This is a genomic window from Trinickia sp. NRRL B-1857 (genome assembly GCF_050470685.1).
Taxonomy (GTDB): Bacteria; Pseudomonadota; Gammaproteobacteria; order Burkholderiales; family Burkholderiaceae; genus Trinickia.
The window spans coordinates 403,701-1,326,446 of the sequence record NZ_JBFLUK010000011.1 but is presented as its reverse complement, the minus strand read 5'-3'; the positions used below and the strand labels follow the sequence as shown (position 1 = coordinate 1,326,446).

At 62.1% G+C, this 922,746-nt stretch carries 735 protein-coding genes, 9 pseudogenes and 3 riboswitches (2 of these 747 running past the window's edge); of the genes and pseudogenes, 355 read left to right on the top strand and 389 right to left on the bottom strand.

Annotated features, from left to right (window positions below; translation table 11 throughout):
- The 12 genes from AB1286_RS26625 to sctT all read left to right on the top strand — a co-directional run.
- Positions 1-14,948, top strand: partial view of an SDR family NAD(P)-dependent oxidoreductase gene (locus AB1286_RS26625; protein ID WP_430366214.1) — the final stretch only. 18,928 nt of this gene lie to the left of the window's left edge; the window shows 14,948 of its 33,876 coding nt (coding positions 18,929-33,876); its start codon lies off the left edge, out of view; it ends in the stop codon at positions 14,946-14,948.
- 40 nt (positions 14,949-14,988) lie between these two features.
- Positions 14,989-27,462, top strand: coding sequence for an SDR family NAD(P)-dependent oxidoreductase (locus AB1286_RS26620; RefSeq protein ID WP_430366213.1), 12,474 nt, complete (start codon positions 14,989-14,991; stop codon positions 27,460-27,462).
- A 245-nt stretch (positions 27,463-27,707) separates the two neighbouring features.
- Entirely contained in the window at positions 27,708-28,589 is an 882-nt protein-coding gene (gene accD, locus AB1286_RS26615) for an acetyl-CoA carboxylase, carboxyltransferase subunit beta (protein ID WP_430366212.1), read from the top strand.
- Positions 28,590-28,718: 129 nt separating this feature from the next.
- Positions 28,719-29,333, top strand: a complete 615-nt coding sequence (locus AB1286_RS26610) for a glutathione S-transferase family protein (RefSeq protein WP_430366211.1) — start codon at positions 28,719-28,721, stop codon at positions 29,331-29,333.
- A gap of 157 nt (positions 29,334-29,490) precedes the next feature.
- Positions 29,491-30,072 carry an HrpB1 family type III secretion system apparatus protein gene (locus tag AB1286_RS26605; protein ID WP_430366210.1) on the top strand — a complete coding sequence of 194 codons (582 nt, stop codon included), beginning with the start codon at positions 29,491-29,493 and terminating at the stop codon, positions 30,070-30,072.
- Between the two features lie 86 nt (positions 30,073-30,158).
- Positions 30,159-30,551, top strand: coding sequence for a type III secretion protein HrpB2 (locus tag AB1286_RS26600; RefSeq protein WP_430366209.1), 393 nt, complete (start codon positions 30,159-30,161; stop codon positions 30,549-30,551).
- On the top strand, positions 30,551-31,372 hold the full coding sequence (gene sctJ / locus AB1286_RS26595; RefSeq protein WP_430367326.1) for a type III secretion system inner membrane ring lipoprotein SctJ: 822 nt from the start codon (positions 30,551-30,553) through the stop codon (positions 31,370-31,372). Before AB1286_RS26600 ends, sctJ begins: the two co-directional genes overlap by 1 nt.
- 66 nt (positions 31,373-31,438) lie before the next feature.
- Entirely contained in the window at positions 31,439-32,191 is a 753-nt protein-coding gene (locus tag AB1286_RS26590) for a type III secretion protein HrpB4 (protein WP_430366208.1), read from the top strand.
- Complete coding sequence (sctL, locus tag AB1286_RS26585; RefSeq protein WP_430366207.1) at positions 32,155-33,081, top strand: type III secretion system stator protein SctL; 927 nt, start codon at positions 32,155-32,157, stop codon at positions 33,079-33,081. The genes AB1286_RS26590 and sctL overlap by 37 nt, the downstream gene beginning before the upstream one ends.
- Entirely contained in the window at positions 33,078-34,439 is a 1,362-nt protein-coding gene (sctN, locus tag AB1286_RS26580) for a type III secretion system ATPase SctN (protein WP_430366206.1), read from the top strand. Before sctL ends, sctN begins: the two co-directional genes overlap by 4 nt.
- A gap of 15 nt (positions 34,440-34,454) precedes the next feature.
- Entirely contained in the window at positions 34,455-34,994 is a 540-nt protein-coding gene (locus AB1286_RS26575; RefSeq protein ID WP_430366205.1) for a hypothetical protein, read from the top strand.
- The gene (gene sctT / locus AB1286_RS26570) at positions 34,991-35,794 is read left to right on the top strand and encodes a type III secretion system export apparatus subunit SctT (protein WP_430366204.1); all 804 of its coding nucleotides are present in this window, start codon (positions 34,991-34,993) and stop codon (positions 35,792-35,794) included. The genes AB1286_RS26575 and sctT overlap by 4 nt, the downstream gene beginning before the upstream one ends.
- Positions 35,795-35,882: 88 nt before the next feature.
- Here the strand turns inward: sctT and AB1286_RS26565 are convergent, their stop codons facing one another.
- Positions 35,883-37,532 (bottom strand): Vps62-related protein, encoded by a 1,650-nt coding sequence (locus AB1286_RS26565; RefSeq protein ID WP_430366203.1) that lies wholly within the window; start codon positions 37,530-37,532, stop codon positions 35,883-35,885.
- A 247-nt stretch (positions 37,533-37,779) separates the two neighbouring features.
- Between AB1286_RS26565 and AB1286_RS26560 the strand changes: the two genes are divergently transcribed.
- From AB1286_RS26560 to AB1286_RS26545, 4 genes are all read left to right on the top strand, one after another.
- Complete coding sequence (locus AB1286_RS26560; protein WP_430366202.1) at positions 37,780-38,595, top strand: hypothetical protein; 816 nt, start codon at positions 37,780-37,782, stop codon at positions 38,593-38,595.
- A 431-nt stretch (positions 38,596-39,026) separates the two neighbouring features.
- On the top strand, positions 39,027-40,475 hold the full coding sequence (locus AB1286_RS26555; protein WP_430366201.1) for a TolC family protein: 1,449 nt from the start codon (positions 39,027-39,029) through the stop codon (positions 40,473-40,475).
- Entirely contained in the window at positions 40,465-41,568 is a 1,104-nt protein-coding gene (locus tag AB1286_RS26550) for an efflux RND transporter periplasmic adaptor subunit (protein ID WP_430366200.1), read from the top strand. Before AB1286_RS26555 ends, AB1286_RS26550 begins: the two co-directional genes overlap by 11 nt.
- Complete coding sequence (locus AB1286_RS26545) at positions 41,565-44,633, top strand: efflux RND transporter permease subunit (protein ID WP_430366199.1); 3,069 nt, start codon at positions 41,565-41,567, stop codon at positions 44,631-44,633. Before AB1286_RS26550 ends, AB1286_RS26545 begins: the two co-directional genes overlap by 4 nt.
- A gap of 233 nt (positions 44,634-44,866) precedes the next feature.
- Here AB1286_RS26545 and AB1286_RS26540 read toward each other — a convergent pair whose 3' ends face one another.
- The 3 genes from AB1286_RS26540 to AB1286_RS26530 are packed head-to-tail and all read right to left on the bottom strand — an operon-like array spanning position 44,867 to position 48,368.
- Entirely contained in the window at positions 44,867-45,823 is a 957-nt protein-coding gene (locus AB1286_RS26540; protein WP_430366198.1) for a lytic transglycosylase domain-containing protein, read from the bottom strand.
- 19 nt (positions 45,824-45,842) lie between these two features.
- Positions 45,843-46,763: a hypothetical protein gene (locus tag AB1286_RS26535; RefSeq protein WP_430366197.1), complete on the bottom strand. Its 921-nt coding sequence runs from the start codon at positions 46,761-46,763 to the stop codon at positions 45,843-45,845.
- Between the two features lie 33 nt (positions 46,764-46,796).
- Positions 46,797-48,368, bottom strand: coding sequence for a DUF4915 domain-containing protein (locus AB1286_RS26530; RefSeq protein ID WP_430366196.1), 1,572 nt, complete (start codon positions 48,366-48,368; stop codon positions 46,797-46,799).
- Positions 48,369-48,569: 201 nt separating this feature from the next.
- On the opposite strand from AB1286_RS26530, the gene AB1286_RS26525 reads away from it, so the two are divergent.
- The gene (locus tag AB1286_RS26525; RefSeq protein ID WP_430366195.1) at positions 48,570-48,755 is read left to right on the top strand and encodes a hypothetical protein; all 186 of its coding nucleotides are present in this window, start codon (positions 48,570-48,572) and stop codon (positions 48,753-48,755) included.
- Between the two features lie 86 nt (positions 48,756-48,841).
- Here AB1286_RS26525 and AB1286_RS26520 read toward each other — a convergent pair whose 3' ends face one another.
- Entirely contained in the window at positions 48,842-50,275 is a 1,434-nt protein-coding gene (locus tag AB1286_RS26520; RefSeq protein ID WP_430366194.1) for a DUF4915 domain-containing protein, read from the bottom strand.
- A gap of 51 nt (positions 50,276-50,326) precedes the next feature.
- Complete coding sequence (gene cysC / locus AB1286_RS26515; RefSeq protein WP_430366193.1) at positions 50,327-50,953, bottom strand: adenylyl-sulfate kinase; 627 nt, start codon at positions 50,951-50,953, stop codon at positions 50,327-50,329.
- Positions 50,954-51,170: 217 nt separating this feature from the next.
- On the opposite strand from cysC (AB1286_RS26515), the gene AB1286_RS26510 reads away from it, so the two are divergent.
- Positions 51,171-51,776, top strand: a complete 606-nt coding sequence (locus AB1286_RS26510) for a LexA family protein (RefSeq protein ID WP_430366192.1) — start codon at positions 51,171-51,173, stop codon at positions 51,774-51,776.
- Here the strand turns inward: AB1286_RS26510 and AB1286_RS26505 are convergent.
- Entirely contained in the window at positions 51,766-52,722 is a 957-nt protein-coding gene (locus AB1286_RS26505; RefSeq protein ID WP_430366191.1) for a queuosine precursor transporter, read from the bottom strand. The two genes, AB1286_RS26510 and AB1286_RS26505, sit on opposite strands and share 11 nt — an antisense overlap.
- Positions 52,723-52,742: 20 nt before the next feature.
- Positions 52,743-53,546, bottom strand: a complete 804-nt coding sequence (queF, locus tag AB1286_RS26500; RefSeq protein WP_430366190.1) for an NADPH-dependent 7-cyano-7-deazaguanine reductase QueF — start codon at positions 53,544-53,546, stop codon at positions 52,743-52,745.
- A 669-nt stretch (positions 53,547-54,215) separates the two neighbouring features.
- On the opposite strand from queF, the gene AB1286_RS26495 reads away from it, so the two are divergent.
- Together AB1286_RS26495 and AB1286_RS26490 are read left to right on the top strand one after the other, a co-directional pair.
- Positions 54,216-55,319 carry a cupin-like domain-containing protein gene (locus tag AB1286_RS26495; RefSeq protein WP_430366189.1) on the top strand — a complete coding sequence of 368 codons (1,104 nt, stop codon included), beginning with the start codon at positions 54,216-54,218 and terminating at the stop codon, positions 55,317-55,319.
- Between the two features lie 85 nt (positions 55,320-55,404).
- Positions 55,405-58,746, top strand: a complete 3,342-nt coding sequence (locus AB1286_RS26490) for a hypothetical protein (protein WP_430366188.1) — start codon at positions 55,405-55,407, stop codon at positions 58,744-58,746.
- Positions 58,747-58,806: 60 nt separating this feature from the next.
- Here AB1286_RS26490 and AB1286_RS26485 read toward each other — a convergent pair whose 3' ends face one another.
- Positions 58,807-59,625 (bottom strand): SDR family oxidoreductase, encoded by an 819-nt coding sequence (locus tag AB1286_RS26485; RefSeq protein ID WP_430367325.1) that lies wholly within the window; start codon positions 59,623-59,625, stop codon positions 58,807-58,809.
- 180 nt (positions 59,626-59,805) lie between these two features.
- Here AB1286_RS26485 and AB1286_RS26480 point away from each other — a divergent pair, with 180 nt between their 5' ends.
- Positions 59,806-60,339, top strand: coding sequence for an NADPH-dependent FMN reductase (locus AB1286_RS26480; RefSeq protein ID WP_430366187.1), 534 nt, complete (start codon positions 59,806-59,808; stop codon positions 60,337-60,339).
- A gap of 52 nt (positions 60,340-60,391) precedes the next feature.
- Here the strand turns inward: AB1286_RS26480 and AB1286_RS26475 are convergent, their stop codons facing one another.
- The 5 genes from AB1286_RS26475 to AB1286_RS26455 all read right to left on the bottom strand — a co-directional run bounded on the left by AB1286_RS26475 (position 60,392) and on the right by AB1286_RS26455 (position 66,145).
- Positions 60,392-60,709 (bottom strand): DUF4148 domain-containing protein, encoded by a 318-nt coding sequence (locus AB1286_RS26475; RefSeq protein ID WP_430366186.1) that lies wholly within the window; start codon positions 60,707-60,709, stop codon positions 60,392-60,394.
- Positions 60,710-60,865: 156 nt separating this feature from the next.
- A complete protein-coding gene (locus AB1286_RS26470) occupies positions 60,866-61,552 on the bottom strand; it encodes a glycine zipper 2TM domain-containing protein (RefSeq protein WP_430366185.1) in 687 nt (228 codons plus the stop codon).
- 131 nt (positions 61,553-61,683) lie between these two features.
- The gene (locus AB1286_RS26465) at positions 61,684-64,092 is read right to left on the bottom strand and encodes an exo-beta-N-acetylmuramidase NamZ domain-containing protein (RefSeq protein ID WP_430366184.1); all 2,409 of its coding nucleotides are present in this window, start codon (positions 64,090-64,092) and stop codon (positions 61,684-61,686) included.
- A complete protein-coding gene (locus AB1286_RS26460; protein WP_430367324.1) occupies positions 64,047-65,264 on the bottom strand; it encodes a putative glycoside hydrolase in 1,218 nt (405 codons plus the stop codon). The genes AB1286_RS26465 and AB1286_RS26460 overlap by 46 nt, the downstream gene beginning before the upstream one ends.
- Before the next feature lie 32 nt (positions 65,265-65,296).
- Complete coding sequence (locus AB1286_RS26455; protein WP_430366183.1) at positions 65,297-66,145, bottom strand: polysaccharide deacetylase family protein; 849 nt, start codon at positions 66,143-66,145, stop codon at positions 65,297-65,299.
- A gap of 226 nt (positions 66,146-66,371) precedes the next feature.
- Between AB1286_RS26455 and AB1286_RS26450 the strand changes: the two genes are divergently transcribed.
- Positions 66,372-67,331, top strand: coding sequence for a 1-phosphofructokinase family hexose kinase (locus AB1286_RS26450; RefSeq protein WP_430366182.1), 960 nt, complete (start codon positions 66,372-66,374; stop codon positions 67,329-67,331).
- On the opposite strand, the gene AB1286_RS26445 is transcribed toward AB1286_RS26450, so the two are convergent.
- Together AB1286_RS26445 and AB1286_RS26440 are read right to left on the bottom strand one after the other, a co-directional pair.
- Positions 67,328-67,486 (bottom strand): hypothetical protein, encoded by a 159-nt coding sequence (locus AB1286_RS26445; RefSeq protein ID WP_430366181.1) that lies wholly within the window; start codon positions 67,484-67,486, stop codon positions 67,328-67,330. The two genes, AB1286_RS26450 and AB1286_RS26445, sit on opposite strands and share 4 nt — an antisense overlap.
- A gap of 191 nt (positions 67,487-67,677) precedes the next feature.
- The gene (locus AB1286_RS26440) at positions 67,678-70,101 is read right to left on the bottom strand and encodes a penicillin acylase family protein (protein ID WP_430366180.1); all 2,424 of its coding nucleotides are present in this window, start codon (positions 70,099-70,101) and stop codon (positions 67,678-67,680) included.
- A 127-nt stretch (positions 70,102-70,228) separates the two neighbouring features.
- Here AB1286_RS26440 and AB1286_RS26435 point away from each other — a divergent pair, with 127 nt between their 5' ends.
- On the top strand, positions 70,229-71,461 hold the full coding sequence (locus AB1286_RS26435) for an NAD(P)/FAD-dependent oxidoreductase (protein WP_430366179.1): 1,233 nt from the start codon (positions 70,229-70,231) through the stop codon (positions 71,459-71,461).
- A 30-nt stretch (positions 71,462-71,491) separates the two neighbouring features.
- Here the strand turns inward: AB1286_RS26435 and AB1286_RS26430 are convergent, their stop codons facing one another.
- On the bottom strand, positions 71,492-71,971 hold the full coding sequence (locus tag AB1286_RS26430; RefSeq protein ID WP_430366178.1) for a hypothetical protein: 480 nt from the start codon (positions 71,969-71,971) through the stop codon (positions 71,492-71,494).
- 419 nt (positions 71,972-72,390) lie between these two features.
- On the opposite strand from AB1286_RS26430, the gene AB1286_RS26425 reads away from it, so the two are divergent.
- A complete protein-coding gene (locus AB1286_RS26425) occupies positions 72,391-73,092 on the top strand; it encodes an AIM24 family protein (RefSeq protein WP_430366177.1) in 702 nt (233 codons plus the stop codon).
- Positions 73,093-73,130: 38 nt separating this feature from the next.
- Here the strand turns inward: AB1286_RS26425 and AB1286_RS26420 are convergent, their stop codons facing one another.
- Positions 73,131-75,113 (bottom strand): methyl-accepting chemotaxis protein, encoded by a 1,983-nt coding sequence (locus AB1286_RS26420; protein ID WP_430366176.1) that lies wholly within the window; start codon positions 75,111-75,113, stop codon positions 73,131-73,133.
- Between the two features lie 168 nt (positions 75,114-75,281).
- Positions 75,282-76,622: a hypothetical protein gene (locus AB1286_RS26415; protein WP_430366175.1), complete on the bottom strand. Its 1,341-nt coding sequence runs from the start codon at positions 76,620-76,622 to the stop codon at positions 75,282-75,284.
- Positions 76,623-76,985: 363 nt separating this feature from the next.
- Between AB1286_RS26415 and AB1286_RS26410 the strand changes: the two genes are divergently transcribed.
- From AB1286_RS26410 to AB1286_RS26370, 9 genes are all read left to right on the top strand, one after another.
- The gene (locus tag AB1286_RS26410; RefSeq protein ID WP_430366174.1) at positions 76,986-77,456 is read left to right on the top strand and encodes a hypothetical protein; all 471 of its coding nucleotides are present in this window, start codon (positions 76,986-76,988) and stop codon (positions 77,454-77,456) included.
- 60 nt (positions 77,457-77,516) lie between these two features.
- Entirely contained in the window at positions 77,517-78,488 is a 972-nt protein-coding gene (locus tag AB1286_RS26405) for a hypothetical protein (RefSeq protein WP_430366173.1), read from the top strand.
- A gap of 105 nt (positions 78,489-78,593) precedes the next feature.
- Entirely contained in the window at positions 78,594-83,453 is a 4,860-nt protein-coding gene (locus AB1286_RS26400) for an RHS repeat-associated core domain-containing protein (RefSeq protein WP_430366172.1), read from the top strand.
- A gap of 146 nt (positions 83,454-83,599) precedes the next feature.
- On the top strand, positions 83,600-85,480 hold the full coding sequence (locus tag AB1286_RS26395; protein ID WP_430366171.1) for a chloride channel protein: 1,881 nt from the start codon (positions 83,600-83,602) through the stop codon (positions 85,478-85,480).
- Positions 85,481-85,870: 390 nt separating this feature from the next.
- Positions 85,871-87,901 (top strand): arabinofuranosidase catalytic domain-containing protein, encoded by a 2,031-nt coding sequence (locus AB1286_RS26390; protein ID WP_430366169.1) that lies wholly within the window; start codon positions 85,871-85,873, stop codon positions 87,899-87,901.
- Between the two features lie 248 nt (positions 87,902-88,149).
- A complete protein-coding gene (locus tag AB1286_RS26385; RefSeq protein ID WP_430366168.1) occupies positions 88,150-88,278 on the top strand; it encodes a hypothetical protein in 129 nt (42 codons plus the stop codon).
- Positions 88,279-88,371: 93 nt separating this feature from the next.
- A complete protein-coding gene (locus AB1286_RS26380; protein ID WP_430366167.1) occupies positions 88,372-88,698 on the top strand; it encodes a hypothetical protein in 327 nt (108 codons plus the stop codon).
- A 10-nt stretch (positions 88,699-88,708) separates the two neighbouring features.
- Positions 88,709-88,903 (top strand): DUF1653 domain-containing protein, encoded by a 195-nt coding sequence (locus AB1286_RS26375; protein WP_430366165.1) that lies wholly within the window; start codon positions 88,709-88,711, stop codon positions 88,901-88,903.
- Positions 88,904-88,963: 60 nt separating this feature from the next.
- Entirely contained in the window at positions 88,964-89,605 is a 642-nt protein-coding gene (locus tag AB1286_RS26370) for a glutathione S-transferase family protein (protein ID WP_430366164.1), read from the top strand.
- A 374-nt stretch (positions 89,606-89,979) separates the two neighbouring features.
- On the opposite strand, the gene AB1286_RS26365 is transcribed toward AB1286_RS26370, so the two are convergent.
- Entirely contained in the window at positions 89,980-90,873 is an 894-nt protein-coding gene (locus AB1286_RS26365) for a LysR substrate-binding domain-containing protein (RefSeq protein ID WP_430366163.1), read from the bottom strand.
- A gap of 107 nt (positions 90,874-90,980) precedes the next feature.
- Between AB1286_RS26365 and AB1286_RS26360 the strand changes: the two genes are divergently transcribed.
- Positions 90,981-91,589, top strand: a complete 609-nt coding sequence (locus AB1286_RS26360; RefSeq protein ID WP_430366162.1) for a short chain dehydrogenase — start codon at positions 90,981-90,983, stop codon at positions 91,587-91,589.
- A gap of 337 nt (positions 91,590-91,926) precedes the next feature.
- Entirely contained in the window at positions 91,927-93,054 is a 1,128-nt protein-coding gene (locus AB1286_RS26355; protein WP_430366161.1) for a pepsin-like aspartic protease, read from the top strand.
- 148 nt (positions 93,055-93,202) lie between these two features.
- On the opposite strand, the gene AB1286_RS26350 is transcribed toward AB1286_RS26355, so the two are convergent.
- Complete coding sequence (locus AB1286_RS26350; protein WP_430366160.1) at positions 93,203-94,240, bottom strand: LacI family DNA-binding transcriptional regulator; 1,038 nt, start codon at positions 94,238-94,240, stop codon at positions 93,203-93,205.
- Positions 94,241-94,361: 121 nt separating this feature from the next.
- Here AB1286_RS26350 and AB1286_RS26345 point away from each other — a divergent pair, with 121 nt between their 5' ends.
- The 13 genes from AB1286_RS26345 to AB1286_RS26285 all read left to right on the top strand — a co-directional run bounded on the left by AB1286_RS26345 (position 94,362) and on the right by AB1286_RS26285 (position 109,488).
- Positions 94,362-95,381: a Gfo/Idh/MocA family protein gene (locus AB1286_RS26345; protein WP_430366159.1), complete on the top strand. Its 1,020-nt coding sequence runs from the start codon at positions 94,362-94,364 to the stop codon at positions 95,379-95,381.
- A 21-nt stretch (positions 95,382-95,402) separates the two neighbouring features.
- Positions 95,403-96,998, top strand: a complete 1,596-nt coding sequence (locus tag AB1286_RS26340; RefSeq protein ID WP_430366158.1) for an acyl CoA:acetate/3-ketoacid CoA transferase — start codon at positions 95,403-95,405, stop codon at positions 96,996-96,998.
- Positions 96,991-97,773, top strand: a complete 783-nt coding sequence (locus tag AB1286_RS26335; RefSeq protein WP_430366157.1) for an enoyl-CoA hydratase/isomerase family protein — start codon at positions 96,991-96,993, stop codon at positions 97,771-97,773. Before AB1286_RS26340 ends, AB1286_RS26335 begins: the two co-directional genes overlap by 8 nt.
- A 1-nt stretch (position 97,774) precedes the next feature.
- Positions 97,775-99,307: an aldehyde dehydrogenase family protein gene (locus AB1286_RS26330; RefSeq protein WP_430366156.1), complete on the top strand. Its 1,533-nt coding sequence runs from the start codon at positions 97,775-97,777 to the stop codon at positions 99,305-99,307.
- 99 nt (positions 99,308-99,406) lie between these two features.
- Positions 99,407-100,663, top strand: a complete 1,257-nt coding sequence (locus AB1286_RS26325; RefSeq protein ID WP_430366155.1) for an ABC transporter substrate-binding protein — start codon at positions 99,407-99,409, stop codon at positions 100,661-100,663.
- A gap of 76 nt (positions 100,664-100,739) precedes the next feature.
- Entirely contained in the window at positions 100,740-101,708 is a 969-nt protein-coding gene (locus AB1286_RS26320) for a carbohydrate ABC transporter permease (RefSeq protein ID WP_430366154.1), read from the top strand.
- A gap of 48 nt (positions 101,709-101,756) precedes the next feature.
- Positions 101,757-102,620: a carbohydrate ABC transporter permease gene (locus AB1286_RS26315; RefSeq protein WP_430367323.1), complete on the top strand. Its 864-nt coding sequence runs from the start codon at positions 101,757-101,759 to the stop codon at positions 102,618-102,620.
- 4 nt (positions 102,621-102,624) lie between these two features.
- A complete protein-coding gene (locus AB1286_RS26310; RefSeq protein ID WP_430366153.1) occupies positions 102,625-103,731 on the top strand; it encodes an ABC transporter ATP-binding protein in 1,107 nt (368 codons plus the stop codon).
- Positions 103,728-105,290: an FAD-dependent oxidoreductase gene (locus AB1286_RS26305; protein ID WP_430366152.1), complete on the top strand. Its 1,563-nt coding sequence runs from the start codon at positions 103,728-103,730 to the stop codon at positions 105,288-105,290. Before AB1286_RS26310 ends, AB1286_RS26305 begins: the two co-directional genes overlap by 4 nt.
- Positions 105,280-106,065 (top strand): 3-ketoacyl-ACP reductase, encoded by a 786-nt coding sequence (locus AB1286_RS26300; RefSeq protein ID WP_430366151.1) that lies wholly within the window; start codon positions 105,280-105,282, stop codon positions 106,063-106,065. Before AB1286_RS26305 ends, AB1286_RS26300 begins: the two co-directional genes overlap by 11 nt.
- Positions 106,066-106,075: 10 nt before the next feature.
- Positions 106,076-107,782, top strand: a complete 1,707-nt coding sequence (locus tag AB1286_RS26295; protein WP_430366150.1) for a GMC family oxidoreductase — start codon at positions 106,076-106,078, stop codon at positions 107,780-107,782.
- Positions 107,783-107,792: 10 nt separating this feature from the next.
- Positions 107,793-108,965 (top strand): dihydrodipicolinate synthase family protein, encoded by a 1,173-nt coding sequence (locus AB1286_RS26290; RefSeq protein ID WP_430366149.1) that lies wholly within the window; start codon positions 107,793-107,795, stop codon positions 108,963-108,965.
- A 46-nt stretch (positions 108,966-109,011) separates the two neighbouring features.
- Complete coding sequence (locus AB1286_RS26285) at positions 109,012-109,488, top strand: heme-degrading domain-containing protein (protein ID WP_430366148.1); 477 nt, start codon at positions 109,012-109,014, stop codon at positions 109,486-109,488.
- A gap of 80 nt (positions 109,489-109,568) precedes the next feature.
- On the opposite strand, the gene acpA is transcribed toward AB1286_RS26285, so the two are convergent.
- Entirely contained in the window at positions 109,569-111,152 is a 1,584-nt protein-coding gene (gene acpA / locus AB1286_RS26280) for an acid phosphatase (protein ID WP_430366147.1), read from the bottom strand.
- Positions 111,153-111,575: 423 nt separating this feature from the next.
- Between acpA and AB1286_RS26275 the strand changes: the two genes are divergently transcribed.
- The 3 genes from AB1286_RS26275 to AB1286_RS26265 are packed head-to-tail and all read left to right on the top strand — an operon-like array spanning position 111,576 to position 116,127.
- Positions 111,576-113,654 carry an alkaline phosphatase family protein gene (locus AB1286_RS26275; protein WP_430366146.1) on the top strand — a complete coding sequence of 693 codons (2,079 nt, stop codon included), beginning with the start codon at positions 111,576-111,578 and terminating at the stop codon, positions 113,652-113,654.
- A 14-nt stretch (positions 113,655-113,668) separates the two neighbouring features.
- Positions 113,669-113,956, top strand: a complete 288-nt coding sequence (locus tag AB1286_RS26270) for a hypothetical protein (protein WP_430366145.1) — start codon at positions 113,669-113,671, stop codon at positions 113,954-113,956.
- 35 nt (positions 113,957-113,991) lie between these two features.
- On the top strand, positions 113,992-116,127 hold the full coding sequence (locus AB1286_RS26265; RefSeq protein ID WP_430366144.1) for a phosphocholine-specific phospholipase C: 2,136 nt from the start codon (positions 113,992-113,994) through the stop codon (positions 116,125-116,127).
- Between the two features lie 83 nt (positions 116,128-116,210).
- On the opposite strand, the gene AB1286_RS26260 is transcribed toward AB1286_RS26265, so the two are convergent.
- Positions 116,211-117,086, bottom strand: a complete 876-nt coding sequence (locus AB1286_RS26260) for a LysR substrate-binding domain-containing protein (protein WP_430366143.1) — start codon at positions 117,084-117,086, stop codon at positions 116,211-116,213.
- 335 nt (positions 117,087-117,421) lie between these two features.
- Here AB1286_RS26260 and AB1286_RS26255 point away from each other — a divergent pair, with 335 nt between their 5' ends.
- Positions 117,422-119,455 (top strand): glycoside hydrolase family 75 protein, encoded by a 2,034-nt coding sequence (locus AB1286_RS26255; RefSeq protein WP_430366142.1) that lies wholly within the window; start codon positions 117,422-117,424, stop codon positions 119,453-119,455.
- Between the two features lie 321 nt (positions 119,456-119,776).
- The gene (locus tag AB1286_RS26250; RefSeq protein WP_430366141.1) at positions 119,777-120,232 is read left to right on the top strand and encodes a hypothetical protein; all 456 of its coding nucleotides are present in this window, start codon (positions 119,777-119,779) and stop codon (positions 120,230-120,232) included.
- A 177-nt stretch (positions 120,233-120,409) separates the two neighbouring features.
- Here the strand turns inward: AB1286_RS26250 and tnpC (AB1286_RS26245) are convergent, their stop codons facing one another.
- The 3 genes from tnpC (AB1286_RS26245) to tnpA (AB1286_RS26235) form a co-directional block, all read right to left on the bottom strand.
- On the bottom strand, positions 120,410-121,942 hold the full coding sequence (gene tnpC, locus AB1286_RS26245; protein ID WP_430362721.1) for an IS66 family transposase: 1,533 nt from the start codon (positions 121,940-121,942) through the stop codon (positions 120,410-120,412).
- A gap of 62 nt (positions 121,943-122,004) precedes the next feature.
- Positions 122,005-122,340, bottom strand: a complete 336-nt coding sequence (gene tnpB, locus AB1286_RS26240) for an IS66 family insertion sequence element accessory protein TnpB (RefSeq protein ID WP_430361780.1) — start codon at positions 122,338-122,340, stop codon at positions 122,005-122,007.
- A complete protein-coding gene (gene tnpA / locus AB1286_RS26235; RefSeq protein ID WP_430362722.1) occupies positions 122,337-122,729 on the bottom strand; it encodes an IS66-like element accessory protein TnpA in 393 nt (130 codons plus the stop codon). Before tnpA (AB1286_RS26235) ends, tnpB (AB1286_RS26240) begins: the two co-directional genes overlap by 4 nt.
- Positions 122,730-123,026: 297 nt before the next feature.
- On the opposite strand from tnpA (AB1286_RS26235), the gene AB1286_RS26230 reads away from it, so the two are divergent.
- Together AB1286_RS26230 and AB1286_RS26225 are read left to right on the top strand one after the other, a co-directional pair.
- Positions 123,027-125,423, top strand: a complete 2,397-nt coding sequence (locus AB1286_RS26230) for a TerB N-terminal domain-containing protein (RefSeq protein ID WP_430366140.1) — start codon at positions 123,027-123,029, stop codon at positions 125,421-125,423.
- Positions 125,420-126,055: pseudogene (locus tag AB1286_RS26225) on the top strand (BREX system ATP-binding domain-containing protein); the annotation flags it as partial. The gene AB1286_RS26230 and the pseudogene AB1286_RS26225, both read left to right, overlap by 4 nt.
- Before the next feature lie 42 nt (positions 126,056-126,097).
- Here the strand turns inward: AB1286_RS26225 and AB1286_RS26220 are convergent.
- From AB1286_RS26220 to AB1286_RS26205, 4 genes are read right to left on the bottom strand one after another with little or no spacing between them, the layout of a single operon-like run.
- Entirely contained in the window at positions 126,098-126,436 is a 339-nt protein-coding gene (locus tag AB1286_RS26220; protein WP_430365638.1) for an integrase core domain-containing protein, read from the bottom strand.
- Positions 126,437-126,488: 52 nt separating this feature from the next.
- Positions 126,489-127,886: an IS30 family transposase gene (locus tag AB1286_RS26215; protein ID WP_430364291.1), complete on the bottom strand. Its 1,398-nt coding sequence runs from the start codon at positions 127,884-127,886 to the stop codon at positions 126,489-126,491.
- 15 nt (positions 127,887-127,901) lie between these two features.
- The gene (locus AB1286_RS26210; protein WP_430365637.1) at positions 127,902-128,507 is read right to left on the bottom strand and encodes an IS3 family transposase; all 606 of its coding nucleotides are present in this window, start codon (positions 128,505-128,507) and stop codon (positions 127,902-127,904) included.
- Positions 128,504-128,818, bottom strand: a complete 315-nt coding sequence (locus AB1286_RS26205) for a transposase (protein WP_430365725.1) — start codon at positions 128,816-128,818, stop codon at positions 128,504-128,506. Before AB1286_RS26205 ends, AB1286_RS26210 begins: the two co-directional genes overlap by 4 nt.
- 53 nt (positions 128,819-128,871) lie before the next feature.
- Between AB1286_RS26205 and AB1286_RS26200 the strand changes: the two are divergent.
- The 4 genes and pseudogenes from AB1286_RS26200 to AB1286_RS26185 all read left to right on the top strand — a co-directional run.
- Positions 128,872-129,555, top strand: a pseudogene (locus AB1286_RS26200) (BREX system ATP-binding domain-containing protein); the annotation flags it as partial.
- Positions 129,527-131,755 (top strand): DEAD/DEAH box helicase, encoded by a 2,229-nt coding sequence (locus AB1286_RS26195; protein WP_430367322.1) that lies wholly within the window; start codon positions 129,527-129,529, stop codon positions 131,753-131,755. The pseudogene AB1286_RS26200 and the gene AB1286_RS26195, both read left to right, overlap by 29 nt.
- A gap of 178 nt (positions 131,756-131,933) precedes the next feature.
- A complete protein-coding gene (locus AB1286_RS26190; protein ID WP_430366139.1) occupies positions 131,934-132,719 on the top strand; it encodes a lysozyme inhibitor LprI family protein in 786 nt (261 codons plus the stop codon).
- Between the two features lie 491 nt (positions 132,720-133,210).
- Positions 133,211-133,915 carry a helix-turn-helix domain-containing protein gene (locus AB1286_RS26185; protein ID WP_430366138.1) on the top strand — a complete coding sequence of 235 codons (705 nt, stop codon included), beginning with the start codon at positions 133,211-133,213 and terminating at the stop codon, positions 133,913-133,915.
- Here AB1286_RS26185 and AB1286_RS26180 read toward each other — a convergent pair.
- On the bottom strand, positions 133,849-134,751 hold the full coding sequence (locus AB1286_RS26180; protein WP_430366137.1) for a helix-turn-helix domain-containing protein: 903 nt from the start codon (positions 134,749-134,751) through the stop codon (positions 133,849-133,851). The two genes, AB1286_RS26185 and AB1286_RS26180, sit on opposite strands and share 67 nt — an antisense overlap.
- A gap of 201 nt (positions 134,752-134,952) precedes the next feature.
- The gene (locus AB1286_RS26175) at positions 134,953-135,441 is read right to left on the bottom strand and encodes a hypothetical protein (RefSeq protein ID WP_430366136.1); all 489 of its coding nucleotides are present in this window, start codon (positions 135,439-135,441) and stop codon (positions 134,953-134,955) included.
- A 302-nt stretch (positions 135,442-135,743) separates the two neighbouring features.
- On the opposite strand from AB1286_RS26175, the gene AB1286_RS26170 reads away from it, so the two are divergent.
- Genes AB1286_RS26170 through AB1286_RS26160 form a run of 3 tightly spaced genes read left to right on the top strand, consistent with a single transcriptional unit; the run spans position 135,744 to position 140,481 of the window.
- On the top strand, positions 135,744-138,065 hold the full coding sequence (locus AB1286_RS26170) for an FdhF/YdeP family oxidoreductase (RefSeq protein WP_430366135.1): 2,322 nt from the start codon (positions 135,744-135,746) through the stop codon (positions 138,063-138,065).
- A complete protein-coding gene (locus AB1286_RS26165; RefSeq protein WP_430366134.1) occupies positions 138,052-139,449 on the top strand; it encodes a cytochrome ubiquinol oxidase subunit I in 1,398 nt (465 codons plus the stop codon). Before AB1286_RS26170 ends, AB1286_RS26165 begins: the two co-directional genes overlap by 14 nt.
- A 36-nt stretch (positions 139,450-139,485) precedes the next feature.
- On the top strand, positions 139,486-140,481 hold the full coding sequence (locus AB1286_RS26160; protein WP_430366133.1) for a cytochrome d ubiquinol oxidase subunit II: 996 nt from the start codon (positions 139,486-139,488) through the stop codon (positions 140,479-140,481).
- Positions 140,482-140,589: 108 nt separating this feature from the next.
- Here AB1286_RS26160 and AB1286_RS26155 read toward each other — a convergent pair whose 3' ends face one another.
- The 6 genes from AB1286_RS26155 to AB1286_RS26130 all read right to left on the bottom strand — a co-directional run bounded on the left by AB1286_RS26155 (position 140,590) and on the right by AB1286_RS26130 (position 144,087).
- Positions 140,590-140,985 carry a DUF3331 domain-containing protein gene (locus AB1286_RS26155; RefSeq protein ID WP_430366132.1) on the bottom strand — a complete coding sequence of 132 codons (396 nt, stop codon included), beginning with the start codon at positions 140,983-140,985 and terminating at the stop codon, positions 140,590-140,592.
- 51 nt (positions 140,986-141,036) lie between these two features.
- Positions 141,037-141,228 carry a hypothetical protein gene (locus AB1286_RS26150; RefSeq protein ID WP_430366131.1) on the bottom strand — a complete coding sequence of 64 codons (192 nt, stop codon included), beginning with the start codon at positions 141,226-141,228 and terminating at the stop codon, positions 141,037-141,039.
- Positions 141,215-142,144 (bottom strand): helix-turn-helix domain-containing protein, encoded by a 930-nt coding sequence (locus tag AB1286_RS26145; RefSeq protein ID WP_430366130.1) that lies wholly within the window; start codon positions 142,142-142,144, stop codon positions 141,215-141,217. Before AB1286_RS26145 ends, AB1286_RS26150 begins: the two co-directional genes overlap by 14 nt.
- A 270-nt stretch (positions 142,145-142,414) precedes the next feature.
- Positions 142,415-142,579: a LuxR C-terminal-related transcriptional regulator gene (locus tag AB1286_RS26140; protein WP_430367321.1), complete on the bottom strand. Its 165-nt coding sequence runs from the start codon at positions 142,577-142,579 to the stop codon at positions 142,415-142,417.
- 141 nt (positions 142,580-142,720) lie between these two features.
- A complete protein-coding gene (locus tag AB1286_RS26135; RefSeq protein ID WP_430367320.1) occupies positions 142,721-143,080 on the bottom strand; it encodes a response regulator transcription factor in 360 nt (119 codons plus the stop codon).
- A gap of 50 nt (positions 143,081-143,130) precedes the next feature.
- Positions 143,131-144,087, bottom strand: coding sequence for a LysR family transcriptional regulator (locus AB1286_RS26130; RefSeq protein ID WP_430366129.1), 957 nt, complete (start codon positions 144,085-144,087; stop codon positions 143,131-143,133).
- 356 nt (positions 144,088-144,443) lie between these two features.
- Between AB1286_RS26130 and AB1286_RS26125 the strand changes: the two genes are divergently transcribed.
- The 8 genes from AB1286_RS26125 to AB1286_RS26090 all read left to right on the top strand — a co-directional run bounded on the left by AB1286_RS26125 (position 144,444) and on the right by AB1286_RS26090 (position 157,547).
- Complete coding sequence (locus AB1286_RS26125; protein WP_430366128.1) at positions 144,444-146,654, top strand: FUSC family protein; 2,211 nt, start codon at positions 144,444-144,446, stop codon at positions 146,652-146,654.
- A complete protein-coding gene (locus AB1286_RS26120; protein ID WP_430366127.1) occupies positions 146,651-148,165 on the top strand; it encodes an efflux transporter outer membrane subunit in 1,515 nt (504 codons plus the stop codon). The genes AB1286_RS26125 and AB1286_RS26120 overlap by 4 nt, the downstream gene beginning before the upstream one ends.
- Complete coding sequence (locus AB1286_RS26115; protein WP_430366126.1) at positions 148,149-148,349, top strand: DUF1656 domain-containing protein; 201 nt, start codon at positions 148,149-148,151, stop codon at positions 148,347-148,349. The genes AB1286_RS26120 and AB1286_RS26115 overlap by 17 nt, the downstream gene beginning before the upstream one ends.
- 25 nt (positions 148,350-148,374) lie before the next feature.
- Positions 148,375-149,334, top strand: coding sequence for a biotin/lipoyl-binding protein (locus AB1286_RS26110; RefSeq protein WP_430366125.1), 960 nt, complete (start codon positions 148,375-148,377; stop codon positions 149,332-149,334).
- A gap of 413 nt (positions 149,335-149,747) precedes the next feature.
- Entirely contained in the window at positions 149,748-154,919 is a 5,172-nt protein-coding gene (locus AB1286_RS26105) for a trifunctional serine/threonine-protein kinase/ATP-binding protein/sensor histidine kinase (protein WP_430366124.1), read from the top strand.
- 115 nt (positions 154,920-155,034) lie between these two features.
- Positions 155,035-155,223, top strand: a complete 189-nt coding sequence (locus tag AB1286_RS26100; protein WP_430366123.1) for a hypothetical protein — start codon at positions 155,035-155,037, stop codon at positions 155,221-155,223.
- Positions 155,220-156,389, top strand: a complete 1,170-nt coding sequence (locus AB1286_RS26095) for an FAD binding domain-containing protein (RefSeq protein ID WP_430366122.1) — start codon at positions 155,220-155,222, stop codon at positions 156,387-156,389. Before AB1286_RS26100 ends, AB1286_RS26095 begins: the two co-directional genes overlap by 4 nt.
- 21 nt (positions 156,390-156,410) lie before the next feature.
- Positions 156,411-157,547: an FAD-dependent monooxygenase gene (locus AB1286_RS26090; protein ID WP_430366121.1), complete on the top strand. Its 1,137-nt coding sequence runs from the start codon at positions 156,411-156,413 to the stop codon at positions 157,545-157,547.
- A 96-nt stretch (positions 157,548-157,643) separates the two neighbouring features.
- Here AB1286_RS26090 and AB1286_RS26085 read toward each other — a convergent pair whose 3' ends face one another.
- Positions 157,644-158,264, bottom strand: coding sequence for a TetR/AcrR family transcriptional regulator (locus AB1286_RS26085; protein ID WP_430367319.1), 621 nt, complete (start codon positions 158,262-158,264; stop codon positions 157,644-157,646).
- 112 nt (positions 158,265-158,376) lie between these two features.
- On the opposite strand from AB1286_RS26085, the gene AB1286_RS26080 reads away from it, so the two are divergent.
- Entirely contained in the window at positions 158,377-159,117 is a 741-nt protein-coding gene (locus AB1286_RS26080; protein WP_430366120.1) for a 3-oxoacyl-ACP reductase family protein, read from the top strand.
- Positions 159,114-160,475, top strand: a complete 1,362-nt coding sequence (locus tag AB1286_RS26075; protein WP_430366119.1) for an MFS transporter — start codon at positions 159,114-159,116, stop codon at positions 160,473-160,475. The genes AB1286_RS26080 and AB1286_RS26075 overlap by 4 nt, the downstream gene beginning before the upstream one ends.
- On the opposite strand, the gene AB1286_RS26070 is transcribed toward AB1286_RS26075, so the two are convergent.
- The 7 genes from AB1286_RS26070 to AB1286_RS26040 form a co-directional block, all read right to left on the bottom strand.
- Positions 160,419-161,597, bottom strand: a complete 1,179-nt coding sequence (locus AB1286_RS26070) for a benzoate/H(+) symporter BenE family transporter (RefSeq protein ID WP_430366118.1) — start codon at positions 161,595-161,597, stop codon at positions 160,419-160,421. The genes AB1286_RS26075 and AB1286_RS26070 overlap by 57 nt on opposite strands.
- A gap of 5 nt (positions 161,598-161,602) precedes the next feature.
- The gene (locus AB1286_RS26065; protein WP_430366117.1) at positions 161,603-162,334 is read right to left on the bottom strand and encodes a carboxymuconolactone decarboxylase family protein; all 732 of its coding nucleotides are present in this window, start codon (positions 162,332-162,334) and stop codon (positions 161,603-161,605) included.
- Between the two features lie 65 nt (positions 162,335-162,399).
- The gene (gene maiA / locus AB1286_RS26060) at positions 162,400-163,023 is read right to left on the bottom strand and encodes a maleylacetoacetate isomerase (RefSeq protein WP_430367318.1); all 624 of its coding nucleotides are present in this window, start codon (positions 163,021-163,023) and stop codon (positions 162,400-162,402) included.
- A gap of 13 nt (positions 163,024-163,036) precedes the next feature.
- The gene (locus AB1286_RS26055) at positions 163,037-164,944 is read right to left on the bottom strand and encodes an FAD/NAD(P)-binding protein (RefSeq protein WP_430366116.1); all 1,908 of its coding nucleotides are present in this window, start codon (positions 164,942-164,944) and stop codon (positions 163,037-163,039) included.
- A 54-nt stretch (positions 164,945-164,998) separates the two neighbouring features.
- Positions 164,999-165,814 (bottom strand): N-acyl homoserine lactonase family protein, encoded by an 816-nt coding sequence (locus AB1286_RS26050; RefSeq protein WP_430366115.1) that lies wholly within the window; start codon positions 165,812-165,814, stop codon positions 164,999-165,001.
- Positions 165,811-167,190: a KamA family radical SAM protein gene (locus tag AB1286_RS26045; protein ID WP_430366114.1), complete on the bottom strand. Its 1,380-nt coding sequence runs from the start codon at positions 167,188-167,190 to the stop codon at positions 165,811-165,813. Before AB1286_RS26045 ends, AB1286_RS26050 begins: the two co-directional genes overlap by 4 nt.
- A gap of 41 nt (positions 167,191-167,231) precedes the next feature.
- A complete protein-coding gene (locus tag AB1286_RS26040) occupies positions 167,232-168,254 on the bottom strand; it encodes a class I SAM-dependent methyltransferase (RefSeq protein ID WP_430366113.1) in 1,023 nt (340 codons plus the stop codon).
- Positions 168,255-168,540: 286 nt separating this feature from the next.
- On the opposite strand from AB1286_RS26040, the gene AB1286_RS26035 reads away from it, so the two are divergent.
- The 4 genes from AB1286_RS26035 (at position 168,541) to AB1286_RS26020 (ending at position 172,211) form a co-directional block, all read left to right on the top strand.
- On the top strand, positions 168,541-169,110 hold the full coding sequence (locus AB1286_RS26035) for a cupin domain-containing protein (RefSeq protein WP_430366112.1): 570 nt from the start codon (positions 168,541-168,543) through the stop codon (positions 169,108-169,110).
- Between the two features lie 23 nt (positions 169,111-169,133).
- Positions 169,134-170,417: an MFS transporter gene (locus AB1286_RS26030; RefSeq protein ID WP_430366111.1), complete on the top strand. Its 1,284-nt coding sequence runs from the start codon at positions 169,134-169,136 to the stop codon at positions 170,415-170,417.
- Between the two features lie 134 nt (positions 170,418-170,551).
- A complete protein-coding gene (locus AB1286_RS26025) occupies positions 170,552-170,875 on the top strand; it encodes a hypothetical protein (RefSeq protein WP_430366110.1) in 324 nt (107 codons plus the stop codon).
- 610 nt (positions 170,876-171,485) lie between these two features.
- Entirely contained in the window at positions 171,486-172,211 is a 726-nt protein-coding gene (locus AB1286_RS26020) for a helix-turn-helix transcriptional regulator (protein ID WP_430366109.1), read from the top strand.
- 57 nt (positions 172,212-172,268) lie between these two features.
- On the opposite strand, the gene AB1286_RS26015 is transcribed toward AB1286_RS26020, so the two are convergent.
- The 8 genes from AB1286_RS26015 to AB1286_RS25980 are packed head-to-tail and all read right to left on the bottom strand — an operon-like array spanning position 172,269 to position 180,928.
- The gene (locus AB1286_RS26015) at positions 172,269-173,612 is read right to left on the bottom strand and encodes an MFS transporter (protein ID WP_430366108.1); all 1,344 of its coding nucleotides are present in this window, start codon (positions 173,610-173,612) and stop codon (positions 172,269-172,271) included.
- Between the two features lie 25 nt (positions 173,613-173,637).
- Positions 173,638-174,417 carry a bifunctional nicotinamidase/pyrazinamidase gene (pncA, locus tag AB1286_RS26010; protein ID WP_430366107.1) on the bottom strand — a complete coding sequence of 260 codons (780 nt, stop codon included), beginning with the start codon at positions 174,415-174,417 and terminating at the stop codon, positions 173,638-173,640.
- Between the two features lie 48 nt (positions 174,418-174,465).
- The gene (locus AB1286_RS26005; RefSeq protein ID WP_430366106.1) at positions 174,466-175,179 is read right to left on the bottom strand and encodes an ABC transporter ATP-binding protein; all 714 of its coding nucleotides are present in this window, start codon (positions 175,177-175,179) and stop codon (positions 174,466-174,468) included.
- 37 nt (positions 175,180-175,216) lie between these two features.
- The gene (locus AB1286_RS26000) at positions 175,217-175,990 is read right to left on the bottom strand and encodes an ABC transporter ATP-binding protein (RefSeq protein WP_430366105.1); all 774 of its coding nucleotides are present in this window, start codon (positions 175,988-175,990) and stop codon (positions 175,217-175,219) included.
- Positions 175,987-177,915: an ABC transporter permease gene (locus tag AB1286_RS25995; protein WP_430366104.1), complete on the bottom strand. Its 1,929-nt coding sequence runs from the start codon at positions 177,913-177,915 to the stop codon at positions 175,987-175,989. The genes AB1286_RS26000 and AB1286_RS25995 overlap by 4 nt, the downstream gene beginning before the upstream one ends.
- A gap of 33 nt (positions 177,916-177,948) precedes the next feature.
- Positions 177,949-179,154: an ABC transporter substrate-binding protein gene (locus tag AB1286_RS25990; RefSeq protein WP_430366103.1), complete on the bottom strand. Its 1,206-nt coding sequence runs from the start codon at positions 179,152-179,154 to the stop codon at positions 177,949-177,951.
- A 53-nt stretch (positions 179,155-179,207) separates the two neighbouring features.
- A complete protein-coding gene (locus tag AB1286_RS25985; protein ID WP_430366102.1) occupies positions 179,208-179,681 on the bottom strand; it encodes an aromatic-ring-hydroxylating dioxygenase subunit beta in 474 nt (157 codons plus the stop codon).
- Positions 179,682-179,683: 2 nt separating this feature from the next.
- The gene (locus AB1286_RS25980; RefSeq protein ID WP_430366101.1) at positions 179,684-180,928 is read right to left on the bottom strand and encodes a Rieske 2Fe-2S domain-containing protein; all 1,245 of its coding nucleotides are present in this window, start codon (positions 180,926-180,928) and stop codon (positions 179,684-179,686) included.
- Between the two features lie 628 nt (positions 180,929-181,556).
- Between AB1286_RS25980 and AB1286_RS25975 the strand changes: the two genes are divergently transcribed.
- Entirely contained in the window at positions 181,557-182,315 is a 759-nt protein-coding gene (locus AB1286_RS25975) for a helix-turn-helix transcriptional regulator (RefSeq protein WP_430366100.1), read from the top strand.
- Here the strand turns inward: AB1286_RS25975 and AB1286_RS25970 are convergent.
- The 6 genes from AB1286_RS25970 to AB1286_RS25945 all read right to left on the bottom strand — a co-directional run bounded on the left by AB1286_RS25970 (position 182,242) and on the right by AB1286_RS25945 (position 188,614).
- Complete coding sequence (locus AB1286_RS25970; RefSeq protein ID WP_430366099.1) at positions 182,242-182,817, bottom strand: hypothetical protein; 576 nt, start codon at positions 182,815-182,817, stop codon at positions 182,242-182,244. The two genes, AB1286_RS25975 and AB1286_RS25970, sit on opposite strands and share 74 nt — an antisense overlap.
- A 418-nt stretch (positions 182,818-183,235) precedes the next feature.
- Complete coding sequence (locus AB1286_RS25965) at positions 183,236-183,895, bottom strand: hypothetical protein (RefSeq protein ID WP_430366098.1); 660 nt, start codon at positions 183,893-183,895, stop codon at positions 183,236-183,238.
- A gap of 119 nt (positions 183,896-184,014) precedes the next feature.
- Positions 184,015-185,511 (bottom strand): alginate export family protein, encoded by a 1,497-nt coding sequence (locus tag AB1286_RS25960; RefSeq protein WP_430366097.1) that lies wholly within the window; start codon positions 185,509-185,511, stop codon positions 184,015-184,017.
- Positions 185,512-185,521: 10 nt separating this feature from the next.
- Entirely contained in the window at positions 185,522-186,433 is a 912-nt protein-coding gene (locus tag AB1286_RS25955; RefSeq protein WP_430366096.1) for a glyoxalase, read from the bottom strand.
- Between the two features lie 93 nt (positions 186,434-186,526).
- Entirely contained in the window at positions 186,527-188,419 is a 1,893-nt protein-coding gene (locus tag AB1286_RS25950; protein WP_430366095.1) for an amidohydrolase, read from the bottom strand.
- A 27-nt stretch (positions 188,420-188,446) separates the two neighbouring features.
- On the bottom strand, positions 188,447-188,614 hold the full coding sequence (locus tag AB1286_RS25945; protein WP_430366094.1) for a DUF1427 family protein: 168 nt from the start codon (positions 188,612-188,614) through the stop codon (positions 188,447-188,449).
- A 54-nt stretch (positions 188,615-188,668) separates the two neighbouring features.
- On the opposite strand from AB1286_RS25945, the gene AB1286_RS25940 reads away from it, so the two are divergent.
- Positions 188,669-189,592 (top strand): LysR substrate-binding domain-containing protein, encoded by a 924-nt coding sequence (locus AB1286_RS25940; RefSeq protein WP_430366093.1) that lies wholly within the window; start codon positions 188,669-188,671, stop codon positions 189,590-189,592.
- A 61-nt stretch (positions 189,593-189,653) separates the two neighbouring features.
- Here the strand turns inward: AB1286_RS25940 and AB1286_RS25935 are convergent, their stop codons facing one another.
- A complete protein-coding gene (locus tag AB1286_RS25935; protein WP_430366092.1) occupies positions 189,654-190,340 on the bottom strand; it encodes a hydrolase in 687 nt (228 codons plus the stop codon).
- Positions 190,341-190,621: 281 nt separating this feature from the next.
- On the opposite strand from AB1286_RS25935, the gene AB1286_RS25930 reads away from it, so the two are divergent.
- Positions 190,622-190,894: a DUF1427 family protein gene (locus tag AB1286_RS25930; protein WP_430366091.1), complete on the top strand. Its 273-nt coding sequence runs from the start codon at positions 190,622-190,624 to the stop codon at positions 190,892-190,894.
- Between the two features lie 1,420 nt (positions 190,895-192,314).
- On the opposite strand, the gene AB1286_RS25925 is transcribed toward AB1286_RS25930, so the two are convergent.
- From AB1286_RS25925 to AB1286_RS25900, 6 genes are all read right to left on the bottom strand, one after another.
- Complete coding sequence (locus tag AB1286_RS25925) at positions 192,315-192,488, bottom strand: transcriptional regulator (protein ID WP_430366090.1); 174 nt, start codon at positions 192,486-192,488, stop codon at positions 192,315-192,317.
- 71 nt (positions 192,489-192,559) lie between these two features.
- A complete protein-coding gene (locus AB1286_RS25920) occupies positions 192,560-192,988 on the bottom strand; it encodes a HEPN domain-containing protein (RefSeq protein ID WP_430366089.1) in 429 nt (142 codons plus the stop codon).
- A gap of 29 nt (positions 192,989-193,017) precedes the next feature.
- The gene (locus tag AB1286_RS25915) at positions 193,018-193,356 is read right to left on the bottom strand and encodes a nucleotidyltransferase domain-containing protein (protein WP_430366088.1); all 339 of its coding nucleotides are present in this window, start codon (positions 193,354-193,356) and stop codon (positions 193,018-193,020) included.
- 210 nt (positions 193,357-193,566) lie between these two features.
- Positions 193,567-194,229, bottom strand: coding sequence for a phosphohydrolase (locus AB1286_RS25910; protein WP_430366087.1), 663 nt, complete (start codon positions 194,227-194,229; stop codon positions 193,567-193,569).
- A 67-nt stretch (positions 194,230-194,296) separates the two neighbouring features.
- Positions 194,297-195,283, bottom strand: a complete 987-nt coding sequence (locus tag AB1286_RS25905; RefSeq protein ID WP_430366086.1) for an alpha/beta fold hydrolase — start codon at positions 195,281-195,283, stop codon at positions 194,297-194,299.
- Between the two features lie 186 nt (positions 195,284-195,469).
- Positions 195,470-198,349 carry a winged helix-turn-helix domain-containing protein gene (locus tag AB1286_RS25900; protein WP_430366085.1) on the bottom strand — a complete coding sequence of 960 codons (2,880 nt, stop codon included), beginning with the start codon at positions 198,347-198,349 and terminating at the stop codon, positions 195,470-195,472.
- A gap of 262 nt (positions 198,350-198,611) precedes the next feature.
- On the opposite strand from AB1286_RS25900, the gene AB1286_RS25895 reads away from it, so the two are divergent.
- A complete protein-coding gene (locus AB1286_RS25895; RefSeq protein ID WP_430366084.1) occupies positions 198,612-199,532 on the top strand; it encodes a helix-turn-helix domain-containing protein in 921 nt (306 codons plus the stop codon).
- Here the strand turns inward: AB1286_RS25895 and AB1286_RS25890 are convergent.
- The 3 genes from AB1286_RS25890 to AB1286_RS25880 all read right to left on the bottom strand — a co-directional run bounded on the left by AB1286_RS25890 (position 199,529) and on the right by AB1286_RS25880 (position 201,087).
- Entirely contained in the window at positions 199,529-199,909 is a 381-nt protein-coding gene (locus AB1286_RS25890; RefSeq protein ID WP_430366083.1) for a VOC family protein, read from the bottom strand. The two genes, AB1286_RS25895 and AB1286_RS25890, sit on opposite strands and share 4 nt — an antisense overlap.
- Positions 199,910-200,062: 153 nt before the next feature.
- Positions 200,063-200,611 (bottom strand): cupin domain-containing protein, encoded by a 549-nt coding sequence (locus AB1286_RS25885; protein WP_430366082.1) that lies wholly within the window; start codon positions 200,609-200,611, stop codon positions 200,063-200,065.
- A 59-nt stretch (positions 200,612-200,670) separates the two neighbouring features.
- Positions 200,671-201,087, bottom strand: coding sequence for a VOC family protein (locus AB1286_RS25880; RefSeq protein ID WP_430366081.1), 417 nt, complete (start codon positions 201,085-201,087; stop codon positions 200,671-200,673).
- Positions 201,088-201,203: 116 nt separating this feature from the next.
- Here AB1286_RS25880 and AB1286_RS25875 point away from each other — a divergent pair, with 116 nt between their 5' ends.
- Positions 201,204-201,572 (top strand): DUF4180 domain-containing protein, encoded by a 369-nt coding sequence (locus AB1286_RS25875; RefSeq protein WP_430366080.1) that lies wholly within the window; start codon positions 201,204-201,206, stop codon positions 201,570-201,572.
- Positions 201,573-201,628: 56 nt separating this feature from the next.
- Here AB1286_RS25875 and cobM read toward each other — a convergent pair whose 3' ends face one another.
- From cobM to cbiE, 4 genes are read right to left on the bottom strand one after another with little or no spacing between them, the layout of a single operon-like run.
- Positions 201,629-202,357 (bottom strand): precorrin-4 C(11)-methyltransferase, encoded by a 729-nt coding sequence (cobM, locus tag AB1286_RS25870; RefSeq protein WP_430366079.1) that lies wholly within the window; start codon positions 202,355-202,357, stop codon positions 201,629-201,631.
- A gap of 11 nt (positions 202,358-202,368) precedes the next feature.
- Positions 202,369-203,127, bottom strand: coding sequence for a cobalt-precorrin-6A reductase (locus AB1286_RS25865; protein WP_430366078.1), 759 nt, complete (start codon positions 203,125-203,127; stop codon positions 202,369-202,371).
- On the bottom strand, positions 203,124-204,227 hold the full coding sequence (locus tag AB1286_RS25860; protein ID WP_430367317.1) for a cobalt-precorrin-5B (C(1))-methyltransferase: 1,104 nt from the start codon (positions 204,225-204,227) through the stop codon (positions 203,124-203,126). Before AB1286_RS25860 ends, AB1286_RS25865 begins: the two co-directional genes overlap by 4 nt.
- A gap of 2 nt (positions 204,228-204,229) precedes the next feature.
- Positions 204,230-205,465 (bottom strand): precorrin-6y C5,15-methyltransferase (decarboxylating) subunit CbiE, encoded by a 1,236-nt coding sequence (gene cbiE, locus AB1286_RS25855; RefSeq protein WP_430366077.1) that lies wholly within the window; start codon positions 205,463-205,465, stop codon positions 204,230-204,232.
- A 186-nt stretch (positions 205,466-205,651) separates the two neighbouring features.
- On the opposite strand from cbiE, the pseudogene cobG reads away from it, so the two are divergent.
- The 4 genes and pseudogenes from cobG to cobJ all read left to right on the top strand — a co-directional run.
- Positions 205,652-207,049 (top strand): annotated as a pseudogene (gene cobG / locus AB1286_RS25850) (precorrin-3B synthase); the annotation flags it as partial.
- 15 nt (positions 207,050-207,064) lie between these two features.
- On the top strand, positions 207,065-207,691 hold the full coding sequence (locus AB1286_RS25845) for a precorrin-8X methylmutase (protein WP_430367316.1): 627 nt from the start codon (positions 207,065-207,067) through the stop codon (positions 207,689-207,691).
- Entirely contained in the window at positions 207,691-208,422 is a 732-nt protein-coding gene (locus tag AB1286_RS25840; protein WP_430366076.1) for a precorrin-2 C(20)-methyltransferase, read from the top strand. The genes AB1286_RS25845 and AB1286_RS25840 overlap by 1 nt, the downstream gene beginning before the upstream one ends.
- Positions 208,410-210,119 (top strand): precorrin-3B C(17)-methyltransferase, encoded by a 1,710-nt coding sequence (cobJ, locus tag AB1286_RS25835; protein ID WP_430366075.1) that lies wholly within the window; start codon positions 208,410-208,412, stop codon positions 210,117-210,119. The genes AB1286_RS25840 and cobJ overlap by 13 nt, the downstream gene beginning before the upstream one ends.
- Positions 210,120-210,138: 19 nt before the next feature.
- Here the strand turns inward: cobJ and AB1286_RS25830 are convergent, their stop codons facing one another.
- The 4 genes from AB1286_RS25830 to cobW all read right to left on the bottom strand — a co-directional run bounded on the left by AB1286_RS25830 (position 210,139) and on the right by cobW (position 216,799).
- The gene (locus AB1286_RS25830) at positions 210,139-210,747 is read right to left on the bottom strand and encodes a vWA domain-containing protein (protein ID WP_430366074.1); all 609 of its coding nucleotides are present in this window, start codon (positions 210,745-210,747) and stop codon (positions 210,139-210,141) included.
- Between the two features lie 68 nt (positions 210,748-210,815).
- Positions 210,816-211,907, bottom strand: a complete 1,092-nt coding sequence (locus tag AB1286_RS25825; RefSeq protein WP_430366073.1) for an ATP-binding protein — start codon at positions 211,905-211,907, stop codon at positions 210,816-210,818.
- Positions 211,904-215,704 carry a cobaltochelatase subunit CobN gene (gene cobN / locus AB1286_RS25820; RefSeq protein ID WP_430366072.1) on the bottom strand — a complete coding sequence of 1,267 codons (3,801 nt, stop codon included), beginning with the start codon at positions 215,702-215,704 and terminating at the stop codon, positions 211,904-211,906. Before cobN ends, AB1286_RS25825 begins: the two co-directional genes overlap by 4 nt.
- Before the next feature lie 27 nt (positions 215,705-215,731).
- Positions 215,732-216,799: a cobalamin biosynthesis protein CobW gene (gene cobW / locus AB1286_RS25815; RefSeq protein WP_430366071.1), complete on the bottom strand. Its 1,068-nt coding sequence runs from the start codon at positions 216,797-216,799 to the stop codon at positions 215,732-215,734.
- A 69-nt stretch (positions 216,800-216,868) separates the two neighbouring features.
- Positions 216,869-217,135, bottom strand: a riboswitch (cobalamin riboswitch).
- A gap of 211 nt (positions 217,136-217,346) precedes the next feature.
- Here cobW and cobA point away from each other — a divergent pair.
- The 3 genes from cobA to AB1286_RS25800 are packed head-to-tail and all read left to right on the top strand — an operon-like array spanning position 217,347 to position 220,392.
- Positions 217,347-218,492 carry a uroporphyrinogen-III C-methyltransferase gene (gene cobA, locus AB1286_RS25810; RefSeq protein WP_430366070.1) on the top strand — a complete coding sequence of 382 codons (1,146 nt, stop codon included), beginning with the start codon at positions 217,347-217,349 and terminating at the stop codon, positions 218,490-218,492.
- Positions 218,489-219,091, top strand: coding sequence for a cob(I)yrinic acid a,c-diamide adenosyltransferase (cobO, locus tag AB1286_RS25805; protein WP_430366069.1), 603 nt, complete (start codon positions 218,489-218,491; stop codon positions 219,089-219,091). Before cobA ends, cobO begins: the two co-directional genes overlap by 4 nt.
- 2 nt (positions 219,092-219,093) lie before the next feature.
- Entirely contained in the window at positions 219,094-220,392 is a 1,299-nt protein-coding gene (locus AB1286_RS25800) for a cobyrinate a,c-diamide synthase (protein WP_430366068.1), read from the top strand.
- A gap of 73 nt (positions 220,393-220,465) precedes the next feature.
- Here AB1286_RS25800 and AB1286_RS25795 read toward each other — a convergent pair whose 3' ends face one another.
- The 8 genes from AB1286_RS25795 to ribA all read right to left on the bottom strand — a co-directional run bounded on the left by AB1286_RS25795 (position 220,466) and on the right by ribA (position 228,317).
- Entirely contained in the window at positions 220,466-220,705 is a 240-nt protein-coding gene (locus tag AB1286_RS25795) for a DUF1289 domain-containing protein (RefSeq protein WP_430366067.1), read from the bottom strand.
- The gene (gene cobD, locus AB1286_RS25790; protein ID WP_430366066.1) at positions 220,705-221,763 is read right to left on the bottom strand and encodes a threonine-phosphate decarboxylase CobD; all 1,059 of its coding nucleotides are present in this window, start codon (positions 221,761-221,763) and stop codon (positions 220,705-220,707) included. Before cobD ends, AB1286_RS25795 begins: the two co-directional genes overlap by 1 nt.
- A gap of 311 nt (positions 221,764-222,074) precedes the next feature.
- Positions 222,075-223,607, bottom strand: a complete 1,533-nt coding sequence (gene tnpC / locus AB1286_RS25785) for an IS66 family transposase (protein WP_430362721.1) — start codon at positions 223,605-223,607, stop codon at positions 222,075-222,077.
- 62 nt (positions 223,608-223,669) lie between these two features.
- Complete coding sequence (gene tnpB, locus AB1286_RS25780) at positions 223,670-224,005, bottom strand: IS66 family insertion sequence element accessory protein TnpB (protein WP_430361780.1); 336 nt, start codon at positions 224,003-224,005, stop codon at positions 223,670-223,672.
- The gene (gene tnpA, locus AB1286_RS25775; RefSeq protein WP_430362722.1) at positions 224,002-224,394 is read right to left on the bottom strand and encodes an IS66-like element accessory protein TnpA; all 393 of its coding nucleotides are present in this window, start codon (positions 224,392-224,394) and stop codon (positions 224,002-224,004) included. Before tnpA (AB1286_RS25775) ends, tnpB (AB1286_RS25780) begins: the two co-directional genes overlap by 4 nt.
- Before the next feature lie 827 nt (positions 224,395-225,221).
- Positions 225,222-226,187: a formylglycine-generating enzyme family protein gene (locus AB1286_RS25770; RefSeq protein WP_430366065.1), complete on the bottom strand. Its 966-nt coding sequence runs from the start codon at positions 226,185-226,187 to the stop codon at positions 225,222-225,224.
- Positions 226,165-227,892, bottom strand: a complete 1,728-nt coding sequence (locus tag AB1286_RS25765; RefSeq protein WP_430366064.1) for a WD40 repeat domain-containing protein — start codon at positions 227,890-227,892, stop codon at positions 226,165-226,167. The genes AB1286_RS25770 and AB1286_RS25765 overlap by 23 nt, the downstream gene beginning before the upstream one ends.
- Entirely contained in the window at positions 227,889-228,317 is a 429-nt protein-coding gene (gene ribA, locus AB1286_RS25760; protein WP_430366063.1) for a GTP cyclohydrolase II RibA, read from the bottom strand. The genes AB1286_RS25765 and ribA overlap by 4 nt, the downstream gene beginning before the upstream one ends.
- Here ribA and AB1286_RS25755 point away from each other — a divergent pair.
- Positions 228,306-229,450: pseudogene (locus AB1286_RS25755) on the top strand (IS3 family transposase); the annotation flags it as partial. The gene ribA and the pseudogene AB1286_RS25755 overlap by 12 nt on opposite strands.
- A 169-nt stretch (positions 229,451-229,619) precedes the next feature.
- On the opposite strand, the gene AB1286_RS25750 reads toward AB1286_RS25755, so the two are convergent.
- From AB1286_RS25750 to AB1286_RS25730, 5 genes are all read right to left on the bottom strand, one after another.
- Positions 229,620-229,889, bottom strand: coding sequence for a hypothetical protein (locus AB1286_RS25750; protein WP_430366062.1), 270 nt, complete (start codon positions 229,887-229,889; stop codon positions 229,620-229,622).
- 178 nt (positions 229,890-230,067) lie between these two features.
- Positions 230,068-230,664 (bottom strand): NADPH-dependent FMN reductase, encoded by a 597-nt coding sequence (locus AB1286_RS25745; RefSeq protein ID WP_430366061.1) that lies wholly within the window; start codon positions 230,662-230,664, stop codon positions 230,068-230,070.
- An 11-nt stretch (positions 230,665-230,675) separates the two neighbouring features.
- Complete coding sequence (locus AB1286_RS25740) at positions 230,676-231,983, bottom strand: MFS transporter (RefSeq protein WP_430366060.1); 1,308 nt, start codon at positions 231,981-231,983, stop codon at positions 230,676-230,678.
- Between the two features lie 49 nt (positions 231,984-232,032).
- Entirely contained in the window at positions 232,033-233,130 is a 1,098-nt protein-coding gene (locus tag AB1286_RS25735; protein WP_430366059.1) for a hypothetical protein, read from the bottom strand.
- A 76-nt stretch (positions 233,131-233,206) separates the two neighbouring features.
- Positions 233,207-234,196 (bottom strand): CobD/CbiB family cobalamin biosynthesis protein, encoded by a 990-nt coding sequence (locus AB1286_RS25730; protein WP_430366058.1) that lies wholly within the window; start codon positions 234,194-234,196, stop codon positions 233,207-233,209.
- Between the two features lie 160 nt (positions 234,197-234,356).
- Here AB1286_RS25730 and AB1286_RS25725 point away from each other — a divergent pair, with 160 nt between their 5' ends.
- From AB1286_RS25725 to AB1286_RS25715, 3 genes are all read left to right on the top strand, one after another.
- Positions 234,357-235,826, top strand: a complete 1,470-nt coding sequence (locus AB1286_RS25725; RefSeq protein ID WP_430366057.1) for a cobyric acid synthase — start codon at positions 234,357-234,359, stop codon at positions 235,824-235,826.
- Positions 235,827-235,880: 54 nt separating this feature from the next.
- A riboswitch (cobalamin riboswitch) is annotated at positions 235,881-236,077 on the top strand.
- A gap of 87 nt (positions 236,078-236,164) precedes the next feature.
- Positions 236,165-237,220, top strand: coding sequence for a HoxN/HupN/NixA family nickel/cobalt transporter (locus AB1286_RS25720; protein ID WP_430366056.1), 1,056 nt, complete (start codon positions 236,165-236,167; stop codon positions 237,218-237,220).
- A gap of 55 nt (positions 237,221-237,275) precedes the next feature.
- Positions 237,276-238,508, top strand: a complete 1,233-nt coding sequence (locus tag AB1286_RS25715) for an alpha-hydroxy-acid oxidizing protein (RefSeq protein WP_430366055.1) — start codon at positions 237,276-237,278, stop codon at positions 238,506-238,508.
- Here AB1286_RS25715 and AB1286_RS25710 read toward each other — a convergent pair.
- From AB1286_RS25710 to AB1286_RS25665, 10 genes are all read right to left on the bottom strand, one after another.
- Positions 238,425-239,663, bottom strand: coding sequence for an MFS transporter (locus AB1286_RS25710; RefSeq protein WP_430366054.1), 1,239 nt, complete (start codon positions 239,661-239,663; stop codon positions 238,425-238,427). The two genes, AB1286_RS25715 and AB1286_RS25710, sit on opposite strands and share 84 nt — an antisense overlap.
- On the bottom strand, positions 239,660-240,874 hold the full coding sequence (locus AB1286_RS25705) for a cupin-like domain-containing protein (RefSeq protein WP_430366053.1): 1,215 nt from the start codon (positions 240,872-240,874) through the stop codon (positions 239,660-239,662). Before AB1286_RS25705 ends, AB1286_RS25710 begins: the two co-directional genes overlap by 4 nt.
- A gap of 57 nt (positions 240,875-240,931) precedes the next feature.
- Positions 240,932-257,905, bottom strand: coding sequence for an amino acid adenylation domain-containing protein (locus AB1286_RS25700; RefSeq protein ID WP_430366052.1), 16,974 nt, complete (start codon positions 257,903-257,905; stop codon positions 240,932-240,934).
- 103 nt (positions 257,906-258,008) lie between these two features.
- Positions 258,009-259,508 (bottom strand): aminodeoxychorismate synthase component I, encoded by a 1,500-nt coding sequence (gene pabB, locus AB1286_RS25695; protein WP_430366051.1) that lies wholly within the window; start codon positions 259,506-259,508, stop codon positions 258,009-258,011.
- A gap of 61 nt (positions 259,509-259,569) precedes the next feature.
- Positions 259,570-260,166: an anthranilate synthase component II gene (locus AB1286_RS25690; RefSeq protein WP_430366050.1), complete on the bottom strand. Its 597-nt coding sequence runs from the start codon at positions 260,164-260,166 to the stop codon at positions 259,570-259,572.
- Between the two features lie 21 nt (positions 260,167-260,187).
- On the bottom strand, positions 260,188-261,426 hold the full coding sequence (locus AB1286_RS25685; RefSeq protein WP_430366049.1) for a PLP-dependent aminotransferase family protein: 1,239 nt from the start codon (positions 261,424-261,426) through the stop codon (positions 260,188-260,190).
- A gap of 165 nt (positions 261,427-261,591) precedes the next feature.
- The gene (locus tag AB1286_RS25680) at positions 261,592-262,128 is read right to left on the bottom strand and encodes a VOC family protein (RefSeq protein WP_430366048.1); all 537 of its coding nucleotides are present in this window, start codon (positions 262,126-262,128) and stop codon (positions 261,592-261,594) included.
- 491 nt (positions 262,129-262,619) lie between these two features.
- On the bottom strand, positions 262,620-264,227 hold the full coding sequence (locus AB1286_RS25675; RefSeq protein ID WP_430366047.1) for a flavin-containing monooxygenase: 1,608 nt from the start codon (positions 264,225-264,227) through the stop codon (positions 262,620-262,622).
- A gap of 2 nt (positions 264,228-264,229) precedes the next feature.
- Positions 264,230-265,477, bottom strand: coding sequence for an FAD-dependent monooxygenase (locus AB1286_RS25670; protein WP_430366046.1), 1,248 nt, complete (start codon positions 265,475-265,477; stop codon positions 264,230-264,232).
- A 93-nt stretch (positions 265,478-265,570) separates the two neighbouring features.
- Entirely contained in the window at positions 265,571-265,897 is a 327-nt protein-coding gene (locus AB1286_RS25665) for an antibiotic biosynthesis monooxygenase (RefSeq protein WP_102644691.1), read from the bottom strand.
- 447 nt (positions 265,898-266,344) lie between these two features.
- On the opposite strand from AB1286_RS25665, the gene AB1286_RS25660 reads away from it, so the two are divergent.
- Complete coding sequence (locus AB1286_RS25660) at positions 266,345-267,046, top strand: helix-turn-helix transcriptional regulator (protein WP_430366045.1); 702 nt, start codon at positions 266,345-266,347, stop codon at positions 267,044-267,046.
- 168 nt (positions 267,047-267,214) lie between these two features.
- On the opposite strand, the gene AB1286_RS25655 is transcribed toward AB1286_RS25660, so the two are convergent.
- From AB1286_RS25655 to AB1286_RS25620, 8 genes are all read right to left on the bottom strand, one after another.
- On the bottom strand, positions 267,215-268,030 hold the full coding sequence (locus AB1286_RS25655) for a sulfotransferase family protein (protein ID WP_430366044.1): 816 nt from the start codon (positions 268,028-268,030) through the stop codon (positions 267,215-267,217).
- A 33-nt stretch (positions 268,031-268,063) separates the two neighbouring features.
- Entirely contained in the window at positions 268,064-273,748 is a 5,685-nt protein-coding gene (locus AB1286_RS25650; RefSeq protein ID WP_430366043.1) for a beta strand repeat-containing protein, read from the bottom strand.
- A 428-nt stretch (positions 273,749-274,176) separates the two neighbouring features.
- Positions 274,177-275,505: a TolC family protein gene (locus AB1286_RS25645; protein WP_430366042.1), complete on the bottom strand. Its 1,329-nt coding sequence runs from the start codon at positions 275,503-275,505 to the stop codon at positions 274,177-274,179.
- A 142-nt stretch (positions 275,506-275,647) separates the two neighbouring features.
- On the bottom strand, positions 275,648-277,069 hold the full coding sequence (locus AB1286_RS25640; protein WP_430367315.1) for an HlyD family type I secretion periplasmic adaptor subunit: 1,422 nt from the start codon (positions 277,067-277,069) through the stop codon (positions 275,648-275,650).
- A 15-nt stretch (positions 277,070-277,084) separates the two neighbouring features.
- Entirely contained in the window at positions 277,085-279,214 is a 2,130-nt protein-coding gene (locus AB1286_RS25635) for a type I secretion system permease/ATPase (protein WP_430366041.1), read from the bottom strand.
- Positions 279,215-279,852: 638 nt separating this feature from the next.
- Positions 279,853-281,262, bottom strand: a complete 1,410-nt coding sequence (locus AB1286_RS25630; RefSeq protein WP_430366040.1) for an efflux transporter outer membrane subunit — start codon at positions 281,260-281,262, stop codon at positions 279,853-279,855.
- The gene (locus AB1286_RS25625) at positions 281,255-284,332 is read right to left on the bottom strand and encodes an efflux RND transporter permease subunit (RefSeq protein ID WP_430366039.1); all 3,078 of its coding nucleotides are present in this window, start codon (positions 284,330-284,332) and stop codon (positions 281,255-281,257) included. Before AB1286_RS25625 ends, AB1286_RS25630 begins: the two co-directional genes overlap by 8 nt.
- A 3-nt stretch (positions 284,333-284,335) precedes the next feature.
- Positions 284,336-285,502, bottom strand: a complete 1,167-nt coding sequence (locus AB1286_RS25620; protein WP_430366038.1) for an efflux RND transporter periplasmic adaptor subunit — start codon at positions 285,500-285,502, stop codon at positions 284,336-284,338.
- Positions 285,503-285,700: 198 nt separating this feature from the next.
- On the opposite strand from AB1286_RS25620, the gene AB1286_RS25615 reads away from it, so the two are divergent.
- Positions 285,701-286,330 carry a TetR/AcrR family transcriptional regulator gene (locus AB1286_RS25615; RefSeq protein ID WP_430366037.1) on the top strand — a complete coding sequence of 210 codons (630 nt, stop codon included), beginning with the start codon at positions 285,701-285,703 and terminating at the stop codon, positions 286,328-286,330.
- Between the two features lie 6 nt (positions 286,331-286,336).
- Here AB1286_RS25615 and AB1286_RS25610 read toward each other — a convergent pair whose 3' ends face one another.
- The 10 genes from AB1286_RS25610 to AB1286_RS25565 form a co-directional block, all read right to left on the bottom strand.
- Positions 286,337-286,753, bottom strand: coding sequence for a hypothetical protein (locus AB1286_RS25610; RefSeq protein WP_430366036.1), 417 nt, complete (start codon positions 286,751-286,753; stop codon positions 286,337-286,339).
- 23 nt (positions 286,754-286,776) lie between these two features.
- Positions 286,777-287,520 carry a hypothetical protein gene (locus tag AB1286_RS25605; RefSeq protein ID WP_430366035.1) on the bottom strand — a complete coding sequence of 248 codons (744 nt, stop codon included), beginning with the start codon at positions 287,518-287,520 and terminating at the stop codon, positions 286,777-286,779.
- Between the two features lie 22 nt (positions 287,521-287,542).
- On the bottom strand, positions 287,543-288,133 hold the full coding sequence (locus AB1286_RS25600) for a YbjN domain-containing protein (protein ID WP_430366034.1): 591 nt from the start codon (positions 288,131-288,133) through the stop codon (positions 287,543-287,545).
- A gap of 67 nt (positions 288,134-288,200) precedes the next feature.
- Positions 288,201-288,887, bottom strand: a complete 687-nt coding sequence (locus tag AB1286_RS25595) for a hypothetical protein (RefSeq protein WP_430366033.1) — start codon at positions 288,885-288,887, stop codon at positions 288,201-288,203.
- A 2-nt stretch (positions 288,888-288,889) separates the two neighbouring features.
- Positions 288,890-290,701: a putative porin gene (locus tag AB1286_RS25590; RefSeq protein ID WP_430366032.1), complete on the bottom strand. Its 1,812-nt coding sequence runs from the start codon at positions 290,699-290,701 to the stop codon at positions 288,890-288,892.
- 91 nt (positions 290,702-290,792) lie between these two features.
- Positions 290,793-291,491 carry an energy transducer TonB family protein gene (locus AB1286_RS25585; RefSeq protein ID WP_430366031.1) on the bottom strand — a complete coding sequence of 233 codons (699 nt, stop codon included), beginning with the start codon at positions 291,489-291,491 and terminating at the stop codon, positions 290,793-290,795.
- Positions 291,492-291,500: 9 nt separating this feature from the next.
- The gene (locus AB1286_RS25580; RefSeq protein WP_430366030.1) at positions 291,501-291,911 is read right to left on the bottom strand and encodes an ExbD/TolR family protein; all 411 of its coding nucleotides are present in this window, start codon (positions 291,909-291,911) and stop codon (positions 291,501-291,503) included.
- Between the two features lie 27 nt (positions 291,912-291,938).
- Positions 291,939-293,714 (bottom strand): DUF2341 domain-containing protein, encoded by a 1,776-nt coding sequence (locus AB1286_RS25575; RefSeq protein ID WP_430366029.1) that lies wholly within the window; start codon positions 293,712-293,714, stop codon positions 291,939-291,941.
- Between the two features lie 79 nt (positions 293,715-293,793).
- The gene (locus tag AB1286_RS25570; RefSeq protein WP_430366028.1) at positions 293,794-295,452 is read right to left on the bottom strand and encodes a ShlB/FhaC/HecB family hemolysin secretion/activation protein; all 1,659 of its coding nucleotides are present in this window, start codon (positions 295,450-295,452) and stop codon (positions 293,794-293,796) included.
- A gap of 224 nt (positions 295,453-295,676) precedes the next feature.
- Positions 295,677-296,852: a TIGR03032 family protein gene (locus AB1286_RS25565; RefSeq protein ID WP_430366027.1), complete on the bottom strand. Its 1,176-nt coding sequence runs from the start codon at positions 296,850-296,852 to the stop codon at positions 295,677-295,679.
- A gap of 357 nt (positions 296,853-297,209) precedes the next feature.
- On the opposite strand from AB1286_RS25565, the gene AB1286_RS25560 reads away from it, so the two are divergent.
- Positions 297,210-297,767, top strand: a complete 558-nt coding sequence (locus AB1286_RS25560) for a hypothetical protein (protein WP_430366026.1) — start codon at positions 297,210-297,212, stop codon at positions 297,765-297,767.
- A gap of 52 nt (positions 297,768-297,819) precedes the next feature.
- Positions 297,820-298,812: a type II secretion system minor pseudopilin GspK gene (gene gspK, locus AB1286_RS25555; RefSeq protein WP_430366025.1), complete on the top strand. Its 993-nt coding sequence runs from the start codon at positions 297,820-297,822 to the stop codon at positions 298,810-298,812.
- Here gspK and AB1286_RS25550 read toward each other — a convergent pair.
- A complete protein-coding gene (locus AB1286_RS25550; protein WP_430366024.1) occupies positions 298,809-300,401 on the bottom strand; it encodes a type II toxin-antitoxin system Phd/YefM family antitoxin in 1,593 nt (530 codons plus the stop codon). The genes gspK and AB1286_RS25550 overlap by 4 nt on opposite strands.
- Positions 300,402-300,592: 191 nt before the next feature.
- On the opposite strand from AB1286_RS25550, the gene AB1286_RS25545 reads away from it, so the two are divergent.
- Complete coding sequence (locus AB1286_RS25545) at positions 300,593-301,393, top strand: hypothetical protein (protein WP_430366023.1); 801 nt, start codon at positions 300,593-300,595, stop codon at positions 301,391-301,393.
- A 125-nt stretch (positions 301,394-301,518) separates the two neighbouring features.
- On the opposite strand, the gene AB1286_RS25540 is transcribed toward AB1286_RS25545, so the two are convergent.
- The 6 genes from AB1286_RS25540 to gspF form a co-directional block, all read right to left on the bottom strand.
- The gene (locus AB1286_RS25540; RefSeq protein ID WP_430366022.1) at positions 301,519-301,809 is read right to left on the bottom strand and encodes a FecR/PupR family sigma factor regulator; all 291 of its coding nucleotides are present in this window, start codon (positions 301,807-301,809) and stop codon (positions 301,519-301,521) included.
- A 223-nt stretch (positions 301,810-302,032) separates the two neighbouring features.
- Positions 302,033-303,058, bottom strand: a complete 1,026-nt coding sequence (locus AB1286_RS25535) for a FecR family protein (RefSeq protein WP_430366021.1) — start codon at positions 303,056-303,058, stop codon at positions 302,033-302,035.
- An 8-nt stretch (positions 303,059-303,066) separates the two neighbouring features.
- Complete coding sequence (locus tag AB1286_RS25530) at positions 303,067-303,615, bottom strand: RNA polymerase sigma factor (protein ID WP_430366020.1); 549 nt, start codon at positions 303,613-303,615, stop codon at positions 303,067-303,069.
- Positions 303,616-303,638: 23 nt separating this feature from the next.
- Positions 303,639-304,391, bottom strand: coding sequence for an STN domain-containing protein (locus AB1286_RS25525; protein ID WP_430366019.1), 753 nt, complete (start codon positions 304,389-304,391; stop codon positions 303,639-303,641).
- A gap of 149 nt (positions 304,392-304,540) precedes the next feature.
- The gene (locus tag AB1286_RS25520) at positions 304,541-305,035 is read right to left on the bottom strand and encodes a GspH/FimT family pseudopilin (protein WP_430366018.1); all 495 of its coding nucleotides are present in this window, start codon (positions 305,033-305,035) and stop codon (positions 304,541-304,543) included.
- The gene (gene gspF, locus AB1286_RS25515; RefSeq protein WP_430366017.1) at positions 305,035-306,252 is read right to left on the bottom strand and encodes a type II secretion system inner membrane protein GspF; all 1,218 of its coding nucleotides are present in this window, start codon (positions 306,250-306,252) and stop codon (positions 305,035-305,037) included. The genes AB1286_RS25520 and gspF overlap by 1 nt, the downstream gene beginning before the upstream one ends.
- 347 nt (positions 306,253-306,599) lie before the next feature.
- Here gspF and AB1286_RS25510 point away from each other — a divergent pair, with 347 nt between their 5' ends.
- On the top strand, positions 306,600-307,889 hold the full coding sequence (locus AB1286_RS25510; protein WP_430366016.1) for a substrate-binding domain-containing protein: 1,290 nt from the start codon (positions 306,600-306,602) through the stop codon (positions 307,887-307,889).
- Between the two features lie 323 nt (positions 307,890-308,212).
- On the opposite strand, the gene AB1286_RS25505 is transcribed toward AB1286_RS25510, so the two are convergent.
- The 7 genes from AB1286_RS25505 to AB1286_RS25475 form a co-directional block, all read right to left on the bottom strand.
- Positions 308,213-320,845: a filamentous haemagglutinin family protein gene (locus AB1286_RS25505; RefSeq protein WP_430366015.1), complete on the bottom strand. Its 12,633-nt coding sequence runs from the start codon at positions 320,843-320,845 to the stop codon at positions 308,213-308,215.
- Positions 320,846-321,138: 293 nt separating this feature from the next.
- Positions 321,139-323,370: a tetratricopeptide repeat protein gene (locus AB1286_RS25500; RefSeq protein WP_430366014.1), complete on the bottom strand. Its 2,232-nt coding sequence runs from the start codon at positions 323,368-323,370 to the stop codon at positions 321,139-321,141.
- A gap of 26 nt (positions 323,371-323,396) precedes the next feature.
- Positions 323,397-325,652, bottom strand: a complete 2,256-nt coding sequence (locus AB1286_RS25495) for a tetratricopeptide repeat protein (RefSeq protein WP_430366013.1) — start codon at positions 325,650-325,652, stop codon at positions 323,397-323,399.
- 44 nt (positions 325,653-325,696) lie between these two features.
- Positions 325,697-327,919, bottom strand: a complete 2,223-nt coding sequence (locus AB1286_RS25490; RefSeq protein ID WP_430366012.1) for a tetratricopeptide repeat protein — start codon at positions 327,917-327,919, stop codon at positions 325,697-325,699.
- A 204-nt stretch (positions 327,920-328,123) separates the two neighbouring features.
- Positions 328,124-328,786: a PulJ/GspJ family protein gene (locus tag AB1286_RS25485; RefSeq protein WP_430366011.1), complete on the bottom strand. Its 663-nt coding sequence runs from the start codon at positions 328,784-328,786 to the stop codon at positions 328,124-328,126.
- Positions 328,770-329,228, bottom strand: a complete 459-nt coding sequence (gspI, locus tag AB1286_RS25480) for a type II secretion system minor pseudopilin GspI (protein WP_430366010.1) — start codon at positions 329,226-329,228, stop codon at positions 328,770-328,772. Before gspI ends, AB1286_RS25485 begins: the two co-directional genes overlap by 17 nt.
- 118 nt (positions 329,229-329,346) lie before the next feature.
- The gene (locus AB1286_RS25475; RefSeq protein ID WP_430366009.1) at positions 329,347-330,501 is read right to left on the bottom strand and encodes an alpha/beta fold hydrolase; all 1,155 of its coding nucleotides are present in this window, start codon (positions 330,499-330,501) and stop codon (positions 329,347-329,349) included.
- Positions 330,502-330,737: 236 nt separating this feature from the next.
- On the opposite strand from AB1286_RS25475, the gene murI reads away from it, so the two are divergent.
- A complete protein-coding gene (murI, locus tag AB1286_RS25470; RefSeq protein WP_430366008.1) occupies positions 330,738-331,586 on the top strand; it encodes a glutamate racemase in 849 nt (282 codons plus the stop codon).
- Between the two features lie 30 nt (positions 331,587-331,616).
- Here murI and AB1286_RS25465 read toward each other — a convergent pair whose 3' ends face one another.
- From AB1286_RS25465 to AB1286_RS25445, 5 genes are all read right to left on the bottom strand, one after another.
- The gene (locus AB1286_RS25465; protein ID WP_430366007.1) at positions 331,617-332,186 is read right to left on the bottom strand and encodes a hypothetical protein; all 570 of its coding nucleotides are present in this window, start codon (positions 332,184-332,186) and stop codon (positions 331,617-331,619) included.
- A gap of 74 nt (positions 332,187-332,260) precedes the next feature.
- Positions 332,261-333,985: a phospholipase D-like domain-containing protein gene (locus tag AB1286_RS25460; RefSeq protein WP_430366006.1), complete on the bottom strand. Its 1,725-nt coding sequence runs from the start codon at positions 333,983-333,985 to the stop codon at positions 332,261-332,263.
- Between the two features lie 198 nt (positions 333,986-334,183).
- Positions 334,184-335,827, bottom strand: a complete 1,644-nt coding sequence (locus AB1286_RS25455; RefSeq protein ID WP_430366005.1) for a DUF2334 domain-containing protein — start codon at positions 335,825-335,827, stop codon at positions 334,184-334,186.
- A 12-nt stretch (positions 335,828-335,839) separates the two neighbouring features.
- Entirely contained in the window at positions 335,840-336,115 is a 276-nt protein-coding gene (locus AB1286_RS25450; RefSeq protein WP_430366004.1) for a hypothetical protein, read from the bottom strand.
- Between the two features lie 200 nt (positions 336,116-336,315).
- Complete coding sequence (locus tag AB1286_RS25445; protein ID WP_430366003.1) at positions 336,316-337,476, bottom strand: iron-containing alcohol dehydrogenase; 1,161 nt, start codon at positions 337,474-337,476, stop codon at positions 336,316-336,318.
- A gap of 254 nt (positions 337,477-337,730) precedes the next feature.
- On the opposite strand from AB1286_RS25445, the gene AB1286_RS25440 reads away from it, so the two are divergent.
- On the top strand, positions 337,731-338,459 hold the full coding sequence (locus AB1286_RS25440; protein WP_430366002.1) for a FadR/GntR family transcriptional regulator: 729 nt from the start codon (positions 337,731-337,733) through the stop codon (positions 338,457-338,459).
- 71 nt (positions 338,460-338,530) lie between these two features.
- Here AB1286_RS25440 and AB1286_RS25435 read toward each other — a convergent pair whose 3' ends face one another.
- Entirely contained in the window at positions 338,531-340,276 is a 1,746-nt protein-coding gene (locus AB1286_RS25435) for an IlvD/Edd family dehydratase (RefSeq protein ID WP_430366001.1), read from the bottom strand.
- A 444-nt stretch (positions 340,277-340,720) separates the two neighbouring features.
- Between AB1286_RS25435 and AB1286_RS25430 the strand changes: the two are divergent.
- From AB1286_RS25430 to araH, 9 genes and pseudogenes are all read left to right on the top strand, one after another.
- A pseudogene (locus AB1286_RS25430) lies at positions 340,721-341,605 on the top strand (ABC transporter substrate-binding protein); the annotation flags it as partial.
- A 29-nt stretch (positions 341,606-341,634) separates the two neighbouring features.
- A complete protein-coding gene (locus AB1286_RS25425) occupies positions 341,635-343,155 on the top strand; it encodes a sugar ABC transporter ATP-binding protein (protein ID WP_430366000.1) in 1,521 nt (506 codons plus the stop codon).
- Positions 343,152-344,189, top strand: coding sequence for an ABC transporter permease (locus tag AB1286_RS25420; protein WP_430365999.1), 1,038 nt, complete (start codon positions 343,152-343,154; stop codon positions 344,187-344,189). The genes AB1286_RS25425 and AB1286_RS25420 overlap by 4 nt, the downstream gene beginning before the upstream one ends.
- A complete protein-coding gene (gene yjfF, locus AB1286_RS25415; RefSeq protein ID WP_430365998.1) occupies positions 344,186-345,289 on the top strand; it encodes a galactofuranose ABC transporter, permease protein YjfF in 1,104 nt (367 codons plus the stop codon). Before AB1286_RS25420 ends, yjfF begins: the two co-directional genes overlap by 4 nt.
- Positions 345,290-345,310: 21 nt before the next feature.
- Complete coding sequence (locus tag AB1286_RS25410) at positions 345,311-346,237, top strand: dihydrodipicolinate synthase family protein (RefSeq protein ID WP_430365997.1); 927 nt, start codon at positions 345,311-345,313, stop codon at positions 346,235-346,237.
- A 13-nt stretch (positions 346,238-346,250) separates the two neighbouring features.
- Positions 346,251-347,177: a Gfo/Idh/MocA family protein gene (locus AB1286_RS25405; RefSeq protein WP_430365996.1), complete on the top strand. Its 927-nt coding sequence runs from the start codon at positions 346,251-346,253 to the stop codon at positions 347,175-347,177.
- A 160-nt stretch (positions 347,178-347,337) separates the two neighbouring features.
- On the top strand, positions 347,338-348,342 hold the full coding sequence (locus AB1286_RS25400) for an arabinose ABC transporter substrate-binding protein (RefSeq protein ID WP_430365995.1): 1,005 nt from the start codon (positions 347,338-347,340) through the stop codon (positions 348,340-348,342).
- 53 nt (positions 348,343-348,395) lie between these two features.
- Entirely contained in the window at positions 348,396-349,907 is a 1,512-nt protein-coding gene (gene araG / locus AB1286_RS25395) for an L-arabinose ABC transporter ATP-binding protein AraG (protein WP_430367314.1), read from the top strand.
- 77 nt (positions 349,908-349,984) lie between these two features.
- Positions 349,985-350,980, top strand: a complete 996-nt coding sequence (araH, locus tag AB1286_RS25390) for an L-arabinose ABC transporter permease AraH (protein ID WP_430365994.1) — start codon at positions 349,985-349,987, stop codon at positions 350,978-350,980.
- Between the two features lie 143 nt (positions 350,981-351,123).
- On the opposite strand, the gene AB1286_RS25385 is transcribed toward araH, so the two are convergent.
- Together AB1286_RS25385 and AB1286_RS25380 are read right to left on the bottom strand one after the other, a co-directional pair.
- Positions 351,124-352,341 (bottom strand): Bcr/CflA family efflux MFS transporter, encoded by a 1,218-nt coding sequence (locus AB1286_RS25385; RefSeq protein ID WP_430365993.1) that lies wholly within the window; start codon positions 352,339-352,341, stop codon positions 351,124-351,126.
- A gap of 373 nt (positions 352,342-352,714) precedes the next feature.
- A complete protein-coding gene (locus AB1286_RS25380; protein WP_430365992.1) occupies positions 352,715-353,284 on the bottom strand; it encodes a Spy/CpxP family protein refolding chaperone in 570 nt (189 codons plus the stop codon).
- A gap of 274 nt (positions 353,285-353,558) precedes the next feature.
- Here AB1286_RS25380 and AB1286_RS25375 point away from each other — a divergent pair, with 274 nt between their 5' ends.
- The 7 genes from AB1286_RS25375 (at position 353,559) to AB1286_RS25345 (ending at position 363,661) form a co-directional block, all read left to right on the top strand.
- Positions 353,559-355,628: an NAD(+) synthase gene (locus AB1286_RS25375; RefSeq protein WP_430365991.1), complete on the top strand. Its 2,070-nt coding sequence runs from the start codon at positions 353,559-353,561 to the stop codon at positions 355,626-355,628.
- 309 nt (positions 355,629-355,937) lie between these two features.
- Positions 355,938-357,386, top strand: coding sequence for a carbohydrate porin (locus tag AB1286_RS25370; protein ID WP_430365990.1), 1,449 nt, complete (start codon positions 355,938-355,940; stop codon positions 357,384-357,386).
- 18 nt (positions 357,387-357,404) lie between these two features.
- Positions 357,405-358,541, top strand: coding sequence for a hypothetical protein (locus tag AB1286_RS25365; RefSeq protein WP_430365989.1), 1,137 nt, complete (start codon positions 357,405-357,407; stop codon positions 358,539-358,541).
- Position 358,542: 1 nt separating this feature from the next.
- Positions 358,543-359,847, top strand: a complete 1,305-nt coding sequence (efeB, locus tag AB1286_RS25360) for an iron uptake transporter deferrochelatase/peroxidase subunit (RefSeq protein WP_430365988.1) — start codon at positions 358,543-358,545, stop codon at positions 359,845-359,847.
- Between the two features lie 81 nt (positions 359,848-359,928).
- Positions 359,929-360,954, top strand: a complete 1,026-nt coding sequence (locus AB1286_RS25355) for an iron ABC transporter substrate-binding protein (protein ID WP_430365987.1) — start codon at positions 359,929-359,931, stop codon at positions 360,952-360,954.
- 6 nt (positions 360,955-360,960) lie between these two features.
- Positions 360,961-362,559 (top strand): ABC transporter permease, encoded by a 1,599-nt coding sequence (locus tag AB1286_RS25350; protein WP_430365986.1) that lies wholly within the window; start codon positions 360,961-360,963, stop codon positions 362,557-362,559.
- Between the two features lie 40 nt (positions 362,560-362,599).
- Positions 362,600-363,661, top strand: coding sequence for an ABC transporter ATP-binding protein (locus tag AB1286_RS25345; protein ID WP_430365985.1), 1,062 nt, complete (start codon positions 362,600-362,602; stop codon positions 363,659-363,661).
- Between the two features lie 40 nt (positions 363,662-363,701).
- Here the strand turns inward: AB1286_RS25345 and AB1286_RS25340 are convergent, their stop codons facing one another.
- On the bottom strand, positions 363,702-364,367 hold the full coding sequence (locus tag AB1286_RS25340) for a hypothetical protein (protein ID WP_430365984.1): 666 nt from the start codon (positions 364,365-364,367) through the stop codon (positions 363,702-363,704).
- A gap of 1,130 nt (positions 364,368-365,497) precedes the next feature.
- On the opposite strand from AB1286_RS25340, the gene fusA reads away from it, so the two are divergent.
- From fusA to AB1286_RS25325, 3 genes are all read left to right on the top strand, one after another.
- The gene (gene fusA, locus AB1286_RS25335) at positions 365,498-367,549 is read left to right on the top strand and encodes an elongation factor G (RefSeq protein WP_430365983.1); all 2,052 of its coding nucleotides are present in this window, start codon (positions 365,498-365,500) and stop codon (positions 367,547-367,549) included.
- Positions 367,550-367,717: 168 nt separating this feature from the next.
- Positions 367,718-368,425, top strand: coding sequence for an SDR family NAD(P)-dependent oxidoreductase (locus AB1286_RS25330; protein ID WP_430365982.1), 708 nt, complete (start codon positions 367,718-367,720; stop codon positions 368,423-368,425).
- A gap of 71 nt (positions 368,426-368,496) precedes the next feature.
- On the top strand, positions 368,497-368,733 hold the full coding sequence (locus AB1286_RS25325; RefSeq protein WP_430365981.1) for a tautomerase family protein: 237 nt from the start codon (positions 368,497-368,499) through the stop codon (positions 368,731-368,733).
- A 4-nt stretch (positions 368,734-368,737) separates the two neighbouring features.
- Here AB1286_RS25325 and AB1286_RS25320 read toward each other — a convergent pair whose 3' ends face one another.
- From AB1286_RS25320 to AB1286_RS25310, 3 genes are all read right to left on the bottom strand, one after another.
- Positions 368,738-369,649, bottom strand: a complete 912-nt coding sequence (locus tag AB1286_RS25320; RefSeq protein ID WP_430365980.1) for a LysR family transcriptional regulator — start codon at positions 369,647-369,649, stop codon at positions 368,738-368,740.
- Between the two features lie 256 nt (positions 369,650-369,905).
- Positions 369,906-370,202, bottom strand: coding sequence for a hypothetical protein (locus AB1286_RS25315; RefSeq protein WP_430365979.1), 297 nt, complete (start codon positions 370,200-370,202; stop codon positions 369,906-369,908).
- 118 nt (positions 370,203-370,320) lie between these two features.
- Complete coding sequence (locus AB1286_RS25310; RefSeq protein ID WP_430365978.1) at positions 370,321-371,631, bottom strand: hypothetical protein; 1,311 nt, start codon at positions 371,629-371,631, stop codon at positions 370,321-370,323.
- A gap of 269 nt (positions 371,632-371,900) precedes the next feature.
- On the opposite strand from AB1286_RS25310, the gene AB1286_RS25305 reads away from it, so the two are divergent.
- The gene (locus AB1286_RS25305; protein WP_430365977.1) at positions 371,901-372,197 is read left to right on the top strand and encodes a hypothetical protein; all 297 of its coding nucleotides are present in this window, start codon (positions 371,901-371,903) and stop codon (positions 372,195-372,197) included.
- A gap of 37 nt (positions 372,198-372,234) precedes the next feature.
- Here the strand turns inward: AB1286_RS25305 and AB1286_RS25300 are convergent, their stop codons facing one another.
- The 6 genes from AB1286_RS25300 to AB1286_RS25275 all read right to left on the bottom strand — a co-directional run bounded on the left by AB1286_RS25300 (position 372,235) and on the right by AB1286_RS25275 (position 380,473).
- A complete protein-coding gene (locus tag AB1286_RS25300) occupies positions 372,235-373,623 on the bottom strand; it encodes an ATP-binding protein (RefSeq protein ID WP_430365976.1) in 1,389 nt (462 codons plus the stop codon).
- A complete protein-coding gene (locus AB1286_RS25295) occupies positions 373,620-374,282 on the bottom strand; it encodes a response regulator (RefSeq protein ID WP_430365975.1) in 663 nt (220 codons plus the stop codon). The genes AB1286_RS25300 and AB1286_RS25295 overlap by 4 nt, the downstream gene beginning before the upstream one ends.
- A 130-nt stretch (positions 374,283-374,412) precedes the next feature.
- Positions 374,413-375,819, bottom strand: a complete 1,407-nt coding sequence (locus tag AB1286_RS25290) for a GGDEF domain-containing protein (RefSeq protein WP_430365974.1) — start codon at positions 375,817-375,819, stop codon at positions 374,413-374,415.
- Between the two features lie 136 nt (positions 375,820-375,955).
- The gene (locus AB1286_RS25285; protein ID WP_430365973.1) at positions 375,956-376,585 is read right to left on the bottom strand and encodes a DUF4136 domain-containing protein; all 630 of its coding nucleotides are present in this window, start codon (positions 376,583-376,585) and stop codon (positions 375,956-375,958) included.
- Positions 376,586-376,615: 30 nt separating this feature from the next.
- Positions 376,616-379,054, bottom strand: a complete 2,439-nt coding sequence (locus AB1286_RS25280; RefSeq protein WP_430365972.1) for a CHASE2 domain-containing protein — start codon at positions 379,052-379,054, stop codon at positions 376,616-376,618.
- 9 nt (positions 379,055-379,063) lie between these two features.
- Positions 379,064-380,473 carry a FecR domain-containing protein gene (locus tag AB1286_RS25275; protein ID WP_430365971.1) on the bottom strand — a complete coding sequence of 470 codons (1,410 nt, stop codon included), beginning with the start codon at positions 380,471-380,473 and terminating at the stop codon, positions 379,064-379,066.
- A 491-nt stretch (positions 380,474-380,964) separates the two neighbouring features.
- On the opposite strand from AB1286_RS25275, the gene AB1286_RS25270 reads away from it, so the two are divergent.
- The 3 genes from AB1286_RS25270 to AB1286_RS25260 all read left to right on the top strand — a co-directional run bounded on the left by AB1286_RS25270 (position 380,965) and on the right by AB1286_RS25260 (position 387,525).
- A complete protein-coding gene (locus AB1286_RS25270) occupies positions 380,965-381,708 on the top strand; it encodes a response regulator transcription factor (protein WP_430365970.1) in 744 nt (247 codons plus the stop codon).
- A gap of 120 nt (positions 381,709-381,828) precedes the next feature.
- Entirely contained in the window at positions 381,829-384,096 is a 2,268-nt protein-coding gene (locus tag AB1286_RS25265) for a patatin-like phospholipase family protein (protein WP_430365969.1), read from the top strand.
- Positions 384,097-384,381: 285 nt separating this feature from the next.
- The gene (locus tag AB1286_RS25260) at positions 384,382-387,525 is read left to right on the top strand and encodes an ATP-binding protein (protein WP_430365968.1); all 3,144 of its coding nucleotides are present in this window, start codon (positions 384,382-384,384) and stop codon (positions 387,523-387,525) included.
- A gap of 83 nt (positions 387,526-387,608) precedes the next feature.
- Here the strand turns inward: AB1286_RS25260 and AB1286_RS25255 are convergent, their stop codons facing one another.
- The 5 genes from AB1286_RS25255 to AB1286_RS25235 form a co-directional block, all read right to left on the bottom strand.
- On the bottom strand, positions 387,609-388,742 hold the full coding sequence (locus AB1286_RS25255) for an ATP-binding protein (RefSeq protein ID WP_430365967.1): 1,134 nt from the start codon (positions 388,740-388,742) through the stop codon (positions 387,609-387,611).
- Positions 388,739-389,446: a winged helix-turn-helix domain-containing protein gene (locus AB1286_RS25250; protein ID WP_430365966.1), complete on the bottom strand. Its 708-nt coding sequence runs from the start codon at positions 389,444-389,446 to the stop codon at positions 388,739-388,741. Before AB1286_RS25250 ends, AB1286_RS25255 begins: the two co-directional genes overlap by 4 nt.
- Positions 389,447-389,563: 117 nt before the next feature.
- Positions 389,564-389,851: an H-NS family nucleoid-associated regulatory protein gene (locus tag AB1286_RS25245; RefSeq protein ID WP_430365965.1), complete on the bottom strand. Its 288-nt coding sequence runs from the start codon at positions 389,849-389,851 to the stop codon at positions 389,564-389,566.
- Positions 389,852-390,156: 305 nt separating this feature from the next.
- Positions 390,157-391,812: a S10 family peptidase gene (locus AB1286_RS25240; protein ID WP_430365964.1), complete on the bottom strand. Its 1,656-nt coding sequence runs from the start codon at positions 391,810-391,812 to the stop codon at positions 390,157-390,159.
- Positions 391,813-391,979: 167 nt separating this feature from the next.
- Positions 391,980-393,602 carry a S53 family peptidase gene (locus tag AB1286_RS25235; RefSeq protein WP_430365963.1) on the bottom strand — a complete coding sequence of 541 codons (1,623 nt, stop codon included), beginning with the start codon at positions 393,600-393,602 and terminating at the stop codon, positions 391,980-391,982.
- Positions 393,603-393,949: 347 nt separating this feature from the next.
- On the opposite strand from AB1286_RS25235, the gene AB1286_RS25230 reads away from it, so the two are divergent.
- A complete protein-coding gene (locus AB1286_RS25230) occupies positions 393,950-394,459 on the top strand; it encodes a DUF1993 domain-containing protein (protein ID WP_430365962.1) in 510 nt (169 codons plus the stop codon).
- Between the two features lie 66 nt (positions 394,460-394,525).
- Here the strand turns inward: AB1286_RS25230 and AB1286_RS25225 are convergent, their stop codons facing one another.
- Complete coding sequence (locus tag AB1286_RS25225) at positions 394,526-395,164, bottom strand: LysE family translocator (RefSeq protein ID WP_430365961.1); 639 nt, start codon at positions 395,162-395,164, stop codon at positions 394,526-394,528.
- A gap of 220 nt (positions 395,165-395,384) precedes the next feature.
- A complete protein-coding gene (locus AB1286_RS25220) occupies positions 395,385-396,830 on the bottom strand; it encodes an NAD-dependent succinate-semialdehyde dehydrogenase (RefSeq protein WP_430365960.1) in 1,446 nt (481 codons plus the stop codon).
- 307 nt (positions 396,831-397,137) lie between these two features.
- Between AB1286_RS25220 and AB1286_RS25215 the strand changes: the two genes are divergently transcribed.
- The 4 genes from AB1286_RS25215 to AB1286_RS25200 all read left to right on the top strand — a co-directional run bounded on the left by AB1286_RS25215 (position 397,138) and on the right by AB1286_RS25200 (position 401,267).
- Entirely contained in the window at positions 397,138-397,440 is a 303-nt protein-coding gene (locus AB1286_RS25215) for an ArsR/SmtB family transcription factor (RefSeq protein WP_430365959.1), read from the top strand.
- Positions 397,441-397,555: 115 nt separating this feature from the next.
- Positions 397,556-398,614 (top strand): alkene reductase, encoded by a 1,059-nt coding sequence (locus tag AB1286_RS25210; protein WP_430365958.1) that lies wholly within the window; start codon positions 397,556-397,558, stop codon positions 398,612-398,614.
- A 6-nt stretch (positions 398,615-398,620) separates the two neighbouring features.
- Entirely contained in the window at positions 398,621-399,379 is a 759-nt protein-coding gene (locus AB1286_RS25205; RefSeq protein ID WP_430365957.1) for an SDR family oxidoreductase, read from the top strand.
- Between the two features lie 142 nt (positions 399,380-399,521).
- Positions 399,522-401,267 (top strand): tetratricopeptide repeat protein, encoded by a 1,746-nt coding sequence (locus tag AB1286_RS25200; RefSeq protein ID WP_430365956.1) that lies wholly within the window; start codon positions 399,522-399,524, stop codon positions 401,265-401,267.
- Positions 401,268-401,300: 33 nt separating this feature from the next.
- Here AB1286_RS25200 and ftrA read toward each other — a convergent pair whose 3' ends face one another.
- Positions 401,301-402,272 carry a transcriptional regulator FtrA gene (ftrA, locus tag AB1286_RS25195; protein ID WP_430365955.1) on the bottom strand — a complete coding sequence of 324 codons (972 nt, stop codon included), beginning with the start codon at positions 402,270-402,272 and terminating at the stop codon, positions 401,301-401,303.
- Between the two features lie 117 nt (positions 402,273-402,389).
- Here ftrA and AB1286_RS25190 point away from each other — a divergent pair, with 117 nt between their 5' ends.
- Complete coding sequence (locus tag AB1286_RS25190; protein ID WP_430365954.1) at positions 402,390-402,857, top strand: rhodanese-like domain-containing protein; 468 nt, start codon at positions 402,390-402,392, stop codon at positions 402,855-402,857.
- Here AB1286_RS25190 and dapA read toward each other — a convergent pair.
- Complete coding sequence (gene dapA, locus AB1286_RS25185) at positions 402,823-403,680, bottom strand: 4-hydroxy-tetrahydrodipicolinate synthase (protein WP_430365953.1); 858 nt, start codon at positions 403,678-403,680, stop codon at positions 402,823-402,825. The genes AB1286_RS25190 and dapA overlap by 35 nt on opposite strands.
- 328 nt (positions 403,681-404,008) lie before the next feature.
- Positions 404,009-404,884, bottom strand: coding sequence for a LysR family transcriptional regulator (locus AB1286_RS25180; protein ID WP_430365952.1), 876 nt, complete (start codon positions 404,882-404,884; stop codon positions 404,009-404,011).
- A 103-nt stretch (positions 404,885-404,987) separates the two neighbouring features.
- Between AB1286_RS25180 and AB1286_RS25175 the strand changes: the two genes are divergently transcribed.
- The 3 genes from AB1286_RS25175 to AB1286_RS25165 all read left to right on the top strand — a co-directional run bounded on the left by AB1286_RS25175 (position 404,988) and on the right by AB1286_RS25165 (position 409,444).
- Positions 404,988-405,923 (top strand): NADP-dependent oxidoreductase, encoded by a 936-nt coding sequence (locus AB1286_RS25175; protein WP_430365951.1) that lies wholly within the window; start codon positions 404,988-404,990, stop codon positions 405,921-405,923.
- 29 nt (positions 405,924-405,952) lie between these two features.
- Positions 405,953-406,822: an NmrA family NAD(P)-binding protein gene (locus tag AB1286_RS25170; RefSeq protein WP_430365950.1), complete on the top strand. Its 870-nt coding sequence runs from the start codon at positions 405,953-405,955 to the stop codon at positions 406,820-406,822.
- A gap of 246 nt (positions 406,823-407,068) precedes the next feature.
- A complete protein-coding gene (locus AB1286_RS25165) occupies positions 407,069-409,444 on the top strand; it encodes a plasma-membrane proton-efflux P-type ATPase (RefSeq protein ID WP_430365949.1) in 2,376 nt (791 codons plus the stop codon).
- A gap of 14 nt (positions 409,445-409,458) precedes the next feature.
- Here AB1286_RS25165 and AB1286_RS25160 read toward each other — a convergent pair whose 3' ends face one another.
- The 3 genes from AB1286_RS25160 to AB1286_RS25150 form a co-directional block, all read right to left on the bottom strand.
- Positions 409,459-409,701: an H-NS family nucleoid-associated regulatory protein gene (locus AB1286_RS25160; RefSeq protein WP_430365948.1), complete on the bottom strand. Its 243-nt coding sequence runs from the start codon at positions 409,699-409,701 to the stop codon at positions 409,459-409,461.
- Positions 409,702-409,941: 240 nt separating this feature from the next.
- Positions 409,942-411,723, bottom strand: coding sequence for a sensor histidine kinase (locus tag AB1286_RS25155; RefSeq protein ID WP_430365947.1), 1,782 nt, complete (start codon positions 411,721-411,723; stop codon positions 409,942-409,944).
- 121 nt (positions 411,724-411,844) lie between these two features.
- Complete coding sequence (locus tag AB1286_RS25150; RefSeq protein WP_430365946.1) at positions 411,845-412,225, bottom strand: ArsR/SmtB family transcription factor; 381 nt, start codon at positions 412,223-412,225, stop codon at positions 411,845-411,847.
- Between the two features lie 144 nt (positions 412,226-412,369).
- Between AB1286_RS25150 and AB1286_RS25145 the strand changes: the two genes are divergently transcribed.
- A complete protein-coding gene (locus tag AB1286_RS25145) occupies positions 412,370-413,524 on the top strand; it encodes an MFS transporter (protein WP_430365945.1) in 1,155 nt (384 codons plus the stop codon).
- 128 nt (positions 413,525-413,652) lie between these two features.
- Here the strand turns inward: AB1286_RS25145 and AB1286_RS25140 are convergent, their stop codons facing one another.
- Positions 413,653-415,140 carry an HD domain-containing phosphohydrolase gene (locus tag AB1286_RS25140; RefSeq protein WP_430365944.1) on the bottom strand — a complete coding sequence of 496 codons (1,488 nt, stop codon included), beginning with the start codon at positions 415,138-415,140 and terminating at the stop codon, positions 413,653-413,655.
- Between the two features lie 152 nt (positions 415,141-415,292).
- On the opposite strand from AB1286_RS25140, the gene AB1286_RS25135 reads away from it, so the two are divergent.
- From AB1286_RS25135 to rpsU, 7 genes are all read left to right on the top strand, one after another.
- Complete coding sequence (locus AB1286_RS25135; RefSeq protein WP_430367313.1) at positions 415,293-415,910, top strand: cytochrome b/b6 domain-containing protein; 618 nt, start codon at positions 415,293-415,295, stop codon at positions 415,908-415,910.
- A 3-nt stretch (positions 415,911-415,913) separates the two neighbouring features.
- Positions 415,914-416,705, top strand: coding sequence for a molybdopterin-dependent oxidoreductase (locus tag AB1286_RS25130; protein WP_430365943.1), 792 nt, complete (start codon positions 415,914-415,916; stop codon positions 416,703-416,705).
- 68 nt (positions 416,706-416,773) lie between these two features.
- Positions 416,774-417,388, top strand: a complete 615-nt coding sequence (locus tag AB1286_RS25125) for a hypothetical protein (RefSeq protein WP_430365942.1) — start codon at positions 416,774-416,776, stop codon at positions 417,386-417,388.
- A gap of 256 nt (positions 417,389-417,644) precedes the next feature.
- On the top strand, positions 417,645-417,848 hold the full coding sequence (locus AB1286_RS25120; RefSeq protein WP_430365941.1) for a cold-shock protein: 204 nt from the start codon (positions 417,645-417,647) through the stop codon (positions 417,846-417,848).
- Between the two features lie 269 nt (positions 417,849-418,117).
- Positions 418,118-418,342 carry a hypothetical protein gene (locus AB1286_RS25115; protein ID WP_430365940.1) on the top strand — a complete coding sequence of 75 codons (225 nt, stop codon included), beginning with the start codon at positions 418,118-418,120 and terminating at the stop codon, positions 418,340-418,342.
- Positions 418,343-418,648: 306 nt separating this feature from the next.
- A complete protein-coding gene (locus AB1286_RS25110) occupies positions 418,649-418,933 on the top strand; it encodes a hypothetical protein (RefSeq protein ID WP_430365939.1) in 285 nt (94 codons plus the stop codon).
- 57 nt (positions 418,934-418,990) lie between these two features.
- Positions 418,991-419,203: a 30S ribosomal protein S21 gene (gene rpsU, locus AB1286_RS25105; RefSeq protein ID WP_430365938.1), complete on the top strand. Its 213-nt coding sequence runs from the start codon at positions 418,991-418,993 to the stop codon at positions 419,201-419,203.
- Positions 419,204-419,448: 245 nt separating this feature from the next.
- Here rpsU and AB1286_RS25100 read toward each other — a convergent pair whose 3' ends face one another.
- From AB1286_RS25100 to AB1286_RS25090, 3 genes are all read right to left on the bottom strand, one after another.
- On the bottom strand, positions 419,449-419,958 hold the full coding sequence (locus tag AB1286_RS25100; protein WP_430365937.1) for a hypothetical protein: 510 nt from the start codon (positions 419,956-419,958) through the stop codon (positions 419,449-419,451).
- The gene (locus AB1286_RS25095) at positions 419,958-421,151 is read right to left on the bottom strand and encodes an AAA family ATPase (RefSeq protein ID WP_430365936.1); all 1,194 of its coding nucleotides are present in this window, start codon (positions 421,149-421,151) and stop codon (positions 419,958-419,960) included. Before AB1286_RS25095 ends, AB1286_RS25100 begins: the two co-directional genes overlap by 1 nt.
- A gap of 65 nt (positions 421,152-421,216) precedes the next feature.
- Positions 421,217-421,822: a TetR/AcrR family transcriptional regulator gene (locus tag AB1286_RS25090; RefSeq protein WP_430367312.1), complete on the bottom strand. Its 606-nt coding sequence runs from the start codon at positions 421,820-421,822 to the stop codon at positions 421,217-421,219.
- A 131-nt stretch (positions 421,823-421,953) separates the two neighbouring features.
- On the opposite strand from AB1286_RS25090, the gene AB1286_RS25085 reads away from it, so the two are divergent.
- Both AB1286_RS25085 and AB1286_RS25080 read left to right on the top strand, forming a co-directional pair.
- On the top strand, positions 421,954-422,877 hold the full coding sequence (locus AB1286_RS25085) for an NAD-dependent epimerase/dehydratase family protein (protein ID WP_430365935.1): 924 nt from the start codon (positions 421,954-421,956) through the stop codon (positions 422,875-422,877).
- Positions 422,878-422,879: 2 nt separating this feature from the next.
- Positions 422,880-423,224, top strand: a complete 345-nt coding sequence (locus tag AB1286_RS25080) for a DoxX family protein (RefSeq protein ID WP_430365934.1) — start codon at positions 422,880-422,882, stop codon at positions 423,222-423,224.
- Positions 423,225-423,231: 7 nt separating this feature from the next.
- Here the strand turns inward: AB1286_RS25080 and AB1286_RS25075 are convergent, their stop codons facing one another.
- Entirely contained in the window at positions 423,232-424,137 is a 906-nt protein-coding gene (locus AB1286_RS25075) for a LysR family transcriptional regulator (protein WP_430365933.1), read from the bottom strand.
- A 193-nt stretch (positions 424,138-424,330) separates the two neighbouring features.
- Here AB1286_RS25075 and AB1286_RS25070 point away from each other — a divergent pair, with 193 nt between their 5' ends.
- Both AB1286_RS25070 and AB1286_RS25065 read left to right on the top strand, forming a co-directional pair.
- A complete protein-coding gene (locus AB1286_RS25070; RefSeq protein ID WP_430365932.1) occupies positions 424,331-425,359 on the top strand; it encodes a D-alanine--D-alanine ligase family protein in 1,029 nt (342 codons plus the stop codon).
- Positions 425,356-426,426 (top strand): D-cysteine desulfhydrase family protein, encoded by a 1,071-nt coding sequence (locus AB1286_RS25065; RefSeq protein ID WP_430365931.1) that lies wholly within the window; start codon positions 425,356-425,358, stop codon positions 426,424-426,426. Before AB1286_RS25070 ends, AB1286_RS25065 begins: the two co-directional genes overlap by 4 nt.
- A gap of 225 nt (positions 426,427-426,651) precedes the next feature.
- Here AB1286_RS25065 and AB1286_RS25060 read toward each other — a convergent pair whose 3' ends face one another.
- The gene (locus AB1286_RS25060) at positions 426,652-426,936 is read right to left on the bottom strand and encodes a hypothetical protein (RefSeq protein ID WP_430365930.1); all 285 of its coding nucleotides are present in this window, start codon (positions 426,934-426,936) and stop codon (positions 426,652-426,654) included.
- Positions 426,937-427,301: 365 nt separating this feature from the next.
- Here AB1286_RS25060 and AB1286_RS25055 point away from each other — a divergent pair, with 365 nt between their 5' ends.
- Together AB1286_RS25055 and AB1286_RS25050 are read left to right on the top strand one after the other, a co-directional pair.
- On the top strand, positions 427,302-428,159 hold the full coding sequence (locus AB1286_RS25055) for a PA4780 family RIO1-like protein kinase (RefSeq protein ID WP_430367311.1): 858 nt from the start codon (positions 427,302-427,304) through the stop codon (positions 428,157-428,159).
- A gap of 224 nt (positions 428,160-428,383) precedes the next feature.
- A complete protein-coding gene (locus AB1286_RS25050; protein WP_430365929.1) occupies positions 428,384-430,063 on the top strand; it encodes an ABC-F family ATP-binding cassette domain-containing protein in 1,680 nt (559 codons plus the stop codon).
- A 114-nt stretch (positions 430,064-430,177) separates the two neighbouring features.
- Here AB1286_RS25050 and AB1286_RS25045 read toward each other — a convergent pair whose 3' ends face one another.
- Positions 430,178-430,492, bottom strand: coding sequence for a helicase (locus AB1286_RS25045; protein WP_430365928.1), 315 nt, complete (start codon positions 430,490-430,492; stop codon positions 430,178-430,180).
- 112 nt (positions 430,493-430,604) lie between these two features.
- Here AB1286_RS25045 and AB1286_RS25040 point away from each other — a divergent pair, with 112 nt between their 5' ends.
- From AB1286_RS25040 to AB1286_RS25025, 4 genes are all read left to right on the top strand, one after another.
- A complete protein-coding gene (locus AB1286_RS25040; RefSeq protein WP_430365927.1) occupies positions 430,605-431,249 on the top strand; it encodes a hypothetical protein in 645 nt (214 codons plus the stop codon).
- A gap of 390 nt (positions 431,250-431,639) precedes the next feature.
- Entirely contained in the window at positions 431,640-433,724 is a 2,085-nt protein-coding gene (locus tag AB1286_RS25035; RefSeq protein ID WP_430365926.1) for a P-loop ATPase, Sll1717 family, read from the top strand.
- Between the two features lie 332 nt (positions 433,725-434,056).
- On the top strand, positions 434,057-435,079 hold the full coding sequence (locus tag AB1286_RS25030) for an IS110 family transposase (RefSeq protein ID WP_430365925.1): 1,023 nt from the start codon (positions 434,057-434,059) through the stop codon (positions 435,077-435,079).
- Between the two features lie 795 nt (positions 435,080-435,874).
- Positions 435,875-436,780, top strand: coding sequence for a hypothetical protein (locus AB1286_RS25025; RefSeq protein ID WP_430365924.1), 906 nt, complete (start codon positions 435,875-435,877; stop codon positions 436,778-436,780).
- A gap of 571 nt (positions 436,781-437,351) precedes the next feature.
- Here the strand turns inward: AB1286_RS25025 and AB1286_RS25020 are convergent.
- The gene (locus AB1286_RS25020) at positions 437,352-438,185 is read right to left on the bottom strand and encodes a helix-turn-helix transcriptional regulator (RefSeq protein ID WP_430365923.1); all 834 of its coding nucleotides are present in this window, start codon (positions 438,183-438,185) and stop codon (positions 437,352-437,354) included.
- A 98-nt stretch (positions 438,186-438,283) separates the two neighbouring features.
- On the opposite strand from AB1286_RS25020, the gene AB1286_RS25015 reads away from it, so the two are divergent.
- The 6 genes from AB1286_RS25015 to AB1286_RS24990 all read left to right on the top strand — a co-directional run bounded on the left by AB1286_RS25015 (position 438,284) and on the right by AB1286_RS24990 (position 445,680).
- On the top strand, positions 438,284-439,183 hold the full coding sequence (locus tag AB1286_RS25015; RefSeq protein ID WP_430365922.1) for an SDR family oxidoreductase: 900 nt from the start codon (positions 438,284-438,286) through the stop codon (positions 439,181-439,183).
- Positions 439,184-439,337: 154 nt separating this feature from the next.
- Positions 439,338-440,630 carry an aspartate carbamoyltransferase gene (locus AB1286_RS25010; RefSeq protein WP_430365921.1) on the top strand — a complete coding sequence of 431 codons (1,293 nt, stop codon included), beginning with the start codon at positions 439,338-439,340 and terminating at the stop codon, positions 440,628-440,630.
- Between the two features lie 279 nt (positions 440,631-440,909).
- Complete coding sequence (locus tag AB1286_RS25005) at positions 440,910-441,596, top strand: 2Fe-2S iron-sulfur cluster-binding protein (RefSeq protein WP_430365920.1); 687 nt, start codon at positions 440,910-440,912, stop codon at positions 441,594-441,596.
- Between the two features lie 19 nt (positions 441,597-441,615).
- Positions 441,616-442,638 carry an FAD binding domain-containing protein gene (locus AB1286_RS25000; RefSeq protein ID WP_430365919.1) on the top strand — a complete coding sequence of 341 codons (1,023 nt, stop codon included), beginning with the start codon at positions 441,616-441,618 and terminating at the stop codon, positions 442,636-442,638.
- Positions 442,635-444,857 (top strand): xanthine dehydrogenase family protein molybdopterin-binding subunit, encoded by a 2,223-nt coding sequence (locus AB1286_RS24995; RefSeq protein WP_430365918.1) that lies wholly within the window; start codon positions 442,635-442,637, stop codon positions 444,855-444,857. Before AB1286_RS25000 ends, AB1286_RS24995 begins: the two co-directional genes overlap by 4 nt.
- Positions 444,858-445,089: 232 nt before the next feature.
- Positions 445,090-445,680: a nucleotidyltransferase family protein gene (locus AB1286_RS24990; RefSeq protein ID WP_430365917.1), complete on the top strand. Its 591-nt coding sequence runs from the start codon at positions 445,090-445,092 to the stop codon at positions 445,678-445,680.
- Positions 445,681-445,746: 66 nt separating this feature from the next.
- Here AB1286_RS24990 and AB1286_RS24985 read toward each other — a convergent pair whose 3' ends face one another.
- Positions 445,747-446,775 carry a zinc-dependent alcohol dehydrogenase family protein gene (locus AB1286_RS24985; RefSeq protein ID WP_430365916.1) on the bottom strand — a complete coding sequence of 343 codons (1,029 nt, stop codon included), beginning with the start codon at positions 446,773-446,775 and terminating at the stop codon, positions 445,747-445,749.
- Between the two features lie 124 nt (positions 446,776-446,899).
- On the opposite strand from AB1286_RS24985, the gene AB1286_RS24980 reads away from it, so the two are divergent.
- The 8 genes from AB1286_RS24980 to AB1286_RS24945 all read left to right on the top strand — a co-directional run bounded on the left by AB1286_RS24980 (position 446,900) and on the right by AB1286_RS24945 (position 455,555).
- Complete coding sequence (locus AB1286_RS24980) at positions 446,900-447,841, top strand: LysR family transcriptional regulator (RefSeq protein WP_430365915.1); 942 nt, start codon at positions 446,900-446,902, stop codon at positions 447,839-447,841.
- 188 nt (positions 447,842-448,029) lie between these two features.
- Positions 448,030-448,182 (top strand): hypothetical protein, encoded by a 153-nt coding sequence (locus AB1286_RS24975; RefSeq protein WP_430365914.1) that lies wholly within the window; start codon positions 448,030-448,032, stop codon positions 448,180-448,182.
- A gap of 169 nt (positions 448,183-448,351) precedes the next feature.
- Complete coding sequence (locus AB1286_RS24970) at positions 448,352-449,893, top strand: methyl-accepting chemotaxis protein (RefSeq protein WP_430367310.1); 1,542 nt, start codon at positions 448,352-448,354, stop codon at positions 449,891-449,893.
- Between the two features lie 191 nt (positions 449,894-450,084).
- A complete protein-coding gene (locus AB1286_RS24965) occupies positions 450,085-451,830 on the top strand; it encodes a peptidoglycan D,D-transpeptidase FtsI family protein (protein ID WP_430365913.1) in 1,746 nt (581 codons plus the stop codon).
- A 205-nt stretch (positions 451,831-452,035) separates the two neighbouring features.
- Positions 452,036-452,239, top strand: coding sequence for a hypothetical protein (locus AB1286_RS24960; protein WP_430365912.1), 204 nt, complete (start codon positions 452,036-452,038; stop codon positions 452,237-452,239).
- Positions 452,240-452,372: 133 nt separating this feature from the next.
- On the top strand, positions 452,373-453,461 hold the full coding sequence (pdhA, locus tag AB1286_RS24955) for a pyruvate dehydrogenase (acetyl-transferring) E1 component subunit alpha (RefSeq protein ID WP_430365911.1): 1,089 nt from the start codon (positions 452,373-452,375) through the stop codon (positions 453,459-453,461).
- Positions 453,454-454,437: an alpha-ketoacid dehydrogenase subunit beta gene (locus tag AB1286_RS24950; RefSeq protein WP_430365910.1), complete on the top strand. Its 984-nt coding sequence runs from the start codon at positions 453,454-453,456 to the stop codon at positions 454,435-454,437. Before pdhA ends, AB1286_RS24950 begins: the two co-directional genes overlap by 8 nt.
- Positions 454,434-455,555 (top strand): dihydrolipoamide acetyltransferase family protein, encoded by a 1,122-nt coding sequence (locus AB1286_RS24945; RefSeq protein ID WP_430365909.1) that lies wholly within the window; start codon positions 454,434-454,436, stop codon positions 455,553-455,555. Before AB1286_RS24950 ends, AB1286_RS24945 begins: the two co-directional genes overlap by 4 nt.
- Here the strand turns inward: AB1286_RS24945 and AB1286_RS24940 are convergent.
- Positions 455,552-457,072: a cryptochrome/photolyase family protein gene (locus tag AB1286_RS24940; RefSeq protein ID WP_430365908.1), complete on the bottom strand. Its 1,521-nt coding sequence runs from the start codon at positions 457,070-457,072 to the stop codon at positions 455,552-455,554. The two genes, AB1286_RS24945 and AB1286_RS24940, sit on opposite strands and share 4 nt — an antisense overlap.
- Before the next feature lie 237 nt (positions 457,073-457,309).
- Between AB1286_RS24940 and AB1286_RS24935 the strand changes: the two genes are divergently transcribed.
- Positions 457,310-457,465: a DUF3309 family protein gene (locus AB1286_RS24935; protein ID WP_430365907.1), complete on the top strand. Its 156-nt coding sequence runs from the start codon at positions 457,310-457,312 to the stop codon at positions 457,463-457,465.
- Positions 457,466-457,824: 359 nt separating this feature from the next.
- Here the strand turns inward: AB1286_RS24935 and AB1286_RS24930 are convergent, their stop codons facing one another.
- A complete protein-coding gene (locus AB1286_RS24930) occupies positions 457,825-458,535 on the bottom strand; it encodes an MgtC/SapB family protein (protein WP_430365906.1) in 711 nt (236 codons plus the stop codon).
- A 177-nt stretch (positions 458,536-458,712) separates the two neighbouring features.
- Here AB1286_RS24930 and AB1286_RS24925 point away from each other — a divergent pair, with 177 nt between their 5' ends.
- The gene (locus AB1286_RS24925; RefSeq protein ID WP_430365905.1) at positions 458,713-459,270 is read left to right on the top strand and encodes a DUF4142 domain-containing protein; all 558 of its coding nucleotides are present in this window, start codon (positions 458,713-458,715) and stop codon (positions 459,268-459,270) included.
- A gap of 114 nt (positions 459,271-459,384) precedes the next feature.
- Here the strand turns inward: AB1286_RS24925 and AB1286_RS24920 are convergent, their stop codons facing one another.
- Positions 459,385-460,686 carry a UDP-N-acetylglucosamine 1-carboxyvinyltransferase gene (locus AB1286_RS24920; protein WP_430365904.1) on the bottom strand — a complete coding sequence of 434 codons (1,302 nt, stop codon included), beginning with the start codon at positions 460,684-460,686 and terminating at the stop codon, positions 459,385-459,387.
- A gap of 372 nt (positions 460,687-461,058) precedes the next feature.
- Here AB1286_RS24920 and AB1286_RS24915 point away from each other — a divergent pair, with 372 nt between their 5' ends.
- Together AB1286_RS24915 and AB1286_RS24910 are read left to right on the top strand one after the other, a co-directional pair.
- On the top strand, positions 461,059-461,628 hold the full coding sequence (locus AB1286_RS24915) for an IMPACT family protein (protein WP_430367309.1): 570 nt from the start codon (positions 461,059-461,061) through the stop codon (positions 461,626-461,628).
- Positions 461,629-462,915: 1,287 nt separating this feature from the next.
- Positions 462,916-463,815, top strand: a complete 900-nt coding sequence (locus AB1286_RS24910) for a DUF72 domain-containing protein (protein ID WP_430365903.1) — start codon at positions 462,916-462,918, stop codon at positions 463,813-463,815.
- Between the two features lie 225 nt (positions 463,816-464,040).
- On the opposite strand, the gene AB1286_RS24905 is transcribed toward AB1286_RS24910, so the two are convergent.
- Positions 464,041-465,216: a GGDEF domain-containing protein gene (locus AB1286_RS24905; protein ID WP_430365902.1), complete on the bottom strand. Its 1,176-nt coding sequence runs from the start codon at positions 465,214-465,216 to the stop codon at positions 464,041-464,043.
- 166 nt (positions 465,217-465,382) lie between these two features.
- The gene (locus AB1286_RS24900; protein WP_430365901.1) at positions 465,383-465,877 is read right to left on the bottom strand and encodes an Lrp/AsnC family transcriptional regulator; all 495 of its coding nucleotides are present in this window, start codon (positions 465,875-465,877) and stop codon (positions 465,383-465,385) included.
- 174 nt (positions 465,878-466,051) lie between these two features.
- Between AB1286_RS24900 and glmS the strand changes: the two genes are divergently transcribed.
- Positions 466,052-467,881 (top strand): glutamine--fructose-6-phosphate transaminase (isomerizing), encoded by a 1,830-nt coding sequence (glmS, locus tag AB1286_RS24895; RefSeq protein ID WP_430365900.1) that lies wholly within the window; start codon positions 466,052-466,054, stop codon positions 467,879-467,881.
- Positions 467,882-468,039: 158 nt separating this feature from the next.
- On the opposite strand, the gene hutG is transcribed toward glmS, so the two are convergent.
- Genes hutG through AB1286_RS24860 form a run of 7 tightly spaced genes read right to left on the bottom strand, consistent with a single transcriptional unit; the run spans position 468,040 to position 473,836 of the window.
- Entirely contained in the window at positions 468,040-468,858 is an 819-nt protein-coding gene (gene hutG / locus AB1286_RS24890; protein ID WP_430365899.1) for an N-formylglutamate deformylase, read from the bottom strand.
- Positions 468,859-468,886: 28 nt separating this feature from the next.
- Positions 468,887-470,287: a formimidoylglutamate deiminase gene (locus tag AB1286_RS24885; RefSeq protein WP_430365898.1), complete on the bottom strand. Its 1,401-nt coding sequence runs from the start codon at positions 470,285-470,287 to the stop codon at positions 468,887-468,889.
- Entirely contained in the window at positions 470,284-470,829 is a 546-nt protein-coding gene (locus AB1286_RS24880; protein WP_430365897.1) for a HutD/Ves family protein, read from the bottom strand. The genes AB1286_RS24885 and AB1286_RS24880 overlap by 4 nt, the downstream gene beginning before the upstream one ends.
- Positions 470,826-471,590 carry an amino acid ABC transporter ATP-binding protein gene (locus AB1286_RS24875; RefSeq protein ID WP_430365896.1) on the bottom strand — a complete coding sequence of 255 codons (765 nt, stop codon included), beginning with the start codon at positions 471,588-471,590 and terminating at the stop codon, positions 470,826-470,828. Before AB1286_RS24875 ends, AB1286_RS24880 begins: the two co-directional genes overlap by 4 nt.
- A complete protein-coding gene (locus tag AB1286_RS24870; RefSeq protein ID WP_430365895.1) occupies positions 471,587-472,255 on the bottom strand; it encodes an amino acid ABC transporter permease in 669 nt (222 codons plus the stop codon). Before AB1286_RS24870 ends, AB1286_RS24875 begins: the two co-directional genes overlap by 4 nt.
- Positions 472,256-472,272: 17 nt before the next feature.
- On the bottom strand, positions 472,273-473,046 hold the full coding sequence (locus AB1286_RS24865) for a transporter substrate-binding domain-containing protein (protein ID WP_430365894.1): 774 nt from the start codon (positions 473,044-473,046) through the stop codon (positions 472,273-472,275).
- 40 nt (positions 473,047-473,086) lie between these two features.
- Positions 473,087-473,836 carry an IclR family transcriptional regulator gene (locus AB1286_RS24860; RefSeq protein WP_430365893.1) on the bottom strand — a complete coding sequence of 250 codons (750 nt, stop codon included), beginning with the start codon at positions 473,834-473,836 and terminating at the stop codon, positions 473,087-473,089.
- Between the two features lie 542 nt (positions 473,837-474,378).
- Here AB1286_RS24860 and AB1286_RS24855 point away from each other — a divergent pair.
- On the top strand, positions 474,379-474,624 hold the full coding sequence (locus tag AB1286_RS24855) for a helix-turn-helix domain-containing protein (protein ID WP_430365892.1): 246 nt from the start codon (positions 474,379-474,381) through the stop codon (positions 474,622-474,624).
- Positions 474,625-474,845: 221 nt separating this feature from the next.
- Complete coding sequence (locus AB1286_RS24850; RefSeq protein WP_430365891.1) at positions 474,846-475,229, top strand: hypothetical protein; 384 nt, start codon at positions 474,846-474,848, stop codon at positions 475,227-475,229.
- Positions 475,230-475,351: 122 nt separating this feature from the next.
- On the opposite strand, the gene AB1286_RS24845 is transcribed toward AB1286_RS24850, so the two are convergent.
- Together AB1286_RS24845 and AB1286_RS24840 are read right to left on the bottom strand one after the other, a co-directional pair.
- On the bottom strand, positions 475,352-477,937 hold the full coding sequence (locus AB1286_RS24845) for a filamentous hemagglutinin N-terminal domain-containing protein (RefSeq protein WP_430365890.1): 2,586 nt from the start codon (positions 477,935-477,937) through the stop codon (positions 475,352-475,354).
- A 187-nt stretch (positions 477,938-478,124) separates the two neighbouring features.
- Positions 478,125-481,667: an NACHT domain-containing protein gene (locus tag AB1286_RS24840; RefSeq protein ID WP_430365889.1), complete on the bottom strand. Its 3,543-nt coding sequence runs from the start codon at positions 481,665-481,667 to the stop codon at positions 478,125-478,127.
- Between the two features lie 717 nt (positions 481,668-482,384).
- Here AB1286_RS24840 and AB1286_RS24835 point away from each other — a divergent pair.
- Both AB1286_RS24835 and AB1286_RS24830 read left to right on the top strand, forming a co-directional pair.
- Positions 482,385-482,585, top strand: a complete 201-nt coding sequence (locus AB1286_RS24835) for a hypothetical protein (protein WP_430365888.1) — start codon at positions 482,385-482,387, stop codon at positions 482,583-482,585.
- Between the two features lie 71 nt (positions 482,586-482,656).
- Positions 482,657-483,094: a hypothetical protein gene (locus AB1286_RS24830; protein WP_430365887.1), complete on the top strand. Its 438-nt coding sequence runs from the start codon at positions 482,657-482,659 to the stop codon at positions 483,092-483,094.
- 53 nt (positions 483,095-483,147) lie between these two features.
- Here AB1286_RS24830 and argS read toward each other — a convergent pair whose 3' ends face one another.
- From argS to AB1286_RS24800, 6 genes are all read right to left on the bottom strand, one after another.
- The gene (gene argS / locus AB1286_RS24825) at positions 483,148-484,965 is read right to left on the bottom strand and encodes an arginine--tRNA ligase (protein ID WP_430365886.1); all 1,818 of its coding nucleotides are present in this window, start codon (positions 484,963-484,965) and stop codon (positions 483,148-483,150) included.
- A gap of 75 nt (positions 484,966-485,040) precedes the next feature.
- Positions 485,041-485,538, bottom strand: coding sequence for an H-NS family nucleoid-associated regulatory protein (locus tag AB1286_RS24820; RefSeq protein WP_430365885.1), 498 nt, complete (start codon positions 485,536-485,538; stop codon positions 485,041-485,043).
- Positions 485,539-485,757: 219 nt separating this feature from the next.
- Complete coding sequence (gene cysC, locus AB1286_RS24815) at positions 485,758-486,324, bottom strand: adenylyl-sulfate kinase (RefSeq protein WP_430365884.1); 567 nt, start codon at positions 486,322-486,324, stop codon at positions 485,758-485,760.
- Between the two features lie 121 nt (positions 486,325-486,445).
- Complete coding sequence (locus AB1286_RS24810; RefSeq protein WP_430365883.1) at positions 486,446-486,979, bottom strand: GNAT family N-acetyltransferase; 534 nt, start codon at positions 486,977-486,979, stop codon at positions 486,446-486,448.
- A gap of 2 nt (positions 486,980-486,981) precedes the next feature.
- Positions 486,982-487,572: a helix-turn-helix domain-containing protein gene (locus AB1286_RS24805; RefSeq protein ID WP_430365882.1), complete on the bottom strand. Its 591-nt coding sequence runs from the start codon at positions 487,570-487,572 to the stop codon at positions 486,982-486,984.
- 121 nt (positions 487,573-487,693) lie between these two features.
- Complete coding sequence (locus tag AB1286_RS24800; protein WP_430365881.1) at positions 487,694-488,473, bottom strand: NAD(P)H-dependent oxidoreductase; 780 nt, start codon at positions 488,471-488,473, stop codon at positions 487,694-487,696.
- Positions 488,474-488,545: 72 nt separating this feature from the next.
- Between AB1286_RS24800 and AB1286_RS24795 the strand changes: the two genes are divergently transcribed.
- On the top strand, positions 488,546-489,457 hold the full coding sequence (locus tag AB1286_RS24795) for a LysR family transcriptional regulator (protein ID WP_430367308.1): 912 nt from the start codon (positions 488,546-488,548) through the stop codon (positions 489,455-489,457).
- A gap of 71 nt (positions 489,458-489,528) precedes the next feature.
- On the opposite strand, the gene AB1286_RS24790 is transcribed toward AB1286_RS24795, so the two are convergent.
- From AB1286_RS24790 to AB1286_RS24780, 3 genes are all read right to left on the bottom strand, one after another.
- Positions 489,529-490,200: a DUF799 domain-containing protein gene (locus tag AB1286_RS24790; protein ID WP_430365880.1), complete on the bottom strand. Its 672-nt coding sequence runs from the start codon at positions 490,198-490,200 to the stop codon at positions 489,529-489,531.
- A 15-nt stretch (positions 490,201-490,215) separates the two neighbouring features.
- A complete protein-coding gene (locus AB1286_RS24785) occupies positions 490,216-490,560 on the bottom strand; it encodes a DUF4810 domain-containing protein (protein WP_430367307.1) in 345 nt (114 codons plus the stop codon).
- A gap of 72 nt (positions 490,561-490,632) precedes the next feature.
- A complete protein-coding gene (locus AB1286_RS24780; protein ID WP_430365879.1) occupies positions 490,633-491,307 on the bottom strand; it encodes a CsgG/HfaB family protein in 675 nt (224 codons plus the stop codon).
- A 940-nt stretch (positions 491,308-492,247) separates the two neighbouring features.
- Between AB1286_RS24780 and AB1286_RS24775 the strand changes: the two genes are divergently transcribed.
- Entirely contained in the window at positions 492,248-492,397 is a 150-nt protein-coding gene (locus AB1286_RS24775) for a hypothetical protein (RefSeq protein ID WP_430365878.1), read from the top strand.
- Positions 492,398-493,247: 850 nt separating this feature from the next.
- On the opposite strand, the gene AB1286_RS24770 is transcribed toward AB1286_RS24775, so the two are convergent.
- Complete coding sequence (locus AB1286_RS24770) at positions 493,248-494,507, bottom strand: MFS transporter (RefSeq protein WP_430365877.1); 1,260 nt, start codon at positions 494,505-494,507, stop codon at positions 493,248-493,250.
- Between the two features lie 104 nt (positions 494,508-494,611).
- Here AB1286_RS24770 and AB1286_RS24765 point away from each other — a divergent pair, with 104 nt between their 5' ends.
- The gene (locus AB1286_RS24765; protein ID WP_430365876.1) at positions 494,612-495,589 is read left to right on the top strand and encodes a LysR family transcriptional regulator; all 978 of its coding nucleotides are present in this window, start codon (positions 494,612-494,614) and stop codon (positions 495,587-495,589) included.
- A gap of 12 nt (positions 495,590-495,601) precedes the next feature.
- Here AB1286_RS24765 and AB1286_RS24760 read toward each other — a convergent pair whose 3' ends face one another.
- The 11 genes from AB1286_RS24760 to AB1286_RS24710 all read right to left on the bottom strand — a co-directional run bounded on the left by AB1286_RS24760 (position 495,602) and on the right by AB1286_RS24710 (position 507,091).
- Positions 495,602-496,453: a 3-hydroxybutyryl-CoA dehydrogenase gene (locus AB1286_RS24760; protein ID WP_430365875.1), complete on the bottom strand. Its 852-nt coding sequence runs from the start codon at positions 496,451-496,453 to the stop codon at positions 495,602-495,604.
- A 14-nt stretch (positions 496,454-496,467) separates the two neighbouring features.
- The gene (gene bktB / locus AB1286_RS24755; RefSeq protein WP_430365874.1) at positions 496,468-497,655 is read right to left on the bottom strand and encodes a beta-ketothiolase BktB; all 1,188 of its coding nucleotides are present in this window, start codon (positions 497,653-497,655) and stop codon (positions 496,468-496,470) included.
- A gap of 64 nt (positions 497,656-497,719) precedes the next feature.
- Positions 497,720-499,375, bottom strand: coding sequence for an electron transfer flavoprotein-ubiquinone oxidoreductase (locus AB1286_RS24750; RefSeq protein WP_430365873.1), 1,656 nt, complete (start codon positions 499,373-499,375; stop codon positions 497,720-497,722).
- Positions 499,376-499,397: 22 nt separating this feature from the next.
- Positions 499,398-501,188 carry an acyl-CoA dehydrogenase gene (locus tag AB1286_RS24745; protein WP_430365872.1) on the bottom strand — a complete coding sequence of 597 codons (1,791 nt, stop codon included), beginning with the start codon at positions 501,186-501,188 and terminating at the stop codon, positions 499,398-499,400.
- 179 nt (positions 501,189-501,367) lie between these two features.
- Positions 501,368-502,423, bottom strand: coding sequence for an AraC family transcriptional regulator (locus tag AB1286_RS24740; protein WP_430365871.1), 1,056 nt, complete (start codon positions 502,421-502,423; stop codon positions 501,368-501,370).
- Between the two features lie 36 nt (positions 502,424-502,459).
- A complete protein-coding gene (locus tag AB1286_RS24735) occupies positions 502,460-503,266 on the bottom strand; it encodes a GNAT family N-acetyltransferase (protein ID WP_430365870.1) in 807 nt (268 codons plus the stop codon).
- A 72-nt stretch (positions 503,267-503,338) separates the two neighbouring features.
- The gene (gene ampC / locus AB1286_RS24730; RefSeq protein WP_430367306.1) at positions 503,339-504,466 is read right to left on the bottom strand and encodes a class C beta-lactamase; all 1,128 of its coding nucleotides are present in this window, start codon (positions 504,464-504,466) and stop codon (positions 503,339-503,341) included.
- Between the two features lie 318 nt (positions 504,467-504,784).
- Positions 504,785-505,546 (bottom strand): helix-turn-helix domain-containing protein, encoded by a 762-nt coding sequence (locus AB1286_RS24725; RefSeq protein WP_430365869.1) that lies wholly within the window; start codon positions 505,544-505,546, stop codon positions 504,785-504,787.
- A gap of 57 nt (positions 505,547-505,603) precedes the next feature.
- The gene (locus AB1286_RS24720; RefSeq protein WP_430365868.1) at positions 505,604-506,059 is read right to left on the bottom strand and encodes an ester cyclase; all 456 of its coding nucleotides are present in this window, start codon (positions 506,057-506,059) and stop codon (positions 505,604-505,606) included.
- A complete protein-coding gene (locus tag AB1286_RS24715) occupies positions 506,025-506,195 on the bottom strand; it encodes a hypothetical protein (protein ID WP_430365867.1) in 171 nt (56 codons plus the stop codon). The genes AB1286_RS24720 and AB1286_RS24715 overlap by 35 nt, the downstream gene beginning before the upstream one ends.
- Positions 506,192-507,091, bottom strand: a complete 900-nt coding sequence (locus AB1286_RS24710; RefSeq protein ID WP_430365866.1) for a LysR substrate-binding domain-containing protein — start codon at positions 507,089-507,091, stop codon at positions 506,192-506,194. The genes AB1286_RS24715 and AB1286_RS24710 overlap by 4 nt, the downstream gene beginning before the upstream one ends.
- Positions 507,092-507,197: 106 nt before the next feature.
- On the opposite strand from AB1286_RS24710, the gene AB1286_RS24705 reads away from it, so the two are divergent.
- On the top strand, positions 507,198-508,079 hold the full coding sequence (locus AB1286_RS24705) for an aldo/keto reductase family oxidoreductase (protein WP_430365865.1): 882 nt from the start codon (positions 507,198-507,200) through the stop codon (positions 508,077-508,079).
- A gap of 21 nt (positions 508,080-508,100) precedes the next feature.
- On the opposite strand, the gene AB1286_RS24700 is transcribed toward AB1286_RS24705, so the two are convergent.
- Positions 508,101-508,820, bottom strand: coding sequence for a GNAT family N-acetyltransferase (locus AB1286_RS24700; RefSeq protein ID WP_430365864.1), 720 nt, complete (start codon positions 508,818-508,820; stop codon positions 508,101-508,103).
- Positions 508,821-508,956: 136 nt separating this feature from the next.
- Between AB1286_RS24700 and AB1286_RS24695 the strand changes: the two genes are divergently transcribed.
- The 3 genes from AB1286_RS24695 (at position 508,957) to AB1286_RS24685 (ending at position 511,310) form a co-directional block, all read left to right on the top strand.
- Positions 508,957-510,483 (top strand): PLP-dependent aminotransferase family protein, encoded by a 1,527-nt coding sequence (locus tag AB1286_RS24695; protein ID WP_430365863.1) that lies wholly within the window; start codon positions 508,957-508,959, stop codon positions 510,481-510,483.
- Between the two features lie 48 nt (positions 510,484-510,531).
- The gene (locus tag AB1286_RS24690) at positions 510,532-510,813 is read left to right on the top strand and encodes a hypothetical protein (protein WP_430365862.1); all 282 of its coding nucleotides are present in this window, start codon (positions 510,532-510,534) and stop codon (positions 510,811-510,813) included.
- Positions 510,814-511,010: 197 nt separating this feature from the next.
- Positions 511,011-511,310 (top strand): hypothetical protein, encoded by a 300-nt coding sequence (locus AB1286_RS24685; RefSeq protein ID WP_430365861.1) that lies wholly within the window; start codon positions 511,011-511,013, stop codon positions 511,308-511,310.
- Between the two features lie 27 nt (positions 511,311-511,337).
- Here the strand turns inward: AB1286_RS24685 and egtD are convergent, their stop codons facing one another.
- The 4 genes from egtD to ggt form a co-directional block, all read right to left on the bottom strand.
- Positions 511,338-512,354, bottom strand: coding sequence for an L-histidine N(alpha)-methyltransferase (egtD, locus tag AB1286_RS24680; protein ID WP_430365860.1), 1,017 nt, complete (start codon positions 512,352-512,354; stop codon positions 511,338-511,340).
- Entirely contained in the window at positions 512,338-513,570 is a 1,233-nt protein-coding gene (gene egtB, locus AB1286_RS24675) for an ergothioneine biosynthesis protein EgtB (RefSeq protein ID WP_430365859.1), read from the bottom strand. Before egtB ends, egtD begins: the two co-directional genes overlap by 17 nt.
- 105 nt (positions 513,571-513,675) lie before the next feature.
- Positions 513,676-514,047: a hypothetical protein gene (locus tag AB1286_RS24670; RefSeq protein WP_430365858.1), complete on the bottom strand. Its 372-nt coding sequence runs from the start codon at positions 514,045-514,047 to the stop codon at positions 513,676-513,678.
- A 135-nt stretch (positions 514,048-514,182) separates the two neighbouring features.
- Positions 514,183-515,904 (bottom strand): gamma-glutamyltransferase, encoded by a 1,722-nt coding sequence (ggt, locus tag AB1286_RS24665; RefSeq protein WP_430367305.1) that lies wholly within the window; start codon positions 515,902-515,904, stop codon positions 514,183-514,185.
- 313 nt (positions 515,905-516,217) lie between these two features.
- Here ggt and AB1286_RS24660 point away from each other — a divergent pair, with 313 nt between their 5' ends.
- Both AB1286_RS24660 and AB1286_RS24655 read left to right on the top strand, forming a co-directional pair.
- Positions 516,218-516,907: a BPSS1780 family membrane protein gene (locus tag AB1286_RS24660; protein WP_430365857.1), complete on the top strand. Its 690-nt coding sequence runs from the start codon at positions 516,218-516,220 to the stop codon at positions 516,905-516,907.
- A 90-nt stretch (positions 516,908-516,997) separates the two neighbouring features.
- On the top strand, positions 516,998-521,440 hold the full coding sequence (locus AB1286_RS24655) for a DEAD/DEAH box helicase (protein WP_430365856.1): 4,443 nt from the start codon (positions 516,998-517,000) through the stop codon (positions 521,438-521,440).
- Positions 521,441-521,487: 47 nt separating this feature from the next.
- Here the strand turns inward: AB1286_RS24655 and AB1286_RS24650 are convergent, their stop codons facing one another.
- On the bottom strand, positions 521,488-522,699 hold the full coding sequence (locus AB1286_RS24650; protein ID WP_430365855.1) for a sensor domain-containing phosphodiesterase: 1,212 nt from the start codon (positions 522,697-522,699) through the stop codon (positions 521,488-521,490).
- A gap of 260 nt (positions 522,700-522,959) precedes the next feature.
- On the opposite strand from AB1286_RS24650, the gene AB1286_RS24645 reads away from it, so the two are divergent.
- Positions 522,960-523,919, top strand: a complete 960-nt coding sequence (locus AB1286_RS24645) for a chemotaxis protein CheV (RefSeq protein ID WP_430365854.1) — start codon at positions 522,960-522,962, stop codon at positions 523,917-523,919.
- Positions 523,920-524,016: 97 nt separating this feature from the next.
- Here the strand turns inward: AB1286_RS24645 and AB1286_RS24640 are convergent, their stop codons facing one another.
- Positions 524,017-524,478 carry an Lrp/AsnC family transcriptional regulator gene (locus AB1286_RS24640; protein ID WP_430365853.1) on the bottom strand — a complete coding sequence of 154 codons (462 nt, stop codon included), beginning with the start codon at positions 524,476-524,478 and terminating at the stop codon, positions 524,017-524,019.
- Positions 524,479-524,510: 32 nt separating this feature from the next.
- Between AB1286_RS24640 and AB1286_RS24635 the strand changes: the two genes are divergently transcribed.
- Complete coding sequence (locus AB1286_RS24635) at positions 524,511-525,314, top strand: PIG-L deacetylase family protein (RefSeq protein WP_430365852.1); 804 nt, start codon at positions 524,511-524,513, stop codon at positions 525,312-525,314.
- Here the strand turns inward: AB1286_RS24635 and AB1286_RS24630 are convergent.
- Positions 525,250-526,209: a glycosyltransferase family 2 protein gene (locus tag AB1286_RS24630; protein ID WP_430365851.1), complete on the bottom strand. Its 960-nt coding sequence runs from the start codon at positions 526,207-526,209 to the stop codon at positions 525,250-525,252. The two genes, AB1286_RS24635 and AB1286_RS24630, sit on opposite strands and share 65 nt — an antisense overlap.
- Positions 526,210-526,569: 360 nt before the next feature.
- On the opposite strand from AB1286_RS24630, the gene AB1286_RS24625 reads away from it, so the two are divergent.
- The 8 genes from AB1286_RS24625 (at position 526,570) to AB1286_RS24590 (ending at position 535,763) form a co-directional block, all read left to right on the top strand.
- The gene (locus AB1286_RS24625; protein WP_430365850.1) at positions 526,570-527,880 is read left to right on the top strand and encodes a glycosyltransferase family 4 protein; all 1,311 of its coding nucleotides are present in this window, start codon (positions 526,570-526,572) and stop codon (positions 527,878-527,880) included.
- A 35-nt stretch (positions 527,881-527,915) separates the two neighbouring features.
- Complete coding sequence (locus AB1286_RS24620; protein ID WP_430365849.1) at positions 527,916-528,551, top strand: D-glycero-alpha-D-manno-heptose-1,7-bisphosphate 7-phosphatase; 636 nt, start codon at positions 527,916-527,918, stop codon at positions 528,549-528,551.
- Positions 528,548-529,789 (top strand): lipopolysaccharide heptosyltransferase II, encoded by a 1,242-nt coding sequence (gene waaF, locus AB1286_RS24615; RefSeq protein WP_430365848.1) that lies wholly within the window; start codon positions 528,548-528,550, stop codon positions 529,787-529,789. Before AB1286_RS24620 ends, waaF begins: the two co-directional genes overlap by 4 nt.
- A gap of 19 nt (positions 529,790-529,808) precedes the next feature.
- Positions 529,809-531,560, top strand: coding sequence for a carbamoyltransferase family protein (locus AB1286_RS24610; protein ID WP_430365847.1), 1,752 nt, complete (start codon positions 529,809-529,811; stop codon positions 531,558-531,560).
- Positions 531,557-532,606, top strand: coding sequence for a glycosyltransferase family 2 protein (locus AB1286_RS24605; RefSeq protein WP_430365846.1), 1,050 nt, complete (start codon positions 531,557-531,559; stop codon positions 532,604-532,606). The genes AB1286_RS24610 and AB1286_RS24605 overlap by 4 nt, the downstream gene beginning before the upstream one ends.
- Positions 532,594-533,745: a glycosyltransferase family 9 protein gene (locus AB1286_RS24600; protein WP_430365845.1), complete on the top strand. Its 1,152-nt coding sequence runs from the start codon at positions 532,594-532,596 to the stop codon at positions 533,743-533,745. Before AB1286_RS24605 ends, AB1286_RS24600 begins: the two co-directional genes overlap by 13 nt.
- Complete coding sequence (locus tag AB1286_RS24595) at positions 533,735-534,688, top strand: glycosyltransferase (RefSeq protein ID WP_430365844.1); 954 nt, start codon at positions 533,735-533,737, stop codon at positions 534,686-534,688. Before AB1286_RS24600 ends, AB1286_RS24595 begins: the two co-directional genes overlap by 11 nt.
- Before the next feature lie 67 nt (positions 534,689-534,755).
- The gene (locus AB1286_RS24590; protein WP_430365843.1) at positions 534,756-535,763 is read left to right on the top strand and encodes a UDP-glucuronic acid decarboxylase family protein; all 1,008 of its coding nucleotides are present in this window, start codon (positions 534,756-534,758) and stop codon (positions 535,761-535,763) included.
- Positions 535,764-535,943: 180 nt separating this feature from the next.
- Here the strand turns inward: AB1286_RS24590 and AB1286_RS24585 are convergent, their stop codons facing one another.
- Positions 535,944-538,538 carry an ATP-binding cassette domain-containing protein gene (locus AB1286_RS24585; protein ID WP_430367304.1) on the bottom strand — a complete coding sequence of 865 codons (2,595 nt, stop codon included), beginning with the start codon at positions 538,536-538,538 and terminating at the stop codon, positions 535,944-535,946.
- Between the two features lie 336 nt (positions 538,539-538,874).
- Between AB1286_RS24585 and AB1286_RS24580 the strand changes: the two genes are divergently transcribed.
- Positions 538,875-539,261, top strand: coding sequence for a hypothetical protein (locus AB1286_RS24580; RefSeq protein WP_430365842.1), 387 nt, complete (start codon positions 538,875-538,877; stop codon positions 539,259-539,261).
- Between the two features lie 70 nt (positions 539,262-539,331).
- Here AB1286_RS24580 and tkt read toward each other — a convergent pair whose 3' ends face one another.
- Complete coding sequence (gene tkt / locus AB1286_RS24575) at positions 539,332-541,425, bottom strand: transketolase (protein ID WP_430365841.1); 2,094 nt, start codon at positions 541,423-541,425, stop codon at positions 539,332-539,334.
- A gap of 269 nt (positions 541,426-541,694) precedes the next feature.
- Here tkt and AB1286_RS24570 point away from each other — a divergent pair, with 269 nt between their 5' ends.
- From AB1286_RS24570 to treF, 5 genes are all read left to right on the top strand, one after another.
- Positions 541,695-541,928 carry a DUF2795 domain-containing protein gene (locus tag AB1286_RS24570; RefSeq protein WP_102648664.1) on the top strand — a complete coding sequence of 78 codons (234 nt, stop codon included), beginning with the start codon at positions 541,695-541,697 and terminating at the stop codon, positions 541,926-541,928.
- Positions 541,929-542,001: 73 nt separating this feature from the next.
- Complete coding sequence (locus AB1286_RS24565; protein ID WP_430365840.1) at positions 542,002-542,499, top strand: PRC-barrel domain-containing protein; 498 nt, start codon at positions 542,002-542,004, stop codon at positions 542,497-542,499.
- A 935-nt stretch (positions 542,500-543,434) separates the two neighbouring features.
- Positions 543,435-543,635, top strand: a complete 201-nt coding sequence (locus AB1286_RS24560) for a hypothetical protein (RefSeq protein ID WP_430365839.1) — start codon at positions 543,435-543,437, stop codon at positions 543,633-543,635.
- A gap of 90 nt (positions 543,636-543,725) precedes the next feature.
- A complete protein-coding gene (gene phbB, locus AB1286_RS24555; RefSeq protein WP_430365838.1) occupies positions 543,726-544,469 on the top strand; it encodes an acetoacetyl-CoA reductase in 744 nt (247 codons plus the stop codon).
- A gap of 373 nt (positions 544,470-544,842) precedes the next feature.
- Positions 544,843-546,579, top strand: a complete 1,737-nt coding sequence (gene treF / locus AB1286_RS24550) for an alpha,alpha-trehalase TreF (protein ID WP_430365837.1) — start codon at positions 544,843-544,845, stop codon at positions 546,577-546,579.
- Positions 546,580-546,665: 86 nt separating this feature from the next.
- On the opposite strand, the gene AB1286_RS24545 is transcribed toward treF, so the two are convergent.
- Complete coding sequence (locus AB1286_RS24545; protein WP_430365836.1) at positions 546,666-546,989, bottom strand: chemotaxis protein; 324 nt, start codon at positions 546,987-546,989, stop codon at positions 546,666-546,668.
- 155 nt (positions 546,990-547,144) lie between these two features.
- On the opposite strand from AB1286_RS24545, the gene AB1286_RS24540 reads away from it, so the two are divergent.
- Complete coding sequence (locus tag AB1286_RS24540) at positions 547,145-547,351, top strand: hypothetical protein (RefSeq protein WP_430365835.1); 207 nt, start codon at positions 547,145-547,147, stop codon at positions 547,349-547,351.
- Between the two features lie 125 nt (positions 547,352-547,476).
- Positions 547,477-548,001, top strand: a complete 525-nt coding sequence (locus tag AB1286_RS24535; RefSeq protein ID WP_430365834.1) for a PRC-barrel domain-containing protein — start codon at positions 547,477-547,479, stop codon at positions 547,999-548,001.
- A 55-nt stretch (positions 548,002-548,056) separates the two neighbouring features.
- Here the strand turns inward: AB1286_RS24535 and AB1286_RS24530 are convergent, their stop codons facing one another.
- From AB1286_RS24530 to AB1286_RS24500, 7 genes are all read right to left on the bottom strand, one after another.
- Positions 548,057-548,404, bottom strand: coding sequence for a hypothetical protein (locus tag AB1286_RS24530; RefSeq protein ID WP_430365833.1), 348 nt, complete (start codon positions 548,402-548,404; stop codon positions 548,057-548,059).
- Positions 548,405-548,505: 101 nt separating this feature from the next.
- Positions 548,506-549,828: a c-type cytochrome gene (locus AB1286_RS24525; RefSeq protein ID WP_430365832.1), complete on the bottom strand. Its 1,323-nt coding sequence runs from the start codon at positions 549,826-549,828 to the stop codon at positions 548,506-548,508.
- A gap of 29 nt (positions 549,829-549,857) precedes the next feature.
- The gene (locus tag AB1286_RS24520) at positions 549,858-550,274 is read right to left on the bottom strand and encodes a hypothetical protein (RefSeq protein ID WP_430365831.1); all 417 of its coding nucleotides are present in this window, start codon (positions 550,272-550,274) and stop codon (positions 549,858-549,860) included.
- A gap of 4 nt (positions 550,275-550,278) precedes the next feature.
- Positions 550,279-550,893 (bottom strand): cytochrome c oxidase subunit 3, encoded by a 615-nt coding sequence (locus AB1286_RS24515; RefSeq protein ID WP_430365830.1) that lies wholly within the window; start codon positions 550,891-550,893, stop codon positions 550,279-550,281.
- A 1-nt stretch (position 550,894) separates the two neighbouring features.
- On the bottom strand, positions 550,895-552,904 hold the full coding sequence (ctaD, locus tag AB1286_RS24510; protein ID WP_430365829.1) for a cytochrome c oxidase subunit I: 2,010 nt from the start codon (positions 552,902-552,904) through the stop codon (positions 550,895-550,897).
- A 10-nt stretch (positions 552,905-552,914) separates the two neighbouring features.
- Positions 552,915-553,877 carry a cytochrome c oxidase subunit II gene (gene coxB, locus AB1286_RS24505; protein ID WP_430365828.1) on the bottom strand — a complete coding sequence of 321 codons (963 nt, stop codon included), beginning with the start codon at positions 553,875-553,877 and terminating at the stop codon, positions 552,915-552,917.
- An 11-nt stretch (positions 553,878-553,888) separates the two neighbouring features.
- Positions 553,889-554,155, bottom strand: a complete 267-nt coding sequence (locus tag AB1286_RS24500; RefSeq protein ID WP_430365827.1) for a hypothetical protein — start codon at positions 554,153-554,155, stop codon at positions 553,889-553,891.
- A gap of 197 nt (positions 554,156-554,352) precedes the next feature.
- Here AB1286_RS24500 and AB1286_RS24495 point away from each other — a divergent pair, with 197 nt between their 5' ends.
- The 8 genes from AB1286_RS24495 (at position 554,353) to AB1286_RS24460 (ending at position 563,981) form a co-directional block, all read left to right on the top strand.
- Positions 554,353-555,552: an HlyD family secretion protein gene (locus tag AB1286_RS24495; protein ID WP_430365826.1), complete on the top strand. Its 1,200-nt coding sequence runs from the start codon at positions 554,353-554,355 to the stop codon at positions 555,550-555,552.
- A 16-nt stretch (positions 555,553-555,568) separates the two neighbouring features.
- On the top strand, positions 555,569-557,134 hold the full coding sequence (locus AB1286_RS24490; protein WP_430365825.1) for a DHA2 family efflux MFS transporter permease subunit: 1,566 nt from the start codon (positions 555,569-555,571) through the stop codon (positions 557,132-557,134).
- A gap of 13 nt (positions 557,135-557,147) precedes the next feature.
- Positions 557,148-558,752, top strand: a complete 1,605-nt coding sequence (locus tag AB1286_RS24485) for an efflux transporter outer membrane subunit (protein ID WP_430365824.1) — start codon at positions 557,148-557,150, stop codon at positions 558,750-558,752.
- Positions 558,753-558,837: 85 nt separating this feature from the next.
- Entirely contained in the window at positions 558,838-560,016 is a 1,179-nt protein-coding gene (locus tag AB1286_RS24480) for an enolase C-terminal domain-like protein (protein WP_430365823.1), read from the top strand.
- A 16-nt stretch (positions 560,017-560,032) separates the two neighbouring features.
- On the top strand, positions 560,033-560,995 hold the full coding sequence (locus tag AB1286_RS24475; RefSeq protein WP_430365822.1) for a hypothetical protein: 963 nt from the start codon (positions 560,033-560,035) through the stop codon (positions 560,993-560,995).
- The gene (locus AB1286_RS24470) at positions 560,992-561,687 is read left to right on the top strand and encodes a gluconate 2-dehydrogenase subunit 3 family protein (RefSeq protein WP_430365821.1); all 696 of its coding nucleotides are present in this window, start codon (positions 560,992-560,994) and stop codon (positions 561,685-561,687) included. The genes AB1286_RS24475 and AB1286_RS24470 overlap by 4 nt, the downstream gene beginning before the upstream one ends.
- Positions 561,677-563,320, top strand: a complete 1,644-nt coding sequence (locus tag AB1286_RS24465) for a GMC family oxidoreductase (protein WP_430365820.1) — start codon at positions 561,677-561,679, stop codon at positions 563,318-563,320. Before AB1286_RS24470 ends, AB1286_RS24465 begins: the two co-directional genes overlap by 11 nt.
- 85 nt (positions 563,321-563,405) lie before the next feature.
- Positions 563,406-563,981 carry a DUF3005 domain-containing protein gene (locus tag AB1286_RS24460; protein ID WP_430365819.1) on the top strand — a complete coding sequence of 192 codons (576 nt, stop codon included), beginning with the start codon at positions 563,406-563,408 and terminating at the stop codon, positions 563,979-563,981.
- 48 nt (positions 563,982-564,029) lie between these two features.
- Here the strand turns inward: AB1286_RS24460 and AB1286_RS24455 are convergent, their stop codons facing one another.
- The 4 genes from AB1286_RS24455 to AB1286_RS24440 form a co-directional block, all read right to left on the bottom strand.
- Positions 564,030-564,392: a transcriptional regulator gene (locus AB1286_RS24455; RefSeq protein ID WP_430365818.1), complete on the bottom strand. Its 363-nt coding sequence runs from the start codon at positions 564,390-564,392 to the stop codon at positions 564,030-564,032.
- Positions 564,389-564,673, bottom strand: coding sequence for a toxin-antitoxin system TumE family protein (locus AB1286_RS24450; RefSeq protein WP_430365817.1), 285 nt, complete (start codon positions 564,671-564,673; stop codon positions 564,389-564,391). The genes AB1286_RS24455 and AB1286_RS24450 overlap by 4 nt, the downstream gene beginning before the upstream one ends.
- Before the next feature lie 167 nt (positions 564,674-564,840).
- Positions 564,841-565,146, bottom strand: coding sequence for a hypothetical protein (locus AB1286_RS24445; RefSeq protein WP_430365816.1), 306 nt, complete (start codon positions 565,144-565,146; stop codon positions 564,841-564,843).
- A 69-nt stretch (positions 565,147-565,215) separates the two neighbouring features.
- Positions 565,216-565,488: a hypothetical protein gene (locus AB1286_RS24440; protein ID WP_430365815.1), complete on the bottom strand. Its 273-nt coding sequence runs from the start codon at positions 565,486-565,488 to the stop codon at positions 565,216-565,218.
- Between the two features lie 293 nt (positions 565,489-565,781).
- Here AB1286_RS24440 and AB1286_RS24435 point away from each other — a divergent pair, with 293 nt between their 5' ends.
- Positions 565,782-566,858, top strand: coding sequence for an SDR family oxidoreductase (locus AB1286_RS24435; RefSeq protein ID WP_430365814.1), 1,077 nt, complete (start codon positions 565,782-565,784; stop codon positions 566,856-566,858).
- Here the strand turns inward: AB1286_RS24435 and AB1286_RS24430 are convergent.
- Together AB1286_RS24430 and AB1286_RS24425 are read right to left on the bottom strand one after the other, a co-directional pair.
- Entirely contained in the window at positions 566,831-567,922 is a 1,092-nt protein-coding gene (locus AB1286_RS24430; protein WP_430365813.1) for a hypothetical protein, read from the bottom strand. The genes AB1286_RS24435 and AB1286_RS24430 overlap by 28 nt on opposite strands.
- A 35-nt stretch (positions 567,923-567,957) precedes the next feature.
- Positions 567,958-569,604, bottom strand: a complete 1,647-nt coding sequence (locus tag AB1286_RS24425; RefSeq protein ID WP_430365812.1) for a hypothetical protein — start codon at positions 569,602-569,604, stop codon at positions 567,958-567,960.
- 519 nt (positions 569,605-570,123) lie between these two features.
- On the opposite strand from AB1286_RS24425, the gene AB1286_RS24420 reads away from it, so the two are divergent.
- A complete protein-coding gene (locus AB1286_RS24420) occupies positions 570,124-575,274 on the top strand; it encodes an autotransporter domain-containing protein (protein WP_430365811.1) in 5,151 nt (1,716 codons plus the stop codon).
- A 62-nt stretch (positions 575,275-575,336) separates the two neighbouring features.
- Here AB1286_RS24420 and AB1286_RS24415 read toward each other — a convergent pair whose 3' ends face one another.
- The 8 genes from AB1286_RS24415 to AB1286_RS24380 all read right to left on the bottom strand — a co-directional run bounded on the left by AB1286_RS24415 (position 575,337) and on the right by AB1286_RS24380 (position 583,695).
- Positions 575,337-577,133, bottom strand: a complete 1,797-nt coding sequence (locus tag AB1286_RS24415; protein ID WP_430365810.1) for a thiamine pyrophosphate-requiring protein — start codon at positions 577,131-577,133, stop codon at positions 575,337-575,339.
- A gap of 80 nt (positions 577,134-577,213) precedes the next feature.
- Positions 577,214-580,090, bottom strand: a complete 2,877-nt coding sequence (ligD, locus tag AB1286_RS24410) for a DNA ligase D (RefSeq protein ID WP_430365809.1) — start codon at positions 580,088-580,090, stop codon at positions 577,214-577,216.
- A gap of 46 nt (positions 580,091-580,136) precedes the next feature.
- Positions 580,137-580,955: a Ku protein gene (locus tag AB1286_RS24405; RefSeq protein WP_430365808.1), complete on the bottom strand. Its 819-nt coding sequence runs from the start codon at positions 580,953-580,955 to the stop codon at positions 580,137-580,139.
- A 149-nt stretch (positions 580,956-581,104) separates the two neighbouring features.
- Positions 581,105-581,263 carry a DUF1328 domain-containing protein gene (locus AB1286_RS24400; protein ID WP_102647309.1) on the bottom strand — a complete coding sequence of 53 codons (159 nt, stop codon included), beginning with the start codon at positions 581,261-581,263 and terminating at the stop codon, positions 581,105-581,107.
- 255 nt (positions 581,264-581,518) lie between these two features.
- Positions 581,519-582,130 carry a hypothetical protein gene (locus tag AB1286_RS24395; protein ID WP_430365807.1) on the bottom strand — a complete coding sequence of 204 codons (612 nt, stop codon included), beginning with the start codon at positions 582,128-582,130 and terminating at the stop codon, positions 581,519-581,521.
- A 17-nt stretch (positions 582,131-582,147) separates the two neighbouring features.
- On the bottom strand, positions 582,148-582,450 hold the full coding sequence (locus AB1286_RS24390; protein WP_430365806.1) for a DUF1488 domain-containing protein: 303 nt from the start codon (positions 582,448-582,450) through the stop codon (positions 582,148-582,150).
- Positions 582,451-582,508: 58 nt separating this feature from the next.
- Positions 582,509-583,072: a type 1 glutamine amidotransferase domain-containing protein gene (locus tag AB1286_RS24385; protein WP_430365805.1), complete on the bottom strand. Its 564-nt coding sequence runs from the start codon at positions 583,070-583,072 to the stop codon at positions 582,509-582,511.
- 71 nt (positions 583,073-583,143) lie between these two features.
- Positions 583,144-583,695 carry a ferritin-like domain-containing protein gene (locus AB1286_RS24380; protein WP_430365804.1) on the bottom strand — a complete coding sequence of 184 codons (552 nt, stop codon included), beginning with the start codon at positions 583,693-583,695 and terminating at the stop codon, positions 583,144-583,146.
- Between the two features lie 218 nt (positions 583,696-583,913).
- Between AB1286_RS24380 and AB1286_RS24375 the strand changes: the two genes are divergently transcribed.
- Both AB1286_RS24375 and AB1286_RS24370 read left to right on the top strand, forming a co-directional pair.
- Complete coding sequence (locus tag AB1286_RS24375) at positions 583,914-584,309, top strand: DUF3175 domain-containing protein (protein ID WP_430365803.1); 396 nt, start codon at positions 583,914-583,916, stop codon at positions 584,307-584,309.
- A gap of 22 nt (positions 584,310-584,331) precedes the next feature.
- A pseudogene (locus tag AB1286_RS24370) lies at positions 584,332-585,054 on the top strand (cation:proton antiporter); the annotation flags it as partial.
- A gap of 97 nt (positions 585,055-585,151) precedes the next feature.
- Here AB1286_RS24370 and AB1286_RS24365 read toward each other — a convergent pair.
- Together AB1286_RS24365 and AB1286_RS24360 are read right to left on the bottom strand one after the other, a co-directional pair.
- Positions 585,152-585,697 (bottom strand): BON domain-containing protein, encoded by a 546-nt coding sequence (locus AB1286_RS24365; RefSeq protein ID WP_430365802.1) that lies wholly within the window; start codon positions 585,695-585,697, stop codon positions 585,152-585,154.
- 150 nt (positions 585,698-585,847) lie between these two features.
- The gene (locus AB1286_RS24360; RefSeq protein WP_430367303.1) at positions 585,848-586,345 is read right to left on the bottom strand and encodes a response regulator; all 498 of its coding nucleotides are present in this window, start codon (positions 586,343-586,345) and stop codon (positions 585,848-585,850) included.
- A gap of 198 nt (positions 586,346-586,543) precedes the next feature.
- Between AB1286_RS24360 and AB1286_RS24355 the strand changes: the two genes are divergently transcribed.
- Positions 586,544-587,398: a MipA/OmpV family protein gene (locus AB1286_RS24355; protein WP_430365801.1), complete on the top strand. Its 855-nt coding sequence runs from the start codon at positions 586,544-586,546 to the stop codon at positions 587,396-587,398.
- 43 nt (positions 587,399-587,441) lie between these two features.
- Here AB1286_RS24355 and AB1286_RS24350 read toward each other — a convergent pair whose 3' ends face one another.
- Positions 587,442-587,912 carry a CBS domain-containing protein gene (locus AB1286_RS24350; protein WP_430365800.1) on the bottom strand — a complete coding sequence of 157 codons (471 nt, stop codon included), beginning with the start codon at positions 587,910-587,912 and terminating at the stop codon, positions 587,442-587,444.
- Positions 587,913-588,080: 168 nt separating this feature from the next.
- Here AB1286_RS24350 and AB1286_RS24345 point away from each other — a divergent pair, with 168 nt between their 5' ends.
- Positions 588,081-590,972 (top strand): AMP-binding protein, encoded by a 2,892-nt coding sequence (locus AB1286_RS24345; protein ID WP_430365799.1) that lies wholly within the window; start codon positions 588,081-588,083, stop codon positions 590,970-590,972.
- Between the two features lie 9 nt (positions 590,973-590,981).
- Here the strand turns inward: AB1286_RS24345 and AB1286_RS24340 are convergent, their stop codons facing one another.
- Entirely contained in the window at positions 590,982-592,481 is a 1,500-nt protein-coding gene (locus tag AB1286_RS24340) for a PAS domain-containing sensor histidine kinase (RefSeq protein ID WP_430367302.1), read from the bottom strand.
- Positions 592,482-592,715: 234 nt separating this feature from the next.
- Here AB1286_RS24340 and AB1286_RS24335 point away from each other — a divergent pair, with 234 nt between their 5' ends.
- Positions 592,716-593,081 (top strand): response regulator, encoded by a 366-nt coding sequence (locus tag AB1286_RS24335; protein WP_430365798.1) that lies wholly within the window; start codon positions 592,716-592,718, stop codon positions 593,079-593,081.
- Positions 593,082-593,199: 118 nt separating this feature from the next.
- Here AB1286_RS24335 and ftsH read toward each other — a convergent pair whose 3' ends face one another.
- A complete protein-coding gene (gene ftsH, locus AB1286_RS24330) occupies positions 593,200-595,134 on the bottom strand; it encodes an ATP-dependent zinc metalloprotease FtsH (protein WP_430365797.1) in 1,935 nt (644 codons plus the stop codon).
- A 163-nt stretch (positions 595,135-595,297) separates the two neighbouring features.
- Here ftsH and AB1286_RS24325 point away from each other — a divergent pair, with 163 nt between their 5' ends.
- Positions 595,298-595,669 carry a hypothetical protein gene (locus AB1286_RS24325; RefSeq protein ID WP_430365796.1) on the top strand — a complete coding sequence of 124 codons (372 nt, stop codon included), beginning with the start codon at positions 595,298-595,300 and terminating at the stop codon, positions 595,667-595,669.
- A gap of 18 nt (positions 595,670-595,687) precedes the next feature.
- Here the strand turns inward: AB1286_RS24325 and AB1286_RS24320 are convergent, their stop codons facing one another.
- The 3 genes from AB1286_RS24320 to AB1286_RS24310 all read right to left on the bottom strand — a co-directional run bounded on the left by AB1286_RS24320 (position 595,688) and on the right by AB1286_RS24310 (position 597,357).
- Positions 595,688-596,155, bottom strand: coding sequence for a universal stress protein (locus tag AB1286_RS24320; RefSeq protein WP_430365795.1), 468 nt, complete (start codon positions 596,153-596,155; stop codon positions 595,688-595,690).
- 84 nt (positions 596,156-596,239) lie between these two features.
- Complete coding sequence (locus AB1286_RS24315; protein ID WP_430365794.1) at positions 596,240-596,674, bottom strand: carboxypeptidase regulatory-like domain-containing protein; 435 nt, start codon at positions 596,672-596,674, stop codon at positions 596,240-596,242.
- A gap of 32 nt (positions 596,675-596,706) precedes the next feature.
- Complete coding sequence (locus tag AB1286_RS24310; RefSeq protein WP_430365793.1) at positions 596,707-597,357, bottom strand: BON domain-containing protein; 651 nt, start codon at positions 597,355-597,357, stop codon at positions 596,707-596,709.
- 384 nt (positions 597,358-597,741) lie between these two features.
- Between AB1286_RS24310 and AB1286_RS24305 the strand changes: the two genes are divergently transcribed.
- Together AB1286_RS24305 and AB1286_RS24300 are read left to right on the top strand one after the other, a co-directional pair.
- Positions 597,742-597,942, top strand: coding sequence for a hypothetical protein (locus AB1286_RS24305; protein ID WP_430365792.1), 201 nt, complete (start codon positions 597,742-597,744; stop codon positions 597,940-597,942).
- Positions 597,943-597,972: 30 nt separating this feature from the next.
- Positions 597,973-599,358, top strand: a complete 1,386-nt coding sequence (locus AB1286_RS24300) for an MBL fold metallo-hydrolase RNA specificity domain-containing protein (RefSeq protein WP_430365791.1) — start codon at positions 597,973-597,975, stop codon at positions 599,356-599,358.
- A 67-nt stretch (positions 599,359-599,425) separates the two neighbouring features.
- Here the strand turns inward: AB1286_RS24300 and AB1286_RS24295 are convergent, their stop codons facing one another.
- Together AB1286_RS24295 and AB1286_RS24290 are read right to left on the bottom strand one after the other, a co-directional pair.
- The gene (locus AB1286_RS24295) at positions 599,426-599,662 is read right to left on the bottom strand and encodes a UDP-glucose 4-epimerase (protein ID WP_430365790.1); all 237 of its coding nucleotides are present in this window, start codon (positions 599,660-599,662) and stop codon (positions 599,426-599,428) included.
- A gap of 48 nt (positions 599,663-599,710) precedes the next feature.
- Positions 599,711-600,361: a BON domain-containing protein gene (locus AB1286_RS24290; protein ID WP_430365789.1), complete on the bottom strand. Its 651-nt coding sequence runs from the start codon at positions 600,359-600,361 to the stop codon at positions 599,711-599,713.
- Between the two features lie 296 nt (positions 600,362-600,657).
- Here AB1286_RS24290 and AB1286_RS24285 point away from each other — a divergent pair, with 296 nt between their 5' ends.
- The 5 genes from AB1286_RS24285 to AB1286_RS24265 all read left to right on the top strand — a co-directional run bounded on the left by AB1286_RS24285 (position 600,658) and on the right by AB1286_RS24265 (position 606,077).
- Positions 600,658-601,497, top strand: a complete 840-nt coding sequence (locus AB1286_RS24285; protein ID WP_430365788.1) for a universal stress protein — start codon at positions 600,658-600,660, stop codon at positions 601,495-601,497.
- A 30-nt stretch (positions 601,498-601,527) separates the two neighbouring features.
- Positions 601,528-602,355 carry a universal stress protein gene (locus AB1286_RS24280; RefSeq protein WP_430365787.1) on the top strand — a complete coding sequence of 276 codons (828 nt, stop codon included), beginning with the start codon at positions 601,528-601,530 and terminating at the stop codon, positions 602,353-602,355.
- Between the two features lie 336 nt (positions 602,356-602,691).
- Positions 602,692-604,869: a sensor histidine kinase gene (locus AB1286_RS24275; protein WP_430365786.1), complete on the top strand. Its 2,178-nt coding sequence runs from the start codon at positions 602,692-602,694 to the stop codon at positions 604,867-604,869.
- Positions 604,866-605,513, top strand: a complete 648-nt coding sequence (locus AB1286_RS24270; RefSeq protein ID WP_430365785.1) for a response regulator — start codon at positions 604,866-604,868, stop codon at positions 605,511-605,513. Before AB1286_RS24275 ends, AB1286_RS24270 begins: the two co-directional genes overlap by 4 nt.
- A 162-nt stretch (positions 605,514-605,675) precedes the next feature.
- Positions 605,676-606,077: a response regulator gene (locus AB1286_RS24265; RefSeq protein WP_430365784.1), complete on the top strand. Its 402-nt coding sequence runs from the start codon at positions 605,676-605,678 to the stop codon at positions 606,075-606,077.
- A gap of 75 nt (positions 606,078-606,152) precedes the next feature.
- Here the strand turns inward: AB1286_RS24265 and AB1286_RS24260 are convergent, their stop codons facing one another.
- From AB1286_RS24260 to AB1286_RS24235, 6 genes are all read right to left on the bottom strand, one after another.
- Complete coding sequence (locus AB1286_RS24260; protein WP_430365783.1) at positions 606,153-606,470, bottom strand: hypothetical protein; 318 nt, start codon at positions 606,468-606,470, stop codon at positions 606,153-606,155.
- 239 nt (positions 606,471-606,709) lie between these two features.
- The gene (locus AB1286_RS24255) at positions 606,710-607,633 is read right to left on the bottom strand and encodes a hypothetical protein (protein ID WP_430365782.1); all 924 of its coding nucleotides are present in this window, start codon (positions 607,631-607,633) and stop codon (positions 606,710-606,712) included.
- A 12-nt stretch (positions 607,634-607,645) separates the two neighbouring features.
- Positions 607,646-611,062, bottom strand: a complete 3,417-nt coding sequence (locus tag AB1286_RS24250) for a bifunctional diguanylate cyclase/phosphodiesterase (protein WP_430365781.1) — start codon at positions 611,060-611,062, stop codon at positions 607,646-607,648.
- A gap of 393 nt (positions 611,063-611,455) precedes the next feature.
- Complete coding sequence (locus tag AB1286_RS24245) at positions 611,456-612,589, bottom strand: porin (protein WP_430365780.1); 1,134 nt, start codon at positions 612,587-612,589, stop codon at positions 611,456-611,458.
- A gap of 204 nt (positions 612,590-612,793) precedes the next feature.
- Complete coding sequence (locus tag AB1286_RS24240) at positions 612,794-614,044, bottom strand: cation:proton antiporter (RefSeq protein ID WP_430365779.1); 1,251 nt, start codon at positions 614,042-614,044, stop codon at positions 612,794-612,796.
- Between the two features lie 54 nt (positions 614,045-614,098).
- Positions 614,099-614,974 carry a LysR family transcriptional regulator gene (locus tag AB1286_RS24235; RefSeq protein ID WP_430365778.1) on the bottom strand — a complete coding sequence of 292 codons (876 nt, stop codon included), beginning with the start codon at positions 614,972-614,974 and terminating at the stop codon, positions 614,099-614,101.
- Between the two features lie 174 nt (positions 614,975-615,148).
- Here AB1286_RS24235 and AB1286_RS24230 point away from each other — a divergent pair, with 174 nt between their 5' ends.
- Positions 615,149-615,556 (top strand): DoxX family protein, encoded by a 408-nt coding sequence (locus AB1286_RS24230; protein ID WP_430365777.1) that lies wholly within the window; start codon positions 615,149-615,151, stop codon positions 615,554-615,556.
- A 49-nt stretch (positions 615,557-615,605) separates the two neighbouring features.
- Here AB1286_RS24230 and AB1286_RS24225 read toward each other — a convergent pair whose 3' ends face one another.
- Both AB1286_RS24225 and AB1286_RS24220 read right to left on the bottom strand, forming a co-directional pair.
- Positions 615,606-616,784 carry a YncE family protein gene (locus AB1286_RS24225; RefSeq protein WP_430365776.1) on the bottom strand — a complete coding sequence of 393 codons (1,179 nt, stop codon included), beginning with the start codon at positions 616,782-616,784 and terminating at the stop codon, positions 615,606-615,608.
- Positions 616,785-616,816: 32 nt separating this feature from the next.
- Positions 616,817-617,632, bottom strand: a complete 816-nt coding sequence (locus tag AB1286_RS24220) for a creatininase family protein (RefSeq protein WP_430365775.1) — start codon at positions 617,630-617,632, stop codon at positions 616,817-616,819.
- A gap of 175 nt (positions 617,633-617,807) precedes the next feature.
- On the opposite strand from AB1286_RS24220, the gene AB1286_RS24215 reads away from it, so the two are divergent.
- The 3 genes from AB1286_RS24215 (at position 617,808) to AB1286_RS24205 (ending at position 619,998) form a co-directional block, all read left to right on the top strand.
- On the top strand, positions 617,808-618,116 hold the full coding sequence (locus tag AB1286_RS24215; RefSeq protein WP_430365774.1) for a DUF4148 domain-containing protein: 309 nt from the start codon (positions 617,808-617,810) through the stop codon (positions 618,114-618,116).
- A gap of 346 nt (positions 618,117-618,462) precedes the next feature.
- Complete coding sequence (locus AB1286_RS24210) at positions 618,463-619,458, top strand: DedA family protein/thiosulfate sulfurtransferase GlpE (RefSeq protein WP_430365773.1); 996 nt, start codon at positions 618,463-618,465, stop codon at positions 619,456-619,458.
- Between the two features lie 231 nt (positions 619,459-619,689).
- Positions 619,690-619,998, top strand: coding sequence for a DUF4148 domain-containing protein (locus tag AB1286_RS24205; protein WP_430365772.1), 309 nt, complete (start codon positions 619,690-619,692; stop codon positions 619,996-619,998).
- A 105-nt stretch (positions 619,999-620,103) separates the two neighbouring features.
- Here AB1286_RS24205 and AB1286_RS24200 read toward each other — a convergent pair whose 3' ends face one another.
- Positions 620,104-620,910 (bottom strand): alpha/beta fold hydrolase, encoded by an 807-nt coding sequence (locus AB1286_RS24200; protein ID WP_430365771.1) that lies wholly within the window; start codon positions 620,908-620,910, stop codon positions 620,104-620,106.
- 137 nt (positions 620,911-621,047) lie between these two features.
- Here AB1286_RS24200 and AB1286_RS24195 point away from each other — a divergent pair, with 137 nt between their 5' ends.
- The 4 genes from AB1286_RS24195 to AB1286_RS24180 all read left to right on the top strand — a co-directional run bounded on the left by AB1286_RS24195 (position 621,048) and on the right by AB1286_RS24180 (position 624,733).
- Positions 621,048-621,971, top strand: a complete 924-nt coding sequence (locus AB1286_RS24195; RefSeq protein WP_430365770.1) for a LysR family transcriptional regulator — start codon at positions 621,048-621,050, stop codon at positions 621,969-621,971.
- A 206-nt stretch (positions 621,972-622,177) separates the two neighbouring features.
- The gene (locus AB1286_RS24190; RefSeq protein ID WP_430365769.1) at positions 622,178-622,894 is read left to right on the top strand and encodes a response regulator; all 717 of its coding nucleotides are present in this window, start codon (positions 622,178-622,180) and stop codon (positions 622,892-622,894) included.
- 122 nt (positions 622,895-623,016) lie between these two features.
- Positions 623,017-623,838, top strand: coding sequence for a sensor histidine kinase (locus tag AB1286_RS24185; protein ID WP_430365768.1), 822 nt, complete (start codon positions 623,017-623,019; stop codon positions 623,836-623,838).
- Between the two features lie 166 nt (positions 623,839-624,004).
- The gene (locus AB1286_RS24180) at positions 624,005-624,733 is read left to right on the top strand and encodes a pirin family protein (RefSeq protein ID WP_430365767.1); all 729 of its coding nucleotides are present in this window, start codon (positions 624,005-624,007) and stop codon (positions 624,731-624,733) included.
- A 489-nt stretch (positions 624,734-625,222) separates the two neighbouring features.
- On the opposite strand, the gene AB1286_RS24175 is transcribed toward AB1286_RS24180, so the two are convergent.
- Positions 625,223-625,399: a hypothetical protein gene (locus tag AB1286_RS24175; RefSeq protein ID WP_430365766.1), complete on the bottom strand. Its 177-nt coding sequence runs from the start codon at positions 625,397-625,399 to the stop codon at positions 625,223-625,225.
- Between the two features lie 236 nt (positions 625,400-625,635).
- Between AB1286_RS24175 and AB1286_RS24170 the strand changes: the two genes are divergently transcribed.
- Positions 625,636-626,652: a GlxA family transcriptional regulator gene (locus AB1286_RS24170; RefSeq protein WP_430365765.1), complete on the top strand. Its 1,017-nt coding sequence runs from the start codon at positions 625,636-625,638 to the stop codon at positions 626,650-626,652.
- A gap of 120 nt (positions 626,653-626,772) precedes the next feature.
- On the opposite strand, the gene AB1286_RS24165 is transcribed toward AB1286_RS24170, so the two are convergent.
- Together AB1286_RS24165 and AB1286_RS24160 are read right to left on the bottom strand one after the other, a co-directional pair.
- Positions 626,773-627,972 (bottom strand): glycosyltransferase, encoded by a 1,200-nt coding sequence (locus AB1286_RS24165; RefSeq protein ID WP_430365764.1) that lies wholly within the window; start codon positions 627,970-627,972, stop codon positions 626,773-626,775.
- Between the two features lie 307 nt (positions 627,973-628,279).
- Entirely contained in the window at positions 628,280-628,945 is a 666-nt protein-coding gene (locus tag AB1286_RS24160) for a DUF1345 domain-containing protein (protein WP_430365763.1), read from the bottom strand.
- A gap of 181 nt (positions 628,946-629,126) precedes the next feature.
- Here AB1286_RS24160 and AB1286_RS24155 point away from each other — a divergent pair, with 181 nt between their 5' ends.
- On the top strand, positions 629,127-630,806 hold the full coding sequence (locus AB1286_RS24155; RefSeq protein WP_430365762.1) for a VRR-NUC domain-containing protein: 1,680 nt from the start codon (positions 629,127-629,129) through the stop codon (positions 630,804-630,806).
- Positions 630,803-633,067, top strand: coding sequence for a helicase C-terminal domain-containing protein (locus tag AB1286_RS24150; protein ID WP_430365761.1), 2,265 nt, complete (start codon positions 630,803-630,805; stop codon positions 633,065-633,067). The genes AB1286_RS24155 and AB1286_RS24150 overlap by 4 nt, the downstream gene beginning before the upstream one ends.
- Positions 633,068-633,090: 23 nt before the next feature.
- Here the strand turns inward: AB1286_RS24150 and AB1286_RS24145 are convergent, their stop codons facing one another.
- From AB1286_RS24145 to AB1286_RS24125, 5 genes are all read right to left on the bottom strand, one after another.
- Positions 633,091-635,100, bottom strand: coding sequence for an acetoacetate--CoA ligase (locus AB1286_RS24145; RefSeq protein ID WP_430365760.1), 2,010 nt, complete (start codon positions 635,098-635,100; stop codon positions 633,091-633,093).
- Positions 635,101-635,345: 245 nt separating this feature from the next.
- Positions 635,346-635,981, bottom strand: a complete 636-nt coding sequence (locus AB1286_RS24140) for an alanyl-tRNA editing protein (RefSeq protein ID WP_430365759.1) — start codon at positions 635,979-635,981, stop codon at positions 635,346-635,348.
- Positions 635,978-637,099, bottom strand: coding sequence for a threonine aldolase family protein (locus AB1286_RS24135; RefSeq protein ID WP_430365758.1), 1,122 nt, complete (start codon positions 637,097-637,099; stop codon positions 635,978-635,980). The genes AB1286_RS24140 and AB1286_RS24135 overlap by 4 nt, the downstream gene beginning before the upstream one ends.
- A 154-nt stretch (positions 637,100-637,253) precedes the next feature.
- Entirely contained in the window at positions 637,254-638,063 is an 810-nt protein-coding gene (locus tag AB1286_RS24130; RefSeq protein WP_430365757.1) for an AraC family ligand binding domain-containing protein, read from the bottom strand.
- 102 nt (positions 638,064-638,165) lie between these two features.
- Positions 638,166-639,155 carry a LysR family transcriptional regulator gene (locus AB1286_RS24125; RefSeq protein WP_430365756.1) on the bottom strand — a complete coding sequence of 330 codons (990 nt, stop codon included), beginning with the start codon at positions 639,153-639,155 and terminating at the stop codon, positions 638,166-638,168.
- Positions 639,156-639,275: 120 nt separating this feature from the next.
- On the opposite strand from AB1286_RS24125, the gene AB1286_RS24120 reads away from it, so the two are divergent.
- Positions 639,276-640,118: an NAD(P)H-binding protein gene (locus AB1286_RS24120; protein ID WP_430365755.1), complete on the top strand. Its 843-nt coding sequence runs from the start codon at positions 639,276-639,278 to the stop codon at positions 640,116-640,118.
- 71 nt (positions 640,119-640,189) lie between these two features.
- On the opposite strand, the gene AB1286_RS24115 is transcribed toward AB1286_RS24120, so the two are convergent.
- The gene (locus tag AB1286_RS24115; RefSeq protein WP_430365754.1) at positions 640,190-640,462 is read right to left on the bottom strand and encodes a hypothetical protein; all 273 of its coding nucleotides are present in this window, start codon (positions 640,460-640,462) and stop codon (positions 640,190-640,192) included.
- A gap of 200 nt (positions 640,463-640,662) precedes the next feature.
- Here AB1286_RS24115 and AB1286_RS24110 point away from each other — a divergent pair, with 200 nt between their 5' ends.
- The 12 genes from AB1286_RS24110 to AB1286_RS24055 all read left to right on the top strand — a co-directional run bounded on the left by AB1286_RS24110 (position 640,663) and on the right by AB1286_RS24055 (position 658,949).
- Positions 640,663-641,238: a recombinase family protein gene (locus AB1286_RS24110; RefSeq protein ID WP_430367301.1), complete on the top strand. Its 576-nt coding sequence runs from the start codon at positions 640,663-640,665 to the stop codon at positions 641,236-641,238.
- A 54-nt stretch (positions 641,239-641,292) separates the two neighbouring features.
- Positions 641,293-642,279, top strand: a complete 987-nt coding sequence (locus AB1286_RS24105) for a chemotaxis protein CheB (protein WP_430365753.1) — start codon at positions 641,293-641,295, stop codon at positions 642,277-642,279.
- A 30-nt stretch (positions 642,280-642,309) separates the two neighbouring features.
- Positions 642,310-646,029 carry a CheR family methyltransferase gene (locus AB1286_RS24100; RefSeq protein WP_430365752.1) on the top strand — a complete coding sequence of 1,240 codons (3,720 nt, stop codon included), beginning with the start codon at positions 642,310-642,312 and terminating at the stop codon, positions 646,027-646,029.
- 83 nt (positions 646,030-646,112) lie between these two features.
- Positions 646,113-646,679, top strand: coding sequence for a GNAT family N-acetyltransferase (locus tag AB1286_RS24095; protein ID WP_430365751.1), 567 nt, complete (start codon positions 646,113-646,115; stop codon positions 646,677-646,679).
- An 81-nt stretch (positions 646,680-646,760) separates the two neighbouring features.
- The gene (locus AB1286_RS24090; RefSeq protein WP_430365750.1) at positions 646,761-647,735 is read left to right on the top strand and encodes a LysR family transcriptional regulator; all 975 of its coding nucleotides are present in this window, start codon (positions 646,761-646,763) and stop codon (positions 647,733-647,735) included.
- A gap of 20 nt (positions 647,736-647,755) precedes the next feature.
- Positions 647,756-649,024, top strand: coding sequence for a DUF445 domain-containing protein (locus AB1286_RS24085; RefSeq protein ID WP_430365749.1), 1,269 nt, complete (start codon positions 647,756-647,758; stop codon positions 649,022-649,024).
- A 340-nt stretch (positions 649,025-649,364) separates the two neighbouring features.
- The gene (locus AB1286_RS24080) at positions 649,365-650,552 is read left to right on the top strand and encodes a hypothetical protein (RefSeq protein WP_430365748.1); all 1,188 of its coding nucleotides are present in this window, start codon (positions 649,365-649,367) and stop codon (positions 650,550-650,552) included.
- A gap of 615 nt (positions 650,553-651,167) precedes the next feature.
- Positions 651,168-652,352 carry a hypothetical protein gene (locus tag AB1286_RS24075; protein WP_430365747.1) on the top strand — a complete coding sequence of 395 codons (1,185 nt, stop codon included), beginning with the start codon at positions 651,168-651,170 and terminating at the stop codon, positions 652,350-652,352.
- A 202-nt stretch (positions 652,353-652,554) separates the two neighbouring features.
- On the top strand, positions 652,555-653,784 hold the full coding sequence (locus AB1286_RS24070) for a sugar ABC transporter substrate-binding protein (protein WP_430365746.1): 1,230 nt from the start codon (positions 652,555-652,557) through the stop codon (positions 653,782-653,784).
- Entirely contained in the window at positions 653,781-655,934 is a 2,154-nt protein-coding gene (locus AB1286_RS24065) for an ATP-binding cassette domain-containing protein (protein ID WP_430365745.1), read from the top strand. Before AB1286_RS24070 ends, AB1286_RS24065 begins: the two co-directional genes overlap by 4 nt.
- Before the next feature lie 167 nt (positions 655,935-656,101).
- The gene (locus AB1286_RS24060; RefSeq protein WP_430365744.1) at positions 656,102-657,346 is read left to right on the top strand and encodes an MFS transporter; all 1,245 of its coding nucleotides are present in this window, start codon (positions 656,102-656,104) and stop codon (positions 657,344-657,346) included.
- Positions 657,347-657,605: 259 nt separating this feature from the next.
- Entirely contained in the window at positions 657,606-658,949 is a 1,344-nt protein-coding gene (locus AB1286_RS24055; protein WP_430367300.1) for an MFS transporter, read from the top strand.
- Here the strand turns inward: AB1286_RS24055 and pbpC are convergent.
- The 4 genes from pbpC to AB1286_RS24035 all read right to left on the bottom strand — a co-directional run bounded on the left by pbpC (position 658,943) and on the right by AB1286_RS24035 (position 669,861).
- The gene (gene pbpC, locus AB1286_RS24050) at positions 658,943-661,267 is read right to left on the bottom strand and encodes a penicillin-binding protein 1C (RefSeq protein ID WP_430365743.1); all 2,325 of its coding nucleotides are present in this window, start codon (positions 661,265-661,267) and stop codon (positions 658,943-658,945) included. The two genes, AB1286_RS24055 and pbpC, sit on opposite strands and share 7 nt — an antisense overlap.
- 16 nt (positions 661,268-661,283) lie before the next feature.
- Positions 661,284-667,346, bottom strand: coding sequence for an alpha-2-macroglobulin family protein (locus AB1286_RS24045; RefSeq protein WP_430365742.1), 6,063 nt, complete (start codon positions 667,344-667,346; stop codon positions 661,284-661,286).
- Between the two features lie 108 nt (positions 667,347-667,454).
- Positions 667,455-668,792 carry an MFS transporter gene (locus AB1286_RS24040; RefSeq protein WP_430367299.1) on the bottom strand — a complete coding sequence of 446 codons (1,338 nt, stop codon included), beginning with the start codon at positions 668,790-668,792 and terminating at the stop codon, positions 667,455-667,457.
- 49 nt (positions 668,793-668,841) lie between these two features.
- Positions 668,842-669,861, bottom strand: coding sequence for a succinylglutamate desuccinylase/aspartoacylase family protein (locus AB1286_RS24035; protein WP_430365741.1), 1,020 nt, complete (start codon positions 669,859-669,861; stop codon positions 668,842-668,844).
- Positions 669,862-670,112: 251 nt separating this feature from the next.
- On the opposite strand from AB1286_RS24035, the gene AB1286_RS24030 reads away from it, so the two are divergent.
- From AB1286_RS24030 to AB1286_RS24020, 3 genes are all read left to right on the top strand, one after another.
- The gene (locus AB1286_RS24030; protein WP_430365740.1) at positions 670,113-670,991 is read left to right on the top strand and encodes an MBL fold metallo-hydrolase; all 879 of its coding nucleotides are present in this window, start codon (positions 670,113-670,115) and stop codon (positions 670,989-670,991) included.
- A gap of 68 nt (positions 670,992-671,059) precedes the next feature.
- The gene (locus AB1286_RS24025; protein ID WP_430365739.1) at positions 671,060-672,019 is read left to right on the top strand and encodes a LysR family transcriptional regulator; all 960 of its coding nucleotides are present in this window, start codon (positions 671,060-671,062) and stop codon (positions 672,017-672,019) included.
- 539 nt (positions 672,020-672,558) lie between these two features.
- Positions 672,559-673,305, top strand: coding sequence for a cytochrome P450 (locus tag AB1286_RS24020; RefSeq protein ID WP_430365738.1), 747 nt, complete (start codon positions 672,559-672,561; stop codon positions 673,303-673,305).
- Between the two features lie 25 nt (positions 673,306-673,330).
- Here the strand turns inward: AB1286_RS24020 and AB1286_RS24015 are convergent, their stop codons facing one another.
- Both AB1286_RS24015 and AB1286_RS24010 read right to left on the bottom strand, forming a co-directional pair.
- Positions 673,331-675,637 (bottom strand): sensor histidine kinase, encoded by a 2,307-nt coding sequence (locus AB1286_RS24015; protein ID WP_430365737.1) that lies wholly within the window; start codon positions 675,635-675,637, stop codon positions 673,331-673,333.
- The gene (locus tag AB1286_RS24010; RefSeq protein WP_430365736.1) at positions 675,624-676,436 is read right to left on the bottom strand and encodes a response regulator; all 813 of its coding nucleotides are present in this window, start codon (positions 676,434-676,436) and stop codon (positions 675,624-675,626) included. The genes AB1286_RS24015 and AB1286_RS24010 overlap by 14 nt, the downstream gene beginning before the upstream one ends.
- A 388-nt stretch (positions 676,437-676,824) precedes the next feature.
- Between AB1286_RS24010 and AB1286_RS24005 the strand changes: the two genes are divergently transcribed.
- Together AB1286_RS24005 and AB1286_RS24000 are read left to right on the top strand one after the other, a co-directional pair.
- Positions 676,825-677,121, top strand: coding sequence for a hypothetical protein (locus AB1286_RS24005; protein ID WP_430365735.1), 297 nt, complete (start codon positions 676,825-676,827; stop codon positions 677,119-677,121).
- 88 nt (positions 677,122-677,209) lie between these two features.
- Entirely contained in the window at positions 677,210-677,914 is a 705-nt protein-coding gene (locus AB1286_RS24000) for a glutathione S-transferase N-terminal domain-containing protein (RefSeq protein ID WP_430365734.1), read from the top strand.
- Between the two features lie 55 nt (positions 677,915-677,969).
- Here AB1286_RS24000 and AB1286_RS23995 read toward each other — a convergent pair whose 3' ends face one another.
- The 5 genes from AB1286_RS23995 to AB1286_RS23975 form a co-directional block, all read right to left on the bottom strand.
- Positions 677,970-678,212, bottom strand: coding sequence for a hypothetical protein (locus AB1286_RS23995; protein ID WP_430365733.1), 243 nt, complete (start codon positions 678,210-678,212; stop codon positions 677,970-677,972).
- A gap of 177 nt (positions 678,213-678,389) precedes the next feature.
- Entirely contained in the window at positions 678,390-678,836 is a 447-nt protein-coding gene (locus AB1286_RS23990) for a CopD family protein (RefSeq protein WP_430365732.1), read from the bottom strand.
- Positions 678,837-678,846: 10 nt separating this feature from the next.
- Positions 678,847-679,182 (bottom strand): DUF3817 domain-containing protein, encoded by a 336-nt coding sequence (locus AB1286_RS23985; RefSeq protein WP_430365731.1) that lies wholly within the window; start codon positions 679,180-679,182, stop codon positions 678,847-678,849.
- Positions 679,179-679,442, bottom strand: a complete 264-nt coding sequence (locus tag AB1286_RS23980; protein WP_430365730.1) for a hypothetical protein — start codon at positions 679,440-679,442, stop codon at positions 679,179-679,181. The genes AB1286_RS23985 and AB1286_RS23980 overlap by 4 nt, the downstream gene beginning before the upstream one ends.
- Before the next feature lie 10 nt (positions 679,443-679,452).
- Positions 679,453-679,779: an ArsR/SmtB family transcription factor gene (locus AB1286_RS23975; protein WP_430365729.1), complete on the bottom strand. Its 327-nt coding sequence runs from the start codon at positions 679,777-679,779 to the stop codon at positions 679,453-679,455.
- Between the two features lie 306 nt (positions 679,780-680,085).
- On the opposite strand from AB1286_RS23975, the gene AB1286_RS23970 reads away from it, so the two are divergent.
- Together AB1286_RS23970 and AB1286_RS23965 are read left to right on the top strand one after the other, a co-directional pair.
- Positions 680,086-681,288: an MFS transporter gene (locus AB1286_RS23970; RefSeq protein ID WP_430365728.1), complete on the top strand. Its 1,203-nt coding sequence runs from the start codon at positions 680,086-680,088 to the stop codon at positions 681,286-681,288.
- Between the two features lie 197 nt (positions 681,289-681,485).
- Positions 681,486-681,770, top strand: a complete 285-nt coding sequence (locus AB1286_RS23965; protein WP_430367298.1) for an XRE family transcriptional regulator — start codon at positions 681,486-681,488, stop codon at positions 681,768-681,770.
- A gap of 329 nt (positions 681,771-682,099) precedes the next feature.
- Here the strand turns inward: AB1286_RS23965 and AB1286_RS23960 are convergent, their stop codons facing one another.
- Entirely contained in the window at positions 682,100-682,813 is a 714-nt protein-coding gene (locus tag AB1286_RS23960; RefSeq protein ID WP_430365727.1) for a hypothetical protein, read from the bottom strand.
- Between the two features lie 434 nt (positions 682,814-683,247).
- Between AB1286_RS23960 and AB1286_RS23955 the strand changes: the two genes are divergently transcribed.
- Positions 683,248-684,828, top strand: a complete 1,581-nt coding sequence (locus AB1286_RS23955) for an isocitrate lyase (protein WP_430365726.1) — start codon at positions 683,248-683,250, stop codon at positions 684,826-684,828.
- A 666-nt stretch (positions 684,829-685,494) separates the two neighbouring features.
- Here AB1286_RS23955 and AB1286_RS23950 read toward each other — a convergent pair.
- From AB1286_RS23950 to AB1286_RS23935, 4 genes are read right to left on the bottom strand one after another with little or no spacing between them, the layout of a single operon-like run.
- Positions 685,495-685,833: an integrase core domain-containing protein gene (locus AB1286_RS23950; protein ID WP_430365638.1), complete on the bottom strand. Its 339-nt coding sequence runs from the start codon at positions 685,831-685,833 to the stop codon at positions 685,495-685,497.
- Between the two features lie 52 nt (positions 685,834-685,885).
- The gene (locus AB1286_RS23945; protein WP_430364291.1) at positions 685,886-687,283 is read right to left on the bottom strand and encodes an IS30 family transposase; all 1,398 of its coding nucleotides are present in this window, start codon (positions 687,281-687,283) and stop codon (positions 685,886-685,888) included.
- Positions 687,284-687,298: 15 nt separating this feature from the next.
- Entirely contained in the window at positions 687,299-687,904 is a 606-nt protein-coding gene (locus AB1286_RS23940) for an IS3 family transposase (protein WP_430365637.1), read from the bottom strand.
- Positions 687,901-688,215, bottom strand: a complete 315-nt coding sequence (locus AB1286_RS23935) for a transposase (RefSeq protein ID WP_430365725.1) — start codon at positions 688,213-688,215, stop codon at positions 687,901-687,903. Before AB1286_RS23935 ends, AB1286_RS23940 begins: the two co-directional genes overlap by 4 nt.
- Positions 688,216-688,243: 28 nt before the next feature.
- On the opposite strand from AB1286_RS23935, the gene AB1286_RS23930 reads away from it, so the two are divergent.
- Entirely contained in the window at positions 688,244-689,614 is a 1,371-nt protein-coding gene (locus AB1286_RS23930) for a tetratricopeptide repeat protein (protein WP_430365724.1), read from the top strand.
- Between the two features lie 210 nt (positions 689,615-689,824).
- On the opposite strand, the gene AB1286_RS23925 is transcribed toward AB1286_RS23930, so the two are convergent.
- The 4 genes from AB1286_RS23925 to AB1286_RS23910 form a co-directional block, all read right to left on the bottom strand.
- On the bottom strand, positions 689,825-690,112 hold the full coding sequence (locus tag AB1286_RS23925; protein ID WP_085227707.1) for a HigA family addiction module antitoxin: 288 nt from the start codon (positions 690,110-690,112) through the stop codon (positions 689,825-689,827).
- A gap of 10 nt (positions 690,113-690,122) precedes the next feature.
- Complete coding sequence (locus AB1286_RS23920; protein ID WP_085227708.1) at positions 690,123-690,401, bottom strand: type II toxin-antitoxin system RelE/ParE family toxin; 279 nt, start codon at positions 690,399-690,401, stop codon at positions 690,123-690,125.
- Between the two features lie 370 nt (positions 690,402-690,771).
- Positions 690,772-692,073, bottom strand: a complete 1,302-nt coding sequence (locus AB1286_RS23915) for a type II toxin-antitoxin system HipA family toxin (protein WP_430365723.1) — start codon at positions 692,071-692,073, stop codon at positions 690,772-690,774.
- Entirely contained in the window at positions 692,070-692,360 is a 291-nt protein-coding gene (locus AB1286_RS23910) for a helix-turn-helix domain-containing protein (protein ID WP_430365722.1), read from the bottom strand. Before AB1286_RS23910 ends, AB1286_RS23915 begins: the two co-directional genes overlap by 4 nt.
- Positions 692,361-692,623: 263 nt before the next feature.
- Here AB1286_RS23910 and AB1286_RS23905 point away from each other — a divergent pair, with 263 nt between their 5' ends.
- The gene (locus AB1286_RS23905; RefSeq protein ID WP_430365721.1) at positions 692,624-692,893 is read left to right on the top strand and encodes a hypothetical protein; all 270 of its coding nucleotides are present in this window, start codon (positions 692,624-692,626) and stop codon (positions 692,891-692,893) included.
- 25 nt (positions 692,894-692,918) lie between these two features.
- Here AB1286_RS23905 and prpR read toward each other — a convergent pair whose 3' ends face one another.
- Positions 692,919-694,907 (bottom strand): propionate catabolism operon regulatory protein PrpR, encoded by a 1,989-nt coding sequence (gene prpR, locus AB1286_RS23900; RefSeq protein ID WP_430367297.1) that lies wholly within the window; start codon positions 694,905-694,907, stop codon positions 692,919-692,921.
- Between the two features lie 195 nt (positions 694,908-695,102).
- Here prpR and prpB point away from each other — a divergent pair, with 195 nt between their 5' ends.
- The 5 genes from prpB (at position 695,103) to prpF (ending at position 702,785) form a co-directional block, all read left to right on the top strand.
- Complete coding sequence (gene prpB, locus AB1286_RS23895; protein WP_430365720.1) at positions 695,103-695,999, top strand: methylisocitrate lyase; 897 nt, start codon at positions 695,103-695,105, stop codon at positions 695,997-695,999.
- 31 nt (positions 696,000-696,030) lie between these two features.
- Positions 696,031-697,197 (top strand): bifunctional 2-methylcitrate synthase/citrate synthase, encoded by a 1,167-nt coding sequence (gene prpC / locus AB1286_RS23890; RefSeq protein ID WP_430365719.1) that lies wholly within the window; start codon positions 696,031-696,033, stop codon positions 697,195-697,197.
- Between the two features lie 73 nt (positions 697,198-697,270).
- A complete protein-coding gene (locus AB1286_RS23885; RefSeq protein WP_430365718.1) occupies positions 697,271-698,914 on the top strand; it encodes an acyl-CoA synthetase in 1,644 nt (547 codons plus the stop codon).
- Positions 698,915-698,990: 76 nt separating this feature from the next.
- Positions 698,991-701,585 (top strand): Fe/S-dependent 2-methylisocitrate dehydratase AcnD, encoded by a 2,595-nt coding sequence (gene acnD / locus AB1286_RS23880; protein WP_430365717.1) that lies wholly within the window; start codon positions 698,991-698,993, stop codon positions 701,583-701,585.
- 18 nt (positions 701,586-701,603) lie between these two features.
- Positions 701,604-702,785 carry a 2-methylaconitate cis-trans isomerase PrpF gene (gene prpF, locus AB1286_RS23875; RefSeq protein ID WP_430365716.1) on the top strand — a complete coding sequence of 394 codons (1,182 nt, stop codon included), beginning with the start codon at positions 701,604-701,606 and terminating at the stop codon, positions 702,783-702,785.
- 49 nt (positions 702,786-702,834) lie between these two features.
- On the opposite strand, the gene AB1286_RS23870 is transcribed toward prpF, so the two are convergent.
- Positions 702,835-703,392: a hypothetical protein gene (locus AB1286_RS23870; protein ID WP_430365715.1), complete on the bottom strand. Its 558-nt coding sequence runs from the start codon at positions 703,390-703,392 to the stop codon at positions 702,835-702,837.
- Positions 703,393-703,631: 239 nt separating this feature from the next.
- On the opposite strand from AB1286_RS23870, the gene AB1286_RS23865 reads away from it, so the two are divergent.
- Positions 703,632-704,021: a hypothetical protein gene (locus tag AB1286_RS23865; protein WP_430365714.1), complete on the top strand. Its 390-nt coding sequence runs from the start codon at positions 703,632-703,634 to the stop codon at positions 704,019-704,021.
- 277 nt (positions 704,022-704,298) lie between these two features.
- Positions 704,299-704,622: a hypothetical protein gene (locus AB1286_RS23860; RefSeq protein ID WP_430365713.1), complete on the top strand. Its 324-nt coding sequence runs from the start codon at positions 704,299-704,301 to the stop codon at positions 704,620-704,622.
- Between the two features lie 1,037 nt (positions 704,623-705,659).
- Here the strand turns inward: AB1286_RS23860 and AB1286_RS23855 are convergent.
- Positions 705,660-705,764: pseudogene (locus AB1286_RS23855) on the bottom strand (sigma 54-interacting transcriptional regulator); the annotation flags it as partial.
- Between AB1286_RS23855 and AB1286_RS23850 the strand changes: the two are divergent.
- A complete protein-coding gene (locus tag AB1286_RS23850) occupies positions 705,748-705,912 on the top strand; it encodes a hypothetical protein (RefSeq protein WP_430367392.1) in 165 nt (54 codons plus the stop codon). The pseudogene AB1286_RS23855 and the gene AB1286_RS23850 sit on opposite strands and share 17 nt — an antisense overlap.
- A 242-nt stretch (positions 705,913-706,154) precedes the next feature.
- On the top strand, positions 706,155-706,292 hold the full coding sequence (locus AB1286_RS23845) for a hypothetical protein (protein ID WP_430365712.1): 138 nt from the start codon (positions 706,155-706,157) through the stop codon (positions 706,290-706,292).
- 1,410 nt (positions 706,293-707,702) lie between these two features.
- Here the strand turns inward: AB1286_RS23845 and ydiJ are convergent.
- Entirely contained in the window at positions 707,703-710,816 is a 3,114-nt protein-coding gene (gene ydiJ / locus AB1286_RS23840; RefSeq protein ID WP_430365711.1) for a D-2-hydroxyglutarate dehydrogenase YdiJ, read from the bottom strand.
- 140 nt (positions 710,817-710,956) lie between these two features.
- On the opposite strand from ydiJ, the gene AB1286_RS23835 reads away from it, so the two are divergent.
- The gene (locus AB1286_RS23835) at positions 710,957-711,916 is read left to right on the top strand and encodes a LysR substrate-binding domain-containing protein (protein ID WP_430365710.1); all 960 of its coding nucleotides are present in this window, start codon (positions 710,957-710,959) and stop codon (positions 711,914-711,916) included.
- Here AB1286_RS23835 and AB1286_RS23830 read toward each other — a convergent pair.
- Positions 711,879-712,841, bottom strand: coding sequence for a mannuronate-specific alginate lyase (locus tag AB1286_RS23830; protein WP_430365709.1), 963 nt, complete (start codon positions 712,839-712,841; stop codon positions 711,879-711,881). The genes AB1286_RS23835 and AB1286_RS23830 overlap by 38 nt on opposite strands.
- Positions 712,842-713,027: 186 nt before the next feature.
- On the opposite strand from AB1286_RS23830, the gene AB1286_RS23825 reads away from it, so the two are divergent.
- Genes AB1286_RS23825 through AB1286_RS23815 form a run of 3 tightly spaced genes read left to right on the top strand, consistent with a single transcriptional unit; the run spans position 713,028 to position 716,256 of the window.
- A complete protein-coding gene (locus AB1286_RS23825) occupies positions 713,028-714,230 on the top strand; it encodes an MFS transporter (protein WP_430365708.1) in 1,203 nt (400 codons plus the stop codon).
- 43 nt (positions 714,231-714,273) lie between these two features.
- On the top strand, positions 714,274-715,080 hold the full coding sequence (dkgB, locus tag AB1286_RS23820; RefSeq protein ID WP_430365707.1) for a 2,5-didehydrogluconate reductase DkgB: 807 nt from the start codon (positions 714,274-714,276) through the stop codon (positions 715,078-715,080).
- 60 nt (positions 715,081-715,140) lie between these two features.
- Complete coding sequence (locus AB1286_RS23815) at positions 715,141-716,256, top strand: alkene reductase (RefSeq protein ID WP_430365706.1); 1,116 nt, start codon at positions 715,141-715,143, stop codon at positions 716,254-716,256.
- 67 nt (positions 716,257-716,323) lie between these two features.
- On the opposite strand, the gene AB1286_RS23810 is transcribed toward AB1286_RS23815, so the two are convergent.
- On the bottom strand, positions 716,324-716,899 hold the full coding sequence (locus AB1286_RS23810; RefSeq protein ID WP_430365705.1) for a TetR/AcrR family transcriptional regulator: 576 nt from the start codon (positions 716,897-716,899) through the stop codon (positions 716,324-716,326).
- Between the two features lie 168 nt (positions 716,900-717,067).
- Here AB1286_RS23810 and AB1286_RS23805 point away from each other — a divergent pair, with 168 nt between their 5' ends.
- Entirely contained in the window at positions 717,068-717,727 is a 660-nt protein-coding gene (locus tag AB1286_RS23805) for a glutathione S-transferase (RefSeq protein ID WP_430365704.1), read from the top strand.
- A gap of 90 nt (positions 717,728-717,817) precedes the next feature.
- On the opposite strand, the gene AB1286_RS23800 is transcribed toward AB1286_RS23805, so the two are convergent.
- The 3 genes from AB1286_RS23800 to betC form a co-directional block, all read right to left on the bottom strand.
- The gene (locus AB1286_RS23800; RefSeq protein ID WP_430367296.1) at positions 717,818-718,960 is read right to left on the bottom strand and encodes a porin; all 1,143 of its coding nucleotides are present in this window, start codon (positions 718,958-718,960) and stop codon (positions 717,818-717,820) included.
- 41 nt (positions 718,961-719,001) lie between these two features.
- Positions 719,002-719,970 (bottom strand): choline ABC transporter substrate-binding protein, encoded by a 969-nt coding sequence (gene choX / locus AB1286_RS23795; protein WP_430365703.1) that lies wholly within the window; start codon positions 719,968-719,970, stop codon positions 719,002-719,004.
- 70 nt (positions 719,971-720,040) lie between these two features.
- Positions 720,041-721,582 (bottom strand): choline-sulfatase, encoded by a 1,542-nt coding sequence (betC, locus tag AB1286_RS23790; RefSeq protein WP_430365702.1) that lies wholly within the window; start codon positions 721,580-721,582, stop codon positions 720,041-720,043.
- A gap of 519 nt (positions 721,583-722,101) precedes the next feature.
- Between betC and AB1286_RS23785 the strand changes: the two genes are divergently transcribed.
- Positions 722,102-723,307, top strand: a complete 1,206-nt coding sequence (locus AB1286_RS23785; RefSeq protein WP_430365701.1) for an IS110 family transposase — start codon at positions 722,102-722,104, stop codon at positions 723,305-723,307.
- A gap of 73 nt (positions 723,308-723,380) precedes the next feature.
- On the opposite strand, the gene AB1286_RS23780 is transcribed toward AB1286_RS23785, so the two are convergent.
- Positions 723,381-723,932: a hypothetical protein gene (locus AB1286_RS23780; RefSeq protein ID WP_430365700.1), complete on the bottom strand. Its 552-nt coding sequence runs from the start codon at positions 723,930-723,932 to the stop codon at positions 723,381-723,383.
- Between the two features lie 621 nt (positions 723,933-724,553).
- On the opposite strand from AB1286_RS23780, the gene AB1286_RS23775 reads away from it, so the two are divergent.
- Entirely contained in the window at positions 724,554-725,480 is a 927-nt protein-coding gene (locus AB1286_RS23775) for a choline sulfate utilization transcriptional regulator (RefSeq protein ID WP_430365699.1), read from the top strand.
- A gap of 37 nt (positions 725,481-725,517) precedes the next feature.
- On the opposite strand, the gene AB1286_RS23770 is transcribed toward AB1286_RS23775, so the two are convergent.
- Complete coding sequence (locus AB1286_RS23770) at positions 725,518-726,639, bottom strand: hypothetical protein (protein ID WP_430365698.1); 1,122 nt, start codon at positions 726,637-726,639, stop codon at positions 725,518-725,520.
- Between the two features lie 158 nt (positions 726,640-726,797).
- A complete protein-coding gene (locus tag AB1286_RS23765) occupies positions 726,798-727,229 on the bottom strand; it encodes an Lrp/AsnC family transcriptional regulator (RefSeq protein ID WP_430365697.1) in 432 nt (143 codons plus the stop codon).
- Positions 727,230-727,431: 202 nt separating this feature from the next.
- Between AB1286_RS23765 and AB1286_RS23760 the strand changes: the two genes are divergently transcribed.
- Together AB1286_RS23760 and ctlX are read left to right on the top strand one after the other, a co-directional pair.
- Positions 727,432-728,508 carry an ornithine cyclodeaminase gene (locus AB1286_RS23760; protein WP_430367295.1) on the top strand — a complete coding sequence of 359 codons (1,077 nt, stop codon included), beginning with the start codon at positions 727,432-727,434 and terminating at the stop codon, positions 728,506-728,508.
- Positions 728,509-728,558: 50 nt separating this feature from the next.
- A complete protein-coding gene (gene ctlX / locus AB1286_RS23755) occupies positions 728,559-729,503 on the top strand; it encodes a citrulline utilization hydrolase CtlX (protein WP_430367294.1) in 945 nt (314 codons plus the stop codon).
- Positions 729,504-729,525: 22 nt separating this feature from the next.
- Here ctlX and AB1286_RS23750 read toward each other — a convergent pair whose 3' ends face one another.
- The 3 genes from AB1286_RS23750 to AB1286_RS23740 all read right to left on the bottom strand — a co-directional run bounded on the left by AB1286_RS23750 (position 729,526) and on the right by AB1286_RS23740 (position 732,429).
- A complete protein-coding gene (locus AB1286_RS23750) occupies positions 729,526-730,458 on the bottom strand; it encodes a LysR family transcriptional regulator (protein WP_430365696.1) in 933 nt (310 codons plus the stop codon).
- Positions 730,455-732,032, bottom strand: a complete 1,578-nt coding sequence (locus AB1286_RS23745) for a methyl-accepting chemotaxis protein (RefSeq protein WP_430365695.1) — start codon at positions 732,030-732,032, stop codon at positions 730,455-730,457. The genes AB1286_RS23750 and AB1286_RS23745 overlap by 4 nt, the downstream gene beginning before the upstream one ends.
- Positions 732,033-732,186: 154 nt before the next feature.
- A complete protein-coding gene (locus tag AB1286_RS23740) occupies positions 732,187-732,429 on the bottom strand; it encodes a hypothetical protein (RefSeq protein ID WP_430365694.1) in 243 nt (80 codons plus the stop codon).
- Between AB1286_RS23740 and AB1286_RS23735 the strand changes: the two genes are divergently transcribed.
- From AB1286_RS23735 to AB1286_RS23725, 3 genes are read left to right on the top strand one after another with little or no spacing between them, the layout of a single operon-like run.
- Positions 732,428-733,198 carry a putative hydro-lyase gene (locus AB1286_RS23735; RefSeq protein WP_430365693.1) on the top strand — a complete coding sequence of 257 codons (771 nt, stop codon included), beginning with the start codon at positions 732,428-732,430 and terminating at the stop codon, positions 733,196-733,198. The genes AB1286_RS23740 and AB1286_RS23735 overlap by 2 nt on opposite strands.
- A gap of 43 nt (positions 733,199-733,241) precedes the next feature.
- The gene (locus AB1286_RS23730; RefSeq protein ID WP_430365692.1) at positions 733,242-734,555 is read left to right on the top strand and encodes an MFS transporter; all 1,314 of its coding nucleotides are present in this window, start codon (positions 733,242-733,244) and stop codon (positions 734,553-734,555) included.
- A gap of 42 nt (positions 734,556-734,597) precedes the next feature.
- Positions 734,598-738,239 (top strand): hydantoinase B/oxoprolinase family protein, encoded by a 3,642-nt coding sequence (locus AB1286_RS23725; RefSeq protein WP_430365691.1) that lies wholly within the window; start codon positions 734,598-734,600, stop codon positions 738,237-738,239.
- 11 nt (positions 738,240-738,250) lie between these two features.
- Here the strand turns inward: AB1286_RS23725 and AB1286_RS23720 are convergent, their stop codons facing one another.
- Together AB1286_RS23720 and AB1286_RS23715 are read right to left on the bottom strand one after the other, a co-directional pair.
- Positions 738,251-739,579, bottom strand: a complete 1,329-nt coding sequence (locus AB1286_RS23720; RefSeq protein ID WP_430365690.1) for a D-amino acid dehydrogenase — start codon at positions 739,577-739,579, stop codon at positions 738,251-738,253.
- 96 nt (positions 739,580-739,675) lie between these two features.
- Positions 739,676-739,766, bottom strand: a riboswitch (glycine riboswitch).
- Positions 739,767-740,265: 499 nt separating this feature from the next.
- Positions 740,266-741,003, bottom strand: coding sequence for an SDR family oxidoreductase (locus tag AB1286_RS23715; protein ID WP_430365689.1), 738 nt, complete (start codon positions 741,001-741,003; stop codon positions 740,266-740,268).
- Positions 741,004-741,107: 104 nt separating this feature from the next.
- On the opposite strand from AB1286_RS23715, the gene AB1286_RS23710 reads away from it, so the two are divergent.
- A complete protein-coding gene (locus AB1286_RS23710) occupies positions 741,108-742,019 on the top strand; it encodes an AraC family transcriptional regulator (protein ID WP_430365688.1) in 912 nt (303 codons plus the stop codon).
- Positions 742,020-742,056: 37 nt separating this feature from the next.
- On the opposite strand, the gene AB1286_RS23705 is transcribed toward AB1286_RS23710, so the two are convergent.
- Positions 742,057-742,965 (bottom strand): NAD(P)/FAD-dependent oxidoreductase, encoded by a 909-nt coding sequence (locus AB1286_RS23705; RefSeq protein WP_430365687.1) that lies wholly within the window; start codon positions 742,963-742,965, stop codon positions 742,057-742,059.
- Positions 742,966-743,096: 131 nt separating this feature from the next.
- Here AB1286_RS23705 and AB1286_RS23700 point away from each other — a divergent pair, with 131 nt between their 5' ends.
- Positions 743,097-743,540 carry an RrF2 family transcriptional regulator gene (locus tag AB1286_RS23700; protein ID WP_430365686.1) on the top strand — a complete coding sequence of 148 codons (444 nt, stop codon included), beginning with the start codon at positions 743,097-743,099 and terminating at the stop codon, positions 743,538-743,540.
- Positions 743,541-743,557: 17 nt separating this feature from the next.
- Here AB1286_RS23700 and AB1286_RS23695 read toward each other — a convergent pair whose 3' ends face one another.
- From AB1286_RS23695 to AB1286_RS23680, 4 genes are all read right to left on the bottom strand, one after another.
- Complete coding sequence (locus AB1286_RS23695; RefSeq protein WP_430365685.1) at positions 743,558-744,238, bottom strand: YceH family protein; 681 nt, start codon at positions 744,236-744,238, stop codon at positions 743,558-743,560.
- A gap of 93 nt (positions 744,239-744,331) precedes the next feature.
- On the bottom strand, positions 744,332-745,744 hold the full coding sequence (locus AB1286_RS23690) for a DHA2 family efflux MFS transporter permease subunit (protein ID WP_430365684.1): 1,413 nt from the start codon (positions 745,742-745,744) through the stop codon (positions 744,332-744,334).
- 96 nt (positions 745,745-745,840) lie between these two features.
- The gene (locus AB1286_RS23685; RefSeq protein WP_430365683.1) at positions 745,841-746,284 is read right to left on the bottom strand and encodes a MarR family winged helix-turn-helix transcriptional regulator; all 444 of its coding nucleotides are present in this window, start codon (positions 746,282-746,284) and stop codon (positions 745,841-745,843) included.
- 98 nt (positions 746,285-746,382) lie between these two features.
- The gene (locus tag AB1286_RS23680) at positions 746,383-747,747 is read right to left on the bottom strand and encodes a dienelactone hydrolase family protein (RefSeq protein ID WP_430365682.1); all 1,365 of its coding nucleotides are present in this window, start codon (positions 747,745-747,747) and stop codon (positions 746,383-746,385) included.
- A gap of 257 nt (positions 747,748-748,004) precedes the next feature.
- Here AB1286_RS23680 and AB1286_RS23675 point away from each other — a divergent pair, with 257 nt between their 5' ends.
- Positions 748,005-748,403 carry a nuclear transport factor 2 family protein gene (locus tag AB1286_RS23675; RefSeq protein ID WP_430365681.1) on the top strand — a complete coding sequence of 133 codons (399 nt, stop codon included), beginning with the start codon at positions 748,005-748,007 and terminating at the stop codon, positions 748,401-748,403.
- A gap of 17 nt (positions 748,404-748,420) precedes the next feature.
- On the opposite strand, the gene AB1286_RS23670 is transcribed toward AB1286_RS23675, so the two are convergent.
- Complete coding sequence (locus AB1286_RS23670) at positions 748,421-748,843, bottom strand: Rrf2 family transcriptional regulator (protein ID WP_430365680.1); 423 nt, start codon at positions 748,841-748,843, stop codon at positions 748,421-748,423.
- A gap of 77 nt (positions 748,844-748,920) precedes the next feature.
- Here AB1286_RS23670 and AB1286_RS23665 point away from each other — a divergent pair, with 77 nt between their 5' ends.
- The 3 genes from AB1286_RS23665 to AB1286_RS23655 all read left to right on the top strand — a co-directional run bounded on the left by AB1286_RS23665 (position 748,921) and on the right by AB1286_RS23655 (position 752,058).
- Positions 748,921-749,895, top strand: a complete 975-nt coding sequence (locus AB1286_RS23665) for an alpha/beta fold hydrolase (protein ID WP_430365679.1) — start codon at positions 748,921-748,923, stop codon at positions 749,893-749,895.
- 138 nt (positions 749,896-750,033) lie between these two features.
- Positions 750,034-751,197 carry an acyltransferase family protein gene (locus AB1286_RS23660; RefSeq protein WP_430365678.1) on the top strand — a complete coding sequence of 388 codons (1,164 nt, stop codon included), beginning with the start codon at positions 750,034-750,036 and terminating at the stop codon, positions 751,195-751,197.
- A gap of 114 nt (positions 751,198-751,311) precedes the next feature.
- The gene (locus tag AB1286_RS23655) at positions 751,312-752,058 is read left to right on the top strand and encodes a transporter substrate-binding domain-containing protein (protein WP_430365677.1); all 747 of its coding nucleotides are present in this window, start codon (positions 751,312-751,314) and stop codon (positions 752,056-752,058) included.
- A 26-nt stretch (positions 752,059-752,084) separates the two neighbouring features.
- On the opposite strand, the gene AB1286_RS23650 is transcribed toward AB1286_RS23655, so the two are convergent.
- Positions 752,085-753,617 carry an MFS transporter gene (locus AB1286_RS23650; protein WP_430367293.1) on the bottom strand — a complete coding sequence of 511 codons (1,533 nt, stop codon included), beginning with the start codon at positions 753,615-753,617 and terminating at the stop codon, positions 752,085-752,087.
- Between the two features lie 189 nt (positions 753,618-753,806).
- On the opposite strand from AB1286_RS23650, the gene AB1286_RS23645 reads away from it, so the two are divergent.
- Together AB1286_RS23645 and AB1286_RS23640 are read left to right on the top strand one after the other, a co-directional pair.
- Complete coding sequence (locus AB1286_RS23645; RefSeq protein WP_430365676.1) at positions 753,807-754,694, top strand: LysR family transcriptional regulator; 888 nt, start codon at positions 753,807-753,809, stop codon at positions 754,692-754,694.
- A 15-nt stretch (positions 754,695-754,709) separates the two neighbouring features.
- Positions 754,710-755,186 (top strand): GNAT family N-acetyltransferase, encoded by a 477-nt coding sequence (locus tag AB1286_RS23640; protein ID WP_430365675.1) that lies wholly within the window; start codon positions 754,710-754,712, stop codon positions 755,184-755,186.
- A 21-nt stretch (positions 755,187-755,207) separates the two neighbouring features.
- On the opposite strand, the gene AB1286_RS23635 is transcribed toward AB1286_RS23640, so the two are convergent.
- From AB1286_RS23635 to AB1286_RS23575, 13 genes are all read right to left on the bottom strand, one after another.
- A complete protein-coding gene (locus AB1286_RS23635; protein ID WP_430365674.1) occupies positions 755,208-755,876 on the bottom strand; it encodes a nucleoside/nucleotide kinase family protein in 669 nt (222 codons plus the stop codon).
- 40 nt (positions 755,877-755,916) lie between these two features.
- Positions 755,917-756,891, bottom strand: coding sequence for a succinylglutamate desuccinylase (locus AB1286_RS23630; RefSeq protein WP_430365673.1), 975 nt, complete (start codon positions 756,889-756,891; stop codon positions 755,917-755,919).
- A 48-nt stretch (positions 756,892-756,939) separates the two neighbouring features.
- On the bottom strand, positions 756,940-757,332 hold the full coding sequence (locus AB1286_RS23625; protein ID WP_430365672.1) for a helix-turn-helix domain-containing protein: 393 nt from the start codon (positions 757,330-757,332) through the stop codon (positions 756,940-756,942).
- Positions 757,329-758,510, bottom strand: a complete 1,182-nt coding sequence (locus AB1286_RS23620) for an NAD(P)/FAD-dependent oxidoreductase (protein WP_430365671.1) — start codon at positions 758,508-758,510, stop codon at positions 757,329-757,331. The genes AB1286_RS23625 and AB1286_RS23620 overlap by 4 nt, the downstream gene beginning before the upstream one ends.
- On the bottom strand, positions 758,510-759,877 hold the full coding sequence (locus tag AB1286_RS23615; RefSeq protein ID WP_430365670.1) for an FAD-dependent oxidoreductase: 1,368 nt from the start codon (positions 759,875-759,877) through the stop codon (positions 758,510-758,512). The genes AB1286_RS23620 and AB1286_RS23615 overlap by 1 nt, the downstream gene beginning before the upstream one ends.
- Positions 759,862-760,176, bottom strand: a complete 315-nt coding sequence (locus AB1286_RS23610; RefSeq protein WP_430365669.1) for a (2Fe-2S)-binding protein — start codon at positions 760,174-760,176, stop codon at positions 759,862-759,864. Before AB1286_RS23610 ends, AB1286_RS23615 begins: the two co-directional genes overlap by 16 nt.
- A complete protein-coding gene (locus AB1286_RS23605) occupies positions 760,173-762,014 on the bottom strand; it encodes an ABC transporter ATP-binding protein (protein WP_430365668.1) in 1,842 nt (613 codons plus the stop codon). Before AB1286_RS23605 ends, AB1286_RS23610 begins: the two co-directional genes overlap by 4 nt.
- On the bottom strand, positions 762,011-762,862 hold the full coding sequence (locus tag AB1286_RS23600) for an ABC transporter permease (protein WP_430367292.1): 852 nt from the start codon (positions 762,860-762,862) through the stop codon (positions 762,011-762,013). The genes AB1286_RS23605 and AB1286_RS23600 overlap by 4 nt, the downstream gene beginning before the upstream one ends.
- A gap of 56 nt (positions 762,863-762,918) precedes the next feature.
- Positions 762,919-763,875 carry an ABC transporter permease gene (locus AB1286_RS23595; protein ID WP_430365667.1) on the bottom strand — a complete coding sequence of 319 codons (957 nt, stop codon included), beginning with the start codon at positions 763,873-763,875 and terminating at the stop codon, positions 762,919-762,921.
- Positions 763,876-763,975: 100 nt separating this feature from the next.
- Entirely contained in the window at positions 763,976-765,595 is a 1,620-nt protein-coding gene (locus tag AB1286_RS23590) for an ABC transporter substrate-binding protein (protein ID WP_430365666.1), read from the bottom strand.
- A 110-nt stretch (positions 765,596-765,705) separates the two neighbouring features.
- Positions 765,706-766,983 carry an NAD(P)/FAD-dependent oxidoreductase gene (locus AB1286_RS23585; RefSeq protein ID WP_430365665.1) on the bottom strand — a complete coding sequence of 426 codons (1,278 nt, stop codon included), beginning with the start codon at positions 766,981-766,983 and terminating at the stop codon, positions 765,706-765,708.
- 73 nt (positions 766,984-767,056) lie between these two features.
- Positions 767,057-767,725, bottom strand: a complete 669-nt coding sequence (locus AB1286_RS23580) for a haloacid dehalogenase type II (RefSeq protein ID WP_430365664.1) — start codon at positions 767,723-767,725, stop codon at positions 767,057-767,059.
- Between the two features lie 186 nt (positions 767,726-767,911).
- On the bottom strand, positions 767,912-769,390 hold the full coding sequence (locus AB1286_RS23575; RefSeq protein WP_430365663.1) for an aldehyde dehydrogenase family protein: 1,479 nt from the start codon (positions 769,388-769,390) through the stop codon (positions 767,912-767,914).
- A 286-nt stretch (positions 769,391-769,676) separates the two neighbouring features.
- Between AB1286_RS23575 and AB1286_RS23570 the strand changes: the two genes are divergently transcribed.
- The 6 genes from AB1286_RS23570 (at position 769,677) to AB1286_RS23545 (ending at position 776,346) form a co-directional block, all read left to right on the top strand.
- Positions 769,677-770,540: a GNAT family N-acetyltransferase gene (locus AB1286_RS23570; protein WP_430365662.1), complete on the top strand. Its 864-nt coding sequence runs from the start codon at positions 769,677-769,679 to the stop codon at positions 770,538-770,540.
- Positions 770,541-770,548: 8 nt separating this feature from the next.
- Complete coding sequence (locus AB1286_RS23565; protein WP_430365661.1) at positions 770,549-771,475, top strand: 2-hydroxyacid dehydrogenase; 927 nt, start codon at positions 770,549-770,551, stop codon at positions 771,473-771,475.
- A 160-nt stretch (positions 771,476-771,635) separates the two neighbouring features.
- The gene (locus tag AB1286_RS23560) at positions 771,636-773,033 is read left to right on the top strand and encodes an aspartate aminotransferase family protein (protein ID WP_430365660.1); all 1,398 of its coding nucleotides are present in this window, start codon (positions 771,636-771,638) and stop codon (positions 773,031-773,033) included.
- 40 nt (positions 773,034-773,073) lie between these two features.
- Positions 773,074-773,565, top strand: a complete 492-nt coding sequence (locus AB1286_RS23555) for an Lrp/AsnC family transcriptional regulator (protein ID WP_206956247.1) — start codon at positions 773,074-773,076, stop codon at positions 773,563-773,565.
- Between the two features lie 122 nt (positions 773,566-773,687).
- Positions 773,688-774,776 carry a tartrate dehydrogenase gene (locus AB1286_RS23550; RefSeq protein WP_430365659.1) on the top strand — a complete coding sequence of 363 codons (1,089 nt, stop codon included), beginning with the start codon at positions 773,688-773,690 and terminating at the stop codon, positions 774,774-774,776.
- A 97-nt stretch (positions 774,777-774,873) separates the two neighbouring features.
- On the top strand, positions 774,874-776,346 hold the full coding sequence (locus AB1286_RS23545; RefSeq protein ID WP_430365658.1) for an NAD-dependent succinate-semialdehyde dehydrogenase: 1,473 nt from the start codon (positions 774,874-774,876) through the stop codon (positions 776,344-776,346).
- Positions 776,347-776,449: 103 nt separating this feature from the next.
- On the opposite strand, the gene AB1286_RS23540 is transcribed toward AB1286_RS23545, so the two are convergent.
- On the bottom strand, positions 776,450-777,760 hold the full coding sequence (locus AB1286_RS23540) for a sensor domain-containing diguanylate cyclase (RefSeq protein WP_430365657.1): 1,311 nt from the start codon (positions 777,758-777,760) through the stop codon (positions 776,450-776,452).
- 351 nt (positions 777,761-778,111) lie between these two features.
- On the opposite strand from AB1286_RS23540, the gene AB1286_RS23535 reads away from it, so the two are divergent.
- The 5 genes from AB1286_RS23535 to AB1286_RS23515 all read left to right on the top strand — a co-directional run bounded on the left by AB1286_RS23535 (position 778,112) and on the right by AB1286_RS23515 (position 782,840).
- Positions 778,112-778,408, top strand: a complete 297-nt coding sequence (locus AB1286_RS23535; RefSeq protein ID WP_430365656.1) for a hypothetical protein — start codon at positions 778,112-778,114, stop codon at positions 778,406-778,408.
- Between the two features lie 315 nt (positions 778,409-778,723).
- The gene (locus AB1286_RS23530; RefSeq protein ID WP_430365655.1) at positions 778,724-779,854 is read left to right on the top strand and encodes a DSD1 family PLP-dependent enzyme; all 1,131 of its coding nucleotides are present in this window, start codon (positions 778,724-778,726) and stop codon (positions 779,852-779,854) included.
- 217 nt (positions 779,855-780,071) lie between these two features.
- Positions 780,072-780,740, top strand: coding sequence for a haloacid dehalogenase type II (locus AB1286_RS23525; protein ID WP_430365654.1), 669 nt, complete (start codon positions 780,072-780,074; stop codon positions 780,738-780,740).
- 37 nt (positions 780,741-780,777) lie between these two features.
- Positions 780,778-781,512, top strand: a complete 735-nt coding sequence (locus AB1286_RS23520) for a cupin domain-containing protein (RefSeq protein ID WP_430365653.1) — start codon at positions 780,778-780,780, stop codon at positions 781,510-781,512.
- A 2-nt stretch (positions 781,513-781,514) separates the two neighbouring features.
- Positions 781,515-782,840, top strand: coding sequence for an NAD(P)/FAD-dependent oxidoreductase (locus AB1286_RS23515; RefSeq protein ID WP_430365652.1), 1,326 nt, complete (start codon positions 781,515-781,517; stop codon positions 782,838-782,840).
- 128 nt (positions 782,841-782,968) lie between these two features.
- Here AB1286_RS23515 and AB1286_RS23510 read toward each other — a convergent pair whose 3' ends face one another.
- Together AB1286_RS23510 and AB1286_RS23505 are read right to left on the bottom strand one after the other, a co-directional pair.
- Positions 782,969-784,426: an aldehyde dehydrogenase family protein gene (locus tag AB1286_RS23510; protein WP_430365651.1), complete on the bottom strand. Its 1,458-nt coding sequence runs from the start codon at positions 784,424-784,426 to the stop codon at positions 782,969-782,971.
- A gap of 34 nt (positions 784,427-784,460) precedes the next feature.
- Positions 784,461-784,865, bottom strand: coding sequence for a RidA family protein (locus tag AB1286_RS23505; RefSeq protein WP_430365650.1), 405 nt, complete (start codon positions 784,863-784,865; stop codon positions 784,461-784,463).
- Between the two features lie 174 nt (positions 784,866-785,039).
- Between AB1286_RS23505 and AB1286_RS23500 the strand changes: the two genes are divergently transcribed.
- Positions 785,040-785,966, top strand: a complete 927-nt coding sequence (locus AB1286_RS23500) for a LysR substrate-binding domain-containing protein (protein WP_430365649.1) — start codon at positions 785,040-785,042, stop codon at positions 785,964-785,966.
- Between the two features lie 24 nt (positions 785,967-785,990).
- On the opposite strand, the gene AB1286_RS23495 is transcribed toward AB1286_RS23500, so the two are convergent.
- Complete coding sequence (locus tag AB1286_RS23495) at positions 785,991-786,890, bottom strand: AraC family transcriptional regulator (RefSeq protein WP_430365648.1); 900 nt, start codon at positions 786,888-786,890, stop codon at positions 785,991-785,993.
- A gap of 171 nt (positions 786,891-787,061) precedes the next feature.
- Between AB1286_RS23495 and AB1286_RS23490 the strand changes: the two genes are divergently transcribed.
- From AB1286_RS23490 to AB1286_RS23460, 7 genes are all read left to right on the top strand, one after another.
- Positions 787,062-788,015 carry an aldo/keto reductase gene (locus AB1286_RS23490; protein WP_430365647.1) on the top strand — a complete coding sequence of 318 codons (954 nt, stop codon included), beginning with the start codon at positions 787,062-787,064 and terminating at the stop codon, positions 788,013-788,015.
- A gap of 608 nt (positions 788,016-788,623) precedes the next feature.
- Positions 788,624-789,337 (top strand): hypothetical protein, encoded by a 714-nt coding sequence (locus tag AB1286_RS23485; RefSeq protein WP_430365646.1) that lies wholly within the window; start codon positions 788,624-788,626, stop codon positions 789,335-789,337.
- A gap of 125 nt (positions 789,338-789,462) precedes the next feature.
- On the top strand, positions 789,463-790,908 hold the full coding sequence (locus AB1286_RS23480; protein WP_430365645.1) for an NAD(P)/FAD-dependent oxidoreductase: 1,446 nt from the start codon (positions 789,463-789,465) through the stop codon (positions 790,906-790,908).
- Between the two features lie 13 nt (positions 790,909-790,921).
- Positions 790,922-792,172, top strand: coding sequence for a cation:proton antiporter (locus AB1286_RS23475; RefSeq protein ID WP_430365644.1), 1,251 nt, complete (start codon positions 790,922-790,924; stop codon positions 792,170-792,172).
- A 27-nt stretch (positions 792,173-792,199) separates the two neighbouring features.
- Positions 792,200-793,249, top strand: a complete 1,050-nt coding sequence (locus tag AB1286_RS23470; RefSeq protein ID WP_430365643.1) for a Rieske 2Fe-2S domain-containing protein — start codon at positions 792,200-792,202, stop codon at positions 793,247-793,249.
- Positions 793,230-794,261: an oxygenase gene (locus AB1286_RS23465; protein ID WP_430365642.1), complete on the top strand. Its 1,032-nt coding sequence runs from the start codon at positions 793,230-793,232 to the stop codon at positions 794,259-794,261. Before AB1286_RS23470 ends, AB1286_RS23465 begins: the two co-directional genes overlap by 20 nt.
- A gap of 34 nt (positions 794,262-794,295) precedes the next feature.
- Entirely contained in the window at positions 794,296-795,096 is an 801-nt protein-coding gene (locus AB1286_RS23460; protein ID WP_430365641.1) for an SDR family NAD(P)-dependent oxidoreductase, read from the top strand.
- A gap of 131 nt (positions 795,097-795,227) precedes the next feature.
- Here the strand turns inward: AB1286_RS23460 and AB1286_RS23455 are convergent, their stop codons facing one another.
- The 9 genes from AB1286_RS23455 to AB1286_RS23415 form a co-directional block, all read right to left on the bottom strand.
- Positions 795,228-796,808 (bottom strand): FAD-dependent monooxygenase, encoded by a 1,581-nt coding sequence (locus AB1286_RS23455; RefSeq protein ID WP_430365640.1) that lies wholly within the window; start codon positions 796,806-796,808, stop codon positions 795,228-795,230.
- Between the two features lie 316 nt (positions 796,809-797,124).
- Positions 797,125-797,628 (bottom strand): hypothetical protein, encoded by a 504-nt coding sequence (locus AB1286_RS23450; RefSeq protein WP_430365639.1) that lies wholly within the window; start codon positions 797,626-797,628, stop codon positions 797,125-797,127.
- Positions 797,625-798,497, bottom strand: coding sequence for a phospholipase effector Tle1 domain-containing protein (locus AB1286_RS23445; protein ID WP_430367291.1), 873 nt, complete (start codon positions 798,495-798,497; stop codon positions 797,625-797,627). The genes AB1286_RS23450 and AB1286_RS23445 overlap by 4 nt, the downstream gene beginning before the upstream one ends.
- Positions 798,498-798,596: 99 nt before the next feature.
- Positions 798,597-798,935 (bottom strand): integrase core domain-containing protein, encoded by a 339-nt coding sequence (locus tag AB1286_RS23440; RefSeq protein WP_430365638.1) that lies wholly within the window; start codon positions 798,933-798,935, stop codon positions 798,597-798,599.
- 52 nt (positions 798,936-798,987) lie between these two features.
- The gene (locus AB1286_RS23435) at positions 798,988-800,385 is read right to left on the bottom strand and encodes an IS30 family transposase (RefSeq protein ID WP_430364291.1); all 1,398 of its coding nucleotides are present in this window, start codon (positions 800,383-800,385) and stop codon (positions 798,988-798,990) included.
- Between the two features lie 15 nt (positions 800,386-800,400).
- Positions 800,401-801,006, bottom strand: a complete 606-nt coding sequence (locus tag AB1286_RS23430) for an IS3 family transposase (protein WP_430365637.1) — start codon at positions 801,004-801,006, stop codon at positions 800,401-800,403.
- Complete coding sequence (locus AB1286_RS23425; RefSeq protein WP_430365636.1) at positions 801,003-801,272, bottom strand: transposase; 270 nt, start codon at positions 801,270-801,272, stop codon at positions 801,003-801,005. Before AB1286_RS23425 ends, AB1286_RS23430 begins: the two co-directional genes overlap by 4 nt.
- Positions 801,238-801,717, bottom strand: a complete 480-nt coding sequence (locus AB1286_RS23420) for a hypothetical protein (protein ID WP_430365635.1) — start codon at positions 801,715-801,717, stop codon at positions 801,238-801,240. The genes AB1286_RS23425 and AB1286_RS23420 overlap by 35 nt, the downstream gene beginning before the upstream one ends.
- Positions 801,718-801,915: 198 nt before the next feature.
- Positions 801,916-802,203: a putative quinol monooxygenase gene (locus tag AB1286_RS23415; protein WP_430365634.1), complete on the bottom strand. Its 288-nt coding sequence runs from the start codon at positions 802,201-802,203 to the stop codon at positions 801,916-801,918.
- Positions 802,204-802,242: 39 nt separating this feature from the next.
- On the opposite strand from AB1286_RS23415, the gene AB1286_RS23410 reads away from it, so the two are divergent.
- From AB1286_RS23410 to AB1286_RS23400, 3 genes are all read left to right on the top strand, one after another.
- Complete coding sequence (locus AB1286_RS23410) at positions 802,243-802,452, top strand: hypothetical protein (protein ID WP_430365633.1); 210 nt, start codon at positions 802,243-802,245, stop codon at positions 802,450-802,452.
- 521 nt (positions 802,453-802,973) lie between these two features.
- Entirely contained in the window at positions 802,974-803,360 is a 387-nt protein-coding gene (locus AB1286_RS23405) for an SRPBCC family protein (protein WP_430365632.1), read from the top strand.
- A gap of 105 nt (positions 803,361-803,465) precedes the next feature.
- Positions 803,466-803,978: a hypothetical protein gene (locus AB1286_RS23400; RefSeq protein ID WP_430365631.1), complete on the top strand. Its 513-nt coding sequence runs from the start codon at positions 803,466-803,468 to the stop codon at positions 803,976-803,978.
- Positions 803,979-804,057: 79 nt separating this feature from the next.
- On the opposite strand, the gene AB1286_RS23395 is transcribed toward AB1286_RS23400, so the two are convergent.
- The 4 genes from AB1286_RS23395 to AB1286_RS23380 form a co-directional block, all read right to left on the bottom strand.
- Positions 804,058-805,221 (bottom strand): Fic family protein, encoded by a 1,164-nt coding sequence (locus AB1286_RS23395; RefSeq protein WP_430365630.1) that lies wholly within the window; start codon positions 805,219-805,221, stop codon positions 804,058-804,060.
- A 264-nt stretch (positions 805,222-805,485) separates the two neighbouring features.
- A complete protein-coding gene (ilvD, locus tag AB1286_RS23390; RefSeq protein WP_430365629.1) occupies positions 805,486-807,348 on the bottom strand; it encodes a dihydroxy-acid dehydratase in 1,863 nt (620 codons plus the stop codon).
- Between the two features lie 203 nt (positions 807,349-807,551).
- Positions 807,552-808,811 carry an MFS transporter gene (locus AB1286_RS23385; protein WP_430365628.1) on the bottom strand — a complete coding sequence of 420 codons (1,260 nt, stop codon included), beginning with the start codon at positions 808,809-808,811 and terminating at the stop codon, positions 807,552-807,554.
- A 115-nt stretch (positions 808,812-808,926) separates the two neighbouring features.
- On the bottom strand, positions 808,927-809,979 hold the full coding sequence (locus AB1286_RS23380) for an ABC transporter substrate-binding protein (RefSeq protein ID WP_430365627.1): 1,053 nt from the start codon (positions 809,977-809,979) through the stop codon (positions 808,927-808,929).
- A gap of 166 nt (positions 809,980-810,145) precedes the next feature.
- On the opposite strand from AB1286_RS23380, the gene AB1286_RS23375 reads away from it, so the two are divergent.
- From AB1286_RS23375 to AB1286_RS23355, 5 genes are all read left to right on the top strand, one after another.
- Entirely contained in the window at positions 810,146-810,811 is a 666-nt protein-coding gene (locus AB1286_RS23375) for a response regulator transcription factor (protein ID WP_430365626.1), read from the top strand.
- The gene (locus tag AB1286_RS23370; RefSeq protein WP_430365625.1) at positions 810,798-812,195 is read left to right on the top strand and encodes a sensor histidine kinase; all 1,398 of its coding nucleotides are present in this window, start codon (positions 810,798-810,800) and stop codon (positions 812,193-812,195) included. Before AB1286_RS23375 ends, AB1286_RS23370 begins: the two co-directional genes overlap by 14 nt.
- A gap of 118 nt (positions 812,196-812,313) precedes the next feature.
- Positions 812,314-813,465: a 3-phosphoserine/phosphohydroxythreonine transaminase gene (gene serC / locus AB1286_RS23365; protein WP_430365624.1), complete on the top strand. Its 1,152-nt coding sequence runs from the start codon at positions 812,314-812,316 to the stop codon at positions 813,463-813,465.
- Positions 813,466-813,639: 174 nt separating this feature from the next.
- Positions 813,640-816,882 (top strand): hypothetical protein, encoded by a 3,243-nt coding sequence (locus AB1286_RS23360; RefSeq protein WP_430365623.1) that lies wholly within the window; start codon positions 813,640-813,642, stop codon positions 816,880-816,882.
- A gap of 243 nt (positions 816,883-817,125) precedes the next feature.
- Positions 817,126-817,275, top strand: coding sequence for a hypothetical protein (locus tag AB1286_RS23355; RefSeq protein ID WP_430365622.1), 150 nt, complete (start codon positions 817,126-817,128; stop codon positions 817,273-817,275).
- Positions 817,276-817,291: 16 nt separating this feature from the next.
- Here the strand turns inward: AB1286_RS23355 and AB1286_RS23350 are convergent, their stop codons facing one another.
- Entirely contained in the window at positions 817,292-818,203 is a 912-nt protein-coding gene (locus AB1286_RS23350) for a LysR family transcriptional regulator (RefSeq protein WP_430365621.1), read from the bottom strand.
- A gap of 109 nt (positions 818,204-818,312) precedes the next feature.
- Here AB1286_RS23350 and AB1286_RS23345 point away from each other — a divergent pair, with 109 nt between their 5' ends.
- From AB1286_RS23345 to AB1286_RS23330, 4 genes and pseudogenes are all read left to right on the top strand, one after another.
- Positions 818,313-819,554, top strand: a complete 1,242-nt coding sequence (locus tag AB1286_RS23345; protein WP_430365620.1) for an MFS transporter — start codon at positions 818,313-818,315, stop codon at positions 819,552-819,554.
- A gap of 105 nt (positions 819,555-819,659) precedes the next feature.
- Positions 819,660-820,607, top strand: a complete 948-nt coding sequence (locus AB1286_RS23340; RefSeq protein WP_430365619.1) for an urea transporter — start codon at positions 819,660-819,662, stop codon at positions 820,605-820,607.
- A gap of 10 nt (positions 820,608-820,617) precedes the next feature.
- Positions 820,618-821,394, top strand: a complete 777-nt coding sequence (locus tag AB1286_RS23335; RefSeq protein WP_430365618.1) for a class II aldolase/adducin family protein — start codon at positions 820,618-820,620, stop codon at positions 821,392-821,394.
- Between the two features lie 52 nt (positions 821,395-821,446).
- Positions 821,447-821,647 (top strand): annotated as a pseudogene (locus tag AB1286_RS23330) (4-oxalocrotonate tautomerase); the annotation flags it as partial.
- On the opposite strand, the gene AB1286_RS23325 reads toward AB1286_RS23330, so the two are convergent.
- Positions 821,648-822,538, bottom strand: a complete 891-nt coding sequence (locus tag AB1286_RS23325) for a DUF817 domain-containing protein (protein WP_430365617.1) — start codon at positions 822,536-822,538, stop codon at positions 821,648-821,650.
- 217 nt (positions 822,539-822,755) lie between these two features.
- Between AB1286_RS23325 and AB1286_RS23320 the strand changes: the two genes are divergently transcribed.
- The gene (locus tag AB1286_RS23320) at positions 822,756-823,844 is read left to right on the top strand and encodes a calcium:proton antiporter (protein WP_430365616.1); all 1,089 of its coding nucleotides are present in this window, start codon (positions 822,756-822,758) and stop codon (positions 823,842-823,844) included.
- Between the two features lie 19 nt (positions 823,845-823,863).
- On the opposite strand, the gene AB1286_RS23315 is transcribed toward AB1286_RS23320, so the two are convergent.
- Positions 823,864-825,183, bottom strand: coding sequence for a chloride channel protein (locus tag AB1286_RS23315; protein WP_430365615.1), 1,320 nt, complete (start codon positions 825,181-825,183; stop codon positions 823,864-823,866).
- A 359-nt stretch (positions 825,184-825,542) separates the two neighbouring features.
- Between AB1286_RS23315 and AB1286_RS23310 the strand changes: the two genes are divergently transcribed.
- The 13 genes from AB1286_RS23310 to AB1286_RS23250 all read left to right on the top strand — a co-directional run bounded on the left by AB1286_RS23310 (position 825,543) and on the right by AB1286_RS23250 (position 842,817).
- On the top strand, positions 825,543-825,851 hold the full coding sequence (locus tag AB1286_RS23310) for a YciI family protein (protein WP_430365614.1): 309 nt from the start codon (positions 825,543-825,545) through the stop codon (positions 825,849-825,851).
- A gap of 118 nt (positions 825,852-825,969) precedes the next feature.
- Positions 825,970-826,338: a DUF2946 domain-containing protein gene (locus tag AB1286_RS23305; RefSeq protein WP_430365613.1), complete on the top strand. Its 369-nt coding sequence runs from the start codon at positions 825,970-825,972 to the stop codon at positions 826,336-826,338.
- 79 nt (positions 826,339-826,417) lie between these two features.
- Positions 826,418-828,820: a TonB-dependent receptor gene (locus AB1286_RS23300; protein ID WP_430365612.1), complete on the top strand. Its 2,403-nt coding sequence runs from the start codon at positions 826,418-826,420 to the stop codon at positions 828,818-828,820.
- Between the two features lie 13 nt (positions 828,821-828,833).
- Positions 828,834-830,318, top strand: a complete 1,485-nt coding sequence (locus AB1286_RS23295; protein WP_430365611.1) for a PepSY-associated TM helix domain-containing protein — start codon at positions 828,834-828,836, stop codon at positions 830,316-830,318.
- Between the two features lie 47 nt (positions 830,319-830,365).
- On the top strand, positions 830,366-830,803 hold the full coding sequence (locus AB1286_RS23290; RefSeq protein WP_430365610.1) for a copper chaperone PCu(A)C: 438 nt from the start codon (positions 830,366-830,368) through the stop codon (positions 830,801-830,803).
- A 149-nt stretch (positions 830,804-830,952) separates the two neighbouring features.
- Complete coding sequence (locus tag AB1286_RS23285; RefSeq protein WP_430365609.1) at positions 830,953-832,032, top strand: LacI family DNA-binding transcriptional regulator; 1,080 nt, start codon at positions 830,953-830,955, stop codon at positions 832,030-832,032.
- A gap of 167 nt (positions 832,033-832,199) precedes the next feature.
- On the top strand, positions 832,200-833,231 hold the full coding sequence (locus AB1286_RS23280) for an ABC transporter substrate-binding protein (RefSeq protein ID WP_430365608.1): 1,032 nt from the start codon (positions 832,200-832,202) through the stop codon (positions 833,229-833,231).
- A 71-nt stretch (positions 833,232-833,302) separates the two neighbouring features.
- On the top strand, positions 833,303-834,886 hold the full coding sequence (locus AB1286_RS23275; RefSeq protein WP_430365607.1) for a sugar ABC transporter ATP-binding protein: 1,584 nt from the start codon (positions 833,303-833,305) through the stop codon (positions 834,884-834,886).
- A gap of 22 nt (positions 834,887-834,908) precedes the next feature.
- A complete protein-coding gene (locus AB1286_RS23270; protein WP_430365606.1) occupies positions 834,909-835,886 on the top strand; it encodes an ABC transporter permease in 978 nt (325 codons plus the stop codon).
- A 7-nt stretch (positions 835,887-835,893) separates the two neighbouring features.
- The gene (locus tag AB1286_RS23265; RefSeq protein WP_430365605.1) at positions 835,894-836,901 is read left to right on the top strand and encodes an ABC transporter permease; all 1,008 of its coding nucleotides are present in this window, start codon (positions 835,894-835,896) and stop codon (positions 836,899-836,901) included.
- 389 nt (positions 836,902-837,290) lie between these two features.
- Positions 837,291-838,598, top strand: coding sequence for a hypothetical protein (locus AB1286_RS23260; protein ID WP_430365604.1), 1,308 nt, complete (start codon positions 837,291-837,293; stop codon positions 838,596-838,598).
- Positions 838,579-841,233, top strand: a complete 2,655-nt coding sequence (locus AB1286_RS23255; RefSeq protein ID WP_430365603.1) for a tetratricopeptide repeat protein — start codon at positions 838,579-838,581, stop codon at positions 841,231-841,233. The genes AB1286_RS23260 and AB1286_RS23255 overlap by 20 nt, the downstream gene beginning before the upstream one ends.
- Before the next feature lie 168 nt (positions 841,234-841,401).
- A complete protein-coding gene (locus AB1286_RS23250) occupies positions 841,402-842,817 on the top strand; it encodes a sensor domain-containing diguanylate cyclase (protein WP_430365602.1) in 1,416 nt (471 codons plus the stop codon).
- On the opposite strand, the gene AB1286_RS23245 is transcribed toward AB1286_RS23250, so the two are convergent.
- Positions 842,814-844,055: a sensor histidine kinase gene (locus AB1286_RS23245; RefSeq protein WP_430365601.1), complete on the bottom strand. Its 1,242-nt coding sequence runs from the start codon at positions 844,053-844,055 to the stop codon at positions 842,814-842,816. The genes AB1286_RS23250 and AB1286_RS23245 overlap by 4 nt on opposite strands.
- Before the next feature lie 138 nt (positions 844,056-844,193).
- Entirely contained in the window at positions 844,194-845,438 is a 1,245-nt protein-coding gene (locus AB1286_RS23240; protein ID WP_430365600.1) for an RNA-guided endonuclease InsQ/TnpB family protein, read from the bottom strand.
- Positions 845,439-845,447: 9 nt separating this feature from the next.
- On the opposite strand from AB1286_RS23240, the pseudogene tnpA (AB1286_RS23235) reads away from it, so the two are divergent.
- A pseudogene (gene tnpA, locus AB1286_RS23235) lies at positions 845,448-845,693 on the top strand (IS200/IS605 family transposase); the annotation flags it as partial.
- A gap of 111 nt (positions 845,694-845,804) precedes the next feature.
- Here tnpA (AB1286_RS23235) and AB1286_RS23230 read toward each other — a convergent pair.
- The 4 genes from AB1286_RS23230 to AB1286_RS23215 form a co-directional block, all read right to left on the bottom strand.
- Positions 845,805-846,485, bottom strand: coding sequence for a response regulator transcription factor (locus tag AB1286_RS23230; RefSeq protein ID WP_430365599.1), 681 nt, complete (start codon positions 846,483-846,485; stop codon positions 845,805-845,807).
- A gap of 91 nt (positions 846,486-846,576) precedes the next feature.
- Entirely contained in the window at positions 846,577-847,305 is a 729-nt protein-coding gene (locus AB1286_RS23225; protein WP_430365598.1) for a cytochrome c biogenesis CcdA family protein, read from the bottom strand.
- 12 nt (positions 847,306-847,317) lie between these two features.
- Entirely contained in the window at positions 847,318-847,698 is a 381-nt protein-coding gene (locus AB1286_RS23220; protein WP_430365597.1) for a thioredoxin family protein, read from the bottom strand.
- Between the two features lie 108 nt (positions 847,699-847,806).
- Positions 847,807-848,265 carry an Lrp/AsnC family transcriptional regulator gene (locus AB1286_RS23215; RefSeq protein ID WP_430365596.1) on the bottom strand — a complete coding sequence of 153 codons (459 nt, stop codon included), beginning with the start codon at positions 848,263-848,265 and terminating at the stop codon, positions 847,807-847,809.
- 124 nt (positions 848,266-848,389) lie between these two features.
- On the opposite strand from AB1286_RS23215, the gene AB1286_RS23210 reads away from it, so the two are divergent.
- From AB1286_RS23210 to AB1286_RS23195, 4 genes are all read left to right on the top strand, one after another.
- On the top strand, positions 848,390-849,031 hold the full coding sequence (locus AB1286_RS23210) for a LysE/ArgO family amino acid transporter (protein WP_430365595.1): 642 nt from the start codon (positions 848,390-848,392) through the stop codon (positions 849,029-849,031).
- A gap of 136 nt (positions 849,032-849,167) precedes the next feature.
- Entirely contained in the window at positions 849,168-850,643 is a 1,476-nt protein-coding gene (locus AB1286_RS23205; RefSeq protein ID WP_430365594.1) for a saccharopine dehydrogenase NADP-binding domain-containing protein, read from the top strand.
- Positions 850,594-851,760, top strand: coding sequence for a glutathionylspermidine synthase family protein (locus AB1286_RS23200; protein WP_430365593.1), 1,167 nt, complete (start codon positions 850,594-850,596; stop codon positions 851,758-851,760). The genes AB1286_RS23205 and AB1286_RS23200 overlap by 50 nt, the downstream gene beginning before the upstream one ends.
- A gap of 297 nt (positions 851,761-852,057) precedes the next feature.
- The gene (locus AB1286_RS23195; protein ID WP_430365592.1) at positions 852,058-852,306 is read left to right on the top strand and encodes a hypothetical protein; all 249 of its coding nucleotides are present in this window, start codon (positions 852,058-852,060) and stop codon (positions 852,304-852,306) included.
- 65 nt (positions 852,307-852,371) lie between these two features.
- Here the strand turns inward: AB1286_RS23195 and AB1286_RS23190 are convergent, their stop codons facing one another.
- Positions 852,372-853,526, bottom strand: a complete 1,155-nt coding sequence (locus AB1286_RS23190; protein WP_430365591.1) for a branched-chain amino acid ABC transporter substrate-binding protein — start codon at positions 853,524-853,526, stop codon at positions 852,372-852,374.
- A 310-nt stretch (positions 853,527-853,836) separates the two neighbouring features.
- Here AB1286_RS23190 and AB1286_RS23185 point away from each other — a divergent pair, with 310 nt between their 5' ends.
- Together AB1286_RS23185 and AB1286_RS23180 are read left to right on the top strand one after the other, a co-directional pair.
- A complete protein-coding gene (locus tag AB1286_RS23185; RefSeq protein WP_430365590.1) occupies positions 853,837-854,919 on the top strand; it encodes a GlxA family transcriptional regulator in 1,083 nt (360 codons plus the stop codon).
- A gap of 173 nt (positions 854,920-855,092) precedes the next feature.
- Positions 855,093-856,088: an asparaginase gene (locus tag AB1286_RS23180; RefSeq protein WP_430365589.1), complete on the top strand. Its 996-nt coding sequence runs from the start codon at positions 855,093-855,095 to the stop codon at positions 856,086-856,088.
- A gap of 53 nt (positions 856,089-856,141) precedes the next feature.
- On the opposite strand, the gene AB1286_RS23175 is transcribed toward AB1286_RS23180, so the two are convergent.
- Together AB1286_RS23175 and AB1286_RS23170 are read right to left on the bottom strand one after the other, a co-directional pair.
- Positions 856,142-856,711: a peroxiredoxin gene (locus AB1286_RS23175; RefSeq protein WP_430365588.1), complete on the bottom strand. Its 570-nt coding sequence runs from the start codon at positions 856,709-856,711 to the stop codon at positions 856,142-856,144.
- A 90-nt stretch (positions 856,712-856,801) separates the two neighbouring features.
- Entirely contained in the window at positions 856,802-857,179 is a 378-nt protein-coding gene (locus AB1286_RS23170) for a YunG family protein (protein WP_430365587.1), read from the bottom strand.
- A 331-nt stretch (positions 857,180-857,510) separates the two neighbouring features.
- Between AB1286_RS23170 and AB1286_RS23165 the strand changes: the two genes are divergently transcribed.
- Both AB1286_RS23165 and AB1286_RS23160 read left to right on the top strand, forming a co-directional pair.
- Positions 857,511-857,798 (top strand): putative quinol monooxygenase, encoded by a 288-nt coding sequence (locus tag AB1286_RS23165; RefSeq protein ID WP_430365586.1) that lies wholly within the window; start codon positions 857,511-857,513, stop codon positions 857,796-857,798.
- A 199-nt stretch (positions 857,799-857,997) separates the two neighbouring features.
- Positions 857,998-859,017 carry an alcohol dehydrogenase gene (locus AB1286_RS23160; RefSeq protein WP_430365585.1) on the top strand — a complete coding sequence of 340 codons (1,020 nt, stop codon included), beginning with the start codon at positions 857,998-858,000 and terminating at the stop codon, positions 859,015-859,017.
- Between the two features lie 20 nt (positions 859,018-859,037).
- Here the strand turns inward: AB1286_RS23160 and AB1286_RS23155 are convergent, their stop codons facing one another.
- On the bottom strand, positions 859,038-859,787 hold the full coding sequence (locus AB1286_RS23155) for an SDR family oxidoreductase (RefSeq protein WP_430365584.1): 750 nt from the start codon (positions 859,785-859,787) through the stop codon (positions 859,038-859,040).
- 108 nt (positions 859,788-859,895) lie between these two features.
- Here AB1286_RS23155 and AB1286_RS23150 point away from each other — a divergent pair, with 108 nt between their 5' ends.
- Positions 859,896-860,813 carry a LysR family transcriptional regulator gene (locus AB1286_RS23150; RefSeq protein WP_430365583.1) on the top strand — a complete coding sequence of 306 codons (918 nt, stop codon included), beginning with the start codon at positions 859,896-859,898 and terminating at the stop codon, positions 860,811-860,813.
- A 2-nt stretch (positions 860,814-860,815) separates the two neighbouring features.
- Here the strand turns inward: AB1286_RS23150 and AB1286_RS23145 are convergent, their stop codons facing one another.
- The 5 genes from AB1286_RS23145 to AB1286_RS23125 form a co-directional block, all read right to left on the bottom strand.
- Positions 860,816-862,315 (bottom strand): PLP-dependent aminotransferase family protein, encoded by a 1,500-nt coding sequence (locus AB1286_RS23145; protein ID WP_430365582.1) that lies wholly within the window; start codon positions 862,313-862,315, stop codon positions 860,816-860,818.
- 67 nt (positions 862,316-862,382) lie between these two features.
- The gene (locus tag AB1286_RS23140) at positions 862,383-862,820 is read right to left on the bottom strand and encodes a carboxymuconolactone decarboxylase family protein (RefSeq protein WP_430365581.1); all 438 of its coding nucleotides are present in this window, start codon (positions 862,818-862,820) and stop codon (positions 862,383-862,385) included.
- 162 nt (positions 862,821-862,982) lie between these two features.
- Positions 862,983-864,131: a porin gene (locus AB1286_RS23135; protein ID WP_430365580.1), complete on the bottom strand. Its 1,149-nt coding sequence runs from the start codon at positions 864,129-864,131 to the stop codon at positions 862,983-862,985.
- 47 nt (positions 864,132-864,178) lie between these two features.
- Entirely contained in the window at positions 864,179-865,852 is a 1,674-nt protein-coding gene (locus AB1286_RS23130) for a fatty acid--CoA ligase (RefSeq protein WP_430365579.1), read from the bottom strand.
- A gap of 148 nt (positions 865,853-866,000) precedes the next feature.
- Positions 866,001-868,691 (bottom strand): LuxR C-terminal-related transcriptional regulator, encoded by a 2,691-nt coding sequence (locus AB1286_RS23125; protein WP_430365578.1) that lies wholly within the window; start codon positions 868,689-868,691, stop codon positions 866,001-866,003.
- 205 nt (positions 868,692-868,896) lie between these two features.
- Between AB1286_RS23125 and AB1286_RS23120 the strand changes: the two genes are divergently transcribed.
- From AB1286_RS23120 to AB1286_RS23100, 5 genes are all read left to right on the top strand, one after another.
- Positions 868,897-869,886, top strand: coding sequence for a quinone oxidoreductase family protein (locus AB1286_RS23120; RefSeq protein ID WP_430365577.1), 990 nt, complete (start codon positions 868,897-868,899; stop codon positions 869,884-869,886).
- Between the two features lie 2 nt (positions 869,887-869,888).
- Positions 869,889-870,737 (top strand): TauD/TfdA dioxygenase family protein, encoded by an 849-nt coding sequence (locus tag AB1286_RS23115; RefSeq protein WP_430365576.1) that lies wholly within the window; start codon positions 869,889-869,891, stop codon positions 870,735-870,737.
- 70 nt (positions 870,738-870,807) lie between these two features.
- The gene (locus AB1286_RS23110) at positions 870,808-871,863 is read left to right on the top strand and encodes a 3-keto-5-aminohexanoate cleavage protein (RefSeq protein ID WP_430365575.1); all 1,056 of its coding nucleotides are present in this window, start codon (positions 870,808-870,810) and stop codon (positions 871,861-871,863) included.
- Positions 871,864-871,986: 123 nt separating this feature from the next.
- Entirely contained in the window at positions 871,987-873,300 is a 1,314-nt protein-coding gene (locus AB1286_RS23105; protein ID WP_430365574.1) for an MFS transporter, read from the top strand.
- A 22-nt stretch (positions 873,301-873,322) separates the two neighbouring features.
- On the top strand, positions 873,323-873,934 hold the full coding sequence (locus tag AB1286_RS23100) for an RBBP9/YdeN family alpha/beta hydrolase (protein ID WP_430365573.1): 612 nt from the start codon (positions 873,323-873,325) through the stop codon (positions 873,932-873,934).
- Here AB1286_RS23100 and AB1286_RS23095 read toward each other — a convergent pair.
- Positions 873,878-874,396, bottom strand: a complete 519-nt coding sequence (locus tag AB1286_RS23095) for a metal-dependent hydrolase (RefSeq protein WP_430365572.1) — start codon at positions 874,394-874,396, stop codon at positions 873,878-873,880. The two genes, AB1286_RS23100 and AB1286_RS23095, sit on opposite strands and share 57 nt — an antisense overlap.
- A 280-nt stretch (positions 874,397-874,676) precedes the next feature.
- On the opposite strand from AB1286_RS23095, the gene AB1286_RS23090 reads away from it, so the two are divergent.
- Positions 874,677-876,635, top strand: coding sequence for a putative bifunctional diguanylate cyclase/phosphodiesterase (locus AB1286_RS23090; protein WP_430365571.1), 1,959 nt, complete (start codon positions 874,677-874,679; stop codon positions 876,633-876,635).
- Here AB1286_RS23090 and mdtD read toward each other — a convergent pair.
- The gene (mdtD, locus tag AB1286_RS23085; protein WP_430367290.1) at positions 876,632-878,062 is read right to left on the bottom strand and encodes a multidrug transporter subunit MdtD; all 1,431 of its coding nucleotides are present in this window, start codon (positions 878,060-878,062) and stop codon (positions 876,632-876,634) included. The two genes, AB1286_RS23090 and mdtD, sit on opposite strands and share 4 nt — an antisense overlap.
- Before the next feature lie 127 nt (positions 878,063-878,189).
- Between mdtD and AB1286_RS23080 the strand changes: the two genes are divergently transcribed.
- Positions 878,190-879,050: a LysR family transcriptional regulator gene (locus AB1286_RS23080; RefSeq protein ID WP_430365570.1), complete on the top strand. Its 861-nt coding sequence runs from the start codon at positions 878,190-878,192 to the stop codon at positions 879,048-879,050.
- Between the two features lie 28 nt (positions 879,051-879,078).
- Here the strand turns inward: AB1286_RS23080 and AB1286_RS23075 are convergent, their stop codons facing one another.
- Both AB1286_RS23075 and AB1286_RS23070 read right to left on the bottom strand, forming a co-directional pair.
- Positions 879,079-879,984, bottom strand: coding sequence for an SDR family oxidoreductase (locus AB1286_RS23075; RefSeq protein ID WP_430365569.1), 906 nt, complete (start codon positions 879,982-879,984; stop codon positions 879,079-879,081).
- 44 nt (positions 879,985-880,028) lie between these two features.
- Positions 880,029-880,781 carry an SDR family oxidoreductase gene (locus AB1286_RS23070; protein WP_430365568.1) on the bottom strand — a complete coding sequence of 251 codons (753 nt, stop codon included), beginning with the start codon at positions 880,779-880,781 and terminating at the stop codon, positions 880,029-880,031.
- Between the two features lie 122 nt (positions 880,782-880,903).
- Between AB1286_RS23070 and AB1286_RS23065 the strand changes: the two genes are divergently transcribed.
- Positions 880,904-881,806, top strand: a complete 903-nt coding sequence (locus AB1286_RS23065) for a LysR family transcriptional regulator (RefSeq protein WP_430365567.1) — start codon at positions 880,904-880,906, stop codon at positions 881,804-881,806.
- Positions 881,807-881,816: 10 nt separating this feature from the next.
- Here AB1286_RS23065 and AB1286_RS23060 read toward each other — a convergent pair whose 3' ends face one another.
- From AB1286_RS23060 to tssB, 22 genes are all read right to left on the bottom strand, one after another.
- Entirely contained in the window at positions 881,817-882,572 is a 756-nt protein-coding gene (locus AB1286_RS23060) for a Fic family protein (RefSeq protein ID WP_430365566.1), read from the bottom strand.
- A gap of 112 nt (positions 882,573-882,684) precedes the next feature.
- A complete protein-coding gene (locus tag AB1286_RS23055) occupies positions 882,685-884,067 on the bottom strand; it encodes a DNA/RNA non-specific endonuclease (protein WP_430365565.1) in 1,383 nt (460 codons plus the stop codon).
- 25 nt (positions 884,068-884,092) lie between these two features.
- The gene (gene tssA, locus AB1286_RS23050) at positions 884,093-885,205 is read right to left on the bottom strand and encodes a type VI secretion system protein TssA (protein ID WP_430365564.1); all 1,113 of its coding nucleotides are present in this window, start codon (positions 885,203-885,205) and stop codon (positions 884,093-884,095) included.
- Complete coding sequence (locus AB1286_RS23045; RefSeq protein WP_430365563.1) at positions 885,202-889,359, bottom strand: type VI secretion protein IcmF/TssM N-terminal domain-containing protein; 4,158 nt, start codon at positions 889,357-889,359, stop codon at positions 885,202-885,204. The genes tssA and AB1286_RS23045 overlap by 4 nt, the downstream gene beginning before the upstream one ends.
- A gap of 37 nt (positions 889,360-889,396) precedes the next feature.
- Complete coding sequence (locus AB1286_RS23040) at positions 889,397-890,155, bottom strand: DotU family type IV/VI secretion system protein (RefSeq protein ID WP_430365562.1); 759 nt, start codon at positions 890,153-890,155, stop codon at positions 889,397-889,399.
- A gap of 14 nt (positions 890,156-890,169) precedes the next feature.
- Entirely contained in the window at positions 890,170-891,501 is a 1,332-nt protein-coding gene (tssK, locus tag AB1286_RS23035) for a type VI secretion system baseplate subunit TssK (RefSeq protein ID WP_430365561.1), read from the bottom strand.
- 81 nt (positions 891,502-891,582) lie between these two features.
- Positions 891,583-892,107, bottom strand: a complete 525-nt coding sequence (locus AB1286_RS23030; protein ID WP_430365560.1) for a hypothetical protein — start codon at positions 892,105-892,107, stop codon at positions 891,583-891,585.
- On the bottom strand, positions 892,104-893,525 hold the full coding sequence (locus AB1286_RS23025; protein ID WP_430365559.1) for a dicarboxylate/amino acid:cation symporter: 1,422 nt from the start codon (positions 893,523-893,525) through the stop codon (positions 892,104-892,106). Before AB1286_RS23025 ends, AB1286_RS23030 begins: the two co-directional genes overlap by 4 nt.
- On the bottom strand, positions 893,522-894,232 hold the full coding sequence (locus AB1286_RS23020; RefSeq protein WP_430365558.1) for an aspartate/glutamate racemase family protein: 711 nt from the start codon (positions 894,230-894,232) through the stop codon (positions 893,522-893,524). The genes AB1286_RS23025 and AB1286_RS23020 overlap by 4 nt, the downstream gene beginning before the upstream one ends.
- Positions 894,233-894,241: 9 nt before the next feature.
- Positions 894,242-895,519, bottom strand: coding sequence for a dicarboxylate/amino acid:cation symporter (locus AB1286_RS23015; RefSeq protein ID WP_430365557.1), 1,278 nt, complete (start codon positions 895,517-895,519; stop codon positions 894,242-894,244).
- 28 nt (positions 895,520-895,547) lie between these two features.
- Complete coding sequence (locus tag AB1286_RS23010) at positions 895,548-896,540, bottom strand: substrate-binding periplasmic protein (RefSeq protein WP_430365556.1); 993 nt, start codon at positions 896,538-896,540, stop codon at positions 895,548-895,550.
- Positions 896,541-896,560: 20 nt separating this feature from the next.
- Positions 896,561-896,767 carry a hypothetical protein gene (locus tag AB1286_RS23005; protein WP_430365555.1) on the bottom strand — a complete coding sequence of 69 codons (207 nt, stop codon included), beginning with the start codon at positions 896,765-896,767 and terminating at the stop codon, positions 896,561-896,563.
- A gap of 30 nt (positions 896,768-896,797) precedes the next feature.
- Positions 896,798-897,184 (bottom strand): DUF4280 domain-containing protein, encoded by a 387-nt coding sequence (locus AB1286_RS23000; RefSeq protein WP_430365554.1) that lies wholly within the window; start codon positions 897,182-897,184, stop codon positions 896,798-896,800.
- A 3-nt stretch (positions 897,185-897,187) separates the two neighbouring features.
- Entirely contained in the window at positions 897,188-897,916 is a 729-nt protein-coding gene (locus AB1286_RS22995) for a toxin-antitoxin system YwqK family antitoxin (RefSeq protein WP_430365553.1), read from the bottom strand.
- Positions 897,917-897,946: 30 nt separating this feature from the next.
- Entirely contained in the window at positions 897,947-899,872 is a 1,926-nt protein-coding gene (gene tssI, locus AB1286_RS22990) for a type VI secretion system tip protein TssI/VgrG (protein ID WP_430365552.1), read from the bottom strand.
- A 1-nt stretch (position 899,873) separates the two neighbouring features.
- A complete protein-coding gene (tssH, locus tag AB1286_RS22985; protein WP_430365551.1) occupies positions 899,874-902,582 on the bottom strand; it encodes a type VI secretion system ATPase TssH in 2,709 nt (902 codons plus the stop codon).
- A 10-nt stretch (positions 902,583-902,592) separates the two neighbouring features.
- The gene (gene tssG / locus AB1286_RS22980; RefSeq protein ID WP_430365550.1) at positions 902,593-903,654 is read right to left on the bottom strand and encodes a type VI secretion system baseplate subunit TssG; all 1,062 of its coding nucleotides are present in this window, start codon (positions 903,652-903,654) and stop codon (positions 902,593-902,595) included.
- On the bottom strand, positions 903,636-905,399 hold the full coding sequence (gene tssF, locus AB1286_RS22975) for a type VI secretion system baseplate subunit TssF (protein ID WP_430367289.1): 1,764 nt from the start codon (positions 905,397-905,399) through the stop codon (positions 903,636-903,638). Before tssF ends, tssG begins: the two co-directional genes overlap by 19 nt.
- Positions 905,400-905,404: 5 nt before the next feature.
- Entirely contained in the window at positions 905,405-905,854 is a 450-nt protein-coding gene (gene tssE / locus AB1286_RS22970; protein ID WP_430365549.1) for a type VI secretion system baseplate subunit TssE, read from the bottom strand.
- Positions 905,855-905,931: 77 nt separating this feature from the next.
- Entirely contained in the window at positions 905,932-906,420 is a 489-nt protein-coding gene (locus AB1286_RS22965; RefSeq protein WP_430365548.1) for an Hcp family type VI secretion system effector, read from the bottom strand.
- Positions 906,421-906,497: 77 nt separating this feature from the next.
- Positions 906,498-907,991, bottom strand: a complete 1,494-nt coding sequence (gene tssC / locus AB1286_RS22960) for a type VI secretion system contractile sheath large subunit (RefSeq protein ID WP_430365547.1) — start codon at positions 907,989-907,991, stop codon at positions 906,498-906,500.
- 62 nt (positions 907,992-908,053) lie between these two features.
- Positions 908,054-908,590 carry a type VI secretion system contractile sheath small subunit gene (tssB, locus tag AB1286_RS22955; RefSeq protein ID WP_430365546.1) on the bottom strand — a complete coding sequence of 179 codons (537 nt, stop codon included), beginning with the start codon at positions 908,588-908,590 and terminating at the stop codon, positions 908,054-908,056.
- Between the two features lie 868 nt (positions 908,591-909,458).
- Between tssB and AB1286_RS22950 the strand changes: the two genes are divergently transcribed.
- The 6 genes from AB1286_RS22950 to AB1286_RS22925 all read left to right on the top strand — a co-directional run bounded on the left by AB1286_RS22950 (position 909,459) and on the right by AB1286_RS22925 (position 918,131).
- Positions 909,459-910,679, top strand: coding sequence for a DUF5621 domain-containing protein (locus AB1286_RS22950; RefSeq protein ID WP_430365545.1), 1,221 nt, complete (start codon positions 909,459-909,461; stop codon positions 910,677-910,679).
- A gap of 197 nt (positions 910,680-910,876) precedes the next feature.
- Positions 910,877-911,920: an efflux RND transporter periplasmic adaptor subunit gene (locus tag AB1286_RS22945; protein ID WP_430365544.1), complete on the top strand. Its 1,044-nt coding sequence runs from the start codon at positions 910,877-910,879 to the stop codon at positions 911,918-911,920.
- 20 nt (positions 911,921-911,940) lie between these two features.
- Entirely contained in the window at positions 911,941-915,174 is a 3,234-nt protein-coding gene (locus AB1286_RS22940; protein ID WP_430365543.1) for an efflux RND transporter permease subunit, read from the top strand.
- 10 nt (positions 915,175-915,184) lie between these two features.
- Entirely contained in the window at positions 915,185-915,394 is a 210-nt protein-coding gene (locus AB1286_RS22935; RefSeq protein WP_430365542.1) for a YgaP family membrane protein, read from the top strand.
- 40 nt (positions 915,395-915,434) lie between these two features.
- Entirely contained in the window at positions 915,435-916,805 is a 1,371-nt protein-coding gene (locus AB1286_RS22930; RefSeq protein WP_430365541.1) for a TolC family protein, read from the top strand.
- A 48-nt stretch (positions 916,806-916,853) separates the two neighbouring features.
- Positions 916,854-918,131: an NAD(P)/FAD-dependent oxidoreductase gene (locus AB1286_RS22925; RefSeq protein ID WP_430365540.1), complete on the top strand. Its 1,278-nt coding sequence runs from the start codon at positions 916,854-916,856 to the stop codon at positions 918,129-918,131.
- 46 nt (positions 918,132-918,177) lie between these two features.
- Here AB1286_RS22925 and AB1286_RS22920 read toward each other — a convergent pair whose 3' ends face one another.
- The 3 genes in view from AB1286_RS22920 to AB1286_RS22910 are tightly spaced (at most 45 nt apart) and all read right to left on the bottom strand, a layout consistent with a single transcriptional unit that may run on beyond the window.
- Positions 918,178-921,384 carry a bifunctional diguanylate cyclase/phosphodiesterase gene (locus AB1286_RS22920; protein WP_430365539.1) on the bottom strand — a complete coding sequence of 1,069 codons (3,207 nt, stop codon included), beginning with the start codon at positions 921,382-921,384 and terminating at the stop codon, positions 918,178-918,180.
- A gap of 45 nt (positions 921,385-921,429) precedes the next feature.
- Positions 921,430-921,855 (bottom strand): phosphate ABC transporter substrate-binding protein, encoded by a 426-nt coding sequence (locus tag AB1286_RS22915; RefSeq protein WP_430365538.1) that lies wholly within the window; start codon positions 921,853-921,855, stop codon positions 921,430-921,432.
- A 22-nt stretch (positions 921,856-921,877) separates the two neighbouring features.
- Positions 921,878-922,746: the 3' portion of a hypothetical protein gene (locus AB1286_RS22910; RefSeq protein ID WP_430365537.1), read on the bottom strand. The gene runs 142 nt beyond the window's last position; 869 of the gene's 1,011 nt are visible here — the last part of the coding sequence; its start codon lies beyond the right edge, outside the window; the stop codon is at positions 921,878-921,880.

Sequence of the window (922,746 nt, the reverse complement as noted above, 5' to 3'; positions counted from 1 at the left end):
AGGACAGCCCGTTTTACATCGTGCAGCGCAATCGGCCGTGGGACCGGCTGAAAGACGAGCATGGAAACGTATTGCCGCGGCGCGCGGGAGTGAGTTCGTTCGGCTTCGGCGGAGTGAACGCGCACGTGATTCTGGAGGAATACATTCCGAAGGAAGAGGCTCGCGTTGCGATGCCTATGTCATCGGCTAAACCCGCGATCGTCGTGCTGTCGGCGAAGAACGATGAGCGGTTGAAGGCGCAGGTTGAGCAATTGCTGGATGCGGTACAAACGCAGGAGCTTAGCGATTCCGATCTAGCGGATGTGGCGTACACGTTGCAGATCGGGCGCGAAGCGATGGATGCGAGGCTGGGCCTGCTGGTCGATTCGATGGCAACGCTCAAGGAGAAGCTGCGCGCGGTCTTGGATGGGCGTGAGGTCGCAGGCGTGTACCAAGGGCACGCCAAGCGAGGCAAGCAAGCGCAAGACGGAACGATCGGCGCAGACGCTGAGCAGTGGGTAGCCGATGGTCACTACGGCAAATTGCTCGAGTCGTGGGTGAACGGAGTGGCGTTCGACTGGCGCAAGCTCTACGGCGAAACCAAGCCGCGCCGTCTCAGCTTGCCTACCTATCCGTTCGCGAAGGACAAGTACTGGGTGCCGGTGACCCATACGGCCATTGCGCAAGGCAGTGACGCATTGCATCCGTTGTTGCATCGAAACACGTCGAACTTCGGCGAACAACGTTTCACTTCCACGTTTACGAGTGAAGCATTCTTCTTGCGAGATCACGTGATCGACGGTCGGTGCGTGCTTCCCGCGGTGGCTCATCTGGAAATGGCACGCGCCGCGATTTCGTATGCGGCGAATCTCGGCGAGGAAGACGCCTACATTGCTATCGAGCAGGTGAAGTTCGCTAGGCCTTTCGCGCCGAATGACGCAGCGCAGTCCGTGCACATTGCGTTGATGCCGAGGGATGGCGGCTCGGCGGACTACGAAATCTACGCACAACAGGATGGGGCTGCTCAAGCCGTCGTCTACTCGCAGGGTCGTCTGGTGTTCGGCAAAGCGACCGAATCCGATGTCCTTGCGTTGGATGGACTTCGTGCGCAATGCCAAGACAAGCGTTTCGATGCCGAGCAGTGTTATGCAATGTTCGAAGCCTTCGGCTCGCGATACGGCACGAGCATGCGTGGGCTCGAGTCGCTACACGTCGGCCGGGATTCGGAAGGATATGCGCAAGCGCTCGGCAAACTGTCGATTTCGATGGACTCCGATGCCGAGTCGTTTGTGCTGCATCCGAGCATCATGGCCGCGGCGCTCCAGGCCTCGCAAGGACTGAGTTTGAGCGAGATAGGGACTTGCGCACGCATCGCCGAGTCGCCGTTTGCCATTGAGCGGCTGGAGATTTTCGGTGGGTGTCCGCCGCAAGGTTGGGCATGGGTGCGTTATAGCGAGGACGGTCTCGCAGACGATCGAGCAAGGAAGTTCGATATCGACGTCATGGACGCGCAGGGGCGGGTTTGCGTGCGTTTGCACGGTTGTAGCTTCCATGTGGACGCGCTGACAGATGATCAAGCGCAGTCAGATGCCGTGGTGTCGGCATCGTCGGCCGAGATCGATCTGCACGTTTTGCAGGAGAAGACGCTCTATCGGTTGAAGGCGCTTTTCGCCGATGCCGCCAAGCTGCCGATCGAACAACTTGATGTCAATGAACCGTTCGAGAGTTATGGCATCGACTCGATCATGATCATGGCGTTGAACGAAAAGCTGGTGTCGGTGTTCGGCACGCTATCGAAAACGCTGTTCTACGAGTACGCAACCCTTGATGCGTTGGCCGGTCATTTCACGGAAGAGCACACCGACGCGACCGCACGCTGGTGCGGTATCGAAGCGGCCCCTCACCAGGATGCAAAAATCGGCGACGCTGCTAAAGCGTACGACAAGCGAGCCAAATCGAACGGCCTGAGCGACGATGCGGTGCAATTGCCCTCGTTGAGAAGCTCGGCACGAGGTTTGAGCCGCGTATTGCCGACCCGGCCTGCGATCGAACGCGAACCGATTGCGATCATCGGTATCAGCGGGCGCTATCCGCAAGCGTCGAGTTTAGAGGCGTTCTGGGAGAACCTGAAATCGGGCCGCGATTGCATCACGGAGATCCCGCAAGAGCGGTGGCCGCTCGCCAACTTCTATGAAGCCGATCCTGAACGTGCGGTGGCAGAAGGCAAGAGCTACAGCAAGTGGGGCGGGTTCGTCGACGGCTTCGCCGATTTCGATCCGTTGTTTTTCAACATGTTGCCGAGCCAGGCGGAAGGATTGGATCCGCAAGAACGCCTGTTCGTGCAGGCGTGCTGGTCCGCGCTGGAAGATAGCGGCTACACGCGGGAGCGCTTGGAGAAACGGCACCAGCGCCGGGTAGGCGTGTTCGCAGGTATCACTAAGACGGGCTTCGATCTGTATGGTCCGCCGCTTTGGGAACAGGGCGAACGACTGCATCCGCATACTTCGTTTAGTTCAGTGGCGAATCGGGTGTCGTATCTGCTGAATCTGCAAGGCCCGAGCATGCCGATCGATACGATGTGCTCGGCTTCGTTGACGGCGATTCATGAGGCATGCGAGCACTTGTACCGAGGCGAATGCGAGCTGGCGCTAGCTGGGGGCGTAAACCTTTACGTTCATCCGTCCAATTACGTGGCGCTGAGCACGCAGCGGATGCTGTCCTCGGACGGCCGGTGCAAGAGTTTCGGGGAAGGCGGCAATGGCTTCGTGCCGGGTGAGGGTGTTGGCGTTGTGCTGCTTAAACCGCTGAGCCGAGCGCAGGCCGATGGGGACGTGATCCATGCGGTAATTCGCGGCACGAGCATCAACCACGGCGGCAAGACCAACGGTTATACGGTACCGAGCCCGAATGCGCAGGAGGAATTGATTCGTCAGGCGCAGCAACGCTCGGGCGTTCATCCGCGCACGATCAGCTATATCGAAGCCCACGGCACCGGTACGGCGTTGGGTGATCCGATTGAAATCACGGGATTGACCAAGGCGTTCGGGGAGACGGGTGACGCAGGTCAGTACTGCGCGATCGGTTCGGCGAAATCGAACATCGGCCATTGCGAAAGCGCGGCCGGCATTGCGGGCGTGACGAAGGTTGTGCTTCAGATGAAGCACAAGACGCTTGTGCCGAGCCTGCACGCCGAGGCCCTCAATCCGAACATCGACTTCGAGAAGACGCCGTTCGTGGTTCAGCGCGAGTTGGGCGAATGGAAGCGGCCGGTGGTGTCGGTCGACGGGGGCCCAGCAAAGGAATATCCGCGCATCGCGGGCATTTCATCGTTCGGTGCGGGCGGCTCCAATGCGCACGTGATTCTGGAGGAGTACATCCCGAGCGAAGAAGCTCGCCTGATCGTACCGGTCACGGCTGCAAGGCCGGCGGTCGTGGTGCTTTCGGCGAAGAACGAGGAGCGTTTGCAGGACCAAGTGCGCCAACTGTTGGATACAGTGCAAGCCCGAGACTTTACCGACGCCGACCTGGCCGACGTGGCCTACACGCTCCAAGTGGGACGCGAACCGATGGATTTCCGGCTGGGCATGCTCGTCGATTCGATGGGCGCGCTCAACGATAAGTTGCGGTCCATCCTAGAGGGGAAAGGTGCGGAAGGCGTCTATTCGGGGCAGGTCAAGCGTAACAAGGAAGCGCTCGGCCTATTCGCGGGCGACGACGACTTCCGTCTGACGCTCGAATCGTGGGTGGCTAAAGGAAAATACGGCAAGCTGCTCGAACTGTGGGCCAAAGGCATGAGCGTGGATTGGGATGCGCTATATGGCGAGGCGAAGCCGTCCCGAATCAGCTTGCCGACCTATCCCTTCGCAAAGGAACGGTATTGGCTACCGGCCGTGAAGAACGGGGCCGCGAAACGTGCGGCCGTCTTGCATCCGTTGCTGCATGAAAACACCTCGGATTTCGGTGAGCAGCGATTTACCTCCGTGTTCGACGGGGATGAGTTTTTCCTGCGCGATCACGTTGTGGACGCGTACCGCGTACTGCCAGGAACGGCCTATCTGGAGATGGCGAGGGCGGCTGTAGCGAAGACGACAGGTGCCGCTGGCATCACCCTCACGGGCGTCGCTTTCGGTCAGCCGGTCGTGGTCGAGGACGCAGGCCAAGCCGTCCATATCGCGTTGATGCCGCGGGACGGCGGCGAGATCGCTTATGAAATCTACACGCAAGCGAATGCACAGGCGGAAGCGCTGGTGCATGTCCAAGGCCAAGCGACGGTAGGCGAAGCGCCGCAGCCTGAGCGGCTAGCGCTCGCCGCCTTGCAGACACAGTGCCAAGACAAGCGTCTCGACCCGGCGCAGTGCTACGCCGCATTCGAGGGGTTGGGTTGGCAATTCGGACCTCGGTTACGCGGGCTCGAGTCGTTGAACCTAGGCCGGGACGAACGAGGGCAAGCCCAATTGCTCGCGAAGCTCGCCATGCCGGCTGGGCTCGGCGCCGAGCCGTTCGTCTTACACCCGAGCATGATGGTGGGGGCATTCCAAGCGGCGCTCGCGCTGAACTTGGACGAAGCCGGCACGTCCAGCGGCTTGGGGCCGGCGCCGTTCGCATTGGAGCGGTTGGAAATTTTCGATGCGTGCGCATTGCAAGCATGGGCGTGGGTGCGCTATAGCGCGGGCGATACGGCCGCCGGTGCGGTACGCAAGCTCGACATCGACATCGCCGATGAGCAAGGGCGGGTGTTGGTTCGCTTGCAGGGCTGCGGCTTCCGAATCGGGGCACTTGCCGACGACAGTGCGCGCGCGACTCAAGAGATGCCCGATGCCGGGCCTGCGGCCGACGCGCGCGTCTTGAAAGAAAAGACGCTCTATCGATTGAAGACGTTGTTTGCCGAAGCCAGCAAACTACCGCTGAATCGTCTCGATGCGAGCGAGCCGTTCGAAAGTTACGGCATCGATTCGATCATGATCATGACGCTGAACGAGAAGCTCGTGGCGGTGTTCGGCGAATTGTCGAAGACGTTGTTCTACGAACACGCAAGCCTCGATGCGATGGCCGGCTATTTCGCACAGGAGCATGCCGAAGCGAGTGCGCGCTGGTGCGGCGTCGATGGGACGAGGCGCGAAGATGCGCCGAGAGCGGAAAACGTGAATGGAAGCGCGGCGCTCTTGCGCTCGGTGAGAGGCCGTGCGCATGGCCGCACGCGGGCGATTTCGGTTGGGCACGCGCGCGAGCGCGAGCCGATCGCGATCATCGGTATCAGCGGGCGCTATCCGCAGGCGTCAAGCCTAGAGGCGTTCTGGGAGAACCTGAAATCGGGCCGCGATTGCATCACGGAGATTCCGCAAGAACGGTGGCCGCTCGCCGACTTCTATGAAGCCGATCCTGAACGTGCGGTGGCAGAAGGCAAGAGCTACAGCAAGTGGGGGAGCTTCCTCGACGGCTTCGCCGATTTCGATCCGCTGTTTTTCAATATTCCGCCGAGCCAGGCCGAGCGGATCGATCCGCAGGAGCGCTTGTTCCTACAGGCGTGCTGGTCCGCGCTGGAAGAAAGCGGTTATACGCGGGAGCGCTTGGAGAGCCGGCACCAACGCCGGGTGGGCGTGTTTGCAGGTATCACGAAGACGGGCTTCGATCTGTATGGCCCGCCGCTGTGGCGTCAAGGCGATACATTCCACCCGCACACGTCGTTTAGTTCGGTGGCCAATCGCGTGTCGTATCTGCTGAATCTGCAAGGCCCGAGCATGCCGATCGATACGATGTGCTCGGCCTCGTTGACGGCGATTCATGAAGCATGCGAGCACTTGTACCGAGGCGAATGCGAGTTGGCCTTGGCCGGGGGCGTCAATCTTTATCTGCACCCGTCTAATTACATTGCCTTGAGCACGCAGCGGATGCTGTCCTCGGACGGCCGATGCAAGAGTTTCGGCGAAGGCGGCAATGGTTTTGTACCGGGTGAGGCTGTCGGCGTCGTGCTGCTTAAACCGCTGAGCCGGGCACAGGCCGATGGCGATGTGATCCACGCGGTGATTCGTGGGACGAGCATCAATCACGGCGGCAAGACCAACGGCTATACGGTGCCGAGCCCGAATGCACAGGAGGAATTGATTCGTCAGGCGCAGCAGCGCTCGGGCGTTCATCCGCGCACGATCAGCTATATCGAAGCGCATGGCACCGGTACGGCGTTGGGCGATCCGATCGAAATCACGGGTCTAACCAAAGCGTTCGGCGAAACCGGCGAGGCAGGTCAGTACTGCGCGATCGGTTCGGCGAAATCGAACATCGGCCATTGCGAAAGCGCGGCCGGTATTGCGGGCGTGACGAAGGTCGTCCTTCAGATGAAGCACAAGACGCTTGTGCCGAGTCTGCATGCCGATACGCTCAATCCGAACATCGACTTCGAGAAGACGCCGTTCGTGGTTCAGCGCGAGTTGGGCGAATGGAAGCGGCCGGTGGTGTCGATCGACGGGGGACCGGCAAAAGAATATCCGCGCATCGCGGGCATTTCTTCGTTCGGCGCGGGCGGCTCCAACGCGCACGTGATTCTGGAGGAGTACATCCCGAGCGAAGAGGCTCGCGTGATCGTACCGGTCACGTCGGCAAGGCCGGCAGTCGTGGTCCTCTCGGCGAAGAATGAAGCGCGCTTAAAGGATCGAGTGCGCCAACTGCTGGATGAGGTGCAAGCGCGAGATCTGACCGATGCCGATCTAGCGGACGTGGCCTACACGTTGCAAGTGGGACGTGAAGCGATGGAGTCGCGCCTGGGCGTCGTCGTGGAATCCATGGATGCCCTGAAAGATAAGTTGCGGGCCATCCTGAGCGGTCGCGATGTCGAAGATGCCTACACCGGTCAAGCCAAGCGCGACAAAGAATCGTTGAATCTGTTTACAGGCGACGAGGACCTACAACAGACGATCGGGTCGTGGGTGGCTAAAGGTAAGTACGGCAAGCTGCTCGAGTTCTGGGTGAAAGGTCTGACGTTTGACTGGGAGATGCTTTACGGCGAGACGAAGCCGCGCCGCATCAGCCTGCCTACCTATCCGTTTGCACGAGAGACATATTGGGTTCCGGCCGTGCAGGAACGTGTAGTCGCGGCCGCAGCCGTATTGCATCCGCTGCTGCATCGGAATACTTCGACCCTCGACGAACAACGTTTCAGCTCGACATTCGACGGCGAGGAGTTCTTCTTGAAGGACCATGTCGTGCAAGGCCGTCGCGTGCTGCCGGGCGTTGCGCACTTGGAGATGGCGCGTGCCGCGGTGACCGAGGCCCTGGATATCCGGCAGGGCGATACGCCTTGCATCACGCTCAAGCAAGTGGCGTTCGCTCGGCCGCTCGCAGTCGGCGGCGCGGGGCAGACCGTTCACATCTCGTTGACGCCGCAAGACAACGGTGAGATCGATTACGAGATCTACACGCAAGCGGACGCGAGCGCCGAAGCCATTGTGCATTCGCAAGGCCAGGCCGCGATCGACGACTCGATCGAGCCCGTGGCGCTGGCCATCGATACGTTGCGTGCGCAATGCCAGGAACGGCATGTGGACGGTGCGCAGTGCTACGCGGTGTTCGATGCGCTGGGATTGCAGTACGGGACAAGCTTCCGTGGGCTCGACGCGTTGGACGTGGGACGCGATGCACAAGGGCAGGCTCAGGTATTGGCCAGCCTAGCCATGCCGGCGGGACTCAGCGTCGAGCCGTTCGTGTTGCATCCGAGCATGATGGATGCCGCGTTGCAAGCAGCGTTTGGGTTGAGCTTGAGCGAGCCGGGCGGCAAAGCGTCGTTGCCGTTCGCGCTGGAGCGTTTAGAGGTTTTGAGCGCGTGTCCGTCGCAGGCTTGGGCATGGGTTCGCTATAGCGAGGGCAGCACGGCCGGTAGTCCCGTGCGCAAGGTCGATATCGATGTGATGGATGAACACGGGCGCGTTTGTGTTCGCTTGCTGGGTTTCACGTCCCGCGTTCTGGACGGCGCTGCGTCGACGGATTCGTCCACGATCGGCACCTTGCTGCTCAAACCCGAGTGGCGCCCGCAGCCGGTCGAGGCGGGCACGCCGCGAGCCTACGCCCAGCGCTGGGTCGTGCTGGGTGAGGAGTTGTCGGGTTTGGCCGCGGACGTGGAAGCGCAGTTGCCGCAAGCGCAGTGCGAGGCGTTGCGCGGCGAGGGCGGCCTTGCGGCACGCTATGAATCGGCGACCACGCAAATGCTCGCGTTGCTGCAAGTCGTATTGCAGTCGAAACCGGCAGGCGACGTGCTCCTGCAAGTGGTGATCGCCGACGACGGCGAGTCTCGGTTGTTGGCAGGGCTAACGGGTCTGCTGAAGACGGCGCGTCAAGAAAATCCGAAGCTGCTCGGGCAAGTGATCGGTGTAAGCCGGCAGGCAAACGCGGGCGAGGTGGTGGCGGCGTTGCAAGAAAACGCCGCGGCTCCCCACGATGCGCGCGTGCGCTATGTCGCGGGTCAGCGCCAAGCGCTCGGCCTGGCCCAACTGACGCGGAACGCGGGCGCGCAATCGCCGTGGCGCGACGCCGGTGTGTATTTGATCACGGGCGGTACGGGAGGATTGGGGCTGCTATTCGCGCAGGAGATCGCGCGACATGCCGATGCCCCGGTTCTCGTACTGAGCGGCCGTTCGCCCTTGGATGACCGTAAGCAATCGCAGCTCGACGCATTGCGCGCACTGGGCGCCACGGCGGTGTACCGGCAGGCGGACATCGCCGATTCGTTGATGGTCCAAGGATTGGTGGACGGGATCGTGGACGAGTTCGGCGCGCTGCACGGCATCTTGCATAGCGCGGGCTTGATCGAAGACAACTTCCTGCTGAAGAAAACGACGGCCGAGTTGCGGGCGGTGCTAGCGCCGAAGGTGTCGGGGCTCGTGGCGCTCGACGACGCGACCAAGGCGCTTGCGCTCGATTGGTTTGTGCTCTTTTCCTCCGTGGCGGGTGTATTCGGCAACGTGGGACAGGCCGACTATGCGGCGGCCAATGGATTCATGGATCACTATGCCGAGCATCGCAACGCCTTAGTGGCGGCGGGGCGCCGGCACGGGCGCACGGTCTCGCTCGACTGGCCGCTATGGGCCAAGGGGGGAATGCAGGTCGATTCCAGCGTACAGGCACGCATCCAAGCCCGTGGCTTTCATACGTTGGAAACGGCCGCGGGGATTCAAGCGCTTTGCGATGCGTTGGCCTTGGAGGAGTCCCAAGTAGTCGTGTTGGCGGGCGACGTCAACCGTTTGCGGTCGATGTTGTTGCGCGCGCCGGGCGAAACGTCTGCCGTGCAGGTATCGGCTCAACCGTTAGTTGCGGCCGAATCGGTTGCATCGAGAGGTGACACGGCCGTCGTGGGAGCCGACGATCTGACGGCGAAGACGGTTTCCTATTTGAAGCGGTTGCTGTCATCGACATTGAAGTTGTCGGCGGATCGGATCGACGTGGATGCGATGTTGGATCAATACGGCATCGATTCGATCCTTGTGCTCAAGCTCACCGCCGAGTTGGAAAAGAGTTTCGGGCCGTTATCGAAGACGCTGTTCTTCGAGTATCAAACGCTGGGCGCGTTGGCCGAGTACTTCGTACAGTCGCATCGTGATCGGTTGGTCGCATTGCTGGGTGTGGACACGCGTGGCGAAACGGCGCGGCCGGTAGCGGTCGAGCCGCGTGCGATGCCCGCTGTCGCGGGTAGCCGCGTACGTACGAGCCGGTTCGCGCCTCGCAGCGCTAAGCGAGAACAAGCGGCGCCTGTCTCGAACGATATGGACATCGCCATTATCGGGATCAGCGGCCGATACCCCGATGCGCGCAACCTCGATGCGTTCTGGTCGAATCTGAGCGAGGGCAAGGATTGCATTCGCGAGATTCCCGCCGAGCGCTGGGATCATGGGCTGTATTTCGACCCCGACAAAGAAAAGCTGGGCAAGAGCTACAGCAAGTGGGGCGGGTTTATGGAGGGCGTGGATCAATTCGATCCGCTGTTCTTCAATATCTCGCCGCGCGAAGCCGAACTCATGGATCCGCAGGAGCGCCTGTTCCTGCAATGCGTGTACGAGACATTGGAAGATGCGGGCTATACGCGTGAGCGCTTGCGGCAGTACCAAGGGCTTGGGCTAGAGGGCAATGTCGGCGTGTTCGTCGGCGTGATGTACGAGGAATACCAGCTCTATGGCGCACAGGAGCAAGTGCGTGGCCGAGGGCTGGCGATTTCGGGCAGCGCGTCGTCGATCGCGAACCGGGTGTCGTACTTCTGCAATTTCCATGGGCCTAGCTTGGCCCTCGACACGATGTGCTCGTCGTCGCTGACGGCGCTGCACTTGGCTTGCCATAGCTTGCAACGTGGTGGATGTGAGTTGGCTGTGGCTGGTGGGGTGAATGTATCGGTACATCCGAACAAGTATCTGCTGCTCTCGGGCGGCAAGTTCACCTCCAGTAAAGGCCGTTGCGAGAGCTTCGGCGAGGGTGGCGATGGGTATGTGCCGGGTGAGGGCGTCGGTGCGGTGCTGCTCAAGCCGCTGGCGAAGGCGATTGCCGATGGCGATCAAATTCATGGCGTGATCAAGGGCACGGCGATCAACCATGGGGGCAAGACCAACGGCTACTCGGTGCCGAACCCGAATGCGCAGGCGAGTGTGATCAGCCAAGCGTTGAAGAGCTCGGGCGTGGATCCGCGCACGATCAGCTACATCGAGGCACACGGCACGGGTACGTCGCTAGGCGATCCGATCGAGATTACGGGCTTGAGCAAGGCATTCGGGCAAACCGGTGACGCAGGCCAGTATTGCGCGATCGGCTCGGCCAAATCGAATATCGGGCATTGCGAAAGCGCGGCGGGCATTGCGGGTATTACGAAAGTGCTGCTGCAAATGAAGCACAAGAAGCTGGTGCCGAGCCTGCATTCGCAAACGCTCAATCCGAACATCGACTTCAAGAAGACGCCGTTCGTCGTGCAGCAAGAGCTGGGGGAATGGAAGCGGCCGGTGGTCTCGATCGATGGCGGCCCGGCGCGCGAATATCCGCGTATCGCGGGGGTTTCTTCGTTCGGTGCGGGTGGATCGAACGCGCACGTCATTCTGGAGGAGTACATCCCGAGCGACGAGGCACGTGTGGTGGTGCCGGTATCGTCGGCGCGGCCGGCGGTGGTGGTGCTGTCGGCTAAGAACGAAGATCGTTTGAAAGACCAAGTTCGCCAACTGCTGGAGGCGGTGGAATCGGGCAAGCTGAGCGATGCGGATCTGGCCGACGTGGCATACACGCTGCAAGTAGGCCGCGAAGCGATGGAGTCGCGGCTTGGTGTCGTAGCGGATTCGATGGAGGCCTTGAAAGAGAAACTGCGGTCCATTCTAAACGGTCAGGACGCGGACGATGTCTACACCGGTCAAGCGAAGCGCAACAAGGACGCGCTGGGTCTGTTCGCTGGCGACGACGATTTTGAGCAGGCGATCGAGTCGTGGGTGGCCAAAGGCAAGTACGGCAAGCTGCTCGAGCTGTGGACCAAGGGCATGGCCATGGACTGGCACAGGCTCTATGGCGAGCCGAAGCCGCGCCGCATTAGCTTGCCGACCTATCCGTTCGCTCGCCAACGTTACTGGGTCAAGCTAAGCGCCCAGAGCGCGACCGCACCTGTCGATGCCTCGCCGGCCCCGGACGCATCGGCAACCGCCTCCGGTAGCCGTGGCATTCGCTATTTGAACAAGCAATGGGAAGCTGCCGCGCCGAGCGTGAGCCTGCAATCGAACGCAGCGGTGATTATCGTTGCCGATGACCAGACGACCGATATCGCCGCGCGCCTGGCACAGCGCTTTGGCCAGGTCCAAGTACTCGATGTATCCCACGGCTCCGCCGTCGCACCGAACTGGGCCGATTGGCAGGGCTGGATCGATTTGACCGGTATTGGCGCCGGTTTTAACGAAATTGCGTTGGGTTGGCTACAGCAGTGGCTGGAGCAAGGCCCGCGAGACGGCGCCGTAGCACTCGGTATTACGTGCGGCTTGGAGTCGCTGAACGCTCGCACGCAAGACACGACCGGCGCGTTGTCGGCTGGCCTGTATCGCATGCTGCAAAGCGAATACGGCCGGATATCCGCGCGTCATGTCGATTTAGACACGGCCGAGAACGAGCACGCCTGGCTCGACGAAATTGCGGCGGAGTTGCAAGGCGAAGGTGATGAGGCCGAGGTTTGTTATCGGTCGGGCACTCGGTATCGAAGCGTATTGGCCGAGTCGACCGCTGGGGCGATTGGGCGTGACGCGATCGAGCTTGGGCCCGATGCGGTGGTTTGGGTGACGGGCGGTACACGCGGCGTCGGTTATCTCTGTGCGCAACATTTGGTCCGTCAATACGGCGTCAAACGCTTGGTTCTGAGCGGGCGTGACGTACTGCCGGCGCGCGAGCAATGGAGCGCATACCGGGACGGTACCGATGCCGTAAGCCAAAAAATCCGCGCTATTGAGGCGTTGGAGGCGCAAGGCGCGCAGGTTTGGGTCAGCGCGGTCGCACTGGACGATGCGCAGGCCGTGACTCGAGAACTCGCGACGATCAAGGCAACCCTTGGCGACATCGGCGCATTGTTCCATGCCGCCGGCAGCATGGACCTGAACACGCCCGCGCTCATACGGAAATCGCTGACGGGCATTCAGGAAGTCTTGAAGCCGAAGGTAACGGGCTTGGCGACGCTACTGGCCTGTCTGGCTAACGAGCCCTTGATGTGCACCGTGTTGTTCTCGTCGGTGTCGGCAGTGATCCCGAGTCTGGGCGCGGGTCAGGCGGACTATGCGATGGCTAACGCCTACATGGACTATGTGGCCCAAGCGCAAGCGCAGTCCGAGCGCAACCGAATCGTTAGCGTCCAATGGCCGAATTGGAAGGAGACGGGGATCGGCGAGACGCGCAGTGCCGTATATCGGAAGACGGGTCTGCTTAGCCACACCGACGTCGAAGGTCTGCGGTTGCTCGACGAGGTGTTGCGTCGCGGGCTCGGCCCGGTGGTGATGCCTGCGGTCGTCGATGAATCGCGATTCGATGCGTCTGCGTTGATGAAGCGTGCGATGCAACCGAACCAGGTGGGATCGCGCGCAGCATCGAGTAAGGCTCGGGCCACGGAGGCCGCTTCGGTTACGAGCGAGCAGCCGTCGACCGGCGATACGTTGGAAGCACGCGCACAAGTATGGCTCACAGCGCTCGTGGCTGAGCAGTTGAGGCTGACGCTGGAGGAGGTGGAAGCCGATACGCCGTTGCCCGATTACGGCGCCGATTCGGTGATGCTGGCGCAGATGCTGCGGCCGATATCGACGGCGGTAGGCGTACCACTGGATCCGTCGATCGTGTATGAGCACTCGACGCTGAACGCGTTGACGCGCTGGCTCGTTAAAACCCACGGGGAGGCGCTGGCCGTCAAGCTGCCGGGCAATAGCGATAACGCTAGCGATAGCGTCGAACCTGATATGCCAAGTACGTCCAAGGTCGAGACGCCAGATGTGCAAGTCGCACAGGAAGCACTTCCGACGTTACTGCCGCAACTCGAGTCGAGGCAGTTCACTGCACCGGTGAAGCCGGACTACACGACAAAGATTGCCGTGGTCGGACTGTCCTGCCGATTCCCGGGCGCACCGACGCTCGATGCGTATTGGCAACTGCTTGCAAACGGCGGAAGTGCGATCAAAGCGATTCCGCAGACGCGTTGGGGGAAATCGTCGAGCACCTACTACGCGGGCTTGCTCGATAACGTGACGCACTTCGATCCGGAGTTCTTCCTTATTTCGCGGGACGATGCGCGGGCGATGGATCCCCAGGCATTGCTCTTACTGGAAGAGAGCCTGAGCCTTTGGCATCACGCCGGTTATCGGCTGTCGGAAGTGAAGGGGCGGCCGATCGGCGTTTATCTGGGCGCGAGGAGCCAGCATCGGCCGGATGAGCAGACGTTCCTGCAAGCGAACAACCCGATCCTAACCGTAGGCCAAAACTACTTGGCGGCGAACATCTCGCGCTATTACGACCTGCGCGGCCCGAGCGTGGTGGTGGATACGGCGTGTTCGTCGGCGTTGGTCGCGATGAACATGGCGATCCAGGCGCTGAAGGCCGGCGATATCGAGGCGGCGTTGGTGGGCGGTGCGAGCGTGCTGCAATCAGACGGTGCATTGAGGCTGTTCGAGCGGCGCGGCATCTTGAACCGCGAGCCGCATTTCCACGTATTCGATCAACGCGCGCGCGGCGCGGTGTTGGGCGAGGGCGTTGGGCTGGTCATGCTCAAGCGTCTGGACGATGCGTTGGCCGGCGGCGATGCGATCTACGGCGTGATCGATGGGATGGCGATCAACAACGACGGGCGCACGGCGGGGCCGGCCGCGCCCAACATCGAAGCGCAGCGCGAGGTGATGCGAAGCGCGCTGGCACGCAGTGGCCGCACGCCCGAGAGCGTGAGCCATATCGAAGCGAATGGTTCAGGTTCTGAGGTCACGGACCTGCTTGAGTTGAAGGCGATCGAGTCGGTGTATCGGGCGGATAGCGGCGCGCCGTGCGAGCTGGGCGCGATTAAGCCCAATATCGGCCATCCCTTGAGCGCGGAGGGAATCGCCAGCTTCATCAAGGTGATCTTGATGCTGCACCACGGGCAGCGCGTGCCGTTCCTCTCGGCGCAACAGCCGATGACGCACTACGACTTCGCGGCTTCGCCGTTCCGTTTCAATCGTCGTTTGACGCCGTGGGGCGAGTGGCCGGCGGTCGCGGGCATCAACTGCTTCGGCGACGGCGGGACCAACGCGCATGTGATCGTCAGTGCGTGGCAAGGCGCAACGGATGGGCGCATCGTACGCGGGCCGCTGCCGGCACCGTCGCTCAACAAAGTCGATGTCTATGCGTTGCGCACGACAGAGCGCGAAGCGAAATCCCACCGTCCCAAGCTCGACCAAGAAGATAAGCCTTCCCGCGAGGTGCGCGAGGCGGTCGAGTACGCGTCCAGCGATAGCGATGTTTGGGAATGGCTGTAAGAACCAAGACGGCGTGAACATCTCAGGGCATTAAAAATTTATGAAAAAGACGGATCTCGTTCATTACTTGCTCACTCAGGTCAAGCATGATGGACTGAATAAAGAAGAGGCGATCAGTCTTGTAAAACAGTTGCGAGGATCCGCGGAAAGGAGTGCGTCCAACGCTTCCGCGCCGGTGTTGCATCCGCTCGTTCATCGAAATACGTCGGATGCGAACGAGCAGCGGTTCAGCTCCACCTTTAATGGCGAAGAGTTTTTCCTGCGCGATCACGTCGTCCAGGGGCAGCGTGTGCTGCCCGGCGTCGCGCACTTGGAGATGGCGCGCGCAGCAGTTGCGCAGGCTTCGGACTTCGCAGGCGTCGCGCTACAAGGCGTCGTCTTCGTCCGGCCGTTGGCGGTGAGCGAGGCGGGGCGAGCGGTTCATATCGCGCTGAAGCCGCGCGACGGCGGCGAAATCGACTATGAGATCTACACGCGGGCTGATGCCGATGCGCCGGCGCTCGTGCATTCGCAGGGGCGAGCGGTACGGTATGAACCGACCGAACCCGAAGTACTGCCGTTGGACGACTTGCGGGTGCGTTGTCAGGAAAAAACCGTAGACGGTGCACAGTGCTACGCCGTGTTCGATGCGCTTGGGCTCAACTACGGCGAGCGCTTCCGTGCGGTCGAATCGCTGGGTATCGGGCGAGACGAGCAGGGGCAGCTTCAGGTGCTGGCGAAGCTCGCGATGCCGGCCGGTTCGAGCGCCGCGCCCTTCGTATTGCATCCGAGCATCATGGACGCGGCGCTCCAGGCCGGGCTGGGTCTGAGCCTCGGTGAACCGAGCGAGCCCGGTCAATCCGGCGGCAAGGCCTCATTGCCGTTCGCCCTCGAGCGGTTGCGCGTCTTCGGCGCAAGTCCGTTGCGTGCTTGGGCATGGGTGAGGTATAGCGCGGGTTGTACCGCTCAGAGTCCGGTTCGCAAGCTGGACATCGATCTCGTCGATGAGCAGGGTCGCGTGTGTGTGCGTTTGGAGGGCTTTAGCTCACGGATGGTCGAGAGCGAACAGGCCGGGGCCACTGAGCAAGACCAGTCCGGTACGGAAGCCCGATCCGAGTCTTCAATCGATAAGGCGGAAACGGCGGCGCCCGCGGGTTCGCAAGAGACCGTCTCGAGCGAGCTGACCGAGAAGACCGGCCATTACTTGAAGCGGTTGTTGTCGTCGACATTGAAGCTGTCCGCCGACCGCATCGATGCCGATGCGCCGATGGAGCAATACGGGATCGATTCGATCCTGGTGCTTCAATTGACTACCGATCTGGAGAAGCGCTTCGGTCCGCTTTCGAAGACGCTGTTCTTCGAGTACCAAACGCTACGCGCATTGACCGACTATTTCGTGCAGTCGCATAGCGACCGCCTGATTGCACTGCTCGGCATCGAGAAGCGATCTCAAGCAGCTCAGCCTAGGTCGCAAGCGCCCGCTGCGCCTATGCGGACGGCGGCCCAAGCGCGCGAAAGCCGGTTCTCGGCCGCTAGCATCAAACGGGATACGCCGGCAGTGCAGAACGATATGGATATCGCGATCATCGGTGTGAGCGGGCGATATCCCGAAGCACGCAACCTCGACGTCTTTTGGGCGAATTTAAGCGAGGGGAAGGACTGCATTCGCGAGATCCCGGCCGAGCGGTGGAATCACGATCTGTATTTCGACGCCGACAAAGAGAAGCTGGGCAAGAGCTACAGCAAGTGGGGCGGATTCATCGAAGGCGTGGACGAGTTCGATCCGCTGTTCTTCAATATCTCGCCGCGCGAAGCCGAACTGATGGATCCGCAGGAGAGGCTGTTCCTGCAATGCGTGTACGAGACGCTGGAGGAGGCCGGCTACACGCGTGAGCGCTTGCGCCAGTATGACGCGCAGGGATCGGACGGCAATGTCGGCGTATTCGTCGGCGTGATGTATGAGGAATACCAGCTCTATGGCGCGCAGGAGCAAGCGCGCGGCCGCGGGCTGGCCATTCCGGGCAACGCGTCTTCCGTGGCAAATCGGGTCTCGTACTTCTGTAACTTCCACGGCCCCAGCCTAGCGGTCAACACGATGTGCTCTTCGTCGCTGACGGCGCTCCACCTAGCGTGCCAAAGCTTGCAGCGCGGCGGCTGCGAATTGGCGGTGGCCGGTGGGGTGAACGTGTCGGTGCATCCGAACAAGTATCTGCTGCTCTCGGGCGGCAAGTTCACCTCCAGCAAAGGGCGCTGCGAGAGCTTCGGTGAAGGTGGCGACGGATATGTGCCGGGTGAAGGCGTCGGTGCGGTGCTGCTCAAGCCGCTGGCGAAGGCGATTGCCGACGGCGACCATATTCACGGTGTGATCAAAGGTACGTCGATCAACCATGGCGGCAAGACCAACGGCTACTCGGTCCCGAATCCCAATGCTCAGGCGAGCGTCATTGGCCGAGCGTTGAAGAGCGCGGGGGTACATCCGCGCACGATCAGCTACATCGAAGCGCATGGCACGGGTACCGCGCTGGGCGATCCGATCGAGATCACGGGCTTGAGCAAGGCGTTCGGCCAGACCGGCGACGCAGGCCAGTATTGCGCAATCGGCTCGGCCAAATCGAACATCGGGCATTGCGAAAGCGCGGCGGGCATCGCGGGCATTACAAAAGTGCTGCTGCAAATGAAGCACAAGAAGCTGGCGCCAAGCTTGCATTCGGAAACGCTCAATCCGAACATCGACTTCAAGAAGACGCCGTTCGTCGTGCAGCAAGAGCTGGGGGAATGGAAGCGGCCGGTGGTATCGATCGATGGCGGCCCTGCGCGCGAATATCCGCGCATCGCGGGGATTTCTTCGTTTGGTGCGGGCGGATCGAACGCGCACGTCATTCTTGAGGAGTACATCCCGAGCGACGAGGCGCGTGAGGTGGTGCCGGTGTCGTCGGCGAGGCCGGCGGTGGTGGTGCTGTCGGCTAAGAACGATGATCGTTTGAAAGACCAAGTCCGCCAACTGCTGGAGGTCTTCGAATCCGGCGACTTGAGCGATGCAGACTTGGCCGACGTGGCATACACGCTGCAAGTAGGCCGAGAGGCGATGGAATCGCGCGTGGGACTACTCGTCGATTCGATGGATGCGCTCAAGCATAAGCTACAAGCGGTTCTCAACGGTCAGGACGTAGACGACGTCTACACCGGTCAAGCGAAACGCAACAAGGAGGCGCTGGGTCTATTCGCGGGCGACGAGGACTTCCAGCAAGCGATCGAGTCATGGGTGGCCAAAGGCAAACACGGCAAGCTGCTTGAGTTGTGGACCAAGGGCATGACCATCGACTGGGACGCGCTTTACGCCGATGCGAAACCGCACCGCGTCAGTTTGCCGACCTATCCTTTTGCGAAGGAGCGGTACTGGATCCCGGTGACGAAGGAGCAAACCGCGATAGCCGGCGCCAAACTGCATCCGCTGCTCCATCAAAATACGTCGGACTTTAGCGAACAACGCTTCAGCTCGACGTTCACAGGCGACGAGTTTTTCCTGCGCGATCACATCGTGCAGGGACAGCGTATGCTGCCCGGCGTCGCGCATTTGGAAATGGCGCGGGCCGCCATTGAGAAAACGACGGGTGCCGCAAGCATCACCCTAGCGCAAGTAGCCTTCGTGCGTCCGCTGGCCGTGGGCGAGGCCGGAGAGGAGGTTCACGTTGCGTTGATGCCGCAGGACGATGGCGACATCGAATACCAAATCTACACGCTGGGGCAAGAAGACGCGGAACCGATCGTGCATTCGCAGGGGCATGCGGTCCTGAATGAAGCGATGCAGGCCGAGTCTGTGGATTTGGCGGCACTACGCGACCAATGTCAGGACAAGCGCATAGACGGCGCTCAGTGCTATGCGGCGTTCGAGGCTTTGGGATTGCGTTACGGCGCGAGTTTCCGTGGGATCGAGGCGTTAGACCTCGGCCAATCTCACCAGGGCCAGCCGCAGGTGCTTGCGAAGCTGACGATGCCGGCAGGCCTAAGCGTCGAGCCGTTCATGTTGCATCCGAGCGTGATGGATGCCGCATTGCAGGCCTCGATGGGTTTGAGTCTTGGCGAGCCGGGGGGCAAGGCCTCTCTGCCGTTCGCCATCGGCGAAGTGAGCGTTCTGCGCCCCTGCCCGTCTCAGGCGTGGGCGTGGGTCCGCTATAGCGCGGGTAGTACGGCGCAAAGCCCGGTGCGAAAGCTCGATATCGACGTCATGGACGAAGACGGCAGGGTTTGCGTGCAACTGCGAGATTTCAGCCTCCGCACGGTGGATCCGGCGGTGGCGGCGAAATCCTCCAACATCGGCACACTCCTGCTTAAGCCCGAATGGCGCGCACAGGCGATCGATACGCCGGCGCCGCGCGCCTATACGCAGCGTCGGGTCGTGCTTGCTCAGGAATTCGCTGATTTGGCCGACGCTCTAAAGGCGCGGTTGCCGCAGGCCGATTACGACATATTGCGCGGCGAAGGTCCTCTTGCGGTGCGCTACGAATCGGCAACGACGCAGATGCTAGCGTTGCTGCAATCGATGTTGCAGCCCAGCCCACGCGGCGACGTGCTGTTGCAGGTTGTTATCGCCGACGAAGGCGAAGCTCAGTTGTTGGCAGGCTTATCGGGCCTACTGAAAACCGCGCGTCAAGAAAATCCGAAGTTGATCGGGCAACTGATCGGCGTGAGCAAGCAAGCGAATGCCGAGCAAGTCGCCGCGGCGCTGCACGAGAACGCGGCAAGCCCGCAAGACGTGCGAGTACGTTATGTCGATGGGCAACGGCAAGTCGTCGGTCTAGCCAAATTGAGCGCAGGACCGGCCGATAACGCAAACGCATTGCTCTGGCGCGATGCCGGCGTTTACTTGATCACCGGCGGCGCCGGAGGATTGGGGCTTGTTTTCGCGCGCGAGATTGCGCTGCGCGCCAAGGCACCGGTGCTCGTGCTGAGCGGCCGTTCGCCGTTGGATGACCGTAAGCAATCGCAGCTCGACGAGTTGCGCGCATTGGGTGCCACGGTCGCGTACCGGCAAGCGGACATCGCCGACGCGCTGACGGTGCAAGGTTTGGTGGACAGGATCGTCGACGAGTTCGGCGCGTTGCATGGCATCGTGCATAGCGCGGGCGTAATCGAGGACAACTTCTTGCTGAAGAAGACGCCGGCCGAAATGAGCGCGGTGTTGGCGCCGAAGGTGTCGGGGCTGGTCGCGCTCGATGAAGCCACGAAGGCGATAGCGCTCGATTGGCTGGTGTTGTTCTCCTCGCTCGCGGGCGCGCTGGGCAATGTCGGGCAGGCGGATTACGCGGCAGCCAATGCCTTCATGGATAGCTACGCGGCGTACCGAAATAGTTTGGTCGCGGCCGGGCAGCGCCATGGGCATTCGGTTTCGTTGAACTGGCCGCTGTGGGCCGACGGCGGCATGCGGGTAGATGCCGCCGTGCGGGAGCGAATCGAGGCGGGCGGGTTTCATGCGCTCGAAACGTCCTTGGGGATTCAGGCGTTTTACGACGCTTTCGCTTCGGGGCAGTCACAAATCGTGGTGTTGGCGGGCAAGGTGAAGCAACTGGAGTCGATGTTCTTGCCGCCGTCGGATGCCGCGCCCGTCTCGGAGCGCCCGGTATCGAACCAGGCTAGCTCGGTGACCACTAACGCGGACGATTTGACCGAGAGGGCCGCTCAATATCTGAAGCGGCTCCTGTCATCGACATTGAAGTTGCCGGCAGACCGGATCGATGGGGATGCGCCTCTGGAGCAATACGGGATCGATTCGGTCTTGGTCCTGCAACTGACGTCTGAACTCGAAAAACATTTTGGTTCGCTCTCGAAGACGCTGTTCTTCGAGTATCAAACGCTGGGCGCGTTGGCCGAGTACTTCGTACAGTCGCATCGTGATCGGTTGGTCGCATTGCTGGGTGTGGACACGCGTGGCGAAACGGCGCGGCCGGTAGCGGTCGAGCCGCGTGCAATGCCCGCTGTCGCGGGTAGCCGCGTACGTACGAGCCGTTTCGCGCCTCGCAGTGCTAAGCGCGAACAAGCGGCGCCTGTCTCGAACGATATGGACATCGCCATTATCGGGATTAGCGGCCGATACCCCGATGCGCGCAATCTCGATGCGTTCTGGTCGAATCTGAGCGAGGGCAAGGATTGCATTCGCGAGATTCCCGGCGAGCGCTGGGATCATGGGCTGTATTTCGACCCCGACAAAGAAAAGCTGGGCAAGAGCTACAGCAAGTGGGGCGGGTTTATGGAGGGCGTGGATCAATTCGATCCGCTGTTCTTCAATATCTCGCCGCGTGAAGCCGAACTCATGGATCCGCAAGAGCGCCTGTTCCTGCAATGTGTGTACGAGACGTTGGAAGATGCGGGCTATACGCGGGAGCGCTTGCGGCAGTACCAAGGGCTTGGGCTAGAGGGCAATGTCGGCGTGTTCGTCGGCGTGATGTACGAGGAATACCAACTCTATGGCGCACAGGAGCAAGTGCGTGGCCGTGGGTTGGCGATTTCGGGCAGCGCTTCGTCGATCGCGAACCGGGTGTCGTACTTCTGCAATTTCCACGGGCCCAGCTTGGCGCTCGACACGATGTGCTCGTCGTCACTGACCGCGCTGCACTTGGCTTGCCACAGCTTGCAACGTGGTGGATGTGAGTTGGCTGTGGCTGGTGGGGTGAATGTCTCGGTGCATCCGAACAAGTATCTGCTGCTCTCGGGCGGCAAGTTCACCTCCAGCAAGGGGCGCTGCGAGAGCTTCGGTGAAGGCGGCGATGGGTATGTGCCGGGTGAGGGCGTCGGTGCGGTGCTGCTCAAGCCGCTGGCGAAGGCGATTGCGGATGGCGATCAAATTCATGGCGTGATCAAGGGCACGGCGATCAACCATGGGGGCAAGACCAACGGCTACTCGGTGCCGAACCCGAATGCGCAGGCGAGTGTGATCAGCCAAGCGTTGAAGAGCTCGGGCGTGGATCCGCGCACGATCAGCTACATCGAGGCACACGGCACGGGTACATCGTTGGGCGATCCGATCGAGATTACGGGCTTGAGCAAGGCGTTCGGCCAAACCGGCGACGCAGGCCAGTACTGCGCAATTGGTTCGGCCAAATCGAATATTGGGCATTGCGAGAGTGCGGCGGGCATTGCGGGTATTACGAAAGTGCTGCTGCAAATGAAGCACAAGAAGCTGGTGCCGAGCTTGCATTCGGAAACGCTCAATCCGAACATCGACTTCAAGAAGACGCCGTTCGTCGTGCAGCAAGAGCTGGGGGAATGGAAGCGGCCGGTGCTCTCAATCGACGGCGGCCCGGCGCGTGAATATCCACGTATTGCGGGCGTTTCTTCGTTCGGTGCAGGTGGATCGAACGCGCACGTCATTCTGGAGGAGTACATCCCGAGCGACGAGGCACGTGTGGTGGTGCCGGTATCGTCGGCGCGGCCGGCGGTGGTGGTGCTGTCGGCTAAGAACGAAGATCGTTTGAAAGACCAAGTTCGCCAACTGCTGGAGGCGGTGGAATCGGGCAAGCTGACCGATGCGGATCTGGCCGACGTGGCATACACGCTGCAAGTAGGCCGCGAAGCAATGGAATCGCGCGTGGGGCTGCTTGTCGACTCGGTCGATGCACTCAAGCATAAGCTGCAAGCGATCCTCAACGGTCAGGACGCGGAGGATGTCCACACCGGTCAAGCGAAACGCAACAAGGATGCGCTGGGTCTATTCGCGGGCGACGAGGATCTGCAACACGCGATCGAGTCGTGGGTGGCCAAAGGCAAGTACGGCAAGCTGCTCGAGTTGTGGGTGAAGGGTTTGGTATTTGACTGGAACAAGCTCTATGACGACGTGAAACCGCGCCGCATCAGCTTGCCCACCTATCCGTTCGCGAAGGACAGGTATTGGGTGCAAGTCACAAAGGAACGTACGGCCGCAAGCGCTGCGGTATTGCATCCGCTCGTGCATCAGAACACCTCGACGTTTAACCAACAGCGTTTTAGCTCGACGTTCAAAGGGGAAGAGTTTTTCTTGCGCGACCACGTGGTTCAGGGGCAGCACGTCCTGCCAGGCGTGGCCCACTTGGAGATGGCGCGCGCTGCCGTCGCGCAAGCGGCGGATATTGCGCAAGACGAGGCGCCTTGCATCGTCCTCAAGCAAGTGGTATTCGCCCGGCCCCTCGTCGTGGGCGAAAGCGGGCAAGCGGTACATATCGCCTTGATGCCGCAAGACGGCGGCGAGATCGAGTACGAGATCTACGCGCAAGCGGATCGAAACGCCGAACCGGTGGTGTATTCACAGGGACAAGCGATCCTAGGTGTCGTCGAGCAACCCGAAGCGGTGCAATTGGATGTGCTCCGCGGCCAATGCCAAGACAAACGTGTCGACGGCGCGCAGTGCTATGCGGTGTTCGATGCGCTCGGGCTGCAATACGGCACCAGCTTCCGTGGGCTCGAAGCGCTACACCTCGGGCGAGATTCGCAGGGCCAGACGCAAGTACTTGCCAAGCTCGCGATGCAGGCGGGGGGAAGCGTGCAGCCGTTCGTTTTGCATCCGAGCATCATGGATGCCGCATTGCAAGCTTCGATGGGGCTGAGCCTGGGCGAGGCGGACGGCAAGGCGTCGTTGCCGTTCGGCTTGGAACGGCTGCAAGTTCTGAGCGCCTGTCCGTCGCAGGGCTGGGCGTGGGTGAGATATAGCGCGGGGAGCTCGGCCCAAAGCCCGGTCCGCAAGCTAGATATCGACGTCATGGACGAAAGTGGCCGAGTTTGCGTGCAGTTGGAAGGTTTCAGTCTGCGGATGATCGACGGCGCAGGCGCGACCGAAAATGCAGATCTCGGCACCCTGCTGCTCAAGCCGGAGTGGCGCACGCAGCCCGTCCAAAGCGAGCCGCCGAGGGCCTATGCGCAGCGCTGGGTGGTGCTCGGTGAAGGATTGACGGCGTTGGCCGGCGCGGTGGAAGCGCAATTGCCGCAGGCGCAGTGCGAGGTATTGCGCGGCGAAGGCGGGATTGCAGCACGCTACGAGTCGGCAACGACGCAAATGCTGGCATTGTTGCAAGTGGTCTTGCAGGCACGACCGGCGGGCGACGTACTCATGCAAGTCGTGATCGCCGACGAAGGCGAGGCTCAGTTGTTGGCGGGCTTGGCCGGCTTGCTGAAAACCGCGCGCCAGGAAAGTCCAAAGCTGATTGGACAAGTAATCAGCCTGAGCAAGCAAGCGAGCGCCGAGCAAGTGGTCGCAGCCCTGCAAGAGAACGCGGCGTCCGCGCAGGATGTGCGCGTGCGCTATCTGCAAGGACAGCGGCAGGTGGTGGAATTGGCCGAAGTGGCAATCGCCCAACCGACGCAATTGCCGTGGCGCGACGGCGGTGTTTACCTCATCACGGGCGGCGCGGGTGGACTGGGGTTGTTGTTCGCGCGCGAGATCGCACAGCGCGCACAGGCTTCAGTACTCGTCTTGAGCGGCCGTTCGCCGTTGGATGAGCGCAAGCAGTCGCAACTCGATCAACTGCGCGCGCTCGGTGCCACGGTGGTATACCGGCAAGCGGATATCGCCGATGCGCTGGTCGTCCAAGGCCTGGTGGAGGGAATCGTCGACGAATTCGGCGCATTGCATGGGATCGTGCATAGCGCGGGAGTGATCCAGGACAACGTCCTGCTCCGGAAAACGACCGCCGAGTTGAAAGCGGTGTTGGCGCCGAAGGTTTCCGGTTTGACGGCGCTCGACGAAGCGACGAAGGCGATACCGCTCGATTGGCTCATGTTGTTCTCGTCGGTGGCGGGCGCGTTCGGCAATGTGGGGCAGGCCGACTATGCGGCGGCCAACGGCTTCATGGACAGCTATGCAGCGTACCGTAACGGCTTGGTCGAGACGGGGCAGCGGCACGGGCGTACGATCTCGCTGAATTGGCCGCTATGGGCCGAGGGCGGCATGCATGTGGATGCCGCCGTGCAGGAGCGGCTGCAAACGCGCGGCATGCACGCGTTGGAAACGGCTGCGGGCATTCAGGCGCTCTATGACGCGCTTGCCGGCGGGCAATCGCAGGTGGTTGTGCTGGCCGGCGCCGTCAAACGGCTGCAATCGATGTTCCTACGGCCGCAAAAAGCGGTAGCCGCGCCTTCGGCGCCCGTCCCGGTGCCGGCGCCGCAGCCACAAGCGCGGACCCAAGCGCGGACTCAAGCGTCTACTCAAGCGTCTACTCAAGCGTCTACCCAAGCGTCTACTCAAGCGTCTACCCAAGCGTCTACCCAAGCGTCTACTCAAGCGTCTACTCAAGCGCCAGCCGAAGCGGCGATTCGTCCGGCACCGGCCGACGGCGATCTGCTCGATAAAGTGCAAGCGTCGCTGATGCAAATCGTCTCGGCCATGCTGAAGGTCGAGGTCGCCCATCTCGAACTCGACGCGGAATTGAACGAGTATGGGATCGACTCGATCGGATTCACGCAGCTGAACAATCACCTAAACCGAGCTTACCGGCTCTCCCTCGAGCCCACCGTCTTCTTCGAATACACGACGTTGGGCAGCATGGCCGAATATCTCGTGCGATCGCATGGTGCGGCGATGGCGGCCGTGTTGGCGCCCGGACAGGCCCAAGCCCAACCGGCGCCAACGGCGAACCCAAGCCCGGATCCGCGGCCGGCCCCGGCGCCCGCGCAGAGCGTCGTTTCCCCGCAACCTGCGACCTTCAGCCGCCGGCAGCGGTTCACCGCCAACGTAGCGGCGAAGGTGCCGGCGCAACCTGCGGCGCGCGAGCCCGACGCCATCGCGATCATCGGCATGAGCGGCCGGTACCCCGAAGCGCGCGACCTCGATATCTTCTGGTCGAATTTGCGCGCCGGAAAGGATTGCATCCGCGAGGTTCCGGCCGAACGCTGGGATCACGACTTGTACTTCGATCCCGACAAGGACAAGCCCGGCAAGAGCTACAGCAAATGGGGCGGCTTTATTGAAGGGGTAGACGAGTTCGACGCGCAGTTCTTCAATATTTCTCGCCAAGAAGCGGAGCTCATGGATCCGCAAGGGCGCGTTTTTCTCGAAACGATCTGGAATTTGCTCGAAGATACCGGGCATACGAGGGAGATGCTGCAAGAGCGCTACCGAAGAAAGGTTGGCTTGTATGTCGGCGCCATGTATCAAAAGCATCAATCGCAAAGCTCGATCGCCAATAAGGCTTCGTACCTGTTCGGACTTCAAGGCCCGAGCATTGCCGTCGATACGATGTCGTCGTCGTCGATGGTGGCCATCCATATGGCGTGCAAGGACTTGCTGCTCGGCGAGTGCGAGTTGGCGATCGCCGGCGGCGTCAGTTTGCCGATCGACGAGAAGAAGTTCGTTGGATTGAGCCGAGCGCAGTTGATCGGCTCCCATCCAGACAGTCGAAGCTTCGCCGACGCCGACGGTCTATTGCCCGCCGAAGGCGCCGGTGCGGTACTGCTCAAGCCTTTGTCGCGCGCCGTGGCCGACGGCGACCGCATTCTCGCCGTCATCAAATCGTCGGCCACGAACCACAGCGGCCGCTCGAGCGGTTACGCGGTGCCCAATCTCAATGCGCAAGCCGACCTCATCGAGCACGCGCTGACCAAGGGGAACATCGATCCGCGCACGATCAGCTATGTGGAAGCGGCCGCCAACGGTTCGCTGTTGGGCGATCCGATCGAGGTTGCCGCACTGAACAAGGCATTCCGCAAGTTCACGGCGGATCAGCAGTTCTGCGCGATCGGCTCCGTCAAGTCGAACATGGGACATGCGGAAGCCGCCTCGGGTGTGTCGCAGCTCGCGAAGGTCGTCCTGCAATTGCGCCACAAGCAACTCGTGCCCTCGATCAAAGCCGAAAAGCTCAATCCGAATCTGAGTTTCGAGGGCACGCCGTTTCACTTGCAGCAGGCGTTGCAGGACTGGCCGCAGCCGGTTGTAGAAATCGACGGCGAACGGCGCGAGGTGCCTCGCCGCGCCATGATCAATTCGTTTGGCGCCGGTGGTTCCTATGCCAATCTGATCGTCGAGGAATATGTCGCCGAATCGGTGCCGCCGCAAACGCCGGTGGGCACGGACGACGGCCCCGTGGCAGTCGTGTTGTCGGCGAAAACGCAAGATAGGCTCAAGGCGGTGGTGCGGCGGATGTTGGATCACGTGCAGGCCGACGAAGCGATTTGTCTGACCGATCTCGCCTACACGCTCCAGACGGCGCGCGAGGCGATGGAGGTGCGTGTGGCCTGGGTCGTCCAAAACCGAGACGAACTCGTGCAAGCGATGACGCAATACCTGGCGCTGCCCGAGGATGACGGTGAGGAGGCCGGAAACGGCGGGTTCGGCAGCGATACGAAGGAGCAAAGCAAAATCCGCATGCTGTTATCGGGCCGAACCGGGGAAACGCTGGTCCAGTCGCTCCTTGCTGAGCGCGATTTGGAGAAGCTCGTGCTGTTGTGGACCCAAGGCGCCAAGATCGCTTGGCACGCCTTGTATGAGGGGCAACAGGCGCGCCGGATCTCGTTGCCGACGTATCCGTTCGCCAAAATCCGGTTCCCGGCGGGCAGGGAGATCGCTCACGTTAGTTGAAGGCGGGCGGCGGCGCACCGGGATTCGACGTTCCCGGCGCGTCGCCGATAGCCGGGCGCTCAGGGCCGGAACGGGCGCGTGGCGATGGTCGAGAAAAGAAGCGGTATAATCGGCGGCCGATTTTCTTGCGAGACTCGTCCGGTAGCCGATGCGAAAAAGGGTCGTCGCACTGTGAGCTGCATCATGAATGCCGCTCATCCTGGATGAAGAGTACTGGTCAATGAAAAATAACCAAGGAGTGGCTAATGAGTTGGCTCGATAAACTGTTGCCACCGAAGATTAAGCAGACGGATCCGAAAACCCGGGGGAAGACGATTCCCGAGGGGTTGTGGGTAAAGTGTCCGTCGTGCGAAGCGGTGTTGTACCGCAACGACGTCGAGGCGAACCTGAACGTGTGCCCCAAATGTGATCATCACATGCGGATCGGCGCGCGCGCCCGCCTGGACGGCCTGCTCGATAAGGAAGGACGTTACGAGCTGGGCCAGGAAGTCGTTCCGGTCGACGCGCTCAAGTTCAAGGACAGCCGCAAGTATCCGGAACGCATCGCGCAAGCGATGAACGAAACCGGCGAAACGGATGCGCTCGTGGTGATGGGTGGGACGATCCACACGTTGCCGGTGGTGGCGGCCGTGTTCGAGTACTCGTTCATGGCTGGTACGATGGGCTCGGTGGTCGGCGAGCGTTTCGTGCGCGGCGTGCAAAACGCGCTAGAAGAGAAGGTGCCGTTCATTTGCGTGGCTTCTTCGGGCGGCGCTCGCATGCAGGAAAGTCTGCTTTCGCTGATGCAGATGGCGAAAACGACGGTCATGCTGACGAAGCTTTCGGAAGCGAAGCTGCCGTTTATTTCGGTATTGGCGGATCCGACCACGGGCGGCGTATCGGCCAGCTTCGCCTTCCTCGGCGACGTCGTGATCGCGGAACCGAAGGCATTGGTGTGTTTTGCCGGCCCGCGCGTGATCGAGCAAACCGTGCGCGAGAAGCTGCCGGAAGGCTTCCAACGCTCCGAGTTCCTGCAACAAAAGGGCGCGATCGATATGATCGTCGATCGTCGCAAGATGCGCGACGAAATCGCCAGCCTGCTCGCATTGTTGCAACATCAACCCGCCGACGTGGTGACTGCGTCGTAATAACGCGGTAATCGGTGTCGCCAGGCGCGTTCGTTGAACTAGCCTGGTGACGCGCGTTGGCGCCGTGGGTTTAACGATTGCTTCATGAAGTAATCGGGCGGCAAGCAAACTCTATTCGCTAGGACTCGCATGCTGCTCTATGCAAACTCGGAATCGGGCCATTCCTACAAGGTCAGGTCGCTTCTGTTGCTGGCGGACATTGCGCACGAGTATCGCTGGATCGACCTCGATACGCCGCGAAGCGAGCGTCCTGCGGAATTTGTCGCGGCGAGCAAGTTCGGCGAAGTGCCTGTCCTCGTCGACGACGGACGAGCGCTCTGTCAATCCAACGCGATTCTGATTTACCTCGCGCAAAAGTTTGGTGTTTTCCGCGGTGAGCCTTCGGACTGGCAGTCCATTTTGGAATGGCTATCGTGGGAAACGAACCGAATCGGTTTTAGCGTTCCCAATTTGCGATTTTCCCTGCGGTGGGACAAACAGCCGCCCGATGTCTTGTCGTATTTGCAACGCCGTGCGATTGCCGATTTGCAAACGCTCGATCAATTTCTTTCGTCGTCCGAATATCTAGTGCAGTCGGGGCCGTCGATCGCCGATATCAGTTGCTCGGCGTATTTGTTCTGGCTCTCGCAGGCCGGCATCGCCGAAGCCGAGTTTCCGAACGTGCGGCGTTGGTTGTCGTCGTTGAGCAAGCTGCCGCGGTGGCGTCACCCCGACGAGGCGCTTGCCCGTCCTGCCGAGTACTGAGCCTTCGGCACCTTGGTGCTAAAGTCGCCCGCGAAGGGCAGCCCGAGCTCCTTCGCAATCCTACCCCTCGCTTCGCACCACCCCGCAGTCTCCGTCTTCGCGATTGTTACCTTCCTCGTGTGGCCGGCCGTCGGCTACGCATCCTGGGGGAATGGACATGAGCGAATTGAAGGACTATGTGAATTGCGGCGATGAAATCCTGCGCGGCTTCGTCGAAGTGCTGAACCTTGCGTTGATCGACAAATTCCCGCGTACCCGCGTCGACCACGACGAGCTGGACAATATGATCGCCGCGCTGCGGTTGCTCTGCGAACCGGTGCCGGAACTCGACATGATCGCGGGCCGCATGCTCATCGTGCGCGGAGACTGGATCGCGGCCACGCACGTGTTTCGCGAGCTGGCAGAGAAAGGGCACTGCCTGCCGAATAGCCGCGCCATGCAAATCTATTGCATGAGCGAAAACAACGACGCCGACTGGCGCGTCGAAGCCCATCAAATGCTACAGGACGAAACGTCGCCCGACGCGCTTCGCCTGATCCGCACCGTCGTCGCTCGCAACGACTTGAATCGCGCGATCGATGCGTCCAAGACGACGGGCGAATTCGAATTTCCCGATTCACTGAAAAAGCTCGTCGCCGAGCGCCAGCAGCGTGAAGCCGAAGAAGCCGTTCAGGCTCAGCCCGTGCCGACCGCCATGGACCCGTCGCTGATGATGGGCAACCAATACATGCGTCTGTAACCCACGCGAATCCCCGATTCGCACGGTTCGACAACGCACGAAGGACGGCGAGCGCGCCTGGTCGCTCAGCCATCCCGGGAGCCATCATGGATCAAATGTTCGTTTCGATGCACTTACAGCAGCTGCTGGCGCACGAGACTGCCGCGAGTGCGCCGAGCTCGCCGCAAACGCAGCAGCTCGCCGATAAATTCGCGGCGCTCTACGATCGCGGCCACATGGCGCCGCCGCAGGCCCACGGGATGGATACCGAGACGATGATCTCGAAGATCGTCCGCGATCAGGACGTTGCCACGCAAGCCGTGACCAACGATGCGCTGTACATGATTCATTCGATGCCGCAGATGACGATGCAGCAAAGCTTCGCCGCCGAGACGCAGGTCATGATGGAAGCGTCGGGCTTGCAATGCGACATGCAAGTGAAGCTGGCCGTCGTCACGTCGACCAAAGACGCCATCGGCACGCTCATGAGGAATCAATGATGAAGATCGGACGGCTCGTTGCGCGCCTCGCTACGGCTCATCGCAGGCGCGCCGTCACGCTTGCCTGCATCGCGATCGTGCTGTCGCTCGCCGCTTGTCGCAAGGAGTTGTACGGCGGCCTCAGCGAGCGCGATGCGAACGAGATCGACGTCGCATTGCTGGAGGAGGGGGTCGATGCGCAAAAGGCCAGTCCCGATGGCGGCAAGACCTGGTCGGTCGAGGTCGACGACAAACAGATGGTGCGTGCGATGGAGGTCTTGCGCGCGCGCGGCTTGCCGGAGCGCAAGTACGACGACCTCGGCAATCTGTTCAAGAAAGACGGCCTCGTCTCGACGCCGACCGAGGAGCGCGTGCGCTTCATCTACGGCGTCCAGCAGGAGCTATCCGACACATTGTCGAAAATCGACGGCGTCGTCGTCGCCCGTGTGCAGATCGTGCTGCCGAATAACGATCCGCTCGCGGCCGCGATCAAACCCTCGTCCGCCTCGGTGTTCATCAAGTATCGGCCGAACGCGAACCTCGAGACGCTCACCCCACAGATCAAGAATCTCGTGGTGCACAGCGTGGAAGGGCTGACATACGACCAGGTGAGCGTGGCGTCGGTGCCGGCGGATCCGGTGCAATTCGAGCCGATGCAGCAATCGAAAAGCAACTGGCTCGTCGTGACGGCACTCTGCGCGTTTTTCCTGTGCGGCGCCGCACTGCTCGTGCTGATCAAGCGTCAGGCCTTGCTCGAAGGCCCAGCCGGACAATGGATCGAACGCATCAAGCGTAAGCGCGATGGCGATGCAGGCAACGCTCAGGCCGCGGCCGATGCCTGATGGGGTCGATATTCGCCCATCGGCGATCGAGCGAATGCCGGGAATCCCGTCAGGCCGGAGAAAGCGATGCAAGTCGATATGAATGTGCGGAGCCCGGCCGGCATGGCGGCAGCTTGGCTCGCCGCGCTCGAGCGGAATCAGGCCACGGCGATCGAATGGATCGACCGCTCTTGGTGGCCCGATTGGTTATCGGCCGATCTGCTCGACGCCGGCACACTCGCCCATCCCGATTGTGCGAACGCATTGGCGCGCGCGCTGGCCGTACCGCCGCTCGAGGCCGCGTCGGTTTTTGAGTACGTCGATACGCGCGAACCTTGCGACGGGCGTTCGCGCCATGGCATGGCGCTGGCCGCGTTGCCAGTAGTCGATCAGTTGCGTATCGCAAGGTTGCGCTCGCTGGTGTTTCGACGTGCAGAAGTGCGGCGCATCGTCGATCGGGACCGCCGCACGCGCTTGGCCGCCTCCCTCGGCGATGACGGCGCGGCGTTGCTCCGATGGCTCGGTGCGATTGCCGGGGCCCCGGAGATCTCGGCGCTGCGACGAACCCTCGGTATCGGGCCGCTCGAATCGCTCGATGAGACTGGGCTGGCGTGGGAGGGTTACTGCTTGTTCGAACGCGACGGCCTACTGATCAGCGGCAGCGCGCATAGCGCGCTGCTTCGCCTCGCGTTGCCGCGTGCGTTGTCGTCCCCTGCGTGGCTCGAGCGCTGCGCACCCGGCCTCGATGCCGACGGCGGCGAGCTCGTGTTGAGCCGCTTGCCTCTCTTGTTTCCGGAGCTTGCATGGTCATTTGGCTGCGAAATCCCCACGTCGAACTGAACGGCGAGGTGCGTGCATTGGCCGATATTGGCCTGGTCGAAGAGGGCGACATCGTACGGCGCGAGGTCTACGCCAGCGTCGTGGCCCTAGACGAAGCGGGCGAGGCTTGCCGTCGCGAGCACGAGGCGGTCTTGGCCGAAGCACAGCGGCGTGCGAGCGAGATCGTCGAGCGCGCCGAGCAAGAAGCGCTTGTTCTGATCGAGCAAGCACAGCAGGAATATACCGATGCCGAGCGGCGCGGTTACGAGGCCGGCACGACGCAGGCAATCGGCGATTGGCATGCACGTGTTGCGCAGCATGCCAGCGAGCAGCGCGATATGCACGTCTTGTTGCGCGAGCGTCTGGCCGAGCTCGTCGTGATGGCCGTCGAGCAGATCGTGCGCAGCGAGGATACCGGTGCGCTATTCGCGCGATCGACGACGGCGCTCGATCGCATCGCCGAAGGTTGCAGCTATCTCAAGGTGCGCGTGCATCCCGACGAATACGAATCGGCCGCCCTCGAATTCAGCCGCTTTGCCGACGAGCGCCGCGCGCGCGGCAGGATGGCGCCGGTTACTGTCGTCGCCGATCGCGAGTTGGCGCCCGGCGCTTGCATCTGCGAATCCGATTTGGGGATGGTCGATGCAAGCCTTGCGACGCAACTGGCGGCCGTTCGCGCCGCGGTGGAGCGCGCTCTGGAACGCGAAACGGCCACCGTATCGGTACATGCACTCGGAAGCGGCAGTGGCGCCGATGCCGGCGACATCGACGAAAGTCACTCGATCCACGACGACCCTATGCCGACCGAGCAAGCGCAGGTGCTTGAAATCACGGAAGACATAGGCCGCGACGCGATCCGCGCAGCGCCCGAGGGCGATCCGATGCTCGACGCTGAAGAGGAGGCGGTATGACCGACACGACCGTCACTGCCACGTCCTTGCCGGAGACGTTGCAGGGCTTGCGCGGCTTCGCCGCCGCGATCGAATCCGAGCTGCGGGCGCGTCCGCATTTGGAGCCGCGCGGTAAGGTGCTCGAGGTCATCGGCACGCTTGTCCGCGTGACGGGGATCGACGTCAGGCTCGGGGAACTGTGCGAGTTGCGCACGTCCTCGGGCGCTTTGCTGCAAAACGCCGAAGTGGTGGGTTTTTCTCGTGACGTAGCGATCCTTTCTCCGTTCGGCCGCCTAGGCGATATATCGCGGGAGACGCAGGTGATCGGATTGAAGCGGCCGCTGTCGGTTCCGGTCGGCGATGGGCTGCTCGGTCGCGTCATCGATAGCTTAGGACTGCCGATCGACGAACGGGGACCGCTCGCGTGCGACGACTACCGCCCGATCTTCGCCGATCCGCCGAGTCCGATGAGCCGGCCGTTGCTCGAAAAGAGCTTGCCGACGGGCGTGCGCATCGTCGACGGCTTGATGACGCTCGGCGAAGGGCAGCGTATGGGCATCTTCGCGCCTGCCGGTGTCGGCAAAAGTACGCTGATGGGCATGTTCGCACGCGGCGCGCGGTGCGATATCAATGTCATCGCGCTGATCGGCGAGCGCGGACGCGAAGTGCGCGAATTCGTCGAGCAGATCCTCGGGCCGGACGGGATGGCGCGGTCGGTCGTCGTGTGCGCCACGTCGGATCGCTCCTCGATCGAGCGCGCGAAGGCCGCATATGTGGCGACGGCCGTTGCCGAGTACTTCCGCGATCGCGGCATGAGCGTGTTGCTGATGATGGATTCGCTGACGCGCTTCGCACGCGCGCAGCGCGAGATTGGCCTGGCCGCGGGCGAGCCGCCTACCCGGCGCGGCTTTCCGCCCTCGATTTTCGCCGAGCTGCCGCGGCTGCTCGAGCGCGCGGGCTTGTCGGCGAAAGGGTCGATCACGGCGCTTTACACGGTCCTGGCCGAGGACGAATCGGGCGGCGATCCGATCGCGGAAGAGGTACGCGGGATTCTCGACGGCCACATGATTTTGTCGCGTGAAATTGCCGCGCGCAATCAGTACCCGGCCATCGACGTACTCGGCAGCCTATCGCGCGTCATGCCGCAGGTGACGTCGCGCGAGCATATGGATCGCGCGGGGCATGTGCGGCGTCTGATGGCCAAGTACAAGGAAATCGAGACGTTGCTTCAGGTGGGCGAGTACAAGGACGGCAGCGATCCGCTGGCCGACGAAGCGATCGCGAAAATGGAAGCGATTCGCGGGTTCCTCAATCAGAGGACCGACGAGTTCGTCGACCCTTCGGCGACGTTCGACGCACTCTCACGGCTACGTGGTTAACGGTGTGCATGCCAGATGAAAGATAGGCGAATCACGGCTTTGAAAGTCATGCTTGCGCGCCGGCGCCGGCTCGACGAAACGCTCCGGGAATCGCTGGCCGCGCAGCGTGCGGCGCATACGGCGTTGGCGCAGCGCGAGGCGCAGGCCAAGGCGGACGTCGACGTCCAAGCAGCGGAGCTGGCCGAATACGACAAGCGGCTGCGGGACATGCTCTCGAGCCGTGCTCCGCTCAGCATCCCGCTCTTTACCCATTGCGGCGAGTATCGCTCGGTCGTGGCGGAACGGCATACGGCGGCTCAGGGCGAATGGACGAAGGCGCAGAAGGTGCTGCAACAAAAGGAGTCCGAAATGATCGAGACGCGCGGGCAGATCCTACGCAATGAAGGCCAGATCGAAGTCTACGAACGCCGTATCGCCCATTTGAAGCTCGTGGCCGAGCAAGCGGTGGAGGATGCGCAGGACGAAGAGGTCGAGGAGAGCATGGCCGCGCGGGCGTTGCGCTTGCGCCGCGCCGATCCGGCGGTCGAGGCATCGGGCGAGACGGGAATGCGATGAACGACTTGGATTTGCAGCATCTTGGCGCGTCGCTCGATCAATTGGCGATTTTGTTCGGACTTTGCAGCGTGCGGCTACTGACGGTCATGATCGTGCTGCCGCCGACCGACCAGAACTTGATACGCGGCCCCATACGCAACGGGCTGGCGCTGCTGTGGAGCAGCGTCGTCGCATACGGGCAGCAGGCCATCATGCCGCAGTTGCACGGTCTGTTTTTGGTCGAAGTGGCCGTCAAGGAAGCGGTGATCGGGCTCGTCATCGGGTTCGCGGCGTCGACGATCTTTTGGACCGCCGAGAGTGTCGGCCAATATGTCGACGATGTCGCCGGATACAACAACGTGCAGTTGACGAACCCGACAAGCGGGCAGCAAACGACGCTGACCTCCACGCTGCTGTTGCAATGCGTGACCGCGGCATTCTGGCTGCTCGGCGGCATGTCGTTCTTGCTATCGGCGATTTACGAGTCATACCGGTGGTGGCCGCTCGCCAGCGTGACGCCGATCGCCGGCAACATCCTCGAATCGTTCGCCATGCATGAAACGGATTCGATGATGCAGACGATCGCTAAGCTCATGGCGCCGATCGTGATGATTCTCGTGCTTGTCGATCTCGGGTTCGGCATCGTCGGCAAGGCCGCGCAAAAGCTCGATATCAATTCGCTCGCGCATGCGGTCAAAGGTGCACTCGCCGTGTTGCTCGTGGCCTTGCTGATCGGTGTCGTCATCAACGAGGTGCACAGCCAGTTGGCGCTGACCGACATTTCGGCGCAGATGAGCGCGTTGCTCGGTGTGAAGCGATAGCGCGTCCCTCGGGTCTTCACGAGGGACGCGATGCGACGGTTCAGCAACTACGCGAAGTAGGCCTTACGTGACGCGGTGTGCGCTCGAATTACCGCGCCTGCTCGCGCGATAGTACCCATTGCTTGAGTTCCGGGAATTGTTCGAGTGTTTCCAATAATTTCTTAGGGGAGACTGCCGCCCCGTTGCGTAGGCAGGCAATGTGGTTTTCAAGGGACCGGAGATCGTCGTTCGACGCTTTTTCCCAGTGCGGGACGCCGACGAAGGTATGGGCATTTACGGCCACGCCCTCCTTACCCTTGAAGGTCCACAGCGTGATGCGCTGCCTTGTCGCGGTCCCCACGTCGTTCCATATTTCGTCGACGAGCTTGGTGACCGCTTCACAGAGGTCTTCATGGACGCAGGCGTAATCTTTCACCAGATCGGGCGGAATGGTGCTGTTCGCTTCGGTCGCGGGTTGAACTACGAAAACGTCTCCCAGTGCGCGATACCCGTTAGGGGGCGTAGCCCTCCAGCACGAGAAGTTATTCGTGCCGGGAAGATTCAACGACCATAAGCAGAACCAGGTATTCGGCGCCCGCAGGAGCCCCAGATCGAACGCATCCTTTAGGATAGGCGTTTTGTGTTTAGCGACGCTCTGGTGGTCCGGTTGCGCCGATTGCCCGACCCATTGAAAGCCACTGTCTACGTTCGGGTGGAAAACGGACAAATATTTCTGTGCGAACGACCATCTGTCCGTAAAGTCGTGCCCCATCGGCGGCTCTTCTATCCACACCAGCGGCGCACCGATCTGGGAGATCGACGGTAGTGTGCTCGCCATGTAAAGCTGGAAAGCGGCGGCGATTTCGTTCTTCCGGGCCTCGGTTTGCGCCAGATCCCAAATCGGCCTAAGGCTTTGGGACGTGAAGGCAGTGAGCATCGCGAACTTCAGAAGCGATCCGGCCCATTGCACATACGCGGAAGCTGTATCGTCCTCGTTCTCAATTCTGGCTGCGGCGGCCGGATCGCCGCCGACAACCCGTAGCCTCGTGTTCGACACCGATTGAAAGGTGGCGATTTGCCGCTGAAGTTCGGTTTTTTGCGAGAAGCCGATTCTGCCGAGCTTCGCATCAAGCGACGCTTTCGCAGTCTCGCTGAGGTCCATGCTGGAGTCGATCTTATAGCGGCGCGTTGCGGAGTTGTGATCTACGCGCCCGCCGAACACGCCCTCGGCGACGAAATACGCGCCGTATCGTTTGAATATTTCATTGGGGGAGACTTTAGGATCGTTCAAATCGCGCTTCACATCCGGACGCAGCTTGTCGCGCAGCACATCGGTCGGCTCAAGCGATATGATCCAAAGCCGGTGAACCAGACGCGAAGCAGAAAGGGTGATGTGGGTCACCTGCTGGTCCCGCTTTTCAAAGCTGACGTCGAGCGATGCACTAAATAGCTGATAGCCGCCTTCGACGCCGACGTCTTCGCCCAGCTGATAGCGAAACGTATCGAGATCATCGCTTATCTGCTGCTCGAAACTGACGTTGAAATCCTCTTGAACCCGCATTCCGTTCGGAAGCCGATAAGTCTGCCCGGCGATTTGCGTTTCGTAGGTCTCCGAACCGAAGTCGAACAATGGGCCACCGCCGACAAAGCTCTCAGGGGTCGCATAAACACCGTTCACGTCATAGCCGTTACCCATTGCGTGTACGCCCGGCAGCAGCAATGGGGCTTCAGCCGTTACAACTTCGCTTTCTTGCAACATAATGTGCTCCTCGGTTTGTAGGCATGCGTCATGGCCCACGGCTGCGGCGACGCCCGTTTATGGTGGCGATACTGGTTTTGTCGGGTGAGCCGCGCGGTGCATCGTCATCGCGCTAACGCCGTCGGCAATATTCATATTCAATGTCCGGCGCACGACCTTCAAGTCCAAATTTGGCATGCATTTTTCGACACCGGAAATCGACGACCGACGGTACATGCAGGCATTGCTACGACACACCGAGGTCGTGTTGAGATTGTTCGTAGGCGAGCGGCTGATCAACAAAATCTTCGCGAAGGTGTTTCAAAGCCATGCAATGGGTCGTCTCGTCATTGCGCACTTCGACTGGCGAGCGGGAGCGGGTCCACGGCCGACGCTGCGGTGGCTCGAGGAACGCTGCGGTTGCGGCCGCACGCTCGCCGCGTTCGTCGCGATCGCGCGGACGGCCCGATTGATCTACGCGGAAGCCGACCCCGAAGATGCGCGCCGTAAGCATCTCGTTCCCAGCGAGCGGATCGTGGAGGGCTTGCGCGCGTGGCTCCAACATCACCTCGAGATGGCGGTGGCATTGGGCTTGATGCCCGAGGGGGCGCATCTGCGGTTGCGTGAGGACCCCGACTACTTCGAACGCTATGTACGCGCCTCGATCATCGTCATCGACGCGATTGCGGCGCGGCGCGAGCGATTTCCGTTATGGCAATGGTTCGACGATCACGAGTGCGGCTTGCGTATTGCCTACGCGTTGCTACGCGAGCACTGCCGGGTCTGTCTTCAGGCGGAAACGCCGGTCGATGCTCCGGTTCCGCTGGAACTGACCGGCGCTGCGATCGCGCAAATGCTGGGCTTATCGAAATCGCACGTGCGTAACGTGCTCAATGGCGCGGAAAAGCTCGGCGCACTGATTCATGACGAACGTCGCCGCCATATCCGGCTATCCATTGCGTTTCTGGCCGAAGCTCGGGCGAGCTTCGTTCACTTGCTGACGTTGATGGCGCTCGCCCATCAGCGGGCCTCCGTGCTCGCCCGCGACCGCAGGCTCGAAGTGGGCCGAGACGAAAGCGCTTAGGCCGGTAGCGGTTTCCCGTTTTGGATTTTTGCATTGGTGTTCGAGCAAATGCGGGCTCGTGTGGCGCAGTTTCTCTGCCGTCCCGGGCTGCTTGTACGTGAACGCGGCCACCACCACGAAGAACCGTCTCAGCACGCGCCAGAGCCGCTTGTTTTCGATGGCGCCGCCATCTCCCGTAGATCGTGCGCATGACCGCTTTTGCGCATGGCGGCTTAGAAGGCTAGCGAGCCGGGAATGACTTCAGTGCCGGCCCGTGGCCCAGCGTGGGCAGCCTCCCCAAAGACGAATACACGAAACAGCGCGAAAGGTGCGATGCCGGCCAAACCTGGTCCTGACTTGCACAGCCATAAGGGCGACTTAAGGATACATCGTCAAACTGCCGGTCGGCACAACGCCCCCCGTACCCCAATTACGTGTACTCCGGAAATCCGATGTCACCCATTTACTACGCTGCCAACAGCGCGACGAGGCGCTACCGCCTCGCTGCAACGCTACCGCAGGCGTTCAAGCGCCTGGTTGTACCAGCGTGCGCCTTGGTGCTGGCTGCATGCACGTGGTATCGCCCACAACCGTTGACGCAGAACGACACGTCCACCACGGCCGACGCATTGTCGCGCATTCGCATCGATTCCTCGGCGATGCCGCTGCCGTCTCTCGCCGCCCATCGTTTCGACCCCGAGCATGGGCTCGACATCGAGGACGTCGCCATGCTGGCCGTTGCCAACAACCCTGATCTGAAGCTTGCCCGCGACGATCTCGGCATCGCCCGCGCACAAGCATTCTCCGCTGGGCTGCTGCCCGATCCGCAGTTGAGCGTATCGAGCGACTACCCCGGGGCCGTCGGCTTATCTCGCGCGTTCAGTTACGGTCTGAGCATGGACGTCATGGCGATCGTGACGCGCGGCGCGAACAAACGCTCGGCACAGGCGAGCGTCGCGAAGGTCGACCTAGGACTGCTGTGGCAAGAGTGGCAGGTGATCGCACAGGCCAAGCAGCTCTATCTGAAAGCGCGCCTGTCGACACAAACGTTGCCGCTCTTGCAACAGCAACTCGATGTGGCTCGACAAAGGTACGAGCGCACGGAGGACGCCCTGAAAACACACGACGTCACCGAAGATGCATCCATGGTAGCGCGGCTTGCCTATGTCGACGCGAGCAAGCAATATGACGAAGCCGAGCGCTCGGCCGAACAAACCCACCACGACTTGAACGCGCTGCTGGGTCTCGCGCCCGACGTGCGATTGCAATTGAAGGATTCCGTCGACGATGCTCCTGTCGACGACCAGGCGATCGATGCTGCCGTGGCCGCGTTGCCTAAACGCCGGCCCGACCTGATCGCTTTGCAAGCGGGATACACCTCGCAAGAAGAGAAATATCGCGCGGCGGTACTGAGCCAGTTTCCGAGCCTATCGGTTGGATTCGTGCGCGCACGCGATACCTCCGAAATCTACACGAGCGGTTTTCAGATCAATCTCTCGCTGCCGATCTTCAACCGCAATCGCGGCAACATTGCGATCGAAAGTGCGACGCGCAAGCGGCTCGGTGACGAATACCAGACGCGCCTGAACCAAGCCTATGCGGATGTCGCCCACTTGCGCGCCGACATCGCGATTCTCGATCGCGAACTACAGCGCGCACGATCCGCGCTTCCCGCCGCCGAGCAAGCTGCAAGCGATGCCGCGCAAGCCTACGCCCAGCGCGATATAACGTTCGGCTCCTACGCCGACGCGACGAGCGCGGCGCTGACGAAACGCCTCGACATTGCGACGCTGCAAGAGTCGCTGGCGGAGCAGCGCATCGCTTTGCAAGCGCTGCTCGGCAGCGCAATCCCCGACACCGTGTCATCCGAACGGAGCTTGACCGAATCCCATGCGAAATAGTTTTCTTTCGACGCGTCTACCGCGTCTGACGACGAGCCTTGCCGTAGCGGCCGTTTGCGTGGTGGGCGGCATGCGCCACGCGCATGCCGAAGATGCGGCAACCGGCACCGTCGCCGTGCAAACCGTGCCGGCCCGGCGCGGAACGATCGGGCAGCCCGTACAGGCGTACGGAGTCGTCTCGGCGTCGGGATCGAGCGTCACGACGGTGACGCTCCCGTATGTCACGCATATTGCGCGCTTGCTCGTCGAACCGGGCCAGCGCGTCAAGCGCGGCGCACCGCTCGCGGCCGTAACCGCCGATCCGTCCGCGGTGCTGGCCGCGTCGCAGGCGAAGAGCGCGCTCACGTTCGCACGCGTAGAACTCTCGCGCACGCAGTCACAGTACGACATGCGGCTCGCGACCGCATCCCAACTGTCTGCCGCCAAGAAAGCCTTCGACGATGCCCGCGATGCGCTCAATGCGCAGCAACGGATGGGGGTCGTGGCCGGCATCGCCACGGTGTACGCACCGATCGGCGGGGTGGTACTCCAGGTGTCGGTTTCGCCCGGCGATCAAGTTTCCGCCGGCACGGCGATGATGCAGATCGCTCAAATAGAATCGGACCAGCCGTCGCGGCCCAACGTCGTACTCGGTGTCGACCCCGACGAGGTCGCCGCGGTCCACGTCGGCGACACCGTCACCGTCCATGGACTGTCGTCCGGCTTGTCTCGATCGGCGGTCAACGGCCGCGTGATGGTGGTCGGCGCGGCGATCGACAGCCAAAGCCAACTCGTCGATATAGCCGCTAGCGTGCCGCTCGTGGGGACCGCGTTCATCCCGGGTACCCACGTGAGCGCCGAGATCGCCACGCAAACTGGAGCGCACTGGATCGTGCCTCGGTCGTCGGTGTTGACCGACGATCAGGGCGCTTATCTGTTCCAGATCGAGCCGAATCAAAAAGCGAAGCGCGTCGACGTGCGCATCGCGGTGGAAGACGACGATCGCTACGGCGTGGACGGCGAACTCGATGCCGCTAAGCCCGTGGTGTCGACCGGCAACTACGAGCTGCATGACGGCATGAGCGTTCGCCGTGCAGGGGGCGCCGCTCGATGAATTTTGGTCAATGGATGCAGATGCATCGGCGTTCGCTGCTGTTCGCGGTGGCGCTGCTTGCCGTCGCGGGTGCGCTTGCCGCCTTCCGTCTGCCGATATCGTTGTTCCCCAATGTCTCTTTTCCGCGAGCGGTGGTATCGCTCGATGCGGGCGACCGGCCCGCGGAGCAGATGGAGGCGCTCGTTACGACCAAAGTCGAAGAGGCCCTACGCCGGGTGCCGAACGTCGTCGATGTGCAATCGACGACGAGCCGCGGTTCGGCGCAGATCTCGCTGAACTTCAACTGGGGGACCGACATGGCGCAGGCGACCCTGCAAGCGCAATCGGCGATCAGCGAAATTCTCTCGACGTTGCCGAGCGGAACGACCATGCAAGTACGCCGCATGGATCCGACGGTGTTTCCCGTGCTTGCCTATAGCCTCACGTCGGACACTCAAACACTCTCGGGGCTGCGCGATCTGGCTCAATATCAGTTGCGCCCGCTGCTCTCCTCGATCGACGGGGTGGCGCGCGTGGATGTAATGGGCGGCACGCAAGACGAACTTCAGGTGGAAATCGATCCCGCACGGCTTGCCGCCTACAAGCTATCGCTCGACGACATTTCGAAAGCCATCGGTGCCGCGAATGTGCTGATGGCGACGGGACGGATCGAAGACCATGACAAGCTTTATCTCGTCATCGCCAATACTTCGCTCGCCAAGCTCGACGAACTGAAGCGAGTGGTCGTATCGTCTAACGGCGGCACGCAAATCCGCCTCGGCGACATTGCGCACGTCTATCGCGGCACGGTGCCGCAATGGATTCGCGTAACCGCTGACGGCCACGATGCCGTGCTCGTCAACATTTACCAGCAGCCCGGCGCAAATAGCGTCGCGATGACGCGGGCAGTGCAAGCTCGGCTCGCAACGTTCGAACGCAGCATGCCGTCCGGGGTGCATTTGGCCAATTGGTACGACCAGAGCCAACTCGTGGTCGCCTCGGCCGCTAGCGTGCGCGACGCCATTTTGATTGGCGTGGTGTTGGCCGCCCTCACGCTATTCGTGTTTCTGCGCAATTGGAAGATTACGGCCATTGCCGTGGCGCTTGTGCCCATCGTCATGGCTTCGACCATCTTGTTGCTCGACGTTTTCGGCATGGGCTTCAACATCATGACGCTCGGCGGTATGGCAGCTGCGGTCGGGCTGGTCATCGACGACGCGATCGTCATGATCGAGCACATCGCAAGACGTATCCGCGAAACCGGTGCGCAAGCGTTTCACGGACGCGTCATGACGGCGGCGCTCGAGTTCACTCGGCCGCTCGCGGGCTCTTCGGCGGCAACGCTCATCATCTTCGTCCCGCTCGCATTTTTGTCCGGCGTCACCGGCGCGTTTTTCAAAGCGCTGTCAATCACGATGGCCAGTGCGCTACTGATTTCGTTTCTCGTGACATGGCTAGCTATCCCGATTCTCTGCGATCATTGGCTCTCGGCCGAGGATGCGCGAGAGCATGCGCCGTCACGCTTCGGCGCATGGCTGAGCGATCGTTACACCCGACTGGTGACACGCGCGAGCAAACGGCCCGCCGTCGCGCTGCTTGCGCTCGTGCCGCTCGTGGCCGCGTCTGCATTCGCGTTTACGCAAGTGGGCAGCGGTTTCATGCCGGCCATGGACGAAGGCGGCTTCGTGCTCGATTACCACACTCAGCCGGGCACATCGATCGAGGAAACCGATCGCTTGATGCGTCAGATCGAAGCCATTTTGCGCGCCAATCCCAATGTCGAAACGTATTCTCGGCGTACCGGCGCAGGGCTGGGAGGGGATTTGAACGAAGCCAATGCCGGCGACTTTTTCGTGCGATTGAAGTCCGGCAAGCGCGAGCCGATCGAAGCGGTGATGGAAGAGGTTCGCTCGGCGGTGACATCGCAAGTGCCTGGTGTCGACATCGAACTGGCTCAATTGATGGAAGATTTGATCGGCGATTTGACTGCGGTACCGCAGCCGGTACAGATCAAGATCTATGCCGACAACCAAGCCGCGCTCGACGATACGGCGCAGAAGGTGGCCGCTCGCATTGGCAAGATCGCCGGTGTTGTCGACATCGATCCCGGCATCCATCCGGCAGGTGATGCGCTCGAGGTCCGGATTCGTCCCGACGCGGCTGCCGCCGAAGGGATGGATCCTCAATCGATCGCGCAAGCCGTATCGAAGATGATCGATGGCGACGTCGCGACGCAGTTCCAGCAGGGGCCGAAGGCGATCGGTATTCGCGTGCGCGTTCGTGACGCAACGAAGCTGACGGATACGGCGCTGGGTCAGTTGCTGATTCGCGCGCCGGACGGGCATCTGTTTCCGCTCAAGCGTGTGGCGCAGCGCGTGGTCCTGACGGGACAGCCGGAGATCACACGGGACAACCTGAAACGAATGGTCGCCGTAACGGCGCGCATCGATGGCCGCGATTTGGGATCGACCATTGCCGACGTGCAGCGTGCCTTGGGCGAGCCGGGCTTATTGCCGACCGGCGCGTACTACGAACTCGGCGGGCTCTATCAGCAACAGCAAATCGCCTTCCGCGGATTGATGATGGTGTTCGGGGCCGCCGTTGCGCTCGTGTTCGGCCTGTTGTTGTTCCTCTACGAGCGCTTGCGGGTGGCGCTGGCGGTCATGGCGATGCCGCTGCTGGCTGCTGGTGCCGTGTTCATCGGCCTGTGGGTCACGCGTATCGAGCTGAACATCTCGGCGATGATGGGGATGACGATGATCATCGGCATCGTGACGGAAGTTGCCATCTTTTACGTGTCGGAGTTGCAAGGCTTGATACGCGAGGAAGGTATGCCGATCGAGCGCGCTTTGATCGAGGCAGGCCGCAATCGTATGCGTCCGATTGCGATGACCACCATTGCGGCGATTCTTGCGCTGGCGCCGCTTGCGCTTGCACTCGGGCAAGGTTCGGCGATGCAGCAACCGTTGGCAGTCGCGATCATCTCGGGCCTCATCGTGCAATTGCCGCTTGTGTTGGTGCTGCTGCCCGCTTTGCTGAAGGTGCTGCTGGGCATGAATACCGCGGCTGGCGGGGCGATGAAGTGACTAGAACCGGGATGCGGCGGGATGCTAATCACTAACGGGCGCGCCCCGGGAAAGGAACGCGTAGCCGCCAATGTGCCTCCGTCGGGAGCCCAATGCGGTGGCGGTATTAGCCCGCCTTCACCGCATGGGATGGGAATCAACGATGGCCTCGTGCGACTTCGCCGGGGCCCATTCCGCAACATCCTCCTGCGATGAGCGGAGACGCGATTGGCGCTGCGCGCCAAGCGCCCGCGTTACGCCGGTAGCGGTTTCCCGTTTTGGATGTCGTCGGCGTATTGCGTGACCAGCTTCACGTAATTGGGATCGCCGACCCCGGCCGGAATCGCATTCGGATCGCTCTTGTCCACGCCGTTAGGTCCCGAGTTGTACGCGCGCAGCATCAACGGAATGCTGCCGTACTGCTTGTACATATCCTCGTCGTAGTAGGCGCCGGCAAGAATGTTCGTGGCCGGATCGCTCAGATTCGAGCCGAGATCGGGGTGCTCCTTGCGCAGCGACTCGAATGTTGCCGGATCGACTTGCATCAAACCGGCGTCGGTCAATCCCGTGGCCTGGTTCGTCGACCCCGCATTGACCTGCCCGCGCGACTCCTGATAGATCTGCGCGGCCAAAACGTTGGGTGGAACACCCGACTTGTTCGCCGCGTTCAGGATGTCGTTGCGCAGCGGTTCGAGCGACGGCGGCAGCTTACCGAGGTCGGAGGACGTGTATTTCCCCTTGACGAGCGGCGTACCCGAACTCGAGCTGCTGCTAGGAGACGACGTCGTCACTTTCTCGGGGCCGTGCGTCGACGTCTTCTCTCCGTGCCCCGGATCCGTGGGGCCATACCCGGGATCGGTCGTGTGCAGGTCGCGATACCGGCCCGGGCCGAAGCCATGCGAGCCCTGCGGCACGCCGCCGTGGCCGTGCCCATGTCCGTGTCCATGACCCTTGCCATGCGGTATGCCCGTGCCCGATCCGGACGAAGGATCCTGACCGAGCAACTGGGCGATTTCGCTTTCCTCGAATGCGAGCATTTTTTCGATCGACTTGTCGAGCTTCTTGTTCTCGTGTTCGAGCTCATGCTCGATCCGATCGAACGACGCGCTATCGAATCCGCTGCCGCCCGACTCGTAGCCTGAATCGAACTCGTGTTCCGACGGCGTGGACTCGGGGATATGCAAGTTGAGCGCCGGTGTTTCGATACTCATGATGGCTTCCTTTCGAGAGTCATTGGTTGTCGTCTAGCTTGCCGCCGCGGGCGAGGACCTTTTCGTTGGTTAGCACGTTGTTCGCGTACTTGGACTCGTCGCCCACGCCCACGTAGGCTTCCAATCCCTTGAATAGGGCTTGCGGATTGCCCATCGGATCGCTTGCCTTGCCGCCGGCATCGACGATGTGCATGCGAAGCTCGAATGCGCCGCCGATAACGTTGTCCGCAGGATTGTGCATATCGAGCTGCGACGGATCCTTGCCCGTTGCGGCCTTGATGTTGGCTTTGTCTTGAGCGCTTAGCGTAGGCAAGACGTCGTGTTCCCAACGCTGCTGGCTAATTTGCATGAGGCTCAGATCGGTCGTCCCGTCGATATTCTTGCTGTTGATGCCGGAGCCTGCCTCGCCGCGCGACTCGGCCCACATCTGCCCGCCGATCAAGTTGGGATCGAGGCCCGTCAACTTGGCGGCCGTATTGATTTGCGTCGACCATTTGTCGATCTGCGGGTTGTGGCCCGAGTTGTATGAGCCCGTCGAATTGGGCAGCTTCGATGTCCCGCCGACGGGCTCTGTCTTTCCGTGGCCGTCGTGCGGCGTATGCGAATGCTCGGTCGACGAAGGCGGCGTATCGCTATGCCCGTGATTGTGACTCGCCCCACGATGCGGCTGCCCGTGCGCGGCACTCGAATGCCCATGTCCGTGACCGCGGCCGCTTTGCGGCGAACCGGGCAACGAGGGGTGATTGCCCTGCAATTCGCTTTCGGTCAGTTGCAAGAGTTCTTCGACGATTCGATCGAGTTCTTTCTCGATTTTCGAAAGCGAGTTCGACGAGGATTCCGATGGGTCGTGGGCGCCTCGATGCGACTCGGAAAACGACTCGTGCAAATCGAGCGGCGGCCATTCGGCCGGGCTCTGATTTGTATTGACGGCAATGCTCATGTTCGATTCTCTCCAAATGCGCCGCGCCGCTTGTCATCTCGCATGCGGCGTTGCGCCGGATGTCGTCTCGGCCGGGGGCGTTGCCGTGCCTCGGCTCGTCGCTCGCGCCGCTTGTTCTCGCAAGCGCGCAAGCGTAGCTTCGGCGCGCGCACGCGCGTCGGCGACCTCGCCCGTTCCTTCTTGCGCTGGCGCGGCGGCAGGCGCGTAGAGCGGGGCGGGGCGAGCAGGGACCGGCGTTGCGGCGATCCGCTGCGTAGTGTTCGAATGCATCGGCTCGGCCTGGCTCGTCTCGGCGTCGTCGTCGATGAGGCCCTTCGCGATCTCGACGTCGCTTTGCAAGCCGGCCGCCGCGATCGCCTGTTTCAGGGCCTGGCGCACCGGCGCCTTGCCGTATCCCTGCTCGGCGGCGCGGCGAAAATGCTCGATGGCGCCGCTTGCGTCGCCTGTTTGTAAAAGACAGGTGGCGTAATCGAACTGCCACTGTGGCCGAGGCCGGCCGGCACGGGCCAGCAGGCGCTTCAAGATGCGAGAGGCGGTGGCATAGTCGCGCCGGATGTCGACGAGTTCGCGAATGACGCCGTTGAATTCGCGGCAGTACTGGTCGGCCTGACTCGCGTGATGCCGCAATTCGGGCGTGTGCGCGTTGAGCGCGCGCAGGCGCTCTTGCATCGCAGTAGTTCGGTCGCCTCGCATCCGTACCGTGGGCTCGATCACGAGCAGGTCGTAGATTTCCGATGCGAACGGACTCAAATCGAGCCAGCGCGTTTGCCGGGTGGACTTGTCGAGGACGTGCACGCCGCATTCGATACCTTTAGCAAACGCAGGTGCATCGACATGCTCGCCCGTCGCACGGCTGCGCGTGCGCCCGGTGCTGGTACCGACGAAAATGCATTTGTCGTCGGCCGCGACGCCGCGCAGGTAGCCGTCGAGCGCCGGCAGCGCGGCAGGCTCGCTTCGAGCGTCTTGGCGAGCGTCGATGTCGACGCGATAAACGCGGTTGGTCATCGAACTCACGCATAGCAATGCGTCGTCGTCGACGAATAGGGCATGCGGATGATAGAGGCCTTTGGCGACGACGGCTTGATCGTCGAGGCGGATCACGCAACCGTCGGACGCATCGCGCCACAAGCCGTCGCCGCGCGGGCCGAACATGGATAGATAGAGTTTGCCTCGGTAGGCCTGAAGCGCGTTCATATGCAGCGTATCGGCGCCGGGGGCGATTTCGAAGAAGACGCTTTCCTTCGGTTCGCCGCCCTGGGGCCAGACGATGCGAACGACTTGATTGGTCCCGCTGCTCACGACGAGTAGCGCATCGTCGTGGACGACGATCGAATGCCCGTCTTTGACTCGGCGCAGCGCGGCCAAGCGAGTCAATCGCAATTGCGCGTCGAGCTCGCCGATGCATGAGATCGGCTTGCCTTCCCGACGTCCTTGGAATACGACGAAATATCGAGTGCGATGGCGGCAGATGCCCATCGCGCCGTAGATCTTCAGCGCAGGGTCGCCTACGTCGACCCATTCGAACGCTTCGGTTTCGGTGTCGAATTGAGCGAGGGCGTGGCCCGGCGGGCTGGAGACGCGAAAGCTGATTAGAAGGCGGCTCATGACGGTCGGATGGTGGAGTCGTAAAAGTCGAAGCAAATGCGCCGCGGACCGTCCGTTGCGTCGGCCCGTTGTACGGGTGGCCTAAATCTTCAGCCAGCGGAAGAGGAGCCCTGCATCTGTTGCAGCAACTCTTCGATCAAATGGATCAGCTTTTCGATGAGCTGCATGTCCATATGGCTTTGATCGTTCGATGGGCTCGAATTGCTGCTGCCCGACGCGCTGCTCGGCGAAGAGGCGCTACTGGTCGACGATGCGTTACTCGGCGACGAAGCACTGCTCGGCGACGACACGCTGCTCGGGGACGAAGTGCTGCTGGCGGATGTCGTGCTGCTTGGCGACGAGCCGCCGCTTACCTTCACGCTCATGGGTGCTTCTCCTTCAGGTTGACGAAGCGACGCGCGGCGAGCGTCGCTTCAACAATTGCCGCTCGCGCGATGACCGCACGCGAACGCGCCGCGCATTGCCTTTGCGCATCAGGCGCGCATTCCTTGCGGCGGCATCATGGGTACGCTCGTCGCCGGATCGTTGCCACGCCGCTCACCCTTGCGCGTACCGCGCGCGTCGCGCGACGGTTGGGCGCCGATGCGGCGGCGCTTGATCCTGTTCGACTGCTGCTTCATGAGTGCCAGCGCCGCTTTCATTTGACGAATCGCATCGTCGCGATTGCCGCCCTCGAGGCTTGCCAGCGCAAGATGCTGAATCTCGGTAAGACGCGGATGATGTTCGCCGAGCGCTTTGGCGTACTGCCGCATCGCACCGACGACGTCGCCCCGGTGCAGCAGACACAGCGCATAGTCGGCGTGCCAGTCGAGGCGGGCGCGCAACGGGCCGCGCATGAGGCGCTCGAGCAGCGTCGTTGCGGTCTCGAAGTCGCGCTCCGCGATCAATTCGCCGATCACGCCGTTGAACTCGTGAAAGTACTGCTCCGCTTGCGTGGCTTGCTGCATCAACACGGGCGTGTGGGCGTTCAGGCCGCGAAGGCGCGACAACATGGCGGCTTCCCGCGTGCCTTCGATATGCGTGCCCTCGGGCAGCGGCAAGACGTCGTAAATTTCGGATGCGAACGGGCTTAGGTCGAGCCAACGCGACGAGCCGCTCGCTTTGTCGACGAGATGCAGTCCGCACCCCACGCCTGTCTCCACAAGCGGCGTGTCTTGCTTGTTGCCTGTGCTCTTGCTTCGATTGCGCAGCCGGCTGGTGCCGACGTAGACGAAGCGATCGTCGGCCGCAATACCGCGCAAATAGCCTTCGAGCTTCGGTCTTGCTCCTCGCGGCGACCCGGCCACTTGGCGAATCTCGCCCGTGGCGGAGGCCAGGCACGATAAAGCGCCGTCATCGACGAAAAGGCCGTGCGGGTGATGTAGTCCGTCGGCCACCGTCGCGCCGTCCGCCAACCGCACGACGCGTCCGTTCGCGGCATCGCGCCAAGACGAGCCCCCGCGGTTGCCGAACATCGAGAGGAAAAGCTTGCCGCCGAAGGCTTGCAGCGAATTCATATGCAGCGTGTCCGAACCCGGATCGGTCTCGAAGAACACGCGCTCATGAGGCGGCGCATCTTCGGGCCAATCGACGTGAATCACCTGATTCGTCCCGCTGCTGACCACCAACAGCGCGCCCTCGTGCTCGATGACCGAATGCGCGTCGTGCACGAGTTCGAGCGGCGCTATCCGCATGATCGAGAGTGCGTCGTCGAGCTGGCCGATGCAGCTCACTTGCCGGCTGTCGCACGTCGCATGAAAGACGGCGATATAGCCCGAGCGATACCGGCATATCCCCATTGCGCCGTGGATGGCGAACTCGGGATGCGCGAGATCGACCCACTCGAGTCGTTCGGAATCGACGTCGAGCTTGGCGAGCGCATGGCCCGGCGGGCTGGTGAAGCAAAAGCTAATGAGCAGTTGAGGCACTTGTTTTCGCCTAGGAATGAGTTTCTTGACTCGCTTCGATATCCGCGAGCGCTACGCTGCCCGAGCCGAGGTGCTCGCCGCGACGCCAAGCGGCGCCAATAGCTGCACGAGCCTGCGCACGCACGAGTCCGCGCTCATCCAGCTCGTATCGAGAACGACGGCGGGGTCGGCCGGCGGCTCGTACGGCGAGTCGATACCGGTGAAGCCTCGCATGGCGCCGCTTCGCGCACGTCGGTAAAAGCCCTTCGGATCGCGCGCTTCGCAGCATGCGAGCGGCGTCGCGACATGAACTTGAATGAAGCGATCCTCGCCGACGATCGCGCGCGCGAGTGCGCGGTCGGCTTCCAGCGGAGAGACGAGCGCGGCGATGACGATCAAGCCCGCGTCGTTCATTGCGCGCGCCACATGCGAGACGCGGCGCAAATTCTCGCGCCGGTCGGCTTCGCTAAAGCCGAGATCGGCGTTGAGTCCGTGCCGCATGTTGTCCCCGTCCAGCACATAGCAAGCATGGCCGTGGCGGACGAGGCGCTCTTCGAGGGCATACGCGATCGTGGACTTGCCGGCGCCGCTTAGGCCGGTGAGCCAGACAGTGGCAGGGCGATGATCGAACAGTGCATGACGTTGATCCGCGTTTACATGTCCTGCGTGCGTGACGACTTCGGCGATAGGCTCAAGCATCGGACGCTCCTCTTTCGGCGAGGCATCGTTGGCGATGCGCTCTCATGGGCGAAGAGTAGGGCGTGCGCAGGTGCCGCGGAACACGCACGGCGAAGCGGCGTTTCGGGATGCGAAGCCGCGACTACGCATGGACCGGCTGTCCGTCGAAACCGTTCGTCTCTACAATGTGGGGGCATCACAAGACGAACAACGAACGTTCGCGGGGGGAAATGACAGGATGGACACGAGGCAAAGGGCCAGCTTGATGGTCGAGCGGATCCGCGCGTTGATGCGTCAGCAAGGGATGAACGACGCCGACTTGGCGCGCAAGACGGGCGTGTCGCCGGCCACGCTCAGTCGCGTGCTGTCGATGGCGACGGAGGATCCGCGCATCAGTACCATTTTGGCGGTCGCTGATGCGCTCGGATCGACGGTGGGCTATTTACTGCAAAGCGAGCGTGCCTATTCCATTCCGATTCTCGGTTGGGACGAGGTGTTGGAATTCGCGCGCGGCCAGCGCGACGTGGCCCGCAAAACGCAATGGCTGACGGTCGATACGCCGCGTCGGCCCGGTACGTTCGCCGTTCGTACGACGCCGTCGATGGCGCCGCGCTTTCGCGAGGGATCGATCGTAGTGGTCGAGCCGGGCGTCACGCTTCGCGATGCGCAGGTCGCCGCCGCCGTGGTTCATGGCGGCGCGCCTGCTTTGCATCGCGTGGTAGTGGACGGGGAGTTCGCTTGGCTCAAAAGCCTGGACCCAAAGCGCGTGGAGATGATCAACGCGATGGGCGACTCGGTGACGTTGCTCGGCATCGTCACCGAATCTCGACTGATCAATCCCTGAACGAGAAAGGATTGAAATTCGTGTGATAGTCGTAGTAGTCGATCTTGTCGATGCGCTTGAGCCGCATCGACGCGGTCGTGACGGCGGGCAACAGCACCAGCTCGTAAATCAACTTTACGAAGATCTGAATGCCGATCATCGTGAACACGACGTTTTGCGGCAGCCGGCCCCAGAACAAAATCGTACAAAACAAGGTACTGTCGATCACGATCGCGACGAACGTGCTACAGACGACCCGGGCCCATAGATAGCTGCCGGCCGTCGCTATCTTCAGCTTGGCAAGGAATGTCGTGTTGATGAACTCGCCGCAAAAATAGGCGACGGTCGAGGCCACGAACGTGCGGGCGAACTCCAAGGCGAGTGCGGGATAGGCCGCCGCAAGCGTGGGGTTTTGCGCTTCCCAGCTCGGCAAGCCCGGCGGCAATGAGAGCAGCCAGGTACCGATGACGAACATGAGATTCACTGCGAGGCCACCCCAGATCACCATGCGGCTCACGCGATATCCATATACCTCGGTAATGATGGTACTGAACGCATAGGTCATCGGAAACGCGATCAGCGCGGCCGGAATGCCGACTACGGCGGGTCCGAAGAACGGCAGCCAATCGAGTTTGACTTCGATGACGCGCGCGCCGGTCACGTTCGATAGCATCAGAAAGCCCACGTAGACGAGCGCCAGCAGCAGCACGGCGGGCGTCAATTGATGCTTGCGGGTGGGGAAGTACGAGAGCGGAACGAGCTGGTCGGTGTACGTCGCCGCGTTTAAAAAGCCGATATGCGCGACGTCCTCGCGCGAGAACTTATCGAGCCACGTCTTTTTATTGAGTTCGCGTGGAGACATCTTGAAGGTCGTCCCGGAATCGCGCACTCGTACTAAGACGAGCGGCTCCGCGTTTTCCGCCGACGGCTCGATAACGGCCTCGATTTCGTGAGAAGCGTTTTCCATGGTGGGGTCGCTCGCGGGAGTCATTGTCGGATCAAGCGGGAATTCGAAACGTGCTGTGCCGGCTCGCTGCCGCGAATCGGGTTGATATCGATTCCGCCGCGACGCGTGTACCGCGCCGAAACGGTCAGCCGCGACGGTCTGCAACGGTCTTGGATATCCTTGAAGATCCGCTCGACGCACTGTTCGTGGAATTCCTCGTGGTCGCGGAACGATACGACATACTTGAGCAGCGCGGCACGATCGATCCGGGGGCCTTCGTAGGCGATGCAAACCGTCCCCCAATCGGGTTGGCCGGTCACCAAGCAGTTCGACTTCAACAGATTCGAATAAAGCGTTTCGCTTACACGTTCGTCATGCGTCGCGAGTACCCGCGGATCGACGGTGAAATGGTCGATGGTGACGTCTTGTTCATCGATCGAAATGCCTTCCGGCATACTGATTCGCAGCGCCGACGCTCGCTCGAGCGGCTCTAGCGTGACCGAGACGGGGGCACCCGCGCAACGGGACAAATCGAGTGCGGCAATGCGCTCGACTTCCGCTTGGCTCTCGAAACGCGTGTTGTTGAACGTATTGAAGTACAGCTTCATCGACTTCGATTCGATCACGTTCGGCGAGGTGCACGGCACGACGATCGTGGCGACCGCAACGCGAGGAACGCCGCGCTGCGTAAGCCAGGACACCTCGTAATGATTCCATACGTCGACGCCAAAAAACGGCAGCGCGCCGGTAATCCCGATTTCCGCGCGCTTGATGGCGCGCGGTATGGCGAAAAGCTTGTCGGGATTGTAGGTGGATTCATACCTTGATTGTTTACCCAATTCCATTGGGGCTGGGTTCGATATCGAGTTCATATTTTCGATTTGGGAATTTTAGTATTTACTCTTCGAACGAAGGAGATCGAATGACGAGGCCAGCGAACGCTCCATACGAGCCCGCTGCGTGACTACCCTCGGAAGCAGCTTAGGGATGATACTTCATGCGGGGACGCTCTCCATACCCAATCGTTGGGATGATGAGCGAGAATACGGACATGTTTGTCTTTTCTATCAGGCGGAACTCGGCTGAACCTATCAGAGTTGATAGTTTCACTCGGTCTGATCTTTCGGTATTCTATGATTTAAGGTTGATCGTTGCATATTTGCAATACGCCGGTCGCCACCTTTCTACCGCTTTCTTAATCGAAAGCGTACGAGCTCTCACGACACGGATCGCCCAATGCCGTGTCCCCGTCTGCGTGTTATTTAATTTGTCCTCGGATGCAGGCGGTTTTGCCGCGCCCCTCTCGCGTTCGCTCGCGGGGGCGCGGCTTCTTTCGTTCAAGATAGGTAGGTCGAGAGAAGCGGCGCGACCCGCAGCCGCTTCCCGCCCCACGCGCACGCGAGCCGATTCGCCTCCCGTGTCGCACCTTCGCGTTCCCCGCGTGGTTTCGCATGATTGCCGCTAACGTATCTTTCGGGGGCGCTTATTCCAAGCGTCACAAAGAGGAGACACGAATGAACGTGCAGGAAGTCGCTGCGCTCGATCGCTTCGCATCGCGAGCCGCGCAATGCTATGTTCCTCGCTCAATGGAGGCGCGCGTGCGCGTCGTGGTGGAAGAGGCCGGGGAAAAACACGAAAAAGCGTTTCGATTGGGAGCGGTGTTCGAGGCCATCGACGGCGCAGATGCGTTCGCGCCCACGCGCATCGACGCGGTGGTCACCATGACGCGCGCGACGCTCGACGCCATACTGGACACGCCGACGAGCTTCGATGCGAGGAGCGAGCGCTTTGCCGGCCGTCTCTCCATCGCCGGGGATGCGCAAGCGGCTCACCACCTCCTGCAATTGCTCAAACGGCCGTCGGCTACCTCCGCCGCCCGGCTCGCGCGGGCGCGAGCCATGGCGCCTTCGTCGCTGTCGGAGGTGCCGGAGCGCAAGTCGGCCGATGCGCGGACGATTCTTCAATACGTGCGTGCAAGCCGCCCGCTCTGTCTGCGCGGCGTACTCGATTGGCCGGCATGCGCTTGGTCGATGGAGCAGTTCGCAGCGCGGTACGGCGATGTGCCGCTCGTGGGCGGGCCACATGGGCGCGTGTTGTCCCTACGCGCGTTCATCGGTTCCCTAGCGGGCTCGCCGGGGAGTGCCCGCGGGCCTGAATCGGCCGCACCCTATACGCACGGATGCCTGCTACCGGCGGTCCTCGAACCGTTGTTTCCGTTTCCGTTCTTCAAGCTCGCCGCTTTCAGCACGGCTCAAATTTGGGCCGGTGCGCGTCGCGACGATGCGCTCGTGACGCGGCTGCACTGCGACGTCGCCACCTCGTTCCTCGCCCAAGTGCATGGGCGCAAAAAGGTGCGGCTCTTTGCGCCGAGCGAGCGTGACCGGCTGTACGCATTCCCGGCATTCAACCTTTATCAGCCCTGCCGCGTCGATGCAGCGAACCCGGATCTCGCTCGCTTTCCCGATTTCGCGGATGCGCGTTACGTCGATATCGTCGTAGGACCCGGCGACCTGTTGATCGTGCCGACGGGGTGGTACCACTGCGTGTGGGCGCTCGACGACGTGCTCTCCGTGAGCCGTTTTCTCGACGACGACTTGGCCGGCTACTTTTTCGCATAACGCCACGATGCTTCGCTAGTTGCTTCAGGAGGTCATGGTCGGACCTGACATTGCATGGACGTCAACCGCTCGGAGAGCGAACGCCATGGACAGGACGACTCAGGCGGGCGGTACGCCGCCGGCGCATGAACAGTGGGAATTGGAAAGCATCGGGGAAACCGCGAGCGAGCTCGTCGTGGAAGCGTCCCCGGCGACCGCGGTTCAGACAAACGCGACGCCCCTCGGAGAGGGTTTGAAGCGTTTGCCCGCCAAGCTGCGCGACATCGGCACGCGCGACTTCGAAATCAACAGCCCTTTCTATAGCGGCCGCCGATTCGGCAAGACTTTCGTGACACCGAACTCGACGGCGACGAGTTCGTCGAGTTCGCTGCCGGTCGCGTCATCGGCATCATCCGGCCACGAAACCTTCCAAAACGCCGCCACGTCTTCTCGGCGCACCGACGCGGACATGGGCCGCGTGATCGATGCATTCGGCCCGATAGAGCGTACGCCGATTGCCGATGCGGCGCATACGCGGGCGCGGTCCGCATTGAGCACAGAGGAGGCCTATGTTGCCGAGGCATCGAAGCGATTCAGGACCACCGGGCCGAACGGTGCCCCATCCGCGGAGGCGGCGGCGAATGCTCGAGCGTTAGTGCTGAGGATTGCGCAGGTTTTTGCCGCACCGGCCGCGGCGCCCAGCGCCGGCCCGAGCGAACTCGCCTATGCCGATGCGCTTACCTGCGCCGATGCCATCGCATGGGCAACGCGAGGGAACGTCGCATTGGCCGGTGACGTGCTCGATCGTCTTCAACAAGGCCTCGATCTGGCCGACTTGGCGCCGGCATCGACCGCCATGGCGCAGGACGTCGAGCGCGATGCTTGGCGCGCAGCGCAGATCATGGCGCAAACGACTAACGGCTATGAGGCGTTGCACCGCGTGGCCGGTTCGACCTGGCCGCAGGGGGAGGGCGTCAAGTACGCCCCCCGCGTATGGTTGCGCGCGGGCGATGCGATCGTTCGCGCCTCGTCGCGCAGCGCGAATCCACGTCAGATCTTGCGACAGGCCCGGCGCTGGCTCGCCGACCCGACCGCCGATCCCACCCAGCGGCACTTGGGCACGATGGCATTGGCCGCGGCTAAGCTCTGGCGAGCGGGTGACTTGGCGGCACTCACGCCGGCCGAAACGGGCGCCGTATTCGCGGGCCGCAACGACTACATGACCGATGGCCCGGAGACGGCGTTCGCCAAAGTGAAGTCGCGTCTGTTTAAGACCATCGATACGTCCATTCCTCGCGCGTCCGCCTCGCGCTGGAAGACGGCACTGCCGCGTGTGATCGGCAAGCAGAAAACCGCTTTCGCCGTCTTGAGCAAAGGCATCCACAGCGCGCATCTCGACATCGTCGACAAGGAGCGCGCCGCCTTGCAGGGATCGACGCGAGCCGCGCTCGATGCCCTGGCGGCCGAGCAGGGCGCAGACGGATCCGAGGGCGATCCCACGCGCTCGCTCGATGCCATCGTCGCCCGCATGAGGGAAACAGGCGCGGATGCCGTATCGGTCCTGACGGAGCGCGCGGAGATCGCGCATTGGGCGAATCGCCCGGACGTTGCCTACGGCGACAAGCTTGGCGACGACGATTTCGACGCCATTGCGCGCAACGTCCGAAATGCGTTCGCACGGCTGCCGATTCCGTCCGCCGCGGCATCGCCTGCTCATCGCGAGGCCTGGTTCGCATTGCGGCACTTTGCGACAACGCTTCGGCGTGCCGCCCAGCGCGGCGGAAAGCGCGCTTGGGCGCCGTTACGCGAACGACTAGCGAACGGTAGTGCGGCGCTCGACATCGACAAGCTCGACGTCATGGCAAGGCGGCTGCCGCAGGCGAAGGAGGTCGCCGCGGCAGAGTGGAAGACCCTCGAGCGCATTGCGCGCGCTGCGCCGATCAAGCCCAAGGGCCTTTCGCCCGAAGCGCAAAAGGCCGCACTGGACGAACTGGCGGACACGATGAAATCCGGCGGCAAGGTTGTGCTTGTCGACGGCGGTCAGGTGGGCTTCAGCACGGCGGGCCTTTCCGCCAACGTCGGCAAACTCTTGCATGCGGCCGGTATCGTGATTTCGCCTCGCTTGAATCTGCGTGTGCGCGGTGGACGCCAAGCGTTCGCCGAATACGGACGTCGCACGGCGTGCTTTTACTTCTCGGCCGGCTCCCAGGATCGTGTCGCGTTCGATGCGGGGGCGGGGATTCAGGTCGGCGGCGATTATCTGATCGTTCGGGCCGGCGTGACGGCGAATGTCGTCGCCTATCAAACCGATCGATTGAATCGCAATGCGTTTTCGCTGATCGTCGCCCGTCGTATGAAAGCGGACGGCAGCGGCTTCGACGATAAGCGCTTGCAAGACGGCATGTATGCCGTCAACGCGTTCATGTTCGACCATGCGCGCGATCGCGATCTCGCCGATGAAGACGGGGCATGGCAAGCCCTAGCTCAACGCTTTATCGAAAACGACGATTTCTCCGTCGTATGGAGCGAACAGCATCAAAACGAACGACGCCACGGCGTGAACGTATCGGGTGGCGTGAGCGTCAAAGCGTCGGTCGGGGAAATGTCGGCCCGTTTGGGCCCGCAATTCGGCTATGCCTACGACTATGCCTCGAAGAACGTCGGCGATAGCTTGGATACGGGCGGCACGACGGCGGTGGAAAGCCATCGCAGCGGCCGAGGCGGACGGCATATCGCGAGCGCGGGACTCAGCACGAGCCTAGGCGATTCGCCGCAGGCGACGAAGGAAGCCGTCAACTTCGGCTTGCTATCGAGCGATTTCCCGATGGTGCGCTACCGCATCCGCGATCGGCAGCATGTCGCCAAGATGTCGCTCGTCCGGGAGGAAGGCAAACTCGTGCATCGCGTGTCCTACGCCGATACCGAGTTTGCCCATTTCGACGACTACGCGCACGCGGTCCGCAACGACGAGCGGTGGGCCTTGATGTTCGGCCTCGACCCCGACAATCCGGCGATGCCGAGTGAAGCCGAGCGCCCCGAAGTGTTGGCTCGAGGTCGCGAGCGAATCGAATCGCACTTGGCGCAGGTGAAGGCCGATCATAAGGACAACCAACTATTGTTTCACCGCTTTCGCCTGCGGGAACATGCGGCCAAGCGACTCGACGCTTATGCCGACCGCGCGAGCGCGTTGCGTGCCAACGGCGCGAGCGAGCAGGAAATCGCCCACTGGGAGCAAGACTATGCCGACGTGCTCGCGCGGCCCGATTCATGGCTGCCCGTCGAATTCAAGGTCTATGAGCGCGTGGGACGGCAAAGCAGCCCCGGCGTCAACTTCGGCGTGCGCGCGACACTCGAGCAGAGCGTGACGGGCGAGCGCGAACTGATTTCGATGATTCACAAACCGCCTCAACTCGACGCCATCGACCGTATATGGCCGCGCGACGCGTAGTTGTGTCGTAGTCGTTTCGCCGATGATGAGGCGGTTCGCACGCGAGGGGCACTTCCCCGCTTAAGGTTGCCCCTTTCCGCCCATCGCACCGTAGATCTGTCCGGTGATGTAACTGGCCTCGGCCGAGGCCAGCAGCACATAGACAGGGGCGAGTTCGGCGGGTTGGCCCGGCCGTTTCATCGGCACCTGCTCGCCGAACTTCTGCACGTTCTCGGTCGTTTGGCTGCCGGTGACTTGCAACGGTGTCCAAAAGGGCCCGGGCGCTACGCCGTTGACGCGGATGCCGCGTTCGATCAGTTGGGTAGCGAGGCATTTCGTGAAGTTGGCGATCGCGGCCAAACGCCGCGCCGCATGCAGCAACTGGAAGAATCCCGGTGTGCCCGCGCTGCGCGAGCCGCCGAGCGCTGTGCCGTTGCGCAACCCGGCCACGGATTGCGCGGCGATCCGCAGCAGCAGATCGATCGGTATGCCGCCTTGCGCGAGCGGCTGCACGAGCGCGGGCGCCAACGGACGGATATATGCCGCGGCAAAAGCATCGCCTGTGGTTGGCGGGAACGTGAACGTGGGGTGATTCGAATAGGACACCGAACCGTTTGCGAGGGCGTAGCTGGGTTGCGCGCCAGAGCCTTCGTTCAACGTCGCGCCCGCCGATGCGTCGAACGTATAGGCCGCGATGATTTGGCTGACGGTCAAGAAGGAAGGGGCATCCGCAAAACGTAGCTGAACCATAGAATCGAGGATGGCACGCTTTTTCGCCATGCCGAGCGCGCGGGTGTAATCGACTTGATCCGCTTTGAGCCTAGCTGGGCCCATGTGGGCGCACGCGGTCATGAAGCAGGCCACGGATGCGGCCAGCACGATTCGAGGAAATAGCGTCATTGAGAGATCGGGCACGAACGAAGGCACCGCCAAGCGGCGCACGATACGTGCCTGATGCATGGGGGAGCGACGCGCGCTGTAACATGCCGGGCCTACGAGTAGGCTGTACACGACGGCCTAAATCGCAATCTGAAAGTCTAATGACAGAAAAACCTGTTTTAGCTTATGAAGCCACCCCATATGAAAATTTTGGCAATCTCCGGCAGTGCGCGAGAGGCATCCACCAATACGGCTTTGCTCTTGGCGATGAAAGAAATCGCGCCAACCGGTATCGACCTCTCGGTCTTTTATCGGCTCGATCGACTACCGGTTTTTTCGCCGGATTTGGAAGGCGATAGCACGCCGGTCGAAGTGGATCGATTCTTAGCGCTCGTCGCGGACGCGGACGGTATCGTCATCTCGAGTCCCGAGTATGTCCACGCCATCCCGGGCGGTTTGAAGAACGCGATCGATTGGATGGTCTCTCGCTTCGAGGTGATCGGAAAGCCGATCGCCCTAGCGCATGCTTCTCATCGCGGAGAAGATATGCTGGCGTCGCTTCGGCTCGTGCTTTCGACCGTTAGCGATAGCTTCATGCAAGATCTTTTCTTGCGCATTCCCCTGATCGGCAAGCATCCACACGAAATCGCAGAATTGCTGCGCTCGCCGGACCATGTACTAGCCATCGAGCGGTTTTTATCCGACTTCGTCGCACGCGCCGGTCGCAACAACTAGCGCGAGGGCATCGTTTCGTCGCCGTGCTCTCGCGCTTGCTTACAGGTTCTCATCAATGATGCGAGTACATAGAACGCCATTGCGTTCCGTTCGACGTCATCCCACTGCCCGATTGCATCGCGCCATTCGTTGCACCGCCGTATCCGCTAGTCGATGAAAGAGCGGTCCCGCTTTGCTCCGCCATGCGTGCCTCAGCGGCTTGAATGTCGGCCGGGTAGTGAATCTTGCTCGGCTTGTAGCCGTCCGCTCTGAGTTGCGTCAGTTGGTTCATCACCTGCGCGTGCGTCAGCGGCTCGTTCGAGGTTTGAGCGAACGCCGCCGCAGGGAGCAATGCGAAAGCGACAGCCAGCGTTCTAAACGAAAACTTCATGATCGGCACCTCCTTTGACATGAATTGCCGTGGGCATCTTTCGCCTACGGTCCATGATTGCAGTCTGCTCGATCAACCTTAAGGATCGGTTAACGCGCCGAGCCATAAACGTTGCGCGTTGTAAATCCCTGTAACCGCCGATCCGACGTCGCATCGTTACGCCGGCGTGAGCGAATCTCCGACGACCCGCACATGTTCGCCCGGCTCGAACTGCGGCTGGCTCGCGTACGTGAAGTTGCGGTAGCTGCCGTCTTGCATGCGCACCTGAACTTGATACGACGTCGCCTTGCGCACTTCGTGCTCGATGCCGTTGCCCGCGAGGCCGCCGCCGACGGCGCCTGCGATGGTCGCGAGCGTCCGGCCCCGACCGTTGCCGATTTGAGTACCGAGCAAGCCGCCCGCAATCGCGCCGCCGACCGCCCCGATGCCCGTCGTCGGTTCCGGCGCCTGCACCGCGTTGACGGCGACGATCTCGCCGGCATTCGGATCATAGGCGGGAGTGCGCGATGCGGTGGAGCGGTAGGGGTTATCGACCTCGCGATAGCCCGCTTCCTGCTGAGGCTGCGGCCTTTCCACGCGATGGTGAGGCCGAGCCTCGGTGGCGAGCGGTGCGGGTGCACGATAAGCCGAGCCGACGCTTACGGGGGCGCTGGCGACCTGTCCGCTTTGCAGGGCAGCCGACGCACTTTGCTCCGGCGGTGCGGAAACGGCTCGCGAAGTGGGGAGCCAGCCGGTGATGGCGGCGACGCCGGTTGCGCTAACAAGGATAACCGCGACGGCCGCGGCGGCGATCAACGGGTGGATGCGATTGCTTTGCGGATTCGACGGCAGATTGGCGTTCATGGCTAACTCCTTACGAGGATGTCCCCAAAAACGCGACGCGGCGTCCATCGGTGGACAGCGCATTGGTGACATTTGTAAGGAGATGTAGCGGCGCGAGCCGGCGTAACGGACATAACCGGCCGACGATCGTGCTAATAGCGCAGGTAGCGCGCGCGCATCGATTCGAACCGCGTCGTGGTTTCTATAAGAATGGTATCGATTACTGCTGTCCCGGCACCCGTATCCAACGCCTGCCAAACCGTTGAAGAGCCGACCGACGCGCGAGTCGCCGCCAGGTCGAACTGCGCGGGATACAACGCCCGCAGCGTGGCGAGCAGCGCTATTCCGAGTTCCCCGGGAGGGGTCGGCATTGTGCCTCGGGAGATTGCAATCCCGTGACATTGTTGCCCGCGATAGATCGATTCCGTCGGCACGAAATCGATGGGGACAGCACGCACGCCAAGATGGAGCGCATCGATCGACGCGGCAAGCCGAGGGCCGTCGATCCAGGGCGCGCCGATCCATTCGAAGGGATGCGGCGTTCCGCGGCCGACACTGACGTTGGCGCCTTCGACCATTCCGATGTCGGGATACAGACCGAGTTGCGCCTCGGTGCGCAGGTTGGGCGAGGGCGGTACCCATCCAAGCCCCGTGTCCCCGAACCGCATCGCCCGCGAATAACCTTGCATCGAGATCACCCGTAGGTCGGCACCGATATGACGTTCGCTATTGAACAGCGACGCCAGTTCGCCGACAGTCATCCCCGGCATCAACGGCAACGGGAAATAGCCTGTGAACGATTCGCGATTTTCATCGAGGATCGGTCCGCCGAATAGGTTGCCGCCGAGCGGGTCGGGACGATCGAGGACAAAGAGCGGAATGCCTTTCTTTGCGGCCGCTTCAAGCGCATAACCGAGCGTCGTCTCGTACGTGAAAAAGCGAACGCCCGCATCTTGGATGTCGAATACGAGGGCATCCAGGCCGTCTAGCGAACCCGGTGGAAAGCGCTGACTCGTTCCGTAAAGGCTATGAACGGCGATACCGGTCGCCCGGTCGATCGAATCGCCGAGCGGCTCGTCGCGATCGGTGCCGAGTCCATGCTCAGGGGCGAAGATCTTGACGAGGTGCACGTTCGGCGCGGCGGCCAAGACATCGATCGTCCTGCGTCCGAGCGCGTCGAATCCCGAGCGATTCGTCACGAGGCCGAGCGCAAGCCCGTCCATCGGCATGAAGCGCTGTGCCTCGAGCACATCGATACCGCTACGAACGGGACCTTTGGCAAGCGGCAAGCGAAGCGCCGCGGCGACGGCAGACTCGAGGCCGGGCAATGCGCGCGTCACGTCGTTCACAGACATCGCCGGCTGCCGGCTAGCGAACCAGGCAACGACTTGCGCGCGCAATGGCCTCGCATCGCCGCTGTCGTCGGGGTGCACGCGATTCGTCAGGATCACGACGAATCGCCTCGATACGAGATCGATCCAAAGTGCAGTGCCGGTATAACCCGTATGAGTCAGCGTGCCGAGCGCCGGCAGGCGGTCTCGGTTCGAGGCGAGCGGCGCATCGAGCGCCCAACCGAGCCCGCGTGCCAGTTCCGCCTCGGCGCCCGGCAGGCGAGCCGAAGCGGACGGCGTCTGTGGCAGCGCGAGTGCCGCCACGGTCGCCGGCTTCAAAATACGCCGGCCGTGTAGGCGTCCCCCGTTGATCAGCATGCCTGCGAACCGCGCGAGATCGTCGGCCGTCGAAAACAGTCCCGCGTTGCCTGATACGCCGCCCATGCGCTCGGCTGTCGGATCGTGGACGCGTCCCGTTCGTATGCCTTGCCGATCCGATGTTGTCGGTGCGGCGCGTGCGATACGCGAGAGGTCTAACCGAAATGCGGTGTCGCTCATCCCGAGCGGCGCGAACACATGCGTTGCGCAGTATTCGTCGAGCGATCGGTGCGAGACGCGGCGAACCAACTCGCCGAGCACGACGAAGTTGATGTCGCTATAGATGACGCGTTGCCCCGGCGGCGCGCGCAACGGCTCGGCAATGACTTGCGCCAGGACGCCGGCCCGATCGCTCGCGCGCGTTCCGAGCGGCAGGTCGGGGGCGAAACCCGACGTGTGAGCGAGAAGTTCGCGTACGGTCACGGCAGCTTTGCCGTTCGCCGCGAAAGCGGGCCAATATCGCGCGACGGGGGCGTCGAGCGAAATCCGGTTCGCCTCGACGAGCTGCATAACCGCCGTCGTCGTGGCCACGACTTTCGTCAACGAAGCGAGGTCGAACTCGGTATCGAGCGTCATCGGCTCGAGCGTAGGCCTCATCGATCGACGGCCGAATGCCTGCCGATACGTCACGCCGTCGGCGTCGCCGGCGACGATGACGGCGCCGCCGATGCGTCCCGCGGCAATTTCGCCTTCGACGATAGCCGTCAGCGCGTTGCTTTGCGTCGACGTCTCATCGCCGGCGAGATCGGCACCCGCGCAATTCCCCGCCCAGGCCAGCACGACGGCCCAGAAGGAAAAAACGACGGCTAGCGCGGCAAGTCGGCCGCATCGTATCGGTTGCGAGGATTCCATAGCATCCATCCGTCGGTGCCTGCGTCGTCGGCTGCTTTCGTTTGAGCACGAATGGCTGTGGCATCGAACTCGCGCCGATCGAACGCGTAATCGCGAAACGCCTGTAACCAGGGGCGAAAACGTACGCCGGGCAAGCCGGTTCGCAGCTTCGCTTCGTGCAGCGAGCGGCGCACGATCTGCTCCGGATCGGCAACGGGGTTCGTACATCCCGGCAGTCCCCACGTAAAACCGGACGGGTAAAGCATCGGGGAAATATAGTCCAACGGTGCACTGAGCGTGTCGAGTTCCTGCCCGATCGCCGTATCGTCGAGATTCCAGCAGACGTAACCGAAGATATCGGCTGCGACGAATACGTTATACGGTGCCAGCCGAGTACGCGCTGCATCGAGAAAACCGACGATCGCGCCCGTTCGATTCGCGCGAGTGTTCGGCTGCGAAAATTGCAAACCGCTCGCATCGGGGAAGCGAACGTAGTCGAATTGAATCTCGTCGAAGCCGGCACGCGCGGCCTCTTGCGCCACATCGATGTTATGCCGCCACACGTCTTGCGAGAACGGATCCATCCATTGCAGGTTTTCGCGGTCGCGCCACGGGCGACCGGCCGCATCGCGTACCGTCCACTCGGGATGGGCCTGGGCAAGCGGGTCGTCCTTGAATACGACGATGCGCGCGATGAGGTACAAATGGCGCCGATGAAGCGCATCGACGATCGCTTGAAAGTCGCGGACGGACGGTGCGTGATCGCCGAGATGCGCCGAGGCGCCGATCGCATCGCGCGCGGCGCTCTGATAGGGCGTCATGCCTCGGTCGCCCTTCATATCGATGACGAGCGCGTTGATCGGCGTTCGTTCGGTGAGCTCGACGGCGGCATCGCGCAGCGTCGCATTCGTCACGCCGTAGGCCGACAGATAGACGGCGCGCGGTCGAAACGGCGTCAATGCGATCTTCAACGGTGCATCGGGCGTGACGGCGACGGTAGTGCGCAAGTAGCCAGGCGCCCGTACCGCAACGGTGGCGGCGCCAGCATCGAGCGAGAATCGTCCTGCCTCGTCCGCACGTCGCACGCCTTGCGCGTCCGTCATGATCGCGTGGGGAACGGGCTCATGGTTTTCGGCATCGACGACGACACCCGATATCGTTTGAGCCGCTACGGCGGATGCGGAGAAGATCAGTAGGCCTAATGATGCAACGAGTCGACCGCATTTCACGGTTTGGGCTCCTTCAAGTGGGTGTCGTGCTCGGCTGAAGCGGGCTCGCCGAGCAATCGGGCAAGGACGGCCGGCGTATCGCCATCGACGATCAGCAAACGCGAAAGGCGGAAAGGCGGACTCTGTCTGTCGATGAGATGACCGCCAAGTCCGAATGCGGCGCGGTATCCGGCAGCGCGCGCCATTTGAACGAGTTCGTCGTCGACGATGCCGAACGGCCAGGCAAGCAGGTCGACGTGGATCTGGAGATGCGTCTCGAGGCTCGCGCGCGATTTTTGAAGCTGCATCGCGGCGAACGCTTCGAAATCGTCGTGCGATAGGCGGGCTCGCTCGATATTGAAGTTGGGATGCCAGTAGGTGTGCGACTGCACATCGAAGGAGCCGGAAGCCCGCAGCGCTCGAAGCTGATCCCAAGTCAGCGCATAGGAAGCGTTCGAAATGGCGGACGGATAGATAAATAGCGTGATCGGCAGGTTTTCACGCAATGCGATCGGCCGTAGCGTGTCGAAGACGCTGCGATGGCCGTCGTCGACCGTCAGCGCGACGACTTTCGGCGGCAAGCTGTCTCGCTCGCCTTCGATCCAATCGACGACATCGCGCAACGCGACGAAACGATAGCCGTGCGCGCGCAGCATGCGCAATTGCGCTTCGAATGTTTCGACGCGAACAGTCATCGAATCGGCGGCGGTCTCCCCGAAGCGGTGATACACGAGCACCGCCACGCGTGGGACGGCATCGCTCGCCGTGGCCGGCATCGTGACGGCACCGGTGCAAAGCAGAGCGAACGTGAAAGCAAATGCGAGCGCCACGCGACGCATCGCCTGCAAATCGATTCTTGAGCGCATGTTGTTTGGGCAGACAGCTACGTCGCAACGTCGGCGGCGCTTTCATCTTCGCGCACCGAGCCGGCGTCTCGTATGACATCGATCAACTGAGGCGGCAAAGGCGCCGGAAATGGCGACGTGCGGGGTACTGCGGCCCTTGCCGCACCCGTTGACATGCATCAATGGGCGACGACGGAAGCAGTGCTCTACTGCGACCAATAACGCTAGCCAGCAAATCTTCCCGGCCATGACTGACATCGTTACGCTTACTTTAAATCCGGCCGTCGATCTGTCGTTTGCCGTCGATCGTCTGGTCCCTACGCGCAAGCTGCGCTGCGGCGACGTACGCCGCGATCCGGGCGGAGGCGGAATCAACGTTGCCCGCGTCGTGCGACGCTTGGGGATGGAGTGCACGGCACTCTATTTGGCGGGCGGGCGCACGGGCCGAACGCTATCGGAGCTATTGCGCGCGGAGCGCGTCGACATCGATTGCGTGCCGATCGCGCAGGAGACGCGAGAGAACTTCGCGGTGCGGGAAACGTCGACGGGGCAAGAATACCGGTTCGTCGCCCCGGGCCCAGAAGTCTCGCCGATCGAAGCGCAGGCGTGTTTCGACCGTCTCATGTCGCTCGATCCCTGTCCCCGGTTCTTGGTGGCCAGCGGCAGCTTGCCACCCGGGATTCCCGTAGATTTCTATGCGCGGATCGCGCGCGCGGCAAGGGCGAAGGGTACACGCGTCATTCTGGATACCTCGGGCGATGCGCTCGCGGCGGCGCTCGACGAAGGCGTCTACGCGGTCAAACCGAGTATCGACGAACTGCGCGAGTTGACCGGTAAGCCGCTGGAAACCCAAGCCGAATGGACCGAACAAGCTCAGCGGCTGGTTGCCCGCGGCAACGCACGTGTGGTGTTGGTGACGCTCGGAGCGAAGGGGGCCTCGATGGCCACCGAAAGCGGCGTCGACCATGTGGAAGGCGTACCCGTACCCGTGGTGAGCGCAGTCGGGGCGGGGGACAGCTTCGTCGCCGCGTTCGTTTGGGCGATCGACCAGGCACTGCCGCTGAAGGAAGCATTGCGTTACGGCGTTGCCGCCGGCACCTCGGCCGTGCTGCGCGCCGGCACCGTGCTCGCGCAGCCGAACGAAATCGAACGCTACTACCAAGCGTCGGCTGCCGCCGACGCGTTGCAGACTACCCAGACGGGTTAGTCGACGAGGCGAATCCCGAACACCGTGGCTTGCGACAGACGAACGCGCTCGGCTTCGCGATGACGCGCTTCGAACGAATAGTCGGAATCGAGCGGCAGGTGCGGGGACGCGAAGAACTCGCTGATCTTTTGAATGAGGGCGAAAACGTAGCTCATGGCAACTCCCGGTTAAATGCGGCTTAGGGTTATCCCTTAAGGCGTATTCTAGGGTTTTCCCTATACAAAAGCTAGTGCATTGCACAAATTTTTTATCAGAAGCCCCGTCTTTCGGCCCGACTGGCGATTGCTGCGTTGCGTCATTGCAACGACCCTACCTATTCCGCAAGTGCATTCGGCTAAAGGGGCGGTCATTGGGCCTTGGCCGGTGCCGCCGCCGGTGCCAGCACGAGCAGGTGGCGTTGCGGCCCGGGCAGTAGGGGCGTCGCGCGGCCCGTCGCCCAGGCGCTGAAGCCCGATAGGAAGTTGGCGCTGAACGGATGTCCGCTTTGTCCGCCGGGCATATTGAAGATGCCGTGGTCCTCATGTCCGGGAGAAACGACCATCCGCTCGGATTGGCCGAAAGACGGTGTCGCAACGCGCGGCATGTTGCCGTCGCCCGGCAGCGGGTCGGCCGGCTCGGCAAGCCATCGCGCGAGGAACGGCATCCCCAGGGCTAACGGATGTTCGATGCGAGCTGCGTTCCGGCGCCCCCACGTGGCATCCCTCAGAGGAGTCGATTGCGCGGTCAATTGGGAAATCGTCTCGTCGATCGCGCGAAGTTCCACATTGCGCCAGCTATCTTGGCCCTTCGGCAGCCAGCCGGGCGGCTGTTCATCGACAAGGCGCGCCAAGACCACGGGCCACCTCGGCGTGGCACGCGCAAAACTCGCCTCGGGGTCGAGCTTGCGCATTTGCGCATCGGCGGCATCGAAGAACGATCGATATAAGTTATATAGAAAGCCGCGCGTCAGACGATACCCGACGGAATCGACACAGGCACAACCCAGCCAATCAGTGAGCAGCAGTCGCTTGAACTCGGCTCGTTCAACGTGGCCGGCGATCGCTCGCGCATCCAACACGCGCAATGCGCGGTCCCGCCACGGCAACAGAAAAAGCGCGCGGTCGTCGAGACTCGGCGCATAGGCGCGATGCTCGTCGAAGCTCCGTTGCGCCGTGAGGTCGTCGCGAATTTGACGGGCCCGGGCGCCGAGGTCGGCACCGCCGTCGCCGATCAGATCGTAATCGCCTCCGGCCAACTGGCGCGCGTTGGCCGTCCAAAGCTGTCCGGAGGGTGGATTGACGATCGACGGGTGCTCTCCGGCCGGAAGCAAGCCGACGAACCCTTTGCCCGGGGCGTCGGATGGATAGGGGAGTGTATCGTCCCATTGCGAATGCCTGCCCGGCATCGCGCCCGCGATCGTCCAGCCGATGTTGCCCGACGCATCGCCCACGACGAGATTTTGAGCCGGAATACCTGCGGCCGCACCGATGGAGAGCGCTTCGGTCACATTCTTCGCACGCTCCATCCGAATCAGCGAGACGTCGACCGCGCGTTCATCTTCGGCCACCCATCTAACCGCGTACCGTTTGCCGCCCATCTCCGTGACTGGGCCGAGCGCGGTCTCGGCGAGGCGGATCGGTCGACCTTGCTCGCCTCGGACGTCGAGCGTCTCGTCTTCGTATTCGATCGGCGCCCAGCCGTTGGGCGTTCGGTAGCGGTCGACGTGTTGCGCGTCCGATTTCAATTCGACGAGATCGAGATCGTTGCCGTAGCTGTTCGTGAATCCCCACGCGACCGCACCGTTGCTGCCGGCCACGACCACAGGTGTGCCGGGCAACGTTACGCCGACGATACGCCGCGTCGCGCCCGATGCGTCCGGGTATTCGAGAGCGACGCGATACCAAATGTTCGGCAATCGAAGCGTCAGGTGCATGTCGTTCGAGACGATCGCGCTGCCCGTGACCGTTCGTGTGCCCGCTATTGCCCAATTGTTGCTGCCGGTCTGCGTGCCGAAGGGAATCTGACCCAATGTTTGGACGGAGGGACCGCCGAGCCAATCCGGTGCGGGTCCAAGAACGGAAGATGCGCCGCAGCCGATCGATGGCGCATCGAGGGGGGCGTCCCATTCGCTGCACGCCGGCAATAGCGTCTTTAAAGTTTGCTCATCCGTATGCGCGCTCAACCAACCTCGCGCGAACTTATAGTGCAGTTGGCTTCCTTGCAGATCGAAGTACATCGCCCAAATCGCGAGCAAGCTATCCTGCGGCCGCCAGGCCGCCGGCCCCGTGCGAAGCATGAGATATTCGAACGGCCGCACCTTCAACGCATCGAGCCCGGCATTGACGCCGGCCGCATAGTGCTCGAGAAGCGCTTGATCGGCGGGAGGAAGTTGCGCAAACGCTTTGCCGGCGAGCGAGTCGAATCGATAGACGCGGTGTGCGCGGTCGACGGCAAGCGCGGCAGGACCGACTAAAGCCGCCAGCGTGCCGGAAGCGGAACGGCGCAACAGATCCATTTGGAAGAAGCGCTCCTGCGCATGCACGAAGCCGGTCGCGTAAGCCACATCCTCACGCGTCCTACCGGCAATCGTGGGTACGCCTTGGGCATCGCGCGCCACGGAAACGCTGGCGTGCAATTGGCGCTCGGCATAGGTGCCGTCGAGCGAAGGCATGCTGAGCGCGACCGCTGCAATGGCCGAGAGCAACGCGAGCGCACAGGACACACCGACGACGCCGAGGCATCGCGCCAGCGTGCGCCATGCGCCGCGTCGTTTGGTAAGGGCGATTTCCATTGAGCGAAAAGTGCGCTTGGGTTCGGGCTATCAAGGTAAGGCGGTCGCGTAACGCCGCGATGCGTTTCTTTGCTAATCTATGCGCCGTCGCGTCAAGGCGCAATCAAACCGCACGTCAGGGCATTCAATGAAATTCGACGCCATCGTACTGGGCGCCGGCATCGTAGGTGTTTGTGTTGCCGATCATTTGCAACAGAACGGTTTATCCGTCGCACTTGTGGACCGAAAGGCCCCAGGCATGGAGACGTCGTTCGGCAATGCCGGGTTGATTCAGCGAGAAGGCGTCTATCCTTATGCGTTTCCGCGCGCCTTCGCCGATGTGTTGCGCTATGCGGGCAATCAGGCGCTCGACGTACGCTATCACGCGGATGCCATGCGCGAACTGGCGCCCTTCCTTTGGCGTTATTGGCGCAATTCCCATCCGGCTCGGCATGCCGAGATCGCTCGTTCCTACGCGACGCTGATCGAACACTGCGTGAGCGAACATCGTGAGCTGGCGGCGCAAGCGGGCGTGAGCGATTTGATCCGGGCGTCGGGATGGATGAAGGTGTTCCGAACGAATGCGAAGTTCGACCGAGAGCGCTCGGTTGCCGAGCGGTGGCGCAGGGAATACGACGTCGATTTCGAAGCACTCGATTCTGCCCGCTTGAAACAACTCGAGCCCGATCTCGATGATTCGTTGGCAGGCGGCTTGCGGTTCACCGCCGCCGAATCCGTGAGCGATCCCGGCGCGCTCGTCGCGGGCTATGCCCGGCATTTTTCGAAGATCGGGGGGCGGCTATTCCTCGGCGATGCCGCCACGCTGCGCGAAGGGTGGTCGGTCGAAACGCAAGAGGGCCGCATCGAATCGCAGCGGGTCGTGCTCGCATTGGGGCCTTGGTCGGGGCCGATCGCGGCCCGGCTGGGGTATCCCATGCCGCTTGGTATCAAGCGCGGCTATCACATGCACTACGAAGCGCAATCTCCGGCGCGCCTTAATCACCCGGTGCTCGACGTCGAAAACGGATATTTGTTGGCGCCGATGGCGCGCGGCATTCGGTTGACGACAGGGGCCGAGCTCGCTCGCTGCGATGCGCCGAAAACGCCGGCGCAACTGGACGCCGTCGAGCCTATCGCGCGCGGCCTATTTCCGCTCGGCTCGCGCTTGGATGCGGAACCTTGGATGGGGCGGCGTCCTTGTACTCCCGATATGCTCCCGATCATCGGCCCGGCGCGGCGCCGAGAAGGGATGTGGTTCGCGTTCGGTCATGCGCATCATGGATTGACGCTCGGCCCCGTCACCGGCCGGCTGCTGGCGCAAATGATGTTGGGCAAGGAGACGATCGTCGACCCAAATCCGTTTCGTGCCGAACGATTTTGATGAACAGCCGACAAGCGTAGCAACGCTACGCTACCACCGGCAGCCGTCGTCTCGAGCGGCATCCAACGCGAGGGCCGGAAGGGCAAGCAGTCCCATGCCGGCATAGCGGTTTCGGCAATCGGCGCGTGCCGACTTCGAGATTTCGCGCGCGAGCGGCGCTTCGCCGCTGCCGGCGGCCGCTTCGGCGCCCGCCGAAGAAGCACCGAGTGCCGGTCGCGCCCTTCCGTATCGGATCGATCGTGACGACGTGATCGAATTCAGATCGGACTGCCAATCGAACGATTTCTCATTGGGCCGAACCGCTTCGCTATTCGAATGGGCAGGCTCAAGTCGGGGCCCGACATTCGGCGATTGGGCCTTCGACGCCGACGGATTGCGTACCGGCTCGCCGCTTCGCGGCTTGGGCGCGAGCTCGCGCCGGATTTGGCGTTCGGGCCGCTGGACGCGCGGCGCTTGAGCGGAAGGAAGGAGCCGTATCGTCAAGGGCACGCGTTCGACAGCTGTAGGCACGACGCGCTCGGACCGCCTCCAATCGATTAGACCGAGCCATGCGAGTCCATGGATCGCCGTTGCAACGAACACGCCGACGATCGCGGCGTTGACTCTGCGCCACGATGAGCCGGGGCCGTCGTCCCATCGCCTTCGGACGCTGCTTCGTACCGTAGTCAAAGAATACGCTCAGGCCTGATTCGCCGACGGTTCGGGGCTGTATTCCATGGAGTGGTCATGGGATTCGGCGAAGTAATGAACGCGTCGATGATGTCGAAAAAATCAACGCAAAACAATAAGAAATGTATGCTTTGCGAGCGTAGACGCATCGTATCGCGTGCCGACGTCTAGCGCTGCCGTAGAAGCCGCGCGTACGATCACGCATTGGCGCGCAATGGCGCCGATACCCGTTCCGATAAAACACATGTAGGGGGCCGCACATGAACCAGCTTCCCACGCTTGCGCCGACAAGTGCCGCCGACGAAACGTATGGCGGGGTGACCTACCATATCGGCGGCGAACTCGTGCCAGTCCTGTCGATCGACGTGTCTAGGCAATCGGTGTATTTCGAACACCATATCCTGCTGTGGAAAAATTCGACCGTCCGAGTCGGCTTAAAGCCGCTCAAAGGCGCGGTCAAGCGCATGATGGCCGGCATGCAAGTGTTCGTGACCGAGGCGAGCGGACCCGGTGTCATCGCCTTCAGCCGAGACGGGGCGGGGCACATCGTGCCGATCCACCTCGCCGCGGGCGAAGAGCTCCACGTTCGCGAGCATCAATTCTTGGCGGCCACCGCAAGCGTCGATTACACGTTCGAACGCGTCCGCGGCATTAGCAACATGCTATTCGGGCAGAGCGGTTTTTTTATCGATAAATTCCGCAGCCATACGTCCGACGGCGTGCTGTGGGTGCACGGGTACGGCAACGTATTCGAGAAGGCGCTTGCTCCAGGCGAGACAATCGATATCGAGCCGGGTGGGTGGCTGTATAAGACGCCCGAGGTCGCGATGGAAACGGTCGTCGATCGACTCACGAGCGGTCTTTTCGGCGCGGGCGTGAATTTCATCGTGAACCGCTTCACGGGGCCCGGGCGCGTGGGCATCCAGTCGATGTACGTGAACTACGGGACCGCCGACAACTAACGGCCGCCGCCGTATAACCGGCAGCGGCCGGCGATCGATTAACGCGCAAGCTTGAATGTGGAGACGGCGCCGTCGAGGTCCGCCGCTTGCGTTTCGAGCGTGCGAGCTACGTCGGCGGCGGCGTCGAGGAGCGCCGCGTTTTGCTGCGTCGCTTCGCCGATCTGGGCGATCGACATACCGACTTGCTCGATCCCGACTGACTGCTGCCGCGAAGCGACGGCAATGTCGGCGATGATCGAGCGCACTTCATTGACGCGGGCCGTAATCCCGCGCATCGCCTCGCTCGCTTCCTCCGCGACGCGGTAGCCGCCTTGCACGATCGTGGTCGACTCGGCGATCACCGCATCGATTTCTTTGGCCGCGGCGGCGCTGCGTTGAGCGAGTGCCCGCACTTCCGCGGCGACGACGGCGAAACCCTTACCGTGCTCTCCCGCGCGGGCCGCTTCGACGGCTGCGTTGAGCGCGAGGATATTGGTTTGGAAAGCGATGCCCTCGATCACGCTCGTGATATCCGCGATGCGCTGCGACGAACCGTTGATCGTGCTCATCGTCGATACGACGCGTTCGACGGCATCGCCGCCTCCTGCGGCCGCGGCGGCCGCCGCATCGACCACCGTGTGCGCGCGGGCCGCATGTTCCGCATTTTGCTGCACCGTGGTCGTGATTTCCTCCATGCTGGCGGCGGTTTCCTCCACGCTCGATGCCTGCGTCGCGATGCGCGCGGCGATGTCGCCGCTGCTTGCGCAGATACGCGCAGTGCCGCTAGTCACGCCCGCGCATGCCTCGCGCACGTGAGCGACAATGCGGGCGAGCCCTTCGCCCACCCCATCGACGGCGCCCACGAGGCGCCCGATTTCGTCGGCGCGGCTGCGCGGATCGTTGCGCGATGCGTGTGCGGAGCCAAGCCGCACGCTCAGATCGCCGGCCGCCAAGCGACCGGCCGCGGCAGCGACTTCATCGAGCGGGCGGCTTACAAGCCGGCGCACGACGATCAAAGACAGAAGGGCGAAAATCGCCAACAGCCCCAATGCTATCGCCGCGAAGCGATTGCGAATCGAGGTGACCTCCGACATCACTTCGTCTTCCATGGCGACGCCGCCGATCAGCCATTGCCATTCGGGCACGCTCAAAAACGAAACCGTTTTGTCGCGGGCCTGCGTTTCGCCAAGCGACGTATCGGCCGAGCGGTAGTCGATCCGGCCTTCTTTCGTATCGAGCATTTGCGAATATGGGCCGTTCTTGTCGTCGACATGCTCGCCGCCGGCGCGCGGCTGAACGATGAATTTGCCGCGATCGGCGCCGTTCGATGCATCGACGACGAAGTAATAGCCGGTCTCGCCGACTTTGAGCGCGCGAATTTGATCTTCCAACGCTTGAATCTGGGCGTCGACATCCACCCCGACGAACAACGCGCCGATCACGCGGCCCGACGCATCGGCAACGCTCTTGTATTGCGTGATATATCGCTTGCCGAACAGGGTGGCGAGACCCGTATAGGTTCCGCCGGCCATCATGGGTGCGTAGGCGGGGCCTTTTCGATCGAGCAACGTTCCGATCGCGCGCGAACCGTCCTGTTTTTTCAGCGACGTCGTGACCCGCACGAAGTCGTCGCCGTTGCGGGCGAAGACGGTGGCGATCGCGCCGCTGCGCTGAAGGAACTGATCCGGGACCGAAAAATCGAGGTTCAGCACGTGATCGCCGGCTTTGAACGTCGATGCGGCTGTGCCGTTGATATCGACCTTGTTGACGTCGTCGAGCGAGAAGCCGCCGGGAAGGAAGCTTTCGAACAACGTCATCGTGCGATCGACTTCGGCGGACAATGAATGATCGATGACCGCAATCGTTTGCGCGATCGAACGATTCTTATCGTCGATTCGCTTCATGACTTGTTCGCGCACTTGGGCGCCGGCCGCCGCAGTCAATGCCCAGGAAAAAGCAATAAAAATCAGCGCGACGAGCACGCAAGAAAAAGCGACGAGCCGCGCGCCGATACCGAGGCCGCGCCGACGAGCTATAGTCATTAAAAATCCCAGACATTGAACGAATGGCCATTGGCAATGGCGCGTAAAGCGATGCAGCCCGCCGCGCGCTTGCCCTCACTGCGCCTTGGACTTAAGGAGCAGTGAGGGTTAACGGCAGTTTTTCGTTCAACTTGAGTGCGACCGATGCGCAATAGATTGACGGAGTCGTCAATTGACCTTTGCCCACTCCGCACGAATCAGCGCGCGAAATTCGATGTATTCCCAATCCGAGTTCGGCGTGAACTGCTTGATCTTATCGCCGTCGATGTAGTCGAAGTACTCCCAATGTATCGTGTCGTTGTCCGGGTACCGATAGCACTGGATCGTGGCCGTCATATTGCCCGGCGGGTTCCGGTTCACGAGCTTGTGCACTTGGTAGTACTCGGGCGTCAAGTAAGTGACTTCTCCTTGGTGGAACACCGCCTCGGTAAAGTAGTCCGTGACGCTTGGGTTTAGTTCCGGGTAGAGCTCGACCCATATATCGCCGTGCAGTACCTTGATGACCGCGCAGGCCTCGCCGTGATCGTGGATCGGAGAGTAGTGATTGCCCGGCCAGATCTCGAGCACGTACGGCGAGCCCGGCGAATCGCCCTTGTTCGGCCCAATCGTGATGCGCAGATAGGTTTCGTCCGGTTCGCTCTTGCCGAATTCCCCGGCTTTCTCTTTCAACTTCTCATAGCAGATACAGCCCGGCGTGATGATGCTGTAATTGATCGCCGCGGCAAAATCGGGGAAGTCGGCCGTATCGAGTTCGACGGCGGGTCCCGCGACGTTGCCGTACAACACCTGGCAAGCGGAGGGAAGGCTTGCGGCGACGGTCGCTTGGTTCCGAGCGATCATATCGAGCGTGATGCGATCGCTCGGCACCAGGACGGGCGGCGGCGCAAGCACGACCGGAAGCGGCCATAGCAAATGCCCGAGCGCCACGGGCAACGGCGTTCCGGCCTGCGTTGCGAGGCCGATGCAGCGGAGATTCTTGTAATCGCCGGCCGCCTCGATGGCCGCTTGCTTAAAGGCTTCGCGGCGCGCCTTTGCCGTCGCCCCGGCGGGTAACGCCGGCGTGCTAGGCGGAGAAATGGGCAGCGGCGCCTCGAACACCATGAGTTGCGGGAGCATCTCGCCCTTGCCGAATCGCACGCGGGCGTTCAGATAGTCGAGGCTCATCCAGTAGGAGATCGAAATTCCGGGATCGAGCAACGCTTTCTTCGCCGTGGTCTCGGCAATCACGCCTTCTTGCCCCGTTCCATTGTCGCGACGCAAAGCGGTTTTTTGCAGTCCCACTTCCAGCACCAGCACCGTACCGTCAAGGTTCTTTTCCGAACCGAGAACGATGCGAAACGGCTGATCGGTTTTGAACGTAAAAGAGATCGTACCCTGGCCGCGAACGGGGAATTCGTAGTTGGTAAAAGTAACGGGCCAAGCAGAACCTACCGATGCGCCGATGGCCTCCGGCACGCGCGTGGGAAAGAGGTGTTGCAACGGGGCGCGGGTTCGCGGAACCAGTTTCATGTTCGTCTCCTCGATGTAAATCCACTCATACCGGCCGAGGGTTTCGGCCGGCGTGAAGGACACTGTTTGAGACGAGTATGGCAGCGGGTGCGGCGAAGCTGTCCTGTCAGAACTACGGGTTCGTGCGATCAATATCGATTGCATGCGAGCGCCCGCATTTTATGCGCATTCGATAATGCCATCCAATCTGGACATGACGTCCAAAAAGCCTTGAAGTGGCGAATCGGTGTCCTAGACTTGGCTCCATCGAAACCTTTCCCATTCCGGCGGAAGCCGGCACTGACCCCGGCCTCGGCACGATACGGCTGAGGACGAGCGCTGCCTGCGCGGGTGTCCCGCGTTTTTCCAATAAGGAGAATGAGAATGCGAAAAGAGGTCATGGCAGTTTGTCTTTGTCTTGCGACGGTCGGTCAAGCGATCGCCACCCCGGTCATCACGTTTTATAGAAAGCAAGGCGAATCGCACGTGGATTGCAGAATCACGATGCAAAACGGAACGGTCAACTTCAAGCATTCGAGTAATTCGTGTAGTAACGACGACGACTATTACTTTTCGATTTCGGGGGCGCAAGACGGCGTTCAGTTCGGCATCTATAACAACCCCGATTGCAGAACCAACGAGAGCTACGCCACCTACAAGATGGGCAACGGCGACGCCAATCGCAACATCCGCATTACCGCCGTCGACGCAAGCCGTGGCTTGCCGTCCGGCAGGCTTATACACGATTCGCTGATGTCGGGCGGACAGTCGGGAGGCGGGCAACTTCACGGCAAGGTCTCGTGCCTGAAAGTGTGGAACGTCCCGGCCAATACGGCTGCCAACGTAGCGCAGTGACACCAGGGCGCGAGCGAACTTTCGTTCGCGGCGACAGCATCCAATCAGGGAGGCAGCACGATGAGCACCCGGCAGGAGGAGGCGACGTGGACCACGCTCGAAACGTTCGACGTCGAGGTCAGCTCGCCCAGCAATCGGCTCTACCGAAATGGACGGCAGCAAGTGGAGGTCACGGTCAAACTGCGCGCTCGCAATGAAGACGGCCGGATCGTGCCTTTGAGCGAGGAGCAAAAACGTAGCGTACGGCTGATCGATTACAACAGCGGCGAGGTGCTGCCCGACATACCGGCGTCCGGTACGGTGGCGACAGGGTGGGGGACGACGAGCGTTCGCAACGAGTACGAGTTTTTCCCCGGGGCGCGGGACGGCATGCCCGGTCAGATCGGCCCGGCCGAGGGGTACACGTTCGTCGTGCGTTACGTTCAAACGGTCGACGCCGCCCCCAAGCGGATCGGGGCGCAGGTGCGCCGAGACGCGCAGACGGTGTTCAAGACCAATGCCGATAACGTGCAGAAATCGATCGAAGCCGTACCGGAGCGGTTGCCGAGCTTCGACGAGCGCGCGACGTCGGTCGAGCACGGCTGGGAATCGCAACGCGTGGTGGGCGACGAGAACGATTGGGACTTGCGCACCGTCGATTACTATTTTTGCGGACTCTCGATCAACGGTAACCGCGTGAAGCTGCGCGAATTCACGGTTCGCCCGGCCAGCATGTTCCAGTGGGAAAGCACGAATCCCGCGAGCGAAATCTTCAGCTTCACGGGTTTCGGCACACCGGGCAGCTCGATGGCCCAATACAACGTTCCGGCCGCGTTCAGCGATCGCCGGCATAACCCCATTTCGATGCCAAGCGACGGACGCGGAATCGTCGTGCTGATTCGCTCGAACGGTATCGCGCAATCGAGTGCGGGCAACGTTCATAAAGGCGCATGCGATGTCGATGCGCGCGATGAGTTCGGGACCGATCATCCGCTACGGGTGTCGTTCAAATCCTCGTCGAACCGCAACGAACTCGTCCTGACCCGACGTTGATCTCCCGCGCGGCCCGCGCTGCACCGGCGGGCTGCACCTCATCGCCCGGCGATAAGCGCCGCACTCGAAATCGCCTCCCATATCCACTTTCTCGGAAACGACGCCATGACGACGCTCCATACGTCAGGCCCGGCACAGGCCGCGGCCGTGCATTCGAACGCTTTCAACTTTCTGAGTTTCGTGCAGACCGGTGTCGATCCGCGCACGGGACTCTACACCGTCAGCCTCTCGCTGCCGCCGGTTGCGGCCAATGGCTTGACGGGGCCTACCTTGTCCGCATCGCTCGCCTTCAATCCCATGCAGACAGACGATCGCGGCTTCGGCATCGGCTGGGGCCTGCGCTTATCGAGCTACGACGCCGTTGCGCAGGTACTGCGCCTGTCCAGCGGGGAAGTCTATCGAGCCTACGATACGGGATCGACGCTCGTCGTCGAGGATCAGAAACTACGCACGTTCAGCGTCGAGAAAGTCGGCAGCGATTTCGTCATTGCCTATAAATCCGGCGTGACGGAAGTGTTGTCGACGCGAAGCGGCGGTGCGGGCCTGTACTTGCCGGAGACGATCCGCTCCCATGAAGGCCGCACGCTGACGTTGCGCTACGCCACCTTCGGCAACCACCGTATGCTCAGCGAGGTAATCGACGAGACGCGCACGCTCATCTCCATCACTCGGGCGTCCGGACTTATCTCGATCGTCGTATGGCCCGGATCGCCGCAGGCCGCCACCTTATCGATGTGGCTCGTCAATGCTCAAGTGACCGAATTGCGATTGCCTGTCGACAATCGTGCGGCATGGCGATTCGTCTATGAGACGCTCGGCGAATATACGTTGATTTCTCGCGTCGACACGCCGCTCGGCGGCTACGAACTCGTTCGTCACCAGGCGCGAGGACACGCATTTCCCGCGGGAGCGCCGCAAGGGCACTTGCCGTATGTGATCGAGCATGTACGTGGGCCGCGAGCGGGGCAGCCGGTCATGCGCTCGGTCTATCGATATTCGAATCGCAATTTTCTCGGCTATGGCGCGAACGGTCTCGTTTGGGTCAACGGCCAAGACAATCTGTGCAAGGTGCTCGAAGACTATCGGTATGACTCGGTCGAAACGTGGATGGAGGGCGAGGGCAGCTCGGAGCGAGTGCTGCGCACTATCACGAGGACCTACAATCGCTTTCATCTCTTGTTGAGCGAGGAGACCCGCGAACGCGCTCACGTGCGCCGACAAGAGACGCAATATCATGTGCTCGACGGCCGGCCCTACGCCGATCAGCCTAGGCAATGTCAACTCCCGCAGCGCGTCTCCACGTCATGGGCGGTGCACGACGATTTTCCACGCCGGCGCGAAGAAGTCGTTACGACGTCGTTCGACGAGTACGGCAACCTACTATGCCAAGTAGACGCGGTGGACGTCACGGAGCAATACGCCTACTACGACCTGGCCGGCGAGGACGGCTGTCCGCCGCATCCGCATGGCTTCGTGCGCTTCATGAAGGAAAAGCGCGTCATCCCGGCGCAAACCGAGCAGACGACGGGACAAGCCCCTTCGACGGTCACGCGGTATCGTTACGCCGCCATACCTTCGCTACTTCCCTATTCACCGCCGGCGATCGTGCAGACGCTCGAGCGCCTTTACGAAGCGAACGGAGATGACGAGCGATTGGTGCGGGAGGTGGAGACGAGCTACTACGATACGCCGTCGGACCCCAGCCTTCACGCTCGCGAGAAAACAAGGACCGTCACGGTACAAGGCTTCAAGACGCGAACTCACTTCACGTATGCGATGCATGCCGGCGCGTTGGAAGTCGTCCAAACGGTAACGGGCTTCGACGATACGCAGCGCACCACCCGCATGCTGCGCTCCCTCGTGGACGGGCAAGATCTAGAGGTCGAGACCGAAGGCGGTGCGCACGTGCGCTATCGATACGACGCGTTAGGGCGGGTGTCCAGTGAAACGACGGCGCCCGACACGCCCTTCGAGGCCACGCGCCGCTACCATTACGCACTGGCGAGCGCTGCCGACGACGATGCCTTCGCGGCCACGACCGACGCGAACGGATTGACGACGCGCACGTGGTACGACGGCCTGCAACGAAAGATACGCGTCGAAATGCAAGCGGATGCACCGGCGGGCGAGCCGTATCGACTCAGTTATGCGGCGCGATACGATGCGGCGGGGCAACTCGTCGAGGAAACGAATCACGACTGGCTCGAGAATGCGGCGCTTGCGCTCGTCAGCCGTCACGAATACGACGACTGGGGCGAGCGATGCATGACGATTCGCGGTGACGGCGTCGTAGAGCATCGCGTATTCGATCCGATCGCCCGTACGGAAACCTGCTGGCTCGACGATCGTTTGGGGCACGTGTCGGGCCACATCGTCACGCAGCGCAATGGATTCGACAAACCGACGTCGGTCGAGCGAATCGACACCCAGGGCGCTATCTATAGCAAGAGCGTCAGCGCGTACGACGGCCTTGGCCGGCTCGTACGCGAATCCGATGCGGCCGGCTATACGACCGAATTCGACTACGACGTGTTCGGGCGGACGACGCATCGGCGCCTACCCGACGGCACTGCGCTCGAATACGACTACGCGCGCCACAGCGATGCCGACTTGCCGACCGAGATCCGCCTGCATCCCGCGAGCGGCGCGCCGATGGTCATCGGCCAACAGCGTTTCGACGGGCTAGATCGTTGCGTGAGCCGTACCGTAGGCGGGCGACGCCGGACCTTCATCTATGACGGCGCGTTCGATGCGCCGTCGATCGAGCAAACGCCGCGAGGCGAATCGATTCACTTCGGCTATGAGCCGCGCCTGACCGACAAACCGGTGCGTCGTAGCACCCGCGAACTCGAGGATCGGTACACCTATGATCCACGTCACGCGCAACTCGTGGCGATGTCTTCGCAAGGGCAGGGCGAGCATCGGTTCACCTACTCGCCGCTCGGCCAGTTGCTGCGCGAAGCGTGGCTCGATGCCGGCCGCCCATACGAAGCCAGTTACATCCATTCGATGCAAGGGCGGCCGCTGCGGTATATCGACTGCTTCGGCCGTGAGCAGCGCACCGAATACGATGCGGCTGGGCGAGCGGCATCGGTCGCCTACGAAACGCTTGCCAGCCGAATCGATTACGACGGATACGGTCGCATCCACCACATCGTCACGCAGGACATGCAATCGGATCGCGCATTGACCGTGACGTGCCGCTACGATGACTTCGGCCGCGAAATCGAGCGATCGTTTTCGATCGATCGCACCATACATACGGTCATCACGCAGACCTATACCAACACCGATAAGCTGGCGCGCCGCGCCGTCCGGGCGCGCGACGTGACGTTGCGAACCGAGTCGTACAACTACGACTCGCGCGGACGACTGGTCGATTATCGATGCGAGGGCGCTCAACCGCCGCGCGATTCGTTCGGCAATGCCATCGTGGCTCAACGATATGCGTACGACGGGTGCGACAACATCCTGACGATCACGACCGAATTCCTCGACGGGCAAGACGTCGCGCGATATCGATATGAAAATCCCGACGATCCGACGCAATTGACCGGCATCGCGCATACGCATCCGCACTATCCGTCGACGGAAACGCTCGCCTACGATCAAGACGGCAATCTCGAGCGTACGTCCTCGCGCGCATATCGATACGACACGTTAGGCAGGCTGACCGAGGTTGAACGGACGCAAGAAGGCGTGCCGGGTCGCTATCGTTACGATGCGCGCGATAGGCTGACGATCGCCGAATCCGACGACGGCGCACGGACGCACAGCGCCTACCGAGAAACGCAATTGATCGGCGAGCTGCTTTCGGGCGGTCCCCAGGGTGAGCTTCAGCGGCGGTACTTGCGCGAGGGCGAATTGCTGTTGGCACAGCGCGACGGCGCTTCCTCTTCGCAAGTCGTGCTCTGCGGCGGCGACATGGCGCAAACGGTAAGGCTTGCGCTATCGAGTGCGAGCGGCACGGCATTCGACATCGCCTATACGCCTTACGGCGCTAGGCCGCTCGAGGCGGGGCTGCCCGGCTTGCTGGGCATACAGGGACAACGTTACGACGTGCTGGCCGGCGGATACCTGCTCGGCAACGGGGCACGCCTATACGATCCCTCGCTAATGCGTTTTTTGAGCCCGGACTCGATGAGTCCATTCCATGGTGGCGGGATCAACGGGTATGCCTACTGCCTTGGCGATCCCATCAACCTCGTCGACCCAACCGGCGCATTGAGTTGGCAATCGATTCTCGGAATCGTGATCGGAGCGGTGGCCGTCGCTGTTGCCGTTGCATCGCTCGGTACGGGCATCGCGATTTCAGCGGGGCTCGCACAAGCCAGCGCGGGTCTCGCGGCCTTCGCCACCGTGCCTTCCGCAACGCTATCGGGCGTGCTTGCGGTCGGGGCGGTCGCGGCCGATATCGTCAGCGGCGCGACGGCGATCGCCTCCTCGGCATTATCGGAACGCGACCCGCAGGCAGCCGGGATCCTCGGGTGGGTGTCGACCGGCTTCGGTGTAGCGGCCACGGCACAGGGCTTTTCGGGAGCGGTGAGCGGGGTCGCCAATACGTCGCGCGGTACCGCATCGGCCGCGAGCGCGCGATTCGCCGTGGCCCGCTCGACGCTGGCAGTCGCCGCGAGCATGCAAGGCGTCTCGACGCAAATCGCTGCGGCGCTCGGCAAGGAGCCACCCGCATGGGCGTCGTATGCACTGAGCGGATTGTCGTTGGCGTTGGCAGGCGCAGGCTGGGGCAGTGCGCTCGGCGAAACCGCATTCGCGGCGCGCAACGGACGTTCGTTCGATCTCCAAGCGGTGGAGCTTGCTCAACTGGGCGCACGCGCGACGCCTCCCGCCCGGGCGCAATCGGGCGCCACCTCTAGCACTCAGGGGACATCGGTCGCGCGTGCGAACCGCTCGGTGCGTCGCGTAGGCGCGCCGAACGGGGACGAGGAGGGCAACACCCGGCTATAAGCGAAAGGGCGAATCGCTCCGCGCACAACGCTCGAGACTCGATACGCGTTCCACCTCGATTTTTCGCCTCGCACCATATACATCACATTGTGATATATATGGTGCCGTTGGCCGGAGGGGATTCGGCTGCTCGAAGAGGGATGTTCATGAGCGGGGACAAAGGCGATTTCGCAACAGACGTCCGACTGCTGCGCATCAGCGCGATCGCAGCCGTAGGCGGCGCATTGAGCACGGTCGCGGCGGATTTTTTGCTGCACCTGATTCGGTTGTTTACGAACCTGTTCTTCTACCACCAACTCACGGCGGCGAATCGCCCGCCCTCGAGCAATACACTGGGGCTGCTCGTCGTCGTTATCCCGGTGATCGGGGGCTTGCTCGTGGGGCTCATCGCCCGCTTCGGTTCCGAACAGATTCGTGGCCACGGGATACCGGAGGCCATCGAAGCGATCTTGTTCGGTAAGAGCAAAATGTCCCCGAAAGTCGCCGTTCTCAAGCCGCTGGCTTCGGCGATCGCGATCGGCAGCGGCGGGCCTTTCGGTGCCGAGGGGCCGATCATCATGACCGGCGGTGCGATCGGCTCGCTTGTGGCGCAATACTTCCATCTGACGAGTGCGGAAAGAAAGGCGCTATTGGTGGCGGGCGCCGTGGCGGGGATGACCGCGGTATTCGGTACGCCGGTTGCGGCGGTCTTGCTTGCGATCGAGTTGCTGCTGTTCGAGTTGCGACCCCGTAGTTTGTTGCCCGTCGCCATCGCATGCGCCGTCGCTGGGTTCACGCGGCCATTGCTGCTCGGCTCCGGTCCGTTGTTTCCGCTCCATACGGCTGTGCTGGGCCCGATCGGCCTGCTCTCGTCGGCCATTGCGGGCGTGATCGCCGGGGCGCTCTCATGGGGCCTGTCGACCTGGCTCTATAAGGTCGAAGATGCATTCGGCAAGCTGCCGATCCATTGGATGTGGTGGCCCGCGCTCGGGGCGATCGCCGTGGGGATCGGCGGCTATTTTCAACCACGGGTGCTCGGCGTCGGCTACGACGTGATCGGTGACCTGCTTGCTGGGCATCTCGCGACACAGGCCGTGATCTCGATCGTCGCGATCAAGGCCATCGTTTGGGTCATCGCTTTGGCGTCGGGCACTTCAGGCGGGGTGCTCGCTCCGCTGCTGATGATGGGCGCAGGGGTAGGCGCACTCGCCGCGCCCTATATGCCCGGTGGCGATCCGGCGGTTTGGCCGCTGATATTCATGGCCGCGGCACTGGGTGGAATGATGCGCGCGCCGATCATGGCCGCCGTATTTGCGTTCGAACTCACTGGCGATGCCAATGCCTTGTTGCCGCTGCTGGCCGCCGCCGCCGTCGCCTATGGGTTCACGGTGCTTCTCATGCGCCGATCGATTCTGACCGAGAAGATCGCGCGTCGCGGCTATCACATCTATCGCGAGTACAGCATCGATCCATTGGAACGTCATTACGTCGAAGAGGTCATGACGCGCAACGTCGCGACGATCGAGGCGAAAACGCCGATCGCCGAAGTCCTCGAGGACTATTTCGGGGCGCGCCAAAAATTTCGTGCCTACCCCGTGGTGCGATCGGGTTGTCTCGTGGGAATCGTCGACCGCGCACGGCTCGATCAGGCATCCGCGGCCGATGGCGATGCGCCGGTTGGCTCGCTGTTCGGCGCATCGATGCCGGACGTTGCGTTGCCGGGCGAGACCTGTCGGAATGTGGCCGCGCGCTTGGCGGTGAAAGGCCTGGATCGCGTGCCCGTGGTCGAAAGCGAGAAAACGTATCGGCTCATCGGCATCGTTTCTCGCTACGACTTGCTGAAGCCCTCGACGGTCGTGTTCGCCGAGGAGCGCGAGCGCGAGCAATTGCGGCACCTCTGGACGAGTGCGAGGCCCGGCGCCGGGTCGCCGGAGGGTGACGACGACGTGGCGGAGCAAGGCCATGTCGTCCGCCAAAAGATAACGGTGCGAAGCGATGCAGACGGCGCGAGCAGCGACGAACGCGATACGACAGCGCTACGCCGGTAGCCACCTACCTTTCTTCGTTCGGCGCGAGGCGGTTAATAATTACTAATAGTCGGCACCCGAGCAAGACAAACCGATTCGTTCGGTAACCTGGGCGACGACTCACCGGCCCCGGCCGCGTCGGGCTGCGAGCGTATACGGGAATGTACTAGGGGTCAGCGTTAGTAATAATAAATAATATTATATGCGCTGACACTCGCTCTCTACCGCAGGTAGCCTGCAAGCCGCGCCTCGGGGCGCGCGAGCCTGAGCTCGGGGCCGGCTATTCAATACATACCGATCGTCGTGTCGGTTATTCCTAGATGGTCGTACCTCATCGGTAACGGCTACCTATAGATGTTTAGTTGTCCTAATGATTGGCATGTAATCCGATACTCGCTTATTGGAGGGATCATGACGTTTAGAGCAGCTGGACTGGTTTCATTGTTGTTTTCTGCCGCTGTCGCTTTGACGGCTTGCAACGGCGAGTCGTCGGGCGGTGGCACCTCGGCGAGTGTGGCGAATGTCAGCACGCCGCCGACGAGTACGGCGCTCGCAAGCGCCAGCACGCAGGCAGAAGTCGGCGCCACTCAGCCGTTGCCTTGCGATGCGGCTGCCGATGCGGGTACGCCGTGCTCGGCGGCGCACAGCGTCACGCGGCTTCTCACGAAGCACTACACGGGACCGCTGTTCCGTCTCGTGCGTACTTCGGACGGTGCAACGCAGGATATCTATCCCTATACGTCGTTCACGCTACCGCACGGTGCCAAGCGCACGTTGATCGGCACGGCGAACGTGAAGAGCGTTCAGTCGTTCTGTAATGGGACGTCGTGCGCCGTGTCGTCTATTTACGATCAGGTGGATCTTGTCAGTTCGATCAAGGGCGGTGCATTCGGCAACGTGCCGGCGACGCTCAAGTTGAACCAGGATGGGACCCAATCGTTGACACTGCCCAGCAGTGGCCCCGGCTCGCAAAACCCTGTCACCGTTCCGGTACTGAACGGTTTCGCCACGATTACGCTGCCTGGTACTAGCGGGCAACTCAAAGTGCAGTTGCTGCAACCGCCAGTCGCGCTCACGGCGCAATCGCCCACGCAGCAACTCACGGTCGGGAACGACCTACCGGCATTGGCGGGGAGGCCGGCGAACCTGACGTTCATTGCCTCGGCCGGCCGGCAGATTCCGGCATTGTCGACCTTGGGCGGTCAGGCATACCGCAATCGATTCGGTACGGTGAACCAATCGATCGGCGATACGGACATCGCGGAATACATGGTGGCAGGCGCGCAATACGATCAGTCTTCGACGTGCTGCGGGACGTACGGCAACATGGAAAGCAGCGCCGATCCGAGCACGTATGTGCACGGTGAAATCGAGGGCGAGATGTTCGCGCTTGCATTCTCCGATGGTGCCGCAGCGGTATTCGGCTATTGCGAAGGCGATTCGAACCAAGCGCCGAACGTCAAAGACCCTGTCTGCAATGGGCTCAACGTGAACTGGCCGGGCGTGGATGCCGAAGCCGGCGTCTATCTTTACGGTCCGCAACAAGCGTCGAACGAAAAATTCGTCACGGTCCTGTCCAAGTACTCGCCCGTCACGGGATCGAACGTCTTCGCGGTCAAGGGTGGGGACGCTTCGCAAGGCGTGCTCACCGCGGTTTACGACGGCGTGCCTCCCGAGGCGTATATTTTCGGCAACAGCGCCGGACATGCATTCAACGGCCAATGGCAAGGCGGTCTTTCGCTCGGCGAGGGCGGCGACGGCAGCCCGGCGCCCGTGCAGTTCTTCGAAGGCGCGATTCTCAGTAAAGCCACGTTGAGTACGACGGACAACGCAATCCAATCGAGCATCGCGAGCTTTTACGGTCCGTCCAAGGATCCGAACGGCGCGGCTTGCTACGCGGGCAATCTGGTCAATGCGCCGTTGAGTCTGACGGAGCCGGAAGCTTGGAGCCAAAGCAACGGCGGGACCGCCCAAGCGGCCGGGGACATTTACGGAACGAGTCAGCGTGCTGCCCTGGTCACCACGACGAACGGGTCTCCTTTCTCCAACATCCACGAGATCATTCGCGTGCAGGAAGGGCAGACCTATACGTTCAGCGACTACGTTCAGGCGACGACGAACGCCACGGTGTTCCCCGGTGGGTCCGTTCAGACCGACGATCCGAGCGGCACTGAATTCGCATGGGCGCTCAATACCAACACCGGCAGCATCGTGCGCGGAACGTGGGGCGCGGGGCAGCCCACTTCGCTCACCGCTGTGAAGGCCGGCAATTGGTGGAAGATAACGATGACGTTCACCGCCCCGGCGGGATCGCACAACGCGTCGATCTTTATCGACCCGCCTACGTCGAACGCGAGCGGCGATCGCTCCCAGCAAACCGCCTACCTCAGCGCGACGCACTACTGCCCGAGTATGTCGATGTCGCCGTCATCCAATATGTAGTGTCGCGAGTAAGTTCTATCCGGTTGTGGGGTGCCTGCTTGGGCGCGCGACCGGCTAGTATCCAAACATCGCGAATAACATAGACGAAAGCCGCCATGCGTTGCCATGGCGGCGATGCTTTTGTACGTTGAGCACTTTCGATCGACTTGTCGACGCTCATTGCGTGGTCGGGTACCATATTTCGGCCGTGCGCGTCGCAAGCGGCGCCGATTTGGCGTGTTCCGGCTCAAATGAAAGGAATCGAAAGAATGTCGAAGGTTCGTATGACGATGCTGGTTTTGGTCGGTGCTTTGTTCGTGCTGACAGGCTGCAACACGATCGCGGGAGTCGGCCAAGACATCTCCGGATCTGCTCGCGCCGTTCAGCACGCGTTGTAAATTAAGCCGGGAAAAAGCGGGACGGTTGGATAATTGAGTTCAGGCGTCGGGACGACGATCCCGACGCCGCGGCATTGCATCGATAGGGTAGGCATGGGACAGGCAAAACAGCGTGGCACGAAGGAACAACGCGTCGCGCAAGCACAAGCGAAGGTGGACGCATTGCGTCCCGAGAAGTTGACGTGCGGTTCGTGTAAAACCGCGTTCACGGATTTCCAATCCCTGGACACGAGGAAGATGAACGGAATTCATGCCGCGTTCGGCGGAATATGTCCGTCGTGCGGGGAAACGGTGCTTGCCTTCAGCGGCGAGAAAGAGGCCGTGGCGAATGCCATGATCGCTTGGCAGGACGCCATGGAAAGCGAGGGCAAGCTCGGCCGGCAGTCGCGCGACGGCGAGCATGTGTCATTCGAGGAATAAAGATCAAAAGATGACGGTTCGCTATCGGCACTACAAAGGCGGAATTTACGAAATAGTCTGCGAAGCCACGATGGAAGCGGATCACACACCGGTGATCGTCTACCGATCCACCGAGGGCAAGGTGTGGTGCCGTCCCAAGGCGTCGTTTTTCGAATCGATCGAAGTCGACGGGGTGCGAATTCAGCGCTTCGAAGAAATTCATTGACCGGTTGATTTCCCGAGAGGGAATCACGCGGTTGCGAAGTCACCTTCCCGGAGCCGGACCATGTCGTACATCCTCTACTATTCACCCGGTGCCGCAAGTATGGCCGTGCACTGGATGCTACTCGAGTTGGGCGTCGAGTTCGAAACGCGGCTGGTGGATCTCGATGCGGGGGAGCAGCGCACCGAGGAATATCTGCGGCTGAACCCGATGGGGCGAGTGCCGACGCTCGTGGTCGATGGCGTGCCGCGAACCGAGTCGGCCGCGCTATTGATGCTGCTTGCCGAACGACATCCGAACGCCGGACTGGCTCCACCGCCGGGTTCGCCGGAACGGCCGGAGTGGTTCGAGATGATGATCTATCTTGCCAACACCCTGTTGCCGGCGATGCGAGCGTGGTTCTATGCCGCGACGGACGGCGAGCCGGAGGGGGCTGCGGCGGTCAAATCGTTTGCGCGCCGGCAAATCGAAGCTTCGATGGCGCGGCTCGACAGTTTGATCGGCGATGGCCGTCCGTATTTGCTCGGCGATCGGTTAACCACGGCCGATCTTCTCGCCGTGATGCTGATGCGTTGGACCCGAAACATGCCGCGCCCCGCCACTTCATGGTCGAATCTCGCCGGCTACATACAGCGGCTACGCAGCATGCCGACGTTTCTCGAATTGAATGCTCGGGAAGGGCTGACCGAGTGGCAAAACGCGTAAAGGCGAACTCGGGATCGCCGACGGTTCGCAAACACGCGCGCGCATCGACGGACAGGTCCGGCGAATCCACTTGCGAAGGGCCGGCCCAACTGCTCGTTTATGGAAAGCGGCAGTCGAAATTGGAACAGACGATCAGCCTAACGAACGTCTTCCTGACGCTGCAAGGCAAGGGCGACCGTCCGCTCGTCAATTCGACAAAACTGTACGAACGAAGCCACGACGTATCGGGTCGAGCACGACACGCCGATCGCGGTGGAGCGTCACATCGAGGGTGCCCAAGGTGACGGCGGCAAGATGAGGGTGACCGACGAAGAATTCGTCAACGGCACGTGGCGTAAGGAAGTTCACTACGAAGCGATGCCGAATTGAGTCTGCTATGCCGCTACTTGCTCCGCCGCGTGCTCGAGCAAATGCGCAATGAAGTGAGTGAGTTTCGGCAGAGGTCGCCGGTCTTGTCGATAGACGATGTGAACGGGGTGCGGCTCGGGCCAATAGCCCTCCAGCACCTTGACCAGTCTTGCGCGCGCCAAGTCGTCGGCCACCAACACCTCCGGCTGCAATAGCAAGCCCGCGCCGGCGATTGCAGCCATGCGTAGGCCGTTGCCGTCGTTGCATGTGAAGTCCGGGTCGGCCCAATGCGCCGGCCCCTCCCAGTCCTTGACCTTCCAACCGTTACGACCGCCCCAAGCCGTATGCGAGAGGCAGCGATGCGTGGACAGATCTTCCGGCCTTTGCGGGCGTCCGTGCCGCGCGAGGTAGTCCGGCGACGCACAGATCACCATGCGATACAGCGTCAACGGCTTTGCGATCAAATCGGCATCGGCTAGTTGGCCGATGCGCACGGCGAGATCGAACCCTTCTTCGACGAGATCGACGATGCGGTTGCTGAACTCCAGTTCGATGCGCACTTTCGGATGCATCTGTTGGAAAGTCGCTGCCAGAGGAGCGACCACATAGGCCCCGAACGTCGTGGGAGCGCTTATACGTAATGTGCCCGACGGCGACGCGCGCAGGCGTTCTACCGACGTCTCGGCCATCCTCACCTGCTCCAGCGCCCGCTTAGCGTCTTCGAAAAATACGCGGCCTGCTTCGGTCAAACTTTGGCGCCGTGTGGTGCGTTCGAGCAAGCGTGCGCCCAGGCGGTCCTCGAGTTCGCGCACGTATTTGCCGACCATAACCGCCGACATCTCCAACTGCTGCGCCGCTTCGGTGAAGTTGCCGCGCTCGACTACGGCGACGAACGTTTCCATGGCGCGGAGCTTGTCCATATTGCGAACTGTGGGTTAAGGGTATTCGAAATTAAAGCACATATATCGCATCGTCGGTTCGTAGAAGAATAGGGGCCTTCCAACCGGAATTCGAAAAGGAGCACATCATGAAGATCGTCGTCATCGGCGCCAGCGGAACCGTGGGTCGTGCCGTCGCGGATGAACTTGGGCGCAGCGATGGATACGAAATCGTCCGCGTAGGCCGCACGCGCGGCGATTACCAAGTCGACATCACCGATACGGATAGCGTGGCCGCCCTTTTTGAAAAGATTGGCCGCGCGAACGCGATCGTTTCGACCACCGGTAGCTTGTTTTTCGGCCCGATCGGGAAAATGACAGCGGCAGATTTCAACGTCGGCTTGCAAGACAAGTTGCTTGGCCAAGTGCGTCTCGCGCTCGTGGGCCAGCATTATTTGCACGACGGCGGATCGATCACGCTAACTACGGGGATCGTTGCCGACGAACCGATTGCGCAAGGCGCGAATGCGACCGCAGTGAATTCGGGAATCGAGGGGTTCGTGCGCGCGGCGGCATGTGAGTTGGAGCGTGGCATCCGTATCAATGCTGTCAGCCCGACCTTGCTGACGGAGTCCGTGGATGCCTTCGGCTCGTTCTTTTGCGGATTCGAGACTGTACCGGCAGCGCGCGTGGCAATGGCCTATCGCCGCAGCGTCGACGGCATACAAACTGGCCGGGTTTATCGCGTCGGTCATTGATAGGAGTGGCCGGTGCTTGAAGTGCGCCATTTCCGCCGATAAAAAGTAAAAAAGCACGTAGGAAACGGTTTCCAACCATCGTTATAAATTCGTTAGTAACTGGCTAACGAATTTATATTTTTATTAGGGGTGTTCACTTACTTGAAATTCTTGTTCCCGCCTACCTAAGCTATACCTCATATCTTTTGCGGAAAGAATCGCTCTATTGTTCGGTCGTTGCGCGCAGCGATGTTCTTTATGTCGTTCCGAGCCGGGATGCAGCAGCGCTGCAACCGGCTTCCATCGACCGATCCCTAAAGATGGATCGGCCATCCGCACGCCCAACGGAGAAGCGATCATGTCGAATTCGGTACGGATACCCATCACCAACATCAATATGAGTGGGGATTACACCGGCGCCATTACGGTCGGCAATGGTAATAGCGCAAAAACGCTAAACCTTATCCTCGATACCGGCAGCAGCGCCTTGGCGGTCGACGGGAAGAAGTATTCTCCAACACTCGGCAACGGTACGACAGCGACACGTCTAGCCCAATTCGATTCGTACGGCGATGGCAGCGAGTGGTTGGGTGCGGTACTTAAAGATACCGTCAAGATTGGCGACGTGACCGGAACCGACGTGGCCGTCGCTGTTGCGTACTGCGCGTCGCCGAATATGTTCCGGGAGGCGGACGGCATACTCGGGCTAGCGTATCAGCCTCTCGACGATGCGTACCTCCTACCTGAAAACACATGGCCCGAGAAATATTCGCAAGCTCAGGTGGAACGGGGGGGACGCTCTTCCGTCATTCCTTGCTTGATGCAGTTGGCGAACGAAGGCGTGTTGCAGGAGAAGATGGCTTTTCTGACGCGTCGCTCCTTCGTTAAAACCGGCGCGGACCCGAGCAAGGATCCGATGAACCAAGGATTCCTTATCCTAGGCGGCGGAGAGGAAGCGACGGATCTCTATACCGGCACTTTTCAGATTGCGGCGGTTCTGGCGGACGCTTGGTATAGCACGAACCTGTTGTCGGTTAGCGTCGGGGGCAAGCAATTCCCGGTGCCGGCACGTCCGCAACAAGGGATGCCAAGTAACTCAATCGTCGATAGCGGAACGAATACGCTTGTTCTTGGGCCGGCGATCCTCAACCGGATCGTGGCCAGCTTGCAACCTGAGCACCGGGATGTGTTGACCGCGGCGCTTAGAGGGCAAGCGACGCCGACGAACGCGCTCGACTTGGCGAACTGGCCAACACTGTCTTTCACGCTGCAAGGGGTGAGCGGGGGGCAAGACGTGACCTTGGACGTGCCGCCGCAAAATTATTGGCAAGTGGATGCCCCCCGCGTGGGAGAAGCTATCTTGGCGATTTCGCCGGCGCAGCAAGACGGTGGCGCGATTCTCGGCTTGCCGCTCATGAACGGCTATTTCACGATCTTCGACGCGACAGCCGGGTTGGGGGTTATTAAGTTTGCTACTCGGAAGTAGGGCGGCGTGGAGGGTGTGCCGCCGAAGCCGTATGGCGGCACTCTGCGATGGTTAAGCGCACGAACGCCGATCCCGATACGAGCAAGCAGCGCGGATTCCTTGACTTCGAACGAGTTCGTGGCGTGTTGTCGGATCGGGGCCCGCGGAATCACGAATCCCCATGCACCCCCACAGGCCCAACGCTCGACTCCCGCACAACAAGTTTCGGCGTTGCAAAATACTGCACGATCGGTTTCCCGTCGTCCGCTGCCTCGTCGAGCCGCGAAAGTAGCGTCTCACTTGCGATCGTGCCGAGCGTATCCGCGCCCGCCGACAAGGTCGTAAGCGGCGGGTTCGTATGCTCGGAAGCGACGACATTGTCGCAACCCACAACGGCCAGCGCCTTCCCGGCGCGCTTGCCCATCCGATCGAGTTCGCGCAGTACCCCGAACGCAACTTGATCGTTATAGCAAACCACGGCGGTTGGCGGAGACGCTAAATCGAAGATCGCGCGTACAGCTTGGCGTCCTCCGTCCGGCGTCAATTCGACGTCGACGATCCACTGCGGATCAACGCTCAACCCGTGCCTTGCCATCGCCGTCAAGTATCCCTGCCTTCGCTGCGTGGCCACTGTATAACCAGCCCGGTTTCCGGCAAACGCGATCCGCGTATGACCTTGTTCGATCAAGTGCTCGGTCGCAAGCTGAAAGCCGACGAAGTTGTCGACGCCGATCGTATCGACGTCGGCGCCCATAGGACGCATCACGAGCACCAAAGGAATGCCCCAAGAGCGAATCTCGGCAGGAAGCGAATCCGGTGTCCCGAGCGCGGGCGACATGACAAGCCCGGCGACGTTCTGCTCGCGCATCGATTGCAAGACACGCGTTTGCATCTCGAGGCTTTCGGCCGTATGCGCCATCAGCGTCGTGTATCCGGATTGCGCCAGCACGCGTTCGATGGCCACGAGCAGTTCGACGAAGAAAGGGTTCGTCAGATCGTTGATGACCATCCCAATCGTCGTGCTTCGCCTGCCGCGCAGGGTAGCGGCGCCTCGGTTGTACACGTAGCCGAGCGCGCGCGCCGCTTCGCGCACCTTCTCCGCGGTCTCCGCCCGAATTTTCGGGCTTTGCTGCAACACGAGCGACACCGTCGACTTGGAAACCCCCGCAGCCGCGGCGATGTCCTGAATCGTCGGACCAGATTTCACATTGCTTTGCACAATTGGCACGTTCCAAAAATCGTTTGACACGGTAATGGCAGTCTACTACAGTTCGTTGGAACGATCCAATCAACGAATTGGAACGTTCCAATAAAAGGAGGACGACGGCATGGCGAAGACGATAGGGTGGGCGCTCGTCGGCGCGAGCACCATCGCGGACGAATGGATGGTCGATGCAATTCGCGCTCAGCGCGACGGCATTGTGAAAGCCGTCGTGAGTGGCAGCGCGGAACGCGCGAGGGAGTTCGCCGGCAAGCATTCGATCGAGCAAGCCAGCGCGACGCTGGAGAGCGTCCTAGCCGATCCGGCTGTCGACGCCGTCTATATCAGCAGCACGAACGAGAAGCACCTTCCGCAAGTCCTGGCTGCCGCCGCTGCCGGCAAGCACGTCCTCTGTGAAAAACCGCTCGCGCTGTCGCAGCCCGACGCCGAAAGGATGATCGAAGCCTGCGCGGCGGCCGGTGTCGTGCTCGCCACCAATCATCATCTTCGTTGCGCAGCCTCGCATCGGCGTATGCGTGAACTCATTCGCGAAGGACAGATCGGAACGCCGCTTTATGCGCGCGTGTTTCATGCCGTCTCGCTACCGCCGCACCTGCGCGGCTGGCGCATCGATCGAAAAGAGGCCGGGGGCGGCGTCGTGCTCGATATCTCCGTGCACGATGCGGACACTCTGCGCTTCGTATTAGATGCGGAGCCGGTCGAAGTCATGGCGATGACTGCATCCTCGGGAATGGCGCAGACAGGACTGGCCGATGGCGTCATGGGCATCGTTCGCTTCGACAACGGTGTGCTCGCTCAAATCCACGACGCATTTACCGTGCCCTATGCGCCCACAGGGCTTGAGGTGCACGGCAGCGCCGGCTCCCTGATCGCACGAGACGTGATGACGCAACGAGCGGCCGGAGAAATCGAGCTGCGCTCCGAGCGCGGCACCCAAGCGATCCCCGTGGCCCACCGCAACCTTTATGTGACCGCCGTCGAGCAATTCCATCGTGCGGTCTTGGTAGGCGAAGCACCGGCAGCAACGGGTGAGGACGGCTTCCGCTCGTTAGCCGCGGCGCTCGCGCTCGAGCAATCGGCCGAACGCGGAGAACGCGTGACCGTCTCCCCGCAATTCGCGCATTGAAACGAGACTAGGAGTTAGAACGTGCGTTCAAGCAAAGTGGTGCCGGCCGCCGTCGCGGCGCGCCTCATCCGCGACGGCGATGTCGTTACGGTCAGTTCGTCGAGCGGATTGGGATGTCCCGATGCGACGCTCGCCGCGATCGGCACGCGCTTCCAGCAACAAGGGCATCCGCAGCGGCTCACGCTGCTCCACCCGATCGCTGCCGGTGACATGTACGGCATCAAGGGTATCGATCATCTCGCCAAACCGGGACTCATCGATACGGTCATTGCCGGCTCGCTGCCGAGCGGCCCGTCGAGCCTGCCGATGCCCGAGATCTGGCGCATGATCGCCGGCAACGAGATTCGCGCCTATAACTTGCCGAGCGGCGTCCTGTTCGATATGCACCGCGACGTTGCGGCCAAGCGCCCCGGCGTGCTCACGAAGGTGGGGCTGGATACCTTCGTCGATCCGGCGCGTCAAGGCGGTGCAATGAATGCGCGTTCGCAAGCCGAACCCATCGTGCGCAAGGTGGATTTCGAAGGCCAACCATGGCTGTTCTTTCCGAACATCGTTCCCCGCGTTGCCATCATCCGTGCGACGACCGCCGACGAGCGCGGTAATCTTTCCTACGAGCACGAAGGGGCGCTATTGGGCGGTTGCGAGCAAGCCCTCGCCGTGCGCAATAACGGCGGGATCGTCATCGCACAGGTCAAACGCGTCGTCAAAGCAGGCTCGCTACCGACCCAACGCGTGCATATTCCATGCAATTTGGTGGACTACATCGTCGTCGATCCCGCACAAAAGCAAACGACGCAGATCGACTATGACCCGGAGATCAGCGGCGAGATCAAGGTCGCGGACGACACGTTCTCGTTCGGCGATTGGTGCGCGGAGAAGGTCATCGCGCGCCGAGCGGCAATGGAGCTCGCGCATGGCGATGCGGCCAACCTCGGATTCGGCATCTCGGCAAACGTGCCGCGCGTGCTGCTCGAAGAAGGGCTCGACGGCCACGTGACGTGGGCGATCGAGCAAGGCGCGGTGGGCGGCATGCCGCTGCTGGGCTTTGCCTTCGGTTGCTCGGCCAATGCCGATGCCATCGTGCCGTCGCCGACACAGTTCACCTATTTCCAAGGCGGCGGATTCGACATTTCGTTGCTTTCGTTCATGCAGATCGACCGCACCGGAAACGTCAACGTGTCATGGCTGCCGAGCAAGCCGTATCTGACTGCCGGCTGCGGCGGCTTCATCGACATCACGACGCACGCGAAACGCCTCGTGTTCTCGGGCTTTTTCACGGCGGGGGCGCAATTGAGCGTCGGTGGCGGGCGCCTCACGATCGAGCAAGAAGGCCGCTCGCGGAAGTTTGTCCGCGAAGTCGATCATGTCACGTTCAGCGGGGCGATGGCGCGCGAGCGCGGACAGGAGGTTCGTTACGTAACGGAGCGCTGCGTCATGCGCCTCGCATCCGATGGCCTCGAAGTGATCGAGGTCGCGCCTGGCGTCGACTTGAGGCGCGACGTGCTCGAACAAGCGGACTTTCCGCTTGCCGTTGCAAGCGATCTGAAAACGATGGACGCGGCGCTATTCGAAGACGCGCCTTATGGTCTGCAATTGAAGGAGCCTCGCCGTGCCTGAATCCGATCCGATCAAGCTCGAGGCGAACGGTAGCGTCGCCATCGTCACACTTGTGCGCCCAGACAAACTCAATGCACTGACGCCCGCGATGCTTCGTCAACTCGAAGCCATCGCAGACGAGCTCGACGCATCGACCGAGTATCGCGCTGTCGTACTGACAGGTGCCGGGAGCAAGGCCTTTTGCGTCGGCGCGGACATCAACGCGTGGTCGGCTCTCGCCGCGCTCGATATGTGGCGTGCTTGGGTGCCGCGCGGGCATCGTGTCTTCGCTCGATGGGCGACGTTGCGGTTGCCCGTGATTGCCGCCCTCAATGGGCATGCCTTCGGCGGTGGGCTCGAACTGGCTGCGGCGGCCGATCTTCGCGTGGCCGACCCCGCCGCTACGTTCGCGCTTCCAGAAGCAGGCATCGCCACCTGTCCCGGATGGTCGGGAACCCAGCGACTTGTCTCGATCGTCGGCGCGAGCAAGGCGAAGCTGCTGGCGCTGACCGGCGCACGCATCGACGCTCGGCGTGCGACCGAGATCGGTTTGGTGGACGAAATCAGCGAGCCGGGCGGGGCATTGGCCGCGGCACTGGAGCTAGCGCAACGTAGCGCGCGCCTCGCACCCGTATCGGTGCAACTGACTAAGCAATTGATCAACGCCGCGGCCGGTGAAGGCACGGCCGTCACGCTCGAAGCGATGGCGGGCGCACTGGCCGCAACCACCGCCGACGCGCGCGAAGGTATGGCGAGCTTTCGCGAAAAACGCCCGGCTCAATTCAAAGGCATGTGACATGAAGACCGTAGACTCCAAACCCGATCTCGCACCGCTGTTGAAAGGCACCCCCCTCACGGGATTCGAGCCGTATTACGGCCGCCTCTTTATCGATGGACAATGGCGCGAAGCGAGCGACGGCGCGCGCGTCGAACGCAAGAGCCCCGCGCACGGTACGGCGGTGTCGAGCTATAGCGCGGCAACGCCCGAGGACGCCCAAGCCGCGATCGACGCGGCACATCGCGCATTTCGCCAAGGTCCGTGGGCCAAGATGAAGGGAGCGGATAGGGCGCGCGTGCTGCTGGCCGTCGCCGACGGCATCGCCGCGCAAGTCGATCGGCTTGCGCTCGTCGAATCGCTCGAGAACGGCAAGCCGCTGGCACAGGCCCGGGCGGAAGTATCGGGGTGCGTCGATCTCTGGCAATACGCCGCCAGTTTGGCCCGGACGTTGAGCGGCGACGCATACGACACGCTCGGCGAGGACATGGTCGGACTCGTGCTGCGCCAGCCGATCGGCGTGGTCGGGATCATCACGCCGTGGAATTTCCCGCTTTGGATCCTCTGCCAAAAGTTGCCGTTTGCCCTGGCAGCCGGATGCAGTTGCGTCATCAAGCCCAGCGAACTGACGTCGGGCACGACCGTCATGCTCATGGAGATTTTGGAGCAAGCTGGCGTGCCCGCCGGGGTCGCCAACGTCGTCACCGGGAAGGGCTCGAAAGTGGGGCAGCCGCTCGCGGAAAGCAAGAACGTAGACATGCTGTCGTTTACGGGTTCCACGGCCGTCGGATCGATGCTCGCGGGCGTCGCGTCGAAAGGGCTTAAGAAGGTGGCGCTCGAGCTGGGCGGCAAGAATCCGCAGATCGTCTTCCCCGATTGCGATTGGGACGCCATGGTCGACGCCGTCGTATTCGGCGTGTACTTCAACGCCGGCGAATGTTGCAACAGCGGCAGCCGCGTCATCGTGCACGAAGCGATCGTCGAGCGGTTTATCGCCGCCGTGATCGAGCGTGCCCGCCGCGTCCCCGTCGGCGATCCGCTACATCCGGACGTGAAAGTGGGCGCGATCGTCAGCGAGCAGCAGATGGCCGACATCCTCGACCACATCGAGCGCGGTGTCGCAGCAGGTGCGACCGTACGACTCGGCGGCGGGCGCTATCGCGACGGCGGCGGCTTGTACCTGGAGCCGACGATCCTCGCCGACGTCACACCCGACATGAGCGTCGCACGTGAAGAGATCTTCGGGCCGGTGCTCAGCATCATCGCGTTCCGCGATGCCGATCATGCAATCGAAATCGCCAACGATACGGCGTACGGCTTGTCGGCCGCCGTTTGGAGCCGGGACATCGATACCTGCCTTACGGTCGCGCGCGGCGTGGATGCCGGCACCGTCTGGGTCAATACGTTCCTCGACGGCTACCCGGAACTCCCGTTCGGCGGCTTCAAAGCAAGCGGCGTGGGGCGCGAGCTCGGTAAGCAAGCCGTTGAGGATTACACGGAGACGAAAACAGTGCAATTGCATATTGGCCCGCGCCGTCAGTTTTGGCTTAAGTAAATCGTTTAGTAGTACTAAGCAGCAACGAGACCCCGAGAGGGGTCCAACCCGCAGGCAAATATCCATCTCCGATAGAGAGAAACCGTTTGGAGCGAGACGATGACGAAAAGAACCGTATTGGCACTGGTAGCAACGCTTGCCGTTTGCGCAAGCACGGCGGCTGCGGCAGCCGATAGTAAAACCGTGGAAGTCATGCATTGGTGGACGTCGGGCGGCGAGGCTCGCGCGCTGTCGGTGCTTAAAGACGGCCTGAAGCAGCGCGGCTTCGGTTGGAAGGACGCGCCGATAGCGGGCGGGGGCGGGGAGGCGGCCCGCACGGTCCTCAAAGCACGCGTTGCGTCGGGCAACCCGCCCGAAGCGATGCAGATGCTGGGATTCACGATCGGCGAATACGCTTCGCAAGATCTGTTGACGAATCTCGATCCGGTAGCGGCGAAGGAGGGGTGGGACAAGCTGGTGCCGGGCCCGATCCAACGGTTCTCGAAGGTTGACGGGCATTGGGTCGCCGTGCCGGTCGATATTCATCGCACGAACTGGATCTGGGCGAATAAGAAGATCTTCGATCAGCTTCATTTGACGCCGCCGAAGACGTTCGACGAGCTCGTCGCCGATGCGGCCGCGATTCGCAAAGCCGGTTATATCCCGTTGGCGCACGGCGGACAGCCGTGGCAAGAGGCGACGCTATTCGACAGCGCCGTGATGTCGGCAGGCGGCCCCAAGTTCTATACGCAAGCACTCGTCGATCTGGATCCCAAAGCGCTCGGTTCGAAGACGATGGAGAAGGCTTTCGATCAAATGCGCTCGCTGCGGGGCATGGTCGATCCGAGTTTCCCGGGACGCGATTGGAATCTCGCAACAGCGATGGTTATCAACGGTAAGGCCGCCATGCAGATCATGGGCGATTGGGCCAAGGGCGAGTTCGCGAATGCGGGTAAGAAGGCGAATGTCGATTATTTGTGTTTCCAATACCCGGGTACGCAGGGCGACTTTATTTTCAATACGGATCAATTCGCGACCTTCAAGAAGAGCGATGCGAGTCTGCCCGGTGAGTACGCTTTCGCGTCGACGGTCCTGGATAAGGACGTGCAAGCCAAGTTCAACCAGATCAAAGGCTCGATTCCCGCGCGCTTGGACGTGCCGGCGGGCGGCTTCGACGAATGCGGGCAAAAGTCGATGGCCGATCTGCGGGCAGCGGTCAAGAACGGGACGATGGTCGGCAGCTTCGCCCATGGGCATGCCATGCCCGACGGCCCGAAAAACGCCGTCTACGACGTCGTGACGCACTTCTTCAATTCGAATCAATCGTCGGCCGATGCGGTGAAGCAGCTCGTCGACGCTGTCGCGAACGCCAAGTAGCGCACCCGACGTTAGCCGAGCGCGCGGCGGCGCAATGCCGCGCGCATTCTTAGCCTTCGCAGCAAAGGGGGTTGCCATGCATACGACACAACAGGCCGCGCGCGTCTCGCCGCCAGATGCGGCGCAAAGCTCGCGTCCCGGAGCGGCGAGTCGAGCGAGCCGGTTCAACGAGCTGGAAAGGTTGCTTCCGAAGCTCGTGCTCTCGCCGACGCTCGTCGCCACGCTGATTTTCGTCTACGGATTCATCGCGTGGACGACCGTCCTCTCTTTCACCCAATCGCGCGCTTTCGCCAATTTGCATTTCGCGGGTTGGACGCAGTACCTGCGGGTGTGGGCGCATCCGCGCTGGCATGTCGCCATCGTCAACTTAGGTATTTACGCTTCGCTCTATGTCGTTCTATGTATGGCGATCGGCCTCTTCTTGGCGATTCTGATCGATCAGCGCATCCGTGCCGAAGGCGTGCTGCGCGCCGTCTTTCTATATCCGATGGCGATCTCGTTCATCGTGACGGGTACGGCCTGGAAATGGATCTTGAACCCGGGCCTCGGCCTCACGAAGCTGTTCCACGATTGGGGCTGGTCGAGCTTCCGATTCGATTGGATCATCGACGATCGCATGGCCATTTATACCGTCGTGATTGCCGCGGTCTGGCAGGCGTCGGGCTTCGTCATGGCGATGTTTCTCGCGGCCCTGCGCGGGATCGACCAAGACATGATCAAAGCGGCTTCGATCGATGGCGCCCGGATGCCGGCCATTTATCGCCGCATCGTGATTCCGCAGTTGCGCCCGGCCTTCATATCCGCGTTCGTCATTCTCGTTCACCTGGCTGTCAAAAGCTACGAGCTCGTGGTGGCGTTGACGGGCGCCGGTCCGGGGTATGCGACCGAATTGCCTTCGACGTTCATGTACTCGTTCACCTTCACGCGCAACGAACTCGGCATGGGCGCGGCAAGCGCCGTCATGATGTTGTGCACGGTCGCGGCCGTGATGGTGCCTTACCTATATTCCGAATTGAAGCCGCGCCGTACCGGCGGCACGCACTGAGTCGCGGGGGAGAAAACCATGTCGACCAATAGCTGGGACGCCCCGCAGATGGTAACGGGCAAGCACAACTACCTCGCGCGAATCGTCATCTACGGGCTTTTGACCGTTTTCGCGGCGGTTTATCTGGTGCCGCTCGCGGTCATGCTGCTGACGTCCGTCAAACCGCTGCAAGAGGTGTATAGCGGCAACATTCTCGCGCTGCCGCGTCACTGGACGATCGAACCCTGGCTCAAGGCATGGGGCGAAGCCTGCGTGGGCCTCGATTGCTCCGGCGTGAAAGGGTTTTTCTGGAATTCGACGCGCATGGTCGTAGCGGCCGTCGCCATCTCGACGATCCTCGGTGCCTTGAACGGATACGTGCTGACCAAGTGGCGCTTCAAGGGCGACAACGTTCTGTTCGGGCTCATTCTGTTCGGCTGCTTTATCCCGTTCCAGATCGTGCTGATTCCGATGGCCACTTTCCTCGGCAAGATCGGGCTCGCCCAATCGATTGCGGGACTCGTGCTCGTTCATGTCGTCTATGGGTTGTGCTTTACGACGCTCTACTTTCGCAATTTCTACATCGCGTTTCCCGACGAACTCGTCAAGGCCGCGATGATCGACGGGGCGCGATTTTTCACGATTTTCTGGCGCATCTTGCTGCCTTGCTCGGGGGCGATCGCGACCGTCACGGTCATCTGGCAGTTCACGAACATTTGGAACGACTTCCTGTTCGGTGCATCGTTCACGACCGGTAGCTCGGCGCCGATCACGGTTGCATTGAACAACATCGTCAACACGTCGACCGGCGTGCGCGAATACAACGTGCAGATGGCGGCCGCGGTGATTACCGCGCTGCCCACGCTGCTCGTCTACATGGTGGGTGGCCGCTACTTCGTGCGCGGCATGATGGCCGGTTCTGTAAAGGGGTAAGCACATGGCTTCGCTGCATATTTCCAATGTTCGTAAGGCATTCGGCCCGACTGAAATCCTGAAGAACATCAATATCGATGTCGGCGACGGAGATTTTCTCGTACTCGTGGGGCCGTCGGGGTGCGGAAAGTCGACGCTGCTGTCTCTGATTGCAGGTCTCGATACGATCTCCGACGGTGAGATTCGCATCGACAGCGATCGGGTCAACGACCTGCATCCGAGCGAGCGCGATATCGCGATGGTCTTTCAAAGCTACGCGCTCTATCCGAACATGACCGTGGGCGAGAACATTAGCTTCGGCCTCGAGATGCGCAAGGTTCCGAAAGCGGAGCGCAAGCAAGCCGTAGCGAATGCCGCCCGTCTATTGCAAATCGAGCACCTGCTGAATCGGCGCCCGGGGCAGCTTTCGGGAGGTCAGCGGCAACGCGTCGCCATGGGGCGAGCGCTCGTTCGCAATCCGAAAGTGTTTCTGTTCGACGAGCCGCTGTCGAATTTGGACGCCAAGCTGCGCGTGGACATGCGCACCGAGATCAAGAAGCTGCACCAGCGGCTCGGCGCGACGATCGTCTACGTGACGCACGATCAGATCGAGGCGATGACGTTGGCGACGCGCATCGCCGTGATGAAGGGCGGCGTCATTCAGCAATTCGGAACGCCTGCCGAGATATACAACGCACCGGCCAACACGTTCGTCGCTACCTTCATGGGCTCGCCCTCGATGAACCTGCTGCCTACCACGCTCGTCGCGGCCGACGGGGCATTGGCCTTGCGCATCGGCGAGGCCGGCGCGTCGCTCGACATCGCGCTTCCCGCTCAGCCGCGTGCGGTCGAACGGTATGCGGGGCAGCGCGTGATCGCCGGTCTGCGGCCGGAGGCGATCGGCGTAGAAAGCACGCGCGCGCCGGACGCGCTGCGCGAGATCGAGGTCAAAGTACTCGTGATGGAGCCGACCGGCCCCGATACCTACGCAATGCTGGAGATGGGCGGCATCGAGGTCGCGGCCCGTCTTGGCGCGGATATGCCGCACACGGCTGGGGAGCGTTGCCGGTTGAGCGTCGACTTGTCCAAGCTCGTCTTGTTCGACGCTGAAACGCAAGAGAGGATCTCGTGAAGCGGGCGGACGTGGTCATCATCGGCTCGGGCGTCGGCGGCAGTGCCGTGGCGTGGCAGCTTGCCGGGACTGGGCTCGACGTGCTCGTGCTCGAGCGCGGCGAAGCATTGCCCCGCGAGATGGAGAACTGGGACGCCGAAGCCGTATTCGGCCAACTGAGGTATCGCGCGAAGGAAACCTGGACGGACGGCGACGGCCGCAGCTATCGGCCGGGCCAGTACTACTTCGTCGGCGGGCATACGAAATTTTTCGGCACGGCGATGTTTCGGTTCCGAGAGGCGGATTTCGAGGCGCTCGAGCACGAAGAAGGCATCTCGCCGGCGTGGCCCATCAAATATGCGGACCTCGAGCCTTACTACGGTTTAGCCGAGCGGCTTTTCGGTGTGCGCGGCGCGGCAGGAGAGGATCCGACGGAGCCTTCGCGCTCGCACGGGTATGCACACGCGCCGATTCCGGACGAGCCCGTCGTCGCCCGACTGCGCCGCGCGCTACAAGAACAGGGCTTGCATCCGTTCCATATGCCGTCCGCAGTCGATTTCGGCGACGGCGGCAGTTGCATCCGCTGCGCGACCTGCGACGCATTCCCGTGCCGCATCGATGCAAAAGGCGATGCCGAAACGCGGCTACTGCGTCCTGCCCTGCAAAAGGGCGGGGTAACGCTCATGACGGGCGCGCGCGTGAGCCGGTTGGTGACCGACGCGTCCGGGCGCCGAATCGAAGCCGCGATCGTCGAAACGCGCGAAGGCACGCAGACTCTATACGGCGACCTTTTCGTTCTGTCGGCCGGTGCCGTGAACAGCGCGGCGTTGCTGCTCGCATCGAAAAACGACAAGTGGCCGCGCGGCCTTGCGAATTCGTCAGATGCGGTCGGCCGCTATTACATGAACCACAATTGCACCGCGATCCTGGCGGTCGACCCGCGCAGGGTCAACGACACGCGGTTTCCGAAGACGCTTTCGGTCAACGATTTCTACTTCGGCGGTGCGCACGATCGTTGGCCGCTAGGCAATCTGCAAATGCTCGGCAAGATCCGAGAGCCGATGCTACGCGGCGTCATGCCTTACGTTCCCGGCGTTGCGCTGCGCTACCTCGCGAACCATAGCGTCGATCTGTATGCGATGTCGGAGGATCTGCCGCGTCCCCAAAGCCGCGTCGAGGTGGGGGCGAACGGAGAAATTCGTCTTTCTTGGCGCCGAACCAATCTCAAGGCGCACGAGCGGCTAGTGCACAAGGCGAAGCGCATGCTCAAGAACGCCGGCTTCCCGCTGGTGATGAGCCGTCGATTCGGCGACGACACGCCGTCCCATCAATGCGGCACCGTGCGCTTCGGCACCGATCCGTCGACCGCACCGCTCGATACGCAGTGCAAGGCGTATGACCACGAGAACCTGTATGTGGTCGACGCCAGCTTCTTTCCCTCGTCGGCGGCGCTCAATCCCGCATTGACGATCGCCGCACAGGCGTTACGGGTGGGCGAGCATCTGCGTGCCGCGCTCGGCGCCCGGTCTACTTCGGCTGGCACGACGCCGTCGCCGCATGGAGACCATCATGTTTCGTAACGACACGCATGTGCCCACCGCACTGGTGACCGGTGGGCGCCGCGGGATTGGCCGTGCAATCGCGGTCGAACTGGCGAAGCGAGGCTATAACGTCGCTTTCACCGATGCCGCGGCCGACGCCGAAGTGCAGGCGACGCTAGCGGAGATCGAAGCCCAAGGACGCCGAGCGCTGTTCGTCGAATCGCGGCTCGACGATGTGGCCGCGCACGGGCAGGCGCTCGAGCAAGTCATCGATTGGGCGGGTGCGGTGGATTGTTTCGTCAACAACGCAGGCATCGGGTCACCCACGCGCGGCGATTTGCTCGACGTCACCCCCGAAGCGTTCGACGCCGTACTCGGCGTGAATCTGCGTGGGACGTTCTTCATGACGCAGGCACTCGCTCGACATATGCTCGCGACGCAACGAGAAGGGGGACCCGCCCGATCGATTATTTCGGTGTCCTCAGTGTCGGCAGAGATGGCTTCGCCCGAGCGCGCCGAATACTGCCTTTCGAAATCGGCACTGCCGATGTTGACTCGGTTGTTCGCGTTGCGGCTGGCCGCCTCGGGCATCGGCGTGTTCGAGGTGCGGCCCGGGATCATTCGAACGCCGATGACGGCCGCCGTCGCGCAGCGCTACGAGGCTCGATTCGAACAAGGGCTCGTGCCGATGCGCCGGTGGGGCGAAGCAAGCGATGTGGCGGCCGCCGTGGGCGTGTTGGCCGACGGGGCGTTGCGGTTCGCAACGGGCAGCGTGTTGAACGTGGACGGCGGCTTGTCCATTTCCGCCTTGTGAGGGGCGAAGCATGAATAACTTGACCTACGATTACATCATCACGGGCGGCGGTTCCGCAGGCTGCGTGCTGGCCAACCGTTTGAGCGCCGATCCATCGGTCAGCGTCTTGCTCGTGGAAGCGGGCGGCCGCGATAGTCATCCGCTCTTTCATATGCCGGCCGGCTTCGCCAAGATGACGAAGGGGATCGGGTCTTGGGGGTGGCATACGGTGCCGCAAAGGCACCTGAAAGACCGCGTACTGCGATTCACGCAGGCGAAGGTCATCGGCGGCGGGTCGTCGATCAACGCGCAAATCTATACGCGCGGCGTGCCGGACGACTACGACGAATGGGAATCGCTCGGCGGTGCTACCGGATGGCAGTACCGTGATGTCCTGCCTTATTTCAAGCGCTCGGAAGACAACGAGCGCTTCGCGAATACGTTTCACGGCTATGGCGGACCGCTCGGCGTGTCCAACCCCGTCAGCCCGTTGCCGATTTGCGAAGCCTTTTTCCGTGCCGGCCAGGACATGGGCATTCCGTTCAATGCCGACTTCAATGGAGCGGCGCAGGCGGGGCTCGGCTACTACCAACTCACTCAGCGCAATGCGCGCCGCTCGTCGGCATCGAGCAGCTTCCTCGATCCCGTCCTCGGGCGGCCGAACCTTTCCGTCTGGCTTCGAACGCAAACGTTACGCGTCGTCGTGAAAAGCGAGCGCGCGATCGGCGTCGAAATCGTCACAGGCGACGAGCGCACGCCGAAGCTCGTACGGGCCCGGCGCGATGTGATCGTTTCGTCGGGCGCCATCGGTAGCCCGAAGCTTTTGTTGCAGTCCGGCATCGGCCCCGCCGCGCATTTGGAAGCCGTAGGCGTGCGCCCGTTGCACAACTTGCCCGGCGTGGGTGAGAACTTGCAGGATCACCTCGACTTGTTCGTCATCGCCGAATGCACAGGAGAGCACACATACGACAAGTACAACAAGCTGCATCACGCAGCGGTCGCCGGGCTTCAATATCTCGTGCAGAAAAAGGGACCCGTGGCCTCAAGCCTCTTTGAAACAGGAGGGTTCTGGTATGCGGACGGCCTCGATTCCACCGCGCGCTCGCCGGATATTCAGTTGCATCTGGGTCTCGGTTCGGGGATCGAAGCGGGGATGGCGAAGCTGCAACACGCCGGCGTCACGTTGAACACGGCGTTTTTGCGCCCCCGCTCGCGCGGCACCGTACGTCTCGCGAACGCCGACCCCGCAAGCGCGCCGTTGATCGACCCGAACTACTGGGCCGATCCTGAAGACCGGGCGGCCTCGCTCAAGGGATTGCGGTTGGCGCGCGAACTCATGGCGCAGCGCGCACTTTCGCCCTTCGTCCAATCGGAGGTGCTGCCCGGCGCCGCCGTGCAATCGGACGCCGATTTGTTCGACTACGCGTGCGCGAACGCCAAGACCGACCACCACCCGGTAGGGACGTGCCGAATGGGCGATCCTAACTCGCCCGAGAGCGTCGTTGCCCCTGACTTGCGCGTAATCGGTATCGAAGGTCTGCGGGTGGTCGACGCGTCCGTGATGCCGTTCATCCCGTCGTGCAATACGAACGCGCCGACGATTATGGTCGCCGAGAAAGCGGCCGACCTGATCATCGGCAAAGGTCCCGTCTCGGAATCGTCCCTCCCGCGTGCGGAAGATGCCCAACGATCGGCGACGCGGGTAGGGCACGTGAACCACGCATTGATCGCTTCTTGAGAGACAAAACATGCAGATCCTATTGCCGGCCGGCGACGCCGAACTGTGTCGCTACACCCTGAAGCATGCGGAGCCTCGCGCCGCGCACGGCGATACCGGCGCGTTCGGCCGTGTTGCCTATGCGGCCGCTCACGTCGTGATCAACCCCCATGCGGAATACCAGCCGTGGTCGAGTTCGCCCACGATCGACTGGGACCGTACCTTGGCGTTTCGTACCTACCTTTACGGACTCGGCTTCAAAGTCGCGGAAGCGATGGACACTGCTCAGCGCGGCATGGGCCTCGGCTGGCCCGGCGCGGCCGAGCTGATTCGGCGCAGCGTCGCGCATGCACGCACGATCGACGGCGCGGATCTCGCTTGCGGTGCCGGAACCGACCAACTCGACGATCGAGTCCGTCATAGCCTGTCCGATGTGATCGCCGCCTACCAAGCGCAATTCGAAGTCATCGAACATGCCGGAGGCCGCTCGGTCATGATGGCCAGCCGTGCGCTTTGCGCAGCCGCGCGATCGCGGGACGATTACGTCAGCGTCTACGATGCGGTGCTCGCACAAAGCAATCGCAAAGTCGTCCTGCATTGGCTCGGCGATGCATTCGATGCTTCGCTGGCTGGATATTGGGGAAGCCGCGACGTGCGCGAGGCAATGCGTACCGTACTCGACATCGTCCGGTTGCATCAAGCGAAGATCGAAGGAATCAAGATCTCGCTGCTCAACGCCGAGTACGAACGCGAGTTGCGTGCGCACTTACCCGAGGGCGTACGCATGTATACGGGCGACGACTTCAACTACGGCGACCTTATCGCAGGGGACAGCACGGGGGTATCGCATGCGCTGCTCGGCATCTTCGATCCGATAGCGCCCGTTGCGGCACAAGCGATGAGGGCACTTGGACGAGGCGACTTGGCCGGATATCGTGACATCATCATGCCGACCCAGACGCTGTCGCGCGAACTGTTCTGCGCACCGACGCAGTACTACAAAGCGGGCGTGGTTTTCCTTGCCTGGCTCAATGGGCATCAAGACCACTTTTCGATGGCGGCCGGCATGGAGTCGGCGCGGTCGGTGCAGCATTTCGCCCGTCTGTTCCGTGAAGCCGATACGTGCGGCGTGCTGATCGATCCGGAACTCTCGGTGCGGCGGATGAAAGCATACCTTGGCGTTCATGCGGGTATCGACGCCTAGCCGTAGGCGCGAGCCGATTAGATCGAAGTAGACACAGGAGTGAAACATGGCGAAGGTCGCTGCCGCCCCTAGGATTGAGACATTCGACGAGCAAGCCGCGCGTACGACGTTGCCCACGTTCGGAGCAGAGGTCGCGCGCAAGCTGGGCGAAATCGCGGTCAACATCGCGGCGCGCCGTACGTTGCCTATTGTCGTGAGCGTGAAGAGCATGCACCGCACACTGTTTTACTGCGCGTTGGAAGGAAGCTGCGCGGACAACGACAAATGGATACGGCGTAAAGAAAATACTGTCTTGCATTTCGGCAAGAGCTCGCTCGAGGTAGGGACTATGTTGCGGCGAGAAGGTCGGACGTTAGCCGAGTCGGGGCTTTCCGAGGAGCACTACACCGTCTATGGCGGAGGGGTACCCTTGCGGGTGGCGAGCGCGGGCATCGTGGGGGTGATGTCCGTCTCGGGTCTCGAAGACTTCAAAGACCACGAACTTGTGATCGAGACGCTGAGCTGGCATCTAGACGCAAAGTAGGCACGAGGGCCGGCGCGCTCACGCGTGCCGGCCCTTGCGATTGAAGCTACACCGTTTCGATCGCTTAAGGCGTTAAGACCTTAAGGAGCCTGAGTAAAATCGAACGCGTTGGTCAGATCGCCGGTGGCCGGACGGAAGCCTGCCAACGGCTTCAGGTTGAAGCGCTTCGTGATGAACTTCAAGATCGACGCCGTATCGTAGTAGGTGTGATCGACATAGCCCTTCTTCGCGTACGGCGAGATCACGACGGCGGGGATACGTGAACCCGGACCCCAGCGGTCACCCGTGGGCGGCGTTACGTGGTCGAAGAAGCCGCCGAATTCGTCGGTCGTCACGACGATCGCCATATGCGCCCACTGCGGGCTCTTCTGCAAGGTGCCGATCACGTTGGCCAGGTCGGCATCGGCGCTTTCTACGTCCGAATAGCCTGGGTGAGCATTGAGGTTACCCGCCGGCTTATAGAACGACACCGGAGGCAACGTGCCGTTTGCCGCGTCGCTCAGCATGTTCGTGGCGTCTTGCAAGTGGTTGGCGCGCTCGGTTTGTCCCTGCGGCGTCGTCGGGTCGAAACGCGAGTAGTAGTTGAACGGCTGGTGATGGGGCTCGAAATCCGGTTGGCCCGGCGTTTCCGTCCAGATCAGCTTGTAGTTCTTGCTGTCGCGGACGGTGAGACCTTCCACGAGCGCGTTGTTCCATTGACCCGCATACCATTTCCAATTGACGCCGGCCGAGGTCAGCGTATCGCCGATCGTCGTGAATTTGGTCGAGTCGATCGGCGGCAATACGGCAGAGCCTTCGTAGGCATCGCCCGCGGGGTTGGCCAACCGCACGTCCTGGCCGGCCGCCGAAGGCGCCGCGCTCGGCTGATACGGCGGCAGGATCGTATTGATCGCATAGCCGTCGGGGGTCACCGAACCGTCGTGGACAAATTTGACTTGGCCTTGGTTCGCGCTCGCCGGCGACGTCGGATCGATCACCAGGGCCTTGCCGCTGGCGTCCACGGTCGCGATTTCGCTGGCCGGTGCGTTGGGGTAGGTCGGGGCGCAAGCGCAGACGAGGTATTGGTGGTTCAGGAACGAACCGCCGAACGCACCCTGGAAGAAGTTGTCGGCCAACGTATATTGCTGAGCGAGCTTATAGAGACTCAGGCCCGAACCGTCGTAGTAGCCCATGACGTAGCCGCCGCGATTCGAATAGGCAGCGAACATGTTGTTGGCGCCGCCGTTGATCTGCATCTGGTGTTGATAGAAACGATGCACGAGATCCGGCCCGACCACACTCATCGTGCTGTTGATCGGCGGGGCGTCCAAGCGGAAAGGCGCATTGGGCAGCGTGCTGACAAGACCCAGCGAAGGATCGGTTTCACTTCCCCAAACGGCGGGCAGCTTCGTCAGTACGGTTTTGCCGTCAAAATTGACCTGGGCGTTGGCCGCCACGACGTTGCTAAGGCCGTTCGCGCCGGGGAAGTTGCCGAACAGGTTGTCGAAGGAGCGGTTTTCCAGATAGATGACGACAACGTTCTGAACTTTGCTGATATCCCCCGTGTTGGCCGCCGGCGTGTCATTGCTGGAGCTATTGCAGCCAGCTAGCGATACGAGCAGGACCGATCCCGCAACAATGGCGCGAAGCGCAAGCGTAATCGGTCGCAAACGGTTTGCTTCCATGGTTCTTACCTTTATTTTTTAAAAATAGCAAACGAGCAAGGCAGAGCTGCCGTCACTCACATCACCCCAAAAATCGACAAAACTCCACAAAGAGCGGATGAATTAGTCGTGGCGACAGAGCCTATGCATCGACCGTGACAATTTCATAAAAAATATTAGAGCGCATGCAAATAAGCGCGCGGTCTATCGGGCAGGCCGCTCAATCGTGGATATCACCCAAAAAAGCTGATGGTTCTATCGGGATGCTTTAGCCAAAACATTATCGAACTTTAAGGAATAGGAAGTAATAAAGCATGGTGTAATCGCAAAAAATAAATAGCTGTATAGGCACGCTTTAGCGAAAAGAAATACTGTTATCGCATGCCTCCTCCAGAATTGCGGCAGTTCTCCGGGCGTGCTTGGAGATTCCAATTTGGGGGATACATGCAAAAGACGACTCTCGCACGATGCCTGTGCGGGCTGACTTTGATCGCTGCGCTCAGCGCGTGCGGCGGCAATACCGGCTCGAACAGTCCGGCGTCCGGCAATTCGATCAGCGGTGGCGACGGCAACTCCACTGCACCTGTTCAGCCGGTCGCGAACCGCGCGCTCGTGATCGAACTCGACGGTTTCACTTATGCGGCGCTGTCGGCCGGTATGGCGAACGGTTCACTGCCCAATCTCGCCAAACTGCACGCGGCACCTGCATACAGCGGCGGCGTCAACGGCACCCTCACGCAGCAGCCGAATCTCGACATGCCGAGTTGGGCCACACTGTTGACCGGCGCTTGGGGCAATCGTCATCAGGTGCTATCCAATTCCACGAGTCAGGCGCTTCAGGCACCGACCGCCTTCGAGATGCTGAAGAGTGCGCACGCGGGCGTCTTCGGCGCGGCGGTCAGCTCGGCCGGCCTCGCATCGCTGCTGGGAAGCAACCGCGACACGGGCAGCCTCGATACGCTCGTGAACTGTGCGTCGGTCGACAGCTGCGTGACCCAGCAAAGTGTGGCGATGATCGACAACGGCTACGCGCTGGTCTTGGCGCAATATCACTCGGCGCAAGATGCCGCACTGAACTACGGTCTCGGCGCGTCCGCCTATACGGGCGCGCTGAAACAGCTCGACGCGGCTGTCGGCGCGCTTGCCGCAGAAACCGCCAAGCGTACGAACGAGAAGTGGTTGATCGTCGTCACGGGCGGGCATGGGTTGAACGCAGCGGGGGGCAGCGACGGTTTGCCGTTGCTGCCCGAATCGACGACGTTCGTTGCAATGAACCAACCCGACAACGGCCGGCTCGGCAGCGCCGCGCAGCCCACATCGCTCGCCGATCTCCAAACGCGTTCGAGCATTGCCGACATCGCCCCGACCGTGCTCGCCCAACTGCAAGCGCTGCCGACGTCGTCGGCTTATGAAATGGATGGGGGCGAGTTGGTCGGTGCTCAGCCTGTCTCGCAGTTCGCCGCCGCCCCGAGCGCGGACGGCCAGAGCTTAGTGCTTTCGTGGAAAGCGCCCGCGACCGGTGCAATCGGTCTCTGGCGCGCAGGCAAGCAAATCGCGACGCTGCCCGCGGGCACGACGACCTACACCGACAGCCAACTCGGCCTGACCGCGGCAGGCACCTACAGTTTCGACTATGTGGTGACAGCGGGCGCCGCGTCGGTCGGCGGGATCCAGCGCATCGCATTCGCTCCGCCGCCACCTCCGCCGCCTCCGCTCGCGACAACACTGAAGAACGGTCTGGCGTCGTACTACCCGTTCGGGGCACTGCCGGGCATCGATTCGCTGAGCGCGAGCACGATGGCCCCGTTCGCCGCCGACGCAAACGGCGGCTCGTTGACCGCCGATCCGTTCGGTAGTCAGGGGCTCCAGGTGACGACGCAGACTGTCGATACGAGCGGCTATGACGGATACAAGCTCGTCCAAAACGCCGATATTACGACGCAACCGCAATTCACGATCGGTATGTGGCTTAAGACACCGTGCAGCGATGTCGTCGGGTACGGCACGCCGGTCTTTGCCAACAAGAACTGGCAAAGCGGGCGCAATCCCGGTGTCGCGATCGGCTTGTTCCCGCAGGCATCGGGCACCTGCAACATCCAGTACAACGCAGGTGACGGCACGAACCGCGACGACTTGAAAACCATGAACGTGACCGCGAACAAGTGGGTGTATGCGGCCTTCGTGATCGACACCGTCGGCAAGACCATGACGGCCTACACGTTCGACCCGGTGCTCGGAGAACAAAAACAGAGCACGCCGCTGACGGTGTCGGTCTCGGCGCTGCCCGGCCTCGGCACGAAAACATTCGGCGTGAACGAAGATGGGACGGGTCAATACCACATGCTCGCTTGCGGCCAACCGGCCAGCTATTACGCCGGCGGCTACACGGTCAACTCATGTACGACCGTCTCGCCGAACGTTGAAAGCTTCTCGGATATCGCGATCTGGAACCGCGTCGTGACAGAGGCGGAGCTGCAATCGATCGTGGGCTCGGGCAAACCGCTGTCTTCGATCCTTCACTGAGGGAGTGCCGAGAAATGAACGCAATCCTATCGCGTCGCTTGGGCGGTATCCGCCGCCTTCGTGGAACGGCCGCCCTTGGTGCCCTTTGCCTGCTGAGTGCGGTGCTCGCGGGATGCAACGGCGACACCTCCGACAACAGTACTTCGGCCGCCACGAAGGCGAACGCCGCGCCCGCTGGAGCAGGTGGCGCGAGCGCGCCGGTGCCGATCGTCGCGCTGCCCGGTGCCGGTCCATGCCCCGCGTCCGGAACCACGGCGTTGCAATCGCCGTCGCTGAATTCCCAGTTGCGCTGTGCGCCGTAACGCGTGCGCCCTTACGAGACGATCCATTTTCGACCATGACTCATATTGACCGTCGTTCGTTTCTCCGTGCCGCTGCCGCCGGCACCGCTTTCGCCATGTTTCCGCCCGCGATCCGCCGCGCGCTTGCCATTCCGGCCCATAGCCCGACCGGCACGATCAACGACGTTCAGCACGTCGTGATCTTCATGCAGGAGAACCGCTCCTTCGATCATTATTTCGGCACGATGCCCGGCGTGCGCGGCTTCGGCGATCGCTTCACGATCCCGCAGCCGGGGGGCGTGCCTGTTTGGCAGCAAAGCGACGGCGCGCGCAGCTTGTTGCCGTTTTATTTGGATAGTACGAAGGGGAACGCGTTGCTTGTCGGCGGCGCACACTCGTGGACCGATGCGCACGCCGCTTGGGATAACGGCCGAATGGCGGCGTGGCCCGCTGCGAAGGGCGAGATGTCGATGGGGTATCTGCGGCCGGCCGACCTACCGTTTCATTTCGCGCTCGCGAACGCGTTCACGATCTGCGATGCGTACCACTGCTCCTTGCATGGAGGTACGAACTCCAACCGCATCTTTCAGTGGACCGGCACGAACGGCGCGACCGCTTCGAACACGGCCGTCGTGAACAACAACGGCTGGGACAGTTTCGGCCCATCCGCGACGGGGCTCACGTGGACGACGTATCCCGAACGGTTGCAGGCGTCCGGCGTAAGTTGGAAGGTCTACCAGAACATGCCGGACAACTACACCGACAATCCGCTTGCGGGTTTCGCGACGTTCCGCAAAGTCAACGAGACCGTACCGGGCTCGCCCGACGTACCGTACACGCCCGCGATGGAGGCGCTGTCGCCGCTGTATAAGGGAATCGGCAACACCATGCCCGACGGCGGATTCTTGCAGGCGCTGGCGGATGACATCGCGGTCGGCCGGATGCCGCAGGTCAGTTGGATCGTCTCGCCGCAGGCGTACTGCGAGCATCCGGGCGTATCGACGCCCGGGCAGGGCGCTTACTACCTACAGCGTCTGCTCGATACGCTCACTGCCAACCCGGATATCTGGAGCAAGACCGTGCTCTTCGTCAATTACGACGAGAACGACTGCTTCTTCGATCACATGCCCCCGCCGAACCCGCCGTCGCGTAACGCGGACGGTACTTATGCGGGCAAATCGACGGCGAGTACCGAACACGAGTATTTCACGGTACCGAATCCGCCCGGCGACGATTCGCCGCTCGCGCCGGACGGCCGAACGTACGGCCCGGGCCCGCGCGTGCCGATGTTCGTCGTATCGCCGTGGAGTACGGGTGGGTGGGTCAACTCGGAAGTGTTCGACCACACGTCGGTACTGCGCTTTCTCGAGCAGCGTTTCGGTGTGCAGGAGCCGAATATCAGTGCGTGGCGCCGGGCTGTCTGCGGCGATCTGACATCGGCGTTCAATTTCAAGACTCCGAACGCAAACCCGACTACATCGCTGCCGGCGCCGAGCAAGGCCTCGGCCGATGCACAAAACGCGCAGCAAAGCCTGCTGGGTGCAGTACCGGTACCGCCGGTCAATGCACAGCAGATGCCGGCACAGCAGCAGGGCACACGCCCATCGCGCGCGCTGCCGTACGAATTGCATACGAGCGCGAGCGCCGATACAAGCGGGGGCCTGCTGTGGCTAACGTTCAGCAATACGGGCACCGCCGGCGCGGTGTTTCATGTCTACGACAAGCTGCATCTCGATCGCGCGCCGCGCCGATACACCGTCGAAGCAGGCAAGCAGATCTCGGATTCTTGGCGAGCGATGGCCGACGATGCGGGCAACTACGATCTATGGGTGCTTGGGCCAAACGGCTTTCTGCGGGAATTTCAGGGCAACGTCGCGAAAGGCGCGACCGGACCGGTGACCGAGGTGCGCGTTTGCTACGATCCGGCGAACGACGCCGTGTACTTGACGATCATGAACGTCGGCAATGCGACGAGTCAGGTGACCGTCACGTCCAACGCGTATCGCACCGATGGTCCGTGGACCTATGCGGTGCCGGCCGGAATGCAAGTCGAACCGTACTGGACGCTTGCCGCCTCGAGCGGTTGGTATGACTTCACGTTGACGGCCGAAAACGGGCTCATGCGACGCTTCGCCGGGCGCATCGAGACGGGCAAGGACGGCATTAGCGATCCGGCGATAATCGTTAGCTAACGAAGAGGGCCGCGTTGCTGTTGCGCTCGTGCACTCTTGCGAGCGCGGCGCACGCGGCGATCCGTTGGTCTCGCTCGATGCGCCTACGCTCGCTCGCTTTTGTCAGCGATGTTGGCGATGAATGCGGTGATGAGGCGAGTGCCTGCACGTGCGTCGAGGTAATACAGGTATTCGCCCATCGACGGCATGTCGTCGACGATGGCCACTGCTCGCAGATCGGGATACGCGCCAACTTCGCCGCGCGGCATGAGCGTGCACCCCATATCGCAGCGAACGGCCTCGCGTACTGCCTCGCGGCTACCCAGTTCGATCACGCTCGAGGGTAGTTCGACGCCCGCTTGCTTCAATACGTGCTCCATCAGCACGCGTGTGCGTGAACCCGGTTCGCGCAGTAGCAGCGGATGCCCGGTCAATTCTGTCAGCGAGAGTGTGTCGCGCGACGCAAAAGGATGAGAAGGGTGGACGACGGCGACAAGGCGATCGTTCGCGATGGTGTGCCGTACGAACCGCGGGTCGTCGTTTTGTTGAGACGACACCGCGATGTCGACACGAAAATCCACTAATGCATCGAGCACCTGTTGGGAGTTGCCGATTTCGATGCTGATTTTGACGGCGGGGTATTGGCGTCGAAATGCCGCAATCGCAGGGAGGATATAAAACGGGCCCGTCGTGCCGACGCGTAGGGTGCCTGTTCGCAACTCTTGCTCATTGCGTAGTGCGAAATCGATGTCGTTCTCGATTTGCAGCATTTGCCCGATTAGCGGCATTAGCGATGCGCCGGCGTCGCTTAGGTCGAGCCGATTGCCTCGGCGATAAAAAAGCTCGACGCCATAGTGACGCTCGAGCTGCTGGATTCGCGAGGTGATAGTCGGTTGACTGACGTCGAGCCGTTTCGCCGCAGCGGTCACGCTGCCTTGGCGAGCGGTTTCGTAAAAGGCGGCGACGAGCAGGGCAAGCATGGTGAGGCCAAGGGAGGAATGCGCGAATGTTACCGGCGACACGTGACAATTAAGTGTCAGCTTAATGTAATGCTGCTTTTAAAAATTTTTAACATTTCATGCTTTTAGGTCGGAAGAATAACGTGCACCGACGAAGACCTTAGCCTATGATGTCCCGACGAGCCGTAGACCGGCGGACGCAATAACGCCCGAGTAGCGCCCGACGTCAATTTGCACCGGCGGCAATTTGGGGCAGTCCGGATAGGCTGGTGGAAGTCAAAAAATAACGAAATCCTCTAAAACCGGGGGTAGTCATGCTACGGGTTCCGACGCGCATCTTTGCGCGGCGTCTTGCTGTGCTTGCGCTACTGCTAGTCAACGGATGCGCCGCGCTTCAGGGTGGCTACGTAACGTCCAATTACGGGGATCTGCCGCGTGGTTCGCTCATTTCATACGGGCCTGATGAAGCGGCAGAGTTTGCCGTACATGCCCAGCAGGTGGTCGCGCAAATGCGTGCCCAAGCTGCTCAAGGGCGGATCTACTCCGAATCTGGCTTAATTCCGCTCGCTGCGTTGATTGCTTTTGAAGGGTTCAGGCGAGGGAGCGGTATCGGCATCGCAGCAATGGCTGCCGGCGGCGGTGCGGTGTATGGCGTGCGCGAGTATGTGCTTGCCCCGCGCTATGAGCGCATCTACTCGCGCGCGGAGGCGGCCATTCAATGTGCTCGTACAACTTATGCGGTCGCAACAGCGCCCGCCCTCGAACGTAGATTGGCTCTCGCCTCGGGAGAGGCGGCTCAGCATGCCCTGACGTCGGCCTCCGATGCATTAGGGAAGACGAAGACAATCCTTCTCCGTCTCGGGGTTGACGACAATTTGCAAAGTACGGCATCGGCGGAGGAGTGGCTGGACGATTTGTACGCGCAAAAATCGCAATGGGATGCGTATATCGAGGCGCCTCTCAGTCAGCAAAATGCGCTTCTGTTTAAAGCAGTTCACCTGATCATTGCGCAGACTAATCAGCAGATCGCCGATGATCAGCCGACCATACAGGAAGATCGATCGCTTATCGGCGGCGCTTTCAAGGTGAGCGGTGTTCAACCTGCGGGGAGGCAGCCCCAGAACGCGCCGCCATCCATCACGGTGCCCGAGAAATTGGCCTCGGCCTTGGCTGCGGCTTCGGCTCCTGCCACGGCTTCGCACTTCGAGCAACAGCGCGAGACCGCTAATGAGGCACTGCTCGCCGCTGATACCGCCGTGCGTCTTTATATAGCGACTGCGAAGAAAATCACTAGCTCCTCGACGACATACGGGCCAGCGGACTATTCCGGTTGCGCTTATCAACAATTGACCGGAACCCGGCCTGCGATCGCACCGCCAATGGAACTCGGCGTGAACGACGCCGACTCAAATACTACGAAGACTACGGTGGTAGGCCGTACCGTTTCAGTCACGATCTCGGGCGGTACTGCGCCGATTGTGGCTTCACTGCTGGACGAGCCGCAGAAGGACCAGTCGGGCGCCGCGCTCCCGGTGCCGCAGCCAAGAGTCGAATCCTTGTCCACTGGGCCAGTCGTAAGAGTGGACATTCCCATCGGCACGCCTGACGAGAGCTACACGGTCATTGTGAAGGACGCGGCGGGCACATTGAAACAGTTCGTGGTTCGGGTTGGGAAAGCGCCAGCCGGAAGTGCTACGACCCAGGCAGGCGATCCAGCACAAGCCCAGTTGCTGCCGCAGCGTGAAAGAAAAGTTAGCCCGGTTCCGCAACCGCCCGCCACGGCACGCGATGACGAAAACAGCGCCCCGCTGAAGGAACAGCAAGCAGTTTTGCACGCCCGCGCAGGGCAACTGCCCGTTAAGCTCGATGGCCTTAAAGCGGCTGCATTCGTTGGACTGCTTCCAACGGGCGATCTGTATTTCGAGGCGGTGTACGACTTGGATGCAGATGGCTCGATTTATTGGAAACAGGATCGGTACGGTCAACCGGGAACGAGCTTGTCGACGCATGACGGGCACTATTTAGATGCCAACGCTGTGGCGTACATCGCACTTTCGGAACGGGTTATGTCCCACACCAAGTCCTCGCTCGGCGACGTGGCCGCGGTTATTTACGGCGACACGGTGGCTTTCGCAGTAGTAGGCGATGTAGCGCCAAACTCGAAATTGGGCGAAGGTTCGCTAGCGCTTTTCCGGGCGATTGGGATTGAGCGGATCGACAACGAAGGTAAGTTCAGGAACGCGAGTACACCGAGGACCGTCGCGACGGTTGTGTTCGCGGGAAGCGCGTCTGAAGTCGATACGTCATCCCAAGCGCAGTTGATGGCCTCGGTTCAGCAAACGGGTTTAAAACGGTGGCAGGCTTTGCTCGCGAGCACTCTGGGGCGATAGGTCGTGCGGATCGACGGGATTGGACGGCGGGTTGTGCGGATGTCGGTTGAACGGAGCTCATTGCCAGCTACTATGCACCGGCAAGGCTGGTTCCAGAGCGCGCTACTTACGATCGTCCTAGGTATGACCGGACTTACTTTCGCGGTGTGCCGTTCGCGCTCGAAAGATCGGGGCTCAGTGATTTGCGTAGCCCACTCTACTAACAGGAAAACGATCTGGAGGTCGCCGGCCCCTGTCACACATCGTCATACCCTAGCCTGCCTCAACCATTTCGGCCTGACAAGGCGATTCTGCTGCAATAATTGATTGGAAAACGTCAATATGCACGAAGAAACTGGACAAAATACCGACAGATTCGAAGCATTCTTACAAACACATACGCTGGGATCGGCCGGGATTTGCACGCTAATAATCTTGGCGATAACCGGCGTGGAATCGACCTACGACGACAAGCTGCGAATGTCTCTGTGGTGTGCATCGATGGCCATTCCGCTACTCCTCAGCGTCTATGCGGCAAAAGACCAACTGCTTGCGATGAGGCGCGTTTTGGCCCAGAGGCCTAACGCATACAGCCGGACGGCGTTGATGTTGGTAACGTGGATTAGCTACGTTGCTCATATGCTGATGGCGGGTTCTATCGCGGCGATGATTGCTCATCGAATCCCTCTCGCTGGCCTGATTTTCTTCCTTGCGTCGTTCGGCTTCCCGTGGCTCGCCTCATTCATCGGGTGGTTAGTGCGAAAGGCCAATGCGACGACTGAACGCGTGTCTAGTTAGCCAGGCCAAGGCACACCCGCGTACTTGGCGAACCGGCTGCTCGCAACGCGAGAATGGATTTCGCCGGGCTGAAATAAACGCCTCCTTCGGTGCAAATTACGGGGTGTCTGAGTGAGGCTATACGCACGTAGTTCGTAAGCACCCGGTGAAGGCATCCCGGGCGCAAAGCGCTGGCGATCAAGCTGCGGCAGGTACCCAACGATGCGGTAGAAGCGCGGCGATGTCGTCGGCTCGATGAGTGGGCAATCGATTGAGGACGTCTTTCAGATAGACGTAGGGATCGTGGCCGTTGAGCTGCGCGGATCGAATGAGGCTCATGATCGCCGCAGCGCGTTGTCCGGCGCGCAACGAACCGGCAAACAACCAGTTCGACCGACTGATGGCCCAAGGACGGATCTGGTTCTCGAGCCAGTTGTTATCAATGGGCACGTGCCCGTTGTCCAGATAACGCGTGAACGCCTCCCAACGCCTGAGGCTGTAGTCGAGTGCCCTGGCGATCGCCGATCCCTCAGAGACGAGTTTGCGTTGGGCGAGCATCCATTGATGTAACGCATCGGCGATCGGCCGAGCGCGTTCTTGGCGCACTTCACGTCTGTGATCGGGAGTGAGTTCTGCGACATCGCGCTCGACCGCGTAAAGTTCGCCGTAGTATTTCAGCGCCTGCTCGGCGATTGCACTCTTGTTGCTGGCGTGCAGCTCAAAGAATTTGCGTCTTGCATGGGCAACACATGCGATCTCGGTGATGCCCAACTCGAATCCGGCTTTGTAGCCGCTGTGATCGTCACATACAAGCTTGCCGCGCCAGTTGCCGAGGAACTTGCGAGCATGTTCGCCCGCGCGGCTATCGGCGAACTCGTAGACGACGGCGCGCACGTCGGTGAACTGCGTCGTGGCGTATGCCCATACATACGCGCGCTGTGTCTTTCCTTTGCCGGGAACGAGCATTTGCACCGGCGTCTCGTCGGCGTGCAGCACGTCGTGCTGGAGAAGCACCTCCCGAAGCGCGTCGACCAGCGGCTGCAATCGCACACCGCAAACGCCAACCCACTCGCCCAGCGTTGACTGGGGGATGGCAAGACCCGCGCGTTCAAAGATGCGTTCTTGACGGTACAACGGTAAGTGATCGCCGTACTTCGCGACCAACACCTGGGCGAGCAACCCGACGGTGGCAATGCCCTTGTCGATCACATGGGGCGCAACGGGTGCCTGAATCAGCGTCTCGCATGCCTTGCAGGCCCATTTACCGCGGATGTGACGTTCGACCGTGAACACGCCCGGCGTATAGTCCAGCTTCTCGCTGATGTCCTCGCCGATACGCACGCGCTGGCAACCGCAGGCGCACGTGATGTCGTCGGGTTCATGGTGGATGTCGGTGCGCGGCAAGCGTGCTGGCAACGGCGCACGCTTGGGCTGCTGGCGCTGCTTGTCCTCGGGCGGCTTCGACTTCAACTGCTCGAGCTCGATTTCCAGCGCGGCCAGGTCGGCGTCGATGGCTTCGTTCAGCAAGCTCATCTGCTCGACGTTCAGTTGCTCGCTGCGCTTGCCGAATTGCAGGCGCCTGAGCGTAGCAATCTCGTGCGTGAGCTGGTCGATGCGCGTCTGGCGGTAGCGCAGCTCCCGCTCGTTCTCGCCAACCTGAGCCATCAACTGCGCAGCCAGCGTGCGCAGTTCGTCGGGACTCATAGCGTCGAGATTGGCGGGTAGGTTCATGCGGGCAGTCTGCCAGAACCCACCGCGCCGCGGAAGCAAGCCAGTTTACGGCTTTAGGGACATTACACGACCGTGATCGCGTGATCGTGGGCAAGCGTGCGCCAGGGCAGCCCCATCACCAGCGCCTGCAATTGCTCGGAGTTGAGCGCGGTGGCGATCATCAGGTCCCCATTCGTCCAGATGAACCGCCCCTTGTTCAGACGCCGAGCGGCCAGCCAGATACCCAAGCCGTCATAGACGAGCACCTTCATGCGCGTCGAGTTCTTGTTGGCGAACAAGTACGCGTGATGCGGGCGTGCCGAGCCGAAGACCTTGACGACACGTGCGAGGATCGTCTCGGTGCCGGCGCGCATATCCAGCGGTTCGGTCGCCAGCCAAATCGCCTCGATGCGAATCACCGCAGCCAACCTTGCAACCACGCAGCGCAGTCGCTGGCGGCCGACAATGGCCAACGCACCGTGACCACCGTCGCTCCACGGCGCACTTCCACCTCGATTGCGCCCGGCGCCGGCGCAACGCTCGGCGGCGCCGCGAGTTGTAGCGGAACAAATTCCGCGGGTGACACATTGGTTGAATGACTGGCCTGTGTAGCCCCGTGCCGCTTGGCTTGCCGGGTGATCCATGTGCGAACCAAATTGGCATTGAGACGATAGTGCAGCGCCACCGCCGCGATTGACACGTGCGGCTGCATCGCCGCGCGCATCACTTCCGCCTTGAATTCTTTGCTATGCCGGCGGCGCCGCACCGGCTGCACTGCGACTTCGGGATTCGCTACGAGTTCTTCCATCGTGTACACCTGTCCATTAAAAGTTGTTAATGGACACGATGCTCGCGTCAGAACACTCGAGCTTCAAGGCGACTTTGCCGGGTGCTTACCGTAGTTCGGTTGAGCGCGAACGTGGTAATCGTTTGCGGCCGTCATGCTGCAAAACACGACGGTGCGTCGCGGTCAAAACACTCCACGTTAGTAGCGTCCGGCTGCTCAGGAGGAGCGATGGAACAGCTGATGGCGAGTAATATAATGACCCGGGGACGATAAAAGGCAGTCAGCAAGAGCTGCACTAGACATCAATTGAGGGGAAAGATGACGCTTGGCAGCATGAAGTTCATGAAGGGGCTTGTCATCGCATTTTGGGTGCTGGTGGCCGGTGCGGTGTTAGTGGAACTTCTTAACGGTGCTCTGCTATGGCCCGTGCTTCTCCTTTTCGCTTGGGTGGTCTACTGGTTCAGCTCCAACGGTCGTTCCCAAACGAAGCGTGCCGTGCAAATACCCAAAATGCATCAATTGGAAGTCGAGCTACACATGGCAGCGGCACAATCTTATCCCGATCAAGAGTCGGACTCGCTTATCAGTGTCACACTGCCTGGCGGAGAGCAATCTTCCGGCTACCGTATTAAAGGCGGTGGGGGCTTTGCCCGGTCATCCGTTCGCTGGGTAATGCCGGGCGAAAGGCTGGATATTGGGAACATCACGATCACGGGCGGCTTCTTCTACGAGGGGGCAACGGGACGCGGAGGTCCCGAGTCGATTGACGGCTGTGCAGTTGATCGGCGCGCAGAATTGTCGCGAGACTGTGGCACAACCTCGGCCCCATCTTCATTTCGCCTTAGCTATCGAAGTCTGACTGCGGACCAACGCCGCATTTACCTCGAATGGCTCGGTTCAGAGCGCGAAAAGTCGGACATCAACGAAAACTACTTTCGTCTGTACCTCTATGGCTTTGAGCGACGAATTCTGATTGATGCGGCGGTTGGCAAGGTATCAAAAGAAGAGCTTCACGAAATTGTTCACGAACTCCGGAGGATCGTTTCTTTTAGTGACGACTATTCCTGGCAAAGTCACGTTCGCGGATTGTGCGATTACGCGGGGCTGCTGAATAGTTTGCCTGGGCGCGTCTATGAGCAAGAGGCACCTGTTATTTCCGGGGCCAGCTATCAGGTGCCGTTGAACGTTCGCGCGGCATTTGGGCAGGCAGCGGCCGATAAGAAGCCGGTGCCTGCTTCATGGGCGCTAGCATGGGCCGAGTCCGACTCGATGATTAGTCGCCGAACGCCAGTGTTGCGCTGTCCAGACGAGTTCCGGAGGGCGTTTCTTCGGAAGTACACGAAGCGCTTCGGAGACGGAATGACGATCACGGCGAACCACACTCAACTACAGGCACGACCGGGTGCGATGTTCTTGGCACTGTCGAACGCACCTGTTCCAGGGTTTCTCAGCGGGCTACCTGACATTTCCGCTGTTTCGGGACCTCGCAAGAAACTTCAAGGTTTGGTCGACGAGTGTGCTGACGAACTCGACGCCTATAGCCGATACTTGGGACGCAATCCAGAAGCAAAGGGGCGTATCGATGCAAACCTGTTGCTCCCAGCTGACCTGTGGCCGGACGACTCGGTAAGCATTGTCAATGGGCTTTCACGCGAGGTCGAGGGGGGCCCTGTTGTCACGACGTTCCGTGAATTGCTCGAACGGTTGAAGGCATCCGGTGACCTTTCGAGGGACAAGGTTGCGTCGTTGCTTTCGGCGTTGGCGTCGGCTGGTATCGCGGTCGAGCCCGATGTGCGATTAGGTGCACGAACGCCAAAAGCAGAAGACACAGTCGCGCTGTTCGCGACGCCGCCGTCGAGCGATGTCCCCAAGGTTAGCGATAGCTATGTCGTTGGCACGTTGATGATTGACCTTGCTGCGTCCATTGCGACAGCGGACGGCGAAGCCACAGCTGTCGAAATTGATCTGATTGGCCGCGAAGTAGATGCCTGGTCTCACCTGACGGCTGCGGAGCGTGCGCGCTTGAAAGCGCGCAATTGTGTGCAACTTGTTCAACCTCCAATCATGTCCGGGTTGAAGAAGCGAATCGAGGCCCTTACGAAGGAGGAGAGGCGTGAAGTTGCCCTGTTCCTAATCCAAACCGCGAACGCGGATAGTATTGTCTCGCCGGGTGAGGTCAAGCTGCTGGAGAAAATCTATAAGTTGCTCGAGATCGACTCGCAGCAGCTATACAGCGATCTGCATCAAAATATCCGCGTGGAAGGCCCGCGAGTCGTCAGTGGCAGGAAGAGTACAAGTCCGAGCGCTGACAATTTGAGTGTAGGCTTGGTTCTAGACCCAGCGCGGATTGCTGCACTCCAGAAAGAAACGGAGCGCGTGTCTGCAATGCTGGCGGACGTCTTTGTCGAAGAGCCACTTGCGGTTCAGTCTCCGGTAGTTCGGCCGGAAGTTGTTGAATCCCAGGAACGTGTTCAACCAGCCGGCAATGTGATCGGTCTGGATGAGGCCCACTCGATGTTCCTGCGAACGTTGGTTTCCCGCGTCAGGTGGAGCCGAGCGGAGTTGTCATCCGTCGCGCTTGACCTTGACCTTATGCTCGATGGAGCCATCGAGCAGGTCAATGAGGCAGCGCTTGACCATTGGGATGAACTCATCACAGACGGGGACGACCCCGTCGAAGTGAATAGGGAATTGGTACAGAGGCTGGAAGCATGACTACGATTCGTTCGAAAGATCGGGATGGAGTTCTTCAATCGCTACGAGCAGGTGTCGTTCCGCGTATTGGACAACATCTCATTCAGGTTGGTCGGCAGCGCGAGCTCGAAGCACTCATCAAAGACGTTGTGCGCGTTGCGGATGGTGGCTCGAGCTTCCGCATCGTCATTGGCGAGTACGGTGCCGGCAAGACGTTTTTCCTGAATCTCGTTCGTGCTATCGCGCTGGAAAAGAAGCTGGTAACCATGCATGCGGACCTGAATCCGGACCGGCGTCTGCACGCTACGGGCGGCCAGGCTCGATCACTGTATGCGGAACTGGTCAAGAACATGTCTACACGTACCAAGGCAGATGGGGGGGCGCTAGCTGGTGTGGTGGAGAAATTCATTGCGCAGGCCAAGAGCGAGGCGAATGCCGCGGGCCGCTCAAGCGAGGACGTGATTCGTGGGCAACTCGCCCAGTTGGCGGAGATGGTCAACGGGTATGATTTCGCAGACGTGCTTGCCTCATACTGCCGTGGCTTCGAGGAAGGCAACGAGCAACTCAAGGGCGACGCCGTCAGATGGCTACGCGGTGAGTTCACGACCAGGACAGATGCGCGGGCGGCGCTTGGCGTTCGGACTGAAGTTGACCCGCTTCTACGGACGGATTTGCAGTAGCGATCGATATGTGATTTAACCTCCGTTAAGCGGTAAGTCGCGGGTTGTCCACGGACGGGCGGCGGGTCGCCTGTCACGACCACGACGACGCCCGGCGGTGGGCAACCCGCACGGGGACATGATTTCGTTTTTTGTGTGCTCGTCTTCGAACTCGAGCGGCGAGTGGTAGCCGATGCTGCTGTGCAGGCGGCGCAGGTTGTACCAGCCCTCGAGGAACCAGAACAAACGTCCTCGCGCCTGTTCGTGCGTATCGAAGTGCTCGCGCATAAGCAGTTCCGATTCGAGCGTGCCGAAGAAGGATTCGCACATCGCGTTGTCGTAACAGTCGCCAGCCGTACCCATCGAAGGCTGCACACAGGCTTCACGACAGCGCCGTCCGAAGGCAATCGACGTATATTGGGCGCATTCAACCGGTCGTCGCAACACCGAATTGTTGAACAGTTTTTAGGTGCTCGTCCAGAGCTTCAGCAGGTGTCCTCCAGCCGAGCGTTTTCCGCGGCCTGCTGTTCAGTGTATTGGCGACGGCTTGAAGCTCGCGAGCACCCCACCGCGATAGATCTGTGCCTTTCGGGAAGTATTGTCGTAGAAGGCCGTTCGTGTTTTCGTTCGTGCCGCGCTGCCACGGGCTGTGAGGGTCGGCAAAGAAGACCTTTACACCAGACTCGATTGTGAAGCGGGCGTGATCGGACAGTTCCTTGCCACGATCCCACGTCAATGATCGCCACAACTGGGCAGGCAGGTCCGTCACGGTTTTCTTGAGTGCGTTGGCCATAGTGACAGCTCCGTAGCCGGCCAGCGCGGGCCCGTTTTTCGTGCGTGGAATCAGCCCATAGTCTTTTTCACGAGGCAGATGTACGAGCACAGTGAAACGGCTTGATCTCTCTACCAACGTTCCAATAGCGGATCGGTTCAGGCCGATGAGCAGGTCCCCCTCCCAATGGCCCGGCACAGCCCGATCTTCCGCCTCGGCAGGGCGGCTGGAAATCATCACGTTCTCGCTCACGTGCGCCCATGCCTTGGCTTGCGCCCTGGCTCTGGGAACGCGCAACGCACGGCCGGTGCGCAGGCAGCCTACCAGCTCGCGCTTGAGCGCGCCGCGTCCTTGAATGTAGAGGGCCTGGTAAATGGCTTCGTGAGAGATACGCATGGACTTATCATCGGGGAAGTCGATTTGCAATCGATTGGCAATCTGTTCGGGTGACCAGCCATTAACCCATTTGCGATCACCGCGATGGGGTTTGTTTCGCCCCTTGAACGGTGCTTGTCGCGGCCCGGCAATCTCACGGCCATCAGCGTCGTGCACCTTGCCCTCCAGGCGTTCCTGCACGTAGCGGTGAAGCCGCACATTGGTCGCCAGTTTCGTCGACTTTGGTCGTTTGGCGAATCGTTCCGCTTTCCACTGCGCGACTGAAGCACGATACTCAAGGCAGCCACTACGTGTTGCGGCATTGCGCGTGAGCTCTCTCGACACGGTCGATGGGCTGCGTTCTATGCGGCGGGCGATTTCGCGCACCCCGAGGCCCTGGACGGAGAGCAATGCGATCTCTTCTCGTTCGGCAAATGACAAGTACCTACCCGATATAGGTTTCGACATAAATAGTGGCATGCCGCCACGATAGCGGAACCAGCGCGAGCCTACCGCCTGAGATACGCCAACTGCCTCTGCTGCTCTTTCGCTTGTGATGCCGGTGGCGATTTGCTTCCAAAATAGACGCTCGGTTTCATGCCGAAGCGACGGCGCGCCCGGCGAGTGCATCGCTCCTCGCCCCGTCAACTGATATCCGCGTCCTGCACTTCTACCCATGCAACACCTCCTCGACTAAAGGTGTTGCGACGACCGGTTGAATGCGCCTTGGCAGCCCTGATCGGAATGCAGAATGACCCCGCGAGCTCGACGTTGCGCGAGCGCCATATCGAGCGCACGCAGCATCAGTTCCGTGTACAGATGATTGGACATTGCCCAGCCTACGATGCGGCGGCTGAACACATCGAGCACGACGGCCAGATACAGGAATCCCTCGCCGGTTGGAATGTAGGTGGCGTCTGCAACCCACAGCACGTTCGGCGCTGCGGCGCTGAAGTGGCGACGCACCAGATCAGGGGCACGCCGTGCTCCCGCGCGTTGTCGCGTAGTGCATTTCCATTGCCTGCGACTAGCCCCGCACAGGCCGGCCAGACGCATGAGTCGCGCGACGCGCTTGCGCCCGACATGCACGCCTTCGCGTTTGAGCTGGGCATGGATACGCGGCGCGCCATAGGTGCCGCGCGAACTGGCGTGCAGCATGCGAATGCGCGAGAGCAACTGCGCATCGCTGCATGCCTGCCTCGAGGGTTCCCGCACGAGCCACGCGTAGTAGCCGCTGGTGGAGACTCGCAGCAGCCGCGCCATCGTGGCAATGGGCCAGCGGGCCCGGTTCGCTTTCATGAATCCGTACCCTTCGGCGGTACGGCCCCCGTCTCCCGAGCGAACCAGGCAGCCGCGTGAGAGAGTATGTCGCGCTCCATCTCGAGTTGGCGCACCTTACGACGCAGCCGCGCCAATTCCTGCCGCTCGGCCGTCGTCAGTCCGTCCTGGCGCACGCCCGAATCGCGATCGGCCTGCACGACCCAGTTGATGATGCTTTGCGCCGTCGGCTCGAACTCGCGCGCCAATTCCTCAGGCGTACGTCCCGCCTTCACCAACTCCACCATCTGCGCCCGGAACTCCGCCGGGTACGCCTTCCGATGCTTGCCCATAACGGCACCTCCTCTTCAAAAAGAATAGGTGTCCGTTTTCGCGGGTCAACTTCAGGACTATCGTTGACGATGCGACCATGTACGACCAGCTCAAGCTGCTCGGCCGCTTTGTGCGCATGGCCGGATACAGCGGGTTGATGATCTGCCTCGATGAGCTCGTCAACCTTTACAAACTCGCGAATGTTCAGGCGAGGAACTCGAACTACGAGCAGATCCTTCGCATCTTGAACGACTCGTTGCAGGGTTCTGCCGAGGGCTTGGGATTCGTTCTAGGGGGCACTCCAGAGTTCCTGCTCGACACACGGCGCGGTTTATATAGCTACGCAGCGCTGCAATCCCGATTGGCCGAGAACACCTTCGCGACGAACGGGTTTGTTGACTATAGCGGGCCGGTGATTCGACTGGCCGCACTTACGCAAGAGGATTTCTATGTTCTTCTCGACAAGATCCGGCTCGTCTACGCATTTGGAGACCCCGCGAACGCACTAATTCCTGGCGACGCGATTCCCGCGTTTATGGGTCACTGCGCTACCCGTCTTGGCAATGAATACTTCAGGACACCCCGGACGACGATTACCGCGTTTATCAATTTTCTCGCAGTGCTCGAACAGAACGCGGACGCGGACTGGCGTCAAATGATCGGCGGCCTCAGCATCGAGCGGGATAGAGGAGGCGAGGCGGACGTAGCGGCTAACGGTGATGATGACGATGAATTCGCCAGCTTCAAGCTCAGCTAATTCGCGCAGTTTCGACCTCCTCGATGAGCGAATCCAGCGATGGATTTGGAATGAAGGGTGGACTGAACTCCGTGATGCGCAAGAGCGTGCGGTGCCGGCACTACTCTCAGCCGATAGGGACGTCATAATTGCGGCTGCGACCGCCGCTGGCAAGACCGAAGCGGCGTTCTTGCCCATCTTGTCGAACCTGCTAAAGGATCCTATTTGCTCAGGCTCTGTTCTATATATTAGCCCTCTCAAAGCGCTAATCAACGACCAATGGTCCCGCCTTGACAGACTCTGCGAGTCGATCGAGATTCCAGTGGTAGCGTGGCACGGTGACGTCTCAGCTGGACGCAAGCATCGTTTCTTCAAGAGGCCGGTCGGAGTGTTGCTCATAACGCCGGAGTCGCTCGAGGCGATGTTCGTGACTCGCGGTTCGATGCTCAGCGGTGCCCTGAAAAACCTGCGCTATATCGTTGTTGACGAGCTTCATGCATTTGTCGGGTCGGAGCGAGGCATGCAGTTGCAATCGTTGATGCATCGCGTCGATGTAGTCCGGGCCGCACGTGTTCCGCGCGTAGGTTTGTCAGCAACGCTTGGTGACATGGAGCTGGCGGCGACCTTTCTGCGACCCAGGGCCGAGTGCCCTGTCGAGATTATCGAGTCCGAGACCGCACAACAGGAAATCTGGATTCGCGTGAAAGGCATCATCCAGAAGCCGCCGCGCATCGTCGAAGAGCCCGAGCTGGAATCGCCGCGTCTGGAGGACATCGTCCCAGGCAGTACGGTTGACATAGCCAATCAGCTATACAAGGCCCTGCGTGGCTCAAATAACCTAATTTTCCCTAATAGCCGACGCCAGGTTGAGCTCTACGCGGACCTGCTTCGAAGAGCCTGCGAGCATGACAGCTACCCCAATGAGTTCTGGCCGCATCATGGAAGCCTCTCGAAAGACCTGCGCGAGGAGAGTGAGGCCGCGCTGAAGGCCGGGGACAAGCCAGCAAGTGCTGTGTGCACCACCACGCTCGAACTGGGCATCGATATTGGCGCGGTACGAAGCATCGTCCAGATCGGGCCACCACCGTCAGTTGCGAGCCTTCGCCAGCGGCTTGGTCGCTCTGGCCGACGTGCGGGTGAGCCAGCCATTCTCCGTGGCTACTGCGTTGAAGCGGAACTTGATGCCGACTCTGATTTCTCGGATCGAATCCGGGAAGGGCTGGTTCAGACCATCGCGATGGTCAATCTTCTGATAGAGCGCTGGGTTGAGCCACCGAGGGCGGAGAGACTTCATCCATCGACCTTGGTTCAGCAAATCCTGTCCATTGTCGCTGAGCGTGGCGGGGCGACGGCAGCCGACCTCTGGAATACGCTGGTCGTCACTGGGCCGTTTGTGTCCGTCGACAAAAGTACATTCGCTGCGGTGTTGCGTGAACTTGGGCGGCGAGACCTTGTAGTGCAGGAGTCGAGCGGCTTGCTTCTCCACGGAGTACGTGGCGAGAAAATCGTCAACCACTACGAATTTTACGCGTCCTTCGTTACTGACGATGAATTCCGGGTTGTCGCAGGAAGCCGTCAACTTGGGGCGTTACCAGTTTCCCATCCGCTGACACCCGGACAAGCCATCATCTTCGGTGGTCAGCGTTGGCGTGTTCGAGACGTTGACGCAGAGAAGAAGGTCATCTATGTCGATCCTGACAAAGGCGGTGCGCCCCCGACCTTTGATGGCCAGGGCATCATGGTCCACGACAACGTCAGACAGGCCATGTACAGGGTGCTCGAAAGTTCCGAGCCTGTCGGGTTTCTCGACGAGGGTGGCAAGAAGTTGCTCGATGAAGCGCGAGAATACTTCCATGCGGCCCGCCTTGCGACTCGGGCGCTGCTTGCGGAAGGGCATAACGTTCTTGTCGCCACTTGGTCTGGCGACTGGGTCAATGACGCCCTGGTTTTACTATTGCGCTCGCTGGATCTCGACGCATGGCATCAAGGTGTGGCCGTTGGAATTCGGGGCGCTACAGTCGACCGTGTGATCGATGTCCTGAACGAAATCGCGCAGATGAATCCAGAACACTTCGGTGCTGCTCTTGGTCTCATCGAAAACATCGACAACGAGAAGTGGGACTGGGCGTTGCCCGAGGAAATACGACGTGCCGCTTTCGCTGCGTCCAAACTTGACCTTGATGGCGCCATTAAAGCCGCTCGGACAATATTAGAGAAGTAGGGGTTGAAGTTGTTTGGATATGCCATTGCTTAGACTCATGCACGTGAGCGAAACGGATGGGCACGCCTCGGAAATGCAGATACGCGGAGTCGGGAAAGATAGCGGCGCGCTCGCGGCGGCGCAAGGACAAAGAAGTCAAAATTAGCTAACAGCGTGGTCAGAACGCTAGGGGAATCGCATGACAACTTTGGGGATTGGCCTCATCATAGTCGGAGTACTCATCGCATTGGCTGGCATCGGAGGCTTTATGGACACACGTAAAGTCGATCGACGCTTCAAGACTGGGTACAAAAACAACGAACCCGACACAAGAAACTTTGACCGTGCAGGTAGATTGTTGCTGTACGGGGTCGGGGTTTGCGTTATCGGAGCCGCAATCAATAGCCTCAGTGGATCCAAGGATGAAACGCCACCAGTAGCAGCTATCAGTGACCAGAATGCACCGCTTATGCAGTCAGCGCAGGTACCGGCCAGTGATACAGCGGCATCCACGGGAGACGTTGCAGCGCCGAACCCAACCGTTGCGCAAACTCCCGAGAGCGATTCGGGCATTGCCGCCACTGATCAGACGATCCAGAATTCAGATACAACCGCTGCGATATCTGACTCGCAGGAGCAGCCTCCGCCAAATGGCAACTCAGGTGACAACTCGACATCAGTGGTTCAGGGCCAAACATTTTCGACGAGTTTCGACTGTAGGAAAGCAAAGGCCGACGACGAAATCGCAATCTGCGGGGACGCTGGATTGGCTGCGATGGATCGTCAGTTAGGGCAACTCTACGGAGCAACCATGAAAACCATCGCCGACCCTCAGGCGCTGAAACAGTCGGAATCAGACTGGCTTATAGCTCGGCACATGTGCAACAGCGACGTCGAATGCTTGCGCCATTCGTACGGCGCGCGTATCGGGCAGTTTATGGGCTCGTTAGGTTCAAAGCCATTGATTGCTAGCAGTTCGCAGTAAACGCCTCAACGCTGCTCATATTTGATTCCCGAACGAGGTATCGGTCGCTATACGGCTCCTATCTGCGCTTTCGTAGTTGGTATTGCAGTAGCTGCGCGACGCGCGGGGTGTACGTATCCGGGCTTGCGAGCGGAGGCGGGATGCGCAATCTGTCCGGGCCTTCCAAGAACACGGGATCCGGGATTCACTATGCGCGATGACGGCATGTGTATGACAAAATCGCCGTGCATATAAAACGGCTGCTGCTGTCAGGGGTCTCGAAGCGCGAAGTCTTGGACCTACTAGCTTGCTCGAGGTCGAAGGGAATACCTCTCGAAACGGTCTGAAGCCAAGCGCGGGTTCGGCGATGATATTTGACATAATCCCAATTATCAACCTGTGAGGTGTAAGAGCAAAGTTCTAATGTCGTATCTGAGCCAAATAGAAATGTCGTAGCTGGCGGTTGATCGGAGCATGCTGGACCCCCTCGTGACACGCTCGCGGAGTCCATCGTGGTCAAGAACAACAACGGCGGGATGATCAGCATGAGCATGCGTGAGTTGGATCGGCTCAAGGCTATCGAAGCGGTCGTTGAAGGACGGCTGATGCCTTGGCGCGCTGCCGAGCGGCTCGCTTTGAGCCGGCGTCAGATCGAGCGGCTGGCCAATCGGTATCGCAGTCAAGGCGCAGCCGGCCTGATATCGCGCAAGCGAGGCCAGCGGAGCAATCATCAGTTGCCAGCAGGACTTGAGGCGCGGGCCTTGGCGATCATTCGCGAGTTCTACGGTGATTTTGGACCGACCTTGGCCTGCGAGAAGCTGTATCTCGTTCGCGCGTGTCGAGCGCCTCAGCATCCGCATCGCCTTGCAGCGCGCACGCTTCACCCGCTTTTGACCGCTCAATCGACGTTTGCAGCGACTTCGACACCTTGGTCGACACGTCGTCGTCGGTTTCGTGCTCGACCTTTTCTCGCCTACTGCCCGGACGTAGCCGGATTTTCTGAAATCTATACTCGCGAACGCGAGCCAACATTACGTAGAGCACGGCGCGCAGCTTCTCGAAAAACTGTTGCCACGGCCGGACTCAAAGTCTCCATTGAGTTTCAGTCGTTCACCTCGTTTCACACATCATCGCGGACCGCGTTATCGCGTCAGCCCCCCAAGCGCCACCGTCCAGGACTCACGCCCGTGACTCGCTTGAAGGTTCGCGTGAAGTGACTCTGATCCGCAAAGCCACAAGCCTGCGAAATCACGCTCAAAGGCATGTGGGCATCACACAGATACATTTTGGCCTGCTCGATGCGCCGACTGATGAGCCAACGATAAGGAGGCAGTCCCGTCGTCTGATGGAAAGCCTTGAGAAAATAGCCACGCGACAAGCCGCATGCGCGCGCCACGTCGGCAAGCGAGATCTTCCCGTCCAGGTGCTCCAGCAGCAGTTCCTTCGCGCGACGCTCCTGCCACGGCGCAAGCGGGCTATGCAGCTTCTCCCTGCGCGTATTGACGCCGCCATATTGCCGAGCGACGTGTGCCTGAAATGCGAGCGCGACGTGGTCGACGAAGAGTTGGCTAGCTTCGCCCGGTCGAGCCAGCGCGGGCAGCAACGCCTGACCAAGACCGTGGATCACAGGATCGACGACGCTTCGATGAGGCGGCAGATAGAGCTGTGGGCGTCCGCGGCCGCCAACGTCATCGACCGTCTCCTCGAGCGCCTCGCGAGGCAGATGAAAATGAATGCAATCGAATACCCCCTTGAGGTCCGCCACCCAATTGCGGTCGAGGTCGTGGACCGTCACCGTCCCTGCGTCATAAGGCACAAACGGTGCGGGACGCCCATCGAGCCATAGGTCCTGTTCGCCGAATGCGTGCAACTGCAAGACGATGAGATCGGCGTTTTCGAGTTCGTATGGCGCGGTTCGCCCCATGTTCCGGCGCGCGCTCTTCAGCCGGCTAATGCCCATTTGCCCGCCCGGCAATACCTGACTGCCAACGCTCTGTCGGACGTCGGCCGGCATGAAATCGGAGGACGGTATGTCCGACTGGTTAGTGCTCATAGGGTGTCGGCGGAGAAGCCAAGGATCGTGTTCGAGAGTCTACCAAATCGAAATTGCGGCTGCGACCGCTTCAAGACGCGGGCAACGCAAGTTCATCGAGCCACGAAAGAACGAGCCACAACGCGCGGCGAGCGATCGGCGCTGCTGGCCGTGTCACGTTGCCGAGATGGTCGAGTAATCTTCCGACACGTCGCTACGTGTTCACCGCTCCGTAGCGATGTAGCGTGAGACGAACACCACGAACAGCGCGCATTTCACAGCACACTCCACGAGCGAGAGCCAAAATGCGAGGCGAAAATCCGCATATTCGGCGGCCAGCGCGGGCGCGACGGCAAGGACGCCGAGCGCACAGAGAAAAACGAATATCCTGCGCGCCGTTGTGCCGCCCTTGAGTACGCGAAACACGATCGCAAGCCAGATCAATGTCGACGCCGCGAGCGCCGCGCGCTCCAGGTCGTCTGCCGCGCTCCAGTATTCAACGGGCAACTCGACCAGCGCCCAGAGCGCCGAAAATTTTACGAGCCTGCGGGTCCACGCAACGGTGAGCTCGGTCGGCCTGGCATCGCTTGCGCCAGCCGTCGTCTTGGGCCTGCGCCCGCGCAGCCACGCCGCGAAGCTGGCGAACTGAGGCGCTTCGTCCATCGTGCGCACGTCGGTAGCGGCGCCGCCCAAAGCTTCATCATGATTCATCGTCGTGTCTCCGCACCGTGATCGCCGCGCGCGACGCCCCTCACCCATGAGGATCGGCCGCGCCGGCATTGCGTTGCAGTATCGGCGCGCGCGGCAGCATTCGTGTTGTCAATGCACGATGTCTTTCAACATTTGCACGCTCATCTACTCTGCGAGCCCACGCCCGAATAACCCGGCTCGAAACCGACCCCACGCATTGCCGTGCGATTACGAAATTGCCGGGCGCGCGCCGCAAGCCATGGCAGCGCGAACGCGTCACCCTTCACACACGTGGCGTCCTCCCTCGCCGCGAAGGAATCGACATGGCTAGCGACAAGAAAACAATCCGCATCTATACGGAACCGGCGGGCGGCTGGGGCGCGTTGCGCGCCACGGGCGAAGCGCTCGCGCTTCAGGGTGTCGCCGTCTCCGGCGCGCGCACGCTGCTGCGCATGAACCAGCCCGAGGGCTTCGACTGCCCCGGCTGCGCGTGGCCCGATCCGAAGCACACGTCCTCGTTCGAGTTCTGCGAGAACGGCGCAAAGGCCGTGGCCTGGGAGGCCACGGACAAGCGCTGCACGCCGGAATTTCTCGCCGCGCACAGCGTGAGCGCGCTCGCCGCGTGGGACGACTACGACCTTGAAATGGTCGGCCGACTCACCCGCCCCATGCGCTACGACGCCGCCACCGACCGCTACGCGCCCATCGGCTGGGACGAAGCGTTCGCGCTGATCGGCGCGCATCTGAACGCACTGGCAAGCCCGAACGAAGCGGACTTCTACACGTCGGGGCGCGCCTCGAACGAGGCCGCGTTTCTCTACCAATTGTTCGTGCGCGAGTTCGGCACCAACAACTTCCCCGACTGCTCGAATATGTGCCACGAAGCAACCAGCGTGGGCCTGCCGCAATCTATCGGTGTTGGCAAAGGCACGGTGCTGCTGGAGGACTTCGAGCACGCGGACGCCATCTTCATCTTCGGGCAAAACCCCGGCACCAACAGCCCGCGCATAATGAGCGACCTGCACGCGGCCTCCCGGCGCGGTGCGAGCATCGTGTCGTTCAATCCGTTTCGCGAGCGCGCGCTAGAGCGCTTCGCCTCGCCGCAGAACCCGATTGAAATGGCCACGTTCAGCTCGACGCCCATCAGCACCTGTCTCTATCAGGTGAAGGTTGGCGGCGACGCGGCCGTCCTCAAAGGCATGATGAAGGCGCTGCTCGAAATGGACGACGCGGCGGTGGCGCACGACCGCCCGCGCATTCTCGATACCGAATTCATCGCGGGCCATACCCTGGGCTTCGAAGCGCTCGAAGCGGACTTGCGCGCGACGTCATGGGAGTCGATCGCCGCGCATAGCGGCCTCACGCAAGCCGACATCGAATCGGCCGCGAGCCTGTACGCGACGGCCAAGAGCGCGATCCTTGTCTACGGCATGGGCATCACCCAGCATCACTGTGGTACCGCCAATGTGCAGCAGGTGGCAAACCTCGCGCTCATGCGCGGCAATGTGGGGCGCCCGGGCGCGGGCGTGTGCCCCGTGCGCGGCCATTCGAACGTGCAAGGCAACCGCACGGTCGGCATCACGGAAAAGCCGTATGCGGCGCTCATCGACGGCATCGAACGCGCCTTCGGCTTTCGGCCGGGGGCCGAGCACGGCCGCGATGTCGTCGCGACCATCGAGGCCATGCTCAAGGGCGAGTCGAAGGTGTTCATCGGCCTGGGCGGCAACTTCGCGGCGGCGGTGCCCGACTGGCCGCGCGTGCAGGCGGCCATGCGCGGCCTCGCGCTCACGGTGCACATCGCGACCAAGCTCAATCGCAGCCATCTCGTGCACGGCAAGGACGCGTTGATCCTCCCCTGCCTCGGCCGCACCGAAATCGACGTGCAGGCGAACGGCCCGCAATCGATCACCGTGGAAGATTCGATGTCGATGGTGCACGCGTCGGCGGGCCGCAACCCGCCGGCTTCGCCCGACCTGCGCAGCGAACCCGCGATTGTCGCGGGCATCGCGCGCGCCACGCTCGGCGCGCGCTCGCGCGTACCCTGGGAGCATCTCGTGGCCGACTACGACCGCATTCGCGAGGCCATCGAAATCGTGTTTCCCGCGTTCCAAGCGTACAACGCGCGCATTCGCGTGCCGGGCGGCTTCCATCTGGGCTCGACCGCACGCGATCGCATCTGGGCCACGGCCACGGGCAAGGCCAATTTTCTCGTGTTTCAGGGGCTCGACGAAGACCCCGCGCACGGCGACCCGGAGGCGCTCTGGCTCACCACCATGCGCAGCCACGACCAGTACAACACCACGCTCTATTCACATTCGGACCGCTATCGCGGCGTATTCGGCCAGCGCGACGTGGTGTTCGTGAATGCCGCGGAACTGGCCCGCCGCGAGATGCACGCAGGCGAGCGCGTGGACCTCGTCGCCGTGTCGCGCGACGGCATCGAGCGCGTCGTGCGCGGCCTGATGCTCGTGGAATATGCGCTGCCCGACGGCTGCTGCGGCGCCTACTACCCCGAGGCGAATCCGCTCGTGCCGCTCTATGCCTACGACCCGCAAAGCCGCACGCCTTCCTATAAAGGCGTGCCCGTGAAGATTCGGCGAGCCGGCGCCGCCGCGCAACAAGGAAGCCTCCATGGAACTCTTTGACACTCTCGCCCTCTCGCGCCTGCAATTCGCGCTCACGGCCATCTTTCACATTCTCTGGCCGATCCTCACGATCAGTCTCGCGGCCTTCGTCCTGCTCGTCGAGGCGCTGTGGCTGCGCACGGGCAATCTCGCGTATTACCGACACGCACGCTTCTGGTCGAAACTGCTGATCCTGAACTTCGGCGTGGGCGTGGTGAGCGGCATTCCCATGGAGTTCCAGTTCGGCACGAACTGGGCCGGCTTCGCGCAGTACAGCGGGCAATTCATCGGCAACATTCTCGGCTTTGAAGGCGCGATGGCCTTCATGCTCGAAGCGGGCTTCATCGGCGTGATGCTGCTAGGCTGGGACCGCGTGCCGCGCGGCGTGCATCTGTTCGCAACGGCGATGGTCACGCTCGGCTCCAGCCTCTCCGCGTTCTGGATCATGGTCGCGAACTCGTGGATGCAGACGCCGGCGGGCATCGCGGTTATCGACGGCAAGATCGTCGTCAGCAGCTATCTGCACGCGATCTTCAATCCCGATGTCGCGTGGGGCGTGGGCCATATGTGGATGGCCGCGATCGAAACGGGCATGTTCGTGGTCGCGGGCATTTCCGCGTGGCAAATGCTGCGCGGGCGTCATGCCGAATTCTTCGGGCGCTCGTTCAGGCTCGCGCTCGCGGTGCTACTCGTCGCGGCGCCCTTGCAGGTGTGGCTCGGCGATTCGAGCGGCGTGAGCGTGTTCGCCACGCAACCGGCCAAGGGCGCGGCGATCGAAGGCCACTGGCACACGAATGCGCCGGGCACCGGTGCGTCGTGGTCGCTGCTCGCGTGGCCCGATCAGGCGGCGCAGCGCAACGACTGGTCGATCGAGGTGCCGGGCATGTTGAGCGTGCTGGGCACCCATACGCTGCACGGCACCGTGAAGGGGCTCGCGGACTTCGCACGCGACGATCAGCCGCCCATGCTGCCGCTCCTCTACTACGCGTTTCGCGTGATGGCGGGCATCGGCTTTCTGTTCGTGGCGCTCGCGCTGTGGACCGCATGGTGCCTGCGGCGCGTGCGCGGCCGGCTCGATGCGCTGCTTCAGCAGCGTTGGCTGCTGCGCGCGTGGGTGGCGGCGATCCCGCTCCCGTATATCGCCGTCGAGGCGGGCTGGATCGTGCGCGAGGTGGGACGCCAGCCGTGGGTGGTCTATGGACTGCTGCGTACGCGCGACGCCGTCTCGGCCGTGCCGCCCGGCCATGTCGCCGCCAGTACCGTCATGTTCCTCGGCTTCTACCTCGTGTTGATCGTCACGTTCGTTCTCCTCGCGCGCCGCTGGCTGCGCACGGGACCGGACCTGCTCATCGCCCCGGCGCACGCCGCACCGCAAGCCGCCGATTCATACACCACAGTGGGCTGAAGCCGCCGCCGCTCGCTAAAGGATCAAGGAAACCTCATGGAAACCTCCACACATGTCATGCTGGCCTATACCTGGTTCAGCCTCATCGGTCTCATGCTCGCGTTCTACGTCGTCACCGACGGCTTCGATCTCGGCGTCGGCATCCTCACGCTCCTGCGCCGAACGCGCTCCGATCATGACGCGATGGTCGCCTCGATCGGCCACGTGTGGGACGCCAACGAGACCTGGCTCGTCGTCGTGGGCGGCGCGCTCTTCGGCGCCTTCCCGCTCGCCTACGCGCTCCTCCTGCAAACGCTCTACGTGCCAGTGATGGTGTTGATCGCGGGCCTCATCATGCGGGGCGCGGCCATCGAGTTCCGCCACAGCGCAACGCGCGGCGCCTTCTGGGACCGCGTGTTCGGCTTCGGCAGTTTCGTTGCGGCCGGCGCGCAAGGCGTCATCCTCGGCAAGGTCATCACCGCGCTCGAACCGGGGCCCGTGAGCGCCCTCTTCGTCGGCTGCTCAGCGGTGGGCGTGATCGCGGGCTACTGTCTGCTGGGCGCAACCTGGCTCATCCGGAAGACCCAGGGCCCGCTCGAACAGTGGGCGCGCGGCGCGGCCCGCGTGACCGTCAAGGTATGCGTAGCGGCGGCGCTCGCGCTGAGCGCCGCGACATGGCTTTACAGCAGCGTGGGCCACGACCGCTGGTCGGAAGCGCCGGTCGTGCACACGCTTGGCGCGCTCGGCCTGCTCGCGGCGCTCGCCTTCGTCGCGATCCTGGCCGGCCTGCGGCGCGCGGCGTCGGCCCTGCCGTTTCGCGCCACCATCGCAATGTTCCTGATTTCGTTTCTGGGCCTTGCTATCAGCCTCTTTCCCGACTTCGTGCCGGGCAAGCTACGCATTCTCGACGCCGCTTCCGATAGCGCGACGCTCGCCTTCATGCTGATCGGCATCGGTTTCGTGTTTCCAGTCATGATTGGCTACAACCTCTACCAGTACTACATCTTCCGCGGCAAGGTCGCCATGCCGGCACATGCGGAAGAAAGTGCTTGAGATGCGGGCGTTCGCTCTGAACACACCATCGGCATAGGGACCAGCCAGTTGGCTGCGCAGATGAAAGAGGGGCGCTCCAGTGGAGCGCCCCTCTTTCACATTCGCTTCTTATCGCGCCGCTTCGTCGAGAACGATGCTATGGATCATGGCATCGGCGTTGAGCGCATGCGGACGCATCGGGCGCGGGCGATAGACATGCTCGCCGCGCCGGATCTCGCGCCCGCTCATCGCGCACACGCCCGAGCGGCGCGCGCGGGTGCGGTACCACTCCTGATCGTAATACGCGCAGCGCGCGGGATCGAGCCAGGCGAGCGTGATGCGCGTGGCCGTGGCGCGCTCCAGCACGCGGATCGTGAGGCCGGGCACGCGCTTATCGGCGCCGCGGTGTGAAGCGGGCTTGCGCGCCGCCGGAACGGGCGGGCTCGGACACGTCTCGCCCGACAACAACCCAAGCAGGCCAATCGTCATTTGCCACGGGTCGACAACTTGCGTTTGCGCTTCCATCGTTCGGACTCCTGTTATTGCCGCGTTCAACTTTGCTGTGAATTCTCGGGATCAGGCCGGAAGGGCTTGCGCTTCGATGCGGCCAAACCCATGCGTTACCTCGACACCAGGCAAGCACCCGGCAGGCGACGGGTCCATCGCCGTTACCCCTTTCGGTTCGTGCGCCTCTTCCGTGGGAAGATGCCCGAGCAGATACTGCGTGCTGTGCGTCATGAAGCGCACGAGGTCGCTATCGAAGCTCATCGTTGCTTTTCCTCCAGGAACAGGGCGTCTCGCCCACGAAACGCTTGAAGACGGTCGTGAAGTGCGCCTGCGAACGAAAGCCACAGGCGAGCGCGACGTCGAGCACGTTGTGCTGCGAACCGAGCAGCAGCGCCTGTGCGTGGTCGATGCGCCGGCGTAGCAGGTATTCATGCGGGCGCAGGCCGCAAGCCTCGCGGAACTGCGCCGCGAAATGCATGCGCGTAAGCCCCGCACTCTGCGCCATATCCGCGAGCCCGATAGGGTCGCCGAGATGCGCGTCGACATATTCCATCACGCGCCTCATGCGCCATTTCGGCAACTCGGCCGCGGCGCGCGCGCCGCGCGTGGCGCCCGCGTACTGGCGGCTGACAAGGCGCGAAACGATCGCGAGGCTCACGCTGTCCGTGAAGACCTTGCCAAGCGCGGCGTCGCTGCTCTGCGAAACGGCCAGCGCTTGGCTCAGGCGCTCGATCGCCGGGTCGCGCAGCAAGCGGCCGTCGCCGAGCACGAGGTCGCCGTTGTGCGCATGCTCGAACAGGTCCGCATAGCATTCGTCGAGCACCTTTTGCGTCACGTATAGATGCAGCACGTCGCACGGCAACGAGAAACACGCCCGCGCGGCGACGCCAGGCGCTCCTACGTGCGCGACGCCCGCCGACACGCGCCCACGAATCAGCGGACGCGCGCCGTAATCGAAATCGACCGCGGTGCACTTGAGATTAAGCGCCACGCAATGCATCGACGCATGCCCATCGCTCACGACGTCGAGCGGTTCGCTCGGCTTGCGCGACCAGCGCAGCACCCGCATCTCGGGCGATGTTTGCGGCTTGTCGCCCAGCACGCGCCATTCGGTTTCCGCGTCGATTGGCTGGCATGCCACTCGCGGCGGCACAAGACAGTCGGACAAATTGTTCATGAGATTCGCTCCTTTCCCGCCGCCGTCGTGTCGAAGTTTCGAACTGCAGCGCCGCAAAGATGAGTAATGTGATCAGGCTCCACGTTACCCAACGAATATCGAACCCACTAGTCGTACAATGGATTGCGCCTTTGGCATGAATGTTTGACTCACTCATACGGAGGTTTAAGCCGGTGGTCGCTGGAATATCCGATAGTACGAAGCGAATGCTAAGGCGCGACGCGCGCGACGTATTTCAGGCGGCCGTCGATTGACGCCACGCTGATTCACTCATACCTTGGTATGAGCCGCCGATAAAAATGCCGGGTAGAAAATCTCGTAAGCGACACGACACCCGGCCATTCGCGCAAGAGCGAAATTCGATTCCATTTTTCGCATGGCCTGGCCGCGATGAATCTTCACGGTGAATTCGCTCAGGTTTATTTCGGCGGCGATCTATTGATTGAGCATGTCGATCTGCTCGTGCAGTTGCGCGTTGTTCGCGAGATTGCGCAGCGAGACGATCGAGGTCGAGCCGGAAGACCAGGCCCCCTTCGGGCCGATATCGCATGGCGTCGGATCGAACCAGCGTAGCGTTCAAGTGGAGCGACTGAGTTTTTCCAGGCAGGCGAGGATCGCATCGCCGTTGACGGGTTTGTCGAGAAAACACAGCGCGCCATTGGCGAGCGCTTCCTTGCGCCGCGCCTCGGAACCGAATGCGCTGATAAAGATAACGGGCGGAGCCGACTTCAGTTCGTTCAACTTGCGCTGCATCTCGATGCCGCCCATCCCGGGCATCTGCACGTCGGAAATCACGCAGCTCACGTCGCCAAGGCGGCCGGAATCCAGAAACGCCTCTGCCGACGCGTACACACGCACATCGCAACCCAGCGACCTCATCAAGCTGCAAGTCGCGAGACGCACGTTTTCGTCATCGTCGACGATGGAAACTATCATGGGGGTTTGCAAGCGAATAGTCCTCGTCCAGTCCAGCGGCGGCGCCGCGTTCACGCAAGCGCCATATCCTGCGGCGCGTGCTGCGGGAGCATCGCGGGCAGTGGCGCATCGTGCAGCTCGTCGCTCAGGCGCGCGAAGGCGAAATCGATGAAACTTCGCACCCGCATCGGCATGGGCGCGCGCCGGGGATAGCAGAGCAGCACCTTGCGGCGCTCGCTCGCATAGTCGGGCAGCACGCTCACCAGACGCCCCGCGGCGAGATCCCCGCGCACGAGATACTGCGGAAGCTGCGCAATGCCCACACCCGCGCGCGCCGCATGCACGATGGCGGTCACCTCGTTGAATGTCGCGACCGCCTGGATCGGGCAACTGAGCGGCACGCCGCTCGCGGCGAACTCCCAGGCCTGCACACGCGAGGCGCGCGAGCCCCTTAGCCCGATGCAGCGATGCTGCGCCAGCTCATCGGGCGTGCGCGGCGCGCCGCGAGGGCGCAGATACGCGGGCGCGGCGCATTGCACGAGCTTGAGCGTGCCGAGCGGGCGCACGATCCAGCTACAGTCCGGCTCCACGCCCACGCGCACAGCCACGTCGATCTGTTCGTCGAGCGTGTCGTTGTGGCGTTCGTCGATCGACACATCGAATTCAATCTCGGGATGCAACTCGCTGAAGGCCGCGATAAGCGGCGAGAGCATGCTACCCGCAATCACCGGCGGCGCACCGATTCGAATCACGCCGCGCAGGGCCGCGTTCGAGCGGCACACGTCGCTCATGCCTGTTTCGATCAATTGAATCCCTTCGAGCAGCGGCGCGAAAAAAAGCGCGCCCTCCTCCGTGAAACTCACCTTGCGGGTGGACCGGTTGAACAGCCGAACCTTGAGCGCGCCCTCGAGGTCGGACACTGCGCGACTCACGGCGGGCGTGGACAAGCCCGACGCCCGTGCAGCCTGCGTGAAGCTACCCAGTTGCCCGACAGCAATAAAAACCTTGAGTGACTTGAACATGTCCATAGCGAAACTCTCCACCTGTGAATGGCGCCGCAGCGCATGCCGGGACTCGTAACCTGGCGACGAGGTGGATGATGGACAGCCCGGCGAGCCGAAGTGCGTGATTTTTGCCCGCGTTTTCAGATTTGAACGACGCCGTACAGCCAACCTAAACCAAGGTATGAAACGTCAATCGAAGGTCTGAAACGGACATACCACGGGCTGATGGTGCGGGCGCAAGCGCGTTGCTATCGTTCGCTTATCGTTCGAAGGCACGAACCCGGCGAATGACTGCCGAAGCCGTGCCCGGCGCTTAAGCGCAAACATTTTTGCCCTGTGCAATTTTTCCGCACGCGCAATCGACATCGACAAGGACACCCATGAACGTGACGCCCGCCGGCGCCACACCGCCGCGCCTGCGCGACGAATGGCTCGCGTATTGGAAAGACGACGCGCCGCGCTTCCTGCACATCGTCAAGGTGGGCGCAGCGGTCATGCTTGCGATGGCCCTGTGCATGCGCCTGCAATTGCGCTCGCCGGCCACGGCCATGCTTTCCTGTGTGATCGTGATGATGCACCAGCAAAGCGGCATCGTGATCGCACGCGGCTTCTACCGCGGCCTCGGCATGGTGGGCGGCAGCTTAGCGGGGCTCGTGCTGATCGCGTTGTTCGCCCAGCAGCCGTTGCCCTTCTTCCTCGCGCTCGCGGCGTGGATCGGACTGTGCGCGTTCGGCTCCGCGTACTTTCGCAATTTCCAATCGTATGGCCTCATGCTCACCGGCTTCGCCACGGCGATCACGGCCATGCCCGCGATATCGAATCCGTACGGCGTATTCGAGAACGTGGTCTATACGATCAGCGAGGTCGTGATCGGCGTGGTGTGCGCGAGCGTGGTGAGCTCGATCGTGTTGCCGCGTAACGTCGCGCCGGCGCTCGCTGCCGCCAGCCGCGTGAGCTTCACGCATCTGCTAGGCGCCCTGCGCACAACGCTAGAACGCGCGACGGCGATGCCGCAGACGCCTGCGCAAGCGGACGGGCTGCTGCGCCTAATCGGCGAGCGCGCGAACGTCGAACTGCTGCGCACCGGCGCGCTGTTCGAAGACCCTTCAATGCGGTTCCTACATGCCGTTTTTCTCGATCTCGACCGCAGCTTTCTCGATACCGTCACGTGGCTCTACGCGCTGCAACGCCTCAAGGCGCACGCGATCGTCAACGCGCATCCCCGCGCGCAAGCCGCTATCGCGGCGCTGACCGATGCGACGCTCGCGCTCGTGCCTGCGCAAGCTGCCGAGCGCGGCATCACGGACGACGCCGTGTCCGTCTTGCTGCCGCAACTCGACGCGTTCGAAGCGGCGCTGCCGGCACGACTCGCTGCGCAACTCCAAGCGCTCGCGGATCTACCGCCGGCACAACGCCGGGTGGTGGCAAGCACCGGCGCCGCGCTCCTTTTCATGACGGCCGATCTGCGCCTGCTCTGCCGCTGCCATCTCGAAGCGCACAACGCCGACCGCCTGCCGTGGACCGTCTCCGTGCTTCAGGCGATTAGCCGTATCGCGCACCAGCACGCGGTGGCGAACCGCACGGCCGCGCTGGTCGCGGGCGCTCGCGCGGCGCTCGCGGTCCTGCTGGTGGGCGCCATGTGGGTAGCCTCGGGCTGGGTTGGCGGCGCGACCGCGATCGTCGCAGTGGCCATCACCAGCACGCTGTTCGCGCTCGTGCCCGACCCGCCCACGGCCGCGTGGCAAATCTTCACGGGCTGTCTCGTGGGCTGGCTCACCGGCTTCGGCTTCAGCTTTTTCGCGTTGCCTCATCTCGGCACCTTCACGCAGCTCGCGGCGGCGACCGCGATCGTCGTGATGATCGGCAGCTACCTCAACACGTTCCCGAAGACGGCTGTGCTCGGGCTCGGCTTCAACATCTACTTCTGCTTCATCGTCGGCTTATCGAATCCGGCCGTTTATAACCCCAGGGCGTATCTCGACACGGGCTTCGCGCTGCTTTGCGGGATCGCCACCGCCGCCGTGGCGTTTTCCGTGCTCGCGCCGCGTGCCGGCGAATGGATTGCCCGCCGCTACCTTGCGGACGTACGCGCGCTCATTGCCAGCGACGCGCGCGACGGCGAACTAGACGACGATCTGCTCTACGCGTTCGAACAGAAAGTGCGCGACTGCATCATGCAAATAGCCTCCGCCCCCGCCGATCCGCGCGTCGATCGCGAGCCCATGATCGCGTGGGCGTTCGCCGCGCTCGAAGCGGGCCGCGCGATGATCCTGATGCGCCTCGAGACTCGGCAGCTTGGCGACGCGCTTCCCGCTGCGTGGGCCGGTCGTCTGCAAGCGTGGCTCCAGGCGCTGGCCGAATTGTTCGAAGCGCCCTCGCCCGAGCGCGCCCGGCATGCGCTCGCCGCCACGGACGAAGCGCTCGCGGCGCTGCCGCCAAGCGTCGATCTGGGCGAGCGTGCGGCGGGCGACACCCCGGCCGATCACGAAGCGCTCATTCGTTGCCGCATGCAGGCGCTGCTGCACTTCACGGAACTGGCGCTGCGCGACGATGCACTTGCGCTCTGGGCGCACACGGAGCGTTCCGCATGAAAACGCTAACCGTGCGGTGCTTTTTCGATTCGCGCACAATCGCATTCGCGGCGATGTTGTCGGCGGCGCTCCTGCTCGGCGCCTGCATCGACAGCGGTGGCATCCAGACGCATGCAACGATGGTCGATGCGAGCACGCTCGACCCCGGCGCCGCGTTACGCGAAACGCAAGCCGATGCGCAATGGCCGCAAGACGACTGGTGGCGGCAATGGGGCGACGAGCAACTCGATCGCGTCGTGGGCGACGCCACGGCGGGCAATCCCGATCTGCAAGCGCTCGCCGCGCGGGTGGACGCTGCACGCTTTCAGACGGAAATCGCCGGGGCTAGCGCGCTGCCGCAGGCGAACATGGATGGCGCGTTCAAGCGCCGTCGCTACGCGCGCTACACCACGCCCGCGCCGCCGGCCGGTACAACGGTGTGGAGCAACGACATCGGCGCGACGCTGTCTTACGACCTCGATCTCTGGGGCAAGCAGCGTGCAATCCGCACGGGCGCGCTCGACAATCTGCACGCCGCGGCCGCCGATGCGCGCTTTGCGGAGGTCGAACTGCAAACCAGCGTCGTGCGCGCCTATGTGCGGCTTTCGCTCGACTACGCGCTCGTCGACGTGTATCGCGCGGTTCACGACGAGGAGCTGCGCACCTTCGAGATCGCGACGCAGCGTTGGCGCGCGGGCATCGGCAGCCGCCTCGAAGCGACTCAGGCGCAAACGCAACGCTCGATGAGCGCGACGCGCCTGCAACGCGCGCAGCAGCAGATCGCCCTGGATCGTCTCGCGATTGCCGCGCTGTGCGGCAAAGGCCCCGGTTATGGCGACGCGCTGGCGCGGCCGAAGCTCGCGCTGAGCGCGCCGCTCGCGCTGCCGACGACCTTGCCGGCGGAACTGGTCGGTCATCGCGCGGACGTCGTGGCGGCGCGCTGGCGCGTGCTCGAAGCGGACAAGCGCATCGACGCCGCGCACGCCGGCTTCTATCCCGACATCAATCTGCTTGCGACGGCTTCGCTCGGTTCGGCGGCCACCTTCGGCGGCTTCTTCAACTTCGTCAATAGCGACGGCATCGGGCATGGCGTCGGCGCGGCGATTTCCCTACCGATTTTCGACGGCGAACGTCGGCGCGGCCAGTACGGCGTGGCGGTCTCGTCGCGCGACGCCGCCGTGGACGTCTACAACCGCACGGTCGTGAACGCGATGCGCGACGTGGCCGCGCAGGCGGTGTCGCTGCGCGCGTTGGAGGATCAGCAGGCCTCGACGCAGGCCACGCTCGACGCCGCGCGCACGGCATACCGCCTGGCCGACGCGGGCTACCGCAGCGGCATCAGCGAGTTTCTCAACGTGCTGGCGGCGCAGAACACGCAGTTGCAGCAGGAGCAGAGCCTCGCGCAAGTGCAGGCGCAGCGGCTCGACGCGTGGGCGTTGCTGATGCGCGCGCTGGGCGGCGGCTATGACGCCGCGCGCCCCGTGAATTCGGGATCCGCCAATCAAGGAGCGCGCTATGCCCCGCGAGATTGAGTGGTTTTCGCTGCTCGTGCCGGGCTTGCTGCCCATTCTCGCGGCCTGCGCGCTGTCGTTCCTCGCGGTCGATCTCGCACTCGCGCGGCTCGGCCTGTATCGCTTCGTTTGGCATCCTGGCCTCTTTCGCGTCGCGCTGTTCGCGGCGCTGTTCAGCGGCGCGTCACTGCTGTTGCGTCAGTGACCGCGCCCACACTGTGTAACGGACGATGAATACCCGAACCCTCTTGCGCGCGGCCACCACGCTCGTGCTGCTCGCCGTGTCCATCGCGCTCGTGCGGGCGCTCTGGCTCGACTATATGTTCTCGCCTTGGACGCGCGACGCTCGTGTGCGCGCCAAGGTCGTGCAGATCGCGACCGACGTGTCCGGCCTCGTGAGCGAGGTGCGCGTGCACGACAACCAGTACGTGCACAAGGGCGACGTGCTGTTCGTGCTCGACCCGGCGCGCTTCCGGTACGCCATCGAGCAGGCTGATGCCGACCTCCAGCGCGCACAGGCGCAACTCGCCGAAACGAAGGCGCGCATGGCGGCGGCCCAGGCCGAGTACGGCATGAAGCGCGCCCAGGCCGCGCGCCGCGCGAGTCTCGCAGGCGACGCGATTTCCGACGAAAACCGCGCTGACGCCGATTCGCTCGCCCTGCAATCCCAGGCGTCCTATGAAGGTGCGGCGGCGGCGTACGCTTCGGCGCAGGCCCAGGTGAAGGCGGCTCAGGTCGCGCAGCGCACGGCCGTGCTCAATCTCGCGCGCAGCGAGGCACACGCGCCCGCCGACGGCTATATCGCCAACCTCGACCTGTATCGGGGCGACTTCGCGAGCGCGGGCGTCGCGCGCATGGCGCTGATCGACGCGCATTCCTTCTGGGTGTACGGCTACTTCGAGGAAACGAAGCTGCCCTCGGTGCGGGTCGGCGACCCCGCGCAGGTGCGTCTGCTCTCGGGCGGCACGCCAATCGATGGACACGTGGAGAGCCTCGCCAGCGGCATTGCCGATCGCGACAACCCGACGAACCGCGGCGACCTGCTCGCCGACGTCAATCCGATCTTTACATGGGTACGCCTCGCACAGCGCGTGCCTGTGCGGATTCACCTCGACCGCGTGCCCGAGGGCGTCAAGCTCGTGATGGGCATGACCTGTACCGTGACGCTCACGCCGTCGGCGCGGCGCTAACGGCTCATGCGGCTCATGCGGCGCTTGCCGAAGCGCCATCGTGCGAATCCGAAAAGCGGGCCGCCGCCCGCAAACATGGGCTTTCCGGCGTCCGCACACTGCGCCTGAAACCGCGTTGTCACTGCGTTTTTACACCGTGGGTTTGCGTTCAGCACGCGGGCGATTTTCCCCAACACTACGCTAACCATTGAGCCGCCTCGCTCAATCGTTACGACAACGCTCGTATTCCCTAAAAATCCTTAAGTCTTATGAACGCAGGCGGCAAACGCTGGATATGCCGAAATCCGTCCTGCATACTGCGGCCTACGCGCGAGGAATATGCCATTTCGGTATTCCTTGATTACTTCTCCACGAGGTTCTTGCGACGGCTTATCCGCGGCTGGCGAACGCCAAGCCAACACGCTGCCCATTCAATGACCACGCATGCAAAGCCCTCCAGCTCGGTTGCCGCACAGATTGAGACTGGCGCGGCGGCAGACGCCGCTTTCCCTGGCGCGCCATTCGACATCGCCTGGTTCGAGCGCTGCGATAAGCGCGAGCTCGACCATACCGACGGCATCACGACCTGCCTGCTCCACGATCCTAGTGATGGCGAGTATTGGCTCGCGCGCCATACGCTGAACACGTCGGCAATCGGCGTCGAGCGCCTGAAGCGCGAACTTGCCGTAAGCGCGCGAATTTGCCTGCCCTGGGGCCTACCGCCTGTGGCGACCATCTGGGGCGGCGAGCGCTTCATCATCGTGTATGAGGCGTGCGCGAGCAGCACGCTCGCCTCCTCGCTGGACCCTCGGCAACTCAGCCTCGAAGCGTTTCTCGACCTGGCCGCGAGCGCCGCGCGCGCACTAGGCGAGGCGCATTCGGCGGGCCTTTGCCACGGGGACCTGAAACGCTCCTGCATCGTGCTCGCCAAAGCCCCGCTCTGCATCGAAGCAGACACTCAAACCCGCGCAATCAGCTTGATCGGCTTCGATCCCGCGCCGCCTAAGGCGTATCGGGACCGCTTGAGCGCGCAGTCGTATCTGGCTCCGGAAGTCGCGCTAGGTGACGCCCCTGCCGATCACAAAAGCGCGGACCTCTACGCGCTGGGCGTGGCGCTCTACACCCTACTGACCGGCGAACTGCCCATCGACGCGCAAAGCGCGGCGGGTTGGTATCACGCGCGCCTGGCAATCGTACCCCTTCATCCGCGCCGCCGCCGCGCGGACGTGCCCGCGCCCCTCGCCGAAGTCCTGCTCAGGCTGCTCGCGAAGGACCCGAACGAACGCTACGCTACGGCCGCCGCCGCATCTGGGGACCTACAACGTATCCGCGACTCGCTTGGCGCGCCTGGCGGCGAAGCCCGTTTTACCGCGGATGCCGGGGCATCGGCTCATCTCCTTAGTCGTTCGAACCGGTTGTTTGGCCGGGCAACAGAGAAAGCCTTGCTCGACGATGCCCTCGCGCGCGCGGCCGCGACCGGCAAGACCGAAATCGTGTTGATCTCCGGCAGCGGCGGCTGCGGAAAGTCCGCGCTCGTCGAATCGCTTTTCAACGACGTGCAGCGCCTGGGCTCTCGATTCGCATCCGGCAAGGCCGATAAGCTTCATACCACGATTCCTTACGCGCCGGTCGTTCAGATCGTGCGAGCATTGACGCTTGCGCTGCTCGGCGAGGCGAACAACCTGCTCGCGTCCGCTCGCGAGCGCTGGACTCGACGCCTAGAAGGGCAAGGGCGAGCGATTGCCGAACTCGTACCGGAAGTCGAACACATTATCGGCCCCGGCGCGCCGCTTGCCGACGTCGCCGCGCCGCTCGCCCAGGCGCGCCTCGTGCGCGCGCTGCTGCACACGTTCGCGGCGCTCGCGCAGCCAGGCGCGCCGCTCGTCATTTTCTTCGACGACGTTCAGTGGGCCGACCCCGCGAGCCTCGCGTTCCTGAGGGCGTTCTCTTCGGAACCGCCCTCGAACGTGTTGCTCCTTTGCGCGCATCGCGAATTCTCCGTCGAGCGGCCTGGCCTACTCCAGTGGCAGCGCGAGCTCGACGCATGCAAGACGATGCGCGTGACGCAAATACGTCTCCAAGCGCTGTCCGTTCGCGACCTCGCCGGTCTGATCGGTTCGACGCTCAACGAAGCGACCGAGCGCGTCGAGCCTCTGGCGCGCGCCGTTCATGCGAAAACGGCCGGCAATCCGTTCTTCTCGCGCCAACTCCTGCGTATGTTGATCGACGACGAAGTGCTGAGCTACAGCGTCAAAGCCGCGGCCTGGACGTGGGACGAATCGAGCATCGCGCAGCGCCTTTACTCCGACAACGTGATCGATCTGCTGATTCGCAGCTTCGATCGATTTCCTCCGGAAAGCGCGAAACTGGTCGAGTGGCTCGCCTGTGTCGGGATGCGATGTGATGTGGCATTGCTTGCGCAAATAGGCGGCATGGCGCCGCGCGAAGTTCATGAGCGTCTGCGTCCATTCGTCGACGCGAATCTGCTCGCGGCTCAACCCGAGGCTTATGCGTTTTTGCACGATCGTGTGCTTGAATCCGCTTACGCGCGCATCGACCCGCAAACGAAGCCGCTTTATCACGCGCGTATCGCCTCCGTGATGATCGACTACTGGCACGCGCGTGTTCATGAGTATGCGTTCGATATTGCCAGTCAGATCGAACGCGCACCGAAAGAGGCGCTCGATCCCGACACACGGGTTGCGTATGTGCGCGTATTGATTCTGGCGGGCAAGCGCGCCCGCAACGCCGCGGCGCTGGATCAGGCGACGGAATATGCCAACGCAGCCCTCGGCATGGTCGATGATGAGTGGTGGTCGAACCACTACGGCCTGACTTATGGGGCGCAACTGTTGCATTGCGAGTGCTTGCTGGCGCAGGCGAGGCTCGCGGACGCGCAACAAGGCATTGACGCGCTGCTCGCCCACCCGCTCGCGATTCTCGACCGGGCCGACGTGCATCGCCTCAAGGCCGTCTTGCAGACCGTGCAATCCGATTACGAAGGCGCTTTATCCACCGCGCTGGCCGGGCTTTCGCTGCTAGGCGTGCATCTGCATCGCTCGCCTACCGCCGAGCAGATGCGCGCCGCGTGCGAGTCCGTGCAGATCGCGCTGCGGGGCCGCGCGATCGCGAGCGTGCGCCATCTGCCACCCTGCGAGGACCCGCGAATTCAGACCGTCATGGGGCTGCTCGCCACGCTCACTTCCTCGTTCTTCGTGACCGACGGAGTCGGCATCCTGCATCTTGCCAAGATGGTCGAACTCACGCTCGAGCATGGCGTGACGCCCGAATCGCCGTATGGCCTTGCGTGGTTCGGTGTTCTGTTCGCGGGCATGTACGAAGCCGCCGACAAAGGGCTCGCCTATGGACAGGCGGCGCTAGCGCTGGTCGACCAGCACGGTTTCGAAGCGCAGCGGGTGGCCACGCTCGTTGCCCTCGATCAGGTGAGCGTATGGACACGCCCGCTCTCTTTCGCGCTCGAGCACGCACGGCAAGCGCGCGTGCTGGGGCGCGCCTCGGGCGATATCGGCATGGCCTGTTATGCATGCAATCACATTGTTTCCGACCTGATTGCGATGGGCGAAAATTTGTCGCTCGTCGACGAAGAGGTCGAACGGGGACTCGAACTCACAGCGATCGTCCAGTACCGCGATATCGAAGCGGTCCTGCTGGCGCAGCGCGATTTTGTTCACCAGTTGCAGCGAGCAAAGGACAGCACGGATCGACCCGAGCACACCGGCGCGGCGGTCTCGCAAATCGCCCGCTTTTTCCAGTACTTTTACGACGGCCTCGCAAAGCTATTTGCCGGAGAGTATTCCGCCGCGCGCATTCGCCTCGACAATGCGCGCGCGCTGGCCTGGACCGTGCCGGCGCATATCAACGTGGCCGATTGCTGCTGGTGCGGCGCGATTGCAATATCACGTGGCGAATACAGCTCGCACGACAGCGTGCTTTTCGAGCTTCGCACGCAGCGCGGCCAATTCGCGCGCTGGGCCCATCGAAACGGTGCGACGTTTCGCAACAAGCTTCTCCTGATCGACGCCGAAATCGCGCGGCTTGAGGGCGATGCCTTCGGCGCGCTGGTGGCTTACGAGCAGTCCGCGCAAGCCGCTGAGGCTGCGGGATTTGTCCACGAGCAGGCACTTGCGCACGAATTCGCAGGCGAGCTTTGCATGACGCACGCTCTGGAGTCCTCGGCGCGCCATCATTTGCGTCAGGCAGCAATCTGCTATCGCCGTTGGGGCGCGGCGCTTCCGGAGGAGCGTATTCACGAACGCCACCCGCAACTGGCGTCCTTGGCGAGCGACGAAGCGAGCCCGCGCAACGCAGCACGGCAGCAGCCCTTTGTCGATCTCGGCGTCGAAGCCGCGAAGGCAATCTCGGGCGAAGCCGTGACCGATCGGCTGGTCGAGAGGTTGCTCACGGGCATCACCGTGTACGCCGGAGCGCAATACGGCCTGTTGCTGCTCATGCACGACGACGGGCCGAAAATCGAAGCGTTGGCGCGCGTGGAATCGAATCACGTTGTCGCCACGTCCAGCGGCGTTGCACCCGACGACGACGCGTTGCCGTTGGCCGTGCTCAATAACGTCGTGCGCACGCACAAGACGCTGGTATTCGCGGAAGCGAGCGTCGAATCGCCGTCGCTGCGCGCACGAAGTTCCACCGGGCGCACGCAACGCTCGGTGCTTTGCATGCCGCTCTTGCGCGGCGGCTCGCTCGTGGGCGTCATCTATCTGGAGAACAACCTCGCGCCTGGCGTCTTTGACCAGAACCGCGTCGCGGACCTCGAAGTGCTCGCGCCGCAAGTGGCGGTTTCGCTCGAAACCGCGCGTCTCTATGAAAGGCTTGTCGAGGAAAGCAAGCACCGTCTGAGCGCGGAAGTCAGCCTGCGTTCCGCCCGCGACGAACTCGCGCGCACCTCGCATCTCACGGTGATGGGCAACGTGGCGGCCTCCATCGCCCACGAGGTGAATCAACCGCTCGCCGCGATCACCACTTCGGTCGACGCCAGCCAGCGCTGGTTGCAGCGCGCCACGCCCAATCTCGAGGAGGTCGCGGCAGGTCTCGAGCACATCAAGCGAACGAGCCTGCGGGCGGTCGAGATCATTCGTGCCTTGCGCGCGCTCGCCAAGCAGGCGCCCGCGATTCTCGCGCCGCTACGTATGGACGACGTCGTGCGCGACGTGCTGGACCTGCTCCAGCCGGAAGCGGTGGCGCAGCAAATCAGCGTCGCCACCCAACTGGAGACAGGCGACGCAATCGTTCACGCGGATCGCATCCAGCTACAACAAGTGGTGCTCAATTTGTTTACCAATGCCGTGGAGGCGATGAGCGAAACGGCGCCCGAAACGCGCACGCTTGCGATTGCCACGCGGCTCGACCAAGGCAAGCTCGTCATGTCCGTACGCGATCGGGGCACAGGAATTCCCACCGATGTCCTCGAGAGGATATTCGATCCGCTCTATACGACCAAATCGTCGGGCATGGGGATGGGGCTTGCGATCTGTCGCTCCATCGTAGAGAGCCACCACGGCACGCTCGATGCCTTTAACGTGCAGGACGGCGCCGAGTTCGTCATGACGCTGCCCGTCAACGGCGCGTGACACACGCGCGCGAAGTTGCGCGCCATGCAATCTGGTGTTGCGCGGTCATGGCATTCTGTTCCCCCGTTTTCCCGTATAGCCTGCATAGGACGCATTTTTGTCCGGAGCACGCTTCGTGGAACACACACAACTCGTACCTGCATACGACTTCATTTGCCCCTTGGGCTGGATCGGCCATCGCAACCTGAAGGCCGGCGCACTCGGCATCCGCTCGGTGCCGACGATACTCGTGGACAGATTCATCGTGAACGGCGCGCAACCGCCGATCGTCTTCGCCAAGGCGCTTCAAGGGAGATTCGCATGAGCCGTGATACTCAACCGCACGCCGTCGTGGTAGGCGGATCGCTGGGCGGGCTCGTTACCGCGGCGGCGCTGCGCGCGGCGAACTGGGACGTGACCGTGTACGAAGCCTCGGCGCACGAGTTGGAAAGCCGCGGCGGCGGCGTCGTATTGCAGCCCGATGTGACCCGCGCATTCGAATTCGCGGACGTCGCCGTACCGCATCCGCCGGGCGTGCTCTCGGGCGACCGGATCTACCTTGATGAGTCGGACCGCATCGTCAGCCGCTTCTACATGCCGCAAATGCAAACTTCGTGGAGCCTGCTCTACAAGGCGCTCAAGCGCGCGCAGCCGGAAGGAGGCTTGCACGCGGGCGAGCGCTTTACCCGCTTCGAGGACGATGGCGAGCGCGTTACCGCGCACTTCGAAAGCGGCCACCGGCACACCGCCGACCTGCTGATCGGCGCGGATGGCGTTCGCTCGACGCTGCGAACGCTGCTCGAACCCGACACGAAACCACGCTATGCCGGCTATGTCGCGTGGCGCGGACTGATCGAGGAACCGGACCTGGCCGCCTTCGCCGCCGACACGCTGCGCGATCGCTTCGCGTTCTCGGACGGCGTGGGACATTCCGCGCTCGCCTACATAGTGCCGGGCGAGGACGACTCCACCGAGCCCGGCCGCCGCCGCTGGAACTGGGTTTGGTACCGCCGCTACGACACCGATGAACTGCAAGGCCTGCTCGTGGATCGCAACGGCGTGCCACGGCCATTCTCGCTTCCGCCTGGGACTGCCAAACAAGTGGACATCGACCGCCTGAAGGAGGAAGCGCAAACGCTCCTTGGGCCGACGTTCCGCGCGCTCGTGCATGCCACCGACATTCCGTTCATGCAGCCCATTGTCGACGTGCAGACGCGCTCGATGCGCTACGGCCGGGTGCTGCTCACCGGCGACGCCGCTTCGGTTCCGCGTCCCCACACCGCTGGCAGCACGGCCAAGGCGGCCGCCAACGCTTACGCCCTGGCGCGCGAACTGGAGGCGGCACAGCTGCCGCAGCACACAGGCGAAAGCGCGCTCGACCGGGCGCTCTCGCGCTGGAACGCGGAGCAGATGCGCGTGGGCCGCACCATGACGACGCGAGGCATCATGCTCGGCAACCAGTTGATGCGCATTCCCGCGCACAGCGTCTGAACGTCCGGATAGGTGACGCACATGAAAATTGCCATTGTCGGCGGCTCGATTGCGGGTTTGGCGGCCGCGCTGACGCTGCGTTGCGTCGGCCACGACGTAACGATATTCGAGCGCACGGCCGCCGCCATGCGCGGCCACGGTGGCGGCGTCGCGGTCCTGCGCCAGATGATGCACTTTCTGGAACAGCACGGTCATGCCGCGCGCAAAACGCTTGCCGTGCCGATCGAGTGGCGGCGATGGCTGGCTTCGGATGGCTCTCTCATCGAAGAAGGCCGCGAAATCGTGCCTTTTTCGTCGTGGGACGCGGTCTATCGCTCGTTGAGCGAGATGCTGCCGTCCGATGTCGTTCGATATGGCGAGGCAGTCACGAACGTGCGAAACCTGCAAGGCAGCGTGGAAATCGAAATCGACGGACGTGAAACGGTCACCGCAGATCTGCTGATTGCGGCGGACGGCGCAGGCTCCGGCATACGCGCCATGCTTTTTCCTGATTATCGATCGTCGTATGCGGGATACCTCGCTTGGCGCGGTGTGGTTGAAGAAGCACGGCTTTCGGCACATCTGGTCGCCGAACTGGATAACAGCATCACGCTCCTGCGCGAACGGGATGCGTTGTTCATGACGTTTCCAATTCCCGCACTGGATGGGGCGATCAAACCCGGCGAGCGGCGATTCAACTGGCTCTGGTATCGAAACGAACCCGACGCGGCGGCGCTGAGCCGCTATCTAACCGATCGCGAAGGACATCGTCACCATGCCTCCGTGAGCCCCGGCGAGCTTTCGGCCGAAGCAACGGCGTACCTGCACGATTGCGCGCGCGAAAAGCTGCCGCCTGTCTTTCAGCAATTGATGACGCACACACAGGCACCATTCGTTCAGGCGATTTTCGACGCATTGAGTCCGTCGTTTGCCGTGGGACGCGTCGCGCTGGTGGGCGACGCCGCGTGCACGGTTCGCCCGCACACGGCCTCCGGCACCTCCAAGGCGGCCGCCGACGCGATCGCACTGGCACAAGCCTTGAGCGATCTGAACCCGGCAGTCGATATCGAAGCCGCGCTGGCAACCTGGGCAACGGCGAGGCGCGCGGAACTCGGCCCGCTCATCGCACGAGGCAAGCAACTGGCGCAGTCTTTCGGGCTGGGCGCAATCACGCAATAGCGTGATCGTGTGATGCAGGCACGCAAGTCGATCGATGCTCTATTCCACCCACCCCTCGATGGCATGTCGAGACCATTTTCGATAAGACCCGACCTGTCACTTCGATGATGCAGCATCACCGATAAGTAGCGGCCACGCTGCGAGCGCAGCGTGCGCGATGGTTTCGAGTTCGCGTCGAGTCGCGCCGTCGCGTGCCTGGATCGACATGCCTTGTTGAACGGTAACGTAGTACTTGGCGATCGCACTCAAATCCGCCTTCGACGAAATCTCACCAGTGGTCACGCCTTGCATCAAGCGCTGCTTGATGCGTTCAGCGTTTTGCAAGCGCATTTCGATCAGCCTTTGTCTCACCGTGTTCGAATGCTCGGCCGGATGCAACGCCGACAATACAACCAGACAGCCCGGTGGTTTACCTCGACGCGTAAACGCGCGGGCAGTCTGCATCAGGTAGCTCTGGATCGCTTCGAACGCAGTGCCGGACTCGGACAGCCCGCCCCAAATTTCCCGGCCTTCGGTGTTCCTGTAATAGTCAAGCGCCTCCTGAAACAACGCCTCTTTACTGCCGAATGCAGCATAGAGGCTAGGCGATGCAATACCCATCGCCGAGGTCAGATCGGTCATCGAGGCACCCTCGTAACCCTTGTCCCAGAACACCTCCATGGCGCGCGCCAGCGCGGCTCCCTTGTCGAACGCCCTCGGTCTACCTCGCTCAGCCATTTTGCCCACCATATTGTGTATCGATCGACACAGAAATCTCTTGACCAGTCAGAGAAAGCCATCCTACCATGATTATGTGTCGATCGTTACATAATATAGACGAGGAGTGGTTATGGTGAAACTTCAAGGAAAGCGGGCACTCATCACCGGGGGCAGCCGTGGCATCGGCGCCGCGATCGCCAGGCGTTTGGCGGCAGACGGCGCCGACGTCGTATTAACCTATGAGCGCTCCGCCGAGCGGGCCAATGCCATTGTGGGAGAAATCGAGGCGTTGGGGCGGCGCGGCCTCGCCATTCAGGCCGATAGCGCCGATCCTGTGGCCTTAAATGCGGCCGTCGATCACGCAGCGCAAACGCTGGGCGGCCTCGACATCCTTGTGAACAACGCGGGAATCTTCCGTGCGGGGACGCTCGAGAGCCTGACGCTCGACGATATCGACGCAACGCTCGATGTCAACGTACGTGCGGTGGTGATCGCCTCTCAGTCGGCGGTCAAACATTTTAGAGAAGACGGTCGCATCATTTCGATCGGCAGCAATCTCGCCACCCGTGTCCCCGCGCCGGGCATGGCCCTTTATGCCATGAGTAAGTCCGCATTGATCGCTTGGACCCAAGGACTCGCTCGCGACCTTGGCAGCCGTGGTGTCACCGTCAATCTCGTCCATCCCGGTTCGACCGATACCGAAATGAATCCTGCCGACGGCGAGCACGCTGTCGCGCAACTGGGCCGCATGGCGATCCCGCGCTATGGGAAAGCCGAGGATGTTGCGGCGCTCGTTGCATTTGTTGCCGGTCCCGAGGGTGCCTCGATTAACGGCGCCAGCCTGACCATCGATGGCGGCGCGAACGCATGAGTCTCGGCACGCCACCTCGTGACAAGCTATCGATCGCGCTGATTGTGCTGGCGGCTGCGACCACGGTCGTGGTCGCGACAGAATTCATCGTGGTGGGTCTGCTGCCTTTAATCGCGCACGATATGCGCGTCTCGACGGCCACCGCCGGCTACCTGGTGAGTGCTTTTGCGCTATCGGCATCGCTGCTCGGGCCTCCGCTAACACTCCTCACTGCCACGCAGCCCGTACGCCGGATCATGATCGCTACCCTGCTCCTGTTTGCGGGTACGAATTTCGCCGGCGTGCTTTGGCCAACGTTCACGACATTGCTGACGCTAAGAATCGTTCAGGGTGCGATGCTTCCGGTCTATCTTGGCGCGGGTACGGCGGCCATTTCCTCCCTAGCATCTCCGGAACGACGCGGCTTTGCGCTTGCCCTGGCCAACACGGGATTCGCCGCCGGCGTGGTGATCGGTGTTCCTGCCGGCGTAGCGCTAGCAAACAAGGGGTTGTGGGTGACGCCGTTAGTACACCTCACTATCGCAAGTGTGGTTGCGGCCGCCCTCGTCGCCCTGCTATTTCCTGCGGTCGACGACCGCACAACGGTGAGCCGGCAATCCGTGCAGCTTCTCAGAGATGGCCGCTTTCTCATTCATCTCGCTTTGTCGACCACCGTATTCACCGCAATGTTCTCGGCTTACACCTATCTCGCTGTATGGTTACAACAGATCGCTGGCCTCACAGCCACGGGCATTGCTGAGGCGCTCTTCGGTTTCGGCGTTGCTGGAATGCTCGGCAATACTGCCGCCGCCGTCGTTGCCGACCGTATGCCCCTTCGCGCGATCGTCCTGGCGGCAACTGCGCTGGCCTTGGCGGCGGTCAGCCTGTCGCTGACCGGTTCGGTAGGGGTGCAGATAGCGATGTTCTTGGTTTGGGGCGTCGCGCATACCGCTTGCGTCGTGCTCTGTCAGGTCCGAGTGACGCTCGCTGGGCGTTCGGCCCCCGCATTCGCCGCGGCGCTCAACATTTCTGCGGCGAACCTGGGTATCGCGCTGGGTGCGCTAGCGGGTGGGTGGGCCATAACACGATGGGGGGGCAACGCGATCGGGTGGGGTTCGCTAGGGCTGCTCCCTTTGATCGCGGGCCTCGCGGCCGCTCTCGCGTTCACGGCACGTCGCCTGCCTATCAGCTTGCCTCACATGCAGAAGCGACCGATCATTCCACAGGCAGATGCGAGCCCTTCACTGCTCGGTTGTCGCCACGCTCATTGCGAGAGAACTGCTATAAACGCCCGCTGCTCTCCCCGCGGAAAACGAACCGCCTCAAACCCCACTCCGCCTCACCGCATAAAGCAAATGAATAACCAGCCCCGCGCATAGCCCCCAAAACGCGCCGCCAATCCCATAAAGACTGAATCCCGAGGCCGTAACGAGAAACGTCGCGAGCGCCGGCAAGCGTTGTTGCTCGTCGCGCATGGCGCCGAATAGCGACGAGCTAAAGGCGCCGGTCAGCGCCAGCCCCGCTGCGGCCTCGATAAGAATCGGCGATGACGACGCACTAACGAGCGTAATAACGATCGACGACACAGGCGGCAGAACCACCGCATAAACCAACCCCGCCACCACAGCCGCCGGATACCGACGTTCCGGCTGGGCATGCGCATCCGGCCCGGCGCACAATGCGGCCGTCACGGCAGCCAAGTTAATCCCCGGTGCCCCCAGCAGCGCCGAAATCGCCGACGCCGCTCCGGTCGCCAAGAACGAAGGACGCGCCGGCGCCTCGTAGCCATAGGTCGACAGCACGGCGAAGCCGGGAATGTTTTGCGAGGCCATGGTGACGATAAACAGCGGCAGCGCGATCGAAACGACGGTGTGCCAATCGAAGCGCGGCGATACCCAAGCGAGCGCCGGTAGCGAAAAGGTCTGCGCATGCTGCGGACCGGCGAAACTCATCGAGGCAACCGCCACGAGCAGCGCAGCGGGCGCCGCCCATAGCCGATGAAAACGGCCCACCACAAGCCAGGTGAGAATCACGAGCGCCGCCAATTTCGGCGTTTCGTGCAGCGCATCGAATGGCGCGAGACACAACTTGAACAGAATGCCCGCGAGCATCGCATTGGCGATCGGCCCGGGAATCCGCGTGACCAACCGGCCAAACTGCGTCCACAGGCCGGCCAGCACGATCAGCATGCCCGTAACGATAAAAGCGCCTACTGCCGCCGAATAACCGCCCGCGGGCACAGGCAATGTCGACAGCAGAGCCATCCCCGGCAAGGTCCAGGCAATCGAAATCGGGATCCGGCTCACGAGGCTCAAACCGATGGCCGTGAACCCCATCGTGACGCCTAAGATTGCGAGACCGGATGCGGCCTGCTCATGCGATGCGCCGACGGCCAGCATCCCGTTGATGACGACGGCCACGGAACTCGTATAGCCGACGATCGCCGCGAAGATACCCATCGCGGCCGACTGGCCGCTAAAGTCGGCGAAAAACCTACGCATAAAACTCACTCCGCTCGAGATGCACTTTCCCATGGCGCGGAGAACGGAATACGCACCGACGCAGGCACCGCAAAACGTGCCATGTTCAGTTCGCGGCCGATCACGGCGAGATAGCCGTCGAGCGCCACCAATTCGACAACGCCGTCCTCGCCGAAGCGCTCCCGCGCACGCGCATAGACCTTGTCGCTCACTTCATTACTCCGATGCAACTCATCCAGCACGTCAAAGACGATCGCTTCATCGCTATCTAGCGTTGTCGGACGTTCGTCCTTCGCCAAAGCGTCGACCTGCTCGCGCGTCACGCCATGCTGCAAGGCGATCGGCTCGTGGATGTACCAAATATACGGCGCGGCGACATAGCGCCCAGTCATCAGCATCGCAAACTCACGCACATGCTGCGGCAATTTCGATTTAAAGCGAAGATATTCCCCCAGCAACTGCAAGCGCGTCAGCACTTCGGGACTGCGCTGCAATACGGCGAACGGCCCGAAGATGCACCCGCGTGGCCCGGAGGCGATCTTGACCGCCGCATCGTGTTGCGCCGGCGTCATGTCGCCCTCTTTCAGTACGCCCATCCGTTGAAACGCGGCGTCCGTTGCCGACGGGTCCACGTCGGATGCGCATTGCGTCGGCCAATCGACGGGATTCTGAATGATAGTCGTTCCGGACCACGCCGGGTTGGCAAACGCGCACAAGGAAAGCGCGGCGGCAACGGAGGCTGACAGCATGCGAGACATGGCGAAATCCTATGGGTCGGGTTAAAGACGATGTGAACTGAAACGAAAACCGAACCGGGAATCCCTCACTGCCGGTCCGGGTGCGCAAGGGCGAATGCCGGCTCGGCCAGACATGTGTCGTTGATGCGAACGACCGTTGGCCATGTGTCCATGGCAAGCCCAACACGATGCGCAAAATAAACCTGCGGCACGAGCGCGAGGTCGGCGAGCGTGGGTTCGTCGCCGTGGCTAAAGCGCCCCGTTCCCGGGTCGCCGCCGAGCATCGCCTCGAGCGCGTCGAAGCTGCGGCGCAACCAATGGTGCTGCCATGCCCGCAGCTCTGCGTCCGGGAAGCCGTGCTCCTTCAAGTACGCGCCCACCCGCATCGATGTGATGGGATGGGTATCTGCCGCGACCACTTGATACAGCGCCCGGACTCGCGCGCGAGCCATGGCCGAATCCGGCAGCAGCGGCGGCTGCGGGTAGCACTCGTCGAGATACTCGATGATCGGGAGCGTTTGCGTCAGCATGACACCGTCAACCTCTAATGCCGGCACCAGCCCTTGCGGGTTGCGGGCCAGATACGCGGGCTCGCGATGCCCCCCGCGGTCCAGGTCTCGGGCGATAGGCTCGTAGGCAATGCCCTTTAGATTCAGCGCGATCCGCACGCGGAACGAGGCGGATGAACGATAGAAACCGTGCAGGTTGATCAAGACGGGCTCCTCAAAACTGGGGCACGCCGGCGTCGGCGGGATCGGGCGCTACCGTTCTAGCCGGCAGTTCGCGCGCGTACCCCGCCCCACTCGTGCGGCGTCCCGCAATCGCACGGACGAGGTCCAGTACGCAATGCTCGGCATCCTGTGTCTGCCGGGAGTCGATCTGCGGGCGCGGCAACGCGTGGGTGTAGAAATGCGGGCCCTCGACCGGGAAGCCGATCGCCCATAGGTTGCTGCGTATTTGCCCGTCCGCGCCGACCGGATGCAAATCCGTATCGATGTCGAGGCCGCCCGGATGATATGCACCGTTGCGATACGGCCGGATCAATCCTCGCGCCAATAAGTTGGCCGACAACGGTGACGCATCGGTCAGCGGCGAATACGTATCGAGCCGCGCCACCACCAATACGTCGGCATACCAGTGGGCCGTGCCGGTCGGGTAGTCTGCTTCGATGCAAAAGCGCGCGTGGGCTTCGTCGGCTCCGACACGTGTGCCTGGGCCGCCGACGATGTCGATCAAGCCGGCCTCGCGCAACGCCAAATACTCGACGTTGCGGCGTTTCGGCGGTCCGAAAGAAACGCGATTGGTCGTGGCGTTGAAGTTCTCGACGAAATAGCGGTGCGATGCCGGTGTCAGACCGCCGAATTCGACCGCGGTCCGGATCGCCTTTCTAGTGTCGCGCAACACGTCCGTCGCGGCCTTCACCGGGCTCGACAGATTGCCCTTGAACGCTTCGTTCAGGTCATCGCGGAACAGCGTGTCGAAGAAGTGCCGGAATGCCTCGAACGATTCGAATCGACGATCTTTGAGCGGCCACAGAATCGCCTCGATCGCGGCCAGTTCTTCCGGCGTGGCCTCGAATCCCGCAGGATCGACTTCCCGCTTATGCAGCGCCATCCGGTACGCGTAAGCCATCTCCTTCAACGTAAGCGGCAGGACGTCGCGTTCGAAGTCGAGCTGGAATTGGCCAGTGGCTGCAAGCACCGCCCTGCGCTTCTCCTCGATAGCCTCGGGCGTAAAGAATTGCGCGCGATGACTTCCGGCAAGTCCCTTCTCGTTGATGCCGCGCGCGGCGAATGGCAGGCAGTTGCGCGAGAACAATCGGATCAATGGTTCATCGCCCGACGGCACATAGCGCAGTCCTTCGTCACGTTCGACATAGCGCCCGCCCCGCCCCAGGGTCAACGACGAGATGACGTCGTGCGCACTCAAGCCGAGCCCCTGCACTGCCACCGTGGACGAGGCGGCGATTGTTGCGAGGCGCTCGATAGGATACGGCGACGCGAAATAGGCGAGGTTCTCGTTACGATCCGCGCAGCCCTCGACGAAGGCCGCCATGGCCGTGTCCTCGTCGGTCGGCTGACGGTTGCCGTGCCCGGTCGTCAAGAAGACGTAGTCGACATGCCTGGGATCGAGGCCGTCGGCGACCACATCGAATCCACCGTCGCGCTCGACCAGATCGGTGACGCGTGCGCGCAGATGCGTCACCTCGATATTGGACGGCAAGTGCGAGACGACCTGTCCGTATGCCCACGATAGGTATTCACCGAGCAGGCTTCGCGGCAAATAGTCCGCCTCGGTGATCGGCACCGTATCGTTGCCTCGCGCGTCTCGCACGAAGCGATCGCCCAAGCGTCGGTACCCCGCCTCGTGCGCCCATTCCACGAGCGAGAGGTCGCGCTCGCCCGCGACACTCGCCGGCGCAAAAATCGTCACCTGGGAAGCCAACGTGTTGATCATCAAATGGTCGGGCTGATACGCGCGATGCGCGCCTTGCCCAGCCTCGCCGCAATCGAACGCGAGAATCCGTACCCGGATATCGGCCGGGAACCGATGCGCATGTTCCCTAACCCGCTCCAACACGGTAAGGCCGCGTGGCCCGAGGCCGACGATGGCGATATGGATGACCTGCATGTATAGACTCCTTGATCGTTGCCCGATGCCGTTCGGTCGACACCGCTCGGCGCCCTATCGCGCGGGCTCGGCGTGAAGCTGCACGATGTCCTCGTGTCCGTTCCAGGCCGGAAAACGCAGGCGTACACCGGGATCGTGTCCGGGAACGATGTGGTCGGGACCGTCCGCGAGTGCTTCGATACGCTGGTGCGCCTCGAGCATGCGGGCCACGTCCAGCACGATGGGAAAGGGCCGGCGGGCGCGAAGGTTGTCCCAGTAGTGCGCGGCGTCGCTAGCCAGCACGACGTAGCCCCGCGCCGTGAGCACGCGCACGACTTGGAGGCCCGCGGTATGACCGCCCAGCAGATGCACGCTAACGCCGGGGGCGATCACCTGATCGTTGTCGCAATACCTGATCTGGCCGGCGTAAAGCTTCCCTATCGCCGCTGCCACGTCGCTCGCTTCGAATGGCTTTCTGAGCACGTCGTGGCACATGCAACGCCCGGTGCAATAGGCCATCTCAGCTTCCTGAAGATGAAGCCGTGCGCTGGGAAAACCGTCGATATTGCCGGCGTGGTCGTAATGCATGTGCGTGATGACGACGTCCGACACCGTTGCGGGATTCACATCCAACGTTTGCAGTAGGTGCAATGGCGAACGCAGATAAGTCCTGCGGCGCCGCTCCGCCATTTCCGCGGTGAACCCTGTATCGACGACGATAGTTCGATGCACGTTCCTGATCAGCCAGATATAGAAATCGAAGCCGACCGACGCATCGCCATGGGGATCCTCGCCTAAGTAGTTCTCGCCGCTACGGCGGCCGTCATGACGCGCGTAGCGCAGCGCGAACACCTCGTAGGGTTCGGCGAGTGAATCGGGCTGCTGAATCAATTTGTCATCTCGAGCGTGTTGTGCCGGTTTTGGTCATCGTCCCGCTCGATCCGAATAGGCTCGCGTTCACCGCTGCTCGCCTTCTCGAAAAAGAACTGGCGCTCGCCGAAGGCAGGCACCAATTGATCGAGCCACGAGGCCTGCGGATCGAACTTCGCGTAGAACGGCCGCCGTACCCAATCGGGATTACGTGCCTGTAGGAACTGGAGGGCGAAGACTTTTTCGCCGGCCAACTCGACCACCCCGTCGATCATCACCTTGCCCGGAAACGCGCTCATCGACGGTCCGCGCACGGTGCGCACGAGGCCGGACACCGACTGATAGGCGGCCTGGAATATCGCGTAGGCACGCGCCAACGGCAGCTTGAAGTAGTCGCTCGGCCCCGTGTCGCGCTCGACGAACATGTAGTACGGAACGGCGCCCAGGCGCACGCCCGTGGTCCACAATTCCATCCACGCGGCCGGGTCGTCGTTGATGTGCCGAATCACCGGCGCTTGAATCCGCACCGTCGCACCCGTCGCGAGAATGCGGCGAATCGCCTGCTGAGCGATCGGATGCTGGATCTCGCGGGGGTGGTTGTAGTGCCCCATCAAGGCCAAACTGCGGCCGGAGCGCACCACGCGCTCGAACAGCTTGAGCAGTTCGTCGGCATCGCGGTCGCTGACGAAGCGTTGCGGCCAATACGCAACGGACTTCGTCCCGATGCGGATGTTCTGGACATGCCCGAGTTCGGGGACCAGCAACGGTTCGAGATATTCCCCCAACGAGCGCGCGTTCATGACGAGCGGATCGCCGCCCGTGATCAGAACGTCGGTCACCTGGGGCTTCGTCTTCAGGTAGGCGACCAGATCGTCGGACGCGCGAGCGTCGAATTTCAGTTCCTCCATCCCGACGAACTGCGGCCAGCGAAAGCAGAACGTGCAGTACGCGTGGCACGACTGGCCCGCGCTGGGAAAAAACAGCACCGTCTCTTTGTATTTGTGCTGTAGACCCGCCAGAGGACGACCGTCGAGATACGGAACGTTGTGGGTCATCTGGCCCGCGGGATGGGGGTTCATGCTCATCCGGATCGCGTGCACGACCGGCTCGAGTTCGCTCTCCGTCGCACCGCTGCGAATGAGATCGCGCAACTGCGAGTACTGGGCCTCGGGCAACATATCGCGATGCGGAAACACGAGGCGATAGATCGGATCGTCGGGCACGTTGTCCCAATCGATCAACTCACTCAATACATACGGATTGACGCGAAACGGCAGCACATGAGAGACGGTCTCGACGGCCTCCTGCAATTCCGGGGACAACTTGCTCCATTGCGGAGCCTGTCGAATCGTCTGTCGCGTATACGGCTTGAATTTCCATACCAGATCGTCTTGCATGGCTCATGCCTCTCGGATACTCGTGAGAACCGATTTTCGGTTTAACGCCGCGCGGCCTTGGTGCCCACCGCAATCAAAGTCGGGCGTGGAATTTCCGCCACCCAGTGTTCGCGCTCGCGCGATACCGAGATCGGTCCGAGGATTTTTTCGATGAGCGGTCCTAGCTCGGCTTCGATACCCGCTTCCGAGCTAGCCACTTTGATCAAGTCGTACATGCCGTACACGTGCATGATCGCGTTGCGTCTCGCCTCTTCGGGAGACCCGCCGCGCAGGATGAACGGATCGCTCATCTCGAACAGCCGGATATCGCGGAAGCCGGCGTCCGTAAGCAAATCCAACAGGCCGTGACGCGTGAAGTGCGGGTTGGGATGGCCGGTACGCGAGTACGGATGAACGACTTGTTCGAAGAAGTTCGCCACGCGGTCGCCCACCTCGAAGGTGTGCAGCACCAGCCGGTGACCGGGTTTGACTGTGCGATAAGCTTCCGAGACCGCCAATTTTCGCGTTTCCAAATCGAGCAACTGGCTGCCGTAGGCAATCAGCACGCCGTCGAGCGCATCGTCGCGAAATAGGCTTCTGCCCGCCGATTGGCGGATGTACGGCAAGTGCTTGGCGCGGCAGGCGCTGATCATCAAATTGGAAAGATCGGCCGTGACGATGGTGGGTGCGTGCACGCCCAGCGTGGTGAAGAAACGCGCGACGGTGCCGCCGCCTCCGAGCACGTCGAGGATCCGAAAATCGGCACCGGGGATGACGTCGTACGACGGCGAAAAGCACTTGATCAAACTGATCATGCCGACGCTGCGATTGTCGTAGTTTTGTTGCGCGAGATTCGTCTTGTTGTATGCGGCGCCGCGACCGCCGATCTCGTTACCCTCGAACTCCCAAGACAGACGGTTCATTTCGTCGAGATACGAGGCGATCGCATCGTCCTCGATACGCGCCGGATCGAGCAGCGCGTATAGATCGGGCCACCGCTCGCGAAGATCTATGAGGTAATCCTTGAACGTCAGCGTGTCGATATAGATGTTGTTTTTCGACCCGTCATCAAGCTGCGCGGACATGCTATCTCCTTCACGTCTGAATTGAGGACACGCTCGATCGGCCAAGCCCGACCTCGTTGGGTTTTTCGATGCCCAATCATGCTAGCGGACGGAAACGTGAGCGTGGCCCCACCGAAACGGTGCATCTATAAGAACTGCTAGGTGTAATGCATAAGCCTCGCGCCAACCCCATCCAATGCGCGGGATACTCCATCCGTGCCCGATACAAGCGGCCTAGCGAGGTACATGACCCACACGGGCCGGCACACTTGGATAGGTCTACTGATCTTCGAGAGGATGGGGTGGAATGACGACGAGTCTTACGACGGACACGAACCTCATGACGCTTCGTGCGTATCTGGACTTGGTGGGCCATCCGGCCGACCAGAGCGCTTTCTGGTCCGCCGATGCGCTCGCCACGGCACTCGACCAACTGCCGCCGGGCGAGGCTCGCGCGATCGTGTTGACGTCGAACGCGCGCAGTGCCCATGGCGAGATCGCGCCGGGATTGTCGCTTGTGGTGCAAGACGTCAGGCCGGGGCAGCAATCACCGTCACACCGTCATTCGTTCTGGCATCTCTACATCGTGCAGGCAGGCCGCGGCGTCGCCCATATCGAAGCTTCGGGCGGGGAACGCGCGATCGCGGCCGGCGACGTGATCTTCGTTCCGCCCTTTCATTCACACGGCTTCGACAACCGTGCAGGGACCGAGTCGCTGATCCTGATCACGCTGCAAAACATGCCGCAGCTCGCGCAGCTCGGCTGTTTCATGCGCGAAGGCGAACGAGGCTCATGGCACTTAGTGCACACGCCCGGCGAGCCGCCGGCGGCTGGCCTCAAGGGAGCGCTGAGCCCAACGGGTACCACGACTCGATGAGCCGCACGGACCGAGAAGGCGCCATGCGAGACTCGTCGCCAGCGACCGGGGCACGCTTTCACCGGTTGCTATTCGTCGTCTTTCTCCCCTTCGCGCTCGGTCATTTCCTCTCGCTGTTTTTTCGCAACGTCAATGCAGTCCTAACGCCGTATCTCATGGCCGAGCTGCCGCTCGGCGCCGAGCGTATCGGTCTATTGTCGAGCGTCTATTTCCTGACACTGGCGCTCACGCAAATTCCCGTGGGTCTGTGTCTCGATCGATGGGGGCCGCGGCGGACGCAGATCGCGTTTCTGAGCGTCGCGGTGATGGGCACCCTCTTGTTCGCGGTCGCTAGAGACTTCTACACGCTCTTTGCCGCACGCGCGCTGTCCGGCATTGGAATGGCCGGAGCCTTCATGGCGGCCGTGAAAGCCATCGCTACCGCGTTCGAGTCGCGCCGGTTGCCGGTGCTCAACGGCGCCATGATCGCCGTCGGCGGCCTCGGTTCGATGGCGGCGACGAGCCCGGTCGAATGGGCTCTGCACGCGATGAGTTGGCACGAGCTCTTTGTATGGCTTGCCGGATTCCTCATGCTCGCGATCGCCGCCGTCTTCTGGCTGGTCCCGCCCGAGACGTTGCCATCCCCGCCTCCTGCATACGCGCAGCCCCGCACCCTCGCTTCGTTCATTGACGTGTGGCGCGTGCCGGGCTTTCGTCGCGCGATATCGCTCGTTCTGCTCCCACATGCGGTGGCATTCGGCGTACAAGGCGTGTGGCTTGGGCGTTGGATCAGCGATATCGGAAGGCTGGACCGTGCAGCGACCGCCAACGTCCTCTTCGCGAGCATGGGCGGGATCGTCGTGGGCGCGCTGCTGGTCGGCGCGATGGGCGGTTGGGCCGAGCGGCGGGGCTATCGCCTTCTCGACGTCGCGGGAGCGGGCGTGGCGCTGTTCGTCATCGTGCAACTCGCGGCAGCGTGCGGTTTCGTGCCGCTCGTGCCGATGTTGGCCGTGGGGTTCTCGATCGTCGGAGCCATCGGCGGGCTCGAGTTCTCGCTCGTCTTGCAGGCAGTGCCGCGTCACCTCGCCGGACGGGCCTCGACGATGCTCAACTTGCTGATCTTTCTCGGCTCGTTTCTCGTCCAAACGCTATTCGGTCTGATCCTCGAGCGCTGGCCCCCGCTTTCGGATCTACGTTATCCGGCGCAAGCCTATTCGGCGGCATTCGGCTTCTTGGCTCTCCTACAACTGCCGGGGCTCATGCAATGGTATTGGCAACGCGAACCGTCGCGCGCGGCGCCCAAGCCATCCGATAGCGCGGTCCGATGACAGAGCGTCATCGGTGGGTCTTCTACCGGAAAGACCTATGAACTATCATCTCGGCGAGGTCGAAGTGCCTTCGACCAAGAATGGAAGCATCGCGCTGCATCAACGAGTTCATCCTTCATGAATGAGGTGTCGCCGTGGTCACTGAAATTGTCTTCTTCAAACTGAGGCCGGATATCGATCTGCCGACGCTGTTGCAGCACTACGAAAAAGCAGCGATCAAGTGGTCGACCAATCCGGATCTTCTGCACAAGTGGTATTACTACGACGACGCCACGCACGAAGGCGGCGGCATCTACATCTGGCGATCGCGCGAAGCCGCGGCCCGCTGGCATGACGACGAATACAAGGCCATGGTCGAAAAAGTCTATGGCTACCCGCCCGAAATCCGTGTGCTCGACGCGCTGATCTACGTCGATCCCACGAAACAGCATTACGAATTCGTCCAGGCTCCGGCTTGAGCAACCGGCATTTCTTTTCTGTTCGAATGCACGGCGTACGGTGCATCATCGAAAAGCCGATTTCTATTCAAACGTCGCCCTTTCTCCCGAATACCACCCCTCGGAGCTACAGGGCGATTTACGCACCAGCTTAACCGCTGACTTCCAAACAAACACAGATAAATTAAATGGCGTTTGTGTATGGTTCATTTCAGATGCAAGTGCTCGCTTAATTACCAAAATTCCACCACACATAACAATAACTCATAACAAATTAAGCTTCACTTCGGATAATATGATGCTTCCTGGGTAATGACGATATGCGACCTCGAGGAACGGTGAGTTGGAGACCTCACGCGATGGCCTCGCCCCCCCTGTTGCCAAGGGACGATCATCGTCTTATCCACATCTTTTGACCAATTTTGCGGCTGCATCCCAGAGCCCCTTGAGACAAGGTGTTCCGAGTTGCTGCCACCCCGAAGGGTAGATTTCAATTCCGGCCGTCGCGCCCCTGCACGCCCGCGTTATTCGCCCCTCCTCAGGTGTCGGATCCTGTGAATTTCGTTCGGAAGATCAAATAAGAAACGAGCCTAAACCCGAATAAAGCATGACGATTCATTGAGGATGTCAGATGGACGTTAGCCTATCGACGTGGTGGAATGACGTATCCACCGGATTCAGTCACGCCATTTCTGAAGATCAGATTTTGCAACAAATTCGTCATTATGCAAAACGGCTGGGATTCGAATCCGTGGCATTCGGCACGAAGGGGACCGTATCTCCGATGGAATGCGGCACGAATATCATTTCCAATTACCCCGAAGCATGGGTCAAGCGCTATCTCGAGCGCGATTACGTGAGCCTCGACCCGGTCGTCCGCCAAGGAATGCGCACGCGCGACCCCGTCGTATGGCATGACGCCCTATTCGTGAAATCGCGCGAACTGTGGTCGGAAGCGCAGGACTTCGGGTTGCGGGCCGGCTTGAGCCAGTCGTCCTGGGCGCGCGGCGGCATCTTCACGATACTATCGGTGGCCCGGGATCGCGAACCGGTTATCGCCGGCGAAGCCGGTGAGCTTCAGCCGTATCTATTCATCCTCGCGGAGTGCGTGACGGCGAAGATTCAAAACTCCATCGACGGCGAAAACGCTCGGCGGTACATGCAGCGCCTCTCGCCTCGCGAAATCGAAATTCTGAAGTGGAGCGCGGACGGCAAGACGTCCTTGGAGATTTCGTCACAGTTGGGCATTGCGAGCGCGACAGTCCATTTTCATTTGCAGAATGCGAAGCGTAAGCTCGGCGTGGCGACAAAGATTCAGGCCATGGATCACGCACGCCGCCTCGGCGTGCTCGATTGACTTCGCCGACCGCGATGATGCGGGTGCCCGGCTAGCACGCCGAGCTTGCGGCGGGCTTCACATTTGCGTCGATGCGAGTGCGGACGCATCAGCGGGCGCGTCAGCTCGCGCGCGCTCCTGAAAGAGCGGCCGATCGGGTCGCAGAAACAGCCACAACACCGTCCCGCAGGCCGCTGCGAGCGCATTGAGCGCGAGTGCTGCGGACCAGGTCCCCGTCATCCGTACCGCGAATGCCATCGTTATCGGTCCTGCAACGTTCGCAGCCGCGCCCCACAAATTCGTCCAGCCGGACATCACGCCCGCATGCCCGCCGCCGAGATCCTGTGCCGTGGACCAGACCGTCACTTGTACGAAACCCACGGCCGCGAATGACAGGCATAGCCAAGCGACGGCACTCGGCGCGGAGCTCGCGCGTGCTGCGGCGAACATCCCTAGCGCGCCGAGCACGAATCCGGCCATTGCAATCGGTACACGCGCGTACCAGAGCGAGCGAGTCCGTCGATGAACACGATCGCAAACGATGCCCGCCACATAAACGGCGATGACGACGGCGCCCCAGGGCAACGATGCTTGAATTCCCATTGCCTGCAACGAAAGCCCGCGCGCCTTCATTAGGTAAGTCGGTAGCCAGGTCGTATAGAAGCTCTGAATGAGTACGAGCAGGAAATACTGAATGCCGAACACCCAGAAACGCGGGGCGCGGAAGAAGGTCATCCATTGCGCACGCGCCTCGGTCTGCTCCTCGTCGCGCCCCGCCGCGATGTACTCGGCCTCGGCGCGCGAAATCCAAGGATGACGCCGCGGCTCGTCGCGATAGCCGTACCACCACGCAAGCCCGAGCAAAAGGCCGAGCGCGCCATAGACGCCGAACAGGGCGCGCCAGCCCGCCTGCCCGATGATCCAAGCCGACAACGGCGCCGATACGATCGGCCCGAGATACAAACCGGCCAGAAGCCACCCGTTGCTGGTTGCCCGCTCGCGGCTCGGAAACCAGCGCTTGAGTGCAACGATGCCGCTCGACCAGTCCGCCGACTGCGCACCGCCCAAGAGCGCGCGACAGCCTAACAGCCAGCCGAAGGTCGCACGCAGCGGCGTCACCGCCATGATGACCGACCAGGCAACCGACGTGACGAACAACACTCTGCGCGGCCCAATCCGTTCGGCTACGCGACCGGCCGGGATTTGCCCCAACGCGTAGGCCCAGAAGTAGATCGTCAGAATCAGCGACATGTCGACGAGCGAGAGTCCAAGCTCTTTTTGCACGACGGGTGCGGCAACGCTCATGGCGGCCCGATCGAGCGTCATGACGGTCGTCATCGGCGCGATCAAGCAGGCGACGATCCGCCAGCGCAGCGTTCCTGTGCTCCGTCCCACGCTCTCCCCCTGTCTTTCGGCATCCATGCCGATGCCTTCGGAGTATATGCGCTTAAGTCGGCAGCGCGAGATCGGTCGATTGAATACGATTGACGCCCGCATGCCGCATCGCTGCCCATGCCTGCGCGAGCGAACCGTTCAGATCGACGGCACGCGTCGCATCTTCGATTACGTAGACGTCGAAGCCCGCCGCGCGAGCATCGATTGCCGTGTTCGCAACACAAAAGTCGGTCGCCAAGCCCACGACGAAAACCTGGCGGATGCCATGTGCGTTCAGGTAAGCGGCAAGCCCCGTGGAGGTATGGCGGTCGGCTTCCAAAAACGCGGAGTAGCTGTCGACGTCTCGGTGATATCCCTTGCGGACGATCAGTTCGGCTTGCGGGAGATCGAGGTCGGCGCGCAATGCCGCATCGGTCGTGCCCTGAACGCAATGATCCGGCCAAAGCACTTGCGTGCCGTAGGAAAGCCGCACGCTCTCGAACGGCTTCTTGCCCGGATACGACGATGCGAACGAGGCATGGCCGTGCGGATGCCAATCTTGCGTCATCACGACGTTCTCGAACGCTTTGCCGACACGATTGATTACCGGCACTACCTGTTCGCCGTCCTTGATCGCCAGCGTGCCGCCTGTCGTGAAGCAATTTTGCACATCCACCACGATCAACACACTGTGCTTATCCGGCGTGATCGGCGTGATCGGCGTGATCGGCTTGATCGGCTTGATCGGCTTGATCGGCGTGTTCTGCGCCGCAAGTGTCGGCCATGCGGCGGTTTGCGCAAGCATCGCGACACCGCCCAGTCCCGCGGCTCGGAGGAAAAGTCGTCGCTGCATGTGTGCTCCTTTTGGTATCGAAGATCCACGGCGATGAGAATGCAGCGGCTACATGGATAGATAGGCGCGCTGCACGGTCGAGTCGGCGGCGAGTTCGGCCATCGACGCATGGTGAAGAATGTGGCCGCCGTCCATCACGTACGCGCGGTCGCCGACTTTGGCGGCAAACGGCAGATTCTGCTCGGAAAGGAGGATCGAAAGCCCTTCGCGCTTGAGTTCGAGAATCGTCTTTGCAAGCTGCTCGACGATGAGCGGCGCCACGCCTTCGGACGGCTCGTCGAGCAGCACGAGATAGGGATTGCCCATCAACGTGCGCGCGATCGTCAGCATCTGTTGCTCGCCGCCGCTCATCTCCCCGCCGCGACGACCGCGCTTGGCCGCCAGATTCGGAAATAGTTCGTAAAGCCGGGCGGGGGTCCACGAGCGCAGGCCATCGCGAGGCGGCTGACGGCCGACTTCGAGATTCTCCTCGACCGTCAAGTCCGTGAAAATGCGCCGGTCCTCGGGCACGAACCCTAGCCCGAGCCGAGCAATTCGGTACGAATCGAGCCGTCCGATGTCGCATCCGCGAAAACGACTGTAGGCACTCGAACGATCCGTCAGACCGATCAGCGCTTTCATTGTTGTCGATTTGCCTGCGCCGTTGCGCCCCATAAGCGCCACGACCTCGCCGCGCGCAACCGTCAAATTCATGCCGAAGAGGATCTGCGCACGGCCATAAAAGGCGTCGAGACGAGCGATGTCGAGGAGCATGTCGTTCATGCCATCGCCCCTTGGAGAGCCTGAAGCTGTCGCACGCTCATACGCTCTCCACGGGAACGTCTCCCGGCTGTACCTGGCCGCCGAAATAGGCGGCGCGTACGGCTTCATCGTTACGGATCGTCTCGCCGTCGCCCTCGGCAATCAGCTTGCCGCGCGCGAGGACGATCATGCGATCGGCAAACCCGAACACAATGTCCATGCTGTGCTCGGTGAAAAGCACAGCCAACCCGTCCTCGCGCACGAGGCGCTGGGTCATCGCCATCATCTCGTGACGCTCGGCGGGCGCCATGCCGGCCGTCGGCTCGTCCATCAAGAGCAGTTTCGGCCGGTTCGCCAGGGCCATCGCGAGTTCGACGCGCTTGACGTCGCCATACGAGAGCGTCCCGCAGCACCGCTTCGCATCGTCCGCCATGCCCACACGTTCAAGCAGCGCCAACGCTTCGCGTCGATAGAACTCCGCCGCCGGCGACCACATGCGCAACAACCGCTTGCCGTACGAGAGCAGCGCCATCTGTACGTTTTCCAAGACCGTCATCGACCCGAACGTCGCGGAGACCTGAAACGTGCGACCCACGCCGAGGCGCCAGATGTCGCGCGGCCGCACGCCGACAATTTCTTGGCCGTCGAAGCAGACCGATCCGCATGCCGGACGAAGCTGCCCATTGATGATGTTGAAACAGGTGGACTTGCCTGCCCCGTTCGGTCCCAGCAGCGCAAGAATCTCCCCGGCGTCCAACTCGAACGAAACGTCATCGACGGCTGTCACGTTGTCGAAAGCCATCGTGATGTGCTGCACGGAAAGCAGACTCATCGCATCTCCCGAGCCGGCGTGTCGCCGAGACCACGGCTTGAGGACCCGCGCGAGCGGAACCTGCCGAGTGCGTTATCGACACTGCCGACGAGACCGTCGGGAAACAAGATCACGATGAGCAGAATGATGGCGCCAAGCAGCGCATGCCAATAGCCACCCGCGCGAGCGACCGTGTCGTAGAGCCACGTGAAGCCCGCCGCGCCGGCCACCGGCCCGATCAACGTCTGCAAGCCTCCGAGCATCACCATGACCAGGCCGTCGACCGATTTGCCGACGCCGATCGCCTCCGGTGAAATTCCGCCTTTCGAAAACACGAACAACGCACCGGCAAGCCCGCACCACGCCCCTGCCGCGCCGAATGCGAGCCAGCGGATGCGGACGACGTCGATGCCGACCGCCTCGGCGCGCATCGACGAATCGCGGCATGCGCGCAACGCGAGCCCGAACGGCGAGAAGAGCATGCGTCGCAAGACAAAAACGCCTGCCGCGCAAACAGCTAAAGCGACCCAGTAATAAGCGGCGGGCGTCGCGAGCCACGGCGCGGGCCACACGCCGATGAGGCCGTCGCTACCGCCGAATGCGTCCCATTGCGACACGGCGGCCCAGATCAGTTGCACGAGGGCGAGCGTCAGCATCGCCAGATAGGCACCCGATAGGCGCACGCAAAAGTAGCCGAAGAACAGCGCGAACAAGCCGCCGATCACGGGCGCGGATACGAGCGCGACCTCCATCGGAACATTGAACCGTGTCACGAGCAGCGCGGCGCCGTACCCGCCGATCCCGAAGTAGGCGGCATGGCCGAACGTCTGGATGTTGCCGGGTCCCAGGATGAAGTGCAGGCTCGCGGCGAAGAGCGCCGCCACCATCATGTCGACGAGGAGCACGCTCGCGTACGGATAAATCGCTTGCGTTGCCGGCACGCAGGCCAAAAGAGCAAGCGCGCCGACCGCGACGACGCGTGCCTTGCTGCCCCACGGCAAGAGTGGCTCCGCGGCCGCGGCGACACGCTGCGCGGGCATCTGCCCTTTACCGAACAGCCCGGTCGGCCGTGCGATCAGTACGCACGCCATCGCCGAAAATTCCAGCACCAGCGTAAGTTTCGCGAGCGGCACATCGAAGCCGCCTATCGCTACGTGACCGATACCGATGCACAGCACTTTCAATTCGGCGATCGCAAGCGCAGCCAGATAGGTGCCGGCGATGGACCCGATTCCGCCCACGACGACCACGGCGAACGCGTCGCAGATCGTCTCTAGGTCGAGACCGAGCGTGGCCGGAGCCCGAGGAAGCTGCAATGCGCCGGCGAGCCCCGCGAGAAAGCAACCGAACGCAAATACGCCTGTGAAAAGCCATGCCTGATTGACGCCGAGCGCCCCGGCCATCTCGCGGTCGTGCGTGGCGGCGCGTACGAGGATGCCGGCGCGCGTCTTGTTCACGGCCCACCACAGTGCGCCCAGTACGACGGGCGCCACGACAATCAGCACGACGTCGTATTGCGGAATGCGTCCGCCTAGCAATGCGATCGCGCCGCCCAGGCCGGGCGCACGCGGGCCGAAAAGGTCCTCGGGGCCCCATGCATAGAGCACGGCATCCTTGATGACGAGCACGAGCGCAAACGTCGCAAGAAACTGAAACAGTTCGGGGGCGCGATAGATGCGGCGCAAGACGGCGATCTCGAATGCGCCCGCGACGCAGGCGGCGACAACGCCGGCGAGCGGCATGGAGATCCAGAACCCGAACGACCCGCCGATTCGGCCCGCCAGCGTGTAGGCCAGATAGAGGCCGAGCATGTAAAACGAGCCATGCGCGAAGTTGACGATACGGCTCACGCCGAACACTAGCGAGAAGCCGACCGCCATGAGAAACAGCGTCGATGCGTCGGCGAGCCCGTTGATCAGTTGCAAAAGCAGGCTCGATGCGCTCACCGCGTCATTCCTCGCGAAACGCGTGCGGCGCGCTCAATCGGCATGGCGCAGCTTCTTGACTTCGGCATCGCTCGGCTGCACGGCCGCACCGTCGACATAGGCAAAGCTCGTCATCACGGGTTTGCCGTCTTTGATGCCCGTGCGGCCTACATAGGCCCCCATGGTCGACTGATGATCCTGCGGCCGGTAGCGGATCGCGCCGAACGGCGTGACGACGGAAAGGTCGCTGAACGCGGCGCTCACTTTGTCGGGATCGGTGCTGCCGGCTTTATTCAGCGCCGCCGCGATCGACATCATCGCCGAATAGCCGACGACGGACCCCATGCGCGGCGTATCGCCGTAGCGCTTGCGATATTCGTCGACGAACTTTTTGTTTTCGGGTGTCGCGACGGAATACCACGGATAGCCGGTCACGATCCAGTTGGCAGGTACCTCAGTTTGCAGCGCGTTCAGATACTCGGGCTCGCCCGTCAGCATCGACACGACCGCGCGTCCTTCGAACAGCCCTCGCGTATTGCCTTCGCGGACGAACTTCACGAGATCGGTAGCGAACAACACGTTGAAGATGGCGTCGGGCTTTGCATCGGCAAGCGCTTGCGTCACCGCGCCGGCATCGATTTTTCCGAGCGGCGGCGCCTGCTCGGTGACGAACTCCACGTCGGGCTGCGCCGCTTTCATGAGCCGCTTGAACGTGGCGACCGACGATTGCCCGTATTCGTAGTTGGGATACACGATCGCCCAACGCTTCTTGTTGAGCTTGACGGCCTCGTTGACGAGCATCGAGACCAGCATGTAGGTGGACGGACGCAGACGATAGGTATAACGGTTGCCGTCTGCCCAGACGATCTTGTCCGTCAAAGGCTCGGCGGCAAGAAACGGTATCTTGCGCTGCTTGGCGTAATCGGTGAGCGCGAGCCCCGTGTTGGATAGGAAGCTGCCGAAGAGCAGCGAGACGCGCTCGCGTGTCACGAGCTCTTCGGCCACGCGCACGGAATCGCTCGGATTGCCGCCGTCGTCGCGCGAGACGACTTCAAGCTTCTTGCCGAGCACCCCACCCGATGCGTTGACCTCGTCGAGTGCCATCTGCCAGCCTTGCCGGTACGGCTCGAGGAACGCGGGTTGCGCCTTGTAGCTGTTGATCTCCCCAATCTTGATCGTGCTTTGCGCGAATGCGCTGCACGCAAGCACGAGACCGGCCAGCAACGCTGCGACCTTCGAAGTACGCAAGAAATTCGTCATGATTCGCTACCGGTTGCCGATTGAGGGTTGACTGCGATATTCGAGAAACGTGCTCATATCGGGAAAATCAAGGAATTGGGAATCAATTCGCTATCGAACAGGCATATGCGCGATTCGAAGCGCAAGCCTTGCGGCGTCTTGCGGATCCGATCGAAATAGCGGCCCGTGTTGTAGACCTCGCTGAGCTGGTTGCTCTTCGTCTTCAGCACGACGTAGTTGGCTTCCACTTCCCACACGTTGCCGCTCGTGCTGCGCACGAAGGGGTTGTCGACGACGTGCCGCTGGTAATGCGGATCGAAGAAGAACGTCTCTTTGACGCTGTAGACGCGGTCCTTCAGCATCCCCTTGCTTTCGAGGTGGAGCAGCGCGAGCGGCAAGCCTTGCTCGTGGTTTTCGCGCGGCATGATCTTATAGGTGCAATCGTCGACGAAAAGCTCCGGCCAACGATCCCATTCGCCCGAATCGAGCGCGTGACTGTAGCTGGCATAGAGTTGGACGAGCGCGTAATAGTCGTTGATTTCGAGCATGCTCAAGCCTCCATGACCCTGCGCCAGTAGTCGTACATGCCGCGCATGAGCGTCTCGCTCACGATGTGGTCGGTATGTAGATCGATTTCGCGCCCGCCCAATTCGGTCAGCGTCTTGCCGTAGGGATTCGATGCGAAGCTCTCCTGCACGCACTCGACGACTTCGCCGTCGTCCGCCGACACATAGCCCGCCGGCCCCATCAAATTCGCTTGACGCAGACGCCGCTCGGTCATCGCGGCATCGTCGGATTCGAGTCCGAAATAGGTCCAGACGTAATCGAACACGCCGGGCGAGACGGGGCGGATGCGCCGCGTGACGAGCGAATTGACGTTCTGCTGAATGATCACGCTCGGCATGAGCGTCAGCATCACGACGGTCGGCTCGCCCCACCAAGGCTCGTCCTGAACGTCCAGCAGGCGGTTGTCGTTGAGCTCCATCTGGTTTTTGAAGCTCGTAATCCCGACCGTGGCCTCGCCTTTGCCGCCTTCGCTACGCTTGCCCACCATCGCCCCGTGGCGATGATGCTTGTCCATGACGAGTTCCGACTTGTTGTCGGCACGCCAAAGCCCGAAATTGACGAACCAGGTATGGAGCAGACCGCCGTGATACGGGTCCTTGATGTTCTCTTGAATCAACTTCCAGTTGCCGGGGATACGCTGGCGCTGGTACCCGAGCAGCGTCAGCTTCGGCCCGTGAAATAGTCGGTCGAAGTACACGAGAATCTCCGGCCCGAGGAATTCCTCCAGAGGCTCGACCTCGTGATCGAAGCTCGCGAACACGACGCCGCCGCGCGTTGCCACTTTCAGTTTGACGAGGCCGTGATCCTCGCGCCGAAAATCGGCGGGCATCCCGCCGTTGACCCGACCGCCCTGCTTCATGCCGCGCAGGAACGGCACGCCTTGCAGATCGCCGTTCAGGCTATAACTCCACTGGTGATACGGGCAGCGAAATTCGGTTGCGTTGCCGGCGTTCTTGCGACAAAAGCGCATGCCCCGGTGGGAACAGACATTCTCGACCACACTCACACTGCCGTCCTCTTTCCGCGTCATGATGACCTGACGCTCGCCGATCTCGGTCAGGCGAAAATCACCGGGATTGGGTATCTCCGCTTCGAGTCCGATATAACACCAATGCTTCGTATAGAAGAATCGTTCGAGCTCGCGGCGATAGACGTTCTCGTCCGTATAGATCGGAAACGGTGTGCGCGTGATTCCGTCCGGCAACAAATTGGAATGCGAGAAAGACATCAATAGCTCCTCAAGCGGGTGAATGTCGGCACCCAATGCCGCACGGAAAGCCTGATGAAATCCGAAAATAACCGACTAGCGGTTATCGAAACCTAGGCGGACACGGCAATGCACCGACCGGAACGGTCAATCCATTACGTGCGCAAGGAAGTTCCATGCTATTTCACAAATGGCGCTTTTCTCTGGGTTCGATGAGTTCGACGCGCAGTTCATGAAAGCACAGGACGGGACGTTCTTGTTTTTTGTCGCGGCCCATATTACCAGTCATTTATTTCGCGTCAAGCGCTCGCAACACCGGACTGTCAATTATGACGGATTATTGATATATCGATTCGATAGCTACTAAAAATGGTTGGCTCGCATACTAATTGCGCATTAGTCGATTAATCCGAACAAATCATTGGCACGGCCGTGCTGCGACGATCGCGCCGCCTCGTCTTCATGGTTATACTGGTTGCGCCAACCGTGACGCGAGACGGTCGGTCTCCATTTTGCCGTCAAGCCACTGCACCGAGGGACGATGAACACCGTTGGACCACAAGACGCCGATCGCACGCATGGACAGCGCGCCAAGCGGCTTGCGACCGACTCTTGGTGTGTCGAATTGTTGCCGCGTCACGCCTATGACGTGACCTATACGCCCGAACAAGCGGTGATTGGCTTCGCCTTCGAGTCTCAGCTCGGCACCCATGCCTTTTCAAGCGATCGCGTCAGGCCGTTTTTTGCCAAACCCAACAGCTTGGCTTTCGTCCCGGCGGGCTGCGCGGTGTTCTCGTCGTCGCAGGAAGGCGGGGAATATCTGCGCGTCACGATAGCCGGCCGGAAGCTCGATGAGGCATTACCCCAGCGGCAATTCAATGACTTAATCGATCCGGCCGCAATCGATGCGGCGCAAATCATCCGGAGTCAGTTACTCACCGGCGCGCCATCCAAGCTGTTGCTGGAGGAACAAGTCATCATCCTCTCGGAGCGCGTCGGGCGCATTTTGGCTGGGCGTACGACAGGCGCCAAAGCGGCCCGTTCGATGACATCCGCGCGGTTGCGGTTGATCGATGAGCTCATCGAATCGTCCATCGATCAAGACATCACGATCGAACTGTTAGCCGACGCGGTCGGTCTGTCCGAGGCATTCTTCATTCGCGCCTTCGCGGCGGCTACAGGAAAAAGCCCTCATAGTTATCTGATCGACCGTAGACTCGCCAGGGCCCGCACACTCCTAACCACGTCTAAGTTCGATTTGCGCGAGATCGCGCTCGCAGTGGGATTCTCCTCCCACGCCCATATGACAGCCGCTTTTCGGGCCCGGTACGGGATCACGCCGAGTCGCTTGCGGCCGTCGGCATCCATCGAGGATAAAAGACGGCTAGATCCAAGTTCGAGCCGCTGAACTCGCAGGAAAGGCGTTCCTTATTTCGCCCTAGGCTCTTCCGGTGAACTTGCATCCGTCCGACTGGTGCGGTCGAGGTGATGTGCGTGCCCCCGCATGGAATGACACGCCCTTCGCACTCCCAATATCGCGCATCCAGATGCTCCGGGTGCGGATATACCCTTACTTCGTCGCCTCGATCGACATATGAGTTGGCGAGCCGTTCGATCTCGGCCACTTCATCGAGCGTGATGCGATTTTCCACGACGAAGTCGAACCGTGCGGCGCCGACTTTGATGTGACAACCGATGATGCCTAAAATCGCATCGGGGCGGATATCGGTTATCCCTAGAAAAAGCAAATGCGAAGCGGTGTGACTCAACGATAGCTGAGCGCGGCGTAGCCGGTCAATCCGAACGGTGACCTCCGACCCAACCTTCGCTTCCCGCAGCACGGCGGCGTCGTCTTCATGAATGACATGCTCGATAATCCCATCGACTTGGATGTCGGGGAAATTGGGCATTCTTAGAGGATTGCCATACATTTTTCGGGCATCGATAAAGCGCATCTCGCGGCGATCATCGAGGACAATCACGCCATGATCCGCTTCTTGTCCACCGCCTTCCGGATAGGCAACCGTTGTATCGAGTTCGATATGGTTTCCGTTAATCTTTACTATCTTCGCGGGACATTCGCTCAAGGACGGATTTTCGTAATACAACTTGCGCGTGTTTCGACCCAATGAAAACATAACGTTCCAACCGCTAAAGAATGGAATGAATATCGGCGCACCCGGGCGCCTGCATCCGGCAGCCCCTGTCGCTCACAGGCTGCGATGCGCGTGTCCCGATGCGGTGCACTTTACGCAAGATGATAGATAGCCGGAGGCGTCCCGCTATCAAAAAACTGACCCAGAATGTTCGGCTTCGTGCCGAATGGCGTCAGATCGGCGACTCCCACGCTCCACCGGCACTTGTCGACGGGCTCACGCGATGGCGCCATTGGGCGAAGCCCTCGAACACGGGAATCTTTTCGAAGAGAAGCCCCTCGCCGAAGGGACCTAAAACGTTCTCATCCCCCTTGAGGATGCCGGCTGAAAAACTACCCAAGGCCGCGCCCAGGATGCGCTTGGTCGTTGCATAGACGTACACGTTTTCTTGGAAGGACATGTCCGATCTCAACGCATCGGCAAAAGCCGCGATATTCTGCGTTACCCAACGGCCCGCCATGCAGGAGAACAGATAGATGCGTGTCGGTCGAAAAAGCGCGAACGCTCGGATCAAATCGCCGCTATCGATTCGGAAACAGGGTTTGCCGTCGGTGACCGGATGCCCTCGAAGATCGACGTTCGGATTTTCCGCGCCATGACCGACCCAGACCACGACGTTCGGCCCCGGAAAACGCAACGCCGCCTCACGCAAGAAATTTAGATTGCTGATCCGATTGTGCGTGAAGGTCACGCGCAATATGCAGTCCGCCCGCTTAAAAGCGACCGGCGCGCGAATGCCCTGGCTGTCCATGTTATGAAGCACGATCAGCGCCATGGCATTCCCCAGCATGCGAGCGTTGAACCCAATGACGGCCACGTCCTTTGCCGGCATCGAGAAACGAAAACCCCGAATAACTAGACTAGTTGAACGGACGACGTTTCTCAACCACTAACCAAACCGGGTCGAACCAAGGCCGAGAGGCTAAGGGAACGCATTGAGCGCGCACGCCCTCACCACCCGTACTTCAGCTCGAGGCCGGCATAGTCGGCATTGCGCCCGCCGGCTTCGCGCACGGCGCTTCCCACTTGAAAATGCACCGCTTCGATCGACCCGATCAAGTTCGCGGCGATCGTCCAGTCCGCCCGCAACTGCACGTACATGCCCGTCCACGAACTGCCCTTTCCGGCCGTACCGGGCACGGCTTGATTCGCCTGTTGGTACACCGCATCGCCCGTAGTTTCTCGCCATTGGAAACCCAGCGCGCCCAACAGCGCCAAATTGGCCGACGGCTTCAGCGTAATGGAAGGCTTCACGTGGATTAAGTTTGCATAGCCCGTGTAGCCCGCCAGCGTAAAGTAGTATCCGTTCGGAAACAGTGCATTGAACGTTTCCACTCTGCCATCGTTAGGATGTCGATCGCCGGATGCGGCATCGATCTGCAATGCCACACGCGGTTTCCAAGCGGCATCGAACGAATAGCCGGCGATCGAGCCGATCGCCCATGCGCCGACCGTGCTCTGGCCTACCGTGCCCGTCTGAAGCATGGCCTCGACGTCCCAATCGAACCGATTGTGGGTGCCCGTATAACGCAAGTCCCATACATCCCGATGCTCATTGCCAACGGCATCGATGAAACGCGCGTTGCGCCGATTAAAGCGCGACCAATAGCCGGACAAATCGCCGGGACCGACCGATTGCCGTTCGAAACGCACGCCGCTGAACGTGATACTGCGGTTCGAAACGTCGTCGAAATCCGACGCGTAGCGATTTTGCACCGGTTGGGTGGCGTAAGCGATGAAGCGCCACTTTCCGACCTCATAATCTGCCCATGCCCCGTCGAACGACTGACGGACATTGGGGCCGTCGCGCACCGAAATGAACCGCTGCAAGTCGAACGCCATTTGCTGCCGCCCTACGCGCACTTTGAGGGTCCCTGCGCCGAGCCCGCCGGAATACGTGGCGAATAGCTGCTCGAGATCGAGCGGATTCTTGTCCACCGGCGTAACGTTGTTCTTGCCATAGGCACGGGCGTCCTCCAGCTGCACGAAGAACTGCCAATGGTTTGCGATACGGGCATCGGCATCGACTTCGATTCGCTGAATCAGATACGTATCGCTCTTCCCTGGCCCGATGCCGAATAGAGGCGCATCGTTGGTTTCGACGCGCTCGCGCAGATTTGCCCCGAGCGAGAGATAAGAGCCGCTACCTGAACCGAGCGGAATATACTTCAGCCCATCGAGCGGCTCGCGCGGGACACAGGGATTCGCGAGCACCGACCAGTCCTCCTGCCAGCGATTGAACATGACGACCGGGCGCTTGCTGTCGCAGGCGCCGGTTGCCGCATCGCCGGAAGAAGCCGCAGAACTGGCCGCGCTCGCCGGCTCGGCGAGCGCATCCGCGAACGCCAAGCCGGAATGTGCCAGGCATAGGCCCGTCACGGTCGCCAGGCCCGCGGCCGTTCGAATCTTGCACGAGGGCCTGCCGCCCGAGCGCTTCGAAAATCTCATCGAGCCTCGCTCACTTCGCCAAGCTGTCGTGGATCTCGGCGATATAGCCGCCGGGGAATTGCACGATGGCCGCATTACGACCATCCGAGGCGAACGACGGCACGAGCACCTTTACGCCGGCGGCCTGCGCCCGAGTCAACGTGGCGTCGAGATTCGATACTTCGTAACCCGTCAGCTCGCGTCCGAACGGGTACGGCAAGTGGCCGTCGGATACGATCACGGTCATCTTTCCGAAGCCGGACTCGATACGTACGCGGCGATAGGTATCGCCCGGGCGACCGATCTCGACGCCGGGCGCATGCGTGACGTCGGACACGACTTTCCCATGCGAGAAGGCGACGAAATCGCGAATGAGTTTGTCGGCGCTTTGGCTCGACACATAAACCCGGTTCTCCGGAACGGTTTGCAGCGGATCGTAGTGCGGAGCCTGCGTGTGCCAATACAACTGCATATGCAGGCCGCCGGGCCACGAGACGATCGCATCGCGACCGATCGGATCCGGGAACGTGTCGACGACCACGTCGGCGCCGTGCGCGCGTGCCGACGCTACCGCCGCGTCCATATCGGTGACGAGGTAGCCGGTGCGCTCGTCGCCGAACGGGTACGGAATCGGCGTCTTGAACCCGAAGACGGAAATCGTGCCGGACGGCGTGAAGACGAGTTGCGACATCGTCTGGCTGGGCGTCGGGGTGACCTGAAAGACGCCCTGTTGCGACTTCGTGCCGCCGAACGTCGCGACGAAGCTATCGGTAAATCGATCGAACGCGTCCGGGTCGACATAAACGTGCGTCGTATCGTACTGCGGCCCGACCGCGACCGAGGTCGCCGAGGGCTGCGATACCGTCTTCGCGAACGAGATGGGCGCGGCCATCAATACGCCGGTCGTCATCAATGCCGCGAGTGCGATGCGAATGCTCTTCATCGAGGAATCTTCCTTTCGTTATTAGCCGTTAAGTGCGTGGCGCAAGCCCGATCGCGCGCTCAGGCGGCGCGATCGGATGCCATACGCGAAGAATCAAACCGCCCAGCAGGAGCAACCGAATGCGCCCCAAAAGCCCTTTGCATCCGAAGTCGGCAATGCGCTCGTCCAAGCTTGCGCATGCGCATGGCCATGCAGCCCGCAAGCGCTCGCGCAGCCACACGATGCAGCGGCTAAAGCCGCACGCTGTAGCGGTGCGCCCTCGCCGCTCTTAGCGCCCCATCCCGCGTAGCCGCCGTATTGACGTACCGGGGACCAGTCGGGCATTGCTGGGGGAATCGGGGCGTCGAATTCGGAGAATGGCCCCGCGCCCCAGACGACCTTGCCGCCGACAACCGTGAGCAGCGACGTCGTGGTCGCGATATCGTCCTCGGCGCATGCAAAGAAATCGCGATCCGGAACGATCGCATCGGCGAGCTGGCCGACCGCAATGCGCCCCTTCCTGCCCTCCTCGTTCGAGAACCACGTGACGTACTCGGTCCACATGCGCAACGCCGTCTCGCGATCGAGCAAATTGCGCCGCGGGTAGAGCCGCATCCCGCCGACGGTCCTCCCGGTGACGAGCCACGCAAGCGACACCCAAGGGTTGTACGATGCGACGCGCGTGGCATCGGTACCTGCCGACACTTTGAGGCCCTTTTCCAGCATCTTCGCGACGGGTGGGGTCGCTTCCGCCGCCTGGGCGCCGTAGCGTTCGACGAAGTATTCGCCCTGGTATGCCATCCGGTGCTGTACCGCGATGCCGCCGCCGAGGGCTGCGATGCGATCCATCGAACGCTCGGAGACCGTCTCCGCATGGTCGAAAAACCAATTGATGCCGGCGAGGGGAATATCCTTGTCGACTTTCTCGAAGACGTCGAGCGCTCGGCTGAGCGTCTCGTCATAGGTCGCATGCAGCCGCCAAGGCCAGCGATTTTGCGCGAGCACGCGTACCACCCCTTCGAGTTCGTCCTCCATGCCGGGCGCCAGTTCGGGGCGCGCGACGCGGAAATCCTCGAAATCGGCCGCCGAGAAGACGAGCATCTCGCCCGCGCCGTTGTGGCGGAAATAATCGGTGCCGTCGTGATACTTGACCGTGCGAGTCCAGTTCACGAAGTCTTCTTTCTCCGCATTCGGCTTTTGCGTGAAAAGGTTGTAGGCGATGCGTATCGTCATCTCGCCCGCCTCGTGCAGCTTGCGAATGACTTCGTAGTCGTCGGGATAGTTTTGCGAACCGCCGCCGGCGTCGATCGCACCGGTCACGCCGAGACGGTTGAGTTCGCGCATGAAATGGCGCGTCGAATTGTATTGGTATTCGATCGGTAACTTGGGGCCTTTCGCCAGCGTTGCATAAAGAATCGCGGCATTGGGATTGGCCAGCAGCAGTCCGGTCGGATTACCCGCGGCGTCGCGTACGATGACGCCGCCCGGGGGCTCCGGCGTATCCTTCGTATAGCCGACGACACGCAGCGCCGCCGCGTTCAGGAGCGCGCGATCGTACAAATGAAGGATGAAAACCGGCGTATCGGGTGCGATCGCGTTGATCTCTTCGATGGTGGGAAGCCGCTTCTCGACGAACTGATGCTCGGTAAAGCCGCCGACTACGCGAACCCATTGCGGGGCGGGCGTGATCGCCACTTGCCGCTTGAGCATCTCCATCGCGACTGCGAGGGAGCTTACGCCGTCCCAGCGCAGCTCCATGTTGTAGTTCAATCCCCCGCGGATCAAATGCAGGTGATTGTCGATCAGCCCCGGCAAGAGGGACCGTCCGCCCAAATCGATGACCTTCGTTTGACGGCCCGCGAGCGGCATGACGTCCGTCTCGGTGCCGACCGCGATAAAACGCCCATCGGCGATCGCCGCTGCGCTCGCGACGGGGTTCGAGCGATCTAGCGTGGTGATCCGTGCGTTGTGCAGAATCAGGTCGGGTTGGATGCTGCTTGTGCTCATTTGCGTTGCCTCGCTTGCGAACTGCGACTAGATGCCGAACAACGGCCGAAGGGTGGGAAATGCCTGCGCGCCGAGCGACATGCCCAGCAGGCCGACCAAGGCGATCAGCGGCGGCGCAGGCGAGCGCACCTTGATCGCGCTATACATCAGGCCAATCAGCGCGCCCGCGCCGAGGGACACAAGGTAAGATTCCATACGGTCAGTTCTTTGACGAATTTGAAAACGGATAGGCGCCAAACCCATTGCCACATGCAAAACGTTCCTGATTTAGAGGCTTGGACGATCTTCACGCGCGTTGCCGAGACCGGGTCGTTCGCCAAAGCGGCCGAACAACTCGGCATTTCGCAACCGACCGTTTCCAAAGCGATCGCACGCCTCGAACGACGGCTCGGCACGATGTTGCTGTACCGCACGACACGCAGCCTTTCGCTCACGCCCACCGGCGAATCGCTTCGGGAGCGCGCCCTTCAACTGCTGGCCGACGCCGAAGCGTTCGAAACCGAAGCGTCCGCCGGCGCGTTGGAGCCTCACGGCCTCGTACGAATGAACGCGCCGATGTCGTTCGGCTTGAAGTACCTCGCCCCTCTGTTTCCCGCGTTCTTCGAGCGCTACCCGAGCGTCGACATCGACCTCTCGCTGACCGACCAGTTCGTGGACATCGTGTCGGGCGGCTACGACCTTGCGATACGCGTTGCCGACTTGACCGATTCCTCGTTGCGCGCACGGCAGCTTTGCTCGATACGTCGCCCGCTCGTCGCATCGCCCGCCTATCTCGACAAGCACGGACGTCCGCGCCACCCAAGCGAACTCGAACGGCATACGAGTTTCATCTACACGAACTCGCCGACACCCGAGTATTGGCGCTTCACGCATGCGACGTCCGACGAGGAATACGCCGTGGCCGTGCACGGCCGCATTCGCACCAATAACGCCGAGGCGTTTTTGCCCGCGCTGATCGCCGGCCAAGGTCTCGCGCTCCAGCCCGAATACCTCGTATGGGACGAACTCCAGCGCGGCGAACTCGAGCAAGTCATGTGCGATTGGCGCATTGCCGATATCAACGTGAATCTCGTCACGCCGCCCGGTATGCTACGCACCGCGCGCGTCACTGCCTTGATCGAATTTCTCGTCGAACACTTGGCGCATGCGCCCTGGGCGGTGCTCGCGGCTTGAGCGTGCGAAGGACGGCACCGCCCACGCAGGCCGCGATATCCGCGGACCTGCGCGAACGCGATCAGCGCGCCGGAACGGCCGGCATGGCCTCATGCGGCGTAGCCGTGCGCTGCGACGCCTTGTGGACCATCGTGTAGGCGTAGTCGATGCCCATGCCGTACGCGCCCGAATGCTCCTTGGCGATCGCCATCACGGCGTCATACGTTTCGCGGCGGGCCCAATCGCGTTGCCACTCGAGCATGACTTGTTGCCACGTCATGGGCACCACGCCGGCTTGCACCATGCGCTGCATCGCGTAGTCGTGTGCATCCTTCGACGTGCCGCCGGACGCGTCGGCCACCATATAGATTTCGTAGTCGCCCTCGAGCATCGCGCACAGTGCGAACGTCGTGTTGCAGACTTCGGTCCACAGTCCCGCCACGACGACCTTCTTACGGCCATTGGCGGCCAGCGCGTCGCGCACCTTTTGGTCGTCCCAGGAGTTCATCGAAGTCCGCTCGAGGACCTTTTGATTCGGGAACACGTCGAGCAATTCCGGATACGTGTAGCCGGAGAAGCTTTCCGACTCGACCGTCGTGATCGTGGTCGGAATGTCGAATACTTTGGCCGCCTTGGCGAGCCCGACGACATTGTTCTTCAGCGCCTGCCGGTCGATCGATTGAACGCCGAACGCCATCTGCGGTTGCTGATCGATGATGATCAATTGGCTGTTCTGCGGCGTGAGTACTTCGAGCTTTGCGTTGCTCATATCGCGAGTGTCCTTCGATTCGGGAATTGGTTTGGTTGCCTACTCGGCGCGACTGAATTCGGTGCGCTGCCGCGTTCGGCCGGCGAGCCGCTTGCTTGCGAGCCCTAGGTATTTGACACGCAAACTCGACGGATGAACAATGAAAAAACCGGAATTAATCTGATTCAGAAATTTAGGCCTTAATTATTCTGAATTCTCTTTTCCGCATGCGAAAAAGCCGATACGCTTGCAACTCGTATTCGCAGCAAATCCCACGCCGCCGTCCGCCAACGAGAGCCATCATGAAGCCGTACATCCTTTCCTTGCTCGCCGGCCTGCTGGCCGGAATCGTTTATTACGCGATCGGCGTCCAATCGCCGGCGCCGCCGGCCGTCGCGCTGGCAGGCTTATTAGGCATGCTGGCCGGCGAGCAGATCATCCCTCTCGTCGGACGAATGGCATCCGGTCTGAAACTTCGGGCAGCTTGGCGAGACGCAAAGTGCAGCGCGCACATGTTCGGCGCGCTGCCGGGTTCGGAAGCGCGCGATGCATCGAACGAGCGCAAGCCGGTCTAAGGGCCGGTGCTCGTCGGCCGGGGGAGAAAGTGAACGGATAAGCATGAGCAACGGGCCATTTGCCGTTTCGGTGGGGCTGGTGAGGGGCAGCACAGAAACCCTCCTGATTTACTAGTCCCTATCAAAGCCTGGCATACGCTTAGACTCGTGAGGATCGCTCGCAACGGTCCGCGCGATTTTAGGCGGGGGCCCAGCAGCAATAGCTGCCGCTGCCGCCGCCTCCCCGCGCCTAACAAACTCGGCAGCGCTCTCCGGAGCAGAAGACGACGCGGCAGCCGCTGGCAAGGGCAAGGGCAACGGCCCCATTGTCGTCGTGGTCGACAAATGCGCCATCGACGACGCACCCGGATGCCACGCTGCGGGCGCTGCGGCAGCCGGCCTGCGCGCGCCCGGAAGCACAAGTCGATTCACCGGAGCAGCAGGTGGCGTGGTTGCAGCGGGTAACGGGAGAAAACTCGCTGCGGCAGTCAGCGATCTCTTTCTTGAGTAAGCGCTCGCGGCAACCGCAACCGCCCATGCGACGGCTGGATCCGGGACAGCGGGAGAACTGGTCGCACCTCCCGACGAAGCGGCCGCAGCGGGCGCAGCAACCATAGCGGGCGAAGATGTGCGCGAACGTGTGTAAAGCGCAGGCGACCCCGGGTAGTCACCAGGTACCGTTATGGCCCATCCTTCCGCGCCATGGGAGTACCCTCGATCCAGCAACGGGTTCCACCAACCCGTCAGCGGGGGGTCCCCCCGCCCTTCATTTAAGACCGGGAAAACGTCAGTAGACCCTTTCCAAAGGCCTCCACGTTCGATGCCCAGATCATCGAGCAAATTCCAACAAAACTGACACACCTCGATATTGGCCAGAATCCGCGCCTTCCTGCCCACAACTGCAAACTTGCGTCTCAATTCTGGAACGATGAGGCAGGCTCTTTGGCGATCCGCTAGATACTGATCGCTGTACTTGGGCGTGACCACCCCTCGCCTCACGGCGTCATCACGTTTTTCTATCGCGCGTGCCGCTCGAAACCTGAGCATTGCCGAGAGCACCAACATTTCGGCGTGACCGGAAGCACGACTGGGGCCGTCTGCAATCCACGATCGATCCCGATCGTCCGCTGCATACGCTCGTGCGTCGACGATTTCCGGGATTCGACCGATCGCGCGGAAACAGGCTTGCTTGAGGGCGTATTTTTCCGGTTCCGTAATCGGGGCATTCTGCCGTGCCACGAACAGAGCGTTCCAATTGTCTCGCCAGCCGAGCGCCACGGTCTTGGCTTGTCCTGCCCGCACGCCAAACACCTGTTGCGCCATCCGCATAAGTTGCTGAAGCGTCATCGCCGATTGTCCCCGTTCGACAAAAACGATAATTAAGTGCCTCTATAATCGGGGCTGTGGTGGATGTCGTTGCTCCGATTTCTATTTGAAAGGCCTACCCCGCCTTTTTCTTCTCCCATTCGAGAATTTCCTCGACGTAGGCTCGCCCCATGTCCGGCATGCCCCGGAAATCCGCTGAATCGTTCGGCAGAAGCCATTTGTCTAGCGTTCGATGCGAGACGCTGATCCGAGCGGCGAACTCATCGCGCGTCATGTCGAGTTGTGCCATCGCCTCACGTAGAAGATCCTGCTGAGACGGACGCCAAGCTCGTTTGACCGCTACCACTCGCTTCCTCTCATTCATTTCCGCATGTGCGGACCGGCGGGCTGCGACGCATGCGCGTCACGGTCGCTGTTCGGCGTATCCGACAGGAACGTGCTTCGCATCGTCGCAACAAAGACCGAGGCCTGGTTGACCATCTGCCTGGCATCGTCCAGCCCCACGGATTGCCCGTTATAGTCCGCCACCAGCCGGATTTCGTGGGCCCTATTGAGCAGACGCCCCATGTCCTTTGCCACCTGCCCGCTCTTCACCAAATGCGTACCAAAGGCCGCAATCAGTCCGCTATGGGTGCGCGCGACTTCGGGCGGCACAGCTGCCCCGGAGGACAGCAGCGCGGAGCGCGCGGCGTCAAACATCGCGTAATAGGCTCGATTGGCTGCACCGTCGACATCGCCGAGATCCAGCAATGCACGCGCCGATGCACAGGCCGTATCGGCCTTGTTCATCAACGCTTGCGGTGTAAATGGTCCATTACTCACAGTCGAACGCCCTCCCGATCGATATTGCGCAACAGGGCGGGATTGGAATAGCTCTCCGGGTGTTCCCATTCGTCCAGCCAAACGGGAAGCGGCGAGATCAGGATGCCGGTATCGAGCAGGACATCGAAGGCAACGTCCGCCATGTCCAGCTTCGCATCCAGAAAACGCCTATGCTCGCCGCGCAGCAGCACGGCAACATCAGCGTCACTATCGGGACGATGCGTGCCACGAGCACGACTGCCATAGACGATTGCGCCGGCCGCATCGTAGCGGTCAGCGATCAGCGCAAGAAATTGACGGACGGCACTTTCGGTGTCTGCATCAATGCCGGTCATATGGTGCTCCGCAGGCCAGGAACCCCATTTTATATCCCCACTGGGGAAGTCTCAAGGAAGCGCTGCCTCGCTATCCGATCACCGCACCAGCAATCGATTTCTGCAAGAACGATGTGACGCGTGCTGGAACGTTCCATCTTGATGCGTTCGCAGGACGGATTTGCATACCCGTCGACGTCAAGGGCAAACAGCCAACGCCACGCGCCCACCTTACTCTTCCCAGGGCGAGCCTAATATCTGTCCGCAAAAATTGATGCGGCAATAGTTCGGATCCACTCGATCGAGCACGTCGGCGCCCACGGTGCCGAACGTAGTCGCGGGTCGATGAGCGAGCCCGTTGCCCATCGCGGCAATGAAGTCGTATTTGAACTGATTGTCCCGCGGGTATGCGGCCAATACGCCTGTGCGCTGTTCGTTCGAATAGGTATCGAGGTGTGCGGCCGTCAAATCCGTTTGCGTGGCGGCGGCAAGCACGTTCGCGAGCGGCGAGATGCGTGAAGCGATGCCCGGCGTCATATGAAGCGCGATCGCAAGCCAAGCCTCGTTTTGCTCGCGCTCGCCAATCCCGTATCGATCGAGATGACTGCGCGCCGCATCCGCGCTGTCCACTTCATAGCGCACCGTCGAGTGCGCATACGCTTCGGTCAGGCCGAAATTCGCGTACATCGCGCTCACGTAAAGCAAATCGGTGTCGCAGATTTCGCCCGTGCGTTGCGCGTTCAACATCGCGAAGATGAAAACGCGGCATGCATGACCGAATAATACGATCGGCATCGCCGCGCGCGCACGCGCCGCGGCTGCCTGAGCAACCGGGGTGCGCGGAATGCGCACCCCCACCACTTCGTCGGCCGTCGATAGGGACGACGTGCGCATGAAGCCTCCTTACGTTGGTTTCCGCGGGCGGCCTATCCCTGCTCCCGCCCGCGGCTCGAACGGATGCTTAGCCTTTCAGGAACGCAAGCAGGTCGGCATTGACTTGTTCGACATGCGTGGCGCACATACCGTGCGGCGCACCCGCGTAGACTTTCAGCGTCGCATTCTTGACGATCTTCGCCGAAAGCTTGGCCGAGTCGTCGATCGGCACGATCTGATCGTCGTCGCCATGCAAAATGAGCGTGGGCACCGTGATCTTCTTCAAATCTTCGGTGTAGTCCACTTCGGAGAACTGTTTGATGCACTCGTATTGGCCTTTGATCGAACCGGCCATGCCCTGCCGCCAGAAGTCTTGGACCAGACCTTGGGACACCTTCGCATTGGGGCGATTGAAGCCGAAAAACGGCACGGCCAAGTCGAGATAGAACTGCGAACGGTTCGCGGCCACGCCGGCACGAATGTTATCGAATACCGACATATCGAGCCCGTTCGGATTCGTAGCCGACTTCACCATCTGCGGCGGCACCGCGCCGATCAGCACGGCCTTGGCGACACGCGCTTCGCCGTGGCGGCCGATGTAATGCGCAACCTCCCCGCCGCCCGTCGAATGCCCGACCAGCATCGCCCCTTTAACGTCGAGCGCATTGAGCACCGCGGCGAGGTCGTCGGCATAGGTGTCCATGTCGTTGCCCTGCGACGGCTGGCCGGAACGGCCGTGACCGCGACGATCGTGCGCGATGACGCGATAGCCTTGATTCACGAGAAACAGCATTTGCGCGTCCCAGGCGTCGGCGGACAGCGGCCAGCCGTGGGAGAACACGACGGGCGTGCCGGTGCCCCAATCCTTGAAATAGATTTGCGTGCCGTCTTTGGCCTTCACGAAGCCGCCGCCTTGCGGGTGGTGGCCATCATGCGCCGCCGGCGCCGGTTTCGCGTCGGCGCTCGCCGGCAGCGTTGCCATCGCGGCCATCGCGCCCGCTACACCGGCGCTCGCCGACAACAGGCGGCGGCGCCCGGCCGAAAGGGGGAACGTATTGCTATCTTGTGCACTCATATTTTCTCCGTCGATACGTCGCCGCGGATGTACCGGGCGAAGAGCTTTCACTGATCCATGGGGGTGCGTACTCGCCTATTGCGGTTACATTCAACCGTGGTAAGGCAATGCGCGCTGGCATGTTAGTGGCCCGTCTACGCGGATGTCCTATCGAAAACCTGAAGAGTTCTGAATCGGAGCGCGATATCACTCGACGGATGAGTCTTGCCCGATGGGGCAGACGTTCGCAGTCCCGGCGCTGCGCAGCAGCGCGTCGAACCGGCGCGCTTCGGGCACCCGCGTGCCCGCCCCGATCCGCTCGACGAACGAGGCAAACGGCGTCAAAACCGCCGCAGCCTGAGCGGCCTCTCCCGCGCGCAGCAAGGAATCGGCTAGGTCCAATGCCGCCCGTAGCGCGAACAGCGGCGCGCCTTGCTCGCGCGCGAGCGTCATTGCATCGCTGAAGTAGCGATGCGCAAGCTCGCGCGCCGTGACGTCGGCTCGCCGTTGATGCGCGGCGCGTTTTTCCGCGCGGGCCTGTTCCACGCGACCGCGTACGCGCAACAATTCCGCCATGAAATTGTGATCGCCTCGCGCATGGCAATGACGCCGGGCTTGATCGAGCGCGATTTGGGCTTCGTCGATTCGGCCTTTCTCGATCAGCACTTCGCCATAGGCGCACACCAGCGGTGCCGTCAGTCGCGCGAATCCTTGCGAAGCCAGCCGAGCAAGGCCGGCTTCCAGCCGAAGCAGACCCGCCTCGGGCTGCCCGCTTGCGATTTCTAGTTGCGCGGCGAGGCATTCGCCATAGTCCTGCCAACCGTCGAACCGATTGAGCGCGGTCTGCGAACGAAGCAGCGCTAGATGATGAGACGCGGACTCCCATTCGCCGCAAGCAAGTTCGATCGGAACGACGACGGCTGCGAGCAGATGGCACAGCGAGGGCTCGAGCATGTCGGCGCGCACGAAGTTGATCGCGCGTTCCACCCATTGCAGCGCAGAGGCCGTATCGCCTTGCATCCACGCGATCCGCGCGAGCGTACCCGAACCGAAGATCCGGGGATCCACGGCGAGATTTCTGTCGTCGGGCTCGGGAATCCCGAATGCGTCGAGCGCGCCGAGCGTCCGCTCGAGCCGCTCCCGAGCCTGAGCTTGCTCGCCGAAGCAGTGCAGCGACGCCGCCAGCGTCGCGCTTGCACACAGCTTCTGCCACCGCAGGCCGCAGCGATCGGCGTGCACCTCGAAGCGCGTCGCATAGCGCAGTGCTGCGTGGATATCGCCGCTTGTCATCGCCGCGTTCCAGAGGCCCCAAAGCGCGCGCGCTGCGAAGGCTTCGTCCCCCGTCGATTCGGCGCGTGCGAGGACCCGCCTCCAAAGGGCGGATGCCTCGGCGGCGCCGCCACCGGTCAGCAGCAGCGACGCGGCGTGGGCGGCGCATAGACGCATTTCGCACACGACGTCGATCGCGCCGGCCGGCAGCGTGTCGAGCGTGGCGAGCGCCCGCTCGGCGCGTGCGCGGCATTCGTGGACAAGCGACGCATCGAGCAACGTCCCGACGAGCGAACCCGCCAACGCGACGCCCAGCGCGGGATCGCCCTCGTCGGAAAACGCCCAGTCCCAAGCACTACGCGCGTCGTCCAATGTCGAATGCGCGAGCGGCGGCGTTTGCGGCCGTTGCGGCGCGATCGTCGAGTGGTCCTCGATATGGCGCTGGAGATACCGCATATGATTGCGCGCGACGCGTTTGACCTCGCCTTCGTTCCGCAGCTTTTCCATCGCATAGGCCCGCGTCGATTCCGTGAGCCGATACCGCGCGATCGTGCCGTGGAATTCGACGGTCAACAGCGACTTCGCCGCCAACTCCCCCAGCGACGCAATGGTCGCGGCAACCGGAATACTCGGCTCGGCTGCCACCGCGCAGACTGCCTCGAAGGTGAACGTGCCCGTAAAGAATGCGAGGCAACGAAACAACGCGCGCGCGTCCGGGTCGAGCAGCGCGTAGCTCCAGTCGAACGTCGCGCGCAACGTCTGATGGCGCGGCAGCGCCGAGCGCATCCCGCCGCTCAAAAGGTTGAAGCGATCGTCAAGGCGGGCCGCCACGCCATCCACGCCCAACGTCGCCACGCGAGCCGCGGCGAGTTCGATCGCAAGCGGAAGGCCCTCGAGCCGGCGACAGATGTCGGCGACGAGGCGGATGCTCACCTCGTCCGCCGCACATCCCGGGGCGATCGCGCGGGCACGCTGTAGAAACAATTCGATGGCGCCGTGCTCCGCGACACTCGGGAGCGCGGCGTCCGCCGGCGGCACAGAGAGCGGTTCGACGCGAAAAACGGTTTCGGCGCGAATGGCGAGCGGCTCGCGGCTCGTGACAAGCACGCGCAAGTGGCTCGCATCGGCAACAAGCGCCTGCACGATCTCGGCCACCGCGTCGATCACGTGTTCCGCGTTGTCCAATACCAACAGCACGCGTTCGGCGCTTAGTGTTGCGATCAGCGAATGCGGATCGCGCGCCGTCGTGGCGGCATCGGCACACAACGCGAGTGCGAGCGCCGCAAGGACGGCCTCGCTCGAATCCGCTAACGCCAATTCGACGAAATAAACGCTCGTGCCCGGCACTTTGCTCAACGTATGAGCCGCCCCCACGGCAAGGGCCGTTTTTCCGATCCCGCCCGCGCCGACGAGCGTCACCACGGTCGCATCGTTCAATTGTTCGACTATACGCGCCGATTCGCGGGCGCGACCGATGAGCGGTGCATCGGCGGGAAGCCGTACTTCGGCCTCGGGCGCGTTCACCGTTCGCGTGTACGGCACGAGCATGTACCCACGCCCGCTGACCGTCTTGATGAGCTCGCGGTCTACGTCGAGCACCTTGCGCAAGGCCGCAATGTGGACTTGCAAGCGATTTTCTTCGACGATTTGGCCGGGCCAAACCGTGTCGATGATGTCGTCCTTCGATACGATCGCGCCTTTCGCGCGAAACAGGACTTCCAAGATGTCGAAGGCGCGTGCGCTAATGCGCAACGTCATGCCGTTTCGTCGTACTTCTCGATGCTCGAAGTTGACGAGCAACGTACCGATCTCGACCATGGCGTTTCTCCTGGGACTGTGGGCGGTGCGGGTTGCAGTCGCGCTACGAACGAGACACGCCGCCAGCGAAGGATTGAGTTCGCGTAGTGTAAGTGGCACGTAACCTTGCGTATTGGACAAAAATGCTCCCATACGCGCGGCACCAAAGCTGTGTTGGCAACCTACGCCGGCTCGCCGCGTGCGACACAGCCTGGCGCCCGCGGTTGTGACCTGCATTTATCGATGGTATAAACGATTGAACGTTAGTCACCTTCATGCAGTTATGTCTCACGCGATTCCGCCCGGTTCCGCGACCGCTTCCTCGCTTGCGTCGCGCGATGGTCTCGGTTGCGCATTCAGCAAGCTACGCAAAAACGTAGAGGTCCGTAATCATGACTTCACGTTCTATCGCAAGTGCATGGAAGAGGAACACCTCGAGCAGGTGGCGATGCCGGCATGCGAACGCGGTTTCTTGGTCGGCATATCGTTGAATGGCGGGCATCGTCGAAGAATATTCCGCGGCCGGCGTTTCGAGGATCGGCACTTCGATACGCACTCGGTCTATGTCCGCGATTTTTCCGAACCGTACCAAGCGGATCTTTACGGCAATTTCGACTTCGTGTTGGCCGAACTGTCCCACGGGTTTCTAAACCGCTTGGCCGACGAGCACGGCCTGCCGCGCATCGCGGGCCTCGTCTGCGAGTCGAATCGAAGCGATCCCGTGCTTGGGCATTTGGCCGCCGCCTTGGCAGCGAACGCGGAAGTGCCGGGCGAACTCGGCGCATTGTTCGTCGAGCAGCTCGGCTTGACGATGGGCATCCATCTCGCGCGGCAATACGCCAACGTGCAGCACCGCGAGGCCAGAACCAAAGGTGTGCTCACGGCAGCCCACGAGGCCCGCGCGAAAGCGCTGCTGCTGTCGCGCCCGCGCGAAGGCATCACGCTCGCCGAAGTGGCGCGGGAATGCAACTTGTCACGCGCCTATTTCATTCGGGCGTTCGCCAAAAGCACAGGCCTCACGCCGCACCAGTGGCTGCTCGAGCAAAGGACCCATCAAGCGCGCGAACTCATCGAACGAAGCGCACTCGGGCTGTCCGATATCGCCAACGCCTGCGGCTTCGCCGATCAAAGCCATATGAGCCGTGTCTTCTTAAAAGCGCTAGGGACGACGCCAGGTGCCTGGCGCCGCCAAGCGAAGGGCTAGTGCGAATCGCTGCCGCAATAGGCCTCTAGGCGATAGCCATCCGGGTCGATGACGAACGCGGCGTAATAACCCGGGCCGTAATCGGCTCGCAGTCCCGGCATGCCGTTGTCTCGGCCTCCGGCCGCGAGCGCCTGCGCGTGAAAGGCGTCGACGGCCGAACGCGTCGGCGCGGCAAAGCAAAAGTGCAGGCCCGATCGCGCGTCGGGATCCACGGGATGATCGGCGCTGGAAATCCAAAACTGTACGGATTCGGCGCCATAGCCCAACGAGCCTCCGCCCGCATGCAAGCATCGATAGCCTAGGGCTTCGAGCGTTCGGTCATAAAACGCTTGGGTCTTCGCGATATCGCGCACGCCGATCGATACGTGGTCAAGCATCTTCGTCTCCTGCTTCAGGGTTGAACGGAGAATCATTGTCCGGCCGAAGCGGAAGACGAGACTTTGCAAAAATTGCGGAATACAAGATTTCAGCGCCGACCTGAATCACCCGCCAAATTAAAGAGAATGCGCGTCCTGTCTTTACTCACGGAGTCAGGTATGGGCTCGCGGCGCCAACTGCCGCAAGAGCGGCGCATGGCTCGGGTATTGCGCCGCGAGTGCAGCGATATCCGCCAGTTCGAAATCGCTGAACTCGAACCCAGGCGCGACGGTACAGCCGACCAGTGCGAACCCGGCCGCGTCCGCGCTATCGGGCGTCTCGGCGCATTGCGCTGCGAACCAACAACCGGCCGGCACGATCACTTGAAACGAAGCCTCCTCATGAGCGAGCGCATTGCCGAGCCGATGCGTGGCTAAGCGTCCGTCGGGATCGATGACATGCACGTCGATCGGATCGCCGGCATAAAAATGCCACACCTCATCGGAGTGGATACGATGCCACGCCGAATACGCGCCATCGCAAAGCATGTAATAGATGCAAGTCGACGCCGCACGAGACACCTTCGCCGCGCCGCCCGGCTCAACGATTCGAGCGACGCGTTGCGTATCGCGATGCGTCTCTCGGTAGTGCCCACCTTCAGGATGCTGCGCCAACTGAAAACGATCGATCAAACGCTGCTTGTCTTGCTTTTCGACCTTCATCGATAACGCTCCTTTGAGTGATGGTCGGCGTCGGCGCCGTCGCGCGAATCCAGCCGATCTCAGGCCGGGTTCGAGGGCATCTGGGACATATCGACGAACATCACTTCCCAAATATGTCCGTCCGGATCTTCGAAACTGCGGCCGTACATGAAGCCGAGATCCTGCTTCGCATTGACATCGGCTTTGCCGCCGTTCGCGCCGGCCGCCTCGGTCATTTTATCGACGCCTTCACGGTCGTCGGCACTGAGGGCAAGCATCACTTCACTTTCGCGCCGCGAATCGACGATCGGCTTGCTCGTGAAATGCGCCCATTTCGCATGCGTCATCAGCATGACGAAGATCGTGTCCGACAAGACCATGCAGGAACTGCTGTCATCGCTGAACTGCGGATTCTTGTTTGCACCGATCGCTGTATAGAAAGCCGTCGCTTTCGCAATATCGCTCACCGGCAGATTAATAAAGATTTGCCTCGGCATGGTCTTGTCTCCTGGTTGGATAAGTTCGTTAGAACGCCGGCGCAAGTGCAACGCGCATTGCGATAGCGCGCGCTATAGTACGCGAACAACCCGAAACAACTGAGCAAAGTGCGCATATGGATGCAAAGCTGATCGAGCGCGATTCAACGCGGATCGTGCATATCACCGGTAGCAACGCGCGAATCGAGACACGGCAGGACGCACTCGATGCCGTCTTCAGCCATGGCCATACGGATCTTGCCGGGATTGCGATCGATCAGGCCTGTCTCCACCCCGATTTCTTCGAGCTCAAGACAGGCGTTGCGGGGGAAATCCTACAGATGTTCGTCAACTACCGAACCGCCGTGGCGATCGTCGGCGTTTTTTCGCACTACGAAAGCGACAGCCTTCGCGATTTCATCGTCGAGAGCAACCGCGGCCGGCATGTCTTTTTTGCCGCCGACATCGACGATGCGATCGCGCGGCTAACGGCTGCCAATCGATAACCGGATACCCAATGCCCCAGTCCCGGCGTAATACACTGCGCCCGGACTGGCAACGATCATTGATTCGGGGCGTATAACGTGGATTCCGCGAACTGCTCCGCGGCGAGGACGCGTCCGACGAGAATCAACGCCGTGCGTTCGATATCGGTCTGCGCCACCTTGCCGACGATATCCGCGAGCGTCCCGATTACGCGCTCCTCATCGGGCCAACTCGCTCGGTACACGACCGCGATCGGGCAGTCGTCGCCATAATGCGGACGCAACTCGTCGACGATACGCGCTAGATGCCGCACGCCCAGGTGAATCGCCATCGTCGCGCCATGGCGCGCCAGATCGCCGAACTGCTCGCCTGCGGGCATCGAGGTCTTGCTCGCGTATCGCGTCAGGATGACCGTTTGAGACACGCCGGGTAGCGTAAGTTCGCAACCCAGCGTTGCGGCACAGGCGGCCGTTGCGGTCACGCCAGGTACGATTTCGTAGGGAATGCCTAGGCGCTCAATGCGCCGGATCTGTTCGCCGATCGCACCGTACAGCGAGGGATCGCCCGAATGCACGCGCGCCACGTCCTGTCCCTTCGCATGGGCCTCGGCGAGCAAGCCCACAATCGTATCGAGATCGAGCTCGGCGGTATTGACTACGCGCTCGGCCACGTTACCGTCCAAAACCGCGGACGGTACCAGCGAACCCGCATAAAGAATCACGGGGCACGCTCGAATCAAGCGCTGCCCTTTCACCGTGACGAGTTCCGGGTCGCCCGGGCCCGCACCAATAAAGTACACCGTCATGCTTTACTCCGTCATGAGCCGGGCCGGATCATACGGGCATCGTTTTCGATGCGCAACGTTTCGAGTGCGGCCAGCAAGGCATCCGTCGTTTCAAAGATTCGCTCGACATCGGGCAAGCTCGGACGCCGCAGCATGACGATGGGCAACCCGCGTTCGCGCGCGACGTCGAGTTTAGCCTCGGTCGCGGCACCCCCGCTATTCTTGCTGACGATGACGTCGAACCGGTTTTCCTCGAAGAGCGCACGCTCGCCCTCCAACGTGAACGGCCCGCGCGCGCCGATGATGCGAGCCTGCTCGGTACCGGGATGCGCATCGAGACAACGAATCGTCCAATACTGATGCGCGGGGATCTCGTCTAAATGTGCGAGCGGCTCGCGACCGAGCGTAAACAACGGGCGAGCGAAAGGCGTCAGTGCTGCGCGTACCTCGTTCCAGTCGCAGACGAAACGCCAATCGTCTTCGGCGCGCGGCTCCCACGGCGAACGGCGTAGCGCCCAGCACGCCACCGCCGCAATACGACCGGCCGATGCCGCGTTCGCACTCATTTGCGCCGCATACGGATGGGTTGCATCGACGATCAGCCCGATGCGCTCATCCTTTAGAAAACGAACGAGCCCTTCGGTGCCGCCGAAGCCACCGACGCGCACGTGACAAACAAGGTCGTCGGGGATTTTGCCGAGCCCGGCGAGACTATAGATATCTTCAGACTTGAGACGGCGCGCAAGCTTCAGTGCGTCCCCCGTTCCGCCCAGCACGAGGATTCGGGTCACTGCGCGACTCCGACGAATCGCCCTTCGCGGTCGATCGCGAAGACTTCGACCGTCACCTCCGGAGGGACGATGCCCTGCGCGACTGCGCGAGCATGTCGACAGACCGCATCGCCGAGGGCAATGCCCTGCTTGGACGCGATCGCCAGCGCTTGCTGACTCGTGTTGGCGGCTCTGATCTCGGCTTGCAGGGCCTCGCCGCCGCCGGCCTCGCCCGCCCACTGCGCCAGCAACGGCAAATCGATACTCGAATGCCGGCTGTGCAGATCGAGGTGGCCTGCCGCGAGCTTGCTCAGCTTACCGAACCCGCCGCAGAGACTGAGTTTGGCGATCGGGGCACGGCGCATATGCTTGAGTACCGCGCCGACGAAATCGCCCATTTCGATCAGCGCGATCTCCGGCAATGCATAGCGCGCACGCATCGCGTCTTCGCTCGCGTTGCCGGTGCAGGCGGCCACATGTCGATAGCCGTTCGCGCGCGCGACGTCGATCCCTTGATGGATCGACGCGATATAGGCCGAACAAGAAAACGGCCGAACGATGCCCGTCGTGCCCAAAATCGACAATCCGCCGACGATGCCCAATCGCGGGTTCATGGTCTTTAGCGCCAACGCCTCGCCGTTTTCGACGCCGATCGTGACCTCGAACCCACCCGCGTAGCCATGCTCGACAGCGAGTTCGGTCAAGTGATCGTGCATCATCCGGCGCGGCACGGGGTTGATCGCCGGCTCGCCGATCGGCACCGTCAGGCCGGCTCTCGTCACGGTCCCCACGCCCGGGCCCGCGTGAAATCGCACCCCAGGCGCGGCGCTAAGCGTCACACGCGCGAAGACGAGCGCGCCATGCGTGACATCGGGATCGTCGCCGGCATCTTTGATCGTGCCCGCTTCGGCGCCGGCAGCGCCATCGGTCCCATTGACGAAACGGCAGAACACGAGCGGCATCGGCACATGCCGTCCTTTCGGCAGCACGATCTCGGCCACATCGCTGGCCTCACCGCCAAGCAGCATGCGCGCAGCGGCCAACGACGTGGCCGTCGCACAGCTTCCCGTCGTATAGCCGCTACGTAAAGGGCGGGCCTTCTCGGGCGTCTCGTCGCGCATCGTCATGTCGGCTCGTTCAGCGCGCCTGCCTCGACGCGCACCGCTTTCGTCACATCGAGCAGCGTAATCGGCAACGCCGCCCGCCAGGTATCGAAGCCGCCGAGGGGCTGCGCTTCGCTCATAGCGATGCGCGTTAGCGTACCGCCATGACGGGCGCGCCAATCGACCAAAGCCGCCTCGCCTTGCAGCGTCACGGCATTGGCCACGAGCCGCCCCCCTTCGCGCAGACTCGACCAACACGCGTCGAGCACGCCCGGCACCGTCACCCCGCCGCCGATAAATATCGCATCGGGCGCGGGCAGTCCCACCAAGGCCTCGGGGGCGCGCCCTTCGACCAATCGTAGACCGGGCACGCCCAGCGCGTCACGATTATGTGTGATGAATGCCTGTCTGCGCGCGTCCGATTCGATCGCGATCGCTCGACATGTGGGATGCGCGCGCATCCACTCGATACCGATCGACCCGCACCCCGCGCCGACATCCCATAACAAGGCGCCCGGCACAGGCGCGAGACGTGCAAGCGTGATGGCCCGCACGTCGCGCTTGGTCAATTGACCGTCGTTCAAAAACGCGTTGTCGGGCAAGCCGATCGTCAACGGCAGCGAGCCGCCGCTTTCCACGCGGCACGTCAGGGCAACGATGTTGAGCTCGGCGACCGCTTGTTGTCGCCACATTTGCGCCTGCGCATCGATTCGGCGTTCGAGCGGGCCGCCTAGGTGCTCGAGCACGCTCATGCTCGTCTCGCCGAATCCGCGTTCGTTCAATAGCGCCGCGATCTCAAAGGGTGACATTCCGTCGCGACTCATGACGAGCACGCGCGCGCCGTCGCGCAAGTGCGCATTCAAAGACGCGAGCGGCCTTCCGACCAACGAGACGATCGATACGTCTTGCAGCGACCAACCCAACCGCGCGGCCGCCAGCGACAAGGAGGACGGCCCCGAGATCACGCGCATTTCCGCCGGCGCAACGACGCGCGCGAGCGTTGCACCCACGCCGAACCACATGGGGTCGCCGCTGGCCAAGACGCAAACCGGCGTGCCTCGATAGGCCTCGATATGCGTTACGTCGAACGGTTTAGGCCAAGGCTCGCGACGGGCGCGAATCTTCTCGGGCAGCATGGCCAAATGCCGCTCCCCGCCCATCACGACAGTCGCCTCCAGCAGCGCTCTCCGGGCTGCCCGTCCCAATCCGAAAAAACCGTCTTCACCGATGCCGACGACTGTCAGCCACACCATCATTGCCCCTCGTCCGTCTCGCCGGTCACGGCCGGCCGGCGGTATTCGTACCATTGCAAACAGGGCATAATACCCGCTTTGCTGGCGCTAATCGTTCGCGCAAGCCACGACCGCGCGGGCTTTCTCGGCCAAGCGTTTCCCTCCTTGCCGGGCGACGTGGCCGGCGCGCAACGCCAACTTCGTTGAACCTTGGGCTACCCTCCGTCTCCTTCGCTTCGGCCTTCGGCTTGTCCCGCGCTTTCGCGGATCGTCGCTGCACGCGATGGCGGGCTGTGCCGCATCAAGCTGCCCGGCGGCAAATTGCTCGCGTCGCAGGCATTCGCAATCTGCGATGCGGCGCAGTCGCACGCCTCTGGCATCGTCGAACTGACGAACCGCGCCAATCTACAGTTACGCGGCGTAAAACCCGGCGCCGAAACCGCGCTGAGCCAACGCTTGGCCGAAGCGGGGCTCGGCCCGCGTGTTTGCGAGGATCCCTCGCTCGATCCGGCACTCACCGCGCATCGAGCAGCCGTCGCCGACGATGCACGCAATCTGTTGGTCAGCCCCGTCGCCGGCCTCGATATCGATAGCCTCTGCGACACCTCCGCGCTGGCCGAGCAACTCCTCGCCGTCCTGCAAAACGAGCCTCGGTTGGCCGAATTGTCGCCGAAATTTTCGGTACTGCTCGATGGCGGAGAACGACTCGCGGCACTCGATCATCCGCACGATATCTGGTTCGCGGCCATGCCTCTCGCAAGGGATGTGGACGATGAACCGCGGTTCGCGGTGGGCCTGGCAGGGCAACCCTCGGCAATCGCGGGCCATGCGTTGGCCGCGGTTCGACAAAACGAAGTCGCAGTCTTGCTACGGGCACTGTTACACACGTTTCTCGACCTCGCTGCACCGGACGAAAACCGTATGCGCGACCTGCTCCGCTCGCACGAGGGACACAGCGTGCTCGCGCAAGCAGCGGCGCAAGCGGGCGTCGAGTTACAGCGTGGCGATCATGGCGATGAGATCGGCCTATGGCGACGCGCCGCGGCCGAGAGCCGTCGACGATTCGGTGCGCATGTGCAACGCGACGGCATCCGTTGGCATATCGGCGGTCAACCGCCGCTCGGGCGCATCGATACGGCTACGCTCGCCGCTTTGGCACGACTAACCCTCGCGCATAGCGACGGCATGCTCCGATTCACCCCGTGGCAAAGCGTCTTGCTCGCCAACGTCGCCGAGCAAGACGTGGCGCACGTGGAACGCGAGTTAGCTGGCCTCGGCCTCGTTTCGGATCCGCGCGATCCGCTCGCTCGGTTAATTGCCTGCGCAGGTTCGGCTGGATGTGCGAAAGGTTTGGCCGACACAAAACACGATGCATTGCATATAGCGAGACATCTACCGGCCGACGCCGAAGTTCATCTAAGCGGATGCACGCGCTCGTGCGCCGCCGCACATTGTGCGCCCTACACTCTATTAGCCGTGACACCCGCTCGCTACGACGTCTACCGTCGCGCCGCATCGGGTGCCGACGACGGTGCGCATCGCTTCGGCGAACGCATCGGGACCGGCCTCACCATTGAAGAAGCCGCGCGGCAACTTGGCCCATCGGCTAGCGCCAATCTCCCCATGATCGATTACATCCGCGACGGACAAGCCATTTACGACCAATCGTTCGCCACGATACGCGCCGAGGCAGACCTGTCGGCCATTCCCGCCGACCTCGAAAAGCTAGCCGTGCGCGTCGTTCACGCGTGCGGGATGGTCGATGTCGCGCAAGACATCCGTTTCTCGGCGGGCGCCGGTCTCGCCGGCCGCAAGGCATTGGCCGACGGGGCACCCATTCTTTGCGATTCGCGCATGGTCGCCGACGGCATCACGCGGGCGCGCCTGCCGGCTTCGAACGAAGTGCTATGCATGCTCGGCGACCCCGCCCTGCCGGAGCTCGCGCGCAAGATCGGCAATACCCGGTCGGCAGCCGCGCTCGAACTATGGCGGCCTTGGCTCGCGGGGAGCGTCGTCGCCATCGGCAATGCGCCGACAGCGCTGTTCTACCTGCTTGAAATGCTCGACGCCGGCGCACCCAAGCCCGCCCTTATCCTCGGCTTCCCCGTCGGTTTCGTCGGCGCGGCCGAGTCGAAGGCCATGCTTGCCGCGGACAGTCGCGGAGTACCCTACGTGGTCGTGCAAGGACGGCGCGGAGGCAGCGCCATGGCGGCGGCAGCGGTCAACGCACTCGCATCGGAAATCGAATAATGAACCAACGTGGGCATCTTTATGGCATCGGCGTCGGCCCGGGCGATCCCGAATTGCTGACGCTAAAAGCACTCCGCTTACTGAAAGCCTCGCCAGTCGTCGCCTACTTCGTCGCCAAAGGCAAAAAAGGCAACGCCTTCAGCATCATCGAAACGCATCTCGAAGCCGGGCAGACGCATTTGCCGCTCGTCTACCCGGTTACGACCGAAGCGCTGGAGCCGCCGCTCTCGTACGAGTCGGTCATCGCCGATTTTTACGACACCTCGGCCGCGATGATCGGAGAACAGCTCAATGCCGGACGTGACGTAGCGGTCGTATGCGAAGGCGATCCCCTCTTTTACGGCTCGTACATGTACCTGCACGATCGGCTCTCGCCCGAGTTCGACGTCGAAGTGATTCCCGGCGTATGTTCGATGCTCGGCGGCGCGGCCGTGCTCGGCACGCCGCTCGTCTATCGCAACCAGAGCTTGTCGATTCTGTCGGGCGTCATGACCGAGGACGAGCTCAGGCGCAAGCTGACGGACACCGACGCCGCCGTCATCATGAAGCTCGGCCGCAATTTCGATAAGGTGCGGCGCGTGCTCGACGAACTGGGGCTGGCGGATCGCGCGCGCTATATCGAACGGGCGACGATGTCCAATCAACGGATCGTGCCGTTGGCGGAAGTCGATCCCATGGCTTCGCCGTATTTTTCGTTGCTGATCGTGCCGGGGCCGAAATGGCAGGGGTGAGCGCGCCGCCCGCCATCGTCGTGCTCGGCCGCAGCGCACTGCCCACGGCGCGGCGAATCCAAGCTGCGTGTCCCGGCGCGCTCGTACACGGACTGCAAACCCGCGTCGACGGCGAGACGGATTGCAGCTTCGCTCAACTCACCGAGCACCTACAAGCGCTTTACGCGGGCGGCACGCCGATCGTCGCCCTGTGCGCAGCGGGCATCGTCATTCGATGCATCGCTCCGATGTTGGCCAACAAGGGCATCGAGCCTCCGGTGCTCGCCGTTGCCGAGGACGGCAGTGCCGTCGTTCCGCTGCTCGGGGGCCTGGGCGGCGTCAATGTCCTCGCGCGCGATATTGCCCGCGCGTTGGAGGTCGCACCGGCCATCACGACGAGCGGCGAGTTGCGCTTCGGCACCTGTCTGCTCAATCCGCCGAACGGCTACGTGCTGGCCGATCTGGAACAGGGCAAGCACTTCGTCTCCGATCTGCTTGCGGGCGAAAGCGCACGTATCGACGGCGACGCGCCCTGGCTCGACGACGCGCGTATTGCGCAAAGCGATGCCGCCCGGCTGACGATCCGCGTGACGCCGGCCGCATCGGCCGCGCGGCGAGACGAACTCGTGATTCATCCGCGCAGCATCGTCGCCGCCGTTTCGGGCGAGAGCGCGATCACTGCTGACATCGTGCGGGACGCGCTCTCGCGGGAAGCGCTGGCGCCGAACTCGCTCGCAGTGCTACTCGCCCCGGAGAGCCGGAGCGCAGATCCGGCGCTGGAACAAGCGGCTCGCGAGCTAGGCGTGCCCCTACGTTTCGCCACCGTCGGTGCGCTGGGGCCCGAGCAACTGCTTGCATGTTCGCTCGAAGTCAGTCATCAAGTTCGCGTTTCGAAGACCGAAAACATCGCGTTTGGTGTTGCGGCGAAACCGATCGATGTGGATCGAATCGGCCGCCCGAGAGGACGGCTGACTGTCGTCGGTTTGGGGCCCGGTTGCGCCGGCCTCATGGCGCCCGATGCGCGTGCGGCCCTTGACGAAGCCACCGATGTGCTCGGCTACGAGACCTACGTGAAAATGGCCGGCCCGTTTCGGCCGGACCAGCGTCTTCATTGCAGCGACAACCGCGAGGAATTGCAACGCGCGCGTCATGCATTCGAGATGGCTTGCGAAGGCCGGCAAGTGGTCGTCGTGTCCTCGGGCGATCCCGGCGTGTTCGCGATGGCGTCCGCGGTATTCGAGGCGCTCGACGCGAGCGACGACATGCGCTGGCGGGCGGTGGACCTACGCATCGTACCGGGCATCTCGGCCGCGATGGCAACCGCCGCAAAAGCCGGTGCGCCGTTGGGCCACGATTTTTGCATCTTATCGCTGTCCGACAATCTCAAGCCGTGGAGCATCATCGAGAAACGGCTGGAGCACGCGGCGGCGGCCGATTTGGTGATGGCGTTTTATAACCCGATCTCTCGTGCGCGCCCTTGGCAGCTCGACCGCGCATTGGAGATCTTGCGCGGTCACCGCGACCCGAACACGGTGGTCGTACTTGGACGCGACATCGGGCGCCCCGGCGAGACATTAACGACGACAACCCTCGGAGCGCTCCAAGCGACGCAGGTCGACATGCGTACGATGGTCATCGTCGGATCATCCACGACGCGGACCATCGAGGCCGGGCCACAGGGGCGATGGGTTTATACCCCGCGCTGGTATGAGGCGTGAGCGGACTCCACGCATAGCGCTACGCCGGAACCGTCAACGCCTTCGCTAGACAATAATCCGCGTTCCATTCGCGCGCGAGCCGCGCCCACCGCCCAAGTGCAAGGGCGCCCTGCTCGCAATCGACGATGACGACGCGATCGGCCGCAACGGGTTTGGCCGGCCGATCGCGGCTCCGGCCGTCGCCGAATACCCACAGCACGCGCTCGCCGGCCGGATTGCGGCGCCGTGCCTCGTCGAGCAGCTTCGCAGCTGCCGCTACGCCGATCGAAAACGACGTACCGCCACCTCCGCCGATGGGCTGAACCCAGCGTTCGTTCCACCACCTAGGAATCGCGGGGCCGAACCGCAAGTCGGCGCGGCCGCCGCCGAAACAAATCAGCGCCGCCTGCGACCGATCCATCGCCGCACGATCGAAACAAGCGAGCACCAGGCCCTTCGCCATCGCTAGCCGCTCGCCGCTCATCATCGAGGCCGAGCAATCGAGCAAGAAGCAATGCAGTGCGGCGCTTTTCGGTTCGTGGCGGAAGTACCTCAGATGATCCTTTAGCAGCGGGCCCTGCGCTTTTTGCGCAAGCGATGCGGCCCACGCAATGCGGCGCGTCGGGTTCGTCGACGTCTCACGCCCCACGATACCGTCGGCGCCCGATGGCCATCGAAATCCGCTGATCGAATCAGCGAACGCGCCTTTCCGATGGCTCAGCGTTTTTTTGCCGAAAGCGGGATCACCCCTTTGACGTTCAGCATCCCGGTAGGCTCCGGCGGCAGGTAGCCCCAGTCCGCGTCGGTGTCGTCGCGGCTCGAACCGCCGCCCTCGTCCGACTGACCGGGCTTCGACCGGCGTTCGTCGCCGGGCGACTCGCCGCTTGACGGCCGGTGCGCTTCGCCCGCGCCGCGGGGCGAGCGCTCGGCGCTGTCGCGCCTTCGATGCCGCAGCACGAATTGCGCAACGCGTTCCACATGCTCGCTCGTCACGACGGCCGCCGACTCCAAAGCGGCCAACGCCCGTGCCGCTCGCAGCATGACGAGATCCGCACGTAAGCCGTCGACCGCCGCGTCGATACAGCGCGTACTGATCGTGTCGTGCACATCGTCGGCGAATCCCAACTCGGGCAAGCTCGCCCTCGCCTCGCGAATGCGCTGGGCCAACCGTTGCTGCTCGTGCTCGTACGAGGCTCGTAACGCGTGCGGATCGCTGTCGAAGGCCAGGCGCACCTTGACGATTCGCTGCCTGATTTCGGCATCGAAACAGTTTTCCAGTTGCACCATGAGCCCGAATCGATCGAGCAATTGCGGGCGAAGTTCGCCCTCCTCGGGATTCATCGTGCCGATCAAGACGAAGCGCGCCGCGTGGCTATGGGAGATGCCGTCGCGCTCAACCACGTTGATTCCGCTGGCCGCCGCGTCCAGCACGACGTCCACCAAGGCGTCGGCCAGCAAGTTCACTTCGTCCACATACAGCACGCCGTTGTTCGCGCGTGCGAGCAACCCCGGCGAAAATTTGACTTCGCCGCCTCGCAGCGCTTCGTCGAGATCGAGCGTACCGACCACGCGATCCTCGCTCGCGCCGAGCGGCAACGTCACGAAGTGGCCGTCGGGCAGCAACTCGGCGAGCGAGCGCGCCGCCGTCGATTTGGCGGTGCCGCGCGGGCCGCTGACGAGGACGCCACCGATCGACGGATCCACCGCGACGAGCAGCAATGCGTCGCGCAGCGCGTCTTGACCGACCAAGGCACTCAGCGGAAAAGGCGGCGGCACCACGCCGGCGACGGGGGCATTCGATCGATTCACGATGACCTCTGTTCGATTCGTTGCTCGGTATCGAGCAGATGTTCTTCGATCTGCGCCCGGTACGCACCCGGCTCCTGCCACAAACCGCGTTCGATCGCTTCGAGCAGACGCTCGCAGATCGAATGAAGCGCGTGCGGATTGTGTTGCCGCATGAAGTTGCGCGTATCGGCATCGTTCACGTAAGCATCGCTGACAAGCGCGTATTGATGGTCCGAGACCACGCGTGCGGTCGCGTCGTATCCGTAGAGATAATCCACGGTCGCCGCGATCTCCGCCGCCCCCTTGTAACCATGCCGCTTCACGCCGTCGAGCCATTTCGGATTGACGACGCGCGAACGGATCACGCGCGCAATCTCCTCGCCGAGCGGCCGAACGCGCGGAGCGTCGGGATTGCTGTGATCCGCGTGATAAAGCTCGGGCTGCTGGCCGGAGAAATGGCGCACGGCCGCGGCCATCCCCCCTTGAAATTGGTAATAGTCGTTGGAGTCGAGCAGATCGTGCTCGCGATTGTCCTGGTTTTGCAGCACGACATCGATGCTGGCCAAGCGCGTGGCGAATGCACCATGGGCCTGCTCGCCCGCGCTTGCCGACGCATAGGCATAGCCGCCGAATGCGCGGTAGGCATCGGCCAGATCCTCATCGGTATCCCAAGCCTTCGCATCGATCATCTGCTGCAACCCGGCACCGTAGGCGCCCGGCTTCGCGCTAAACACCCGCCAGCCCGCCCGTTTTCGGGCCTCGTTCGCATCGAGGCCGCGTGCGATCCATGCATCGCGTTCGCGCAGCACGCGCGCACGGATCGGATTGACGTCCTCGGGCTCGTCGTCGAGTTCGGCGACCGCTTGCACGGCCGCATCGAACAAATGCATGACGTTCGGAAACGCATCGCGGAAAAATCCTGAGACGCGCAGCGTGACGTCGATGCGCGGCCGCTCGAGCACGCCGGCCGGCAGGATTTCGAAATCGGTCACGCGGTGGCTGCCCGGCGCCCATTTCGGACGCACCCCAAGCAGCGCCATCGCCTGGGCGATATCGTCGCCGCCCGTGCGCATCGTGGCCGTCCCCCAGACCGATAGACCGATCGCGCGCGGATAGTCGCCATGCTCTTGTAGATGACGTTCGAGCAACTGGCGCGCCGATTTCAAGCCCAAGGCCCAGGCCGCTTGAGTCGGGATAGAGCGCGTATCGACGGAATAGAAGTTGCGCCCCGTCGGCAGCACGTCGGGCCGGCCGCGCGAGGGCGAACCGCTCGGTCCGGGCGGCACGAAACGCCCTTCGAGCCCGCGCTTCAGGTGCCGCAACTCTTCGCTGCCGCAGGCCGCAAGACGCGGCGCGACATCTTCGCGTACACGATCGAGCACCTGGCCGGTCAACGGCAGCGCCTGCATCGGGATATGGTCCTCGGCCGTGCTATCGCAGAGCGAATCGAGCAGGCGTTGGGCCAATAGCTCCAATCGCTCGCGCGTGTCGCCGTTATGCCGCCATGGGGCGGTACTGACGCGCTCGAGAAGCGCCGGACGAGGCCCGGTCCAAGGCGTCGACCATTCCGCCGTCAGCGGATCGAACAGATGATCGATATGGAGATCTTTCGCGAGCGCATCGATCAAACCGGCGTTTTTGCCTCGCCCATCGCCCACCGGAAAGCGCGCGAGTGCAAGCAACGTGTCGCGCCGCTCGCGCCCCGCCGGCGACCGGCCGAACACATGCAGACCATCCCGGATTTGCGCTTCTTTCAATTCACAGAGCCACGCGTCGACACGCGTAAGCAGCGCATCTTCCTCGTCTTGCCCCGTGGGCTTCGCGATACTGAGCTCGTCGTGCAGCCGATGGCGGACGATCGTTTCGAGGATCGTGCCGCGCAGCAGCTTCGCCCGGCGTGCATCGACCATCAATGCTTCGTAGTACTCATCGACTTGCCGCTCGAGGTCTTGCAGCGGCCCATACGATTCGGCGCGGGTAAGCGGCGGCATCAGATGATCGATGATGACCGCCTGCGCGCGCCGTTTCGCTTGGCTGCCTTCACCGGGGTCGTTGACGATAAACGGGTAAAGATGCGGCATGGGACCGAGCGTCAGGTCGGGCCAGCAGCTCTCGCTAAGCGCCACGCTCTTACCGGGTAGCCATTCGAGGCTACCGTGTTTGCCGACGTGGACGAGCGCATCGATCTTGAAGACCTCGCGCAGCCAAAAGTAAAACGCAAGATAGGCGTGCGGGGGAACGAGATCGGCGTCGTGATAGCTCGCGTAATCGCCCGCCACACGGGAGCGCGACGGTTGAATGCCGACGAAGATACGCCCGCACCGCCATCCGGCGATCATGAAGCGCCCTTGCCGCACGGTCGGGTCGCTCTCCGGCGGTCCCCAGCGCTCGTTGAGCGCATCGCGCACTTGCTCAGGCAGCGCCTTGAACGCCGCTTGGTAGTCGTCGAGCGAATAACTTTGCAGCGCCGGGCGCAAATCGCGCACCGAGGGATCGTTCGTCACGCCTTGCATGAGACGCGCCATCAGCGCTTCGCCGTCGATCGGCAACGCATCGGTGCAATAGCCCCCCTGCTCCAACGACTTCAGGATTTCCACGACCGACGCCGGCGTATCGAGCCCCACGCCGTTACCGATTCGCCCTTCGCTCGCGGGATAGTTCGCGAGGACCAAGGCAAGCCGTTTCTCTTCGTTGGCCAAAGTGCGCAGCCTGCACCAGCGGCGAGCGAGTTCGGCGACATACGCCACGCGCTCCGGGTCCGGCTGATAGCGCACCACGTCCACTTCGGTATGCGGGCACCGGTATGCAAGGCCCTTGAAGCTGATCGCTCGCGTAATGATGCGGCCGTCGACTTCGGGCAAGGCGATATGCATCGCGATATCGCGCGAATTGAGGCCCTGGTTGTCCTTGACCCAATCGTCGCGATTGCCGCCGCTCAGAATGACTTGGAAAACCGGCGCGTCGATGCCGAACACGGGCCATTTGCCGTCTTCAGGCGTCGACGCGGCGAACGCCGTCGTATTGAGGACGAGCCCTACCTCGTGCTCGCGGCACAGCTCCGTCACAAGCGCATGACTGACCGCATCCTTGAGCGAGGTAATCGCGATCGGCAGTGGATTGAGGCCCCGCGCCTCGAGCGCCTCGATCAACGCATCGAATACGGCCGTGTTCGATGCCTGAAGATGCGCGCGGTAAAAGAGGATCGCGACGACAGGTGCATGGAGCTGCCAACGCGCTTGCCAATCCGACATCGCCGGCCGATCGTGACGAGGATGGTAAAGCGCCGCGTTCGGGACGCACACCGGCAGCGGGGGCTCCTCGCCCCAACCCAACGCATGCCATGCAATCGCACGCAAAAACGCCTCGGCGTTGGCGGGCCCACCCTCGCGCAAGTAACGCCATAAGCGCGTACAAAATTCCGGGCTGGCCGTGCTCTGCGCGATGAGATTCGGATCTTCCTGCAAATCGCCCGAGAACATGACGAGCGTCTGCCCCTTAGCCCGCGCCAGTTGAACCACCCGTTCGATCCCGTACGGCCAATAGGCTTCGCCGCCCAAATGATCGATGACGACGACGCGTGCATGCTGGAGCACGTCGTCGACATAAAAGTCGACGGACGCCGGTTGACGCAGATACGTGACGTTCGTCAGCCTCAGGCTCGGGAAGCCATGGCCCAACCGCTCGACCACGCCGGCCAGCAGCGAGAGCGTCGTATCGGCCGAGCTGAGCACGACGATATCGCCGGGACGCTGATCGATACGAACGACACCCGCGGTGTCATCGACGAAACCACCGGGGACCGTCCGAAGCAAATGCATGCAAGGCTCGCTGACGAGGCAACCGGATTACGCGGCCGCGCCCGACGCCGCGAGCGCGGCGTCGAAGTCGCGTTGCAGCCGCGCCGCATCCAAGTCTTCGCCGATCAGCACGAACTTGCTCGCGCGCGTTTCGTCGTCGCGCCAACGCCGATCGAAATAGCTGTCGAAACGCTCGCCCACGCCTTGGATGACAAGCCGCATGGCCGCCCCCGGCAAGGCGGCGAAGCCCTTTGCGCGATAGATCGTATGATTGGCGACCAGATGCCTGAGCGCGGCGATCGCGTGCTCGCGCGTGCCCGGCGCACCCGAAACGACGACCGAATCGAAATCGTCGTGATGATGATCGGGATCGTCGGCCGAGCCGTGATGATCGGGGCGTGCGTCGATCGTCGTCTCCGAAGCCGCATTCAAGCCGAGCAAGACCGACAGGTCGAGCCGCCCGTTGCTCGCCGGTACGATCTTGACGTGCGGGGGAATGTCTTCGCGAATGAGCTTGGAAACGGCTGCTTGAGCCGTCTCGTCCAGCAAGTCGGTCTTGTTCAGCACGACAAGGTCGGCCGCGCTCAGTTGATCCTCGAACAGCTCATGCAGCGGCGATTCATGGTCGAGATTGGGGTCGCTTCTGCGCTGCGCATCCACCGCGCTCGGATCGTCGGCAAATTGGCCGCTCGCGGCCGCCGGTCCATCGACGACGGTGACGACCGCATCCACCGTGAAGCTGTTGCGGATCGACGGCCAGTTGAACGCTTGCACGAGCGGCTTCGGCAGCGCGAGCCCCGACGTTTCGATCAAAACGTGATCGATCGTTGCCCGCCGCTCGACCAAGGCCTCCATCACCGGGAAAAACTCCTCCTGAACGGTACAGCACAAACACCCGTTCGCCAGTTCGTACAGCTGACCTTCGCGCGCTTGCCCCGTTTCGTCGCACCCGATGCCGCAACCTTTAAGGATTTCGCCGTCGATGCCGAGTTCGCCGAATTCGTTCACGATCACGGCAACGCGCAAGCCTTTTGCCTGAGCGAGGATATGTCGCAGCAGCGTGGTTTTACCGCTGCCGAGAAAGCCCGTGATAACGGTCACGGGGATTTTGCGCATGGATGTCGACATGATGGACAAAGGTGACAAAGCACTGATTCTCCCGACGGCGCGCCGCCTTCCCGCAGCATGCTGTCGTCTTCTCCGGCCGGTATCCGGGCTGACGAACGTACCGCTTCACCTTCCCGCGCACGCTAGCGCGCAGTGGTTTAGCACATGCATGACGATGCATGTGTCGAAGCCGGCCGTGTATCGCGCGAGCGCGACACATTCGCTTACCGTTGCGGGGGCAGCACAGGCAGGTTGGCCGCGACTTGCATCGTGCCGAACCGCTGTTTCCCGTTTAACTGCGCATGTTCGAACGCATGCGCGAGCACCAGATTAGTCGCGAGTGTAGGTATGTGGGACGGACCCGTCAAGGAAACGCAGCTTGCGAACGTGGCGCGCTAAAGGCCTGTGGTATCTTCGTTTCCCCTTGTCTTCCCGCTTTCTCGAACATGCAGCCTCGCCTCGGCGCCCCGTGCGCCGTCTCCCCGTGGCACCCGCAATACGGCGCCGCTCGACGCCTACGTGTGCCAGCCGCCCGATCTCTCGACGGGAGGCGGCGATGAGCCGGGCATGGCTGATCGGAGCGGGCCCGGGCGACGCCGAATTGATGACCGTGAAAGCCATGCGCACGCTCGCATCGGCCGATGTCGTCCTCGTGGACGACCTGGTCAACCCGGAGATCCTCGAGTTGGCGCGTGCCGACGCGCATATCGTTCACGTCGGCAAACGCGGCGGAAGCCCGTCGACGCCGCAACACGAGATCATCGCCACGATGCTCGCGCATCTGCGGGCCGGCCGTAGCGTGGCGCGCCTGAAAGGCGGCGATCCGTTCGTGTTCGGGCGGGGCGGAGAGGAGTTGGAGGCATTGCGCGCCGCCGGCGTGAAAGTCGAGGTCATCAGCGGCGTGACGGCCGGCATCGCCGCGCCGGCGACGCTCGGCATCCCCATCACGCACCGGGGAATGGCGCAGGGCGCCATCTTCGTCACGGGCCACGGCGCCGACGACAAGGAGCCCGACTGGCGGGCATTGGCGGCCACCGGCTTGACGCTGGTCGTCTACATGGGCATTCGGCGCGTGGACGACATCGCCGATGCGCTGCTTCAGGCAGGCCTGCCGGGAGACACGCCTTGCGTCGCGATCGAATCGGCCACGCTGCCCAAGCAGCGCGAAGTCTTGACCACTTTGGACAGGCTGCCGGCCGGCGTGAGCCAAGCCGGGCTGGGATCGCCGGCGATTCTCGTCATCGGCAGCGTGGCCGCCTTGGCTCGCAAGGACGCAGCCGCCCTGCCGGGAAGAACGCTGACGGTCGGATTGGGATTTCGCCGGGGCGTCACCGTCGATCAGATCGAGGCGGCCATCGGCACCTGCTTGGCACCAAATACGATCGCCGACGTCGCGACGGTCGCGACACTCGAGACGAAGGCCGGCGAACCGGCGCTTACCGCTTTTTGCGAGCGCTACCGGTTACCGCTGGTCACGTTTTCGGCACAAGACATTCAAGCGTGCTTTAGCCGCTACCCGGCACTGCGCACGTCGCCGCACGTTCAGACCCACCTCGGTGTGGACGGGGTATGCGAGCCGTGCGCACTGCTCGCGGCGGCGGACGGTATGCTTATTCGCGAGAAGCAAGCGCTGGACGGCGTAACGGTGGCAGTCGCCGTTTCGGGCCAATCGGACAAGCAGGATCGATCAAGGACATCATGAAGACGGACAATGAATCGCATCTGCGTATGACGCAGCGGCGCCGCGAAGGACACGAGAAAAAGCAAGCTTCCGCGACGTTGGAAAAGGGCTTGCTGATCGTCAATACCGGCAACGGCAAAGGCAAGAGCACCGCTGCATTCGGCATGGCGGTGCGTATGCTCGGTCACGACGAGCGCATAGGCATCGTGCAATTCATCAAAGGCGCCTTGCACACGTCGGAGCGCGATTTCCTCGGCGCGCATGCAAAGTGCGATTTCGTCACCATGGGCGACGGCTATACGTGGAACACGCAGAACCGCGAAGCCGACATGGCCACCGCCCGCAAGGGTTGGGACCAAGCCGTGGCGATGATCGAAAGCGGGGAATATCGAATGGTGATCCTCGACGAATTGAATACCGTTTTGAAGTACGAGTATTTGCCGCTCGACGAAGTGCTCGGCGTGCTGACGGCTCGCGCGCCGATGCAGCATATCGTCGTCACGGGCCGGCACGCACCCGATGCACTGATCGAGGCGGCCGATCTGGTCACCGAAATGCGTCTCGTCAAGCATCCGTATCGCGAGCAAGGCGTGAAAGCGCAGCGCGGCGTGGAGTTCTGATCGTGCCGGCATGCCCTGCTCTTCTGATCGCGGGCCCCGCATCGGGGCAAGGCAAGACGACGGTCACGGCGGGCCTTGCCCGCTTGCATCGCGAACGCGGCCGCAAGGTGCGCGTGTTCAAGACGGGCCCCGACTTCCTCGACCCGATGATCCTCGAGCGGGCGAGCGGCGCCCCTGTGCAATCGCTCGACCTATGGATGGTTGGGGAAGACGGGTGCAGCCGGTTGCTGGCCGAAGCAGCCGAACAAGCGGACTTGATCCTGATCGAAGGGGTCATGGGATTGTTCGACGGTACGCCGAGCAGTGCCGATTTGGCCGCACGATTTGGCGTGCCCGTCGCGGCCGTGATCTCCGCGCAGGCGATGGCGCAAACGTTCGGCGCGCTTGCGTTCGGCTTGGCCCACTACCGGCCCGACGTGTCGATCTACGGCGTGCTCGCCAATCACGTAGGCTCGGAGCGCCATGCGCGGATGCTCGAGGAAAGCGTACCGAAGGATATCCGTTGGCTCGGCCACTTGTGCCGGTCCGATCGGATCAAGCTGCCGGAACGGCATTTGGGATTGCATCAAGCGGGCGAGATCATTGAACTCGACGCGCGCATCGATTTGACGGCTAAATCGATCGCCGATACGGCGCTCGCCGAGTTGCCGCCGCCCGTTTTCTTCGAACCGCAGGCACCGCTCGCATTACCGAAGTCGCTCGACGGAATGCGAATCGCAATGGCCCGCGATGCCGCGTTCTCGTTCATCTTCCCGGCCAACGTGGGCCTGCTGGAAACGCTCGGCGCACACGTTGCGTACTTTTCGCCGCTGGCCGACGAGCCCGTGCCGGATGGGACTGATGCATTGTTTCTACCTGGGGGCTATCCGGAGTTGCATGCGCCGACGCTTGCCGCGAGCACGGTTAGCGCAGCCTCGATTCGGGCACACGCCGCGGCGGGCAAGCCGATCCTCGCCGAATGTGGGGGAATGCTCTATTTGCTCGACAGCTTGACCGATGCCGCGGGCGTTCAAACCCCGATGCTCGGCTTGCTTCCCGGACACGCGACAATGCACGAACGGCTTCGCGGTCTCGGCATGCAAGCATTGAATTCGAAATACGGTGTCATGACCGGGCACACGTTTCATTATTCGAGCATGGCGACCGATTTGGTTCCCGAGCGTCACACCTATCGGCCGCAAAGCGATGCAGCCGGTGAGCCGATGTTTCGCGAAGCGTCGATCGTCGCTACGTATATGCACGGCTATTGGCCGTCGAATCCCGCGCTTGCCGCGGCATTGTTCAAAGGTTCGGCGTTCTAATCGATCGGTCGCAAAGTTCGAGACGATGGAGTTTGAAAGCGCCGCGCGTGCAGAACAACGCGTGATGCACCGCTTAAACTCGCTCGCTATTCCTCTCCGACAACCGATCGAGCATCGTCAGTTTCTCCGATTCGCTCAGCGATTTCCAAGCCTTGATCTCTTCTCGCGTGCGCAAACATCCTTCGCAATAGCTGCGCGTCTGATCCATGCGGCAGACGTCGATACATGGCGAGCCGACAGGACGCACCGTGCGCGCCGCTGCAATCGCATCCGTAAGATCTTCGCTTCGGCTACCGACTTCTTCGTTTTCCATCACCCCTGCACCTCTTTCCCTACTGCACTTAATGCCGATTCCAGCCGGCCCCATTCGGTCTCGGTCGCCGGAAGGCCGAACCGGATTCCCGGTACCACGTCGAACCGGCGCACCCAAATACCCAAGCGAGCGAGGCCATCCTGCCAACGCGGCGCATGCTCGGTCCTCACCCATGAAAACAGCGGCGTGCTCATCACGTTCGGATGATACGGCCGAAGCAGATTCGCGAGACGCGCCCCGGAGGCGATGAGTTCGGCGCGCGTCCGCGTTTGCCATTCGGTATCGAGCAATGCGGCTCGCGCTACCACGCGGGCGGGCCCCGAGACCGACCATGGGCCACGCATCGCGCGCATGGCTTCGTCGATGCTGTCGTTTGCCAGCACGAAGCCGACGCGTGCGCCGGCGAGGCCATAAAATTTCCCGATCGAACGCAGCACGATCAACCCGTCTCGATTCGCGAGATTCGCCACGCTCAGATCCGGCATCGACTCGCCAAACGCTTCGTCCACCACGAGCGTACCGCCGCGGGCGGCAAGTTGCTCGCCCCATGCCATGATCTGTTGCGGGCTGTATCGCTCCGTACCCGGGTTGTTGGGATTGACCAGAATCAGATGCTTTAAATCGGCAGGCAGCTCGCGCGCCGGGTCAAGCACGAACGATGCGGCTCGTTCGAAGTCCGTAAGCGCCGAGGTCACGAACCGCGCGACGGGAAACCCGGCCCGCTCGAACGCCGGGGCGTATTCCCCGTAGGTCAATAGCCCCACCCCCACGCGCCCCGGCGGCAATACCGCCGGCAGCATGCGGATGGCGGCCTGCGTGCCCGCCACCGCGAGCGCGCGCGATGCGCCGTAGTGTGCGGCTGCGATCGCCTCGAGGTCGTCGTTATCGTCGGGCAGCCGGATCCACACTTGCGGATCGATCTGCACGGCCGGATAACCGTGCGGATTGATGCCGGTCGAGAGGTCGATCCAATCCTCGCGCGCAATGCCGTATCGAGCGGCGGCCTCCGTAAGATTGCCGCCATGAGGCACGTGCGCCGGAAGGGGGAGTGAAAACATGGGCGATCGTCAGGAAAGGGACATGAATAAGGTAAGCGCAAATTACTATCATAAGCCTTCCAGTCAAGCTGCCCGCCCCTACGCATTCCGTTCACGACTGCACGCCCGGCCACCACCACCTATTTTTTTGGGGGGGGCAACTATGAAACGGCTTTTTTTCGAACGCTAAGCTGCACAGGCACACTGCTCCCCGGTCAGTCGCTGCCGACCGATGATGGTCGCCAGATATTCCCGCAAGCGGACATTCCGGTCACCCCTCTGGATAGCTGTAAGCACCCGGTGAAGGCATCCCGGGCGCAAAGCGCTGGCGATCAAGCTGCAGCAGGTACCCAACGATGCGGTAGAAGCGCGGCGATGTCGTCGGCTCGATGAGTGGGCAATCGATTGAGGACGTCTTTCAGATAGACGTAGGGATCGTGGCCGTTGAGCTGCGCGGATCGAATGAGGCTCATGATCGCCGCAGCGCGTTGTCCGGCGCGCAACGAACCGGCAAACAACCAGTTCGACCGACTGATGGCCCAAGGACGGATCTGGTTCTCGAGCCAGTTGTTATCAATGGGCACGTGCCCGTTGTCCAGATAACGCGTGAACGCCTCCCAACGCCTGAGGCTGTAGTCGAGTGCCCTGGCGATCGCCGATCCCTCAGAGACGAGTTTGCGTTGGGCGAGCATCCATTGATGTAACGCATCGGCGATCGGCCGAGCGCGTTCTTGGCGCACTTCACGTCTGTGATCGGGAGTGAGTTCTGCGACATCGCGCTCGACCGCGTAAAGTTCGCCGTAGTATTTCAGCGCCTGCTCGGCGATTGCACTCTTGTTGCTGGCGTGCAGCTCAAAGAATTTGCGTCTTGCATGGGCAACACATGCGATCTCGGTGATGCCCAACTCGAATCCGGCTTTGTAGCCGCTGTGATCGTCACATACAAGCTTGCCGCGCCAGTTGCCGAGGAACTTGCGAGCATGTTCGCCCGCGCGGCTATCGGCGAACTCGTAGACGACGGCGCGCACGTCGGTGAACTGCGTCGTGGCGTATGCCCATACATACGCGCGCTGTGTCTTTCCTTTGCCGGGAACGAGCATTTGCACCGGCGTCTCGTCGGCGTGCAGCACGTCGTGCTGGAGAAGCACCTCCCGAAGCGCGTCGACCAGCGGCTGCAATCGCACACCGCAAACGCCAACCCACTCGCCCAGCGTTGACTGGGGGATGGCAAGACCCGCGCGTTCAAAGATGCGTTCTTGACGGTACAACGGTAAGTGATCGCCGTACTTCGCGACCAACACCTGGGCGAGCAACCCGACGGTGGCAATGCCCTTGTCGATCACATGGGGCGCAACGGGTGCCTGAATCAGCGTCTCGCATGCCTTGCAGGCCCATTTACCGCGGATGTGACGTTCGACCGTGAACACGCCCGGCGTATAGTCCAGCTTCTCGCTGATGTCCTCGCCGATACGCACGCGCTGGCAACCGCAGGCGCACGTGATGTCGTCGGGTTCATGGTGGATGTCGGTGCGCGGCAAGCGTGCTGGCAACGGCGCACGCTTGGGCTGCTGGCGCTGCTTGTCCTCGGGCGGCTTCGACTTCAACTGCTCGAGCTCGATTTCCAGCGCGGCCAGGTCGGCGTCGATGGCTTCGTTCAGCAAGCTCATCTGCTCGACGTTCAGTTGCTCGCTGCGCTTGCCGAATTGCAGGCGCCTGAGCGTAGCAATCTCGTGCGTGAGCTGGTCGATGCGCGTCTGGCGGTAGCGCAGCTCCCGCTCGTTCTCGCCAACCTGAGCCATCAACTGCGCAGCCAGCGTGCGCAGTTCGTCGGGACTCATAGCGTCGAGATTGGCGGGTAGGTTCATGCGGGCAGTCTGCCAGAACCCACCGCGCCGCGGAAGCAAGCCAGTTTACGGCTTTAGGGACATTACACGACCGTGATCGCGTGATCGTGGGCAAGCGTGCGCCAGGGCAGCCCCATCACCAGCGCCTGCAATTGCTCGGAGTTGAGCGCGGTGGCGATCATCAGGTCCCCATTCGTCCAGATGAACCGCCCCTTGTTCAGACGCCGAGCGGCCAGCCAGATACCCAAGCCGTCATAGACGAGCACCTTCATGCGCGTCGAGTTCTTGTTGGCGAACAAGTACGCGTGATGCGGGCGTGCCGAGCCGAAGACCTTGACGACACGTGCGAGGATCGTCTCGGTGCCGGCGCGCATATCCAGCGGTTCGGTCGCCAGCCAAATCGCCTCGATGCGAATCACCGCAGCCAACCTTGCAACCACGCAGCGCAGTCGCTGGCGGCCGACAATGGCCAACGCACCGTGACCACCGTCGCTCCACGGCGCACTTCCACCTCGATTGCGCCCGGCGCCGGCGCAACGCTCGGCGGCGCCGCGAGTTGTAGCGGAACAAATTCCGCGGGTGACACATTGGTTGAATGACTGGCCTGTGTAGCCCCGTGCCGCTTGGCTTGCCGGGTGATCCATGTGCGAACCAAATTGGCATTGAGACGATAGTGCAGCGCCACCGCCGCGATTGACACGTGCGGCTGCATCGCCGCGCGCATCACTTCCGCCTTGAATTCTTTGCTATGCCGGCGGCGCCGCACCGGCTGCACTGCGACTTCGGGATTCGCTACGAGTTCTTCCATCGTGTACACCTGTCCATTAAAAGTTGTTAATGGACACGATGCTCGCGTCAGAACACTCGAGCTTCAAGGCGACTTTGCCGGGTGCTTACGGATAGCTCAAGACCTTGTTACGATAGGGTCCCGTCATACGGCGCTGGAATCGATGTTGTTGCAAGTCACAAGACTTATTCATCTAGGTGCGATGCTGAGCCTATCGATTCTGTTGACGTTGGCTTACAAAGAAACAATTCACGCGGAGGACATGGCTAAGCCGGTTTGACCGACTGGAGCGTGGCGTACGTCCACTGCGGAAGAGCAATGCATGGGTTCGGCGACGCTCGCGAAGCTTGTCGTCTATGGGGAAATCTACAGTTTTGACGGTCTTTTCGATATCCGTCAGGGGCGAATTGTCACCGAAGCGCACTAAAGGATCGACCGGGATTCGTGAACTTTTCGCCAACCGTGGCATACGTCATTGATAGATAGGAAAAATTTTGTGTCGGCGTCTGCTGATTGACGCCGGGTTGTAGCGCAGATTTGCCGACCGACCCAAAGGAACATAACGTTCATCGGCTTCGCGCTGCGTGGGGAGGGAAAAGCAATGCTTCCTCGCCCTGGGCCGCGTGCGTACTTCAGAGCGCCGGCACAGCAAAGGGCGGTAACGTCCGAGCAGGAAGGTCGCCAAGTTGCGCCGAGTCAAGGAAGAGGGCACCGATGTCGATCGGTAAGGTTCAGCCATAAACGGACCGCCGATCTCAGTACTCATTGTGCTGACTCGCACCGAAGGGATTGGCAACCCAAGCCAATCGCAGCGCAATCGGAGATTACGCAGCAAAGTGCGTTTTGGGCTACATTGTTTCTGCTAATCGGAACCCCATGGCGTAAATCGGCCCCGGATACCATCCGTGTCGCCGGCGACATCTAGTCAAATCGCCGAATCGAGTAAAGCTTCCGCCCCTCGCTACTCGATACGATCCGCACGTTCGTAGCAAATCGTCGTCGATCGCGTCGCCGTCGTGGTAAGGGGCATAGTCGTCCGCCGTATATTCCTCGACGTTCCCCCCCATATCGTCTAGCCCGGCCGCGGATCTACCAAGCGCATACATACCCACCGGGCTCGTAAAGAGTGGCCCAGCTTCTACGGTATTTGCGCGCTTAGCATCGAATTCGTCACCCCACGGATATTCGCGTCGTCCGCCGTCGGACGCGGCGTATTCCCATTCGGCTTCCGTGGGGAGGCGAAAGCGTCGCCCAGTCCGTTCGCTTAGCCACTTCGCATAGGCGTCGGCGGCAGTTGGCGGAACAGTCCAGACCGGGTGGTTCGAGAACCATACCGGGTAGATGCCGAATTGCCACGACGTGGGTAGAATTTCGCTACCGGTCGCCTCCAGAAAGGCACGATACTCAAGATTCGTCACTGGAAACCGCGATAGCGCAAACGGCTCCAGGTCGCACTCGTACTCGGGGCATTCCTTCAAGATCCATTCGCGACGTACGCCGCAGTGTGCCCACTGATCAACGACTCGCTCGACCCTATGCGGGTTCAGCCCTAGCTTCGCCCGTCCGCCGGGCAAAACAATCATTTGTGGTCGCTCGACCGATAAGCGAGGATCTCCGCGTAAAGCGAGCACCAATCCTGCGGCGAAGCGACGCTGCCCATCCTCCGTTCTCGATTCAAGCACGGAGACCAATTGCGCCGCATCGCGTTCTAACAAATCAACGTGCACGGACATGATGTCGCTTCCAAGGCGATCGTGGAATCGCCCAGGAAGCCCCATCGCAGACCGCGGATCAAGCTGGTTGGGATTCTGCATATCTCGCGCCAATGGACGGTTGAGCTACGACGTCCAGTTCGTAGACGTGTCCGTCATACGAGCCCATCAGGAACGTGCCGGGCACTAAGCCGCTACAGATGGACGAAATACCCGATGCCGTGGGGCGATTCTCCGCGACCCACCGTGCCTCAATCATGTCATAGATTGCTACGACGCCAGAATAGGAGCCGCTTGCGATGTAGCGTCCATCGGGAGAGGTAGCAACACACTTGATTGAGCGCTGGTGTGGCGTGTCTATCATCTGCGCTCCCCCTTTCTGCCAGATGCGCATTTTGCGGTCCCGGCTAACGCTCACAAAGCGTTGGCGAGGTAGGGCCGCAGAGCCATTGGCGATGCGACCGTGAGCATCCTCCAACCGTGCGATTTCCTCGAAGGTGTCCACCGAGAACCATGACGCACTCTTGTCGGCGCATACCGAAAAGATGACTCCGTCTGACACCGATACAGACTTGACAGCGTTCGAGTGAAGTCGCAGGGTCGCGACGTGTGAAACGCGACCGTCCGGCCCCCCCCTGAAGATCAGCCCTTCCCCGGTGTAGGCACCAATTATCACGTGCGTCTGCCGATCGCGCACGAACGCGACGCCGCAATTGAGCGGCGAATGATGGTGGTAGAGAATCTCGCCCGACAGCGCGCTCATCACCTGACCTAGCTGGCCTCCCGTGAAAATGTGTGCATCGGTCGGAGCGATAAAGTTACATAAGCTTCCGAGATTCGTGACCGGGCGGCCATCGATCGCAAACACACCGCTGTCGCCGATCGTCATGCGCTGCCCCTCGTGCAACGCAACCGCATTTACGCCAGCCGTCGGCCGCACGTTAGACAGGTCCCATGTGGCGGACCCAATGTGATAAACGGCGTAGCTGCTACCGAATGTCGCGAAAGCCAACGTTCTCCCGTCGATGAACGCGCATGACCTTGCCCATACTTCAGCGGGAAGCGCCGCACTGGTGATTCTTTCGAGGGTTTCGCCGATCCTCCATACACACATAGAACGGTCATAGCTGAGACTGACGAGGAGACTCTCGTGGGCGTTGTACACCAAACGCTTGATTCCTGCGGTATGTGCATGAATCGTCGTCACGCAGCCATCAAGAATCACCAGGATGTTACCCTCATCGTTGCCTGCGTATATGCTGCCGGCGGCGTCGATCGCGATGGTGTCCGTCTCGACACCGCCCACGTCGACGTCGGCGACCAGGTTTCCAGAATCGAGTGACCAACGCTTGACGGTGCCATCGTCGCTCGACGAAATGAGGTAATTGCCACACGACGACCAAACGACGGAAATGACGTCGGCCTGGTGTCCGATGAAACACCGCACTAGGTTTCCGTCCAGATCATAAATTCGGATACGGTGATCGCGCGAGGCTGTCGCAACCAAGTCTCTAACGGGATGGAACACGACCATTTCCACGTCATCGAGATGATCGGACAGGACCGTATGTAGCTTCAAGTCCGGAACGGTCCAGATCCGTGCGGTGTAGTCGCTGGATGCGCTGGCGAGATAACGCCCATCCGGACTGAAATCGACCTGGTTCGCAAGATGGTCATGAAGTGCTCGACCCACGGCTCGCTGCGTGGACGCATCCCAGAGAATTACCTGGTTGTCGTAGCCAGCGGTCGCGACGAAGCGGCCTCCGAACGCGGCCACCCCGCTGATTGGGGAACGATGTGCAATCAACTGATCACCTCCGTGTTACCGATATCCATAGTGTGTCGCGCGACCCGAACCTTTGCCTCAAGATAGGGGCGATTGTGTTCGGCTATGAATACACCGGTTGGAATCCGTTCCTCGACGGCTATCCCCGCCGCTTCGAGCTGCGCTTGCTTGTCGGGGTTGTTACTCAGCAACCGTATTCGTGACACGGAAAGCGCTTCAAGCATCGCAGCGGCAATCCCAAAATCCCGCTCGTCGTCGCGAAAGCCCAGGCGCCGGTTTGCTTCGAAAGTGTCATATCCTTCATCTTGGAGTCGATAAGCGGCAAGCTTTTGATATAGACCAATTCCACGACCTTCTTGACGCAAATACAGGAGGTAGCCTGAAGTTGACCCGCGAAAACGGACACCTATTCTTTTTGAAGAGGAGGTGCCGTTATGGGCAAGCATCGGAAGGCGTACCCGGCGGAGTTCCGGGCGCAGATGGTGGAGTTGGTGAAGGCGGGACGTACGCCTGAGGAATTGGCGCGCGAGTTCGAGCCGACGGCGCAAAGCATCATCAACTGGGTCGTGCAGGCCGATCGCGATTCGGGCGTGCGCCAGGACGGACTGACGACGGCCGAGCGGCAGGAATTGGCGCGGCTGCGTCGTAAGGTGCGCCAACTCGAGATGGAGCGCGACATACTCTCTCACGCGGCTGCCTGGTTCGCTCGGGAGACGGGGGCCGTACCGCCGAAGGGTACGGATTCATGAAAGCGAACCGGGCCCGCTGGCCCATTGCCACGATGGCGCGGCTGCTGCGAGTCTCCACCAGCGGCTACTACGCGTGGCTCGTGCGGGAACCCTCGAGGCAGGCATGCAGCGATGCGCAGTTGCTCTCGCGCATTCGCATGCTGCACGCCAGTTCGCGCGGCACCTATGGCGCGCCGCGTATCCATGCCCAGCTCAAACGCGAAGGCGTGCATGTCGGGCGCAAGCGCGTCGCGCGACTCATGCGTCTGGCCGGCCTGTGCGGGGCTAGTCGCAGGCAATGGAAATGCACTACGCGACAACGCGCGGGAGCACGGCGTGCCCCTGATCTGGTGCGTCGCCACTTCAGCGCCGCAGCGCCGAACGTGCTGTGGGTTGCAGACGCCACCTACATTCCAACCGGCGAGGGATTCCTGTATCTGGCCGTCGTGCTCGATGTGTTCAGCCGCCGCATCGTAGGCTGGGCAATGTCCAATCATCTGTACACGGAACTGATGCTGCGTGCGCTCGATATGGCGCTCGCGCAACGTCGAGCTCGCGGGGTCATTCTGCATTCCGATCAGGGCTGCCAATATACGTCGATTGCCTTCGGACGGCGCTGTCGTGAAGCCTGTGTGCAGCCTTCGATGGGTACGGCTGGCGACTGTTACGACAACGCGATGTGCGAATCCTTCTTCGGCACGCTCGAATCGGAACTGCTTATGCGCGAGCACTTCGATACGCACGAACAGGCGCGAGGACGTTTGTTCTGGTTCCTCGAGGGCTGGTACAACCTGCGCCGCCTGCACAGCAGCATCGGCTACCACTCGCCGCTCGAGTTCGAAGACGAGCACACAAAAAACGAAATCATGTCCCCGTGCGGGTTGCCCACCGCCGGGCGTCGTCGTGGTCGTGACAGGCGACCCGCCGCCCGTCCGTGGACAACCCGCGACTTACCGCTTAACGGAGGTTAAATCACATATCGATCGCTACTGCAAATCCGTCCGTAGAAGCGGGTCAACTTCAGCCGCCCTCATCGTTAAGGAATTGAATCGCCTCCGACAATTGCGGGCCGCAATCACATCGAACCGAGCGTAGAACATCGCCAGTTACGCACTCGGAATGCACTCGTACCAGCGGGCTCAGCGGATGAGGAGAACCTAGCTTCAGCGCGAAATGTTCGAGGTCGTCCTTGAGTCCGGAGAAGCTAAATATCTTGCCGGATGAGATGCCGCCACCCGGCAACTCGATTGGCAAGCTCACCATTGATCGGATAGCAGCGAGTTTGGTCATAAAATGAATTGAAGTCCTTTCGTGGGGCCGAATTCTGCCAGCGGCGGGTCGATGAACGCAGCGCGAAAACCTGCGGAACCTCAGTGCACTCGACGTTTGCTATGCTCCCCGAGCGCTTTTTGTATCGTCTGTTAGCGCCAACGGCCCTCGCGTTAGCCACTCCTGTTTTCGCATTTAGCTACATGCCGTACGGATACGAGCGGGGCTCGTTCAACGGCACCCTTACTACGGACAATGCTTGTGCATATACAGCGAGCCTACCGACCGAATAGCGGCAACGGTCGGCGATCGGATCGTCCGAAAACAGGGGCGCCGTCGTTAGCATGTTGGAGACATCCCGGATAATCAAGTGGTCAGGGATGTAGCAGAGCTTTGTATTCTTATAGCTGCTTGAACGCAGTTCGGACACCACATACGCCCCCCCAAGGCCGGCACTCACGGCTACGATCAGGGCCGGCTTGTCCTCGAGGCCACCCTCATCGCCAAGTAGGAAATAGTTCTTCAACCTCGGGGTCGCCATACCATTCCACTCGGGACAAACAAATATCAGCGCATCGGCTTCGTACTGATCCTTTCTCAGCTTCTCAAGCTTGAACTCCCATTCGGGGTCTCCGTTCCAAACGCCCTCGTCCCAAAACGGCAGATCCATCTCCCCGAGATCATGGAGACCGATATCCGTGAAATGCGCCGGAAGAAAGTGATCTTGCAAGACCCGCGCCACCCGAGCACTTTCGGAGTTCTGTCGATGACTACCGTTGACAATCAACGCTTTCAAGATTCACTCCCTTACTGATTACCAAAAGCTTTCGGAAACAATGTCACGTATTCGGAATTCCCTTCTGTTTTTTCCTTTCTCAGCAGACTCTTCAAATGCGGCGCGTAGGGTATGATGAGGGTCGCCACTACTGCGCTCGAGAGCACGGCCCCCAGCAACGCGCCAACTCCCAAGGAACGTGAAATCCATCCTGCGGCGTATAGAGCGCCTGGCAGGAAGATCGACGAAATAAACATTGTGTTGGCAATAATGCGGGTTCTGTAGTCAGGAGGTGTCGCCTGCAAACGCAATGCGGTGAGATTGGTGGCGACTGGAACCGAAGCGAAGCCGAGCACATATCCACCGACAACAAGCAGCATCACGATCTTCGGCCCCGTGAATAACACGGCAAAGGCGGCCACGTGCAAAAGCAAACCCATCACGACCGTCCGGTATCGCCCGATCTTCAGATTCAGTCGCTTAACGGCAAGCGTCGCAGCGGTGAACACCCCAAATCCAAACGCACCATCTACGGCTCCCATAACCCACGCTCCGTGCGTTTCTTGCGCGAGTTGGGGCAGCGCAATCAGCATGAAGGTGCTCACACCGACCATCAGGAACGCATTGCCCAGCGCAATCGCCAATTCTGTTCTTATCGCTATGACACTACGAAAGCCGCGCACCAACTCATGCATCCACGAAGCGGACGGAGGTGAAGACTGCGATGAATCATGCGCATCGTCAGCGCCTGACTGCCGGCCTGCGCCCGACACCGCACACATATAAGCGCCTACACAGAAGGCAAACGCCGCGAGATATAGCGTCACTGGAGGCCCCATCAAAGCCGTCACGGCGCCCCCTACCACCGGACCGAGAATCCGTGACGCCGTTCCAAGGGCACGTCGAATGCGCTCTCCATCGACCAACCCCTCGCTTCCGATAAGTTGCGGAAGCAACGAATCTGCCAGTGGATCTCGCGCGGAGTCAGCCAATTGCGCGATCACGAGCAGGGGAACAACGGCTAGCGGACTGAATGTTTTCAGCAGCAGAGCGGCAGATCCTAGGGCGAGGAGGCACAATATCTGAATCAAGAATGTGAGCTTGACCAGCTTCGCTCCGAAGCGATCACCGAGTGGCGCCGCAAGCGGACCCGTGAGCAACTCCAGCAGAACAATCGCGGACAGTACCGAGCCGAGTGCTACCGTACTGTGCGTTTGCTGTAGGCACCACCAAGAAGTACCGAGCAACATCAAACGCAATGCAAAGTAGCCGAAAATGATGCCGCCCTGAAAAAGATAGAACTGCCGCGGCAACGAAAAATAGACACGCTTCTTGATCATCGAGTTATCCCAAACTATGAGCTATCGGCCGCGCCCCTATGCGGCGCGTTTAGCTGTTCGTCTTCTCGAATATTTTCAGGCAGTTAACCTGGGCGTCGTGAAGGCAGAATTTCTTCATGACCATATCTCGTCCGTAAACATAGAATTCGTTTTTCGAGTTTTTTTCGAGAAGCATGCCCTTCGCATAGTCGAAGTCCCAATAACTCGAGCTCAGCAATTCACCCGTGGCAACATCCCAAACGAGGATCAGCTTGTTGTAGGTGATGCCAACGAGAAACCTTCCATTCTCCAAGATGAGGAAGTCCTCGACGGTATTCGATTGGCCATTATAGAAGTTCTCTTCGTGACTCCACTTGCCCTCGATGTAGGAGATCCTGTCGATCGCGGAACTGTGCACGACGAGCAGAATCTCTCGATTCAGCCATTTCATCCGCTTCGGGATTCGCGACGACGTTGAGATGACCTCCTCCATTGAGCCCGATTCGTCACGATTCAGAATGACAATGCGCCCCATCCGTTCGCCTACCGCGATCGTCTTGTTGTCCGGATTGATAGCTAGAGACCAGATAGGCTCTCCGGCACTCCTGAATACCGTTCGAGACGACATGGGATGACGCCATTGAATTTCGATCAGCTTGCCGTCCTCGAGACAAGCAAGGACGCCGTCCGTGCCGATAAAAGCCAGATCGCGAACAGCGGCGCCAACATCGCACCGATCGATGCCACCCGAATCGATGAAGATCACCGTCTCCGCTGTTGTCCCGGCGATCTCCTGGCTTTCCGAAAAGGCCACTTGATAGCCGTCTTCGACCATGTGCTCGAGACCATTGATCGAAGCGATAACATCGAGTTTTCCGTCTGAGAGACGCAATATCGTTACCGAGAAATCCTTGTTGAGCGTCACCACTAGCCGATGTGCTTCGCAGACTCCAATTGCCTGAATCGTCGTGTTCCCAACGTTCGTCTCGAATACGGCATCGAGGTTGGAAGGTTCGACCAGTGCGATATTTCCTCGCTTATCGCCGAGAACGAAGAGATTATCTGCCCTGAAGTAAGCCAGCGAATTTATATGGTGCATGATTAACGGTCGAGATTTTCGTTTCAGCCCCAGGTGTCCGGAAGCGAACCCGCATGGCGTTTCCGTCATGCGGGTACTGGTGGTTGCTACGCACATTCAGCGTTAAATGGGCCACGGTCTCTCCTCGGTCAGGTGACAGCCCCCCCTAGAAAATTGTAGCGGCAGCCAGCACGGCAACCGTGGCCAGCCAGAGCGCAATCGAGCGCTTCACGAGCGAGAGGGCGCGGCCGATATCGACGGCTTGCGGCGGCTGCCCGCATCCAAGGACGGGGCGCGGCTCCAGCGCCCCGTGGTACCAGGCGGCCCCGCCGCAAGCCACCTCGAGGCTACCGGCCCCGCTAGCCATCACGGGCCCGGCGTTCGGGCTGTCCCATGCCTTGGCCTGTGTGCGCCAACATGCGAGTCCTTGTCTCAGGTTGCCGCACAAGGCGTAACTGAATGCCGTCAACCGTGCGGGCAGGTAGTTCGCGGCATCGTCGAGACGTGCTGCCGCCCAGCCGAAGTAGCGCATACGCGGCGTTCGATAGCCCCACATCGCATCGAGCGTATTGACGAGCCGAAACGCGACCGCCCCCGCCCCTCCGGCGACGACGAACCAAAACAACGCGCCGAAGATCGCGTCGTTGCCGTTCTCGAGCGCCGATTCGATCGCGGCTTTGGCTACCGCCGATTCGTCCGCTTCAGAAAGATCGCGCGTGACGACGCGTGAGGTCAGCGTGCGCGCAAGCGGCAGATCGCGTGCAAGCAATGCCTGCCCCACCGGCGCGATGTGATCGACGAGACTCCGCGCACCCAGAGCGAACCACAACGCGATAACGTGAACGGGCCACGACAGAGCCGGCGGCAACATACGCGTGAGCACGGCGACCGCCGCAACGGGCGGCACGACGGCGATGGCCCACGCAGTCACGCCGGCCATCCGCACCCGAAAAGGACGCGACGCATGCACGGCGTCCTCGACGCTTGTCGAACCGTGCGCCGCGCGGCCGTCGGGGTTCAGTGCCCGTTCGATTCGGGCAGCCCACTTGCCGAACGCGACGAGCGGATGCGCGCGCGACGGTTCGCCCAATAGCGCATCCATGATCACGCCGGCAAAACAAAGCACGCAGGTAATCGGGGCGGAAAGTCCAATCATTCGATGTTCGTGAGAGCGATCTGGCGGAGTCGTTCGCAAGCGCTCCTTTACACTGCGTGCTTCGAGCCCTGCTCGGCGGGTGACATAATACGTCCCCCTCGCACGAGACGCTATGCGTGTCGTGCATTGCGTCGCTTCTTCGCCGTTTAGGACGAGTTACATGGCTGGCATGTTGATGATCCAGGGCACGAGCTCGGATTCCGGTAAAAGCACCATCGTGGGCGCACTATGCCGTATCGCCGCGCGCAGCGGCCTGTGCGTGGCACCCTTCAAGCCGCAGAATATGTCGCTGAACAGCGCCGTCACCGTGGACGGGGGTGAAATCGGCCGGGCTCAAGCATGGCAAGCGCTCGCGGCCGGCATCGCACCCGAAGTCGATATGAACCCGGTGCTGCTCAAGCCGAACAGCGACATCGGCGCCCAGGTCATCGTGCACGGCCGATCGACGGGCAATCTCGATGCGCGCGCCTATCACCACTACAAGCCCATCGCACGGCAAGCCGTACTCGAATCGTTCGCTAGGCTTCGGGCGAAGTCGGATCTCGTGCTCGTGGAGGGTGCGGGCAGTCCGGCCGAGGTCAACCTGCGCGAAGGCGATATCGCCAACATGGGTTTTGCGACGGCGGTCGGCTGCCCGGTCGTGCTGGTCGCCGATATCGATCGCGGCGGCGTGTTCGCCCAGATCTTAGGCACCTTGGCATGCTTGTCCGACGACGAGCGCGCGCTGGTGAGGGGCGTCATCATCAATAAGTTTCGAGGCGACGTATCGTTGCTGCAACCGGGCATCGATTGGATCGAGGCGCAAACGGGCAAGCCCGTCCTCGGCGTGGTGCCGTTCGTGCCCAATCTATGGCTCGATGCCGAAGATGCGCTGCCGAAACAGCGCAGTTCGGCCCCCGCGCCCGCCGATGCGCTGCGAGTCGTCGTACCGGTATTGCCGCGCATCAGCAACCATACCGATTTCGATCCGCTGCGCGCCCATCCGCAAGTCGATCTGCGTTTCGTGCGAATGGGCGATCCGATTCCCCCGGCCGACCTCGTGGTGTTGCCCGGCAGCAAGAGCGTCCAGCGCGATCTTCATTCGCTGCGCCAAAGCGGCTGGGAACCGTATTTGCGTAAACATTTGCGCTACGGCGGAAAACTGATCGGGATTTGCGGCGGTTTGCAGATGCTCGGCCGCGAATTGCGCGATCCGCTTGCGATCGAGAGCGAGGCCGGCACGACAGAAGGCCTCGCGCTGCTCGATTTCAACACGACGCTTGCGCAGCATAAGCAACTCGTCAACACGGCGGGCACGCTCTCCCTGGGGCAGTCGGTACCGGTACGCGGCTATGAAATTCATATGGGCGTGAGCGAGGGGCCAGCCCTATCGCGCCCAGCGCTTCATCTGCAAGACGGCGCCGGCGCACGAGCCGACGGTGCGATCTCGGAGGACGGACAGATTTTGGCGACGTACTTGCACGGCTTGTTCGATTCACCCGATGCATGCGAGGCGCTGCTGCGCTGGGCGGGAAAGGACGATGTCTTGCGGGTCGATCACGATGCGCGCCGGCTCGCGTCGATCGAAACGCTGGCCGATACCGTGGCCCGGCACGTGCGCCTTGATGGACTCTGGGAGCGCCCAGTCTGAGTTCAACGGAACGGACCTTTTTTGCACGGCCTTGACAGCACGGGACTTCCGTCCGTACGCTCTTACCCCGATGGTTCCCCTCACCGGGATCAAAAGGGAACGCAGTGAGGACGCATCGCGCGTCGAGTCTGCGGCTGCCCCCGCAACTGTAAGCGGCGAGTCCATGCCAACGAAGACCACTGGGAAACCGGGAAGGTCGGCATGGGCGGCGACCCGCGAGCCAGGAGACCTGCCATCGTCCGAGGTCCAAGCAGCCGCGACGGGCGGGGTGTCCCGATGCGCAAGCGCCGTTGGTCGTGGGCGCCCGTTGCAAGGACAGCCAGACCTCAGGATCCTCTATGTCCATTGTTTTGCAAACGACCGCCGCTCGCGGCGGGCTGCGCCGGCGGGTCGTCGCGACTTACTGCCTCCTTGCACTGTTTAACGTCGGTGCATGGATATGGGCGTTCATCGCTTTTCATGCGCACCCTTTGTTGCTGTCGACGGGATTGCTTGCGTACGGCTTCGGCCTGCGCCACGCCGTCGATGCCGACCATATCGCCGCCATCGACAACGTCACGCGTAAGTTGATGCAAGACGGGCAACGGCCCGTCTCGATCGGACTGTACTTCGCGCTCGGACACTCGGCGGTCGTTCTCCTCGTGGCGGCGGGCGTGGCGGTGGCCGCCGCGGCATTGGAGCAGCGCGCTCAGGCGTGGCGAGATGTGGGCGGGATGGTCTCCACGGGGGTATCGGCGCTGTTCCTGTTCTTGATCGCCGCGATGAACATCGTCATTTTGCGCGGCGTTTGGAATGCGTTCGATCGCGTACGCCGCGGCCAACCGTATAGCGATGACGATCTCGATCTGCTGCTTAATAGTCGTGGCCTGCTGGCACGGCTATTCCGCCCGATGTTCCGTCTCGTGTCGCGACCGGCCTGGATGTTTCCGCTCGGCTTCTTATTCGGCCTCGGGTTCGATACGGCAACTGAAATCAGTTTGCTCAGTCTATCGGCCAGCCAGGCATCGCAAGGCGTCTCGCTCGGGGTCGTGCTCGTGTTTCCGGTCCTGTTCGCCGCAGGCATGTCGCTCGTCGACACGACCGATGGGGTATTGATGCTAGGCGCCTACGAATGGGCGTTCGTACGGCCGATCCGTAAGCTCTATTACAACCTCACGATCACGCTCGTATCGGTCGTCGTGGCCTTGCTGATCGGCAGCATCGAAACACTCGGATTGCTTTCCGGTCGCCTCAAGCTGCAAGGCGCGTTCTGGGAGGTGGTCGGGATGCTCAACGAGAACTTCAACAACTTGGGGTTCGTCATCATCGGGGTCTTTATCCTCGCTTGGCTGACCTCGATACTCGTCTATCGCGTCAAGGGATACGACAGACTGGCAGTCTGGGACGGGAAGTGACGCACATCGATTAACTCGCCGGCGCCGACGAGGCGCCGGCCAACCTCTTGAGGCCATGCGATTCCCGATCAACGTCGACGCGTTCCGCACCCTCGCCCGCCGCCGTCTTCCGCGCCGCATCTTCGATTACGTCGACGGGGGCGCCGAGGACGAACGAGGCTTGCGCCGCAATCGCGCCGCCTTCGAGCGCCTCGCATTCCTGCCACAGCGGCTCGTGGACGTGAGCCGGCGCAATCAGTCGACAACCCTGCTCGGGCAGACGATCGCAGCCCCGCTGTTGATCGGGCCGACCGGTATGAACGGACTGGTTTGGCCCAACGGCGACATTGCGCTCGCGCGGGCCGCCCGGCGCGCCGGTATTCCGTTCGTCATGTCCACCGCATCGAACGTGTCGCTCGAACGGTTGGCCGGGGAAGCAGGCGGCGAACTCTGGTATCAACTCTACGTCCTGCATCGCGATCTGGCCGATAGCCTCGTGGATCGTGCCGCAAGCGCCGGTTATCGCACGCTCGTCGCCACGGTCGACGTGACATTGAACGGCAAACGGGAACGCGACCTACGCAACGGCTTTGCGCTGCCTTTACGCTTCACGCCGCAAGCGTGTCTCGATGCGCTGGCGCATCCGCGCTGGACCTATGCGCTGCTGCGCAGCGGCGGCGTACCTACGCTTGCCAACATCGAGTCGAGCAACGGTGCCGGCATCGAAGCGCGTGCCGCGCTACTGAGTCGACAGATGGATGCGAGCTTTGCTTGGGAAGATCTCAGCCGATTGCGCGATCGATGGCCGCATCGCTTGATCGTCAAGGGGATCTTGCGTCCGGACGATGCGTTACGGTGCATCGAACTGGGCGCGGACGGCGTGATCGTCTCCAATCATGGCGCGCGCCAACTCGACGATGCAGTCGCTCCCCTCGACGTCCTGCCGGAGATCAAAGCCGCCTGCGCTTCGGGCGGCGCCCTTATGCTCGATAGCGGGATACGGCGCGGATCCGATGTCGTCAAAGCCGTCGCGCTCGGTGCCGATGCCGTGCTGTTGGGACGCGCCACGCTATATGGACTGGCTGTCGGCGGCGAAGCGGGTGCGTTTCGCGTGCTCGAAATCGTTCAGGACGAGATCGACCGGACGCTCGCCATGCTGGGATGTGCGTATCTTTCCGACGTCCGTGCGCATCATCTACGGCCCGTTTCGTCAGGGTATGGCGCGCTATTTGGGGGCTTTACGCATGGCGATCAAGCCGAGCGATACGAGCATCATGACCGCGGATGCCAAGAAGAACGGACCCCCTGATAACGCCGGCGCCTTACCCGCCTGCGTCGACCATGCAAACACGATCCCGAACACCAGCGGTCCGACGACAGACGCTACACCCTGGGTCGCTTGAACGAGGCCTTGCAACCGCGCTTGCTCGCGCTCATCCACGCACCGCGTCAATAACGCCTGAAGCGCGGGAGTAAACACGTTGTGCAATGCGAACACGGGAATCGCGGCGAGATAGGCCCACCCGGTCGAGGCCATGCCGAAGCCCGCGTAGCCGATCGCCGCGGCAGCCGCGCCGAGCAAAGCCGTGCCGCGTTCGCCCAGGCGCGCGGCGGCCGGTCCGACGACGACGGTTTGAACGAAGGCACCGATGCCGCCGCTCGCCATCATCACTACCCCGACTGCTAGCGCGGCCCAACCGTAGCGATACCCGCCGTAAAGCACGAAGATCGACGGCCCCACCATCCAAGCGAATGAAAATAGCGCCACAAGCACGCATAAGACCAGCAGATCGCCGCGCCCGCGCAAGAGTGCAAAAGCGCCGAACGGGTTGAGTTCGCGCGGATCGAGCCGCTTCGCGCGAGCTTCGGGCCGGAGCGATTCGGGCAAGACGAACGTCCCGTACAGTGCGTTCAGCGCGGTCACGACACCCGCTACGTAGAACGGCATGCGCAGATCGATACTCGCAAGCACCCCACCGATCACGGGACCGGCCAGAAATCCGAGACTGAGTGCGGCGCCGATCCGCCCAAACGCGCGTGCTCGATCGCCTGGCGCCGTGACGTCCGCGATATAGGCATTGGCCGTCGCAAAGCTGGCCGACGTGATGCCGTTGACGACGCGGCCGACGAACAACCAAACAAGATTCGGCGCGAGCGCCATGACAAAGAAGTCGAACGCGAGCCCGCATAGCGAGATCAACAACACCGGCCGGCGCCCGACACGATCCGACAGCGCGCCGAGCGCCGGCCCGCAGACGAATTGCATCGCGCCCCAAGCCACGCTAAACACGGTGCTCCACTGTGCCGCCAACGAGGTATCGCCGTGCACGAATGCCTTGATCAAGTTCGGCAAGACAGGTAGGACGACGCCGAACGACACCGCGTTCATCAGCGCGGTGGCGAAGATGAAGCCAAACGCCGCCCGCATCGGCGCTCGCGTGGAGGCAGGCGTCGATGTACTCATGAAGCGACGCCGTCCGCGCTCGCGGCCACCGCGTTGCTTGGACGATGCACCGAAGCAAGCTCTCGTTCGATCGCTCGCAACAATGCGTCGACACGATGAGCCTCGAGCGCCTCGTCGCCATATCGCGCCGCGACGATGTCCGCAAGCTGGGCCGCTTCGTGCAGTACGGGCTTAAGCCCCGGCGCGCCCGAGTCGTGCACCGAGGCGTCCTCGGCGCACTGCCGTAACTCGGCTGAAAGTGCCTTTAACCGGCAGCCGGCGGGCCCACCGGCATCGCTTCGCAAGGCTTGCTCGCCGATCCATTCGTCCAGCGCCGCCAGCGCCAGCACGCATGCGCCCCACGTCCTGCCGCTAGCGACGAGCCGATCGCCCCCGGAAATCAGATCCAAGCCCTCCGGCGATAGGAAGGCCTCGCGAAACGTTTTCAAGCGATCGACGGCATATAGGTTCGACAGCGCGCGCATCGAATTGTCCGAAGCGACGATCTGCGTCCAACGCGGCGCCCACCAGAAATTGACCGATACCGCAACGCCGGGCGCACGAACGTGATGCCACCAAAACGCGGGCAGGAACAGCAGATCGCCGGGCTGCATCGTAAAGCGATCCGCCACGGCCCGCGCGAAACGTGGGTGCTTGTCGAGCTCTGGATCATCCAAATCGACATACGACAGATGAGACGTAGCCGAGTCGTGATGATAGGGATACAGATGCTCGCTATCGGCCGGTGCGAACAGCGTGAATTCCTTGGTACCGTATAGCTGCGCGAAGAAATTGTTCGAATGATCGAAGTGTAGTTGCGTCGCCGTGCGCCTGCCGAACCATAGGTTGATGGCCGGGTGCTGCCCTGTAATCCACGGCGGCACAACGACATGCTCGAGCAATTCGGGAAGCTTCTCCGGTATCGATTGCTGCATCACGTAGACGGTATCGCCGTCGTCGGGATCCAGAAGCCGCCGGGCGGCCTCGCCGAATTCGACTTCGCTGTTTTCGAATACGTTCGACTGCGCGCCTTCGTCGGACGGCGCGAATCGATAACGGCCGTCGTCCGCGCGGCTCGAGACGATGCGTCTGTCCGTCGCCATACGCGCGAGCGCGTCGGGCGTCCACCGCGTGTCGAGCTGCCAGTCCGCCAGCGCATCGGTGATGATGGCCGGCTGCCCCTGCTCGAAGAATCTGCTCGAAAACTCGCTGCTGCTCACTCTTGCGATCATCGTCTCTTTCTCCTCGCCAATGATTGGATTCGATTTGCGTTCAATTTCGTGCGACGCTCATTCGATGACACTACCGATGGCCAGACGCTCGACGATCGCGCGGCCGAGCACGTCGGCGTGAAGCTTGACGATCGTTTCGTGATTGCCCGGTACCGGCACGCGTTCGAGATTCGATGCATCGAGGACTGCTTCCCAGCCGAGAAGCGCCGGCAATGCGGCGTGCCCCTCCAGCGGCGTAATCGACGCATCTTCCGCGGCAAAAACGGTAGCGTGCGTCTCGACGCGCGCCGGCCGCCAACGGTTCATCGCCAGACCGTGCGTCACCAAGCGTTCGAGGAATTGACGGTTTTCCTCGGCGCTGTCGTAGGCCAAGTGCCACAATGGGTTGCTCGTCCCGCGTCTGCGCTCGATCGCATCGACCAAGCGTGCAATCAGTTCGTCGATGCCCGATGCCGATTCGAAGCCGATCGTGTCGGGATCGAAGCCGGTGAAGTTGTTCACCGCGAAAGAGTACAGCGTAAGCACCGCTGCGCGATGCAGGTCCACTTCAGTGCCGGGCGCCGGCAACGTCGTATCGAATAGCCCGAGAAATTCGACGTCATCGCCGCCCGCGATCAGTTGCGTCGCGATCTCGTAGGCGATGAGTCCGCCGAACGACCACCCGGCGATGCGATAAGGGCCGCTCGGCTCGAGCGATTTCATGATGCCGATGAAGCGTGCCGCGATCGCCTGCATCGTGCGGGGCGGCTCGACGCCTAAGCGCGTGGGCGGCAGCCCGTAGACGGGAATGTCGGCGTCGATATGGGCCGCCAAATGGCCGAAATACCACGAATAGCCCTGCAACGTATGCATCAAGAACAGCGGGCGCTGCCTTCCCGCCGAATTGAACGCGACGAAATCCACATCGGCCACGGCTCCCTCGTTGCCGCTCGGCGAGCCGTCTTTCCTAGCGCGTTCGCGTTGGGCGAGACTGGCTAGCGCGTGCACCGTGCGCGTCTCGAAGAGGCTGCGCACCGTCAGACGGATTTGAAGGGCCTCGCTCACGCGAGCCATGACCTTGGCCGCCATCAACGAGTCGCCGCCGAGCGCGAAGAAGTTATCGTGCCGTCCTACGCGCGAAACGCCGAGCGCCTCACACCATTGGCTCGCGATCAAGCACTCGATCGGTCCTTGCGGCGATTGAGCCGCTTGTGCTGCTTCGTCGGCCCGCGTCGCGATCTCGCCGATTTCCATCGATGCCAACGCGCGCCGGTTAAGCTTGCCGTTCGGCAAACACGGCATCGCCTCGATCTCGATGAACCGGCTCGGCACCAGATGGGACGGCAAACGCTCGAGCAGCCAATCATGCAGGGCGTTCGCATCGATGTGCGCGCCTGGGCGCGGCACACAAAACGCGATAAGGCGCGTGACGCCGTCGATCTCTCGGCCTGTGGCCGCAGCAGCCGCGACCTCGGAGTGGATGCCCAACGCATGTTCGATCGCAGGCAATTCGACGCGCTGGCCGCGCACCTTGATTTGAAAATCCTCGCGCCCGAGGTGAAGCAATTGTCCGTCGGGCAACCAACGGCCGAGATCTCCCGTACCCATCATTCGTATGCCGTCGCCCTGCTCGACGAACCGCTCGGCAGTCAACTCGGGCCGTCGCCAATAACCCGGCCCCACGCTTGCGCCTTCGACGAATATCTTGCCGACGGCGCCGACGGCGACGGGATTAAGCGAATCGTCGAGCAATTGCACACGGGTGTTCGCGATGGGTCGGCCCGCCTCGATCACGGCCGCGTTGCCGGCCGACGCCGACGCACACTCCGACGCATAGGTAATGTCGTTGAGCTCACTACATCCGTAGTTGTTATGCAACCGGGCCCACGGCAAACACCGCGCGAAGCGCTCGCGCAGGAGGCGGCTTAGAGGCTCGCCGGCCGTCGTGACGTGACGAAGGCTCGTCAACTTGTCCGCATAGTCGAGCAGGACGGCCAGATGCGACGGCACCAGATTCAGCCGCGTAATGTGCCGATCGAGGATGGCCTGGGCAAATGCCGGCGCATCCTTGACCACGATGTCGGGCAGTATGACTTGCGGTATCCCAGCGAGCAGGCCCGACAGCATTTCCTTGACCGACGGCACGAAGGACATCGACGTCTTTTGTCCGACGATCTCATCGGCATCGTAAGGCGTTCGCTCCCACAATGCGTGCAGACAGTTGAGCACTTGCCGGTGCTCGACGACAACGCCTTTCGGTTCGCCGGTCGAGCCCGAGGTGTACGCGATATAGGCGATGTCGCTGCGCCGCGCGGGGCGCATGTCGAACGGTGCCGTATCGCACGCCGACCGTTGCGCTTCGAGCACCAGCGAAGGCACCGCTGTTTGCCCATGCGAAGCAGCCACGTCGGGCGTCGTCACCACGAGGCTCGGCTGCGCGTCGTCCAACATCCGCCCGGTATAGGCCGGCGGATACGCGGGGTCGATCGGCACGTAGGCGCAATTCAGTTTGAAGCAAGCCAGAATGGACGCCAGAAAGTCGCCCGAGCGAGGAAGATGCAGTGCGACGCGCGCGCCCGGACCAATTCCGCGTCGATGTAACGTATGGGCGATTGCGTCTGCCCGGCGATCGAGTTGCGCATAGGTCGTACGCTCGCCCTCGAACCAGCAAGCTGGGGCGTCCGGCCGTCGCGCCACCTGTCGCGCAAAGAGTTCGACGATCCCGGCACCCTCGTACTCGCGGCTCGGACCGCGTGCGCATTCGAGGAATCGATGCTCCGCGGGCGTCAGTTGGGTCAACGTCGATAAACGCGCATCGGGCGACTCGGCAAGGCGCGCAAGAAGATCCAGCCAAACCTCGACCAGCAGTTCGACTTCCTGCGCGGCAAAGCGCGCGCTATCGAAATTCGCCACGAGCTCGACGTCGCCCTGCTGGCCGAAGATCTCGAGATCGAGCGCAGACTGCGCCATCCGCTCAAACGTCTGCGGTAGCACGTCGAGTTTTAGCCCCTCGTCCCAGTCGTCGCGCGCGAGGGGCGGCACGGTCTGATGACGCAGGACGATCGGCACCGGCGAGGCGCCATCCGGCTGCCTCAGCTCAGGTACGAGCGCGAGCATCTGCTCGAACGGCAACGCTTGATGCTCGAGCGCGCCGAGCACGACGCCGCGGGCCTGCTCGATCAATTCGAGCCCGGTCGGGTCGCCCGATAGATCCAACCGCAACGGCAAGATGTTGACGAAGAACCCGACGAGCGTTTCGAGTTCCGGCTCGTCGCGCCCGGCCGTCGTGGTGCCGATGCACAGGTCTTCTCGACCCGTACGCCGCTTGCAGGCGATCGCCAATGTCACGAGAAACAGCGTAAATATCCCGGTGCGCCAGGTGCCGCTCAAATCCGAGACCGAGCGGGCCAGCGCCGGCGGAAGGCGTCGGCGCACCTGCCCGAGCGACCCATGCCGTGTGCCGCCTCCGGCGCCGTCGACAGCGATATCGGTCGGCTCGCTGTAGCCTTGCAACGTCGCTTTCCAATAAGCGCGTTCGCGGTGCAGATCGCGTCGTCGCTGCCGGCTTGCATAGTCGGCATATTGAATCGGCAACGGCGGCAGCGCGCCGGCAAACGCGCCGGGACCGCTCCGGTGAGTCGCGTATAGCGTCCGCAGATCGCCGATGAGCACGCTTAGCGACCAGCCGTCGGAAACGATGTGATGCATCGACAACGACACGATATGCCGGCTCGGCGCAACCCGCAGCACGACGACCGTGAAAGGCGAACCATGCTCTAAATCGAATGTCGCACCGGCATGCCGTGCGAGCGCAGCGGCCACTTCGTCTTCGCCGACGTCGACGATGTCGACATGCACGGGCTCCGGGGTATCCACGATCTGCACCGGCATGCCGGCCTGCGCGTCGTAGTGAAAACGCGTCCGCAAGGGCTCGTGCCGGGCGACGAGCGCATCGACGGCGGCGCGCAGCGCCGGCAGCGACAACGGTCCGTCGAATGCAAGCGCACCGTGCATGTTGTAAGCATTGCCGCCGTCGCGCTGTTGAATGAGCCACAGACGTTCTTGCATGAACGACAGCGGTAGCGGCCCGGAGCGCACGACGCCGAGAGGCGACGGTCCGTCCCCGCCCACCGTGCCCAGGCGCGCGGCGAAGGCAGCAAGATCCTCCGTTTCGAAGAGCGCCCGCAAGGTCGCGGCATCGCCGAACAGTCGGCGCAGCCTGCCGATCGCACGAACCGCGAGCAGAGAATGGCCGCCCAGCGTGAAGAAGTTATCGCGCCGCCCCACGCGCGGGACATCGAGTAGGTCGGACCAGACTTGCGCAAGCGCCTGCTCCGCTTCGCCGACAGGCGCCTCATAAGCAACGCCTCGATCTGCATCGAAACGCGGAGCCGGCAGCGCGCGGCGATCGACCTTCCCGTTGAGCGTTACCGGCATCCGATCGAGTGCGACGAATGCCGACGGGACCATGTAGTCGGGCAGGCTCGCCCGTAGGTCGATCGTAAGCGCCTCGACATCGCACGTATCGCCCACGTAGTAGGCCACGAGACGTTTTTCGCCGGCCGCGTCCGTGTGCGCGACGACGATTGCATCGCCAAGCCCGCGCTGCGCCAACTGCGCCTGCACCTCGCCGGGCTCGACGCGAAAGCCTCGGATTTTCACTTGCGCATCGTTGCGCCCGAGGTACTCGATATTGCCGTCCGCCCGGTATCGCCCCAAGTCGCCGGTACGATACATCCGAGCATTCGCAACCGGCGAGAACGGATCGGGTACGAAACGCTCGGCCGTCAGGTCGTCGCGATTCAAGTACCCGAGGGCCACACCGTCGCCGCCGATATAAATTTCCCCGGCAACACCGACCGGCACAGGGCAGCCCGAGGTATCCAGCAGGTAGACGCGCGTGTTCGAGATCGGCCTGCCGATCGGCACGATCGAATCGCCGGCATCCTCTGCGCGTAGCGCGTAAGTGGTGGCAAACGTCGTCGATTCGGTCGGCCCGTAGCAGTGAATCAAGCGCGCGGGCGGACTATCGCGCAAAATGCGCTGAATCGAGCGCACGTCGGCCGCGTCACCCCCGGTCAACAAGTAGCGCAGGGTCGGAAATACCGTGGCCAGTGCATCGACATACGCACTCAGCAATCCCGCGACGAGATGGAGCGCGGTGACGCGTCGAGCGTGCAACAACGCCGCCAAATCTTGAGGCGACAGCAAGGTCTCATGCGGCACGATGACGAGGCATGCGCCGTTGAGCAGCGCACCCCATACCTCCATCGTGCTGGCATCGAATGCCGGGTTCGACGTGAAAGCGATCCGGTCGCTCGCATCGAACGCCGCGTACCCGTTGTTCACCGCCAGGCGATTGATGCCCCGATGGGGGATAACAACCCCTTTAGGTTGCCCGGTGGAACCCGACGTGTACATGATGTAGGCCGGTGCTCGCGCTTGTCCGTGCGCCGGCTCGAGATGCGCCGCATCGCCGTCTTGTGGTTCGGCATCGGCAATACGATCGAGGTCGACGCGCTCGATCCCGGCTTGTTCGGGCACAGCAAAACCCGCCTGCGTGAGCACGCGGGTCGCACCGCAATCGCTGAGCATATAACCCTGGCGCTGCACCGGCGCGTTGCGATCGAGCGGCACGTACGTCGCCCCGCACTTGAGCACCGCCAGTTGCGCCACGATCAAAGCAGCCGATCGATCGAGCAGTAGCGCCATGCGCTCCCCGGGGCGCGTGCCCAAGCCGATCAGCGTATTCGCGAGCTGGTCCGCACGTCGATTCAGTTGCGCATAGGTCAAGGTTGCTTCGCCATCGACGACGGCCGGGGCGTCAGGTTGGCGCACGGCAATACGCTCGAACACGGCGTGCACCGCCTCGTCGCCCGGGAACGCACGCTCCGTTGCATTCCAACCGATCAGCAGTTCCGTGCGTTCTTCGTCGGAAAGGATCGACAGTTCCCCCATCGACGTATCGGGCCTAGCGTCGAGCACGTCAGCGAGTCGCCGCAGCACTTGCTCGACGTAACCGCATAGACGCATCGCCTCATGGCCCCCGGCGATCTGGGCGGTCAACTCGAAGGCATCGCCAAGATCGTCGACGCTCAATGCGCAGGGATAGTTGGTGCGCTCCTCGCCATCGAGGATGTCGATGCCGTCCCACGCGTGGCGATCCATGCGCGTCGCATCGTCTCGCCCGGCACTATGCCGGAAATTCAGCAACGCGCTGAATAGCGGCATCGGCGACGCCACGCCGCTACACCGCTGAGCGAGCGCAAGCGAGGCATACTCGTGGCCGAGCAGGTCGGACAGCGCGCGATGCGTCAGTTGCAGAGCGTCACGTACGCCGCTTGCCTCCGTCCTGATTCGAATCGGCAGCGTATTGATGAACAGTCCCAGCGCACGGTCTACGTCTGCGTTGGCTTGCCAGCGCCCGAGCAGCACCGTGCCGAACACGACATCTTCGCGTCCCGACAACTGCCCCAACACGCGCGCCCACGCAAGATGAAACACGCTGGCTGCACTGATCCCAAGCCGGCGCGACGCTTGACGCAAGCGATCCGATAACTCGCCGCTTAGACGATGCCGCGCCTGGGAGATCGGCTCGCCGCCGTTGCTCACATTGACGAGACCGTAAGGCAACGTCGGTTCATCGACGTCGGAGAGCATCTTTCTGAAGAACGCCTCATGATCGTTCTCTTGCGCATCGAGGCGCGCGCGTGCCACATACTCGCGGAAAGGCGTGGGCAATGCGAGCGACTGCCCCCGCCCCAGCAAATGGGCCTGAACCTCGTTCAACAGGACCTCGACGCCGGCATGATCCAGTGCGATGTGGTGGAACAATAGGACCGCCACCCAGCGGCCGCGAAGCGCGTCGTGCGCGATATGCAATTGGATAGGCGGCGCGACGCCGAGATCCAGCCGATACCGCTGCGGATCGACACGCTCCGCAAGCTGAGCGTGCAGGTCGCCATCGCCCGGCTCCAACGACACTTCATGGACGGGCAACCTTGCCTGCCGATACACGACCTGCACCGGTTCGCTCAACCCCTCCCATGCGATCGCGGTTCTGAGCACGTCGTGGCGGTCGATGACAGCTTGCAGCGCACCCGAGAAGCGCTCGATCGCCGCCCGATCGTCGAATGTTAAGCGAGCGCGCAACAAGTAGGCCTCGCCCTCGTCCGCCGTCAAGTGATGGTAGAGAACGCCCTCTTGCAGCGGCAATAACGGGTAGATGTCCTGAACGTTCCGTGCTCCGCCCGGTACGCCGGCGACGATCGCATCGATGTCTCGTTCGGTCAGCGTCACGAGCGTCAACATGTCGGGGGTAATGCGTTGCACGCCCTCGGGGATCGAATTCGGCGGCGTGATCAAAGCCTCTTGGCTGCTTCGCCCGCTTTGTCCCGACTCGATATCTTGGGCCAGCGCAGCGAGCGTAGGCGCGGCGAATAACGTGCGAACGTCAGTGTTCAGTCCCGCGCGGCGGAGCCGGTCGATCAGCGAAACGGCAAGCAGCGAGTGGCCGCCGAGTTCGAAGAAATTGTCGAATCGGCCGACGCGCTCAACGCCCAGCGTGGCTTGCCATATCGCCGCCAGCGTCTGCTCCAAGCCAGTCTCGGGGGCCACGAACGTCTGCGCGCCCGCGTCGCTTGTCTCGGGCGCGGGCAGCGCTTTGCGGTCGAGCTTACCGTTGGCCGTGAACGGCAGCGCGGCCAACGGCATGAACGCGGCGGACACCATATGCCGCGGCAACGCGCGCGAGACGATCTCGCTAAGCGTTCGCGCCCGCTCCGCCTCGCCGATGTAGTAAGCGACGATCCGCGGCTCGCCGGGCACGTCGTCGCGCACGACGACGGCGGCTTCTCGCACACCGTCCACCTGACTGAGCACCGCTTCGATTTCGCCCAGTTCGACCCGGAAACCGCGAATCTTGACTTGCTCGTCGTTGCGACCGAGATATTCGATCTCGCCGCTCGGCAGCCAGCGGCCGAGGTCGCCCGTTCGATACATCCTGGCGGCGGGGCTGTCGACGAAGGGATCGGCGACGAACTTCGCGGCACTGAGTTCCGCGCGGTCGAGGTAACCACGCGCGACTTGTCCCCCGCCGATATGGATTTCGCCGGCCACGCCGATCGGCACAGGTTCGCCATCGGCATCCAAGATATAGATGCACGCATTCGCGATCGGACGACCGATCTTCGTACCCGAGTCGCCGGCGCTCAATGCGCTCGAAGTCGCGACGACCGTGGCCTCGGTCGGGCCGTAATTGTTGACGAGCACTTGCCCCGGCTGGAGCCCTTCGAGCGGCCGCTTCAGTCGCTCGCCGCCGATCAGCAAGGTCCGGACCCACCGATTGGCGCGGCCTGTCGCATAAGCCAGCTCGGCCAGCGGCGTCACCAAGAAGCCGACGTCGATACGCTGACGGCACCACCAGTCGAGCAGTCTCTGCGGGTCGCCCGCCGTGGCGACAGGCGGCAGCAGCAGCGTGCCCCCGCTGCATAGCGTGGGCCAGATCTCCCATGCGGCTGCGTCGAACCCGACGCCGGCCATGGCAGCAGTGCGATCGCCCGGCGTCAAAGCGAACGTATCGATGTGCCAATGCACGAGATTGAGCAATTGCCGATGCTCGACCATGACCCCTTTCGGTTGTCCGGTCGAACCCGATGTATAGATCACATAAGCCAGATCATGGGCCGCCGGTCCGGGCAACGCACACGGCTCGCACGGCGAGACCGATTCCGGCAAGCCCCCATCGCCGACCTCGATCGTCTGCACCGGCATGGCATCGAAGAGATGCGACGTAGGCGCGTGCACGAGCAGTACGACGGGACGGCTATCCTCCACCATGTAGCGCAGGCGCGCAGGAGGATAGCTCGGATCCATCGGCACGTAAGCGCCGCCCGCCTTCATGACGGCCAGGAGCGCAACGATCATCGCCGGGCTGCGCTCGATGCAAATCGCCACGCGCGCGTCGGGTACTACGCCGCGTTCGATAAGGTGTCGCGCAAGCGCATCGGCTGCCCGATCCAACTCGCGATAGCGGTACTCGCGACTCTCGTACTCGATCGCCACTGCGTCCGGCGCGCGAGCCGCGGTGCGCGCGAATAACGCATGGACCGTCTCGTGCGGCGGATAATCCGTGGCGGTGGCGTTGAACTCGAGGAGCAATTCGCGCCGCTCGTTGGCGGGCACGATTGTCAACGCGCGCATCGGCGTTTGCGGCGCATGCTCAAGGGCATCGCACAAACTTTCGAGTGCGGTCAGCACGTACCCCGCGACGCGTGCGGGTTCGATGCCGTCGACGGCTTGCACCGTCAAAGACAACGCATCGCCCCAATCGTCCACCGACAAGACGAGCGGGTAATTCGTCCGCTCGTGCGCATCGATCATCGTGATGCCGGGTAGCATCGTGCCCGCGGTCCCGGACGCTACCGGCGCATCGCTATGCCGGTAGTTCAGCAGCGCGCCGAAGAGCGGCGAGGGTGCGCTCACGCCGCTGCAACGCTGCGCGAGCGCAAGCGAGGCATGTTCGTGCGCAAGTAGCCCTGCAAGCCGATACGCCGTCGTCTTGACCGCGGTTCGGACATCTACGGTCCCCGCATCGACGCGCAACGGCAATGTATTGATGAAGAGTCCAACCGAGCGACCGGCTTCGCTCGCGCTTTGAAAGCGCCCGAACAACACGGTCCCGAATACGACGGCGTCCGCGACGCCGCTCAATACCGACAGCACACGCCCCCACGCGGCATGCACCAAGCCGGCCGTGCTCACGTCCAGCGTGCGTGCCGTGGTACGCAAACGTGCAACGAGCGAAGACGACACTGCCACGCTATGTTCCGCGACCCTGCTCCCATCGCCCCGCACCTCGCCGCGACCGTAGGGAAGCGTGGGCTCGCCCACGTCGCCGAGCATTTGCGTGAAGAAGGCTTCATGCTCGGACCGGGTAACGCCGAGCTTCGCCTGCGCCACATATTCGCGGTAAGGCACGGCCTGCGGCAGTTGCGCCAATGGGTCGGATAGATGGGCGCGGATCTCGTCTTGCACGACCGCCAACGCCGCATGATCGAGCGCCAAGTGGTGAAACAGCAGCATCGCCGTCCACCGTTGCCCGCCGCTATCTTGCGCGAAAACCAACCGCAGCAAAGGAGGCTGCCGCACGTCGAGCCGCGTATGCCGCGGATCGAACCGCAGCCGCAAAGCCGCCGCAGCATCGTCTTCGGACGGCGAGAATCTAATCTCATCCACCTTCAGCGCAGCGTGGCGCCATACCACTTGCACCGGCGTCTCGAGCCCCTCCCATACCACGCCGGTCCGCAATACATCGTGTCGCGCTACGACGCGTTCGAGCGCCGCGATGAAATCGTCGAGCAACGCACGGCGCTCGAACGCGAACATACCGTAGAGCAGATAGGGGTCGCCGGTCGTCGTCGACAAATGGTGGTAGAGAATACCCTCCTGTAGCGGGGCGAGCGGATAGATGTCCTGAATGTTCGCAGCGCCGCCGGGGACGCCCGCCACGATCGAATCGATCGCCGCTTGCGGCAGATCCACGAGCGTGAGCATGGCCGGCGTGATGCGCGCCGCACCCGGCGAAATCAAGTTCGGCGGAATCGCCGGGCTAAGCCGGCCCGACGTGACGCGCTCGGCGAGCTCGGCAAGCGTCGGCGCCGAAAACAGCAACCGAACGTCGGCATGCAGACCTACGCGCCGCATACGCTCGATCAACGCGATCAGCAGCAAGGAATGGCCGCCCAGTTCGAAGAAGTTGTCGTGCCGACCGATTCGTTCGAGATTGAGCAATGAAGTCCAAATCGCCGCCAGTACTTGCTCCTTGCCTTCCAGCGGCGGCTCATATCGCACTTGTCGATAAGCGGCCCGGTCGGGCGCCGGCAGCGCCTTGCGGTCAAGCTTGCCGTTCGGCGTCAAGGGCAGCGCATCGAGCAGGACATAGGCTGACGGCACCATATACTCGGGCAGGCGCTCGGCGAGCGACGCGCGGATGACCTCGGCACTCGGTGCCGCGCCTGTCACGTAGGCGACGAGCCGTTTCTCGCCGCCCGCCACGACGACCGCTTCCCGCACGCCTTCGATCTCGGCCAGCCGCGTTTGGATCTCGCCGAGTTCGATACGGAATCCACGAATTTTGACTTGATCGTCGTTGCGGCCCAGATAGTCGATGCTGCCGTCGGGCAACCATCGCCCGAGATCGCCGGTCCGATACATTCGCGCCGCCGCTGTCTGCGCAAACGGATCGTCCACGAACTTCTCGGCTGTCAGATCGGGGCGATTCCAATACCCGCGCGCGACCTGCACGCCGCCGATATGAATCTCGCCCGCGATGCCGAGCGGCACGGGCTGACCGTGCGCATCGAGGATGTAGATTCGGGTATTGCTGATCGGGTGGCCGATCGGCGGGCGCTCGACGCTCGTGGTGTCGTGCGCTTGACCGTTGGATACCCACGCCGTTACGTCGACGGCTGCCTCCGTGGGCCCATACAGGTTGTGCAGCTTGCTTGCGGGCAGCGCCGCATGGAATTGCCGTAGCAACGTCCCCGGCAGCGCTTCCCCGCTACACACGACGTGAGCGAGGCTCGCGCAGCGCGAGGCCTGCGCCGTTTCAAGGAACGCTTGCAGCATCGACGGGACGAAATGCGCGGTCGTCACTCGTTCCTGCTCGATGAGATCGCACAGATAGGCCGGATCCTTGTGGCCCTCGGCTCGGGCCAGCACCAACTTCGCGCCGGCCATCAACGGCAGGAAGAACTCCCAGACCGAGACGTCGAAGCTGAACGGCGTCTTTTGCAATACGACGTCGCCCGCTTGGGTATCGAGCGCCGCTTGCATCCACCGCAGCCGATTGACCACGGCATGATGTTCGTTCATCACGCCTTTGGGGCGTCCCGTCGATCCCGACGTATAGATGATGTAGGCAAGACGATGCGCGTCGACGCCGGCAAGGACCGGCGCCGTTGTCACCGACATCGATGGCGGAAAATCGGGTAGACCGAAGCGGCCGATGTCGAGTGCCGGCACGCTCGCGCCTTTGAAGATGTTCACGGTTCTGCTATGAGTCAGTAGCACGGCAGGCGCGCTATCTTCGAGCATGTACTTCAGCCGCGATTCGGGGTAAGCCGGATCCAGCGGTACATAAGCCGCACCCGCTTTCAGGATGGCCAGAAGCCCGACCACCATTTCGGCGCTACGCTCGACGCCGATCGCAACGCGGTCGCCCGGAACCACGCCGGCCTGGACAAGCCGATGCGCGAGCGCGTTGGCCCGCTGGTCGAGCACCCGATAGCTGAAATCTTGCCCTTCATAGCGGATGGCAATGGCATCGGGCGTCCGTACCGCTTGGTCCTCGAACAACCCGTGCACCGTCTCGCCTTTCGGATACGGGACGGCTGTCGCGTTGAACGCTTCGAGCAGCGTCTGTCGCTCATTCGACGGCACAATGGAGAGCCCATGCGCCGGCATATTCGGCGACGTATCCAGTGCGTCGCAAAGACTGTCCAACGTCTGCGAAACATAGCCGCATACGCGGGCAGCATCGATACCCTCGACGGCTTGCACCGTCACTGAGAAGGCATCCCCCAGATCGTCGATCGACATCGTGAGCGGATAGTTCGTGCGCTCCACGAAATCGAGAATGTCGATGCCGTCCCAATCGAGCCGTGCGCTCGGATCGTCCGACTCGGCCTCGCCGTGCCTGAAGTTGAGCAATGCGCCGAAGAGCGGCGCGGGCGCGCAGACGCCGCTGCACCGTTGCGCGAGCGCCAGCGGCGCATGCTCGTGGGCAAGCAGCGCGCTCAAGCGCGCATGGACGGCCACCGCGGCGTCGCGCACCGGCACGGAGCCGAGATCCACGCGCACCGGCAACGTATTGATAAACATCCCCATGGCGCGCTCGACGTCTCCACCCGAGAGCAGGCGCCCCATGAGAACGGTGCCGAACACCACATCGTCTCGCCCGGATAGCACGCCGACCACACGCGCCCAAGCGAGATGGTGAAGGCTTGCGACACTCACGCCGAGCGTCTTCGCATGGCGCCGCACGCGCTCGCTCGATGCCTGCGACAGCGCGAGCTTCGCCTCTCGCACGTCGCGGCCGTCGCCGCGCACGTCGGCAATGCCGAACGGCAGCGTCGGTTCGACGACGTCCGCCAACATGTCCCGGAAAAACGCCGCATGGAATTCGTCGTCGGATCGCTTTCGCGTCTGCGCCACGTAGCGGCGATAGGCAAGCTGCGGCGCTAGCGCCTGTCCGTTGCCGAGCATAATCCGCGCGATCTCTCGACGCATCAATCGGAGCGAGGTCGCATCGTCGATCAAATGGTGGAACAGCAACACCGCATACCAAGCGTCGCTGTCCGTGTCGCGCGCGTAAGCGATTTTCATCAACGGTGCGCGCCTGACGTCCAGCCGAATCCGGCGCGGATCGAAACGTGCCTTCAACTGCTCGCGGACGGGTTCGCCGTGTTCGTCTCCGCTTGCAAACGCGACTTCCTCGGCTTGCAGGTGCGCATGCCGAAGCACGACCTGCACCGGTTCGTCGAGTCCTTCCCACAAGACGACGGTCCGCAAGACGTCGTGGCGCGCGACAACTTCGCGCAACGCCGCGATCAACGCATCGAGCCGGACCTTGGAATCGACGCCGAGCAGCACTTGGATGAGGTAGGGATCGCCCTCGCGTGCCGAGAGATGGTGATATAGGATGCCTTGCTGAAGCGGTGCGAGCGGATAGATGTCCTGTATGTTGGCGTAACCGCCGGGTACCCGAGCCGCAATCGTGTCGATCGCCGATTGCTCCAACGTCAAGAGCGGCAGCATATCGGGCGTGATCCGTCCGCAGGCGTCGGGAATGCGGTTATCGGGCACCTCGTCCTCGTTTTCCGGCGCGACGGCGGCAGCCAATGCGGCCAGCGTCGGCTGACTGAACAGCACTTTGACGTCCGCCTTCAAGCCCTCCCGCCGCATCCGCTCGATCAATTTGACGGCCAGTAGCGAATGCCCGCCAAGTTCGAAGAAATGATCGTGCCGACCCACGCGGGCTACGCGCAGAACCTCCGACCATATCCGCGCGAGCGCCTGCTCCCGTTCGCCGCGCGGCGCTTCGTACTCGGTCGATCGGTGCGTCGATCCGGAGGGTTCCGGCAATGCGCGACGATCGAGCTTCCCGTTCGGCGTGAGCGGGAAATGCTCGAGGTAGACATATGCGCCCGGCACCATGTGTTCCGGCAATCGGGAATGCACGTGCTCGCGCAGCGTTTGAGCGTCGCGGCGTTCACCGATGTAATACGCAACGAGCCGCTTGTCGCCCGTACTATCCTCGCGCGCGACGACGATGGCTTCGCGCACGCCTTCGGCTTGTGCCAATACCGCTTCGATTTCGCCCAGCTCGATGCGAAAGCCACGCACTTTCACTTGGTCGTCGTTACGGCCCAAGTACTCGAGCGTCCCGTCGGGTAGCCAGCGTCCCACGTCGCCGCTGCGATAGAGGCGCGCGCCTGAGTCGAACGGATGCCGTACGAATCGAGCCTCGGTGAGTTCGCGACGATTGAGGTAGCCCCGCGCCACGCCCGCCCCTCCGACATAGAGCTCCCCTTCGACGCCGATCGGAACCGGCTGCATGCCCGCGTCGAGGACATGAACTTCCAGATCGGGGATCGGTATGCCGACAGAATTGGCCTTATTGCGCTGATCGATTCGTACGTCGCTTGGGTCGATCGGGCGATATGTCACATGAACGGTCGTCTCCGTGATGCCGTACATATTGACGAGTTGCGTATCGGCGTTGATCGCGCGCTCGAACCACGGCGTCAGCATCGACAGTTCAAGTGCTTCCCCGCCGAAAACCACCGTCCGCAAAGAATGCGCACACGGATGTTCGCCTTGCGCCGCGATCAATTGCCGGAAGGCGGACGGCGTCTGGTTGAGCACCGTCACGGCCTCCTCGCACAGCAAGGCGTAACAGTCCGTGGGAGATCGGCTCGTCAAGTACGGGACGACGACCAATCGCCCGCCGTGCAGCAGCGCCCCCCAAATTTCCCAGACCGAGAAATCGAATGCGAACGAATGAAACAATGCCCATACGTCGCGGTCGTCGAATCGGAACCAGGCGCGCGTGGCATCGAAAAGACGCGTCACGTTCCGATGCTCGACCATGACACCCTTGGGTCGGCCCGTAGAACCGGACGTATAGATGATGTAAGCGAGCCGAGACGAGTCAACGCCCATCGCTTGCGGATTGCCGGCCTGTATAGCCGAGCTTTCGTCATCATGCGGGTCGTCTAGGTCGAGTATCGGTACGGCAACTGGGGCCTGCCGAAGGTGCTCGTGCGTGGAGCCATGCACCAGAACCGCAACAGGTGCGCAGTCCTCGAGCGTCCAGGCGAGGCGTTCCGGCGGATAAGCCGGGTCGAGCGGCACGTAAGCGCCGCCCGCTTTCAAGATCGCCAGCAAGCCGACGATCATCTCGATGCCGCGTTCGGCGCAGATTGCCACGCGGTCGTCGGCCTTCACGCCCAGACCGATCAAGCGCCGTGCGAGCCGATTCGCGCGATCGTTGAGCGCGGCGTAGGTCAGCGAGTCATCGCCGAACGTCAGCGCCACGGCGTTCGGCATCCGCTCGGCGATTCGCTCAAAGCGTTCGTGGAGGGTTTCGGTTGCGGTGAATGTCGCTTTCGCTTCACTCCATTGCGCGAGCATGCGCCGCTCTGCCGGCGTGGTCACCGCAAGCTGCGCAACCGGCCGAGTCGGCTGCGCGAGCGCTTGCTCCAGCAACCCCAACAAACGCTCGGCCGTTGCGTCGATCTCCGCGGCGTCGAACCAGGCGACGTTGTACATGAAGTGAATCCACGCGCAATCGTCGTAGGGGTTGTCGCGAATATGGAGCATGAGCGGCATCTGCTCATAGCCGCTCGACAACATGCGGATTCGGGCGCGGCCCGCCGCGAAACGCAAGTCGTAGTTGTCGCGCTCGTACGACACCGATACATCGAAAATCTGTACGCGCTGTGACTTCCATAGCTCCACGGCCCGATTGAGCTCGCTCAGCGGAAAGCCTTGATATCGATAATCCTGCTTGAGCGTACGCCCGATCGAGTGCAGCAAGGCCTCGAACGACGCACTGCCGTCGAACGACAAACGTATCGCGCTGACGCCGACGCACATCCCGGCGGTTTCTTTCAGGCGAGCGTTCGGGCGATTCAGAACGGGGATGCCGACGACGATCTCATCTCGTTGCTTCGTCCGCGCATAGTAGATCTGTAGCGCGGCTAGCATGACCTGCAACGGTGTGGATCCGCACTCGCGCGCGAATGCGACGATACGGTCGAAAAAGGCGCGCGGCACTTTCACCGCATGGTGTCCGCTCGGCGATGTGCCACCCTCGGATGGTTCGTGCGCGCGTCGCGCGAACAGCGGATCCGGTACCGACCGATACTTGTCCAACCAGTACGCGCGCTGCCGTTCGAACTGCGGCGATGTGCGGTAGCCGCGATCGCGCTCGACGAATTCGATATATGAGGGGGCAACCAAGGGAACCGCCAAGCCCTCGACCAACGCCGAATAGATGCGGCACAGGGAATCGACGAGTAGGCCAATCGCCCACCCATCGACGATCAAATGATGAAAGTTCAGCGTAAAGAAATAGTTTGCATTGCTTAGCTTCAGCAATTCGAATCGATAAAGCGGCTCGTCGGCATCCAGCGGGAACGGCGTTTTCAGTTGCCGTTCCGCCCAGGCGCAGGCCTCGGCGCGCGGATCCGCGCTCGTTGAAAAATCGCGCACAGGGACGATCACCGCCATCGTTTTCACGATCGCTTGCCGCGGCATCCCCTCCTCGTCGGGAGACGGCACCAAAACCGTACGCAGCACATCGTGCTTCTCGATCAGCAGATTGACCGCGCGCTCGAATTGCGCCGGGTCGACCGATCCCTCGATTTCCGTATAGCCGCCGATCTTGTAGACCGGTGCATCGCCGTGCACGAGTTGGTCTAGCCAGATTTCACGCTGCGCCGTCGTCAACGGAAAAGCCTCTGAAAGCCATGGGCTGCGAATCATGCCTGTCCCTCGTACGAATGCTTTAAGCGCTCGACGCAAAGCGCGGCGCTTGCATTTGGAATGTAGTTCGGCCGAAACGGCGGGAAGCGACGGGAGCCGGTGCTTAGGCCACGCCGGCCCGGACGTGCTGGACCGCTTCGACGATCCCGCGCGCTTTGACCATCGTCTCGTCGAATTCTTCATTCGGGTCGGACAATGCGGTGATGGCACCGCCGACTCCGAGATGCGCCGTACCGCCGCTGATCGTTACCGAGCGGATCACGATGCTGAAATCGCAGGCGCCGGACGTCCCGAACCAGCCGAGCGCCCCGGAATAGATGCCGCGTGCGCCCTGTTCCAGCCGATCGATGATTTCCATCGTTCGCTTCTTCGGCGCGCCGGTCATCGAACCGCCGGGAAATGTCGCGCGAATGCAATCGACGGAGGAGACTCCGGGTTTCAACGTACCGCGCACGGTCGAGACGAGTTGGTGGACGTGCGAGTACGTTTCGACGTCGAAGAGCTTAGGCACGTAGACGGAGCCCATTTCGCAGACTTGTCCGAGATCGTTGCGCAGCAAATCGACGATCATCAGGTTTTCCGCCCGGTCTTTTTCGCTCGTCCTCAGTTGCTGTACGATGGCCGCATCTTCGTCGGGAGTATGTCCGCGCGGGCGCGTCCCCTTGATCGGCTTCGCCTCTGCCACTCGCTGCCGATCGACGGACAGGAAGCGCTCGGGCGAAGCGCTGACCAGCGCGAATTCGCCTGCGTTGAAATACGCTGCGTGCGGAGCCGGCGAGAGCGCGCGCATCGTGCGGTAAAGGGAAAACGGCGGCTCGCGGAACTCGAACGTGATCGCGTTCGTAAGGCAGATTTCGTAGCTTTCGCCGCGCACGATTTCGCCCAAGGCCTCGCCGATCTTGTCGACGTAGGTATCGCGCGAGTGCCGAATCTCGGCATGCGCCGCGATCCACGCTTGCACGTCGCCGAGCGACAATTTGCGGCGAGGTGCCGTGTTTGATGTCGCGTTTGGTGCCACGTTTTCTGCCGTCCCGTTTGCGCTCGCGGTAGCCAGCGCCGCCATCGTTGCACGCACCGACGCGAACCAGGCTTGCGCCTCCCCACGAGAGACCTCGTCATGAACGAGGTGGAGCAAATAGGTTTCGTCGGCGATGTGATCGATGACGAGCATGCGCGTGGCGAATAGGAAGGCAGCGTCTGCCACCGTGGAGCGATGCGGGTGAGCGCCGATCGTCTCTGCCTTGACCTCGTAACCGAATACCCCGGCATACCCGAGATCGAAGCCGAACGGCAGTGGCGTCGGACAGGTCAAGGTCCGCTGCGCGAGCCGGCCCTCCAGAAAATCGAAGATGCTCTCGACGCGTTCGGCGCGCGCGCCACCCTGGGCATGCACGGTCGCCGTGCGAGTCGGCACGTCGTATGTGATGCGCTCGCCATATCGTCCGTGTGCGTCGCCCATGAACGTAAAGCGCGAGAAGCCGGGGACGACCAGGCTGCTCTCGAATAAAAACGAGGCGCCGCCCGGCGCGAAAACGCGCTCGAACAGCGCCGCCGCATCGGCGTGGCCGGGGATCTGCATCACTTCGAGTTCAAAACCGTTCATCGTGGATCTCCCAGACAAAGGATGTATCCGTCGCCTGTTGGATAGGCGTGCGCACCGGCGCCTAGGCCGCGCGCCGATTCTTGTGGGCGAGCGCGATGTCGCGGAAGTTGCGAAAGAGCTCGCCGCCACCTTCCGTGCAGATCGATTCGGGGTGGAACTGCACGCCGTGCAGCGGACGCGTCCGGTGGCGGATGCCGTGAATGACGCCGTCATCGCCCCAAGCGCTCAATTCGAATGGACCGGCTACTTCCTTCACGACGAGCGAGTGATAACGCACGACCGAGAGCGACGGCGGCAAGCCTTGAAATAGTCCTCGGCCGTCGTGCCGAACCACGCTTACGCGTCCGTGCCTAGGCTCCGGCGCCAACACAACCTCCATGCCGTGCTCGTGGGCCATGCATTGATGGCCGAGGCAGATTCCGAGCAACGGCAGTTGCGTCTCTCGAACAAGGCGCGCGCTGATACCGACATCGGCCGCGACCGCTGGGGTGCCAGGCCCTGGAGACACGATGATGCAGTCGTAGCGAGAGAAATCGATCTCCTCGAGCGGCATCGTATTCAACACGACAGTCGGCTCCACACCGCACGCCTGGCCCATATGCTGGAAGACGTTGTAGGTGAACGAGTCGAAGTTATCGACGATCAGCGTTTTGCACATGATGGTTGTCCCGCAGGCGCGTCATTGGACCAAACTCGATTGCGTGTCGACGTAACGCGCGAGTCGCGCCACACCGGCTTCGATCTCGCCCTCATCGGTATTGCTGAACGCAAGCCGTACCTCTTTACGGTGCGTCTCGTCGAGCGTGAAGAACGTCATCGGCATCACGATCACGCCCTGCTCTCGCGCGCATGCGGCCGTCTCGTCCCGCCCGAACTCGAACGGGAGCGATAGGCTGAGAAAGAACCCACCCTCCGGCCGATTCCAAGCAACACCCTCATGGCCCGCGCCGAAGGCAAGATCGAGCGCGCGCAAGAGCGCGTCGCGGTTACGGCGGTAATGCAGCCTAGGCCCCTCGATCACGGTGCCCAGGGAACACTGTTGCTTAAGCAATACGCCGCCTACGATCGCCTGAGTGACCTGACTGGTATTGACGGTAACGAAGCTCTTACGCTCGCCCAGTTCGGCCAATAGCCGGTCGGCCTCGCCTACGCTGCCGAACAAACGCTTCGGAACGACCGCCGCGCCCACGCGTACCGCCGGACATAGCGTCTTGGAGTAAGTGGCGAGATAGACGACGCAGCCCACGTCGTCTAGCGCGGCCATCGCCGGCGTGGCCGCGCCTTCGAAGCGAAACATTCCGTACGGGTTGTCTTCCAGCACCACAATTCGATGTTCTGCACATCCGGCAATGATCGAGCGGCGCTCTAACTCGCTCAACACCGTCCCTGTCGGATTGTCGAACTCGGGCGTCAAGTACAAGCCGCGAGGCGTTTTGCCTGCGCGCCGCAATTCTTGCGCGAGGCGCGTGAGCGTATGCGCCCAGTCCTCGCCGGCGAGTGGCTCGACCGGCACGATTTCAATGCCTGCGAAATCGGCAACGCCTGTGGCGCCGATATAGGTGGGATTGCGTGCGAGAATGACGTCGCCCGGTGCGCGGCACAAAGCCGGAATCAGGAGCGAGAGCGCTTCCTGGCATCCCGCGGTGACGATGATCCTCTCCGGCTCGCATTCGATACGCTCATCGATGCGCAATTGCTCGGCGATCAACGCCTCAATGATTCCTGCTGTAGGCCCGTATTGCGCAAGGCGTTTTTCGGCAAGCGCAACGCTGAATCCGTTTTCCCTTGCCATATGGTCGATAAATAGCGGAACGGCACTCAACCAGCGTTCCAATGAAAAGAACGATTCGGCGGGCCGTCCCGAGGCAAACGAAATGGCTGTCGGATATCGATTTGCCGCTTCATTTAAGAAATTCATGACGGACAGCCGAGAAGACCGCGCTATTGGGTCATTGAACATCCCATTCCTCATTGAGTTAATTGCGATAGGCTCATGCGAGACGAATGGTTATTCGTCACCCCCGCCGAGAGGCGGGCGTGCCGATACCGTCCGCGACCATCGCGAAGCAGTATGCAAATACAGTCAGTAGGAATTTGATCGTTCGAGCTGCTCGAAGAGCGACTGAATGTTGCTGTCGACAAACCCTTCCTCGCCATGGCGCTTGATCAACTCGAAGCTCATGCCGGTATTGGGATCTCTTGCCGTGAAGGCCTGCGTGAGGCCCGGGCCGTTGATAACCGACGTATCGAAGCGCATGCCCCGTGCCGTCAGCGTTTTCACCGTGTGGGCGACATCGTCCACTTCGAGGGCGATATGCGCAACGCCGGGACCGTGTGCCGCAACGAGTCGTGATACCTGGGATTCCGGTTCCGTGCCTTGGCAGAGCACGAATTTCGTGCTGCCGCTTTCGAGTTCGGCGGCGACCATGCCCGTGCGGGCGCCTTTGACGGTGCGGCGCCTAACTAGCGTGAAGCCGAGGACGTTCGTGAATAATCGCACCGCGGTTTCCAAGTCGCGTACCGCGAGCGCGATGTGGTCGATGGCGCGGTAATCGACCCCATTTACTTCGGACTCCTTATCATCGAGTTCATATGAACCCACCTGCCCGTATTCAGCCATCCGTCGCTCTCCTCGATCAGGATGATAGGCGGCCCGCAACACCGCATATCGAGCGGCGGCGGAACGACCGCGTTTATTGAATACATTCCGATGAGTGGAATATATCCACCGTCTAAACCTTGTAAGGGGACGGCGCGGTTTTAGACAATTGCAAGGTAACGAGTTGTTAAGTCGCGCGGCTTACGTTTCACGATCCGCCGCCTACGCACCATGCATTGCCCAGGACGGACGCATAGTACATCGAAAATTATCGAAGTGTGGGATTTATACGATGTTTTACACATCGTCTCGCGCAAGGTATATTTTTCATCATTGTTCTTGCGTGAGAAAAAGTTGCATATCGCATGCGCCGCGTGCAAACGAGCTTGAGAGGTTTAATAAACGCGGGGCGATATCTAAAATGCGTGCGGTCACGGGGCATGAGGGACGGGATACCGCAATCTTATGAGCGGCCTCGCCGGTCGAGCGAGGCCGCGACGATACCTTTCGTATCAACCCACTCGATCGAACAAGAACCCCTTGAAATCATTCTTCGCTAGTTCGGACCACGCCTCCCGATAGCCGCTGAGTCCGCCGAAGTAAAACAGCGTTTGCCGCTTCGCCCCGGGAACATTGGCCCCGAAGATCCACGAATCGACCTTCGGCAGCAGCGTATAAGCCGCGAAGGTATCGCAGATCTGCGTCCATTCGCGCTCTGCCTCGGGCGTGACGCGAATCGCACTCGCCTCGTCGGACCGGGCTTTCCGAATCAGCGCCGCGATCCAATCGAGTTGAGCCTCGACACCCGGAGGAATATTGCAGAACACGCTCTTCGGCCCCGGCACCATGAAGAAATTCGGGAAGTTCGACGTGGCGATGCCCATGAAGCTCGTCGCTTCGTCCTTCCAGTGCTGCTTCAATTCGACACCGTTAAGCCCCTTGATCTCGACATCCTTGAAGCTGCCGACGATCGTATCGAAGCCCGTCGCGAAGGCCAAGACGTCGAGCTCATACTCTTGCCCGTCGGCGGTACGCACGCCCTGCTCGGTGAATGCGACGATATCGTTGTTCTTCACCGAGACGAGCGAAACGTTCGGCCGGTTGTAGACCTCGTAATAGTTGTTGATCGAGATCGGGCGCTTCGCATACAACTGATCCGGAATCAACTTTTGAGCGGTCTCCGGATCCTTCACGATCTCGCGAATCTTTTTCTCGATAAAGCGAGTCGCTTCCTTATTCGCTTCCTCGCTGCTCGCGATATCGGCGAACGTGCCGAACATAAAGCGGAAGCCGGTACCGATCTTCCAATTTTCTTCGAAGACCTTCTCGCGCTCCTCGGGCGAAACGCTAAACGTCGGCACCATGCTTTCGGCGAAACCGCACGCTACCCGCGTGCCTCGAATGCCGTCCCAAATCTGCTCGAAATTTTGCCGATAGTCCGCGATATCGGCCTCGGCCACGAGATCGTCGCCCGCCGGCACGCAATACTGCGCATTACGCTGAAACACCGTCACGTGATCCGCCGTCTTCGCGGCGGCGCTGATCAATTGCACGCCCGTCGAACCGGTACCGATCACCCCGATACGCTTGCCCTCGAGCGTCAACTCGTCCGGCCAGTTGCCCGTGTGCACCACCGATCCGCGAAACTTCTCGCGACCGGCGATCTTCGGAAAGTTCAGCTTCGACAACACGCCGATCGCCGTGAGCAGATACTTACACGCGAAGCTTTCGCCTTCCGACGTGGTCACGATCCACTCGTTCGCGTCCGCGTCGTACCGAGCCGACTCGACGAACGTATCGAGCGTGATATGCGGGTCGAGCTCATAGTGCGATACGATCGAGCGCAGATAAGCGAGCACTTCCGGCTGATTGGCAAAGCGGCTATTCCAATTCCAACCGTCGTAAATCTCTTTATCGAACGAGTATCGATAAACGCGCGTCTCGGTATCGGTGCGCGCGCCCGGATAGCGATTCCAATACCACGTGCCGCCCACGCTGCCGCCTTTCTCGAAGCAGCGGACGTTCAGTCCCAGTTCATGATGAAGCTTGTACAACGCGTATATGCCCGCGAAGCCCGCGCCGATGACGATCGCATCGTAGCGCTGCCGAACCGTGCTCATGATCATTGTCCCTCGGTGGAAGATTGATGCGCTTTTTGATTTTCGACGTTTTGCTTGTAGCGACTCACCATGTTTTCAACGACGACGGCCTTTTCTCCGTCGTTCGAACTGCTAACGGCCAGGGTCCGCTCGGTCCGGTCCCTCAATCTATTTTCGAGAACGATCTTGCTCGTGACTGGTCTTCTCGCGCTTTCATAGTGCGCAAAGGCTGTCTCCACCTCCTTGCGGCTCGAAAGCTCGAATGCGAGCGCAGACGCGTCGAGGATCGCTTGCGAGGCACCGTTCGCGCCGACGGGATACATGAGGTGCGCTGCATCGCCCAGCAGCGTAACCTTCCCTCGTCCCCATCGCTCGAGCGGGTCGCGATCGACCATCGGATACTGCAAAATCGTTCGGCTTCCACTGAGCAGCGCGTCGATATCGAGCCAATCGAAGTGCCAATGCGAAAAGAACGGCAGGATGTCGTCCAGCTTGCCCGTTTCACTCCAATCGGGACGATCGAGGCGAATGCGCGTGTCCGCCGATACCATGCAAACCCAGTTCACCAGCGCCTTACCGCGCCTTTCGTGCTCGCTCGAAATCGGATAAGCGATGAGCCGCGTCGAGTAGACGTCGTTGGCAACGATCATCGTGCGTCCGTCGAGGAAGCGATCGCATTCGGTCACTCCTCGCCACATCGTGATCGGGGTACGCTTCACGACGTTACCGTCGCCTTGAAGCTGCGCACGTATGGCCGAATGAATACCGTCCGCACCGATCAGGCCTTTCGCCCGAAAACACACCTCGTTTCCCGTCGATTGATCGATCGCGGTGACCACAACGCGATCGCCCTCTTCATGAAACGAAACCAAGCGCGTACCGGTGCGCACCGCATGCTGGCCTAAACGCGCCTTCGTCGCACGCAGAAGGCTCATTTCGAGCACACCGCGATGAATCGAGATTTGCGGATAGGGACTACCGCTCGGCAACCCGCGCGCCTCGCTCCAAAGCTGCTTACCTTTCTCGTCCAGATGCGCGACGCGTTCGGTTTTGATACCGGAGCGCTCCATCGAGCGGTTCAATCCGAGTGCATAGAGTTCCGCGACTGCTGCCGGCTGGATGTTGATGCCTACCCCGAGGGGACGAATGCGCTTCGCTGCTTCGATGATCAGCAGATCATGAACGCCGTGGGCATGCAGCGCTAATGCTGCCGTGAGCCCACCGATGCCCGCTCCTGCGATCAAATAATCGGTGTCTATGGTGACTGTCATGATCTGGCGCCGATAGTCGCGAATCGAATAAGGGCGGCCCCGCCCCTAAAAACGCCAACCGAGCACGAGGCCGCCGCGTCGCTTCAGAATCGGTCAGGCATGCACGGAGACGACCGAGTACAGGTTCGGCGCAGCCTTCGCGAGCGCCGCCGTGCGCTTGACATACTCTTGGGCGGCCGGGTCTTCACGGACGGCCTTCACGTTGTCGGGGTTTTCCCATTGCGCGATATTGATCACGCTCGTACCGTCCTTGCTCGCCAGAATGCTCGCCGAGATGAAGCCGTCCTTGTGGCGGATGACCTTTTCGACGCCTTCGTTGAGGACATCGATCACCTTGGCTTGATTTTCGGGCGACACTTCGATGATGTTGACGAACGTGACACCTTTTCCTGCGCTGATGACCGCTTCGTTCTTCGACATGAATGGCTCCATTAGGGAAATCGTGCTGCTTCCGGGGAGCGCTATCGCTTTGGCGCCGATGACCTAGCGCCCTATACCCGCCCTCCGGAAATGCACGGATTACTGAAAGAAGGGATAAGAGCGTCGCCAGCCTGGGCGCATTGCGGCACTCGCCGCCGATGCCTCGGCCCGGCAACACTCTTGCTATGACGATAGCGTTCGGCGCGGCCTGTCGCTTCCGTACTTTCTACCCAAAAAAATTGGCGCGGGCGATGCGCGGCCAAACCATTGCGATAGACGCATGCGACGATCGAACCGGTTACGGTCGAACCTGTCTATATCCACATCCAATTGAAGTAGGTTTCGACATAAGCGGCGTGAATATTCAAAACGAATCGCGCATAATAGGTAGTTCGCGGAATCGGTCGCGTGCGACGTCTTGTTCGAACCATTCGGGAGAAATGCATCATGAGTGATTTGATCAGCCCGGCCTTCTCAAGCTTGATCGATCAGATACCCGGCGTTTGCGCGTGCAAGGACGCCGGATCGATCTTCCTTTACGGAAACGCGGCATTCAAGCAGTCGATGGGATTGGACGAAGACGTCCCGATGCTTGGGCTCAGGCATCACGATTTGCCGGCCGCGTTCGGCTCGTACGATGATAGCTATCTTGCGCAAGATAGGATCGTGATGGAGCGCGGCGCCACCATCCGCAGCATCAACATCTATCACGCAGGCGGAATCGGCGTGAAAGCCTATCTCGTCGTGAAGAAGCCTTTCGTCGATTGCGAAACGAATGCGCGCGGCGTGCTTATGCACGGCACCGATATCACCGATATCAACAGCAACATGCTGCGACTCGTCCGCGACGAGCATACGGCGTCGAGCGGGCTACCGAAATCGATGCCGCGCGGCAGTTTCGTCATCAATCGCGAGAAGCGCGACATCGACTTGACGCCGCGCGAAACGGAGATTTTGTTCTTCCTATTGCGCGGCGGCGTCGCTCGCCGCATCGCCGAGCTTCTTTCGATTTCCGTCCGCACTGTCGAGCATCACATCGATGCATTGAAAGACAAGTTCACGGCCTCGTCGAAGCCCGAACTGATCGAAAAAGCCATCGAAAAGGGCTATTTCTACATCACGCCGGCAACGTTGTTCGGCGTCGATTGAGTGCTAGATGAGCAAGCCGCATACCTTTCCGTCATGCGTAGCAGCAACTTGTTCAATGAAATTATCAACCACGACGCCAGCGACCCGAGCTGGCAAACCTCCGCGAGAAGTATAACGGCGGGCCATGCGTGGTCTGATCCGCGAATCGAGCGGCATTCTTGTGGCCGGTCACAAAATCTTCACACCACGGGTGTTCAGCTCGGGCTTAGCCCAAAACGAGCTGCCCGCGTATTTCGCAAACAGGTCCGGCGGAATGCAAGGTTTGCGTTCACGATACTCGACCTTCTCTCTGACCTTGTGCAAACCGGGCATGCCGAGAAGCGCATCGTAGTCGGGCTCATCGTAGATCACGTTGTTCAAGTCGTGCGCGAACCAGGGCTCGCCGAGCTCGTCATAGAGCTTTCTCAGCGTTCGTTCGGGCTCTTTCACCAGGTGTTCATACGGGATGATGATCAGGCGCTTGGCTTCGTCGCCAAACCAGGCTTCCCGCAGCGTGCTCCACGGAAGGCCGATCAGCCCGTTCTCCGAATTCATCAGCATGTCCACGCGTGAATAGACGGAGCCACCGGGTTGAAAATTGAACATCCGCGATAGCTGTAGCGGGTTCTGAGCGAGCATTTTCTCGATGCTGTCAATAATCCAACCGATGTCTCGAACGCAGCAGACGAGGCGCGATTGCGGATACAGCTCGCGCAGCAGCGCCGAGCGGGCCGTCCACGTTCGATTCGTGTCAAAAATGACGTGCTCCGGCTCTACATGGGGATAGTATGCGTCAAACACGCCGCGCAACATGGCGGCGCGCTTGGGATCGTCGAAGAAGACACTGAACTCGCCACCGCACATTTTCTGATGAAGCACGCCGCACAGCGAGGCGACCGGGCTCGTCATCGCTACGCGAAAGCGCGGGTTTTGGCGCAGGAGCGCGCACAGTAAAGTCGATCCTGAACGGGGCAGGCCCGAGATCAAATGCAATCGGTGAACCATGCGGCTCCTTGTTGGCGAGAGGTTAGTTAAAAATCAATGGCTGCTGGCAGCAAGCGTGACGAGATGAGGGTCGGCCGCTTGGGCGATATGGGTCATCGCCGCGGCGTGCTGTGCGTTGAACGCCGCCATGCTTGCAACCATCTGGCCGAGCTGATTCGAGATCCACGCCTGCATCCCAGCTTCGCCGGCAGCACTCGTCGACATCGCCGCGCTGGATTGCAACGCCCCCGAAGCCGAGCCATAGAGTGCTTTAATCCCGGCGAGGTCGGTGCTATCCAACGTTCGATTGCTTGACGTCAGCTCGTAATACATGATCGAGTTGCTGTCCGTGTCATCGGCCAACCCCAGGGCATGACCGATTTCATGCAGCAGCGCCTCCTCCAGCGTCGCGTTGGTCCCGGTGTAAGTCTGCGTTCCATTGCTGCCGGCAATCAGCCCATCTTGCTTCGGATCTTCGAGTTCGATCGTGGCGCCCGAAATCACACCGGACGCGCTCTTCGAGCGTGTATAACCCACTATTCCCGAAGTCGCCGTATTGAGGTCGCCCAGATCAATCCGGATATCTGCGCTAGAAGTGTTCGACACCTCTTCGAACTTCAGCCCCGACGCCAATGCCCAAGTCGCAAACGCTTGCTGCACATCGCTGCCGTATTGCGACATATCACTGGAAACGCTCCACGTGATGACACTGCCGGCCGCCCATTTTTCGCCTGTACCGATTGCCACACCCGAACCTGCCGTCGGCGCCTGATGCGCTGTTTCATCGGCCCTATAAAGTGCACGCTCGGCTGCGGCGGCACCAGCCAAATTGCCATGTCTCAAGTCGTATTGGGCGATCGACCCGATATCGTGACCGATTGCAGCAGACACTACCGCGCTCGAACCAGCCACGCCGTATCCGTAATATCCGCCACCACCGCCGTATCCGTATCCACCGGTGGGTGCGCCGCCATCGCCACCCCCGATGCCAGGCCCGGACAAGGTATCGCTGCCGTTCGTATCGTACGTATCTCCACCGCTAACGGCATTACCGTCCAAGACGTCGCCACTGCCGCCGGTCACGTCTATAGACGAGTCCGCACCAATGTTGATGGTGTCGCTGCTGCCGTTGACTTGCAGCCCGGTGTTGGACTGCGTAACGATGCTGTCTCCGGTGCCGGAAACGTTGTAGCCCGTACCGCCGAGAAGGCCAAGATAATCACCGGAGCCGCCTAATCCAACAGAATCGCTGCCGCCCGATAGGTTGAAACTGCTCCCTCCGGTCGTATCGATGGTGTCTCCCGTACCGCTTACGCTGTCTGAGCCACCCGATAGGCCCAGATAATCGCCCGAGCCACCCAGGCCGACGGAGTCGCTGTTGCCTGAGACATTGAAGCTCGTGCCGCCCGTCGTGTTGATGGTATCGCCGCTTCCGCTCACCGACAGGCCCGTGCCGCCGAGCAGACCGACGTAATCGCCCGAGCCGCCGAGACCGACACTATCGCTGCTGCCGGAGAGATTGAAGCTCGTGCCGCCGGTCGTGTTGACGGTATCGCCGCTTCCGCTCACCGAAAGACCCGTGCCGCCGAGCAAAGCGACATAATCGCCCGAACCGCCGAGACCGACACTATCGCTGCTGCCGGAGAGATTGAAGCTCGTGCCGCCGCTCGTATTGATGGTATCGCCGCTTCCGCTCACCGAAAGACCCGTGCCACCGAGCAGACCGACATAATCGCCCGAGCCGCCGAGACCGATACTATCGCTGCTGCCGGAGAGATTGAAACTCGTGCCGCCGCTCGTATTGATGGTATCGCCGCTTCCGCTCACCGAAAGACCCGTGCCGCCGAGCAAACCGACATAATCGCCCGAGCCGCCAAGACCAACGCTATCGCTGCTGCCGGAGAGATTGAAACTCGTGCCGCTCGTCGTGTTGATGGTATCGCCGCTTCCGGTTACCGACAGGCCCGTCCCACCAAGCAGGTCAACATTGTCGCCCGAGCCTGACAAGCTGACACTGTCGCTACCGCCGGACAGCGTGAACGTCGAGCCGTTGGCCCCATCGATCGTGCTGTCCGATGCGGTGATGTTTTCGCCTTGCCCCGTCAAGCTCACCGAGCTGCCATTCCCAAACGAGCCGGTATCGCCATTTCCGGTGATGCTGATGGTGTCGCCCGCCCCGCCCTCGATCGTGTCATTCGAGCCAACGATCGTCACGTTTGCATTAGCCCCCAACGTAACGGTCGCATTGCTCAGGTCAATCACGTCGCCCGACGCGAAGGACCCATCAATCGTCACATTGCTGCCGCTGGCGGTGATGGTTGAATTCCCCAAATTGACGACATCACCGGCGGCAACCGTGAAGCTGTCGCCTGTGCCCGTGACCGTAGCTTGGCTGTTGGCGCCGAAGTCGAGCGAACTGCCCGATGTCGCGATCGAATCACTCTCGCCGTTCACGAAGATCGCGCTTCCGCTGCCAGCCGTGACACCGTCACCCGTGCCATCGATCTGAACGTGGTCTCCGGCTCCAACGTCGATCGTGCTGCTCGATGAGGTCACCGTATCGGTCTGGCCCGCAACGCTGATCACGCTACCGCTACCCGCGGTCGCGCTATCGTTGTTTCCGACGATCGCGAACGTGTCCTTCACCCCGCCCACGATCGAATCATTCGAACCGGAAATGGTTGCGCTACTGTCGGCGGCACCCGAAATGGAGCCGTTGCTCAGGTCGAGCACATCGCCCGACGCGAACGCACCGTTGATCGTTACGCTATTGTTGGCGGTTGAGGTAATGGTGGCACCGCTGCCCAAACCAATTGCATCGCCCGATGCGATCGTGAAGCTGTCGCCCGTTCCGGTGACCGTAGCCTGGCTACCGGCATCGAACGAGATCGAACTGCCCGACGCCGTCAATGTATCGTCCTGGCCAGCAACGCTGATGGAGCTACCGCTGGCAGCCGTGACGCTGTCGTCCGTGCCTGCGATGGCGACAGTGTCGTCGTTCGCTCCGATGATCGTGTCGCCGTTGCCTTGGGCGGTGACCGAAGTGCTGCTTGTCGCGTTCACCGCCATGTCGTTGCCGGTCACCGATAGCATGGCTCCAGCGCCCACGTCCAGCGTCGCACCATCGGTACTGGTCGATTGTACCGATGCAATTTGGCTCCCACCGATTTGCATGGTAGTCGACGATAGAATCTGATAATCGTAATCGCCGTTCGTGGAGCTCGTTACAGTCGCGCTTTCGGTACCCGTCGCGTTGGCGCCATCGAAATATTCGAAGGAAGCCATCGTGCCGCTCGGCAAGGCGCCCAGTAGCTGCTCTCGCGAACCGCCGGCGGCATAATCGATAATCATCGCGGTCTCCGTGCCCGCGCCATCTGTGCCGCTGAAGTTTTCGTCGAGCTGCGACATATTGCTCGGCAGGCCGGTGAGCTGCTGAACCTGGGAGCCGCCGCTTGCGTAGTCGATCACGTTTTCGTCGTTCACACCGCTCACGTCGTACTGCATGCTCTCGGTTTGTTTCAGCACATTGCTGCCGCTGTAGCTACTGATGTCGATCGCGCTCAGCGCGCCGTTCGTGCCGTAGACGTACGAGTAGTCGTTCGTTTGCGCCAGCACCCCATCGTCGTAGCTCGCGGTCTGCGTCAACTGGCCATTCAGGTTGTAAGTCGACTCGTTTTGCAACTGTAGCGCGTCGTTCGACAACACGCTCGTTTCCGTCTCCAGCACCTTGTCCGAACCATTGGTGATCGTCGTGTCGTAGATGTCCGAACTCGAGCCCGCAGTCGTCGTCGCGATTTGGGTAATGCCACTGTTCGCACCGGTGTCGACCACGGTCGTCAGGTTCGAGTCGGTCGCACTGTCGTACGCGGTCGCGACGGTGGCGCCGTTCGCGGCGACGGCAACGGTATCGGACACCCCAGCGGACCACGCGAGCGTGCTGCCGGATAACTTGAGGTCTCCGTTGTCGATTGAAATCGTCTGCCCGTTGGTGTCGTTTTGAATCGTGTCGTTGAAGTTGTGTCCCACGGTGACTGTCGAGCCTTCTCCTAACGCGACTGTGTCTCCGCTGCCTGCGAGGTTCAGGCTGCCGCCGGTCGTTAGGTCGATGGTGCTGTTCGAGGCGTCGGCAGTGCTGCCGGTGCCTGTGAACGTGTATTCGCCCGCGGTCGCATCCAGCGTGATGTCTTTGCCGGAAAGCGTGACGCTATCGCCCGTTGTGCCGACTACCGTACCACCGCCGCTAACACTGTCGATCGCCACGCTGGTGTTGCTGGCGAGATCGAGCGTTGTGGTCGAGCCGCCCAATTGTGCCGTTACCCCTGTTGCGCCGGACGCGACGCTCAGCGTATCGGCACCTGTATTGGTGCCGCCGAACGCGATCGTGCTGCCCGAGGCATTGCTCGACACAGAGACGTCATTGTCGACACCGTTCACGCTGGCACTTGCGCCTGCGCCTGACACGCTTACATCGTTGTGCGATCCGCTAACGTCGGCGGAGCCTGAAACATCGGTAACAACGTTGTTGTTGCCGACGATATCGGCGTTAGCGTTCATTGCCAACGTCATGGTAGCGCCGGATGCACTGACCTGATCATTGGTGCCATTCAGTGTGAAGGCGGAGCCGGAGAGCGCAGTCACCGCGAGATTCGAACCATTCAGAGTCGCACTGGTATCGCCGCTGATGTTGACTGCGCACTTGCTGGCATCTAGCGTCGCGCCACTGCCGTTAATTGAGGCGGAAATTTGACCGTTATCATCGGTCATGCTGACTTCATTGGACTCGCCGGGCAGTGGGGCGCCAACGTTTTTCATTTGCACGGTGTAGTTACCTACACTGCCGCTTAGTGAGCCAAACGTACCGTCAGAATATTGAACAACGACAGCGTTGTTGGAAGTACCGTTTACATTGGAGACGTTCCATACAGCGGTGGGGGCTGCGCCCGCCGGTGAATTGGGGATGCCCGCTACATTCGTCGCGACTGACGCGTCGTTGCCGAAATTCGCTCCTGCCGTCCCGTTGCCGTATTGATAGACGTCCGTCGGCACCCGCGCAGTGAATCCCGTGATATTGCCATTGGTGTCGACGGTCGGCACGTAAAGCGCGTTGCCGGCCTGGATGTCGACGGAGTTCATAGTAAATGTCGACTGGGGCATAATGCCATTGAAACCGATATTCAATGACGAGTTACCGGTATTCGATACATTGTATGATCCATCCGCATTCGGATTGATCCCCGCCGCGCTAGTGCCTTGAGCAAGATAATTTCCGATTGTGTCCTTATCGATGTAAACCCCAGCGGTGGTCAGAATAGCGCTCGCAAAATCGACCAACTCTGAAGCGACGAATGTCGTTCCTGCAATAGCAATGGTAATCGGACCGCCGCCGACAACCGCACTTACCGCAACGCCTTGCGACAGCATGATGGCAAAATTGCTCATCAATGAGACGTAGGCGCCAGCACCTTCCTCCGAAAGCGGGTTTATCTTATTTACCGATATGCTCACTAGATCTGCTGCGAATGCTTTCGATGCATAAACGGCGCCGACACCCGGTATCAATGCAGTCTCGGCGGCAACGGCATTCCAATATGCCGCGTTATACGCTGCCTGTAGGCCGGGGTCGCTCCGGTTCTTGCTAAGATCTGCTGCTGCCGACCGCACACTTGCAAGACCATCCACCGAGCCGAATGCGTACCCGCTTCCGTTGATAAACGGCGCCAATCCTTCCAATGTGGCCATGATATCCTCTCATTTAAGACAAATATTTGCCAAAATGTGACGAAGCTCAATGAAATATCCAATCAATAGAAATACCCACATCAAAACCAAGGCTACCCCTCTCGTGTCAGAACCAATTTTCTTGATGACCGCAATGGCAAACACAAACACAGAACAGACCGTTCCGATTGAAAAAAATGCCGCGCAAATTCCAACATAATTCATCATAAATTGAGAGCAGCCAAATGCCAAAAGACCGGTGATAAATATCAGCGTGCTCGCACATGAAACTGGCAATAAATTTGCTTTTAACATAATCGTCGATTAAAATTTACGAACAGTTACTGAAACCATTTCATCTCCCACCGACGACCTCAATAAGACCGTTCGGCAAAACAAACATCTCGCATCGAAGTCACGTTTAGAAGGAGTGCCCATAGCTCGCCTCATCATGAGCCCGGCAAAACATCCCACATCCCCAACCGCCCCAGCTTCGCGGCCAACTGCAACCGCTCCGACCTCCAATCCGTCAGTGCTTCGATCCGCTGCCGCTTCGCCTCGGCGAGCGCAGATTGCGCGTTTAGCAACTCGAGGATGCTGCCAACGCCGATCTGATATCGGCGTTGCGCCGCGGCGTACGACTGTTGCGCGACATCAAGCAGTGTCGCGCTATTCGTCACATTCTTGCCGGCCCCCTCCAGCGCTTGATAACTCGTCCACACGTCGAGTCCCACTTGCCGTCGCGCTTCGTCGAGCACATCGCGCTGCTTTTCCGCCTCGGCCTGCGCTTGATGAATGTCATAGGTGCGGCCGAAGCCTTCGAAGAACGGGATCGTCACCTGAATGCCGAGGTACCATTCGCGCGTCGTTGCCGGAACCTGCGGCACGCCGAGCTCCAGCGTCGTCGGCTGATTGTTCCAACTATATTTGGCGACGAAGCTGACCGTCGGCATGCCCTCTGCTCTCGTTTGCCGGACTTTTGCCTGCGCCGCTTCGAGCTGCGCCTCGGCAGCTGCGACGCTCGGATGAAATCGCTTCGCATCGCCGATCAAATCGGCCACCGATTCGTCGAACTCATTGTCCGGCGCCACTCCGTCAGCCACGTCCGGCAACACAACCGCCGTGTACGGCTCGGCATTCATATCCGCGGCGAGTGTGCCGAATGCCGTTTGCCAATCGCGCTCGGCCTTCGTGCGCTCGACAACGGCGTTGGCCCATGAAGTCCGCGCCTGTAGTTGATCGGTGATCGGCGCGGCACCATGATCGGCACGCATCGTGGCCGCCTTCAGGCTGTCGGCGGCTGTCTCTTCGACTTCCTTCGCCGCAACGAATGCGCCTTGTTTCGATTGCGCGGCGTAGTAGTCCTTGGCAACAGTCGCGAATGCCGCTTGCAGCGTCGCGTCCTCGTTGGCGCGGGCGGCTACGAGCAATGCGTTCGCATTGGCGAGCGCGGCTTTACGTCCGCCGAAGTCGTAGAGCACCCAGCTCAGCGAAACGCTTTCATTGCGAAGCACGCTGTTTCGATAGGTCGAATCAAACTGTGACAAACCGCTAATGGCTTCCTTCGTCTCATCGCGCGTCCCTTGCCAATTGCCGGTGACCTGCGGCAAGTAAGCCGAACGGCCCTTGCCGACCGCGGCTGCGGCGGCCTTCACGTCGGCCCAGGCTTGGCGAGTCTGGGGATTGTTGCAAAGCGCGCGCTCGACGGCTTCGGGCAATCGAAGCGGAGTCTGCATCGCACCGAACACGCACGTCCCGGTCACTGCGTCACCCTTCATCATCGCAGCCGGCGTGGCTGGAATCGCCCGCTCGGCAAAAAGTGGATCAAAGGCGCGCGCAGGCCCTACGATACAGAACAGTCTCATCCATATCGAGCAAGCAACCACCCATCGCCCCCGTATAAGCATGGACGGCCGACGATTACCGTTCACGCAGACTCTCCTCGCCAGTCTGAATCACCGGATCGAGAAAGTAATGCGCGACACTGCGCTTGCCGGTTTTGATCTCGGCCGTCACCTCCATGCCGGGAGTCAGGTTCATCCATTGATCATTCGCCAAGATTCGGTTAGTCGGTAAGCGAACACGCGCAACGAACGTCAAGCCGAGCTTCTTGTCTTGAACCGCATCGTTCGGCACCTCTACGACCTTGCCCGTCAGGTAGCCGTAGCGCGTGTAGGGAAACGCTTCGATCTTCACGACAGCCGTCTGCCCTACCTTCACGAAGCCGATGTCCTTGTTCTCGATGTTGGCTTCGACGTCAACGGAGTCGTCCGGCACGATTTCCATCAAAGATTGCGCCGTGGTCACGACACCGCCGAGCGTATGAACGGCCAACTGCTGCACCGTGCCCGATACCGGGCTCGTCAGGCTCATTAGCTTTTGACGGGTGACGGCCTTCGTTTCATCATTGCGGCTCTGCTGAAGTTGCTGCGTGGCTTTGTCCAAGTCGTCGAGTTGCGCGCGGCGAAACTCCGACATCGTTGCCGCAATATCGGCACGCTGCTCGGCGATATTCGCCGTCAATTCGTGAGCGTGGCTTTCCTGCGCCGCCAAGTCGTGCTCCTTTTGCAGCGCCGCTTGTTCTTTGTCCAGATAATCGGTTTGCGCCACGTACTTATCTTTCGCAAGCAGTCGGTATTGATTCGCCTGTTGTCGCGCGAGCGGCGCCGTCGCCTCCAAACTGGCAATTTGCTCGTGCGTCGTGGCAAGCTCGGCTTCGCGTTTGCTCAATTCAGCCCGCGAGCTGGCAACTTTGTCCTCATAGGCTCGATAAACGCCATCGGCGAAATGCTGCGCTTCGTCCATGTCCTGGCTAGACGCGCCATCAACCGGCGCAAGCAATGGGTCACCGCCGCCCGCTTGAGCCTTGAGCAGCGCTTGCGCGCGAGCGATTGCAAGCCCGGCATCGGTCTTCGCCGCCTTCGCCTTGCTCGAATCGGCAGCCGACTGTGTTGGGTCGAGCTCGATCAGCAATTGTCCGGGGGTAACGCGTTGACCATCGTGTACGAGGATGCTCCTGACCACACCAGTGACCGCCGGCTGGATGATTTTCACGCGCTCGTCTGGAATCAGCTTGCCTTTGGCAACCGCGACGATATCGAGCTGACCCAATGCGGCGATCAAAACGGCAAGCAATGCCAGCGTCACGATGATCCGCATCGCCCATTTCGGCGCGGGATGCACCGGTGTTTCGGCTAGCTCGAGATTGGCCGGCAAGAACGCGAGTTCGTGTGCCAGCCGCGGCGGCCCCTCGAACTGGTGGCGTATCGCCCATGCCGCCTTCCAGACGGCGCCGTAGCGACGCATCAGATCGGTTAGCGCCTGCACTCTGAACGATTCCAATTGCACGTTATCCGCCTAGGCATTCTGAAGAGAAATCAGGTGTGCGTAGTATCCCGCCTGATCGAGTAGTTGCTCATGCTTGCCGCGCTCAACGATGCGGCCCTTGTCCATCGCGATGATTTGATCGGCATGCCGAACCGCGGTGAGCCGATGCGCGATGATGATGACCGTACGCCCCGCGCACATCGCACGCATGTTCTGCTGGATGATGCGTTCCGTCTCGAAATCGAGCGCACTCGTGGCTTCGTCGAAGATCAGAATGCGCGGGTTCGTCACGAGTGCGCGTGCAATCGCAATGCGCTGCCGTTGTCCGCCCGACAAGTTGGAGCCGTGCTCGCCGACGACGGTGTCGTAACCCTCAGGCATCTCGGAGATGAATTCGTGTGCGCTTGCGAGCCGCGCTGCGCGGATCACCACTTCGAGCGGCGTACCCGGATCCGTGACGGCGATGTTTTCGCGAATCGTTCGATTGAACAACCGGTTTTCCTGTAGCACCACGCCGATCTGGCGGCGCAGCCAGGCCGGATCGGCAAGCGCGAGATCGATGCCGTCGATCGAGACGCGTCCATGCTCGGGGATGTAGAGCCGCTGTAGCAACTTCGTCAGCGTGCTCTTGCCCGAGCCCGAACGGCCGACGATGCCGATGATCTGCCCGGCGCGGATTTCGAGCGAGACGTCATCCAAAATTGGGGGACCGTCGGAACGATAACGAAAGCGGATGTTCTGGAAGCCGATCTCGCCTTTGACCGCCGGCAGCGCCTGACGGCTTTGCGGCAGCTCGGTGCGCGTATTGAGGATATCCCCTAGCCGCCCCATCGAGATACCGATCTGCTGGAAGTCCTGCCATAACTGCGCGAGCCGCAGCACGGGGGCGGCGACGCGCTGCGACATCATGTTGAATGCGATCAGTTCGCCGACTGAGAGCTTGCCGTCGATCACGAGCTTCGCGCCGAGATAGAGCGTGACAAGCGTGACAAGCTTGCCGACGTATTGAATCAACTGTTGGCCGACGACGCCGAGCGAGGTTACGCGAAATCCGGCTGAGACATAAGCGGCAAGCTGCGTATCCCAGCGACGCGTGAATTGCGGCTCGACGGCCATCGATTTAACGGTTTCGGCAGCGGACACCGCCTCCACAAGGAACGACTGGTTATCGGCGCTGCGTGCGAACTTCTCGTTCAGGCGCTGACGCAAGACGGGATTGAGCGTCATCGAAATGGCCGCATACACGGGCAGCGAAACAATTACGACGGTCGTAAGCCTTACGCTGTACGTGAACATCACCGCGAAGAAGATGAACGAGAAGAACAGGTCGATGACGGCCGTCAACGCCTGGCCCGTCAAGAAGTTGCGAATATTTTCGAGCTCGCGCACGCGGGCAACGGTGTCGCCCACACGTCGCGAACCAAAATAGGCAAGCGGTAGTGCCAGAAGATGCCGGAAGAGCCTCGCGCCCAGCTCAACGTCGATCCGGTTCGCCGTATGCGAGAAGACGTAGTTTCGCAGCCCCGTGAGCAATATCTCGAAGGTGGAGCTGACGAACAGGGCAATGCAAACGACGTTGAGCGTATTGAACGCGCGGTTGACAAGCACCTTGTCCATCACCACTTGAAACATCAGCGGCGAGACGAGGCCGAAGAGTTGCAGTACCGCCGATACGAGGAACACCTCCAACAGCAGACGCCGATATTTAACGACGGCTGGAATGAACCAGGAAAAGTCGAATCGAGCTAGCTCGCCGGACAGCGAAGCGCGCGATGCGAATAAGAGAAGATGTCCATCGCAGCGCGCCATCACTTCGCTTGGCGTCGTCGTCGCTGGAGCGCTTCGCCCGGCCTCGACCACGAGCGCTTTGTCGGCTGAGCACCCTGCCAAAATAAAGTGCCGGCCGTCCTTATCGAGCGCAAGCGCTGGAAAAGGCGTTTTAGCCAAACGCTCGGCTGTTACGGCGACTTTACGAGCTTTGAGTCCAAGCGAACGAGCCGCAAGCAATAACTCCCGTTCATTGAATGAATTCGATTTCATCCCGGCGGTATGCCGCAATTGGCTTGTATCCGCGGCAACGCCGTGAAAGCGCGCGATTAAGACGAGGGCGGCTAGACCCGGATCCTCGGCCAGCGTCGTTTCTTGATCTGATTCGGCCATGCAATCGTAAGGGCCAAACCGCTGAACGGTTGCGCCGCTTACCCTCGGTGAAGTTATTTTTCCCTTCCTACTGAGGCCCGGCCTCGGATAGCTCAAGAAGAACGATGAGCTGCCCCGGGGCATCAACAACATAGCATGGAATATCTGCGTTATCGACGCGAATTCTATTACACTTGATTACTTGGATAATTGCAAAAAAACAAACGATTAAAGAAAGATCCGTCTACTTTATGGAAACGTTTTTATAACTCCCGATTGATTGGAGGCGAAAAAAATATCTTCAAATGCCGCTCATTCGGGTAACGAGTAATTGCTTTTATAATTTCCTGACTATCAGGTGGCGTTTGATGTACCGACACGACGATCTGGCGATAAGCCCACATCCAGGCATACAGCACGCCGAATGTCTCATATCCGGTCGTCACCACATAGGTCGGTGAAAGTACAAGTCGCGGGTAGCTTCGTAGTTCGGCGACCCTGGCCCGTCGATATCCTCTGTTGGAAGTATGAGGTGACCCACCTGGCGATGGAGGGGGATATCCGTCCCAAGAAAAATGGCGCATCTCCGCGAACCGAGCATACCGCGATCATCGATTGCGTCGCCCCCCTCCAGGCTCCCTTTCGTATTCTGGCGCCCTCTACCACCCACCGCCGAGCGCCTTGAACAAGTCCACGCGCGCCGCATTCAACGACACCGCGGAATCCGCCAACGCAGCCTGCGCCGCTACGCGATCTCGGCTCGCATCGAGCAATTCGAGCTGCGAGATATTGCCTGCCCGATAGCGGTCGTTTGCCAGCTCATAAGCGCGGCGCGTACGAGCGTCCGCTTGTTCTAGCGACGCATAACGCCGCTGCTGCGCCCCGAGGCTCGTCAGCGCCTGTTCGACTTCACGCAGCGCCGTCAACACCGCCCCATCGAAACTCGCGAGCGACGCCTGCGTTTGCGCCCTCGCTTGCTTGACCCGCGCGCGCGCCACGCCGATGTTCGGAAAACTCCAGCTTAGCGCGGGACCGACGCCGAACGTCCAAGCGGGCGTCGCGACGCTGCCGCTCGACGTCCCGCCGCGTAAATAGCTCACGGCTCCGTTGAGCGAAAAGCGCGGATAGAGATCGGCCACCGCCACGCCGATACTCGCCGTATCGGCCGCGAGCTTCCGCTCGGCTTGGCGCACGTCGGGGCGGCGTCGCAACAGCGCCGCGCCGTCTTCGACGGGGATCGGTCCGGCAAGTTTCGGCGGGTGCGTGCACTCCGCCGCGGTGGCCGGCACCTCCGCCGGGGTCGCCCCGACCAGCGCCGCCAGCGCGAACAACGCGTTTTGCCGCTGCGCTTCGAGAGGCGGTAAGGTTGCCTCGGTGCTGGCGAGCGACGCCCCCGCACGTTCCGCATCGAACGTAGAGGCAGCGCCCGCGTCGACTTGCCGTTGCGTCAGCGTCAACGTCTCGCGCGCGATGTCGATCGACGCATGCGCCGCGGCAACCGATTCCGCGAGCGAACACGCCGCCACGTAATTGCGCGTCGTCTCGGCCGCCACCATCGCGCGCACGGCGTCGCGCGATGCTTCGGCCGCTTGAACGTTCGCGCGCTCGGATTCGACGCTGCGCCTCACCCGGCCCAACAAATCGATCTCCCAAGAAACCGCGAACGCGCCCGCCGAGGTCCATTGCTTGTTGGGCAACGGCAAGGCCTGCCCCGCAGACGACGCATTATTGCCGTACGACTTCGACGCCGAAATCTGCGTAGACGGCAACTGGGCGGTATCGACTTCGGACAACACACCCCGCTCGCGCTCGAGATTCGCCACGGCGACGCGCAAATCGGTATTGGCGGCGAATGCGCGCTCGACGAGCGCATCGAGATTGGCGTCGTCGTATAACCGCCACCAGTCATGCGGCAACGGCGCGGTAGTGGCGGTATCGCCGGTGCTTAAAAACGCGCCGTTTGCCTGCGCGGGCGGTTTAGGCGCCACGTAATCGGGGCCGACGGCGCACCCGCCGGCCGCCAATGCGCAGAGCAGCGCGGGCAATAACGCAACACGCGGGTTACGCATGGCTCGACACCTCGCGCTCGAGTTCTTGGGCACGCGTCGACATGGCATGCTGACGATGGTCCTTGGCGATGAGGCTATAGATCGTCGGCAGCACGAACAGCGTAAAGAGCGTCCCGACGAGCATGCCCGCGACAACGACGATACCGATCGCGAACCGGCTCGCGGCGCCGGCGCCGCCCGCGAATAGGAGCGGAATCAACCCGGTCACCATCGCGGCCGTCGTCATCAAGACGGGCCGCATCCGGATGACGGCCGCTTTCAAAATGGCCTGGGCCGGACCCACTGCTTCGCGCAGTTGGATGTCGTTCGCGAACGAGACCATGAGGATGCCGTGCTTCGAGATCAATCCGATCAGCGTGACGAGTCCGATCTGCGTATAAATGTTCAGCGTCCCGAAGCCGAGCCATAGCGGCACGAGCGCACCGCAAACGGCAAGCGGTACCGTCACCAGAATGACGAGCGGATCGCGCAGGCTTTCGAACTGGGCGGCCAGTACCAGAAAGATGACGACGAGCGCGAAACAGAACGACACCGTCAACCGATTGCCCTCCGTGACGAATTGACGGCTATCGGAAAGCCAATCGATTTTCGCGCCGGGCGGAAGCGGCTGACGTTCGAGAAAATCGACGGCTTGGCCCATCGTCACGCCCGGCAAGAGCACGCCCGATAACGTGACCGCGTTCATTTGATTGAACTGCGGTAGCCGGTTGGCCGCCGGTGCCACCTGCACGTCGACGACCGTAGACAGCGGCACGAGCTTGCCCGACTGCGCGCGCACGTAATAGCCGGTCAAATCGCCCGGCGCGCGACGATCGCGCTGGGGTACCTGGGCGATCACATCATAGGAACGATCGAACCAATTGAAGCGATTGATATAGTTTTCGCCGACGAGCGTGGCCAGCGTGGAGGCGATATCCGACATGGCGATTCCCATCTCGCCGGCCTTCGTCGCATTGATCGTCAAATGCGCCTGGGGGCTGTCGAATGCGACGTCGCTATCGACGAACGCGAATAGCCCACTGCCCCAGGCCGCGCCTTTAATGCCTTCCATCGCGCCGTACAGCGTGGCGAAGTCAGTCGGTGCGCGCACGACCATTTGTACCGGAAGTCCACCGCTTCCGGCCGGCAAGGCGGGCGGCTGAAACGCCGTGACGAATGCCCCTGTAATACCGGCGCTGCTTTGATTCAATGCGGCCTGCACTTGTCCCGCCGATTGAGCGCGCGTGGACCACGGTTTCAGCACGATGCCGCCGAAACCGTTGTTCTGCCCGTCGCTGCCGTTATAAAGAAAGCTGCTGTGATAGTCCGAAAACCGTCGGAATACCGCCTCGACCCGCGACGACACTTGCTCGGTGTAGTGCACGTTCGCATACTGGGGCGCCTTCGTCTGAACGAATACGTAGCCCTGGTCCTCGGTAGGCGCGAGTTCGCGCTGTACGCCGAGAAACATGAATACGATACCCGCGAGCACGGCCACGCAAACGAGCAGCACGGCCGCGCGCGCGTGCAGCGTTCGCGCGAGTAAGTTGCCGTAGCGTCGGGTGAGCCCCTGCACGATATGCTCGACGCGCTTGGCCAGGTAGCCCTCGCTGAGCTTCGAGCTAAGCAGGAAGCTGCTCATCATCGGCGAGAGGGTCAGCGCGATGACGCCCGAGACGATCACCGCGCAGGCGAGCGTAAAGGCGAACTCCTTGAACAGCGCCCCCGTGAGCCCGCCCATGAGCCCGATCGGCGCATAAACGGCTGCCAACGTGATGGTCATGCCGATGACGGGCCAGATGATCTCCCGGGCGCCGAGCAATGCCGCACGCGCGGGGGAAAGACCGTCTTCGATGTGCCGATGGATGTTCTCGACGACGACGATCGCATCGTCCACGACGAGCCCGATCGCGAGCACCATCGCCAGCAACGTCAAGAGGTTCAACGAAAACCCGCAAACGAGCATGAGCGCCGCCGTGCCCACCAATGACAGCGGAATCGTGATGATCGGAATGACGACCGCGCGTAGCGTGCCAAGAAATAGGAAGATGACGAGCACGACGATGACGATCGCCTCGATCAAGGTATGAATGACTTCCTCGATCGAAGCGTTGACGAAGCTCGCGGTGTCGAACGCATTGACGATTTTCAAGCCCGGCGGCGCCGCGCGCTGGAGGTCGGGCAACAGCTTGTCCACGCCGGCTACGATCGTGAGCGGATTGCCGTCCGGCGTCGGCGAAATCGCCAACGCAACCGACGGCGCGCCGTTGTAAAAGAAGCTGCTGTCGTAGTTTTCGCCGCCGATCTCGACAGTGGCCACATCCGACAAACGCACGACGCTGTTCGCGGTGTGCTTGATCACCATCTCGCGGAAACCCGCGATGCTGCGCATATCGGTCGAGGCCGTAATCGGCACCACGGTGCCCGCGCCCTTCAGCGCGCCCGGTGCCGCCTGCACGTTGTTGGCGCGCAGCGCATCGGCGAGATCGCTGGCCGCGAGGCCATGCGCGGCCAGCTTGACGGGATCGACCCACAGCCGCATCGCGATCGTTTGCCCGCCGACGATATCGGCCGATGCGACGCCCGGCACGGACGTAATCAACGGTTGCGCGACGCGCGTGATGAAGTCGGTGATCTGAGGAATCTTGTCCTTGTCGCCGACGAACGCCAGATACTGCACGGCGGAGACCCCGTCCGTTACCTTGCCGATGACGGGATCGTAAGCGTCGCGCGGCAGCTTGTATTTCACTTGTTGGATCTTCGCGAGCACTTCTGTCATCGCGCGATCGGCATTGGCGTTCAATATGAGCTTCGCCTTGATCTCGCTGCGCCCTTGCGTGGACGTAGACGTCAAATACTCGATGCCGTTCGCGGACGCGATCGCCTGCGCGATCGGCGTCGTCACGAAACCTTGCATCACCTCCTGGCTCGCGCCGGGATACAGCGTCGTAACCGTGATCGTCGCGCTTTCCATCTTCGGATATTCGCGCGTCGGCAGCGATACGAGCGAAGCGATACCGGTCAGCAGAATCAGCAAGCTCAGCGTGACCGAGAGAATCGGGCGCTGGATGAACAAGTCGGTGAATTTCATCGATCAGCTCCCGGTGGCCTCCGTACCGCTCGACTTCGCACCTGCGTCGTTCGGCTTGGCATCGACGACATGCACCGCGGCACCAGGCCGAATACGCAGTTGCCCCTCGGTAATGACGACGTCGCCCGACTTCAACCCGTCGACGACCACGATCTCGTCGCCGATGCGGCGTCCCGTCGTGATCGGCACGATTTCGGCCTTGCCCATGCGGTTGGCCGACAAACCCCGAATCACCGCCGCCGCATTACCCGAGGCCGACGTCATAACGGCCGTCGCCGGCACGAGCAGCGCATCGGGCTCGGGCGGCAGGGCCACCGCGACGCTGACATACATCCCGGGCCGCAGCACGCCGCTCTTGTTGTTCAAAGTTGCCTGAACGGTCGCGTTGCGCGTATCGTTGCTGACCTGCGGTTCGATCGCATCGATCGTGGCCAATTGCGGCGATCCGTCGAGCGCATCGGCCTTGACCGTCACGCGTTGCCCGACCCGTAGCCGCTCCAATTGCCGCTGCGGCACGTCGAAATTCACATAGAGCGTGCCGAGATCCGTCAGCGTGACGATCGCATCGCCCGCGTTCAGGTACTGCCCGAGATCGACCTTGCGCAGACCCAGTTCGCCCGAGAACGGCGCGCGAACGCGCATCTTTCGGATGCGCGTTTCGATTTTCTGCACTTGAGCGGCGGCCTGATCGCGCTCGGCCCGCCTTTGCTGCAACAACTCTTTCGACGTGGCGCCGACGGCGGACAACTCATTGGCGCGCTGCCATTGTTGCTGGGCAAATACGGCGCTGGCTTTCGCCGCTACGAGGTTCGCCTGTTCCGTCGAATCGTCTAGCTGAATCAAAGCGACGCCCGCGTTCGCGCGCTGGCCCGACTCGAAACCGATCTCGCGAATGCGGCCGGGAATTTCATTGGCCACACTGACCTGACGAACCGCGCGCAACTCCCCCACCGCCTCGATGCTCACGGGCACGGGTCCCGATTTGAGCGTCATGGCCGCGACATCGATGGGCCCGCCGCCCGACCAGCCCGGCGAAGCAGCGCGGCTCGCGCGCCAAAACCAGAGCGCGGCGGCCACGACAAGCACCATGAGCGCGGTCGCAACGAGCGCTTTCCACGACGTGCCCCGCGCGGCAGGCGTCGCCGCCCCTTTCGGCGAATGTTCGGTCATCACGGACTCCCGGCATAAATTGAATCCGACTATCAGTCGGTATTGTGCCATTATTCGACTAACAGTCGGTTTCGTCAACGTGGCGATTTGACACGCGCGTCTACGCCGGTGGCCGCGAGATAAACTATGCGAACGTGCATATCCGGCGCCCCGCGCCGTCGCACGGAAGATCAACCGATATCGATGCGAGAAATGCTTTTGACGTCCACCACAAAGGAAACGGCCGGGGCAGAAACGGCCACTCAGCGCCGGTCCCAGCCGCGAGGGCTGCGAAGCGCGAAGAAGCTCCTGGATGCGGCCGCGTCGTTGTTCGTCGAGAAAGGGGTCGAGGAGACGACCGTCGACGAAATCGTTTTACTGGCCGGCACCGCGAAAGGCACCTTCTATCACCATTACGAATCGAAGGCGGCATTGCTTGTCGCATTGCGCGAAAGCGTGATCGAGGCATTCCAGTCGCATATCGACGAATCGATGGCCGCTTGTCCCGCCGACGATTTGCCGCGCAGGCTCGAGACCTGGGTCAAGGCCGCAGCCGAGGGCTATGTGAAGATGGGGCCGTTGCACGATGTCGTGTTCGGCCCGGAGTCGCCGCGCTGGACGGCCTCCGACCGCGCCTTTATGGTCGAGCTGACGGCGCTGATCAAGCAAGGGCACACGCACGGCATATGGGCATCGCCCAATGCGCATGTCAGCGCGACGTTTCTGTTTCGGGGCGTGCTCGGCGTGATCGACGATCTGATTTTGGCCGGAAAGGACCCGCTTTCGGCGCAGCGCGCATGCGTCGCGCTCGCCCATCATCTGGTCGGATTCAAGCGGGCCGCCGCCTAAGCGCGCTCATTTCGGCGGCACGACCACGGGTGGCGCGGGCCGTTGCGGCGTCGCCGATTTGCCCCAGTTCGAGCCGAAGCGGTTGCGCTCGGTCGATAGATTGAAGGTGCCCAAGCGATTCGAAGGCGATTTCGCCAGCCCCTCCGCGGCGCTTTGCGATGCGCCCGATGAGACCGCCGGCTTCGGCTTCAGTTGCTCGGCCAAGCAGTCGTAGGACAGCGCCCGCTGCCCTTGAACTTGTGCGTCCACGCAGACGGATTTTTTCCCAGCGGGCGCCGAGGCCGCCGCCCCGCCCGTTTGCGCGCGCGGCGCGCCCGCCGGTGCTTGCAACAACACCGCGGCGAGCGCCGTACCGATTGCCAAGACCGTCTTGCTCGTCGTACCCGCACTCGGGGCGTTCGGCTGTTTTCGTCTCGCTACCATGCCGTATTCCTTCAGCGAGCCGTTCATGCGTCTCGCGACTGTTTGATGAAGCGCTCGAATGCATGGCGTTCGCCCGGCGTGACCGCCGCACCCGCTTCGGATCCGAGGTCTGCCCACATGGATGGGATGTCGTGAAGCATCGTCCATCGCACGACTTGGCCTCCTGTGGGAAACGGCGTCTCCTCGGGCTCGCCGTACTCGACCCGGAAAAAACCCGGCGCGTCGGAACGAGGCGCCCATAGATCGCCGATATCGCGCACGCTTGCATCGAACCAAAACCGCAGCCAGCGCACGCTTTTACCTGGGATCTCGGGTGGCTCGACGTATTGGCTCAATCGCATGAAACCGGAAAGCGCGAGCAACAAAGGCGCGATCGTCTCCTCGCGAAGGGCTGGATACGACCATACGCCAAGCACGTCGGCATAGGCCAGCGCGGTCGTCATACGCGTGATGGTCAACGTCGGGCACAGATGCTTGATCAGCGCGTAATGCCGCTCCCAGTCCTGTACGAACCGCCCACGGTTCGACGTGGCCGCCTGCGCATTGCGTTGCACGCGCGCAGTCAAATCGCGAGGCTGATACTGGTCGGTCGTCAATACGCACTGCGCCGCCTGACGTGCGTGTGCATGCCGCGCATACCCCGGCATCTGAGCCACCAGCGTCAACGGCGCGAAGCACAACGGGCAATGCGAGGGGAAGCGCCCTTCGTAGGCGATGCAACCGCTCGCATCGACGCTTAGCGAGCGTTGCGCACGCGGTCCCGTCATAGTCGGTTCGCGAATCGAGCGCTCATTGCAGCGTTGCGGCCGACGACGCCTCGCCTTGCGCCGGGGCGGCGCCCTCCGGCATATCGGCGCCTGTGCTCGAGGGCGTCGATTGCGCCGCCATTGCGGGGCGATTGCGAAGATGAAGCAAAAACTCTTGAATGAGGCGATCCCAAAGCTCGATCATCGAGCGCAGGTGACGTGCGCTCACCCCGCCCGCCACGACGACATCCATCTCAAGCGCGAGAAACGCGCCGTGGCTCGCCAGCCGCGCAAAGCGCTTCGTTCGATTCCAGCTAGCGACGAGTTCGACCGGCAGTTCGCCCTGCACTTGCATGACACAGCTCAGCGTGTAGTCGAGATAGCGGACGGCATTCGGTTGCACGCCGCCGATGGCCTGCTGCTCGAGCATGGCCGATGCGACGTTGCCGAAGCGCACGGCGAATCCGATGCCTTGGCTCGCGCTCATCAATTGGACAATGCCGTTTTGTTCCGCGGCGGTCACGCGGTAGCCGGCGCCGCGGAACAGATCGGCAAGCTCCTCGATGCCGATCGCCTCGATCCAACCGTCTTGCTCGATTGCGTTGCCGCCGGCGTTCGTCGTTTGCTCGTTCATTTGAAAATCCTCAAGGTCGTTATTTAATGGGTGGATGGCGCCAGTCGGACAGATTGCGCCGGGCGGATCAAGGCCGTGCGGCCGACGCCGCACCGGCCGCTGCCGCACCCGATGCGCTTTGCGCCGGATTCGCCGCCGGGTTGTACTTAGCGCCGTACAACGAATCGCCGTAGCGCTCGCCAATCTCGTCGTACTTCACGCGTGCCTTTTGCGCGAACGGCTCACGTGAGCCGAAGATCGTGCCGATACCCACGTGTTCATATGCATCGAGGATTTCATGCCCGATGCGGTACAAATCGGCGTTTTTCGCCTCGCATGCCTTCAACCGTGCGTCTTGCTCCGAAGCTGCGCTCGCCAACGCGGTGCGCTGCGCCTCGGCTGCGTGCGCCGACGAAACAAGCGCTTCGTACGACGTCTTGTACTTTGACAGTTCGAGCGCATCGCGTGCGTGGCTGGCTTTCTCTTGCACGAGCGCCCGGTCGGCCGCGGCCAAGGCGCCTGAGCTGCCCTGGGCCGCCGCAAGCTGCGCTTGCAGCGCCTTCACTTGGGCGAGCGCGCTGTCTCGCTGCTGCTCCGCCGTCGTTTTGTCGGTCTGAAGCTGCGTTTGGGTGTCTTGCAGCTGTCGCAGCTGCATGATCGTCAAGCGCAGTTGCGCCCGCAGCTTGTCTTCGATGCTTTGCGCATGCGCGCCGCCGGCGTAAAACAATGCACCGGCGACATGCGCGGCTATGGCGAGGTGGTGAACCGTCTTCATCGTCAGAATCTCGCGTTGAGCTCAAGTTGCAACACGTCGATCGATTCGGGCGGCCCATACACTTCCCGCGCGCTGAGATACCGCGCCGACAGCCAAGTATCGCGGGCGACCGCATAAGCCGCGCTCAAGATATAGCCGCGCGCATTGGTGCCGCCGAGGTGGAAGTCTGGATCGTTGAGCGCATCGAGCGTCGCGTCGGGCTGCAAGTACTTGTAGCCCAGCGAGAAATTCCATTGTCCCTTCGAACTCGGCTCCGGCTCGCCCAACGTCACTTTCGCGAAATATCCGTTCGGCCCACTCCGGTAGTCGTTGCGCGTGGCGTTGATGGAGGTCGAATCGTAGTTGTTCACGGGCAACGACGCCGCGTTGAACGCCTTGTCTTCGTTATAGGCGAGATTGCGAACATACTCGCCGTCAAGACGCAGCTTTAGCCGATCCGCCACCACGGTATCCCATTGCCCCTTCAAATCGAGCAAACGGTAGTTGTAAGCGAGGCCGAACAATTGCGGCTCGGGAGTCGCCCCCGGCGCCAGATTGGGGTTCTGCACGATATTGCGCAATGCCAGCAGCGTATTGCCGCCTTGCATGAAAGTCGGCGCTTCGTTATCGGTGCTGCAACTCGTCACGCCCGCATAAAGCGCACACGGCGACGACAACGTCCCGCGCATGTTTTGGAAATCGTAATAGGCGATCGCACCCTTCACCGTATTGTGCTGGTCGATCTTCCACTGCGCGCCGAATTGCGCGCCGAGCATCCACTTGGTATCGCCGCCCACCTTCTGCGTGCTGTTCGAGGGGAAGTTGTCAGCCGTATATTGGATCGGGAATAGACCGAGCGTGCCGAACAACGTGACGTCGCGATTGGACGGCAGCGCATGCACGAAGCGGGCGGCCAGCCCGTCCATTTCCAAGTCGCTGGAAAAGAGCAGATCCGACGAGAAGAACGGATTGTCGAAGCGGCCCGCAACCACGTTCAACCACGGCGTCGGTTGGTAAGCGAAGAATGCCTTGTTCAGCCAGATGTTCTTCTTCGAGAATCCGCCGCCGGCTGTTGCCGTCGTCGATACCGGCCCGTTGTCGTTACCGGAGGCGAGACCAATGCCGGCCTTGAACTGATCCGAGAGCTGCGCGGTCACGCCGAGGCGGGCGCGGAAGCGCTCGAGGTTGTTGCGATTGCCGGTCGTATTCAGCGTCGGCACCTGCGCGTTGTTCGTGTTCGAATTGACGTCGAAGCCGCCGCCCTGGTTGATCGCCGCGAAGTTCGTCACGTTGTTCGCGTTGCGGCCGCTGAACAAGCGGTATTCATCCCGCACGCGCAGATCGCCGTCGAGCGTGATGCGCGACACCCAATCCGGGAACGTATTGGGCTGCGCCCAGTTCTCGGCCTTCGCTTGGGCCATGACTTCCTGCTTGACCTCATCCTTGATCTGGTCGCGCACGACCTGCGGCACATACGGCACCGCCACGTCCCCAGGTTGCGTGGGTCCGTTCACGACGGCCGCCGTGCGGGGCCCACGGGATACGTTCGCCGCCTTCGCTTGCGCCGCCTCCGCCTGTGCCTCTTGAATCAGATCGTTCGCGTTGGCCTGCGTGATGACACCGCGCTTGACGAGCAGATTGATCAGATTGATCACCGTGCTTTCAGTCGGCGCGGCTTTACCCGAAGCCGCTTGCGTCGCGAGCGATTGCGCGTGCACCGTGCCCGCGCAAACGAGCCCGAGCGTAAGCAGCGTCGCGCTCATCCGCGAAAGCGGCGGTGCGAAGATGCGAGCGTCGGCGCGCCGGGAACCCCGTCGATGTGTCTTCCGAATCATTAAAATCTCTCCGCGTAACTGCTGTTCTTGTCGGCGTTGGCCCCGGCTGGGGACCGGCCTCGTCCTGCGCATTCGCTTGCACCGCGTCGCGCTATATCGGCTTGTGTCCTTGCAGCTTCACGAGCACGGGATACGTCGTGGCCGGCGGCGGCGCCTCGTCCACCTTGCCTAACGCTTCGATGGCTGCGACAACCGCCGCGTCCATCTTCTCGTCGCCCGTCGATTGCACGACGGCGACCTTCGTGATCCGCCCCGACGCGTCCATCCACAAGCTGAGGCTGCCCGTGAAGCGCGCGCCCCCGGCCTCCTGTACGCCCTTGTCCTGCTCGATCGCGCGCTGGAGTACGTAGACCATGTATTGCGCGTAGCTCGCGTTGCCGAAGCGTCCGCCCCCGCCGCTACCCACATTGCCCGAGCCGTCCCCCGCGCTGATGCCGAAGCTATCGGTGCCGGCTTGCGCAGGCGCGTTCATCGTCATTTGCTTCGGTTGGTTGTCGCTGGGCTTCGGGGCCTCCGCAGGCTTCGGCGCGATAGTCGGCTTGTCGACCGGCGTCTTGGTTTCTTCCTTGACCTTCTCGGGCGGCGGCTTTTGTTTCGGCGGCGGCGGGGGCGGCGGCAGCGGAATGACGGTCGTCACTTGCGGCGCCGTCGTGCGCTTCACACCCGCCGTATCGGACGCGAAGCGCCAAATGAGCGCGGCCAGACCCACCACCACGAGCCCGATCGCTACCGGCTTGACGTAACGCAGCGGGCCTTTACCCGACGGGCCGCCCTGATATGCCATCTCCATCGTGGGCCCCTATCCGCCTTGTTTCGCGCGGCCCGTGACGAGGCCGACTTGCGACAAGTCCAATCGCCGCAGCAGATCGAGGACGTCCATCACCTTCTGGTACTGCACGGCCGCATCGCCTTTGAGCACGATCGGAAACTCGGGGTTGCTGGCCTTCTCGGTGCGCAGCCGACTTTCCAGTTCGTCCATCGTGACGGGGTAGGCGTCCAGATAAATCTGGCCGGAGTCGGCCACCGTGATCGCTTTAGTCTTCGGCTTGGCGAGGCTCGCCGCCGAGCTCGCCTTCGGCAGATCGACGCGAATGCCCTGCACCGATGCCGTCGTCATGATGATGAAGATGATCAGCAGCACGTACGCCAGATCGAGCATCGGCGTGATGTTGATGTCGTCGTACGGCTTATCGTCGTCCTGAACCTGCATGATGTCCTCCGCTTGGGCTCAGTCCGTTCAATCCGCGAGCAGCGCGTGATCGGGCGCGCGATGCGCCTCGGCGAGCCGCGTGACGAACTCGTCGACGAACACTTGCATGTTCGCGGTCACGTTCTTGTTGCGAATGAGCAGATAGTTGTAGCCGAACAAGGCGGGGATCGCGACGAACAAGCCCGTGACCGTCGCCAGCAGCGCGGCCGCGATACCGGGCGCGATCGCGTTGACGTTGACGTCGCCGGCCGCCGCGATCGCGGCGAACGTGATCATCACGCCCACCACGGTCCCGAGCAGCCCGAGGAAGGGGCCGCCCGAGATCGCGATCGTGAGCAGCACCATCGATTTCGACAGCCGTTGGTTTTCGCGTACGAGCGTCGCATCCATCGACGCGCGGATAGCTTCGATCGATTCCGAGGTGATGACGGTACGGCCGTTGTCGTCCACGCGGCTGTGGATTTCCGCAACGCCCGCCTTATAGAGCCGATAGAGCGAGGATCGGGCAAGCCGCCGGCCTTCGTCGCTCGCCTCGGCCGTATGAGCGAGACCCACCAGGTGCTTGCCCGCGACCTGCCGGAACCGCTGCACGAAGAATTCGTTGGCTTTGTCGACCGTGCCGACGTATTGCGCCTTCGTCCACATGACGATCCACGAGATCGCCGCCATCACCAGCAAGATGCCGATGACGACCCAGGCATCGATCGTCACGGAATGGACGATCACGCCGAAGTAGCCGAAGCCGAAGCCCGACTGCTTTTCGTCGGCGCCATAGCCGATGAGTTTCGATTCCGAGCCTTCGGACAAGGCTTCGAGCGCGATCGCCTCGGCCGGACGCGCCACCTTCGAGAGGCGCAACTCGTCGATCGCGCCGCTGTAGCCCGTAAAGCCGCCCGATGCACCACCGACGTCTCCGGCCACCGCTGCCGGGCCGGTCAAAGCCGGCAACGTCGCCGCGATCCGGGAGATCTCCTTGCCGTTGACGTAGACGGTGAGTGTCTTGCCGTCGGCTGTGACCGCGAGGTGACTCCATTGATTGACGGGGACGGCCGTACCGGCCGGGGTACGAATCGGCGCGGCGCCACCGTCGACTTCCGCAAACGGCACGCCGTTATCCAAGCCGATCAGCAGCGCGGCGCTTTGATCGCGCTTGCTATAGAGCAACACATTCGGCCCAAGGGCGGCGGGCTTCACCCAAGCGCTGAACGTGAAGTTCGAGCCGGCCGCTTCGTCGAGCGACGGCGACGCGGGCAATGCGAGGGTGCCGGTGCCGTCAAAGCGGGCAGCTTTGCCGACGATGCCGTCCTCGATGGTTTTAAACGCGGCATTGCGACCGTTGTTCGCATAGGCCGTTGCGTCCTTCGGCGGCGTACCGGCCGCGTCGTCGAAGTGATAGACGAGCGTGTAATCGGGATCGAACACTTGCGCGGCCTTGCCCGCATCGACGCTCTTCTTGTTGCCGTAGTACATCCAGATCGACTGCGCCGCGCCGGCCGGCATCGCCGGCACGTCGATCCAAATCAATGCGACGCCGAGCACCGGGTCGTATTGTTCGATGGCGTAGTTCAACGGCGTCTTGTCGTCCGCCGCGACAAACCGAATGTCGGCGCCGTTATCGGCCAGCCCGTCGAACTGAAAATTGCCCGAATGCAGGCGAATCAACAACGGCATGCGGCCCGAGAAGTTCGTCACGTTGGCGCCCTTCGGGCTCATATCGATCGTGATCGCCTTGCGATACGCCCAATCCGATTGCCACCACGCGTTCGCCACACCGGGCAACAAACCCAGCAGGGCAGTCAACATCAACACCAATGCTCGCTTCACCATATCCCCCGATTAGACCGCGCCGACACAAGCCGGCGCGCATCGACCTAAACCGTCCTCAAAAACCCAGCCGCACGTAAAAGTCGAAGCGCGGGCTATAGGCCCGCGTGTAGACCCCAGGCTTGAGCGGCCACCCTGCTTCGAAATCCGCACTCGCGTACTTGAGCATCTGCATGCGTGTCCCCACCCCGACGCTCAGTAAATTGAAGCTCGACGTCTGTTCCGGCAGCGGGCTTAGCAGCCAAAGATGCGCGGCATCGACGAACGCATGGAAACGCCATTCGCCGACATGGCCGCCCACTGCGGAGCCGAGCCACTTGCTCACCGACGGACTCACGAGCTCCAACGAACCGATCACACCGCTATCGGCCGTGTCCTCGGCCTGCATGTAGCCGCGCACGCTACTCATGCCGCCCGCCGAGAACTGCTCGCTCGAGACGAGCGGCGAATCGGCCAACTGCGCCGTGACATGGGCGCGCGCCTTCATGTCGTGGCCGAGCTGCTGCGTATGATCGATATCGAACTTTCCGTAGATAAAATCCGGCTGCGCGTTGTAGCGCTTGCTATCCCACGTGCTCCAATCGCTACCGATGCCGCGAATATTCGTGGTCAGCGATGCGCTGAAGCTCGTCTGCGATTGCTTCAGACTGAGCTGGCTGTTGTAGGCCACCGTCACCGGCACGTACGTCAGCGGCACCGTGGATTTTTCGCCTGCTACGCTGACGGTTTCGTCGAAATGCTTACGGTCGATTTCCACGCTGAGCGATTGCGCATACGTGTCCGTGGTCGGTAACGTATAGATCGCCGTCAGACCGAATGTCGTACCCTTTCCGAGCACGTTCGTATCGGCGACGGATGCGACGTTGCTGTCCGAGTGCACGACCGTCGCCAGCAAACTCCAATGGGAGTCCCGCAGCGGCGCCAAGTATGAAAACGAAAATACGCGCGCATCGTTCGGATGCTGAGGGGCAATCAAATACGTACCCGACAGGACATGGCCAAGCTGCCACAGGTTCGAGTAGCTGAACGTCGCGCTCGTGCGCAGCGTCGAGGTTCCCGGACTGTTGTCGTTGTTTAAGTCGATCGAGCCGTGAACCGGGCTGTGGTCGTCGACCTTCAAGTCGACATCCACCGTTTGCGGCATCGAACCGGGCTTGAGCAGCGGAATGACTTGCCGGTCTGCCGTGCGGTTCAAGTCGGCCAATTGCTGTTGGGCGGCGCCGAAGTCGGGCACCTTGCCTTCGGCCAGCGCGGGCACGGCATCGCGGATGCGAAGCGGCGAGTCGTACTTCGCCCCTTCCACATGCACGCGCCCCACCCTCGTCTCGACGACCTGCAAGACGATCACCCCATTGTTGACCTCTTGCGGCGGCAACTCGACGACGACCGACTGATACCCTTTGTCTTGATACACCTTTTGCAGCGCGTCGCGCGCCGCGTTGACGTCATCGAGCGTGCGGCCAGGGCCCTCGAAGGGGTACACCGCTTTCTCGACGTCCAAGCTAGCCAATGTCGTATTGCCGCGCACGATGTACTCGTTCACGTCGAAGACGCGCGGCGCACTCGTATGCGCGGACGCATCGTTCTTCGTGCCGGCAGCCTCCTGCGCACGCGCAGGGAAGGCCAAGCTGAGCCCGCTCATCACGGCGACGCCCGCCAGGCGGCCGTGCCGTGACCACTTGCGTCCACGCGGTTCCCCGTCAACTCTCGGCGGCATGCGCCATTCCCCTTTTCATTCGATTCCTCGCCACGTCGGTTCGTCAGCGTGTGCATCTCCTCGCGCCTCCTTCGTACAGTGCTTGCAAAAAGATGTTTCAACCGCGTGACAATCGATTAGTATTCCTAACGAATGGTTCGATCGCGTAACCGCCGATCGCTAAGGCCACTCACACACTAAGACGAAGCGAGTGCGCGTAACCCGCAAAAAAAGTCGCATCGCGATCACGCTCCGCCGCTCGCGCCGGCGTCCTCGTCTTCTTCGCGGGGCCGCGTTTGCCAAAAGCCGCTCGTCATCGTCGCGATGGACGGCGTTTCGCGCCACTCGCCCGGGCTCAAGATCTCGGCCCGTAAGACGTTCGGCAGCACTTGTACGTCGAAGACCTCATGCACACCGTTGTAGAACTGCAAGATGCCCAGCACTTCGCCGCTGCCGGCGTCGATCGCGGCGACACCCGCGACCAGCGTTTCCCGCTCCTGCTCGATCGGCAGCCCCTGCGGCCCACGCTTCTCGCGCAGCTTCGACAAGCCCACGAACAACACGCCGCCGTATTCGGCCAAGCCGTGCGTAAAGCCCGGCAACGTAGCCAAGACACGCTTGTCGCCGGTGACCGGATCGATTTGCAGGACCTGCCCGCGTCCGCCCTCGAGTACGTGCAGGCGACCGCCGATGAGGCGCGGCGAATGCGGCATCGACAGTCCGCGTGCGACGATGCGTCCGGACGGGACTTCCATGACGATGCCGCCATCGGCCATATTCGCCCGCCAACCGAACGGCACATCGGTATCGCCGAGCGCTGTGGCGTAGCGGACCTTTCCGCCATGAAACGCCATTCCGTTCAAATGGCATCGATCGTCCGGCCGCGAATCGGTGATGAACGGCGGCTGCCAAATCGACGTGAAATTGAAATAGCCGTCGATGACGCAAATGCACGAATAGCGCGTGTTGACCGCCAGTACGACCTGCTTATCGAATGCCATATCGTGCAAATCGAGGTCGCCCGTGTAATACGTCATGCGCGGCACGAACATCGCGTCGTAATACCCCGGCCTCGCCGGGTAATGCGGTGCGAGCGTCGACACGTTGGCGAACATCATCAACTCCTGAATCGTCGCCACCGCAAGCCGATTGCCCGAAACGGTCATGCCCATCGAGCGCGGCAAGACGCAGGCGGAAAGCGTTGGAATACCGTTTTCCACGCCGAGCAAGGCGACGCCCGACGGCCGACGGCTCAATGCCAGCGAGCATTTGAGCGAGGCCAGCACTTCGAGGAAGCGCCCTGTATCGCGCAGATTGATCAGCGCGGCATCGTCCGCCAATTCCAATGTCTCGAATGGGCTCGCATCGCTCGCGGCTAGCGCCTGTTCTTCACTACCCCGCCCGGTATCGTGCTCGCTCATTTGTGGGTCGGCTCCCCGCGTCGGCCTCGGACGCGTATGTAAGTACAAGATTCGTTGTGCGCGCACCGATCGCCCCAAACTAGAGCTTTCGATAAATCTCGGTGCTCAAGTCAATAGACGGAATACGACGCCTATTGCCGCATGGTTTTTTTAAAGTCGTTCGTCTACGCACTTGTCATCGCGTGGACATATGACGTATCGCTCGGATCAATACGAACAAGAACGCTTCTACCGCTTATCGTCGTAGCAGATGTCGCAACTTTTTATGACAACGATCGTATATATGGGGCGTTGCGGGATATGCCCTCCGACTGCGTCTTAGCGTGTATACGTTGACGTATCGGGAGAAACGTTTTCATGTCGATAACAAGCGGGTTGATGGCGCTTCTTAGGGCGCGAAATACCGCCGCCCGCGCCATCTCGAATGACGAGGATGCATACGGTTACGTATTGCCTTTACAGTGGCGCAAGCCGTGGTATGCGTGGCAATTCGCGTCATGGGCACTCGTCACCCTGACCGCGCCGCCGTTCTGTTTCGTCGCCGCGTTGCTGGTCGTCGACCCGCGCAGCGACCAGCCGCTGTTTTGGCCCGGCGCGCTGATCGCCGTGGCGCTCGCGAATGCGATGGCCATCGTGCTATCTAATCAACGGCATTACCGCGATGCATTCGTCACGCGCGCTGGGGCAGCCCGCTACTACTTCGGGATCGGCGCCGCATCGGCCGCCGGACTCTTCTTGCTGCTGGTTTGGGCCACCGGTTCGATTGCGACCTTGATCGACCCGTTGGCGTCCGCACAGGCCTTGCTTCGCCCTGAATTGCTCGCGCTATGGGCCGTCGGTTTAGCCGCGGGCTTCGGCATATCGTCATCTGCGCATGCCAGCATCTTGCACGCGTGGCTCGCTTTCGAGCCGTAACGCCAACGTGCTGCTTCCTTCATCCAACCGGCAACCGAGCGCAACTTCATCCATGCGAGCGCCCAATAGACGACGTCGCACGGCTACGCCGCGCGAGCGCGGTATCGCCATCGTCACGGTTCTACTCGTCGTTGCCCTCACGGCAACGCTCGCCGCGAGCGTTCTTTGGCGCGAGCAGGTCGCCACGCGCGATGTGGAAAATCAACGGCTATCGATGCAAACGATGTGGACGGAACGCGCGGCCGTCGAATGGGCGCGCGCTACGTTGCGGGCGCAGACGATCACATCGAACGTCACCTATGCCGGACAATCGTGGGCCGTACCGGTCAGCGATACACGACTTGCCGACCTATTGCCGCCCAGCGCGGCGGCGGTCAACGGCGAACTCTCTCGTGCTTGGATCTCAGGCAGCGTGGAAGATGCGCAGGCGCGCCTGAATCTGAGCGATCTCGTCGAGCGGACCGCACCCGGTCAGCCTTGGCACGCAAATGCGGCGGCCGTTCTGGCCTATCGCCGGCTACTTGAAGGACTGTCGCTCGACCCGGCGCTCGCGAAGCGCACGGCCGACTACATGACACGCTCGCTTAGCCAAGCCCCCACCGAAGGCAAGTGGCCGCTACAACTCGTTGGGGCCGCCGATCTCGCGCGCGTGGACGGCTACGATGCGCATGCGATAGCCGCGCTCACGCCTTATGTGACGTTTTTGCCCGATATCACGACCGTCAACGCAAATACGGCTTCGGAGCAGGTTCTCGTTGCCGCGATCCCGACGCTTGCCGCGAGCCAAGCGCGCCGCATCACCGAACGGCGGGCGACGGCGCACTTCGTCAGTACCGGCGAACTTGCGGAGTATCTTGCACCCACCCAAGCCGGGGCGACGCTGCCCGACGGCGCGCTCGTCGGCGTGGACAGCGGTTATTTTCTCGTACACTGCCGCGTGCATGGCGCACGGATCAACGTGCGCATCGATACATTGATCGCGCGTTATGGCATCGGCAATTTCAGTTGGACCCAAGTCGTTTGGGTCCATCGCCTGGCGAGCTAGTTGAACGAGCGCTCGCCGAACATCGTCGAGCAATCGCCGCCGCTATGGCCGGCGCATTCCAACGAAACACGTTCGATGTTCGTTTCGCGCACCTCGCCCATGAGCCGGTTCCAATCGTCGATCGACACCAGCAGCGCGATCGGGCGATTGTATTTGGTGACCATCACGAGCGACTCATTGGCATAGCGCAACGCGCGCGATGGATTGGCGCTGAAATCGCGCGTGGCCATCGCGATCGTATGAGGCTTGAACGGACCGGCGGCATGAAGTTCGCCGTCGTCGCGCAGCAATCGTTCCAACGTCGCTGCACGCAGGCTCGCCTGCGTTTTCGTATCGGTACGCTGATCGCGGCGCTTACGACGCTCGCTGCGCGGGTCGAGATGGATCGCAAGCCGCCACAAAATCTCGCGCACTTCCGAATCGGGCAAGGTGTCGAAGCGCCGCCAATCCTCGGGCGGCAACGCGATCATCATGCCCGTATAAGCTGCACTAATACCCGTGGTGATGCGCGGCACGAGCTTAGCGACTTCGCGTTCCTCCAATTCGAGCGTCGACCCCACCACGCGCAACATCGTACTCAGCATGTTGTAGGCGAGCGCGACGAACCCGCTCGCCAGCCAAGCTGCTCTCGGCGGCACGGCCGCAAGCAGCGTCTCGTCGACGAGCGACTCGATCGGAAGCGGGGCACGCTCGCGCCACGGCGTGCGAAACAATCGAACGGCTTCCACTGCGTCGAGCTGATGAGACGGCGCGTTCGTCAGAATCGAGAACGTCCCGCCGTTGAATTCGGCGGCATCGGCATCGACACCATCGGGCCGCCACACGATGCGTCGCAAAGAGAACGTGCCGCCCGTCTCGTCATTCGCTGCGACCGTATGCTCGTATACCGTTCCGCCGTTCAAAGTCCCTTGCGCGCTCGGCTCGTCAGTCGGCTGGTATTCCGTTCCCGCACCGGCCTCGCCGACGATGAAGGCGCCCCCCTGCCTCGGCCAGTTCATTAGAACGGCACGGGAGTCGACGTGCTCGTCGACAATCCATAGCTCGCCCGTACGCACCGATTGCAATTCGAGCCGGGGCCCGCGCGTACGGGGCCGATTGTACGGCAGCAGATCGACGATCATCGCAAGACCGGGATCGTAGACGGGCAGGACCATCGGCCATGATTCAGTGCTGGGGATAACACGCTCCGCAGCCTCTACACGCACCGTTGCAGTGGGAAACCCCAGCACGCGCAGCCGATACCCAGACGCGACAGGCCAGGGCGAGTTCGCGAGCGGCATGCTAGCCGCGCGTAGCACGTCGACGCTATCGGCAATGAGCGAGCGCGCCCATTGCGGATGCACGCGACTCATCTTGTCGTGCAACGCGGTCACGAGCGAGGCGAATTCCGGCGCGAGGATGCATCCGTCACGCGCTGGGTTAGCGGCGCGCATCTCGATCGGCGCCAAAGCCTGGACGATGAGCGCGAAAACCTGTTCCCGCGTGAATTCGTTTTCCTCCTCCTTCTCACTCGGATCTTGCGCCGATTCCGCTTGCAACGACCACTGCATGACCAGCCTCGCCATCACGGCGGCCGGACTGTGTTCCACGAAGCGCTCCACGACCGTGCGTATCACCTGATTCACTCCGTCAATGTTGAGTCGACCGCCCGATCGGTCATATCCGCCAAGGAGCACTTGACGCACACGTTTCGTCGTCCGACCATCTCGTGCAATCGGACGCCTTGCGAATACTGCATCCCAGCACGCCGGGTGCTCCGGCGTACCCATGAGGCTTCGGAATGTTCGTAGACCCTCGCGTCGCGCATGGACGCGCCCGCTTCGACTTGAGCCGATCTCCCCGCATGGTGGCGGAGGAGCGTCGCGCCGAAATCGCCGACCTCGTGGCGCAGTGCCTCGAGCGCTTCGCGGGCGAGCGCACGCGCCGAAATTTGATGCGGTTGCTCGCGCGGCAAGTCGCGCCCAAGCTCGCCCGGCTCGGATTGGAGCCCTATGTGGGCATGCTCGGACAGGCGCAAGGGCTGTTCGTCAATTTCTCTACGATGAGCGCCGAGCACGGCTTGCGCGAGTTTCAACTGCAATTGATCGTGCCCGAACTCGTGCTCAAGAGCTTTGCTTCGACAGTCGTACGCCCGCATGCCGTCGCGCGCTGCATGCAACGCAACGGGACGACCTCGCTCGCCGACATCGAGCAGGAAACGAATATCGCGTTCGTCCTCGCTCGCGTGATGCGCGCGCTTGCGCTCGTCGAAGGATGGAAGCAGATTGGCGTGCCGGGCAACGAGGGACTTTTTATCGGCGATATGACGGCAAGCGACGATATTTGCCTGAAGACCTATATCAAACCGCAAGCCAACGGACGAAGCTCGCGTTGGGACGGCTTCTCCGCACTCTTCGACGCGATGCCGAGATGGCACGTCGATCAAGTTCGGCAAGGTAGCGAGCTGCTGCAATGGATGGTCGACCATATGGTGGCTTTGCGAAAAGCTGCTGCGTTATCCGATCGATTTCCCTTTTTGCTCGAGCCTTATCGCAGCGTCGACGATCCGCTCGACGCGGCATGGAAAGCCGCGCCCGATTAGGCGCGTGCGCCACAATGCGCACCGCGCCCAACTCGGCGTGTATCTATCGCTACGTTCATCGACATCGTGCGTCGAAGCTCTCAATCTCTAGGTCGAAACGAGCGGACGTAACCCGCAGATGCCGGCTATCCGTCGTGGATATCGTGGCCGCTAGATGCCGCGGCGTTTTGCTCGGACATGACGGCTTCAAGAATGGCGCGCGAGCCCAGCATGCGCCAAATCCAGAGTGCTTCCTCTAATGCTTGCGCGTGTTCGGCGCTTTGCGCGTACCAGCGTTGAAAGTTGGCTTGTCGTATGCGGTGGGGCGGCCCCGAGCGCAGACGCAGCAGCCAGCGGACGGCGCCCTCGATTGCGTCGCTGGACAGCACTTGTGTCGTTGAATAGCGTCCCTCCGCCTGCGTAGCTCGCTTGATCATTGCGACCTTCGATTGCAGTGGGCGCGAGCGCGCCCGAGCGCAACGATCCCGGCACCGCGACGAGCGGTGGATCGAATGCGCAGCACGGCCGTCGCGTCTTGCCGCCGGCTTCGGCCCCCTCGGTGGCCGCTTCTAGGCCGGCCTTACTGGATAAGGTCGAATGGAGCGCGCGTAACCCGCAAGGATCGAGGCGCGAGAGTGGGTTGGGTAAGGGGCTAGACGATCAACTCAGGAGAACGATGTCGCCCGGCAGACGTGTCACGTGTGCGCCGTAAAGCTTGGCGAGCATATCGAGGACGTCGTCGACTTTGGCGATGGGGAACTGGGCCTGCATTCGATTGCGCCCGAGCGTCACGCTGCGCAAAATGACTTTGCCGGGACGATAACGATTGATTTCCGCCACGACCTGCGACACCGGCACGCCGTCGAACACGAGCACGCCACGTCGCCACGCGCTGACTTGCGCCGCATCCGCCGAAGAGATCGTGTCGACGCGACGGTCGTCATAGACGACTTGTTCCTGCGCTCGCAGCGATACGCGCCGGACCGGGTGATCGAGCACGGCGGCTCCTGAGATACAGGTCACGCAAACCTGATCGCCTGTTTTGCGCACGTTCACGCGCGCGACGGCCGCTTCGATCCGCCCGCGGCCGGCAACTACGGTGACCGGTCGCACGTTGCCTACTTGCGCAAGCGCCGGTGCCCCGGCGTCGATCTCGGCTTCGCCGGCCAAAAGCTCGATGCCTCTGGCCGCCGTTCGCGCCGACAACACATCGACTCTCGTCTGCGTGTTCAATTCGACTGTGACGCGTTCGGAAAGCGCAATCCGCCGCTGCTCGCCGGTGCCGGTTCGATAGTCGGCGGCCAGGTCGCCGACCGAAGGCCACAACCCGAGCGGCGGGCGCAGCGCCAGCCATGACGCACCGGCCGCGACGGCGAAGCCGACGAACGCACGGCGGCCCGTGCTGACCGCGCGCCGCTTGCGCGCTGCCTCCGCCCACGGCGAAACGCCCGCGCGTTTTTCCTCGGCAATCTCTTGCGCGACCTCCTCGGCGGCCGTGCGCAGCGCGCTCCATGTCCCGGAGAGCAGCGCCGCTTCCTCGGGCGCTTTGGCGCACCAGTCGCGATACGCCTGCGCATCGGCGTGCGTAGCCGCGCCCGAGCGCAGGCGCAGCAGCCACTGGCTGGCCTCCTCGTGCGGGCCTTCCGCTGTATCGGTTGAGAAATCGACTCGCGCTTTCGTCATCATTACGCCGCTCAAAATTTACGCGGCCCGCCTTTCGAGCCAGGATACGCATCGCCCATGTCTTGCATGCACTGCATGCAATGCTTCATCGCCGCACTGAGTTCGCTTTCCACGAGACGCAAGGAAATACCGAAACGTTCGGCAATTTCGCGGTTCAACAAGCCGTCCACGCGTGCGGCCAGCAAAATATCGCGTCGGCGCGGCGTCAACCCGCGCAGCGCTTCCTTTAGCGTTTCGACTTTGCGGCGTGCTGCTACGATCCTTTCCGGGTTGGCAAGTTCATCGGGCACTTCGAGCAAATTGTCGACATCGTCCTCATGCAGATGCCGCCGCTCGCGCCGGTGTTGATCGATGGCGACGTTGTTGGCCATGCCGAGGATATAGGCATCCGCGTTGGCGACTTGGGCCGACACGTTCGCATTCTCCAGGCGCAACCAAGTTTCGTGCAACGCGTCCGATGCGCGCTCTTTCGAGCCTGTCACGCGTTCCAAGCGGCGAACCAAATAGGCATAGCGCTCGGCCAGGAGCTGTTTGAGCTGTGAGCGGGAGCTGTCGGACATGGCGACGAATTCCGGTGGCCGCGTTAGGGGCAGCGAATATGCACGCCGTTGCCGGCCGGCCGCAGCAGAACCGCGACGGGTTGCGGCAGGCCGGGCGGCGGCGGCATATCGAGCGCGAGGCCGCGCAGCGCATGCGCTACTGCGGCATCGCGCGCAGCTAAACCGCTCGATTCCACGACGTCCACCTTCACCACCCTCCCGTTTTCGTCGATCCGCAACCGCGCGAGCAGACGGAAACTACCCGGCACCGCGGCGGGATTCGCGCAGAGTGCGCGCGTCATATTCGCTTGCAACACCGCGGCGAAGGCCCGACGCGTCTCGTTGCCGTCGATGCCCCCGATCGGCGCATCGGCCGGCACGCCGGTCGCCTGCTCTTGCGCGGGTTGGGGCGGTGCGGCGTCGGCCATGATGATCGCCTCGTCGGGTCCGGTGAATTCAGCGTGCAAACCGGTCCCATTCAACATTCGCTCCAACGCCTCGCGCGTTCGTAAATCCCCTTCCACCGCTGAGCTCGTCTTTCCGTCCAAAAGCGGCGCCGGCGCCAAGATCGCAAGATCGCTCAGGTGGCGAAACGTCTTCAATGCCTCGGCAAGCGGCTGCGGCGCGAGATGAAACGGATGCGTACGGTCCGCACTGCTGGCTGACGCCTCGGCGCCTTCCGGTACTTGCGTTTGCATTTGCTGTTGCGCTTGCACCGCCGCGCAATGCACGAATAAGATCAGCGGCAGACATGCGATCAGCGACCGGACACCGGCCGGCGCCCATGAAAAAGTCATCGGTCAAAGGCCGGAAATGAGCGGCGCGCGATCAGGCTGCGGCGGCACTCGTCGCGGTCAGGAAACGAGCGAACGTCGCATCGTAGGAAAAGACTGTGACAGTCCGGTGAAACGGACGCGAGTTGGCGCGATGATCACTATCCAAGCGATCACCGCTGACGGACGACAAAATTGCCGATTCCGGTACTGATCACGTTCAGATGCGCCGTACCGGACGACAGCGTGATCGTCACCTGCGGCGCAATGCTTTCTTCGCCGAAGACGATCCGCGAAAGGGTCTTGCCGCTGCCGCTGTAGCGGATCGACACGTCTGTGATATCGGTGCTCCAATGGCGACCGCGAAACGGCTCGTCGTTCATCGGCCGCCATTTACCGCCGTCGTCGCGCAGAAAAAAACGGTAGCCTCCGCCGCCCGGCTCCCAAGCGATTTCGGAAGAGCGCACCTGCGCCTCGTCGCCGGCCGATTCCAACAGCGTCGCGAGGCGTTGCGCTTCTTCGGAGAGATCGCTGCGGCGGTTGCGCGACGGCGCAAGCGCAACGACGGCCGTTAGCAGACCGACGATCAGCAATACGACGAGCATTTCCAGCAATGTGAAGCCCGCGGCAGACCGAGGACACGGCGCGTGCAGCGTTCGGCGCTGCATTACTGCACCATGTTGTTCAAATCGATGATCGGCATCATGACGGCCAAGACGATGACGAGTACGACACCGCCCATGGCTAGAATTAAGAGCGGCTCGAGCAGGCTAGTGAGCATCATCGTGCGCCGCTCGAGTTCGCGCGCTTCGCCTTCCGATGCACGATCGAGCATTGTGGTGACGTCGCCCGTGGCTTCGCCGGAGCGAATCAAATGCACGAGCACCGGGGGAAACGTCTTCGTGTTGCCGAGCGCGCGGGAAAGCGACGTGCCGCTGCGTACGCGCACGATCGCATCGTCGACGTTCTCGCTCATCGCTCTATTGCTCAATGTCTCGCCGGCTGCCTGCAATGCGCGCAGAATCGGCACGCCGGCCGCCGTCAAGATGCCGAGCGTGCTGGCGAAGCGCACCGTGTTGTACCCGCGAACGAGCCTTCCTGCGAGCGGTGCCGTCAGCGCCCATCGATCGAAGGCGAGGCGCGGGCCCGCTTGAGCAAGCACGGTTCGAACGGCGTAGATTGCAACGCCGACCGCCGCCAATGCCGCCCACCACCAATGTCGAACGAAGTCCGATAGCGCGAGCATTGCAACCGTCAGGAACGGCAAATCTTGTTTCGTACTTCTAAAGACATTCGCGACTTGCGGAACGACATAGCTCAATAGGAATGCGACGATACCGAATGCGATGCATGTAACGACGCCCGGGTAGGTGAACGCCAATACGATTTTTTGTTTAAGGGCGTTGCTTTGCTCGATATAGTCCGCGAGACGCGAGAGCACGAGACCGAGCTTACCGGTGTGCTCGCCGGCCGTGACTAGCGCGCGATAAATGTCGGGGAAATCGCGCGGATGTTGCGCCAGTGCGTTTGCGAGCGAATGCCCGCCGACCACTTCCCCCCGAACCGACGCCATCAATTCGCGCACGTAATCGCGCTCGGCTTGATCCGAAAGAACGGATAGCGACTCGTCCAACGGGAGACCGGCAATAAGCAGGCTCGCGAGTTGGCGCGTGATGACCGCCTGTTCGCGTTGAGAGAGTTTGCGGCCGAGTGTCGATCGGCCTTGGCGACCCGCTTGTTTTCCGCCGGCGGCAGGTTCAACGAGTAGTGGCGTGAAGCCTTGCGCACGGAGCACGCCTCGCCCTGCGCGAGCGCTATCTGCTTCCAACACGCCACGCGCCGTCTTGCCGGCAAGATCGATCGCCTCGTAACGGAATGCCGACATCTCGTGCTCCCCGATCGCCCGAATTGCTTCAGTGCCAATAAGTTGCCGCCGCGCCCGAAGTGACGGCTATGGGCCAGAGTAAGGGGCAATGTGGTCGGAATGATGACGGATGGTGGGCAACATCTTCGAATTCGAGTGAGTTTTTCGAAATTCATGTTTTTCTGCGTTGCTACAGCTTTAAATCGTTTTCAATTCTTGGCCATCGGCCTCGCAAAAAATGTTGCGTACCATCCGTTATTAAAAATTCACACGATTAAATCGGATTTCATCCTACATTGCTTCCGCGGCACTTCAGCCATTCCGGCCGCATAAGCAAGTTCTCCGTTTATCTTCGTTTAGGGAAACTCATGAAATCCAGTCAACGCAAGATTTGTCAGATCCTTGCTCTCGTCGTTTCGGGCATGGGCGCCTCCGTCGCCATGGCCTCGCCGCTCGTGCAAGGCGGCGGTTCGTCGCTCGTCGCTCCGACGATTGGTAACGTCAGCAACCTCAATACGGAAATCGGTCTGTTCGGCACGACCGAAGGTACGTTCACGTACTACTCGGTTGGTTCGGGCGCGGGTCAAAATGCCTTCCTGAACAACCAACCGACGTACTTCGGCGCTACGGTGACGGGTACGGTCGATTTCGCGAACAGCGACGCCGCGCTGACGACCGCGCAAATCACGGCCTATAAGAGCGGTCTCGCGACGGTTGACGGTCCGCTGATCCAAATTCCGTACATCGTCACGCCGATCACGGTTCCCGTCGTCAACGGCCCCGCCGTGACGAGCACGACGACGCCGCAAACGACGCCGGGCCAGGCGCATAGCATCGCGCTGAACGACGACGATCTGTGCGGTATTTTCTCGGGCAAGATCACGGATTGGAACGCAGTGGTCAATCCTGAAAACGGCTCGTTCTATTCGGCAACCAGCATGCCGATCAAGGTTGTCTACCGTACGGACGGTAGCGGCACGACGGAACTGCTGACGCGCCACCTGCACGCCGTTTGTACGACGTCGAACACGGCGACGGGCGTTACGTTCTCCGATGGCCTGACGTTCGTGAGCAACTTCCCGAGCAACACGCCGCCGTCGAACTTCGTTGGCGCCGCTGGCAGCGGTGGCGTTCGTTCGACGCTGCTCAGCTATCAAACTTCCGGCTCGCAGGCCGCCGTTGCTTACCTGAGCCCGGATTACACGAACACGTTCCTCGCTCCGTCGAGCTCGTCGGCTTCGCCTGCGTTGGCTGTGGCTAGCTTGCGCAATGCCACGAACAGTACGTACTACGCGCCGACGGCTGCCAATGCGACGTTGGCGGTTAGCAGCGCCTCGGCTCCGACGAAGTTGACGGCTTCGAACCCGGCTGCTTGGGTTCCCGCTTCGGGCAACCCTGCCTCTGGCTATCCCGTGTCCGGCACGAGCGAAATCCTCGTCAGCCAGTGCTACGCCGCCTCGGCAGTCACGACGGCTGTTCACGACTACTTGACGAACCACTACACCAACGCCTCGTTCGCCTCGATCGTTCATGGCAACGGCTTCGACACGGTTCCGTCGTCCTATCAAGCCGCCATCCAAGCCGACTTCCTGAGCAATACGAGCGGTCTCAACCTCGATATCGGCAACGCCACGGTGTGCGCGGGTAAAGGCCGTTAATCGATCTTCTCTCACCGCTGAGTAGTTGCGGCGCTGCGGCCCTGGGCTTGTCCCGGCGCCGCAGTTTTTCTTGTTGGACTAGTAAGAGTGCGACACGGTCTGCAATGCCGTGGACCCAGCGAAAAACATGTGAAGGCGGTTCGACAATGTCGAGCGCAATTGCAGTGGCTCTTTCCGCTGTGGCGATAGGGATAGAGATTTGGGGCGGCGAATGGAGCAGCCGCCAAGGCCGTTCAAATTCCACATTCGCGCCGGTACTACGTCGACCGCAAGAGCCGCGGCGGCGGACATCAGCGCCGCCGCGTTGCACGAATTGCTACGAGTCAAATCTCTCCCGAGCGTTTGCCCCGTTCGCCGCTTACATTACGCTGCTCCGATGAACTCGTAGCGCCGAACCCAACGACGGACACCGAACTTGTAGGATCGTAGCTGACCTGCTCGTGCTTGCGCCGCTTCCGATCGTCGCGATCGTCGTTTGCTTCCCCGAAGCCCTCGACTTGCACGGAAATAGACCATCGGCGCTGTCCACCACCCGACGCGTTCTTCTTGGCCAAGTCTTGAGCCATCTGGCTCGCGGCGGACGACGCCGAACTCGCCGCCGTCAACGCGCCTGTATTCGCCGCCTGTGCGACCGGGATACCGGTCGATGTGCCGGTCACTTGGATGTTGTCGGCATTGGCGACATGAAATGCCGCGATATTAAGGTTGCCCGCGCGAATACCTGCATCGCCGGCGTCGACGGTGCCGCGCGGTGCGATCAAGTTGATCGTGCCGGTCGACGCCCCAGGAATGCTATGTAGCGTGGCGATGCCTGCGCCTGTGACTTCGCCACGTGCGTCGACAAGACAATAGTGATTCACATCGCAGACATATTGTGGAGCAGGTGTATCGGCCGAAGACTTGGAGCCCTTCCCGGCATTAATGTCGCCATTCGAACTCCAGATTGTCATATCGCCGCCCTGCTCGGTAAAGACGCGGCTTTGCGCTAACAGCAAGCTCTCATCGACAAAAATGTCGACGGCGCCCTTTTCAAGCGTAAGCACGCCCATGGTGCCCGGGCCGGCGACGACGGTGCCATCGGTACCGACAATGGCGGGCGGTGCCGAGCTGCTACCGATCAAAGCGCGGCCGCCCGGGCCGAGAATCGATACGTTGCCGCCCTGCTGCGTTTGGATCGTTGAGCCACGTATATCCAAGTCGCCGGTCTGCGCCAATGTTTCGGCTCCGTTCACGCCGCCTTTCAACCCGTTTTTTGTATATCCGTATGCAGCAGGAAACAAAGTGTTAATCGCCTGGTAGCCGCGCGCGTATTGCTGATAGTAGCGACTGGTTGGGTCGTTGTAGTCTTTGCCGACCTGCGTCAGCACGTTGAACAATACCTGTTCAGCCAAAAGCTGTTGGACGTTTTGCGGCAACGTTTCAAACTGAGACCATGCTTGCGCCGTCGTCAAGGTCCCCACTGCTTTATGTGCTGCGTCCCTGTCACGTTGCAGGCCTGTGTCCAAAAACCCGCCTTCGTCATATTGCTGCATAAAGGCGATAAGCGCGGAAGTCGCACTCGAAACTCCCGCGACGCTCGCAGCCGGGTCTATATAAGTCGAGACGAAAGTCGAAACATCGAGACCTGGGCCAACGCCAAACAACACGTTTATGTTCGCGCTTTCATGTGGCAGGTAGGAATTTTTCGAATTTCCGATCGCGTCAATACCCGTCGGTGGGAGTGTATATCCGCTACCAAGAGCGGCATAGAACTCGGCTTCCCCGGTCAGAGGACCGAGGTTGCGGCCGGCCTCTACATCGAATGTACCCGGCCCACCGAGCGTCAAGTAGGGCGAAGTCGGGGAACCGCTGTAAAGCGGAGGATCGTAGATGTCTCGGCCCGCCACAATGCGAGTAACGTCCGAGCCGCGCAAATTCTGCCCCTCGAACGTGAGGTTCAAAACGTCCCGGCCTGCTTCGACGATCGCGGGTTTGTCGATCGAAACGACGACGCTGTCGGTATAGAAACCCGCACTGCCTCCCGATGTTTGTAACGCGCCATCTACAACATCGCCATTCAAACTGTAAATACGTGCAGGGGCCGCATCGTACGCGTGCAACGGGAACGCTGCATGCGCCGGCGGATTTGCGTTCGGGTTAGTCGGCGACGCCATCAGCGATGGATCTGAATCGGACATGCCGAGGGTCGAGGGAGCGAATCCGACGAGGGTCGACATGGCTGCCGAATTTGAGATTCCTATTGATCGGTCCGCGAGGAGATTCAGTTGCCCGACCGGGGAGGGATAGAGCAGGCCGCCCGATTGGATCGAGATGCCACCGTCAAACGCGGTCACGCCGAGACTCGCCGGCAGCATTCCCGTAGCACCGGTAAGCAAACTGGCGAGGGCACCAAGTTGCACATCTCCCGTAGTCGATAAAACGGTAACCGAGGACGTGGACGAATACGGCTGGAGATCGGGAGAACTAATATGGTAGTCGAGTAGCTGCGGACTATGCGACCACGTGCTCGGTTGCGGCGCAGGGAATTGGCCCGAGTACGACGGGTTGAGTATTGCGCCTATTTCGGCGCCTTGCCTCGCCGTTACATTGATCGATCCATCTTGCACCGCGAGCACCGTGCCAACTGGAATCGGCGTTAGATAACTGATGTTTTCCGACGCAACACCGATATCCGAACCAATCCGCCCCCCGGCCGTGATGGTGCCGGCACCTTTCGCAACAAAATAATCGCCGCTTAGAATATCCCCGCCCGCCTTCACGTTGAGGTTGCCGCCTCCAATCGTATGCAACGTAGGCTGATTCGTATCGGTCCCCGTCAGGTACCACGTTGTCGGCAACGATACAGCCAAGTCCGAAATGTTTCCGCCCGCGGAGACGGATACATTGCCACCCACGCTCATGACGCCTTGATCGAACGCGCCGAAATTGATCGATGTTTGAACCGTTTGCTGTTGCCGATTGGTGCTCCCGACATTGCCGACCGGGTTCCCGATTTGCATCCATTGCCACCAGAACTGGCTTGTCGTGTTGTTGGTGTTTCCTGTCACAGCGCCGGCGCTGTCCGTGGTGTATTCGATGCCCTTGATATCACCTTGAGCGAAAATCGAGACGTCGCCGGCCGAGTTCGGATGAGACGTGGGCAGAAGCATGATGTCGGGATCGCCAGCCGAACCCACGGCAATTGTAATCTGGTTGTTTCCGTTAGGAGCGTCGTTTGTAGACGCGCCTGCTGTATATACGACGCCGGGTGCGACCGAATCCAAAAGCGCAAAGTCGTTCGCCGATGCGAGACTTACTGAGCCTATCCCAGTACGAATTGCCGTCGGCGCGAGTAGAGCGAGCCCATTGGCATCGACATAAGCGAGGTGACCGTCGAGCGTTAAGTTTCCACTGTCGCCTGAGCTACGGAATGCCGAGGCAGGTTGTAGCGCCAACGGATTCGAACTTGTGAGATCGGCGCCAGCCACTACACGGAAAGTACTGCTTGCACCCTGCGCAAGGCCAGCCGATTGAACAGGTAATGGATTCGCGCCGTTGGCGAGCGGCGCAGGCGAATTGTCGGTGACCGCCGGTACTGGAATCGTGGCAGTTCCAATCACAGCATCCGGCTGGACCGCGGGCGCGACGAGCATATCGACCCACGGGACGTTAGCACTATGCTGTCGGAACTGAATCGCTTCTCCGATATAGGTTTGGTACTGACTTAAATAGACCAAATATGACCCGGGATTCGCTTTTTGTTCGTCAGCGGAAGGCGCGACGGGCGCCGTCAGACCTGGGACGTGAATGCCCCCCGAGCGGAAGGCGTTTATGAGTTCAATGATGTCCGTGTTCGGTGGGTACTGTAGCCCGGGCGTAACAGCGGTAGCCCCCAGATAGTTCGCATAGGCCGAATAAAGCGCGTAATACTCTTCAATCTCGTCCGCAGTCCCTCCGCTTGGCGTCCCCGGCGCCGCGACCAATCCCCCGTGAGTCGTTCCGTAGAACCACAGCCCGTACCCCAGCAGAGTGCCGGCATACCCCACTGGCTTCGTCGCGTAAAGATAGTGTGCTCGGTCGTAAGTGATCAACGGCGGGACCGGAAGGACTCCCCCTCCACCGACGGGATTGGCAATCTGAAAGAACCCGTCCGTCAAACTCGCCTTGACTTTCACATTGTTGTCAGCTCGGAACGTCACGACAGGCGCTTGCCCATTGAACCGGAACGCGAGATCCGTCGGCGATGTGCCTGCGCCCAAATTCCAAGTAGTCAGCACTTGAATGTCGCCACCATTGATGGCCGAACTCGGATTGTCCAATTCGATGCCTGGGACCAAGGCGGTATTGGCGATGCCCTTCCCTACGAAAGGATTCGATACCCCACTGAGGCCCGCTTGCACGAATCCCATCAACGTACCGGGTGTCGAGCCGCCGCTTTGATAGCCGTAAAAGGCTTGATGATCGCCATTGACGAACGTCGGTGAGAAATACATGTTGTCGAGTCCGCCGAAGCCCGCGAACGTATTCGACGTCACGCCCGTATAGAGTTGCGCGAGACTTTGCGCATCGCCGCCGATGGTGAACTGTGCACCGGTTGTCGCATTGGTCAGCGTCCCGCCGCCGGTGCCGTCCGAGTTCGGTGTGAACGTGAACGTCGCGCCACTACCCTGACCGGTGAAGGTACCCGCAAGGAGGTGCCCCTTGCTGTCGAACCACCCGGCGGGGTCGACTACCCCGTCGAAATGCTGTGCACCGGTCGTGGTATCCGCCGTGCTCCATACCGCATAGGCCTCGAGCGACGTTGCGCGCGAACCGACGATACCGCGGCCCGAATTGAACGCGGCCGGTATGTTCACATTGAGAGTCCCATTGTCGAGCACCGGCGCCCGAAGACTGACGGTCCCCCCGGATAACCCTCCCGCCACGCCGCCGGAAACGTCAATCAACGCATTGGCGCCAATTGTGATGATGCCCGCGTTTTCCGGGTCGATATTTTCGTACCCATAGGTCGGGTTATACGGTTGCGCGATACTCGGATTGAAATACGCGCTCGTGCCGAGCTTAACGGTACCGCCCCGCTGAGCCGGGTTCAGATTCTGAGCTTGGTCGTCGCACGTATTGCCCGCTGCGCAAGCTCGTGCGATAAGTGCTCCTTCGACATCCACCCCGTTTCGACCGTATAGGTCGATCTCGCCACCTGAACTACCCGACGCGTTAATCGTGCCCAGCACGTTCACGTTGCCGTCGGTCGTCGTGCGCGCATTGCCTGCCCCGCCATCGGCTGTCAGCGAGACCGCACGAGCGATCAAGATGTTGCCTGCCGAAAGTTGCAGATTGCCGGTCCTCGTATGAACGGTGATGGAGTCGTTCACTCCGCTTGTCGCCAGCGTCTTTGCCAGACTATCGAGATCGGCCGCGCTGGCTGTGTCGAGCGAGAACGAACCGCCCATATAGCCGTTGGCAGCACCGCCCTTGATCGTTCCGTTTAGATTCACGCCTTGCTTCGGTGCAGATAACGTGAGGCTACCTGCTGCCCCCCCACCGTTGGCTCCCGAAAAGTCCAGCGTCGCGCCCGATTGCACATCGACGGTACCGTTATCGGCCGTCAGTGAAATCGAACCGGCCGGCGCATAGGCCGTCACATCGAAGAATTGCTTGGCTACACCGGCCGAACTGACTGTCGATCCATTGCCTATCGTCAGGTTGCCTGAAGTCGACTCGAGACTCACATTGCCGGCCGGGGCGCTGATATGGGCACCGTTGTCGGCTACCGTGCCGCCAACGAAACTCAACGCACCACCCACCGCTGGACGGCTCAGTGCCGTGCCGGAAGCTTGGTTCAACGTCAGCATCCCCGTCGTCTTCAGCGTCGAAGAGGAACTCGTGTCCGCCAAGAAGACGGGCGCGCTTAACGTCACGGGGGCGGCGCCAAAATCGAAGGTCCCGGTACCCTGCCCCACGATGCCGCTCGTCCCGGTCATCGTGACCGAACCAAAGCCGCTCGCGTTCTTCGTACCCGAGCCAAAGTCGATCTCGGGAGCGTTGACAGTGAGCGTTCCATTTCCGAGCGAAGCCGTCGCCTCGGGCGCGCCCATATCGTTTGTAAAGGCAATCTGCTTCGCGTTGAGCGTGACGTTACCGTTGCCTGCGAATGTGCCCGCGCTCAATACGACGCTATTGCCGAAGGTCGCGTTGACGTCGCCGTCGAAGTTGATCGCACCAAGGCTTCGAAGCAGCACTTGCTGCGCGTTCGCCAACTGCGCCATTCCAGTCGGTCCCAACACGAAGCCCGGCAGACTGGCTGCCGCCCCGCCCTGTTGACTCGTCAGCGTGATGGCCGATCCGTCAACGGCGATCGCCGTACCCGACAAGACCGCGCTAGGATCGACCTTGAGGCTACCCGATGAATCGAGTGTCAGAGCTTGTCCGCCTTGGAGCGTCGCACCCGCGCCAATCGTCAACACACCGGTGCCGCTCGATCCCGTGCGTGTAACGCCCGTCATCGCACCGTTCGATACGCGCAGTAGCGCACCGTCGCCGGCGATGGTGATCGATTCATCTTTGGCCGCTGGATAACTACCTGTCGCGGTCATCGCACTGCCTGCATCCACGCGCAAGCCGTTCGCCGCATTGGGGTCGGTGCCTGTCGTATCCGTGCGCGTCACCAGCATGACTTCGGGCCCGGTCAGCGCAGTACCACCCGCATTGGACAGCACAACGCTATTCGCAATAGGCGTGATCGTCACGCCGGAAGCCGTCGCCGTACGCGTACCGCCGATGAGCAAACTCCCTACGTTCAGCGCATTGAGCACATCCGCGCCCAGTTGGAGGTAGCCCGACAGCACCGGCGAGCCGTTTCCGCCTGTAATCTCGATGTCTTGCGAGGCAATGTCGACCTCGGCCGGTGCACCGCCATTGTCGGTTGCCGTGTTCAACGTTGCGCCGAGCGTCAGCGCTTTAGTCGCCGCCAACACCAACTGCCCTCCATCGGCTGCCAGCGGCGGCGCTACGTTGCCCTTGGAGCCGGCCAGCGTCGTGAAGAAGCTGTCTGCCTTCGTGAGCGTGTATTGCGAAGACTGTTGCCATACGGGACCGGACTGCACGCTAAACAACGTCGGCGTCGCGTTGTGCGCACCCGTGAGCGCATCCCCGAAATAGCCCGCCGTGGCGACGGTGCCGTCCGGCAGCAGTTGCGTAGCACCGGGTGCGACCGCGGATGTGTTTGCCGAAACCGTCACGCGATAGGCGCCAGGCAGCGTGGCGTACTTACCGGGCAGCAGTGTGTAATAGCCCGGTGCGAGCCCCGGCACGCCGGAAAGGTAGACGGCCTGACCTGCGACGCCGTTCAGTCCCGCTTGACCGATGCCGAGCGTGGTCGTCGTCGTTCCAACCGTACCGTTGCCGTTAGTCGATGGCTGCAAGGTCTGTGCGAACACCGGATCGTAGGCCGATACCGGTGACTGTGCCCCCGGCACAATCGCGTAGACGTTCGATCCGCCGACGTTAGTCGGTACAGCCACGCCCGAAGGGTTGTTCGCGTAGCTGACGGTGTATTGAGAAAGCACGTCACGCGTGCCGCCCGTACCGGGCACCCACTCGCTAGCCTGCAAATCGCCGCCGCCCGAGAGGTCTATCGTGGCCCCCTTGCTCAGCGCGATCGAATTGCCGTTGACACCGATGTATTTTGCCGGCGGCGCCGTTAGATTCGTAGCCCTAAGCCGCGAATCCGGATTGAATTGCCAATTGGTTCCATCGATGGTCACGCCGTACGGAATGATCGAACCGTCATTCGAAACCGACGTCAAGCTGCCATCGGCGAAGCTCACGGAATCGGTTGCGACGAGAGACAGCCCACCAAACCGCGAGGTCATCGCGCTATCGTTCGGATTTCCCACACCCAAGATAATGGAACCCGATGGCGCACGAAGGGTTCCGCCTTGGACGATCGTGTTGGCATCGACGAGTAGCGTGCCTCCCGCTGAAAGCGGTGTGCCCGAGCTGCCGTTGTTGGCGAATGAGATCGTGGTCGGTGCTGGACCTTTGGATAGAAGAATGAATGTATTTCCCGTCGCAGGGTAGAGGTCAGCGGCAGTAAAGCTCAGATTTCCCGGCGTATAAAGCGCGCCAGGCATCAACGAGGTCCCGATGGCCGTGGAGCTCAGGCGAATATCGCCCGCGCTGTTGAAATTCGATTGCTCAAAGTTGTTGAGTTGAAACTGGTTTTGGAGATCGATGAACGAGGCATTTACGTCGAGCGTGCCCTGAGACAAAGCTGTGATAGGCGTAATCGTGGTGGCGGGATACTGCGCCGGACTGACGATGGAGACATAGGGAGCATCGATCTTGATCGCGGAGTCGATTTTGACCGACGTAGCCGATGCCGCCTCACTCGCCAGCAATGACGCAATGGTCGGAACGACATAATGCCCTGGCGTGTCTTGCACGCCGCCCAAAATCGAGTTCAATTGGTTGCCGCTGAGCGCGGCAATTTCGTTGCTATAGAGCTGTACCGCTCTTGACAATGACAAATCGACATTGCCTAAGAATGCAATCGGAACAACCGGCGTAATGCCGACCGGTGATGGGTTGCCGACAACCAGCGTCGAAATGCCCGAATTCTTGAGGCGGTCCGCGGCGAACTGTAATACACCACTCGCGATCTTCGTAGTCGACTGGTCGTCGTTTGTGATCGTCGCGCCGGTTGCCGCGAGGATATCTTGTCCCAGCGTTAGGCCCTGCGGGACCAGATCGCCGCTTTGTTGCAGCACGATCGCGGTCGGGCCCGGCAATTGAAACTTCGTTCCATCCGCGCGGTAGGCCGTGCCCTTGCCACCGTCCGTCGAGAGCGTGAGCGTGCCGCCTTCCGCCTGTGACGCACCGGCCTGCCCCTTCAATGTTCCATCGAAAAAGAGGCCGCTCGAACCCGCCAGCGTGATCGAGCCGGCATCGCTCCATGCAGGCGTTGCCACATACTGCCCGTTGGCGCCGAGTTGATCGAATACAGCCGATGCACCTGAAACGTCGATGACCGATCCCTGCTGAGCCACGATATACCCGGAGTCATCGGCGATGACGACCGTGCCGCCCGGCAACACTTTCCCGGTGTTCGGCGTGTAAAACGTCGAGCCATTCTTCACAGGTGCTGTCAGCGGATTTGCCAACGCTACACCCGAGACATCAAGCAATGCATTAGGCCCAAGCCAGACCGATTGGCTGTTGCTAGTTAGCGAAGCGCTATCTTTTGAATTGTGCTGGCCGGTCACCGAATGACCCGAGCCGTTTTCCGCGGAGAGCGTGATGGTGCCCCCCGGCGCGATCAGTGAACCAAGCACGGTGACCTGTGCCGGCGAACCGAGCCCGATGCTTGCGCCCGCGTCGCCGATGACCGATGCGCCCGCGCCGATACTAACCTGTCCGATCGATCCGTCCGTAGTAGGAATCGCCGGGGGCGTGCCGCTGGCCCGGGATTGCGAGTCCAATCTAGCCGGAATGCCTAGATACCCGGCACCCGTCAGGACAAGGCTCGTAGGTTGGCGATGGTACGGATCGAGCGTACCGACTGTCGTCAGTCCGCCCGAATTCAAATTTCCACCGGAGGCAAGCTGCTGTAGCCCGTCTCCCGTAGGTAGGAGGTTCTCCTGCGTAAGCAAGACCGTCGCCCCAGGGGCAACGCTCGCGCCATACAGCGCGTTGAGCACATAGTTGCCGAACCCTTGCTTCTCGAAGAAGTCGGTGGGCAGCACGACATCCCAAGGGGACGCGGTAGCCGGATCCCCTCCGATGCGAAACCCGCCTGCGCCAAGCGTCAACGCCCCCCCGCCCGAGAACCCGAAGCTGCGGATCGACCCGTCCATGGTCAGGTACGGGTCCTTCGGGAGCGTAGCCAGATCGCCGTCGTACGTGACGAGCGATACGCTGCCCCCCTTGCCCGCAGGCACCCCGTTATTCGTGAGCAGCGTGCCTTTTGGCAGTACCTCACCGCCTCCCGAGACATCCAATACACTGCCCGGTTGCAGATCGAGGTGGCCATCGGCACTCAAGCTGATCGACCCGCCATTGATGTATTCGCTGTTGCCCGGCACTGAACCCGGCGCAGCCTGCACGTCGTTGTTGACCCACTGCCCCGCGACGTTGATCGAACCTGTCGAGGTAACCGTGAGGTCCCCGCTTGTCGAAATCGTGACGTGGCCCGAGGGTGCAGCGATAGAACCTGCCACAGTCGTGGTTGCGGTTGTCGAACCCGTCGCCGATAAGGTCACTGAGCCCCCCGGTTGCAAGTTCAGTGCAGCTCCGGGTGCAACGATGAAGCCCTTCCCATTGGCTTTGTCATCGCCCACATAGAGCGTCGAAAACCCGCCCGCATTGAGCATATTGACCGGGAGAACAATCGTCTTGAAGACGTTGTTGGGGTCCGTCGCAGATAACGATCCGAATGCGCTTGGATCGAGCGTCGTATCGATCGAGAACCCCGATGCCAAAGCATTGAGATCCGGAGCATTGGGTTGCAGAATCACGACGCTCGTCTCGCCTGTCGTGTCACTCGCTTGGTTCTGCGTCAACGAGTTGATCGGGGTCTTGGCAAGGGGGTCTGCGCCCAGATTGAACGTGCCCCCACTGGGCACATTGTTCGTCTGAACTTGCTTCGATCCACCGAAAGCCTGCGCCGTGACTTCACCGTCGAGCACCGCAGCGGATTGGGCGAAGATGTCCAGTGTCCCGGCGTTGCCCCCGACGATATAGTCACCCTCGTAAGCGCCGCCGGTCTGAAGCGTGTTGTACCAGGTCTTGGTTACACCCCAGCGCGGGTGGCTCTCTGTGAACTCTCCCGCAATCCCGATATATGTGTCATAGGGGCTGGCTTGTCCAATGGGAACGATCGCACCGCTGGCATCGACAAGGCGCGTCGTGTTCACCATGCCGCCGTCGTAATGAACATACCCGCCGTTCAAATTCATCGACGAGCCGGCCGCTGTCATCACCTCGTTGCCCGAGAGCGTAATGGTGCCGCCATTAGTCAGCAATTGATCGACAGAACGTGGAATGAGATTGACGTATCCCGACAAATTCAAAATAGGGCTGCCAACCCACTCCACGCCGTCGCTACGCGTTCCGGACAAGGTACTGTCGACAACGACATTCTTCGTGCCGAATAGAAAGCCGTCGCGCAACAGCGGGGAATCGGCCAACTCGTTTTGGCCGATGCGATCGACGGTAACGAGGGTTTGGGCGATCGGCAACTCGACGTTGGAAAGGCCGGATACGTCGATCGTCGCGCCGTTGTCGAGATAAATTCGGCCTTCGACGGCCGTCTGACCGGGGGGCGTTGCATTAAACGCGATCTTCGGCGAAAGCGCGGTAATGGATACGTTTGAGCCCGGCGCTTCAATAAGCGAACCGCCCTCGAACCATACCGACCCGGCCGTCATGTTGACACTGCCTGGCGTGAAGACGGTCCCGGGGGTGGACGTTGCCGTTTGGCCGTTATCGTCCGGCATGACAGCCGTTACCGAATCGGGCCCGAAACTCAGCAACCCGGCTCGGTGCGTCGTACTCCCACCCGATTGGGCGTTCATCTGAACAGGCGTTCCTCCGCTCGTATACGACTGCGCGAGGGGATTATTCGACGAGTATTCGTCAACCGTCGAGATCATGATGTTGCCGGGCGTACTTACGCTCGTCGTGACGCCCACGACGCCGTTTTGCGCAACCCGGCTACCCAGCAGATCCACCGTACCGCGCGATGCCTGGATGATCCCCGTGTTCGTCAATATGCCGGCCGGTGTGAGATCGACCGTATTGCCGTTGTGCGTTTGAGAGATTTGTCCGCTCAACTCGGGCAGCAACACCTGCGGGTTCTTTACGACGCCCCCGTTACCGTTTGGTATGAGACTCACGCCAACACCGGCTGCAAGGACAACTTGTCCTGCCGTGGCCGAGATACTTCCGCCGTTTGTTACGTTGGGCGCGGCCACCATGACGAAGCCGCCGTCGGTCACGGTGCCGTTCGTATGGGTGGTGATCGACGCACCGGGCGCGATGGTGATGTCGCCCGGTAACAACAGGGGATCGTTCGCATCGACGTTGTACATGGAACCCAAGCCGAGTACTTCGTTAGGGGTGTTTGCCACCCCGTTCAACCCGCTTGAACTCCCCGCCTCGGGATTCGCCAGCCCCCCCGTCGTCCCTGCCGCGATCCCCAAGAAAAGCTGATTGCTCTGCGCGACCGCACTATCCGATTGCACGAGCTTGTTCGTCATATCGAGCAGATTCAACGACGAAGCCACGAGCGAATGCACGTTCACCTGGGAGCCGGCGCCGAACACGATGCCGTTGCGGTTGATCACATACACCGACCCCTGCGCGTTCACATGCCCGAGAATTTGGCTAGGCGCCCCACTCGGATCATTGATCCGATTCAACACGGCCCAGTTATTCGCGCCGTTGGTCTGCGTGCCGTTCGACTGATCGAAGTTCAGCGTGGTTTGCTTGCCGACGTTCATCGTTTGCCACGTCAGCACAGCGTTTTGTCCGGTTTGCTTGACGTCGACCGTGACGTTACCGTTCGCGTCGACGGTCTGCGTCGGCCCATTGGCGTTGATCCAAAGAACCGGCTTGCTGGTGTCCGTCGCCTGGCTGAGCAGATTGCCGTCCTTGTCCCTTGCGAACGTCACCCCAGGCGCCACTTGCAATCCGCCCACCGCCAACCCATTGGGCACAGTGGAAGGCGTCGCTGCCGCAGCCGCCGCAGCCGCCTGCTGCGCGGCAATCTGCGCCGCGATCGCTTGCGCGGCGTGCCCGAGATTCCGAATCGAAGGCTGGCTGGCCTGCAATGCCTGCTGCGGCGATACGCCCAAGTTCGGAACCACCCCGCCCGGAACGCCCGCTCCGGCGGCCATCGGCATGCCGCTACCGATATGCCCGAGATTCATGACGCCGCCCGCGTAGGCGTGCATCGACAAACCGGTGGCAACAACCATCGCGATCGCGCGGCACAACGGCCGCAAATCCGATCGCAGCATCGACCGCGAACGGTTCAGGTCTTGTTCTCGTACCGCGCATGCGCGAGCTGCCATTCTCCACCCCGATACCAATGAATTGACGGCCTAGCGACCTGCCGCCGAGCACGGCGACGATATGCGCCGGCATCAAGCGCCGAGCTGCGCGAGGCCAATGAAATCCATAGAAAATACGAACCGGTCATGGCATCGATATGGCCGGTGTTGCGAACCATTCGTGCCGCCGGAAAAGGTACGCACCTTCGGTGCTCCGGTTATCCCAAGTGCTCGGCGGCGAACTCGGCATGCAGCGCAGCGGCAACCTCGCCGATCACGGCCGTCCAATCGCCGGCCCGCCGCTGTCGAAACAACCGCACGCTGGGATACCAAGGGCTGTCGTCGCGCTCGAGCAGCCAACGCCAGTCGGGTGCAAACGGAAGCAGCACCCACGCCGGCCGGCCAAGCGCCCCGGCCAGATGCGCGACGGACGTATCGACCGAGATCACGAGATCCAGTTGCTCCGTCAACGCAGCCGTATCGGCAAAATCCGCCAACGCCTCGCCGAACGACACCACAGCGCTCGCTTGAACAGCCTGCGCGTCGCATTCGCGCACCTGCGGTTGCAACAAAACGAACGTCGCATCGAGCGTGAGCAACGGCGCCAGCGCCGCGAAACGCAGCGACCGGTTCTCGTCGTTGTTGTGACGCGGATTGCCCGACCAGGCAAGCCCGATCCTCGGCCGCCCCGGCGAAGCAGCGTTCTCGAGGCGCCGCGCCCATACCTCGCGTCGGTGCGGATCCGCCTGTAGATAGGGGATCTGCGCCGGAATGGTCTCGAGCGTGGTACGAAATGCGAACGGCAGGCTCATCAACGGACATTGCACGTCGAACGCAGGGGTTGGATCGCCCTCGGCGACGATTCGGCTCACGCCTTCGAGCGATGCGAGCAGCGGAGCAAGCGGACGCGGTACTTCCATCACCACGGTCGCACCGCGAGCAAGTACTAGCGGGACATAGCGGCAAAACTGAATCGTGTCGCCGAACCCTTGCTCGGCATGCAGCATGATGGTCTTGCCGGCGATCGGCTCCGCGCCGAGCCACAGCGGCCTGTCGGCATGACGTCGGCGCAGGTGCAAGTCGGGCGCCAGCCAACGGTCTTCGTGCTGCCGCCAGCCCGTCTCGAACTGGCCCAGCAGTAAACGGCAGAACGCTTCCGAACGACGCACCGCCCCGTTGCTCGGATAGCCTTCGTTCGCAAGCGCGTAGCGATGCAACGCGGCTTCATGCTCGCCGCGCTGTTGCAGTGCCACCGCTTGGGTATGCAATGCTTCCGCCGATCGAGCCGGCGCCAATGCCGCGGCGACATAGGCAGCATCGGCCTCGGCGAAGCGACCGAGTTGCTGAAAGACGACTCCGCGATTGAACAACAACCCGGGATCGTCGCCGGCCAGTGCAAGCGCTCGATCGTAGTCGGCCAACGCCTCATCCGCGCGTCCGCCGTTTCGCAACCCAGCCGCTCGATTGCGAATCGCATCGACGTTATGAGGCGACAGCGAAAGCGCCTCCGTATAAGCCTGTACCGCGTCATCGTGACGGCCTAGCCCCAGCAAAGCGTTGCCGCGTCCTAACCAAGCCCCGGCATGCTGGCGATTCCATGCGAGCAGCCGGTCGCAACGCGCCAGCAATTCCGCATGCGCATGCAGCAGATCGAGGGCCGCGCAGCTCGCGAACAGCAACACGTCGTCGCGCGGCGCGGAGGCGAGCCCCTCGTCGAAACATGCCAGCGCCTCTTGCGGACGGCCTAACGAATTCAACAGCGTCCCGCACGCAAGTAACAAAGCGGGTGTCTTGCCCGTCACCACCATGGCAAGCTGGTACGCGCGCAGTGCCTCCTCCAAGCGGCCCAGCGTTCGTAGCGCACGCGCGTGCTCGAGATGGGCGACCGCCGCATTTGGATCGATCTTTAGCGCGCGCTCGACGCTGATCAACGCGTCGGCCGGCCGCTCCAACGATAGCAGCGTCGTTGCGCGTCGCGTCCATGTCTGCGCGACGCCCGGCGCTTGGGCAAGCACACGATCGTAGGTGGCCAGCGCCTCGTCGAATCGCTCCAATCCATGCAAAGCATCGGCGCGCGCCGCCAGAACCGCAGCGTCCGCGCCATGTTGAACGAGTAGGTCATCGAGCACGGCGAGCGCTTCGCGATACCGGCCAGCGGCGACCAATGCCGCGCCGTGATTGCAGACGTTCCACGTTTGCCGCACGCCGCGAGCGATCGAGCGCGCGATCAGCGACTCCGCGCGCGGAGCATTTCCCAAGCGCAGTTGAACGAGGCCCAGCAATGCCAGCGCTTCGGGCTGCTCGGGCGCCATCGAGAGTACGCCCTCGTAAAGTCGACCCGCGCCGGCAAAATCCGCTTTCTCCAGCAACGTACGCGCGCGGCGCAACGAATCGTCGATCGCCGCCCGCATCCATGCATCGTTCCCGCCGAAACCTGAAACGGATTGCATCGTCGATGCCTTGTTCCGCGCGGCGCTCATTGCGACCTGCCCATAGCGATTTCTCGAAGTGCAATCCGCACCTGATCGATCACGTCGGTCCATTCGCCCCCAGCGCCTTGCCTGCATAGACGTGCACTCGGATACCAGGGGCTATCGCTCCTATCGAGCAGCCAGCGGAAATCCGGCGTATGGGGAAGCAAAACGAGCAACGGCCGCCCTATTGCGCCGGCCAAGTGCGCGACGGACGTATCGACACTGACGACACAATCCATCGAAGCCGTCAGCGCCGCGGTATCGGCGAAGTCCGCCAGCTCGTTGCCGAAATGACGAATCGGGCTGGCAGCGAGGATCGGTTCGTCCTCTTCACGTACGACCTTTTGCAGACTGACCCACTCGTAAGCGTCATCTAGCAACGGCAGCAAGTCGGATAAGCTCATCGATCGGTTGCGGTCGTTCAAATGCTGCGCATTGCCCGACCAAACGAGCCCGACACGGGGACGATCGCTCGCGCCCAGTTTTTGCTGCCAGTGCGCGATGCGCGATGCATCCGCACTAAGGTACGGCACGCCGGTGGGGATCGTCTCAAAGCGAGTGCCGAACTCCATCGGCAAGCTGAGCAGCGGGCAATGCAGATCGAACGGCGGCAGCGGTGCGCCGCGAGCCACGAGTGCATCCACGCCTTCGAGCGTGTGCAGCAACGGCACCAACGCGTCCGACACTTCAAGCACGACGCGCGCACCGCGGGCCTTCACGAGCGGCACGTAGCGGCAAAATTGCAGCGTATCGCCCAGCCCCTGCTCGGCATAGAGCAAGATCGTCTTGCCTTCGAGCGGCGCGTCGCCGGTCCACCTCGGTTGCGCAAACTCTCGGCGGCTCGGATCCATCTGCGAGTCGCGCCAGCGCCACTCGTACTCCGCCCAGCCGGCCTCGAAATCGCCCACCGATAGGCACAGAAAAGCGCGCATGCAATGCGCCAGCACATAGTCGGGATCGAGTTCGATCGCCTGTTCGTAGGCGCTTTTCGCCAAGTCGTGCGATCTCAATGCACGCAACACGTTTCCTCGATGGAAATGCGCAAGCTTGTCGCGCGGGTCCGCCTCGGCCACGCGCGTGAAGTCTTCCAGTGCCGCCTCGTAATGGTGTGTCTCGAGCAATGCTCTGCCTCGCGTGAACCAAGCGGGCGCATAGTCGGGCACCACCGCCAGCGCTTGTTCACAAGCGACGATGGCATCGGCATGCCGGTCGGTGCGGATCAACGCACTGGCGTAGTTGCAAAGAACGCCCGGACTATCGGGCACGACTTCGAGCGAACGGGCGTAATGCTCGACGGCTTCGCGATTCAAGCCCGCATGGCGCGATGCGTTGCCGCGATTGGCCAACGCCATCGCATGCTTGGGATCGATCGCCAGCACACGGTCGCAGCGCGCCATCGCCTCTTCGTGCCGTTCGAGCCGTTCGAGTGCGACCGAACTGTTGTAAAGCGCGTCCACGAACGCCGGGTGCGCGGCAATCGCCTCGTTGAAATCGGCAAGCGCCGCTTCTGGCTGGCCGAGATCGAGTAGCGCCACCCCTCTGTGGAACAAGACTTCCGCGTTGCCGGGCATTTCCTTCAGCGCTTGGCCGTAACTGTCGAGCGCATCGTTGAAGCGCCCCAACTCGCGGAGCGCCAATCCCTGTTCGCGGCATGTTTCGAAGGTACGGCCGCCCACGGCGATCGCTTGTTCGCAACAGGCAAGCGCTTGCGCCGGCCGCCCGAGCGTACGCAGCACCTCGCTTTTCTTGACGTAGCCACTCGCAAAGCGCGGCGCTATCGCGAGCAAACGATCGTACGAAGCCAGCGCCTCTTCGCCTTGGCCCTTCGCTGCCTCGAGCCCCGCACGTTGCAGCCAGGCGCGTTGGTGGCGCGGATCGATCGCCAAAGCGTCGTCGAGTCGCGCTAACGCTTCATCCGGCCGCCCGAGCGCGGCGAGCACGGCCGCATGATTGGCCAACGCGAGCGCATCGCGGCCCAACTCGGTCGCACTGCGCATCAACACCTCGGCCTCGTGCAGCCGTCCTTGCTGAAAACGCACCGCACCGAGCATGTGCAGCGCATCGGAATGCTCGGCATCGAGCGCCAATAGGCCCTCGTAGGCCGCCTCGGCCTTCTCTAACGCGCCTTCGCGATGCGCTTTGCGCGCCGCTTGCAAGAGGCGTTCGACTTGAGCGCTATCGGGCCTCTCGAGTGCCCGAGCGCGCGTCGCCACCGCCTGCTCAGCGGCAAGCGGCATACCTTCCCCATTCGATGTCATTCATCAACCCCTGTTGCCGCGCCAGTGAGCGGCCGTGCTGCGGCCTAAGCGTTCCAGCGGCCGAGCGCTTGTTTTACCGATTCGACGACGCCCGTCCAATCGCCCGGCGAGGACTGCACGAAAAGCCGCGCACTCGGATACCAAGGCGTATCCTCGCGCCCCCGCATCCAACGCCATTCGGGCGGATCGGACAACAAAATCCAAACCTTGCGGCCCAGCGCGCCAGCCAAATGCGCGACGGCCGTATCCACGGCGATCACGAGATCGAGCGATGCCATCAACGCCGCCGTATCGGCGAAATCGCCGATATCGTCATCGAGTCGCCTGAGCGGCGTGCGGTCGAGCCATGCTTCGTCTTCTTCGCGAACCGCCTTTTGCAAGCTGATCCACTCGGCATCGACATCGAACAATGCGGAAAGGGCTTGCAAGGAAACGGAGCGGTTGTGATCGTTGCGATGCTCGGGATTGCCGGACCATGCGATGCCCACTCGCAACCGGCGCGTCGCGCCTAGTAATTTCGACCAAGCCTCGACGCGCTCTGGATCCGCATGCAGGTACGGCGCGCGTGGCGCCGTGCGCGTCGGATCGATGCGTAACGCGAACGGCAAGCTCAATAGCGGGCAGTGATAATCGAACGGCGGCAGCGGTTCGCCGCGCGCGAGCACCTGCGCCGGGGCCTCGAGCGACGTCATGAGCGCGTGCAACGGCGGAGGCACTTCGAGTACGACGCGAGCACCGAGCGCCGCCACGTCGTGCGCGTATCGGCAAAACTGGAGCGTATCGCCGAAGCCTTGCTCCGCGTGCAGGAGAATCGTTTTACCCGTCAGCGGTTCGTGTCCGCGCCATTGCGGCTGCGCGAACGAGCGGTAATGGCGCGCAAGCACCGCGTCTCGTAGGCGCCATTCATATTCCGGCCACCCGCGTGCGAAATCGCCTTGCGCGAGATAAAGCGACGCGCGCGCAAAATGCGCCTCCGCATAATCGGGATCGATCTCGATCGCGCGATCGTAGGCCGCCAAGGCCGCATCGTGGTTGCCGGTTTCGTAGTGCAGATTGGCGCGATTGAACCAAGTCATCGAATGATCGGGCCGAAGCGCCATGGCCCGATCGAACGAAGCGCGCGCTTCGTCGTAACGGTGCAAGTTTTGAAGCACGCTGCCGCGGTTCATCCAACCTTGAGCGAATGCGTCGTTCAAGGCAAGCGCCGCGTCATAGCTCGCAAGCGAATCGTCGAAACGCTTGAGAAAGCGTTGCGCTGTGCCCTTGTTGCACAGCACCTCGGGCGATTTCGGATCGATGCCGAGCACCTGCTCGTAGCTTGCGATAGCCGCGTCGTAGCGTTTCAAGTTCAGCAGCGCATTGCCGCGGCAGGCCAGCGCCCTCGTATGACGCGGATCGATCGACAAAACACGCTCGCAGCGCGCGATAGCCTCTTCGTTTCTGCCTACTCGTTCGAGCACCACGGCGCCGTTATAAATGGCTTCGACGAACATCGGATCGATCGCGATCGCTTCGTTGAACGCCGCGAGGGCTTGGCTTTCGCGGCCGAGCTCGAGCAATACTTGCCCTCTCGCCGAATGCATGGCCGCATTGCCCGGGCGGATCGCAATCGCGCGCTCGAACGAGTCCAACGCTTGCGCCGCCTCCCCTAGCTCGCGCAAGACGAGTCCCCGGTTGAACCACGATTCGAACGAACGCGGATCGACCACGAGCGCTCGGTCGTAGGTATCGACCGCTTCGCGATGCCGCCCGAGCGCACGCAGCGCGCTGCCTCGATTGCAAAGCGCGTCGAGAACCAGCGGGGAGACAGCCAACGCGCGGTCGAACGACGCGAGCGCGGGGGCATAGTGTCTCAGGCCGAGCAACGTATTGCCCTGACGCACGAGCGTTTGCACATCGGCGTCATCGAACCGCAGCGCCGCCTCGAATTGCTCCAACGCTTCGTTTGCGCGCCCGTGATCCGCAAGCATGGCGCCGAGGTCCGAATGCACGCGCGCCGAAGGTGCCAATTGCACGACGCGGCGCAATAACGACTGTGCCTGCTCGAAGGCGCCCTTTTGATAACGCAGGACACCATAGAGGTGAATCGCTTCGGCATCGTCCGGCGTCTGCGCCAGTACGGATTCATACTCGCGCTCGGCCTCGTCGAGGCGACCGACCGCATGCCAATCTCGCGCGCGCTGCAACTTTGCCCCCGTCGCGCGCTTGCCACCCGTCTCCACCGCCTGCGCACCCGTTCCCGCGTCGGCTGAGAATTCGACGTCCATGTCCGCCTCTTCTTCATGGTGTTCGGCCAACCGCGTCCATCGGATACGGATCGAACGATCGACGGCAGCATCGGCCCTTACAGCGAGACTACGGGCGCGCCATAACAAACGTATGACGAAAGGTACACATCATTTTTAGATCAAGCGGGAAAGCGTTTGCGCGCAATTTGATATACCGACCGGTACGATCATATTGAGCCGCCTCTATTGCCCGATCGGCATGGTTCGAACGAATTCGACCGGCGGGGTACCGACGCTGACCGAAAAACGAATGCCGCGCGGCAGCGGCATGCCTCGCGCCGTCACGCTACCGATGCCGTGCTGTGCCAGAAACTGCGTATAGCTTGCTTCGACGTCAGCTTGCTTCGCCGTCCAGCCCGTGGGCGCCAGCCAGACGGCAAGGTCCATGTTGTTTGCGCGATCGCTTGCCACCACGCCGGGGAAATCGTTCATGTGATGGAGCGCTTGCTCGAGCTCGATAAGCGAATCGATAGGCGGGGACGCACTTCTCATGAGCGCATGGCCTTTGAGCGTATAGCGCACGATCTGCACCGCCGACTGCCCGGCATCGACGCCAAGATGGCGGATCAACACAAGCTCGTTCGGCCGCATCCGCAGCGGCGGACCGAACACTTCGTCGGCCGTCACGACGTTCAGAAGATCGAATTGCAATTGCGAAAAATATCGGCCGAGCAAGCGCGTTTCACTGAGATTTCTCGTGATGTCGTCGCGACCGCGGATGGTCGAATCGAGCCCACGCCAAGAGAGCAGCGCGATCACGGCCAGCAACGCGATCGCCACCAGCATCTCGATCAACGTGAAGCCGTTCGAGCGCGGCTTGCGGCGTGCGTTAATGTCGCGCTTCATCTTGGACGACCGTGACGAGCTCGGCAAGCACACTGCGGCTGGAAGGCGAGGCATAGACCGACACCGTGACTTGCCGGACCAACGGGCTCGCGAGTGCAGTCACCGCCTGCCGGCAGATGAAGCGATAGGATCCTTGCGGGCAGTCGAAGCTCGAACGGCCGAGCGCGGGCCAAGCGGCGGAAATCCGCAGCGTGCTCAGTGCGTTATCGGCGCTCCATAAGGCGAGCAAACGTGCCCGTGCGAGTTCCGTATCGTTCGCGAGCGCCCCGACCGCTCGCAACACGGCGCCGAGTGCGATCGCCACGATAGCGAGTGCGACGAGCACTTCGATCAGCGTGAAGCCGTGCACGCCCGCGCGCTGGGCACCGGCCTGCGGCGTGCGATTTTTCGAGCAGGCCGGCCACACTGCCCTTGGCTCCGTGGCCCGGCTTTCGATTGTCATGGTCCCTCCGCGCACCCCGATGACGACCGGGAATCGCCGTCACGCTAACGGGAGGCCGTGGCAAACGCATGACGAATGGTGCGCAGCATTTCGGCGGGCCCGTAATTGCGCCGCGCCGTCAGGCGATACCGAGCGGATTCGAAATCTTGAGCCGCCACGCCCCGCCCTGTTGCCGCTGCATGACTTGCGTGGCCGTTCCGGTTTCCGTCTTCCGTGTGCCGTCAGGCAACGTCAGCGACAACGCCCAATCCATCAGGACGAGCGCGACATCGCCGCTGACGATCGATCGTCGCACTGTGTTGCGGATATGCGGTTTCATCGATAGCAGATTACGGAAACGATCGCGCAACGCACTAGCGTTTCCGGCGACGACTTCGCCGTCGGTCATCCGCATGGTCGCGCCGTCGGCGAACAGCGACAGCACACGTTCGAGATCGCCCGCGTTGAATGCGGTGTCGAACGCCGCCGCCACCGACGCAGGCGTCGTTTCGCCGGCACCGAGCGTTTCCACGAATCGGTCGATCCGCCGCGCCACGCCAGCCGGTGCTTCGAGCGGCGAGAGGTGGCCCACCCCGGGCAACACGTCCATCTCGGCATGCGAGATGTACGGCAGCAACGCCGTACGCAGCGTCTCGGGGCTATCGACGAGATCGCGCTCTCCCGCGATCACGAGAACCGGCACATCGATGCCCGCGGCGGCCTCGGCAATGTCTTCGCGCATCGCCGATTGAGGCCACGCCGCTTTCGCCTGCGGCGCGCCGGCGAGGCTGTCTTCGATCACCTGCTCGCGCAAAGCGGGCGGAATCGGAGTCGCGGTCAAAACGTTATCCAATACGGCTTCGATCGATTTGCGAGAATCGTAAGCATGCGCCATCGCTAAGCGTTGCTCGTCGGCGACCGCCATCGGCAACGGCGGAGACGGCGCCACGAGTACGACGCCGGCCAGGCCCTGCGGGCGGCGGGCGGCGACGCATTGAGCGACTTTGCCGCCCATCGAATGTCCGACAATGACATAACGTTGCAGGCCTAGCCCGGCAATGACGGCTTGGGCGTCGTCGGCCAGGTCGCCGATCGTATAGCCGTCCGCCGGAGCCTGCGACCGCCCCCAGCCGCGGTGATCGTACGCCACCGTGCGAGAGCGCCCGGATAACGCGTCGATCACTAGCCGCCACGTACGCGACGAGCCACCCCAATAGTGTAGAAACACAAGGGCCAAATCGCCCTCGTCCGCATCCTCTACGTGAATTCGTACGCCTTTCGATTCGATGTTCATGTGGTTGCTCCTCGATGAAATTCTTGGCCGCCAAGCGATGGCTCGGCCAACTGAGGAACAATCTTAAGTAGACATCGAATAATCGATAATCCCCCATTCATAAGCGTCAGTCGATCGCAAAATGATCGAATCGAAAAATCGGATCGGAACTGGTCCGGCCACGATTCCGATTGCTTCTGTGTATCATTGCGCCCATCGTTTGCCTGGATTCGCTCGCTTTTCTATTTGGAACGCACATGACGACCCACGATGCGCCCATCGGCGTGTTCGACTCAGGGCTTGGCGGCCTTTCCGTCCTCGATGCCATGCGCGCGAGGCTGCCCAACGAATCGATGATCTATATCGCCGACTCGGGCCACGCGCCCTACGGCGAAAAGACCGACGCATTCATCCGTCAGCGCAGCAAAGCCATCGCCGATTGGTTCGTGGCCCGCGGAGCGAAGATGCTCGTCGTCGCGTGTAATACGGCGACGACGCATGCAATCCGCCATCTACGCGACACGCTTTCGATTCCGATCGTCGGTGTCGAGCCCGGCATCAAGCCGGCCGCGCTTGCCACCGCAAGCGGCGTGGTGGGCGTCCTCGTGACGGCGGCAACGCTGCGCAGCGAACGATTGAAGACCTTGATCGCCGAGCACGAAACGCGCTGCCGCTTCGTTTGTCAGGCGGGTCACGGGCTCGTGGAGCAGATCGAAAACGGCCATCTGAACGGCGCCGTCATCGACGATTTGCTCGTGCGTTATTTAACGCCGATGGCGCAAGCCGGCGCCGATGCGGTCATCCTCGGTTCGACGCATTTCGCCCTGCTGGTGCCGGCCATTCGGCGCCTGTTCGGAAATCGCTTCATGTTGATCGAGACGGGTACGGCAGTCGCGCGCAGAGTCGATACTTTGCTGGTCGAACATGGGCTCATCGCACGCGCGAACCCGGAGATACGCAAAGACGTGGAATTTTTTTCGTCGGCGCAATCGGTAGAGCAGCGCGAGGCGCTGCTTGCGGTCGTCGGCGGATTGGCGACGAGCGATGCGCGATCGTCGGTTTCCTACGTCGAGATCGCGCACGCATTGACGGAGCCCCAGTACTAGAAAGTCGAATCGACGACACCGTCACTGGGCTCACTGAGCGGCCGCGTCAACGGCGATAACGCTCGAATCGTCACCGGCCAGCAGCAATTGGGGCACTTGCGAGAAAGCCCATCCGGCGCCCGTCGCCGTGCGGTCGAACACCCACACGACGTCGAAGCGGTGCTCGGGCCATTGGTGTGGGTACGGTCCATTCGGAAATATCGCTTCCGCGATCTTGGGAATATTTTGGTGCTCCCAGGCAACGAGGACCACGCCGCCCGCCGCCATCGCCGCAACCGCCAGCTTGCCCTCGTCTCCCTTCAAGTACCGCGTATCGGTCTCGATCTTAAGCTTGGCCGATAGCGGATCGATCGTATGTTCGGGTCTTAAGCTCTCGCTGTGCTTGCCGACGCCGGCTGCGAACAAATGCTGCGGCGTGGCCAATCCGGTCCGGCATCCCTTTCCGGCCGGCGGATCGAATAGGCCGATCAACGCGCCTGCGCGCTGCCCCCCCTGTACGATAAGATCCTCCGCGTTTGCGGTGCCGTCCAGACCGACGCCTACAAGGTTATCGACCGGTTTCTCCGCATGGCGTATCAGCATGATTTTCGTTGTCGACATCGCCCCTCCCTATCTCGTCCTTTGTTCGTCGTTTGTTCGCCCGATGTCGGTACCGGGCACCCGAGGCACACCGCTTAGCGGCTAAATAGTTTTCGCTCTTTCTCGCGAATGTCGCCGGCCGCGTAATAGCGCGCCCACCATTTCTCGCCGTCGCGCTTCAAACGCAGCGGCTGGTCGCTCGCCCCCGCTCTCTTGAGCGCGGCCGCAAATGCATAGTGATCGACAAGCCGAATACCTTCGATGGCGAACGCCGTTGCGATCGAGCGGTCGTAGATCGCAACGAGGTTGTCGCCATTGAAGCTTTCGCCACCTTCCGCGAAATTCGACGATCCGCCGAAGACGACGGGGTTGGTGCCGTTAAAATCCACGACGACGAACTTGTGATGAACGATATGCGCTGCGGGCCCCTTCACCTCACGTTCCATCGAAAACGGCGGCGGAAACGTTTCGGGATTCGCCTTCGAATAAACGAGCTCGCCACCCTTCGACGTGGGCGTATAAACGGTCGTCCCGTCGATCGTGTCGTCGGCCGGATTCACCGAATCGGAGATCCCATACGAAAACACGTTCTGGTTCGTATGCAACTGCGACAACGCCTTCAGCACCTCGCCGGAACCGTTCAAGTCCATCACGGCGAAAATCACGGAGCTATCGGCGCCCTCGATCGCCTTTAACACGCGTTCGAGGCCCACCTGCGGATCGCGGTGCGGCGCGAACGAAACGACGATCGGCGGCATTCCCGCCTGTTCGATCGAAAATTCCTGCATCGAGATCGCGCGCTCGTAGAAATCCGCCGCCCGCAAGTCGTCGTTCAGCGCCGTCTCGAACGCCTCGTCGTATTTGGCTGCGACGGCCGGGTCGTCGAACACGAAGACATGGTTCGCGTTGACGTAAAGCCCCGTGATCGAATAATTCGTCGAACCGGTCAGCACTTTTTGCGCTACGCCGTCCACGCGCTTGATGAGCACCTTGTTGTGCTGAAACCGCTTGAACTTGCCGCGCTTGAAACCGTCTCGCGTAGCATCGGTGGCAGCCGCTTGAATATCCGCGAACGCCTGAGCCGCGGCCGTGCCTGTTTCGTGCAGCTTCGCGTCGTCGGCCAGCATTCGGAGCTTGCCCATACTCGCGAACTCCATGAACGCCGTAATGATTGCCGGCTCGTTCAGGTCATAGACGAACGCGTCTACACTCGCATGCGGGTCTTCATAGCACTGAGTGAGGAAGCTTTCGATTGCAGTGCGCGCGTGTCCGCCGAGCCATGCCCATTGCGCATCGTAAGGCTTCCAATCGAACTTCCATTGGCCGGCGGGCACGCTGGGTTCATAAGGCTTATTGCCGAACTCGTCCGCATAGGCCTGGGACGAAAGATAGCCGCGCGTGAATGCGATCTCGATGCCGCCTTCGATGAACGGGCCGACCTCGAGGGTCACCTGCACGGTCTGATCGTCTTCAAGCTGGTTTAGCGTATCTTGCACGAAGCGCTTTACCACGACCTCGTAGCACAGTGCGCCCTGCGCGTCGTCGGAGGGAAAGTCTAGCCACCAAAATTTTTGAAACGGAGCGGTGTCGGAAGGAAAGAATTTTCCGCCTCCGGTCGTGTAATCGCCCTCGAAAGATAGGCGATTACCGAGCCAGGTCCATGACCCGCCCTCTGCGCGTCTACGGCGTATCGCAAATCCCGCCAAGCGATCGGTAAGGTGATCCGCAAGATCGAACGCGAGCATCGCACAGCGATCGCCCGAATACGCCTTGACGGTGAATCCGCGCGACGAAGCCGTCGCGCTGAAAACGTTGCCCATCGCGCCCTCGCTCCTTTTTTACACCGGATGAACGTCCCGGCGAAACCGGTGCAACGAGGATAGTACAAATCGATGGCTGCGAACGTGAACCTTTAATAACGCTTAGAAGCCGAGATGAGTGCTGTAGGCACGCCCAAGGAATAAAGGCGATACCGCCCCAAAACCGGTATCGCCCTGACCTATGCGCGCGTCAGAGAATCACTTCACGGTATCGGCCGCCACCCATGTATATCCAAGGCCGCTGATGCCTTGAACGAGGCTCTTGAAGTCTTGAAGCCCCGGTGTCTTCAGATCGGGTTCGAGCCAGAACGGGTGGAAGAAGAACGACGCGAAGCCGTCGCGCACGACGAGCGCATATTGTGCGTTCGTATATAGATCGTTCCACGTGTACGACAGGCAAGAAAACGGATCGATCGAGCAGATGTTGTACTCGATATTGCCGAGGTTTTCCGGAATGATCCGCTGCCCGTAGTAGTCGCTGTTGATGATGTACGGGAAGAATTGCCCGACCGAATAGTCATGGTTCGGGGCCGTCGAATTCAGATTCGGCGTATCGGAGGTGTAGTAGACCGCGCGCTGATACGTATTCTTGAACAGCGGCGGCACGGCCTTCATCGCAAGCGGCGAGGACTGATAATGCGGCGCTTCCCACGCGAACGGCGTGTACCCGTTCGACGAGAATTCCTGTAGCCCCGCGCTAAGGCGGCCACTGGCCCATTGCTGCGAGTCTTCGTCGACCGGCCGATTCTGAGTCGCAAGCCAAAACTCATAGTCGTTGCCGCTGACCGCGTTATCGATATTGGGTGTGGAGTCGTACTGGTGCGTATAGCCGTGCATGACGATTTTTCCGCCGCGTGCAAGCGCGTAGTTCAACAACTGCTTCAGGCCCGTCGCTTGACTCAAGTGGATCGTCAGCGAGACGCCTCCGTTGTAGGCGCCGAGCGGATCTTCGTATAGCGGTATCGTCGCGATCGAGAACGGAATGCGCTTGTTGTAAAGGTAGTCGGTCAGCGTTTTCATCGAAGCCGTCGTCGTCAACGCGTTGACGTCTTCGAACCGCACTAGGGCGCGATGCAAAACAGGCTGATTGGTCCCGAGGATGTCGTGCAGCAAATCGCAAAGCACGAGATATCGATCGCGTGGACCGATGTACGACAAGGGCAGATCGGCGAAATACCAGAAATTCCCCGCACGCATGACGTAAGGTGCCTGCTCGCCCGTTTTGCTGTCTTTGATCGTGACGAGCGCGCTCGCCTTCGTCGCATCGGCCACCGCCGTCACGCCGATATCGGGATCCGCACTGACGGCCCCCGTACTCGCGTTATAGGCGTAGTACTTGACCATATTCATGTTCTTGTACGCAACCGTATCGAAGAAGTCCGGGTTTGGATTCGAGCTCGATGGAGCGGCCGAGAGCCCGCGCAAGTTCGTAAACGTGAACCCGTAGCGCGCGGTGAAACCGTAGCTCGTGTCCCACGCGAGCTGCCAGAGGTTGTACTTGAACCAGACGACGGTCTTATTCGTTTTAGCAACGTCGGCCAGAAAAGCCGAGGGAATCGCGCTGTCGAAATAACTGCCCAGATAAAACGCGGTCTGGTAGTTTTCGACGCTACCGGCCGTGTAGCTCGATACGGGCGCAAGCGTCACGTCGGTATTGAAATGGCCGAGCAGATTTCGCAGCATGATCGCGTAGGCGAATCCCAGCTTCGTGTACTGGTCGTTGGCAGGCGCATCGTACAGAACGAGTACTTTTGCCGTCGTCGTCTGCGCGAAAGCCGTACCGGTTCCCGCCGAAGTCAGCAAACCGATCGCCAATAAGCATGCGAGCAAGAATCGTTTCATGACGGCCTCCCGTTAGTTGCGGATGTATTCGCCGCTCGGCAAACGGTGCCGGCGTGTGTCGAAGCCCCGCGCCCGGCCCTTGCCCTGCTCGGTGCTCTGGCGTACGGAATCGGGGATACCGGGCTGGATTTCCGTCACGACGACCGGTCTCGAAGGGGGCGTCACATGGCGATGTTGGGTAAGCGACGGGGTGCTCGGCGTCGCTGTCTCGGCTGCTTGAACGCCCGCGGCTAACGCGAGAGCGCAAGCGACCGGCATCGCATGAATAGCGAGTTGACTGACTTTCACGAAAGGCTCCGATGGGTGGCACGATCTAAGGCACGCGTCGAACCCGCACGCATGCCGCGCGCGCTCGAACATCGCACCGGGGACGCACGCGCAATGGGGGATTGCGCGACGTAAGCAGATCGTAATGCTTGCGCGCGAAACTTAATGTGCGCGCAAGCACAGAGCACTCAGCGTGCTCACCGCTCGGAGAAAAGCCCGCGTTAAAACGCGGCGCGATAGATAGCCAACGCGTCCGCTTCGGTCACGGGCCTTGGGTTGTTGACGAGCAATCGTTGTTGCAACATCGCGTCTTTCGCCATGCGCGCCAATCCATCCTGCGCGATGCCGACCTCGCGCAACGTCTTCGGAATGCCCGTTTCGGCAATCAAACGCTCTATATGCTCGATAAGCGCGGCGGTGCTTTCTTCCGCCGTGCCCGTCAAACCAGGCAAAATCGCCGAAGCCAATTGCGCATACAGCGGGGCCGCCGCCGGCGCATTGAATCTCAATACGTGCGGCAGCACGAGTGCATTCGATAAGCCGTGCGGCACGTGATAGATCCCTCCGATCGGATAAGCGAGCGCATGCACGGCCGCCACCGGCGCATTCGCGAATGCTTGCCCCGCGAACGTCGCGCCGAGCAGCATCGCTTCGCGCGCGGCGCGATCCTGTCCGTCGCGGCACGCGGCGAGCAGATGCGCCGACAACAATTGCAACGCACGAACGGCCAACATATCGGAGATCGGATTCTTCAAGCGAGCCGAGGTATAGGCCTCGATCGCATGAACCATCGCGTCGATACCCGTCGCAGCGGTGGCGGCGCAAGGCAGGCCCAATGTCAATTGCGCATCGAGGATCGCCAGATCGGCGATCAACTGCGGGGCGACAACGCCCATCTTCGTCGCCTCGCCAACCGTCACGATCGATACCGCGGTGACTTCCGAACCCGTACCCGCGGTCGTGGGAATTTGCACGAGCGGCACACGCGTACCTTCGACGCGATTCACGCCGTACATCTCGGCGAGCGTCTGCCGCGATTCGAGCAACACCGCGAGCAACTTCGCGACATCCATCGACGATCCTCCGCCAAGCCCCACGACGAGCTGCGCTTTAGCGTCGCGCGCGGCGGCCGCCGCCTCGAGCACGACGTGCTCGGGCGGGTCCGCCACGACGTTATCGAGCACCGTGACGTGCCAGCCGTTCGCCGACAAATCGGCGAGCGCCGGCGCGAGAAGCCCGCTGCGATGAAGAAAGCCGTCGGTCACGAGGCACAAGCGCGCAAGGGTCGCATAGCGCTCGCGCAATAGCGCGCCCAAGCGCCGCGCGGCGCCGAATTCCACGACGAGCGTCGGGACGGTTTGAAAGCGAAATGCCTCGGCCATGGATCGTCTCCGTTCAAAGTATCGGTTTTCGTTTTGCGCGAGGGGCACGTTGTCGCAGCAACGTTGCCTCGATTCAGCGAACCATTGTATGCCTGCCTCGTCAAGCGATAGGACGGCGAAGCATCGGCCCGGCGCGTGTTTCGATTGCGACGAGAACGAGGGTTAGTTCCGGTCGTAAGCGGGACACCCCATGTGCTATGCTGGCGGACACTTCACGGCCGGGACCGGCGCGAAGCTGACATCATCCCCACCCTATGGACTATCGACATCTCAAGAACCGCAAGAGCATGCACGCGCGGATCGTGCAGGAACTCGGCATCGAGATCGTCAGCGGCAAGTTCGCACCCGGCGACAGGCTGCCGCCCGAACCCACGCTTTGCGAATCTTACGGCGTAAGCCGCCCCGTATTGCGCGAGGCGACGCGTGTGCTCGTCGCTAAAGGACTCGTCGTCTCGAAGCCGCGCGTAGGCAGCGTCGTACGGCCGCGCGAAGAATGGCACATGCTGGACCCCGATGTGCTGTTTTGGACGATCAGCGTCACGCCCGAAGGCGAATTCTTCCGCTCGTTGTTGACGGTACGCCGCATCATCGAGCCCGCGGCCGCAGCCCTTGCCGCGACGAACGCGACGGACGAGGACGTCGTGCGCATTCGTCATGCCTATGAATGCATGGAAGGGGCGCAGACATCCGATGCGCTGCTCGAGCCGGATCTCGAGTTCCACCGCGCGGTGATGGCGGCGACGCATAACGACATGCTCGCATTCATCGGCAACATGATGTCGATGGCGCTTAGCGAGTCGATCAAGCTAACGAGCCGCCACCCCGATACGCATGCGCTTTCGCTGCCGCGGCACAAGGCCATCTTGACCGCGATCGAACATCGCGACCCGCTCGGCGCGCGCCAGGCTAGCCTCGTGCAGTTGGAAAATGCAAAAGCCGATGCCGAGACGATACTCGTCATCGGCGGCCGGGCCGATCGCTAATCCGTAACTTCGCACGGAGCGCGCGGCGCCCAAGCGCCGCGCCTCCATCAAAACCGAAGCGTCAATAAGCGTCAATGCGAGTGCGGCGGCACCTCCGCCCCACGACATCCGACCAGGAAGTCGAAGTCGCATCCCTCGTCCGCCTGCAAGACGTGGTCGACATACAGATTGCGATAGCCGCTGACATCGGCCGCATTGCGCCGGCCGTGCGTCTCGCGCCAATCGGCAAGACGCGCCGCCAATTCCTCGTCGCTGACCTCCAAATGCAGACGGCCGGATTCGCAATCGAGTTCGATCCAATCGCCGTTGCGCACAGCCGCTAACGGACCGCCTGCCCGCGCTTCGGGCGCTACATGCAATACGACGGTGCCATAAGCCGTTCCGCTCATCCGCGCATCGGAAATGCGCACCATGTCGGTCACGCCTTGTGCGAGCAGCTTCGGCGGCAAGCCCATGTTGCCGACCTCGGCCATGCCCGGATAGCCCTTCGGTCCGCAGTTTTTCATGACCAGGATCGAATCGGGCGCCACGTCGAGATCGGGATCGCCGATGCGGGCCTTGTAATCGTCGAAGTTCTCGAAGACCACCGCACGGCCGCGATGCTTGAGCAAAGATGCCGTCGCGGCGGATGGCTTGAGCACCGCACCGCGCGGCGCCAGGTTGCCGCGCAGCACGCATAGGCCTCCGTCCGGCACCAACGGTTTTTCGAGCGGACGAATCACCTCGTCGTTATAGATCGGCGCTTCCTTGCAGTTTTCCCAGATCGAGTGCCCATTGGCCGTCAACGCGTCCGGATGCGGCAACAATCCCGCCTCGCCCAAACGCCGCAACACAGCGGGCAAACCGCCCGCGTAGTAAAACTCTTCCATCAAGAAACGGCCCGACGGCTGGAGATCGACGAGGGTCGGCGTGCCGCGTCCCACGCGCGTCCAATCGTCGAGTTCGAGCGGCACGCCGATGCGCCCCGCGATCGCCTTCAAGTGAATCGCCGCGTTCGTCGAGCCGCCGATCGCCGCATTGGCGCGGATCGCGTTTTCGAATGCTTCGCGCGTGAGCAGCTTCGAGAGCCGCAAGTCTTCCAGTGCCATTTCGACGATGCGCATGCCCGATAGATGCGCGAGCACATAGCGGCGCGAATCGACGGCCGGGATCGCCGCGTTGTGCGGCAGCGTCACGCCCAGCGCCTCGGCCATGCACGCCATCGTCGATGCCGTGCCCATCGTGTTGCACGTGCCCGCCGAACGCGACATGCCGGCCTCGGCCGCCATGAACTGATGCAACGTGATGTGCCCGGCTTTGACCTGCTCGCTCAGTTGCCAGACGACCGTGCCCGAGCCGATGTCGCGCCCTTCATGCTTACCGTTGAGCATCGGCCCGCCGCTGACGACGAGCGCGGGCACGTCGCAACTGGCCGCGCCCATGAGCAATGCCGGCGTGGTCTTGTCGCATCCGGCCAACAGCACCACCGCATCGATGGGATTGCCGCGAATCGACTCTTCGACGTCCATTGCGGCCAAGTTGCGCGTAAACATCGCCGTGGGGCGCAGATTCGATTCGCCGTTCGAGAAGACCGGAAACTCCACCGGAAACCCGCCCGCTTCGAAGACGCCGCGCTTCACGTGTTCGGCCAGCTTGCGGAAGTGCGCATTGCAGGGCGTGAGCTCCGACCACGTGTTGCAGATACCGATGATCGGCTTGCCTTGGAACTCATGGTCGGGAATGCCTTGGTTCTTCATCCAACTGCGGTACATGAAGCCGTTTTTATCGGCCGTACCGAACCATTGGGCGGAGCGAAGCTTGCGGGGTTTGTCTGTCATTGCTGGATGCCTGCTATCGGCAGATATAGTAAAACGATTGAAGTCGCCGCCAGCTAGACTCTCGAACAGCGCAGGATGACTTTTGACATCCCGTTCGTCGCGGCGATTTCCCATATGTTGGCACAATCTTACGCCTTTCCGGCTGCATTTGGCCAGATTGCCGATAGAAATAGCATGACTATTTGGTCGATATAGCTAGGGAAAACGCGAATCGCCGCCCCTCTTCATGATGCCTATAGTTTGGCTATTTAGAAAACAGCGCGTCCGACGCGGGCAAGTTGGCGACCCGGCGCGCAGCCGTAAAAACGTAGTTCGTTCGACGCAACAAAACCAAGCACGCACCAAAGACAAACGGAGACAAGCATGGGACGTACGGCACGGTTCGCACTGAACGCATTTTTCGGATTGACACTCACCATGTCGGTCGTCGCGCAGAGTCATGCGCAAGATAAGATCACGCTAGGCTTCGCGCAGGTCGGCGCGGAAAGTGCTTGGCGTACGGCTAACACGGTATCGGTGAAGGAAGCGGCGAAGGACGCCGGCATCAACTTGAAGTTCTCCGATGCACAGCAAAAGCAGGAAAACCAGATCCGCGCGATTCGCTCGTATATTGCGCAGAAGGTCAACGTCATCGCTTTCTCGCCCGTCGTGGAATCGGGCTGGGAGCCGGTGCTGACCGAAGCGAAGAAGGCCGGTATCCCCGTGATCCTGACCGACCGCAACATCGATGTGAAAGATCAATCGCTGTATACGACGATGATCGGTTCGGACTTCCTCGAAGAAGGCCGCCGCGCGGGACGCTGGCTTGAAGAGGAGTACAAGAACAATCCGGGCCCGATCAATATCGCCGAACTGCAAGGTACGGTGGGCTCGGCGCCGGCGAACGATCGCCATTCCGGCCTGATGGAAATCATCAAGAACGATCCGAAGTTCAAGATCATCGCTTCGCAAAGCGGCGATTTCACGCTCGCGGGCGGCAAGCAAGTGATGGAAGCGTTCGCGAAAACGTACGGCAAGCAAATCAACGTCGTCTACGCGCATAACGACGACATGGCGCTCGGCGCGATTCAAGCGATGGAAGAAGCCGGTATGAAGCCGGGTACCGACGTCAAGGTCGTCTCGTTCGATGCGACCAAGGGCGGGTTCCAAGCGATGATCGCGGGCAAGATCAACGTCGACGTGGAATGCAGCCCGCTGCTCGGGCCGCAGTTGATGAGCGCCGTCAAGGACGTCGTCGCCGGCAAGACGCTGCCCAAGCGCATCGTCACGAAGGAGACGGTGTTCCCGCAGAACGTGGCGGCGCAAGTAGCGCCCACGCGTAAGTACTAATCGCAGATCCTGCTGACCGAGTGACGCCTATGACCGGCCCTCTCGTACTCGAAACGCTCGGCTTGACGAAGTCGTTTCCCGGCGTGCATGCGCTCAAAAGCGTGGACTTTCGCTTGTTCGCGGGCGAAGTCCATACGCTGATGGGCCAGAACGGCGCGGGTAAATCGACGCTGATCAACGTGCTGACGGGCGTTCATTCGCACGACGCAGGCGAGATCCGCGTCGATGGGCGCCCCGTGCGTTTCGCCGCGCCGCTCGAAGCCGAGGCGGCCGGCATTCGTACGCTCTATCAGGAAGTGAATCTGTGCCCCAACCTCTCGGTCGCCGAGAACATTTTTGCGGGCCGCCAACCGCGGCGCCGCGGCGCGATCGACTGGAAGGCCATTCATGCGGGCGCACGCGATGCGCTCGCGCAGTTGAATCTGTCGCTCGACGTCACGCAATCGCTCGACACGTACCCGATCGCCGTGCAGCAAATGGTGGCGATCGCTCGTGCCGTGAGCGTGGAAGCGCGCGTGCTGATTCTGGACGAACCTACTTCGAGTCTCGACGATTCAGAAGTAGCGAAATTGTTCGAAGTCCTACGCAATCTGAAAGCGTCGGGCATCGCGATTTTGTTCGTCACGCATTTTCTCGAGCAGACCTACGCCATCTCCGATCGCATCACCGTCATGCGCAACGGCGAACGCGAGGGAGAGTATTTGGCGAAGGACCTGCCCGTCGACGAACTCGTACACAAGATGGTGGGCAACGTACCCGTTGCCGGCGAGCGTTCCGCGGCTTCCAAGGCACAAGGCGGTTCGGCGGCATCGAGCGCCGGCGCTTCGCGCTTCGACATGCGCGGCGTAGGCCGTCGCGGCGCCGTGCAGCCCATCGACCTGACGCTGGAGCCGGGCCGAATCGTGGGCCTGGCCGGGTTGCTGGGTTCGGGACGCACGGAAACCGCGCGGCTGCTGTTCGGCGCCGATCGAGCGGATACCGGCACGATCACCGTCGACGACCAACCGATCAAGCTCGGCTCGCCACGCCACGCCGTGCGTCACGGCATCGCCTACTGTCCCGAGGATCGGAAGAAGGAAGGAATCGTCGGCGCATTGTCCGTGCGCGAGAACATCGTGCTGGCGCTCCAAGCGCGGCGCGGTTGGTGGCGCCCGCTCGGGCGCGCGAAAGAAAAGCGCATCGCCGAGCACTATGTGAAAGTGCTTGGGATCCGTACACGCGACATCGAACAACCGATCGAGCTCCTTTCGGGCGGCAATCAGCAAAAAGCGCTGCTCGCGCGGTGGCTCGCCATCGATCCGAAAATGCTGATTCTCGACGAACCGACCCGCGGCATCGACGTCGCCGCGAAATTCGAAATCATGGATCGCGTCAGCAAGCTGTGCGAGAAAGGCCTCGGCATCTTGTTGATTTCCTCGGAAATCGCCGAAGTATTGCGCGTGAGCGACCGAATCGCCGTGCTACGCGACCGCCGCAAAGTGGCCGAACTCTCGGGTGACTCGCTCGACGAGCACACCGTCTATCGACTCATCGCAGGAGGCGGAGCATGACCGCACGCTCGCTGCAAGCGATCGCACGCCATCAATTGGTCTGGCCCGCGCTCACCCTCGTTGCGCTGTTCGCGCTCGACATCGCGCATCGGCACGATTTTCTTGCGATTACGGTGCTGAACGGGCACTTCTTCGGTGCCCCCATCGACATTCTGAATCGCGCGGCCCCGCTCATCGTCGTTTCGCTCGGCATGACGCTCGTGATCGCCACGCGCGGGATCGACATCTCGGTCGGTACCGTCGTCGCCATCGCCGGCGCAACCGCCGCGATCATCCTCGCCGACGATCCGACCCGCGTTGGGCTCGCACTCGGTGCGGCCCTCGGCGTCGGCCTGCTCGCCGGCGCGTGGAACGGTTTGCTGGCGGCACTCGTCGGCATGCAGCCGATCATCGCCACCTTGATCTTGATGGTGGCCGGGCGCGGCGTCGCGCAACTGCTCACCGGCGGCCAGATCATTCCGATCGGCGCACGCGCCTACCTGCGCCTAGGCGACGGCTTCTTGGCGATGGTGCCGTGCGCCGTGTGGATCGCGGCCGCCGTGTTCGTCTTCACGATGCTGCTCGTCAATCGCACGGCGCTCGGGCTGCTCGTGCGCGCCATCGGCGTGAATCCCGTGGCAGCGCGGCTCGTCGGCGTACGCTCGACGATGATCATGTTCGGCGTCTACGTGTTTTGCGGGTTGACGGCCGCGATCGCCGGCATCTTGACGAGCTCGAACGTGCGCAGCGCCGACGGCAACAACGCCGGCCTGCTGCTCGAACTCGACGCGATTCTCGCCGTGACCCTCGGCGGCACGTCGCTCGTCGGCGGTCGTTTCTCGCTGGCCGGAACGGTACTCGGGGCCTTGATCATTCAAACGCTGACCTACACCACCTATTCGATCGGCGTGCCGCCGGAAGCCACGCTCGTCGTCAAGGCGATCGTCGTGCTTGTCGTCTGCGTCATCCAATCGGAACGCGCCCGCGGCATGATCGCCGGTCTTGCAGCGAAACTGTCGAATCCTTCCACTCGCGTTCGGCCGGAGGTGCAATGAGCGCATTCATCCGCCGTCTTCTCGATCCGCGCACACTGCCGATCGTCGTTACCATCGCGCTGTTCGCCGCGCTGTTCGGTTTCGGCTCGTTCATGTATACCGGCTTCGGCTCGCTTCAGGTTTTGCTGGGCCTGCTCGTCGACAACTCGTTCTTGCTGATCGTCGCCATCGGCACGACCTTCGTCATTCTGTCGGGCGGTATCGATCTGTCCGTCGGCGCCGTCGTGGCGTTCACGACGATCGTCTGCGCTGTGCTCGCCGAACATTGGCACTGGCCGATCTGGGCCGTCGCGCCGATCGTGCTCCTCATCGGTGCGGCCTACGGCGCCGCCATGGGCGCGTTGATTCATTATCTGCGCCTGCAACCGTTCATCGTGACGCTGGCCGGCATGTTCCTCGCACGCGGCGCGTGTTTCTTGATCACGACGCAATCGATCACGATCACCCAGCCGTCGTTCCATGCCGTGGCCGAATACAACCTGCAAATCGGTAGCGGCCAGTTGAATGCGGGGTCGCTGATTGCCCTTGTCACGCTGGCGATCGCCATCTACGTCGCGCACTTCACGCGGTTCGGGCGCAACGTCTACGCGCTGGGCGGCAACGAAAAATCGGCGCTGCTGATGGGCTTGCCGGTCGCGCGCACCAAGGTCTTGGTCTACGCACTGGGCGGGTTGTGCTCGGCCTTGGGCGGTCTCGTCTTTACGCTGTACGTGTTGTCGGGCTACGGTTTGCAAGGGCAAGGCATGGAACTCGATGCGATCGCCGCCAGCGTGATCGGCGGTACGCTGCTGACGGGCGGCGTCGGCTACATCATCGGTTCGGTGTTCGGGGTGGGCGTGCTCGGTACGATCCAAACGCTGATCACGTTCGACGGCACCTTGAGTTCATGGTGGACCCGTATCGTCATCGGCGCCCTGCTCTGCGTTTTTTGCTTGCTGCAACGCGTAATCGAACGGCAAGCGGCGCGCCGCAAGTCGAACGGCTCCGGCCTTGGCAGCACCGCGGCGCGAGACGATACGGCAAAGCGCAGCGTCGGAGACGATGCGGCCAGCACCGCCTCGTTGGGCTTGCGTACGCGCACGCCTCGCACGCTTGGATAGTTTTTATTAGGAGCACGAATAGTGACCGCATCGACCCGCCCTTTTTCGGGTGTATTTCCTGTCGCGCCGACGCCTTTTACCAATTCGGGCGAACTCGACCTTGACGGCCAGCGCCGCGTGCTCGATTGCATGATCGATCAGCGTGTGGACGGCATTTGCATTCTCGCGAACTACTCCGAGCAGTTCTTGCTGACCGACGCCGAGCGCGACGTCCTGGTCGACCTCTGCTTGACGCACGTGGCCGGGCGCGTGCCCGTCATGGTGACGTGCAGCCACTTCAGCACGCAGATCGCCGCCGAACGCGCGAAGCGCGCGGCCGCCGCCGGTGCGAGCATCATCATGGTGATGCCGCCGTACCACGGCGCAACGTTGCGCGTGGACGAAAACGCGATGTTCGATTTCTTCGGCCAAGTCGCCGCCGCAGCGAACGTTCCCGTCATGATTCAGGACGCTCCGCTTTCGGGCGTCACGTTGAGCGTGCCGTTCCTCGTGCGCGTCGCCAACGAATTGCCGCTCGTGCGCTACTTCAAGATCGAGGTACCGCAAGCGGCGGCCAAACTGCGCGCGTTGATCGCCGCGGGCGGCAACGCAATCGAAGGTCCGTTCGACGGCGAGGAAGCGATCACGCTGCTGCCCGATCTCGATGCAGGCGCCACCGGCACGATGTCGAGCGCACTGCTCCCCGATCTGATCCGCACCGTCTTCGACGACTTCCGCGCGGGACGGCGCGACGAGGCTCGGGCCGGCTATGCGCGCATCCTGCCGCTCGTCAATTACGAAAACCGCCAATGCGGCTTGCGGGCCGCGAAGACGGTCATGATGGAAGGCGGCGTCATCAAGAGCGATGCGGTCCGTCGTCCGTTGGAGCCGCTGGCGCCGGCGACGCGCGCCGAACTGCTCGAACTTGCGCGCGAAGCCAACCCGCTTGCGTTGCGTTGGGGCCGGTGAGAGCGGGGGCGCTATGAAGAAGATTTCCATCGCGTTGGTCGGCATCGGCAAGATTGCCCGCGATCAGCACCTACCCGCGATCGCGGCCGATCCCCGTTTCGAATTGGTGGCCTGCGCAAGCCGCAACGCATCCGTCGAAGGCGTGCGCAACTACCCCACGCTCGAAGCCCTGCTCGAAGCCGAACCCGGTATCGAAGCCGTTTCGCTTTGCGCGCCGCCGCTGCCGCGGTTCGCCCAAGCCCGGCAGGCGCTGTCGGCCGGCAAGCATGTCATGCTGGAGAAGCCGCCCGGCGCGTGCCTGACCGAAGTCGGCGCACTCGAAGAGATGGCGCGCACGGCCGGTCTTACGCTCTTTACGAGCTGGCATTCGCGTCACGCGCTCGGCGTCGAAGCGGCTCGCACATGGCTTGCCACGCAGGAGATCCGTCATGTGCACGTACGTTGGAAAGAAGACGTACGCCGCTGGCATCCCGGCCAAGCGTGGATCTGGGAACCGGGCGGCCTCGGTGTCTTCGATCCGGGCATCAACGCACTGTCGATCGTCACGCGCATCTTGCCGCGCGAGGTGGCGCTCGCCGCCTCCACGCTCCGGATTCCCGCCAACAAGCAAATGCCGATCGCAGCCGATCTCCAATTGACCGATACGGTCGGCGTACCCGTGCAAGTGGAATTCGATTGGCGGCACGGTCCGCAAGAGCTGTGGGAAATCGAAGTGCGCACCGCCGACGGCTCGTTGCTGCTTTCGCAAGGCGGCAACCGCCTCGCGATCGATGGCCGTGAAGTCGCGCTCGGGTCGGTGCACGAGTATCCCTCGCTCTACAGCCACTGGCATGACCTGATCCAGCGCCGTGAGCGCGACGTCGATGCACGGCCGCTCGCCCTCGTGGCCGACGCGTTCTTGCTCGGCAAGCGGGAGACGATCGAAGCATTCGTCGAATAACGGGAAGGCGCTTCGACGCGACATCGGATCGCCGATGCGGCCGCGTCGCAGCGCCTCTCGTCAAGTGCGCACGGTTACAAACCCTTAGTAGTCCTAATTTATAAGCCCGGACTTTGTTTTACAACACGGTCTACGTTAGACCGACAAGAAGGAGACTAGTATGACCAGCAAGCTTCGCCGCTTCACGTTGCGTGCCGCCATGGCCGCCCTCCTGGCCGCTCCGCTCGCGGCCCCGCTCGGCGTTCACGCGGACGAGCCCTTGAAGATCGGCTTTCTCGTGAAGATGCCCGAGCAGGCATGGTTCATCAACGAGCAAAAGGCAGCCACCGCGCTCGGCAAGAGCGAGGGGTTTAGCGTCGTGAACATCGGCACGCCCGACGGGGAACGCGTGCTCAGCGCCATCGACAACCTCGGCGCGCAAGGCGCCAAGGGCTTCGTGATCTGCGCCCCCGACGTTCGGCTCGGACCGGCGATTCAAGCGCGCGCGAAGAAGTACAACATGAAGTTCGTGACGGTGGACGACCAACTCGTCGATTCGTCGGGCAAGCCGCTCGCCGGCGTGCCGCACCTCGGCATGTCCGCGTTCAAGATCGGCAACCAAGTGGGCCAAGCGATCTCCGACGAGATGAAGCGCCGCGGCTGGAACCCTGCCGAGGTCGGTGCGATCCGCATCTCCGACTATGAACTGCCGACGGCCAAGCTGCGCACCGACGGCGCGACGCAAACGCTGCTCGCGAACGGCTTCAAGCAGGAGAACATCTTCGACGCACCGCAAAAGACGACCGACGACGAAGGCGGCTTCGTCGCCGCTTCGCCCGTTTTGTCGAAGCACCCGAACATCAAGAAGTGGGTGGTCTTCGCGTTGAACGAAGAATCGGTGCTCGGCGGCGTTCGTGCAACGGAACAGCTGCATATTCCGTCGTCCGACGTGATCGGCGTCGGCATCAACGGTGCCGGCGAAGCGTTCGCCGAGTTCCAGAAGAAGGAGCCGACGGGCTTTTACGGCACGATCGCGGTGAGCTCGACGAATCACGGCAAGGACAGCACCGAGAACCTCGTTCAGTGGATCCGCACAGGCAAGCAGCCGGCTGCCGATACGCAGACGACGGGCAAGCTGATGACGCGCCAAAACTGGCTCGACGTGCGTCGCGAATTGGGGATTTAAACGTCATGCATGACGCGAACGACAACGCTATCGTAGCGACGGGCACGGGCGCCATGCGTCCGCCCGATGCCGGCAATGCCGCGCCCTATTTGCAACTGGAGGGCATCACCGTCAGTTTTCCCGGCGTGCTTGCGCTCGATCGTGTGTCGTTCGCGGTACGCGCCGGCGAGGTGCACGGCCTCATGGGCGAAAACGGCGCCGGTAAATCGACGTTGCTGAAAGTACTCTCGGGTGTGAACGTGCCGCAGTCGGGTTCGTTGCTGCTCGGGGGTGTCGAACAGCATTTTTCGGGGACGAAGGCCGCCATCGAGGCAGGCGTCGCCATCATCTACCAGGAATTGCACCTCGTTCCCGAGCTGACCGTCGCAGAAAATCTCATGCTCGGTCAGCTTCCGAACCGGATGGGCGTGCTGACGGAGCGCGCGCTGATCGAGCGGGCCACCGAGACGCTGGACCGTCTCGGCGAGCGCATCGATCCGCGCGAGCAAGTGAAGAATCTCTCGATCGGACAGCGGCAAATGATCGAGATCGGAAAGGCGTTGATGCGCGACGCGCGAGTGATTGCATTCGACGAGCCGACGAGTTCGCTCTCGGCCCGCGAAACGACGCAATTGTTCAAGATCATCGACGGTCTGCGGCAAGAGGGCCGCGCGATCGTCTATGTCACGCACCGCATGGACGAGGTCTACGAGCTATGCGATCGCGTGACGGTGTTTCGCGACGGCAAATCGATCGAAACGTTCGAAGCGGTCGACGGCCTCGAACGCGACCGCTTGATCAGCTCGATGGTGGGCCGCTCGATTCGCGATGTCTACGGCTACCGCCCCCGCCCCGTCGGCGACGTGCGGATCGAAGCCAAAGGACTGGTCGGGCCGGGTTTGTCGGAGCCTGCATCGTTCAATGCCCGCCGGGGCGAGATTCTCGGCTTCTTCGGGCTGGTCGGCGCGGGCCGCTCCGAATTGATGAAGCTCGTATGCGGCGCCGTGCGCCCAAGCCAAGGCGAAATCGAGCTGGACGGCCGCCGCGTGCGATTCGGCACACCGCGCGATGCCGTGCGGGCCGGTATCGCGCTGTGCCCCGAAGATCGCAAGAAAGAAGGCATCGTGGCCATCGCGTCGGTGTCCGACAACCTCAACATTAGCGCCCGCCGTCATTCGAGCGTGTCTCGCTGGCTCTTGAACGAGAGGCGCGAACGCGAGCTGACGACCGAGTACATCGAAAAGCTGTCGATCAAAACGCGCAACGGCGACACGGCGATCGGAACGCTTTCCGGCGGCAACCAGCAGAAGGTCATTTTGGCTCGCTGGCTCGCCGAAAAAATCGATGTCTTCGTGATGGACGAACCGACGCGCGGTATCGACGTGGGCGCACGCGCGCAGATCTATGAGCTGCTATACGGATTGGCCGAGGCCGGCCGAACCGTGCTGCTCGTGTCCAGCGATTTGGCCGAGGTGATCGGCGTCGCGGATCGCATCGTCGTCATGAAAGAAGGTTGCATCGTGGGCGAGTTGCCCAAGGCCGAGGCGAGCCCCGATCAATTGATCAAGCTCGCGCTGCCTCGATGACCTTCCCGATTTCCTTGCAGCACTGATTTTTTTGGCCGTGCACGCTCGGCGTGCGCGGCAACGAACGAGAACCGATCATGCAACAACCTCAAACCCTATCGCAACCCGCGCCGCGCGGCCCGGCAGCCTACGCGGCCAAGACGTGGCGCATGCTCAACAAATCCGGCATCGTCATGGTGTTCGCGATTTTGTTCGTCGTCCTATGCTTCACCGTGCCCGACTTCATGACCAGCCGCAACATGCAAGGTCTGCTGTTATCGGTCACGTTGATCGGCTCGATCGCCGTGACGATGATGTTCGTGCTGGCGCTCGGCGAAGTCGATCTGTCGGTGGCGTCGATCGTCGCCCTCTCGGGCGTTGTCGCATCCACGCTCATCACGGCCACCCATAGCGTCTTGCTCGGCGTGGCCGGCGGCGTGATCGCGGGCGGCGCGGTCGGTCTCGTGAACGGCGTCCTGGTCGCGCGCTACCGCATCAATTCGCTGATCGTGACGCTCGCCATGATGGAAGTCGTGCGCGGCCTAGCCTTCATCGTATCGAACGGCGACGCGGTCATGATTTCCGAGGAACGATTCTTCGACCTCGGCGGCGGTTCGTTCCTCGGCATTTCCTATCCGATTTGGAGCAACATCGTCGGCTTCGTCGTATTCGGCTTCATCCTGCGCAAGACGGTGTTCGGCAAGAACGTGCTCGCCGTCGGCGGTAACGGCGAGGCCGCCCTGCTTGCGGGCTTGCCGGTCACGCGGATCAAGATCCTCGTCTTCGTCCTACAAGGGCTCGTGACCGGTTTCGCCGGCGTGATGCTCGCATCGCGCATGAGCCTGGGCGACCCCAAGACCTCGGTGGGCCTCGAATTGGGCGTGATCTCGGCGTGCGTATTGGGCGGCGTATCGCTTACGGGCGGTGTGGCGACGATCTCCGGCGTGCTCGTAGGCGTGCTGATCATGGGATCCGTGCAAGACGCGATGAGCCTGCTCAACGTGCCGACGTTCTACCAGTATCTGATTCGCGGCGGCATCTTGTTGCTGGCGGTCTTCTTCGATCACATCCGCCGCTCGCGCAGCGTACGCTGACGCGGCGTCTTTTCAACGGCGGACCGGGCGCATCATCGCCCGGCCGCCTTGCCTTCTTCGATGCATTCCGCGGTCCTGTCTGATCGCCGGCTTGGCCGAGCCTACGCGTTCGGCCTTTTTTCGCTTGCCAAGCTAGCTGCCGATCAGGAACGCGATCCGCTATTGTCCGCCGCAAGCGTTTCGCGCTCTCTCGGCAGGGCAACGAGCAATCCGAGCAACAGCGACGCGGCGGTCAACGCGAGAATGATCGTCATCAATACGGGCAAATCCGTCGGGCGCAGCAGCGCAATGAGCCAAAGCGTGATTCCCGCGCCAGCCATCTTGACCGTCCCTTGCAAGGCGCTGCCCGCGCCGGCGAGCTGCGGGAACGGATGAAGACTCAGGCCGAGCAGCAGCGGAGCCGATACCCCGCAGCCCACGGCGACGAGAAATGCGAAGATCAACATGACCGTTAGCCCGACGTCCGGCTGCGTCACGCAAAGCGTCACCGCCGCGCCGCTAACAACGACGAGAAACGTCAACGATGTTCTGAGCACGCGCTCGGGGGTGAACCGCGCGACGATATTTTTGGTCGCGAACGAGCCGATGACGATGCCGACCGCATAGAAAACGTACAAGAGTCCGTTTTGTGCCGACGTGAGTCGATAGTGATCCTGGAAGATAAATGGGCTAATCGTGTAATAGCCGATGGTGACGGCGAACAGCAATGCCGAGACGATGCTGTACACCATGAACGTCGCGCTCGACATAAGAATCTTATAGCTCGCGAACGCATTGCCCGACGCGCGTGAAGCGTGCTCCGGACGCGTCTCGGGCAGTGTCGTCTTGACGATGAAAAGACCTGCGAGCGTGAGCGCGAACAACGCCGCGAAGTTATATCGCCACGACAGATACAGTGTGATGACACCGCCGATCATCGGCGCAAACGCGGGTGAGACTTGCGAGGCCATGGAAAAAACCGCGAGCGCTTGCGTCAGCGATTTCTTTTCCTTGAACACGTCGCTCAGCACGGCACGGCTGATGACGGGACATCCCCCTGCTCCCAGCCCCGTGATGAGACGGCATAGCATGAGTTCATTTCCTGTTCTGGCGAACGCCGTCAATAGATTTCCCAACGCCGCGAGTAGCAGCGAAACGGCGATGATACGAACCCGCCCGTGGCGGTCGGAAGCGGGCCCATACCAGAGTTGAGAGAGCGCGAAGCCCGCAAGATAGTAGACGACCAGGCTTTCAGCTTGAGCGTGGCTGATTTTGATCGCGGCGACGATGCTCGGCAGTGCCGGGTTATAGAGATCGATCGAAAACAAGCCCAATACGAGAATGACGCAAGAGTTGATCAAGACGATACGATTTCGATTCATGACGAGGACTTCCCGATGAAAACCGGTCGATTTGGGAAGATTGTGCTCGTTATTGAATTAGCTTGCCGCGCAGTACGCATCGTTGAAAACAAGAAATAGAACGTTCCGTTCATATTTATGCGTGGCGGCTGGCTCGAGACCTTATATGAGCAAGCGACCATCGCCGGTCGCGACCATGCACAGTCGATCCGGTCGAGGGGCGCCGTCCCGTCGATTTCGATGGGAACGATTGGCGGTCGAGGAGATTCGATCGCCGCGGCCTTTAAGCCAAACCCGTTAATGCGGGCGAGCGGAGAGACGGCGGCTAGAGATTGGCGGTTCGCCGAGTGCGGCAGAGGTCAACGCTAGCGGGAGCGGCGATCGGTTTGCTGCTTTACCAATCGAACCCGTCTTCTTCGCGATAGGTACGTAGCTTCTCGAGCTGCTTGCTGGTCAGGACCGCTTCCATGCGTTTGCGAGCCGAGACCGAATTGTCGACCATCTTTTGGCGAAGCTCGCCGATCGACTTATAGGTTTCGTCGATCGCCGCTGAATCGCGCTTGGGCGCTTCATATAAATCGCGAAGCTTGGCTTGTTGATCCATCATGCTGCCCATCAACGCCCAGCGCTCGTGACGCGATTCGTCCTGGATGCGGTTGATCTTCGTTTTCTGATCGTCCGACAAACCGAGCGCATCTACCCACCCGCCGCCGAATCCCATCATGCCCCAGCCGCCGCCCATCATCCCGCGGCCGCCGCCCATCATGCCGGGGCCGTAGTCGCCGCCCATCATGCCGGGGCCGTAGTCGCCGCCCATCATGCCGGGGCCATAGCCATACCCGCCTCCGCGGGAACCCGCTCCCGGCATCTGAGCCGATGCGGATAGCGTCCCCCCCACCGCCGCGGCGAGCGCCGCAATCCAAACGGCCGCTCTCTTACTCGTCGATTTCCATTCCCGCGACATCGCACCCTCCTTTGGCTCGCCTCGCGTCCGATCCAATGTGTCACATACTGACTGTAGGAGGACGATCGCTGGGATACGTTGACCCGCATCAATCGATTGTCGGCCAACGTTTCGAGCAACGACGGCTGCCTAACGTTTGTTCGCTCGTCGTTACGGCCGCCTTGAATATCGGGCATCGCGCATCCCGTCAGCGTGCACGCCGCTGCGGCGAGCGCATCGATCTGCTATCGTGCCCCTACGTTCGTGACCGAACTAGCGAGCCAAGGAAATTGCCATGAGCGATGCGCCGAGCTTTTTCAACTTGTATCGTCACAACTTTGCTCGGATCGCAGTCGCCGTGCCGCGCGCTCATGTCGCCGATCCGGCATCGAACGCCAGAGAGACAATCGCGCTCATGCGCGAAGCCGATGCAGGGCACGCCGCATTGACGCTCTTTCCCGAGTTGGGACTTTCCTCGTACGCGTGCGATGACTTGTTCCATCAGCGGGCGCTGCTCGACGGCTGCCTAGCCGCACTCGAAGACGTCTTGGCCGCTTCGCGCGAGATCGAGTCTGTCTGTATCGTAGGGTTACCGCTCGAAATCGAAAGCTTGCTTTTCAATTGCGCGGTCGTCCTACGGCGCGGCCTCATCTTCGGGATCGTGCCGAAAACGTACTTGCCGAACTACCGAGAGTTCTACGAACCCCGCCAATTCGCACGCGGCGATCGGTTGACGCGCGACTCCGTCTCCTTGCTCGGACAATCCGATATCCCGTGCGGCAGCGCGCTGCTGTTTCGCTTCGAGCAGCAGCCGATGCTGACCTTTCACATCGAAATCTGCGAAGACCTATGGGTGCCCCTTCCCCCATCGTCATTCGCGGCATTGGCCGGCGCCACTGTGTTGCTCAATCTATCGGCGTCGAACGTGACGATCGGCAAGGCGCAATTCCGGCGCGAACTCGTCAGCAGTCAGTCGGCACGATGCCTCGCCGCTTATGCCTACAGCGCTGCCGGTTACGGCGAATCGACAACCGACCTCGCATGGGACGGTCACGGTATCGTTTATGAAAACGGCAATGCACTCGCCCAAACCCGCCGGTTTCTCGATGCCTCCCAATGCGTCTTCGCCGACGTCGATCTTGACCGGCTCATGAGCGAACGCATGCGTCAAACGACGTTTGGCGATACCGCGCATGCTCATCGAGACGCATGCGCACGCTTCCGCACGATCCCGGTGGCCGCGATGCTGCCGCGCACGATCCGTCTGCCGCTCGAGCGCGTGTTCGAACGGTTTCCCTATGTGCCGTCCAACCCGGCCGACCGCGACGAACGTTGTCGCGAAATCTACGACATTCAAGTGCAAGGGCTCGTGACGCGGATGCGGGCGGCGAAGGTTTCGCGGCTAGTGATCGGGATCTCGGGCGGGCTCGACTCGACCCTGGCGCTGCTGGTTTGCATGCGGGCGGTAGCGGCGTTGCAATTGCCGAGCACGGCGGTCATCGCTTGCGTGATGCCCGGCTTCGGTACGGGCCCACGTACGCTCGCTCAGGCCCGCCGTCTTGCCGCGGCGTTAGGGTGCGAGGAGCGCGAAATCGATATCCGCCCTAGCTGCGAACGCATGTTGCAAGATATCGGGCACCCCTATTCGAACGGCGAACCGGTGCACGACCTTACCTTCGAGAACGTGCAGGCCGGCGAGCGAACGAGCCATTTGTTTAGGATGGCCAATCAATTTGGCGCCCTCGTCGTCGGCACCGGCGACCTGAGCGAGTTGGCGCTCGGCTTTTGCACCTACGGCGTAGGCGATCAGATGTCGCACTACGGCATCAACGCGAGCGTACCGAAGACCTTGGTCGAATATATGGTTGGCCGCAGCGCTCAATGGGGCACGCTCGGAGAACAAGCGAGCACGGCCTTGATGGATGTGCTCGAAACCGAGATCAGCCCCGAACTCATTCCCCCCGGCGCGGCCGGCCAAGTGCAGCGAAGCGAAGACATCGTCGGGCCCTACGCGCTACAGGATTTTCATCTTTACTATCTGTTGCGCTTCGGCTATCGGCCATCGAAGATCGCGTTTCTCGCATGGTCCGCGTGGCATGACGCCGCACTTGGGTCGTGGCCCGATATCCCCGAAGACAAACGGAACAGCTATCAAATCGTTGCCATCAAGCATTGGCTCGGTGTGCTTTTGCAGCGATTTTTCGGCGGGCAGCAATACAAGCGCACCTGTCTGCCGAACAGCCCGAAGGTCGGCTCGGGCGGCTCGCTGTCCCCACGCGGCGACTATCGCGCGCCCAGCGATTCCAGCGCCGACGCATGGCTCGCCGAACTCGCAACGGTACCGGACGAAGCAGAAAAGGCCTAGACGATCCGATAAGGTGCGCATCCCCGCGCACCCCTATTCGACGGCGTGCAACTGCAATAGGTCTTCGCTTGCCCCTGCGCGAGTAGACCGCGCCAACTGAAAGCAAATCGAAATATTCATACCAATCAATTAAATGCGAACGGTTCGCATTAGTATTTGCATTTCTACTTTTACTCAGTACAATTCGATCCCATTCGCTGTCACACATAAATCAATCTCGAGATAGCGCAAGGCAACGCTCTCGGCCTTCCCCATCACGCGAGAGCCGATCCGCAGCGCCTTGGCGACAACACAAGCACAGGAGTTTCGATGAGGTTCAGACCAGCCGCGCGTAAGCAAGCTCACCCGTTGGCGCGTTGCGCCGCTCTTGCCTGGAGCGCGTTCGCGTCGTGCTCGGCATTTGCCGCGGGATCGCCCGACGCATTGCCGCAAGCGCAGGAGGCTGACCTCAGCATCGCAGCGCAACCCACGAGCCAGTGGACCGGACTGGCAACGCGCTCAACCCTGCTTGGCGACATCGGCGGTCTGCGGCCGTGGATCGGTCGGTACGGCATGACGTTTCAAATGACCGAGACGAGCGAATACCTCGCCAACCTTCGCGGCGGTCTTGCCCGAGGCGGCATGTACGACGGTTTGACGACGATGACCCTCGGCCTCGACACGCAAAAGGCGTTCGGATTGCCGGGCGGTACGTTCAACGTCAGCGGGCTGCAAATTCACGGCCGCAATCTGAGTCAATACAAACTCGGCACGCTGAACACCGCTAGCGGCATCGAAGCCGACGACACCACCCGTTTGTGGGAGCTTTGGTATCAGCAATCGATATTGCACGGCCGCGTCGACTTCAAGATCGGTCAACAAAGCCTCGACCAAGAATTCATGGTCAGCACGTACGCGAACACGTTCGTCAATACCATGTTCGGGTGGGCCGGCTTGCCGTCGTACGACATGCCCTCGGGCGGCCCGGCTTATCCGCTCTCGGCGCTCGGCGTCCGCGTACGCGGGCAGATTACGCCGTCGCTGACGGCTTTGGCCGGTGTCTTCGACGGCAATCCGGCTCCCGGCGAGGGCGATCCGCAGCGCCTCAACGGCAGCGGCACCAACTTCAATCTTCATAACGGCGCGCTTTATATCGGCGAATTGCAGTACGCCGTCAATCAGCCGAGCGAAGGCCAGATGGACGACGGCAAAGCCAATGCCGGTCTGCCGGGAACCTACAAGATCGGCGTTTGGTACAACAACGAGCGGTTCGCCGATCAACGCCTCGACAACACCGGTGCGTCGCTCGCGAACTCGACAACGGGGCTCGCCGCACAGCACAGGGGCAATTACAGCTTCTATGCCGTGGCCGATCAAATGGTGTGGCGCCCCAATCCCGACGAGCCGCGCAGCATCGGCGTCTTCGCGCGCGTCATGGGCGCGCCGGGCGACCGGAACCTCGTGAGCGTCAGTGCGAATGTCGGCGTCGTCATGAAAGCGCCGTTCAAGGGGCGCGACAACGACAGCGTGGGCTTGGGCCTCGCCTACATCAAGGTCGGCAGTCATGCGGCGGGACTCGACGCCGATAGCGGCAACGTCGTCCGCGGTAGCGAGACGGCGCTCGAAGCCACTTACCAATACCAGGTCACGCCGTGGTGGGTCTTACAAGGCGACGCGCAGTACACGTTCAACGCCGGCGCGGGCCAAAACCCCAACGACCAAACACAAACGCTGCGCAATACGTTCGTCGTGGGCGTTCGCACAACCATCACGTTCTAACTTCGACGGGGCTCCTTCATGAAAACCATCGCCATGGCCAGAGCGGCCGCAGCCGCTACCGTTCTCGTTGCCGCTTGCCATACGGTCCACGCGGCGCCGAAAGGATTCCTCGAGACGATCCACCGGGATACGACGCTCATCAATACGGTGCCCGAAAACGGCGATCAAAACCCTTATGCGATCGCCGTCGCGCCGGTCTCGTCCGGTACGGTCAAAGCCGGCGACGTACTAGTCGGCAACTTCAACAACGCGGCGAATCTGCAAGGCACCGGCAGTACGATCGTCGATTACCACCCCGACACGAAGCAAATGTCGGTGTTCGCGACGGTGCCGCGCGACCTGAAAGCGTGTCCCGGCGGGATCGGCTTATCGACGGCCATGACGATGCTGAGCTCGGGCTGGGTCATCGTCGGCAGCACGCCCAGCAACGACGGCACCACCACGACGAAAGGCGCCGGATGCTTGGTCGTGCTCGACAATACCGGCAAGGTCGTCTCCACGATCACCGGCGAGAACATCAACGACCCCTGGGGCAACATGGCCGTGGTCGACAACGGCGAGACGGCGACGCTCTTCGTGAGCAATGCCGGCTTCGGCGTGGGCGGCCCGAAAGCCGGCGCCGACGGCGAAGTGCCTGTCTTCAAGCAATCGACCGTCGTGCGTTTGGATCTCGAGATTGCACCGGGCCACGCTCCCGTGGTTACGCGGCAAACCGTCGTGGCCAGCGGCTTCGGCGCGCAGGCCGACAAAGGCGTGTTTCTCATCGGGCCGACGGGCCTCGCCTTGTCCGGCGACCACAAGCAACTCTATGTGTCGGACGCCATCGGCAACCGCATCACCGTAATCGACGAGCCGATGACGCGCGAGACGAGCGCCGGCGTCGGCCGGCAATTGACAGCGGACGGTCTGCTGCATCGACCGCTGGCGCTGGCGACGGCACCGAACGGCCATCTGCTGGTCACGAACGCGCTCAACGGCCAGGTCGTCGAAATCGACCCGGCTAGCGCCACGCAACTCTATGCCCGCTGGATCGATACCGACAAGGCGCAGTCGCCCCCGGGCAGCGGCGACTTGTTCGGTATTGCGATGACGCCGCAAGGCGACGGCTTCTATTACGTCGAAGACGACGTCAACACACTCGTATTGGCCAAGTGACATGACGCACGACGACGATACCGAGCGCAAACACGCCGCGCGGCGTGCCTTCTTGAAGGCCGGCGCAGCCACGGCTGCCGCGGGCGCGCTTGGCGCGGCCGCGACAGCGCGGGCCGCGACACCCGCCCGCGCTCATAAACCCGAGGTTGCCTCGGACCCGATGGCTGCGGCCGAGCCGTTCTTCGGCGAGCATCAAGGCGGTATCGTGACGCCTCAGCAAAGCCATACCTACGCGGCCGCGTTCGATTTAACGACCGATAAGCGGGCCGACGTCATCCGGCTGCTGCGGGAATGGACCGACGCGGCGGCGCGTATGACCCGCGGCGAATCGGCGCTGCCCATCCAAGCGAACGACGATACGCCCCCCGCGGATTCGGGCGAAGCGCTAGAGCTCGGGCCGGCCGGTCTCACGATCACGTTCGGTTTCGGGCCCGGCTTGTTCACGCACGAAGGCAAGGACCGTTATGGGTTGGCCGCCCGGCGCCCCGCGGCGCTGGTCGATTTGCCGCGCTTCAACGGCGATCAGCTACTGCCGGAAAAATCCGGCGGCGACTTGTATGTGCAGGCATGCGCCAACGATCAGCAAGTGGCCTTCCACGCCGTGCGCCAGCTCGCGCGCATGGGATACGGCGCAATCCAAATGCGTTGGGGCCAAGCCGGGTTCGTTTCGGGTTCGCGAGGCAAAACGCCGCGCAATCTCATGGGCTTCAAGGACGGGACCAACAATCCGCCCGCATCCGATCCCGCGTCGATGGCGCAATTCGTCTGGGCCGGCGCTGAAGGTCCCGCTTGGATGGCGAGCGGCACCTATACGGTCGTCCGGCGCATTCGAATCACGCTCGAACATTGGGATCGCATGCAGCTCGGCTTCCAAGAGCAAGTCGTCGGACGGCATAAGCTCAGCGGCGCGCCGATCGGCAAGCAAGGCGAATTCGATGCGGTCGATCTCGACGCGCTCGATGGCGACGGCAATCCGATGATTCCCGAAAACTCGCACGTGCGCCTATCGAATCCGGGCAGCAACGATGGGATGCGTCTCTTGCGTCGCGCCTATTCGTACAACGACGGCACGAACTTCTACATCGAACGCTGGCCGCCATGGCGTCAAGAAACCGAGTACGACGCCGGCCTGCTCTTCATCGCGCATCAGCGCGATCCGCGAACGGGCTTTATCCCGATCAACGAAAGGCTCGCTAAGTTCGACATGATGAATCAATTCACCACGCATGTCGGCAGCGCGATCTTCGCGTGCCCGCCCGGTGCGAAACAAGGTTCATTCATCGGTGCGGGCTTATTCGAAGCTTGAGCGGTTCGCTCGACAACGCCGTCGACACAGTCACGGCGTGAGCGCGCCGCCATCGAAACACTACATTCAGGAAGAACCAGCATGACGCAATCCCGATTGGGCAACCGTGTGAAATCGATCGCCGCCGCGCTGGCGATCGCGGCACTCGGCAGCGCCGCGTGCCTCGCACAAGCCGAGTCCATCACGTTGTACAACGCCCAGCACGAGCAGTTGGTGGCGCAGTTGGCGAAGGACTTCGAAAAGCAATCCGGCATTAAGGTACGCATCCGTAACGGCGAAGGCCCGGCGCTTGCCGCCCAATTGGTTGCGGAAGGCTCGGCTACGCCGGCCGATGTCTATTTCACGGAGAACTCGCCCGAGCTGATGCTGCTCGAGGAAAAAGGCTTGCTCGGCGCGCTCGACGGCAAGACGTTGGCGATGGTGCCCGCGCGCTTTAGTTCTCCTAGCGGCAAATGGGTCGGCGTCTTCGCCCGCGAAAACGTCCTGGCTTATAACACTGCGCAAGTGAGCTCCGCTCAACTACCCGCTTCGTTGATGGATCTGGCCAAACCGCAATGGAAGGGCAAGGTCGGTATCGCCCCGAGCGATTCCGACTTTCTTCCGCTCGTGAGCGCAGTGCTGGCCGCCAAGGGCCACGATCAAGCCCTGGCTTGGCTCAAGGGACTAAAGGTCAACGCGCAAATTTTCGACGACGATGAAGGCGTGGTTGCCGCGGTGAATCGCGGTGCGGTGGCGACGGGCATCGTCAACAATTACTACTGGGATCGCCTCGATACCGAGTTGGGCCAAGACAAGATGCGCAGCGCCGTCTACCACTTCGGCCACGGCGACATCGGCGCGCTCGTCAACGTATCGGGCGCGGCGATGCTCAAGGGTGCCCACAACCCGAACGGCGCGCAGCGATTCCTCGCTTACCTCGTCGGCGAACGCGCGCAAGCGCTCATGGCAGCGGGTCACATCGGCTATGAATATCCGCTGCACGGGGGCGTTGCGCCGGATCCGATGCTCAAACCGTTCAACGAGTTGCAGCCGCCGGCGCTCAGCGTCGAGCAACTCGGCGACGACAGCCAAGCCGCCAAGCTGCTGCGCGAAGCCGGCTTGCTGTAAGCGATCATGACCGTCACGCGAGGACGCGAACAAGCGTCACCGGCGCGAGAATGCCGAACATCGCATCCTCCCCGCGGCCTATCGGCAGCGGCAACCGTCGGGGCGCTACTCGTCCTGTTGCCGATTGCCTTCACGGCCTGGCGCGCCGCGACGTATGGCGTGGGCGAAACGATCGAGATGCTGCTGCGTCCGCTCGTCGGCGAATTGCTTGCGAATACCGTATTGATCACCGTTGCGGCAACCGTCGCATGCGCCGTCGTCGGCACCTCGGCGGCATGGTTCGTCGAACGCACGACGCTGCCGGGGCGGCGTATTTGGGCGGCGCTGATGGTCGCGCCGCTCGCCATGCCGCCGTTCATCGCAAGCTACGCGTGGGTATCGATCAGCCTCGATTTGCAAGACTTCTTCGGCGCGCTGCTCGTCGTCGCGTCGACCTATTTCCCGCTCGTCTATTTGCCCGTCGCCGCCGCGCTTCGCGGCATGGACCCGGCGCTCGAGGAAACCGCGCGCGCCCTCGGCTGCGGTCGCCGTGCAGTGTTCCTGCGCGTGGTGTTGCCTCAACTGCGTCCCGCCCTGCTCGGCGGCATGCTGCTCGTGGCGCTCGGCGTGATGTCGGAATTCGGCGCGTTTTCGTTACTGCGTTTTAGAACGTTTACAACAGAAATCTATGCCGAGTACCGCACGAGCTTCGACGGCGGCGGCGCGTCGATCTTCGCCTGTGTGCTGATCTTCGCTGGCCTCTTTTGTATCGCGCTCGAACATCGCGTACGAGGGCGTGCGCACTACGCGCGGGTCGATCGTGGAACGCGGCGCGAAGCCTTGCGTTATCGGCTCGGATTCTGGCGCTGGCCCGTCGTCGCAGGCTTCGCCTTACTCGCGACGGTGACGTTAGGGGTGCCGCTCGGCACCATCGCTTACTGGCTGACGCAACATGGCGCGGCTGCCGTCACGCCAACCGAAGCTTCCGCAACGGCGCTTTTCGATGCCGCCGCAAGCTCCGTCACCTTCGGCTTGAATGCCGCCATCGTCACGACGGCACTCGCGCTACCGCTTGCCGTTCTACTGGTGCGCTATCCGGGGCGACTCGCCACGTCGCTCGAACGGATCGTCTTGGTCGCGCAGGGCGTGCCGGGACTCGTGATCGCCCTCGCGCTCGTATCGTTGGCGGTACGTATCGCGATGCCGCTTTATCAAACATCGACGCTCTTGATCGCGGCCTATGCGGCGCTCTTCTTGCCGCTCGCGCTCGTCAGCGTGCGCGCATCGCTGCTCCAGGTCCAGCCGAAGCTCGAAGAAGCGGCGCGTTCGCTGGGACTCGGCACCTTGCCGATGCTCGCGCGGGTGTTGCTGCCGCTCATGCGCGCAGGCCTTGGCGCCGCGGCGACGATGGTATTCATCTCCGTCGTCACGGAATTGAACGCAACGCTGCTGCTTTCGCCGCTCGACACCCATACGCTCGCCACCGAGGTATGGAGCGATACCGCGACGCTCGCCTTCGCGGCGGCCGCGCCCTACGCTGCCTTGCTGGTCGGCATTTCGCTCGGCGCCTCGGCGCTGCTGTTCGCGATCCTGGGCCGAGCGGCCGGGGCCCGCGCCGAGCTTTGATACTCCACGCTTTGTTTCGGCTCGCAGCCCCCGTATTCCTATGAGCGATTTAATCATCCGAGGCTTGCACAAAACCTTTGGCGAGCATTCCGTCTTGCGCGGGGTCGACCTGTCCGTCAAGAACGGCGGCTTGTTCGCCTTACTCGGCCCCTCGGGCAGCGGCAAAACGACCCTGCTCCGAACGGTCTGCGGCTTCGAGCGTGCCAGCCGGGGAACGATCGAGATCGGTGGAAGGCAAGTCGAAAGCGAGGACACCTATGTTCCGGCCCAAACGCGGCGCATCGGCTACGTCTCGCAGGAAGGCTCGCTGTTTCCGCACCTGTCCGTCGCGCGCAACATCGTGTTCGGGCTCTCGCTCGAGCAACGGCGCGCACGCTACCGCGTAGAGGAGTTGCTGGAACTTGTCGGTTTGCCGCTGTCTTGCGCAGACCGGGCCCCGCACGAACTGTCCGGCGGGCAGCAGCAGCGCGTGGCCCTCGCGCGCGCGCTCGCACCGTCGCCTTCGCTCGTCATGTTGGATGAGCCGTTTTCGTCGCTCGACGCATCGCTGCGCGCGGAAACGCGCCAAGGCGTGGCCGAGGCACTCGCGCGCGCGGGCGCCACGGCCGTCCTCGTGACGCATGACCAATCCGAGGCGCTGTCGATGGGGCTGGAGGTTGCCGTGCTTTGGGAAGGCCGATTGATACAGGTCGCGGCACCCGAGGTCCTGTACCGCCGCCCCGTCTCGCGTGAGGTAGCGTCGTTCGTCGGCGAAGCGCTGTTGTTACCCGGCTTCGCCGAGCAAGGCGGCGCTCGCTGCGATCTAGGGCGATTGTCCTTGTCGGATTCGGCTATCCGAGGCCCGGTCGACGTCATGATCCGCCCCGAGCAAATTCAAGTCATGGCACCGGATCGCCGCGACGGACCGCAAGACGACGGGTGCGCCGCCGTTGTCGAGGCAGTCGCGTTCTACGGCCATGATGCGCGCCTCAGCCTGCGGCTGGAAGGCGCGCGCGATGCCGACATCTATGCTCGCGTACCGGGGTACCGCGCGCCGGCGGCCGGCGCCCGCGTTCGGCTAGCGGTGGACGGCGAAGTCGTTGTCTACCCGCGCGAGCCCTGACGCAAGTAAAGCCAGCCTCCCTGCCCCCAACCCACGGGCATCAAGCGACCGACAGCGAGCGCGCCGCCGTCTCATGCGCCATGTCGCCGCTCGACTCTTGTCTGACGGTGGAAACAGCCTCAGCCGTCGACCGGTGCAACCGCCACCAAACCGCTTTCCCCCGCTCGGGCAAATCCTCGAGTAAGGTCGTGCGCTTACGCAAGATTCGATACTGATCGTCGATTGCCCCTAGATAGCCGGCTCGGTTCACCAGGGTGACGTAGTTGGCCGCGCCATATTGCACGTGAGGCGCGAATTCGCCGGCCGGCGTCACGCGCCCATCGCGACCGACGGCCAGTTCCTTCGAATAGGAGAGCCACCACGTGCAGGACTCGATTCGCGCCGGCCGTCTTTCCGCCATGATCGAACGATCGTCTAAATGACTCACGGCAAGCATCCGCGATTGACCTTTCGCGTCGAGTAATTGCAGACGAACACGATCCGCGAATGCGATCGGATCGCCCCACTTGCGTCTTGCCCCCACCACCGGCAACACCCGCCATTGATAGTCGGACACCGGAAATTTGTCCGGCTCGGCCACTTCGGTCGTTAATTGCAGCGGATGGCGTCTGCCTACTTTTCGCGTAACGATCCCCAGGAACAAATGCTCGTCGCACTCGCAACTCTCCAGCACGATGAGATCTCCGTATCGCACGACATCCATCATTTTTCGCCCTCGGTTTTTTGTTTGATGAATCAACGTTAAGAAATCAAGCAACCGCACAATGACTAGTCTGAACAACAGATCTGTATATTTGTGCGACGCATCAATTAGACGACTTCGGATGCAAGCCGCCTTCGACTTCGCTGGTCGAAATATCAACAAATGAAACTTGAAATCAACCGTCTAAGACAACGAACGCACCTTTCCGTAGTAGTTGACAAATTGCAACAAAACGTCAGTTGTACTCGCATAAATCGGCCGAGGCCGCCGCGGATCCGGACGATGCAGCGCCGCTCGCCGCACCTGCGCGTCGCCTCGCGCACTACTGCGATTGATGTATTGCTTCGAATCGCAAAACATGTCGGGTGCCTCGCAATCGATGGGGCGGCTGCGCCGGCCAAGTCCGCCGCCGCGTCCACGGGTCCCCGAAATTGACCGTGCCTGGATCCAAATGAGCATTGCTCATCTCAAACGCGGCAGGTGCTTTTATTTTTAACGGCGCGGCGCTCAGTACGTGATTGCGTTCACATCATCTTTGTAGCGAACACCGCATCCCAATTCGCATGATCATTATCGAAATTAGAACTTGGATTGAAATTTAGTAAGTGACGGATTGCATGTCAAGCAAAAGCATGAATGCCAACCCTTAGCAAAATTCATAGCCTCCGTTGATTTTTACAGATTTTCCAATATCGTCCGCGGCAAACCAATATTTGAAAGAAACCGACCACCATAGTGACTTGAAAGTCGTGCAAAGGTGCCACAGGGAGAATGATCCCGCATGCCCCACAGCCCGCAAATTAACATTTATTATGAATTTGATCGTTCTTAAACATTGCAACAAAATCGACCAAGACCAATTTAACGCGGAAACGTCTTCTTATTTTGGAATTATTAAGCTTCTTGGATCTCACGATCGCTTTTAAATCATTTTCCGAGCCTCGCTATGGAGGCCGTTCTCAACCGTAGACTGAGGTTTCGTCAAGTGGGCAAAGCGGGTACGCGCTCGGGACGCCCAGCCCTCGGCAAGACGAGGGTCGAATCGACGTGCACCGATAGGAAATGTGCCGGGTGGCGGCGCGAACCTTTTTCGCCAATAATGCCCCCATCGCGATCGCTGGACGGGAGCGGCCATGGAACACCAACCAGAAGCCATTCGCACCATCGCCTTGGTCGGACATGCGGGTTGCGGCAAGACCTCGCTGATCGAAGCGCTGCTCTGTCGAAGCGGCGCCATCCACGCCGCCGGCAGCATCGAACGAGGCACGACTGTGTGCGACTTCGATCCGCTCGAGCGCAAATACCACCACTCGCTGAATTCCGCCGTCGCCCACCTGGATTACCAGGGCGCGCGCGTTTATCTGCTGGATACCCCAGGCTATCCCGACTTCTCCGGTCTTTCTCTGAGCGCCCTTTCCGCGGTGGAAACGGTTGCCGTCGTCATCAACGCTCGTACCGGCATTGAAATGACGACCCGGCGCATGATGGCTTGGGCAAGGGAGCGCAAGCTCTGTACGATCATCGTCGTCAACGGCATCGACGGCGAGAAAGTCGATTTACCCTCACTCGTCGACCAGATCCAAGAGACGTTTGGAAAGACCTGCCTGCCGATCAATCTGCCGGCGCGCGAAGCGCACACCGTCGTCGATTGCTTCTTCAACCCTGCCGGGGATGCGGATTTTTCGTCGGTCGCCTCGGCGCACGATGCCCTCATCGATCAGGTCATCGAACTCGACGCCGGCTTGATGGACCTTTACCTCGAGCAAGGTGAAGCGATCAAGCCCGAACAATTGCACGCGCCGTTCGAGCAAGCGCTGCGCGAGGGTCATCTGATTCCTATCTGCTTCACCTCCGCCGCCACCGGCGCGGGTATCGAAGCGCTCTTGGACATCTTCGTTCGCTTACTGCCTAACCCTTTGGAGGGCAACCCGCCGTTGTTTTACCGGGATGTCGACGAGCGCAGGGAAACGGTACGCTCGCAGCCGCAGGCCGATAAGCATGTGCTTGCGCATGTGTTCAAGATCGTCGTCGACCCATACATCGGAAAAATGGCCGTCTTCCGTATCCATCAAGGTACCGTGCGGCGCGACGGCATGCTCTACATCGGCAATGCGCGCCAGCCTTTTCGCGTCGCGCATCTCATGCGCCTGCAAGGAAAGGATCATGTCGATATCGTAGAAGCTGGCCCTGGAGACATCTGCGCGACGGCCAAAGTCGACGAGATCGGCTACGACGCCGTCCTACACGATGCGCCGGAGGACGGCAATATCCACCTTGCCCCGCTCGAATTCCCCAATCCCATCTACGCGCTCGCGATCGAGCCCGAACGACGCGGCAACGAACAACGCTTGTGGGAAATCCTGCAAAAACTGGCTGCCGAGGATCCCTGCCTACGCATCGAACATCCGACGGGCACGAACGAAACCGTGGTTCGCGGGCTGGGCGAGCTCCATCTGCGCCATATGCTCGAACGCCTGACCGAGCAATACAAGCTCGCGGTACTCACGCGTCCGCCGAAAATCGCCTATCGAGAAACGATCGGCGCAACCGCGGACGGGCACTACCGGCACAAGAAGCAAACCGGCGGCGCGGGGCAATTCGGCGAAGTCATGTTGCGCGTCGAGCCGTTAGCGCGCGGCGCCGGCTACGAGTTCGTGGACGCGGTCAAGGGCGGTGCGATCCCCGGACAGTTCATGCCCGCCGTGGAGAAAGGCATTCTTCAGGTCATTGAAAGTGGGCCGCTCGCCAGTTTCCCGATGCAGGACGTACGTGTCACCGTCTATGACGGCAAACACCATCCCGTCGATTCGAAAGAAGTCGCGTTCGTCGTGGCGGGCCGCAAGGCGTTCATCGACGCAGCACTCAAGGCGCAACCCATCCTGCTAGAACCGATCGTCGACTTCGAGGTCACGGCGCCCGAAGCGGCAATGGGCGACATCATCGGCGACCTCTCCGCGAGGCGCGCGCAGGTACAAGGGTCGAGACCGCTCGGCGGCCGTATGGTGGCCGTCGCGGCGAAGGTGCCGCTGTCGGAGTTGACCGAGTATCAATCGCGGCTGAATGCGATGGCGGGCGGCGAAGGGCATTACAGCATCCAGTTGAGCCACTACGACCCCGTGCCGCCGAATCAGCAAGACAAGATCGCGGCGCAATACAAACGGCACGAGGAGGGCTCCGGGCAATAAAAGAACAGTTGGCCAATCCAAACAAAGCGCGACTTGTTCCTCGAACGCAAGACTATTTGTCCGTGGTGGGTCTTCGAAGTGAGCGGCGCGGCGCCTAGAGTTTCGCCCATCGGATCGTCGATTCGACCGGCAACTCCCGCCGAACTCCATTCAATCGAGAACCTCATCATGAACTCATCGAAAGTCATCGTCGTCACAGGCGCATCGCAAGGCATCGGTCTCGAGACCGTCAAGGCGTTTCGTGCGCAAGGTCATCGCGTCGTAGCCAACGCGCGCTCGATCGCACCGTCGGACGATGCCGATCTGGTGACGGTCGCCGGCGACATCGGCCGGCCCGAAACCGCCAAACGTATCGTCGAAGCGGCGATCGGGCAATTCGGCCGGATCGATACGCTCGTGAACAACGCAGGCATTTTCATCGCCAAGCCTTTCACTCAATACTCGGCCAGCGACTACGCCGCCTTCGGCAATGTCAACTTGGACGGCTTTTTCCATATCACGCAGCAAGCGATCGCTCAGATGGAAAAGCAAGGCAGTGGGCATGTCGTAACCATCACCACCACCCTCGCCGAGCAAGCGAACAGCAAGGTGCCGTCCGTTCTCGCCTCCTTGACGAAAGGCGGACTGAACGCCGCGACGAAATCGCTTGCCGTCGAATACGCGAAGGCCGGCATTCGCGTCAACGCGGTTTCGCCAGGCATCATCAAATCGCCGATGCACGCCCCTGAAACCCATGCGGCGCTAGCGGCATTTCATCCCGTCGGACGCATGGGCGAAATGAGCGATATCGTCGAGGCGATCCTGTATCTCGACGGCGCGCGGTTCGTCACGGGCGAAATCTTGCACGTCGACGGCGGACAAAGCGCCGGTCACTGATTCCGTTTAGCGCCAAGGAGCAGTACGACTCGCCTCCTTGGCTCGTGCAATGAAAGCAAGGGAGCAACGCCATGCCCATCGTTACTATCCAAGTCACGCGCGAAGGCACCCGCCCGGGCACAACCGCCGTTACCGCCGAAGAAAAAGCCCGCTTGATCGAAGGCGTAAGCCATCTGCTGCTCGACGTCCTCGGCAAGCCGCTCGATTCGACTTTCGTCGTGATCGAGGAGGTCGAACCGGACAACTGGGGCTGGGGCGGCTTGCCCGTGCAGGCTTACCGAAAGCAACGCGCGGCCAAAGCGCCCTAGGCCGCTAGCGGCGTACTTCGTCGACGAGAAAATCGACGAAGCTGCGCACGCGCGTGGACAGGTGACGGTTATGCGGATAAAGCAGCATAAACGGGCGCGTACAACCGCCTAAACCGGGGAGGATTTCCTCGAGCGTCCCGTCGGCTAAATCCTGCTCGACGAGGAATCGATACGTTTGAAATAACCCAGCCCCGTGACGCGCCAGTGTGACGCCCGCAAGCGCATCGCCCGACGTCGTGTAAGCGCCGTTCGTTGCGATTTCGACGGATTCTCGATCCAGCTTAAACGTCCACGGCACATGGCGACCGGTGCTCGGCAGCTCGAACTGAATGCAGTCGTGACGAACGAGGTCCTCGAGCGTTTCCGGCCGACCGGCACGCGCTAGATACGCGGGCGCGGCCACCACCACGAGCTTGGCATCCTCGAGCTTTCTTGCGATGAGGTTCGAGTCGCGCGGGGCTCGGCCGCGAATCGCGAGATCGAAGCCTTCCTCGGCGAAATCGATGTTGCGATTGCTCAAATGGGCTTCGATCTTCACTTGCGGATAGCGCGCGCGAAACGTGGCCAGGATCGGCAGAACGCGGTAATGGCCGTACGGTGTGGGCATGCTGATACGCAAGACACCGGCAGGCGCCGTTTGATGTCCGGTCGCCTCGCGCTCAGCCTCGGCGAGTTGCGACAACGCTTGCCGGCACTCTTCGAAATAGCGCCTGCCGGCATCCGTCAATCTGATTTGCCGCGTAGTCCTCACGAATAGCCGAACACCGAGCCGCGCCTCCAAACGCGCAACCGAGCGGCTTACCGCGGCGGGATTGACGCTCGCAGCCGCGGCCGCGACCGTGAAGCTTTCCGATTCGGCAGCGAGGCAAAACAACTCGATGCTGCCTAAAAGAAGATCTCCGAATTGACGCTGCATGGCTCTTTTCGTTGGACGAGGCGGGACGTATTTTATGTCGTCGCCGTCCGCGCCGGCTTGTGGACCTGCCGCTCATGCTAGACGACGACGCCGTCATCGTTCTCCGGATACGACTTCAGCCCTAACGGCGTCTGGGCCATGCCGGCGGGCACCACTCATCCTGTGCTGGCTTGGCAAGTCAATTCCCATTGATGCAATGGGTTGGAGGCATTGCGTGAGATACGGTAGGAACGGGCCGTTTTCCGGTTGCCGTTTCCTACCGTGGACGCCTTTTTCGCAGGACCACCAGCAGTAGCTCGACGATGCCCCAAAGCATGAGTATCGAAGTCGCCGCGGGGATCGTGATCAATCCGGCCCACCCCGCAAGGCTCATCGTCCCAAGCAGGCTGCCGTAATCGTGTCCTCCGATGACACAGGGATAGATACCGGCCTCGTCGAGCCGGCATCCGTGCGCATCTGCAATCGCGGCGGCGATCGACACCGAGATGAACGGTGAAAAGCCGATCGCTAGAATCGAGAAAAGAATCGCTATTCGACGTTTGTTTCGAGTCATGGCACGTTGTACAGCGTGGGCCGGACGATTCGCGCCCCGCTACAAGCGAGCAAGGCCGCGAGATGTCAATGCCGGCTAATGTTAGTCCTTATCCTCGCACCCGGCGCCGAATGCCGTCTCACTCTTTGACGACCGGCTTGAGTGCGCCTCTGAACCGGAAATACGATCGCGCTTCGGTTTGCAACGCACTATAGGGCCGCGTAATCGCGAAATTGACGTCGGTCAGCACGGCTTTGCAATCGGCATCCTCGCAATCGGAGGGCGTCGTTTCCATCCAGACCGGCTTGCCGTCGCGGAAATACTCCCGCCATTGGACAGATTTATCGTTGTCGCTCCCATCCCTCGGCGGGTAATACACATAGCCGGCGTACCCGACCAGCACGTCGTCGAAAAATGTCCATGTCTCGATCCGAATATGCTTCGAAGGACGGGCGCTGTCCGGATAGGAGCGAACTTCCAATTGGCGGAACGAACCGAATTCGATTAGATAGAGGCCTATCCCATCCTTACCTTCGTCTTGCCAGCGGGTCATGTCCTCGGCGGCGCTGACACGTCCGGACAAAATCGTCGCTCCCCGGGCGCCATCGAAGTCGATACTGCTTTGCGAGGCAGCGATACGCGCCGGCGGCACGCGGTCGGCTGCATAGCCCGGCGTGCCGCTGAGATCGGCGTCCGCGAGCGGGCACGAACGGCTCGAGATACGCATGAGCGCCATTCGCTTCGAATCGCTGGCGAGTTGCGTGACGACCGGGATAGAGATCGAGGGAAAGCTGATCGGCGTCGAGACGTCCAGGCAGTCCTGGTCATACCGAATGTCTTCGGTCCGGTCGTGATCGAGGTACGAGACTAAGTACTCGAACGCGGGCGGCGTTTTGAAATCGTCGGTCGGATCCGGTTTCGACGCCTTTTGCGATTGCGCGACGAGCGCGCCGTAGCTCGGTTGACGGTAAAAGGTATCGGGCGAAACGTCTAGGTAAAGCTTTTCCAGCACATACCCGCCCGGCAGCGTTTGCGGCATGTCGACACTCAATGTGCGCGTTTTGCCGTTTTCCCGGCGCGGCTCGATTTTGGCCGCATACAGGCGAATGTCTTCTTTCGTGTCGCTTTGCCAATGTGGATCGGGCAAGCAGGCAACGCCCACCATACAAGACAACAAAGCATAGCTGTAGGTGGTTCGCTGATACGTTGCCGAAACCTCGGCGCCTTCGGGAAGATGGCTCAATACGTCCGCGTTCTCTTTCTGCGAAAGAAACGGCGCATAGAGATCGCTGATACCGAACGTGAAATGCACGTTGCGATTCGGGGGCACGATGTTGGCGGGCTTGGTGCCGTAGTAGAGTCCGACGAACGTCGCCACGGCGATGACAATTCCGGAGAGTAGCCAATGGCGAACGATCCGCTTTCCGAAAGAGGCGAACAATGAAAGCATGGCTTTAAATGTCGAATACCGCCGGGCTATTTCTACCCTCGAGGCGGCGGTGCTTAAAGCGCGCGATTTTACCGATCGAATCAGATGATTGGCAATGAGCAGGCGATGCTCGGTATCGGTGAAATCCGATCAATCTTTGCTTACAAGTGCTCACGCTTATTAAAAAACGACGCTGTTAAGGTGTTCCCTACGCAGGCGGCAAACCTCGCGACCTAGTCGGTCGCGGTCGAAACCGATGCTCGCGTTGATACTCTGCTGGGAGAACACTCATGAACCGATTCGTCGACAACCCGCGTTCCATCGTCATGGCCCTAGTCGCCGGTAGCGCACTCTTCGGCGCGAGTGCCGCATTCGCGCAATGGGCGCCCGAGCGCACCGCGGGCACCTACGCGCCGGCGCAGATGACCCCGGTCGATCTGCACGTCTCGATCGGCTGGCATGGCGATCGGTATTGGGACGGCCGCCGATACTGGGATCACGACGCGTGGATGCACCGCCATCCGCATGACCACGATCCGCATCGCGATCACGACGAACGACGGCCGCCGCCCGATCATCGCTACTAAGATCGTCGCATGAAGCAAGGGCTAGCCTTCTCGCAGGCTAGCCCTTGCGCGTTTCGCCAACGGGTGCGGCCGATCCTCGAAGCTCCGCGGAAGCGGCCGCCCGAAGCGGCGACACCGTCACCGTCAGCCCGCTTCCTTCGGTGTTGTTGCGCAATATGACCTGTGCATGATGCCGATTGGCCACGCGCTGCGCGATGGCGAGGCCCAAGCCGCTCCCCTCCCCTTGCGCATCGGTGCCGCGATAAAACCGATCGCACACCCGCGCAAGTTCGGCTTCGGCGATGCCCGGGCCCGTATCCCGAACTTCGAACGACACGCCGGCCCGATCTCGACCCAGCACGACGTCCACGCGTCCCGAACGCGGCGTATGCTTGATCGCATTGTCCAGCAAATTATTAAGCAGTACTGATAATGCATTGGGTTCGCCGTAGACGTCGAACGCATCGTTCTCGGTTGCCGGCGGCGCCACCTCCAAGCCGAGATCGATCGACTTCTCTTCGGCCAACAGCGAAAAGTCGCTGACGGCTTGCTCTGCGAGGCGCCGCAAGGAAACGGGAATCAATGTCGTACCCGCCGACTCGGCATCTTGCCGGGCGAGCGTCAGCAACTGCTGAACGAGCCGAATGATACGGTTGAGCCGCGCTTCGATGCTCTGCACCGTATCGCCGTCGCCTTTGAGCGAGCCGTTGCGCTGTGCGGCTTGCAATTGGAGTTTCAAGGCGGTCAACGGCGAGCGCAATTCGTGCGCCGCATCGGCGACGAACGTGCGTTGCGCACTGGATGCGGCATTGAGCCGGGACAGCAAATCGTTCAACGCGTCGACGAGCGGAAGTATCTCCACCGGGACCGCGCCCGCTAACCGAACAGGTTCCAGCGCATCGAGCGAGCGCGTGGACAACATCCGGGAGAGCGTACGAATCGGCGCGAGCGCGCGCGTGACGACAACGAGCACGAGCGCCGCGGTCAGCGGCAATAGCAGCGCAAGCGGCCATAGCGTGCGCAACGCGAGGCGCAGCGCGAGTGCCTCGCGTACCGAGACGGGCTGTGCGACTTGAATGAAACGATCGGGCTGACGCAGGCCGAACACGCGCCAATGCTTATCGTGCCGCTCGATCGTACGAAACCCTTCGGTCAATCGTGCAATGTCGGGGGAGCGCTCCGATCGATAGACGAGCTGCCCTTGTGCGTTCCACACGTCGATGGCAATGCGGTCGTCGGAGAGATCGTGCATGGCCGGACCTTGGGCCAAGGCGTCCGTCGCCGCCATGTTCGGCGGCAGGGAGACCGCGACGGCATGCAGTTCGTAGTCGAACAGCTCGCTCGCCTCCTCGTGCGCCGTCCGAAAGATGGCGTAGCCGGCGATCACCGATGCCGCGGCAAAACCGAAGATCAACCACCCGAGCAACCAACGGCGAATCGACGTCATTCGACACGCCTCAATCGATAGCCGACGCCGCGCACGGTAACGATCTGCTCCGCGCCGATCTTGCGTCGCAGGCTGTGCACGTGCACTTCCACGGCGTTGCTGCCGATTTCCTCGCCCCAGCCGTACAGTTTCTCTTCAAGCTCCGCCTTCGTATGGACGCGGGTCGGCGCCTCGATCAGCGCGCGCAAGAGCGCGAATTCGCGCGGCACGAGCGCAACGGGCGCGCCGTTTTTGGTGACCTCGTGTGCGGCGGGATCGAGGGCCAGTTCGCCGTGCGTGTAGACCGGCTGCTTTTGGCCCGTGCGCCGGCGCAATAGCGCGCGCACGCGGGCGGCCAACTCGTCGAGATCGAACGGCTTGACGAGGTAGTCGTCGGCGCCCGTGTCGAGGCCGCGCACGCGTTCGTCGACGGCGTCGCGCGCGGTCAGGATAATGACCGGCGCCGCCCCGCCCGCGTCGCGATACGCCTGCAATACCGCCATGCCGTCCTTCTTCGGCAACCCGAGATCGAGCAGCACCAAGTCGTACACCCCGTTGCCGAGCGACAGCTCGGCGGCGCGGCCGTCTTCGGCCCAATCGATCGCATAGCCGGCTCGGCGCATCGTATCGAGCACGGGCTCCGCGATCATTCGATCGTCTTCGACCAACAGCAAGCGCATGATTTCTTCCGAGATATTGACGCGCATCGAGCATGGCACAAGCCGGCTTAACCGAGCCTTAAGCCACGCTAACGATCCCCTCGGTCACGCGCCGGCACCTTCGCAATACGAGGCCGAGCGGTCCTCGCCTTCAAACGGCGATCACGCAATTGCGTCCGTGCGTCTTGGCGCGCTTCAAGCGCTCGCCCGCCGCGCGCATGACTGCGTCGGCGGTCGTACCGTCCTGCCCGAATTGCGCGATGCCGACGCTGGCCGTCACCGAGAAACGTCCTTGGCCGCCCTCGAAGTGCAGCGACTGGATCGCCGTGCGAATACGCTCGCCGATCATCAGCGCCGCATCGAGCGCGGCATTGGGCAGCATCGCCATGAACTCGCCGCCGCTCACCCGTGCGATGCCTTGATGCGGGCGCATGGCATCGGTACAAGCCGTTGCGACGGCGCGCAAGATGCTATCGCCGACTTGCTCGCCGAATCGCTCGTTGATGCGTTGCAAATTGTCGACATCGACGGCCAATAGCGAGAACGGCGCTCCGCCGCGGTTCGCCGAGCTCACTTCGGCTTCCAGCCGTTGCACGAAGGTGCGCCGATTGGCGGTGCCCGTCAATGGATCGACCGCCGCCAGCGATTCGAGCTTTTGATTGCTGCGCTGCAACTCTTGCAGCGCGCTGCTCGCGCGGGCCATTTCGTCGCGCAGGCGCGCCAGGAGCTCTTCCTGGCTATAAATCGTCGAAAACGAACGCGTCGTATGGAAGGCTTGAACGATGCCGTAGCTGAGCAAAAAGAAGCCGCCGGCGAAGATCGCATGCGCCAGCCACCACATATGATTCCACGGCTTGCCGAGAATGAACGCGAGCGAGGACAGCGCGAATGCCGTCACCGAGATCCCGAAGATCTGCATGAGCGGCGAGCGGATCCGTCGGACAACGAGGCAGGCGACATTGAGCAACGAAATCACCATGGCCCCGCCTTCGAGCGAAAGCCGCACGGCCAACGCGCCGGCAATCGAGGAGTTCGCGAGTACGGCGACGAGCAGGTCGATCACGGCGAACACGCCGAACCACGTGCCCCACATCAATCGGTCGGTGCGCCGTTCGACGGGATCGGCCTTGCGCCCATAAGACAGCAGGGCGACGAACAAAAGAATCGCCATGACCAGTCGCGAGGCCGGACCGTACAGCAGAAAGAGCCACATGTTGTGGTGCGCAAGCGGCGTAAACAGCCCATGCAACGCGTAGATGATGACGAAGCCAGTAAAACCGAGCGTCATCCAGCGCAAGATCGGCTCGCCCGATAGGCGATAGCACTGCCAGGTCACGTAGCTGACGAAGAGCCCTTCGAGCGTCGCGGCCGCGATCGCCACTTCGTGGAAGAGATGATCCTCGAACACGAGCCGAGGGTCCTGAAAGTAGAACAGATACGCGATGAGGTAGGCCGGAAGCAGTGCGAAAGCGACGCGTAGAAAGCTTGCGTACCAACGCGTGATGCGGCGCACGGCTCGAGGAGGATCGCCGGCCGGTGCGGTTGTTATCGTATTCATCGTTCGTCTCCTGGGTCCCACGCTTCGCAATCGAGCGCCCCACCGCATCGCCGTATCACCTGCTGCGGTGCCGACGCTTCGTATGGCGCATTCTACGGAAGAATGGCAATGAGCACGAGTCGGGCGGCGGTGACCGTCAATGCTTGAGCGGCGCGATGCCGGTCACGCGTGGCGCGCCATCGGCCTGGGGCTTGTTAAGCGTCACCTTCCAATCGCTGGTGGCGGCAAGATCGCCGGTGCCGCCGTCCCTGTCGTCAAAGGGAAAACGCGCGAGCGCGCCGGCTACGAGATCGTCGATATCGCGCTTGACGTCGCGATCCCGATCGCGTTTCGCCGCACTGACTTTGTAGGCCTCGCGCCCGTCCTTGGCATCGAAGAACCGCAAAGTGAGCGAGTGGAGGTACGGTGTGGCGCCGGGCCACTCGAAGCCGGGCGCCACACTCGGTGCCCCGCAAGGCGCGCCGTCTGCGCAATCGGTATAGGCAATGCCGACAGAGGCCGGTCGCGTTTCTTGGGAGAGCGCAATGCGATAGCGGGCAGCGGGCGCGGGCACGGACGTGAAGCCTAGCTCGGCCAGCCGGTGGCCAACCGCCGAGACGAAATCTTCGCGCCGGTCGCCCGATGCCGCCCCCGAATCGTCCGCAAACGCATAGGTGCGGGCGCCGGTGCTGGAGCTTCGATCGGAGTGCGCACGGACGGCGATCTGCGTCCCGGCGCAGCCCGAGAGCGCGGCCGCGCATGCGGCAAGCAGCAAGATTGTCTTCATTTCGCGCCGTTATCCCGTCGTCGTTGATCTTTACGCATCGCCGTCCCACTTCGGCAGCGAGACGGTCACGACCGTGCCGCGCCCTGGTTCGCTCTCGACCGACACCTCTCCTTCGTGCCGAGTCACCACCGTTTTCACGAGCGCCATGCCAAGTCCCGCGCCTTGCGAGTGCGGCTGCCCCGGCGTCCTGAAGCGGCGGAAACGCTCGAACAAATGCGCCCGGGCATCTTCGGTCATCCCGTAGCCTTGGTCGACAATCCGGCACTGTACGCGATCGTTCGCGGCGTTCGTCACCGAGATATGCACGACGGTTTCGGTCGGGCTGTATTTGACGGCGTTGTTCAGCAAGTTCGTCACGGCGCGCGTGATGAGCGATCGATCGGCGTAAATCCACTGGCCGTCGCCCTCGAAATGCGTTTCGACGAAGATGCCCTTGGCGCGTGCCTGCGGCCAAATCTCGTCGCTCGCATCGAGCACGACGTCGGCGAGATTGACCGGCTCGAACAGGTAAGCCTGCGACTCGGCGCGCGTGAGCTGCACGAAATCGTCGGCGAGCGTCAACGCCCGGCGCGTATAGCGCTCGATATGCGAGAGCAGCGTACTCACGCGTTCCGAACGCGTCACCGCCATCTCTTCTTCGATCAGCGCGAGCACCGAAGCATGGGGCGAGCGCATATCGTGCGAAAGCAGCCTCAGCGCGTCTTCCCGGGCTTGCTCGGCCGTATGCAGTGCCGTCACCTCGGCCAGACCCGCGACCCAATAGCCCGATACCTCGCCGCGCGCATTGCGACAACGCGCGTAGCGCAACAGGTAGTCCCGCTCGGCTCGGTCGCGTACTTCGATACCGCGCTTGACGATCCAGACGCGCTCGAGGTCGGTCGGGTCGAGGACCTCCGGCCAACGCGCAAGCAACTCCGCATCGGAGACGGTCTCCGGCGCCATCGTCTTGATGAAGGTCATTTTGCCGAGCGTTTCGGTCAGCCATCGACCTTCCAGCGGCGCGGGATCGATGTGCGAGAAGCACTCGCGCGCCGCCTTATTGGCCACGCAAATCAACCCTTTTTGGTCGGCGACCAAAATCGGCTCCGGCAGGCTATTCAAGCAATCCCAGACGAATCGCTTCATGTCTTGCATGCGGTCGGCCGCCTGCTCGACGAGCGCGATATGCCGTTCAAGGGCATCGCCGAGTACCTCGCGCGGACGCGCGGGAATAATAGGCAAGATATCGTTATCGTCCGCCAGCCGCTGAAGCTCGCCTTGCAAGCGCGACATCGTCATTTCGAGGCGGCGCCAGCCCCATAGCGGATAGACCGCCAGCAAGGCGATCAACGCCGGGACCGGCGAGAGCCAGATACACGCGCTCTCGAGCAGCACCGCGCTAAACAGTAGGCAAACGATCGCCAGGCCGAGCGTCAAGAGCAGCGTGCGCCAAGGCGACAGGAACAGCAAGCCGGCCAGCAACGTGGCCAGCGGCACAAGCGACACAAGAAAGAGCCAACGCGTGCCGACAGGGCGAATCTCGCGTTCCGTCAGCAGCGCGCTTAGGGCGTTCGCATGCAACAGCGTGTCGGACGTGGGCCCCCATGTGCCGGTGATCGGCGTCGCCAAATGCGTCAACAGGCCCGACGCCGTCAAACCGATGAACACGACCTTGCCACGCAAGGCGCCGACCGGCACGTTGCCATCGAGCAGATCGTGAGCCGAGAACTGGGCATCGTCGGGCACGCTGCCCGAAAACGGAATGAGCACGCGCGGCAGCGTATCGCCGTCGGCGTCCTCCTCGAGCGTGCTCGATGTCGGAATCGGGCCGGCATGGGCGGTGCGGTAACGCCCGCCCGCGAGCGCGATCTTTCCGCTGCGAATGTCGTCCAGCAACGGCATGACGAGGTAAGGCCAACTCACGCCGGCTGCGCGTTCGTGTAGCGCGACGCTGCGCACGATGCCGTCTGAATCGGGTTCGATGTCGATATGCCCCGTCCCGGCCGCCGCCGATGCCAGCTCCGGCACGGGCCCGACCGCCTCGCCGCGCGCGCGCGGATCGACGAACAGGGGTAAATAGCTAGGCGTCGAGCGCAGCGCATGCGCCAGTTCGTCGTCGCCCGTCGCCGGCTCGGTCAACAGGACGTTATAGACGAGCGCCGCCGCACCATCCCGCGCGACGGCGTCGATCAGACGGGCCTGCAACGCACGCGGCCACGGCCAGCGCCCGAGTTCCGACACGCTGTCGTCGTCGATGCGCACCACGGCGATCTCGGGGGCGAGTGGTTGCGAGCGCAGCGTGAGCATCCGGTCGTAGACGAGCCGGTCGAAGTTCGTGGCCAGGCCGCCGGCAGTGCAAGCGAGGATCGCCGCAATACCGAAGCATCCGATCGCCAGCCACTCGCGCACGAAGCGGTGCCAAACGCTTAGCGTCGGGCGCCACATCAAACGTATTCGACGAGTCGAGGCCAGCGATTCGTTAGGGGTCATTCACGCCCCTCATTTCGCCAGGGTGAACGCGCGTACGGGCCCGTTCGTTTCGTAGAAACGGCCCCGGTCGTGCTGCTCCGACACGACGCGCCAATAGTAGTCGCCGGCCGGCAAATCGGACACGACGAGCGAGGTATCCGTCAAATCCACGGCATCCACCATCGGGTCGCGCAGGTCGTCGTGCCGCGACAGAACGAGGCGATAACGCGTCCGCGCATCGGCGCGCGAAGCCCGCCAAGTGAAGCGGTAGGCGTGCGAGCCTCGTTGCGCGCTGGCCGTTGCGCTGAGCTCGTTCGTGCGGCGTTCGAACGCATAGACACGCGGCAGCCCCTCCAAGCCGCTTCGGTCGATCGACGAAACGCGCACGAAGTAGGTTCCGTCCGGCACGTCGGCAAACGTCGCGCCCGGCACGAGGACGCGCGCATCGCGAATCAAATCGAGCAAGTCGGCGTCGCGCGCGATCTGGATGCGATAGCCGCTCGCCTCGGCCGCCGGCTCGACGTCGAACGTCACGAGCTTGCCGTCTTGCACCTTCGCCGGGTTCACGAGCACCGGCGCCGGCAGCAGCGGCTGGGGCATGCCCACGGCGCCGCCGTTCGGCGTCGCGCTGCCCTGACCCGCGGCAACGAATTGCGACGGCGCACCGGCATGCCCCGCCTTGTCGAGCGCGCCGCTCGCCGAAGTCCCGACGGCGACCGTTCCGTCCAGCACTTCGACAGCCGTCATCGAAGAAAGCTGATTCACGCGAAAACGCGTGCCCCGCACCCCCGCGACGATCGAGGGCGTGCGAACCTCGAAGCGGTCGCCGCTTTGCCGGGCATGCGTCACTTCGTTCGCGACCTCGCCTCGCTGCAATTCGATGACGTGATCCTCAATCCCGGTAAGCGCCATCTTGCGCAGAATCGACAAGACGATATGACTGTTCGGCGCGATGCTGACGTATGAGCCGTCGTCCAGTTCGAGCGTCGCAAAGCCATCCGCGCCCGTACTGATCGTGTCGCTCTCGCCGAGGACTCGTCCGGACAACAGAGGTACGGCAGGGGTGTCCGGCTCGCCTGCCGTGGAAGCCGACGAGCGCGACGTGACAAGCCCGCTCAGGGCGACGATGCTCGCGGGCATCGCATCGCGGCGCAACAACGCGAGCGGAAGCCGTAGCGTCATCCCCGCGGGCAACCGCCTAGGCGCGCTGACGTGGTTCAGCCGCGCCAATGCACGCCACCCGCCTACATCCGTCAGATAGCGCTGCGCCACTTCGAAAAGCGTATCGCCGGCCACTGTCACGTACGCGGCCGTTGCGCGCGCATCGAACTTCGTTTGCGCGCGCACGGGCGACACGCCGAGCACCGTAGCGAATGCAACGATCACGGCCAGCCCCAAGCCGTGTCCCCATTTACGGCATCCGGCTTCGTGAAAACTCAACGATCTCTCGCGCGAAACCGTGATGGCCGCGTTTGGGTTACGCATTGTCGTGTCTATCTATGAATGCTGAATTTTATATTTGGCGCGGCAGTCGCGGCGATCTTGGCATGAGCCGCGTAACGGTCATGCATCAAACCGGCGTCCCCCGTCGGCATTGGTATACACTAATCTATCCGGCATTGCTCGAGCCGGGAGCTTAACGAATTTCGCGCGATCGTGCACCACCCGCGCGAGCCGCTGCATCTAGTCGTGGCTCGCCTCTATTTTCACCATCCGAAGCTAAGCAGACGTTAAGCAAACACAACGGCGAGTCATCGCGGCAGATTGCAAACAAATGTCAATTGCTCACTTTTTGCCATGCTCTCTTCAATCCATTGCAGAAGCCGCAGCGGTACAATCCCTAGCCGATATATTCGAGTCGGATGCGCATCCGCGAAATGCGCAAGCATATCCGATTCGTATCAGATGCATGCGAGCGAGACCTGAAAGAAATGAAGATCGCCTATCTGGAAGACGATGATGTTCTTGCCGAGCACATCGGCGAAATAGTGCGTTCGGCGGGGCATGAATGCGAGCTGTTTCGTGACGGCAGCCAGTTGATTCGCCGCTTGAAACGCGACCGCTTCGATTTGATCCTGCTCGACTGGAGTCTTCCCGGCGTGACCGGTCATCAAGTCACGATTTGGGCCCGCGCCAATCTCAGCGAGCGCGTGCCGATTCTTTTCATGACGAGCCGCTCGCTCGAGACCGATGTCGTCACCGCGCTTTCGGCAGGCGCCGACGACTACATGATCAAGCCGATTCGTACGAGCGAGCTGCTCGCCCGCATCGAGGCACTGAGCCGGCGGGCCTATCCCGGCTCGGATACCGAGGCGAATCCCATGATCGAGGTCGGCCGCTATCGTATCGATCCGGTCAGCCGCACCTGTTTCTTGCGCGAAGCGCCGATCGAATTGACAGGGCGCGAATTCGACCTCGTCTTCTTGTTGTTTCAACATGTGGGACGCGTGCTCTCGCGCGAGCACATCGGCGGAACGCTTTGGGGGCAACCGCAAAGCGCGATCTCTCGAACGCTCGACACACACATGTCGCGCGTTCGGACGAAGCTGCAATTGAGGCCGGACAACGGCGTTCGGCTCGCACCCGTGTATGGGCACGGCTATCGGCTGGAAGTCGTTCCCGATCCGTCGGCCGAGCGCTCGCCCCGTTCCGAGCTGCAACCCGACCTAGGCTAGCTCCCCGCGTCCAATCCCATCCTCGCCCGCCGGCCATGCTGCAATAAAACACCGCCGCCTACCCGAAAGCCCCGCCAATCTGTGTAATATTTCGTATTTTTTTGGGGCGGCATGGGACGCATGGGGTCGAATCGCAGGGCGGTGCGCGCGGGCAGCGCCGGGGTGCTGGCGCTCGCCGCCGCGCTCGCGGGCTCTGGAGCGGCCCATGCACAAGACGGCGTGTGCCGAGCGCGTGGCGGTCCTGAGTCTAGACCTTCGATCGGTCTCGTCCTGTCGGGCGGCGGCGCGCGCGGCTACGCACACTTGGGCGTGCTACGCGTGCTCGAGGAAAACCGCATCCCCGTCGACTGCATTGCCGGTACCAGTATGGGGGCCGTGGTCGGCGGACTGTACGCGAGCGGGATGAGCGCCGACGCGATGCAGGCGCGCCTCGCGCACGTGAACCTCGCGGATATCGCGTTCGACGTCGAAAAGCGTGCCGACCTACCGCAATCGCAGCGCGAAGACTCGCGGCTGTACGTGGGCAGCATCGGCTTCAGCGCCGACGGCGCGAAGCTGCCGGCCGGGCTCGTGCAGGGCAACCGGCTACAGGCTCTGTTGCAGGAATGGACCTCGAACTTGCCTGCCAATGCGCCGTTCGACACGCTGCCGATCCCTTATCGCGCTATCGCGACGAATCTGAGCACCGGCGACGAAGTCGTGCTCGATCATGGGTCCTTGCCGCTCGCGATTCGCTCGAGTATGGCCATGCCGGGCTTGTTCGCACCGGCCGAATTCGACGGCACCGCGCTCGTCGACGGTGGCCTCGTGAACAATCTCCCGACCGATGTCGCCCGCAAGATGGGCGCGGACGTACTGATCGCCGTCGATATCAGTTCGCCGTTGCGGCCGCTCGATGCGCTGTCGTCGCCGACCGACGTCATGCAACAGATGCTCGGCATTCTGATTCACCAAAACGTCGGCCGGCATCGCGCGCAGCTCGGCTCGAACGACGTGATGATCAAACCGACGCTCGGCAACCTAGGTTTCTCGGATTTCGCGCATGCCAACGAGGCGATCGAAGCAGGCGCCGCCGCCGCGCGCGCCGCGTTACCGCGGTTGCGGCAATTCGCGCTTTCGCCCGAGCAATACGCTGCTTATCGCGCATCGCATGCCCCCGTGGAAACGCGGCCCGTCAAGCTCGCCCATATCGACGTTCACACCCGCGGCAACGTGCCGGCCGCGCGCGTACGCAAATTCCTGAACTTGCGCCCCGGCGATGTCTACGATCCGCTCGCGGTGACGCGCGATTTGCAAACGCTCGTCACGTCCGGAGACTTCGAAAGCGCAACCCAGCAGTTGATCGACGATCAAGACGGCCCGCGCCTCGTGATCGATGCCAGGGAAAAATCTTGGGGGCCGAATTTCGTGTTGTTCGGCTTGGGTCTGTCGAGTAGTTCGGAAGACGAAGGCGGCTTCAGGCTCAATCTCGGCTACCGGCGCCCCTGGCTCACCGACTCCGGACTCGAATTGCGCGCCGATGCAACCCTCGGCAGCGACCTATTGCATTTCAATACCGAGCTGCGCCAACCGTTATCCTCGGCGCTCGGCTACTACGTGGCTCCGTATGCGGAGTTCGAACGCCGCTTTGCCAATATCTACGACGACAGCACCGGCGTTCGCATGACCCAATACCACCTGCAAACCGAGCGGGTGGGTATCGACTTCGGTTTGCCGATCGCGCGGCTGGGCGATTTCCGGGTTGGCTTGGCCTACTCGCATGCATACGGATCGGCCGTCTACAACTTGCCGCTCGACGACGGCACGCTGCTGTTTTCCGATGTGTACGGCCAAGAGGTGTCCGCGCGAGCCAAGCTCGTCATCGATCAACTCGACGATCCGCTCTTTCCTCGCACCGGCTACTTCGCCGAGTTGCGCGCGGAGCGATCCGTCTTCGGACAAAGCAGCCCCTACACCGAGCTCTACGGCAAGGCCATCGGCGCAGTCAGCTTCGGGCGGCATAGCTTTAACGCCAGCGTCGAAGCCGGCGGCGACATCGGCGGCCAAAACGCGGCCAATCCGCTCGGCTTCACGCTTGGCGGCTTTCAGCATCTATCCGCTTACGCAGCCGATCAGCTCTCGGGCAATTCGATGCTCTACGCCCAGGTCACGTATTTGAACCAGCTCATGCGGTTTCAGACCGCGCCACTCGAAGGCCTATACGCCGGCGTCAGTTTCGAAGCGGGGAATGTCTGGCAACAAGGCGATCGATTCGGCAGCAGCTCGCTGAAGCGCAGCGTCACGTTTTTCACGAGCGTGACCAGTTCGTTCGGGCCCTTGTACTTGGGTATCGCGCTTGCACCGGGCGGCCGCCGGAACTTCTATTTCCAACTCGGACATACGTATTGAATTAAGCGATTCGATCACGCCGCTCATGCAACACGCACAGCGGCGATGCACTGTGAAATCGACACGCTGAAGGCGCTTCGCGAATGGGCCGACACGCGGCGGCGCCCTATTGCCGGCGTGCCCGGCAATTTCCATGCAAGCCGCCGCAAGATTTCTTTGATCGATATCAAGCTCGAATACGCCGGGCCCGTAACAATCCGTATGAAGTTTTTCCGGGCCGCGCCGTAGTCCGGATTATTCGGGCGAGAAACGCCCATTTCCGGCTGACTACCGCATCCATCAACCATGGACGCTCCGCTCGACCCCTCGGACCCAACGGATCCGCCCGCCATCGATTCGTCGCCGAATTCGTTGCGCCGGCGATTCACCCATGTGAAGCTGCAAACGCTGCTGCTCATCGCGGCGTTATGGCTCGCATTCGGCGCACTCACGATTTGGGACGCGAACGCCGAAATGCGCAGTGCGCGCGCAGGCGCCACCGCACTCGCCGATGCACTATCGGCCCACACCGTCCGCGTCATCCGTGAAGCCGAACAAGTCGCCGCGCTCGTATCGTGGCAAGTGCAAAACGATGGCGTTTCGATTCCGCTCGCGTATTACGTCAGTTCGGGGCTGCTCAAGCTCGATGTATTCGTGCAGGTCGCCGTGATCGACTCGCAAGGCTATCTGCGCGCCTCGACGGTGCCCGGTTTTACGCCCATCAACTTATCCGATCGCGAGCATTTCCAGATCCACGTGCATAACCCCAGCAATGCCTTGATGATCGGCCGTCCCGTCGTCGGCCGCATCAGCGGCAAGGCGTCGCTGCAACTCTCGCAGCGAATCAGTTCGCTCGACGGGCGGTTTCTCGGCGTGGTCGTCGTCTCGGTGGATCCGAGCTACTTCACCGAACTCTATAACGGGCTACGGATCGGCAGAGACGGCGTAGTCGCCGTCGTCGGCACGAACGACTATGTCGTGCGCGCGCTGCGCTCGGGCCGCGACCAAGCAGTCGGCGCCACGCTGCCGCCGAACGATCCGTTCCGGCGCGCACTTGCCCGCTCGCGCTCGGGCGACTTGCGCACCGCCTCGTTTATCGACGGCCGAAATTCCATCGTCAGCTATCGCACGCTCAGCGACTATCCGCTGGCGGTTGCCGTTGGCTATTCGACGAACGAATATCTTGCCGCATGGCGAACGCGCAGCCTTCTATTGCTCACGGCAGCGGTCCTCCTCACGGTATTGATCCTCGCGACGGAAAAACGGACGAAGTCGCTGCTGTGGAACCTCGCCGCGGCGCACGATCGCGAGATCGCCAAAGGCGTGCAGCTGGAGCAAGCGCGTTCCGACGCCGAAGCCGGATCGCGCGCGAAAAGCGCATTTCTCGCCACCATGAGCCACGAGATCCGTACGCCGATGAACGGGGTCATCGGCATGGCCGAGGTATTGACGCGCTCGACGTTGCCGGCGGATCAAAAGGAGATGGTGTGCACGATACGAGACTGCGCTTCGGCGCTGCTCAAGATCATCGACGACATCCTCGATTTCTCCAAGATCGAAGCCGGCAAGTTACAGATCGATTGCGTGCCGACCTCGATCGAAGACGTCGTCGACAGCATGGCCTCTTCGCTCGCGACGGTGGCCGATGCACGCGGCGTCGCCTTGCGCACCTATGTTTCGCCCGCCCTGCCGCCGAGCGCGATGTTCGACGATACGCGCTTGCGCGAGATCCTCTACAACCTCGTCGGCAATGCCATTAAATTTTCGGCGGGCCGCAGCGCCGTGCAAGGCAACGTCGGACTACGCGCGACGCTCGCGCCCGGCGACACGCCGTTCGTTCGCTTCGACATCGTCGACAACGGTATCGGCATGACCGCCGAGACGATGGCCAAGCTGTTTCAGCCGTTCAGCCAAGCCGAGGCATCGACGACACGCCGCTTCGGCGGCACGGGCCTCGGTCTTGCGATCTGCCGCCGACTGGTTTCGCTGATGGGCGGCGAGCTGACGGTGCAAAGCGAGCCGGGGCACGGATCCGTATTTTCGGTCGCGTTGCCGCTGCATAGCGTCGAAGGAGCGGAGGAGCGCAAGCTCGCAGACCTGTCCGGGCTCGCTTGCATCGTCGTTGCATCGCACGATTGGCGCTGCGACGACACGGCCGATTACCTGCGCCACGCCGGCGCGAAAGTGGAGATCGCGGCCGATGCCTATGATGCGCGGCAAGCGCTCGCCCGCGCGGACGGTCCGCGTGTCCTCGTGCACGACGCGCACTGCTCGGCGGGTAGCGTCGCGGCGAGCGCGTCGCGCGAAGCGGCCGCGCTGATCGGCGACGTGCTGATCGCCGCGCCGCGCAGCGTCATGTTGACGACACGCACGGGCAACACGGTCTCCATCGGGGCGCAGGCGCTGCGGCGGCGCGTGCTGATCGACGCCGTCGCGTTGGCGGCGGGCCGAGCCGATACGGGAGCGCTCGGGCGCGAGCAAGCGGGCGACGACCTGCTCTCGCGTTTGCCCGCGAACGAAGGCGTCATGCTCCTCGTCGCGGAAGACGACGACGTCAACCGCCGTGTGATTTCGCGGCAACTGGCGCTGCTCGGCTACGCGGCGGACATGGCCGTCGACGGCGAACAAGCGCTCGAAATGTGGCGAGCGAAACCCTACACGCTCGTGCTGACCGATTTGCACATGCCCAGGCGCGACGGCTACGAACTCGCCCAGGCGATTCGCGCCGAGGAAGCGCACGATGCGCGCGATCGCGTGCCGATCGTCGCGCTCACGGCCAATGCGATTACCGGCGAAGCGAACCGGGCGAAGGCGCTCGGCATCGACGACTATCTCACCAAACCGCTCAAGCTGGACTTGCTCGCGCAAGCGTTGACGCAATGGACTCATCCGCGCGGTGCCGGTGTCCCGGGCAACGCGATCGCGAGCGGCGCCAGAGCCGAGACCGAAGCCGAGACCGGAACCGAAACCCACGCGGAAGCGGCGCTATGCGCCCCGCCGGCATTCGATCGACACGCCGATTCGGTCTGCGCGGCGCTTGGGGCCTCCCAGCGTGATGCCGTGGCGTTCGACGAAGATGCAGGCGAGAACCGGGCGATCGTGGACATCAACGTCTTGAAGGAGATCGTCGGCGACGACATGGAGACCGTTCAGGCGCTCCTAGTCGAATATGCCGAATGCTCATCCGAGCTCGCCAAGGACTTGCGTGCGCGCCTCGCTGCCGGCCGCGGCTCGGAAGCGGCGGCGATCGCCCACAAATTGAAATCGTCGTCGCGCTCGATCGGCGCGTTGCCGCTTGGAGACTTATGCGCGGACATCGAGGCGCGAGCGATCGAGGGCGAGGCGGCGGTGCTCGAGCAGCTTGGCACGCGGTTCGATGCGTTGTACCGCCGCACGATCGAGCTCGTCCGGACGATCTCGCTCACCGCGAACGCCGAACGACCGGCCTGATCGGCCTGATCGGCCCGAGTGCCCGGACAGGCCCACCCGTACGTCGACCCATATGAGCCTTTGCCGGCTTACATTTGCGCGGCTTATATTTGCGCGGCGGGCCAACTAAGTTCGAACCGCGCCCCGGTGAGCACTTGCGGATCGGCGGCGGCAATGCGGCCGTTGTGCGCATGCAGCACTTGCCGCGTGATGGCAAGCCCGAGACCGTAGCCACCCGTATGCCGATCGAGCCGCACGAATGCATCGAAAATCCGTTCGCGCTCCGCAGCCGATACGCCCTGGCCGTCGTCCTCGACGGCGATCAAGACGTTGCCGTGCGCGATCGTCAGGTTGATGTCGATACTTGCGCGCGCGTACTTACCGGCATTGCGCAGCAAGTTGCGGATCGCGTAGGACATGAGGCGCTTGTCCATCGTAACGCGCACTTGACGGTCCAATTCGACCGTCAGCGCCACGGCTTTGTCGGCGTAGAGCACGGCCGAATCGCGCACTTGGGCTTCTATCCAAGCCGCGAGCGGCGTGGGCTCCAGATTCGACTGCAACGAACTGTATTCGAGCCGAGCATACGTCAGGCTCATATCGATGAGTTCATCGAGCTCGGTTACGTCTTGCTCGATGCTCGCGATGGCGTTTTCGTACTCGGCGGCGGAACCCGGCTCGCGCAACGCCTCGAGCGCGAAGCGCGTGCGCGCGAGCGGCGTGCGCAACTCGTGCGAGATGCCGTTGGTCAGATCCCGTTGGGCGGCGATCAGCCGCTCCATACGCTCGGCCAGCGCGTTCAGCGTGCGCGCGAGCGGGCCGATGAAGACGCTATGCGATTCGCGCGCGCGCGTGTTGAACCGCCCGCCCGTGAAATCGATCGCCCGTTCGCGGACCATCACGAGATCGAGCCAGATCGGCCGGATCCAGCGGTATGTGGAGTAAGCCGTCGCTAAGCAGGCCACACCGCCTATCGGCAATAGCCCACCGGGCAACGCCGCGATGGCCTGCCGCAACACGCCCGGGCCTAGACCGTAGGCCAACATGGCCAGCACAAAGGCGACCACCACGAGCACGAGACCGAGCACATGCAAATAGGCCCGCAAGTAGAGCTTGGACCAGCTCGGGATGCGATCGGCGCGCGTATCGGTCCACGACCGGCGAAAACGCAGCCAACGCCATTTGCAATAGCGATACTTGGACAACGACGCACCGTCGGGCGGGGATGCCGGCGTCATTCCCAGACAACCTTGCTGAACTGATAGCCCTTGCCGCGTACGGTCTTGATCCGCTGCGGATTGGTGGCGTCATCGCCCAGCTTGCGCCGCAGCCGCGAAATGCAGCCGTCCACGGTACGGTCCAAGCCGTCGAAACCGATGCCACGCAATTCGCGCAATAAGTCGTCGCGGCTCGCCACCTCGCCGGCGCTGCGCACGAGCGCCCAAAGCAAATCGAATTCGGCCGAAGTCAGCTCGGGGGCGCTGCCGTCCGGCAAGCGCACCGTGCGCGTCGCTCGACTGATTTCGAATTTGCCGAACCGATAGGACTCCGGCTGTTCGCTCGCATCGGCGCTGCGTACGGGCGCCCGGCGCAACTGCGCCTTGATCCGGGCGAGCAGCACCCGTGGTTCCACCGGTTTATGAACGTAATCGTCCGCTCCGAACTCGAGGCCGAGCACCTCGTCGAATTGGTCGTCGCGCGCGGTGACCATGATGATCACGCCGTCGAAACGCTCGCGCGCCTCGCGCAAAATCGCGAAGCCGTCCTTGCCGGGCAGATTGATATCGAGTACCACGAGATCGGGGCGGTACTCGACGATGGCCGGTACCGCTTCGTTACCATGCAAGACGGTATGAACGTCATAGCCGTGCTTGCGCAGATATCCCGCGACGAGCGAGGACAGACGAGCGTCGTCCTCGACAAGCAAAATAGAATGAGACATGGCGGCGCGGCTCGAGGTCTAATCTTGTTATCGACGGCCAAGCAACGGCCGGAAAAACTTACGAGAAACAAGACGCGATTTTACAGTCGGCCGCGCAGTTAGTCAGCCCCGGCGCATTTACTCTCTAACGCGAAACTGCTCCGGGTCCTTGCCCTTCAACCAACGCGGGCGCGGACCACGCCCGCCCCATGTTTCACCCGTTTCCGGGTGACGGAAACGCGGCGCGCCGTTCGCTGCGCCACGCGACTTGCGACGGGTACCGAATAAGTCCTCCGCGGTGAATCCAAATGCGGCGATAGTTTCGCGCACGCTCGCCAGGGCGACTTGGGCCTCGGCTTGACGCGCCCTTTCGATCTCGGCGTCGAGTTCTTGTTTTCTTGCTAGCAATTCCTTGTACGTCGCCACGGACTGAATCCTCCTTACGGTTGTCGTGGGCGCGGCAAGCTCATCGGTCGCGAGCGGAAAGCGCATAGCTTCCGCGGTGTTTCCGACGGCGCGTTGCACGCCAAATCTGCCATGACCTTTGGACATAGCGGGCACAGCATAAGCAATAGCCGTGCCTGCTCCCGTTATATTTAATTTAGCCGTAGATGGAACCGCAATAGAACTGTAATTAGGCGACCGAATTGCGATGCTTCGGACGCAAAATCGATCACAAAAGACGGCAGCGCTTTTCGGCGCCGCCGCCTTCACATCAAGCGCCGGCCGCCTCACGCCCGATGTCGCTCTTGCAACGTACGCACGCGCGCCATGGCCGGAGCATCGGCGCCGACGGCATCGTACATTTTGGCGAGATCGGCTTTCAGGGCCGTGCGCGAACCGCCGTCGAGGTAGACCATGTGCCCCGACGGGTAGAACCGCGCCGACAGGTTGTTGCGCACGGTTTGCTCGATGAGCGGCATTTGTTGCAAGTCGAGGACCGTTTGGTAGAACGGCGTGACGAAGTCGTAGAAGCCATTGGCGGACAGCACCTTCAAATCGACGTTCAGCGCCATGACCGCCGCCAGATCGCCCGCCGTATACAAGATGACGTTCCCCTGCGCGTCCTTGCCTTTTTGCGCCCCCGTCGGATCGGTGTGGTTGAAGTCCCAATTCAGGAAAGCCTGGTCGTTCAGGTCGGTGAACGAGGACGTCGACGTGTACTTCAATTGCTCATTCAAGTACTCGTTCCACATCGTTGTGTAGACACCGGATACCGCCGTCATCGTCGGATCGTTGCCGCCCGAGTTCGGATCGATCTGACCGGCGATGCCCGTATCGATCGCCGTGACGCGGCCGTCATAGGAACCCAGCGCTACGCCCTTCGATTTGAGCAGCGTGGTCAGGAACAGCGAATTGCCGCGGCTGTCGTAGCCCGCGATGTCGAGACTCCAGGCCAGCAACGTCGTTTTGTCGATGCCCGTGTACTGCGAGAGCTTTTCGACCACAGCGTCGTCCGTTTGCGGAAACTTGCGCAGGGCTGCGATGTAATCGGTCCGGGCGAATTGCGCGACTTCTTCGACGAACGCGCCGAGATCGGTCGGCGACGGCGCTACGCCGAGCTTCTTGTGGTACCACGCGTCGGCCGCGGCGGTCGGCAATGCGCCGACGGGATTGCCCGCCTGCGCATAATCGAGAATCGACGATTGCAACGTCACGCCATTGAGGTCGATGCCGTCCTCATGAAGCAGGTACGCGAGCACGCAACTGCGCGCGGTACCGTAAGACTCGCCAAATAGATATTTGGGCGAATTCCAACGCTCGTTCTTCGTCAAAAAGCGCTTGATGAATTGCTTGATGGAGCGGGCATCCTGATCGACGCCCCAAAAATCGCGGTTTTTGTTCGGCGCGATCGCCGCGGAATACCCTGTTCCCACCGGATTGATGAAAACGAGGTCGCTCTTATCGAGCAAGCTGTCGGGATTGTCCTCGAGCGAATACGGCGCGGGCGGCGTAAAGCTCGGCATCGATGTTTTGATGCGCTTCGGTGCGAACGAGCCCAGCAACACAAAGACTGAGGACGACCCCGGACCGCCGTTGTAGAAAAACGTAACGGGACGCGATTGTTCCGTTTGGTTGTCTTCGGTAAATGCGACGTAGAACATCTTCGCATTCGGTTTCGAGCTCGATTCGTCGACCGTCACGAGGTGGCCGGCCGTTGCCGTGTAAGCAATCTTTCGGCCGGCGATCGTGATCGTGTGGTGCGTGATCGCCGCGCTCTCGCTCGCATCGGTCACGGAATCGTCGGGCCCGTTGCCGTAGGCGACATCGTCTTGGAACGGTTGATCGTCCTGTCGGCGAAGGAACGCTTGCGGCATCGAGGCCCTGCCCGGCGACGGCGCGTGAGCATTGTGAGACGATTGCGGGCTGCCGGTATCGGAATTCATCGTACTCGCTCCATCAGTTATGGCCGGCGTGCGATTCGAGCGCTCGCGCGGCTGCGTTGACGAACTGCTGCTGATATGCCTGCGCCCCCCCGAAGCGCGCCGGCGATAATCCTGACCGTCCGAACTGCCGAAGTGCCTGACTGCCTTGATGCCCGGCCGCCCAGCCGCTATTGCGGCGAGCCGCCCGAAGCCGGCGGCGCCGCGTTGGCCGACGAGCCCAACGCGGCGGCGATCGCACGGCCCTTGGGACTCCCGAGCCCGGTGCACGCATCCCATCCCGCCGCGGCTGCATAGGTGCCGTTGTTCCCCGACGTGATGTCGTTGAATGCGTTCGATGCGCCGTATAGCTTTTGATTCACGAATCCCACGGCGGTCCCCGCGATTGCGTTGATACGCGCGACGAGCCCCGCATAAAGCGGCGCCACGGCGCTTGTTCCGCCGACCGGCATCGATTGCCCGTCGATCAACACTTCGTATCCGGACGCGGGCGAGGCGTCGGCAGCGACGTCGGGCACGCCGCGCTTGGCGAGCGAGACGGCCGGCCCGCCGACGCGTGCCGCGCGCAGCCCCTGCTGCCAGGCCGGCAACGCGAACCGAGCGCTGACGCCGCCGCCCGTGGAGCCGCCGCCGGCCCCATCGTTCCAGACCACCTCGCCGGCGATCGTCGATGCACCCGCGTTCGCGGAAAGCCGCGTACCGCCGCAGGCAAGCACATAGGGGCTCGACGCCGGAAAGTCGACATCGTCCCTGCCGGTCTGCGAGCCGTCGCTCGAACCGCTATCGCCGGACGCGGCGCAAATGGTGACGCCTAGCGCCATCGCCGAACGCAGCGTGTCATTGAAGCTTGCGACCGCCTGGTCGGTCCACGAACTCTCGGGACCGCCCCAACTGATCGACAACACCGACGGCTTGTTCGCGGAATCGTGCAATGCTTGCGAGACGGCATCGACGAATCCGGCATCGCTATTCGGCGCGAAGTAGACGGCGATCTTCGCTTTCGGCGCCACCGCGCCGGCAATTTCGATATCGAGCGTCACCTCGCCGTCCGGACCGCTAGGGTCGCCGGTGGGATTGTTCGCGCCGCCGTCGACGGGAACGGACACCACTTCCGGCGCAGGTACGCCGAGACCGCTGAAATAGGTGGACAGATCCGATGCGTCGTAGCCGCCGCCGAGCTCGATCAGGCCGATGCACTGCCCGGCCCCATCCCCATCGGGGAAGTCGTAGAGGCCGGCCAGTTGGATGGGGGTGAAGGCTTGCTCGGCGGCCCGCGCGATGATCGGCCCGTGATCGCTGCGCAGGCGAAAATGCGGGCGGGCTTGGGGACGGTTGTCGAGACCCAGCACAGCCGTCACGACATCGGCAATTTCGGCCGGGATCGTAATGCACCCGGTGCGGCCGCGGAACCTGCCGAGCCGCGGGTGCTCGTAGTGGGACAATTCAACGCCGAATGCCGCTTGCAAATGCTCGGCCGTGCCGGACATGACGACCTTGGCCGCATTGAGATCTTGCCGGTCGATCTTGAGTTCGTACTCGCGGGCGAACGCCGCGAGCTTGGCGAGGTCTTCCGGCGCGACGGCAAACCGTTGCGCGAACGCTTCGCGCGTAAGCGGCTGGGCCTCCTGCCCGGTGGCGATGCGCTGCACCAACTGTTCTAACTCGTGCTCGCCACGCCGGCGCAGGGTGACGAGAACGCACAACGTTTCCTTCGGGTCGATCGGCCCGAGGCACTTCGAATCTTCGACTGCCACACGCTCGCTACCGGCGAGCTGCTGTCTCGCTTTGGTCATCTATGACGCTCCTCACGCAGTGGACACGCGAAAAAGCTCCGACACCGGCTAGCACCGTGCAGTTCCTTACGCCTTGCGCGCGCCGGCGGCAAAGCGACCACCCCTGCAAGCGAGACACAATCGCATTCGTCGGACAACTGCTCAAAGTGTAGTGCATCGCCAAGCTGGACGGGCAGGGTTCGTCGCAGCGTTGGCCGATCGACAAGGGGGCGGCCAGCAAAGCTTGCCGCATCGGCATATCATGGCGCGCGCAGCGGTACGCGATGCGCCGTCCGCGCGCTGCCGAGCCGAGGCTTTAGGCCCGATCGTTCGAAAACGTCCCGTATCAAAAGAAGGAAGAACTCGACATGTCCCTGTCCATTTACGATGCTTCAGTGCCCGTTTTCATTCGCGGGCTAACGAACCTGCGCGCGGTCCTCCAGAAGGCGCACGATCACGCGCTGACGAAGCACTTCGAGCCCTCGATCCTGCTGTCGAGCCGGCTCTACCCCGATATGCATCCGTTGACGCGGCAAGTGCAGATCGCCTCCGACGCGGCGAAGTTCTGCATCTCGCGGCTGGCGGGCGTCGAGCCGCCTAAATTTGAAGACACGGAACAAACCTTCGATGAGCTGTATGAGCGGATCGACAAGACGATCGCCTACTTGAAGAGCTTCGATGCCTCGAAACTCGAAGGCAGCGAATCGCGCACGGTCACGCTGACGGTGCCGAGCGGCAAGCATGAGTTCGTCGGACAGGTCTACCTACTGCACTTCGCGTTGCCGAACTTCTTCTTCCACGTGACGACCAGCTACGCGATCTTGCGTCACAACGGTGTCGAACTCGGCAAATTCGATTATCTCGGGCGCATGGCCTAAGCGAATCGGCCGCTCACGGGCGACGGGCGGGCGCGGGGTGCGCCGCCGTCGCCGAGCGGCCGGTTTTCAATCGAGCGAAAGGCGCAGCGCGAAGCCAATCAAGGCAGCCGAGAACGTCCAGCGCTGGAGCGTTTGCGCGAGCGGATACTTGCGCAACACCGTCGAGATGCGCGCCGCGCCGACCGCGTACAACGTGTCGAACAGCGCACCGACCAAAACCAAGACGACGCCGAGTTCCGTCACCTGAAGCGCAACGGGCCCCGTCGCCGGCCGGATGAACTGGGGCAGCAGCACCGAGCAAAAGAGGAGCGCCTTTGGGTTCAGCAGGTTCGTCAGTAGCCCCTTGACGAAGGTTTGACGTCCCGCCCCACTCTCGTCCACCAGCCTTTCGCCCTCGCCCTTCGGCGGCAACGAGAACAACGGCGAACGGAAAATTTGAATCGCGACGTAAGCCAGATACAGCGCACCGCCATAGCGGACGACTTCATAGAGCCACGGCGCGGCTTTGAGCAGCGCTGCCACGCCGCACGCAGAGAGCGTGACATGCGTCGCCCGGGATACCGCGAGTCCGCCGGCGGCAGTCAGGCCCCGCCGCGTGCCGCGAGCGATGCTCGTTTGGAGGATCAGGGCCATGTCGGGGCCGGGAATCGCGTAGACGACGATAAGCGCGGCGACGAAGGCAATCAGCAAGTCGACGGAGACCACGGCAACCTCGATATCACTTGTACGGTAAGGAAGTGATATTTTGCCGCTGGAGTAGGAGCGAATATCGGCGAAATGATTGCGTCGATCGTCATAACGCGGCAGTTTCCTCCAACCGAACATCGATATTCAGCGATTTCCCCTAGGTCATTTGCCGGCGCGACGCCCGAGCGCACCGGGCGTCGCGCCGCGACGGCAAGCCGTCGCTATCGAAGCAAATCGCTCAAACGGCCGCGACCGTGACCGATTTCGTGACGAGGTAAGGTTCGAGCGCTTCGGGGCCGCCTTCGGAGCCGTAGCCCGAATCCTTCACGCCGCCGAACGGCATTTCGGGCCAAGGCGTCGCCGGCTGGTTGATCCACAGCATGCCGACTTCCAAGCGCTGCGTCAGCAGATGGACATTGGCGAACGCCTTCGTGAAGGCATAGCCAGCCAGACCGAACGGCAGTCGATTCGCTTCCGAAATCGCATCGTCCAGCGAATCGAATCCGCGAATCGCCGCCACAGGCCCGAACGGCTCGTTATTGAAGACGTCGGCGTCGAGCGGCACGTTCGAGAGGACCGTCGGCGCAAAAAAGTTGCCCGTCGAGCCGATCCGCTCGCCGCCGGTTTCGATGCGAGCGCCCGACGTGCGCGCGTTCTCGATCACCGACGTCATCGCCGCCAGCCGGCGCGTATTGGCGAGCGCGCCGAGCGTCGTGCCCTCTTCCAGGCCGTTGCCCACTTTCAGGCTCTGCGCATGCTTGACGAGCTCGCGCGTGAACGCCTCCCGAATGCTGTTGTGAACGAGGAAACGCGTCGGCGAAATGCACACTTGGCCCGCGTTGCGGAACTTCGCGCCGCCGGCCGCTTTCACGGCAAGGGCGACATCGGCATCCTCGGCCACGATCACGGGGGCATGTCCGCCCAACTCCATCGTCGCCCGCTTCATGTGCTGGCCGGCCAACGCCGCGAGTTGCTTGCCGACCGGCGTCGAACCCGTGAACGTCACCTTGCGGATGACCGGATGGGCGATCAGGTAAGAGGAAATTTCAGCCGGATCGCCGAACACGAGGCCGATCACGCCCGCCGGCACGCCGGCATCGACGAACGCGCGCAGCAGCGCGGCCGGCGAAGCCGGCGTCTCCTCCGGCGCCTTGACCAGGAAGGAGCACCCCGTCGCAAGCGCGGCGCTCAGCTTACGCACCACCTGGTTGACGGGGAAATTCCACGGCGTGAACGCGGCGACGGGACCGACCGGCTCGCGCACCACAGTCTGCTGGACCGAGAGGTTCCGCGGCGGCACGATCCGGCCGTACACGCGCCGCCCTTCGTCGGCGAACCATTCGATAATGTCCGCTGCCGCGAGCACTTCCAGCCGTGCCTCGGTGAGCGGCTTGCCTTGCTCCTGCGTCATCCATTGGGCGATCGTCGCGGCACGCTCGCGCACCAGCCCCGCCGCCTTGCGCATCGTGGCCGCGCGCTCATGCGCGGGTACCTTGCGCCACGTTTCGAAGCCACGCTGGGCAGCAGCCAAAGCGCGATCCAAATCGGCGATACCGGCATGCGACACCCTGCCGATGACCTGCCCCGTCGCCGGATTCAAGACATCGATGGTCTTGCCGCTGGCCGCGTCGCACCATTGGCCGTCGATCAAAAGCTGCGTATCCGTGTAAGTCACGTTTTCCATCTGACACTCCCTGCTTTCCGCCAGAAAAATCCGCGCTTGTCTGCTCGGCAGGAACAAGCGCCCGTCATCCCGATGCCCGCGCGCAAGCCGATGCGGCTCACGACAAATCCGACCGGCGAGCATACCCGTCTTTGCGCCGGCGCGTGCGGCGAGGCAAATCGCCCGACCAATCAGCGCGGCCTATCGCCCCCTTAGACAACGCGGTCTTTGCATACATCGTTAAAAAGCGATATAAGATTCTACCAACGACGATCGATCTCTGCTTCGGTGCATTCCGCGCGAAGCGCGATCGTCCGAACTGCGTGAAATGACGATAGATATCGATGCCATCCACAAGGCACTCGCGAACCCGGTGCGACGCGAAATTCTCGCGTGGCTCAAGGAGCCGAGCGCCTACTTCGCCGAGCAGGAGCTGCCGCTCGACTGCGGCGTCTGCGTCGGGCAAATCAATGCCCGTTGCGGGCTATCGCAGTCGACGGTGTCGGCTCATCTCTCCACGCTGCAAAGCGCGGGGCTCGTCACCGTGAAGCGGATCGGCCAGTGGAGCTTTTTCAAGCGAAACGAAGCCGTCATCGAGGCGTTTCTCGCATCGCTGCGCAACGAACTTTGAGGCCCGCATTGCGCGAGACCTCGATCGTTCGCCGGCGAATCAACCGATCGTGTCCCTGTTTGCACCGTACCGCGGCCCGCGCATCGTCGCGCCGCGCACATAAGGAAAACTTGCCATGCCTACTTTGTTCGATCCGCTCGTTGTCGGCGACCTGACTTTGCCGAACCGCATCATCATGGCCCCGCTCACGCGGCAACGCGCCGGCGACGAGCGCCTGCCCAATGCGTTGATGGCGCAGTACTACGCCGAGCGGGCATCGGCCGGCCTCATTCTCAGCGAAGCGACTTCCGTCACGCCGCAAGGCATCGGCTACGCCTCGACGCCGGGTATTTGGTCCGACGAGCAAGTAGCCGGATGGAAGATCGTAACCGACGCCGTGCATGCCGCGGGCGGCCGCATCTTCTTGCAGTTGTGGCACGTCGGCCGCGTATCGGATCCGATCTTTTTGAACGGCGAATTGCCCGTCGCGCCGAGCGCGATCGCACCGAGCGGCCATGTGAGCCTCGTGCGCCCGCAACGGCCTTTCGTCACGCCGCGCGCACTTGAACTCGACGAGATCCGCGATGTCGTCGCAGCCTTCCGCAAGGGCGCGGAAAATGCCAAGGCCGCCGGCTTCGACGGAGTCGAGGTCCACGGCGCGAACGGCTACCTGCTCGATCAGTTCCTGCAAGACAGCACGAATCAGCGCACGGACGCCTATGGCGGCCCGATCGAAAACCGTGCACGGCTCTTGCTCGAGATCGTCGACGAATGCATCGCAGTCTGGGGCGCGGCCCGCGTGGGCGTGCATCTCGCGCCGCGCGGCGATGCGCACACGATGGGCGATTCGAACCCGGCCGAGACGTTCGGCTATGTGGCACGCGAACTCGGCAAACGGCAGATCGCGTTCATCTGTGCGCGTGAGTCGCTTGGCGACAACCGCCTCGGGCCGCTGCTGAAGCAAGCGTTCGGCGGCGTCTACATCGCGAACGAAAAGTTCACGAAGGCGTCCGCGCAGCAAACGCTCGACGCGGGCGAGGCCGACGCCGTCGCATGGGGCCAACTCTTTATCGCGAACCCCGATTTGCCGACCCGCTTCAAGCTCGATGCGCCGCTCAACAAACCGAACCCCGAGACGTTCTACGCCGCGGGCCCGCAAGGCTACGTCGACTATCCGGCGCTCGAAACGGCTTGAACGCATATGACTGGCCACTCTCATCCGGTTACTAGAGCCATCGTCACCGGGCACACGCGTGGCCTCGGCGCGGCGCTCGTCGATGCGTTGCGCTCGCGCGGCATCGACGTGCTCGGCGTGGCGCGCTCGCGCCGGGCGCCGGGCGCGCCCGCGACCGCCCTGCCCGGCCGCTTCGAAGAAGTCGAACTCGACTTGTCCGATAGCAATGCGCTCGCGCAATGGCTGGCCGGCGACACGCTCGCCGCGTTCTTGCGCGGTGCCGAGCGCGCCCTGCTCGTGAACAACGCGGGGACGGTCGCGCCGATCGGCCCATGCGCCGTGCAGCAGCCGGCCGACGTCGGTCGCGCGGTGGCGCTCAACGTCGCCGCGCCGCTGATGCTTGCCAGTGCGTTTTCGGGCGTGACAGCCGGCTTGCAGGATCGGCGCATCGCGCACATCTCGAGCGGTGCGGCGCGCAATCCGTACGCGGGCTGGAACGTCTATTGCGCGACGAAAGCCGCTCTCGATCACCATGCCCGCGCGGCGGCGCTCGACGGCGAACCGGCGTTGCGCATCGCGAGCGTGGCGCCCGGCGTCGTCGATACCGACATGCAAGGCGAGATTCGTGGCACCGACGAATCGCGCTTCCCGCAACGCGAGCGTTTCGCCGAGCTCAAGCGCACCGGGCAATTGACGTCACCCTTTGATGCCGCCGCCAAGTTGGTCGAGTACCTGCTTTCCGATGCCTTCGGTCAAGCACCGACGACCGATATCCGATCGCTGTAGCGACATGAACGTCGAGGGTGGGCATCGCGTCCCGCCCTCGCATCGGCGATAATCGAGGCTGTCTAGCCTACGCCGGGCGCGCCGATCCGTATTGCTCGATCGGCCGCACGCTAGGCGCCTCGTTTGGCCGAATATCGATTCCATGAGCAAACCCGGCAGTCCGCGCCACATCGACAATCTGCTTCGTGAAGCGGTCGAGCTTCAGCAAAACGGTGCCTTCGCCGAAGCGCAAGCCGCCTACGGCGAAATCCTCGCGCTACGCCCTCGCCACTTCGACGCGCTCCAGCTAATGGGCGCATTGGCGCTTCAATCGAAGCAGTACGAGGAAGGCATCGCGCTGTTAAGCCGAGCGCTCGAAATCGATAGCCGGCAAGCCCCCGTGCATTCGAACTTGGCGTTCGCATTGAACGCGATCGGCCGCCACGACGCGGCCCTCACGGCCGCCAATCGCGCGCTGGCGCTCAAGAGCGGTTTCGTCGACGCGCTGAACAATCTCGGCGTCGCGCTGGCGGGTCTGAACCGGCCCGACGAAGCGCTCGCCAGTTTCGACAAAGCGCTCGCGATCAAACCCGAATTTCCCGAAGCGTGGAGCAATCGCAGTTGCGCGCTGCGCGATATGGGGCTGCCCGAGCAAGCGCTCGAAAGTTGCGACAAAGCCCTCGCGCTGCGTCCGAACTATGCCGAGGCATGGAGCAATCGCGCCAATGCCCTATCCGATCTAAACCGCCCCCAGGAAGCGCAAGCGAGTTACGAGCGAGCGCTGGCTACCGCTTCGAGTTTTGCCGATGCATGGAATAACTTGGGCCTGACGTTCGTCGATATGAACCGGCATGCGGATGCGCTCGCGGCCTACGAGCGCGCGCTCGCACTAACGCCGGATTCCGCCGAAACGCACTGGAACCGTGCGCTGTGCCTGTTGCAGATGGGCGAGCTCGAAGCCGGCTTCGCGGAATACGAATGGCGATGGCAACGCAGGCGCATCGCGCCGAGCCGGCGCGCATTCGATGCGCCGCTATGGCTCGGCGATGAATCGCTCGACGGCAAGACGATCTTGCTTCACGCCGAACAAGGTTTAGGCGATACGTTGCAGTTTTGCCGCTATGCCGCGCTCGTGGCGCAGCAAGGCGCGCGCGTCGTGCTCGAGGTCCAGCCCGAACTCATACGCCTACTCGGGCCGCTCGCGGGCGTGGACGCACTCGTCGCGTCCGGCGACCCGTTGCCGGCGTTCGACTACCACTGCCCGCTGCTCAGCCTACCGCTCGCGCTCGGCACGGTCATATCGACGATCCCGGCCGATACCCCTTACCTGTTCGCCGATCCGCAAGCATCGAAGCAATGGCGAGAGCGCATCGAAGCCACTGTGCCCGGGCCCGTGAAGAAAGTCGGATTGGTATGGGCCGGCGGGCATCGCCCGCATGTGCCCGAGTTGAGAAAGAACGACGCGCGCAGATCGCTGAATGTCGATCGATTCGCACCGATCCTCGAAACGCCGGGCATTCAATTCTTCAGCTTGCAAAAGGGCCAGCAAGCCGAGCGGCAATTGGCCGAGTTGCGCGAACGGCACGAAGCGAGCCGGCGTGTGATCGATTGGACCGGCGAGCTTGCCGATTTCGCCGATACCGCGGCGCTCGTCGACAATCTCGATCTCGTGGTGTCGGTCGATACATCGACTGCGCATTTGGCCGGCGCGATGAACAAGCCGGTGTGGATCTTGAATCGGCTCGATACCTGCTGGCGCTGGATGCTGGAGCGCGAAGATACGCCGTGGTACCCGAGTGCACGGCTGTTCCGTCAACCGAGTCTTGGCGATTGGGATAGCGTCATCGACGACATTCGGCGCGCTTTGACGACGTTCGTCTCGACGGAAACCGATAGCGGCCGCCGTTAGCGAACGGCCTCGCGCCGCTTCCCGCTTTTTCAATCAACGCGCCGCGCGAGGTTGTGCGAATTGCTGACGATACGCCGCAGGGCTTGTCATCGCGATGCGCCGGAAGTGCCGGCGCATCGATTCCTCCGAGCCGAAGCCCGCTCGCTCCGCGACGGCGCCGATCGATAAGCGCGGCCGAGTCTCCAGCATGTCCTTCGCCAACGCGATCCGCTCGCGAATCAACCACTCGTAAGGCCCGAAGCCGGTCGCTTCGCGAAAGCGCCTTTGCAGCGTCCTTGCACTCATCGATGCCCGCTGCGCCAGCGACTCGACGGTATGCTCCACCGCCGCGTGCGCACGCATCCAATCGATCAACCGAGCGAGCCGGCCGCCGTCGTCTTCGGGCGGCATCGGCCTCGGGACGTATTGCGCCTGCCCACCTTCGCGATGCGGCGGAACGACGAGCCGCTGAGCCACGCGATTGGCCACGGCGGAGCCGTAGTCGCGCCGCACCAAATGCAGCAGCATATCGAGGCCCGCCGCCGAGCCCGCCGATGTGACGACGGAACCTTCGTCGACATAGAGCGCGTCGGGCTCGACCGTCAGCGCCGGATAGCAGGCTTTGAGCTTTTCGGCGTAACGCCAGTGCGTCGTCACCGTTTTGCCGTCGAGCACGCCGGCCGCCGCCAAGACGAATACGCCGGAACAGATCGAACACAGTCTCGCGCCACGACGCGCCGCCGCGCGCAGTTTGCGCAGCAGCGGTTCGGGAGGCGGCTCGTCCGCGTCGCGCCAGCCGGGTATGACGATCGTGTCGGCGCGATCCAGTAGCTTTAGCGTGTGCGGCGCACAGAGCGTGATGCCGCCTGCGGCGCGGATCGGCCCGTCTTCGGCGGCACAAACGGCGAAGCGATACCACTCGACCTTCAGTTCGGGGCGAGGCAACGCGAACAGTTCGACAACGCAGCCGAACTCGAAAGTGCAAAGCCGATCGTATGCGACGGCCACGACGAGATGAGATTGCATGGCGCGATGTTACCGGAGATTGACGATTGCGCCACTGCCGCCCTGCCGGCTAGATCGAGATAATGCTCATGCGTTCCAACCGATCGCGACATCAGCAAACGACAAAAAGAGGCAATCATGCAAAACCGTTCGGCCGTCACCGCCATCGCTCCCGCGCCCAGCGAAGCGGCACTCGCTCACTTCGAATCGTCGATGCGCTTCGAAACCGATTGTGCCGACGTGTACGACGCGCTCGTCGTGAAGGGCCAGCACGACTTCGTTTTGCTCGACGTTCGCAGCCCTTCGCTCTTCGCCACAGGACACGTACCCGGAGCGATCAACCTGCCGCACGGCAAGATCATCGCCTCGAAGCTCGCGCAATATGCGCCCGATACCGTTTTCGTCACATATTGCGCCGGCCCTCACTGCAACGGTGCGACTCGCGGCGCGATACGGCTGGCAAAGCTCGGCCGGCCCGTGAAGATCATGATCGGCGGCGTGACCGGTTGGATCGACGAAGGCTTTGCACTCGCCAGCGGAGCGGGCGCCGAGCCTTCGTCGGAACAAGCCGTCATGCAGCCAGCAACGCTGCCAATTCACGAGTGAGCGCATCGCTCGCCGGCATCATCGGCGCGCGCAATTCGTTGGCAATCTGACCTTGCACGGAAAGTGCGGCCTTGACCGGTGCCGGATTCGGCTCCGAGACCAATGCGCGCAAGAGCGGCGCCAACTCGTGATAGATCGCCCGGCCTTGTGCGAGATCGCCGCGCGCAAGCGCCTCGTGCATCGCGACGAAGCGCTCGGTCCGTACGTGGGCGGTCGCGGCGATCGCGCCGGCGCCGCCCATGCACATCGACGCAAACATGGCGTCGTCGTTGCCGGCCAGGACCTTGAGCCGGCCGTCGAGGATCAGTGCCAACGTCGTCTCGGGTGAACCGGCGCAATCCTTGATCGCCTGAATGCGAGGATGCGCGGCAAGCGTGAGCAACGTGTCGAGTTCGATCCGCACGCCGGTCCGGTAGGGAATGTCGTAGAGCACGACGGGCTTCGCGCTCGCCTCGGCCAACGTCGAAAAATGATCGAGAATGCCGGCTTGGGACGGGCGAATGTAATACGGCGCAGTGATCAGCAAACCGTCGATCGGCTTATCGCTCAGCCGTAAAACACGCTCGCGCAACGCGGCGGCTCGATTGCCCGCCACGCCTGCAATGACAGGCAAGCCTTCGGCCGCGTCCACAATCGTTGCGAGCACCGCGTCTTGCTCCTCCTCGGTCATCGCAGCGGGTTCGCCCGTCGTGCCGAGCGCCGCAAAACCCGCTACCCCCGCATCGCGACAGCGAGCAACGAGCGCGGCAAGCGCGCGATGGTCGATCGCGCCCGCATTGAACGGCGTAATGAGCGGGATCCAAATACCGGAAAAAATCGACATTCCTTCACCTCGAAACATGACCGAATCGAATCCGAGGGAGGCGCCGGGAAGGGCAAAGTAGAGAAGGCTTGATGCTGTCCCGTCGCGCGTCCGACGGCACAGCGCACCGGTCAGACGTGCGGCTGTTTTTTGTCTTTGGAAACGGCAGGCGCAAGCGCGTCACCGCACTGAACGTGCAGGTGCTTGTGCGCCACAACCGATGAGAAGGGTACGAAGCTCGTTTCCATTCGTCGCAGTGTACAGGGTCGGAGCACCCACGAGCAATACTTAGTGCGACGCTAGAAGAAAGGTTTTAATGCGTGCAGGCAGCCGGCTCCGTCCCGATCCGTCACCCCTTCAAGACGAGCGACGCTTCCGGATATCGGTTGCAGATGAATTCCACGAACGCGCGAACCTTCGGTGACGGCAGGCGGCGCGAAGTGTGGAGCACCCACAGCGCGACCTCGACATCGGAGACAGTGCCCCACTGGACTAGCTCTCCGCGAGTCAATTGGCTCCATGCGATCGACTGAGGGATCAACGCGGCGCCCGCGCCGGCAACGGCCGCGTCGCGAATCGTCAAGAACGAGGAAAGCCTGAGCCTTGGAACGGGTTGCAGCACCAAACGGCCATCGTCGAGGCTCCATTGCGTAGGCTCGAAATTCGAGAATACGACGCTCGGAACCGAGGCGACGGCGCCCGAGTGCGGCACCGGTATCGACGGCGCGGCCACGACCACGAGCCGGTCCTTCGCGAAACACCGCCCTACCAAGCTGCTATCGGGGCTTGGATTGATGCGAATGGCGACGTCGAACTGCTCTTCGACGAGATCGACCATCCGGTCCTCCGCCACCAAGTCGATCGTGATTTCCGGGTACGTGGCGCAGAACTCGGCGCAAATGCCCCCCATAGCAAGCTGGGAGAACAATACCGGCGAGGCGATGCGCAAGCATCCGCGCGGCGTCGATAGCCCTTCGCGCGCCGCCGTCATCGCTTCGGCCACCTCATGCATCGGCCCTTCGGTGCGCGCCATCAACCTCTCGCCGGCTTCGGTCAGTTTGAGTCCGCGGGCGCCGCGTTCGATGAGGCGCACCCCCAGTTGCTCTTCGAGATCGGCGATTCGACGCGACAAGGTCGCCTTCGACCTACCGCTTGCGCGGCTGGCCTTCCCCAATCCCCCGTTCGTTGCAACCAACGCGAAGTCGGCAAGCGCATTCAAATCCATGGTGTTCCAGTTTTGAAACGACGTGTCTACATTTTCGCGCCTTCGTTTTAACTTCGCAACACCTTATCTTGTCCTCACCGCCACTCAACAACGAGGATTTGAAATGAAGACGACTCAACGCGCTGTACTGATCCGAGCCTATGGCGACGCGAGCGCCGCCGAAGTAGCCGATATTGCCAAGCCGGAGCCGAAGGAAGGACAAGTACTTGTCCACGTGCGAGCCGCCGGTATCAACGGTCTCGACTGGAAGGTCCGCGAGGGCTATGTCCGCGACGCCTTTCCGTTGCCGCTTCCGGCGGTACTCGGGATCGAACTGGCGGGTGTCGTCGAGGCCGTCGGCCCAGGCGTCACGCGCTTTCGTGCCGGCGACCGCGTCATGGGCTCGCTTGGCGGCCTCGGCGCGTACGCGGATTTCGTGACCGTGGACGAAGCGAACTTGTCTCGTACCCCTGAACAACTCGACGACGTCCATGCGGCCGCTATTCCCGTAGCCGCCGTATCCGCCTGGCAGAGCTTGCACCATGCAGGTCCCGTTCACTCGGGCCAGCGTGTCTTGATCCATGGTGCGGCCGGCGCGCTGGGCGGCTATGCCGTGCAATTCGCCAAGCAGGCGGGCGCGGAGGTCTTTGCCACGGCCGCGGGCGCACATGGGGACTACGTACGCAGTCTCGGCGCCGATTACGTCATCGACTATCGGACGCAACGTTTCGAGGAGATCGCACGCGATATCGATCTGGTGCTCGACTACGTCGGCGGCGAAGTGCTCGACCGCTCTTGGCAAGTGCTGACGCCGGCCGGCGCGATCGTCGGCACATCGTCGCCCGAGATCCTGGCGCGCACCCCGGCCGGGCGCCGAGGGCTGTGGTTCATCAATAAACCGGACGCCGCGCTTCTCGACAAGCTGGCGGCCGACGTCGCAAACGGCACGCTGAAGTCGAACGTAACCGAGGTGGTGGACTTCGAGCACATTCCCGCCGCCATCGAGCGCAATCGAACCGAATCGCATGCGGGCAAGGCTGTCGCCGATTTCTCGCGCTAACTCACTTCTCACACTTTCAGGAGATTCACATGAGCATTCTCGTCGCTGGTGCCACGGGTACCGTAGGTTCTCTCGTCGTTCAAGGCCTGGCCAATGCGGGTGCCGACGTTAAAGCACTCGTTCGCCATGCCGGCAAGGCAAGCTTGCCTGCCGGCGTGGAAGAAGTCGTAGGCGACCTGACGGATGTATCGTCGATGCGCGCCGCGCTGTCCTCGGTGCGCACGTTGTTCTTGCTGAACGCGGTCACGCCCGACGAAATCACGCAGGCCCTCATCGCGCTGAACCTCGCTCGCGAGGCCGGCATCGAGCGCATCGTCTACCTTTCGGTGATTCATGCGGACAAGTACACCCACGTCCCGCACTTCACCGGCAAGCATACGGTCGAGCGCATGATCGAAAGCCTCGATATGGCCGCGACCGTCTTGCGCCCTGCCTACTTTATGCAGAACGAGCGAATGGTGCAGCAAGTCATCCAAGGCTACGGCGTCTATCCGATGCCGATCGGCTCGTCGGGCGTCGCGATGATCGATGCGCGCGATATCGCCGACATCGCGGTTGCCGAACTTTTGCGCCGTGACCGGGCCCCCGCCCCGCTTGCACGCGTGACGCTCGACTTGGTTGGACCAGAAGTGCTGACGGGCGCTTCCGCGGCCGAGGTATGGCGCCGCGCACTGGGTCGCGACGTCAATTACGGCGGAGACGACACCGCCGCCTTCGAAGGGCAGACGGCCTCGTCCGGTCCGAGCTGGCTCGCGTACGATATGCGCCTCATGATGGAAGGCATTCAAACAATCGGCATGCAAGGCGCCGATGGCGCCGTGGCTAAGCTGGAAGCCATCCTGGGACGGCCTTTGCGCCGGTATGCGGATTTTGTGGGGGAGGTTGTCGCCGCGGGCTGAGCGAGAACGGTGTCAACGGCACGCCGACGCCAGCATCCCTTCGATGCAGTGGCCGGGCCGGACGGCGCGTCGGCGCCGCTCGGCCGATTTGGAAAGTTCGACGTACGCCGCCCTATCGTCGACAATGCGCCTGCGTCGAAGTGCGGTCTTCATTCTGTATGGCGGATATTGCACTCTGTTGCAGGTTTCTCTTAGCGAACGATCGACTCAAACAGCGCGTCTAGACCATTGCGGACCAAACTTACGATGACAACCGCAGCCAATCCACCCACCGGCACAGAAAAAGCCCCGCCGGTCACCGACCGAGCGAGAGGACTCACGTCGGTCGACGCGCAACATCGCCTGCAATCGTACGGCGTCAATGCGATCGACGAGGTACGGGTCCCGCGATGGCGCCAACTTCTGAGCAAGCTGTGGGGGCCCGTGCCCTGGATGCTTGAAGCTGTGATTGCGCTACAAATGCTGCTTCATCGTGGTCAGGAGGCATTGGTCATCCTCTTTCTGCTAGCGTTCAACGCCCTCGTCGCCTTCATTCAAGAGCAGCGCGCACAGGACGCGCTGGCTTTGCTGCGACGCCAACTCCAGGTCAACGCACGTGTGCTGCGCGACGCGCAATGGAACCGTTATCCGTCCGCGCAACTGGTGCCCGGAGACATCGTGCATCTGCGAGCCGGCGACATCGTCCCAGCGGACCTGATCTTGTTCGACGGGGCCGTCACGCTGGATCAGTCGGCTCTCACCGGGGAATCTCTGGCCGTCGATACGGGCCCCGGGCAACCCGCCTATGCGGGTTCGATCGTGCATCAGGGCGAAGCCAGCGGCGAGGTGACCGCCACGGGCTCGAGGACGTACTTCGGCCGAACCGCGGAACTCGTGCGCACGTCGAGCGCCCCCAGCCACATGCAACGCACGATTTTCTCGATCGTGAAAAGCCTTGTCGCATTCGATCTAGTGCTCGTAGTGCTGGTCATCGTTTATGCCGGGATTCATGCTCTACCGCTCGGCGATACCGTGGTCTTTGCATTGCTGCTGCTCGTCGCGTCCGTTCCTGTCGCATTGCCTGCCACCTACACGTTGGCCACGGCTATCGCCAGCACACGCCTGTCGAAACAGGGCGTTCTAGTGACAAGGCTGCCTGCGGTAGAGGAAGCCGCGGCCATGGACACGCTACTCTCCGACAAGACCGGGACATTGACTCAAAACACGCTGTCGGTCGCGGGGGTCAAGGCATTGGGAGATTTCGACGAGAACACCGTCTTACGCGCGGCCGCGCTAGCCAGCGATGACGCATCGCAGGATCCGCTAGACCTGGCGATTCTGGCGGCATATAGAAGCCAGGCGCAAGCTCCCGTGCTGCCCACGCGTACGCAATTCCATCCCTTCGATCCGGCGACGCGTTTCAGCGAAGGCGTCTATCTAATCGATGGGCATGAGTGGCGCGCGGCGAAAGGCGCGACCGGCGCCCTGTTCGAACATTGCGGCGCCGGTGAGGTGCAGCGCAAAGCCGCGCAGGACATAGGGAAGGAACTTGCCGCCGGGGGCGCGCGCGTGCTCGCGGTTGCAGCGGGTTGCGCGGGAGCAATGCGCCCTATCGGGCTGATCGGCCTCGCGGATCCGCCCCGAAAGGACGCGGCCGAGCTTATCGCGAAGCTTGGTCGACTTGGCGTGAGGGTAAGCATGGCCACCGGAGACGCGCTTGAGACAGCGCGTGCAATCGGGCAACGACTCGGCCTCGGCGCGCGAATCTGCGTTCCGAGCGAAGACGACCTACGGCACCCCGAACAATGCGACATCTTCGCGCGCGTGCTGCCTGAAGAGAAGCATGCAATAGTCAGCGCGCTGCAACGGACCGGGCACGTGACGGGGATGACCGGCGACGGCGTCAACGACGCGCCCGCGCTACGACAGGCCGAACTCGGGATTGCAGTCGCGAGTGCGACAGACGTGGCCAAGGCCGCCGCGGGCGTTGTGCTGACCGACCCGGGCCTCGGCGGGGTCCTGACGGTAGTCGGTACCGGTCGCGAAGTTCACCGGCGCATGCTCACGTACATCCTTAACAAAATAGTGAAGACACTTGAGATCGTCGTCTTCCTGACGCTCGGTCTGTGGTTCACGAAAGGCTTTGTAATCTCACCTCGACTCATCGTGCTTTTGCTGTTCGCCAATGATTTTGTGACGATGAGCATCGCCGCCGACCGCGTCCAACCCGCCGCCAAGCCGCAACGCTGGCGGGTCCGGCAACTGGTCGGCGCCGCGGCGGTGCTCGCGGCCTTCTCGCTCGCATTCACGCTCTCGCTGTATGCGGTCACGCGCGCGCGGTTCGGACTCAGCGCCGAGCAGATGCAGACGATGGTATTCCTGCTGCTCGTATTTACGACGCAGGCCAATATTTACGTACTCCGCAACGACGGGCCGATATGGTCATTCGCACCGGGTACGCTCATGGCATGGGCCAGTGCAATCGACGTCGTCCTCGTGAGTTTGCTGGCCATGACCGGCACGCTGATGGCCGCCGTCCCATTACGGTTCGTTGGAGCGTTGATCTGCGCCGTCGCCCTCTTCGCGCTTCTCCTCGACCGGATCAAACTGATCGTGTTCCGGCGCTTTGAGATCGATGGCTAAGCCAGCTAAGACGGCTAAAAGAACAAGTCGAGCTGCGTGGAATCGATCTTGCCGTTTGCAGCCGCTTTTTGCGGCGGCGATTCGATACGGAAGAAATCGGGATCGACGCCGGCATTTTTGGCAAAACGCAGCCAATCGGGCATCTCGCCTTTTCCGCTCCATTCGTTGCCGCGAGCGTCTCTGTAACGCGGCTGGTTTTCTAGATCCTGCTGGATCGATTCCGCGATGGCTTCCGGTGTGATGCCGAACTCGTCCATGCGGCGCCGGATCCAAAGGATCAGCCGTTCGCGGGCCTGTTCGTCCGGAATTCTTCCCTTCACCATAATCGTGGTTTCCTATCTACTCAATTAGTCTTGCAATGGATCGCGGCCTGCCTGGCCTCACGATCGACATCGAAAATTCGGGTGCGCTCGCCGAACGCGAGCACTTGCGGATGCGTACAGTATCGCAAATTTGGCGCCAGCCCTGAACCGGCACGCGAGACTTAGGCTTTCGGATTATCTACTACGTTCCTCTTGCTTCTCGTTGACGACGGACAACCCCACAGAACCGAGGGCCGTATCGGACGTAGATGTTACTCGCACGGCAGGCAGCGGAATGCGAACTTTGATCGTCGTGCCGATGCCCGGCGACGATTCGATGCTGACGTCGCCTGCAACGAGGTAAGCACGCTCGCGAAGGCCCGAAAGGCCGAACGAGTTCAGCTTGCGCGGCGCCGAAAGGTCAAATCCCGCTCCGTTGTCCTGCACGACCAATAGTATGTGATCGTCTTTGCGCAATAAACTGAGCCTTGCTCGCGAAGCATGCGCGTGCCGCCCGATGTTGGTCAGCGATTCCTGCATGATACGAAATACCGCCGTTGCTTGAGGCTCATCGAGATCCAGATTCGGCGGATCGACAATCAAATCGCATTCGATGCCGTGACGCTGGCGAAAGTTCTGTACGAGCCAGTCCGCGGCGGCGACAAGACCGAGGTCGTCGAGTACCAACGGCCGCAAGTCCGCCGCAATACGTCGAGTGGCGACGACCGCTTCGTCGAGCAGCCTATGCACGGCCGCCAGTTCGGCCTCCAATCCCTCCCGGTCCGAAACGAGTTCAAGCTCGAGGCGCGAAGCCGCGAGCGTCTGACAGAGTTCATCGTGCAATTCGCGCGCAATACGCCGGTTTTCTTGCTCGCGCGCAGAGGTACCGATCGCCGCCAATTCGCGCAGCTCCTCGCGTGAGTGCTCTAGTGCCGCTTCGGCCCGTTTGCGCACGAGCACTTCGTTGAGCAGATCGCGGTTCGATGCCGTAAGCGCAGCGGTCCGCGCAGCGACGCGATGCTCGAGCAGTGCGTTCGCTTCGTTCAATTGCACCGTCTGCGACTGCGCGTGCGTTCGCTCGATGCGCTCGCTATCGAGCGCCCGTACGACACGCGCATAAAGATTGATGTTCTCGACCGTCAATACGACTAACACAAAGCTCGCGGCACACAGGCTGTAAATGCGGCCCACGTAGAAACCGAGATCGAAGCGGCTGTGATTGAGCACGCCCGCGAATGCGATATCGAACAGCCATGCGCAGGTGACGACCATCAGCCACAGGTCCAGTACGGAGTGCGGCCGCCGCCAGAGTAGCGTCACGAGCGCAAGCAGGCTGATCGACCATGTGAGCGTCAGCACGACGGCGTGCGCCACGGTATAACGCGGCGCCAGCGCCGGCCCGGAGAGCTGCGGCGGCAACCAATCGTAGCCTCGCGTGGCTAAGGTCGCAAACGCCGCGGCGATAAGCGCGGCAAAAACGATGCTACCCAAAATCGCCGGTGCGCAAAGGCGCTTTCCGCTCGTTAGCGGCGCCGCGTCATCGCGCTTGAGCCACGCATAGGCGATAACGACGACCGGAAAACTTCCATGCCAGAACACATAAAGCCAGGCCGTGCTTTGACTACGCGCCGCTAGCCAGCCCGTATCGGAGAACACGCCCGGAAACGTGAGCAAATGCGCAGTAGCCGTAAAGGCCGTCAGCAAATACCCCGTCGCCAACACAAGCAACGCTTTGGACCGCAAAATCCGATATTGGCCCAGCAATAGCGTCGCCGTGAGTAAATCGCAGACAACGACGGCCGATTCGTAGACCGGAATAAAGGCCCACACCCGCGGCAGTTGGATTTTCGCGAAAGGCGCGGCCAACAGAAAGGCGATCACCGTAAGCATAACGACGGCGATCGCAAACTGACGCTCGCGGCGCCCTGCCCGCAGCGTAGAGAGGAATACCCGTGAACTGTTCGTCAATTCGCTCAAGCTCGCCCCCGCGCTCGCTTAGCGTCGATCCGGCTCTCGCCCTCGATATGTTACTACCATAGCACGCAGCGCCGCGCGGGCGTATGGGGGAATTCGCGCCCCTTCGCGCATCCCCTAGTCGTCACGCAGGCGGTCGCCAATCCACCACCAGCGCCAACAACCCCGGAAAACGAGCATCCAGATCCTCTTGGCGCAAACGACTGCGTCGTTCAAGCCCATATTGGCGCTGGCGGAGCACTCCCGCCTCGCGCAGCGCCTTGAAATGGTGGGTCAGCGAAGACTTCGGACGGTCGAAACCGAACCAGCCGCAAGGATGATCGTAAGCGTCCGATTCCAGCATCAGCTTATGGACGATGGTGAGCCGCAGCGGATCCGCTAGCGCAGCCAGAACGTCCTCCAACCGCAAGGCTTCCAGAGCGGGCTCCTCCAGCGGCGGCGGGAGATCGTTGGACGTCGTCAGAGCCGACGCTTGCGCTCGGCGATTTGAAGGCGATTTTTTCATGGTGCGCTCACTATAACAGCTGTACGAGTTTTTTCGAACTAGTGTACAGTTCGAAAAAACTCGTACAGGAGAACATCAGTGCCCCATACGTCCTCTGCCGTTTGCGGCCGGTCACCCGATATTGCTGCCTCGTCGCGGACGAGGATGTCGCATGCCGCCTGGATGATCACCGCTGTTTTCATGCTGTCGAACTCGCCGACGCCGCTTTACGTGCGTTGGCAGGAACAACTCGGGTTTTCGTCCGGCATGCTGACGGTCATCTTCGCGCTCTATATCGCCGGTCTGCTCGGTACTTTGCTCGTTGCGGGGCAGCTTTCCGACCGCTATGGGCGTAAGTTCGTGCTCGTCCCCGGCCTCGTCTCGGCGATTCTCGCTTGCGGGCTGTTCGGCACCGCTACCTCAGTCACGATGCTCGCTATCGGCCGCTGTCTCGCCGGTATCTCGGTGGGCACGATCGTTTCGGCCGGGATGGCAGCCGTGGTCGATGCGGGAGGTGCCGAGCGCAAGCGCCAGGCTGCGCTATTGGCCTCCATCGCCATGGTATTGGGCGCGGGCTTAGGGCCGCTGCTGGCCGGCGCCGCCGCACAGACGCTTGCGCATCCCGTGCCGCCGGTCTTCATCGTGGAGTCGCTAATCTTGCTCAGTGCTCTGGCGATCGCGCTGCGTCTGCCGACACACGAAGCACAAAAAGACGGCCCCTTTCGCCTGCGCCTACCCCATGTTCCGCTCGCCAATCGGCACCAAGTTCTCTGCGGCATCGCCACATTCGGGCCGGGCATCACCGCGACGTCGTTCGTGCTGGCGTTAGGCCCGTCGTTGCTAGCGCGATTGCTCGAAGTGCGCAGCCCGTTGCTTGCCGGTGGAATGGCCACCGCGATGTTCTTCACGGCCGTCGGCGTGCAGTTCGTCGCGCAGCGGTGGTCCATTACTCGGATTTTCGTAGCAAGCGCATCGAGCACGATAGTGGCGATGCTCTGCCTCGTATGGGCCATCCATGGGTCGATGGTGCTCCCGCTGATTGCCTCCGCCTTGTTCGCCGGAGCAGGCCAAGGGCTCGGGCAATTGGGCGGGCTCAGTCTGATCGGTTTGCACGTTCCGACTAGTCACCGGGCACAGGCCAATGCGGTTCTGAACATCGGCGGCTATATTCCCGCGGGCCTGCTGCCTGTGGCGACCGGGTATCTGATCGACTACGTCGGATTGGCTGCCGCGGGGATGTCGTTTGGATTAGTGCTTGCCGTCACTGCGCTCGTGGCCGGTGGCTGGGCGGTGCGCCGGGCTGCGTTGAGTGGTGGCTGATCTTGCACCGGGAGTCATCCGGCTCCCGCTTCATTCCACGCATAACCTAATGTAATAGCGCCGCGAAAATAATGCGCGTTGACGGTAGACGGTGACGAAATCACGACTATAAGACCGGCTGCCCCCTATTACAGCAGCCCCAGCGCCGACGCCTTCAGCGTAGCCGCCGCGCGCGTCGAGCAGTCGAGCTTACGGAATACGCTCTCCACGTGCGTACGGACGGTACTCGGACTCAGGTCCAGTTCGCGCGCAGCTTCTTTGTTGCTCGCACCGCGGCCGATCGAGCGCAATACGTCGATCTCGCGCGCGGTAAGCCGAATTGTCGATGGTCGTAGCCGGGCGCCTCGTGGCAGCACATCCCGCGTATCGATCAGCGCAGCCACGACTTCGCCGTCGAAGCGGCCTTCGCTCGCTTCGACGCGCATCGTTTGAGCGACCTCGCTCGCAGACAGAGCATCGCGCCAAGGCCGCTTCTGACCCAGCGAAACAAACGCGACCGCGGCACTCAGCACGCGCGCATCGAACGACAATGCCTGCCCGCCTACGCCGCGGAAGTAGCCGGAGCCATCGAGGCGTTCGTACGCGTATGAAGCCAGTTCCGCCGCGCGCGCGAGCGTGCCGGTTTGCTTGCCCGCTCGGCCAGTCCAGTACGGTACGAGCCGCACTTTCTCCCATTCGGCATCCGACAGCCGCCGAGGCGAATTCCAGATTGCATTCGGCACGGCCGCGCGCCCGATTCCGTGAATCAGCGCTGCGGCGTAGACGCGCGTGGCACTCGCTTCGTCCGCGCCGAGCGCAACACTGCAAGCAGAGGCCGCACGAGCAACCGCACGCGAATATCCCGTCATCCACGGCAGCTTCAGGTCGATGACATCGCCGATCAGTTCGGCCGACGTCGTCGCTTGCATCTGCGCCGTTTCTATCGACTCGTCGATTCCGGCGAGTTCCCCGGTCTCCAGCAGCGCCAGCCAATGCGCGGCTCGAGCGGCTACCAGCGCGGCCAGGTCGGCCGGATAGCGCGTCCCCGCGCGAGCGGCGATCAAGTCGAGGGCACGTGGTAAGCCGTAGACACGGCTGAAGATTTCCAAGTCGCCGGCCAGCGATACCACGTACACGCCACGGGGCACCGCCTCACCGGCGAGACCGTCCGGCATGCCGTTGCCGTCCCAGACTTCGAAGATATGGCGCAGCGCGGATTCGGTATCGGGCGCCAGGTTCAACATTCGCGCGATCTCGCCCGAGACGTCGCAGTGAATCTGCGCGAGCGGCCGCATCGTAGTAGCGACTTCCTGAGACGCGATCCGCTGCATCCAATCCTGCCTCTGCGCGAGCATCGCCTCTCGACCTGCCACGTCGTCGCCGAGCACTTCTGCGAACTCCGACGCATTGGCCGTGCAGCCGGACCACCTCAGCAGCGCCGTTTGCGCCGCCGTGACGATAAGGCCGTCCCCCTCGTCCGCTTCGCGAGCCAAGTGGGCGGCCAGCCAAGCCGTTCGGAGCGAATGGTCTGTCGGCTGCCCCATGCTGAGGTCGCCGACGAAGGCGAGCGCTCTGACGGCGTCGTACACGCGGACCCGCGCGCGTTCTTCACCCGGCGCATTGCTGTTTCCGTTCACTGATTCACCGATCGAAGGCAAGCGTTCATTGCGCACGACTATAACGCAGCATTCGACTAGAGGAGGTCGGTCATTTGACCGATACCGGCGCAGCGCTGCCGCGGCGATCCTTCTGTCATGCCAACAGCGCCGGCATATCGAACGTCAACGACATGCCCGGCTATGAGGAAGTTCTTTTGAAACGCTCGCCGATTCATCCCGTGTGGGTTCGCATTTTCCATTGGATCAATGCCGTAGCCGTCATCGGCATGTGCCTAAGCGGCTGGCAGGTCTACGACGCCTCTCCGATCTTTGGGGCCGTCACGTTTCCGCGAGCGATCACGCTCGGTGGCTGGCTCGGCGGAGCGCTGCGCTGGCACTTCGCGGTCATGTGGATTCTTCTCGCCAATCTTCTCGTCTACCTTGTTTTAAACGTCGCGACGGGACGGCTGCATAAGAAGCTGCTTCCGCTCGACGTACGCGGCATCGCTAGCGATTTCGTTGCAGCGCTGCGCGGCAAGCTCAGTCACGACAACCTCGACAGGTACAACGCCGTGCAGAAGCTCGCCTATCTCGTGGTTATCGCCGATCTCGTGATTGCGGTGTTGTCGGGTCTCGCCATTTGGAAACCGGTGCAGTTGCCTCTCCTGCAAACGTTGATGGGCGGTTACGACAACGCGCGCGTCGTTCATTTCTTCGCGATGAGCGTGCTCGTCGGCTTTTTCGTCGTTCATATCGTGATGGTTGCGCTCGTTCCGCGCTCTCTGCTCACGATGATTCGGGGGCACTGATCGATGAAGATCCCGAAACGCCATACAAGGCCTAGTGTGGCCTCTCTGCTCGACGCAAAATCCATCGTCAAAGACGCGCAAAAGGAACTCGCGTTGCCGCAGCGGCGCTTGTTCGGCAAGCGAATCCTCTCGCTCGGGGGGCTGATGCTGCTCTCGGGTTGCGACCTGACGAACGACCAGTCAGTCAATTCCATGCTGCAAAAGATATCGTCGTTCAACGACGACGTGCAAGCGTCGCTCTTCGATGCGCGCAAGCTAGCGCCGACTTATCCCGAGTCGATGATCACGCGCCCTTTTCCGTTCAATGCGTACTACGACATCGACCAGGTGCCGGACGTGGATGCGGCGAACTATCGCCTCGAACTCAATGGGCTCGTCAAAGGCAAACGCGTGTGGACGCTGGACGAACTCCGCATGCTGCCGCAGGAGAGTCAGGTGACACGGCATATCTGCATCGAGGGATGGAGCGCTATCGGTAAATGGGGCGGTGTGCGATTCGCCGATTTCCTGTTACGAGCCGGCGCCGACACGACCGCAAAGTATGTCGCATTTCATTGCGCGGACAACTACTGGACGAGCATCGACATGCCGACCGCCCTGCATCCGCAAACGCTGCTGACGCTGACGTATGACGGCGACGTGCTGCCCGCGAAATACGGCTTCCCGATGAAGCTGCGCATTCCCACCAAGCTCGGATACAAGAATCCGAAACATATCGTCGCTATCACGGTGACCAACGCATTCCCCGGCGGCTATTGGGAGAACCAGGGATACAACTGGTTCGGCGGTTCTTGAAGCTCTGAACTTCGCGAACTATGCCGGTGAAATTCATTGTTAGACGCAATCGACCTTAAGGAGCATCTATGTCCATTCGACGCCAACTCGTCGCCTCCGCTGTCGCACTGACATTCGCGGGTACCGCATTCGCTCAATCCGCCGCGGGCAAGCCCGAGCGGATCCGCGGCGAGATCGTCTCGTTCTCCGGCAATAGCCTGAAAATTCACCGCCGTAGCGGCGACACGGTGCTAATTGACGTCGCCCCGTCGGCCAACGTGAACGCCGTGAAAGCCATTCAGCTTTCCGATATCAAGCCGGGCTCCTATGTCGGCGCCGCTGCCATGCCGGGCGAGGACGGCAAGTTGACGGCGAAGGAAGTGCTCGTCTTCCCCGAAGCCGCACGCGGCATGGGGGAAGGACACTATGCGTGGGATCTCGGTGCGAACAGCACGATGACGAACGCCAATGTGGATACGGTCGTTCAAAGCACGAACGGGCGCGAACTCAAACTTTCCTATAAAGGTGGCAGCAGTACGATCAACGTACCGGTCAATGCACCTGTTGTGACGCTGGTTCCCGCCACGCGCGCCGAACTGTCGACCGGCAAGAAAGTCTTCGTCGTGGCGACGCAGGAGAAGGACGGGAGCTATGCGGGACGTCAGGTTGTGGTTGAGAAGGATGGCGTCGTACCGCCGATGTGAATTGTTGGATCAGCCGATCAAATAGGTCCCCATCGCTCCGCGCCGAAGAGCGGAGCGATCCTCCTGGTAAAACAGTTACAACATAAGTGTTGACGCTAGTAGCACCTAGCGGGTACCGTGTCGTTCGAAGTTCAAGAAGTTCGATTGCTGTTCATCAATTGCTCGCTCCTCAGCGGTATTCGTTGTCCTCTCCCTCCTTGAAGCTTCAGGCACTCTTTCGCAGAGTCAATTTTTGTATTTTTCTCAAGGATTTTTTATGGATACCGGTACCGTTAAGTGGTTCAACGACAGCAAGGGCTTTGGCTTCATCACCCCCGATAACGGCGGCGACGACCTGTTCGCGCATTTCTCCGAAATCAAGGGCGACGGATTCAAGACGCTGGCTGAAAATCAGAAGGTGAGCTTCGAAACGAAGCGCGGCCCGAAGGGTCTGCAAGCGGCTAACATCCAGCCGCTGTAAGGTTTGAAGCGCCCGGTTTCTCGCGAGGGAGCCGGGCGGCGGCAGCACCCTCCGGGAGCTATATCTCCCAATATTGGCGCAATCGTTCTTGGCAGAGTCCGTTTATCCGGAGCTTGCCAAGCCTTACGCGCCTTGTTCTGCCTCATTCTCTCCCTGGCTTCAACGCCGTTTTCCGGCTGCTTGAGATTCAGCTCGCAATGGCTTCGAATCGGCGTACCTGCGCACATTTTGCACGGCACGCCCGCAGTCCAACATCATTAAAACTAAAAATGCAAACCAAACAGATTCAGCAATACAACGGTTATTCCGTCCATCCCTCGGCGCATCGTTTGCCCGATGGTAGTTTTTCATCCGACCTGCTGCTCAAGCGTACCGATTGCACACATGCCGAAGGCCGCTATCAGTTCTATTCGCTCGATTACTTCCCGAGCGAGGAACTGGCGCTTCGGTACTCGACACGCTGGGCGCGCGACTGGGTCGACGCGCGCGGTTGAGGGCAACGCTGTAAGCCGAGCGCATGCAGCGTCAATCACATGCCCGCCGTCGATCCTCGCAGTCTGCGTCGAAACGAAGCGGAGCAAGAAAACAATCGCTGTACAAATCGGGCAATGGGTGTAGCATGAAAGCGCTCTTTGCCCCACCCGTCCGTCCCCGCCCTCTCCCGGTCATCGCTTCGAACAAGATCGGGCCGCTCACTTTCTCAAAGGCCGAACGATGCGGCCGATCACGTGAGGACTGAACGCAGTCGCTCACTCCCTTTTCCCAATTGTCGCGCGTTGACGCGGCCTGAAAGGTCTTTCATGACGAACCGCCTCTACCGTGGACTGGAAGTGTATCCACTGGTCTACCCACATCGCGCCACCGCGCCCGGAAGCGGACACAACTACGACGAAGGGTTTGACGCTGCCGTGCGTATCCAGGAACCGGAAAGCTCAGGGGAAACGCCCCGTAGCCGTGTGTTCCGGGTCGAAGCGACGCGCCCCTTCCAGAGCGCCGGCGACGCACGGCGTGCGTCCACCGCCTACGCCGAACACCTCATCGATACGTGTGCTGAAGATACGCACGTTCTCGATTTAGCGTTGTGATTCACCCCCTGTTCTACGCCGCAAACCATACGCGCAAGCTCACAACTAGGAAGAAAATTGACTACCGTTACCCCCAAACTGAACGAACCGGTGGACGTCGCGTTGCGCCGCTTTCGGCGCTCCATCGAAAGCACGGGTTTGATCAAAGAACTACGGGCCAGAACGGCTTATGAAACCCCGACGGCGAAGCGCAAACGCAAGAAGGCGGCCGCTGTTGCCCGACTCCGAAAGCAGATCAAACGGTCAATGCCACCGAAGAAGCTGTACTAAGCAAAAGCAGTTGTGTGGCGGCAGTTCATCAACGGGCTTTGCCACTGGTCGATCACGGGCGACTACGCGCTGATGAACCGCCAATTCGAGCGCACCGGGACGGTCGCTTAAGGCCGTAGTGCGCCGTCCGCGCGCGGAGCATCAATTCATCGTCAGACAACGCAGAGCGTGTACTAGATGAGCAATATGTGAGCTACCGCCCAGGGCTAGAGCGGACATGGCGGCGCACGCTTCGATCGTCCGGATTACCGACGTAGTAATTGGAGAAGCCGATCGAGCGTCGACTCTCGTTGGCGCGCCGTTTGCAAAATTCGATCGCCGAAGTGCGTGCCGTAGTTTTTGGGATCGAGACCATCTCCGTTGACTAGCGGAGCAAAGCGGCGCTTCAACTCCTCCGAGCGCCCTCGTGCCGGCTGCCGGTGCACGCGCAACATCTTGGCTTCGAACATCGGTTCGGAACAGAGGACCTGCACGCCGTGGTGACGCGCACGTTTGTCAACTGCCGGCCCCCAGTCTTGGTCCGTATCGAGTAGCACTGCAACTGAGTCGTAAGCGGCGTTAAGTTTCTGCCGTATTGCTACGTCGACGACATGCGCAGCCCCCTTCCCTCTGGCACACATCACTTTTACCGCGAGACCGCAGCCGCGTGGCGCATACAGTGCCTTGACATGGTTCAGGAATGCGACCTTCGTCTCCCCTTCGCCGACCAGCAGCAACGTTTCGTACTCGGCCCGAGAAGTGCGTTTCTTGGCCATCACAGATCCGGGACGGCCCCGAAAGCCCCTGCCATATATTTGGCGTAGAGACTCACGTCCGGCCGTACGCCGGTAACGTCGTCGAGCCGAATGGCACTGCTCTCGCAATCGGCGTTCTTTTCGACCAAGATCACCTGGTGCTTCTCGATCACGTTTAGCACTTCCATCGCATGGCTGGTGAATAGGAGCTGCGCGCTGTGCGGATTGGTCCTCGCACTGGCGAACAAGCCGAGGATGGCGTCGAGCATATGGGGATGTAGATCGCTCTCGAATTCGTCGATCACGGCTAGACCGCCAACGCTCAACGCCGGTAGCAAAGAGGAAAGAAGCGAGAACGCGCTCTTCGTGCCGTTCGACTCCATAAACAGTTGCAGCGTGTATTCTTCTCCGCGACTTTTATGTCGTCCAAACGGCACCCAAATCTTCTCCTTCTGGTCCGGTGCCAGCGGATTCGGCGTGACCTCGGCTTCCCGAATCTCTACACCCGAGAGGCCCAGATCCCAGCCGCAGAGCAAGCGCTCCATCTCAGCCCGCTGCGCTGCATTCGCGTGGAATCCCTTTGCTGCTTCGAGTACCCCCAAATCGCCGGTGCTCACGCGCCCTAAAACCCCGACGTTGCTATAGATATACGGGCTGGCTAATCGAAGCGCCAATGGAACGCCGTATTGGGCCGCCCAGGAAATCAGTGAGACGTTCGGCCGCGCTTCGACCGCTTTCGCTGAATCAAGGCCAAAATCCTGTTGCCGCACGACGTAAGCCGACTTGGCCTCGCTCCACTCACGGATAAAGACGTAGCGAAAACGGTCGTGCTTGCGATACAGGGCTTCATGAAGAACTCGCTCCGGCGTGCAACGTAGAACGTACCGCCAGAGCTCGCCATCCACGTCAGCCGTGCACTCGATTTCGACAGGCTCGCCGGCGTTGGCGAAGTGCGGATGGACAGGAACGTTGGAGCCGACTTGCGCTTGTTGGAAAGATGACGTGAAGAACCAGCCGAGGAAAGCCATAGGCTTAAGTAGAGCCGTCTTGCCTGAGCCATTCGCACCGATAGCCCCCGCCACCTTCGATACCCGCTGGCCAGTTGCACAGGTCGCAATCCAGTCGGTATCCGGCGCACGCAAGTTGACGACAAGATCGACGTCAACCCGCTCCCGGAACGATTGGAAGTTCGTGGCTGCGTAGCTGTGCAGCATGGAAGAGCCCCTTATCTGCAAGTTGACACGGATTTTCGTTCTAAATTGTAATTATACCCCCGCTTTTAGCGAAGCGCGGCAGCCACCGCTTCGTCGATCTGTAGCGCAAAGCGCGCTTCAACATCGGGCACCGCGTAGCCAATCGACAATTCCAAATACGCGTCGCCTAGCACCAACTGAACGAAGGTCGCTGCTCGCAGCGCAGCAGTCGATTCATCAAATCGCTTTCGCAGAATCTCGGCAGCGAAGGCGCGCACGACCTTCGCCCCGTTTTCGTAAAACACCTGGCCCAGTTCCGGAAAACGCTCGGCCTCGGCTACGATGGCCCGGTAAAGCCGCAGATAATCCGGCTCGATAAGGATTTGCGCCAACACCCATCCCAAGCGGCGCAACTCGACGTCGGGCGAGCCATCGGATTGCTCGTCCTGAGCGCTGACAAGAGTTCCCCCCACCTGAGCGCACATCGAACTCACCAGACCAACGAAGAGAGCCTCCTTCGACTTGAAGTGGCGATAGACCGTCTGCTTGCCGACGCCCGCAGCCGCGGCGACGTCGTCCATCGTTGCCAGGCCGAAACCTTGGCTTAAAAAAACGGTTCTCGCACCGTCGAGGATAGCGGACCGCTTACGGCGTTGCAGCGGGCTCAGGTCGGACGGAGAGGACGTGTTCATCCCCCGATAAATATCAGATCGAGCGGTAGTTGACAAGACTGGCCAGTCTCGTTTAGATTTTCGCAAACGAGACTGATGAGTCTCGTGTTTTTGACTTATCGACTTTGCGGACACTCATCTAGGAAAACGCTATGGAACTGTTCATGACAGGTGGCACGGGCTACATCGGGCAAGCGGTCGCGCGCAAGGCAATCAGCCTCGGCCATCAGGTAACGGCGCTGGTGCGCGACGACAGCTCGGCGGGCGCGAGCACACTGGCACGTCTTGGCGTGAAACTGCATGGCGGCGACTTGCGTGAGCCGGGGTCTTTCGCTGCGGCTGCCGGTGCCGCCGATGGCGTGGTGCACGCCGCGTCGACCAACGATGCCTCCGCCGCCGCTGCTGACGAGGCCGCCGTTGAAGCGATGCTCTCGCATTTACGTCCGAGGGCGGCCTTTGTCTATACGTCGGGCACTTGGGTCTACGGCGATACGCACGGCGAGCCCGCAACCGAAGCATCGGCGTTGAATCCGACACCACTCGTCACCTGGCGGCCAGCGGTGGAGCAACGCGTGCTGGCGTTGGCAGCACGTCGCTCGATTGCCGCAGTGATCCTCAGGCCCGCGATGGTGCACGGCTACGGCGGCGGCGTGTTCGGCATGCTTGCCGGCATGGTCCGTCAAACCGGCAGTGTGAGAATTGTCGGCGATGGTCGCAATCACTGGCCTGCCGTGCACGTCGATGACCTCGCCATCGCATATCTGAGCGCGGTAGAGCGACTGGCGAGCGGGGACGATCAAGTCACCGGACAGATCCTCAACGTGGTAGCGGAAGATGCCGTTGCCGTCGCCGAAATGGGCGAAGCGATTCGGGCCTCGGTGGGTGCCGAACGCGTCGAATTCTGGCCGCTCGACGATGCGCGCCAATCGCTTGGGCCATTTGCTGACGCACTGGCGCTCGACCAGACGGTAAGCGGCCAGCATGCTCGGCGAGCTCTTGCGTGGAAACCCCTCGGCCCTGGACTAATTGCGGACCTCTCTAGCCAGCAGCACTTTCGGCAAAGCAACGGAGCATGACGATGGCGCTCACCACTGTATCTTTCGAATCGGTTCTCGCGACGATCGTGGCGATTCTGTTCACGATTGCGGGGGTGGTCAATCTCGCGGGACGCGGCGCGGTGAAGCACAACTTCGCACGCTGGGGTTACCCGGCATGGTTTCATTTGCTCTGTGGCGTTCTCGAACTGTTGAGTGCGGCACTTCTTGTTGGACAACAAACCCGCGTCTTAGGCCTGACGCTGGCCGGTGCGATCATGATCGGCGCGCTCTTCACATTGCTACGAAATCGGGAGCCGTTCGGGCATCTCGCCCCGGCGCTGGTCTTCTCGGCTCTCGTGGTGCTTACTGTGGCGCTCCGCGGTTGAGGCTTGCTCATCGTGCGGGGAAGCTCGATACCGCCCGAACGATTTCCTCGACGAACACCTTGATGGTTGGATGCTTACGTTCGCCGCGGCGATAAGCGACATATATCTTGCGCCGCACCTCCGGCTTCAACTTGATCCACGCTACGCCGGCCGACGCCCGCTGAACTCGCAGGCCAGGGGCAACCGACACCGAGCAGCCGGAGGCCACCATCGCTTCAACCATTTCGGAGCCGCGGCATTTAGCGTTGATATGAGGCTCGAAGCCGGCGCGGCGGCATAATTCGATGACGAAACCGCCGAAGGTGCTCCACGTCGATTCCATTGCCCAAGCTTCGTTTCGGAGATCGGCAACACCCAGCGATCGCCTTTTGCTCAACGGATGATCCGTCGCGACCGCCACGTAGAGGAGATCCTCCGTGAGCGGGACCAGCTCGATATTCTGCCGGTCTTTGCTGGCTTCGATCGACAGATCGTCGATCAGCGCGATGTCGGTTCGCCACGCGCGTAGCGCCGCAACTGCGTCGATGGGCTCCAGTTCCTCGAGTGCGATTTCCAGCCGAGGATGGGCGAGCCGCAACCGCTTGACCGCATCGGGCAAGACGAGAGAAGCGATCGAAGGAAACGCGGCAATACGAAGTTCTCCGGCGATCTCGCGCCGTAACTCCGCCAGCTCCGAGCGCGCCTCGTCCAGTACAACCATCACCCGTTCGGCATGCGTGACCAATGCGTGACCGGCCGGCGTCAGCCTGACGCCACGGCCGATTCGTTCGGTAAGTCGAACGCCAGCCTCCTCCTCCAGTTGCGCGATCTGTTGTGAAACGGCCGATGACGTCAGATGCAAAGCCTCAGCGGCGGCCGCCATCGTCCCACACCTCGCCAGTTCCACAAGTGCCTTCAGTCGTCCGAACTCCAACGCTCGCCTCCACCCGATAAATTATTAAGATTGGCTAATGCATTACGCCAAAAACAATAAATATACGCGGATGAAATCGCAATTTACAGTGGCCACCTAACAGCAACAGAACGGACGGATTTTTCCCCGCAACATTTCACGGGAAGGACCGGCTGCGCTGTCTCCCACTATTTTTCATCGCGCGAAGAGAACAATGCACGACCCTAAACTTAAGATCGCGGTACTTTTCGGCGGTACCAGCGAAGAGCGAGAGGTCTCGATTTCCAGCGCTGGTCAAGTGATCAAGGCGCTGCGAAGCGTCGGTCACAGCGTGGTGGCCATAGACACCGCACTCGGCCCACTCTCGCCGGAAGAGGACGCACGCATCTTGAAGTCGAGCGTGAAGGACACCCCGCCGCCGCCCGACGAACTAGCCCAATTGCCGTCGACGGTTTTCGATCTGCTCCGCTTTCGCGAACTGACCGATGCCGATGTCGTGTTTCTCGCACTGCACGGTGGTACAGGCGAGGACGGCACTATTCAGGCGATGCTCGACATCGCGGGCGTGCCCTACACAGGCAGCGGGCACGTGGGTAGCGCGCTTGCCATGAACAAGAATGTTGCAAAGCGCCTGTTCTGCGCGAGCGGCATCCGTACGCCGCACTGGCTGATGCTGCCGTGCGACGCCGATGACATACTCCGGCGCGTAGGCTATCCGCTCATCGTCAAACCGAATCGGCAAGGCTCGACGGTCGGACTGTCGCTGGTGCGTACCCCCGACGCACTAGAAGAAGCGGTGAAGCTCGCTCGTCGGTTCGACGCCCAAGTAATGGTGGAGCAGTTCATCGAGGGTCGAGAACTTACGGTCGGCGTACTGGGCGCGCAGGCGTTGAGTGTCGGTGAAATCTTCGTCAAGGTTGGCGAGGTTTTCGACTACCGATCGAAATATCAGGCAGGTCACGTGCTCGAACAATTTCCAGCCGACTTGCCGGCGGACACACGGGAAGCGGCGCAACGCATCGCCTTGCGTGCTCATGCACTGCTGGAACTCGACGGCTACAGCCGCACTGACCTCAGACTCGATGCGCAGGGAAATCTTTGGTGTCTCGAGGTGAATACGCTGCCAGGCATGACTGCCACGAGCCTGCTCCCGCAGTCGGCAGCGGCATCCGGCATTGAGTTCTCGCAACTATGCGAGCGAATCAGTTTCGCAGCCATCAATCGTCACAAGGTGCTTGCATGAGTATCGATAAGTCAGCCGTTTTCGCGCGTAACGCACAAGTGCGTCCCGAGGGTTTGTTCGGCTTCGATTCAATCCAGGTACCGCAATATCGTCTGCTCGACGGCCCAACACCCATTCACGCTTTGCCGCGCTTAAGCGCGCATCTCGGCGGCGCGAATATTTACGTCAAGCGGGACGACCTAGGCAGCGTGGGCGGTGGCGGAAACAAGTTGCGGAAACTGGAACTCCTGATTGGCGAAGCATTGCACGCGGGTGCCGACACGGTTATCACGGTGGGCGCGAGACAATCGAATCACGCGCGTCTGACCGCGGCTGCGGCAGCCCGCGCGGGTATGCGATGTGAGGTCGTTCTCGTACGATCGGTGCCCCGCGAGGACGCCGACTACACCGAAAGCGGCAACGTCCTGCTCGATGGCCTATTCGGCGCGCGTGTGCACGATTTGCCGGCCTCTGCCGATGCGATGGCCTATGCAATCGCGCGCGCGGACGAATTGCGCGCCGCCGGTCGCCAAGTCTATGTCTGCCCGTTCGGTGGATCGAGTCCGATTGGCTGTGTCGCCTACGCGGCTTGCGCAGCCGAAATCGAGCACCAGTCCAAGGTACTCGGCCTGCACTTCGATCGCATCGTTGTGCCTAATGGAAGTGGCGGCACGCATGCCGGGCTGGTTGCCGGATTCGCGGCGCTCGGTAACGGCGCAATCGAAATCGACGGCTACACCGTCTATGCCCCAGCCGCAGATGCTCTGCGTGTCGCGCTCGAGAAGACACGAGCGACGGCTCGCATCATCAATCTTCAGGGGGAGATTTCGCCCGATGCCGTTCGCGTCGACTCATCGCAACTCGGTCTAGGCTACGGATTGCCTACGGACTCGATGCGCGGCGCCGTTCGGTTACTGGCCTCGCAGGAGGGGCTGCTGCTCGATCCTGTTTATAGCGGGAAAGCGTTCGCTGGGCTGGTTGAAGGGGTTACGTCGGGTCGTTATGCATCCGATAGAAACATTCTCTTTGTCATGACCGGAGGGTTGCCTGGGTTGTTCGCCTATCGGAAAGAGTTTCAGACTGGCTAACGTGGCTCGGGGGCCGGCTGAGATGGCCGGACGTGACTCTGGGACACAGAGCTGGAATGCTCGATCAATTAGCGTTTTGCGGAGATCTTGCAGCAGCCTAGACGATGGCTGTTTACCCCTTGAAAGCGGCTATCAATACCGCTCGTTTGCCATAGTCTGCGTTTCGGAGCGGCGCTCGTCGAGCGCTCGATCCGAAATTGCACGACGCGCGCCAGGTCCGGTGCGCTATCTGGACTTGTGGCTGAAAGCGCCATCAGGATTGGCGTAGGGGTTCGCGTCCTTTCGCGCGCCGGCCGGGTCAGGGTCGGACATGCCCATCTGCTCGCGCAGCGGCACAGGCTTGTACTTGCCGGGCTTTGCGTCGGGCTTGATGTCTTCGAGTCCGCAGGCCCAAGCGTCTAGCATGCGCTTGGCGACTTCGCGGAAATTAGGGTATTTGTCGGCGAGGTCGGACACCATTGGCGTAACCTGGTGAACCGCGGCCGAGACACGTTCGACAGCGTCTCCCATGTCCGTCTTGCTCAGGCCCAGGCGACCTGTTGTTGCGTCAGGTTCGCAGCGAGCCGTGCCTCCCGAAACGCTTCACCTAGCTCGGCAAGGTTCATGTGATGTATACCTCGCAATATCCCCAATCCGGATGGAAATGTGTCGTATACATCACATCAAGATCTCCGGGTGCATCACGGAACTGCGGCGCGATGCATCTACGCAGTCGCCGGGAGATTTGCGTCGGCTCGTCCCCGGCCACCCTTATAATCCGGCATGGCTCCATTCATCTCCCTCGCAGCGAACTTACGGCCGCCGGCACCGGCTGCTCGATTCATCGGTTTGTCGGTCGCGCATACCTCAGCGGGCCATTCACAGCCGACGATCGTATGAAAATACCCAAACGACTTGCACCGCTTCTCGAAGAAGGACTTATCGACGAGGTCATCGGCCAGTTGATGAGCGGCAAGGAGGCGACGGTCTACGTCGTGCGCAGCGGCGATTCGACGCGTTGCGCCAAGGTCTATAAGGACGCGAAGCAGCGCAGTTTTCGGCAAGCCGCGTCGTATCGGGACGGTCGCAAGGTCAAGAACAGCCGGCAGGCGCGGGCGATGGAAAAAGGTACGCGCTACGGCCGTCAAATGCAGGAAGCGTCATGGCAGAACGCTGAAGTCGACGCGCTGTTCCGGCTCGCCAACGCAGGTGTGCGCGTGCCGCAACCCTATATCTGTACCGACGGCGTGTTGCTGATGGAGCTGGTGATGGACGAAGTGGGTGACGTCGCACCGAGGCTCAACGATGTGGACCTGACCGAAGCCCGCGCCCTCGAACTGCACGCGCTGCTGCTGAACCAGGTTGTCCGCATGCTCTGCGCGGGGGTGATTCACGGCGACCTGTCGGAATACAACATCCTCCTGGCAGCGGATGGGCCGGTGATCATTGATCTGCCGCAGGCCGTCGACGCAGCCGGCAACAACGAAGCCGCCTCGATGCTCAAGCGAGACGTCGACAACCTGGCCGCGTACTTCGGACGGTTTGCGCCGCAAATACTCACCGCGAGTTATGGCACGGAGATCTGGGCGCTCTTCGAAGCCGGGCGGCTGCATGTCGATGCCGAACTGACCGGTCGCATCGAAGTCGACACGCAACCTGTGGACATCGATGGCGTGCTGCGAGAACTCGAAGAGACACGTCTTGAGGAGGACGCGCGAGTGCGGCGACAGCAGGAACTGAGCGCAGGCCGTTAACCGTGCTCGATGCCCCCCGAAGATCGCCAGAAAGGACAGGTCTTCGAGGATCTCGCCGCTCGGCCGCCGTCATGTTCGCTGGCCCCGCAGCCGTTACGCCCGGTGCGCCAAGGCCTACCTCGCGTTGTTCCCGGTGGGCGCCGCAAAGTGCAAGGGGATTGGAAAAGAAACAGTCCTGGACGTCCACTCGGCTATCATGCCAATCCTCTCCGAAGTAGCTCCTTATGATTTCCGTCCGTAATCTCACACTGCGCCGCGGCGTAAATGTCGTACTCGACCGCGCGTCCATCACCTTCGCGCCCGGCGAAAAGATTGGTCTTGTCGGCCGCAATGGCGCCGGTAAATCGTCCTTTTTCGGTCTTCTCAACGGCACGCTGCACGAAGACAGCGGCGAGTTCTCGATTCCTGCCGCGTGGAGGATGGGCCAGGTCGCGCAGGAAATGCCGGAGACCGAGCAGAGCGCGACGGACTTCGTCATCGACGGTGACACGGTATTGCTGGCCGCGCAGGCCGAAGTAGCCGCCGCCGAGGCTAGTGACGACGGCATGCGCATGGCGCACGCCTACATGGCCCTGCACGACGCCGGCGCACATGATGCCCCCGCACGTGCCCAAGCGCTGATCCTGGGCCTTGGCTTCAGTGCTGCGCAGCTTAGCCAGCCGGTCAACAGCTTCTCCGGCGGCTGGCGCATGCGGCTACAACTGGCGCGCGCGCTCATGTGCCCATCCGACCTGCTGCTGCTCGACGAGCCAACCAACCACCTCGACCTCGACGCGCTCGTCTGGCTGGAAGCCTGGCTCAAGCGCTATCAGGGAACGATGGTCGTGATCAGCCACGACCGCGAATTCCTCGATGCGGTGACAGAGGTGACAGTGCACGTCGACAACGCCAAGCTCGTGCGCTATGGCGGCAACTACAGCAAGTTCGAAGACATGCGCGCCGAACAGCTCGTATTGCAGCAGGCCGCGGTGGCCAGGCAGGCGGACAAGATCGCTCACCTCCAGAAATTCATCGACCGATTCAAGGCCAAGGCCTCGAAGGCGAAGCAGGCACAGAGCCGTGTCAAGGCGCTCGAACGCATGGAGAAGATCGCACCGGTGCTGGCCGAGGCGGAATTCAACTTCGAGTTCAAGGAGCCCCTTAACATCCCGAACCCGCTGCTGTCGATGCTGGACGCGAGCTTCGGCTACCCGGCGCCGACCGACGCGCTGCCGGGCACGCCGCCCACGGTCATCGTGCGGGGCATCAACCGTTCGGTGCTGGCCGGGCAGCGGATCGGCATTCTCGGCGCCAACGGCCAAGGCAAGTCCACGCTGGTGAAGACGGTGGCGCATACGCTGGCGCCGATCGCCGGCGAAATCAGCGAAGGCAAAGGCCTGAACATCGGCTACTTCGCACAGCAGGAGCTCGACGTGCTGCGCCCGCTCGACACGCCGATGGAACACATGATTCGCCTTGCGAAGGACACGCCGGCTCACATGCGCGCCCCTGGTCAGAGTGGAACCGAACAGTCGCTTCGCACCTTCCTCGGCACCTTCAACTTCAGCGGCGACATGGTCCATCAAGCGGTTAGCACGATGAGCGGCGGCGAAAAGGCGCGGCTCGTATTGTGCATGATCGTGTGGCAGCGCCCCAACCTGCTGCTGCTCGATGAGCCGACCAACCACCTCGACCTGGCCACCCGCGAAGCGCTAGCCGTGGCGCTCAACGAATTTGAGGGCACGGTGATGCTGGTCAGTCACGACCGGGCCCTGCTACGTGCGGTATGTGATGAGTTCTGGCTGGTCACCAAGGGTGGCGTCGAGCCCTTCGACGGCGATCTGGACGACTATCAGCAGTTCCTGCGCGACGAAGCCCGTCGCATTCGCGAGGAGGCTGCCGTAGAGCAAAAGGTCGTTGCCTGAGTTACCCCAGGCGGTCGGCGGGCGTTTCAGGTGTCCAGAGAATGCATGGAGACTGCTTCGCGACACGTGCAGCTTGCCTCGCAGGTTTCGGGCTGCCTCATTCGTCCCGTTTTTTTACGCGTCTTTCAGCCAAGGCATTTCCACGGGTGACACCACCAGATGTTGGAGCTCGCGTTTCAGTTCGAAAATGAATCCGACCAGGATCATGGAGTCGGCATAGGGGATCGGAAATACGTAAGGATTTTCCGCGTCTCGGAGCGGGCGCGTGGGCGTGTCCGCCGTCGTCGCGGCGTTCTCGCGGATGCTTTCCAGCTCGTCCGCCATTGCCTGCCCACTGACTTTCAGGACACGGCTACGAAGGTCGCTGAAGGGTTCGATGCGCGCTCCGTCTTCGTTGTATTCAGGCACTGCATAGATGAACCAAGACATTTTCCGCTCCCAGGACAAAGTTCGCGATTCTACTAGTCAGCGTAACGGACGCCGCCTAATTTCGGTCGTAAGGGCGCAGGCGCTAGCGACAACCTTACTGTAGAGAGACAAAATGAAAAAAGGAAAGACGAAACTGACCCGGCATGATGCCGAGCGCCTTTTCGAGGGATTGTCCCAAGGACAAGCGAGAGTATCGAGCCGGCCCGAGAACCCATTCGAGCCGGGGATGTTCGACGCGGTTGAGCGCGTCGACGACGAAACCAAACTCTGGAAAGACAACCTCATTGCGCTTCCGATGGCGATCGAGTTGCCTGCTGGCTACGAGTCGGTATCTCGCATGCGCGAGGCAATGGTGCGGGCATGGCGCGTGAGGTGGGTGAGGGAAGATAAAAACGAGGTCGTCACCGAGTTCCCTGAGGGGTGGGCGGCCATACGCCCGGCAAGCGGACCCACAGAGCTGCGCGATCCCTCCGGAGTGGTTCGCGCCGTATACGGATGGGCCAACGATGCCGAATTAAGGATTCTGCCAAGGTATTTGGTTGAGTCACAGGCGAACGGTTTAAGCGGACTAGGCAGCTTGCTGGTCCGCGATCGCGGGAACGGCCAAATTCTTGAAAGGTCGTCGATCTGGTCTGCTCAAACGGGGACCAACCATCCAGATTGGACCAGGCTGTCGGAGTGGCTCAAGTCGCACTATCCACAGCATCTCGACCCGCTTCGGTACTGGGAAGACTGCGAGGAAAACATCCGGGGCTGACCGACTTTTGGCGGGGCTGTTTTTGCGTCTGCTTGACCCAGGTTGACGAAAGCGAAAGCGGGGGGCTCGGCTTGGTTGGTTTTCCGCGTTCGGCCATGAAGCGTCAGTCGCAGGTTCGCGGAGCGCGTCACTGGAGCGGCCGGTCTGCTCCAGTAACCGACTTTCGGGACAGATTTGTCCTGTCAGCCTCAAGTGCGTCGCAGCCGTAGCGGCCATTGACTCCCCTGAGCGAAGAGCTTGTGCTTGCCTCCGACTAGTGCATCGCTCATAACCGCGACTGATCCCGCCTTAGGATCAAAGTCCCTCTTACGTCCGGGCATTGAGCTCGAAGCATGTAGAATCTACGTAAGTACAAGAGATGTCCGTAGATCACGCGACGAGCCGTTACCGATGACAAATCTCAAAGCTAATGCACTTGGCGATACGACGGCCGAGAACGATCAAAAAATGCTCAGCGAAGCATTCGTGCCCACGGCCGATTTTCGCACATTGATCGAGACCGACGAACGTACCGTTGTCGTTGGACGCCGAGGCACCGGAAAAAGTGCACTCTACCTTCAGCTTCAGAAATATTGGGAAAACGATAAGAAAATCGTTGTTCTTTGCTTCTCGCCGGAAGATACAGAAGTTATCGGATTTCGATCGCTCCTAAAGCCATTCTCGACTTCGTTCAATTTGGCGCGGGCATCCACGAGGTTGCTTTGGCGCTACGCCATGCTCATGGAGATTGCCGCTTATATTCGAGGTAATTACAAGCTGGCTCACTTCGTGGAAAAGGACGATACTCTTCGCGAACACTTGCAACGTTGGAGTAGCGTGAAGGGGAGCCTCCTCACCAAATGTAGGCACATCGCCAGAACATTTTTATCAAGCGTATCTCCCGAAGAGGCGGTCGGAGATTTACCGGTAAATCTTGATTTAAATGAAATCGAAAATAAGGTTCTCTCACTTACAGCCCTCTCTGACCGACGCTTTGTAATATTGATGGACCGCTTGGATGAAGGTTATGAACCGGACGAGATTGGAATTGGAATCATAACCGGCTTAGTGTACGCCTCAATTGAATTGAACAAACGTGCCGAGAAAATTAGGCCGATAATATTCTTGCGAGACAATATCTATCGCGCGGTTGCCAAAGAAGACCCTGATTATTCTCGCAACATTGAAGGGCAGGAAGTCCGTTTGCATTGGGATTGGGCGCAGCTGCTACTGTTAGCCGCATCCAGGATGCGTGTATGTTTCAAGCTTGATCTAGAAAAAGATCAGCGGATTTGGGACCGATGCACCGCTGGCGAATTGCAAGGTCGCGACGGATTCAAGCAATGCCTGCAATTCACACTTTATCGTCCGCGCGATCTGTTGTCATTATTGAATGAGGCTTTCTATTGTGCCTCCCGTGACAATAGATCTACTGCAATATTTACGGATTTGGAATTTGCCGCCAAGTCTATTTCAGTCGCTCGCCTGGAGGATCTATGGAAGGAATATCAAAAGGTTTTCCCGTCTATACAAGTGGTGTCCAATGCATTTGCGGATGGTGAGCCAGAATTCGATGTTCGAGGCGCAATCGCCTTACTGTCGAACGTCATAGAACGACTTGGCGAAGATGAACCTCAGGTTGTGCTGCGCGACGTTAGGCTTCTCGAGCCGAGTGGGATCCTTCAGGGTTTATACAGTGTTGGATTTCTTGGTGTGCATGAGGTGACAACGGGTGCCTTCACTTTTTGCCACGATGGAAGAACACCGAATGTCGCGTTTGACGATAAATCAAGGTTATTAATTCACCCCTGCTACTGGCTAGGTTTGAATTTGAGTCGCAATGCGTTAATGCCAGAGGAGGCTGAGGAAATAACTGATGAATATGACATCAAGGTACAATCGATCACGCCGGAGATAAGAAACACAAGAATTGGTCAGACGATCGCTCAGTTGGATAGAATTCCGCTTGGTCAAGAAGGGCAAGGCAACTTTGAGCTATGGTGTCTTGATGCGCTGCGAATTGCATTCGCAGCGCATCTCACCAATATTCAAGCTCACCCCAACGGGGCGGCCGTGCAGCGACGTGACATTGTGGGGCGGAACCGTGAAGAATCCGAGTTCTGGCGCAGAGTAAGAAGCGATTATAAAGTGCGCCAGGCAATCTTCGAAGTGAAAAATTATGCCGAGCCCGGGGCGGCGGAATATCGCCAGCTTCAATCATATTTGACCGGAACGTATGGGGCACTCGGGTTCATGATTACGCGAGACGTCGACGAGAATCTGCACAGCGGAAAGGATTTGGATTGGATCAAAGAAATGCATCAGTCTCACGGCGTTGTGCTAATGAAATTACCCGCAAAATATATTTGCAAGTTATTGCAGAAACTGCGGAGCCCTGATAAGCACGATGCCGTGGACCAGCAAATTAGTACACTGCTTGACATGTACGAGAGAAATTATCTTGGCATAAAGTCAACTCGGACGAAGAAACGATAATTGACTGCCGTCAACATAGACTCGGCGTTGAACGGTATTCATTTGTATGTTATCGGTAGGAGGCCGGCCTCCATCCTTGAATAGGTGCTTGCCGAAAGTGCGCGACTGAAAAGGCCGGCGATCTTGTGGGCGACTGCCTTCGTACGTCCACTTTATGCCGGGCGAGAGCCATTTGATTTCCGCATATATCGACAGTCCGCAATGGGTCGAGATGGAATGGACACCGCCCTCCCTTCGGGGAGGTGGTCATGATTGAGGGCCTCCAGAATCGAACGGCATCAATGTGCCAAAGTGGAGTTGCGACACAACCACTCGAGGAACGGAGGCCCCAAATGGATGCTACGACATACGGACTGGATGTGGCAAAGCGGGTGTTCCAGTTGTACTGGGTCGACGCCCAAACCGGCGAGATTGCGAATCGGAGGTTTGGCCGGGACGATCTGATCGGGTTTCTGGCTCAGCGTCCCGCCGGGCGTGTCGCTCTTGAAGCGTGCGGGAGCGCTCATTGGTGGGCACGTAAAATTCAGGCGCTGGGACACGAGGTTGTGTTGTTGCATGCGCAGTTTATCCGACCATTTGTGCAGACGAACAAGACTGACGCCGCGGATGCGAAGGCGATATGGACTGCCGTTCAGCAACCTGGAATGCGCACCGTCGCAGCGAAGACAGAAGATCAGCAAGCGATGCTGAGCTTGCACCGGATGCGCTCGCTGCTCATCAAGTTTCGAACAATGCAGGTGAACCAGCTCCGAGGGTTTCTTTACGAATTCGGCGTGACGTTTCGGACAGGACGTGCGGCAGGGCTTGCCGAGGTAAGACAGCGCATGGCGGAATTGCAAGATGCACTTCCAGCATCAATCATGCTTAATCTGCAAGACCAGCTGCGGCGCATCCACGCGTTCGAGGATGACATCGACCAACTCGAGAAGCGCATTGGTGCGTGGCAGAAACAGGAAGTGGCATGTCGTGCGATTTCCGAGGTGCCCGGCATCGGCCGGCTAACGGCAACGGCTCTGGTAGCGACAATCGGAGACGCGAGAACCTTCAGGTCAGGGCGTGAATTCGCTGCGTTCCTCGGCCTTGTTCCGCGGCAAACCGGTACGGGCGGCAAGGTTCGATTGGGCTCCATCTCGAAGCGAGGCGACCCCTACCTGCGCACACTGCTGATCCATGGAGCCCGCTCAGTCCTGTGTCACACGAAGGTACCAACAGCATGGCAGAAAGGAATTCAGGAGCGACGGCCAGCCAACGTGGCAGCCGTCGCTCTGGCGAACAAGATCGCACGAACTGCCTGGGCGATACTGGCCCATGACAGCAGTTACGAAGCGAACCACGTCAGCGTAAGACCAGCTTAACTGTATAAGACTTCGGGACCTTGATGAACCGGTAGGTTGCTATGGTTGATTCTCTGTGATGGCAAAACAGGTCGGACCGCAGGAATGCAAACCTGAACACAGCCTTGTGCCTGAAGCACGCGGCCGAGATGAGGACATTCCTGGCGCATTCCATCAGGGCTCGCGGCTTCGGCCTGCGTAAAGCCGGATATAAGACCGCAGCCGATACCTCGTTACGACATCACATCAAGATCGACTTGGCAAACCGGGCGGTGTCCATATAAGGCTGTGTGAAAACCCATACCGAACGCGCCGGCCGACGAACTCGGCTCACCAGATCGCCGCGTACGGCCTTCGAAGTGATTCGGCAGGGGTAAAGTGACACCCGAAAACCGGCCATTTTCGAGTTTTCACACGGCCTCGGTCGAAGACTGACGTCCGCGCGTCGGACGGCAGGCGGTGCGGGGCCCGACGGCATCGTCGGTCAGTGACCGGCCACAACCAGCCGTTCACATGCGTCATCGGACGGACGTACAGGCGTCGGCTCTGCGTGTAAGCGGCCATTCGATCGTCAAGGACGAACGCTCCGCCGAGGCCGCTGCAAAAGCAGGTGGTCGCGAGAGGCCGCACAAGCGGTTTCAGTGGGCCTTGACGTCAATTCTGTGCTGCGGCAACTTTGCGCGCCAAGACGCTCCGTTCGGGCAGTCACTATCGCTCGTCAGTTCGTGAGTATGGTCATTCGTCGTATGATGCTTTTCCGAGCAACTTCACGCCGAAAATTCCGGCATCCGGTACTTCACTGAGAGCATCCGAGTTATGACGATCACGGCCGCATGGGTTCGAACGCTAAAGAAATGCAAAGAACTGGTCATCGTGACTGACAGCCGCCTGAACGGCGCGAAAAAAATGGATTGCGGTCAAAAGGTAATTACGCTTCCAAGATCAGACGCCTTCATCTGTTTTGCGGGCAGCACAGAGTGGGCATATCCTCTAATGCACCAAGTGGCAAATGCAATCTCAACTTACGAGAAAAGTGCGACGCGAGCCCAAGATATAACGGTCCTCAAGTCTCATGTATTGAAGGTTTTCGAAGACTTGCTCGAAACCGTGCACGATGCATCGGGTGACGAAGGCATCCCATCTGCGAAGTTTCTCTTTGGAGGTTACTCGTGGGTTCGAAAGGAATTCTTGATCTGGAGGATTCACTTTCACGTCCCTAAGCTGCAACATCCACCCAAAGGAAGACAAGAACAGACGCGAACGGTTGCGGAGGAGAGCCGATTTGTCGCTGTGCCTGTCAAAAAGTGGTGCGGCCAGTCATGGATATTCTCCGGCGACACCGAATATGAAGATGACGCACGGCGGCGTCTGGCACTGCTGCTTCAGTCGCGTGGCAAGGCCCCTCATCAGGTAAGTGACTTTAAGTTTGATTGGGAGCCCTTTGAAGTTATTCGGGACATGCTGCGTGATGTTGAGTCGAATCCCTTTCTCTTCAGAACGGCGCACATTGGAGGGGCTCCGCAAGTTTTAAAAATATACGAGCATTTGAACTCCCGCTACTTGGGGGTCGACTGGAAACGACCCGACGGTAGCGGATCAGATCTCTACGTTTGCGGACGAAGAACGCTCGGCTACGAAACTCCCGCGCTCTGGGTACTTGATCCCGACACGCTTATCTCGCGACATCCCTTCTACTCAGCCTCATCTGATCTGGATATTTAGCTTTTGCTGGGTCGGTTAGAGATAGCCACGCAACGTGGAGCAGGCGAAGCCCCGCCCTATATGGGCCTTCGATTTTCTTTGTTCGATGGCATCGTTCTTAGTTTCGCATGCATAAATACCACATGAAAGAGCCGATAACCACTGTGCTTGCCTTCACGACCCTACTCGTTGGCCTCCGCGCATCCTTGCTCTGGTACAGAGCAAGCAAAGTTGAGATCATCCCCGAAACCAAGTCGCCGTGGACCAGGATGATAGACCCTATGAATTACACGTCGTACATCGCAGGAGAGGAATCGAAAAAGCGCATCGCGATAGAGAAAGCATATCAGCGAAGCGGGGCGCTGAATGCAAATGCAGCCCTCTGGACAGCTATCGCGGTGTTCGCGGGCACGCTTACGACGTTAGCCGGGATTGCGGGGTGGTGAGCAGGACGTGTGTGGCCGCTCCAGCTTCGATTCGGCCGTTGGCGTGGCGCAGCGTCGAAGGACGGCTGTGGGTCGATCTCAGCCAATCATCTCGGCAGCCGGCTATCGGCGGAGGTACGACGAGTCAAGGGCATCCGAACACCCCGTCAAGCCACAACCTCCCCCACCATCCCCCGAATCCGCTCCACGATCTCCGCTTGAAGCGGCGTATAAACGAGCATACTGAGATCCGGCCGCCCATCGACGGCAAACAGCGAATACTCGAGCTCGATCTCCCCGAGTTGCGGATGCAACAACCGCTTCACGTTCTCGCCAATGTTGTGACTCAGCACATGGTTCTCGCTCCACATGCGATCGAAGTCTGGGCTGGTACGCCGCAAATCATCGACGAGATCGGCAACTTCCGTCGCGAGCCCGGCTCTGGCCACGTCCGCGCGAAACGTCCCGACCACAAAGCGTGCGACGGCCTCCCAATCGTGCTGCTTCGAGCGCACAGACGGATTGAGAAAAAGAAACCGCAAGATATTGCGCTCCCCCGGAGGCAAAACGCTGTAGTCGGTTAGCACGATCGCCGCCGCCCGATTCCACGCGACGACATTCCATGTCGCTGTCTTCACGATCGCCGGGCTCGCACCGAACGAATCGAGGACGCGTTGCAACCGCGGGCTCACACCATCGACGGCGTGATAACGCACCTCGGGCAGACGCCCGAGGCCCAGCACAAAAAGATGTTCCCGCTCGGTATCGGTCAACATCAGCGCCGAGCAAATCCGCTCGAGTACTTCGGCGGAAGGCGCGCCACCGCGCCCCTGCTCTAGCCAGGTATACCAAGCAGAACTGATATTCGCGCGTTGGGCGACTTCCTCCCGACGCAATCCAGGCGTACGCCTGCGGCCGGCAAAGCCGAAGCTGGCCGGATCGAGCCGCGTTCGGCGGCTGCGCAAGAACTCCCCGAGGGTTTGGGCGGCGTTCGATGACATGACAAGCCTGCTAGTCCGTTTACCAGGATAAAGTCACTACTTCAACAGGATATCGAATGATCGCATAGTGCTCCGGTGATCAACCAGGAGTCTTTACGATGCGTATCTTTCTGACAGGCGCAACCGGCTTTATCGGCTCGGCTCTCGTGCCCCAACTTCTCGAAGCCGGTCACCAGATAATCGGCATGACGCGCTCCGACGCGGGCGCACATGCCCTTACCGAAGCGGGCGTCGAAGTCCACCGTGGCACGCTGGAGGACACCGACAGCCTGCGCCGAGGCGCCGAAAAAGCCGATGCAGTCATCCACCTAGCCTTCGACCACGATTTCTCGAACTTCGTAGAAAACTGCGAAAAAGATAAGCGCGCGATCGCCGCGCTCGGCTCGGCTTTAGCGGGCTCAGATCGGCCTCTTCTCGTGACGTCGGGCACCGGCGTCGGCAGCCCAGGGCCTGGGCAGCTCGCGACCGAGGACGTCTTTAACACCTCGCACCCGAATCCTCGCATCGGGTCTGAAATCGCGAGCAATGAACTGCTGGATGCGGGCATCAACGTATCGGTAGTGCGCCTGCCGCAAGTGCACAACCCATACAAGCAGGGCCTGGTGAGGCCGTTGATCGACGTCGCGCGAGAGAAAGGCGTATGCGCTTATGTGGGCGATGGCCAAAACCGCTGGCCAGCGGGGCATTTGTCCGATGTCGCGCGACTGTACCGACTCGCCATCGAAAAAGCAGAACGCGGCGCTCGCTATCACGCGGTAGGTGAAGAAGGGATCACCGCCCGCGAAATCACCGAGGCGCTGGGGCGCGGCATGAAGCTGCCCGTGATCTCGATCACCCCCGAAGAGGCGCAAGCGCACTTCGGCTGGATGGCGATGTTCACTGCGCTGGACATGCCGGCATCGAGCGCCCAAACGCAAGCGCGCCTGGGCTGGACGCCGACAGGGCCGACGCTGATTGCCGATTTGAACGAAGGGCGCTTTATGCAAGAAGCGCCGTAAGCGATCCCCTCTCCCTCTGTACCGGCGGGAAGCGCGAGCAATAAGTCGCCCTTCCCGCCAGCCGCGGCCATCGATTCCTTGACTTCGCTCCCGAACGAAGTACTATACGCATCGCGCACACCCCTCCACTGCCGATGCTCCCCGAGGCCCGCCGATGACCGTCCCCCAGCAAGCCTTCCTTCGCGACGCGATGCGCCGCATGAACATGACGCGCGACGCGTTCGCGAACCGCATCGGCGTCAGCCGGCGGGCCCTAGACACGTGGCTTTTGCCGGAAGATTCGCAAGAATCCCGGTCGATGCCCGAGATCGTCGCGCGCTTCGTTTCTGAAATCGTCGTCAATTCCGCCCGGGAAGGCGGATATACGCAACGCGTAGATTCATCGTCGTTAGCCAGCCAGATCCTATTCGAAGGCAAGCCGCAGTTGCTGTCGGTCGATCAGTTCTCCCGCGATTCCGTCGAAGCGCTGTTTCGCGTCGCCGATTTGATGCAGCCGATCGCGCGACGTCAAAAGATCTCCCGCGTCCTCGAAGGCGCAGTCTTAGGCAATCTGTTCTTCGAAGCGAGTACGCGAACCCGAGTTTCGTTCGGCGCGGCGTTCTGCCGCTTGGGCGGATCCGTCTGCGATACGACCGGATTTACGTTCTCGTCGATGGCAAAAGGCGAATCGATCTACGACACGAGCCGCGTCATGAGCGGCTATGTCGACGCGCTCGTCGTGCGGCATCCCGAGCAAGGCTCGGTCGCCGAATTCGCTCGCGCGACGAATCTACCCGTCATCAACGGCGGCGACGGCCCGGGAGAACATCCCAGTCAAGCGCTCCTCGATCTTTACACGATCCAGCGGGAATTCTCTCGGCTCGGCAAGATCGTCGACGGTGCGCATATCGCCCTTGTCGGCGACCTCAAATACGGACGCACCGTCCATTCGCTCGTAAAACTCCTCGCGCTATATCGCGGCATTAAATTCACGTTGATTTCGCCGCCTACGCTCGAGATGCCCGCTTACATCGTCGATCAAATATCGCGCAACGGGCACGTCGTCGAACAGTCGAACGATCTCTCGTCGGGCTTGCGCGGCGCCGACGTGGTCTACGCCACCCGCATTCAAAAAGAACGCTTCACCGACGAGTCTTTCGAAGGCTATACCCCCGACTTTCAAATCAATCAGGCACTCGTCGATGCGACCTGCGAGCGCGACACGTTAATCATGCACCCGCTGCCGCGCGACAGCCGCCCCGGCGCGAACGATCTGAGCACGGATTTGAACCACGATCCGCGGCTCGCCATCTTCCGCCAAACCGATAATGGCATTCCCGTACGCATGGCGATTTTCGCGGTGCTGCTCGGCGTCGACCATCTCGTGCAACATTCGATGCGTGACGCAGCCTGGCGCCCGCCCGCCTATCTTGGCCCGGACGATGCCGTATTTCACGGTATCGATTGACTCGGCCGTCCAACGACGGACATAACCCACTCAAGCGTTTTCACGCCGTAGCAGCAGATTTCCATCAACCTGCTATAACACTCTGACGCGCGATCTATCGCGCGTCACGACTCCTCGTCCCTATTCATTTGCCCATTGCGATTGCCCGCACATCGCATGTGCTCGCCAAATCACTGCCGAGGCACATGAAGTCTATATAGGCCACTGCTAGCAGGCACTCCCCTTGCTCGCGGCAGGGGACGCCCGATCGCCGCCTTTCACGGAGCTCGTTCATCTCCTATGTCCAAGCCCAACTCTACCGATGACGCCTCGCGCACACCCAATCTCGGGCGCCGCCGATTTCTTCAATCCGCCGCCGCGGCAGCCACCATTGGCGCGGCGCCTCATTTGCACGCCGAAGGACAACCCATGGCCAATCCGCCATCCACGCCCACACCCGCACAAGCTGCGGTCCCTGCTCGTCCCGTGCATCTAACGATCAACGGGCGCGCGTACGCCCTGCACCTCGAGCCTCGCGTAACACTACTCGACGCGCTACGCGAATACGTCGGACTTACCGGTACGAAGAAGGGCTGCGATCGCGGGCAATGCGGCGCATGCACCGTCCTCGTGAACGGCCGCCGCATCAACTCATGCCTGACTCTGGCCGTCATGCACGAAGGCGAATCCGTCACCACCGTAGAAGGACTCGCGGCTCAAGAAAACCTGAGTCCTTTGCAGCGCGCCTTTATCGAACACGACGCCTTTCAATGCGGCTACTGCACGCCGGGCCAATTGTGCTCGGCAACGGCCCTGCTCGACGAGTTCGGTTCGGGCGCGGCAAGTGCGGTCACGCAAGACGTTCGTACTCGGCCGCCAGCGCTTACCGACGACGAAATCCGCGAACGCATGAGCGGCAATCTCTGTCGCTGCGGCGCCTATCCGAACATCGTCGCAGCGGTGCGCGTCGTCCACGAGCGCGGCTAGCGCAAAAAGGAGCCGAACCATGGAGGCAATCGCATACGAACGCGCTACCGACATCGCCGCTGCCGTGCACGCGGCACGCGAACCAGGTGTCGCGTTCATCGGCGGCGGTACGAATCTGCTCGATCTGATGAAAGGCGGTGTCGAACGGCCGAGCAAGCTCGTCGACATCACCCATTTGCACGACGATGGTCTCGACACGGTGCGCGCCCTGCCGGACGGCGGCATTCGCATCGGCTCGCTCATGCGCAATAGCGATGCGGCCAATCACCCGCTCGTGCGCGAACGTTATCCGCTATTGACGCAAGCGCTACTCGCGGGCGCATCGGCACAGTTGAGAAACATGGCGACGGTGGGCGGCAATCTCATGCAACGCACGCGTTGCCCCTACTTTTATGACACGGCATTTGCCGGATGCAATAAACGCACGCCCGGCAGCGGATGCTCCGCCGTTCACGGCTACCATCGTACGCATGCGATCTTCGGCGCCAGCGAGGCATGCATCGCGGTCAACCCGTCGGATATGAGCGTCGCGCTGGCCGCGCTCGATGCAACCGTTCAGGTGGCCGGCCCCGGCGGCACGCGCGGTATCCCCATCGGCGAGTTTCATCGCCTGCCCGGCGATCGGCCCGATCTCGATACCACGCTGCAATCGGCCGAACTCATTACCGCAGTCGATCTGCCTCCATCGACGTTATCGAGCCTTAGCACCTACCTCAAGATCCGCGATCGGGCGAGCTACGCATTCGCGCTCGTATCGGTCGCCGTAGCGCTGCACATGCAAGGCGACAATATCGAAGCCATTCACATCGCACTCGGCGGCGTGGCGCACAAACCCTGGCGCGCGACGATCGCGGAGGGCCTACTGACGGGCCAACCGCTCGACAACAAGACCCTGCAAGACGCCGCCGCGGCGCAAATGCGCGACGCGCACCCGCTGCGCGACAATCGCTATAAGGTCACGCTGGCCGAGCGCGCCATCGTGCGAGCCGTCAACGTAGCGGCTGGGCGGGAGCGTCTTGGCGTCACGGGAGAGCCCGCATGAACATGATCGGTCAACCCCTCGACCGCACCGACGGCGTACTCAAAGTCACGGGCGGCGCGAAGTACGCCGCAGAGTTCCCCGCGTCGCAACTCGCGCATGCCGTACTCGTTACGAGCACGATCGCATGCGGCCGGATCGCGTCGATCGACACCACGCAGGCGCGAGAAATGCCCGGCGTGATGCTAGTCATGACGTCGCGCAATGCACCGCGTTTGCCCAACGGCGGCCAGCCTTCAGTCGCCCCGCCGGCACAACGGCGGCTCTCGCTGTTGCAAACCGATGAGGTTCGCTACAACAACGAGCCGATCGCCGTGGTCGTCGCCGACACGCTCGAGCGTGCGATCGACGCCGCCAACCATGTGCAAATCACATATGCACCGGCCTCACCCGCGCTCGATTTCGCCGCGGCCAAAACGCACGGTCATCCGCCCGAATCGATGATCGGCGGCAAGCCCGACACGGAGCGCGGCAACATAGCGCATGGACTAAGCGCGGGCAGCGTGCGCGTCGAAGCGGTGTATACGACGCCGATGGAACATCACAACCCAATGGAGCCGCACGCGGTCATGGCCGCGTGGGACGGCCCGCGCCTAACGCTCTATGACACGAGCCAGGGCGTGGGCAACGCAAGTAAAGCCGTGGCGACGTTCCTCGGCATCAAGCCCGAAGATGTCCATATCGTTTCGCCGTTCGTCGGCGGCGGCTTCGGCTGCAAAGGCTCCGTGTGGTCGCACGTGGTGCTTTGCGCGATGGCGGCACGGCAAGTCGGCCGGCCCGTCCGCCTTGCCCTGACGAGGCCGCAAATGTTCGGCTCTGTGGGCGGCCGGCCTTATACCGAACAGCACCTCGCGTTGGCCGCCCGCGAAGACGGCACGCTCACCGGTTTGCGCCACGATACGTACTCGAACACGTCGACGTTCGAAGACTGGACCGAGACTTCCGGGGTCATCACGCGCATGCTCTACGAAGTGCCGAACCTTGCGACGACGCACCGGCTGGTACCACTGAACGTCGGCACGCCTACGTTCATGCGCGCACCTGGGGAGACGACCGGCTCGTTCGCACTCGAATCGGCCTTGGACGAGATGGCCGCCGCATTGAAGATGGATCCGCTCGCATTGCGGCTCAAGAACTACGCGGAAATAGATCCACAGGAACACAAGCCCTGGTCGAGCAAGCAACTGCGCGAGTGCTATCGCATCGGTGCCGAGCGCTTCGGCTGGGCAAAACGCACGCATGAGCCTCGCTCGATGCGCCGAGGCAATACACTCGTCGGTATGGGCATGGCCACGGCCACCTACCCGGCACACCGCAGCGAGGCAGCCGCGTTCGCGCGCATCTTGCCCGACGGTACGGCGGTCGTCGCATCGGGCACGCAAGATCTCGGCACCGGAACGTATACGGTCATGACGCAGGTGGCCGCCGACGCTCTCGGCTTTCCGATCGGACGCATCAGCTTCGCACTCGGCGACTCATCGCTCCCGCATGCGCCGGTCTCGGGTGGATCGCAATCGGTCGCGAGCGTAGCGCCCGCCGTCAAGGAAGCCGCGACGGCCGCACGCCAGCGCTTGATCGAGACCGCCTGTGCGGATGTGGACTCGCCACTGCACGGGATGTCGATATCCGACGTCACCGTTGTCGATGGCTGGGTCGTCGCACGCAACGACACCTCGCGGCGCGATCCGGCGGCGGCCGTCATCGCCCGGGCCGGCGGTCGTCCGATCGAGGGGCACGCCACGGCCAAACGGGGAGACGAAGCAAAGCGCTACGCCTTCCACTCGTTCGGCGCGGTCTTCGTGGAGGTCCATGTCGATGCCGCACTGGGTACGATTCGCGTACCCCGCGTGGTTGCCGTCTACGACGTCGGCAAGCTGCTCAACGAGAAAACCGGCAAGAGTCAGCTAATGGGCGGAATCGTTTGGGGCATAGGCGCGGCACTCGAAGAAGAGACCGCACTCGATCCGCGATATGGACGTTTCGTCAACGCGAACCTGGCGGAGTACCACGTGCCGGTCAATGCGGACATCGGCACGATCGACGTAAGCGTATTGGACATTCCCGATCCGCAATTCAATGCACTCGGCGCACGCGGCATCGGCGAGATCGGTATCACCGGGGTGCCCGCGGCGATCGCCAATGCGGTTTATCATGCGACCGGCGTACGCGTGCGCGATCTGCCGATTACGCTGGATAAGGTGTTGCAAGCGAGGAGCGCGTAAACCGCAAGGCCTGCTCGCTATCCTCCGCTTGCCGATCGCCGCCACGCTATCTCGGCGGCGATCGACTTGTCACGATTCCCCACTTCGGCACTTTATCGTTTGAAAGATCACAGTTTCACGCGATGCAATGCGCGCGAGCCCACTCGTCCATGCAGATCGCACTTGCTCCCGGCAATGGCGCGCCGCACAATCCGAACACGCTTCGACTTCCCGCGTTAGATACGACACAACTATGACCTACGCATCGTCCACCACGGCATTGCTGCTTGCGGCGGGCCGCGGCACGCGCTTCGATCCCAACGGCCTTCAAAACAAGCTGTTGGCCCCGTTGCCCGACGGCACACCGGTTGCGTGTGCGGCGGCGCGGGCGTTATTGGTCGTCTTGCCGCATGTCACCGCAGTGGTGCGGCCCGGGGCTGAGGCGCTCGCGCACGCGCTGAACGACGCCGGTTGCGACGTCGTGTTCGCAACAGACGCCGAACGTGGAATGGGCGCGAGTCTCGCCGCCGGTATCCGCGCAACGGAAAACGCCGAAGGCTGGATCGTCGCGCTCGCCGATATGCCGTGGATTTCGTCGGCGACGATCGAATCGATTGCACGTCACGTCGACGGCGGCGCTTCAGTTGTTGCGCCGATCTATCGCGGGCGGCGCGGCCATCCGGTCGGCTTCGGCTCCATGCATCGCGACGCGTTGCTCGCGCTCGATGGCGACGTGGGTGCGCGCGGCATCCTCGAATCAGCCGATGTCACGTCGTTCGATGTCGACGATGCGGGCGTACTAGCGGACATCGATACCTTCGCCGACCTGCATCGGCAGCGATAGCCGGCGGCCCGCATCCGACAGCACGGCGAGGCGGGGCGCTCGCCGTTCCTATCGCTACGCCACACCTTAACTTACCTTCACGACAATCTTTCCGAAGGCGCCGCGCTTCAGGTGTTCGAATGCCTCGGGCACTCGATCGAAGTCATAGGACGCATCGATGACGGGTTGCAGCGCGACGGCATCGACCGCGCGCACGAGCGCTTCCAGTGCCCGTCGATGCCCCACGCCGATGCCCTGAATGACCGGCCTCGTCAAAAACGAAGGCACGCTCGGAAACGTCATCGCATACTCCCCCAACACGCCGATCAGCGAAATCCGCCCGCCTTGTCGAATCGCGCGAAGCGATGCACCCAGATTCTCGCCGCCGACGAGCTCGAAGATATGGTCGACGCCGCGTCCGCCCGTGTATTCGCGCACTTGCACGTCCCACGGCACATCGACGGTCCGGTCGATGACATGCGACGCGCCGAGCTCGAGTACGCGGCGCCGCTTGTCTTCGCTGCCCGACGTCACGATGACCTGCGCACCGTGCGCGCGGGCTAGCTGCAAACCGAAAAGCGCCACGCCGCCCGTACCTTGCACAAGCACGGTCTGTCCGGCATGCAAGCCGCCCTGTTCGACGAGCGCGAACCATGCGGTCAGCCCCGCGCACGGCAACGTGCTGGCTTGCGCGGCATCGAGCGATCGTGGCGCGCGAACGAGCCAATCCTCGTGAAGTACGACATACTGCGCAAGCACCCCCGGCAACGAGCCTCCAAGCACGCGCGCATGGGCCGGCCAATCGCCGTCTATCCATCCGGCCCAAAACGTACCCAACACCGTATCGGCCTCGCGAAAGCGCGTCACGCGCGAGCCCGTCGAGACGACGTGGCCTGCGAGATCGGATCCGGGCGTAATCGGAAACGGCATCTCGGCACTTAACTCCTTTCCCTCGATGACGCCGATATCGCGGTAATTGAGCGACACGGCATCGACTCGAACCAGCACTTCGTGTTCGCCGGGCGTAGGAACCGGAACCTGCTCCAGCATCAAATGCTGGGCGCCGGGACGAGCTACGGTCCATCGCTTCATTGTCGAATTCGTCGATTGATTCATGTTCGCACTCCTGATTGATCGATGGAGAAAATCGTAATGGAGATGGAACATCGCCAGTGGCGGCAAAAATTCGCTTTGTTGTAGACTTTTCGGAACCAATCGACAAAAACAAGGCGATGTCCTCATGACGGATCGACTGACAGGCATATCCGCATTCGTTCAAGCTGCGGAAGCAGGCAGCTTCGCATTGGCTGCCGACCGCTTGAACCTAACGCGCTCGGCGGTAGGCAAGAGCATTGCGCGCTTGGAGGAACGCCTCGGAACGCGGCTCTTTTTGCGCACGACGCGCCGTCAAACGTTGACGGCCGATGGGCAAGCGTTTTACGACCGCTGTGTCCGCGCGTTGGCGGAGCTCGATGCCGGCGAAGCGGCGTTGTGCGCCTCGCGCGTTTCGCCGCAAGGCCGCCTCCATGTCAGCGCGCCCGTTTTATTCGGCCGGCGCTGCGTGGCCCCGGTGCTCTTGGAGCTAGCCGGCCGCTATCCGAAGCTCGAACTGCAAATGAGCTTCACCGATAAGGTCGTCGATCTCGTCGACGAGAACATCGATCTCGTCGTTCGTAGCGGATCGCTGCGGCAAGCACCGGCGGATCTTGTCGCCCGCAAGCTAGGCGAGCAAACGATGATCGTCTGCGCGAGCCCGGACTATCTCGACCGCCATGGCATGCCGAGAACCGTGGCCGAGCTCGAAGGCCACCATGCCGTGATGTACGCAACGGGCAGGCGCGAAGCCGCGTGGCCGCTATCGGACGATACGGCGTCGATGCGAACCGTCACGATGAAGCATCGGTTACGCTTCGACGATTTGGAAACGATCGTCGCCGCCGTGAAAGCCGGGGCCGGTCTGGCTCGCTTGCCATGCTGGCTCGTCGCCGACGACGTTCGCAGCGGCGCCTTAAAGCGCGTATTGGCAAAGACGCCGGGCCCTCGAATCGACGTCCACCTCGCCTGGCGCCGTACACGTCACTTGCCTTCGCGCGTACGCATCGCAATCGATTTGCTGATGGCGCGCTTGCCTCCCGTACTCGCGATCGGCACAGGACCGGCATACGAGCGATCGCACGGATAACGCTCATTGCCGCGAGGCGGTCGTCGGGCATGCTTCATGCTGAAGCGCCCCGTCCACCCGAGCGTCTCTGTCCACGATCCCACGTGTGCCGAAATGCCGCGCGCCGTGCCGGCGGATAGCGTATAAAAGAGACGAGGTTCCAAATTGTCTCGGATCTTGCCCACTCTCGTTCCCGATAGGCATACGCCATGGACTATCGCATGCACACCGCGCCGATTCCCGATCCCATCGCCGACCCCACGCGCGATCCCGAGGGCGAACCCATCGTGCCCCCGGCGCCCGGCCATCACAACGACGAACCGCAGCGACCGGAAGGACCGCCCGATAAAAACCCCTCGTGAGCGTTGCCGCTCCGGTGCGACAAAAGCGCTCCATTGATCAAAATCAGGGTTTCTCCCCCTGCGCCGCTTTAGATAATCCGTCGATAGACCGGTATGGCGCGGCTCCATTCGAGAAGTATTGCTCGAGCCGCCAACCAATGGACTAATCGAGAGCGACGCAATGCAGAAAATGACCTTGAATCAAAAGCTTGGCTCGATGATCGCGGTGCTATGGGCGGGGCTGATCCTGATCGGGATCGCCGGCGTCTGGCAAAATCGCGCATCGATGATCGACGATCGCAAGAGCGAACTCATTGCGCTCGTACAGCAAGCGAACAGCATCGCCCAGCACTACTACGACGCGTCGCAGCAGCATGCGATGAGCGAGGACGACGCGAAGAAGCAAGGCCTTCAGGCCATCGCGGTACTGCGTTACGGCAAGGACGGCTACTTCTCGATCAACGATTCGCAAGCCGTCATGCTCATGCATCCGATCAAGCCCGAGCTGAACGGTAAAAACCTGGCCAACTTCACGGATCCCGCCGGCAATCATCTCTTCCAAGATATCGTGAAGGCAGCAGCCGAGCCGGGCGGCGGCTTCATCCATTACCTGTGGTCCAAACCCGGCAGCCAAGTACCGGTGCCGAAGATGTCGTACGGGTTGCGTTTCACGCCGTGGGATTGGGACATCGTCACCGGCATGTATATGGACGACATCAACGCGGCCTTCATGTCGAGCCTTGTGCGCTGGGTCGGCATCATCGGCGTGCTCGGCATCGCCGCGACCGTCGCCATGGTGCTCGTGCTGCGCAGCGTGCGCCGCGGGCTCGGAGGCAACCTCGAAATGGCGGTCGCCACGGCCCGACGCATCGCCGAAGGCGATCTGACGGCGCGCATCCCGGTCGAGCATGGCGACGACTCCAGCTTGATGTCGGTGCTCGCCCATATGCAATCGGGTATCGCCGATGCCGTCATGCGCGTCCGCGCAGGGACCGAGAACATCAACGTCGGTGCCGGTGAAATCGCGGCCGGCAATACGGATCTCTCTCAGCGTACGGAGCAACAAGCGGCAGCGCTCGTGCAAACGGCGTCGAGCATGGATGAGATGACGACGAACGTGAAGATGAATGCCGAAAGCGCTTCGCAAGCCGCCAAGCTCGCCGAGCAAGCGGCGGGCGTCGCCACGCGCGGCAGCAGCGTCGTGGACGACGTCGTGCGGACGATGAACGAAATCACGTCCAGCTCGCAGAAGATCGGCGACATCATCGGCGTCATCGACGGCATCGCATTCCAAACGAACATTCTCGCGCTGAACGCGGCGGTGGAAGCGGCACGCGCCGGTGAGCAGGGTCGCGGCTTCGCGGTCGTCGCCTCGGAAGTGCGCAGCTTGGCTCAGCGTTCGGCCACGGCGGCCAAGGAAATCAAAGCGCTGATCGAAACCTCGACGAATACCGTCGACCAAGGCGCAGCACTGGTCGCGAATGCAGGCTCGACGATGGGTGAAATCGTGCAATCGGTACGCCGCGTCAACGAAATCCTCGAAGAGATCAGCAACGCATCGCGCGAACAGAGCGCCGGCATCGAGCAAGTGAACCGGGCCGTCGGCGAAATGGACAAGGTGACGCAGCAAAACGCCGCGCTCGTGGAGGAAGCGGCCGCGGCGGCACAATCGCTGAAAGATCAAGCCGGCGTGCTGCGCGAGGCCATCTCCGGCTTCTCGCTGCCCGCATAACCGGCGACGACGTATACGTTAGGAACAAAGGGTTTCGCGTCGATGCCGAATCGTCTCCAAAAGGCAGGCGAATCGGCGTCGACGCGCTCACCGCCGAATAAGCGTTAGCGGTGCACTCGCACGAATACTTACATTTTTATTACAATACGGGCTTCGCGCCACCGGGCGCGCTACAAGACGACGCCCGTTCAATGCCCGCATCGAAGCCTAAACGCCCCACCCCGTATTCCTCTCGCTCGCTGACAGGCGACGCCTTGCTGACCCCGCGCTGGCATCCCAAGCGCTCCACTTGCGTCATGGTGGTGATCACCCTCGCGTTCGTCACGCTCGTGGCGCGCGCGGGTTGGGTACAGATCGTCGAACACGACTTTCATGTCGCACAGGGTGAAAAGCGGCATCGGCAAATGCTGGCGCTCGAAGCCAAACGCGGCCCGATCGTCGACCGCGACGGCGCGCTACTGGCTGTGAGCCTGACTACCTACGAAATATGGGCCGAACCCAAGCGGCTCGATCGCGAAGCGCTCGAGCCGCTGGCCAAAGCACTCGCCCTGCCGAAAGCGCACTTACAAGCGCGCCTCGATTCGGGGCTCGCGAACGTTCTGCTCAAACGCCACGTCGATGTCCAAACGGCCAGCCGAATCACCGACCTAGCCCTCGCAGGCGTCACGCAAATCCCTACCTCGAAGCGTTTTTATCCCGAAGGCGAATCGGCTGCGCACGTCGTCGGATTGACCGATAGCGACGACGCGGGCCAAGAAGGTGTCGAACTCGCGGCGAACCACGTACTCGCCGGCGAGCCGGGCGAGCGCGAAGTGATTCGCGACCGGCTCGGGCGTGTGGTGTCGGACCTGCGCCCGCTCGTGCCCGCGCATCACGGTCAAACCGTTCGCCTCACCATCGATCGACGCATTCAACAGCTCGCGTTCGCCCAATTGAAAGCCGCACTCGAGCGCCATCAGGCGCAAGCCGGAAGCGTCGTCGTCCTCGACGCCGAAACCGGTGAAATTCTCGCGCTGGCCAACGCCCCGTCGTTCGACCCGAATGCGCGCGCCAGTCTCACGACGAATACGATGCGCAATCGCGCCGCCGTCGATACGTTCGAACCCGGCTCGACCATCAAACCGCTCGCCATCGCGACCGCGCTCGACGCCGGGCAAGTCCGCCCCGATACGCTCATCGATACGGCGCCGGGCTGGTACCGGCTCGGTCGCCACACGATTCACGACACGTCGAATCACGGCACGGTCAGCGTAGCGCAAGCGCTCGCCACGTCGAGCAACATTGCGCTCGCCAAGATCGGGCTGACGCTCCCGCCGGAATCGCTGTGGACCGCCTATCGGCAATACGGCCTTGGCGTGGCCCCGCCGCTGCCGTTCCCGGGTGTCGCGACCGGGAAGCTGAGGCCATGGGCGCGGTGGCGCCCCGTCGAACACGCGACGATGGCCTATGGCTACGGCTTATCGACTTCGCTGCTGCAAATGGCTCAGGCCTATACGGCGCTAGCCGGCGACGGCACCGTCCGCCCCGTCTCCCTCCTCGCCCGCGACGAATCCGCCGAACCGGCGCCCGCCCCGAACACGGCGGCTCAGGTAACGACAGCCGCCACGGCCGCATCGATCCGCTCGATGCTCGAAGCGGCGACCCTGAAGGGCGGCACGGGACGGGCGGCGCGTGTCGAGGGCTACCGTGTGGGCGGCAAGACGGGAACGGCTTGGAAGCATGCGGGTACGGGATATGCGAAGGGGAAATATCGCTCGCTGTTCGTCGGCATCGCGCCGATCGATGCACCCCGTCTCGTGGTGGCGGTGATGATCGACGAGCCTACCAAACGCTCGTATTACGGCGGTGCCGTCGCCGGACCCGTCTTCTCCGCGGTCGCCGGCGGCGCGCTGCAATTGCTCGGCGTACCGCCGAACCAGCCCGTTCCCGAGGCTTAGCCGTTTCGCTCGATCCGGTCCTCAATGAACGGCTCGCGCTTTGCGTATGCCTGCCTAAAATCGATGTGGCGTGCGGCGCGCGAAACGTCGGTCGGCACGCATTGCTCAGCGGAATCACCGCTGCCTATCCATTTTTTTTGAAGGCCCGCGCTTGCTTGCAGGCGCTCCCCGCACAGCTCGATGCGAGCCTCGTTCGGAGAACTCGATGAAAGACGCAGCCAACGGCGAGATCAGCGCATTCGTTCAAACGGCAGAGCATCAAGGCGGTTATGTCTGGGTACTCACGCTTGTCGATTTCGGCGCACGTGACGTCAAACGCTCGCTTGTATCCGACGAAATCTATGCGACGAGCGCCGCTGCGCGCGATGCGGGCAACGCACGGTTGCAAGGGATGGCGGCGGACGCTTGAACATGTTCCGAGGAGCGCGTGGCCGGACGCGCGCACTGTTGCGAGTCCTCCTTGTTTTCGGATGCAAACGTACTAACGTTTGAAGAAGAACAAGAGTAGCGCCCGGGCGCGGGCGCTCTTAAGGACATCGATCATGACGACGGTCGCCAGCTTTCATATCGAGTACACCCGGTTTCTCGATGCTGACGGCGTACCGACGCAACCCCTTCCCGAATTCGCTAAGGATCCCGAACTACTGTCGGCGTTTTATCGCGCGATGGTGCTGACACGCGCCTTCGATGCGAAGGCGGTCGCGCTTCAGCGTACCGGCAAACTCGGCACGTTCGCGTCCTCGATCGGGCAAGAAGCGATCGGCGTCGGACTCGCATCGGCAATGCGCCCCGAGGATGCCTTGTTCCCCTCCTATCGCGACCATGCGGCGCAACTGCTGCGCGGCGTCACGATGACGGAAAGCCTGCTCTATTGGGGAGGCGACGAACGCGGCAGCGCGTTCGCCGCGGCGCCGCACGATTTTCCGAATTGCGTCCCCATCGGCACGCAGGTCGCCCACGCGGCCGGCGCCGCCTATGCGTTCCGCCTCCGAGGCGAGCCTCGCGTAGCGGTCGCGATCGTGGGCGACGGCGGCACATCGAAGGGCGACTTCTACGAGGCGATGAACATGGCCGGCGTATGGCGGGCACCGCTCGTGATCGTCATCAACGACAACCAATGGGCAATCTCGCTGCCTCGCTCCGGGCAGACCGCTACGCAGACCCTGGCGCAGAAAGCGATCGCAGCCGGGATCGAAGGTCGGCAAGTCGACGGCAACGACGTGATCGCCGTCCACGAGGCCGCTCGTGTTGCCCTCGCCAAAGCACGCCGCGGCGACGGCCCCTCGCTAATCGAAGCCATGAGCTATCGCTTGGGCGATCACACGACAGCCGACGACGCCACGCGCTACCGCGATCCCGAGATCGTCGCTCAGGCCTGGCTGGCCGAGCCGATCGTACGCCTACGCAAATATCTCGTCTCGCTGGCGGCCTGGGACAAGCAGCGTGAAGACGAACTGCATCGAGACTGCGCGCGGCGTCTGGACGAGTCCGTACAGTCGTATCTCGCGATCGGGCCGCTCGATCCCGCTGCGATGTTCGATCATCTCTATGCGTCGCTGCCGCGCGCCTTGAATGACCAATTCGCGAACGCGCTGCAATACGCGTCGCGAGCCGAGCGCGATCATGGCTGACATTACCCTCGTCGAAGCCGTCAATCTCGCCCTCGCGCATGCGCTCGAGCACGACCCTGCGGTGGTGTTGCTCGGGGAAGATATCGGCGCGAACGGTGGCGTGTTTCGTGCGACGCTCGGCTTGCAGGCGCGATTCGGCGCGCAACGCGTCGTCGATACGCCGCTTGCCGAGGCCGGCATCGCCGGCACCGCGATCGGCATGGCTGCAATGGGATTGCATCCCGTCGCCGAGATTCAATTCACGGGTTTCATCTATCCGATCATCGATCAGATCCTCAATCACGCGGCACGCTTGCGCCATCGAACGCGCGGCCGATTGAGCTGCCCGCTCGTGATCCGCTCGCCGTGCGGTGCCGGCATTCATGCGCCGGAGCATCACTCCGAAAGTCCGGAAGCGCTCTTCGCCCACATACCGGGGCTGCGCGTCGTCATGCCCTCCTCGCCCGCGCGCGCCTATGGATTGCTGCTCGCCGCGATCGACGATCCCGATCCGGTCATCTTTCTGGAGCCGACGCGGCTATACCGCCTGTTCAAACAGCCTGTCGAAGACAACGGCGACGCGCTGCCGCTCGACACGTGCTTTACGTTGCGCGAAGGTACCGACGTTACGCTCGTTTCCTGGGGCGCCATGCTGCAAGAGGTACTAACGGCCGCCGATGCATTGGCTGCGGACGGCATCGCCGCCGAAGTCATCGACGTGGCCACGCTCAAACCGCTCGACATCGACACGATCTTAGCTTCGGTCGCCAAGACGGGCCGCTGCGTCATCGTCCACGAGGCGCCGCGCACCTGTGGCCTCGGCGCTGAAATCGCGGCGGCCATCGCCGAGCGCGGACTTTATTCGCTGCTCGCGCCGGTGGAGCGCGTGACCGGGTACGACGTCGTCGTCCCGCTGTTCAGGCTAGAGGCTGAGTACATGCCGAGCGTCGCGCGCATCGTCGGTGCCGCACGAAAAACGCTCGAGGCATCCACATGAATATCTTTAAACTGCCCGATCTCGGCGAAGGCCTGCAAGAAGCGGAGATCGTCGAATGGCATGTCAAACCCGGCGATGAAGTCAGCGCCGACCAACCGCTCGTCGCCGTGGAAACGGCGAAGGCGATCGTCGAGATTCCATCGCCGCAAGCGGGACGCATCGCCAAGCTCTACGGCAACAAGGGCGACATCGTGCATTTGGGCGCCGCGCTCGTCGGCTTCGAAGGCGAAGGAAGCGCGACCGATACCGGTACCGTCGTCGGGCAGGTTCAGACGAGCGAGCACGTCATCGCCGAGGTTCCGCCGAGCTTCGCCGCTCCCACGGGTGCGCGCGTGGGCACCATGGCCGTGCGGGCGACACCCGCCGTGCGCGCACTGGCTCGCAAGCTCGACATCGATTTGGCGATGATCATGCCTACCGGTCCGGATGGCGTGGTGACGTCGAGCGATGTCGAACGCACGGCGAAGCTTCTGGCCGAACTCGGTCCGCCCGAAACGCTGCGCGGCGTGCGGCGCGCCATGGCGCAGAACATGGCGCAAGCGCAAAGCGAAGTGGCGGCGGCCACGGTGATCGACGATGCCGATATCGACGCATGGGAACCCGGCGCGGACGTGACGATTCGTCTGATCCGTGCGCTCGTCGCGGGTTGCCGCGCGCAGCCGGGACTCAATGCATGGTTCGATGGCCGCACCGCGCGGCGGCGGGTGCTGGCGAAGATCGACGTCGGGATTGCCGTCGATTTGCCGGATGGATTGTTCGTGCCCGTCCTGCGCGACGTTGCGCATCGCGATGCGCACGATCTGCGCGCCGGGCTCGACCGGATGCGCGCGGATATAAAAGCGCGCAAGATTCCGCCCGAGGAAATGCGGGGTAACACGATCACACTGTCGAACTTCGGGATGATCGCCGGCAAGTATGCGGCGCCCATCGTCGTGCCGCCTACCGTGGCGATACTCGGGGCCGGCCGCGTGCACGATGCCGTCGTAGCACGCGAAGGCAAGCCTGTCGTGCATGTCGTCTTGCCGCTTAGCCTTACCTTCGATCACCGCGTTGTGACCGGTGGCGAAGCCGCGCGCTTTTTGGGTGCCGTCATCGACGACTTGGAGCGGGCCGCTTAGCTTTCTTCGTTATCTTCTTCATCGTGCCCGCTCACGGCGCGATAGCGCGCGAGCGTCGCCGCCCTTGCCTTGGCGTGATCGACGATAGGAAACGGATAGTCGCGGCCGAGCGCGAAACCGGCGGCGGCGAGTGGCTCGGGCGCGGCAAGCCACGGCGCATGAATCCATTTGTCGGGCACCGCCGCGAGTTCCGGCACATATCGCTTGATGAATTTTCCGTGCGGATCGTACTGCTTCGATTGCGTCACCGGATTGAAGATACGAAACCACGGTTGAGCATCGCATCCTGTCGAAGCGGACCATTGCCATCCGCCGTTGTTCGCCGCGAAATCGAAATCGTTGAGCCACTCGTCGAAATGCGCCTCGCCACGGCGCCAATCGATACCCAAGTCCTTCACGAGAAAACTTGCCGTCACCATGCGCAAGCGATTGTGCATATAACCCGTTTGCAGCAGTTGCCGCATCCCCGCATCGACGAGTGGGTACCCTGTCCTGCCTTCGCGCCACGCATCGAAATCCGCATCGGCCTCGTCGCCGATCTCCCACTTCAAGGCGTCGTATTCGGGCTTGAACGACGCCGCGCTCGCCAGCCGCGGATTCATCGCCAGGACCATGAAGAAAAACTCGCGCCAAATGAGTTCGGACAACCACGTACCGGCCCCGCCGCCGCCCGGCTGGAGCATCAGCGCATGTGCCTCGCGCACGAGCGTGCGGATCGAGATCGTGCCGAATCGCAAATGCGTGGACAGGTAGCTCGGCCCTTTCACCGCCGGAAAATTGCGTTGCGACTCATATCGATCGATACGCTCGTTGAATTCGTCGAACAAGCGTTGGGCGCCGCGCATGCCGGCCGGGAGCTTAAGTGTCGCCAGATCGCTCGGCGCAAAGCCCAGCGTCTCCAGATCGGGCCACCGAAACTCGGGAGCGTCCGGCGAACCGGGCGGCGGACACAACTGGCCTCGCCTCGGCTCGACCGGCCGCGGGGCGATGTCGCCCGGGGCCAGCCGCGCCAGCCAGGCACGCTTATAGGGCGTAAACACCGTATAAGGATTGCCCTGCATGTTCAGGATCTCGTCGCGCTCGAAAATCACTTGATCCTTGAGCGTGACGAGCCTACGTCCACTTTCCTTCAGTTGCCGTTCGACCGTTTCGTCCCGCGCGATCGCGGATGGCTCGTAGTCGCGATTCGCGTAGACAGTGTCGATATCGAGTTGCTCGGCCAAGCGCGCAATGGATTGCACGGGCTCGCCGTGCACGACGATGAGACCGCCGCCCATTTTCCGAAGTGCTTGGTCAAGTTCGCGCAGCGACGCAAAAATAAAATCGATGCGCCGATCGGCCGGGGGGACATCGGGGCTCGCGCGGCGCTTGCGTGCCAACAATGGCTCGAGAATCGTCGTATCGAAGACGAATGCGCACCATACGCGATCGGCACTGCCTAACGCCCGACTGAGCGCGGCATGATCGTCGCAACGAAGATCCCGGCGAAACCAGACGAGCGCGCGCGCCTCGCTCATGACGCCCCTCCGGCCCAGGCGTTTCGTATCGGTTGTTTCATCGCTCGATCGGTCGCCACAGCGTATTCCGTTTGTAATGTCGACGAACCGGCGACTATACCGCCGCGCGCGAAAAACGTCCAAGGACCGCGACGCGCCGGGCCTTGCGCGAAATTCGAACCGGGAGGCATATAAGTTGCGGATCGAGTGGCCAGCGGCTAACGCCGCACGTTATCAACCATATCAAGCGAGGGCGGTATGTTAGGCACGATCCTGCTCATCATTCTCATCCTGCTTTTGATCGGCGCGTTTCCGGCCTGGCCGCATAGCCGGAGCTGGGGCTATGCACCGACAGGCACGCTCGGGATTATCGTCATCATCGTCGTCATTCTCGTCGTGCTCGGTCGTATATAGACGGTAGGCCGGCTGGACCAAACCCGTGCGGGCCGCGCGCGTCGCTTGCTCGCACGGGCGGTCGTCAATCGATTCAGCCGGCCGCTCTTCCCTTCACTATACGAACGCGTTCCCCCAAAGCCTACGGCGGCATCCATTCCCGATCGACTGGCCGCGCCGTCGGACGGCTGCATAGCATCGACCGCAAACCCTATTCGTTGCGCTCACAACCAATTACGACAACACCAATGCTACCGGCTCTGAAGTGACCGACGACACCTGGGTCGCGTTTGTGCGTGTGCGTCAATCGGGTCGTCAGCGCACCATCGCCCTGCTTAATGTAAGTGATCCTAAACAGCGTACGGCCGGTTGACTCCGCTTCAATCCGTCATCGACCAATGCACCGATTGGGCGCCGCTCGCGCGCCCGATATCGTCAAAGGCGGATGCGATCCGATGAGCGTCGAACTCTTCCTTCCAGTGCACGAGATAGCGCGATTCGCAATTGCCCGCGCCCTCGCGCATGTCCGCACCGCGCGGCTCCAGCGAACACCCTAGTCGTTTCAATTGATCGGCCAACCGTTGCGGGCAATCGGATCCGATTGGGTGCGTCACGGTGAGCCACGCCGCCTTGCGGCGTTCCAGCTTGTGCTCGACGATACGCAGCCCCCATAAAACGGCCAAACCGATAACGGTGCCGGCGATACCGAGACGATACTGCCCCCCACCGAAGCACAGCCCGATGACGGTCACGAACCAAAGCATGGCAGCCGTCGTCACGCCGCTAATCAGGCCGTCCTTGCGAAACACCGCGCCCGCGCCGATGAATCCCATCCCCGTCAAAATCCCGAGCGGAAGACGCATGAGATCGAGCACCGCGTAGCTGCCTTGCCCCTTACCTGTCTGCGTGAGCAGCGCGTTGACTTGCAGCATCGCGACGCAGGCCGCCAGGCACACGAGAATCGTCGTACGTAATCCCGCTGCCTTGCCCGATTCGCTCCGGTCGAATCCGAAGGCGGCTCCCGCGACCAGTGCGCACGCGAGGCGCGTGAGGGCAGACATCCAGTCAAGCGTAAGCGGCATCGTCTCCATATGCGTAGCGCGTTCGATCGCATCGATGCCTCACGCGCAGCAAAGCGTGCGCCCAAGCGGCGAGACCGATATTGGGCTGCTAGGTACGGCGTTTGCAGCGCAATAACCACGGTCGCGTCGATCTCGATGCATCGACGCGCATCGTCTCTTTCAACGCTGAGCTTTTAAGGAGCCTAAATGAAGCGAACCGCTCTAGCCTTGACCTGCTGCGTCTTGCTGCTCCCCGTCGGCATCGCCCAAGCGCAAACGCCCGGCGCATCGCAATCCGAAGCCGCATCGACGACGGCTGCCAATCCGTTGCCGCAACCCGACCGCGACTTCGTTCAGGCCGCTTCGATGTCCTCGTCCACCGAAATCGACGCCGCCAAGCTCGCTCAGAAGAATTCAAGCGACAAGGACGTGAAGTCGTTCGCGCATCACATGATGCTCGACCACACGAAGCTGACGGTCGAATTGAAGGCGGCGACCCCGCATGGCGTCGAGGCACCCAAGGACAATTCCGATACGAGCCTGCTCGATGAATTGAAGCCGTTGAAGGGCAAGGAATTCGACGACGCCTATATCGCGAAGATCGGACTCAAGGGCCACGAAGATGCGGTCGCGGCGTTCAAGAAGGAAATCGCCGACGGTCGCAACGCCGATCTCAAGAAGCTCGCGCAAAAGGGGTTGCCGACCATCGAGCACCACTACCAACTCGCGCAGCAACTCGCCAAGAAAAAGGGCGTGCAGCAGTAACCGTATAGCCGTAAACGTGTAACCGGCCGGCTTCAGCTCCGGCCTACCGGCGCGATGAAGCGCATGCAGCGGCATGTGCTTCGTCGTGTTCCCGTCTTCAATTAAGGCCAGCGTTTAGTCGCCGGCTGTCCATTCCACGTTGGCGCCGACAGAACGCAGGTTCTCGACGAAGCGCGGATGCGCACGCCGGATCGGCAACGCATTGGCGATGATCGAGCGCCCTTCGATGCTCGCGGCCACCATAAACAGGGCAATGGCGACGCGGATGATATAGGGACTTTCGACTTTCGCCGGGCTGAGCGGAATGCCGCCGAACGTAATGAGCCGGTGCGGATCCGACAAGAAGACGTGCGCCCCGAACTTAGACAGTTCGACCGACCACCCCATCGCCCCGTCGTACACCTTGTTCCAGAACATCGCGCTGCCTTCGGCACGGACGCCGAGCGCGATAAAGATCGGCAGTAAATCGACGGGCAGATACGGCCACGGCGCCGCTTCCACCTTCGTCAGAATATTGGGCGTAAACGGTCGGCGCACACGCAGGGGGCCGTCGCGCAGCGCACGCGACCAGCCGTCGCGATGCTCGAGTTCGACGCCGAACTTCGCAAATGTGCGATCGATCAGAGGAAATTGTTCGGGCGCGCCGTTCTTGACGACGATATCGCCGCCCGTGATCGCACCGAGCGCGAGGAAAGTCGCGATTTCATGGAAGTCCTCGCTAAAACGGAATTCGCCTCCGCCGAGTCGATGACCGCCTTCCACCATCAGTCGCGACGTACCGATGCCCTCGACAGGAACGCCCAGCATCGCGATAAACCGGCAGAATTCTTGGACGTGCGGCTCGGACGCGGCATTCACGAGCGTCGACGTGCCGGCGGCGCTAGCCGCGCAAAGGACGAAGTTCTCGGTTGTCGTGACCGAGGCGTAATCGAGCCAATGGTCGTTGGCCGCCATCCGCGAATGGGCGCGGACGATCAGCGAATCGGGCGTGCGCTCGACCGTTGCACCGAACCGCTCCAGTACCTCGACGTGCGGATCGATCTCGCGCACGCCCAGCGTGCAGCCTTTCACGTCGTTTTCGAGCCGCGCTACGCCGAAACGCGCGAGCAGCGGCGGCACGAGCATGATCGACGAGCGCATTTCCTCGGGCAACCGATGCTCGGCGGGATCGAAAGTAGTGGCGCGATGATGCAGATCGAGCACGCCCGTCGCGAAATCCATCGACACGTCGCTGCCTAGCGTACGGAAGATATCGAGGATTTTCTTGACGTCGGTGATCTCCGGCACGCCGATCAACCGCAGGGGCTGGTCGGTCAGCAAGGTGGCGCAAAGAATCGGCAGAACAGCGTTCTTATTGGCGGAAGGCGTGATCTCTCCGCGAAGCGGGAGGCCGCCATGGACGATCAAATCGGACATATTCGGGGGCAATACGAATGAAAAGGGGCGCGGCAGACAAACGCAGGCGCATATCATGCCATCGTCCGGGCGGGCGTGGACGGGAATATTGCCGAAAGTATCCGCAATTGCCAATTTCGCTTTCGGCGTTCGATAATTGCACACCGGGCAAAGCTTTTTGTCATACGTCGGCACGCTCCGGCCGGTGCTCCCGGTCGCGGCGAGTACCGGCACCCTCCGCTGCCGCGTTCGGCCTGCCGCAAATGCGAACCTGAGTGCGCAACGCTTTTGTGTCAAGCACTTACATAGTCTGTGACCAGGTTATACACAGCTTTGCCAACATAAACTGGGGATAAGTTCGTTTTGCCCACGTTCACACTTGCCGGCCCCGTCATGGCCGAGCTCGATATTCGCAAGAGCCGCTTTATCGCGCATGCGATTCCCGTCGCCGATCGCGACGCCGCCATGCAAACGTTGCGCCGCCTACGCGAGGAGCACCCTACCGCTACGCATGTGTGCTGGGCATTGCTCGCCGGAGGGCAATCGGGCATGTCGGACGATGGCGAGCCTTCCGGCACGGCGGGACGCCCGATTCTCGAAGTGCTGCGCCACCATGATCTCGATGGCGTGCTGGCGGCCGTCGTCCGTTATTACGGCGGCGTCAAACTGGGCGCGGGCGGCCTCGTGCGCGCTTATACCGATGCGATTGCGAGCGCCCTTCAGCATGCCGAACGTGTCGAACGGATCGCTCAGGCCGAACTGGCGGTCGAAATCGGCTATCCCGATGAAGCGCGCGTGCGCAGGTGGATGGAGCAGGAAGGCGCGGAACTCGTGGACAGTGTCTATGGGTTTTCAGTTCGGCTCGTGCTGCGCATGCCCGCCACGATGTGCGATGCCGCTCGCGTTGCCTTGCGAGACTTGACGCAAGGACGCGCGTCTTTTCCCGACGGCGTCGATCGCTGACGCGGCCCGCCCAGCAAGGCTTTCGGCTCGCACGGGCCGGCTTATTCTTTCGTTTTTGTTACAGATCACTCGATCCAACCGCGGGTCATGGAGTTGGCGTCCGGCACGCCATGAGATGCCGCTTCGGCCGCGGCTGAAACCTATCCCATGAATTGAGCGTGAAAACGCACTCCTTTCATCCAATTGCTTTGACCGAGGCGGGTCTACACTGCTTTCCATGGAGCAAGACATCAGCTCCATCCACGAAGCCCTCGCGAAGCGACGTGGTGTTAGGAAGTGATGTAGTAGCTGGAAGCAGTGGCAAGAATTCCTCTCAGCACTCAGGGTGATCGCTGATAGGTTTCAAAACCGGGGTTCGGGCAGGGCGTGGTAGCAGGTGGTACCTAGCAGTTCGAAGCACCTAGCAGTTCGAAGCACCTAGCGGTTCGAAGTACCTAGCGGTTCGAAGCACCTAGCGGTTCGAAGCACCTAGCGGTTCGAAGCACCTAGCGGTTCGAAGCACCTAGCGGTTCGAAGCACCTAGCGGTTCGAAGCACCTAGCAGTTCGAAGTACCTAGCGGTTCGAAGTACCTAGCAGTTCGAAGTACCTAGCAGTTCGAAGTACCTAGCGGTTCGAAGCACCTAGCGGTTCGAAGTACCTAGCGGTTCGAAGTACCTAGCAGTTCGAAGCACCTAGCAGTTCGAAGCACCTAGCAGTTCGAAGCACCTAGCAGTTCGAAGCACCTAGCAGTTCGAAGCACCTAGCAGTTCGAAGCACCTAGCAGTTCGAAGCACCTAGCAGTTCGAAGCACCTAGCAGTTCGAAGCACCTAGCAGTTCGAAGCACCTAGCAGTTCGAAGCACCTAGCAGTTCGAAGCACCTAGCAGTTCGAAGCACCTAGCAGTTCGAAGCACCTAGCAGTTCGAAGCACCTAGCAGTTCGAAGCACCTAGCAGTTCGAAGCATCTAGCAGTTCGAAGCATCTAGCAGTCACGAGTACCTGATGGGCAGTACAGTAGTTGCAGTATGGCAGTGCGCAGTACCCGCAGCACCAGCAGCACCTCACCTCGGAATAGCAGCACCTAGCAGTTGCAACACCCCTGGCAGTAGAAGCACCCCTAGCAGTAGATTCACCTCACCTCGAAGTTGCAGTAGACGGGCCCTGCCTCTTCCCTGGGTAGGGCCCTGCGCTTTTTAGCGTTCCCGCACAGACCGGTTAAGGGTAACCCCTGCTTCCGCACGCGATCCACCGGTGATTCGATGATCGATCATCCGACTAACGCTGGCGACAAGCCGTCGGCCACCGGCAATGACGACAATCCTTTGCGGCACCGCCGGATGGGCGGACAAATCCCTAATCGCCTGCAAGCGCTTTTATCCGCGCGGCTGCTCAAGCGCGCAGTCTCGGCTCGCCTACTACGCGTCGATCTTTCCGCTCGTGGAAGTCGACTCGAGCTATTACGCCCTCCCCTCAAGAACGAATTCCGAACTTTGGGTCGAAAGGACGCCAGAGGCCTTCGTCTTTAACGTCAAAGCCTTTCGCCTACTGACCGGACACCAAACCGGACGCGAGGCGCTGCCGCCGGACATTGCCCTACAGATACCGGAAACGGCAAAAAAGAATCTTTACTACCGCGATTTCCCGTCCGAGCTGCTCGACGAAGTCTGGCGCCGTTTTTTCGACGCCCTTGCCCCATTGAAACAAGCAGGCAAGCTAGGCGCCGTCCTATTTCAGTTTCCGCCTTGGCTAACAAGTTCCGCCCAAGGCAAAGCCCACGTCGAAACGTGCGTCTCGCGCATGAGCGGCCATACGATGGCGATAGAATTCCGCAACTCGTCTTGGCTCGACGACAAACATCGGTCCTGGACGCTCGGCTTCGAGCGCGAGCACGGCGTCACTCACGTGGTCATGGATGCACCGCCCGATGTAACGACGCGAGCGCAAACCGTCTGGGAAGCGACGAACCGTGAGTTAGCCATCGTGCGCCTGCACGGCCGTAACACCGAGACGTGGAATGCGACCGGCCCATCGGCGTCGGGCCGCTTCAATTATGAATACGCTGACGAGGAATTGCTCGAGCTCAGCATTCAAATCCAAATGCTTGCCAAGCAAGTCACGAAAACCCACGTGATATTCAATAACTGCTTCGAAGATCAAGGACAGCGCAATGGGCGCACCATGATGCAACTGCTGGAAGCGCAGTCATGAACGGAGGCGGTCCCACAGTGGGGCGCGTCATCGCGGGGCGCTGACGTCGAAGGCTTTGTCGTTCGCCGTGACCGGCCCGAACAGAAATAAAGATCGGTCGCGTTTCGCGGCATACATCGCGGCGTCGGCAACGTCGATGAGATCCTTCGAGCACGCCGTCCTTGACGATCACCCGGGCTTCGTAAAGGAATGCGGCGGCCGGTCTATTGTCGACCGACTTCGATGTCATCCGGGTTGCGCGAGTTGTTCGTCCGACTCGCCGTGCGACGAGGCCAGCACAACGCAATCTCGCCCCAAAGCCTTCGCCGTATAAAGCGCGGCATCGGCACGTGCGAGCACTCGAGCAAGCTTCTCGCCCGGTCCGAACTCGTCTACCCCTGCGCTGAACGTGTAAGGCGTTTGACCGCATGGACGCGCCGCGATCGCCATTCGCAAACCGTTGGTAAGCCGCAAAGCGTCCGCCTCGCGAGTCGCGGGGAACAACACCGCGAACTCCTCGCCGCCCAAACGACCGAACAAATCGCCTGGACGAAGCGCTTGCAGTACCGTAGACGCGAAATGCTCGAGCGCGCAATCGCCGGCCGCATGGCCATAGTGATCGTTCACTGCCTTGAAGTTGTCCAAATCCAATATCGCGAGTGCCACAGGCGCCCCGTTCGCTTGGGCCGCGGTAACGGCTGCCGCCGCGCGCTCCATAAACGCGCGCCGCACGAGCGCCCCTGTCAACTCGTCGACCGTCGCGAGCCGCTCCATGCGTTCGGCCAACCGATCGTGCGCGAGCATGACCATCCCGATCGACATAAACGGAAAACTCAGAATCCCTAGCCCTAAAAAGGCAATGTTCAGCGGAGACGGATCGAGAAACGCCACTTGATGGTCCATTCCGAGCCCATACGCCGCCGAACGCGCTAGATGAAGCACCGTGCCGACAAACGCAGCGCTAGCGAGAAAGTAGTAGCTGTATTTCGGGCGCTGCCGGTGTCGGTACTTGAGCACGGTCCATCCCACCGCGCCGCGTACGTATGCGAAATACCCCGAGCTCACAGCCACGCTGGCATCGAGATTGGGCTTCACGTAGATGAAGTAGAGAAGCACCGCATAGACGCAGAGGACCGCCGCGTATTCGGCGACCGTTGCCTTGCGCTTGCCGAAAAACTCGCGCGCGCCTTGCAGGATGGCGAAGCTCGCCACTAAGAACAGCCCATGCGCGAAGGCGACGCCGAGCCAGGGCGAAAGATGCGCACTGGCGAGAATCAGAACGATACCGATAGAGAAAATCCCGTATGCCGTGCACCAACGCGCGACGCCGCGCACGTGCGCGCTCAGCAGCGAACCGAGCACCGCGGCGCTCATCACGCAGGACATGAGCGCGATGCTAAGAAGCGCGACAGTGCTGGGCATAATTCAAATGAGTTCGTTTTCTTTCGATAGGCATGGGGCCAGACAAACCGCGCGTAACAGACGACCGATTCCCCCGTATGCGCGATATCGTATCGCACTCCCTGGTCTGACTAAACGATGTGTTGCAAAGCAACACCTATCTCGCGTATCAGGGGATCCAATGTTTTTACCTAGCTTGACGACCGAGCACCGTCGCAATGGGCGCGTTGGCCTCGAATTTCGCCCGACGCATCGAGAAGAATGTACGAACATTGCGGACGTTAGACGATTGTGTAAATAGCCTGCGAGCGAATTCGTCGTATGAACGCATGTCCGGCACCTCGACAATGACCACGAAGTCCGGCCCAGGCGAGACGCGATAGCACTGCGTGACCGCGGGCTCACCGCAAATATACGATTCAAAGGCGTCGTAATCCTCGGCAGCCTGACGGTCGAGACTCACTTCGATAACGGCCGTCACCATCGACGCAATCTTCGAAAGATCGAGCACGGCGACCTCGCGCTCGATGAGCCCCGCCTCCTTCAATTTGCGGACTCGACGCAAGCATGTCGGCGCAGAGGCGAGCGCCTTTTGAGCTAGATCAATATTCGATAGCGACGAATCTGCCTGGAGAATCGCAAGGATCCGCAGGTCAAGTTCGTCCAGTTCCAGTGCGTCCATATCGAGTCCAAGGGTCGAGGCGACCGCCCCGCCAGATGAAATTTTATTTCACATCGAATTCTATCTCAAATTCCATTTCATCTTCATCGATTTTTTGAAAGAACATTTCATCGACGGGCCATTACGATCGCTCCCACTGACCTGCGGTGCGGGTCCAATCACGGAGAGAGCGAAATGTGCGGAATCGTCGGCGCGGTTGCCCAGCGTAATGTCTTGCCTACTTTGGTCGACGGATTGAAGCGACTTGAGTATCGAGGCTATGACTCTTGCGGCGTCGTCGCCTATCAAGAGCGCAAGCTCGTGCGCGCGCGTAGCGTCGCGCGGGTTGCCGCGTTGCAGGCCGATGTGGCGTCGCTCGGATTATCGGGTTTTGCCGGGATCGCCCATACGCGGTGGGCGACGCACGGCGCGCCCGTCACGACAAATGCCCATCCGCACTTTTCTCCGAGCGACGACGATGCGCGCATTGCCCTTTCCCACAACGGCATCATCGAAAATTGCGACGCCTTGCGAGCCGAACTCCAGCGGCACGGTTACGTTTTCGCAAGCCAAACCGATAGCGAAACGATCGTTCATTTGATCGACCATCTTTATGACGGAGACCTGTTCGAGGCGGTCAAGCGTGCGGTGTCCCGGCTGCACGGCAGCTATGCGATCGCCGTCATGTGCCGCGACGAACCGCACAGAATCGTGGGTGCGCGCGAAGGGATGCCGCTCGTCGTTGGGTTGGGTGAAGGCGAGAACTTCCTGGCCTCCGACGCGATCGCCCTGTCGAACGAAACCGATCAGATCGTCTATCTGGAAGACGGCGACGTCGCCGATATCCAATTGCATCGGCATTGGGTGGTCGACCGCGACGGCCACCGCGTCGAACGCGCTGCGCACACTGTCGCTGCGCACAGCGGCGCGGCCGACTTGGGCGGCTATCGCTATTACATGCAAAAGGAGATCTTCGAGCAACCGCGCGCGGTGGCCGACACATTGCTCGACGTCAACGCCATCATGCCGGAGCTTTTCGGCGATAACGCTTGGCGCGTGTTCAACGGCATCGACTCGGTGCTGTTGCTTGCATGCGGCGGCAGCTATCACGCGGCGCTAACTGCCAAGTATTGGATTGAGAGTATCGCGGGCCTGCCTACGGCGGTCGAAATCGCGAGTGAGTTTCGCTATCGCGATAGCGTGGCCAATCCGAAGACGCTCGTGGTGGCCGTATCGCAGAGCGGAGAAACGGCGGACGTGTTGGGCGCGGTGCACGTGGCCAAGCGCGCGGGCATGGTCAATACGCTTGCGATCTGTAACGTGCCCACGAGCGCACTGGTGCGCGAATGCGCATTGAACTTCATCACGCGGGCGGGCATTGAGATTGGCGTGGCATCGACCAAGGCTTTCACGACGCAGTTGGTGGCGCTATTCCTGTTGACGTTGGCGTTGGCGCAACTTCGAGGGCGTTTGACCGAAGAGCAGGAACGACAGCACTTGCATGCGCTGCGGCATCTGCCCGATGCGATGGGCAAGGTGTTGGCGCTGGAGCCGCAAATCATGGGTTGGTCGGAAACGCTAACGCGGAAAGAAAACATCTTGTTCCTCGGCCGCGGGATGCATTATCCGATCGCGCTCGAAGGTGCGCTGAAGATGAAGGAGATTTCGTATATCCATGCCGAGGCTTATCCGGCGGGGGAACTCAAGCACGGGCCGCTTGCGCTCGTCAGCGACGAGATGCCTGTCGTGGCGGTTGCGCCTAACGACCGGTTGCTTGAAAAGCTGCGTTCGAATATGCATGAGGTCAGCGCGCGCAACGGACGGCTGTTCGTGTTTGCCGATGTGGATTGCGGGTTGTCGTCGGGACCGGGCGTGAATGTGATTCGGCTCAATGAATACTATGGGCCGCTATCGCCGATCTTGCACACGATTCCGATGCAGTTGCTCTCGTTTCATGCGGCGTTGGCTAGGGGGACCGATATCGATAAGCCGAGGAATTTGGCGAAGTCGGTGACGGTGGAGTGAGGGGTGAGGCAGAGTTGCCAGGTGCGGGTGACCCTCGAAGTTGAGGCACGCTTGACCGAGCAGCGGTTATCAATTGTGCAGAGCATCCCTGCTCGGTCGGATTGGCGCTCGTGGTCTTCGGAATGTGCCCCAAGAGGTCGCGCAAGGAAGTATCGAGCTCATTTCACCTGAGAGGCGTCCCGAGTCAGCTTGACGATTGCGTCGAGCGCACCATTCACCATGCCGCGTACCACCGGCTCCACTATCTGCGCTACCTCGGGCAGATAGTCGAACGGCGCGTCTTCGCTCATGTAGGTGGACTGACACATCTCCAGCTGCACCGCGTGCACGCCGTCCTGCGGCGCACCGGCGTGCCGCGTGATGAAGCCACCCTTGAAGCGTCCGTTCGCAATCCATGTGAACGGACTCTCCGCGGCGACGCGCTGCACCGCTTTCTGCACTGAAGGCGCGGCGGTGCGACCATCCTGCGTGCCGATGTTCAAGTCCGGCAGCTTGCCTTCGAAAAGGCGCGGCAGCACGCTCGCAATCGAGTGCGCTTCCCACAGCAGCACGTTGCGATGCTGGCGGCGCAGGCGCGTCAGTTCTTCATGCAGGGCGTCGTGATACGGCTGCCAGTAAGTGGCCACGCGGCGATTGCGCTCGGCCGCGTCCGGGGCGCAGCCCTCGCGATACAGCGGCTCACCTCGAAAGGTTTCGGTCGGGCATAACGACGTGGTAGTCAGGCCAGGATACAGGCTTTCGTCGTTCGATGGCCGGTTCAGGTCGATCACGTAACGCGACACGCGCGCACCGAGAATCGTTGCGCCGAGCGCGCGGGCGAATCCGTAGAGGCGGTCCAGGTGCCAGTCGGTGTCAGCGACCGTCAGCGCGATATCTGTGTACCGGTCGCGCAGTGCATCCGGAATCTGCGTGCCCAGATGGGGAATGGAAATCAATAGCGGCGCATCGCCGCGTTCGAGTGAGAAGAGATCGTTCATGGTGCCTGGGTTCGGTTGACGGTTACGCTCAGGCATCGGCGAGAAGCTGCGCCAGCGCGCGGCGATAGTCCGCGTAAAGCCTGGCTTCGTCGCGATGACGGCGCTCGTGGATCACGCGCTCGCCGCCGACGAAGACGTCGCGAACCGGCCTGTCGCCGTGCTCGCAAAAGACAGCGGACGACAGCCACGTCGCGCTGGTCTGCTCGGCGAGATCGGGATGATCAGAGTCGAGCACGATCCAGTCCGCCCGCGCGCCCTCCTTGAGGGCACCGGCCGCGCGGCCGGTCGCACGTGCGCCGCCCGCAAGCGCGCCATGGAAGAGGCGGTCCGCGACATGCAATGCCTGCGGCGAGGCCAGCACGTTGCGCTGACGTCGCGCGAGCCGCTGGCCATATTCGAGCAACCGCAGTTCCGCCCGCCAGTCCACGCCGATATGGCTATCCGAGCCGACGCCGAACGCGCCTCCTGCATCGAGGTAGTCGCTTGCGGGGAACAGGCCGTCGCCGAGATTCGCTTCGGTCGTAAGGCACAGGCCCGCAATCGCACCGCTCTTAGCGAGTGCGAGCGTTTCGCTTTCGTCGACGTGCGTCGCATGCACGAGGCACCAGCGCGCGTCGACGTCGAAACGCTCGAGCAGCCATTGTACGGGCCGCGCGCCAAGCGCCGCGACACAGGCGTCGACTTCCGCTGTCTGCTCCGCAATGTGGATATGCACTGGTGCGCCAGGCGACATCGCATCGAGTCCTTCAAGCGCGGCGCGCAATGAGTCTTCCGATACAGCGCGCAGCGAGTGTGGCGCGATTCCGTAACGCAGCGCGCCGTGTTCCGGACGCGCGGAGCGCAGCGTGCCGAGAAGCTTCAGAAAGGCGTCCGTCGCATTGATGAAGCGGCGCTGATCTGCGCGCGGCGGTTGAGCGCCGAAGCCGCTGTACTGGTAGAGCACCGGCAGCATCGTCATGCCGATGCCGGTCTCGCTCGCGGCATCCACGACGCGCTGCGCGAGTTCGGCCGGATCCGCGTAACGGCCGCCGTCCTGCGCGTGGTGCACATAGTGGAACTCACAGACGGACGTATAGCCGGCCTTGAGCATCTCGACGTACAGCCAGCGCGCTATCGCGCCCAGCGTCTCGGGCGTGATGCGTGCGGCGAATCGGTACATCAGGTCGCGCCAGCTCCAGAAGCTGTCCGTAGGATTGGCGCGGTATTCCGTGAGGCCGGCCATGGCGCGCTGAAACGCGTGCGAATGCAGGTTCGGCATGCCTGGAATGACCGGCCCCGCCGCACGCGCGGCATCCGCCGGCGCGGTGGTCATGTCGGGCGTAACGGCGACGAGCGTACCGGCGTCGTTCCACTCGATCAGCACGTTGGTACGCCAGCCGTCCGGCAGCAGCGCATGCGCTGCGAACAGCGATTTGGGGGATGAATTCAAGAGTCGGCTTCCGTATCCAGCGACGTGCACACCAGCACGCCGTCTCCTTCTATGGCGATCTCGACGGGATTTGCCCGGTCGATGCGCAGCGTGTCTAGTGGCGCCAGCGCGATGCACGCCGGCCCGGCCTGCACCTCGACAGATCCCTGCGTGCAAAGCAGCAAAGCCGTGTCCGCGGCGAAGGTCCGGCGCCCCGGTGCGCGCACGATGTCGACCGAAGCGCGCGCCGCACCCCGGTATGTCATCACATTGAACACCCGCACCGGGCCGTTTGCGAGGTGCGCCGTCACCGGCGCCTCGCCGGGGAAGCACGCGACGTCAAACTCACCCAGGACGCCTGCGCCGAGCGTCATCCCTGCGCCGTCGAGAACGATCAACAGGCGGTCGATGCCGTCGAAACGCGAGAACGGTCCGTCGCGATCGATATCGGCAATGCTCACGCGCCACTCGTACGCACAGGACGCGATTTCGCGCGTGATGCCGCCGCCATTCTTCCACGGCGACGCCACGAGTGCGGCGCCGCGTATCAAGGTCGGGCTCACGCGCGCGACAGCACTGCCTGGAGAAACGAGCGCGTACGGGGTTGCGTGGGCGTCGAGAAAATCTGCGCAGGGGGGCCCGCTTCGACGATCTCGCCGCCGTCCATTACAACCACGACGTCCGCCACTTCTTTCGCGAAGCCCATCTCGTGCGTGACCACGAGCATGGTCATGCCTTCGGAGGCGAGCAGCTTCATCACCTGTAGCACTTCGCCCACGAGTTCGGGGTCGAGCGCCGAAGTCGGTTCGTCGAAGAGCATGACACGCGGCTGCATCGCCAGAGCCCGCGCGATGGCGACGCGCTGCTTCTGGCCGCCAGAAAGGCTGGCGGGCATCGCATGCGCCTTGTGCTCGAGGCCCACCTTCTTGAGCAGGGCAACCGCAGCGGCTTCGGCGTCGGCTTTCGAGGCGCCGCGCAGCATGCGCGGACCCACTGTGATGTTGTGCAGCACCGAGAGATGTGGAAACAGGTTGAACGACTGGAACACCATGCCCACTTCGGTGCGCAGCGCGTTGAGCGAGCGGTCCTTGAGCATCGTGCCGTGATCGACTAGCCGGTGGCCGCAGATATCGATCGTGCCGCGCTCGGGCTGCTCCAGCCCGTTGCAGCAGCGCAGGAACGTGCTCTTGCCCGAACCGCTCGGCCCGATCACGACCACGACCTGGCTCGGCTGTATGTCGAAGTCGATGCCGTTCAAAACGCGATGTGTGCCGAACGACTTCGTGAGTTCGCGAATGCTGACGATAGGTTGAGCGTTGCTCATTGCACCATGCCTCCTGCGCGTAGCCGACGCTCGACGCGATAAAGAATGAAGTTCGTCGTTTGCGTAAGCACGAGATACACGAGCGCGATCACGATATACACTTCGAGCGACCGGTAGGACACGCTGATGATCTTTTGGCCTTCGTGCATGAGGTCGTGAATCGTCAGCAGCGACACCAGGGCCGAGTTCTTGATCAGCGCGATGAACTCGTTGCCGAGCGGTGGAATCATGCGCACGATGGCCTGCGGCAGAATGATCGCGCGCATGGCCTCTCCCGACGACATACCGATGGAGCGCGCCGCTTCCATCTGTCCGCGATCCACCGACTGGATCGCACCGCGCACGATCTCCGACACGTAGGCCGCCGAATACAGCCCGAGCCCGAGCATGCCGCACACGAACGCGGGCAAGAGGATATCGAACTGCGGCAAGCCGAAGAACAGCAGAAACAGCTGCACGAGCAGCGGCGTGCCGCGGAAGAAGATCAGATAGCCGGTGCAGAAGCCATAAACGAGCCGCCGCTGCGGATAGAGCCGGCCGATGCCGATCAGGAGGCCGAGCAGGCACGAGAGCACGAGCGCGGCGGCGGTCACTTCCACCGTGACCAGCGCGCCGTGCGCGATGTCAGCCCAACCGGCGAATGCCGGCGTGAAGTCGAGTTGCATGATTCGGGTCCGCCGGATTACTTCGCGTTCGCCGTAGTGCTGGCACTCGCGCCGAACCACTTCTTCACGATAGCGTTGTAGGTGCCGTCCGCCTTGATCTTGGCGAGCGCGGCATTCATCTGGTCGCGCAGTTGCGATTCGTCCTTGCGCACCGCGATGCCGTACGCTTCGGTCGTCAGCTCCTTATCGAGCACGCGGAAACCGGGGCGCGTGCGCACGAACTGGTACGCTGCGGGCTTGCCAGTGACGGCGGCGTCGGCACGGCCGATACCGACGAGATCGAACATTTCCTGGTTCTTTTCCACCTCCACGCGCTGCACCTGGGGATAGTTGTCGCGCAGGAAATTGACGGACTTGGTGCCGACCTGCACGCTTACTTTCTTGCCGTTGAGATCGGCGAGGGTCTTGATCGGCGAGTCCGCCTTGACAAGCGCGGAGAGGCCGCCCGCGAAGTACGACTGAGTGAAATCGACCACCTGCGCGCGCTCCGGCGTGATGTAGATGCCCGAGATCGCCGCGTCGAACCGTCGCGCCACGAGACCCGGGATCAGCCCCTTGAAGTCGATGTCCGTCCACTGGACCTGCTTGCCCATCGCCTTGGCCAGCGCATTCATGATGTCGATGTCGAAGCCGGTGCGCTGGCCCTTGTCGACGAACTCCATCGGCGGGAAGGTCGCGTCGGTTGCAACGTTGAGCACGTTCGAATCCTGCGCGAATGTCGTGCCGGGCGCGATCGCCGTCAGCAGCGCCATGCCGAGGCTTGCAGCGGAGAGAAGGGTTTTCAGTTTCATGGTGCGGGCTCCAGAGTGTGTGGTCGTCGTTGAGTGAGGCTCAGGCAGATTGCAGTCGGGTGGAGATGCCGTTGGCCGTTCGCACGGTCCAGTCGGCGAGCTGTTGTTCGCGGCCCGCCGCGCGCGACGACGGGGCCATCAGCGTGATCGATGCGCTCGCGCCCGCGCCGCGCGACATGCGCCGAAACACGGGCGCACTCACGCCCCAGACGCCAGGATCCACTTCGCTGTCGCTCACGGCGTAACCGCGCGCGCGAATGCGCTCGAGCTCCGTTTCAAGGGCGGCTCGCGCCGCGTCGTCGCCGGCAAACTGGCGCTCCAGCGCTTCGTTGCGCGTCTTCTCCGCCATGAAGGCAAGCAGCGACTTGGCGGACGCGCCCGCGCGCAACGGCACCGCGCGGCCCTTTTCGAACGAGCAACGCAGCGAGTGCGTGCTCTCGACCATTTCGAGGCAGATCACCTGGTCGTTCACGGCGATGATGAGCCCGACGCTCTCCTGCGTCGCGCGCGAGAGCTCCGCCATGCCGTCGCGGCTCGCTTCGACCAGCATCGAATTGATGTCGAAGCCGAGTGCGAGCTGCAAGCTCACGGGACCGGGGGCATAGCAGCCCGCGTCCTCCGTCACGAAGCCCCAGCGCTTAAGCAGCGTGATTTGGCGATAGAGCGTGCTTTGCGCCAGACCGGTCACGCCGAGCATATCCTTCACGGACATGGCTTTACCGTGACTCGCGAGCGCAGTAAGTACGAGCAGCAGGCGCTCGGCGCCGATGACGCTGGATTCCTGTTTCACGTTGAGTCTTGCCCGAAAGAGATGCGATTCCGATGACGCAGAATGCCACATCGCTCCCGCTGGACAAAAATGCAATTCCCATTCCGTGGGAATAATGAGCTAGGGTTTACACTGCCGTTTTACCTAAAGCCATGCTCAGTCGCAGTACCGCAATGCGAAGGTCGCAGTCGTTACGTCGGCGGGCAGACGCAACAGCGCCATGGCGTATTCGACGGCAACGGCCAACGTCACTTCGATCGGACGGCGCTAGGCACTGTTAGCTCTTTTGAATTTGGAGCTGCGCGCTTGAGACACTCGCGGGGCTGGTCGACTGGTCGGACGAAAACGCGATTTTTTGCCAACGCATTCCCTCGTTTGAAGCGTCGTTTGATCATTTCAGAAGCAACCTACAAGCGGCGTCATATTCGACTCACTGGGTCCTCGAATTGACGCTTAGCGACTACTTCGTGACGTTGCTCGGTGGATTGATGCTGGGCATCTCGTGGGCGATGGTTGAGGCCGCGAGAGTTGCGGAAGAGAACAAGGGCTTTATTTAACGAACTATGGCTATACTAGTAAGACTCGATGTGCTGCTAGCCGAGCGCAAGATGAAATCGCGCGAACTAGCGCGGCACATCGGCATTTCCGAACCCAATCTATCGCTTTTGAAATCCGGCAAGGTGAAGGGCATGCGTTTCGACACGCTCGAGCGCATCTGCGAGGTGCTTAATTGTCAACCAGGCGACTTGCTCGAGTACAAACGCGATACGGAAGCACCGTTCGGCGCGATCGAGGAGGAAGGTAAATAGCATTGCGGCAACTTTCGGTCGAGCGTTGCGCAGAATTGAGAACGCCCGCCGAAGGTCATGCCCTGGTACGACTTAACAGTCTTCAATAGTTCGAATCGCCTAGTCTTTACCCGATCTACGATTTCCGATGTCGCCTTCCGCGGCACATTGCACCGTATAAGGGGAACAACATGTTGCCTACCGAAGCGGCACCTTGGCCATGGTCGACGATGCTCTGGCCGATGCAGTTCGCGCAGACGCTTTTTGCGGCGCCAGAGCGCCTTCAACAATCGATACTGCCGTGGACGTTCGCGGGCGTGGTAGTCAATGATTCGAACTCGACAGATCCGCTCATGGAGCGGGCAATCGTCGCCAAAGAGAGTTACGGTAAGCAGTTGGGCCGCATTTCCGACGCACTCGATTCGCTGATACGGCAGACCAACGTGAAGCGGGACGATGCCATCAATGCGTTTCTCGAAATCAGAGCGCATATCGACGACATAAAGCACGGTACGGAAGCCACAAGATTCGAAGCAGTCCTGGCCGATCTACGTAAGCTCAAGCCTAATAACAGGGCTCTTTTCGACGAACGTCTCCAGCGCGTCGCAGAGTTGAACGCCGGCTAAAACCGAACGTACGAAGCGCAAATCACTTACGCGGAACTCCACAAGAAGCTGTTCGGCCAATAAGCGGAGAAGACGCGACCTCGCAAATGTGAGGTCGTCCATCCCATCCCGTCGCGCATGCATTACGGCTGCATCTGCCAACGAAGAATCGGGTGTGCGGATGCGATCGGCATCTCCCATGGACCCGCCGAGCTGAAATCCCAACCCGAGAAACTGGCCGGGTCGGCCATCTGTGCTGCGATCAATCCATTTGCCGCCGGGATCGGAATACCCTCGCCCACACCGATAGAAGTCCCGGTCGTATCTTTATCCCAGTACACGTCGTTTCCTATAACGCCGCTATTGCTGAACGCGATGCCGTAGCTCAACACCTTCGGCCCGGAGGGCGATTTGACAACCCCACCCGATACCTGCCCCGTGGCAAACGACTGGTTAATCGTCCCTAGGTTGTAGCCGACGAGCGCGGACGCGGCACCGCAAATCACATTATTCGCACAACCGGAAGCCAATACGGAGCCGGTCGCATACGACTGGGTGATCGTGCCGTCTTTGTCATTCCTCCAGACCAGCCCCGCACCGACGCCGCAGCTATCGGGCGTGCATCCCGTCGCGTCCACCGTACCCGTTGAGAACGATTGGACGATCGCGCCGGCGTAGTTCTCGTAGACGAGTCCCGCCGCGCCGGTGCAGACATCGCCATAACATGCGTTTCGCACTAGACCCGTTGCATAAGAAAGGCTGATCGTCCCGCCTAAATTCTGGCCGACGAGGCCTCCCGGGCCGTCCAAGGGACCCGTTCCCACCCCCTGAACTTCTCCCGACGCGTGCGACTGATCGATCGTGCCGTAGTTCACGCCGACCAGGCCGCCCGCTACCCCCGAGGTCACGCTTGCAGTGCTGCTCGAATGCTCAATCGTGCCGAGGTTGACGCCCACGAGTCCCCCGTCCCAAGAGTCGTTTCCGGCGTTATAGTCGACGACGCTACCCGACGTCTTGACCCGTAAGATAGTCCCGTTATTTACGCCCGCTAAGATTCCCTCGTTGGCTGTACGATCGCTGGGCCCGCCGCTTACCGCCACGTTCCCATTGAGGTTCAAATCGCGCACGACGGAGCCCGCACCCAATATCCTAAACAGCCCCACCGCGTTGCCGGTGACCTCGCGTACGGTCAGCGAGTCGATCGTGTGGCCCTGCCCGTCGAATTGGCCCATGAAAGGCGTATCGGTCGTGCCGATGGGAATAAAAATGTTGCCCCCAAGCCCTCCGGCATCGATGTTTCCGCCGAGCGCGTAATTGCTGGTGAGATCGGCCCGGACGTCGTTCAGGTCCGAAAGATTGTTGACTAGCTTGTACGCGGAAATTTGCGTTGCAATACCGCTGTCTATCGGTGAAGTCCAAAGCGCGTTAGAAAACATTGCGCCGGGAACATAGGTCCCGTTCATGTCGTAGTAAGTGCTGACGGTCCCAAGACTTCGGGACCAATCCACCACGCCGTTATTCACGATGCTGCCGCCGTTATCGATCGCTTGCGAATCGGCGCGCAACGTCAAATTGCCCGAGCCTTCGTTGATCAACTTCGAAATCTCGTCGATCGTCAGCGAACGATACGCGTCGATCGTCAGCGATGCAGCGCTGCTCCAATGCATGCCGAATCCAATGTCGACATCTCCCGTTGCGCCGCCTACACCTGTCGTTCGGATACCGATCGACGTGCCTCCATTGAGATTCGCCTGTAGCATTTGCGCGTCGACGGCATCGATCGCGTACATCGGCAGAGTGATGTTCCACACGTTCGCTTTTACCGTCGGACCGCCCGCGATCCGCAATCTCGCCGCCTGCGTATCGACCGTGCCGCCGCTGCCGTCCGCATCGCGCGCGTCGATCGTGCCGTCCATCCAAACTCTGCCTGTATCGGCGACGAGCCACACGTGACCGTCACGTATATCGGCGCCTGTCGCACGCAGCACCGCATGGTTGCCGGCGAGCGCGTAGACATTGCCATCGGCCGCTTGCAGGCTGATCTGCGCCGCTTCGATATCGCCACGATTGACGACCGTACCCGCACTGCCTTTCTGCACGAACACTTGCCGGCTTCCCGCCGAATCCTGCAATAGTATTCGTTGCCCCGCGGCAAGTTCCGTGGTGCCGTTCGATGCGCCGATGGTGCCCACGTTATCGACTTCGTTGTTAGCGAGAAGAATGACGTCGCCGAAGGTGGACGTTATATGGCCACCGTTGACGATGGCGCCGTTCGCGCTACCCAAGGGGCTCGAGAATGTAAGCGGGCCACCGTTCATGAACGTGGCGTTGTCCGTATCGAGCGTGGAGGCGACGAAGCGCCCAGCCGTGACGATGACTCCGCTGCTGCCGATGACCATGCCATGAGGATTGATCACGTAGAGATCGCCGCTCGAAGTCAGCGAGCCGAGAATGAGCGAGGGATCTTCGCCCGTGATCCGATTCAGCGTGGCACGTGCGTTTTGAAAGGAGACGCTGTTGCCCGCGCCGATCGAAAAGCTCTTCCAATCGATAACGGCCCGGTCCGTTCCTTGAACGATCCCGAGCGACGTCGCGTTGCGGTACATGACGCCGGAGCCGGCGACGAACTGCCCGCCCTGCGGTAACGGCCCCGCCGCCAGGGCGATGGCCGGCATGGTCAGCGCGACCGCGACTGCAAGACCCGCTCGGCTCGAGGCGAAAAGCATCATGGCTCCTCCGACTTTGTTAGAACCAGTTTGCCCGCCCCAATGCGCCCTGAGTCCGGCACGGGAACGGGCCGTCACGCATTCATCATATTTAACCGTTTCAAGGGCGGTACCGCCAAAATGACAGTCGATCCCGCCATCCGTAACACGAGCCGGCGGTTTTTTTGCGGTAAGTAGCTGATGATTTCCCTCATTGAGCGGCCCTGACCCGCTCCAAAAGCTTGTCCAGCGCATCGAGTGGTGTTTTCGACAGGCTGTTTCGCTTCCCGCCATCCTCGTTTTCCCAATGTTCGATGGCCTTGGCAATGACTTCTTCGTCTACAGTCGTACCGCTATCGACCCATAGAGTCAGAAGCTCGCTGGCAGACTCGACTGTATTCGCATTGCTCAAACCCAAGGCGGTCAGCGTTGCCTTCATAAGATCGAGCGAGGGTGAGGTCTGGAGATCAACGAACGCGTCGAAAACGGCGCTTACGTCACCCGACGCATCATTCGTCAGCCGCTGCACCAACATTGCCTGTGTTTGATCAAAATAATGATGGAGAATGAGTCCGACGATGCGGCGCAAGGAATCGCCGGTCGCCGCATTCAACAGAGCCTCTAGCTCATCGCGCGACATAGGCAAGCAAACAAAAATGTTCGCGGCGAGGTAATTGATCCACTCGGACGGATGAAGCAGTCCGCGCAACACCTGCTCGCGATTCAACGGCACATCTTTCGCGTTGTCCCAGTTCGGTTCGCCGATGTCCACCGCAGGGTAAAAATCAAAGATCGAATCGATTAGATCCTCGTCGGCTCGACACATCAGTGCCCTCGCCTCTTCCGCGAGAACGCCCAAATCGAGCGGCAGCAACTGGGCGACAGCTCTTATCGTCGCTTGCGCGGCAAGCTCGTCGTGGGCGGTCGTCCAAGCGTAGATATCGTTCGCCGGTCTCTCCATAAAGCCAGACCCATATATCAGCCCGGCAAATTGAACGAAAGGTCGGCCACGGTTTAACTCGGTAGTCGGTTCAGGCTGCTCGCCGACGAAAGCCCTAGTGATTGTTCGATAAAGGCTAACGTACGCTTGCGCCCAACTGGGACCGCTCGGAACCGATCTAACTAACCCAGCTGACGGCTTGGTTTGCATCTCGGAGAGCGGCGGCAGCGGCAACGGTTCGATGCCTCGAGATTTCAGAATAGCGTTGACCTGAAATCGAAACTTCAACGTCGCGAGCTTACTGTGTTGCAGGTGTTGCTCCGCAAACAACCTCGCCCGATCATCCGACTGTGCTTTCAACGCCGCCAAAGCAACCACTTCTATCAAGTCGCGATCACGACGATCCTTTCGATCGACGACATCGCGAAGGCTAACCGCCTCCATGCTTCCAAGACATTCCGCTAAAGCAGCAGACAACTTATCGGCGTCATACTGAGCGGAGCGATCACTGACAGCGACGGCCCACGCTACGAGCTTGATTGCCGGATCGCTTGACTCGAGATTCGCCGCAGCCCACGGCCCCACAAGTTGCCCTGCCTTTTCCTTTTTTACCATTTTAGAGAGTGCAAGGCCTATGCCGAATCTCTCGGTCGCCCCCTCCTCGATGGCCTTCAGGGATTGACGTATCAGCGCCTGCGCCCAGCGCTCAGAGACGGCAACGTCTTCATCGCGCAGTAATGAAAGGCCCGGTTCCAACTGCCGTGCACGCCCCTCGGCATGGCGCGCCAGGTAGAACTCGATCAAATCATCGGCCAACCCTTGCGCAACCGCGAAGTTCACCACCTCTTGCTTGTCCGGTTGATCGACTACTTCTCCGATCAGTTGCTTCCGATTTCGAACCAAGTAGCGTGCAGCGACAAACTCGCAAAACGTCTTGTGGATAAAGGTCAGCAGCTCGGTGCTGCCGTGGAACACCTTTTCGATCAGACCTACGCGTTCCCAATGAGCAATCGCACGCCGGACTTGTCTCGTCAGCGTCAGGGGCGCCGCTTCCATCGCCAGTGCAAGCGTCTCGGCTGTACGACGAACCAATTCGTTGAACGTGATCAGCGGATTGGCCATGAGGATCCAGCCGATGATGTCGAGAATCATCTCGTAGAGATCGGCTTCCTCCAAGGCATCCGCCGGTGCTCGCTCGAATAGGCTCATCAGTTGCCCATAGAGTTCGAAGCGAGTATCAGGCAACGCGCGAAGATGATAAATCAGCGAGGCAGACATCCCGAGCAGCTGCGGGCTAATCGAAATGGCTTCGCTGGGCGACGTGTGCCCGAGCCGATACGACGACGAATCCGCCGCATCGGAAACCCCACGTTCATCCGTCGACACGGCACGCACCAGCTTTTCGAGGTTTTTCGCCCCGTTCTCTTTCCTTGGCGGCAGAAGCCGGTAATGCGTCCAATCCGATAGCTTATCCGTGTCGTAGCCTATCGGTCGGGTGGTCACCACCATGCGCGCACGGGGGTGACCCAGCGCAAATGAATTGATCTGTTCCGCTACACGCCCGTGCGCACTCCCGCATTCGTCCAGCCCATCCGCGAGTACCACGAGATTTAAACGCGCGAAGCCTCGAACCTGTTCCGGTGAAACAGGAAATCCATCGAGCGCATGACTCAGGAGCAGTTCCGTGAACGTCGCCCCCTGCTCCATAGCCGCGGCAATCGGCTTCAGTGCAACACGCAACACCGGATAGCCATCCTGCGAATACTGATAAGCGAGTTCTTTGATCAGCGTCGACTTGCCCAATCCCGGGCCCGCTACCACCACGGCCAGCCTCTTGAACCGCGCCGTCCAGGCGGCATCGAGCGCCCTATCGAACCGGGCACGCTCCTCTCTCTTGTGATATCGCTCCAGCGCTAACGCAGCATCGCCGGCAGACGTGCCATGAGACGCCGTTTCCTCCAGTTGCATCGGCAGCAAGTGTGAGAGCGGGATCTTGCGTTTGATACCCGTAATCGAAAAATGCGCATGGGCATCCCGAACCCACCGGGAATAGCGATCGATCACAGACGCGGGGAATTCATCCTCGCGGATTGCAATATTCGAGCCCTTAAGTAGTCGAATCAGTTCATACAATGTCCATCGGCCACGGTTTGCTATTGCAAGCACGGCCTTGTAGTAGAGGCCGTTCCACGCCTCGTCGATGTCGTCATTGCGCGCGCAGATAGAGCGAAGAACCTCCTTGGCCGCACCGATATCGGGGTCTGCGGGGCTAAGCGCATAGATAACTCTGATACGCATACATCGGCATACGGTTTGGGCGGGTATGTTCGCGTCGCGTAGCCGCCGAGCCCATTCTTCGCCAATCTCGGTGAGCGAATCCGTGCGGCCCTGCCCGAGCCGCTCGATGTCCTTGGCTAAATCCTCGCGAACGGTATTGCTTGAATCCGAGGCGACCACCAATACGCCGTGCGACAACCGGCCCTGATGGATTGCCTTCGCAATCGAGCGCAAGGCCTCCCAAAGGCCGGTACCGCGAACTAAGCCCTTTTTAACCTGCACCTCGATTTTGGCGCTGGTCTCGAATTCGATGCACAGGTCGTCTCCCGGCCCCTCGCTTTCCGCCCATACGGCAATGGGCTTGTCGCTGCATATTCCGTCGAGCCAGGTCAAAGCGGTGCCGCGTAGAATATGCACCCCAACAATCGCCGTCACCGCGGCCTGAAAATTGACGCCTCCCCCGACTGCCGTACCGCCGCCTGTCTTTTTGGCGTCCGTGGCCTTTGGCGCCTTGCGCTTACTCTGCTTGCCTGTCATTTCCAACCTGCTATCGTCATTGCGGGACTGCCATGCAGCCCCGTCTACCTCAGGCGCGGCCGATCATTGCGTACAAACGCCATCGACAGTGCACCGCCGCCGCGGATAATGTCCGGCGTCATTCTATAGTGCATATTTAAAAAGCCCGGATCGGAGCCTAATATCCAACTGAACCGGAGCTGTCACCGTCCGCCATGCGTCGGTGCCGACTCGACCTCGCCGCGCCACCTCAAACCACGAACCGAGTGACACCTGTATAGATATACAGTAATATTCACTCAGTTCGCCGCAGCCAGCCCGGAAGTTTTCGGCGTCGCTGAAATGGCACAGTTTGCTTTGAAGGCAGGGAGAAAGAATGTTGCGCGTTTTGGTTGTCACGCTGTTGGCTAGCGCTTCGGTTTGCACGGCCCACGCTAGCGAACACTATCGCGAGGTATGGAATCCGCCGGAGGCGCGGCACGCCCCGCACACGAGTCGCGTCAGCCACCACACGCCGCATCGGCCGGCGGTCCACCGCCTGTCGGCAAAGCACACAGCAAAAGCGAAACCGTCGCGCGTGACGGCGAGCGCATCGAAATCCACGAAGCGTGCTCACGCCACGCGTTCGGTTTCGCTTGATGCGGCACCCCATGTGCAACTCTTCCCGCCGCAACTCACGCCCGAAGGCAATATACTGCGAGTCAATTCACGCGGTACACGACCGGAGGTAAGCCGTTGATGGACGCCGAGCGCTACAAAGGGTATTCGATATGGGGGCACGCCATTCGGCAGGGTCACGAATACGCGGCGAGCGGCACAATCACGCAAAATAACAAGCTCGTCGAAACGTCGGGGGTGTTAGGCACCTTCGAGAGCGAAAGCGAAGCCGAGCTCGTCGGTCTCAATTGGAGCCGCGCCTGGGTGGACAGTCATGGTTGAGCCCGCGAATCGCTGCGCGTGCCCGGCCACCCCATCCGCTCCGACAATCGCTACGACCGAAGGATAAATACATGGCAGTATCGAGCAGCACCCCCGTACTCGAGGAAGCTTGGATTGCGTTGCAGTTTCAGCTAGCAGGACTACCGGCTGACTTCGAAGGCGACATTCCGGAAGCCGTCTTTAACGCACGCGAAGATGCCTACGGCACGATCGAGGCGGAGTATCGGGGCTTGCCCTCGATCTATCGCGGCGACCAAGACGTGGAGGTTCCGGCCTACGATATCTGCGCGCGCGAAGACGAATTCCAAGAATCTAACGGGCGCCTAGTAGCCGCAATCTCGTTTGTTAGCCCCTACGATTTTACGGACGAAGCGCTTGCCGAACTGAAGGTGCTGTGCAGCGAAAAATTCGCTGAAGCAGCCAGCGCGCACGGTATCAGTTGCGTGTTTGTCGGCGTTGAAGGCTGGCGTCGCTTTTCCTACGTCGAGCGAGTCGCGATCGAAGCTTAGCCATGCGCTGGCAAGCAACGCCAACCTATCCTATCTATCACTGAAAGACCGCCTTACATCCGGTCGGGCACGGCAATGCCGAGCAGATACAACCCCTGTGTGAGCACGCGCAAGCAAAGCGTGCTCATCGCCAAGCGCGAGGCTCGTAGCGCCGGCGCCTCGGCTGCAAGTACAGGGCATTCGCTATAAAAGCGACTAAACGCTTGCGCTAACCCGAACACATAATCGGTCAGCTCGTTCGGCGCTAGGTTTGCCGCCGCGGATTTCACCACCTCGGGAAGCCGAGCGCACTCGAGCAATAGCGCCCGCTCGGCGACATGCTCCGGCTGGATCGTCCCAACCGATACGCCCTCTTCTCTCGCTCGGGCCAACATCGACTGAATGCGCACGCACGCGTACTGGACATAGGGCCCCGTCCGCCCCTCGAAGGACACCATGCGGTCGGGATTGAACACGTAGCCCAATGTCCGAAAGCTCGAGAGATCCGCGAACTTAATCGCACCGATCCCAACCTGTCGCGCAAGCTTATCGAGGTCGGTATCCACGGCAAGCGCGTCGGCATTTGGCGTACCGGCCTCGTCGAGATCGCCCGCTCCGGCGTGAATCGCCGCGAGCCGCTCGCGCGCCTTCTCGATCGCAGCATTGAGCAAGTCCGACAGTTGCGCAACACCGCCTTGCCGCGTTTTATACGGTTTTCCATCCGCGCCGTTCACGGTGCCAAAGCCCGCGTGAATGAGTTCGATATCGTTCGCAAACCCGGCGCGGCGAGCCGCCCGGAAAACTTGCTCGAAATGCAGCGCTTGCCGCTGATCGACGACGTAGACGATCTTCGCCAATTTCGTATCGCGTGCACGATCGAGAATCGTGGCGAGGTCTGTCGTCGAATACAATGCCGCGCCGTCCGACTTCGCCAAGATCAGCGGCGGCAACGGACTCGCATCGCCGGCTTCGGCCACGTCGATCACAAGCGCCCCATCGCTTTCGACCGCGATCGAACGATTGCGCAAATCGGCCACCATATCGGGAATCAGCGACTGCACATCGCTTTCTCCGAGCATGAGATCGAAATGCGCATCGAGCACGTCGAAGTCGCGCTTTTGCGCCTCGAGCGACATCGTACGAATCGCTTGCCAAAGCATCGTATGGCCGGGATGTCCGCCTTGCAGTTGCGCCGTTGCTTCGCGCGCTTCGCTCATCCGCTCGGGATCCGCTTGGCAAGCCGCCGCCGCGCGCGGATAGAGTTGCTGAAGGTCCTGCATTTCGAACGGGAGCGCGCCGCGATCGAGGCTAGGCGAAGCACCGAAGCACGGTAAATCGGGAAAGACTCGGCGGATCTCGGCGATCAGCATGCCCATCTGCAAGCCCCAATCGCCGAGATGGACGTCTGAAATCGTCCGGTAGCCTTGGCAAGCGAAAATCCGCCGCAGGCTTTCCCCGATCACGAGCGAACGGAGATGGCCCACATGCAGCGGCTTAGCGACATTGGGACCGCCAAAGTCGAGCATAACGACTTGCTCGGCTTGTTCGCTCACGCGCTCGATACCGACGCTCTCCGAATCGAGTTGGAATCGCGCGTAATCCGCGAGTAGCGCCGCCGATAGCCGCAGGTTGAGGAAGCCCACACCGGCCACCTCGACCGAATCGAAAGCGGCGTTTCCGTGCAGCTTTTCCGCTACGGCATGGGCGATATCGCGCGGATTGCGCTTCAAAGACTTGCCCAGCGCCATCGCCCCATTGCACTGCATGTCGCCTAGCTCAGGACGCGTGGCACGAACCGCACGAGCACCTTCCACGGGTAAGTCGCAGGCGAGAAACGCCTCGCGAAGCAGGCTATCGACGCGCTCGTTTAGCGTCCCCGAGGCGTTTTGCATGTCGTATCGGTTCCCTATCCTTTAGGCATTCAATGCACGCAGCAATGAAGGCGATTCGTCTTTTATCGGCAATGACTACGCTTGGCCTTCAATCAGAAACTTCGCGCGGTCCTTGGCATTGGCCATCCATGCCGGCGCGCGTCCGCGGCCCGACCATGTAGCGCCGCTACCGGGATCGCGGTACTTGGCCGGCTGCGGCCCGCGAACATAAGCACCTTTCCGCTTCGCTTCGCCCGAGGCTGCGACGGGTGCGCTCGACGCCTGCCCGTCGACCAAGAATTTACTACGGTTTTTCGCATGAGCGATCCAAGCCGGCGCGCGCCCGCGCCCCGACCACGTCGCGCCCGATTTGGGATCTTGATACTTCGCTATAACGGCAGAGGCTTGCTTGGCCGATCGCTTGCCGCGCTTCGCACCGCCGAGGTGCGCCTCGATGTCGGCGATCGTGACGCCGCTTTTGTCCATGAGCGCGACGATGCGTTGGAGGCTCGCAGAAGCTTGTTTCGCTTTAATGGCCTCAGCCTGTTCTTGAAGGCGCTTGATCTTCGTTTCGATCGATTCCAATGTAGCCATAAGTTCCTCCATCAAGATGAATGGGACGCACTATGCCACGACTGGGGGCGCGGTGCCACCCGCATATCGAAACTCGGATACCGCAACAGCGATCCGCGCTGAGTAAACCCTCAGTATTAAAGGCGAATTTTCACGAGGGATACAGTTCTGTCGAAATTTCTTTCGAATGTACGACGCGACAAAGACGAATGAGATATCTCGAAATAATTTTAATTGTACCTATTGGTTTTCGTCTTCCGTCGTACACGGAGCACTGTATGAGTGACCAATACCCAACATTCGCGCTATGGCGTGAACGGCCGCTTCGGTCGGGCGCAAACTGGTATCGATCGATAGATCGGGATCGAGGGGAATTTCGTAGACGTCGCCGATGCCGGTCATATTGGTGATCTGTCCGGCCCTCGCCTTTTCATATAACCCTTTCGGATCGCGCGCTTCGCACACCGCTAGGGGCGTCGAAACGAATATTTCGACAAATCGATCCGCGCCGATCGCAAGCCGAGCCGCCTCCCGGTCCGCACGATACGGAGAAACGAGCGCTGCGATGGCAACGACGCCGGCGTCATTGAGTTCTCGGCATCGCTCAGCCACGCGCCGCACATTCTCGCGGCGGTCTTCGGGCGAGAAACCGAGATCGCGGCATAAGGTTTGACGGACGACGTCGCCATCCAGCACTTCGTTTGCGATCGCCTTCGTCGCAAGCAACTCGGCAAGTGCATGCGCAAGGGTCGTTTTGCCGGCTGCGCTAAGGCCCGTGAGCCATACTGTGCATGCAAGCTTGGTCATGGATTTCCTCGATAGCTGGCTTGGCGGTTTGGGCGAGATTGCCCGGCAGTTCAAGACTTCGCAGTCTACTCGCCACAAACCGCGGATAGTGCATCACTTTCCGGAATGACGCAAAACCCCACTATACGAGTTGCTTGTGAAAAAACGTCGTGCCGCAAAACGCGCCATCGGGCATCAATGCATAGTTCGGCACAGTCCCCACCTTCAGCCACCCCGCGCGTTCGTATAGCCGCTCGGCATCGCCGCCCGTTACCGTGTCGAGCACGAGCACGGATTTGCCGGCATGCCGAGCATGCTCGTCGATAGCGGCAAGCAGACGCTGAGCAATCCCCTGCCGCCTGGCATCCCGATGCACGAGCATCTTTGCAACGTCGGCCCGATGGGGCTGGTTTTCAGGCTGGGACGTAATCAATTGGACGGTACCGAGGATTCGCCCCGCCTCGCTTTCCGCGATCAGCAAAATCCGCTCGCCCAGCGCGACACCATCGGCGACGCGTCGCCAAAACGCTATCGCCGTATCTCTCAATATCGGCAACATGAAGCTCACCGATGCGCCGCCCTCCACGCAATCGATCAATACGTCGGCCAATGCATCGACGCAAGCCATCGCTTCGTTCGTCCCCAAACAGCGGATCGTAATCGCCTCGCTCGTCATCGTCAGTGGCTCCGCGATTCGTTGACCGGCGGCTTGCTCAGCGCAACGAGGTAGCGCGCCGTCTTGCGCGAGGTATTGCGAAACACGATCGGGCAATCGAGTTTCATGGCGAGGCAATCGCCGGCCTCGAGGCGCCAAAGCCGATTGCCCACGGTCACCTCCATGCTCCCGTCCATGATCCAGACCTGCTGGTGAATATCGGCATCGCGTAAGCCGGTCTCGTATGCGACCTGTTTGCCGGGCGGAAACTGAACCTCGACCAACTGGATCGGCGACCACGCCGGCGGCGATACGTTGCGCCGGACGTAGCCCGATTCCGGATCCGTCCACTGCAACTGCTCGTGGCGCGAGCAATGCGGAGACGGCTCGGCGATCGCAACCTGCTCCGTTTGCTCGAACAGCGCCGCCAACGAGACGCCGAACGCCATCGCAAGCTTGTCGAGCACGATCGCGGTGGGGCTGCTTTGCCCCCGCTCGATCAAAGAAATGTTGGACCGGCTGACTTTGCTGCGTTCGGCGAGCGCATCGAGGGACCAGCCCTTCGCATCGCGCAGCTCCCGCACGCGGCGGGCGATCGTGTCATGGACATTCATTGGTTCTAGTTTTATGGAATTGAATGTCCAGTAAACTAGATGCATCAAAATGCATTGTCAACCGTTGGCTTTGGAATCGGCTCTCGAGATCACGTTGGACATCAGCCTTGCCTCGCGCCGCTCACTTCGCAACGTGCACGCCGAGCCCCGTCTGTCCCGGCAAGATGTCCTCTTTCAGCGTGCATTCGGGAATCTCGTAGTCGCCGGCGTTTTGACGGCGGTAGGGAATCGGCCTCGTGCTCCAGAGTTCGTCCAAGCGCCGCCCCAATGCATCGGTCGTTTGCGCGAATCGCGTCGGGTCCATTCGACTGGTTCGATAAACGACGAACGGCGGCAATACATCGAAGCCCGGATAAAACAGCACGCCGTGATTGATCGGAAACAAGATGTCGTCGATCGGCCCATTGATTCCGCGTGGACCGTAGTGCGGTTCCCATCCGCCCGTGGTGACGACCAGCATGGCGCGTTTGCCGGCCAGCGAGCCTTCGCCGTACCGATTGCCCCAGCGTTTATCGGAATGCTCGCCTACGCCATAAGCGAAGCCGTACGCGTAGACACGCTCGATCCATCCCTTGAGAATCGCCGGCATCGAGAACCACCAGAGCGGAAACTGGAGAATGACGGCGTCGGCCCACTTCAGCTTCTCCTGCTCGGCCGCGATATCCGCGCTTTGCGTGCCGTTTTCGAACGCGTGCTTCGATTCGAGCGATGCATTGAACGGCGTGCCGGGCACATGCTCGGTGCTGTCGTCGGCATCGATCGTCGCCTTCCACTTCATCGCATACAAATCCGACACGCGCACGGTATGCCCCGCCGCTTCCAGCCGCGTCACCGAAAAGTCCTTCAGCGCACCGTTCAAAGACGTCGGTTCGGGATGTGCGTAGACGAGCAATACATTCATGACATCGATCTCCTCGTTGATTGAGGACACAGCGTACGGCGCGCGCAGGTATAGTTGAAATGAATTCCTAGAATCTCAGGTATTACTGTGGATAATCGCCTCAGAAGTCTCGATCTCAATCTGCTCGTCACGCTCGATATGCTGCTCACCGAGCAAAACGTCACGCGGGCGGCGCAGCGGTTGCATTATTCGCAGCCGTCCGTGAGCGTTCAGCTCGCGAAACTGCGTGACGTGTTCGACGATCCGCTGCTATTGCCGGGGCCGCGCGGCATGCGGCCGACCAAGCGCGCGGAGCAGTTGCGCGAACCGTTACGCGACGCGCTCGGTGCGCTCGAACGCGCAGTCGCGCCGCCTTCCGCGTTCGATCCGATGCGTGCGCAAGAAACGTGGCGGCTCGCTGCCACCGATTACGCCGAATCGACGATCGTCTTGCCGGCATTGCGACGGCTACGTCCGGCAGCGCCGATGAGCCGGCTTGCCGTAGTCGAGATGGCGCCGCTGCGCTTCGAAAAACAAGCAGAGCAAGGCGAGATCGATCTCGCCTTTCATACGGCGGAAGGCGCGCCCGACACGATGCGCCGGCGCGTGCTGTTTGCCGAACGCTACGTCTTGATCGGCCGAGCCGATCACCCGCGTCTAAAACGGCGGCCGACGCTCGCGCAGTTTTGCAAGCTTGACCATGCCATTGTCTCGCCCGATGGCGGTGGTTTTCACGGAGCGACCGACGAAGTGCTTCGTGCAATCGGACTCACGCGACGCGTGGTCCTCTCGGTGCCGCATTTTCTATTTTTAGTGTCGGCGGTAGCGAACAGCGACCTCGTGGCCATGGCGCCGCTGCGACTCGTTCAGGACAACCCGGCGCTACGTATCGCAGCGCCGCCTATCGATGTGCCGGGCTACGAGATGTGCATGCTCTGGCACGAACGGGCGCATCGCGACCCTGCTCACCAGTGGCTGCGAGAACATATCGCCGCGTCGGTGTAGGGTCCGGGTCTGCCCACGTGCGGCGCCTTCACGAAAGAAGACGCCGCGCGCAAACGGAGACGAACGCGCCGTCAGTCCGTTTGGTACTTAGGCGAATGCGGGCCGTACAGCCAACCGTTCGGCGGTCCGGCGTGGAGCAAGCGCCAGCTCGTCAGGCCGGCAACGTCGTGACTTTCGTCCGTCATGCTGTGAATGATCTGTTTCACGGCCGCTTGAACGAGCAAACCGATAATGCCGCCGCCGGCATTCGCGTTGCCGTGCAGATCGTCGCCCGTCGCGACGGCCGATCCCTGCCAGAGCACGTCGCCGGTGCGCAAGTCGATGAGCTTAGCCGAAGCCTTGACGATCGTCGTACTGCTGATGACTTGATAGACGGAGCCGTATTGCGTGACCTTCGTATACAACGCGGCATCGGCCCCGAAAATCTCGCGCAGCTTCGCGGGCGGCGCGGTTTCGATATCGCCCGGCGTCGTCAAGCCGTTTTGCTTGAACGCCTCGGCCATCACCGCAACCGGTACGACGTAATAGCCAGCTTCGGCAACGGGCATCGTCATCTGCGAAAGCAACCCGTACGTTGCGTTGATATCGGGCGTCGCATTCTCAGGCGGCAACAGCAAGATCGAACGCGGCCGGCTGTTCTTGAACGCGGTGTAGTCGACGTGTTTGACGGGCGCCGCGCAGGCCGCGAGCAATGCCGCGGCCGAGAGCGCCAGCCACAGTCGGAAAGAAAAGAGTTTGGACATGGGTCGGTGCTCGCTTTACTTGGGTTTCTTCATCAAGAAGTCCATGAAAGGCGCCGACTCGGGGAATTGCGTTTCCTCCGCCGCGAACTCTTGCTTGGACTGCTGGTCGTTGCCGACACTCGCGTAGAGCATGCCGAGCTGGGCATGAAAGCCCGGCGGCGGCACGTTGCCCTTCGCGCGAATCTCCTGCAACCCTTTCTCGAGCGCGTCGATCTGCTGCTGCGGACTTTCCTTGCCCTTGAAGTAGGCATAAACCTCGGGCTGATAAGCCGTCCACTGATAGAGCGACGGCGTGGTCGGCGCACAGCCCGTGAAGAGCATCGTGGCCGCCAGCGCGGCGAACCCCGCGCCGCGTGTCATAAACGTGTGTTTCATCGTTATCGTTATCGATAGGTAACCGAATCGACGCACTCGGCGTCGACTTTCCGCCGATCAGCGCGTTTGCAATGCGCCCGCGTCGACTTTCTGCGCCAGATGATTCACGGCCTCTTGAATCGCGAGATTGAGCACCTTGCCGTTCAGCGTCGAGTCGTAGCTCGCGGTCCCGCCGAAGCCCACGATTTCGCGATCGGACAGGCTGTATTCGCCGGCGCCTTGGCTCGACGCCACGACTTCCGACGTGGTCGTATCGACGACATTCAAGCTCACCTTCGCATAAGCGATCTGCTTGCGGCCGCGGCCGAGGATGCCGAACAGTTCGTTGTCGCCGATTTCCTTACGACCGAATTCCGTGACGTCGCCCGTAATCACGTAGTTCGCGCCCTTGACGGATTGGGCCTTATGCATGAAGCCGGCTTCCTGCTTGATCTCGCTCAGGTTGTCGCGATCGAGCACGTTGAAGCGACCGCTTTGTTGCAGCGTTGTCGTCAAAATCGTCTTCGCTTGGCCGCCGAGCCGGTCCACGCCGTCGGAGAAAATACCGCGCATATAGTCCGAGCGGTTATCGAATTTGCCGATCGAGATCGCGACGGGCTTGCCCGCATACGGCGTTTGCGCGACGGCAACTGCCGGAACGGCGAGCGTCTGCGAGGATTCGGTGGCGCAACCGCTCAATGCGGCGGCCACGGCCGCGATCATCAAGGCGCCATATCGTTTCGATGGTTTCAAAGTCTTACCCCTTTACTCGTGCGAAAGCACTACGTTGAAATATGCTTGGACGACAAAAGTCAGCGCCGCTTTGCACTCGGCAAAACGGTCGTACAGCGGAAGAAATCGGGTACTAAAGAAGCGGAGGGGAAGAAAGCGGAAAGCGATGCGCGCGGGCCGAGCCGCCTGCTTGGAGAGAAGAAGTAACGCTGCCGCCGATCATCATAGCCCCGTGGATTGCCGCAATTGTTGGTTGTCTTTTCGGGCGATTGTAGCCGATTCGCGCAGCAATTCTATAGGGGCGGCGATTTGGCACTGCTCTTTAACAACAGTCCAATATCGATCGCGCGGCTGCACGAGATTAGCGCTTGACAGCCACGCGGTACTTCAAATAATCAAGCGCGGGCCGGCACCGCATGCCGTCCCGCGCCCGCGTCGTTCAAATCGACCGGATCGTGACCGTCTTACCGCGGCCACATCCGCACCGCCAGCGCGGCGAGCGAAGTCGTCACCGCCATCGCGATCACACCCATCCATCCCCACTGCGCCAGCATCAAGCTGCCCAAGCTCGCACCTGCCGCCATGCCGACGAAGAGGACGGCGATGAGGCGCCAGCACCGCCCCAGCCAGTACTACGTCTTGCGACATCGTCCCAGAAATGCTGATCACCGAGCTCGCGATAAGCAGCACGCCGATCGACTGCGCCGCAGCGGCAGCCAGCAGCGAGACGACGAGCGCATAGTCCAGGCGTGAAGTTCAATTTGACGACCATGCCACCGCACGCGAAGAAATCGCCCCGTGTAAGCGCGGAGCTAACCGTGCGGTACCTGAGGGACACCTCGGCGGGCGACGTGGGTAAAGCGTTGAGTGCGTTGCTGGGCAGTGACGTCAAGGGCCTCTCGGCCAACTTGGTAAGCCAACGCGTACGCGCATTTGCGTCTCGCGACCGACCTTCTTCCAGTTGGCATTCAAGCTGTCGAGGAGGCCAAGAAAACTGGGCACCGGCATCACCGACCTGGAAAAGATCATGCTGTCGCTTGAGGGTATTACCTTCAAGGACGGTGAATCATTGGAAGACCATCGGCCGCTTCAGCAGAAACTCATCGCTTGAAATCGATGGTCTCGACGCTGCGAACCCACCATTCTTGACGTTAGCTCGCCCTCCTCCGCTTGCAGGCTTGCCGCGACCGGCAAATGGCCATGCAGCTGAACGCCTGTAGAACGAGTCATGGCTGCGATATGGCTCTTGGCTCCCAGGAATCATCGACGAATAGGAGAACACGACAGTTGCGTTTTCATTTCTTGCCTACCTTTACTCTTTCTCGAAAAATATGCCAATATACTCCGATCACTCACACACCATTTCACCCAGGACGCAATCACACCCGTCAACAAACAAAGACTGAATAGTATGTTTTGCTTTCATTGCTAGATTTATAAATTTGAGCGCCGTCGGCGCGAATCGCGACCGCGCCGCGCCGCGCAACTTGAACTTTGCAACATATGGATTGCATGCGAGGACGATGTGAGGACATGTGTTTTTCGCATTTTTGACGTTACAGCAACACTGATTGTTGCGTGCTTTCTCCTGTCCGGAATTTACCGCACAGCTTTTCCGGCAGGAGGGCATGATTGGCAAATTTCGATCATTGAACTAATTATGCTTTTGCCATTTACAATCAGCGCATTTTGGCTAGTAACCAGAGCTTTAAGAAAAGAAAAATCCGAAACGCATTTTTATAAATTCATTTCCTGGGCAACTAATATTAACCCCAGTCATCGCCTCATCATATGCATTGTTGGCGGAATAATATTTGCTGAAATTTTTAAATTTATCGCCCTTATTATAAGGACGATTCTTTAACATGAACCCCATTACACCCCCAATCAACTTACTTGTCACTGGCGATAGCACGCTCTCTAAGAAAATGCGATAAAAATAAGGATCAAGCGCGGCGCGATCAATGGGTGCCCCGCGCACCCGTGGGGTGCGGCCACATCCGCACCGCCAGCGCGGCGAGCGAGGTCGTCACCGCCATCGCGATCACACCCATCCATCCCCACTGCGCCAGCATCAGGCTGCCCAAGCCCGCACCCGCCGCCATGCCGATGAACATACCGACGAAGAGCACCGCGTTCAGGCGGCTGCGCGAAGCCGGGTCGATACCGTAGACGATCGTTTGATGCGCGATCAACGTCGTTTGCACCCCGAGATCGAATCCGACCGTGGCCACCGCCAACAGCACCAACTGAGCGTGGGGCGTCATCACGGAGCCCAACGCCATCGCGGCGAACGATATCGTCGCGATGCCGATGCCGAGCCGCGTCACGACTTCGGGGCCGTGCCGATCGGCTAGCCGCCCTGCGATCGGCGCCCCCAAGGCGCCGGCGGCACCGGCCAGCCCGAAGCCGCCGGCCACGGCGCTACCGAGGTGAAACGGCGCGCCGTGGAGCAAAACGGCAAGCGTCGACCAAAACGCGCTGAAACCCATCGCCAGCAGACCTTGCGCTATTGCGGCGCGCCGTAGTGCACGCTGGTGCCACCAGAGATGACCGAGCGAGGCAATCAGCGCCCGATACGACACATGCGTGGTGGGCTTGAAAGCCGGCAAACCCCGCCATGCGGCCAACCCGATTCCAGCGACGCTCACGGCCGCCGCAACGAACATCACTCGCCAACTGTAGTGCGCCGCCACCAAGCCGCTAACGACTCGCGACAGCAAGATACCGAGCAACAGCCCCGTCATCACGGTGCCGACCACCTTGCCGCGATGCGCGTCAGGCGCCAGCACCGCCGCGGCAGGCACCACGTCCTGCGCCATCGTCGCCGAAATGCCGATCGCCAAGCTCGCGGCGAGCAGCATGCCGATCGATGGCGCCGCAGCGGCAGCCAGCAGCGAGACGACGAGCGCCGTCGCCTTGGCGAGAATCACGCGGCGCCGGTCGAAGCGATCGCCGAGCGGCGCCAACAGCAAGATCCCGAGCGCATAGCCGAGCTGGGTGAGCATCGGTACCATCCCGATCGCGCGAGCCGAGGCCCCCATATCCGATTGGAGGACGCCGAGCATCGGTTGGCAGTAATAGAGCGGCGCGACGCCAAGCCCGGCAGCGGCGGCTAACAGCAGCACGAGACGCGGAGACAGCGCAGCGGCGCCCGCCGGCTCGGAATGCGGCCGGGACGCGCTAGCGGGCGCAGTTTGAAGAGTTTGCGTGGTGGTCATGATGGTTACAGTGGGACGCATATCGAAGGAATGGACCGCAGTTTGACGCAGCGCACAGAACGCCGGTAGTACCGCGGTACGCACATTTGATATACGCTTGGCGTATGACCGAAAAGCACCCTCCTTCATCGGCCCCACAAGGCAAAGCAAGCCCATCTGACTTTTCCTTGGAGGGCGCAAGCCAGCGCTTTCAGCTGATGGAAACGTTCGTGCGTATAGTCGAATCGGGCAATTTGTCGGCCGCCGCGGCGCAGTTGCACACCACGCAACCGACGATCAGCCGCCGCCTGCAAGCCCTCGAGCGCTCGCTCGGCGTGCGTTTGCTGCATCGTTCGACGCATACGATGCGGCTCACGGTGGATGGCGAACGCTGCTTCAACCGCGCCAAGGCGTTGCTGGCGAGCTGGGCATCGTTCGAAGCGGAAGTGCGCGGCGCGCAGGAAGAGCCGGAAGGCCTGTTACGCGTAGCCGTGCCGCATGCGTTCGGGCAGCAAAGGTTGGTCGAACCGCTCGTCCGGTATTTGAAGGACTATCCGCGCGTGCAGGTGGAGTGGCTGTTGCAGGACGACGTGCGCGACTTCATCGCCAAAGGGATCGATTGCGCAATTCAAGTGGGCGAGCCGAACGATCCGGCCGTCGTTGCGATCCGGTTGTCGAAGGTGCCTCGTATCGTGGTGAGCGCGCCCTCGCTGCTGGAAGGCGGCCGCGTGCCGCAAGAGCCGGACGAACTGGTGGCATTGCCGTGGATGGCGCTGCGCACCTACTACCGAACGGAACTGACGCTCACGCATGAGGAAACGGGCGAGACGCGACGCATTTCCATCCGCCCTCGCATCAGCACCGACAACCTTTACGCGCTGCGCAGCGCGGCCGTACTGGGCATGGGCGCCTGCGCGAGTTCGGCTTGGCTGCTCGCCGACGATCTCGCGAGCAACCGCTTGGTCCAATTGGCGCCGAAATGGCAAGCGCACGCCCTACCCGTGTACCTGCTTTATCCGCACGCCCAGCACTATCCGTCGCGGCTGCTGCGATTCATCGCGCTCATGCGCGAAGCGGTGTCCGTCGCGACGCAAGACGCTTAGGACACCGCTCGATCACGCGTATTCGTAGACGCCGCGCCCCGTCTTACGACCCAAGCGCCCCGCCGCGACGAGCTCGCGCAAGAGCGGGCACGGGCGGTACTTCGGATCGCCTAGATCGTTGACGAACACTTCCATCACCGCAAGGCACACGTCGAGCCCGACCAAATCGGCCAGCGCGAGCGGGCCGATCGGATGATTGGCGCCGAGATGCATGCCGGCGTCGATCTCTTCGGCGGTGGCCACGCCCTCGGCCAGCACGAAGAACGCTTCGTTGATCATCGGCACGAGGATGCGATTGACGACGAAGCCGGGGCTATTGCGCACACCGATGGGCGACTTGTCGAATCGAGCGACGAGTTCGGTCACGGTCGCCGCCGTGGCGTCGCTCGTTTGCAGGCCGCGGATGATTTCCACGAGCGGCATGAGCGGCACCGGATTGAAAAAGTGCATGCCGATGAACCGCGCAGGCTCGGCCAGCGTCGCGGCCAGGGCCGTGATCGAGATCGACGAGGTGTTCGACGCGACGATCGTGCTCGGGGAGACGATCGTTTCGATCTGCTTGAGAATGCGCGTCTTCAGCTCGACGTTTTCCGTGGCAGCTTCAACCACGAGATCGACGGTGGCCAGCCGCTGGTAGTCGGTCGACGTCTCGATCCGCGCGAGCGCGGCATCGCGTGCTTGCGCATCGAGCTTGCCTTTCGCGACGAGCCGCTCGAGGCTCGATCCGACCGCCGTCATCCCCTTAGCCAAGGCCGCGTCGGTCACATCGATGAGCACCACCTTCAACCCCGACACCGCCGCCGTTTGCGCGATGCCGTTACCCATCGTACCGGCGCCGATCACGCCCAACGTTTCAATCGTCATCACACCACCCGAGCTCACAGCAGGTTTTCGAAAATCGCGGCAATGCCTTGGCCGCCGCCGATGCACATCGTGACCAACGCATAGCGTCCGCCGATGCGATGCAACTCGTCGATCGCCTTAACGGTAATCAACGCGCCCGTCGCGCCGATCGGGTGGCCCAGCGAAATGCCGGAACCGTTCGGGTTGACCTTGGCCGGATCGAAGCCGAGTTCGCGCGTGACCGCGCAGGCTTGCGCCGCGAACGCTTCGTTCGCCTCGACGACGTCGATATCGCTAACGGAGAGTCCGGCACGCTCAAGCGCCAGGCGCGTGGCCGGCACGGGGCCGATACCCATGTGCAGCGGGTCCACGCCGGCATGCGCGTACGCGACGAGGCGCGCCATCGGCTTCGCGCCGTGACGCTCGGCCGCTTCGCGCGACATCAGGAGAACCGCCGCTGCTGCATCGTTGATACCCGAAGCGTTGCCGGCTGTTACCGTGCCGCTCTCGCGATCGAACACGGGTTGCAGCTTCGAGAAGTCTTCGATCGTCGCTTGCAGACGCAGGTGCTCGTCGGTATCGAACACGACGTCCTTACCCTTCACGCGGCGCGTGACCGGCACGATCTGCCGCTTGAATCGTCCTTCGGCGATCGCGCGCTCGGCGCGCCGATGCGATTCGAGCGCGAGTGCGTCTTGGTCCTCGCGCGAGATGCCGAACTTGCGAGCGACGTTCTCGGCCGTGATACCCATCGGCACGCCGTGGAACGGATCGTTGAGCGCGCCGAGCATCATATCGATCATGCGCATGTCGCCCATGCGCGCACCGAAACGCGCGTCGGGTGCGATGTACGGCGCACGGCTCATGTTTTCGGCGCCGGCGCCGATGGCCACTTGCGCGTCGCCGAGCAGGATCGTTTGCGCGGCCGACACGATCGCTTGCAGGCCGGAACCGCACAGGCGGTTGACGTTGAACGCGGGCGTCGTCTCGGGAATGCCCGCGTTGATGGCGGCAACGCGCGAGAGGTAGAAATCTTTCGGTTCAGTCGCGATCACGTTACCGAACACGACATGATCGACATGCTTCGGATCGACGCCCGCGCGTGCGAGCGTTTCGCGCACGACGATCGTCCCGAGTTCGGTCGGCGCGAAATCCTTCAAGCTGCCGCCGAATTTGCCGATAGCGGTGCGTACGCCGCCTACAACGACCACTTCCTTGTTCATACGTTCTCCTCAATGATCCGTCTGGTCCGTCCCATCCGTCGGGGCGCGTCGATAACTATCCGTGCTACATGTTCGAGTAGTTTGGGCCGCCGCCGCCTTCAGGGGCAACCCATACGATGTTTTGCGTCGGGTCCTTGATGTCGCAGGTTTTGCAATGCACGCAGTTTTGCGCATTGATTTGCAGCCGGTCGCCGGCTTCGTCGGCGACGAACTCATAGACGCCGGCCGGGCAATACCGGGTTTCCGGGCCCGCGTAGGTTTTCAGATTGACTTGCACGGGCACGCCTGCGTCTTTGAGCGTCAAATGCGCGGGCTGGTTCTCCTCGTGGTTCGTATTCGACAAGAACACCGAGGAAAGGCGATCGAACGTCAGTTTCCCATCGGGTTTCGGATAGTCGATCGGCTTGCAGCGCGAGGCGTCCCGCAGCGTCTCGTGATCCCCATGACGATGGCGCAGCGTCCACGGCACCTTGCCGCCGAATAGCTTCTGCTCGATGCCGACCATCAACGTGCCGACGTACAAGCCCTTGCTCATCCAAGGCTTGAAGTTGCGGCCTTTGTGCAATTCCGCATGGAGCCACGACGAGGCGAACGCTTGCGGATAATCGCTGAGTTCGTCGCCCTGCCGTCCCGCCTGCAACGCATCGAATGCACTATCGGCCGCGAGCATGCCCGTCTTGATGGCCGCATGGCTGCCTTTGATTCGCGACGCGTTCAAAAACCCGGCTTCGTCGCCGACCAACGCGCCGCCCGGAAACACGAGCTTCGGCAGCGACTGCAAGCCACCCGCCGTGATCGCGCGCGCGCCGTACGACACGCGCTTGCCGCCTTCCAAGAATGCACGGATCGAGGGATGGGTCTTGTAACGCTGAAATTCCTCGAACGGCGACAGATAAGGATTCGTGTAACCGAGTCCGACGACGAAACCGACGACGACTTGGTTGTCGCCCATGTGATACAGGAACGAGCCGCCGTAGGTTTGCGTATCGAGCGGCCAGCCGGCGGTATGGACCACGAGACCGCGTTGATGCTTGGCCGGATCGATGTCCCAAACTTCCTTGATGCCGATCCCGTACACCTGCGGGTCCGCCCCGTCGCGCAGCTTGAACACGTCTTGTAGCTGCCTGCCGAGATGTCCGCGCGTGCCTTCGCAAAACAGCGTGTACTTGGCATGCAACTCCATGCCGCGCTGGAAGTTTTCGGTCGGCTGCCCGTCCTTGCCGATCCCCATGTCGCCTGTCGCGACACCCTTCACCCGGCCGTCTTCGCCGTACAGCACCTCGGCCGCGGCGAAGCCCGGGAAGATCTCGACGCCGAGTGCCTCGGCTTGCTGCCCGAGCCAGCGCGTGACGTTAGCCAAGCTGACGACGTAATTGCCGTGGTTCTTGAAGTTGTCGGGCAACATCCAGTTCGGAACGGAGGTCGAGCCCGTCTTCGATAGAAACAGGAAGCGGTCTTCGGTGACCTCGACTTCCAGCGGCGCGCCCTTTTCCTTCCAGTCGGGAATCAACTCGTCGATTGCGCGCGGATCCATCACGGCACCCGACAGAATATGCGCGCCGATCTCGGAGCCTTTCTCCAGCACGCAGACGCCGATCTCGGCCCCTTCTTGTGCCGCGCGCTGTTTCAGACGGATCGCGGCGGAGAGCCCCGCGGGGCCCCCGCCGACGATCACCACGTCGTATTCCATCGATTCGCGTTGCGAGGCGCTCGTCGTCATGCTCGTCAGTCCTTCTTCGTGCTTAGAATTGGTCGCCGTCGAAGGCGAGCCAGCCTTGGCCGCCCTTCGCGCTGACGATCGACGTTTCGAGCGCGGCGGCGTACGGCAGCACATGCTCGGCGAAGAATTGCGCGGTCAGGATCTTCGCGCCGAAGAACGACGGATCGTCGGCCTTGCGGCCCTGCGCGACCAATGCGGCACGCGCCATCTGCCAGCCGCCGAGCACGATGCCCGCGAGTTTCAGATATGGGACGCTTCCGGCGAATACCGCATTCGGATCGCTCTTCGCGTGCTTCACGACGAACTCGACGACGCGAGCCAATGCGCCCCGGCCCGCCTCGAGTTGCGTCGCGATGGAAGCCAGCGACGGGTCGTCTTGCGCTTTCAACGCTTCGATCGTGCAGTCGATTTCGCGCAGCAGGCCTTGGGCCACCGCGCCGCCGTCGCGCAGCGTCTTGCGGCCCACGAGGTCGTTCGCCTGAATCGCCGTCGTGCCTTCGTAGATCGGCAAAATCCGCGCGTCGCGGTAGTACTGCGCCGCGCCCGTCTCTTCGATGAAGCCCATCCCGCCGTGCACCTGCACGCCCAGGCTCGTCACCTCGAGCGACATCTCCGTACTCCAGCCCTTTACGACCGGCACGAGATATTCGTAGATCGCCTGGTGTTCGGCGCGCACGCTCTCGTCCGCATGCCGATGTGCGATGTCGCTATGCGCCGCCGCTACATAAGCGAGCGCGCGCGCGCCTTCCGTCAGCGCGCGCATCGTCGCCAGCATGCGCCGCACGTCCGGGTGATGAACGATCGCCACGGCCTGCTTGGCCGAGCCGTCCACCGGCCGGCTTTGCACGCGATCCTTGGCGTAGGCCACCGCCTTTTGATAAGCGCGATCGGCGATCGCCACCCCTTGCATGCCCACCGCGAAACGCGCCGCGTTCATCATGATGAACATGTATTCCAAGCCGCGGTTTTCTTCGCCGATCAGATAGCCGATCGCGCCGCCGTGGTCGCCGAACTGGAGCACCGCCGTCGGGCTCGCCTTGATGCCCAGCTTGTGCTCGATCGATACGCAATGGACGTCGTTGCGCTCGCCGAGCGTGCCGTCCTCGCCCACCATGAACTTCGGCACGATAAACAGCGAAATACCCTTGACGCCTTCCGGCGCGTTCGGCGTGCGAGCCAACACGAGATGGACGATGTTCTCGGCCATGTCGTGTTCGCCCCACGTGATGAAAATCTTCGTACCGAAGACGCGGTACGTGCCGTCGCCTTGCGGCTCGGCTCGCGTGCGCACGAGCGCCAGATCAGAGCCCGCTTGCGGCTCGGTCAGGTTCATCGTGCCCGTCCATTCGCCCGAAATCAGCTTCGGCACGTAGCGCTGCTTTTGCGCTTCGCTACCTGCCGTCAGCAACGCTTCGATCGCGCCGTCCGTCAGCAGCGGACACAAGGCAAACGACAAATTCGCGGCATTGAGCATTTCGATGCACGGCGTCGCGATCGACTTCGGCAGACCCTGGCCTTCGTATTCGGCCGGATGCTGCACACCTTGCCAGCCGCCTTCGACGAACTGGCGGAACGCTTCCTTAAAGCCCGGCGTAGAGGTCACGACGCCGTCTTTCCACGTGCTCGGGTTGCGATCGCCTTCCACATTCAGCGGCGCCAGCACTTCCTCGCACAGCTTGGCCGATTCTTCGAGCACGGCCTGCGCCGTGTCGATACCGGCCTCTTCGAAACCGGGAAGCTCGGCAACGGTGTTAAGACCGGCCAACTCTTTCAGCACGAACAACATGTCCTTGATCGGAGCGGTATAACTCATAGCGCACTGTCCAAATGAGGGAGGTAAACGAGCGCGGCGCGGTATGACAAATGCAGCCACGTTACGATGGTTTGAACGGAATCGTAACGACAAACGGCCGCCGCGGGCTGTCCAAACCGGACCGCCGACTGACAAATCTGGCCAGAAATAATGAGGAACGCGCCGAAGATGGCGGCGGCTTAGGCCCGGCGGCGGTATGTTCCGGGCGTACTGCCCGTCCAATGCCGGAATGCGCGGTGGAAAGCGCTCGGGTCGTCGAAACCGATGTCGCCGGCGATCTTCGTGATCGTTTCGTCAGTTTCGGTCAACCGTTGGATCGCGATGTCGCGGCGAAGTTCGTCCTTCAATGCCTGGAAGGTCGTCTCTTCGCCCGCGAGACGCCGGCAAAGCGTGCGGACGGAGCAATGCTGATGGGCCGCGGCTTGTTCGATCGTCGGCGAATCGGGCAACTGCGCCGCCAGATATTGGCGAATGCGGTGACTCACCAATTGTTCGCTGAATGAGCCGAAGATCCAATCGCCCGGCGCGCGCGCCAAAAACTTGCCCAAGTTGCGCTTGCTTTGCCGGATCGGCAAGTCCAGATAGGCCGCGCTAAAGCGCATGAGCGTCGCGTCGCAATCGAACCGAACGGGCCCCGAAAAGAAATATCGATGATCGAGCGCATGGGCCGGACGCGGGCACGCCAGATCGACTTGCAACAGCGGAATGTTTTGGCCGATGAGCCAGGACGCCACGCCGTGAACGAGCTTGAGCATCAACTCGTGCCCGAGCGGTCCGATGCGATGGAAAACCGGGTTGGGGCGCAACGCGAACTGGGCGACGGCGCCGTTTCGTCGCGACTCGAGACGAAAATCGTCGAGCACGATATGGAAGAACTGGCAAAACCGGTGCAACGCCGTTTCGAGGCTGCGCGCATCGAGCAAACTCAAGCAGATGAATTTCAGCGTGCCGCTGCGCAGCGGCCGGCTGAAGAAGCCCGGCATCTCGTCGTCCAATGCGATGGCGATCGTTTGATAGAACGTCGAGAATTGCTCCTCGGTCACGCGCGCCCCCGGTTCGACCAGCAATTCCGGGGCGATACCTGCGTCCTCCAAATAACGGTGGATCGTTTCCGGACGCGCCTCGGCACCCGCGAGAAAGGCCTTCACGAGGGAAATCGGCACGGTTGCGCTCGGCGGCTCGGCCGAAACATGCCGCGTGGCCGAGAGCGAATGGTCGTCGATAGCGCGATGCATAGGCGTGAGGATAACAGCGCCGTGCGCCCGCCCAGGCTAACGCTGCGCGGCGACCTGGCAAAGCGAGCCGATTCGCGCCTGCCGCTCGAAACCGAGCGCTTCGTAGAGACGAATCGCGTGATACGTTTCGTCGGCCACGACCACGAGACGATCGCGCGCACCGGCCGCCCGCTTGACGACCTCCGTCAGCAAGGTGCGGCAAACGCGCTTATTGCGCTGATCCTCGCGCGTGACGATCGACTGAAACACGCCGATCCGGCCGAAGAAAAACAGGCCCAGGCTGCCGACCATTTCACCGTCGATGAACGCCCCCCACCAGTTGCCCCAGTGCCGCTCGATCAACCCCCGATACGCGGAGCGCTGAAAAGCGACGCACCGGCGCGAGGTCTCGCTGTCGGGATCAGGCATATCGGCGAGCGACATGCGCAGCCAATCGTCCCAATCGCGTTCGGATTCGAACAGCCGAACCTCGACGGCATCGTTGATCTCGACCGAGCGCACGGCATTGCGTTCGGCCACGAGAACACTACAGATCATCGCTTCATAGCCATGGCGGACATACGAATCGAAATCGCCGAGGGTACCGCCGGTCTCGGGCCAAGCAAAACTCCGATGCACCATGGCAGGCGGCCCGCCGATGAGGCGGGCGAAGTCGTCCTCCAACCGCTGGCGGTCGTCCTCAGCGGGAGGGCCGGCGAGAACCAGCATGTTCCCCGAGAAGTACTCGGGCGCCTGCGCCGTGCGCAAGATCGTATAACGATCGTCTTGCGAGACCGAACCGATTTGCGCATGAAGCAATAAATCCGTGGCCAACCCTAGGTTTTCTTGTAATTGTCGATGCATACATCAATCAGTTCATTGGAGGGGCGACGGGACGGGGAAGCCATGATAGCGGCTCATCCCGGTTCTCGCTCGCTATCGCTGACTTGACGCAAACGTGCTCAAGATTTGATACGCGGCACGCACACGCTCGTCGATCGGGAAGTTCTTGTTAGCAAGCATCACGATTCCTAGATGCGCTTGCGGAACGAACGCTACATACGCGCCGAAACCGTTCGTTGACCCAGTCTTGTTGATCCAGACCGCCTTGCCCGGCGCTTGCGGCGGCTCGATACGCGCAACGGGCGTCGCGTTGAAAATGACCTTCGCCGAATTGCCTTGCAACAAGTCGGATAACGCAACGGGATAGGCGTATTGCTCCCAGATCAGATCCTGCGTCATCGCTCCCGCACGGAAGTAGCCGGTATGGGTCTGCGTGACCGCCCGCTGCCACTTATCGTCGATCGTCGATCGATCCATATTCGCATCGATAAAGCGAAGCATGTCGGCGGCCGTCGTCTTGACGCCATAGGCCGGCGCCGACAACATCCCCGGCGACATGCGAGTCGGCCCGCCTTGCTTCTTATAGCCCTGCGCATAATCGGAGACACGGGCTTCGGGGACGTCGATATAGGTATTCGTCATGCCGAGCGCCGGAAACACCCGCCGCTGCATCGCCTGCGTGAAATCGCTGCCCATGCTTTTGGCGGCGATTTCGCCGAGCAGGCCGATGCCGAGATTCGAATACGTGCGGTAAGTACCGAGTGCATACGCCGGTTGCCATGCTTTCAGATAGGCGATGAGTGCATCGTCGCTCGTGATCGAATCGGGCACTTGGAGCGGCACGCCGCCCGGCGTATGGGTGCCGAGATTAACCAGTTCGACGTTACCGAACGCGCTGCCTCGCAGAGCCGGAAAATACTTATCGACACGATCGGTCAGCGACAAATCGCCATTCGTATTGGCGTACGAAACGAGCGTCGCGGTCAATGTTTTACTGACGGAACCGAGTTCGAACAGCGTAGCATCCGTGACGGGCTGGCCCGTTTCCGCCGATGCCACGCCGTAGTTGAATACATAGGTTTTGCCGCCATCGACGACGCCGACGGCCATTCCATGGATGCCGTCCTTTTTCATCAGCGGTTCGATGACCGCATCGACCGCCTCCTTTGCGTGAGCGTTCGATGTTTCGGCCGCGAAGCCGATTTCCGACTGAGCGCACATAACAAGCGCGATCGCCGCGATAAGACCGGTGACGCTGGGCTTCATTGATAAGTTCTCCTTGGATGACGCCATTTTGTGGGATTGGATGCGAGCGCGAGCCGCGGCGACGCCGAGCACGCATTTCGCTCTGTGCGCTGCGGCATTTCGATACCCGTCGGCACTGCGAATGCTGGAGTATCCCCTTGGGGTGAGCCGGCGACAAACGATGGTTATTTGAGGAAGCCAAAAGAAAAACTTTTAGGTTGGTTCACCAACCGGAGCAATCGATGGGGTGTCCCCGAACGCCGTTGCGTTATGGCGCGTTTCGCCGCGAAGGCTTTACGCCAGCCGCTTATGCCGCTCTCGGTAGCGCCTTGGCGTTTCGCCATGAATGAGTTTGAACGCATGCGCGAACTTGCTCGGGCTCGCAAAGCCGAAGTCATAAGCGATCGTCGCCAAGCTCTTTCGGCCGTCGATCACGTGCTCGGTCGCATGAACCACGCGCGCCCGTTGTAAGAATTCGGTCCACGTCATCGATAGCTCTTCCGCGAAGCGGCGGTTGAGCGTTCGCTCCGACATGCTCGCGGCCGTGGCGACGTCCGCCAAACTAAGCGGCTCCGCCAACGACGACAGCGTGAATTCGAGTGCACGGCGCAAGTCGTTCGACGTCGCGCGCGGAAACCAAAGTGCCTCCGGCTGGGCGGCACCCTCCGAGACCACGTAGCCCAACGATTGAAAAAATGGCGCCGCTGCGGGATCGGCGGCAGAAGAGTCCTCGTTCCAGCGCGCGGCGTACAGCACCATCTCGCGGATTAGGGGCGTCACTCTGAAGACGGCGCAATCGTCTTGGAGCGAAGGAAAAGCGTTATCGACGGCATCGAATAAAACCGATGCCGATGTGGCCGGCGCGGCGACACGAACCCGGATGCGCGTGTTCGCGCGAATGAATGCAGCCCGATGCGATGGCAGCAGCCAACTGCGCTCGTCCGTCTCTAACCGAAACGCACCCTCGGATGCATAAAGCAAGTAGTGGTGAGCAAACGTGCGCTCTCCGGTATCGGCCGGCTCCAAGAACTGACGATGAAAGGCATAGGAAGTCACGTAGCGATGCTCGCTCGAACGAATGAATCGGCGTAACGGTAGCATCGAATCGCGCGGTCAATCGCGTCGGCAAGCCAGGGTTGGATCGGTCAATGCGCCGATTTGCTGCATGAGGGCCATCGTATCGAAGAGCGCCCAATGCTCCGCGAGCTTGCCGCGCCGAATGCGGAAAGTGCGATATTGCTGCACGTCGATGATCGCTCCGGTCGGAGCAATGCCCCGAAATACACCGGTGTGGCGTGCGTGCACCGACAAGCGCAGAACGACCCTGTCGGACTGCGCGACCGCGTCGGACACCTCATGCCGCGCCTCGGAAAACGCGCGATTGAATCGCTCGACCATATCGGCGTGGCCGCTGGCGTTCGACGGAAGATAGGCGTGGTCGACGTAATCGTCCGCCACCATATCGAATACGGCTTGTGAATCGTATTCGTTCCAAACGACTTGCATGAATCGCGTTGCGATGGCAATTAGAGACTCAGGCGCCTGCGTCGTATCCGGTGAATTCGGCATGGTGCTTTTCCATTTCTGTAATTGAATAGAAACCCATGCTAACCAGCGCCCAAGCACGGGAAAACACCTCGTTCGCCAATTTATGGCCGTTTTCCGCCAACGCATCGGCGCTGCCCGCATACGGCGTACGGGTCAAGTCGCCCCGTCCTCCCGGACGAAGTCGATGAATGCGCGCAACGGCGCCGGCACGTGCCGATGGCCCGGGTAATAGAGAAAGGGTCCGGTAAACCACACGCTCCACGAGTCGAGAACGCTCTCCAATTCGCCGCTATCGACATAGGGTTGCAGCATCTGTTCAAAGAGGTGGATCACGCCGCCCCCCTCCACCGCAACGCGAATGGCCAGATCCAATGCCAAGGAAGGTTTGACGAGGAGCGGTCCCGCCGGATCCAACTGATAGGTCTCATCGCCCCGCTCAAAATGCCAAGTCACCATCGCGCCGCTCGCGAATTGGATGCGTAGGCAGGCATGAGAAAGAAGATCGCGCGGATGGGTCGGTCGTCCTCGAACGTCTAGATAACTCGGCGCCGCCGCCGTAACGAGGCGTTGCATACGCGGCCCGATCGGGATCGCCACCATATCCTGCTCGAGCCGTTCGCCATAGCGAATGCCCGCATCGCAACCGGCGGAGAGCATATCGACGAAACCGTCTTCGACGATCATCTCCACCTGCACGCCCGGATAAGCCCGGATAAAGCGCGCGACGATACCCGGCAAGATCGTATAAGCCGCGCTGGCGGGCACGTTGAGCCGCAGCGTTCCCGTGGGCGTATCGCGGAATACGTTCAGGACGTCGAGCGCGGCCTCCATCTCGCCGAATAGCGGCGTCAACCGCTCGAGCAAATGCTTGCCCGCCTCGGTCGGAGCGACGCTGCGCGTCGTGCGATTGAGCAGCCGCAAACCCAGTTTGGCCTCCAAGCGCTTGACGGCGGTGCTCAAACTCGATGCCGATACGCCGCTCGCGCGCGCGGCATCGCGAAACCCTCCCGCTCGCGCGACCGACGCGAACGCTGCAAGGTCATTGAAATCCATGCGGACTGTTCCAAATTTTGAACAACCCGTGCAACTTAAATCGGATTATCGAACGGCGCAATCGCTCTCATACTCGGCTGCATCGATTTCTTCTACGGAGCGCATCATGACCTCACCCAACATCGAGACAACCTTCACGTTCGCGGGGCGCACCGTCCGCCGCCTCGGCTACGGCGCCATGCAATTGAGCGGCCCCGGCGTATTCGGTCCGCCGAAAGATCGCCATGCGGCCGTCAGCGTGCTGCGTGAAGCCGTCGCGGCAGGCGTCGATCACATCGACACGAGCGATTTCTACGGCCCTCATATCACGAATCAACTCATTCGCGAAGCGCTTCACCCGTACCCTGAATCGCTGCTGATCGCGACGAAAATCGGTGCAGTGCGGGGCAATGACGGCGCATGGCTGCCGGCGCAGGCGCCGGACGATATTCGCCGAGCCGTGGAAGACAATCTGCGCAATTTGGGCTTAGACGTGCTCGACGTAGTCAACTTGCGCTTAATGTTCGACGTGCACGCGCCCGCGGAAGGTTCGATCGAACGTCAAATGACCGCGCTCGCGCAATTGCGGCAAGACGGGCTCGTGCGGCACATCGGCATCAGCAATGCGACCGCGACACAGATCGAGCAAGCGCAGCGCATCGCGCCGATCGTCTGTGTGCAAAATCACTACAACTTGATGCACCGGCAGGACGATGCGCTCATCGATCGATTGACCGCCCAAGGCATTGCCTATGTTCCGTATTTCCCGTTGGGCGGGTTCTCGCCGATCCAATCCGCTGCGCTATCGCAGATTGCCGCTAAGCTTGGCGCAACGCCGATGCAAACGGCCCTCGCATGGCTTCTCCACCGGGCACCGAACATTCTCTTGATTCCCGGTACGTCGTCGCTCGACCATCTGCACGAAAACATACGCGCCGCGGCCTTGCGCCTATCCGATGACACGCTCGCCGAACTGGCATCGATCGGCCGCTCGGAGCAGCCGGCCTAGCGGGAAAGCACGCTTCGCTCGTCACGAAGCATGCAGCTTACGCAATTCGCCGAGCGATTTCCGTTGTTGGCCCTGTTCGTCGAAATTCCCGGCCGCAAGCCAGGCTTGAAACACGCGCTTTTGCGCGGGCCATTCGGTATCGAGGATCGAGAACCAAGCCGTGTCCCGCGTGCGGCCTTTATAGACCAACGCTTGACGAAAGACACCCTCGAACGTGAATCCGAGCCGTTGCGCGGCGGCGCGCGAGGGAGCGTTCAAACTGTCGCACTTCCACTCATAGCGCCGATAGCCAAGCTCATCGAAGACATACGACATCAAGATGAATTGCGCTTCGGTGGAAATTGGCGTGCGTTTGAGCAGCGGCGAAAACGTCACGTGCCCCACCTCGATCACACCGTGCGTCGGGTCGATCCGCATCAACGCCAACGTGCCGACGGCCTTCCCCGTCTTGCGGTCGATCACCGCATAGTGCCGCGGATCGGTACTGCGCGCCGCCGCCTCGGCGTGTTGCCGATAGGTCGCTTCGTCGTCGAACGGGCCTACCCCGAGATAGGTCCAGTCTCGCCCATCGGGTGCCGCGCGATAAGCGGTGAAGAGGTCTTGCGCATGGCGCTCGGCATCGAGCCGCTCGAGGCGGCAATACGTTCCCTCCAGCGTCTCGGCGCTGGGCAAGGGCCGCGGCGACCAACCGGGCACGGGCGCGCCGACCGGTTGGCCATATTCGTTCGTCAAAGTGGACATGGGTTCCCCCGATTTGCGTCGTTGAGCAAAGACTTTAAAATCGATCGTGGCTCACCGAAAAGAGCCACATCCGAACTATTCGATGGTGCCACGCCAATTCCATCGGTCTCGCCCCAGCTTGGAGCTCATTCGCCGCATGTTAGCCCTCGACGCGTCCGCCGATCCCGTGCTCGATTTCTTACTCGAGACGCCGCTCGTTAAAGATCGAAGCGGCACCTCGCTGCAACGGCAGTTGCACCAGCGTATTCGCGGCGCGATTCTAGAGGGGCGCTTGCCGTCGGGCGCTCGATTGCCGGGATCGCGCGCGCTCGCCGCTTCGCTCAAGATCTCGCGCAATAGCGTGACCGCGGTGTACGAGCTGCTGGGTGCCGAGGGGTATATCGCGCCAAGTCGCCAAGGTACGCGCGTCAGTCTGCTCGAACGGCCGGCCGAGCGTCCGCGCACCGCCCGGCACGCCGCCGTGCCCGAACTTGCGCGACGCGCCGCGCAGCTGCGCGAGAGCACGCTCGCCGCCGGCGATACGCTGCCGCTGCGCCCCGGCGTCCCCGCACTGGCGAGATTTCCTTTAAGCGCCTGGAAGCGGTGCCTCGACCGTGCGGTACGGGATGCCGGTGTCGCGGGACTGTCCTACGGCAATCCGCAAGGCGAGCTCGCATTGCGCGAAGCGATCATGCGGCATCTCGCCGTGGCTCGCGGCGTTCGGTGCGAGCCCGAACAGATCGTCATCACCGAGGGTGCGCAAGAAGCCCTCGCTTGCTGCGTGCGCCTGGTGACGAATCCGGGCGACACGGCGTGGGTCGAAGATCCCGGCTACAGAGGCGCGAAGACGGCGATGGCGTGTGGCGATCTCGACGTAGTACCGATGCCCGTCGACGAAAACGGATTGAACATTCCCGAGACGGCGTGGACGGCACACACGCCTCGGCTCATCTACACCTCGCCGTCGCATCAGTATCCGACGGGCGCCGTGCTCACGGCCGCACGCCGACTCGATTTGATCGCAAACGCGCAGCGGCACGGCGCATGGATCGTCGAGGACGACTACGACAGCGAGTACCGCCACGCCGGCGAACTCGTGGGCGCCATGCAAGGCCTTGTCCCGCAAGCACCGGTGCTTTACGTGGGCACCTTCAGCAAGACGCTTTTCCCCTCGCTGCGCCTGGGCTTTCTCGTGCTGCCGGCAGCCTTGGCCACGCCCGCCGCCGCGCTGCTCAGAGAAACGCTGCGCGGCGGCCATCGCTACGAACAGCTCGCACTCGCGGAATTCATCGAGAGCGGCCAATTCAGCCGCCATCTCGGGCGAATGCGGCGCCTTTACAAGCGGAGGCAAGATGCGTTGCGAGCCGCGTTGAAGCAATACCTCGACGTTCCGCACGTGGTTGCCGGCGGCGACAGCGGCATGCATCTAACGATCCGGCTCCCGGCCGATTGCTCCGACGAACGGATCGCACAGGCCGCGCGCGCGTACGACATGGCGCCGATGCCGCTGTCGCGTTTCGCGTTGTCCGCCCGCCCCGAAAATAACGGCCTCGTCATCGGTTACGGCAATACGTCGGAGTCGCTGTTCGTCCCGCTCATTCAACGCTTGGCTCAACTGATCCGAGACGAGTACCCAGCCGGCAAAACGGCGAGCAGCCCCACCCGAAAACGGCGCTCCGCTTAGGACTGCGTACAATACGCCCTGACCGATCCAACCTGCGGGACCCAAGCCATGGCAATGAAGAAATTCGACCTTGAAAAGAACAAGGCGTTGAAACTGACTCAATCGTTGAAGCAATCGCAATCGGAGCGCTTCGGCAAAGGAACGGCCGAGACCCCGGCCAACCGCCGCGAACAGCGCAAGCTCGATCAGGCCAAAGGGCTCGTGCCGTTTGCCTGCAAGCTCGACGGCGAACTCGTCGCGGTGCTTAAAGAGCGCGCGGCCGCTCATCCGGAAGGGATGACCGGTGTGCTCGACGAGTTGCTTCGGCCCGCGCTAACGAAGGCAAACTAGGTTTATCGTTAGGCCGCCCTTCGTCGTTCCTCATTCGGCGGCATCGTCCACCCACTCCGTCTAATTGCATGCAACGCTCCAAGTAATGGAGCGTTACCAATCTCGCATAGCGCTTTCACATGTATCGCGGTCACGCCCCTACACTGGGCTCGTCTTCCACAGAAACGAGCGCAGGCAACGCGCAAGGAGTAGACCAAATGAACAAGAAGCTCGTCGCAGCGGTACTCGGCGTCGGTATTGCGGCGCTCGCAATGTCCAAGGCAGCTTCGGCGCACGTCGATCTCGCGGTAGGTATCGGCATTCCGGCGCCGGCCCCTGTCTATGTCGCCCCGCCCGAAGTGGCCTACGCGCCGCCCCCGGTCGCGGTGGGCTACTGGGGCGGCGACGATGGCTGGCGCGAACGCGAATGGCACCGCCGTGAGTGGCGCGAGCATGAATGGCGCGAACACGAGTGGCGCGAACATCATGACCGCGGTTGGGGTTGGGGCCGCGAATAACGCGCACCCCACCCAGGCGGGCGCCGGTTACGCGCCCGCTCCTCCCACGGGGCTTTCGAGCCAATGCACGCTGAATAGGCGTGCTTCGTCGGTCCAAACCGGCCCCGGCCGAAAACCCGCGGAAGTCGCCAGCTTGCGAAAGCCTTCGATCGTAAACTTGTGCGAGTTCTCCGTATGAAGGCTTTCGCCCTCCGCGAAGCTAAAATCCTGCCCCGCCACATGAACGGTTTGCGCACATCGGCTCAGCAGATGCATCTCGATCCGGCTTCGTCGCGGATCGTAGAACGCGTAATGGGCGAACTGGCGCAAGTCGAAATCGGCGCCTAACTCCTCGTTGGCCCGCCGCAGCAAATTCAAATTGAATGCCGCCGTCACGCCTTGCGCATCGTTATAGGCACGATGCAAGGTTTGCGGATCCTTGACGAGATCGACGCCGACGAGCAAGCCGCCGCCCTCGAGCAGCCGGGCAGCCAACTGCAAGAAGGCCATCGCTTCGTCCGTATCGAAGTTGCCGATCGTCGAGCCCGGAAAGAAGCCCACGCGACGGCCGGTCGAGGCGTCGAGTGCCGAAAGTTGCGCCTCTTTCATATAGTCGGCCGCGATCGGCCGCACCTGTAGCCACGGGCACTCGGCGTGCAAACGGCGCGAGGCCTCCTCCAAATGCTCGGCGGAGATATCGATCGGGAAATACCGGCGCGGCAAGGCGCGGGCATCGAACGCGCGCAACAAGATGCGAATTTTTTCCAGCGAGCCCGCGCCGAATTCGACGATATCCGCTTGCGGCCCGACGACGGCAGCCATTTCGCGACCATGGCGCTCGAGGATGCGCCGCTCGGTGCGTGTCGGATAGTACTCGGGCAACCCGCAGATGCGATCGAAGAGCGCGGAGCCTTCGGCATCGTAGAAGTATTTCGGGGCGATGCTACGCGGGCTCTTCGACAGGCCGGCCAGCAAGTCTCGGCAAAACGCGCTCTCTTGCAGATCGTCTCGTTGCTGCCGAAGGGGCGCGCCCGTGAGCGCCGATGCGTCAGTTGTCTCGTACAAGGCGTACTCCCGTGAATTGCCAGCGGGCAGCCGGCGGGAAAAAGTTTCGATACGTGCGGCGCGTATGCCCCGGCGGCGTCGCGATACTGCCGCCGCGCAGCACTTGCTGCCCCACCATGAACTTGCCGTTGTATTCGGCCGCCACGCCGGCCAATGGACGAAACCCCGGGTAGGGGTCGTACGACGAACGCGTCCACTGCCAGACATGCTCTGTCATCTGCTCGATCCCGGGAGCGTCGAAAGCCGCCTCCCATTCGAATTCGGTCGGCAGCCTCGCGCCGGCCCACTCGGCATAAGCCGCCGCTTCATAGAAGCTCAGGTTCGACACGGGGGCATCGGGATCGAGCGACTCCATTCCCGACAGACCGAAGACCCGCCAGTTCCCCGAATCGTCTCGTCCGCTCGTCAAATCGTTTTCGTCGGCGCGGGACCAATAGATCGGTGCACCCCACCCTTCGCGCTGGATCGCCGCCCACCCGTCCGACAACCACAGCTCCGGGCGCGCGTAGCCTCCGTCCGCAATAAACGCCGCGTATTCGCCGCAGGTCACGAGCCGGTGCGCGATCTCGTACGGACGAAGCAGATATTCGTGCCGCGGGCCTTCGTTGTCGAATGCGAAGCCTTGCCCATCATGGCCGATCCGTACAACGCCGCCCGGTTGCTTTAGCCATTCGAGTGTAGAGGCCCGCTTCGCGCCAGGTGCGCTTTCTTCCCGCGCGGGCCGATAAGCCGGCTTCAAAGGATTGCACGAGAGGGCATGGACGATGTCCGTCACAATCAGTTCTTGGTGCTGCTGCTCATGATGTAAGCCGAGCGTAATGACCGGCGCGACCGCCGCCAAACCGGCTTCCCCTAGCGTGCTCATGAGCGTTGCCATGGACTCGTCGACGTGACGGCGATACGCGTGGACCTCTTGCAGCGAAGGCCGCGTGAGCAAGCCGCGCTGCGGGCGCGCGTGGCGCGGCCCCAATGCTTCGTAGTACGAATTGAAAAGATAGGCGTAGCGCTCGTCGAACGGCCGATACCCGGGCAAGTAAGGCTTCAGGACGACCGTTTCGAAGAACCAGGTGGTATGGGCGAGATGCCATTTCGTCGGGCTCGCGTCGGGCATCGACTGTACGTTCTGATCCTCCGCCGACAACGGTTCGGCCAGCGCCAAGCTATGCCGCCGAACCTCGTCGTAAGCGTGCTGCAATTCAGGTACGACGATGTGCATCGGGCTCGCTCCTGTCGATCGATCAAGTTAGGCCGGCGAAAGTCTCGACCTATTCGGTTGCGCTTCGTTTGACTTCGTTCCGCGGCGTTGCGCGAGCGCACTACTTTAAGTGGTTTTCGGCACGGCTGCCGCGAGGCGCGACATGCGGCGCCGCTTCGTCCCGAACCAGGGGGTCTTGACGGGCGCATCGTGCTCGCGGGCTAACCCGATCGCCTCCTCGATCGTTTGAGGCAGCAATGCCGGAAATCGTTCTAGCCGCGTCGCGTCGAAAGGGAAGTTTGGCGGGAATTGCCGGAGGCACGGGCCGAGCGTGTCCTCGTGCGCCAATACGCCCGATGCAAAAAGTTTCGGCGCGCGACGCGTAACCCTCGGCGCGCGACGCGTAACCCAATTCGCGCGCCTGCGCCAAGCGCTTCGATAGCCCACGCCGCGGCAACCCGCGTAGCGCCAGCCCGATATGCCGATGTGAATGGTCATTGCGCCTTACCGTTTTGCATTTCGGGCATCCCAGCAAGTCCCGTTCCCGGTTCGCGCTTTTTGGCGTCGGCAAGACGGGCCTTAAGGCACACGCCGGTGGGCCCGGCCCGCGCCTTAAGGCCACTCCTCCGCTCGCTACGGCACGATCCGCGTCACGCCGCGTCCGCGCGGATCGGCCGCCGCTTCGGGCGTCCGCCCGTCGACCTTGATCGCTTGAATATCGCCGTTGAAATCTTGCCCCTTGAGCACATAGCCTTTTGCCTCCAGCGCTTGCGCGAGTTCGCCTTCGATCGGCTTGTACGGCTCCCAGAAGATCGTATTCGGCGGCAGCAACTGGTGGTGAAAGCGCATCGCGGCCACGGCGTCCGGCAAGGGCATGTCGAAATCGTAGACGTTCGTGATCACCTGAAAGATCGACGTGAAGATACGCGAGCCGCCAGGCGTGCCGATAACCATCGTCACCTTGCCGTCTTTCGTCAGAATGGTCGGCGTCATCGACGACAAGGGCCGCTTCTTCGGTTCGATGGCGTTGGCGTCGCTGCCCACCACGCCGAACATATTGGCGACACCCGGCTTCGCCGAAAAATCGTCCATCTCGTCGTTCAACAGGATGCCCGTGCCGTCCACCACTTCGCCCGAGCCGAAATACCCGTTTAGCGTATAAGTGTTCGAGACGGCGTTACCCCATTTGTCGATGATGGAGAAATGCGTCGTTTCCGCCTTCTCGGGCATCGAAGTGCCGAGCCCCGGCTGCACCGATTTCGTATCGCTCGGCTTGTTTGGATCGACCTCGGCAGCTCGCTTCGCTAGATAGGCATCGTCGATGAGCTGCGTCACCGGCACACGATAGAAGTCCGGATCGCCGAGGTATTGCGCTCGGTCGGCGAAGACGCGCTTTTCGATTTCGGAAACTAGATGAATGTACTGCGGCGAGTTGAGCTTCACGCCCGAAAACGCGTTCTTCAAATCGGCCTTCATCTTAAGCAGTTGCACGAGTCCTACGCCGCCCGAACTGGGCGGCGGCGCGGTGATGACGCGAAACCCGTTCCAATCGGCCTCGACGGGCTGCCGCCAAACGGCCTTGTATTCGTGCAAGTCTTCTTTCGTGATAAGCCCGCCGCGCGATTTCATCGCCGCCGCGATGCGCTCCGCGGTTTTCCCCTCGTAAAAGCCCTTCGCGCCCTGGTCGGCAATACGAGTCAGCGTCGCCGCCATTTCAGGCTGCTTGAACGTCGCGCCGGCCTTTAGTTGTCCGAAATATTGACCGAAGTTCGTCTTATCGCCGAAGTCTTTCGCCGCATCGTCGCGCCGCTGCTGCAATTGATCGCTGACTTCGAAACCGTCGCGTGCATAGTGGATCGCCGGCGCGAGCACTTGTTTCCATTTCAATTTGCCGAAGCGCTTTTGCACTTCCCACATGCCCTCCACCGTACCGGGCACACCGACCGCGCGCATCCCCACCAAGCTCATTCCGGGAATGACGTTGCCCTGCGGGTCCAAATACATGTTTCTCGTCGCCGCAATCGGCGCGCGCTCGCGATAATCCATGAAGTAAGGCTTGCCGTTCACATATAACGTCATGAAGCCGCCGCCCCCGATATTGCCGGCCTCGGGATACGTCACGGCCAGCGTGAAGGCCACCGCCACGGCGGCGTCCACAGCATTGCCGCCTTCTTTCAAAACGCGCTCGGCTGCATCGGCGCTGAAGGAATCCGCCATCGCCATGGCGGAGGCCGCCAGTACCGGTTGCTGCGTACTCGCCTTCGCCCATGCCGGCGCACTCGGGGCGAAACCGAACGCGACGCCCGCGACACAAAGCAATCCGCCGATGCGGGCCGACCTTCCGATTCGAATCATTGTGTTCATTAGGATCTCTCCATGGTCACATCGATCAGCGTCATTGCACCCAACACACTGTATTCCAGCCGCGGCGGCGCCGCCGCACGGCGCACCACTTGCCCGGGGCCGAACCACCGATTTCGCGCTTATAGCACGCACGCTTTCTTTCGGACATTCGGCAAGCGCGTAGGATCGGCGCCGCGCCGGCTCCAAGCCGGGCGTGGCTCGCAGGTCCGGTACCGCTCATTCGGGCCGCGTTCAGCCCAGCCGGGCGATAATTGCGCACCGGCCCTCAAGCCTTCGTTTTCCTTTCAAATTGGAGCGTCATTACATGCGTATGCGCGCAGTCGCGGCTCGACAGGGTTCACGCTGGTTCGCCGAAGGATGGACCTTGTTCCAACAGCGCCCCGCCATGTGGATCTTGCTTGGCCTCATCGATTTGCTCGTCACCGCCGTACTCTACGAATTGCCCTATGCGAGCGACTTGGCGGCCGTGTTCACGGTGCTTTGGACCGGGGGCATGATGAGCGCCGCCGATCGATTCCGCGCGACCGGCACGCTCGGTCTGGCCGAGGTCCTGCGCGGTATCCGTGCAAATTTCCAGCCACTCTTCGCGGCGGCCGTGTTCGGACTGCTGATTGCGATCGTCTGCGATCTAACCGGCGACCGGGCGTCGAGCGCCTTGCGCCTGATCGCTTTCGGCGGCGCGGGCAACAGCAGCTCCTTGATCGCGCTAATTGCCGGCGCGATCTATTTGACGGCGGCATTGATCGGAACGATGGCGCTATGGCTCGCGCCCGCCCTCATCGTGCTCAATGGCGCCACGCCGGCCGACGCGCTGCGCGCAAGTTTTGCCGCGACGTGGCGCAATGGGCCCGCCGCGCTGGTCTACGGCCTCATCGCGGCGGGATTGATGCTCGCCTGTGTGCTGACGCTGGGCGTCGCGCTGCTCGTCGTCGCGCCGCTCGTCTATTTGTCGACCTACGGCGCAAGCCTCGATATGTTTCCGCCCGACCGATAGCGCAATCGGCCGCGCTCGTGCACGCCTCGTTCGAGCGATCGTCCGTATGATGAGGATTATTCGGATCGAATAGGTATCCTTGAGAAATCGATGGCTCGCCCCTACATCGAGCACATGAACGCCCTGACGAGTGCCGGCCCGCTCGCCGCTTTCCATCCGGCGGTCGCCGCGTGGTTCGAGTCGGCTTTCACCGCGCCGACCGACGCGCAGGTGCGGGCGTGGCCGTCCATTCGCGCGGGCGAATCGACGCTCGTCGCGGCGCCCACGGGCTCGGGCAAGACACTGACCGCCTTCCTTTGGGCCTTGGACGAACTCGTGCGCGACGGCCTCGCGCACGGCGGTGCGTTGCCCGACGAAACGCTCGTCGTCTACGTCTCGCCGCTCAAGGCGCTCTCCAACGATATCCACGTCAACCTCGAGCGGCCGCTCGCCGGGATCGGCGAAGAACTGATCCGGCTGGGCTTGCCGCGCGTCGAGATTCGTACGGCCGTGCGCACGGGCGATACCACGACGGCGCAGCGCACCGCGCTCAAGCGGCGGCCAGCGCATATCCTCGTGACGACACCCGAATCGCTCTACGTATTGCTCTCGTCCGATTCGGGACGCCGCATGCTGGCGACGACGCGCACGGTCATCGTCGACGAAATCCACGCCATGGCGGGCAGCAAACGCGGCGCGCATTTGGCGCTTTCGCTCGAACGGCTCGATGCGCTATGCAAGCGGCGCTTGCCGCGCATCGGTTTGTCGGCCACGCAAAAACCGATCGAAGCGGTCGCGCGTTTTCTCGTCGGCACGCATGAAGCGGCGCGCTGCGCCATCGTCGACGTGGGCCATCATCGCGAGCGCGATCTCGCCCTCGAATTGCCGCCCGTACCGCTCGAAGCCGTTATGGCGAACGAAGTCTGGGAGCGCGTCTACGATCGGCTCGCCGAACTGGCGAGCGCGCACGCCACTACGCTCGTGTTCGTCAACACGCGCCGCATGGCCGAGCGCGCCGCCCGTCATTTGACGGACCGCCTCGGCAAGAACGCCGTCGCGGCGCACCACGGCAGCATGGCCAAAGAGCATCGGCTCGACGCGGAGCAGCGCTTAAAAGGCGGCACCTTGCGCGTGCTCATCGCGACCGCCTCGCTCGAACTGGGCATCGACATCGGCGACGTCGATCTCGTCTGCCAACTCGGTTCTCCGCGCGCGATTGCCTCGTTTCTGCAACGCGTCGGGCGTTCGGGCCACCAAGTCGGCGGCATGCCGAAGGGGCGCCTATTCCCCACCTCGCGCGACGATCTGATCGAATGCGCCGCGCTGATCGATAGCGTCAGGCGCGGCGAACTCGACACATTGACGGTCCCGCACGCCCCGCTCGACGTCCTTGCGCAGCAAATCGTCGCCGAGGTGGCGTGCGAGGAGTGGAGCGAGCAAGCGTTGTTCGACTGTTTCCGATGCGCGGCGCCCTATGCCGAGCTCTCGCGCGAACGATACGATGCCGTCTTGCGGATGCTCGCGGAAGGTTATACGAGCCGCCACGGGCCGCGTGGGGCCTACATCCACCGCGACATCGTCAGCGCGACGTTGCGCGGACGCCGCGGCGGCAAAATGACCGCCGTGACATCGGGCGGGACGATCCCCGAAAACGCCGACTACGCCGTGCTGCTCGAACCGCAAGGCTTGAACATCGGCACGGTCAACGAGGATTTCGCCGTCGAAAGTTTGGCCGGCGACGTTTTTCAGCTCGGCAACACCTCGTACAAGATCTTGCGCATCGAACCGGGGCGCGTGCGCGTCGTCGATGCCGAAGGTCAAGCGCCGAACATTCCGTTTTGGCTCGGCGAAGCGCCCGGACGCAGCGACGAACTCTCGGCGGCCGTATCTCGACTCAGGGCGCGCGTCGACGATTTGCTCGGCGATAGCAAGTCCTCTTCGCCTCGCGCCACCGGCACGTTGCACGAGCAAACCGTGGCGACGCTGATGCGCGAGTTGGCGATCGACGATACCGCCGCGCGTCAGATCGTCGACTATCTCGCTCGCGCAAAGGCGGCGCTATCGGTTTTGCCGACCCAAACGACGCTCGTGATGGAACGGTTCTTCGACGAATCGGGCGGCACGCAGCTCGTCATTCATTCGCCGTTCGGCAGCCGCTTGAACCGAGCTTGGGGCCTCGCGCTCAGAAAGCGCTTTTGCCGGACGTTCAATTTCGAATTGCAAGCGGCCGCGACCGAAGATGCGATCGTACTATCGCTTACCGGCAGCCACAGCTTCGCGCTCGACGAGGTATGGCGCTTTCTGCATTCGAACAGCGCCGAACATGTGCTCGTTCAAGCGCTGCTCGATGCGCCGCTGTTCAACGTGCGCTGGCGCTGGAATGCCGTAACGTCGCTGGCGCTGCCGCGCTTTACGGGCGGACGCAAAACGCCGCCGCAATTGCAGCGGATGAAGAGCGAAGACTTGCTCGCGGCGGTCTTTCCCGACCAAGTGGCCTGCCTCGAGAACATCGTAGGCGAGCGCGAGCTGCCGCATCATCCGCTCGTCGATCAGACGGTCGACGACTGCCTGCATGAGGCGATGGATTGCGAAGGGTGGCTTGCATTGCTACGGCGCATGGAGCGAGGCGAAGTCGCGCTCGTCGCGCGAGAGTTGCCTGCGCCGTCGCCGCTTGCCGCGGAAATTCTCAATGCGCGTCCGTATGCGTTCTTGGACGATGCCCCGCTCGAGGAGCGTCGCACGCAAGCGGTGCTGTCTCGGCGTTGGACCGACCCCGAAGATGCTTCCGATCTGGGCGCGCTCGACGCCGACGCTATCGCGGCGGTACGAGACGAGGCGTGGCCGCAAGTACGCAACGCCGACGAGATGCACGAAGCGTTGACGGGGCTCGCGTGCGTAAACGAAACCGAGGCACGCGCACACGAAGGCTGGCTCGATTGGCTCGATGCGCTTGCGCGTTCGGGACGCGCCACCCGTATGCAAGTGGCGGAAGACGAAGCGCTCTGGCTGCCGGTGGAGCGGCTAACGTGCTTGCGCGCGGTGTATCCCGACGCGGCCTACGCGCCGGCGCTCGTCGCCCCGAAAGGGTTCGACGAAAGCTGGGAAGTTGAAGATGCGCTCGTCGATCTACTGCGCGCCCGGCTCTCGGGCATGGGACCCGAGCCTGTGCCGACTCTGGCGCGCGGCCTAGCGCTACCCGCATCGAACGTGGCCGCGGCGCTCGTCAAGCTCGAAAGCGAAGGCTACGCGATGCGCGGCCGCTTCACGCCCGGCGCGACGCAGGACGAATGGTGCGAGCGCCACCTGCTCGCGCGCATTCACCGCTACACGATCAAACGGCTGCGCCGCGAGATCGAGCCCGTCGAGCGCGCCGATTTCGTCCGCTTTCTGATCGAGTGGCAACGCCTTGCGCCGAGCACGCGCGGCATGGGTCGCGATGCGCTGGCCGCCACCTTGGAGCAACTGGAAGGCTTCGAGGCCGCTGCGTCGGCGTGGGAAGAGGAAATCCTGCCGGGACGCCTGCGCGATTACACCGGCGTCACGCTCGACGAACTCAGCCGATCGGGCAAGTTCGTTTGGGCACGCTTCGCAGCGCAGGGACGAAGCGCGGGCGCGCCGGTCCGCACGACGCCGATCGTCTTGTTGCCTCGGCGGACGCTGCCGCACTGGCACGCGCTCGCGGATCGCCGGGCGGTCGAGCCGAGCGCAGCCGACACGGGGCTCTCTTCGCGCGCGCAACTGCTGTACGACGCGCTATCGCGTCATGGCGCGATGTTCTTCGACGAGTTGCTCGGCGAGGCGCGCGCACTACCGCTCGAAGTCGAAGCGGCGTTGGGCGAGCTCGTCGCGGCGGGGCTCGTCACCGCCGACAGTTTCGCTGGGCTGCGCGCCCTCATCGCCCCCGCCGTCGCGCGCCAACGCGGCGCACGCGCGATGACTCGGCGCGGCGTTCATCGCGGCGCGTTCATCGGCGGCATGCAGGACGCGGGCCGATGGGCATTGCTGCGCCGGCCGAATCTCCCGGCCGGGTCCAACGGTAACGGCGACTCGGTCGAACCGGCTACCGCACTATCGCGCGCCGGTACGCCCCCCGTCGACCCCGAGATCGTCGAGCATGTCGCTATGACGCTGTTGCGTCGCTACGGCGTCGTGTTTTGGCAATTGCTGGAACGCGAGCCTGACTGGCTGCCGCGTTGGCGCGAACTGTTGCACGTCTTTCATCGAATGGAGGCGCGCGGCCTCATACGCGGCGGCCGATTCGTGAACGGTCTATCCGGCGAGCAATTTGCATTGCCGGAAGCGCTTGCCCTGCTACGCGACGTGCGCAAGCGCGACCACGACGGCCAATACGTTTGCGTCTGCGCCGCCGATCCGCTCAATATCGTCGGGACCGTGCTTCCCGGCGACAAAGTGCCGGCGTTGGCGGGCAACCGCATCGCATTTCGCGACGGCGCTTGCGTCGCGACCTTGATCGCGGGCAAGTTCGAATTCGCGGCGCATCTGACCGCCGAGGAACAGGACGCGGCGCGGCGATCGCTCGCCCGCCGCTTCTGAGCGCGCTCGATGCGACGGTGCGACGCCGCCGCAGCGAAGCGCGCAGCTCAGGCGAGCATGCGGCACAACGCCTCGAACAAGATGTCGCCGCCGAGGACGAAACCGCGCCCATCCACGGTGACATAAGTCGACAAAGTCACACATAAATTCTTCGAACTCGACGACATATACGGCTCGCTGACGATCGTTTCGCCGGGGCGCACGAGCGCATCGCGGAAATAGCTTCGCTTGGACCAATTCGCCCCGCTGCTGCGCGCCAACAGCGGAAACGTCGACCGGCGCCAAGGGTCGTGCCGATCGGATTCGATGTTCTCGCCGACTTGACGGCCGGTGTCGTCGAGCACGAAGACGCGCAATGCCCACTGGCAAGCGAGAAAATGCCGCGCCGCCTGCTCCACCGCCACGCCCGAACACCAGGCATCGCGAAAAAGACCGAACGCGTGCCGATAAGGCATCAATTCGTCAAGATCGCCGATGCGCCGCAATTTGCGCGAGTCCGTGAGCTGGTCGTCGAGCGCCGATGGCACGACGTTCGATGCGGCCGTCACTGCCTCGAGATCGATCGTCGGCCGCCCAAAGTAGTAACCCTGGACGAAATCGGCATCGCAATCGGCACTGAGCTTCGCTTGTTCTTCGGTCTCGATGCCCTCAACCACGATAAACGTGCCGATATCGTGCAACAAGTCGACGAGACGCAACAGGCTCCGCGCATTCCGATAGCTGGAAACCGCCTTGCAAATCAACTCTCGATCGAGCTTGACGACGTCGGGCCGCAGATCCCAAACCCGCCCGAGATTGGTCAATCCGGCGCCGAAATCGTCGAGCGCGATCAAAAAACCGTAGCTGCGTAAGCGGTCGACGGCATCGACGAGCGCCGACGGCGTATCCTGCCGCGCCTCCAGCACCTCGAGCACGACGCGCCCCGGCGACACCCCGCTCTCGAGCAGGTCGTCCGCCAGCGCCGCCCCGTGTACCGGGTCGGCGAGCACGTCCGGGTGCAGATTCAGAAAGAGCACGCTCTCGTCGTCCGCGAATTGGAGAAAACGCCGCAGATGATGCCGCGTACAACGGCGTTCGTATTCGCCGTACCGGCCGGCCTCCCGGGCGAGGCGAAACGCCTGCTCCGGCGAGCAAGACGCCTGCCCCTGCCGGGCCCGAAGCAGGGCCTCGTAGCCGACGGCCGCGCCATGAGCCAGCGACAGTACGGGCTGGAAGGCGCTTTCTATCGCGGGCAGTTCGGGCGCTTGAGCATCGATCATGGAAACGAGAGTCGCGTCGTTGGGGTCGAAAGCCGACTTGGCGATTGGCAGGTGGGACCGATCGTCGCACGACGGCCCCTAGCGCCATATAACGTCAGATGTTTCGGTGAACTTAACAGTTTTCTCGGGGGAAACGCGAACCTCATATCAATTTTCTTGGCGGCGCGCCGTTATCAGCGATATAGCCCGAGCAGCATCGGTAAAACCCCAACCCAGGGTGCAACCGCCGGGCACGGGCGCAACCAAGAGGAAAAATATCGATGGCCGCTGATCACCACTCGATCGACGAACGCACCAACCTGACGAGCTCGAACAAGTTCGAGCTCCTGCTATTCCGGCTCGGTGCTGCCCCCGGAAACGACGACTCGCACGAGCTGTACGGGATCAACGTCTTCAAAGTCCGGGAAATCATGACGATGCCGGCGATCACGCCGATCGCCGGTGCCTCCGAGCATATGATCGGCGCCGTCGACATTCGCGGGCAGATCATTCCCGTGATCGACTTGCCCAAGCTCATGGGCTGCCGACCGTCACGCGGGTTGAACATCCTGCTCGTGACCGAGTTCGCGCGCTCGACGCAAGCATTCGCGGTCGAGGAAGTCGACGATATCGTCCGGCTCGAATGGAATCAGGTGCTATCGGCGGAAGGGTCGGCCGGCGGCAGCTCGGTCACGAGCATCGCCCGGATCGACGGCAATACCGGCGACTCCCGCCTCGCTCAAGTCGTCGACGTTGAGCAGGTGCTGCGCGATGTCTTCCCGGCGCAGCACCCCAGCGTCGGAGCGGCCGACGTCGGCAGGTCGGTGAGCATGACCGGCGGCGCGAAGATTTTGGCCGCCGACGATTCCGGTTTCGCCCGCAAGCTGATCGAGCAGAGCCTCAGTGCGCTCGGCGCCGAGTACATCATCACCAAGACGGGGCAGGAAGCCTGGGACACGCTGACGCGGATCGCCGCCGAGGCGCAAAAGGAAGGCGTACGCACGCGCGACAAGATCGCGCTCGTGCTGACCGACCTCGAAATGCCCGAAATGGACGGTTTCATGCTCACGCGCCAGATCAAGGCGGACGAGCGGATGCGGGACATTCCCGTCATCATCCACTCGTCGCTGACCGGCACGGCCAACGAAGCGCACGTCAAGAACGCCGGGGCAACGGGCTACGTGGCGAAGTTCGCCGCCGGCGATCTGGCCGAGGCTATCCGCCAAGCGCTCGCCGCCTAAAGGTGCAACCGTCGCCGGGTCGTCCGTAAAGCCTTATTTACGGACGGACGATCGAACCGGCGACGAAAACCGTCCGGACCCGACGCGGGCCTGCCGCTCAAAGCAACGGCAGGCCCGCGTCGCGTTTGACCTCGCGCAGCGACAAGACCGATTCGACGGACGTCACGCCCGGCAATGCCCGCAGCACGTCGCGCACGAACGCGCCGTAATCCTCGAGATCCCGGGCGACCACGTGCAGAAGATAGTCCGCACTGCCCGAGACGTTATGACACGCGACGATTCGCGCGATGCCTTGGATTTCACGCTCGAATTCGTCGGCCAGGCGCCGGTCGTGGACGCCGAAGCGCACGAGCGCGAACGCCGTGACGCCGATCCGCAGCGCCGGCTTGGATAGCACCGCCCGGTAACCCTCCACATAGCCGTCGGCCTCGAGCCGTTTTAGCCGCCGTGCGCACGGCGTCTCGGTCAAGCCCACGGATTCGGCAAGGCTTGCGTTCGTTATGCGGCCATCCGCTTGGATCGCCATCAAGATGGCGCGGTCGGTCTTATCCAAAGTCATGCGTCGCTGCCCTTCGGGTTGCGGGAGCTGCGATGGTAGCGCAACTGCGGGCACCCTCCTTGCTCCCCTATCGCGTCATGCGCACGCTCTCAACGCCCTCGTCCCGCCATGCCGCTCCGCTTTTCGTCGTCTCCCCCCATCTGGACGACGCCGTATTCAGTTGCGGCATGCTGCTCGCGAGCCGTCCCGGCTCGATCGTCTGCACCGTCTTTTGCGGGGAACCGGATCCGCCTCAGCACACGCCTTGGGATCGCTGCGCGGGCCACGGCGATTCGCGCGAAGCGCTGCGCGCGCGTATTGCCGAAGACGAGCGGGCACTCGCACTCGTGCGAGCCCAGGCAATACGGTTACCGTTTCTCGATAGTCAATACGGCGCGACGCCGGCCCTCGACGAACTCGTGCATGCATTGACACTAGCTTGGCGCGATGCGCAATCGCCACGCTTCGTCGCGCCCTTGGGGCTCTATCATTCCGACCACGTCTTGGTAGGCGATGCCTGCCGCGCATTCGTGCGCGAGCAAGGACTCACCGATGCGATCGTCTATGAAGACGCGCTGTATCGCACGATCCGAGGCGTGGCGCGCCGCCGATACGAGGCGCTGACCCAACAAGGCTATTCGTTTGCGCCGCTCGAGTGCCCGGCGAGCATAAGCCTTCGCCCGCCAGGCGCGGCCAGTGCGAAGTGGCGCGCCGTGCGTGCCTATCGAAGTCAGCTGCTCGCGCTCGCCGACGCTCATCCTTATGACCTCGTCGAGCCTGAACGTTATCGCGTCATCGATCGGATTCGGCCGTCGCCGTACCGGTCCCGGTCCCCGTCCGCATCGGGGGCACGGTAGCCCGCCCTCGCTGCGCCTCGCGCACGCGAGCGCGCATCCACAACACCGCGTCGGCGACAACGCGCCGCCGCGGCATCGCCCAGGCGATCCCGGAGACGAGCGCCAAGCCATCGCGCGCGAACGTTCGTTCCTTCGCATAGACGGTCATTGCATGCATCGTAGCGGCGCAAGCCTCGCGTAGCGGCAACCGCAACCAGGCAACAAGCGCCGCATTACGGGCCAGCATGCGTCGGCGCAGCCGCGCATCTCGCGCCGGAGACGGGTGGTGAGTCACCGTGATCGCGTCGCAATAGACGATCGCATAGCCTCGATCGAGCAGATCGAGCGAGACGAGCGACTCTTCCCCGCCGATGAATAGACGCGGCTCATAGCCGCCGACATGACGGAATGCCGATACGCGAAAGACGCAAGCCCCCGCCATATAGCCGACGAGCGCCGGGCCCGGCAGCAGCCCTTGCTCGAGCGGACTTGTCTGCATATCGATACAAGTCGGATCGAGCGTCTGCGCATCGCCCACCAGCACGCGGGCAGACAACACCGCGACGCGCGGGGCCCCATCGAGCAGTCGTACCGCATGGGCAAGCGAGCCTGACGACCAATGCGTGTCGTCGTCGCTGAACGCGACATAGTCGGTCGTTGCCGCCGCCACGCCCAGATTGCGCCCGGCTGCCCCGAGATTGCGCTCGCATGCGATCACACGCACTTCGGGAAAACGCAGCGGCAGCATCTGCGCGGTGCCGTCGGTCGATCCGTTGTCCACGACGATCACGGCGGGCCGCTCCGGCAACGCAAGCAATCGCTCCACCGTCTTGAAGACTTCCCGCGCCCGGTTATGGGTGAGCACCACCACCGATATGCGCGAGGTCAACGCCTTCGATCTATCTAACGTGTCCATGCCTCGTTATCCATGCCGTTCGTTATGCCGTCCGTCGACGCCCGCGTCGAGCGTCGCGGGGTCGGTCTCGACTGAGCAAGATGCACACCGCCGGGCGCATGCGCCCGCGCGTCCCGCGTGAGCGGCGTTGCGCTCGCTACCGCTTAATTACATCGACTCTGTAACACCGGCGTCGTCTAGGTGCGAACGAGTAAAGAACACAGCAGCGGCTCCGAGCGTCGCAACGCTTCTGCACGTTTGACCTGTTCGCACAAACCATGGGCACACGACGTGCTCGATACGACGCGAGCGCTTCGCAAACGCCCGTGGACCGGTCGATTCCGCGCTCACCGGGCAGGCCTCCAATATCAAGGACTACTCATGAAAATCGCACTGGTCAGTGAACACGCATCGCCCCTCGCCGTCGCGGGGGGTGTCGACAGCGGCGGACAGAATATTTATGTCGCGCACGTCGCGCGGCAGTTGCATCGCGCCGGGCATCAAGTCGACGTGTTCACGCGGCGCGATCGCGCGCTATTGCCGGCGATATCCGACATGGACGGCGTGCGTGTGATTCATGTTCCCGCAGGCCCGCCCACGCAAATGCCCAAGGAGCACCTATTGCCGTTCATGCCGGAGTTCGCGGACTTTCTCGTGGGATTTTGCCGGCAGGAGCGCATGCCCTACGACGTCATTCATGCGAACTTCTTCATGTCCGGACTCGCGGCGCTCAAAGTGAAGTCTGCGCTCGGCACGCCGCTCGTCACGACGTTCCATGCGTTAGGCAAGGTACGGCGCATCCATCAAGGCGCGGACGACGGCTTTCCCGATGCGCGCTTCGCGATCGAAGAAGAACTCGTGCGCGAGTCGGACGTCATCATTGCCGAGTGCCCGCAAGACGCGCTCGATCTGCGCGAGCACTACGGGTCGGATCCGTCTCGCGTACAAATCGTCCCATGCGGATTCGATATCGCGGAATTCGGCCGCATGGATCGAGCCGAAGCGCGCTCCGCGCTCGGATGGCCCGGCAACCGGTTCTCCGTCCTGCAACTCGGGCGCCTCGTGCCGCGCAAGGGTATCGACACCGTCGTGCGCGCGCTCGCCACGCTGCGCGAACGCACGGGAATCGATGCGCACCTTTATGTCGTCGGCGGCAATGCCGATCTGCCCAATGAAATCGCCACGCCGGAAATCGCGCGTCTACACGGCATTGCAGCCGGATGCGGCGTCTGCGATCACGTGACGTTCGTCGGACGACGAGGCCGTGCGCAACTTCGCGAGTTCTACGCCGCGGCCGACGTCTTCGTCACCACGCCCTGGTACGAACCGTTCGGCATCACGCCGATCGAAGCGATGGCCTGTGCGCGCCCGGTGATCGGCGCCGACGTCGGCGGCATCCGCTATAGCGTCGTCGACGGCAAGACCGGATTTCTCGTGCCGCCGCGCGATCCCGATTCGTTGGCCGAGCGATTGGCGCGTCTCGCCCGCGATCCGGCGCTCGGAGAGCGAATGGGCGAGGCCGGGTTCGAGCGCGTTCATACGAGCTTCACGTGGTCGCGCGTCGCGCACATGCTCGAGGACGTCTATCGCGGCGTTGCGCGCGCGCCCGCGGAGCGGCCCCACCTCGTGCGCAAGCACACGGCACATCGGCAAGGTGCCGGCAATGCACGCGCCGCGGCAGGCCGCGCTTGAGTACGCGCGCATCGTTGCATCTCGGGGTACCTGCGATGAGCCATGCCGCCGTGCTGTTCGACAAAGACGGGACGTTGCTCGACGACGTCCCCTATAACGTCGACCCCGCGCTGATGCGCTTCGCCCCTGGTGCCTGCGAAGCGCTCGCCCTCTTGCACGCCCGCGGCTTCCGCGTATTCGTTATCAGTAACCAAAGCGGCGTCGCATTGGGCCGCTTTTCGTATGAAGCGCTGGCGCCGATGGAAGTGCGCCTGCGCGAGATGTTCGAGACCTGCGGCGTGCCGTTGGCGGGCGCTTACTGGTGCCCGCATCACCCGAACGGCACCGTCGCGCGTTATGCCCATCGCTGCGCGTGCCGCAAGCCACAGCCCGGCATGTTGCTGCGGGCCGCGAGCGAGCACGGCCTCGACCTCACCGCAAGCTGGTTCGTCGGGGACATCCTCGACGATGTCGAAGCAGGTACGCGAGCGGGCTGCCGCACGGTCCTCGTCGACAATGGAAACGAGACGCTCTGGGAACCGGGTCCCGCTCGCGTACCGACACTACGCGAGCCCGATCTGCTGCGCGCCGCCTTAGCCATCGTCCGCGAGCATGACGCATGGCTGGACGTAGAAGAACGCACCGCCGAAACGATAAAAACCATTCCCGCAGCGAGGCACAGTACAGCATGAGTGCGTTAGTTTTTACGATCGCGCCGGTTCTGTCCCAGGCTCAGGCGCGTGAAACGTTCGTCTCTCGATGGGGGCCGGAGGTCAAACGCATCCTTTGCGTACGGCTCGACCGTCTGGGCGACATTCTCATGACGACGCCCGCGATCCATGCGCTGCGTGCTTCCGCGCCGGGACGACACATCACGCTGCTCACGTCGAGCGTCGGCGCGCATGCCGCGCCCCATCTGACCGACGTCGACGACGTCATCGCCTACGACGCGCCTTGGCACGGCGCGGGGTCGCCTACCTCGCCCTCAGTCGATCAGGCCATGGTCGATACGCTCAAGACCGGTCGCTTCGACGCCGCGGTGATCTTCACCGTCTACAGCCAAAGCGCGCTTCCCTCGGCCATGCTGTGCTACCTCGCGGGCATCCCCCGGCGGCTGGCGCACTGTCGAGAGAATCCTTACGGACTGCTAACCGACTGGGTCTGCGAAAGCGAGCCGCACGAGCTCTTGCGTCACGAAGTAGAGCGTCAGTTGGCGCTCGTCGCTCAAGTCGGCGCAGTGAGCACCGATACGCGCATGCGCCTGGACGTGGGCACGCAAGCCCGGCAAGCGCTAGCGCCCCGCCTGGCCGCGCGCGGCATCCCCCCGCAGGGCCCGTGGTTCGTCGTCCACCCCGGCGCCAGCGCCGCCTCGCGCCGCTATCCGCCGGAGCGGTTCGGCGAAGTCGCGACGCATCTCGCCCAGGCGATCCCCTGGCCGATCCTGCTGACCGGAAGTGTCGAGGAGACACCGCTCGTGCAACAGGTGATCGACTCGGCCGGGCCCAAGGTGCGAGCGCGTCTGCACGATCTATCAGGACTCCTGAACATGGGCGAATTCGCCGCCCTGATAGAGCGTACGGCCGTGCTCGTGACGAACAACAGCGGCCCCGTCCACCTGGCATCGGCGCTGGCCACGCCCGTCGTCGATCTGTACGCCTTGACCAATCCGCAGCACACGCCTTGGCAGACACCGCAGCGCGTGCTGTTTCGCGACGTCGAGTGCCGCTGGTGCTATCGCGGCGTCTGCCCCGAGGGCCACCACCGGTGCCTGCTCGGCATCTCGGCTGCGGAAGTCGTCGCGGCCGCGCTCGAACTCGCCGCCGAACGCGAGGCCGCGCCGGGCGCGCAATCCGACTCGCTCCCGGCATCCCCTTGCGCATCGCTCGCCGAACTGCATGCCGTGTCGACGAGCACGCCCATTTCCTCCTGACTCGTGTCCGAATACCGCCATGTACACACTCGGAATCAATGCCGTTTATCACGATAGTGCCGCGACGCTCGTCAAGGATGGTGTCGTGGTCGCCGCCGCCGAGGACGAGCGCTTCACGCACGTGAAACATGCGAAGCGTCCCGTCCCCTTCTCCACGTGGCAAATGCCGTTCGATGCGATCGACTATTGCCTCAAGGAAGCCGGCATCACGTTGGCCGATATCGATCACGTCGCATATTCGTACGATCCGGCCTTGCTGGCTTCGATGCCCGGCCCGTCGCGCGCCGGCGCCACCATCGCGTTGCCGCTCGAACCGAGCTTGCAGCGCATGTCGAATCCCGGCGAATCGCCTTGGGACCCGCTCTTCGTCAGCTACATCGTCAACGCGCGCGGCCAGCTCATCGACGGCGCCCCCCATCATCTCGCCAAGCGCTTTCGCGCCCCCGAGGGCGGCCATCGCTTCGCCTGGCACTATGTCGAGCACCATCTGGCGCATGAAGCCAGTGCCTTTCTTGCCGCGCCGTTCGGCGACACGGCTGTCTTGACCATGGACGGCCGCGGCGAAGGCGTCACGACGAGCCTCGGGCAATTCGTCGACGGACAGTACAAGCGGATCAAGCAGGTGGAGCTGCCGCACTCGCTGGGACTGCTTTACGAAGCCGTCACGAGCTGGCTTGGCTTCCTGCATTCGTCGGACGAGTACAAGGTCATGGCCCTCGCCGCGTTCGGCCGTCCCGCTTATGCCGACGCCTTCCGCGAAATCGTCCGCTATCGCGGCAACGGTAGCTATACCGTGGACGAACCGCGGCTCGTCGAGCGCTTCGGGCCGGCACGCGAACGAGGCGGCCCGTTGGAACAGCATCACTACGACGTCGCGAGCTCCTTGCAAACGGTGCTCGAGGAAACAGTGCTCGAACTCGCGCGCTGGCTGCACGAGCGCACGGACTTGCCGCGCCTATGCATGGCCGGCGGCGTTGCGCTCAACTGCGTGATGAACGCCCGCATACGCGACGAAGGTCCGTTCGACGAAGTCTGGGTGCAGCCCGCGGCCGGCGACGCCGGAACGGCGCTCGGCGCCGCGCTTTGGATCGACTGGCGCGAGCGCGGACTCTCAGGCGATCGCAAGCGGCACTGGACCATGGATCACGCTTACCTCGGTCCAGCGTATCCCGACGCCGAAATCGAAACGTTCTTACGGTGGTCGAAGGTGCCGTTCAAGCGACTGACCGACGTCGCCGGCGAAACCGCCGAACTGCTCGCGGCGGGCAACGTCATCGGGTGGTATCAGGGACGCACGGAATTCGGCCCACGCGCCCTGGGTGCACGTTCGATCCTCGCCTCGCCGATCGATCCCGGGATGCAAGCCAAGCTCAACGAGATCAAGGATCGCGAGGATTTCCGGCCGGTCGCGCCCGTCGTGATGGAAGAGCACGTCGCCGAATGGTTCGAGAATGGCCGAATCGCGCCGTTCATGCTCTTCATCTTCGATGTGAAGCCCGAGGCCGCGGCGCGTATCCCGGCAGTGCGCCACGTGGACGGCACGGCGCGCGTGCAAACGGTCAATCGTTCTCAACATCCGCTTTACTACGACCTGCTCGCCGCCTTTTATGCGCGCACCGGCGTGCCGATTCTCGTCAATACGTCGTTCAACACGAGAGGCGAACCGATGGTCAATTCGCCGCGCGACGCGCTCGAATCGTTCTGGACGTCCCCGCTCGATGCGCTCGTGATCGGCCCGTTCCTCATCACCAAACAAGGAGCCGTGTCGTGAATACGCCGGCGCTTACGCGCACGCAGCATCGACGCCAGGCGGCATCGGAAGACGGCGCTTCGGCCGGGCTAAGCCCCGAGGTCTCCGTCGTCGTGCCGACCTGGCGGCGACCCGCGATGCTGGAACGATGCCTCGCGGCGCTCGTCCGTCAAACGCTGGAGACACGGCGCTACGAAATCGTCGTTTGCGACGACGGCCCGGACGAAGCCACACGCGCCTCGGTCGAGCGTATTGCCGATGCGCATCGCGCACGCGGCTTGCAAATCCGCTACCTGCCGATCACCGCAACGCAGGGCCCCGCCGGTGCGCGCAACGCCGGGTGGCGCGAAGCGCGCGGCGAGGTCATCGCGTTCACCGACGACGATACGATTCCCGACGCGCATTGGCTCGAGGCGGGGTTGGCCGCCATGGCCGACGGCGCCTGCGCCGCATCGGGCGCGATCGTCGTGCCGCTGCCCGAGCGCCCCACCGACTACGAATACGACGCGAGCGGCCTGGCACGCGCGGAATTCGCCACCGCCAACGTGTTCGTGCGCAAAGACGCTTTGATCTCCGTGGACGGCTTCGACGAGCGATTCACGTCGGCGTGGCGCGAGGACTCCGATTTGCAGTTCTCGCTAATGGCCGCCGGCGGACGGATCGTCAACGCGCCCGACGCGCGGGTCGTGCACCCGGTACGTCCGGCGCGCTGGGGCGTCAGTCTTTCGCAACAACGCAAGAGCGCCTTCGAAGCGCTGCTCTATCGCAAGCACCCGACACTGTACCGGGAACGCATCGCCAGTACGCCGCCGCTCGCCTATTACGCGAGCACGGCCGCCGCGGTAGCTGGCCTTGTCGGCGCGTTGGCGCAGATCCCCCCCATCGCAAGCGCCGGCGCGCTCGTTTGGCTCGCGCTCACGCTGCGGTTTTTCTTGTTACGCATGCGCGGGCGGAGCCGAGCGTGGCGCCATATCTCGGAGATGGCGGCGACTTCGGCGTTGATTCCGTTCCTTTCGATCTATTGGCGCTTGCGTGGCGCCTTCCGATACAGGACATGGTTCCTCTAATGCGCTTCTCCCCCACTTCGCCGGCGTTCGAGCCGCCACGGCGGGTCGCGATCTTCCGTGCGTTGCAGCTCGGCGACATGCTCTGCGCGGTGCCCGCGTTGCGCGCGCTGCGCAGCGCCTGGCCCGATGCGCACATTACGCTGATCGGCCTGCCGTGGGCGACGCGGTTCGTCGAGCGCTACGCGTCGTTGATCGACGAACTCGTCGTCTTCCCCGGCGCGCGCGGCTTTCCCGAGCAGGAAGAGAGCGATGCCGGCCTGCCGCAGTTTTATGCGGCCATGCGCGCGCGCCGCTTCGATCTTGCCATCCAGATGCACGGCAGCGGCGGCCCCGCGAACGACATCGTCGGCCACTTCGGCGCTCGCCACCGCGCGGGCTTTCATCAGCCGCATGAAGCGCCCAGGCCGGGCTTTATCGCTTGGCCGGACGATTTGCCCGAGCCCCATCGCTATTTGGCTCTCGTTCGCGCGCTCGGTATCGATGCGCACGACGACTCGCTTTGGTTTCCGCTATCGCTGCACGACCGTTGCGAATACGAAGCCTTGGAAGCGCGGCACGGCATCGAGCCCGAGCGGTTGATCTTGCTGCACCCGGGCGCTCAATTGCCGTCGCGGCGCTGGCCGCCGGCACGCTTCGCCGAAGTGGCGGATGCCCTCTCTTCGCGCGGTTGGCAGATCGCCATCACGGGCACGTCGAACGAAGCGGCGATCACGGCGGCCGTGCTCGGCGCGATGGCGGCGCCCGCGCTACACCTGACCGGCTCGACGACGCTAGGCGGCCTCGCCGCGCTAGTCGCCCGGGCACGGCTAGTCGTGTGCAACGACACCGGCATCTCGCACGTAGCGGCCGCCATGCGCACGCCGAGTACGGTCATCGCCTCGGGCAGCGACACCCGGCGGTGGGCGCCGCTCGACCATACGCGTCATCGCGTGCTGGCCGATTACCCGCCGTGCCGCCCCTGCGCGTTTCGCGATTGCCCTTTCGGTCATACGTGCGCGCTCAACGTAAGCGTCTCGCACGTCGTCCAGGCCGCGCTCGAACAGCTCTCGCATCGCTCGCGCGCCCATCCCGCGGGCGCCGGCGTATTGCACGCGCGCACCCATCATCGTGAACAAAAGGAGCCACGTCATGCAACGTAATCGGCGTTTGCGCATACTAACTTGGCACGTTCACGGCAATTACCTCTTTTACCTCACTCAAGCCGAGCACGATTTTTGGCTCGTCACACGACCGGGTCACCCGCCCGGATACGCGGGGCGATCGGGCGTGCTGCCGTGGGGAGACAACGTTCACGAAGTGGACGCCGCCATGGTCTCGCAGCGCGAGTTCGACGTCGTGCTGTATCAACATCGAGAGCACTGGGAACACGATCGGCACATCGTGCTCTCCGAGGCGCAACGCAAGCTCCCATCGATCTACCTAGAGCACGATCCGCCGCAAAACAATGCGTTTTCGGAGCGGCATTGGGTTCAGGATCCGTCGACGTTGATGGTGCACGTCACCCACTTCAATCGGCTGATGTGGGACTGCGATAGCTTGCCGACGCGCGTAATCGAACACGGCGTCGTCGTACCCAAAGGCGTCCGTTACACGGGCGAACTGGAGCGCGGCATCGTCGTCATCAACAATCTGGCCACCCGCGGACGACGCTTGGGTTCGGACATCTATGCCTCGGTCTCGGGACGGGTGCCGCTCGATCTTGTCGGCATGAATGCGAAGCAGGCCGGCGGCATCGGCGAAATCGGCAATTTGGATCTCGCAGCGTTCTCGGCGCGCTATCGGTTCTTCTTCAATCCGATTCGCTGGACGAGCCTTGGCCTTGCGATCGTCGAAGCCATGACGATCGGCATGCCGATCGTCGGCCTGGCAAGCACCGAGCTGCCGACCGTGATCGTCAACGGAGAAAACGGCTATGTGGCGACCGACGTCGATGGGCTCGTCGAGCACATGCGCGCGTTGCTCGCCGATCCGCGCGAGGCGCGGCGGCTAGGGGAAGGCGCCCGCCGCACCGCGCTCGAACGATTCAACATCGACCGTTTCGTGCGCGATTGGCACGCCGTGCTGCGCGAGGTCGCGCTTTGAACACCAAGGTGTGCCGCCGAGCACGCGTGCCATTTGATCCTTCTCGAGCTAACCGGAGCCACCATAGATGAAAGAACTCGACCGAAAGCGGATTCTCGTAACAGGCGGGGCGGGCTTTCTCGGCTCGCATTTATGCGAACGGCTCGTCGAAGCCGGACACGACGTGCTTTGCGTCGACAACTTCTTCACGGGCACGCGCGAGAACGTCGCGCATCTGCTCGCGTGCAGCAACTTCGAATTGATGCGGCACGACGTCACGTTTCCGCTGTACGTGGAAGTCGACGAGATCTACAACCTCGCTTGCCCCGCCTCGCCGATCCACTATCAGTACGATCCCGTGCGCACGACGAAGACGAGCGTGCATGGCGCGATCAACATGCTCGGCTTGGCCAAGCGCGTGCGCGCCAAGATCTTTCAAGCATCGACGAGCGAAGTGTACGGCGATGCGCGCGTCCATCCGCAGAAGGAAGACTACTGGGGCCACGTCAATCCGATCGGACCGCGTTCGTGCTACGACGAGGGCAAGCGCTGTGCGGAAACGCTCTTCGTCGATTATCGCCGTCAATACGGCATGGAAGTGCGCATCGCTCGGATCTTCAACACCTACGGACCCCGGATGCATCCGGCCGACGGGCGCGTCGTCTCGAACTTCATGGTGCAAGCGCTCTCGGGCGAACCGCTGACGGTCTACGGCGACGGCTCGCAAACGCGTTCGCTCTGCTACGTCGACGATTTGATCGATGCCTTCATCCGATTGATGGATGCACCGGACGGCACGTGCGATCCCGTCAATCTCGGCAATCCGCACGAAATCACGATGTTGGAATTGGCCGAGCACATCAAGCAAGCGACGGGTTCGGACAGCGAGATCGTCTTTCGTCCGTTGCCGATTGACGATCCTTGGCATCGTCAGCCCGATATTTCGAAGGCCCGAGCCCTATTGGACTGGGCGCCTTCCACATCGCTCGATGCCGGCCTGCGTGCCACGGCCGACCACTTCCGCGCTCGCCTCGCGAGCCGGCCGGGCACAATGCAGGCGCAAGGCGCGTCGAGCATCGGCGCGGCGCGCGGTTAGCGAAGCCGGCAACGAAGCCGGCGTGCGCGGGCACCCGTGCCTACCTCCTCGACGGTGCCTAGTCGACTATCGCCGATACGGTGAAACACTACTGCCCTCATATTGCCCTCCATTCGCGACGGTTGGACTAGGTTCCGTTGTCAAGCAAGGGGGAGTCCCGAGACCGCGCGATCGGCTCTCTTAGGCATGCGCCGTGAGCCGTCTGATTTCACCGGCGAGCGCATCGATGGGCACCGGCTTGACGAAGTGCGCGCGAAAACCCGCGCGCGCCGTGCGTTCGCGCATCGCCGGGTCGCTATGGCCCGTCAGCGCAATCGCGGGCGGCGACGCACCGTCATAGGTGTGCGCCATCTCGCGAATCGCCGTCAACACGTCGCAACCGTCCTCGCCGCCGAGCGAGATGTCGCATACGACAATCTCCGGCCACTGCGACGGCGTCGTCTCGCGCAAGCGGCGTAACGCATCGTCGCCCGACGCAGCGAGTTCGACCTGCGCGCCGTTCGCCACCAAAGCCGCTTCGAGCGCGTCGCGCGCCTCTTCGTCGTCGTCGATCGCAAGCACGTTGATGCCGTCGAGCCTCACGCTAGCGTGAGCAACCGGCGCAACCTCGCCGTCTGCGCCGACGACAGGCAGCAGCGGCAACGACGCGACGTACGCCACGCGTCCGTCGACCGCCATCGGCCTGAAGGTCCCGCCGGCCGCGCCCAACGTATGCTCGGCTTCGGCCGCCTGCTCGTCCGACAGCGGCGCAGGCTCGCCCTGCGCGCCGACCACCGCGAGCCACGCCGTATTGTTCTCGCGCTGGGCACGCAACTCCACGCGCGCGCCGGCAGGCGCATGCGCGATCTCGTTGGCGCATAGCATCGCGACGACGCGCTGAATCTGTTCGGTCTCGCCCGCAACGGGAATATCCGGATCGACCACGCGCAAGCCGAAGTCGACGCCGTGCTTCGTCGCCTCGGCGGCCACGCGGGCGCCGATCGCCGCCGCCAGATCGCCGACGCGCATCGGCTTCGCAGCCAGCTTGCGTTGCGTATGCTCGAGCTCGCCCTGCTCCAATTGCAGCGCCCACATCCGCGCATAGACGCCGCCGGGGCGTGCGAGCAGCGCCTCGTGCCGTCCTTGCTCGACGATCCGCCCGTGTTCCATGACGAGGATATGATCGGCGTCGACAATGGTCGACAGCCGGTGCGCAATCACGACGGAGGTGCGCCCCTCGGCCAAACGCCGAAATTCGTTTTGGATCGCTCGCTCGGAGCGCGTGTCGAGCGCCGACGTGGCCTCGTCGAACACGATGATCGGCGGATCCTTAAGGAACGCCCGCGCGATCGCGATGCGTTGCCGCTCGCCGCCCGATAGACGCACGCCGCGCTCGCCCACGCGCGTGTCGTAATGATCGGGCAGACGCTCGATGAACTCGTCGAGTTGCGCCGCGCGCGCCGCACGTACGACGTCGGCGCGTGTCGCATGTGCGTGTCCGTAGCCGATGTTGTAGGCGATCGTATCGTTGAAGAGCACCGTGTCTTGCGGCACGATGCCGATCGACCGGCGCAGCGAGTGGCGCGTGACCATCCGCACGTCTTGTTCGTCGATCGTCACGCGCCCGCTCGTGGGCGCGTATAACCGAAACAACAGCCGCATCAACGTCGATTTGCCCGACCCGCTCCCGCCGACGACCGCGAGCGTCGTGCCGGCCCTCGCCCGAAAATCGACGTCGTGCAAGATTTGTCGGGCGGGATCGTAGCCGAACTCCACATGCTCGAAAGCGATCTCGCCCGCCGTCACGACCAGCGGCAACGCGCCGGGCTCGTCGCGATCCTCGTCGGCCGTCGGATCGGCGCCTTCCAGACTATCGGCGGCGAGTACGATGAACATCCGCTCGACGTTCACGAGCGCATCGTTGGTCTCGCGAAAGACGAACCCAAGCGTATTGAGCGGCATGCACACTTGCACGATGTAGGCATTCACGAGGACGAGATCGCCGAGCGTCATGCGGCCCGCGACGACGTATTGGACCGCGAGCAACATCATGACGGCGATGCCGAGGCAGACGATTGCGCTTTGCCCCAAATGCAGCGCCGTCAGCGCGCGCTGATTGGCGAGCCGCGCGACGATCCATTGCGAGAGCACGCCTCGGTAACGCGCGGTCTCGAGATCTTCCGCCGCGAAATATTTCACGGTGTCGTAGTTGAGCATGCTGTCCACGAGCCGGCTGTCGGAGGCCGCCTCCAAGCGATTGACCTCACGCTGCACGAGCATGCGCCGCCGCGTAAAGATCACCGTATAGGTGGCATAACCGACTAGCGTCGCGGCGATGATCCAAATGAACGCCACCGTGAAATTGCTGGCGATGATGCCGATCACCGTCCCGATTTCGATGAACGCGGGCAGGATCGTAAACAGCCCGACACCCAGTAGATAACCGACGCCGTCGGTGCCCTTTTGCACGTCCCGCACGATCGCGCCGGTTTCGCGCTGCGAGTGGTAACGCGCGCCGAGCCGGTGCAAACGGGCGAACGTGCGCTCCGCGAGGCCCGCGACCGTATGCTGCGTGACGGTACTGAAGACGACATCGCGCGCCTCGCCTAACGCATCGCCGATGAACCGCAAAAGCGCATAGCCCAAGACGAGAAACACGGGAAACAACGCCAACGCCGTGCGATGTCCCAGATCGTCGATGATCGCGCGCAGCACGAGCGGCACCGATACGCCGGCGAGCTTGGCCACGATCATCAACGCGGCTGCGCCGAACGTCTGTTTGCGATACCGCCACATCGCGTACCAAAGATCGGCCGCGATGCGCCCCTTCACTCTTGCTTGAATACGTCGTCCTATTCTCTTCACTCCCTTCCTCGTTCGGCGTCGGCCAACATGAATTCGTCAACGCCGATCATCACGTTGCATTCGTTGAGATCGATTCCGCCCGCAGGCATACGACGACGCATCGAAGCGCTGCGCATGCCGCACGCATGTTTGACGCAATGCGCGTTCCAGCTATCGCATCGCCGCTTTCGACTTATTCGCGGCATGCCCCTTGCAACTCGCTAACTATGCGTGCGGAGTTGAAATCGACGCGCATGTATTTCGCAACCATTTGAACGGAGGACCATCATGAAGACTTCGATGAAGAAGACGCTGCTGGTTTCGATGCTCGCGATTGCGTGCGCGGGCGGTGCCTATGCTCAGGGTGCAGGTGGTGCCGGCGGTGCGGGCGGCGCCGGTGGCGGTGCGGCCGGTGCGGCGGGTGGTGCCGGCGGGACCGGCGGCGGCACGCGCGGCGGAACGGGGATGGCGCCGAACGGCAATACGCTTTCGCAGCCGAGCGCCGATCCCAGTATGAACGGCACGAACTCCACGAGCGGCTACGGGAGCCCCGGGTCGACCGGCTCGAGTTCGGGTCGATATGACAAGTCGCGCAACATGAATCAAAACCCGTCCGACACGACCGGCGGTTACTCGCCTCAGCAAGAAGGTCAAACGAGCAACGGGCAGCATTAATCTGACACGCTCGTAGCCGATGGGCCGATGGAAAGTGGCGTACGCCACGGCCCATCGGCCGTCGCCATCGTCAATCGCCGCCCGGCAGTCCCGAAGCTCCCACGACGCGCGCGATCTGCCGCTTCGCCGCTTCGTAGACATGCTCGGGCGTGAACCCGAATTTGCCTTGCAGGTCGCGCAGCGGCGCCGAAGCGCCGAAGGTATGCATGGCGATCGTCTCGCCCGCACGGCCCACGTATCTATCCCACCCCAGCGAAGCGGCCTGTTCGACTGCCACCCGCGCATCCACTTCGGGCGGAAGGACGCTGTCCCTATAGGCGTCGTCTTGCAGCTCGAAGACATCCCACGACGGCATCGAGACGACGCGGGCCGCAATCCCTTCCTGAGTCAATCGCTCATAGGCCTGCATGCAGACGTGCACCTCGCTTCCCGTCGCGAGTAGGATCACGGCAGGCGCCCCGCCGTTGGGCGGGTCGGCTAGCACGTAGGCGCCGCGTCGCACGCCCTCGGCGTCGGCACAGCGGGTGCGATCGAGCGTCGGCAGCGGCTGCCGGGACAGCACGAGGGCCGTGGGGCGCCGCCGCGCGGACAGCGCCATACGCCATGCTTGCGTCACTTCGTTCGCATCCGCCGGCCGCAGCACCGTCAATCCGGGGGCAGCCCGCAGCGAGGCAAGCTGCTCGACAGGCTGGTGCGTCGGACCGTCTTCGCCGAGGCCGATCGAGTCGTGCGTAAACACGAAAACGACCGGAATCTCCATGAGCGCCGCCAACCGAATCGGCGGCTTCATGTAGTCGCTGAAAATCAAGAACGTTCCGGTATAAGGTCTCAGATTCGACAGGGCAAGCCCATTCGCTACGGCACCCATGGCGTGCTCGCGTACCCCGAAGTGCAGGTTGCGTCCTTGCGGCTCGTTCGCCGAGAAGCTCAGCGCACCATCGAACTTCAACAACGTTTTAGTCGACGGCGCAAGATCGGCTGCGCCGCCGAGAATCCACGGCACGCGCGGCGCGATGGCATTGAGCACTTCGCCCGACGACGCCCGCGTCGCCTCGCCTTTGGGATCGGGCTCGAACGAGGGCAACTCGGCGTCCCAGTCCTCGGGTAGCGCATGGCGTTCGATCAACGCCAATTCGCGCGCCAATTCGGGGTATTGCCGCGCGTATTGCTCGAACGACGCATGCCACGCTTGCCGCGCTTGCGCACCGCGCTCGCCGACACCCTCGGCGAACCGCTCGTGCACACCCGGCGGCACGAAGAACGGCTGCTCCTCGGGCCATCCGTACGAGCGCTTGGCGAGCGCGACTTCCTCTTCGCCGAGTGCATCGCTATGCGCGGCGGAGGTGCCCTGCTTGTGCGGTGCGCCCCAGCCGATGATGCTTTTCACGACGATCAGCGTCGGCGCGTCGGTCATCCGCTTCGCGTCGGTCAGCGCCGCTTCGACGGCCTGCGTATCGTTGGCGTCTTCCACGCTCAACGTATGCCACCCATATCCCCGAAAGCGCGCATCCACGTCGTCGCTATAGGCGAGATCGGTGCCCCCTTCGATCGTGACCCGGTTGCTGTCGTAAATCCACGTGAGATTCGACAAGCGCAGATGGCCCGCCAGCGAAGCCGCTTCGTGCGAGATACCCTCCATGAGATCGCCGTCTCCGGCGAGCGCATAGACGCGATAGTCGAACAGATCGAAGCCCTCGCGGTTATATCGCGCCGCATACCAACGCGAGGCGATCGCCATTCCCACGCTATTGCCGAGCCCCTGCCCGAGCGGGCCTGTCGTCGTCTCCACGCCCGTCGTCATGCGGTATTCCGGATGCCCGGGCGTCTTGCTATCGAGTTGGCGAAAATGACGGATGTCCTCAAGCGAGACCGCCGGCGCGCCGGTCGCGCATCCTTCGTCGTCGACGGCTTTGACATCGGCTAGATGCAGCACCGAATAAAGCAGCATCGACGCATGACCGACAGATAAGACGAAGCGATCCCGATTGGGCCACAGCGGCTCTTTCGGGTCGTAGCGCAAGTGGTGCTGCCAGAGTTGATAAACCACCGGGGCGAGCGCCATCGGCGCCCCGGCGTGACCGGAATTGGCCTTTTGCACGGCATCCATCGACAACGTGCGAATCGTATCGATACAAAGCTTGTCCAACACGGGGTCTGATTGCATTGCTGAGCGTCCTCTTCGAGGGTTGCAACGAATCTAAAACGTCGAGCAACGCCCATACCCATACTCGCATGCTGCAAAGGCTGCATGGGCCATGCAGCTTTTACGGCTCGGGGCCGTTTAATACCGGTTCACGGCGCATTCGTCGCCCCTTGCCCGCCTAGCTACTTCACTTGCGCATGACACCCGCGCGCGAGGGAGGCCCACGTCCCGCCGAGGAACGCTCGTTGCTTGAACGATAAACGTGTTCAACCTCGACGAAGGAGGCATTCATGGCCCAGCATCCGGCGCATTCCCAAGACCATCGACACCCGGGACAACCGTCCCCCGTCGCGGTCCAGAAAGCACTGGCGGGCATCGACTACCCGACCACGCGCGAGCATCTGGCCGAGACCGCGCGCAGCCATCACGCTGACCGGGAAATCGTCGAATTGCTCGACCGCCTGCCCGACAAAAACTACGACAGCCCCGCTGCCGTGTCCAAGGCGATCGCGCAAGTGCAGTAGTCGTCGGGCGAACGAAAGCATCGACGTTAGCCCCTAGCCACAGAGTCGTAGACCCTCATCAAAGGAGCACACCATGAGCATTTCACCGGATCCCATCGGCAGCCGCGGCGAAACCCGAATCGTCGGTAAAGGCAGCGAAACGGCAGAAGGTCCAGGACCGTACGTCATGGCGGCAAGCACCCTCGACGGCGACAAGGTCATGAGTTCCGACGGCGAGGATGTCGGCAAGATCAAAGAGATCATGCTCGACGTCTACACCGGACGTATCGCGTACGCCGTGATGTCCAGCGGCGGCTTCCTCGGCATCGGCGACAAGCTGCTCGCCATTCCTTGGAGCGCGCTGACGCTAGACACCGACCGCAAGTGCTTCCTGCTTTCGGTGACGAGCGAGACGGTTAAGAACGCACCGGGCTTCGACAAGGATCATTGGCCCGCCATGGCCGACGTCGCTTGGGCCAGCGAGTTGCACACTTACTACGGAAGCTCGCCCTATTGGGACTCGAATATGGAACGGGTCGAGACTACGGGGGTCGCCTCGGGTACCGCGCCGCGACGCAGCGATCATCATTAACGTGCTCTAAAGCGCGGCGCCGGCTGCAAACTGAAACACACGCCGGCGCCGCGGCTATGACGGCTTGCCTTAACCTCCGCCGATTCCCTGTAGCACGCGCCCCGTACCTCCGCAGATCGTACAAGGCTGCCCTTCGACCAAGCCGGTGCCCCGGCAAACGCGGCAAGGGCTCTCGCCGACACCAGGTGCATCGGGCGGCGCTTCGTCGCCAGGATTCTTCGGTTCGTGGCTTTCTTGCATGGGCAGGTCCTCCGTGATCGGGCGCGGCTAGCCCGCGCCGCCGTTAGTTGCGCGGCAGCAAGGATTGGGCCGCTGCCCGACCCGCGCGCCCGCCCGCCGCTCCCGCCCGGCGATCGCTGCCTCGCAGCACCCATACGGCATACGATGCGTCGCGAATAAAGTGCGCCGTCCGAAAACCGAACGTTTCGGTACGAGTGCGTCCATCGGATTGTGACGGACGAATTAAATCGATTCGCATTAACGGTAACCGAACATTTCCGAAAGCCAATGAAAAGGAAGAAAGTCACTCAAACCCATCAAAACAAATGGGGCGGTAGACAAAGGTGGTTCTTCCATATTGCGAAGCGTCGACGACGGTATTAGTATTGCGCCAACCACGAATCGAGCCTGACTTCATCTAATCTGTCGGGTATTCGAAACAATTACCGAATCAATGCAGGATGCGTGCCTGCGGCGGGTAATTAGTACCTTTTGCTTCATATAACAATTATTCTTCGAAAACGTTTTATAGCGTCATATGAATAGCCATTCCGATCGCCCATTGCATATCTTTTATCAACCGGGATTCGTTCCGGTTTTACTCAGCGCTTTTCGTCGACGAAGTCATTGATACGGGACAACCGGCGCAACCGGTACCACTGTCCCCCTACTGATCTAGAGATCGATCGACTATCTTTGTTCCATTGGAGAGCAGCATGCTGAGCCCACACGAACTCGCCACCTTGATGCTGGTTAGGGATGCGCCCGAACAAATCGGCGACCGCGCCGAGCTGAGCACGTTGCTCGAGCGTCACTTGATCGCGCTCGAGCAGCCGACGGAAGACATCGGAATGCCGCGTCCGCGCATTACCGAAAACGGAAACTCGATTCTCGAAGCCTGCTCGCGCTTGCGGTAACGGCGGGAGGGGGCCGGGGCAACGCGGCGAGACGGCATCTCGCCGCCTTACGTTTCACTTCGTCAAACGCTCATCGAAGGAGAACCGAAGATGACAAAAAGAATTGCCCTCGTAACCGGCGGCATGGGTGGCATCGGCGAAGCGATCAGCATTAGGTTGCACGATGTCGGTCATGCCGTCGTCGTCACCTATTCGCCAAGCAATACCGGCGCCGACGATTGGCTGGCAAAGATGGAAGGGGCGGGCCGGCAATTTCGTGCCTATCCCGTCGACGTCGCGGATTTCGATTCTTGCGAGCGGTGCGCGGCTCAGATCAAGGCCGAGATCGGCCCGATCGACATCCTCGTCAACAACGCCGGCATCACGCGCGATTCGAGCTTCAAGAAGCTAGAGAAGGGAGGATGGGACGCGGTCCTGCGCACGAACCTCGATTCCGTCTTCAACATGACGAAGCAGTGGTACGAGGAGATGACGACGCGCGGTTGGGGACGCATCGTCAATATTTCATCGGTCATCGGCTGCAAGGGCGGATTCGGGCAAACGAACTACGCGGCAGCCAAAGCGGGTATGCACGGCTTCACGAAGTCGCTCGCGCTCGAAGTCGCCCGCAAAGGCGTCACGGTCAACACGGTGTCCCCCGGCTTCATCGCCACGCGCATGGTGACGGCCGTCCCCGACGAGATCATGCAATCGAAAATCTTGCCGGAGATTCCCGTCGGCCGGCTCGGGCAGCCCGACGAAGTCGCGGCGCTCGTCGCCTACTTGTGCTCGCACGAGGCTGCCTTCGTCACCGGCGCCAACATCTCGATCAACGGCGGCCAGCACTTGCAATAACCGATAGTCTATAACCGGCCCAGCCGGAACGACATACGTTATATACGGCGGCGCGCGACTTAGTCCGCCACGCCCGCCCAGGCCAACCGGCACGCCTCTCGCCTCGCAACCGGTTCGCGTCTCCCGCGCCGCACGCCGGAAATGTTCCGCGTGCGGCGCGGTCATAATCGGCATAGGGTTCGAGCGGGGCCCCTCGCGTCGAACCACCCCAACCCGGCATCGCTTTGCCTATGCAAAAGAAATCGGCTTGCATGGGCCTCGGCATGTGCCTTGCGGCGCCGCCCGCGTCGACCCGCGGAGCGGGCCGCCGGTAGCGTTCTGCCCAGCCGCGCGGCATTGGCAACGATATATCCAACAAGAAAGGATCCACCCTATGCAATTTGCCTCTGCGCGTGCCGCGCTGGCCGCCGTCCTCCTGTTTGCCGCCGGCTACTGCGTCGCCAAACCGGCGTTCGCGCCGATCGACTCGGTAGCGGCAAGCGAGCCGGCGCAACCGGTGATCGAGGCCACGCCGCGTTCGCCCGCTTCGACCGTTGCAGGCATCCCCTCGCCACCGTCCGAAAGCCTCGGCGATCTTTACCGAGACGTCGAACTCGCGCATATATTCGCAGACAGCAAAACGTTCGCCGACATGATCCCGAAGGCGTCGCCCGAGCGCATCGTCGCCGAGTACCGCACGGCGCGCGAGCAACCGGGCTTCGACCTGCGCAAGTTCGTCGCGGCGCATTTCGATATGCCCTCCCACGAAGCGCGGCCGTACGTCTCGGACCCCAAGCAAACAGTCGTGCAGCATATCGATACGCTCTGGGATGTCCTGAGCCGCGCACCCGACGCGGCGCCGAACCCATGGTCGTCCCTCTTGCCGCTGCCTGCGCCCTATGTGGTGCCGGGCGGCCGCTTCAACGAGGTCTATTACTGGGACTCGTATTTCATCATGCTCGGCCTCGTGGCGAGCGGCCGGCACGATCTCGCCGACGACGAACTAAAGAACTTCGCCGCGCTGATCGACCGTTACGGCCATATTCCCAACGGCAATCGCACCTACTATCTAAGCCGCTCGCAGCCGCCGTTCTTTTCGCAGATGGTGGGACTGCTCGCCGAGCACGACGGCGACAGCGTCTATCTGCAATATCTGCCCGAACTGAAAGCGGAGTACGACTACTGGATGAAGGGCGCGGCGGCCCTGGGGCCGGGACAGGCGAGCCGCCACGTAGTGCGGCTGACGGACGGCAGCGTACTCAATCGTTACTGGGACGAGCGCGCGGCGCCGCGCGACGAATCGTATCGCGAGGATGTGTCGACCGCGCGCTCGATGCCCCAGCGCGACGCGCTGGGGCTTTGGCGGGATCTGCGGGCAGGCGGAGAAACCGGATGGGATTTCAGTTCGCGCTGGTTCTCCGATAACCGAACGCTCGCGACCATCGACGTCACCTCGTTGATCCCCGTCGATCTCAATTCGCTGCTCTACGGGCTCGAGCGGACGTTGGCGAAGGCCTATCGACTCCAGGGCGACGCCTCGCGCGCGGAGAATTTCAATGCGCGCGCTTCGGCGCGCGCCGAAGCGATCCGCCATTGGCTCTGGGACCCACGCATCGGCGCCTTCGCCGATTACGATTTCGCGCGCGGCAAGCTGCGCGACCGGCTGACGGCGGCGACCGTCTACCCGTTGTTTGCGGGCCTGGCATCGAAGCAACAGGCGAGCGCCGTGGCGCAGTCGATCAAGCGAGACCTGCTGCGGCCCGGCGGCCTAGCCACGACCGAAGTCGCAACGGGCCAGCAATGGGATGAACCGAACGGCTGGGCGCCGTTGCAATACCTCGCGGTGATCGGTCTGCGCCGCTACGGGGAAACCGCGCTTGCGCATACCATCGCGACGCGCTGGATTCGAACGAACGTCGACTATTACGTCCGAACAGGGAGGCTGGTGGAAAAATACGACATTGGCCGCAATACCGGGCACGAAGCGGCGGGCGGCGGCGAGTATCCGCTCCAAGATGGATTCGGGTGGACCAACGGCGTGTTGAGGGCGCTACTGGTGCTGTATCCGCGGGCCGTCGACGTCGACCACGCGATTCCCGCGGCCGCGAACAAGGCAAGCGCCGCGCAATGAAATGCCGGCGGGCGCCGCGCTAGATTAGGCAGCGTCGCCGGCGATCTCGCGCGCTGATGTCGAAGGCACGCGTCGTTCGGCTCAGTTTATGGTTCTAGATCCGCGTCGGGCACATCGGGCGTCTCGATGTGATCCGGCTCGATATCGGCATCTTCGATCAGCGTCGAGTCGCCGTCGGCCGACGCGCGCTCACCGGTGCCCGCGCGATCGGTATCGCTTGCGAGTTCGGCGTCGCCGAGTTCGAGCGCATGCTCGTCTAGTTCGGTGTCCTTATCGAATTCGTGACGCTTCGCCCCCGCGATGTCGCTCCCGCTGTCGGACGAATCGCTTGGCCCCAAAGCCCCCGTTTCGCGCCCGCTCGCCTCGCCATCGCCGCTTACCGGAAAATTGTCGGGATCCAGCGTACTCATAACGACCTCCCTTCGATTAGTCATTTCGCTAGTCATCGAGCAAGCAACGCGCGCGCCCACGCCCCCCTATTGCCGCCCCCCCAAAGGCCCGGCACGGCCGATGCGTGCTTCAGTTGAAGCACCGCTCGGTGCGTCGATTTCGAAGGAGAACGATGATGACTATTCATGCCGGGAAGTCGCAGGACGAACGCGTCGCCGCGCGAAAGGGGGAAAAGCCGCGCTCCTTGGAGCAGCCTGGCGGCGACATGGCCGTAGACGGCACGGAAGCGGACGAAACGCATAGCAGCGGCGAGCTGTCGGAAGCGGGCAAAGCGGCCTGGCGCACGGGGTCGGGAATGGACGGCGGCGGCAAGAGCCGCTGACGGGCGAAACACCGCCGTGGAACGTCCGTTGCTTGCTTACGGTTTGCCTCAAACGCGACGACGGGATGAATCGACAGTCGCCGCAACCCTCGTTTAACCGCATCGCATCGGATAGGAGATACGCTATGCGCACCCAAAGCACTTCGACTACGGGCGTCTCTCAAGGCGCACGCATCGTCGGCAAAGGCAACGAAACTGCGTCCGGCCCGGGTCCGGACGTCATGGCCGCCGGCACGCTGGACGGCGACAAGATCCTCAGCACGGACGGCGAGGAAATCGGCAAGGTCAAGGAGATCATGCTCGACGTCCAGGGCGGGCGAATCGCCTATGTCGTCATGTCTTGCGGCGGCTTCCTCGGCATCGGCGACAAGCTGCTCGCGATTCCTTGGAACGCGTTGACGCTCGATACGACGCGCAAATGCCTCCTTGTATCGCTCTCGTCCGAGCGCATCCAAAATGCGCCGGGTTTCGACAAGCAGCACTGGCCGTCGATGGCCGACGCCACTTGGGCTACGTCGATCCACCAATACTATGGGCGCGAACCGTATTGGCGCAGTCTAGGCGCCGATGACGAGTACGAAGCGGACTACGACGTCGCCCGCGACGATCTCGATCCTGACGCCCCCGAAGCAGGCGGCGTGAAGCTATAAGAAGCGGCGGCCGCCCTCGCACGAGGGCGGCCGCCATCCCGACGATCCGTAGCAGTCAAGGTTTCGTCGACGAAGCCTCTTCCGGGTTGCTCGCCCCGCTCGCGCCGTGGTGATGATGGCGGCGGTGATGCTTCTTGTACTTATGCTTCGGTTGCGGCGCCCCGCTTGTCGTGGGCGATGCCATGGTGCCGGGAGGCATTGCCGAAGCGCCGGTGGCACCGGCGGCGCCCTCGCTTCCGGACGGCTGCTGCATGCCGGGCGTACCGGGCCCGTTCGAGTTGCCGCCGCTTCCGGTGCCGCCGCTCCCGTTCGATTGCTGCCCGAACGAGGGGGCCGCAACTACGGTCAGCCCCACCGTTAAGGCCGATGCGATAAGTGCCCGATACGCGATGCTCGATTTCATGGAATCACCTCCTTTAAATACAACGGCCATTGCGGCCCGGCGCGCCGCCTGACGCTCGGCGCAGGAGTTGTATGCATCGCAATGCGCATGCCTCGCCTGATTTAGCGCCGCAGCTTCTTACGCAACGCTTGCACTTCGCTCGGCGCGACCGGCTGCGCCTCGTTACCCCAGGCATTGCGAACGAACGTCAGGACCCGCGCCATCTCCGTATCGCCTAGCTTGCCGATGAACGAAGGCATGCGCTCGGGCTTAGGCCCACCGATGGTTTCGGGACTGCGGCTGCCGTCTATGAGCAAGCGGATCAGCGAGGTCGAATCCGGCGCCACGACGATCGGGTTGCCGGCGAGCCGCGGATATTTCCCCGGTTCGCCGCGGCCGTCGGCGTGATGGCAGCGGGCACAAAACGCGTTGTAGAGACCCGCGCCCGGATACTCGATGGAACCGGTGCGTAAAACGTTCACAGTGGCATCCGCTCGCGCGGCGCCCGTATCCACGTGACCGCTCTTTTCGCGAGGCGGCAGCGATTTCAAATACGTTGCGATGGCGCGCAAATCGTCATCGGTCATATATTGGCCGCTGTCTTCGACCACCTCGACCATGCTGCCGAACGCACTCAGCGAACCGCCGTGACCGTGCTTCAAAAAGGCGGCGAGATCGTCGGCGGACAAACCGCCTAGCCCCGAATCGGGATCGCCCGTGAGATTCGGGGCGTACCAATTGTCGTTCGTCCCGCCCGTCAAATAGAGCCGGTCGCCGTCGCTGAGCCCCCTCTCCTCAAACGCGGGACCCCGCGGCGTATGACACGCGCCGCAGTGCCCCAACCCCTGCACGAGATACGCCCCTCGGTTCCACTCGACGCTTCGATCGCTGCGCGGCGAAAAGCGTTCGTGCGGGGCGAAGAGTTCGTCCCACGCAGCCAGCCCAAAGCGTTGATTGAACGGAAACGGCAACTTCGTTTTCGGCACCGGCGCGGCGACGGGCGTAACGCCATGCATGAAGTAGGCGTATAGCGCATGCATGTCGTCGTCGCTGATCTTCGAGAACGAAGGGAACGGCATCGCGGGGTACAAATATTTTCCGCCCGGTGCGATGCCGTCGCGTACCGCGCGCTCGAAGTCCTCGTAGGTGAACCGGCCGATCCCATAGACGGGGTCCGGCGTGATGTTGCTCGTCCAAATCGTGCCGAACGGCGAGCCCATCGGCAGCCCGCCCGCAAACGGCGGCGAAGGTTTGGGCGGCTGCCCTGCCGGCGCATCGGTGTGACAGCCCGCGCAATCGCCGAGCTTCGCGAGATATGCGCCCTTCGCCACGAGCGCCGCGTCGGCCGCCTCGTCGGCGCGGCACGTCGGCCCGACGCCAAGTGCCAAGGCCAAGGCGCAGAAGGCGAAGCCGCATCGAAGCAAACGAACGCTCGAACCGAACACCCTATCCCCCTCGTTGTCGATCTCTCGCCTCACGCGCAAGCGGAGACAAGTGCGGTGGCGATATCGGTCGCCACGAGCGCAAACAAAAACAGCACGCTCGCCATCAAGCCCACGCGCGCGACGAATGCTTCGCCCTCCACTTTCGTGTCGGTCGATCCGCTCGTTTGGCGCCGCTGCGCCCATCTCAGCCGCCGCCAATTGCGCCAAGCGAGCCCTGTACCGAAGACACCGACGATCAACATCGCACCGCTCATGCCGACGACGCCCCACCCCACGGCCGGAGCCAACGGGATACGCAACGGCATGTCGTGCGGGAAGCAGGCGTAGGAGACAGCCGTCTCGCCCGCGCAGATTTGAAATAGCCACGCGGCCGGCGTCGCCAACACGCCGATCGTTAGCGCCAGTACCGAAACGGGCTCGCCATGGCCCGCGCGATTCGTTTCCATTTCGCTAGAACCAATAGGGCGTCAAATACAGCGTCGTGAAGATGAACAGCCACACGACATCGACGAAGTGCCAATACAGACTGCCGATCGTCAGCGCGGCATGGCGTCTTTCGTCGAAGTAGCCGAGCGCGGTCCACCCTCCGAGCAGGACGAGCACGACGATGCCGACGATCACGTGAGCCATATGAAAGGCCGTGATCGTGAAATACAGGGAGCCGTAGAGGTTCGACGTCGGGCCGTACGGATGGTCGTGCCACTCGTGCAATTGAATGCCGACGAAGACGATGCCGAGCACCACGGCCGCCGCCATCGACGCCGCCCCCCAGCGCGGGCGCCGAGCGCGAACGAATCGTTCGCATAGCCACGCAAACACGCTGCTCGATAGGAGGATGACCGTGTTGACCGACGACAGTCCCAGCCGAGGCAATCCCTCGGGCGGCCAGTGCACGGTCTGCTGCACGGCCAAATACAGATACGTAAAGATCAGATACCCGAACAACGAAGCTTCCGTGGCGATGAGCATAAGGCAGCCGAGCAGACCGCTCGCACGCTCGCCCGCACTGCCCACGGGCAATGCGTCGGCCGGATGCAGCAGCACGGCTTGGGCGTCGTCGCTCATCTCAGCGCTCCTCCACCGGCATCGGCTCGCGTTGGACCAGCGCGCGTCTGGGCCAGAGCCACACGGCGATCGCGAAGCCGCACGCGAGCGTCATCGCCAGCGCCGCGCCCCACCACTTAACCGCGAGCGCGGCGAAAAGCAGCGCGGAAAACAATCCCAAGCAAAACGGCGCATAGGAATCCTCGGGCATCTTCAAGATCACATAAGGCTTGCCGCTGAGCGCCGTGGTCCCCAATGCTTCGCGCCCCTGCATGAGCAGATAGCCTTCATCGAGGTGGGATCGCGTCTCGACGGGTTTGTCGGCCTCCTCTTGCATACGCGCTTCCCATAGCGGATGGCGGCTCGCCACGATCGGCAACTCGGCGAAGTTGTAGGGCGGCGGCGGCGACGATACCGACCATTCGAGCGACGGCGCATCCCAAGGATTGTTGCCGGCAAGCGGCCCGCGCTTCAGGCTATAGACAACGTCGACGAGGAACACGAGGATCCCGAACGCAAATACGAACGAGCCGATCGAGGACAGCATGTTGACCGTATTCCATCCCATGTCGGGCGCGTAGGTATAGATCCTGCGCGGCATGCCCAGCAGACCGGCAATGTGCATCGGGAAAAAGCCGAGGTTGAAGCCGACGAACATCGACCAAAACGCAACTCTGCCGAGCCGCTCGCTCATCATGCGGCCCGTGAATTTCGGGAACCAGAAATAGGTGCCCCCGACGACGGGAAACACGTTGATGCCGATAAGCACGTAATGCAGGTGAGCGACGACAAAATACGTATCGGTCAATTGCCAATCGAGCGGCACCGCGGCCGTCATCACGCCCGAGACGCCGCCGATGACGAACAGCAGCACGAATCCCGCGAAAAAGAAGAACGGCACGCGCCAGACGGGGCGCCCAAGCCAGATCGTCGCGATCCAAGCGAAGGTTGCGACCGCGCTCGGGATCGAAATGATCATGCTGGCGGAGCCGAAAAACGCCAGCGCGAGCGGCGCGATTCCCGTCGCAAACATATGGTGAATCCAGACGACGAAGCCGACCACCATCGTCGCCACCGTCGAGATCGCCACGGGTCCGTAGCCCACAAGCGGGCGCCGGCAAAACACCGGCAGCGCATCGGAGACGATGCCCATCGCCGGCAGAACGACGACATACACCCATGGGTGAGCGAACACCCAAAACAGATGCTGCCAAAGCAGCGCGCGACCGCCGCCGCCGATCACGTCGAAGAAATGCGTGCCGATACGGCGATCGAGCCATAACAGCAGAAAGGCCAAGCTGACCGACGGCACCGCGAATAGGTTGCCGGCGGAAATCGTCAGCGTGCCCCAGACGAGCACGGGGATGCGATCGATCGACATCCCGACGGCACGCATGCGCAACAATGTGACGACGAAATTCGCGGCGCCGACCGTCGTCGACACGCCCAATAAAATCATCCCGAGTGCGTAGACATCGATGTTCGGCCCCGGGTCGTACGTGAGACTCGAAAGCGGCACGTAGTTGAACCAGCCTGCATCGGCACCTTGGCCCAGCGGAAAACTCGCATACAGAAAGATGCCGGCGAAGAGGAATACCCAGTAGGACAGCGCATTGAGCCGCGGAAACGCCATATCGCGTCCGCCCAGCACCAACGGCCACAGGTAATTGGAAAACCCCGACAGGACGGGCAAGGCGTAAAGAAAGATCATCGTCACGCCGTGCATCGTGAAGAGCTGATCGTATTGCTCCGGCGTGAGCACGTGCGCGTTCGGCCGCGCGAGTTGGATGCGCATGATCAGCGCCTCGACACCGCCCATCACGAGAAATACAAACGCCGTGACGAGGTAGCGCAGACCGATCGTCTTGTGATCGACGGTGGATAGCCAGCCGCGCCAGCCGGGCCGCGTCTCCCATATCTCGAGGAGCCGTGCCTTGTCCTGCTCGCTGAGCCGGCCGCGCCGCAACGGACGTTCGAGGCGAACCGTTCCGGGAGGATCGCCGGGCAATGCGGAGATAGGCGTACGCGACATCGTTCGGGGCTCACTGCAAGGTGGAAAGGTAAGCATCGAGCGCCACCGCGTCGGAGGCGGACAACGCAATCGACGGCATCAGGGAATCGGGCTTGATACGCTGCGCATGCGCGATCCAATCGAGCCGATGCTCGGGCGTATTCGTCATCTGTCCCGCTGCGATCAAACGACGTGAAGCGAGATGCGTCAGATCGGGCGCCTGCATGCCGGCCGCCGATGTCCCGCGCACCGCATGGCATCCGGCGCAGCGGTCGGCGAAGATGCGCTGGCCGCTGCGCACGCCGGGCGCATTCGCCGCTTGCGCGCCGCGACGTTGCGCATCGCGCCATGCGTCGAATCGGGCCTGCGGCTCGGCAACGACTTCGAACGCCATATGCGCATGCTGCGATCCGCAAAATTGCGAGCATTGACCGCGATAGATCCCCGGCGCATCGGCCTCGATCCACTGCACGTTAGTTTGACCCGGGATCATTTCGGTTTTGCCCGCGAGCTTCGGCGCCCAGAAGGTATGAATGACATCGGCGCTGCGCAGTTCGACGCGAACCGGCACGCCGACGGGAATGTGAATCTCGTTGGCCGTGACGAACGAACGCGACGGATCGAGCGCATCGGGGTAGTCGATCTTCCACCACCAGTCGTAGGCCGTCACATCGATCGTCAATCCCGGCTCGCGCGGCGGAGAAGCCACCGACTCCAGCGTGACCATTGCCGCCACGAGGGCGCCGAAGAGCGCAACCGTCGAGATGCCGGTCCCGATCACGATCCAATGCAGACCGCCCGAATCGGGCGGCAGCGCGGCACGCGCGCCGGACGGCGGCGGCTCGCGGCGTCGCATCAGCCCCCCTAGCAACAACGCGGCGATGACGACGATCACCGCCATGACGAGCGCAATGAGCGCCCAGCCGAGCCGATAGGCGGGCGCCGATGCGGGGCCCGCCGCGTGCAGCAGGTACTGGAGCGGTGCGGCGCTCATTCAGCGTGGACTCATCCGGCAATTCCGGTTAAGCCGTTATCGCTGTCTCCGGTGGGATTCGGCTTTCGGCCCGCGCTTGCTTTTCCGGGGGGCGTATCGTCGCTGCCTCCACCGTCTTCGCTCGAGCCGCCCTCGCCGGGCTTGGGCGACTTGTCCGGATCGATTCGCGTCGCCCCGCCGACGGCCGGCGGATCGCTGGCGGGAAACGTCTCATCCACTCCGTGATCGATCCGCTTTTCCTCATGATTGCTGGTATCCGGCTTGGTTGCGTTCGACATGACATGCCCTCCTCAATGCTGGGAACCGAGGGTGAAGGCGCAAACCGCATGCCAGGCGCGACATCGCTCGACCGGCGCTACGTGCGCCGCATGAACCGAGGAAAGTCGAGAAAGTGCGCATCGATTGGTGGCGCGCGCCTAGTCGACAGGAACGCCGATTGCATACGGACGAGGAGTTCCGAGTTAGCGACCCTCTCATGTCCGAAACCGACGAATCCCAGCGCGACGATTCGCGCGCCGCGCGCTCGCACGACGGCGGCAATGAAGCGACCCACGACAAAGAGCGCGACGACCGCGACGACGATCGAAATGAAGGCAAAGACAACGGGAAGCACGGCGACGACGATCAAAAGGATCGCAAACCGCGCAGTAAAAAACCGTTGATCACTTTGGCCGTCATCGTCGTATTGCTTGTGATCGTCGCATTTGTCTGGTGGTTCATGACGCGCAATCAGGAAAGCACCGACGACGCCTATACCGACGGCAATGCCGTCACGATTGCCCCAAAAGTAGCGGGATATGTCGTGAAGCTCGAGGTCAACGACAATGTCTACGTTCGCAAGGGGCAATTGCTCATCGAAATCGATCCGCGCGAATATCGCGCCCAAGTCGCACAAGCGCAGGCGCAACTCGGCCTCGCCACCGCACAATTGCAATCGGCGCAAGTTCAGCTCGATATCGCCCGCGTGCGCTATCCGGCCGAATATCGGCAAGCGCAAGCGCAAACGGCCTCGGCGCTCGCGGATCTGCACCAAGCGCAAGCCGAATACGACCGCGAACACAACGTGGATACGCGCGCCACGTCCCAGCAAAACATCGACGCGGCCGACGCGAAGCAAGCGTCGGCGCGCGCGTCGGTCAAACAAGCGCAGGCTCAACTCGCTACCGCATCGCTCGTCGCGCAGCAGATTCGGCAAGCGTTCGCCGCCGTGCAAGAGCGGCGTCAACAAGTCGCGCAGGCACGGGCCCAGCTCGACCAAGCGCAATTGAATCTCGCCTGGTGCGAAGTCCGTGCGCCCGCCGACGGATGGATTACACGTCGCAACGTGCAATTGGGCACGTACTTACAACCGGGCGCGTCGCTTTTTTTAATCGTCACGCCGCAAATTTGGGTCACCGCGAATTACAAGGAATCCCAACTCGACCAAATGCGCCCGGGCAACAAAGTCACGATCGACGTCGATGCTTACCCGGGGCTTGAATTGCACGGCCACGTCGACAGCATTCAGCAAGGTAGCGGTTCGCGCTTTTCGGCGTTCCCCGCTGAAAATGCAACCGGCAATTTCGTGAAGATCGTGCAGCGCGTGCCCGTCAAAATCGTCATCGACAGCGGAATGCCGGCCGGCCATCCCCTACCGCTCGGCCTATCCGTCGAGCCGACCGTCTATCTCAAGTAATGCGAGCGAGCGATCGATGCCCAACGAAAACTGGCAACCGAAAGCGAATCCTTGGCTGATCGCCGTCGTCGTGACATTAGCTGCGTTTATGGAAGTGCTCGACACGACCATCGTCAACGTCGCGCTGCCGCATATCGCCGGCACGATGTCGGCCAGCTACGACCAGGCGACGTGGACGCTCACGTCGTACCTCGTCGCCAATGGGATCGTGCTGCCCATTTCCGCGTTCTTTGCGCGCCTGCTCGGGCGAAAGCGATATTTTCTGCTCTGTATCGCGGCGTTTACGGTCTGCTCTTTCCTCTGCGGGATAGCGACGAACCTCGGCGAACTCATTGTCTTTCGTATCGCTCAGGGCTTCTTCGGCGGCGGCCTTCAGCCGAATCAGCAATCGATCATTCTCGATACGTTCCCTCCCGCGCAGCGTTCGCGCGCGTTTTCGATTTCGGCCATCGCGATCGTGGTCGCGCCGGTATTAGGGCCGACACTCGGCGGATGGATCACCGACCACTTCTCTTGGCGCTGGGTGTTTCTTCTCAACGTACCGGTCGGCGTCCTGACGACGCTCGGCGTACAACAACTCGTCGACGATCCGCCCTGGGCCGGCACCGATAGTGGAAAGCTCTCGATCGATTACATCGGCATCGGTCTGCTCGCGATCGGGCTCGGATGCCTGCAAGTCATGCTCGACCGCGGCGAAGATGAAGATTGGTTTTCCTCGCGCTTCATTCAAGTGTTCGCCGCGCTGGCCGTGCTCGGCCTCGCGGGTGCCGCCCTATGGCTGGTCTACGCGCGCAAGCCCGTAGTCAGGTTAGCGCCGCTCAGAGACCGCAATTTCGCGCTCGGCTGCATCGCCATCGGCGCGTTCGCCACCGTTCTTTACGGCAGCGCGGTATTGATCCCGCAGCTCGCGCAACAGCGGCTGGGCTATACCGCCACGCTGGCAGGGCTCGTCCTGTCGCCGGGCGCTTTACTCATTACGCTGGAAATCCCGATCATCAGCAAACTCATGCCGCACATCGAGACACGATTTTTCATCGGACTCGGATTCGCCCTCCTATCCGCCGCGCTCGCCTACGCGCACTGGCTAACGCCCGACATCGACTACAAGGATCTGACGATGATGCGCAGCGCACAGTCGATCGCGATCGGGTTCCTATTCGTACCGACGACGGCGCTGGCCTACCTAAGCGTGCCGCGCGAACTCAACAACGACGCCTCCGCACTGTTCACCATGTTTCGCAACGTGGCCGGCTCGATCGGCATCTCGGTTTCGACGGCCCTCGTTCGCGAGCGCGCACAGGCGCGCATGGCGCATTTGGCCTCGCATATGACGCCGCTGTCGCAAAACTTTACCGATGCGTTGAACGCGCGCGCCGCGACGATCTCGGGGCTCACGGGACAACCGCACGCACAAGCGCTGAAAACGGCGAACGGCATCATGTATCAGACGTTCGTATCGCAGGCGACGATCCTCGCCTATATCGACGTATTCGCGATGCTCGCCGTGCTCTGCGCCTTGTGCGTGCCGCTCATGTTCTTCTTCTCCCCGGTGAAAGCGGCCGGCGGCGCGGGAGGTCATTGACATGCGCGGGCTTATGTCGACTTCCGCACGCATCGTTTCGCAGCGCGTCCGGCTCCTTCCCTGCTTGATCGCTTGCGCGCTTACGGCTTGCACCGTGGGCCCCGACTATCATCCGCCGCAAACGCATTTGCCCGAAAACTGGCATGCCTTGACGCATGCCGGCGCGCAGGCTGCCGATACGGCAAGCGCGGCGAGCACGGCGCTCGCCCCGCGTGCCCCGACGGTCGCCGTCGATAGCGATCCCGATCCGCGCTGGTGGCACAGCTTCCACGACAGCACGCTCGATGCGTTGATCGATCGTGCACGCGCCGGCAACCTCGATTTGCAGCAGGCGGTGCTGCGGATCGTCGAGGCGCGAACGCAGATGCAATCGGCCGCGGCGCAAGGTCTGCCGAACTTGCGCGCGAGCGCCAGCTATCAACGCGAACAACTGGGCCTCAAAGGGCTGCTGCAATCGAACGGCGTGTATCGCGACGTCGATCAACTCGGTGCGCCCAATTCTCCGGTCAACGCGATTGCACCGGGCGCGGGTCCCGCGTTGCAGCAACGAGCGAGCGATATGCTCGGTCAGCTCACGTCGCCGATCAACTTATGGCAAGCGGGCTTCGACGCCTCCTGGGAACTCGACCTGTTCGGCCGCGTGCGCCGTTCGGTGGAAGCTGCCTCGGCCAATGTCGATGCGGCCCGCGAAAGCCGCAACGATGCGCTGCTCTCCCTCGAAGCGGAGGTCGCGCAAACCTACCTGCAACTACGCGGAGCGCAAGCATCGCGCGACATCGCCGAACGTTTAGCGAGCGACGCGCGCGACACGCTCGAATTGACGAAGAGCCAAGCGGCCGTCGGCCTCGCCAGCACGCTCGACGTCAAGCAAGCCGGCGCAGCGCTTGCACAGGCGCAAGCCAACGTGGCGCCGTTCGACGGGCAAATCGCGCAAGCGGCAAACGGTCTGGCGCTGCTCGTCGGCGCCGAGCCGGGCGCGCTCGATGCCGAGTTGATGCGGCATGCACCGTTGCCCGATCTGCCGGCGCGTGTCGATATCGGATTGCCGTCCACGCTTGCGCGGCGCCGGCCCGACATACGGCAGGCCGAAGCGCAATTGCACGCCGCGACGGCGAGCGTCGGCGTGGCCGTCGCGCAGTTCTATCCGGACATTACGCTGACTGGACAAATCGGCACCCGGGCGACGAACGCATCGGATCTAGCGCGCTGGTCGCACTTGTTCTATTCGTTCGGACCGGCCATTTCGGTGCCGATCTTCGAAGGCGGCGCATTGGTGGCCAATTTGCACGTGGCCGACGCGCAGCAGGCGCAAGCCGCGCTCGCCTATCGCCGTGCCGTGCTGGTCGCGCTGCGCGACGTGGACAACGCCCTCGCCGTTTATCGCAGCGATCTTTCGCATCGCGATGCGCTCGCAACGGCGGTCGATACGCAACGCAGCGCATTCGATCTGGCCAAGGAACGCTACGCGAAAGGCTTCGTCAGCTTTTTGACGGTACTGAACGCCCAGCAGCAACTCTCGCAAGTCCAAGCGCAATTCGTACAAGCGCAAACGCAAGTGGCGACCGATCTCGTCGCGCTATATAAGGCATTGGGCGGGGGATGGCAGTCCGCGGCATAGCGCTTGCTCGACAATCGGCACCCGGCAATGTCGCGGTAGACGATCGACGTCGATCGTTTAGTCTTTCCTATTCGATAAGACTCACATGACGATGAGGTCTGCTTCAGGCCACCTTTCGCCCCGTGCCGAGGCCCGCCTCGGCATCCCCACATCGGTCTCGAGCGACACGCTCGATGCCACGCCGATCGCTAGCGTGCGCGCGCATGCCTACAAGATCCCGACGGACTCGCCGGAAGCCGACGGGACGTTCGAGTGGACATCGACGACGTTGGTCATCGTCGAGATCGATGCGGGCGGCTGCACGGGGCTTGGCTACACCTATACGGATGCCAGCGCCGTCGCGCTGATCCGCAACACGCTCGCCCAGGTGCTGCTGCACGAGCATGCGGGCAACGTACGCGCGCTCACGCACCGCTTGTGGCGGCGCGTACGCAATATCGGCCGCTGCGGCCTATGCGCCACCGCGATTTCCGCATTGGACTTCGCCCTGTGGGACCTCAACGCACGGCTGCTCGGCGTGCCGCTCGTGCGGCTCATCGGCGGCACCCTGCGCGAGCGCGTGCCCATCTACGGCAGCGGCGGCTTCACGAGTTACGACGATGCCAAGCTGCGCGAACAGCTCTCACATTGGGTCGACGTGGACGGCTGCGCCGCCGTGAAGATGAAAATCGGCACGCATCCCGAGCGCGATCCGCAACGCGTCGTCGCGGCTCGCGAGGCGATCGGCAACGCGGCCCTATTCGTCGACGCGAACGGCGCCTTGACGGTCAACGGCGCGCTGCAATGCGCCGAGCAATTCGCCGAGCAAGGCGTTGCGTGGTTCGAGGAGCCCGTTTCATCGGACGATCTGGATGGCATGCGGCGCGTGCGCAATGCGGCGCCCGTGACGATGGATATCGCCGCCGGCGAGTACGCCTACACGAGCGACGACTTTCGCCGCCTGCTCGATGCGCAAGCACTCGACGTCGTGCAAGCCGATGCCTCGCGCTGCGGCGGCGTGAGCGGTTTCATGCAAGCGGCCCAGCTCTGCGACGCATGGCATACGCCGCTCTCCGCGCATTGCGCGCCCGCCTTGCATCGACATTTGGCCGCGGCAGCGCCGCGCCTGCGGCATATCGAATGGTTTCACGATCATGTCCGCATCGAGTCGATGCTATTCGACGGTGCGCCGAAGCCCGAACACGGCACGATCGCACCCGATCTTTCCCGCCCGGGCTGCGGGCTCGAGTTCAAGCGAGCCGATGCCGAACCTTTCGCCTTATGAACGGAGGCATATATCGATGAATCGCACGGCTAGCGGTATCGTTTCGGCTTTAGGCGTAGTGGCCGGCGCCGCTGCCGCGGCATCCGTCATGAAGTCCGCCTCCGCGCGCGGGCAGGCTGCGCTGCCGGCGCGAGCGCTCCATGTCCTCGGCAAGGCAGCGCCTAACTCGGACGAGCACATTCACGCCGCTCGCGCATTCAATCGCAGCTCCGCGCTGCTCGCCTGGTCGGCGCTCACCGACTCTGCGATAGAACACTACCGCGGCTCGTTCGAGAACCGTGCGATGTACACGCCGCTCGTCGTCGGCACGCTCGCTCTTGCGGCCGGCGTGCACGGCGGCGCCGATCATATCGGCATCCGCCATCCGATCCGCAATGCGATCTATCTGGCCGCGGCCGGCGTGGGCATCGCGGGCACGGGCTTTCACTTGTACAACGTCACGAAGCGCCCCGGCGGATTCAGTTGGCACAACTTGTTTTACGGCGCACCGCTCGGCGCCCCCGTCGCTTTACTGCTTTCGGGGGCACTCGGCGCGGTCGGCGAACGGCTGCGCGACGAACCCGGTCACGATCCTCGGCTGTTGGGTATGCCCGCGGGGCAAGCACTCGCGGTGCTCGCGGCGGTCGGCATGGCCGGGACGATCGGCGAGGTCGCCTTGCTTCATTTTCGAGGGGCGTTTCAGCATCGGGCCATGTACGCCCCGTTGACGATTCCCCCGATCGCGGCCGCCTTGCTGGCACGTGCCGCACTCGCGCCGCCGCGGCCCAATTGGTGGACGCGCGTATGGCTGCGCGCGACGGCGCTGCTCGGTGCGATCGGCGTCGGATTTCACGTGCGAGGTGTGGCGCGGCAACGCGGCGGCTGGCGCAACTGGTCGCAAAACGTGCTCAACGGGCCGCCGTTGCCGGCACCGCCTAGCTTTACCGCACTCGCCGCGGCCGGTCTCGCTGCGTTGCGCCTGAGGGATTCCGAACGATGAGCCAAGCGAAAACATCACGCTATCCGGGCTATGACGTCCTTGTTAAACGCGATACGCCCTCCTGGGACGACGTCACTCGAGAAGTCATCGACGAACGTCTCGCCACGCGAAACACGCCGCAGTTTTGCAACGATGCGCAATGGCGCGTGCTGTGCGCGTTGTGCGCCGTGCTGGTGCCTCACGCGTATCGCCGCGATGCGACCGGCGAACGATCCAACGGTCCGCATTGTGGCGAGCCTTTAGTGCCGGTTGCCGCGCTCGTCGACGGAAAGCTGCTGCGCGACGAACGCGAGGGCTACCGCGATGCGCGGCTGCCGCCGCTTCGCGAAGCCTGGCGCATTGGCCTCGCAGCCCTCGATACCGAAAGCCGCGAGGCCTACGGCGCGGGCTTTGCCGACATCGATGAAGCGCGTCGGCGAGCACTCGTCACACGGATGCAGCAGGGCAAGCTCAGCGACGCCGCATGGCAAGGCATGCCGTGCAACGTCTTTTTCGAGCTACGTGCGTTGCATGACGTCTCCAATGCCTATTACTCGCATCCGCAATCGTGGAACGAGATCGGCTTCGGCGGCCCCGCCAACCCGCGCGGCTATGTGCGAATGCAGGCGAATCGCCGCGATCCTTGGGAGGCGGCGGAAGCGACACCCGGAAACGAAGCGCGCGCGCTCGAGGAGAATCGCCGTGCGCGATGACGCCTTCCATACGCCGCGCGGCAAGAACGGACGCGCACCCGACGTCTTCACGGTAGGCGGATGGGTGCCGATGCGCGAATATCCGCAAAACGAACCGGTCGATTTCGCGATCGTCGGGACCGGCGCCGGCGGCGGCACGCTGGCTTGCCGCCTCGCCGAGCAAGGATTCAGCGTGGTGGCATTCGATGCCGGCGCATGGTGGCGGCCGCTCGAGGAGTTTGCCTCCGACGAAGCCCATCAAGCGAAGCTCTATTGGACCGACGAACGGATCTGCGACGGCGCGCAGCCGCTCAAGCTGGGCAGCAACAACAGCGGCAAGGCCGTGGGCGGGAGCACCGTCCATTTCGCGATGGTGTCGCTGCGCTTTCGTCCCGAGTGGTTCAAGTCGCGCACGGTGCTCGGCTATGGTGCCGACTGGCCGATCGATTGGCGCGAGATGTGGCGCTACTACACGTACGTCGAAGACGCGCTCAAGATTTCCGGTCCTGTGCGCTACCCGTGGGGCCCGCATCGCCCCCGCTATCCGTACCGCGCGCACGAGCTGAACGCCTCGGCGCTCGTGCTGGCCCGCGGCTGCGAAGCGCTCGGCATTCCCTGGTGCCCCACACCGCTTGCCACGATTTCCGCGCCGCGCGGTCACGCTCATCCTTGCGTCTATCGCGGCTTTTGCGTGACGGGCTGCGCGACGAACGCCAAGCAAAGCGCGCTCGTCACCTGGATTCCGCGTGCCGTCAAAGCCGGGGCGGAGATCCGCGACTTGTCGATGGTGGGCCGAATCGCGATCGATGAAAACGAGCGCGTGACAGGCGTCGAATATTTCCGCGAAGGACGCTGGCAATTCCAGCGCGCGCGTCATGTCGTCGTTGCTGGCTATGCGATCGAGACACCGCGTTTGCTGCTGATGTCGGCCACGCCTCGCTTTCCCGATGGGCTTGCGAATCGATCGGGCCTCGTCGGCAAGAATTTGATGGTGCAAGCCAATCAGGCCGTCTGGGGAACGATGGACGAAGAAGTTCGCTGGTACAAGGGTCCGCCCTCGCTCGCGATGACGGAGCATTGGAACTATACGGACGAGGGCAAGGATTTTCACGGCGGCTACTGCTATATGAGCCAGGGCCCTTTGCCCAACGCGTGGGCTGCCGTGCAGACGGGGCGCGGGTTATGGGGCGATGCATTGCACGACGAGATGGAAAAGTACAACCATCAAGCGGGATTGAAGATCGTCGGGGAATCGTTGCCGCAGGAGATGAACCGCGTGACGCTAGCCGACGAAAAGGATACCTATGGTTTGCCTATCGCGCGTGTGACGCATTCGCCGTGCGAGAACGATAGACGGCTCGTCAAGCACGCGCTCGACTTCATGGGCACCGCATTGGAAGCGGCCGGTGCAAAGGATGTTTGGCGCCAGGAGGACGATACATGCCATTTAAACGGCACCGCGCGTATGGGAGACGATCCGCGCACGAGCGTCGTCAACGGCGATTGCCGCAGTTGGGACATTCCGAATCTATGGGTTTGCGATGGATCCGTCTTTCCGACGGTGGGCGGGGTCAACCCCTCTTTAACGATCCAAGCCATCGCTTGCCGCACAGCTGACCGCATTGCGGCGCTTCGCGCACGCGGCGAGCTATAGGGCCATCATCCTGCTCGATTCTCGTTCGCGGCACGTTCGTTGCGTGAAGAAAGGTTGGCATGATTCAACCATTCGGAGGTCAGCGATGGCAGAGAACGCGCAGAACAATCCGACGCAAGCACAACAGAACGAAATCGCGGCGAAGAGCCCGGCGAAAACGCCGGCGGCCGGCGATATGCCGAATGCGAAAACCCAGGCGCGGGAATTCGGCAGAACAAAGCGGGCATCGTTAGCCGAAGCGGTCGCCGCGAAGGACCCCGCGCCGCTCCCTTCGATCGAACATGGGACGAAAGATGCGAACAGCCCGGATCCGGTCGCGCGCGCGAACGCGCGTACGGTATCGGTCGACAATGCGGGCATGGCCGCGTCGGACAACACCGTGGATACCGACGGCAAAGGACTAGAGGCGAGACGCGATGCGTCGATGTGGCGCGACAACGTTATCAACTCGAACGCCACGCTCGAGAACAACGTGCCCGTGCCCCCTGACGGGCTAGTCGATATGGATAGCCGCGTGGGTGGCAACTTGCCCGTGGTCGCGACGCGAGACGGCTGGCGCGTGGCGTATCACGGGACGGTGGATATCCAAGAGCGTAACGGCACCCGGGCGGAGCAGGTGTTCACGCTAGAGCGCACCGGCAACGGGTTCTCGCACGGCTGATGAACCGAAGGAGGCCGAGCCCGAGCGGTGAGGCCTCATCGGCACGGGTCACGCGGCGGCGAGCAAGTCGAATTCGATGTGAATCTTTTCGTAGGGCACATGCAGTTTGCCGCTAGGCGTCCGCTCAACTAGCCCCCAATCGAGCAGCACGGCCGTATCTTCATGCACGCGTTTTACGTCGCGGCCAAGGTTGCGGGCAAGCCCGCGTAAGCTGATCTCGCCGAGTCCCTGCAAGCGCTCGATCAACTCCCAGCGCTTCGGAGTCAGCACGGCAAAGAGCGCCTTAGGCGATTCGAAGTCGAACGTATCGATATCCGATTTGCCGTCGCGCCACGCGTGGATAAATTGCTCGCCGATCTCCGACAGAGCAGCCGCTGTGTCGCGGCGAATTCGAATGGTGGCAAATTTCATGGGGACCTCCTGCGCGTGACTTCCGCGATGAACTCACGAATCAAGTCTTCAGGACCGGTAAAGCTGTAGGGCTCTTCTATTCCGTCGACCTGCCGATGGTCGCCCTTCGGACGCTCGTTATCGTATCCGACGATGCGCTTTCCTACGTAGCCGTAGAACAACCGATATTTATAGCGGTGACAGCTACCTTCGACAGGTGTCGGAACTTCCCAAATGACCATTTCGAGAATTGCGCCGTCATCGAATGCCATCCGGCTACGGTGGATCGAACGCGCCTTCATGTTGGCAACTATGCCAACAATCGAGACTGTTGTCAAGCACGCCAACAGTCATCGGATGCCCGCAGGACTCATCATCCACCACGCCCCCGACCATTCACCGATGAGCTCGGAACCCGATAGAAAGAACAGCATATGACGCGTCTTGCTCCGGATCCGGCAGCAGGCCTTCAAGTGGACCCGCCCTCTCCCGCCGGATTGAGCTGTCTGCCGCCATCCGCGACATACTGCCCTTTCGACCAATCAGTATCCTCAACGACGATGTTGCTGTCGCTGTGAATGTAGTACGGTAGATCCCGAGCCGGGTTGCCATATGTCCTCACCCGCATGATGAAGCCGCGGGAATCTTCCCGGTCCCAGTGCTCGGACCCGCCTTGTCCGCCGATATCGAAGAATCTCGTCTTACCCGTGCTGCCCCAGTGATTGATTGCGACGGAAATACCACCTTGGCAATTGTTCTTCACCTTTATTCCCATAATAATTCCTCCATTTCGATATGACGCATGAGCGATAAAAAATATAACCGATCGAATTTCTGATTTTTATTACTTAAACCTTTGATTGATGGGAGTAAGCAAATTTCCATGGCTATCCAAAACACCATGAGGCGCGATCGTGTAGGTATTGTTCGCAAACACTAAATATGGCGCCACGTAAATCCCATCGACATACATGACGAAACCGCGCGGGTCGGTGCGGTCCCAGGTCTCGATGTGGGCCGGTTGCATGGTGACCGGTTTAGCGCTACCGGAATCGCCCCACTGATTGATGGAAACATCTATGCCATACACCGTATAGTTTCGTACGGTTATCGTCATCATATCTCCCGCTTGCGCTTTTGATATTCATAGAAAACTGCGACGAATACCGCCGAAGTTTAGATCAAAGCGCCGAACGTGAGGGCACTCTCCCTTATCCAATTCACATCGAGATCCATTTGTTGAGACACAGGATCGGCATCCAACTTCTCTATGAATTGGGTGATGTCGCGAATCGCGAGACGCTTGACTGCACGCACCGGCACGACCTATGCATGGGAGGGAACAGCCGTACGCGTAACTGGCCGAAGCCGGCGCGCGCGGTCCCTTTGTTTATCCTTTCGGAGACTGCCATGGTGCGTTCGCGTCGTTCGCCGAAGATCGTCGTCGTTACCGGCGCCAGCGCGGGCGTAGGTCGCGCGGCCGCCCTCGCCTTCGCGCGCGCAGGCGCCGACGTCGCGCTGCTCGCGCGCGATGAACAAGCGCTCGCGGAAGTGGCGGAGATTGCCCGCGGCTATGGCGTGCGTGCTTTGCCGATCGCCGCGGATATGAGTTCCGCGCAGGCCGTCGATACCGCGGCCGATCGCATCGAAAACGAACTCGGCCCGATCGACGTATGGGTCAACAACGCGATGGTGACGATGTTCTCACCGGTGTCGCGCATGACGCACGACGAATTCGCGCGCATTACCGACGTCACTTACCTCGGGTACGTGTGGGGCACGATGGCCGCGCTGCGGCATATGAGCCGGCGCGACAAGGGCGTCATCGTCCAAGTCGGATCCGCCCTCGCCTATCGCGCGATTCCGTTGCAGTCGGCCTACTGCGGGGCCAAGTATGCGATCCGCGGCTTCACCGACGCACTGCGCTGCGAACTCCTGCACGACAAGAGCAACATCCGGGTGACGATGGTGCAGATGCCCGCGCTGAATACGCCGCAGTTCGACTGGGCAGCGAGCCGGATGCCCGGCGCGCCGCGTCCTGTGGCACCCGTCTACGAACCCGAGGTAGCCGCGCAAGCCATCGCCTGGGCGGCGGCGCATCCTCGACGCGAATTGCATGTCGGGCTTTCCTCGATCAAAGCGATCGTCGCCAACAAGTTCGCGCCCGGCTATCTGGATCGCTACCTGGCCAAGCGTGCGTTTCGCGCTCAGCAGCGCGACAGCGCGACCGATCCCGAGCATGCCGTCGATTTATGGCACCCGGTACCGGGCATGCATCGGCTGCGCGGATCGTTCAGCGGCGAAGCGAAATCGAGTTGCGCTTCGTTGTGGGTCGATACGCATCGGGGAGCGACGCTTGGCGCATTGGTGGCCTTGGGTCTGGGCGCATTCGCTCTGCTGTCTCGACGCAAGGCAAACGCACAAGACGATGCCGAGAACGCCGGCTCGACACCTCGGGCTCAGTTCGGCGGCACCGGGAACACGTAAATACCCACATCGTCGTGACCGTCGCCGTAGCGCACGGTCACCGTGCCCCGTTTCGGCGTCTTAGAGCTTGCGTATTCCCCATAGACATCGACCGAGAAAGCGCCGTTCGTGATCGGGGCGTTGTCAGGACCGCCGATGGGCCACATGCATAGCACTCGGCACGAGCCATTGACGGCGGTGCGATCGATCGTATCTTCCACCGTACCCGATACGCGCGCCGATTCGCCATCCGACAGCGTCGACGGATGATTGGTGATCTTCACCTTGTAGCGTTGGGTCGACGCCGATGCGAACACGAAATCGCACGTACGCGTTGGCTCGTTCGGTTGCCGGTACAGGAGCGCTTCGAGTGTGACCGTTTCCGCGACGGTATCGGAGAACTGGGCGTCGGCGATATCGCTGCCGTCGGTAGCCTTGTGCGTCAGCACATAGAGCGTGCAATCGTCGGAGCCTGCCTGAACATCGGCCCCGCTTGTATCGAAGACGGCCGAGCCGTTTTGAAAGACAAACTTGACGGTCACCGGTTGAGCGAGCGGTTTGCCGTTTTGCGTGACGACCGCACGGGCCGCGTTTTTTGTCCTTCCGTCCGCCGGTTCGCCGTTCGGCGTGAGCGAATCGAGCGTCAGTTGGTAGCTAGTCGCGCAAGAGCCGGCGATGACCACTGCCCGCTTCCGCGAATAAACCACATCGCCGACTTCGCTCGTCTTCATGTAGGTCGCTTGATAGGTCCCATCCGGCGTCGTATTCGGATCGAATTTCGTTTCCCACGACAGATGGCCTACGTTGACGTTATCGATATAAACAACGTTTTCCGAAGGCATATCGTTCAGGTAACCGCGCAGCGTATCGCCCGGCGTCGGATGCCAATAGGTTTGACCGCTCGGCACCTGTACGACGATCTTGTCGCCGGACGAAAAATCGTCGACATGGATAATCCACTGCCCCCTTTGCTCAGCGGCTTGCGGGAGGTTGGGAGGATCGAGTTCGATCGCCTCGCGCGGGACGGCGCCTGCTATGTCTTCGTCCATCGTCCGATGTTCGCTCTTGACGGGGCGCCGCTTCATGCGAGGCTTGCTCGATGCAACCGGCGCACGAAACGCTAGCTCATATCCGCCGTATTTAAAATGGGCGCGTATACGCGCGAGCTCAAATCGGGAGAGCCGGCCCTGCTCACGTGATAAACGATATAGCAATGACCTTCCGCATGCGGAGGGTCGCTCATCGTGTCCCAGCCCTGGAACGGATCCGTACTGGGAAACGTCAGCACGACGTACCCTTTGGAAATGTCTTGCGCCGTCAACGTGACGGGATTGGCCGATGCACTAACGGGCGTACGAGCGACATTGGAATCGAGTTGGTAGCCGGTCAACACGGCCGTCGCGGTCAAGAGGTCGTCCGCCTTGGCCGTCCACGCCGCCTGATTCAGTCTGATCTTGATGGCGACCTGGCCGGCGAGCGTCCCCGCATTGATGACGCGCTTGAGCGGATAGAGTTCGGCTTTGTCGAGCATACCGCCCTTGGGTATCGCCGGCCCCGATTGGTTGTCGCCGCTGCCGTAAAAGGCGTTGATCAGGCTCGGTTTGACGACACCCGTTTCGCTATTGCAGACAATGAACAGCACTTGATTCTGCTTGCCTGCGTTTTCTCCCATGTCGCTATAGCCGAGGCTCTCGAGAAACGAGGCGTTCCATTGCGCCTGGTCGGGCATGGGACCGTAAAACGGGCCCGCGGCGATCTGTCCGTTAACGAGCAAATAGATGAGATCGTTCGGATGGGGATTGGGGTAAGGAGGAATGGAAACGCCGACGTTGGGCGGCGCTTGCAATGCCCCATAAGCCAGTGTTTTGTCTTGAATCGCCTCGACCATCGGAGTCGACTCAGTGAATTCTTTGAACGTTCGCGTGGGGTCGACGACAAGAAACGGCCTGGCATGCTCGTCGCTCACCGTAAAGTTGTAGTGCGCCTGAACGCCTGCCGCCGTTGCCCCTTTGCTCGACTTGGCCACCAGATAGAGATCGGCCGTGCCGGCATCGTTCGTCTCCATCCGGACGAAATAACCGCCCTGCGCCGAATCGTCGACCAAAAGCGGGCTATCGGACTGCTGCAAGCTTTGCTGAAACGTCGCGGTGGGCGAAACGTACGCATTCATCAAGTCGCTGAAGAGGCCCAGCGAGGCCTGCGCCGCCTCGTGCCATTCGATCACATAGCCCTTCACCGGCATGCCGCCGTCCATCACTTTGCACGTGAAGTGCGTCGTGTATTGCGTTGCGCTCGGCGTGAGATTGTCCGCGCTCGGGATAGGCAGCACGGCCTGCGTCGGGCCCTGGCAAGCGATCATCGGTGCCGCCGACAGCACCGTATAGGTCATCGTCGGCGCGTCGTCCGGTTTTGTCGTCCAGCCGGCGCCCGCTCGGGCATTGACCACGATCGTATTCGTCGCGTCTCCGGGCACGTGCCGAATACATAGCTTTGCCGTACCGGTGGTGTTATCCGCAGCGTTGATCGCGATCGGGACCGCCTTCCAATCCGGCTCATACAAGAGGGGTTGGAAATGTTGGCTCGGTCCCGTCCCGTTGGCGGAAAAATCGATGGTGGCACCCGTAGGAATCGTATTGGGGCTCGCCATCTTCACGGTCGCGACGATATAGCGCCCCTGGTACGGATAGATCTTCGTGCTCGCACTCGGACTGATCGTGATCGTTCCACCGCCACCTGCCAAGACCTTCTCTTCCGTGTCTCGCGACATGATGCACGCCTCCGTCTGCGCTGCGTTTAGCGGTTTGAATCTTGTCAATCGAAAAAGTCACTGTCAAATCGAAGTCAGAGAGATTTTCGACTCATCCCAATTAATGAAAATTCGGATCACGCCAATACAAAAAATCATCGATTAGGAATCCGAAGTATCGACTTCGAATCCTACCGCGAACGCGTGCGATCGCAGCGTTTCCGGCCGTTCTGATCGGCCTGATATCGACATCGAAAGCGCACTACCTAAATACTGAGACCCCAAAGAATGCGACGACGATGCCTCGACGTTTTTCGCGCTTATTCGACGATGAATTGCCGATAATTCGCCCTATTTGAAGCGCCGCATCGCTCGATCATTGAGTCCGCATGCTCGCACAAGACGAATCGGGACCGCATTCCAACAACGACCCGCGACCTGACGATGACGATTCCAACCGGTAGCGCTTTTCGTGAACCTTCGCCATCGCGGGACAGCGGTCGCTTCGCCCATCGGAACCGGCTCCGCTTACGCACGTGCATGATGGCGTTGGCGGTAGCGGGAACGTTCGTCGCGACCGGTCTCGAACCTTGTGTTGCCCAAGTCATCGATGCCGGCGGCGGCGCGGGTGCACAAGCGGCGTCGGGCAACGGCGGAAACGGCGGCAGCAACGGCGGAGGAGCCGGTGGGAGCGTAGGCTCGAACGCGGGCACCCTCGGCGATTGGCAGCAAGGCGGCAACGGGGCCGGCGCAACGGGATGCGATGTCAATCCGCTCGGCGCGGGCTGCGGCGGCCAATTGGGCCAAAGGCCGGTTGACGGCACCTTGGCCGGCGGCAGCGGCATCGACGGCGCATCCGGCATCGGCGGTGGCGGCGGAGGCCCAGCGAAGGTGGTGGCTTCCGGCGACTTGACGTTGACAGCGCCCGACAGCGATCGCCTGAACGGCGGTCCCGGAGGTGCCGGTAGCGCCGCCGGCGCAGGCGGCGGCGGGGCCGCGCTCATTTTTAGCGGCGGCACGCTGATCGACAACGGCATTTACGTCACGGGTGGCGCGGGCGGCGCGGGCGCGCCGGGCATCGCGGGCGGCGGTGGCGGCGTCGGCTTGTATTTCCAGGGCAACACGCTCGAGATGAACGCGACAAACGCTGAAATCAAAGGCGGAGAAGGCGGCCAGTCGGGCGGCAACGGCGGGGTCGGCGCCGTCGTGAACAGCAATGGCGCATCGATTACCAATGCAAGTCCCGGCTACAACAACGGATTCGGAGGCGGTAACGGCGCGGCCGGCTTAGGCGGCGTTCCCGACGGGCGCGGCGGCGACGCGATCGACATCTACGGCGACAACAACACGTTTCTCAACCAAGGCTTCGTCAATCCGGGCGGCTCAGCCGGAAGCGCGCCGCTCGCAATCGGCCTACTAGTGCGCGGCAACGGCAATACGATCGTCAATGCTAGCGGCGGCGACATCGAAGGCGGATGGTCCCTTACGGATAGCTCGCAAACGGCGCCCGGGGGCATTTCGGTCGAGTTGAACGGCAACGGCAACCTCGTCGAACTACGATCGGGGTATGTCGTGAACGGGAAAGTCGCCGCGCTCGGAACCGGCAATATCCTCGCGCTCGGTGGCACCTCCGACGGCACCTTCGATCTGTCCAAGATCGTCGCCTCGCTCGATAACACGACTAACAAAGAGCAATATCAAGGTTTCGCGCAATACCGGAAAACCGGCGCCGGCACATGGACCGCGACGGGCAGTGTCGGCGATAGTCACCCGTGGGCGATCGAACAAGGCACACTCGCGCTCGGCTCCGACGGCGATCTCTCGCGAGCGAGCGACGTGCATGTCGATGCAACGCTCGACGTTTCCGGCATCGCCGCCAACACCGCGACCCTCGCCAGCCTATCCGGTACGTCCACCGGCACCGTGGCGCTCGGCGATAAGACGCTCGTCATCTCCAACGGTCAAGGCGGGAGCGCGCCCGGCGATGCGGGCAACTTCGCGGGCAACTTCGCGGGAAACGTCTCGGGAAACGCCGGCGTAAACATCGCCGGCGGCACTGAGGTCTTCTCCGGCATCAACACCTATCAAGGCGATACGCGAATCAGCGGCGGCAAGCTCGTCGTCTCCGCCGATGCCAATCTCGGCACGGGCGCATTGGCATTCGACGGCGGCCCGCTTGAAACGACGGCAGCGTTCGATTCCGCGCGCGACGTCACGCTCGATGCCGGCGGCGGCACGTTGCAAACGGATAGCGCACTGACCCTGTCCGGCACGATTTCGGGCAACGGCGGTTTGAGCAAGACCGGATCCGGCACGCTTACGCTCACCGGGGCAGGCACATATTCCGGCATCACCACGATCGCGGCCGGTACGCTCGCCGTCGGCGACGGGTTCGACGATACATTCACCAGCGCCATTACGAACAACGGCACGCTCGAGTTCGACGATAGCGACGCATTTTCATATGCGGGTTCGGTTAGCGGCGGCGGCCATATCGCGCAGAAGGGCACAGGCGTCGTGACGCTCTCGGGCAATAGCGCCGGCTTTACCGGCTCGACCACCGTCGAGGCGGGAGCGCTCGCGGTGGATGGCACGCTAGGCGGCACCGTCGCCATCGCGGGCGGCACCCTCCAAGGCACCGGCACGATGAAGGGCGACGTCTCGATCGACCGCGGCACGCTGGCGGGACGGCAAGGCGACGTTCTGAGCATCGAAGGCAGTCTCACGCTCTCGCCGCATTCGACCGTCGCCGTGACGCTCGGCCAGCCCGATCAGTCGGCCTCGATCTTCAACGTCGCGGGTGACCTGACGCTCGGCGGCGCCCTCGACGTGATCGACCTCGGCGGGTTCGGCAAGGGTCTTTATCGCTTATTCAGCTACTCGGGCAGCCTGACGAACAACGGCTTGACCATCGGCGGTGTGCCCGCCGGAATCCACGCCGGCGATCTATCCGTCCAGACCGCGATCGCGCACGAAGTCGATCTCGTCAGCACGGGCGGCGCCTCCGTCAACTACTGGGACGGGGGCGATGCCGGCGCCCACAACAACGGCACCATCGATGGAGGCAGCGGCACCTGGGATGCAGCCAACAACAACTGGACCACGTCCGACGGCACCGTCAACGCCAATTGGAAGAACGGTCAATTCGCCATCTTCGCGGCGCGAGGGGGATTGGTGACGGTGGATGCGAGTGCCGGCGCGATCTCGATCGACGGCATGCAGTTCGCGGCGGACGGTTATCGCATCGAAGGCGCGGCGATCGCGCTTGCGAACCCACAGACAATCGTGCGCGTCGGTACGGGCGGCGGCGCGCTGAGCCGCACCCTCACGGCGACGGTCGCCTCGTCGCTGACCGGCGCGGGCGGGCTCGAGAAGACCGACTCGGGCACCCTTGTACTCTCGGGTGCAAACACTTACGCGGGCGGCACGTGGGTCATGGGCGGCACACTGTCCGTCTCCTCGGATACCAATCTCGGTGCGGCCGCGGGCGCGCTCGTCGTCGATGGCGGGACGCTCCAGAATACGGCGACGTTCACGTCGGCGCGGACCGTCACGCTCGGCGCCGGCGGTGCGCGGTTCACGACCGATGCCGACCTCGCACTGACCGGCGTCATCGGCGGGGCCGGCGGCCTGCAAAAGAACGGCGCCGGCACCTTGACGCTCGCCGCCAACAATCTTTACAGCGGCGGCACGCAAATTTCGGAGGGCACGCTGCAACTAGGCAACGGCGGCACAGCCGGTTCGGTCCAAGGCGATATCGACGACGACAGCCGCCTCGTGCTCAATCGCTCCGGCACTTGGACGCTTGCCGGTACGATCGGTGGATCGGGAAGCGTCACACAAATAGGCACCGGGACCGTGGTGCTCACCGGCAACAACCATTATCAAGGCGGCACGACGATCTCGGCCGGTACGGTGCAAGTCGGCGACGGGGGCACGTCGGGCTCGGTCGCGGGCAATATCGTCGATAACGGCGCGCTCGCGTTCGATCGCGCCGATAGCGTCGTCTTCGACGGCAAGATTAGCGGCCCCGGTGCGATCGAGCATATCGGCTCCGGCAGCACCGACCTAACGGGCAACTCGTCGGCATTCTCCGGGACGACCACCGTCTCGGCCGGAACGCTCTCGGTCGACGGCAAGCTCGGCGGAACGCTCGCGGTGCACGCGGGCGGCACGCTGGCCGGAACCGGCACCGTCGGTACGACGACGATCGCCTCGGGCGGCACGGTCGCGCCCGGCCATTCGCCCGGCACCCTCCATGTCAACGGCGACATCACGTTCGCCCCGGGCTCGACCTACGCCGCCGACATCCTGCCCGATCAAAGCGGCGACCTCATCGCCGCTAGCGGACGCGCAACGATCGGCGGCGGCACGGTGCAGGCCGTCAAGGCACCCGGCTTGTTTGCCCCCGGCAGTGAATGGACGATCGTCTCCGCGAAAGGCGGTGTCACCGGCGCGTTCGATACGCTGACGCAAACGATGCCCTTCGTGGACCTCTCGCTCGCCTACGATCCCACCCACGTCTACATCGATACCGTCCGTAACGCCGCGTCGTTTTGCAGCGCCGCCCGAACGCGTAACGAGTGTGCCGCGGGCAACGGCGTTCAAAGCCTCGGCCAAGGCAATGCGCTCTATGACGCGATTGCATCGCAACCCGACGTCACAAGCGCTCGTGCGGCGCTCGATGCCCTTTCGGGCGAGGTGTACGCCTCGCAAAAGAGCATGATGATCGACGATAGCCGCCTGCCCCGCGATATCGCCATCGCGCGAATCCGTTCGGCGCTCGCGCAGGACGCCGGCTCCGCCGCCGGACTTGCCGACAGTACGACAGGCGGGGCGCAGATCGGAGCGGACGAAGCGGACGTCAAGCGCGTCGCGTTTTGGGCGCAAGCCTTCGGCGGATGGAATCAATGGAATGGCGATGGGAACGCGACGACCTTCGAGCGATCCCTTAGCGGCCTGTTCATCGGCGCCGACCTACCGGTCTTCGAAGGCTGGCGCTTCGGCGCCATGGCCGGCGCCGGCAACTCGCGCTTCGAGGCGGGGCCGCGCGATTCCTCGGGCGCAAGCGTCGACGGGCATTTAGGCGCTTACGGCGGTGCGCAGTGGGGCGCACTCGGCTTGCGGTTCGGCGTTGCCTATACGTGGCACGACGTCGATACGCAACGGACCGTCGTGTTCCCCGGCTTTTCGCAAGGGATGAGTGCGCATTACGGCGCATCGACGCTACAAGGGTTCGGCGAATTGGGCTACCGCTTCGCATCGAGCGCCGGCTCGCTCGAGCCCTTCGTCGATCTCGCCTCGATCGTCGTTCATACGAACGGCTTCACCGAACGGGGCGACGTGGCGTCGCTCACCAGCACGAGCAGCGACACCAACCTCGTGTTCAGCACGATGGGACTTAGGGGAGCCAAGACCTATCGGCTGCGCGGTTGGAAGACGACCGTTCATGGCGAACTCGGCTGGCGCCATGGCTTTGGCAGCACGACGCCGCTCGCCACGATGGCATTTGCCGGCGGTAGCCTCTTTACGGTCGCCGGGGTGCCCATCGCCCGCGATTCGGCGACCGTCGATCTGGGCATAGACCTCGCGCTCACGACGGCCGTCACCTTCGGGGTGAGCTATGGCGCGCAATTGTCCGGACACGCGCAGGACTATAGCCTTCAAGCCACGCTCAATCTCGCCTTCTGACGTGCCAGCCGCCCGTTCGATGCAGCTCGAGTTCCGGGCGGTGCAACCCACGGCTCGCTCGGTTAGGACTCCTTCTTACCGGGCAACACCGAGGCCATGACTTGCTTCGCCGTATTGACGATCACGCTCCCTTCTTCAGGATCGCCCTCCATCAACGTGCGCATGAATTTGCGCGCTTGGACGAGCGTCACGTGAGGCGGCAGCGGCGGCACTTCCGGATCGGTTTTGACCTCGAGCACCACGGGCCTTCCGGCCGAGAGCGCCTCATCCCAAGCCGGACCGATGGCTTCAGGCGTCTCCACATAGATACCCTTGAGCCCGATCAGTTCGGCGAACCGGTGAAACGGTACGTTGGGCAGGCTCTGCGAGGTCTCGAATTTCGGATTACCCTCCATGACGCGTTGCTCCCACGTCACTTGGTTCAGGTCTTCGTTGTTCATCACCATGCAAATCCAGCGGCCGTCCTTCCATTGCTGCCAATATTTCGCCACAGTGATCAGCTCGGACATGTTGTTCATCTGCATTGCCCCGTCGCCCACCATCGCGATGACGGGACGGTCGGGATGCGCGAACTTGGCGGCGATCGCATAGGGCACTGCCGCGCCCATCGAAGCCAAGCCACCGGATAGAGAACACATCATGCCGCGCCGCATCTTGAGGTCGCGGGCATACCAATTCGCGCACGAGCCGGAGTCGCTCGTCAAAATCACGTCCGACGAAAGCCTCGGCGAAAGCTCGGTGAAGATGCGCTGCGGATTGACCCCGCGTTTGGCGGGCTCTTTCGCGCGCTTATCGAGCGTGTCCCACCATTCTGAGGTCCAGCCCTCGATGCGCTTGCGCCATGCATCGTCGGTCTTCTGGTCGAGCAAGGGCAACAGCGCGCGCAACGTTTCCGCGCTATCGCCGACGAGATTGACCTCCATCGGATAGCGCAGGCTCAGCATATCCGCGCCGAGGTCGATCTGAACGCCGCGTGCGTCGCCCTCTTTCGGCAAGAACTCCGAATACGGGAAGCCCGATCCGATCATAAGCAAGGTGTCGCAATGGGTCATCAGTTCCCAGCTCGGCTTCGTGCCGAGTAGGCCGATCGAGCCCGTCACCCAAGGGTATTCGTCAGGCACCGCAGCCTTGCCGAGCAGCGCTTTGGCCACGCCGGCCTTCAAGCGTTCGGCCACGGCGATCACTTCGTCGGTGGAGTGCAAGGCGCCCGCACCGACGAGAATCGCCACGTGCTTACCCGCATTAAGCACTTCGGCGGCGCGCGCGAGATCGGCCGGTTCGGGTATCACGCGTGGGCGCGAATAGCCGACACCCGAATGCGCGGTGCCGTGCTTTCGGGCGGGCGGCGTGTATTCGAGTTCCTGCAAATCGTTCGGCAGAATGATCGCCGTCACGCGCCGCTGCGACAGCGCGATGCGCACGGCGCGATCGACCATATGCCGCACCTGCGACGGCACGCTCGCCTGCTGCACGTACGATCCGGCGACGTCTTTGAGCATCGACGCGATGTCGACTTCCTGCTGATAGTGCGAGCCCAATGCCGCGCGCGCTTGCTGCCCGCAAATCGCGAGCACCGGCATGTGATCGAGCCGCGCGTCGTACAACCCGGTGACGAGGTGGGCCGCACCCGGGCCCGACGTGGCCACGCACACGCCCAACTCGCCCGTAAACTTCGCGTGAGCACTCGCCATGAAGGCAGCCATCTCCTCGTGACGAGCCTGCACGAATTCGATCTTGCCTTCCGCGCGCTGCAAGGCGCCGAATAACCCGTTGATGCCGTCGCCGGGGTAGCCGAACATGCGCCGTACCCCCCATTCATGCAATCTTTCGACGATGAAATCGCCCACCGTTTGCGCCATCTGTGCCTCCGAAAGAGTCGGTACTGGAGACCCGATGTCGCGCAAAAAGCACGCCCGGACGAAGACGCGTGCGAGGGTCGCTACCCCTTTAGATCCAGTCGTTCCCGCATATCGCGCGTGATGCGTTGTTTGGTTGCGGCATAGTCCGCCCACGGGTCGGCCCCTAGCGCGTCGAGCCGATCATGGATGTTCTCGACGGTCCATTGCGCGCCGCCCGTCGTTTCGCTCAACTCGTCCCAGGCGATAGGCACCGATACGCCCATCGACGGCCTCGCACGCGGCGAGAATGCGGCGACGGTGCTCGAACCGCGATTGTTGCGAAGGTAGTCGACGAAGATCCGCCCTCGCCGGTTTTTCGCGCCCATCTTCGCGCTGAAACGCTCGGGCAGCGTCGCGGCCATATGTTGCGCCGCAGCCTGGGCAAAGGCTTTGACGTCGTCCCATCCGGCGTGGCGGGCGAGCGGCACGACAACGTGCAGCCCCCTACCGCCGCTCGTCTTGCACCACGATTGCAGGCCCAATTCGGTCAACAGCTCGCGCGTGAGCAGTGCCGCCTCGATCATGCGATCCCAACCGAGCGCCGGATCGGGATCGAGATCGAAAACGACGCGATCGGGCTTTTCGATGTTCGACACCACCGCATTCCACGTATGCAGTTCGACGGTTCCCATCTGCGCAGCGCCGATCAGCGCTTGCGCGCTGTCGAGCGTAATCAACGCCGGATGACCGGGATCGAGCCCCTCGTGGGACGTGACGAACGGTATCGTCAAGCGATTGGCGTGCTTCTGAAAAAAGAGTTCGCCGTCGATGCCTTCGGGCGCGCGCACTAGCGCAACGGGTCTGTCCTTGACGTGCGGCAGCAGCCAGGGCGCGATCTGCTCGAAGTAGCGGACCAAATCGCGCTTCGCGAATCCGATCGACTTGTCGATCGTGCGCGCCGGATGCGAGATGCGCACGCCGGCTACCGTGTCACCCTCCTCCAACGGCGCGCCGCTTTGATCGGGTTTCATATCCGAGTCTCCGGGTTTCGCGGTCTTCGTCATCTTTGTTGTCTTTGCGCTCTTCGTTGCCTTGCTCGCCTTCGCCGTCTTCGCTGCGTTGCTATCGCTCTTTGCCTTCGATCTCGATTCGGCACCCGCGCGTTCGGCGGCGTCGCTGTCGTCACCGATACCGTCGAGCTTGCGCGGCTTTTCTCGTCCGATTTCTTGCGCGGGTTTATCGCGCCGCAGGCTAATAAACGAGGCTTGACGAACGATGCGCTCGCTCGTCCACTCCGCGAAATTGCACTCGGCGACGAGTTCGGGGCGAACCCAATGAACCTTGGTCCGGCTCCACTCGGTCGGCGGTTCCGAGAACGGTGAGCGGGCTGTCTCGCGAGCGTCGAGTTCGTGCTTGATCGAGCGCAGCGTCGCCGTATCGAAGCCGGTGCCGACACGGCCCGCGTAGTGCAGTTTGCCCTGCGCGTCGTAGACGCCCAGCAGGAGCGCGCCAAATCCGGTACGGCTGCCGCTCGGCTCGGAATAGCCGCCGATTACGAATTCCTGCCGGCGCCGACAGCGCAGCTTGATCCATGCGCCGCTGCGTGTCGACGTATAGCGGCTATCCGTCCGCTTGCCGACGATCCCCTCGAGCGACATTTCGCACGCGCTGTTGAGCAGTGCATGCGCATCGAGCGCGAAATCTTCGGAAAAACGTAGCGTGTCGTCGTCCAATCTCTCGAGCAACGCGCGAAGCAGCGCCCTGCGCTGCACGAGCGGTACGTTACGCAAGTCGTAGCCGTTCAAATAAGGCAAATCGAAAGCGAAGACGACGATGTCTTGAGGACGGTTAGCGTCAAAAGCGTTTTGCAGTGCCTGGAAGCTCGGCACGCCATGCTCGTCGAGCACCACGGCTTCACCGTCGATCCAAGCCGTTTCGATCTCCAGCTTGGCCAACGCCTGCGCCTGCCGTTTGAACTTGTCGGTCCAGTCGAGGCCGCTTCGCGTAAAAATCCGTACAGGCTTGCGCGCCTCGCCATGGTCGATCCGCGCGAGTGCGCGATAGCCGTCGAACTTGATCTCGTAAGACCAGTCTTCACCGTGAGGGACCTCATCGACCAACGTAGCCAACTGCGGCTTTAGCGTCTGCGGTAGGCGGGCTTTCGCCGCCCCTTCGATGGCGGGAGAGGCCGCCAACTCGCGCAGCGACCGCGTCGTCCGTGTCGCAACGATGTCGGGCCGATCCGAGCGAGCCTCGCCCGCGTGCGCCGCCTTCGCCGGAACGGGCACGCTCCGGCCGCGTGCTTTGCCTGCGCGCGCGGTATCAGAGGCGCTCGTGCCGCGCGCTTTTCCGTCGGCCGCCCGCTTCCGCCCTTTCGCCGAGGGACTGCCGGCCGCCGTATCGTTCGCGAGCGCGCTGCCGGGCTGTCGTTCGATGACGTCGTACTCGGCTTGGGGCCGCGCTTCGTCGTCGCGCTCTTTGATCAAGAGCCACTGTTCTTTATCGCCGCTGCCGCGCATTGCGCTTCGCACGAGCGCCCAGCCGCCGTGCAGCTTCGCGCCGTGCAGCGTGAACTTGAGTCGCCCGGCCTCGTATGCCTTGCGTGCCTGCGTCACCCCACCCGTCGGCTCCCAAGTGCCGCGGTCCCAAACGATGACGGTACCGGCGCCGTAGTTTCCGGCGGGAATCTCGCCTTCGAACGTGCCGTACTCCAGCGGGTGATCTTCGACGCGCACCGCCAATCGCTTCACCGCCGGATCGAGACACGGGCCTTTCGGTATGGCCCACGATTTCAGCGTGCCGTCGAGTTCGAGCCGGAAGTCGTAGTGCAAGCGTCGCGCGTGGTGTTCTTGAATCAAGTACGAAAGCGCGGGCTCGGCGCGCCGGCCGCCCGCCGCGCGCCCACGCGCCGCGCCCGACGGTTCCGGCGTGTCGTCGAAGCGCCGCTTCTTCCGGTAGGTTTCGAGCTTATCCGCCATGCTGATCCGTGCGGTCTCTCCGATACGTCCGTCACGTCAAGCGGCATCAAGCCGCATGCTTGCCCTTGCCGCGCCCGAGACTGCGCTTGAGCAGTTCCGATAGATCGACGACGTCGGCCGTCGTGCGCGTACGCGCCGGCGCTCTAGCGCCTTCGCTGATTTCATGCGTCTTGCCCTCGCGGATCTTGCGGTCGACGAGTGCGAGGATGTCGTCGCGGAAGGTGTCGTGGTAATGCTCGGGCTCCCACACCTCGGTCATATCGTCGATCAGCTTCGTCGCCATCTCGAGTTCGCGCGGGCTCACACCGGCGGCCTTCGCATCGGCCGGCGGCAGAGACAGATCGCCGATGTCGAGGACTTCGCCGCCCCACCGCAACGTATTGAGCGCGAGGACGGCACCGGCCGGAATCAATGCGGCCAAGTGCTGCTTGTTGTGCAGCACGACATTGGCGATGCCGATCTTGCCGGTCTTGGCAAGCGCCTCGCGCAGCAGCGCGTAGGCTTTCTTACCCTGACGCTCGGGCACGAGGTAGTACGGCGTATCGAGGAACAGAAACGACACCGAATACGCTTCGACGAAGGCGAGGATATCCACGGTCTGCGTCGATTCGGGGCTGGCGGAGCGAATTTCCTCGTCGCTTAGGACAACGTAGTTGTTCTTTTCGTACTCGTAGCCGCGCACGATATTCTCGCGGCGCACTTCCTTTCCCGTGCGTTTGTTGATCTGCTTGTAGCCGATCGGATCGGCCGTATCCTTATCGAGCAGGTTGAAGCTCGTTCGTTCGGGCCGCGTAGCCGCGTGGAGTTGCACCGGAACGTTGACGAGACCGAAGCTGATCGCCCCTTTCCAAATTACGCGTGACATGGCGATTCTCCTTTCGCCGGCGGCCGCGCCGGCCGCGCACCCAAAACCCGGCGACGTATGCCGGTGCAGGGATCACAAGGGCCGCTCGGCATTCCTTGCAAAACGCTCGTAATCCCTGCACGGCAACGCCCATTATTCCCCTTGGAACGTCACCTGAATACGCCGATCAGCAGCGTCGCCAAGAAGATGACGAGGAAGATGAAGAACAAAATCTTCGCGATCTCGGCGGCGCCGGCCGCAATGCCGGTGAAACCGAAGACAGCCGCAATGAGCGCGATGATGAAGAAAATGACTGCGTATCGAAGCATAGAGTCCTCCTGATGAATGCCGGCGCGCCGGCTTAGGCGTCGCCGCCGCGCTGGCTCACCGCGGCAGGCACTAAACGTTGTGATTCGTTCGAGGCAACGCTCGCTTCGATACTGCAATGAGTATGCCCATTGGGACACGCGAGCGATTTACCAAACGTCGCCAAGCAACGCACCGCGTTCGACGCATGCGATCAACGCAATGCCGAACGCGGATTCGACTTCCGAGTGGGCTAAAAAACGGCGGGGTGTACTGCTTCAACGATTGGCGTGAACCTCGGGCCGCGCAGCGGATCCGCTCGCGCTCGACACCCCTTCGACGGGCTCGACGTCCTTGGTCGGATCGAAATCGGCCCAGCGCCCGTGCTGCCACCGTCCGTGCGCGCGCTCGACCTCCAAACTGCCCGCGTCGCGCAATACGCGCGCGGCTTCCTGCTGGTTATCCGGCGACACGTGTACGGCGACGAGCACGCCCGAGTCGCGCGACTCATGGGGCACGTCGCGCTCGGGCACCTTCCCCCCGCCGCGCGTATGCGACATCGCGCCCGCCAGCGAGCCGATATAGGCCCCCACGCCCGCGGCAATGACGAGGATTAGAAACGGCGACGAAAAGGCACTGAACAACGCGACGCCCACGACGGCGCCGACCACCGCCCCGATGGCGCCGCCCTTACCCGCGCCCTTCGAGGCGCGCGCCGCTTGAGGATCCGCGTACCGATCGCCGCCGATGGGAAAACGCGCGTGCTGTCCGCGAGGGTTGACGAAAAACAGCGTAACGTCCTCTTGCACGAACCCGGCCGCGAACAACCGATTCGCAGCGCCTTCGGCATCGGCGAACGTCGTAAAACGACCCGCGACGATCAACGACATAGCACGTCCTCCTTATTTCATTCGTCCAAAATACGCCCGGCCGGCGTGGACGCGATCCGAAATAGGCCGCTGCGCAACACGACGGCCGCGCCGTGGCTATCCTCGATCGCGCGCGTACACACGGCGCGAATGCGGTCTCGGCCCTCGGCGTAGGCGCGTAAAAGCTCCGCCTCCAACGTCGAATGCGCGCCGAAGTGATCTTCGAGCGCTTCGGCGGTGATCGCGCACGACAGTGGGACGTCGTCGACGGACGCGACAAATCGCACGACCATTTGCGCGCCGTCGAAAACGGGCGCGTCGTCCGGGAACGTCACGCGCATAAGCGCCTCCGCTCGCTGCTATGCGATCGCCCTAGCCGAAGTATCGATCGGTACCGGCTCATCGGGCCGAACCTCGATGCTCGAGTTGGGCGATGAGTTTTTGGTTGAAGGCGGGGATATCGTCGGGCTTGCGGCTCGTGATGAAATTACCGTCCTCGACCACCTCCTCATCGACCCAGGTCGCGCCCGCGTTGCGCAAGTCGTCTTGCAGACTCGGCCAACTCGTCATCGTGTGACCCTTGACGATACCGGCCGAGATCGGCAACCAGCCGCCGTGGCAAATGACGGCAACGGGCTTATGCGCTTCGTCGAGCGCCCGCACGAACGCCTGGGCCTCGGGCACCGTGCGAATCGCATCGCTGTTCACGACGCCGCCCGGCAGCACGACGGCGTCGTACTGCTCGGGCCGGACCTGGTCGAACGTCGCATCGACGGTCACCATCCCGGCGCGCTCGGTATGGCGAAAGCCCTGCAATTGCCCGGGCTTTTTCGAGATCACGTGCACGAGGGCACCGGCTTCCGAGAGCGCACGCTTCGGCTCGACGAGTTCAGCCTCTTCGAAGCCGTCCATTGCCAGCATGGCGACCTTGCAACCTTCCAGCGTTTTTGTCTTCGTAGTCATCGGCGCAGCTCCTCTATATGAAGTGAAGGGCTGCATGCACCGCAGCAAACGCGGTGCCTAGGCGCCGACCCTTACCGCTTGAGCTCGTCCGGCAATCCGGCCAGTAAATCGGCCATATCGTCGGCATGCTCTTCTTCCACTTCGAGGATGCTTTCCATCAAACGGCGTGAGGTGGGATCCTTCTCGCCGAGGAACGCAACGATCTCGCGATAGCTGTCGATCGCCACGCGTTCGGCAACGAGGTCTTCCTTGATCATGTCGACGAGCGAGGTGCCTTCCACGTATTCGGCATGGCTACGCGTGAGCAGGCCGTCGGGCGAGAAATTCGGCTCGCCGCCGAGCTGGACGATGCGCTCTGCCAGTTGATCTGCGTGGGACTGCTCTTCGTTCGAGTGTTCGAGAAATTCGTCCGCGACACCTTTCGAGTGAATGCCCTTGGCCATGAAATAGTGACGGCGGTAGCGCAAGGTACAAACGATCTCGGTGGCAAGCGCATCGTTGAGCAACTTCAAAACCGTTGCGCGATCGGCCTGATAGCCGGCGGTCACGGCCCCTTCTTCGATATGCTCGCGCGCGCGCTTGCGAATGGCCTGGACGTCCGACAGAAACGGTTGATTCGCCATGGGGTTTTCTCCATCGATTTGTATTTACGAAACACGGCTTCGCCCGCGAGCAAGGCCCTACCGCGTCCCGCTCGTGGCGCGTCGTCAATCACGCATCATTCATGCCAAGCGTGCGTCCCTCAATGAAATAGCCATAGGCATGCGCATTGCATTGGCTAATGCCATGCAACGCAATTCATGATCGCCGCGCACTCGTTTATTCCGATACGGACAAATCGATGCCTTCTTCAGCCACGCATTCCTCCACGCGACGCAGTGCCGGTCATCCGCCTCGGCAACGCCATGCGCAAAGCCGCGCGCATCATGAAAAGGCGCGCTCCAACGAAAGCGGCGGCAGCAAACCGCATCGGTGGTCGCATGAGGTGATGCAAAAGAGCGACGCGCTCGATCTCGAGTCCGGCATCTTCAAATCGGGGAACGCCGAGGACATCGCGCAATCGCTCAAACGCTCGTCGCTAGCAAGCAAGCGCCGGCGCGGGACGCCGTATCAATCGGCCATGTCGATGCTTAACTTCTACCTCAACCGCGCAGGCAAAAACCTGCCGAAGTCGCGCCGCACCGTCTTGCAAGCCGCAAAGGGCAAACTGCGCGAAGCGTTCGGACGTCCTCGCTGACGCCCCGGCGCCTTCGGACAAGATGGAAGAAACCGTCTGGTTCCTCATCGTCGGCGGCATGTTCGTCGGCATGGGGATCGCAAGTTCGTTGTTCAAGCGCCTGCCGTTGACGGGAGCCATGCTCTATCTCGCGGCCGGTTATGCGCTCGGCCCGCACGGGGCGGCGCTCTTCTCGCTCGATATCGTGGGCGACGCCACGCTCGTTCGGCTATTGAGCGAAGTCGCCCTGCTCGCCTCGCTGTTCGCGATCGGCTTGCGCCTGCGCGCCCCGATCTTCGCTTCGTTATGGTCGCTGCCTGTGCGCCTTGGGCTGCTGGCGATGATCGTCACCGTTCCGTTGCTCGCGCTCTTCTGTAGCTGGGGCCTCGGGCTCGCATGGGGACCGGCGTGGGTGTTGGCGGCCATGCTTTCCCCAACCGATCCCGTGCTTGCCCACGACGTTCAAGTGCGCGACGCCAACGATCTCGATATCGTGCGCTTCTCGCTGTCGGGCGAAGGCGGCTTGAACGACGGCGTTGCGCTGCCCTTCATGCTGATCGCGCTGGCGTTATGCGCGAACGAAAACGCGGGCGCCCCGGCGCTGCCGACGATCCACCTGGCGATCGCCACGCTGTGGGGGCTGGCCGGCGCCATCGGCATCGGTGCGCTATTGAGCTTCGCGACCACGCACGCCGTAGCGTGGCTGCGCACGCGCCACGGTCAAGCGCTCGGGCTCGAAGGCTTTTTTGCGCTGGGCCTCATCGATCGGTTTTCGTGCATGGGATGTCGGCCACGCCCCTCATGAAGCGCTATAAGCGGACGCGGGTCGCCGAGTCGAACAACGGCTAACGCGCGATGCGCCGTCAGCCGCCGTCGTGCGGATAAGCGGACTTGTCAGGGGCGGCCAGCGTGCGATACGGCAGCGCATCGCTAGCGGGATCGGCGGTGGTTTCGTCGATGACGCGCTCTACGTCGGCCGTTTTGCGGAGCTCCGCGAGAAAGGCTGCCTTATCGAACTCGGGCGCCACGCAGCCTTGTACATAGATGAACCTGCGTTGCAGCATGAGCCAAAGCGTCGTGTGCTCGCGCCAGTGCGTCGCAGGCTCGATAAACGAAAGACGGCGCTTGACCGCCTCCTCGACTTCCTTGTCGTAGAGATAGCCGTTCGGCAATCGGCAACGCCCTTCCCACCAACAGCTATTGCCGCGCTCGATCCGGTAATGCGAATCGGCCAACCATTCCTGCTCCGTCTGCAACGGACCGAGCGGTACGGGACAATTCGCGATCGCCGTGGAAACTTCGAAAAACGGGTCGTTGCCGTGATTCGTACGCGGCGTTTCCGCCCACGCCGAAAGAGCGGACACCCCGGTAACGACAGCGACGACGCATGCACGCAACGAATGCCTCACACTCCCCCTCCCTGTCATCGCAATGACCGTCGCGATTGAATCACGCCCTATTTGCACTGGCAAGCACCCAAGACCGTAGTGCGCACAGCCAAAGCACGCCGGCCGCCGGCACATAGCAAGGCGTTTAGGGAATGAAGGGAAGCCGGGCCTTCACAGCCCGGCGTAGGAGGCGCCGTCGTAAGAATCGCCCATATCGTCGGCGACGCGATGCGAGCCTTCGCTCGCGAACTCGAGCACGCGCAGAATCAATTGCGGCGTCAACGGCTTCGCGCAATGCGCGTCGAAGCCGGCAGCACGTGCACGGTCGCGATCCTGCGACGACGCATACCCGGTGCACGCGATCAATAGCATATGCGTCGTCGACGCATCGGCGCGCAGTCTGCGTGCGAGTTCGAGTCCGTCGAGGCCGGGCATCGCGATATCCAAGAGGACGGCGAACGGTTGCCAGTCGCGGGCGATGGCGCAGGCCTCGTGCGGATCGCTCGTCGCGCGGCATTCGAAGCCGTCCGCGTCGAGCAAAAGTTGCAACGCTTCGGCCGCATCGCGGTAATCGTCCACGACGAGCACCCGGCGATGATTGGCCATTGCCGGCCGAATCGTGCGCCAGAGCACGACATCGTCGCTCGGTTGGGCATGGTCGCGCTCGATCACTGGCTTTCTCCCCCGGTTGGTCTCGACGCAAATGCGAATCGATGCAAATTGCGCTCCCGCAAACCGGTCCCGCGACAAAAAAAGGGCATGCACTTTGCTCTGAGGTCTGGCACGATTTGCTAGACGTCCACTAACGGTCTCGGTGCCCGCACGGTGCCGGCATCGATAGCAATATCGAATAAGGAAAAAGGACCTATGTCGACTTCATATGCGGCACCTCGCCTCGCCTTCGCCGGCGTGCTTTTCGCGGTACTGGCTCCTGCGCCGGCTCAGGCGCAGACCCCTTCGCCGCTGACGGAATGGCAATACTCGTCGGGCATCCTGCTCGAGCAGATGTTCGAGCCTCAGCTCCCCACCTGGCGAATTCGCTTGGGGCCGTCCGCGAGTTTTCAGCCGCGTTACGACGGCTCTAGCCGCTACCACATGTTGGCTGGGCCCAGCATCGATATTCGTTACAAAGACCGCTTCTTCCTATCGACCGGGGAAGGTATCGGCATGAACGTCCTCACGGGGCCGAACTGGCGCATCGGGATCGGGGCCGCTTACGACCTCGGCCGGCGCGAAGCGGACGACCTGGAGCACTTGCACGGGATGGGCAACATCAACCCCGCGCCCAGTTTGCGGTTGCTTGGCGAATATGCCGTGTCGAAATCGTTTCCGCTCGTGTTGCGTGCCGATTTGCGCCGCAATTTCGGCGGCGACAACGGTTGGATAGGCGATCTCGGCGCCTATATGCCGATGCCGGGCAGCTCGGAGACGTTCGCCTGGTTCGCCGGCCCGACGATGACGATCGCCGATTCGCGCTATATGAATAGCTGGTTCGGCGTGAATGCGGGGCAGTCGGCGCGTTCGGGCTACCGGCAATACGATGCCTCCGCCGGCATTCGCTCGGTGGGCTTCGGCGTCTCCGCGTCGTTGACGATCCGCAAGAACTGGATCGTCAGTGCCGACGGTGCGTTCCAGCAACTCGTCGGTTCGGCGGCGCACAGTCCCATCACGCAAACGCGCGCGTCGGGAGTATTCGACGTATCCGTGAACTATCAATTCTGACGGCGTAGCCGCCCGCGCCGGCGTGGGCCGGCGCGTCTTCTCGTCAGGCCGCCGGCAGCACCGATTGCACACTGCCCGTGAGTTCGCGGTGGCGTTCCGCGCGAACGACGGTCGCGAGCAATGCCCAGTCGCGCGCCATCGCATCGAGCACGTCGTCGAGCGAGAGAACGCCGACGAGCGTTCCGTCGCGCTCTGTCACGGCAAGGCGCCGCACGCCGTGACTCGCCATCATTTGCAAGGCATCGGCGATATCGGCGCTGGCCTCGATCGACAATACATGGGTTTGCATGATATCGGCGACGAGCAAATCGTCCGGCTCGGCGGCTTGCACGACGGCTTTGATGGCGATGTCGCGATCGGTGACGATGCCGACGACGCGCCCCAACGGCGGGCCGTCCTCGGTCACGATCAGCGCGCCCACGTGCTGCTCGCGCATCTGCTTGGCAGCATCTCTCACCGTGCGGGTCATCGGAATATGAACGGTATGAGGACTTCGAAATTCCTCGACTTTCATCGACGTTCTCCTTAACGGCGCCGATCTTTAAAAGGCGTCGGCCCATGCTTAAAGAGTGCGCCGACCCGCGACACGCGTGCTTGATTCAAGTCAACGCGCGCCATCCTCGCTCCGGTCGAATAGTCGAAGGCGAGCGCCCTCCGCTCTCGCGCCTCTCTCAGGACGGATATGAAAGACGAACCGTTCGCTTCCGACACGCGAGAAGCCCAGCGCGCGAGCATGCAGACCAAGCTGCTCACCCTTGTGCGGTCGCTCGACGACGAGATCCGCGGCAACGATCAATCGGCCCCGGCGCCGACGTTGGACGCCCAACTCGATCGCGATCTCGGCTTCGACAGCCTCGCGCGCGCCGAATTGTTCATACGACTCGAAGCGGCATTCGGCGTCCGCCTGCCCGTCGACACGCTGGCGAAAGCGCTGAGCGTGCGCGATCTGCTCGAGGCGCTGAGCGAACAAAGTCCATCGCGCACCGCAACGGACGGAAGCTCGCGGCATGACGGAGAGGAAATCGCGCTTCGATCGGCCGACGAAAACCGCGCGGACTCGCGCGTCGATGCCCTCGATAGCCCAGCCCAGGCGGTCACCCTGATCGAGGCGCTGCATTGGCATGCCGATCGGCATCCCGATCGTACGCACGTCATCCTGGTCGAACCCGACGGCGAAACGCACGCTCGACTCGATTACCGGACGCTGCGCGAACGCGCGATGCGCAAGGCGGGAGGCCTTCGGGCGCTCGGGATCGATCCGGGCGATACCGTGGCATTGATGCTGCCGACAAGCCTCGACTATTTCGTCACGTTCACCGCGATCTTGCTTTGCGGCGCGATCGCCGTGCCGATCTATCCGCCGGCTCAGGCGAACCAACTCGCGGAACACATCGCGCGTCATGCGGCGCTGCTCGACAACGCGCAAGCCAAGATGCTCGTGACGTTCGACCGCGCCGAAACCGTCGGCCACCTGCTCAAGGCACGCGTGGCCACGATTCGTCACGTGCTCACGCCCGAGCGCATCGAGGAGCGCGAACTCGACACGATCGTCGCTCGGCATGCCGGGGATATCGCCTTGCTGCAATACACGTCGGGCAGCACGGGCGAGCCCAAGGGCGTCATCCTCACGCACGGCAACCTGCTCGCGAACATTCGCGCGATGGGCGAGCGAATCGACGTACGCGCCGACGACGTCCTCGTCAGTTGGCTTCCGCTCTACCACGACATGGGTCTCATCGGCGCGTGGCTCGCGCCGCTCTACTTCGGCATCGCGCTCGTCGTGACGTCGCCGCTCGCGTTCCTCGCGCGCCCCGCGATTTGGCTGCGGCTCATCACGCGCTACCGCGGCACGCTGACGGCCGCGCCGAACTTCGCCTACGCGCGATGTGCCGCGCATTTGAGCCAAGCCGAATCGGCCGCGCTCGATCTTTCTTCGCTGCGCTTCTCGTTTTGCGGCGCGGAACCCGTCAGTGCGCCGACATTGCGTGCGTTTGCCGAGCGCATGCGGGCTGCGCGTTTCGACGCCCGCGCTTTGGCGCCCGTCTACGGTTTGGCCGAAAACACGCTGGCCCTGACCTTCCCGCCGCCGTTGCGCGGTCTTGCGACCGAGCGCATCGCACGCGATCCGTTCGCCCAATCGGGCCGCGCGGTCCGCGCGCTCAACGGCGACGACGCGCTCGAGATCGTCGGCTGCGGGTTTGCGTTGTCGAATGCCGAGGTTCGTATCGTCGACGAGCACGGCGCGGTTCTGCCCGAGCGCTGCATCGGTCGAATCGAGTTTCGCGGGCCGGCCGCAACGAAAGGCTACTACCGCAATACGGAGCGCACGAGGCAACTTTTCGACGGCGATTGGCTCGACAGCGGCGACCTCGGCTATTTGGCCGGCGGCGAGCTCTATGTGACGGGCCGCATGAAGGATCTGATCATCCGCGGCGGCCGGCACTTCTTCCCTTACGAACTCGAAGATGCGGTAGGTAGAGTCTCCGGCGTCACGCCGGGCGGTGTGGCCGCTTGCGGCGAAACCGATCCGGTCAGCGGCACGCAACGCTTGATCGTATTCGTCGAAACGGACGAAACCGGCCAACCCGCGCGGTCGCGGCTGATGGCCGAAGTCAATGCGGCGGCCATTCGCTGTTTCGGCGCACCGCCCGAGCGCATCGTACTCGTCGCGCCGCATACGATTCCGAAGACGCCGAGCGGGAAAATCCGGCATGCGGTATTACTGGAACGCTACGCACAAGGCGAGCGCTCGGGCCGTGCCTTGGCCGCCGAGGAGCAAGCCTGGCGGCAAGCGGCAAAGACACTCGCGGGCAGCATCGGCCCGTTCGTTCGCCGAGGCGTCGAACGCGGCCGCGACGTCGCCCGCGGGCTCTGGTGCTGGGCGGTCGTCGCCGCACTTGCGCCCATCGTCTGGCTACGCATCGGTTGGCGCGCCGATTGGGAGCGCAACTGGCGAGTCGCCGCCGCCGCGGCGCGCATCGTTCTGCGGGCGGCGGGTATCCGCGTCATGATCGATCCCGGACCGCTACCGGACACAGGCGTCATCGTCGCGGCGAATCACTCGAGCTATATCGACAGCGTCGTGTTGCTCGCGGCGTTGCCGCGCCCCGTGCATTTCGTCGCCAAGCGCGAGCTCGCCTCTCGTCCGTTCGTCGGCCGACTGCTGCGTGCCTTGGGCGTGCGTTTCGTCGAACGCGAGGATTACCGGACGAGCCTCGACGACGAGGCTCGTCTCGTCGAACGAGCCGCCGCCGACGAAACGCTGTTGTTCTTTCCCGAGGGTACGTTCGTGCGCGCGGCCGGACTGCGCCCGTTCCGCTTCGGCGCCTTTCGCGCGGCCTGCTTGGCCGGACGATCGGTCGTGCCCATCGCGCTTAGCGGCGCGCGCTCGGCATTGCGCGACGGCGATTGGTTTGCCCGTGCGGGCGAGGTACGGGTTGCGATCTTGCCTGCCGTCGCGCCTGCCGGGACCGATTTCCGCGCGATGGCGCAACTGCGCGCACAGGTCCATGACGCCATTCTCGATCGTTGCGGCGAGCCCGAGTTGACGCAAAGGAACGCAGCGAATCGGTAGCCGCGGACGTCAACGCAAGCCGGGCACCTCGACCGCATCGCGCGGCACCGACAATCGAATCGCGAAGCCGCCCCCCGCGACGCTACCGATCACCACCGTCCCCCCCAGCCTTCGCACGCGATCGCGGATCCCGGCCAGACCCGACGGACTTGGACGTCCCTCCTGCGGGGCGACGGCGGTTTCGAGGCCCGAACCGTTGTCCAGGATCACGACATCGCACATGGTCGCGCTGCAAATCAATTCGATCTCGACCATCGTTGCGCGATGCGCGTGCCGGACGACATTCGTCAGGGCCTCTTGCACGATACGGAAGATGGCGGTCGATGCGGCATCGTTGAAAACGATATCCTCGGCGTTGGTGACGATCTCGATGCTCAAGCGAGAGCGCTGGCGAAAGTCGTCGACGAGCCACTCGAGCGCCGGCAGCAAACCGAGATCGTCGAGGACCGCCGGCCGCAAGCCGGCCGCAAGCCGCCGAACCGAGCCGATAGCATGATCGACGGCTTCGCGCATTGCTTGGACGCGCACGCGCAGTCCATCGTTCGCCCCGTCGTCGCGCGGCGCTTCGTCGGACAGCAATGCGGTCAAATCCATTTTCAACGCGGTGAGTTGCTGTCCGAGATCGTCGTGCAATTCGCGCGCAATTCGTTTCTTTTCTTCTTCACGCGTGGATTCAATACGCGCCGCTAATTCGCTCGCATATTGAAGTTGGCGCAATTGGTTGCGTTCGGTGATATCGCGCACGACTTTAGCGAATCCCATCAATTCGCCCGATAAACCGTACACGGCCGTCACGACAACGTTTGCGCAAAACCGCGAGCCGTCTTTGCGTAGGCGCCATCCTTCCCTTTCGATCCGGCCATAAGCAGCGGCATCGGCCAATTCGCGCTCGGGTTCGCGCGCCGAAAGACTTTCGATCGGATAAAAGCGCGAGAAATGCCGCCCGATGATTTCGGTCGCGTGAAAGCCGAGCACTCGCGTGGCGCCGCCGTTCCAACTCGTAACTTGGCCCTGCGGATTTAGCATGAAGATCGCATCTTCAACTGCGTCCATGAGACGCCGCATGCGCTCCTCGCTTTGGCGCAATTGCTCCTCGTTGCGCCGGCGCTCGGTCAGATCGCGCGTGATTTTAGCGAACCCGATCAATTCCCCTGCTTTATCGCGCAGCGCGGTGATAACGACGTTGGCCCAAAACCGCGAGCCGTCCTTGCGCACGCGCCACCCTTCGTCTTCCCAGCGCCCCAGCTCGGCGGCGCGGCGCAATTCCTCGGCGGGATACCCGCGCGCCGCCACCTCCTCCGGGTAAAACACCGAGAAGTGACGCCCGATGATTTCCTCGGCCCTGTAGCCCTTGATGCGCTCGGCACCGCCGTTCCAGGTCGCGATGCGCCCCTTCACGTCGAGTAAAAAGATCGCGTAGTCCTTGATGGCATCGACCATCACGCGATAACGGTCCTCCGGGGAAACCCGGGCGAGCGAGGGAACATCGCGATGGCCATTCGATGGTATCGACTCACTAGTCACGGACCGCCCCCGCTATGAGGAAACGTCAAACGATACGTCAGTCTAGCGCTCAGTGGCGATTGCTGCCATCTGACATGCAAACGTTTGCCCGGATAGCCGTGTAAGGCTTGTCCGACAGGCCTTTAGAAAGACGGACACGAATCACGTCCGTGGCTGATTTTCACGACCTACGGATTCCCGGACACTCAAAGGCATGAACCGGAAGATTAGGTTGTTGCCATGAAGGTACTACTTGTAGAGGACTATGCGCCGATCCGTGAACGTCTGTGCGAACTCGTTCGGACCGTTCCCGGCGCCCATATCGTGGCCGAAGCCGACGAGCCGTCGCTGGCCGTCGCCGCCATCGAGCAGAACGAGCCCGCCGTGGTCATCATCGACTTGCAATTGAAAGCGGGGACGAGCGGCCTCACGATTTTGAAATGGGTCCGAGAGCATCGACCGGCGATCGCCGTGATCGTGCTCAGCAATTCGGCCTATGCGCAGATGCGCAAGGTCTGCCTCGAACTCGGCGCCAAGCTCTTTCTCGACAAAGCGAGCGAGTTCGTGCAATTGAGGGCCGCCCTGGTCGAGCTGACGCGCTACTGAGCGGCTACCGCGTCGCTAAGGAGTCCTTACTGAGCGCCGGCACCGCGCGACGTGCGAACGTCCGAAGCGCGAGATCTGTCGTATTGCTTTCGCCTCGCTATCGATTTGCCTTCGCCTATCAATGCGGCGCGGTATCGGGGGTGTTTTCGTTCGTTGCGTCGAGGTCGGTATCGACACGCTGATCCGACGGGCAAGGCAGGGCGGGCGGCGGACACGCGCTGGGCAACTCGCCGTCGATCAACTGCATGAGCGTATCGTGATCCAGCACTTCGCATTCGAGCAGTCGCCGCGCGATACGTTCGAGCGGTGCTCGCCGCTCTCGTAGCGTGCGCTCGACGCGCTCGTGCGCTTCGCGCAACAGCCGCCTGACCTCCTCGTCCACGAGCTGCGCCGTGCTCTCGCTATAGCGCGTACCGTCGCCGGGGACCGGATACGTCGTCGAGCCCAGCGTGGTCAAACCCAAACGCTCGCTCATTCCATAGCGCTCGACCATATGGCGCGCCATCGCGGTAGCGCGATCTAGATCGTTCTCCGCGCCCGTGGAGACGTCGCCGAATATGATTTCTTCGGCGACCCGGCCGCCGAGCAGCGCATCGAGCCGGTCGAGCAACTCGCTCTTGCGCAGCACATAGCGGTCTTCGGTCGGCACTTGCTGGGTATAGCCGAGCGCGGCCACGCCACGCGGAATGATCGATACCTTCTTCACGGGATCGCAGTGGGCCCGGCTTTGCGCGACCAACGCATGGCCGGCTTCGTGATGGGCGATGATGACCTTTTCTTGGGCATTCATGACGCGGCTCTTGCGCTCCATGCCGGCCATCGCGCGATCGATCGCCTCGTCGAAGTCGGACATCTCGACGGCCGCCTTCTCGAGCTCGGCCGCATGCAACGCCGCTTCGTTGACGACGTTCGCCAAATCGGCGCCCACGAAGCCGGGCGTGCGCGATGCCAATTCGGCCAAATCGACGTCGGCCGCGAGCTTTACCTGCTTGACGTGGACGGCGAGGATCTGCCGCCGGCCGACCAAGTCGGGGCGATCGATCGCGATGTGGCGATCGAAGCGGCCGGGCCGAAGCAGCGCAGGATCGAGAATTTCCGGGCGGTTCGTCGCCGCCATGATGATGACGCCCGAGTTCGGCTGAAACCCGTCCATTTCCACGAGCAGTTGATTCAATGTTTGCTCGCGCTCGTCGTTGCCGGAACTGACGCCGGCGCCGCGGACCTTGCCGAGCGCATCGAGCTCGTCGATGAAGACGATACAAGGCGCCTTTTGCTGGGCCTGTTCGAACAGATCGCGCACGCGCGCCGCGCCCACCCCCACGAACATCTCGACGAACGCCGACCCGCTAATGGAAAAAAACGGCACCGACGCCTCGCCGGCCACGGCCTTGGCGAGCAACGTCTTGCCCGTCCCCGGCGCGCCGACGATGAGCACCCCCTTGGGAATTTTTCCGCCGAGCCGGCGGTAGCGCTCCGCGTTACGCAGGAACTCGACGATCTGCTGCAACTCGGCTTTCGCTTCGTCGATGCCCGCGATATCGCCGAACGTGACGCCCGTCTCCTTTTGCATATAGACGCGCGCTTTGCTCTTACCGACGCCCATAAAGTCCTGCATCGCGCCGCCGCCCCCGCGCCGCATCAGCAAGCTCCAGACGAAAAAGAACGCCATCACGGGCACAACCCAAGACAACACGGTGCCGAGCCACGTACTGTCGCTCGCGCCTCGATAGCGAATACCCGCTTGAGCAAGCTGATCGGTCAAACGATCGTCGGCTACCCGCGTAGTCGTAAAGCGCCACGGCGAGCCTTGAGCCTCGAGCCCCTTGACCGCCGACGCCCCGAGCAATGCTTCGGCTTGCGGCATACGCACGGTGCCGGTGATTTGCGTCGGCGTGATTTCGAGGTCGTCGACCTGGCGCGCCGCAACCAAACGCTGGAAGTCGCTGTAGTCCACGGGCTGCGCCGGCGCGCGCAACGTCAGCAATTGAAATGCGATCAGCACGAGCAAGCTGACCGTAAGCATCGTGCTGATCAGATCGTTTTTGCGGTCCATGGCGGCTAGGAACGAGGCGCGTCGGCTCGCGCTAAAAGGTGAGAAGCGAGTGGGGTAAACCTAAATCCCACTGTACGCGGCACCGCACCAAGCGAATTGATACATATCAAAAGGGCGGAAACGGCACTAACCTAGAGTGAGATCGTCACCGAAGGAGGTCGCGATGCAGCATATCCATCACTTTCACCCCGAGTTGCGGCACGCGACGAAGCCCACCTATGTCGCCAGCTACGTTTTCCCGCTGCTGTTCGTCGTATACGAGGTTTATCGCGTCGGTTATTGGATCGCCATGCACGGCATGGATTTCTCCAATTTCAACTCGATGGGCTACGAATATCTGCTCATGCTCGGGATATTCGCCGTCCAAATCGTGGCCGAGGCGGTTTTTCTCGCCATCGCCTGGTTCGGCCGCCACCCCGACCTCGAGCACCGCGTAACGAATCTCGCGATGGGTCTGCTGTGCTCGCTCGTCGTACTGGGATTCGACTACGGGCTGCAAATCGCGTTTCGAAGCGCAGCCACGTCGTTGAATTGAGGCGACAGCCGGTCGCCGTTAGGCCGGCTGCTCGGTCTCCGGTTCGCCGCGCACGAGCATTACCGGGCACGTCGAAAACCGCAGGAATCGCTCCGATACGCTGCCGAGCACGAGCCTCGGCACGCCGCGCCGGCCGTGCGTACCCATGACGACGAGATCGGCTCCGATTCGCTCGGCATGGCGTTGCAGGCAGGTGGCCACGTCGTCGGCCATGCTTTCGGTTTCGATAATCTCTTCGTCGCCTTGGACCCCGCCCGCCGCCAGCGCGGAATGCACCTGGCCGAGCGCGGACCGGCCGTCGCCGCGCAGCGCGTCGAGCAACGCTTGCGGGTCGTAGTATCCGCCGTAGTTGAACAGCGCCGACTTGTCGACGACATAAACCGCATGAACCGTCGCGTGCGCAAGCGCCGCAATACGCAAGGCTTCCTCGATGGCGCGTTTGGACGATGCGCTGCCGTCGACGGCGAGCATGATGTTGCGATACATGGTGTTTCTCCTTATCGTCGGTTTGGGTTCGCTAACCGTCGCGTTCCGGGCAGCGGCGCGTTACGGCTTCATGGGTGCTTCAAGTCATTGCTTCAGGTGCAAATCGAGTTGCGCCGTTCCATGCGCGGGCACGACAACCGCGTGCGCCGCGCTCGCCTGCCCGCTCGCCGCGCTCACGCGGTAACGTCCGGCCGGCAAGCGCACGAGCAAGATCGGCCCATCGGTGCGCGCGGAGAACACCGGCTTGCCGGCTGCCGAGGCGATCGTCACGTCGACATCCGACAAATACTCGCCGCCTTGCCCGGCCACCAGGACGCGCAAGCTGTATTGCGCCGCCATCTTTTTCATTGCGGCGACCTCGTCCTCGCCGATGCCGCCGCTCACATAGACGATGCCGTTTTGCTTGAGCACGGTCGGCTCGCCCGGCGTCGCATCGGTTTGCGCGAACGCGCTCGCGGCACAAAACATCGCGCCCGCCAGGCATAGGCCTGCCGCCCGCGTCAGATATCGCCTCGACATAGTGTGGACTCTCCCTTGTGCAATAGAAACCTTTACTCGACCGTCAAACGGTCGACCACGTCCCGAACGCCTCGCGTGGCCCACGCGACGCCTTCGGCTGCGCGCTTCTCGGCGAGCGAATGGACGGCACCGGATAGCGTGACGACGCCTTCATGCACCTCGATTCGCATACGCTCGGCGTCGGCATGCGCCCGGCGCTTGAGCGCTCCGGCGATCTTCGCGCCGATCTCGGCCGCATCGGCCTCGGCGCGGACTTCGATCCGATTGACGACCCCCACGACGCCGCGCAGGCGCCCCACCGCGATTTCCGCCGCGCGGCGCTGATGGCCCCATTCGAGCGAGCCTGTCAGCGTGAGGCAGCCGTGATCGGCCTTCACGCCGATCGCACCGGGGGGCAGACCGTCGGTAGCGTCGAGCACGGCCTTAGCCGAGGCTGCGATGGCCTCGTCGGCGTGGGTTTGACCGACCGGCGGCGAAATGTGAAGCGCGATCGTAAATGCCCGCACGCCTTCTACCCGCTGCACGGCTTTTTCGACGGCCAGCTTATGCGCATAGCTCGGCACGGTTCCGGTGACGCTCGCCACGCGATCTTGAACGCCGACCGAGATGCAACGCTCGTCGACGGCGGGATCCCATTGCAACTCCTCGACTATGTCTTGCCGCAATTGATCATCGGACTTCATCGACACGCTCCGTCATCATGGGTGGGATTGCCTTGGCCAAACGTCGCGAGCCGAGCGTCTCAGGCGGACGACGGCTCGCATTTGGCCACGTCGATAGCATCGCTCAGCGCCGCGCGGCCGCCTTGATGCCGATCAACTCAATCGCGCCGAGGCGGGGAGAAGATGCACACATCTGCCGCACGTCTCCCGAGAGAGCCAATATGCCGCCCCTTTGTAGGCAAATGCCGACAGCGACACCCTCCTACCTACGAGAACTTCGGCTGGGCCTGATTTGCAACGCTTGCGGCGCGACCAATACTGAAGACATCGGATACCGCATCCGTGCAGCCGGCCCCCTACCGACCACCGCCCGGCTCGCAACGAAACGCCATACGGAGAGCCGCCATGTCGACCCAAATCACGAAGCAAACGATGACGAACGCCGCCGACGACATCCTCGAGCTCGCTCGCGGCGCGGGGTTGCTCGTCACGCTCGACGGTCAAATCGGCCGGGAGAAGTATCAAAGCGTCGCCGGTTCGCTGGCGTCGTTCATGCGATTCGTCGACGCACTGCGTGAAACGCTCGTCGCCGACGTCCCCATCTAATCGAATCTTATGTAAGGAGCCCACCCCGCTATGCGACTCACGTTTCTCGGCGCAACCGAGACGGTCACCGGCTCCAAATACTTGCTCGAAGGCGCCGGCCTTCGGATCTTGATCGATTGCGGCCTATTCCAAGGCACCAAGAACTTGCGGCTACGCAACTGGGCGCCGCCGCCGCTGGACCCGACCACGCTCGATGCGGTCGTTCTCACCCACGCGCATATCGACCATAGCGGCTACCTGCCCGTGCTCGTGCGGATGGGTTACAAAGGCCCGATCTACGCGACCCCCGGCACACGCGACCTATGCGGCATCTTGCTGCGCGATGCGGCCAAGCTCCAAGAGGAAGAGGCCGAGTACGCGAATCGCCACGGCTTTTCCAAGCACCGACCCGCCCTGCCGCTCTACACACTCGAAGACGCCGAACGCGCGCTCGATCTGATCGTGCCGCAGCCGTTCGACGCGCCGATAATGCTCGGCGAGCAGGCCGGATTCCGATTGCTTCCCGCGGGACATATCCTCGGCGCCGCGAGCATCGTCTTTCATATGTGCGGCAAGGTCATCGCGTTTTCCGGCGACATCGGGCGGCCGAACGATCCGATCATGCGCCCGCCCGCGCCGCTGGCCTCGGCCGACTACCTGGTCGTCGAATCGACCTACGGCGACCGCTTGCACGAGACCGCCGATCCGCTCGACGAACTCGAAGCGCTGTTCATGCGCACGTTCAAACACGGCGGCGTGGTCGTCATACCGAGCTTCGCCGTCGGCCGGGCGCAGTCGATCCTGCGTTACATCTCGATCCTGAAGGCGACGGGCCGCATGGCGAACGTGCCGGTGTTCCTCGATAGTCCGATGGCGGTGAGCGTGACCGAACTGTACCGGCGTCACTTGAGCGAGCATCGCTTGACGATCTCCGAGGCCGATGCGATCGGCAGAGCGGCCGTGATGGTGCGGACGGTCGACCAGTCGAAGGAGGTCTCGGGCCGTCGCGGGCCGATGGTCGTCATCGCCGGTAGCGGCATGGCCACCGGTGGGCGCGTCCTCCACCACTTGAAGGCGTTCGCGCCCGATTCGCGCAATACGATCGCGCTCGTCGGCTATCAAGCGGCGGGGACGCGAGGCGCCGCGCTGGCCGCGCATTCGCCCACGATCAAACTGCACGGCGAATACGTGCCGATACGCGCCGCCGTCGAGTCGATTTCGTCGCTCTCGGCCCATGCGGACTACGCCGAAACGCTCGAATGGCTCGGCAAGATGACGAAAGCGCCCACGCGCACGTTCGTCACGCACGGCGAGCCGGCGGCAGCCGATGCGCTACGCCGGCGCATCGCCGAGCAACTGCATTGGCGCTGTGAAGTGCCGACTTACCTCGAAACGGTCGAACTGGGCGAGGACGAACCGCGATCCGATACGGCCTGAAGATACGGCCCGAAACGACGCGATCGGCTCGTCGCCGCAAGCCGATTCGCGTCGGGATCTTTAAAGATTAAAGTTCGAAGCCGTTCGCCATCTTATGGTCGATCCACACCATGCCTTCGCGCAGCGCCGCCAGCAGCGCGTCGCGTTCGACCGTCTGCCGTCCGGCATAGTTGAACTCATGTTCGAACTCACCGCACGCGCCGCCATGCGCGACGCATACGGTGCAGGCAAAGCCCTCGGGCACGGGCGAAGTACGTGCGGACACGCGCCAGCCGGGGCCCTCGACTGAACCGGAAAGTGCCATCGCGTCGGCTCCTCGATGGGGGGTGGTATCAATCGTTGCCGCCGGTGCTCAACCGATGTCCAAATCGTCGATCACCGCATGCACGCCCGGCGCGGACCAAGCCGCACCGCGCGCCGCCGACCGTTCGGCATACGAGCCGACCTTGCCCTTGAGCGTGACGGTCCCGTCGCGCACGTCGATTTGGATGTGTTTTGCCTCACGCTCGGCATGGCGCTGCAAGGCTCGCTCGATCTTTTCGCCGATATCGTGCGCGGCTTTGCCGCCCGCGACCGATATCAAATTAGATACGCCCGTCACGCCGCGCATATGACTCACCGTGCGCGTCGCGAGGTGACTCAGATGGGCGTTCGGCACCTCGCCGCTCAGCGTGACCCAACCTTTTTCGACTTGCACCTTCACCGCTTCTTCCGATAGGCCGACCGTCCAGCGCAACATCGCGCGCACAGCGCTCGCCGTATCTTCATCTGTTCGCACATCGGTGCTGGGCAGCCGCACCGCCATCTCCACGACGACGGCTTTGACGCCGGACACGCGCTGCGCGGCCTTTTCCGCGGCCAGTTTTTCGGCGTAGCTCGAAGGATGCCCGAGCAGGGTCACCACGCGCTCCTTGACCTCGACGCCGATGTCGGCCGCATTCACCGCGGGATCGTAATCGAGTTCCTCTTCGACTTCCTGCTTCAATTGCCTGTCCGTTTTCATCTCGCGCTCCTTGCGTATCGGGTTAGTGAATGCCGTATGAATGCCTCGGTGCTCTATGCGATCCCGCGAATTCCATAGTGCCGCGCCGGCCGCGCTCGCTACTGACCTGGGTCAACAATCGAGGCGATCGACTGCGCGGTTCCGCCCCGATCGCCGCCGGCGGCCCGCCTACGCCCCCGCCGATCGGTTGACTTGCGTCAAGCCCCTATCGATCGCCGTGCCTACACTCATAGTCACTCGTGATGACACCGTGCGCGAATGCACAGGGCGTCGCGGCTTTCTTCGGAGCGAGCGCAATGAGCTACAAAAGTCTTCTCGTCCACGTCGATACGAGCCAGGCAGCTGAGCGGCGGCTCGAATTCGCATTTCGCCTGGCACAGCGATTCGATGCTCGCTTGAGCGCGATTCTCACGCTGACCCAGCCGGAAATCAGCTCGTTCTATGTCATGGCGGGGTCCGCCGACTTTCTGGCCGAACATGCACGCACCAATCACGAACGGCGCGAATTGCTCGAACGGTTTTTCAAAGCCGAGGCGGCCCGCACAGGCGTGCCTACCGATTGGCGCGTCACGACCGCCTATGCCAACGAAGTCGTACCCGCTGCGGCGCGCTTCGCCGATCTCGTCATCGCGGGCCAATTCGATCCGAACGATCCCGACTCGCTCGTCGCCAATCAGTTTCTCGAGCACCTGATTCTCGATGCCGGCCGTCCCGTGCTTATCGTGCCCTATACCGGCACGTTCGCCACGTTCGGCACGCACGTCGTGCTCGCCTGGGATCAGAGCCGGGAAGCCGCCCGAGCCGTCGCCGATTCGCTTCCGATCGTTAGGACCGCGAAGCAAACGACGATCGTGACGCTCGGCGCTCAAGGCGGCGAGCCGCCAGAGAGCCGGCTGCCGGGCGCCGACATCGCCGCCGTCATTGCCAGGCACGCGGCCGAAGTCGCCGTGGACGAGTTGCCTACCGTGACCGCCGCCGAGGTGGGCGATACGTTGCTCTCGCACGCGGCCGATTTAGGCGCGGACTTGCTCGTGATGGGCTGCTACGGCCATGCTCGCTGGCGCGAGCTCGTGCTGGGCGGCGCCTCGCGCACGGTCCTGAAATCGATGACGATGCCGGTGCTGATGTCGCATTGACCGAGAAAGAAATAGGAATAGGAAACCGCCATGAGCTACAAGACACTGCTCGTTCATATCGACGATAGCGCGCGCAGCGAAGCGCGCACCGCGTTCGCCTGCGACCTCGCGCTCAAATACGGCGCGCATCTGATCGGTCTTTACGTCGTCTGCCAGGATGTATTGCGTCCGCTCATGACGGGCGAGGAAAGCCTCGATCTGGGCGCGAACGAAGCGCGCCATGCGCAGCGAATGAGCGACGCGCAAGCGCGGTTCACTGCGATCGCGCAGCGAACCGGCTGCCCGTTCGAATGGCGCGCCCCGAACGGGCCGTCGGTCGAAACGGCCGTGCTGCACGCCCGCCATGCCGATTTGCTCGTTCTCGGGCAGGAAGACCCAGAAAATCCCGCCACTCACATCGCGCGCTATTTCGTCGAGGACGTGATCATGAGCGCCGGACGCCCCGCCGTCGTTTTGCCGCACGCAGGACGTATCGCCACGTTCGGCGAAAGCGCGCTCGTTGCGTGGGACGGCGGACGCGAAGCCGCACGCGCGCTGGCCGATGCCGTGCCGCTCTTGAAGCGGGCACGGTTCGTTACCGTGGTATCGGTCAGCAAGCGGCCCGAGGATTCGACGCCCGACGAGATCGACGTGGCCGGCTACCTCGAGCGCCATGGCGTTCGCGCGAGCTTCGTTTGCGTCCCGCGCCAGTCCGGAATGGGGACGGGTGCCACCTTGCTGAACCAAATTAGCGACCGCCATGCGGACCTGCTCGTCATGGGCGCCTACGGCCATGCCCGAGCACGCGAGCGCGTATTGGGCGGCGTCACGCACACGCTCTTCGAAACGATGACCGTGCCCGTCTTCATGTCGCATTAGCCGCCGATCGATTTGTGTCGACCTCGGTCCAGTCCGGGAACGCGCAGATCAGACCTTTCGCGAGCGGTCCGATGGCTCGCTCGCGAATCGACTATCTGCGCGATCATTGCGCCCGCCTTCGTGCGGGCGCCTTTTTTTTCTCTGACCTATTCTGTTAAAACAATCGGGCCCGCGAACCGCCGAGGGGCGCCGACGTACGTGAATACCCGCGCCATTGGCATCCGAGCACGAATCGAGGAGAATTTGTCGTACGTCTGCGCAATGATGCTTTCGGCGATCGCAGACTAGTTTCCTGGCCCCGCCCCGTGCGGGAACGCGATGACCCGCAGGATGCGCATGCCCGTAGCTGGAACCTCGTCCCCTCCGCCCAAGCCGGCCGGCAACCAAGGCAAGGCTGGCGCACACCTGCGCGGCCCGCTGCTCGCGGCGGCGGTCACGGCCATCATCGTTTTCGTCTCATCCATCGTGGCGGCGTTCATCGTCCGCGATCATTTGCTCAATGTCGCGGAGTCGACTTTCAACGTGCGCGCCACGCACATCGATTCCGATATCCGGCGCGAATTGCTGCTTTGCACGCAACTGCTGCGCGGGGCGAGCGGCTTTGTCGTCGCGCAGGCGCAAGCGGCCGGCGACGGCACCCCTTCGGCCGACGCCTGGGATCGATACGTCTCGCGCTTGGACTTGGACGACGCACCGCCGTGCGTGCGCTCGCTCGGCTACGCGCAGGCCACCGCGATCGGCGCAAGTGCCGAATCGACGGCCGGTGCGACAAGCGGCGCGCTCGCACGTACGGTGCTGATGTGGCCGCCGCGCGGCGATGCGTTCGAAGGTGCCGATCTCGGCGTCAGCGACGTCACGCGCGCCGCGCTGATGCGCGCCGCCAACAGCGGACAGGTGGCCATGTCGATCCGGCAACTGCCGCGCGAAGCCACGGTGGAAAACGAGTCGAACGATAGCCAGGCCCGCGCGCGGGTCGACCTGTTCCTCCCGGTTTATCGCACCTCGCCGCCGCCTGCGCTCGTCTCGGCTCGACGAGCCTCGCTCATCGGGTTTACGATCGCCCGGCTCGACACCGAATACCTCTTCGCCAGCGTTGCCGCGCACGAGCCGCGCATGGGGCTGCGCGTATCGGGCGGCCAACCGGCAATACTGCTCTATCCGCCCGGCATGTCGGGCGGCCCCCAGGACGAAGGTCGCCTACGGTTTCAGCGCACGGATACGCTGCGCTTCGGCGGCGAAGCGCTATCGATTACGTTTGCAACGAACGATCCCGCGCTGGTCGAGTCGGCCGATTTCAGCGGAAGCGCCATCGTCGCGGTCGGCTTCGCGGCGGCGCTCGTCGCGGGCGCCGCGGTCTTCGTGTTCGTCCGCAAGCGGGGCATGACGCTTGCAGAAACGGGGTCGGTGCGATTGCGCGCATCCCAGGACGAAGCCCGCTTGATGGCGATCATTCGTTCCTCGAGCGAGGCCATCATTACGATGGATGAAAATCAGCGCATCGTCATGTTCAATCCGGCCGCCGAGCAGGTATTCCGCTGCTCGGCCATGGAGGCGATCGGCACTCCGATCGAGCGGTTCATACCGGAAAGGTTCCGGGTAGCCCATCGCAAACACGTCGAACGATTCGGCGAAACGGGTGTGACCGAACGCAAGATGGGAAGGCAACAACCGGTTCTCGTCGGCCTGCGTGCCGATGGCGAGGAGTTTCCGATCGAAGCCTCCATCGCGCAGATCCACGAGGCGCAAGGCAAGCTGTATACGGTGATGCTGCGCGACGTCACCGAACGCGTACGCGCCGAGGACGCGCTAAAAGCCTCGCGCCAGGAGCTGCGCGCCCTCTCGACCAATCTGCAAAACGTTCGCGAAGACGAAAAGACACGCATTGCACGCGAGCTGCACGACGATCTCGGTCAGCAACTGACGGCGTTGAAGATGGATCTTTCCGCCGTGGAGCAATCGCTGGCGGAGGTGCCGAGCGCCCCGCCCCCCGTGCTCGCGCAATTGAGCGGGATGCGCCGCCTCATCGATTCGACGGTAGGCTCCGTGCGCCGGATCGCCGCGGATCTGCGGCCGGTCATGCTCGACGATCTCGGCCTCATGCCGGCCATCGACTGGCTGCTGACCGATTTCACGACTCGCTACGGTATCGAGATCGAGCGCCGCATCGAAGCGGGCGGCGCGCAATTCTCGCGAAACGGAGCCACTACGCTTTTTCGGATCGTGCAGGAAGCGCTGACCAACGTGGCTAAGCATGCCGAGGCGACGCGCGTGAGCCTCGCGCTCGTCGTCGAGGACGACCATTGCGTCGTGTCGATCGCCGATAACGGCTGCGGTGCGCCGAGCACGGCCGGCGACGAGGGCCCCCGGGGAAAATCCTTCGGCCTGCTCGGCATTCGCGAACGCGTGCACGTCCTGGGCGGATCGGTTTCGATCGATACCGCGGTGAAAAGAGGGTTTACGTTGAAGGTTCGGATCCCGCTCGCCGCAATACAACAGGAAGAGGCTCTGCCATGACCAAAGTACTACTGGCCGACGACCACACGCTTGTGCGTGATGGCCTGCGTCACATTCTCGAAGGCACGAGCGGTTTCGAGGTCGTCGGGGAAGCGTACGACGGGCCCACCACCATCTCCCTCGTGCGCAACACGCCCGCGGACGTTTTGGTGCTCGACCTCTCGATGCCCGGGCGCAACGGCATCGAACTCGTCAAACAGATCAAGGAGGAATTGCCCGCGCTGCGCGTCTTGGTGCTGACGATGCACGCGGAGCAGCAATATGCGGTGCGCGCGTTCAAGGCGGGCGCATCGGGCTACCTCACGAAAGAAAGCGCCAGTAAAGAACTCGTTTCGGCGTTGACGAAAATCTCGGCCGGCGGCGTATACGTCAGCCTGTCGATGGCGGAACGGCTGGCGCAAAGCCTAAACGAGCCGACCGACATGCTGCCGCACCAGCGGCTCTCCGACCGCGAATTCGACGTATTCCGCCGTATCGCATCGGGTCAAACGATCAGTGAAATCGCGAATCAGTTGTGCGTAAGCGCGAAAACGGTCAGTACCTATAAAACGCGCATTCTCGAAAAAATGCAGATGCCTCACGAAGCGGCCTTAGTGCGCTATGCGATTCAGCACAAGTTGTTCGAGGACAGCGAAGACTTGTAACCAAAGGTAACGCCTCGGCGCCTGCAAAGCGCAGCGAAAGGCCGCCGCGCGGGGCGGCGGCCTCGCTTGTAGGCCACGACCTACAAACGCGTTCGCGGTCGCCTACAACCAATTCCTACCGAACCGATTTTTATTTCATAAAGCGCTGACGATACTGTTCGCATGGAATCGAACAACCGATCACCGCTAAGAGTTTTCGTCGTCGACGAGTCGACACTCGTACGGGACCGATTGACTATGCATATCGGGCCCGACGGCGCCGCGCACATCGTCGGCGAAGCCGAGGACGTCGAGACGGCGCTACGCGGCATCGACGACACCGACGCCGAAGCCGTGATCCTGGATTTGCGCTTGATCGACAGCAACGGCATGGACTTGCTCCATGCGTTGCGCGACCGTACCGATCCGATCGTGACGATCGTACTGACGAACTATGCGTCCCCCGTGTTTCGCGAGGCGAGCGTTGTAGCAGGTGCCGATTATTTTTTCGACAAAACGACCGAATTCGATCTCGCGATGGAGACGATCGCGCGCTTGGCGCGAGAAAAAAACGCGGGCGCGTGAGCACGCAGCGGGCCGCGATACGCGGCCCTTTTTATATGCGCAGCGGGCGAAGCGATCGCCGTGATTGCGCAGACCTCATTTGTTGATCCGGGAAAAATCCGTGCCTCGATGCGTGAGTTCACGCTCGGCATAATCGAAAGCGGCGCGCACAGCGGCTTCGGGCTCGTTGTCGGAGCAATGCGGTAGTGCAATCAGTTGTTTATCGGGCGTGATGATGTCGAGCCGTGCATCGTAATAGCGGCCGTTCGGGCCGTGCAGGGCTTCGATCGCCAGGTGGCAGGCACCGACGCGCGAGGCGAAACGCATGAGCCGCAGTAGCTGAACGCCTGCCTCGGCCTCGATTCGTGCTTCGCCGGGAAACCCGAGATACACGATTTGCATGCCGATTCCCATTTGCCCTCTCCCACACCGATTCAGCTACCGCTTGCCGTTTGCGACACGCACGGACTCACGCCGCGCCTGACGTCATCTTCGCGGAGCACGCTGAAATCGGATTGACCTGGGTCAACGGAGCACGAGGGCGCGATATACGCGCCACCGGGCCTGGCCGTTAAAGCTGGCCGGAGATTTGGCAACGGGAGAGCTTTGGGGGCCGGCTCGCTTCGAGACGCCCCGCGGATTGCCGGTAACGTCTAGGCGCTGCGCCGCGCGACGGGCGCGGCGACCGGACGGACGCAATACGACAGCGCCGTCGCCTCGGGGCGAACGCAGTACGCTCTGGCATCGTTTTTCGCTTCGGGCTTGACGCAGTAGGCTTTGGCATCCGCCTTCGCTTCGGGCTTGACACAGTAGGCCTTTGCCTCGGGCTTGACGCAATACGCCTTCGCTTCGCCCTTGGCTTCAGGCTTCACGCAATACGCGGCTTGGCCGTCGCCCTTCGCTTCAGGCTTCACACAATACGCAGCTTGGCCGTCGCCCTTCGCTTCAGGCTTCACGCAATACGCAGCTTGACCATCGCTCTTCGCTTCAGGCTTCACACAATACGTGGCTTGACGATCCCCCTTCGCTTCAGGCTTCACGCAATACGCGGCTTGGCCGTCGCCCTTCGCTTCAGGCTTCACACAATACGCAGCTTGGCCGTCGCCCTTCGCTTCAGGCTTCACACAATACGCAGCTTGGCCATCGCTCGTCGCTTCAGGCTTCACGCAATATCCCACTTGACCTTCCCCTCGCGCGCCGAACTCCCGCGCGGCCAATTCGTCGCTTGCCGCCGCCAGGGCGAAATGCCGGGCCTCGTCCTGTGCCCCGTCAAGCCCGCTGTACGGATCATGGTGGATCATATAGCCGAAGATCCGTTCGCAATCGGCACCGTAGCATTGCGTATCGAGGATATGCATGTGCCAAAACTCGTCGACTTCCTCGCTCGGAACGATGGGGGCATCGGGATATTTCGCCGCGAGCTTCAGAAACTGCCGATAGCCCGCCTCCGCGCGTTCGATCTGACGCAACGCGATGACACCGTCGCGCCGATGCATGAGCTTCGCCTTGATGCGGCTGAAATCGAGCTCATCGATGGCTTGAAACATTTCGGCGACGCCCCGTTTAGTGGTCTGCATGATGCTATTCCTTCAAGACTTGATGAAAGCGCCCGGTCTGCTGACTTCGGCGCCATTGGCTGACGATCTCGCCGAAGACGCGAGACCGGGGCCCGCCGCTCTGCCGAGAAAACTCTCGACATCGGCGGCGGGAATCGGGCGGCTGAAGAAGTACCCCTGCACTTCGTCACAGCCCTCCTTGCGGAGAAAATCGATTTGCTTCTGCGTTTCGGCGCCTTCGGCGATGACGGTCAGCCCGAGGCTGTGCCCGAGCGCAATGACCGCGCTCGTGATCTGCGTATCGCTATGGCTATCCGGCACGTTGCGGATGAAGGACCGGTCGATCTTCACGGTATCGATCGGGAAGCGGTTCAAATAGGCGAGCGACGAATAGCCCGTGCCGAAATCGTCGATCGACAACCGGACGCCGGTGCGCTTAATCGCCGAGAGCCAGCGCACGGCTTGCTCGGGATGGCGCATCACCATGCTCTCGGTCAATTCGAGCTCGAGATACTTTCCCGACAGATTGGCGTCCGAAAGGGCATCCAAAATGCTTTCGTGCAAATGCGGATCCGCGAATTGCCGGGCGGAGAGGTTGACGGCAACGTGGATCGGATCCACCCCTAACGCGTGCCACTCGGCCGCTTGCCGGCAAGCCTCGCGCAAGACCCACGCCCCGATGGGCACGATGGCCCCCGTTTCCTCCGCGACGGGAATGAATTCGGTCGGCGGCACTGCGCCGAGCGCCGGATTGTTCCAGCGCAGCAGCGCCTCCACCCCCGTGCAATGATTCGTACGCAGATCGATGCGCGGCTGATAGACAAGCGTGAACTCGCCGTTTTCGACTGCATGGCGAAGCTGCGTCTCCATTTCCACGCGGCGATGCAACGACATGCTCATCTGCCGCACGTACATTTGATAGGTGTTCTTGCCGCGCTGCTTGGCGCCGTACATCGCCATGTCGGCATGCTTGAGCAGCGTCTGCGCATCCTCGCCGTCGCCGGGGAACGAGCTCACGCCGATACTCGCGCTGACCTGCAATTGCGATCCGCCGATCATGAAAGGCTGTGCGAGCGCGGCCTGAATCGCGTCGATCGTCTCCATGACGACAGCCACGCCGTCGCTTTGATGCTTGACGAGCACGACGAACTCGTCGCCGCCCAGCCGCGCGATCATGTCGACCCGACTCAACGTATCGTGCAAGCGCGCCACGACGGCGCGCAGCAGCAAATCGCCGACGTTATGCCCGAGCGAATCGTTGACGTCTTTGAAACGATCGAGGTCGATGAATAAAACGTGCAGCGCCGTTGCATCGGCGCGAGCGCGCGCCAGCAGCTCGTCTAGATGTTCGCGGAACATCAACCGGTTGGGTAGCCCGGTGAGCGCATCGTGCGTCGCGAGGAAATGCAGGTTGTCCTCAGCCTGCCGGCGTTGCAGGAAGTGGCTCATTTGGCTCACGATCGAGCGCGCCATGACGAGCGCTTGCGGCTCGGCATGGCGCCGTTCGCGGGCATAAAATTCCGCCATGCCCACGACGACCGAGCCTAAACGCAGCGCGAACGAAAACGTCGTGGCAATACCGGCATCGGCCAACCATCCATCCGAGCCCTCGCGCGGCGCGCCGCGCCCGGCCACGCTCCAATGGGGTGCCGCAGGCGCGTCTTCCTCGGCGACTACATTCGGGCCGTTCACGAGAAGCCAGGTCTCAAACGCACTGTCGACGGCCGTCGACGTCGCGCAAAGCAACTGTTTCGTGCCCGCCGGCGTGGGACGGAACGCGCCTCCATCCCAATCCATGCCCTGTACGATCGATTCGACAAGGTGACGGCATACGTCGAACTCATTGCCGGCCGTCGCGAGATACAACGTGAATGCATGCTCGAGATCGCGCGCCCGCTCGATCGATTTTTGTTTCGTGATTTCGAGTACGGTGCCGCGCAGCGTTCGATCAAGCGAAGCGCCGTGTGCGTGTCCGATCACGCGCAACCAACCGTGCCGTCCGCGCCGCGAACGGTATCGGCATTCGAGTTCGAACGCGTCGTGCGTCTCGATCGCGCGTATTGCCTCATGCATGAGCGTGCTGCGATCGCGGCAATCGATTGCGCGCAACAGCGCGCGCAACGAGAGCGCCGGCTGCCGCGAACCGATCAAACGCGCCATCTCCTTCGACATGTGCACGCTGCCGTCATCCACGCTCACGCGCCAGTCGCCCAAATGCGCGATGCGTTGTGCCTGGGCGCGCGCAGCCTCGCTTTCGCGCAGGTCGAACGTCATTTGCTCGGCGAGGTCCACTGCCCGCGAGCGTGAACTCGAGAGCGCGTACGCCAAACCGGCCAGCAATACGCTGATCATGACGCCGGCCACGAACACGACATCGGGCAACACGCGCTGCGTGCCGCTCAGCTCGGCCACATTGGCCGAAAATGCGATCACCCAACGACGCCCCACGAACGGCTGCTGCGCATCCCGCTGGAGCATGACCCGCGTGACCGCACGCGCCACGTGCGGCGTGCGAGCCGTCACCGCGGTCGCGGCGCGCGCAACGGCGCGCGTCGTACCGGTCGCGTGGCCCGGGGCCGCAATGGCCACGCCGTCGACGCTGTCATAGAGCAGCGACGCATTCGAGAGCGGCTTCTCCGGGCCGTCCATCGTTCCCGCGTCGTAAATCTTGAACTTGATGACACGCAGCGTTTCCGCACTGAGCAGACCGTCCATCATGTCGTTCACGCGAACGCCGGCGCCCACCGAGCCGATATAGGCGAGGCGCCGCTCCTCGACCGTCTTCGTCGGCATGCCTTTGCGATAAACCGGCATGCGCATCGCGAGACCGACGAATCGCGCACCGCGATCGTCGAGGATCAATCGCCCACTGCTGATCGGCTCCCCCGTATCGCGCAATTTCTCCATTGCCGCTCGCCGGCTAGCTACCGCATCCATATCTAGCCCAACCGCTTCGCGGTTCGCAGCAAGCGGTTCGAGGTAGGTCAGCACGTCGTAGCTGTCGCGCAGCCCCGGCGGGTGGATCGAAAAATCGATACCTGCCCGTTGCAAAATGGGATCGCTTCGCTGCTGCGCCACGAAAGTGCGAACGCCGGACGCACGTACGTAAGCGGCGTAATTCAACGTTTGAAAACCCGGGTAGCGCCCCGGCAAATCGAGACCTGCGACGAAATCGCGAAACTCGTCACGAGTAACGGAAGAATCCTCGCCGAATAGCGCGCGCATGGTGACGAGCACGTCGGTATACAGCCGCACGCGTACGGCGATTTGCTGCTCGACATTCGTCGAATCGCTATCGAAGCGAAGCTTCGCCTCGCGCTCGACGAATTGCCCGCAAATCGAATAGACGGTGAGCGTAATGGATAGCGCGAGCACGAGTACGCCGAGCGCGAAGCCCGTCGCGTACCACTTGCGACTCCCGTGCCGCATACGTCCGAATACCTCGCGCATTTGATTTCCCCAGAGGCCCGCACACCGCGGCCGACATGCCGACGAATGCGAAGCGAATGCGCGCATGCACCCCCGGCGCGGGCCACTCGCAGTCCGCGCCGAATGCTGCAAACGATTGTTAAAGGATCGCCGGGCCCTACCGGCACACGCGCTCGACTCAGCGAGCGATAAAATGGAGCAGCCGCCTAATAAATACGTCGCGGGCCGCATTAAAAATCGGGTTTTCTTATAGGCTCTTTTGTACGAAGGATAACGTTCGACGAGGTTGATTCAAGTCAAACAAACCCTATCGACGGAAACCCTCTAAGGGCTGTGTCAGGCAATGCTGACAAAGGATTCGGCCATCAGGGAATATCTGACGGCCGATGATCGAAACGATCGTGCGATTTTCTTTCAAAAGAGATGACGGAGCCCAATTGAAACCACGGTTTGCGAATTTGAGCTCGACGCAGGAAGCGTAAATAATTGCGCGCGGACGCCTTGACTCGAACGCAATACGACTGCATTCCAGTAAATATCCGTTCGCTTGGATAGTACGTAATCGATACCAGTTACGAATTGATTCCAATGCGCTTGCCCGAGCTTCGAATAGGCATAGCTGCCGGCCAAAGAAAGCGCATAAGTTACCGAATACCTCACCCCGCCCTCGGCTGTTCGAAGCGAAGCACTGACTCCGTTTTGCCGAAAGCCGACGAGCGTAAACACGCCGTGCAAGAATGCCGGCCCCCATTGATAACCGGCGCCCACGCCCGATACCGAGAGCTTGTCGAAAACTTGAAACTGGGGCAATAAGCCTTGCGCACGCGTGCCGACGAGCGGCACGCCGACCACCGAGGTGCCGATGCCGAAGGCGGCCGTGTAGTTATGCATGCCGACGTAGGCCGCGCCGGCGCGTAGTGGACCGCGTTCGTAGGTCGCGCCGAAGGCCACCGCGCTGTTCGCGACGAAGTTACCCGGTTGTCCACCGAATGAATAGAGCGCACCGAGTTGGAGTCCGCCCCATTCGGGCGTCACGTATCGAACCGAATTATCGAGGCGCTCGGCACCGAGCCGATCGAGATCGCCAAGATGAAAGCCGAAAACCGAGGGCGTCACGGTACCGGCGGCAAATTGCGTGAGGTTGGTCGACATGAAGTCGTATTGCCGGCCGAAGGTCAACGACCCGAACCGATCGCTCGCAAGGCCGACGAAGGCTTGACGCCCGAATTCGAGCCCGCCTTGCGAAAAGCGTCCGTCATTGAGCGTGAAGCCGTTTTCAAGGCGGAAGATCGCCTTCAAACCGTTGCCGAGCGGTTCGACCCCGCGCATTCCCCAACGATCGGACTGCCCCACGCCGCTTGTCTGCGCCCATGCGTGCGCCCCGCCCTGGTTCGTCACGTAGGTCACCGCATCGTCGACGATGCCGTAAAGCTGCACCGTGGCCTGCGCTCGCGCCTCGGGGAGCCCCGCCAGCGTAACGGCACCGATGATCAACGCGCCGCCCGTTACGCCCCTCAGCCGCCTATCCGACCGATATGCCATGCTCATCGCGCCTCCGCTGCTTATAGCCGCTGAAACGACACGTATCGGCGCTCATGAGAGCCGAGCCGCCGAGCAAAGACTGTGGTGCTTGGCGCCATTGCAACATCGATATCCGGCAAAACATACTGCCAGAACTGACAGGCACGACGCAAAAATGCCCGCATTTTTGCGCGATGACGCGGCGCGATTCAAAGCATAGGCGATGCGGGGTTACACGGCGGGGCTAGGCACGGCCAATTGAACGGGATGGCGCTGCCGCGCCCATCGGTGGGCGAGCTGCGCGCTCGCAGCCGTCATGGCCAACGTCGCGACCAGCAATACCGTATAAAGCGAGGCGGAGATCAATTGCAATTGCAAGCCGATACTCAGCACCATCAACTCGACGGTGCCGCGGCTATTCATCAATACGCCGATCAAGTGCGCATCACCCGGCGCGATGCGGCATAGCCGTGCGCCGAGATAGCACCCGGCATATTTGCCGAAGACGCCTGCCACGAAAAACAGCGCGAGCCATGCGATCAGCATCGGCGAATGCAACGCCGAAATCGACGCATGCATCCCTGCGCTCACGAAAAACAGGGGAGTGAGAACGACATCCGCCAGTCCGCTAAAACGGCGCTCCCAGAACTGCAACAAATCGCGACGGCGAGAAACGTTGACGGCCGCGATGAGCGCACCGAATGCGCTATGCAAGCCGAACGCCGTCGCCGCCCAAGCCGAGAGCAGCACATAACAAAGCGCGCAAACGAGCATGCCGGAATGGCCGTGCGTACGCTTGGCGAGCTCGAGTATTCCTTGCATCGCTAGCCGGACGATCGTGACCGATACCGCGAAAAAGCCCGCCAATAGCAGCAAGCCGTGCAACGCGGATTGTGTCGAAAACCCGGACTTCGCGAGCGCACCGACGCTTGCCAGCAAGAGCCATCCGGCGGCATCGGTGACTGTCGCCGCGAGAATCGATAAGCGTGCCGCACTGTGCCGCGCGATACCCGCCTCCGTGACGATGCGCGCCATGACCGGCAGCGCCGACACCGATAACGCGATCCCGCAAAAGAGCACATAAGCGATACGCGGGACATGCGGCGGCACGAACGAGCTGTCGCCGAAACCGGCCAACGCGCACCCCAGGCCGAACGGAGCGGCCATTCCAAGCGCTGCGACGACGACGGGGGGCCAAGCGGCCATACGTGTCTTGGGCATGTCGCCGACGATATGAGCGCCCGTTTGAAACATCAAAAACACTAGACCGAGTTCGCCGAGCTTGGACAGAATCGTCGCCGACTCGGGACTGAACAACGCCTGATAGCCCGCGCCGCCGATGGCGCCCAGCACCGACGGGCCGAGCAGCAAGCCGGCAATGAGTTCGCCGACGACCTTACCCTGTCCGATCCGTCGCGCGACGACCCCGCAAACCGATGTCACGACGATGACGACGGACAGTTGAAGCAACCAATTCGACATGACGAAAATAGGTATTGGAATGAGTCGAAGGCGTGATCCTAACCTACCCGTGCGTCAACGAAGGCGCACATCGTCGCAAAGGAAATCGATAAAGGTTCGGACTTTGGGCGAGAGATATTGTCGATGGCGGTATACGCCGTAAAGCTTAGTGCCGAAAAAACGATAGTCGGTTAAGACGGCCGTCAGCGTGCCCGCCTCGATGTCCCTCGCGATCAGGGCGTGCGGCAAGAATGCGAGCCCCATGCCCTCGAGCGCAGCCAGTCGCAGCAACGATTCGTTGTTCGTTTGCAGCACCGATTCGAACTTGAGTGCTTCGACGCCTCGCGGGCCTTCCACCTCAACGGCGTTGTTGGCCGGAAACATCGAATAGCCGAGCATCGTGTGAGTCGAGAGCGCCTCTGCCGTCGTGGGCACGCCCGCTTTGCGCAAATAGCCCGGCGAAGCGACGAGATGAAACGTCACCGGCGCGATGGGCCGTGCGATCAGCGCGGGGCCTAGCGAAAGCGGATTCGTCACGCGCAGCGCAAGGTCGAACCCCTCTTCGACGAGATTGACGAACCGGCCCGATAAGTCGACGTCTAAACGAACGTCGGGATACCGGGTTCGATAATCGTTTAGGACGCCTACGAAGTTCGGATTCGCCATCCACACCGGCGCGCTGACTTTGAGCGTGCCGTGCGGAGCCGCGGTGGATTGGCCTACCGCCGCCTCGACGTCGTCGAGTTCGTCGAGCAATTGCCGAACGTGGTCGAAATAGGTGGCGCCCGATTCGGTCAAGCTCAAATGGCGGCTCGTTCGATTGAGCAGCAACGTGCCCAGCCGGCGCTCGAGATGCATGACATGCTTGCTTGCCATTGCCGGCGACATATCGAGCCGGCGCGCGGCCGCGGCGAAACTCTTGGCTTCCACCGCCAATCGGAAAACCCGCATGCTCGTAAGCGTATCCATCCCATCGTCAACCAGCAGTAAATGATGGATGAATCATAGCCGAGTTGATGCGCCCCCTCGTACATCGTATCGTGGCGCGTCTGAAGTCGCTTCGATCAAGCGCGGTAGCCCGCGCTTGATCGAAGCATTCGTTCCTAAACGTCAACGATGACCATGATGATCAACGACAAAACCGCCCCGCTCGCCGCACTGTTGCTGCGCGTCAGCCTCGGCATTCTCTTTCTCGCCCACGTCGGCCTTAAGCTTTTCGTCTTCAGCGTGCCAGGGTTCGTCGGCTATTTCGGTTCGCTCGGCTTGCCGGCCATTGCGGCTTACCTCACGATCGCACTCGAACTCTTCGGCGGCATTGCGCTGATACTCGGCGTCTACGCCTCGTGGGTCGCGCTGCCGCTGGCCGTCGAAATGCTCGGCACGATCGTGCTCGTGCACGGCGCGAACGGCTGGCTCTTCACGAGCAAGGGCGGCGGCTGGGAATACCCCGCGTTTTGGTCCGTCGCGCTCGTCGTGCTGTTCCTACTCGGCGACGGCGCGTACGCGCTTCGCCCGGCCAAGCGCGCCGCCTGAACGCCCGACCCGTCCCACACGCAAAAGCGGCGCCTGTCGCGCCGCGCGATTAGCGCATATTGCCCGTATGCCCGAGCGAATAACGCCCGGGCTGCGGCCATACCGTGAGCCCGTGCGGCTCCATACCGACCGCGATCGACTTCACGGTGCCGGTATGCGTATCGATCGCATAGACCTCGTCGTCGAAGCGACCCGATAGCCACAGCGTCTTGCCGTCGGCGCTGACGTTGCCCATATCGGGGCTGCCGCCGCCGGGAATCGGCCAGGTCGCCACGACGGTACGCGTTGCGAAATCGAGCACCGAGACGCTGCCTTTGCCATGGCGCGGACCGTGCACGAGATTCGATCCACGATTCGCGATGTAAAGCTTGCTGCCGTCGCGGCTCGGATAGAGCCCGTGCGTACCCACGCCCGTCTTGACGAACCCCACCTTCTTGAAAGCGTCGCCGTCGATGACGTAGACGCCGTCGGCCATCATGTCTGCCACGTAAAACACCTTGCCGTCGGGCGCGATGCGAATGTCTTGCGGCATGCCCTTCGCTGCGAGGACCAAATAGCCAAGCACCTTGCGATTGACCATGTCGATCTTCGCCAGCTTGCCACCGAACTCGCACGTGAAGATCGCATACTTGCCGTCGATCGAGAAATCGGCGTGATTGATGCCTTTGCATTCGGGCACGTCAAGACTCGACATCAACCGCATCGTATGCGGATCGCGAAAATCGAGCCGCGCATGCGCTTCGGCTACGACGATGGCCTCGCGACCGTCGGGCGTGAAATACATGTTGTACGGATCGTCCACCGCGATCGCTTTGCCGGGCTTGCCCGTCATCGGATCGATCGGCGTCAGGCTGCCGTCCGTGCGCCCCTCGGCATTGTTCGTTACCCAAAGCGTTTTTAAATCCCAAGCCGGAACGATGTGCTGCGGGCTACGCCCTACCGGGAATTTATCGACGACTTTCGACGTGGCCGGATCGATGACGTAGACGTCGTCGGAGCGCAGGTTCGGCACGTACACGCGCGCGGGCGCACCGCTCACGGCCGGGCTCAAATGGTTGACGCCCGCCTCGCCGTATAGATTCGAGGCATCGGCGACACCCGGCATACCGGGCACCGTTTGCACGGTCGCAGCGCTCGCCCCCATCGCGGCGAACGCGATGCAGCCTCCCGCGAGCACGGCGCCGATCGACGAAGCGAGACACGTCTTGCGATATTTCTTCCAACCCATAGCACCTCCCCATGTTCTTGGCGACCGACTCGTCAACGGCCTCCCGTCTCTTTGCGAATGGCCTCGATCGTATGCGAGACGATCGCATCGATACCCATCTGCCCCAGCTCGGCGCTCGAGCGGCGCGGATCGCCGCCGTAGACGCCATCCGCTGCCGTCGGCTTGCGCGCCGCTCGCAACGCGTCTTGCCGCACCATTTGCGGCGCGACGGCCAGTAGCAACGACGTATCGGCAAGCCCCGCATGCGTGCCGATTTCATCGTCGCGATAGCCCTTCTCGCGCAGCATTCGGGCGTACCCGGTGGAGCTTTCGCCGTAATACTCGGCCGGCACGAATGCCCGCGCTTTGCCGCCGGCCCATGCCTTGTTCAGACGCGCAACGACCTGCTTGATGTCGTCTTGATAGCCGCCGTGATCGCCGAGAAACACGACGTTCTTGAAGCCGTGCACTTCGAAGCTATTCGCCGCCGATTCGAGGGTCTTTTCGAAGACGTCGTCGGAAACCGTAATAGTGCCCGGGAAACGCATGTGCGAGCTCTGCGGCGAATAGCCGCCTTCGGGCACATAAGCGACGACGGGAGCCACCAGCGCATTGCCGAGTCCGCGCGCGATACGGGCGGCAAGAAATTGAACGCGCGCGTTGTGCTTGCCGAGCGCGACGTACGGACCGCTTTGCTCCGTGCCGCCGATAGGGACGATGATCGTCGTCTTGCCGGCGGCGATTTGGTCGCGCACCTCCGTCCAGGTCAAATCCTCCAACTGAACGGAATTCGGCGTTTGCGCGAAGGCGAGCGCCTGCGCACACGAGAGGCCGAGACAAACGAAAGCTTTACGTAAGAAAAGATGCATCTTCCACCCCGCAAGAAACCGCCATATCGAACCCGCATCGCAGCGATTATGAGCAAAACCGTAACGATGATTTATCAAATTAGTCGTTAACCCTAGCACCTCCGATCGCTAGACTGCGTGCATCGGTTCGAGAGACGAACCGGCCGCAACAAAACAACTTTTGGAGGTAATCGCCATGAAATCGCTTATTCAATCCGTCGTGATCGCTGCCGCTTTGACCGCTCCGGTTGCCGTATTCGCCCAGTCGAACGCCCCCGTGACGCGTGCTCAAGTGAAAGCCGAACTCGTCCAGTTCGAGCAAGTCGCCGGCAAGAGCGCGTTCGGCCACGACCCGTACTATCCGAATGGGACGCAAAACGCGCAAGTACGCACGGTCGCGCAAAACGTGAGCGAGCAAGCCGTCGGCGGCGTGCGCGCCGGCTCCTCCGCCTCGGGCGCGCCGGTGAATGCGGGCGCAGGCGATGCGATTTATTTCGGCCGTTGATCGCCTCCGTATCAAATAAGCAAGGAACATTGAAACGAGCCGACTGCGCCGCAGTGAGCACGTCGGTCTACTAAGAACATCCTCGCTGCACCGAATCGAGCGCGTCTTGCCGCCGTCCACGACGAGCGCGCCGATCCGGATCGATACCTCCGTCGCCGGTCATCGGCGGCTTTTCGCCTAGCCATTCACTCGGCTAGGCGCTTTTTCGAACGCGTTCCCGCCGCGCCGTACGATCCGACTCGCGATCGACATTCCCATTCATCGTATCGAAGCAGCCACGCATCGAACGGGGCATAATCCGCGCATGCCGCATTTTTCGCGCGGCACGTTTTCGCGAGGTACTTCGATGCTCCACGACCTGGTCGTGCGTTACGGCCCGGCGCTCGTTTTCGTCAACGCGTTGGCCGCGGCACTCGGATTGCCGGTGCCGGCAATGCCCACGCTCGTCCTATTCGGCGCGATGGCCGCGCTACACCCCGCGTCGGTCGGCGCGCAGCTCGTGCCGGTACTCGCCCTTGCCGTGCTGGCTTCGGTGATCGGCGACAGCGTATGGTTCCTCGCAGGCCGCGTCTACGGCGGCGCCACGCTCAAAACGCTGTGCCGGTTGTCGCTCTCGCGCGACACCTGCGTGAAGAAGACCGAACGTTTCTTCGGCCGCTGGGGCGTTCGCGTGCTGACCGTATCCAAACTGGTCCCCGGTCTTTCGCTGCTTTCCGTCCCGATGGCCGGCGCGCTCGGCACGCCGTATCGCGCGTTCGTTGCGCACGACGGTATCGGCGCCGCGATTTGGGCCTCGCTCGGATTGGGTGTGGGCGCCCTCGTATCCCACCAGGTCGATTGGTTCTTTGCCGGCATCGGTCGCTTAGGACATGCGAGCATCGTCGTCATCGCCGCGCTGCTCGTCGCCTATGCCACCTATCGCTGGATGCGGCGCCGCGCCTTGATGAACAAGCTATCCGATGCCCGTATCGACGTAGACGAACTGTACGAATTGATGCTGCGCGAGCCCGCACCCGTCATCCTCGATATTCGATCGGAGGAAAAACGGCTACTGGATCCCTATGTCATTCCCGGGACGCGCTTCGCCGACGATCGCAAACTCGACGACGTCATCGCCGCTTATCTCCCTCAGCAAAAGATCGTCGTCTACTGCTCGTGTCCGAACGAAGTGTCGGCGGCTTGGATGGCGAAGAAATTGAACGAGGCGGGCTTTTTGGACGTGCTGCCGCTCAAAGGCGGCATCGACGCGTGGCGCGACGCCGGCCGCACGGTCGTCACCTTGCAACCGCAGGCAGGCGAGCCCCCGGTTGCCGACGAACAGTCAACCCCACGCATCGCCTAACGACGCTCGACGCTCGATGCTCGCCCATCCGCGAGCGTCTTTCTTCACGCCTTCGCGTATCAATCCGATCGCTGCCTACCTGGCGCTGCGCCCATCGTTCCAGAATGCGTAAAAATGAATTCGAAAATTAGGCGTTAACCCTAGAGCCTCCAATGGCTAGACTGCTTACATCGGTTCACGAAACGAACCCGATGCAACAGACAGCACGAAAGACTTTTGGAGGTAATTGCCATGAAATCGCTCATTCAATCCGTTCTGATCGCGGCCGCGCTGACCGCTCCCGTCGCAGTTTTCGCACAATCGAATGCCCCGCTGACACGCGCCGACGTGAAGGCGCAACTGGTGCAATTCGAGCAAGCGGGCGGGCCCCGCAGCTTCAGCAACGATCCGTACTACCCGGCCGACGCGCGCCTCGCGCAAGCACGCGTCGACGCGCAAAACGGCAACGCTCGCGCAATCGGCGGCGTGCACGCCGGCTCGTCGGCTTCGGGCTCGCCCGTCTCCACCGGTGCGAACGACGCCCTGTACTTCGGCCGTTAATCAGCGCGCCGATCGCGCGTCGGCCCACGGCGGTATCCGCTAGATATCGCCCTAGGCCGACGCGATAGGTTCGAGCGGTCCGCACGCGCGGCGCGGCTCGACCGATCAGCCCTCAAGCAAGAACGCGTTCACTGCATCGACGAACGGTTGTTGCGACTCCACATTCGGCAAATGCACGCACGGTAGCGACAAATATCGTGCGCCCACGATCGCACTGGCGATCGCTTCGCCGTGCTCCGGCAAAGTGACCGTATCGTGCTCGCCCGCGATAACGAGGGTCGGCCGATGCACCAGCGCGACCGTACGCCGGAAATCGAGATCGCGCACCGCAGCGAAGGCGCCTGCCAGTCCATGGGGCGACGTTTCGGCCACCATCTTGCGAAACGCATCGACAACGGGAAGTCCCTGGTCGATCGTCTCTTGCGAAAACCAATTCCGGATAAAGCCCTCGGCCGTCTCGCGCATATCGCGAATGCCGCTAATGCGCGCGAGCTCCGCGATCCTTCCGTCGAAATAGTCGGCCGGCCCGAGGTAAGCGGATGTGTTGCTCAGCACCAGGCGCTCGATTCGCTCAGGCGCCCGGATGCCGAGCCACTGCCCGATCATGCCGCCTAACGAAAGCCCCAGGAAATGCACGCGCTCGAGCCCCAGCGCATCGAGCAATTCGACGACGTCGCGGCCGAGCCGGTCGATCGAATAGGCACCCCCGGGTGCGTCCGACGCGCCGTGGCCCCGCGTGTCGTATCGCAAGACGCGGAAATGCCGGGCGAGATCGGGCATCACGCCGTCCCACATGTGCAAGGACGTGGCGATCGAGTTGGACAGCATCAGCACGGGTGCGCCTTCGCGCCCGTCGAAGCGATATGCGATGCGCGCACCGTCACCGGCGGTGATGAACGAACGATCTTCCATGATGGGTTTTCCTCGAAATGGGTGGAGTTTTTTGGTTCGACGGAAGCATCGTAGTTTCGCGGCCGAAAGAAAGACATTACAAAGTTTTGATATTCTTTGTAACGCTACTCGGTCAGCCAAACTCAGCCGCTACGCTCATGAACGAATTTACCCTCCACGATCTACAGTGTTTCGACGCCGTCGTGCGTGCCGGCGGCTTCCAAGCGGCGGCCGATACCCTGCATCGATCGCACCCGGCCGTATTCGCGGCCGTCGCACGTCTCGAACGGCAAATCGGCTTGGCGTTGCTCGATCGCAGCGGCTATCGCGTCCGCTTGACCGCCGAGGGCCGCACGTTTCATGGCAAAGCGCAAACGCTGCTGAGCGAGTTCGCCGGCCTGCGAACCTATGCGGCCCAGTTGGCCATGGGCGAAGAAAGCGAGCTGCACGTGGTGATCGGCGATCTGTGCCCGCGCGAGCAGACGCTCGCACTGCTTTCGGGCTTTTTCGGTACGTGCCCGGGGACGCGTCTGCATCTGCATGTCGAGGCAGTCGCCGGGCCGCAGGAACGATTGCTCGACGGCGATGCCGATTTGATCTTGCATCGGATCGACAGGGGCGATCCTCGTATCGAATGGCTCGCAATCGGCGAGGTCGAGCTCGTGCCGGTCATCGCGCCGTCGTTGCTACCCGAGAAGCTGCCCAAAGCCGTCAAACCGGAGCACCTACGTGCGCTGACCCAATGCGTGATGCGCGACACGGCCCGGCATACGCCCGCGCGCGACTATTTCGTCGTCGAGGGTGCGGCGCAATGTACCGTGAGCGATCAATCGATGAAGCGGGACATCATTTTGCAGGGCTTGGGCTGGGGCCATCTGCCGCGGTACATGATCGAAGACGACCTGCGGCGAGACCGTTTGCGCTCGCTCGCCGGCCGGCACCTGCCTGGTGCACGCGAGAAAATCGTCGCGGCCCGTCGCGGCGATCGGCCTCACGGTCCCGTCGCCGAGCGGCTCTGGCGGTATTTGAGCGAGCGAGCGCCGGCAGCGCTCGCGGACGTCAAACCGAAGCGGATGCGATAGCCGCCGAATAACCGCAGAAAAGCCACCGGATTACCGCCGATGCCTCGACGCGACGGCGACTTGGAACACACGGGCGTCTCGCTGTACGATGCAACAATCGACCTGCGGACAATATTGCAGGGAAAACCTGAATCAATAAGACAAATAGGGGCGATTATCATGACGATCAGCTTGATCATCGGCCCCCCGCATCTCTCGCACATGCAATGAGCACCGCCATTTCCTACGGGAGGCGCGAGGCGACCGACGGCAGCCTGGAAGGCCGCCCGCCGTGCGCGACGCGCATTCTGCTCGCGGACGATCATCCCGTGTTCCGTGAAGGCCTACGAGAAGTCCTCGAAAGCCTCCCCGAGATGCGAGTCGTCGGCGAGGCATCGGATGGCGCATCCGCAATGGAGTTGATACGCCGTACGCGAGCCGATATGCTGTTGCTCGACCTCTCGATGCCCGGGCGCAGCGGCATCGAATTGATTAGAAAAATTCGCGACGAAGCCCCTCAATTGAAAATCCTCGTGCTGACGATGCATGAGGAGCGGCACTATGCATTACGCGCGTTTCTGGCCGGCGCCCACGGCTATCTGACGAAACACGCAGCGGCGGCGGAACTCTCGTGCGCCGTGGGCAAAGTCTCGGCGGGCGGCACTTACGTGGGAGAGTGGATGGCCGAGTACATCGCGCAAAACCTCGTCGCGCCGCCCGAAACGGCACCGCACCAGCAGTTGAGCGATCGCGAGTTCGATATCTTCATGCGTCTAGCGCGCGGGCATCGTGCCGCCGAGATCGGCCGTGCACTGAGCCTCAGCACCAAGACCGTCGGCAACTACAAGGCCCGTATCTGTCAGGCCATGCACTTTGCGAACGACGCGGCGCTCATACACTATGCAATGCGCCATCAGTTGATCGACGATCACGACGTCATCTGAAAGCCCTCAAGAACATGCGGTTATCCTCTGAGCCCGCCGGCGTCCCGGGGAATGCGAATGACCCCGCAATTTTCCACGCGATCACACTCGCGGCCCGGTTGATTGCCGAGCAGGAGCAGCGCGTGACCCGGTCCGCCCCCGGTTCCGGCGAGCGGCAAGCCTCCGAGGATCTGCTTGGGGCCCTGCGCACCAGCTTGGCGCTGGGCTACCGTTTTCAATGCGCGACCAGCCATCGGCCCTTGTTCGTCCGCCGCGAGGTGAGTACGGACACCCCTTCAGTGGAAGCGGCCAGGCAAATGCAAACGGTGCGCGAGCAAGAACGCAGACGCATCGCGCAGGACTTGCACGACGACCTTGGACAACAGTTGAACGCATTAGCGCTGGCCGCGCAGCGTGTCGAGCGTCTTTCAGGGCCGCAACCATATCGCCATCCGTTAGGCACGGCCATTCATGAACTGCAAGGGCAGATCGAATCCGCGGTGACTTCGGTTCAGCGGATGACGCGGCAACTGCGGCCCCTCGCGCTGGAGACGCTCGGATTTCCAGCGGCGATCGAATGGCTGGCCGCCGAATTCGCAAACCGTTCCAACGTGCGGCTAGCCTGCCGGTTCAGGGTCGACGATATCGCCGTTTCCGAGCACGCTGCCACGGCCATTTTTCGAATCGTTCAAGAGGCCCTGACCAACGTCGCCCGCCATGCCCGCGCACGCACGGTCACGATCGATTTTTACCGCGACGGCGAGCTATGCACGCTGCGGATCGCCGACGACGGCGTCGGCCGCAAGCTCGACGACGCTAAGCGCCAGGCGCCGTCGCTCGGGTTGTCGGGTATGGCGGAGCGCGCGGCGCAGTTTCAGGGGACGCTGTCCGTTCGCAGCAACGAAGGCGCGGGCTTTACCGTCGTCGTGCGCTTGCCGGCCGCAGCGATCTCGACGCACGCATAAGCGTGCAGCCTCCCTGCCTGTCCGCCCCCGCGCGATTGTCCCATTCATGAGACGGTGAGTCGGCGCCATGCGTCTTCTGACAGCCGAAACGTTGGCATAGACTGCCTAGCCATCGACACCTGCATTGTTGCTTTCGTTGGGTGTCCTAACGTTTCGGAGAATGATAATGATCGAAATCAGAAAAGCCGCCGATCGGGGCATCGCCGAACACGGCTGGCTCAGCTCGCGCCATACCTTCTCGTTCGCACAGTACTTCGACCCGCAGCAAGTCGGCTTCTCCGACCTGCTCGTCATCAACGACGACCGTGTCGCCGCCGGCCGCGGGTTCGGCCGCCACCCGCACCGAGACATGGAGATCTTCTCCTATGTACTCGAGGGCGCGCTCGAACATAAAGATTCGATGGGCAACGGTTCGACGATCGTGCCGGGCGACGTGCAGTTGATGAGCGCCGGAAGCGGCGTCGCGCATAGCGAATACAACCCGTCGCCCGAGCACCGCGTGCATTTCCTGCAAATCTGGATTCTGCCGTCCGAAGCCTCGTTGGGCGCGGCGCCTAGGTATCAGCAAATGCACGTTCCACCGGAGGAAAAGCGCGGCAAGCTGCGCTTGATGCTCTCGCCGGATGGGAGCGACGCCTCGCTCGCGCTGCGTCAAGACGCTCGTGTCTATGCCGCGCACCTGAACGGAGACGAAACGGCGTCGCTCACCCTGGCGAAAGAGCGGTACGCCTATATCCACGTCGCCGAGGGCGAAGTCACGCTTAACGGCATTCGACTGGGCGCGGGCGACGGCGCGAAACTGCGCGAGGAAGACACGGTGACATTGACGGAAGGCCGCGACGCACAGGTTCTCGTATTCGATTTGCGTGCTGTCGAAACACCGGCGATGCGCTGAAGCAGCGTACTCGCCCCGTGACGATCGGCAAAGCGAGACCGCCTGTTCAGGGTTTCCCCCTTCCCCGTACACGGCCATGACCGTTTCGGACGATTCAACGCCGGGCCGCGTTCTTATTCAACGCGCCCGGCTTTATTTTTTTCGACGCGCCCGCCGCCGAGGCGAGGCGGACGATATTGCCGCGCAAAGCGCGCGCCTCCCTCTTGCGACGAAAGTTGGCAGTTTATTCATGGTCGAATAGGCCGACTTTCGCGCCAGCCTAGTATTTATCCGCCAATTTTAAGGGCGCTGTTGCGCAGTAAAACCGGGCGGGGCATATTTTCCCGCAAGTCGCCCTGTCGAAACCGACAACGCGGCATCGTTTCCCCTACCCCGCACTCCTTCGACCAAGAAAATGCATCAACGGATGCACGGGTGGGTTAGCAGTTCCCCATATTTTTCGCAAGCACTTAGTTCAAAACAGATAAGGTTGTGCCGAAACCCGCGAAATTACGCTTGCGCCAAACCCATCACAGTTGATAGGCGCTCGCCAATAAATCGCGCTTCCGGGTTACATTTTGATGCAATAGTTTTTATGTGGAAATTTAAACCACTCCCTTTTATTATCGACGTCGAGAGCATGGTCTGTCCCATAGCGTCGAAAAACACGCCAAGCAGCAAGCTCATGGATTCGCCTTAAAGCCGGCGTGAGGCGCCGTTTGTTCCGCGTGCGCCGCCAGGCGCAGCGAAGACGGACGGCGTAAAACGAAGCGCAGGATAGAACACGCTTTTCAAACCATTTAGCATCGGCGGAAGCCGGCTCACGAAAATAAATAAAAAAAATAATCAAAACTTCTAAACAAGCCTCGAGAATTAGTTATCGAAGGAAAAATCGCGCGCACAAGGAAACCAAGGAGCCAGCCATGATGATGGAAAAAATTGAAAAAAATTGCGGCATACGCAACGTCGGGCCGACGGGCGTACACGGGGATGAAACCAACCCACGTTGCAAGCAGATCGGATTACTGCTGTTCAAAGGCTTTTCCTTTATGACGGCCGGGATGGTCGCCGAAGTCTTCGACGTCGCCAACGAACTGGGTGGGAACGGGGGAGGAAAGACAAATCTGTATAGCGTGCGCTTGCTGTCCATCGACGGCGGCGACGTCGTCTGCTCATCATCCGCGCGCGTCTCGACCGATCGGTTGGAAGCGCGCCAATTGGGCGATTTGCATACGTTGATTATCGTTGGGGACTCGGGCGCGGCATTGGCTGCACGGGAAAACCCGTTTGTGCGTTGGTTGCGCGTGATTTACCAAAGGACGGACCGGATCGAGCCGATCGTCAGTCAGGCCGCGCTAGCCTCCATCGACGCACATCGCCAACGTAAGTTCGGCGGCACCGAGAGCTGGAACGCCTCGCTGGAATCGCGCGGAACGTCCGAGTACGTCCCTAGCGCGAGCGACGATCAACACCGGTTGCTCTGCCTCGCGCTATTCCAGGTCAAACGCGATCTGGGCCTCGACGTCGCGATGAAAATCGCCGAGCGCTTGATGCCGGGCACGAGCCGGGTATTGCTGCCGAAGTTGAGCCGCACAAGCCACCGGAGCACGAGCGAGCAGGTTCGCGAATCGGCTCGTTGGCTGCTGGCCAACTGCGAACAAGACATTACGATCGTTGACGCCGCAAGCGTCGCTGCAATGAGTCAGCGAAATTATTTGCGCCATTTCAAACGCGAAATGGGCACCACGCCTTCGGAATTTTTGCTGCAAGCGCGCCTTGAGTTGACGCGGCGGCTGCTTGCCGAAACGAAATTGCCTGTCGATGTCATCGCGCGGCATAGCGGCATGCGCAACGGCGACAATTTGGCGAAGATGTTCCGCAAGCGGCTGACCGTGTCCCCCACGGAATACCGCCTTCGTAATGCACGGGCGACTGTCTAACCGATACTGATACGCGCGGATCGCGCTCGGCCACCGGCAAGCATTTCGGCGAATTCTTAAACGATTCGCCGAAGCTTGCCGGTGGCGTTTTGGCGTATCTGGAGCACGCGCACGGGCGATTCAGTCGCTCGTCAGCGTGGTCTGTACGATTTTCTTGAAGTGATTGACCGTATTGCCGGCAAGCAAGTCTTCGGAATTCGACCGGGGCGTCGAGCGGCAGATGCCGTCGAGCGCGAACGCTTCGTCGATAGCGGCATTGACCGATCGTGCGGACAAACTGCGCAACAAGGAACCGAGGCGATCGCGCTTCGTGAACCACCCGATCAGTCCCGAATCCGTTGCAATGACTGTCTTACCGTATCGATGCGCTTGCGCGAGAACACCACTCATCCCGTAGTGCCGTTTGTAGCCGACCCATACCGCGTCGCATGCGCAAAATAGGTCTGCTTCCATTTCCGGCGAGATGAATTGGTCGTAGACGCTCACCCGACTAAATAACCCGCCGCCGATCGAAGCAATGAACGCGCGCACGTCTTTGGTTTGCTCACCGGCGATGACGATCAGCGGATGTTCGTCTCGCCGCATGCACGCGTATAAGAGTTCCTTGATTCCCTTGCCGTCGGATATCGTGCCGTACACGAGAATGCACCGCTCGTTGCCGATTCCCAATCGCGCTCTCGCCTCGTGCTGTTCAACCTGGTCGGCGTCGGCGAACGGGCCTTCCAAATAATGCACCGGCGGACAGCCGCCGCGGGCCGGCGATTTTGCGTGCCACGCCGAAAACGTCGGGTCGATCGTCAGCAGCGCCGATAAGTTTCCCCCGCGCAACGCGCGATAAAAGAGCCGCTTATAGACGAATTCGGCGAGCGGACGACGCGGCGCTTGCACCCCGATATCGCGCAAATGAAACGATTGACGCATCGCGATGCACATCCAACGCGTCGAGCCGAACGGCGAGCCGAGTACGCCGACGGCATTCAAGATGTAATCGCCGTCGGGGACGACTACGAGGTCGACGCTATCCGTGCGAACCACGCGGCGATATATCGACGCGAAAGCGGCGTAAAAACCGAAACCCATGTTTGCCGCATTGAGCCATGACGAGGGGTGCGCAAAGTGGCCATGCTTGCGATCGGTCACAACGGTGACCGCGGCACGCGAGACTTGGTACGCCAACAGCAGCGGATGATCGCGATGGCGCGGCTGCGTCCAGAGCATGCACTCGTAGCCGGCCTCGACCAGCGCTTCGATCGTCCATTGGACATATCGCCAACGATAGCCGGACAGGTCCGGCTCAATAACGAGCGCGCGCGGTCTCATAGCGCGAATCCGCCACGCGGTGTTATGCGGAAGTCGCTAGCAAGAACGCCGGAAAATGGAATGCGCATAGTGTGGCGAATAAAAAGGCATTGCGTTCGACAGGTCGACTTCTCGACTTATCGACTTATCGAGAATATGCCTCGCCGCCGAAGAGGTGGCAACGACGGCAGACAAAATGACCGATAACACCTAACCGCACACCTTCGGCCGCCCTGCCGGGCAACGCTGAGCGGCCAAGGGCCATGCTTTCTTATATCGCGTTCCACGCCGCCGGCAATAGGATCCCGCCCAATACGATCCCGCCCACTCAAGACCCTAACAATCCCGCCGCGATATTAACGCACAAACCCAGCACCGCGGCATTGAAGAAAAACGACAAAATCGACTGCGCCAACGCCGTCCGTCTAGCGCGCCGCGAGCAAACCGACACATCCGATGTTTGCGATGCAACAGCGATCGTAAATGCGAAATACATAAAGTCCCAATAGTCGAGCGGCTCTTGGGGATCGGGAAACTTGAGCGAAGCCTCGCCCTCGCCCGCCTGATGGTAATAGCGCGCATATTCAAGCGTGAATACCGTCGGAATCAGCAGCCAGCCGCCGATCATCGTGATGCCGGTCAGCGCGTAGTTGATGCTCGCCTGCTTGGCGCCCAGTCCCTTCGCTGCCGACAACTCGACCACGATGGCGACCAAACTCGCGATCGCCGCCGCTGTGATGATCGCCAATACCGCGCTCGCACCCTCGTCTTCGCGCTCCGCTACCCGCTGCAAATCTTCCGGGCTCGCCCGAAACATGCGAATCCAGATCAAGACGAGGTACGACCACATCCCGGCATCCCAGGCGGCGAGAGAACGCTGAATCGGCCGCAGATGCCACGGCTCGATCAGAAGAGCGATCACGCCGATCGCGATCCCGATGAAGATTCGTGGGCGATTACTTAAAAAGCGAACGATACGTGCGGATGGATCCATGGGGTCTCGGTTGGTTAAATTCGGATAAGTTTGCCGCCGCCATTGGACAGCGAAGACCGGACGCTATTATCGCCGCGCCAGCCACCTGATGATCGCGTATCCGAGAGAGAGTACGCGCCGAGGTCGCCCGCGAATTTGCTATCATCCCTGTACGTTTATACAGCCCTTTTTTCGAGCCGTCGTGTCCCCCTCCGCCCCTTCGCCGTACTACCTGCTGAATTTCGAGCGCGCGTTGGCGTGGGTTGGCGAGCGCTACGAGGGCTTGCTCGATGCGGCGGAGCGCGAGTTTCTAGAGGCGTTTCCTCGCTTACCGCAATCGGCCCGCGCACTGCTCGTTCGCATGCTGATGCGCCGGGGCTCGCTGTTTCGCGCTAGCCGGCTCGTCTACGAGGAGATCGGCTGCCCGCTCGCGGCGGCCGGCCCGCTGGCGGCGCTGGGCTGGATCGATGCCGACTGCGCCGTGACGATCGATGAATTGTTCGTCGTTGCGACGCTCCCCGAGTTGGCCCGTATCTTCGCGGGTTCAGGCGGACAGAAACACGCGCGCAAGGCGGCATGGCTCGAGGCGATTCGCCCGCAATATCCGGCGCCCCAACGCTACGGCGAATGGGCGAACGGCGCCGCCGATCAAGTCATTCGCACGTCGATAGACCCGCTGTGCGAGCGCCTGCGCCTTATGTTTTTCGGCAATCTCCACCAAGACTGGTCGGAATTCGTGCTCGCCGACTTGGGCGTCTATCAATATGAGTCGGTTGCCTTTCCGCACTCGGCTCGGGCATTTCGCACGCGCGCCGATATCGACGGCTACCTCTTGCTGCATGCGTGCCGCGCGGCGCTCGATGCGCTCGTCGAGGCTACCGACATAGAGGTCTTGCTGACCGCGGCGTTGTCGATCGAGATCGATAACCCGTGGCTGGAAACGCGCCGCGCGAAGCTCTTGTTCCGCGTCGGCAACCATGCCGAGCGGCTCGGTCACTGGCAGGTAGCGCATGACGCCTACATTCGCAGCACGTGGCCGGGCGCAAGGCATCGCCGAATCCGCGTGCTCGAACGCGACGGTGAGGCCGATCGAGCACACGCGCTGGCCTTGCAGGCACTGCGCGAGCCGGAAAGCGAAGCCGAAACGCAGCGCGTCGCCCGCATGATGCCGCGGCTATGTAAAGCCGTGGGGCAGCCGGGCAAGGCGACGCGCAAAGAAAACGCGATCGATCGCGAAACGCTCGTGCTGCCCTACCCCGACGAACCGTTCGCCGTCGAATATGTCGCGCGCGATCATCTGGGTACCGAGTCGGCTCCCGTCTTTTATGTCGAAAACGGCCTGATCAATTCGCTCTTCGGCCTGTTGTGCTGGGAAGCCGTGTTCGCCCCCGTGCCGGGCGCGTTCTTCCATCCGTTTCAACGTGGGCCGGCCGACCTGTACGCACCCGATTTCCAAGCGAAGCGCGCCGAGCTCTTCGCCCGATGCCTTTCGCAGTTGGACACCGAAGCCTATCGCTCGACGATCCTGCAAAACTACGAACGCAAGAGCGGCCTCCAATCGCCGTTCGTGTTTTGGACCATGCTGACGCAGGAGCTCATCGCGCTAGCCCTCGATTGCCTGCCCGCCGCACATCTAAAACTTTGGTTTTCGAGGATGCTTGCCGATATCCGCGAAAATCGCTCGGGTTTGCCCGATCTCATTCGCTTTTGGCCTGCGCATCGGCGTTACGAGCTCATCGAGATCAAAGGCCCCGGCGACAAGCTGCAAGACAACCAGATTCGCTGGCTGCGCTATTGCGTCGACCACGCAATACCCGTGCGTGTCATCGACGTTCGCTGGGCCCAAGCACCCGCCGGCGACGGCGAGAGGGTTGCGGCATGAGCTATGTCGTCGCCGTCCGTACGCTATGCGAGTTCACCGCGAAGCGCGGCGACCTCGATCTGCGCTTCACGCCCTCGCCGACCTCCCTCGAGGGCATCGAAGGCCACGCGACCGTCACCGCCCGGCGCGGCGCCCAATACGAAGCCGAAGTCACGTTGACCGGCACATACGGCGAATTGACGGTGCGCGGACGCGCCGACGGATACGATCCGGCGCTCAATCGCCTCGAAGAAATCAAGACGTACCGCGGGCAACTGGAGTCGATGCCGGAAAACCATCGCGCGCTGCATTGGGCGCAGGCGCTCGTGTACGGGCATCTGCTCTGTCAAGCGCGCGCGCTCCCACGGCTAAATGTCGCGCTCGTCTATTTCGACATCGGCTCGCGCAAGGAAACGGTACTCACGCAAACGCACGACGCAGCTGCACTGCGCAGTTTTTTCGAGGCACAATGCGAGCGTTTTCTCGCATGGGCGATGCGTGAAAGCGCGCATCGCGCCGCGCGCGACGCCGCGCTCGCCCAGTTGCAGTTCCCCCATGGCGCCTTTCGCAGCGGGCAGCGCGAGCTCGCCGTCGCCGTCTACCGCGCATCGCGCGACGGCCGCGCACTCATCGCTCAAGCGCCGACGGGAATCGGCAAGACGCTGGCCACGCTGTTCCCCGCGCTCAAAGCGTGCGGACAGGGTCACGTCGAACGCGTTTTCTTTCTCACGGCGAAAACCCCGGGACGCGCACTCGCGCTGGACGCGATCGACACGCTCCATCGGGGCGAGCCCGCCTTGCCGCTGCGAACGCTCGAACTCGTCGCCCGCGACAAGGCTTGCGAACATCCGGACAAGTCGTGCCACGGCGAATCGTGTCCGCTCGCGCGCGGCTTTTACGATCGCCTTCCGGCCGCCCGCGAACTCGCGCTTTCAAACCGCAGGCTAGACCGCGACGTGGTGCGGCGCGCCGCACTCGAACACGACGTTTGCCCTTACTACTTGGCCCAGGAGCTTACGCGCTGGTGCGACGTCGTCGTCGGCGACTACAACTACTATTACGACACCAGTGCGTTGCTCTACGCACTTACGCGTATCAATCAATGGCGCGTCGCCGTGCTCGTGGACGAAGCGCACAACATGCTGGAGCGCGGCCGCAAGATGTACACGGCCGAGATCGAGCAATCCGCATTCAAGGCCGCCGGCAAGATCGCGCCCGCCGTTTTGAAAAAAGCGCTTCAACGCTTGCAGCGTGAATGGAATGCGTTGAACCGGGAGCAGATGAGCCCTTATCAGGCATACGGCGAAGTGCCCGCACGCTTGTTATCGGCCGCGCAAAACCTGATCGGGGCCGTGACCGATCACCTTGCCGACGCGCCGCTGTCGCTCGACGACACGTTGCTGCGCGTCTTCTTCGACGCGATGCATTTCGTTTCGTTGTCCGAACAATTCGGCGAGCATTCGATATTCGACATTCAACTCGATGCGAAGCGCGCGGGCGACCCGGCGCGTCGTCTGTCGACGCTCTGCGTACGCAACGTCGTACCCGCGCACTTTCTCGCGGCCCGACATGCGGCCGCGCATGCCACCGTCATGTTCTCCGGGACGCTTTCGCCCGAGCGTTTCTATCGCGACATGCTCGGCTTACCGGACGGCACGGACGCGATCGACGTCCAAGGCCCGTTTCGCGCGCAGCAACTCACCGTCCGCGTGGCCGCGCATGTCTCCACGCGCTGGCGCGATCGCGAGCGTTCGCTGATTCCCATCGTCGATTTGATGGCGGATCAATACGCGGAACTACCGGGCAATTACTTGGGTTTCCTAAGCAGTTTCGACTACTTGCGGCGCGTCGCCGATCTTTTGCAAACGCGGCACCCTGACGTGCCCGTTTGGACGCAGGCGCCCGGTATGGGCGAGGCGGAACGCGATGCTTTTTTGGCGCGCTTTCGCACGGCCGATCGCGGCATCGGGCTCGCCGTGCTCGGCGGTGCGTTTTCGGAAGGCGTCGATCTCGTCGGCAACCAACTGATCGGTGCGTTCGTCGCGACCCTCGGCTTGCCGCAGGTCAACGACGTCAATGAGGAAATGCGCCGCAAGATGGCCGCCAAATTCGGCAGCGGGTACGACTATGTTTACTTGTACCCGGGACTGCAAAAAGTCGTGCAAGCGGCGGGGCGAGTCATCCGCACCGAAACGGACGTCGGCGTGTTGCATCTGATCGACGACCGTTATCGGCAAGCCGAAGTCCGCAGGCTATTGCCGGCTTGGTGGGCGCTGCCCTAAGCGAGCCGATGTGCGTGGGCCGCTCATCCCTGCGTGCCGTCTCGTGTCCGCGCGAACCGATCGAACCATGCCAAGCTCTCCGGGTTCGCCATCGTGTCGGGATTGGCCACTTTATCGAGCGGCTGACCGAGCAGCAGCTTCTTGATCGGCAGCTCCATCTTTTTGCCCGATAGCGTACGCGGCACCGCCTGCACTTGAAAAATATCGTTCGGCACATGGCGGGCGGAGAGTGCCTTGCGGATCCGGGCGCGGATCTGTTCGACGAGATCGTCGCTCAACTCGGTTCCGGGCCTCAATACGACGAAGAGCGGCATATACGATTCGCGGCCCAAGTATTCGAGATCCACGACCAAGCTATCCAGCACCTCGGGCAAATCCTCCACGGCGCGGTACAGCTCGCTCGTGCCCATCCGAATGCCGTGCCGATTGATCGTCGCATCGGAGCGCCCGTAAATCACGGCGCCGCCGCGCGGCGTGATGCGCACCCAATCGCCGTGCCGCCAGATCCCGGGGTACATGTCGAAGTAACTATCGCGGTATCGCTGGTTGTCCTTGTCGTTCCAGAAATACAGCGGCATCGACGGCATGGGTGCCGTGCAAACGAGCTCGCCGACTGCATCGAACACGGGCTGGCCCGCTTCGTCGAATGCCTCCACCCGCGCGCCGAGGCAACGGCATTGCATCTCGCCGAGATAAACCGGCAGCGTCGGCACGCCCGCAAGGAAACACCCCGCGAAATCGGTGCCGCCGGCGATCACGTCGATCCAAACGGCACCGACGTGATCGAGGATCCAGCGATACGCTTCGGGCGGTAGCGGAGACCCGGTCGATCCGATCACGCGCAATGCCGACAGATCGGCCACCTGCCGAGGCTCGACACCGCTCTTCAAGCACGCCTGGAAATACGCCGCTCCGGCGCCGAAGAATTTAACCTTCGCCTCGCCGACGAAACGCCAGAGCGCGCTCGAATCGGGATAGCTGGGGTTGCCGTCATAGAGACACAGCGTGGCCCCAGCAAGCAGCCCCGCCACTTGGCAATTCCACATGATCCAGCCGGTGCTTGCATACCAGTTGAAGCGGTCGCCCGGGTGCAGGTCGAGATGGAGCGTGGCCATCTTCACGTGCTCGAGCACGACGCCGCCATGCGCATGAACGATCGGCTTGGGCAGCCCCGTCGTGCCTGACGAGTAGACGATCCATAGCGGATGGTCGAACGGTAGGTGTTCGATTTGAAGCGGCGCATCGGTTGCGATCGCATCGGCCCAATCGATCCATCGTGCCTGGCCGCCCCGCGGGCTAACACCGTCCGATACGACCCGCCGCGTGCGGTCGAGATTCGGCACGAGTACGAGGTGTTCGATCGTCGGCAATTGCTCAAGTAGCGTCTCGATGAGCGAGAGTCGGTCGTAATCGTTGCCGCCGTACCGGTAGCCGTCGCCCGCGATCATCGCTTTCGGCTCGATTTGCCGAAAGCGATCGAGCACGGCCAGTTGGCCCATATCGGGCGAGCAGACCGACCAGATCGCGCCGATGCTCGCGACGGCGAGAAAGGCAACGACCGTCTCCGGCGTGTTTGCCATGAAGGCCGCGACGCGATCGCCCGGTCCCACGCCCATGCCGCGCAGCGAAGCGGCGAGCGCCGCCACTTGCCGCTGCAACTCGGCCCAGCGAAGTTCGCCTTGCTCGCCCGCTTCGTTGCGATAGACGATGGCCGGCCACGCGCTCGTAGCATGCCGAAACACTTGCTCGACGTAGTTCATGCGCATACCGGGAAACCAACTCGCCCCCGGCATCGACGCGTTCGCGAGCGCCCGGCCTCGTGGCTCGGCCGAGCGAATATCGACCCAGTCCCACAGGGCGCACCAGAACGCGTCGACATCGTCGACGGACCATCGCCATAGCGCATCGTAGTCGTCGAACGCGAGGCCGCGCTCGGCATGCAGCCACCGAGTGAAATGCGTGATGCGGGCCGATTCGATGGCTTGCCGATCGGGAGACCAGGCAGGGGCGTCGCTATCGATGACGTGGTTCATTGGGATGACCCGTTTCGTTCGGTATTCGGATTAGGATAGACGGGGAAGGAACCCCGTTGCGCGGGGCAACGACCCCAAATATACCGCTGTCGGCCTGCGCCTCCTAGGCACAGCCGATGCGGCCGCACCTCGAACGGTGAGGAGGATCCATGAGCAAGGACGAAGTGCCGGGCGGCGGGCCGTCCGCCCCTCGACTCGACGAAACCTTCGTAACGGCGCCGCCCTAGTCGCAGGCGATTAGGCGATCAGACGCGCTCGAGTTCGTAGTGAACGGAAACCTGCCCTTTCTTTTCCTTTACTTTCGAAATGCGAATGCGCCCGACGTCCGACGAGGACACGACGTGCGTGCCGCCGCATCCGTTCAGCGGCAGCTCGCCGAAGCCGATCTTGCGCATCTCGCCCTCGACCACGGTCCGGCGCGGCAGCGCCGCTTGCACGTGCGCATTGGCCATCGCCTCGATCTCTTGCGCTTCGAACACGCGCATTCCGGCCTCGCCCTCGAATACGACCCTTGCCTCGCCGGGCCAATGATGGCCTTTGACTGCGCGCCATCCGAGCGCCTCACCGCAATAACCGATCAAATGACCGGCCGAATGCAGCCGGGCGTGCAGTGCGCGCGCGTCGGCGCACACTTCGATGCGCGCATCGCCGAGCGCCACCGCTCGCTCGCAAACATGGACGACTTCGTCATCCTGCGACGAGACGCGTACGACTTCGACGCCTGCGATCGTGCCTCGATCCGATAGTTGCCCACCGCCTTGCGGATGAAACAGCGTGGCCGACAAGACGACATCGAAAAGGCCGTCCTCGCGCGGCGAGCATCGCACGACGGCCGTATCCATCGCCAACGTATCTTGAGTCATATAAAGCCGCTGTGTCATGCTGCATCTCCCACCTGATGCGCGCCCTGACTGCTCGGCAACGCGCCGATCGCTTGCCGAACGGCGTCGAGCAAATAGTCGACGTCGACGGCCGTCGTCGCGAACGATGTGACAAGCCGTACCACGCCCGGCCCCCAACGATCGTGATAAAACCCGAAATTCTGAGCCAGCAACGCTTCGATCAACGCGCGCGGCAGCCGGCAGAACACGATATTCGCCTGCGGCTCGCCCAGCACTTCGATGCACGAAAAGCCGCGCAGTCCTTTCACAAGCCGTTGCGTCATCGCATTCGCCTGGCATGCGTTGCGCAGCCACAGGTCGCCCTCGAGATACGCATCGATCTGCGCCGACAGAAACCGCATTTTCGAAAACAGATGGCCGGCGCGTTTGCGGCGAAAAGCCAACTCGCGCGCGATGGCCGGATCGAACGTAACGATCGCCTCGGCAGCGGGCACACCGTTTTTCGTCGCCCCGAACGACAAGACCTCGACGCCGGCCTTCCACGTCATCTCAGCCGGCGTGCAACCGAGCGCGACGAGCGCATTCGCGAAGCGCGAACCGTCCATATGGAGCCGCAGGCCCGACGACCGGCACACCTCGCCGATCGCCGCGATTTCATCGACCGTATAGAGACTGCCCACTTCGGTTGCCTGCGTAATCGTCGCGCAGGCGGGCTGTGTGCAATGCACGTCGCCGCGTTTCGCGCCTGCCGCGATACGCAGCGCCTCGACGTCGAGCTTGGCGTCGGGCCCGTCCACGGTCACGAGCTTCGCCCCGCCCGTAAAAAACTCGGGCGCACCGCACTCGTCGTTGTTGACGTGACTGTCGCGATGACAAAGCACGCTGCCCCAAGGCGGCGTAAGCGCAGCCAGCGACAGCGCATTGGCGGCTGTGCCCGTCGGTACGAGCAAGACGCTGACTTCGCGCTCGAACAATTCGCCGAACTTGCGCTCCACGCGGGCCGTCAGCTCGTCGGCGCCATATGGACGCGCCTGCCCCGCGTTGCACGCGAGAAGCGCCTCGATCACTTGCGGCGAGGCCGCCGCGATGTTGTCGCTCGAAAAACCCCATGCCGGCTCGGATCTAGCGGCCGGCTCCATCTGCTCACGATTCGCCATCGATTTCCTCGACTCCCCAATCAAACGGAGCTTGCGCCCCAATCGTAGGAACATCGTATCGGGGCGCGGACGAGCCGCATTGTAAAAAATTGACGGACCGGCTTCGCCCCGCAACGGCGCGGAGCAGCCTCTTCGGCCGCTTCAGCCGCCTCGTTCAATAGCCGGACGGTGCGACGCCGAAGGCTTGCCGAAAGGCGCGATTGAAATGGCTTTGATCGTAAAAGCCGACGCCTTGCGCCACTTCGGCGATCGTTTGAGAACTGCGCGAGAGCAGCACGCAAGCATGCTCGAGGCGCAGCCGCAACAACCAGGCATGCGGCGTCATACCCACCGTTTGCTTGAATTGCCGAAGGAATTGGAAGCGGCCGAGATCGCATAGTGCGGCGAGCGCATCGAGCGTGATCTTCTCGCTCAGGTGCGCAAAGCAATAATCGCGAACGCGCTCCCATTGCCGTGCCGAAAGCGATCCGCTCGCCTGCTGGGGCGTAATCGCCCGTGCCCGCGTGAGCAACATATCGAGCAGGCGCAGCCACTCCGATTGCACGGCGAGCGACCCGCTCTGTCCGCTCGCGCGCATGACGTCGAACAAGCGCGCGAGTTGGACTGCAAGCTCGGCATCCTCCAATAGCGCCCCCGCCAAGGCCGGCTCGCGGCAGGAGCCGCCGACATCCTCGGCAATGCCGCTCAGCAGCTCATGCGATAGCCGAAACGTTTTGAGCGTATAGCCGCTCGCCGCGTCGCTAACGCCGTCGTGTACCTCGCCGGGCGGCATCAGCGAAACGCATCCGGGCCCGACGAGCACCGTCTTTCCGCCGAAGCGCTGCCGCTGCACCCCTTCGGTGACAAGGCCGATGTGGTAATCGAGGTGGAAATGACGATCGAAGCTAAACGTCGAAAACCGTGCGGCGCCCAGCACGAGGCCGGGCATATCGGCGATATGTCGGTAATGGACGCGGTCGGACATAAGCGGTACCAGCGAGCGCGATCGACAGGATCGCGGGCGAGGCTGTCAGTATACGCCGGCCGCGATCGCAAGCGCGATGGCGCGGCAACCGCGGCAATCGCCTCAGCCGGCCTGCTCGACCGGGGAGAGGGGACGCGGGACATATTCGTTGCCGGCGTTCCTCGACGCACGGGCGGCCTTCGCGCCCCGATCGGCTTCGTCGAACCGCGCGCGAAGGAATCCGAGAAACGCGCTGACCTTCGGCGAGGCGTTCAAGCGCGAAGCGTGCATGGCATAAAGCTGCACAGGCTCGATTTCCCAGTCGGGCAATAACCGCACGAGGCGGCCTGCCTCGACATCGGCTCGCGCCGCGTATTGATTGAGTAGCGCGATCCCGCTGCCGGTCATCGCGAGTAAATAGCCGATCGTCGGATCGGCGACGCTAACTCGAGGCTCGAATCGGATCTCCTGGCTGCTCGTGCCGCGCCGCAAACGCCAGGACGATGCACCGGCGGGCAGCCCTGGCGTGCAGCAATGCGAGGAGATGCAATGATGGTCGCGCAAATCGGCAGGCGTCTGGGGCGGGCGCCGGCCCGAAAGATAAGCCGGACTGGCATAGAGCGCCAGACGTACCTGAAACAACGGCGTAGCACGCATCGCCGGATCGGCGCTCGGATCCGGCCGAATGGTGATGTCGGCCGCCGGTTCGGCGACCTTGTACTCGCTGTCGAGCAGTTGCAATTGAACGCGTACCTGAGTGTAGCGTGCGAGGAAATCGCCGAGCAGCGGCGCGATCGCGAAGCGCGCGAACGGTACCGAGGTGGCAACGCGCAACAACCCGCGCGGCTCGGCATGCATGGCCCCGATCGCGAGATCGGCCAACTCCACCTCGTCCAGCATTCGCATGCACCGCTCCAGATAGAGCTCGCCGGCCTCCGTCAGCATGAGACTACGTGTCGTACGCTCGATGAGGCAAACACCCAGGCGCTTCTCGAGCCGCGATAGCGCGCGGCTGACGCTGGATTTCGGCACCCCCAGCCGCTCCGCCGCCACAGTAAAACTTTGCGCTTCGCATATCCGGACAAAGACCTGCAACTCGTTTAGATCGATCATGATCGGTCCCGTTGATTGTTCCACTGCAACAACAGAGTGTTCGATTCATTCCAATTGTTGCGAATGATAGCCATTCTTTCAGGCGTGCGTTTAAACACGCGAACTTGAAGGAGAGCAGCGATGTATCTAGTTACCGGCGCCAGCGGAAATGTGGGCAGCTTAGTCGTCGAGCAATTGCTGGACGCGGGTCACGTTGTCCGCGCCTATGTGCGGACAGCGTCGAAACTCGCCCACCTGAGCGGGCGGATCGAAATAGCCGTGGGCGACTACGCCACGCCCGATGCATTTTCGGCTGCGCTTGAAGGCGTGCAAGGCGTGTTTTTCATGAACATCGGCGGCGCTGAAAGCTTCGGCGCATTAGTCGAACGAGCGTGCGCGTGCCAGGTGGAACGCGCAGTCATGCTCTCGACCGCTATGGTCGAATTCCTGCCCGAGACGATGCTTGGCCGAGCCCATCGGGAAAAGGAAGACATGCTCGCGGCGGCGAGCCTCGATGCCCGGTTCGTCCGCCCGACCGGCTTCATGTCGAACACGCTCCTATGGGCGCCGGGCATTCGCGCGGACGGCGTCGTCGCCAACCCAATGGGCACAGGCCGGGCCGCACCGATCGCACCAGAGGACATCGCCGCCGTTGCCGTGCGCGCCTTGACCGATCCCGGGTTGACCGAGAAAGCGATGCTCGTCACCGGGGCAGAGACGATCAGCGTTCCCGAACAAGTCGCCCTGCTCGCGCAAGCGCTCGGCCGGCCGCTGCGATGCATGGACATCACGCTCGATCAAGCCGTCGAAAACCTCACACAGGCGGGCGTTCCGCAACAAGTCGCCGCCTCCATTGTGAAGTCGTACGCATCCGTGCGGGAAGGCCGTAGCGCCGTCACCTCGGAAACCGTCGAACGTATCCTTGGGCGCAAGCCGCTGCGCTTCGAGCAATGGGTGAAGATGCACGCCGATCGCTTCCGGTAAGCCGCCCGCGGCGGCGCGCCGACCGCACCGCCGACTATCCTGTCGCCCGCCATCCTCGGCGGGTAATCGACTCAGCTCCCCTCGATCGCCCCGTCCAAGGTCAACAGCGAGCAGGCCGTCACCTTCGCTTCCAACGGCGCGCCGGCCAGCATCGCCGCGAGACTTGCCAGGCTTTCCTCGTCGCAGCCGGCCACGTCGACCGTCATACACTCGTTGCCCGTCGCGGCATCGACCTTCACCGCCCATCCGTAGACTCGAGCGCCGCTGTGCGCGAGGCTGCGCCACACCGAAATGATCCTCAGCCGTCCGGCTGGGGCACGAATCGAAAGTCGTTGAACGTTCATTTTGGTTGCCCTTGTTATGACTGTCGAGACGCAGGTCGTGGCAACATGCCACGTACAAAGCCTAAGTCAGATGAAAGGCAATAGATAGGCTTTTCGGGTGTCCGAATCTCGTCATTTACGGACGCCTCATACGATCACGATGTGCAAGATAAGAACGCGAAGCGAGCATCGATAACCTAGGAGGCAATCGATTGTCGAAGGTGTACTTCTATTTCAACCTGCCCACGAGCGAAGGTTTGCCGGAACACGATCTGTCTAGACTCGATGCCGCGGGCTATCGGATCGATCTACGTCGTGTCGTAGTCGACCGGATGCCGCATTCGCGTCCGGCGATGGAGCGTGGCGCACTCGTCAACATGCTGCGCCGGATGCAAGCACGCGACGCACTGGTAGTCACCAAGCTATCGTTTCTCGGTAGCAGCGCACGCGATGTGCTCTCGACGCTCGAACGATGCCGCGATGCAGGGCTACGAGTGCATTGCGAGGAAACCGGTCCCGCCAACCTTGCGAGCGCCAGCGCGCCGATCGCCGTCAAGACGTTAGCGGCCGTCGTCGAACTGGAGCGCCTGAGCGCGAGTGCTAGGACGCGCGAATATCTAGATCAAGCGAAGCACGATGGACGCCCGCTCGGCCGCCCCCCTTCTCTCACGCGACAGCAGCGCACCCGTATTCTCGACCGCCTCGCGCGCGGCGTCGCCGTCAGTGAAATCGCACGACAGTTCGACACGTCGCGGCAAACCGTCATACGCATTCGAGATAAAGCACGCGGTAAATGAGTCGCGTGAGCCGGGCCCGCTTCTTGCGCACAACAAGGACAAAGGGACCGCACATTGAACACACGAGATACGATCGTACTGGGCGCATCGGCGGGAGGCGTCGACGCACTGACGACCATCGCCACCGCGCTTCCAGAACGCTTTCCCGCCGCCGTCTTAGTCGTCCTTCATATCGGGCCGCATCCAAGCATCCTGCCCGAAATGCTGCAAAAGGCGGGACGCCTTCCGGCACATCATGCACGCGATGGCGAGCGCATCGTCAAAGGAAATATCTACGTCGCGCCGCCGGACCTGCACATGGTCGTCGAGGGCGATATTGTCAGAACGATTAGGGGACCTAAACAAAACTTCGCCCGTCCCTCGATCGATCCGCTCTTTCGCAGCGCCGCCGTCGCACGCGGGCCACACGTGATCGGGGCCGTGCTGACCGGACACCTCGATGACGGCACAGCGGGCCTCGCGGCGGTTCACGCTTGCGGAGGGATCACGATGGTGCAGGACCCGGATGACGCCCAGGCCCCCGACATGCCGCGCAATGCCATGCTTGGCACCGTTCCCGACTACATCTTGCCGATCGACAAATTGGCGTCGACGATCGCAGCACTCGCGGGTAGCGCAACCACCGGGATGCCGGCCGAGTCGTTGAGGGGATTGATGACCGAAAACGACGTCATGCTAACGCCCCATTCGATCGAGCACATGTCGAAGGTGGGCAATCCAACGGGTTTGTCCTGTCCGGAATGCGGAGGGTCGCTATGGCGACTCGACGCGCCGCCGCCTGCGCGGTACCGGTGCCATACGGGCCATGCGTTTGGGACGGAAACGCTTGCGGCGGCCGGCGACCATGTCATCGAGCGCTCGCTTTGGCAAGCCATGCGTGCGCTACACGAAAAGAAAGCACTCAGCGTAGAACGTGCCGAGTATCATATGAGCTTGGGCGAGCAAAAAAACGCGCAACGCTTTGCGGCGCAAGCACGCGACGCCGACGAAGCCGCTTGTGCATTGGAACGGCTCTTATACAAACAAGACCAGTCGTCATAACCGGGGTCCACTATTCTTTGACCGGAGACGATGCCAAAGCTTAGCGATGGCCAATCGGCGCCCGCCCACGTCGAGTTCCCTGTCGTAGGTCTAGGTGCGTCGGCAGGCGGAGTCACCGCCCTGCAAGCGTTTTTCGAAGCGCTGCCCGCCACAACCGGGGCCGCGTATGTCGTTCTGTTGCATTTACCCGCTGAACACACGAGCAATCTCGACGCCGTGCTACAAAAAGCAACGTCGATGCCTGTCTCGCCGATCGAGACCAGCATGAGCATGCCGATCGCGCCCAATTGCGTCTATGTCGTCCCGCCGTCGTGCATCCTCGAGATCGCCGGTGGGCAACTTTCGGCCGTGCCGATATCAGGCGCGCACGCCATCTCCGGATCGATCGATTTGCTGTTCCGGTCGCTTGCGCAAGCCGCGCAGGAACGCGCCGTCGCCATTGTTTTATCGGGCACCGGGTCGGACGGCTCCGTCGGGATCAAGCGAATCAAGGAGTGCGGCGGGATTACGATGGTCCAAAGCCCCGGCGAAGCGGAGCATGACAGCATGCCGCGCATTTCGATCGAGACCGGGATGGTGGACTTCACGCTCGGCGTCAGCGAGATGCCGCAACGGTTGCTCGACTTGTGGTCTCACGAGGGGCGCATTTGCGTGATGCATTCGCTTGTCCAGGCCGACGATGCCGACGAATCGGCCAATCCGTTTTCCGAGCGCAATCAGCGCGCCTTGAGCGAAATCATGATCGTTTTGCGTACGCGTACCGGTCACGATTTCAAACATTACAAGCGAGCGAGTCTGCTCAGACGAATCGAACGCCGTCTGCAAATTCACGGATTGGCCGATCTTCAGCAATATCGCGACTACCTCCATCTGCATCCCGAGGAAACTCGCGCACTGTTGCAGGACGTACTGCTCAGCACTACGCATTTCTTCCGAGACCGTGCTGCCTTCGACGTTCTCGCCACCGACGTGTTGCCCTCAATCTTTTCGCGGCGCGACGTGGACGATCCGGTACGCGTTTGGGCGGCGGGATGCGCGACGGGCGAGGAAGCTTATTCGCTGGCGATGCTGCTCCAAGAAGCCGCTGCCAAATCGGCGACGCAGGTCCCGTTTCAAGTCTTTGCCACCGACATCGACGATCGTGCGATCGACGTGGCGCGCCAGGGTGTCTATGCGCAAGCAGCGATAGCCGATATCGACGCGGCGCGCGTCAAGAAGTACTTCGTGAAGGACGGCGCGAACTACCGGATCAAGAAAGAACTGCGCGAGCGCGTGTTGTTCGCCGTCCACAACGTGCTGCGCGATCCGCCTTTCTCTCGGCTCGACTTGATCTGCTGCCGCAATCTGCTGGTCTACCTAGATCAACCGGCCCAAATCGATAGCTTGCAAGCCTTCCGGTTTGCCCTCAAACCCGGCGGTTTCCTGTTCCTTGGGCCCTCGGAAGCGGCCGACGCCGCGGGCCCGATCTTTACCTGCATCAATAAACAAGCGCGCATCTTCACGAGCGATTACGGTAATCGCGCGGCGTCGGCGACCGCCGCAAGCCATTCGAAACACGATCGGGCAAGCATGGCACCCGTGCTCACGCTGTTGACGTCGACCTACAAGCGCCCATTTTCGTTTGGCGATTTACATGTGCGGCTGCTGGAAGAGCATGCATTGCCGAGCGTGCTAGTCAACCGCGACTCGGAGATCGTCCACGTTTCCGATCGCGCCGGCCGCTTTTTGCAGTTCGCCGGGGGCGAGCCCTCGCACAACGTATTGGCGGCGATCCGTCCGGAGTTGCGAAGCGCATTGCGCAGGGCCATTTTCATGGCCCTGCAAAGCCGGCACCGCATCGACACGCGCCCGATCCGATTCGTCCATGAAGGCGCCCCGTTCGCGGTTCGGATGATCGCGCGCACGGTCCACGACGACGAAGCGGACGACGACTTCGTGTTGATTTTGTTCGATGAAATTCCCGATACCGCGATCGAACACGAAGAGCGCGGTCAGGATGCGAACGCGTCCGTCATCATGCAGCTCGAAGAAGAGTTGCAAGCCCTCAAAGTGCAATTGCAGCAAACGATTGAGGGGTATGAAACGTCGAACGAGGAGTTGCGTGCCTCGAACGAAGAACTGCAATCCATGAACGCGCAACTGCGGACGGCCGCGGAAAGTCTGGAAGTCAACCAGGAAAGCCTCGAAACAGCCAATTCCCGATTGCAAAACGTCAACACGGAACTGCAAGCCAGAATGGGCGCGACGAGCAAGATCAACGACGATCTGCAAAATCTGATCGTGGCCAACGATATCGGGACGATCTTCGTCGACCGCGATCTGTGCATCATGCGCTTCACGCCGCGGGCGAGAGACATCTTCGATATTTCCGAACCGGACATCGGCCGCTCATTGCTGCAAATCCGTCACCGGCTGCAATACGACAGCTTCGAAGGCGATGCGGCGCAAGCCTTCGATTCGCTGCGCCTCATCGAGCGCGAGGTCAGAAGCAGCGACGGACGCTGGTTCTCGGCGCGTTTTCAGCCCTACATGACGACGGCCAACCTCATCGACGGCGCGGTGCTTTCGTTCACCGATATCACGTCGCGGCGAATCGCCGAGGAGCGCCTGCACAGTGCAAGCCAAACCGCCATCGAAGAAGTGGAGCGGCGTCAGGACGAATTCCTTGCCGTCGTTTCGCACGAACTGAAGCACCCACTGAACCTCATTAGCGCCAACGCCGAGTTGATCGCGCGCTCGCCCACCGCGCGCCGCGAGCCGAACTTGGCACGGGCGGCCCAGACGATCGCCCGAACCGTAACAGGTCAAGCGCAAATCATCGACGACCTGCTCGACATCTCGCGCGTGCGGACCGGCAATCTATCGATCGCATGCGCGACCGTCGATCTAGCCGACACCGTGCGGCGCATTTGCCGAACCGTACGCCAGGAAGCGAGAACCGACGGCATCGCGTTCGCGTTTTCCGCGCCGGACCACCCAGTCACGATCAGGGCCGACCTCACGCGCATCGAGCAAGTGCTTTGGAACCTGATTAGCAACGCGCTTAAATACACGGAGCGCGGCGGGCGCGTCGACGTGATCCTGCAAGAGCACGATGCCGTAGCGAAGCTGACGGTGACCGACACCGGAATGGGGATCGACCAAAGCGTCTTGCCCTACATTTTCGAAATGTTCCAGCGAGGGCAGAACACCGGGGCGACGCGTTCGGGCGGATTGGGAATCGGCTTGTCGCTCGTCAAGGAGCTCGTCGCTCTGCATGGCGGGCGCGTATCGGCCCATTCGGACGGCATCGGTCATGGGGCGAGGTTCACGGTCGAATTGCCGCGCGTGACCGGCCAAGCCGAGACACTTCTGCCAGGCACGGCGCCCCCGGCCCTTTTACGCGATACCGAAGTGGTGCTCGTGGACGACGACCGCGAAACGGTCAAGGCGTTCAAGCTACTGCTCGAAACCGAAGGCGCGAACGTGGTTGTGGCCACCGCCGGCGACGAGGCCCTACGGATTCTCGATCAGCGGTGCCCGTCTTTCATCTTGTCGGATCTCGGGATGCCGGGCATGAGCGGCGTCGAGTTGATCGAAGCCGTGCGCAAACGCAATCGCCTGACCGGCGTCAAGGCCATCGCGCTGAGCGGATTCGGCCGCGACAGCGACGTCGAGGCAGCCCTTCGCGCCGGCTTCGACGCACATTTGACCAAGCCCGTGACGCTCGACGCCCTATTGAATACGATGGCGCGATTACGGGCCCGATAAACGGCCACCGATAAACGACTGCCGTTGACGCTGCATTTGCGGCGAGATAGGCTCTCGCCGCCCCCAACCACCCGACCTGCGCAATGACGTCGATCCTCTCGCCGCGGCTCGATCACCGTCTAGTGACCCAACGTTTGACGCTCGAGCCCGTCAGCGTCGCGTTTGCTTATCAACTGCTCGAGTACCAGTTCGACAATCGCCTGCACCTGCAACCGTGGGAGCCCCTACGCCGCAGCGAATTTTTCACGCTCGACGCATTGACGGCGCGGGCGCGTGCCATGGCGGACAACATAGCGGCCGGCGATGCACTGCACTGGCTGTTGCTCGAGGGCGATACCGTGATCGGCGAATGCAATTTCACCAATATCGTCAGGGGACCGTTCTTGGCTTGTCATTTGGGCTACTCGATCGATCACCGGCGCCAGGGCAAGGGCTTGATGCGCGAAGCGCTGGTGGTGTCGATCGATTACGTCTTCGAGCGTATGGGGTTGCATCGCATTATGGCGAGCTACCGGCCCGAAAATGCGCGCAGCGAACGACTACTGACTTCGCTAGGCTTCGAGCGCGAGGGCTTCGCACGCGCCTATTTGAAAATCAACGGTGCGTGGGCCGATCACGTCTTGATGGCGCTGATCAATCCGGCGGTTTAACCCGCCGCTTCGCGCGAAAGGGCTTGAATCCGCCGTACTAGGCAGACTATGCTTTCCCGTTGGTCATCGGAGGGAGCGAGCATGGACCGCATTCAAGCAATGGAAGTCTTTACACGGGTCGTCGACGCGAATAGTTTCACTCGCGCAGCCGAAACGCTAGGCATGCCGCGCGCATCGGTCACGACGATCATCCAGAATTTAGAAGCGTTTCTCGGCGTGCGACTCATGAACCGAACGACGCGCCGGTTATCGCTGACCCCAGACGGCACGGCCTATTACGATCATTGCATCAAGATCATTGCCGAAATCGCGGAAGCCGACGCGAGCTTTCAAGCCGGCAACCGCAAGCCCAGCGGCTTGCTGCGCGTGCATATGCCGAGCGCGCTCGGCCGGCGCATCGTCATTCCGGCGCTCTCCACGTTTCATCAACGCTATCCCGACGTGTTGCTCGACCTCGGCTTATCGGACCGCCCGGTCGATCCGGTCGAGGAAGGCGTGGACTGCCTGATCCGCGTGGGACCGCTGGAAGATTCGTCGATGGTCGCGCGCCGCATCGGCATGCTCAAGCGCGTGACGTGCGCCTCGCCGAGCTATCTCGCCAAGCACGGCGAACCGAAAACGCTCGAGGAACTGGAGGGGCATTACGCCGTGAATTTCCGCGCCACGCACGGCGGCCGTCCGATCCCGTGGATTTTCATGGTCGATTCCGAACCGCTCGAAGTGAAAATGAAGAGCCTCATCACGGTCAACGATGCGGACGCCTATATGACCTGCGCGATGGAAGGCTTCGGCATGATTCAGCCGACGCTGTTCATGGCCCTGCCGCATTTGCTCGACGGTTCGCTGAAGGAAGTCCTCGCAGGCGCCAATCCGAAGCCGAAGCCGATTTCGATCGTCTACCCGCACAATCGGCATCTTTCGGCCAAGGTTCGCCTATTCGCCGAGTGGGTCGCGGAGCTGTTCGATTCGATGCCGGCGCTCGAGGACGTATCCCGCACCCGCGAGCCGGCGGCCGGCAAGCAAGCGCGGCCGCGGCGAGACGCGGTTACGGCGTAGCGCGGCCTATCCGTTCGTTCATGCGCCAGGCGCCGCCGAGCCCGATCGAGGCCGACCCCGGCAAGCGCTCCGCCTACCGGCGGATGAAGGGGTTCGCGACCGCCTTGCTCGCGGCCATGGCCGGCACTTATCTCGTGTCGCGCGCATTCGAGCCGAAATACCCGGCACTCGGTTTCGTGCGGGCGCTGGCCGAAGCGGCGATGGTGGGCGGCATCGCCGATTGGTTCGCGGTGACCGCCCTCTTTCGGCACCCGCTCGGCCTGCCGCTGCCCCATACCGCGATCATTCCGCGCAATAAGGACCGCATCGGCGAGAATTTGGCCAAGTTCGTCGAGACGAATTTCCTTGCTCCGGACATCATCTCAGGCAAACTCGCGCGCATCGATTTCGCCATGCAGTTCGCGCATTGGCTCGCCGTGCCCGAACGCGGTCGCCAAATCGCACAATGGACGCTCGATTTCGTGCCGAGCCTGCTGAGCGCGATCGATGACGAGGACATTCGGCGTTTTCTACACGAGAACGTGGCCGAGCGCGTACGCGGCGTCGACACGCCGCTCGTCGTAGGCACGATCGCCGATACATTGCTCGAGGGCGACCGCCACCAAGCCGTGGTGACCGAGTTGCTCGAACAACTCGCACAATTGTTCGAGGAACATAAGCCCCTCATCCGCCAACGCGTGCGCGAAAGCACCGCATGGATTTGGAAGAAACTCTCGATCGACGAAAAGGTATCCGACAATCTCATCGCCGTCGTCGACGAGACGCTCAAAGATCTCAGCGAGAACCCGGACCACGCCTGGCGCCGCGGCTTCGACGATGCGATTCGCGATTTCGTGAGTCAGCTTCGGTCGTCGCCCGATTATCTCGCCAAATGGGAAGCGCTCAAAGAGCGGTTAGTCGAACATCCGGCGCTGAAAGACTATTTAGCAAACGTTTGGCGCGATATAAAAGTCTGGATTGAAAGCGATGCCACCTCGCCCGATTCGTATTTGAAGGCGCGAATCGAAGAAGGAATCGCCGGAATCGCCGACGGGCTTCTGACCGATGCCGCCATGCGCGAAAAACTCAATGCATGGCTGCGCGAGACGATGCTCGCCCTTGTGGACGGACAACGGCACGCCATCGCACGACTTATTTCCGAGACCGTGCATCATTGGGATGCTGCCACCGTCACGCAAAAAATCGAACTCGAAGTGGGCCGCGATCTCCAATTCGTGCGAATCAACGGAACCGTCATTGGCGGTTTTGTCGGGCTCTTGCTCCATACGCTCGACGTGCTTCTGTTTTAATCGGCAATCATTTATCGGCCGACAAACCGGTTTTATCCGCCAGCCGACCTCAGCAATTCAAAAATATCGTCACGTTGCGCATAAATGCGCCTCCGCACAACCTAATGTGCGCAATTTAATTTCTAATTTTTTTAGAAAGACAGATCAACTCGCTTAACCTTTGTTTTGCAAATCCGATCTTTATTTTCAACGCAAAAAAACCGAAGCTACGCCCTGGCCGCGCAAGCGACTTAATGAAAGTCAAATTGCACAATCAACTTGCAAGTATTCGGGCGGCGAGACCAATCGAATTCGCGTCGATTCGATTCAATCATCAACTATCAAAAAATGGGGTGATACTTTGCGTAAGATAATTTCGGGTTTTCTTGCGATTAGCGCGGCGCTCGCGCTCGCCGGTTGCGGCGGCGGAGGCGGAGGCGGCGACGCTTCCGGCCCGGGCGCAACGAGCAATGCCGGCAGCGGCGCCAGCGCGGCACCGACACTCGCCGCGGCGAGCTCGGTAATCGACGGCGCGACGCTCGGCACCGAATACTGGCCCACGGGCTCGACGTCCACGGGCGGCCAAGGGCAGACCGTGAGCGGGTTCAATTGCGGCGCGGCCGGAAAGAACTACACGTATGCCCACCTTTCCATTTATATGAATGGGAAGCAGCTCGCGATCCCCGCGAACATCGGCGTCGTGCAACCCACGCTCGCAGCGCCGAAGGGCTGCATGTATCCGCTCAATACGGTCGATGAAACCGGCAAGATCCGCATGCTGCAACCGAGCAATGCCCCCTACACGCTGGGCCAATTCTTCGCGATCTGGGGCCAGCCGCTGCCGTCGGATAACTCGAACGTCGCCGGGTTGCAGGGATCGCCCATCAACGTCTACGTCAACGACGGCGGCACGCTCACGCATTACACCGGCTGTCTGTGCGCGCTCCCGCTGCCCGTGCACGGCGAAATCACGATCATGATCGGCACGCCGCTCACGCAGATTCCGACCTATACGTGGACCGATCCGCCGCCCTTCGCGCCGACCCCGATCACGCTGACCTACGGCGGCACGGTGGGGACGACGCCCTACTGGCCCGACGGCGATACGTCCACGGGCGGCGCCGGCGCGAGCATCGACGGTTTGGCGTGTACGCCCAGCCCGGCCAGCAACTACCACGTGCATGCGCACCTGGCCATCATCTACAACGGCCAGTGGCTGCAACTGCCGGAACACATCGGCCTGCCGTCGCAGTGCAGCTATGAAATGCACACGCACGACCATACCGGCATCATCCATATCGAAGCGCCCAACGTGAACAAATACACGCTCGGCAATTTCTTCGACATCTGGGGCCAGCCGCTCACGAGTACCAACGTCGCCGGTTTGGCCGGTAACGTCGTGGCCTATATCAACGATAACGGCGAAGCACGCCGCTACATGGGCGACTTGCGTGCGATCGAGTTGATCTCGCAGCGCGACGTGACGCTGCAAGTAGGCACCCCCGCGATCAGTACGCTGGCAACCTACTCGTGGTACGAGCCGCAGTAAATTTCGTTGAGCTTACTGTCCTGATCCGCGCGTACTACGTGGCTTTTCGCCGATCGTCACGTAGTACGCGACACCCTCGCCTTATCGCCCGTTTCGCCGGCTTTTCGTAGCCGGCAAAACGGCTGCCCGCCCAAAAGAAAATTGCTTGCCTGCACGCCGGTTTGAATCGCCGTCGAACGCCGCAATTTCTTTCTTTTTTTTCCAAATCGCGCACGCGGTGCTTCATGCATCCGTCACCTCCTAACATATTTATTTTTCTTGCTGCATAAAACCCTCGCGGCTAGGCTTTACCGCGCAAAGATACCAATAAATCCCATTCCCTTATCCACCGGCACGTATTCGTGCGGCGAGACCAATGGTTCCGGCGCTTGGCGGCGGAATCTCGAGCGATGCGTCCGGGCACGCGAATATACGAGGCGCGCGCCTGACGGGTACCGGCACATTCCGCCATGTATCGACATGGCTTCACGTGCGGCACACATCGCGACGATATCGGCAAGAACGATCACCACTTCCCTATCTGGGCATCGACTCCATTCGGGCCCAGCGAGGTGGAATCAGCTTTGACGGTTGCATTCGTTCGATCGAACCATCGACTAACAAATCAGGGGCGATATGTTGCACAAAATCAGTTCAGGCTTTCTGGCCATCGGCGTGGCGTTGGCGCTCGCAGGCTGCGGCGGCGGTGGCGGCGGCGGAGACTCATCGGCACCGGGCGCGGGTAGCAGCGCAGGTAGCGCCGGCAGCCAGACCCCGACGCTCGCGGCCGCTAGCACGGTTGCCGACGGCGCCACGCTCGGGACCGAAAATTGGCAAGCGGGCTCGACCTCGACGGGTGGTACCGGACAAGCGGTAGGCAGTCTCAACTGCGCGGTGGCCGGCAACACCTACACCTATACGCACCTATCGATCTACGAGAACGGGACGTTGCTGGCATTGCCCACGAACATCGGCACGGTTCAGCCCACGCTCGCCGCCCCGAAGGGTTGCGTGTATCCGCTCAATACCGTCGATGAAAGCGGCAAGATCCGCATGGACGTCACGAGCAATGCGACCTACACGCTCGGCCAATTCTTCGCCGTTTGGGGCCAACCGCTCAGCACGACGAACGTGGCCGGCCTGCAAGCGTCGAACGTGACCGTCTACGTCAACAACGGCGGCACGCTGACGCAGTACACGGGCGACCTGGCCAGCCTCGTGCTGCCCCCGAAGGGCGAAGTGACGATCATGCTCGGCACGCCGCTCGCGCAAATCCCCACGTACACGTGGAGCGATCCGCCGGCCTTCAACACGACGCCGATCACGCTGACTTACGGCGGCACGGTGGGCACCACGGTGCACTGGCCTGACGGCAATACGGCCACGGGCGGCTCCGGCGCGGACGTCGACGGTCTGGTTTGCGCAACGGGCATGGCCAACACCTTCCACGTGCACGCGCATTTGGCGATCGTCTACAACGGTCAGTGGATGCAACTGCCGGGCGCTATCGGCATCCCGCAGTCGTGCTACTACGAAATGCACACGCACGACCATACCGGCATCATCCACATCGAAGCGTTCAGCTTGAAGACGTTCACTCTCGGCCAGTTCTTCGACATCTGGGGCGAGCCGCTGACGAGCACGAACGTGGCGGGCCTGACCGGCAACATCGTGGCGTACATCAACGACAACGGCGAAGCGCGCCGCTATATGGGAGACCTGCGCGCGATCCAACTGATCTCGCACCGCGACATCACCCTGCAAATCGGTACGCCGGCAGTCAGCACGCTCGCAACCTACTCGTGGTACGAACCGCAATAAGTTCGCGGCGAGTTCACCTCTGACGATTGCGGCAACCTGATCGTCCCAGCACACTCCGAGGCCGTCGGTCGACGGCCTCGGAGTCCCACGCGGCTCCCCCTCCCATCGTTGATGCAAGTCAACGTCTCTCCTCCCCTTGATCGCACGATGTCAGGTACGCGATGCACGCGTATCGGCAAAGAATCCAAGAGTGGAGCGAGACATGACAACGAATCGAAACCCCGATCGCGCGCAGCGGTGTATGCGCGCTATCGCACATTCCGAACCGCCGACTACAGCGCGTTCACTGTTGTGTTTCGCCGCGCTAGCCTGCGCCCTGCTCTCATCGCAAGTGCCCGCTCAAACACCGGCGCTGTCGGCAAACGCGTTCTCGGCGGACTTTTCCGCCATGGCGGCGTTGCGACCGCTCGCCGCTCGCGGCAAGGGCAAGATCGGCGTCCTGCTTCCCGAGACCACCACCTCCGCGCGCTACACGTCGTTCGACGCCCCTTACCTCACGCGTGCATTCGAGGCGGCGGGCCTCGGCAGCGAACAATTCATCGTCACGAATGCCCAAGGAAGCGAGTCGAACGAGCTGACGCAAGCCCAATCGGCTATCGCGCAAGGCGCGACGGTGCTTCTCGTGGACCCGATCTCATCGGGGGTCGGCGCGTCGATCGAATCATATGCGCGCTCGCGGGGCGTTCCCGTTATCGACTACGACCGGCTAACCCTCGGCGGCAGCCGCGGTTACTACGTCAGTTTCGATAACGTGGCCGTCGGCCGGCTCATCGGCGAAGGGATGAACGCCTGCTTGACGGCCTGGAAGATCGACAAGCCGCAGATTCTCGTCATGCGCGGCGCGCCGACGGATAACAATGCGACGCTTTTCGCGCAGGGGTATAACGGCGTATTGCAGCCGTCGTTCGATTCGGGACGCTATGCCAAGGTGGGCGAACCCGCAGGAACATGGGATCCGGCAACGGCCCGCACGACGTTCGAGCAGCAATACACGGCGCACCCGAACATGAATGCCGTCGTCACGCCCAACGACGACAATGCCAACGCCGTCATCTCCTATCTGAAGACGCTGCACGTGCCGCCGCGCACGTTTCCGACAACGGGGCAAGACGCCACCCTAACCGGCTTGCAGAACATCCTCGCCGGCTATCAATGCGGCACCGTGTACAAACCGATCTACCTCGAAGCGCAAGCGGCGGCCGCCCTGGCGATCTATCTGCGCGCGGGCGCCGAGCCGCCGTCGTCGCTCGTGAACGGGACGACGAGCGACAGCATGCAAAAAAGCGACGTGCCCTCGGTTTTGCTGACGCCCGTCTGGGTGACGCCGAAAAATATGGCGGCGACCGTCGTCAAAGACCGCTTCGTAGACGCTGCGAAGCTATGCGCGGGCGCCTCGTCGGCCGGATGCCGCGACGCCGGCATCGCGCATTGAGCCGTACCGCGGTGCCGCTCGTGGACGATTCGTCACCGATCGATGCGAGTGCCGAGCCGCTGCTTCGACTGCACGGGATCGAGAAGCACTTCGGTGCCGTGCAAGCGGTGGACGGCGTCGACCTAGACGTGCCGGCCGGGAAGGTCACGGCGCTCGTCGGCGATAACGGCGCCGGCAAATCGGTGCTGATCAAATGCGTCTCGGGCATTTACACGCCCGACGCCGGCGAGATTCGATGGCAAGGGCGCCCGGTCCATATTCGCAATCCGCGCGATGCGGCCGCGCTCGGCATCGAGGTCGTCTATCAGGACCTGGCGCTGTGCGACAACCTCGACGTCGTGCAGAACATGTTTCTCGGGCGCGAACGCCTGCGGCGCGGACTGCTCGACGAAGACGCCATGGAACGCGCCGCGGCGGCGACCCTCTCCGGCCTGCAAGTTTCGACGCTGCGCTCGATCCGGCAAACGGTGGGCGCCCTCTCGGGAGGGCAGCGGCAGGCCGTTGCGGTCGCGAAGGCCGTGATGTGGAATTCGAAGCTCGTCATTCTCGACGAGCCGACCGCCGCGCTCGGCGTCGCGCAGACTCATCAGGTGCTCGAACTCGTACACCGCCTCGCCGGCCAAGGCCTCGGGGTCATCCTGATTTCGCACAATCTCGGCAATATCTTCGAGGTCGCCGATCGGCTGGCGATCCTGCGTTTAGGCAAGCTCGTCCGCGTCGACGACGTCGCCGCGCTCGATCCGCAGACAGTCGTCGAACTCATGACGTTGGGCACCGCCGTGGCTCGCCCTCGGCCTCTCGTACCCGCTCCGATGCGAGCGGAGACGATCGGCGCATCCGATGCATCCGATGCGCAAGAGATTGCCGAGCCGCTCGCGCCGCCCAATTCGCCCAATCGTGCGCCCCTAGGCACGATCGCGGCAGACCGAACCGAAGCGGAAGGCGAGCGCGAGAAATTGGTCGAGTATGGGCGAGCGTGGCGCTCTCGCCTGCTCGCCGGCGAGAGCGGCGTATTGCCTGTAGTGCTCGGGGTCGTTTTTATCGCGGTCGTGTTTCAAATCGAGAACGCCCGCTTTCTGTCCGCCGGCAACCTCGTCAACCTGCTCGTCCAAGGCTCCGTCTTCATGCTGATCGGCATGGGCGCCGTCTTCGTGCTGCTGCTCGGCGAAATGGACCTCTCGCTCGGCTACGTGGCGGGTATCGGCGCGACCGTCGTCACGCAACTCGTGCAGCCCGACGTCGGATGGCCGTGGTGGGCGGCGGTGGCGGCCGCGGTGGCGGCCGCGGCCACGCTCGGCACGTTCGAAGGTACGTTGATCACCCGGCTCAGATTGCCCTCGTTCGTCGTCACGCTTGCCGGACTGCTCGGCTTACAAGGCGTCATGATCCAGCTACTCGGCACCGGCGGCACCATTCCGATCCCCGATGAAACGATCAACGGTCTCGCGAACGGCACGCTGAGCCCCGCGGGAGGATGGGCGCTCATCGCGCTCGCCGTGACCGTCTACGCCGCATCCACGTTGTTGCGCGATCGCCGATGCCGCCGCGACGGCCTCGTCGTCCCGCCGCGTGCGGTCACCGCGCTCAAAATCCTTGGGGCGGGCGCCGCGGGCGTCACGCTCGGCATCGTTACGAACGTCGATCGCGGGGTCAGCGCGTTCCCGCTGCGCGGCATGCCCTGGGTCATCCCGATCGTCTTCGGCGTGCTCGTCGCCTGGTCGCTCCTGCTCGGGCGCACGCGATTCGGCCGCTACATCTATGCGATCGGCGGCAACGCGGAAGCGGCGCATCGCGCAGGCATCGACCTTGCGCGCATTCGCACGCTCGCGTTTTGCTTCGGCGCGTTGACCGCCGGCATAGGCGGCATCGTCTACGCCTCGCGGCTCCGGTCCATCTCGACGAGCTTCGACGGCGGCACGATCGTGCTCTATGTCGTCGCGACCGCGGTCATCGGCGGCACGAGTCTTTTCGGCGGGCGGGGCAAACCGTTGCATGCCGTGCTGGGCGGTGTCGTGATCGCGGCGATCGTCAATGGGATGGCGTTGCTCGGCTTGCCCGCCGCGATTCAGTTGATGGCGACGGCGGTCGTCTTGCTGGCGTCGATCTTCGTCGACGTGGTCGTACGCCGCCGAGGGCAGATCGCGCGATAATCGTCGGTCGGCGGCCGCCGACCTTGTTCGCGGCCCCTTTCCCTGATGCTGGAACCCGTCGCCGGAACGCGCCCCATGCCCCACGTCTCGCCGGAACTCGCCCTGCTTTCTCGCGCCCAATCGCTCACCGCCGCGTACGAGGCGAACATTTCGGGGAAGGGATCAGCATGAGCGAGGTCGTGACGGGCGTCTTTCGTTCACTGAAGTACTTCAATTATCGGGTTTGGGCAAGCGGCGCGATCGTCTCCAACATCGGCACGTGGATGCAGCGCACGGCGCAAGATTGGCTCGTCTTGACCGGGCTCACGCATCACAGCGCGTCCGCGGTCAGCATCGTCATGTCGCTGCAATTCGGTCCGCAGTTGCTGCTGCTGCCGGTCAGCGGCTTCGCGGCCGACCATTTCGACCGGCGCAAACTGCTCATGTTGACGCAAGCCGCACAAGGGGCGCTGGCGCTCGGGCTCGGCGCGTTGACGATCGCGGGCGTCGTGCAGTTATGGCATGTCTACGTGTTCGCTTTTTTGTTCGGATGCACCACGGCCATGGATTCGCCGGTGCGTCAAACGTTCGTGTCCGAGCTCGTGGGCGACGCCGAATTGCCTAACGCCGTCGCACTTAATTCGACGTCGTTCAATCTCGCGCGGATGGTCGGCCCCGCCGTTGCCGGATTCATCATTGCTTCGGTCGATACCGGGTGGGCTTTCGTACTGAACGGGTTGTCGTTCGCCGCCGTATTGGTTTCCTTGTGTTTCATGCGCACGCACGAATTGCGCGGCGCGCCGCGAACCGCGCGCACGCGCGGCGGACTCGCCGCCGGATTTCGCTATGTCTGGGCCCGTCCCGATCTAAAAGCCACGCTGATCATGCTGTTCTTGATCGGCACGTTCGGCCTCAATTTTCCGATCTTCATTTCGACGATGGCCGTCAGCGTCTTCCACGTGGGCGCGAGCCGATATGGCGCGCTGTCGTCGATGATGGCCATCGGCACCGTCACCGGCGCGTTTTCGAGCGCGCATTTCAGCCGGCCTCGCTTCCGCTCGCAACTCGTCTCGTCGGCCGTGTTCGGGCTAGGCTGCGCCGTCGCGGCCTTGGCGCCTACGTATTGGACGTTCGGCGCGGCACTCGTCGTGATCGGCATCGCCTCGTTGATATTTTTGACCACGACCAACAGCTTGATGCAGCTATCGACCGAACCCGAGATGCGCGGACGCGTCATGGCCATCCGGCTCGCCGTCACGCTGGGCGGCACTCCGCTCGGTGCCCCTATCGTCGGCTGGGTTGCCGATCATGGCGGGCCGCGCTGGGCTATCCTCGTGGGCGCGGCATCCGGTTTCGCGGCAACCTGCGTCGCGGTGCGCGCATTGGCGACGGAACGAAGCCGCGACGGCAATGCGCTCGCCGCCGACGATTAGAAATTCGACAAATTGCGCCGTGTACAATGTTACCCATAATGGTTGCATGCGACACAACATTTCTATTAAATGGACCCCCGTCCGCTTTTTAGAAAAAAGTGCAACTCGAACCGTCACAATGAACAAGACCGAAATACGGCGCGATTCGCCTCGAACAACGGCTCTACGGCAAAGCGACGAAACATCCTCGAAGCCGCGCGGCCCGGTCGGCGGGCACGCGCTCGGCCCGCTACCGTACGTCGTTGCGGCGACGTTCTTCATGGAGTACCTCGACACCACCATCATCGCAACGGCGCTGCCGCAAATGGCGCATGCCTTCGCGATCAGCCCGAATGCGCTGAGCCTCGGGATGAGCGCTTATATGATCGCGCTCGCGATCTTCATCCCCGTCAGCGGCTGGGTGGCGGATCGATTCGGTTCTCGCAGCGTCTTTTTTTCGGCGATCGTGGTATTCACCGTGGCATCCGTGCTGTGCGGCCTATCGAATAACGTCGTCGAGTTCACGGCCGCGCGCGTGCTGCAAGGCATGGGCGGCGCGCTCATGGTCCCCGTCGGACGCCTGATCGTCGTGCGCAGCACCGATAAAAGCCGCCTCATGCAAGCCATTTCGACGATCACGTGGCCCGGTATCGCCGCCCCTGTCGTCGGACCGCCGCTCGGCGGCTTTATCACCACGTACGCATCGTGGCGCTGGATTTTTTTATTGAACGTACCGGTTTGTCTGGCCGTGCTGTGCGCGGTAGCGGCATGGGTGCCGAATCTGCGCGGCGAACAACGCCGCCCGCTCGATCTGGCCGGCCTCGCATTGAGCGGCCTCACGTTGACGTCGATCCTATACGGCGCCGATTTGGCCAGTCAGCCCGGCACGCCCCCGCTCGTCGGTCTCTCGCTGGTCGCGTTCGGCGTGGCGATCGGCGCCGTCGCGTTCCGGCATGCACGCCGGCACGCCCATCCGCTCATCGATATCGCCACGCTGAACATTCCCACGTTTTCCGTCACGGTCGTCACGGGCTCGATCACGCGGATCGGCATCGGCGCTGTGCCCTACCTCATGCCTCTGCTATTTCAGATCGGCTTTGGGCTATCGGCCTTTCAATCCGGTCTGCTACTGCTCGCGAGCGCGATCGGCAATCTCGGCATGAAGGCGCTGACGACGTCGATTTTGCAGCGCTACGGATTCAAGCGCGTGGCCATCATCGACTGTACGATTTGCGGCCTGTCGACGATCGCGTGCGGTTTGTTGACGCCGTCCGAGCCGCTTGCTTGGACGCTTTTCGTCGTGCTGATCTACGGCATCACGCGCTCGATGCAGTTTTCGACGATGGCAACGCTCGCCTACGCCGACGTGCCGTCACCGCAAATGAGCGCCGCCAATACGCTCTGGAACGCCTCGGCGCAAATGGCAACCGGCTTGGGCATCGCGTTCGGCGCGCTTGCACTGCGCGCCGCCGCGGCATTGAACGGCGAAGGCGCCCGTCATGCATTCACATTGGGCGACTTTCGCTTGGCGTTCCTCAGCGCCGGGTTGCTGACGCTCGTTTCGATCTGGGGCTATGTCGGCTTGGCGAGCAACGCCGGCGACAGGCTGCGGACCGGTTACTGAGTCGTCGCGGCGACGTGCGGTTGAGCCGGCGCTTTCGCCGGCCGTCCGTGAGGTGCGGAAGACGGTGCGGCGCCGCGCACACTCGCGCCGCGCACTTCGAAGCGCACTTTGTCGACGCTCGTGCCTTGGGCGTCCACGAGTTCCAGCACATGGCGGCCGGGCCAAGGCAGCCAAAGCACGCGCTCCGCGTGACCGAGCATCTTCCCGTCCAAACGCCAGGCGCTACGCGTCGATGCCCCGCCGACACGCTCGAAGACGATACGTTGGCGAGCCGCCGGAATATCGGGGTCGAGCGCGAACACGGTCCCGTCCGTGGGCGAGCCGATACCGGGGGCGGCGCTTTGTACGTTGTCCGAATGCGGCGGCGTGTACGAGGTCGAACGCGCCGATGCACCGCTCGCATCGGCCGCTAAACTGATCGTCGACATCTCGGTGCCTTTTAGGAACCACTCATTGCGAGGCGGCTCCACATTGCGTTCGAACGAGACGCGCATTTGCACGACACCTGGTGGCGCGACAGGCGGCGTGCTCGGCACGCGACGGTGCAAATACTCGACGATGGCCGCCCAAATCGGCGATGCGCCCGTCACCCCGGAAACGTCCCACATCGCGTCCCCTTCGGCATTGCCCACCCACACGCCCACCGTATAGCGCGACGTGAACCCGATGGTCCAGTTGTCGCGCATGTCCTTGCTCGTACCCGTCTTCACCGCCGAAAAAACGCGCGTCGCGAGCGGGCTATCGAAGCCGAACGTGCGCGTTCGCGCGTTGTTGTCGGAGAGAACCGTCGTGATGATGTACGCGGCATCGGCGCTGAATACGCGGCGCGGTGCGTCGGCATTGCGTTGACCATGCACGCCCGTCTGCACGGGCAAATCGTGCGTGGGGGTGGCGACGCCGGCGTTGGCCAGCGCCCGGTAAGCGTTCGTCAGCGAGAGCAACGTGATGTCCGGACTGCCGAGCGCAAGCGAATAGCCGTAGTAGTTTCCGTTTTGCGCGAGCGGCATGCCGAGCGCCGTTAGGGTCTTGGCGAAGCGATGCGGCGTCACCATCACGATCGTGCGGACGGCAGGCACGTTCAGTGACGAGCCGAGCGCCGTGCGAACGCTGACCCAGCCCTTGAAGTCCTTATCGTAATTCTGCGGAATATAGAGCCCACCGCCCGCATCGAGATCCAGCGGCGAGTCGTTGAGCAGCGAAGCCGTCGTCAAACGGCGCTCGTCGATCGCCTCCGCATAAAGAAACGGCTTGAGCGTCGACCCCGGTTGGCGCCGCGCCAAGACGGCATCGACATCGCGGGCGCTCGACAACCCGCCCGACGATCCCACCCATGCGAGCACGTCGCCCGTTGCGTTATCGAGCACAACCACCGCGCCGTCGTGCACGTTGCGTGCATGAGCCGGCGCGTTCAACTCGGCTAAGGTTCTCCTGAGCGTATCGGTCGCAAACCGTTGCAGCCTTGCATCGAGCGTCGTCACGATGCGCGCGCCCGGCGCGGGCTGCACTTCGCCCGCGATGCGCCGCGCAAAATGCGGAGCCAACGATTCGGCGTCGGGCGACACCGTCAGCATGGGCGGGGCGGGGCGCGCAAAGGCCAGTTGCACGTAGCTTTCCAGATTCTCGCAACGCTCCGGGGCCAACATGTCGCGCAAGATGCGGCAGGCGCGGTCGCTGACCTTCGCGTAGGGTGCATTCGGCGCGCGAATCAGCGCCGCCGCAATCGCCGCTTCGCGCTCGTCGAGCCCCGATGGGGCCTTGCCGAACAACGTCAGCGACAGCGCGGATAAACCGATGGTCTCGCCGCGAAACGGCACGAGATTCAAATAGGCTTCGAGAATCTGATCCTTACGCCAGGATCGTTCGAGCCAAAGCGCACTGACCGCCTGCCCCGCCTTCTGCACGATCGACCGCCCCCCGGAGCGCTCCGGCACATCGCTTAGCAGTCCTGTCAATTGCATCGTGACCGTGGAGGCCCCACGTGTGCGCGTATTCCACAAATTCGCCCACGCGGCCGCGGCCGCGCCGTGCCAATCGACGCCGCTATGCTCGTAAAAGCGCTTGTCTTCGGAGACGACGATCGCCTCTCTGAGCGCCGGCGACACGTCGGCGAGCGCGACCCAATCGCCGCGCCGTTCCTTCTTGTCGATACGCGTCCGCTCGATCGGCTCGCCGTCGCGCGCGAGGAGCAGCCAATCGGAACTGCGCCATTGCGCGCGCACTTGCGCAAAGCTCGGCAGCGCCTGAGCATACGGCGCTAGCGCGATCAGCACGCCGCAGAGCACGGCGCGCACCGTCCACGCGCCTCGCTTCGATTGCATCGACATTCCTTTACGCCTATTGCTTCGCCGCCGGCATCTGCACCGTCACGTCCGCGTTCGGCAGCACGCCGAACGTCGAAGGTGCGTAGAGCGCCTCGACGCGCGTCGGCGGCAGACCGAACGTACCCGCGTTGTTCAACCGGATCGTGTATTCGATCGAAAGCTTACCCTTCGGCAAAAACTCGTAGTAAGCGCGGTAGCCATCGAAACCGCGCTCGACGAACGCGGGCCATGCACCGTCGTTTTGCGATTTCTCGCCCGCCGTCGCCGCCTGCGAATCGCGACCGAGCCCGGAGCCGAGAATCGTCGCGCCCGCCGGCACGGGATCGTTCACGACCACCCACGTCATGTCGGACTGCGCATCGATATCCAGATGCACGCGCACGATGTCGCCTCGCGTGTAGACACCCTTGACCGCCGGATCAACCGGCGTGACCGTCTTCGTAATCCGATACCCCGCGGAGAACGGCGCTTTCAACGCAACGGCGGCCAGACTTTCGATCGTCGCCCACGGCTTGCCGGTACCCTGCTGCGTGAGCGTCAACGCGACGGGCCCGCTGCGCGCCTGCGCCGGCCACGGCAGCAACTCGCCGCGTACGTTCGCCGTCTTCGTCACCGGCGTGGCCGATGCGGGATTCGCGCTCGCCGCGGGCGGCTGATTCCACGCCACCGTCTTCGAGGTCGCGCCGAAGTCGAGTTTGGTCTGTCCCGTCACCGGCGTGCTTTCGAACGTGCGCGAGAAGGCTTGGATCGCGAGTTCACCCCAGAGGTTGGAGGTCGTCGTCGACCACGCGCCGTGGTTTTGCAGCGCAAGCAGACCCGCCACGAGACGCGGCATCTCGTCCTTCCACCCCGGCACGTTCACGAACGTCAACGCGGTGCGCGCCGCATTCGTCTCCGAGCCCGTCATCAACCACCATAGATCGTCGCTGTCGGCCGTCGAGAACGTCAGCCGCGTGCCCTGATAAGTCAAACGGGCCCGGATGATCTGCTCGGCTTGAGCCAGCTTCTCGTCGCGTCGCGGGACATCCTTCATGCGCGAGAGAATCGCGTAGTAGTCGAGTACGGCGGAGGTCGGCCATTGATTCGGCGCGATCTCGATCGACTCGAGCATGCTCGGGCGCGCCGCACCGTAGCGCGATAGCGCTTCGATCGCCGCGAGCTTGCGCAAGTCCAGATCCTGCCGCGGCGCCCAGACGTTGCGTTTGATTTTGCCTTCGACAAAATTCGCGAGGCCGCCTTCGAGCTTCGCGCGGATGTCGTCGGGCAGCGCAAAACGCGCATCGGCCTTGGCCGCTTCGTCGGTTACCGCGAGCAGGTACGCGCTCAGCGTCGTGCTGCCGGTATCGCCGCTATCGTCGCTCGGCGGGAAGTAATTCGCCAACCCGTCGCGATCGAGGTAGACCGGCATCCGCGCCAGCACGGCTTGCCATTGCACGACGTCCGTCATGCCCAGCGCACGCGACGTCAGCTGTTCGAGGCAGCCGTACGGGTAGCGCTCGAACCAGCGCTGCACGCCCGGCAAGCCTTCGGACAGCTTCGGCTGCAACGATACGGCGATGCCGCCGCGCAGCGTTCCCGCTTGCGTCGCCGTCGCATCGGCCGGCGCCGACACCGGCAGCGTAAACGAGCCGTCCACCTGCGTGAGCGTCGCTTGTTGAACGGTGACCGGTATGGCTGCCGCCACACGCTGCGTCACCTTCAGTGCATCGCTCGCATGCGGGCCGCCCTGCTCGGCCGCCGCCACGTTCCAACTGAGCGCGGCGGGCGTCGATTCCGAAAGGCCGTCGGGCGGCGTCACGGTCCACGCGATTTCGCGCGCGGAATCCGCCGCGACATCGACGGTTTGCGCCGGAAGCGTTAGGCCCGGTACGTCCGGCGTGACGACCACCTTCATCGCGCGGCCCGTCGTGTTGCGCACCGTGAATTGAGCGCGGAAGCGATCGCCCTCGCGCACGAGCGGCGGCAAACCCGAAATCAGTTGCAGATCTTGCGTGCTACGAATCGACGTGCTGCCCGTGCCGAACATCCCCTCGCCGACAGCGGCGATCGCGACGATGCGGAAGCTCGTCAGCGAATCGTTGAGCGGCACGTCGATCGTCGCCTCCCCGTTCGCATCGAGCGTCACGCGCGGATTCCAGGCCAACAGCGTATCGAACAGCTCGCGCGTCGGGCTGTGTCCGCCTCCGCCGCCGGCCGGCACGGCCTTGCGACCGAAATGGCGGCGCCCCACGATCTCCATTTGCGCGGTCGCGGTTTCGACACCGTAGGCGCGCCGTTGCAGCATTGCGCCCAGCAAATCCCAGCTATCGTTCGGCATCAGTTCGAGCAGCGCCTCGTCCACGGCCGCCACGACGACTTGCGTGCCTGCCGGCGCCGCCTTGCCGCCCGGCAGTTGAACGCGCAACTTCACGTGCGCGTGACCGCGCACGGTGTACGTCTTCGCATCGGGCACGACCGTCACGGCGAGCTTATGGTCCGCCGTCCCCACCTTGATCTCGCCCAACCCATAGCGGAAGGCCGGTTTCGACAAATCGACGAGCGGAGTGGGCGCCTCGTACTGCCGACCCTCGTACCAGAACGCGCGCACCCATTCGAGCGGCGCCTTCCAGCCCCACGTGAAGAACGAGTACCACGGCACTTCGTGAATACGGCCACGCAGAGCCAACACCGACACATAGACGTTCGGCCCCCAATCGGGCTGAACCTTCAGCGAAACGGTGGGGTCCTTGCCGTCGAGCTTGACGACGTGCGTCTCGATCACCCCTTCCCGCTCGACGGCCACGAGCGCCGTGGCGAAGCGGAATGGCATGCGCACTTGGAAGCGCGCCGTCTCCCCCGGTTGATACGAGGTTTTTTCAGGCAGCACGTCGATGCGGTCCGTGTTCTCGCCGCCGAACCAGAGCTCGTCCTCGCGCGTGACCCATACCGACGTCGTCGCCGTGGAGGCATGGCCGTCGCCGTCTTTCGCCGTCACGATGAGGTCGACGTTGCCCGCCTCCTTCAGCTTGGCGTCGCAATGCAACAAGCCATGGTCGTCGCTCTTACCGCTGCAAAGCGTGCCGAGGTCCTTGGTTTCGGTCCGGTTGTCATAGGCATAGAATCCACCGACCATCCGCTTGCGCGTCGAAATCGTGATGCGCGCAATCGCATGCACGTCGAGCGGCACGCCCGCGCGCGGCTTGCCTTGCAGGTCGAGCGCAAGCGCTTGGACCGGCACGGTGTTGCCCACCGATACCCATTGCCCCGACTTCACGCCCGCCACGACCGCCGCGGGCCAAAGCGTCGCGCCGCCGCTGATCGTTTGCACTTCGCCGTTCGGATCGGCGAATGTCGCTTCCAGTTGAAGGTGCTTGGGCGCATCGACATGCGGCAGGTTCTTCAGCACGAACGAACCCGCTCCATTGCGGTCGAGCGTCAGCGGTTCTTTGTCGGCGATCAGCTTGGACGAATCGTCGTTCGCTTGCTGCTGGGTTTGAGCCTCATCGTCGGAAGGCGACGACGCCTCGTCCTCTTTCGGCTTGACGTAGGGCTCGAAACTGAAATCGGCATACGTGTCGGCGAACGAGGGGGTCGTCGTCGTCATCAACGCCGAGATCTGAACCGGCAACCCGGAGGCGCCGCCGCCCGACATATAGTCGAGCTGCAGCGCGAGCGGCGCCTGCTCGGCCGCCACCAGCGGATGCGCCTTCTCGTCGCGCACGGCGATCGTGCCTTTGAATACCGGCAAACGGAATTCCTCGACGCGGAAGCTGCCCGTATCGTAGGTCGTCCCGGGCGAGTCTTGCGCATCGGACGTGTCTTCGCCCGATGCACGTTCATTCGCGCCGGCATTGCCGTCGTCGAGCGAAACGTCATACTCGCCAAGCTTGGCCGATGCAGGGATCGTGAAGGTCGAGTCGGCCGTGTGATCGGCGGCCCACTCGAGCGGGAAATGCCACGTTTGACCGCTGCCGAGGTGGCGGATCGTCAAACGGCTGGGGTAGGTCTTCGGAAACGCAAACCCGTGCATCGTTTCGGCACGGATGAAATGCTTCATCGAGACGGTTTCGCCCGCGCGCAACAGCGTGCGATCGAATACCGTATGCGCACGAACGGTCCTCTCGCGGCTCGTATCGGTCGGGACGTTGAACCGCCACGCTTCGATCCCGCGATTCCAATCCGAGCGCACGAACGCCATGTCGGGGCCCGTCTTCGGATCGTCGATGCGCGCGGAAACGAAAAAGCCGTCGAAGCTGCCCTTGCAGACGGGCGGCGTAGCCAACCGGCCGTCGATATTCAACACGCCGTGCGCATCGGTTTTGCCGGCGGCGACTTGCGCCCCGTTGCAATCCGTGACGCGAACCGCCGCGTTCGCCACGGGCTCGCCCTTGTCGAGCGTCGTGACCCAAACTAGGCTGTTCTCGCGGCCCATCTTCAAGTGCACGCCGAGGTTCGTGACGAGCACGGCCGTGCGCACATACATCGGCGCGGACTTACCGAGCAGCGACGCGCCGAGCGCCGGCGAGGACAGCTCGATGACATAGAAGCCGGGCTTCGCGATCGGCACGCCGACTACTTCGAACGGACGCAATTTAGAAGGGTCGGCCTTCGGCAGCGTCAACGTTTGGACACCCGGCTGGCCCGCGAGCAGCGACAGCGAGCGCACGTCGATCAACGCATTCTTGGCGTTCTGGGTGCCGGCCGAATCGTCGTCGGCCGCATCGCCCGATTGACGTGCAATGACGGGATGCGGATTGTGCCGCAACAACCCCGGTATCTGCTTTTCGATTTCCGCGCGCGTCATCGAATAGGCGTCGAACTGATCGACGTTGTGCATCCAGCGCACGATGTCGGCATCGGAGTTGACGTTGAGCGTCGTGAACTGGGCCGTGCCCGCGTTCAACCCGCGAATATGCAAATCGGCTTCGACGTTGCGCAGGGTGACGGGCACGAGCGCCGGCATCCCGGGCTCGGCGAAACGCTCGATGATGCCGAACGTACCCGAGGAAAACTTCGCGAGCGGCGGCAACGGGGCCGTCGCCGTCTTGAGCGGGAACATATCGGCGTTCGACAGCGCGCGACCGCTAACATCCTTTAGATCCGACGGCAGCACGATCGTGAGATCGGCACGCTCGGGCAACGGCGCCGCGAACTCGACCTTGTCGGTTTCGGGGCCCTTATCGTCGTCGGCAAAAGTCGGCTTGATGTCGCCGTCGGGGCCTTTGATGCGGATTTTCTCGGCGTCGGCGCGCGAGATCGACGCATTGAACTGGATGCGCAACGGACGCAGCGGCGTACACGGCGCTTTGGCGTTTTCGCGTTCGCAGGTGAAATCGGCGGCGAACGGATTGCGGACCGAAAAGTCAAAGCGGCGCTCGACGTCGTTCGCGATCCCGCTCGGGCTCGCAACCCCCTTGCCGTAGACGAGCTGAGCCTTTTTACCCGAGGGCAGAGCCGCTTGGCATTGCAGCGTCAGCACGCGCGATGCATCCTTTTGCAAGCCGAAATGCTTGAGCAGCGAAGTACGCGTCTGCGCATCGACGTCCTTGACCGGAATGCGATTACCGAGCCCGCTCGATTCGCACCAGATATGACCTAGCACGGATGCATCGGTGGCGGGACCGTTCAAACGCAAAACGAACGTTTGATTCTCTTCGATCGTGTCGCCGTACGGCCGGATACTTTGCACGAACGGACCGCCGGTTTGAAATGCGTAGTGCTTCGGCCCGGTCAAGGCCGTACCGGCCGACGATTTCAATCCGTCTTTCAGATCGATGGAGCAGGCCACGCCGGGGGGAAGGTCGGCCGTGAAATCCCATGCCCATGTCTTATCGTCGATCCAACGCGATTGGCCCGCGCTCGATGAGGGATCGTTGCATTTGATCGCCGCGGGCGCGGGCAGGCTCGGGGAACCGAAGGCCACCATCGACTCGTCGAATTTCACGAGCACTTGCCGGACCTTCGCCACCGTGCCCTGCGGCGAGACTTGCGTGATGCGGGCTGCATCGACGCGCAACGTAGTTGCGGCCAGGAGCCCCATGGCCGCAACCGCCGCGGCAACCCATTTGCTTGTACGTTCAATCGTGCCGCGTTGCATCACGGACGCTCCCAGATTTAATTTGCTTTTTCCAATTGGGGGCGATTCTAACCGAGTTGCGCGTCAACTCCCGTTTGCGGCAATGCCCGCTTTGTGAATTTTTGAATATTAGGAATTCCTTAAACGGCTAAGCTTTACCGATCGCGTTGCCGCTAGATAGAGCAGCGCGCTGGCAACCGCCGCCATGCCGCCGACTGTCGCGAGCGCGATCGCAAGGCCGTGCGCGCCGAGCGCCAGCCGATCGGCGATCGCGCCTACGGCCAGCGGCCCGAGCCCGCCGGCAACGGTGTTGGTCAGAAAGACGAGAATCGCGATCGCTCGACCGCGCATGCGATTAGGAAGCGCCAGTTGCACGGGTACGGGCGCCAATGCCATGACGATGCTGGCGGTGAAGGCGCAAAGACCATAGGCGATCAGCGCGGCGCTCAGGGCCTTCGACAACGGCGCGGCCAGCGCCACCGGGATCAACGCGAACGCCGCGAACGTCGCGATGCGAAGCGCTTTCTCGAGTGCGCCGGCATCGATCGCCCGGCGCACCAACATACTGGCGCTCACCACGCCCGCGACGCCGCCGGACATATAAGCGGGACCGGCCATCCGTCCCACCTCGCCCGCCGCCAATCCGAACGTACGAATCAGAAGCGTCGGAAACCATGCGGAGTAGGCGTAAAACAACAATATCAGCGCCGTATAACCGAGAAAGTACGGAATACAGAAACGATGCGTTACCGTGATTTCTCGGAGCACCGCTTTCATGTTCGGTATGTCTTCCTCGCCGCCCGCCTCGATCCGGCGCGCGGGCTCGCGTATCGTGACGGCCACGAGCGCTGCGAGCAACAAGCCCGGTAAGCCGACCGCGACAAAGGCCAGTTGCCATGGCGCCAGTGAGAAAGCAGCAAGCGCTTGCACCGCGCCCGATCCTGCCGTCCAATCGAGCAACGCGCCGCCGCCCAACAGCGCGACCCCACCGCCGATATACGGTCCCAGCATGAACACGCTCGTCGCGCGCGACACTTTGCGCGGCACAAATAGATCGCTAAATATCGACAGCGCGGCGGGACTGAGTCCGGCCTCGGAAATCGCAGTGCCCGCGCGCCACATCAGCAATTCCGTAAAGCTGTGCGCCGTCGCGCACATGGCCGTCGAGATCGCCCATATCGCCACGCAGACGGCAATCAATCTCACGCGGTTCGATCGGTCGACGAGCCGCGCGACGAATACGCCGGCCGTTGCATAGCAAACGGTAAACGCCATCCCTTGCAGTAGACCGATCTGCGCGTCCGACAGATGCAGCGCGAGTTTGAGCGGCTGCACGAGGATGCTGACGATTTGCCGGTCGATATAAGAGAAAACAAAGCACAGAAAGAAAACAAAAACGACATACGCGCTGCGAGGTGCGGTCAACGAGACCTCCTCGTTCAGCGCTAAGTTCGATGTCAGGGGCATGCGGTTCATCGTATCGTCTCCAATTTAATATTTTGTTATTCGAAGTCCGTCAGGACCATTGCGCATCGCTGGCCGAAAGCGCGATGCAATCGCCCGGTTCCACGCCTGTGAACGAGCGGGCGCAAACGACCATCCCGTCCGCTTCGAACCGCAACACGCGAGGCGCTTGCCACGGCGCATGCGGATTGAACAGCCGCCCCGCCGCTTGACCCGCCCGCACGCGATCGCCGAGCTTGAACATCGGTTCGAAGACCCCATGCTCGGGCGCAAATACGTAATGCCGCGCCCCCTCCACGCGCAGCAGCCGGGTTGCGCCGGGCGTCGGCACGTCCGGGGCGTCGATGACGCCGGCCGCATGCAGCAGACGAGCCACACCATGCTCGACAATCGACAGTCCCTCGATGTTGCACGTGCCGAAACCGCCGAACTCGCCGCAAACGAACAGCTTGCCGTGCCGCTCGACGGCCGCGCCATACGTGCGGTCTTCGCCGAGCAGATCCATCACCATCGTATGCGGCGCGCCGAAAGCATCGATCAGACGAATGTATTCGTCGTGCCGGCGTCGATCGGACGGCAGCGAGGCGAGCACCATGGGCAGATGATTGAACGAAGCGCCGCCCGCGTGAAGGTCCACCGCGATATCGGCGAGCGGAAAGAGTTCGGTATCGACGTAATGCGCAAGCATTTCGGTCACCGTACCGTTTCGATTGCCCGGGAAGACGCGATTCAGATTGCAACCGTCGATGGGCGACGTCCGCCGGCCCTTTAGGAAAGCAGGGAAATTCAGCGCGGGAATGACGATCAACCGTCCGCGGATCGATTCGAGCGGCAGCGTTTGCAGCAACTTCATCAAGGCGAGCGGGCCTTCGAACTCGTCACCGTGGTTGCCGCCGGTCAGCAGCACCGTCGGCCCCGGCGCTCCGTTCAACACGGCGATCGGAATCGGGATGTGGCCATAGGCGGATCGGTCGTGCGAGTAAGGAACCTTCAACGTGCCGGTGTTGAATCCCGGCGCGTCGAAATCGAGGGAACATTGAATCAAGCTGCGTGGATTGGCTGCGGCGGCCATAGCGTGTCTCCGAGAAAGGTAGACAACGCATGCGATGCGCTGTCGAAGCTTGACTATCGGAGAGGCAGACCGATATTTCCAATGCCGATCATGCGCACGTTGATGCCTATGAGGCATCGGCTTTGGCGATGCCTCATAGGCATCGTGATCCGCGTCCAAAGTTATTGGACGGCATCGATTGAAATGCGGCAAAGTATCGCCTAAGCCGCAACATCAAACCGATACGAGCGCAAAAGTCCTGGGAGAACGACATGTCGACGCAATCCACCACCTACCGAGTCGGCGCCGCGACGATCACACGCGTGACCGAGCAGACGTTCGGTATCGACGCCGCCCGCCTCTTTCCCGACTTGGACGCATCGCTGTGGCGGGCGAACGCATCGTGGCTCTTACCCGAGCATGCGGACGCGGCACTGACGTCGGCGCAACTCAGTGTGCACACGTGGGTCGTTCGGTTGAACGGCCGAGTCATTCTCGTCGATACCGGTTGCGGCAACGGCAAGGACCGCCCCTTCGGCGCGATATTTCATCAACTCGACACGCCTTATCTCGCGCGCCTCGCCGCCGCGGGCGTGCAGCCCGAGGACGTCGACCTCGTGCTGATCACGCATCTTCACGTCGACCACGTGGGGTGGAATACGCGTCTTGTCGACGGCGAGTGGGTGCCTACGTTCCCGAATGCCCGCTATGTCTTCGCGGCGGCCGAGCGCGCTTACTACGAGACGCCTGCGGCGGCCGATCGCATGATGGTGTTCGACGACAGCGTGCTGCCCGTGATTCGAGCCGGCTTGGCCGACGAAATCGCCGACGAGGGCGGAACGTATCTGCCCGGCATCCGTTTCATGCCGACACCAGGCCATTGCGTGGGACACATGTCGATCGAAATTGCCTCGGAGGGAGAGCGGGCGCTATTTTGGGGCGATGTCGTGCATCATCCGATACAGGTGCTCAAGCCCGATTGGAGTTCATCGTTCTGCGCCGATCGGGCCCAAGCATCCGCTTCGCGCAGGCGCATCTTCGAATACGCCGCCGATCACGAGGCACAGGTATTCACGTCGCACTTCGGGGGCTCCTCCGCCGGCCGAATCACGCGCGGCGAGAACGGCGATTTCGTGTGGCGGTTCGCGTAACCTCGCGCTTTGTGACGAAGACGCCGCTTACAATGCCGTCAACGTCACAGCCCACCGGATTTGCCGCCATGCGAGAGCTCATCGACAGCTCATTCGAAGCGATACCGAGCAACAACCGAATCGAATTGCGCCACCTGCGCTATTTCATCGCCGTGGCCGAATCAGGCAGCTTTCGCCTGGCATCCGAACGTATCAACATCACCCAGCCGGCCATCACGCGGCAGATTCACGACTTGGAGGCGATACTCGGTGCCACGCTATTGAAGCGCACGGCACGCGGCGCCGAACTCACGCCGGCCGGCGAGGTGTACTTGCATGAAGCGCGCAAGGCGATAGCGGCCGTGCAAGGCGCGACCATCGCCGTCAAACGCTTTTCGAGCGGCGAATCGGGCACGCTCCGGCTAGGCGTCAACGATAACGCGAGTTGGGACGGCCCCGTGCCCGATGCCTTGCGCGCGCTGCAACGCAATCACCCGAATCTGGCGATCGAAGTCTCGTCGTTGAATACGCCCCAGCAGTACGAAGGGTTGATATCGGGTTCGCTCGATGCCGGCTTCGTCTACGCGTTCGGCGATACGCCGCCCGGCATCCGCACGATCGTGCTCGCCAAGCACGAGGTCGTACTCGCCGTCCCCAACGATTGGCCGCTGGCGGCACGCCGCTCGGTCTCGCTCGACGCATTGCGCGACGTGCCGATCGTTGCGTTCCCCCGGCACGTGTACCCCGCCTACTACGACACGCTGATCGCTGCTTGTCGCGAGGGCGGCCTCACGTTGCGCGTGACGCAGGAAGAACCGACGGAATCGGCGATACTCTCGCTCGTTTCGGCCGGTATCGGCGCCGCGCTCGTCAACAGCGCAAACCTCTCGCGCGCCCCCGTGCGCGTCAAGTTCGTCGCGCTCAAGTCGTTCCCGGTTCGACTGCCGCTGTCGTTCGCCTACATGGCGAGCAACGACAACCCCGCCCTCGCGCGCCTGATCGACGCGCTCAAATCGAACGGCGCGAAGCCGAAGCGAACGGCAAACTGACGGCGGCGCCGTTACGCCACGTTTCATCACACACTGAAGCATGGCGTCGGGCAAGCGGCCTACACTGCCCGCATACCTTCATTACCGAGGCATCGATGACGCACCCCGTTCCCGCCGATCCCATTCAAGCCCTCACGCATCCGGACCCCTACCCTTACTATGCGGCGCTTCGCAAGCATGCGCCGCTCGTACGTGACGAAACATTGAAGGTTTGGATCGCGGCTCGCGCCGACACCGTTCGGGCCGTACTCGACGACGAGCGGTTGACAGTCCGTCCCGTCAGCGAGCCCGTGCCGCGCGCGATTGCCGGCGCACCGGCGGGCGAAGTCTTCGCGCGACTGGCGCGCATGAACGAGGGCGACACCCACCGCGTGGCGCGCAGCGCACTCGTTAAAGGGCTCAGCGGTGTGGATGTTGCCAAGGTGTTCGAATCGGCAAGCCGCCATGCCGCCGCCGCGATAGAGCGCAGCGGCACGCGAGACGCCGCGAGACTCGATGCATTGGCGTTCGCGCTCCCGGTCCGCATCGTTGCCGAATTAGTGGGCTTGCAACCGGACGATGCGCTGGAGGCGACCGTACGACAATTCGTAGCTTGCCTTTCCCCGCTATCGCCGCCCGACGCCCTCGATCGCGCACACGAAGCCGCCGCTACGCTGCAAGCGAAACTCCATGCGCTGACGATAGCCGGCGCCAATGCATCGCCGCTGCTCGAGCGAATCCTATCGGGCGGGCTTGAGGCCGACGCGGAAACGCCGAATGCGTTGGTATCGAACCTGCTCGGCTTGTTTTCGCAAACGTTCGACGCCACCGCCGGCCTCATCGGCAACAGTATCGTCACGCTCGCCACGCACACCGAGTTCGCTGCGCGTTTGCGCGAATCGCCCGCCGACGTCCATGCCTTCGTGCGGGAAGTCGCCCGCTTCGACCCGGCGGTTCAGAACACGCGCCGTTTCCCGCGCGAGAGCATCTGCATAGAAGGCGTGACGCTGCAACCCGGCGACGTCGTACTCGTGCTGCTGGCCGCGGCCAGCCGAGACGCGGCATCGTTCGAGGCGCCGGAACGCTTTATCCTGGATCGCCCGCAACAGACGTTGTTGCCGGGCTTCGGTGCGGGCCGCCATGCATGCCCGGGCGAAGCGATCGCGCGCGCAATCGCGTCAGGCGTCGTCGCCGCCCTCGTGCGAAGCGGATTCGACTTTGCCGATCCCGCACTGCGTTGGACTTATCAGCCGTCGTCGAACGCCCGCATTCCGGTATTTAACTTCCTCGGGAGTCATACAGCCTGAATTTCCGCAGGGCCGATCGATACCGTTAGACACCGATCTCGACGGCCCGGCGATCGCCACCCGCAAGCGTCTCGATGCCGGTGAAATCAAGCGCGTCGAGGCGTGAGCGCAGATCGGCCAAGAATGCCGCATAGGCAGGCCGCGCTTCGCTCATGCTGTCGATCCATCGCTCGATATCGGTCATGCGCCCGTCCTTTGCAAGCGCGGCCAATACGAGACGATCCTCGGCTGGCGGAGCATCGGCATCGTGCTGCTTCGAAGGCCGTTTAGGTCTTACGCCCGCGCTCAACGAGGAATAGGGGACCGTCTCGGTCGCTTTCGCATTTACCCCGTGTACGGAGGCCGCAACGATCTCGAACGAGAACGAGGTGCCCTGCCGCGGCGCACTCGACACACGCAGCTCGCCGCCCATCATCTCGACGATGCGCTGAGCGATGACGAGACCGAGGCCCGTCGTGCCGTTGACCGCTTCCATCTGCCTCAATGCGGACACGAGGTTGGATCGACCGTCGATGTCCATACCGATGCCCGTATCGGCGACCTCGAATCCGATCGACCATTGCGCGCCTTCACGGCGTGCCCGTACCGTCATCATCACCACGCCGTCACGCGTGAACTTGGAGGCATTCGATAGCAGATTGAGCAACACTTGCTGCAATCGACGCCCGTCGATCGTGAGCCAACGCGGCAGCGAAGTCAGTGCCTGGTAGAAGAACCGGTTGTTCAACTGCCCGCACAAGGCAATCGAATATTCGGCGATGTCGTTCAGCAGTGCCGGCAAATCGGTCTCGGACGGCGCGATATCCAACGGCCGAAGCTCGGCCTTCGCGTATCCGACCAAGTCGTCGATGAGGCCCAACTGATAGTTCACGCTGCGTTCGATTGCGAGAATCAACGAACTCTGGCGCGGATCGGCCTTGCTGTGCAGCAGCTTCGCATAGCTTGCGATCGTTGCCAGCGGCGCGCGAAGATCGTGACTCACATAACCAAGCGTTTCGATTTTCTGACGGTTCTTTTCCTGCGCATCGAGCAACGCGTCGTTCAGCGCAAGCGTGCGCTGCGCCACTTCGTGCCGCAAGCGCTCCTGTTCGCTCGATTGCCATTGCACGAGCTCCTCGCGCGCCGCCTGCCGTTGCCGGCCGACATGATCGACCCACGCCGCCAGCACGACGAGATGGGTGGCCAACCCGACCGCGGCGACGATCGGGTTCGGGTGGATATCGGAATTGAGCCAAGCCAGGTCTTTGGCGAACACCCCGAGCGCTTCCGCCACATGCAAAGCGAAGTTGAAGACACCGAAGCCGACCGTCATGAGCATCAGCCGTGCGGTAGGCGTTCGACGCCGCGAGAGCACGGCTGCGATGCCCAGTTCGGTGATGCCTAGCACTACGTTGACGGCAAGCGCGGCCTGATCGAAAACGTGCAGATCGCCGAACGCGGACCCCGCCGCACAAACACCTTCCAAAACCGCGAAAGCAACCAAGATCCGCCGCGCCGGCACATTGGTCTTTTCGCCTCGCGCGATGTTCAAAATGAACATGAGAAACAACAGAACGGACACGCAGCCGAAGATCGGCACGCTGCGGGCGCTCCACTCGGCGGCATGCGGCCATAGATACAGCTTCGTATAGCCGCGCAGGGACGCTTCATACAATGCGGTCGTCGAACATAAAGCCGCGAGCAGGAGAAATGCGACGCTGCGAGAGAAATACGCAATCAGCAGCGCACTCCATGCGAGCGCCACGAACCCGCCGATCAACGCGCCGCACCACAGCGTTTCGCGTCTGTCCAACGTATCGTATTCGGCCGGCGAAAAAAGCTGCGGCTGCAATGTCAACGCGGCATCGCCCGTTTCTCGAATGAGGATGCCGACTTGCTCGCCGGGGGCAAGCGTGAATCGCAATAACGGATAGCGGGATGTGGAATCGGCCTGCTCGCGTTCCCAACGACCGCCGCGTTCGAGGTAGAACGCCACGTTCTCGAGCCGCGGCTCGCGCAGCGCTAGAACAAGCGATGCCGGCGCCGTACCGCCGTTACGAGCGACGGCGCGCCACCACCATGCCGATCGGGAGAAGCCGGGCTTGATCCCATCCGATCCGACCGCGACAAAACCTCCCGGTTTGCCGGTAGGCAGCGCGATGATGTCGCCCAGGCCCATCCGCGCCGATACGTCTTCGAATGCCAGCGTGTGTGCCAGCTTCGGCGCCGTAGCCTCCGGTTGCGCGATTGAATCGGGGCTGCCCGCGAACGCACACGTTGCCGAAGCGATAAGCACAAGCATGACGAAACGCAGCCATGCCAGCGCGGACATCGCGGCCTTACGTGCGATCAAGGCACGGCTCCTGAGCCGGCGGAACATCCTGTACCTGCCGCTCGTCGCGATAAGCCGACGGCGTGACGCCAAATCGATCGCGGAAGGCCGTCGCGAAATTGGCCGCGCTCGAAAAGCCGATTTCCTCGGCGATATTGGCGACACTCAACGAGGTCGTGGTGAGCAATCGCTGGGCGATACGTAAGCGTTCGGCTCGCAGATATTCGAAGACCGTCTGGCCTAAATCTTCGCGAAACGCGCGCGACAACCGCTTTTCGTTCGTGCCGACTAAGCGCGCCAATTGTTCGACCGTGGGCGGATCGTTCAATCGTGCGGACAAGTGCCGAATGGCCGCCCGAACGATGACGTTGTTCCCGGACGACTCGGAGACGGGCGTATGCGCCGGCTCTTGGCCATGCTTGTTCGTGGCCCGGCCTAGATGAACGCGGATTCGCGCCAAGACCTCGGCCGGCTCGAACGGCTTCGAAATGTAATCGACGCCGCCGATGTCGAGACCTTCCAGCCGCTCATCCAGACTGCCCGCAGCCGTCAAGAAGATGATCGGAATCGCGCGGGTCTCCGGCGTATCCGCCAGGAGGCGGCAGGCCGCGAATCCGCTCATACGCGGCATCCGCACATCCATCAATATCAAATCCGGTGAAATCGCCAGTGCGCGTTGATAGGCCTGGGATCCATCGAAAGCGATACTAATCCGGCACCCGGCATTGCGCAGAACGTCGATTAACAGCCGCAACTGATCCGGCTGATCGTCGACGATCAGGATATGCGCATCGCTAAGTACGGACTGGCTGTGCAACATATGCGGGGGTCGAAAAACGGATGCGACATTTTGCCAGGTAATCGAAAAATCTACGAAAAAATTAGCGTTTTTCCGATTGACTGTTGCTTTCTCATCGTCTATTCGCGTGCGGGCGCAGCCCAAGCTAGGCGCCGAACCACCGAGCGTTGGGGGCGGACCGCCTATTTTGCCCCATTTCGGTGCGCCATCAACTTTTTCCCTCGATCAAACGCATTTGCCGCTCCATCAAAAGCGGGGCCGCGCCTCGACTACGACAATGTCCCCAGGCGTCAATAACATGCTAGTTCGCTCGAAGCATCGGTCGCTCGGCGCCGGCCATTGCACAGGCGTCGCGCTGCGCCCTCGGGTGTAGCGGGTCACGCATAGGACATTCGAGAACGAGGCATTGATGAGTAACAACCACCATCGGCCGGCACAGGCCGAGGTACTGAATGCAACGGCGCGCGCGTCGCGTGCGCAAACCGGGGCACCGCGAGTAGAGACCGAATTGGGCCGCCGCTGCGTATCGCCGTTGGCCATCATAGCCGTTGTCATGTTGTTGCCGATGACGCAGGCGCGCGCGGACAACTTCGTGGCCGGGAGCGAATCGCCGAATGCCGCCGCAACGATCGGCGGCGCGGCGGCGGCGAACCGCGGTGCGGCCATGTCGATTGGTACTACCGTGGTAGCGGGGGTGCGAGGATAACGTACAAGCGTGCCGCCTCGGTGACTACGAAGTCTCGGGAACGAGACCTGGTATATCATCGACGCCGCCCCTTTACCGAGGACCACGCATGGACGCCCTTTCCGCCTTCCCCATCACGCGCAAATGGCCGGCGCAACACCCCGAGCGCATCCAGCTTTATTCGCTGCCGACACCCAACGGCGTCAAGGTGTCGATCATGCTCGAGGAGACCGGGCTCGCCTATGAGCCGCATCTCGTCCGTTTCGATGCGAACGATCAGATGTCGCCGGAATTTCGCTCGTTGAATCCGAACAACAAGATCCCGGCGATCATCGACCCGAATGGCCCCGGCGGCAAACCGCTCGCGTTGTTCGAATCGGGCGCGATTCTGATTTACCTAGCCGATAAGAGCGGCAAGTTCATCGCATCGGATGAAGCGGGCCGCTACGAAACGATTCAGTGGTTGATGTTTCAGATGGGCGGCATCGGCCCGATGTTCGGGCAGGTGGGGTTCTTCAATAAGTTCGCCGGCAAGGACTACGAAGACAAGCGTCCTCGCGATCGCTACGTCGCCGAAGCGCGGCGCTTGCTCGGCGTGTTGAACGACCGGCTTTGCGAACGGCAATGGATCATGGGCGATGACTACTCGATCGCCGATATCGCCACGTTCCCGTGGGTTCGCAATTTGATCGGATTTTATGAAGCGGGAGAACTCGTCGGCTTCGCCGACTTCCCGCATGTGAAGCGCGCGCTCGATATCTTCGTTGCGCGGCCGGCCGTCGTTCGCGGGCTCGACATTCCTAGCCGCGGATAAGGCCAACGGTATACGCACGCAGGCGCCCGGATCGGGCGCCTGTTTTGAATCGTCTTTATTGCTGCGCTTGCTCGGCTCTGAGCTGCGCGTCCTTCTTCTCTTGCGCGTGCTTCTTCGCGAGGTGATGTCCGACGATACACCCGCCGACAGCGCCCGCGACCGCGTGATGCCCCGCATAGTGACCGGCCACGCCGCCGACGACCGCGCCTTTTATACAGCCTGCGGCATTGGCGGTCCCGATGGTGCCAAGCGCAAGCAACGCCGACAGGAAAAGAGCGGATTTACGGTTTGATTTCACGGTGATACCTCGCTGTTGAGTCGCCAGGAGTTGGGGACTCGATTCAAGGTTTCAAGCTAGCACAAACGCGGAGGCGAAAGTGCCGCTCATGCAACATAGACCGGTTGCTCGCCATTAATCGGGATTTGCGTTGCGTTTGTGCTGCCGGGCCGTGTTAGTGGCCGGATCTCCGCTTCTTTAAGCAAACGGTTTGACGACGGCGAGCACCGCGACCGCAATCGCACTCACGACGATCACTGCCGGAAAGTGTCGAACGAAGCCAGGTATCGGACGCTCCTTCCCCTTCCCTCTGGCCGCGCGTCGCAGCATGCCCGACAGCATCCCGTGCAACGCGGACAACAGCACGACGAAAAAGAGCTTGATGAGAAACCAAGGGGCGCTCATCCAACCGCCCATCCAAACGAGCAAGGGTCCGAGTATCCATACGAGCCCCAAAGCCGGCGACGTCACGCGATGATCCCAACGATGCACGGCTTCAATGAACCACGCCTGCTCGGGCTTTTCGCTAGGAGCGGTACCGCCTGCTTTTAAAAGCATCGCGACGGCCAACGCCATCGCGGTCAATCCACCGAGAAAAACGAGCACCGCCCCTACATGCAACGCCTTGAGCCATAGATAGAGCATCGTTCACACCTCAAGTCGATATCGAAATCGATGCGGCGCGTCGCGCGAGCCTTCGCTCGTTGACGAATGCGCCGAATGGAATAAGTGCCGCAATAATGAGTCGCGCCGTTTCGGAGCGAGACCAGTTGCCCTCGGAAACGGTTTTCAGCAGCATCCAAACATATAGCAAAAACGCCATCCCATGGATCGGGCCCATGATGCGTGTCGCGATCGGTAGCCCGGCCAAATGCCGCAATGGCACGGCGACAAAGATCAAGAGCAACAACGTACTGCCTTCCAGCAGCGAAACTGTGCGCATACGACGCAGCCTCGCACGCTCGTCAGCCCGCTCGGCTTCCGTCGTCATTCGACCTCCTTCAGTACCTTTTCAACCGATGCGAGCCGCTTTTCGACGTGTTCGATGGTTGCGCGCAGACCTGTCACCACGAGCATCATCTCTTCTTGACCCTTCACCGCCCTTTCGGCCAATGCGCGATATGCGTCGTCGCTCGCGTGCGACAACTGAGCGCGGCGGACGACCGAAAAGTACTTCATCGCGAAGATGAGCAAGCACGTCAACAATACGAGTACCGTCACGAGCAAAAACATCGTCCCTTTGTCAGTCATGGCCTTTCCTTCAAGAGTCGGACTGGCCGGCAGACGCGCTCAACGTACGCATTGCCTTAGCGATGGCCGACGGGGTTAGCGAAATATCGAAAGGCACCGCCTCGTAATAGTTGAGTGCTTTGCCATCTTCGGAAAGCTCCATCCGGCTCGACACCAAACCGGCCTCTTCGAGCTTGCGTAGATGAAGGTGCATAAGGGGCCGGCTGATGCCGAGTTCACGAGCCAATTGGCTCACATAAGCTCGACCGCCGGTGTTCAGCGCAGCCACGATCCGCAGACGATGGACATTGGCCAGCGCGGAAATCGCCTCCAACAGTTGGTCACCTGTGATCGTCAAGTTGGCTCGCCTCCTCCTTAAGTGAAACGGATTCTAGGCGCCGTGGCGATAACCAGTCAACATTTTCTTACGCATGAAATGAAATTGTTTATTAGAAGCATCGACGTCGATCATCGAGGAGAACACAAGGCGATTGCTGAGGCTGAAACGCGACCAGGGCCATGCCCAGCGATGCGAGTGCGACACCGGCGAAATCCCATCGGGTCGCCGCGGCCTCTTCTGCGATTGAAAAGCAAGGAACCGGACGCACTGACCGTCGATAGATCTGAACATGGCGTCCACACGTAACCAAAAAGGGATACAGACATGGACGCTTCTCCGGTCGACAGCCGCAGCGAAAACAATCCATCTAATACTTCGACCCGCGGCTGGCTTTCAGTTGCAGCGGTTTCGTTCGGAACGTTCGCTCTCGTCACGAGCGAGCTAATGCCGATCGGGCTCCTCCCGAAGATTGCGGCCGGCGTGAATGCCGCCGAGGGCAATGTGGGCCTGACGATCACCATTCCAGGACTGGTGGCAGCGTTCGCCGCACCCGCGTTGCTTGTTGCCGCAGGGCGGCTTGACCGGCGTTGGTTGCTTTGGCTGACGAGTGCACTGTTGATCGCTTCCAATCTGATTGTCGCCTCGGCGGCCACGCTTTCTACGTTGCTGGCGGGGCGTGTTCTGCTTGGAATAAGTATTGGCGGCTTCTGGGCCATCGGCGCAGCGGTGGCCAGGCGACTGGTGCCGCCCGAATCGGTCGGTCGCGCAACCGCGCTGGTGTTTTCCGGGGTTTCCGCCGGCACAGTAATCGGGTTACCCGCGGGGACGTTGCTTGGGGAACTGTGCGGTTGGCGCTTTGCGTTTACGGGAGCCGCTACCCTCGGCGGCATAGCTCTCGCGGCACAACTCTATCTGCTGCCGAAATTGGCCGCGACGGACACCGTCGGTCTGTGGCAATTGCCGGCGGTTGCCCGAACCGCGAAAGCGAGAGTAGCGCTCCTCGCGGTTGCATTGGCTATCGGCGGTCAGTTCATGGCTTATACATATCTCGCGTCTTTCCTTGAGCGGTATGCATCGATCTCCCCGAGTATGGTTTCCGCCGTTTTGTTGGCCTACGGGGTGGCCGGGTTGGTCGGGAATACCATCGCGGGAGAACTGGTCCAGGGTGACGTGCGCCGGGTCCTCACGGGCGCGGGATTGTTGGTTGCCGCAACGATTCTTTGCCTTCCGCTGATCGGTTCGCACCCGTTCATCGCCGTAGCATTGGTCGTGATCTGGGGAGGCGGATTTGGCGCGGTGCCCGTTTCTCTGCAAACGGCGATGTTCATGGCGGCACCGACGCTTCAGGAAGGCAGTAGCGCGCTATTCGTTTCGACGTTCCAGTTGGCGCTCGCGAGCGGCGCGTTCCTCGGCGGGCTGGCTGTGAATTCGGGAAGTATTACTGTGGCCATGGTGCTGGGAGGTGCAGCCGTTCTTACTATGGCAGGCACGGTCTGGATCTTCTTTAGATCCGCTCCACCTCGGTAATGGCGTTAGAACCGAGCGCATATGGTTTCGCGCCAGCTCCTTTGGAATTCTCAAAGAAGACACGCGGGTCAGTGCACAATCTGCCTGCCGGTGATTCTGAGGCGTTCACGGTTATGTCTTGGGCTTGCGCTTGTACCAAATTTGATACGATCGCGGTATTCGTCCCGAATCAGGGCCGCCCAGCCCAGGAATCAATCATGGCAAACAAGCACATCGGAAGCAGCTTCGACGACTTCCTCGCCGAAGAGGCGATGTTTGAAGAAGCTACGGCAACCGCCATGAAGCGAGTGATCGCTCGGCAAATCGAGCAGGAAATGAAGGCGCAGAAGTTGACCAAAACGGCGATGGCGAAACGTATGCGTACCAGTCGGGCAGCGCTGAATCGCCTGCTCGACACCGAAGATACAAGCCTGACGCTAACCACACTCGCAAGCGCAGCGGCAGCACTCGGCAAGCACATTCGCTTCGAGTTGATTGCGTAAGGTCCTTTACGTAACCCTGCCGGCTGGGACGATCGATGTTGTGCTTCTGTCGCATGCGATGGGCGGAAGCACGTCCCGATGTACGGCAGTCGCTGGCCATGACCGGCGAGCAGCGATAGTGTTTTCAGTTCAGTAGTTTGCAAAAAATTACTGAAACAGCGAAATTTCAGTAGTATTTTGAAAACTACTGAAACGCGAGATGACGAGCTAATCGTCGATTGGGCTCTTGATACGACCGCTTTTCAGCGGTGAATTGTCGGAGATGAAGGACGGCTAAGGGTCGGCCTCTGTGGTCGGCGAGCACACGCTACTTGGCCGTGACTCCAATGCTAGTCAACGCGGAGCAAGCGACCCGATCGCGGGCACACGGCGGCTGGCGAGCCGTTGGACCAGACCTGCTCTTTCTCGAGTTGCAGCGACGTCGAGAGAGCAACATCGAAAACGACCTTCAGCGCGCTTCCAATATCAGCGTCTTCAATTGGAAGTTCCCACGTCAGGAAAATCTGCGCGAAGTCGTCGCCCGAGGCGAATTCGGCCGCAGAAAAACTGTCGCTGCCGCGCTGAATGACGCCGTGGGGCTGCACCGGATCGAAAATCACGGCTGTTCCCCGCTTGAGGGGAATGCGTTGGCCCGTAAAGGGAAAGTGCAAGTCCAGTCCCTTATCTTCACTCAGGAAGAGATTGCAGAAAGCGGTACCGCCGTATTGTTCGCCATCATGGTGATACCTCGCGCCACGACAGGCCATCAGCGCCATGTCGCAATCTGCAATCACCGCGGGCAGCCCTAAGGCGACGGTCCACTCAGACATCGCCTGCACGCAGCGCCTGTAGTCCGGCCAGCGCATTTGCGTGCGCGCCAGAGGCATCGCCTCGACATCCCCTGGTTCCAGAGCGAGCCGCACCCCTGTCTCTCTTTGCCAATCCGCAAGCACGGCCGCAGAAGGCGCCGGCAGATCGAGTGTTCCGGATAAAACTTTGTCACTTACGCGACGACTGCGGATAGCGTCGCCGCTCCAGAAAAAGGAGGTCAGGGTATTTCGCATTCGATTCTGTCGAAGGGAACTCGGCCAAGCATTGTAACGATTCATCCCGGTCATCCCGGCCATCCCGGCAGCGATCGGGCTGACATCGGAACTCCGGCTGGCGCGCCGGCGCATCGCTAAACGTCGACAGTTGCATCGCAGAGTGCGTACACAACATGGCCGCCCATCTGGCAGGTACGCGGTTCTACGGTACCCACCCCAATAGCCGAAAATGCATTTCGCATTGCGGGATTTTCGCGATTTTTTTGCGATACCCCCATTTTGTCTCTTGAAAATATGTTTCATATTACAAAAAATACAACGTATCCCATTGAAAAATAAGGAATAATTATGTCTTATGTCTTATATAAGAGTTGATGCCCATGGCGTTACCATTGAGCCATACAGTCCACGGGACTATCCGGTTACCCACGCTTCCCTCTAAGGAGATACTCATGGCCCAATATCAAGACGACATCCAGGCAATTGCCGGGTTGAAAGAGCAACAAGGCAGCGCCTGGAACTCGATCAATCCCGAATACGCCGCACGCATGCGCGCGCAGAACAAGTTCAAGACCGGACTCGACATCGCCCGGTACACGGCCAAGATCATGCGCTCTGACATGGCCGCCTACGATGCTGACCCGGCGAAATACACTCAGTCGCTGGGCTGCTGGCACGGCTTCATCGGCCAGCAGAAGATGATCTCCATCAAGAAGCACTTCAATAGCACCGAGCGCCGCTACCTGTACCTGTCGGGCTGGATGGTGGCAGCGCTGCGCTCCGAGTTCGGTCCGCTGCCCGACCAGTCGATGCATGAAAAAACCGCCGTCAGCGCGCTGATCCGCGAGCTGTACACCTTCCTGCGCCAGGCCGACGCCCGCGAACTAGGCGGTCTGTTCCGCGAACTGGACGCAGCCCAGGGTCCGGCCAAGGCCGCCATCCAGGCAAAGATCGACAACCACGTCACGCACATTGTGCCGATCATCGCCGACATCGACGCGGGCTTCGGCAACGCTGAAGCCACCTACCTGCTGGCCAAGCAGTTCATCGAAGCGGGCGCATGCTGCATCCAGATCGAAAACCAGGTGTCCGACGAAAAGCAGTGCGGCCACCAGGACGGCAAGGTCACCGTGCCGCACGAGGACTTCCTCGCGAAGATCCGCGCGATTCGCTACGCCTTCCTCGAATTGGGAGTGGACGACGGCATCATCGTGGCGCGTACCGACTCGCTGGGCGCGGGACTGACCAAGCAGATAGCCGTGACCAACGCACCGGGCGACTTGGGCGACCAGTACAACTCGTTCCTGGATTGCGAGGAGCTCTCGGCCGACGCGCTCGGCAACGGTGACGTCGTCATCAAGCGCGACGGCAAGCTGCTGCGTCCCAAGCGCCTGCCGAGCAACCTGTTCCAGTTCCGCGCTGGCACCGGCGAAGCGCGCTGCGTGCTGGATTGCGTCACCGCACTGCAAAACGGTGCGGACCTACTGTGGATCGAAACCGAAAAGCCGCATATCGCGCAGATCGGCGGCATGGTCAGCGAGATTCGCAAAGTTGTCCCGAACGCCAAGCTGGTGTACAACAACAGCCCGTCGTTCAACTGGACGCTGAACTTCCGTCAGCAGGCCTACGACGCGATGAAGGCAGAGGGCAAAGACGTCTCGTCCTATGACCGCGCGCAATTGATGAGCGCGGAATACGACCAGAGCGAACTGGCACAGATCGCGGACGAAAAGATCCGTACCTTCCAGGCCGACGCGTCGCGCGAAGCTGGGATCTTCCACCACCTCATCACGCTGCCGACGTACCACACGGCCGCGCTCTCGACCGACAATCTCGCGAAGGAATATTTCGGCGACCAGGGCATGCTGGGTTACGTGGCGGGCGTGCAGCGTAAGGAAATCCGCCAGGGCATCGCGTGCGTCAAGCACCAGAACATGTCCGGCTCGGATATCGGCGACGATCACAAGGAATATTTCAGCGGCGAAGCGGCCCTGAAGGCGGCGGGCAAGGACAACACGATGAACCAGTTCTGATCGCCGTTGCGACTCATGCAAAACGCCAACCCAGCCGGGTTGGCGTTTTTATTTGTCGGGTGAAATCTTCCCGCACGCGAAGCGCCTGCTGAAAGCCGACATCCACGTTGAAAACACGAACCGCTGCAACGGGGTCGGCTCCGGAAGTTCGGCACCAACTCGGCGACGCGCGACCAACGACGAACTTCGGATTTCCGGGATCGGCCATGAGCGGCCGTTGGACTAACCCATGAAGATTGGCGACAATCGGGCGAATTATTGAGCCGTTTTCTGCACTCTGCCATGCACGAAAAGCAATCAACCAGAAGACTGCGTATTCTCTGTAGAGTGGTAGGTATATGCCTCGCGCTATACGCAGATGTTTCATCCGCAAACGACGTTCAATCCACCTGCTACGTGGACAGTAGTTGTCTTGTAAGTGAGGCCGTGCGAAACGCCAGCTCAATCAAGCAGATCGATTCGCCGAATTTCATCAATGACCTGGTACGCGCTGGCCAGTTTGATTACGCCCGTACGATGGCAGCCAAACTGGACCGGACCGGGCCGCAGGAATTTCGCTGGAAGCAGCCCAACTATAACATCGTGATCGGTACGATCGCTGCTCGATCATGGGCTGAAGTTGACCCGCTTCTACGGACGGATTTGCAGTAGCGATCGATATGTGATTTAACCTCCGTTAAGCGGTAAGTCGCGGGTTGTCCACGGACGGGCGGCGGGTCGCCTGTCACGACCACGACGACGCCCGGCGGTGGGCAACCCGCACGGGGACATGATTTCGTTTTTTGTGTGCTCGTCTTCGAACTCGAGCGGCGAGTGGTAGCCGATGCTGCTGTGCAGGCGGCGCAGGTTGTACCAGCCCTCGAGGAACCAGAACAAACGTCCTCGCGCCTGTTCGTGCGTATCGAAGTGCTCGCGCATAAGCAGTTCCGATTCGAGCGTGCCGAAGAAGGATTCGCACATCGCGTTGTCGTAACAGTCGCCAGCCGTACCCATCGAAGGCTGCACACAGGCTTCACGACAGCGCCGTCCGAAGGCAATCGACGTATATTGGGCGCATTCAACCGGTCGTCGCAACACCGAATTGTTGAACAGTTTTTAGGTGCTCGTCCAGAGCTTCAGCAGGTGTCCTCCAGCCGAGCGTTTTCCGCGGCCTGCTGTTCAGTGTATTGGCGACGGCTTGAAGCTCGCGAGCACCCCACCGCGATAGATCTGTGCCTTTCGGGAAGTATTGTCGTAGAAGGCCGTTCGTGTTTTCGTTCGTGCCGCGCTGCCACGGGCTGTGAGGGTCGGCAAAGAAGACCTTTACACCAGACTCGATTGTGAAGCGGGCGTGATCGGACAGTTCCTTGCCACGATCCCACGTCAATGATCGCCACAACTGGGCAGGCAGGTCCGTCACGGTTTTCTTGAGTGCGTTGGCCATAGTGACAGCTCCGTAGCCGGCCAGCGCGGGCCCGTTTTTCGTGCGTGGAATCAGCCCATAGTCTTTTTCACGAGGCAGATGTACGAGCACAGTGAAACGGCTTGATCTCTCTACCAACGTTCCAATAGCGGATCGGTTCAGGCCGATGAGCAGGTCCCCCTCCCAATGGCCCGGCACAGCCCGATCTTCCGCCTCGGCAGGGCGGCTGGAAATCATCACGTTCTCGCTCACGTGCGCCCATGCCTTGGCTTGCGCCCTGGCTCTGGGAACGCGCAACGCACGGCCGGTGCGCAGGCAGCCTACCAGCTCGCGCTTGAGCGCGCCGCGTCCTTGAATGTAGAGGGCCTGGTAAATGGCTTCGTGAGAGATACGCATGGACTTATCATCGGGGAAGTCGATTTGCAATCGATTGGCAATCTGTTCGGGTGACCAGCCATTAACCCATTTGCGATCACCGCGATGGGGTTTGTTTCGCCCCTTGAACGGTGCTTGTCGCGGCCCGGCAATCTCACGGCCATCAGCGTCGTGCACCTTGCCCTCCAGGCGTTCCTGCACGTAGCGGTGAAGCCGCACATTGGTCGCCAGTTTCGTCGACTTTGGTCGTTTGGCGAATCGTTCCGCTTTCCACTGCGCGACTGAAGCACGATACTCAAGGCAGCCACTACGTGTTGCGGCATTGCGCGTGAGCTCTCTCGACACGGTCGATGGGCTGCGTTCTATGCGGCGGGCGATTTCGCGCACCCCGAGGCCCTGGACGGAGAGCAATGCGATCTCTTCTCGTTCGGCAAATGACAAGTACCTACCCGATATAGGTTTCGACATAAATAGTGGCATGCCGCCACGATAGCGGAACCAGCGCGAGCCTACCGCCTGAGATACGCCAACTGCCTCTGCTGCTCTTTCGCTTGTGATGCCGGTGGCGATTTGCTTCCAAAATAGACGCTCGGTTTCATGCCGAAGCGACGGCGCGCCCGGCGAGTGCATCGCTCCTCGCCCCGTCAACTGATATCCGCGTCCTGCACTTCTACCCATGCAACACCTCCTCGACTAAAGGTGTTGCGACGACCGGTTGAATGCGCCTTGGCAGCCCTGATCGGAATGCAGAATGACCCCGCGAGCTCGACGTTGCGCGAGCGCCATATCGAGCGCACGCAGCATCAGTTCCGTGTACAGATGATTGGACATTGCCCAGCCTACGATGCGGCGGCTGAACACATCGAGCACGACGGCCAGATACAGGAATCCCTCGCCGGTTGGAATGTAGGTGGCGTCTGCAACCCACAGCACGTTCGGCGCTGCGGCGCTGAAGTGGCGACGCACCAGATCAGGGGCACGCCGTGCTCCCGCGCGTTGTCGCGTAGTGCATTTCCATTGCCTGCGACTAGCCCCGCACAGGCCGGCCAGACGCATGAGTCGCGCGACGCGCTTGCGCCCGACATGCACGCCTTCGCGTTTGAGCTGGGCATGGATACGCGGCGCGCCATAGGTGCCGCGCGAACTGGCGTGCAGCATGCGAATGCGCGAGAGCAACTGCGCATCGCTGCATGCCTGCCTCGAGGGTTCCCGCACGAGCCACGCGTAGTAGCCGCTGGTGGAGACTCGCAGCAGCCGCGCCATCGTGGCAATGGGCCAGCGGGCCCGGTTCGCTTTCATGAATCCGTACCCTTCGGCGGTACGGCCCCCGTCTCCCGAGCGAACCAGGCAGCCGCGTGAGAGAGTATGTCGCGCTCCATCTCGAGTTGGCGCACCTTACGACGCAGCCGCGCCAATTCCTGCCGCTCGGCCGTCGTCAGTCCGTCCTGGCGCACGCCCGAATCGCGATCGGCCTGCACGACCCAGTTGATGATGCTTTGCGCCGTCGGCTCGAACTCGCGCGCCAATTCCTCAGGCGTACGTCCCGCCTTCACCAACTCCACCATCTGCGCCCGGAACTCCGCCGGGTACGCCTTCCGATGCTTGCCCATAACGGCACCTCCTCTTCAAAAAGAATAGGTGTCCGTTTTCGCGGGTCAACTTCAGGCGGCACCAAACGAGATCGCGAATCTGGCCCCTTTGGAGAGACTAGTAGCGGAAGATCAGGCAGATGGCCTCGGTCTGACGGACTACCTAGACCTCACGGCGGATCGAATAATCTATCGTTCGTCGAAGAGCGGATTGGAAGTCGGACTCGCTGATCTGTTTGAGCCAAGGATGCTGCACAGGGGAAGTAACGCTACGCTGACTGAGATTCTGAATTCGCGATGGCCGCGCGCAATCGAACAGTTGCGCGAGAACAAGCAAGGGGACAGTTGGAACAATCTCGCCAAGATCTGGCTGGCACTGGGAAACAAGGGCGCAGCAAGGAAGGCACTTGAACGGGCCGAGCTGACCGGGATGGTCGATTACCAGGGTACGCAGCGGATAGGTGACGTGACTGCTCGAACCTGGCTTGAGCTGAGCGAACCCTCCCGAGCACTACAGGAAGCTGAACGCGCAAGCTCCAGTTCGACGGCCGCTACCTTGAAGTTCGCCATTGCCCGCGCATATTTGCACACAGGGCATATCCGCGACGCGCTCGACGTCACCACTTCTGCGCTAGCTGATGTGCGCAAGCAGCCGGACTGGCCCTGGACTTCGAGCCTGTTGCGCGATGCCGTCGATCTGCGGATGGAGGCGGGTGATGTGCAGGGCGCGCGTGCCGTTGCGGAGGAAATCGAGGCACGCAAGCGAGATGTCGTTCAGGCCAGCCATTTCGTGGATGCCGCCCAAGCCTTCAACGACGTCGGGGATCACGCTCGGGCCACCTCTTTGTTGAAGCCTGCACTTGCTTCGATTCCCGCCCCCAATCAGATCGTCGGAGTCGGGGCAACCTTGGGGCCAATCACTGGGGCGAGCCTTCGGTTGGGTGAAAGCTTGCGGTCGGCTGTCGCCGTCGAGCTTTATCGCAGCGGAAATACCGGTGATTTCGAAAACGTACTTACCCAACTCGGTCCGTGGTACCAGCGACATACTTGGATCGAAGTGTGTGAGGCGCCGAGACTGGGGGGCAGACCTCCGCCTGATGACGAAACCTGCGTTAAGAATACCGACGGCGCTACGCTTCCTGGTATGGCGGTCAATGCGATCAACGAGCAACGAATCACAGATGCGGCCCGCTACCTATCACGCATAGTCGCAATCGTCGGCGATGGTAATTCTATCGAGGCAGTGAGGCTGGCTCTCGATGCGGCGCGCCTCGCTGTCGTCCTCGAGCGAAAAGAGATTGTCAATGCAGCGCTTGTCACAGCGGCGCATGCAGCTGACAGCTTGACCGATCCTGGCGATCGAGCACGTGAATTGCTGGGAGTCGCAGCGCTACGGCACGAGTTGGGCTGCTGCCGGTAAGCTTTGTGTGAGCACAACAAGATCGCAGCGGGGGCGCGGACGGCGCTTCTCGTCGAGATAGCAAGGAGATCCACGACCCAAGTCGTCCGGGCAGCGAGGCACGCGCAACGCGCGACCGGATGTCCGCTTCCGGCCGTAGTAAGCGTCGCTTCAGGGTCGTTCAACGTCCTTCCGAAAACACCGATGCCGACAAGGTGCGGAGTCATTGCATCAAGCTGCGTGCCGAGGAAGCGGTTTAATCTTCGGGGTAGGCTGCTGCTGCGCCTGCCACAAATCCCATTGCGCCTGCATGCCGACCCACATTTCGGGCGACGTGCCGAGCCACGCGGCAAGCCTAAGCGCGAAACTGGCCGTCACGCCCGACTTGCCATTCAGCACGTTGGACAGCGTAACGCGGTTGATCTGCAACGCCTGCGCTGCCTGCCCCACGGTCATGTCCTCAGGGATCCATTCCCGCAGCACCTCGCCCGGGTGCGCAGGATTGTGCATCATCGTCATAATAATCACCTTAATGATAGTCCTGGTAATCGACCAGGATTGCGTCCGTACCTTCGAACGTGAAGGTCAGCCGCCAGTTTCCGTTGACCCAAATTGACCAATGCCCTTTCAGATCGTCTTCGAGCGAATGCAATTTCCAGCCCGGAGCGTTCATGTCGTCCGGCTTTGTGGCTGAATTCAGAGCCGTTAGCTGGATACGAAGGCGCGTCGCGTGATGCGGTTGGATTCCAGCCTTGCTGCCTTTCATGAAAAACCGTTCGAGCCCTTTATGTCGGAAGGTTTTGATCATGAAGGTCATTGTAGCCTGTAAGACAACACACTACAATGGCTTCCGGTGTATTTATCCATTCCGAAAGTTCGGAGCGCCCGTCGCCAGACGGGCCTGCGCCAAGTGGCCGTTGTAGTCGGGTAGCTGCCATCGAAGCGGCGCGGGTCGGAGTGACGCTTTCGGGTCGATTACGGAAGCTCTCAACCAACAGAGCCGCACCGATTACCGGCACGCGACGGACTTCCCGCTAACGGCCGACTTCGGCCGCTCGTGTAAGTCACAGGGTAGCCACTCGAACGGCCGGATGAGCTAACACGTGCCGCTCGACCAGTAGGAATCCCTCTGCACAACGGACTCATCGCTTGTCATTGATCCTCAACCGAGAAGCCCATTAGATCGACGCCAACGGCAACGTTTTAAGTCGATCAAGGACCACTTCCTTCATCCCCTGCGGGGTCGGAAGCTCATCGAGCATCTTCGGCCACGTGTCCTGAGCGGCAGACACCGCAGCTTTCACCGCGGCGGTCGCGATACGTTGTGCAATGCCCGCAGCCTTAGCCATTTCCGCATAGGTATCGAGCGTCTGAGCGCGCTGCATGCGATCGATGGCGACGTTCATCCCGTACGAGGCGAAGCCAGGCAACGCGGCGACGCAAACAATGTCGTATGCCGGGCTTAGCGCCGGGTGAGCCTTATCCACATAAAGCACAGAAAAATTCTTCAGATGCGCATCGCTATTGCCGATAAGCGTGTTAACCGCTTGCCGCATAAAGAATTCACGAACGTCCCGTATGCCGCGCGGACTCAGTGCATCGAGTAAGCCCAGCAGCATACTGAACTGCTCTTCTTTCCCATACTTAGCAGCCGGCATCCGCCCCAGCATCTGGCAAGCGTCTTCTGCGTGGATGCGCTCATTGCCCTCCCGATCGTAGCGCTCGACTGCGAGAAACGACGTCGCGGTGCCGGCAACGGCCTGAAGTCCATCGATATCAATGACCGAGAGACTCATTGGTTCGCACGAGGCGACGTTGACACCGGCCGCTTTCGCAAGTTGCATGGCGACGTACTCGTTGAAGATTTGCGAGTCGTCGTTTTTCGCCGGGAGCTTGGCGATGACATCGGACAGCTTCCCGTGTCCCGGCATCGTGTACCGCTTGCCTTTGTTCACAGTCGAAAGCGCGAGCTTGTTCTGCACGCCGGAGATGGAGGCGGCGCCCTCGGCGGCACCCTCCGTTACGCTCATTTCAAGATTGTCGGCTCCGCCGGTGACACCGAACGTTCGCGCATACTCGGGAATACCATGCACATTCGCAGGCGGCAGAACGACAACGGCGCCAGGCAAATCTTCACCTGCGGCAGCCAGTACGCCGAAGTCATCTCGATCTTCGGGATTGTGGCGACTCGCTTCTAGCCGTTTACGGAGATCACTCTCGGGAAGGAGCCCAGCAAAGAATGGCGGAAGCTTGCCGCCCGTGTTGTAGAGCGCGGGGTGGAAAGCGTTTGAAAAGATGTCGGCCGCGATCGCGGGAGTGCCTGGGATCGCCATCGACAAGGAGAGCGTCGGCGCGCCATTAGCAGCCTTAAACGATTCGGACGGCACAAAACGACAGTTTCCAGCCAGCTCGCAAAGGTAGCCACAAACCTCGCCGTAAAGCCGCACCTCGAGATAGCGCGGACGCATTACGCCGGTCATTGACGTCCCTTCAGAAACATTTCTACCGCGCTCGGTGCCTGGAGATCAGGCCCAGTACCCTTCCCCGCCAGGACCTGACGGACCGCCGCGAGGTGCTCCTTCGGCACGAGCACCCATTGCGCGTCCAAACCTGCTGCAAGCGCATCCAGCGTGTTGCTACGGGCGTCATGCCTGCCCGCCAAGGTAGCGGACAGATTGGGGCGAGCGATGCCCGTTAGGCCGCTCAACTCGGTGACGGACATGCCGCGGCGCGAAAGAAGCGTCTTAATCTGACCTACGAATGACATTTCATACTCTCGCCTGACAAGGTATGAAAAATAATACATCATTCGGCAACTGCCCTGAGCTTCCGTATGAAAAACGATACCTATTCCCCTCAAACGTATGGCATTTCATACCATCATCTAAGCGACCAAAATCCCGCTCCCCACCACCGCCCCCTCTGTCAATAGAGCATCGGCCTCAATCACTGAAAACGATTTTAGTTACCCAATTCCCGGACACACTGTCAGAATTAGTAGTATTGGTTTCGGTTTCATCAGGAGCTGCGATGTCCACCCCTGCCGTTAAGCTGACCCGTCCGATGGTTCATGACGAAGCACTGTGGTTTGCCGCCTACGAATTCGGATGGGGGTACAAAGCGTTCAAGCTGCCTGCCGACCTTGCTCAGCGCGAACTGGGCGCACTAGACGCGAGTCCTCGTCAGCTCACACTAGCTTTCGAACTGGGTCGGCAGCGTATTGCCGGCGCGGTTGCGCCGATGTGCGCCGAATACGCGGGTCAACGCATTTCGCTCAAAACGGGCGACCTCAGCGCGTAGCACTGGGCACAATCGCGTTGGTCGTTCACCGCACCGCATTGAGCTTGCGCCACAGCGTCGTCTTGCTAATCCCAAGCGCTCGGCACGCTTCATCGCGATCGCCGTTGCAAGCCGCGAGCGCGGCGCGAATCTGATCGGCTTCGACGCGGCGGCTGCGTTCGCGCAGCGTCTTCGAAGCTGCGGCGTTTTCTCGCGCCTCGCGTCGCCCTGCAAACAACTCCGGCGCAATGGTGCGCATTGTCTCGACATCGAGCGGCACAATCGTGCCGTTCGTCGTTTCGACATCGGCAAGCTCAACGGCAATCCGCTCGATAACGTTCTGCAATTCGCGCACATTGCCGGGCCACGCGTAGTCACACAACACGTCTTGCACACCGGCCAGCACGCGAGAAAGCGCTTCATCGTTGCGCACGCGCGCCGCTAAACGAGGCTCACGTCGCGCGGCCTGCAACAGCAGCGCCTCCGCGAGCGGCATCATGTCGTCGATTCGTTCGCGCAGTGGCGGCAACGCCATGCTCAAGATGTTCAAGCGGTAGTAGAGATCCGCCCGAAACGAACCGCCGGCGATACGCTCGGTCAACGCGCCGTGCGTCGCGGCGATCACGCGAATATCCACGCGCGTCGGCTCGGTCGAGCCGAGCCGCACGACTTCCCGCTCCTGTAGCACGCGCAGCAAGCGACTTTGCAGCGGCAGCGGCATCTCGCCGATTTCATCGAGAAACAACGTTCCGCGATGCGCCGCCTCGATCAAGCCAGCTTTACCGCCCTTCCGCGCCCCCGTAAAAGCGCCCTCCTCATACCCGAACAACTCGCTTTCGAGCAGCGCTTCAGGAAACGCACCACAGTTGATCGCAACGAACGGAAACTCGCGCCTTGCGCTGATCCGATGAATACTTTGCGCCACCATTTCCTTGCCGGTACCGCTTTCGCCGAGCACGAGCACGGTCGCATCCGATTTCGCGTAACGCTTCACGAGCGTCTTCACGCGTTGAATCGACGCGCTTTCGCCGATCAAATCGTCAAGCCGATATCGCGCGGAAAATTGATGCGTCAATTGCTTCGACCGCAGCGTGCGATCCAGCCGTTCCACCGCGCGCGACTCTTGAAACGTCAGTACCACGCCGTCCTCACCGCTATCGCCCACCAACGGACCGCGATGCACGAGATAGCTCACGCCGCGTATCGAGGCGAGCACATCGCCGTCGGTATCGGGCAGCGCACGCGATAGGTCCGGCGCAAGCTCGGCGAGTTCACGCCCAACTGCACTGCCCGCATCGATATCGAGCGCTTGCGCGAGCCGCCGATTGATCGCTTCGACGCGACCGTTCGCATCGAGCGCAACGACGCCGTCGCGCAGATGCTGAAGCAAATTGTCGATATGTTGGCGGCGCTTGACTTCAATGCGCGTGGCTTCGGCCAAATCCAACGCCGTTTCGAAGCCGCGCCGAATCGAAGCATGCGAATACAGAAATACCGCATCGATGCCCGCAGCCGCTGCAAGATCGGCGATAAGCCCTGGCCCGACGATCGCCCCCACGCCTCGCTCGCGCAATGTATGGACGCACACGTCCGCGTCCTCAGCCGAGCGATACGATGCGAACACGACGTCAAGCCCGTACGCCGAAACGAAATCGCGCACCTCTTGCGGGGTCTCGCCCGGGGTCACGAGCGCGACCTGCCGCTCGCCTTGCCGCCGTGCACGCGCGAGCGATTGCATGACGTCGAAGCCCGTCGGCGTGATCTGCACGACGGGCACGGCAAGCCGCGTCTTCAGATACGCCGCGTTCGATCCGCCGGCGACGATCACATCCGGACGCCGCGCCCCCGCCGATTCGACTTCGCGCACCGCGTCGTCGTAAGCGCGCGAGATGACGCGCAAGTCGGCGCGCTCGTCGTACTCGCCCGCGATCTCGAACAGCAGATCGCGCAACCGGCTAATACCGAAAGCCCAAATCCGCGGACGCGGCGAAACATCGAATGAATGATCGGTAGGAAGACGGCTCACTGAGCACACTCGGTCGTTGAGACTGCGCAAACACGCATCGTCGCATTATGCGCCACCCATTTCCACTATGAAACAGCACATTTCATTTGTGGAATGAAATGAAACAACGGGCCACCACAGAACATCGATAAATCAATCACTTACGCGACCATCTGCAACCTGGTCCGTACCTTGCTTAATGGAAACACCTTTCTGGGAGCTAACGTGGAAACAGGTCATCAGCAACCCTTGAGCGCCGGCGCGGCATTCCGCGCAGCCGTCGCGAACGAAGCACCGCTGCAAGTCGTCGGCGCGATCACCGCCTACGCGGCCAAGATGGCGCAGGCCACCGGCTTCAAGGCCGTTTATTTGTCGGGCGGCGGCGTGGCCGCCAACTCGCTGGGCATCCCCGATCTGGGCATCAGCACGATGGAAGACGTGCTGATCGACGCGCGCCGCATCACCGACGCCTGCTCGCTGCCGCTGCTCGTCGATATCGACACGGGCTGGGGCGGCGCCTTCAACATCGCACGCACGATCCGCTCGTTCATCAAGGCCGGCGTCGCGGCCGTGCATATCGAGGATCAAGTCGGACAAAAGCGTTGCGGCCATCGCCCGGGCAAGGAATGCGTGCCGAAGGACGAGATGGTCGATCGCGTGAAGGCCGCCGTCGATGCGCGCACGGACGATCAATTCGTGATCATGGCGCGCACCGATGCGGCCGCGGTCGAAGGCATCGATGCGGCAATAGAGCGCGCCATCGCCTACGTGGAAGCAGGCGCCGATATGATTTTCCCGGAGGCGATGCGCACGCTGGACGACTACCGCAAGTTCAAGGCGGCCGTGAAGGTGCCGATCCTCGCGAACTTGACCGAATTCGGGTCCACGCCCCTCTTTACGACCAATGAATTGAAGACGGCGAACGTGGATATTGCGCTCTATTGCTGCGGGGCCTACCGTGCGATGAACGCGGCGGCGTTGAACTTCTACGAGACGGTGCGTCGCGACGGCACGCAAAAAGCGGCGGTGCCGACGATGCAAACGCGCGACGATCTCTACAAGTACCTCGGCTATCACGCGTACGAGCAAAAGCTCGACGCGCTGTTCGCCACCAAGAAGTAATCATTCGACGTTAGAAGCTGGAGACACAACCATGAGTGAAGCAGTGAAGGAAGCGCCGGCCGCCGGCACGTTCAAGCCGAAGAAGTCCGTGGCGCTTTCCGGCGTCACGGCCGGCAATACGGCGCTTTGCACGGTCGGACGCACCGGCAACGATTTGCATTACCGCGGCTACGACATTCTCGATGTCGCCACCACGTGCGAATTCGAGGAGATCGCTCACCTGCTCGTGCACGAAAAGCTGCCGACGGCTGCCGAGCTGACCGCCTATAAGAAGAAGCTGAAGGCTTTGCGCGGCTTGCCCGCAAACCTGAAAGCCGCGCTCGAATGGATCCCGGCCTCGGCCCATCCGATGGATGTGATGCGCACCGGAGTCTCGGTGCTCGGCACGCTGCTGCCGGAGAAGGACGATCACAACATTGCCGGCGCGCGCGATATCGCCGACCGCCTCATGGCCTCGCTCGGCTCGATGCTGCTGTACTGGTATCACTACTCGCATAACGGCCGCCGCATCGAAGTGGAAACGGACGACGATTCGATCGGCGGCCATTTTCTGCATCTGCTGCACGGCAAAACGCCCTCGAAATCATGGGTCGAAGCGATGCATACGTCGCTGATCCTCTACGCCGAACACGAATTCAACGCATCGACGTTCACGGGCCGCGTGATTGCCGGCACGGGCTCGGACATGTATTCGTCGATCACGGGCGCGATCGGCGCGCTGCGCGGGCCGAAGCACGGCGGCGCGAACGAAGTCGCCTTCGAAATCCAATCGCGCTACGTCTCCCCCGACGACGCGGAAGCCGATATCCGCCGTCGTGTCGAGAACAAGGAAGTCGTGATCGGCTTCGGCCACCCGGTGTATACGATCTCCGACCCGCGCAACAAGGTCATCAAGGAAGTCGCCCACAAGCTGTCGAAGGAAGCCGAAGACACGCGTCTGTTCAACATCGCCGAGCGTCTCGAGTCAGTCATGTGGGATGCGAAAAAGATGTTTCCGAATCTCGACTGGTTCAGCGCCGTTTCTTATCACATGATGGGCGTGCCGACGGCCATGTTCACGCCGCTGTTCGTGATCGCGCGTACGTCGGGCTGGAGCGCGCACATCATCGAGCAACGAATCGACAACAAGATCATCCGCCCGAGCGCAAACTACACGGGACCGGAGAATCTGAAGTTCGTGCCGATCGGTAAGCGCTAATTCGATTGGTGTACGGGCCTACGAGCAATCGTGGGCCCGCCGTAGCGGTATCGCAGAAGTGGGGAGACAAATCATGAGCACACATATGTACGAAGCGGCCCTCGACAAAAACGCCGCGAACTTCGCGGCGCTCACGCCGCTCTCGTTCATCGAGCGCGCGGCCAGCGTGTATCCGACCCGTCTCGCGGTCGTGCACGGGGACATTCGCCGGACCTGGCAAGAAACCTACGCGCGCACGCGCCGCCTGGCATCGGCGCTCGCGGCACGCGGCATCAAGCCGGGCGATACGGTCGCGGTCATGCTGCCCAATACGCCGGCCATGGTGGAGGCCCACTTCGGCATCCCGATGATCGGCGCCGTGCTCAATACGCTCAACACGCGTCTCGATGCCTCTACCCTCGCCTTCATGCTCAATCACGGCGAAGCGAAAGCCGTGCTTGTCGATCGCGAATTCTCCGACTTGATGCGCTCGGTGCTTCCCGCCGTGGAACGCCCGATTTTTGTTGTCGACGTCGACGATGCGCTTTATACGGGTCCAGGCGAACGGCTCGGCGAGATCGAGTACGAAGCGCTGCTCGCGAGCGGCGATCCCGAATTCGCATGGCAGCCGCCGGGCGACGAATGGGATGCCATCAGCCTGAACTACACCTCCGGCACCACGGGCAATCCGAAGGGCGTCGTCTATCATCATCGGGGCGCCTATACGGCCGCGATCAGCGCGATTCTCGAATGGGATATGCCCAAGCACGCCGTCTATCTGTGGACATTGCCGATGTTCCACTGCAACGGATGGACCTTCCCGTGGGCCGTGGCCGCGCGCGCGGGCGTGAACGTCTGCCTGCGCAAGATCGACGCGAAAGCGATCTTCGATCTGATCCGCAGCGAGGGCGTCACGCACTATTGCGGCGCCCCGATCGTGCATAACCTGCTCGTGAACGCGCCCGACGAAATGAAGGCCGGCATCTCGCATCGCGTCAGCGCGATGGTGGCCGGCGCCGCACCGCCCGCGGCACTGATCGAAAGCCTTGAAGTGCTCGGCTTCGAGTTGACGCACGTGTACGGGCTGACGGAAGTCTACGGGCCCGCTTCCGTCTGTCCGCAGCAAGACGGATGGGCGGATCTGGACATCGGCGAACGCGCGCGTCTGAACGCGCGTCAAGGCGTGCGTTATCACTTGCAGGACGGATGCACGGTGCTCAATCCCGAGACGATGGAGCCCGTGCCGGCCGACGGCGAAACGATCGGTGAAATCATGTTCCGCGGCAACATCACGATGAAGGGCTACCTGAAGAACCCCACGGCAACGGACGAAGCGTTCCGCGGCGGCTGGTTTCATACGGGCGACCTCGGCGTGATTTACCCCGACGGCTACATCCGCATCAAAGACCGCAGCAAGGACATCATCATCTCGGGCGGCGAGAATATCTCGAGCATCGAGATCGAGGACGTGCTATATCGTCACCCCGCCGTGATGGCCGCGGCCGTCGTGGCCAAGCCCGATCCGCGCTGGGGCGAAACGCCCTGCGCGTTCGTCGAACTGAAAGCGGGCGCCACCGTGACCGCCGCCGATTTGATCGCGCATTGCAAGGCGCATCTCGCCGGCTTCAAGGTGCCGCGCGCAATCGAATTCGTCGAATTGCCGAAAACCTCGACCGGCAAGATTCAGAAATTCGAGCTGCGCAAACTGGCCAAGTCGGCGTCCGCTATCGACGTATGACACGGTCTTTGCCTACGCACTCTCAACCCATTCGAAGCCCTGCGTACCGGCAGGGCCGACTTTCGCTCGACGCAAGATGAACACTGACTACCGCAAAGCACTGCCCGGCACCGGGCTCGACTATTTCGACGCACGCTCGGCCGTGGAAGCGATCGAGAAGGGCGCCTACGACACCCTCCCCTACACGTCGCGCGTGTTCGCGGAAAATCTCGTGCGTCGCTGCGAACCCTCGCTGCTGACCGATGCGCTCAAACAACTGATCGAACGCAAGCGCGACCTCGATTTCCCGTGGTTTCCGGCTCGCGTCGTCTGCCACGACATCCTCGGGCAGACGGCATTCGTCGATCTCGCCGGCCTGCGCGACGCGATTGCCGCGCGCGGCGGCGATCCCGCCCTCGTCAATCCGGTGGTGCCGACACAGCTCGTCGTGGACCACTCGCTTGCCGTCGAATGCGGCGGCTACGACAAGGACGCCTTCGCGAAGAATCGCGCGATCGAAGACCGCCGCAACGAAGACCGCTTCCATTTCATCGACTGGACGAAAAAAGCGTTCAAGAACGTCGACGTCATTCCGCCCGGCAACGGCATCCTGCACCAGATCAACCTCGAGCGCATGAGCCCCGTGGTTCAGGTGCAAGACGGCGTCGCCTATCCCGACACGCTCGTCGGCACGGACTCGCATACGCCGATGGTGGATGCGCTCGGCGTCATCGCCGTCGGTGTCGGCGGTCTCGAAGCCGAGAGCGTCATGCTCGGCCGCGCATCGTGGATGCGTCTGCCGGACATCGTCGGCGTCGAATTGACGGGCGAACGTCAAAGCGGCATCACGGCGACGGACATCGTGCTCGCGCTGACCGAATTCCTGCGCAAGGAAAAGGTCGTCTCCGCCTACCTCGAGTTCTACGGCGAAGGCGCCTCGCGATTGACGCTCGGCGACCGCGCAACGATCGCCAACATGGCGCCCGAATTCGGCGCGACGGCGGCGATGTTCTACATCGACGAACAAACGATCCGCTATCTGAAGCTTACGGGCCGCGACGATTCGCTCGTCAAGCTCGTCGAAACGTATGCGAAGGAAGCCGGCTTGTGGGCCGATACGCTCTCGCGCGCGCAATACGAGCGCGTGCTGCGCTTCGATCTGTCGAGCGTCACGCGCAACATCGCAGGCCCGTCGAATCCGCACCGCCGCGTACCGACGAGCGAACTCGCCGCGCGCGGCATCAGCGGCAAGGTTGAAAACGAGCCGGGCAAGATGCCCGACGGCGCCGTCATCATCGCCGCTATCACGAGCTGCACGAACACGAACAATCCGCGCAACATGATCGCGGCCGGCTTGCTCGCGCGCAACGCCAATCGCGCTGGGTTGCTCCGCAAACCTTGGGTCAAGAGTTCGTTGGCCCCCGGCTCGAAGGCGGTCACGCTCTATCTGGAAGCGGCCGGACTGCTGCCCGAACTCGAAAAACTCGGCTTCGGCGTCGTGGCTTATGCCTGTACCTCGTGCAACGGCATGTCGGGTGCGCTCGATCCCGTCATCCAAAAGGAAATCGTCGATCGCGATCTGTATGCGACAGCCGTGCTGTCCGGCAACCGCAACTTCGACGGCCGGATCCACCCCTACGCCAAGCAGGCATTCCTGGCGTCGCCGCCGCTCGTCGTCGCGTATGCGATCGCCGGCACGATCCGCTTCGACATCGAGAAGGATGTGCTCGGCGTCGACGCCAACGGCAAGCCGGTCACGCTGAAAGATCTGTGGCCGACCGATGAAGAGATCGACGCGGTCGTCGAAGCGAGCGTCAAGCCCGAGCAATTCCGGCGCGTCTACGAGCCGATGTTCGCGCTCGCCGCACAGCAAGGCCCGCGCGCCGAGCCGCTCTACGATTGGCGTCCGCAAAGCACGTACATCCGCCGTCCGCCGTACTGGGAAGGCGCGCTGGCCGGCGAACGCACGCTCAAAGACATGCGCGCGCTCGCCGTCCTCGGCGACAACATCACGACCGACCACCTCTCGCCGTCGAACGCGATCATGCGTACGAGCGCGGCGGGCGAGTATCTGGAGAAGATGGGCCTTCCCGAGGAAGACTTCAACTCGTACGCCACGCACCGCGGCGATCACCTGACCGCGCAGCGCGCGACGTTCGCGAACCCGACGTTGAAGAACGAAATGGTGATCGAGAACGGCCAGGTGAAGGCGGGCTCGCTCGCGCGTATCGAGCCCGAAGGCAAAGTCACCCGCATGTGGGAAGCCATCGAAACCTACATGGAACGCAAGCAGCCGCTGATCATCATCGCCGGCGCCGATTACGGCCAAGGCTCCTCGCGCGACTGGGCGGCCAAGGGCGTGCGCCTCGCGGGCGTGGAAGCGATCGTGGCGGAAGGATTCGAGCGGATTCACCGCACGAACCTCGTCGGCATGGGCGTGTTGCCGCTCGAATTCAAGCCCGGCACGAACCGTCTGACGCTCGGCATCGACGGGACGGAAACGTTCGATGTGATCGGCGAGCGCACGCCGCGCGCGGACCTCACGCTCGTGATTCAACGCAAGAACGGCGAACGTGTCAGCGTGCCCGTGACCTGCCGGCTCGATACGGCCGAGGAAGTGTCGATCTACGAAGCGGGCGGCGTGCTGCAACGCTTCGCGCAGGATTTCCTGGAATCATCCGCCGCGGCATAACATAAGGACCACGATCGAATGGCTCACTTACCGCAAATCAAAGTGCCCGCCGTCTATATGCGCGGCGGCACAAGCAAAGGCGTGTTCTTCCGGCTACAAGACTTGCCCGAAGCCGCTCAGGTGCCGGGCGGCGCGCGCGACGCACTGCTCATGCGCGTGATCGGCAGCCCCGATCCCTACGGGAAACAGATCGACGGCATGGGCAACGGCACGTCGAGCACGAGCAAAACCGTCATCCTCTCCAAGAGCACCCGGCCCGATCACGACGTCGATTATCTGTTCGGGCAAGTCTCCATCGATAAGCCCTTCATCGACTGGAGCGGCAACTGCGGCAACCTCTCGGCCGCCGTCGGCCCGTTCGCCATTGCGAACGGGTTGATCGATCCCGCTCGCATCCCGCGCGACGGCATCGCCACCGTGCGGATCTGGCAAGCCAACATCGGCAAGACGATCGTCGCACACGTGCCGATGACGGGCGGCGCCGTTCAGGAAACGGGCGACTTCGAACTCGACGGCGTAACGTTCCCCGCCGCCGAAGTGGCGCTCGAGTTCATGGACCCGGCCGCCGACGAAGGCGACGGCGGCGGCGCCATGTTTCCCACCGGCAACCTCGTCGACGAACTCGACGTACCCGGCGTCGGCACGTTGAAGGCGACGATGATCAACGCCGGCATCCCGACGATCTTCGTCGAGGCCGAGGCCATCGGCTATCAAGGCACCGAACTGCAAGACGCCATCAACGGCGACGAAAAGGCCTTGGCCAAGTTCGAGACGATTCGCGCATACGGCGCGCTACGCATGGGTCTTATCGAACGTCTCGAGGATGCCGCGAAGCGGCAGCATACGCCGAAGGTGGCGTTCGTTGCTAAGCCGCTTGATTACGTCGCGTCGAGCGGCAAGCAAGTCGGCGCCGCCGATGTCGATCTGCTCGTACGCGCCATGTCGATGGGCAAGCTGCACCACGCGATGATGGGGACGGCCGCCGTCGCCATCGGTACCGCGGCCGCGATTCCGGGCACGCTCGTCAATCTAGCAGCCGGCGGCGGCGAGAAAGAGGCCGTGCGATTCGGCCATCCTTCGGGAACGCTGCGCGTCGGCGCGCAAGCGGCGCTCGTCGATGGGCAATGGGTCGTCAAGAAGGCATTGATGAGCCGCAGCGCGCGCGTGATCATGGAAGGTTGGGTGCGCGTACCGGGCTAAGTCGCGTAAAGGGCCTCGTCGCTCGGCGATGAGGCCCGCCTGCGCGAACTCAGCGTCCTCGCAGGATATCGGAGCGCGACATCGTATAAACGTGGCCCGATGCATCGAAGTGCACGTTGAAGAACGCGTCGCCCGAGGCACCGTTCTCCTGCCACTTCCAACTCCAAACTGTTTCCGGCTTCAGTCGATACACGGCAACCTCGCCCGGCTTGCCGAGCAGTTGCCGCACTTCAGGCTGCGTCATGCCGATTCGCACCTTCGCAAAGTTCTCCGCCGTCAGCACTTGCGTGACCGCCAGCAACGTACCGTCCGCGCCGATATCGACCATATAGGTGGTCGTGCCTTGCGGACCGCGCGGATATTCCAAGCGTTTCGAGCCGTCCGGGAGCGTGCGCTCGGTCTCCGGGCGCCCCATTTGATCGAGGATCTGCGCCTCGGTCGTAACGCCGGGCGTCAGGCCCTTCAAAAGCAACGCATCGGGCTTGATCGCAGTTAAGAATGCCTTAAGTTTTCCCATTGCTTGCTCGCTCTCGCGATCGTCGCATGCCGTAAGTAAGAGCGCGGCGGACAAGCAAGCGATCGTCAGCGGTCCAATTTTCTTTCTCATGTGTCATCAACGATAAGCGGCGTCGATGCGCAAGCATAGCGCATCGACGTATGCGCTGGGTTCGTTGCGGTCCCGAAAGTTGAGAGATGCATCGCTCATGAATCGGCGTGGCGCTATTCGTAAGTGGTTCGTCACACCGCTTACGTTTTGTCACCAGAGCAGGGTCAACTCGCGTCGTCGCGACAACGTTAAACCGGCAGCGCTGAACTTTCTCAGCCGCCCCAAATAGGAGTACACACATGAAGACGATGTTCGCCGCTCTCGCTTCCGCCCTTCTCGTTTCGACGGCTTTCGCACAAACCGCCGCACCGGCGCCGTCCACCAATGCAACGACTAACGCCACGACGAGCGCCGCTGCATCGGCCCCGGCAGGCCAAGCTAACCTGAAAGCCGGCGCCGCTGCGCAAAATGGCGCACTGAAGGCCGACACGGCAACGACCGATGCCGCCACGGCAAACGAAAAGGCATCGACGAAGGACCACGCCGCTAAGAAATCGGCCGCGCATGCGAAGAAGATGCACGCGCACAAGGTGAGCAAGAAGAACGAAGGTACGGCAAAGAGCTCGGATAAGGAAGCTGCTCCGGCGAACGCCGATGCGAAGGCCGATACGGCAACGAAGACGCAATAAGTCTTCGACCTCGGCAGCTACCAGCGCGCTGCCCTAAAACGCTGGACATGCCGCTTTAGGGCGGGCCTTCGGGCTCGCCCGTTTTTGCTGGTTGGCTAGCGACCGGCGCAGGCTCATGTCGTAGCGCATCGAGCAACGCTTCGATCGGATGTCGTAATCGGCGCCCGCGTAAGCGACTCACGTGGCATCGGCACGAATAGCCCGTCGCAAGCAGCTCCACTCCTTCGTTCTTTTGCATCGCTTGCCCCGGCTCGCCCGGCGAGCACCAGTCGTCCACGTGTCGTTTTGGTTTGCCGCCTATGAATTCGGTTGGGAATCTCGCGCATTCGCACTGCCGGCCGACCTGGCACAGCGCGAGCTTGGCGCACTCGATGCAGCCGAGCGTCAGCTCACCCTGGCTTTCGAGTTGGGTCGCCAACGCATCGCAGGGGCAATCGCCACGATGAACTCGGAGTACGAAGGCAAGCGCATTTCCCTAAAGGCAGACGATCTTCGTTCGTGGCGTGATCGACAGCCGCTCGGTAAGCCGAGCCGCCTCCTAACCGGGTTCTGCCGGAAGGTCAGCGATGCTCAACCGTCCCAGTTTTGCGGCGAGGTCTAAGCGCGCGTAATCCCAATCGGTGAGTGCTTGAACTTGCCGCTGCCTCGCGTTCGCCAGCGCGGTTTGAGTGTTGAGCAACCAGTGAGAGTAGTCATTTTTCACCTCTTCCTTATAGGCAAAATTTCTTTTGCATCAGCGACAAAACGATTAGGTACACTGCAATACCAACCATCAATCCGTAAACGTATCTTTTTTCAATAACATAGCCAACCGCCCCACTCAGCCTCCCATACAAGCCAAAAAGCTGGAAAATTAGATCGAGGATGGAAAATACAAGCGATATCACGAGCGACAACAAAACGAGCACCATAAATCCTGACTCACCAATAGTCTGAATGCTTACGGGCATGTTCGAGCAATCACAAAAGAATGCCAAAAACAGCAAAGCCATCGAAAAGACACACGACATCAGTAATCTAGCCTTTCGTTTCATCAGGCCTCCACCGGCACATACTCCATGATCAGCTTCACCCGTTCCAGCAAGCACAACGCTCACCACGAGCTATTACAGACAGGGAGGCACCTGCAATTTTTGTTCTGTATCGGATTCATTAGTACACGCTTGCAGTAGCCGGCCGTATTTCGTCACCCCACCCCCTAGCACTAGTTTTTCTGCAAGAAAATCCAAACACTCGCTCCATACACAAAAACGAAACCTCATACAGCGTATGCAAAGTGCACACACTCATACCACCGCCCCTTCCGTTTCGAAGACTACAAACATCATAGAGCTTGGTCTACCTCATTTCCCACAAGTAAACACATGAATATCCCGCCAAAATTTAAATCCAAAAAGACCAAATTAATTACCCTCATAACTTCAAAAAATAATAATCTATACATTTTTTGACGGCATCGACCCCGCCAGCACCACATTGGGAGCCCAAAACATTCCGCGAATCAATAAAATTCTTGAACGGGCCCGACTCCATCGAATCCGATCTAGTAGACAGGCGGTCACGTTCTGATTCGTCTTAAACCGGCACCCATGGGGCATATATGCGAAATGAGTATATTCAAGCGTTGCCTCTGTCCGGTCCCCTTTTGCGCACACCGGCAAACGCGCCCTCCTCATAGCCGAACAACTCGCGTTCGAGCACCGCCTCCAGAAAGGCACCGCAATTAATGGCGACGAAGGACCGCGCCGCTAAGAAATCGGCCGCGCATGCGAAGAAGATGCACGCGCACAAGGTGAGCAAGAAGAACGAAGACGCGGCAAAGAGCTCGAATAAGGAAGCCGCCCCGGCGAACGCCGATGCCAAGGCCGATACGGCTATGGAGGCGCAATAAGCCTTCGACCTCGGCAGCTACCCGGCCTGCCCTAAAACGCTGGAAATGCCGCTTTGGAGCGGGCCTTCGGGCTCGCCCGTTTTTGCTGGCTAGGATCCGGCCGCGACAGACTCATGTGGTAGCACATCGAGTAACGCTTCGATCGGATGCCGCAGGCGGCGCCCCCGCAAACGACTCACTTGGCAACGGCACGAATAGCCCGTGGCAAACGGCTCCACGCCTTCGTTCGGTTGCATCGCTTGATGTCCTTTATCGACATGCTGGCGCCGTTCGTCAGCATGTTCGCTATATTCGCCGAAATGGCGTTTGCAGCAAATGCAACGCCGATCCCTGGATCACTCGCGGTCATCGCAGCCCCGGCATTTGCGATAGCTGCTTGAAGATTCGCGTAATTTGCCGCCGTAGGCTTCGCATTATACGTTTCAGTCGCATCGACGACACTTGAAACGCTATCCAGCCCGCCAAGTCGTCACTACTACAGTAAGAGTCGTCATCTTAACTCCATATGTGTCATCGACAAAATTCTCCCTGAAGCGCCCATAAAGCGAATACGTAGGCCATTACAGCGGCCATCAGCATATAGGCATACTTATTTCCAATTACGTAATTATTTATTTCATTTCCCACCCCATACAATTGAACAAATCTAAAAACCATATCAACGACAGAAAACCCACCCGACACAGCCAACACAATCAAGGCAATTCCAATTGATCGCGGCCCGTACAAAGTATGAATGTTGACGGGAAAATTCGAACAGTCTCAAAAGAACGCCAAAAACAATAAACCCATCGAGAAACCGCAAGAAAGCAACAGACGAGATCTTTTTTTCACTTTCATCTCACCGCACAATATTCCTTATTCAAGCAAACTTACAAAAACAAAACGAAATTAATAGCCTAACCCTCCGCTTCATCTCAACCCCATCAACACACTCCATCATCTTCCTCACCCGCTCTAACATTTAGCAATACTCCACGAACCACTACAAATTGGGAGGCGACGCGCCAACTTTCGCTCACCACTATCCATTACCGCACGCTTGCAATAGACATTCATACATCATCGCCCCTCGCGCTAGTTTTTTTCGCATGAGGATCAACGCACTCAATTCAGGTGCAAATACGATCCGCATACAACATATTCCAAACGCATACATTCACAGCACCGACACTTCCGTTTTGCAGACTACGAACATCATAGAACTAGGCATGCCCAACTTGCCACAAGTAAACGCACGAATATCCCGCCAGAATCAACGATGAAATGAATTACCTATACCACCTTTAAAAAAAGAACCGTCTGTCCCATTTTTGGCGACAATCAATCCCGCCGTTACCGCACAATGGGCCCAAAACGTCCCGCCAACTAAGCAAATTCGTGAGCAAGCGCAATTTCATCGAATCGGATCTAATGAACGGGCGATCAGGTTACAAGCCCCAAACTGGCGCGGTTCGCGTATGTATGCGAAATGAATGTATTTATACGTTAACCGGCCTGCGCTTTCTAGCCGCGCTCGCCATCGTTCTCGACCATCTTTGGCCCGTCATCTTCAAGTTCGATAGGCTTGAGGTGCTGAACGATGCAATGCCTTAAGTCTCTTATATCGGGATCACGCTATTTTTTGTCTTTAGCGGATAAGGAAGCCGCTCCGGCGAACGCCGATGCCAAGGCCGATACGGCTACGAAGACGCAATAAGTCTTCGACCTCGGCAGCTACCAGCGCGCTGCCCTAAAACGCGGGACATGCCGCTTCAGGGCGGGCCTTCGGGGTCGCCCGTTTTTGCTGGCTAGGATATGGCTGGGACAGACTCATGTCGTAGCACATCGAGTAACGCTTCGATTGGATGCCGTAATCGGCGCCCACGCAAACGACTCACTTGGCAACGGCACGAATAGCCCGTCGCAAGCAGCTCCACGTGTTCGCTTGTCTGCATCGCTTGCCCCGCCTCGCCCGGCGACCACCAGTCGTCCACGTGCCGCGCCCAAGACTGTTCGAATATCGTCTTCGACGTTTCCACGTTGCGCGCTTCGTGTCCGTAGGTCCCCGACATACCGCAGCAGCCGCTCGCGACTGTCGTCAACGACATGCCCGCGCGCTCGAACACCTCAGCCCAAAGCGATGCGGCCGCGGGCGCGTTCGTGCGCTCCGTGCAGTGCGGCAGCAAACGAAAATCGATCGACGAACGTTTTCGTTGCGCCAGCAACTGGGCTCCTTCCCGTTGCAAAACGTCATTCAACCATTCTTGCGGTAGCAAGACGTTAGGACTGCTATCGACCGACTCGAGCTTTCGATACTCCTGCCGATAAACGAGCGTCATTGCAGGGTCGAGGCCGACCAGCGGCAGATCGAGCCTTGCGATCGCGCTTAGCCGCGTCGCATTTCGCTTCGCCACGCGCTCGAACGCACCCAAGAAACCTTGCACGTGCAGCGGCTTTCCGTTGGGCATATAAGGCGCCACGAAAACGCGGTATCCGAGGCGAGCCGCAAGTTCGACCCACGCGGCAGCCACGTCGGTTTCGAAGAATCGCGTAAACGCATCTTGCACAAAGACGACGCTACGCCTGCGTTGATCCTCGCTCAAAACGCTCAGGCGCTCGATAGAAGCCGGCTCGACCCGCCAACGTTTTGCCACAGCCGTCCACGACAGTTCGCTGAGCAGCGGCGCATCGACGATACCCGCCAGCCGTCGCAGCATGGCCTTCACGGGCCGCGCATGCATCAATCCGTTATAAAGCCGGCGCCCGCCGGGTATCGTCGCGACGTACGGCACGCTGAACTCGAGCGATCCGATCAAGTAATCGCGCGGCGAACGCGCGAAGCGTGTGTGATAGCGCTCGAGAAAGCGCGCACGAAACTCGGGCACGTTGACTTTCACCGGGCATTGTCCCGCACACGACTTACAAGCGAGACAACCCGCCATCGCCGCATAAACTTGATGCGAGAAGTCGTCCTGCGTGCGATGCCCCTGCCAGCTATTGAAGAGTCGGACCGGCAGCGCCGCGGGCTTCGGGGAGGCGGTTAAATCCGTTCCCGCCTCCCCCTGCAAACGAAGCCACTCGCGCATCAACGTTGCGCGTCCCTTCGGCGAATGGACACGCTGACGCGTCGCTTTCCACGAGGGACACATGGCATCGTCGGGATCGAAGTTGTAGCAGGCGCCGTTGCCGTTGCAATGGACCGCATCGCCGTTCGCTTGCCAAACGCGTTCGTCGATACGGCGATCGGCGTCGCCGCGCATCGGCACTTTGTCGATACGCAACAACGATGCGCTGCTGCCTGCCGGCGTCGCGATTTTTCCCGGATTGAGTTGGCCGTGGGGATCGAATGCGGCTTTCAGCGCTTGCAAAGCGGGATAGAGCGGGCCGAAATACTCGGGGACGTACTCGGAACGTACGCCCTTTCCATGTTCGCCCCACAGCAGGCCGCCATACTTCAGCGTCAAAGCAGTCACTGCATCCGAGATCGGCCGGATGAGCGCGGCTTGGCGCGGGTCACGCATATCGAGCGCCGGCCTGACATGCAATACCCCGGCATCGACATGGCCGAACATGCCGTATCGCAAGCCCATACCGTCGAGAAGCGAGCGGAATTCGGCAATGTACTGGGCGAGATTCTCGGGCGGGACGGCCGTGTCTTCCACGAACGGTTGCGGTCGGCTCTCGCCGCTGACGTTGCCGAGCAAACCGACTGCACGCTTGCGCATCGCGTAGACGCGATTGACCGCTGCCTCGCCGTCGGCAACCGTGACGGCGAGCCTACGCACCGCGCCGTCGGTCCTGACGTGTTCGACGAACGCCGACACGCGAGCGCGCACCTCGTTCGGATCGTCTCCGCTGAATTCCACCAAATTGATCCCGCCCGCACCGTGTTCGGCGGTATCGACATCCGGCAGGTACTGCTCTACATTGCGCCAGACGATATCGCGACGGGCGAGCGCCAATACGGTCGAATCAACGGTTTCGATCGACAGCGGCCGATGCGCCATGAGCGGTTGCGCATCGCGCAGCGCGTCCATGAAACTCTCGTAGCGGATGTTGACCAGCGCGGCGTGAGCCGGAATCGGCAATACATTGAGCGTCGCCTCGACAACAAACCCTAGCGTCCCTTCGGAGCCGCACAATACGCTGTTGATATCAAATCGGCCGTCAGCATCGCGCAGGTGCGCAAGGTCGTAGCCTGTCAAACAGCGATTCAATCGCGGAAAACGTTCGCGGATCAAATCGGCGTGCGTTTCGCTCATGTCCTTCGCCGTCCGGTACACGCGCCCCACGATATCGGTCCGCGCGCACAAGGTCTCCAATTCATCAGCATCCACGGGGCGACTGGCAAGCAAATTCCCGCCGATCAAGACGGTCTCGAGCGCCAAGACGTGATCGCGCGTCTTCCCATAGGTACAGCTACCTTGTCCGCTTGCATCCGTACTGATCATGCCGCCGATGGTCGCGCGATTCGACGTGGACAGTTCCGGCGCAAAAAACAGTCCGTGCGCTCTCAATGCCGCATTGAGTTGATCTTTCACCACACCGGCTTCGACCCGCGCCGTTCGCGCTTGCGCATCGATCGATAGGATTCGATTCATATGGCGCGACATATCGACGACGATGCCATCGGTCAACGATTGCCCATTCGTCCCCGTACCGCCCCCACGTGGCGCCACCGTTACCTCACGAAACTGGGGCCGCCCGAGCAATTCGGCGATCCGTTGCACGTCTTGCGCGTGCCGCGGAAAAAGGACGCCCGTCGGATAGCGTTGGTAGATCGAATTGTCGGTGGACAGCACAGCGCGTAACGCCTGACTGTGATCGATATCGCCCTCGAACCCCATCGCCCGCAACTCGGCGAAAAAGCTCGCATGCAGACGGCCCGTCGAATTGTCCGCGGGAAGGCGGGAAATCGTCATCGCTCGTTACTCCGTGCCGGCCCTATGGGTCACATCCATCATGTAGACTCTGCATGGGACAGATCTTGCCCGATCGATTTTCCGCGCGCGTTTCCTCCACCGCAAGCGGAAGTTCTTCGGGTTATTCATGAGCTTTATGAATGAATTACCGCAAACTCACGCCGTCGATGTCATTGTTGCTGGCCTTCGAGGCGTCGGCTCGGCACCAAAGCTTCACGCGCGCGGCGCAAGAGTTGTCGCTGACGCAAAGCGCCGTTAGCCGCCAAGTGCAAACGCTCGAAGCCATGCTCGGCGTGGCGCTGTTTTTGCGCGAAGGCAAACGCATCGTCCCGACCGACGCGGGCCGCGCCTATATGACGGAATTGGGCACGGCATTGACGCTGATACGCAATGCGACGTTGCAGGCGATCTCCTCCGAATCGCGGCTCAGGCATCTGCGCGTCGCCACGTTGCCGACGTTCGGCGCGAAGTGGCTCCTGCCAAGGCTGCACCGTCTTTACCGTGCGCATCCCGAGTTGCAGATCGACGTGCATTCGCGAATCGAGGAAGTCGATTTCTCATCGAATGCGCTCGATGCGGCGATCGCTGTAGGAGACGGACGCTGGGCTAATGTGATCGCGCATCGGCTTTATGCGGAAGAACTGGTATTGATCGGCAGCCCCGACATACTGGCTGCCAAGCGCAAACGCAGAGGCGAGGGCCGATCCGCGGCGAGCAAAAGCGCTTCCGATGCGCGCCCAACGGTCGCCGCGCTTGAACATCTAACGCTGTTACGCGTGAGCAGTTTTCCCGACGCTTGGCGCGAATGGTGCGCCCATTTCGGGCTACCGCATCATGCGCTGCGGCCCGGCCCGAGCTTTGAGCTCACTTCGCATTTGATTCAGGCCGTCGCCGCCGGAATTGGCGTCGGACTCGTTCCGCGGATGCTCGTCGAAGACGAATTGAACGACGGGCGCTTGTGTAGCCCGTTCGCCCCCGTACCGAGTTCGCGGTCCTACTACTTCATCTATCCTGAGCGGGTCCGCCATCATCCCGCGCTCATGGCATTTCGCGAATGGTTGCTCAGCGAGTTGACAAGGGTGCGCCCCACATCTGGGTAACGTTGCCGCCGAGCCGCCATTCCTTGAGCGGCCGGCGCGGCGCGATGAGCGCCGGTAATCGAGCGTCCTTGAATCGCGTGTAATACGGCTCCATCCAACACAACTCGTCTTGGAACGTCCAAGGAAACAGATCCTGTTTGATCGGCGTGATTTTCGTGAAGCTTGCCGGATCCTCGACGGCGCCAATGACCAGATTCGCTAGCCGGCCGATCGCACCGTCGTTCTCGCGGTAGAGATCGATACGGCGTCGCTGTACCAACTCGGCGGCAAATACGAGCGGAATGAGTGCGAACGTGTGATAGTGCAGCGCACGATTGCCCCGCTTCACTTCGCGTGCCAACGCGCCGTCGGGGCCGATATCGCGGATCCCTTCGCGAATACGAAGCAGCCCCGAATCGATGAGATCCGCATCCTCGGTGACGGTGCCGATCGCAATCAAATTCAAACCCGCCCAGTACACTAAATTGTTGTGCAATCGGTTGATCGCTTCCGAATCGCGCGTGGCGAGCGCGATCCGCACGAGCCACGGATCAATGACATCGAATCGAACCCGGTTCTGGTCGCGAAACGCGCGCGGCATACGCAAGATCACCATCGCGAAATCCGTTCCGGCCCACGAGCGTTCGTAGTAGCCCTGATAGCCTGAAATGCGCCCCATGAGCGCATCGGCCTTGGCCCAGCTTTCCAATAGGCTCAATGCGCACGACCAGTCTCCGTTATCGGCGGACGCATTGAGCCGGCCGATGAACTCGCGCATGGGTTTCACAGCGCGCGCATAGCCGGCCGCGTCGTCGTAGAAGCCCGGGGGATCTATCGTCTCGAGCGCGGCGGGGATCTCGCAGGCCCGGACGGAATGCATCGCGCCCATCGACACTAAGATGACAAACAAAACGGCGATTAGCCTATGAACGGATGCACGGCGCATGCGGGCCTTTACAGTAACGAGTGCGGTCGAGGGGGAGCCGGGAACGCTCAAGCGAAGTTGCGCGCGCAAAGGTGCGCTTCATTGTTGACTTAAAATCAAAACAGATTGGTTTATAGCCCGGTTTTTAATCAAAAGTAAAGGGCGCACACTTCGTTCCGACTTCATCGAAGTACAGGATCGCAAACCATGCCCCTCGCCTTACTCGCACTCACTATTAGTGCATTCGCCATCGGCACGACCGAATTCGTCATCGTCGGCCTGATCCCGACGATTTCGTCCGACCTCGGCATTAGCCTGCCCTCGGCCGGTCTCCTGGTCAGCTTGTACGCATTGAGCGTCGCGGTCGGCGCTCCTTTGCTGACCGCACTGACCGGGCGCGTACCCCGCAAGCTGCTGCTCGTAGGCCTCATGGCGCTCTTCACGGTCGGCAACCTCGTTGCCTGGCGCGCGCCCACTTACGAATCGCTGATCGTAGCCCGCGTCCTGACCGGCCTCGCACACGGCGTGTTCTTTTCGGTGGGCTCCATCATCGCGACGACGCTCGTTCCCAAGAACAAGGCCGCCAGCGCAATCGCAACCATGTTCAGCGGCATGACGGTGGCCTTCGTCGCGGGAATTCCGCTAGGCACGTTCATCGGTCAGCACTTCGGCTGGCGAGCGACCTTCTTCATCGTCGCGCTATTCGGGCTCGTCGCAATGCTTGGCGCACTCGTTTTCGTCCCGCGCCATCTGGCACATACGCGTCCCGCACCGATGCTCCAGCAGTTCCGCGTGCTCGCCGAGCCGCGGCTGGCGTTGGTGTATGCGATGACCGCGGTGGGCTACGGCGGCTCGCTGATCGCCTTCACGTTCATGGCGCCGCTGCTCGAGCAGATTACCGGCTTCACGCCCGCCGAAGTCAGCATCGTGCTGGTCGCCTATGGCCTGTCCGTCGCGCTCGGCAACGTGTGGGGCGGCAAGCTCGCCGACCGAGTAGGCCCGGTGAAGGCACTCAAGCGCATCTTCCTGTTGCTCGCTGCGGTGCTGTTCGCGCTGACGTTCACCGTACACAGCCCGTGGCTCGCCGTGCTCACGATGCTCTGCTGGGGCGCGGTCGCATTCGGAAACGTGCCGGGACTGCAAGTCTACGTCGTCAAGCAAGCTCGGCATTTCGCACCTGAGGCAGCCGACGTCGCATCGGGTTTCAACATCGCCGCGTTCAATCTAGGCGTGGCGGGCGGCTCGTCGCTCGGCGGACTGATCGTTGCGCACATCGGCCTCGGCCATACGCCGTGGATTGCCGCAGCGGTCACGCTTGCCGCCTTCGCGCTGACGGCACTGAGCGGCCGCCTCGACACGCGCGACGGCCTGCCCGAACGCACCGCGGAGCCTGTGGAAGTTGTCCATTGAACCGGCGCTTCCACTTCTTTCAATCGACTCCACGGAGAACGTGATGAGTACTATTCCCGCTTTCGGCCTCGGCACCTTCCGCCTACAAGGCCAAGTCGTCATCGATTCCGTGCGCAACGGCCTCGAGTTAGGCTATCGCGCGATCGACACAGCACAGATCTACGGCAACGAAGCCGACGTGGGCGAAGCGATCGCCTCCTCCGGCGTCGCACGCCAAGATCTCTTCCTGACCACGAAAATCTGGGTCGAAAACTACGCTCGCGACAAGCTGATCCCAAGCCTCAAGGAGAGCCTCGCCAAGCTGCGCACCGACGAAGTCGATCTCACGCTCATTCACTGGCCCGCGCCCGGCAACGGCGTTCCGCTCGAGGAATACATGAGTGAGCTCGCGCAAGCCAAGTCGCAGGGATTGACCAAGCAGATCGGCGTATCCAATTTCAATATCGACTTGACCAAACAAGCGATAGCGGTCGTCGGCCGCGAAAACCTCGCGACCAACCAAATCGAATTGAGTCCTTATCTACAGAGCCGCAAGCTCGTCGACTTCCTCCGTCAGGAGGGCATCCCAATCACGTCGTACATGACGCTCGCGTACGGCAAAGTGCTTGGCGATCCGGTCATCCGCATGATCGCCGAACGCCACGATGCAACGCCGGCGCAAGTGGCGCTCGCCTGGGCGTTGCGCCTCGGGTACTCGGTCATTCCCTCGTCGACGAAGCGCGAGAACCTTGCGAGCAACTTGCTCGCGCAAACGCTCCAACTGAGCGACGAAGACATGGCGCAAATCGCGACGCTCGAGCGCAACGGCCGCGAAGTGAACCCCGACGGGCTTGCCGCGAAGTGGGACTGAGACGTCGGGCAAATAGAACTTTCGCCGCGGTTCTACCGCGAACAAGCATAGGAGCACAGCATGAATCATGATCCCCTCTTTCAGCCGCTTCAGCTCGGCGCGCTCACGCTGCCCAACCGCATCGTGATGCCCCCGATGACCCGCTCACGTGCGAGCCAACCGGGCGACGAGGCTAACGCGCTGATGGCCGAATACTATGCACAGCGTGCGGATGCCGGGCTCATCGTGAGCGAGGGCACCTATATCGCACCGCTCGGCAAGGGCTACGCATGGACGCCCGGCATTCACACGCCCGGTCAAATCGAGGGATGGCGCAAGGTGACGAACGCGGTCCACGCGAAAGGCGGCCGGATTTTCGCCCAGCTCTGGCACGTCGGCCGGCTGAGCCACACGAGCCTGCTTGGGGGCCAGCAGCCCGTGTCGTCGTCGCCGCTGCAAGCCGAAGGCGTGAACGTATTCATCGCCGGCAACGAGGAAGGCGTGCCGGGCTTCGTCCAGGCGTCCGCCCCGCGCGCGCTCGATATCGACGAGATTCGCGAGATCGTCGATCAGTACCGCACCGCGGCGCGCAATGCCATCGAGGCCGGCTTCGACGGCGTCGAGTTGCACGCGGCGAACGGTTATCTCGTCAACCAGTTCATCGATTCAAATGCCAACACGCGCGTCGATATCTACGGCGGATCGCTGAATAACCGTTTGCGCGTCCTTGGCGAAGTCGCACATGCGCTCATCGAAGGTACGGGTGACGCGCAGCGCGTCGGGATCCGCCTCGCACCGCTCACGACGTTGAACGGATGTGAGGACGCCGATCCGGAGACGACCTATCTTGCCGCCGCTAGGATGTTGGGCGAAATCGGCGTGGCTTACATCCATATCGCGGAAGCGGACTGGGACGACGCCCCGCACATGCCGCTCGAGTTCAAGCGCAAGCTGCGCGCCGCCTATCCAGGCGTGCTCATCTATGCAGGCCGATATACAGGCGAGCGCGCGCGGGATGCCATCGAGGCGGGCTGGGCCGATCTCATTGCCTTCGGACGTCCGTTTGTCGCCAATCCCGACCTGGTGCAGCGTCTGCGCACCGGCGCGCCGCTCGCACAACACCATCGCGAAACACTATTCGGCGGCGGGGCAAAAGGTCTCACGGACTATCCCGGGCTCGACGGCGCCGCGGCTTGAGTGGCGGGCCTACGCCGCACCTGTCGGCCCGCTTCGTAACCGTGAGAACAAGCGGCTTGAGGTCTCGTTAGGCGGGCAAAAGACCCGCCTTCCGATACCCCTTGATGAGGGCATCATAGAGCGCGATATCGCCGCGGCTTCGGGCAATGAGCTGCGCCCCGGCGATCGCGGCGAAGATCGCGCGTGCTCGTTGCTCGCACTCCTTAGCGTCCACGACGGCGGCCTCCGACAGCACCTTGCCGAGCCAAGCGACATTGACGTCGGCAAACGTTGTGACTTCCTTTCTCACGACTTCCGGCAGATCGTCGATCTCGGCGGCCATGAAGCTGCATAGACATATGCGATTCCCGGATTCCAACGCACGGCGAAAGATCTCCGGGTAGTAGCGCAAGCAGCGCAGCGGATCGTTCGACTTCAGCAACATCTCATCCAGCGTCGCCTGCGTGCTCTCCCAATAGCGCCGCGCCACGGCCGCTCCCAAGTCGGCCTTGCTTTCGAAGTGATGGTAGATGCTCGCGGCTTTGATGCCGACTTCATCGGCCAGTCCGCGAAAGTTCAAGCCGCCATAGCCGTGCGCCTGCGCGATCCGTGTGGCGGCTTCCAAAATTCGCTCCCTCGAGTTCATGCCCGCGTCTTTCGTCACTGCTCGCGCCTCCGCCGTCCGAACATAGGTGTTGACAGGCCACATTGTACCTTTTATGTTTACCCTAACGAACGTTAGGTAGTTTGAAAAATCGAAGGTGAACGTGCGGACGATGCGTCGTGCTCGTGCCGTTCGATATTCAATTCAACGCACTGGGAGTGCCGCTTGATGAAGATTTACGATTTCCCGACAGGACCCTATCCGACCCGTGTGCGAATCGCGCTTGCCGAGAAACGCTTGCAGTCACGCGTTCGGTTCGTGATGGTCGACCTCTATAAGGGCGAGCATAAGCGGCCTGAATTCATTGCAACTAAGAACTATTCGGGCACCCTGCCGGTTCTCGAACTCGATGACGGAACCTGCATCGGCGAATGCACAGCCATTACCGAATACCTCGACACACTAGACGGCCAGCCGACGCTAACGGGTAGAACGCCCCGCGACAAGGGCATCATCCATATGATGAGCAAGCGCGCCGAGATCGAATTGCTCGATGCGGTCAGTGTCTATTTCCACCACGGCACCCCGGGATTGGGACCGCACGTCGAGGTCTCCCAAAACCCCGAATGGGGGTTCCGTCAACGCGACAAGGCGGTGAGAGGCATGCGCTACTTCGATGCCGTATTGAGCCGGCAGCCGTATGTCGCCGGTGAAGCGTTTTCGATGGCGGACATTACGGTGATCGGCGGGCTGCTGTTTGCATCGCTGGTGGCGCTGCCGGTGCCCGAAGAATGCGAGGCGCTGCGTAGCTGGTACGCAAGAATGTTGCAGCGGGAGAGCGTGCGCGATCAACCGGCGTTTGCAGGTTCGGCAGCCGTGGCCGATTGAGCCCGGGGCACGCACTGAAACGGCATGTGTAAAAAAACGGCGGGCCGTGTCCAAGACACGCCCGCCCAAGTACGACGAGGAGTCGACCGATTAAAAGGAATGACGCATGCCGATGCGGATATCGGCCTGAGTCGATGTGCTCGAAGGCGTGAAGCTGTAGCCGATGACAGCGTCCACGCCGCTCGATGCTTTCAAGTAGTCCCCGGAGATATAGACGTCCGTACGCTTGGAGAGCAGATAGTGCAGCCCCGCGGACACTTGATTCCAATGGTGCCCTTCGAAGTGCGTGTATTGATACCCGCCATCGATCGTGAATGCGGGTGTCACGCTCCAAGATGCCCCGCCCTCGCCGACTTGCATGTGGGACGACTGCCCGAACGCTTTGATCGTCGTATAGGAGTAATTGCCCATCAACGTGACCGGTCCGAGCGCGTAGCTAGCCCCCACGCCGAACGTGCCTTGCTTGTCCACGGCAAACGGCGTGTTCGAATACAAATCGGTAACCGCCCCGCTGGCGGGATCGACGCTTACCGTCGGTTGCCCGAGAAACGTCCGGGTGCCGATCATCGCGTAAGGATCGAACGCATAGATTCCGCCCGGGTTGTTCAATTGGGTATAAGCCGTGCCCACGGTAAAGCCGCCGTGCGCGTAATGCGCCCCGACGCTATAGGCGCTGCCTTGATGGAAATTGCCCGCGACATTGCCGAACGACCACATGCCGCCGAATTTGAAGCCGTCGATGTCGTTAGACATGAATTTCACCGAGTTCGGCAGCCGATCGCCATTGAATCGGTCGAAGTCGCCTTGGTGAATCGCATAACCGCTGGCCCAGGCCGAGACGTTGTATAGAAACACCATCTCCTCGGTCATATCCAACTGATTGCCGAACGATACGGTACCCCAAGGGCTCGACAGACCGACAAACGCCTGCCGCCCGAACTGCGCACCGCCGAACGCCAGGCGGCCCGTGCCCAATTTGAATCCGCTTTCGAGCGCGAAGAGGGCCGACAAACCGTTGCCTAGATCCTCCGTCCCTTTGATTCCCCAGCGGTTGCCGTACGAAATGCCGTCGTCGAATCTGACGACATGCGATCCACCGGTATTGCTGACATAAGTCATACCGGCATCGAGGATGCCGTACAGCGTCACGCTGCTTTGGGCGTGACTGACGGCGGGCAAACTGGCGAGCGCCAGCGCCACGCCCGACCGGATCGGGGTGCGCAATGCTTTCATCATGTTGGTCTCTCGTGTACTGCGGTGGATGTCGGTCGATATCAGTCGCCGGCAAGCGCGCTATTGACCGCCTGCAAACCATTCGCTCCGCTTGCAGTCGTCACGCCGTCGAGCCAGGGCTTAAGCACTGCCGGGTGGGCCTTTAGCGCATCGCGCGCGGCGGTTTTCAAACTGATTTTTTTCTGGAGCACGTCGGCGATGATTTGATTCTCGAGGTCGACGTCGAATGTCATCTGCTTGAACAAGCGGCCGAGATTCGTGCATTCATTGGCGAAGCCCGTGCGAGTCACGGTGTTGACCGTCGCGCCGCCGTAGTTGGGACCGAAATATGCATCCCCACCGGACAAATAGGTCAAATGAAACTCTGTATTCATCAAGTGCGGCTCCCACGCGAGAAAGACGATCCAGCGCTTCTCGCGCACCGCACGCGCAACCTGCGTCAACATGCCCGTTTCGCTGGAGGCGACCAGCTTCCAATCGCCGAGCCCGAACGCCTTATCGCCGATCATCTTCGTGATGTTCTGATTCGCCGGCGCTCCGGGCTCGATGCCATAGATTCTGTCGTCGAATTTGTCGCCGTACTTCGCGAGGTCCGCGAACGTATGCACACCGGCCGCCGCGACGTAATCGGGCACCGCGAGCGTGAATTTCGCATTCGTTAGATTCGCATGCAGCACGTCGATCGCATGGCTATCGACAAAGGGTTTCACGAGCGGACCTTGCGCCGGCATCCAATTGCCGAGGAATACGTCGATCTGGCCTTTCTTCAACCCTTCGTACGTAATCGGCACCGAGAGGTTCGCGACGCTTTGGCGGTAGCCGAGCGCCCCGAGCACCAAGCCCGCGATCGCATTGGTGGCATCGATGTCGGTCCAGCCGGGATCGGCCATGCGCACCTGCGCACAACTGGCCGGATCGGCGGCCTGCGCGGCCGCCCAGGGCATGACGACCGCCGCCGATAACATGGCGGCTATCAAGCGCCTGAAGGTGTGGTGCTTGCTTCGTTTCATTGCCCGCTCCTGTGTGATTGACCTGCTATGGTTCGTCTGCGATATCTCGGTGAATGGCCTGAACGCCCGATCATTCGTGCGCAACGCGAGGAAAGCGCGCCATCGCCTCGAGCGTATCGAGCTCGATGTGGTTGCGCATATATCGTTGGCTCGCATCGCTAAAGGGCTGCCAGTCCCACGAGCGAATATGCCCTTGCGTCGTCGCGGCGTAATGAAACCGGCGGCGGCGCTGGCTCGCCAACACCTCTTGATGCAATGCGTCGAGGTTCCAGCGGCGGCCGATCTCCGCCAGAAATGCTGCCACTGTCTCCGCGTAGGCAGGATCGCTCGCGAGATTGGTCAGCTCTTGCGGGTCCGCTTCGAGATCGAACAGTTGGTCGGGATCCGCCGGCGTATGAATGAATTTGTACGTACCACGGCGAATCATGACGATCGGCGCGATCGCGCCCTCGGCCAAATATTCGCCGAAGACTTCGTCATGACCGCCGTCGCCTTGCAAGTGCGGTACGAGGCTGCGTCCGTCGATCGGATCGGGCCAGCTCGTCTCGCGCGCGCCCGTCGCGAGTTCGACGAGGGTTGGCAGCAGATCGATCGTCGAAACGCTGGCGCTCACGCGATGCGCGCCGTACGCTTTCGGCGCGTGCACGATCAACGGCACGCGGGCGGCGTTTTCGAAGAACGTCATCTTGTACCAAAGCCCGCGCTCGCCGAGCATATCTCCGTGATCCGAGGTAACGATCACGATCGTGTCGTCGGCCAATCCCGCCGCCTCGAGCGTATCGAGAATGGCGCCGAATTGCGCATCCACATAGGACAGCGACCCATAGTAGGCGCGGCGAGCATGGCGTATTTGCTGCTCGGTCGGCGGCGTCCGGTCGTTCTCGCATACGTGGCGCAACCGCCGCGAATGCGGATCGCTTTCGCTCGGACCTAGCGTCGTACGCGGCAAATCGATTTCGTCGTCGCGATACAGATTCCAATAGGGCGAAGTAATCGCATAAGGGTCATGCGGATGCGTTAGCGAGGCCACGACGCAAAACGGCCGCGCGTCGGTGCCCGCCTCACGCTCACGCGCGATGTCGTATAGCTTTTGCCGCACAGTGAACGTCACCTCGTCGTCAAAGTCGAGTTGATTGGTCCGCACGCACGGGCCCGCCTCGAGCACCGAGCTCATGTTGTGGTACCAGCTCGGACGTACTTCGGGCCGCTCCCAGTCAGGCACCCAGCCGAAATCGGCCGGATAGATGTCGGTCGTGAGGCGCTCCTCGAAGCCATGCAACTGGTCCGGTCCGCAAAAATGCATCTTGCCGGAGAGGACGGTGCGGTATCCCACCGCGCGCAAGTAATGGGCAAAAGTAAGGGTCTGCGCAGAGAATTCGGCCGCGTTATCGTAAGCGCCGATCTTCGACGGCAGCTTACCGGCCATAAAGGCGAAGCGCGACGGCGCGCATAGGGGGCTCGCGCAGTAGGCGGAATCGAACACCACGCCGTCGCGCGCCAACGCGTCGATGCGCGGCGTCTTCGACACGGTATTGCCGTAGACGCGCAGCGACGACGGCGTCAATTGGTCGGCCATCAAGACTAGGATATTTTTTCCGGTGTTGGGCTTCATGAAGTCGATGATGTCAATGCGTTGGAGTCGTTGCGGCCACCGGCGCTTTGCCGCGGTGCAACCACGGTCCCAGCCCCTGCGCGCGATCGCGGCTTGAGCGGCGTGTGACGCCAATATGTCGACCCAGAATTCGCGTGTGAAGACGGCCGCTATTTATGGGCCTATAAGGGGGGCTTATGTCTGGAGGGAGGCCCTGCCCGCGTTAACCCTGTCATGGCGAGCGTCGCGGCGTGCTTGCTGAGCCGCCTCCACGAAGGGCTCGTGGCGCTCTTGGCTGCGCTCGAGGCGCCCCGTTACTATCTTCACGCCCCGATAATTGGGGCTTTGGCCAGCCAGGCCCGGCATGATTCTCGCCGCCAGTCGCAGTCATGATCCGGGGGGTGTTGTCACCGGGCCTGGTGGGTGGCTGGTGATCGCTAATAGGGGTTTGGCCGGGATATCCCGACGCCGTCCGTAACGTGGATGCCGAGACTTGCCACCGTTGTTGCAGGCCAATCCGTTCACTCTGCTCACACTTCGATGCAAGACACTCAACAACATGGCGCCGTCGATGTCTTTATCGGCGTCGATGTCGGTAAAGGCCAGCATCACGCCGTGGCACTCGATCGGAGCGGTAAGCGCCTGTACAACAAGGCGCTACCCAACGACGAGGCCAAGCTACGCGCCCTCATCGCCGAACTCAAGACTCACGGCCGACTCCTGTTCGTCGTCGATCAGCCTTCCACCATCGGCGCGCTTCCGGTAGCCGTTGCCCGTGCTGAAGGCGTCCTCGTCGCCTATCTGCCGGGACTGGCCATGCGTCGCATCGCCGACCTACATGCCGGCGAAGCCAAGACCGATGCCCGCGATGCCGCGATCATTGCCGAAGCCGCTCGCTCGATGCCGCACACACTGCGCTCGCTTCGGTTGGCAGACGAGCAGCTCGCCGAACTCACCATGCTGTGCGGCTTCGACGACGATCTCGCCGACCAAGTCACTCAAACCAGCAACCGCATTCGCGGCTTGCTCACCCAGATCCATCCCGCTCTCGAACGCGTTCTCGGACCGCGCCTCGACCATCCAGCGGTGCTCGATCTGCTTGAGCGCTACCCGTCGCCCGCCGCGCTTGCCGCCGTTAGTGAGAAGACGCTCGCCAATCGCCTGACCAAGCTCGCTCCTCGCATGGGCAAAGGCTTGGCGACCGAGATCGTTCAGGCACTGAGCGAACAAGCCGTGACCGTGCCCGGCACGCAAGCTGCCACCATCGTCATGCCTCGCTTGGCCCAGCAGCTTGCGGCCTTGCGTAAGCAACGCGACGAGGTCGCCGCCGAAGTTGAGCGGCTGGTGCTTGCTCACCCTCTTTGGCCGGTCCTGACCAGCATGCCGGGAGTCGGCGTCAGGACCGCCGCCAGACTCCTGACCGAAGTCGCCCACAAGGCCTTCGCTTCGGCCGCCCACTTGGCGGCCTACGCTGGTCTTGCCCCGGTCACCCGGCGCTCAGGCTCATCCATCCGTGGTGAGCATCCATCCAGACGCGGCAACAAGGTGCTCAAGCGAGCCTTGTTCCTATCCGCCTTCGCTGCCTTGCGAGATCCTGTCTCGCGGGCTTACTACGCGCGCAAGATCCAGCAGGGCAAGCGCCACAACCAAGCGCTCATCGCGCTGGCACGGCGACGTTGCGACGTCCTGTTCGCCATGCTGCGCGACGGCACCATTTACCAACCCAAGTCAGCCCCTAACGCTTGACGAAGGACATAGGGGCACCCCCCAGCCCGCAAAAGATTGAAACCCACGCTGCGGGCGGTGCCTGACCGGCGCGTTACTGCATCATGTGGACGGTGACCGTCAGGCCAGTCTTGTCCCGGATGCGCTGGGCGGCGGCGTTCATCGCTAGCTGCACGTCGGCCGGATCCACCTCTTTGCGGGCCATGTCCTCGCGGCGGCCAAAGCGTCCCGACTGGTTAGTGAGGACCCAGCCCGTCTGGGCCTCGTAGCGCAATTCTCCGCCGATATACGCGAAGCCCGCGTGCCCCGAAGCACCACCGCTCGGTGAGAACCATGCCGCGAGTGTCGGGTGGCCGCCACTGCCATCGCGGATGCTTTGCGTCTTCCAATACTCGGCCTGGTCCTCGTAGTGCTTCCTCATGTCATCGAGCATCGGCCATACGCTGGGCGAGAACGCATCGCGATACCTCCAAGGCTCTTCGACGCCGACGATGACACTGCCGTCGTCGCGCATGACCCAGAGAAACGTGACGCTCCTGTTCGGGACGAACTCCTGTGGGTCGGTCTGAATGTCGATCCAGACCGGGTTGATCATCGTCAGCTCGCTAGGCTTCACTGTGCTCGGCAATTTCGGATAAAGCGGCATGTGGCACTCCCGGTTCGGTGGGCATGGTGCGATACGCGGCGCGTATCGCACATCCGGCGCTAAGAGATCCAGCGTCGAACATCACCAAACTAAGGGCTCCGCTACGGCAAGACCATGAGGCAAACGAACGACGCGACGACACGTGACTTCGGTCAAGAGCCAACGGGTCCTTGCGTAGCCACGTCGTAGAGGCAAATGCCGATCGCTTTCGGTGCCGCCGAATGCGTTTATTCGGAACGTGATGATGCGCGCAGATCAGGGGCTGGATTAGCGAGGGAAGGCGTGGCATAAGCGGCGAACCACCACCACATGCCACCCCGACCGCCGGGGCGCGCGCACGAATAGGCAAGCCGCTCCTCACTCGCCGACCATTGGTCGGCGGGAATGGAATACGCCGGGTGACGGCCCTGGGGGCCTCCTCCGCCGGCGATTTCCAGCACTACCCCTGCTTAGCGCGGAGCGCAGCCCGGAGCTCCCCGTCTAGCGATCCATGAAATGTGTAACACTGCGATTACGGCTAGCGTACGATGGCTCATGCAAATTGTTTTAGTTCATAGGCTTAGCGATTTTTCTGGCACGCAGCGAGACACCCTGAAACACACCTCCTCTTAGGGCTTGCTTATGTCTGACCAAGACCGTTTGCCGCCGCTCCAGATGCTGTCGGTGTTCGAATCCGCGGCGCGCCTGGCGAGCTTCACGGCGGCCGCGCGCGAACTGGGCTCCACCCAGCCGGCCGTGAGCCAGCGCATTGTGCAGCTCGAAGCCGACCTCGGCACGCCGCTCTTCGAGCGCGGACACCGCGGCGTGACGCTGACGGCGGACGGCCAGCGCCTTTACGAGGCCGTGCGTCAAAGCATGGCGACGATGCGCGACGCCGTCTCCGAAATACGCGCGGCACGGGCGAAAGGCGCATTGACGATCTTGACCGATGCCGGCTTCGCGACCTATTGGCTCGTACCCCGGCTCATGGATCTGCGGCGGCTATTGCCCGATATCAACGTGAAAGTGGTGACGTCGCAGCTCGCATTCGATCCGCGCCGCGATCATGCGGACGTGGTAATCGCATTCGGCGACGGCGACTTCGCGCCCTGCACCGCGACGCGCTTGTTTCCCGAGGAAGTCGTGCCGGTCTGTTCGCCGAGATTTCGCGAAGCGCATCCCAACATTTCCAAACCGGCCGATCTGTATTCGGCGCCGTTGTTGCATGTGCAGCCCACCGAACCCGAGCGCTGGCTAGGCTGGAATAGTTGGTTCGCGGCGCACGATCTAAGCGCGCCCCCCGATCGTCACGGCTCGACGTTCAACAGCTATGCGCTCGTCATGAACGCGGCGCTGACCCATCAAGGCGTTGCACTGGGATGGCTGCCGCTCGTCGACGAGCTCATTGCCAGCGGACAGTTGGTATCGCTGTTCGACGAGCCCGTGAGCACGCCGCGCGGATACTTTCTGGTGTGCCCGCCCGCGCGGCCCGAAACGCCTACCGCGCCGGCGTTCCGCCGATGGCTGTTTTCGGCATGCTCGACGAGCCTTGCCGCGGCCGCCACCTGAAGTGCGAGCGTACCGCCGCCGCTCAGTCAGATGCACGCTATTGCTTGCGCCGACGGGCCCATTCCGCGAACGCTTCGTCTTCGATGCGGTAATGGCCTAGCCCCAGCCGCGTCACGACGTTATTGGCCTGCAAGCGCCGCAGCGCATGAGCGACCGTATTTTTGCTGGCGGGCTTGCCTAACCACGCCGACACCGCCGCGATACTCGCCGCGCCATGAATATCGCCATCGCCCCGTGCCAGTAGCGTCACCACGGCTCGATCGGCCGGATTCATCTCGGCCCATTGCTTCGAAAAGTGCTCGTCCGAAAACACGGACGCCTTCGTATGCGCCAACGCGGCCGACATACCTTGCGGTTGATAAAGCACATACCGTTCGACGAATCGTTTGAAAAATTCCGGCGTTCGATGCAATTCATCGAAGGCTTGCCTGCCCTCGGCCAACGTGATCTTGTTCTTGATCATGCTATTCATGAGCTTGACCGTGAAGCTCACGAATTCGTCTCCCAATAGCGGGAACGGCTCGAGCGTGGCCCAGTTGTAGAAAGGCTCCGAGGCGCGCGCGAACATCTCGCGCAAGGTGGTTTCAGAGCTGCCGGCGAAGATCACCTTGATACCGAGCTTGCGAATATCGAGCGCGGCGCGCAGCGAATGTGCAAAGTCGCTATGCATCGCGCGCGCCAGCACCTGCGCCTCGTCGATCGCCAGCAGAAGCGGCTTGTTTTGACGGTCGAGTTGTTTGAGGATTTCCCGCAACGCTACGGCACTATCCGTGCTCGGTGCGGCCAACTCCGCCTCGAGCGTCCCCTCCATCCCTGGAACGGAGGCCGTCGCCTTCACTTTCTTCACAGGCCTGCCGAGCTTGGCCAGTACGGCTTTCAAACCCTGGGGCTCGAGCGCTTCCGAGAGCGCGGACAACAACGCCGTCGCGGGCGCCGACCGGCTATCCCAGAGGTTCGTGTATGCAACGAGGTACCCGCGCGCAACGGCCGCGGGCATCAAATCGCGCCGCAGAAACTCCGTCTTCCCCATGCGCCGGCGCGCGAACAGCCCTCGGGCGGACGACAGCTTCAAATCGAATGCATCCAGATAGGCCGCAGCCAAGTCGGCGCGGGCGAAATGCCACGGATCCGGTTCGGGCGTTTCACGAAGTATCATCATGTTTGATACGTATCAAAAATGCTGATACTCGATGATACCAAGCGCTCAGGAAATCCGGCAGTATCGAAAAGTATCATCGACTATGAGAAGTATCAAAACTCATGATACTTCTTGATACCGCGCGATCGCCACTTGCCTTCCCCGCGCCGGCGGCTCGATCACGCCTTGTGCGTCGACAACAAAATACTGGTCTCCGTATTGGCGATACCGTCGATCAAGCGGATCGCACCCAATACCCGATCGAACTCCTCCAGCGAGTCGGCCTGCAACTCGGCGATCAAATCCCAACGGCCGTTCGTGCTATGGATCGTCGTGACGTTGGGGTGTCCCCGTAGCGCCTTGATGATGTCCGCCGCGCGATTGCCCTGCACCGCCACGGACATCAGCGCGCGGATCCGATGCTTTTCGGCGGCGCGTTTGAGCCGCACGGTATAGCCGACAATCACGCCCTCGTTTTCGAGCCGAGTCAGCCGGTTTTGCACGGTCGCCCGCGCCACTCTCAGCACTTTCGCCAGCGCCACCACCGGCATCCGCGCATCGTCGCGCAGCAACCCGATGAGCTGCCGATCCACATCGTCGAGATTGATCATAGTCCGTTATCCCCCGCCTCTTGAGCGGCACAGCGAGCGATACGCGACCGCCGGCTTGAGCAAATTTCCATCCGAATTGAACATATTGTCAATTTTCATTGTCAATTTGTCACCTTTGCCAGCTTTTTGTTGGCTCCGCTCGCGGAAATAATGATCCCTATCGGCGGCAAACAACGCCGCGGCACTTTAGGAGACAACCATGATGACTCGATTCCTCGACGTCCCCGCCACCAGCCGACTCATCGCTCGCGTCGGCGTGCCGGCGTTCCTGAGCGAACTCGTCGATACGCTGCGCGCGGACTACCTCAGATGGAACGAATTCGATAAATCGCCGCGCGTCGCCTGCCATTCCCCAAACGGCGTGATCGAGCTCATGCCGGTGGCCAACGACACGCTATTCGCATTCAAGTACGTCAACGGGCACCCGATCAACGCCCAACGCGGGATCCACACGGTGATGGCATTCGGCGCGCTAGCGGAAGTCGACACCGGGTATCCGGTCCTCCTAGCCGAACTCACCTTGACGACGGCATTGCGCACGGCGGCAACCTCGGTGCTCGCCGCACGTGTGCTCGCCCGATCCGATTCGAAGACGATGGCCTTGATCGGCAACGGCGCGCAAAGCGAGTTTCAAGCGATCGCGTTCCACACGCTGCTCGGCATCGAAGAAGTTCGCGTCTTCGATCTCGACTCGAACGCCACCGATAAACTCATCCGCAATCTGAGCGCCTACCCGGCGTTGCGCGTCCTCAAGGCCCCCTCGGCCGCCGATGCGGTACGCGGCGCGGACATCGTCACCTCCGTCACCGCCGACAAAACCTACGCGACGATCGTCACGCCCGACATGATCGAGCCCGGCATGCACTTGAACGCGGTCGGCGGCGACTGCCCCGGCAAGACCGAGCTGCACGCGGACGTGCTGCGCGCGAGCCGTGTCGTCGTCGAATATGAACCGCAAACCCGCATCGAGGGCGACATTCAACAAATGCCGGCCGATTTCCCGGTCGTCGAACTCTGGCGAATTTTGGAGGGCGAGTTGGTGGGCCGTGAGAACGATGAGCAGATCACCGTATTCGATTCGGTCGGGTTCGCCTTGGAAGATTATTCGGCACTGCGCTATTTGCATGCACTCGATCGGCGGTACGACGCAGGGATCGACATTTCGCTCATTCCGCCCTCCGTCGATCCCAAGAACTTATTCGCGCTCATCCAGCAAGCACACGTCGCGAGCCCCGAGGCCGCACGCAGCTTCGAACAGGTGCAGGCGTTCGCACGATGACACCTCAACTCGTTCGCATGGCCGCCGCACAAGATCGTCCGATGCCTGTCATGAATGCCTCGTCGATTCAAGCGCCCGCCGCCGTCGTCATGATTCGCCCGCATCGTTTCATGCCGAACCCTGAAACGGCGGCCGACAACGCGTTCCAACGCCATCCCGTCGGTCTCGATGCGGCAAGGGCTCAAGCGGTGGCCGAGAAGGCTCGCCATGAGGTCACGGCCGCCGCGCAGGCGCTCACGGACGCGGGCGTGCGCGTGCATCTGTTCGACGATGAGGGCGCGCTGGGCACGCCGGATTCCGTGTTTCCGAACAATTGGTTCTCGACGCATGCGGGCGGCCGCGTCGCCCTCTTCCCGATGTATAGCGCCAACCGCAGGCGCGAGCGCCGCATCGACGTCATCGAGATGCTCAAGGCTCGATACCGCGTGCATGAAGTGGTCGACTACTCGGGGCTCGAATACGACGGCATGTTTCTCGAAGGCACCGGGGCCGTCGTGCTCGATCATATCGGGCGCACGGCATTCGCCGCCCGTTCCAATCGAGCCGATCCGATTGCACTCGAACGGTTTTGCAGCCAGTTTCATTTCGAGGCGATCTGCTTCGATACCGCCGATCCGGACGGGCGCCCCATCTATCACACGAACGTGATGATGAGCGTGGCCACGGCGTTCGCGCTGGTGGGCCTTGATTCGATCCGCGATGCCCACCGGCGCGACGAAGTGCGCGAGCGTCTTTTAGCGACGGGGCGCGAGGTCATCGCGCTCGATCATGGGCAAATCGCTCATTTCGCGGCTAATGCGCTCGAGTTAAGCGGACCCGACGGCCGTCTGCTGGCGCTATCGACAACCGCCCTCGCGAGCTTGACGCCCGCTCAGCGCGCGCTGATCGAACGCTCGGCGCGGCTGCTGCCGCTCGACGTGCCGACGATAGAAACGGCCGGTGGATCGGTGCGCTGCATGCTCGCCGGCATCCATCTTTCGCCGCGCGCCGGCTGAAGGACACGACGCGGGGGTTTTGTCAGAGGGCTTCGATCAGCTCGCGCCGCTTCGTGCGGCAATACGCGGTGCAGGCGATATGCGCGGCGCTGGCCGCCGCATTGACCATCGCATTGGCATTCGTCGGTTTGCATACGGAAACGACGATCGGCGGCGGCACCGGCTTGAGCGGCAATTCGACGAATTCGCCCGTGCGCAACTCGTCGGTTACGAACAGGCTCGGGATACAGGCCACCCCGTAGCCGTCGCGCACGAGCTGCACGATCGCCGCCACGGAAGGCGAGCATGTCATGCGCGTTTGCTCGGGTCGCACGTTTTCTTGCCGCGCGAGCGTGAGCACGATGCTTTGCAACGCAACTTGAGGCGCCGTGCCGCGGCCGAAGGTCAAGATAGGCCGCTGAAGCACCCGGGACGCAAGTCCCGCCGCACGTTTGGAGAGCAGCCCGCGCTTTGCGATCCAACGGACGGGATAGCTTGCGATCGCGCTCGAGGCGATCTTCGTGCTATCGATACCCTCGACGCGAATCACCAAATCGAGTTCGCCGGCCAGCAGTCGCTGCTGCAATACCGCGCTCGAATCGACGGTCAGGTCGACGTCGAGCTGCGGAAACTTCGCATTCAGGTGCGTGACGTAGTGAGCGAGCCAAGAATGCACGAGCGTTTCGATCACGCCCAGGCGCAACTTACCGCCCACGACGACTTCTTGCCCTGCCGCCTCGCGTAGCGCGCGCGCCGCATCCACCACGTTGCGTGCGAGTCCGAGCAAGCTTTCGCCCGCCGGCGTCAGACGAAATTGAGTGGTCGAGCGATCGACGAGTTCAGCGCGCAACTCGTCTTCGAGCGATTTGATTCGTAACGAAATGGTCGCCGGCGTCGCGTGCAGAACGCGCGCCGTGGCGCGGAAGCTTTCGAGCTCGGCCAGGGTAACGAACGTTTCGACGAATCGCGTGTTCATCGCCTACCGGGTCGTGTCGAATCCTCAGCCACGCGGAACACCTGCATCGCCTCGCCGAGCTGCTGGGCCTGTTCGTTGAGCGACACCGCCGCCGCGGCCGCCTGCTCGACGAGGGCCGCGTTTTGTTGCGTCGCACCGTCCATCTGCGAGATAGCGCGATTGACTTCGTCGATGCCGATGCTTTGCTGATTCGATGCCGTGGAGATCTCGCCGACGATCGTGGTGACGCGCTTGACCGCCGTGACGATGCCTTCCATCGCATCGCCCGCGCTTTCGGCCAATGCCGCCCCGCTTTCGACCTGGGCCAGCGAGGTATCCACGAGCACGCGGATCTCCTTGGCAGCCGCCGCGCTACGTTGGGCCAGGCTGCGCACCTCGCTCGCGACGACGGCGAAACCCCGTCCATGGTCGCCGGCCCGCGCGGCCTCCACGGCCGCGTTCAGCGCAAGGATGTTGGTTTGGAACGCGATGCTATCGATGACGGACGTGATATCGGCCACCTTCTTCGAGCTTTCGGCGATCGCTCTGACTTTGCTGACGACATCGCCGACTACGCCACCGCCGCGCTCCGCCTCCGACGACGCGCTGGCCGCCACCTCGGTCGCCCGCGAAGCGTTTTCGGCGTTTTGTTTGACCGTCGACGTCAACTCGTCCATCGCCGCCGCCGTTTCCTCGAGCGACGCCGCCTGCTGTTCCGTGCGGCTCGACAAATCGCCGTTGCCGGTGGCGATCTCGGCCGCCGCGACGCGAATTGTTTCGGCCGCCGACTTCACGCGCGACACCGTGCCCGCCAGCGTATCGCGGGTGTAAGCGATGGCGGAGACGATGCTGTCGTCGTCGCCTTGCGCCACTTCGATTCGGCCGGTCAGGTCGCCCGATGCGATTTGACGCGCGAGCTCGGCAGCCTTCGCGGGCTCGCCGCCCACGGAGCGCCGCACGCTCTTGACGGCAACCGAGGTCAAAATCGAAATCGCCGCGCCCAAGACGATCAGGACAACGAACGACAGGCCGAGCGTGTGATAGAAGGCCGTTTGAATGTCGTCCTGATAAACGCCGGCGATGAAATCCCAATTCCACGGTTTATAGCGCTGGACGAATCCAAGCTTCGAGCTGGGCTCGGTCTCGCCCGGCTTGGGCCACCAGTATTCGACATACCCCATGCCGCTAGGCGAAGCCCCGGCCGCCGCGATGTCTCTATACAGGAAGTTGCCTTTCGAATCCTTCCATTGCGACATGTCCTTGCCGTTCAGCTTCGGCGCCATCGGATGCATGACCACGACCGAATCCGCGCCGACAACCGTCACATATCCATTGCCGCTATAGCGAAGGTCGGCGATACGGGCCAGCGCTTGCTGCTTCGCCGCATCGGCGCCGATCTTGCCCGCCTGCGCATCGCGATCGAGGCCCGAGGCGATCGAGTACGCCATCTCCGTCACGTCGGCGAGCGCGTGCTTGCGTTCGCCCAACTGCATCTCGCGCATCTGCATGGCGTGCCAGACGGTCAGCGTCAGCAACCCGACCCAAGTCAGGAGCAGCGGAATCCAAAGCTTTTGTCGCAGGGATAAGCGAGACATGATGGTTTCTTTGTTCAGACGAAATGGGCGGGTTAGACCGTGGGCATGCCGCGCCTGATGTCACTCGCTGCCCATCTGCATAACGGCATCCATGCGCGAATGTTAAGTGAATCAAAAACCCACCGCCCCTCGCCTCGAGGCATCGATTCGATCGCTAAGCACGAAATAAGTCAATCCGGTCAGTCGCCAATCCGGCACCGTTCATCGCCGCCAATCGCTTGTCAGTCATGGATCTCCGCGCATCGTTCCGTTCCTCGCGCGCACCTGGGTTGCGGGAAAACCCGCATGAAAGTGTTAAGAGAAACTTGACGGCAGCGCACGGAATAACTTGCTGGCGCGTCATTTCATTCAAACCTAATCTCCTCACCAAGCCACCTTCATCGAGGAATGCCTTCATGCCGCATCGATTCCGCCAACTCGTTCGCCATAAGGACTTCAAAGGTCCGACCGCCGGCCACTGCGGCGAGTACGCCCAAGCCAATCTCGTGATCATTCCGAGCGCCTACGCCGAGGACTTCCTACGCTTTTGCATAAGAAACCCCAAAGCATGCCCCCTGCTCGGCGTCGGCGAGCGCGGGCAATGGAATATACCGGCGCTCGGTCGCGATCTTGATCTGCGCACCGATGTGCCCGGCTACAACGTCTATCGAGACGGCGAACTCGCCGAACAGCCCGACGACATCGTCGCGCTCTGGAACGACGATCTCGTCGCCTTCGCGATCGGCTGCTCGTTTTCCTTCGAGCAAATGCTGGCGAACGAACGGATCCCGCTCCGGCACGTCGAGGAGGGCGTGAACGTGCCCATGTTCCGCACCGATATCGAGAATGCCCCGGCCGGTCCGTTCGGCGGTCGGCTCGTCGTATCGATGCGGCCGATGACGGGCGCGAACGCGATAAGAGCCGTGCAGGTGACGAGCCGCTTCCCTTCGGTGCACGGCGCCCCGGTCCATTTGGGCAGCCCGCGCGCGATCGGCATCGCCGATCTGTCGCGTCCCGATTACGGCGATGCCGTGACGATCCGCGAAGACGAAGTGCCCGTGTTCTGGGCCTGCGGCGTGACACCGCAAAGTGCGCTCCAAGCCGCGCGGCTGCCGTTCGCCATTGCGCATCGACCGGGCCACATGCTCGTGACCGATATCCCCAACGCATCGCTCGCCGTCCTCTGACGCAGCGTTTGCCATGAATACTCGTAGCAACGAGGAGACATCAATGCATACCGAAGCCCATTACCCCGAGGTCGAGCCCGCCGACGATGCCGGCGACGTCGGCGGCCATCGCGGTCATGCCCTGTTCGGCTGGTACGGCCACTTGCGCGCGAACGAACGCCGCGCGTTTTGGAGTTGCAAAGCGGGCTACGCGCTCGATGCAATGGACACGCAATTCCTAAGCTTCGTCATTCCCGCGCTGATCGCAACGTGGGGACTGACTTCCGGCCAAGCGGGGCTCATCGGTACCGTGACGTTGCTGATGTCCGCGCTCGGCGGATGGATCGCCGGCATCTTGTCCGATCGCGTCGGACGCGTACGCACGCTACAGATCACCATCGTCTGGTTCGCGGTCTTCACGCTCGCTTGCGCATTCGCGCAAAACTTCACGCAATTGCTCGTCGCACGCGGCCTGATGGGATTGGGCTTCGGCGGCGAATGGACGGCGGGCGCCGTCTTGATGGGAGAAGTGATCCGCGCCCGCGACCGCGGCAAAGCGGTCGGCATGGTTCAAGCGGGTTGGGCCATCGGTTGGGCCGTCTCCGCCGGACTCTATACGCTCGTGTTTTCCCTCTTGCCGGCAGAGACCGCATGGCGCGTGCTGTTCGCCCTCGGCATCGCGCCCGCGCCGTTCGTCATCTTCATCCGCCGCTTCGTGGAAGAGCCCGAGGTACACCGCCAGGTCAAAGCCCACGAGCGCGAAACGAATACGTCGCACTCGTTCATGGAAATCTTCGGCGCCGATATGTGGTGGACCACGCTGCGCACCGCCCTGCTCGCGACGGGCGCGCAAGGCGGTTATTACGCCATCACGACGTGGCTGCCGACTTACCTCAAGACGGAGCAGCACTTGAGCGTCATCGGCACCGGCGGCTATCTCGCCGTCATCATCGCTGGGTCCTACGCGGGCTATCTGTTCGGCGCATGGTTGTCCGACCGCGCCGGCCGGAAACTGGCCTTCATCGTCTACGCCCTCGCATCGATGATCATCGCGCTCGCCTATACGCACGTGACGCTCGACAACACGCTGTTACTTATTCTCGGATTCCCCCTAGGCTTTTTCGCTTCGGGCATTTTTTCGGGGATGGGCGCCTTCATGTCGGAACTCTTCCCCACCCGCGTGCGTGGATCCGGCCAGGGCTTCTGCTACAACTTCGGCCGTGCCGTAGGCGCAGCCTTCCCGTTCCTCATCGGCTACGTCGCGCAAAAGATGGCGCTTGGCGCCGCCATCGGCACCTTCGCCGCTTGCGCTTACGGCGTCGTCATCCTCGCCGCCCTCACGCTGCCGGAAACGCGCGGTGCTCAGCTCAAGCACTAAGCCTCGATCGCCCCCATTATCCAGACCATGATGTACGAAGACATGAAGCACGACACACAGCAAATTATTTCGGACTCCGAACGATGGCAATTTTGGATCGACCGGGGAGGTACGTTCACGGACATCGTCGCACGACGCCCCGACGGGATGCTCGTCACGCACAAGGTCCTCTCGGAAAACCCCGAACGCTATCGCGACTCGGCCGTGCAAGGCATTCGCGAGTTGCTCGGCGTGCCGCACGGCTCACCCGTGCCGGCGGAGCTGATCGAATGCGTGCGCATGGGGACAACCGTCGCGACGAATGCGCTGCTCGAGCGCAAGGGCGAGCGCACCGTACTCGCGATCACGAAGGGCTTCGCCGATGCGCTGCGCATCGCCTATCAAAATCGGCCTAAGCTGTTCGTCCGCAACATCGAGCTGCCCACGCTGCTCTACGAGCGCGTCGTCGAGATCGACGAGCGCATCGGCGCAAGGGGCGAGCTCGTGCACGAACTCGACGAGGCTAGCGCGCGCACGTCGCTTCGTCAGGCCTATGACGAAGGGATCCGGTCATGCGCCATCGTCTTGCTGCACGCTTATCGTCATCCCGAGCACGAACGCAGGCTCAAAGCGATCGCGCAGGAAATCGGCTTCACGCAAATCTCGGTGAGCCACGAAGTCAGCCCGCTGATGAAGCTCGTCTCGCGCGGCGATACGACCGTCGTCGACGCCTATCTATCGCCCGTATTGCGCCATTACGTGCGTCAAGTGGAAAGCGAACTGGGCCCTGTCCCGCTGCAATTCATGCAGAGCAACGGCGGCTTGACCGATGCGCATCGTTTTCAAGGCAAGGACGCGATCCTATCGGGACCCGCCGGCGGCATCGTCGGTGCCGCGCAAGTGGCCGCGCTCGCGGGCTTCGACCGCATCATCGGCTTCGATATGGGCGGTACCTCGACCGACGTCACCCACTACGCGGGAGAATACGAGCGAGACTTCGTCACGGAAGTCGCGGGCGTGCGCATTCGCGCCCCGATGATGAAAATCCACACCGTCGCGGCCGGCGGCGGCTCGATTTGCAGCTTCGACGGGGCGCGTTTCCGAGTCGGTCCCGAGAGTGCCGGCGCGAACCCGGGGCCTGCGGCCTACCGGCGTGGCGGCCCGCTGACCGTGACCGATTGCAACGTCATGACGGGCAAGCTCGATCCGCAATGGTTTCCGAAAGTGTTCGGCCCGCAAGGCGACGAACCGCTCGACGATGCGATCGTGCGCCAACGCTTTGCCGAGTTGGCCGGTACCGTTTCGGCATCGACGGGGATCGAGCGGACGCCCGAGGAAGTCGCCGAAGGGTTCTTGAAGATCGCGGTCGAGAACATGGCCAACGCGATCAAACAAATTTCGGTGCAGCGCGGCTATGACGTCACGCAATATACGCTGGCCTGCTTCGGCGGCGCGGGCGGCCAACATGCCTGCCTCGTGGCCGACGCGCTCGGCATGACGCGCGTCTTCATTCATCCGCTTGCCGGCGTGCTGTCGGCCTACGGCATGGGCCTGGCCGACGTCCGCGCGCTCAAGCAACGCGCGCTGGAAGTGCCGCTCGACAACCCCGCGCTCGCGGCTTGCCATGCCGCCTTCGGTGAGCTTGCGCAAGCCGCGCGCGGCGAAGTGGCCGCCCAACGGATCGACGATAGCCGGATCAGTCTGCGCCACACGCTGCACGTCAAATACGACGGCACCGATACCGCGCTCGAAGTCGATTTCGACGACGACGCCGCGATCGTCGTCGCGCAGTTCGAAAAGGTCTATCGGACCCGCTACGGCTTTCTCATGCCCAATCGCGCTTTGATCGTCGAAGCCGTGGCCGTCGAAGCCATCGGCTGCACGCGACAAGCCCGCGACGAGCAATGGCCGCTCGCCGAGGACGCTTCGGCTCAACCGGCCCCCGTCGTGTCGACACGCCTCTTCACCGGCGGCCAATGGCGCGAGGCGCCGGTCTACGATCGCGACGCGATGGCGCCGGGCGCACGGATCGACGGTCCCGCGATCGTCAAGGAGCGCACGGGCACGACGATCGTGGAGCCCGGATGGCAGCTGGCGGTAACGGATCACAATCATCTGGTCGTGGAACGCACGGTGCCGCTGGAGGCGCGCCATGCGGCCGGCACCCAGGCCGATCCGGTGCTGCTCGAAGTGTTCAACAACTTGTTTATGTCGATCGCCGAGCAAATGGGCGTGACGCTCGCGAACACGTCATACTCGGTCAACATCAAGGAGCGGCTCGATTTCTCGTGCGCCTTGTTCGATGCGGACGGCAATTTGATCGCCAACGCGCCGCATATGCCCGTTCACCTCGGCTCGATGGGCGAAAGCGTGCGCACGGTGATCGAACGCCGCATGGGAACGATGCGGCCCGGCGACGCGTTTGCGTTGAACGCGCCCTATGCGGGCGGCACGCACTTGCCCGACGTGACGGTCATCATGCCGGTATTCGCATCCGGCTCCGGCGAGCCGATGTTCTACGTGGCGGCACGCGGGCACCACGCCGACATCGGCGGCGTAACGCCGGGATCGATGCCGCCCGATTCGGTCCACGTCGACGAAGAAGGCGTGCTGCTCGATAACGTTCAGCTCGTCGCCGAGGGCCGTTTTCTCGAGGGGCGCCTGCGCGATAAGCTGCTATCGGGTCGCTGGCCCGTGCGCAATGTCGAACAAAATCTGGCCGATCTGCGCGCGCAAGTGGCTGCCTGCACGAAAGGGGCGCAGGAACTCGAGCGCATGTGCGGACAATTCGGCGTCGGTACCGTGCAGGCTTACATGCAGCATGTTCAGGACAACGCCGAGGAAGTCGTGCGACGCACGCTGTCCGTGCTCAAGGACGGACGCTTCGAATATGCGTTCGACGACGGGGCGAAGATCGTCGTCAGCGTCTCGATCGACCATGCCCGGCGCTCCGCCGTCATCGACTTCGCCGGCACGAGCGAGCAGCAACCGAATAACTTCAACGCGCCGTCGGCGATTTGCAAGGCGGCCGTGCTGTACGTGTTCCGCACGCTCGTGGACGAGGATATTCCGCTGAACGCCGGCTGCTTGAAGCCGCTCGACATTCGGATTCCCGAGGGCTCGATGCTCAATCCGCGCTATCCGGCCGCAGTCGTCGCTGGCAACGTGGAAACGTCGCAAGTCGTGACCGATGCGCTCTACGGCGCGCTCGGCGTGCTGGCCGGCGCGCAGGGAACGATGAACAATTTCACGTTCGGCAACGACAGCCTTCAGTATTACGAAACGATATGCGGCGGATCCGGCGCCGGGCCTACGTTCGACGGATGCAGCGCCGTACAGACGCATATGACGAACTCGCGTCTGACCGATCCCGAAGTGCTCGAGTGGCGCTTTCCGGTGCGGCTCGACGCGTTTAGCGTCCGGCTCGGAAGCGGCGGCGACGGACGTCATCGCGGCGGCGACGGGACCGAAAGGCGCGTGCGCTTTCTCGAACCCATGACGGCCGTCATGCTCGCCAACCGCCGTCTCGTGCCGCCGTTCGGGTTGAACGGCGGCGCACCCGGCGCGATCGGGGTCAATTGGATCGAACGCAAGGACGGCTCGCGCGAACACTTCGGCGCACGGCATCGGATGCAGGTCGGGCAGGACGACGTCGTCGTCATCCAGACGCCGGGCGGTGGCGGCTACGGCCCGGCTCGGGATTAGCCTCGGACCGGTCAAGCGACGCTGTGCGTGCCGACCTGGCTCACTCGCAAACGCGACGACGCCAGGTCGCCCGCCACGAGATCGGCGACGCTTTCCGCCGTGGCGGCGGAGAGCGTCCACCCTAAGTGTCCATGCCCCGTGTTGTAGAACACGGTACGCCGCCGCCCTCTTCCGACTCTCGGCAGCATGCTCGGCAACATGGGCCGCAGCCCGGCCCATGGAACGACGCGCGCGGTCGACACCTCGGGAAAATGCTCCCGCACCCACCGAACGAGCGGCGCGATTCGATCCGCTCGAATGTCGCGGTTCTCGCCGTTCAATTCGGCCGTACCCGCCACGCGAAACCTGTCGCTGCCGAGGCGACTCGTCACGATCTTCGCGCGGTCGTCGAGCAAGCTGACCCACGGCGCCGCCTCCCGGCTCGCCGGGTCATCGAGCGACACAGTGATCGAATAACCCTTAACCGGGTAGACGTTCACATGATCGCCCACGTGCGCCGCCAATGCGCGACTGCCTATACCTGCGCAAACGACGACGCGATCGAATCGATCCACCTCGCTACGGCCATCGGATTGCAGTGCGATCGAGACTTGGCCTTCACCCGTCTCGTCGATCGATTGCACGGCCGCATCGTAGCGAAATCGAACGCCCAGCCGCTCGCAAGCACGCGCCAACCCGCGCGTGAATTTGTGAATATCCCCCGTCGAGTCGGATTCGGTAAAAAAGCCGCCGTAAAAATCGCCGCGCAGCGTCGGTTCGATCGTACGAATCTCGTCGGGCGTGACGGCCCGGCGCGCCAAGCCGCCGTCGCGCAAGATCGCATTGACCTTCGAAGCGGACTCGAATTCGCCGCGCGTCGCATAGAAATGCAATATCCCGCGTTGCTCGAGATCGAATTCGATCGCTTCGCGCTTAGCGATCGAGAACAAGTGCTCACGGGCGGCGATCGCCAGGCGCACCGTCTCGATCGTGTTGTCGCGGTAACCCGGAATCTGGCGCAAGAATTCGCCGATCCAACTGTATTTGTGCCACGTGGGGCGCGGATTCATCAGCAGCGGCGCGTCGCGCTTGAACATCCAGCGCAGGCCTTTGAGCACGGTCGCGCGGCTATTCCAAACCTCGGCATTGCTGGCGGAGAGTTGCCCGCCGTTCGCGAACGACGTTTCCATCGCGGCATAGCGATGACGTTCGAGCACGGTGACGTGGCAGCCGCGCCGGGCGAGCGCATAGGCGGTAGTGACGCCGGTAATACCGGCGCCGATGACGGCAATTTTTGACATGACATGGTCCAGCGTTCGTTGAGCATCGCCGGCCGATTGCAACCGGCGCCGATGCCCCATCTGTCCATGTACCTGAGAGTTTCGCCCCAGGCGCGACTGCACGGCGCGCGGGGCTCCCCTTCGGTGGGCGCCGAGATGGCGCCGCTCTCCAGATGTTCCTGCTGCGCGGTCCTTTTGCCTGAGAGTTTCCGGGGCGGTTGCTCCGTCGGCGTCGTTCTAGGCGAACGATCTCTTCCATGCAGCTTGGTGGAACGCGCTAAGACTAGCCGCGCTCAAGAAAGTCGGCAAGCGTTTTTTAATCCTTCGTACGCAATGCCGGCTCCACAACGGTCTGACGTGTCACCGTGATCGTATCGAGCACCGAGAGGACGTCGTCTGCGTCGAAGACCTCGCCCAGGCTCACGACGCCCCCCTTCGCCGAACTCTTTCCGCCTAGCAAACCACAGCTTCAGTGGATCGGAGAGCGGATCGCTCGCCCAGGTTATCGCGGCTGTCCGCAAATCAACATCGCCGCCGAATACGCCGACGACAAACATCCGGCGCGCAAAGTTGCCGTCGCTCACAAACGTGAGATGCGGCGACGGTGCGCACAGCAGTGGGCGGGCGCTACATGCACATGGGCCCGCTCAATTTCTGCACGAATTGGCGCAGATGCTCATTCCGAAGAAGGGCCGCAGGTAGAGCCGGTTTGCGCCGCGTGCGCGCCGAAGCGCTGCACGCGGCGTTCGGCGTACCGCGTTAGCGCATTATTTCGACAATGCAACCGCGTCCGCGCCGGCCGGGATGCGCAGCGGGGACGACGGATCGTTCGCGGCACGCCATACGGCCTCGGCGACGTCGACAGAGTGCGTAATCTCGGTCGATTGCTCCCAACGCTTGAAAATGTTCTGCGCCAACTCGGCGTACGGTTCGGGGAATCCATCGCGCATCCGCGGCTGGCCGTTTTCGGCGAAGCGCGTATCGGGCGCGCGCCCGGGCAACACCAAATTCACGCGCACGTTGAACTGCTCGAGTTCGAGCGCAAGCGATTCCGTGAACGCATTGACGGCCGCCTTGCTCGCGGTATAGACGGAGAGCAACGGCAGCGATCTTAGCGTTACGCTCGACGTGACGTTGACGACCACCCCCGCCTTGCGCTGCCTGAATTGCGGCAAGACGGCTTGGGTTACTGCAATCGTTCCGAGCGTGTTCGTGTCGAACACTTCGCGCGTGATCGCCATGGCGGTGCCCTCCAGCGCATTGAGCACGCCGATTCCCGCATTGTTCACGAGAACATCGATGGGGCCTGCCGCCTCCACCGCAAGGCGGATACTCTCGGCGTTCGTCACATCGAGCGGCAGAATGCGCAAATGCTCCGAAGGTGGCAACACGTCCTCGCGCGGCGTTCGCATCGTGGCGATCACCCTCCAATCGCGTGCGAGAAAGTAGCGAGCGATTTCAAGGCCGAAACCGGACGAGCAGCCGGTGATGAAAATGGTCTTCATGAATGAGCGACTCCTGTCGATCGTTAGCGGTATGCAGACGATAGGCTCAAGCGGCCGGATTCGCTACAATCAAACGTCCAGGTTTTATTCGCGAGAGTCCACTCATGGTCGATCCGCTCTCCGAGATCGTTGCACTGCTCCAACCCAGTGCGTCGGTCTCGAAAGTCGTGAACTGCGCGGGCCGCTGGCGCGTCCGCCGCTACCGCGCGCCGGAGCCGCTCTATTGCGTCATTCTCGAAGGGGCCTGCAAGCTGCGCATCGGCGACCAACCTCCGATTGCGCTACAAACGGATGATTTCGTGCTCATTCCCTCGTCGTCGACGCTTACGATGTCGAGTCTCGAGCCACCGGTGCCGGAGGCGGCCGACAGTCCGCCCACCGTTCTGCCGAACGGCGAATTCAGCCTCGGCCCGCAAGGCGTGAAACCCGATGTTCGGTTGCTGGTGGGCCATTGCATCTTCGGTTCGCCGGACGCTGGGCTGTTGGTGTCGCTGCTTCCCGGGCTCGTTCATACGCGCGGCGACCGTCGTCTCACCACGCTCGTTCAGCTCGTGGTCGACGAATTCCGATCGGCTCGGCCCGCGCGTGACGTCATCTTGACGCGGCTATTGGAAGTGCTGTTCATCGAGGCGTTTCGAACGTCCTCCAGCGGCGCCCTTTCGCCCGGGCTGTTGCGCGGGCTCGGCGACGAACGCCTGGCCGTCGCGATCCGATGCATGCATGATCGTCCCACCCAAGCGTGGACGGTCGCGCAACTGGCGAAGCAAGCGGCGCTCTCGCGCTCGGCGTTTTTCGATCGATTCAGTCGCGCGGTGGGCATGGCGCCGATGGAATATCTTCATGCTTGGCGCATGGCGATGGCTAGGAAGATGCTGATACAGAAGGAAGGAAGCGTCGCACAAGTGGCTCAGCGTGTCGGCTACGGCTCCGCCAGCGCGTTTAGCGTCGCATTTGCACGATATGTCGGCGTGCCGCCTTCGCGGTATGCGCAAGCGCAGATGGAGACGGAGCATTGACGATCGCGCCGAGCGGCGCGATCGAGGCGGCTCGGCGTTAAGTCGGAAAGATCAGCGATCGATGCGCAGCAACACCCGCCATGACACCGGACGCCGAGGCAAACGTGGCGTTCGTCATCGCCGTGGACACATCTCCCGCCGCAAAGACACCGGGCACGCTCGTTTCTTTCCATTCGTCGACACGAATCACTTGCCCGAACGGACCCTCGTCGATTGCACACCCGAGTTGCCCGGCAAGGTCGCTCGCCATCTCCGTCCGCGCACCGACGAAAAGCGCATCGATAGGGACTTCGCGTCCGTCGACGAGGCGCACCGCGTTCATCGCGGGCGCTTCGCCTAGTATCTCCGCCACCGGCGTCGATTCGATCGTTACGCCGCGAGCTTGCAGTAGCGCCGCATCCTGCTCGCTCGGTTCGACGATTCCCTGCGTGAACCAGGTTGTCGGCCCCCAATCCGGGATCAACAGCGCTTGATGAATCGAGTTCGGATGCGTGGCTAGCACGCCGAGCCGACGGTCACCCACTTCGTAGCCGTGACAGTAAGGACAGTGCAATACGCTGATGCCCCATCTCGCCGCTAGCCCCGGCAACGCCTCCGGCAGTTTGTCTTGAATGCCCGTGGCCAGGATCAACCGGCGGGCTTCCTGAGTGGCGCCATCGGCGAGTTCGACGCGAAAGCCTCCCGCCACGCTGTACGCCCGCTTCGCCTCGCCCTTGACTAGCGATACCGTGGGGTATTTCAGCAATTGCCGGGTCGCGCTGGCAACGATCTCCGACGGCGGCACGCCGTCTTGACCGAAGAACCCATGCGCGTGAGACGCGAACCGGTTGCGCGGCTTGCCCGCATCGATCAATTGCACGCGGCGCCGCGCACGCGCGAGTTGCATCGCGGCCGACAGACCCGCGAAACTGCCGCCGACGACGATCACATCGTACTGTTCTTGCATGTCTGCTTTTCCGAATGAAGGGGTGGGCGCGAGGTCTGCGCAATGCGCATCTCACGAAACATGACGAGTTACATGATAAGCCGGATGTTATCATCATGCAACTTGTGATGTTTCGAGAGAGAGCAGCTTAGATGAGAACGGATAGCCGGTTGTCCCGCTTACTGCATGCCCTCTTGCATATGGAGCATGCCGAGCGGCCGTTGACTTCCGAGGCGATGGCCGAGATGCTATGCACCAATCCCGTGGTCGTGCGCAGACTGCTCTCGGGGTTGCGCGAGAGCGGCTACGTCCAGTCGGAAAAGGGACATGGAGGCGGGTGGGTGCTGACGGTGTCGCTCGACGATATTACGTTGCTCGATGTCTATCGCAGCGCGGGCGAGCCCGCGCTGTTTTCGAGCTTAGTGACCGAGGACGATCCGCAGTGCTTGGTCGAACAAGCCGTGAATGCTCATCTCTCGGCAACCGTTGAGGAAGCCGAAAAAGCATTGCTCGCGAAACTCGGCAAGGTGACGCTGGGCGATCTATCGCGAGAGATCAAAAAGAAAGGCAAGCGGATGAATCCGCCACGCGTTTGAAGGGATTTCCCCTCGCCTCAGTCTTGCGCGGGCCGATCCATCGACACGCCCAACTCGGTTGCCATCCGCTCGACCAGCGCCCTGAGCTGGGCCACCTCGGCCGCCAAGCGCTGCTGCTCCGCTCTCAATGCCTCGAGTTCGGCCGGTGCGACCGACTCTTGCGCGGAAGAGCGAGCAAGCGCGAATTCATCGATGCTGACTTCGCCGCACATCAAATGCATCCAGCGATTTTCGCGCTCGCCCGGTGCGCAGGGCAGCTTCACGGCCAGCGGCGGCGTACGCGCGGCAAGCTCGTCGAGAAAGGCTTCGACCGACGAGTTGTCGGCAAACCCGTGCAGACGCGCGGCGTTCAGGCGCAATTCGGCGGCCGTCTGCGGGCCTCGCAACAGCATCACCGTCAACAGCGCGGCAGCCTGGCTCGGAATACCGAGTACGCGGTTCATGTTGTGTTCGTAGCGCGTCACGCGGCTGCTGCTTGCCTCCATCACGAGGCTTAAGCGCTTCAGGCCATCGATCGCATCCTGGACCTCGGGCTCGGTCACGCTCATGACCGGCGAGCGGGCCGTTTTCTGATTGCAACCCGCTGTGAGCGCATTCAGCGACAACGGGTAAGTATCGGGGACCGTATGCTGTTTTTCGACCAGCACGCCAAGAACACGGGCTTCGAGGGGAGTGAGCTCACGCAGAGGTTGAGTCATAAGGCAACGGCCGACGGTGGGGATGGGGGGATATGATATCCCGGCCGAGCAGGACGGCACGTACTTCGCGCACGACGATTCTCTTTCGTTCCCTTAACTCGGCGCGCCCTTCGGCGGCAAGACCATCGCCGCGAGCCCCGTCAGCGCATGTAAGGCGGCAAGCATCAAAAATCCATAAACCCACGCGTTGAGCCCAGCGTTAGCCGTACCTCGTTCGAGCATCGAAGCCAGGAAGATCGCGCACAGCGTAGTCAGCGTCGGCCCGCCCAACCGCTGCGCGATATTCAGCGTGGTGGTAGCCATCGACAAATGACGCCGCTCGATCGACGCATAGGCCACCGACATCGTCGGCAGTCCCACCGCACCCTGCCCCATTCCGCGAACGAATAGCACCGGCAGTAACAGCAGGGTATCGATCCGGCTGCTCGCCAACGCAGCGAGAACCAGCGTCGCACAGACGGCGAGCAATGCCCCCGAACAAGCCACCGCACGCGACCCGAAGCGCTCCGTCAGGAAGCCCAGCGACGGGTACGTGACCATCATGCCGAGCCCAAGCGGCGCAAGCATCCACCCCATCTCGGCGGGCGACCGACCGCACGCCTCGATCAAATAGAGCGGGATCAGCATCTGCCCCGCGAACGACACACCGTTCGAGAGGAATTGCGCCAGCGAAGCAGCGGCGAATACTTTGCTGCGAAACTGACCGAGATCGATCAGGGCCCGCTCCCCTTTTCGTTTCTCGACGTAGATAAAGACGGCCAGCAGCACACCGCCCGCGATCATGGCGCTTATCCCCAATCGGCGAATGGAACACTCCGCCCCGAACAGCATCAATGCCAGGCCCGGAGAGAGCAACACGAGCCCGAACCAGTCGAGCTGACGCGGCGTACGCTCCTTCTCGTCGTTAGGCAGAAAGCGCACGGCCAGCACGACGGCGAGCAGACCCACGGGAACGTTGACGACGAAGAGCCAGCGCCAAGACGCGTAGCGCAAAATCGCGCCCGCGATGACGGGCCCCAAGAGCGGTCCGAGCAAAATCGGAAAGGCGGCATAACCGGCGATGCGCGTGAACTGATTGCCGGCCGCTCGTTTCATCATCAATTGCGCCATCGGAGCAAGAAGGCCGCCGCTCACGCCTTGCGCAATACGAAAGCCGATCAGCGAAGACGTCGACCACGCAAGACCGCATAGCCCCGAGCTCAACGTGAACAGCGAGAAACACCATAGATAGAGTTTCTTTCCGCCGATCCGGTCGACGAGCCAGCCGTTCAACGGCAAGACGAACGTCAGCGCGAGCAAGTAGCCGCTCGTGACCCATTGAATGGTCGGCAGCGTCGAATGCAAGTCGAGAGCGAGACTCGATAGCGATACGTTGACGATCGTGGCATCCAATTGGGCGAGCAACGAGCCTAGCACCACGACCATCGAGATCCGCCACACCGAAGGATCGAGCGCCTTATCGGGCTCGGAATCGAGCTGCACTGCTTTTCGGTCGCCGTAGTCCATTCGCTTTTCCCGATCGATCGCTGCCTTGGCCGCCGCGCATGAAATGCTTGTAGTGCGATGGGTCCATGCCACATTCGCCGAACATCGCCTCTCGTTTCAAGAGCCGCCGAGTTGCCTAATGATCGGCAGCGCCGCCGCGAGCGTCCGCACATCGGCCTCATCGAGTTTCGCTACGGCATCGACGAGCCAATCGTGTTTCGCGACGCTACGACGCTGCCGTGCCTCGAGACCCTTCGCCGTCAGCATGAAAAGGATTTGACGGCCATCGGACGGATGCGGCTTGCGCTCGACACACGCCTGCTCCTCGAGAATCGATAAGACCGATTTCATCGACTGAGGCCGCATCGATTCGGCACGAGCAAGGTCGGCGGTCGTCATCGGCCCCTCGCGCTCGAGGCGCGCCAGCACGCTCGACTCGGAAAGATTGAACTCGCCGGAATGGGCTTCCGAGCGAAGCTTGCGTACGAGCTGACCAATCGCCGGCATGAGTTCCGCAACGATGAGGTCCAGCGAAGAATCGGAGGGTCGTTTCGACGTCATGTGCCAAACGATAGAACATGACAGTTTAACTTGCAAGTTAAACTGTCGATATATTGCTCGATCGCTCGATCGCCATCCGGCAGGATCCTATGGCGAGCCTATTTCGTGGTCCACACCACGTCGCCGTCGACAGAGTAGACGCGGCAACCGGCGTGTCCGCTTGCGCATTGCGCCAATGCGTCGTTGAGCGGATCGATGCCTGATGCTGCGCCCCAAGCGCCATCGGGAGCGATCGCGAACGCCCGGGGACGATGCGTGCCGAGGTAGCGCGTATAGGCATTTCGTCCGTCGGCATGCAGGTAGGGGACCGCCTTGACGTCTTGGACAGGCGCGAAATGCGTGGGAGGCGGGGCCGCCATCTGGCGCGGCCATACGACCGTGTCGTCGACCGCGTAGAGCTGGCAATATTTCGAGCGCGACCAGCATTGCCGCATCGCGCTACGCGCCGGATCGAAACTACCGGATACCCATGCACCGTTGGTGCTGCCGATCGCCATCGCTTTAGGCGTCGGGGCGGCAAGGTAGCTCGTGTAAATCGCCGCCTTCTGCGTGTCGGTCAGATACGGCACGGCATTCGCGTCGCCGATCGTTGCGTATCCGCTGGCTTTCGGTGCCATACGGGGCAGGTATTCGGTATTGACTTCGCGATTGGGCATTCCGATGCCCGCCAAGAACGCGTCGGCTTTGGCGACCCACAACGGAAGTCCCGCTCCGGAAGCCGTCATCGCATGAGCGTCTTTCTGAAACGCGCCGTAATCCACCAATTGAGCATGTGCACCGGCACCTGTGTAACGGGCGTACATGCCATGCCACGTCGCTACAGAAAAAATCTGATCGTTGTCGCCGTAAAACCAAATCGAAGGCAATCGCGTATGGGCGCCAAGTTCGGCGGAAGCCGAAATCAAGCTCTCGTCGGGCTTCGTGCAATCGGATTCTTTGACGCCGCCCGCAAAATTGAGCAGCCCCTTCACATCGGGGGGATTGGTCGCGCCGAAAGCCAACGTGTTCCATCCACCCATGCTCTTACCGGCCACGACGATTTTCGTGGTGTCGATGCCGGGAAGTTCTTTGACGGCATCGAGCACCTTGCGAATATCTTTGGCGGCGTCGCCGCCGATCGCGAGTACGTCGCACCCGTGGGGCAACGTGTAGCCATAGGAATGCGCATAACCGCGCATCATCGGCATGGCGACGGCATACCCGCGCGAGAGGAAATACCACGGAATGAACTGATCGCCCACGCGCGGCGCATTGGCCGGGTCGTGCGACGCCCCGTGATTGATCAGCGCAAGCGGGAAGAAGCCCCCGCCCGCGGAGTGGGCCGGCATATACACCGTCACCTCCAGGCTGATCGGCGGCGATGCTTGAACGGGTACGCGAATGACTCGCTCATTCAGCGGGGCCTCGGGCTCGGCGGCGTCCTCGTCCGATGGCCGGGCGATCTGCGGTAGTGCGATCAGCAAAGCGAGCGCTCCCCAAGCAAGGGCAGCCCGAAACCTACAGCGTTGCGCCATGTATCCGTTATATGTTCAATGGAGGGTACGCCGAGCCGCCGCTCTCTCGACAGTGCATCGGCACGTCTTGGTCAACGGCATATCCCTACAAAACTTGAGCGACCGGCGCGCGCTCGTGGCCGCGGGCTCCTCGGGATCCGGCACAATGTCGAACTCAGGCGGTCCGCTGCTCTGCCTAAATCGAATCGAACATTGGGAGAATGATCGTGACATCATCGTCGAACGAACTTTATACGCAGCAGATTCAGACGTACCTGAAAGCCTTGGAACGCGGCGACGTGAAGGCGATTTGCGCGCTGTTCGCGCCGAACGCTCAAATCTTCTCGCCGTTCCTCGGGTGGATGGCCCCCGCACCGTTCTTCGCGAAGGTCGTCGAGGCATCAAGCGAAAGCAAGATTACGCCGATCGATATTTGCGTCAGCTCGCTGGGAATGCCGCGCGCAACAGGCTACTTCGTCTACGATTGGGGCCTCAAGGATGGCACCTCGGCGCGTTTCGAGTGCGTGGACGTGTTCGAATTCGATGAAAACGGCGCCATTACAAAAATGACCATCGTCTACGACACCTATCCCATTCGCAGCACGGTCGGCGATAAGTACGCATAGCGGGGGTCAACCTAGCGTTAGCGCATCGCCCCCGTCACTCGGGCTGCGAGATCGGAAAGACGTGTTGCCTCAAGCGTTCGGAGCAAAACGTCTTGCGCGTGCCCGAGCGCATCTTCGAGAAATCCGTTGACGGCCGATTCGACAGGGCAAGCGGGATTGTCTTCCGCCGGCCCCAGCGCAAATACGCCTTTATAGGCGATCGCGGTGTAGACGTCGCGCGCTGTGATATCCGCGAGCTCGCACGCTAGCGCCCACCCGCCGCCCGGCCCAGCGACGGATTCCACATAGCCCGCCTCGCGCAACGCGGCCATTGTCCGTCGCACAAGCGAGGGATTGGTGTGCAGCATCTGCGCGATCGTATCGGATGTCGTCGTGCCCCCGCGCAAATGCATATGAATCAGTACGTGTAAAAGCCTGGCTAGCCGGGTGTCCAGTTGCATATCGTTCGAAGTGGCCTAATCGTTACTTTTGATGTTACGATATTTCATCGAGGTTGAATATCTGACGGAGGGCACCCGTGCAAACATTCGCGCAGTCGTTCATCGAGACCAATGGCGTTCGCCTACATCTTTCCGTGCAAGGTGAAGGCCCGCTGGTGTTGTTGCTTCATGGATTTCCGGAGACCTCTTATTCGTGGCGCCACCAGCTCGGCGCGCTCTCGGCAGCGGGTTTCCGCGCGATTGCACCGGATCTGCGGGGCTTCGGCCTTAGCAGTTGCCCGATCGAAGCCGAACGCTACACGGCACTCGACATCGTCGGCGACCTGCTCGGGATTTTAGACGCTCTCGGCGAGCGACAAGCCGTCGTCGTGGGTAGCGATTGGGGGGCCACCATAGCGTGGCAAGCGGCGCAGCTGCGGCCCGATCGTTTTCGCGGCGTGGTTGCGCTCGGGGTCCCTATGATGGGTCGCGCGCCTATGGCGCCGAGCCGGCTCTTTCCGCAAACGGAGCAAGCTTGGTTCTATACGCACTACTTTGCGCAGCCGGGTCTGGCCGAGCGTGAGTTCGAGCGCGACGTCGCCGGCACTTTGCGCAAAATCTATTTCGCCGCGTCGGGCGACGTGGGCCCTCGAGACGGACACTCACCGAACCCGTTCGGCGTCGTCTCTCGACACCACGGGCTTCTCGACGCTTTGCCGGAGCCCGCCTCCCCGCTTGCATGGCTTGCCCCATCCGACTTGGACGTATTCGTTAAAGCGTTCGAGGCATCGGGGTTCCGGGGCGGGCTCAATTACTACCGCAATCTCGACCGAAATTGGGAATTGCAGGCGGCATTCGACGGTTTGCTCGTACAAGTGCCCGCCCTGTATCTGATTGGCGAGCGCGATACAGGCCTCGCACTGCCGGGCATGCGTGAAATCATCGACGCCATGCCGAAACTGGTACCGAACCTTCGAGGTTCTCGCATCATTCCTCAAGCGGGGCACTGGCTCGCGCAAGAGGCGGCGGAATGCGTCAACTCGGAAATCGTCGAGTTTATTCGGGCGCTTTAGGTTTTCGGGCGCTATCGGCTAAAGCATCTAGGCTAACGCATCGCTTGCCTGTACCCGAGCGTGGGTAAAACGTAAGGTGGCTGCGATAAGTTGCAGGCTTACTCTTGATCGCCGATTTCCACGGCATGGGGATGCGACGTGACGGTAGCGGAAAACGATTTCGCCCGGGGACTCGGCAACTTCCCGCACGCAGTAAGTCGGGCCGACAGAAACGCCGGCCTCGATGCGCTGCGCGCCTTTACGACGCTCTTGGTCGTATTTCACCATTGCGCCATCACCTATGGCGCGATCGGGGGGTGGTATTACCACGAGATCGCGCCTTCGCGCACCGTCGAATCCATCTGCCTCGTCCTCTTTTGCACGATCAATCAGGCCTTTTTCATGGGCTTGTTCTTTCTCTTGGCGGGCTATTACACGCTACCGTCGCTCAAGGCAAAAGGCACGGGCCGATTTCTCGCGGACCGCTTCTTAAGGCTGGGACTGCCGCTGCTTCTTTATGGATGGATCCTCGGCCCCGCTACGATTGCATTGGCGCAAACACGCGGGGACGCTTCTTTCGGGGCGGTGTTCAAAGGGCTACTCGCTCTAGGAACGTTCGACTGCGGCCCGATGTGGTTCGCGCAAGCACTGCTGATTTTCACGCTATTGCTCACGGGTGGCCTTGCACTCCGGCGCCGCTTCAATCGGCGCATGCCCTCGCGGATCGTCGCTTTTCCGACGAATGCAACGCTCGCCGGCGCCGCACTACTCACCGGTGGCGCGGCCTTGCTTTTGAGAATCCGGTGGCCGGTCGGCGTCAATGTCTGGGGCTTGCAATTCGGTTACTTCGCGAGCTATGTCGTCCTCTTCGTCGCTGGATTCCTCGCGGCGAATGAGCGACTGCTCGAGTCTCTGCCGCAACGGGAAACGAGACTCTGGTTGCGCATCGCACTTATCGCGATGCCCATATTGCCGCTCGCGTATTTCGTTCCTGTGCTTCCGCCTAGAGCGCACCGCGATATGCTGCAAGTCGCCTACGCGCTGTGGGAACCGTTTGTCGCGTGGGGCACGATCCTGTTCTTGCTGCACCGGTTTCAAACCGCCTTCGTCAAGCTCACCGGCCTCGGCCAACGTCTGGCTAGGCGCGCCTACACGATCTATATTGCGCATCCTCCGGTTCTGGTGGGCGTCGCGCTGCTATGGAAAGACATTCACGTGAATCCGTTGATCAAATTTGCGGTAACGGGTTCGCTAAGTTGCATCGCTTGCTATTGGATCGCCGGCATCATCCTCGGCATTCCCGGCGTCAAACGCATTCTGTGAGTCCCTCTTATGTAAGCGGACCGGGCCGCATGCGGAAAACCCTGTCGTCCCATAAGATGGCGGTATTCAGCCCGTAAAGGCATTCACCCGTAGTCGCTTTCCTATCCCGATCCCATGAATGTGACCTTGGCATACATTGAAGAACCTCCGTTCGGCTGGACAGGCGAGCACCGCGTAGCCACAGGGGCCGATGTCGAATTGGCCGAAACCGTACTCCACGCGATCGGCGTAACTCGAATCGAATACCGGCTAACGACGTTTGGCGAGTTGCTACCCGGCGTTCGCGAAGGGCGCTGGGATATGAACGTCCCGCTCTTCGTCACTGCCGAACGATCGGAAGCGGTCGCGTTCAGCGTTCCCGTCTGGGGCATCGGCGATGGCTTGCTCGTTCGATCGGGAAATCCCAAGGCCCTCGACGGCTACGCCGCCGTGGCCGCTCTCGACGATGCCCGCCTCGGCATCATCGCCGGGCAGGTTCAGCATGACGTCGCCAAAGCGGCCGGAGTGCGCGACGATCAAGTGCTTATCTTCGAGGAGCAGCGGGAGGCGCTCGACGCATTGCGCTCGGGGGTGATCGACGCCTACGCGAGCACGGCGCTCGGCAACCGCATCGTCGCGGACCGAATCGGCCTCGGGCAATTCGACGCCGTGGCCTGCCGGCCGGTAACGGGCACCGCGCCGTCCACCCCGCTCGGCGCGTTTTCATTTAGCAAAAGCAGTCGCGGTCTTCTCGATGCCGTGAACACCCAATTGCGCGCTTACGTCGGGTCGCCGGATCATCTAGCCCGCATGGCGAAGTATGGTCTGGGCGAAGACGAGATCGAGCCGGCATTGCGTGCGATTCAAGCGGCACGACGATAAAAATCTTCTTGCCGCGGCGGTCCATATCAGTCCGGCTTCGATGAACCCCGGCCCGAGAGCAACCAAATCGCCACCGCTACCGCCAACGCGAAACACCCCGCGACATTCAGCGCCGAGGCGAAGCCATGTGCGAAGGAGACGGGTGCAATCGGCCCCAGCGTCCGCTGCAATTCAGGCGCAAGGCGGCCAAGCGCATGACTTAAGTCGCCCGCGAGCAGATCGGACATGAATCGTGCGTCCACACATGTGCCGCCGAACCGGTTGCAATGCATCGCCGCATCGATCGAAACACGCGTGCGCGACACTAGCACGGCGCCCAGCACCCCGATCGACGTAACGATCGCCGTAAAGCGGGTTGTCGTACTGATGCCGGACGCCATGCCCGTGCGATGCGAAGGCACGCACGCCATGATCGCTTTCTGCGTATCGCCGTTCAACACGCCCGCGCCCAACCCCGTGACGATCATCCCAAAGGCCACCCAAAAGTAGTCGGCCGACGGTGCGAAAGCCGCGGTCAGTAAATTGCCGATTCCGACGAGCCCGAGTCCAACGGAAAGCGTCGATGTCGCTCCCGTTAAATGCCGCCCCAGCCTAGCACCGAGAAACGGGCCGACAACCATCGACACCGCGAACGGCAGCATCGCGACCGCAGCGCGCGTAGGTGCCCATTCGAATGCATTCTGTAGATACAACGGCAGGAACGTCATCATCACTTGCGCGCACGCGGCGTATCCGAACATACCGAGCACGGCGGCGACGAAGCGCGCCTTCGAGAACAGCGACAAGTCGATGACCGCGTGAGCGAGTCGCCTTTCGAGCCAAACGAAAGCTCCGATCAGCAGCGCGCAGATCGAAAACCGAGACGCCGTTTGTAGGCTCCCCCAGCCCGCATCCTGCGCCCCGATCAGCGCCCAAATGCCGAACGCGAGTCCGATCCCAAAGAGCAAGCTGCCGGCGAAATCGGTCCGCAGCGCGTGCGGATTGCGCGACTCGGGCACCGCACGCACCGCACAAATCATCAGCACGGCACACACGGGCAAATTGAGCAAGAAAATCCAGCGCCAGCCGATCCATTGCGTGACCACGCCGCCGACGAGCGGGGCGATCGTCGTCGTGATTCCCATGGCCATGCCCCAGATCGCCCATGCCCGGGCACGTTCGGCCGGCGCCGGAAAGGCGTTCGCAATCACCGCCAATGCAGCGGTGAGCAACATCGACGCCCCGACTCCCTTCACCGCGCGTGCGACATTCAAGACCCCGACGCTCGGTGCGAGTCCGCAACCGAGCGAGGCGAGCATGAACACGAGTAGGCCGAACATCATGAGCTTCTTGCGCCCGTGGCGGTCGGCGATGCCGCCCATCGGCAAGAGGCACGATGCGAACGAGACCATATAGGCGCTGACGACCCATTCGACGTCCGCGAACCCTGCGTGCAACGAGCGTGCGATCGAGGGCAACGACACGGCGACGATGTTCGTATCGAGCGAGATCAAACCGCAGGTTGCGCAGGCGGTGGCGAGCAGGAAGCCGTTTCCATTGGTACGGTCCCGTGCAGCCATTGGCACCTGTATGACGGCCGCGGCTTCCTTTACGTTGCACGCACGCCCCTCCACCCGCTCTGCAACCGCACTGCTATCACTCGACATCACGCTTCATCCTCGAATTTGCTTCCGGTCGAATGCTAGCGCCGTTACTGTTTAGAATCGATAGCACGAAACATCACATTGATTCATTTTCGGATGAATAATATGACATTGGAACTGCGTCATCTTCGGTGCATTCTCGCGGTCGCCCGCCATTTGCATTTCGCACGGGCTGCGGATGAGCTAGGGCTACCGCCGCCTTCATTGACGAAGCAAATCCAAGATGCCGAGCGCTTGCTTCAATTCCGTCTGTTTCATCGGACGCGTCGTTCAGTCTCGCTGACCGCGGCCGGTCAAGCCTATATTCCGGAGGCTGCGGCCGTGCTCGGGCAACTGGAGCAAGCGCGCGAGCTTGGACTACTGGCCGAGCGGGGCCAGTTGGGACGAATTCAACTCGGATATGTCGCCTCCGCCGCGTTCGCCGGGATCATGCGCGGCACCGTCAAGAAGTTTCGCCAACTGCATCCGCGTATCGACGTGGCGTTGCTAGAGGTCCCGATGGACGAGATTGCCGGGCGGCTCGTCGACGGCGTGCTCGACATCGCTTATGTCAGGCCTCCCATGCCCTATCCGGAGGACTTACAAGCCATTCGTGTACATCAAGACGAATTCGTCGTCGCGCTTCCGGAGGACTCGGCACTGGCCGCGTTGAGTGCGATCGAACCGCATCGGCTTCGCGGTTCGAGGTTTGCAGTGCCGGAGCAGGAGCTCGGCACGTTGGAAGTTGCCAGGCGCGGGCGGTTCGCGCCGCTCATCGATTCGCGGCCCGGCCCGTTGGTGGCCGTGCTGGCGCGCGTTTCATTGGGCGACACGGTGGCGGTCGTACCGGGTACGCTATGCAACTGCGTGGCGCTGCCCGGCGTCGTATATCGCCCGTTGGCCGGCAAGCCCATTGCGTCGGAAATCGCACTGCTTTATCGCAAGCACGAGCGCTTGCCGGCAGTGCGTGCGTTTCTAAGACACGCGCGGGAATCGCGTTCGACGGACGCGTGATTCGGGGAGTATGAGATGCTGACTATACGAAAGGCGAAACGCGACGACGCCTCCGACGCATGGGATATCCGTAAAGCGTCCGTGCACGTGGCATGTGCCGGGCATTATCCCGAAGCTGCACTTTCCGCTTGGGTCGATGGCGCGCCCAGCGATAACTGGGCAACCATCGTCGAACGCGGATTCTATCTAGCACTCGATAACGACCGTCCTGTCGGCACCGGCATGCTCACGGTCGAATCGGGACAAGTCGATGCAATCTTTGTCCGGCCGTCTTCTATGGGACGAGGCATCGGCCGCAAGATGTTGGAATACCTCGAGGCCTTGGCACGCGATAGCGGCCTCGTTGAGTTGCGCCTCGACGCTACGCTGAACGCGGCGCCGTTCTATCGCGAACACGGCTGGGTAGGCGATTCGATTTCGACCTATCGCTCGCCGCGTGGACTGGAATTAGCCTGCATACCCATGACCAAGCGGCTATCGAACGCCGCGTAAGCGCGCATCGGCCGCGTGCGATCAGCTATTCGACACGACGAACTGAGCAGCCACGCTCTGCGATAGCACGAGATCGGCATTGAGCAGATCGTTCCCGTCCAATTTCTCGCGTACCGCCGCTTCGTCCATTCCATACCCGCGCCAGCGTGCGACGAGTCGCTCAACCAGCACGTCACGCGGCACGTCGAGCATAACGGTCGCATCGAAGAAGCGCCGCAATGGCGCCCATACCGGATCGTCGAGCAACAGGTAGTTGCCTTCGACCAAAATGATCCTGGCCGTTGCGGGAATGATCTGCGCACCCGCGCGCGCAATCTCGAGCGAACGATCGAAAACCGGGGCGGCGATGTCCTTGCCGCTGTCGGCGCTAAGCCGCTCCAGCATGGTCTCGAGCCCGCCGACATCGAACGTATGCGGCGCCCCCTTTCGCGCGCGATCGCCACGCGCCTCCAACACCCGATCGTCAAAATGGTAGCCATCCATCGGGAGCACACACGCGAAACTTGGCCGATCTCGATCAAGGCCGTCGCGTAGCATCTCGACGAACGTGCTTTTGCCGGCGCCCGGCGCACCCACGATCGCGACGAGCTTGCGCCGCTCGACGTTCATGTCCCGCAGACGGTCGATCAACTGCGCGAGATCGATGCGGCGTTGTTCTTGCAATCCGTTATCCAAGGCCAAGCGCTCCATTCGAAGCCTGCTCGACCGCAATATGTGCCGAGCTTGCGTTTCAGTTCCGATCGACGCGCGCCTCCACGCGCCCTAGACGAACCACGGTAACGCCCGGGCGCAACTGCCGCAGCGAAGGCATCACGAGCATGCAGTCGTCGTACGGCGTAACGACGGCCTCGCCGTCCGACCAACCGATCACCGTGCCCGCCTTGGCGAACGTCTCAAGCCCCGTGTAGTCGCCGGCAAAGCGAAAATCCATGTTCTTAGCGACGACCGGCTGCGTCACCTGTACGACCGTCATCCGGCGCGGCAAAGGCGCAAGCCAACCCGGTGGAAGATCCGCCTCGTCGATCACGCCAGACAATATCAGAAACCGCGCGGCGCAATCGCGAGCGACCGCCACCGCACGCTTTTCCCAATGCTGACCGCATTCGATCAACAGGGCGTTTTTCGGGCTGCCGGTGTCGCCGAATCCTTCGTAGTCGCGCATGCGCCGCCCCTCGGGATGGCCTTCGTCGCGAATGACGGTGGCGGGCGTGCCGAGCGCGAGCGCCAGGTCGACGCCCTTCTCAAGAGGGCCGGCCACGATCAACGGCTCGCTCTTTTCATGCATCGAATGAAGATCGAGCAACAGATCGACGGTATCGATCACCGGACGCATCGCGCGTGCTCGATCGAGTTCCGTCGAGCGGCGGGACAGGTCGTCGAGCAGCGCCGGTGTCCAAACGCGGTTGAAGTCCCCATCGACGTAACGCGATTTGTCCGGCTGCGACGGGTCGAAGCGTGCATAAGCCGCCACATTCGCAAACGAGAGCGTCAATCGCCCGCGCCGGGGACGCAATCGAAGCCGCAATAGCGCATCCACGACGATCGCCCCGCACACTTCGTTTCCATGCGTCAACGCATTGATCATGACGTGCGGCCCCGGCCGCCCCGAATCGAACGTATGGACATAGTCGATCCCGGTTTCGCTATGGGCGTGTTCGGCGATATTCGGAAATTCGATTTCGATGGGATAGGCTTCGGTACTCAATGCATCGCTCCTCGTAGGGTGATCGCGGCCGGATCGAACCGGGCTTCGTCAAGACGTGCTTCGAACGGCACGGTGCGATACCCGAGGCACCACGGCGGCCTCGGCTTCTCCGCGCACCCGCTGCGCTGCCGCAACAAACCTCGTGGGCGACATACCGCAAATACGTTTGAAATGCCGGCCGAAATGGCTTTGATCGAAGAAGCCCAATTCGGTTGCGACGGCGATGCAAGGCACGCCGGCAAGCAGCATCGATTGCGCACGTTCGATCCGCAGCCCGCACAGGTAGCGATACGGCGAGGAGCCGAATCGCTCGCGAAACGCCGTAGCGAATCGCGAGATGCTCAGTGCCGCGGGCGCGGCCATTTGTTCAAGCGTCAGCGGCTCGTTGAAGTGCGCTTCGATAAACGCCCGCGCTTGGTCGAGTCCTTCGGTTCGCCTCATCGCATTTGGCTCCGAGAGGCCTCGGGCACGACCCCGGAAAAAGTCTCGGTTCGCTCATCGAAGCGGCCGATCGAAAACGTATCGAGCGCGATCGAGGTGTTACCCGTCGATATCAGTTCGGCTAGCGTCTCCCCCACTCCGGGCCCGATCTGAAAACCCGAACCGCTGAAACCGAAGCCATAGAACAACCCGGCTACCTTCTCGCTCGGGCCGATGACCGGCTCGGCGTCGGGCAAGTACCCCTCCACGCCGCTCCACGTCCGAATCACATGCAACGGCGCCAAGCTCGGAACCAACCGCCGGAATTGCGCCATCTGCCTGACGGTATTGATGGGCAGCACGCCGGCCCGGCAGGTATCGATGTTCGAGGGCCCGTGCGCTCCGCCGCCTAGAATCAGATTCCCGCGCGGAATTTGCCGGAAATACACGCTCTCGTGCTTGTTCGACGTGAATACGCCCATCGAGGAGCGAAAGACATACGGCACCGGCTCCGTCACCGCCATCTGCGGCCCACGCGTTTCAAGCGGCACGGGCTCGCCGAATTGCGCACTCAATCGACTAGACCAAGCACCGGTGCAGACGACGACCTGCGCGCCGCGGTAAACACGCCCGCTCTTATCCTCCACGCGGAAGCCGGCGCCTTCTTGTTCGACACGAACGACTTCGACGTTTTCATGCAGTTCGGCGCCGAGTCGCACGGCAGCGCGGCCGAACGCGGGCGCGGCAAGCCGCGGATTGGCGTGGCCGTCCATGGGCGATACGGATGCGGCCAGCACTTCGCGGCCGAGAAACGGAAACCGTTCGCGCAACGCCACACCTTGCAACACCTGCAAATCGAGTCCGCACGCACGCGCGTCTTGCGCATAACGCAAGAAGTGATCGACGTCTTGCTCGCGGTAGCACACACGCGTATGTCCGCTCGCGATGAACTCGACGTCCTCGCCGAGCCATTCGACGGCACGCCGCCATGTTTCCAAGGCTCGGTTGGCGAGGGGCAACTGCTCGAGCGCGCGTCCTTGACGCCGAATCCCGCCGAAATTGACGCCGCTGGCTTGCTGACCGGTCAACCCACGCTCGAGCAAACGCACGGATACGCCGCGACGACGCAAGAAGAAAGCCGTCGTCGTGCCGACGATACCACCGCCGATAACGATGACGTCCGATTCCAGCGGCTTCATTACTGGGACTCCTCGGCGAGCGCCATCGTCAACGGTTTGACTGGAGCCTGCGAGCGCAGCCGCCCCACTTGCGCCAGCGGCACGCCGGCCTCGCAAGCGATGACTTCGGCGGCGGCATGGCCGCAATATCGGCCCTGGCACCGCCCCATGCCGACCCGAGAAAACGCCTTCGCCCGGTTCGCCTCGCAGGCGCCCGTTGCCCGTACGACTTCGCGGATGTCGCCAGCCGTGATCGACTCGCAACGACAAACGATCGTCTCGTCGGGCAAACGTCCCGCTTCCTGCGCGGGCCAAGCGAACGCGCGCCTCATACCGTCGGCGAAGCGCGTATAACGCGCGAGCGAGTGGCGCAGCTCATCCATCCCTCGCACGTTTTCCCCTAGATCGCGCAACGCGGCGAGCGCGGCCAAGCGGCCCGCCCGCTCGGCGGCATCCGCACCGCGCACACGCGCCCCGTCGCCCGCGAGATAGACGCCTTCGATACTGCTGCGCCCATCGTCGTCCACGCGGGGCAACCATTGCCGCCCAGCTTCGTCGAACTCGAAGGCGCAACCCGCCAGATCTGCCAACTGCGTTTCCGGCCGGAGGTGGTAGCCCAACGCGACCGCATCGCATTTCAGTTCGAGCCGTTTTCCGTCCGACAGCTCGACCGAAACACCCCTTACGCCATCGCCGGGATCGCCTTGTATCTCGAGGGGGCGTACACCGCGATGGACGGGCACATTCGCGCGCCGCAGTATCGATAGGAGCTTCAATCCCTTCCAAAGCGCGGCGGGAAGCGCCGTCATCTCAGGCAGCGCGCGGATACGCCGCCGTGACGCGGACGTATCGAGTACCGCGACGATATCGACCCCTGCCTTGACATATTGCGCAGCGAGCAAGTAAAGCAACGGTCCGGTGCCGAGCAACACAGGACGCATACCGATCGCGCATCCTTGCGATTTCAACGCGATTTGCGCCCCGCCCAGACTATAGGTTCCCGCGTGGTGCCATCCTTTCACAGGCATGATGCGATCCGTCGCACCACTGCAAACGATGAGCGCATCGAAGGCCAACGCACGGTATCGATCGCCTGCCGACAAATGCAGCTCGCCTGGCGTGATGTTCCACACCAACGTTTCGGGCAAGTAGTCGATGCGCGGCGCCAATTCCTCGAACGCGCGATGCAGCGCCTGAGCGCGCGCCGCTTCGGTGCCATAGAGCGCATCATACGAACGCGTGAACCCCTCGGGCTGCCGACGATAAATCTGTCCGCCGTCTCGCCGGCCTTCGTCGATGACCGTCGGCCGGTACCCCGCCTCGACAAGTGTCTGCGCGGCGCGCACGCCGGCGGGCCCCGCACCGACGACAATTACGCGCGCGGCCATACTCCCTCCACCTGCCCGCCGAGATGCGTCACGATCGACATACCCGGCGCCGCCGGTGTCGTGCATGCGCGCAAGCGCGTGCCGTCTTCGCACCATACCCAGCAATCCTGACACGCCCCCATCAGACACAACCCCGCACGCCGCCCGTCGCCGAATTCGGAATCGCGCACGGCGCGCACGCTGGTCAACAGCGCTACGAGAACGGTGTCGCCCTGCGCCGCATCGCATGCCACGCCGTCGATCGTGATTTTGAACGTCTCACGCCCGCGCTCGGCCACGCGCACGAATCGTCCCGTCATGCCGCGCCCCGCAAGGGTTGGAATTGCCGTAACTCATCGGCCGAGCGGTGGCAGAGGATTTGCACGCCCGACGGCAACGTCCTCATAGGAGGAGGCACGGCATTGCATGTGCCTTCGATTCGCGCCGGACACCGGGTCCTGAAGCTGCATAGCTCGTCGCCCCCCGTTCCTGCCGATAGCGGAGGCAGCGCACAGACGCCGGCGTTGCGGCGCGCGTCGAGCCAGCCGCGCTTGAGCACCGGCACGGAATCGACGAGCAGACCCGTATAAGGATGATGCGGCGGAGCGTCCAACAGCCGCGGCTTGCCGGCTTCCACGCGTCTGCCCGCATAGAGCACGATGACGTCGTCGCACACGGCGCGCACCGTCGATATGTCGTGGCTGATGAACATGTAGGAAACGTGCAGCTCCCGACGCAACTCTTGCAACAAGTCGAGAATCGCGGCGCCGACGACCGTATCGAGCGCCGAGGTCACCTCGTCGCACAAGATCAGCGAGGGTTCGGCAGCCAGGGCCCGCGCGAAATTGACACGTTGCTTTTGTCCACCGGACAGACCGCCCGAACGGCGCTCGCCGATGGACGCCGGCAACTTCACTAGATCGAGCAACTCGGCGATCCGGCGCTTTGCTTGCACGCCGCGCATTCCCTTATAGAACGCAAGCGGGCGACCTAGAATCTCTTGCACCGTATGGCTCGGATTGAGCGCCGTGTCCGCGTTCTGGAAAACGAGTTGAATTCGCCTGTACTGATCGGCCGTCCGTCCCCCCAAATGCGGCGGCAACGGCTGCCCCTCGAACAGAATTTCGCCGCTTGCGCGTTCGACGAGCCCCGCGACGACGCGCGCGAGCGTCGTCTTGCCCGATCCCGATTCGCCGATGATGCCGAGCGCACTCCCGCGTGCAATCGACAAGTTGACGTCGTCAAGCACGCGCACGCCCGGGTTGCCTTCGCGATCGATCCGCCCGTATCCGGCCGACAAGCCCCGAATCTCCAAGACCGGCGTGGGGACTACGTCGGCATGCCTGCCCGCGTGTCCGTCTCCCCCGCCTCTGGCCTCGCGCTGAGCGGACGCGGCCAGCAACGCGCGCGTATAAGCATGCGCGGGGGACTCGAGCACTTGGTCGACATCGCCGCATTCCTGCACTTCGCCGCCGTTCAAGACGACGATACGGTCGGCCATCTGCGCGACGACGGCCAGATCGTGCGACACGTACACCGCGGTGGTCCCCACCTCTTTGATGACGCGCTTGAACGCGGCAAGGACTTCGACCTGCGTCGTGACGTCGAGCGCCGTCGTCGGCTCGTCGAACACGACGACGGCCGGATCGGTAATCAGCGCCATCGCTGCCATCAAGCGTTGCAGTTGACCGCCCGACACTTGATGGGGATAGCGATCCCCGATCCGCTCGGGAGACGGCAGCGCAAGCGCCCGAAAAAGCGCCACTGCCTTCGCACGCGCCGCCTCGCGTGTCATCGTCCGATGCAGTAGCGCAGGCTCGATGACTTGGTCGATGAGCGTCCGTGCCGGATTGAACCCGGCCGCCGCGCTCTGTGCGACGTACGCCACCTTGCGTGCGCGCAACGCGCGCCGGCCCCGTTCGTCGAGCGCGAGCACATCGGTACCCGCCACGCGCACGCTGCCGCCCGCGAACGAACATCCGTGGCGCGCATAGCCCAGCAACGACAGCGCGATCGTCGTCTTGCCCGAGCCCGATTCGCCGATCAATGCCAGAACCTCGCCTCGACGCACCGTGAAATCGACACCCTTCACGAGCTCCACGCGCTCGCCCTGCGCCACGATGCGCAAGCCTTTCACCTCGATCATGACGTCGCTCATTGCCGGCCTCCTTGAGCAAAACCGCCATGGCGGCGCAAGCTGTCGATCAACAGATTCATGCCGACCGTCAGCGTCGCGATGGCGATCGACGGCATCAATACGGCTGGGGCGGCTTGCGACAATCCGCCGATGTTCTCGCGAACGAGCGAGCCCCAATCGGCATTGGGCGGCTGCACGCCCAGACCGAGAAAACTCAAACCGCTCAACAGCAAGACGATAAACACGAAACGCAGCCCGAAATCGGCCAGTACCGGATGGATCATGTTCGGCAGCACTTCCACCCGCGCGATATACGACATACGTTCACCCCGAGCGCGCGCCACCTGCACATATTCGAGCGTCATCAAATTGACCGCCAACGAACGCGAGATGCGAAACGCGCCCGGGACATAGGCCACCGCGGCCACCAGCGTCAATACCGGTATCGAGCTCCCGAAGGCGGCGATCGCGACGAGCGCCAACACCTTGCTCGGAATCGAGATCAGCGCATCGAAAAAGCGGCTCAGCACTTCATCCACCCACCGCGCGGAAATCGCCGCGAGCAATCCGAAGCACGTGCCGACGCCGCTTGCCAGCATGGCGGCGGCCAACGCGAGACCCACCGTATAACGCGCCCCATAGAGCACCCGGCTCAGCATGTCGCGCCCCAGGTAGTCGGTGCCGAACGGGTGTGCCAGGCTGTATCCCGCGAGCGTGAACGGCGAGGTCAATGCCCCTTCCTTGTACGGCGCGAGCATAGGACCGAACACGGCGATCAAGAGCCAAAAACTCACGAGCGCAAAGCCGATCTTGCCGAGGCCCGACAAGCGGAGCCCCCGTTTCCGCCGCGTACGGGCGACTGCGGGCATGGCGTCGTCATAGATCTGCGTGCCCGGATGCGCGATCAAGGAGCGAGCGGAACGGTTCATCGTTGACGGAGCCTCGGATTGGAAACGATCTGACATAGGTCGGCCATCAAGACCAGGGCGAGGTACGCCGCGCAAAACACCATGACGCACCCCTGTACGAGCGGCATATCGCGGTTGGTCACCGCGTCCACCATCAGGCTCGCGAGTCCCGGATAGTTGAAAATCGATTCGACGATGACCACGCCGCCGAACAGATACGACAAGCTCAGCGCCACGGCGTTGGCGATCGGACCGATCGCATTCGGCAGCACGTGCCGAAGCACGATGCGCCCCTGCGAGGCCCCTTTCAAACACGCCATTTCCACATAGCCGGCGCTCAGTTGGTCGAGTACGGCCGCCCGCGTCATCCGTGCCATTTGGGCCACCAATACGCAGCACAACGTCATGACCGGCATGGCGTAAATGCGCAGCAGGTCGCCGAACGACGATACCGACGACAGATAGGACAACGCCGGAAGAAGATGCAACTTGACCGCAAAAACGAGCACCGCGATCGTCGCCACCAAGAACTCCGGTACGGCAACCGTGGATAGCGTCAGGATATTGAGCAGACGATCGAGCCAGGAGCCGCGATACATCGCCGACAAAATGCCGACGGCCAGCGCGACGGGCACCGCGACGACGGTCGTCAAACCGGCGAGCATCAGCGAATTGGGCAAGCGCGTCTCGATCAATTCGCTGACCGGCAAGCTATTCGACATCGACATGCCGAAGTCGCCCCTGACGATATGAAAGATCCACTCCAGATAGCGTTGCAGCGCCGGCTGATCGAGACCGAACTGGTGCCGCAACGCAGCCACGGCCTCCGGGGTCGCCGCCTGACCGAGCGCCTGCTGCGCCGCGTCGCCGGGCAGCAGGCCTGTCATGGCGAATACGAGCGCCGAGACGATCAACAACGTCAGTGCTGCGAGGCCGATGCGGCTCGCGATGAGCCTATAGGCTTGATGTTTCATCGATACCCACTCCTAAGGTCTCGTCTCACTCGGCGCCCGTGCCATCGCGCGCCGGCATACCAGCATCGGCTCTCGGGCCTCACAGCTCAAGGCTTAAGCGTCAGGCCTCGAGCCAGACGTGCTCGGCGAACATGAAGCCCATCAGTCCCGCGAGCGGAATCGATCCGAGGCCCTGAAGCTTTGCGCTATGGCCGTCCAGGGAGCTCAAGAACATGGGAATGCCGATCCCGCCTTTCTCGTGTACCAGGACCTGCATATCGCCGTAGATCTGCTTGCGCTTCGCATCGTCGGGTTCTCCTCGCGCCGCGACGAGCATCTGATCGAATTGCGGATCTTTCCAATTCGCCTCGTTCCACGGCGCGTCCGATTTGAAAAACTGCGTGAACAGCATGTCGGCGGTAGGCCGCGCATTGATCGACCCGTAACCGAGCGGATGCTTCATCCAATGATTCGACCAATAGCCGTCGGACGGTACGCGCATGACCTGTAGGTTCAATCCGGCCAGCGGTGCGGCTTGTTGCAGCAGCATCGCCATATCGACCGAGCCGTCCGCCGCAGGCGATGCGAACAGTTGCAGCGGCGTGCTGCCGACGTTCGCCTTCTTGAAGTAGAACTTCGCCTTGTCGGGGTCGTACGTGCGCTGCGGCAAGCCGGCGAAGTAGTACTTGTTCGTCGGATCGATCGGCTGATCGTTGCCGATCGCGCCATATCCTTGAAACACCGCTTGGCGCATTTGCTCGCGGTTTTGCAAGTGCATGAGGCCGAGACGGAAATCCTGGTTGCCCGTGATACCGCCTTCATTGCGCATGATGAGGTCGGTGTACTGCCCCGTCTTCGTTTCGAGAACGGCGTAACCCGGCGTGCCCTTGATGCGCGAGGCCGACTGCGGGCTCAATTGGTTGATGAGTTGCACGTCGCCCGACAGCAGCGCATTGACGCGTGCCGACTCGTCGCCGATGCCGATCAATTCGATCTCGTCCAAGTGCGGCAGGCCCGGCTTCCAATAGCGCTCGTTCTTGACCACGACCGTATGCACGCCCGGTTGAAACTCTTTGAGCTTGAACGGCCCCGTGCCGACGGCTGCCTTCGAAAAATCCTTGGTACCGTCCTTCACGATCAGGAAATGCGCGTCGCCCAAGATTTCGGGCAGATCCGCATTCGGGCCCACGAGCGTGATCGTCACCTCGCTCGGCCCCGTCGCCTTTACGTCGCTGAATTGGTCGGCCAACGTTTTCGCTTTCGATGCGGTTGCCGGGTCCTTGTGCCGCATCAGGGAATACACGACATCGGCCGGCGTCAGAGGCTTGCCGTCATGAAACTGCACGCCCGAGCGTAGCTTGACGACCCACACCTTCGCATCCTTCGTATCGAACGAGCTTGCCAGCGCCATTTGCGCGCCGAGGTGGGCATCGAGTTCCGTCAGACCGTTATAGATCATATTGCAGCGGACATAGTCCGTCGCAAGCGCGCCCTTGGCGGGATCGAGCGTATCGGCCGTCGAGGCCGACTGCGTCGCCACGCGAATTTTGCCGCCTTGTTTGGGCTTGGCTTGCGCACGTGCCGCCGTGCTCGCCACGAGCAAGCCGCCGCCCGTGACGCTTACGAGGCCCGCGGCCACGAGCGCGCGCAATGCGTCGCGTCGCGAGGCGCCCTTCGCGGTCAACAGCTCGAGTGTGGTCTCGGACTCGACAGCACCGTATTGTGAGGTGTCCTTTTTCATTGCACTTCTCCGCGAGGTAAGCCGAAGATGGCCTAATAGTGATGAACAACGTTCGGCGAAGGCTGTCTGCCCCTTCGTCGTAACGGCACTGCGGTTGCTACTCGTCGAACTCAATAAAAAACGTCTTTGATCCGGTAGTAGGTTCCGACGATCGGCAAGAACCACGGCTTGCCCGTATGGCCCGGAATCGCGGGCCACGGCAAATCGCGCCATGGATTGGCATCGATGCGTCCGTCGATCACGTCTGCCATCGCCTGCCCCATGTGCGTCGACATCTGCGTGCCGTGGCCGCTATAACCCATCGAGAAATAGAGGCCGTCGTGCTGCCCGGCGCGCGGCAAACGATCGGCCGTCATATCAACGAGACCGCCCCAGCAATAGTCGATACGCGCCCGCGCAAGCTGCGGAAAAAGTTCGATCAGGTTGCGCTGCAAAATGCGCCCGCTCCTTTCGTCGGAAGGTTGTTCCGACGCCGTAAAGCGCGCGCGGCCGCCGAACACGAGACGCGTGTCCGCCGTGACGCGAAAGTAGTTGTGCATGAGCCGCGTCGTCGTATAGGCGCGCCGCTTCGGAAAAAGGCTCGCAACGGTGTCGGCACCCAGCGGCTCCGTCACGATGATGAACGAGCCGATCGGTGCGATGCGACGGCGATACCAGGAAAACGGGCCGTGTTTCGACGGCCCCGTCGCAATCAACACGTTCGTTGCCGTGAGCTCGCCGCGCTTGGAAACGACGCGATAGCCTCCGGCCCCTTCTTTCTCGATCGTCGTGACCGGCGCGTGCTCGTAGAGCGTCGCACCATACCGGCGCGCCGCCTGCGCGAGCCCGATCGCGAACTTGCCCATATGCATTTGACCGCCATGGCGCTGCAATAAGCCGCCGTAGAACCGGTCCGAATTGACTTCCCCGCCGATCCGCATGGCATCGATCAATTCGATGTTCGAATCGACTTCGCGATGAATCAACTCCGCCGTCCTCGCCAAGTGCTCATAGTGATGCGGCTTGGACGCCAACTTGAGCTTCCCCGACGCAAGGTAGTCGCACTCGATCGACTCCTCGCGGATGATCCGCTCGACCGTATCCACAGCGGCGGCATACGCCAGGTAGCATCGGCGTGCACGCTCGAGCCCGAGTTGCGCGACCAACGCGCCGAAGTCCTGCGCGACGCCCGTATTGACTTGGCCGCCGTTTCTACCCGACGCACCGCCCCCGATCCGTCCCGAATCGAGCAGCGCCACGCTTGCGCCGCGCTTGGCCAGCGCGAGAGCCGCCGACAGCCCCGTGAACCCGCCACCCACGACGGCGACGTCCACGCGTCCCTGGACGGCGGCATCGTCGCCAAGGGTCGCAGCGGGCGCGGTATCGAGCCAGTAGGACTCGAGCTTCATCGTGGCGTCCCTCTATCGGTATCGAATGCGTTTGGCCGGATCTCGCCGGGCGGGTGATCGATCGAGCGCACGCTCAAAGGCCGAGCATCGAGGCCAGGTGCGGGATATCGTCGACTTCGTAGTACTCGTAATACGGCGTCGACGGCTCGTGCCCCCGCTTGACGAAGGCCTTGTGCTTGATCCCGAGGTCGTGAGCCGTCATCAAGTCGTAGCGCAGGCTCGACGACACGTGCAAGACGTCTTCGGGATTGCAATTGAGTTGGTCGAACATGTATTCGAAGCCGCGCATACGCGGTTTGTACGACTGTGCCTCCTGCGCGGTGAAGACGGCATGAAACGGGGCGCCGAGCTTGTCCACGTTGTGCTGAATCTGATCGTTCGATGCGTTCGATAAGATCACGAGCTTGTATTTATTCGCAAGCCGGGAGAGCCCTTCCGGCACGTCGGGGTGCGGCCCCCAGGTGGGCACGGCCAAGTAGATGCTCTCGGCCTTCGCCTCGTCGAACGCAACGCCCGTTCTTTCGCATGCGCGGCGGAACGCATCGACCACGACGTCGCGGTAGGGTTTCCACGCACCCAGCACTTCGTCGCGGCGATAGGCGGCGAAGAACTTAACGAGCGTCTCGAGCTTGGCGGGGTCCAACGCTTTGCCGTATAGCTCGCGCGTCATCTCCGCCATACGAAAGCGGGTTAGCGTGCCGTAGCAGTCGAAAGTGATGTATTTCGGCTCGAAATCGATCATTTCAGTGCATCCTCAAGTAGGTTCTTCAGCTCATTGCATGCCGTCGCGCCGTCGTGCGAAAGCTTGCGTCATGAAAAGATTTAATCAATGCAAAAACAAAGATGTCTCTGATTTGGCCGGTACCCGTGACATAAACCGCGCGTTTTGCACCGGCACGGCAGCACAGTCTGCGGCGGCCCAAGCGCATCAACCGTTCACGTCGATCAACACGCTCTTGAACCGCAAGTTGGCCTCGTACGCTTCCTTGCCGAGATCCTTGCCCACGCCCGAGCGGTTGTACCCGCCGGTCGGGAGGATGAAATCGGCGCTGCGGCCGTAGCGGTTGACCCAAACGGTGCCGGCCTCAAGCGTCCGCACGAGGCGCAGCGCGCGCCCAAGGTCGGCGGTATGCACGCCCGCCGCCAGCCCGTAGTCGGCATGGCGGGCAAGCGCAATCGCCTCCTCTTCCGAATCGAACGTCTGCAACGTCAAGACGGGGCCGAAGATTTCCTCCCGCACGGCGGCGGACTCGGACGTGACGTTTTCGATGAGCGTGGGGATATAGTAGGCACCCGCCGCACCTACCTGCGCTCGTTGCGCACCGCAACGAGCCTGCGCCCCGGCCTTAAGCGCCGCATCGACGAGCCCCTCGATTCGCTGCGCCTGCGCGTTCGACACGATCGGCGCAAGCGTTCCCTCCGCATCCCAGGTTGCACCCGCCGATAATCCTCTGAAGATTCGCTCGATTCGCTCGGCCAGCGGTTCGGCAATCGCGCGCTCGACGATCAAACGCGAGCCCGCTACGCACACCTGCCCCGCGTTGACCGTCACGGCCTTGGCGACGCGATTCGCCACCTCGTCGATATCCGGTGCATCGGCGAATACGATCTGTGGACTCTTGCCGCCGAGCTCGAGCGTTACCGGCTTCGTCCCGGCGTGCGCGCAGGCGGCCATGATCGCCGCGCCCGTTTGCGTGGAGCCGGTGAACGTCACCTTGCCGACGAGCGGATGCCGAACCAGCGCATCGCCCGTGGTACGTCCATCGCCCTGGACGACGTTGAACACCCCGGCCGGCACCCCGGCTTGCACCGCGAGTTCGGCCAATCGCAGCACCGAGAACGGGGTCATCTCCGATGGCTTCAAGACAACGGCATTCCCCGCGGCCAATGCGGGGGCGATCTTCCATGAAGCCATGACGAGCGGAAAATTCCACGGTGCGATGGCGCCGACCACCCCGTAAGGCTCGGCGATCGTCATGCCTAGGTGGCCGTGATCGGTTGCGGCCACTTGGCCGCCGATCTTGTCGGCGAATTCGGCGTAAAAGCGGATACCCTCGGCGGTAAAAGGCACATCCCAAGCGAACGCGTCGCGCACGGGTCTCGTCGACCCCATCGCTTCGAGCGGCGCCAAGGTCGGTGCGTCGGCGGCGACGAGATCCGCGAAGCGCCGCAAGATACGCGCACGTTCGCGCGGCGCCATCGTTGCCCAGCCGCTTCGGCGCCAGGCATGCCACGCGTTTTCGACCGCTTGGCCAACTAGGCTCTCGTCGCCGATGGGCAGCGCGGCATAGACCTGGCCGTCTGAAGGCCGCGCGACGTCGAGCGTCGGCCCCGGCGTTCGCAGATATTCTCCGCCGATGAAATGCGCGTCGTGCACGCGAATCGCATCGGGATCGAAGCTGTTCATGAACCACCCTCCGTCAATCGAGCACCGGTGTCGCGGAACGTCCGCGTCCTATGCGCTTCATGTGATCCATCGTACGGCAGAGGTCACAGCGCATTTCGCCGACAAAATTCCGCCGACGGCAGAACCCGCGCGTCGTGCTGCCGCAAACGAATCAGATTGCACTGCACCAAGGCGTACGCGCCGGGCCTTACCGCGCACCGCCCGCACACCGATAAAAGGATCGTCCTAGTCAGCGCCGACGCCACATGACACAGTTCGTCTCAATCAAGACCATCAGGGGGCACGCGTGTCGGACTCCATCCATTACCGGCGATTCACGGGCGCGGACATCGACGCCGCGCATGCGCTGACCGTCGAACTGAAGTGGCCGCACCGGGCGGAAGATTGGGCGTTCGTCGCCCCATTGGGAACAGGCTTCGTCGCCGTCCGCGATTCGCGCGTCATCGGCACGGTGCTGTGCTGGAAGTATGGGGAGCGCGCATCGTCGCTGGGCATGGTGATCGTTTCGCCGAAACACCAGGGGTCTGGCATCGGACGCAGGCTCATGGAAATGGCGCTCGACGAATTGGGTGCGCGAGCAACGATGCTCCATGCGACGCCAGCCGGCCTTCCCCTCTATGAAAAGCTCGGTTTCTCGCAGGTGGGCACGCTCGATCAGCACCAAGGCGCCGCGCTCCAGCCCGCGCTACTCGAGTTGCCGGCACGCGAACGGCTGCGGCCTTTAGGCGTCAACGACGCCCCGCGTCTCGTCGAACTCGCTTCACAAGCAAGCGGAGTCGATCGGACATCCGTACTGCCCCCGCTGCTCGACGTGGCCGAAGGCATCGGCTTGGACCGCGACGGCGAGCTGATCGGCTTTGCCCTGTTTCGCCGCTTCGGACGAGGACGTGCGATCGGCCCCGTCGTCGCGCCGCGCGACGAGAACCTCGTGCGAGCAAAGGCGTTGATCGGGCACTGGCTCGCGTCGAACCCCGGCATGTTCATTCGCATCGATACGCCCGGCGACAGCGGGCTTACGGCTTGGCTCGAATCGCTCGGCCTCGTACGCGTGGACAGCGTGATCAAGATGACCCGCCACCCCGAGTTACTGCCGGCCGTCGACGACGAACCATTCGCGCAGTTCGCCATCATCAACCAAGCCATCGGCTGATTCGGGCGATGACGTTTCTTTATAAAGCCGATCCCGCGCGCGGCGCGGTCTGGGCCAAGCTGTTCGCCGAGCGCGCACCCGAGATTGCCTTCAGCGTCTGGCCCGATTCGGGCGAGCTCGCCCACGTGCGCTACCTTGCTGCATGGCAACCGCCGGTCGATATCGCGCAGACGTTCCCGAACTTAGAAGTACTGTTCTCGGTGGGCGCCGGCATCGACCAATTCGATCTTTCCGTGGTTCCGGCGCATGTGCCGATCGTCAGAATGATCGAGCCCGGTATCGTCGAGGGCATGGTCGAGTACGTGACGCACGCCGTATTGACGATACATCGAGACTCGCTCGACTACGCCGATCAACAGCGCCGGGGCATTTGGCGCGAGCTTCCCGTCCGCCCGGCCGCGTCATGCCGGGTCGGCGTGCTTGGGCTTGGCATGCTGGGCACCGCCGTACTCGAGCGCCTGCGCCTATTCGGTTACGACCGCGCCGGTTGGAGCCGATCGGAACATTTGATCGACGGCGTGGCTTGCTACGCAGGCGAAGCGGCGCTCGACGCCTTCCTCGCACGTACCGACATCCTCGTCTGCCTCCTTCCGCTCACGCCGGCCACCCGTCATTTGCTCGATGCGCGCCTGCTCGGCAAGCTGCCGCGCGGGGCATCGCTGATCCAGACGGGGCGCGGCGCGCATCTCGTACAAGACGATTTGTTGCGCTTGCTCGACGCGGAGCATTTGCGCTACGCGTTGCTCGACGTTACGACACCGGAGCCTTTGCCGCCCGGCCATCCGTTTTGGCGGCATCCGCGCGTACGGATCACGCCGCACATCGCGAGCGCGACACGGCCTGAAACAGCGGTCGAATCGGTCTTGGATAACCTTAAGCGGCATCGGTTAGGACTGCCGATGACCGGCGAGATCGACCGGCGTCGCGGATATTGAGGCACGGGCAGCCCCCGTTTAGCGGTCAGCAGAAAATGCTGACCATCGGCATCAAAACGCGCGCCGCGCACTTTTCAGCGGTATTTTTCAAAGAACGAAGCGAAGCCCCTCGCCGGTACTATGAATCGTCATCGTTCACACCTGCACGGGGCCCGACACCATGTCGATTTCTTCGCTCATCGAAGCCGACCGCAAGCATCTGATCCATCCTGTCGTCAACTACCGCGCGCATGAAGCCCGCGGCGTGACCATTCTCGATTCCGCGCACGGCTCGTTCTTGCGCGACGCGCAAGGCAACGAGCTGCTCGATGCCTTCTCGGGACTGTGGTGCGTCAACGTCGGCTACGGTCATCAAAGCATCGTCGAGGCCGCCTCGCGGCAGATGGCGAAACTGCCGTATGCGACCGGGTACTTCCACTTCGGCAGCGCACCCGCCATCGAACTGGCGGCCCAGCTCGTCGAACGCGCCCCCGCTTCGCTACAACATGTCTATTTCACGCTGGGCGGCTCCGATGCCGTCGATTCCGCCGTGCGCTTCATCACGCATTACTTCAACGCCACGGGGCGTCCGCACAAGAAGCAATTCATCTCGCTCGAGCGCGGGTATCACGGGTCGTCGTCGGTGGGCTCGGGCCTGACCGCTCTACCAACCTTTCATCGGCATTTCGATCTGCCGCTGCCGCACCAGCATTACATCGCATCGCCTTACGCCTACCGCAACAGCTTCGCCGACGATGCCGCGCTCATCGAAGCCTCGGTCTCCATGCTTCGCGCCAAAGTGGACGAACTCGGCGCGGACAACGTCGCCGCGTTCTTTTGCGAGCCGATCCAGGGTTCAGGCGGGGTGATCGTGCCGCCGGTCGGATGGCTCAAAGCGATGCGCGATGCATGCCGCGCGCTCGGCATCCTATTCGTGGCCGACGAAGTCATCACCGGGTTCGGGCGCACCGGTCCGCTCTTCGCATGCGAAGCCGAGCACGTGGAGCCCGACCTCATGACCGTTGCGAAAGGACTGACGGCAGGCTATGCGCCGATGGGCGCCGTGCTCATGTCGGACGAACTCTATCGCGCCATCGCCGACGCAAGCCCCGACGCCCCGATCGGACACGGCTACACCTATAGCGCGCACCCGGTCAGCGCGGCGATCGCGCTCGAGGTCATGCGTCTGTACCACGAGGGCGGATTGCTGGCCAATGCGCAGACGTTAGCGCCGCGCTTCGCGCAAGGGCTCGACGCCCTGCTCGAGCATCCGCTCGTAGGCGATTCGCGTCATCGGGGGCTGCTCGGCGCGCTCGAACTCGTTGCGGACAAGGAAACCAAAAGCGGCTTCGATGCCGCGCTGAAGCTACCCGATCGCATCGCCGCCGCCGCATATCGCAATCGGTTGATCTTCCGGGCCTTCGGCGACAATATCCTCGGCTTCGCGCCTGCGCTGTCGTACACGGCCGACGAGTTCGACCTGTTGTTCGAGCGCCTGCGGCGTACGCTCGACGACGTCCTCGCCGAGCCCGACGTGCGGGCCGCAATCGATCGCAAAGCCCGCGCGGTCGCGTGCTAAAGTAATCGCTCGTTAGCGGCACGACTCGGGCGACACAAAGATGAGCGGAGATTGCAAGCTTGACCGGATCGATCTACGGATCCTTTCGCAACTTCAAAAGCGCGGACGTATCACTAACGTCGAACTCGCCGATGCGGTCGGCTTGTCGCCGAGTCCCTGTTTGATTCGCGTCAAGCGATTGGAGAAAGCCGGCTATATCGTCGGCTACGGCGCGCAGATACAGCTCGAAAAGCTCGGCGACGTTCAGATCGTTTTCACCGAGGTCACGCTCGCCGATCACCGCCGCGAGGATTTCATTCGCTTCGTCGCCGCGATCAAGGATGTCGACGAGATCATCGAATGCCATCTGGCCAGCGGCGGCTACGATTACCTGCTCAAGTTCGTGACGCGCAGCGTCAGCCACTATCAGAGCGTGATCGAAGGTCTGCTCGAACGCGACATCGGCATCGAAAAGTATTTCAGCTACGTCATCATCAAATCGCCTTTCGTTAAAACGCACTATCCGCTCGAGGTGCTGTTCCCGCAGTCGTAAAACGCGCTTTCGTCGCTCGAGCACGTGCTCGCGCACGTGCGCGGGGCGCATCGCGCGCCATCGTCCGCGCCGGCATCCGATTTCTCGTTCAGAACATTCGGCTTCAAGGAGGCATTCCCGTCATGGCTGGCACATATCGAATCGCCGTCATACCCGGCGACGGCATCGGTACCGAAGTGATGCCCGAAGGCTTGCGCGTACTCGATGCGGCAAGCCGGCGCTTCGGCATCTCGCTCGAATACGAGCATATCGATTGGGCAAGTTGCGATTACTACGAAAAGCACGGCCGGATGATGCCGGACGACTGGAAAGCCCAGCTTACGCGTTGCGATGCGATTCTGTTCGGCGCCGTGGGATGGCCCGCGAAGGTGCCGGACCATATCTCCCTCTGGGGCTCGCTGCTCAAGTTTCGGCGCGAGTTCGATCAATACATCAATTTGCGTCCCGCCCGGCTGTTCGAAGGCGTACCGTCGCCGCTTGCCGGGCGGCGTGCCGGCGATATCGACTTTTGGATCGTGCGCGAAAACACCGAGGGCGAATACTCGTCCGTGGGCGGCGTGATGTTCGAGGGAACGGAGCGCGAATTCGTCGTTCAGGAATCGATCTTTACGCGACGCGGCAGCGAGCGGGTGCTCAAGTTCGCGTTCGATTTGGCGCAGCGGCGCGCCAAGAAAAAGTTGACGGTCGCCACGAAGAGCAACGGCATCGCGATCAGCATGCCCTGGTGGGACGCGCGTGCGGCCGAAGTCGCCGCCGCCTACCCCGACGTCGCCTGGGACAAGCAGCACATCGACATTCTTTGCGCGCGCTTCGTACTGAACCCGGATCGCTTCGACGTCGTCGTCGCAACGAACCTATTCGGCGACATCCTCTCCGATCTCGGCCCGGCCTGCACCGGCACGATCGGGCTCGCGCCGTCGGCCAATCTGAACCCCGATCGCGCGTTTCCGTCGCTCTTCGAGCCCGTACACGGTTCGGCCCCCGACATCGCGGGCAAAGGCATCGCCAACCCGATCGCAATGATCTGGTCGGCGGCGATGATGCTCGATTTCCTCGGCCATCACGGCGGTCGGGAACGCGAGGCTCACGATGCCATCCTCGCGGCCATCGAGGCGACGTTGAAGGCGGGCCCCCGCACCGGCGATCTCGGCGGCAATGCGAAGACGGCCGACGTGGGCGCCGCGATCGCCGCTCGTGTGGCGGACCTCTAAGGCAATAGCGAATAGCGCGGCCGCCTTGCCTGCGGTATGACAGAGCACCGACGAGCCGCCCGACCGAATACCGAAATCGACGAAAGGAAGATCGACCATGACGACTAAGTTCGAGCCGGAAGCGCTGATACGCACGGCTAACTTTATCGGCGGGCGGTGGGTGCCCGCCGCAGACGGCGCGCTGTTCCCCGTCACGAATCCCGCGGACGGCACGCTCATTGCCGAAGTGGCCGACAGCCACGTCGCCGATGCACGCGCCGCGACCGACGCGGCCGCAGCCGCCCTGCCCGCTTGGCGCGAGACGTTGCCGAAAGAGCGCGCCGAGATCCTACGGCGCTGGCATGCCCTCATCGTCGCGAACCAAGATGCCCTCGGCGCCTTGATCTCGCGCGAGCAAGGCAAGCCGCTTGCCGAAGGGCGCGGCGAAGTAGCCTACGGCGCGTCGTATGTCGCATGGTTCGCCGAGGAAGCCACGCGCATCTACGGCGACTTGATTCCCCAGCAGCAGCGCGGCAAACGGATGAGCGCGATCAAGGAACCGATCGGGATCGTGGCGGCCGTCACGCCGTGGAATTTTCCGCTGGCGATGATCGCGCGCAAGATTGCCCCCGCGTTGGCAGCCGGGTGCACGGTCGTCGGCAAACCGGCCGAAGACACGCCGCTCACGGCATCGGCGCTCGTCTTGCTTGCGCATGAAGCCGGCGTGCCGCCCGGCGTGTTGAACCTCGTCACCGCCTCACGCGGACGCGGCGTGGAAGCGGTAGCCGACTGGCTGCACGATACGCGCGTACGCAAGATTACGTTCACGGGATCGACGGCTGTCGGCAAGCACCTGGCGCGCGAATCGGCCGATACGCTGAAGAAGCTCTCGCTCGAATTAGGCGGCAACGCACCGTTCATCGTGTTCGACGATGCCGATCTCGACGCTGCCGTAGCCGGGCTCATCGTTTCGAAATTCCGCAACGGTGGGCAAACCTGCGTGTGTCCCAACCGCGTTTATGTGCAAGCGGGTGTGTACGAGCGCTTCGCGGCGTTGCTGGCCGAACGCGTGCGTGCTTTGACGGTCGGTCCGGCGAGCGACGCATCGACTCAGATCGGCCCGATGATCAATGCACGCGCGGTGGATAAGATCGCGCGGCACGTCGACGACGCACTGACGCACGGCGCTCGTCTATTAACGGGCGGCGCGCGTCTTGCCGAACTCGGCGCCAACTTCTACGCACCGACGGTACTCGCCGATGCGAATACAAGCATGCTGCTATGCGACGAAGAGACGTTCGGCCCGGTCGTCCCGCTCTTCCGTTTCGAAGCGGAACACGAAGCGATTGAAGCGGCGAACGCCACCCCGTACGGACTGGCCTCGTATTTCTATAGCAACGACATGAAGCGAATCGACCGCGTCTCGCGCGCACTGGAGGCCGGGCTCGTCGGAATCAACGAAGGCGCGATCTCGAGCGAGGCCGCGCCGTTCGGCGGCGTGAAAGAATCGGGTTATGGACGGGAAGGCTCGAAATACGGTCTCGACGACTATTTGTCGATCAAGTATTTGTGTCAGGGCAATCTAGCTTAGCTAGCACGCGCGTGGCAATCGGCGAGCGGCGCGATGCGGCACCACTCGCCGTTCGCTCACGCCACACGCCCCCAATGGCGCAAACGTTACGGGAAAAGCGCCTCTACGCCGCGTCGGCCTCGACGCGGTTTCTGCCGGCCCGCTTCGCGCGATAAAGCCCGCGATCCGCTTCTTCGAGCAACTCGCCCGGCGTCGCGGAACCTTGCGGCGCAGATGTGGAGACACCGATCGATATCGTCACGCGGCCCTGCGGCGAGTGCGGAGCGGAAATATCGAGCGCTTCCACGGCGCGACGCAAAGACTCGGCGACCTCGCGAGCCGTTGACGTATCGCAGTTCGGCAGCACCACGACGAATTCCTCGCCACCGAACCGCGCGACGAAATCCCAGGGCCGCCTGAGCCCGCTTTGCAACGCCGATGCGACGGCCCGCAGGCAATCGTCGCCCGCGCGATGGCCGAAGTTGTCATTGAATTGCTTGAAGTAGTCGATGTCGACCATGAGAACGGATAGCGGCCGGCCCGCGTTGGCCGAGACGTCGAGCAGGTCGGGATACTGCGTATCAAAGTACTGACGGTTGAATGTTTTCGTCAACCCGTCGCGCAGCGAAGACTGGATCAACGATTCGTGCGCGCGATGCAAGCTTCGATACAAATGGCTGATCTCCCGCAGCAGCATGCCTAGAACGGCACTCGACGCGCACACCGCCGCGATCCGCGCGGTGTACCAACCCAGGCTATAGCGCGCGCCCGCGTGTATCGTCAGCACCACATCGACGGAGCCGGCCAGCAGCGCAATCGCCAGCCATAGTTCGAGCATCGTGCGCAACCGCGTCGTCGCGACGAGGCCGACGAAGGTGCCTATGTTGATGCAAACGACAGCGATCGCGATAGGGTTCTCGGCCAAGGCCCGGTACGAGCTGCCCGCGATCAGATCCGGCAACCAGACTACATGTTCGATTGCGACATAGCACGCCGCACTCGCAATGAGGGCCGCGCCCGCCGTGAGGCATGCCGCGATGAGCCATTTGTATCCCCGGCGCTGCGACCCGCGCGGGAACACGCGGCGCAACGCCAATGACGCGGCAACGAGCGCCGGAAAACCGCCGTGCCAGAACACCCAAATCCATACGGCCGATTGCGCGCCGGCGCCTAGCAATCCCGTAGGGGAGAAGACGCCCGGAAATGCGAGCATTTGGACGGCCACGGAAATGGCCGCGAACAGGTATGCGCCGCTTAGCGCCGCGTAAATAGGGCGACCCGATACCGAGTACTGCGTATAGAGCAGATGGGCCGTCAGACCTTCGGTCAATAAGACGGCCATGCCGAACATCGGCAGAAACGGTTCCACAACGGGGGCCGGCGTGCTGGCGCGCGGCCAAACGAGAACCGCCCCTAAGACCAGGAGCAGACCCACGATTGCAGCGATGAGTCGATGCCGGGGCGTGGACGGTGCGTTAAGTGAGTAGCTTGTCGACAAGGTGAGCGTTGCGTTGAGTGCCGGAGCACAAAAATTGACGCATCGATCCTACTCTTGAAACATAGTCCACTGGATCCAGAAGAATACGCACTTGCATTGCGGCCAAGCAGGCTGTACGACGAGCATCCGCGCGCAGCAATACCCGTGTCCGCACGGAGCCTCCCTATCAATGTAGACAGGTAGATCTGTTGCTTTCAACGGTCTAACAATATGAATAGGGAGGAAGCGACATAACTAAATCCAAACAACCCACACGAGTCGTGAGACTTTGCGATACAGGAGATGACCATGTCCCGAGTATTTATCAGCGCCGGCGATCTTGAAGACGGCAGGATTCAGGTCTTTGCCGTGGATAGCAACGGTCAGCTTGCAAGCAGGTGGAAGGAAACAACCAATCCGGATTCGGGGTGGACCGCATGGCAGCCCTTCCAAACGCCCAATGGAGGAGCGACGAGCATTGCGGTCGGTTACTTGTCCGATAAACGGATTCAGTTGTTTGCAACCGATCGGAATGGGAACACCGTAAGTTGCTGGAAAACGACGCCAAACCCTGACGCGAGCTGGACGCCCTGGTCTGCGTTCTAAGCGAATCTGACTATCGGCGGCGGCGCAATACGTAACTTGTCGGCGATTGAGTATTGCGCCGTTTCTATCGCTTTCGAGCGGCACCAACGATCATCCACCTCCCTTCGCGATCCTGTACTGCGCACGAGCGCAGTCGCATAAGCAAGTAATCCGATCCCCATACCAGGAAGGGCCGCACCTACCATTCAACAACGCTTAACGACCGGTTTATTCCTCATTAAGCACAATTTGGGGATGAACTTTTATAGTGGCTCCTGCTTATGCGCGTTGTCGGCACCCAAAGCCGATCGCACAATGAATCGACAGGAGCCGCAGATGAATTTCGAGTCGCTGAACACGCCCGCAGCATTGATCGACGTCGCGCAAATGCGCCGCAACATCGAGCGAATGCAGCAGCGCATGAATACGCTCGGCGTGAGTTTTCGGCCACACGTCAAGACAACCAAATGCGAGCAAGTGGTCAAGGCGCAGATGGACGCCGGCGCACGCGGCATTACCGTATCGACACTCAAAGAAGCCGAGCAGTTCTTTGCAAGCGGGATCGGAGACATCGTCTATGCGGTCGGCATGGCCCCGGCGAAACTTGCGCAGGCCCATGCGCTTCGGCGGCAAGGCTGCGCTCTGAAGATCGTCGCCGACAGCGTAGCCTGTGCGCAAGCGATCGTCGCCTTCGGCCGAGAGCACGCCGAACCCTTCGAGGTTTGGATCGAGATCGATGTGGATGGCCATCGATCAGGTATTGCGCCTGACGACGATGCACTCCTCGACGTCGCGACCACGCTATCCGACGGCGGGATGCATCTCGGCGGCGTTTTGGCCCATGCGGGGTCCAGCTACGATTACGACACGCCCGCCGAATTGGTCCGCATCGCCGAACAAGAACGTTCGCGCTGCGTGCGCGCTGCCGAGCGCATTCGGTCGGCGGGCTTGAGGTGCGATGTCGTCAGCATCGGTTCGACGCCGACCGCTCTGGCCGCCGAGCATCTCGATGGCATCACGGAGGTCCGTGCGGGGGTCTATGTCATGTTCGACCTCGTCATGCATAACGTGGGCGTCAACGACACTTCCGATATTGCATTGAGCGTATTGACGACAGTGATCGGCCACCAGAGCGAGAAAGGCTGGGCCATTGTGGACGCGGGTTGGATGGCCATGAGCCGCGATCGCGGCACCCAGCGCCAAAAACGCGATTTCGGCTACGGGCTCGTCTGCCTCGAAAACGGCGAGGCGCTGGGCGAGTATGTGTTAAGCGGCGCAAACCAGGAACACGGCATCATCTCCCGGGCCGGTTCGCCGGATCTCGAGATCGGTGAGCGGTTTCCGATCGGCACGCGTCTACGCATTCTGCCCAACCATGCCTGCGCCACCGGCGCCCAGCATCCCGCCTATCGGGCCGTCAATCCGGACGGCAGCATCGAAACCTGGCCTCGCTTCTATGGCTGGTAAGGACAACGTCCCCCGCTTCACGCCGCAGAAACTGCCGCGAAGCCCCTCGAAAACGGCTAAAAACTGTGCTTTTCGCCGATGAATTCGGCGTCGTTGCGAACGCATTCTTGCTTAAATTTCAGCTACCGATCTTTCCGTCGGCGCGCGCCCGAAATATATCGGCAAGCCCTCTCATTCAAGCATCCCTCGGGATTCGTCACTTATCGAGACTGAAGACATGATCGACTTCGAGCCGAAATTCATTACGTTCGATTGCTACGGTACGCTCGTCAACTTCCGCATGGCCGACATGGCGCGAGAGATTTACGGCAACCGTCTGCGCGGCGACGCCATGGAAAATTTCGTCAAGCTGTTCGCCGCCTATCGACGCGACGAAGTGCTCGGCGCCTGGAAGCCCTATCGCGACGTCGTCGTCAATTCGGTGCGCCGCACCTGCGAGCGGACCGGCGTGCCTTTCATCGAAAGCGAGGCCGAAAAGTTCTACGTGGCGGTGCCGACGTGGGGACCGCATCCGGATGTCCCCGAGGGACTCTCGCGTCTGGCAAAGAAATACAAGCTGGTCGGCCTGACCAACGCCGACAACGCGCAGATCACGAGCAATATCGAAAAGCTCGGCGCGCCGTTTCATGCCGTCATCACGGCGGAAGACGCCGGCGCGTACAAACCGCGCATGCAAGGCTTCGAATACATGTTCAAGAAGCTTGACGTGCAGCCGCACGAAATTCTGCATGTCTCGTCGAGCCCGCGCTACGACCTCATGACCGCGCACGACCTGGGTATCGTCCACAAAGCTCACGTGCTGCGTGGGCATGAACCGGAAGCACCGGAATACGGGTACACCCCCGTTAAAAGCATCATCGAGTTGGCCGAACAACTCGGCCTCTAACCGCTTCCGGTCATTCGCACACGCCATAGGAGCACATGTGAACGCAGCGTTCGTACTGCACCGCGCCGACGGTGCCTCTTTATCAACCGCTTTCCGCAGAGGTGCATTCGGCCGGAACGATCCATTTGCGCGAAGTCGGGAAATCGCCTGGGAAGGCCCCGACTCGATTACCGCGGGTCGAATCAGTTTCATCGGCCAACTCGACGTGCCGACCTTCCCCCATATCGAAACCATCGTCGTCGTCGAAGGCAAACTCACATTGGAAGCGGCCGGTATGGCGCCGTTGTCACTCGGTCCGCAAGAGGGGGCCGTTATCGGCGCGGGCACCTCGCTTCGCATCAGCGCCGAATCGCGCGTGCTTTTCGTGTTCTGCGCGGCCGCCTGCAAGGAATCGATGACGAGCGGCCTATTCCCCTTGCGCGCGGAGGCCGACTTCAAGCCATCCGCTTCCCTACCGGCTGAAGTACTGCTCGGCCCGGCCCCGCAGTGCCGGAGCGACAATATCTTCGCCGATGACGGCACGGCTTACAGCGCGGGCACGTGGGATTCGACGCCCTATCATCGGATCGTTCGCCCGCATCGCGTGAACGAATTCATGTGTCTCTTGGCCGGCAGCGTGCGGTTCGCCGCGCCCGACGGCAGCGTGCTGTCGCTCGATACCGGCGACGCGATCTTCGTGCCGAAGGACACGCCGATCGGATGGGAAAGCGGCGATCGCGTTGCGAAGTTTTACGTTGTTCAGAACGTCCAGGCCTCAATCGAACGAGCTTAATCATGTCCCCTCCGCTGCGCCCCATACACACTTCGCCCACGCTGCCGGCCTTCGCTGACGTCGTCGTCATCGGAGGCGGCATCATCGGTGTCTTTGCCGCCTATTACATGGCCCAGCGTGGGGCGTCGGTCGCCCTGGTCGAGAAGGGAAGGATCGGCGCCGAGCAGTCGAGCCGCAATTGGGGCTGGTGCCGGCAGCAAAACCGCGACGAGCGCGAGTTGCCGATGGCAAGCAAGAGCATCGATCTGTGGGAGCGCTTCGGCATCGAATCGGGTGAGGACACCGGCTTTCATCGTTGCGGGCTGCTGTATCTGAGCAACGACGACGCCGAACTGTCGCGCTGGGCCAGTTGGGGCGAGTTCGCGAAGACGGCAGGCGTCACCACTTACATGCTCGATAGCCGGCAAGCGGCCGAGCGAGGGAAGGCGACGGGGCGAGCCTGGAAAGGCGGCGTGTTTTCGCCGAGCGACGGTACGGCTGACCCTGCGAAGGCGGCGCCGGCCGTGGCAGCTGCGCTGATGAAGCTCGGCGGTAGCGTCACGCAGCACTGCGCGGCACGCGGCATCGAGTTGGAAGGCGGGCGGGTCTGCGGCGTCGTCACGGAAGCCGGCGTCATCAAGACGCGTACCGTGGTGCTGGCCGGTGGCGCGTGGGCTTCCGCGTTCTGCCGTCAGTTGGGCATCCGGTTTCCTCAGGCATCGATCCGCCAATCCATTCTTAGCGTGTCGCCGGTGGAACATCGCTTGCCCGATGCGCTATTCACTTCCGGGGTGTCCATTACTCGCCGCAGCGACGGACGCTATGCACTGGCTATTAGCGGACGTGCGCGCGTCGATGTGACGCCGCAGTTCCTGCGGTTCGCTCCGCAGTTCCTGCCGATGTTCGCCAAACGCTGGCGTAGCCTTCTTCCAGGCGGCCTAGAGGGCGTTCGCGGCGGCCATGAAACGCTGAAACGGTGGCGGCTCGATGAGCCGACCCCGATGGAGCGCGTGCGCATTCTCGATCCGAAGCCCGATCGGCCGACCATTGCCGAAACCCATCGCCGTGCGGTCGCATTGCTACCCGAGCTCGGCCAGGCCAAGATCACGCACGCGTGGGCCGGTTTCGTCGACAGCACGCCCGATGGCGTTCCGGGCATCGGCGAAGTGCCGGGCGTGCCCGGCTTGATCTTGGCAGCAGGTTTTTCGGGCCATGGTTTCGGCATCGGGCCCGGCGCCGGGCACTTGGTGGCCGATCTCGCCACCGGAGCGAACCCGATCGTCGACCCTGCTCCCTATCGGCCCGCTCGATTCGCCGACACCGCGTGGGGCAAGGTGGCCGATTTTTAGCGGCTAAGGATTAGGGCTGCGCCAGAGAGACGCAATAAGTCTCGTAAATGGCGCAGGTCTTCAAACTAGGCCGCTTTAAAAACATCGGATTCGAATTCTCGGCATCGCCGCGTCATATGCGGCGGCTATCAATCGTAGTAGCCGAGAATCGACTTCACCTCCATGAATTCTTCCATGCCTTCGATGCCATACTCTCGGCCGTTCCCGGACTGCTTATACCCGCCGAACGGCGCTTGCGGGTCCCATGCCGGGTAATTCAGATGCACCTGGCCCGACTGAATGCGCGCGGCAACCGCACGCACCAGCATCTTATCCGTGCCTTGCACATGGGCACCTAGTCCGTAGACCGTATCGTTCGCGATGGTGATCGCTTCTTCGACCGAATCGTAGGGAAGGATGGCGAGGACCGGGCCGAAGATCTCCTCCCGGGCGATTTTCATATCGGTACGGACATCGGAAAAGATAGTAGGCCGCGCATAGAAACCCTCGCCGAATGCCGCGGGCCTTCCTAGCCCGCCGACGATCAACTTGGCCTGCTCGGCGATGCCCGCCCCGATCATCTCTTGCACACGCAAAAATTGCGCGCGATTGGCCAACGGACCGTGCGTCGTGGCTTCGTCGAATGGATCGCCCACGATGATCTTGTCCACAGCGGCGAGGGCCAATGCTTCGACTTCGCCCAAGAGGTTGCGCGGTACGATCATGCGCGTCGGCGCGCTGCACGACTGGCCCATATTCCGAAACGCCGCGGCAACGCCAAGCGAGACGGCACGCGGCAAATCGGCATCGGGCAGCACGACGTTGGGCGACTTGCCGCCCAACTCTTGCGCCACGCGCTTGACCGTTGGAGCGGCCGCTTGCGCGACCAGCACGCCCGCACGCGTCGACCCGGTGATCGAGACCATATCGACGTGAGGGTGCGATGCCAGCGCGGCGCCGACCTCCGCGCCGCTGCCGCTCACGAGATTGAACACGCCCGCCGGGACGCCCGCATCCTCTATGACTTCCGCAAATAACAACGCGCTTAGCGGCGAAAGCTCGCTTGGTTTCAAAACCACCGTGCATCCTGCGGCCAGGGCAGGACCGACCTTGGCCGTGATTTGGTAAATGGGCCAGTTCCACGGCGTGATCAGGGCGCATACGCCGATCGGCTCGCGAACCACCGCCGTCGTACCCCGCTGAATTCGGAACGAGTAACTCGCTAGGTTATCGCGCGCGACACGGATATGCTCGGCCGCGAGCGGCACATGAGCGGCGCGCGCATAGCTGATAGGCGCACCCATCTCCGTTGCCAGCGCAGCGGCGAATAGCTCGGTGCGCTCCAGTAGCAAGGTGTGAATGCGGTCGAGCAGTGTCGCGCGTTCTTGCGGCGAAGTCGCCGACCAACCGGCAAACGCTTTGCGCGCCGCACATACGGCCCGCTCGACGTCGCGCGCGTTGCCCAGCGGAATTTCGCAGATTGCTTTTTCGGTGGACGGTGAAACGACCGCTATGCGATCGGTACCGTCGGGCGTTACCCACTCGCCCCCGATAAAGAACCGATCGAGCCGTCTCGCTTGCATGAGGTGAGAAACAGGTGAAGTCATTGCTGTGTGTCCCTATGCCGTCGCACGAGGCCGCCTACACCATCGCCACCGCCTCTACCTCGATCTTCAGACCGAAGTGCAGTGCGGGAACGGGGACAACGGCACGCGCGGGTTTCGCCTCTCCGGTCCAACGCGCGTATATCGCGTTGAAACTCGGCCAATACTCGATATCGACGATATAGACCCGGACCTGGACCAGTTTCGTGACGTCGCTGCCCGCGCCGGCCAGTGCACAAGCCAAATTGGCCAACACCTGCTCGGCTTGGGCTTCGAACGGCCCGTCCGTCAGTTTGCGGCCCGTCGCATCGATCGGAAGCTGCCCCGACACAAAAACCAGGCCATTCGCGATCGAGACGTGGCTGTAGTGTCCTCCCGGCGTAGCGAGTCCGGTGGGGTTCACCGTTCGAGGGGCCTGTTCACCTTGCTCGCTCTGATCCATAAAGATCACGGTCGCTATAAATGGAAAGATGCCTAGCTCCTTCGCTGGAAGCGACGAAAGCCAGCGCTTTTTGGATCGGCGCCGTTGACGGCACCAGACTCACGCCGCCCACTATAGAAAAAAATATTTTCGCCGTGTTTAATAACTCATGAATTCATCGTTAACGAGGTCTTAATGCTTCAGTTGGAAGACATGCAACTGCTGCGTGCGCTCGGTGCGTCGCAATCGCTCGCTGCGGCCGCGCGGCTGTTGGACCTCACGCCGCCCGCCGTCACGGTACGGCTTCAACGCATCGAAGAACGTATAGGATTGCGTCTTGCCACACGCGCCGCCAGAGGGATTTCCCTCACTGAAGAGGGCCAGCGCTTGGTGCAGGAAGCCATCGACATTCTCGAGCGGATCGAATCCATCCCGTCGCGCATTTCCGGAGAGTCGAGCGGCGTGAGCGGCCATTTGCGTATCGTTGCGCCATTCGGATTCGGTCGTGAATTCGTCGCGCCGCTCGTTCGGGATCTGCATCGTTCGCATCCCAATCTCATGATTTCGCTCATCCTGGCCGAAAGTCCTCTCGATGCCGCGTCGGGCGCCGACGCGGTCATTTCCATCGGGCACATCAAAGGGTCCTCCTGGGTAGGACATTTTTTAGCCCCGAACGACCGCTTCCTTTGCGCAAGCCCTGCTTTGGCGCGAAGCCTCTCGAAACTCAAGCATCCGTCCGAGCTCACACGGCACCCTTACCTCACCCTGCGAGAAAACGATGAAGATGTGACCCGCCTGCGTTTCACTCAACACGATGCCGCGGGAAAACGAATTGGCAAGGCCGTAACGGTTCGGTTAAGCAGCGCATTGTCTTCGAACGACGGAACAGTGGTCAGAGACTGGGCGGTCGACGGTCTTGGCGTGGTCGCGCGATCAGAATGGGATTGTTCGCGGTTGATCGAAGAAGGAAAACTCAAACGCGTCTTGCCGGCATGGCGCCTCGAGCCGGCACCGGTGATCGCCTTGACGCCCACGCGCGAGGGTTTGACGATTCGTCAACGCGTGTTCCTGCAAGCCGCGAAGGAAGCATTCAATCCGGTGCCCTGGCGGGTTCGACATTGAGGTGCGCAAATCCTAAAGGAGAACTCAAGTCACAACGGCCAAACCCGGCGAAGCGCGCAGACGCGCGATGTCACGCGCCGGCGGTTCTCCAAAGTGACGCCGATATTCTCGCGTGAATTGCGAGGGGCTTTCGTAGCCTACGCAAAAGGCGGCCGTGGTAGCGTCGAGATCCTGCACCAGCATCAAGCTACGGGCTTCCTGTAGCCTGAGTTGTTTTTGGAATTGCAGCGGCGTCATGGCCGTCACGCCCCGAAAATGTTCGTGCAGGCTCGACGAACTCATTCCTACTTCCGCAGCAAGTCTCTCGATGCTGAATCGCTCCTTAAAGTTTTGTGCGATCCAAGCGATGGCGCGGCCGACCTGAGCCACCCGACCTTGGCTCGCGGTGATGTGACGCATCCTGACACCGTCGGGGCCGGTGAGTAAGCGATAGAGCATTTCTTGCTCGGCAAGCGGCCCGAGCACAGGCACCGCGGCCGGCTCGTCGAGCAAGCGCAGCAGACGCAGCGCCGCGTCGAGCAGACCCGCGTTGGCGGGGGAAACGGTCTTCCCTACGGGCGGAGCAGTCGATGCCGGCGGCGACGGCACACGCAACGTCAACTGCCCCAGCATGACGGGATCGAAATCGAGGTATAGACAGAGATAAGGCTTCTCAGGCGTCGCCTCGATCACTTGGCCCGTCACCGGCAGGTCGTGGGTCACGATCCCATAGCGCCCCGGCGCATATCTGAACACGTGATCGCCCAACGTGACCTCCTTTTGCCCCTGCACGACGAGGCACAGTTGCGGCCGGTACACATTCGGCATCGGCATCGTCACCGTGGAGGATCGAACAAGCGTGACACGTTCGATGGGGGTGGCATGAAAGCCATCCCTGGACGTATGCCGGGCAATCAGGGCCCCGATTTCTGTCAGTTTTTCCATGGATAAGACAATCGCACGGGTGCTGCAAGACGGCAATGCGAACCCGCGGTCTCTGGAGGATTGGGCAGCAATCTCGGTGAATCGGGCTACCGGTTCGGCCACGCAACGCATCACCATGTTCGCGCGTCTAGGTCACAGCAGGCTTAGCCGCTCAACAAGTATGGAGCGAAGATGACGATCGATAAACTTAAGAACCCCACGATAGCATTGGGCACCTGGGCGTGGGGCGATAGCGGCGAGACTGGCGACGGCTACTTCGGTAGCCGGCTGACTCAGTCGGGTTTGGAAGAAGTCGCAGACAGGGCCCACGCCGGAGGCTTCAGCCTGTGGGATACCGCCGTGGTATACGGTATGGGGCGTTCGGAGCGCATGCTCGGAAAGGTACTGAAACGCTACGCTCGCAATGACTATCAGCTCTCCACGAAATTCACTCCACAGGCTGCGGCAACCTGCGACCATCCGGTAGCGGACATGCTGGAACAAAGTCTAAGCCGCCTCGGTACCGACTACATCGATCTTTACTGGATTCACAATCCGGCCGATGTAGCACGCTGGACGCCTCAGCTGATCCCGTTGCTCGAAAACGGGAAGGTCAAGCATGTCGGCGTATCGAATCATAATCTGAGCCAGATCGAACTCGCCGACCGGATCTTACGCGGCGCCGGGTTCCGTATCGAAGCGGTGCAAAACCACTATAGCCTCCTGTACCGCAGCGCTGAAGATGCCGGCATCTTGGACTACTGCGGCAGCCAAGGCGTCCCGTTTTTCGCCTATATGGTGCTTGAACAGGGGGCCTTAAGCGGAAAGTACAGTCCGGAGCACCCTCTACCGGCAGGCAGCAATCGCGCCGAAATTTACAATGGCATGCTGCCTCAACTGACGGTGCTGACGGACAAGCTCGCCACGATCGGCCGGAGACAAGGCGCAGCAGCGCCCGACGTCGCGACAGCTTGGGCCATTGCCAAAGGTACGACACCGATCATCGGCGTGACCAAGCCCAACCATATCGATGGACTGACCCGCGCCGCCGGCATGACGCTTTCCAACGAGGACATTGCAGAACTGGAAGCGATCGCTGACGCAACAAATGTCAACACGCGCGGCTGGTGGGAGCAAGAGATGTAAATGTGCCCCCCTCCCCCCGCGGAACGCCCGATCGTCGACCGAATCGATCCGCCCCCTCTTCCCACTCAGCGAACGATTCCGGCGGATGCTTCAACCGCCGTTGAATCAATTTCATTGACGAATTTATATTCAATTAACCAATAAACCTACCAGAAAACGGGGGTTTATATGCTCATTGATTAGTCCAAGACAGTTGTTTTGATTTGACAATATTCGATTTCAACCTAGAATGAATTCCAACCCGAAATCAATTTCCATCAAACGACTATTTATCCAACCCCTTAATACATGAACACTACATCAGACGATCGCCCTATTGAATAGGTAGTTATTGTACGCCCGAAGATCTTTGATCGACGTTTGCTATTGCATGCGAACACAATAGCTGAGACGCAAGGCGCCCCTTGCGACTGCTCGATCAGTCTATTTCTCGTCATTTTTTCATTCAGGCAGCGTGTATACACCTTGCCGATTTCGGCATATTTGCCACGGCATACGGTCCGTCGTAGTTCCGAATATAGCTATTTACCGTCTATGTCCTCTAGCACGTAAATCGTGCCGGCATCGGCCCCGTTTTTTCTCGCCCTTCAAACATAGGAAATCAGATCATGAAACAGATTTTCGATAGGATTCGTGTTGAAAAGGCTGCGCTCCTAAGTCATCCGGTATTTGCACAACTCGAGGACATATCGGTACCGCAGATCAAGGAGCTGATGCGAATCTGGTCGCCGCTGCTGATTCATCTGGCCATGACATTCCGTGACATCAACAAGATGTACTACCACTACGAGAATCCCAAGACGGAGCTCGAGCGTGCGATCAACGCGCACGTCGACGTCGATGCCGAACACTGGCGGATGATGATTTCCGATATCAAGACGCTTGGCGTGAACAATCGCGCGACCGACTGCGAAACCGCGATCGGGATCATCTGGGACGACCTCGGCTACACCGTCCGAAAATACATGTATTCCCTGATTTCCCGCGCGCGCCGCTGCGGTAGCGATCCACTATTGAAGATGGCGCAAATGGAGGCGGGCGAAGCAACGTCCAAGGTCTTTTTCACGACATCGCGCAAGCTCGCAGCGATGTACGAAGAAGACACCGGCGCCGTGTTGCGCTATCTGGGCGCCGAGCACATCGACGACGAACTCGACCATTCGATCGATTCGTCGGTGTTCCTCAAGCAAGTGCTGTCCGACGAGATGCGGATGAAAGCCGTCGAGATCGTCGACGACCATTTCGCTAGTTTCCGCGAATTTCTCGATCACAAATACGAGATCAACAAGATTGCTCTGGCCGATATGAATACGATCGCCTAGCAGCCGAACCACGTCGTCGCTTCTTCGTTCGGACCGCGGCGTCGCTTGCGGGAAATATCACCCTTGGCCGGTTGTGCGCGGGCGCGCCCGCGGCGATCGCTCGCGTCTTTCCACCAGGAGGCAGTATGTCACTACCGCATCATACGAAGGTGCTCGTCATCGGCGGTGGCCCGGCCGGCGCCACCACCGCAGGTTTTCTGGCTAGAGAGGGGATCGAGGTGACGCTGCTCGATCGCGACGTGTTTCCGCGTTACCACATCGGCGAATCGTTGCTGCCGTCGTGCCTCGAAATCCTAGGTTTGATGGGTGCCCGCAAGCTCTTCGACAGCTACGGATTTCAGCGCAAGCCCGGTGCCTACTTCAACTGGAAAGGCGAGACCTGGACGCTCGATTTCGGCGAACTCGGCGGCTCCTTCCGGTACAGCTATCAGGTGCGGCGCGAGGAGTTCGATCATTTACTGCTGCACCATGCGCGCATGTTGGGCGCACGCGTATGCGAAGGCGTGACGGTGCAACAGTTGCAGTTCGAAGGCGGCCGCCCGCGCCGCGCGGTATGCGCGACGAAGGGAAGCGAGTCACTCTCGACGATAGAGTTCGATTTCCTGGTCGACGCGTCGGGACGCAAGGGGCTCATGTCGACGCAATATCTCGACAATCGAAAATATCACGACATCTTCCGAAACATTGCCGCGTGGGGGTACTGGGAGGACGTAACGTGGCCCGACGATTGCGCCGAGGGGGCGATCATCGTCAGTTCGATCCCCGACGGCTGGTGGTGGGGAATTCCCCTCTCGGACGGGCGCGTGAGCGTCGGGGTCGTCATGCACCGCGACGCATTCAGCGAAGCAAAAAAGACACGTACGCTCGAGCAGATCTATGACGACGCGATCGCGATGAGCCCTATCATCACGAACTTGACGAAGAACGGGCGACTCGCCACCTCGATAAAAGTCGAGCAAGATTATTCATACACGAGCGATCAGTTTTCAGGAGAGGGCTTTTTCCTGGCCGGCGACGCCGCATGCTTTCTCGATCCGCTGCTCTCGACGGGCGTGCATCTGGCCATGTACAGCGGCATGCTTTCGGCCGCTTCGATCGCGAGCATTTTGCGCGACGAGGTGACCGAACAAGAAGCCGGCACCTACTATGGAAATAGCTACCACCAGGCCTATTTGCGCTTCCTGGTATTCGTACAGACGTTCTACGAAGCCCACGGCAAGCTCGGCTATTACAGCAAGGCCGACGAACTTAGCCACTACACGCTCAAAGCCGGCGATATCCGCCGTGCATTCCTGAACCTCGTCTCGGGACTCGAAGACATCGCCGATGCCGAGCAGGTCACGTCGCACCTGATGGGCGAGATGGCTCGCCGCGTCGATGCAAACCTGGCCCTGCGCAAGGACAAGGGGGCGCTCACGACGGCAGTAGGCTCGAAAGAGGCCGAAGACAATGCGCGCTTCTTCGACGCCATCGAGGGGTTACCGTGCCTGTCGGAAGACATGGCCCTCGATGGTCTGTATGTGGCGACCAAACCAAGGCTTGGTCTCAAGCGCGTCGCAATTACCGTCTAAAGGCGCTTTGCCCATGTCCAATTGGATGCTTCAGCTCTGTCTGGCGATCGTTGCAACATCGGTGTGCGGCTCGTTGGCGCGTCGGCTTGGCCAGGGCAAGGTCGTCGGCGAGCTCGTCGCCGGCCTGCTGCTCGGGCCATCCGTACTCGGCGCAGTCGGCGGGGCTCACTATCACGCGCTATTCACCTCTACCTCGGCGGCGATACTCGCGAAACTCGGCGAACTCGGCCTAGTCTTTCTGATGTTCCAAACGGGCGCGCACATCGTCGGGGAGATACCGAAGACCCGCTCGGCTACCTGGACACCGGTCGCGATCGCCACCCTCGGTATGGCGTGTCCGTTCGTCATGGGGTGCGCTCTGGCTGCTTTCAGCAACGCTTCGCTTTCGTCGCCGAATGTGCCGCGCATCGCCTACGTGCTTTTTTGCGGCATCGCACTCTCAGTGTCGGCCTTGCCCGTGATGGCACGCATTATCGAGGAGGCCCACATCGCGGAGCATGCATCGGCGCGTCTGTCGATCCTCGCCGCGACGATCACCGATGCCGTCGGCTGGCTCATGCTTGCCAGCGTCGGCGCCATCGCAACATCGGCATTCTCGGCCCTATCGGCGTTGCACGGCATGCTGATGTTAGCGGGTTTCTTCGCCGTGTCGGTGACGATCGTGCGTGCGGCCGTGCTGGCGATGCTCGACGCCGCCAAGCGTTGGAGCGGCACTTCAGCGATGGTCGTTTGCGCGCTTTGCTACCTGTTGCTCTCGGCTTGGGCGGCAACGGCCTTCGGCTTTCATAGCGCGTTCGGTGCGCTCATCGCCGCCGTCAATATGTCGCGCAGGCGTGAGCTGCTACAGCTATGGCAGCGCCAGTTCTCAGGCCTCGCCGATCTGGTGCTCACGCCTCTGTTCTTCGTCAGCGCCGGCATGCAGGCACGCGTTTCGGCATTGCACTCACCCACGCTGTGGGGTTGGCTCATGCTCTTTTTCGTCGCCGGCATCGCCGGGAAGTTCGGCGGCTGCTATATCGGCGCTCGGTTGTGCGGTATCGATCACGAGCAGTCGCGCTTGATCGGCACGTTGATGAACAGCCGCGGCACCGTCGAGCTGATGGTGCTTAGCATCGGGCTGCAATTGCAGTTGATCAGCCCCTCGCTCTACACCGTCTTGCTCATTGCGACATTGATCATGACCGCGGTCAGCGCTCAATTCACGCACCGATGGGCACGGCATCGGCGGCACGCACTTCGCCCCGCTGCGGCGACTACCGGATAACGTTCTAGCTTCTAGGAAAACGAAACCATGGACGTGCCGAATGGATCGCGCCTACCGCCAGCCACGCTTGCCGCTCGCGGCATGGGCGCGCGTTGGTGGCCTATAGCCTTGTCGGAACAAGTGAGCGACCAAGCGCCACTCGGTGCGTTCTACGAGGGCGAACCCATCGTGTTGTATCGAGACGGGCAAGGACAGGTGCGCGCACTCGAAGACCGTTGCCCGCATCGACGTGCGCCCCTCTCTCTCGGGCGCGTCACGCCGGACGGACAACTGCAATGTGGATACCATGGCTGGACCTACGACGGCGTCTCGGGCATGTGTACGGCGATCCCCAACCTTTCGAAGGGCGAGCGCATACCGTCGCATTACATGGCGCAGCCCTACTGCGTGACCGAGCGCGACGGGTTCGTCTTCGTTCGCCGACAAGGTTTTGGGGAAAACGAGCCGCACGTCGCGCCATCGCGGGTGCCGCACGGCGGGCCGCGTTTTCGGGGTTGCACAACCGTAGCCACCCCGTACGACGAATATCTGGCCGCGCTGGCTGACGGCCCTCATTTACTGATTAGCCTCTCCGGCCTGCACATTACTAACTATGTGAGCGCGGACGCCTGCGAGCAAGATGGGCAGGTCGGGATCGAATGGGGTGTCGTTTCGGTCGCGAGACGGCGCAACCATCGCTTCGTAACCGACTATCCATGGACTCTCAGGCTATCGTGCGAACCGAACGGTGCATTGCTGAGCGTCGAACTCTTGACGCGCGACGAGCAGTTGGCCTTGATCGCCATGGTTGCCGTCTCGCCGGCCGCGCGTGGCACAACCGCTGTGAATTGGCGCGGCACGGTGCTGCCTGCCGCCGCCGGCCTCGGCCCCGCGCTGCTGCGAGCGCGCACGCGCCTCGGGGCCGCGCCGTTTCGAATGATCTCGAACATCGATGGTCATTTACTCGCGCGCCTCGCTCGATTGCACTCGACCTCGTGGATGCATCCTGGGCCCTCGGGTGCGACACAACCCGAGGTACCCACGGAGGCTGCATCCACCCCTCGACAGGAGACGATTCATGGCGGATCGAGTGTTTGACGAGGCGATTACCACACAACGCCTGCTCGAACAGGATTGGGTGCCTAGTCGATTCGATTTGCGCGATGCTTGGCAAAGCGTCGCTCATGCACGCGATATCGGCGAATATCCCATACGTCGGCAGATTCATGACGAGCCTTGCTATCTGTGGCGCATCAAGGGCAAGCTGCATGCATCGCATCGCGCCCCCCGCACGCCCTTGCTCCCTTACCCTGGCGCACAATCGGAGGACGCGCTGGGCTCCTACCCGGTGCTCGAACGTTACGGTTATGTCTGGGTGTGGTACGGCAATCCGAACCACGCACACGCCTCGCTCGTGCCGGACGTGCCGTTCTTGCCGCCGGCCGGCGGTTTGCCGGCTTACATGCTCGGCACGGTACGTTTCGATTGCTGCTCGCCTCTGTTGATCGAGAACTTGCTCGACCTCACGCATGCGGACTTCTTGCACGCAGGCGTGCTTGGCGACGCGCATTCCGACGAGGATCGAATCGAGGTGCAATACACCTCTGAAACCGTGACGATGATCCGCAACTGCGTCCACAAATCGGTCGCGCCGATCATGCGCTGGTTCGGCGGTGTGCGAGCGAAGTATCAGGATGTGCGGGCAGTGATCCACGTTCACGTGCGCAGTTCGGTCGCACTAGCCTATGGACGCTATTCGCCCGGAATCGATTTGAAGTTATTTCACCCGTGCGTACCCGAATCGCAGCACCGCTGCCGGCTCAATTTCGCGTTGGACGCGCGTTGTGCGCCCTTCCCGCTCCGATATTTGATGCCGATGACGCCTTACGTGGTGGGCCCGCAAGACAACGTGATGGTCGGGCCGCAAAGTAGCCGCTATGCGCAGCCGTCGCAAAGGCGCGACTTGTTCTCGCGGTTCGACGGCGCCGGCGCTCGCTATCGATTTCTCATGCAACAGATTGCCAGGCGGCAAGCGGCGGGAGACTTCGCGTACGCGCCGGACGCTCACCCCGGGCGGGATGTGCGGGCCTTGTTGGGCATGCCGGTGTGAACCGAACCGTATCGATCATCGACTTGGAGACAACATGGAGAAGATGCGTAGCGGTACCCGGGACGCGCAGGGCCGGCTGCGCGGGAAGGTTGCGCTCGTGACCGGGGTTGGCGGCGGCATCGGCAAAGGATGTGCGCTGAAGTTTGCCGAGGCCGGCGCGATTGTGATCGGCTGTGACATCGACGCGCGCGCGGCCGAAGCGACACAAACACAAGCGGACAAACTCGGACTATCGATCGACATCGTCACACCTTGTGATTTAACAAAAGCAACCGACGTCGCGCGCTTCATCGATCAAGGGGGAAAGCGTTACGACCGGATAGACGTACTCGTCAATGCAGGTGCTCGCGCACCGGATACCGCGCCGCTCACCGAACTCGACTATGAAGGTCAGTGGTCGCCGACGCTCGTTGGCGAGGTCGATATCGTCTTTCATGCGTGCCGGTTTGCATGGCCGTATCTCAAGCGAAGTCGGTCCGCGTCGATCGTCAATTTCGCGTCGGTTGCCGCGTTTCGCGCATCGACGGTCTTCGGGATGACCGCACATTGCGCCGCGAAGGGAGCGGTGCTCGCGATGACGCGGCAACTCGCCGTGGAAGGCGCTCCGACGATTCGTGCCAATACGATTTCCCCCGGCTTGGTGATGACGCCGGCCACGCAAAGCGCATTCGCCAACGACGAGACCGCACGCGAGCGCATGTTGGCACGCATTCCGCTTCGGCGCTTCGGAACGCCAGAGGACGTCGCGTGGTCTGCGCTGTTTCTCGCCTCCGACGAGTCCAGTTGGGTCACGGGGGCAAATTTTGTTGTGGACGGCGGCATACTGACTTGTTGAACCGAGGCCGAAATCCAGGTGGCCGGGCCCCGTTGATATTCGGCGACGGTACGCTGACGCGAGATCGCGGCCCACGGCAACATAGTCCGGGCAGGCAGGGTAGCCACGCCAGGACTATGAAGCTTCTCAAGTTATTTCGTACAAGCGCTTAGAGATCTGATTGACTCTTCCAGAATTTCCCTCGCATTCGTAGCAAAATCCTCGGATCTCCATGCGATTACGCCGTCAGGCCGTACGAGCACCGCACCAGTCGGCGATACGCCAAAGCGCTGATCGAATGGCGCATCTGCTGGAAACGCTACGTCGACACCAACGAGAACGGCCTTAAACGGTAGCGGCAGCCGGGCGTCGGCTTCGCGCGCTGCGTCGAACCAGCGAACGTCTTGCGTCAGCAGAACCAACTCATGCGCAAACAGGTCGAGCGTCGAAACTCGCTGTCCATCCTGCTCGATCCACACATGGGGAGCGCGGGTTCCCGGCTGCCCCGCCCAGTCGTCCGGACTTGCGGCCGGCGGCAAGTCCGCTCCGGCACCGATGACCGAAAAGGAACGGTGCAGTTGCCCAAGCTCCATCGCGTCGTTGCCATACAGCATCTCGCCCTTCAGCGCTTCACCCACCCACGCGGCATAGTCGGGGCGGGCAAAGGTCTGCTGGTGCCTGAGCCAGCCGATGGGTTGCCGTTCATCGCTATAGGTGTCGAGCAAGCGGGGAGACGAGTGCCCCTTCAGCACCCATTCGAGCTTCCATGCTAGGTTCCAGACGTCGTCGATGCCGGTGTTCGCGCCAAAGCCGCCACGCGTCGGAGGCAGTTGGTGCGCCGCGTCGCCGGCAAGGAAAATCCGCCCCTCCCGGTAGCGATCGGCGATTCGCCCCGCCATCTCCCAGCGGCCGGTCGTAAGAATGTCGAACGCAAAGTCCGCACCGAGCGCCATGCGGACCAGCTCGCCGGGCTCAACTTCGCTGAACTCTTTGGCATCGTCAAACATCAGCACCCAGCGGCCATCGCCGTAGGTTGTCAGGAAGCCGCGAAAGTCGGCTTGTTCGATGTTGAATTGCTGTATGCCTTTCGCAAGAATGGGATCGGCTTCCGGGCACCGGAACAGAATGCTGCGCAGGGTACGCAAGTGACCTACGCCACGCCGTTGGATACCGAGCGATTCACGGATCGCGCTATCCGCGCCATCCGCCGCGATCACGTAGTCGGCCGTGATGCGGTACACGTTTTGGGTGTCGCGCTCCCGGACTTCGACGCTGACGCCGTCTGCGTATTGTTCGAAGCCGAGCATCTCCACGCCCAGACGCAGGTCGGCACCGTGGGCAGCGGCTGCCGCGCGCAGGATGGGTTCGAGCTTGTCCTGGGCCATTGCCGCTCCGGTGGACGGCGACGCCATGCCCGTATGCTGGCCGTCTTGCCCCGGGGTCCAGTCAGACTCGCCATACCACTCGCCGGCCAGGCTGGCTGCACGGACACGGCGCAGACGCGTTCCCGCCGGGACTTCGGGGATCTGGCCGGCAATACCGACAGTCCGGTAAAACTCGAGCGTGCGCTCAGTGAAGCCGGTGGCCCGAGGATGGGGCGAACTTCCCAGATGCTTTTCGATCACGACAGGCCGGATTCCTCGCCAGGCGAGAAACATTGCGGCGGAAAGTCCGACCAGGCTACCGCCAACGATCAAGACAGAGGTGCGTTCGGTAGCTGAAATATTTGGCATGATTCGTCCTTCTTGAGGATGCCGCGGCGCGGCGAAGGACGAACGAAGCTTCTCGGAAAACGGAAAATGCAGCGGTAAGCAGCCAACTTCCGACGAGAAGACGACGTACGTCCGCCTTCCGTCGCGGTCCGCGGCCCTCAACAAGGGCTGGATTGTGGCTCCCGAGCATCTGGAGCTGACCGGGGCTTACCAAACCGGTCCACCATTTTCGACGTTCCGAGCATAAGGAAAAGACATTCATTACGCAAGCGTAACGCACTGCCGATAACAGATAGTGGATCGCCTACCCCGGATAGGCTTCCGTTAGCCTCGATCTTCAAAGCTTCAAGCGTTTCTTGGTCAAAGCCTCGAGCTTGTTCCTTCGCACCATCTCGATAAGATGCTCGAGGGTCGGTGAACCGCGGTATATCTCGAGGTAGATTGAAAATTGCTCTATCGCAGACTTCGATGGTCGGTCCTGCTCCAAACCCGCTAGTTCGCGGGCTCGGACTAGACCTACCTCAATGGCGATGCCACGCGTTTCATACCAATCGGCGGCAGCTTCCGGCTGGAGCGTTTCTTCTGAGTGTTGTCGGATGCCATTGAGCACAGAGCGCGCCGTTTCAGCCGCTTGCATCAAAGCATCCCTATTATCGAGTAGTTGAGTGAGCGCTACTCCCCTTGCAAAGGACTCCACCTCCTCGGCGTTTGCCGGGCCGGTAGAGTGAATAAATCGGTCGATAACCTCGCTAGCCACTCTGGCCTCGGACGGCGTCGCACTAAGCCACCATTTTGAGCTGTTGGACATCGACCTTCCGGCACGCTTGTTGGATGAGTTCATTGCACGGATCCACCGTTCACGATTAACGATTCAATAGCCTTGTAGAAAGTTATCGAATCGATTTTCTTTAGAACCTTATTTACCCAATAATGTTTAAAATCATAAGTCATTCGATCCGCGTCTCGCAGATAGTCAACTGCACTACGATGAAAGTGATGTCGCAGAACGTTGCCCTCCATCACCCATTTTCGCGGCGTCGGGATGAGCATCGCTAACTTGCCATGGATCCCGTGATGCACCTTCAAAGGCTCGTCCCAATTTTGAAGCCAGGAGGCACTGGGCTCTAGGAGGAGACCGGCGGGTTCTGCCTCCTTAGCCATCCAGCGCAGCGCAATGTTCGAAAGACCGTCCTCCCCGACTTCATACCCGCCACCGACATCCGCGTGGGCGCCTGCGAACCACACTTCTTTGATATCGCGACTGTCGTCATACTTGAACAAAAGCGGTTCGAACGGACTGCGCACTTCATGCAACGCGAGCGCGTGTCGTGCCGTCATCACAGCCGGAGGAGTATCAGCCTGATGATGCTCCGTGAATGGCGCCGTGAACCATTCCAGCCTTGACGGAAGGCCGAGTGACGCCACGGTATCCCAAACGCCTAGAAAGTGTGTTGGGACATAGAACGGACTATCCTCATATGCGATTCGATGGCCAGTCAACGCATAAAGAAACGCTGCCAGCTTCGACTGAGACGGGTCTTGACTCATCTCATAGAGTTCGTATGCTTCCTCGACCTTGTCGAGCTTATCGGCCAGAAGCAGGCCGACGTAGCCGATGAAGCCGGCAAGCGAACGCGCGGCAAAGGCGCCTCGACTGAAGCCGAAGAGGAAGAGTTTATCCTTGCGGTGCTTGTCGAAATTCTTGACGATGAAGCTGTAAGCGCCTCTAATTCGAGCAGTTGTCCCCTTCCCAAACGTGAAGTTGACCCGCTTCTACGGACGGATTTGCAGTAGCGATCGATATGTGATTTAACCTCCGTTAAGCGGTAAGTCGCGGGTTGTCCACGGACGGGCGGCGGGTCGCCTGTCACGACCACGACGACGCCCGGCGGTGGGCAACCCGCACGGGGACATGATTTCGTTTTTTGTGTGCTCGTCTTCGAACTCGAGCGGCGAGTGGTAGCCGATGCTGCTGTGCAGGCGGCGCAGGTTGTACCAGCCCTCGAGGAACCAGAACAAACGTCCTCGCGCCTGTTCGTGCGTATCGAAGTGCTCGCGCATAAGCAGTTCCGATTCGAGCGTGCCGAAGAAGGATTCGCACATCGCGTTGTCGTAACAGTCGCCAGCCGTACCCATCGAAGGCTGCACACAGGCTTCACGACAGCGCCGTCCGAAGGCAATCGACGTATATTGGGCGCATTCAACCGGTCGTCGCAACACCGAATTGTTGAACAGTTTTTAGGTGCTCGTCCAGAGCTTCAGCAGGTGTCCTCCAGCCGAGCGTTTTCCGCGGCCTGCTGTTCAGTGTATTGGCGACGGCTTGAAGCTCGCGAGCACCCCACCGCGATAGATCTGTGCCTTTCGGGAAGTATTGTCGTAGAAGGCCGTTCGTGTTTTCGTTCGTGCCGCGCTGCCACGGGCTGTGAGGGTCGGCAAAGAAGACCTTTACACCAGACTCGATTGTGAAGCGGGCGTGATCGGACAGTTCCTTGCCACGATCCCACGTCAATGATCGCCACAACTGGGCAGGCAGGTCCGTCACGGTTTTCTTGAGTGCGTTGGCCATAGTGACAGCTCCGTAGCCGGCCAGCGCGGGCCCGTTTTTCGTGCGTGGAATCAGCCCATAGTCTTTTTCACGAGGCAGATGTACGAGCACAGTGAAACGGCTTGATCTCTCTACCAACGTTCCAATAGCGGATCGGTTCAGGCCGATGAGCAGGTCCCCCTCCCAATGGCCCGGCACAGCCCGATCTTCCGCCTCGGCAGGGCGGCTGGAAATCATCACGTTCTCGCTCACGTGCGCCCATGCCTTGGCTTGCGCCCTGGCTCTGGGAACGCGCAACGCACGGCCGGTGCGCAGGCAGCCTACCAGCTCGCGCTTGAGCGCGCCGCGTCCTTGAATGTAGAGGGCCTGGTAAATGGCTTCGTGAGAGATACGCATGGACTTATCATCGGGGAAGTCGATTTGCAATCGATTGGCAATCTGTTCGGGTGACCAGCCATTAACCCATTTGCGATCACCGCGATGGGGTTTGTTTCGCCCCTTGAACGGTGCTTGTCGCGGCCCGGCAATCTCACGGCCATCAGCGTCGTGCACCTTGCCCTCCAGGCGTTCCTGCACGTAGCGGTGAAGCCGCACATTGGTCGCCAGTTTCGTCGACTTTGGTCGTTTGGCGAATCGTTCCGCTTTCCACTGCGCGACTGAAGCACGATACTCAAGGCAGCCACTACGTGTTGCGGCATTGCGCGTGAGCTCTCTCGACACGGTCGATGGGCTGCGTTCTATGCGGCGGGCGATTTCGCGCACCCCGAGGCCCTGGACGGAGAGCAATGCGATCTCTTCTCGTTCGGCAAATGACAAGTACCTACCCGATATAGGTTTCGACATAAATAGTGGCATGCCGCCACGATAGCGGAACCAGCGCGAGCCTACCGCCTGAGATACGCCAACTGCCTCTGCTGCTCTTTCGCTTGTGATGCCGGTGGCGATTTGCTTCCAAAATAGACGCTCGGTTTCATGCCGAAGCGACGGCGCGCCCGGCGAGTGCATCGCTCCTCGCCCCGTCAACTGATATCCGCGTCCTGCACTTCTACCCATGCAACACCTCCTCGACTAAAGGTGTTGCGACGACCGGTTGAATGCGCCTTGGCAGCCCTGATCGGAATGCAGAATGACCCCGCGAGCTCGACGTTGCGCGAGCGCCATATCGAGCGCACGCAGCATCAGTTCCGTGTACAGATGATTGGACATTGCCCAGCCTACGATGCGGCGGCTGAACACATCGAGCACGACGGCCAGATACAGGAATCCCTCGCCGGTTGGAATGTAGGTGGCGTCTGCAACCCACAGCACGTTCGGCGCTGCGGCGCTGAAGTGGCGACGCACCAGATCAGGGGCACGCCGTGCTCCCGCGCGTTGTCGCGTAGTGCATTTCCATTGCCTGCGACTAGCCCCGCACAGGCCGGCCAGACGCATGAGTCGCGCGACGCGCTTGCGCCCGACATGCACGCCTTCGCGTTTGAGCTGGGCATGGATACGCGGCGCGCCATAGGTGCCGCGCGAACTGGCGTGCAGCATGCGAATGCGCGAGAGCAACTGCGCATCGCTGCATGCCTGCCTCGAGGGTTCCCGCACGAGCCACGCGTAGTAGCCGCTGGTGGAGACTCGCAGCAGCCGCGCCATCGTGGCAATGGGCCAGCGGGCCCGGTTCGCTTTCATGAATCCGTACCCTTCGGCGGTACGGCCCCCGTCTCCCGAGCGAACCAGGCAGCCGCGTGAGAGAGTATGTCGCGCTCCATCTCGAGTTGGCGCACCTTACGACGCAGCCGCGCCAATTCCTGCCGCTCGGCCGTCGTCAGTCCGTCCTGGCGCACGCCCGAATCGCGATCGGCCTGCACGACCCAGTTGATGATGCTTTGCGCCGTCGGCTCGAACTCGCGCGCCAATTCCTCAGGCGTACGTCCCGCCTTCACCAACTCCACCATCTGCGCCCGGAACTCCGCCGGGTACGCCTTCCGATGCTTGCCCATAACGGCACCTCCTCTTCAAAAAGAATAGGTGTCCGTTTTCGCGGGTCAACTTCAACGCACCACCAAGGATGTTCCGACTGAAGGGCGCCATCCCAATTGAAAACTCCTGATTGAGGAGGCGCGCAAGCTCTCGATCGTAGTCAGCCTCTTTCAAGGAACTCGCTTCGGCTGTGGGCTTTCTTCCCACGCCGGGAATGTACAGTTTCCGGTGCTCTCGACCTTCGATCAGGCCGACGCGAGTAGCGTCGAATAGTTTGCGGACGTTGGTTTTCGCCTTCTCCTTATCGCTATTCCAGGTGCCGTCGATGAACACATAGACGTTCTGCGGGATTGTCGACGCCTCGATCATGCGCGCTCCGGTTTCGATGTGGCTCTCATGGGCGAAATGAAAATCACCCACTGCGTGTACGATTGTTTGTCTTTCCGCGAGCGCGACCGATCAGCCAGATCATCGGGGGCACGTGTTGCCGCGATGATCTGGTTCGGTACATACACCCCCGCACCGCGATGGCCAGGCATGATGGCCGGTCCGCCGAAAGCGCCTGCGGTCTCGTCTTCCGTCAATCAAGGGCCGCCGACCGCACTGCCGAAAAGCCCGTTATGCGATTTTTTGCAAATCGGTGATCTCGAGCGATGCCCGGCCGTCTAGAACTGACGACAGCTTTTGGAACGCCGCCCCTTCGGCGTGTGCCTTGAGCGCCTGCGCGTCGCGCCACTGCTCGATCATCACGAACCTTCCGGGCTTCGACTGATCCTGGTGCAGATCGTACTGAATGCATCCGGGCTCGGTGCGCACCGCGGGCACGGCCGATTGCAGTGCCTGCCCGACGGCGTCCGCATGAGCCGGTTCCGCGGTGATCACTGCGATGATGAATTTGATAGTCATACGCGAATTTCCTTTCAACAATGTGATGAGCGAAGGGGTATGGCAACCGCCTTTGCGATACGTGTCTTCGCTTCGTCGCTCTACGCAACCGCAACGAGCCAAGGCCGCGAGCTGACCGACGAGGGGCCGCACCGAATCGGCCCGCGCGGTTGCGCAACGATTTCGACAGGCACCTTCCGCGCCGGATCAAACGCTTTCGTTAAGTACCGCGTCTTGTATCACATGATCAGCCTGAGCGGCGTCCTGTAAAAGACGCGAAATGCAATGTCAGTTTCAACATTTTATTGAAAACGGCCTGTGGCTTCACGCGAGGATACAGGTCAGGCGAGAAATGCGTAAGGCTATGAAGCTAGGCAATTCACGCTTGGCGGCGTTGGGCGGCTATCGGGCCATAAGCGGTCCGTCGATACCACCTGCATGGGGGAGCGCTATCGGCTTTCCCAGGCGAATTCGGTACACTCACCATTCAAAGTCCGAGCGCCTTAATCTTGTACTGGAAAAATGATGAAACATGCCAGCGCAACCGCCCTTGACCGCCTCGAAAACGTCTTACGTGATCTACGTACACTACCGGGCATGAAAGAGACATCGCGAGGCGTGTTTTATCGTGGGGGCAGGGCCTTCCTGCACTTTCACGAGGACCCAACAGGACTGTACGCCGACCTCCGCCGCGGGCCGATCTTTGAACGATTCGGGATGAATGCGGAGACCGAGAAAGCCCAGCTCGTAGCACTGGTTCGCCAGGCGCTTGACAACCAATAAAGAAAACGATGACCGTCCGTGGGATTTTGCTGAAAGGCGTTGCGATACCGGTAGTTACTCTTCCCGGTATCCTCTTCGCCCTGCACAAAGACCGTAGCGTCGCTACTGATGTGCTGATCAATCGACGTCCCGCTGACGTGTGGAAAGTAGTTTCCGATAGCACCGGCTACAGAGACTGGAACCCGTTTATCACAAATGTGGCCGGCAACTTTGTCGAGGGTTCGTCGATTCGGATCGTCATTGGGACCGGATCAGGGTCAATCGTCTTTACGCCAACCGTCTTGTTGGTTCGCCCCAAACGTGATCTTTGCTGGCGAGGCAGTGTTTGGATTCGCGGGATATTCGACGGAGAGCACTGCATTCACCTATCCGATGTTGCCACCCCCGCCTTTTAATCTTGTTTTAAGCCAAGCCTCGCATAGTTCCCCACGGCTCCCTCCCGGAGCCACCCTCTTCCCTAGTTGATTGTTCGAGCCCTATCGATCGATGGAGAGTCGAATATGCGATTTCGTTCGTATATGGTGGCCGGCGCACTGGCGCTGATTCCCGTACTCGCGTTAGCGGGTCAGCCGAGCGCCCAAACCGCCGCACAGCCCATGTTCGTCAATGTCAATGGCCAAGCCGTACCGGTAAAGGCCGAAACGCACGTCGTCCAAACCGCCGCCGGACCGATGAAGGTCAGCACATGGAGTTGGCATAGCCCGCAAGGCGGTGCAAGCTTCCAGATGCAATCGAGCACGGGCGGCATGCCCCCGGCCCTCGCCTTGCAGCAAATGCGTGCGATGCAATATCAGATGCGAATGGCGCAAGCGCAAATGATGGCGATGCAGCAACAAATGCTTGCACTTCAACAAGCGGCATTCGCGAGCACGCTTGCCGTGCCGAGCCAACGCACCGTCGTGTTCGCCGCGCCGATGTGGACCATGCCCGAACCAGTCGTCGTCGTGGTGCCCGCGCAGCGCACTGCGCCGCCGGCCGCCGCGCCCACGAAGCCTGCCGGGATCAAGGCCTAACGATCGGAAGTTTCAGGGACCTGCCCAGGTCGGTAGGTTGGGGAATGCATTGTCGATGCAACCCGTTCGTACCGTCGTCCTAATCAGACGGCTGTTCGAGCGTCGGCTCCGCAGGTCCCCATCCCTCGATATTCAAGTAATAGCGAGTCGAGCGCCCCCCACCGATTCGGCATAGCACCGCCATCTCCTCGAGTTCGATGAGCTCGCGCGAGGCCGTTGCGCGCGATGTGCCGCCGATGCTCTCGTACTTCTTAGTGCTCATACCGCCTTCAAATCCCCCAGGCCCGGCATCGAGCAGCACGTTGACAACCTTACGCTGCCGAGCCGTGAGCACTTTATCGCGATGGTTCGCCCAGAACAGCGCTTTCGCAAGCGCGGCATCGATAGCGTCGGACGCCTCCTCGCAAGAAGCCCTTACCTGCTGCACGAACCATAGAACCCATTCGGTCACGTCCAAGTCGCCATGCTGTGCACGCTCGAGCTGCGCGTAGTATTCGGCTCTCGTATCGAGCAAGCGCTGCGAAGTTCCAATCAGACGGCTAACGTCGCCACTCTCGCGCGCAAGAACGAGATCGATGAGCGCCCGGCCGATGCGACCGTTGCCGTCCTCGAACGGGTGAATCGATTCGAACCAGAGGTGAGCGAGCGCTGCCTTAACAAGACTATCGTGCTCTGTCACGGCATTGAACCATGCCAGGAAGGTGTCCATTTCATCCAGCACGCGCTCGGATGGTGGGGTCTCATAATGAACCGTCTCGCGTCCGAATCGCCCGCTTACGATTTGCATGGGTTCGGTATGCCGGCGATAAGCCCCGACGAGAATCTTCGTCATGCCCGAGTAGCCGGTGGGAAAAAGCGCGGCCTGCCATGCATAGATGCGCTCGTGCGTGAGCGGTGTTTCTCGCTCGCGTACAGCGTCGTCCATAACATCGAGCAGCCCTTCCACGCTCCGGGGCGCATCGGGACCGTTTTGTTCGCCCACGCCTAATCGTCGCGCGACGGAGGAACGAACCGCGGCCAGCTCGATACGCTCACCTTCGATCGCGGCCGTCGCAACCGCTTCTTGGCTCCATGCCTCCGCAGCCAGCTCGAGCCGCTGTTCGAAGCCCAGGCCGGCCAGCTTGCCTTCGACCACACCCTGAGCGCGGTGCGCACGTGCCAACTCGCCGGCCAAGCGAACCGGGTCGTAGTGCATCGCCGGCCACGCCGGGGCTTGCCAGATTAACGGTATGTTCGTCGACATCGTGTCACCCAGGTGTCCGCTGAGTCGATTAGCGAGCCTATTCGACTCATTTTATGAGTTGAATAAGTATATCGAACCCTGAGTCGATTGAGGAGATATTCGACTCAAGTTATGAGTCGAATATTGCCGGAGCTCCGATCGCAATCCCCCGCACCATGAAAAAACCCCCGGTGAGTCATCCGCTCACAGGGGGTTTTGCTTAGCATCGAAACCGCTTCTACCCGGATCAACAGCTCCGCTCAGTGACAGCGATCCCGATCCCGATTACTTGCGCTTGAGCTGCGAAATATCGCGCACCGCGCCACGATCGGCCGAGGTTGCCAGCGCGGCATACGCCTGCAACGCCTGCGACACGACGCGTTCACGATTCGCCGGCTGCCAAGCCGCATCGCCGCGCGCTTCCATCGCCGCGCGACGGCGCGCGAGTTCGTCGTCGCCGACCGCCAAGTGCATTTTGCGCTGCGGAATGTCGATCTCGATCAGATCGCCCTCTTGCACCAGCCCGATCGTGCCGCCTTCCGCCGCTTCGGGCGACGCATGCCCAATCACGAGCCCCGACGAACCGCCCGAGAACCGGCCGTCCGTAAACAACGCGCAGGTCTTGCCGAGTCCCTTCGACTTCAGATACGACGTGGGATACAGCATCTCCTGCATACCCGGGCCGCCCTTCGGCCCTTCGTAGCGGATCACGACGACATCGCCGGGCACGACTTGGTCGCCGAGAATCGCCTCCACCGCCGCGTCCTGGCTTTCGAACACGCGTGCGCGCCCCGAAAACACCCACTGCGATTCGTCGACACCAGCCGTCTTCACGATACAACCCTTCTCCGCCAGGTTGCCGTACAGCACTGCCAGACCGCCGTCCTTCGAATAGGCATGCGCCTTGTCGCGAATACAACCCTTTTCGCGATCAGCGTCGAGCGCCTCGTAGATGGCCTCTTGACTGAACGCGACCGTCGTCGGAATGCCGCCCGGTGCGGCGCGGTAGAACTTTTGCGCGGCTTCGCCGGCGCCGCCCTTGACGTCCCATTGAGCCAGCGCCTCGCCCAGCGTGCCGCTATGCACGTTGCCGCACGACAGATCCAGCAAATCGGCGCGAGCCAGTTCGCCGAGGATGCCCATGATGCCGCCGGCACGATGCACGTCCTCGATATGGTATTTGTCTGTCGCCGGAGCCACTTTGCACAAGCACGGCACCTTGCGCGAAATGCGATCGATGTCGGCCATCGTGAAATCGGCGCCCGCTTCCTGCGCAGCGGCGAGCAAGTGCAGGACGGTGTTCGTCGAACCGCCCATGGCGACGTCGAGCGCCATCGCGTTTTCGAAAGCACGCTTGGTCGCGATATTGCGCGGCAGCACCGAGGCGTCTTCTTCCTGGTAGTAGCGGCGGCACAAATCGACGATCAGGCGGCCGGCCTGCTCGAACAAACCCTTGCGCCAAGCATGCGTGGCCACGATCGTGCCGTTGCCGGGCAATGCAAGGCCGATCGCCTCCGTCAAGCAGTTCATCGAATTCGCCGTGAACATGCCCGAGCACGAACCGCACGTCGGGCAGGCGCTGCGTTCCACTTCAGCCACTTCGGCGTCGCTGACCTTCGGATCCGCCGCCTTGATCATGGCATCGATCAAATCGATCTTCGCGATCACTTGGCCGTCGCTCGGCGACTTCACCTTGCCCGCTTCCATCGGGCCGCCGGAGACGAACACCACCGGAATGTTCAAGCGCATCGCGGCCATCAACATGCCCGGCGTGATCTTGTCGCAATTGGAGATGCAGACCATCGCATCCGCGCAATGCGCGTTGACCATGTACTCGACCGAATCGGCAATCAATTCGCGCGACGGCAGCGAATAGAGCATGCCGCCGTGACCCATGGCGATCCCGTCATCGACGGCGATCGTATTGAATTCCTTGGCGACACCGCCCGCCGCCTCGATTTCCTTCGCCACCAGCGCACCCAAATCGCGCAAATGGACGTGCCCCGGCACGAACTGCGTGAACGAATTCACGACAGCGATAATCGGCTTGCCGAAATCGTCGTCCTTCATCCCCGTGGCGCGCCACAAGGCGCGGGCGCCGGCCATGTTGCGGCCGTGCGTCGAAGTGCGTGAGCGGTAATTGGGCATCTAATCCTCAGGTATTGCGGTCGTCGACATTTAGTGTGTCGTTAAGCCCCGCTCGAATCGACGTGGCGGGACCCAACGGCATCCCGGCGCGGGCTGAAACCGGCGCTTGCCCGCACGGGATGCATCTTGGATGCCGAAATACTGAAAGATTATCGGTAAGACGTCCAATATATTTTTTCTACGAAACTAAGTCGTTATAAATATCACGCAGGGACAGCCGCGATGGCCCGCTCCGAGCGCAGCCATGCCACGCCCGCGCCCAAGCCCAGTATCGCAAGGCAGACGATCGGCACAATCATCGGACCGAACGCGGAGCCGGTGACCTTGCCGGCCAACGGCATCAGGTTTTGCCCGAAGAAGCCGCCCAAGTTGCCGATCGAGTTGATCGCGGCCACGCTCGCAGCAGCGCGAGCCCCCGTGAAGTAACGCGGCGGCATGGACCAGAAACACGGATAAAGCAGAGGAATGCAGGCGCCGCCAAGGACAAGCGCGACGAAGCGAAGCGGCGTCGACGGCAAGACGAGGCTCAACAAAAAGCCGATCACGCCGCAAGCCGCAACGATGGCGATGGCTCGCAAAATGCTCTTCGCTCGGCGCAGCTTCGCCGGCAGATAAATCAGAAGCAGGACCGACAGAGCCCACGGCAGCATGCTCAACAAGCCGTTCGTCGTGCTCGATACGCCGAACGACTTGACGAGCGTCGGCAGCCAATAGGTCACGCCGTACAGCGACGTGGACATCAACATATACGTCGCGGCAAACAGCATGACACGCGGGTCGAGCAGCGCCTTCCAGGGCTGGGTATGTTCCGCGTGCTCGGGTTTTTCGCGCTCGAGCGCCGCGGCGACGAGTTGCTTTTCTTTCTCGCTCAAGAAACGCGCTTCCCGATAGGACGCCGGCAACACCTTGAACACGGTCACGGCGACCAACACGGCGGGCAACCCGGTCGCGATGAAGACCCATTGCCAACCCGCGAGTCCTAATACACCGTTCAAACTCAACAGCCATCCGCCCACCAGCGAGCCGAGCATGTTCGCCAGCGCGCTACCAAGGGTGAAGATACCAAGCACGCGCGCGCGGTAGCTTTGCGGAAACCAGAGCGTGAGGTAGTAGATGACGCCGGGATAGAAACCCGCTTCCGCCACCCCGAGGGCGAAGCGAAGGCCGCAGAACGCCTGCATCGACGTCGTAAAACCCATCAATACGGTAATCGCACCCCACGTAAGCATGATGCGAGCGAGCCACAAACGCGCACCGAATCGATGCAACGCCAGCGTGCTCGGCACTTCGAAAAGCAGATAGCCGATGAAAAACAAGGAAGAGGCGAGACCGAAGGCAGCTTCGCTCATATGAAGGCTATGCACCATCTGTAGCTTCGCGAAGCCGACGTTTTGCCGATCGATGAATGCGATCAGGAACATCACGACGAGGATCGGCAGCAAGCGCCGAGCCATCTTCGACATGACCGCCCGTTCCTGCGCGGATTGAGGTTCAATCGTTGTGCTTTGGTTCACTTAGTACTCCTAATTGACTGCCATGCTTGATTTGCCAATGAGCGCCGGCTGCGACGCCTACTTGCTAAGGCGTCTGGAATTCGCCCAGTTCGGCGACGAACATTTCATTCCAGGTGAGAGGCCTCGCTTTGATCGTGCCGACGCGATACAAAAAGTCGACGAAATCCATCATTTGGCCCGGGTGGATCGAGAAACGTGTCTGAGGTGCCGCCAGCATTTGCATCACGCCCTCTCGCGACAAGCCGAGGTTCGAAGCGGCCACGTAGACCTGCGCCGCGGAAACAGGGTCGCGCGCAATCATGCGGTTCGCCTCGTCGAGCGCGGCAATGAACGCACGAGCCAGGACCGGCTGCGCATCGACGATCCGCTTGGGCGCGAATACGACATCGAGCGTCAACGGACCCAACACATCGAGCGAGTCGGCGACGCGATGGATCCCCGGCTCGCGCAATTCGAGCGTCGAAAACGGCGGCGAGCCGAAATGCGCGGTAATTCCCCCCTCGCGGCGGATCAGTGCCTGCATCGCCTGCGGATGGGGCAAATTGACGGTGATCGAGTCGAGTCGAGCGAAATGCGACGGCCCGAGCAGCTTGCTCGCGAGCATTTGCAGCACGACGGCCGATAGCGAGGTATGAATCCCCGGCACCGCGATGCGGTCGGACGGCGTGAAATCGCCGAGCGTTTTGACGTGCGGCCGGTTCGTATTCAGCGAGAGCGACGTCGTCGAAAGCCCGCTGATGCCGATAACTTCGACGTTCGGAATTCCGCGCGAGCGCGCCCACAATTCGATGAAGCCCGGCGCGCCGGCCGCCGCAAAATCGAGCGAGCCGGCCATCATCGCATCGTCGATCGAATTGCCGCCATCGAGCAGCACCCAATCGACACGCAGGTCGCGGATGCCCAAGCGCGCCGCGTGGCGTTCGAACAATCCCTGCCGCTCCATCACGAGCAACGGCAGATACAGGAGGCCATAACCCTTCGAGATACGTACCGCGCGGTCGCGGCTCAACGCCAGCGCCGGCGAGAACAAGGCGCCGAGACCGGCCGCCATCAGCGCGCGACGGCGAGGCGAAGGCTTGCTCGAGCCGCCGCGCCCGCGGCCCCCCTCGTGCTGCATCGTATCGTCTCCTCTAATTTCCGTGCGGCGCTCGCGCCGTCATGATCGACAAGGTTATCGAGCGAGTCTGAGAAAATGCTGACATCGGCTCCCCGGGAAAACCCCTAATGCGGCGAACGAGATCGAGGGGCTGGGCAAGAGCGCACACATCCGTGGGAACAGCATTATGCGTATTTTGGTGGTAGAGGACGATGCTCAGATCGGCGCCGCAATCCGCGCCCGCTTGACGCGCCTGGGGCATGCGGTGGATCTGGAAACGGACGGCGCCACGGCAAACTCCCTATTGAGCGTGGAGCGTTTCGATTTGGTCGTGCTCGATGTGATGTTGCCGACGATGGACGGCTTTACGATCTTGCGCAACTTGCGCGCCGCCGGCTGCATAACGCCGGTGTTGCTCGTGACGGCACGCTCCGCGATCGACGATCGCGTGAGCGGGCTGGGTCTCGGCGCCGACGACTATCTCGTCAAGCCGTTCGACTACCGCGAGCTCGAAGCGCGGGTGCAAACGCTCTTGCGCCGTAATACGGGCCACGCAAGCAATATCTTGCAGGTCGGCGCGCTGGCGATCGACCGCAGCAGCCGTCTCGTCGAACTCGACGGCAAGCCGCTTTCGCTCTCTCGGCAAGAATTCGCGCTGCTCGAAATTTTGGCCAGCCGTCCGCAACGGATCTTCTCGAAGGAAGAGCTGCTGAACCAATTGTTCAGCTTGGGCAACGAGCCGACAACTAACGCCGTCGAACAATACGTCACGCGGGTCCGCAAAAAGCTGCAAGGCAGTTCGGTCGAGATCCGGACGGCGCGCGGCATGGGGTACCAGATTGCAACGCTTTAACTGGTTTCCGAAAACCCTCTTCGGACGCACGCTCCTCTTTATCGCGTTGATCGTCGTGTCCGGGGCCGTCGCGCTCGCCGGTATCGCCCGCTATTACGCCGGCGTGGCTTCGCAACGCGCCTACGATCAACTGCTGGCGGGCGCCACCATCCAAGTCGCCGAGGACCTCTATGTGCAAGGCGGCGTGCTCGCCTTGAACCTGCCCGTCGCGGCGCTCTCCACGCTTTCGCGCTACGACCTCGTCTATTACAAGGTCGTCGATTCGCGCGGCGTCGTGGTCGCGGGCTACCCCGATCTTCCGGATCCCACGAGCCGCCTTGCCGCACGCAACGGCCCGCAATTCGCCGATGCCACCTATCAGGGGCAGCCGATTCGCCTGGGCTTTCTCGCGCGTTACTTGCCCGAGGAACACACGCCCGGCTGGGCGATCGTCACGGTCGCCCAAACCACGCACGCCCGGCAGCAGCTCACGAACGAGATGAGCTTCAAGGTATGGACGCTCATCTTGCTCATGAGCATCCTCGCGATCGGGGCGAGCGGACTCGCAATTCGCCGAGGGCTGCGCCCGCTGGCACGCATCGAAACGATCATCGCCGCACGCGACCCGGCCGATCTGCGTCCCGTGGCAGCCGAGACGCCGAGTGAAATCGCCGCGATCATCGGCGCGATCAACGGTTTGATCGGGCGGCTTGCCGAGCGCATGACGGCGATGCAGCGCTTTATCGCCGACGCCGCGCACCAGATGCGCACGCCGCTCGCGCGGCTCGACGCCCAGATCGAACTACTCGACGACGAACACGATCCGGCCCGCTTAGCCACGGGGCTCGACGCGCTGCGCACGACGTGCGCCGATGTAGGCCGGGTTACGGGTCAGTTGCTCAATCACGCGATGGTCACGCATCGGACGCAGGCCGTCGCGCTCCAGCCCGTGGACTTAGTGCCGCTCGCCAAGGAAGCGCTCGGGCGCACCATTCCGCTCGCGGACGACCGCGACGTCACAGTCGCATTTGCGACCGATGCACCGCACGCCTATATCTCCGGCGATCCGATCGGCTTGCAAGAAGCGTTGTCGAACGTGCTGCACAATGCATTGCTACACGGGAAGGCCGACGATATCGTCGTATCGATCGTAACCACGGATACCGCCGTCACGCTAACCGTGACCGACAACGGTCCCGGCATCGCGCCCGAGCATTGGGAGGCCGCGCTGCGTCCGTTCGAACGATTGGGTCAAGAAAATGCAGCGCCGCGCACGGGGTCCGGATTGGGTCTCGCGATCGTCCAAGAGGTCGTGAAGGCGCACGGCGGCAACATCCGCTTTGCTCTACCGGCGGCAGGAGGGTTCGCCGTCACACTGGCTTTTCCATCGTTGCCCTCGCGATGAATCGGCGTGGGCAGGATTCCGCAGTAATTCAAGGGGCAGAACGATCCATTAGCTTGGCTTAAGTTCGTTTGCGGGAATTGACGCCTCTTTGCCCGTCATCTCGTCCGGTCGGTTTCGGATGTGCTTTGATACGCTGAAGGCCATTCACTACCGCCAGCGCGACCGGATGGCCATGCCGCACCCCAACACCCTGAATTTCTCCGCCGGCCCCGGCGCGCTGCCCGCTACCGTATTGGCGCAAGTACGCGACGCGATCGTCGAATTACCCGAGACGGGCGTCTCCGTGCTCGGCATGAGCCATCGATCGGACTGGTTTCTTTCGATCCTGGACGAAGCCGAGCGCAACATTCGTGCGTTGCTTGGTTTATCCGATCGCTACGGCGTTTCCTTTCTGCAAGGCGGCAGCAGCCTGCTCTTCGCGACCGTGCCGATGAACTTCGCTACGCCGGCCTTCGCGCCGCCCGAGTATGTCATCTCGGGCTACTGGAGCGCGCGCGCGTCCGCCGAAGCGGGCCGCGCCGCCGCCCATCGCATCGCTTGGGACGGGCAACGCTCCGGCTTTCGCGAATTGCCCGTGCTCGAGCAGCTCGACGTCGATCCGCGCGCGGCCTATCTCCATTACGTATCGAACGAGACCATCGAGGGTTTGCAGTTCGCCGCACCGGCACACGCATCGACTGTACCGTTAATCGCGGATATGTCGTCCGATTTTCTTTCGAAGCCGATCGTCCCGGAGCGCTTCGGGATGATCTACGCGCACGCGCAAAAAAATCTCGGCGCGGCCGGGGTAACGGTCGCGGTCATCGATCGAGAACTGCTGACGCGGATTCCCGGCAGCATGCCGCACATTCTCGATTTCCGTACGCAGATCGCGCACGGCTCGAACTACAACACGCCCCCCGTGTTTGCGATCTACGTCCTGACGCTCGTCACGCGATGGCTACGCAACGATATCGGCGGGCTTGAAAAGATCCAGCGTATCAACGAAGACAAAGCCGAGCACTTGTACGCCGTGCTCGATGAAATGGGCGATGCGGTAACGATTCATGCCAGGCGGCCCTGGCGCTCGCGGATGAATGTGGCCTTCACGTTCGGCGACGCCCGGCTCGATCGCGCATTCCTCGATATCGCCGAAGCGCGCGGCATGCGAGGACTCGAAGGTCATCGCTCGTTGCGCGGGTTGCGTGCGTCGCTCTACAACGCCGTCACGCCGCAGGCCGTCGAAACGCTCTGCGAGACGCTGATCGAATTCGCTTTGCAACGCGCTTGACCTTTTCCGGATCCGGCACAGCCCCCTGCATACGATGCCTCGTAGAAATCGAAATAAATAACGCGAAATCTACGACGGTTCGTAAGTCATCCTAACCAATCCCGTTCGCGCTGACATGCCGTCGTCATTTGCGAATGGGACGCTAAACGCTCCCGATCTCTTCGATGAGCGACTATGCAATTCAGAATCGACGGCGCCGGCAGTCCCCCCTCCACACAACCGCAACAACCCGCCCCCACGCCGCCCGCGCAGCCGCCTGCATTCCAATTGAAGGCCGGCCAAAAACTCACAGCCGGTCAATCGATTCGATCGGCCGACGGCCGGTTCGAACTCACGATGCAGCGCGACGGCAATCTCGTGGAATACGACCTCAAGACGAACGTCGCGGTATGGGTGAGCAAGAGCGCGCATTCGGGGGCGACCGTTGCGTACATGCAGCAAGACGGCAACCTCGTGCTCTACAAGACCGACCCGGATACGCTGTGCGTTGCCGGCAAGAACGACGTCTGGAGCACGAAGACGAACGGACACGCTGGGGCCGCATTGACGATCCAGACGAACGGCGAGCTGACGGTCGGCAATGTGTCGGGCAGCACGAAGGGCGCTTTCTGGCAAACGGACGAGCCGCTCTATGAGGTCCCGGGTCCCTTGCCGGCGCTCACGACGGGCGACGCTCCGACGACGTCCGATCCGACCGCTCGCGCCGCCGTGGGCCTGTTCGCACCGGGCGCGAACGAACTCGGCATCAGCCGCTTCAACCTGAGCACGGGTGGCAGCGCCTACGATGTCCTGCGCGATCAACACGTTTTCGATCAACCCAATCTGACCGACGATACGGCGCTGCTCGACGCCAATCTCGCAGCCACGCCGTCGCTCGATCGCAAGCCGTTCGGCGATCGTCCGGCGAATGCGCCGAGCGATGTCTATCACCTTCCTGTCGGCCAAACCGTCGTCGTACTCAATTCGACGCGCCTCGCCTATCTGGAGCAGCAACGAACGCAATTGCAAGCCATCGAACAAGGGCCGGCGAAGGATCGCGCGAATGCGTCGAGCGAGCTGACGGCCAGCGTCTACCAGGAACTGCTCTACGCGTCGACGCAGCAATCGGTGCCGAACGTCGATCAGCTCGCCTCGACGTTGCGCGGTCGCGCGCCGCAAGACAAGGCATATCAAGGCGCAGTCGACAATGCCGCCGGCATGCTGCAAAACACGCTGGCTTCGCAAGGCCGCACGTCCGATCAACTCGGCAAGATCGATGCCGCCGCGGCATCGGGCGACATGAACGGCGTGCGCAAGCTCGTGCACGATCAAATCGTCGCGACAGCGGGCACCGATCAAGGCTCGCAAGCGTTGGGCGACATCACCGCGCGCGCCAGCGTCTATCTGACCTACGCGGGCGGCGATCCGCGTTTCGCGGCGGCCGTGCAAAGCGGAATCGACGATGCCAAGCGCACGGTCCTCATCGATCGCCCCTCGCAAGCGGTCGTCGATGCGTACAAGCAGCACGGCGCGGCTAGCGCGATGCAAACGCTGGCAAACGTCACCGATCCGCAGACGGCAACGATCGGCCAGGTCAGCGCGATCATGGCCGACACGCGCGTGCAAAACGTCGTCCAACACGCGCTACGCGACACCGCATCGTGGCAAGGCAACGGACCGAATCGGCCGACCGATGTCTTGAAGTCGCTGTCCGCCGCGTGTCAGCATGCGATCGAAAGCGATCAAGGAACGAACGGCGCCGGCAAGGCGGCGGTCGATCGGATCGCCACGTACATCGTCGCGCAAGCCGATGGCGTCCCACCCGATTCGGGCCAAGACGTCTTTCAGAACGTCCAGTTTTCCCGGCAAGTGTTCGCCGATGCCGGCCGTCAAGGCAACGTCGCGCTCGCGTTCGCGGTCGGCGCGCAAGCCCGGCTCTATCGCAACGATTTCTATGCGAGCTGCGTGCTCGACGGGGCACGGCAAGGGCTCGACGGCTTCGCATCGGACGTCAAATCGCTCAAAGACAAACTATCGAGCGACGGCGCGTTCGCCAGCGAGCCGCTCGCGAATTGGGGCGGAGCCGGCACGCCGGCCGAACAAAGCGCCTTGATCGCGAAATTGTTCGCGGCAAACCCGAAGGCGGCCAAACAATTCGAGGACGATTCCGCCGGCATTCCGGCCCTGCAAGAAGCGGCGGACGGCATCCAAGCGGCCCTGACCACCTATGGGGGCGAGCTCAAAGGCGTTCAGGGTTTCGATACCGACATCCCGAAGTCGATGCAAAGCGGCCAATACATGTGGTCGGTATCGGATTCGTCGAACGTCGTCGCGGCGCTGCATTCGGCCGCGAGCCTCGGCATCGTCAGCCCCGACGCCCAGCAAGAGCCCACGAACACGCTATGGCTACAGCGGTCGATGCGCAAAGTGTACGAGCAGATCGGCAAGCACCTGATCGGTTCGCTCGCGGCGGACGGGGCCGATAGCGTGCTCTCTCCGAGCGGGGCGAAGATGGCGCTCTCGGTCTGGAAGCGGGCGAACAAGACGCTCGGTGCCGAGCTGTATTTCCAGAACGCGGCCTATTCGCTCGGCGAAGCGTCGTCGGGCGGCCTTTTCTCGGCGCTGCAAAACGGCGCGTCGGCGATTCGGCAAGAACTGGGCGGCGTGTCCTATGCGCTCTCGGCCGGCATCCCCGCCGGCAAACTGCCGTCGCTGCGCCCGGACTCCGGCGAGACACCGCTGGCAAAGAGCTACGCGAGCCTGTCCGAAAGTATCGACAGCCTCGATATCTCGGCCGGTGCGCGCTCGACGCTAAAGTTGTCGACGAGATTCCTGCTGCAAGACACGTCGGACTTGGCATCGGCCATTCTCGGCATCACCGAAGCCGTCGACGACTTCAGTAAGGGCAAGCCGATTCAAGGCGTGGGCGAACTGCTGAATTCGGCAGGGTATGCGACGTTGCTGACGGGCTCGGGCATCGATGCGGCGGAGTTGCCCGAAGGGGCAACCGTGCTCGGCTTGAGCGGCGACGCGTGGGACCTCATCGGCGGACCGACGGTGGCGGTCGCCGCGTTGCTCGTGACGTCGGCTGAAGCCTATGAGAATTCGCACACCCACGACGGCGACGACAAACAAGCGCTGATCTCGATCGGCGTGCACCCCGACGTGGCCGAACAATTGGCCAAGCATGCCACCTCCTTCGATGGCTCGCCGCCGAGCGCCGGTCCCTTTATCACCCAGTACTTCAAGTACGGCAATGCCACGCAACAAGAGATGGTGAATTGGCTCAACTCGCTGACGCCGCATCAAGCCGACGCGATCGCCAGCGCCCTTAAAGCCGGCGATGGGCTCTGGCAGAAAGAACCGATGTCCAAGGCCGCCCAGCAGTTCGACGACGCGTTGCTCCAGTACGGCGTCATGCCGCCCGTGAGGTTCTAAGCGGCTCGGTTACGCATGGGGTCGGATCGGCCGCGCGGGGCCGATCCATTCCGTCCGAAAGGCACGCGATTTGCCCGCGATTCGTTCGGCGGGCAATCCCATTACTTGGATTAGCCCGGAAATCCGTTTCATTTCGCCCAATCGGATTCGGCGTCCGCGACGCATACTGCCAATCATCGACTCGCTGACCGGCTTCAAAGTCCGACAGCCCAGTCGAAGTTCTCGACTTCTCAGGAGATTGGCATGAGCACGTTGGCCGTCATTATTCCGATCTGGGCCTTGGTCGCCACTTGCGCCGCCCTGTTTATCCGCGGCGCAAGCCCGCGTCTCGAGCGCGCCCGTGTAACGGTCGAAGTCGAACGCCGCCCGGCACGCTCGCCGATCGTCGAATAACGCCTCTCGCCGCGATTTAAGCCAGGGCCGGATCGCGCAACGGCTCGATCCCGCTCAGCGCGTGCGCGAACACCGCCAGCTTGGCGGGCGGCGTGCGCAGCGCCCGCAGCAAATGCACGTCGTCGCGACGCCCCGCCGGATCGTCGAATACCGTCGTCAGGCACGAGCCGGCCGTCGCGCCGTTCGTGACCCAAGTCGGCAGGTACGCTAGACCCAAGCCTGCCACCGCAGCCTGCAATAGCGTTTCGAAGTCGTCGCACGTCAACGCATTGTCGGCAGCGTCCGCCGGAATCCATCCCGCCGCGCGCAATCCGCGCCAGCCCAAACCCTCCGGATCGCTCCGTTTGTCCAATAACCGATGCCCGGCGAGTTCGGCCGTCGTCGTTGGATGCCCGTTCGCGCGCAGATAATCCGGGCTCGCGCAAATCGACCAGCGCTGCGTACCCAAACGCTGCGCATATAGACGGCTGTCCTTAAGGGGACCGATACGGATCACGCCGTCGAGCCGCTCTCGCACCGGATCCGCCAAGCGCTCGGTGAAATCCAACTCCACCCGCAACTCGGGATATTGCTCGAGCAATCGCGGCAGCAACGGCAGGACATGATGACGGCCGAACGTCGGAAAACAGGCCACGCGCAACACGCCGCGCGGCACGTCGCTCAACGCGGCCACCTCGGCACGTAAGTCGACGAGTTCATCGAGTACCGCCGGCGCACGTGTAAGCAGCAACTCGCCGGCGTCCGTCAATGCCAGGCCTTGCGTGGAACGCATGAAGAGCCGGGTTCCGAGCTCCAGCTCCAACGCGTCGATCTGACGAGAGACTGATGACGGCGCCACGCCTTGTCTCGTGGCCACGGATGAGAAGCTGCCCGCTCGCGCCACGGCAATGAACGTCGGCAAAAATTCAGCGTAGGGAACGGAAGTCATGTTTTGCATTTTACGCAAAACGATTCCGCATCGCCGCGCATTCCTCCGGTGCGACGGCGCACCTAGCATCGCGTCGTGGCAATGGTGCCCGCGCTCACGGAGGCCTTCAGTGCAGAGCAATTCTCCCGACCACGCGCCGCTAGGCGACCGCAGCGTCCTCGCCTTGTCGGCGACGTGCGGCTTCGCCGTCGCGAGCCTCTATTACAGTCAACCGTTATTGCCCGCCATCGCCGCCTCCTTTGGCTCCGGCTCTTTCGCGCAAGGGGCCATCGCCATGCTGACTCAATTCGGCTACGCCTGCGGATTGCTGCTTTTCGGTCCACTCGGCGATCGCCTCGATCGTCGTGCATTGATCGCGTGCCTACTGACGGCGAACATCGCAGCGCTCGTCTCATGCGCGCTGGCAACGCATCTGGCGTTGCTGTTAGCCGCCAACACTATGCTCGGGCTGACAGCCGTGAGCGCTCAAATCGTCATCCCGGCCGTATCGGGCCTCGCCGATCCCGCGCGGCGCGGCCAAACCGTCGGCCGGCTCATGGGCGGCCTCTTTGCCGGTACGTTGTTGGCACGCACCGTAAGCGGCTTGCTCGGGGCGCATTTCGGGTGGCGCACGACGTTCATGGTTGCCGCCCTCATCGAGCTTGTGCCGATCGCCTTGGTTTGGCGTCACCTCCCACGCACCGCGGCGAATACCCGCCTGCCCTATCCTCGTTTGCTTGCTTCACTCGGGAAGTTACTTCGCGAACAACCGCTCCTGCGCGAAGCCTGCTTGACCGGCTTCGTCCTCTACGCCGCTTTCAATCTCTTGTGGGGTTCGCTCGCGCTGTTGCTCGCGCGCGCGCCTTACCACTGGGGCAGCGACGTCGCTGGCCTCTTCGGCCTCGTCGGGCTGGTCGGCATGCTGGCCTCGCCCACCACCGGCCGCCTCGCCGATCGATGGGGCGGCCGGCGTGTCGTCGCACTCGCGGCGGTTTCGATCATGGCGGCGTTCGCGCTCGTCGCCGGCGCCGGCCGTTGGGTCGGATGGCTGGCGGCCGGCATCGTCGTGTTGGATCTCGGCAGCCGCGCCAATCTCGTCGCCAATCAAACGCGGTTATATGCGCTGCTGCCCGAAGCGCGCGGCCGGCTCAATACGGTGTTCATGACCAGCTACTTTCTCGGCGGTGCCGTAGGGTCGGCGATCGGCACGGCGGTGGCGGCCCGCTACGGCTGGAGCGGCCTCTCGGCAGCCGGCTTGCTCTGCGGCGCATTGGCGCTCGGCGTTACCGCTCGATTCCGCACCGCCGGCCGAACGCAAGCGTTCGCGCTGCCGCGCCCCGGTTCAACTTCATCTGCCTCGTCCGGCAAATAGCGAGTATCAAGCCGCGGGGATGGCGGGTGGCCGGCGCCTCGCCTATCCTCGCGACTCACACACCGCGCCCGTTCGCCGCAACGCATGGCCGGGCGGCTCTACGCTATGCAAGCTGGTCACGACACCGATTCACCCGCGCTGCGAACCGTGCTGCGCGGCATAGGACAAAGCGTCCTGCAATGCAATGCGCTGACCGGCGCGTGCATCCTGGCGGCGCTCGCGCTTTGCGACGCGCGGCTCGCTTGCGCGGCGGCGATCGGCGCCGTGACCGCGCACGTTTGCGCCCAACTCGTCGGCTACGACTCGATCGCGATACGCGATGGTTTGCACGCCTTCAACGGCGTGCTGTGCGCACTGGCCGCCGCTACGCTCATCGACGACATCGACGTCGCCCTTGCCGTCGCGCTGCTGTCGGCGATCGCCGCCACCTATCTCGCGCTGCCCGTCTCGCGCTGGCTCGCCGCCCACGGTTTCGCTCTCTATTCGAGTCCTTGTCTCATCGTGACGTGGGGCTGGCTGATGCTGCGTGCCTCCGCACGAATGTCGGCAGGCGCGTCCGCCGTCGGTCAGGGCTACGCACAAGCGGCGCCTGTTCGCTTTTCGCTCGATACGTGGCCCGGCGCCAGCCCCGCGATTCGCATGTTGGACGGATTGGGCGACGTATGCGCGGCGATAGCGCAAACCGTTTTCGCCTCCGGCGTGCTGCCGGGGCTGCTGATCGTCATAGGGATCGCGCTCGCATCGCGACGGGCCGCCCTCTACGGGATCTTGGGCGCGACGATATCGACCGCGATCGAATGGCTCTGCGGCGCGCAGATTTCCGCGCTTCACGCCGGTACCGCCGGCTTCAACGGTGCGTTGGCGGCGATTGCGCTCGTCGATGGCGGCCCCGTGGGGGCGTTTTGCGCTGTTATGCTGTCGGCCTTATTGCATCAGGCAGCCGCACAGCGCGGATGGCCGGCGATGAGCGCCCCGTTCGTAGCCTCGGTATGGTGTGTACGCTTATGTGCGCGCGCATTGACGCGAGTACGCCGGCGGCCCTACGCGCACTAAAGGAGACGATATGTCATTCGCTCATACGCCCAGCGGTCGTACGGTTCGAGCCGCTGCGCAATCCGACGACGAACGCCGCGTCCGCGTCGACCTTGCCGCCGCGTACCGGCTCGTCGCGATGAACGGCTGGGACGATCTGATCTATACGCACATTTCGGCGAGCGTACCCGGCGAGCCGGGCCACTTCCTGATCAATCCGTTCGGCCTGGCATTCGACGAAGTTTGCGCCTCGAACCTCGTCAAGATCGATGTCGACGGCAATATCGTCGGCGAAAGCGCGCATCCCGTGAACGCGACCGGATTCGCGTTGCACGCCGCGATTCATGCGGCGCGGACCGATGCATTCAGCGTCATGCATTTGCACAATACATCGGGGATCGCCGTCGCGACCCAACGCGACGGCCTGCTTCCCGCTTCTCAGCATGCTCTGCGTTTTTACGGACAGCTCGCCTATCACGACTACGAAGGGCTCGCGTTTTCGCGGGCGGAAGGAACGCGCCTCGTCGACGCACTCGGCGACAAGCCGGCCATGCTGCTGCGCAACCACGGCACCCTGACCGTGGGGCGCACTGTCGCCGAGGCCTATGTGTTGATGGCCACGCTCATCAAAGCCTGCGAGATTCAGATTCAAGCCCAAGCCGGCCATACGCCGTTGGCGTTGCCTCACGCCGATATCGCCGCGCGTACGGCCGAGCAGTTGCGCGACGGCGGCGCGATCGAAGGCGAATTCGAGTGGCCCGCGCTGCTGCGCAAGCTCGATCGAATCGACCGCTCTTATAGCGATTGACGCGCGCGCCTCACATTGAGCGAAACAACCTCCACATCAAACAAGGAGACACACCGTGCCGACCTTTCATATCGAACTCTTCGAAGGCCGTACCGTCGAGCAAAAGCGTGAATTCGTCGAAGCGATTACAAAAGCCACCTGTGAATCGCTCGGCGTCGAGCCCAATTCCGTCGACATCATCCTCATCGACGTCAAACGCGAAAACTGGGCGACAGGCGGACGCCTCTGGTGCGATCCGGCTCCGTCGGCGTAATCACCCGGCCAGTTCGACACTGGGCGACGCTTCGTCGATTTCGCGAGGACGATTCACGAGCGTCACCATCACGTAGCTCATGATCGTGAGCATGAACCATGAGCCCCACTTCGCCACCGATACCATCGCCCAACCGTTGATCTGACTCGGATAGAGCCACGCGTGACTGTAGGTGCCCGCGTTCTCCGCGAGCCATATGAAGCCGGAGATCAAGACGAACGCGAGCAGCAACGGCATTCGATGCACCGTTTTACCGATGACGAAAAACACCCAGCTGCGGCGAAACAGGATCGCCGCCGCGCCGATCAATACATAACGGCCGTCGGGCGCATAGTGATGCAGAAAGAAGTTCGCGTAGATTCCGGCCGATAGCGCAGCCGTGGCGGCAAACGGCGGATGATGGGAAAAACGCAGGTCGAACCCTCGGCACGCGCGCGTGATGTAGCTGCCGACCGACGCATACATGAAACCGCTAAAAAGCGGAACGCCGCCGATTCGAAGATACGAGAACTCGGGATAGACCCACGATCCGACCGCCGTCTTAAATAACTCCATGCAGGTCCCGGCCGCATGAAATAGCAAAATGACGGCCACTTCGTCCCACGTCTCGAGCCGCAGCACGATCAGCAGGATCTGAATGACCAGCGCCGCGATCGTAAGTGCATCGTAACGAGGGAGCGCGGCGTGCGCCGGATACCAAAAATGCGTGCCGATCAACAGCGCCAACATGAGCCCGCCGAATAGGCAGACCCACGCTTGTTTGATGCCGAACGCAAGGAATACGCGAACCGCATTGCCCAAGCGGCCGCGCTCATTGCTCGCGGAAAGAAGGTGGGCGATCACGCTGTCGAGCCATTCGCTCGCGCGTCCCGGCGCCGCTTGTCGTTGCATGTGTAGGCAGTAAATCGGTTGAGCGATAGGAAGCCGGCCGAGCTATCGTCCTTACGCGGATACGCGGCCGCGGCCCATGTCCGCAGCATTGTCCGCGAACTACCTGCCGCTGCGCAATATCGCGAACGGGAACCTACACGGATCGAACCCGTCAATCGACGGCGAGCCGCGCCTGATAATATCGCCGCTTGCGTCAGCCCCGATCAAGGACCTCCTCATGTCGACTTCATCGCACGCACTCCCGCGCTGGACGCTCTGGGCCCCGCTCGTTGCATGGCTGATTCTCGGGCTATCGCGCGTCGTCCCCGCCGAAGGCTTCACGATCGCTTTCGTTGCGGCCGCGCTGGCCGGCAGCGTCTTCGCGGCCGTGCATCACGCCGAGGTCGTGGCGCACCGCGTAGGCGAACCGCTCGGCACGCTTGTGCTCGCGGTAGCCGTGACCGTGATCGAGGTGGCGCTGATCGTTTCGGTGATGTTGTCCGCCGGTCCCGAGAAAGCAGGGCTCGCGCGCGATACCGTCTTCGCCGCCATCATGATCGTTTGCAACGGCATCGTCGGCCTGTGCCTGCTCGTGGGCGGCTGGAAACATGGCGAGCAGGACTTTCAAGGACGCGGTGCAAGCAAGGCGCTCGCCGTACTCGCGGCGCTATCGGTGCTCTCGCTCGTCATGCCGAACTATCTGAGCGCGATGCCCGGGCCGCAATTGTCCACCTCGCAGCTCGCGTTCGCGGGTGTCTGTTCGCTCGTACTTTATGGCGTGTTCGTCTTCGTGCAAACCGTGCGCCATCGCGACTACTTTCTATCTTCCGGCGGAACCGACGACACCGCGCATACCGCCGCGCCGCCCAGCGGACGCGTCGCGCTGACGAGCCTCGCCTTCCTGCTCGTGAGTCTGGTCGCCGTCGTCTTGCTCGCGAAGTTGCTGTCGCCCGCCGTCGAGCGCGGGGTCGCGACTGTCGGCGCGCCTGCCGCTACGGTCGGTATCGTTATCGCCGCGCTCGTTTTGCTGCCCGAAGGGCTCGCCGCGGTCGGCGCAGCCCGGGAGAATCGGCTGCAAACGAGTATGAACCTCGCGCTGGGCTCGGCACTCGCCAGCATCGGTCTCACGATCCCGACCGTCGCCGCCGTCTTCATCTGGACCGGCCGGCCTTTGGAACTCGGCATCGGCGGTATGGAAACGGTGCTGCTGGCGCTCACGCTGTTCATCAGCAGCCTCACACTGAGCACCGGGCGCACGACCGTATTGCAGGGCGCCGTACACCTGTCGCTTTTCGCCGCTTATCTATTTTTGTCGATCACGCATTGACGCGGCGCAGGCGACCGCGTCAACCGTTCTCGTGCTTCGGCAGGTAGCGCTCGGATAGCGCCTCATAGAGCGGAGGAGCAAAAAAGCGCGACACGCGGCTCGCAATCAATGCGGTCGCCATGAGCGAAATCACGAGCGCGTGTCCGTTGATCATCTCGATCACGATCACGAAAGCCGTGATCGGGCTTTGGGTCACGGCGGCCAAATAGCCGACCATGCCGAGCGCAATCAACATCGGCAATTGCATCTGCGAAAACACCATATGCAATGCGTTGCCGATTCCCGCCCCGATCGCCAGCGACGGCGCGAACAGGCCACCGGGCGCCCCCGGCAGGTACGAGCCCACCATCGTGATCATTTTGAAGACGGGATAAAGCGCGCTGACGTTCCCATGCCCGGCCAGCATCGAACGCGCCTCCGCATAGCCGCTGCCGAACGTATGTCCCGAACTGACGATGCCGATGACAGCGATGACCAAGCCGCAGGCGGCGCCGAATGCGACCGGCCGATTCGCGCGCAATTGCAGCACGTTCGCCGGCATCCATCGCGGCGTATTGAGCAGCAGCCAGCAAAAAATACCGCCGGCGATACCCGAAAGCAGTCCCATCAGAGGAACCGCGATGAACAGCAGATCGGGAAGGTGCGGACCGATATCGATCGTCCCGAAGTACACATAGTTGCCCTGCAACCCGAGCGATACGACCCCGGCGAAGATGATCGCCGTGATAAGCACCCCGCTCGTGCGCGCTTCGAAACTGCGCGTGAGTTCCTCGATGGCGAATACGACCCCGGCGAGCGGCGCATTGAATGCAGCCGACAACCCGGCCGCGGCGCCGGCAAGCGCGAGATTGCGCTCGAGCGCCGCGCCGCGAATCGTACGGAAACGCTTCGGATAGAACTGCCGCAGGCTGAACATCAGCGATGCGCCGACGTGAATCGTGGGCCCTTCGCGCCCGATCGTCAAACCGCCGAGTATCGCGAGGAAGGAGATGAAAATCTTGCCGACGAGGATCGGAATCGTCAGCAAGCGTTCGCCGAGTTGCCGGGGACCGTGCAACGATGCGATCACTTGCGGAATGCCGCTGCCTTCCGCCCCATCGAAGAAGCGCCGCGTAAGCCAAACGCAAGCAGCGCTGACCGCCGGCGTCACAAGGAGCGGCAACCAGACGTTATGGGCGATGTGCTTGAGGAAAAGGTCGTAGCCGAAGTCGATCAAGCGTGCATAGAGCACCGCGATCAGCCCCGCAACGACGGCTCCGATCCAGAACACCCCGTAGTGAAGCCAAAGCTTATGGATGTGTTGAAGGGACCACTTGTTGGTGCGAATGCGATTTTGCATGGCGGCCAAGTCTGCGCGAAAGCGCAAGTATACCGGCAACGTTGCCGATTTCCCCGGTCACAGCGGCAAAAAGATGCCCGCCTAGACTGACGCAGCTTGATCGATGGCGCTTACCGGAAAGCGGACAGCAGATTCATTGTTCATCTTTCTTACCGACTTTCGCCAAAAATCTTAATTTCTCCGCTTCGCCATTGTGCGTAGCCTAACCCCTCAGGTAGATCGATCTCGATCAACCAGCGACGAAAAGCGATTGCAACGCGAGCATCGCGTGCCGCTGATCGACGACATGCGCGATCCGATCGCTCGTTCGTCCAGCGCAAGCCCTCCGTACTCCATCTATCCAAGGAAATTTAAGCACCATGAAACACTATCTGTTGGAAGGTCAACATCTCGTGCCGTTCGAAGAACTCGCCGACCTCGTACCGGCACATCACGCCTTTCTTCAAAACGGTTACGACAACGGCTACTTTCTATTCTCCGGCCCGCATATCCCGGCGCATGGGGGCTTTCTCGTGGCACGAGCGCAATCGCGCGATGCGCTCGACGCTCTTCTGGCCGACGAGCCATTTGTCCGAGCGAACAAGATGCGGTTCGTTCGCATCGTCGAGTTCGACGCGGCACAACGCCAGCCGATCTTGAACGAATGGTTCGGCGCCCCGGCTCCCTAAACGGCGGCAAATAGAGCGTGTCCGTAGACGAGCGAGCGGCGGCCGTGCGGCGACGGCATGCTCGCGCACCGCCGCTTCCGATGGTAGACTGCGGCGCACGTCAATCCGCAGCACGACCATGGCTTTCCGCTCCCGCACACACTTGACCGCATGGCTTGGCCTCATCGCCATGTGGCTCATCGTGCTCGCGCCGATCGTCAGCCAGTTGGTCGTCGCATCGCATCGAGACGACCCGACAGCCGCCGCGCTTTGCACGGCGATCCAGCCGACGAGCGACACCGTCCATGCCACGCATGCCGACCCGCTCGCTGCCTGCGGGTATTGCGATTTATTGGCAGATCACATCGCCGTCCCCACCGTTCCGCCCGCGCCGCTCGTACTTGTCATGCTGCTGGTGGCCATCGCGGTGCCGATGCTCAGCGTTCGCCATACGCCGCTGGGCGCCTTCCCCTCGGGGCAGCCAAGAGCCCCACCCGCTTTTTCCTGATTACCGTTATCCGCTGCCGCACACGAAGCGCTGAAAGCAGGCGCGTGCGGCCGTTCGCTCAACGATTCAGGAATATTGCATGTCGTACTTCGCATCGCGAAGGCCGCGCGCTCGCTCGCGCCGCCCCGTGCGCTTAGCCGCGTCCGCACTCGTGCCGCTCACGTTCGTTTCGCCGATCGCATGGGCGGCGGCCGACGTCAATTCGCACCCCGATACCGATACCCGCTCCGCGCCGGCACAACACACGCCCAGCGGCACGCAGCCGAACCACGTCGTCCTGCCGACCATTACGATTAGCGCTCGCAGCGATAGCGCGAGCGCCGCCGGGCGGCTCGACCCGAATTTGCCCGCCTCGGTCGAGACCGTCACGCGCAAGCAGTTCGAGAACTGGAATGTCGTCAACACAGAGGACGCGCTGAAGTACATGCCCAACCTTGCCGTGCGCAAGCGCTTCATCGGCGATTTGAACTCGATCATCGCGGTGCGCGGCACCAGCAATACGCAAAGTGCGCGCGGCCTCGTCTACGCCGACGGGCTCTTGCTATCGAACCTGCTCGGCAGCAGCTACAGTTTTCCGCCGCGCTGGTCGATGGTCTTTCCCGACGAGATTCGCCGCATCGATGTCGCCTACGGCCCCTTCTCCGCCCTCTACCCCGGCAACTCGCTCGGCGCGACCGTGTTGATCTCCACGCGGATGCCGACGAAATTCGAAGCGGACGCCGACGTCAAAGCGTTCACGCAACACTTCGATCTATTCGGCGTCAATCGAAGTTTCAACGGCAGCGAAGAGAGCGCGACGATCGGCAACCGCATCGGCAAGTTCGCGTTCTTCATCGGCGCCAATCACTTCGAAAATACGAGCCAGCCGCTCCAATTCGCCACGTTCGCGAAATCGAATACGCCGGCGAAGCCCGGCGATATCCCCGTGGGCGGGGCGTCCTTCTATAACAACCAAACGAATGCGCCTACGGCCGTCATCGGCGTAAACGGCGAAGGCATCGAGCGCACCGTTCAAGATCAGCTCAAGCTGAAAATGCAGTACGACTTCACGCCGACTGTAAGAGGCGCATTCACGCTCGGCTATTGGCACCGTACGTATAACAGCGAGACGTCGACGTTCCTATACGATGCGACCGGCAAACCCATCTATAGCGGCCTCGTCAATATCGGCGGGAACGAGTACAACATTCCCGCGTCCGCGCTTGCGCCCAGTGCAGGATGGAGCGAGAACTGGCTGTACGGCTTGTCGTTGGCGACGCGCAATGCCACGGGTTGGAACGGCGAAGCGATCGCCTCTTACTACGACGTCACGAATAGCGTCGCCCGCACGGCCAACGCGGGCGGTCCGGGCAACGGCCCCGGCGTCGTCACGTACGGCGACGGAACCGGCTGGAAGACACTCGATCTCAAAGCCACCTGGACGCCCCCGTCGCCGAATGCCGGGCTAGCGAGTCATACGCTCGCTTTCGGTTATCACTTCGACAACTATTTCCTCGACAACGAAACGTACAACACGGCGGCTTGGATCGACGGCACGGCAGGCAGCTTTTCGAACGCATTCAAAGGCAAGACCCAAACGCAAGCGTTATATGCACAAGACGCATGGCGCTTCTTGCCGCGTTGGAAGTTCGTCTACGGTGTCCGCTACGAGGACTGGCAAGCGAATAACGGCCTGCAAGCCGTCGGCGCCGCAGCGTTGCCCTACCCGAGCGCAGAGGCGCATCACTTCTCGCCGAAGGCATCGCTATCGTTCGACGTGACCGACGCATTGACGCTGCGCGCATCGGTTGGCCGCGCCTATCGTTTCCCGACCGTCAGCGAGTTGTTCCAAGGACAAATCAACGGCTCCTCGATCGTCAACAACAATCCGAACCTACAGCCCGAGGACGATCTGTCGAAAGAATTGACCGCCGAATGGGCGCACGAAAAGGGGCTCGTTCGGCTGTCGCTCTTTCAGGACGACGTGAAAAACACGATCTTCAGTCAAACGGATACGACCGTCATTCCTAACGTCACGAGCTTTCAGAACATCGGCAAGGTTCGCTCGCGCGGCGTAGAGCTCAGCTATCAAGGCGAAGACGTTTTCGTGCACGGGCTCGATTTGATCGGCAGCGTCGCCTACACGCAATCGAAGATCCTCGCCAACGGTCAAAATCCGGCCACCGTCGGCAAGTATTTCTATCGCATCCCCCTCTGGCGAGCGGATCTCGCGGCAACGTACCGCTTCGGCGAGCGCTACGCCGTCACGATGGCGGCACGCTACTCGGGCCGCGAGTACAACACGTTGAATAACACCGATACGAATCCGAACGTATTCGGCGGGACGAGTACCTACACCGTCGTGGATGCCAAATTCACGGTTCATCCGACCAAGCTGAGCGAACTCGCACTGGGCGTCGACAACCTCTTCGACGACCGTTACTTCGTCTATCACCCTTATCCGGGCCGAACCTTCTATGTCGAAGGCCGGTTGCGGATGTAAAGGAGATATACCGATGTCGACCACTCCCACGCACTCGAGCGCCATGCGCACAGCCGCGTCGCATGCCCGCCCGAATAACGGTTATCGGACGCTCTGGCGTTGGCACTTCTATGCGGCGTTGTTCGTCATGCCGTTTCTCGTCGTATTGGCGATTACGGGGACGATCTATTGCTTCCAGCCGCAGATCGAACCGCTGCTTTATCCGCATAGGCTCGTCGTCACACCGCGACCGGCGCCGCGACTCGACGAAAACACGCTGCTGTCTCGCGCCCGCGCCGCAATGCCTCCGGCTGCCGTCGCGACGACCGCCCGCATCGCCTCGCGCACCGATCGCAGTGCCGAGTTCATCTTCCGGCTGCCGAACGGGACCAAGCGGAGCGTGTACGTCGATCCGTACGATGGCACCGTTCTCGGCACGCTCGACGTCGATCGGCGATTCATGCAGATCGACCGCATGATCCATCGCAAGCTGCTGCTCGGCAAGTCGGGCGAATTGTTGATGGAGCTCGTCGCATGTTGGACGCTCGTCATGCTCGGCACGGGTGTGGCGCTATGGTGGCCACGCCGGACGGGATCCCTGCGCGCTTTACTGTTGCCCGATCTGACGCAGCGCGGACGTCCGCTATGGAAAAGCATTCATGCGACGCTCGGCATTTGGATCGCGCTCGGCGCATTGGCGTTCGTCGCGACGGGCCTGCCGTGGACGGGATCCTGGGGCAAGCAGTTCAAGGCGCTGGCCACGAGCGTCAAGCTCGGCTCGCCGCCGGGTGCCTGGGGCGGTCTCCCGGTTAGCGCACTGAAACCCGCTCAAGCAAACGGATCGAACGCCGGGCAACCAAGCAAGGGTTCGCCATCGAAGATGGATGACATGCCCGGCATGACGATGGATGAGATGCCCTTACCGCAAGTGCCCTGGGCTGTCGGCGCGGTACGGGTGCCCCAATCGCACGAAACGAGCGCCTCGCCGGAACATGCGCTTCCGATATCGCTTGCGGATATCGTCGCAAAGATGCGTGCAGCGGGTCTCGCCGACGGCTACGATATCGCGCTGCCGGCCACGGAGAGCGGCGTATACACCGTGTCGTATTTCCCGGTGGACCCGCAGCTCGAACGCACGGTCTACATCGACCCCTACAGCGGCGCGATACTGAAAGACATCCGTTACGGCGACTACGGTGCGATCGGCAAGGCCGTCTCTTACGGCACGTCGCTTCACATGGGCCGCTATTTCGGGCTGGCCAATCAAATCGTCTGCACCGCGCTATCGTTGGGGTTGGCAGCGCTTGCCATCACCGGATGCCTGATGTGGTGGATGCGCCGGCCCTCGGGTACCCTGGGCGCGCCCGCACGCGAACGCGTCGCTGCGCCGATGCGTGGATGGAAAACCGCACTGGTCGCCCTCGGCGTCGTCTTCCCGCTGATGGGGCTGACGCTGGCCGCCGTGTGGTTCATGGACCGACTTGTTTTTAGCCGTGCGTCCGCATCGGCTACCGCTTAATCGACGATTTCCCTCATCACTCTCAAAGGACAACCATGCGATTCTCGATGAAGAACACCCTGCTGCCTCTCGCCCTCTCCCTGTGCGCGGCCCCCGTACTGGCCGCCCCCGCGTCGATGATGGTATCGGATTGCTGGGTGCGTCTATTGCCCGGCGATCTGCCGTCCGGCGGTTACTTCACCGTCATGAACATGGGCGCCAAGGAGGTCAATCTCGTCGACGTCCAAACCGACGCGTTCGGCATGGCGATGCTGCACCAAACGCAAAGCAACGGCAGTACCTCGGCGATGGTGATGGTCGAGAAAGCGCCGGTGCCGTCCAAAGGCACGCTCAAGTTCGCGCCGGGCGGCTATCACTTGATGCTCGAGCAGCCCAAGCACGTCCTCAAGGTAGGCACGTCGATCCGCATGACATTCGAATTCGACGATGGCGAAAAGGTGACGAGCGAGTGCGTCGTGAAGGGCGCGGCGGCAACGGGGCACTAATGCGATTGCCTCGGGCGAGGCACGACGGACCGCTTGCGCGCTCCCCACCAACGCCAATTGCAGGTCATAAATATTAGTGATACCGTGGCCGTCACCTCGCGCGTTCCAGCTGGCCATCGATGAAAAAATCTACTCAACGTCGCCCGACCATGACCGACATCGCCAAGGTAACGGGCGTGTCGCAGTCCACCGTTTCGCTCATCTTGAACGGCGCGGTGGGCGCCAAGTTCTCCGAGGGCACGCGCAAGAACGTGCTCAAAGCCGCACACGAGCTAGGTTATCAATTGCCCACCCGGACGACGGCGCCTGTCGCACCGGGCGAGCGCAATTTGATCGTCTACGTGGCCGACGAAATCTCCACGAGCCCGCATCCGGTCGTCAATGTCGACGGCGCGCGCGATGCGGCATGGAACAACGGCTGCCTATTAGCGGTGTACTCCACGCACGGCAACGCGGACATCGAGCAGCGCGTGTTGCACGACGCGCTGTCCAACCCCAACGTGCTCGGCGTCATCTACGCCACCGTCTATACGCGCAAGGTGGCCGTGCCGGCGCCGCTCCTCAAAGTGCCTACGGTTTTGCTCAATTGCTACTCGAGCGACGCCGTCCTATCGTCGGTGGTGCCGGCCGAAGTCACGGGGGGCTTCACCGCCACCGAATGCCTGATCGCGGCCGGACATCGACGTATCGGCTTCATCAACGGCGAGACCTGGCAGGACGCCGCCAAAGACCGGCTCAAGGGATACCGCCAAGCACTGGCCACCGCCGATTTGCCGTTCGACGAGCATCTCGTGCGCGACGGCGATTGGAGCTCGGGCAAAGGCTACGAGCTGACGCTATCGCTGATGCGCGAGCCGAACCCGCCCACCGCGATCTTCTGCGGCAACGACCTCACCGCGATCGGCGCGATCGAAGCGATCAAGCAGCTCGGGTTGCGCGTGCCGGAGGATGTCTCGGTGATGGGATACGACGACCAGGAAATCGCCCGCCACACGCATCCGCCGCTCACCACCGTCGTACTTCCCAACTACGAACTCGGCCGCTGGGCCGTGGAAACGCTCTTGCAGGAAGAGGAGAACCGCGGCGCGGGCGCCCCGTTCAAGCGCCGCACGGTCAAGCTGGACGGCCCATTGATCGAACGCGGTTCGGTTGCGGCCCCACGCGCGCCCGACGCCGGATCGCCCTCGCGCATTGCAGGGGATACCCTTATTAATATTCTTAATGAATAGCAAGTAATATTACTTCGCAACAAATCGATGAAGCTGGATCAACAGGCGTTATGCAAGTGGAAAACCAAGGTCGTCCACCGCTGATGTGAAGCCACGCTGCGAAGGACGATGCGCTCGATAACAACGAAGTCGGGACCCTTGCGGGTCGTGAACAACGGAGACAAAGCATGTCGAAAGCAACGCTGCTGCATCGTGTGGCCACACTGACCTTGTGCGTCGTCGGTGCGTGGTCGATGGGAGCTTGGGCGCAGGACAACAGCGCACAGAAGGTCCAGAACGCATCGACGGAAACGTGCACGAATCCCAAGCCGAGCAACCTCAAGCTGAGCGGGCTCGTCGTCGGCTTCTCTCAATCGGAAAACGAGCAAAACCCGTTTCGCGCGACCGAAACGGCTTCGGTCCGCGCCGCCGCGAAAGCCGCAGGCGTCAAGCGGCTGCTCTATACGAACGCGAATAACAACCAGGCCAAGCAAGTGGCCGACATCGAAAGCATGATCAACCAGGGCGCCCAAGCCTTGATCGTCGCGCCGAACGACTCCACCGGCCTACAACCGGCGTTCGCGCAAGCCAAGGCCAAAGGCATTCCTGTCGTGACGATCGATCGGCAGACGGCCGGCACCGCCTGCGAAGACTTCATCACGTTCCTCGGCTCCGATTTCTATGCACAGGGCAAACGTGCCGCGAAGGCGCTCGCCGACGCCACAGGCGGTAAGGCGGTCGTCGCGGAAATTCAAGGCGGCTACGGCAACACGGTGGAGAGCCAGCGCACCGACGGTTTCGCCGAAGTGCTCAAGACCTACCCCGACATAAAACTTGCGGCCGCGCAAACGGCGAATTGGTCGACGACCGAAGCGCAGAAGGTCATGGAGCAGATTCTGCTCTCGCATCCCGACGTCAATGCCGTCTATACGCATGCCGACGTGATGACGCTCGGCGCGATCACGGCGCTGCGCCAGGCCGGCAAACTGAAGGGCGTGACGATCGTATCGATCGACGGCACGAAGGATGTCGTGCGCGACATCTCGGACGGCGTCGTCTCGGCCGATGTCGAGACCAATCCGCGCTTCGGCCCGCTCGCCTTCCAATCGCTCGCGGACTGGTTCGCCGGCAAGCCCGTCGCGCAAAAGCAGATCATGCACGACGCGCTGTACGACAAGACCAATGCGAAGAAATCGCTGGCGGCGGGTGCGGTGTACTAATTCCATCGCTTAAGGGTACATGCTCGCGTTACCACACGTATTAGGCGCTCTTTCACGATGCAGGCTGACGCATGAACGATCCGCTGCATGCAGTCCCGGCCCCGGCCGGTTCCGATAGCCGTCGAGACGGCGATACGACCGGCCGGGTCGTGCTCGAGACCCGGCACGCGAGCAAGACGTTCGGCGTCGTGCGTGCCTTGCGCGACGTCTCTCTTACGCTGCGGGCCGGCGAGGTGCACGGCCTCGTCGGCGAAAACGGCGCGGGCAAATCCACGCTCATCAAGACCCTCACGGGTTTTCATCGTCCCGACGAAGGCACGGTCGTGCTCGACGGCACGCCCGTTGCGTTCGATTCGCCGCGTGCCGCGCAGCAACTCGGCGTATGCGCCGTCTATCAGGAAATCAATCTAATCCCCGACCGCAGCGTCGCGGAGAACATCTTCATCGGCCATCAACCGAAACGTTTAGGGTTCCTCATCGATCGCCGTACGATGAACGAGAAGGCGGACGATATCGTTCGGCGTTACGGCCTCACGGTGAACCCGAGAGCCAAACTCGCAACGCTCGGCCTCGGGGAGCAGCAAATGGTTTCGATCGCGCGCGGCGTATCGCTCGGCGCCCGCGTGCTGATTCTCGATGAGCCCACATCGGCGCTTTCCGGCGCGGAAGTCGACGTGCTCTTCCATGTCGTCGATCAACTCAAAGCCGACGGCATCGCGCTGCTGTTCGTCAGCCATCGATTGTCCGAATGCTACCGGCTGTGCGACCGCTTCACGGTGATGCGCGACGGTGCGGTCGTCAAGACCGGGACACCGGACGAATTGCCGCGCAACGCGCTGATCGCCGCGATGCTCGGCCGCGAGGGTCACGGGCATGGCGTGCAAGCCGGCGAGCGTGCACGCGAATCGGCCGAGCGGGCCGAGCCGGCGCTACATGTCGAGGGCCTACGTTGGAGTACGCGCGTGCGCGATGTCTCGATGCGGATCGCGCCGAAAGAGATCGTCGGGCTCGCCGGCTTACTCGGCTCCGGCCGTACCGAAACGTTCAAAACCGTGTTCGGCGCGCAGCGGGCCGACGCCGGTGTCGTGCGCTTAAAGGGACAAGCGCTCGGCAGTACGGCCCCGGCGCGCTCGATCCGCAGCGGGCTCGCGTTCTTGTCGGAAGACCGTCGCTCCGAAGGCATCTTCCCTCGCCTATCGGTACGCGAGAACATCGTTGCTTCGGTATTGCCGCGCATCTCGCGCTTCGGCTTCATTTCGCGCCGCAAAGAAGATGCGCTCGTCAAACAGTACATCGAACAACTCGGCATCAAGACCGCGGGACCCAATGCCCTGATCTCGACGCTCTCGGGCGGCAATCAGCAAAAGGCGCTGATCGCGCGATGCCTCTCCACGCATCCTGTGGTGCTGCTGCTCGACGATCCCACGCGCGGCATCGACGTCGGCGCGAAAGCCGAAGTCCACCGCGTGATCCGAGGGTTCGCCGACGAAGGGCTCGCGATCGTCGTGACGTCCTCCGAAATGGAAGAGCTGCTCGAGCTGACCGATCGGCTCGTCGTGCTCAACGAAGGAGCGAGCATCGGCGAAATTCAGACGCGAGAAGCAAGCGCCGACGATGTGCTTGCGATGCTCGCCACCCACACTCCGGCGCCATAAGCCAGCATTTAGCGAGGACAGCTTGAGTCTTTCCACTCCTACGGCCCCGAGCGCCCAAGCGCAGCGGCAGCCGGGCCACGCGGCGCTCGCGTGGGCCCGCGGCAATAGCGTCTATGTGGCGCTCGCCATACTCGTCTTGTTGAACTTGGTGATGACGCCGGGGTTTTCTAACCCGTTGGCCGCCCGCAGCCTGCTGTTCGAATCCGCGCCCGTCATTTTGATCGCCCTCGGACAAAACCTTGCCATCGCCACGCGCGGCATCGATTTGTCGGTCGGCTCCGTCATGGCGCTTTCCAGCGCGACGATCGCCGTGTTTCTCGACTACGGCACCGGTACGGCTATCGGCGCGGGCATCGTCATCGGCTTGGTTTGCGGCATTTTCAACGGCGCGCTGGTCGCGATCGTACGGATCGATCCGCTGATCTCGGGATTGGCGCTGCTCGTCGCCGCGCGCGGACTTGCACAAGCCCTACTCGGCGGCTCGCGCGTCAACCTGCCGCCGTCGGATGCATTCGACTTGCTCGGTACCGGCGCGATCGGGCCGATCCCGGTCGTGATTTTGATCGGCCTCGCGCTCGCGTTGCTGATCGCCGTGATCGTTCGACGGACCACTTTCGGGCGTTACGCGATTTTGATCGGCGCCAGTCGCGGCGCGGCATTTCTCGCCGGCATCCCCGTCCGGCGCACGCTGTTCATGGTCTACGCGGCGAGCGGGATTCTGGCCGGCTTGGCGGGCGTCTTCGCTTCATCGCGGCTCGGTGCGTCCGATCCGAACTATGTCGGCGTGAACTTCGAACTCGATTCGATCGCCGCCTCGGTCATTGGGGGAACGCCGCTGTCGGGCGGTCGCATTTCGATCGTCGGCACCGTCTTCGGCGTGGTCTTGCTGCAAGTGCTCGATGCGAGTTTCATCATGAACAACATCAGCTTTACCTATGCGCAGATTCTGAAGGCGGTGTTTATCGTCGTCGCGCTTTACCTGCAACGTCAGGGAGGCTAACGCGCACATGGATACCAGCATCGACGCAGCGAATATGAAAGCGGATATTCAGCCGACCGGCGGTACCGGAGAGCGCCGCAATCGCGTGCTCCGATTGATACAGGCACGCGGCGCGATCGGCATTCTCATCGTTGTCAGCCTCGTCGCCGGCGTCGTCTTTCCCGATTTTCTTCATCCGGCGAATCTGGCCGATATCGTCTCGGCGGGTTCGTTTCTGGGACTCATCGCGATCGGGCAAAGCCTCGTCATCATCCTCGGCGGCTTCGATCTATCGGTGGGCTCGATGGTAGGCCTCGGCACCGTGATCGCGGCGTATGCGGCGCCGTACGGATGGGCGGCGGCGCTCGCGGCGCCGATCGTGACGGGGCTGTGCGTCGGCCTCGTCAACGGCGTGCTGATCGCACGCGCCCAAATGGCGCCGTTTATTGTCACGCTCGCCGCGTTGCTCGGGTTGAAGGGGCTCGCCCTCGTGCTCGCGAATCAAGATCTGCTGATCGCCGATCCCGGCTTTTTCGCTCATATCGCCAACGGCTCGCTATTCGGCATCAGCAACCTTATTTGGATCTTGGCCATCGCCTATGCGCTGGGCGCGCTCGTGCTCAATCACACCGCCTATGGCGCCGCGATCTTCGCGGTCGGCGGCAACGAGGAGGCCGCGCGCATGCTCGGCGTGCGGGTCGAGCGCGTGAAGATCGTGACGTACGGGGTCAGCGGCGCGCTCGCCGGATTTGCCGGCGCCCTGCTCGCGTCGCATCTCGACTCCGGGCTTTCGGGCGCGGGAACGGGGTACGAGCTTCAGTCGATTGCGGCAGCCGTGATCGGCGGGGTCTTGCTCACGGGCGGCGTCGGCACGATGGCCGGACCGCTTGCGGGTGTCATCTTGCTCGGCGTCATAGAAAACGTCATCAACCAAGTCGGCACGCTCAGTCCTTATTATCAAAACCTCGCCAGCGGGGCGTTTCTCTTGGTCGCCGTGATTGCGCAGACGCTTTTGACGAGATCGCGTAGCGTGTAGTGGCCATCTTGACGCATCGGACCTGAGCGCCCGATTCATACTGCATACCGCCGTCCCGGAGCGAGCCTACCCACAGGCGGACATGAAATCGCTTCGAGACGTGCCTCACCGCTCGGCTTCGGCTTAGTCCACTTGCCGAATCGCACTACCGCGACCGAACCGCGCGAGTCTGCGCCGATGCCCACCTCGGGGGCAGCCTGGGTCCGCTCCGACCTTGTCTCGGGTGGTTATCCCATGCCCGCGCGCCAATGCTGCTAGTATTTTGAGTATCATGGCGTCGTCCGGTCGGATCGACATGAAGATGACCTCTCCAAACGCAGCGAGAAGTTCCGGCTGCCCTGACTAAGTCACTCGACTACTCCCGAACGAACGCCCCCGGAGCTTGATTTATGCCGCTTTCTCCAGACACACGGAACGAACTCAAAAAACTCTACAACGCACTTGCCGATCGAGTCCTCGAACCCGGCGATCCGGTCTACGTCGCCCAGATCAACCAGGGCACTGCTGACCCGGTCGAGGAGATGGCTACCGAGATCGATTGGCAGGAAGGCGGCGGCGTATGTCTGTTTACGGGGCAACGTGGGACCGGCAAGAGCACGGAGCTGAAACGGCTTAAGCTGCATCTGGAGCAACTTGGGGCGGTCGTGTTCTATGCCGATCTTTCCGAGTTCATGCTGCTCACCAAGGAAGTCGAGATCAGCGACTTTTTGATCGCGGTCGCCGGAGCAATGTCAGAGCAGGTGCAAACGCAGTATGGCGGCTCTCCGGGCAATCGCAACTACTGGGATCGCTTGGTCGCCTTTCTTCAAACCGAAGTGGAAATCAAGGACTTCGGCGCCAAACTCGGTGGCGTCGAGATCAAGGCCGCCCTGAAGAACGACCCCGACTTCAAACTCCGAGTGCAGCAAGCTGCACGCGGCCATGTCGCGAAACTCGTACAGGACGCGCACGACTTTCTCGGCGAAGCGGTCGACTATGTTCGGCAGCAGGTCGGCGATGCGCAGCGGAAGGTGGTGCTGTTGGTCGATTCGGTGGAGCGAATCCGTGGGGTCGGCAGCGAGTCGATGGCGGTCTACGAGAGCGTGCGTAACCTCTTCTTCGGTCATGCCGAGCACCTGAAAGTACCCAAACTGCACGTCGTCTACACAATTCCGCCTTATCTGTCGGTGTTGGCGCCAGGTGCTGGGGCGCTGATGGGTGGGGCCGTCACGCGGCGACTGGTCTGCACGCACATCTTTCAAGATCGCAGCAGAGAGGCCGATCCCGACGGGCTGGCGGTACTACGTACAGTTATCGCCAAACGCTATCCTGAGTGGGAGAAGCTGTTCGACCCGGCCGCCATCGACAAGCTGGCCGTGAGTTCGGGCGGTGACTTGCGCGAGTTTTTCCGGCTTATCCGGCTATGTCTGCCGGCAGTGCGAGAGGATTCGCAACTACCGCTCACGGTCGCTGCCGTCAAACCGACCGAAAACGCCGCACGCAACGAGATGCTGCCCATTCCGCAAGAGCACTTGGCCTGGCTCAAACGGATTACGCAGACACACACCACCTGTTTGGAGAAAGATGCCGACCTACCGACGTTGGCCCAATTTCTCGATAACCGGCTCGTCCTCAACTACCGGAACGGCAGCGATTGGTATGACATCCATCCGCTGCTGCGTGACGTGGTAGACGCATATGGCAGCACTAACCTTTGACGCACCCACCGAACGTGTAGCGATCAACCTGCTGCGGCATCTTGAGTGGGAGGCCGATGCCTTTTCGCTCGTGTTTCTGTTTGCCGATGTCGGTCCCTCGATGCAACTGGCGGACTGGCTCGATCAAAGGCTTGTTTTGCAAGGACGGCCGCTACAACGTCGGGACGCGAAGGATGATTTTGCGCGCGATCCCGAAGCACTGGTCGATGCGTTGATTGCTCAGCGTGAAGATTTCTCTGGGCAGCCGGGCGCCTTGTGGTTCGGATTGCAGCGTCATCCTAGCGATACGCAGTGGAATATCGCGCGTAGGAAGTATCTCGCACGGCTGAACGAACGGCGTTTTTTGCTCGAGCAAGGTTTGATGCGCCCGTTAGTGCTGGTGTTGCCTGCGGATTTTCGGGCCGAGGCACGTAGCATCGCGCCGGATATCTGGCATGTGCGCGCGCTTAGCGAAGAGCTTCGTGCGGCGGCGCCCGCCGTGGCCGAGACGCCGAGAGCAGCGCCAGTGGTGGTGCAAACGAGTACCGACATTGCATTGCCGGCCTATCTGGAATGGCAGCGCGTTCAGGCTGGCGAGCTGCCCGAGGGTATATTTCTGCCCACGGCCTGGGAAGCTTGCGGCGAACTGCTGTCGGCCGGGCGGCCGGGCGATGCGGAGCAGGTCGCCTTGAGTGCGCTGTCGGTAACGAGGCGCCGCGTCAGCCAAGCGCAGGATCCCTCTGCGCTGCGGGACCTCTCGGTCTCGCTCGACAATGTCGGTCAGGTAGCGCGTGCACAAGGCGACTGGACGCAAGTCGAAACCGTGTACCGCGAAAGCCTCGACCTGCGTCGTCAACTCGTCGAACGCCTGGGACGCACGCCCGAGGCGCTGCGCGACCTCTCGATCTCACTCGACAACATGGGGCGGGTGGCACGCACACGGGGCGACTGGACGCAGGCCGAAGCCTTGTACCGCGAAGGCCTGGAAATCAGCCGCCAACTGGTTGCGCGCTTGGGCGGCTCGCCCGATGCACTGCGCGATCTCTCGGTCTCACTTGACAACGTGGGGCGAGTGGCGCAGGCACAGGGCGACTGGACTCGAGCCGAAGCCGTGTACCGCGAAAGCCTGGATATCACCCGCCAACTGGTCGAGCGCCTCGGGGGAACGCCCGAGGCGCTGCGCGACCTCTCAGTCTCGCTCAGCAACGTCGGCCAAGTGGCACGCGCACAGGGCGACTGGACGCAAGCCGAAGCCATGTACCGAGAGAGCCTCGATATCAGTCGCCGATTGGTCGAGCGCCTGGGTGGTACGCCCGACTCGCTGCGCGACCTCTCGGTCTCACTTGATAACGTGGGGCGGGTGGCGCGCGCACAAGGCGACGAGCCCCAGGCCGAAGCGGTGTACCGCGAAAGCCTGGATATCACCCGCCAACTGGTCGAGCGCCTCGGGGGAACGCCCGAGGCGCTCCGCGACCTCTCAGTCTCGCTCAACAATGTCGGTCAGGTCGCGCGTGCACAAGGCAACTGGGCGCAAGCCGAAGCCGCATACCGAGAAAGCCTTGACTTGCGTCGTCAACTGGTCGAGCGCCTGGGGGAGACGCCCGACTCGCTGCGAGACCTCTCGATCTCACTCGACAACGTCGGGCGGTTGGCGCACGCACAGGGCGACTGGAAACACGCCGAAGCCATGTACCGCGAAGGCCTGGATATTGCCCGCCAACTGGTCGAGCGCCTAGGGGGCACGCCCGAGGCGCTACGCGACCTCTCGATCTCGCTCGACAGCGTCGGTGACATCGCACGTCAACAGGGCGACTGGACCAAAGCCGAAGCCGTGTACCGCGAAAGCCTGGATATCAGCCGCCAGTTGGTCGGGCGCCTCGGGGGCACGCCCGAGGCGCTGCGCGACCTCTCGGTGTCGCTGAACAACGTCGGCTGGGTGGCGCACGCACGAGACGACTGGACTCGAGCCGAAGCTGTATACCGCGAAAGCCTTGACCTGCGTCGTCAACTGGTCGAGCGACTGGGGGGTACCCCCGAGGCGCTGCGCGACCTCTCGGTTGCGCTCGACAACGTCGGCGACATCGCGCGTCTACAAGGTGACTGGACCCAAGCCGAAGCCTTGTTCCGCGAAAGCCTTAACCTACGCCGTCAACTCCTCGAGCGCCTGGGAGGCACGCCCGAGGCACTGCGCGGCCTCTCGGTCTCGCTCGACGGCGTTGCCTACATCGCGCGCCAACAAGGCGACTGGACCCAAGCCGAAGCACTGTACCGAGAAAGCCTCAACCTGCGTCGCCAACTTGTCGAGCGCCTCGGGACTACGCACGAGGCGCTGCGCGATCTGTCGATCTCGCTTGACAACGTCGGCGACATCGCGCGGCAGCGCGGCGACCAGACGCAAGCCGAAGCCCTATACCGCGAAAGCCTCGATATCAGCCGTCAATTGGTCGAGCGCCTGGGGACTACGCCCACGTCGCTGCACGACCTTTCGGTTTCGCTCGACAACGTCGCCGACATCGCGCGCCTGCAAGGCGACCAGACACAAGCCGAAGCCCTCTACCGCGAAAGCCGCGAACTACGTCGCCAACTGGCCGAGCGCTCGGGGAGCACGCCCGAAGAAGAGCCACCCCGTGGTACGGGCAGCGGTATGGATGGTTGATAATACGGTTTATCACTCCGCTCCGCGAATCCTCCCCCCACACCTTCAGTTTTCCCCAAACCTGCCGTTGACCAGGGGAAATCGCGCGACTTACGCGCGTAATGAATTCGAAAGCTATTCGAGGATTCTTGGAGCCGCGACGCTTCGCCGATTAAGCACGATTGGACCATGGAAGCCACGCTCATCCAAGTTCCCGCCGAACCGCGTCACCGCTGGGCCGCCGCGGTCGCTGCCATCGTGCTCGTGTGCATCGCGTTCGCGGCGTGGCCGCACCTGACGACGCAAGCCGTCGTCTCGCCCCCCTTCGTCCCCATCTTCGCAACATCGGTCACGCTGACCGAAGGACTAACGGCGTTCTTGTTGTGGACGCAATACCGCGCCTGCGGCCGGCTCTACTTCGCGGCATTGGCGAGCGCGTACGCCTTTACGAGCGTCACGGCGGCATGGCATCTGGCTGTCTATCCCGGCGTCTTCATTCATGCAGTCTCGAAGGACGCGGGGCGTCAAACGGCGATTTGGATTTGGCTGCTATGGCGAGGCGGTTTCGCGTCCCTCGTGACGCTCGCACTCATAGCCAGGCCATGGCTACCGGTTCCGACGGCGGCGTGGCGGCGATCACTCGGGCTCGGATTGATCGCATGCTCGATCGGCCTGTCCATCACCTTGTGCCGCTCGGCCATCGTCGGGCGAGCGATGCTTCCCAATCTCGTCGCAAACGAAGGAACGTACCGGCATCTGTCGGCAAATCCCGCCACGCTGGGGGTGGCCGGTATCTGTTTCGCCGCACTCGGTATACATATTTGGGTCACTAGGCTGCGCACGCTAATGGACCTGTGGCTCGCCGTCGCGCTCTTCGCGGGGCTGGCCGACGTAGCGTTGACGCTCGGCGCAGGAGCGCGCTATAGCCTCGGTTGGTACGGAGCGCGCATTGCCTCCATGGTCTCGGCAAGCGCGTTGCTCGGCATGCTCATGTTCGAAACGAGCCGCACCTATTCGAAACTAGCCGACGCGCATCGAGCGCTCAAAGCCTTTTCCGTGCGAGACGGCCTAACGGGCGTGTTCAACCGCGCCTATTTCGACGAACGCTATCCAAACGAGCTGGCGCAAGCATCGAAGGGAGCGTCCGCATTGACGATCCTTTTGGTCGACGTCGATCACTTCAAGCACTTCAACGATGCGTTCGGTCATCTTGCCGGAGACGAATGCCTACGCCGGATCGCACGCACGCTCGATAGCGGATTGACGCGCCGAGGCGAATTCGTCGCCCGCTACGGCGGGGAGGAATTCGTCGTCGTGCTTCCGGCAAGCGATGAGCGCACCGGGTCGGCCACGGCCGAACGCTTGCGGTTGGCCGTGGCCGGCTTGGAGATGCCCGCAGCGTCGCCCGGCGAGCCCTATGTCACCGTTTCGATCGGTCAGGCGTCGAGCGATTCGGGAGCCCGCTCCGGGCCGGCTAACTTGCTAGCCAGTGCCGACGCAGCGCTCTACCGAGCGAAAACGCTCGGCAGAAATCGCGTCGAAGGCGAAGCGGCGCCTAGCCCGAACGTCGCCATCAATGGACCGCACGCCGTCTACGCGAGCTAAAACGCTTGTTTCGGCGGCGCCAGAGCGTCATGAACGACCGATCGATCCGGCAGCGTAATGCGAAAGATGCTGCCGTTGTCCTCTCTCGGTTCGAATTCCAGTGTTCCGCCATTCAACTCAATGGCCCATCGAGCAATAGCCAATCCAAGCCCGGAGCCTCCCGTCGTCCGGGAACGCGCCTGATCGATTCGGTAAAACCGTTCGAAAATTCTTTCGCGGTGTTCCGAAGCGACGCCGGGCCCATTGTCCTCAACCTCGACGAGCGCTCCGCCTTCTACGCTTTGTAGCACGCGCACCTCGATCTCTCCCTGCACGGGTGTGTACTGGATCGCGTTCGCGACCAGGTTGATCAGGGCCTGCTCGAATGTCGGCTTGTCGAGCATTACATTGAGTTCGCTTCGTTCGCGAAAGACAAGCGTTTGCTCCTTCTCCTCAGCCAATACGCGCAGACAGTCGACGACATCTTTAGAGAGTTCGCTAAGCTTCGCCGGCGCCAGTTGGAGCGGTTGCTGCTCCGATTCGGCTCGCGTCAGCGTCAATAGGCCTTCCAATAGGCGGGTCATGCGCACTGCTTCCTCTAGGATGCTGCCCACCGCATCTTCATAGCGCGCCACATCGCACGGGCCTTTCAATACATTTTCGCCGATCGTTCGAATCACAGCCAACGGTGTACGAAGTTCATGTGATGCATCGGCCGAGAAACGTCGCATCTTGTCGAACGAGCCTTCGAGCCGGTCGAACGTTTCGTTGAATACGCGCGCCAGACGGTCGAATTCGTCTTGTTGCCGCCCAACCCTCAGCCGCTGCGATAACCGATCCGCCGAAATCGCTTTCGCGTTACGGGCCATTTCGTCGACAGGCGAAAGAAGCCGCCCCGCTAGAAAGTAACCTCCAGCGAAACTAATGAGCAAAATGCCGGGCACCGTCAGAAGCAACACCCACAAAAGGCGGTGCACGTTTTGCACGGTCTGTTCGTCATCCTCGGCTACGCCGATCCGCACCGATCGACCCTCGATAGGAACCGTCGCCTCACGAATTGCATAGTGCCGCCCGCTCGACGACGCCCGAAGCATGTACCCGGACGAGTCCGCGCCTGAAGGCATCGAAAACCCTGTTCTTATCCAACCGGCACTCGCATAGCGCAGTTGACGATCGGCGGCGACGTAGAAATTCAGGGGCGGCAGTACCGCTTCGATCGACGAGAGCGCGTTTGGTGCTTTCGTTACGGCGTCGGTCACCAGGGCGAGCTCGCCGGCTAACCGCATCCGCGATTCGGCGATGCAGCCGTGGCGAAACGACAAGAATATGCAACAAGCAAAGGCCAGATAGATGAACGAGATCGAGAGCGAATACCAACACTTGACATCCTCCCCCGCCTAAAGTCGGGGGATTCCTACGGCGCGCACCTCGGCATCGAGCCGGGGGGAGTCGCTTCGGTGGGTTCCTGCTGCTGGCGGCATTACCACACCGCTCACTTCACAGGCGCAGCGGGCGTGTCCCGCCCTGAGAATGTTGATCGAACCGACCCAATCGGCGTTTTCCTCGAAGCCACATTCGACGCACGCAAACCGTTCTTGCGTCTTCCGGTTGTCCGCCGATACATGGCCGCAGCACGGACAGGTGCGGCTCGTGTTCTTCGGCGGCACAACGATAAGATGCCCGCCTTTCCATGCCAGCTTGTAGTCGAGCTGACGACGGAACTCGAACCAGCCCTGGTCGAGGATGGTCTTGTTCAGGCCAGACTTGGCCCGAACGTTTCTTCCCGGCGCATCTGCTGTTCCTGCCGCCGACTTGGACATATTCCGTACCTGCAAGTCCTCGATACACACCATCGCGTGGTTTTGGCTGATCGTGGTCGTGGCCTTGTGCAGGAAGTCACGGCGGGCATTGCCGATGTGGGAATGAATACGCTGGACACGGGCTTTCGCCTTCTTCCAGTTGCTGCTGAACTTGGTCTTGCGGCTCACTGCCTGCTGCGCTTTGCGCAGCCGATCCTCGTGCCGCTTGAAGCTGTTCAGTGGAGCGTAGAACGTGCCATCCGACAACGTGGCGAAGCGGGCGATGCCCATGTCGATGCCGACCGCGCCACCGTTTGGGACACACTGCTCGACCTGCCGTTCGGTCTGGATGCTGGCAAACCATTTACCGCCGCTCACGCACACCGTAACTTGCTTCACTTCGCCCAGCACATCGCGGCTGTTGCGATAACGCAGCCAACCCAGCTTTGGCAGAAAAATACGGCTGTTGCGCTGGTCGAGCTTGATCTGCTTCGGGTCGGGATAGCGAAAGCTGTCGGATTGGCTTTTCTTCTTGAAGCGGGGGAACTCCGCCCGCTTGGCGAAGAAATTGGTGTAGGCCCGCTCCAAATCCTTGAGCGTCTGTTGCAGCGGATGAACTGGAGCATCCTTGAGCCAGGGCGTTTCATCGCCGTTGCGCCACCCGGTGAGCAACTTGCACAACCCGGCGTAGCCGAGCTTCTTCTCGCCTTGCTCGTAGCGTTCCTTCTGCAACGCGAGTGCCTTGTTGAACACAAACCGGCACGACCCGGCGAAGCGGCGCATCTCGCGCTGCTGTTCGCCGGTGGGCATCAGTTCGTATTTGAAGGCTTGGAGGCGTTGCATGCGGATAGTATAGACGGGGAGGACGACCACGTTCACCTGCTGGTGAACTACCCACCGAAGGTGGCCGTCTCGGTGCTGGTGAACAGCCTAAAAGGTGTTTCGAGCAGGATGATCCGCAAGAAGAACGATTCCAGTATCCGCAAGAAGCTGTACGGTGGTGCACTGTGGTCGCCGTCTTACTTCGCTGGAAGCTGTGGCGGTGCGCCAATTGAGATCATCCGCCAGTACATCGAGCAACAGCAGACGCCACACTGACGCCGCAAAGCACGCCTACGGCGTCCGCGCTATCCTTCCCCGGCCTGAAAGGTCGGGGCTTGCCGCGCTCCGCAATCAAACGCCAACGAACCGTTCCGACGATGCGTCTCATCAGCCAGGCCCCCGCACGATGAACCCCACGCCTCGAATCGTTTGCACGATCGGAAATGCAAACCCCTGGTCGATTTTTTTACGCAAACGTGTCATGTGAACGTCGATGACGTTGTCCAACGGCACCGCTCGCGCCGACACGTTCCAAACGTCGCGCGCCAACATTTCTCGCGTCACGACCGTCCCCTGACGCTGCAAAAGATACTCGAAGAGCTCGAATTCCTTCGTGGTCAGCTCGATCGGCCGCCCCTCGCGCGTGATGCCGCGCGTCATCAAATCCATCTCGAGACCCGCGAGTCGCAGCGTCGTCGCGCGCTCGCCACGGCCCCGCCTGAGCAGTGCCCGTATGCGGGCGAGCAATTCGGGAACAGCGAACGGCTTGACGAGATAATCATCGGCACCGCGGTCCAACCCTAGGACGCGGTCCTCGATCGTGTCCTTCGCCGTGAGAACGATGACGGGGGTCTGTAAGTTGCGTTTCCTTAGCGTAGATAACACCTCGATACCGTCTCGCCCCGGCAGCATGAGGTCGAGAACGATCAAATCGAAATGCCGTGCGTTGATCAAGAAAAAGCCTTCCTCTCCCGTAAGGGCGATCTCCACGGCAAACCGCTCGTACTCGAGACTCTCTTTTAAAGCCTCAGCAAGTTTCTGCTCGTCTTCGACAATCAGAATGCGCATCGTAGTGATCCTGGTTCCCGCGTATGTGAAACGCGAGCATACCCGTTGCAGCGCGATGCCACGCGAAAGCCTCCTCCCGAACCGGTGGCGCTCAAATACGAGTGGTTAAATCGATCAGCCATCCGGGCGAGGCTTGCACGGCCCAAGCTTCGACTAGCTTGTCGAGACCGCTCAGCGTCAAGAGCCCAAGTAGCATGAGCGAGCCCCCGAGCAGGTATTTTCCGCGATCGCCGACCCAAGCCAATCCCCCGCGCAGCCGGGCCGCGGCCGCATGCGACACCGTTGCCAAAAGCAACAGCGGCGTACCGGCGCCCAAGCCGTAGATCGCCATGAGCATCGACACTTGGACAAGATCCTTGCCGCGCGCGGCAAGAGCGATCGCTGCTCCCAATGTTGGCCCGACACAAGGACTCCAAACCGCACCCAATGTCAAACCAATCACGAACTGGCCACCGTTACCGCCGAGCCTCAAACCGTTGAGGAAGGCCTGACCGCGCGCTGACACGCCGTTCGCGAGAAACGCAAAGCGGCGCGAAAATGCCGGCACGAGTAGTAACGCTCCCGCGAGCAATAGCAGGAGCGACGCAAGATAGCGGGGGGTGTCTTCGCTCAGCCCGAGCGCCGCCCCGGCAGTTGCGAGGAAGATGCCGACCGCGCTAAACGACAGCATGACGCCCGCCGTGAGCACTAGCGGTCCCGACCGATTCGATGCGCCGGCACTGCCGAGCACGATCGGCAGCAAGGGCAGCACACAAGGTGAGAGTGTCGAGACGACGCCCGAGAAGTACCCCAGCAGGTAGGTTGCAACGCCGAAGCCCATTGCCGACCTTTCTCAGCGCGCTTTGGCGAACAGCGACTCTATCGAGTCCTTATCGGTATCCGCCATCGAGTGCCCCAGTTCGGCGTCGCCTTTATAGACGATAAAGAGGCTACGTTTCGATAGATCGAGCGATTTCATCACCTCTTTATCGGCGTCCACGTCGACCACCAAGACCGTCAGTTGACGAAATCGCGGCTCTTGCTCGATCGAAGTGAGTAAGTCGTTTTGTTTCTTGCAGATCGGGCACCAAGTCGCATCCGTATGGACGATGAAAGGCGTGCCTTCATGACGCAGTTGGTCATACGTCTGCGCATCGAAATGAATGACTTTCGCGAACGCGCAGAGGCTGGTCGCCGACAGTAACGCACCGATAAGAACGTGTTGAATCCGCATATGCTGCTCCGTTGATCCGCCTTGCGACGTGTTGCGCAAGACTATCAGCGGGGCTTTTTAGGGATCAACTTAAGCTTTCATGAACAAAAAGTAAGGCGTTGCATGGCTTCAATGGATCTTCTTTACAACGACGGCCGGCTGCTGCAAAGGCCGCTCGGGCAGCGGCGTAGACATGACGATCGAAGTACGCGTCTCGCCGTATAGATTGATGCGGCCGATCAAGCGCTCTAGATCCGCCATGCCGACCGCGACCAATCGCATAATGTATGAGTCCGCCCCGGTCACGTGATGACATTCGAGCACTTCGGGGATCGTCTCGAGCAGCTTGATGAACTTCGTCTTAGCGGGCTGCGGCACGGTGATAGCGATCAACGCCGTCACGAGATAGCCCGCGGCTGCCGCGTTGACGCGCGCCGCGTAGCCCTCGATCACCCCCGCCTCTTCGAGCCGCTTCACACGTTCCGTCACGGCGGGCACCGACAATTTGACTTGGCGAGCCAGCTCCGTATAGGTCATTCGGCCATTGCTTTGCAGCAAAGACAGCAGCTTCCAATCGAGATCGTCCATCACAGTGAATTTTTTAAGGTCGAATCGGCATTCTCCCTTAAAAACCATCTTCTGCGTCGACGCAAGTAGGCCTACGATCAAGCCTTGGGATCCAACGCTATTTCTATCGCGAGGCGAAACGGTCATGCTGTTTATCAAATCCATGGCGATCGGGCTATCGATAGCCGCACCCGTCGGACCGATCGGAATGCTATGCATCCAGCGTAGCCTGAGCCGTGGCTTTGGCTACGGGTTCGCGACCGGATTGGGAGCCGCGTGCGCGGATGCCATTTACGGATTGCTCGGCGCGCTCGGAATCGCCGGGATCGCGACCGCGCTGCCCGCCCTGAGCATCGGCCTGAAAATCGCCGGCGGCGCGTTTCTACTGTGGCTGGCTTTTACGATAGCGCGCGAAAAGCCGGTAGCGCAAACCGCTTCCGCTAACGCGCCTCGATCGTCGACGGCACGCGCGTTTCTCACCACGTTCGGTTTGACGCTATCCAATCCGATGACGATCATTTCGTTCATCGGCGTATTTGCCGCGCTAGGGCCGATGTCGCTCGAGTCGGGCGCGGGCGCGCTCTCGCGGTGGTTGACGGTCGGGCCGATGGTGGCAGGGGTATTCGCCGGCTCCGCGGCCTGGTGGCTCTGTCTGAGCAGCGTGACCGCCGCCGTCGGCAAAAAGATGCCGTCTTCATTCATGCACGGCATCGCGAGGCTGTCGGCGCTCGTCATCGGTGTGTTTGGGGCGGTTCAATTGGTTGCCGGTGTGCGTTACATGATTTAGCCGCGGGTCGCAAGAGAGCATCGCACGGCCTTCGACCGCGATCGGCGACGATGCGGTCGTACCGGTTCACTTTGCTTTCTGATCCGCAGAGGGTTACGCTCTCCGTCTATCACGGAATCGTATCGCCCAATAGAAGATGTCAAACCGCATCGTCATTGTCGGCTTCGGCAATATAGGTCAGGCCGTCGCCCCTCTGCTTCAGAAGGAATTCGCCGGTTGGCAAATATCGGCGATCGACTGCGATATCGATTCGCGGCGAATGGAAATTGCCGAAGGGTGCAAGATCGAACTCCTAGCGCACCGCATCGATCCCGATAATTTCGCCACGATCCTTGGGTCACTGGTCGCCGAAAGCGATTTTCTTCTCAATCTCGCGCCGTCGGTTAGCACTTGCGATTTACTGAAGTTCGTGCAGTCGAAAGGCGCGATCTATTTGGATACCGGTGTCGAACCTTGGGAGTACGATTACGACGGCACTTGTGCGGATACGAGCAACTACGCTCTGCGCGAGCGGGTGCTTGCGCTCAAACGGACGCAATCGGCGCGCGCGAATCCAACTGCAATCGTAGCCAGCGGCGCGAACCCCGGATATGTCTCGGCGCTTGTGAAGCAAGGGCTACTTGAGTTGGCGCATACGGTCGGCCTAACGGCAGACGGCGCGCTCCCGCCGCAAACACGCGATGATTGGGCACGACTGGCTTGCGCCCTGGATGTACAGGTCATTCAAGTTTCCGAATTCGATACGCAGCGCGCGCCGATCGATCGCGCCTCGAATGAATTCGTCAATACCTGGTCCGTGCCGGGTTTCATCACCGAATGCCAACAGGACGTCGAACTAGGCTGGGGTACGCACGAGCCCTCGCTACCGGCAGGCGCGGTGCGTCAAACCTCGGGCTCGTGCGCGGCAATTCGACTGAACCGGCCGGGCTGGGCAACGACCGTCAAATCGTGGACGCCCCGGCAGGGCGAATTCGAAGCCTATGTCCTGACGCATCACGAAGCGATCTCGATTGCCGATTACCTAACGCTCGGATCTCCCGGCACTGCCCTTTACCGCCCTACCGTCTACTATGCGTATCGGCCTACCGACCTGGCGGTCGAGTCGATGTCGCTGCTGCGCGAAGGATTCACCGGCGTGCTCGAGGAGCGCTTGCTAAAGGATGAAATCGTCGATGGGATCGACGAGTTGGGCGTCTTCCTATTGAGCGGCCGGTTCCCGTCGTTGTGGCTCGGCTCCGCGCTATCGATCGATCGCGCTCGATCGATCGCGCCGTACAACAACGCGACCAGCCTGCAAGTGGCTTCCGCCGTCGTCGCGGCGCTAAGATGGGCGAGTGCGCATCCTACCGAGGGCATCGTGGAATCGGATGAAATCGACTACCGCGCGATGATCGACTACGCCGAGCACTTTTGGGCGCCGATGCAACGGTGTCATACCGACTGGAAACCCATAAAAGGCCTGACGCGATTGGCATTCGGCGCGTTTTCGATCGCGGGCGAGCACACCGACATTCCGGCAACGGCCGTCCGATCGGCAACCAACGTTATCGAACAAGGAAAACATGGAGCGCATTGCGCAGATGCCACGGGAAGGCTGGCCGCAAAAGCTTGAATCGATCGGCTTTCACTTCCATTCGCTCGACGAAAACGACATGCCGCGTGCGGTCGATCGCAATACGTTCTTCTACTGGCGAGAAGACGTGGCATACCGGTTCGCACCGGACGAGGTAGAGCGATTGTATGCGGCAGCGCTCGAACTCAATCGGCGTTGCCTCGACGCGGTGGAGCATGTGATATCGCACGATCTTTTCGATCGCTTGGCGATTCCCCGGCGGTTTGCCGATTTGATCCGGACGTCTTGGGAACGCGACGACCCGACCTTATTCGGCCGTTTCGATATGACGCTCGGTGCCGACGGCCACTTCAAGATGTACGAGTACAACGCCGACACGCCGACATCCATCATCGAAGCCAGCCTTGCGCAATGGTTTTGGAAAGAAGACGTCCATCCTCTCGCCGACCAATTCAATAGTCTGCATGAGAGCTTGATCGAGCGCTGGCGATGGATACGCGGCCATTACCGCGACGCGCGCGTGCTGCATTTCGCATGCATGTTCTCCAGTCAGGAGGATGTCTGCAACGTCGAGTACTTGATGGACACGGCCGTACAAGCAGGATGGGCCGTCAAGCTCATCGACGTGGCCGACATCGGCAGCGACGGCAAGGGCCGCTTTTACGACTTGGAAAACGAGCCCATGGATTTGGTGTTCAAGCTTTTTCCCTGGGAATGGATGATGCGCTCCGAATACGCCGCGCAGCTGACGCTCGATGCATGCCGATGGGTAGAGCCGCCGTGGAAAGCAGTGCTGTCAAACAAAGGCATCCTTCCGATCCTATGGAATCTCTTCCCAGGGCATCCGAATTTGCTCGAGGCTTCGTTCGACGCCGGCGTTTTTCGTGATCGGGCTCACGCGAAAAAGCCGTTGCTGTCGCGAGAGGGGGCGAATGTCACGTTGGTCACCCCGGAGGGGCGATTCGACAATCCCGGCGACTATGGCGAGGAAGGCTTTATCTATCAAGCGTATGCACCCGCGCCTCGCTTCGACGATCGCTTCGTTACGTTAGGCGCCTGGGTGGTCGACGATGCCCCCGCAGGCCTTTGTATTCGCGAGGAGCTAGGTCCGATCGCGAAGAACACCTCGTTTTTTACGCCTCACTACGTGGAATAACCGCCGATCATGCGAAACAAGCGCGCTCCGCGACTCGTTCTAGTCGGTAGTGCCGTTGCGACGGCAAGCCTTCTTAACGCTTGCGATAAGTCATCCGGGCATGTGACCCACGTCCTACGCACTAGCTATCCGACACAGCAAGCGTGTCTCGACGATTGGCAGCAGCCCCAGGACTGTACCTATATAGGCTCAGGAGTCGCTGATCAGGCGACAGCAAGCTCCGCAGCGTCGGCAAGCACTCACGGGGGCGCCTATGGCGCCCACTGGTACGGACCGTATTACACGCGTAGAGGTGTCGTGTACCACGATAGCGGCACGACATCCAACCGAGCGGCGCCCCCTATTGGGCGCAACGGTACGACGGCCGAACTCGACGTTCGCGATAGCGAGTTGCACGGCGGCTCGAGTGCGTTCTCTCGCACGCCGAGCGACGAGGGGGCACGCGAGGCGCGGGTGATTTCGCGCGGCGGCTTCTTGCGCAGCGGTACCCCCATGCGCGCGGTCGGCCGCTTCTTCTCCGGATTTCACGGATCGGGTGGGGGTTGAAGGCAGTCGCAGCACGCTCGCGTCGTCCGCGCCGCGTGCCGCTCGATCGGCCAGGGGAGAACCGATCAATTCTTCACATAGTCGAGCAGCGTCTGCTTGCCGCTCACGTATTTGTAGAGCGAAATCGTTCCGTGCAACAGATCTCCCTTGGAATCGAACTGCGTCTGACCGAGCACACCTTGATAATTCGTCGCGGGCATCGCGGCGAGGATTTTATCGGGAGCCGTCGACCCCGCCCGTTTCATCGCTTCGACGATCACATAGACCGCATCGTAAGCGAAGGGCGAGTTGAGCACGGGATGGCTTCCGAATCGCTTCTCGTAACGCTCCGTGAACGAAGGCCCCTTCGGCATCTTCTCCAGCGGCGCACCGGCGATCGAGCAAATCACATCGTCGGCGGCCTCCCCGGCCAGTTTCGAGAGATCGTCGGCACATAGGCCATCTCCGGCGAGAATCTTTTGACCCATGCCCAGTTGCTTCGCCTGCTTGGCAAAAGGGCCGCCGGTTGCGTCGAGGCCGCCGTACATAATCGCGTCCGGCTGCTCGCCCTTGATCTTCGTGAGGATCGCTCGGAAGTCGGTCGCCTTATCGTTCGTCGCGTCGTGCGACATCACCTTGATGCCGTCGGCCTTCGCTCGCTTTTCGAACTCGTTGGCCAATCCTTGACCGTAAGCGGTGGCATCGTCCACGATCGCCACGGTCTTCACTTTGAGCGTTTTCGTTGCATAGTCGGCCAACGCGGGACCTTGCTGCGCATCGGTGGCCACGACACGGTAGGCGGTTTTGAAACCCTGTTGCGTATAAGCGGGATTGGTCGCCGACGGCGAGACTTGCACGATGCCCGCATCGCTGTAGATCTTCGCAGCCGGGATCGTGGTGCCTGAATTCATATGGCCGACTACGGCAACGACGTTGCTGTCCACGAGCTTCTGCGCGATTTGCGTCGCCTGACGCGGGTCACCCGCATCGTCCTGGGCATCCAGCACCAGGTTGATTTTCTTGCCGCCGACAACGAGCCCGTGTTCGTTGATTTCCTCCACCGCGAGCCTCGCGCCGTTTTCCGTATCCTTACCCAGATACGATGCAGGCCCCGTTACAGGCGCGGCTTCCCCGATCTTCACGGTTTCGTCCGCGAACGCTGCCCTCTCGGGAGCCGCGACCAACGCACCCAATATGCCGACGGCCGCTACGCCGCGTCCCAACATTGCTCTCTTGCTCATTGCGCAACCTCATCCGTAGTTATGGCCCGGCGGAAAACGAGCGCGGCCTCGCACGCATCAAGCCTTGCGCGCTCAACCGCATCCGCCGCCCTGCCCGTCTCGCTCGCATACCGCAACGATCCAGCGGATCGCCCCATCGCATCGGTCGTGAACCCCGCGGCGCCATCCACCGAGATGGCGGAAACGAATTTATGCGGCCACAAACAGGTGGCATTGCACCGATTTGCCAGAAAACAGAAGATATGCGACACGCATCGACCAACGGGCGAAGCCTCGATAGAATGAGTACGTCCATTACGCCGTTCGACGCATGCCCCGTCCTGACGACCTTCCATCCGATAGCGCTTCCGCTCACGAACTGATCGAGCGGCTGGATGCGCTTTCGAGCGCGTCCGAGGCCGGGCCCGCGCGATCCGGGCCGGAATTGAACGTCGGAATTCTTCTATGGCCGCGGTTTCCTCTCCTATCGCTCGGCGGTTTGTGCGATGCGTTGCGTCATGCCGCCGACCGCAGCGATCAAAGCCGTCCTTTACGCTGCATCTGGACGACGATCGGGGCGCAAAACGCCACGGTGGAATCCAGTTGCGGTATCGCCATCCCGGTGCAGTCGGTGTTCCCCGATGTACGTCAATTCGATTACGTTGTGGTGATCGGCGGCTTGCTGCCCTATCTGGAGCAGGTCAACAAGCGCTACTGGGATTACTTGCACGAGGCCGCGCAGGCGGGCGTACCGCTCGTGGGCATTTGCACGGGAAGCTTCGTGCTCGCGCGCGCCGGGCTCATGGAAGACCACGTCGCCTGCGTCCACAGCTTTCACTATGACGATTACCGCAATATGTTCCCGGTGTTGCGCGTCGTCACGCATGCCGACTACTTGATCGACGGCGATCGCGTGACCTGCGCGGGCGGCATTTCGGTGATAGAGCTTGCCGCCCGGCTCATTAACCTCCATTGCGGGCCGGATCGCGCATCGAAAGTGATTCACCAAATGACGGTCAGCCGCCGCGCCGGCTCGTCGTTCGTTGAACGCCGCAGAGCCCTCGGCTACCTTTCCGTGGGAGATGCCGCGGTTCGTCATGCTGCCTTGCTCATGGAGGAAAACCTCGAGGCGCCGCTCAATATCGCCGTCATCGCCCATATGATCGGCACGAGCGTGCGCCAGCTCGAGCGCGCGTTCATGGCCGAAATGAAGATGTCGCCGAACGAGTTCTATCGGCATGTGCGATTGCGCTATGCGCGCTGGATGTTGCTCAATACCTCGCGCAAAGTCACGGAAATCGCCTACGAGTGCGGCTTCGCCGATTCCGCGCATTTCATTCGCGTGTTCCGTGAAATTTATGGCGTAACACCAGGGAAGCTACGCGGTGCGCGCGCTCAGGCCGCATCCGACTAAGTCCCCGCAACGCGATCGCGCGTTGTCGCATTTCTTCTACTTTTCTTCCGATCGATGCAATCGTCATCGCGCCTCCGGCGCGTACATTGCTTGCGTGCGCCGAGAAATCGGGCCCTTTGATAAGCGACGCGTGCGAACAACGGTAAAGCAATGCAGCGAGATTCGATCACCGAATGAGAGACAAGCCCAATATCGTCGTTCTCGGCACGGGCGGCACGATTGCCGGCCGGGGCGCCGGATACGCCAATACATCCGCCTATGCATGCTCGGTGCTCAAGATCGACGAGGTCCTCGCCGTGCTTCCTCAGGGATCTCGACGGGCGAATCTCCGTACCGAGCAGTTGCTACAGACGGGCTCGGAAAACTTCAATAACGACCATCTGCTTTTGATCGGAAAGCGTGTATCGGCGCTGCTCGAGCAAGCCGACGTGGATGGCGTCATCCTGACGCACGGAACGGACACGATCGAGGAAACCGCCTACTTCTTGCACCTGACGCTTAAGAGCGTCAAACCCGTCGTTGTAGTCGGCGCGATGCGCCCGCCGTCCGCCATGAGTTCGGATGCCCCCTTGAATCTTTACGACGCCATTTGCGTCGTCACGCATCCGGCCTCCCGTGGCCGAGGCGTACTCGTCGTCTCGAACGACGAAATTCATACCGCGCGCGACGTCACCAAGGTCAATAGTTTCAAGCTGGAAGCCTTCGCCTCGCCGTATGGCCCGCTTGGATACGTCGTGGAGGGAGAGCCCCGGTTCTACCGCATGGCCTCGCGCGACCATACCGTACTCACGCCCTGGTCTCTCGCGCGAATCGATCGACTGCCGAAGGTGGACATCGTCTACGCCTACGGCGCACTCGACGCCGATACGGTCGGCAACGTTGCCGCTCACGCAGAAGGGATCGTCTATGCGGGCACCGGCAACGGCAATGTTGCCGATCACATCGTCGCCGCGCTTCGCGAAGCGGCGCGCAACGGCGTGCAAGTGGTGCGTGCTTCCCGTACAGGCAGCGGGGTGATCGTGCGAAACGGCGCGCAGCCGGACGACGACTACGGCTGGATCGTAGTCGACGATCAAGTCCCGCAAAAAGCCCGCGTTTTGCTCATGCTCGCGATGTTGAACGACCCCGCCGAGCGAGGCGCGTTGCAAGCCGCTTTTTACCGCTATTAAACGCGCCTGCGCGAACGATTCCGAGTCGCTTTCGTTAGCCGCATAACAGGTCGTCACATCGGCGCCAACGCTTGAAGCCACGCAAGCACTTCGCCCGCGTGCAGATGCGGCGGGAACACGGGGTAGAACACGTGCCGAATCACACCGTCGTCGACGATCATCGTTAACCGCTTCAAGAGCGTCATATCGGCCGCGGTGAACGATGGCAATGAAAGCGCCTTTGCCAACTCGAGGCGCCGATCCGACAATAGCGGATAAGGAAGATGCAATCGTTCCACGGCCTCTCGTTGGTAGGGCGTATCTTGTGTGGACAATCCGAAAATGTGACGAACGCCGGCTGCTTCGATCGCCGCGGCCCGATCACGAAAAGCGCACGACTGCGGCGTGCATCCGGCCGCCCCGGGAATGGATGTCCAGCCTTCGGGTAGCACACCGTCCGGATGCTTCTTCCACGGATAAACGTAAATCACCACACGCCCGGCGATTCGGCTCAGATCGACCGTGCCGCCATCGGTCGAGTCCAACGCGACGGCGGGGATGATGCGCCCGCTCAAGTGATTCGCCGCGCCATCGTCCAGCGGAGCCGGCATAGTGGACCAATCGATCGACATCGGATCTTGCATGCGCGGCTCCCGCCTTTGACGCCGACGCGGCAAAAACCCGCGCCGGCCCACAGCCGTCCAATAGATAACGTTATTCGATCAACGATTCGATCAAACCCGATCAATCTCCGCCTCAAGCCTCGACGTCAGCAGCGCATATTTTTCAGGCGACGTATCGGCGAGTGCCGATTCGCGGCTCGAAACAGCGTCGTCGTATGGGATCGGCTCGTTGAATTGGCTTACCGTGATGTCCCATTTTTTACCGTCGATCACGTTATAGAAATGCGTCCCCCCCGTAGTCCGAGTGCAAAGAATCTCGCCGCCGAAATAATCCTGCACGACCAGCGCGGTAATGCTGCAATGGTTCTGCGCCGGGTTCGAAGGCGACCAAGCGCCGGTCGGACTCGATGTATCGGCCGACCATACGCGAGAAATAACTCGGTATAGCTCGATGGGAGTGGCGAACTTACTCGGTTTAAGCGACGTCATGGTTTCACCTCAAGTTGAGCCGACGACGTACGAGGTAAGCAAAAAACAAAAAGCCCCGTCGCGATCGGCGGGGCTTCGTAGCATACGGTGCAGCATATTTCTAATGCACGCACGTTCCCGGCCGCCAATCCCAGTGGGGATGGTGCCAATGATGATGCAAGGTCGTGACGGGCGAAATAGCGTACATGAGGGATGAGTTTGCCCGCAAAGCACGAGCTCGTCAATCGCATTGTATTGCGTCGATCGGATCGCGGTATATCGATGCAAGTACGAGGTTTCGTATGGCATGATCGTAGGCTCGAAAGACAATCATCAAAAATGAGAGGCTGTCATGAGCGTTTCGTTAGTCGTTCTAATCGAGGTCCAAGCCGGCAAAGCCGATCAACAAATCGAGGCGTTCCGCGCCATCGCTCCGTTGGTTAGGGCCGAGGCAGGATGCATCGAATACGAGCTTCATCGCGTACAAGGAGACGACACTCGCTTCGTCATTACCGAAGAGTGGGCATCCGAAGAAGCGCTTGCCGCTCACAGCGTCGCACCGCATATGATCGCGGCAGCCGAGAAGAACAAGGCTTTTCGTGCCGGTCCGGTCGAACTCATTAAATTACTGCCGGTATGATCCGCGCTTCGGCGGCTCACGGCCTCCCACTAGGCGCCGAAGCCTCGCGCTAAACGGCCTGATCCGCCCACCTTCATCGGCGACCTCACGGCACCGCATTTGCTATTTCCTGCATAAACCCAGCGCGCGTCCTATAGTCATCGAAGGTCGTCGCGTGCGACACCGACCTTGGGTTCGACCACTCATGCAGGAGTCAACGATGCGTACGATGAAAGCCGTGCAAGTGAAAAGTGCGGGGGGACCGTTCGAACTCGTCGAACGCGAAGTGCCCGAGCCGCCGGAGGGCCACGTCTTGATCAAGGTTCAGGCCTGCGGAATCTGCCATAGCGATTCCCTTACGAAAGAAGGGATGTGGCCGGGGCTGCAATTTCCGCGCGTGCCCGGCCATGAAATCGCCGGCGTGATCGATCGACTCGGCGAGCGCGTCGACGACTGGCGCGTGGGCCAACGTGTGGGCGTGGGCTGGCACGGGGGCCATTGCGGTCACTGCGAGCACTGCCGGCATGGCGATTTCGTGCTTTGCAAAAACGGGCAGATCCCGGGCATCAGCTATGACGGCGGCTACGCCGAGTACATGGTCGCGCCGCAAGAAGCGTTGGCGCGCATGCCCGACGATCTCTCCGATGTCGATGCCGCCCCGCTCCTATGCGCGGGCATCACGACATTCAACGCGTTGCGCCACAGCGGTGCGCGCGCAGGCGACGTGGTCGCGATCTTAGGCATCGGCGGCCTCGGTCATCTCGGCGTGCAATACGCGAGCAAAATGGGCTATGTGACGGTTGCCATCGCGCGCGGCCAAGACAAAGCCCCGCTCGCGAAAGAACTCGGCGCCCATCGCTACGTCGACAGCGCCTCGCAAAACGTCGCCGAAGCGCTGCAAGCGCTTGGCGGCGCACGCGTCATTCTCGCCACCGCCACGAGCGGCAAGGCGATGACCGCCGCCCTCGGCGGTCTAGGCCTGAACGGCAAACTGATCATGGTCGGCGTATCCGAGGAGCCTGTGGAAGTGCCGATCACGCAATTCATCATGGGCCGCCACTCGGTTCAAGGCTGGCCCTCGGGTACATCGGCCGACTCCCAGGACACGCTGGCATTCAGCGCCTTGGCGGGCGTGAGACCGATGATCGAGCACTATCCGCTTTCGCGCGCGGCCGAAGCCTACGATCGAATGATGAGCGGCAAGGCACGCTTCAGAGTCGTGCTGACGCCCGACAAATAAGGGCGTGCCCGCGCGAGCCGTTATAGCTGGCTCATCCCGCCATCGACGATGATCTCCGTGCCGACGATGAACGACGACTCGGTCGATGCCAGGTGCAGCACGGTCGCGGCGATTTCCTTGGACTCGCCAAAGCGGCCGGCCGGCACCTGGGCGCGGATACTTTCCGCCGTCGCGGCAACCTGATCGGGATCCAGCCCCAGCTTGCCGTAGAGCGGTGTGGCGACCGGCCCCGGACTCACCACGTTCACCCTTGCGCCGCGCGGCAGCAACTCGGCCGACAGCGTCTTAGCGAACGAGATCAACGCTGCCTTGCTCGCCGCATAAATCGCCGTGCCCGGCATGCCGATATGCGCGTTGATCGAGCCGTTGAGCACGATGGACGCCCCTTGGTTCAGCAGCGGGGCAAGCGCTTGAAGCTGAAAGAAGACGCCCTTCACATTGCTGTCGAAAATTAGGTCCCAGAGCGGTTCGTCGGCTTCCGCTAGCGAGGCGAACTTGGCCACGCCTGCGTTGAGGAACACGGCATCGAGACGGATCCCTGCCGATTCGATCGCGCCAGCAAGTTCCCTTGCGGCGGCTACCGTGCCCGTTTCGTTACGCACCGCGAGCACCATCGAGCCGAGCTCGGTTCGCGCACGCTCGAGCGCCTGCGGATCACGGCCCGTGATAACGACACGAGCGCCCTCGGCTACAAATGCCTGAGCGGCCGCAAAACCGATGCCGCTGCTACCGCCCGTAACCAATACCGTCTTTCCCGAAAAGCGATTCATGATTCTCTCCACTAAGAAATGTCGTTCGACGACGTTGAAGCCATGATGGACGCATTCGGTGTCTATGCCGTACGATCTCGTCGATGCACTCGTTCGAAGGAATCGAACATGTTGTCGGAAGACGAATTGATGATGCTGGAAGCGATCCGATCCACGGGCAGCCTGTCCCGCGCGGCCGCCCGCCTGGGTCGTGCGCCATCGACCGTATCGCATGCCGCCCGCCAGATGGAAACGCGGTTCGACGCCCTATTGTTCGACCGCCGCGGCTACCGGCTGCGGCTCACGCCTGCGGGTCAGTTGCTTGCGGACGACGCCGCGCGACTCATGGAAGACGTGAGCCGCCTCGCGCGCCGCGTCAAGCAAGTCGCGAGCGGATGGGAAGACCGTCTTTGGATCGTGACGGATGAACTCATCGAATTCGAGCTGCTGCTCCCCGTGATTCGTTCATTCGACGCACTCGAGTCGGGCGTATCGTTGCGCGTCACGCATGAGGTCCTAGGCGGGACATGGGAAGCGCTGCGCGACGGCCGTGCCGATCTCGTCATCGGCGCTACGAACGATCCCCCGTCGATCGCGCATCTCCGCTGGATCGAGCTTGGCGCGATGCAATGGGTCTTCGCCGTGTCGCCACGCCATCCGCTCGCGCGCGAAAGCGCACCGCTCACGCGCGAGCGCATTGCCGTGCACCGGGCGGTCGTCGTCGCCGACACGTCTCGCGCCACGAGCGGCCGTGCCTACGGGGTATTGGGCGGACAAACGGCGCTAGCGGTCCCGAGCATGCAAGCGAAGATCGCGGCGCAGCGTGATGCGCTCGGAGTGGGCTGGTTGCCGCGACATCGCGTGGCGTCGCTGCTCGAACGTGGGGACCTCGTCGAGTTGCGCACGGCCGACCCTCGCGAACCGAACATTTTGTACGCCGCCTGGCGCAGCGACCAAGACGGCCGTGCATTGCAGTGGTGGGTCGAACAGATTCAACACCCTCGGCTCGCGAAGCGAATCGTAAAGGGAATCGATTCGTTCGCCTAAGGCTAGATACGCGGCGCGCGCGCCTTTCGCTTGACCGTCCCGCGCCCGTTTGCCTTCCCCTCGAGCAGGACGGCAAGCTGGTTCAAGCCCTGTTCGATTTGTTCTTCGGATACGCCGCCATAGCCGAATAAAAGCCCAGGCCGCCCTGGCTCGCCCATATGGAAGTCGCCGATGCCGTAAAGGCCGATGGACCTCTCCCGCGCAGCTTCTATCAGGGATTTTTCGTCGATACCGGTTTTCAGCAACGCGGATAAATGGATACCCGCCGCCGGCACGATGGGCTCGAACCACGGCGCCAGCCGATGCTGTAAATGATCGATCAGCATCGCGCGCCGAACGTCGTAGCGTTTATGGACTCGCCGCAGATGACGCGCGAAATGCCCATCGAGCATGAAGCGCGCTAGCGCGGTCTGCGTGAGCGTACACGTATGCCAATCGCAAGCCTGCTTGGCCTTGAGCAACGCGGCGTTGAGCCCGCGAGGCGCAATCACGTAACCGATGCGCAGTTCCGGGAAAATCGTCTTCGAAAACGTGCCGACATAGGCGACAAGGCCCGCGCTGTCGAGGCTCTTAAGCGACTCCATCGGTCGACCGTCGAATCGGAACTCGCCGTCGTAGTCGTCTTCCACCACGACGGCCCCGCATCGCCGAGCCCACTCGAGCAGCGCGACGCGCCGTGCAAGCGTCATCGGCATGCCGAGCGGAAATTGATGCGACGGGGTGACGTAGACAAGCCGTGCCTTTTTAGGCAATTGGGCAACGACGATGCCGTCGGCATCGACCGGGATGCCGACGATTTTCGCGCCGGCGGCCGCAAAGGCCGTGCGCGCCGGAGGGTACCCTGGGTCTTCCACGGCCACGATATCGCCAGGCCTGATCACCACCCGCGCGAGCAGATCGAGCGCCTGTTGAGCGCCTTGCGTCACGATGGCGTCCTGCCAAGTGCAATCGAGCGCGCGGCTGAATGCGACATAGCGCGAAATGGCAAGACGCAATGCCTGCTCGCCGCCCGGATCGCGGTAGTCGGCGCGGCTACGCGCCTGGTCCCGCAACGCGTGATTGAAGCAGCGCCGCCAGGCGTCGAACGGAAACACGGATTTATCGGTTACGCCGCCTAGAAAATCGCAATCCAGTGGCGCAAGACGCGTAGGCATCGACAACGCAAGCGGCGTTTCGGTCCAAAGCGTTCGAACGGCGGACGAGTGCGGCGCGGCCTGCGCATGGATGTCGTTCGTACTACGGGCATCCGCTTGCGCGCGCATAAGACCATCGGTGACGAACGTTCCGTCTCCCGCCCTGGCATGCAGATAGCCCTCCGAAATCAAACGTTCGAAGACTTCCAGCGTGGTCTTACGCGACACCCGCAATTGGCTCGCCAAATCACGCGTCGAAGGCAGGCGCTGCCCGCCCGCGAGACGGCCGTCGAGGATGCCCTCACGCAACTGACGATAGATTTGAGCCGCCAACGTGCGACGGCCTTCGATGTTGATTTGCAGCTCCATGAGCGCGGCCGCCTATTTAGCCGATGAACGCGGCCATTGTGACATGCGCTGCGCGAACGCCTCCGTGTTACGCCGGCATCTTTCTGAACGATATCGCGAGCCGATTCCAACTGTTGATCGCGCAAACGAGCATCGTGAGATCGACGAGTTCGTCGTCGGCAAAATGCGGCCGGACGTTTTCCCAAACGGCGTCCGGCACGTGATCGATCGAGACGAGCGTCAGGGCTTCCGTCCATGCCAGCGCGGCACGTTCGCGATCGGTGAAGAACGGTGTTTCGCGCCAGACGACGACGGTCGCGAGACGCCGCTCGGTCTCGCCGTTCTTGCGGGCGTCGGCGGTGTGCATGTCGACACAGTAAGCGCAACCGTTGATCTGCGATGCGCGCAGTCGAACGAGTTCCTTCAGCGAGTTTTCAAGCGACGATTTGCCGATCTGCTGCTCGAGCGCCATGAGCGCTTTTACCGCATTGGGATTGGCCTTATAGAAGTCGAGTCGGGTTTGCATGATGAGCTCCTGTTCGCGGATTCCTGCGCGCCGTGACGCGCGACAGGACCAAGAATAGGCTGCCCACCGGTATTCTTAAATAGCCAATTTTTTGTATTTTTAGGTAACCGGCAGATCACCCATCATGCTAGGTACGCTTTCATCCGGGCGAAACACGCGGTATCAGAACGCGTGCCGCACCCCTATCATCGCGGCTGTCGTATTCGCATTCGGCGCAACGAAGGAACCGTACACGACCATTTGATTCATGATTCCGCTATTGGCCACGTGCCCCACCTGCGCATAGAGTGTCGTTCGTTTAGATAGGCTGTAGTCGGCTGCGAGCGATACCTCGGTGGAGTGTCCCGGAAACGCACTCGCTTTGCTTCGCAGGTAGTAGAGACCCGACGTGATTTCCAAGAACGGCGAGACCCGGTAGCCGAGGCCGGCGGACCATAGGTCGAGGTTGGCGCGGCCGGCGTTCGAAGGATTTTTTCCCATCGAATAGGACGCCGATACCGTGAAGCCCTTCAGCGTATAGAGCGCCCCTAGGTAATAGAAGCGGTTGTTGTCGTTGCCCGTCGAGGGGATGGCCGCGCTGCTCGGATAGGTGGCCGGAAATGGATTCGTGTCGTGTCCGTTGTAATAGACGGCGGCAAGGTGCAAACCGTCGTAGACATAGCGCAAGACAGCCGATTCGCGGCTCCCCCCTTGCGCCTGGCCTGCGACCCCACCCGGCGCGTACTCCAGCTCGAGCGTCGCGCCGTGGAAATTCGGCGAGTGATAGACCAGCGCATTACTGTCGTAAAGCGCTCCGATCGGCGCATTCGTACTCGTGGGCACCCACCCCGCCGCCTGGTTCATCCCGATCCACGCCGTCAAAATGCTGCCGAAGTACTGCGCATGCCGGGCGTCCGTGTCCGCCATCGCCCATATCATCGGAACGATTTGCCGGCCGGCATCGACACTCCCGAAGGGGCCCGATACCCCCACCATCGCATACTGACTGAATGCCGCGCCGACGCCCGGCGTATCGCTAAGTTGGAAGCCGCCGTTGCCGCTATTGAACGCTTCTTGCAACTTGAAGCTGACCTTATAGCCGTTGCCGATATCTTCACTGCCTCGAATTCCCCAACCGCTCGCGTAGATGCCGCCGTCCTTGACGGCGAATACGTGCCCCGGGGCGAACTTCAAGCCGACCATCGCCGGTCCAGACGTGCTCTGATAGAGCAGCCCCGAATCGATCACGCCATACAACGTCACCGACGTCTGTGCGTGTACCGATCCGGCCAATGCCGCGCATGCCGCCACCGCGGCGAGTTTCGATTTCATGTGGTCTCCTCCTGTAAGTCTCTCTTCCTGCGAGCATGGCTCGAGCGTCAATCGATCCACTCGCGTAGCCGTTTCTTGTCCAACTTACCGACGCTTGTCTTGGGCATTTCCTCCAAAAAGATAATGCGGGTCGCCTCCGGAACGGCGTAGCGGCTGATGCGGTTCGCCTCGGCAAGCGCGAGCAGATGCTCCCGAACTTCTGCCACCGTCACGGCAAAACCGGGCCTGCGCACGAGGAGCGCCATCGGTCGCTCGCCCCAGCGCTCGTCCTTGACGCCGATCACGGCACTCTCCTGCACACCCGGCAATTCGTTGATCAACGCTTCGATTTCGATCGACGAGACCCATTCGCCACCGGTCTTGATGACGTCCTTGATCCGGTCGACGATCTGGACGTAACCGTCCGGATGCATCACGGCAACGTCTTGCGTGTGCAAGTAGCCGCCGGCCCACAACGCCTCCGATGCGTCGGGCTGGCCGTAGTAGCCGAGCGTGAGAAACGGTGCGCGCACCACGATCTCCCCGTGCGTCTTGCCGTCGCGAGGCACGTCGCGCATGTCGCCGTCCACCACGCGCAGATCGACCAGAAGGGCCGGGCGCCCCGCCATCGAACGCCTGCGCGCGTTGTCGTCGATGTCGGCGGGACGCGTGCCCGGGGGAAACTGCGCCAACGCGACGATCGGGCCGGTTTCGGACATCCCGTACCCGGCAAACACGTCGACGCCGCGGACGAGTGCAGCTCGGCACAGGTTCGGCGAGAGCGCCGATCCGCCGATGATCATCTTCCAGCCCGCAAGCGCTTGACTGCCGCTTGGGACAGCGTCGAGCAGCATCTGCAAGATCGTCGGGACGCAATGCGAAAAGGTCACGCCCTCGGCCTGCCGAAGCCGCATCAATACGTCGGGCGCGTAGCGTCCCGGCAGGACGATTTTCAAACCGAGCATGACGGCCACGTACGGCATGCCCCAGGCCAGCACGTGAAACATCGGCGTAATGGGCATATAGACGTCTTCGCGATGAAGACGTTGTCCTTCCCTCGGCGAAGCGAGCGTGGCGGCCGTGGCAAGCGCGTGCAATACGACTTGGCGGTGGCTATACGCCACGCCCTTCGGATCGCCTGTCGTGCCGGTCGTATAGAACAACACGGCGCGCGTGCGCTCGTCGAAGTCTTGGAAAGGGAATTCGCCGATTGCCGCGGATAGGCCCGATTCGTACTCGCAAGCAATCGGTGGCGAGACTTGCGCGGCGGCGTCATCGTCGCCGCCGTCGCGCGCAACGATGACGAGCGGCGGATGGGCCAGCGTGTTCCAGATTTGCGTCAGCAGGGGGAGAAATTCGGCATTGACGATCAGCACCGCGGGGCGAGCATCGTTCAATGTAAAGGCGATCTGCCTCGGCGAGATGCGCACGTTCACGGTGAACAACGTCGCGCCCATCATCGGGATCGCGAAGTAGCTTTCGAAGTACCGGTGACTGTCCCAATCCATGACTGCGACGGTCGTCCCATGGCTTACGCCGAGGGAATCCAGCATGCTCGCGAGCCGGCCGATACGCGCCCGAAATTGCGCATACGAAAAGCGTCGATCGCCGCGAAACGTGATTTCCTGATTCGCGTTGAGCACCAGTGCATTGACTAGCAATTGCTTCAACAGCAACGGGTAGTCGTAAGCCGACGGCGTGGGTACGACAAGCGGATCGGATAACAACGATTCGGGTTGCATGGGGTTTCCTGTGCGGAAGTCATCGATGCGTCGTCGCGCCGCATCATGAGACCCAGCATACCCACGCCATGCCTACGTTTCCCCTCCCGCAGGGAGAGGGGAAGCGGTGAAATACCCGACTACGGAAGGACCGGAATACCGCTCTCGATCATTGGGGTTCCAGCAATCCCAAGATAAGCGCGCGGCGGACGGCGTGCTTGCGAGAACTCGCGTCGAGCTTGCCGAACAGGTTTTTCAAATGCCACTTCACCGTGCCTTCTCCGATGGCTGCGGCCACGGCTATTTCCTTGTTCGAAAAATTGCGAGCGAGCAATTCGAGTATTTCTCGCTCCTTCGGCGTCAGCACCACCGTCGGGACCACCCGAAGTCCCTTTGCCGCACGCGCAGGCGGCGATTGTACGGCGTGCGGCAGCCGATCGGCGAGGGCCGTCAGCCCGGGCGTTCTTTCTTCCTGCCCGATTCGTCCGATCCAATCGGCAAGCGCGGGGTGGGCATCGGCTAGCGTGCGCACGAGGCCCGCCGCCTGCGACAGATTCATTGCCTCGCGCAGCAAAGCCGTGCCCTGCTTTCCGCTTCGCTCCAGCGCGAGCGCACGCAACCCGATGAGCTCGGCTCGATAGCGGCCGAGCAACATCGCCTCGCCCAGTTCGTCGGCTTCATCGAGTGATTCGAGTGCCGATGTCCAATCGTGGGAGGCCATCGTCGCGTGCGCGCGTGCGAGCGCGGCCAGCAACGCAACCCAGCGATGCCAAAGACGGCCGTGACTACCGGATGCTTGCTCGACGATCGCGTCGAGCCGGCGCATTAGCGCAAGGCACGTCTCCCCCCGATCGTGGCCGGCGTGAATCCGCACCTGCTCCGCAAGGCTCGCCACGCACAGCCTCGGCAATGCACGCGCACCCCCAATCGCGTGTAGCGATTCAAGCAAGGCGATCGCGCGATGTTCGTGGCCCTGCATCGCGGCGATGCGCGCCGCCGTCACGTAAGCGATCGTCACCGTTTCCGGCGTTCCGCTTCGCTCCAGTACATCGAGCCGATTCGCCAACAACGCGGCGGCCTGCTCGGCTCGACCGCGCTCGTACGCATACATCGAAGCCATCGCCGCAAACATACAAGAAAGCGGATGGCGCCGGCCAAGGTCGGCCTCGGCACTGGCAAGCGCGGGGACGACGATCTCCCCCGCCGAACGCACTTGCCCCTCCCAAACGTAGCTCAATGCCGCGATGTGGTCGCCCCATCGAAGCAGAAACCCCACGCCCTTTCCCACTTCGCCCCGAGGCATACGCTGGAGCAATAGCCGCGCTTGCCCCGGATTTCCCAGCAATAGCGCCCTGGCGGCGAGGCGATTCGCATGCGCTTGCGCGAGCCAGGATCGGCCGTCGGGCGGGTCGTCCGCCCAAGGAGAGAATATTTCGACGAACCGATCGATGTCGTCCGCGTAATAGGCGGCCGCGCTTTCGATCAGTGCGCATTCGTAGCGCAGCTCGCGATCGCCATGCTGTCCAGCCTCGATCCGCTCGATCTGCCGCAGCGCTTCGTCATGCCGATCGCCGAGCGCGAGCGCCCAAGCAGCGGCGACACGGAGCCGAGGACGGCGTTCGAGCTCGGTTTCGGGGAGCACGTCGAGCCAATCGAGCACCGCCTGTAGCCGCCCTTGTTTCACGGCGTCGTATAGGCATCGCTCCGCCAACTCATAGGCCGTCTGTAGCTGGCCGGCGGCATGCGCGTGACGCGCGGCCTCCTCGATCATGCCTTGCTCGGTAAGCCAAATCGCGGCGGCGCCGTGCAGCCGAACCAACACATCGTCAGGCAACAACCCGGCGCGCACCCTCAGCACTTCGCGCACCAGCGTATGCAGCCGGCTCCAAGCCGCCCCTTCCGCATCGACGAATACCGGTGTTTCACGCATGAGACGCGCAAGTCGTTCGCCGGCTTGCTCGTCGCCCGTCAACGCAACGCACAAATCGGGATGCAACGTCTCGACGATACTGATCTGCGTGAGGAACGCTTTGTCCTCGTCGGACAGCTTGGCAAGGAGCGCACCGACCAAATGGTCGCGCAACGCACCGGTGTGCGAGGCCATGGCATCGATGACCTGCAACGGATCGGCCGCGCGTGCCATGGCGGCGACCGCAAGCTGCAACCCAAGAGGCCAACCGTCGGTCAATTGCAGCAGGCGCGCGCAAGCATCGGCATCCACCCTCGGGCCGAAGCGTTGACCGATGAGCGCAATCGTCTCGTCGAGGCGGAACGCCAGCATGCCGGGGTCGACGAGTACGGCCTGACCATACGCGAGCAAGTCGTCCGCGACGCCTTCCAATCCCAGCCTCGCCGCGACGACGACTCGCAAATTCCGCGGCGCATTAAGCAAGACATAGGCCAGCGTCTCGCGACCGGTAGCCGGCAGCCGCTCCGCCTCGTCGACGATCAGCATGACATCGCCCGGTAGCTGCGCCAGTTCGGCGAGCCAGGCGGTTGCCGCCTCCAATCCGCTAACCGAGGCCATGCCGCCGTCTATCAACAGCCGCCCGAACGAAGGCCGAGCGCATCCGGCCCGGACGGCTTGCACCAGGCCGAACAAAAAGCGCTCGCCGTCATCGCGCTCGTCGCACGAGTACCAGGGAACGGTCGTACCGAGTGCCAACTGTTCGCGGCGCCACTGAGCCAGTAGCGAGGTCTTGCCGTAACCGGCCGGGGCGCGGACCACCACGACCGCGCGTTCGCGCACGTACGGATCGGTGCTGCTCAATCGAGCACGCATCAACAGATGCGGCTGCGAGCGAGGCGCGGTGATTTTCAGCAGGAATTCGGCGATTGCGCTATCGATCGAGGTCGTCATCGTCTAGTGAGTGTGACATTGCGGCGTCAGGCTTCGCAATAACCCCCCCTCCCCTCGTGGGAGGGGTGGCGAGAACACGACCGCACTACGATACTTTCCAGCAGATGTTTCACAAGAGGGAAAACCATGACGTTGCGCGCATGCCCTCCCACGAACACGGTTAGCGGGCAATCACGCTCGCCGCTCGAACGAACAGGAGACACAGATGGCACACGCGATTCGCTTGCATGAGACGGGCGGCCCGCACGTGCTCCGATGGGAGCACGTCGAAGTCGGCGAGCCGGGCCCTGCGGAGGTGCGGATACGGCACGAAGCGGTCGGCCTGAACTTCGCCGATACGTATTTCCGCAGCGGTCTTTATCCCGTGCCGCTACCGAGCGGGATCGGCGTCGAGGCGGCCGGCATCGTGGACGCGATCGGCGAAGGCGTGACCAACGTGGCCGTCGGCGATCGCGTGACCTATACCGGCTTTTTGAACACGCTCGGTGCATACAGCACGACACGCTTGATCCCAGCTGCACCGCTGATCAAATTGCCCGACGCCATTTCGTGCGAAACGGCGGCCGCCATGACGATGCGCGGACTCACAGCCGCCTATCTGCTGCGCCGCATCCGCGCCTTCAAGGAAGGCGACACCCTCCTTTTACATGCTGCGGCCGGCGGCGTCGGCTTGATCGTATCGCAGTGGGCCAAGCTTCTCGGTCTGAACGTGATCGGCACCGTATCCAGCGAAGCGAAGGCGGACCTGGCCCGCGCTCACGGCTGCGACCACATCGTCTACTATCGGCGCGAGGATGTAGCGCAACGCGTGCGCGAGCTGACCGACGCGAAGGGCGTCGATGTCGTATTCGATAGCGTGGGGAAAGATACCTTCGAAGGTTCGCTGAACTCGCTGAAGCGCCGCGGCCTAATGGTTTGCGTCGGCACCGCGTCGGGCCCGATTCCGCCCTTCAATCCGCAGCTGCTCGCGATCAAGGGATCGCTCTACCTTACGCGCCCGGCACTCGCCGACTACATCGCCGATCCTGCCGAGAAAGCCGATCTCGCGCAGGACCTGTTCGGCCACGTCGCCGCGGGCCGTATCAAGATCGAAATCAATCAGCGCTATGCGCTGAGCGACGCAGCACTCGCGCATCGCGACTTGGAAGCGGGCAAGACGACAGGCTCGTCGATATTGACGGTGGAGGGAGACTGACCATGCACATCGTACCGCTCACTTGCTCGATCGGCGCGGAACTCATAGGCGTGGACCTGGCCGATGCCGTCCACGACGATGGTCTCTTCGCCGACATTCGCGCAGCGTTACTGAAACACCGCGTCGTCTTCCTACGCGATCAGCAATTCACTCGCGCCGAACACGTCGCGTTCGCGCGGCGCTTCGGCGAACTCGAGGATCACCCAGTCGCCGGCAGCGACCCAGAGCACCCCGGCCTCGTACGGATCTACAAATCGCCCGATCAGCCGAACGATCGCTACGAGAACGCTTGGCATACCGACGCCACCTGGAGAAACGCTCCCCCCTTCGGCTGCGTGCTGCGTTGCGTCGAGTGTCCGCCCGTGGGCGGGGACACGATGTGGGCGAACATGGTGCTCGCCTACGAAAACCTCCCGGCACACGTGAAGACGCAAATCGAAGGCTTGCGCGCCCGCCACAGCATCGAGGCCAGCTTCGGCGCGGCCATGCCGATCGAAAAGCGCCTCGCGCTAAAAGCCCAGTTTCCGGACGCCGAGCATCCGGTCGTGCGAACGCATCCCGAGACAGGCGAGAAGGTGCTGTTCGTCAACGCATTCACGACGCACTTTTCCAACTATCACACGCCCGAGCGCGTGCGCTTCGGACAGGATGCCAACCCGGGGGCCGGGCTGCTGCTGAACTACCTGATTAGCCAAGCGTACGTCCCCGAGTACCAGGTTCGTTGGCGCTGGAAGAAGAACAGCGTCGCGATATGGGACAACCGCAGCACGCAGCATTACGCGGTGATGGACTACCCACCGTGTACGCGCCAGATGGAACGCGCCGCGATCGTCGGCGACGTGCCCTATTGAGCAGACGCTCGCCGGAGCGCACGCACGACGCACGGCGTCGTTCATTCCATATCGATTATCGGAGCACATCATGCAATTTCTCGACGACTCGCTACATCCCGCCAACCAAGACAAAGTAGTCATCACCGTCGCGCCATACGGGCCCGAGTGGATGCCCGCGGATTTCCCCGAGGACATTCCCGTGACGATGCAAGAGCACGTGCAAAAGGCCGTCGACTGCTACAACGCGGGCGCGACCGTGCTGCACATCCATGTTCGCGAGTTGGACGGAAAGGGCAGCAAGCGCCTCTCGAAGTTCAACGAGCTGCTCGCGGGCCTGCGCGAGGCCGTACCCGACATGATCCTGCAAGTGGGCGGCTCGATCTCGTTCGCGCCCGAAGGCGAAGGCGCGGAGGCCAAATGGCTCTCCGACGATACGCGCCACATGCTCGCGGAGCTCAGTCCGAAGCCCGATCAAGTCACGGTCGCGATCAACACCGTGCAGATGAATATCACCGAGCTCATGAATTCCGATGATGTGGCGGGTACGTCGCTGTTCGAACCGGCTTACTGGGAGGCATACAAAGAGATGACCGTGCCGGCCGGCCCGGGCTGGGTCGAAGAGCATTTGAAGCGCTTGCAGGCCGCCGGCATTCAGCCGCATTTTCAGCTCACCGGCATGCATTCGCTCGAAACCTTGGACCGCTTGATCCGCAAAGGCGTGTATCGCGGCCCGCTCAACGTCACCTGGGTCGGCATCGGCGGCGGCTTCGACGGCCCGAACCCCTATAACTTCATGGAATTCATTCGCCGTTGTCCCGACGGCTCGTGCGTCACGCTCGAATCGTTGATGAAGAACGTGCTGCCGATCAATACGATGGCCATGGCGATGGGCCTGCATCCGCGCTGCGGCATCGAAGACACGATCGTCGATCAAAAGGGCCGGCGCATCACGTCCGTTCAACAGGTCGAGCAGTGCGTGCGCATCGCGCGCGAACTCGGTCGCGACATCGCAACCGGCAAGCAAGCGCGAGACATCTACAAGATCGGCGTGCAGTATCGCGACGCGGACGAAACGCTCGAAAAGCTCGGCATGGCACCCAATCGCAAACCAGGCCAACTGAACGTTCCGCTGCGCGCGGCCTAACGTCCGAGCGGCCGTGCGCATCGTCGCAAACGGGGACTCGCACGAAGCCCCCGCAATCATCGAGCGAGACCTGCAAGCGAGCGCCGCGGGAAAACGCCAAGCGACGCCTCGGAGGAGACAACCTTGTACCAGCACAGTGTCAAACGCACGTCGGCGAACTTCGTTCGGCCGAGCGCTTCGCCCGCCTACGCGTGGCTCGTCTTCGCGCTGACCTTCGCGCTGCTGCTGTCCGACTATATGTCGCGACAGGTCTTGAATGCCGTGTTTCCGCTGCTCAAAGCAGCTTGGGGCTTATCCGACACGAAGCTCGGCGCACTCAGCAGTGCCGTCGCGTTGATGGTCGGCACGCTGACCTTTCCGCTCTCGGTTCTCGCCGATCGATGGGGCCGGGTGCGCAGCGTCATCCTCATGGCTGCGCTCTGGAGCCTGGCGACGCTCGGCTGCGCCATCTCGCGCAATTACGGCGAAATGTTGATTGCACGCGCGCTCGTCGGCGTCGGCGAAGCCGCGTACGGAAGCGTCGGCCTCGCCATCGTGCTCAGCATTTTTCCCCCTTCGCTGCGCGCGACATTGACCGGAGCGTTCATGGCCGGCGGCGCCTTCGGATCTGTCTTCGGCATGTCGGCCGGCGGCATGCTCGCCGTGCGTCTTGGATGGCAATGGTCGTTCGGCGCCATGGCGGCCTTCGGCTTCATGCTGGTCCTCGCTTACGGCGTGAGCGTAACGGATGCACGCATCGACGCTTCGCGTTGGAGCGAGCAAACAGCCGGTCCGACGGCGCGCCCGCGCTTCTCGACGCTGTTTAAAAGCTTGTTTTCGACGGTATCGGTCGTTTGCGCCTATCTCGGCAGCGCGTTGCAGCTTTTCATCATGGGTGCGGTACTCGCCTGGATGCCGAGCTTCCTGAATCGCTATTACGGCCTGGCGCCCGACAAGGCGGGAATGGCGGCGGCCGTCTTTCTGATGCTGGGCGGCGCCGGAATGATCGTCTGCGGAATCGTGACCGATCGAGTCAGCCGTACCGTCGCGACGCGCAAATGGGTCTCTGCCATCGCCTATTCGCTCGGCTCGTTCGTTCTGCTTGCCATCGGCTTTCGTCTGCAAGCAGGCCCCGCACAGCTAGCCGTTCTCGGCGCCGGCATCTTCCTCGTAGCAGGCACGTCCGGTCCCGCCGGCGCGATGGTCGCGCGGCTCACACCGGAAACGATCCACGCTTCCGCGTTCGGTACGCTGACGCTGGCCAACAACCTCATCGGCCTCGCCCCGGGACCGCTCGTCACCGGCATCATCGCGGACCGCATCGGCTTGCTCGGCGCATTGCAGCTCATCCCGTTCGCCGCGCTCGCGGGCGCGCTCCTATTCGCGATCGGGAAGCAACGCTATTCGTCGGACCTTCTAAGCCTCGCGACGCTGGAAGCCGCCGCGCAACCTCGATGACTCCTTCGTTTGGATAGTACGCATGACATTCCCATCGCCCCCCGCACTATTGATCGTCCCCGGCTTGCGGGACCATGTCGCCGACCACTGGCAAACGCATCTGGAACGCCAAATACCGGGTGCGCGTTCGGTGCCGCCGCTCGAGCACGACAAGCTCAGTTGCGCCGCGCGCGTCGATGCGTTGGAAGCGGCCCTCGCAGCAATCGCGGGCCCCGTCGTTCTCGCGGCCCACAGCGCCGGCGTCATGATCGTGGCGCACTGGGCACGGCAGTATCGACGGCCGATCGTAGGGGCGCTGCTGGCGACGCCGGCCGATCTGGAAACGCCGTTGCCCGCGGGCTACCCCACCTACGAGCAATTGGACCGTCATGGCTGGCTGCCGACACCGCGCACACCGCTGCCGTTCCCGAGCATCGTCGCGGCCAGTACGAACGATCCGCTCGGCCGATTCGAACGAATCGAAGCGTTGGCCTCCGCGTGGGGCAGCCGCTTCATCGACGTAGGCGCGGTCGGCCACCTCAATCCCGCGTCGGGCTATGGCTCATGGGCCGATGCGCAAATCCTCTTGGCCGATCTGCTATCGAACGACGGCATGCACCCAGCGAGTCAAACCCTCGACGCGCCCAACCCATAGCGGCCTCGCGACCCAGCAGGCGGCGACCCAAGCCAGCGTCACGACGAGCAGGTCGCATCGCCCGCTTTTCCACCAGTTCAACGAATGCCGCTGCCATATCCACGGCACGCCGAGCGGATTCGGCCAATCTGCGAGCAGGTGCATGACGCCGCCGCAAGCGAAGCCGAATAACGCCGTGGTATAGGGCTTCGCGTGATGCAGCGAGCCGTATGAGAAGACGAGGACCGCGAGCCAGCCCAGCCCCCAATGGGTCGCCGTGCGATGGGTGATCCACAGGCGTCGCGCCCGGCTCCACCATGCGACCTCCATCCAATCGGGCGCGGTTCCGCCCGCGACGCCGGCCACGAACGCGGCAAGTCCGCCGAGATGCCAAGGTCCGGCCGCGCCGGTTCGGACGACGAGCGCGGCCGCAATCAATCCCGCGGCCCAGCCGGTTGCATGATGCGCGCTATTCGATGCCATACGAGTCTACGGGTCAGTGCGCTGAAATTCAAAGGGACGGTATTGTCGCAGAACGATGCGCTCGGCATGGCGCGAATCGGCGCAATCTCCGTAAAAGACCCTTTGCAACCGGCACCTATTCATCAGATGTTTTGCCGCAAGCGGCCAATGCCGAGCGGAGTCTATTGGGGACACCACGGCCATCGCACCGCCTTCAGAATTTGCTGACTGACCCGTAAACAAGGAAAGGCGCTTTTCGCGCAAGCGGATCCGCATCGACCGACTCATGCACTGAATGCGAGTGACAAACCTATTCCAGCGCAGCAACGCACCGAACATCGCATTGATGCGTAGCCAGTTCGAGGCGTTCTCACGGCAGTTGCCGCTGCTTTACTTCACGTTGATGGTCAACAGCATCGCCGTGGCGTACACGCACGTCCAAAGCGCGCCCGCCGTGATGAGCAAGATCATCCCCGCGGTCCTCTGCGCAGGCTGCATGTTGCGGCTTTTCGTCTGGGCGCGCCGGCGCGCCCTAGGGATGGTATTGACCGACGGCCAAATCGCCGTCCGGATGAGAAACACCGTGGTGCTCGTCGTGCTGTTCGGCGTGGCCTTCACGTTCTGGGGCCTGAGCCTATATCCGTACGGTGGCGCTTACGAGCGGACGCACGTCGCGTTTTACATGTCGATCACCGTCATCGCCTGCATCTTCTGTTTGATGCATATGCGCATGGCCGCGTTGCTGCTCACGGCGATCGTACTGGGCCCGTTCGTCGTCTTCTTCTCGATGACGGGCAATCCTGTGCTGCTCGCGATCGCGATGAACGTGATGTTGGTCTCCATCGCGATGGTCAAGGTCCTACTGACTTACTATCGCGATTTTTCCGATCTCGTCAACGCGAAGAAGGTACTTGAGGACAAGCAGCAGCAATTGCTCGCGCTGAACAACGAGAACCAACGTCTAGCGAATATCGACAGTCTGACCGCGCTGCCCAATCGCCGCCATTTTCTGAGCCGCCTCGGCCAGCATTTCGCGCATGAGCGCTTGAACGAAACGCGCTTCGCCGTCGGCATCGTCGATCTCGACGGCTTCAAACAGGTCAACGATTTACACGGACACCGCGCGGGCGATAGCTTGCTGCGTGAAGTCGGACGCCGGCTGGAGGCCTTCACGAGCGACGATTTGCAGATCGCTCGGCTGGGCGGGGACGAATTCGGCCTTGTCTTTGGGCATGTCTCGTCAAACGATGCGCTGCTTGCGATCAGTACCGCCATTTGCGATGCGCTACGCCAGCCTTATGCGTTGTCCGAGATCACGGCGCGCATTTCCGCAACGATCGGGATCGCGCTGTTCCCCGAGGCGGGCCGCACGGCCGAGCAGCTGTTCGAGCGCGCGGACTATGCGCTCTATCATGCGAAGGCACACCGGCGCGGGCAAGCCCTGATCTTTTCCGAGCAGCACGAAAGCACGATCCGGCACCTGGGCCGCATCGAGCAAGCACTGCGGCAAGCCGATCTCGAGCGCGAGATGACCCTGCATTTCCAGCCGATCCTGAACGTTGCAACCGGCGAGATCGTCTCGTATGAATCGCTCGCGCGTTGGGAGAGCCCGACCCTGGGAAAGATCCCACCCGATGTGTTTATTCGGGTCGCGGAAAAAAGCGATCTGATTCACGAGTTGACCGCCGTTCTGCTGCGCAAAGCGCTTGCATTCATGGAGCGCAGCGATATGCGCGTCGGCGTCTCGGTCAATCTTTCTGCGCGCGATCTCGCTTCGCCCGATGCCGTCGAACGTATTCGCCAGATCGTCTTGCAAAGCCATGTCGATCCGAGCCGGCTGACGTTCGAAGTCACGGAAACAGCCGTCATCGAGGATTTCGCGAAGGGCCGCGCGGCGCTATCGCAACTGAGTGCGCTCGGCGCGAAGATCGCCCTAGACGATTTCGGCACCGGGTATTCAAGCCTGCACTGCATTCATCAATTGCCGCTGAACAGCGTGAAAGTCGATCGCACGTTCGTCGGCAATATCGAGCAAGACCGGCTTGCACAAGGGATCGTACGCACGATCGTCGAGCTTTGCCGCAACCTGGCACTGAGCTGCGTAATCGAAGGCGTCGAAACCGAGCGGCAAGCCGCCGCGCTCGCCGAACTCGGCTGCAACTTCATGCAGGGCTATCACTTCGGCAAGCCCGCCGCCATGGACGGCTGCCCGGCCGAACGGCTCGCGCTTTCCGCTCGTACGTTCGGCTGTCTCGGCTAACGGCCGCCCGCCGTTACCGGCTTTGCCGATGCGGCGGCCGGCGGCGCGTCTTCGATTTGCCGGAAGATCAGCGCCGCCACGAGCGTGATCGCGCCAACGCAGATAAAGCTCATCCGAAAGCCGAAGATGCTCGATCCCGTGTGGCCGGAAAACAGTTTGACGAGCGTCCCGCCGATCGACACACCCAGCCCCATCGCCAGCATCTGCACCATCGAAAATAGGCTGTTGCCGCCACCCGCATCCTCGTGCGACAGGCCTTTGAGCGTCACGCTATTCATGGCCGCGAACTGCATCGAGTTGGCCGCGCCGAAAATCGACAGCACGACGATGGTGCCGATCGCCGGCGTGTCGCGCGTAATCAACGCGAATGCCACGATCGCGCCGCCCACGATCAACGTATTCGCCAATAAAAATGTGTCGTATCCGTAACGGTGGATCAACGGCGCGATCCAACGTTTGGCGACCGTTCCGGCGAGCGCGGCCGGCAGCATCATCAAGCCCGACTGCAACGGCGCATACCCGAGTTCAAGTTGCAACAGCAGCGGCACGAGGAAAGGCACCGCGCTCGATCCGATGCGGCAAACCAAGTTGCCGATCAGGCCTACGCTAAAATTCGGCTCGCGAAACAGCGACAGTTTGAACAGCGGATTGCGACGGCCCCGCGCATACGGCACATAAGCGAGCGCCGCAACGAGACCTAGCGCGAACAATGCGGCCGACCATGCCGCGCGGTGCGATTGCGTCGGCGCATCGACGGCGAGCGAAAACGCGATCATGCACAGCGACAGCAACGCGCAGCCGCCGACGTCGAACGGCGGCGCGCTGCTGCCGTCCGCTCGCGGCAAATAGCGATAGACGGCGAACATCCCGATCAAGCCGATCGGCACGTTGATCAAAAATATCCAATGCCAAGAGATCGCCTCGACGAACCAACCGCCGAGCGTCGGCCCGACGATCGGCCCGACCTGCCCCGCAACCGAGATCAAGGCGAGCGCCGAAACGTATTGTTCCGCGCTAACGCTGCGTAACACGGCGAGCCGGCCGATCGGCAACAGCATCGATCCGCCGATACCCTGCAAGACACGAGCGATCACGAGTTGTTGCAGCGTATGCGCACTCGCGCAACTAATCGAACCCAACACGAAAATCAGGATCGCACCGAAATAGACGCGGCGAGTGCCGAACCGGTCGGCGAGCCAGCCCGACGCCGGCGTCAGCGTGGCCATCGTCAACGTGTAAGCGACGATGGCCCACTGCATCGCGAGCGGTTGCTCGCCGAGGCTGTGCGCGATGGAGGGCAGCGCAGTATTGACGATCGTCGTGTCGAGCGCCTGCATGAAAAAACCCGCGGCGACGATCCAAAGTAGCGCGGTCTGGGTTGAATCCTTGCTCATCTTCAAGTTCTCGAGCGCTTCAAAAAGCCCAATGAAACGAGCTCTTTCCACGCCGTCGATGCCATCCTTGGAAACAAGAATATGATATTGGAATCGGTTTCAATCGCGAACCCCACTAACGACATTGACTGTTATCGGCATTGCCGATAACCATCCGCCCATGCTCAATCCTGTCTGGTTGAAGACCTTCGCAACGGTTTCCGCTTGCCGCAGCTTCACGGAGGCCGCGCGGCAGTTGGGACTGACGCAATCGAGCGTCAGCGAACATATCCGCCGCTTGGAAGAGGCCGTCGGGCGGCGGCTTCTCGTGCGCGACACGCACTCGCAAGCGTTGACGCCCGACGGCGAGGCCATGCTCGCGCATGCGGGCGTGATCTTGCAGGCCATGGAGCGCGCCGAATCGCAATTTCGCGGACCGCGTCTCAAAGGCCGCGTGCGCCTCGGTTCTTCCGACGACATCGCGCTCGGCCCGCTGCCCACGGTACTGGCCGCCTTCCGCCGCGCGCATCCCGACGTCGAGCTCGAAATCGTCATCGGCATGACGGGCCGGCTTTATGAATTGCTCGATGCAGGGTCGATCGACTTGCTCGTCGGCAAGCGGCGGCTCGGCGACAAGCGCGGCGTTCCGCTGTTTACCGGGCGGCTCGAATGGATCGCACGCACGGGCACGCACGTGGATCTCGACCAACCGTTGCCGCTAATTCTGGTCGCCGAACCCAGCGTGACGCGGGCGGTTGTTTTGGACACGCTCGCGCAAACCGATTTTCGGTGGCAGGTGGTCTGCACGAGCAGCAGCCACTCGGGCTGCATCGCGGCGGCCCGTGCCGGGCTCGGCATCACGGTCCGGGCGCAATATCTATCGGGGCGAGGCCTATCGCAGCCGCTGAACGCCGCTAGCCTACCGGCGCTGCCCGATATCGAGTTCATCGCGCTCGCGGCGAGACGGCTCAGTCGTCCCGCTGGCACGCTGTTGCAACTGCTTGGCGACAGCGACCTGCGCGGATCGTGGATCGAGGACTGATCGTCGCCCGAGGCGCAGGAGTGCAACACTATGCTCGATCGTCTCGACGCGGCTCGAGCAGGTCGGCCATGCCCACGCGGTGCAGCATTTCCGATCTGAGCCGGTCCAGTACGGCGAAGCCGACGTCGGCGCCATCGCGAGCCGGGTCGACGTGCACTCGGAACGGCCGCTTGCCGAAGGGCGCGCCGACGACATCGACGATCGCATCGGCCACGAGGCTGGCGTCGGCATCGGGCGGGACGATCGCGGCGAACGCTTGCTGGATCTGTTCGCCGAATCCGGCGTAGGGGCCGTCGTCGTATTGCGCGAACGTCGCCTTGTCGGCAGGCGCGCCGGCATGCGCGAAATGATTCGTGCCGGAGGTAAAGGCGCCCGGGACAACGATCGACGTCTCGATCCCCCAGCGCGACAACTCGCGGGCATATTGAACGGCGATCGAATCCATCGCCGCCTTAGCCGCGAAATACGGCGCTAAATAGGGAGGCGTGCCGCCGGCCGAACTGCTGCTCGACACCCACACCAACAAGCCTTGCTTCCGCTCGCGCATATGCGGCAGCACGGCCCGATTCACGCGTTGCGTACTGAGGACATTGATGTCGTACAGCTGAGCGTATTGCTCGGGCGTGAACGCTTCGGCGGGGCCGAACGCCATGTGGCCGGCGTTATGTACAAGCACGTCGATCCTGCCTGTCTCCGCTATCACCCGGGCAATGGCCGCATCGACCGACTCCTGCGACTGGACGTCGAGTTCGACAGTACGCAGATCCACCTTATTGCGCTCGGCAAAGTCCGCCATGGCGCGAACGGTGTCGGCGTTACGTCCAGTCGTCGCGCGCATCGACGCATAGACGACGTGACCGGCCCTGGCCAACGCTTCGGCGCTCAACCGGCCGAAGCCGCTCGATGCACCCGTGACGACGATAACCTTCTTCATGATGTTCTCCTTGAGCGGGGTATGGACAGACGAACGAGCGACGATCAGGCGATGCCGCCATTGGCGCGGATGGTCTGGCCGTCGATCCAGCCCGCATCCGGGCCGACGAGGAACGACACGACCGAGGCGATGTCCTCCGGCGTACCCAGCCGCTCGAGCGGGGGCATCTTCGCAAGACGGTCGATCTGCTCCGGCGTCTTGTCCTTCAGGAACAGATCCGTGGCCGTCGGCCCGGGCGCCACGGCGTTCACCGTGATATGGCGTCCGCGCAACTCCTTCGCGAAGATCAGCGTCATCGTCTCCACGGCGGCTTTGGTGGCCGCATAGATCGAATATCCGGGCATGGCAAGCGCCGTCAGGCTGCTCGAGAAGTTGACGATGCGCCCGCCCTCGCGAAGCTTGTTCGCCGCGATCCGCAGCGTATTGAAAGTGCCCTTTAGGTTGATCGCGACCAGCCGATCGAACAGCGAATCGTCGGTATCGGCCAAGGCCGTCAAGCCGGGCTGCATGATGCCGGCGTTGTTGACGACGATATCGACGCCGCCGAACAGCGTGATCGCCTGATCGAACATCGCGGCAACCTGCGCGGGCACGGCAACGTCCGCTTGGATCGCGGCCGCACGGCCGCCGCTCGCCGTGATTAGCTCGACCACAGCGTCGGCGTCGGCTTGGCGGCCCGCGTAGTTGACGATGACCGCCATGCCGTCGGCGGCCAGCCGCGTGGCGATCGCCGCGCCGATACCGCGCGATGCGCCGGTGACGATAGCGACCTTGCCTGCGTTCGTTTGCTTGCTCATTTCGATGCTCCTTTTCGGTGGGGTGGGCTGGTTCGTTGATGCGATGGGTGCATCTTCCCGCCGAATCGGTTATCTTGGAATGCGCATAACCGTCATATCGCCTATGCACAAACCGTATGATCATGTTCGACGACCTTACTTTGCTTCGAGCCTTTGTCTCGATTGTCGAGAGCGGCAGCATTTCCGCCGCCGCGCGCAAACTGCGCGTCACGCAACCGACGTTGAGCCGTCAGCTTCGCTCGCTCGAAGCGCAATGCGCCGCGCCGCTGATTCGTCGCGATACCCATCGCATGCATCTGACGGACGCGGGGCATCGTTTCCTTGCCGACGCGCAAGCGCTACTGTCGCTCGCGGACGAAGCGCAGCAGCGCTTTCGCGAAGACGAGCATTCATTAGCCGGCAGTATTCGCGTATTTTCGACGATCGACTTCGGCCAATCTGTCGTCAGCCGGTTGATCAGCAGCTTCATCCAGGCCCATCCGGCCGTCAGGATCGAACTGGGCTATTCGAACCGCCCGTTGCACATGATCGAAGAAGGTTGCGACGCGGGCATCGTGGCCGGAACGCTTACCGACGAGCGGGTCGTCGCCCGATCGCTCGGGGAAATCAAGCGCTTCCCTGTGGCCGCACCGTCGTTCGTCGCGCAGCACAAAGGCCTGAACCGGATCGATACCATCGGCGGCGTTGCCTGGATTGCGCTATCGAGCAGCCAGTTCGGCGGCGCTAAAGACGTGGTGTTGTGCTCGGGGGCAGCGGAGCGGACGATCGCCATCGACCCGGTGATGATCTCGGAAGGGGTCACCAGCATGCGCGAAGCCGCGCGCATGGGGCTCGGCGTCGCCGTATTGCCGCAATGGCTGATCGACGAGGATTTGGTTTCAGGGCGTCTCGTGCGCGTCCTCCCTAAGTGGCACGCGAAGCCCCTGCCCGCACAGATCGTCTATCCCGTGCAACGCCGGCTGCCGTTGCGCGTGCGGGCATTTATCGACTTTTCGACGGAATATCTGCGGACCGTGCTGAAGTAGAAACGGGACGCTACGTGCGTAGGCCGAGCACTTGGAGGTATGTTTGGAGCGAGCGTTGGACCGACTCGGCGACCAAACGCGTAATGCCCTCGAAGGCGCCGCTCACACAGGCCTCATCGAGCGCATCATAGTAATCCAGCCGGTCTTCCTTACGGATGACCGCGGGCGGATAGCCGAACTTCATCAATTCGAAGTTGAGTAGTAAACGCCCCGTCCGGCCGTTTCCGTCGACGAACGGGTGAACCTTCACGAACCGCGTATGCAGTTCAGCCGCGCGCTCGACCGGACTCATCGCTCTTGCCTGCTCATACCAATCCACGAGCGCAGCCATCTCCGCCGGCAGGTGCAGGAAGTCCGGCGGCACGGTGCTGGCACCCGAGATCACCACGTTTTCCTGCCGATAGCGCCCCGCCTCGCCGTCGTCGATCCCTTTGAGAACCAACATGTGAATGTTGCGGATCTGCCATTCCGTGAGCGGCTCTTGCTTTGCGACACTCTCTTCGACATAGCGAATCGCATCGCGATGATTCACCGCCTCGCAGTGCTCGCGTAGCGACTTACCGCCCACGGTGATGCCCTCCAGCACCACTTTGGTTTCGCGCAGCGTCAGCGTGTTGCCTTCGATTGCATTGGAGTGATAGGTCCACTCGAGCGTAAACTTTTCGCGCAACGATGCCAGTGTATGCGGCGGCAGCGGACGCGCAGCATCAAGCTTCGCTTTGTCGGCGGCAACGGCATCCAGCAAGGTTTTCAGCGATGCATCCATGAGTTCTTCGCGCGTTTCAATATCGGCACCGGACGCCGACGCTGAACCGAGTATAAGTCAGTTGCTTACTCCACCACGCGCACGCTGTCCGCTCGCCTTTCCCAAACCCGCCTCACAAAGTCCGAACGCGCTTGCGCGGACTAATCCATTCCCGCTCCTGCGACACAGTCCCCGGTTCGATCACGTCGTCGGATTTCGCGCGATTCCATCGGCCGCTGACCACTTGCGCATTGCTGAACGCATCGATCCCGTTGCCGGACCCCGCTTTCGCGATGATGTGATCGACCTGCGGCGCGAACGCGGTCGAGTCTAAAAACAACGCGCCGCGCGGCACTTTGAAGCGCGGCGCCAAATTGACCGCCTGCGCCCATTCGCGTACCGCGTACTCGTAACGTCCCATCGTCGATCGAGGGTTGGGCGGCGCGGTCAGATCCATCGTCACCTCCACTTCGCGATATACCTCATCGTCGTCGTTGTCCGACACGAGCAGGCAATCGTAGCGATTGAAGATCATGTTCGCCGCGAAGATCAGTTCGCGCTGCCAATCGTCGAACCCGCTCGCGTGGAAACATTTGCCGAGGCTCATGCCCTCCAGTTTCGGATGGATCCGCTGCAAGATATATTCTTCGAGCATATAGTCGAGCGCGGCGTATGGTCGACGATGCGGCGGCGGCAGCTTGAAACTCGAGAATCTTGCCTCATGCGTGTTTTCCAATCGCCAGCCCGTCTTCTCCACGTGTGCATGGGCTTCCAGTAGCGGCTCACGCAACTCGGTCGCCAGCGCGCGCAGCGTGGCCAGATTCATCGTCCCCACGACGGAAACATCGTCGGGCAGGACCGGACTCGGCAAGCTCGGCGTCAACGTCAGCGTCCGCATATGCTTGAAACTGAACGGGTTGAACAACAGTCCGATCGAGCTTTGATAACCGCGCGGAATGTCGCCGAAAATCGCGTTAGGACCGGACAACACGTTCTCCCACCCGGCGCGAATACGCAGGTCGTTCTTCTTGCCGAACGTATAGAAATCCACGACGTATCGCGAGGGAATTCGCGGATCGCGTCCGTCGTAAAAGCAATCGATCTTCATGCCGAGCAGTTCGTCGCGCCGAGAAGCCGCAATCGTCGTGAGCGCCGCTTCTACCTGCGTCTTCCAAGTCTGCTGGTTGAACAAACGCGGCATTGGAACGAGGTTGCGTTCGTCGTCGGCGCCGCCGTACACGTCGGCGATCAAGTGCCCCCGTTCGGTGTGCGGGGGCATTTCGTCGTAGTCCCCTTCGGAGTGGAAGATGCTCGCATCGAAGAGTCGAAGCGAGACCGGATACGACTTCAAATTCTTGCGCTCGCCCGATTTCTTCGCACCGGCATCGATCAATGCATAGACGCGCGTGACGCGCTCACGCACTTGGTAAATCGCTGCCAGACCCACGGGCATGTGCATTGCCGGATGGAATTGAAAAGCGGCCGTTTGCACGCACCAAGCCAGAACTTTCGCCATCGTCGCCCCCTCTCCCCAATTCGGCTTACGGCTCGACGCCGAGCATCGCCATATAGCGCCCGAGATCGCCCTCTTGGCTCACGATGTCACGCATCAGCTCAGGCAACGGCATATGGCCCCAACTCACGGCGCGCGCCAATAGGTAAGGCGTCGGACTGTGCGGCTCGTGCTCCGCCAGGTAGCGGGCAATGTCTTCGAGCAATCGATAAGCATGCGCGCGATCGACGATGTGGTCGCGCGTAAGGGGGAGGGTTCGGGGCTGCATCTCAACCTCCAAGTGCGCGTCGTCGCTATCGTCAACGCGAATATCGTCGACATCGTGGCTAGCCGAGGTCGCGGGCACGGCTTCATCCAACGCATGATTGCCGCGCAGCGCCCGCGCCGCGCGTTGCAACTCGCCAAGCGTGGCCAGCACGCGGGTAAAGCTCGGCGCGTCGTCGCCCAAGCGCTGGTCGAGCCGGCGCGATAGGTCTTCGATCGCGGTCAGCACTGTTGCCGCAGTCCGCTCGAGCTGCCGCAACAAGGCAAGGTTCGACCCTTGCGCCGCCTCGCGATCGAGCATTTCCCGCGGCAAACCCGTCGCCGGCGCATCGTCGTCTTGCAACGAGGCCGCCACGACGCGCTGCCAGTCGTCCAAATTGACGAAGCCCGGCTCCACGGATAGACCGATCAACGGCACATGCAACTTCAGCACCGTCTCGAGCCGGCGGCTGATCCAATGCAGCGGCGCGGCACGCGCCTCCACGTCGTCGCCGTCGATCGCGGGGTACGCATGCTCCCAATATCGATCGACGAGTTCGGTCAGCAGTTTCACGCCGGCCATCAACCCTTCGAGCCGATAGAGCCGCGTCCACGCATCGCATAGCCACACCGCGAGATGAAAATCCTTGCTGCGCAGGCGCAGCGCATCGGCGCTGAGCGAGGCGACCGTGTGCCAATCGGCCTTCACGAGCGGACGCTCCCACTCGCCCATCGGCAAGGTGGGATCGTCCTCGCGCTGGGCGTCGCGTATCCGCTGCCAGATCGGATCCGATCGCAGCGACACGCCCACACCATCCCCTTCCGGCAACGGGCTCAGCAAAGGCTGTAGATCGACGGCGAAGCTCAACTCGGCTTCGATCAAATCGGACGGGTTCATGATGTGCTCCAGATCGGGGCGTGTGTCGGGAAGCTGCTCGGCCAGGCGAGCGGAATCTTTTTACCGCCCGGCGTCAGCCGCACGCGCAGATAGACACGGCCGCGCGGATACTTCGCAACGAGCGCCGTGTCGGTCGCATTGGACGTCGCGAGCGGAAACTCGAACTTCAGCAGCGACGCGCCCGCGCTCGCCCGCACGGTCGTATCGGCTACGCGCTGCTCCGAAATAAACGACAGCAGCGCCCAGGGATCAGAGAACTGCCAGGTCAACGTTTCCCCGTCTGTCGTGAAGTTGCGCTGCGCCGGATCGTTTTTCGCGTTGAGCGGCGAGTTCTTCGCGAAGCGCAACACGAGCGTCACGGGCATGCCGTATTCCCAGTGCACCGATTGCGTGGGGTCTTGCAGCGACACGCTGTGATCGCCGACGCGAATCGTCCAGTCGATCAATTGATTGCCGGCCACTTCCCCCGCGCGGTCGGCACGGAAATCGACCGTGACGTCATAACCGGCCGTCGTCCCGTCCGCGCCCGGATAGAGCGGCGCGAGCAGCGCATCCACGGGATCGAACTGCTCGACGAAATGCCGCACCGAACTCGCGCGAAGCGCCTTCGCACCGGCACCGGCCGATCGAAGCGCCGGCGCTACCTGCTCGTAGCGCTTGAGCGCCACGCCGAGTTCGCCGTAATCGGCCGGCATCGCCGGCGTATCGTTCGCCTTGGCGGGAACGAGCGGGCCGGAGAAAGGCCGCCGCCATGCCACGCTTTGGTTGTAGATCGACGCGAAACCGTCCCATTCGCCGCGCAGCGCATCCGAGAGCCCGGAGCCGCAGCGCGAGAGCAAGCTGTCGTACAAGCGCATATGCAGCGACGTGAAATAGTCGCCGCCCACGCCGGCCGGGCGCGCCGGGAAGCGCTCGACACACTCGCCGGCGTTCGGATCGGCCGCGACCGTTTGCAGGAATTGCTCGAGCATGAGCAAACTGCTGTTCGGGTTCTTGAGCTGATAGCGGTCGAGATCGGTCACGATCGCCTGCCAACGCTGGGCGAGCGGCGCATTCGCATCGGCGCTGTCGAGCGCCGACAGATACGTCTTCGCCTGCTTGCCCAGCTCGAGCGCGCGCAGCGACTGCTGCTGCAAATAGACGTTGAGCGCGGCCGCATCGCCCACGCCGAACGCCGCGAGCACGGGTTTGCCGCCGCTCGCACCGCTACCGGCCGGGCGCGTCGCATACAGATCCGATTGAGCGAGCGCGTTATCGACGAGGCGAAGATGCTGCATCGCGTCGCTCGATACGAGCGTATCCAGATCGGCCGCCTGCGCATTCGCGCCCATCTCCGCGAGCGTGGCGCGAATCTTCACAAGGCGCGGCCGAGCCGCGTCGAATGAAGCATTGGCTGCGCCCGCCGTGTCGCCCTCGGCGGGCGAGACCGAAGCGGCCGACGCCACTTGGTCGAGAACAAGCCGCGCGAACTGGGCATCGAGCGCCTGTTGCACGGCGGGGCGAACCGCGTCGGGCAACGTCGCCAACCCCTCGGCGAGATAGTGTTTGCGTTCGTCGCCGAGCGCGATCGCTTGGTCGAGCTGCGTGCGGTCCCAGGTCACGATCGAACCGTCGGGCACCGTCGGCAACGGCAGATTGCGCGGCGCCACCATGAACGGCTGCGACAACAGCTTCGCTAAACCGTCGCGCAACGCAAGGCGCGCCGGCGAAACGACATAGCGCGCATCCTTATCCATCCATACGACGCCGCCGTCCGGCCCGCCGAAGCGCTGCGCCATTTCAGTGGCGAAGACTTGGAACGCCGTGCCGGAACGTTCGCGCAGGCGGGAGACGAGATCGGCCCCGAGCAGCCGGTCCTGAGCCGCGCGGATGAACGTACGATCCCATACCGGTCCCGGATTGAACTGCGTCTGATGCATCCAGCCCGCCTTACCCGACGCGAGCAGCGTCTGCTGCGTATCGATACCGGAGACGATCGCCCGATAGCTCGCGCTCGTCTGACCGAAATCGCCGAGGCCCACGCTGCCGACCGAAAGCGCATCGATTTGGCCGGTGACCGCGCGCTCGGCGGCAAGCAGCGGGTTCGCCGTAAACATCTGCGCGTCCAATTGCTGCGCGCCCTTGTCGAACGTGCAACGCACCGCTTGCCCGATGACCGTCACGTTCAAACCGCCGGTGCGGTCCGCCGCGTAGGCGTCGCCGCGACTCGATACGTCGCGGTAAAAATAGCGCAGGCTGCCGGCCACATTGCCCTGCAACTCGGCGCCGAACGCGTAGCGCACGACAAGCCTGAGTGCCTCTTCGTTCCCGGGCGAGGGCCGTTGCAGGCGTTGCATGGCGGCGAGCGCGGCATCGAGTTGATCGACCGACGTCACGTAACGCTGCATCGCCTGCATCGCCGGCAAGTCTTCGACGGCCAAACTGCCGACCACCGGCGAGTCGCTACCGAGCGCCGGCGCGGCGCAATCGTCGCCGACGATCAGTTGTCCCGTGCTGGGATCGCTCGCCACGCCCGTCATCCGGCTCACGTGCGCAAGCATCTCCCGTTCGAGCGCCGTCAGCGCAATCTCGCCGAACTCGCGCTCGAAGCGCGCCCGCACGCGCTCGTCCAGATCGTCGAAGACGCTCCACGAACCCGGCATGAACACGGTCCAAAGCGTGCCGATATGTTCGCCGTTCAAGCCGATCAGCGACAACGTTTTGCTGCGGTACCAGTCGGCCGGCAACGACTCGCCGCCGCGCGCCGCGGCATCGCGTTCCTGGGCATCGGCGTGCAATTCGTTGAGCGCGGCGACGAGCCTCGGATTGCGGTGGCTCAGCGCGAGCGTCGCGCCCGCGAGGCCGAACGCCCATCCGCCCAACAGCGCAATGCCGCCCCAGCGGACCGCCCGATGCAGCATCGGCCGTGTCAGGTGCTGCGAGCGCGACGGGCGCGTCAAACCATATTCGAGGAAGATCTTTTTCTCGAACAGGTCGCGCAAAAAGGCCGGCTGCAACATCAAATCGTTCAATGCACGGCTGCCGTCGTGCGTGCCCTCGTCCGCCGAATCGGCGCCTGCCTCCGCCGCGAAGCGCGGTTCGGCGCGCTCGGCATACGGATCGTAGGCCTCCGGCGACTCGATCGCTTCGCCTTCACGGGCTTGCTCGTCACCTTCGCCGCGCTGCGCGAGTTCGCCGCTGTCGCCGGTCAAATAGATGCCGCGGAAGAAGAACGGCTCGTGGTAGGCGCTCGGCCGCATCAACTCGTCGACGTAGAGCTGCAATTGCGCGCGCATCGTTTCGACGCGCGCCGGCAGCAACAGACATCCCTGTACGTCGAGGCTACCCGTATCGAGCGTGAACAGCTCGGCGCTCGCATCGGACACGGCCCGCTCGATGCTGCCCATCGCGGTATCGACCCAGTTCGACTGGTAGGTCGTCGATAGATCGAACGGCGAGGACCAGCCGAGCATGCTCGCCCGCAGCGGCTCGGGCAACGCACGCGCGAACGCGGCGAAGCCGGGCAGCGCTTCGCATCCCGTCACGACGACGTAGACCGCGAAACGCATCGCGAAGCGATTTTGCGCGAGCCATAGGCGGCGGTGCGCAAGCTTGGCGTGGCGTTCCAGTTCGAGGCGCGCGTCGGGGTGATCGGCGAGCAGCATGGATGCCGGCACGGTGACCACGACCGAATCGAACGGCCGCTGCGGCCGATAGTTGCGGCACAGGCTCAGAAATTCGTCCCAAGGCTTCTCGTCGCTCTCCTCGTCGGGCGAGCCGAGGTACGCGGCTTTGATGTCGATGGCGATGCCGCGATCGAAAAAATTCCACGAGATTCCCTGGATCGCGGCCGGATTGGCGGCCTCCGAACTCAACACGCTCGCCACGCCCGCCTGTGCGATCGGTAGCGGCCGCGGGTCGTCGCCTTCATTCAGGACGATCACCCAAGGAACGTTGTAACGTTCGCTGCGCGAGGCAATGTTGCCTTCGATCAACTCCACGGCCTGGCGAAACGCATTGCGCAGCGAATCGGTGCGCAGCCGCACGATCTTGCGTTCGGCGGCCGGCTTGTTCTGCGCGCTATGCGCGGCGATCCACAGCACCGCGCCGAGCACGACCAGCACGAGCGCGATCAGCACGGCAACGGACAGTAAGAATAGATTGCTCGTCAGCATGCCGCCGCCCCCGCAATGAACGAACGATGCAAGGCGCTCATGAACTTACCCCCACCACGGTATCGCCGTGCAGGGCCTGACGAACCGGCCAGGATTGCCACAGCCACAAAATCTCCGAGATGGCGAGCAATGCGACCACCGCGAGCAAGGCCATCACGCTCCAACGGCTCACGCTCGGCAGTTTGCGCGGCGCGATATGCGAGAGCGTATTCGTATAGGCGGACTGCGCCACCACGCGATCGCGCCCGCCCAAATCGGCACGGCGCTGATAGATGAATTCGTAAAGTTCCTCGCGGTAGCTGCGCAGGCGCGCATCGGCCGCGTCGCCGCCGCCGCGAAAGCGCCCTTGAAAGCCCATCGCGAGCGCGAACAGATACAGACGCGCGATCTCCCGCCGTGACGGCTCGCGATCCGACAACAACTCTTCGATTTTTTTGAAGACGAGATCGCCGGCGATGTTGGTCCGAAACAGCGTCGATTCGAGCAGGTACGACGTCCAGCGCTCGCGCCCGGCCCATTGCGCGTTGAGCAGCAACTCGTCGGCGAGCACGGCTTTCAGGTAACGGGCGTCGGCCACGTTCTCGATGTCGAAGCGCGTGCTCTCGCGACGCGATTGCAGCGTCTGAATCTCGAGCACGTTCAGCAGATGCCGCGACATCCCCTGCGCGGCCTCTTCGGCATCGGTTCCGGCCGCCTCGGAGAACCGCTTTTGCGCCTTGACGAGCTCGTCGAGGAACGCGCGAAACTGCTCCATCGCGGGGTCGTTCTCTTCGGTTTCAATACGATTGCGTGCCATCTTGGTGTCGATCGTCAGTCTTTCGTAAACAGCAACATTTCCTGAGGGCGCTGTGCGCTCGCCCCTTCGTTCGGATTGCCGATGACAAGCGCCTCGCCCGCCCGAACGAGCATCGGATCGGCCGCAACCTCGAACAACAGATAACCGGAACCCGACCGGATGCCGAGTTCTTCGGCATACTCGACGGGCCGGCGCACGGCGCCGAGCACGCGCCGGCTACGCAACGAGGCATAGACCGACTCGGAGCCGATCACGGCGCCGTCCATCCAGGCCAACAGATCGCGATCCGATTGGCCGCGCAGGCCGATCACGAGACGCCCGTCCACCCATTGCGGCTGAACGACGATGTCGAACAGGTCGTTGCCGAAATGGAATTTGCGTTCGCGATACCCTTCGCTGACCTCCGCGATCGCCTCGCGCAGCGAGCTCAGGAGCGGCGTGAACACCGCGAGCGGATCGGCATGGTCGTAATCGGGCGGCACGGGCGGCATGCCGCCGGGCGCGAGCATCGAAAGCGAGCCGTGCAGCGCCGCCAGCGCGTGATAAAGCGCGAGCGGATGCAAATGCGGCGTGCGCAACACTGCCTCGGCCAACGGAAGCGCGCTGAGCAAGCTGCGTAACCGATCCTTCAGTTCGAGCTGGGTCAACCGATCGTCCGCCTTCGACGAGGGAATCGCCGTCTGCCGCGCGACGAACGCGGCCTTGCCGCGCACCTGGCCGAGCAACGAGGCAACGGCCGTCCACAGCGGGTTGTCGCGCGCAACTTCGAGCAACGGCGGCTGGCGCTCGCCGAGCTTGACGACTTCGTTGTCCTTATAGACCGTGCCGAGGCACAACGACACGAAACGCCCCGACGGAATCTCGCCGGCCTCGAGCGCGAGATTCGGCACCAGGCGAGGGATGTCGGCCGGCGGCGCACCGGAGGTGCTGTCCTCGACCGGCTCGCCGGGCACCGAACGGAACCGGCGCAGCTCGGCCTCGCCGCGCATCGACGCGGCCACCGGCAGCGTGAGATAGATCTCGAGCTGCGTCGTCGCGAGCCGCTCGGCGAACGGCGCGAGCGACAGCTCCAGTCGTCCCTGCTGCGCGAACTCGGCTGAATACGAGACGGCCGTGCCGTCCGGCATGATCGCCTCGAGCGCGAGCACGCGCACGACGCCGGCTGTGAGCAAGCCTTCGTCGAATACGAGGCGCCGCACGCCCCAGCTGAACGGCGCGGCCGTCAGGCTTTGCCATGCCACGAGCGAATCGACGCGCGCCCCCAGCAACTGAAAATGCTGCGGGGCGAGCATCATCCCCTCGAACCATTCGACGCGCTCGACGATGGGCAACAGTCGTTCAGGCATGACGGCACCCCGCATCACGGAGAACGGCCCGGCCGTACGAAGGCGCGGCGCGCCGGAAATCGAAAGCACAGCGAAGCTCTGTCATTTGACACTCGAAACGGAAAATGCGTTGTCGCCGAGTTGCACGACGAGCCGGCCATCGAATCGCTCGACTCGCACGCGATGGGCACCCGGCCCTGGATAGTCCGCGAATACGAAGACACCCGCCACGCGCGGTCCGCGCAGCTTGTCTTTGGGCACCACGAGGCGCTGGCCCGGGACGAGCTCCCAGCTCTGGTAGCGAATCGCGTCCGGGAACGTGCCGACCAAATCGCCGCGCGCGGCAAACCATTTCGAAGCGGGCAGCTCGGCCACGCGCGCGAGCAGGGCCTTATCGGTCACGAACACGACGTCGACCGCGACGGGACTGTCGTTGTTCGCATCGTCGCTGGCCGCGAGCGTCAGCTCGTCCCATTTCACTTTGTCGCCCGACGGGAACAGCATCGAGCAGCCGGAGAGTCCCGTGAAGCACAGCGCGGTCAGGAACCCCGCGGCCCACCGCCTAAGGGATCCCGTCTCGCCGCGTGCGAAGAGCTGCCGCCGCGCCCAGCGTCGCCAGTCCGTCATCTTGCTCCCACTCCTATACCCATGACTACGATCAAAGAAGCCGCCAATACCGCGCAGAGCGCCACCAACGCGAGCTGCGCTCGCGTAAATGCTAGGCGTACCAACGCGGATTCGCCATAAAGCGTGGTGGCTTGCGCGGATGCGGGGGCGCGATCCGGCTGCAAACCCGCCGACACCAAGGCGACCACGGCGCAGGTGGACAGCAAGCTCAGCAAATTGCGCGGTCCGTCGCAAATCAAATCGATCGCGACGAACAGCACCAAGGCGGCCTCGGCCGGCAAGCGCAGCAGCGATAAGACGATCCCCGCCGCCACGATGCCGCCGGCCCCGTTGCGCCCCGCCGACGCGAACGCGGCCACCGCGGCGGCGGCGCCGATCATCGCATAGTCGGCGACGTCGAGCGAATGCGCATAAAGGTTCGCGACGAATACGGTGACCAAGGCGAAATAAAGCGCGGAGCCGGCGCGCACGAAGACCGCACCGAACGGCACCACGAGTTCCGCGACGCCGCGACTGCAACCGAGCTTTGCGCTCATTGCTTCGATCGTGTGCGGAATCGCCGCCGTCGCGGTGCCGGACGTGAACGCGACAAGCATCGGCGCGCGCAGGCATGCGAGCGCGCGCACGAACGACACGCGCGTGCGCATCGCGATTGCCGCGATCGCAATGCACGACAACCCGCCCGCCAAGACGAGGAAGACCCCAATGAACCCGCTCATCGCCGAGAGCAACGCTCGCGGCGTATGCGCGACCAAATGGGCCGCGGTCCCGAACACGAGCACGGGCAACAACAGATTCGCGTAGTCGATCAGCGCTTCGAGCGCACGGTAGATGCTTTCGAAGATCCCGTTCAGCACCTTCGTCTGCTCGCTCGAAAGCGCGGCGAACGCCATGCCGAAGAAAATGGTGCAGGTCAGAATGCCGAGCGCCCGGCCGTTCGCGAGCGCGCCGAAGAAGTTATCGGGCACGACATCGGTCAGGGCGAACGCGCCTTCGGTCGACGCCTGCGCCCCTTGCGCGAACAAGGCCATGCGCACTTCGCCGGCGTTGCCGCTGCTCGCGAGGATCAACCGGCCGAGTACGTCATGCGCGGCCGCCGACAAATCGAGCCCCGGCGCGGCAACCACGCCTGCAATCGTACCGGCGACGCCGCACAGTGCAACGAGCGCGATCGCCAACGTCAACATGGTGCCGATACGCAGACCGGGGCGCGGTAGCGCGAGCAGTTGCCGCAACCCGAAAAACATCGCCACGACGAGCAGCGGCACCGCCGCCATCGTGACGAGCGAAATATAGATCTGGCCGAGGGCATAGGCGGCGGCGCCCACCGGTTCGACGAACGCACCGGCCACACAGCCGAGCAATACGCACAGCAGCAGCACCGGCGCGGAATTGGGCAGTCGTCTCAGCGCGTTCATCGTGGCGAATTCCAGCCGCGCGCTAGACCGTACGACACGGTCGCGCGGGCAAGTTCGAGCGTGCTATCGATGACCGGTATCGCGGGAACGTCCATCTCCCGCGCGGCGAGCGGCAGCTCGGTGCAGCCCCAGACGATCGCCTGCGCACCGTGCGCGAGGAGCCAATCGAGCGCCGCCGCGAGATGTTCGGCCGATATGCCGATCCGGCCCGCCTTCACTTCGCGGATACAGGCGTCGATATGCTCTTGCGTCGCGGCGTCGGGATCGACCGATTCCAGCCCGCGGGCCACGAGCATCCGCTGGTAAAGGCCCGATCGAAATGTCCCTCCGGTGGCAAGCACGGCGACGCGCGATACGCCCTCCGGCACCGCCGCCACGCTCGCCTCGGCGATATGGATGATCGGTGCGCGACTGTGCGTGCGCATTGCGTCGTACCAGTAATGCGCCGAGTTGCACGGGATAACGATCAGCTCGACCTCGTTGCGGTTGAGCATGTCGATCCCGCGCAGCAGTGCCGGCAACGGGCTCTCGCCGTTGCCGAGCATCGCTTCGGACCGGTCGGGAATATGCGGCAGGTGGGCGACCAGCAGCTCCAAATGCTGTTGGTCGCGCGATGCCCCGGCCGAGCTCGTCAACGCGATCACCCGCTCCATGAAATCGACGGTGGCAAGCGGCCCCATGCCGCCCAGGATGCCAATTAGCGCCATGGCCTGATCCTAGAGCTTGAGCGGCCGGGGGCAAATGACCGACACGGCCGCCGTATTGCCGATGACCAGAATCAGCGTACGCAGCATGTCGCACAACGGGTCGACCGCGAGGAACAGGATAAAGGCCGCCTCGAACGGCAAACTCAGATAGACGCAGGTCATGCCGATCAGCGAAACCGTCACGAGACCGGTCATGCCGGCCGACGCGAAGCCCGCGAGAATCGATGCGAGCAAGACAGTGCTGACTTCGGCCACGCCAAGGTGACGCCCATAAAGCTGCGCGACGAATAGCGTTGCGCAGACGTAGTAGACCATCGGGCCGACGCGCAGCAGCGACACCGTCAGCGGCACCATGAGTTCGACGCGCGAACGAGCAAAGCCGAGGCGGTCGACCAAGCTTTCGATCATGCTCGGCATGCAGGCCGCGCTATTGCGCGTCGCCAGTGCGAGCGCGAACGGCGCGCGCAGCGCATCGAGCGTGCCGCCGAGCGAATTGGCCGAGCGTTTCCAAATGATCGCGGCCGCCAGCACGAGCAACAATACCGCGACGATAAAAAATGCGATGACGAATTGCAACATTGCGTGCAAGGGCCCGACACCCGACTTGCCCAGTTGCGCCGCGCTCATGCAGAACAAAATCAGCGGCAGCGGGTAGCTGAGCCAGTGCATGAGCTTTTGGCAGGCGTGATAGACCGTCTCGAGCGCCTGGCTCAAGCCCACCGAAATCCGTTCGGGCACGCGGCCGACGGCCAAGCCGAACAAGAGCGCAAACACGAGCGCCTTTAATGCGTCGCCGCTCGCGAGCGCCGCGAAGATGTTGCTCGGCACCAAACTCTTGAGCATATCGGTGAAGCCGACCGTCTTGGGCACGGTATCCGTGCCGTACAGGCTCATGACGGTTTCGTTCGTGCCCGACGCGTCGCTGCCGACCATCGCACCGAACGTTTGCATCGTCGCGGTCGAGAGGTTCGCACCCGGCCGCATCGTCAGCAGCACGATCGCGCCCACCACCGCGACCGTCGCCGAAGCGCCCAGGATCACGATGACGACGCGCAGCAGCAAGCGCGAGGTACCGCCGTCGCGGAACAGGCGCTGCAAGCTGAAGATCACGGCGGACACCATGAACGGCAACGTCGTCATCTTCAACAAGTTGACGTACAGATCGCCGATCACGTCGAGCCGTTGCGCCATCAACGGCAACAACAGGCCGAAGGCGCTGCCGAGCGCCAAGCTGCCGATCACTACCCACGGATTCACCGCCAGGGCGTAGAGTTTGTTCATATTCATCGTCCGGTCTCCAAAGCGCGCTTTTGTTTTAGTTATCGGTGGCTTGCAACAGTGTCTTTACGTCGAGTTTCTTGCTGCGTTCCGCCAGGAATTGATTGACGAACGCGAGCAACGCGGGCGTGGACACGTTCACCCCGATCGCGATCGGATCTTCGAGGTCGTCCAGCGTCACCACGCGCAATTTCAGCGAGGCGGTGGGATCGCTCTTGAGCACATGCTTGACTTCGAATTCGTCGCGGTACGCGGCCGTCACCTCGCCCTTATCGAGCCCGCCGAGCAATGCATCCCAGCTCGGATACGCCCTGACCTTCGCGTTCGGGAAATTCGTTTGGACGTACTGCGAATACGAGGAATTCATGACGACGCCGATCGTGCTGTCATACGAGCGGATCACCTCGGGCGCGGGCCGGCCGTGTGCGACCTGCGCGAAATTCAAACGATTCAGCAACAGCGCGCGATGCAGCCGAACGTAGGGCGTGCTGAAGCTGATCAGTTCGGCCCGCGCCAATGTCCGCGACAACTTGCTGACCGCCAAATCCGCATCGCCGTTCGCAAGCTCTGCAACGACGCCGTCGAACGTTTTCGCGTCGCGATTGAAGCGCACCTTGACGCCGAGCTTTGCCGCGAGCTCGTCCGCGATATCGACGTCGATGCCTTGCAGGCGGCCGTTGCGCACCTCGAAAAACGGCGGCTGGTCCACGCCGAGCATCGCGACCACGAGTTCGCCGCGACTCACGATGCGGGCGAATTCGGGTGCGAGCAAGCGTCCGTCGGGCATGCGCACGAGCCCGGTCGCCGTCATCGCAAGCGGCGCGCTGGCCGCCGGCGCGGGCGCGGCGACGGGCGCCGGCGTGCCGGCGGCGTTCGCGGCATGCGTGCCGGCGATGAGCGAGACGATCGTCGCGAAAGCGGCGGCGGCAACGCGGCGCGCGAGCGCGAGCGCAAGCGTATGCGCGCGCGCCGCGCGGGCCGTGACCGAGCGCCTGAGCGAAGCGAGACCCGAAAAGTGAAGCGTAGGCATAGCGATTACCGTTTGCAGTTTCAAGAAGCGTTGGAAGCAGGTGCGGCGGACGCGGCGGTAGGCGCATCCGCACTGGCGGGCACGGGTGCGCGTTCGCTTGCGGCAGGGGTGCCGGACGCCTGGGCGGGCGCAACATAACGCGCGCCGATTTCGACGCCGAGCAAAAACAGCAAGACACAGAGCAGCAAGACGCAGCACGCCGCGATCGTGGCCATTCGAGTCGTCATGGAAAACACATAAGGCATCGCCGTTCGTCCTCAGGGAACCATCGTGGTGAATTGCGCGGGCGCCACGATCTGGATCACGCCGCCCCAGTTGCACATCAATGTCGAATCGTTTTGCAGCGCCGGCATCTCGCCGATCAGCACCGTTGGCGAACCGGGCATCCAAGGCGCCGCCGTGGCGGGCACGCACGGCATCGGGGTCAATACGCCCATTGCCGCCGCGGTCGCCGCCGCGACAGTCGGGTTAGCGGGGCAATTGCACATGCCGAACGGCAGCACGTTGACCATGGGCGCGTTGTCCATGATGGTCGCGGCCGGCGCACCGGCCATGACGCACGACGTCGGCAACACGTTCAGCGATGAAGGCGCCAGGCCGAAGCTGCATTTCAACATGGTGCCGGCGGTAACCAAGATGCCCATCGATCAGCCCTTTACCCATTTTTCGAAGTTCGAGACGATTTTCGGCAAGCCCGCAGCCTGACCGGCAACGGGCGTGTCGATCTCGCGCCAGACTTCTTGCGGTTTTCCGTTCACGTAGCGGCGCTCCGCCATCACACGCTCATCGGGATCGAATCGCCGTGCAGTCCCATGCAGCAATCCTGCGTGGTAGGGCAGGCTCTGCACCAAGGTGCCGTCGGCGGCGTACTCGCGCGTTTCGCCCTCGAGCACGCTGGTGCGATAGCACGCGCGCCGCACGACGACGCCTTCGTGTAGAAACACCGCTTCGCCTTCGAGTTTGCCCGCGCGATACGGCAGCCGCGACGTGACTTGACCCGACGGCGCATACGACACGCTCTCGCCTTGCAGCACGCCGGCCACATACGCTTGCCGTGCGGCCACGCGCCCGTCCTGGTAGAGCGTGGTCACGCCATGCTCCTTGCCGTCGACGTAATGCGCCTCCTTGACGAGCACGCCCGGCGGATCGTAGGCGCGCATCGCCCCGGACAGCGCCCCGTGCGCGTAGTGCGCTTCGAACGTGGGCTCACCATCCGGCGTGCAGCGCGCCATCGGCCCATGCGGGACGCCGTTCAGTAGCGCATCGCGCCCGACGATCGCGCCTTTCGCATCGCGTTGCTCGACGACGACGCGACCCTGCGCCTCCGGGGGCGTGGCGGAAGCAAGCGGCGAACGGTTGGGCGCGAGATCGGTCATGGCGATATATTTCGAACGATAGGGGCGACGTCAATTCAGTTTGACGAGGCCGCCCTTCAGGGCCAGCATTCCACCGCCGTCGACCGTGGCCGTCGCCGATGCCTTTCCCTGCAATTCGAGCCCTTCGATCGTGAGCGTCGTGCCTGCTTTGTTCTCGAGTGTCGTACCCGCTTCGTTCGCCATCGACGTCCCCGCTTTCGAGCTAAAAGACGTACCCGACTTGAACGTGATCGAACCGCTGACGTCGATGGTCAAATTCCCACTGACCTTCAGCGTGTAATCGCCGGTCACGTCATGCGTAAATTTCGCGTGGTTCGTATGCGTCTCGTCGCCCGTGACGTCTAGCGAGCGCGTGCCCTTGACCGTGTGCGTTTCCTTGCCCGTCTGCACGTCGACCGTGCGATCGCCCTTTTGAACCGTATGGGTCTCGTTACCGGCGATCACCGTCGTTGCCAGCGCGTTTTCGATCGAGACATTCATGTCTTTCTGCGCGTGCAGATACAACTCCTCGCTGTCGGTCTTGTCTTCCATGCGAATTTCGTTGCCCGCCGTACCGCTCTTCGAAGAACGCGACATGATCGTGCTACGCGTTTGCATCGACGGCATCGCGTACGGCAGCGTGCTCGACTGGTTGTAGACGCAGCCCGTCACGAGCGGACGATCGGGATCGCCGTCGACATAGCTGACGATCACTTCTTGGCCCACGCGCGGCAGGAAGAAGTGTCCCCACCCGTTGCCCGCGACGGTCTGCGCGACACGTACCCAGCACGACGTGTTTTCGTTCTGGGTGTTCGAACGATCCCAATGAAATTTGACCTTGATGCGTCCGTAGGCGTCGGTCCAAATCTCCTCGCCCGACGATCCCGACACGGTCGCCGTATGGTTGCCGGCCACAACCGGCCGCGGCGTGACGAGCGGCGGGCGGAATGGAACCGAAGAGGGAAACACCACGAATTCGTTCCTGTACTGGTCGTTCGTCGCACTATGCTCGACCGCGCGCACGACGTAGCTCGCGTTGACCGCGCTATTGGCATGGCCGCCGAGGTTAAAGCTCGAACCGGCCGTCAGTGCGAAACATACGCTGGTACCCTTGCCGGTTTGCTGACCGACCTGCTGCGCCGCAAGCCGCAGATCCGCGGTACGCGTGCTGTCCGATGCCTGCGCATAGCGGCCGGGGAACGTGTATCGCGTGCCGTTCGTCGTCCCGCTCGTCGCGTCCGACGTGGCCGTCGAAATAGCCGCCGAGGTGAAGTCGTAATCGGCGACGATATGCGTGCGCTCGGTGAGCCCGGTGACGAGTTCGAACGCGCTCACGCGCTCGGCCGGGCTATGCGCGACCGAGTCGCTGGAGACCCAAAGCTGCGACGCATTCGGTGTCGGCTCGTGCGCCGAAGGGCTATCCGCCAACACCATCGTATGGCTGCCGTTCGCGAACGTGAAGAAGTAGAAGATGCCCTCCTCCTCCATCAGCCGCGAGACGAACTGAAACGGACTTTCGTCGTACTGGACGCAGTACTCGCGCACGGCATAGGTACCTGTCGTGCTCTTCTTGACGGTGATGCCGAGGCCCGAAAGCACCTGCTGGACGATATCGAGCGCACTGAGGTTCTGATAGATCGTGCGGTCGCTGCCGAGAGTGGCGAGCCACAAACGCGGCGCCAGGGCCGCCGAATAGTAGCCGTTCGCCGCATCGGCACCCACCTGTGCGAAGCGCGTGACGATGCCGTTGAAATAGCGCGCCGCGCCGCCTTGCGTTTGGACCGTGACCGTTACGCTTTGTCCGACGATGGACGCCGGCGAGAGCGCGGTGTTCGTCGAGCGCATCCTGAGCTCGAAATGGAACGGCTCGGAGATCGCCTCGCGGCCCGAGAAACCCTCGAGCACGAGCACGTCCGCGCCGAACGGCGAACTCACCGAGAGAAAGCTGCCCGTTTGAACCGTCGTCACCTGCGGCATATCAAGCTCCGTCGCTCGCCGTGAAGCTGAACGCGAGGCTGCCCGTCGGCGTGAACGCCAAATGGACGGCGGCGAACGGTTCGGCCAGCGAGATCCGCTCGAGCACTTCGCGCGCCAACTCGGGTAACACGATCTGCGTGAGGATATGGTCCACGTTGCGCGCGCCGCTATCCACTTCCTTGCAACGCTCGGTGATCACGCGGGCGAAATCGTCGTCCCAGGTGAGCTCCGCGTGATGGTTGCGAGAGAAGCGCTCGGCAAGCCGGTTCAGCTTCAAATTCACGATGGCCGCGATCTGCGCGTCGCCGAGGTGGTAGTACGGTACGAGCACGAGCCGGCCCAAAAAGGCCGGGCTGAACTGGCGCAAGAGCGCCGGCCGCAACCGCTCGATCAACTCCTCAGGCGCAGGACGGCGTCCGCCTTGGCTCGCTTCGGTGATGATCTCCTGGGCTGCATTCGAGGTCAGCAGGATCAGCGTGTTTTTGAAGTCGATCGGCACGCCTTCGCCGTCTTCCATGACCCCTTTATCGAAGACCTGGAAGAACAGCTCGAGCACGTCGGGATGCGCCTTCTCCATTTCGTCGAGCAACACGACGCTATAGGGACGGCGCCGCACCGCTTCCGTGAGCACGCCGCCGCGTCCGTATCCGACATAGCCGGGGGGCGCGCCCTTGAGCCCCGACACGCTGTGCGCTTCCTGAAACTCCGACATGTTCACGGTGATCATGTTGCGCTCGCCGCCGTAGAGCGTATCGGCCAGCGCGGCGGCCGTTTCGGTCTTGCCGACGCCGCTCGGGCCGACCAGCAAGAACACGCCGACCGGTTTGCCCGGATCGTCGAGGTCGGCGCGGAACGTGCGCACGCGGCGGGCAATGGCGTCGAGCGCCTCGTCCTGGCCGACGACGCGCTCGGCCAACTTGTCGTGAAGATAGAGCACCGTATGCAGCTCGTCGGCCAGCATCCGGCCGACGGGAATGCCGGTCCAGCCCGAAATCACTTCCGCGACCATCGTCGAATCGACATAGACCGGTACCATCGGTTCGTCGTTCTGCACGGCCTCGAGGCCTTTTTCGAGGCGGCCGAGGTTGGCCAGCAGCGATGGCCCATCCTCGCCCTCCTCGCCTTCTTCGGCCGGTTCGGGCGAATCCGAATCCACCTGGCGCGCGATCTTGCGCCGCCAAGCGAGGATCTCTTCCACGGCGCGCTGCTCCGTCGCGAGCTTTTCCGTGAGCCGCGCGTGTTTCGTGCGCTGCTCTTCGAGCTGCTTCGTCAAAGCGGCGATGGCATCGGCATGATCGGCGCCCGTCGCCGCTTCGTGACGCAAGATCCGCAACTGGTTTTCGCCCGATTCGAGCGCACGGCCGAGCGCTTCGATGTCCTCCGGCACGCCGCTTTGCCCGATCGCCACGCGCGCGCAGGCCGTATCGAGCACGCTGATCGCCTTATCGGGCAGCTGACGCCCCGAGATGTACCGATGCGAAAGCTTGACCGCGTCGCGCACCGCTTCGTCGACGATCTCCACGCCATGGTGATGCGCGAGCTTGGGCACCATGCCGCGCAGCATTTCGATGGCGACCGCTTCGCTCGGCTCGTCGACCTTGACGACTTGGAAACGGCGCGCCAATGCCGGATCGCGCTCGACGTACTTCTTGTACTCGGCCCAAGTCGTGGCCGCGATCGTACGCAGCTCGCCGCGAGCCAGCGCGGGCTTGAGCAGATTGGCCGCATCGCCTTGGCCTTCGCTCCCACCGGCGCCGATCAGCTGATGGGCCTCGTCGATGAACAGAATTACGGGGACCGGCGACGCCTTCACCTCGGCAATCACCGATTTCAACCGATTCTCGAACTCGCCCTTCACGCCCGCACCGGCTTGCAACAGGGCGAGGTCGAGCGAGCGCACGGTCACGTTCAGCAGCGCGGGGGGAACCTGGCCCTGCACGATGCGCTGAGCGAACCCTTCCACGACGGCCGTCTTGCCGACGCCGGCCTCGCCCGTGAGGATCGGATTGTTTTGACGCCGACGCAGCAGGACATCGATCAGTTGGCGAATCTCGAGATCGCGTCCGCAGATCGGATCGATCGCGCCTTCGCGCGCCAACTCCGTCAGATCGACCGTGTATTGCGCGAGCGCCGAGCCGCCCGGCTTGCCGCCGGCGGCCGTCGGCATCGCGGGCAGCGGCGATTGTCCGCCGGGCGACGCACCGGCCGCAGGCGCGGCGGCGGCCGGGCCGCCGTCTTCGTTCGATGCCGCAAGCACCGCAGCGAGCGATTCGCGCAGCGTCGCGCGCGGGATCTTCAACAGCGAAGGCGCGGAATCGATCAGCAATCCGCGCAAGCTATCGACCTCCAGCAAAGCCAGCAGCACCGTGCCCGAACGGATCTGCTGCTGACCGAGCAGCATCGAACTCAATAGCCACGCTTCTTGAAACAGCCGGGAAAAGTTCGGCGACAGCGCAGGAGTACGACCGTTGCCGCGCTTGAACTGATCCACCGCCTTTTGAAGTTGTGCGCATACTTCGGCGCTCGCGACCTCGAAATGCTCGAGGATCACGCGCAGATCGGGTGCATCCGATTCCAGCAGTTGCAGCAAGAAGTGTTCGACGTCGACGTTGTAATGCGTTTGCCGCACGCACAATTGCGCGGCAAGCTCCATCGCGTGCTTGCATGCCGGATCGAGACGGCTCACCAAAGTGCGGATGTCGATTTCCATAGTGGTTCGGTTACGCGTTCGATGGTCGCCATGGCGCCGCGCTCGGCGTCATGCGCAAGGTGAATCGGGCCGGTGCGCGCGGTCCCGGTGCCGCGGGTTCCGCGGTCGCGGGACGTTGCGCGCCCAGCCAGGACGTCCAACCGAGACGAGCGGCGCCCGCGCCGCCGACGGCACAGGCCGCTTGCCCCGGCGCGGGCCGCAGCACCACGTGAACGTCGAGGTCTTGCTCCAAATACGATTGCACGAGCCATGCGGTCAGCTCGTGCAATTTGCCGCCGGGCAACAGCGCTTCGAACCGCTCCGGCGGCAGATCGACGAACTCGATGCGGATACCGGCCGCTTGATCCCAGCAGCGCCGCCCGACGACGCCACGGCCGTTCAAACGCGATGCACCGCGGCCGAGCCCCGACACCCGCACCGAATCGCGCGGATCGAGCTCGCGCCAACCGCCGACGAATTGACCGCCCCGCACCGCGACGCCAAGCCGATCCGACAGCATGGCCAGCAATCCGGCCATCGAGCGCGGCGCGCCGCCGAGCAAGCCTGCGTGACGCAGCCAGCGGCGCGCGCCGCCCGGCCCACGCTCGCCGGCACGCAAGCCCAGGTTGCCTAGCGCGTCGAGGCACGCGGTGAGCGCCGCGTCGTCGGGCGCGCGTGCGTTCAACCCCGGCGCATGTTTTTGCCGGCTGCGATAAAGGAACGAAAGGAAGCGATGATTGAAGATGTCGAGGAAATCCGACATCGCCGTCTCGCGCGCCGCGCGTCGCGCCAGCAACCATTCCGTGAACGGCAACGGCAGCGGTCCGCTCGCGCCGGCGAGCGACATCGCCGCCGTACTCACGGTATAGGTCGTGCGCTCGGGCTGCGCCGTCTGCGATCGCACGGCACGAATATCGCTCGGCTCGAAGGCGAGCGAGACATGACCGGCGAAGCGCACCGCCTCGTCGGTCCCGTCGCCCGTCCCAAGCGGCCGCGCCCACGATTGCGCGCATTCCAGCAAATGAATCGCCTGGAATAGGTCGAAATCGTGGGGATGGGCGAGGAGCCGGGCGATCAGAGCAGCTGTTGGCAACCGGTCATCGGTTCCCATTGCTTCCATATCTCGTCTCCACGGCAAACCACGAGCCGGACAAAAGAGTTGACCGACGTGCACATCGCGAAGAAACGCGCGAGCACGGCAGCCATCAAAAGCGGCGAGCCGCCGACGAACGCATCGGCATCGAACTCGATGTTCACTTCGGTGCCGCGGCAGTATCCACGCCAAGCGTCGGTGCCGACGTGCGCGGTCACATGGCGCGCTCCAATGCGGCTGATCCCACGAATCTGGTCTTGCTCGCGCAAGCCGTCCGAGGCGAACAGCGTCAACATCTCCTGCAACTCGCGCCGGCCGTTCGGCCCGCTGACGAGCGAGTGGTAGTTGCGCGTCAAGACCGACACCAGCCGCCAAAGCGTCTCGCTGCCCAGCGCCGGTTCGCGTTGCGCGGTGGGCTCGTACAGGCATCGCACGTGCGCATTGCGCGACACGCGCTCGACGAGCATGCGAGCGCCGACCGGCACGTGTTCGGCCAGACGGCGGTTCGTACAGAGGACGTTCGCATAGACGACCGGCGCGGCCGGCGCCGCAAAATTGCGGCTCGCATCGACGAAGCTCAAGTAGGTGTCGACGCCCGGCACGTTGCCCCGCACACTGTGCTCGCGGCGCGCGAACCAAAACGTCGACGGCTTCTGTCCGCCGTCCAAGTCCATGCGATCGACCGCCGTATAACCGGGCAGCACCGTCGCGCGATCCGCCACGGGATCTGACGCGATGACGGAGACGATCGAATGAATCTCCGTGATCGCTTCGCGCTTTTGCTCGGCGACGAGACGGTACTCGTAGCTGCGCCCGCCCACGACGATCGGCTCGCTGGTCTGCGCGAAGAGATTGACGATGGGCGTGCAGCCGAGCCGAAAATGCTGCGCGCCGATGTGCGCGAGCGAGCGCGGCGTACGATCGAGATGGAGCACGATTTCGCAGCTGCGGCCGCGGCCGAACGCCCCCGCCGGCACCTCTAAATCGAAGAAGTGAAATTTGCGCGCGAACGCGAAATACTCTTGCAGCAGCCCATAGGCCGGATGAGCGTGCGCCGGTTGCGGCAGCACGCGATCCTCTTCGGCGTACCCCACTTCGCGCCATGCCGTTTGCGCGAGCCGCACGAGCGGCGCGCCCTCGGGCGCAAGGGAAACGCTGGCGACGCTGGAGACGAGCAACTCGTAGAGCGGCATCGTCACCATCCAGTCGCCGTGCAAATGCAACCGCAGCGTGCGCACCTCGAGTTCGGAGAAGTCGACACCGGCGTCGCAGTCGAGGCGAAGGCGCAGCGTCGAGTCGTCGCCAAAGCGTGCATCGGCGATCGAAAGCGGCCACAGCACGGTTTCCCAAGCGGTGCGGAAGCGACACGCCTCGCCCGTTTCGGTGAGTGCCGACAACCCCGTATGGCGCGGCACGCGAAAACCCGCCGTCACCTTGCCTTGGGTCGGATCGAGTTCGAACTGCGCGACGGTCATCGACGGCACGCTTTGCGCGAGCGACGGGCACACGTTCTCGAGCAGCGCGGATGCGATTTGCGGAAAAGCTTGATCGAGGTCGCGATGAACGCGAGCGGCCAGGAACGCCGTGGCTTCGATGAGCCGTTCGGTATGCGGGTCGAGCGATTCCGTGCCGTGCAGCGCGAGACGCGCGGCGACTTTAGGGTAGCGCTGCGCAAAGTCGGCCCCCTGCACGCGCAAGTAGGACAGCTCGCGTTTGTAGTACTGAAGAATGTCGTCCGGCGCCATGTCGCTCAGCATCCATCCGGGTCGTCCCGGCTCTCGCCGGCGCCGGCCGCCAATTCGAAAAACACGTGTTCGACCGATCGCTCCACGCGAATATCGCCCTCGACGATGAGCACGGCATCGCGGCTCATCTCATCCTTGAAGCCGAACTTCACGGCAACGTTGACGAGCCGCGGCTCGAACAGCGCGATCGCGCGGCGGACTGCCGCGAGAATCGCGTCGCGATCCGCGCCCGAGCGCAACGAGCGTTCGGAAAAATCGGGCACGCCGTAGTCGAGCACGCCGCAATCGCTATGCGCGAACTCCGCCATCGTCAGGCGCGAGCGTGCGTTCAGCAGGCGCGCGAGCTCGCGCGCCACCGATTGCTTGAGCGCACCCTCCCCTTCGAGCCAGGCGCCGGTATCCTCGACGAGACGCTCGAATAGCGGCATCGGATAGCCGTGGCGGAGGGTCGACATAACGTGTGCGTTCAACTAACGGTACTAACGGTAGCCGGGTGCGCCGCATTGCGGCGGCGCACCGCGCTTCGTTTCGATTACGAGGCGCTGGCCGCCTTGTTCGCGGCAAGATCCCAACCGAACGACGCATTGCCCTTCTTCGTCGAATCGGTGCTTTGCTGCGTGTACTGCGACGTGATCTGCGTGAAGTGGATCGTGACCGAATCCGACATTTCCGAGCTGCCGCCGCCCGTGCTGATGTGCGAAATCATAGCGTTGGTCAGCACGTACTTCATCAGCAACATGAACTTGCCGCCTTCGTTGCGGCCGATCGAAATCGTCGCGTCGCCGAGCTTCGTGCCCGCTGCACACGCGGCATACAGCGCCGGGGTGGCTTGGTCGGTCGCCTTCGTGACCGAGAACTCGCTGAACGAGGGACGGCCCATCGTGCGCTCGGTGTTCGACGTGTCCGAATTCATCGGCATGCTGACGCTGTGGCTGAACGAGTACAGGATGATGCCGTCGGCGTAGCCGTCGATCATCGAGTTGCCCTTGATGTCCTTGAATTGCAGGATGACTGTATCCATGTTTGATCCGATTCGATAATTGGCGAAAGGAGCCGCGGCGCTCTGGAGAGCGCCGCGCATTCATAGGTCGCTTGCCGTTAGGCGGCCGCCGCCGGCAGATCCGCCACGAGGCGAATCGAAGCCGTCAGGTCTTCCATCTGGAAGTGCGGCTTGATAAAGCACGTCGCACGATAGGAGCCAGGCTTGCCCGGCACTTCCGTCACGTCCACGCGTGCCTCGCCGAGCGGGAAGCGAGCTTTTTGCTCCTGCGATGCCGACGGGTTGATCAGCACGTAATCGGAGATCCAGTTGTTCAGATACGCCTCGATACCGCCGCGCGTCTGGAAACTGCCCACCTTGTCGCGCATGATGACCTTCAGGTAGTGCGCGAAACGCGACGCGGCCAGCACGTACGGCAAGCGAGCCGAAAGCTGCGCGTTCGCATTGGCTTCGTCCTTGTTGTAGAGCACCGGCTTGTTGGTCGTCTGGCCGCCGAAGAATGCCGCGAAGTTCGAGCCCTTCGAGTTGACGAGCGCGATGAAGCCCAGGTCGCTGAGTTCCTTCTCGCGACGATCGGTGATCGTCACCTCGGTCGGGCACTTGAGCACGACGTCGCCTTCGGCCGTCTTATACGCATGCGCGGCGATACCGTCGACCTTGCCGCCGCCTTCCACGCCGCGAATCGCGGTGGACCAGCTGTACTTGGCAAACGCATCGGTAATGCGCAGGCCCATTTGATAGGCCGAATTCGCCCACAGGTACTTGCCGTGATCGGAGCCGTCGACGTCTTCCTCGAAGTTGAACGTCTCGACCGGCTTCGTCTTCGCGCCGTACGGCAGGCGCGCCGCATAGCTCGGCAGCACGAGCGAAACGTAGCGGGAGTCTTCCGACGAGCGGAAGCTACGCCACGTCGCGAGCTCGGCGCTTTCGAAGATCTTCGACAGATCGCGCGTCACGCCTAGCTCGGTGAACGACTTGAGGTCGAACAGGCTCGGCGAGGCGGAGGCGATGAACGGCGCGTGCGCGGCGGCGGCCACCTTCGAGATGCGCTCGAGCAGCGCGATATCCTGCGGATGCCGGCCGAACGTGTAATCGCCGATCAAGAGCGAGTACGGATACCCGCCGAACGTGCCGTATTCCTCTTCGTAGACCTTCTTGAAGAGCACGCTCATGTCGTGATCGACGGCGGTCTCCAGGTCCTTGAGCAATTCTTTCTTCGTGACGTTGAGCAGACGCAGCTTCAGGCGCGTGCTCGTCTCGGTGCCGTAGACCATGTCGTGCAGCCCCGTCCACGAGGCTTCGAGCGCTTGGAACGCCTCGTCGTGCATGATCGCGTTCAATTGATCCGTGAGCAGCTTGTCGATCTCGGCGACACGCTCGTTGATCATCGCGACCACGCCCTTATCGGGGCTCGTACGCATGCCTTCGTCGAGGATCTGCGATGCGAGCTGACCGATCAGCTTCTTCGCATAGACGCCTTGCGAGGGTTCGACGGCCATGTTGCCTTCGAGCACGATACGGTCGAGCAGGCTCAAATCTGCGTTCGTCGTGGCGCCGGCGGCCGACGATTCGACGGCGGAATTCGTTTCCATCTGGTAGTCCTTTGTCAGTTCGTTGCATCAGCGACTACGGGCGCGTGCCCGCGTCGCGCCGCTCATGCCGACGGCGCGCCTTCGGCTGCCTGCTCGGCGCCGGCGGCACCGCCGTTCGCCTCGCTCTGCACTTTTTTCAATTCTTCGGAGTTCTGAACGATCCGCTCAAGAATCGAATCGAGTTCGTCGTTGCCGTCGAGCTTGCCGAGCAAGTCGCGCAACTGCTGACGCGCTTCGAGCAGCTTCGCCAGACGCGGCACTTGACGCACGATGCTTTCGGGATGGAAATCGGAGAACTGATTGAACTTGAGCTCGACCTTCAGGTTGCCCTCGCCCTTCATCGTGTCCGGCACCGACAGGTCCAGACGCGGCGCGACCTTGCCCATGATTTCGTCGAAGTTGTCGCGGTCCACCTCGACGAAACGCCGTTCCTTCAACTTCGGCAGCGGCGTAGCCGGCTGGCCCGACAGGTCGGCGAGCAAGCCGACGACCAACGGCAACTCGCGCTTTTCGACAGCGTCGCCGATCTCGACGTCATAGGTGATCTGGACGCGCGGCGGACGATTGCGCCCGACCCACTTCTGCAAACTATTGGACATGGTCCCCTCCGGACTGAAAAAGACAAACACGCAATCGACATCGCGGCATGCATAGCGCTTGGCGATGAAATGACTCGGATTCGTAGGGGGGCGGGTACTACGGTGGGGGAGAAAAAATCACCCCTGAAGATGCCGGGACAACAGGCGACGCGAAGGCAAGCCGGGTAGGCCGTTGCGTCGCACCGATTTCCCAGCCACGGCGATGAACCGGCACGCCCCCCCGACCGCATACCGATTCACTGCGGAGGCGAGCGCGAACATCGTCAGACGCCGCGCGTGCCTCTTAATGGCTTACTCAAACGGTAGACGTTCGAAGATCCGTGGGTTGGTCCTGTGTTGGAAAGCTGATGTGGTCCGTCACGCTTAGCAAACTTCTGTTCTGGTGTCTTTGAGGCCGGACTCTAGCATAGAAAAGTTAAAAAGTGTGGCGTATCTAACAGACACCCGCTATTCAAATTTGGGACCAAGTCGCTCGCACAAAATGTTAAGAAAGAATTTGAAATCTATGCGTGTGGCGGCGAAAGCAAAGTTACGTGGAAACCCTAGTTGCGCGATGCGTTCGCCGCTCGCTTTTCGTAGAAAAAGTACAAATACCTGCGAGCCCCGGACACCCGGGTGTTTGGGCTGAAACCGCTCCCAGAGCAGCATAAACGGCGCTCCTACCCTATCTCTCTTTCAGTGGAATGAAGGCTGGGCAAACACACATCGACGCTCCGCTGCACCCACGCGACGGCCACGGTGGCCGGAGGTCATTGCCCCACGCGCGAACTCACTGCTATCCTGTTCTGGGATCTCACATCGGCCAAACAGAAACGTGTGACTCGATCCAATAAATCGCACTTTTAAAGTCAACCAAAGGTGAATACCCATGCCCGCATTTCAACCGCCCGTATTCACCGTTTTTAATCACGGAACCTGCGCCAGCCGAGATGGCCAAGGGGAAATCGTGGCCGAATTCGGCCGCTTGGCGGCGGGCCTCGAATACCAAGACTTTCTGATCTGCGACGGTCCCGGCAGCAACCCGACGACAAGCGCCATTCCAGGGCAATTCAATCCGTTCACACGCGACAAGCAAAAGAAAGCGTTTTTCGGCTCGAAAGAGATGGGGCACACCCATCACAATTGGCAAGCCACAGGCGTAATGACGGGAGCCGGTTGGGACGATAACGTCATGCACGCGGTCGCGACGATCGCGCAACTGAATCCCGCGCCGAAAACAATCAATATGCTCGGATGGAGCCGCGGTGCGGTCACGTGTACGAAGCTTGCCTACAAGCTTCGCGAGATTTTCCCCGATATCGCGGTCAACATTTTCGCGGTCGATCCCGTTGCCGGCATCGGGAACAAGAGCGACGACGATGCCAGCACAATTCGCGGCAACGTCAAGAACTACCTATCTGTCCTCTCGATGCACGAGACGCGCGGCTTTTTTAAGCCGCAGGATGCCAAGCGCGTCACGTTCACCAACGGCGCGACCAACGCGATCTACGTGCCGTTCCCGGGCAATCACAGCGGCCAAGTCAATCTCGATAAAAGCGTAAAGAAAGAGCTCGGCGAATCGGCGCAGATGGTCTGGTTCCTCGCATGGAAATTTATCGATCATTTCGGCACGCGATTCACGGCTCCTCCATCGCCCGATTACAATGGATTGGAGCAATGCAATCTTTATGCAAAAATGAAATCGAAGATGCCGGGCTATAAGAAGACGAGCCCCGGTTTTTCGCAGGCTGTGCTAGGCGCTCGTAAAACGCGAGACTTCCTGAACAATCGCGTCGACCAGTACGTCAAATTCTCGGATTTCTTTATTAACGAGCACCATCGGCGCATATTCAAGCGCATGCTCCCCGCGCTTTACATGTGGGTGTTCGAGAACCAAGGGATCGACACGGGAGCCGTCATTCAAGACTATAGAAAAGCCGGATTCTATTCGGCGTTGAAGCAGTCGCTGATCGACATCGGCTTTCAGCCGACCACGCTCGGCGGGGTCCCCACCGTGCTGCTCCCGATCCGGGGCGGCGGCGTGCAGGCGATCGATATCTCGGGGCGACAGTTGACCGCCAGCATGTCCGGCATGGGCCTTTACGCTTGAGCGTCGAAGGTTGTTCCGTAGTCCGAGCAATCCGCCGCCAATCGACCGGGCTGAGCTCAACCGGTCCGCTCCGCGCAAGACGTTGACCTGAGTCAACTGCGCCGGCGACCGTAGGGTCAAGATGAACAGACCGCTATGCCGGAAACGGCATCCGTTAGCGGCAAGCTTTCATCTGGACGACCCACGGTTGCCGAACCATGAACAAGCGACACTCGATACGCTGGCGGTGGCTGTTGCTCGCCGCGTGCGGCGCGGCCATCGCCGTTCAAGTTCAAGCCGAAGCGCTTGCGACGCGTGTCCTCGTCCCCACGCAGCGCTACGACGAACTCGTCTCCGATGCGGTCGTCGAATCGACGCGACAAACGGAAATCGCCGCGCAAGTGCCGGGGCGCGTCACCGCGCTCTACGTCAAAGCGGGAGATCGCGTCGGCGCCGGGCAACCGCTCGTGACCGTCGATCAGCGCGCGGCGGACCAACAGTTGGCGGCCGTTCGCGCGCAGGCAGCGGCGGCGCAAGCCGATCTCGACGTCGCCCGGCGCGAGCTCGAGCGAACGCAAACGCTATTCGCACGCAAATATGTGAGCCAGGCGGCACTCGATCGCGCTCAAGCGCGCTATCGAGCGGCCGCGGCAATCTCCACGTCTCGGCTTGCGCAAACACGGGCAGCCGCCGTCGAGCCTACGCTGCATAGCATCTCGGCGCCCTACGCGGCCATCGTCGCCCGCGTGGATGTCGAACTCGGGTCGATGGCAATGCCGGGCACCCCGCTCGTCACGGTGCTCGATCCGAACGCGCTGCGCGCGGTCGCGACCGTGCCGCAATCGCGCGTTGCCCTATTGCAGATGCGTTCGCCCGCGCGCATCGAATTGCCGGACCTGCCCGAACCCGATCGCTGGCAAACCGCAAGTTCAGTCACGATTTTGCCGCTTGCCGACCCTCAGAGCGATTCGATCAAGATTCGTCTCGCCCTGCCGCCATCGACAAGCAATGGCATACGGCCGGGGATGTTCGCACGTGCCCATTTCCCGATCGGCGCGCCGCATCCGCGCTTGATGGTGCCGCTATCGGCCGTCGTGCGCCGCACCGAAGTGGATGCGGTCTATGTCGTGGCCGACGATGGCAGCGCGACGCTTCGACAGGTGCGGCTAGGCGAGACGAGCGCCGATCAGGTCGAAGTGCTGGCCGGCCTATCGTTCGGCGAGCGCATCGCGCTCGAACCGCTCGCCGCGGCCAAACGCTGACGCCTACGGACGCCCTCGCCATGAACGAGCCCAAACTCGGCGTCTCGGGCCGTATCGCCGGTTTCTTCCAAGCGAGCCGGATCACGCCGTTGCTGGCGCTCGTCGCGCTGCTCCTCGGCCTGTTCGCGATGGCAATGACGCCGCGCGAAGAGGAGCCGCAAATCAATGTGACGATGGCCAACGTGCTCGTGCCGTTCCCCGGCGCAAGCGCCCGCGACGTGGAGCGTATGGTGGCCGGTCCCGCCGAGCAGGTACTTTCTCGCATCACCGGGATCGAACATGTCATGTCGGTGTCCCGGCCGGGCCTCGCGGTGCTGACGGTGCAATTCAAAGTGGGCGTGCCGCGCACGGAAGCACTCGTGCGCCTGTACGACACGGTGTTCTCTAACGAAGATTGGCTGCCGAAGAATCTCGGCGTGTTGCCCCCGCTCATCAAGCCGAAAGGCATCGACGACGTCCCCATCGTCGTATTGACGCTTTACACGACGCGGGCGGACGGCAACGCCTACGATTTGGAACGCGTCGGACATTCGATCGAGGCGGAACTCAAGCGCGTACCGGGCACGCGCGACGTGACGACGCTCGGGGGCCCGAACCGGGCGGTCAACGTACTGCTCGATCCGGGCCGGATGCGTGCGGCGGGCGTGACCGTGGACGACTTGCGGCGCGTGTTGGCCGCCGCCAACGCCGGCGCCGAGGTGGGCGACCTCGTTCGGAACAACCGCAATGTGCATATCGAGAGCGGCCCCGTGCTGACCGACGCCCGCGACGTCGGCGACGTCATCGTCGCGGTCCATGACGGTCATCCCGTATTCGTCTCCGACGTCGCCACCATCAAGGACGGGCCGCCCGCCGCCACGCGCTACGTATGGGAGGGACTCGCGGGCGCACATCGCACGGAATATCCGGCGATCTCGGTCACGGTGACCAAAAAGCCCGGGGAAAACGCCGTCACGGTTGCGCGCAATGTCCTGCGCCGCGTCGACACGCTGCGCAACGCCGTGATACCGGGCGACGTGAAAATCGAGGTTGCGCGCGACTATGGCGTAACGGCGAACGCCAAAGCCCTGAAGCTCATCGAAAAGCTCGCGTTCGCGACGACCTCGGTGGTGGTGCTCGTGCTCTTCGCACTCGGTTGGCGGGAGGCCATCGTCGTCGGCGCGGCCGTGATCCTTACGCTGACCGCCACGCTGTTCGCCTCCTGGGCCTGGGGGTTCACGCTCAATCGCGTCTCGCTGTTCGCGTTGATCCTATCGATCGGCATTCTGGTCGACGATGCCATCGTCGTCGTCGAAAACATCCATCGACATCAACTACTCGATCCCAAGGCGCCGCTCACGGCACTGATTCCCCCCGCTGTCGATGAAGTAGGCGGTCCCACGATCCTTGCCACCTTGACGGTGATCGCGGCTTTGCTGCCGATGGCGTTCGTCAGCGGGCTGATGGGCCCTTACATGAGCCCGATTCCGATCAACGCGAGCATGGGCATGGCGATCTCGCTAACGATCGCATTCGTCGTCACGCCTTGGCTATCTCGCACGTGGTTCGCTCACGCCCGGCATGGGGAGAACGGCGGGAAAGCGCGGCGCGATCTGCGCGGCAAGCTTTTGCCATGGTTCAACACGCTCTTCGCCCCGTTCCTCGACGACGCGCGCGGCGGCCGAAATCGCATGCTGCTGTGGCTCGGCGTGGCCGGCGCGATCGTGCTGTCGCTGGTGCTGCCCGCCACGCGACTCGTTGTATTGAAGATGCTGCCGTTCGACAACAAGTCGGAATTTCAAGTGATCGTCGACATGCCCGCCGGCACGCCGCTCGAACGCACGAGCGCGGTACTGCACGAGATGGGCGCCTACCTCGCCACCGTACCCGAAACCGCGACGTATCAAGCCTATGCCGGCCTGTCCGCGCCGATCAACTTCAACGGACTCGTGCGCCAATACTATTTGCGCAGCGGCGGCAACGTAGGCGACATCCAAGTCAATCTCGTCGATCAATCGAAGCGCCGCCGGCAAAGCCATGCCGTCGCCACTTTCGTGCGGCCGGCGCTCGAACGGATCGCCGAGCGCGAGGGCGCGCGCGTCAAAGTCGTGGAAGTGCCGCCGGGGCCGCCCGTGCTCGCGCCGATCGTGGCCGAGGTGTACGGCGGCGACATCGCCGAGCGCAACGCCTTGGCCCATGCCGTGCGCGGCGTGTTCGCCGCCACCGCGGGCGTCGTCGACGTCGACGACAGCACCGTCGCGCCGGCGCCCCAGCGCGACTTGGAATTGGACCGGCGCAAAGCAGGACTGCTCGGGGTCGAGCAGCAAGACGTGGCGCAAACGCTGCGCGCGGGCTTGAGCGGCGAGGACGTCACCTACGTTCGCGACGGCAGCAAGTATCCACCGGCCGTACGCCTTGCGCTGCCCGCCTCGCTCGACGGCGATTCGGCCGCATTGCTGGCGCTCGCCGTGCGCGGCGCCAAAGGACAACTCGTCCCGCTGTCGGAGCTCGTCCAAGCGCGCGAGACGCAGGTGGAGCAACCGATCTATCACAAAGACCTGCTGCCGGTGACCTACGTCGTGGGCGACATGGCGGGCAAAGTCGACAGTCCGCTGTACGGCATGTTCGGCATGCGCGGCGCGCTGGCGAAGTTGCAGGTCCCGGGCGGCGGCGCGCTCGGCGAATGGTTCGTTCGCCAACCGGACGACCCGTATCGCGGCTTCTCGGTCAAATGGGACGGCGAATGGCAGATCACCTACGAGACGTTCCGCGACATGGGGATCGCCTATGCAGTCGGGCTCGTTTTGATCTATTTGCTCGTCGTGGCCCAGTTCGGCTCGTATCTCACCCCGCTTGTGATCATGGCGCCGATTCCGCTGACCGTCATCGGCGTCATGCCGGGCCATGCCCTACTCGGCGCGCAGTTCACGGCCACCTCGATGATCGGCATGATCGCGCTTGCCGGCATCATCGTGCGCAACTCGATCCTGCTCGTCGACTTCATCAACCTGCAACTCGCCGAAGGGATCCCGTTTCGCGACGCCGTCGTCAGCTCGGCCGCCACGCGTGCGCAGCCGATCGTGCTCACCGCCGTGGCGGCGATGATCGGCGCGCTGTTCATCCTCGACGATCCGATCTTCAACGGTCTAGCCGTCTCGCTCATCTTCGGCATCCTCGTCTCGACGCTGCTCACGCTCGTCGTGATCCCGTTGCTCTATTACACGGCCTATCGGCACCGCGTCGCCGTCGAGCCGACTTCTCCTCCCGACGCGTAAGGAGCCCATGATGACTTCCTGGCAAATCACCCGTATCGGCGCCGGCCTTATCGTGCTCGTCACGCTTTCGCTCGGCGCCCCGGCGAGCCCCTTTTTCGTCAGCGCCTGGTGGCTCTGGGCCACGGCCTTCGTCGGCGCCAACTTGTTGCAAAGCGGCTTCACGCAGTGGTGTCCGATGGAAATCGTCATGCGCAAGCTCGGCGTGCGCGGCGGTGCATAAACGCCCTATGCACGGCGCACGGTACGGCTAGGGGACAGCGATGAAGCACGGCGTAAAAGGGTGGGCCCTCATGCTGCTCGCGATCGGCACCGCCGCTCATGCCGAAACGGACCTGCTCGGCGCGGCGCAAAGCGCGCTCGCGCACGACAGCGTCTATGCGGCCGCGCTCGCGCAGCGCGACGCCGACCGCACGAAGCGCGCACAGGGACGCGCCGGCTATCTGCCGCAGATCTTCGCGACAGGCAACGTCCGCTACGGCAGCATCGATCAGGAAACGAGCGGCGCGCATTTTTCCGGCGGCAACTTCGGCGCGAGCGACGGCATCGCGTTCGATACGCGCGCGGCGGGCGCCACCGGCGCGGGATGGGCCATTACGATCAAAGAAAATATCTACAGCGCCACCAAACACGCCGAAGCTCAGCAAATGAACGACGCCGCCGATGCCGGCGACGTCTCCCTGCGGCTAGCGCGGCAAACACTGCTGTTGCAAGTCGCCCAGTCGTACTTGGCTGTGCTCGCGGCGCAAGACGACGTCGCGGCATTGCAATCCACGCACGATGCGGCGCTTCAAGCGCGCGACATCGCACAGGGCCGCTTCGACACCGGCGATGCATCCATCACGGATGTCAGCGATGCCCAGTCTCGGGCCGACCTTGCGCAAGCGGAAATGCTCGCCGCGCAAACCGCGCTCGATTTGAAGCGCGCCGAATTGGAAGACCTCACGGGGCAGTCCGACGCCACGGTACGCCCATTGCCGGCGGCGGCTGCGGTCGAGTCGCTGCCCGCCGGAAACTTCGCCGATTGGCAGTCGCGTGCGATGCAGGATAACCCGTTGATTGCGCTGCGTCGTCTAGGCGTGGACAGCGCTCGCGCGGACACGTCGCGCTATCGACCCGGCGCGGGCACGACAGTCGATGCCTTCGCCTCCTATATCGGCGACCGCATCAACGGCGCGGGCTACGGCGGCAACAGTTCGATGCGCAGCAACAGCGCGGTGGTCGGCATCATGGTCACCATTCCGCTCTATACGGGCGGCTTGCGGCACGCGAAAGCGCAAGAAAGCGCCGCGCTTTTGAAACGCGCGGATCTCGACGAAGACGCCGCGCGAGTCTCGGTCGCGCGCGAGGTTCGACAGGCCTTCCTCGGCATGCAAAGCGCGCAAATCCAAGTGCGCGCCCTCACGCAAGCGCTGCACTCGGCCGAATTGCAACTCGATGCGAACCGCACCGGCTTCGAGACCGGAGAGCGCCCATCGATCGACGTACTCAACGCCGAGCGCGTGCTCTTTGCAACCCGCCGCGATTTAGCGGCGGCGCGCTATCAAGTGTTGTTCAACCGGCTGCGGCTTGCAGCGACGGCGGGCGAGCTCGACGAGGACCAGATCGCGCAAATCAATGCGCTTTTGCACTAACCGCCAAGCAGCTCGGACGCCGCGCGGCGCATCGGAGGAGAACACAGCATGGCTCATATCGTGATACTAGGCGCCGGACTCGGCGGCCTATCGATGGCCTACGCAATGCGCAAGGCCGCGCGCGAGGGCGACGGCATCACGGTCGTCTCCGACAACACGCACTTTCATTTCGTCCCGTCCAATCCGTGGGTCGCCGTGGGTTGGCGCAAGCGCGAAGACGTTGCCGTCGAATTGCAGCCCGTGCTCGAGAAAAAGCGGATCGGCTTCGACGCGGCCGGTGCGAAACGCGTCCACCCCGAGCGCAACGAGATCGAACTGGCTGACGGCCGGTCTCTGATCTACGACTATCTCATCGTCGCCACGGGCCCTAAGCTCGCATTCGACGAAGTGCCGGGTCTAGGGCCAAACGCGCATACCGCATCCATCTGCCACATCGATCACGCCGAGCGCGCGGCGGCCAACTGGGAGGCATTCGTCGCGAGTCCGGGGCCGATCGTCGTCGGCGCAGTGCAAGGCGCATCGTGCTATGGGCCCGCGTACGAATACGCGATGATCATGGACACCGACTTGCGCCGGCGCAAAATCCGCGACCGCGTACCGATGACGTTCGTGACCGCCGAGCCGTATGTGGGGCATCTCGGCTTAGGCGGCGTGGGAGATTCCAAGGGGATGTTGGAATCGCTGATGCGCGAGCGCGACATCAAGTGGATCTGCAACGCAAAGACGACGAGCATCGAAGCGGACCGTCTATTCGTGACCGAGTACGACGACTTGGGACAAGAGCGCCGCAAACACGAACTCGCGTTCAAGCACTGTATGATGCTGCCCGCGTTCAAGGGCGTCGATGCGCTGGCCGGCATCGAGAAGCTGACTAATCCGCGCGGCTTCGTCCTCATCGACGAATTCCAACGCAATCCGACGTACGACAACGTCTACGCCGTGGGCGTGTGCGTGGCGATTCCCCCGATCGAGGCAACGCCCGTGCCGACGGGCGTTCCGAAAACCGGCTTCATGATCGAATCGATGGTCAGCGCGACCGCGGAAAACGTCCGCGCGGTGCTCGACGGGCAACCGCCTTCGACACGCGCGACATGGAACGCTATCTGTCTGGCGGACTTCGGCGATAAAGGCGTGGCGTTCGTTGCACTACCTCAAATACCGCCGCGCAACCTGAACTGGTCGAGCGAGGGCAAGTGGGTGCACGTGGCGAAGATCGGGTTCGAAAAGTACTTTATGCATCGCATGCGCACGGGCGGAACCGAGCCGGCCTACGAGCGCATGCTGCTCGAGTTGCTGGGCGTGAGGAAACTCAAGCCGGGCGCGTGAAGCCAAGCGCGATTCGGGGCCGGCTGCCGGTACGCGCGCGTTCCAGCTAGGCGGCGACCGGCCTCGCGTGGCGCAACATCGTTTCGATCTCGCCCGGCGCCACGGGCTTGCTGAAATGGTAGCCCTGGATCTCGTGGCAATTGTTGTCGGCGAGGAAGTCGACCTGCTCTTGCGTCTCGACGCCCTCGGCGATCACGCTCAGATTCAACCGCTGTCCGAGCGAGATCACGGCGATTGCGATCGCTTTGTCGTCTTCGCCGTGAGGCAGCTCGCGCACGAACGACTTATCGATCTTCAGCCGCCCGACGGGGAAGTGCTTCAACGCGCTCAGGCTAGAGTAGCCCGTTCCGAAGTCGTCGATCGACAAGCGCACGCCCATTTGCTGCAAACGCTGCATCGTGTCGATCGAGCCTTCCAAATCGCGCATGATGAGGCTTTCGGTCAGCTCGAGCTCAAGATACTCGGGCGCGAGTCCCGTGCGCACCAGCGCCTTCGCGACCTGGTCGATCCACCCTCTGCGCAAGAACTGGTGGGCCGAAACGTTGACCGACATCGTGATCGGCGGCAGGCCTTCATCCTGCCAGCGGCGATTTTGCGCGCACGCCGTTTCCAGCACCCAATCGCCGATCGGCACGATGAGGCCCGTCTCCTCCGCGATGGGAATGAATTCGGCCGGCGAGATCGTGCCTTCGATAGGGTGGTCCCAGCGCAACAGCGCCTCGACCCCGAACACGGTCCCCGTTCTGGCATCGATTTGCGGCTGGTAGACGAGACGGAATTGACCATCGTCGAGCGCGACTCTCAATTGCTCTCGCCGGCGCAACCGCTCGTGCACCTTGATGTTCATCTCGGACGTATAGAACTGGTAGTTGTTGCGGCCCAATTCCTTCGCGCGATACATCGCGGCATCGGCATTCATCAGTAACGTCTGCGCGTCATCGCCGTCCGCCGGGTAGCGCGCGAACCCCATACTGCACGTGACCTTGTAAGCCTGCCCCTCCAAGTGAACGGGCTCCGCGATCGCCCTGCGCAGCCGTTCTATCACGGCACGCAGCGCTTGCTCGTCGAGCAAATCGTCGAATAGCACGAGCACGAACTCGTCGCCGCCCAGACGCACGACCGTGTCGATGCTGCGCACGCATTCGCGCATGCGCGCGGCAATCGTCTTCAACAGCTCGTCGCCCGAATGATGCCCGAGGCTATCGTTGATCAGTTTGAAGTTGTCGAGATCGACGAACGCCACCGTCACGCCGCGCGCATAGCGCTGCGCATGGGCCAACGCCTGACTCAATCGATCCGCGAGCAATGTGCGATTCGGCAGCCCCGTGAGCGCGTCGTGATTCGCCATGTGACGAATGCTGTCCTCGGCGCGCGTGCGTTCGATTGCGATGCCGGCGATACGAAGCGCCATCGCGACGGTTTGCGATTCGATGTCGTCATAGGCCCGTTCGCTATGTGCGAACACCGTCAACGCGCCCAACGCACTGCCCTCGTGCGACAAAATGGGCATCGCGCGGCACGCGCTGTACTCCTGCATCCGCGCTTTCAATACGAATTCGCCGTGACGCGCGTGGCCGGGCAGGTTGGTGATCGAAACGGGTTGGTGCGTATAGATCGCGAGTCCGCTGGGCCCGGAATCCGGGCCGATCGTCCAGCCGTTCGCAAGCTGGCTGAACGCGGCCGGCAGGCTCGGCGCGGCGCCGACGCGCAGATGCATGCCATCGTCGTCGCGCAGCATCACGACGCAGGCACTGTCGGGAATTTGCGATTCGAGCAAATGCATGAGTGCGCCCAGTACCTCCTCGAGCGGCGTGCTCGTGGCGATCATCTCCAACACGCGGTTTTGCTCGGCGCGCATGACCTCCGCGCGCTTACGCGCGGTGACGTCGCGCACGATCGCGACGACGCCGTCGTCCACCCGTACCAATTGCCGATGCAGCCAGACCGCCGAGCCGTCCGGGCGAACGTGCCGCCATTCGCGCTCGGCAACCTCGCCTCCCTCGAATACGCTCGAAAATTCGCGAGCCGTTCCGCCGTCGCCTTGATCGAGAAATACATCGTCGGAGAGTGCGCCGATCAGCGCGTCGCGAGGCTTGCCCATCATCTCCACGCCTCGACGGCTTATGTCCCGCAATACGAAGCGCGACGGCGCGGCACGCGGCGCGGTTTTGGCCGGCCCGTCACCGTCGGCGGGCACGCGCTCCCAGACGAAGAAGGCATCCAAGCTTGCCTCCGAGGCGACCGAGTAGGTCTGCCGCAGGCGGCGCGCACGCGCCTGGCTCCGCGACAACTCGCGACTCTTCAAGCTCAAGATCGTCGTCAGCACCACGAGCAAGAGGCTTCCCACGACCGTCTCGGCGACATAGACCAGGCGGTCGTGCCGATACTGGGCCAGTTGTTCGTCTCGCGACAGGCCGACGATCGCGACGAGCGGAAAGCCGTGCAGCGCGCGGATGTTCGTGAAGCGCTCGATCCCGTCGTCCCACGGTTGGACCGCAAGTTCCTCGGTCTCGTCGGCGGAATCCAATGCGGGCGGAACGACCGCACCCCAAGACGTGTCCTCTCCGGTCTGTTGCACGCGCATCGCGCCGTCTGTACCGAGCAAACCGAGAAAGCCCTGCCGCCCCATCCGCAATGAGTCGTAGCTGCTCGTGAAATACGACGGATCGACGGTGAGCGCCACGACACCCGCGAATTCGCCCGTTGCGCTCGATAAGCGGCGGCTGAACACGAGCTCGGGCGCGTTCGTGTCGCGATTGGTGCGCGTGCGGCCGACGAACAAGTTGTCCGCGTGTCGCTGCGCCCGGAAAAACGCTCGGTCCGCCACGTTGTGCGCGGTGATCACATGCGTGCTAGCGGTGACGTTGCCGCGGCTGTCGGTGATCGCCATTTGAAAAACGATCGCCGAGGGCAACATGTCTCGATTCTGAAGCCGAGCGAGCGCCTCGTCGCCACTCGCGGCATACGCATAAGCCACCGTCTTGAGCGTTTGATCGATCGAGACGAGGCTGCGCACCACTTGCGCCTCGTAGGTGTCGGCCAATTCGCGGCTCGACTTGACCGCGGCGATCGTAGCCGCCGTATGTTCGACTTCCAATACGTCGATCAACGCGCCCCAAGCCAGCACCAGCATGACGAGGGCAAACACCGGAAACCAAAGCCATGTCTGCGTCAATCGAGGCCGCCCATAGGCGATCAAAGACCGGACCTGTGCCCCGGCATGATGGAGTACGGCAAACGCTCGACCGCCCATTGTTGTTTTCCTCTCGCTCATCGGGATCCGGCGCTTATGTCACGCTCAGTGCAACGTCAGCACAGCTTTGATGCTTGCATCGAGCTGACCGCTATCGATATAGGCGATCGCATTCGTCCCGCCCGCTATCAATTTCTTCAAGGCTTCGACATCCGCCACTTCGCGCGGGGGCTGTCCACTACCGGTGAAAACGAGCTTCGACCAATAGGCGCGCAACTGCGCGGGCGACTTCCCGCACACGATCTGGTAGAACTTCCCCCGCCTCGCCGCATCGTCGGCCAAATCGATCGGCACGACGGTGCCTCCCCCCGGCACCTGGCTTGTGCGTCCCAGGAAGATATCGGCGACCTCGTTTTCCGACAGTGCGTTCACGGGACTCTTCGCCGGCACGACGACCACCAGTTCTGCGTGACAGAGACACGCCGAGAGCGTTAGCGCGGCACCGGCAAGAATCGACCGTAGCATTCGCATTGCATTTCTCATCGCACCGAGCTCAGAAGACGAAGTCAAGCGTTGCGGTGACGACATCCGTGCCGCTGCCGAGTTCGAAATCCGGTTGCTCGTTCACGAAGAGTCCCGTCGATCCCGCGGGTGTCCATACATGGTCGTACTGAACCTTGGCATCGAAGTTCTTGGCGAAATCCCAACGCAGGCCGGCCGATGCGCTGTGTTGCCCGCTGTTCGGATTGGGCGAGAGCACGGGGCGATCGAGCGCATGCTCTGCCGCGTAGGTCAAATACGGCGTGAATTTGCCCATGCGCAAACCCGCCGTCGCATAACCGGCGACGTAGCCCGGCGTCAGTCCATCGACGGTCACGCGCGCCACTTCGCCCTGCACGAACCAGCGCTCCATATCGAGGCTCGCGGCCGCGCTATATGCCGTCACCGGCAAGTGGCTCGCAAACGGCACCGACACATGCGCATGCAAGTAGCCGAGGTGGGTCGTGAGCGCACGATATTCGGCCGTATCGAACACGCCGAAGATACCGGTGCCCTGCGCGCGAAGCGGTCCCGGGGCGACGTGAAACGTACTTGCGCCATAGATGACATGCACCGTATTGGTCACGGCGCCGAAGTGCATTCGGTATGAACCATCCACGCCGTCGCTGTTTGTGATCGGTTCCAGGTCGTATAGCTCGGGGGGCACCCGTACCCACGGGTTGGCGTAGCCCACCTCTCGATAGTCGGACGTGAGAAACGTGGGCAACTCGATGCGGCCCACGCGCAAATCGATATCGGGCGTAAACCCGTAACAAAGGTTTGCCCACTCGAGTTGGGGGGTAAAGCTGTTGTCGTAGTTTTCATGCGATACGACTTGAACCAGCGCCGACAGCTTATCGGTGAACTTAGCGGTCAGCTGAA

Bases quoted from the DNA above. Each gene is read 5' to 3' on its own strand.
- AB1286_RS24280 (WP_430365787.1), top strand. From the start codon at position 601,528: ATGAGCTACAAGACACTGCTCGTTCATATCGACGATAGCGCGCGCAGC.
- AB1286_RS26000 (WP_430366105.1), bottom strand. From the start codon at position 175,990: ATGAGTCTGCTTTCCGTGCAGCACATCACGATGGCTTTCGACAACGTG.
- AB1286_RS23920 (WP_085227708.1), bottom strand. From the start codon at position 690,401: ATGATCAAAACCTTCCGACATAAAGGGCTCGAACGGTTTTTCATGAAA.
- AB1286_RS23825 (WP_430365708.1), top strand. From the start codon at position 713,028: ATGCCCCTCGCCTTACTCGCACTCACTATTAGTGCATTCGCCATCGGC.
- AB1286_RS25590 (WP_430366032.1), bottom strand. From the start codon at position 290,701: ATGATTCGGAAGACACATCGACGGGGTTCCCGGCGCGCCGACGCTCGC.
- AB1286_RS23290 (WP_430365610.1), top strand. From the start codon at position 830,366: ATGAAGAACACCCTGCTGCCTCTCGCCCTCTCCCTGTGCGCGGCCCCC.
- AB1286_RS24030 (WP_430365740.1), top strand. From the start codon at position 670,113: ATGTCGACGCAATCCACCACCTACCGAGTCGGCGCCGCGACGATCACA.
- AB1286_RS23145 (WP_430365582.1), bottom strand. From the start codon at position 862,315: ATGGAGCTGCAAATCAACATCGAAGGCCGTCGCACGTTGGCGGCTCAA.
- AB1286_RS23405 (WP_430365632.1), top strand. From the start codon at position 802,974: ATGACCGTCCGTGGGATTTTGCTGAAAGGCGTTGCGATACCGGTAGTT.
- AB1286_RS25535 (WP_430366021.1), bottom strand. From the start codon at position 303,058: ATGATGACGAAAGCGCGAGTCGATTTCTCAACCGATACAGCGGAAGGC.
- AB1286_RS23265 (WP_430365605.1), top strand. From the start codon at position 835,894: ATGGATACCAGCATCGACGCAGCGAATATGAAAGCGGATATTCAGCCG.
- AB1286_RS25670 (WP_430366046.1), bottom strand. From the start codon at position 265,477: ATGACAGTCACCATAGACACCGATTATTTGATCGCAGGAGCGGGCATC.
- AB1286_RS25750 (WP_430366062.1), bottom strand. From the start codon at position 229,889: ATGACCAAACTCGCTGCTATCCGATCAATGGTGAGCTTGCCAATCGAG.
- AB1286_RS23485 (WP_430365646.1), top strand. From the start codon at position 788,624: ATGAAACAGATTTTCGATAGGATTCGTGTTGAAAAGGCTGCGCTCCTA.
- AB1286_RS24245 (WP_430365780.1), bottom strand. From the start codon at position 612,589: ATGAGCATGGCATATCGGTCGGATAGGCGGCTGAGGGGCGTAACGGGC.
- AB1286_RS26485 (WP_430367325.1), bottom strand. From the start codon at position 59,625: ATGACGCTATTTCCTCGAATCGTGCTGGCCGCATCCGTGGCCTGCTTC.
- AB1286_RS23595 (WP_430365667.1), bottom strand. From the start codon at position 763,875: ATGAAACATCAAGCCTATAGGCTCATCGCGAGCCGCATCGGCCTCGCA.
- AB1286_RS25315 (WP_430365979.1), bottom strand. From the start codon at position 370,202: ATGACTCGAAACAAACGTCGAATAGCGATTCTTTTCTCGATTCTAGCG.
- AB1286_RS25635 (WP_430366041.1), bottom strand. From the start codon at position 279,214: ATGGCCGAATCAGATCAAGAAACGACGCTGGCCGAGGATCCGGGTCTA.
- AB1286_RS25575 (WP_430366029.1), bottom strand. From the start codon at position 293,714: ATGTTGACTGCCCTGCTGGGTTTGTTGCCCGGTGTGGCGAACGCGTGG.
- AB1286_RS23115 (WP_430365576.1), top strand. From the start codon at position 869,889: ATGCACATCGTACCGCTCACTTGCTCGATCGGCGCGGAACTCATAGGC.
- AB1286_RS22920 (WP_430365539.1), bottom strand. From the start codon at position 921,384: ATGGGCGGTCGAGCGTTTGCCGTACTCCATCATGCCGGGGCACAGGTC.
- AB1286_RS26475 (WP_430366186.1), bottom strand. From the start codon at position 60,709: ATGAAGTTTTCGTTTAGAACGCTGGCTGTCGCTTTCGCATTGCTCCCT.
- AB1286_RS23960 (WP_430365727.1), bottom strand. From the start codon at position 682,813: ATGCGAAATACCCTGACCTCCTTTTTCTGGAGCGGCGACGCTATCCGC.
- AB1286_RS24260 (WP_430365783.1), bottom strand. From the start codon at position 606,470: ATGGGAATCGGCATGCAAATCGTGTATCTCGGGTTTCCCGGCGAAGCA.
- AB1286_RS25320 (WP_430365980.1), bottom strand. From the start codon at position 369,649: ATGCAGCGTCAATTCGGAGATCTTCTTTTAGGCAGCATCGAGTTGTTT.
- AB1286_RS25940 (WP_430366093.1), top strand. From the start codon at position 188,669: ATGCAAAACGTTCCTGATTTAGAGGCTTGGACGATCTTCACGCGCGTT.
- AB1286_RS24905 (WP_430365902.1), bottom strand. From the start codon at position 465,216: ATGCCCAGCACTGTCGCGCTTCTTAGCATCGCGCTCATGTCCTGCGTG.
- AB1286_RS26540 (WP_430366198.1), bottom strand. From the start codon at position 45,823: ATGAGTATCGAAACACCGGCGCTCAACTTGCATATCCCCGAGTCCACG.
- AB1286_RS24830 (WP_430365887.1), top strand. From the start codon at position 482,657: ATGGCAGTATCGAGCAGCACCCCCGTACTCGAGGAAGCTTGGATTGCG.
- AB1286_RS25700 (WP_430366052.1), bottom strand. From the start codon at position 257,905: ATGATTCGCAGCCCATGGCTTTCAGAGGCTTTTCCGTTGACGACGGCG.
- AB1286_RS25520 (WP_430366018.1), bottom strand. From the start codon at position 305,035: ATGCAGCGCCGAACGCTGCACGCGCCGTGTCCTCGGTCTGCCGCGGGC.
- AB1286_RS23065 (WP_430365567.1), top strand. From the start codon at position 880,904: ATGTTCGACGACCTTACTTTGCTTCGAGCCTTTGTCTCGATTGTCGAG.
- AB1286_RS23495 (WP_430365648.1), bottom strand. From the start codon at position 786,890: ATGGAAAAACTGACAGAAATCGGGGCCCTGATTGCCCGGCATACGTCC.
- AB1286_RS26385 (WP_430366168.1), top strand. From the start codon at position 88,150: ATGTCGAAGGTTCGTATGACGATGCTGGTTTTGGTCGGTGCTTTGTTC.
- AB1286_RS25050 (WP_430365929.1), top strand. From the start codon at position 428,384: ATGATTTCCGTCCGTAATCTCACACTGCGCCGCGGCGTAAATGTCGTA.
- AB1286_RS25770 (WP_430366065.1), bottom strand. From the start codon at position 226,187: ATGCAGAATCCCAACCAGCTTGATCCGCGGTCTGCGATGGGGCTTCCT.
- AB1286_RS24735 (WP_430365870.1), bottom strand. From the start codon at position 503,266: ATGCATCGACAATTACAAGAAAACCTAGGGTTGGCCACGGATTTATTG.
- AB1286_RS24925 (WP_430365905.1), top strand. From the start codon at position 458,713: ATGAAGCGAACCGCTCTAGCCTTGACCTGCTGCGTCTTGCTGCTCCCC.
- AB1286_RS24320 (WP_430365795.1), bottom strand. From the start codon at position 596,155: ATGTATCGCAACATCATGCTCGCCGTCGACGGCAGCGCATCGTCCAAA.
- AB1286_RS26125 (WP_430366128.1), top strand. From the start codon at position 144,444: ATGAACGTGACGCCCGCCGGCGCCACACCGCCGCGCCTGCGCGACGAA.
- AB1286_RS24930 (WP_430365906.1), bottom strand. From the start codon at position 458,535: ATGGAGACGATGCCGCTTACGCTTGACTGGATGTCTGCCCTCACGCGC.
- AB1286_RS23740 (WP_430365694.1), bottom strand. From the start codon at position 732,429: ATGAAGGCATTCCTCGATGAAGGTGGCTTGGTGAGGAGATTAGGTTTG.
- AB1286_RS23280 (WP_430365608.1), top strand. From the start codon at position 832,200: ATGTCGAAAGCAACGCTGCTGCATCGTGTGGCCACACTGACCTTGTGC.
- AB1286_RS24085 (WP_430365749.1), top strand. From the start codon at position 647,756: ATGCGCCAGGCGCCGCCGAGCCCGATCGAGGCCGACCCCGGCAAGCGC.
- cobN (WP_430366072.1), bottom strand. From the start codon at position 215,704: ATGCATTTGCTTCGGACGGTCCCCGGTGGTTTCGTCGATGACACCGCG.
- AB1286_RS25330 (WP_430365982.1), top strand. From the start codon at position 367,718: ATGAACTCATCGAAAGTCATCGTCGTCACAGGCGCATCGCAAGGCATC.
- efeB (WP_430365988.1), top strand. From the start codon at position 358,543: ATGACGCACGACGACGATACCGAGCGCAAACACGCCGCGCGGCGTGCC.
- AB1286_RS26425 (WP_430366177.1), top strand. From the start codon at position 72,391: ATGAACCAGCTTCCCACGCTTGCGCCGACAAGTGCCGCCGACGAAACG.
- AB1286_RS26055 (WP_430366116.1), bottom strand. From the start codon at position 164,944: ATGCAGGTCATCCATATCGCCATCGTCGGCCTCGGGCCACGCGGCCTT.
- AB1286_RS25005 (WP_430365920.1), top strand. From the start codon at position 440,910: ATGTCCAAGCCCAACTCTACCGATGACGCCTCGCGCACACCCAATCTC.
- AB1286_RS24190 (WP_430365769.1), top strand. From the start codon at position 622,178: ATGAGCACCGCCATTTCCTACGGGAGGCGCGAGGCGACCGACGGCAGC.
- AB1286_RS23250 (WP_430365602.1), top strand. From the start codon at position 841,402: ATGGAAGCCACGCTCATCCAAGTTCCCGCCGAACCGCGTCACCGCTGG.
- AB1286_RS24295 (WP_430365790.1), bottom strand. From the start codon at position 599,662: ATGGCACTTTCCGGTTCAGTCGAGGGCCCCGGCTGGCGCGTGTCCGCA.
- AB1286_RS25170 (WP_430365950.1), top strand. From the start codon at position 405,953: ATGAGCATTCTCGTCGCTGGTGCCACGGGTACCGTAGGTTCTCTCGTC.
- AB1286_RS26285 (WP_430366148.1), top strand. From the start codon at position 109,012: ATGGCGAAGGTCGCTGCCGCCCCTAGGATTGAGACATTCGACGAGCAA.
- AB1286_RS25260 (WP_430365968.1), top strand. From the start codon at position 384,382: ATGGACGCTCCGCTCGACCCCTCGGACCCAACGGATCCGCCCGCCATC.
- AB1286_RS24390 (WP_430365806.1), bottom strand. From the start codon at position 582,450: ATGCGCGTGACGTTCCCGGACGACGCGCCCGTTTTCGACGGCGCGCAA.
- AB1286_RS25400 (WP_430365995.1), top strand. From the start codon at position 347,338: ATGACCAGCAAGCTTCGCCGCTTCACGTTGCGTGCCGCCATGGCCGCC.
- AB1286_RS26165 (WP_430366134.1), top strand. From the start codon at position 138,052: ATGGAACTCTTTGACACTCTCGCCCTCTCGCGCCTGCAATTCGCGCTC.
- AB1286_RS24560 (WP_430365839.1), top strand. From the start codon at position 543,435: ATGCTGAGCCCACACGAACTCGCCACCTTGATGCTGGTTAGGGATGCG.
- AB1286_RS26035 (WP_430366112.1), top strand. From the start codon at position 168,541: ATGACGACGAGTCTTACGACGGACACGAACCTCATGACGCTTCGTGCG.
- AB1286_RS22995 (WP_430365553.1), bottom strand. From the start codon at position 897,916: ATGACCGATCTCGCGCCCAACCGTTCGCCGCTTGCTTCCGCCACGCCC.
- AB1286_RS25650 (WP_430366043.1), bottom strand. From the start codon at position 273,748: ATGGCCACATTGGAAGGATTGGCGCCGTTTATCAACGGAAGCGGGTAC.
- AB1286_RS25710 (WP_430366054.1), bottom strand. From the start codon at position 239,663: ATGAGTACATCGACGCCTGCCTCCACGCGAGCGCCGATGCGGGCGGCG.
- betC (WP_430365702.1), bottom strand. From the start codon at position 721,582: ATGAAGCCCAACACCGGAAAAAATATCCTAGTCTTGATGGCCGACCAA.
- AB1286_RS24940 (WP_430365908.1), bottom strand. From the start codon at position 457,072: ATGAGCGAGGCGCGCGCGCTCGTCTGGTTTCGCCGGGATCTTCGTTGC.
- AB1286_RS24840 (WP_430365889.1), bottom strand. From the start codon at position 481,667: ATGACAGGCAAGCAGAGTAAGCGCAAGGCGCCAAAGGCCACGGACGCC.
- AB1286_RS26080 (WP_430366120.1), top strand. From the start codon at position 158,377: ATGGTGAAACTTCAAGGAAAGCGGGCACTCATCACCGGGGGCAGCCGT.
- AB1286_RS25285 (WP_430365973.1), bottom strand. From the start codon at position 376,585: ATGAAGACAATCTTGCTGCTTGCCGCATGCGCGGCCGCGCTCTCGGGC.
- AB1286_RS26040 (WP_430366113.1), bottom strand. From the start codon at position 168,254: ATGTCCGCGCAGCTTGATGACGGGTCGAAAAACAACATCTATATCGAC.
- AB1286_RS24600 (WP_430365845.1), top strand. From the start codon at position 532,594: ATGGTTCCTCTAATGCGCTTCTCCCCCACTTCGCCGGCGTTCGAGCCG.
- waaF (WP_430365848.1), top strand. From the start codon at position 528,548: ATGAGTGCGTTAGTTTTTACGATCGCGCCGGTTCTGTCCCAGGCTCAG.
- AB1286_RS24140 (WP_430365759.1), bottom strand. From the start codon at position 635,981: ATGACACAGCGGCTTTATATGACTCAAGATACGTTGGCGATGGATACG.
- AB1286_RS24565 (WP_430365840.1), top strand. From the start codon at position 542,002: ATGAGCATTTCACCGGATCCCATCGGCAGCCGCGGCGAAACCCGAATC.
- AB1286_RS24275 (WP_430365786.1), top strand. From the start codon at position 602,692: ATGCCCGTAGCTGGAACCTCGTCCCCTCCGCCCAAGCCGGCCGGCAAC.
- ftsH (WP_430365797.1), bottom strand. From the start codon at position 595,134: ATGGACCGCAAAAACGATCTGATCAGCACGATGCTTACGGTCAGCTTG.
- AB1286_RS25500 (WP_430366014.1), bottom strand. From the start codon at position 323,370: ATGCAATCCGTTTCAGGTTTCGGCGGGAACGATGCATGGATGCGGGCG.
- AB1286_RS25065 (WP_430365931.1), top strand. From the start codon at position 425,356: ATGAGTATCGATAAGTCAGCCGTTTTCGCGCGTAACGCACAAGTGCGT.
- AB1286_RS23865 (WP_430365714.1), top strand. From the start codon at position 703,632: ATGAAGACGATGTTCGCCGCTCTCGCTTCCGCCCTTCTCGTTTCGACG.
- AB1286_RS23310 (WP_430365614.1), top strand. From the start codon at position 825,543: ATGAAACACTATCTGTTGGAAGGTCAACATCTCGTGCCGTTCGAAGAA.
- AB1286_RS22950 (WP_430365545.1), top strand. From the start codon at position 909,459: ATGCCCGCATTTCAACCGCCCGTATTCACCGTTTTTAATCACGGAACC.
- AB1286_RS25205 (WP_430365957.1), top strand. From the start codon at position 398,621: ATGACTGGCCACTCTCATCCGGTTACTAGAGCCATCGTCACCGGGCAC.
- AB1286_RS24865 (WP_430365894.1), bottom strand. From the start codon at position 473,046: ATGAAACTGAAAACCCTTCTCTCCGCTGCAAGCCTCGGCATGGCGCTG.
- AB1286_RS23285 (WP_430365609.1), top strand. From the start codon at position 830,953: ATGACCGACATCGCCAAGGTAACGGGCGTGTCGCAGTCCACCGTTTCG.
- AB1286_RS26600 (WP_430366209.1), top strand. From the start codon at position 30,159: ATGGATCAAATGTTCGTTTCGATGCACTTACAGCAGCTGCTGGCGCAC.
- AB1286_RS23760 (WP_430367295.1), top strand. From the start codon at position 727,432: ATGACTCGATTCCTCGACGTCCCCGCCACCAGCCGACTCATCGCTCGC.
- AB1286_RS23315 (WP_430365615.1), bottom strand. From the start codon at position 825,183: ATGCAAAATCGCATTCGCACCAACAAGTGGTCCCTTCAACACATCCAT.
- prpF (WP_430365716.1), top strand. From the start codon at position 701,604: ATGGCTCACTTACCGCAAATCAAAGTGCCCGCCGTCTATATGCGCGGC.
- AB1286_RS24255 (WP_430365782.1), bottom strand. From the start codon at position 607,633: ATGCAGACCACTAAACGGGGCGTCGCCGAAATGTTTCAAGCCATCGAT.
- AB1286_RS25860 (WP_430367317.1), bottom strand. From the start codon at position 204,227: ATGCGCGACGAGACGCCCGAGAAGGCCCGCCCTTTACGTAGCGGCTAT.
- AB1286_RS23220 (WP_430365597.1), bottom strand. From the start codon at position 847,698: ATGCGGATTCAACACGTTCTTATCGGTGCGTTACTGTCGGCGACCAGC.
- AB1286_RS26555 (WP_430366201.1), top strand. From the start codon at position 39,027: ATGTCACCCATTTACTACGCTGCCAACAGCGCGACGAGGCGCTACCGC.
- AB1286_RS23815 (WP_430365706.1), top strand. From the start codon at position 715,141: ATGAATCATGATCCCCTCTTTCAGCCGCTTCAGCTCGGCGCGCTCACG.
- AB1286_RS23335 (WP_430365618.1), top strand. From the start codon at position 820,618: ATGTCATTCGCTCATACGCCCAGCGGTCGTACGGTTCGAGCCGCTGCG.
- AB1286_RS26620 (WP_430366213.1), top strand. From the start codon at position 14,989: ATGAAAAAGACGGATCTCGTTCATTACTTGCTCACTCAGGTCAAGCAT.
- AB1286_RS24090 (WP_430365750.1), top strand. From the start codon at position 646,761: ATGGACCGCATTCAAGCAATGGAAGTCTTTACACGGGTCGTCGACGCG.
- AB1286_RS23585 (WP_430365665.1), bottom strand. From the start codon at position 766,983: ATGAAGCTCGAGTCCTACTGGCTCGATACCGCGCCCGCTGCGACCCTT.
- AB1286_RS24210 (WP_430365773.1), top strand. From the start codon at position 618,463: ATGCTCCACGACCTGGTCGTGCGTTACGGCCCGGCGCTCGTTTTCGTC.
- AB1286_RS23785 (WP_430365701.1), top strand. From the start codon at position 722,102: ATGCAAGACACTCAACAACATGGCGCCGTCGATGTCTTTATCGGCGTC.
- AB1286_RS24990 (WP_430365917.1), top strand. From the start codon at position 445,090: ATGACCTACGCATCGTCCACCACGGCATTGCTGCTTGCGGCGGGCCGC.
- AB1286_RS23255 (WP_430365603.1), top strand. From the start codon at position 838,579: ATGGCAGCACTAACCTTTGACGCACCCACCGAACGTGTAGCGATCAAC.
- AB1286_RS24750 (WP_430365873.1), bottom strand. From the start codon at position 499,375: ATGACGACGAGCGCCTCGCAACGCGAATCGATGGAATACGACGTGGTG.
- AB1286_RS23435 (WP_430364291.1), bottom strand. From the start codon at position 800,385: ATGGGTAGAAGTGCAGGACGCGGATATCAGTTGACGGGGCGAGGAGCG.
- AB1286_RS24420 (WP_430365811.1), top strand. From the start codon at position 570,124: ATGATGGCGTTGGCGGTAGCGGGAACGTTCGTCGCGACCGGTCTCGAA.
- AB1286_RS24945 (WP_430365909.1), top strand. From the start codon at position 454,434: ATGAATATCTTTAAACTGCCCGATCTCGGCGAAGGCCTGCAAGAAGCG.
- AB1286_RS23770 (WP_430365698.1), bottom strand. From the start codon at position 726,639: ATGATGATACTTCGTGAAACGCCCGAACCGGATCCGTGGCATTTCGCC.
- AB1286_RS26030 (WP_430366111.1), top strand. From the start codon at position 169,134: ATGCGAGACTCGTCGCCAGCGACCGGGGCACGCTTTCACCGGTTGCTA.
- AB1286_RS25960 (WP_430366097.1), bottom strand. From the start codon at position 185,511: ATGAGATTTTCGAAGCGCTCGGGCGGCAGGCCCTCGTGCAAGATTCGA.
- AB1286_RS25645 (WP_430366042.1), bottom strand. From the start codon at position 275,505: ATGAAGGGTGACGCAGTGACCGGGACGTGCGTGTTCGGTGCGATGCAG.
- treF (WP_430365837.1), top strand. From the start codon at position 544,843: ATGCAATTTGCCTCTGCGCGTGCCGCGCTGGCCGCCGTCCTCCTGTTT.
- AB1286_RS23620 (WP_430365671.1), bottom strand. From the start codon at position 758,510: ATGAAGCCGCTGGAATCGGACGTCATCGTTATCGGCGGTGGTATCGTC.
- AB1286_RS24350 (WP_430365800.1), bottom strand. From the start codon at position 587,912: ATGAAAGTCGAGGAATTTCGAAGTCCTCATACCGTTCATATTCCGATG.
- AB1286_RS23835 (WP_430365710.1), top strand. From the start codon at position 710,957: ATGAATTACCGCAAACTCACGCCGTCGATGTCATTGTTGCTGGCCTTC.
- glmS (WP_430365900.1), top strand. From the start codon at position 466,052: ATGTGCGGAATCGTCGGCGCGGTTGCCCAGCGTAATGTCTTGCCTACT.
- AB1286_RS23275 (WP_430365607.1), top strand. From the start codon at position 833,303: ATGAACGATCCGCTGCATGCAGTCCCGGCCCCGGCCGGTTCCGATAGC.
- AB1286_RS24220 (WP_430365775.1), bottom strand. From the start codon at position 617,632: ATGCATCTTTTCTTACGTAAAGCTTTCGTTTGTCTCGGCCTCTCGTGT.
- AB1286_RS24445 (WP_430365816.1), bottom strand. From the start codon at position 565,146: ATGGGAATAAAGGTGAAGAACAATTGCCAAGGTGGTATTTCCGTCGCA.
- AB1286_RS23925 (WP_085227707.1), bottom strand. From the start codon at position 690,112: ATGACGATGATGCACAATCCTGCGCACCCGGGCGAGGTGCTGCGGGAA.
- AB1286_RS26065 (WP_430366117.1), bottom strand. From the start codon at position 162,334: ATGTCTCGCATGCTGTCAGCCTCCGTTGCCGCCGCGCTTTCCTTGTGC.
- AB1286_RS26535 (WP_430366197.1), bottom strand. From the start codon at position 46,763: ATGAGCATTGCCGTCAATACAAATCAGAGCCCGGCCGAATGGCCGCCG.
- AB1286_RS26085 (WP_430367319.1), bottom strand. From the start codon at position 158,264: ATGGCTGAGCGAGGTAGACCGAGGGCGTTCGACAAGGGAGCCGCGCTG.
- AB1286_RS24310 (WP_430365793.1), bottom strand. From the start codon at position 597,357: ATGAAGTCCGATGATCAATTGCGGCAAGACATAGTCGAGGAGTTGCAA.
- AB1286_RS24570 (WP_102648664.1), top strand. From the start codon at position 541,695: ATGGCCCAGCATCCGGCGCATTCCCAAGACCATCGACACCCGGGACAA.
- AB1286_RS25325 (WP_430365981.1), top strand. From the start codon at position 368,497: ATGCCCATCGTTACTATCCAAGTCACGCGCGAAGGCACCCGCCCGGGC.
- AB1286_RS25420 (WP_430365999.1), top strand. From the start codon at position 343,152: ATGACCGCACGCTCGCTGCAAGCGATCGCACGCCATCAATTGGTCTGG.
- AB1286_RS26505 (WP_430366191.1), bottom strand. From the start codon at position 52,722: ATGGAAAACGCTTCTCACGAAATCGAGGCCGTTATCGAGCCGTCGGCG.
- AB1286_RS25565 (WP_430366027.1), bottom strand. From the start codon at position 296,852: ATGAGCGAGCACGATACCGGGCGGGGTAGTGAAGAACAGGCGCTAGCC.
- AB1286_RS25020 (WP_430365923.1), bottom strand. From the start codon at position 438,185: ATGTCATCGAACGCCGCCCAAACCCTCGGGGAGTTCTTGCGCAGCCGC.
- AB1286_RS24205 (WP_430365772.1), top strand. From the start codon at position 619,690: ATGAAATCGCTCATTCAATCCGTTCTGATCGCGGCCGCGCTGACCGCT.
- AB1286_RS26300 (WP_430366151.1), top strand. From the start codon at position 105,280: ATGTTTCGTAACGACACGCATGTGCCCACCGCACTGGTGACCGGTGGG.
- cobD (WP_430366066.1), bottom strand. From the start codon at position 221,763: ATGTTTTCACTCCCCCTTCCGGCGCACGTGCCTCATGGCGGCAATCTT.
- AB1286_RS24380 (WP_430365804.1), bottom strand. From the start codon at position 583,695: ATGGCGAATCAACCGTTTCTGTCGGACGTCCAGGCCATTCGCAAGCGC.
- AB1286_RS23645 (WP_430365676.1), top strand. From the start codon at position 753,807: ATGACATTGGAACTGCGTCATCTTCGGTGCATTCTCGCGGTCGCCCGC.
- AB1286_RS25475 (WP_430366009.1), bottom strand. From the start codon at position 330,501: ATGAACATCGAATCGAAAGGCGTACGAATTCACGTAGAGGATGCGGAC.
- AB1286_RS25625 (WP_430366039.1), bottom strand. From the start codon at position 284,332: ATGAAATTCACCGACTTGTTCATCCAGCGCCCGATTCTCTCGGTCACG.
- AB1286_RS25310 (WP_430365978.1), bottom strand. From the start codon at position 371,631: ATGCTTTCATTGTTCGCCTCTTTCGGAAAGCGGATCGTTCGCCATTGG.
- AB1286_RS25685 (WP_430366049.1), bottom strand. From the start codon at position 261,426: ATGAATTTCTTAAATGAAGCGGCAAATCGATATCCGACAGCCATTTCG.
- AB1286_RS25665 (WP_102644691.1), bottom strand. From the start codon at position 265,897: ATGTCGAAGAACGAAGCGGTCATCAGCGCAGGAAAAGGTGTCACGTTC.
- AB1286_RS24325 (WP_430365796.1), top strand. From the start codon at position 595,298: ATGCAGCATATCCATCACTTTCACCCCGAGTTGCGGCACGCGACGAAG.
- AB1286_RS26270 (WP_430366145.1), top strand. From the start codon at position 113,669: ATGAACGCAATCCTATCGCGTCGCTTGGGCGGTATCCGCCGCCTTCGT.
- AB1286_RS25795 (WP_430366067.1), bottom strand. From the start codon at position 220,705: ATGGAAAACGAAGAAGTCGGTAGCCGAAGCGAAGATCTTACGGATGCG.
- AB1286_RS24175 (WP_430365766.1), bottom strand. From the start codon at position 625,399: ATGAGCTTGCTGCTTGGCGTGTTTTTCGACGCTATGGGACAGACCATG.
- yjfF (WP_430365998.1), top strand. From the start codon at position 344,186: ATGAGCGCATTCATCCGCCGTCTTCTCGATCCGCGCACACTGCCGATC.
- AB1286_RS24540 (WP_430365835.1), top strand. From the start codon at position 547,145: ATGACTATTCATGCCGGGAAGTCGCAGGACGAACGCGTCGCCGCGCGA.
- AB1286_RS24640 (WP_430365853.1), bottom strand. From the start codon at position 524,478: ATGACTTTGGATAAGACCGACCGCGCCATCTTGATGGCGATCCAAGCG.
- AB1286_RS25000 (WP_430365919.1), top strand. From the start codon at position 441,616: ATGGAGGCAATCGCATACGAACGCGCTACCGACATCGCCGCTGCCGTG.
- AB1286_RS25845 (WP_430367316.1), top strand. From the start codon at position 207,065: ATGATCGATTACATCCGCGACGGACAAGCCATTTACGACCAATCGTTC.
- AB1286_RS26205 (WP_430365725.1), bottom strand. From the start codon at position 128,818: ATGGGCAAGCATCGGAAGGCGTACCCGGCGGAGTTCCGGGCGCAGATG.
- AB1286_RS25630 (WP_430366040.1), bottom strand. From the start codon at position 281,262: ATGCGTAACCCGCGTGTTGCGTTATTGCCCGCGCTGCTCTGCGCATTG.
- AB1286_RS24070 (WP_430365746.1), top strand. From the start codon at position 652,555: ATGACAACGAATCGAAACCCCGATCGCGCGCAGCGGTGTATGCGCGCT.
- AB1286_RS24125 (WP_430365756.1), bottom strand. From the start codon at position 639,155: ATGATCGATCTAAACGAGTTGCAGGTCTTTGTCCGGATATGCGAAGCG.
- AB1286_RS26190 (WP_430366139.1), top strand. From the start codon at position 131,934: ATGACAACTTTGGGGATTGGCCTCATCATAGTCGGAGTACTCATCGCA.
- AB1286_RS23475 (WP_430365644.1), top strand. From the start codon at position 790,922: ATGTCCAATTGGATGCTTCAGCTCTGTCTGGCGATCGTTGCAACATCG.
- AB1286_RS25055 (WP_430367311.1), top strand. From the start codon at position 427,302: ATGAAAATACCCAAACGACTTGCACCGCTTCTCGAAGAAGGACTTATC.
- AB1286_RS26400 (WP_430366172.1), top strand. From the start codon at position 78,594: ATGACGACGCTCCATACGTCAGGCCCGGCACAGGCCGCGGCCGTGCAT.
- AB1286_RS25340 (WP_430365984.1), bottom strand. From the start codon at position 364,367: ATGATGGATGTCGTGCGATACGGAGATCTCATCGTGCTGGAGAGTTGC.
- AB1286_RS25890 (WP_430366083.1), bottom strand. From the start codon at position 199,909: ATGCTTGACCACGTATCGATCGGCGTGCGCGATATCGCGAAGACCCAA.
- AB1286_RS25930 (WP_430366091.1), top strand. From the start codon at position 190,622: ATGAAGCCGTACATCCTTTCCTTGCTCGCCGGCCTGCTGGCCGGAATC.
- AB1286_RS26295 (WP_430366150.1), top strand. From the start codon at position 106,076: ATGAATAACTTGACCTACGATTACATCATCACGGGCGGCGGTTCCGCA.
- argS (WP_430365886.1), bottom strand. From the start codon at position 484,965: ATGCAAAACGCCTCGGGGACGCTAAACGAGCGCGTCGATAGCCTGCTT.
- AB1286_RS25840 (WP_430366076.1), top strand. From the start codon at position 207,691: ATGAACCAACGTGGGCATCTTTATGGCATCGGCGTCGGCCCGGGCGAT.
- serC (WP_430365624.1), top strand. From the start codon at position 812,314: ATGTGCTTTGATACGCTGAAGGCCATTCACTACCGCCAGCGCGACCGG.
- ribA (WP_430366063.1), bottom strand. From the start codon at position 228,317: ATGCTTGCCCATAACGGCACCTCCTCTTCAAAAAGAATAGGTGTCCGT.
- AB1286_RS24950 (WP_430365910.1), top strand. From the start codon at position 453,454: ATGGCTGACATTACCCTCGTCGAAGCCGTCAATCTCGCCCTCGCGCAT.
- AB1286_RS24800 (WP_430365881.1), bottom strand. From the start codon at position 488,473: ATGAATGTATTGCTCGTCTACGCACATCCCGAACCGACGTCTTTGAAC.
- AB1286_RS26075 (WP_430366119.1), top strand. From the start codon at position 159,114: ATGAGTCTCGGCACGCCACCTCGTGACAAGCTATCGATCGCGCTGATT.
- gspI (WP_430366010.1), bottom strand. From the start codon at position 329,228: ATGACAATCGAAAGCCGGGCCACGGAGCCAAGGGCAGTGTGGCCGGCC.
- AB1286_RS24760 (WP_430365875.1), bottom strand. From the start codon at position 496,453: ATGACGATTGAAACGTTGGGCGTGATCGGCGCCGGTACGATGGGTAAC.
- AB1286_RS26105 (WP_430366124.1), top strand. From the start codon at position 149,748: ATGACCACGCATGCAAAGCCCTCCAGCTCGGTTGCCGCACAGATTGAG.
- AB1286_RS23590 (WP_430365666.1), bottom strand. From the start codon at position 765,595: ATGAAAAAGGACACCTCACAATACGGTGCTGTCGAGTCCGAGACCACA.
- AB1286_RS25405 (WP_430365996.1), top strand. From the start codon at position 346,251: ATGAAGAAGATTTCCATCGCGTTGGTCGGCATCGGCAAGATTGCCCGC.
- AB1286_RS23470 (WP_430365643.1), top strand. From the start codon at position 792,200: ATGGACGTGCCGAATGGATCGCGCCTACCGCCAGCCACGCTTGCCGCT.
- accD (WP_430366212.1), top strand. From the start codon at position 27,708: ATGAGTTGGCTCGATAAACTGTTGCCACCGAAGATTAAGCAGACGGAT.
- AB1286_RS25345 (WP_430365985.1), top strand. From the start codon at position 362,600: ATGAGCGATTTAATCATCCGAGGCTTGCACAAAACCTTTGGCGAGCAT.
- AB1286_RS26565 (WP_430366203.1), bottom strand. From the start codon at position 37,532: ATGTTGCAAGAAAGCGAAGTTGTAACGGCTGAAGCCCCATTGCTGCTG.
- AB1286_RS25115 (WP_430365940.1), top strand. From the start codon at position 418,118: ATGCAAACCAAACAGATTCAGCAATACAACGGTTATTCCGTCCATCCC.
- AB1286_RS23685 (WP_430365683.1), bottom strand. From the start codon at position 746,284: ATGACGTCGAAACGACCCTCCGATTCTTCGCTGGACCTCATCGTTGCG.
- AB1286_RS25740 (WP_430366060.1), bottom strand. From the start codon at position 231,983: ATGATCAAGAAGCGTGTCTATTTTTCGTTGCCGCGGCAGTTCTATCTT.
- AB1286_RS23735 (WP_430365693.1), top strand. From the start codon at position 732,428: ATGCCGCATCGATTCCGCCAACTCGTTCGCCATAAGGACTTCAAAGGT.
- AB1286_RS24805 (WP_430365882.1), bottom strand. From the start codon at position 487,572: ATGAATGTCCATGACACGATCGCCCGCCGCGTGCGGGAGCTGCGCGAT.
- AB1286_RS23040 (WP_430365562.1), bottom strand. From the start codon at position 890,155: ATGGCACGCAATCGTATTGAAACCGAAGAGAACGACCCCGCGATGGAG.
- tssK (WP_430365561.1), bottom strand. From the start codon at position 891,501: ATGCCTGAACGACTGTTGCCCATCGTCGAGCGCGTCGAATGGTTCGAG.
- AB1286_RS25880 (WP_430366081.1), bottom strand. From the start codon at position 201,087: ATGCCGAGGCAAATCTTTATTAATCTGCCGGTGAGCGATATTGCGAAA.
- AB1286_RS26275 (WP_430366146.1), top strand. From the start codon at position 111,576: ATGCAAAAGACGACTCTCGCACGATGCCTGTGCGGGCTGACTTTGATC.
- sctJ (WP_430367326.1), top strand. From the start codon at position 30,551: ATGAAGATCGGACGGCTCGTTGCGCGCCTCGCTACGGCTCATCGCAGG.
- AB1286_RS23375 (WP_430365626.1), top strand. From the start codon at position 810,146: ATGCGTATTTTGGTGGTAGAGGACGATGCTCAGATCGGCGCCGCAATC.
- gspF (WP_430366017.1), bottom strand. From the start codon at position 306,252: ATGTCGGCATTCCGTTACGAGGCGATCGATCTTGCCGGCAAGACGGCG.
- AB1286_RS26575 (WP_430366205.1), top strand. From the start codon at position 34,455: ATGAAAGATAGGCGAATCACGGCTTTGAAAGTCATGCTTGCGCGCCGG.
- sctL (WP_430366207.1), top strand. From the start codon at position 32,155: ATGGTCATTTGGCTGCGAAATCCCCACGTCGAACTGAACGGCGAGGTG.
- cbiE (WP_430366077.1), bottom strand. From the start codon at position 205,465: ATGATGGTGTGGCTGACAGTCGTCGGCATCGGTGAAGACGGTTTTTTC.
- AB1286_RS24520 (WP_430365831.1), bottom strand. From the start codon at position 550,274: ATGGAAACGAATCGCGCGGGCCATGGCGAGCCCGTTTCGGTACTGGCG.
- AB1286_RS25610 (WP_430366036.1), bottom strand. From the start codon at position 286,753: ATGGTAGCGAGACGAAAACAGCCGAACGCCCCGAGTGCGGGTACGACG.
- AB1286_RS23990 (WP_430365732.1), bottom strand. From the start codon at position 678,836: ATGCTCTATCTATGGCTCAAGGCGTTGCATGTAGGGGCGGTGCTCGTT.
- AB1286_RS23205 (WP_430365594.1), top strand. From the start codon at position 849,168: ATGTCAAACCGCATCGTCATTGTCGGCTTCGGCAATATAGGTCAGGCC.
- AB1286_RS26445 (WP_430366181.1), bottom strand. From the start codon at position 67,486: ATGAGCTACGTTTTCGCCCTCATTCAAAAGATCAGCGAGTTCTTCGCG.
- AB1286_RS25045 (WP_430365928.1), bottom strand. From the start codon at position 430,492: ATGTCTTGGTTCATCTATGCAGTGCCTGAATACAACGAAGACGGAGCG.
- AB1286_RS24250 (WP_430365781.1), bottom strand. From the start codon at position 611,062: ATGCGCGAGGTATTCGGACGTATGCGGCACGGGAGTCGCAAGTGGTAC.
- dapA (WP_430365953.1), bottom strand. From the start codon at position 403,680: ATGTCGATTTTTTCCGGTATTTGGATCCCGCTCATTACGCCGTTCAAT.
- AB1286_RS24535 (WP_430365834.1), top strand. From the start codon at position 547,477: ATGCGCACCCAAAGCACTTCGACTACGGGCGTCTCTCAAGGCGCACGC.
- AB1286_RS23240 (WP_430365600.1), bottom strand. From the start codon at position 845,438: ATGCAACGCCTCCAAGCCTTCAAATACGAACTGATGCCCACCGGCGAA.
- AB1286_RS24130 (WP_430365757.1), bottom strand. From the start codon at position 638,063: ATGTCCGACCGCGTCCATTACCGACATATCGCCGATATGCCCGGCCTC.
- AB1286_RS24495 (WP_430365826.1), top strand. From the start codon at position 554,353: ATGTCCGAAACCGACGAATCCCAGCGCGACGATTCGCGCGCCGCGCGC.
- AB1286_RS26120 (WP_430366127.1), top strand. From the start codon at position 146,651: ATGAAAACGCTAACCGTGCGGTGCTTTTTCGATTCGCGCACAATCGCA.
- AB1286_RS23525 (WP_430365654.1), top strand. From the start codon at position 780,072: ATGATCGACTTCGAGCCGAAATTCATTACGTTCGATTGCTACGGTACG.
- AB1286_RS26110 (WP_430366125.1), top strand. From the start codon at position 148,375: ATGAATACCCGAACCCTCTTGCGCGCGGCCACCACGCTCGTGCTGCTC.
- AB1286_RS23945 (WP_430364291.1), bottom strand. From the start codon at position 687,283: ATGGGTAGAAGTGCAGGACGCGGATATCAGTTGACGGGGCGAGGAGCG.
- AB1286_RS23955 (WP_430365726.1), top strand. From the start codon at position 683,248: ATGGCCCAATATCAAGACGACATCCAGGCAATTGCCGGGTTGAAAGAG.
- tssI (WP_430365552.1), bottom strand. From the start codon at position 899,872: ATGCCGCAGGTGACGACGGTTCAAACGGGCAGCTTTCTCTCGGTGAGT.
- AB1286_RS24500 (WP_430365827.1), bottom strand. From the start codon at position 554,155: ATGTCGAACGCAACCAAGCCGGATACCAGCAATCATGAGGAAAAGCGG.
- AB1286_RS22940 (WP_430365543.1), top strand. From the start codon at position 911,941: ATGAACGAGCCCAAACTCGGCGTCTCGGGCCGTATCGCCGGTTTCTTC.
- AB1286_RS26480 (WP_430366187.1), top strand. From the start codon at position 59,806: ATGAAAATTTTGGCAATCTCCGGCAGTGCGCGAGAGGCATCCACCAAT.
- AB1286_RS23775 (WP_430365699.1), top strand. From the start codon at position 724,554: ATGTCTGACCAAGACCGTTTGCCGCCGCTCCAGATGCTGTCGGTGTTC.
- AB1286_RS23610 (WP_430365669.1), bottom strand. From the start codon at position 760,176: ATGACGGGACGATTCGTGCGCGTGGCCGAGCGCGGGCGTGAGACGTTC.
- cobA (WP_430366070.1), top strand. From the start codon at position 217,347: ATGAGCCGGGCATGGCTGATCGGAGCGGGCCCGGGCGACGCCGAATTG.
- ydiJ (WP_430365711.1), bottom strand. From the start codon at position 710,816: ATGACGATTTCCCGCCTTCCCGCGGACAATTCGACGGGCCGTCTGCAT.
- sctT (WP_430366204.1), top strand. From the start codon at position 34,991: ATGAACGACTTGGATTTGCAGCATCTTGGCGCGTCGCTCGATCAATTG.
- AB1286_RS23905 (WP_430365721.1), top strand. From the start codon at position 692,624: ATGTCCACCCCTGCCGTTAAGCTGACCCGTCCGATGGTTCATGACGAA.
- AB1286_RS23565 (WP_430365661.1), top strand. From the start codon at position 770,549: ATGACGTTTCTTTATAAAGCCGATCCCGCGCGCGGCGCGGTCTGGGCC.
- AB1286_RS24290 (WP_430365789.1), bottom strand. From the start codon at position 600,361: ATGAAAACGGACAGGCAATTGAAGCAGGAAGTCGAAGAGGAACTCGAT.
- AB1286_RS24470 (WP_430365821.1), top strand. From the start codon at position 560,992: ATGAGCCAAGCGAAAACATCACGCTATCCGGGCTATGACGTCCTTGTT.
- AB1286_RS23020 (WP_430365558.1), bottom strand. From the start codon at position 894,232: ATGGCGCTAATTGGCATCCTGGGCGGCATGGGGCCGCTTGCCACCGTC.
- AB1286_RS25280 (WP_430365972.1), bottom strand. From the start codon at position 379,054: ATGACCCCTAACGAATCGCTGGCCTCGACTCGTCGAATACGTTTGATG.
- AB1286_RS25120 (WP_430365941.1), top strand. From the start codon at position 417,645: ATGGATACCGGTACCGTTAAGTGGTTCAACGACAGCAAGGGCTTTGGC.
- AB1286_RS23030 (WP_430365560.1), bottom strand. From the start codon at position 892,107: ATGACGGACTGGCGACGCTGGGCGCGGCGGCAGCTCTTCGCACGCGGC.
- AB1286_RS23690 (WP_430365684.1), bottom strand. From the start codon at position 745,744: ATGGACTACGGCGACCGAAAAGCAGTGCAGCTCGATTCCGAGCCCGAT.
- AB1286_RS25060 (WP_430365930.1), bottom strand. From the start codon at position 426,936: ATGGGAGACGCTGTCGAACGTGTCTCGGCCGCGGTTCACCAGGTTACG.
- AB1286_RS25180 (WP_430365952.1), bottom strand. From the start codon at position 404,884: ATGGATTTGAATGCGCTTGCCGACTTCGCGTTGGTTGCAACGAACGGG.
- bktB (WP_430365874.1), bottom strand. From the start codon at position 497,655: ATGAACAAGGAAGTGGTCGTTGTAGGCGGCGTACGCACCGCTATCGGC.
- AB1286_RS23720 (WP_430365690.1), bottom strand. From the start codon at position 739,579: ATGGGGCATCGGCGCCGGTTGCAATCGGCCGGCGATGCTCAACGAACG.
- AB1286_RS23075 (WP_430365569.1), bottom strand. From the start codon at position 879,984: ATGAAGAAGGTTATCGTCGTCACGGGTGCATCGAGCGGCTTCGGCCGG.
- cobW (WP_430366071.1), bottom strand. From the start codon at position 216,799: ATGCGCAAAATCCCCGTGACCGTTATCACGGGCTTTCTCGGCAGCGGT.
- AB1286_RS26410 (WP_430366174.1), top strand. From the start codon at position 76,986: ATGCGAAAAGAGGTCATGGCAGTTTGTCTTTGTCTTGCGACGGTCGGT.
- AB1286_RS25305 (WP_430365977.1), top strand. From the start codon at position 371,901: ATGAACCGATTCGTCGACAACCCGCGTTCCATCGTCATGGCCCTAGTC.
- AB1286_RS24835 (WP_430365888.1), top strand. From the start codon at position 482,385: ATGGACGCCGAGCGCTACAAAGGGTATTCGATATGGGGGCACGCCATT.
- AB1286_RS26375 (WP_430366165.1), top strand. From the start codon at position 88,709: ATGACGGTTCGCTATCGGCACTACAAAGGCGGAATTTACGAAATAGTC.
- AB1286_RS25905 (WP_430366086.1), bottom strand. From the start codon at position 195,283: ATGAGTGCACAAGATAGCAATACGTTCCCCCTTTCGGCCGGGCGCCGC.
- AB1286_RS26440 (WP_430366180.1), bottom strand. From the start codon at position 70,101: ATGGAAATCGCCCTTACCAAACGACGCGGCGCATGGCGCACGCTGGCG.
- AB1286_RS24960 (WP_430365912.1), top strand. From the start codon at position 452,036: ATGAAAGACGCAGCCAACGGCGAGATCAGCGCATTCGTTCAAACGGCA.
- AB1286_RS24285 (WP_430365788.1), top strand. From the start codon at position 600,658: ATGAGCTACAAAAGTCTTCTCGTCCACGTCGATACGAGCCAGGCAGCT.
- fusA (WP_430365983.1), top strand. From the start codon at position 365,498: ATGGAACACCAACCAGAAGCCATTCGCACCATCGCCTTGGTCGGACAT.
- AB1286_RS24135 (WP_430365758.1), bottom strand. From the start codon at position 637,099: ATGGCGAATCGTGAGCAGATGGAGCCGGCCGCTAGATCCGAGCCGGCA.
- AB1286_RS24460 (WP_430365819.1), top strand. From the start codon at position 563,406: ATGGCAGAGAACGCGCAGAACAATCCGACGCAAGCACAACAGAACGAA.
- AB1286_RS25530 (WP_430366020.1), bottom strand. From the start codon at position 303,615: ATGTCCGACAGCTCCCGCTCACAGCTCAAACAGCTCCTGGCCGAGCGC.
- AB1286_RS24900 (WP_430365901.1), bottom strand. From the start codon at position 465,877: ATGGACGCACTGGAACTGGACGAACTTGACCTGCGGATCCTTGCGATT.
- AB1286_RS26310 (WP_430366153.1), top strand. From the start codon at position 102,625: ATGGCTTCGCTGCATATTTCCAATGTTCGTAAGGCATTCGGCCCGACT.
- AB1286_RS25215 (WP_430365959.1), top strand. From the start codon at position 397,138: ATGACGATAGATATCGATGCCATCCACAAGGCACTCGCGAACCCGGTG.
- AB1286_RS25675 (WP_430366047.1), bottom strand. From the start codon at position 264,227: ATGAGCACGGTTCGGCAGCGCTACGATGCGATCGTCATCGGCGCGGGC.
- acnD (WP_430365717.1), top strand. From the start codon at position 698,991: ATGAACACTGACTACCGCAAAGCACTGCCCGGCACCGGGCTCGACTAT.
- AB1286_RS25365 (WP_430365989.1), top strand. From the start codon at position 357,405: ATGAAAACCATCGCCATGGCCAGAGCGGCCGCAGCCGCTACCGTTCTC.
- AB1286_RS25525 (WP_430366019.1), bottom strand. From the start codon at position 304,391: ATGACTTTTTCATGGGCGCCGGCCGGTGTCCGGTCGCTGATCGCATGT.
- AB1286_RS23070 (WP_430365568.1), bottom strand. From the start codon at position 880,781: ATGAGCAAGCAAACGAACGCAGGCAAGGTCGCTATCGTCACCGGCGCA.
- AB1286_RS23940 (WP_430365637.1), bottom strand. From the start codon at position 687,904: ATGAAAGCGAACCGGGCCCGCTGGCCCATTGCCACGATGGCGCGGCTG.
- AB1286_RS23490 (WP_430365647.1), top strand. From the start codon at position 787,062: ATGACGATCGATAAACTTAAGAACCCCACGATAGCATTGGGCACCTGG.
- AB1286_RS23965 (WP_430367298.1), top strand. From the start codon at position 681,486: ATGGCAAACAAGCACATCGGAAGCAGCTTCGACGACTTCCTCGCCGAA.
- AB1286_RS26610 (WP_430366211.1), top strand. From the start codon at position 28,719: ATGCTGCTCTATGCAAACTCGGAATCGGGCCATTCCTACAAGGTCAGG.
- AB1286_RS25545 (WP_430366023.1), top strand. From the start codon at position 300,593: ATGTTCGTAGACCCTCGCGTCGCGCATGGACGCGCCCGCTTCGACTTG.
- AB1286_RS23535 (WP_430365656.1), top strand. From the start codon at position 778,112: ATGTCCCGAGTATTTATCAGCGCCGGCGATCTTGAAGACGGCAGGATT.
- AB1286_RS23885 (WP_430365718.1), top strand. From the start codon at position 697,271: ATGAGCACACATATGTACGAAGCGGCCCTCGACAAAAACGCCGCGAAC.
- AB1286_RS24845 (WP_430365890.1), bottom strand. From the start codon at position 477,937: ATGATGCTTTTCGCCTCGAGCCGAGCGGGTCTTGCAGTCGCGGTCGCG.
- AB1286_RS24415 (WP_430365810.1), bottom strand. From the start codon at position 577,133: ATGGCGCAAACGGTGGGCGATTTCATCGTCGAAAGATTGCATGAATGG.
- AB1286_RS25030 (WP_430365925.1), top strand. From the start codon at position 434,057: ATGGATGCTACGACATACGGACTGGATGTGGCAAAGCGGGTGTTCCAG.
- AB1286_RS25970 (WP_430366099.1), bottom strand. From the start codon at position 182,817: ATGCCCAATTTCCCCGACATCCAAGTCGATGGGATTATCGAGCATGTC.
- AB1286_RS23230 (WP_430365599.1), bottom strand. From the start codon at position 846,485: ATGCGCATTCTGATTGTCGAAGACGAGCAGAAACTTGCTGAGGCTTTA.
- AB1286_RS25380 (WP_430365992.1), bottom strand. From the start codon at position 353,284: ATGTCGCGGGAATGGAAATCGACGAGTAAGAGAGCGGCCGTTTGGATT.
- AB1286_RS23305 (WP_430365613.1), top strand. From the start codon at position 825,970: ATGGCTTTCCGCTCCCGCACACACTTGACCGCATGGCTTGGCCTCATC.
- AB1286_RS26455 (WP_430366183.1), bottom strand. From the start codon at position 66,145: ATGCGCTCAAGAATCGATTTGCAGGCGATGCGTCGCGTGGCGCTCGCA.
- AB1286_RS23615 (WP_430365670.1), bottom strand. From the start codon at position 759,877: ATGGCCGCGCGCGTAATTGTCGTCGGTGCGGGGCCCGCCGGCGTGCGC.
- AB1286_RS26160 (WP_430366133.1), top strand. From the start codon at position 139,486: ATGGAAACCTCCACACATGTCATGCTGGCCTATACCTGGTTCAGCCTC.
- AB1286_RS25370 (WP_430365990.1), top strand. From the start codon at position 355,938: ATGAGGTTCAGACCAGCCGCGCGTAAGCAAGCTCACCCGTTGGCGCGT.
- AB1286_RS23120 (WP_430365577.1), top strand. From the start codon at position 868,897: ATGGCACACGCGATTCGCTTGCATGAGACGGGCGGCCCGCACGTGCTC.
- AB1286_RS25965 (WP_430366098.1), bottom strand. From the start codon at position 183,895: ATGCCGGCAAAGGACGTGGCCGTCATTGGGTTCAACGCTCGCATGCTG.
- AB1286_RS26380 (WP_430366167.1), top strand. From the start codon at position 88,372: ATGGGACAGGCAAAACAGCGTGGCACGAAGGAACAACGCGTCGCGCAA.
- AB1286_RS26175 (WP_430366136.1), bottom strand. From the start codon at position 135,441: ATGAATCATGATGAAGCTTTGGGCGGCGCCGCTACCGACGTGCGCACG.
- AB1286_RS26180 (WP_430366137.1), bottom strand. From the start codon at position 134,751: ATGAGCACTAACCAGTCGGACATACCGTCCTCCGATTTCATGCCGGCC.
- AB1286_RS23530 (WP_430365655.1), top strand. From the start codon at position 778,724: ATGAATTTCGAGTCGCTGAACACGCCCGCAGCATTGATCGACGTCGCG.
- AB1286_RS25655 (WP_430366044.1), bottom strand. From the start codon at position 268,030: ATGGTTCACCGATTGCATTTGATCTCGGGCCTGCCCCGTTCAGGATCG.
- AB1286_RS24305 (WP_430365792.1), top strand. From the start codon at position 597,742: ATGTCGACCCAAATCACGAAGCAAACGATGACGAACGCCGCCGACGAC.
- AB1286_RS24010 (WP_430365736.1), bottom strand. From the start codon at position 676,436: ATGTTGCACAGCCAGTCCGTACTTAGCGATGCGCATATCCTGATCGTC.
- tnpC (WP_430362721.1), bottom strand. From the start codon at position 121,942: ATGAACCTACCCGCCAATCTCGACGCTATGAGTCCCGACGAACTGCGC.
- AB1286_RS23650 (WP_430367293.1), bottom strand. From the start codon at position 753,617: ATGGCTGCACGGGACCGTACCAATGGAAACGGCTTCCTGCTCGCCACC.
- AB1286_RS26315 (WP_430367323.1), top strand. From the start codon at position 101,757: ATGGTAACGGGCAAGCACAACTACCTCGCGCGAATCGTCATCTACGGG.
- AB1286_RS25445 (WP_430366003.1), bottom strand. From the start codon at position 337,476: ATGGCCGAGGCATTTCGCTTTCAAACCGTCCCGACGCTCGTCGTGGAA.
- AB1286_RS24790 (WP_430365880.1), bottom strand. From the start codon at position 490,200: ATGTCCAAACTCTTTTCTTTCCGACTGTGGCTGGCGCTCTCGGCCGCG.
- AB1286_RS25915 (WP_430366088.1), bottom strand. From the start codon at position 193,356: ATGACCGGCATTGATGCAGACACCGAAAGTGCCGTCCGTCAATTTCTT.
- AB1286_RS26290 (WP_430366149.1), top strand. From the start codon at position 107,793: ATGCAGATCCTATTGCCGGCCGGCGACGCCGAACTGTGTCGCTACACC.
- AB1286_RS25485 (WP_430366011.1), bottom strand. From the start codon at position 328,786: ATGAAGCGCGACATTAACGCACGCCGCAAGCCGCGCTCGAACGGCTTC.
- AB1286_RS26020 (WP_430366109.1), top strand. From the start codon at position 171,486: ATGGACGTTAGCCTATCGACGTGGTGGAATGACGTATCCACCGGATTC.
- AB1286_RS25955 (WP_430366096.1), bottom strand. From the start codon at position 186,433: ATGAAGAGCATTCGCATCGCACTCGCGGCATTGATGACGACCGGCGTA.
- AB1286_RS24150 (WP_430365761.1), top strand. From the start codon at position 630,803: ATGAGCTATGTCGTCGCCGTCCGTACGCTATGCGAGTTCACCGCGAAG.
- AB1286_RS25540 (WP_430366022.1), bottom strand. From the start codon at position 301,809: ATGATCAAGCGAGCTACGCAGGCGGAGGGACGCTATTCAACGACACAA.
- AB1286_RS23500 (WP_430365649.1), top strand. From the start codon at position 785,040: ATGCTTCAGTTGGAAGACATGCAACTGCTGCGTGCGCTCGGTGCGTCG.
- AB1286_RS24850 (WP_430365891.1), top strand. From the start codon at position 474,846: ATGCAGTTCGCGCAGACGCTTTTTGCGGCGCCAGAGCGCCTTCAACAA.
- AB1286_RS25150 (WP_430365946.1), bottom strand. From the start codon at position 412,225: ATGAAAAAATCGCCTTCAAATCGCCGAGCGCAAGCGTCGGCTCTGACG.
- AB1286_RS24335 (WP_430365798.1), top strand. From the start codon at position 592,716: ATGAAGGTACTACTTGTAGAGGACTATGCGCCGATCCGTGAACGTCTG.
- AB1286_RS24915 (WP_430367309.1), top strand. From the start codon at position 461,059: ATGGCCGAGCTCGATATTCGCAAGAGCCGCTTTATCGCGCATGCGATT.
- AB1286_RS23140 (WP_430365581.1), bottom strand. From the start codon at position 862,820: ATGCAAACCCGACTCGACTTCTATAAGGCCAATCCCAATGCGGTAAAA.
- AB1286_RS24530 (WP_430365833.1), bottom strand. From the start codon at position 548,404: ATGAAATCGAGCATCGCGTATCGGGCACTTATCGCATCGGCCTTAACG.
- AB1286_RS23355 (WP_430365622.1), top strand. From the start codon at position 817,126: ATGAGCACGTTGGCCGTCATTATTCCGATCTGGGCCTTGGTCGCCACT.
- AB1286_RS24400 (WP_102647309.1), bottom strand. From the start codon at position 581,263: ATGCTTCGATACGCAGTCATTTTCTTCATCATCGCGCTCATTGCGGCT.
- AB1286_RS25425 (WP_430366000.1), top strand. From the start codon at position 341,635: ATGACCGGCCCTCTCGTACTCGAAACGCTCGGCTTGACGAAGTCGTTT.
- AB1286_RS25010 (WP_430365921.1), top strand. From the start codon at position 439,338: ATGACCGTCCCCCAGCAAGCCTTCCTTCGCGACGCGATGCGCCGCATG.
- AB1286_RS25300 (WP_430365976.1), bottom strand. From the start codon at position 373,623: ATGACGTCGATTCGCCGTTGGTTGCTCGGGTGGTTGATCTTCGGTTTT.
- AB1286_RS24145 (WP_430365760.1), bottom strand. From the start codon at position 635,100: ATGAACCACGTCATCGATAGCGACGCCCCTGCCTGGTCTCCCGATCGG.
- ftrA (WP_430365955.1), bottom strand. From the start codon at position 402,272: ATGCAATCTCATCTCGTCGTGGCCGTCGCATACGATCGGCTTTGCACT.
- AB1286_RS26420 (WP_430366176.1), bottom strand. From the start codon at position 75,113: ATGACTATAGCTCGTCGGCGCGGCCTCGGTATCGGCGCGCGGCTCGTC.
- AB1286_RS24595 (WP_430365844.1), top strand. From the start codon at position 533,735: ATGCAACGTAATCGGCGTTTGCGCATACTAACTTGGCACGTTCACGGC.
- cysC (WP_430365884.1), bottom strand. From the start codon at position 486,324: ATGACCAAGCTTGCATGCACAGTATGGCTCACGGGCCTTAGCGCAGCC.
- AB1286_RS26495 (WP_430366189.1), top strand. From the start codon at position 54,216: ATGAACGTGCAGGAAGTCGCTGCGCTCGATCGCTTCGCATCGCGAGCC.
- AB1286_RS26390 (WP_430366169.1), top strand. From the start codon at position 85,871: ATGACGTTTAGAGCAGCTGGACTGGTTTCATTGTTGTTTTCTGCCGCT.
- AB1286_RS23750 (WP_430365696.1), bottom strand. From the start codon at position 730,458: ATGAACACGCGATTCGTCGAAACGTTCGTTACCCTGGCCGAGCTCGAA.
- AB1286_RS26260 (WP_430366143.1), bottom strand. From the start codon at position 117,086: ATGCTTGCCCTGCTCGTCGCCGCCTTTTACGAAACCGCTCGCCAAGGC.
- AB1286_RS25265 (WP_430365969.1), top strand. From the start codon at position 381,829: ATGGGGTCGAATCGCAGGGCGGTGCGCGCGGGCAGCGCCGGGGTGCTG.
- AB1286_RS24045 (WP_430365742.1), bottom strand. From the start codon at position 667,346: ATGCAACGCGGCACGATTGAACGTACAAGCAAATGGGTTGCCGCGGCG.
- AB1286_RS23980 (WP_430365730.1), bottom strand. From the start codon at position 679,442: ATGACTGACAAAGGGACGATGTTTTTGCTCGTGACGGTACTCGTATTG.
- AB1286_RS24095 (WP_430365751.1), top strand. From the start codon at position 646,113: ATGACGTCGATCCTCTCGCCGCGGCTCGATCACCGTCTAGTGACCCAA.
- araG (WP_430367314.1), top strand. From the start codon at position 348,396: ATGCGTCCGCCCGATGCCGGCAATGCCGCGCCCTATTTGCAACTGGAG.
- AB1286_RS25135 (WP_430367313.1), top strand. From the start codon at position 415,293: ATGCCCGGCTATGAGGAAGTTCTTTTGAAACGCTCGCCGATTCATCCC.
- AB1286_RS24625 (WP_430365850.1), top strand. From the start codon at position 526,570: ATGAAAATCGCACTGGTCAGTGAACACGCATCGCCCCTCGCCGTCGCG.
- AB1286_RS26095 (WP_430366122.1), top strand. From the start codon at position 155,220: ATGAGCCGTGATACTCAACCGCACGCCGTCGTGGTAGGCGGATCGCTG.
- AB1286_RS24970 (WP_430367310.1), top strand. From the start codon at position 448,352: ATGACCTTGAATCAAAAGCTTGGCTCGATGATCGCGGTGCTATGGGCG.
- AB1286_RS24060 (WP_430365744.1), top strand. From the start codon at position 656,102: ATGAGCGAGGTCGTGACGGGCGTCTTTCGTTCACTGAAGTACTTCAAT.
- AB1286_RS23175 (WP_430365588.1), bottom strand. From the start codon at position 856,711: ATGCAAGATCCGATGTCGATCGATTGGTCCACTATGCCGGCTCCGCTG.
- AB1286_RS24385 (WP_430365805.1), bottom strand. From the start codon at position 583,072: ATGACTACGAAGACAAAAACGCTGGAAGGTTGCAAGGTCGCCATGCTG.
- AB1286_RS25130 (WP_430365943.1), top strand. From the start codon at position 415,914: ATGAAGATCCCGAAACGCCATACAAGGCCTAGTGTGGCCTCTCTGCTC.
- AB1286_RS23505 (WP_430365650.1), bottom strand. From the start codon at position 784,865: ATGGATCAGAGCGAGCAAGGTGAACAGGCCCCTCGAACGGTGAACCCC.
- AB1286_RS25725 (WP_430366057.1), top strand. From the start codon at position 234,357: ATGGCTGGCATGTTGATGATCCAGGGCACGAGCTCGGATTCCGGTAAA.
- AB1286_RS24710 (WP_430365866.1), bottom strand. From the start codon at position 507,091: ATGGATTTCAATGACCTTGCAGCGTTCGCGTCGGTCGCGCGAGCGGGA.
- AB1286_RS24475 (WP_430365822.1), top strand. From the start codon at position 560,033: ATGAATCGCACGGCTAGCGGTATCGTTTCGGCTTTAGGCGTAGTGGCC.
- AB1286_RS23580 (WP_430365664.1), bottom strand. From the start codon at position 767,725: ATGATCGATTTCGAGCCGAAATACATCACTTTCGACTGCTACGGCACG.
- AB1286_RS24225 (WP_430365776.1), bottom strand. From the start codon at position 616,784: ATGGGTTGGAAGAAATATCGCAAGACGTGTCTCGCTTCGTCGATCGGC.
- AB1286_RS25505 (WP_430366015.1), bottom strand. From the start codon at position 320,845: ATGGTTGTTGCCACCGGTTTGTCGATGCACGCCTACGCGGGCGGCGTC.
- AB1286_RS26415 (WP_430366175.1), bottom strand. From the start codon at position 76,622: ATGAAACTGGTTCCGCGAACCCGCGCCCCGTTGCAACACCTCTTTCCC.
- AB1286_RS25985 (WP_430366102.1), bottom strand. From the start codon at position 179,681: ATGCTCGAAATCAACGACTATTACGCGCTCGTCCAACTCTATGCCAGC.
- AB1286_RS23560 (WP_430365660.1), top strand. From the start codon at position 771,636: ATGTCGATTTCTTCGCTCATCGAAGCCGACCGCAAGCATCTGATCCAT.
- AB1286_RS23385 (WP_430365628.1), bottom strand. From the start codon at position 808,811: ATGTCGAAGATGGCTCGGCGCTTGCTGCCGATCCTCGTCGTGATGTTC.
- AB1286_RS23110 (WP_430365575.1), top strand. From the start codon at position 870,808: ATGCAATTTCTCGACGACTCGCTACATCCCGCCAACCAAGACAAAGTA.
- AB1286_RS26115 (WP_430366126.1), top strand. From the start codon at position 148,149: ATGCCCCGCGAGATTGAGTGGTTTTCGCTGCTCGTGCCGGGCTTGCTG.
- AB1286_RS25885 (WP_430366082.1), bottom strand. From the start codon at position 200,611: ATGAAGGTCGAAAAGCAAGACAAGCAGCGTTTGATCGATCGTTTTCAG.
- pbpC (WP_430365743.1), bottom strand. From the start codon at position 661,267: ATGCAATCGAAGCGAGGCGCGTGGACGGTGCGCGCCGTGCTCTGCGGC.
- AB1286_RS24855 (WP_430365892.1), top strand. From the start codon at position 474,379: ATGGCTATACTAGTAAGACTCGATGTGCTGCTAGCCGAGCGCAAGATG.
- AB1286_RS23515 (WP_430365652.1), top strand. From the start codon at position 781,515: ATGTCCCCTCCGCTGCGCCCCATACACACTTCGCCCACGCTGCCGGCC.
- tnpA (WP_430362722.1), bottom strand. From the start codon at position 224,394: ATGGAAGAACTCGTAGCGAATCCCGAAGTCGCAGTGCAGCCGGTGCGG.
- AB1286_RS23700 (WP_430365686.1), top strand. From the start codon at position 743,097: ATGAGAACGGATAGCCGGTTGTCCCGCTTACTGCATGCCCTCTTGCAT.
- AB1286_RS24935 (WP_430365907.1), top strand. From the start codon at position 457,310: ATGTTAGGCACGATCCTGCTCATCATTCTCATCCTGCTTTTGATCGGC.
- AB1286_RS25125 (WP_430365942.1), top strand. From the start codon at position 416,774: ATGTCCATTCGACGCCAACTCGTCGCCTCCGCTGTCGCACTGACATTC.
- AB1286_RS25705 (WP_430366053.1), bottom strand. From the start codon at position 240,874: ATGATCGCAAGAGTGAGCAGCAGCGAGTTTTCGAGCAGATTCTTCGAG.
- coxB (WP_430365828.1), bottom strand. From the start codon at position 553,877: ATGAGCGCCGCACCGCTCCAGTACCTGCTGCACGCGGCGGGCCCCGCA.
- AB1286_RS24180 (WP_430365767.1), top strand. From the start codon at position 624,005: ATGATCGAAATCAGAAAAGCCGCCGATCGGGGCATCGCCGAACACGGC.
- AB1286_RS24115 (WP_430365754.1), bottom strand. From the start codon at position 640,462: ATGAACGTTCAACGACTTTCGATTCGTGCCCCAGCCGGACGGCTGAGG.
- AB1286_RS24920 (WP_430365904.1), bottom strand. From the start codon at position 460,686: ATGTCCGATTTGATCGTCCATGGCGGCCTCCCGCTTCGCGGAGAGATC.
- hutG (WP_430365899.1), bottom strand. From the start codon at position 468,858: ATGAACGATCTCTTCTCACTCGAACGCGGCGATGCGCCGCTATTGATT.
- tnpA (WP_430362722.1), bottom strand. From the start codon at position 122,729: ATGGAAGAACTCGTAGCGAATCCCGAAGTCGCAGTGCAGCCGGTGCGG.
- prpC (WP_430365719.1), top strand. From the start codon at position 696,031: ATGAGTGAAGCAGTGAAGGAAGCGCCGGCCGCCGGCACGTTCAAGCCG.
- AB1286_RS26150 (WP_430366131.1), bottom strand. From the start codon at position 141,228: ATGAGCTTCGATAGCGACCTCGTGCGCTTCATGACGCACAGCACGCAG.
- AB1286_RS24300 (WP_430365791.1), top strand. From the start codon at position 597,973: ATGCGACTCACGTTTCTCGGCGCAACCGAGACGGTCACCGGCTCCAAA.
- AB1286_RS25945 (WP_430366094.1), bottom strand. From the start codon at position 188,614: ATGGAATCTTACCTTGTGTCCCTCGGCGCGGGCGCGCTGATTGGCCTG.
- tssC (WP_430365547.1), bottom strand. From the start codon at position 907,991: ATGGAAACGAATTCCGCCGTCGAATCGTCGGCCGCCGGCGCCACGACG.
- AB1286_RS24585 (WP_430367304.1), bottom strand. From the start codon at position 538,538: ATGTGGCGGTATCGCAAACAGACGTTCGGCGCAGCCGCGTTGATGATC.
- AB1286_RS24235 (WP_430365778.1), bottom strand. From the start codon at position 614,974: ATGCGGGTTTTCCGATTGGCGGTGGAAGCCAAGAGTTTCGCCGCGGCC.
- AB1286_RS24650 (WP_430365855.1), bottom strand. From the start codon at position 522,699: ATGATCGATGCTCAAGCGCCCGAACTGCCCGCGATAGAAAGCGCCTTC.
- tnpC (WP_430362721.1), bottom strand. From the start codon at position 223,607: ATGAACCTACCCGCCAATCTCGACGCTATGAGTCCCGACGAACTGCGC.
- cobM (WP_430366079.1), bottom strand. From the start codon at position 202,357: ATGACGGTGTACTTTATTGGTGCGGGCCCGGGCGACCCGGAACTCGTC.
- AB1286_RS26530 (WP_430366196.1), bottom strand. From the start codon at position 48,368: ATGAGCCGCCTTCTAATCAGCTTTCGCGTCTCCAGCCCGCCGGGCCAC.
- AB1286_RS26210 (WP_430365637.1), bottom strand. From the start codon at position 128,507: ATGAAAGCGAACCGGGCCCGCTGGCCCATTGCCACGATGGCGCGGCTG.
- tssB (WP_430365546.1), bottom strand. From the start codon at position 908,590: ATGTCCAATAGTTTGCAGAAGTGGGTCGGGCGCAATCGTCCGCCGCGC.
- AB1286_RS25015 (WP_430365922.1), top strand. From the start codon at position 438,284: ATGCGTATCTTTCTGACAGGCGCAACCGGCTTTATCGGCTCGGCTCTC.
- AB1286_RS23710 (WP_430365688.1), top strand. From the start codon at position 741,108: ATGGTCGATCCGCTCTCCGAGATCGTTGCACTGCTCCAACCCAGTGCG.
- AB1286_RS24240 (WP_430365779.1), bottom strand. From the start codon at position 614,044: ATGTCGAATTGGTTGCTTCAACTGTCCGTCGTCATCGTCGTGACATCG.
- AB1286_RS24005 (WP_430365735.1), top strand. From the start codon at position 676,825: ATGAGTAACAACCACCATCGGCCGGCACAGGCCGAGGTACTGAATGCA.
- AB1286_RS24355 (WP_430365801.1), top strand. From the start codon at position 586,544: ATGTCGACTTCATATGCGGCACCTCGCCTCGCCTTCGCCGGCGTGCTT.
- AB1286_RS25455 (WP_430366005.1), bottom strand. From the start codon at position 335,827: ATGAAACGATTCTTGCTCGCATGCTTATTGGCGATCGGTTTGCTGACT.
- AB1286_RS24450 (WP_430365817.1), bottom strand. From the start codon at position 564,673: ATGAAGGCGCGTTCGATCCACCGTAGCCGGATGGCATTCGATGACGGC.
- AB1286_RS23800 (WP_430367296.1), bottom strand. From the start codon at position 718,960: ATGAAAGCATTGCGCACCCCGATCCGGTCGGGCGTGGCGCTGGCGCTC.
- AB1286_RS23455 (WP_430365640.1), bottom strand. From the start codon at position 796,808: ATGCCAAATATTTCAGCTACCGAACGCACCTCTGTCTTGATCGTTGGC.
- AB1286_RS23095 (WP_430365572.1), bottom strand. From the start codon at position 874,396: ATGGCATCGAATAGCGCGCATCATGCAACCGGCTGGGCCGCGGGATTG.
- AB1286_RS25240 (WP_430365964.1), bottom strand. From the start codon at position 391,812: ATGAATTCCGATACCGGCAGCCCGCAATCGTCTCACAATGCTCACGCG.
- AB1286_RS24765 (WP_430365876.1), top strand. From the start codon at position 494,612: ATGACCGAAAAGCACCCTCCTTCATCGGCCCCACAAGGCAAAGCAAGC.
- AB1286_RS25595 (WP_430366033.1), bottom strand. From the start codon at position 288,887: ATGAAGACGGTTCACCACCTCGCCATAGCCGCGCATGTCGCCGGTGCA.
- sctN (WP_430366206.1), top strand. From the start codon at position 33,078: ATGACCGACACGACCGTCACTGCCACGTCCTTGCCGGAGACGTTGCAG.
- ilvD (WP_430365629.1), bottom strand. From the start codon at position 807,348: ATGCCCAATTACCGCTCACGCACTTCGACGCACGGCCGCAACATGGCC.
- AB1286_RS24785 (WP_430367307.1), bottom strand. From the start codon at position 490,560: ATGACACGCGGCGCGGGGTTCGCCGCGCTGGCGGCCACGATGCTCTTC.
- AB1286_RS24655 (WP_430365856.1), top strand. From the start codon at position 516,998: ATGGCTCGCCCCTACATCGAGCACATGAACGCCCTGACGAGTGCCGGC.
- AB1286_RS23045 (WP_430365563.1), bottom strand. From the start codon at position 889,359: ATGCTGACGAGCAATCTATTCTTACTGTCCGTTGCCGTGCTGATCGCG.
- AB1286_RS25690 (WP_430366050.1), bottom strand. From the start codon at position 260,166: ATGTGCAAAACGCTGATCGTCGATAACTTCGACTCGTTCACCTACAAC.
- AB1286_RS24820 (WP_430365885.1), bottom strand. From the start codon at position 485,538: ATGGCTACATTGGAATCGATCGAAACGAAGATCAAGCGCCTTCAAGAA.
- AB1286_RS25175 (WP_430365951.1), top strand. From the start codon at position 404,988: ATGAAGACGACTCAACGCGCTGTACTGATCCGAGCCTATGGCGACGCG.
- AB1286_RS25600 (WP_430366034.1), bottom strand. From the start codon at position 288,133: ATGAACGAGCAAACGACGAACGCCGGCGGCAACGCAATCGAGCAAGAC.
- AB1286_RS25200 (WP_430365956.1), top strand. From the start codon at position 399,522: ATGAGCAAACCCGGCAGTCCGCGCCACATCGACAATCTGCTTCGTGAA.
- AB1286_RS23970 (WP_430365728.1), top strand. From the start codon at position 680,086: ATGGACGCTTCTCCGGTCGACAGCCGCAGCGAAAACAATCCATCTAAT.
- AB1286_RS24490 (WP_430365825.1), top strand. From the start codon at position 555,569: ATGCCCAACGAAAACTGGCAACCGAAAGCGAATCCTTGGCTGATCGCC.
- AB1286_RS24745 (WP_430365872.1), bottom strand. From the start codon at position 501,188: ATGAGTTATACCGCTCCGATCAAGGACATGTTGTTCGTGCTGAAAGAG.
- AB1286_RS23465 (WP_430365642.1), top strand. From the start codon at position 793,230: ATGGCGGATCGAGTGTTTGACGAGGCGATTACCACACAACGCCTGCTC.
- AB1286_RS22935 (WP_430365542.1), top strand. From the start codon at position 915,185: ATGACTTCCTGGCAAATCACCCGTATCGGCGCCGGCCTTATCGTGCTC.
- AB1286_RS26450 (WP_430366182.1), top strand. From the start codon at position 66,372: ATGACTGACATCGTTACGCTTACTTTAAATCCGGCCGTCGATCTGTCG.
- AB1286_RS22965 (WP_430365548.1), bottom strand. From the start codon at position 906,420: ATGGATACAGTCATCCTGCAATTCAAGGACATCAAGGGCAACTCGATG.
- AB1286_RS24910 (WP_430365903.1), top strand. From the start codon at position 462,916: ATGACGACAATCCTTTGCGGCACCGCCGGATGGGCGGACAAATCCCTA.
- AB1286_RS23180 (WP_430365589.1), top strand. From the start codon at position 855,093: ATGAGAGACAAGCCCAATATCGTCGTTCTCGGCACGGGCGGCACGATT.
- AB1286_RS23655 (WP_430365677.1), top strand. From the start codon at position 751,312: ATGAATGTGACCTTGGCATACATTGAAGAACCTCCGTTCGGCTGGACA.
- AB1286_RS26005 (WP_430366106.1), bottom strand. From the start codon at position 175,179: ATGAACGACATGCTCCTCGACATCGCTCGTCTCGACGCCTTTTATGGC.
- AB1286_RS24455 (WP_430365818.1), bottom strand. From the start codon at position 564,392: ATGAAATTTGCCACCATTCGAATTCGCCGCGACACAGCGGCTGCTCTG.
- pabB (WP_430366051.1), bottom strand. From the start codon at position 259,508: ATGAACGGTTTTGAACTCGAAGTGATGCAGATCCCCGGCCACGCCGAT.
- AB1286_RS23425 (WP_430365636.1), bottom strand. From the start codon at position 801,272: ATGGTGGAGTTGGTGAAGGCGGGACGTACGCCTGAGGAATTGGCGCGC.
- AB1286_RS24315 (WP_430365794.1), bottom strand. From the start codon at position 596,674: ATGTCGAGGCGATATCTGACGCGGGCGGCAGGCCTATGCCTGGCGGGC.
- AB1286_RS25935 (WP_430366092.1), bottom strand. From the start codon at position 190,340: ATGAGCAACGCAAAGCTCGAAGTACTCACGCCGCAGAACAGCCAATTG.
- AB1286_RS23765 (WP_430365697.1), bottom strand. From the start codon at position 727,229: ATGATCAATCTCGACGATGTGGATCGGCAGCTCATCGGGTTGCTGCGC.
- AB1286_RS26070 (WP_430366118.1), bottom strand. From the start codon at position 161,597: ATGCGTAGGTTTTTCGCCGACTTTAGCGGCCAGTCGGCCGCGATGGGT.
- AB1286_RS26090 (WP_430366121.1), top strand. From the start codon at position 156,411: ATGAAAATTGCCATTGTCGGCGGCTCGATTGCGGGTTTGGCGGCCGCG.
- AB1286_RS25950 (WP_430366095.1), bottom strand. From the start codon at position 188,419: ATGAGCACAAGCAGCATCCAACCCGACCTGATTCTGCACAACGCACGG.
- AB1286_RS23430 (WP_430365637.1), bottom strand. From the start codon at position 801,006: ATGAAAGCGAACCGGGCCCGCTGGCCCATTGCCACGATGGCGCGGCTG.
- AB1286_RS24230 (WP_430365777.1), top strand. From the start codon at position 615,149: ATGATCAACGACAAAACCGCCCCGCTCGCCGCACTGTTGCTGCGCGTC.
- AB1286_RS24160 (WP_430365763.1), bottom strand. From the start codon at position 628,945: ATGGATCCATCCGCACGTATCGTTCGCTTTTTAAGTAATCGCCCACGA.
- AB1286_RS25230 (WP_430365962.1), top strand. From the start codon at position 393,950: ATGTCCCTGTCCATTTACGATGCTTCAGTGCCCGTTTTCATTCGCGGG.
- AB1286_RS24000 (WP_430365734.1), top strand. From the start codon at position 677,210: ATGGACGCCCTTTCCGCCTTCCCCATCACGCGCAAATGGCCGGCGCAA.
- AB1286_RS24875 (WP_430365896.1), bottom strand. From the start codon at position 471,590: ATGAGCAACGCTCAACCTATCGTCAGCATTCGCGAACTCACGAAGTCG.
- AB1286_RS24980 (WP_430365915.1), top strand. From the start codon at position 446,900: ATGACGGATCGACTGACAGGCATATCCGCATTCGTTCAAGCTGCGGAA.
- AB1286_RS24660 (WP_430365857.1), top strand. From the start codon at position 516,218: ATGCGTATGCGCGCAGTCGCGGCTCGACAGGGTTCACGCTGGTTCGCC.
- AB1286_RS25465 (WP_430366007.1), bottom strand. From the start codon at position 332,186: ATGTCGACAACGAAAATCATGCTGATACGCCATGCGGAGAAACCGGTC.
- AB1286_RS25100 (WP_430365937.1), bottom strand. From the start codon at position 419,958: ATGGCCAAGAAACGCACTTCTCGGGCCGAGTACGAAACGTTGCTGCTG.
- AB1286_RS26195 (WP_430367322.1), top strand. From the start codon at position 129,527: ATGAATTCGCCAGCTTCAAGCTCAGCTAATTCGCGCAGTTTCGACCTC.
- AB1286_RS23780 (WP_430365700.1), bottom strand. From the start codon at position 723,932: ATGCCGCTTTATCCGAAATTGCCGAGCACAGTGAAGCCTAGCGAGCTG.
- AB1286_RS24985 (WP_430365916.1), bottom strand. From the start codon at position 446,775: ATGAATCAATCGACGAATTCGACAATGAAGCGATGGACCGTAGCTCGT.
- AB1286_RS24215 (WP_430365774.1), top strand. From the start codon at position 617,808: ATGAAATCGCTTATTCAATCCGTCGTGATCGCTGCCGCTTTGACCGCT.
- AB1286_RS23080 (WP_430365570.1), top strand. From the start codon at position 878,190: ATGCTCAATCCTGTCTGGTTGAAGACCTTCGCAACGGTTTCCGCTTGC.
- AB1286_RS23395 (WP_430365630.1), bottom strand. From the start codon at position 805,221: ATGTCGACGAACATACCGTTAATCTGGCAAGCCCCGGCGTGGCCGGCG.
- AB1286_RS22915 (WP_430365538.1), bottom strand. From the start codon at position 921,855: ATGCGAATGCTACGGTCGATTCTTGCCGGTGCCGCGCTAACGCTCTCG.
- AB1286_RS25910 (WP_430366087.1), bottom strand. From the start codon at position 194,229: ATGCGCACGTCGTCCCTATCGACGGCCGACGAAGTGGTGGGGGTGCGC.
- AB1286_RS25355 (WP_430365987.1), top strand. From the start codon at position 359,929: ATGACGCAATCCCGATTGGGCAACCGTGTGAAATCGATCGCCGCCGCG.
- AB1286_RS25385 (WP_430365993.1), bottom strand. From the start codon at position 352,341: ATGAATCGAAATCGTATCGTCTTGATCAACTCTTGCGTCATTCTCGTA.
- tkt (WP_430365841.1), bottom strand. From the start codon at position 541,425: ATGCAATCAGACCCCGTGTTGGACAAGCTTTGTATCGATACGATTCGC.
- AB1286_RS26395 (WP_430366171.1), top strand. From the start codon at position 83,600: ATGAGCGGGGACAAAGGCGATTTCGCAACAGACGTCCGACTGCTGCGC.
- AB1286_RS23340 (WP_430365619.1), top strand. From the start codon at position 819,660: ATGCAAGCTGGTCACGACACCGATTCACCCGCGCTGCGAACCGTGCTG.
- AB1286_RS25035 (WP_430365926.1), top strand. From the start codon at position 431,640: ATGACAAATCTCAAAGCTAATGCACTTGGCGATACGACGGCCGAGAAC.
- acpA (WP_430366147.1), bottom strand. From the start codon at position 111,152: ATGGAAGCAAACCGTTTGCGACCGATTACGCTTGCGCTTCGCGCCATT.
- dkgB (WP_430365707.1), top strand. From the start codon at position 714,274: ATGAGTACTATTCCCGCTTTCGGCCTCGGCACCTTCCGCCTACAAGGC.
- AB1286_RS24035 (WP_430365741.1), bottom strand. From the start codon at position 669,861: ATGGCCGCCGCAGCCAATCCACGCAGCTTGATTCAATGTTCCCTCGAT.
- AB1286_RS25270 (WP_430365970.1), top strand. From the start codon at position 380,965: ATGAAGATCGCCTATCTGGAAGACGATGATGTTCTTGCCGAGCACATC.
- AB1286_RS25980 (WP_430366101.1), bottom strand. From the start codon at position 180,928: ATGTCTTTCTCGCATTCCAATTTGTTGCCGGACGGAATCACGCGCACA.
- AB1286_RS23480 (WP_430365645.1), top strand. From the start codon at position 789,463: ATGTCACTACCGCATCATACGAAGGTGCTCGTCATCGGCGGTGGCCCG.
- pdhA (WP_430365911.1), top strand. From the start codon at position 452,373: ATGACGACGGTCGCCAGCTTTCATATCGAGTACACCCGGTTTCTCGAT.
- AB1286_RS26470 (WP_430366185.1), bottom strand. From the start codon at position 61,552: ATGAACGCCAATCTGCCGTCGAATCCGCAAAGCAATCGCATCCACCCG.
- AB1286_RS26405 (WP_430366173.1), top strand. From the start codon at position 77,517: ATGAGCACCCGGCAGGAGGAGGCGACGTGGACCACGCTCGAAACGTTC.
- AB1286_RS25920 (WP_430366089.1), bottom strand. From the start codon at position 192,988: ATGAACAAGGCCGATACGGCCTGTGCATCGGCGCGTGCATTGCTGGAT.
- ampC (WP_430367306.1), bottom strand. From the start codon at position 504,466: ATGTGCGCTCAGTCGGAAATCGGCTTCGCGGCCGAAACATCGAACGCT.
- AB1286_RS26325 (WP_430366155.1), top strand. From the start codon at position 99,407: ATGACGAAAAGAACCGTATTGGCACTGGTAGCAACGCTTGCCGTTTGC.
- AB1286_RS25095 (WP_430365936.1), bottom strand. From the start codon at position 421,151: ATGCTGCACAGCTACGCAGCCACGAACTTCCAATCGTTCCGGGAGCGG.
- AB1286_RS23400 (WP_430365631.1), top strand. From the start codon at position 803,466: ATGCGATTTCGTTCGTATATGGTGGCCGGCGCACTGGCGCTGATTCCC.
- AB1286_RS25900 (WP_430366085.1), bottom strand. From the start codon at position 198,349: ATGGTCGAGATCGGTACGTTGCTCGTCAACTTCGAGCATCGAGAAGTA.
- AB1286_RS23805 (WP_430365704.1), top strand. From the start codon at position 717,068: ATGAAGATTTACGATTTCCCGACAGGACCCTATCCGACCCGTGTGCGA.
- AB1286_RS25715 (WP_430366055.1), top strand. From the start codon at position 237,276: ATGCGATTCCCGATCAACGTCGACGCGTTCCGCACCCTCGCCCGCCGC.
- AB1286_RS22930 (WP_430365541.1), top strand. From the start codon at position 915,435: ATGAAGCACGGCGTAAAAGGGTGGGCCCTCATGCTGCTCGCGATCGGC.
- AB1286_RS23605 (WP_430365668.1), bottom strand. From the start codon at position 762,014: ATGAGCGACGTCATGATCGAGGTGAAAGGCTTGCGCATCGTGGCGCAG.
- AB1286_RS23225 (WP_430365598.1), bottom strand. From the start codon at position 847,305: ATGGGCTTCGGCGTTGCAACCTACCTGCTGGGGTACTTCTCGGGCGTC.
- AB1286_RS24545 (WP_430365836.1), bottom strand. From the start codon at position 546,989: ATGAGTACGCTGGATCCCGACAATTTTCCGGTAAGCGGCGATGGCGAG.
- AB1286_RS23705 (WP_430365687.1), bottom strand. From the start codon at position 742,965: ATGCAAGAACAGTACGATGTGATCGTCGTCGGCGGCAGTTTCGCGGGT.
- AB1286_RS25875 (WP_430366080.1), top strand. From the start codon at position 201,204: ATGGATGCAAAGCTGATCGAGCGCGATTCAACGCGGATCGTGCATATC.
- AB1286_RS26135 (WP_430367320.1), bottom strand. From the start codon at position 143,080: ATGATAGTTTCCATCGTCGACGATGACGAAAACGTGCGTCTCGCGACT.
- AB1286_RS23640 (WP_430365675.1), top strand. From the start codon at position 754,710: ATGCTGACTATACGAAAGGCGAAACGCGACGACGCCTCCGACGCATGG.
- AB1286_RS26330 (WP_430366156.1), top strand. From the start codon at position 97,775: ATGAAGACCGTAGACTCCAAACCCGATCTCGCACCGCTGTTGAAAGGC.
- AB1286_RS23000 (WP_430365554.1), bottom strand. From the start codon at position 897,184: ATGGGCATCTTGGTTACCGCCGGCACCATGTTGAAATGCAGCTTCGGC.
- AB1286_RS25290 (WP_430365974.1), bottom strand. From the start codon at position 375,819: ATGAATACGATAACAACCGCACCGGCCGGCGATCCTCCTCGAGCCGTG.
- AB1286_RS25735 (WP_430366059.1), bottom strand. From the start codon at position 233,130: ATGACGGAAACGCCATGCGGGTTCGCTTCCGGACACCTGGGGCTGAAA.
- ctlX (WP_430367294.1), top strand. From the start codon at position 728,559: ATGAATGCCTCGTCGATTCAAGCGCCCGCCGCCGTCGTCATGATTCGC.
- AB1286_RS24480 (WP_430365823.1), top strand. From the start codon at position 558,838: ATGACGATGAGGTCTGCTTCAGGCCACCTTTCGCCCCGTGCCGAGGCC.
- AB1286_RS24075 (WP_430365747.1), top strand. From the start codon at position 651,168: ATGTTGCACAAAATCAGTTCAGGCTTTCTGGCCATCGGCGTGGCGTTG.
- AB1286_RS24425 (WP_430365812.1), bottom strand. From the start codon at position 569,604: ATGTCGCGAGACACGGAAGAGAAGGTCTTGGCAGGTGGCGGTGGAACG.
- AB1286_RS24630 (WP_430365851.1), bottom strand. From the start codon at position 526,209: ATGGACACGTTAGATAGATCGAAGGCGTTGACCTCGCGCATATCGGTG.
- AB1286_RS24100 (WP_430365752.1), top strand. From the start codon at position 642,310: ATGCCAAAGCTTAGCGATGGCCAATCGGCGCCCGCCCACGTCGAGTTC.
- AB1286_RS23150 (WP_430365583.1), top strand. From the start codon at position 859,896: ATGTTGTCGGAAGACGAATTGATGATGCTGGAAGCGATCCGATCCACG.
- AB1286_RS24345 (WP_430365799.1), top strand. From the start codon at position 588,081: ATGAAAGACGAACCGTTCGCTTCCGACACGCGAGAAGCCCAGCGCGCG.
- AB1286_RS24695 (WP_430365863.1), top strand. From the start codon at position 508,957: ATGTTAGCCCTCGACGCGTCCGCCGATCCCGTGCTCGATTTCTTACTC.
- AB1286_RS25660 (WP_430366045.1), top strand. From the start codon at position 266,345: ATGAGTGATTTGATCAGCCCGGCCTTCTCAAGCTTGATCGATCAGATA.
- AB1286_RS23160 (WP_430365585.1), top strand. From the start codon at position 857,998: ATGCGTACGATGAAAGCCGTGCAAGTGAAAAGTGCGGGGGGACCGTTC.
- AB1286_RS26170 (WP_430366135.1), top strand. From the start codon at position 135,744: ATGGCTAGCGACAAGAAAACAATCCGCATCTATACGGAACCGGCGGGC.
- AB1286_RS24740 (WP_430365871.1), bottom strand. From the start codon at position 502,423: ATGCATCGCGCTATCGACGACCATTCGCTCTCGGCCACGCGGCATGTT.
- AB1286_RS25235 (WP_430365963.1), bottom strand. From the start codon at position 393,602: ATGACCAAAGCGAGACAGCAGCTCGCCGGTAGCGAGCGTGTGGCAGTC.
- AB1286_RS26320 (WP_430366154.1), top strand. From the start codon at position 100,740: ATGCATACGACACAACAGGCCGCGCGCGTCTCGCCGCCAGATGCGGCG.
- AB1286_RS24435 (WP_430365814.1), top strand. From the start codon at position 565,782: ATGGTGCGTTCGCGTCGTTCGCCGAAGATCGTCGTCGTTACCGGCGCC.
- AB1286_RS25585 (WP_430366031.1), bottom strand. From the start codon at position 291,491: ATGGAGATGGCATATCAGGGCGGCCCGTCGGGTAAAGGCCCGCTGCGT.
- tssA (WP_430365564.1), bottom strand. From the start codon at position 885,205: ATGAACCCGTCCGATTTGATCGAAGCCGAGTTGAGCTTCGCCGTCGAT.
- araH (WP_430365994.1), top strand. From the start codon at position 349,985: ATGCAACAACCTCAAACCCTATCGCAACCCGCGCCGCGCGGCCCGGCA.
- AB1286_RS25620 (WP_430366038.1), bottom strand. From the start codon at position 285,502: ATGACCGAACATTCGCCGAAAGGGGCGGCGACGCCTGCCGCGCGGGGC.
- AB1286_RS24590 (WP_430365843.1), top strand. From the start codon at position 534,756: ATGAAAGAACTCGACCGAAAGCGGATTCTCGTAACAGGCGGGGCGGGC.
- AB1286_RS26360 (WP_430366162.1), top strand. From the start codon at position 90,981: ATGAAGATCGTCGTCATCGGCGCCAGCGGAACCGTGGGTCGTGCCGTC.
- AB1286_RS24690 (WP_430365862.1), top strand. From the start codon at position 510,532: ATGGCAATGAAGAAATTCGACCTTGAAAAGAACAAGGCGTTGAAACTG.
- AB1286_RS23910 (WP_430365722.1), bottom strand. From the start codon at position 692,360: ATGTCATTCGTAGGTCAGATTAAGACGCTTCTTTCGCGCCGCGGCATG.
- ctaD (WP_430365829.1), bottom strand. From the start codon at position 552,904: ATGTCGCGTACGCCTATCTCCGCATTGCCCGGCGATCCTCCCGGAACG.
- AB1286_RS25070 (WP_430365932.1), top strand. From the start codon at position 424,331: ATGCACGACCCTAAACTTAAGATCGCGGTACTTTTCGGCGGTACCAGC.
- AB1286_RS25350 (WP_430365986.1), top strand. From the start codon at position 360,961: ATGACCGTCACGCGAGGACGCGAACAAGCGTCACCGGCGCGAGAATGC.
- AB1286_RS23415 (WP_430365634.1), bottom strand. From the start codon at position 802,203: ATGACTATCAAATTCATCATCGCAGTGATCACCGCGGAACCGGCTCAT.
- AB1286_RS26355 (WP_430366161.1), top strand. From the start codon at position 91,927: ATGTCGAATTCGGTACGGATACCCATCACCAACATCAATATGAGTGGG.
- AB1286_RS24395 (WP_430365807.1), bottom strand. From the start codon at position 582,130: ATGTCGTTGATCGTCGCGGGTCGTTTTACGACGTTCGCCGATGCCGAA.
- AB1286_RS23935 (WP_430365725.1), bottom strand. From the start codon at position 688,215: ATGGGCAAGCATCGGAAGGCGTACCCGGCGGAGTTCCGGGCGCAGATG.
- AB1286_RS23170 (WP_430365587.1), bottom strand. From the start codon at position 857,179: ATGACGTCGCTTAAACCGAGTAAGTTCGCCACTCCCATCGAGCTATAC.
- AB1286_RS24580 (WP_430365842.1), top strand. From the start codon at position 538,875: ATGAAGACTTCGATGAAGAAGACGCTGCTGGTTTCGATGCTCGCGATT.
- AB1286_RS25440 (WP_430366002.1), top strand. From the start codon at position 337,731: ATGGACTATCGACATCTCAAGAACCGCAAGAGCATGCACGCGCGGATC.
- AB1286_RS23155 (WP_430365584.1), bottom strand. From the start codon at position 859,787: ATGAATCGCTTTTCGGGAAAGACGGTATTGGTTACGGGCGGTAGCAGC.
- AB1286_RS25160 (WP_430365948.1), bottom strand. From the start codon at position 409,701: ATGGACGAGTTCGGCATCACACCGGAAGCCATCGCGGAATCGATCCAG.
- AB1286_RS24965 (WP_430365913.1), top strand. From the start codon at position 450,085: ATGCCCGCATCGAAGCCTAAACGCCCCACCCCGTATTCCTCTCGCTCG.
- AB1286_RS25025 (WP_430365924.1), top strand. From the start codon at position 435,875: ATGACGATCACGGCCGCATGGGTTCGAACGCTAAAGAAATGCAAAGAA.
- AB1286_RS24700 (WP_430365864.1), bottom strand. From the start codon at position 508,820: ATGTCCACTTTGACGAACGAATATGGCCAACCGGTCGGCGCGCCCGTG.
- AB1286_RS23845 (WP_430365712.1), top strand. From the start codon at position 706,155: ATGTCCTTTATCGACATGCTGGCGCCGTTCGTCAGCATGTTCGCTATA.
- AB1286_RS24685 (WP_430365861.1), top strand. From the start codon at position 511,011: ATGAACAAGAAGCTCGTCGCAGCGGTACTCGGCGTCGGTATTGCGGCG.
- AB1286_RS23325 (WP_430365617.1), bottom strand. From the start codon at position 822,538: ATGCAACGACAAGCGGCGCCGGGACGCGCGAGCGAATGGCTCGACAGC.
- AB1286_RS24645 (WP_430365854.1), top strand. From the start codon at position 522,960: ATGGCCGCTGATCACCACTCGATCGACGAACGCACCAACCTGACGAGC.
- AB1286_RS23625 (WP_430365672.1), bottom strand. From the start codon at position 757,332: ATGAGGCGAACCGAAGGACTCGACCAAGCGCGGGCGTTTATCGAAGCG.
- AB1286_RS24995 (WP_430365918.1), top strand. From the start codon at position 442,635: ATGAACATGATCGGTCAACCCCTCGACCGCACCGACGGCGTACTCAAA.
- AB1286_RS23410 (WP_430365633.1), top strand. From the start codon at position 802,243: ATGGCAACCGCCTTTGCGATACGTGTCTTCGCTTCGTCGCTCTACGCA.
- AB1286_RS24375 (WP_430365803.1), top strand. From the start codon at position 583,914: ATGCCTTCTTCAGCCACGCATTCCTCCACGCGACGCAGTGCCGGTCAT.
- AB1286_RS23695 (WP_430365685.1), bottom strand. From the start codon at position 744,238: ATGACTCAACCTCTGCGTGAGCTCACTCCCCTCGAAGCCCGTGTTCTT.
- AB1286_RS23005 (WP_430365555.1), bottom strand. From the start codon at position 896,767: ATGACGACTCGAATGGCCACGATCGCGGCGTGCTGCGTCTTGCTGCTC.
- AB1286_RS26545 (WP_430366199.1), top strand. From the start codon at position 41,565: ATGAATTTTGGTCAATGGATGCAGATGCATCGGCGTTCGCTGCTGTTC.
- AB1286_RS23215 (WP_430365596.1), bottom strand. From the start codon at position 848,265: ATGGACGATCTCGATTGGAAGCTGCTGTCTTTGCTGCAAAGCAATGGC.
- tssF (WP_430367289.1), bottom strand. From the start codon at position 905,399: ATGGCGCCGGACGACATTCTTCAGTACTACAAACGCGAGCTGTCCTAC.
- AB1286_RS23360 (WP_430365623.1), top strand. From the start codon at position 813,640: ATGCAATTCAGAATCGACGGCGCCGGCAGTCCCCCCTCCACACAACCG.
- AB1286_RS23575 (WP_430365663.1), bottom strand. From the start codon at position 769,390: ATGAACAGCTTCGATCCCGATGCGATTCGCGTGCACGACGCGCATTTC.
- AB1286_RS25730 (WP_430366058.1), bottom strand. From the start codon at position 234,196: ATGATTGGACTTTCCGCCCCGATTACCTGCGTGCTTTGTTTTGCCGGC.
- AB1286_RS23025 (WP_430365559.1), bottom strand. From the start codon at position 893,525: ATGAACGCGCTGAGACGACTGCCCAATTCCGCGCCGGTGCTGCTGCTG.
- AB1286_RS25720 (WP_430366056.1), top strand. From the start codon at position 236,165: ATGTCCATTGTTTTGCAAACGACCGCCGCTCGCGGCGGGCTGCGCCGG.
- cysC (WP_430366193.1), bottom strand. From the start codon at position 50,953: ATGCTTGAGCCTATCGCCGAAGTCGTCACGCACGCAGGACATGTAAAC.
- AB1286_RS23015 (WP_430365557.1), bottom strand. From the start codon at position 895,519: ATGAATATGAACAAACTCTACGCCCTGGCGGTGAATCCGTGGGTAGTG.
- AB1286_RS25580 (WP_430366030.1), bottom strand. From the start codon at position 291,911: ATGCAGGTTCAGGACGACGATAAGCCGTACGACGACATCAACATCACG.
- AB1286_RS24670 (WP_430365858.1), bottom strand. From the start codon at position 514,047: ATGACCATTCACATCGGCATATCGGGCTGGCGCTACGCGGGTTGCCGC.
- AB1286_RS26155 (WP_430366132.1), bottom strand. From the start codon at position 140,985: ATGGAAGCGCAAACGCAAGTTGTCGACCCGTGGCAAATGACGATTGGC.
- AB1286_RS26345 (WP_430366159.1), top strand. From the start codon at position 94,362: ATGGCGAAGACGATAGGGTGGGCGCTCGTCGGCGCGAGCACCATCGCG.
- AB1286_RS24265 (WP_430365784.1), top strand. From the start codon at position 605,676: ATGGAATCGAACAACCGATCACCGCTAAGAGTTTTCGTCGTCGACGAG.
- AB1286_RS24870 (WP_430365895.1), bottom strand. From the start codon at position 472,255: ATGCAACTCGACTTCACGCCGGCATTCGCCGGTTGGGCTGACATCGCG.
- AB1286_RS24055 (WP_430367300.1), top strand. From the start codon at position 657,606: ATGGAGTACCTCGACACCACCATCATCGCAACGGCGCTGCCGCAAATG.
- AB1286_RS23010 (WP_430365556.1), bottom strand. From the start codon at position 896,540: ATGCCTACGCTTCACTTTTCGGGTCTCGCTTCGCTCAGGCGCTCGGTC.
- AB1286_RS25435 (WP_430366001.1), bottom strand. From the start codon at position 340,276: ATGACAGACAAACCCCGCAAGCTTCGCTCCGCCCAATGGTTCGGTACG.
- AB1286_RS26015 (WP_430366108.1), bottom strand. From the start codon at position 173,612: ATGGATGCCGAAAGACAGGGGGAGAGCGTGGGACGGAGCACAGGAACG.
- AB1286_RS25090 (WP_430367312.1), bottom strand. From the start codon at position 421,822: ATGAACACGTCCTCTCCGTCCGACCTGAGCCCGCTGCAACGCCGTAAG.
- AB1286_RS23125 (WP_430365578.1), bottom strand. From the start codon at position 868,691: ATGACGACCTCGATCGATAGCGCAATCGCCGAATTCCTGCTGAAAATC.
- AB1286_RS24165 (WP_430365764.1), bottom strand. From the start codon at position 627,972: ATGAGACCGCGCGCGCTCGTTATTGAGCCGGACCTGTCCGGCTATCGT.
- AB1286_RS25250 (WP_430365966.1), bottom strand. From the start codon at position 389,446: ATGTCTCATTCTATTTTGCTTGTCGAGGACGACGCTCGTCTGTCCTCG.
- ggt (WP_430367305.1), bottom strand. From the start codon at position 515,904: ATGATTCGAATCGGAAGGTCGGCCCGCATCGGCGGATTGCTTTGTGTC.
- AB1286_RS26370 (WP_430366164.1), top strand. From the start codon at position 88,964: ATGTCGTACATCCTCTACTATTCACCCGGTGCCGCAAGTATGGCCGTG.
- AB1286_RS24610 (WP_430365847.1), top strand. From the start codon at position 529,809: ATGTACACACTCGGAATCAATGCCGTTTATCACGATAGTGCCGCGACG.
- AB1286_RS26045 (WP_430366114.1), bottom strand. From the start codon at position 167,190: ATGCAAGACGATCTGGTATGGAAATTCAAGCCGTATACGCGACAGACG.
- AB1286_RS26490 (WP_430366188.1), top strand. From the start codon at position 55,405: ATGGACAGGACGACTCAGGCGGGCGGTACGCCGCCGGCGCATGAACAG.
- AB1286_RS23200 (WP_430365593.1), top strand. From the start codon at position 850,594: ATGGAGCGCATTGCGCAGATGCCACGGGAAGGCTGGCCGCAAAAGCTT.
- AB1286_RS26510 (WP_430366192.1), top strand. From the start codon at position 51,171: ATGGACACGAGGCAAAGGGCCAGCTTGATGGTCGAGCGGATCCGCGCG.
- AB1286_RS26145 (WP_430366130.1), bottom strand. From the start codon at position 142,144: ATGAACAATTTGTCCGACTGTCTTGTGCCGCCGCGAGTGGCATGCCAG.
- AB1286_RS24270 (WP_430365785.1), top strand. From the start codon at position 604,866: ATGACCAAAGTACTACTGGCCGACGACCACACGCTTGTGCGTGATGGC.
- AB1286_RS26605 (WP_430366210.1), top strand. From the start codon at position 29,491: ATGAGCGAATTGAAGGACTATGTGAATTGCGGCGATGAAATCCTGCGC.
- AB1286_RS25210 (WP_430365958.1), top strand. From the start codon at position 397,556: ATGCCTACTTTGTTCGATCCGCTCGTTGTCGGCGACCTGACTTTGCCG.
- AB1286_RS23185 (WP_430365590.1), top strand. From the start codon at position 853,837: ATGCCCCGTCCTGACGACCTTCCATCCGATAGCGCTTCCGCTCACGAA.
- AB1286_RS24720 (WP_430365868.1), bottom strand. From the start codon at position 506,059: ATGCCGAATTCACCGGATACGACGCAGGCGCCTGAGTCTCTAATTGCC.
- AB1286_RS25085 (WP_430365935.1), top strand. From the start codon at position 421,954: ATGGAACTGTTCATGACAGGTGGCACGGGCTACATCGGGCAAGCGGTC.
- AB1286_RS24170 (WP_430365765.1), top strand. From the start codon at position 625,636: ATGATGATGGAAAAAATTGAAAAAAATTGCGGCATACGCAACGTCGGG.
- AB1286_RS25375 (WP_430365991.1), top strand. From the start codon at position 353,559: ATGAGCGATGCGCCGAGCTTTTTCAACTTGTATCGTCACAACTTTGCT.
- AB1286_RS23320 (WP_430365616.1), top strand. From the start codon at position 822,756: ATGTCGACTTCATCGCACGCACTCCCGCGCTGGACGCTCTGGGCCCCG.
- AB1286_RS26215 (WP_430364291.1), bottom strand. From the start codon at position 127,886: ATGGGTAGAAGTGCAGGACGCGGATATCAGTTGACGGGGCGAGGAGCG.
- AB1286_RS23915 (WP_430365723.1), bottom strand. From the start codon at position 692,073: ATGACCGGCGTAATGCGTCCGCGCTATCTCGAGGTGCGGCTTTACGGC.
- AB1286_RS23295 (WP_430365611.1), top strand. From the start codon at position 828,834: ATGTCGACCACTCCCACGCACTCGAGCGCCATGCGCACAGCCGCGTCG.
- AB1286_RS24620 (WP_430365849.1), top strand. From the start codon at position 527,916: ATGAGCCATGCCGCCGTGCTGTTCGACAAAGACGGGACGTTGCTCGAC.
- AB1286_RS22925 (WP_430365540.1), top strand. From the start codon at position 916,854: ATGGCTCATATCGTGATACTAGGCGCCGGACTCGGCGGCCTATCGATG.
- AB1286_RS25570 (WP_430366028.1), bottom strand. From the start codon at position 295,452: ATGCCGCCGAGAGTTGACGGGGAACCGCGTGGACGCAAGTGGTCACGG.
- AB1286_RS23350 (WP_430365621.1), bottom strand. From the start codon at position 818,203: ATGACTTCCGTTCCCTACGCTGAATTTTTGCCGACGTTCATTGCCGTG.
- AB1286_RS25510 (WP_430366016.1), top strand. From the start codon at position 306,600: ATGAAATCCAGTCAACGCAAGATTTGTCAGATCCTTGCTCTCGTCGTT.
- AB1286_RS25080 (WP_430365934.1), top strand. From the start codon at position 422,880: ATGGCGCTCACCACTGTATCTTTCGAATCGGTTCTCGCGACGATCGTG.
- queF (WP_430366190.1), bottom strand. From the start codon at position 53,546: ATGGAATTGGGTAAACAATCAAGGTATGAATCCACCTACAATCCCGAC.
- AB1286_RS23135 (WP_430365580.1), bottom strand. From the start codon at position 864,131: ATGAAATCGAAACTCGCCGCGGTGGCGGCATGCGCGGCATTGGCCGGA.
- AB1286_RS24440 (WP_430365815.1), bottom strand. From the start codon at position 565,488: ATGACGATAACCGTACGAAACTATACGGTGTATGGCATAGATGTTTCC.
- AB1286_RS24200 (WP_430365771.1), bottom strand. From the start codon at position 620,910: ATGGAAGATCGTTCGTTCATCACCGCCGGTGACGGTGCGCGCATCGCA.
- AB1286_RS24705 (WP_430365865.1), top strand. From the start codon at position 507,198: ATGACCTCACCCAACATCGAGACAACCTTCACGTTCGCGGGGCGCACC.
- cobO (WP_430366069.1), top strand. From the start codon at position 218,489: ATGAAGACGGACAATGAATCGCATCTGCGTATGACGCAGCGGCGCCGC.
- cobJ (WP_430366075.1), top strand. From the start codon at position 208,410: ATGGCAGGGGTGAGCGCGCCGCCCGCCATCGTCGTGCTCGGCCGCAGC.
- AB1286_RS23060 (WP_430365566.1), bottom strand. From the start codon at position 882,572: ATGGATGCATCGCTGAAAACCTTGCTGGATGCCGTTGCCGCCGACAAA.
- AB1286_RS23550 (WP_430365659.1), top strand. From the start codon at position 773,688: ATGGCTGGCACATATCGAATCGCCGTCATACCCGGCGACGGCATCGGT.
- AB1286_RS24975 (WP_430365914.1), top strand. From the start codon at position 448,030: ATGGACTATCGCATGCACACCGCGCCGATTCCCGATCCCATCGCCGAC.
- AB1286_RS23130 (WP_430365579.1), bottom strand. From the start codon at position 865,852: ATGCAACCCGAATCGTTGTTATCCGATCCGCTTGTCGTACCCACGCCG.
- AB1286_RS25040 (WP_430365927.1), top strand. From the start codon at position 430,605: ATGAAAAAAGGAAAGACGAAACTGACCCGGCATGATGCCGAGCGCCTT.
- AB1286_RS25990 (WP_430366103.1), bottom strand. From the start codon at position 179,154: ATGACGAATTTCTTGCGTACTTCGAAGGTCGCAGCGTTGCTGGCCGGT.
- AB1286_RS23830 (WP_430365709.1), bottom strand. From the start codon at position 712,841: ATGCGCCGTGCATCCGTTCATAGGCTAATCGCCGTTTTGTTTGTCATC.
- AB1286_RS24405 (WP_430365808.1), bottom strand. From the start codon at position 580,955: ATGTCACGCGTAATTTGGAAAGGGGCGATCAGCTTCGGTCTCGTCAAC.
- AB1286_RS23635 (WP_430365674.1), bottom strand. From the start codon at position 755,876: ATGGAGCGCTTGGCCTTGGATAACGGATTGCAAGAACAACGCCGCATC.
- AB1286_RS24810 (WP_430365883.1), bottom strand. From the start codon at position 486,979: ATGACGAGCGAGGCGATTACGATCCGCTGTTTGGGGACGAACGAAGCG.
- AB1286_RS25495 (WP_430366013.1), bottom strand. From the start codon at position 325,652: ATGACATCGAATGGGGAAGGTATGCCGCTTGCCGCTGAGCAGGCGGTG.
- AB1286_RS23165 (WP_430365586.1), top strand. From the start codon at position 857,511: ATGAGCGTTTCGTTAGTCGTTCTAATCGAGGTCCAAGCCGGCAAAGCC.
- pncA (WP_430366107.1), bottom strand. From the start codon at position 174,417: ATGCAGCGACGACTTTTCCTCCGAGCCGCGGGACTGGGCGGTGTCGCG.
- AB1286_RS24120 (WP_430365755.1), top strand. From the start codon at position 639,276: ATGTATCTAGTTACCGGCGCCAGCGGAAATGTGGGCAGCTTAGTCGTC.
- AB1286_RS23100 (WP_430365573.1), top strand. From the start codon at position 873,323: ATGACATTCCCATCGCCCCCCGCACTATTGATCGTCCCCGGCTTGCGG.
- AB1286_RS23450 (WP_430365639.1), bottom strand. From the start codon at position 797,628: ATGAACTCATCCAACAAGCGTGCCGGAAGGTCGATGTCCAACAGCTCA.
- AB1286_RS25895 (WP_430366084.1), top strand. From the start codon at position 198,612: ATGTCTCACGCGATTCCGCCCGGTTCCGCGACCGCTTCCTCGCTTGCG.
- ligD (WP_430365809.1), bottom strand. From the start codon at position 580,090: ATGGCGGATAAGCTCGAAACCTACCGGAAGAAGCGGCGCTTCGACGAC.
- AB1286_RS24430 (WP_430365813.1), bottom strand. From the start codon at position 567,922: ATGAAGCGGCGCCCCGTCAAGAGCGAACATCGGACGATGGACGAAGAC.
- AB1286_RS25490 (WP_430366012.1), bottom strand. From the start codon at position 327,919: ATGGACGTCGAATTCTCAGCCGACGCGGGAACGGGTGCGCAGGCGGTG.
- AB1286_RS24195 (WP_430365770.1), top strand. From the start codon at position 621,048: ATGAACGAATTTACCCTCCACGATCTACAGTGTTTCGACGCCGTCGTG.
- AB1286_RS25560 (WP_430366026.1), top strand. From the start codon at position 297,210: ATGTCGATAACAAGCGGGTTGATGGCGCTTCTTAGGGCGCGAAATACC.
- AB1286_RS25220 (WP_430365960.1), bottom strand. From the start codon at position 396,830: ATGGAAAACGTGACTTACACGGATACGCAGCTTTTGATCGACGGCCAA.
- AB1286_RS26550 (WP_430366200.1), top strand. From the start codon at position 40,465: ATGCGAAATAGTTTTCTTTCGACGCGTCTACCGCGTCTGACGACGAGC.
- AB1286_RS23850 (WP_430367392.1), top strand. From the start codon at position 705,748: ATGGCGACGAAGGACCGCGCCGCTAAGAAATCGGCCGCGCATGCGAAG.
- AB1286_RS23210 (WP_430365595.1), top strand. From the start codon at position 848,390: ATGCTGTTTATCAAATCCATGGCGATCGGGCTATCGATAGCCGCACCC.
- AB1286_RS23190 (WP_430365591.1), bottom strand. From the start codon at position 853,526: ATGAGCAAGAGAGCAATGTTGGGACGCGGCGTAGCGGCCGTCGGCATA.
- AB1286_RS24040 (WP_430367299.1), bottom strand. From the start codon at position 668,792: ATGCCCCTGACATCGAACTTAGCGCTGAACGAGGAGGTCTCGTTGACC.
- AB1286_RS23260 (WP_430365604.1), top strand. From the start codon at position 837,291: ATGCCGCTTTCTCCAGACACACGGAACGAACTCAAAAAACTCTACAAC.
- AB1286_RS23510 (WP_430365651.1), bottom strand. From the start codon at position 784,426: ATGACTTCACCTGTTTCTCACCTCATGCAAGCGAGACGGCTCGATCGG.
- AB1286_RS23985 (WP_430365731.1), bottom strand. From the start codon at position 679,182: ATGACGACGGAAGCCGAGCGGGCTGACGAGCGTGCGAGGCTGCGTCGT.
- AB1286_RS23870 (WP_430365715.1), bottom strand. From the start codon at position 703,392: ATGAGAAAGAAAATTGGACCGCTGACGATCGCTTGCTTGTCCGCCGCG.
- AB1286_RS26590 (WP_430366208.1), top strand. From the start codon at position 31,439: ATGCAAGTCGATATGAATGTGCGGAGCCCGGCCGGCATGGCGGCAGCT.
- AB1286_RS22945 (WP_430365544.1), top strand. From the start codon at position 910,877: ATGAACAAGCGACACTCGATACGCTGGCGGTGGCTGTTGCTCGCCGCG.
- AB1286_RS23055 (WP_430365565.1), bottom strand. From the start codon at position 884,067: ATGGCGAAAGTTCTGGCTTGGTGCGTGCAAACGGCCGCTTTTCAATTC.
- AB1286_RS26265 (WP_430366144.1), top strand. From the start codon at position 113,992: ATGACTCATATTGACCGTCGTTCGTTTCTCCGTGCCGCTGCCGCCGGC.
- choX (WP_430365703.1), bottom strand. From the start codon at position 719,970: ATGAAACGAAGCAAGCACCACACCTTCAGGCGCTTGATAGCCGCCATG.
- AB1286_RS23670 (WP_430365680.1), bottom strand. From the start codon at position 748,843: ATGCAACTGGACACCCGGCTAGCCAGGCTTTTACACGTACTGATTCAT.
- murI (WP_430366008.1), top strand. From the start codon at position 330,738: ATGACGACCCACGATGCGCCCATCGGCGTGTTCGACTCAGGGCTTGGC.
- gspK (WP_430366025.1), top strand. From the start codon at position 297,820: ATGCGAGCGCCCAATAGACGACGTCGCACGGCTACGCCGCGCGAGCGC.
- AB1286_RS26230 (WP_430366140.1), top strand. From the start codon at position 123,027: ATGACGCTTGGCAGCATGAAGTTCATGAAGGGGCTTGTCATCGCATTT.
- egtB (WP_430365859.1), bottom strand. From the start codon at position 513,570: ATGCACATCGTCGTACCTGAATTGCAGCACGCTTACGACGAGGTTCGG.
- AB1286_RS24485 (WP_430365824.1), top strand. From the start codon at position 557,148: ATGTCGACTTCCGCACGCATCGTTTCGCAGCGCGTCCGGCTCCTTCCC.
- AB1286_RS24635 (WP_430365852.1), top strand. From the start codon at position 524,511: ATGGTAGCGCAACTGCGGGCACCCTCCTTGCTCCCCTATCGCGTCATG.
- AB1286_RS26465 (WP_430366184.1), bottom strand. From the start codon at position 64,092: ATGGAATCCTCGCAACCGATACGATGCGGCCGACTTGCCGCGCTAGCC.
- AB1286_RS26130 (WP_430366129.1), bottom strand. From the start codon at position 144,087: ATGGACATGTTCAAGTCACTCAAGGTTTTTATTGCTGTCGGGCAACTG.
- AB1286_RS23555 (WP_206956247.1), top strand. From the start codon at position 773,074: ATGAGCGGAGATTGCAAGCTTGACCGGATCGATCTACGGATCCTTTCG.
- AB1286_RS25190 (WP_430365954.1), top strand. From the start codon at position 402,390: ATGCAAAACCGTTCGGCCGTCACCGCCATCGCTCCCGCGCCCAGCGAA.
- AB1286_RS24515 (WP_430365830.1), bottom strand. From the start codon at position 550,893: ATGAGCGACGACGCCCAAGCCGTGCTGCTGCATCCGGCCGACGCATTG.
- phbB (WP_430365838.1), top strand. From the start codon at position 543,726: ATGACAAAAAGAATTGCCCTCGTAACCGGCGGCATGGGTGGCATCGGC.
- AB1286_RS25680 (WP_430366048.1), bottom strand. From the start codon at position 262,128: ATGGCTGAATACGGGCAGGTGGGTTCATATGAACTCGATGATAAGGAG.
- AB1286_RS26365 (WP_430366163.1), bottom strand. From the start codon at position 90,873: ATGGACAAGCTCCGCGCCATGGAAACGTTCGTCGCCGTAGTCGAGCGC.
- tssH (WP_430365551.1), bottom strand. From the start codon at position 902,582: ATGGAAATCGACATCCGCACTTTGGTGAGCCGTCTCGATCCGGCATGC.
- AB1286_RS25295 (WP_430365975.1), bottom strand. From the start codon at position 374,282: ATGCGCTTGCTGTTGGTCGAAGACGATCGAATGATCGCGGAGCCCGTG.
- AB1286_RS23745 (WP_430365695.1), bottom strand. From the start codon at position 732,032: ATGTCTCGCTTATCCCTGCGACAAAAGCTTTGGATTCCGCTGCTCCTG.
- AB1286_RS24770 (WP_430365877.1), bottom strand. From the start codon at position 494,507: ATGACCACCACGCAAACTCTTCAAACTGCGCCCGCTAGCGCGTCCCGG.
- AB1286_RS25255 (WP_430365967.1), bottom strand. From the start codon at position 388,742: ATGACGCCGGCATCCCCGCCCGACGGTGCGTCGTTGTCCAAGTATCGC.
- AB1286_RS25605 (WP_430366035.1), bottom strand. From the start codon at position 287,520: ATGACGGGACCGCGTGCGCAACGCTCGCTAAGCGTCGATGCGAGCGGT.
- AB1286_RS23730 (WP_430365692.1), top strand. From the start codon at position 733,242: ATGCATACCGAAGCCCATTACCCCGAGGTCGAGCCCGCCGACGATGCC.
- AB1286_RS25145 (WP_430365945.1), top strand. From the start codon at position 412,370: ATGTCGCATGCCGCCTGGATGATCACCGCTGTTTTCATGCTGTCGAAC.
- AB1286_RS26250 (WP_430366141.1), top strand. From the start codon at position 119,777: ATGCACGAAGAAACTGGACAAAATACCGACAGATTCGAAGCATTCTTA.
- AB1286_RS24025 (WP_430365739.1), top strand. From the start codon at position 671,060: ATGCGAGAGCTCATCGACAGCTCATTCGAAGCGATACCGAGCAACAAC.
- AB1286_RS23460 (WP_430365641.1), top strand. From the start codon at position 794,296: ATGGAGAAGATGCGTAGCGGTACCCGGGACGCGCAGGGCCGGCTGCGC.
- AB1286_RS23715 (WP_430365689.1), bottom strand. From the start codon at position 741,003: ATGAAGACCATTTTCATCACCGGCTGCTCGTCCGGTTTCGGCCTTGAA.
- AB1286_RS25925 (WP_430366090.1), bottom strand. From the start codon at position 192,488: ATGGCACAACTCGACATGACGCGCGATGAGTTCGCCGCTCGGATCAGC.
- AB1286_RS25165 (WP_430365949.1), top strand. From the start codon at position 407,069: ATGACAACCGCAGCCAATCCACCCACCGGCACAGAAAAAGCCCCGCCG.
- AB1286_RS23600 (WP_430367292.1), bottom strand. From the start codon at position 762,862: ATGCCCGCAGTCGCCCGTACGCGGCGGAAACGGGGGCTCCGCTTGTCG.
- AB1286_RS25460 (WP_430366006.1), bottom strand. From the start codon at position 333,985: ATGGGCAACGTTTTCAGCGCGACGGCTTCGTCGCGCGGATTCACCGTC.
- tssE (WP_430365549.1), bottom strand. From the start codon at position 905,854: ATGTCGACCCTCCGCCACGGCTATCCGATGCCGCTATTCGAGCGTCTC.
- AB1286_RS25110 (WP_430365939.1), top strand. From the start codon at position 418,649: ATGACGAACCGCCTCTACCGTGGACTGGAAGTGTATCCACTGGTCTAC.
- AB1286_RS23725 (WP_430365691.1), top strand. From the start codon at position 734,598: ATGAAGCACGACACACAGCAAATTATTTCGGACTCCGAACGATGGCAA.
- AB1286_RS23300 (WP_430365612.1), top strand. From the start codon at position 826,418: ATGTCGTACTTCGCATCGCGAAGGCCGCGCGCTCGCTCGCGCCGCCCC.
- AB1286_RS23545 (WP_430365658.1), top strand. From the start codon at position 774,874: ATGACGACTAAGTTCGAGCCGGAAGCGCTGATACGCACGGCTAACTTT.
- AB1286_RS23380 (WP_430365627.1), bottom strand. From the start codon at position 809,979: ATGCAGCACGAGGGGGGCCGCGGGCGCGGCGGCTCGAGCAAGCCTTCG.
- AB1286_RS26435 (WP_430366179.1), top strand. From the start codon at position 70,229: ATGAAATTCGACGCCATCGTACTGGGCGCCGGCATCGTAGGTGTTTGT.